Origin of the sequence: Sulfolobus tengchongensis (assembly GCF_036967215.1) — an archaeon.
Classification (GTDB): Archaea; Thermoproteota; Thermoprotei_A; order Sulfolobales; family Sulfolobaceae; genus Saccharolobus; species Saccharolobus tengchongensis_A.
Window position 1 is genome coordinate 440022 of sequence record NZ_CP146016.1, and the last position, 922746, is coordinate 1362767.

General features: G+C 34.0%; 846 protein-coding genes, 1 tRNA gene, 15 pseudogenes and 9 CRISPR repeat arrays (1 of these 871 cut by a window edge). Of the genes and pseudogenes, 435 read left to right on the forward strand and 427 right to left on the reverse strand.

What is annotated here, in order from left to right; all coding sequences use genetic code 11:
* The first annotated feature begins 496 nt into the window (after positions 1-496).
* Complete coding sequence (locus V6M85_RS02255) at positions 497-1240, forward strand: FkbM family methyltransferase (protein ID WP_338602460.1); 744 nt, start codon at positions 497-499, stop codon at positions 1238-1240.
* Positions 1241-1693: 453 nt separating this feature from the next.
* On the opposite strand, the pseudogene V6M85_RS14175 reads toward V6M85_RS02255, so the two are convergent.
* From V6M85_RS14175 to V6M85_RS02280, 6 genes and pseudogenes are all read right to left on the reverse strand, one after another.
* Positions 1694-1821, reverse strand: a pseudogene (locus V6M85_RS14175) (IS5/IS1182 family transposase); the annotation flags it as partial.
* 155 nt (positions 1822-1976) lie between these two features.
* Positions 1977-3710, reverse strand: coding sequence for a hypothetical protein (locus V6M85_RS02260; RefSeq protein ID WP_338602463.1), 1734 nt, complete (start codon positions 3708-3710; stop codon positions 1977-1979).
* Between the two features lie 553 nt (positions 3711-4263).
* Positions 4264-4929 carry a hypothetical protein gene (locus V6M85_RS02265; protein WP_338602466.1) on the reverse strand — a complete coding sequence of 222 codons (666 nt, stop codon included), beginning with the start codon at positions 4927-4929 and terminating at the stop codon, positions 4264-4266.
* 6 nt (positions 4930-4935) lie between these two features.
* Entirely contained in the window at positions 4936-6705 is a 1770-nt protein-coding gene (locus tag V6M85_RS02270; RefSeq protein WP_338602469.1) for a hypothetical protein, read from the reverse strand.
* Between the two features lie 647 nt (positions 6706-7352).
* Entirely contained in the window at positions 7353-8336 is a 984-nt protein-coding gene (locus V6M85_RS02275; RefSeq protein WP_338602472.1) for a glycosyltransferase family 2 protein, read from the reverse strand.
* A gap of 42 nt (positions 8337-8378) precedes the next feature.
* Complete coding sequence (locus V6M85_RS02280) at positions 8379-9275, reverse strand: glycosyltransferase family 2 protein (protein WP_338602474.1); 897 nt, start codon at positions 9273-9275, stop codon at positions 8379-8381.
* 58 nt (positions 9276-9333) lie between these two features.
* Here V6M85_RS02280 and V6M85_RS02285 point away from each other — a divergent pair, with 58 nt between their 5' ends.
* Both V6M85_RS02285 and V6M85_RS02290 read left to right on the forward strand, forming a co-directional pair.
* The gene (locus V6M85_RS02285) at positions 9334-10434 is read left to right on the forward strand and encodes a glycosyltransferase family 4 protein (RefSeq protein WP_338602476.1); all 1101 of its coding nucleotides are present in this window, start codon (positions 9334-9336) and stop codon (positions 10432-10434) included.
* 401 nt (positions 10435-10835) lie between these two features.
* Positions 10836-11966, forward strand: a complete 1131-nt coding sequence (locus V6M85_RS02290) for a glycosyltransferase (RefSeq protein WP_338602478.1) — start codon at positions 10836-10838, stop codon at positions 11964-11966.
* Here V6M85_RS02290 and V6M85_RS02295 read toward each other — a convergent pair.
* Both V6M85_RS02295 and V6M85_RS02300 read right to left on the reverse strand, forming a co-directional pair.
* Positions 11946-13451 carry an oligosaccharide flippase family protein gene (locus V6M85_RS02295; RefSeq protein ID WP_338602480.1) on the reverse strand — a complete coding sequence of 502 codons (1506 nt, stop codon included), beginning with the start codon at positions 13449-13451 and terminating at the stop codon, positions 11946-11948. The genes V6M85_RS02290 and V6M85_RS02295 overlap by 21 nt on opposite strands.
* Positions 13452-13454: 3 nt before the next feature.
* Complete coding sequence (locus V6M85_RS02300) at positions 13455-14540, reverse strand: glycosyltransferase family 1 protein (RefSeq protein ID WP_338602483.1); 1086 nt, start codon at positions 14538-14540, stop codon at positions 13455-13457.
* Between the two features lie 98 nt (positions 14541-14638).
* On the opposite strand from V6M85_RS02300, the gene V6M85_RS02305 reads away from it, so the two are divergent.
* From V6M85_RS02305 to V6M85_RS02325, 5 genes are read left to right on the forward strand one after another with little or no spacing between them, the layout of a single operon-like run.
* The gene (locus V6M85_RS02305; RefSeq protein ID WP_338602486.1) at positions 14639-15562 is read left to right on the forward strand and encodes a glycosyltransferase; all 924 of its coding nucleotides are present in this window, start codon (positions 14639-14641) and stop codon (positions 15560-15562) included.
* Between the two features lie 9 nt (positions 15563-15571).
* Positions 15572-16234: a DUF1616 domain-containing protein gene (locus V6M85_RS02310; protein ID WP_338602489.1), complete on the forward strand. Its 663-nt coding sequence runs from the start codon at positions 15572-15574 to the stop codon at positions 16232-16234.
* Between the two features lie 47 nt (positions 16235-16281).
* Complete coding sequence (locus tag V6M85_RS02315) at positions 16282-16752, forward strand: DUF1616 domain-containing protein (RefSeq protein WP_338602491.1); 471 nt, start codon at positions 16282-16284, stop codon at positions 16750-16752.
* Positions 16749-16991, forward strand: a complete 243-nt coding sequence (locus V6M85_RS02320) for a hypothetical protein (RefSeq protein WP_338602493.1) — start codon at positions 16749-16751, stop codon at positions 16989-16991. The genes V6M85_RS02315 and V6M85_RS02320 overlap by 4 nt, the downstream gene beginning before the upstream one ends.
* A gap of 13 nt (positions 16992-17004) precedes the next feature.
* Positions 17005-18669: a hypothetical protein gene (locus V6M85_RS02325; protein ID WP_338602496.1), complete on the forward strand. Its 1665-nt coding sequence runs from the start codon at positions 17005-17007 to the stop codon at positions 18667-18669.
* Here the strand turns inward: V6M85_RS02325 and V6M85_RS02330 are convergent.
* Positions 18640-19755, reverse strand: a complete 1116-nt coding sequence (locus V6M85_RS02330) for a glycosyltransferase family 4 protein (protein WP_338602499.1) — start codon at positions 19753-19755, stop codon at positions 18640-18642. The genes V6M85_RS02325 and V6M85_RS02330 overlap by 30 nt on opposite strands.
* A gap of 56 nt (positions 19756-19811) precedes the next feature.
* Here V6M85_RS02330 and V6M85_RS02335 point away from each other — a divergent pair, with 56 nt between their 5' ends.
* Positions 19812-20954 carry a glycosyltransferase family 2 protein gene (locus tag V6M85_RS02335; RefSeq protein ID WP_338602502.1) on the forward strand — a complete coding sequence of 381 codons (1143 nt, stop codon included), beginning with the start codon at positions 19812-19814 and terminating at the stop codon, positions 20952-20954.
* On the opposite strand, the gene V6M85_RS02340 is transcribed toward V6M85_RS02335, so the two are convergent.
* Together V6M85_RS02340 and V6M85_RS02345 are read right to left on the reverse strand one after the other, a co-directional pair.
* Positions 20920-22119, reverse strand: a complete 1200-nt coding sequence (locus V6M85_RS02340; RefSeq protein ID WP_338602504.1) for a glycosyltransferase — start codon at positions 22117-22119, stop codon at positions 20920-20922. The genes V6M85_RS02335 and V6M85_RS02340 overlap by 35 nt on opposite strands.
* A 222-nt stretch (positions 22120-22341) precedes the next feature.
* Positions 22342-23463, reverse strand: a complete 1122-nt coding sequence (locus V6M85_RS02345) for a glycosyltransferase (RefSeq protein WP_338602507.1) — start codon at positions 23461-23463, stop codon at positions 22342-22344.
* Positions 23464-24465: 1002 nt separating this feature from the next.
* Between V6M85_RS02345 and V6M85_RS02350 the strand changes: the two genes are divergently transcribed.
* The 10 genes from V6M85_RS02350 (at position 24466) to V6M85_RS02395 (ending at position 32728) form a co-directional block, all read left to right on the forward strand.
* Positions 24466-24657 (forward strand): hypothetical protein, encoded by a 192-nt coding sequence (locus tag V6M85_RS02350; protein ID WP_338602509.1) that lies wholly within the window; start codon positions 24466-24468, stop codon positions 24655-24657.
* Positions 24641-24940 carry a zinc ribbon domain-containing protein gene (locus V6M85_RS02355; protein ID WP_338602511.1) on the forward strand — a complete coding sequence of 100 codons (300 nt, stop codon included), beginning with the start codon at positions 24641-24643 and terminating at the stop codon, positions 24938-24940. The genes V6M85_RS02350 and V6M85_RS02355 overlap by 17 nt, the downstream gene beginning before the upstream one ends.
* A 20-nt stretch (positions 24941-24960) precedes the next feature.
* Positions 24961-25359, forward strand: a complete 399-nt coding sequence (locus V6M85_RS02360; protein ID WP_338604544.1) for an FkbM family methyltransferase — start codon at positions 24961-24963, stop codon at positions 25357-25359.
* Positions 25360-25399: 40 nt separating this feature from the next.
* A complete protein-coding gene (locus V6M85_RS02365; RefSeq protein ID WP_338602513.1) occupies positions 25400-25549 on the forward strand; it encodes a hypothetical protein in 150 nt (49 codons plus the stop codon).
* Between the two features lie 212 nt (positions 25550-25761).
* Positions 25762-26826 (forward strand): glycosyltransferase, encoded by a 1065-nt coding sequence (locus tag V6M85_RS02370; protein ID WP_338602516.1) that lies wholly within the window; start codon positions 25762-25764, stop codon positions 26824-26826.
* Positions 26805-27890, forward strand: a complete 1086-nt coding sequence (locus tag V6M85_RS02375) for a glycosyltransferase family 4 protein (RefSeq protein ID WP_338602518.1) — start codon at positions 26805-26807, stop codon at positions 27888-27890. The genes V6M85_RS02370 and V6M85_RS02375 overlap by 22 nt, the downstream gene beginning before the upstream one ends.
* 2 nt (positions 27891-27892) lie before the next feature.
* Positions 27893-28573 (forward strand): hypothetical protein, encoded by a 681-nt coding sequence (locus tag V6M85_RS02380; protein ID WP_338602520.1) that lies wholly within the window; start codon positions 27893-27895, stop codon positions 28571-28573.
* Positions 28574-29728: 1155 nt separating this feature from the next.
* On the forward strand, positions 29729-30817 hold the full coding sequence (locus V6M85_RS02385) for a LamG domain-containing protein (protein WP_422398132.1): 1089 nt from the start codon (positions 29729-29731) through the stop codon (positions 30815-30817).
* Positions 30818-32275, forward strand: a complete 1458-nt coding sequence (locus V6M85_RS02390) for a hypothetical protein (protein ID WP_338602525.1) — start codon at positions 30818-30820, stop codon at positions 32273-32275.
* A 9-nt stretch (positions 32276-32284) separates the two neighbouring features.
* The gene (locus V6M85_RS02395) at positions 32285-32728 is read left to right on the forward strand and encodes a hypothetical protein (RefSeq protein ID WP_338602527.1); all 444 of its coding nucleotides are present in this window, start codon (positions 32285-32287) and stop codon (positions 32726-32728) included.
* Positions 32729-32744: 16 nt separating this feature from the next.
* On the opposite strand, the gene V6M85_RS02400 is transcribed toward V6M85_RS02395, so the two are convergent.
* Entirely contained in the window at positions 32745-34376 is a 1632-nt protein-coding gene (locus tag V6M85_RS02400) for an alkaline phosphatase family protein (RefSeq protein WP_338602529.1), read from the reverse strand.
* A gap of 763 nt (positions 34377-35139) precedes the next feature.
* On the opposite strand from V6M85_RS02400, the gene V6M85_RS02405 reads away from it, so the two are divergent.
* From V6M85_RS02405 to V6M85_RS02425, 5 genes are all read left to right on the forward strand, one after another.
* On the forward strand, positions 35140-36462 hold the full coding sequence (locus V6M85_RS02405; protein WP_338602531.1) for a circularly permuted type 2 ATP-grasp protein: 1323 nt from the start codon (positions 35140-35142) through the stop codon (positions 36460-36462).
* On the forward strand, positions 36447-37241 hold the full coding sequence (locus V6M85_RS02410; protein WP_338602534.1) for a transglutaminase family protein: 795 nt from the start codon (positions 36447-36449) through the stop codon (positions 37239-37241). The genes V6M85_RS02405 and V6M85_RS02410 overlap by 16 nt, the downstream gene beginning before the upstream one ends.
* The gene (locus tag V6M85_RS02415) at positions 37228-37647 is read left to right on the forward strand and encodes an alpha-E domain-containing protein (protein ID WP_338602537.1); all 420 of its coding nucleotides are present in this window, start codon (positions 37228-37230) and stop codon (positions 37645-37647) included. Before V6M85_RS02410 ends, V6M85_RS02415 begins: the two co-directional genes overlap by 14 nt.
* A gap of 610 nt (positions 37648-38257) precedes the next feature.
* Positions 38258-39139: a DUF3782 domain-containing protein gene (locus tag V6M85_RS02420; protein WP_338602540.1), complete on the forward strand. Its 882-nt coding sequence runs from the start codon at positions 38258-38260 to the stop codon at positions 39137-39139.
* A 600-nt stretch (positions 39140-39739) separates the two neighbouring features.
* The gene (locus tag V6M85_RS02425; protein WP_338602543.1) at positions 39740-40933 is read left to right on the forward strand and encodes a DNA double-strand break repair nuclease NurA; all 1194 of its coding nucleotides are present in this window, start codon (positions 39740-39742) and stop codon (positions 40931-40933) included.
* 266 nt (positions 40934-41199) lie between these two features.
* Here the strand turns inward: V6M85_RS02425 and V6M85_RS02430 are convergent, their stop codons facing one another.
* The gene (locus V6M85_RS02430; protein WP_338602545.1) at positions 41200-42981 is read right to left on the reverse strand and encodes an ATP-binding protein; all 1782 of its coding nucleotides are present in this window, start codon (positions 42979-42981) and stop codon (positions 41200-41202) included.
* A 724-nt stretch (positions 42982-43705) separates the two neighbouring features.
* On the opposite strand from V6M85_RS02430, the gene tnpA (V6M85_RS02435) reads away from it, so the two are divergent.
* From tnpA (V6M85_RS02435) to V6M85_RS02450, 4 genes and pseudogenes are all read left to right on the forward strand, one after another.
* Positions 43706-44107: an IS200/IS605 family transposase gene (tnpA, locus tag V6M85_RS02435; RefSeq protein WP_338602548.1), complete on the forward strand. Its 402-nt coding sequence runs from the start codon at positions 43706-43708 to the stop codon at positions 44105-44107.
* Positions 44094-45379: pseudogene (locus tag V6M85_RS02440) on the forward strand (RNA-guided endonuclease InsQ/TnpB family protein). Before tnpA (V6M85_RS02435) ends, V6M85_RS02440 begins: the two are co-directional and overlap by 14 nt.
* 136 nt (positions 45380-45515) lie before the next feature.
* Entirely contained in the window at positions 45516-46217 is a 702-nt protein-coding gene (locus tag V6M85_RS02445; protein ID WP_338602550.1) for a helix-turn-helix domain-containing protein, read from the forward strand.
* A gap of 205 nt (positions 46218-46422) precedes the next feature.
* Complete coding sequence (locus V6M85_RS02450; protein WP_338602553.1) at positions 46423-47802, forward strand: MFS transporter; 1380 nt, start codon at positions 46423-46425, stop codon at positions 47800-47802.
* Positions 47803-47808: 6 nt separating this feature from the next.
* Here V6M85_RS02450 and V6M85_RS02455 read toward each other — a convergent pair whose 3' ends face one another.
* A complete protein-coding gene (locus V6M85_RS02455; protein ID WP_338602555.1) occupies positions 47809-48918 on the reverse strand; it encodes an L-rhamnonate dehydratase in 1110 nt (369 codons plus the stop codon).
* 86 nt (positions 48919-49004) lie between these two features.
* On the opposite strand from V6M85_RS02455, the gene V6M85_RS02460 reads away from it, so the two are divergent.
* Positions 49005-50042 carry an NAD(P)-dependent alcohol dehydrogenase gene (locus V6M85_RS02460; RefSeq protein WP_338602558.1) on the forward strand — a complete coding sequence of 346 codons (1038 nt, stop codon included), beginning with the start codon at positions 49005-49007 and terminating at the stop codon, positions 50040-50042.
* Between the two features lie 243 nt (positions 50043-50285).
* Here the strand turns inward: V6M85_RS02460 and V6M85_RS02465 are convergent, their stop codons facing one another.
* Positions 50286-51353 carry a hypothetical protein gene (locus tag V6M85_RS02465; protein ID WP_338602560.1) on the reverse strand — a complete coding sequence of 356 codons (1068 nt, stop codon included), beginning with the start codon at positions 51351-51353 and terminating at the stop codon, positions 50286-50288.
* Positions 51354-51425: 72 nt separating this feature from the next.
* Positions 51426-51566 carry a hypothetical protein gene (locus V6M85_RS02470; protein WP_338602563.1) on the reverse strand — a complete coding sequence of 47 codons (141 nt, stop codon included), beginning with the start codon at positions 51564-51566 and terminating at the stop codon, positions 51426-51428.
* A gap of 728 nt (positions 51567-52294) precedes the next feature.
* Between V6M85_RS02470 and V6M85_RS02475 the strand changes: the two genes are divergently transcribed.
* On the forward strand, positions 52295-53356 hold the full coding sequence (locus tag V6M85_RS02475; RefSeq protein ID WP_338602566.1) for an ATP-binding protein: 1062 nt from the start codon (positions 52295-52297) through the stop codon (positions 53354-53356).
* A gap of 421 nt (positions 53357-53777) precedes the next feature.
* On the forward strand, positions 53778-53924 hold the full coding sequence (locus tag V6M85_RS02480; RefSeq protein ID WP_338602569.1) for a hypothetical protein: 147 nt from the start codon (positions 53778-53780) through the stop codon (positions 53922-53924).
* A gap of 408 nt (positions 53925-54332) precedes the next feature.
* Here the strand turns inward: V6M85_RS02480 and V6M85_RS02485 are convergent, their stop codons facing one another.
* Both V6M85_RS02485 and V6M85_RS02490 read right to left on the reverse strand, forming a co-directional pair.
* On the reverse strand, positions 54333-54677 hold the full coding sequence (locus V6M85_RS02485; RefSeq protein WP_338602571.1) for a nucleotidyltransferase domain-containing protein: 345 nt from the start codon (positions 54675-54677) through the stop codon (positions 54333-54335).
* On the reverse strand, positions 54661-55086 hold the full coding sequence (locus V6M85_RS02490) for a HEPN domain-containing protein (protein WP_338602574.1): 426 nt from the start codon (positions 55084-55086) through the stop codon (positions 54661-54663). The genes V6M85_RS02485 and V6M85_RS02490 overlap by 17 nt, the downstream gene beginning before the upstream one ends.
* Before the next feature lie 687 nt (positions 55087-55773).
* Here V6M85_RS02490 and cas6 (V6M85_RS02495) point away from each other — a divergent pair.
* The 9 genes from cas6 (V6M85_RS02495) (at position 55774) to V6M85_RS02535 (ending at position 66474) form a co-directional block, all read left to right on the forward strand.
* Complete coding sequence (cas6, locus tag V6M85_RS02495) at positions 55774-56625, forward strand: CRISPR system precrRNA processing endoribonuclease RAMP protein Cas6 (RefSeq protein WP_338602576.1); 852 nt, start codon at positions 55774-55776, stop codon at positions 56623-56625.
* 711 nt (positions 56626-57336) lie between these two features.
* The gene (locus V6M85_RS02500; RefSeq protein ID WP_338602579.1) at positions 57337-57477 is read left to right on the forward strand and encodes a hypothetical protein; all 141 of its coding nucleotides are present in this window, start codon (positions 57337-57339) and stop codon (positions 57475-57477) included.
* A gap of 72 nt (positions 57478-57549) precedes the next feature.
* Positions 57550-58620 carry a hypothetical protein gene (locus tag V6M85_RS02505; protein WP_338602581.1) on the forward strand — a complete coding sequence of 357 codons (1071 nt, stop codon included), beginning with the start codon at positions 57550-57552 and terminating at the stop codon, positions 58618-58620.
* 637 nt (positions 58621-59257) lie between these two features.
* Positions 59258-59620, forward strand: a complete 363-nt coding sequence (locus V6M85_RS02510; RefSeq protein WP_338602583.1) for a HEPN domain-containing protein — start codon at positions 59258-59260, stop codon at positions 59618-59620.
* Entirely contained in the window at positions 59568-59930 is a 363-nt protein-coding gene (locus tag V6M85_RS02515) for a nucleotidyltransferase domain-containing protein (RefSeq protein ID WP_338602586.1), read from the forward strand. Before V6M85_RS02510 ends, V6M85_RS02515 begins: the two co-directional genes overlap by 53 nt.
* 689 nt (positions 59931-60619) lie before the next feature.
* Positions 60620-60928 carry a Rieske (2Fe-2S) protein gene (locus tag V6M85_RS02520; RefSeq protein WP_338602588.1) on the forward strand — a complete coding sequence of 103 codons (309 nt, stop codon included), beginning with the start codon at positions 60620-60622 and terminating at the stop codon, positions 60926-60928.
* Positions 60929-61249: 321 nt separating this feature from the next.
* Positions 61250-63193 (forward strand): hydantoinase/oxoprolinase family protein, encoded by a 1944-nt coding sequence (locus V6M85_RS02525; RefSeq protein ID WP_338602590.1) that lies wholly within the window; start codon positions 61250-61252, stop codon positions 63191-63193.
* Entirely contained in the window at positions 63190-64731 is a 1542-nt protein-coding gene (locus V6M85_RS02530) for a hydantoinase B/oxoprolinase family protein (protein ID WP_338602593.1), read from the forward strand. Before V6M85_RS02525 ends, V6M85_RS02530 begins: the two co-directional genes overlap by 4 nt.
* 429 nt (positions 64732-65160) lie before the next feature.
* Positions 65161-66474 (forward strand): MFS transporter, encoded by a 1314-nt coding sequence (locus tag V6M85_RS02535; protein ID WP_338602596.1) that lies wholly within the window; start codon positions 65161-65163, stop codon positions 66472-66474.
* A 144-nt stretch (positions 66475-66618) separates the two neighbouring features.
* Here the strand turns inward: V6M85_RS02535 and V6M85_RS02540 are convergent, their stop codons facing one another.
* Entirely contained in the window at positions 66619-67350 is a 732-nt protein-coding gene (locus tag V6M85_RS02540) for a maleate cis-trans isomerase family protein (protein WP_338602599.1), read from the reverse strand.
* Between the two features lie 172 nt (positions 67351-67522).
* Between V6M85_RS02540 and V6M85_RS02545 the strand changes: the two genes are divergently transcribed.
* The gene (locus V6M85_RS02545) at positions 67523-68224 is read left to right on the forward strand and encodes an MBL fold metallo-hydrolase (protein WP_338602602.1); all 702 of its coding nucleotides are present in this window, start codon (positions 67523-67525) and stop codon (positions 68222-68224) included.
* Positions 68225-68504: 280 nt separating this feature from the next.
* Here the strand turns inward: V6M85_RS02545 and V6M85_RS02550 are convergent, their stop codons facing one another.
* Positions 68505-68714, reverse strand: a complete 210-nt coding sequence (locus tag V6M85_RS02550) for a hypothetical protein (protein ID WP_338602604.1) — start codon at positions 68712-68714, stop codon at positions 68505-68507.
* A 363-nt stretch (positions 68715-69077) separates the two neighbouring features.
* Here V6M85_RS02550 and V6M85_RS02555 point away from each other — a divergent pair, with 363 nt between their 5' ends.
* Entirely contained in the window at positions 69078-70232 is a 1155-nt protein-coding gene (locus V6M85_RS02555) for an MFS transporter (protein WP_338602606.1), read from the forward strand.
* Between the two features lie 232 nt (positions 70233-70464).
* Here the strand turns inward: V6M85_RS02555 and V6M85_RS02560 are convergent, their stop codons facing one another.
* Positions 70465-71256: a hypothetical protein gene (locus V6M85_RS02560; RefSeq protein ID WP_338602609.1), complete on the reverse strand. Its 792-nt coding sequence runs from the start codon at positions 71254-71256 to the stop codon at positions 70465-70467.
* Between the two features lie 701 nt (positions 71257-71957).
* The gene (locus tag V6M85_RS02565; protein WP_338602612.1) at positions 71958-73382 is read right to left on the reverse strand and encodes an MFS transporter; all 1425 of its coding nucleotides are present in this window, start codon (positions 73380-73382) and stop codon (positions 71958-71960) included.
* Between the two features lie 290 nt (positions 73383-73672).
* On the opposite strand from V6M85_RS02565, the gene V6M85_RS02570 reads away from it, so the two are divergent.
* Both V6M85_RS02570 and V6M85_RS02575 read left to right on the forward strand, forming a co-directional pair.
* Positions 73673-75079, forward strand: a complete 1407-nt coding sequence (locus tag V6M85_RS02570) for a glycosyltransferase (protein WP_338602615.1) — start codon at positions 73673-73675, stop codon at positions 75077-75079.
* A gap of 282 nt (positions 75080-75361) precedes the next feature.
* Positions 75362-77173, forward strand: a complete 1812-nt coding sequence (locus V6M85_RS02575; RefSeq protein WP_338602618.1) for a phosphoenolpyruvate carboxykinase (GTP) — start codon at positions 75362-75364, stop codon at positions 77171-77173.
* A gap of 189 nt (positions 77174-77362) precedes the next feature.
* Here V6M85_RS02575 and V6M85_RS02580 read toward each other — a convergent pair whose 3' ends face one another.
* Together V6M85_RS02580 and V6M85_RS02585 are read right to left on the reverse strand one after the other, a co-directional pair.
* Positions 77363-78406: an NAD(P)-dependent alcohol dehydrogenase gene (locus V6M85_RS02580; RefSeq protein WP_338604547.1), complete on the reverse strand. Its 1044-nt coding sequence runs from the start codon at positions 78404-78406 to the stop codon at positions 77363-77365.
* Positions 78407-78779: 373 nt separating this feature from the next.
* On the reverse strand, positions 78780-79526 hold the full coding sequence (locus V6M85_RS02585) for an enoyl-CoA hydratase/isomerase family protein (protein WP_422398113.1): 747 nt from the start codon (positions 79524-79526) through the stop codon (positions 78780-78782).
* 341 nt (positions 79527-79867) lie between these two features.
* Here V6M85_RS02585 and V6M85_RS02590 point away from each other — a divergent pair, with 341 nt between their 5' ends.
* Together V6M85_RS02590 and V6M85_RS02595 are read left to right on the forward strand one after the other, a co-directional pair.
* Positions 79868-80875: a GH12 family glycosyl hydrolase domain-containing protein gene (locus tag V6M85_RS02590; protein ID WP_338602621.1), complete on the forward strand. Its 1008-nt coding sequence runs from the start codon at positions 79868-79870 to the stop codon at positions 80873-80875.
* 179 nt (positions 80876-81054) lie between these two features.
* Complete coding sequence (locus tag V6M85_RS02595; protein ID WP_338602624.1) at positions 81055-81996, forward strand: C4-dicarboxylate ABC transporter; 942 nt, start codon at positions 81055-81057, stop codon at positions 81994-81996.
* Positions 81997-82292: 296 nt separating this feature from the next.
* Here V6M85_RS02595 and V6M85_RS02600 read toward each other — a convergent pair whose 3' ends face one another.
* Positions 82293-83375, reverse strand: coding sequence for an ATP-binding protein (locus tag V6M85_RS02600; RefSeq protein WP_338602627.1), 1083 nt, complete (start codon positions 83373-83375; stop codon positions 82293-82295).
* 589 nt (positions 83376-83964) lie between these two features.
* Between V6M85_RS02600 and V6M85_RS02605 the strand changes: the two genes are divergently transcribed.
* The 7 genes and pseudogenes from V6M85_RS02605 (at position 83965) to V6M85_RS02635 (ending at position 93691) form a co-directional block, all read left to right on the forward strand.
* A complete protein-coding gene (locus tag V6M85_RS02605; protein WP_338602630.1) occupies positions 83965-84231 on the forward strand; it encodes a DNA polymerase II in 267 nt (88 codons plus the stop codon).
* Positions 84186-85853, forward strand: a complete 1668-nt coding sequence (locus tag V6M85_RS02610; RefSeq protein WP_338602633.1) for a DNA polymerase domain-containing protein — start codon at positions 84186-84188, stop codon at positions 85851-85853. The genes V6M85_RS02605 and V6M85_RS02610 overlap by 46 nt, the downstream gene beginning before the upstream one ends.
* Positions 85847-86428: a hypothetical protein gene (locus tag V6M85_RS02615; protein WP_338602636.1), complete on the forward strand. Its 582-nt coding sequence runs from the start codon at positions 85847-85849 to the stop codon at positions 86426-86428. The genes V6M85_RS02610 and V6M85_RS02615 overlap by 7 nt, the downstream gene beginning before the upstream one ends.
* 634 nt (positions 86429-87062) lie before the next feature.
* Positions 87063-88133 (forward strand): DUF3782 domain-containing protein, encoded by a 1071-nt coding sequence (locus tag V6M85_RS02620; protein WP_338602639.1) that lies wholly within the window; start codon positions 87063-87065, stop codon positions 88131-88133.
* A 215-nt stretch (positions 88134-88348) separates the two neighbouring features.
* Positions 88349-90247: a 4Fe-4S ferredoxin gene (locus tag V6M85_RS02625; RefSeq protein WP_338602642.1), complete on the forward strand. Its 1899-nt coding sequence runs from the start codon at positions 88349-88351 to the stop codon at positions 90245-90247.
* A gap of 417 nt (positions 90248-90664) precedes the next feature.
* Positions 90665-91462: pseudogene (locus V6M85_RS02630) on the forward strand (undecaprenyl-diphosphate phosphatase).
* Positions 91463-91627: 165 nt separating this feature from the next.
* Positions 91628-93691, forward strand: a complete 2064-nt coding sequence (locus V6M85_RS02635) for a xanthine dehydrogenase family protein molybdopterin-binding subunit (protein WP_338602645.1) — start codon at positions 91628-91630, stop codon at positions 93689-93691.
* A gap of 432 nt (positions 93692-94123) precedes the next feature.
* Here the strand turns inward: V6M85_RS02635 and V6M85_RS02640 are convergent, their stop codons facing one another.
* Positions 94124-94459, reverse strand: coding sequence for a hypothetical protein (locus V6M85_RS02640; protein ID WP_338602648.1), 336 nt, complete (start codon positions 94457-94459; stop codon positions 94124-94126).
* A gap of 125 nt (positions 94460-94584) precedes the next feature.
* Between V6M85_RS02640 and V6M85_RS02645 the strand changes: the two genes are divergently transcribed.
* Entirely contained in the window at positions 94585-95007 is a 423-nt protein-coding gene (locus V6M85_RS02645) for a hypothetical protein (RefSeq protein WP_338602651.1), read from the forward strand.
* 194 nt (positions 95008-95201) lie between these two features.
* Here the strand turns inward: V6M85_RS02645 and V6M85_RS02650 are convergent, their stop codons facing one another.
* On the reverse strand, positions 95202-96548 hold the full coding sequence (locus V6M85_RS02650; RefSeq protein WP_338602654.1) for an FAD-binding oxidoreductase: 1347 nt from the start codon (positions 96546-96548) through the stop codon (positions 95202-95204).
* 563 nt (positions 96549-97111) lie between these two features.
* On the opposite strand from V6M85_RS02650, the gene V6M85_RS02655 reads away from it, so the two are divergent.
* Positions 97112-97519, forward strand: coding sequence for a nucleotidyltransferase domain-containing protein (locus tag V6M85_RS02655; RefSeq protein ID WP_338602656.1), 408 nt, complete (start codon positions 97112-97114; stop codon positions 97517-97519).
* Positions 97519-97923, forward strand: coding sequence for a type VII toxin-antitoxin system HepT family RNase toxin (gene hepT / locus V6M85_RS02660; protein ID WP_338602658.1), 405 nt, complete (start codon positions 97519-97521; stop codon positions 97921-97923). Before V6M85_RS02655 ends, hepT begins: the two co-directional genes overlap by 1 nt.
* A gap of 309 nt (positions 97924-98232) precedes the next feature.
* Here hepT and V6M85_RS02665 read toward each other — a convergent pair whose 3' ends face one another.
* A complete protein-coding gene (locus V6M85_RS02665) occupies positions 98233-98400 on the reverse strand; it encodes a hypothetical protein (RefSeq protein WP_338602661.1) in 168 nt (55 codons plus the stop codon).
* An 82-nt stretch (positions 98401-98482) separates the two neighbouring features.
* Positions 98483-100102, reverse strand: a complete 1620-nt coding sequence (locus V6M85_RS02670) for an acyl-CoA synthetase (RefSeq protein ID WP_338602664.1) — start codon at positions 100100-100102, stop codon at positions 98483-98485.
* Positions 100103-100298: 196 nt separating this feature from the next.
* Here V6M85_RS02670 and V6M85_RS02675 point away from each other — a divergent pair, with 196 nt between their 5' ends.
* From V6M85_RS02675 to V6M85_RS02690, 4 genes are all read left to right on the forward strand, one after another.
* A complete protein-coding gene (locus V6M85_RS02675; protein ID WP_338602667.1) occupies positions 100299-101264 on the forward strand; it encodes a cyclase family protein in 966 nt (321 codons plus the stop codon).
* Positions 101265-101543: 279 nt separating this feature from the next.
* On the forward strand, positions 101544-102359 hold the full coding sequence (locus V6M85_RS02680) for an N-acyl homoserine lactonase family protein (RefSeq protein ID WP_338602670.1): 816 nt from the start codon (positions 101544-101546) through the stop codon (positions 102357-102359).
* 8 nt (positions 102360-102367) lie between these two features.
* On the forward strand, positions 102368-103660 hold the full coding sequence (locus V6M85_RS02685; RefSeq protein WP_338604552.1) for a hydroxyacid-oxoacid transhydrogenase: 1293 nt from the start codon (positions 102368-102370) through the stop codon (positions 103658-103660).
* Between the two features lie 316 nt (positions 103661-103976).
* The gene (locus V6M85_RS02690) at positions 103977-104210 is read left to right on the forward strand and encodes a sulfurtransferase TusA family protein (RefSeq protein WP_338602673.1); all 234 of its coding nucleotides are present in this window, start codon (positions 103977-103979) and stop codon (positions 104208-104210) included.
* 29 nt (positions 104211-104239) lie between these two features.
* Here the strand turns inward: V6M85_RS02690 and V6M85_RS02695 are convergent, their stop codons facing one another.
* The 6 genes from V6M85_RS02695 to V6M85_RS02720 all read right to left on the reverse strand — a co-directional run bounded on the left by V6M85_RS02695 (position 104240) and on the right by V6M85_RS02720 (position 110855).
* Positions 104240-105262: a VWA domain-containing protein gene (locus tag V6M85_RS02695; RefSeq protein ID WP_338602676.1), complete on the reverse strand. Its 1023-nt coding sequence runs from the start codon at positions 105260-105262 to the stop codon at positions 104240-104242.
* Positions 105225-106103: a MoxR family ATPase gene (locus tag V6M85_RS02700; protein ID WP_338602679.1), complete on the reverse strand. Its 879-nt coding sequence runs from the start codon at positions 106101-106103 to the stop codon at positions 105225-105227. The genes V6M85_RS02695 and V6M85_RS02700 overlap by 38 nt, the downstream gene beginning before the upstream one ends.
* Before the next feature lie 78 nt (positions 106104-106181).
* A complete protein-coding gene (locus tag V6M85_RS02705; protein ID WP_338602682.1) occupies positions 106182-108545 on the reverse strand; it encodes an aerobic carbon-monoxide dehydrogenase large subunit in 2364 nt (787 codons plus the stop codon).
* 1 nt (position 108546) lies between these two features.
* Positions 108547-109029: a (2Fe-2S)-binding protein gene (locus tag V6M85_RS02710; protein WP_338602685.1), complete on the reverse strand. Its 483-nt coding sequence runs from the start codon at positions 109027-109029 to the stop codon at positions 108547-108549.
* A gap of 1 nt (position 109030) precedes the next feature.
* Positions 109031-109909: a xanthine dehydrogenase family protein subunit M gene (locus V6M85_RS02715; protein ID WP_338602688.1), complete on the reverse strand. Its 879-nt coding sequence runs from the start codon at positions 109907-109909 to the stop codon at positions 109031-109033.
* 67 nt (positions 109910-109976) lie between these two features.
* A complete protein-coding gene (locus V6M85_RS02720; protein WP_338602691.1) occupies positions 109977-110855 on the reverse strand; it encodes an XdhC family protein in 879 nt (292 codons plus the stop codon).
* A gap of 492 nt (positions 110856-111347) precedes the next feature.
* Between V6M85_RS02720 and V6M85_RS02725 the strand changes: the two genes are divergently transcribed.
* Both V6M85_RS02725 and V6M85_RS02730 read left to right on the forward strand, forming a co-directional pair.
* The gene (locus tag V6M85_RS02725; protein ID WP_338602694.1) at positions 111348-112169 is read left to right on the forward strand and encodes a DMT family transporter; all 822 of its coding nucleotides are present in this window, start codon (positions 111348-111350) and stop codon (positions 112167-112169) included.
* A gap of 100 nt (positions 112170-112269) precedes the next feature.
* Entirely contained in the window at positions 112270-113085 is an 816-nt protein-coding gene (locus V6M85_RS02730; protein ID WP_338602697.1) for an acetoacetate decarboxylase family protein, read from the forward strand.
* A 139-nt stretch (positions 113086-113224) separates the two neighbouring features.
* Here V6M85_RS02730 and hpaD read toward each other — a convergent pair whose 3' ends face one another.
* From hpaD to V6M85_RS02775, 9 genes are all read right to left on the reverse strand, one after another.
* Entirely contained in the window at positions 113225-114190 is a 966-nt protein-coding gene (gene hpaD / locus V6M85_RS02735) for a 3,4-dihydroxyphenylacetate 2,3-dioxygenase (RefSeq protein WP_338602699.1), read from the reverse strand.
* Between the two features lie 560 nt (positions 114191-114750).
* Complete coding sequence (locus V6M85_RS02740; protein WP_338602702.1) at positions 114751-116580, reverse strand: CocE/NonD family hydrolase; 1830 nt, start codon at positions 116578-116580, stop codon at positions 114751-114753.
* Positions 116581-116845: 265 nt separating this feature from the next.
* Positions 116846-117010 carry a hypothetical protein gene (locus V6M85_RS02745; protein WP_338602705.1) on the reverse strand — a complete coding sequence of 55 codons (165 nt, stop codon included), beginning with the start codon at positions 117008-117010 and terminating at the stop codon, positions 116846-116848.
* A gap of 172 nt (positions 117011-117182) precedes the next feature.
* Positions 117183-117698 (reverse strand): 3-phenylpropionate/cinnamic acid dioxygenase subunit beta, encoded by a 516-nt coding sequence (locus tag V6M85_RS02750; protein WP_338602708.1) that lies wholly within the window; start codon positions 117696-117698, stop codon positions 117183-117185.
* Entirely contained in the window at positions 117691-119058 is a 1368-nt protein-coding gene (locus V6M85_RS02755; RefSeq protein ID WP_338602711.1) for an aromatic ring-hydroxylating dioxygenase subunit alpha, read from the reverse strand. Before V6M85_RS02755 ends, V6M85_RS02750 begins: the two co-directional genes overlap by 8 nt.
* A 163-nt stretch (positions 119059-119221) precedes the next feature.
* Entirely contained in the window at positions 119222-119455 is a 234-nt protein-coding gene (locus V6M85_RS02760) for a hypothetical protein (RefSeq protein ID WP_338602713.1), read from the reverse strand.
* Between the two features lie 74 nt (positions 119456-119529).
* Positions 119530-120024 carry an aromatic-ring-hydroxylating dioxygenase subunit beta gene (locus tag V6M85_RS02765; RefSeq protein ID WP_338602715.1) on the reverse strand — a complete coding sequence of 165 codons (495 nt, stop codon included), beginning with the start codon at positions 120022-120024 and terminating at the stop codon, positions 119530-119532.
* On the reverse strand, positions 120025-121317 hold the full coding sequence (locus tag V6M85_RS02770) for an aromatic ring-hydroxylating dioxygenase subunit alpha (protein ID WP_338602717.1): 1293 nt from the start codon (positions 121315-121317) through the stop codon (positions 120025-120027).
* 162 nt (positions 121318-121479) lie between these two features.
* Complete coding sequence (locus V6M85_RS02775) at positions 121480-122457, reverse strand: hydroxyacid dehydrogenase (protein ID WP_338602720.1); 978 nt, start codon at positions 122455-122457, stop codon at positions 121480-121482.
* A gap of 449 nt (positions 122458-122906) precedes the next feature.
* Between V6M85_RS02775 and V6M85_RS02780 the strand changes: the two genes are divergently transcribed.
* Positions 122907-123200 (forward strand): hypothetical protein, encoded by a 294-nt coding sequence (locus tag V6M85_RS02780; protein ID WP_338602722.1) that lies wholly within the window; start codon positions 122907-122909, stop codon positions 123198-123200.
* A gap of 151 nt (positions 123201-123351) precedes the next feature.
* Positions 123352-124026 (forward strand): GntR family transcriptional regulator, encoded by a 675-nt coding sequence (locus V6M85_RS02785; protein WP_338602724.1) that lies wholly within the window; start codon positions 123352-123354, stop codon positions 124024-124026.
* A gap of 313 nt (positions 124027-124339) precedes the next feature.
* Here V6M85_RS02785 and V6M85_RS02790 read toward each other — a convergent pair whose 3' ends face one another.
* Positions 124340-125689, reverse strand: coding sequence for an amidase (locus V6M85_RS02790; RefSeq protein ID WP_338602727.1), 1350 nt, complete (start codon positions 125687-125689; stop codon positions 124340-124342).
* 306 nt (positions 125690-125995) lie between these two features.
* Between V6M85_RS02790 and cutA (V6M85_RS02795) the strand changes: the two genes are divergently transcribed.
* From cutA (V6M85_RS02795) to V6M85_RS02820, 6 genes are all read left to right on the forward strand, one after another.
* Complete coding sequence (gene cutA / locus V6M85_RS02795) at positions 125996-128224, forward strand: glyceraldehyde dehydrogenase subunit alpha (protein ID WP_338602729.1); 2229 nt, start codon at positions 125996-125998, stop codon at positions 128222-128224.
* Positions 128225-128704: 480 nt separating this feature from the next.
* Positions 128705-129517 (forward strand): hypothetical protein, encoded by an 813-nt coding sequence (locus V6M85_RS02800; RefSeq protein ID WP_338602731.1) that lies wholly within the window; start codon positions 128705-128707, stop codon positions 129515-129517.
* An 89-nt stretch (positions 129518-129606) separates the two neighbouring features.
* On the forward strand, positions 129607-130326 hold the full coding sequence (locus V6M85_RS02805; RefSeq protein ID WP_338602734.1) for a PIG-L deacetylase family protein: 720 nt from the start codon (positions 129607-129609) through the stop codon (positions 130324-130326).
* The gene (locus V6M85_RS02810; protein ID WP_338602737.1) at positions 130323-131024 is read left to right on the forward strand and encodes a 4-carboxy-4-hydroxy-2-oxoadipate aldolase/oxaloacetate decarboxylase; all 702 of its coding nucleotides are present in this window, start codon (positions 130323-130325) and stop codon (positions 131022-131024) included. Before V6M85_RS02805 ends, V6M85_RS02810 begins: the two co-directional genes overlap by 4 nt.
* Before the next feature lie 24 nt (positions 131025-131048).
* The gene (locus tag V6M85_RS02815; RefSeq protein ID WP_338602740.1) at positions 131049-131498 is read left to right on the forward strand and encodes a heme-binding protein; all 450 of its coding nucleotides are present in this window, start codon (positions 131049-131051) and stop codon (positions 131496-131498) included.
* 258 nt (positions 131499-131756) lie between these two features.
* A complete protein-coding gene (locus tag V6M85_RS02820) occupies positions 131757-133226 on the forward strand; it encodes a CoA-acylating methylmalonate-semialdehyde dehydrogenase (RefSeq protein WP_338602743.1) in 1470 nt (489 codons plus the stop codon).
* Between the two features lie 5 nt (positions 133227-133231).
* Here V6M85_RS02820 and V6M85_RS02825 read toward each other — a convergent pair whose 3' ends face one another.
* Positions 133232-133903, reverse strand: a complete 672-nt coding sequence (locus tag V6M85_RS02825; protein WP_338602746.1) for a helix-turn-helix domain-containing protein — start codon at positions 133901-133903, stop codon at positions 133232-133234.
* Positions 133904-134695: 792 nt separating this feature from the next.
* On the opposite strand from V6M85_RS02825, the gene V6M85_RS02830 reads away from it, so the two are divergent.
* Complete coding sequence (locus V6M85_RS02830) at positions 134696-136087, forward strand: MFS transporter (RefSeq protein WP_338602749.1); 1392 nt, start codon at positions 134696-134698, stop codon at positions 136085-136087.
* 426 nt (positions 136088-136513) lie between these two features.
* Here the strand turns inward: V6M85_RS02830 and V6M85_RS02835 are convergent, their stop codons facing one another.
* The 6 genes from V6M85_RS02835 to V6M85_RS02860 form a co-directional block, all read right to left on the reverse strand.
* Complete coding sequence (locus V6M85_RS02835) at positions 136514-137155, reverse strand: SWIM zinc finger family protein (RefSeq protein WP_338602752.1); 642 nt, start codon at positions 137153-137155, stop codon at positions 136514-136516.
* Positions 137156-137159: 4 nt separating this feature from the next.
* The gene (locus V6M85_RS02840; protein ID WP_338602754.1) at positions 137160-139532 is read right to left on the reverse strand and encodes a DEAD/DEAH box helicase; all 2373 of its coding nucleotides are present in this window, start codon (positions 139530-139532) and stop codon (positions 137160-137162) included.
* A gap of 20 nt (positions 139533-139552) precedes the next feature.
* On the reverse strand, positions 139553-139828 hold the full coding sequence (locus tag V6M85_RS02845) for a hypothetical protein (protein ID WP_338602756.1): 276 nt from the start codon (positions 139826-139828) through the stop codon (positions 139553-139555).
* A gap of 180 nt (positions 139829-140008) precedes the next feature.
* Entirely contained in the window at positions 140009-140428 is a 420-nt protein-coding gene (locus V6M85_RS02850) for a hypothetical protein (protein WP_338602758.1), read from the reverse strand.
* A complete protein-coding gene (locus tag V6M85_RS02855) occupies positions 140415-140642 on the reverse strand; it encodes a hypothetical protein (RefSeq protein ID WP_338602761.1) in 228 nt (75 codons plus the stop codon). Before V6M85_RS02855 ends, V6M85_RS02850 begins: the two co-directional genes overlap by 14 nt.
* Positions 140643-140738: 96 nt before the next feature.
* On the reverse strand, positions 140739-142046 hold the full coding sequence (locus V6M85_RS02860) for a transposase (RefSeq protein ID WP_338602764.1): 1308 nt from the start codon (positions 142044-142046) through the stop codon (positions 140739-140741).
* Between the two features lie 328 nt (positions 142047-142374).
* On the opposite strand from V6M85_RS02860, the gene V6M85_RS02865 reads away from it, so the two are divergent.
* Complete coding sequence (locus tag V6M85_RS02865; protein ID WP_338602766.1) at positions 142375-142563, forward strand: hypothetical protein; 189 nt, start codon at positions 142375-142377, stop codon at positions 142561-142563.
* A 328-nt stretch (positions 142564-142891) separates the two neighbouring features.
* Here V6M85_RS02865 and V6M85_RS02870 read toward each other — a convergent pair whose 3' ends face one another.
* Entirely contained in the window at positions 142892-143800 is a 909-nt protein-coding gene (locus tag V6M85_RS02870; protein WP_338602768.1) for an oxaloacetate decarboxylase, read from the reverse strand.
* Positions 143801-143901: 101 nt separating this feature from the next.
* Between V6M85_RS02870 and V6M85_RS02875 the strand changes: the two genes are divergently transcribed.
* From V6M85_RS02875 to V6M85_RS02890, 4 genes are all read left to right on the forward strand, one after another.
* The gene (locus V6M85_RS02875) at positions 143902-144561 is read left to right on the forward strand and encodes a helix-turn-helix domain-containing protein (RefSeq protein WP_338602770.1); all 660 of its coding nucleotides are present in this window, start codon (positions 143902-143904) and stop codon (positions 144559-144561) included.
* A 158-nt stretch (positions 144562-144719) separates the two neighbouring features.
* Complete coding sequence (locus tag V6M85_RS02880) at positions 144720-144884, forward strand: hypothetical protein (protein WP_338602772.1); 165 nt, start codon at positions 144720-144722, stop codon at positions 144882-144884.
* 14 nt (positions 144885-144898) lie between these two features.
* Positions 144899-145804, forward strand: coding sequence for a transposase (locus tag V6M85_RS02885; protein ID WP_338598132.1), 906 nt, complete (start codon positions 144899-144901; stop codon positions 145802-145804).
* A gap of 197 nt (positions 145805-146001) precedes the next feature.
* Positions 146002-146490 (forward strand): DUF3782 domain-containing protein, encoded by a 489-nt coding sequence (locus V6M85_RS02890; protein WP_338602774.1) that lies wholly within the window; start codon positions 146002-146004, stop codon positions 146488-146490.
* A gap of 582 nt (positions 146491-147072) precedes the next feature.
* On the opposite strand, the gene V6M85_RS02895 is transcribed toward V6M85_RS02890, so the two are convergent.
* Positions 147073-149967: a thermopsin gene (locus tag V6M85_RS02895; protein ID WP_338602776.1), complete on the reverse strand. Its 2895-nt coding sequence runs from the start codon at positions 149965-149967 to the stop codon at positions 147073-147075.
* A gap of 484 nt (positions 149968-150451) precedes the next feature.
* On the opposite strand from V6M85_RS02895, the gene V6M85_RS02900 reads away from it, so the two are divergent.
* Positions 150452-153349: a hypothetical protein gene (locus tag V6M85_RS02900; protein WP_338602778.1), complete on the forward strand. Its 2898-nt coding sequence runs from the start codon at positions 150452-150454 to the stop codon at positions 153347-153349.
* Between the two features lie 150 nt (positions 153350-153499).
* Here V6M85_RS02900 and csa3 (V6M85_RS02905) read toward each other — a convergent pair whose 3' ends face one another.
* Together csa3 (V6M85_RS02905) and V6M85_RS02910 are read right to left on the reverse strand one after the other, a co-directional pair.
* On the reverse strand, positions 153500-154108 hold the full coding sequence (gene csa3, locus V6M85_RS02905; protein ID WP_338602780.1) for a CRISPR-associated CARF protein Csa3: 609 nt from the start codon (positions 154106-154108) through the stop codon (positions 153500-153502).
* Positions 154109-155056: 948 nt separating this feature from the next.
* Positions 155057-156289 (reverse strand): ATP-binding protein, encoded by a 1233-nt coding sequence (locus V6M85_RS02910; protein ID WP_338602782.1) that lies wholly within the window; start codon positions 156287-156289, stop codon positions 155057-155059.
* Between the two features lie 647 nt (positions 156290-156936).
* Here V6M85_RS02910 and V6M85_RS02915 point away from each other — a divergent pair.
* The gene (locus V6M85_RS02915; RefSeq protein WP_338602785.1) at positions 156937-158622 is read left to right on the forward strand and encodes a cupredoxin domain-containing protein; all 1686 of its coding nucleotides are present in this window, start codon (positions 156937-156939) and stop codon (positions 158620-158622) included.
* A 381-nt stretch (positions 158623-159003) separates the two neighbouring features.
* Here V6M85_RS02915 and V6M85_RS02920 read toward each other — a convergent pair whose 3' ends face one another.
* Positions 159004-159231 carry an AbrB/MazE/SpoVT family DNA-binding domain-containing protein gene (locus tag V6M85_RS02920; protein ID WP_338602787.1) on the reverse strand — a complete coding sequence of 76 codons (228 nt, stop codon included), beginning with the start codon at positions 159229-159231 and terminating at the stop codon, positions 159004-159006.
* A gap of 835 nt (positions 159232-160066) precedes the next feature.
* Between V6M85_RS02920 and V6M85_RS02925 the strand changes: the two genes are divergently transcribed.
* Complete coding sequence (locus V6M85_RS02925) at positions 160067-163780, forward strand: Eco57I restriction-modification methylase domain-containing protein (protein WP_338602788.1); 3714 nt, start codon at positions 160067-160069, stop codon at positions 163778-163780.
* Entirely contained in the window at positions 163777-165210 is a 1434-nt protein-coding gene (gene brxL / locus V6M85_RS02930; RefSeq protein ID WP_338602791.1) for a BREX system Lon protease-like protein BrxL, read from the forward strand. The genes V6M85_RS02925 and brxL overlap by 4 nt, the downstream gene beginning before the upstream one ends.
* Positions 165211-165745: 535 nt before the next feature.
* Here the strand turns inward: brxL and V6M85_RS02935 are convergent.
* The gene (locus V6M85_RS02935) at positions 165746-166267 is read right to left on the reverse strand and encodes a DUF973 family protein (RefSeq protein ID WP_338602794.1); all 522 of its coding nucleotides are present in this window, start codon (positions 166265-166267) and stop codon (positions 165746-165748) included.
* Between the two features lie 537 nt (positions 166268-166804).
* Between V6M85_RS02935 and V6M85_RS02940 the strand changes: the two are divergent.
* Positions 166805-167852: pseudogene (locus V6M85_RS02940) on the forward strand (ISH3 family transposase).
* 158 nt (positions 167853-168010) lie between these two features.
* Here V6M85_RS02940 and V6M85_RS02945 read toward each other — a convergent pair.
* Together V6M85_RS02945 and V6M85_RS02950 are read right to left on the reverse strand one after the other, a co-directional pair.
* Positions 168011-168850 carry a hypothetical protein gene (locus V6M85_RS02945; RefSeq protein ID WP_338602797.1) on the reverse strand — a complete coding sequence of 280 codons (840 nt, stop codon included), beginning with the start codon at positions 168848-168850 and terminating at the stop codon, positions 168011-168013.
* On the reverse strand, positions 168840-170852 hold the full coding sequence (locus V6M85_RS02950; protein ID WP_338602800.1) for a GNAT family N-acetyltransferase: 2013 nt from the start codon (positions 170850-170852) through the stop codon (positions 168840-168842). Before V6M85_RS02950 ends, V6M85_RS02945 begins: the two co-directional genes overlap by 11 nt.
* Before the next feature lie 1218 nt (positions 170853-172070).
* Here V6M85_RS02950 and V6M85_RS02955 point away from each other — a divergent pair.
* From V6M85_RS02955 to cas6 (V6M85_RS02970), 4 genes are all read left to right on the forward strand, one after another.
* Complete coding sequence (locus V6M85_RS02955) at positions 172071-172865, forward strand: DUF973 family protein (RefSeq protein ID WP_338602803.1); 795 nt, start codon at positions 172071-172073, stop codon at positions 172863-172865.
* Between the two features lie 354 nt (positions 172866-173219).
* Positions 173220-174704 carry an AMP-binding protein gene (locus tag V6M85_RS02960; RefSeq protein ID WP_338602806.1) on the forward strand — a complete coding sequence of 495 codons (1485 nt, stop codon included), beginning with the start codon at positions 173220-173222 and terminating at the stop codon, positions 174702-174704.
* 20 nt (positions 174705-174724) lie between these two features.
* Positions 174725-176356, forward strand: coding sequence for an acyl-CoA dehydrogenase family protein (locus tag V6M85_RS02965; RefSeq protein ID WP_338602809.1), 1632 nt, complete (start codon positions 174725-174727; stop codon positions 176354-176356).
* A gap of 308 nt (positions 176357-176664) precedes the next feature.
* The gene (gene cas6, locus V6M85_RS02970) at positions 176665-177537 is read left to right on the forward strand and encodes a CRISPR system precrRNA processing endoribonuclease RAMP protein Cas6 (RefSeq protein ID WP_338602812.1); all 873 of its coding nucleotides are present in this window, start codon (positions 176665-176667) and stop codon (positions 177535-177537) included.
* A 277-nt stretch (positions 177538-177814) separates the two neighbouring features.
* Here cas6 (V6M85_RS02970) and V6M85_RS02975 read toward each other — a convergent pair whose 3' ends face one another.
* Positions 177815-179086: an APC family permease gene (locus tag V6M85_RS02975; protein ID WP_338602814.1), complete on the reverse strand. Its 1272-nt coding sequence runs from the start codon at positions 179084-179086 to the stop codon at positions 177815-177817.
* A 359-nt stretch (positions 179087-179445) separates the two neighbouring features.
* On the reverse strand, positions 179446-180078 hold the full coding sequence (locus tag V6M85_RS02980) for a PD-(D/E)XK nuclease family protein (protein ID WP_338602817.1): 633 nt from the start codon (positions 180076-180078) through the stop codon (positions 179446-179448).
* Between the two features lie 624 nt (positions 180079-180702).
* Here V6M85_RS02980 and V6M85_RS02985 point away from each other — a divergent pair.
* A complete protein-coding gene (locus V6M85_RS02985) occupies positions 180703-184878 on the forward strand; it encodes a hypothetical protein (protein ID WP_338602820.1) in 4176 nt (1391 codons plus the stop codon).
* Positions 184879-185230: 352 nt separating this feature from the next.
* Positions 185231-186124, forward strand: coding sequence for a hypothetical protein (locus tag V6M85_RS02990; RefSeq protein ID WP_338602823.1), 894 nt, complete (start codon positions 185231-185233; stop codon positions 186122-186124).
* Here V6M85_RS02990 and V6M85_RS02995 read toward each other — a convergent pair.
* The 3 genes from V6M85_RS02995 to V6M85_RS03005 all read right to left on the reverse strand — a co-directional run bounded on the left by V6M85_RS02995 (position 186118) and on the right by V6M85_RS03005 (position 188693).
* Entirely contained in the window at positions 186118-187200 is a 1083-nt protein-coding gene (locus tag V6M85_RS02995; protein WP_422398133.1) for an RNA-guided endonuclease InsQ/TnpB family protein, read from the reverse strand. The two genes, V6M85_RS02990 and V6M85_RS02995, sit on opposite strands and share 7 nt — an antisense overlap.
* A gap of 27 nt (positions 187201-187227) precedes the next feature.
* Positions 187228-188220, reverse strand: coding sequence for an IS110 family transposase (locus V6M85_RS03000; RefSeq protein ID WP_338602825.1), 993 nt, complete (start codon positions 188218-188220; stop codon positions 187228-187230).
* 179 nt (positions 188221-188399) lie between these two features.
* A complete protein-coding gene (locus V6M85_RS03005) occupies positions 188400-188693 on the reverse strand; it encodes a hypothetical protein (protein ID WP_338602827.1) in 294 nt (97 codons plus the stop codon).
* A 307-nt stretch (positions 188694-189000) separates the two neighbouring features.
* Here V6M85_RS03005 and V6M85_RS03010 point away from each other — a divergent pair, with 307 nt between their 5' ends.
* The gene (locus V6M85_RS03010; RefSeq protein WP_338602829.1) at positions 189001-189288 is read left to right on the forward strand and encodes a hypothetical protein; all 288 of its coding nucleotides are present in this window, start codon (positions 189001-189003) and stop codon (positions 189286-189288) included.
* Between the two features lie 333 nt (positions 189289-189621).
* Here V6M85_RS03010 and V6M85_RS03015 read toward each other — a convergent pair whose 3' ends face one another.
* From V6M85_RS03015 to V6M85_RS03055, 9 genes are read right to left on the reverse strand one after another with little or no spacing between them, the layout of a single operon-like run.
* Positions 189622-190392 carry an RAMP superfamily CRISPR-associated protein gene (locus tag V6M85_RS03015; RefSeq protein WP_338602831.1) on the reverse strand — a complete coding sequence of 257 codons (771 nt, stop codon included), beginning with the start codon at positions 190390-190392 and terminating at the stop codon, positions 189622-189624.
* Between the two features lie 8 nt (positions 190393-190400).
* Entirely contained in the window at positions 190401-191360 is a 960-nt protein-coding gene (locus V6M85_RS03020) for a hypothetical protein (protein WP_338602833.1), read from the reverse strand.
* A 6-nt stretch (positions 191361-191366) separates the two neighbouring features.
* Positions 191367-191984, reverse strand: a complete 618-nt coding sequence (locus tag V6M85_RS03025; protein WP_338602835.1) for an RAMP superfamily CRISPR-associated protein — start codon at positions 191982-191984, stop codon at positions 191367-191369.
* A gap of 18 nt (positions 191985-192002) precedes the next feature.
* The gene (locus V6M85_RS03030) at positions 192003-194612 is read right to left on the reverse strand and encodes an HD domain-containing protein (RefSeq protein ID WP_338602836.1); all 2610 of its coding nucleotides are present in this window, start codon (positions 194610-194612) and stop codon (positions 192003-192005) included.
* On the reverse strand, positions 194602-194754 hold the full coding sequence (locus V6M85_RS03035; RefSeq protein WP_338602837.1) for a hypothetical protein: 153 nt from the start codon (positions 194752-194754) through the stop codon (positions 194602-194604). Before V6M85_RS03035 ends, V6M85_RS03030 begins: the two co-directional genes overlap by 11 nt.
* A 5-nt stretch (positions 194755-194759) precedes the next feature.
* Positions 194760-195578, reverse strand: coding sequence for an RAMP superfamily CRISPR-associated protein (locus V6M85_RS03040; protein WP_338602839.1), 819 nt, complete (start codon positions 195576-195578; stop codon positions 194760-194762).
* Positions 195550-196386: a type III CRISPR-associated RAMP protein Csx7 gene (csx7, locus tag V6M85_RS03045; RefSeq protein WP_338602841.1), complete on the reverse strand. Its 837-nt coding sequence runs from the start codon at positions 196384-196386 to the stop codon at positions 195550-195552. Before csx7 (V6M85_RS03045) ends, V6M85_RS03040 begins: the two co-directional genes overlap by 29 nt.
* Position 196387: 1 nt before the next feature.
* Positions 196388-197107 carry a type III CRISPR-associated RAMP protein Csx7 gene (csx7, locus tag V6M85_RS03050; RefSeq protein ID WP_338602843.1) on the reverse strand — a complete coding sequence of 240 codons (720 nt, stop codon included), beginning with the start codon at positions 197105-197107 and terminating at the stop codon, positions 196388-196390.
* Positions 197108-197121: 14 nt separating this feature from the next.
* Positions 197122-197511: a hypothetical protein gene (locus tag V6M85_RS03055; protein WP_338602845.1), complete on the reverse strand. Its 390-nt coding sequence runs from the start codon at positions 197509-197511 to the stop codon at positions 197122-197124.
* Positions 197512-198123: 612 nt separating this feature from the next.
* Between V6M85_RS03055 and V6M85_RS03060 the strand changes: the two genes are divergently transcribed.
* A complete protein-coding gene (locus V6M85_RS03060) occupies positions 198124-200889 on the forward strand; it encodes a DEAD/DEAH box helicase (RefSeq protein WP_338602847.1) in 2766 nt (921 codons plus the stop codon).
* 294 nt (positions 200890-201183) lie between these two features.
* Here the strand turns inward: V6M85_RS03060 and V6M85_RS03065 are convergent, their stop codons facing one another.
* The 4 genes from V6M85_RS03065 to V6M85_RS03080 are packed head-to-tail and all read right to left on the reverse strand — an operon-like array spanning position 201184 to position 203352.
* Positions 201184-201783, reverse strand: coding sequence for an ArsR family transcriptional regulator (locus V6M85_RS03065; RefSeq protein WP_338602850.1), 600 nt, complete (start codon positions 201781-201783; stop codon positions 201184-201186).
* Positions 201783-202508, reverse strand: coding sequence for a CRISPR-associated endoribonuclease Cas6 (locus V6M85_RS03070; protein WP_338602852.1), 726 nt, complete (start codon positions 202506-202508; stop codon positions 201783-201785). The genes V6M85_RS03065 and V6M85_RS03070 overlap by 1 nt, the downstream gene beginning before the upstream one ends.
* Complete coding sequence (locus V6M85_RS03075; RefSeq protein ID WP_338602854.1) at positions 202490-202798, reverse strand: hypothetical protein; 309 nt, start codon at positions 202796-202798, stop codon at positions 202490-202492. The genes V6M85_RS03070 and V6M85_RS03075 overlap by 19 nt, the downstream gene beginning before the upstream one ends.
* Positions 202795-203352: a hypothetical protein gene (locus V6M85_RS03080; RefSeq protein ID WP_338602856.1), complete on the reverse strand. Its 558-nt coding sequence runs from the start codon at positions 203350-203352 to the stop codon at positions 202795-202797. Before V6M85_RS03080 ends, V6M85_RS03075 begins: the two co-directional genes overlap by 4 nt.
* A gap of 240 nt (positions 203353-203592) precedes the next feature.
* On the opposite strand from V6M85_RS03080, the pseudogene V6M85_RS03085 reads away from it, so the two are divergent.
* Positions 203593-204318, forward strand: a pseudogene (locus V6M85_RS03085) (transposase-like zinc-binding domain-containing protein).
* 730 nt (positions 204319-205048) lie between these two features.
* On the opposite strand, the gene csx1 reads toward V6M85_RS03085, so the two are convergent.
* The gene (gene csx1, locus V6M85_RS03090; RefSeq protein ID WP_338602858.1) at positions 205049-206302 is read right to left on the reverse strand and encodes a CRISPR-associated CARF protein Csx1; all 1254 of its coding nucleotides are present in this window, start codon (positions 206300-206302) and stop codon (positions 205049-205051) included.
* A gap of 798 nt (positions 206303-207100) precedes the next feature.
* Between csx1 and V6M85_RS03095 the strand changes: the two genes are divergently transcribed.
* Positions 207101-207805: a TIGR00266 family protein gene (locus V6M85_RS03095; RefSeq protein ID WP_338602860.1), complete on the forward strand. Its 705-nt coding sequence runs from the start codon at positions 207101-207103 to the stop codon at positions 207803-207805.
* Between the two features lie 304 nt (positions 207806-208109).
* Positions 208110-211100, forward strand: coding sequence for a hypothetical protein (locus V6M85_RS03100; protein WP_338602863.1), 2991 nt, complete (start codon positions 208110-208112; stop codon positions 211098-211100).
* Positions 211101-211304: 204 nt separating this feature from the next.
* On the opposite strand, the gene V6M85_RS03105 is transcribed toward V6M85_RS03100, so the two are convergent.
* The 3 genes from V6M85_RS03105 to V6M85_RS03115 all read right to left on the reverse strand — a co-directional run bounded on the left by V6M85_RS03105 (position 211305) and on the right by V6M85_RS03115 (position 213816).
* A complete protein-coding gene (locus tag V6M85_RS03105; RefSeq protein ID WP_338602866.1) occupies positions 211305-211784 on the reverse strand; it encodes a hypothetical protein in 480 nt (159 codons plus the stop codon).
* 3 nt (positions 211785-211787) lie between these two features.
* Positions 211788-212531 carry a hypothetical protein gene (locus V6M85_RS03110; protein WP_338602868.1) on the reverse strand — a complete coding sequence of 248 codons (744 nt, stop codon included), beginning with the start codon at positions 212529-212531 and terminating at the stop codon, positions 211788-211790.
* Between the two features lie 448 nt (positions 212532-212979).
* Positions 212980-213816, reverse strand: a complete 837-nt coding sequence (locus tag V6M85_RS03115) for an ABC transporter ATP-binding protein (RefSeq protein ID WP_338604557.1) — start codon at positions 213814-213816, stop codon at positions 212980-212982.
* Positions 213817-214493: 677 nt separating this feature from the next.
* A CRISPR array of direct repeats spans positions 214494-217055; the repeat unit is 24 nt; unit sequence CTTTCAATTCCATAGAGGATTAAC.
* 330 nt (positions 217056-217385) lie between these two features.
* Between V6M85_RS03115 and csa3 (V6M85_RS03120) the strand changes: the two genes are divergently transcribed.
* Positions 217386-218084: a CRISPR-associated CARF protein Csa3 gene (csa3, locus tag V6M85_RS03120; protein WP_338602870.1), complete on the forward strand. Its 699-nt coding sequence runs from the start codon at positions 217386-217388 to the stop codon at positions 218082-218084.
* A gap of 57 nt (positions 218085-218141) precedes the next feature.
* Positions 218142-218612: a hypothetical protein gene (locus V6M85_RS03125; protein ID WP_338602872.1), complete on the forward strand. Its 471-nt coding sequence runs from the start codon at positions 218142-218144 to the stop codon at positions 218610-218612.
* Positions 218613-218619: 7 nt separating this feature from the next.
* On the opposite strand, the pseudogene V6M85_RS03130 reads toward V6M85_RS03125, so the two are convergent.
* Positions 218620-219760 (reverse strand): annotated as a pseudogene (locus V6M85_RS03130) (IS110 family transposase).
* 323 nt (positions 219761-220083) lie between these two features.
* Here V6M85_RS03130 and V6M85_RS03135 point away from each other — a divergent pair.
* Positions 220084-220812, forward strand: coding sequence for an RNA-guided endonuclease TnpB family protein (locus tag V6M85_RS03135; protein ID WP_338602874.1), 729 nt, complete (start codon positions 220084-220086; stop codon positions 220810-220812).
* Positions 220813-221754: 942 nt separating this feature from the next.
* Positions 221755-223332: direct repeats of the CRISPR family, unit length 24 nt; unit sequence GTTAATCCTCTATGGAATTGAAAG.
* 186 nt (positions 223333-223518) lie between these two features.
* Here V6M85_RS03135 and V6M85_RS03140 read toward each other — a convergent pair.
* The 6 genes from V6M85_RS03140 to V6M85_RS03165 are packed head-to-tail and all read right to left on the reverse strand — an operon-like array spanning position 223519 to position 229122.
* A complete protein-coding gene (locus tag V6M85_RS03140) occupies positions 223519-224217 on the reverse strand; it encodes an HD domain-containing protein (RefSeq protein WP_338602876.1) in 699 nt (232 codons plus the stop codon).
* Positions 224211-225833: a CRISPR-associated helicase Cas3' gene (cas3, locus tag V6M85_RS03145; RefSeq protein ID WP_338602878.1), complete on the reverse strand. Its 1623-nt coding sequence runs from the start codon at positions 225831-225833 to the stop codon at positions 224211-224213. The genes V6M85_RS03140 and cas3 overlap by 7 nt, the downstream gene beginning before the upstream one ends.
* The gene (locus V6M85_RS03150) at positions 225814-226818 is read right to left on the reverse strand and encodes a hypothetical protein (protein WP_338602880.1); all 1005 of its coding nucleotides are present in this window, start codon (positions 226816-226818) and stop codon (positions 225814-225816) included. The genes cas3 and V6M85_RS03150 overlap by 20 nt, the downstream gene beginning before the upstream one ends.
* Positions 226811-227761, reverse strand: a complete 951-nt coding sequence (locus V6M85_RS03155; protein WP_338602882.1) for a hypothetical protein — start codon at positions 227759-227761, stop codon at positions 226811-226813. Before V6M85_RS03155 ends, V6M85_RS03150 begins: the two co-directional genes overlap by 8 nt.
* A gap of 18 nt (positions 227762-227779) precedes the next feature.
* Positions 227780-228799 carry a DevR family CRISPR-associated autoregulator gene (locus tag V6M85_RS03160; RefSeq protein ID WP_338602885.1) on the reverse strand — a complete coding sequence of 340 codons (1020 nt, stop codon included), beginning with the start codon at positions 228797-228799 and terminating at the stop codon, positions 227780-227782.
* On the reverse strand, positions 228799-229122 hold the full coding sequence (locus tag V6M85_RS03165) for a hypothetical protein (protein ID WP_338602888.1): 324 nt from the start codon (positions 229120-229122) through the stop codon (positions 228799-228801). The genes V6M85_RS03160 and V6M85_RS03165 overlap by 1 nt, the downstream gene beginning before the upstream one ends.
* 328 nt (positions 229123-229450) lie before the next feature.
* Here V6M85_RS03165 and V6M85_RS03170 point away from each other — a divergent pair, with 328 nt between their 5' ends.
* The gene (locus tag V6M85_RS03170) at positions 229451-229810 is read left to right on the forward strand and encodes a hypothetical protein (RefSeq protein ID WP_338602891.1); all 360 of its coding nucleotides are present in this window, start codon (positions 229451-229453) and stop codon (positions 229808-229810) included.
* Between the two features lie 904 nt (positions 229811-230714).
* Positions 230715-231871: direct repeats of the CRISPR family, unit length 24 nt; unit sequence GTAAAAACGCAAAGAAACTAAAAC.
* Positions 231872-231901: 30 nt separating this feature from the next.
* Here the strand turns inward: V6M85_RS03170 and V6M85_RS03175 are convergent.
* From V6M85_RS03175 to csa3 (V6M85_RS03190), 4 genes and pseudogenes are all read right to left on the reverse strand, one after another.
* Positions 231902-232142: pseudogene (locus tag V6M85_RS03175) on the reverse strand (AbrB/MazE/SpoVT family DNA-binding domain-containing protein).
* Between the two features lie 431 nt (positions 232143-232573).
* Positions 232574-233593, reverse strand: coding sequence for a thermopsin family protease (locus V6M85_RS03180; RefSeq protein ID WP_338602894.1), 1020 nt, complete (start codon positions 233591-233593; stop codon positions 232574-232576).
* A 26-nt stretch (positions 233594-233619) separates the two neighbouring features.
* Positions 233620-234135, reverse strand: a complete 516-nt coding sequence (locus V6M85_RS03185) for a thermopsin family protease (protein WP_338602897.1) — start codon at positions 234133-234135, stop codon at positions 233620-233622.
* A gap of 445 nt (positions 234136-234580) precedes the next feature.
* Positions 234581-235183, reverse strand: a complete 603-nt coding sequence (csa3, locus tag V6M85_RS03190; RefSeq protein WP_338602900.1) for a CRISPR-associated CARF protein Csa3 — start codon at positions 235181-235183, stop codon at positions 234581-234583.
* Positions 235184-236549: 1366 nt separating this feature from the next.
* Positions 236550-239661: a CRISPR direct-repeat array (repeat unit 24 nt; unit sequence GTAAAAACGCAAAGAAACTAAAAC).
* Between the two features lie 32 nt (positions 239662-239693).
* Between csa3 (V6M85_RS03190) and V6M85_RS03195 the strand changes: the two genes are divergently transcribed.
* Positions 239694-239996, forward strand: a complete 303-nt coding sequence (locus V6M85_RS03195; RefSeq protein ID WP_422398114.1) for a hypothetical protein — start codon at positions 239694-239696, stop codon at positions 239994-239996.
* 737 nt (positions 239997-240733) lie between these two features.
* On the opposite strand, the gene V6M85_RS03200 is transcribed toward V6M85_RS03195, so the two are convergent.
* On the reverse strand, positions 240734-242032 hold the full coding sequence (locus V6M85_RS03200) for a hypothetical protein (protein WP_338602905.1): 1299 nt from the start codon (positions 242030-242032) through the stop codon (positions 240734-240736).
* A gap of 543 nt (positions 242033-242575) precedes the next feature.
* Between V6M85_RS03200 and V6M85_RS03205 the strand changes: the two genes are divergently transcribed.
* Positions 242576-244828, forward strand: coding sequence for a thermopsin family protease (locus tag V6M85_RS03205; RefSeq protein ID WP_338602908.1), 2253 nt, complete (start codon positions 242576-242578; stop codon positions 244826-244828).
* A 404-nt stretch (positions 244829-245232) separates the two neighbouring features.
* Positions 245233-248188: a CRISPR direct-repeat array (repeat unit 24 nt; unit sequence GTAAAAACGCAAAGAAACTAAAAC).
* A 187-nt stretch (positions 248189-248375) separates the two neighbouring features.
* Here the strand turns inward: V6M85_RS03205 and V6M85_RS03210 are convergent.
* Both V6M85_RS03210 and tnpA (V6M85_RS03215) read right to left on the reverse strand, forming a co-directional pair.
* Positions 248376-249685, reverse strand: a pseudogene (locus tag V6M85_RS03210) (RNA-guided endonuclease InsQ/TnpB family protein).
* On the reverse strand, positions 249672-250073 hold the full coding sequence (tnpA, locus tag V6M85_RS03215) for an IS200/IS605 family transposase (RefSeq protein WP_338602912.1): 402 nt from the start codon (positions 250071-250073) through the stop codon (positions 249672-249674). Before tnpA (V6M85_RS03215) ends, V6M85_RS03210 begins: the two are co-directional and overlap by 14 nt.
* Before the next feature lie 197 nt (positions 250074-250270).
* On the opposite strand from tnpA (V6M85_RS03215), the gene cmr1 reads away from it, so the two are divergent.
* Genes cmr1 through V6M85_RS03245 form a run of 6 tightly spaced genes read left to right on the forward strand, consistent with a single transcriptional unit; the run spans position 250271 to position 257427 of the window.
* Positions 250271-251806 carry a type III-B CRISPR module RAMP protein Cmr1 gene (gene cmr1 / locus V6M85_RS03220; RefSeq protein ID WP_338602915.1) on the forward strand — a complete coding sequence of 512 codons (1536 nt, stop codon included), beginning with the start codon at positions 250271-250273 and terminating at the stop codon, positions 251804-251806.
* Between the two features lies 1 nt (position 251807).
* The gene (gene cmr4 / locus V6M85_RS03225; RefSeq protein WP_338602916.1) at positions 251808-252701 is read left to right on the forward strand and encodes a type III-B CRISPR module RAMP protein Cmr4; all 894 of its coding nucleotides are present in this window, start codon (positions 251808-251810) and stop codon (positions 252699-252701) included.
* 6 nt (positions 252702-252707) lie between these two features.
* Complete coding sequence (gene cmr5 / locus V6M85_RS03230) at positions 252708-253124, forward strand: type III-B CRISPR module-associated protein Cmr5 (protein WP_338602918.1); 417 nt, start codon at positions 252708-252710, stop codon at positions 253122-253124.
* Positions 253121-253798, forward strand: a complete 678-nt coding sequence (cmr6, locus tag V6M85_RS03235; RefSeq protein WP_338602921.1) for a type III-B CRISPR module RAMP protein Cmr6 — start codon at positions 253121-253123, stop codon at positions 253796-253798. The genes cmr5 and cmr6 overlap by 4 nt, the downstream gene beginning before the upstream one ends.
* A gap of 18 nt (positions 253799-253816) precedes the next feature.
* Entirely contained in the window at positions 253817-256582 is a 2766-nt protein-coding gene (cas10, locus tag V6M85_RS03240) for a type III-B CRISPR-associated protein Cas10/Cmr2 (RefSeq protein ID WP_338602924.1), read from the forward strand.
* Positions 256582-257427, forward strand: a complete 846-nt coding sequence (locus V6M85_RS03245) for a type III-B CRISPR module-associated Cmr3 family protein (protein WP_338602927.1) — start codon at positions 256582-256584, stop codon at positions 257425-257427. Before cas10 ends, V6M85_RS03245 begins: the two co-directional genes overlap by 1 nt.
* Before the next feature lie 1008 nt (positions 257428-258435).
* On the opposite strand, the gene V6M85_RS03250 is transcribed toward V6M85_RS03245, so the two are convergent.
* Together V6M85_RS03250 and cas2 are read right to left on the reverse strand one after the other, a co-directional pair.
* Positions 258436-258930, reverse strand: a complete 495-nt coding sequence (locus V6M85_RS03250) for a hypothetical protein (protein ID WP_338602930.1) — start codon at positions 258928-258930, stop codon at positions 258436-258438.
* Positions 258911-259288: a CRISPR-associated endonuclease Cas2 gene (gene cas2 / locus V6M85_RS03255; RefSeq protein WP_338602933.1), complete on the reverse strand. Its 378-nt coding sequence runs from the start codon at positions 259286-259288 to the stop codon at positions 258911-258913. The genes V6M85_RS03250 and cas2 overlap by 20 nt, the downstream gene beginning before the upstream one ends.
* 73 nt (positions 259289-259361) lie before the next feature.
* Positions 259362-263576: direct repeats of the CRISPR family, unit length 24 nt; unit sequence GTTTTAGTTTCTTTGCGTTTTTAC.
* 775 nt (positions 263577-264351) lie between these two features.
* Between cas2 and cas1 the strand changes: the two genes are divergently transcribed.
* The 3 genes from cas1 to V6M85_RS03270 all read left to right on the forward strand — a co-directional run bounded on the left by cas1 (position 264352) and on the right by V6M85_RS03270 (position 266318).
* A complete protein-coding gene (gene cas1 / locus V6M85_RS03260; protein WP_338602935.1) occupies positions 264352-265266 on the forward strand; it encodes a CRISPR-associated endonuclease Cas1 in 915 nt (304 codons plus the stop codon).
* Between the two features lie 762 nt (positions 265267-266028).
* Entirely contained in the window at positions 266029-266166 is a 138-nt protein-coding gene (locus tag V6M85_RS03265; RefSeq protein ID WP_338602938.1) for a hypothetical protein, read from the forward strand.
* A complete protein-coding gene (locus tag V6M85_RS03270) occupies positions 266166-266318 on the forward strand; it encodes a hypothetical protein (protein WP_338602940.1) in 153 nt (50 codons plus the stop codon). Before V6M85_RS03265 ends, V6M85_RS03270 begins: the two co-directional genes overlap by 1 nt.
* A gap of 277 nt (positions 266319-266595) precedes the next feature.
* Here the strand turns inward: V6M85_RS03270 and V6M85_RS03275 are convergent, their stop codons facing one another.
* From V6M85_RS03275 to V6M85_RS03290, 4 genes are all read right to left on the reverse strand, one after another.
* Positions 266596-268539 (reverse strand): DEAD/DEAH box helicase, encoded by a 1944-nt coding sequence (locus V6M85_RS03275; protein ID WP_338602942.1) that lies wholly within the window; start codon positions 268537-268539, stop codon positions 266596-266598.
* A gap of 77 nt (positions 268540-268616) precedes the next feature.
* Complete coding sequence (locus V6M85_RS03280) at positions 268617-269393, reverse strand: type I-D CRISPR-associated protein Csc1 (RefSeq protein WP_338602944.1); 777 nt, start codon at positions 269391-269393, stop codon at positions 268617-268619.
* Positions 269394-270500: a type I-D CRISPR-associated protein Cas7/Csc2 gene (gene cas7d, locus V6M85_RS03285; RefSeq protein WP_338602947.1), complete on the reverse strand. Its 1107-nt coding sequence runs from the start codon at positions 270498-270500 to the stop codon at positions 269394-269396.
* On the reverse strand, positions 270493-273027 hold the full coding sequence (locus V6M85_RS03290) for a CRISPR-associated protein (RefSeq protein ID WP_338602949.1): 2535 nt from the start codon (positions 273025-273027) through the stop codon (positions 270493-270495). Before V6M85_RS03290 ends, cas7d begins: the two co-directional genes overlap by 8 nt.
* A gap of 881 nt (positions 273028-273908) precedes the next feature.
* Here V6M85_RS03290 and V6M85_RS03295 point away from each other — a divergent pair.
* The 7 genes from V6M85_RS03295 to V6M85_RS03325 all read left to right on the forward strand — a co-directional run bounded on the left by V6M85_RS03295 (position 273909) and on the right by V6M85_RS03325 (position 286579).
* Entirely contained in the window at positions 273909-274199 is a 291-nt protein-coding gene (locus V6M85_RS03295) for a hypothetical protein (protein WP_338602951.1), read from the forward strand.
* A 303-nt stretch (positions 274200-274502) separates the two neighbouring features.
* Positions 274503-275408 carry a transposase gene (locus V6M85_RS03300; protein WP_338598132.1) on the forward strand — a complete coding sequence of 302 codons (906 nt, stop codon included), beginning with the start codon at positions 274503-274505 and terminating at the stop codon, positions 275406-275408.
* Positions 275409-275661: 253 nt separating this feature from the next.
* Entirely contained in the window at positions 275662-277113 is a 1452-nt protein-coding gene (locus V6M85_RS03305) for a TM1812 family CRISPR-associated protein (protein ID WP_338602954.1), read from the forward strand.
* 518 nt (positions 277114-277631) lie between these two features.
* Positions 277632-278465, forward strand: a complete 834-nt coding sequence (cas6, locus tag V6M85_RS03310) for a CRISPR system precrRNA processing endoribonuclease RAMP protein Cas6 (RefSeq protein WP_338602957.1) — start codon at positions 277632-277634, stop codon at positions 278463-278465.
* Between the two features lie 164 nt (positions 278466-278629).
* A CRISPR array of direct repeats spans positions 278630-284079; the repeat unit is 24 nt; unit sequence GTTTTAGTTTCTTTGCGTTTTTAC.
* Positions 284080-284735: 656 nt separating this feature from the next.
* On the forward strand, positions 284736-285281 hold the full coding sequence (locus V6M85_RS03315) for a DUF3800 domain-containing protein (RefSeq protein ID WP_338602959.1): 546 nt from the start codon (positions 284736-284738) through the stop codon (positions 285279-285281).
* Between the two features lie 688 nt (positions 285282-285969).
* Entirely contained in the window at positions 285970-286197 is a 228-nt protein-coding gene (locus V6M85_RS03320; protein ID WP_338602962.1) for an AbrB/MazE/SpoVT family DNA-binding domain-containing protein, read from the forward strand.
* Positions 286181-286579 (forward strand): PIN domain-containing protein, encoded by a 399-nt coding sequence (locus tag V6M85_RS03325; RefSeq protein WP_338602965.1) that lies wholly within the window; start codon positions 286181-286183, stop codon positions 286577-286579. The genes V6M85_RS03320 and V6M85_RS03325 overlap by 17 nt, the downstream gene beginning before the upstream one ends.
* A 233-nt stretch (positions 286580-286812) precedes the next feature.
* On the opposite strand, the gene V6M85_RS03330 is transcribed toward V6M85_RS03325, so the two are convergent.
* From V6M85_RS03330 to V6M85_RS03345, 4 genes are read right to left on the reverse strand one after another with little or no spacing between them, the layout of a single operon-like run.
* Positions 286813-287709, reverse strand: coding sequence for a 3-methyl-2-oxobutanoate dehydrogenase subunit beta (locus V6M85_RS03330; RefSeq protein ID WP_338602968.1), 897 nt, complete (start codon positions 287707-287709; stop codon positions 286813-286815).
* A complete protein-coding gene (locus V6M85_RS03335; RefSeq protein WP_338602970.1) occupies positions 287697-288857 on the reverse strand; it encodes a transketolase C-terminal domain-containing protein in 1161 nt (386 codons plus the stop codon). Before V6M85_RS03335 ends, V6M85_RS03330 begins: the two co-directional genes overlap by 13 nt.
* A 1-nt stretch (position 288858) precedes the next feature.
* Positions 288859-289125 (reverse strand): 4Fe-4S binding protein, encoded by a 267-nt coding sequence (locus V6M85_RS03340; protein WP_338602972.1) that lies wholly within the window; start codon positions 289123-289125, stop codon positions 288859-288861.
* Positions 289118-289666: a 2-oxoacid:acceptor oxidoreductase family protein gene (locus V6M85_RS03345; RefSeq protein WP_338604560.1), complete on the reverse strand. Its 549-nt coding sequence runs from the start codon at positions 289664-289666 to the stop codon at positions 289118-289120. Before V6M85_RS03345 ends, V6M85_RS03340 begins: the two co-directional genes overlap by 8 nt.
* 731 nt (positions 289667-290397) lie before the next feature.
* A CRISPR array of direct repeats spans positions 290398-292114; the repeat unit is 24 nt; unit sequence CTTTCAATTCCATAGAGGATTAAC.
* A 524-nt stretch (positions 292115-292638) separates the two neighbouring features.
* Between V6M85_RS03345 and cas4 the strand changes: the two are divergent.
* Positions 292639-293026: pseudogene (gene cas4 / locus V6M85_RS14180) on the forward strand (CRISPR-associated protein Cas4); the annotation flags it as partial.
* 1 nt (position 293027) lies between these two features.
* A pseudogene (locus V6M85_RS03350) lies at positions 293028-293284 on the forward strand (CRISPR-associated endonuclease Cas1); the annotation flags it as partial.
* 903 nt (positions 293285-294187) lie between these two features.
* Positions 294188-295712: direct repeats of the CRISPR family, unit length 24 nt; unit sequence GTTAATCCTCTATGGAATTGAAAG.
* A 515-nt stretch (positions 295713-296227) separates the two neighbouring features.
* On the opposite strand, the gene V6M85_RS03355 reads toward V6M85_RS03350, so the two are convergent.
* The 6 genes from V6M85_RS03355 to V6M85_RS03380 form a co-directional block, all read right to left on the reverse strand.
* A complete protein-coding gene (locus V6M85_RS03355; RefSeq protein ID WP_338602975.1) occupies positions 296228-298723 on the reverse strand; it encodes a GH116 family glycosyl-hydrolase in 2496 nt (831 codons plus the stop codon).
* Between the two features lie 266 nt (positions 298724-298989).
* Complete coding sequence (locus V6M85_RS03360) at positions 298990-299181, reverse strand: hypothetical protein (protein WP_338602977.1); 192 nt, start codon at positions 299179-299181, stop codon at positions 298990-298992.
* Positions 299182-299450: 269 nt separating this feature from the next.
* Entirely contained in the window at positions 299451-299981 is a 531-nt protein-coding gene (locus V6M85_RS03365; protein WP_338604562.1) for a DUF973 family protein, read from the reverse strand.
* Positions 299982-300797 carry a thermopsin family protease gene (locus V6M85_RS03370; RefSeq protein ID WP_338604565.1) on the reverse strand — a complete coding sequence of 272 codons (816 nt, stop codon included), beginning with the start codon at positions 300795-300797 and terminating at the stop codon, positions 299982-299984.
* A gap of 103 nt (positions 300798-300900) precedes the next feature.
* The gene (locus tag V6M85_RS03375; protein WP_338602979.1) at positions 300901-301158 is read right to left on the reverse strand and encodes a thermopsin family protease; all 258 of its coding nucleotides are present in this window, start codon (positions 301156-301158) and stop codon (positions 300901-300903) included.
* Between the two features lie 383 nt (positions 301159-301541).
* Positions 301542-304688 carry a thermopsin gene (locus V6M85_RS03380; RefSeq protein ID WP_338602982.1) on the reverse strand — a complete coding sequence of 1049 codons (3147 nt, stop codon included), beginning with the start codon at positions 304686-304688 and terminating at the stop codon, positions 301542-301544.
* Between the two features lie 702 nt (positions 304689-305390).
* On the opposite strand from V6M85_RS03380, the gene V6M85_RS03385 reads away from it, so the two are divergent.
* Positions 305391-305546: a hypothetical protein gene (locus V6M85_RS03385; RefSeq protein ID WP_338602985.1), complete on the forward strand. Its 156-nt coding sequence runs from the start codon at positions 305391-305393 to the stop codon at positions 305544-305546.
* A 267-nt stretch (positions 305547-305813) separates the two neighbouring features.
* Here the strand turns inward: V6M85_RS03385 and V6M85_RS03390 are convergent, their stop codons facing one another.
* From V6M85_RS03390 to V6M85_RS03400, 3 genes are all read right to left on the reverse strand, one after another.
* Complete coding sequence (locus V6M85_RS03390; protein WP_338602988.1) at positions 305814-306731, reverse strand: fumarylacetoacetate hydrolase family protein; 918 nt, start codon at positions 306729-306731, stop codon at positions 305814-305816.
* A gap of 549 nt (positions 306732-307280) precedes the next feature.
* Positions 307281-307925 carry a helix-turn-helix domain-containing protein gene (locus V6M85_RS03395; protein ID WP_338602992.1) on the reverse strand — a complete coding sequence of 215 codons (645 nt, stop codon included), beginning with the start codon at positions 307923-307925 and terminating at the stop codon, positions 307281-307283.
* 445 nt (positions 307926-308370) lie between these two features.
* On the reverse strand, positions 308371-308604 hold the full coding sequence (locus V6M85_RS03400; RefSeq protein WP_338602994.1) for a hypothetical protein: 234 nt from the start codon (positions 308602-308604) through the stop codon (positions 308371-308373).
* A 115-nt stretch (positions 308605-308719) separates the two neighbouring features.
* Between V6M85_RS03400 and V6M85_RS03405 the strand changes: the two genes are divergently transcribed.
* Positions 308720-309625, forward strand: coding sequence for a transposase (locus tag V6M85_RS03405; protein ID WP_338598132.1), 906 nt, complete (start codon positions 308720-308722; stop codon positions 309623-309625).
* A 69-nt stretch (positions 309626-309694) separates the two neighbouring features.
* Here V6M85_RS03405 and V6M85_RS03410 read toward each other — a convergent pair whose 3' ends face one another.
* On the reverse strand, positions 309695-311854 hold the full coding sequence (locus V6M85_RS03410; RefSeq protein ID WP_338602996.1) for a xanthine dehydrogenase family protein molybdopterin-binding subunit: 2160 nt from the start codon (positions 311852-311854) through the stop codon (positions 309695-309697).
* Between the two features lie 252 nt (positions 311855-312106).
* Here V6M85_RS03410 and V6M85_RS03415 point away from each other — a divergent pair, with 252 nt between their 5' ends.
* The gene (locus V6M85_RS03415) at positions 312107-312328 is read left to right on the forward strand and encodes an LSM domain-containing protein (protein WP_338602998.1); all 222 of its coding nucleotides are present in this window, start codon (positions 312107-312109) and stop codon (positions 312326-312328) included.
* 183 nt (positions 312329-312511) lie between these two features.
* Here V6M85_RS03415 and V6M85_RS03420 read toward each other — a convergent pair whose 3' ends face one another.
* From V6M85_RS03420 to V6M85_RS03460, 9 genes are all read right to left on the reverse strand, one after another.
* Positions 312512-313009 carry a (2Fe-2S)-binding protein gene (locus V6M85_RS03420; RefSeq protein WP_338603001.1) on the reverse strand — a complete coding sequence of 166 codons (498 nt, stop codon included), beginning with the start codon at positions 313007-313009 and terminating at the stop codon, positions 312512-312514.
* A gap of 50 nt (positions 313010-313059) precedes the next feature.
* Positions 313060-313674, reverse strand: a complete 615-nt coding sequence (locus tag V6M85_RS03425) for a cupin domain-containing protein (protein ID WP_338603004.1) — start codon at positions 313672-313674, stop codon at positions 313060-313062.
* A 3-nt stretch (positions 313675-313677) separates the two neighbouring features.
* Positions 313678-314232 carry a cupin domain-containing protein gene (locus V6M85_RS03430; RefSeq protein ID WP_338603006.1) on the reverse strand — a complete coding sequence of 185 codons (555 nt, stop codon included), beginning with the start codon at positions 314230-314232 and terminating at the stop codon, positions 313678-313680.
* 188 nt (positions 314233-314420) lie between these two features.
* Positions 314421-315602 (reverse strand): MFS transporter, encoded by a 1182-nt coding sequence (locus V6M85_RS03435; RefSeq protein WP_338603008.1) that lies wholly within the window; start codon positions 315600-315602, stop codon positions 314421-314423.
* Between the two features lie 423 nt (positions 315603-316025).
* Entirely contained in the window at positions 316026-317468 is a 1443-nt protein-coding gene (locus tag V6M85_RS03440) for an APC family permease (protein WP_338603010.1), read from the reverse strand.
* 619 nt (positions 317469-318087) lie between these two features.
* Positions 318088-319281 carry an MFS transporter gene (locus V6M85_RS03445; protein ID WP_338603012.1) on the reverse strand — a complete coding sequence of 398 codons (1194 nt, stop codon included), beginning with the start codon at positions 319279-319281 and terminating at the stop codon, positions 318088-318090.
* An 80-nt stretch (positions 319282-319361) separates the two neighbouring features.
* A complete protein-coding gene (locus tag V6M85_RS03450; RefSeq protein ID WP_338603014.1) occupies positions 319362-320693 on the reverse strand; it encodes an MFS transporter in 1332 nt (443 codons plus the stop codon).
* Between the two features lie 77 nt (positions 320694-320770).
* Positions 320771-322000 carry an amidohydrolase family protein gene (locus V6M85_RS03455; protein ID WP_338603016.1) on the reverse strand — a complete coding sequence of 410 codons (1230 nt, stop codon included), beginning with the start codon at positions 321998-322000 and terminating at the stop codon, positions 320771-320773.
* A gap of 432 nt (positions 322001-322432) precedes the next feature.
* Entirely contained in the window at positions 322433-323251 is an 819-nt protein-coding gene (locus V6M85_RS03460) for an alpha/beta hydrolase (protein ID WP_338603018.1), read from the reverse strand.
* A gap of 954 nt (positions 323252-324205) precedes the next feature.
* Between V6M85_RS03460 and V6M85_RS03465 the strand changes: the two genes are divergently transcribed.
* Both V6M85_RS03465 and V6M85_RS03470 read left to right on the forward strand, forming a co-directional pair.
* Complete coding sequence (locus V6M85_RS03465) at positions 324206-325264, forward strand: ABC transporter substrate-binding protein (protein ID WP_338603020.1); 1059 nt, start codon at positions 324206-324208, stop codon at positions 325262-325264.
* A gap of 378 nt (positions 325265-325642) precedes the next feature.
* A complete protein-coding gene (locus V6M85_RS03470; RefSeq protein WP_338603022.1) occupies positions 325643-326746 on the forward strand; it encodes a cupin domain-containing protein in 1104 nt (367 codons plus the stop codon).
* A gap of 46 nt (positions 326747-326792) precedes the next feature.
* On the opposite strand, the gene V6M85_RS03475 is transcribed toward V6M85_RS03470, so the two are convergent.
* Positions 326793-327356, reverse strand: a complete 564-nt coding sequence (locus V6M85_RS03475; RefSeq protein WP_338603024.1) for a cupin domain-containing protein — start codon at positions 327354-327356, stop codon at positions 326793-326795.
* Positions 327357-327518: 162 nt separating this feature from the next.
* On the opposite strand from V6M85_RS03475, the gene V6M85_RS03480 reads away from it, so the two are divergent.
* Positions 327519-328577, forward strand: a complete 1059-nt coding sequence (locus tag V6M85_RS03480) for an ABC transporter substrate-binding protein (protein ID WP_338603027.1) — start codon at positions 327519-327521, stop codon at positions 328575-328577.
* 44 nt (positions 328578-328621) lie between these two features.
* Here the strand turns inward: V6M85_RS03480 and V6M85_RS03485 are convergent, their stop codons facing one another.
* On the reverse strand, positions 328622-329692 hold the full coding sequence (locus V6M85_RS03485; RefSeq protein WP_338603030.1) for a hypothetical protein: 1071 nt from the start codon (positions 329690-329692) through the stop codon (positions 328622-328624).
* A 332-nt stretch (positions 329693-330024) separates the two neighbouring features.
* Here V6M85_RS03485 and V6M85_RS03490 point away from each other — a divergent pair, with 332 nt between their 5' ends.
* Positions 330025-331026, forward strand: coding sequence for an ABC transporter substrate-binding protein (locus V6M85_RS03490; protein WP_338603032.1), 1002 nt, complete (start codon positions 330025-330027; stop codon positions 331024-331026).
* A gap of 258 nt (positions 331027-331284) precedes the next feature.
* Here V6M85_RS03490 and V6M85_RS03495 read toward each other — a convergent pair whose 3' ends face one another.
* Positions 331285-332694, reverse strand: coding sequence for an FAD-binding protein (locus tag V6M85_RS03495; protein WP_338603034.1), 1410 nt, complete (start codon positions 332692-332694; stop codon positions 331285-331287).
* 148 nt (positions 332695-332842) lie between these two features.
* Positions 332843-333925: an ABC transporter substrate-binding protein gene (locus V6M85_RS03500; RefSeq protein ID WP_338603036.1), complete on the reverse strand. Its 1083-nt coding sequence runs from the start codon at positions 333923-333925 to the stop codon at positions 332843-332845.
* Between the two features lie 193 nt (positions 333926-334118).
* Here V6M85_RS03500 and V6M85_RS03505 point away from each other — a divergent pair, with 193 nt between their 5' ends.
* Genes V6M85_RS03505 through V6M85_RS03515 form a run of 3 tightly spaced genes read left to right on the forward strand, consistent with a single transcriptional unit; the run spans position 334119 to position 336428 of the window.
* Entirely contained in the window at positions 334119-334889 is a 771-nt protein-coding gene (locus tag V6M85_RS03505) for an ABC transporter ATP-binding protein (protein WP_338603039.1), read from the forward strand.
* Positions 334890-334897: 8 nt separating this feature from the next.
* Entirely contained in the window at positions 334898-335662 is a 765-nt protein-coding gene (locus V6M85_RS03510; protein ID WP_338603042.1) for an ABC transporter permease, read from the forward strand.
* Entirely contained in the window at positions 335652-336428 is a 777-nt protein-coding gene (locus tag V6M85_RS03515) for an ABC transporter permease (RefSeq protein WP_338603044.1), read from the forward strand. Before V6M85_RS03510 ends, V6M85_RS03515 begins: the two co-directional genes overlap by 11 nt.
* A gap of 16 nt (positions 336429-336444) precedes the next feature.
* Here the strand turns inward: V6M85_RS03515 and V6M85_RS03520 are convergent, their stop codons facing one another.
* Positions 336445-337539: a hypothetical protein gene (locus tag V6M85_RS03520; RefSeq protein ID WP_338603047.1), complete on the reverse strand. Its 1095-nt coding sequence runs from the start codon at positions 337537-337539 to the stop codon at positions 336445-336447.
* 354 nt (positions 337540-337893) lie between these two features.
* Between V6M85_RS03520 and V6M85_RS03525 the strand changes: the two genes are divergently transcribed.
* Positions 337894-338952 carry a HoxN/HupN/NixA family nickel/cobalt transporter gene (locus V6M85_RS03525; RefSeq protein WP_338603049.1) on the forward strand — a complete coding sequence of 353 codons (1059 nt, stop codon included), beginning with the start codon at positions 337894-337896 and terminating at the stop codon, positions 338950-338952.
* A 28-nt stretch (positions 338953-338980) separates the two neighbouring features.
* Here V6M85_RS03525 and V6M85_RS03530 read toward each other — a convergent pair whose 3' ends face one another.
* The gene (locus V6M85_RS03530; protein ID WP_338603052.1) at positions 338981-340420 is read right to left on the reverse strand and encodes a hypothetical protein; all 1440 of its coding nucleotides are present in this window, start codon (positions 340418-340420) and stop codon (positions 338981-338983) included.
* A gap of 364 nt (positions 340421-340784) precedes the next feature.
* Between V6M85_RS03530 and V6M85_RS03535 the strand changes: the two genes are divergently transcribed.
* Positions 340785-341801 carry an amidohydrolase family protein gene (locus tag V6M85_RS03535; protein ID WP_338603055.1) on the forward strand — a complete coding sequence of 339 codons (1017 nt, stop codon included), beginning with the start codon at positions 340785-340787 and terminating at the stop codon, positions 341799-341801.
* Between the two features lie 206 nt (positions 341802-342007).
* Here V6M85_RS03535 and V6M85_RS03540 read toward each other — a convergent pair whose 3' ends face one another.
* A complete protein-coding gene (locus V6M85_RS03540) occupies positions 342008-343072 on the reverse strand; it encodes an LLM class flavin-dependent oxidoreductase (protein ID WP_338603057.1) in 1065 nt (354 codons plus the stop codon).
* A 548-nt stretch (positions 343073-343620) separates the two neighbouring features.
* Between V6M85_RS03540 and V6M85_RS03545 the strand changes: the two genes are divergently transcribed.
* The 3 genes from V6M85_RS03545 to V6M85_RS03555 all read left to right on the forward strand — a co-directional run bounded on the left by V6M85_RS03545 (position 343621) and on the right by V6M85_RS03555 (position 347364).
* The gene (locus tag V6M85_RS03545; RefSeq protein ID WP_338603059.1) at positions 343621-344976 is read left to right on the forward strand and encodes an MFS transporter; all 1356 of its coding nucleotides are present in this window, start codon (positions 343621-343623) and stop codon (positions 344974-344976) included.
* 184 nt (positions 344977-345160) lie between these two features.
* Positions 345161-346006, forward strand: coding sequence for a cyclase family protein (locus V6M85_RS03550; protein ID WP_338603062.1), 846 nt, complete (start codon positions 345161-345163; stop codon positions 346004-346006).
* A 350-nt stretch (positions 346007-346356) separates the two neighbouring features.
* Positions 346357-347364 carry an ABC transporter substrate-binding protein gene (locus tag V6M85_RS03555; RefSeq protein ID WP_338603063.1) on the forward strand — a complete coding sequence of 336 codons (1008 nt, stop codon included), beginning with the start codon at positions 346357-346359 and terminating at the stop codon, positions 347362-347364.
* On the opposite strand, the gene V6M85_RS03560 is transcribed toward V6M85_RS03555, so the two are convergent.
* Positions 347353-348534 carry an amidase gene (locus V6M85_RS03560; protein WP_338603065.1) on the reverse strand — a complete coding sequence of 394 codons (1182 nt, stop codon included), beginning with the start codon at positions 348532-348534 and terminating at the stop codon, positions 347353-347355. The two genes, V6M85_RS03555 and V6M85_RS03560, sit on opposite strands and share 12 nt — an antisense overlap.
* A gap of 54 nt (positions 348535-348588) precedes the next feature.
* On the opposite strand from V6M85_RS03560, the gene V6M85_RS03565 reads away from it, so the two are divergent.
* Positions 348589-349764, forward strand: coding sequence for an MFS transporter (locus V6M85_RS03565; RefSeq protein ID WP_338603067.1), 1176 nt, complete (start codon positions 348589-348591; stop codon positions 349762-349764).
* 34 nt (positions 349765-349798) lie between these two features.
* Here the strand turns inward: V6M85_RS03565 and V6M85_RS03570 are convergent, their stop codons facing one another.
* Positions 349799-350557, reverse strand: coding sequence for a 3-oxoacyl-ACP reductase family protein (locus V6M85_RS03570; RefSeq protein ID WP_338603069.1), 759 nt, complete (start codon positions 350555-350557; stop codon positions 349799-349801).
* A gap of 583 nt (positions 350558-351140) precedes the next feature.
* Here V6M85_RS03570 and V6M85_RS03575 point away from each other — a divergent pair.
* Positions 351141-352181 (forward strand): ABC transporter substrate-binding protein, encoded by a 1041-nt coding sequence (locus V6M85_RS03575; protein WP_338603072.1) that lies wholly within the window; start codon positions 351141-351143, stop codon positions 352179-352181.
* A gap of 311 nt (positions 352182-352492) precedes the next feature.
* Positions 352493-353575, forward strand: a complete 1083-nt coding sequence (locus tag V6M85_RS03580; protein ID WP_338603074.1) for an LLM class flavin-dependent oxidoreductase — start codon at positions 352493-352495, stop codon at positions 353573-353575.
* Positions 353576-354035: 460 nt separating this feature from the next.
* On the opposite strand, the gene V6M85_RS03585 is transcribed toward V6M85_RS03580, so the two are convergent.
* The gene (locus V6M85_RS03585) at positions 354036-355658 is read right to left on the reverse strand and encodes a thiamine pyrophosphate-requiring protein (RefSeq protein WP_338603076.1); all 1623 of its coding nucleotides are present in this window, start codon (positions 355656-355658) and stop codon (positions 354036-354038) included.
* An 805-nt stretch (positions 355659-356463) separates the two neighbouring features.
* Here V6M85_RS03585 and V6M85_RS03590 point away from each other — a divergent pair.
* Positions 356464-357792 (forward strand): MFS transporter, encoded by a 1329-nt coding sequence (locus tag V6M85_RS03590; protein WP_338603079.1) that lies wholly within the window; start codon positions 356464-356466, stop codon positions 357790-357792.
* Between the two features lies 1 nt (position 357793).
* On the opposite strand, the gene V6M85_RS03595 is transcribed toward V6M85_RS03590, so the two are convergent.
* The 5 genes from V6M85_RS03595 to V6M85_RS03615 form a co-directional block, all read right to left on the reverse strand.
* A complete protein-coding gene (locus V6M85_RS03595; RefSeq protein ID WP_338603081.1) occupies positions 357794-358789 on the reverse strand; it encodes an amidohydrolase family protein in 996 nt (331 codons plus the stop codon).
* Between the two features lie 213 nt (positions 358790-359002).
* The gene (locus V6M85_RS03600) at positions 359003-360298 is read right to left on the reverse strand and encodes an MFS transporter (RefSeq protein WP_338603083.1); all 1296 of its coding nucleotides are present in this window, start codon (positions 360296-360298) and stop codon (positions 359003-359005) included.
* A gap of 87 nt (positions 360299-360385) precedes the next feature.
* Positions 360386-360706, reverse strand: coding sequence for a Rieske (2Fe-2S) protein (locus V6M85_RS03605; RefSeq protein WP_338603086.1), 321 nt, complete (start codon positions 360704-360706; stop codon positions 360386-360388).
* A gap of 41 nt (positions 360707-360747) precedes the next feature.
* Positions 360748-361962 carry an amidohydrolase family protein gene (locus tag V6M85_RS03610; RefSeq protein WP_338603088.1) on the reverse strand — a complete coding sequence of 405 codons (1215 nt, stop codon included), beginning with the start codon at positions 361960-361962 and terminating at the stop codon, positions 360748-360750.
* 474 nt (positions 361963-362436) lie between these two features.
* The gene (locus V6M85_RS03615; RefSeq protein WP_338603091.1) at positions 362437-364173 is read right to left on the reverse strand and encodes a thiamine pyrophosphate-binding protein; all 1737 of its coding nucleotides are present in this window, start codon (positions 364171-364173) and stop codon (positions 362437-362439) included.
* A 204-nt stretch (positions 364174-364377) separates the two neighbouring features.
* Here V6M85_RS03615 and V6M85_RS03620 point away from each other — a divergent pair, with 204 nt between their 5' ends.
* Positions 364378-365487, forward strand: coding sequence for a cupin domain-containing protein (locus V6M85_RS03620; protein WP_338603093.1), 1110 nt, complete (start codon positions 364378-364380; stop codon positions 365485-365487).
* Positions 365488-365552: 65 nt separating this feature from the next.
* Here the strand turns inward: V6M85_RS03620 and V6M85_RS03625 are convergent, their stop codons facing one another.
* Positions 365553-366068 carry an aromatic-ring-hydroxylating dioxygenase subunit beta gene (locus V6M85_RS03625; protein ID WP_338603096.1) on the reverse strand — a complete coding sequence of 172 codons (516 nt, stop codon included), beginning with the start codon at positions 366066-366068 and terminating at the stop codon, positions 365553-365555.
* 225 nt (positions 366069-366293) lie between these two features.
* Between V6M85_RS03625 and V6M85_RS03630 the strand changes: the two genes are divergently transcribed.
* Positions 366294-367259, forward strand: coding sequence for an iron-containing alcohol dehydrogenase (locus V6M85_RS03630; RefSeq protein WP_338603098.1), 966 nt, complete (start codon positions 366294-366296; stop codon positions 367257-367259).
* A 9-nt stretch (positions 367260-367268) separates the two neighbouring features.
* Here the strand turns inward: V6M85_RS03630 and V6M85_RS03635 are convergent, their stop codons facing one another.
* Positions 367269-368561 carry an MFS transporter gene (locus V6M85_RS03635; protein WP_338603101.1) on the reverse strand — a complete coding sequence of 431 codons (1293 nt, stop codon included), beginning with the start codon at positions 368559-368561 and terminating at the stop codon, positions 367269-367271.
* Between the two features lie 334 nt (positions 368562-368895).
* On the opposite strand from V6M85_RS03635, the gene V6M85_RS03640 reads away from it, so the two are divergent.
* Positions 368896-370176: an aromatic ring-hydroxylating oxygenase subunit alpha gene (locus tag V6M85_RS03640; RefSeq protein WP_338603104.1), complete on the forward strand. Its 1281-nt coding sequence runs from the start codon at positions 368896-368898 to the stop codon at positions 370174-370176.
* Between the two features lie 8 nt (positions 370177-370184).
* Here the strand turns inward: V6M85_RS03640 and V6M85_RS03645 are convergent, their stop codons facing one another.
* Positions 370185-371093 (reverse strand): fumarylacetoacetate hydrolase family protein, encoded by a 909-nt coding sequence (locus V6M85_RS03645; RefSeq protein WP_338603107.1) that lies wholly within the window; start codon positions 371091-371093, stop codon positions 370185-370187.
* Between the two features lie 172 nt (positions 371094-371265).
* Here V6M85_RS03645 and V6M85_RS03650 point away from each other — a divergent pair, with 172 nt between their 5' ends.
* A complete protein-coding gene (locus V6M85_RS03650) occupies positions 371266-372048 on the forward strand; it encodes an acetoacetate decarboxylase family protein (RefSeq protein WP_338603110.1) in 783 nt (260 codons plus the stop codon).
* A 235-nt stretch (positions 372049-372283) separates the two neighbouring features.
* The gene (locus tag V6M85_RS03655) at positions 372284-373984 is read left to right on the forward strand and encodes a CocE/NonD family hydrolase (protein ID WP_338603112.1); all 1701 of its coding nucleotides are present in this window, start codon (positions 372284-372286) and stop codon (positions 373982-373984) included.
* Between the two features lie 37 nt (positions 373985-374021).
* Here the strand turns inward: V6M85_RS03655 and V6M85_RS03660 are convergent, their stop codons facing one another.
* Positions 374022-375236 carry an amidohydrolase family protein gene (locus V6M85_RS03660; protein WP_338603115.1) on the reverse strand — a complete coding sequence of 405 codons (1215 nt, stop codon included), beginning with the start codon at positions 375234-375236 and terminating at the stop codon, positions 374022-374024.
* A gap of 147 nt (positions 375237-375383) precedes the next feature.
* Here V6M85_RS03660 and V6M85_RS03665 point away from each other — a divergent pair, with 147 nt between their 5' ends.
* The 4 genes from V6M85_RS03665 (at position 375384) to V6M85_RS03680 (ending at position 378576) form a co-directional block, all read left to right on the forward strand.
* A complete protein-coding gene (locus tag V6M85_RS03665) occupies positions 375384-376394 on the forward strand; it encodes an ABC transporter substrate-binding protein (RefSeq protein WP_338603118.1) in 1011 nt (336 codons plus the stop codon).
* A 23-nt stretch (positions 376395-376417) separates the two neighbouring features.
* Entirely contained in the window at positions 376418-376912 is a 495-nt protein-coding gene (locus tag V6M85_RS03670) for an aromatic-ring-hydroxylating dioxygenase subunit beta (protein ID WP_338603120.1), read from the forward strand.
* A 344-nt stretch (positions 376913-377256) separates the two neighbouring features.
* On the forward strand, positions 377257-377448 hold the full coding sequence (locus V6M85_RS03675; RefSeq protein WP_338603123.1) for a hypothetical protein: 192 nt from the start codon (positions 377257-377259) through the stop codon (positions 377446-377448).
* A gap of 21 nt (positions 377449-377469) precedes the next feature.
* Positions 377470-378576 carry a mandelate racemase/muconate lactonizing enzyme family protein gene (locus tag V6M85_RS03680; protein WP_338603125.1) on the forward strand — a complete coding sequence of 369 codons (1107 nt, stop codon included), beginning with the start codon at positions 377470-377472 and terminating at the stop codon, positions 378574-378576.
* Positions 378577-378732: 156 nt separating this feature from the next.
* On the opposite strand, the gene V6M85_RS03685 is transcribed toward V6M85_RS03680, so the two are convergent.
* Positions 378733-380037, reverse strand: a complete 1305-nt coding sequence (locus V6M85_RS03685) for an aromatic ring-hydroxylating dioxygenase subunit alpha (protein ID WP_338603127.1) — start codon at positions 380035-380037, stop codon at positions 378733-378735.
* A gap of 133 nt (positions 380038-380170) precedes the next feature.
* Between V6M85_RS03685 and V6M85_RS03690 the strand changes: the two genes are divergently transcribed.
* From V6M85_RS03690 to V6M85_RS03700, 3 genes are all read left to right on the forward strand, one after another.
* Positions 380171-381196, forward strand: a complete 1026-nt coding sequence (locus tag V6M85_RS03690) for an alcohol dehydrogenase catalytic domain-containing protein (protein WP_338603129.1) — start codon at positions 380171-380173, stop codon at positions 381194-381196.
* Between the two features lie 137 nt (positions 381197-381333).
* Entirely contained in the window at positions 381334-382683 is a 1350-nt protein-coding gene (locus tag V6M85_RS03695; protein ID WP_338603132.1) for an MFS transporter, read from the forward strand.
* A 355-nt stretch (positions 382684-383038) separates the two neighbouring features.
* Positions 383039-384346 (forward strand): MFS transporter, encoded by a 1308-nt coding sequence (locus V6M85_RS03700; protein ID WP_338603135.1) that lies wholly within the window; start codon positions 383039-383041, stop codon positions 384344-384346.
* 26 nt (positions 384347-384372) lie between these two features.
* On the opposite strand, the gene V6M85_RS03705 is transcribed toward V6M85_RS03700, so the two are convergent.
* Together V6M85_RS03705 and V6M85_RS03710 are read right to left on the reverse strand one after the other, a co-directional pair.
* Positions 384373-385464 carry a hypothetical protein gene (locus V6M85_RS03705; protein WP_338603138.1) on the reverse strand — a complete coding sequence of 364 codons (1092 nt, stop codon included), beginning with the start codon at positions 385462-385464 and terminating at the stop codon, positions 384373-384375.
* A 564-nt stretch (positions 385465-386028) separates the two neighbouring features.
* Entirely contained in the window at positions 386029-387144 is a 1116-nt protein-coding gene (locus tag V6M85_RS03710; RefSeq protein WP_338603141.1) for a cupin domain-containing protein, read from the reverse strand.
* A gap of 304 nt (positions 387145-387448) precedes the next feature.
* On the opposite strand from V6M85_RS03710, the gene V6M85_RS03715 reads away from it, so the two are divergent.
* From V6M85_RS03715 to V6M85_RS03725, 3 genes are read left to right on the forward strand one after another with little or no spacing between them, the layout of a single operon-like run.
* Positions 387449-387634: a hypothetical protein gene (locus V6M85_RS03715; RefSeq protein WP_338603144.1), complete on the forward strand. Its 186-nt coding sequence runs from the start codon at positions 387449-387451 to the stop codon at positions 387632-387634.
* 13 nt (positions 387635-387647) lie between these two features.
* A complete protein-coding gene (locus tag V6M85_RS03720) occupies positions 387648-388412 on the forward strand; it encodes an amidohydrolase family protein (RefSeq protein ID WP_338603146.1) in 765 nt (254 codons plus the stop codon).
* A 12-nt stretch (positions 388413-388424) separates the two neighbouring features.
* The gene (locus tag V6M85_RS03725; protein ID WP_338603148.1) at positions 388425-389339 is read left to right on the forward strand and encodes a fumarylacetoacetate hydrolase family protein; all 915 of its coding nucleotides are present in this window, start codon (positions 388425-388427) and stop codon (positions 389337-389339) included.
* 303 nt (positions 389340-389642) lie between these two features.
* Here the strand turns inward: V6M85_RS03725 and V6M85_RS03730 are convergent, their stop codons facing one another.
* Both V6M85_RS03730 and V6M85_RS03735 read right to left on the reverse strand, forming a co-directional pair.
* A complete protein-coding gene (locus tag V6M85_RS03730) occupies positions 389643-390677 on the reverse strand; it encodes a zinc-binding dehydrogenase (protein WP_338603151.1) in 1035 nt (344 codons plus the stop codon).
* A 9-nt stretch (positions 390678-390686) separates the two neighbouring features.
* Positions 390687-391280 carry a 2-keto-4-pentenoate hydratase gene (locus tag V6M85_RS03735; RefSeq protein ID WP_338603153.1) on the reverse strand — a complete coding sequence of 198 codons (594 nt, stop codon included), beginning with the start codon at positions 391278-391280 and terminating at the stop codon, positions 390687-390689.
* A gap of 140 nt (positions 391281-391420) precedes the next feature.
* On the opposite strand from V6M85_RS03735, the gene V6M85_RS03740 reads away from it, so the two are divergent.
* Both V6M85_RS03740 and V6M85_RS03745 read left to right on the forward strand, forming a co-directional pair.
* Positions 391421-392368, forward strand: coding sequence for a fumarylacetoacetate hydrolase family protein (locus tag V6M85_RS03740; RefSeq protein WP_338603155.1), 948 nt, complete (start codon positions 391421-391423; stop codon positions 392366-392368).
* A 114-nt stretch (positions 392369-392482) separates the two neighbouring features.
* Entirely contained in the window at positions 392483-393442 is a 960-nt protein-coding gene (locus V6M85_RS03745; protein WP_338603158.1) for a VOC family protein, read from the forward strand.
* A gap of 552 nt (positions 393443-393994) precedes the next feature.
* Here V6M85_RS03745 and V6M85_RS14185 read toward each other — a convergent pair.
* The 4 genes and pseudogenes from V6M85_RS14185 to V6M85_RS03765 form a co-directional block, all read right to left on the reverse strand.
* Complete coding sequence (locus V6M85_RS14185; RefSeq protein ID WP_422398134.1) at positions 393995-394438, reverse strand: CoA transferase; 444 nt, start codon at positions 394436-394438, stop codon at positions 393995-393997.
* Positions 394431-395591 (reverse strand): RNA-guided endonuclease TnpB family protein, encoded by a 1161-nt coding sequence (locus V6M85_RS03755; RefSeq protein WP_338603164.1) that lies wholly within the window; start codon positions 395589-395591, stop codon positions 394431-394433. The genes V6M85_RS14185 and V6M85_RS03755 overlap by 8 nt, the downstream gene beginning before the upstream one ends.
* Before the next feature lie 143 nt (positions 395592-395734).
* A pseudogene (locus V6M85_RS03760) lies at positions 395735-396229 on the reverse strand (CoA transferase); the annotation flags it as partial.
* 10 nt (positions 396230-396239) lie between these two features.
* Complete coding sequence (locus V6M85_RS03765) at positions 396240-397409, reverse strand: acyl-CoA dehydrogenase family protein (protein ID WP_338603166.1); 1170 nt, start codon at positions 397407-397409, stop codon at positions 396240-396242.
* A gap of 373 nt (positions 397410-397782) precedes the next feature.
* On the opposite strand from V6M85_RS03765, the gene V6M85_RS03770 reads away from it, so the two are divergent.
* Positions 397783-398565 carry an alpha/beta hydrolase gene (locus V6M85_RS03770; RefSeq protein WP_338603168.1) on the forward strand — a complete coding sequence of 261 codons (783 nt, stop codon included), beginning with the start codon at positions 397783-397785 and terminating at the stop codon, positions 398563-398565.
* A 112-nt stretch (positions 398566-398677) separates the two neighbouring features.
* Here V6M85_RS03770 and V6M85_RS03775 read toward each other — a convergent pair whose 3' ends face one another.
* The 4 genes from V6M85_RS03775 to V6M85_RS03790 all read right to left on the reverse strand — a co-directional run bounded on the left by V6M85_RS03775 (position 398678) and on the right by V6M85_RS03790 (position 403681).
* The gene (locus V6M85_RS03775; RefSeq protein ID WP_338603170.1) at positions 398678-400882 is read right to left on the reverse strand and encodes a xanthine dehydrogenase family protein molybdopterin-binding subunit; all 2205 of its coding nucleotides are present in this window, start codon (positions 400880-400882) and stop codon (positions 398678-398680) included.
* The gene (locus V6M85_RS03780) at positions 400879-401373 is read right to left on the reverse strand and encodes a (2Fe-2S)-binding protein (RefSeq protein WP_338603174.1); all 495 of its coding nucleotides are present in this window, start codon (positions 401371-401373) and stop codon (positions 400879-400881) included. The genes V6M85_RS03775 and V6M85_RS03780 overlap by 4 nt, the downstream gene beginning before the upstream one ends.
* A 5-nt stretch (positions 401374-401378) precedes the next feature.
* Complete coding sequence (locus V6M85_RS03785; protein WP_338603177.1) at positions 401379-402260, reverse strand: xanthine dehydrogenase family protein subunit M; 882 nt, start codon at positions 402258-402260, stop codon at positions 401379-401381.
* 299 nt (positions 402261-402559) lie between these two features.
* Positions 402560-403681: an MFS transporter gene (locus V6M85_RS03790; RefSeq protein ID WP_338603180.1), complete on the reverse strand. Its 1122-nt coding sequence runs from the start codon at positions 403679-403681 to the stop codon at positions 402560-402562.
* Positions 403682-403904: 223 nt separating this feature from the next.
* On the opposite strand from V6M85_RS03790, the gene V6M85_RS03795 reads away from it, so the two are divergent.
* From V6M85_RS03795 to V6M85_RS03815, 5 genes are all read left to right on the forward strand, one after another.
* The gene (locus V6M85_RS03795) at positions 403905-404903 is read left to right on the forward strand and encodes a thiamine pyrophosphate-dependent dehydrogenase E1 component subunit alpha (RefSeq protein ID WP_338603183.1); all 999 of its coding nucleotides are present in this window, start codon (positions 403905-403907) and stop codon (positions 404901-404903) included.
* 11 nt (positions 404904-404914) lie between these two features.
* Entirely contained in the window at positions 404915-405889 is a 975-nt protein-coding gene (locus tag V6M85_RS03800; RefSeq protein WP_338603186.1) for an alpha-ketoacid dehydrogenase subunit beta, read from the forward strand.
* Between the two features lie 7 nt (positions 405890-405896).
* Entirely contained in the window at positions 405897-406907 is a 1011-nt protein-coding gene (locus V6M85_RS03805) for an NAD(+)/NADH kinase (RefSeq protein WP_338603189.1), read from the forward strand.
* On the forward strand, positions 406889-408073 hold the full coding sequence (locus V6M85_RS03810; protein ID WP_338603192.1) for a dihydrolipoamide acetyltransferase family protein: 1185 nt from the start codon (positions 406889-406891) through the stop codon (positions 408071-408073). Before V6M85_RS03805 ends, V6M85_RS03810 begins: the two co-directional genes overlap by 19 nt.
* Positions 408074-408471: 398 nt before the next feature.
* Entirely contained in the window at positions 408472-409728 is a 1257-nt protein-coding gene (locus tag V6M85_RS03815; protein ID WP_338603195.1) for an NAD(P)/FAD-dependent oxidoreductase, read from the forward strand.
* Positions 409729-409953: 225 nt separating this feature from the next.
* Here the strand turns inward: V6M85_RS03815 and V6M85_RS03820 are convergent, their stop codons facing one another.
* The 5 genes from V6M85_RS03820 to V6M85_RS03840 all read right to left on the reverse strand — a co-directional run bounded on the left by V6M85_RS03820 (position 409954) and on the right by V6M85_RS03840 (position 414771).
* Complete coding sequence (locus tag V6M85_RS03820; protein WP_338603198.1) at positions 409954-410610, reverse strand: isochorismatase family cysteine hydrolase; 657 nt, start codon at positions 410608-410610, stop codon at positions 409954-409956.
* Between the two features lie 427 nt (positions 410611-411037).
* Positions 411038-411454 (reverse strand): class I SAM-dependent methyltransferase, encoded by a 417-nt coding sequence (locus V6M85_RS03825; RefSeq protein ID WP_338603200.1) that lies wholly within the window; start codon positions 411452-411454, stop codon positions 411038-411040.
* 634 nt (positions 411455-412088) lie between these two features.
* Positions 412089-412901 carry an N-acyl homoserine lactonase family protein gene (locus tag V6M85_RS03830; RefSeq protein WP_422398115.1) on the reverse strand — a complete coding sequence of 271 codons (813 nt, stop codon included), beginning with the start codon at positions 412899-412901 and terminating at the stop codon, positions 412089-412091.
* Positions 412902-412936: 35 nt separating this feature from the next.
* Positions 412937-413584, reverse strand: coding sequence for a helix-turn-helix domain-containing protein (locus V6M85_RS03835; RefSeq protein WP_338603202.1), 648 nt, complete (start codon positions 413582-413584; stop codon positions 412937-412939).
* 32 nt (positions 413585-413616) lie between these two features.
* Positions 413617-414771, reverse strand: coding sequence for a homogentisate 1,2-dioxygenase (locus V6M85_RS03840; RefSeq protein ID WP_338603204.1), 1155 nt, complete (start codon positions 414769-414771; stop codon positions 413617-413619).
* Positions 414772-414861: 90 nt separating this feature from the next.
* Between V6M85_RS03840 and V6M85_RS03845 the strand changes: the two genes are divergently transcribed.
* Positions 414862-415893 (forward strand): LLM class flavin-dependent oxidoreductase, encoded by a 1032-nt coding sequence (locus tag V6M85_RS03845; RefSeq protein ID WP_338603207.1) that lies wholly within the window; start codon positions 414862-414864, stop codon positions 415891-415893.
* A 148-nt stretch (positions 415894-416041) separates the two neighbouring features.
* Here the strand turns inward: V6M85_RS03845 and V6M85_RS03850 are convergent, their stop codons facing one another.
* The 11 genes from V6M85_RS03850 to glpK form a co-directional block, all read right to left on the reverse strand.
* Positions 416042-417043 (reverse strand): NAD(P)/FAD-dependent oxidoreductase, encoded by a 1002-nt coding sequence (locus tag V6M85_RS03850; protein WP_338603210.1) that lies wholly within the window; start codon positions 417041-417043, stop codon positions 416042-416044.
* Complete coding sequence (locus V6M85_RS03855) at positions 417044-418696, reverse strand: pyruvate oxidase (RefSeq protein WP_338603214.1); 1653 nt, start codon at positions 418694-418696, stop codon at positions 417044-417046.
* A 364-nt stretch (positions 418697-419060) separates the two neighbouring features.
* A complete protein-coding gene (locus V6M85_RS03860) occupies positions 419061-420332 on the reverse strand; it encodes an ATP-binding protein (RefSeq protein ID WP_338604571.1) in 1272 nt (423 codons plus the stop codon).
* Between the two features lie 699 nt (positions 420333-421031).
* Complete coding sequence (locus V6M85_RS03865; protein ID WP_338603217.1) at positions 421032-422303, reverse strand: MFS transporter; 1272 nt, start codon at positions 422301-422303, stop codon at positions 421032-421034.
* A gap of 180 nt (positions 422304-422483) precedes the next feature.
* Entirely contained in the window at positions 422484-423356 is an 873-nt protein-coding gene (locus tag V6M85_RS03870) for an ABC transporter permease (RefSeq protein ID WP_338604573.1), read from the reverse strand.
* Entirely contained in the window at positions 423350-424348 is a 999-nt protein-coding gene (locus V6M85_RS03875) for an ATP-binding cassette domain-containing protein (RefSeq protein WP_338603219.1), read from the reverse strand. Before V6M85_RS03875 ends, V6M85_RS03870 begins: the two co-directional genes overlap by 7 nt.
* Positions 424341-424748: a PadR family transcriptional regulator gene (locus V6M85_RS03880; protein ID WP_338603222.1), complete on the reverse strand. Its 408-nt coding sequence runs from the start codon at positions 424746-424748 to the stop codon at positions 424341-424343. Before V6M85_RS03880 ends, V6M85_RS03875 begins: the two co-directional genes overlap by 8 nt.
* Positions 424749-425095: 347 nt before the next feature.
* A complete protein-coding gene (locus tag V6M85_RS03885) occupies positions 425096-425620 on the reverse strand; it encodes a PaREP1 family protein (protein WP_338603224.1) in 525 nt (174 codons plus the stop codon).
* A gap of 340 nt (positions 425621-425960) precedes the next feature.
* Entirely contained in the window at positions 425961-427673 is a 1713-nt protein-coding gene (locus V6M85_RS03890) for a S9 family peptidase (RefSeq protein ID WP_338603227.1), read from the reverse strand.
* Between the two features lie 457 nt (positions 427674-428130).
* A complete protein-coding gene (locus V6M85_RS03895; RefSeq protein ID WP_338603229.1) occupies positions 428131-428994 on the reverse strand; it encodes an MIP/aquaporin family protein in 864 nt (287 codons plus the stop codon).
* On the reverse strand, positions 428995-430494 hold the full coding sequence (gene glpK / locus V6M85_RS03900; protein ID WP_338603232.1) for a glycerol kinase GlpK: 1500 nt from the start codon (positions 430492-430494) through the stop codon (positions 428995-428997). It lies immediately after the preceding gene.
* 167 nt (positions 430495-430661) lie between these two features.
* Between glpK and V6M85_RS03905 the strand changes: the two genes are divergently transcribed.
* Both V6M85_RS03905 and V6M85_RS03910 read left to right on the forward strand, forming a co-directional pair.
* Positions 430662-431960 (forward strand): FAD-dependent oxidoreductase, encoded by a 1299-nt coding sequence (locus tag V6M85_RS03905; RefSeq protein WP_338603235.1) that lies wholly within the window; start codon positions 430662-430664, stop codon positions 431958-431960.
* Positions 431961-431963: 3 nt separating this feature from the next.
* Positions 431964-432407 carry a carbon monoxide dehydrogenase subunit G gene (locus V6M85_RS03910; protein ID WP_338603238.1) on the forward strand — a complete coding sequence of 148 codons (444 nt, stop codon included), beginning with the start codon at positions 431964-431966 and terminating at the stop codon, positions 432405-432407.
* A 55-nt stretch (positions 432408-432462) separates the two neighbouring features.
* On the opposite strand, the gene V6M85_RS03915 is transcribed toward V6M85_RS03910, so the two are convergent.
* Positions 432463-432675 (reverse strand): hypothetical protein, encoded by a 213-nt coding sequence (locus V6M85_RS03915; protein WP_338603241.1) that lies wholly within the window; start codon positions 432673-432675, stop codon positions 432463-432465.
* Between the two features lie 240 nt (positions 432676-432915).
* Between V6M85_RS03915 and V6M85_RS03920 the strand changes: the two genes are divergently transcribed.
* Positions 432916-433065 carry a hypothetical protein gene (locus V6M85_RS03920; RefSeq protein WP_338603243.1) on the forward strand — a complete coding sequence of 50 codons (150 nt, stop codon included), beginning with the start codon at positions 432916-432918 and terminating at the stop codon, positions 433063-433065.
* A gap of 190 nt (positions 433066-433255) precedes the next feature.
* Here the strand turns inward: V6M85_RS03920 and V6M85_RS03925 are convergent, their stop codons facing one another.
* On the reverse strand, positions 433256-434929 hold the full coding sequence (locus V6M85_RS03925; RefSeq protein ID WP_338603246.1) for a long-chain fatty acid--CoA ligase: 1674 nt from the start codon (positions 434927-434929) through the stop codon (positions 433256-433258).
* 78 nt (positions 434930-435007) lie between these two features.
* Here V6M85_RS03925 and V6M85_RS03930 point away from each other — a divergent pair, with 78 nt between their 5' ends.
* Entirely contained in the window at positions 435008-435955 is a 948-nt protein-coding gene (locus tag V6M85_RS03930) for a phosphotriesterase (protein WP_338603249.1), read from the forward strand.
* 318 nt (positions 435956-436273) lie between these two features.
* Entirely contained in the window at positions 436274-437206 is a 933-nt protein-coding gene (locus V6M85_RS03935) for an alpha/beta hydrolase (protein WP_338603252.1), read from the forward strand.
* Here the strand turns inward: V6M85_RS03935 and V6M85_RS03940 are convergent.
* Positions 437199-438143 (reverse strand): fumarylacetoacetate hydrolase family protein, encoded by a 945-nt coding sequence (locus V6M85_RS03940; RefSeq protein ID WP_338603255.1) that lies wholly within the window; start codon positions 438141-438143, stop codon positions 437199-437201. The genes V6M85_RS03935 and V6M85_RS03940 overlap by 8 nt on opposite strands.
* 47 nt (positions 438144-438190) lie before the next feature.
* On the opposite strand from V6M85_RS03940, the gene V6M85_RS03945 reads away from it, so the two are divergent.
* The gene (locus V6M85_RS03945; protein ID WP_338604576.1) at positions 438191-439114 is read left to right on the forward strand and encodes an MBL fold metallo-hydrolase; all 924 of its coding nucleotides are present in this window, start codon (positions 438191-438193) and stop codon (positions 439112-439114) included.
* Here the strand turns inward: V6M85_RS03945 and V6M85_RS03950 are convergent.
* The 3 genes from V6M85_RS03950 to V6M85_RS03960 form a co-directional block, all read right to left on the reverse strand.
* The gene (locus V6M85_RS03950) at positions 439111-440178 is read right to left on the reverse strand and encodes an alpha/beta fold hydrolase (RefSeq protein ID WP_338603257.1); all 1068 of its coding nucleotides are present in this window, start codon (positions 440176-440178) and stop codon (positions 439111-439113) included. The two genes, V6M85_RS03945 and V6M85_RS03950, sit on opposite strands and share 4 nt — an antisense overlap.
* A 5-nt stretch (positions 440179-440183) precedes the next feature.
* Complete coding sequence (locus V6M85_RS03955; RefSeq protein WP_338603260.1) at positions 440184-441125, reverse strand: alpha/beta hydrolase; 942 nt, start codon at positions 441123-441125, stop codon at positions 440184-440186.
* A gap of 526 nt (positions 441126-441651) precedes the next feature.
* Entirely contained in the window at positions 441652-443061 is a 1410-nt protein-coding gene (locus V6M85_RS03960) for an MFS transporter (RefSeq protein WP_338603262.1), read from the reverse strand.
* Positions 443062-443472: 411 nt separating this feature from the next.
* On the opposite strand from V6M85_RS03960, the gene V6M85_RS03965 reads away from it, so the two are divergent.
* Positions 443473-444396, forward strand: a complete 924-nt coding sequence (locus V6M85_RS03965; RefSeq protein WP_338603265.1) for an MBL fold metallo-hydrolase — start codon at positions 443473-443475, stop codon at positions 444394-444396.
* A gap of 80 nt (positions 444397-444476) precedes the next feature.
* Entirely contained in the window at positions 444477-446468 is a 1992-nt protein-coding gene (locus tag V6M85_RS03970) for a 3-hydroxyacyl-CoA dehydrogenase/enoyl-CoA hydratase family protein (protein WP_338603268.1), read from the forward strand.
* Positions 446469-446971: 503 nt separating this feature from the next.
* Here V6M85_RS03970 and V6M85_RS03975 read toward each other — a convergent pair.
* Genes V6M85_RS03975 through V6M85_RS03990 form a run of 4 tightly spaced genes read right to left on the reverse strand, consistent with a single transcriptional unit; the run spans position 446972 to position 451364 of the window.
* Positions 446972-448093 (reverse strand): acyl-CoA dehydrogenase family protein, encoded by a 1122-nt coding sequence (locus tag V6M85_RS03975; protein ID WP_338603270.1) that lies wholly within the window; start codon positions 448091-448093, stop codon positions 446972-446974.
* Between the two features lie 36 nt (positions 448094-448129).
* Positions 448130-449800, reverse strand: coding sequence for a long-chain-fatty-acid--CoA ligase (locus tag V6M85_RS03980; RefSeq protein WP_338603272.1), 1671 nt, complete (start codon positions 449798-449800; stop codon positions 448130-448132).
* A gap of 59 nt (positions 449801-449859) precedes the next feature.
* Entirely contained in the window at positions 449860-450222 is a 363-nt protein-coding gene (locus tag V6M85_RS03985; RefSeq protein ID WP_338603274.1) for a Zn-ribbon domain-containing OB-fold protein, read from the reverse strand.
* Positions 450219-451364 carry a thiolase family protein gene (locus V6M85_RS03990; RefSeq protein ID WP_338604579.1) on the reverse strand — a complete coding sequence of 382 codons (1146 nt, stop codon included), beginning with the start codon at positions 451362-451364 and terminating at the stop codon, positions 450219-450221. The genes V6M85_RS03985 and V6M85_RS03990 overlap by 4 nt, the downstream gene beginning before the upstream one ends.
* 274 nt (positions 451365-451638) lie before the next feature.
* Between V6M85_RS03990 and V6M85_RS03995 the strand changes: the two genes are divergently transcribed.
* Positions 451639-452082: a Fis family transcriptional regulator gene (locus V6M85_RS03995; RefSeq protein WP_338603277.1), complete on the forward strand. Its 444-nt coding sequence runs from the start codon at positions 451639-451641 to the stop codon at positions 452080-452082.
* A 1-nt stretch (position 452083) separates the two neighbouring features.
* Here V6M85_RS03995 and V6M85_RS04000 read toward each other — a convergent pair whose 3' ends face one another.
* On the reverse strand, positions 452084-452671 hold the full coding sequence (locus V6M85_RS04000; RefSeq protein ID WP_338604582.1) for a TetR/AcrR family transcriptional regulator: 588 nt from the start codon (positions 452669-452671) through the stop codon (positions 452084-452086).
* 436 nt (positions 452672-453107) lie between these two features.
* Here V6M85_RS04000 and V6M85_RS04005 point away from each other — a divergent pair, with 436 nt between their 5' ends.
* The 8 genes from V6M85_RS04005 to V6M85_RS04040 all read left to right on the forward strand — a co-directional run bounded on the left by V6M85_RS04005 (position 453108) and on the right by V6M85_RS04040 (position 462280).
* A complete protein-coding gene (locus tag V6M85_RS04005) occupies positions 453108-454535 on the forward strand; it encodes an MFS transporter (RefSeq protein ID WP_338603280.1) in 1428 nt (475 codons plus the stop codon).
* Between the two features lie 111 nt (positions 454536-454646).
* Complete coding sequence (locus V6M85_RS04010; RefSeq protein ID WP_338603283.1) at positions 454647-456038, forward strand: 4-hydroxyphenylacetate 3-hydroxylase family protein; 1392 nt, start codon at positions 454647-454649, stop codon at positions 456036-456038.
* A 61-nt stretch (positions 456039-456099) separates the two neighbouring features.
* Complete coding sequence (locus V6M85_RS04015; protein ID WP_338603286.1) at positions 456100-456504, forward strand: STK_08120 family protein; 405 nt, start codon at positions 456100-456102, stop codon at positions 456502-456504.
* 604 nt (positions 456505-457108) lie between these two features.
* Positions 457109-458149 (forward strand): alcohol dehydrogenase catalytic domain-containing protein, encoded by a 1041-nt coding sequence (locus V6M85_RS04020; RefSeq protein ID WP_338603289.1) that lies wholly within the window; start codon positions 457109-457111, stop codon positions 458147-458149.
* Positions 458150-458185: 36 nt separating this feature from the next.
* The gene (locus tag V6M85_RS04025) at positions 458186-458944 is read left to right on the forward strand and encodes an SDR family oxidoreductase (RefSeq protein WP_338603292.1); all 759 of its coding nucleotides are present in this window, start codon (positions 458186-458188) and stop codon (positions 458942-458944) included.
* Positions 458945-459227: 283 nt separating this feature from the next.
* Positions 459228-460154 (forward strand): R2-like ligand-binding oxidase, encoded by a 927-nt coding sequence (locus tag V6M85_RS04030; protein ID WP_338603295.1) that lies wholly within the window; start codon positions 459228-459230, stop codon positions 460152-460154.
* Positions 460155-460158: 4 nt separating this feature from the next.
* A complete protein-coding gene (locus V6M85_RS04035) occupies positions 460159-461055 on the forward strand; it encodes an acyl-CoA dehydrogenase family protein (RefSeq protein ID WP_338603298.1) in 897 nt (298 codons plus the stop codon).
* A gap of 37 nt (positions 461056-461092) precedes the next feature.
* Entirely contained in the window at positions 461093-462280 is a 1188-nt protein-coding gene (locus tag V6M85_RS04040; RefSeq protein ID WP_338603300.1) for an acetyl-CoA C-acetyltransferase, read from the forward strand.
* On the opposite strand, the gene V6M85_RS04045 is transcribed toward V6M85_RS04040, so the two are convergent.
* From V6M85_RS04045 to V6M85_RS04070, 6 genes are all read right to left on the reverse strand, one after another.
* Complete coding sequence (locus V6M85_RS04045; protein ID WP_338603302.1) at positions 462277-463278, reverse strand: acryloyl-coenzyme A reductase; 1002 nt, start codon at positions 463276-463278, stop codon at positions 462277-462279. The two genes, V6M85_RS04040 and V6M85_RS04045, sit on opposite strands and share 4 nt — an antisense overlap.
* A gap of 311 nt (positions 463279-463589) precedes the next feature.
* Complete coding sequence (locus V6M85_RS04050) at positions 463590-464504, reverse strand: alpha/beta hydrolase (RefSeq protein WP_338603304.1); 915 nt, start codon at positions 464502-464504, stop codon at positions 463590-463592.
* Between the two features lie 476 nt (positions 464505-464980).
* Positions 464981-465487: a ParA family protein gene (locus V6M85_RS04055; RefSeq protein ID WP_422398116.1), complete on the reverse strand. Its 507-nt coding sequence runs from the start codon at positions 465485-465487 to the stop codon at positions 464981-464983.
* 307 nt (positions 465488-465794) lie between these two features.
* Entirely contained in the window at positions 465795-466232 is a 438-nt protein-coding gene (locus V6M85_RS04060) for a hypothetical protein (RefSeq protein ID WP_338603306.1), read from the reverse strand.
* Positions 466233-467216, reverse strand: coding sequence for an iron-containing alcohol dehydrogenase (locus V6M85_RS04065; RefSeq protein ID WP_338603309.1), 984 nt, complete (start codon positions 467214-467216; stop codon positions 466233-466235). It lies immediately after the preceding gene.
* Positions 467217-467938: 722 nt separating this feature from the next.
* On the reverse strand, positions 467939-468922 hold the full coding sequence (locus V6M85_RS04070) for a hypothetical protein (protein ID WP_338603312.1): 984 nt from the start codon (positions 468920-468922) through the stop codon (positions 467939-467941).
* A 157-nt stretch (positions 468923-469079) separates the two neighbouring features.
* Here V6M85_RS04070 and V6M85_RS04075 point away from each other — a divergent pair, with 157 nt between their 5' ends.
* On the forward strand, positions 469080-469325 hold the full coding sequence (locus tag V6M85_RS04075) for a hypothetical protein (RefSeq protein ID WP_338603315.1): 246 nt from the start codon (positions 469080-469082) through the stop codon (positions 469323-469325).
* A gap of 5 nt (positions 469326-469330) precedes the next feature.
* Positions 469331-470224: a site-specific DNA-methyltransferase gene (locus V6M85_RS04080; RefSeq protein WP_338603318.1), complete on the forward strand. Its 894-nt coding sequence runs from the start codon at positions 469331-469333 to the stop codon at positions 470222-470224.
* Between the two features lie 1087 nt (positions 470225-471311).
* On the opposite strand, the gene V6M85_RS04085 is transcribed toward V6M85_RS04080, so the two are convergent.
* Positions 471312-472088 carry a hypothetical protein gene (locus tag V6M85_RS04085; protein WP_338603320.1) on the reverse strand — a complete coding sequence of 259 codons (777 nt, stop codon included), beginning with the start codon at positions 472086-472088 and terminating at the stop codon, positions 471312-471314.
* A gap of 477 nt (positions 472089-472565) precedes the next feature.
* Complete coding sequence (locus tag V6M85_RS04090; RefSeq protein ID WP_338603322.1) at positions 472566-473288, reverse strand: sulfocyanin; 723 nt, start codon at positions 473286-473288, stop codon at positions 472566-472568.
* A gap of 182 nt (positions 473289-473470) precedes the next feature.
* Here V6M85_RS04090 and V6M85_RS04095 point away from each other — a divergent pair, with 182 nt between their 5' ends.
* Both V6M85_RS04095 and V6M85_RS04100 read left to right on the forward strand, forming a co-directional pair.
* Positions 473471-473995, forward strand: coding sequence for a hypothetical protein (locus V6M85_RS04095; protein ID WP_338603324.1), 525 nt, complete (start codon positions 473471-473473; stop codon positions 473993-473995).
* 77 nt (positions 473996-474072) lie between these two features.
* Positions 474073-474273: a hypothetical protein gene (locus V6M85_RS04100; RefSeq protein WP_338603327.1), complete on the forward strand. Its 201-nt coding sequence runs from the start codon at positions 474073-474075 to the stop codon at positions 474271-474273.
* A 786-nt stretch (positions 474274-475059) separates the two neighbouring features.
* Here the strand turns inward: V6M85_RS04100 and V6M85_RS04105 are convergent.
* The gene (locus V6M85_RS04105; protein WP_338603330.1) at positions 475060-476052 is read right to left on the reverse strand and encodes an ATP-binding protein; all 993 of its coding nucleotides are present in this window, start codon (positions 476050-476052) and stop codon (positions 475060-475062) included.
* A gap of 443 nt (positions 476053-476495) precedes the next feature.
* On the opposite strand from V6M85_RS04105, the gene V6M85_RS04110 reads away from it, so the two are divergent.
* Positions 476496-477536, forward strand: coding sequence for a hypothetical protein (locus tag V6M85_RS04110; protein ID WP_338603333.1), 1041 nt, complete (start codon positions 476496-476498; stop codon positions 477534-477536).
* Here V6M85_RS04110 and sucD read toward each other — a convergent pair.
* The 4 genes from sucD to V6M85_RS04130 all read right to left on the reverse strand — a co-directional run bounded on the left by sucD (position 477522) and on the right by V6M85_RS04130 (position 481108).
* A complete protein-coding gene (gene sucD, locus V6M85_RS04115; protein ID WP_338604585.1) occupies positions 477522-478373 on the reverse strand; it encodes a succinate--CoA ligase subunit alpha in 852 nt (283 codons plus the stop codon). The genes V6M85_RS04110 and sucD overlap by 15 nt on opposite strands.
* Positions 478370-479383: a succinate--CoA ligase subunit beta gene (locus tag V6M85_RS04120; RefSeq protein WP_338603336.1), complete on the reverse strand. Its 1014-nt coding sequence runs from the start codon at positions 479381-479383 to the stop codon at positions 478370-478372. The genes sucD and V6M85_RS04120 overlap by 4 nt, the downstream gene beginning before the upstream one ends.
* 85 nt (positions 479384-479468) lie before the next feature.
* On the reverse strand, positions 479469-480149 hold the full coding sequence (locus tag V6M85_RS04125) for an endonuclease III domain-containing protein (RefSeq protein WP_338603338.1): 681 nt from the start codon (positions 480147-480149) through the stop codon (positions 479469-479471).
* On the reverse strand, positions 480149-481108 hold the full coding sequence (locus tag V6M85_RS04130; RefSeq protein WP_338603340.1) for a UDP-N-acetylglucosamine--N-acetylmuramyl-(pentapeptide) pyrophosphoryl-undecaprenol N-acetylglucosamine transferase: 960 nt from the start codon (positions 481106-481108) through the stop codon (positions 480149-480151). The genes V6M85_RS04125 and V6M85_RS04130 overlap by 1 nt, the downstream gene beginning before the upstream one ends.
* 51 nt (positions 481109-481159) lie before the next feature.
* On the opposite strand from V6M85_RS04130, the gene thrS reads away from it, so the two are divergent.
* From thrS to V6M85_RS04145, 3 genes are read left to right on the forward strand one after another with little or no spacing between them, the layout of a single operon-like run.
* Positions 481160-482797 (forward strand): threonine--tRNA ligase, encoded by a 1638-nt coding sequence (gene thrS / locus V6M85_RS04135; protein WP_338603342.1) that lies wholly within the window; start codon positions 481160-481162, stop codon positions 482795-482797.
* Between the two features lie 34 nt (positions 482798-482831).
* A complete protein-coding gene (locus V6M85_RS04140) occupies positions 482832-483296 on the forward strand; it encodes a methylated-DNA--[protein]-cysteine S-methyltransferase (protein ID WP_338603350.1) in 465 nt (154 codons plus the stop codon).
* A gap of 44 nt (positions 483297-483340) precedes the next feature.
* The gene (locus tag V6M85_RS04145) at positions 483341-484054 is read left to right on the forward strand and encodes an NDP-sugar synthase (RefSeq protein ID WP_338604588.1); all 714 of its coding nucleotides are present in this window, start codon (positions 483341-483343) and stop codon (positions 484052-484054) included.
* 19 nt (positions 484055-484073) lie between these two features.
* On the opposite strand, the gene V6M85_RS04150 is transcribed toward V6M85_RS04145, so the two are convergent.
* The 5 genes from V6M85_RS04150 to V6M85_RS04170 form a co-directional block, all read right to left on the reverse strand.
* Positions 484074-484286: a hypothetical protein gene (locus V6M85_RS04150; RefSeq protein ID WP_338603352.1), complete on the reverse strand. Its 213-nt coding sequence runs from the start codon at positions 484284-484286 to the stop codon at positions 484074-484076.
* Between the two features lie 34 nt (positions 484287-484320).
* Positions 484321-485064, reverse strand: coding sequence for an NAD-dependent protein deacetylase (gene cobB, locus V6M85_RS04155; RefSeq protein ID WP_338603354.1), 744 nt, complete (start codon positions 485062-485064; stop codon positions 484321-484323).
* A 178-nt stretch (positions 485065-485242) separates the two neighbouring features.
* Entirely contained in the window at positions 485243-486757 is a 1515-nt protein-coding gene (locus tag V6M85_RS04160) for a sodium:solute symporter (RefSeq protein WP_338603357.1), read from the reverse strand.
* Positions 486758-486762: 5 nt separating this feature from the next.
* Positions 486763-486957, reverse strand: coding sequence for a DUF3311 domain-containing protein (locus V6M85_RS04165; RefSeq protein ID WP_338603360.1), 195 nt, complete (start codon positions 486955-486957; stop codon positions 486763-486765).
* A gap of 124 nt (positions 486958-487081) precedes the next feature.
* Positions 487082-487813 (reverse strand): ParA family protein, encoded by a 732-nt coding sequence (locus tag V6M85_RS04170; protein WP_338603363.1) that lies wholly within the window; start codon positions 487811-487813, stop codon positions 487082-487084.
* Between the two features lie 143 nt (positions 487814-487956).
* Between V6M85_RS04170 and V6M85_RS04175 the strand changes: the two genes are divergently transcribed.
* Positions 487957-488253 carry a winged helix-turn-helix domain-containing protein gene (locus V6M85_RS04175; RefSeq protein WP_338603366.1) on the forward strand — a complete coding sequence of 99 codons (297 nt, stop codon included), beginning with the start codon at positions 487957-487959 and terminating at the stop codon, positions 488251-488253.
* Between the two features lie 20 nt (positions 488254-488273).
* Here the strand turns inward: V6M85_RS04175 and V6M85_RS04180 are convergent, their stop codons facing one another.
* Together V6M85_RS04180 and V6M85_RS04185 are read right to left on the reverse strand one after the other, a co-directional pair.
* Complete coding sequence (locus V6M85_RS04180) at positions 488274-488669, reverse strand: helix-turn-helix domain-containing protein (RefSeq protein ID WP_338603368.1); 396 nt, start codon at positions 488667-488669, stop codon at positions 488274-488276.
* Between the two features lie 86 nt (positions 488670-488755).
* Complete coding sequence (locus V6M85_RS04185) at positions 488756-490591, reverse strand: glycoside hydrolase family 15 protein (protein ID WP_338603370.1); 1836 nt, start codon at positions 490589-490591, stop codon at positions 488756-488758.
* Positions 490592-490917: 326 nt separating this feature from the next.
* Between V6M85_RS04185 and V6M85_RS04190 the strand changes: the two genes are divergently transcribed.
* The 9 genes from V6M85_RS04190 to V6M85_RS04230 all read left to right on the forward strand — a co-directional run bounded on the left by V6M85_RS04190 (position 490918) and on the right by V6M85_RS04230 (position 500849).
* Positions 490918-492234 carry a deoxyribodipyrimidine photo-lyase gene (locus V6M85_RS04190; protein ID WP_338603372.1) on the forward strand — a complete coding sequence of 439 codons (1317 nt, stop codon included), beginning with the start codon at positions 490918-490920 and terminating at the stop codon, positions 492232-492234.
* Positions 492235-492293: 59 nt separating this feature from the next.
* Complete coding sequence (locus V6M85_RS04195) at positions 492294-493541, forward strand: 3-isopropylmalate dehydratase large subunit (RefSeq protein WP_338603375.1); 1248 nt, start codon at positions 492294-492296, stop codon at positions 493539-493541.
* Position 493542: 1 nt separating this feature from the next.
* The gene (locus tag V6M85_RS04200; RefSeq protein ID WP_338603378.1) at positions 493543-494040 is read left to right on the forward strand and encodes a 3-isopropylmalate dehydratase small subunit; all 498 of its coding nucleotides are present in this window, start codon (positions 493543-493545) and stop codon (positions 494038-494040) included.
* A gap of 35 nt (positions 494041-494075) precedes the next feature.
* Entirely contained in the window at positions 494076-494318 is a 243-nt protein-coding gene (locus tag V6M85_RS04205; protein ID WP_338603381.1) for a hypothetical protein, read from the forward strand.
* Positions 494319-494412: 94 nt separating this feature from the next.
* Entirely contained in the window at positions 494413-495156 is a 744-nt protein-coding gene (locus V6M85_RS04210; RefSeq protein WP_338604591.1) for an ABC transporter ATP-binding protein, read from the forward strand.
* The gene (locus tag V6M85_RS04215) at positions 495153-496769 is read left to right on the forward strand and encodes an ABC transporter permease subunit (protein ID WP_338603384.1); all 1617 of its coding nucleotides are present in this window, start codon (positions 495153-495155) and stop codon (positions 496767-496769) included. Before V6M85_RS04210 ends, V6M85_RS04215 begins: the two co-directional genes overlap by 4 nt.
* 446 nt (positions 496770-497215) lie before the next feature.
* The gene (locus V6M85_RS04220) at positions 497216-498748 is read left to right on the forward strand and encodes an acetyl-CoA carboxylase biotin carboxylase subunit (protein ID WP_338603387.1); all 1533 of its coding nucleotides are present in this window, start codon (positions 497216-497218) and stop codon (positions 498746-498748) included.
* The gene (locus V6M85_RS04225; RefSeq protein ID WP_422398117.1) at positions 498742-499257 is read left to right on the forward strand and encodes a biotin/lipoyl-containing protein; all 516 of its coding nucleotides are present in this window, start codon (positions 498742-498744) and stop codon (positions 499255-499257) included. Before V6M85_RS04220 ends, V6M85_RS04225 begins: the two co-directional genes overlap by 7 nt.
* A 26-nt stretch (positions 499258-499283) precedes the next feature.
* Positions 499284-500849, forward strand: coding sequence for an acyl-CoA carboxylase subunit beta (locus tag V6M85_RS04230; RefSeq protein ID WP_338603393.1), 1566 nt, complete (start codon positions 499284-499286; stop codon positions 500847-500849).
* 195 nt (positions 500850-501044) lie between these two features.
* On the opposite strand, the gene V6M85_RS04235 is transcribed toward V6M85_RS04230, so the two are convergent.
* Both V6M85_RS04235 and hel308 read right to left on the reverse strand, forming a co-directional pair.
* Positions 501045-501230, reverse strand: coding sequence for a hypothetical protein (locus V6M85_RS04235; protein WP_338603395.1), 186 nt, complete (start codon positions 501228-501230; stop codon positions 501045-501047).
* A complete protein-coding gene (gene hel308, locus V6M85_RS04240; RefSeq protein ID WP_338603398.1) occupies positions 501181-503331 on the reverse strand; it encodes an ATP-dependent DNA helicase Hel308 in 2151 nt (716 codons plus the stop codon). The genes V6M85_RS04235 and hel308 overlap by 50 nt, the downstream gene beginning before the upstream one ends.
* A gap of 127 nt (positions 503332-503458) precedes the next feature.
* On the opposite strand from hel308, the gene V6M85_RS04245 reads away from it, so the two are divergent.
* Positions 503459-503737, forward strand: a complete 279-nt coding sequence (locus V6M85_RS04245; protein ID WP_338603400.1) for a ribbon-helix-helix domain-containing protein — start codon at positions 503459-503461, stop codon at positions 503735-503737.
* On the forward strand, positions 503709-504683 hold the full coding sequence (locus V6M85_RS04250; RefSeq protein ID WP_338603403.1) for an inorganic phosphate transporter: 975 nt from the start codon (positions 503709-503711) through the stop codon (positions 504681-504683). The genes V6M85_RS04245 and V6M85_RS04250 overlap by 29 nt, the downstream gene beginning before the upstream one ends.
* On the opposite strand, the gene V6M85_RS04255 is transcribed toward V6M85_RS04250, so the two are convergent.
* Together V6M85_RS04255 and V6M85_RS04260 are read right to left on the reverse strand one after the other, a co-directional pair.
* On the reverse strand, positions 504672-505334 hold the full coding sequence (locus V6M85_RS04255) for a DUF47 domain-containing protein (protein ID WP_338604594.1): 663 nt from the start codon (positions 505332-505334) through the stop codon (positions 504672-504674). The two genes, V6M85_RS04250 and V6M85_RS04255, sit on opposite strands and share 12 nt — an antisense overlap.
* Before the next feature lie 118 nt (positions 505335-505452).
* Positions 505453-506589 carry a DUF763 domain-containing protein gene (locus V6M85_RS04260; RefSeq protein ID WP_338603406.1) on the reverse strand — a complete coding sequence of 379 codons (1137 nt, stop codon included), beginning with the start codon at positions 506587-506589 and terminating at the stop codon, positions 505453-505455.
* Positions 506590-506620: 31 nt separating this feature from the next.
* Here V6M85_RS04260 and V6M85_RS04265 point away from each other — a divergent pair, with 31 nt between their 5' ends.
* Positions 506621-507310 (forward strand): metallophosphoesterase family protein, encoded by a 690-nt coding sequence (locus V6M85_RS04265; protein ID WP_338603409.1) that lies wholly within the window; start codon positions 506621-506623, stop codon positions 507308-507310.
* On the opposite strand, the gene V6M85_RS04270 is transcribed toward V6M85_RS04265, so the two are convergent.
* The 4 genes from V6M85_RS04270 to V6M85_RS04285 are packed head-to-tail and all read right to left on the reverse strand — an operon-like array spanning position 507307 to position 509980.
* Positions 507307-508299, reverse strand: a complete 993-nt coding sequence (locus V6M85_RS04270; protein ID WP_338603412.1) for a DHH family phosphoesterase — start codon at positions 508297-508299, stop codon at positions 507307-507309. The two genes, V6M85_RS04265 and V6M85_RS04270, sit on opposite strands and share 4 nt — an antisense overlap.
* 7 nt (positions 508300-508306) lie before the next feature.
* A complete protein-coding gene (locus V6M85_RS04275) occupies positions 508307-508903 on the reverse strand; it encodes an isochorismatase family cysteine hydrolase (protein WP_338603415.1) in 597 nt (198 codons plus the stop codon).
* 25 nt (positions 508904-508928) lie between these two features.
* Complete coding sequence (locus V6M85_RS04280; protein WP_338603418.1) at positions 508929-509525, reverse strand: endonuclease V; 597 nt, start codon at positions 509523-509525, stop codon at positions 508929-508931.
* Entirely contained in the window at positions 509495-509980 is a 486-nt protein-coding gene (locus V6M85_RS04285; protein ID WP_338603420.1) for a dual specificity protein phosphatase family protein, read from the reverse strand. Before V6M85_RS04285 ends, V6M85_RS04280 begins: the two co-directional genes overlap by 31 nt.
* A 79-nt stretch (positions 509981-510059) precedes the next feature.
* On the opposite strand from V6M85_RS04285, the gene V6M85_RS04290 reads away from it, so the two are divergent.
* Positions 510060-510848, forward strand: coding sequence for a KaiC domain-containing protein (locus tag V6M85_RS04290; RefSeq protein ID WP_338603422.1), 789 nt, complete (start codon positions 510060-510062; stop codon positions 510846-510848).
* A gap of 3 nt (positions 510849-510851) precedes the next feature.
* Here V6M85_RS04290 and V6M85_RS04295 read toward each other — a convergent pair whose 3' ends face one another.
* On the reverse strand, positions 510852-511418 hold the full coding sequence (locus V6M85_RS04295; protein ID WP_338603425.1) for a GMP synthase subunit A: 567 nt from the start codon (positions 511416-511418) through the stop codon (positions 510852-510854).
* A gap of 82 nt (positions 511419-511500) precedes the next feature.
* On the reverse strand, positions 511501-512859 hold the full coding sequence (locus V6M85_RS04300; protein ID WP_338603428.1) for a RuvB-like helicase: 1359 nt from the start codon (positions 512857-512859) through the stop codon (positions 511501-511503).
* A gap of 175 nt (positions 512860-513034) precedes the next feature.
* Here V6M85_RS04300 and V6M85_RS04305 point away from each other — a divergent pair, with 175 nt between their 5' ends.
* Positions 513035-513886: a carbohydrate kinase family protein gene (locus V6M85_RS04305; RefSeq protein WP_338603431.1), complete on the forward strand. Its 852-nt coding sequence runs from the start codon at positions 513035-513037 to the stop codon at positions 513884-513886.
* A complete protein-coding gene (locus tag V6M85_RS04310; RefSeq protein ID WP_338603433.1) occupies positions 513883-514941 on the forward strand; it encodes a DNA polymerase IV in 1059 nt (352 codons plus the stop codon). Before V6M85_RS04305 ends, V6M85_RS04310 begins: the two co-directional genes overlap by 4 nt.
* Here V6M85_RS04310 and V6M85_RS04315 read toward each other — a convergent pair.
* Entirely contained in the window at positions 514918-515361 is a 444-nt protein-coding gene (locus V6M85_RS04315; RefSeq protein WP_338603435.1) for a hypothetical protein, read from the reverse strand. The two genes, V6M85_RS04310 and V6M85_RS04315, sit on opposite strands and share 24 nt — an antisense overlap.
* 13 nt (positions 515362-515374) lie before the next feature.
* Between V6M85_RS04315 and rtcA the strand changes: the two genes are divergently transcribed.
* Together rtcA and V6M85_RS04325 are read left to right on the forward strand one after the other, a co-directional pair.
* The gene (gene rtcA, locus V6M85_RS04320; RefSeq protein WP_338603438.1) at positions 515375-516388 is read left to right on the forward strand and encodes an RNA 3'-terminal phosphate cyclase; all 1014 of its coding nucleotides are present in this window, start codon (positions 515375-515377) and stop codon (positions 516386-516388) included.
* A 55-nt stretch (positions 516389-516443) separates the two neighbouring features.
* Positions 516444-516689, forward strand: a complete 246-nt coding sequence (locus tag V6M85_RS04325; protein WP_338603442.1) for a 50S ribosomal protein L13e — start codon at positions 516444-516446, stop codon at positions 516687-516689.
* On the opposite strand, the gene V6M85_RS04330 is transcribed toward V6M85_RS04325, so the two are convergent.
* Genes V6M85_RS04330 through V6M85_RS04345 form a run of 4 tightly spaced genes read right to left on the reverse strand, consistent with a single transcriptional unit; the run spans position 516686 to position 520885 of the window.
* A complete protein-coding gene (locus tag V6M85_RS04330; protein ID WP_338603444.1) occupies positions 516686-517672 on the reverse strand; it encodes an alcohol dehydrogenase catalytic domain-containing protein in 987 nt (328 codons plus the stop codon). The two genes, V6M85_RS04325 and V6M85_RS04330, sit on opposite strands and share 4 nt — an antisense overlap.
* The gene (locus V6M85_RS04335; protein WP_338603446.1) at positions 517673-518950 is read right to left on the reverse strand and encodes a glutamine synthetase family protein; all 1278 of its coding nucleotides are present in this window, start codon (positions 518948-518950) and stop codon (positions 517673-517675) included.
* 50 nt (positions 518951-519000) lie between these two features.
* Complete coding sequence (taw21, locus tag V6M85_RS04340) at positions 519001-519783, reverse strand: tRNA 4-demethylwyosine(37)-methyltransferase Taw21 (protein WP_338603449.1); 783 nt, start codon at positions 519781-519783, stop codon at positions 519001-519003.
* Complete coding sequence (locus V6M85_RS04345) at positions 519734-520885, reverse strand: amidohydrolase (RefSeq protein WP_338603452.1); 1152 nt, start codon at positions 520883-520885, stop codon at positions 519734-519736. The genes taw21 and V6M85_RS04345 overlap by 50 nt, the downstream gene beginning before the upstream one ends.
* Before the next feature lie 45 nt (positions 520886-520930).
* On the opposite strand from V6M85_RS04345, the gene V6M85_RS04350 reads away from it, so the two are divergent.
* From V6M85_RS04350 to cutC (V6M85_RS04380), 7 genes are all read left to right on the forward strand, one after another.
* Entirely contained in the window at positions 520931-521758 is an 828-nt protein-coding gene (locus V6M85_RS04350; protein ID WP_338603454.1) for an SIS domain-containing protein, read from the forward strand.
* 6 nt (positions 521759-521764) lie between these two features.
* The gene (locus tag V6M85_RS04355) at positions 521765-522004 is read left to right on the forward strand and encodes a hypothetical protein (RefSeq protein WP_338603457.1); all 240 of its coding nucleotides are present in this window, start codon (positions 521765-521767) and stop codon (positions 522002-522004) included.
* Positions 522004-522591, forward strand: a complete 588-nt coding sequence (locus V6M85_RS04360) for a DUF1404 family protein (RefSeq protein WP_338603460.1) — start codon at positions 522004-522006, stop codon at positions 522589-522591. The genes V6M85_RS04355 and V6M85_RS04360 overlap by 1 nt, the downstream gene beginning before the upstream one ends.
* A complete protein-coding gene (cobA, locus tag V6M85_RS04365; RefSeq protein WP_338603463.1) occupies positions 522591-523319 on the forward strand; it encodes a uroporphyrinogen-III C-methyltransferase in 729 nt (242 codons plus the stop codon). Before V6M85_RS04360 ends, cobA begins: the two co-directional genes overlap by 1 nt.
* 5 nt (positions 523320-523324) lie before the next feature.
* Positions 523325-523459, forward strand: coding sequence for a YHS domain-containing protein (locus V6M85_RS04370; RefSeq protein WP_338603465.1), 135 nt, complete (start codon positions 523325-523327; stop codon positions 523457-523459).
* A gap of 415 nt (positions 523460-523874) precedes the next feature.
* The gene (cutB, locus tag V6M85_RS04375; RefSeq protein WP_338603467.1) at positions 523875-524711 is read left to right on the forward strand and encodes a glyceraldehyde dehydrogenase subunit beta; all 837 of its coding nucleotides are present in this window, start codon (positions 523875-523877) and stop codon (positions 524709-524711) included.
* A 6-nt stretch (positions 524712-524717) separates the two neighbouring features.
* Positions 524718-525224 (forward strand): glyceraldehyde dehydrogenase subunit gamma, encoded by a 507-nt coding sequence (gene cutC, locus V6M85_RS04380; RefSeq protein ID WP_338603470.1) that lies wholly within the window; start codon positions 524718-524720, stop codon positions 525222-525224.
* On the opposite strand, the gene V6M85_RS04385 is transcribed toward cutC (V6M85_RS04380), so the two are convergent.
* Complete coding sequence (locus V6M85_RS04385; RefSeq protein WP_338603473.1) at positions 525195-525764, reverse strand: nucleotidyltransferase family protein; 570 nt, start codon at positions 525762-525764, stop codon at positions 525195-525197. The genes cutC (V6M85_RS04380) and V6M85_RS04385 overlap by 30 nt on opposite strands.
* Positions 525765-525790: 26 nt before the next feature.
* Here V6M85_RS04385 and V6M85_RS04390 point away from each other — a divergent pair, with 26 nt between their 5' ends.
* Entirely contained in the window at positions 525791-526210 is a 420-nt protein-coding gene (locus tag V6M85_RS04390) for a CoxG family protein (protein WP_338603476.1), read from the forward strand.
* Positions 526207-526614 carry an SRPBCC domain-containing protein gene (locus V6M85_RS04395; protein WP_338603479.1) on the forward strand — a complete coding sequence of 136 codons (408 nt, stop codon included), beginning with the start codon at positions 526207-526209 and terminating at the stop codon, positions 526612-526614. The genes V6M85_RS04390 and V6M85_RS04395 overlap by 4 nt, the downstream gene beginning before the upstream one ends.
* Here the strand turns inward: V6M85_RS04395 and V6M85_RS04400 are convergent.
* Entirely contained in the window at positions 526604-528175 is a 1572-nt protein-coding gene (locus V6M85_RS04400) for a GTPBP1 family GTP-binding protein (RefSeq protein ID WP_338603482.1), read from the reverse strand. The genes V6M85_RS04395 and V6M85_RS04400 overlap by 11 nt on opposite strands.
* A 63-nt stretch (positions 528176-528238) precedes the next feature.
* On the opposite strand from V6M85_RS04400, the gene V6M85_RS04405 reads away from it, so the two are divergent.
* Entirely contained in the window at positions 528239-528751 is a 513-nt protein-coding gene (locus V6M85_RS04405; protein WP_338603485.1) for a ZPR1 zinc finger domain-containing protein, read from the forward strand.
* Between the two features lies 1 nt (position 528752).
* Here V6M85_RS04405 and hsp20 read toward each other — a convergent pair whose 3' ends face one another.
* Together hsp20 and mce are read right to left on the reverse strand one after the other, a co-directional pair.
* Positions 528753-529283 (reverse strand): archaeal heat shock protein Hsp20, encoded by a 531-nt coding sequence (gene hsp20 / locus V6M85_RS04410; RefSeq protein ID WP_338603487.1) that lies wholly within the window; start codon positions 529281-529283, stop codon positions 528753-528755.
* Between the two features lie 46 nt (positions 529284-529329).
* A complete protein-coding gene (gene mce / locus V6M85_RS04415) occupies positions 529330-529755 on the reverse strand; it encodes a methylmalonyl-CoA epimerase (RefSeq protein WP_338603490.1) in 426 nt (141 codons plus the stop codon).
* An 84-nt stretch (positions 529756-529839) separates the two neighbouring features.
* Between mce and V6M85_RS04420 the strand changes: the two genes are divergently transcribed.
* Positions 529840-531501, forward strand: coding sequence for a methylmalonyl-CoA mutase family protein (locus V6M85_RS04420; RefSeq protein ID WP_338603492.1), 1662 nt, complete (start codon positions 529840-529842; stop codon positions 531499-531501).
* Here V6M85_RS04420 and V6M85_RS04425 read toward each other — a convergent pair.
* Positions 531491-532030 carry a phosphoribosyltransferase gene (locus tag V6M85_RS04425; RefSeq protein WP_338603494.1) on the reverse strand — a complete coding sequence of 180 codons (540 nt, stop codon included), beginning with the start codon at positions 532028-532030 and terminating at the stop codon, positions 531491-531493. The genes V6M85_RS04420 and V6M85_RS04425 overlap by 11 nt on opposite strands.
* On the reverse strand, positions 532023-533123 hold the full coding sequence (locus tag V6M85_RS04430; protein WP_338603497.1) for an alkaline phosphatase family protein: 1101 nt from the start codon (positions 533121-533123) through the stop codon (positions 532023-532025). Before V6M85_RS04430 ends, V6M85_RS04425 begins: the two co-directional genes overlap by 8 nt.
* A 43-nt stretch (positions 533124-533166) precedes the next feature.
* Between V6M85_RS04430 and V6M85_RS04435 the strand changes: the two genes are divergently transcribed.
* From V6M85_RS04435 to V6M85_RS04445, 3 genes are all read left to right on the forward strand, one after another.
* Entirely contained in the window at positions 533167-533343 is a 177-nt protein-coding gene (locus V6M85_RS04435) for a hypothetical protein (protein ID WP_338603500.1), read from the forward strand.
* Positions 533340-534896, forward strand: a complete 1557-nt coding sequence (locus V6M85_RS04440; protein WP_338603502.1) for an NAD(P)/FAD-dependent oxidoreductase — start codon at positions 533340-533342, stop codon at positions 534894-534896. The genes V6M85_RS04435 and V6M85_RS04440 overlap by 4 nt, the downstream gene beginning before the upstream one ends.
* An 81-nt stretch (positions 534897-534977) precedes the next feature.
* Positions 534978-536801: an AAA family ATPase gene (locus tag V6M85_RS04445; RefSeq protein ID WP_338603505.1), complete on the forward strand. Its 1824-nt coding sequence runs from the start codon at positions 534978-534980 to the stop codon at positions 536799-536801.
* Here V6M85_RS04445 and V6M85_RS04450 read toward each other — a convergent pair.
* Together V6M85_RS04450 and trxB are read right to left on the reverse strand one after the other, a co-directional pair.
* Positions 536746-537540, reverse strand: a complete 795-nt coding sequence (locus tag V6M85_RS04450; RefSeq protein WP_338603509.1) for an inositol monophosphatase family protein — start codon at positions 537538-537540, stop codon at positions 536746-536748. The genes V6M85_RS04445 and V6M85_RS04450 overlap by 56 nt on opposite strands.
* Complete coding sequence (gene trxB, locus V6M85_RS04455) at positions 537537-538508, reverse strand: thioredoxin-disulfide reductase (RefSeq protein ID WP_338603511.1); 972 nt, start codon at positions 538506-538508, stop codon at positions 537537-537539. The genes V6M85_RS04450 and trxB overlap by 4 nt, the downstream gene beginning before the upstream one ends.
* 93 nt (positions 538509-538601) lie before the next feature.
* Here trxB and V6M85_RS04460 point away from each other — a divergent pair, with 93 nt between their 5' ends.
* Positions 538602-540101 (forward strand): dihydropteroate synthase-like protein, encoded by a 1500-nt coding sequence (locus V6M85_RS04460; RefSeq protein WP_338603513.1) that lies wholly within the window; start codon positions 538602-538604, stop codon positions 540099-540101.
* Entirely contained in the window at positions 540061-540504 is a 444-nt protein-coding gene (locus V6M85_RS04465; RefSeq protein ID WP_338603515.1) for a hypothetical protein, read from the forward strand. Before V6M85_RS04460 ends, V6M85_RS04465 begins: the two co-directional genes overlap by 41 nt.
* Here the strand turns inward: V6M85_RS04465 and V6M85_RS04470 are convergent.
* On the reverse strand, positions 540488-540904 hold the full coding sequence (locus V6M85_RS04470) for a 6-pyruvoyl trahydropterin synthase family protein (protein ID WP_338603517.1): 417 nt from the start codon (positions 540902-540904) through the stop codon (positions 540488-540490). The genes V6M85_RS04465 and V6M85_RS04470 overlap by 17 nt on opposite strands.
* Complete coding sequence (locus V6M85_RS04475) at positions 540894-541397, reverse strand: hypothetical protein (protein WP_338603520.1); 504 nt, start codon at positions 541395-541397, stop codon at positions 540894-540896. The genes V6M85_RS04470 and V6M85_RS04475 overlap by 11 nt, the downstream gene beginning before the upstream one ends.
* A gap of 32 nt (positions 541398-541429) precedes the next feature.
* Between V6M85_RS04475 and V6M85_RS04480 the strand changes: the two genes are divergently transcribed.
* From V6M85_RS04480 to V6M85_RS04505, 6 genes are all read left to right on the forward strand, one after another.
* Positions 541430-541807: a hypothetical protein gene (locus V6M85_RS04480; protein ID WP_338603523.1), complete on the forward strand. Its 378-nt coding sequence runs from the start codon at positions 541430-541432 to the stop codon at positions 541805-541807.
* Positions 541800-542195 (forward strand): hypothetical protein, encoded by a 396-nt coding sequence (locus tag V6M85_RS04485; RefSeq protein WP_338603526.1) that lies wholly within the window; start codon positions 541800-541802, stop codon positions 542193-542195. Before V6M85_RS04480 ends, V6M85_RS04485 begins: the two co-directional genes overlap by 8 nt.
* Positions 542176-542382, forward strand: a complete 207-nt coding sequence (locus tag V6M85_RS04490; protein ID WP_338603529.1) for a hypothetical protein — start codon at positions 542176-542178, stop codon at positions 542380-542382. Before V6M85_RS04485 ends, V6M85_RS04490 begins: the two co-directional genes overlap by 20 nt.
* Before the next feature lie 11 nt (positions 542383-542393).
* Positions 542394-543005, forward strand: coding sequence for a 6-hydroxymethylpterin diphosphokinase MptE-like protein (locus tag V6M85_RS04495; protein WP_338603532.1), 612 nt, complete (start codon positions 542394-542396; stop codon positions 543003-543005).
* A 73-nt stretch (positions 543006-543078) separates the two neighbouring features.
* Positions 543079-544197 (forward strand): isopropylmalate synthase, encoded by a 1119-nt coding sequence (locus V6M85_RS04500; protein ID WP_338604596.1) that lies wholly within the window; start codon positions 543079-543081, stop codon positions 544195-544197.
* Between the two features lie 9 nt (positions 544198-544206).
* On the forward strand, positions 544207-544839 hold the full coding sequence (locus V6M85_RS04505; RefSeq protein WP_338603535.1) for an MBL fold metallo-hydrolase: 633 nt from the start codon (positions 544207-544209) through the stop codon (positions 544837-544839).
* Here the strand turns inward: V6M85_RS04505 and V6M85_RS04510 are convergent.
* Positions 544836-545012 carry a ribbon-helix-helix protein, CopG family gene (locus V6M85_RS04510; protein ID WP_338603538.1) on the reverse strand — a complete coding sequence of 59 codons (177 nt, stop codon included), beginning with the start codon at positions 545010-545012 and terminating at the stop codon, positions 544836-544838. The two genes, V6M85_RS04505 and V6M85_RS04510, sit on opposite strands and share 4 nt — an antisense overlap.
* A 149-nt stretch (positions 545013-545161) precedes the next feature.
* Here V6M85_RS04510 and V6M85_RS04515 point away from each other — a divergent pair, with 149 nt between their 5' ends.
* The gene (locus V6M85_RS04515) at positions 545162-545476 is read left to right on the forward strand and encodes a hypothetical protein (RefSeq protein WP_338603541.1); all 315 of its coding nucleotides are present in this window, start codon (positions 545162-545164) and stop codon (positions 545474-545476) included.
* Between the two features lie 279 nt (positions 545477-545755).
* On the opposite strand, the gene V6M85_RS04520 is transcribed toward V6M85_RS04515, so the two are convergent.
* From V6M85_RS04520 to V6M85_RS04530, 3 genes are read right to left on the reverse strand one after another with little or no spacing between them, the layout of a single operon-like run.
* The gene (locus tag V6M85_RS04520; RefSeq protein ID WP_338603544.1) at positions 545756-545989 is read right to left on the reverse strand and encodes an Lrp/AsnC ligand binding domain-containing protein; all 234 of its coding nucleotides are present in this window, start codon (positions 545987-545989) and stop codon (positions 545756-545758) included.
* Between the two features lie 32 nt (positions 545990-546021).
* Positions 546022-547206 carry an ABC transporter permease gene (locus V6M85_RS04525; RefSeq protein WP_338603547.1) on the reverse strand — a complete coding sequence of 395 codons (1185 nt, stop codon included), beginning with the start codon at positions 547204-547206 and terminating at the stop codon, positions 546022-546024.
* A gap of 2 nt (positions 547207-547208) precedes the next feature.
* Positions 547209-547946 (reverse strand): ABC transporter ATP-binding protein, encoded by a 738-nt coding sequence (locus V6M85_RS04530; RefSeq protein WP_338604599.1) that lies wholly within the window; start codon positions 547944-547946, stop codon positions 547209-547211.
* Between the two features lie 55 nt (positions 547947-548001).
* Here V6M85_RS04530 and V6M85_RS04535 point away from each other — a divergent pair, with 55 nt between their 5' ends.
* Positions 548002-548679 carry a hypothetical protein gene (locus V6M85_RS04535; RefSeq protein ID WP_338603550.1) on the forward strand — a complete coding sequence of 226 codons (678 nt, stop codon included), beginning with the start codon at positions 548002-548004 and terminating at the stop codon, positions 548677-548679.
* On the forward strand, positions 548576-549379 hold the full coding sequence (gene panB, locus V6M85_RS04540) for a 3-methyl-2-oxobutanoate hydroxymethyltransferase (RefSeq protein ID WP_338603553.1): 804 nt from the start codon (positions 548576-548578) through the stop codon (positions 549377-549379). The genes V6M85_RS04535 and panB overlap by 104 nt, the downstream gene beginning before the upstream one ends.
* Here panB and V6M85_RS04545 read toward each other — a convergent pair.
* Positions 549358-550158 carry a 4-phosphopantoate--beta-alanine ligase gene (locus tag V6M85_RS04545; protein WP_338603556.1) on the reverse strand — a complete coding sequence of 267 codons (801 nt, stop codon included), beginning with the start codon at positions 550156-550158 and terminating at the stop codon, positions 549358-549360. The genes panB and V6M85_RS04545 overlap by 22 nt on opposite strands.
* Positions 550113-550862 (reverse strand): pantoate kinase, encoded by a 750-nt coding sequence (locus V6M85_RS04550; RefSeq protein WP_338603559.1) that lies wholly within the window; start codon positions 550860-550862, stop codon positions 550113-550115. Before V6M85_RS04550 ends, V6M85_RS04545 begins: the two co-directional genes overlap by 46 nt.
* Positions 550863-550909: 47 nt before the next feature.
* Here V6M85_RS04550 and V6M85_RS04555 point away from each other — a divergent pair, with 47 nt between their 5' ends.
* On the forward strand, positions 550910-553165 hold the full coding sequence (locus tag V6M85_RS04555) for a 4Fe-4S dicluster domain-containing protein (RefSeq protein WP_338603561.1): 2256 nt from the start codon (positions 550910-550912) through the stop codon (positions 553163-553165).
* On the opposite strand, the gene V6M85_RS04560 is transcribed toward V6M85_RS04555, so the two are convergent.
* Positions 553156-553617: a hypothetical protein gene (locus tag V6M85_RS04560; protein WP_338603564.1), complete on the reverse strand. Its 462-nt coding sequence runs from the start codon at positions 553615-553617 to the stop codon at positions 553156-553158. The genes V6M85_RS04555 and V6M85_RS04560 overlap by 10 nt on opposite strands.
* A 34-nt stretch (positions 553618-553651) precedes the next feature.
* Between V6M85_RS04560 and V6M85_RS04565 the strand changes: the two genes are divergently transcribed.
* The 5 genes from V6M85_RS04565 to V6M85_RS04585 are packed head-to-tail and all read left to right on the forward strand — an operon-like array spanning position 553652 to position 558055.
* Positions 553652-554347: a MoaD family protein gene (locus V6M85_RS04565; protein WP_338603566.1), complete on the forward strand. Its 696-nt coding sequence runs from the start codon at positions 553652-553654 to the stop codon at positions 554345-554347.
* The gene (gene thiD, locus V6M85_RS04570; RefSeq protein ID WP_338603568.1) at positions 554344-555678 is read left to right on the forward strand and encodes a bifunctional hydroxymethylpyrimidine kinase/phosphomethylpyrimidine kinase; all 1335 of its coding nucleotides are present in this window, start codon (positions 554344-554346) and stop codon (positions 555676-555678) included. The genes V6M85_RS04565 and thiD overlap by 4 nt, the downstream gene beginning before the upstream one ends.
* Before the next feature lie 11 nt (positions 555679-555689).
* Entirely contained in the window at positions 555690-556226 is a 537-nt protein-coding gene (locus V6M85_RS04575) for an HD family hydrolase (protein WP_338603571.1), read from the forward strand.
* A gap of 27 nt (positions 556227-556253) precedes the next feature.
* Positions 556254-556772: an inorganic diphosphatase gene (gene ppa, locus V6M85_RS04580; protein ID WP_338603573.1), complete on the forward strand. Its 519-nt coding sequence runs from the start codon at positions 556254-556256 to the stop codon at positions 556770-556772.
* Positions 556769-558055, forward strand: coding sequence for a glycosyltransferase family 2 protein (locus V6M85_RS04585; RefSeq protein WP_338603575.1), 1287 nt, complete (start codon positions 556769-556771; stop codon positions 558053-558055). Before ppa ends, V6M85_RS04585 begins: the two co-directional genes overlap by 4 nt.
* Here V6M85_RS04585 and V6M85_RS04590 read toward each other — a convergent pair.
* The 7 genes from V6M85_RS04590 to V6M85_RS04620 are packed head-to-tail and all read right to left on the reverse strand — an operon-like array spanning position 558033 to position 564810.
* Positions 558033-559769 carry a type II/IV secretion system ATPase subunit gene (locus tag V6M85_RS04590; RefSeq protein ID WP_338603579.1) on the reverse strand — a complete coding sequence of 579 codons (1737 nt, stop codon included), beginning with the start codon at positions 559767-559769 and terminating at the stop codon, positions 558033-558035. The two genes, V6M85_RS04585 and V6M85_RS04590, sit on opposite strands and share 23 nt — an antisense overlap.
* A 23-nt stretch (positions 559770-559792) precedes the next feature.
* On the reverse strand, positions 559793-561646 hold the full coding sequence (locus V6M85_RS04595; RefSeq protein ID WP_338603581.1) for a type II secretion system F family protein: 1854 nt from the start codon (positions 561644-561646) through the stop codon (positions 559793-559795).
* A gap of 47 nt (positions 561647-561693) precedes the next feature.
* Positions 561694-562749, reverse strand: a complete 1056-nt coding sequence (locus V6M85_RS04600) for a TGS domain-containing protein (protein WP_338603583.1) — start codon at positions 562747-562749, stop codon at positions 561694-561696.
* Complete coding sequence (rnhB, locus tag V6M85_RS04605; protein WP_338603585.1) at positions 562743-563381, reverse strand: ribonuclease HII; 639 nt, start codon at positions 563379-563381, stop codon at positions 562743-562745. Before rnhB ends, V6M85_RS04600 begins: the two co-directional genes overlap by 7 nt.
* Positions 563378-564091, reverse strand: a complete 714-nt coding sequence (locus tag V6M85_RS04610; protein WP_338603587.1) for a 60S ribosomal export protein NMD3 — start codon at positions 564089-564091, stop codon at positions 563378-563380. The genes rnhB and V6M85_RS04610 overlap by 4 nt, the downstream gene beginning before the upstream one ends.
* 6 nt (positions 564092-564097) lie before the next feature.
* A complete protein-coding gene (locus tag V6M85_RS04615) occupies positions 564098-564394 on the reverse strand; it encodes a DUF424 domain-containing protein (RefSeq protein WP_338603590.1) in 297 nt (98 codons plus the stop codon).
* Positions 564391-564810 (reverse strand): translation initiation factor IF-2 subunit beta, encoded by a 420-nt coding sequence (locus V6M85_RS04620; RefSeq protein ID WP_338603592.1) that lies wholly within the window; start codon positions 564808-564810, stop codon positions 564391-564393. The genes V6M85_RS04615 and V6M85_RS04620 overlap by 4 nt, the downstream gene beginning before the upstream one ends.
* A 44-nt stretch (positions 564811-564854) precedes the next feature.
* Between V6M85_RS04620 and V6M85_RS04625 the strand changes: the two genes are divergently transcribed.
* From V6M85_RS04625 to V6M85_RS04645, 5 genes are read left to right on the forward strand one after another with little or no spacing between them, the layout of a single operon-like run.
* Positions 564855-566120 (forward strand): tRNA (N(6)-L-threonylcarbamoyladenosine(37)-C(2))-methylthiotransferase, encoded by a 1266-nt coding sequence (locus V6M85_RS04625; protein ID WP_338603595.1) that lies wholly within the window; start codon positions 564855-564857, stop codon positions 566118-566120.
* Positions 566121-566155: 35 nt separating this feature from the next.
* Entirely contained in the window at positions 566156-567349 is a 1194-nt protein-coding gene (locus V6M85_RS04630) for a thiolase family protein (protein ID WP_338603598.1), read from the forward strand.
* Positions 567350-567397: 48 nt separating this feature from the next.
* Positions 567398-567724 (forward strand): translation initiation factor aIF-1A, encoded by a 327-nt coding sequence (locus V6M85_RS04635; protein WP_338604602.1) that lies wholly within the window; start codon positions 567398-567400, stop codon positions 567722-567724.
* Between the two features lie 2 nt (positions 567725-567726).
* Positions 567727-568491 carry a serine protein kinase RIO gene (locus V6M85_RS04640; RefSeq protein ID WP_338603601.1) on the forward strand — a complete coding sequence of 255 codons (765 nt, stop codon included), beginning with the start codon at positions 567727-567729 and terminating at the stop codon, positions 568489-568491.
* 5 nt (positions 568492-568496) lie between these two features.
* A complete protein-coding gene (locus V6M85_RS04645) occupies positions 568497-569099 on the forward strand; it encodes a KH domain-containing protein (protein ID WP_422398135.1) in 603 nt (200 codons plus the stop codon).
* Here the strand turns inward: V6M85_RS04645 and V6M85_RS04650 are convergent.
* Together V6M85_RS04650 and V6M85_RS04655 are read right to left on the reverse strand one after the other, a co-directional pair.
* Positions 569016-569558: a hypothetical protein gene (locus V6M85_RS04650; RefSeq protein ID WP_338603607.1), complete on the reverse strand. Its 543-nt coding sequence runs from the start codon at positions 569556-569558 to the stop codon at positions 569016-569018. The genes V6M85_RS04645 and V6M85_RS04650 overlap by 84 nt on opposite strands.
* A gap of 31 nt (positions 569559-569589) precedes the next feature.
* On the reverse strand, positions 569590-570597 hold the full coding sequence (locus V6M85_RS04655; RefSeq protein ID WP_338603610.1) for a DUF1152 domain-containing protein: 1008 nt from the start codon (positions 570595-570597) through the stop codon (positions 569590-569592).
* Between the two features lie 136 nt (positions 570598-570733).
* On the opposite strand from V6M85_RS04655, the gene V6M85_RS04660 reads away from it, so the two are divergent.
* Positions 570734-571276, forward strand: coding sequence for a hypothetical protein (locus tag V6M85_RS04660; protein ID WP_338603612.1), 543 nt, complete (start codon positions 570734-570736; stop codon positions 571274-571276).
* Positions 571255-571569, forward strand: coding sequence for a hypothetical protein (locus V6M85_RS04665; RefSeq protein ID WP_338603614.1), 315 nt, complete (start codon positions 571255-571257; stop codon positions 571567-571569). Before V6M85_RS04660 ends, V6M85_RS04665 begins: the two co-directional genes overlap by 22 nt.
* 14 nt (positions 571570-571583) lie before the next feature.
* On the opposite strand, the gene V6M85_RS04670 is transcribed toward V6M85_RS04665, so the two are convergent.
* The 5 genes from V6M85_RS04670 to ssb are packed head-to-tail and all read right to left on the reverse strand — an operon-like array spanning position 571584 to position 576021.
* A complete protein-coding gene (locus V6M85_RS04670) occupies positions 571584-572714 on the reverse strand; it encodes an aminotransferase class I/II-fold pyridoxal phosphate-dependent enzyme (RefSeq protein WP_338603615.1) in 1131 nt (376 codons plus the stop codon).
* Complete coding sequence (locus V6M85_RS04675) at positions 572698-573633, reverse strand: homoserine kinase (RefSeq protein ID WP_338603618.1); 936 nt, start codon at positions 573631-573633, stop codon at positions 572698-572700. The genes V6M85_RS04670 and V6M85_RS04675 overlap by 17 nt, the downstream gene beginning before the upstream one ends.
* Before the next feature lie 3 nt (positions 573634-573636).
* Positions 573637-575271, reverse strand: coding sequence for a molybdenum cofactor synthesis domain-containing protein (locus tag V6M85_RS04680; protein WP_338603620.1), 1635 nt, complete (start codon positions 575269-575271; stop codon positions 573637-573639).
* A gap of 22 nt (positions 575272-575293) precedes the next feature.
* Positions 575294-575575 (reverse strand): PqqD family protein, encoded by a 282-nt coding sequence (locus V6M85_RS04685; RefSeq protein ID WP_338603622.1) that lies wholly within the window; start codon positions 575573-575575, stop codon positions 575294-575296.
* Positions 575572-576021, reverse strand: a complete 450-nt coding sequence (ssb, locus tag V6M85_RS04690; RefSeq protein WP_338603625.1) for a single-stranded DNA binding protein — start codon at positions 576019-576021, stop codon at positions 575572-575574. The genes V6M85_RS04685 and ssb overlap by 4 nt, the downstream gene beginning before the upstream one ends.
* 316 nt (positions 576022-576337) lie before the next feature.
* On the opposite strand from ssb, the gene V6M85_RS04695 reads away from it, so the two are divergent.
* Positions 576338-577486: an AAA family ATPase gene (locus V6M85_RS04695; protein WP_338603627.1), complete on the forward strand. Its 1149-nt coding sequence runs from the start codon at positions 576338-576340 to the stop codon at positions 577484-577486.
* Positions 577483-578841 carry a vWA domain-containing protein gene (locus V6M85_RS04700; protein ID WP_338603629.1) on the forward strand — a complete coding sequence of 453 codons (1359 nt, stop codon included), beginning with the start codon at positions 577483-577485 and terminating at the stop codon, positions 578839-578841. The genes V6M85_RS04695 and V6M85_RS04700 overlap by 4 nt, the downstream gene beginning before the upstream one ends.
* Before the next feature lie 87 nt (positions 578842-578928).
* On the opposite strand, the gene V6M85_RS04705 is transcribed toward V6M85_RS04700, so the two are convergent.
* The 6 genes from V6M85_RS04705 to V6M85_RS04730 are packed head-to-tail and all read right to left on the reverse strand — an operon-like array spanning position 578929 to position 583954.
* Positions 578929-579294 carry a succinate dehydrogenase gene (locus tag V6M85_RS04705; protein ID WP_338603631.1) on the reverse strand — a complete coding sequence of 122 codons (366 nt, stop codon included), beginning with the start codon at positions 579292-579294 and terminating at the stop codon, positions 578929-578931.
* Positions 579295-580167 (reverse strand): CoB--CoM heterodisulfide reductase iron-sulfur subunit B family protein, encoded by an 873-nt coding sequence (locus V6M85_RS04710; protein WP_338603633.1) that lies wholly within the window; start codon positions 580165-580167, stop codon positions 579295-579297.
* 2 nt (positions 580168-580169) lie between these two features.
* Positions 580170-581123: a succinate dehydrogenase/fumarate reductase iron-sulfur subunit gene (locus V6M85_RS04715; RefSeq protein ID WP_338603636.1), complete on the reverse strand. Its 954-nt coding sequence runs from the start codon at positions 581121-581123 to the stop codon at positions 580170-580172.
* 2 nt (positions 581124-581125) lie between these two features.
* Positions 581126-582826, reverse strand: coding sequence for a succinate dehydrogenase flavoprotein subunit (locus tag V6M85_RS04720; protein WP_338603638.1), 1701 nt, complete (start codon positions 582824-582826; stop codon positions 581126-581128).
* Between the two features lie 47 nt (positions 582827-582873).
* Complete coding sequence (locus V6M85_RS04725; protein WP_338603640.1) at positions 582874-583668, reverse strand: HAD-IIA family hydrolase; 795 nt, start codon at positions 583666-583668, stop codon at positions 582874-582876.
* Positions 583655-583954 (reverse strand): hypothetical protein, encoded by a 300-nt coding sequence (locus V6M85_RS04730; RefSeq protein ID WP_422398136.1) that lies wholly within the window; start codon positions 583952-583954, stop codon positions 583655-583657. The genes V6M85_RS04725 and V6M85_RS04730 overlap by 14 nt, the downstream gene beginning before the upstream one ends.
* Before the next feature lie 30 nt (positions 583955-583984).
* On the opposite strand from V6M85_RS04730, the gene V6M85_RS04735 reads away from it, so the two are divergent.
* Positions 583985-585592 (forward strand): DUF2070 family protein, encoded by a 1608-nt coding sequence (locus tag V6M85_RS04735; protein ID WP_338603645.1) that lies wholly within the window; start codon positions 583985-583987, stop codon positions 585590-585592.
* On the opposite strand, the gene V6M85_RS04740 is transcribed toward V6M85_RS04735, so the two are convergent.
* The gene (locus tag V6M85_RS04740; protein ID WP_338604604.1) at positions 585563-586924 is read right to left on the reverse strand and encodes a digeranylgeranylglycerophospholipid reductase; all 1362 of its coding nucleotides are present in this window, start codon (positions 586922-586924) and stop codon (positions 585563-585565) included. The two genes, V6M85_RS04735 and V6M85_RS04740, sit on opposite strands and share 30 nt — an antisense overlap.
* A 38-nt stretch (positions 586925-586962) precedes the next feature.
* Positions 586963-587346, reverse strand: coding sequence for a DUF5751 family protein (locus V6M85_RS04745; protein WP_338603647.1), 384 nt, complete (start codon positions 587344-587346; stop codon positions 586963-586965).
* 93 nt (positions 587347-587439) lie between these two features.
* On the opposite strand from V6M85_RS04745, the gene V6M85_RS04750 reads away from it, so the two are divergent.
* Entirely contained in the window at positions 587440-587676 is a 237-nt protein-coding gene (locus V6M85_RS04750; protein ID WP_338603651.1) for a hypothetical protein, read from the forward strand.
* Here the strand turns inward: V6M85_RS04750 and V6M85_RS04755 are convergent.
* A complete protein-coding gene (locus tag V6M85_RS04755; protein WP_338603653.1) occupies positions 587673-588212 on the reverse strand; it encodes a phosphoesterase in 540 nt (179 codons plus the stop codon). The genes V6M85_RS04750 and V6M85_RS04755 overlap by 4 nt on opposite strands.
* Positions 588213-589037, reverse strand: a complete 825-nt coding sequence (locus tag V6M85_RS04760) for an isoaspartyl peptidase/L-asparaginase (RefSeq protein ID WP_338603655.1) — start codon at positions 589035-589037, stop codon at positions 588213-588215.
* 57 nt (positions 589038-589094) lie between these two features.
* On the opposite strand from V6M85_RS04760, the gene V6M85_RS04765 reads away from it, so the two are divergent.
* Genes V6M85_RS04765 through V6M85_RS04775 form a run of 3 tightly spaced genes read left to right on the forward strand, consistent with a single transcriptional unit; the run spans position 589095 to position 591071 of the window.
* Positions 589095-589607, forward strand: a complete 513-nt coding sequence (locus tag V6M85_RS04765; protein WP_338603657.1) for a hypothetical protein — start codon at positions 589095-589097, stop codon at positions 589605-589607.
* 7 nt (positions 589608-589614) lie between these two features.
* Entirely contained in the window at positions 589615-590613 is a 999-nt protein-coding gene (locus V6M85_RS04770) for an NAD(P)/FAD-dependent oxidoreductase (RefSeq protein ID WP_338603659.1), read from the forward strand.
* Entirely contained in the window at positions 590610-591071 is a 462-nt protein-coding gene (locus V6M85_RS04775; RefSeq protein ID WP_338603661.1) for an Lrp/AsnC family transcriptional regulator, read from the forward strand. Before V6M85_RS04770 ends, V6M85_RS04775 begins: the two co-directional genes overlap by 4 nt.
* Before the next feature lie 46 nt (positions 591072-591117).
* On the opposite strand, the gene V6M85_RS04780 is transcribed toward V6M85_RS04775, so the two are convergent.
* Genes V6M85_RS04780 through V6M85_RS04795 form a run of 4 tightly spaced genes read right to left on the reverse strand, consistent with a single transcriptional unit; the run spans position 591118 to position 594464 of the window.
* Complete coding sequence (locus V6M85_RS04780; RefSeq protein ID WP_338603663.1) at positions 591118-591996, reverse strand: RimK family alpha-L-glutamate ligase; 879 nt, start codon at positions 591994-591996, stop codon at positions 591118-591120.
* Between the two features lie 47 nt (positions 591997-592043).
* Entirely contained in the window at positions 592044-592889 is an 846-nt protein-coding gene (gene gdS-2 / locus V6M85_RS04785; protein WP_338603665.1) for a hexaprenyl pyrophosphate synthase, read from the reverse strand.
* 16 nt (positions 592890-592905) lie between these two features.
* Positions 592906-593691 carry a hypothetical protein gene (locus V6M85_RS04790; protein ID WP_338603668.1) on the reverse strand — a complete coding sequence of 262 codons (786 nt, stop codon included), beginning with the start codon at positions 593689-593691 and terminating at the stop codon, positions 592906-592908.
* Complete coding sequence (locus V6M85_RS04795; RefSeq protein ID WP_338603671.1) at positions 593652-594464, reverse strand: S-methyl-5'-thioadenosine phosphorylase; 813 nt, start codon at positions 594462-594464, stop codon at positions 593652-593654. Before V6M85_RS04795 ends, V6M85_RS04790 begins: the two co-directional genes overlap by 40 nt.
* Before the next feature lie 83 nt (positions 594465-594547).
* On the opposite strand from V6M85_RS04795, the gene V6M85_RS04800 reads away from it, so the two are divergent.
* On the forward strand, positions 594548-595180 hold the full coding sequence (locus V6M85_RS04800) for a phosphoribosyltransferase (protein ID WP_338603673.1): 633 nt from the start codon (positions 594548-594550) through the stop codon (positions 595178-595180).
* Between the two features lie 5 nt (positions 595181-595185).
* On the opposite strand, the gene prf1 is transcribed toward V6M85_RS04800, so the two are convergent.
* Together prf1 and V6M85_RS04810 are read right to left on the reverse strand one after the other, a co-directional pair.
* Entirely contained in the window at positions 595186-596277 is a 1092-nt protein-coding gene (gene prf1 / locus V6M85_RS04805; RefSeq protein WP_338604606.1) for a peptide chain release factor aRF-1, read from the reverse strand.
* 588 nt (positions 596278-596865) lie between these two features.
* Positions 596866-597861, reverse strand: a complete 996-nt coding sequence (locus tag V6M85_RS04810) for a transporter (RefSeq protein ID WP_338603676.1) — start codon at positions 597859-597861, stop codon at positions 596866-596868.
* A 338-nt stretch (positions 597862-598199) separates the two neighbouring features.
* Between V6M85_RS04810 and V6M85_RS04815 the strand changes: the two genes are divergently transcribed.
* A tRNA-Leu gene (locus V6M85_RS04815) sits at positions 598200-598284 on the forward strand.
* A gap of 3 nt (positions 598285-598287) precedes the next feature.
* Here the strand turns inward: V6M85_RS04815 and V6M85_RS04820 are convergent.
* Positions 598288-598884, reverse strand: a complete 597-nt coding sequence (locus V6M85_RS04820; protein ID WP_338603679.1) for a ParA family protein — start codon at positions 598882-598884, stop codon at positions 598288-598290.
* An 85-nt stretch (positions 598885-598969) separates the two neighbouring features.
* Here V6M85_RS04820 and V6M85_RS04825 point away from each other — a divergent pair, with 85 nt between their 5' ends.
* On the forward strand, positions 598970-599326 hold the full coding sequence (locus tag V6M85_RS04825) for a hypothetical protein (RefSeq protein ID WP_338603682.1): 357 nt from the start codon (positions 598970-598972) through the stop codon (positions 599324-599326).
* A 354-nt stretch (positions 599327-599680) separates the two neighbouring features.
* Positions 599681-600685 carry an alcohol dehydrogenase catalytic domain-containing protein gene (locus V6M85_RS04830; protein ID WP_338603684.1) on the forward strand — a complete coding sequence of 335 codons (1005 nt, stop codon included), beginning with the start codon at positions 599681-599683 and terminating at the stop codon, positions 600683-600685.
* Here V6M85_RS04830 and V6M85_RS04835 read toward each other — a convergent pair.
* The 8 genes and pseudogenes from V6M85_RS04835 to V6M85_RS04870 all read right to left on the reverse strand — a co-directional run bounded on the left by V6M85_RS04835 (position 600671) and on the right by V6M85_RS04870 (position 607604).
* Positions 600671-601441, reverse strand: a pseudogene (locus tag V6M85_RS04835) (ParA family protein). The gene V6M85_RS04830 and the pseudogene V6M85_RS04835 sit on opposite strands and share 15 nt — an antisense overlap.
* Before the next feature lie 597 nt (positions 601442-602038).
* A complete protein-coding gene (locus tag V6M85_RS04840; protein WP_338603686.1) occupies positions 602039-602758 on the reverse strand; it encodes a ParA family protein in 720 nt (239 codons plus the stop codon).
* Positions 602759-603066: 308 nt separating this feature from the next.
* Positions 603067-603270, reverse strand: a complete 204-nt coding sequence (locus V6M85_RS04845) for a ribbon-helix-helix domain-containing protein (protein WP_338603689.1) — start codon at positions 603268-603270, stop codon at positions 603067-603069.
* 418 nt (positions 603271-603688) lie between these two features.
* On the reverse strand, positions 603689-604174 hold the full coding sequence (locus tag V6M85_RS04850; protein ID WP_338603692.1) for a hypothetical protein: 486 nt from the start codon (positions 604172-604174) through the stop codon (positions 603689-603691).
* A gap of 13 nt (positions 604175-604187) precedes the next feature.
* Positions 604188-604994, reverse strand: a complete 807-nt coding sequence (gene arnR / locus V6M85_RS04855) for an HTH-type transcriptional activator ArnR (RefSeq protein ID WP_338603694.1) — start codon at positions 604992-604994, stop codon at positions 604188-604190.
* A gap of 225 nt (positions 604995-605219) precedes the next feature.
* Positions 605220-605618, reverse strand: a complete 399-nt coding sequence (locus tag V6M85_RS04860) for a hypothetical protein (RefSeq protein WP_338603696.1) — start codon at positions 605616-605618, stop codon at positions 605220-605222.
* Between the two features lie 35 nt (positions 605619-605653).
* On the reverse strand, positions 605654-607135 hold the full coding sequence (locus tag V6M85_RS04865) for a hypothetical protein (protein ID WP_338603699.1): 1482 nt from the start codon (positions 607133-607135) through the stop codon (positions 605654-605656).
* A complete protein-coding gene (locus V6M85_RS04870) occupies positions 607113-607604 on the reverse strand; it encodes a hypothetical protein (RefSeq protein WP_338603702.1) in 492 nt (163 codons plus the stop codon). The genes V6M85_RS04865 and V6M85_RS04870 overlap by 23 nt, the downstream gene beginning before the upstream one ends.
* Before the next feature lie 138 nt (positions 607605-607742).
* Here V6M85_RS04870 and V6M85_RS04875 point away from each other — a divergent pair, with 138 nt between their 5' ends.
* The 7 genes from V6M85_RS04875 to V6M85_RS04905 all read left to right on the forward strand — a co-directional run bounded on the left by V6M85_RS04875 (position 607743) and on the right by V6M85_RS04905 (position 614114).
* Positions 607743-608672: an archaellin/type IV pilin N-terminal domain-containing protein gene (locus tag V6M85_RS04875; protein WP_338604608.1), complete on the forward strand. Its 930-nt coding sequence runs from the start codon at positions 607743-607745 to the stop codon at positions 608670-608672.
* A 95-nt stretch (positions 608673-608767) separates the two neighbouring features.
* A complete protein-coding gene (locus tag V6M85_RS04880) occupies positions 608768-609532 on the forward strand; it encodes a hypothetical protein (RefSeq protein WP_338603704.1) in 765 nt (254 codons plus the stop codon).
* A complete protein-coding gene (locus V6M85_RS04885) occupies positions 609522-609986 on the forward strand; it encodes a flagellar biosynthesis protein FlaG (RefSeq protein ID WP_338603707.1) in 465 nt (154 codons plus the stop codon). The genes V6M85_RS04880 and V6M85_RS04885 overlap by 11 nt, the downstream gene beginning before the upstream one ends.
* 1 nt (position 609987) lies before the next feature.
* Positions 609988-610479 carry a flagellar protein F gene (locus V6M85_RS04890; protein ID WP_338603709.1) on the forward strand — a complete coding sequence of 164 codons (492 nt, stop codon included), beginning with the start codon at positions 609988-609990 and terminating at the stop codon, positions 610477-610479.
* Positions 610461-611165 carry an ATPase domain-containing protein gene (locus V6M85_RS04895; RefSeq protein WP_338603712.1) on the forward strand — a complete coding sequence of 235 codons (705 nt, stop codon included), beginning with the start codon at positions 610461-610463 and terminating at the stop codon, positions 611163-611165. The genes V6M85_RS04890 and V6M85_RS04895 overlap by 19 nt, the downstream gene beginning before the upstream one ends.
* Positions 611166-611167: 2 nt before the next feature.
* Positions 611168-612709, forward strand: a complete 1542-nt coding sequence (locus V6M85_RS04900) for a type II/IV secretion system ATPase subunit (protein ID WP_338603715.1) — start codon at positions 611168-611170, stop codon at positions 612707-612709.
* Complete coding sequence (locus V6M85_RS04905) at positions 612693-614114, forward strand: type II secretion system F family protein (RefSeq protein WP_338603717.1); 1422 nt, start codon at positions 612693-612695, stop codon at positions 614112-614114. The genes V6M85_RS04900 and V6M85_RS04905 overlap by 17 nt, the downstream gene beginning before the upstream one ends.
* A gap of 564 nt (positions 614115-614678) precedes the next feature.
* Here V6M85_RS04905 and V6M85_RS04910 read toward each other — a convergent pair.
* Entirely contained in the window at positions 614679-615542 is an 864-nt protein-coding gene (locus V6M85_RS04910; protein WP_338603719.1) for an IS5/IS1182 family transposase, read from the reverse strand.
* Positions 615543-615891: 349 nt separating this feature from the next.
* Positions 615892-616710, reverse strand: a complete 819-nt coding sequence (locus V6M85_RS04915) for an MBL fold metallo-hydrolase (RefSeq protein WP_338603722.1) — start codon at positions 616708-616710, stop codon at positions 615892-615894.
* A 96-nt stretch (positions 616711-616806) separates the two neighbouring features.
* Here V6M85_RS04915 and V6M85_RS04920 point away from each other — a divergent pair, with 96 nt between their 5' ends.
* Complete coding sequence (locus V6M85_RS04920; protein ID WP_338603723.1) at positions 616807-617844, forward strand: PTO1314 family radical SAM protein; 1038 nt, start codon at positions 616807-616809, stop codon at positions 617842-617844.
* Positions 617845-617866: 22 nt separating this feature from the next.
* The gene (locus V6M85_RS04925; protein ID WP_338603725.1) at positions 617867-618025 is read left to right on the forward strand and encodes a hypothetical protein; all 159 of its coding nucleotides are present in this window, start codon (positions 617867-617869) and stop codon (positions 618023-618025) included.
* Between the two features lie 346 nt (positions 618026-618371).
* Here the strand turns inward: V6M85_RS04925 and V6M85_RS04930 are convergent, their stop codons facing one another.
* On the reverse strand, positions 618372-618926 hold the full coding sequence (locus tag V6M85_RS04930; RefSeq protein ID WP_338603727.1) for an ADP-ribose-binding protein: 555 nt from the start codon (positions 618924-618926) through the stop codon (positions 618372-618374).
* 180 nt (positions 618927-619106) lie between these two features.
* On the opposite strand from V6M85_RS04930, the gene V6M85_RS04935 reads away from it, so the two are divergent.
* From V6M85_RS04935 to V6M85_RS04980, 10 genes are all read left to right on the forward strand, one after another.
* The gene (locus V6M85_RS04935) at positions 619107-620108 is read left to right on the forward strand and encodes a precorrin-8X methylmutase (protein WP_338603729.1); all 1002 of its coding nucleotides are present in this window, start codon (positions 619107-619109) and stop codon (positions 620106-620108) included.
* 2 nt (positions 620109-620110) lie between these two features.
* Positions 620111-620857 carry a precorrin-3B C(17)-methyltransferase gene (locus V6M85_RS04940; RefSeq protein WP_338603732.1) on the forward strand — a complete coding sequence of 249 codons (747 nt, stop codon included), beginning with the start codon at positions 620111-620113 and terminating at the stop codon, positions 620855-620857.
* Positions 620854-621903, forward strand: coding sequence for a cobalt-precorrin-5B (C(1))-methyltransferase CbiD (gene cbiD, locus V6M85_RS04945; protein WP_338603734.1), 1050 nt, complete (start codon positions 620854-620856; stop codon positions 621901-621903). The genes V6M85_RS04940 and cbiD overlap by 4 nt, the downstream gene beginning before the upstream one ends.
* Positions 621904-622500 carry a precorrin-6Y C5,15-methyltransferase (decarboxylating) subunit CbiT gene (gene cbiT, locus V6M85_RS04950; protein ID WP_338603736.1) on the forward strand — a complete coding sequence of 199 codons (597 nt, stop codon included), beginning with the start codon at positions 621904-621906 and terminating at the stop codon, positions 622498-622500.
* The gene (locus V6M85_RS04955; protein WP_338603739.1) at positions 622497-623165 is read left to right on the forward strand and encodes a cobalt-factor II C(20)-methyltransferase; all 669 of its coding nucleotides are present in this window, start codon (positions 622497-622499) and stop codon (positions 623163-623165) included. Before cbiT ends, V6M85_RS04955 begins: the two co-directional genes overlap by 4 nt.
* A gap of 4 nt (positions 623166-623169) precedes the next feature.
* Positions 623170-623958, forward strand: a complete 789-nt coding sequence (cobM, locus tag V6M85_RS04960; protein WP_338603741.1) for a precorrin-4 C(11)-methyltransferase — start codon at positions 623170-623172, stop codon at positions 623956-623958.
* Between the two features lie 2 nt (positions 623959-623960).
* The gene (gene cbiG / locus V6M85_RS04965; protein ID WP_338603744.1) at positions 623961-624959 is read left to right on the forward strand and encodes a cobalt-precorrin 5A hydrolase; all 999 of its coding nucleotides are present in this window, start codon (positions 623961-623963) and stop codon (positions 624957-624959) included.
* 2 nt (positions 624960-624961) lie between these two features.
* A complete protein-coding gene (locus V6M85_RS04970; protein WP_338603747.1) occupies positions 624962-625627 on the forward strand; it encodes a cobalt-precorrin-7 (C(5))-methyltransferase in 666 nt (221 codons plus the stop codon).
* A 322-nt stretch (positions 625628-625949) separates the two neighbouring features.
* Positions 625950-626351, forward strand: coding sequence for a thioesterase family protein (locus V6M85_RS04975; RefSeq protein ID WP_338603750.1), 402 nt, complete (start codon positions 625950-625952; stop codon positions 626349-626351).
* A gap of 298 nt (positions 626352-626649) precedes the next feature.
* Positions 626650-627045: a HEPN domain-containing protein gene (locus V6M85_RS04980; RefSeq protein ID WP_338603752.1), complete on the forward strand. Its 396-nt coding sequence runs from the start codon at positions 626650-626652 to the stop codon at positions 627043-627045.
* On the opposite strand, the gene V6M85_RS04985 is transcribed toward V6M85_RS04980, so the two are convergent.
* A complete protein-coding gene (locus tag V6M85_RS04985; RefSeq protein WP_338603754.1) occupies positions 627010-628548 on the reverse strand; it encodes an APC family permease in 1539 nt (512 codons plus the stop codon). The two genes, V6M85_RS04980 and V6M85_RS04985, sit on opposite strands and share 36 nt — an antisense overlap.
* Positions 628549-628964: 416 nt before the next feature.
* On the opposite strand from V6M85_RS04985, the gene V6M85_RS04990 reads away from it, so the two are divergent.
* Positions 628965-630629: a protein kinase domain-containing protein gene (locus V6M85_RS04990; RefSeq protein ID WP_338603757.1), complete on the forward strand. Its 1665-nt coding sequence runs from the start codon at positions 628965-628967 to the stop codon at positions 630627-630629.
* On the opposite strand, the gene V6M85_RS04995 is transcribed toward V6M85_RS04990, so the two are convergent.
* Together V6M85_RS04995 and V6M85_RS05000 are read right to left on the reverse strand one after the other, a co-directional pair.
* Positions 630621-631364: an exodeoxyribonuclease III gene (locus tag V6M85_RS04995; RefSeq protein WP_338603760.1), complete on the reverse strand. Its 744-nt coding sequence runs from the start codon at positions 631362-631364 to the stop codon at positions 630621-630623. The two genes, V6M85_RS04990 and V6M85_RS04995, sit on opposite strands and share 9 nt — an antisense overlap.
* 10 nt (positions 631365-631374) lie before the next feature.
* Entirely contained in the window at positions 631375-632154 is a 780-nt protein-coding gene (locus tag V6M85_RS05000; RefSeq protein ID WP_338603762.1) for an SDR family oxidoreductase, read from the reverse strand.
* Positions 632155-632192: 38 nt separating this feature from the next.
* Here V6M85_RS05000 and V6M85_RS05005 point away from each other — a divergent pair, with 38 nt between their 5' ends.
* Complete coding sequence (locus V6M85_RS05005) at positions 632193-633296, forward strand: MFS transporter (protein ID WP_338603764.1); 1104 nt, start codon at positions 632193-632195, stop codon at positions 633294-633296.
* On the opposite strand, the gene V6M85_RS05010 is transcribed toward V6M85_RS05005, so the two are convergent.
* From V6M85_RS05010 to cdr, 5 genes are all read right to left on the reverse strand, one after another.
* Positions 633257-634207: an acyl-CoA thioesterase gene (locus V6M85_RS05010; protein ID WP_338603767.1), complete on the reverse strand. Its 951-nt coding sequence runs from the start codon at positions 634205-634207 to the stop codon at positions 633257-633259. The genes V6M85_RS05005 and V6M85_RS05010 overlap by 40 nt on opposite strands.
* On the reverse strand, positions 634185-634574 hold the full coding sequence (locus V6M85_RS05015) for a hypothetical protein (protein WP_338603770.1): 390 nt from the start codon (positions 634572-634574) through the stop codon (positions 634185-634187). Before V6M85_RS05015 ends, V6M85_RS05010 begins: the two co-directional genes overlap by 23 nt.
* A 24-nt stretch (positions 634575-634598) precedes the next feature.
* Complete coding sequence (locus tag V6M85_RS05020) at positions 634599-636425, reverse strand: ATP-binding protein (RefSeq protein ID WP_338603773.1); 1827 nt, start codon at positions 636423-636425, stop codon at positions 634599-634601.
* Positions 636422-637537, reverse strand: coding sequence for a DNA double-strand break repair nuclease NurA (locus V6M85_RS05025; protein ID WP_338603775.1), 1116 nt, complete (start codon positions 637535-637537; stop codon positions 636422-636424). Before V6M85_RS05025 ends, V6M85_RS05020 begins: the two co-directional genes overlap by 4 nt.
* Before the next feature lie 74 nt (positions 637538-637611).
* Positions 637612-638937, reverse strand: coding sequence for a CoA-disulfide reductase (gene cdr, locus V6M85_RS05030; protein ID WP_338603778.1), 1326 nt, complete (start codon positions 638935-638937; stop codon positions 637612-637614).
* Between the two features lie 52 nt (positions 638938-638989).
* On the opposite strand from cdr, the gene V6M85_RS05035 reads away from it, so the two are divergent.
* Genes V6M85_RS05035 through cysS form a run of 3 tightly spaced genes read left to right on the forward strand, consistent with a single transcriptional unit; the run spans position 638990 to position 641739 of the window.
* Positions 638990-639427: a hypothetical protein gene (locus tag V6M85_RS05035; protein WP_338603781.1), complete on the forward strand. Its 438-nt coding sequence runs from the start codon at positions 638990-638992 to the stop codon at positions 639425-639427.
* Positions 639420-640310, forward strand: coding sequence for a bifunctional phosphoglucose/phosphomannose isomerase (locus V6M85_RS05040; RefSeq protein WP_338603783.1), 891 nt, complete (start codon positions 639420-639422; stop codon positions 640308-640310). The genes V6M85_RS05035 and V6M85_RS05040 overlap by 8 nt, the downstream gene beginning before the upstream one ends.
* Positions 640311-640326: 16 nt before the next feature.
* On the forward strand, positions 640327-641739 hold the full coding sequence (cysS, locus tag V6M85_RS05045; RefSeq protein WP_338603786.1) for a cysteine--tRNA ligase: 1413 nt from the start codon (positions 640327-640329) through the stop codon (positions 641737-641739).
* On the opposite strand, the gene V6M85_RS05050 is transcribed toward cysS, so the two are convergent.
* Positions 641720-642145: an NUDIX hydrolase gene (locus V6M85_RS05050; RefSeq protein WP_338603789.1), complete on the reverse strand. Its 426-nt coding sequence runs from the start codon at positions 642143-642145 to the stop codon at positions 641720-641722. The two genes, cysS and V6M85_RS05050, sit on opposite strands and share 20 nt — an antisense overlap.
* Before the next feature lie 47 nt (positions 642146-642192).
* On the opposite strand from V6M85_RS05050, the gene V6M85_RS05055 reads away from it, so the two are divergent.
* Positions 642193-643476 carry a hypothetical protein gene (locus tag V6M85_RS05055; protein WP_338603792.1) on the forward strand — a complete coding sequence of 428 codons (1284 nt, stop codon included), beginning with the start codon at positions 642193-642195 and terminating at the stop codon, positions 643474-643476.
* 6 nt (positions 643477-643482) lie between these two features.
* Here V6M85_RS05055 and V6M85_RS05060 read toward each other — a convergent pair whose 3' ends face one another.
* From V6M85_RS05060 to V6M85_RS05080, 5 genes are all read right to left on the reverse strand, one after another.
* Positions 643483-643740, reverse strand: coding sequence for a TIGR00304 family membrane protein (locus tag V6M85_RS05060; RefSeq protein WP_338603795.1), 258 nt, complete (start codon positions 643738-643740; stop codon positions 643483-643485).
* A gap of 3 nt (positions 643741-643743) precedes the next feature.
* Positions 643744-645231: an ATP/GTP-binding protein gene (locus tag V6M85_RS05065; RefSeq protein WP_338603797.1), complete on the reverse strand. Its 1488-nt coding sequence runs from the start codon at positions 645229-645231 to the stop codon at positions 643744-643746.
* Between the two features lie 110 nt (positions 645232-645341).
* On the reverse strand, positions 645342-646124 hold the full coding sequence (locus tag V6M85_RS05070; protein WP_338603799.1) for an SDR family oxidoreductase: 783 nt from the start codon (positions 646122-646124) through the stop codon (positions 645342-645344).
* On the reverse strand, positions 646075-646725 hold the full coding sequence (gene udg / locus V6M85_RS05075) for a type-4 uracil-DNA glycosylase (RefSeq protein WP_338603801.1): 651 nt from the start codon (positions 646723-646725) through the stop codon (positions 646075-646077). Before udg ends, V6M85_RS05070 begins: the two co-directional genes overlap by 50 nt.
* Positions 646726-646836: 111 nt before the next feature.
* A complete protein-coding gene (locus tag V6M85_RS05080; protein ID WP_338603804.1) occupies positions 646837-647703 on the reverse strand; it encodes a dihydrodipicolinate synthase family protein in 867 nt (288 codons plus the stop codon).
* 55 nt (positions 647704-647758) lie between these two features.
* Between V6M85_RS05080 and V6M85_RS05085 the strand changes: the two genes are divergently transcribed.
* Both V6M85_RS05085 and V6M85_RS05090 read left to right on the forward strand, forming a co-directional pair.
* Complete coding sequence (locus V6M85_RS05085) at positions 647759-648157, forward strand: metal-dependent transcriptional regulator (protein WP_338603807.1); 399 nt, start codon at positions 647759-647761, stop codon at positions 648155-648157.
* Positions 648158-648730: 573 nt separating this feature from the next.
* Complete coding sequence (locus V6M85_RS05090) at positions 648731-649612, forward strand: sulfite exporter TauE/SafE family protein (RefSeq protein WP_338603810.1); 882 nt, start codon at positions 648731-648733, stop codon at positions 649610-649612.
* Here the strand turns inward: V6M85_RS05090 and V6M85_RS05095 are convergent.
* Positions 649595-649900, reverse strand: a complete 306-nt coding sequence (locus V6M85_RS05095) for a hypothetical protein (protein ID WP_338603813.1) — start codon at positions 649898-649900, stop codon at positions 649595-649597. The two genes, V6M85_RS05090 and V6M85_RS05095, sit on opposite strands and share 18 nt — an antisense overlap.
* 87 nt (positions 649901-649987) lie before the next feature.
* Between V6M85_RS05095 and V6M85_RS05100 the strand changes: the two genes are divergently transcribed.
* Positions 649988-650464: a hypothetical protein gene (locus tag V6M85_RS05100; RefSeq protein WP_338603816.1), complete on the forward strand. Its 477-nt coding sequence runs from the start codon at positions 649988-649990 to the stop codon at positions 650462-650464.
* Between the two features lie 84 nt (positions 650465-650548).
* Here V6M85_RS05100 and V6M85_RS05105 read toward each other — a convergent pair whose 3' ends face one another.
* On the reverse strand, positions 650549-651052 hold the full coding sequence (locus tag V6M85_RS05105) for a hypothetical protein (protein WP_338604611.1): 504 nt from the start codon (positions 651050-651052) through the stop codon (positions 650549-650551).
* Between the two features lie 109 nt (positions 651053-651161).
* Here V6M85_RS05105 and V6M85_RS05110 point away from each other — a divergent pair, with 109 nt between their 5' ends.
* Positions 651162-651569 carry a winged helix-turn-helix domain-containing protein gene (locus V6M85_RS05110; RefSeq protein WP_338603819.1) on the forward strand — a complete coding sequence of 136 codons (408 nt, stop codon included), beginning with the start codon at positions 651162-651164 and terminating at the stop codon, positions 651567-651569.
* Here the strand turns inward: V6M85_RS05110 and V6M85_RS05115 are convergent.
* A complete protein-coding gene (locus V6M85_RS05115; protein ID WP_338603822.1) occupies positions 651556-651843 on the reverse strand; it encodes a hypothetical protein in 288 nt (95 codons plus the stop codon). The genes V6M85_RS05110 and V6M85_RS05115 overlap by 14 nt on opposite strands.
* A 117-nt stretch (positions 651844-651960) precedes the next feature.
* Between V6M85_RS05115 and V6M85_RS05120 the strand changes: the two genes are divergently transcribed.
* Together V6M85_RS05120 and meaB are read left to right on the forward strand one after the other, a co-directional pair.
* On the forward strand, positions 651961-652380 hold the full coding sequence (locus tag V6M85_RS05120; protein WP_338603825.1) for a cobalamin B12-binding domain-containing protein: 420 nt from the start codon (positions 651961-651963) through the stop codon (positions 652378-652380).
* On the forward strand, positions 652370-653311 hold the full coding sequence (gene meaB / locus V6M85_RS05125; protein WP_338603827.1) for a methylmalonyl Co-A mutase-associated GTPase MeaB: 942 nt from the start codon (positions 652370-652372) through the stop codon (positions 653309-653311). The genes V6M85_RS05120 and meaB overlap by 11 nt, the downstream gene beginning before the upstream one ends.
* On the opposite strand, the gene V6M85_RS05130 is transcribed toward meaB, so the two are convergent.
* Both V6M85_RS05130 and V6M85_RS05135 read right to left on the reverse strand, forming a co-directional pair.
* On the reverse strand, positions 653300-653941 hold the full coding sequence (locus tag V6M85_RS05130; protein ID WP_338603829.1) for a DUF2250 domain-containing protein: 642 nt from the start codon (positions 653939-653941) through the stop codon (positions 653300-653302). The genes meaB and V6M85_RS05130 overlap by 12 nt on opposite strands.
* Positions 653938-654531, reverse strand: coding sequence for an alpha/beta hydrolase (locus V6M85_RS05135; RefSeq protein WP_338603831.1), 594 nt, complete (start codon positions 654529-654531; stop codon positions 653938-653940). Before V6M85_RS05135 ends, V6M85_RS05130 begins: the two co-directional genes overlap by 4 nt.
* A gap of 132 nt (positions 654532-654663) precedes the next feature.
* Here V6M85_RS05135 and V6M85_RS05140 point away from each other — a divergent pair, with 132 nt between their 5' ends.
* The 3 genes from V6M85_RS05140 to V6M85_RS05150 are packed head-to-tail and all read left to right on the forward strand — an operon-like array spanning position 654664 to position 656576.
* Positions 654664-655908, forward strand: coding sequence for an NAD(P)/FAD-dependent oxidoreductase (locus V6M85_RS05140; RefSeq protein WP_338603834.1), 1245 nt, complete (start codon positions 654664-654666; stop codon positions 655906-655908).
* A 4-nt stretch (positions 655909-655912) separates the two neighbouring features.
* A complete protein-coding gene (locus V6M85_RS05145; protein ID WP_338603837.1) occupies positions 655913-656437 on the forward strand; it encodes a hypothetical protein in 525 nt (174 codons plus the stop codon).
* A gap of 10 nt (positions 656438-656447) precedes the next feature.
* A complete protein-coding gene (locus tag V6M85_RS05150; protein ID WP_338604614.1) occupies positions 656448-656576 on the forward strand; it encodes a DUF1641 domain-containing protein in 129 nt (42 codons plus the stop codon).
* Here V6M85_RS05150 and V6M85_RS05155 read toward each other — a convergent pair.
* Positions 656573-657382: an ATPase gene (locus tag V6M85_RS05155; RefSeq protein ID WP_338603839.1), complete on the reverse strand. Its 810-nt coding sequence runs from the start codon at positions 657380-657382 to the stop codon at positions 656573-656575. The two genes, V6M85_RS05150 and V6M85_RS05155, sit on opposite strands and share 4 nt — an antisense overlap.
* Positions 657379-658914 carry a phosphoenolpyruvate carboxylase gene (gene ppcA / locus V6M85_RS05160; protein WP_338603842.1) on the reverse strand — a complete coding sequence of 512 codons (1536 nt, stop codon included), beginning with the start codon at positions 658912-658914 and terminating at the stop codon, positions 657379-657381. Before ppcA ends, V6M85_RS05155 begins: the two co-directional genes overlap by 4 nt.
* An 82-nt stretch (positions 658915-658996) precedes the next feature.
* Here ppcA and V6M85_RS05165 point away from each other — a divergent pair, with 82 nt between their 5' ends.
* Positions 658997-659446: a peroxiredoxin gene (locus V6M85_RS05165; protein WP_338603845.1), complete on the forward strand. Its 450-nt coding sequence runs from the start codon at positions 658997-658999 to the stop codon at positions 659444-659446.
* Here the strand turns inward: V6M85_RS05165 and V6M85_RS05170 are convergent.
* Complete coding sequence (locus V6M85_RS05170) at positions 659438-660943, reverse strand: NAD(P)H-hydrate dehydratase (RefSeq protein ID WP_338603848.1); 1506 nt, start codon at positions 660941-660943, stop codon at positions 659438-659440. The genes V6M85_RS05165 and V6M85_RS05170 overlap by 9 nt on opposite strands.
* A 274-nt stretch (positions 660944-661217) precedes the next feature.
* Between V6M85_RS05170 and V6M85_RS05175 the strand changes: the two genes are divergently transcribed.
* The 5 genes from V6M85_RS05175 to nurA all read left to right on the forward strand — a co-directional run bounded on the left by V6M85_RS05175 (position 661218) and on the right by nurA (position 668106).
* A complete protein-coding gene (locus tag V6M85_RS05175) occupies positions 661218-661766 on the forward strand; it encodes a rubrerythrin (RefSeq protein ID WP_338603851.1) in 549 nt (182 codons plus the stop codon).
* A 90-nt stretch (positions 661767-661856) separates the two neighbouring features.
* Entirely contained in the window at positions 661857-663362 is a 1506-nt protein-coding gene (gene herA / locus V6M85_RS05180) for a DNA double-strand break repair helicase HerA (RefSeq protein WP_338603854.1), read from the forward strand.
* Positions 663363-664490: a DNA double-strand break repair protein Mre11 gene (gene mre11 / locus V6M85_RS05185; protein ID WP_338603857.1), complete on the forward strand. Its 1128-nt coding sequence runs from the start codon at positions 663363-663365 to the stop codon at positions 664488-664490.
* Positions 664490-667093 carry an SMC family ATPase gene (locus V6M85_RS05190; RefSeq protein ID WP_338603860.1) on the forward strand — a complete coding sequence of 868 codons (2604 nt, stop codon included), beginning with the start codon at positions 664490-664492 and terminating at the stop codon, positions 667091-667093. The genes mre11 and V6M85_RS05190 overlap by 1 nt, the downstream gene beginning before the upstream one ends.
* Positions 667090-668106, forward strand: coding sequence for a DNA double-strand break repair nuclease NurA (gene nurA, locus V6M85_RS05195; RefSeq protein ID WP_338603863.1), 1017 nt, complete (start codon positions 667090-667092; stop codon positions 668104-668106). The genes V6M85_RS05190 and nurA overlap by 4 nt, the downstream gene beginning before the upstream one ends.
* Before the next feature lie 8 nt (positions 668107-668114).
* Here nurA and V6M85_RS05200 read toward each other — a convergent pair whose 3' ends face one another.
* From V6M85_RS05200 to V6M85_RS05210, 3 genes are all read right to left on the reverse strand, one after another.
* A complete protein-coding gene (locus tag V6M85_RS05200) occupies positions 668115-668930 on the reverse strand; it encodes a cation diffusion facilitator family transporter (RefSeq protein WP_422398118.1) in 816 nt (271 codons plus the stop codon).
* Between the two features lie 487 nt (positions 668931-669417).
* Complete coding sequence (locus tag V6M85_RS05205; RefSeq protein ID WP_338603866.1) at positions 669418-670026, reverse strand: class I SAM-dependent methyltransferase; 609 nt, start codon at positions 670024-670026, stop codon at positions 669418-669420.
* Complete coding sequence (locus tag V6M85_RS05210; RefSeq protein WP_338603869.1) at positions 670004-670489, reverse strand: hypothetical protein; 486 nt, start codon at positions 670487-670489, stop codon at positions 670004-670006. The genes V6M85_RS05205 and V6M85_RS05210 overlap by 23 nt, the downstream gene beginning before the upstream one ends.
* Positions 670490-670603: 114 nt before the next feature.
* Between V6M85_RS05210 and V6M85_RS05215 the strand changes: the two genes are divergently transcribed.
* On the forward strand, positions 670604-671014 hold the full coding sequence (locus V6M85_RS05215; RefSeq protein WP_338603872.1) for a Fur family transcriptional regulator: 411 nt from the start codon (positions 670604-670606) through the stop codon (positions 671012-671014).
* Here V6M85_RS05215 and V6M85_RS05220 read toward each other — a convergent pair.
* Positions 670994-671914, reverse strand: a complete 921-nt coding sequence (locus V6M85_RS05220; protein WP_338603874.1) for a nucleoside hydrolase — start codon at positions 671912-671914, stop codon at positions 670994-670996. The genes V6M85_RS05215 and V6M85_RS05220 overlap by 21 nt on opposite strands.
* Before the next feature lie 585 nt (positions 671915-672499).
* Between V6M85_RS05220 and V6M85_RS05225 the strand changes: the two genes are divergently transcribed.
* Positions 672500-674263, forward strand: coding sequence for an archaea-specific SMC-related protein (locus V6M85_RS05225; RefSeq protein WP_338603876.1), 1764 nt, complete (start codon positions 672500-672502; stop codon positions 674261-674263).
* Positions 674264-674275: 12 nt separating this feature from the next.
* Here the strand turns inward: V6M85_RS05225 and V6M85_RS05230 are convergent, their stop codons facing one another.
* Complete coding sequence (locus V6M85_RS05230) at positions 674276-674602, reverse strand: hypothetical protein (protein WP_338603879.1); 327 nt, start codon at positions 674600-674602, stop codon at positions 674276-674278.
* A 551-nt stretch (positions 674603-675153) separates the two neighbouring features.
* Positions 675154-676128: a hypothetical protein gene (locus tag V6M85_RS05235; RefSeq protein ID WP_338603882.1), complete on the reverse strand. Its 975-nt coding sequence runs from the start codon at positions 676126-676128 to the stop codon at positions 675154-675156.
* Between the two features lie 67 nt (positions 676129-676195).
* Between V6M85_RS05235 and V6M85_RS05240 the strand changes: the two genes are divergently transcribed.
* Positions 676196-676828 (forward strand): 2,3-diphosphoglycerate-dependent phosphoglycerate mutase, encoded by a 633-nt coding sequence (locus tag V6M85_RS05240; RefSeq protein WP_338603885.1) that lies wholly within the window; start codon positions 676196-676198, stop codon positions 676826-676828.
* Here V6M85_RS05240 and V6M85_RS05245 read toward each other — a convergent pair.
* Both V6M85_RS05245 and V6M85_RS05250 read right to left on the reverse strand, forming a co-directional pair.
* Positions 676793-677506: a D-aminoacyl-tRNA deacylase gene (locus V6M85_RS05245; RefSeq protein WP_338603888.1), complete on the reverse strand. Its 714-nt coding sequence runs from the start codon at positions 677504-677506 to the stop codon at positions 676793-676795. The genes V6M85_RS05240 and V6M85_RS05245 overlap by 36 nt on opposite strands.
* Positions 677496-678410, reverse strand: a complete 915-nt coding sequence (locus V6M85_RS05250; RefSeq protein WP_338603890.1) for an FAD-dependent oxidoreductase — start codon at positions 678408-678410, stop codon at positions 677496-677498. Before V6M85_RS05250 ends, V6M85_RS05245 begins: the two co-directional genes overlap by 11 nt.
* A gap of 56 nt (positions 678411-678466) precedes the next feature.
* On the opposite strand from V6M85_RS05250, the gene trxA reads away from it, so the two are divergent.
* A complete protein-coding gene (gene trxA, locus V6M85_RS05255; protein WP_338603892.1) occupies positions 678467-678880 on the forward strand; it encodes a thioredoxin in 414 nt (137 codons plus the stop codon).
* A 9-nt stretch (positions 678881-678889) separates the two neighbouring features.
* Complete coding sequence (locus V6M85_RS05260; RefSeq protein WP_338603895.1) at positions 678890-679540, forward strand: hypothetical protein; 651 nt, start codon at positions 678890-678892, stop codon at positions 679538-679540.
* Here V6M85_RS05260 and V6M85_RS05265 read toward each other — a convergent pair.
* Positions 679521-680048, reverse strand: coding sequence for a DUF84 family protein (locus V6M85_RS05265; protein ID WP_338603898.1), 528 nt, complete (start codon positions 680046-680048; stop codon positions 679521-679523). The genes V6M85_RS05260 and V6M85_RS05265 overlap by 20 nt on opposite strands.
* Before the next feature lie 107 nt (positions 680049-680155).
* On the opposite strand from V6M85_RS05265, the gene V6M85_RS05270 reads away from it, so the two are divergent.
* Positions 680156-681022 (forward strand): menaquinone biosynthesis family protein, encoded by an 867-nt coding sequence (locus V6M85_RS05270; protein ID WP_338603901.1) that lies wholly within the window; start codon positions 680156-680158, stop codon positions 681020-681022.
* On the opposite strand, the gene V6M85_RS05275 is transcribed toward V6M85_RS05270, so the two are convergent.
* Positions 680990-681874 (reverse strand): cation transporter, encoded by an 885-nt coding sequence (locus tag V6M85_RS05275; RefSeq protein WP_338603904.1) that lies wholly within the window; start codon positions 681872-681874, stop codon positions 680990-680992. The genes V6M85_RS05270 and V6M85_RS05275 overlap by 33 nt on opposite strands.
* A gap of 316 nt (positions 681875-682190) precedes the next feature.
* On the opposite strand from V6M85_RS05275, the gene V6M85_RS05280 reads away from it, so the two are divergent.
* Entirely contained in the window at positions 682191-682370 is a 180-nt protein-coding gene (locus V6M85_RS05280) for a hypothetical protein (RefSeq protein ID WP_422398119.1), read from the forward strand.
* 74 nt (positions 682371-682444) lie between these two features.
* A complete protein-coding gene (locus V6M85_RS05285) occupies positions 682445-683023 on the forward strand; it encodes a hypothetical protein (RefSeq protein ID WP_338603910.1) in 579 nt (192 codons plus the stop codon).
* Here V6M85_RS05285 and V6M85_RS05290 read toward each other — a convergent pair.
* Positions 683009-683665, reverse strand: coding sequence for a 16S rRNA methyltransferase (locus V6M85_RS05290; protein ID WP_338603912.1), 657 nt, complete (start codon positions 683663-683665; stop codon positions 683009-683011). The two genes, V6M85_RS05285 and V6M85_RS05290, sit on opposite strands and share 15 nt — an antisense overlap.
* A 38-nt stretch (positions 683666-683703) precedes the next feature.
* Here V6M85_RS05290 and V6M85_RS05295 point away from each other — a divergent pair, with 38 nt between their 5' ends.
* From V6M85_RS05295 to V6M85_RS05305, 3 genes are read left to right on the forward strand one after another with little or no spacing between them, the layout of a single operon-like run.
* On the forward strand, positions 683704-684024 hold the full coding sequence (locus V6M85_RS05295; protein WP_338603914.1) for a ribonuclease P protein component 4: 321 nt from the start codon (positions 683704-683706) through the stop codon (positions 684022-684024).
* The gene (locus V6M85_RS05300; RefSeq protein WP_338603916.1) at positions 683978-684247 is read left to right on the forward strand and encodes a YhbY family RNA-binding protein; all 270 of its coding nucleotides are present in this window, start codon (positions 683978-683980) and stop codon (positions 684245-684247) included. The genes V6M85_RS05295 and V6M85_RS05300 overlap by 47 nt, the downstream gene beginning before the upstream one ends.
* Complete coding sequence (locus tag V6M85_RS05305) at positions 684231-684716, forward strand: DUF371 domain-containing protein (RefSeq protein ID WP_338603919.1); 486 nt, start codon at positions 684231-684233, stop codon at positions 684714-684716. Before V6M85_RS05300 ends, V6M85_RS05305 begins: the two co-directional genes overlap by 17 nt.
* On the opposite strand, the gene V6M85_RS05310 is transcribed toward V6M85_RS05305, so the two are convergent.
* Entirely contained in the window at positions 684639-685379 is a 741-nt protein-coding gene (locus tag V6M85_RS05310; RefSeq protein ID WP_338603922.1) for a methyltransferase, read from the reverse strand. The two genes, V6M85_RS05305 and V6M85_RS05310, sit on opposite strands and share 78 nt — an antisense overlap.
* 23 nt (positions 685380-685402) lie before the next feature.
* Positions 685403-686401 (reverse strand): NAD(P)/FAD-dependent oxidoreductase, encoded by a 999-nt coding sequence (locus V6M85_RS05315; protein WP_338603925.1) that lies wholly within the window; start codon positions 686399-686401, stop codon positions 685403-685405.
* Positions 686402-686485: 84 nt separating this feature from the next.
* Between V6M85_RS05315 and V6M85_RS05320 the strand changes: the two genes are divergently transcribed.
* A complete protein-coding gene (locus V6M85_RS05320) occupies positions 686486-686839 on the forward strand; it encodes a hypothetical protein (RefSeq protein ID WP_338604618.1) in 354 nt (117 codons plus the stop codon).
* Here the strand turns inward: V6M85_RS05320 and V6M85_RS05325 are convergent.
* A complete protein-coding gene (locus tag V6M85_RS05325; RefSeq protein ID WP_338604621.1) occupies positions 686817-687884 on the reverse strand; it encodes an MFS transporter in 1068 nt (355 codons plus the stop codon). The genes V6M85_RS05320 and V6M85_RS05325 overlap by 23 nt on opposite strands.
* 101 nt (positions 687885-687985) lie before the next feature.
* Between V6M85_RS05325 and V6M85_RS05330 the strand changes: the two genes are divergently transcribed.
* The 4 genes from V6M85_RS05330 (at position 687986) to V6M85_RS05345 (ending at position 692068) form a co-directional block, all read left to right on the forward strand.
* Positions 687986-688735, forward strand: coding sequence for an NAD(+)/NADH kinase (locus V6M85_RS05330; protein WP_338603928.1), 750 nt, complete (start codon positions 687986-687988; stop codon positions 688733-688735).
* Entirely contained in the window at positions 688719-689192 is a 474-nt protein-coding gene (locus tag V6M85_RS05335) for an NOB1 family endonuclease (protein ID WP_338603930.1), read from the forward strand. Before V6M85_RS05330 ends, V6M85_RS05335 begins: the two co-directional genes overlap by 17 nt.
* A gap of 64 nt (positions 689193-689256) precedes the next feature.
* Complete coding sequence (locus V6M85_RS05340) at positions 689257-690957, forward strand: AMP-binding protein (RefSeq protein WP_338604624.1); 1701 nt, start codon at positions 689257-689259, stop codon at positions 690955-690957.
* Positions 690938-692068 carry an aminotransferase class V-fold PLP-dependent enzyme gene (locus V6M85_RS05345; protein WP_338603933.1) on the forward strand — a complete coding sequence of 377 codons (1131 nt, stop codon included), beginning with the start codon at positions 690938-690940 and terminating at the stop codon, positions 692066-692068. The genes V6M85_RS05340 and V6M85_RS05345 overlap by 20 nt, the downstream gene beginning before the upstream one ends.
* On the opposite strand, the gene V6M85_RS05350 is transcribed toward V6M85_RS05345, so the two are convergent.
* A complete protein-coding gene (locus V6M85_RS05350; RefSeq protein WP_338604626.1) occupies positions 692061-692402 on the reverse strand; it encodes a hypothetical protein in 342 nt (113 codons plus the stop codon). The two genes, V6M85_RS05345 and V6M85_RS05350, sit on opposite strands and share 8 nt — an antisense overlap.
* A gap of 61 nt (positions 692403-692463) precedes the next feature.
* Here V6M85_RS05350 and cobT point away from each other — a divergent pair, with 61 nt between their 5' ends.
* Positions 692464-693513: a nicotinate mononucleotide-dependent phosphoribosyltransferase CobT gene (cobT, locus tag V6M85_RS05355; protein WP_338603936.1), complete on the forward strand. Its 1050-nt coding sequence runs from the start codon at positions 692464-692466 to the stop codon at positions 693511-693513.
* A gap of 174 nt (positions 693514-693687) precedes the next feature.
* Here cobT and V6M85_RS05360 read toward each other — a convergent pair whose 3' ends face one another.
* From V6M85_RS05360 to V6M85_RS05375, 4 genes are all read right to left on the reverse strand, one after another.
* Positions 693688-694398, reverse strand: coding sequence for a hypothetical protein (locus V6M85_RS05360; RefSeq protein ID WP_338603939.1), 711 nt, complete (start codon positions 694396-694398; stop codon positions 693688-693690).
* 26 nt (positions 694399-694424) lie between these two features.
* Positions 694425-695477 carry a radical SAM/SPASM domain-containing protein gene (locus V6M85_RS05365; protein ID WP_338603942.1) on the reverse strand — a complete coding sequence of 351 codons (1053 nt, stop codon included), beginning with the start codon at positions 695475-695477 and terminating at the stop codon, positions 694425-694427.
* Positions 695478-695502: 25 nt separating this feature from the next.
* Entirely contained in the window at positions 695503-696066 is a 564-nt protein-coding gene (locus V6M85_RS05370; RefSeq protein WP_338603944.1) for a hypothetical protein, read from the reverse strand.
* Positions 696067-696188: 122 nt separating this feature from the next.
* A complete protein-coding gene (locus V6M85_RS05375; RefSeq protein ID WP_338603947.1) occupies positions 696189-697247 on the reverse strand; it encodes a glycosyltransferase family 2 protein in 1059 nt (352 codons plus the stop codon).
* A 51-nt stretch (positions 697248-697298) separates the two neighbouring features.
* Here V6M85_RS05375 and nucS point away from each other — a divergent pair, with 51 nt between their 5' ends.
* On the forward strand, positions 697299-698018 hold the full coding sequence (gene nucS, locus V6M85_RS05380) for an endonuclease NucS (protein WP_338603950.1): 720 nt from the start codon (positions 697299-697301) through the stop codon (positions 698016-698018).
* Here the strand turns inward: nucS and V6M85_RS05385 are convergent.
* The 5 genes from V6M85_RS05385 to V6M85_RS05405 are packed head-to-tail and all read right to left on the reverse strand — an operon-like array spanning position 698015 to position 702566.
* Complete coding sequence (locus tag V6M85_RS05385; protein WP_338603953.1) at positions 698015-698677, reverse strand: hypothetical protein; 663 nt, start codon at positions 698675-698677, stop codon at positions 698015-698017. The genes nucS and V6M85_RS05385 overlap by 4 nt on opposite strands.
* 2 nt (positions 698678-698679) lie before the next feature.
* On the reverse strand, positions 698680-699312 hold the full coding sequence (locus V6M85_RS05390) for a TenA family protein (RefSeq protein ID WP_338603956.1): 633 nt from the start codon (positions 699310-699312) through the stop codon (positions 698680-698682).
* 13 nt (positions 699313-699325) lie between these two features.
* The gene (locus V6M85_RS05395; RefSeq protein ID WP_338603958.1) at positions 699326-700045 is read right to left on the reverse strand and encodes an SDR family NAD(P)-dependent oxidoreductase; all 720 of its coding nucleotides are present in this window, start codon (positions 700043-700045) and stop codon (positions 699326-699328) included.
* Positions 700046-700056: 11 nt separating this feature from the next.
* The gene (locus tag V6M85_RS05400) at positions 700057-701991 is read right to left on the reverse strand and encodes a thioredoxin domain-containing protein (protein WP_338603961.1); all 1935 of its coding nucleotides are present in this window, start codon (positions 701989-701991) and stop codon (positions 700057-700059) included.
* Positions 701992-702032: 41 nt separating this feature from the next.
* Positions 702033-702566, reverse strand: a complete 534-nt coding sequence (locus V6M85_RS05405) for a hypothetical protein (RefSeq protein WP_338603965.1) — start codon at positions 702564-702566, stop codon at positions 702033-702035.
* Between the two features lie 329 nt (positions 702567-702895).
* On the opposite strand from V6M85_RS05405, the gene V6M85_RS05410 reads away from it, so the two are divergent.
* From V6M85_RS05410 to V6M85_RS05435, 6 genes are all read left to right on the forward strand, one after another.
* Entirely contained in the window at positions 702896-703780 is an 885-nt protein-coding gene (locus tag V6M85_RS05410) for a hypothetical protein (RefSeq protein WP_338603968.1), read from the forward strand.
* Positions 703752-704339, forward strand: coding sequence for a DUF5591 domain-containing protein (locus tag V6M85_RS05415; RefSeq protein ID WP_338603971.1), 588 nt, complete (start codon positions 703752-703754; stop codon positions 704337-704339). Before V6M85_RS05410 ends, V6M85_RS05415 begins: the two co-directional genes overlap by 29 nt.
* 291 nt (positions 704340-704630) lie before the next feature.
* Positions 704631-706238 (forward strand): ATP-binding protein, encoded by a 1608-nt coding sequence (locus V6M85_RS05420; protein ID WP_338603973.1) that lies wholly within the window; start codon positions 704631-704633, stop codon positions 706236-706238.
* A gap of 4 nt (positions 706239-706242) precedes the next feature.
* Positions 706243-709278, forward strand: a complete 3036-nt coding sequence (locus V6M85_RS05425; protein WP_338603975.1) for a hypothetical protein — start codon at positions 706243-706245, stop codon at positions 709276-709278.
* Positions 709265-709954, forward strand: coding sequence for a hypothetical protein (locus tag V6M85_RS05430; RefSeq protein WP_338603977.1), 690 nt, complete (start codon positions 709265-709267; stop codon positions 709952-709954). The genes V6M85_RS05425 and V6M85_RS05430 overlap by 14 nt, the downstream gene beginning before the upstream one ends.
* Positions 709951-711039, forward strand: coding sequence for a DNA double-strand break repair nuclease NurA (locus tag V6M85_RS05435; protein ID WP_338603979.1), 1089 nt, complete (start codon positions 709951-709953; stop codon positions 711037-711039). The genes V6M85_RS05430 and V6M85_RS05435 overlap by 4 nt, the downstream gene beginning before the upstream one ends.
* 32 nt (positions 711040-711071) lie before the next feature.
* Here V6M85_RS05435 and V6M85_RS05440 read toward each other — a convergent pair whose 3' ends face one another.
* Together V6M85_RS05440 and V6M85_RS05445 are read right to left on the reverse strand one after the other, a co-directional pair.
* Positions 711072-711875, reverse strand: coding sequence for a slipin family protein (locus V6M85_RS05440; protein ID WP_338603982.1), 804 nt, complete (start codon positions 711873-711875; stop codon positions 711072-711074).
* A gap of 24 nt (positions 711876-711899) precedes the next feature.
* Positions 711900-713225: a thermopsin family protease gene (locus V6M85_RS05445; protein ID WP_338603985.1), complete on the reverse strand. Its 1326-nt coding sequence runs from the start codon at positions 713223-713225 to the stop codon at positions 711900-711902.
* 35 nt (positions 713226-713260) lie between these two features.
* Between V6M85_RS05445 and V6M85_RS05450 the strand changes: the two genes are divergently transcribed.
* The 6 genes from V6M85_RS05450 (at position 713261) to V6M85_RS05475 (ending at position 716870) form a co-directional block, all read left to right on the forward strand.
* On the forward strand, positions 713261-713635 hold the full coding sequence (locus V6M85_RS05450) for an NfeD family protein (protein WP_338604629.1): 375 nt from the start codon (positions 713261-713263) through the stop codon (positions 713633-713635).
* The gene (locus V6M85_RS05455; RefSeq protein WP_338603988.1) at positions 713613-713903 is read left to right on the forward strand and encodes a hypothetical protein; all 291 of its coding nucleotides are present in this window, start codon (positions 713613-713615) and stop codon (positions 713901-713903) included. Before V6M85_RS05450 ends, V6M85_RS05455 begins: the two co-directional genes overlap by 23 nt.
* On the forward strand, positions 713903-714733 hold the full coding sequence (locus tag V6M85_RS05460; protein WP_338603990.1) for a gamma-glutamylcyclotransferase: 831 nt from the start codon (positions 713903-713905) through the stop codon (positions 714731-714733). Before V6M85_RS05455 ends, V6M85_RS05460 begins: the two co-directional genes overlap by 1 nt.
* Before the next feature lie 122 nt (positions 714734-714855).
* Positions 714856-715626 carry a tetratricopeptide repeat protein gene (locus V6M85_RS05465; protein WP_422398120.1) on the forward strand — a complete coding sequence of 257 codons (771 nt, stop codon included), beginning with the start codon at positions 714856-714858 and terminating at the stop codon, positions 715624-715626.
* A 27-nt stretch (positions 715627-715653) separates the two neighbouring features.
* Complete coding sequence (locus V6M85_RS05470; protein WP_338603993.1) at positions 715654-716367, forward strand: hypothetical protein; 714 nt, start codon at positions 715654-715656, stop codon at positions 716365-716367.
* A complete protein-coding gene (locus V6M85_RS05475; RefSeq protein WP_338603995.1) occupies positions 716364-716870 on the forward strand; it encodes a hypothetical protein in 507 nt (168 codons plus the stop codon). Before V6M85_RS05470 ends, V6M85_RS05475 begins: the two co-directional genes overlap by 4 nt.
* Here V6M85_RS05475 and V6M85_RS05480 read toward each other — a convergent pair.
* The 6 genes from V6M85_RS05480 to V6M85_RS05505 all read right to left on the reverse strand — a co-directional run bounded on the left by V6M85_RS05480 (position 716862) and on the right by V6M85_RS05505 (position 721879).
* Positions 716862-717152 carry a 4a-hydroxytetrahydrobiopterin dehydratase gene (locus V6M85_RS05480; RefSeq protein ID WP_338603997.1) on the reverse strand — a complete coding sequence of 97 codons (291 nt, stop codon included), beginning with the start codon at positions 717150-717152 and terminating at the stop codon, positions 716862-716864. The genes V6M85_RS05475 and V6M85_RS05480 overlap by 9 nt on opposite strands.
* Positions 717153-717198: 46 nt before the next feature.
* Positions 717199-718023 carry a mechanosensitive ion channel family protein gene (locus V6M85_RS05485; protein ID WP_338603999.1) on the reverse strand — a complete coding sequence of 275 codons (825 nt, stop codon included), beginning with the start codon at positions 718021-718023 and terminating at the stop codon, positions 717199-717201.
* 75 nt (positions 718024-718098) lie between these two features.
* A complete protein-coding gene (locus V6M85_RS05490; protein ID WP_338604001.1) occupies positions 718099-718419 on the reverse strand; it encodes a hypothetical protein in 321 nt (106 codons plus the stop codon).
* Complete coding sequence (locus V6M85_RS05495) at positions 718400-719584, reverse strand: Cdc6/Cdc18 family protein (protein WP_338604004.1); 1185 nt, start codon at positions 719582-719584, stop codon at positions 718400-718402. The genes V6M85_RS05490 and V6M85_RS05495 overlap by 20 nt, the downstream gene beginning before the upstream one ends.
* A 74-nt stretch (positions 719585-719658) precedes the next feature.
* Positions 719659-719940, reverse strand: coding sequence for a hypothetical protein (locus tag V6M85_RS05500; protein ID WP_338604635.1), 282 nt, complete (start codon positions 719938-719940; stop codon positions 719659-719661).
* A gap of 700 nt (positions 719941-720640) precedes the next feature.
* Positions 720641-721879 (reverse strand): NADP-dependent isocitrate dehydrogenase, encoded by a 1239-nt coding sequence (locus V6M85_RS05505; protein WP_338604006.1) that lies wholly within the window; start codon positions 721877-721879, stop codon positions 720641-720643.
* A gap of 553 nt (positions 721880-722432) precedes the next feature.
* On the opposite strand from V6M85_RS05505, the gene V6M85_RS05510 reads away from it, so the two are divergent.
* Positions 722433-725681 (forward strand): S53 family peptidase, encoded by a 3249-nt coding sequence (locus tag V6M85_RS05510; RefSeq protein WP_338604009.1) that lies wholly within the window; start codon positions 722433-722435, stop codon positions 725679-725681.
* A 9-nt stretch (positions 725682-725690) separates the two neighbouring features.
* Here the strand turns inward: V6M85_RS05510 and V6M85_RS05515 are convergent, their stop codons facing one another.
* Genes V6M85_RS05515 through asd form a run of 3 tightly spaced genes read right to left on the reverse strand, consistent with a single transcriptional unit; the run spans position 725691 to position 727961 of the window.
* A complete protein-coding gene (locus V6M85_RS05515) occupies positions 725691-726035 on the reverse strand; it encodes a hypothetical protein (protein ID WP_338604012.1) in 345 nt (114 codons plus the stop codon).
* A 32-nt stretch (positions 726036-726067) separates the two neighbouring features.
* The gene (locus V6M85_RS05520) at positions 726068-726865 is read right to left on the reverse strand and encodes a hypothetical protein (protein ID WP_338604014.1); all 798 of its coding nucleotides are present in this window, start codon (positions 726863-726865) and stop codon (positions 726068-726070) included.
* A 31-nt stretch (positions 726866-726896) separates the two neighbouring features.
* A complete protein-coding gene (gene asd, locus V6M85_RS05525; RefSeq protein ID WP_338604017.1) occupies positions 726897-727961 on the reverse strand; it encodes an aspartate-semialdehyde dehydrogenase in 1065 nt (354 codons plus the stop codon).
* Between the two features lie 347 nt (positions 727962-728308).
* On the opposite strand from asd, the gene V6M85_RS05530 reads away from it, so the two are divergent.
* A complete protein-coding gene (locus tag V6M85_RS05530; RefSeq protein WP_338604019.1) occupies positions 728309-729289 on the forward strand; it encodes a radical SAM protein in 981 nt (326 codons plus the stop codon).
* On the opposite strand, the gene V6M85_RS05535 is transcribed toward V6M85_RS05530, so the two are convergent.
* Entirely contained in the window at positions 729276-730007 is a 732-nt protein-coding gene (locus V6M85_RS05535) for a class I SAM-dependent methyltransferase (RefSeq protein ID WP_338604022.1), read from the reverse strand. The two genes, V6M85_RS05530 and V6M85_RS05535, sit on opposite strands and share 14 nt — an antisense overlap.
* 34 nt (positions 730008-730041) lie before the next feature.
* Between V6M85_RS05535 and V6M85_RS05540 the strand changes: the two genes are divergently transcribed.
* Positions 730042-730596, forward strand: a complete 555-nt coding sequence (locus V6M85_RS05540) for a hypothetical protein (RefSeq protein WP_338604024.1) — start codon at positions 730042-730044, stop codon at positions 730594-730596.
* Here V6M85_RS05540 and V6M85_RS05545 read toward each other — a convergent pair.
* From V6M85_RS05545 to V6M85_RS05575, 7 genes are all read right to left on the reverse strand, one after another.
* Positions 730593-731495, reverse strand: coding sequence for a lysine exporter LysO family protein (locus V6M85_RS05545; protein WP_338604027.1), 903 nt, complete (start codon positions 731493-731495; stop codon positions 730593-730595). The two genes, V6M85_RS05540 and V6M85_RS05545, sit on opposite strands and share 4 nt — an antisense overlap.
* Positions 731496-731507: 12 nt before the next feature.
* Complete coding sequence (locus tag V6M85_RS05550) at positions 731508-731777, reverse strand: winged helix-turn-helix domain-containing protein (RefSeq protein WP_338604029.1); 270 nt, start codon at positions 731775-731777, stop codon at positions 731508-731510.
* A 51-nt stretch (positions 731778-731828) separates the two neighbouring features.
* Positions 731829-731957 (reverse strand): hypothetical protein, encoded by a 129-nt coding sequence (locus tag V6M85_RS05555; RefSeq protein WP_338604032.1) that lies wholly within the window; start codon positions 731955-731957, stop codon positions 731829-731831.
* 31 nt (positions 731958-731988) lie between these two features.
* Positions 731989-732279 (reverse strand): hypothetical protein, encoded by a 291-nt coding sequence (locus tag V6M85_RS05560; protein WP_338604035.1) that lies wholly within the window; start codon positions 732277-732279, stop codon positions 731989-731991.
* Between the two features lie 30 nt (positions 732280-732309).
* Positions 732310-733122, reverse strand: coding sequence for a nitrilase-related carbon-nitrogen hydrolase (locus V6M85_RS05565; protein ID WP_338604038.1), 813 nt, complete (start codon positions 733120-733122; stop codon positions 732310-732312).
* On the reverse strand, positions 733113-733949 hold the full coding sequence (locus tag V6M85_RS05570; RefSeq protein WP_338604638.1) for an NAD+ synthase: 837 nt from the start codon (positions 733947-733949) through the stop codon (positions 733113-733115). The genes V6M85_RS05565 and V6M85_RS05570 overlap by 10 nt, the downstream gene beginning before the upstream one ends.
* A gap of 173 nt (positions 733950-734122) precedes the next feature.
* On the reverse strand, positions 734123-734677 hold the full coding sequence (locus V6M85_RS05575; RefSeq protein ID WP_338604041.1) for an NTPase: 555 nt from the start codon (positions 734675-734677) through the stop codon (positions 734123-734125).
* 257 nt (positions 734678-734934) lie between these two features.
* Here V6M85_RS05575 and V6M85_RS05580 point away from each other — a divergent pair, with 257 nt between their 5' ends.
* The gene (locus tag V6M85_RS05580) at positions 734935-736125 is read left to right on the forward strand and encodes a hypothetical protein (protein ID WP_338604044.1); all 1191 of its coding nucleotides are present in this window, start codon (positions 734935-734937) and stop codon (positions 736123-736125) included.
* Positions 736112-736783 carry a chlorite dismutase family protein gene (locus V6M85_RS05585; protein ID WP_338604047.1) on the forward strand — a complete coding sequence of 224 codons (672 nt, stop codon included), beginning with the start codon at positions 736112-736114 and terminating at the stop codon, positions 736781-736783. Before V6M85_RS05580 ends, V6M85_RS05585 begins: the two co-directional genes overlap by 14 nt.
* On the opposite strand, the gene V6M85_RS05590 is transcribed toward V6M85_RS05585, so the two are convergent.
* A complete protein-coding gene (locus V6M85_RS05590) occupies positions 736755-737261 on the reverse strand; it encodes an NUDIX hydrolase (RefSeq protein WP_338604049.1) in 507 nt (168 codons plus the stop codon). The genes V6M85_RS05585 and V6M85_RS05590 overlap by 29 nt on opposite strands.
* Complete coding sequence (locus V6M85_RS05595; RefSeq protein ID WP_338604052.1) at positions 737258-737863, reverse strand: hypothetical protein; 606 nt, start codon at positions 737861-737863, stop codon at positions 737258-737260. Before V6M85_RS05595 ends, V6M85_RS05590 begins: the two co-directional genes overlap by 4 nt.
* Positions 737864-737917: 54 nt before the next feature.
* Here V6M85_RS05595 and V6M85_RS05600 point away from each other — a divergent pair, with 54 nt between their 5' ends.
* The 7 genes from V6M85_RS05600 (at position 737918) to V6M85_RS05630 (ending at position 744120) form a co-directional block, all read left to right on the forward strand.
* The gene (locus V6M85_RS05600) at positions 737918-738133 is read left to right on the forward strand and encodes a hypothetical protein (RefSeq protein WP_338604054.1); all 216 of its coding nucleotides are present in this window, start codon (positions 737918-737920) and stop codon (positions 738131-738133) included.
* Between the two features lie 79 nt (positions 738134-738212).
* Positions 738213-738632, forward strand: a complete 420-nt coding sequence (locus V6M85_RS05605) for an HIT family protein (protein WP_338604056.1) — start codon at positions 738213-738215, stop codon at positions 738630-738632.
* A 38-nt stretch (positions 738633-738670) separates the two neighbouring features.
* Positions 738671-741667 carry an FAD-binding and (Fe-S)-binding domain-containing protein gene (locus V6M85_RS05610; RefSeq protein WP_338604058.1) on the forward strand — a complete coding sequence of 999 codons (2997 nt, stop codon included), beginning with the start codon at positions 738671-738673 and terminating at the stop codon, positions 741665-741667.
* 150 nt (positions 741668-741817) lie between these two features.
* Positions 741818-742582, forward strand: coding sequence for a sugar nucleotide-binding protein (locus V6M85_RS05615; RefSeq protein ID WP_338604060.1), 765 nt, complete (start codon positions 741818-741820; stop codon positions 742580-742582).
* Positions 742557-742877 carry a transcriptional regulator gene (locus tag V6M85_RS05620; protein WP_338604062.1) on the forward strand — a complete coding sequence of 107 codons (321 nt, stop codon included), beginning with the start codon at positions 742557-742559 and terminating at the stop codon, positions 742875-742877. Before V6M85_RS05615 ends, V6M85_RS05620 begins: the two co-directional genes overlap by 26 nt.
* Positions 742874-743542: an HAD-IA family hydrolase gene (locus V6M85_RS05625; RefSeq protein WP_338604065.1), complete on the forward strand. Its 669-nt coding sequence runs from the start codon at positions 742874-742876 to the stop codon at positions 743540-743542. The genes V6M85_RS05620 and V6M85_RS05625 overlap by 4 nt, the downstream gene beginning before the upstream one ends.
* Positions 743543-743610: 68 nt before the next feature.
* Positions 743611-744120, forward strand: a complete 510-nt coding sequence (locus V6M85_RS05630) for an METTL5 family protein (protein ID WP_338604068.1) — start codon at positions 743611-743613, stop codon at positions 744118-744120.
* On the opposite strand, the gene V6M85_RS05635 is transcribed toward V6M85_RS05630, so the two are convergent.
* The 4 genes from V6M85_RS05635 to V6M85_RS05650 are packed head-to-tail and all read right to left on the reverse strand — an operon-like array spanning position 744082 to position 748375.
* Complete coding sequence (locus tag V6M85_RS05635; RefSeq protein WP_422398121.1) at positions 744082-744777, reverse strand: phosphoglycolate phosphatase; 696 nt, start codon at positions 744775-744777, stop codon at positions 744082-744084. The genes V6M85_RS05630 and V6M85_RS05635 overlap by 39 nt on opposite strands.
* Positions 744764-745597: a deoxyribonuclease IV gene (locus V6M85_RS05640; protein WP_338604073.1), complete on the reverse strand. Its 834-nt coding sequence runs from the start codon at positions 745595-745597 to the stop codon at positions 744764-744766. The genes V6M85_RS05635 and V6M85_RS05640 overlap by 14 nt, the downstream gene beginning before the upstream one ends.
* Positions 745598-745623: 26 nt before the next feature.
* Positions 745624-745974, reverse strand: coding sequence for a hypothetical protein (locus V6M85_RS05645; RefSeq protein ID WP_338604075.1), 351 nt, complete (start codon positions 745972-745974; stop codon positions 745624-745626).
* Between the two features lie 49 nt (positions 745975-746023).
* Positions 746024-748375: a M1 family metallopeptidase gene (locus V6M85_RS05650; RefSeq protein ID WP_338604078.1), complete on the reverse strand. Its 2352-nt coding sequence runs from the start codon at positions 748373-748375 to the stop codon at positions 746024-746026.
* 276 nt (positions 748376-748651) lie between these two features.
* Between V6M85_RS05650 and V6M85_RS05655 the strand changes: the two genes are divergently transcribed.
* Complete coding sequence (locus tag V6M85_RS05655; RefSeq protein ID WP_338604081.1) at positions 748652-749050, forward strand: hypothetical protein; 399 nt, start codon at positions 748652-748654, stop codon at positions 749048-749050.
* A 223-nt stretch (positions 749051-749273) separates the two neighbouring features.
* Here V6M85_RS05655 and cutA (V6M85_RS05660) read toward each other — a convergent pair whose 3' ends face one another.
* Positions 749274-751463, reverse strand: a complete 2190-nt coding sequence (gene cutA / locus V6M85_RS05660) for a glyceraldehyde dehydrogenase subunit alpha (protein WP_338604084.1) — start codon at positions 751461-751463, stop codon at positions 749274-749276.
* A 32-nt stretch (positions 751464-751495) separates the two neighbouring features.
* Positions 751496-751861: a DUF2203 domain-containing protein gene (locus V6M85_RS05665; RefSeq protein WP_338604087.1), complete on the reverse strand. Its 366-nt coding sequence runs from the start codon at positions 751859-751861 to the stop codon at positions 751496-751498.
* Between the two features lie 189 nt (positions 751862-752050).
* Between V6M85_RS05665 and V6M85_RS05670 the strand changes: the two genes are divergently transcribed.
* The 5 genes from V6M85_RS05670 (at position 752051) to V6M85_RS05690 (ending at position 757804) form a co-directional block, all read left to right on the forward strand.
* Positions 752051-752500, forward strand: coding sequence for a hypothetical protein (locus V6M85_RS05670; protein WP_338604090.1), 450 nt, complete (start codon positions 752051-752053; stop codon positions 752498-752500).
* Between the two features lie 184 nt (positions 752501-752684).
* Positions 752685-753254 (forward strand): hypothetical protein, encoded by a 570-nt coding sequence (locus V6M85_RS05675; protein ID WP_338604093.1) that lies wholly within the window; start codon positions 752685-752687, stop codon positions 753252-753254.
* Between the two features lie 12 nt (positions 753255-753266).
* Positions 753267-753962 (forward strand): hypothetical protein, encoded by a 696-nt coding sequence (locus V6M85_RS05680; protein ID WP_338604096.1) that lies wholly within the window; start codon positions 753267-753269, stop codon positions 753960-753962.
* Positions 753931-756312: a hypothetical protein gene (locus V6M85_RS05685; RefSeq protein ID WP_338604641.1), complete on the forward strand. Its 2382-nt coding sequence runs from the start codon at positions 753931-753933 to the stop codon at positions 756310-756312. Before V6M85_RS05680 ends, V6M85_RS05685 begins: the two co-directional genes overlap by 32 nt.
* Positions 756293-757804: an APC family permease gene (locus tag V6M85_RS05690; RefSeq protein ID WP_338604098.1), complete on the forward strand. Its 1512-nt coding sequence runs from the start codon at positions 756293-756295 to the stop codon at positions 757802-757804. Before V6M85_RS05685 ends, V6M85_RS05690 begins: the two co-directional genes overlap by 20 nt.
* A gap of 1 nt (position 757805) precedes the next feature.
* Here the strand turns inward: V6M85_RS05690 and V6M85_RS05695 are convergent, their stop codons facing one another.
* Positions 757806-758105 (reverse strand): hypothetical protein, encoded by a 300-nt coding sequence (locus V6M85_RS05695; RefSeq protein ID WP_338604101.1) that lies wholly within the window; start codon positions 758103-758105, stop codon positions 757806-757808.
* A 289-nt stretch (positions 758106-758394) separates the two neighbouring features.
* Between V6M85_RS05695 and sso7d the strand changes: the two genes are divergently transcribed.
* The 3 genes from sso7d (at position 758395) to V6M85_RS05710 (ending at position 764506) form a co-directional block, all read left to right on the forward strand.
* Positions 758395-758589: a chromatin protein Sso7d gene (sso7d, locus tag V6M85_RS05700; RefSeq protein WP_153424526.1), complete on the forward strand. Its 195-nt coding sequence runs from the start codon at positions 758395-758397 to the stop codon at positions 758587-758589.
* Between the two features lie 146 nt (positions 758590-758735).
* Complete coding sequence (locus tag V6M85_RS05705; protein WP_338604107.1) at positions 758736-762653, forward strand: S53 family peptidase; 3918 nt, start codon at positions 758736-758738, stop codon at positions 762651-762653.
* An 8-nt stretch (positions 762654-762661) separates the two neighbouring features.
* Positions 762662-764506, forward strand: a complete 1845-nt coding sequence (locus tag V6M85_RS05710) for a peptide-N4-asparagine amidase (protein WP_338604109.1) — start codon at positions 762662-762664, stop codon at positions 764504-764506.
* A 211-nt stretch (positions 764507-764717) separates the two neighbouring features.
* On the opposite strand, the gene V6M85_RS05715 is transcribed toward V6M85_RS05710, so the two are convergent.
* Entirely contained in the window at positions 764718-765485 is a 768-nt protein-coding gene (locus tag V6M85_RS05715; RefSeq protein ID WP_338604112.1) for a hypothetical protein, read from the reverse strand.
* 182 nt (positions 765486-765667) lie between these two features.
* On the opposite strand from V6M85_RS05715, the gene V6M85_RS05720 reads away from it, so the two are divergent.
* From V6M85_RS05720 to bluB, 4 genes are all read left to right on the forward strand, one after another.
* Positions 765668-766039, forward strand: coding sequence for a hypothetical protein (locus V6M85_RS05720; RefSeq protein WP_338604115.1), 372 nt, complete (start codon positions 765668-765670; stop codon positions 766037-766039).
* Positions 766040-766380: 341 nt separating this feature from the next.
* Complete coding sequence (locus V6M85_RS05725; RefSeq protein WP_338604117.1) at positions 766381-767598, forward strand: MFS transporter; 1218 nt, start codon at positions 766381-766383, stop codon at positions 767596-767598.
* Between the two features lie 36 nt (positions 767599-767634).
* Positions 767635-768873: an NAD(P)/FAD-dependent oxidoreductase gene (locus V6M85_RS05730; protein WP_338604120.1), complete on the forward strand. Its 1239-nt coding sequence runs from the start codon at positions 767635-767637 to the stop codon at positions 768871-768873.
* Between the two features lie 237 nt (positions 768874-769110).
* Positions 769111-769794 (forward strand): 5,6-dimethylbenzimidazole synthase, encoded by a 684-nt coding sequence (gene bluB / locus V6M85_RS05735; RefSeq protein ID WP_338604123.1) that lies wholly within the window; start codon positions 769111-769113, stop codon positions 769792-769794.
* A gap of 91 nt (positions 769795-769885) precedes the next feature.
* Here bluB and V6M85_RS05740 read toward each other — a convergent pair whose 3' ends face one another.
* Positions 769886-770446: a hypothetical protein gene (locus V6M85_RS05740; protein ID WP_338604126.1), complete on the reverse strand. Its 561-nt coding sequence runs from the start codon at positions 770444-770446 to the stop codon at positions 769886-769888.
* A gap of 18 nt (positions 770447-770464) precedes the next feature.
* Complete coding sequence (locus V6M85_RS05745; RefSeq protein WP_338604129.1) at positions 770465-770746, reverse strand: hypothetical protein; 282 nt, start codon at positions 770744-770746, stop codon at positions 770465-770467.
* Between the two features lie 125 nt (positions 770747-770871).
* Between V6M85_RS05745 and V6M85_RS05750 the strand changes: the two genes are divergently transcribed.
* Together V6M85_RS05750 and V6M85_RS05755 are read left to right on the forward strand one after the other, a co-directional pair.
* Positions 770872-771921 (forward strand): VIT1/CCC1 transporter family protein, encoded by a 1050-nt coding sequence (locus tag V6M85_RS05750; protein WP_422398123.1) that lies wholly within the window; start codon positions 770872-770874, stop codon positions 771919-771921.
* Between the two features lie 35 nt (positions 771922-771956).
* Complete coding sequence (locus tag V6M85_RS05755; RefSeq protein ID WP_338604135.1) at positions 771957-772952, forward strand: hypothetical protein; 996 nt, start codon at positions 771957-771959, stop codon at positions 772950-772952.
* Positions 772953-772954: 2 nt separating this feature from the next.
* Here the strand turns inward: V6M85_RS05755 and V6M85_RS05760 are convergent, their stop codons facing one another.
* Entirely contained in the window at positions 772955-773800 is an 846-nt protein-coding gene (locus tag V6M85_RS05760) for a DUF929 domain-containing protein (protein ID WP_338604138.1), read from the reverse strand.
* An 18-nt stretch (positions 773801-773818) separates the two neighbouring features.
* On the reverse strand, positions 773819-774487 hold the full coding sequence (gene sfsA, locus V6M85_RS05765; RefSeq protein ID WP_338604141.1) for a DNA/RNA nuclease SfsA: 669 nt from the start codon (positions 774485-774487) through the stop codon (positions 773819-773821).
* A gap of 194 nt (positions 774488-774681) precedes the next feature.
* On the opposite strand from sfsA, the pseudogene V6M85_RS05770 reads away from it, so the two are divergent.
* Positions 774682-774924: pseudogene (locus tag V6M85_RS05770) on the forward strand (RNA-guided endonuclease TnpB family protein); the annotation flags it as partial.
* On the opposite strand, the gene V6M85_RS05775 reads toward V6M85_RS05770, so the two are convergent.
* Together V6M85_RS05775 and V6M85_RS05780 are read right to left on the reverse strand one after the other, a co-directional pair.
* Positions 774908-775510 carry a hypothetical protein gene (locus V6M85_RS05775; protein ID WP_338604144.1) on the reverse strand — a complete coding sequence of 201 codons (603 nt, stop codon included), beginning with the start codon at positions 775508-775510 and terminating at the stop codon, positions 774908-774910. The pseudogene V6M85_RS05770 and the gene V6M85_RS05775 sit on opposite strands and share 17 nt — an antisense overlap.
* Before the next feature lie 472 nt (positions 775511-775982).
* Positions 775983-776378: a MarR family transcriptional regulator gene (locus tag V6M85_RS05780; protein WP_338604147.1), complete on the reverse strand. Its 396-nt coding sequence runs from the start codon at positions 776376-776378 to the stop codon at positions 775983-775985.
* Positions 776379-776774: 396 nt separating this feature from the next.
* On the opposite strand from V6M85_RS05780, the gene V6M85_RS05785 reads away from it, so the two are divergent.
* Entirely contained in the window at positions 776775-777089 is a 315-nt protein-coding gene (locus V6M85_RS05785; RefSeq protein WP_338604150.1) for a ferredoxin family protein, read from the forward strand.
* 36 nt (positions 777090-777125) lie between these two features.
* Positions 777126-778643: a M61 family peptidase gene (locus V6M85_RS05790; protein ID WP_338604152.1), complete on the forward strand. Its 1518-nt coding sequence runs from the start codon at positions 777126-777128 to the stop codon at positions 778641-778643.
* 10 nt (positions 778644-778653) lie between these two features.
* Here V6M85_RS05790 and V6M85_RS05795 read toward each other — a convergent pair whose 3' ends face one another.
* The gene (locus V6M85_RS05795; protein WP_338604154.1) at positions 778654-779043 is read right to left on the reverse strand and encodes an OsmC family protein; all 390 of its coding nucleotides are present in this window, start codon (positions 779041-779043) and stop codon (positions 778654-778656) included.
* Positions 779044-779183: 140 nt separating this feature from the next.
* On the opposite strand from V6M85_RS05795, the gene V6M85_RS05800 reads away from it, so the two are divergent.
* A complete protein-coding gene (locus V6M85_RS05800; protein WP_338604156.1) occupies positions 779184-779480 on the forward strand; it encodes a hypothetical protein in 297 nt (98 codons plus the stop codon).
* Positions 779481-779517: 37 nt separating this feature from the next.
* Here V6M85_RS05800 and V6M85_RS05805 read toward each other — a convergent pair whose 3' ends face one another.
* From V6M85_RS05805 to V6M85_RS05820, 4 genes are all read right to left on the reverse strand, one after another.
* The gene (locus V6M85_RS05805) at positions 779518-780285 is read right to left on the reverse strand and encodes a winged helix-turn-helix transcriptional regulator (protein WP_338604158.1); all 768 of its coding nucleotides are present in this window, start codon (positions 780283-780285) and stop codon (positions 779518-779520) included.
* 58 nt (positions 780286-780343) lie between these two features.
* Positions 780344-780892, reverse strand: a complete 549-nt coding sequence (locus tag V6M85_RS05810; RefSeq protein WP_338604161.1) for a hypothetical protein — start codon at positions 780890-780892, stop codon at positions 780344-780346.
* An 82-nt stretch (positions 780893-780974) separates the two neighbouring features.
* Positions 780975-782141 carry a UDP-sulfoquinovose synthase gene (agl3, locus tag V6M85_RS05815; protein WP_338604164.1) on the reverse strand — a complete coding sequence of 389 codons (1167 nt, stop codon included), beginning with the start codon at positions 782139-782141 and terminating at the stop codon, positions 780975-780977.
* 62 nt (positions 782142-782203) lie between these two features.
* The gene (locus V6M85_RS05820) at positions 782204-783130 is read right to left on the reverse strand and encodes a lactate/malate dehydrogenase family protein (protein ID WP_338604167.1); all 927 of its coding nucleotides are present in this window, start codon (positions 783128-783130) and stop codon (positions 782204-782206) included.
* A 95-nt stretch (positions 783131-783225) separates the two neighbouring features.
* On the opposite strand from V6M85_RS05820, the gene V6M85_RS05825 reads away from it, so the two are divergent.
* The 5 genes from V6M85_RS05825 to V6M85_RS05845 are packed head-to-tail and all read left to right on the forward strand — an operon-like array spanning position 783226 to position 787355.
* A complete protein-coding gene (locus tag V6M85_RS05825; RefSeq protein ID WP_338604169.1) occupies positions 783226-784533 on the forward strand; it encodes an MmgE/PrpD family protein in 1308 nt (435 codons plus the stop codon).
* A complete protein-coding gene (prpB, locus tag V6M85_RS05830) occupies positions 784508-785365 on the forward strand; it encodes a methylisocitrate lyase (protein ID WP_338604171.1) in 858 nt (285 codons plus the stop codon). The genes V6M85_RS05825 and prpB overlap by 26 nt, the downstream gene beginning before the upstream one ends.
* A gap of 24 nt (positions 785366-785389) precedes the next feature.
* Positions 785390-785818 carry a CBS domain-containing protein gene (locus tag V6M85_RS05835; RefSeq protein ID WP_338604173.1) on the forward strand — a complete coding sequence of 143 codons (429 nt, stop codon included), beginning with the start codon at positions 785390-785392 and terminating at the stop codon, positions 785816-785818.
* Positions 785818-786951: a citrate synthase gene (gene gltA, locus V6M85_RS05840; RefSeq protein WP_338604175.1), complete on the forward strand. Its 1134-nt coding sequence runs from the start codon at positions 785818-785820 to the stop codon at positions 786949-786951. The genes V6M85_RS05835 and gltA overlap by 1 nt, the downstream gene beginning before the upstream one ends.
* 32 nt (positions 786952-786983) lie before the next feature.
* Positions 786984-787355: a hypothetical protein gene (locus V6M85_RS05845; protein ID WP_338604178.1), complete on the forward strand. Its 372-nt coding sequence runs from the start codon at positions 786984-786986 to the stop codon at positions 787353-787355.
* Here V6M85_RS05845 and V6M85_RS05850 read toward each other — a convergent pair.
* The gene (locus V6M85_RS05850) at positions 787334-787849 is read right to left on the reverse strand and encodes a DUF429 domain-containing protein (protein WP_338604180.1); all 516 of its coding nucleotides are present in this window, start codon (positions 787847-787849) and stop codon (positions 787334-787336) included. The two genes, V6M85_RS05845 and V6M85_RS05850, sit on opposite strands and share 22 nt — an antisense overlap.
* A 27-nt stretch (positions 787850-787876) precedes the next feature.
* Between V6M85_RS05850 and tpiA the strand changes: the two genes are divergently transcribed.
* Positions 787877-788557, forward strand: coding sequence for a triose-phosphate isomerase (gene tpiA / locus V6M85_RS05855; RefSeq protein ID WP_338604182.1), 681 nt, complete (start codon positions 787877-787879; stop codon positions 788555-788557).
* A gap of 299 nt (positions 788558-788856) precedes the next feature.
* Here tpiA and V6M85_RS05860 read toward each other — a convergent pair whose 3' ends face one another.
* Entirely contained in the window at positions 788857-789180 is a 324-nt protein-coding gene (locus tag V6M85_RS05860) for a hypothetical protein (protein WP_338604643.1), read from the reverse strand.
* 427 nt (positions 789181-789607) lie between these two features.
* On the opposite strand from V6M85_RS05860, the gene V6M85_RS05865 reads away from it, so the two are divergent.
* Positions 789608-790057 carry an EVE domain-containing protein gene (locus tag V6M85_RS05865; RefSeq protein WP_338604184.1) on the forward strand — a complete coding sequence of 150 codons (450 nt, stop codon included), beginning with the start codon at positions 789608-789610 and terminating at the stop codon, positions 790055-790057.
* Here V6M85_RS05865 and V6M85_RS05870 read toward each other — a convergent pair.
* From V6M85_RS05870 to tenA, 3 genes are all read right to left on the reverse strand, one after another.
* Positions 790047-790397 (reverse strand): hypothetical protein, encoded by a 351-nt coding sequence (locus V6M85_RS05870; RefSeq protein ID WP_338604186.1) that lies wholly within the window; start codon positions 790395-790397, stop codon positions 790047-790049. The two genes, V6M85_RS05865 and V6M85_RS05870, sit on opposite strands and share 11 nt — an antisense overlap.
* 78 nt (positions 790398-790475) lie before the next feature.
* The gene (locus V6M85_RS05875) at positions 790476-791630 is read right to left on the reverse strand and encodes an alanine--glyoxylate aminotransferase family protein (RefSeq protein ID WP_338604188.1); all 1155 of its coding nucleotides are present in this window, start codon (positions 791628-791630) and stop codon (positions 790476-790478) included.
* 17 nt (positions 791631-791647) lie between these two features.
* On the reverse strand, positions 791648-792319 hold the full coding sequence (gene tenA, locus V6M85_RS05880) for a thiaminase II (RefSeq protein WP_338604191.1): 672 nt from the start codon (positions 792317-792319) through the stop codon (positions 791648-791650).
* A gap of 122 nt (positions 792320-792441) precedes the next feature.
* On the opposite strand from tenA, the gene V6M85_RS05885 reads away from it, so the two are divergent.
* From V6M85_RS05885 to V6M85_RS05895, 3 genes are all read left to right on the forward strand, one after another.
* The gene (locus V6M85_RS05885) at positions 792442-793143 is read left to right on the forward strand and encodes a protein-L-isoaspartate O-methyltransferase (protein WP_338604194.1); all 702 of its coding nucleotides are present in this window, start codon (positions 792442-792444) and stop codon (positions 793141-793143) included.
* 64 nt (positions 793144-793207) lie between these two features.
* Positions 793208-793936, forward strand: a complete 729-nt coding sequence (locus V6M85_RS05890; protein ID WP_338604196.1) for an ABC transporter ATP-binding protein — start codon at positions 793208-793210, stop codon at positions 793934-793936.
* Complete coding sequence (locus V6M85_RS05895; protein ID WP_338604199.1) at positions 793933-795297, forward strand: permease; 1365 nt, start codon at positions 793933-793935, stop codon at positions 795295-795297. Before V6M85_RS05890 ends, V6M85_RS05895 begins: the two co-directional genes overlap by 4 nt.
* A gap of 2 nt (positions 795298-795299) precedes the next feature.
* Here V6M85_RS05895 and V6M85_RS05900 read toward each other — a convergent pair whose 3' ends face one another.
* Positions 795300-798182, reverse strand: a complete 2883-nt coding sequence (locus tag V6M85_RS05900) for a hypothetical protein (protein ID WP_338604202.1) — start codon at positions 798180-798182, stop codon at positions 795300-795302.
* 156 nt (positions 798183-798338) lie between these two features.
* Between V6M85_RS05900 and V6M85_RS05905 the strand changes: the two genes are divergently transcribed.
* Positions 798339-798533, forward strand: coding sequence for a hypothetical protein (locus V6M85_RS05905; RefSeq protein WP_338604204.1), 195 nt, complete (start codon positions 798339-798341; stop codon positions 798531-798533).
* A gap of 574 nt (positions 798534-799107) precedes the next feature.
* A complete protein-coding gene (hsp14, locus tag V6M85_RS05910) occupies positions 799108-799482 on the forward strand; it encodes an archaeal heat shock protein Hsp14 (RefSeq protein WP_338604207.1) in 375 nt (124 codons plus the stop codon).
* 38 nt (positions 799483-799520) lie between these two features.
* Here hsp14 and V6M85_RS05915 read toward each other — a convergent pair whose 3' ends face one another.
* Entirely contained in the window at positions 799521-801014 is a 1494-nt protein-coding gene (locus tag V6M85_RS05915) for an AarF/ABC1/UbiB kinase family protein (RefSeq protein WP_338604210.1), read from the reverse strand.
* 229 nt (positions 801015-801243) lie between these two features.
* Between V6M85_RS05915 and V6M85_RS05920 the strand changes: the two genes are divergently transcribed.
* From V6M85_RS05920 to V6M85_RS05930, 3 genes are all read left to right on the forward strand, one after another.
* Positions 801244-801384: a hypothetical protein gene (locus V6M85_RS05920; protein WP_338604212.1), complete on the forward strand. Its 141-nt coding sequence runs from the start codon at positions 801244-801246 to the stop codon at positions 801382-801384.
* Entirely contained in the window at positions 801363-801863 is a 501-nt protein-coding gene (locus V6M85_RS05925) for a hypothetical protein (RefSeq protein WP_338604215.1), read from the forward strand. The genes V6M85_RS05920 and V6M85_RS05925 overlap by 22 nt, the downstream gene beginning before the upstream one ends.
* A gap of 376 nt (positions 801864-802239) precedes the next feature.
* Positions 802240-802779 carry a hypothetical protein gene (locus tag V6M85_RS05930; RefSeq protein ID WP_338604218.1) on the forward strand — a complete coding sequence of 180 codons (540 nt, stop codon included), beginning with the start codon at positions 802240-802242 and terminating at the stop codon, positions 802777-802779.
* Here V6M85_RS05930 and V6M85_RS05935 read toward each other — a convergent pair.
* From V6M85_RS05935 to V6M85_RS05955, 5 genes are all read right to left on the reverse strand, one after another.
* On the reverse strand, positions 802776-803354 hold the full coding sequence (locus V6M85_RS05935) for a hypothetical protein (protein ID WP_338604221.1): 579 nt from the start codon (positions 803352-803354) through the stop codon (positions 802776-802778). The two genes, V6M85_RS05930 and V6M85_RS05935, sit on opposite strands and share 4 nt — an antisense overlap.
* A gap of 46 nt (positions 803355-803400) precedes the next feature.
* Positions 803401-804465, reverse strand: a complete 1065-nt coding sequence (locus V6M85_RS05940; protein ID WP_338604224.1) for a hypothetical protein — start codon at positions 804463-804465, stop codon at positions 803401-803403.
* A 67-nt stretch (positions 804466-804532) separates the two neighbouring features.
* Positions 804533-805735 carry a glycosyltransferase gene (locus tag V6M85_RS05945; RefSeq protein WP_338604227.1) on the reverse strand — a complete coding sequence of 401 codons (1203 nt, stop codon included), beginning with the start codon at positions 805733-805735 and terminating at the stop codon, positions 804533-804535.
* Positions 805732-806388: a DUF5752 family protein gene (locus tag V6M85_RS05950; protein ID WP_338604230.1), complete on the reverse strand. Its 657-nt coding sequence runs from the start codon at positions 806386-806388 to the stop codon at positions 805732-805734. The genes V6M85_RS05945 and V6M85_RS05950 overlap by 4 nt, the downstream gene beginning before the upstream one ends.
* A gap of 814 nt (positions 806389-807202) precedes the next feature.
* Positions 807203-807709 carry a DUF4382 domain-containing protein gene (locus V6M85_RS05955; RefSeq protein ID WP_338604233.1) on the reverse strand — a complete coding sequence of 169 codons (507 nt, stop codon included), beginning with the start codon at positions 807707-807709 and terminating at the stop codon, positions 807203-807205.
* A 574-nt stretch (positions 807710-808283) separates the two neighbouring features.
* On the opposite strand from V6M85_RS05955, the gene V6M85_RS05960 reads away from it, so the two are divergent.
* Both V6M85_RS05960 and V6M85_RS05965 read left to right on the forward strand, forming a co-directional pair.
* On the forward strand, positions 808284-809177 hold the full coding sequence (locus V6M85_RS05960) for a S1C family serine protease (protein ID WP_338604236.1): 894 nt from the start codon (positions 808284-808286) through the stop codon (positions 809175-809177).
* Positions 809178-809233: 56 nt separating this feature from the next.
* Positions 809234-809707 carry a peroxiredoxin gene (locus V6M85_RS05965; RefSeq protein WP_338604238.1) on the forward strand — a complete coding sequence of 158 codons (474 nt, stop codon included), beginning with the start codon at positions 809234-809236 and terminating at the stop codon, positions 809705-809707.
* A gap of 31 nt (positions 809708-809738) precedes the next feature.
* Here the strand turns inward: V6M85_RS05965 and V6M85_RS05970 are convergent, their stop codons facing one another.
* From V6M85_RS05970 to V6M85_RS06020, 11 genes are all read right to left on the reverse strand, one after another.
* Entirely contained in the window at positions 809739-810146 is a 408-nt protein-coding gene (locus V6M85_RS05970; protein ID WP_338604241.1) for a PH domain-containing protein, read from the reverse strand.
* The gene (locus tag V6M85_RS05975; protein WP_338604244.1) at positions 810088-811059 is read right to left on the reverse strand and encodes an ABC transporter ATP-binding protein; all 972 of its coding nucleotides are present in this window, start codon (positions 811057-811059) and stop codon (positions 810088-810090) included. Before V6M85_RS05975 ends, V6M85_RS05970 begins: the two co-directional genes overlap by 59 nt.
* A complete protein-coding gene (locus V6M85_RS05980) occupies positions 811052-812017 on the reverse strand; it encodes an ABC transporter ATP-binding protein (protein ID WP_338604246.1) in 966 nt (321 codons plus the stop codon). The genes V6M85_RS05975 and V6M85_RS05980 overlap by 8 nt, the downstream gene beginning before the upstream one ends.
* 11 nt (positions 812018-812028) lie before the next feature.
* On the reverse strand, positions 812029-812925 hold the full coding sequence (locus V6M85_RS05985; RefSeq protein ID WP_338604249.1) for an ABC transporter permease: 897 nt from the start codon (positions 812923-812925) through the stop codon (positions 812029-812031).
* Positions 812918-813949: an ABC transporter permease gene (locus V6M85_RS05990; protein ID WP_338604251.1), complete on the reverse strand. Its 1032-nt coding sequence runs from the start codon at positions 813947-813949 to the stop codon at positions 812918-812920. The genes V6M85_RS05985 and V6M85_RS05990 overlap by 8 nt, the downstream gene beginning before the upstream one ends.
* 81 nt (positions 813950-814030) lie before the next feature.
* Positions 814031-816181, reverse strand: coding sequence for an ABC transporter substrate-binding protein (locus V6M85_RS05995; protein WP_338604252.1), 2151 nt, complete (start codon positions 816179-816181; stop codon positions 814031-814033).
* Positions 816182-816388: 207 nt separating this feature from the next.
* The gene (locus V6M85_RS06000; protein ID WP_338604255.1) at positions 816389-817330 is read right to left on the reverse strand and encodes a phosphate uptake regulator PhoU; all 942 of its coding nucleotides are present in this window, start codon (positions 817328-817330) and stop codon (positions 816389-816391) included.
* Between the two features lie 90 nt (positions 817331-817420).
* Positions 817421-818431 carry an aminobenzoate oxygenase gene (locus V6M85_RS06005; protein WP_338604257.1) on the reverse strand — a complete coding sequence of 337 codons (1011 nt, stop codon included), beginning with the start codon at positions 818429-818431 and terminating at the stop codon, positions 817421-817423.
* A 241-nt stretch (positions 818432-818672) separates the two neighbouring features.
* Positions 818673-819053: a hotdog fold thioesterase gene (locus V6M85_RS06010; protein WP_338604259.1), complete on the reverse strand. Its 381-nt coding sequence runs from the start codon at positions 819051-819053 to the stop codon at positions 818673-818675.
* On the reverse strand, positions 819054-819803 hold the full coding sequence (locus tag V6M85_RS06015) for an enoyl-CoA hydratase-related protein (protein WP_338604260.1): 750 nt from the start codon (positions 819801-819803) through the stop codon (positions 819054-819056).
* A complete protein-coding gene (locus V6M85_RS06020) occupies positions 819787-820566 on the reverse strand; it encodes an enoyl-CoA hydratase/isomerase family protein (RefSeq protein ID WP_338604645.1) in 780 nt (259 codons plus the stop codon). Before V6M85_RS06020 ends, V6M85_RS06015 begins: the two co-directional genes overlap by 17 nt.
* An 82-nt stretch (positions 820567-820648) precedes the next feature.
* Here V6M85_RS06020 and V6M85_RS06025 point away from each other — a divergent pair, with 82 nt between their 5' ends.
* From V6M85_RS06025 to V6M85_RS06065, 9 genes are all read left to right on the forward strand, one after another.
* Positions 820649-821812: a thiolase domain-containing protein gene (locus V6M85_RS06025; RefSeq protein ID WP_338604261.1), complete on the forward strand. Its 1164-nt coding sequence runs from the start codon at positions 820649-820651 to the stop codon at positions 821810-821812.
* 5 nt (positions 821813-821817) lie between these two features.
* Positions 821818-822204 (forward strand): Zn-ribbon domain-containing OB-fold protein, encoded by a 387-nt coding sequence (locus V6M85_RS06030; protein WP_338604264.1) that lies wholly within the window; start codon positions 821818-821820, stop codon positions 822202-822204.
* Positions 822201-823508: a phenylacetate--CoA ligase gene (locus V6M85_RS06035; protein WP_338604267.1), complete on the forward strand. Its 1308-nt coding sequence runs from the start codon at positions 822201-822203 to the stop codon at positions 823506-823508. Before V6M85_RS06030 ends, V6M85_RS06035 begins: the two co-directional genes overlap by 4 nt.
* 109 nt (positions 823509-823617) lie before the next feature.
* Positions 823618-823980: a hypothetical protein gene (locus V6M85_RS06040; protein WP_338604270.1), complete on the forward strand. Its 363-nt coding sequence runs from the start codon at positions 823618-823620 to the stop codon at positions 823978-823980.
* A gap of 171 nt (positions 823981-824151) precedes the next feature.
* Positions 824152-824385, forward strand: a complete 234-nt coding sequence (locus V6M85_RS06045; protein WP_338602673.1) for a sulfurtransferase TusA family protein — start codon at positions 824152-824154, stop codon at positions 824383-824385.
* 9 nt (positions 824386-824394) lie between these two features.
* Complete coding sequence (locus V6M85_RS06050; protein ID WP_338604273.1) at positions 824395-825552, forward strand: FAD/NAD(P)-binding oxidoreductase; 1158 nt, start codon at positions 824395-824397, stop codon at positions 825550-825552.
* Position 825553: 1 nt separating this feature from the next.
* The gene (locus tag V6M85_RS06055) at positions 825554-825934 is read left to right on the forward strand and encodes a DsrE family protein (RefSeq protein ID WP_338604276.1); all 381 of its coding nucleotides are present in this window, start codon (positions 825554-825556) and stop codon (positions 825932-825934) included.
* A 2-nt stretch (positions 825935-825936) separates the two neighbouring features.
* Positions 825937-827061, forward strand: a complete 1125-nt coding sequence (locus V6M85_RS06060) for a DUF1641 domain-containing protein (protein WP_338604279.1) — start codon at positions 825937-825939, stop codon at positions 827059-827061.
* Between the two features lie 69 nt (positions 827062-827130).
* Positions 827131-827484 carry a hypothetical protein gene (locus tag V6M85_RS06065; RefSeq protein ID WP_338604281.1) on the forward strand — a complete coding sequence of 118 codons (354 nt, stop codon included), beginning with the start codon at positions 827131-827133 and terminating at the stop codon, positions 827482-827484.
* Here V6M85_RS06065 and V6M85_RS06070 read toward each other — a convergent pair.
* Entirely contained in the window at positions 827481-827717 is a 237-nt protein-coding gene (locus V6M85_RS06070; RefSeq protein WP_338604648.1) for a winged helix-turn-helix transcriptional regulator, read from the reverse strand. The two genes, V6M85_RS06065 and V6M85_RS06070, sit on opposite strands and share 4 nt — an antisense overlap.
* 56 nt (positions 827718-827773) lie before the next feature.
* Positions 827774-828175 carry a rhodanese-like domain-containing protein gene (locus V6M85_RS06075; RefSeq protein ID WP_338604284.1) on the reverse strand — a complete coding sequence of 134 codons (402 nt, stop codon included), beginning with the start codon at positions 828173-828175 and terminating at the stop codon, positions 827774-827776.
* A gap of 145 nt (positions 828176-828320) precedes the next feature.
* On the opposite strand from V6M85_RS06075, the gene V6M85_RS06080 reads away from it, so the two are divergent.
* Together V6M85_RS06080 and V6M85_RS06085 are read left to right on the forward strand one after the other, a co-directional pair.
* Positions 828321-829715 (forward strand): SelD-related putative sulfur metabolism protein, encoded by a 1395-nt coding sequence (locus tag V6M85_RS06080; RefSeq protein ID WP_338604286.1) that lies wholly within the window; start codon positions 828321-828323, stop codon positions 829713-829715.
* 953 nt (positions 829716-830668) lie between these two features.
* The gene (locus V6M85_RS06085) at positions 830669-831292 is read left to right on the forward strand and encodes a hypothetical protein (RefSeq protein ID WP_338604288.1); all 624 of its coding nucleotides are present in this window, start codon (positions 830669-830671) and stop codon (positions 831290-831292) included.
* A 467-nt stretch (positions 831293-831759) separates the two neighbouring features.
* Here V6M85_RS06085 and V6M85_RS06090 read toward each other — a convergent pair whose 3' ends face one another.
* On the reverse strand, positions 831760-832398 hold the full coding sequence (locus tag V6M85_RS06090; RefSeq protein ID WP_338604290.1) for an IS110 family transposase: 639 nt from the start codon (positions 832396-832398) through the stop codon (positions 831760-831762).
* Positions 832399-832475: 77 nt separating this feature from the next.
* Positions 832476-832688, reverse strand: coding sequence for a hypothetical protein (locus tag V6M85_RS06095; RefSeq protein ID WP_338604292.1), 213 nt, complete (start codon positions 832686-832688; stop codon positions 832476-832478).
* A gap of 412 nt (positions 832689-833100) precedes the next feature.
* Between V6M85_RS06095 and V6M85_RS06100 the strand changes: the two genes are divergently transcribed.
* The gene (locus V6M85_RS06100) at positions 833101-833835 is read left to right on the forward strand and encodes an IS1 family transposase (RefSeq protein WP_338604295.1); all 735 of its coding nucleotides are present in this window, start codon (positions 833101-833103) and stop codon (positions 833833-833835) included.
* Positions 833836-834194: 359 nt separating this feature from the next.
* Here the strand turns inward: V6M85_RS06100 and V6M85_RS06105 are convergent.
* A pseudogene (locus V6M85_RS06105) lies at positions 834195-835227 on the reverse strand (DUF4322 domain-containing protein).
* A 305-nt stretch (positions 835228-835532) separates the two neighbouring features.
* On the opposite strand from V6M85_RS06105, the gene V6M85_RS06110 reads away from it, so the two are divergent.
* The 3 genes from V6M85_RS06110 to V6M85_RS06120 all read left to right on the forward strand — a co-directional run bounded on the left by V6M85_RS06110 (position 835533) and on the right by V6M85_RS06120 (position 838124).
* Positions 835533-835745 (forward strand): hypothetical protein, encoded by a 213-nt coding sequence (locus V6M85_RS06110; RefSeq protein WP_338604292.1) that lies wholly within the window; start codon positions 835533-835535, stop codon positions 835743-835745.
* Positions 835746-835822: 77 nt separating this feature from the next.
* A complete protein-coding gene (locus tag V6M85_RS06115; protein ID WP_338604290.1) occupies positions 835823-836461 on the forward strand; it encodes an IS110 family transposase in 639 nt (212 codons plus the stop codon).
* Between the two features lie 373 nt (positions 836462-836834).
* Positions 836835-838124 (forward strand): glutamine synthetase family protein, encoded by a 1290-nt coding sequence (locus V6M85_RS06120; protein WP_338604298.1) that lies wholly within the window; start codon positions 836835-836837, stop codon positions 838122-838124.
* 385 nt (positions 838125-838509) lie between these two features.
* On the opposite strand, the gene V6M85_RS06125 is transcribed toward V6M85_RS06120, so the two are convergent.
* Positions 838510-840486, reverse strand: a complete 1977-nt coding sequence (locus V6M85_RS06125; protein ID WP_338604300.1) for a primary-amine oxidase — start codon at positions 840484-840486, stop codon at positions 838510-838512.
* 144 nt (positions 840487-840630) lie between these two features.
* Here V6M85_RS06125 and V6M85_RS06130 point away from each other — a divergent pair, with 144 nt between their 5' ends.
* The 13 genes from V6M85_RS06130 to V6M85_RS06190 all read left to right on the forward strand — a co-directional run bounded on the left by V6M85_RS06130 (position 840631) and on the right by V6M85_RS06190 (position 851549).
* The gene (locus V6M85_RS06130; RefSeq protein ID WP_338604303.1) at positions 840631-842031 is read left to right on the forward strand and encodes an APC family permease; all 1401 of its coding nucleotides are present in this window, start codon (positions 840631-840633) and stop codon (positions 842029-842031) included.
* 329 nt (positions 842032-842360) lie between these two features.
* Positions 842361-842678 carry a hypothetical protein gene (locus tag V6M85_RS06135; RefSeq protein WP_338604306.1) on the forward strand — a complete coding sequence of 106 codons (318 nt, stop codon included), beginning with the start codon at positions 842361-842363 and terminating at the stop codon, positions 842676-842678.
* Between the two features lie 145 nt (positions 842679-842823).
* On the forward strand, positions 842824-843087 hold the full coding sequence (locus tag V6M85_RS06140; RefSeq protein ID WP_338604308.1) for a hypothetical protein: 264 nt from the start codon (positions 842824-842826) through the stop codon (positions 843085-843087).
* A gap of 275 nt (positions 843088-843362) precedes the next feature.
* Complete coding sequence (locus tag V6M85_RS06145; RefSeq protein WP_338604310.1) at positions 843363-843674, forward strand: hypothetical protein; 312 nt, start codon at positions 843363-843365, stop codon at positions 843672-843674.
* A gap of 266 nt (positions 843675-843940) precedes the next feature.
* Positions 843941-844789 (forward strand): glyceraldehyde dehydrogenase subunit beta, encoded by an 849-nt coding sequence (gene cutB, locus V6M85_RS06150; protein WP_338604313.1) that lies wholly within the window; start codon positions 843941-843943, stop codon positions 844787-844789.
* Entirely contained in the window at positions 844790-845281 is a 492-nt protein-coding gene (gene cutC / locus V6M85_RS06155; protein ID WP_338604315.1) for a glyceraldehyde dehydrogenase subunit gamma, read from the forward strand. It abuts the gene before it with no gap.
* Positions 845278-847527 (forward strand): glyceraldehyde dehydrogenase subunit alpha, encoded by a 2250-nt coding sequence (gene cutA / locus V6M85_RS06160; protein ID WP_338604318.1) that lies wholly within the window; start codon positions 845278-845280, stop codon positions 847525-847527. The genes cutC (V6M85_RS06155) and cutA (V6M85_RS06160) overlap by 4 nt, the downstream gene beginning before the upstream one ends.
* Before the next feature lie 127 nt (positions 847528-847654).
* Positions 847655-847966, forward strand: coding sequence for a DUF2173 family protein (locus V6M85_RS06165; protein ID WP_338604650.1), 312 nt, complete (start codon positions 847655-847657; stop codon positions 847964-847966).
* The gene (locus V6M85_RS06170; RefSeq protein ID WP_338604320.1) at positions 847959-848435 is read left to right on the forward strand and encodes a hypothetical protein; all 477 of its coding nucleotides are present in this window, start codon (positions 847959-847961) and stop codon (positions 848433-848435) included. Before V6M85_RS06165 ends, V6M85_RS06170 begins: the two co-directional genes overlap by 8 nt.
* Before the next feature lie 82 nt (positions 848436-848517).
* The gene (locus V6M85_RS06175) at positions 848518-848952 is read left to right on the forward strand and encodes a rubrerythrin family protein (protein ID WP_338604323.1); all 435 of its coding nucleotides are present in this window, start codon (positions 848518-848520) and stop codon (positions 848950-848952) included.
* Positions 848952-850139 carry a heterodisulfide reductase-related iron-sulfur binding cluster gene (locus V6M85_RS06180; RefSeq protein WP_338604326.1) on the forward strand — a complete coding sequence of 396 codons (1188 nt, stop codon included), beginning with the start codon at positions 848952-848954 and terminating at the stop codon, positions 850137-850139. Before V6M85_RS06175 ends, V6M85_RS06180 begins: the two co-directional genes overlap by 1 nt.
* The gene (locus V6M85_RS06185; RefSeq protein ID WP_338604329.1) at positions 850132-850704 is read left to right on the forward strand and encodes a DUF3501 family protein; all 573 of its coding nucleotides are present in this window, start codon (positions 850132-850134) and stop codon (positions 850702-850704) included. Before V6M85_RS06180 ends, V6M85_RS06185 begins: the two co-directional genes overlap by 8 nt.
* 419 nt (positions 850705-851123) lie before the next feature.
* Complete coding sequence (locus tag V6M85_RS06190; protein ID WP_338604332.1) at positions 851124-851549, forward strand: DUF4898 domain-containing protein; 426 nt, start codon at positions 851124-851126, stop codon at positions 851547-851549.
* Between the two features lie 67 nt (positions 851550-851616).
* Here V6M85_RS06190 and V6M85_RS06195 read toward each other — a convergent pair whose 3' ends face one another.
* Positions 851617-852420, reverse strand: coding sequence for an ABC transporter permease (locus V6M85_RS06195; RefSeq protein WP_338604653.1), 804 nt, complete (start codon positions 852418-852420; stop codon positions 851617-851619).
* The gene (locus V6M85_RS06200; protein ID WP_338604335.1) at positions 852411-853343 is read right to left on the reverse strand and encodes an ABC transporter ATP-binding protein; all 933 of its coding nucleotides are present in this window, start codon (positions 853341-853343) and stop codon (positions 852411-852413) included. Before V6M85_RS06200 ends, V6M85_RS06195 begins: the two co-directional genes overlap by 10 nt.
* A gap of 366 nt (positions 853344-853709) precedes the next feature.
* Here V6M85_RS06200 and V6M85_RS06205 point away from each other — a divergent pair, with 366 nt between their 5' ends.
* On the forward strand, positions 853710-854144 hold the full coding sequence (locus tag V6M85_RS06205) for a hypothetical protein (RefSeq protein ID WP_338604338.1): 435 nt from the start codon (positions 853710-853712) through the stop codon (positions 854142-854144).
* A gap of 285 nt (positions 854145-854429) precedes the next feature.
* Here the strand turns inward: V6M85_RS06205 and V6M85_RS06210 are convergent, their stop codons facing one another.
* The 4 genes from V6M85_RS06210 to sepP all read right to left on the reverse strand — a co-directional run bounded on the left by V6M85_RS06210 (position 854430) and on the right by sepP (position 858059).
* On the reverse strand, positions 854430-856646 hold the full coding sequence (locus tag V6M85_RS06210; RefSeq protein WP_338604340.1) for a cation-translocating P-type ATPase: 2217 nt from the start codon (positions 856644-856646) through the stop codon (positions 854430-854432).
* On the reverse strand, positions 856639-856806 hold the full coding sequence (locus V6M85_RS06215) for a YHS domain-containing protein (RefSeq protein ID WP_338604655.1): 168 nt from the start codon (positions 856804-856806) through the stop codon (positions 856639-856641). Before V6M85_RS06215 ends, V6M85_RS06210 begins: the two co-directional genes overlap by 8 nt.
* 87 nt (positions 856807-856893) lie before the next feature.
* A complete protein-coding gene (locus V6M85_RS06220; protein WP_338604342.1) occupies positions 856894-857385 on the reverse strand; it encodes a TRASH domain-containing protein in 492 nt (163 codons plus the stop codon).
* A gap of 8 nt (positions 857386-857393) precedes the next feature.
* Positions 857394-858059 carry an undecaprenyl-diphosphatase SepP gene (sepP, locus tag V6M85_RS06225; protein WP_338604345.1) on the reverse strand — a complete coding sequence of 222 codons (666 nt, stop codon included), beginning with the start codon at positions 858057-858059 and terminating at the stop codon, positions 857394-857396.
* Positions 858060-858456: 397 nt separating this feature from the next.
* On the opposite strand from sepP, the gene V6M85_RS06230 reads away from it, so the two are divergent.
* Entirely contained in the window at positions 858457-858606 is a 150-nt protein-coding gene (locus V6M85_RS06230; protein ID WP_338604347.1) for a hypothetical protein, read from the forward strand.
* Between the two features lie 8 nt (positions 858607-858614).
* On the opposite strand, the gene V6M85_RS06235 is transcribed toward V6M85_RS06230, so the two are convergent.
* The 4 genes from V6M85_RS06235 to soxA are packed head-to-tail and all read right to left on the reverse strand — an operon-like array spanning position 858615 to position 862459.
* A complete protein-coding gene (locus V6M85_RS06235) occupies positions 858615-858737 on the reverse strand; it encodes a hypothetical protein (RefSeq protein ID WP_338604350.1) in 123 nt (40 codons plus the stop codon).
* 13 nt (positions 858738-858750) lie between these two features.
* Positions 858751-860427 carry a proton pump complex cytochrome B SoxC gene (gene soxC / locus V6M85_RS06240; protein ID WP_338604353.1) on the reverse strand — a complete coding sequence of 559 codons (1677 nt, stop codon included), beginning with the start codon at positions 860425-860427 and terminating at the stop codon, positions 858751-858753.
* Positions 860424-861953 carry a proton pump complex quinol oxidase subunit SoxB gene (gene soxB / locus V6M85_RS06245; RefSeq protein ID WP_422398126.1) on the reverse strand — a complete coding sequence of 510 codons (1530 nt, stop codon included), beginning with the start codon at positions 861951-861953 and terminating at the stop codon, positions 860424-860426. The genes soxC and soxB overlap by 4 nt, the downstream gene beginning before the upstream one ends.
* The gene (soxA, locus tag V6M85_RS06250; protein ID WP_338604356.1) at positions 861950-862459 is read right to left on the reverse strand and encodes a proton pump complex quinol oxidase subunit SoxA; all 510 of its coding nucleotides are present in this window, start codon (positions 862457-862459) and stop codon (positions 861950-861952) included. The genes soxB and soxA overlap by 4 nt, the downstream gene beginning before the upstream one ends.
* 1520 nt (positions 862460-863979) lie before the next feature.
* Here soxA and V6M85_RS06255 point away from each other — a divergent pair.
* The 3 genes from V6M85_RS06255 to V6M85_RS06265 are packed head-to-tail and all read left to right on the forward strand — an operon-like array spanning position 863980 to position 865802.
* Positions 863980-864954 (forward strand): Rieske 2Fe-2S domain-containing protein, encoded by a 975-nt coding sequence (locus V6M85_RS06255; protein ID WP_338604358.1) that lies wholly within the window; start codon positions 863980-863982, stop codon positions 864952-864954.
* Positions 864955-864966: 12 nt separating this feature from the next.
* Complete coding sequence (locus V6M85_RS06260) at positions 864967-865395, forward strand: hypothetical protein (RefSeq protein ID WP_338604361.1); 429 nt, start codon at positions 864967-864969, stop codon at positions 865393-865395.
* Positions 865396-865400: 5 nt separating this feature from the next.
* Positions 865401-865802 carry a hypothetical protein gene (locus tag V6M85_RS06265; protein ID WP_338604657.1) on the forward strand — a complete coding sequence of 134 codons (402 nt, stop codon included), beginning with the start codon at positions 865401-865403 and terminating at the stop codon, positions 865800-865802.
* A gap of 275 nt (positions 865803-866077) precedes the next feature.
* On the opposite strand, the gene V6M85_RS06270 is transcribed toward V6M85_RS06265, so the two are convergent.
* Positions 866078-866644: a DUF1404 domain-containing protein gene (locus tag V6M85_RS06270; protein ID WP_338604363.1), complete on the reverse strand. Its 567-nt coding sequence runs from the start codon at positions 866642-866644 to the stop codon at positions 866078-866080.
* 302 nt (positions 866645-866946) lie between these two features.
* On the opposite strand from V6M85_RS06270, the gene V6M85_RS06275 reads away from it, so the two are divergent.
* Positions 866947-867702 carry an SDR family oxidoreductase gene (locus V6M85_RS06275; RefSeq protein WP_338604366.1) on the forward strand — a complete coding sequence of 252 codons (756 nt, stop codon included), beginning with the start codon at positions 866947-866949 and terminating at the stop codon, positions 867700-867702.
* 214 nt (positions 867703-867916) lie between these two features.
* Here V6M85_RS06275 and V6M85_RS06280 read toward each other — a convergent pair whose 3' ends face one another.
* Entirely contained in the window at positions 867917-869095 is a 1179-nt protein-coding gene (locus V6M85_RS06280; protein ID WP_338604369.1) for a mandelate racemase/muconate lactonizing enzyme family protein, read from the reverse strand.
* Positions 869096-869157: 62 nt separating this feature from the next.
* On the opposite strand from V6M85_RS06280, the gene V6M85_RS06285 reads away from it, so the two are divergent.
* Positions 869158-869637: a hypothetical protein gene (locus V6M85_RS06285; RefSeq protein WP_338604371.1), complete on the forward strand. Its 480-nt coding sequence runs from the start codon at positions 869158-869160 to the stop codon at positions 869635-869637.
* Positions 869634-870146 (forward strand): hypothetical protein, encoded by a 513-nt coding sequence (locus V6M85_RS06290; protein WP_338604373.1) that lies wholly within the window; start codon positions 869634-869636, stop codon positions 870144-870146. Before V6M85_RS06285 ends, V6M85_RS06290 begins: the two co-directional genes overlap by 4 nt.
* A 141-nt stretch (positions 870147-870287) precedes the next feature.
* Here the strand turns inward: V6M85_RS06290 and V6M85_RS06295 are convergent, their stop codons facing one another.
* Positions 870288-871289 carry an ABC transporter permease gene (locus V6M85_RS06295; protein WP_338604375.1) on the reverse strand — a complete coding sequence of 334 codons (1002 nt, stop codon included), beginning with the start codon at positions 871287-871289 and terminating at the stop codon, positions 870288-870290.
* Positions 871290-871385: 96 nt separating this feature from the next.
* On the opposite strand from V6M85_RS06295, the gene V6M85_RS06300 reads away from it, so the two are divergent.
* The gene (locus tag V6M85_RS06300) at positions 871386-873476 is read left to right on the forward strand and encodes an ABC transporter substrate-binding protein (RefSeq protein WP_338604378.1); all 2091 of its coding nucleotides are present in this window, start codon (positions 871386-871388) and stop codon (positions 873474-873476) included.
* A gap of 77 nt (positions 873477-873553) precedes the next feature.
* Here V6M85_RS06300 and V6M85_RS06305 read toward each other — a convergent pair whose 3' ends face one another.
* Positions 873554-874423, reverse strand: a complete 870-nt coding sequence (locus V6M85_RS06305) for an ABC transporter permease (protein ID WP_338604381.1) — start codon at positions 874421-874423, stop codon at positions 873554-873556.
* Positions 874424-874500: 77 nt separating this feature from the next.
* On the opposite strand from V6M85_RS06305, the gene V6M85_RS06310 reads away from it, so the two are divergent.
* From V6M85_RS06310 to nagA, 3 genes and pseudogenes are all read left to right on the forward strand, one after another.
* A complete protein-coding gene (locus tag V6M85_RS06310; protein ID WP_338604384.1) occupies positions 874501-875451 on the forward strand; it encodes an ABC transporter ATP-binding protein in 951 nt (316 codons plus the stop codon).
* Positions 875438-876419 (forward strand): annotated as a pseudogene (locus V6M85_RS06315) (ABC transporter ATP-binding protein). Before V6M85_RS06310 ends, V6M85_RS06315 begins: the two are co-directional and overlap by 14 nt.
* A gap of 3 nt (positions 876420-876422) precedes the next feature.
* Positions 876423-877520 carry an N-acetylglucosamine-6-phosphate deacetylase gene (gene nagA, locus V6M85_RS06320; RefSeq protein WP_338604386.1) on the forward strand — a complete coding sequence of 366 codons (1098 nt, stop codon included), beginning with the start codon at positions 876423-876425 and terminating at the stop codon, positions 877518-877520.
* A gap of 78 nt (positions 877521-877598) precedes the next feature.
* Here the strand turns inward: nagA and V6M85_RS06325 are convergent, their stop codons facing one another.
* On the reverse strand, positions 877599-879551 hold the full coding sequence (locus V6M85_RS06325) for a glycoside hydrolase family 116 protein (RefSeq protein ID WP_338604389.1): 1953 nt from the start codon (positions 879549-879551) through the stop codon (positions 877599-877601).
* Between the two features lie 33 nt (positions 879552-879584).
* Here V6M85_RS06325 and V6M85_RS06330 point away from each other — a divergent pair, with 33 nt between their 5' ends.
* The gene (locus tag V6M85_RS06330) at positions 879585-881948 is read left to right on the forward strand and encodes a M1 family metallopeptidase (protein ID WP_338604391.1); all 2364 of its coding nucleotides are present in this window, start codon (positions 879585-879587) and stop codon (positions 881946-881948) included.
* Positions 881949-881964: 16 nt separating this feature from the next.
* Here the strand turns inward: V6M85_RS06330 and V6M85_RS06335 are convergent, their stop codons facing one another.
* Positions 881965-882357: a hypothetical protein gene (locus tag V6M85_RS06335; RefSeq protein WP_338604394.1), complete on the reverse strand. Its 393-nt coding sequence runs from the start codon at positions 882355-882357 to the stop codon at positions 881965-881967.
* A 516-nt stretch (positions 882358-882873) separates the two neighbouring features.
* On the opposite strand from V6M85_RS06335, the gene V6M85_RS06340 reads away from it, so the two are divergent.
* Both V6M85_RS06340 and V6M85_RS06345 read left to right on the forward strand, forming a co-directional pair.
* Positions 882874-883323: a hypothetical protein gene (locus tag V6M85_RS06340; protein ID WP_338604396.1), complete on the forward strand. Its 450-nt coding sequence runs from the start codon at positions 882874-882876 to the stop codon at positions 883321-883323.
* Positions 883324-883633: 310 nt separating this feature from the next.
* Complete coding sequence (locus V6M85_RS06345; protein ID WP_422398137.1) at positions 883634-884356, forward strand: hypothetical protein; 723 nt, start codon at positions 883634-883636, stop codon at positions 884354-884356.
* Here the strand turns inward: V6M85_RS06345 and V6M85_RS06350 are convergent.
* The 7 genes from V6M85_RS06350 to V6M85_RS06380 all read right to left on the reverse strand — a co-directional run bounded on the left by V6M85_RS06350 (position 884342) and on the right by V6M85_RS06380 (position 891749).
* Positions 884342-885913: a hypothetical protein gene (locus tag V6M85_RS06350; RefSeq protein ID WP_338604400.1), complete on the reverse strand. Its 1572-nt coding sequence runs from the start codon at positions 885911-885913 to the stop codon at positions 884342-884344. The two genes, V6M85_RS06345 and V6M85_RS06350, sit on opposite strands and share 15 nt — an antisense overlap.
* A gap of 33 nt (positions 885914-885946) precedes the next feature.
* Complete coding sequence (locus V6M85_RS06355) at positions 885947-887923, reverse strand: type II secretion system F family protein (protein WP_338604402.1); 1977 nt, start codon at positions 887921-887923, stop codon at positions 885947-885949.
* A complete protein-coding gene (locus tag V6M85_RS06360) occupies positions 887904-889466 on the reverse strand; it encodes a type II/IV secretion system ATPase subunit (RefSeq protein ID WP_338604405.1) in 1563 nt (520 codons plus the stop codon). Before V6M85_RS06360 ends, V6M85_RS06355 begins: the two co-directional genes overlap by 20 nt.
* A 241-nt stretch (positions 889467-889707) precedes the next feature.
* On the reverse strand, positions 889708-890130 hold the full coding sequence (locus V6M85_RS06365) for a hypothetical protein (protein ID WP_338604408.1): 423 nt from the start codon (positions 890128-890130) through the stop codon (positions 889708-889710).
* A gap of 24 nt (positions 890131-890154) precedes the next feature.
* Positions 890155-890544, reverse strand: coding sequence for a hypothetical protein (locus V6M85_RS06370; protein WP_338604410.1), 390 nt, complete (start codon positions 890542-890544; stop codon positions 890155-890157).
* 3 nt (positions 890545-890547) lie between these two features.
* On the reverse strand, positions 890548-890958 hold the full coding sequence (locus V6M85_RS06375; protein WP_338604412.1) for a hypothetical protein: 411 nt from the start codon (positions 890956-890958) through the stop codon (positions 890548-890550).
* 50 nt (positions 890959-891008) lie between these two features.
* Positions 891009-891749: a zinc ribbon domain-containing protein gene (locus tag V6M85_RS06380; RefSeq protein WP_338604414.1), complete on the reverse strand. Its 741-nt coding sequence runs from the start codon at positions 891747-891749 to the stop codon at positions 891009-891011.
* 430 nt (positions 891750-892179) lie between these two features.
* Here V6M85_RS06380 and V6M85_RS06385 point away from each other — a divergent pair, with 430 nt between their 5' ends.
* Positions 892180-892428 (forward strand): DUF504 domain-containing protein, encoded by a 249-nt coding sequence (locus V6M85_RS06385; RefSeq protein WP_338604416.1) that lies wholly within the window; start codon positions 892180-892182, stop codon positions 892426-892428.
* Positions 892429-892495: 67 nt separating this feature from the next.
* The gene (locus tag V6M85_RS06390) at positions 892496-892756 is read left to right on the forward strand and encodes a hypothetical protein (RefSeq protein ID WP_338604418.1); all 261 of its coding nucleotides are present in this window, start codon (positions 892496-892498) and stop codon (positions 892754-892756) included.
* On the opposite strand, the gene V6M85_RS06395 is transcribed toward V6M85_RS06390, so the two are convergent.
* The gene (locus V6M85_RS06395) at positions 892753-893100 is read right to left on the reverse strand and encodes a metalloregulator ArsR/SmtB family transcription factor (protein WP_338604421.1); all 348 of its coding nucleotides are present in this window, start codon (positions 893098-893100) and stop codon (positions 892753-892755) included. The two genes, V6M85_RS06390 and V6M85_RS06395, sit on opposite strands and share 4 nt — an antisense overlap.
* Positions 893101-893206: 106 nt before the next feature.
* On the opposite strand from V6M85_RS06395, the gene V6M85_RS06400 reads away from it, so the two are divergent.
* From V6M85_RS06400 to V6M85_RS06415, 4 genes are all read left to right on the forward strand, one after another.
* The gene (locus V6M85_RS06400) at positions 893207-893371 is read left to right on the forward strand and encodes a transcriptional regulator (protein WP_338604423.1); all 165 of its coding nucleotides are present in this window, start codon (positions 893207-893209) and stop codon (positions 893369-893371) included.
* Positions 893368-894738, forward strand: a complete 1371-nt coding sequence (gene merA / locus V6M85_RS06405) for a mercury(II) reductase (protein ID WP_338604425.1) — start codon at positions 893368-893370, stop codon at positions 894736-894738. The genes V6M85_RS06400 and merA overlap by 4 nt, the downstream gene beginning before the upstream one ends.
* A gap of 138 nt (positions 894739-894876) precedes the next feature.
* The gene (locus tag V6M85_RS06410) at positions 894877-895245 is read left to right on the forward strand and encodes a sulfolobus mercury resistance protein, MerI (protein WP_338604427.1); all 369 of its coding nucleotides are present in this window, start codon (positions 894877-894879) and stop codon (positions 895243-895245) included.
* Between the two features lie 137 nt (positions 895246-895382).
* Positions 895383-895778, forward strand: a complete 396-nt coding sequence (locus V6M85_RS06415) for a CBS domain-containing protein (RefSeq protein WP_338604429.1) — start codon at positions 895383-895385, stop codon at positions 895776-895778.
* Here the strand turns inward: V6M85_RS06415 and V6M85_RS06420 are convergent.
* A complete protein-coding gene (locus V6M85_RS06420; protein WP_338604431.1) occupies positions 895770-897542 on the reverse strand; it encodes a S9 family peptidase in 1773 nt (590 codons plus the stop codon). The two genes, V6M85_RS06415 and V6M85_RS06420, sit on opposite strands and share 9 nt — an antisense overlap.
* Before the next feature lie 564 nt (positions 897543-898106).
* Here V6M85_RS06420 and V6M85_RS06425 point away from each other — a divergent pair.
* From V6M85_RS06425 to V6M85_RS06440, 4 genes are all read left to right on the forward strand, one after another.
* The gene (locus V6M85_RS06425; RefSeq protein WP_338604434.1) at positions 898107-898940 is read left to right on the forward strand and encodes a M56 family metallopeptidase; all 834 of its coding nucleotides are present in this window, start codon (positions 898107-898109) and stop codon (positions 898938-898940) included.
* 479 nt (positions 898941-899419) lie between these two features.
* Positions 899420-900724: an ATP-binding protein gene (locus V6M85_RS06430; protein ID WP_338604437.1), complete on the forward strand. Its 1305-nt coding sequence runs from the start codon at positions 899420-899422 to the stop codon at positions 900722-900724.
* A gap of 81 nt (positions 900725-900805) precedes the next feature.
* Positions 900806-901936: a thiolase family protein gene (locus V6M85_RS06435; protein ID WP_338604440.1), complete on the forward strand. Its 1131-nt coding sequence runs from the start codon at positions 900806-900808 to the stop codon at positions 901934-901936.
* Positions 901933-902211 carry a zinc ribbon domain-containing protein gene (locus V6M85_RS06440; protein ID WP_338604443.1) on the forward strand — a complete coding sequence of 93 codons (279 nt, stop codon included), beginning with the start codon at positions 901933-901935 and terminating at the stop codon, positions 902209-902211. The genes V6M85_RS06435 and V6M85_RS06440 overlap by 4 nt, the downstream gene beginning before the upstream one ends.
* Here V6M85_RS06440 and V6M85_RS06445 read toward each other — a convergent pair.
* Positions 902203-902523, reverse strand: a complete 321-nt coding sequence (locus tag V6M85_RS06445; RefSeq protein ID WP_338604445.1) for a TA0938 family protein — start codon at positions 902521-902523, stop codon at positions 902203-902205. The genes V6M85_RS06440 and V6M85_RS06445 overlap by 9 nt on opposite strands.
* Complete coding sequence (locus tag V6M85_RS06450) at positions 902520-903434, reverse strand: C2H2 type zinc finger domain-containing protein (protein WP_338604447.1); 915 nt, start codon at positions 903432-903434, stop codon at positions 902520-902522. Before V6M85_RS06450 ends, V6M85_RS06445 begins: the two co-directional genes overlap by 4 nt.
* A gap of 109 nt (positions 903435-903543) precedes the next feature.
* On the opposite strand from V6M85_RS06450, the gene V6M85_RS06455 reads away from it, so the two are divergent.
* Entirely contained in the window at positions 903544-904737 is a 1194-nt protein-coding gene (locus tag V6M85_RS06455; RefSeq protein ID WP_338604449.1) for an MFS transporter, read from the forward strand.
* Here V6M85_RS06455 and V6M85_RS06460 read toward each other — a convergent pair.
* Positions 904715-905758, reverse strand: coding sequence for a hypothetical protein (locus tag V6M85_RS06460; RefSeq protein WP_338604452.1), 1044 nt, complete (start codon positions 905756-905758; stop codon positions 904715-904717). The genes V6M85_RS06455 and V6M85_RS06460 overlap by 23 nt on opposite strands.
* A complete protein-coding gene (locus tag V6M85_RS06465) occupies positions 905749-905967 on the reverse strand; it encodes a sulfocyanin (RefSeq protein WP_338604455.1) in 219 nt (72 codons plus the stop codon). Before V6M85_RS06465 ends, V6M85_RS06460 begins: the two co-directional genes overlap by 10 nt.
* A 117-nt stretch (positions 905968-906084) precedes the next feature.
* Here V6M85_RS06465 and V6M85_RS06470 point away from each other — a divergent pair, with 117 nt between their 5' ends.
* From V6M85_RS06470 to V6M85_RS06485, 4 genes are all read left to right on the forward strand, one after another.
* Positions 906085-906477: a hypothetical protein gene (locus V6M85_RS06470; protein ID WP_338604457.1), complete on the forward strand. Its 393-nt coding sequence runs from the start codon at positions 906085-906087 to the stop codon at positions 906475-906477.
* A 92-nt stretch (positions 906478-906569) separates the two neighbouring features.
* On the forward strand, positions 906570-908285 hold the full coding sequence (locus V6M85_RS06475; RefSeq protein ID WP_338604459.1) for an MFS transporter: 1716 nt from the start codon (positions 906570-906572) through the stop codon (positions 908283-908285).
* A gap of 30 nt (positions 908286-908315) precedes the next feature.
* Positions 908316-909170 (forward strand): SMP-30/gluconolactonase/LRE family protein, encoded by an 855-nt coding sequence (locus tag V6M85_RS06480; RefSeq protein ID WP_338604659.1) that lies wholly within the window; start codon positions 908316-908318, stop codon positions 909168-909170.
* 231 nt (positions 909171-909401) lie between these two features.
* Positions 909402-910565 carry a hypothetical protein gene (locus V6M85_RS06485; protein ID WP_338604463.1) on the forward strand — a complete coding sequence of 388 codons (1164 nt, stop codon included), beginning with the start codon at positions 909402-909404 and terminating at the stop codon, positions 910563-910565.
* Between the two features lie 253 nt (positions 910566-910818).
* Here the strand turns inward: V6M85_RS06485 and V6M85_RS06490 are convergent, their stop codons facing one another.
* The 3 genes from V6M85_RS06490 to V6M85_RS06500 form a co-directional block, all read right to left on the reverse strand.
* Positions 910819-911577: a DNA/RNA helicase domain-containing protein gene (locus V6M85_RS06490; protein WP_338604466.1), complete on the reverse strand. Its 759-nt coding sequence runs from the start codon at positions 911575-911577 to the stop codon at positions 910819-910821.
* Positions 911574-911909 carry a DNA/RNA helicase domain-containing protein gene (locus V6M85_RS06495; RefSeq protein ID WP_338604468.1) on the reverse strand — a complete coding sequence of 112 codons (336 nt, stop codon included), beginning with the start codon at positions 911907-911909 and terminating at the stop codon, positions 911574-911576. The genes V6M85_RS06490 and V6M85_RS06495 overlap by 4 nt, the downstream gene beginning before the upstream one ends.
* Before the next feature lie 356 nt (positions 911910-912265).
* Positions 912266-912529, reverse strand: coding sequence for a hypothetical protein (locus V6M85_RS06500; RefSeq protein WP_338604470.1), 264 nt, complete (start codon positions 912527-912529; stop codon positions 912266-912268).
* A 431-nt stretch (positions 912530-912960) separates the two neighbouring features.
* On the opposite strand from V6M85_RS06500, the gene V6M85_RS06505 reads away from it, so the two are divergent.
* Together V6M85_RS06505 and V6M85_RS06510 are read left to right on the forward strand one after the other, a co-directional pair.
* Positions 912961-913671, forward strand: coding sequence for a purine-nucleoside phosphorylase (locus V6M85_RS06505; protein WP_338604472.1), 711 nt, complete (start codon positions 912961-912963; stop codon positions 913669-913671).
* Between the two features lie 72 nt (positions 913672-913743).
* The gene (locus tag V6M85_RS06510) at positions 913744-914871 is read left to right on the forward strand and encodes a PhoH family protein (protein WP_338604475.1); all 1128 of its coding nucleotides are present in this window, start codon (positions 913744-913746) and stop codon (positions 914869-914871) included.
* Positions 914872-914903: 32 nt separating this feature from the next.
* Here V6M85_RS06510 and V6M85_RS06515 read toward each other — a convergent pair whose 3' ends face one another.
* Positions 914904-915317, reverse strand: coding sequence for a DoxX family protein (locus tag V6M85_RS06515; protein WP_338604478.1), 414 nt, complete (start codon positions 915315-915317; stop codon positions 914904-914906).
* A gap of 254 nt (positions 915318-915571) precedes the next feature.
* On the opposite strand from V6M85_RS06515, the gene V6M85_RS06520 reads away from it, so the two are divergent.
* Both V6M85_RS06520 and V6M85_RS06525 read left to right on the forward strand, forming a co-directional pair.
* Entirely contained in the window at positions 915572-916597 is a 1026-nt protein-coding gene (locus V6M85_RS06520; protein ID WP_338604481.1) for an AIR synthase family protein, read from the forward strand.
* 351 nt (positions 916598-916948) lie between these two features.
* Positions 916949-917560 carry a YkgJ family cysteine cluster protein gene (locus tag V6M85_RS06525; protein WP_338604484.1) on the forward strand — a complete coding sequence of 204 codons (612 nt, stop codon included), beginning with the start codon at positions 916949-916951 and terminating at the stop codon, positions 917558-917560.
* A 121-nt stretch (positions 917561-917681) separates the two neighbouring features.
* Here the strand turns inward: V6M85_RS06525 and V6M85_RS06530 are convergent, their stop codons facing one another.
* Positions 917682-917906 carry a hypothetical protein gene (locus V6M85_RS06530; protein ID WP_338604487.1) on the reverse strand — a complete coding sequence of 75 codons (225 nt, stop codon included), beginning with the start codon at positions 917904-917906 and terminating at the stop codon, positions 917682-917684.
* A gap of 161 nt (positions 917907-918067) precedes the next feature.
* Between V6M85_RS06530 and V6M85_RS06535 the strand changes: the two genes are divergently transcribed.
* From V6M85_RS06535 to V6M85_RS06550, 4 genes are all read left to right on the forward strand, one after another.
* Positions 918068-919516, forward strand: coding sequence for an ABC transporter substrate-binding protein (locus V6M85_RS06535; RefSeq protein WP_338604489.1), 1449 nt, complete (start codon positions 918068-918070; stop codon positions 919514-919516).
* A 39-nt stretch (positions 919517-919555) separates the two neighbouring features.
* A complete protein-coding gene (locus tag V6M85_RS06540; protein WP_338604491.1) occupies positions 919556-920500 on the forward strand; it encodes an ABC transporter ATP-binding protein in 945 nt (314 codons plus the stop codon).
* Positions 920490-922139: an ABC transporter permease subunit gene (locus V6M85_RS06545; RefSeq protein ID WP_338604494.1), complete on the forward strand. Its 1650-nt coding sequence runs from the start codon at positions 920490-920492 to the stop codon at positions 922137-922139. Before V6M85_RS06540 ends, V6M85_RS06545 begins: the two co-directional genes overlap by 11 nt.
* A 571-nt stretch (positions 922140-922710) precedes the next feature.
* On the forward strand, positions 922711-922746 hold the start of the coding sequence (locus tag V6M85_RS06550; RefSeq protein WP_338604496.1) for an MFS transporter. It continues 1380 nt past the right edge of the window; the window shows 36 of its 1416 coding nt (coding positions 1-36); the start codon lies at positions 922711-922713; its stop codon lies off the right edge, out of view.

Here is a 922746-nt window from a genome sequence, read left to right on the forward strand (position 1 = left end):
TAGTAACAGCCTTAGTATCACGATTAAAACTAGTCAAACAACCTCACCATAACCCTCAACACGAAACGTATTTCTTTTCTCCTCTTATGTTGTTGATTTTTGGTAGTGGGAGTTGCTTTATTGGTATTCCTAGTATGTATTGTGCTAGGGTTATTAGGTTCATTATGGTTGACCTCATTCGTATCTTGGTAACCCTAGCACAAGTGTTTTTCTCTAGGGTTTTACGTGGGAATTTTTGTATATACGATTTTACTAAATTTTTATTTTTCTCGTATTACATACTAATTCTGATGACTGCATTCCAACGCTCCCCTACAAACTGCTTTAGAGCTGTGTATTAATAATTTATCAGTTTTAGCACTTATTTCTATTCACATTATATTTAGCTAATTATCACTCTACTTTCTAAAAATTTGGAAAAAATAAAAAATCTATTAATTATATATTGTTGTAAGAACCTTAATGCATATATATCACAATTGATATAGAGATAAATATGAAATCAAAAATTATCAACTTACTAGGTGTACGTCCGCTAAGTTTTAGAGACTTATATCTAATGGTGAATTTTGTTCTCAATCATAAAAATATTAAGGCGATGGAAAATGATCATAGATTAGTAAAAATTAGGTATAATAATATTATATGGAATTTGCGATATTCTATGCTAGATTTTGATTTAGGAATAGTAATGGCTACACATGAGTTAGAAATAATTAAATGGATTGATTTCAGAGCATTAAGAACTTTTGTTGACGTAGGAGCTTACATAGGAACATATACGCTAAGAGCAGCATATTATGGAGCTAATGTTTACGCTTTTGAACCAAATCCTTATAGTTATTCTATCTTAGAACATAATATTGCTGATAATAATTTTAATAATGTCAAATTATATAATGTAGCATTATATGATCAGCCTGCGGAAATGGATATATGCATAGGCGATGTGGGTTCCTCTTTAGTTAGAGAATGTAATAATCAATTTAAAGTAAAAACGTTGACCTTAGATAGTATTAATTTTAATGAAAAAATCGATTTAATTAAAATTGATGCTGAAGGAGCTGAATATCCCATACTTAAAGGAGGATTAAAAACATTAGATATGACCCAAAAAATTTTAATTGAAATTACAAAAGATGAACAAGATATTCACAACCTTCTAGTATCTAGAGGATTTAAGATAATGAAAAAAGGCAAAACTAATGAAACTACTCAGTATATTCTTTATGAGAGATAGGAAAACATTATTTAATATTGCTATTTAATTTATTTATTAGATCAATTAGTTTTTGCTTGTATTTTGGGATTATGATTCTCCATAACTCTATCTTTATTCTTAGTGAAGTAGTGCGTGTAGCGTTTAGTAATAAATCTTTCTATCAAAAATTTTGCATACTCATAACTACCATTGAGCACGAGGACCTTATATAAGTATCTGAATTATATCTTTACAAAGTATATATTTGTCTCACTAAATTTCCTCTAAACTAGACTCATTAAGTAATACACTACGCCACGTGAATCTCACTCACCAAGAAATCAGCAATTATAACGTGATAAAGCCAAAACTTCAAAAGAGAAGCTTAAAGAACACCCCTAGCACTAATCCCATCACCTCTCTTTAAAGCAGATATCACAATCTCAACCCTTGACCTCCTACTCCAATTATATGGCGACTCCTTATCTAGATTAGGAATTCGTTGAACATGAGCGGTGCTTTGTAGGGTCTTGTTTTAGTCTTTCTTATTGACTGCCTCTAGAAGTTTGTGCCAATGATCAAACACATAGTAAGGGGGAAATTATCTCGTATCTAGTTATGAGGTTCTCGTCGTACTTTGACCAATCTCTAGTGTATTTCCTTTCTCAGAGGACATGATTATCATTATTGGTATTATGCCACTTTAACGTTAACTCTTCAGAAATTCTACAAATTATATAAATTAAGTTTTATATGTTTTATATAAAAATTTATATTATCTCCTTCTAATAGCTATCGTAATAAAAGCTGATGTAATAATTATAATTATTATTGTAATAAATGCTATTAGAGGGATACCATTAGATAAGTGGGAAGTAGCTAATCCACTACTGGTACTTATTGGATAATAGTATATGTTTATACTGGCGGGAGCTGTTACATAATATTGGCTAATTGAAGAATTAGACTGGAAATACACACCATCATATTCATACTGCAATGGTATTTGAACTATCGATCCATACGGTTCCCATAAATTTTCATTGAATATCGTTGAGTTGGAATAATAACCTTTTAAATTAACTAGATATTCTTTTATATAATACACATTTAGGTTAAGTGGAAATGACAAAGTTACATTTCTGTAGTTAGCATTCAAAAACACTAACCTAACCGTAGAATTGAAATAGTAAACGGGATATATGTATATTTTTGTACCTTGATTAAACCACGCCGTAGTTATTGTGACATTAGTTCCGTTTACTGAAAGCGGAACAGGTAAATTAGCAACTACAAGATACTGAATGGTATAGTTTAATTTACCGTAATTTGGAGAGGAAAATGATTGGCGTGGAATTATTGCTCTCGTACCATTATTTATATAGTGGATCTGAGGGTTGACTGTTACAAAGGTTCCGTTGTCAACCCATATGTTGCTGATGTAATATACAGAACCATTAGATACACTTATTTGTAATGGAAAAGGGAATTGTAAATTATATTGTATAAATTCATGATCATTTATTATCATAGGCGATACTATAGTGAATATCCCAGTTACATTTCCGTAAACGACCAGTCTATAACCATTTATCAATGGTAAATATTGGGGGATAAATATCTTAGTTCCATAATTATACCAATTTGAGGTCAGATTTGTATAATTGCTATTATTAATTTGTGCAATAATAGGATATTTAACCTCTAAATAATACTGCATAATTTGAGTATCGTTTATGAATAATGGTTTAGTAACATATATTAGGCCAATGACATTTCCGATTGTATAAATTCTACTAACTTTATTTAGGTATATAAACTGCGGTATTACCAACTGTGTGCCATTAGACAACCATTCTGTGTTTAAGGTTTCTAAACTATTATTTACATAGAGAGTAGTTGGCCGTGAAAAATTAACTAGATATTGTATTAGATATGTTATATTCACTACCAAGGGCGAATTAACGCTAAAAGCAAATTTCTCTGAACCATTAACATAGACGTGTGTTATTATATATCTAACGGATCCATTCTGGTACATAGTACCTTGTGGAATCCTAAGTAATTCTCCGCTTAAATACCATCCTGTTGTCACTGGTGATCCATACATGTCATGTACAATTACATAGAACTCTCTCACATACTCTGGAGATACATAGGTCGAGTATAGTTGAGTAGCATTAAAAATGACTGATGTAAAATTATTTGTTACATATATCTTTGCTATCCTAACTAACTGAGAAGAAGAAAAATTAAATAGTGTTCCATTTATATTAATCCCAATTAAGTGCATTCTAGATGTGTTACTTTGATAATAGAAATTAATGAATGTAACATTAATTAAGCCTCTATAATTAAAATAATATGTGCCTGGAGAGTAAATTGTATCATTTACTTTAAATGGTAATATGCTAGCTATTTCTATAACATAAGATACACGACTATGAGAAGTAGGTATAAATATTATGCTAACAAGCACAAGTAATAGGATAATTAGTATTAGCCTCATAGTTATTAATTACCTTAGTCAAATATATAAGATTTATCTACAGAAGTCTACGTATGCTCATAATCAAATCTATATATTAACTTTAATATATTCTCAAATTAGAGTAGTTTAAAAGCTATTATAAGGCTAGGATTATTTTTCTCTGAAAGTTTGAACGTGAGTAATTTTCTATTATATCACTTAATTTGTGATATATTGAAGGAGAGATCATGTGAAAGATTGTAATATTGGCAATGTGTGTGCCTTAAGAGAAGGAAGACTATAGACTTCTTGTGGAAGAGGTTTATATGATTTACGTAATATATTATGATATTTATTGATTATTAATTATTCTTTTTAGAGATTTTATAAAATCAATATATAGAATCAAAAATAATAAAATTCAGATATCATTCATTGTATGCTGTGATAAATAATTGACCGGATATATAGTGCAATTTTATGCTTTGAAACACTGTTAATTCTTTATACTCTTTAAAATACTCCGTAGACAACATAAGGGCCATTAAACAACTTAAGCTTATTTATATAATATAATACATATTTGCGACTTTTACAAACTTTCAATGGTTATCAAGTATAGGACATCATGAAAAAATTGTTTGATTAAGACTAATGGGGAATCAGGACTGTAAACTACTATTCTTACCTTATTAGTGCTGGCAACTTTATGCAAATACCAAGAATTATTAAAAGTACCATAATATTTATTAATAAAGAAATACGGAGTGGAGATAATTATTATTTTTCCAGAGCCATAATGATAACAAGCAACTAAGGTGAAATTATTTATCGTTATTAGAGGATTTCCTCCTATTATAGGATTAGCGTAAGGGAAAACTAATGTATAATTAGTTTCATTATACAGAATTATCTTGTTATTCATATAATAATCTAAATTATTAGTTATAATGGTATCACCTATAACTACAGTTATATTCATCTCCTTAAGGAAATAATTTACATTGGTATAATTACCGGATAAGATTATTGTATTTCCTTGTAATAGATATTTAGCGTATGATGTAACATTATTGATATTTTCAAAAAGTAGCAGTATTGTAACATTTGATGAGGAAGAGATTTGAAAGCTATTATATAGCTGAGAAGTTCCCTCAGCTGATAAGTTATAGGGGGAAAATTCATAAGTATCAGGGAAAAATATCAGTGTAAGGAGAATAAAAATGATAATTGAACTGATTATCAATACATTTTTCATCAAAATTCACCCTTTAATAGCAAGTTCTTTTAATTTGAACTCTCGCTTTCTAGTATTCTTTTTATGTCTCTTTAGGATTCGTAATAAAATTAATCCTAGTGCTATTAGAAGAATAGGTACGAGAGCATTATATACAGTAATATTAGCTTCTATTACCTCCCTATAAAAGGTGTATTGAGGATCAGATTCAATATATATTACTTGTTTTCCATATAGTATACTAAGCTTAGGTTTTACCTCAATTGAAAAATACCCATTATGTGTAATTGCCTCATATCTCGAATTACCTATAAATATGAAGACCTCGGTTCCATTTAGTGGAGTATTATTATAATATAGTTTACCCGAAATTTTTAGTGGTAATGGGATTATCCACTTATTATTAATATTTACAGTTAAATTTTCATGATAGAGTTTAGGGACAAATGTTATATTTTTTGTGACGGGAGATAAATATCCCTTAGGAAGCACTTTAAGAGTTAATACGTATGTGTTATTACTTATGTTATAGGGTAGTGGAAACTGGATACTGAAATTTTCGCTTACAATATAAGTCTTAGTATAATTAAGTAGAGATATTATTAAGGTCCTGTTATAACCAGTAACATTTCCAATAATTGTTAGATTTGTACCTACAAGTGGACTAGAAGGAAATATGTTAGCATATATCTTAGTAAATACTACATTACTATGCATAGAAAGTTTAGTTATATTTGGTAAGAAAACACTATTTCCCTCGTACAATATTGTTAAGTTGAAAAACTGCAAATAGGTTTGTAAATTAAGAGGAAACGAAAATGTACCATTTGTTACATTTACTACTTCGGAAAAATTCAGATAACTAATGAATATTGTGCCATTTACTGTAATATTATATGGCGAAAGTAAGGTCCCATTTATTATTGTAGTAGTGTTAAATAGTACTGTAGGTGTTGTAATTTTAATCTCCACAGGTATGTGAGAACTTCTTGGCAATTTATCTATAAGACTTATTAAAATGTAATTCTTTTGCACTATGTTTTCCGCATTAGTATAATTCTCTTTTAATATGTGCAAAAATTTTTGTAGATATATTTCTTCACTATATGAGCTTAATAATCGAGCATAGTATGTTATATTATTATAAATATTAGTGAAATTATTAAATTGTAACATTAATTTAGAGTAATATTCTTTACTCTCATTTACATCTCCATTATGTAATGAGAGATATATGTAGTCAGAGAGATTTTTGATCTCTCTTAGTTGATTGATAAAAGTTCCTAATAGTTTATAAGTCTGATATGTGTAGTTTTCTAGATTCTGTGGTAAGATTACATGTGGCTGTAGCTGATGATATTCTTTGGGGTTTACAAGAATTTGAGTATAATCTTGTAATAATGGTGATGTAGATGGAGCTGGATTAATAATACCAGTTGGTGCATCAGGGGCATCCTTGTAGACATAAAACGAAGATGTTGTAAGGGATACTATTATTATTAAGGTCAATATGAAAGCTGAAATATTAATATCTCGTAATAATTGCAAATAATTAAGGACATAGAAGGAAATGAACATGGGAATACTAAATAAGATAATGTGTATTAAAATGTCATAAAAACTTAAATATATATATATAACTGATTCTAAAATTAATATAGCTATAATTATATTTAATGAACCTACAATTATTGTATAATACGATTTTAATGCAGATCCTCTTATTAATTTATTGGATAAAATTCCCACTAGGACGCCCATGGATACGATCAGGGCATAACTATCTATAGTATTCACACCTCTATGTTATCTTATGAAGTTTATAAATTTCATGTCCATTTAGGGATAATAATCATGAGTATAAGGTATTGCATGTTTCACCTCTAACAATAAAACTATTTTTCATAACTTGTCTAAGGCTGAAGACAAGGTTGAATCTCCATTAACACCTATCCCTCTCTTGGTTTCATAATCACTTTGTGTGAAGAATTATAGGAATTGTAATCTGATTATGGGAGAATACATAAAGTCGTCGTATAAATAACGAAACATATTAGAGTTAGATGTTACAAAAGTTCTCTCAGTATTATAAATAGTATATACAAAATCTCAGTATTATATATATAATTTAGGCTTTCAAAGGTTAAGGATATGACTGTTATTATATAAGATTTGAATCAATTATACATATTAAATGTTCATTATTAGATATATGAAAGCCTAGTTAATTATATATCAATAAAATGGTAATTTCAGTAGTGTATCTAGCTTGAATCAAAGAAGGAGAAATCTAAGACTCTTGGGGAAGAAACAAAATTTTCTTAGAGGAAAATAACAAAGATTAAAAATATTTTTTATTAAATTCAACTAAATTATAAAATATAAGTATATATGATTATTCAGAAATTAATACTGAGACTATATTTAATCAGAAAAACTTAATATTAAGCCTGTGATTGTCTTTCTGATAAGATATTAGTTACTATAGGCTTTCGATCTCCATGTTTAATTATAAGACCCTTTTTTGTTAGATAATCTTCGTTGTATACGAATGTCCTCCTATTTTTAATTCTAATGCTGAATATTTTATATGACTTTAATACAACCCACGCAAGTGCTCTAATTCGTGAAGAAGCAAGATAAAATTTTCTTCTTAAAAATATATCCATAAATATGCTTCCAAAAAAATAATAAAGTAATTTAGGCAAGCGTCTAATAAGAAACTTATAATTAAAATTCTTAAAAACAAAATATAGCCTTCTACTCTCTAGATAATATGCTAATCTTTTTTCTCTTTCTACAAGAGATTTTGAAAAAGAGCCATGTTCATGGTGGAATACTGTAGCAGTAGGAAGAAAGACAACTTTGTTTCCCTTTTTTATCGCTCTCAGACAGAAATCAGTCTCATCATATCCATAAAAGTACTCTATATCGAAACCTTGTAACTGTTCAAAAATTTCTCTACTCATTCCTATTGCAGCACCTTTTGCATATGTTACATAAAATATGGAATTTACTTCATCCGGATTATGTCCTTTAAACAATTCAAATGGATATCCTAAGTCGTCTATTAATCCACCTGCTGCATCAATTTTTTTGTTATCACCTATTAGCTTCAATTGAACAATGTAATTTGGATTTTGCTGAATAAATTTAATAAAATTTTCTAACGTATCCACCATTAATTCTGTATCGTTATCTAAAAATAGTAAGAATTTACCTTGAGATGCTTCTACCCCCTTATTCCTGCAATATGCCAAACCTAAATCTTTTTCGATTTTGACTAACTTAAAATTACCATTAATATCCTGTGTATCTACTACAATAAGTTCAAAGTCTTTAAAAGTAGATTTATCTAATGATGATAATAGTCGAGGTAAGTTCTCCTTTCCTTTAACGTTTACCACTATGATACTAAGCATTGACATATAACTGACCCTTTTAGTGAATTAAAAGAGCTGAAGATATATTTAAAAATATTTTTTTATAATAGCCCTTCTTATAGAGGCAAATTCTTCATAGCCGAATACTTGATCTCCTAGCATCTTTAAGAAGATATTTCCTTGTTTACTTATTCCTTTTATAAACTTTCTTTTTGAAGATATATAATTACCTTCTCTAAATAATGAAAATAGTGCCTTTATTTGAGCTACTCTGTTTGGCCCTTTAAGGGATTGAAAGAATCTGGCGAGGAATAAGAGAGGAAAAGTGGTCAAAAGTTGTGTGATTTCATAGTATGTTAGTAAAAGTAGCATTTGATTCCTTAGCATTAGATATGATGTAAAAGGTGATGGTAGCTTTCTAAAAGTACCATGGGCCTCATGATATACTTTTGATTTTGGAACCATCAAAATTTTATATCCTGCCCTGTATAATCTCCATGATAATTCAGCATCCTCCCAATAGAAGAAGTAATGTTCATCAAAACCTCCTACTTGCGCTACAATATCTCTCCTAACAAGAGCAGCTGCTGTGGAAAACCAAGGAATTAGTCTAGGTTTATCATCATATGGCCATTCTGTATAGAGACTTTGTGTAGCAGCTATATTCTCATCAGATTTTATGGTTTCTAGCAGTATGTCTAGCCAGTCTGGTTCTGGTCTGACGTCATTATCTAAAAATGCCATAAATTTGGTTTTAAACCTTTTTAAAGCAATATTTCTAGCATAAGCGGGACCATAATTTTTATCTAGTGGTATTATCTTTACATCTAACGATTTGACGTATTCTACACTTCCATCCTTTGATCCGTTATCTACAACTACTACTTCCTTATATGGGTATTTGGTATTTAGAACTGATGGCAAATATTTTTTTAATAGTTCTATTCCATTATAGTTCAACACGATTATTGGTATTTCCTCCATCTGAGTATTTTATAGTACTAAAAGATTTATAAGCTAATATAATAAATAGCAAAGCAAATTGAGGATAGTACAAGTTTCGCCATTCTATTATCCAGTAATAGGAGGTGTAGAGAGAGTAGTAAAAAAAATCTCTGAATTTCTAGCAAGTAAAGGCTATGAAGTTATAGTTGTAACCTATAATAGAGATAGGAATAACAAGACAAGATATAAGTCAATAGAAGAAATAAATGGAGTAAAAGTAATAAGAGTGAATCCATTAATAGTGTGGTCTCATGGCAGTTATTCTCCATCCATAGCAGAGGTTGTGAAAGTATTGAAGCCTGATATTGTCCATGTACATGTTTGGAGACACCCTTATGTGTTTCAATTAAAGAACATTAATAGTATAAGGATCTTACAGCCCCATTCACCATTCTATACGTTACAACAAGTAGGCTTTGTTACATACGCATATTATAAGTTGATAGATAATCTATTAGGTTCCGCTATTAGAAAATATAATATTATAAGCATGACTCCGTTAGAACAACAACTACTCATGAAAAAATTTAATGTTAATTCAACACTTATTCCTAATGGTGTAGATGATGAATTGTTTTCAATAACTCCACGAAGCTATGATTTCTACTTATATATTGGAAGACTCAGTAGAGAAAAAAACATCTTTACATTATTGAAAGCGTATAAGAGATCAAACATTAAGCGTAGCTTAATTTTAGCAGGACCCGATAATGGAATAGCCTCAGCTATTAGAGATTATATCAGAAAGGAAAATTTAAATGTAAAATATATAGGAGAGATATCAGAGAAAGAAAAAATAGAGCTGTTATCTGCATGTAGAGCTATAATCAATCCCAGTCCTTACGAAGGATTTGGACTTACATTGGTAGAAGCTGAGGCGATAGGTAAGCCTGCCATAATTGTTGGGCATGGAGGACAAGAGTTTGCTGCACCACCAGGATTAGCTAGTATAATGGCCGAAAATAGTGTTCAAAGTCTAGCGGATGCTCTATTACAAATGGAAGACGATAAAATAGTTAAGGTATTGTCACAAGGAGCAAAAATGTGGGCAGAGAATTTCAAATTTAGTGTAATTATTAAAAAATACTTGGAATATTATTTGAATCTTTTTGAAGGTAAAATAAACAGAGTATTATAATAATAATTAGACTATACAAAGTTTATAGTGAATAAAACGTAAATATAGGTTAACTCGGCCTAACGAAAACATCCAGAATTTATAACTATATAACTTTTATTATGTTATCCATAGACTAATTACGCAAAAATTGTTATTAAAAGAAGATCAATATTCAGCATTTTTATTGTATTTTAAAATAATTTTTCTTACTAGTTATATCTTAGTTCATAAAAACTTTTAAGGAAATTTCATACTCTGAGCTTTATTGCTTAAGATAAGTTAAATTATCATATTCCGATTTTTTAATTTAATAGTGGATTTAACAGAATTGAGGAATAGGTCTTGTGAGTAAAAGGTCTTGTATGAAATCTTAATATAAATGATCAAGGTTTTTAATCGATTATGAAAATATACTTCAGATGACTAGATTACTTTATGTTAACTTTGGGCATCCTGCTATATCTGGAGCTACTACGACAGTTGTAGAATTAATGACAAGATTGCCAAATATGGGTGTTAAGGTAGATTTGATCGAAGTATTATCTAAAGATGAAAAAGGTTTACTTGATACTTATCCCGAGCTTAATGACAAGATTAATTTAATTTCTCTTGTAAGATTACCCACAAATAATAATTTAATAGGGAGGACTATTAGGCAGATTTATCGTAGTTCCATACTGAGAGCAAAAATAAGAAAAATGATTGATAATTACGATTTTATCATAGGCTTCGATACGAGAAAGACGATACATATGATTTATTCTGAGCCTTATATAATGTTTCCTTTATATAAATTTTATTTAGAATTGATTAAAATGACTAATTTAATTGACGGAACAGCATGGTTTATAAATTCGATAAAGGTCATTAGAAAATTTAAATCTAGTAAGTTGAATATTTGTGCAGGAAAAATTTTGCAAGAATTATTAGGGACTAAGTATAATATATACTGTAAGGCGCTTGAACCTCCTGCAGGCGTAGATTTAAATTTAATAAGGAACGTAGAGCCGTACAGCTACCAGTTTGATGCAATACATGTGTCTAGACAGGGTTTTATTAAAGGTACACCCGAAGCAATACAAGTTATGAGGATGTTAGAAAAACAAGGATATTCAAGATTTGCACTTATAGGATCACAAGATTATGGATTCGATTTAAATAGATATTTAATGAATAAAGATAATATAAAATATTTTGGAGAGATAATAGATAAAAGAGTAATGTACTCTATTTTGAAATCAGCTAAAGTTTTTATCTATCCTACGCATGCGGACTCTTTTGGAATAGTAGTTGCTGAAGCGTTAGCATGTGGCGTACCCGTAGTTGCTTATGATATACCTGCAATGAGGTATTATTATGGAGATTGTAAATCTGTTAAACTAGTAAAAGAAGGTGATGTAAAACAAATGTTTCTAGAAGTCTTAGAGATTTTTAAAGATTATGACTACTATAAGGCCTTAGCAGAAGAATGCGCGTCCAAATATAGTTGGGACAAAGTAGCTGAGTCTTTCTTAAATATTTTGAAAGATTTACAACAGAAGTTTTCTTAATATTTTTCCGATGTAATGTAAATGCGAATTCTGAATCACAGATATTAATATATCTAGTTCTTGTCTATTTATTACATTTATTTTTACATATATTCTATATAATAGAAGAATAAGAGAAATTGCTAATATTACTCCATATATATTTTGCATAAAAAGGACTGGGAGTAAGATGATAATAGAAATTATATATAATTTAAGAGTATCCCTTATAGGTAATTTAAAATTGTATAGCTTTTTAACGTAAGAAAACGAAATTATATAACCTGGAATCCATCCAATCCAATTACTTATAAAATATCCTAAATAGCTATATTTCGGGACCAGAATTGTAAGCAATATGGTGTAAAAGATAATATTAATGGTATTTACTTTCGAAACGAATTTTGAATAACCTTGAAAGAGTAATAATGAATTAATAATTGACACGCCTGCAATAGTTATGATAAGGGGGCTTATTAAAGATAACCTTAAGAGTGTAGGAGCTAAGGTATATTGATTGCCTGCAAGAAGATTAATTATCTCATTAGATAAAAACATTACAGAGATAACGATAGGTATTTGAACTATAATGTTTAATTTATATAATTCATTTACAATTTTTTTAATATCATGCTTATTTTTATCTAATTTCGATAATGTAGGTTGCAAGGCATATGAGAGTGGATTAAGGATAGTATCAAATAATGTACCTAGTTTAGATGAAGCATTAAGGTTTGAGATCACAAATATCGAAAAAAATCTATTAGTTAATGACGTGGCGTATATTCCCGAAATTGTATTTCCTAAAGATTGCATTACTAGTGGAATTCCAAATCTTAGTAATTCTTTAATATCCACGAGACTTGGCCTGGCTAAAAATGAATTTCGTTTAAGTACAGCAATACCGTAAAAGATTACTCCACAATACCCTAACATATATCCTATTATGACGCCATATATCCTAAGAAAACTTAATCCTAGTCCTACACTAAAAATTGTTTGAAGTGAATAATGGATTATCCACATATTACTATTTTCCTTGGTAAGTTCTAGTCCTAATATACCTGAAAATATAGAACTTGAAGCCCAGTATGGTATACAAAAAAGACTCGCAAATTCACCATAAGGAATAACCTGGGGTTTATTGTAGATAAAGGTAAAAATATAGGGAGCTAAAATATACCCTATAATAGCTAGTATTATGCCATAGAGTACATCAAAGACTATTCCAGAAGATATCATGCGATATACCTTAGCTAGATTGTTGCTCTCTTTATATTTCGAAACGTAGCGTGTTACGGCCATATTAACACCTAAGTTACCGAATACACCAACAGTGTAGGGCAAGGACATGGCTATGCTTAATATGCCGTAATCTGTAGGAGCTAAAATACGTATAACTAAGACCGATCCAATGAAACCAATGACATGGGAAATAAATCTTCCCTGTAACAAATTAATATAATTAGTTACTAGAGCTCTACCAAGCTTCTCTAGTTCTGTCATTTTTTAAACCTCTTTATATACCTTTATCAAAGCTTTAGCGATATTCAAGTAATTAAACTCTTTCGCTTTATCTAGTCCTTTCCTTATCATTTCTTTTCTTAAACCTTCATCAGATATAACCTTAGATACTTTTTCAGCTATATCTTCTGGATCTTCTGGGTTAACTAAAAGACCTACTCCTTCTGCAAGTTCTTTCATAGACCATCTATCTGAAGTTACTACAGGTGTGCCACATGCCATCGCTTCTATTATTGGCATTCCAAATCCTTCATAAATAGAGGGAAAAAGGAATAGTTCACTCGCATTATAATATTTTACCAGTTCATCATCACTTAAATGTTCATAGATTATTACATCTTTCGTATCTCCAAGCTCCTCTTGGATCATTCTTATACCATACCTCCAAAACGCGCCTACTATAACCAATTTTATATCATAGCTACGACGTATAATTTTGTACGCTCTGATCAAATTTCTAGGATTTTTGAGCCTATCATATCTTGCTACATTTAGAATAAATTTTCCAATTTTTTGTCTTATCGGTGTAAGCTCCTTTTCACTGATTTTTCTAAATATTGGGTCTAACGGATTATAAACTACAGAAATCTTACTCTCATCAACATCAAGAAATTGAATTAGTTGTCTTCTAGTACTTTCAGAAATCGCTATTACGTGATCTATATTTTTAATAATTGTCTTTAGGACAAGAATGTTAAGCCTTTCTTTTGTGTTCATAAATTCAGGTAGAATTAATGGCTTAACGTCATGGACAGTTAATATTTTCTTATATCTAGCAGGTAAAAGTAACATAATGCTAGCACTTACATACGGATAAACAAAATGATATACATCTGGATTTAATTTTCTGACTGCAAAATAATGTGATATTATATCCGTTATTATATCTTTTCCAAATATTTTAGGATATTTTTTAATTTGCAAAGATTTAAAATCATTTCTGAGTTGTAACTTTGAGACTAGATAGACGTCTTCACCCAGCTCACTTAAACCTCTGTAAAACAAGAAGGTTAATCTACCTAGGCTCCATTCTCTATTAACACCAGCGAATCCCATGAGTGCAATTTTCATTATGTTCTTACTTCTACCTATAGCTTATAAATGATTCGTAGATAGATAGTTATAATTTACGAATAGTTTTTTAAGTCTAATCTGATAATAAAATATCAATGAGTGAACCATTAGTAAGTATAGTTATACCGACTTTGAATTCACAAAAGACAGTTGAAAGTACTTTAGAATCTTTAAGTATACTTGATTATGATAATTTTGAGGTAATAGTTGTAGATAGCTATTCAACTGATAAAACTTTGAATATAGTAAGTAAATATGTGGAAAAATATAAGATAAGAATAGTTATGGAGAAAAGGAGAGGTAGAGGTGTAGCCTACAACAGAGGAATTTTTGAGAGTAGAGGAAAATATGTAGCCTTTCTAGATAGTGATGCTAGAGTAGGTACATCATCTTGGATTAAAAATGCGGTCAAAATTATGGAAAATGATGATAGTGTAGGAGTAGTTTTCACTAAGGTGTACTCACCTCCAGATTCTAAATTTATCCAGAAATCTATAGATACATTTTTATGTAAGGGATTTACAACTGCTAATGGAGCGATTTATAGAAAAGAAGCCGTAATAAAAGTAGGTGGATTTAATGAGAATATGAATTATATGCAGGAAGATGAACTTCTTTATAAGTTAGAGAAAGCAGGATATAAGTATAAGGTTAATTTCGATGATAAGATATATCATTATCATAGAGATTCAATAAAGTCATATGTTAAGCAGAATATGGAGGCTGCAATTGGAGCAAAATATTTCTATAAAATTACAAGGGAAAGATGGGTGATTAGGGACGCAGTATTACGTTTATCTACATTTTTATTGTCAATTATACTGGTTATAACACTTGCTATATTTAACCCAAAAATTTTGGGCTTGCTTTTATTATTGTTCTATATCTTAATATTGTTAAAAACTGAGTTTGAGACTTGCCCTCAATATAAATGGTCAAAATATGTGTATTTTTCTCCTTTTCTAATATATCTATCTATAGTAGGCTATTCAATAGGTTTTTTAACTCGTAAAGAATAAAGAAAAATAATGGTAGATCTCAATCAATTGATAGCCCAATATAAATTAATCTATTCTCAGTACCTTATAAAACAAGAGATATATGAAATAGAGCTTTATGTTATAGCTAGTTTTCCATTAATTATTTTTATCATCTATTATTTTTTTAAGGGTTCTTTTCAAAAATATTATTACTTATTATGGTTTAAGTTAAATAGAAACAAAAGAATTACTTCTATAAAATCTTCGAAAGATAGTCTAGGTAAAGGTGTAGTGTTAGGACTAATTGTTATGTTATTAATATTTTCTTTTGGAGTTTATGTATTAAATACTCAGTCTAAAGAAAGCTTTTCTGAAATGTTGCTCCTAAATTCTAATGGTACTATTGGAAATTATCCTTCAAATCTTGTACCTGGTGAAATAGGATTGGTTTATGTCGAAGTACAAAATCATGAGGGAAAACCTATGCTTTATGAAATTAAAGTAATTTTGGAAGAAAATACTACAAATAGTACCTTATATACAATATTCAACATTGTAAATAATGATGGGGTTTGGAAAGCTCCAATAAATTTTTCAATAAATAGTACTGGTATATTTAAGATAGTGATATGTCTATACTATTATAATATAACAGTACAAAATTTTGTTTACACCAACATTTTTGATCAACTAGTAGTAAGTGTGAGATGATTAATTAAGTATAAATACTTAAAACCAATATAACATGGATAGTGAATATGCAAAAGCAGAGCGTAATGTTAAATAAAACCGTTGAGGAAACAATAGATGAGTTGATTAAGAATGGATATAATAAAATTGACGCAATAAAATTTGTCCATGACAATTACGATATAGAGAATAAATTAGATTTGATTAGCTTTCTTATTCATATAAGTTCCTTAGTGCTATTATTGTCTTTGTTTGTTACAGTGCCTCTGGTAATCTTTTTAAAGATTGCACTAGGTACGTTTTATTCTATATTTTTTGTGGGCTATGTTATATTAAAGGTATTTTACTCTAAGGAACTAAGACAACTTTCAGAGTTGCAGTTACTTGGTCTTTCATTAGGAGTTAGTTTTGCCGTAATAGGTATACTAGGATTATTACTAAATTTCACTGTAGGCATTACTTCTCAAACTGCTATATATAGTGTAGTAGGTATAACAGAATTGTTTAACTTAATATCTAATTTAAGGGGGTCAAAATGAACTATAAAAATTATCCAATAAGTTTAGGGATAACATACTCAGTTCTTTCCTCTATTTTTGCAGCTCTTAATGTTACTGATCTGAGAATATACGTCTTAACTTTCGCTATACTTTCCGTAATGATAGAGATAATTTACTATCCTTTTCCAAGGAAATTTGGTTATATAGCATCTGCTATTAGTGGGTTTTGGGTAATATGGAGTATTTACTATGTGTTACAGATATTTGGAGTAGTATGAGGGTGATTTTATTATGAGGATAGAAAAAGTCTATCTATTATTAATGATTTTATCATTAGAACTTATCTTAATGGAAATTATTAACATCTCTATCTCTAACTATAATCTATTAAGATATCCTTTCGGACTAACTCAACAGTTACCTCCATTATATTGGATAACTGAGTTCATTTTGGCCATAACCTTTATTCTCCCTATAATAAAATATGACTCTTTCAGTAAAAATATTTATAATTATACTATGCCTTTATTATATTTATTACTTCTATTCAATACTTTCTTTATATTTTATTTTATAAATCCTGTTTTTATACTCTCTAGAGATGAGCTTGGGCACTCTGCCGAAGTGTTTAGATTACTTTATACACATACTACACTACAAAATCCAGGCACCTATCAAGCCTACTATCCTCTAGGATTTATTTATGGTGCTATATCTTATTTGATGAGTGGTTTAAGTCCATCTACATATTTTATTCTATTTGGGCCTATGTTTTTTACAGTATTTCAGAACATAGTCGTTTATGCTCTGCTTAGACTATTCTTTGAGTCACCTAAGTCAGAGCTGGGAATATTTATTTACATGTTATCATCTATGCCATTTTATGTAGCTGAATGGTCACCGCAACTAATGTCATATAACTTGTTATTTCCGGCGTTTCTTATACTTGGGTTAATAGTAAAGAAAGGCGGTATAAGATTTCTTCCTTTAATGATTTTAATCTCAGAGCTAACTGGATTAACGGATATAGGTACTTTTGGAAGTGCTATAACCATAATTGCAGCAGTTATTATATTTATTAAGAAGATAGGAAAATTAAATTTGAAATTTCTTACGTATACTGGTTTATTAACAACCTCAATCTATATTTACTGGGTGTATTTTAATCCGTTAGCACAAGGTGCACTAGGAGGCGTACATGTACTGTTAAATGATTTCATAGATGTTATAGAGTCAATATTTATTCCGCAATCTACAAAGAATCTCCAATTACCTACGAGCACATTGATATATACTTTCATTCCTCCTTCTCCTTATCATTTCTATTCCGTCGCAAGTAAGCTATTAGACGGACTTATATTTTTATTGTTCTCTATAATTTCTTTTGTTTATCTATCAATAAAAGGAAAAACAAACAATTATATATGGTTAGCTTTTACGGTAGGCAGCGCACTACTATTAATGCAATCAGCTATAGGGTTAGCTGATAATGTTAGTAACGTATTAACTAGAATGGTACCACAAACCATGTCATTTTACACTATAATTATAATATACTTTCTATATAATAAGAGACTTTTAAGAATAAGTTTTACTATTTTCTTAATGTTAACTATTCCTCTTTCTATCTTGGGCTATGCAATGATAGCTACTTCAGAACACTCTCCAGAAGCTGCTTTCTTTGGTGGTAAATTACTAGGGCAATATGGTATAGATACAGATTCTACTTATGGATTTTACGTTGCAGTATACAAATACGAAGGAAGTATTATACAGCCAGATGGTATTAATTTAAACGGAATAAGATTTGCTGGCCCTTACATAGAGACTTTATCATTATATTTTAACGGACCTAATCTTGAAGGATATAACAACTACTATCATGAAATAATTCAGAATTATACTATCTTCTTCAATTCCGGTGATTTATTGGCTGGAGTAAACTGTTTCGTATAACTTCATGATTTGCAATGCAACTTTATCCCATTCAAAATTTTCCGCTATGTATAAGGAATTTTTGCCAAGTTCTTGTCGATTTATTATGGCTTTGAATATAGCATCGGCTATTTGATTATAATCCGTAGGATCAACTAAGTATCCGTTAAAATTGTTTTTTACCACTAAGTAATTAGGACTATTTTTAGATACAATAACGGGTAAACCACTTCCTATGGCATCTAATACAGCATTACTTATACCTCCATCACCAAAAGAGTCTCCTAACATCACAAAAACGTCTGCTGTATTATAAATGTATTTTCTACGTTCATATGGAATAGGATTCATAAATATAACTTTATTATCTAGCCCGAGACTTTTTGATAGTGACTCCAAGTGATTTTTTAGATATCCCCATGCTACAAGTACTAATTTAGCCTCTGGAATCCTTCTAGACAATATAGCGAATCCCTTAATCAACTCTGGTAGTCTCTTTCCATTAACTAGTTGACCTAAATATAAAATTATTATATCATTGTCATTAAAACCAAATTCAGATCTTATTTTTGAACGAGATTCATTTGTTCTTAATCCATCAGTATCAATTCCTAATGGGATAAGAAATGGATTAATTTTCAAACATTTTTTAATCTCTTTCATTATTATTTCATTAGGTACAATATACGCAGAGGCATTTCTATATAAAAGAGACATATAAAATCTTCGTAAATTCCTTTTGAAAAATGATTTTTCTCTCAAGCTACTAGCCCCAATTATGGTTACTACTTTTCTCTTTATAGGTAATAATTCTATTCCAGCGTAGTATCCACCTATTGCATGAACTATATCTGCATCTTTTAATACATTAAATGTCCTTAATGACGAGATAAGAATTCTCGCAAAGTACATTATATTATGAAAATTTGGTGTTTTCACATCAATTAATTTAAAATTATCATTAATGATTTTAGTTCTATCACTTCTACCTATTCTTATTCCTATCACTTCTATCCCCTTTTTACTAAGTCGCTTCGCTAGTTCATATGAATAAACTTCTATTCCATCCCAAGGCTTATCAGTAGAAGGAAAGAGTACTACTCTCATCACTATTAATCCCTAGAATAAATATTTAAAGATTAGTCCAATTAATTTCTACTAGTATGTTAGTGTCAATAATAATACCTACCTCTAATGGAGAAAGTACTTTGAGCGAAGTTCTCAATAGCATAGCAGTACAAGATTATAAGCAAATAGAGGTAATAATTATAGATAACGGATCAAAAGACAGATCTTATGAGATAGTACAAAAGTTTATCAAAGAGGTAGATTTCAGCGTCAGATATTTCAGATTTGAAAACAAATTAGGTCATGCAGGAGCTATTAACGAAGGGTTGAAAAGAGCAAAAGGGGATATAATAATGATCCTTCATGATGATATTAAATTAGGAGAAAGGAATTGGATTTCTAGTATGCTTAAAATTTTTGAAAGAAAAGAAGTAGGAGTTTCCTCTTCACTATTTGTCACATATCCAGATAGATTAAAAGGAATAAATAAAGTATTTAGTTATATCTATATTTTAGGTTGGCATAAATTAGTTGAAATGCCTATTCAAGAAGTAGCTTATACTGGGCTAAATAATGATTTAGTACGTAGAGAAATAATAGAGAAAATTGGTGCACTTGATAATACATACCCATATAGTATGCATGATATAGATTTCTCAGAAAAAGTTAGAAGATTGGGGTATAAGATAATTTTGAATCCTAAGGTCCATGTAGAACACTTATTATCTTTTTATCAAAGAAATCTCAAATCTCATTTCATTAAAGCTTGGCAATATGGTTTTCCTTCAACCTTAATATTAAGGAGATATGGGTATTTGCCCAATTTAGATAATTTTTTATTTTTTATATATTCTTTAATATTTATTCTCTCATTCTTTGTAAATTTTAATATTTTATTAATATTATCAGTTATCATCTCCCTCCTCTCTATTCCATTAGAACAACCTAACTTTTATAATAAAAATAAGTTCGTTATTAGGGTAGAAAAACTTAGCATTAGTTATATTGCAGGTATAATATTATATACTCTATTTAGGAACCTATTTTTTATTGCATTAGGTGTTAGTGTCATATTTTATAGAGCACTAAAGAGTTCTATTATAGCATATAAAGAATTAAATAGCAAAAAGATTTCCTTTCAAGTCTTCCTTTTCTATTTTCTATGGAATTTTGTCAATGGAGCAGCCGTATTTGCAGGTATATTCAAGTTTCTATTAACTCACGATAAAGCGAAATAACTTGATCAATAATTTTCTTATTATCATATTTTTTTAAAATATTGCTTCTTGCAATTTTTCCCATCTCCTCAATTTTATTTCTTGGAATTTGTGAGATATTATACAAAGATAGTGCAAAATCATTAACATCGTAGACATTAACATGAAATCCATCTACTCCATCAGTTACTTGTTCTACTAGACCTCCATTACCTTTAGTTACCATAACCGGCCTACCAGATAGCATTGATTCGGTAACTACTCTAGCCCATGTATCGGGGACTAAAGTAGGAACTACCACGACATCAACATCAGATAGAAGTTCCTTCATTTTATTTATATATTCTGTGTATGGAAATCTCTTAGTTAAGACTACTTTGTCTTTAATACCTAGTTCACTTATAGTTTCCACTACTTTAGGTTCTTCTAGGCCCCCAGCTATTTTTAACCTAATTTTTTCATTGTATTTTAATGCAATCGAGAAAGCCTTAAGTAACTGGAAAATCCCCTTTCCTTGATCAGGATAACTAATGTATGCAAAAGTAAAGCTATCTGAAGGATGATATTCCACATAGTCAATTGGAGGAGTAATTGCGTTAATATTTATTACTCTTATTTTATCCTCAGGAAATCCTCTGGACACTAATACCTCTTTTACAATATTACTCACTGCTAAGATTATACTAGCTTTAGACACATACTCTTTTATCTTGTCCAACTTCCACTTAGCATATAAAGCTTCTAAAGGGGACAAAATTTTATGATATCCATTTTTCTTGTTGTAAATACATCTAGAGATTTTTGTTAGGCTTTGACAATCACAATATGGGTTATCCATTGAATTAAAGTAACACGTCGGCCACCAATATTGAATGTTTATAACAGTTTTAGCTCCACTTTTTTCAGCTATTGGCAAAATTCCATACATTGCATTAGCAAGGTGTATGACGGTGTCTTTAGAGTTATGAATTATGTTAAATATTTTTCGTGCATAATTTTCAGAATTAACCATTTTCTCATATCCAAAAATCATGCTCTTAGGAGGCGATGGTAATGTCATATACTCTGAACTAAATGTAGTATATAATTGAGCATCTATTCCATATTCAAGCAGTTTTTTGTATAAAAGTAACATTGTGGCAAATGTTCCCCTTTGTTGGGTCTCAGTAACAATCTTAATTTTCATTGCTATATGTATTTGAGTACTAGAATCATTTAATTTTTACTTGTCTTTAACTGGTTCGAATGAAATATTTATGAGATATATTTTAATATATATTATCCATAATAATAATATATATTAAAATAATTATTGTTATAATATAAGCTCCATACTACTATAATGTGAATAAAATTTCCTGCGTGTCATTAACATGTAATAATAATAATCACAAGAAATCTAAACTATCTATTCTTTTCTTATAGTTTTTAGTATACTACCTAGCCTAGATTTAAAAGTATCATAAGAAAATTCAACTGCTCTCTCCTTTGACGCTTCACTCATTTTCATATATAGATTTTCATCTCTAATCAATTCTAGTATTATGTTAGAGGCTTCATCAATATTACTATAAGAGAAACCATATTTTCCTTCTTTAGTTATATCAATCCATGATCCTGTGGCTCTGTAAACTACAGGTACAACACCAACTGACATAGCTTCTTCTACTCCGAGACTTATATTATCATTTCTCATGCAATGCAATATTATTTTTGCCTTATGGAACAATTTCCATTTCTCAGATTCAGGAACATCTATTAAAAGTTCTACATTATCACCTGCTATATTCTTTAAATACTCGAAATATTTCCTGGAAGATTTAACGTAGTTTAGACCACCTATTATTTTGAATTTTATTTTATTATTAACTTGTCTAACTTTCTTTGCAATTTGTATAAATTCGTCCCAATGCTTAGGTTCTACGTATTTTCCGACTCCAACTACCAAATTCTCTCTCTCTACGTTATCATATTTTTCAATGTTCATGACAGGTGGGTAAACTACTGAACAGTTGTACTTAAAAGTATTTTCCATTATCGACTTTATGTAGTATGAACTGCATATTAACCTATCAGAATTAGCTAGTTTCTCTAAGATACGCATATTGGCACTTAAGTAAAGTTTTCTCAAATTCTTATACTTAGAATATAGGAGATCTTTATAGAACATAACAGAAGGTGGATAAATCACGTACGTTAAGTCGAGACCTAAAGGTATTTCAGTATAATATAGGTTGACACTTAGATTAACATTTTTAAGTAATTTAGTTAGTTTAACTATAATATAGTCAATGAGTCCCGAAATTACTGGTCCCTTTACTAGTTTTATCTTGGTATCTATGATATCTAATGAGTAAGCTAGATCCGGTGACAGTTTGAAAATATCAGATAGTCCGTTTTTTTCTAGAAATATTCCATACTGTTTAGAAAAGCCGTATTCTTTAAGTACTCTTGAAAATGCTACTGCAACCTTGGCCTCGCTACTGAATAAAATTGGAGGCATAATTACCAATGCTTTTAAATCTTCCACAACTATATCATACTTATATTGGATAATAAATTTCTATTGGATCTGCGGGATCTCTGAGAAAACGTTAGTTGCTTCATAATTGCTCTTATATAGTTAAAAAACCAATAAAAATTTTTAATTCGTAATAAAGATTAAAGGGTGGTCTCTATTTTAGAGAGTATCCTACTTACACAAAATTGAATAAATAAATTGTGTATTTAATTTATATAATATCATAGCAAAAGCATATTTATAGTTTCTCATTTCTTCATGTTATTACAGTTAAGAAGACTGAAAATATTTATACAAATCGAAAGAAAACATCTGAATTTTTCTATACTCAACACTATTCTTGAAAAAACTAGAAAAATTATATAAAAAGAAAACAACTACACAACGACAGCCTCATTAGGCACCCGATCAAGAATAGAAACATAAATCAAGGAATTATAAACAATAGTAATCAAATAAACAAACACAAGACTCATCTCAAGACATGAGGAACCCAGGAACGCTTAAGAAAAACTCCCATGTCTCTGTTATATTCTCACAGTCTCCCTTAAGTATTACGCTTATTTTTGTCTTTTAGCTAAATTTGGTTAATTTCAAGTATTCTTATTGAATTGTGTATTTTTAAATATGAGAGAAACTAGTTTTACTCAATTTCATGCAAGTGAGACACTCTCTTGAACTTGAAATAGAGTAGATTTTTAAGAAGAATAGCAGGAAATTTATATTGCACTAAAGATATGTATTCGATACTCACTGATCATTAATTAAGATTAAATGGTTTCGTACAGTAAAAACGAGGGATACGAGAGATAACGAATTAAACTATTAGGCAAATCTAGGCAAGCGGCCAGACAGTGATAAACGTTAATAAGTTGAAATAATTAGGTAAACTCAAATGTACTTATAAAGTTTGAAACATTTTACAGAAATGCGGGCAGAAAGCTTAGCCTTTTTAAGGCGGAGATGAATGCCCGCGTAATGTTTTTAAACAGTTTCTTCAGTAATAAGCATGTGCTAAGGGCTTCAGAGCGAGCTGTCCGCGAGGACAGTTCCATCGAGGAGGAGATCGTGACAGTCAAAATGAAGATCTCCTCCTCGGCTCTGGAGCCCATAGCAGATCATTATATGAGATCTAAAAGGTTAGTTCTTCAGTGGTTATATGAACACAATTTCTCATGTGAAGGGGTTGAAGAAGAATTATAGGGAGAAACTATATTTGATGCAATATAGACGTGTTCAACAATGGGTTGAGTGGGAGGCTAAGAAGCATGGATTGAACGTAATATACGTTAAACCAGCGTATAGTTCAACTACTTGCCCTAAGTGTGGAGAGAAAATGGTTGAATCTGGGTATAGGATGCTTAAGTGTGTAAAGTGTGGTTTTGAGGATCATCGTGATTATATAGCTGTGTGTAATTTGTATGGGCGGGGTTCTCTGAGCCTCGCGACTGCCCCCTATATGAGAGATGTAACTCCGAATCGATGAGGGGAACCCTCGCCATTTTGATGGCGGGGAGAAAGTCAGAAGTATATGGTTATGATCTAAGTAAAATTTTAAATTTAATAACCGAAAATTCAGTAATTTCCGAATTAAATAAAGATAAAAATTATTCTGAATTCCTATTTTTATTATCTGGCTGGATCAAAGAGAATAGTATTTGGTATAGTCCAAAATTTGATGTAAAAGTATTACACCCCTTTACGACTTTTATCGAAACTTTCATTTCCGAATCTTATGAGGCGGATGTTCATGGCAAAGAAGTTATTGATATTGGTGCTAACGTGGGTGATACCGCGTTATATTTTGCTATAAATGGTGCTAAAAGAGTTTACTCATTTGAACCACTACTCCCAGCGTACAAAGAAGCTTTAGGAGATATTAATTTGAACAATTTGGAAAAATAAAATTCTCTTATTTAATGCTGGAGTTGGTAGTAAAGATGGAATGATAAAAGTACCTTCAAATGTCGATAATGAATTTATCGCGGTTTATAATGTTAATAATCAAGGATTAGGATTCAGATGTAAGTTAAGACCATCATTTCCTTGGGAGTCAAAGAATAATGTTGAACTTATATGCTGTGAGAAGAAATAAAAGCTAGAATAATAGCTGAAGGCAAATTAAAGTGTAAATTTCAAACACATTATAAAGATTTTCGTAAGTAATGTACCAAATATTATACTACAGTTGTGCGATTATTATTTCAATACACAATTATGACATGAAAAACGAGCCATGAACGGTCTTTATTCCAAATCCATAACTATAATAAAAGCTTTTATTTATAGTCCATAATGTAATTTAGAATGCTTGTATTCGATCTAGCAATATTGTTAATTATTATACATTTTGCTATACCTGCATTATATTATTTATATATAAAAAATAAAAAATTAGATATAAAGCCCGAAAATAAGGAAGTAATTGATGTAAGCATTATTATTCCAACGTATAATGAGAGTGATAAGATAAAAGAGAAGATAATTAATTTACTTCAGTCCTATCCAATAAACCATATGGAAGTTATACTAGTTGATTCTAGTGATGATAATACAGCGGAAATAGTTAAATCTTTCAATATTCCTAGGCTCACTATTATTAAAGAAAAAGAAAGAAAGGGTAAGATTTTTGCCATAAAAGAGGGAATAAAGAAAGCTACTAGTAATATCGTAGTTATAACTGATGCCGATGCCCTATGGAAGGATCCTTTAATTAACGTTGTGTCTATGTTCAGCTCACGGGTTGTAGGAGCTGTCAGTTGTATAAAAAAGGCTAATAATGATCTAGAGAATTCATATAGAAATTTCTATAATACAATTAGACTAGGTGAGTCAGCTCTATATTCTACTCCAATATTCCATGGAGAATTAACTGCGTTTAGAAAAGATATTATTAAACCAGACGAATTACCTAATGTTGGTGCCGATGATAGTATGATTGCTACACTAACGACATTGAAAGGATATAGAGCAATATGTATTGATAATATGAGAGCGATAGAACTCGCACCTAAAGGCATAGATTATATTACATGGAAAATGAGAAGAGGATCTCATTTAATAAGGCACTTTTCAAGATTTTTACCGAAAGTATTAAAATCTAGAAATAGAAAATTTAAGCTAGTATTTTTGCAAGAGTTTTACTTGCACTTGATAAACCCGTGGATTTTAATTATAGGTTTAATATTAATGGCTATTAGTAATATTTTTATCTTTTCCATATTAATTTTCATTTCCATACTATTATCTCTATTAAATTCTAACGTCAGAGAAATATTAAGAGCATGGATTCCAAATCAGCTGTTTCTGATTTTATCACAAATATTCTCGTTAAGAGGTGAAGTTTTAGCTTGGAGAAAAGAAAGAAAATAGTGCATGTCACTCATACATTTTATCCAGTAGTTGGGGGTATAGAAAAGTCGATATATGAGATAGCTATAAGACAACAAGCTAAATATGATGTTACAGTACTAACATCATCTAAAGTTCCCGATGATAACTATAAGATGAAAGTGGAAAAATTAAGAAGTATAAGGTTATTCAATATGCCAGATTTAACAATACCACTAGAATCTAGTAAAGTATTAAAGGAAGCAGATATAGTTCATTACCATTCACAGAACTCTCTTTTTTCAATTAAACTTATGATGAAAGGAGAAAATGTAATTTTTACATTGATGGCGATAGATTCCCTCTATAATCACCCTAATTTTGTGATAAGGTTATTTTCACCATTATATTCTAAAATTACCATGAATAAGGTTCTTAGTAATTCTAAGAAACTATTGGTGAAAAATACGAGAGACCTAAGAATTTTAAAAGAAAAGTATAATAGAGACGCATTTTTGGTTCCAGAAGGTGTAGATGACATTTTCTTTACATATCCGAAATCCAATCGTTTTATCGAACGAATTGGAGATGAATATATCCTTTACATAGGAAGATTGCATAAACTAAAAGGCGTAGAAGTTTTATTGCGGGCTGCAAAGATGCTTAACTCGAAAATAGTTTTTATAGGACCCGGTGATATCAATATATATAGAAAAATGGCTGAGAAATTAGATGTGGATAAGAAGTGCGTGTTTCTGGGTTATGTTGACGACAAAACTAAAATAGAGGCTATTGACTCCGCTTCATTTATAGTTATTCCAAGTATTTCAGAATACGTTGAAGCGTTTTCTATTACACTAAGTGAGGCATGGAGTAGAGAAAAAGCAGTAATAGCTACTGAAGTAGGCAGTTTAAGATATAGAATAATAAATGGGGTTAATGGAATTTTGGTACCTCCTAATGATCCCATCTCCTTAGCTCAAGCAGCTAATAACCTTTTGAATGATAGACGATTAGCGGAAAAAATGGGAAAAGAAGGCAGAAAGGAAGTTGTAACATGGGATTATGTGGTAGAACTATTAGATAAAATCTACTGGGGCGCCTAAAGATGAATTATCTCTGGTTTTATATAATTATTTTAGGTGTAAGTTTATTAATATTAAATATTTTCATTATTTATTATCCGCCGTTTACGATATTTTCGTTAGGAATAATTTCTGTAGGACTTGCTTCATACGGAGTAAATTTAGTTGATAAGAAAAACGATAAAATCAATTTGATAGTGGATAACTTATATAGAAATTTAGAACTTATTTTCAGTTATTATGGTAAAGATGGTTATTATAGAGTATTTGTTCCTTCATCGCTAGGTTATAATGGGATGCTCTTGTTAGATACTTTTCCCGTTAAAATAGAAAAGGTCAATAATGAATTAATAAATCATTTTAATGATGCTATAGGTATTTTTTTAGAGACCCCTGGATCTTTAATTATAGAAGAAATGAGAAAAATGGGAATAAATTTTTCAGAAACATTGGAGTTTTTGCTAAAAAAGGCACTAATAGATTTATATGACTTCGCTAACGATTTAGAGGTAAACTTCATTGATGATAAATTAATTCAAGTAAAAATATATGGTCCAAATCCGAATAAGCAATATGGAATACTAGGTTACGTTCAATCATTGATTGTCGCATCTATAATAGCTGAAAATTTATCGAAAATAGTATATATCGAATCGCAGACCGCATCTTCCAATGTCTTAGACTTAAAAATACATGTTATATAACCTCATACATTAAAATCACTAATTATTTTTTAGATTAAAAAGGAGTGATGGAAGTTATGTACTGTTAACTATATTACCAGTCAAGTAGGCTATTCTGTTTTTCTATTTTAATTGATCTCACTAATATTATGTAGATAATCTCTACTAAAGGGCTAATTTAGGGGTAATTCACAGTTTCTTTGTGAATTGTAATAATCGAATAACAGAAAAATAATGAAGCAATCTATCATTTTCGAGTAATACAATCAAAGGTGCGAACACAAGGTATTGCTATTGTTTATAACTCTTGAACACGAGAGAGCGTCCGGAGTGAGAAAAATTCAGTGAATAATTATTTTGAGATCTACCTCATTAATGAATAATACTTAAGTTGATGAAAACGGACATTTAAGTTAGTCAACTTAGCCTTGGATTAAGGTAATAACTTGGGACATAGAGTTAATTTTATACCCTATATATAAAAAGCAAGCCAAATTTTATTCAATCTGGACACTCTCACGTATATTATCTACTATGAAAGAGGATTTAATAATTTTTATTTATAAACCGGGGTTAATAATAAATTTTCTTATTTAGATATTAATTATTCATATAATATTAATAGTAACGGAATCTTGTCTCTTAATTTTGAATAGTACATATATAGAACTAGCCTAAGTTTAAGATCTTCTTAGATTTAGATATAAAGTATTTAAAAGAATCCGAATTAGATTGTAAAGTTTCTATATATATTAGTAAGTGCATTAATAACTAAATGATACATGATTATAACTAAAATGATAATTAGATGTCACAGCTTTTATTTGTCATAACTAAAATTTTAGGAATATAATAATAATTCACAGATTATTTTGCTGTAATATAGATAAAACAATATTTAATCATAATATAGAATGAAATTTTTGTTTATTATGGAACTAATATGCTATTTATACCTCACATCCTGTCGTAAAATTAATATATGATATTGTATTATTTACTTAGCTATAAACTGTTCCAATTACTATATTTTAATCGATCGTTAATATTATACGACATCCTATAAGTTAATATAGAAAAATTTAAAAGTATATACTTTAAAGTGCTATTGTGGGTGTAAAAAACGTTTCAAATAAGCTAGATCGGAGACAATTCTTGACTTTAACGTCCTCAGCAATGCTAGCTGCAGCTCCCCTTATTTTAGATATTAGAGAAAAAAAGGCTAATATTGCCCAGGCATCTTCATCTTTAACCTCTACATATCCATATATTACAATAGTCGAAGGAAATCCTAACACTGGCTATAGTGTGATAACTAGTTCTGGAGAAATATTTAACGGAAGCTGTAGTAGTGGTTCAGGTACATGTGGAATATATGAGGCTATACAATATTTACAGAAAAATTATAATGGTGGCTTAATAGTCCTACTTGGTCAATTTTATCCAATTAAATCCCCATTAACATCTACTCCTAACAATATACAGATTAGCGGAGGTGCACAAATATATGTAAACCCTGGTAGTGCCCCAATGATTATCGCATTGGCACCTATTATGGAATATGGTATTCAACTTCTATGGTATTCTAATATTGGAATAATAAATTCCATTTTATCTAAGAGGCGCTCATTCTCACAATCTCCCTATGTGTTATTCTACGAACCTCCAGCATATCAATCTTTAATGTTTGCTAACGGTCCTCAAGCGTTTGGGACACCATCTCAGTTCACAGTCTCAGCCTGGGTTTATGGACTTCCTGGTGGATATGATGGTTACATATTAGCTTATGGTTCGTTAGAGGCCGGGCAAGGATGGGCTATAATGGGTAATAGCGGTATGCTAATGTTTACTGGTTCTAGTGGCAGTATAAGGGCTCCATTTCCTTCGACGGTTCCATTCCATGTAGTTGTAACATACGATAATGGCACTGCAATAATGTATGTTAATGGTAACCAAGTAGCGAGTGGTACAGTAACTATTAATTATCCTAATGTAGCATATCTATGGGTGAATAATTGTCCCATTCAGAGTCAACAAGGTGGAATGAATAGGCCAAGCTGGTATTCCTACTTAGAAAACATACAAATATACAATGCTGTCTTATCTTCATCACAGATTGCAACATTAGCGTCATCTCCTACTCAAGATGTAGTAGGTTCACCAATTTTCTGGGGATTGTATAGATATGTAATGTACTTTGGTGACTTAATAACTGGCCTTGGTTTCCAAAGAATGGGTGCAATATTTGAGGGTGGGGTAATTTAAATGGCTATAGTTATTTCTGATCATATGGATCAAGATGTTGACTTTTATGTTCCTCCAGGAAGCGATGCTACGCAAGAATTACAAGAAGCGATACAATTATCACGGATTTATGGTGTAGCTCATATTATAATCAGAGGCAGATTGTATGTATATGCTGCGGCTTCACCTACTTTAGTTTTAGATCAATCTTTACATTATATATTCGAGGGAGATGGCTTAGGGGAAATAGTGTATGTAAATCCAAATAATTTGTCTAATGTCCCAGCTATGATAACTATAAATTCTATTGCAACATATGAGATGCAGTACATTACGTCAAATAATGCAGTAGTTAACACGCAAGAGGCTTCCTATTCTACCTGGGGTTGGATAATTGCTTTTAAGAATATGAGATTAATCAATGTAACTCCACAACGATGGTTAATTGTTACTAGCTTTCCAAATCATATGCATTCCACTATGTTTTATTTTGATGCAGTACAATTTTTTGCAAGTGCTTGGTTTAACCAATCAGCTACTATATTAGTATTCAATTGTTATGTAAATAACGCTGAACTGCTCTTCGATACGCAGTCAAGGGAATTAATGGTCATAGGATCTAGGTTTGAGAATGGTAGTAATCTAGCTATTTCACCTAGAGGCTGGACTGTAGTTGGCTGTGTTTTCGTGGGTACTAATGTAACTTATTTAAATCCTGGAACTGATGGCAATAATGGGACTGTAGTTGGCTGTGTTTTCGATGGTGCTTCAATAGTTACTCAAGGTGCTGACAATCTAAAGCTAGTTGCTTGCCAATTTCAAAATGTTACTTTCTCAGGTATAGGAGGAAAAATACAATTAGTAGGTGGTATAAATTATGGCATAGTAGGATGTTCCTTTGAAAGTGGTTATAATGTGATAATCTCGGATTTGTATAGAGGTCATACTGTTTTCATTGCTTTCAATAATTTTGATTTTGGCTCAAGTTTAGTCGTACTAGTGAGAGATAATTATCATGTAGATTCTATAATCATTCTAGGTAACCTATTCTCTTCGCAACCTACGCACGGGTCTGTGATATTTATTTCCGGGAATTCTACCTCTAGTACGTTAGCACTATCTGGTACTGTAAAAATGTTATATATAGCTTTCAATACGTTTATAAACTCAGCTCAAACATCTGGGGCAATATATGGGTACCAACTTTCAAGTTCTCTTAGGATACATGCACTGGCATATATCAATGTGGCTATAAATGTAACTTACGCGTATATAGCCTTTAATTATTTTCAATACAACTATGGATTAAGAGATAATAGTACTGGACAGCCTATAGGATTCTTTAGCCTGCAACAACTTACGTCAAACGTCAATACTATCACTAATTTATTCTTTTACTTTAACGTGAATGAAAACAATCCTATGTATATACCATCATCTCAAACATATTCAGCTCAATTTAATATAGGCATTTCCTAGTGATATGTAATGAAGATTAAGATAATATATGATAATGGGCAAGAAGAAGAAGTCGAAATGAAGAAAATAGAAATAGTTGGGAATAAAGATAGATCGTATGCGCATTATAAGTACGCTCAAATGAATGATGAAAAAATCCTTATATTCCATATATATTTACCCACAAATGAAGAGCCAGCAATGTTACCTGGAAATATTGAAGCTGAGATAAGACAAAGAATGGCTAAAGTATCAAGCTATGTAAACGTAGCGGATGACTTAATAGCTAGAGCAAGGATAGCTCAAATTCAGCCTCAGAAAATGTCCTGTGCCTATTGTGGTGATGTTGGAAGTAATCAGTATAATGGGAAGATTGTATGTACATCTTGTTTTAAATATCTTATAAAATATGGAGAGAATAGTAAGGAGTTTAATGAATATCTAACTAGAAAGCTCATAGATAAATGGAAATAGAATATAATAATATAATTTATTTCTTCGGAATAGTTTTTTTGGATTGTATTATTAATGTTATAATTATTATACTTAACAATGCGATAATTAAAATGTAGATGTAGCTATTTTTGCTTTTCGTAATAGTACTATTGGAATATGACATACTAGTATAGGTAGATGAAATCTGCGTAGATGTAGTTGAAGTAGCAGTATTATTAGTAAAGGATATTGTTAAGTTGGTATAATATAGCTGATTTTCTTGAGAAAACTGCATAATATAGTTTAAAACTGTATTATTTATAAGTCCTCTATCATACAAGAGAAGATATCCAGTATAATTGTTATGTATTGTAGCAACATATCCGTAATGTATTGGGAATTGAAGTGGAATAGGATAACTCCAATTATAGGGATACAAGATTATAGGTTTTCTGGGAGTTTGGGAGAAATTAAAAGCTTGCAATAATCCTTGTACGTCACTATTTGCAACTATTTTATTAAGATAGGGCAAGTGCCAATTATAGTCTAAAAATCCTAGTAAAGTATAGCCAGATAATGTATAATTGTCAATCCATCCCTCTTTTGCATATGGTGAGATAATCAGCAATGGGATTCTTTGGCCTAATATAGTATAATTATATATTCCTAAATGGTTTAGGAATTCATCATATCCTAATCCGTATGTAGGGATTATTGGTGGAGGAACTTGATCATAAAAACCACCACCTTCATCAAAAGTTATGAAAATAACAGTTGAATTCCAATACGGACTTTCCATTATTGCGTTAATAAAATAAGCTAAATTGATCTGACCAACTGTAAGATTGAAAGGTGGATGCATATCATAAACATAATGATGATCTGATCCATCACCACCAGTGAACATGACCCAGGATATATCTGGTAATCTATTGTCCTTGAGATCTTGCAAGAAGACACTAGTATTAAAGAAGTGTTGTGTATAATTCATTGATCCATAAAAGACTTCTAATGGAAAAGGCGGTAATTTTTGACCTTGTTGGTATCCATAATCAAAATAACCCCATGATATATTATATTGTGAAAGCTGATACATGATGGTATCCGTAAAAGGTAACACGTTAGTTATAAAACTATCACTTGTAATGTTGCTAGGAAATCCAATTAGATAATTAACCCTATTGGGTTGTGTAGCTTCTAACGACGGAGAAAAGTAGTCATCTGCTAAAACGTATTCTTCAGCATAATCCCATAAAAGAGGAACTTGCTGATAAGATACATAAGCAAGTGACTGAACGCCAGATCCCTTTACAAAGCCATTCATTAATCCAAAATTCCAATCTTCATGATAAGCGTTAAAACCTTCTGTAGGATCTTGTAATATGACATTATTTGCGTAAAATACGCCTACGTATTTCCCATTAGTAGTTGGTAATCTAATGCTAAAGTTAATTCCAACAGGTCTCATCACGGATTCAGTTATATTATTATATATTGGTGGATTGCCAAAAGGATATGTCCCAAAAAGATTATCAAAAGAATGGTTTTCAAGGATTATTATTACAACATGCTTTATAGGAGTAGTAGTTGTAGTTTGTCGAGCTGAAGATACGGTAATCTGCAAAATAATAAAAATTATAATTACAATTACTAAAAAAGTCTTAAATAAGCTTCTAGTCTTCTCCATCCGTATAAAATCATTAAAGAAAAACTAATAAACATTCATTATGCATATTTTCCGCCTCTATATTTAAGCTATACGTAGAAAAATCAACAAAAAGGATTTTTAAAGCAACTTAACTTATTAAATCTATAAATATTGATGTTCAAAATTAGAAATAGATCATAATAAATCAGGAAAGTAATTCAATAAAACTTATTTCTAGCCATAGAGAAGTGTAACATGCTGGTTTATGATAATGTTATGCGCGAATGTCAATTGACAAACTCTCCAACTACCTATTAAAGATAAGGGAAGGAAATGTGGAATAATAGGATATTATTATATATTCTTATTATTAAATTCAAGATAGTAAGGTGAAGAAGTAAACAAGTACTTCTAAAAGTTTATGCGTCGAAACTCTTCAAATGTTATATACATGTTGGGCTTAACGGTTATAAACCATGTGAGGACTGAGTAACAATACTGATATGAGGAATTAGAAAGTATATAAGAAATCACTAAAAATTAAAGATAAAGGAAGAATTAATGGTATTAAGTATTGATTAGAGAGAAATCGACCTCTTTAGGAAAATTTTTATTATATCGTTATTATTGGAATGAAAATTTTAAAGTCTAAAATTAAAGAGTAGCAATAATCTATCAATTTTACCTTTTTTAAGTTATTCACAAAGTTATATACTTTACATTTATATATCTTGTTAATTGGAAATCTTTTATGTAGATGCCTATATAAAGACTTAAATGTTTGTATTACGAATGTAAAAATATGAAAATAAGAAAACTCATAAGAGATAACAATTACAATGAATATTTAATGGATCCGATCTATTCTAGACTTTTAGAAAATGTTAATAATTTAAATGAAAGGATATTTCAGAAAAATAAGTTAGTAAATTTGCAAGCCTTCATGGAGGGCTTTACATTTTATACGTCCCTAAACTATAGGAGCACTCCTATAGATGTATTACCCAGAATAATTAGCTCTGAATTCTTCTTTAAAATTTCAAATTACTTATCTGCTAGAAGCTACGTTTTAAACAAGTTCATAAGGGAAGTTTATCAGGAAAGTTCTACACCCATACCAGATTGGATAATAAAAACTACGCCATATTTTAGGTCTGAGATGATAGGATTTTCCCCTCCAAAGAACATCTATATTCACGTTTATGGCGCTGATATAGTTAGATTAAGAGGTATACCTTTTATTTTAGAAGACAATTTGAGGATTCCTTCTGGAATTTCTTACTCATACAAAGCATTTGAGTATTTAACGAGATTCCTTCCAGAGTTGTCAGAAGGATATAATGTCCTTAAACCAAATGATCTGGAGTACCTATACGATATTTTACGATATGTCAGCGGTAGTAAAGATCCGACAATTGTGTTGTTGAGTGATGGAAATTATAATTCTGCGTATTTTGAGCATAGGTTCCTCTCTGATAAACTTGGAATTATATTGGCTGAACCTAATGATATTTTAGTTAAGGATAAGGAAGTTGTGGTAAAGACAGTTGATGAAGGTGAAGTTCATGTAGATGTAATTTATAGGAGAATAGAGGATTTAGATTACTTAACACCAGGTTTGGTTAAGGCGTATTTAAGGGGTTGGGTTACCATAGCTAACGCGCCTGGAACTGGGATAGCTGATGATAAGGCAACTTTTGTATGGGTACCTTACCTAGCAGAAAGATATGGAATGAAATTGGAAAGCGTTGTACAGCCATTAACTTTTTGTCTCTATGAAAAGGAGAATTTAGAAAAGGTAATTGATCAACCTACTCGTTATGTCATAAAGAAGAGAGAAGGATATGGGGGAATAGGTTTAGCAATAGTTAAGGACGATAACCTAAATATTTTAAAGGAAATCTTTAAGGAGTATGAAAATTTCATAGCACAAGAAGTTCTAGATTTTGATACAGTGGTTTCAGTGGTAAATGACTCCTTTTATGAGACATATGCTGATTTGAGGTTTTTTACATATTATGATAAAGTGGCAAGCGCGGTTTTAAGTAGAGTGGGAATAGTTGGAAGTAGGGTTACGAATAATTCTTCTGGGGGTATGGTGAAACCATTATGGATTATACAGTAAGTTATACTAGTATATATGAGTATGAAACAGATGTTATATTGAATGAGAATATGTTAAAGATAGTTCCCTATGATGGTGATAATCAGCTATTGTTATATCATGAAATTGGAACGATACCAAACGGTTATAAAACGTCTTATAGAGATATATTTGGAAATATTGTATATAAGGTGAAAATACAAGAGGTTCACAGAAGACTGGAAATATTTTCCAATAGTAAAGTGAGGGTTGAGAATAGGATAATAAAGGCGGATTATGAGTTTCCTTACAATTATGGATTTAATGAATTACTTTTACCTACTAAACTAGTTGATCCTGAGCCCTTTCAAAGGATTGCGAAGGAAGTCACAAAAGGGTTGAGAACATTAGGTGAAGTGATTGAGGCGATTTTAAAATTCGTAAGGCAAAAGATAATTTACAAGTCTGGTGTTACCACAGTCAATACTACAGCATATGAAGCTTTTCAGTTAGGTTATGGTGTTTGTCAAGATTACACGCACATTACATTAGCGTTATTAAGGGCATTAGGAATTCCTGCCAGATATGTTATGGGGGTTGTTAATGATAATCCTAGGGCGACTCATGCGTGGGTTGAAGTGTTAACCCCAGAGGGGACTTACCTTGATATTGACCCTACTCGAAATAGATTTTATAATTTAGGTTATATAAAATTCGCAGTTGGAAGAGATTTCTCAGATGTCAGTCCGGTAATAGGTACGTTCGTAAGTTCTGGGAGAGGTTGGCTTAAAGAGGTAAAAGTTAAAGTTGAAAGAGGATGAGAATACGATAGTGAAAAGCATTGCTTACAAAATTTACTGGGCTGGTAGATATTTGGAAAGAATTGAAAATGTATGTAGAATTTCGATATTCACGCTTAAAAGTGGTTTGGATCTTAAAAGCGTTGCTAAGGAATATGGATTAGAAGATGAGAAGGAGGTAATAAATTACATTAGGACGTCATTTCAATATCTTAGGGAAGATATAAGAAGCTTTGGAGATGAAAAATTAATGATAGAGGCTAACAGTTTAGGGTTTCTGATAGATTCCGATAACTCTGACCTAATTAACTATTTCACGCAGATACTGAATGGTGTAATTAATCTAGGTAATAGTTTTGAAAAGTACTTTGTAGAGGTCAGAAGTGAAATGAAAATCAGATCTCAAGAGGAGAATCAACCAGAATGATTAAACAGATTTATTATATTGTCTTCAAGGGAGTGTATTACTTATGCAAAATTGAATAAATAACTTCTGTATTTAATTTATATAATATCGTAGAAAAAGCATATTTACAGTTTCTTATTTCTTAACACTAGTTAGTGCGTGTACCATTTGAATACTTAACGTTTATTTACGAACAGTTCTGATAAAGAGAATAACCTTAATTTTCAGATACCCCACAAACTAAAGTAGGACACTTTCTACATTCCCCTTGTGAGGAGATTACATTCTGAATTTCACTAGTTAATACGCGATCTCTCTTTCAAGATTTGCTATATATATATTTATAGATTCCTTTTTCTCTTTAAACTAAGAAAAATTACCTTGAAAATTATAAATGATATGTACGTCTTACTATTTACAATATATAATAGCTACATCTGGAGATCTATTTTATTTTTAGTTCTTATGGTTTTTTCACATAAATTTTACACTTGGTTTCAAAAGGTTAAAAGAGAAAAAATGAAAAACAGTTAAGAACAACCTAACCCAAGAACTAATTAAGGAAATTCAGAGTAGCTCTTCAATATCGTCGATACTAAAATTTATTATTTCCAAAAAGAAATTCCTACATATGGAGTTGAAGGATCAGATCATAAGACTGATAAAAGAGGATGCAGAGTTCAGAAAAGCTTTAACTGAGTTGTTAGGCTTATTTGATATTAATGTAACTATAAACGATTTAAAGGAGATACTTAAAGGCATCCTGGACACGGTGAATAAACTTGCTGAGGCTCAGAGGAAGAGTGAGGAGAGGTTGAGTAAGCTTGAGGAGAACATGGCTTTGCTTGCTGAAGCACAAAAGCGTACTGAAGAGAAGATTGCTGAGTTGGTTGAGGCTCAAAAGCGTACTGAAGAGAGGTTGAGCAAGTTAGAGGAGGCTCAGAGGAAGAGTGAGGAGAAGATTGCTGAGTTGGCCGAGGCTCAGAGGAAGAGTGAGGAGAGGTTGAGTAAGCTTGAGGAGAACATGGCTTTGCTTGCTGAAGCACAAAAACGACTTTTTGAAAAAGTTGAAGAAATGGATAAAGATATTAAACGTTTAGATAAGACGTTAAGTAATCTTGGTAACCGTTGGGGGGTTTCATATGAGTATCTGATTAGGAATTTCTTTGCTGAAGTGTTAAAGCAAGAGGGAATTGATGTTAATTACCTCAATAGATTTACCTATAAAGATGACAGTGGTACTTATGGGCTCAAGGGTACTATATACGAAATTGATATTTTAGCTAAGGATAGCAAAGTTTATTTAATTGAGGTTAAATCTCGTGGCGAGCGCGATGATATTGAGTGGTTCAATATAAAATGTGAAGTCCTCTCAAAGGTTTTTAACTTCAAGAATACCATAAAGATGTTCTTAGCTGTAAGTGTAGATAATCAAGCTATTAAAAGAGCTGAGGAACTAGGGATAAAATTAATTTATGGAGAAATTTATGAGGTAGATCAAGCTAAAACTTAAGATCTCTTTGCAAATAGACAGAAAAACCTTAATATAAGTAATATATTCTCAGAGTCAAAAGGAATCCTGTGAGGATAGTGACAAGAAAAAGATAAGTCTAACAATTTGTACGAGTTAATTACGTTTAGTGTTTTAAAGTTATGGTCTTTATAGCTATCGTAAATTCATAGTCAGGGGGGTTTGGGTCTCATTGAATTTCATATATTTTGTATTAGATTTTTGACCCTTGATTTCAGCGAAGTCACGAATACCGTTCATCCCTCTCTTTGCCATTAGGGGCATAACCCTAATTACCCTTTTAAGGTGAGAAAACTCTCACATCTCGAGATTAGGCTGGATACATCCGAGAATTTTCCATCCATATCTGGGGCAAGACTGACTTATATTAATAAACTATATATGTTAAATATATAAATTTCACGATAATGTTGAAACAGATTACCACGGCAAAGGACAACGATTAGCAGGTATAAAAGTCTTTCTCGCCAAAAATTTTAGTGAACTACTAACTGATAGGTGATAAGCTAATTTTTTTCGTAATAAAGATTGACCCCTTTATAGGAAAGCATTTTTCTATTAAGAAATGAAAGTGAAAAATGTATGAATTGGAAGATAAGAATGAAAGAGACGATTGAGGAGATCGTTAATGTAAAGAGGAACTTGCCAGATTTAAGAGTTAACACTGAGGGAGATCCAGATCACGGATTATTGGAGAGTGAGGATAGGATAATGAGAATTGAGTTGATGGAAGAGTTCAAACCAATAGTTTACTCCTTTAATGAGTTTAAGATTACAAACGATAAGCGAATTGCATCAATTGATTCCTCATCTAGGTACTTAAGAGATTTCTCTGTCAATTTTTGTCTCGTTGGTCTATCGATTTATAGCAATAAGAAAGGCTTTATTGATGGCCCATATAGTCTTGATATACCCTATATGGGTATAAGTAGTTATAGGAAATTACTAGAGTCATTGAAGTTAAGCGATAACAACATTAGGCATAAAAACATATTAGACTACTATTACGTCAATGAACCTGAAAATCAATACAAAATAGACGATATTGCTGATGAGTTAAGAACTGAAGCTGAGAATGTAGGTTTAAAGAATGTTATTCAAGATCACGACGTAGTGATAATCGATGGCCCAATATATCCAACACCTCTTGAGCTTACTGAGGAATTTGAATTGGAGACTGAGGCTAGGAGAAAACACAAGATAGCCTACGCTAAGTTAGTCAAGGAAAGGATAATGACAATAAATGGGAAAGTTATTGGAGTGGTTAAGAGATTGGAGAACTCTAAGAAGTTGTGGAGAGAAAATGAGATCAGTGAGAAACTAGGTGGAAAATTAAATGGTTTGAAGGATGTTACAATTTTAGAACTAATAGATGAAAAATTCTGTAGAAAAAATTATCAATATATTTGTATAATAGGTCCATTTAAGATAGAGTACGCATTAGAAGTCAAGGATGAAAACGATAATAAAATCCTAGATCATGTACCTCCAAAATACGCTTATTATGTAATATTGAGGAGACCATACTTCCCTTTGACTTTTCTGAGAATTGAGAGCCTTGAGAGGAATTTTGATTTTTCATCAATATTATCTAGAATAACTGAGAACTTACTTCCAACCTATATTGAAATTGTAGATAAAAGAAGTAAGAGGGTTTCAGCTTCACTTTTCATTTACGCTTATGAAATAGCGTCAAATAATAATCTGAGCGTAATTCATGACGATAAAATCACTTACTCAAGTATCGTAACGCAGTTCCTGTTAGGTTCAGCATAGTGGATTTATTTATTGAAGTGAACTTGCTTTAAAAATAACCGCAGTAATCCATAGCGTATCACCAAATAGTTAAAGTCTTGAAGAGATAACCGATTCTGCATATAAACTTATATTTTATAATTGCAATTATGTGCAAATTTTTTACATAGTGCATCTATGCACATATGACGGCATCATTACTCATCATTTAATTTTTATAGATTATATGATTTAAATCATATTAGTTAGTAAATGAATATGGACAATTCGATATAAAGTAGTAAACGTTAATCTCTTAAAACTGTTCTTATTGGAACTTCACTGAAACTAATTGAATAAACAATACCTAATCCCGGGGTGGCATGCCTCAAGAAGTCCTCATATTCATCTAATCCTAATCTCCTAAGAACATGAGTCTCATTCCTCATAATCACCTTAGTATTTGATAGTTGAATAACTAATGGATTCAGATCGTCAGGGACATGAGTAGCTAAAATGACTCCAATTCCCCTAACTCTTCCTAATCTCATTATCCTGTTCATTAACCCTTCCACGATATCCTTTGAGATATTTTCCATATCAGTTTGTGGAAAATATTCATGAGCCTCGTCCATTATAACTAAGGTCAACCTACTCTCTTGCTTCTTCTTATACAGCAGATCCTTCCACTTAAAGAAATCTTCTAATATCTTGTAAGCTACTGTCGCTACAGCCTCTACAGATGCCGATTTATCCATAACCCAGCTTAAATCCACTACTACATCGTCATAAAGGGAAAATACCTTATCTGGCAAGAACTCTACACTGCCGGGAACTGTGAATATACCGTAATTATCGTAAGCCTTTAGCGTTCTCACTATTGCCTCCCTAGTTTGTGAGGCTATATCGAGCTGTTTCATGGCTTCGTGAAAAGCCTTTCCAATCCTCAATTCTAAAGTCTTACTTTTAGGATCGTAACTTATATAATCTCTATTAAGAGACGAAGTTGTATTTAAATCATAAGATATTTTTAAATTCCCCAATAATTTCCCTGGAGTTAACCTATACCTCAATAATCCTGAGAGTTCATTATCACTGGGATATCTCTTAAGTAATTCATAAAGATTGTACTTTATTAAATCGAAAGTTTTCTCAACTATTGCTTCCCAGTACATTGAAGCCCTTGAAGTGAAATAGGGGGTTATTCTGTGAAAGTTAGTTAGATTATCGTAAAAGTTAATTGAATACGGAATTACAAAAATCTCAGAACCGTTACATTTAACATATGCCCCATCACTCTTTACGTCAATTATATCACATCCATACCAGTTAGCAAATTCCATAGCATGGTCCTGAATGGATATTTTGTGATTAGCCTCTTCAACTACCGGCATCACTACAGCGAAATTCTTACGTTTTTGTATCAGAAAGTTGACGAAATCTCTTTGCCTATCGAAAATCAAAGTACTTTTCTCAATTTCATCACTTGCAATAATGCTCTTTAGTAATGTAGTTTTACCAGAACCAGTGGTTCCCACAATTAGGGTATGATGCCTTAAGGTGTATTCGTCAAGTCTCACATAAGCCTCTATCTCCTCTCCCCCAGAGAATATCTTTCCAATTGTTATACCATTACTTGGTATTCTCAATATCTTCTCTACTAAATCGGGATTTGGAATGAAAACGGGGCTTTGTGGATCTATTGGCGAGACAGGTGGCCTTATCTTGTCTCCTTCCATTTCAGCTATTGGCTTTAACTCAACATAAGTAGTGGTGATTATTGTAGTAGGATCTTTTGGGTAAGTCAATTCCCTTAATCCTAACCTAGCTAACACATCAGCCCTAGTTATTGAATAAACTTGACCAAGCATTATTACCGGTTTAATTATACTTCTAATTGCTAGATATTGACCCTTCTTTACGTCTGAATCCAAATAATCCTCAAATGCGATATCAACACCTACCAATTCATTATCCTCTACACTTACAGTTTCATATCTAGTTATCCTTCCAATTACTTTACCATATTTTTTAGCCTCTTCTTCCGCTTCGTTAAGTTTCTTCTCTAGTCCCCTTACTAAATCTTCCATAACAAAGGTTATGCAAAAGAAAATTTAACATTAATGGGGGTTAAGGGGGCTGAAGTCCCCGTCCAATGAATAGCCCCCTTATAGAAAATGTTTTTATGCGTAAGGAAAATATTTTTATTTAGCTCTATGAGGCTGTAAGAGCTGGTAGAGCTGATGAGGGTTGGGACTGCCTGCGGAGGGGAAACCTCTGCTATGCGTATAGCAATTTTCTCCAAGAAGCAGGAAATCTTCACCGCGAGGTGGGGATGCTCTGTCCGTAAGGGCAGAGTAGTTCACTCTTTTTTAAGGGCATCTAAAGTTCAAATTCCTGCATGAATAGTCGTAAGAACTATTTGCTCAATATAATATCATCATACAATATAATGAAATTTAAATTCACAAATATTCACTTTCTTCCCTAGTTTGTGGGGTATCTGAAAATTAAGGTTATCCTCTTGATTAGAACTTTTCGTAGAATTAGTAGCGTTAAGTATTCAAATGGTACACACACAATTTCTTCCTTCTTTTAATACAATTATCATGATAAGTTAAGGTAAATCTCCCTAGCACCTTATCTCGGAAGTTCTTTGAAATTTCTATATTTAGAGATCATTGAAATCTAACATGAACGAGATTAGTAACCTTAAAGTTGATAGAGTAAGATACTAAATGACAAAAGAACGGACAAGCCTCGCCTCTCTGAGGCAGGGTAATGCTTTTAATCTCTGAATACTTTAAAGTATTCGTGAAATACAAATCAACCAGGCATGTAAAATACCTATGCAATTACCATTTCGTATGGATACCAAAATACCGTAAAGCTCTACTAGAGCCCATAACAGAGGAACTAAAACAAACACTCATAAACATTGCTCAAGAACTAGGATGCGACGTTCTAGCCATCGAAATCATGCCAGACCACATACACCTTTTCGTGAATTGCCCACCACGATATGCCCCCTCTTATTTAGCAAACTACTTCAAGGGTAAGTCCGCTAGACAAATTCTTAAAAAACACCCAGAACTCAAGATAAAAGACGGTCTGTGGACTAGAAACTACTTCGTTGCAACAGCTGGGAATGTAAGTAGTGAGACGATTAAAAAGTACATTGAAAGACAAAAGGCGAAAGAAGATGAAGAGAAGTAACATCGTTAGACTAGTAGCAGACAAAAGAACTAGAGAAACGCTTGGGAAACTCTCTCAAGTATACAAAGCTTGTTGGAATACTGTTAACTGGTTAAGAATGCAACAGTATAAGAATCATGAGAAAATAGACTTCAACACAACAGAAAAACAAGTTTACCAGCAATTTAAAGACAAGCTCAAGGTTAATACACAACAAGTATCTAGAAAAAATGCTGAAGCGTGGAGATCCTTCTTCTCATTATCTCATGATAAAAAGGAAGGGAAGTTACCTAAGTGGTTAAAACCAAAACCGCCAGGGTACTGGAAACAAGGGATAATACTCGTAAGAAATGATAGATACGTGGTAGATGAAGATAATACAACAATATATCTCAAAGATTTCAAACTCTCATTAAAGTTCAGAGGAATGCTGAAATGGAAGGGTAAACAAGGTAGACTAGAAATTTTCGAGAGAAATGGTAAATGGTATGCGATGATACCAGTAGAGGTCGATTTCACGCCAAAACAGCCTAAGGGCGATTTGAAAGCTTCAGTAGACTTGGGTATTGTTAATCTTGCTACTGTCTATATTGATGATGGCTCTTGGTTCCTATTCAAAGGGGGTAGTGTGTTGTCTAGGTATGAATATTATTCCAAGAGGATTGCAAGAGTACAAAAGATCCTCTCTATTCACAAGCAAAGGAGGAGTAAGAGACTCTCTCGCCTTTACGAGAAAAGGAGTAGATTCCTCAAACACGCTCTGAACTCCATGGTTAGAAAGATAGTAGAAATTGCATATGAGAAAGGTGTATCAGAAATTATTGTGGGTCATCCCAAAGACATTGCTAGAAACAGAGGAAATAAGCTAACTGTGAATTTCTGGAACTACTCTTATATTATACGTCGCTTTAGTGAGGTTACTGAAGAATACGGAATCAAAGTCAAAGAAGTAGATGAAGCATGGTCATCTAAAACGTGCTCCCTATGTGGGGAGATTCATGAGAATGGTAGGGTTAAAAGAGGTCTATTTAGGTGTCCCCACATAGGGGTAATAAATGCTGATTTAAACGGTGCTATAAATATTCTACATATTCCCGAGTCCCTAGGAAGTGGGAGTAGAGGGCAACTCCCACTGAGGGATAGGGGTAATGGGTTTAAGACTAAGCCTGTGGTCTACCGCTGGATGAATGGAGCGGGGTGGGGATTTTATCCTCTACCAGCAATGAAGTGATGAAAGTGAAGGCGGTAAGCCACAAACTAATGATCCGCCCTAGGGGAACCCTTGCCCTTTAGGTGGGGAGGAGGTCAGATACTTTTTCCCTTAATTTCCGATACTCGCTCTAAAAATCTAATTTTATGTTGCACATCATAGAAAGAGCTTAAATGATCCACTAAAAGGTTTTATATTTTAAATTATATAGTATAATATGTGTCATTATTTGATTTGTCATTAGTGACTTTTGAAATAGATCATGAAGATTGTTGGAGTAAGCTCACAGCAGATTATCCTATAGTGGTTAGGACATTGTTTGCAAAATCAGCTAAGGGAAAAGATCACATTTTAGGTATGGATGAAATTAAAGTATACAAAAATCAGGATTTTAAAAATTTCTTAAGAGCATTTAAGAAAGATAAAAGAATTTATGAGGTGATAGATGTTACAGAATTGGATAGAAGAAGGGGTATTTACAGAATATTATTTAAGGAGAGATATGAGAATATGATCATGAGTATCATAGAAAACTATACAATATTCTACTTGAAAGATTTGATAAAAAATGGATATGAAAGACTACTCATCATCATGCCCCTAGAAGACGTAAGTTCACTTAGAAGTGATTTAGAAGTATTGGGTAAAGTCAAATACTTCAACACGACTCAGATAGACGTAAATACGTTTATGCCCACATTTTTCGATCTTTCAGAACAAGAAAGAAGAGCAATAATTGAGGCTATAAAAATGGGATATTATGAATACCCCAGGAAAATAAGTCTAGATGATTTAGGTAAAATGATGGGATTATCTAAACCAACATTAGAAGAATATATAAGAAAAGCTGAAAAGAAGATAATGAGTAAATTTTTCAGCGAGGTGTTACAGTATAATCTACTGTCGAAAACTGATGAATGAATGATGAGTTAATAAAGAAAAAAGAAGGAAAATGATAAGTCTACTCCAGAGTAACAAGTATTTAAAATTTGTTTTGTGTAAGTAGAAAATAATTACTCAAATACTTATACAAATTAAATATTATAAAACATTACTCAAAAGTTAACGATATATTCCATATAAGTATGGAGTCTTACTTATTATATTTAACAAGGAGAGTAATTTAATGTCTAATCCATCTGATCCGCTAAAAGCAATCGATGAATCTAAGTTAACCTCTAAACATTATCGATGGACTATTCTATCAGCGCTTGCTGATTTTCTAGACGCTGGTTCAATAGTTGCTGGAGGAGCATCAGTTAGTATATGGACCTCCTATTTCAGTCTTTCATCTTTATTACTAGGCTTAATAGCATCATTAAGTCCCAATGCTTTTGCAGCAGGAATAGGTGCCCTAATAGCGGGTCCTTTAGGCGATAAGTATGGAAGAAAAGCGATTTACATGTACGATTTGATATTCTATGCCATTGGTGCCCTCATAGTAGCAGCCTCCGTTAATTACTTTATGCTATTGATAGGATACATAATAATTGGTTTAGCAGTAGGTGTTGATGTACCCACAAGTTGGTCACTAATAGCTGAACTCGCTCCAAGAAGAAATCGTGGCAGATTAATGGCTTTTACTAACCTATTCTGGTATATAGGGCCTATCATAATACTACTCCTTGGCATAGGTACGACACCCTTAGGAGTTAACTCATTTAGAGTCCTATTTGGATTCTTAACGGTAATAGCTATTGTAACCTGGGTGTTAAGAAGGGGAATTATAGAATCTCCAAGATGGGGTCTAGCTAAGGGAAAAGAAGAGGTAGTTAAACAAGCGTTAGCGGAATTAGGGCAAGACGTCAACATCGCTGAAGCTTCTAAGCCTCAGAGTAAAGCTAAATGGAGTGATATTTTCAAGTACTGGAAAGGTCTAGCTTTCATGATACCAATTTATATATTCTGGGGTATACCAGCTGGAACCTTTGGATTCTTCTTGCCATTCCTCATTGAAGATTTAGGAAGTAAAAGTCCAATAGTAGGTGATGCGGTTCAAATAGCGTGGTTTATAACGGCAATAATTGGAGTAGTTGGAGTATATATGCAACTTTCAGACAAAGTTAATAGAAAAATATTATACGCTATTGGTTCTCTCATTTGTGCAATTGGTTTCGCACTACCTATAGGATTACCTTTTAAAATATTGTGGGTTGCACTATTCAACGTATTTCTATTCGGATTTGGACATGGAATGGGATTATGGCCTCAAACCAGGGTATGGTCAGTAGAGCTATTTCCTACTGAAATAAGGAATACCGCTCAAGGTTTTGTATGGGCTTGGATGAGAATAGCATTAGGTGTGTGGAGCATTTTTGTTCCTTCAATAATTAGTGCCATAGGATACTCAGCAATTGCAGCAGTAGCTACTTCATTCTTTATAATGAATATTATACTTGGACTATTAGTAGGTCCCAACAGTCAAGGTAAATCCTTAGAAGAGGTAATAAGAGACTTTTATGGTGGTAAGGTTCCAGTTTCTAAAGTAGTTAAGAGTCAATATTAATGGTCTCTATAGTTCATATTTCAAGCCAAACCCTTTTTCTTCATCCAATTTAAAATACCCCTTTATGGGCCTTGGAGGATTGACTACTCTATCTTCTAACCATTTATATTTAGTCAAATACTCAGCCATTGGAGTTACACTTTCCGGTTCTGATATTATAAAATGTAAATTGTAAATATTGGACGTATGTGGTATTATGATCGCACCGTACACCTCTGCTAAACCTGCAATCTTCTTCATTGGCGTTATTCCCCCAACCCATAAGGCATCTGGCTGTAGTATCCTTACTCCAGAATCTAAAAGTCTCTTGAAATCATAAATGTGATAGTGATGCTCACCAGCGGAGATTGGTATATCAGTTCTCCTAGTTAAATACTTATACGATTCGAAATCATCTGGTAGAAAGGGCTCTTCAATCCAACTCATCTCATATTTTTCCAATTTCCTAGAGATCTTTAAAGCGAAATTTAAGTTCCAAGACATCCACGCATCTCCGGCTAAATCTACAGAATAACCCACACTATCCCTAATTACCTTAACCAATTCAACGTTCTTATCAACGCCTAAAGGATCTGAGGGACCACAGCAAAACCTCATCTTCATAGCAGTATAACCTTCTTCTAAATAACTCCTAGCCTCCTTTTCTAACTCCTCCTTATTTACAGGATGTAAATGACTCGCATAAGCCCTAATTCTATCCCTCGTCTTACCCCCTAGCAATTCGTAAACTGGAACACCTAGTAATTTAGCATAAGCGTCATACATTAGCAGATTGATCACACTTATTCCGTGCATTATTATTCCACTTCTACCTATTGGTAATGTATATCTATATAGCAAATCCCAAACCATACCTATTCTAGAAACATCCATTCCGATAACCAAATTGGCTAAATGTGATATAACCAGATTACATACGTCTTCTGACGTTTCCACTATAGAAGAGATCTCATTCTCTAAATCCATCCTAATAAAGCATATCTTATCCATAAAGGCAGATTTGAAAGGAGAAAATGAACTAAAGTATTCGTTATAGTAGTCCGTAGGCTTAACGTAAGGGAAATTCTCCCTTGAGATATTCTCTACCTTAACTATATATATTTTTTTAATTTTCATATGAAATTATAACCTTAGTAGCCCATTTATTCATGAATCCTAATCTGTATGGATTGGTCTTTTATTACCTAATCTCACACTTATTAATGATGAAATCTAAAGCAGCACTTCTGAAAAAGTTCTCAGAACCCTTATCTATAGAAGAAGTTGAAATACCAGAACCTAAAGGTGAGGAAGTTCTAATAAGGGTAGGCGGGGCAGGAGTTTGCAGAACGGATTTGAGAATATGGAAGGGAGTAGAAGCAAAACAAGGTTTCAAATTACCAATAATATTAGGTCATGAAAACGCTGGAACAGTTGTGGAAGTGGGTGAAAATGTTAGGGATGTAAAGAAAGGAGATAACGTAGTAGTTTACGCAACTTGGGGAGATCTGACATGTAGATATTGCAAAGAGGGTAAATTCAACGTTTGCAAAAACCAAGTAATACCGGGACAAACTACTAATGGCGGTTTCTCAGAATATATGCTGGTAAACAACTACAGGTGGTTAGTTAAGCTCAACAGTTTAAGCCCAATAGAAGCAGCACCATTAGCAGATGCTGGAACTACTTCCATGGGGGCCATAAGACAAGCATTACCATTTCTCAACAAATTCGCAGAACCAGTAGTTATAGTAAATGGAATAGGAGGGCTTGCAGTGTATACTATTCAAATACTAAAGGCATTATTGAAAAACGTAATAGTAGTCGGAGTTTCGAGAAGCAAAAAGCATAGGGATTTAGCGTTAGAGTTGGGAGCAGACTACGCAGTTGAGATGAAGGAGGCTGAAAAATTAGTTGATAACCTAACTAACGGTTTAGGAGTTCCAGCAGTAATAGATCTAGTTGGAACAGAAGAAACTGTTTACAATCTAACCAGACTACTAGCCCAAGAAGGAGCGTTAATATTGGTGGGGATGGAAGGAAAAAGGATAAGTATGGAAACCTTCGATATGGCAGTATGGAATAAGAAACTTTTAGGTTCGAATTATGGGAATTTAAATGATTTGGAAGACGTTGTAAGATTAGCTGAAAGTAAAAGAATTAAGCCATATATTACTAAATTGCAATTGGAGGAGATAAATAAGGCATTTAAGGATTTAGATGAGGGAAGAGTTGAGGGAAGGCAAGTAATAATACCTTAATTCAGAAAGTTCATAAATCTAGAAAATTACGGAGATATCATAGGAGATTCCTCATCTTATATATAGAGTAATTTGTGAGTAGATACGCCAATATATCAGTCACGTCAGTTTTCTCGTTAATAATCTTTGACTCTTATTTACTTTGTGGGAGGTTTTTCAAGATTTACGTTACTCTTTGAATTCTCTTCATAGCGAAGAGAACATATAAAATAAGATAGTTTATAATACTCCACAAAGCAACTCTTATTTATTCTTCTCATTAACCTCTCTTTGCAGTATTCTAGCCAGTTCTTTTTCTAGATTATCCTTCAATTCTCTTAATGAAATAGACCATTTATTCTCTTTAGTGAAATGCTCGTAAGGAATGGAATAAGTTCTGGCGAAATCCCTTAATGGGGTTAGCGGATGAACGTATAGCTTATATGAGAAATTATAGTTAGAAGATAGCTTACTAATAAATTGCGTAATTTCAAGCAACATGTGATTCTGTCCAATTATAAACGCGTATATTTTATCATCATGCAAATACGAAACCCTCAAAAGCGTAACTATCCTACTCAACTCCCTAACAATCTCATCCCTAACATCATCAATTATCAAAGTCAGCCTAAAATCAATCTTACCCAAATAAACGTAAAAAGCATCAACCAAACCCTTACCAATAACGTGATCAAAATAATGAAAAACAACATCATCCCTCGATATACCAAGACTATTAGCAACCTCATCCCAAGATCTAAAGGGATTAGCTTGTTTCTTTCCCAATACAACAACATCCACCCAATCCGCTTTAAAACCATCTGCCAAATCCGGCAATTGGAAAGGTTCCCTAGGCTTATCAAGGATAGAGGATTCAAAAGTCAAACTCTCAAAATTAAACGTCGAGTAATCCACCGGGTAAACCTCCTTCTTGTACTCCATGTGACTTTTAAACTCATCAATCAACCCCTTCTCTTGCAGCATTTCGAGGAGTTGTATGAAATCCCACCTCCCAATTGGATAAAGCACGTCTAGCACTAGTGTATTGTTAGTTATGACGTCTTTGAGCGATGCGAGTATCATGCCATCCATTAGGTAGTAGAAGTCTAGGGGTTGTAGTTTTGAGCCTTTAGGTAATTTGATTATTGTGTGGAAGAGTTGTAAGCCAAGTCTATCAGATCTAGGTGAGGGGATGACTAAGGGTTTCAACTGGGATATTATTTCGTTTACGTTTTTTATCCCAGTTAGTTGTTCTAGTAAGGCTTGGTTGTGATCTCCGAACCTTTGCAAATAGTGTAATAGTTTGGATAAGTTTCTTTTCTCATCAATCATGTTCTAAAAGAATATGTGGGAAGAATAAATAAAAGTACCTTTTCACAATTTCTAAAAAATGTTCAACGTATCTCAATAAGTACCTGGTGCAATTGACTCTTCTGCATGTCCTATGTGTAGTGCTGCTAGTATTAATGGTAGTGTTGCTGCTGTTATTATTATTGCTGTTCTTATTATTTGGTTTGAGGCTAACGTGTACATGTTTACTTTCATTTTTCCTCGTATTAACACTCGCGTATTATTTCCAATAAACGTGATTTTGTAATGGAAAAAATTATTTGTGTGGTTTTAAATGTTAAGTGAAAAATCATGCGATAAAAGATTTATATTTAGCACATAATACTTTTGTAAAGTTTTCATGTACAAGGCGAGTATTTAAGGTGAGTATTATGGACTATAATCTAGGATAATTTTGATAAATTAAAAATTTTAACTCATGTCTAGTATTAAAGTTTTTCCCAAAAGTATTGTTAGTTGTGTATTTTGTTCTATTCTTCCCATTTGATTGAATATTGTCTTGGAGATTTAAAAGTTCTTTAGTAATCTTCACGATGGCTTTCTATTTTAACTTTTATAGTAGTTTTCGTAGTAGGTGAGACATTATTTGTAGTTGCTTGATGGGTGGAAGCATGATGAAAATTAACCCATTGCAGTTTCGATAAAAAAGAGTATATATAATGGAATTTACCGCGATTGTTTGTGCTTGGTTGGGTATTTGAAAGCTATCTAGTTTAGTGCGTTCTTTTTATGAAGAGAATTGTAATGTAAATTTTGAAAAACCCCACAATGTAGATTAGCTTGCGGAGTAACTGTATTACTGGTTTAGCACGTTACTATCGATGCAGAGAGAATTCAAAAACCTCACAAATAGTTAGAGGGCAAGTAATGTTAACATGACTTCATTAGATTTAAAACTAACGGGGTGTTAGTTTAATAACAGGGTGTTAGTAATTTACTTCGATCACAGGCCTAAGGAGACTAAAGAGGACTTATACGATAGAGAAGAGGAGTTAAGTCAATTGCACTCATCAATATCTGAACCAATAATTTTGCTAACTGGGATAAGAAGGATAGGAAAGACTTCCGTTCTGAAGGTTTTCTTAAATGACCTAGACTTACCTTACGCTCTAATTGACGTCAGAACTCCTCTTTCCTCATATAAATCACTCTACACTATCTTCTCAGAAGTCCTTTCGCAAATAAATAAGAAAAAGGGAGTAATTAAGGAAATACTACAACACATCAACGGGATTTCATTCTTTGGAGTTAACATATCCCTATCGTGGGATCCAAAAACCAGACCCTCTCTTCAAGCAATAATGGATAGGATAAATGAAATAGGAAAGGTAGTTATAGCATTTGACGAAGCACAGAACCTTAAAGGAAAAATTGGAAATGAGTTCCTCTCCCTTTTGGCACATTGTTATGACTATTGCAAAAACGTAACATTCATATTAACTGGTTCTGAAATAGGACTGCTTTACGACTTTTTGAAGATAGAGGATCCATCATCACCTCTTTTTGGAAGACACATTGAGGAAATAAGATTAAACAGATTCAGTTCAGAGAAGTCATTGGATTTCTTGAGACAAGGGTTTAGACAAGTTGGCATCAACGCATCGGAAAACGTTTTAGAATATGCTGTAGAGAAACTCGATGGAATGGTGGGTTGGCTAACTGAATTCGGTTATAGGTGCGTGAAAGCTAAAGAGTTGAGAAAGGAGTTCGTAGATGAGATTTTGGAATTGGCTAGCAAGACGGTATCAGAGGAATTGAGTCATTTTTCTAAGGAATATGTAATTATAATTGAGGGCATAGCTAAGGGTTATACTAAGTGGAATGAAATAAAGAGGTATTTTGAGGAGAAGAAAAAGAGAACTATATATGACGCTGAGCTGAGGAGGTATTTAGATAAGCTGGAGAAAAGAGGTTACGTGAATAGGGTGGATAGGGGAAAGTATGAATTGACTGATCCAGTTGTCAAAAATGCTTTTGCAAGGTAAGGCAGATAAGGGTTTGTTGGATTGTTTATATTGCATAATAATTCCGGCCGGAAAGTCTTTACTATCTCGTTATATAGATTGGATGCTGAAACATTACGCAATAACTTTACTTTGTGATGTATTTGTAAATTAGCTGGTTTGGAACGCTCTTTTTACCATGAAGAGAGTAAGAGAAAGTAACGTAAGTTTTGAAAACCCCCACAAAGTAAAGTTTTGTATGATATTTCTAGTCTTTCTTATTTTGGTCTAAGTATTGTAAAGGGACTTTGTTCACAAATTATAGAAACTTTATGGTAAAAAAGAAAACAGTTTTCACGGCTTCCAAGTTATCGTTGAAAAGGACTATAATATTGAAATAATAGAGAAAGAAAGAAAAATAATTTAAAGTAAGCAACTATAATTATCATTATGGAACTTGAGGTTGACCTTAGACAATTTAACTTTTTCTACATATGAGGAATTAAAGGGGAAATTTAAGTGGAATATCCCTAAGTATTTCAATATTGGAGATGCTATCTTAGACAGAAAAATAAGAGAAGGATATGGTGATAACATTGCAGTATACTAGGAAGACGAAGAGGGTAATAGAGCGTCTTATACATTTAGGGATATCAAAGGTTTATCTGACAAAAGAACGGACAAGCCTCGCCCTTCTATTTTACACGTGACGGTGTCCAATATGTATTTTGCACAAAATAATTTAAAAATATACTATTTGTTATAAAATAAAAACTCCTCCTTGAAACCTTATCATACTGTAAAACAATTAAATAATTATAATATTCAAAATATATTTGAAACGGGTTATAAATTATATTTTATATAAAAACTTAACAAATTATTTTGATCTATCTAGTTTTTCCTAGAATTTATAGAAATCTAAACCATAAGGAGAAACTTTGTATCATACAAATTTCTTTATTAGTATTATGTGCGTTTTCTCTAGCTTAGCAATTGTTATATTAATAAAAACTACCTATATTATTTCTATGACTTTTTTAGCATGCTTAAGATATTCTTTTGCCCTTTCTTCATCTACAACGTGTAACTCTATTGGTGCTCCAAAAGGCAAATCGTATTTTTCCATTGCAATATTAAATATTCTCTTTTTCAATTCAATTCTATCTTTGTCAGTTAAATGATAAGGGAAGATTATTAAGATATCAATGTCGCTTAACACTGTTATTCTGTCTTCAGCGACACCACCAAAAACGTAAACTTTTGCGTTCTTATCTACATCTTTAACTGCCTTATTGACTTTCTCAGCGTATTCTCTCCATCTCCTTAAGTGCTCAAACTTAAATTTAACCCAGCTTGACACGTTTACTAATCTCCTCAAGCTTATTTATGATTTTTTCAGCCACGGAGATGGCATTCTCAGCCTGACTTTTATCATATTCCATCTCACCGTATCTACTTTCTGTATAAGCATCTTCTAGCTCTGAAAGAGTTTGTTTATATTCAGTAGCCAACTCTTGCACCTCATTAGCTAGATCTGTATAATTATTCTCTCTTAATAATTTCACTAAGTAGGAAAATAAAGTTCTAACCTGGTGAGACTTAAACTCAGATGCAAACAATTCAAAGAGTATGGCCTTTAGGAAAAGTTGAATTGCTTCTTCAGCATGAAACATTGCTAGATCGTAAAAACTATCGTTTAAGTCTTTTTTCGCATCATCTAAAAACTGTAATGCTCTTTTTTTAAGTCTTTGAACCTTTAATCCACTCACACTTTATCTTTTGATAAATAATTATAAAAAATAATTCGTTTTGTGTTAGCATGCGTTACAATAAAATAAGAAGAAAAGGAAAGCTTAGTGCATCTCTGAGAGTGAAGATTTAGCTACTTTGTGGGCTATTTGTAAAACTATCTGGTTTAGAACGCTCTTTTTACTATGGAGAGAATGTGAAAAAGTAACGTAAGTTTTTGAAAAACTCAACAAAGCAAATCATTAGTACTAATAACGTTGAAAGTTTACGCGTAATATCGGGAAAATTTCTATATGACGGCAAATATTAAATTAAAGTATTTTAACAGATATAGGATAGTGTGTGTATCATTTGAAAACTAGACGATAATTCTATGAGTAGTCCTGATATAGAGAATAGCCTCAATTTTCAGAAAATCCACAAACTAGATATAGGAGAATCTTAAAGATTATCTTTAGAGGGAAAGTTTGACTTTCACGAGAGAGGATATAATCGTTCTACGTGAACTATAATAAGTAGTGGTGTTGCTAAATGGAATCGTCAATACTAGGTTATTGTCATGAAAAGTCTTTGTATGATACATACTATAGTCATGATACCTTTTCATTATTATTAAAAATAACTGTTCTGAACATTTCCCGTGACACTTGCAAATAACAATCTTTATAAATCGATTCGTCTATTTAACCTTTGGGGCAAGAGCTTTCATGCATATTTTTAAGGTCAACTATTCTCTAATTCCATTACACGACGTTATATTGCCAGTTCCCTCATCCAAAGTCTTAAAAAACTTAATATTATCGGGTAAGTTCTTGCCATCACTAGCTAAGTTAGTTGAATCTGAGATTAAGAGTAAACCCCTTTTCATATCAGCTTTGGGTAACGGTGAATTCAGATACTTAAGCAGTGATGACGTTATGAGTGTTAAGGCTAACTCTAAGCTTAACGGATTCATCTCCTTTCCTTACGTCGAGAAGGTTTATAATGAGATATCTGAGGGAGTTTACGAAACCCCTTACGGAAAATTTTCATTAATCATCAACAGCATAGAAATTTTAGATATTCAAAGTATCAGAGTTGAAGACTACATGAATAATAACATTTACGTAGAATTCGTCACCCCAGCTTTACTATCATCTAAAGTACTTCTCCCCCCTTCCTTAAAAGAGAAATATAAGAAAATTAAGCCAGGATTTTCCCTTTTACCCTCTGTGGGGCTAATTCTTGCTTACGCATATAGGAGTTATTATAGCATTTTGGGAAGAACTGATGAGCAAGAGTGGAGTATTAGAGCGTTTAAATTAGGTGTACTATCTAACGCATTAGCTAAAATAGTGGGATTTAACTTGAGCCCAAAAACCGTACTAATAGGGAGAGATGATAGGAACAATTTAAGAAAAAGCAGAGGCGTAGTAGGTTGGATAGAGTTTGATATAGCTGAGAGGAAAATGAAGAAATTAGCCATAAAATACCTCATAATATCCTCTTATTTAGGTTTAGGAAGGAGCAGAGGAATTGGATTAGGAGAAATTAAAGTGATGCTTAAGAAGAACAAGTGAATCTTTAGCCTGGTGCGTCAGCAAGCATTGTTCTTATTCGATATGCCTTAAGTAAAAAATAAAGTGAATAATGAAATTCTAATGTGTTCTTATAACATCCTTTGTGAGGTGTTTCAAAATTTACGTTACTCTTTCATATTCTCCTCATAGGAAAAGATAACGTACCAAACCAGATAGTTTCCTACGGTTATTCAACAGTTTGATTGTTAGAGGCGAAGCATGTAATGCCTCCTTAGAGCACTTTTATGGAAACTGTTTTCAATGGTTTAATTGTGGAAATATCACGAATCTATAAAAGCTCACAAGGAAGACTCCACGGAATATTACAGATCCTCAATAGATATCTTAATACGCATTTGGTTCTTCAAATCCATGTCTTTCTAACGTAGATTTTTAAACTTATAATACATATTTTATATGATGTTAAGAGAGAAAAAGTATAGTTAACTAAGAATACTTTACTTTTGGGAAAAACTTTAATACAAGGCGTGAGTTAATTTTTTTAAATTATCAAACTAATCCTAAACTGTTTTACATAATACCACCTTACTAAATGGGCTAGATCATAAAAACATTTCAGAGCTATTACAGATGAACTATAAAACATTTTATCACAGAATTTACATTTAAGATTTTATATCGTGTACATAATTTTTCTCCAAATAAAAATTACGTTTATGAGAAATACCACGATTTCTATCTTGAGGAAAAATGAAAGTAAACATGTACACGTTAGCCTCAAACCAAATAATAAGAACAGCAATAATAATAACAGCAGCAACACTACCACTAATACTAGCAGCACTACACATAGGACACGCTGGAATTTCTAAAGCACCAGTTACTGATTGAGATACGTTGAACATTTTTTAGAAATTGTGAAAAGGTATTTTTATTTATTCCTCCCACATATTCTTTTAGAACATGATTGATGAGAAAAGAAACTTATCCAAACTATTACACTATTTACAAAGGTTCGGAGATCACAACCAAGCCTTACTAGAGCAACTAACTGGGATAAAAAACGTAAACGAAATAATATCCCAGTTGAAACCCTTAGTCATCCCCTCACCTAGATCTGATAGACTTGGCTTACAACTCTTCCACACAATAATCAAATTACCTAAAGGCTCAAAACTACAACCCCTAGACTTCTACTACCTAATGGATGGCATGATAACTGCATCACTCAAAGACGTCATAACTAATAACACCCTAGTTCTAGACGTGCGCTACCCAACTGGAAGATGGGACTTTATACAACTGCTTGAAATGCTGCAAGAGAAGGGGTTGATTGATGAGTTCAAAAGCCACATGGAGTATAAGAGGGAGATTTATCCGGTGGATTACTCGACGTTTAATTTTGAGAGTTTGACTTTTGAATCCTCTATCCTTGATAAGCCTAGGGAACCTTTCCAATTGCCGGATTTGGCAGATGATTTTAAAGTGGATTGGGTAGATGTTGTTGTATTGGGGAAGAGGCAGGAGGATCCGTTGAGGAGTTGGGATGAGGTTGCTAATAGTCTTGGTATATCGAGGGATGATGTTGTTTTTCATTATTTTGATCACGTTATTGGTAAGGGTTTAATTGAGGCCTTTTACGTTTACTTGGGTAAGATTGATTTTAGATTGACTTTGATAATTGATGATGTTAGGGATGAGATTGTTAGGGAGTTGAGTAGGATAGTTACGCTTTTGAGGGTTTCGTATTTGCATGATGATAAAATATATGCCGCCATAATTGGGCAGAATCACATGTTAGTTCAAATTATGAATTTCATTAACATTCTTTCCACAAATTATGATTTCAGTTATAAGGTTTTTATACATCCTTTGGATCCTCCTATGAGGTATGTGGTTACATCTTCAATTCCCTATGAGCATTTCACTAAAGAGAATAAATGGTCTATTTCATTAAGAGAATTGAAGGATAATCTAGAAAAGGAACTGAATAGAATATTACAGGGTAGAAGAACGGACTTTTCCACATTATAGATTGGATTTCCCTAATCAATTCTCGTGATGTCAAGATTTGCAGTAAATGTTAAAGGATAACAATAATAGGAGTTCACTTACTTTCATCTCAGTTTGATGAGACGATTTTAATTGGGGAGAGAGGGGAGTAGTTAATATAGATGGTAAAGATAATTATTAGTTATTAGGAGAATTTGTCATCAGCTGCATTTCTGTTAGAATTTGTTTAAGAGTTAGTACTTTGTGGGATTTTCAAAACTTACGTTACTTCTTCATATTCTCTCATACAAAAAAACATATACAAAATAAGATAGTTTACAAATACCCCCACAAAGCAAAGAGTTAGTATTTATACTTACAAGAATTTTCTTGGATTATTAACATTTTACTAATTTATATAAGGACTTTCCAGAAACGCAATCTTCTTAAGATACTTTCACATTAAAGTTAGTCTTACTACTTTCTGTACTTGCTAGTGTTCTTTCACCTTAACGTAATCTTTGCACTAGTGATAATAACGTTAAGACTTTAAGGTTACCTATACAGGAGGTGCGATAAGACATTTATTATTTTAGGAGAATTTATGAAAGTGGTAAATTCACGTTGGATTGGGAAGAGTATAATAGGTGGATCAGAGCTTCATTAGATACGTTAAGGAGTGCGGAGAGACCTTGACTATAACTGGGCCTGCTTCAAAGCTGAGCAATCAGCTCAATTTGCAATAAAGGCCTATTTGATTTTAATAGGAAGACAATATTTTAGTCGTGATTTACTCACTTTATTAAGGAGGACTGAACTAAACGTCGATGCTTCTATTTTAGAATGTGCGTCGTTTCTTTCTAAGGTATATATTCCTTCCAGATATCCAGATGCGCTACCAGAAGGTGTAACACCCTATGCGGTTTATACGGAGGGTGATAAGCGAAAAGCTATTGAGTGTGCAAAACAAATTATAGAAATGGTGATGAATGCTGGAGAAAGTCTTAGAAGAAAGGAAGAAGAAGAGGGAGGAGGTTATTAATAGAGTGAGGGAATTCGCTGAGGAATTAAAGCGGAGATTTGGAAAGGTTAGCGTGGTTCTTTACGGTAGTTATGCTAGAGGTGATTTTAATTTGTGGAGCGATATTGACGTTATTGTAATTTCTGAGGGGTTTGAAGGTATTAGATTCCTTGATAGATATGATTTGCTTGGGATAAGAGAGGGATTTGAGATCAAACCCTATACTCCAAGAGAATTCATGAAAATAAAGGATAAAATTGGATGGAAAGAAGCTTTAAAGGATAGTATTGTAATATGTGACGATTATTCAATTTTTATTAGGGGAAGCTAATATCCTTAAAAAGTTTGAGTAAATCTTATCTGGAATTCCACATTTGTAACGCTTTTCAGTAAGTACAACATTAAAAAGTAATCTGTCATTAAAAAAGCTAGGGTTTATTTCGTGGGGGTTATTCGTAAACTATCTAGTTTTGCGCGTTCTTATAACTATAAAGAGAATTCAAAGAATAACGTAAGTTTTAGAGGAACTCCATAAAGCATAAGGGGTTTAGGTCTAATTGCAATGAATAACAGTTAAAGAAAGCATTATCTAGGAGAGAGGAGGTAAGATGAAAGGAGTTATGCTAATAGAAAAATAATAATTAAGAATTAGCTCATTCGATTCAGAACTTAAAGGACTCGTCATCAATCAGCCTGGGGAGTTGTCTTCACATGATATAAGAATAATGAAAGAAGAATTATATATATATTTAAACTCTAACTCAAGGATTCACTTATCCCAATGTTATTTGCGGTCTTTATAGAGTATATAGAGGACTAGTCTAGTTGAGAATCAACAATAGATAGAATGCTTTGTGGGTTATTTATAAACTATCGTAATTCAGTACGTTGTTTTCGTCATAAAGAGAACGCAAAAAGTGAAGAAAACTCCAAAAAGTAACAGTAAATTTAAAAACCTAAAGGCTTTCTTAAACTGATACTTACGTTGATCTTTTTAACTCACAGTGAGTTATTTAGTGCATGCTTAAAGTCGTTGAGATGAACGGATATCCAATAATGATATACGAGAAGGACGGAAAGGAATACGTATACCTTGCAGGTTGTCCACATAAGCAAAGACCCATAACCGCTGAGGGCTTTAAAATAGAAGGAGACACCATAACATGTCCTTTTCACAACGCTGTATTTAATCTCCTAACCGGTGAGTTAATTAAACCGCCACAATCTAAGACACCTTGTCCTCCAGTTTGTACCTTGATAAAGGCTAAAATAGAGAACGGAAAGGTAATTTTTGAGAGAGAACCATTTGTACCTAGGTATAAGAGCTGAAAATGGTGTTTAAAGGAAGTGTTAGTAAGTCTGATAAATTTTTAGACAATTCTGCATTGTCAAATACCTAAGGTAGTTCTACTTTATGGGGTTTTTCCAAAACTTACGTTACTTCTTCTATATAGAAAAAGAACGTACATAACCAGATAGCTTACGAACATACTAAGCAAGGTAGTTCAAAAACTTTCCAGAATTTACCACTTACGTTCCTGAAAAAGGTAACTAATTCACCTTATAGTTCGTATAAAATCCCAAAACCCCTACTAGCTGTTTACGTTAATATCTAAAAACTAATATATATGAGAAAGCATCAATTTACTCATGGAATGTAAGGTTGCGATAGATATCGGCGGTACCTTCACAGACTTTATCGTACTTTTAGAAAACGGAGAGATAAAAACCATAAAGACGCTGACAAATCCTAAGAATCCTGGACAAGTTATCAGATACGTCATTAGTTCTTTAGATTGTAATGTAAGTGAAATCGTCCACGCAACTACATTAGCAACTAATACACTGTTAGGACAAGAAAATCTAATAATTCCGAAAACTGCATTACTAACTACAAAGGGATTTAGAGACGTTATAGAAATAGGAAGACAGAATAGACCACGACTTTATGATTTATATTTCGAGAAGCCAAGACAATTGGTACCAAGAAATCTGAGGATTGAAGTGGATGAGAGAGTTGATGCAGAAGGAAATATCTTGAAGGGAATTGATATGAAGGAGATAGAAAATATTTCTAAAAAGTTGTTAGAAGATAAGGTCATTTCAATTGCGGTAAGTTATCTTCATTCCTATTTAAATCCGAAAAACGAGTTAGATACAAAGGATATCTTAAGGCAGTACTTTAAGTACGTTTCAATCTCCTCTGAGATAGCCCCAGAACCTAGGGAATATGAAAGAACCTCAACTACTGTTATTAATGCGGTACTGATGCCAATTGTTTCCTCTTACCTCGAAAATCTGAGAAGTTCTCTTCCATCAGATAAGTTCTACATTATGTCGAGTTCCGGTGGTTTAGTAGATGTGGATGAAGCCTCAAGCAAACCAGTTCAGTTAATAGAATCTGGACCAGCTGCCGGTGTAATAGCTTCAGCGAGTTTTCTCCCAAATGATGATTTAATAAGTTTCGATATGGGTGGGACTACTGCTAAAGCTGGCGTAGTTATGAAGGGTAATTTCGAAATAACTACTGAGTACGAGGTGGGTGGTGAGGTTCATTACGGAAGAGTGGTTAAGGGTAGTGGATATCCAATTAGATTTCCATTTGTAGACTTGGCTGAAGTTTCAGCTGGTGGAGGTACAATAATATGGAGAGATGAGGCTAATGCGTTAAGAGTAGGTCCCATAAGTGCGGGTGCTGATCCCGGTCCCATATGCTATAATAGGGGAGGAGATAAGCCAACGGTAACTGATGCGAATTTGGTTTTAGGAAGATTAGGTGAGGAACTAATAGGAGGAAATCTGAGATTGAATAAGGAGAAGGCAATTAAGGGATTATCCGCTCTAGGTGATCCCTATGAGGTTAGTAAAAATGCGTTAGATTTAGTGAATTTGGAAATGGCTAGGGCAATAAGGCTAGTAACAGTGGAAAGAGGATTAGATCCTTCAAATTTCACTTTAATAGCATTTGGCGGTGCTGGTCCACAACACGTTTCATATCTGGCTGATGAATTGGGGATAAGGAAAGTCATAATACCACCTCACCCCGGTCTTTTCAGTGCCTTAGGTCTTCTATTAGCGGATTGGCGTTTTGAAGCTAGGAAGTCATATCCTAAAGACCTAGAAGGTGAGTTCAAACAATTGGAGAGGAGTCTATACGATAAGTTAAAGGGGAACGTGGATTACTTCTTACGTTACGCTGATGTGAGATATAAGGGTCAAGGATGGGAGTTAACGGTTCAAGTTAATGATGTAAACGATCTTAGGAGAGTATTTGAGGAAAAGCACTTATCTACTTATGGATTCGTTATGAAGGATAGGGATATAGAAGTTGTGACAATAAGGGTATTTGCAATTAAAAAGAGACCAATGCCGAGGATTGGCATAACTTTTGGAAATGAGGATAGGCCAAAAGGGATTAGAAAGGTTCTAATTGAGGATGATTGGGTTGATGCTGAAGTGTACGTTAGGGAGAAACTGCCTAAGGGACATAAGGTAAAAGGACCGGCTATAATTGAGGAATACAGTTCCACCACAGTTATAAAAGATGGCTGGTATGGTATTGTAGATGATTCAATTACTTTGGTGAGAGAATGACCAGCTGGGAGATAATCCATAAGGCGTCTGAATTCATTGCTGAAGAAATGGGGGTAATGCTGAAGAGGTCAGCTATGTCTCCTAACATTAGGGAAAGAATGGATCACAGCTGTGCAATAACTGATGCTCAAGGAAATATTGTCGCCCAAGCTGAACACATCCCAGTTCATTTAGGATCTTTTAGCATAGGAGTTAAAAACACTCTAAGAGAGGTTGAGGAACTAGAAGAAGGAGATATGATAGTTTTAAACGATCCATACATTTCTGGGACTCATTTAAATGACGTCATGGTGTTGGCTCCAATTTATTACAACCATAAGCTTATTGGTTACGTAGTAAATAAGGCTCATCACGTTGACGTTGGTGGTCCTTCTCCGGGTAGTTTAAATCCCTATGCCACGACAATATATGAAGAAGGTTTCGTAATACCACCAATTAAAATTTTAAAGAAGGGGAAAGTTAACGAGGAGATAATCAGTGTAATTAAGGAAAACTTCAAAGTACCAGAAGTTTCCATAGGCGATCTTAACGCTCAAATATCTGCAAATTTAAACGGGATAAGTAGAGTAAGGCAATTGCTAGATAAATACGGTTACGATAAGGTTATTGAAGCTTGGAGGACTTCCATGGAATATGGAAGGAAATTGGCAATTTCTGAGATTTCGAAGTGGAATAATGGTGTTGGTGAGGATGAGGACTATCTTGAATTGGACGAGCTAAAGAAGATAAGGTTAAGGATTGAGGTTAACGATAAGGGAATCCAAGCTGATTTCACCGGAACTGATCCTCAGATTGAAGCACCATTTAATGCAGTTTATGGTGTGACATTTTCTGCAGTTAGCTTTGTGATAAGGTCTTTGATTGGTAAAGATATTCCAACTAATGAGGGATTTTATAGCGTAATTCAAGTTAAAGCGCCAGAAGGTACTATAGTTAATCCCATTAAGCCATCTGCAGTAGGTGGAGGTAATGTGGAAACTTCACAGAGAATAGCTGATGTGACTTTTAAGGCCTTGTCTCATCTAATATTGGTTCCTGCTGCCGGATCCGGCACCATGATGAACGTAATGATGGGCGGGATTTATAAGGGCAAATACTGGGCATATTACGAGACCATAGGAGGAGGTACTGGAGCTAGACCGAATAAGGATGGCGTATCAGCTGTTCAAGTTAATATGACAAATACGTTAAATACTCCCATAGAAATAGCTGAAAGGCAATATCCAATAATGTTTACCATGTATAGAATTAGGGAGGGAAGTGGAGGAAAAGGCAAGTTTAGAGGAGGAGATGGTATCATCAGGGCGTTTAGGGTTCTGGAGAGGACTAGATTATCAATTATGGGTGAGAGGTTTAAGATAGCTCCTTGGGGATTAAAAGGTGGAGGAGATGGGAAGCCAGCGAAGGTTACTATTATAAGAAGTAATAGTAAGAGGGAGGAGATGCCCAGCAAGTTTTCTACGGTTTTGAATAAAGGAGATGAGGTTATAATTGAAACTCCGGGCGGTGGAGGATATTATAAAGAAGACGGCATCTAGAACTAAGGTAGTAAGAGTGTGAAATCTTTAACCCTTTTTATTACTCTGAAATGTTAAATGAGACATACCCAGTCTAAGATTTTCCGGAAAGATTAATGAATAGTTTAAATAAATCTTTAGATATTTATTTTGTTTTTATTGTTTCTTTACACTATTTGAAAACTTAACGTAAACCTTATGAGAGATCCTTATAGTTAGGATAACTAGATTCATAAAAATTCCACTAAGGATGTTAGAACATTATCGTATCACATACATATACTTCTTCTCTAGACAAGTCTAGCATATATGACAAAATAGTAGTTTATGTGAAGTACTATAAATACTTTAATAGTCTTATCTCTAACATTCTATCAAATAACATAAAAATACTTTAATAAGTTAGGATCTACCGAAATATTAATATACCTTGATAATCTATTAAAAATCATGGTTTCCTCTAAAAATCAAGCCATAATAGCAGCAAGCTTTGGTATGGCATTAGAGTGGTATGATTTTTTCACTTATAGCTATGTGGCAACCATAGTAGCGAGTTTGTTCTTCCCTTCAAGTAATCCAATAGCATCACTTTTAGCATATTACATCACGTTCTTCATAGGATTTTTAGGGAGACCATTAGGTGGCATAGTGTTTGGTTATATAGGAGATAAGTTAGGGAGGAAAACCAGTCTAGTATTTACAGTTCTGCTTACCGGATTGAGCGTTTTCTTCATAGGACTCTTACCAACTTACTACCAAATAGGTTTACTGGCTCCATTACTACTGACTATACTTAGATTCTTAGTTGGTGTAGCATTGGGAGGAGAATGGGGTGGTGCATTTTCACTGACATCAGAATACATAAATCCTAATAGAAGAGGATTATACTCTGGAGTATTGCAGGCGACGGTTTCAATAGCCAGTTTGTTAGTAACTGGTTTGATACTTCTTATCACTGCGCTTATTGGAGCTAAAGGTTTCGATAGTATAGGTTGGAGAATAGTATTTATGACGGGGTTAGCAATTGCTTTAGTAGGGCTGGTAATAAGGTTAAGAATTGAGGATTCACCTGTATTTAAAAAGCTTCAGTATGAGGGTAAAATTTCCAGAAACCCATTATCGGAAGCATTAAGGAATTACTGGAAGCCCTTATTAGCCGGTTTAATAATAACTGGAATAATAAATGGAGCTTGGTATTATACTAATTTCGCTTTTTCAATATCCTATGCTACTACAATAGCCAAAAAGTTTGGTTATCCTTATGTAACGCTTCAAGCAGTTGATTTCGCAGTTTTCATTGCTTCAGCGATAGGTATTTTCGCTTCAATAGCCTTTGGATACCTATCTGATTTGATAGGAAGGAAAAAACAAATTATCATCAACTCTATAGTGGCGATAGTTTTGGCTTTTCCTTACTATTACCTATTACTGCAAGGAAATGCACTAGCTGTTACTGGATCTGTAATAATAGGTGCTATTCTAATATACTATCTAGCAGGTGCAATAACGCCAGCTTTCCTAGTTGAACTATTTCCTCCTAAGGTGAGATATACTGGAATATCAATGGCGTACCAAATAGGCGTAGGATTCATAGGTGGACTAACACCATTCGTCTTAACGGATTTGATATACGCTACTCATAATATATTCTCGCCAGTATTTTTTACTGTAATTACGGGAATGATAGTCCTTGCTATTAGTTTGACTGCAGTAAAAGAAACGAAAGGAAACATATATGAAGGCGAAGAAATACTTAAACAGTAAAAAGCTACTAAAGACAAGTATCTTTTTTATATCACTAATTTGTAGTATTTTTCAAAATTTGTGTTTTTAAATCCTCTTTAATATTAAATAATAAAGTATTAGGCCAAAAAAGACTACAAAATGGCGGTGAAAATATCCTTTTTATCATAAATGATCTTTGAAGAGCTCCCCAAGGTTAGTTATTCTAACATCTATTTTTAATTTACGGAAGATATCCCATAATGTTGCACTATTGCTACTGATAACGGGTTTACCTATTTTACTTTCTAATTTACCAATAATTTCAAATGTCCTTAAATTCGTACAAGAGATGAATACTCCGTCATAACCACTAACATTATTTAGTACCTTAGTTGCAAATTCATATACCTCTTCCGGAGTTACTGCACCTATATTGGTATTCTCCACTATTCCCATTCCAGCGCTTTTTATAATAGTAAAGTTATGGTTAGATAAGAACTCTATCTCTTTCTTGTTGATTTCCTCTATATATGGAGTAATCAAGACTAGTTTTTCTATATTAAGTTCCCTTAGTGCGTCTATAACTGATCCAGAAGTTGCTACTCCGGGAACTTTCGCGTTTTTCTCAATACGCTGTATTATTTCCTCATGATGTTTCGGTCCCTTGAATAAGCTACCTGAAGTGCAAGCATAAGAGATAACATGTGGATTAATGGTTGATAATTCCGAAATAGCCCTTTCTGTCTCTCTTTCCATTATCTCTAAATCCTTTAATGTAACATCTTTTAGAATTATCCTAGAGAAATGAAGAGTGATTTTATACTCTTTGATTGAATTAAATATTACATTGTTAAACTCGTATTCAACAGTGGTGTTTGAAGAGGGTATAATTACTCCTACTTTTTTCCACTCCATATTTTCATCTTTTTGCTTAATTATTTATTTATTACTCATAACGCTTGCGCAAAGAATCATCTGTACGTTTGGTATTTGCAAATCATCTGGTTTGGTACGTTCTTTTCGCTATGAAGAGACTAAAAAATAAATAATAATATAAATATATAATGTGAATGGTAGTATAATAATTATGAGTTGGAGAATACTAGTTCCCGGAGTTCCTATTTATACTAACCTAGGATTTGTGGGATTCTGTAATGTTATCCTTATAGAAACTGAGGGAAAATATATTATATATGATCCAGGGCATTTCGGGAACAAAGAATATCTGTTAAGTTCATTGAAAAATATTGGTTTATCTCCATCAGACATTGATGGAATTATTTTATCCCATATGCATTATGACCATTCATTAAATTCTCTAATCTTTCCTAACGCAAAGATATATACAACAAAGGAAGAAATGGAATACACTAGAAATACTCCAGATTTATACTCAGTTCAGTACTTACCAGATCTAATAGGAGCAGAAAGAATGGTCCTAGTTAAGGATGGAGAGGAAACTCACGGCTTAAAATTTGTTTTATTACCAGGTCATACAGCTGGTACATTAGGAGTAGTATGTAAAGATACGATATTCGTTGGAGACGCGATAAAATATGTAATCGACGCACGAAGGAAACAGACGTCTTTTGCATATCATAATTTAGACGAAGCTAACAAGAGTATAGTTAAAGCTATGCAGTTAGCCAGAATCATTGTCCCCGGCCATGACGTACCGTTTAAGGTGGAATATGATAGAATAGAACCCATACTGGATTACAGCAATAGCTTTATTGTGTATATAAAGAACGATATTAAAATCACGATTAAAAGAGATGAGATAAGATAAAGTGAACCCTATAAACCCGTAAGCGTAACTTACTGATAAGATTTTCGTCATCAGATTAGGAGTTGTCATTTTTGGATAAATGTTTTTTATTGAAAATCTATTAGTCTATATCTAGAGCCTTTAATTAAAGATATTCGATCACATATCACGAGCTATTCCCCTAAGTTTATTTTCTAAAAATAGTTTAAGGACTTATACATTACAGAGGTAGATTACATTATTGGGAACTATGATTTCATTTCACACTTAACAACAGAGATAATTTGTAATTTTTATGTTCTTATTCCTCATTCTCGTCATTTCCTTTTTCATCTTTTCTCTCAATATATCTCATGAATAAAAATATGCTCAAAGCCCACAATACTGAGAAGATCAACATGATATCTCCTATAACGTAATCTCCTACGAATTCCAACGCTATGCCCAGTAAAGCTAAGAAAATAACTCCAGATACGATATATAATAACTCTTCAAAGTCGGGTTTATCCACATGTTTATTTTTTCCTGTAAAGTTTATATCATCACTTTATAAAAAGAATGCGTTATGGGTCTGAATCTGGAGAAGCATTGTTTTTACAGTTTATTTCCAATGAGTCTTTGAGGTGAGATCTGACTAGATATTGAAATCTTCATACTTGAATGTGAAGCTATCTCAAAAAGACAGTAGTTAGCTTCGAAATCTTATGGAAACAAACTTTGGAGAGCATTTCTATTTGATTTTTGGAACTATTTAATTTCTTTGGCTTGAGATCTTCTTTTACTACTCTATTATTTTCTATTGATATTTGTCCATTGATTGATATGAATGTTATAGTTATAATTTATAAACTATATCTCCTAATATTTTATTGTTATGTCGTCTCCGTTTCGCTACTCGCAGTTTACGAAATTCACAATATTCAGTGGCATTGCAGGGTTTTCCTTCATTCAAAATGAGTTAACAACGTACTGGCTTTTTATCTTGCTCTTTCACCAAGAAATTACCCTCTTTGGATTGGGTGTAATTGCTAGACCCCTAGTTAGAGTTTTCGTTTCTTACGTCACTGGTTACATTTCAGATAAGTATAATAGGGCTAAGCTCTTCTATTTGACTAGGGGACTCGCCTCAGCGTTAATGTTCCCACTCACCGTAGCTTTCATATACGACTCAGTATCTTGGATTTTCATAATTTATTATATTAGAACCGTAATAGTTGAAATATCCAATAACGTGGGTTATGTTGCGTACTATGCAGTGGTACCAGAGGAGGTTAGACCTAAAGCCATATTATACGTTAGAATAGTATCCATGGCTTCCAGATTGGTATCTGGAGCAGTTTGGTATTTGCTTTATCAAGTATTTAGCACTTATAACTTATTTCTCGTGGGAATTTTGGGATTAGTGGCATTAGCTTTTCTTAAAGGATTCGACATAGGTGGTAATAGTGAAAGGGTTAAGCTAAGCACTGCTATAGATTTCTTCAGAAAGGATGAGAGAGTTAGGGGAATTATATTAACTTACTCAGTTACTGATGCGTTAACGTACTCCATAAATTACCTATTACCACTTCTTATTGTAGTATATCATGGAACGGATGAAATATATAGTCTAACTCAAGTATTCCTTTACGGCATTTTCATAGTAGCTAGTTTTATCATGACCAAGATGAAAAGTAGTGTAAAGGTGATGTTAACTTATATCCTAAGTGGTTTTCTACTCTACTTAGTCCTATTATATCCTTCTCCATATGCTCTTGTCTTAGCTGTAATGTTCGATGGATTGGGAAGTGGAATTGTGGAGAATTTAGTAATGGCTGGAATAAAGCAGAGTGTTGGAGACGAGTTTTTAGGAAGCGTTCTGGGATTGGATGTATTTGTGACGAGCTCCGTCGAAATAGTTCTAATATTTTTAGCTCAGTACCTAATCACTATAAATGTCCTATATTACATTTTAATGGGAATAATAGGTATGACTTTCGTATTGATAGCGTGGTTCCTGCATCCTAAATTAAGGGAAATAAAACTATAACTCTTTATGAGTATGGACTTTTTACAAATGACAAGCTTCTCTTCATAACGATACAATAAGAGTGTTTTTGTGGAGGCATATTTATAAACTATAGTAGTTTAGCATGTTACTATAAAATTATGAAAAGAAATCACTCCTTAGCATTTCTAACAATCTAATAATCCATTACGTAAATTCATAGAAAGATCACGTAAATCTTGAGAAACAGAAAAGTTGAAACTTAGCTCCAGTCCTAATCTTGTATTTGTTCCACTGATATATAGTCCTCTAAATTTATATCATATACGGTAAGTTTACCTTTGCCAGATGCAAACAGAAGTGCTGATAAAGCCTCATTATCTCTTTTTACTTCTTTTCCTCCCCTGCAGATGGCTTTTTTAATATCGCCGTTTATGACCATAAAAGAACAATCTAAATCCTCATTATTTATTTCTATTATGCCTGTGTTAGTATTCTTTACAATTTCCTTAAATTTAGCAATTATATAATTCATATCTCCCTCTTCCTCAAGAAGAACTCTTTTACCGACCTTTACCTCTTTAGGTACGTGAGAATTAAGATAGAACTTAATATACGGTATGAAATGTCCTTCAATAATGTGCTTGGCCAAATCAAAGCTACTTCTTCCTAGTAATTTTTGTAAGAATGACTCTTTAAATTCAAATTCAGAACTCATGTATAATCTTGTACTTGAACCTGCGCTTTTTAGAATAAATGACAGTTTGAAGCTCATTTTACCATCATCAGTACTGCCAGTATATCTTATTTCATCAACGAGAATCTCTGGTCCCTTAAATATCCCTGGAAAAACCTTATAGTCAGGGGGTACGCCATAGATGTATGCAACTCTAAACTCATTTAATGGTTGTTGAAGGTATTCTGGAGTGACAAAATCCCCTTTAACTTTATCCTTAACTTGTAGCACTGCAACGTGGCCAAATACTCCACCCACGATAAAAGGATCCCTTACGAAATCTAAAATTAGTGACTTAGGCAATGGGACGTCAATTTCTGTTCTAAACATATGCTACTACCTCCCAACATTGAATATAAATTTGTGTTAAGTATTTTTTAACTCTATTTAAAGTTGCTGACTACCGGTTAGAATAAATTCATTTTATCTGTTATAAACGCGAACACATGTTAAGCTAATTTTTATTTAAAAATTACGTGCTTATGATATAATGCACTGTACTCATTCATAAAATACCATACATTTGAAAATTTTCCTATATTTAATAATTACAATTTATTGTTTACTAATGCTAATATTTATAGATTAAATATGCTTTGTGGTGCATTTGTAAATTATCTGATTTGGAACGCTCTTTTTACTATTAAGAGAATATGAAAGAGTAACGTAGAGCTTAAAAAATACCACAAATTAAATATAAGGTTAAACACACTCTTGTTATCTCTTTTCAAAGTAGTGAGATCTCTTTTAAAATAAATTTCTGATAATTTCATTGTTCATTAAAAAATTTATATCATAATAACCTTGATAAGTCCAATGATTTTCCCTCATAGATGAGCTTTGTAAGGTCCTCATAAAACATCGTATTTTAACATGAAGACTAACTCTTACGAATTCATAGCGTGAATTAGTTCAGAGGCGACAGCATGTAGTGTCTACACAGTGCTAGGTAATAAATCTTATGTTAGAGAATGTAGAAAGGATCGTAAATTTCAGGAGAGTTGGGCAATTGGACTAAATTCGAAATGAAATTACTCGTTGGTTTGAATGCTACTGGGAGTCTCTTTTATTTTAGTTGCCATGATAATTACACTCACTATAATCATTGATGAAATCAAGAATGAGTACTGAAAGGCTAATTTTGATGGAATGAAAGTGAAAATGGGAATGTTCTCGTAAATGAACAATAATAGTGGTTGCTTAAATGTAGACTCTAAGGATCCTGCAACGACTGGACCTAATGTGTTCCCCATTAATCTCATTGCTGTATTAGTTCCAGTAATTGTTGCCATGCGCCTTCTAGAAGTAGATGAGAGTAATAAGGTTATACGTGTGACGTTCATCCCGGAAACGAAGAATAGGACTAACATTAAGATAAAGAGAAGCTGAGGTATGCTTATATTATATCCTATTATAATTGAAAGTAATATTAACATGAGAACTGAAAGCGAGGAAGATGTAATAATAATCCTCTTATACCCTACCCTATTCACCATTGAGCCGAATAATGGGCCTGCTATTAGTAAAATTAGGGAAATTGGTGCCATAGTTACTCCAGCTTCAAAAATTGTCATTCCATACCCAACTGGTTTAGGTAATTCCAGCATGAAGACTAGGGATTGAAAAGTCAAGAACAACCCGAAACCTGTAGCAAAAGATGACAAAAGGGGAACTGCTATATTAGGATTCTTAAAGTCTGAGGGATCTATGAGAGGATTTTCGGCTTTAGAAACGTGAACTATAAACGTATAAAGAAGAATTAACCCTATTGATAACATCGTTAAGAATTCAGCTGAAGTCCATCCCCAATTAGGGGCTTCAGTTATTGAAGTGCCTATGATTATAAAGGATAAGGAAAGAAATATAACTCCTTTTACATCTATTTTTTGTTCATTCTTAATCGTTGATTGTGGTAACAGTTTATTAGCTATTATGAGAATAATTATCAATAAGGGAATGGCTGTTTCGTAGGCGACTTGCCAAGTGTAATATTGAGCTATGTAACTCCCTATGGGTATTGAAATAGCTGCACCTACAGCAAATGTAGAAGCTATTATACCTTGAGCTACTGGTAACTCCCTATTTGATAATCTTTCTCTCAATATAGTATAGGCAAGTGGATTTATACTTAATCCTATACCTTGAATAGATCTAGAAAGTAAAAGGATCACGAAGTTAGGTGACCACGCAGTTAATGCAACGCTTAATGTGTATATACACAAGATCGTTATTAGGACTTTCTTTCTTCCGTGACTGTCCGCGAGTCTACCAATAAATGGGGCTAATCCCATTCCGGCCAAAGTTTCTGATGATAAAATCCAAGAACCTTCAGATTCGTTTACGTTAAACTGATTCTCTATTTTTGGCAATGAGGGTAAGACTACCATTTCCACATACATTGTCAAAATTGAAATTGAGGCAAGAACTATCAAATATTTAAAAAAGTCTTTCCTCATTAATATAGATATATCTTTTTCCGTAATAAAACTTTTATCAAACTTCATTGCGTGAAGACTACCTTATTCCAAATTAACGTAATTTTATTATACGAATCTCCAAAGGGAATTTACAAAGATCAATCCTTTGTGTTGATTTCCTAAGACTTACATTACTATTCTCTTCATAGCAACGATAACATGATAAACTAGAGAGTTTACAAATACTCTGTAAAATTGAGAGAAACTGTTGTTATTGGTAACTTGGAAATAAGTTTTTTAACAGTTTGTCATGAAGTAGAAAGAAAGATATGATAATAAGCGTCACAGCAGAAATTGGACTGGATTTCGGTCAAAATTTCGCAGGTGGTTTAGGTGTCTTAGAGGGAGACAAATTTTACGCTGCATCTAGATTAGGTATAGACTACACTGTCATTACTCTATTTTATAGGAAAGGATACGTTAATGGAGAGGAAAAACAAAAAGAGTTACTTTCAAAGTTAGTGAAGGAATGGGAAGCAGAGATTTCGATTAAAGGCCAGAATGTGAAGATTGAATATCTAGCATATACGCTAAATAAAGCTAAGGTAGTATTTGCAAACGTTATTTCCCCGGAACTTTCAAGGTTAAATGATGTACTTTACGTGGAAAATAGCGAGGAGGAGAAATTCTACAAATGCCTTTTACTTGCGAAGGTTTCAGAAAAGTATATAGAAAAAGTTGGATGGGATAATGTAAGATACGTTGATATGCAAGAATCTTGCCCTGCATTTTTACCTCTTTTACACTATTTCCCCAGATACAGGATCATCATACACACACCTGCACCATGGGGACATCCCACTTTTTCGTCCAATTTATTTAAGAGTGAGTTAGGTTATGAATTTCCTCTCGACAGAGTAGTCATGACTGATATTGCTCTTTCCTCATCGATAGAAGGAATTGTAGTTTCAAGGAAAATGCTCAAACACGTCCAAAGAACATTTCCTCAGCATATGCATAAAATTAGGGCTATTACAAATGCGATAGAAATCCCGCGGTGGAGAAATCCACTGCTTAATGATGTAAAGGATTTCGATGATTTCGTAAAGAAAAAGGAGGAAGTAAAGAAGGAAAGTATCAAGAAATTGGGTAAAGAGGCAATTAAACCAGTTATCTCATGGGTGAGGAGAATTACAATGTATAAGAGGCCAGATTTCATTTTAAGGTTAATCGATGATATGAAAGACGACGTTATTTTCATAATTGGCGGTATTGCGCATCCCATGGAGTATTCAGCAGTAGAGATTGAGAGGAAATTTAAGGAATTAGCTACCCACAAAAGTAACGTAATTTATATTCCGGGCGTTGACGTTAATTTGATGAAGTTGGCTATTTGGTCTAGCGATATATGGACGTTTACTCCATTTTCTGGTTGGGAAGCCAGCGGTACTAGTTTTATGAAAGCGGGAATTAATGGGGTCCCCTCAGTGGCTTCCAGAGATGGAGCGGTTCCAGAAATTATAAGAGACGGTTATAATGGGTGGTTGTATGGAGAAGATGTGGATAAGACTTTACCAATTAATTTATATGACAACAATAAAGAGTACGAAGAGTTCTTGAGAAAGGTTAAACAAGCGTTAAATGAGTATCACAGAGTGGGATATAACGCATATCAAAGTTTCCCTAGCTATTGTTCCATGGATAGGCTAATGAAGGACTACGGTTATATTAAGTAGTTCACTTACTTATTTTAGGTAATAAAGTATTCTATTGGTGTTGCTTTCTTAGTTTACGGTTGCATAGTTATATGTGATATTCACGGTAAGGGAAATGGAGAAACTAGTTATATGTTTTCATCTTGGATCTTTAGAGTTTCTAGAAGTTCATATCAATTTATTTAATCAATAAATTTAATAAAATCAAAACTTTCTAAGGCAATTTTACATTCTAGCAAATAAATAGTTGATGATAACATGTTAAAAGGAAATTATTTATATTTTTTAAACGCTTAATATAGCATGGGCCAAAATTTAAGCTTTTTAAATCGTACAGTTCAGAAAGATATGGCTAGAAAATTAGAATCCCTTAACAATTCTTATCTTATGGAATTTTTAGATAACATTATCGCTTTATGTGAACCAGATAGCGTTTATGTACTTACAGGTAGTGAGCAGGATAAAGAGTACGTGCGTAAAAAGGCCTTAGAGGCTGGTGAGGAAATTAAATTAAAGATGCCCGGACATACGATCCATTTTGATCATCCTTTGGATCAGGCTAGGGCTAGAGAAGATACGTTCATACTCTCCAACACTAAAATACCCTATGTTAACACTAAACCTAGGGAAGAAGGCTTAAGGGAGGTTCTATCACTTCTTAAAGGTGTGATGAAAGGCAGAGAAATGTATGTGGGATTTTACTCTTTAGGCCCAAGAAACTCTCCTTTTCAGCTCTTAGCCTTACAAATTACTGACTCTCCCTACGTTATTCATAGTGAAAATATCTTATATAGAAACGCGTTTGAGGATTTTGCAGGAAATAAACCGTTCTTGAAATTTGTCCATTCCAAAGGAGAATTGGACATAAAGAAAAGGAGGATCATGATTGACCTAGAAGACAATACTGTTTATAGCGTAAACACTACGTATGCAGGAAATAGTGTTGGATTAAAGAAATTAGCATTAAGACTAACTGTAACGAAAGCTGTTAAGGAGGGTTGGCTGTCTGAGCATATGGCAATTATTGGATTTGACGGAGAGAATGGTACTCATTATTTCACAGCATCATTCCCTTCGGGAAGTGGTAAGACTTCTACGTCAATGATAGGTAAGCTGATAAGTGACGATTTGGCTTTCATAAGGGAATTTGATGGTTTAGCTAAAGCCGTAAATCCTGAAGTTGGAGTATTCGGTATAATACAAGGAATAAACGCTAAAGATGATCCAATAATATGGGAAGTACTTCATAAACCCGGAGAAGTCATATTTTCCAACGTGTTAATGACCAGTGATGGAGATGTTTACTGGGAAGGAAGTGATTTACCAAAACCAGAGAAAGGTTACAACTATGAGGGACAATGGACTAAGGAAAGTGGAAAGCCTGCTTCACATCCCAATGCTAGATTCACTGTCCCACTAACCTCTTTTAGGAATTTAGATGGAAACTGGAATAATCCAGAAGGAGTTATAATTGAAGGTATAATATATGGTGTAAGAGATTATAATACACTAATTCCAGTCACTGAAGCTTTCTCATGGTCTCATGGAGTAGTGACTATTGGAGCCTCGATGGAATCCGCTAGAACTTCCGCAGTTATTGGTAAGGCTGACGAATTGGAGTTTAATCCAATGGCCATATTGGACTTCATGCCAGTTTCATTGAGCGTTTATCTACGTAATTACATGGAATTTGGTAAGAAGCTGAAGAAAACGCCTAAGATATTTGGCTTTAACTATTTCCTAAAAGATGGTAATAGGTTCTTAAATTCCAAGGAGGACAAAAGAGTATGGGTTAGTTGGGCTGTAAAAAGAGTTGAGGAAAGAGTTAACGCGTTATATACGCCAATTGGTTTAATACCGTATTACGAAGATCTTCAAATCCTATTTAGAAAAGTACTAGGCAAAGAATATAGTAAGGAGGACTATGAGAAACAATTCACCATAAAATTGAAGAAATATTTAGAGAAGACTGAACGTATTATGGGAATATATCTTAAGTTCAACGACATCCCAGAGGAAGTTATCAATGAGTTAGAAATGCAGAGGAGAAGAATTATGGAATACATTAACAAATACGGTGATTCAGTATCCCCATTTAAGCTAGCTAGAGAGTAGGAACTCTCCATGACAATTAATAGAGCACCTAAAATTGTTTCTCATCATAACTCTGAAAATTTTTCCCAGTTATCCACATCGAAACCTTCCTAAAAGGTTACGCTCAGCCTACGAATAGTACATAAGGAATTATCTATATTCTGAAACTGGTTAGAAAAAATCTTTCACTTTATTAGGAAAAATTAAATCTCACGGTATTAATACTTGCCTTCCAACAGCTCTAAAGTTCTCTAAGTTATCTATAGCTTCATTAGCGTCTTCCAACTTCATAGTTTTAGTCACCATTGGTTTAACCTTACCCATCTCAGCCAGTTTCATTATTCCGAGGAAATCAGCCTGATTACCGACTAAACTACCTACAAATTGAACTTCTCCTAACGTAATTAGAGGTGCATGATAATGTAAATCCGCACCAAATAATCCCACCATTACGTATTTACCTTGTTTTGCTAATACCTTGGGATATAATGAGAGAGTTTTTTCAGAATTGTTCAAATCAATTACTGCATCTGCTCCTTTTCCTTCAGTTATCTTCCTTATCTCAATTAATGGATCTTGAGATGAAGCATTTATAACGTAATCCGCTCCAGCCTTCTTAGCGGCCTCAATTGCCTCATCCCTAACGTCTACGCCTATCACAGTTGCTCCACTAACCGCCTTTGCAATCTGTACTGCCATTGTTCCTAAACCTCCACCTGCACCTATTACAACTAGTGTCTTACTAGGATCTAGGGAAGCTTTCCTAACTGCCCTATAAGTCGTTATCCCTGAGCAAGTCAGCGGTGAAGCCTCTATAGCGTTTAATCTCTTTAATTTATACATATATTTATAGTGTGGCACTAGGACGTATTCTGCATAAGCTCCATCGTAATTTATTCCTAACCATCTCGGCATATCGCATAGGTGTTCTTCTCCAATTCTGCAATAATAACAATTTCCCTCGCCTTGCCATGGATTAACTGCAACTGTGTCGCCCTTAGAGTATCCTGTAACCTCATCACCCATCTCTACTATCTTACCGGCAATTTCATGCCCCAAAGTAACAGGTAACTTCACTCCTAAGTCCTCTACTACTCTTAAGTTTCCAAATCTTCCTTGTCTCATATGTACATCAGAATGACAAACACCTGCAGCTTCAACTTTAACTAGAACTTGTGTTCCCTTAGGTTTTGGAACATCTATATCTTGCAGTTTAAGGGGTTTTCCAACTTCTACTAATCTTACTGCTCTCAAAACCCCTTCACAATATATAATTATGTTTGAACCCATTATTAAACATTATTAGCATACTTTTTGTTTAAAGACTATCAATAATTAGCTAGTGTATTATGATAAAAAAAGATATATAGACGATAAAATAGTGAATAATAATCATACAGTTGAAAACAGTTTTCGTAAAAGCGTAGAATTTGAATACTTTGAGTCCAATTTATCTTTATAACCTACCTTAGACGTGAATAGTAAATTCCCTAATAGTAGCGGAGAATGGAATTCGAAATGTCCAGTTCTCTCACCATGAGTGGGGTTTCCCGCTAATGTTATGATTGGGTAATATGACTTCGATGAACTTCAAGTTGAATACAAAGTATATGAGATTTAATGAGACCTAAACTCCCTCTTTCCTTTTTCTATTGATAAACTCTTCCATTCTTTTCTTAGCCGATTCGCTTAATGACATCAAAGCTAACTCCATTACAGCTCTTCTTATTTTCTCCTTCTCTATCCTTAGCCAATTCTTAATTGTCCTAATGGAATTTTCATCTATGCTCGAGATCTTCTCTAATTGTCTTTCTACCTCTTGATAAAGGTAATCCTTTGGTACCACTATATCTACTAATCCTATGTTCCTAGCTTCTTCCGCAGTTATGGAATCCCCAGTTAATGCTAACCTAGCTATAGCTCTTCCCAGCATAGAATATCCTACGGAGATTGCCATAGGGGGTATTAATCCCAACTTTCCTTCTGGAATTGAAAACTTAGCGTCATTAGCTGAAATTACTACGTCACAGAAAAGAAGTATTTCACATCCTCCACCATAAGCTAGACCGTTAACTGCGCAGACTAATGGCTTCCTTAGCTCCACTAAACCCTCAACTGCTAAATATAACGTTGTAAAGAACTCTAATGCCTCATCACCGTTTTTTAGCTCAAACATGGCATTGATGTCATCACCCGCGGAGAAAGCTCTACCATTTCCAGTTAATACAATAGCAGAAACCGATGAATCGTTATCGCATATTCTTAAATTTCTGGCTAAGAGACTCCAGGATTCCTTATCAAGAGCGTTTAACTTCTCCGGTCTATTGAAAATTATCCAACAAACGTTTCCTCTTTTTTCAAGTGTAACTTTCATAATCTTAACATCTTATTTCTTAGTTATATAAGCAGTTGTGGTTTGTATACTCACAACACTGCATTGTAGGATATTTTTAAACAATAGTTTATTATCATAATAAGCTGTTATTACCGTGGATAGAATTGACGTAAATTCTAAACCTAATAAGCCATTGGAAAAAACGTTGACCTTCGGTTAAAGATCTTACAATTGTATGGTGTATATTTGGAATATCGAAAAATAAACAATAATAAGAACAAATATTCCTATTATTATATATCATGTAAATATCTCATAATCTTTGCTTTTTCCCTAAAACTCTGCATAAATCTTAAATATGTTGTTAAATAACCACAATTATGAATAGGAGGATCATCCTTATAGTTATAGTGATTGTAATAGTTATCTCCAGTCTGTTTGCAGTTCTCTACCATGGGGGAGGATCATCTTCTATTATTCACAAAAAGGAATATAACAACAATTACCAAATTTATACCTTATTTCCAGGGCCAAATTCAAGATTTAACCTAATAGCAAATTACTCCAGTAATACAGCATACGCCTTAGCCTTGATAAACTCGTCTAGTAACGCAACTTTAATGGCTTCACCGTTTTTGTGGAATATTGGGTATGCTTTGGGAAACGTGAACATGAGCTTTTACCATAATATGTTGCATGTTGCAATAAATTTAACTAATATTCAGAAAATAAGTTCCAATGATGTGGATGGCTATCCGGGCTTAATGTATGGACAAGAATTGTGGTTTCCTTTCTATTATCACACTAAACAGCTGGAGCAATTACCATTACCCATGATAATTTCTAAATTACCGAATTTCTATTCCGTTTTAAACTTCTCAGTATACAACATCACTGGAAGGATTATTGATTTCTCTTATGATATATGGCTTTCACAAAATCCGAATATAACTTCATTGCAATATGGAGATTTCGAGGTGATGATATGGATGTATTGGACTAAGAATCTAACTGGAGTTCCCTACTTTATTTACACTGGGAATATATCAATTCCAACTTTAGTGAATGGAACTATTGAGAACTTAACGTGGGAAGTTTACGTTTTACCAAGAACTGGTTCGGCAAATGGATGGACTGGAATATATTTCTTATCCCCCAAAAAGTTGCAAGGAGAGATAGGAGTGCCAATAGCTTACGTATTGACAAACATGAACCCCTTCTTAGAGAAGGCTGGCGTTAACATATATAATCCAAACGAATATTATTTAGATGCAATACAGGTAGGAATGGAATTCACTAATACCACGCAGGGCAATGTAAATGTGGGTTATAATTTATACTCTTGGCAAATATATATAGTGGAAAATAATAGCGTTTTTAGGAGCTAAATTTATCACCGCTTTCTTTTGATTGAGACTGTTGTTAAGAGTTATCATGAGATGTAGAGGTACTACATGCGGTCGCCTCTGAACTAATTCACGTTGTGAATTCGTAGGAGTCAGGTTGGGGTGGTGTTAATACTCGTATCGCACTAAACTTAAAAGTGTCTCATGGGATATTTAATGATGTGTCATATGGTCGTTTTAAAGCATTGATTAATATTTTTGGACAGCCGTTATCTTTCACAATCCTTATGTCAATTATGGGCATCTCGATTTCCACATATTATGGTGGGTTGTTAGTACTCTCTGAAATTTCAATGATAATCGGTCTGGTCACTCTAACAACTTTAACTGTATTTCTACTTCTAAACGTTATTTTAGCTAAAAGAAAAATTTGGTATAGCTACAACAAGGTGGATTATATGGCCTTGATTTCTGGAGTAGCTTTAACTATGATTAGATTCAGATTAGACTACAATATGGATCTGAATGTTCCTTTAGCAATCTTATCTATCTTTTACCTCATAATATTATTCTTCACTATAAGGGAAATGGCGTTTCTTCCTTCTCGTATCTCATTTAAATATCATCTCATGGGAGTTGCTTCCGTTCTAATATCTATTGGTTTAGATCCCATAGGTTTGGTCAGATTCCTCATCATTGGCTTTATAGTCATGGGAGTTTGTGCGTATTTTTACGTTTCCGTAGCTATGGTAAAAAGAATTTTGGAAGTAAAAGATAAACTTAAACTCATTGATGGATCAGTGTGGATCCAAATGGGATTATCAGCATTAATCTCAGTAGCGTTTATCAGAACTGGCTCGTTTCTCCACTTTTTTCATGTCCTAGCCTTATTCTTCTGGATACTTGCATTCTCACTTTTACCAGTTGTGATGTTAATTAGTATTATAAAGATCGTGAAGAGTGAAAGGAAGGATTTATACTATAACCCATCTTCGTGGTCAACTGTATTTCCGCAGGCGGTCTTCTCCACTGATACATTTATCATAACTAGAATTGTTCATTTGGTTTTCATGTCATTACTGTACTACCTTTCTTTAGCAATAGTGGTTTCTGCAACTTCGTTATGGTTCATTTTCTTGATTCTAGGTACTCTAGAAATATGATCGTTTTAAGCAACAACTAAATTAGTTTAATCAGTGTTTTGTGGGATTTTTCAAAACTTACGTCAATTTTCACATTCTCTTTATAGTAGAAAGAGCATTCCATTCCAGATAGTTTCCTCCTACGGTTATTCAACAGTTTGATTGTTAGAGGCATAGCATGTAATGCCTACAAATATTCATAAAGCATTTAATCATTCTATTTAATTGAAAGTATCTTTTAGCTTTCAAACTCGTTATTAGTGCTAGATTACGAGATCCTAGGCTAATCGTTAATGTCTCGAGACTTTGCTACGTTTTTACGTAAATGCATATCCTATTAACGGTTCAGCTGGACAATATGTTTCGTTCTTTTTCACAATCCATGAATGTATCATTAATTGTGTTAAATAATTATAAATCTCAGAATCACTAATTTCTATTCCCTCTTCGGCTTCTAACGTTCTTTTGACATCACTCCATCTTCCACATTTGCTTAGCACCTTCATTATCAGATAATATCTCTTTTTTGCTATATATCTAGGAAGGAGAAAATTCTCAAATTCCTTTTTTATTAACTCCCTAGCGTGATCCAACGTCTTCTTTAAACTAGCTTCATAGTCTCTACTTTCCAAATAACTAAATCCAAAATATGTAAGCCAGCCTGGAATTCCTCCAAGTCTCTCGTAAGTCTCCTCCTCTTTATTGAAAGTAACGTTAACTTCCTTAAAACCTTGATTTAAAAATAGTACCGCTTCCTCTTTATTGAAAGGTCTTAATTCTACAGTAGAGATCGCTCTACCGTAAAGGGGACTATCTGGAGTATTTACCTTCAGAAATTCATAAAGTAACCCCATCTCTGATCCGCTAATTACGAACTTAACTTTCTTCAGATTATCGTATGCGTAAGCTAAGGTTGGTAAAATGTTTATTCCCCTCATTTTAACTAGCTCTTGCGCTTCATCTAAGACAATTATCACTTCTCTATCACTTCCTTCTTCAAGAACGTCAAGTAAGGAATGAAAGGAGACTCTATTTTCTTTACTCCAACTAAATTTTATTTCAGTTCCTACAATTGAAACTCCTTGAATTCTTCTCAGTATATCCATTATATAATGATACTTTTTACTCATCTTATTTATCTCGTTCTGCAATTGAAGGAGGAAATCACGATAAGAAACGTAGTTCTTTTCTTCAAATTTCCTCAAATCTATATAAAGGATAAGTGCGTCTTTTTCTTTATTAAGCTCATTTGTTGCAATTTTTATTAAAGAAGACTTTCCAGTTCTCCTAAGCCCTAATACTAAAACTATGGGAGTTCTTAATTCCTTTAATTGATCTATTTCTCTTTCTCTATCGAAGAAGTCTCTCCTATTAGTTTTCGGTACTGGATCGAAGAGCAACTTCTACCCCTAGAAGTAACTTCTACCCCTAGAAGTAAAATGTTTTTCTTTATAAACATACTTGCACTAAGAACAAGAAAGCTTAAGCACATTGTCGAAATCTCTGAAAATTAACTATAATCCCGTATCTCTAGTAACGTTTTCGATACTCAATGAAAGCTCATAGTTTACTGACTTCCTCCACGCCCTTAAAAAGGTGAAGCTTTCTGTCCGCAATTTTTGTAATAGGAAAGGGGGTTATGCAATAGAGTTAGTTACATTCTATCTTTAATAGTTTAAATAAAGTTATTTTCCTTATACTATCCTTGCTTACAACTAAGTTCCAATCATTATACCTTATCTAAATTTATGTTTTATCAGTATTAATAATAGAAATTATGTTATATTTTTTATTTATTATAAAGTCTAGTCCTAACATTCTCTAAATAAGGAAGGAAGACTTTACCGAAAGTTAACTTCACTTTTACCACATTTAGTCATACTTTGTTTAGGGTATTATTTACATTATATTTACATCCTAATGTTTAAATTAATACTTACAGTGTTCTCTCTTAATGCCTTAATTCCACTTATTAACTAAGATTATAATGTGGGGAGAACTCAACCATCATTCACGAAAGCGGTTGATCAAGAAATAGAAACGTTAAAGAGGATCGCTCTACGTTTACACTCTCATGAACTGGAAAGGTTGATAGAGAAAGCTAAGGAGAAGGTTAGATATTTACAAAGTGCATCTTATGATGAACTCATGGATCCCTATAATCTAGTTTTCCTCTCTATGCTTCTCAGTCTAGCGGAGGACTGTGAGAAATGGAAGAATACGTTCTTGACGCAATTCCAGTTAAAGGAGGAGTGAAAATTCTTCTAAATGACTTCAAGGAAAAAGTGATAAAGACTACCTTCCCAGTTTACGTTATAACAGATAATCCAGATATTGTTTTACAACATCCAGAGGTTAAATACTACGAAGAGGAGAAATGGAGGACTATAGAAGGAAAGGAACTTACACTTTATCGCTTTGAGGTTGAAAGTCTCGACGCTTATCATTACATCAGAAAAAGGTTGAAAGTGGTAAACGAGATACCTACAGTTTTATCTCAGACTTTATATAGGCTAGGAATAAGACCATTTAGGAGGATTTACGATGATAAGGACTCCTATGAATTTCCTAAAATTAAAATTGTCACAGTTAGGTTCCTTCACTGGTATGATGGATGTGATAACTGTTACGAGGTTGAAGTAAACGGAAACGTAGAAAGGTACTACAATTTCTTACCTTCCATTGAAGCTGACGTTGCGGAATGTTACGGCTTTCCCTGTAATAACGTAAAGGCTCAAGTTAAAATTAGAGGAGACCTTAAACGCTCACCAGTCTCTTTAAAAGGGCTAATAGAATGGTCTTATGTAACGAGAACTCCCATACATGAGATAGCGTATGCAACTATAGGTAAAGCCTTGACCACTAATGAAGCTTGGGTAGCATTAAAAAGGAAAGTAATTATACCAAATATTGTTCCAAGAGTTGAAAAGCTTAGAAGACTGGAAGATATAATGATAGCTGATAAGGGAGGTTTAGTTATTTTTCCAAAAATAGGGTGTTTCGATAACGTTTATCAAATTGACTTTAAGTCAATGTACCCATCCCTAATAATAAAATATAACATATCTGCAGAAACTGTTAACTCATGTGATGATATAAAGACTGAGTTACACTCCATTTGCCTTAAGGAAAGAGGAATTGTACCAGTGGCTCTTGAATGGTTAGTTAAGAGAAAGGAGGAGCTAAAGGAGATTGACAAAGAGAGAGCTGAGGCAATAAAGTGGATTTTAGTTGCCTCCTTTGGTTATTTGGGTTATAGGAACTCCAGGTTTGGAAAGATTGAAGCATATGAAATGGTAACTTACTTTGCGAGGAAGACCTTAAGGAAAACCATTGACTTAGCTGAGAAATTGGGTTTTGAAGTCCTTCATGGAATTATAGACTCTTTAATAGTTAAAGGCGATAACGTGAAGAAACTCGTAGACGCTGTGGAGAAGGAAATTGGTCTCAGGTTAGAATATAAGCGAATTAATTGGGTTATATTTACCTCAACAAGGAATGGCACCCCTTATCCCATGAGGTATATTGGAAATTCTGAAGAGGGAGATATTATTGCTAAGGGATTTATAAAAAGTAATATGCCCAACATAGTAAAGGACTTTCTAAACGACACTTTATCCGTTCTGTTAGAAGCTAAAAGCTGTGATGATGTTAAAAGAATGAAGAATAAAATTAAGGATCTATACCTTGCATACGAGAGAAGAGTAATTAACGGAGAGCCAAAAGATTACGTTATCTGGATTAAACATATACCATACGTTAGAGGTTTGAAGGGATTTTATGATGCCAGAAAAGGGTATTCTGGAAGGAGTATCCTTTACTATAAGGAGTACTTAAAGAGAGTTTACAATGACGTTTTGGAGATGATATCATGCTGAGAACCGGATTTGCACTTTTAGATAGGATAATTTCCAAAGATGAAGTCGTTGAGTTCTATTCTAATGATGAGCGTTTATTACGGATTTTTTACCACAGAGTCGCAGCTCTTTCAGCACCAATTTACGTTGTTCTAGTCTCTGAAAGAGGTGGGCTTGATCCTTACTTGATAGGTAGATTTCAAGATATATTCAATAATCACAATGAGGTTTATTTGAGAAGAGCATTTAAAGCTGAAGATGTTCCACCAACTATTGAAAGCATGCGTGATAACGATCTGATAATTATTGATCCCTATCACCATAATAAAATTTATGATGAAATTGTATCAGCTATAAGAAAAGTAAAGGGTAGAAAGTTCATCTTCAGCTTCATGGATAGAGAAAGAAAAGGCTCCATATTTGGTTTACACTCAGCTCACAGTCTCATAAAATTGGAAATGGGTATAAGAGGATTTAAGTTTGTTATAAAGAAAAGCGTTACAATTAAGGAAATTGAGATTCCAGCCAGTATTTTAACCCTTTATGGGAAGATCGAGGAAGATGAAGGGTTGATGAGATGGATAATGAGTGGATAATTCTTCTCTCTAAACTGCAGATTTATACTAAACTTTATGGGGTTTTTCAATCTGCGTTACTTTTTCCCGTATTCTTCTCGAGTAAAGGAACGTCTAAAATCACATAGCTTATAAATACGCAGAAAGTGCTCAATTTCTTAGTGTATCTACAAAAGTCATGAGTAGGAAGCTTAACCTCTTAGAGACTAAGATGAATAAAAGTGAAAATTAAGTCTTAGCTACTCAAAACGTAATCACATGCCTCCTTCAGAGCTAACTGCTCAAAAGATTAGTTCCGTGCTAGGCTTAAAATTGAAAATGATGGTCCACTCTAGAGCTCTTGAGGAGCTGTTAATTGCAAGCTAGTTGTATCGTAAAGTATTGAAACTAGCAATACTATTCAAAATAATGTAAAATTTACAAGGCGCTTACAATAATGAGACTAATCCCAAAGGTCTTTAGACTAGTGTTTTTTATGTAAAGGTGTTATGATAAAAAGCCTTGGTATGGTGCAAAGACTTTCTGAAAACAGAGTGTGATTATAGTCTTTTGGGAGGATGACGTTTCTCCGGAGTAGTTTCGTTTAATTCGCTTTACAATCGCTTTCCTCAGTCTCAGATATAAATTTATTTGCTTTAGGGGGTTAATATGTAATATGACATTAAGGGAGGAGCTTCTAAAGCTTCTTAAAGAGGATAAAGAGTTTAAAAGAGAAATTGAGGATCTTCTAGGACTGAATGTAATTAAAAGTATAAGTGAACTTACGCAAACAGTAACTCAGTTAGCTCAGCATGTGGACCAGTTGACACGGCGTGTTGACCAATTGACTAAGAATCAAGAAATACTACAACAGAGGATGGATCAGTTAGCTCAACGTGTTGACCAGTTAGCTCAGCATGTAGATCAACTTACACAGAGACTAGACCAGTTGACGCAGAGACTAGATCAGTTAGCTCAGCATGTAGATCAGTTAACGCAACGTGTGGATCAGTTGACTAAGAATCAAGAAATGCTACAACAGAGACTAGACCAGTTGACACAACGCGTTGACCAACTTACACAGAGACTAGATCAACTAGCGCAACGTGTGGATCAGTTGACTCAGCATGTGGACCAGTTGACACAGCGTGTTGACCAATTGACTAAGAATCAAGAAATACTACAACAGAGGATGGATCAGTTAGCTCAGCGTGTTGACCAGTTGACTAAGAATCAAGAAGTGCTACAGCAAGCTCTTTCTGAACTAGCCCAATCTGTTAATCAATTTACTAAGAAGGTCGACTCTGAGGTAGAACGTATAAATAAAATTCTTGGTTCTATGGGTGAGAGGTGGGGTATTCTCTATGAAGATCTGATTACTGATTTCTTAAGAGAAGTTCTGAAGAAGGAGGGTCTCGACTATAAGTACGTTAATAAGTTTAGTTTCAAGGATGAAAAAGGGCTTTATGGATTTAAGGGAAGAAGGTATGAAATTGATATTTTAGTTCAAGATGATAAGATATATATGATTGAGGTTAAATCAAACGCTGAAGTTAAAGATGTTGAATGGTTCGATACTAGATGTAGTGTAGTGAGTGAAGTCTTAGGTTTATCAAAGCCACCAATTAAGTTGTTCTTGGCAATTACAACGGATAAAGACGCTGTTGATAGGGCCAATGAATTAGGAATTAAAATGGTAACTGAGATGGTATTTGAAAGACCAAAGAAGAATCAAACTAACGAATAAAGGAGTTTTTCCTAACGTCAGTACGCTTTGACGTCTATTTGTAATTCAATACGTTGTTATTGCTATAAAGAGAATTAAAAAAGTAACGTAAGTTTTGAAATTCTGCAAGGTACTTTTATGAGAATCTATACTATAAAAATAAAATTAGACCAATTTATATACAAATAAGTAGTTATAATTGAAGATTTTATATTGTTATGATTGAAATGATTCATATGGATAATAATTTTCTCCTCTCCTACCTAGTGGTTACTTATATAATATTAATGATGTTTATCAATTTTTGGATTATAGGTCATATTGTAATAAAAGAATATGTTAATCGAAGAGTTGTCCTATTTTTATCTTCAATAATCTTATACATGGCAGTTGAAAGTATCGCGTTGGGTTATATCGTCTTCCATCGTGGTGAAATATTCATCGAACCAATACTTTTATTATTTGCGTCAGTTCCTCTCTTCTTATCGTCTATAACTAAAAATATGATAGTCAGATTAAAGAGTGACATCATATCCTCGCTTTTGCTTAGTGGAGTTATAGTTTTTGACGAGATTTCCATGGGATATCTCTACTCATCAGCCTTCGGACCACACTCATACAATCCATTTATAGATTCAGTATCTAACGTAGCATTTGGAATAATGATGATTATTGATGGTCTATTCTTCTTATTTATAGCAAGAGTCAAGAACATCATAGAGTTTGCATTAACAACGTTCACAATTTCAATGGCTTTTTTACCCTCGTTATTCATAGAGTTTCCCAAACTAGTTCAGCTTTTTTCTTCTCTGGTCTCAACTGCAATAATGATAATTAATATCATCATGTTGTATTTAATTGAGATAAAGAGAGTTACATTTCAGGGACAATTAATCGCGTTGTCTTTAGCCCTCTTCGATTTTCTTATGATGCTAGGACTGTTAACCTTCGCGTCATTTAACGATATGTGGCTGATCTCTTTATCTGTAGTTATATCGATGATGTGGTATTTTATTGCGGTACTATACGAATTTCCAAATAAGAGAATTGAAATGAAGCTAAGATATCCCTTCATTTTTCTGGTTCTGATTAACTTAGCGGAGCTAAGCATGGGATTTGGCGAGAGCGTATTTGGATTTAACATAACCAATAGCGTTTTCGTCAATGCAATTCCAACGAGGAGTCCACCTAGTAACCCTTTTTGGTGGTTATTTCCCATAAATCCCTTATTGATGGGAATAGAGGCAACTCATGCGACTAACGATTTGGTAATTAACGCTATTCTAACTTCTTACATGTTCCTTATGGCGACTACTATGGAACCGTTTTATGTAATTATGATGGGGATTGAGATGAGCTACTTAGTCTATGAGAGGTACAAAAAAGCTAAGAACCTCAGCGTAAAAAATTGGGCTTTAATAATTGTTCTTGGCGTACCCATATTTACAGTCTTAATACCTTATTATACTAATATTTACGTTTTCGGAATGAGTGGAATGATCTTTCGCGTCACCCTCTTATCATTTACGATTTCCATAATTTCCGTCATAGTTGCTACGATATTATTCGGTAGGAGAGCTTATTGTAATGCAGTTTGCATGTCAGCTCACATGTGGACGAACATATTCTATGATCAATTTAAACCTAAAAGATCAAGTAGAGTCTGGGAATACGTCAGATGGACTTTCTTAGCAATAATGCTCATAGCTTTTTTATCATATATAATGATTGAGCTGAAGTTATTAGCACCAATAAAGATTGGTATGATAACGTTAGACCCACTAAACTTCTACGGAATGTTTACAGTGAACTATATATGGTGGATATTTTATTTCTTAACACCTTTCTTTGGAGCTTACAGTTGTGCTAGGCAAGGATGGTGTGGTTTTGGCACTTTTACTGGGTTATTTAATAAAGTGTTGTTCAAGATAAGGGCTAAGGATGTTAGTGTATGCGAAAATTGTGAGACTCACGCTTGCGACATGGCATGCCCTATAAAAATTCCAATAAGTGACGATATATTAAAGAAAGGGTACAGTAACAGGATAAATTGTGTTGGGTGCGGAGATTGTATAGAAGACTGTACGTATAACAACCTAGAAATTATAGATATAATTAGTTTTATCAAGAAATGAGAAATGAACATTGTTTTTACTCTTTATAAAGTAAAAAGATTCTATTGGATACAAAAAGTAATTTAAAATATTCTTATTACCCTTTTGCTACTTCACGATAGCTTTTCAACTAGTTATATTCCATAGTTCTTTTCTACATAAGTATAGTAAAAGTGGTATATGCGGAAAATTCTAATCAAGAAGAAGAGCAATGTTACATGATAAATCTAAATTCATATTACATAAAATGTTTATGGAGATTATATAGTCAATATAGTTATATTTTTTCTAAGTAGATAAATCTTAATATTCAGATATATTACAGTGACATATGAAAAGCACAATCACCTCGTTTTCGTTGTCAAAAGCGAAGACACTCACTTATGGTCTTTTAGGTAGAAAACCAGTTCCTTATGAATTAGTAAGTGGTGATATTATATGAATATAATAAAATTGATAATAATAGGGATAATTCAAGGGATTTCCGAATGGCTACCAATTAGCAGTAAAACTCAAGTTCTTTTGGCTTCTCACTTTTTATTAGGTTTAAATATAGCAATAGCGTACAGTTTTGGATTATTTATGGAATTGGGATCCATAGGTTCTGCTCTGATTTACTTTCGTCGTGACGTTGTAAAAGTATTCAAGGAAAGGAGACTACTATATTTTCTTGTTATAGTCACATTGATGACTGGACTTATTGGAGTTCCCCTATACGTTATTTCTGACAAACTCCTCCTACAGAATGCATATAATTCTTCAATACCGATGATAATTTTAGGGATCGCATTAATCCTTGACGGAATATATATCAAGTACTCTAGGGCAAAAATAAGAGAATTTAAAGAATTGAAGACAAAACACATGATAATAATTGGAATAGCTTAAGGTCTAGCCGCTTTACCCGGAGTAAGTAGATCTGGGATTACTGTTTCCTCAATGCTATTTTTAGGAGTTAAGCCTGAAGACGCATTTAGATACTCCTATTTAGCTTACATACCCGCTGCCCTTGGCGCTGTTGGAACCACTCTACTATTTACTCATAGTAACGTTTCCTATGTAATTAACATGATAGGTATAGTGGGAATACTAACTGCAGTTATGTTAGCGTTGATTTCTGGGGTTTTAGTTATAAACGTTTTGCTAAGATTTGCAAAAAAGAGAAATATTTATATTGTAGACTTTGCACTAGGTGCAATAGCTATCGTAATAAGTGCAATTACTTTAATTCTTTAGCCCCTTCTGGCTTGCTTTCCTTAAAAACGGGTGAATTATCTTGCTGTTACATTAAGATAAGACTAAATTTTATGATAGAGTTGCTCCAAAGAATGGTGAAAATTGGACCATTGGCATGAAAGAATAAAGCCCTAATTTTATTAATTAGTTCACTTATTAACTTTTATGATTCAAGAACATTTGCCTCTTATAACGGGAAAGGGTACTTACATAGATGATATATCTCCTAAAAATGTGGTTTACCTTCACGTAGTTAGATCTCCGATAGCAAGAGGGATAATAAAGAGCATAAGTAGGCCAGAAAGCGCATTACTTTCTTTGACATGGGACGACGTAAAAGCCTACATACCGGCTAGGCTATTTCCGGACTTAGCTAAGACAGCTCAAGTAGCTAGAATGCCGGTTTTGGCTGATGGAAGGGTTAACTTTGTTGGTCAGCCAATTTTAGCCTTTGTTGTAGAGGATAGGTATAAGACTGAAGACGTAGCTGAGGAGGTCTCCATAGATTACGAGGAATTAAAACCAATAGTTGACCCTGAAGAGGCAATAAACGCTGAACCAATTCACCCAGGGTTAAAGAGCAATATTTCTATTGATCAATTACTTGAAGGTGGTAATTTATCTTTAAAGAGTAAAGCTGACGTGGTAGTAAGGAGAAAAATTAAGCAACACAGAATAGTCTCTAATCCCATGGAGCCTAAGGGGTTCATTTGTTGGTGGGATAACGATGTTTTAAACGTTTACGTATCAACACAAGCACCATTTGGCGTTAGAAATGATTTGAGGGAAATACTAAACATACCACCAGAGAAAATCAGAGTTTACTCAGCACCAAATGTGGGAGGAGGTTTCGGAAATAAGAGTGGGGGATATCCAGAATACGTACTTGCAGCAATAGCATCAAAAAAGTTAGGTAGACCGGTAAAGTGGATAGAGACTAGGAGTGAAATGCTAGTTAACGCGCAATCACTAGGAAGAGGAGAAGTTTCAGACATGAAACTTTACGCTACCAAAGATGGTGAAGTCTTAGGAATTGAAGGCAGTGTAATAGCAAATATTGGAGCTTATGATTACGGAATAAACTTCTTTACTTCCCTATTCGTTTCCAGACTATCTAATGGCCCATATAAAATGAAATTTGCCTCCATAAGAGCTATGTCAGTTTTCACTAACACTCCTCCAATGGGATTCTATAGGGGTGCTGGTAGGCCTGAGGCAGCCCTAATTCACGAGACGTTGATAGAGGATTTGGCTGAGGAATTGGGAATGGATCCAGTTGAGATAAGGAGGAAGAACCTAATAGGAGATAACGGATACGTAACGCCATTGGGAGTGAAAATAGATCCAGCGGGATACAATGAAGTACTTAACGAAGCAGAAAAATACTACAGAAAAGCGAAAGAAACCCACAAAGACAAAGGAATATCAATAGTAATATTTAGTGAGATTGTTAGAACTTCACCAGGTGAAGGTGCTAGAGCTCAAATAAAGGATGGGAAGGTTTACATTTATTTAGGCATAGGGCCTCATGGGCAAGCATATGGGAGTACTTTTAAGAAGCTGGCATCTGAGGTGTTAGGTATCAGTGAGGACAAAATAGAAATAGTTACCGGAACAACTGAGACTGTTAAAGAGGGTATAGGAAGTTTTGGATCTAGGGCTGGTACTATAGGTGGTTCTGCTGTAATTGCAGCCTCTAGGGAATTGCTTAGTAAGATAAATAAGAATTCTCTGAATGAGGAAGATCTGATTAAGTATGAAGGTGTAGAAGCTGAGGTATTTTATAAGGCGGACGATATATTTGCACCAGGCGCTCACGTAGCAGTTGTAGATGTAGATAAGGAGACTGGATTTGCTAAGGTTCTCGAATACTATGCAGTAGACGATGTAGGAAGGGTTATGAATAAAGAGGAAATTGAAGGACAAATAATAGGTGGTGTATTACAAGGTGCTTCGCAGGTGATAATTGAAGCCATGAGATATGATGAAAGAGGAATTCCACTGTGTTCTTCAATAGCTGATTGTGGCGTTCCTACTGCGTTAGAATCTCCGCTTAAAGTGTATCCATATTATATCGAATACCCCTCTCAATTGTTATCAAAGAGCAGAGGAGTTGGTGAGGCTGGTACTACTGGTGCCTTGCCTGCAGTATTTATAGCTCTAGAAAAAGCCGTAAAGAAGAAGTTCAATGTGACTCCGGTTGATCCGTGGCTAATTGCATCTACGTGACCTTCGCTTTTTACGTTGACTAGACGATAAATTAGACTTGGAATAGAAATATTTTTATTATTTCGCGAGATTTTTCAAGACTTACGTTAGTTTTAACATTCTCTTCATAGTAAAAATAACGTACAAAATAAGATGGTTTAAAATACCCCACAAAGCATAGTAAAAAGGTTTAGGGAATCTAACAGGAAAGTTCTATTAATGCTAGCTTGTTTAACCAACAATTTCTTAATGTCACTTACGTAAATATAAATGTGAGAATTGCTATCTATTGTGGTTTGCCATCATGGGTGAATATATGCGATAGGGACTATAATTTAACTAAATTTAGATTTTAATACTGTTTTGGATTGGGTAAGGAATTCAGGAAAGGGAGATTACAAAAATGTGGGCAGAAAGCTTCGCCTTTTTAAGGGCGAGGAGAAGTCAAGCATTTTAATTTTTAGGCAATAAGCGAGGATTAGCTTGAAGTATTTTTATCAAGTTATCTAATTCTCTAAGCTTTTCTCTTATTTTATTTTCACTTTGATCAACGTAATCCTTCAATTCCTTGAATTTTTGATCTACCTCTTTGAACATATTCTCGCACTCATTTGCTTTTTTAGTGATTTCCGATAACTTGTTAACGCAATTATCATAATCTTTCATGTGATTGATAACAGCCTCAAATAGGGCAACAGCGAATAGCCTCTCATCCTCAGTTAGCTCTTCCCCTTTAATCAATTTTTCAATAACTCTCGTGAGTTGCTGAATTAAATCCTCAAGCATCATTTAGAAATATGGAAGAACTGCTATTTATAATTTATATGTATCCATTTCACGTTACTTTTTTCCTCTTCGAGGGAGAAAGCGAGAGTGTGAGAAAGTTTAAATAATTATGAGAGAAGATTTCCTTTATGCCATCCTTTGGCATGATATCAGATATAGTACTTAATGACGTAAGAGAAGATTTGAAGAGAAAGTTAGGAAGAGAAATTCCTAATGTGACAATTGAATTCGTGAACTATCTGCCTCCGCAAGTATTAGCTTATGTTAGAGCTAATGAATACACAATTTACGTTAACTATCAGCAGTACATGAGGGCTAAAAACATGGGTTACGAATACGATTACCTTTACGTCATTCTCCTCCACGAATATTTGCACATAATTGGTATCGCTGATGAAAGGGAAGTGAGAAGAATTGATCTAGAAATAGTCAAAGATAAATTTGGAGAGGATAGTATAGCTTACAAACTAGCTCTGAATCTGGCAGATCCTAGGGATGTTTACTTGAATGAATCACAGAGACTAGGTGGAAAGCCCAACACTTTCATGTAAATGCCTTTTTTATGAAAAGTGCTATATACTTTGTGGGCTTTTCAAGGTCTGCGTTACTTTTTCCATATCGAGTAAAAATAACGTTCAAAACCAGATAGCTTATAAATACCCATAGAGCAAAAGTGCTATAAAGAAATTATTTAATTACATAAAAATCCTTTATTTCCAATATCCGAGACCCTTTAAATAGGAAATTAATTACTTGAGTTATTTAGAAACTTATATGCTAATTCCACATATTTATTGGGATTCATTATGTCATCTGGATCTATTAATTTCTTTATCTGGTACATTAAATCGAGTACTCTAATACCATTATGTTTGGCTATCTGCTCCGCCATTAACTTAGCCTTCTGAACTCCTATTCCATGCTCACCACTAACTGAACCTCCCAATTCAATTGCCATTCTAGCTATTTCCTCAAACGCCCTTTCTCTAGTATCCTTATCCTCAATTATTATATTTGGATGCAAGTTACCATCTCCTATGTGAGATATCACGTAAAATTTAGTATTGTATTTCCTCCCTATTTCCTTTAATCTCCTTATCGCCTCTGGTAACTTCGATACTGGTACCACTATGTCCTCAGCGTAAAATACGTTACCCGACTCAGCTTTAACTGCTATGGCAGCCTGTGCTCTTAGCGAATATAATTTTTCAGCCTCCTCACCTTCTGCTACTTTAACGTCGATTGTCTTACCCTCTAGTACTTTTAATACATCATTAACCATATCCTCCTCTATGGAAATCAATAACATTCCACCTTCAGTCTCCTTAAGATTAGCGTTAAGATGTTTATTTAGTGCTCTTACTACATCAGCATCTACATATTCTGATAATTCTGGAAGTATTCTGTTCTTTCTCAAGCCCACAATTACCTCGCCGACAGATTCGAAATCTTTTAATAGTGCTGATATCATAACCATTTTTCTCTTTGGTAATGGAATTATTCTCAACCATATTTCAGTTATTACTCCTAAAGTTCCTTCGCTCCCAACAAATAAGTGGACTAAATCATAACCAGCCCTATTCTTCCTTAATGGTTCGCCAACTTTGATTACCTCTCCATCTGGTAATACTACTCTTAAGGCTAATACCCATTCCCTAAACGAACCATGCCTTACACCTTTCATTCCTCCAGAGGATTCGGCAACTGCACCACCTACTGAGCATAGGAAAAAGCTTGCAGGATCTGGGGGTAACATAAAACCTTTCTTTTCAAGTTCTTCGAACAGATCTATTAATTTGATACCGGGTTGAACTCTCACATACCAATCAACATCGTTTATTTCTAAGATTTTATTCATTTTGGACATGTCTATTAGTATACAATTTTTATCGCATGAAGCAGCTCCAGTTAGATTAGTGCCAGAACCCCATGGTATAATTGGTATCTTCACTTTTCTTGCAAATTTCACAATTCTAACTACTTCTTCTTCATTTTTTGGAAAGAAGATAATTAGAGGTCTCACTTTTTCTCCAGAGAAGTCCTCTCTTTCTTCAATCTTGTGCTCAATATCTTCCAACTCTTTAAAGTCCATATAATCTACTATTCCTAAAATTATAATAAAGATTTCTCGTATATGTCCTCTACAGTGTTGAAAAATGATTATAATGTTCGCTTCTAAATTTAGAGAGAATTTAACTATTTTCTTCCTTTTGTTTTTAAAATTTTTACTTAAATATAAAAATTATACCCTATACACATGATGTTTAAAGATTTAACTTAGTATCCACTTCATGCATATCTAATAAAGAGAAACAATTAAAAACATTATCCATATATTTATTAAATCACAACTCTTATAAATAAATTCTGCTATTTCCTAACGTAAATTATTTTGATCTTGGATATTTTTGTAGATACTTGTAAATTTTAGAATCAGAACGTATTTTCTCGATGAATAGAGGGGATTAAAATAAGCATTGACCTTGAAAACCTCAACAAATGTTTGCTGAAAGAGGACAATCGCCTTTATAGGGCGTAGAGAAGGTCAGTTTCTCTTAACCTTATGGGATGAAGCTTCCTACACTTACTTTCAGTAATTTTACATAAAGAACGGGAAAGTTAACGTTATTTATTCTTCTTTACGAAATAAGATTAGTGGATATCAAAGTCCTCGATAAACTAAAACAATTTTCCTGGAACAAATATGGTGTACTTTATGCTATTCTCTTTGGTTCTTTGGCTAAAATAGGAAAGGGAAGAGATGTGGACATTGCAGTCGAATTTGAGGAATATAACGTAGATATCCACTTAAGGTTGCTAAATGACTTACAAGATTATTTAGGAACTGAACTTATTGATCTAGTAATCATTACTGACGATACGAGCTGTTACTTGATTCATGAAATCTTTAATAACACTCGATTAATTTATTTAAGAGATGATAAGGCATGGTTTAAAATGAATAATAGAATAAACATCTGTGAGGATTTCTTAATTGATGCAAGAAAGTTAAATGAAATTGAAAATGCAGTGCTGGCAGTCATGAGAAGGTGGAAGGAATAGTGACATTACTAGACAAGTTGCTTGAGATGATAAAGGACTATACGATTAAACTTGATGAGATTAAAAGTCTTGATGACTGGATAACCTATTATGCTACGTTGCATCTGCTTCAAGTACAAGCTCAAGCTTTCATAGATTTAGTTAGAAGAATCTTGTCTAACATGGGTATTACGACTGATAGTTATAAAGAGAGTATTAAAAAATTATTTGAGCTAAACCTAATTACTGAAGGGGAGTACTCATTTTTAAGTTCAGTCGTTTCATTTAGAAACATTGTAATACATGGTTACGCAACGGTAAATCAACACATAGTGTACAAAATAATGAAGGAGAAAAGTTATAGAAGATTACTTGAGATTGCTGAAAAATTGAGAGAAAAAGGGGAGAAATATTGGGATCCGTAACATAGCTATTTTTACGAGTAGTTTCTATTGTATTTAGTTTCGTGTAAAATTGGTTCAAATGACTGAATAATGCTTATCTCGTATGTTTTAGCTAGCTTTTCGATGATTAGGTTTTTATTTTATTTATGATGCAATCATTATCATTATTATATATGTCTCATATACTGAATCTATGTAATGTGATCATTCCTAATCCTCAGACTAATTCTAGCAGAATTCTTGGAAGTTTAATTTATACCTTTTCATAAAATTATATCGTAGGTCATAATGAGAGGGGCCTTTCAAGTTTCCTTTGCGAGTCGTAATTAGTTAACCTGCACTAGATGATAAAAACGGATCTATTATTTTCGGTAATACTTTTAGTGAGTCAAACACGATGTCATAGCATGCAACCAACACAAATCCAGACCGACCATCAACTCCTCCACTAGTATCCATATATTTGTCATTATCTCTAAGATCGATGTTTTCACTCAATTAGTTCTACATTAGATAATAAAAAATGAATGGAATAAAATACAATTCGTAAAAGACGCTTGAATTGCCCCAAGACATTATTTCATATTTTCTTCTTTAACTCAGCTCTCCTTATCTTCCCTGACTCGGTTTTTGGTATCTCTTTTACGAATTCTATCTCTTTAGGATATGCGTAAGTTGCTAATCTAGTTTTAACCAAGTCTATAATCTCTTGCTTAAGTTTTTCACTCGGTTCATAACCTTGTTTCAATACTATAAAAGCCTTAATTATCTCACCCCTAACTGGATCCTCCTTACCTATAACTGCTGATTCTAATACTGCGGGATGCTGATTAATTACAAACTCTATCTCCTCTGGCCCTATTCTATATCCACTACTCTTTATCAGAAAGTCACTTCTACTCTTAAACCATATATACCCATACTCATCCTTCCACCCTACATCACCAGTTAACAAATAACCTCCCCTAATTTTCTTAGCCGTTGCCTCAGGATTCTTATAATACTCAATCATAACAATGGGATCAGGTAATTTCACAGCTATTTCTCCAACTTGATTTGGAGGCAAGACGCTTAGATTTTCGTTAACAATTTCCACTACGTGACCTGGAATTGGCTTACCTAATAGATTACCTCCACCTTTTTCCTCTAAAATCTTGTAGGGAATAATTTTACTATTAGTACCAGTTAATACATTAGCCTCTGTTTGTCCATATCCAACATTTAATGGGGCACCTAATACCTCCTTACTCCACTTTATTAAATCATATGTAACTGCGCTTCCACCAGAAGCTAATACCCTTAACTTCAGATCATAATCTTTAGGATTAACTGACTTCATTATTATATTTAAGGCTGTAGGAGGAGCAAAGAAACAAGTAGCTCTAGTATCTTCTAAAACCTCCATAACTCTCCTAGCATCTAATCTTCCACCTCTGTTATAAGCCACCATCGGCATTCCGAAATATAGACTTGGCATTACAACATCTAATATTCCCGCTATCCATCCCCAATCAGCCAATTGAGAAAACACATCCCCTTCTTTAGGAGCAATATCAAACACTATCTGATACCATGGTATATGAGCTAAGACTGCAGCATGTGATAGCAAAACACCTTTAGGTAATCCAGTAGTTCCAGAAGTATACAACATATGTGCAGGTTCATTAGCCTTTGTTCTTACTGGGGTGAAAGCTGGTGAGCTTCCTCTTTTTATATCACCGAAAGTGTAATTTCCCTTAGTTAAACCTATTATCGTTTGAGCCTTAAGCTCCTTAATTATATCCTCCCTATCTGTAAATAAGACTTTGGCACCACTATGCTGTAATCTATAATTTGCGGAATCAATACCAAATAACGGTGTCATTGATAAGGCTATTCCGCCCATTTTGTATATACCAACTATTGCTGCGGCTGTCTCTGGTCTTGGACCCATCATTACACCTACTGGTTCACCCTTCTTTACGCCTAACTCTGTTAAGAAGTTAGCAACTTGATTGGAAAGTTTATCAAGTTCACTGTATGTCAATTCCGATTTGTTACCCTCGTCATCTCTATAAATGATTGCAGTACCCGTCTTATTTCTTGAAATAGCCTCTCCCATATTGAAATACTCTGGGATATCCCATCTGAATGATTTATATAAAGTCTCGTAATCATCAGTACCAAATTTACGTAAATCTATTTCATATGTTGCTGACATTTATAATGATATAAGTTTTAGTTTCTTATAAGTTTTTAAGTTAATACGTTTTAATCAGCTACTTATACAGTAACGTAATTAATGTTATAAAATCTTCATAAATTTCACAAAGATTTGGTAAAACTCAATTTATTCTTAAATAGTATTCAATATTAGATTAAAATATGAGGCAAAAATAAATAAAATATGAGGTTAGATGGTACAGAAAAGTAAGATATCTAATTTAAGTGAGTTATTGAAAGACTGTCCGTCTAACTGGGGTAGATGGGGAAAAGATGATGAATTAGGAGCCTTAAATTTTCTAGATAACCAAGAAGTATTAAGGGGCGTTAAAGCTGTAAGGCAGGGTAAGGTATTTACGCTTCAAGTACCTATAGGGTCTCCTAAAGGAGATCCTGTCTGGCCAGGAAGATCTTCAGCTATACGAGTTAACGTAAATGATAAGGGATATTATATAGCTGGGAAAAATAAACCACTATATGGTGGGCTGGAATACGCTGATGATATGATAATAATGTTCTTGCAAGGTACAACTCAAATAGACGCCCTCGGACATACCTGGTATGATGATAAGATATGGAACGGATATGACGCAAATGAAACCATAGGAGGCTTGTCTAAGGCTAGTGTATTTCCGATTGCTCAAAAGGGTATTGTTGGTCATGGTATCCTAATTGACGTTGCCTGGTGTAAAGGTGTTGAAGCTTTACAAGCTGGAGAAGAAATTACTTTAAATGACTTAATAGAGTGTAGTAAGAAGGAAGGTATTGAAATACAAAAGCATGATATATTATTAATAAGAACTGGTTGGATTGCACAATTTTTCAAAAAAGGTCCAGAAGAATTCTATAAGAATTTCTTAGAACCTGGCCTCACATATAGAAAGGAAGTAGTAGATTGGTTCTATAAGATGGAAATACCAATGTTAGGAACAGATACGATAGCTAATGAGAGAACTACCCATCCGGAAACAGGAATATATTTGCCCCTTCATGCCGCACTTATGAGAAATCTTGGTATAGTACTCAATGAAATACTATGGCTTGAAGATTTGGCTGAAGATTGTAGGAAAGATGGTCAATGGGATTTCCTTTATGCTGGAGCACCTCTAAAAATATATAAAGCAACGGGAGCACCTATTAATCCCATTGTTATCAAATGATATTATAAAAAATTTTTTAATAATTTTATAATGCAAGTCGTTCAAGCAAACGTTGTATTTTAGTTAGAAAATATCATCTTGAACACTTAATTCATGTTTCAATCTATACTTATGAAATATAAATGGGGATTTAGTTTCTTAATCTGATTAGAGTATATATAAATAAATAGAGGAAATGCAAAAATCGTGTTCGAACAAGAAAGAATTCGTGTATAACATAAGAGTATTAAACAATCTTCATAATAAAGTTTAAATAAGTCAAAATGTGTTAATAAATCTATGTATGCAAAAAGAATCTATCTTTTGGATTTGGGTGTATTAGGAGGAGATTCTGGCTGGTTTTTACCAGGTGCTGCTGGAGGTGCTAAAACATATAGTAATAGAAATGCGACAAGTCAATGGTTAGAAATCCCAGTGTCTGCTGCTCTAATTGAACATCCTGATGGCTATATCCTTTTCGATACTGGAATATCTCCAGATGCGATGAAAACACATGAAAAGGGATTAATGGAAGCCTTTCCAATACTAAAACTCACAGAGGAGAACAGATTAGAGAAACAACTGGCATTAGTTAACGTAAAACCTGAAGACATCAAGGCTGTGGTGATATCTCATCTTCATTTAGACCATATAGGACAGGCTGGAGTCTTTAGAGGGTTGAGAACTCCAATCATAGTCCAAAAGAAGGAATTAGAATACGCGTTGTTGATGTTATGGCAAGGAAAGGGAGGCGCTTATGATTACTCAGATCTAGAACCTTTAAGAGGCGCAAATTGGATTCCAATATCTGATCAGAAATTCGAATTAGCCGATGGTGTGGTGGCTGAATTCACTGGTGGGCATACTCCGGGGCATCAAATGCTTTACGTTAAAACGGAATCGGGCAATACCTATGTTCTCACTGGAGATTATTTACATTTAGTTAAGGAGATGGAGCTAGAAGCTAAAGGATGGCTATTAGGAGATGCTGAGGAATGGCACACATACATTAGAAAACTGAAATACTTCTTATCTAAACCTAAAACTAAATTAGTAGCGGGACATGACGTTAACCTTTGGAATAACTTCCCCAAGGCACCTAAGGCACTTGAGTGATGATAAGAATGTCTTCCAATTACATCGCCTATACTCCTAATACTGATTCTGTTTTTGTAATTGAGGTTCCTAGAATAAAATTCGGTATTGGTGCATCGGAAGAGGTTGGATTTGAGGCAAAACGCTTAGGTTTGAAGAGAGTAATGTTAGTTGTGGGTAAGAGGGTCTCACAGACTAAACTAGCTGAAAAAATTATACAAAAATTGGAAGAAGCTTCAATCTCTGTAAAGATACTTGATGACGTGAGAGTGGAACCAGATGATGAAGCCTTAATCGAGGCTTATAAGAAAATTAAGGATGAAAACGTAGATGGTTTCATAGCCTTAGGTGGAGGTTCAACAATAGATACTGCAAAGGTGTTGGATCTAATTCATACTTACCCTGCGGAGCTTTCAGATTACATAAACGCTCCAATAGGTAAGGGAAATATTCCTCCTGGTCCAACAAAGCCATTAATTGCTATTCCAACCACTGCAGGAACGGGGAGTGAAAGTACAGCAGTGGCAGTATTGGATGTCAAGTCTTTAAAAGTCAAAACGGGTATAAGTAATCCTTACATAAGACCAGCCGTAGCCATAGTAGATCCTCTTACTACCATAACCTTACCACCTATGGTAACTGCTTCAACTGGTTTAGATGTGTTAAACCATGCAATAGAATCGTTTACATCAAGGCCATATACATCTAGGCAACCTCCAGAGTCACCACTTAAAAGGGCAGTTTACGCGGGGTCAACACCAGTTGGTGACATATTTGCTTCTAAAGCTATAGAGTGGGTAAATAAATATTTGAGAAGAGCAGTTGCAAATCCTACTGACATTGAAGCTAGATATTACATGATGTTAGGAGCCAGCATAGCGGGGATAGGATTTGGTCATGCAGGAGTTCATTTACCTCATGCGATGGCTTATCCAATTGCGGGTATGGTTGAAAAATGGCATCCTCCAGATTACGATTTCGGATACGCTATTGTACCCCATGGTATATCAACTGCAATCCCTGCTGCGTACGCATTTAGATATTTAGCCAAATTCTATCCTGAAAGATTTAAGGAAGTACTAAATATTATGGGTATAGAGACCAGTAATGATCCCAAGGAAATATCTGAGACAATATCAGAGTACTATTTACACTTGCTAGAGGACATTTCAGTGCCAACCAAGTTGAGAGATATAGGTTTTAGCGAATCGCATTTAGATAAGTTAGTTGAGGGTACACTAGCTCAAAGAAGATTACTGGAACAATCTCCTAAGAGATTAAGTAGAGAGGAAATAAGAAAAATCTTTATGGAGGCATTATAGAAAATTACTACTACTCTTTTTTAAATGCTTATTACTTTGTGGTTTTTTAAACTTGCGTTACTTCTTCATATTCTCTTTATAGTAAGAAAATAACGTATCAAACAGATAGTTTTACAAATATCCCGTAAAGGGAATATTTGTGAGACTTTCTCACTTATGTCATGATATTCTTAAACTTTTTCTAGGTTATTTAATGAGAATAGCCGTATAGAATTGTATATTACTTTTTAAAAGCTATTTAATCAAAATTTTATTGCATGAGATGAAGAATTTATAAACTCTTAAACATAGTATATATACAGGAGGGAAAAGAAGTATGAGTAGTCTTAAGATATATAAGGAGTTGGATTTGACTAGTTCATCGTGTGCTGGTCCCATAGGTGAGTTATCTGGAGTTATTGATGAGTTGAGGGATGGGGAGGCTGTTAAGGTAATTCTCGGGGATGAGGCAACTAAGAAGGATATCACATTGTGGGCTAAGAAGAGAGGTTTGAAAATAGTACAAGAAACTAAAGAAGGCAATAAATACATACTACTAGTAAGCAAATAAGACTTCTTTTATTTATCTATTATTTACCTTTATTTTCTTTTTATTTTCTTATCATTGAAGATTATATTAGGTGAGGTCATTAAATCAACATATTTTAACGCTATCTTAATGCCTTCCGTGGCTGGAGTGTATGAAGGATTATCCATTAAGGGATTTACCCATATTATTGACTTACACCTATTTTTAATATTCTTTAATTCTCTCCCTAGTAATTCTAAATTACCTAAGTCCCAACCATCACTAAATATTATGAGACTGCACTTACGATGAATTAAATCCCCATAACTTCTCCTTAAGCTATATAATGCTTCCCCTATCCTCGTACCACTTCCATAGGATATTATAGAAATGAGTTTATCAATTTTTATCCTATTTATACTTGTAACTTGAAATAGACTTGTGACTCTCCTCAAGTTAGTACTAAAGTAAAATATTTCAGTTTTGTTTGAAATCCTCTTCATAAAGAATGAAAATAATAAGATCTCTTTAAAGAAATCCTTCATGGAACCAGATACATCACACAATAATATGAAATTTGATTTACTCATTTTCTTCTCTGATTTAACAAGATAAGGCGATTCCAAAGAATATTTAATTTCACTTTTCATCGTTCTTCTCATATCTACCTTCCCATTTCTCTTTACCTTAAATCTATGTCCTTCAAGGCTCAAGGCTATTTCATTAATTCTTTTTGCTATTATATTCCATTTGATTAAATCACTATTTCCTATTGAGAGAGCGCTGGATTTTATTCTTGATTCGGCTGGGCTATAAATGTAAAAATCATTAGCTAGGTAAGATCTATTTGTTACTCTACCTAGAACCGAATATTTATCTTCCTCAGACTGTTTTCTATCGCGTTGCTCATCAACGTTTAGGCTAAAGTCCTTTATCATTGTGGCTTTTAAGATTGCGTTTACCGTTTCGGTGTCCCTATCCCCTATCAGTTTAAGAGAGTTTATTGCATCTATAGTTTCATCTACTCCAACATTTCTCCCTAGTTGTCGTAAAATATTAGCTATCTTCACTATCTTCTTTTCTTCCTCTTCCATTTCTAAACCTCTCAAAGTGTCTTATGTCTTCTTCATCTTTGAGTAAAACATTTATTATCAGACTTTTCAAGCTCTCCTCAGATTCCGCATCTAGTAGGCTCATAGCGGTAACGAAGTCTATGGTTTCAGCTATCCCAGGCTTATGCATTATTTCGTCATCCCTTCTTAACTCATTCACAATTTTTATGGCTTTTTTAGCCTTATCTTCATCTATTCTACCAACCTTCCTTCTAACTATTTCCAGTTCCTTTTCCTCACTGGGGTATGAAAGGTATAGATAGAGGCATCTTCTTTTTAGGGCATCAGAAAGGTCTCTCGTCTTGTTAGATGTAATGAAAACATATGGCCTTTGTTTAGCCCTTATGGTACCTAGTTCTGGAATAGTAATTTGGAATTCACCTAGGAATTCCAATAAAAATCCTTCAAACTCTGGATCAGCTCTGTCTATTTCATCGATTAGGAGAACGACTCTCTTATCGCTTCTTATAGCTTTCAACAATGGTCTCTCTATGAGGAACTCTTCACTGTATATTCTCTTCTTTATTTCACTTTCATTAGCTTGTTGCATCATTTTAATTTCTAGTAATTGTTTTGGATAGTTCCACTCGTAAAGTGCTTGGGAATAATCTAACCCTTCGTAACACTGCAACCTTATTAATTCTAGATTTAGGGCCTTTGCTATCACTTTCGCGAGTTCAGTTTTTCCACATCCAGGAGGGCCTTCAATTAATAGCGGTTTTTCTAGTTTCAATGATAAAAATACTGCTATTGCAGACTGTCTATCAATTACATAATCGTTATCCATGAGTAGTTTAATTAATTCATCCACGCTACTCAGCATTATACTTAACACCTATAATGACGGTATATTACGAAAAACAAAAACGCTAACAGTAATGATAATAAAAAATAATATCTTTTACTCATCTGAAGCTACTCCCTTCTCCTTGAGAACCTTCCAAACCTTCCATGGCCATATTGGCATGTCTATATGCTTAACACCTAAATGCCACAATGCGTCAACTACGGCGTTAACGAAAGCTGCAGGTGATCCTACTGTAGCCGACTCTCCTACACCTTTAGCACCTAATGGATGATGAGGTGAAGGTGTAACAGTCTTATCCAATTCCCATTTAGGAGTCTCTACAGCAGTTGGTATTAAATACTCTGCGAAACTTCCACCGTAAATGTTACCATTTTCATCGTATTTTATCTCTTCCATGAATGCAGTTCCAAAGCCCATTGTTAATCCTCCCATTATCTGACCATCTACTATTACAGGATTTATTATATTTCCACAGTCATCAACTGCAACGAATCTTCTTACCTTAACTTGCCCAGTACCCTTATCTATGTCAACTACGCATATGTAAGCTCCAAATGGGAAAGTCATATTTGGCGGATTATAATATGTTACTGCCTCTAATCCTGCTTCCATATTAGGTGGTGGATTGGTATAGGCAGCTAAAGCTACATCTTGTATTGTCTTATACTTATCCGGATACCCTTTAACGTAAAACTTGCCCTTCTCGAATACGATATCCTCTTCTCTAGCCTCAAGCAAATGCGCAGCTATCTTCTTAGCCTTATCTAAGATTTTCCTAGCAGAAACCGCTGCAGCTGCACCAGCAGTTGGAGTGCTACGGCTAGCATAGGTTCCTAGACCATATGGGCACGTATCTGTATCACCCTCTTCTACTATTATATCCTCAACTGGAATTCCCAATATTTCAGAAATTATTTGTGCGTAAGTCGTTTCATGACCTTGACCTTGAGCCCTAGTCCCGAATCTAGCTATGACCTTTCCAGTAGGGTGTATTCTAATTTCAGCACTATCAAACATTTTAATCCCAACTATATCGAACAGATCAGCTGGTCCTGCTCCTACTATTTCCACAAACGTACTAATACCTATACCCATTATCTCTCCTTTCTTCCTTTTTTCCTCTTGTTCCTTTCTCAATTCATAATATCCTATTTTTTCCATAGCCTTCTTCAATGCGGCTGCGTAATTTCCGCTATCGTAAGTCCAACCTAAGGCGGATTTGTATGGGAATCTCTCTGGAGGAATGAAGTTCTTAAGCCTGAGCTCCGCAGGATCCATGTTTAGTTCATGTGCTAATATATCCACTAACCTCTCTATAGTGTAAACTGCTTCTGTTACCCTAAATGAACACCTATATGCTATACCTCCAGCTGGCTTATTAGTGTAAGCCCCAGTTACTTCGACATATGCAGCTTTTATATCATAAGCCCCAGTACAAATACTAAACAATCCTGCTGGGAATTTACTGGGATTGGCATCTCCATAAAACGCACCATGATCGCTTATCACCTTTATTCTCAGACCTAAAATAGTACCGTCCTTTTTAGCAGCCAACTCTCCATGAATGTGGAAATCTCTAGCGAAAGCTGTACTTTTCATATCCTCAGACCTAGTATTTATCCATTTAACCGGTCTTCCAAGCTTTATTGAAGCATAAGCGGAAACCACGTATCCCGGATAAACGTAAACCTTACCACCAAATCCTCCTCCTATATCTGGTGAAATAATTCTTATTTTATTTTCAGGGATTTTAGTAACTAATGAAAATACCGTCCTAACAACATGAGGAGCTTGAGTAGTCATCCATAGAGTTAGTTTCCCAGATACTGGATCGTATTGAGCTACTGAACCAACGGGTTCCATATAGGCGACATGTAAACGTTGATAATAGAAATCCTGGCTTACTACAATATCAGCCTCCTTAAATACCTTATCTGTTAACTCCTTATTTCCAGCCTCCCATCTGAATACTAAGTTTGAATTCTTATCTGGTCTAACTAATGGAGAATTGGGCTCTAATGCTTTTTTGGGATCTACTACTGGTTCTAATGGTTCATATTCTACTTCTATCTGATTAGCTGCATCCATAGCTACGTACTTATCCTCAGCTATTACCGCTGCTATCTCTTGTCCTTGGAATACTACTTTATCAGTAGGTAATACCATCATCTTGTCTCCCATTAGAGTAGGAATCCACGCTAATCCTGCCTTTTCCAGTTCCTCTCCAGTAATTATGTCAATAACACCTGGTATTGATTTAGCCTTCTCTATGTTAATTTTCTTTATTTTCGCGTGGGCGTAAGGACTTCTGACGAATACTAAGTAGGCCATATTAGGTAACTTTATATCATCAACATACGTTCCTTTCCCAGTTAGGAACCTCATGTCCTCTTTACGTCTTATTTTATGTCCCATTCCATGAACTCCCATAGGTGGTAATGTCTCTTCCATAGCCATTTCAGCTCACCTCCCTCATTTTCTCAGCTGCGTACTTTATTGCCTCAACTATGTTCTGATATCCGGTACATCTACATAAATTCCCAGATATTCCCCATCTTATCTCCTCTTCTGTGGGATTTGGATTTCTCATTAATAGTTGATATGCAGCCATTATCATTCCAGGAGTGCAGTATCCACATTGTAAACCATGCTTAACCCAGAATCCCTCCTGAATAGGATGTAATTTACCGTCTTTAGCTAAGCCTTCTATGGTAATTACTTCTTTTCCATTGGCTTGAACTGCAAACATGGTACATGACTTTACAGCTTTACCGTTAAGAATAACAGTACATGCCCCACAGTTAGTCGTATCACAACCTACGTGGGTTCCAGTTAAACCTGCAATATCCCTTATGAAATGTACTAATAGTAGTCTAGGTTCAATATCAGCTTCATAGGGTTTCCCGTTAATTGTGATTTTCACGTGAACTTTTTGTGCCATTTTAAGCACCTCCTAATATTTTCCTTAAACTTTGTCTGATCGCTCTCACAGTTAATACCCCAGCCATAGCTTTCTTGTAATCTGCAGGAGGTCCAAATGGTTCTTCTACCGGTGTGATTTCATCAGTGACTATCTTCCCGACTTCCTTAATTAAGCTATCATTTATCTTGTTTCCCCTTAATAGTTCCTCAGCCTTAGTTATCTTAACTGGATTATTACTGGCACCTCCTATGGCAATTCCAACTTCCTTTACAGTTCCATCATAATCTAAAGAGAGATTTACAGCTGTAGATACGATTGCGAAATCCCCTACTCTTCTCTCCAATTTCATATAGTGACCTCCATTTCTGGGTTGTGGAATTGGAATCCTAACCTCCGTTAAAATTTCATCTTGCCTTAATGCGGTTTGGAAAGGACCTAAGAAGAAATCTTTAGCCTTAATGATTCTACTTCCAGAAAGACTGGTAGCTACGAACTCTGCATTATACGCTAGCATTACTGCGGGCAAGTTATTTCCGGGATGATTGTAGCACACATTTCCTCCAACTGTACCCCAATTTCTCACCGTTGGGTCAGCCAAATGTTTAATAGATTCGTGAAGTAAGGGATATTTTGTCTTTATTAAATCAGAATATTCTAAATCAGCATACCTAGTTAAAGCACCTATTTTCAAATAGCCTTCAGATTCGGTGATATATGAGAGATTAGGTATATTATTTATGTCAATTATATATTTTGGAGAAATTATTCTCAACTTCATTGCAATTATTAAGCTCTGTCCACCCGCTAATATCTTAGCCTCATCTCCATATTTAGAAAGGAGTTCTAAAGCCTCTTTAAGGTTAGTAGGAGCAAAATAATCGAAAGGTGCAGGATACACTATCTCACTAACTTATTAGTTTAGCTTAAGGTTAAAAAACTAATTATTACAAGTTATTCATATTACACTATCTAACATACATCTGAGGATTAACATCGAATTTATCTTTACAATATTTACTACAAAAATAATACGTTTTTCCCTCATATGTTGAATGGTAGGGTACTGATTTAGAAACTGACATTCCACAAACAGGATCAATAACTTCTTCGATATCTTCTTTAACCTCTAGACTGCCCTCCTTTGAGATCTTAATTACCTCAGCTAGAACACTTAATGCTATCTCTTCCGGAGATACGGCATTTATGTTAATCCCAGCAGGAACTTTAACTTTAGATAGTACGTTACTATTATATCCTTTATTACGTAAATATGATAGTAAATCCTCACCTCTTCTCTTTCCAGCTATGACTCCAATATACCTTATTTCTGTATTAAGTAAAGCCTCAACGAATTCATGATCCCTTTCCCCCATTGTGGCTATTATCGCAAACGTATTTCTTGTTATCTTATTCTTTTCTATTTCATTAGAATCATTAATCTTCAGCATGTTAAATCCTAAAATTTCTCCAAATTTTTCCACATAATATATAATTGGATTATCACCTACTAAAATGAGTTTTTTTCGTGGCGCGATAGGTTCGATATATAAATACACTGATCCCCCATGGCAAGTATTTAAATATAAAAACTTTGAAGCCCCATTTCTTATTGCCTCAAGTGAGTGCTTTATAATATCTTCTTTAGTGCAGAAACCTCCTATCCATCCTTCAAAGGAACCATCACTTTTGACTATAAGTTTGTTTCCAGCTTTTAATGCACTCGGTCCTTCAGTTTTTACCACTTCAACGATTGCGAACTCCTCTTCATTTTCTATTAACTTTTTAACTCTATCTAAAAACTGTTGAGAATGTCCAAAGTAACTAGATTTCTCCTCATACATCATTTAGTATAATGTTATAACGTAAGTATTTAAACTTAATTTGCTTGCATTATTTCTCCAGTAAGTAAAAACGAGATAATTAATAGCAAGCTAGTTTACTTATAAATAAATACTGATATCATTATGAATAATAAGAAAGGAGGCATTATAAATATCACTATAAAAAATATAAATATTTATATAATAAAGGAAACGGTTCATGATTGAGTTCTTTGATACATAAGATTGTAAAACCTATTTATATCTACCAGCTGTGCCTTTCAACATTAAGGTTACAGAAGACAAGAAAAGTGAAAAGCATTAATTAAATCTGCTGGAGTTATGGAAACTTATATTAATATATAGCACATCGGTGTATGAAAACTTTTAATCAGAGAAAAACGGCAAAGCGTAAGTGTTTATTATAATAAGACAATCTCCTATTACCTTAATTAATGATGTTACATTCTCATTCTTCAGTTAAACTTATTTACCAGCTGGTAGGAGGTACTTTTCATGTCGTCTAATACTGCTTCGTTATTCATAAAATGGATGATACCAGTTGCTATAGTTTGGGGATTATCATATCCTCTAACTAAACTTGTAACTTTCTATTCTTCACCTATGATAGTTAGTGTGGTGAGAGTGTTGATAGGTTCTGTATTTTTTATATTGTTAGGTAAGGGTCTTTCAGTAGGTATTAAGCAATTCATTAATGGTTTGTTCAACTTTGTTGGATTGTTAACTCTTCTGAATCTGGGTATTTATTTCTCAAATAATCCTGGTCTAGTCTCTGTTATGATATATACACAACCTTTATTCATTTTGGTAATTGAAATTATTTTGGGAAGTAAAGTAAAAACTAAAGGAATAATAGGTATAATTTTAGGAGTGATAGGAGTTACTGCCTCAGCGTTTTTATCATTTAATTTGGGACTACTATTCGGCCTATTGGGAGGCTTAATATGGGGGATAGGTACAGTGTACTATAGAAGAAACTTGATAAAGGAAGATTTAGTTAAGCTTAACGCATTTATGGGGCTGAGTTCTCTTCCAATCCTATTGGCTTTAACACCTATCAATTATCATTTAGTACTAAGTCCCGTAGGTGTAGGTTTGTTGATAGCATTAGGATTGCTTTCACAAGTAGCTGGATTTTATTTCTGGTTTAATGCCGTAAGATATTTAGGTAGTGTTAAAGCTAGTGCAGGTTCACTTCTAGTGCCTATAATGGCTTATGTTTTATCTTTTGCGTTTTTCAAAGAAATCCCTACTCCGATAGAAATACTAGGATCAGCCATAACTTTAGTAGGAGTTTATCTAACTATGACAAGCTAACATTTTTTCCATTTATCGTAATATAGTATCTAACTTTAACCCTATGTCATGAAACTTGTTTAATGAATCTTTATTAAATCTTTATAGGTTAAATGTTTTTATGTCACTAAATAACTTCAATAATGAATTCTCTCTACCTCCTACTAAAAGTGGTAGATCGCAGATAGTCTTCCCACCTCCATGGTATTATGGAGTCACATACATTTCAGCTCATATTAAATTCACTAGGGATTCTGCAGAAAAACTCCTTCCCAACTTTTTAACTACTGATGGTGAGGGTTGGGTTTACATTGCTGAATTCATATCCACTTCTGAGAGTAACTGGGATTACATGTATCAAGATCCGGATTTAGTCCAATATATGGAGGGAGCAATTGGTCTAAAGGTTAACTTTGAAGGAAAGAACTACTTATATTTCCCATTCATGTGGGTTGATAAGGATTGGGCACTGGTAAGGGGATGGTTAGATGGATATCCTAAAAAGATAGCTAAAATAGCAATGACGAAACTCCATCCATTATTACCAAAATACAATAAACCAGAGCCCGGTTTAAAAATGGGAGGATATGTAGTAAGAGGAGGAGGAGTTATGTTCAGATTGCAAATTGAATTAAAGGAAAAAGTAGATTCAATACCACTAAGAAACTTTGGACCATTTTTAAACATTAGAAGATTTGCAAGTAGAGGGGAAGACGAAGAAGATCTTTATGAAATAGTGAGCAGGGTAAGGGATGAGAGTGTTTTAGGAGAGATTTGGAGAGGGAAAGCTAATGTGGAGATAGGCGGATATGTTAATGATGAAATAGATTTGTTAAAGATAGAAAACGTATTAGGTGGTTATTATTATACAACGTACTTTAAGGTAACTAAAACTCAATTGCTTTCTAAGAGTATTCCAGCAGTAGTAAGATCGTAATAATAATTTTTTCTTCACTCTGAAAAAGTGCAAAATTCTTAACACCTTCTTTGACGTACGGAAAAATTGAAGATTTTTAAAAAAAGAGTCATAATATGAAGATTATCATTTCGATATTTTAGATGCCTAAAATATAATATTATTCATCCCACTTCTTTAATTTTCCAGTATTGATTTCTTCTACTGGCATCCACTCATTTAACCATGATTCTGGTACAGGCCTGCCCCAATAGTTTGTTCTATATCTAAATTGATCAGCAGTCCATGTAATAACCTTCCACTTATCTGGATCTAATACTGTATAATCTCCAGTATAAACTTCGAACCTATTTTTATCAAAGTCCCTCATATATAGGAACAGACCTTGAGTGGCACCATGCCTTCCTGGGCCATTTTCAATTAAATCCCATAGTTGCGCCGAGGCTAATATATCAGCAGCCTTTAAAACATCTCTAACGTCACGAACGTAGAACGATTCGTGATGAAATCCGGGAACTCTCTTATCACTTCGTGATATTGCAACTTCATGGGATGCTCCCCTCATTGATAGCCATATCATGGCCAATTTTCCTTGTGAGTTAAAGTATTGCTCAGTTTCGTAGAAATTGAAAATCTCTTTAAAGAATTTATATTCTTTTTCCAAGTCTTTAACTACGAAGTTAGTATGTGCTAACCTTATCGGAGATACTCCTCTATGTAAGTGAAATTTTAGTCTCAAATCTTCATCTACGTATTCCATGTCATAATATAAAACAATTGGTATTCCGTTTGGAGAATCAAATATTATAGCATCATTAACCCCTTTTTCCTTAAATTTGAAGACTTTTATACCTAAACTAGGTAAGATGTCCTCTGCTTTATCAAGATCTTTCTTATCGCTCACTCTAAATCCTACATATGATAAACCGGGGCTGTCTGCCTTTTTCAGAACTAAACTGTGATGTTGACCTTCTTCTATCCCCCTAATATACAGTTCACTTCCGCTCTCCTCAGTTAAGACAAAACCCAATAGTTCATGATATAAATACTTAGCTTTCCCAAGATCTGTAACCCTCACAGCTATGTGAGATAATCTACTAACGTTTATCTTTTGATTTGAGCTCATCATATATACTGTATTATACTTTTATAATAAAATTTCCTAAAACATGTTTTGAGACCTTAATATGTAAAGTATGAATTGCTTTGTAGGGTATTTGTAAGTTATCTGGTTTTGAACGTTATTTCTTCTATGAAGAGGATATGAAAAATAACATAGATCTCGAAAACCCCACAAAGTACGAAGTAAGTATAAATTAATGCATTTGAAAAGTAGATTAGACTCCAGGTAATATACGAAAATTAGAAGCTGATTATAAGAATCTTAACTTTAATAAAGAATATAAACTCGTATATAATTCAAGATAATTATGGATACTTGAGCTATAATGTGTGTATCATTTGGAAACTAGACGATAATTCTATGAATAGTCCTGATTAGGGAGAATAACATCAATTTTCAGAAAATCCACAAACTACTGGAGCTACCTTATTATTAGATTATTTAACCGAGTTTAGACTATCCAAGAAAGTTAATTATAGTAATATACATAGCATTTTCATAATTTTTACAATCAATTTTTTACTCCTTGGATAAAGAAAATGATACGAAAAATTTAATTTTTTCTATTCTATTTTTCCCTTGTTTGTTATCGGCAACAATATATATGTATTTGATCCTAACACTACGTTAACGGTTATTTTCTCCATTCTCGGCAAAAATATAACTCCGGCTCTTTGCAATCTTCCAAACAGATCTTCTTGTGTTCTTATTATAATCCCAATCTTATGTCCAGCTTTAAATACATGAGCAGCAGGACTCATTCTAATGACATATCTCTCTACTCTACCTGGTGTTATTGGTATTGGATCTTGTATTTTGTATATCGGTAACCAGGGTTTACTTTTAGCCTCTTCTAATGTACGAAATGACCCTCTCAGCCATCCCTCTGATACAAACTGTTTTTTACCATCTGGATATATGTCGATAAGATCGATAAACCAGTTGATATCTGTCTTATCAATTGACGCCTCTAAGTAAAAGGATACCCATCCTATAATCTCAATATCTTCACTTAATGGCATGCTCTCATAAAATAAAGCATAAACTGTTGGATCTTCGTAAGGAGGTGGTTGTGTAAAAGATTCAATTCCGCTAGATGGAGGTTCCGTTGACAATCCACCACCTAATAGTGGATAGAATTTGGTCCACTGTGCTCTAGCTGGAGGAAATTCGTTTTCAAATTTCCACTTGTTAATACCACTAACGAAAATTTTTATTGGAGGTTCATCCATAATGCCAGTGTCAATTCCCTTAAGCCAATAATCGTACCATCTAATTACTTCATCAGAATATTCAACCCAAGGCCTAGCTGGTAAACCAGGAGGTAAAAATATCATCTTTTTAAATTTTGACACAGCCTTATCATATGCTTCAAAACCTGCATGATAATAGACTCTCGCTCCACCACCTCTGGTTGAACCTATGTAAATAGGAATTTCTATTTTTTCCAATCCACCTAGTACTCCAGTTGGATGAAGCCATGAAAGTAATGCATCAAAGAATACTGGATCTCTTGGGTACATAAGGATTGACCTAACTTTAGAGTTAAATTTGATATCAGGATGATCTAATAACTCCTTAATTCTAAATTCTAGTATATCTTTTGGAAGTAATTTCATACTTCTTGGAGCACCAAAGTGCGCTACAGGTAGGGTAGAGTCATAAATGTGACCGCCATGAAATATTCCCATTAACGTCAAATCGAACATTCCAGTGAAACTGGTCTCTCCTATATACCACGCTTCTATTGGGAATATGGCTTTTAAATGAGGAGGAGGATTTTGGGCTATAAGTAACTGTGAGAATGAGTAAGATGATGGACCTATCATACCTATATTGCCGTTGCACCACTGCTGTAAAGCAATCCATTCAATTAAATCATAAATATCGTTAGGATTATGTAGCTCATCAATACCAGTTATTGGTCCACCTTCAGATTTTCCTATACCTCTGGGATCTGGTATAACAACTGCATAACCTTTAGATACTAGAAACGGTATATCACCAGCCTCTAGTGAACCATCCCATAGAGGACTAAACCAATACGGCTGTGGAGAATCACGTAACCAAAATACCACTTCTTGATTTTCTTTACCCCACATTCCCCATGCTAATAAAGCTGGAAACTTTTCGTTTTCTACATCTGGTCTATAAATATCCACAGCTATTTTTGTACCATCACGCATTTGGACCATTATATTTTTTTCAATTTTTAAATTATATGGAGTTAATTCTGATAACTTATCAGTCTTCACTAATTGTGGATATCCATCAAAATACATTGACAAGAGCTTGTTCTTATCTATTTTTTCCTTTATCTTAAATGGATAAGGTCTATAAGGTTCTAATGCTAGTAAAATCTCATCTGCCTTAAAAACACGTACCCTAGACATTTCACTTTATTCTCTTGTGGCTCATTTAAATATTTTCTTGATCCGTTATTTAAAGGGCAAATTTCCTCATTTAACCCTCTACATAAAAAGGGAAAACGATTATATTTCCGGCAATCTGTTGTATCTAACTCTATATCCTATCTTAGAGATCATTTATATCCACTATTAAGGGAGTATTCAACTATAGTTATGGAAATTAAGATGCAATACGATATTAAATTAATTTTTCTCTAATCTTTAGAATACTTTCTAATACTTGATAAACTTAAATAACTATCACTACAATTAACACCACCACGAAGAATAACAGATACCTCAAAGTAGCATAACTTCTATTACCAATGGTGAAGTAAGGAACGCCATCAACATGGCAATCCAAAATCCATACCTCTTCGTACCACTCCAGTATGATAATAAGTTCACTGCTCATCAAAAGCTTTAGCATTAAAATTCGTCAAGAGTCCTTAAAGGTCAACTAAATATACTTCAGAATCTTTCTTTTGATCATATAATATATGTAGATACTGCAATTGAATTTTTAGCATATCACATTTCGATTTTCATAACTATAGTTGAACACTCAACCTCTTAAACAAATAAGATTAGACAAAGAAGTAAAGGTCGTGTGTCGGAATAGTGGAATTATCGAATATTATTAACCTTTTAGCTATTTTAAACTCGTTATTGACTTTCCTTAGGACATCTTTTCTTTCAGCGGATATAATGGCGATTTCTGATAGGTCTCCATCAGATCTATATATTAATACGTTACTTTTCACTAAAAATTCATTCTCCTTCTCAGACATCTCAACTCTAATATTGGTTACGTATCTTCTAGTTCTAGATGGGTATCTATTGGCCCAAGAAGCTTCATGTTCAAGTTTGGCTATTCTTGTTAAAATCGTATCTTTGTTTTCCCTAAATATGTATGTATCGTAGGATATTCCATTTCCAAATAGCCTGTCTGCTGTGTACCTAACTGGTGCTATATATTCTATATCATCAGCTAATAAATTGGCCCATTCTTTAAAATTATGATTATCCAATAACTCTGCTTCATAGTTTAAGAAGTTGACTATTTCCATGTATAAATCGGAACTGATCTTAACCTTATTCATGTCCATCACCCAACATATCTAATACCCACCTCTTCCAGAAGGTTTTAAGTCCCATATCACTAAGGTTAGTGTTTAGCACAGTTCCGGGCCACTTAGAATCGGCAATTACGTTAACATCCCCAACTCCCACTGATCCGAATTGATAATTAAGAATCACGTTCTCTGCCATTACTCCTCTTGCTGCTTTAGTCTGGCCCCTCCACATAAACACATCGTCTTGTTCTATTACACCAGTTGAGGAAAAGGTAGATCTAGCTAAATCAGCCAACTTCAACCTAAGATCTTCTGGAGTGCCTTTAGGAACCGGATACCATCTCCATATTACTGACTTGTCAGGGGCTAAGGGATTTGTTTGCCTGAAAAATAATACCGGTAAATAGGGATCTTTCGAACCTAATTTAGTAAATCCTTCGATAATAATATTTAAATTGGGATATATGGAAAAAATCATTGCAGCGCCCTTACGGAAGATATTCCATTGTTCTTCACTAACACTTGAAGGATTAAACGTCTTTACTATTTCTGGAGGAAAGCTAAAGTAGACGTCATCAAGACTAGGATCCATTCTATATATTAGCCAAGATACTGGTAAATTGTTCCTATCCTTTATATCTATAATCAAAAATTCAGTTCTACTTACTGTTCTACTATTACTAAATCTATTCTTCCTTGTATCAATTAATCCTAAATCACCTATAACTTTATGAGTGTAAAAGGGATGTAGAGAATCGCCGAAATTATCTACATCTGACTTCCAATTAATATCAGCTATCCATTTATGAGGAGGACCAATGACCTCTAATCCACCGGTTGCCTTAACTATTATATCTAAATACCACTTAGCATCTCCTAAATAATCTTCTAGACTCGGTGCTTTGGAATTTACTGTAGCAAAAATTAGTCCCTCATAAGTCTTAACTCTTGCCTCAATTAAACCCCATTCTTCCAGACTTAAATTTCTAAATCCTTTTTCCCTAAATGGTACTCCAATTAAGTTTCCCTTTGAATTATATGTCCATCCATGATAAGGGCATTGGAAAAACCTAGCATTACCTTTTTCATCTCTTATGAGCAAGTTTCCCTTATGCCTACACACGTTAAGAAAAGCTCTTATCTTATTATCTTCCCCTCTAACTACTATAAAAGGATCTATTCCTATGTAACGTAAAACGTAATCGCCAACATTAGGTATTTCACTTTCAAATCCTAGGAACATCCAACTTTTCGCAAACACGTTTCTAAGCTCTAACTCAAAGATTTCATTATCATTAAATACTTTTAATGGTATACCTGCATACTTATCCTCTAACATAGCACCTTTAGCTATTTCTAGTAGCTTGTAAACTCTTTCAGAAAACATCAAGGATCATTTTTGTGTAAGTTCGATTTTAAATATTACATCAAACACGTTTGATAAATTATCTGTTTTATCACACTAATGTTTCCATAAGGAGAACCTTAAAAAAGTAAGGTAAGTTTTGGAAAAACCCCACAAAGTAGTTTTGTAGAGAAGATAGAATGAATTAATCTATGCTATCATTGATTACAATATTTTGATATTTTTTCTCTATAATCTCCTTAATCAAATCCAACAATTCCTTCTCGTTTAGAAGTGTAAGGAAATCTAGCATTAGTGGATCTAAATATATTTCTCTTCCAAATCTCTTAGATTCTATAGCTAATCTAATACCATTTGCACTTCTATCAATTTTAACCACCACATGAGCGAACTCATTTAGTAAATCGATTTCCTCCAAACATTAGCACCTATGGTATATTTTACAAGCTGTTTGAAAAAGTTAACGCAGTAGGAAACGATACAGCGAAAGACCTATAGTATCAAGCTAACGTTTCTCTCCCTAAGTATACTTTCCATTATTATGACGTCTCTTTTGCTCAGCTTATATCCTTCATTAACTTTAACTATTTTATCATTTCTCTTTGCGTAAAATACCTCATCTTTAAGATCTCCTCTATCCCTATGCAATACCAAATAACTTCTCACGTTGTATACGTTATCTACCTTACTCTCGATCATCACATTAGATATTACTCTTAAGGTATGAGATTGAGGATCTTCAGCCCATGCGTATTCCGTGTATAATCTATTAATTCTCCTTTCCATAGCCTTCCTATCTTCATCTAAAATGGTAATTAATTTCGGACCTTCATTAGTATACGGCACAAAGTCAACTAGAAATATCTTGTATTCGAAATCTTCTGTTAACAGAGATAGCCACTCCTTATATTTTTTGTCATCTAGTAGCATTGCCTCTTTATATAGAAAGGATAAAATTTCCATGTACTCATCGTAACTTACACTCATCTATTCTTCACCCGTCAAATATTTCTTTAAAGTTGAGTAAAAACCTCGTAATGATACATCACTATAATATTCACCTATTCTCCCTTTTGCTCCTTTACCTAAGACCTTTTCAGCCTCTACATCCATTCCTAAGCCTCTAGTGTAAATTAATTTTGGATCTATTGAGCCTTTTCTAATTGATACTCCATTCTCAGAGATTTTACTCCAAACCTCAGCATCGTCTTGCTCAAGTACTCCTGCGGGTCCAAATTCATGGAGTGCCCTTCTCAATATCTGTCTTTTAGTCTCCTCTGGCATATCGCTGAAAACTAATATCCCCCCTTGTAATTCGGTTAAGGTAGGTCCTCTGGGATGCCATACTCTAAATATTATGTAGTTCCATGTAAAGTGCATTGAAAAGTTAGGGAATACGTTTAATGGACCAAAAGGAAACATGTTCTTGACGAATTCACCGTATTTCTGAGATAACGTTTCTACTGCTTTGGAGAGTCTATCTCTAAATGGCGTCAAAGCGTCTATATCTACTGCTTTTCTAGCTAATCCCCCAGGTACTGAAACTATACCATGTCCTTCGCCCGGATATAATATTCTCACGTTATTCCCATACGCACCTCTTAACCCTATTGATACTGCAGAAGCATGTGTAAATGGGGCGTGATAAGCATCACCTGCAAAATTCTCTAATGGTATCTTCCAGTTAACTGGCAATAGCCATCTATGAATTCCACCATATACTTCCATATTTCCCTCGAACATGTCAAAAATTAGATCCAAATACAATTTCATATCTCCTAAGAAGTCGTCAAATGGTTTAGGTTTCTCAGCTAGAGAAGCCCATATCGTGCCCTTATATAATTTTACATTTGGCACTGCAATTAAGCCTTGTTTCTCTATATCTAAATTATTAACGTAAGCAGGTTCATAATATGGAACACCCACTAATTTACCATCATTACTGTAAGTCCATCCATGATAGGGACATCTGAAAAATTGGGAATTTCCTTGAGTTGCCCTACATAACTTCATGCCCTTATGGATGCAAAAGTTCAAAAACACTCTTACTTGATTATTCTGGTCCCTTGTAACTATTACTGGAACTTCGCCCATTGTGGTTGTAAAATAGTCACCAGGATATTTTATCATGTTTTCAAATCCCAAGAATAGCCAACTCTTTTTAAAAACAGTCGCGAGTTCCAACTCATATATCTCGTTGTCTATAAATAATGAAAACGGAACTTCACCCTTTTCGGGGTTAAATGATTTAAGAATATCCTCAATCTTATTATTAGGCATAAGTAAACTATATAAAACATAATTATAAAAATTACTTCAAACATGTTCAATGTTTGCTTGATTTATGAGAGTTTTCATTGAATTTCTATATTCTCCCTTTCTTTTCTTTAAGGTCATAACGTAAATAACGAACAACAGCTTACGAGTATAGTGCATTTCTTGTCAATATTTGTATATATTTTTTAATGGCTCTCCTCTTAAGAATCTTATGACTTCCATTATTGCATTCTCCACACTTCTTTCAAAAGCCTCTATCGTAACTCCGCCTATATGTGGTGTTACGATAACGTTATCTAGTTTCAATAACGGATTAGACTCTAATGGAGGCTCCACGCTTAGGACATCTAAACCTGCCCCTGCAATATTACCAGCTTTTAAAGCCTCATATAAAGCATCCTCATCCACTATCCCACCTCTACTCGTATTTATGAGTATTGCATTTTTCTTCATTAGCGATAACTCATTTTTTCCAATCATTCCCTTTGTCTCCTTAGTGAGAGGCACATGAATAGTTACAACATCACTTCTAGAGAGTAATGTTTTTAGATCAACTATTTCATCTACCCCTACAGTGTCCTTTATGTAGGGATCATATCCTATTACATTAGCCTCAAATGCTTTAGCGATCTTAGCAACTCTTCTTCCTATATTTCCTAAACCTATTATACCTATAGTCTTACCATATAATTCCATGCCCAAAAGTCTTTGACCCTCTATCCATCTCCCATTCCTAACCAGATCATTTATGGTTATTAATTTCCTATAAAGGGCAAGAATTAACAAAAACGTTAACTCAGCCACTGAGGGTGAATTTACCCCAGGATTATAAGTTATTATAATCCCTCTATTCTTTGCCTCCGTTAAATCTATTCGAGTCTCATCTACACCAACTCCAGTCCTCGATATTATTTTCAAGTTAGTGGCTACTAAGATTATCTCTTTATCTATCTTCCCTTTCCTATTTACTATAGCTACGACGTCCTTTACTTTCATAATCCATTCATCCTTTGAAGCATAGGGATCTATTGATACTATCTCGGCTAAGTTTCCTAGTTCCTCTATTAAACTTCTTATCCTAGCTGAATTTACATCTAAAATATCCTTCTCAATGAGCACTTTGGGTTTAACGTTTCTACTCATGATAACAATTACAATAATTTGCTATTTAAATTTTTAATCCTCATTTAATATCTTACTTAAAGAAGAGATTGATAACGTAATGACTTCATTGTTCACCACTAACAGTCACCAATTTTAATTAGGTCTATACCACTGTGTGAAAATCTCTTTGCATTCTGAAATTGTCTTATCTAAAGGAGGTATTTATAGGACATTAATCTATCTCTCTCTTTGTTTTTTATATTGAAGTTTGCTTTGTTGGGGGTTTTTCAAAACTCACACTACTTTTAGTATTCTCTGACATAAGATTTATCAGTGGACGTCATAGTAAGAACATGGCTAGTTCGCAAATACCCCCACAAAAGCATTTCAGTAAAAGATGAAACTGTGTATTTAAGTCAGGCAAGTTATTGTAAAAATAGCGAAAAGTTAATAAAGTATTGTTTCAAACTTATTTTAGGGGAATAAAGTTGGTAGTATACTATACTTTTCCCGAAGTCTCAAAGTTTAACATTCATAAGATGATTTATGATTTGAGAAGCAATAAAGAACTCAGAGAGAGGTTTCTAAAAAACCCAGAAGAAGTAATGAGGGAATATAATTTATCTGAGGAGGATATGAGAGTTCTTCTTAGAGCTGATGCCGAAGAAATGTATAGGTATGGAATTAATCCTTTCATGCTCCACGATTACAGATTAGTTGTTTTAGGTTTAGGAGATAAACCGGTGGAGATGCAGGTTACTTACAAAAGAGTTGGAAAATAATTAATATGAAATAAATAATCTTAAATCCCTATCAAGGAAAATTAAGGGAGTAGGAATTTAAAGCTGAAATGTGAGAATTCTTCGCATTTAATAAGTTTTGTCACCAGAAATCTTTTTAAGTGTTAAATTAAAAATTATAGGTCGAACAATCATGACCGGAAACAGCAACAAGAGGAAAAGTGACTTAGTATATGAGAAGCTTAAAGAAGACATTCAGAGAGGGCGATATTTACCTGGACAAAGACTAGTAGAAGACGTGTTAGCCAAAGAATACAACGTGAGAAGGAATACTATTAGAGTTGCCCTTTCTAAGTTAGAAAAGGATGGATTAGTGAGTAAAGCCTCCAATGGGACAATAGTCTCATTTATAAGTGTTCAAGAAGCCATAGAAGTCTTAGAAATAAGAGAACTTTTAGAAGGTTACGTAACCAGAAAAGCTGCATCTAGAATAACTGAAGAGACCATAAAAAAATTGGAACAAATCTTGAATGAAATGAAAAGGGTCTTACAAGAAGGGGAATATTATAAGTATTCTCAACTCAATGAGGACTTTCACAATTTGATATACGAGGCGTCTGAAAGTAAAATAGGACAACAATTATTGAAGAATTTAAAGATGAGAATTATACGTTTACAATTTCAAACTATACTATTACCAGGAAGGGCAAATGATTCCATAAAGGAACATGAAGAGATACTTATGGCCTTAAAAAATCACGATGAGGATGCGGCGGAAAAGGCTGCAAGATTGCACGTAGCTAATGTTAAAGAAGTTATAAAAAATAACGTAAAGTTGTTAAGTTTAAGTGAGTCCACTTTAATATGAAGAACCTTAGATTTCCTTGCATGTTCATAAACTGTTAAGCTACTCTCTGTTTACGTCGCTTTGGCAATTCCTCTTATAGCAACATGATGGATTATGATTGTTCTTCAATATCCTACAAGAGTAAGAAAAATTACGCTAAACTTATCCAATTGAAATAAATTTCCCTAATAAATATGTTTTGTGAGATGTTTGTAAATTATCTGATTTAGCATATTTTGTTAATACTATGAGGAGAATTCAAAGAGTAACGAAAGCTTCGAAAAATTTAATGGGGTGTAATAAATATCTGATAAAGACATAATGAGTTTCACAATCACTGATATTTTAGCATCATTTCAATTTGCCTTGATATTTTAAGCAATTTCTCATCTTCATTAGGCTTTCCAATTAACTGTATTCCCCATGGCAATGAGTTTATTTTACCAGCCGGTAAGGATATGGCTGGGGAGCCGAAGAAGCTAGCAATTGAAATATAACGTGTAAGTATATCTCTGAACTTAAGTTCAGCTTCTCTTACATCCTCAATTTTAGGTGCAACTATTGGCACAGTAGGGGTTATTATGGCGTCGATGTTATTAAAATACTTAAGAAAACCTCTCAACATTTCCCCTCTTAATCTTAAAGCTCTAATATACTCATGGGCAGGAATCTTAACACCTATACGTATTAACTCAGCTATGTCTTTAGGATAATCTTGCTCCCTTTGTGTAAACAGCTCATAATGAAAAGACGCACTCTCACTTAATCTTATGGTTCTCGCAATGCTAGTAATTTTACCTAAATCCATACTTATTTTGGTAATTTCAGTCCCATTATCCTCTAATATGGGAAGTAATCTCATAAACTCACTCTCGACCTCAAATTCAGCTCTCTCGTCTACTAAGTATCCTAATCTCAATTTTTTAGAAATGTTTCCATTAATAACTTCAGAAAAATCTATGGCGTTATTAGTTAGAACGCTAATTAAATAAGACGCATCTGTAACGCTTCTCGTAAAAACTCCTATGGTATCTAAACTCCACGCCGTAGGATATAGACCATTTGTGCTAATTAAATTATAACTTGGTTTATAGCCAACGACACCACATAAGGATGCTGGAATCCTGATAGAGCCAAAAGTATCAGTTCCTAGAGAAGCCGGAACACTTCCATAAGCTACTGTCACCGCAGAGCCACCACTTGACCCTCCAGATATCCTTTCTGTATTATGTGGATTCTTAACTGGACCGAAATCTGAAGATACGTTACTGACACCACCCGCTAACGCATGTAAGTTAGTCTTACCTATGATTAGAGCATCAGCGTTCTTTAAGCTTATTATTACATCAGCATCGTAATCCGGGATAAAGTCTTTGTAAATTCTTGATGCTAAGGTAGTGCGAATGTTTTTAGTGAATATATTATCTTTTACGGCTATTGGGATTCCTATCAAATCTCCATGTTTCATCCTTACCATTTTATCTAGGATAGAAGCATTCTCTGAAGGATCAATTATGGTTATATAACTATTGAATTTAGCGTTCTCTTCCTTGATGTTATTAAGTGACTTATATATGAGTTCTGAAGGAGGCAAGTCTCCTCTGATAATTCTATGAACGTAGTTTACGAGCTCAGCCTTTTTGTTTTCTTCAACCACTTTCTCTAAGTTTTTTTCTAATCTCATAACACAAAATTGACGTTTTATTATTTTAATTTAATGCTCCGCATTCTGAGCCATAGTAGTTTAGTGTATAATTTTTTTCATGATATAGAGAATACTAAAGTCATGTGAATTTTGAAAGGTTATATGCTTTTTTCAAAACTTACGCTACTTTTTGAATTCTCCTCGAGTAAAAAGAGCATTCTAAACCAGATAGTTTACAATTACCTAACAAAGCATTCTCACTTTGTGGAGAAATTTACGTAGATATCCAAAGCTTAATAAAAAATATTATTAAGCATTAACAAAAATCTATTACGGTGATTTGCTGTGACGGTAGTAGGAAAATCGGTTATTAGACAAGATGTATATAATTACGTCACTGGAAAGATAGCGTATTTAGACGATTTGAACATGAGGACCTTATATGCGGGCTTCGTTAGAAGTCCTTATCCTCATGCGCTAATTAAATCAATAGACGTTAGTGATGCGTTGAAGACCCCGGGTATTGTGGCCGTATTTACTGGAAGGGAAATAAACAAAGTCATAAAAGAACCTATAAAGATAATGCCAACGTATCCTCCCTTACCTTGGAAAATAGCTAAATGGATTTTCGCTGAAAATGAAGTAAAGTATGTTGGCGAGCCAGTAGCTTTAGTTGTGGGATTTGATAAATATTCTGTGAGAGATGCTATTGATAGGGTGAATGTGGATTACGAACAATTAGATTACGTTATTGACATTAGAGAAGCTAAGAAAGATAAGGTGTTAGTTCACAAGGAATTATCCACTAATATAGCTTTTGGAATGACGTTTAAATCGGGTAATCCTGAGGAATCGTTTAAGAAAGCTGAGAGAACAGCTGAAGTTAGATTGTTCCATGATAGACTTTCGCCATCTCCGATGGAGCCTAGAGGAATAATTTCCACTTACAGTAACGGATATCTTACTGTCTACATGACAACTCAATCAGCCCATATGATGAAGTATGAGTTTTCAAGGATTTTCGGAATACCATCTAGCAAAGTCAGAGTTATAGCACCTGCAGTAGGAGGTGGATTCGGATCTAAGCTCACATTAACCATTGAAGACATTGCAACTATAGCTTCTTCAATAATATTAAACAACACTGTGAAATGGGTGGCTACTAGAAGTGAAGAGCTACTTGTTCAAGCTAGAAAATTTGACTTTAATGGAACTATAGCTTTTAATAAAGATGGAACATTATTGGGAGTCAAAGGAACTGTTGATTTCGATTTAGGAGCTTACGTTACGTATGCTGAGCCAGTAGTCCCATTACTCACAATATCAGCTTTTCCTAATGGGTATAGGATAAAAGACATTGAAATACTTGTAAACGCAATTTACACTAACACTCCGCCAATTCACGTTTTCAGAGGTGCTGGTAAACCTGAAGGAGTAATGCTAATGGAGAAGATCATGAATGTAATAGCTGATGAACTTAAAATGGATGAGGCCGAAGTAAGGTTAAAAAACTTAGTTAGTTCCAGCGAAATGCCCTATACAAATCCATTCGGCACAGTTTATGATACCGGCGATTATAAGGGACATCTTTTAGAGGGAGTAAAGAAGTTAGAGTACTATACTTGGAAGAAATGGGCGGAAGAACAGAAAAGGGAAGGGAGGAAGGTTGGTGTTGGTTTAGCCTTTTATGTTGAGTTAACTGCTTTAGAAAGATGGGAATATGTTGAAACTAGACTAACGGAAACTGGTGACGTCCTAGTTCTAATAGGAAGTTCTCCTCATGGTCAAGGTACTGAAACTGGAATAGCACAGTTGGTTGCTGATGAATTACAAATTGATATAAGCAAAGTTAGGGTAATATGGGGTGATACAGATGTAGTTAAGGCCGGTGTTGGGACTTTCGCGTCAAGAACGCTCACTGTCACTGGTTCAGCTGCGATCATAGCTAGTAAATCTTTGTTAGAAAAGATAAGAAATATTGCAGCAAAATTATTGAAAGTAGATCCCATAGAAGTTGAATATTCAAATGGGGTTTTCCAATCAAGAAACGATCCCAATAAGAGGATTACATGGGATGAGATAGCTAAAAACGCTGTCCTACAATTTGGTGATATATCTGCTAACGCTCAAGTAGACGCTATTCCAACTGCCCCTTATGGTGTTCACATGATGGTCGTAGAGGTGGATGACTTTGGTAAGGTTAATGTAATTCACGCAATGGGTTATGATGATATCGGAAAGGTTATTAATCCGGCACTGGCAGAGGCTCAAATACATGGTGGTTTCGTGCAAGCCTTAGGTGAAGCAGTATATGAAAGGATAGTAATGACAGAAAATGGACAGATTTCGACTACTTTTGCAGACTATTATATACCAACTACGGTCGAGAGTCCCAATAGGATAGCTTCATTATTTGCCGAAAAGCCTCATCTTTCTAATTATCCTAGTGGTACGAAAGGTGTGGGAGAAGCTGGTATCGTAGGCGGTATCATGGCGTATTTAAGGGCTATAGAAAACGCTACTGGTAAAAAAATTGATAAAATTCCAATTTCGCCAGAAGATTTAATCAGATAAATAAAAACTTTGTAGCAAATTTTTTATAGTTGCCCAGAATTAATATCGTGGAGATTATTTAATATAGTTTGTAGGTTTTTCTAAATTCTTATTGTCTTGAATGTCTATAAAATTTACGTTTAGCTTATAAATAGCGACGTAATTAATATCTTACCTCATATAGATAATAATAGGAGATCTTTGAAAATAGGATCAAAATAAAAGATTAGATTTTCTTTTTTTATAATATAATAAATACAATTAATTCCCACCTTAATTATAGACTATATACTCATAGCTTGTTCTTCTCTCCCAATAATCCCTTAGCGTAAATAGTAATTGTACCTTTTGAGTTATAAAATAACAATAATTCTCCCATGAGGTCATTTCATGTATTAGTCAGTTTTTGGCACGTAATGTCTTTTATGGGATACTGTTATTTTTCCTCCATATTTCAGAAAGGTTTTTAAACCGCGAAAGAAAGCTATTAAACGATACTTTATGGGTAAAATTGTATCTGCAGGCTGTAGCTCGCATGCTCCACAATTAAGTAAAAAGGAGATAAAATACTCTTCTACTTACGCTGAGCAAGTTAGAAAGATAAACGTAGCAATGGAGAAACTATGGGAAAAGATGAGCGCTGAAAATCCAGATTCGCTAATTGTATTCTATCCAGATCATATAGAACAGTTCTTTTTAACTAATTTTCCTAGTATTAGCATCATAGTTGATAAGGAGACTGAAGCTTATGTACCAGGATGGGGAAACATGAAGTTTAAAGTGAATTACGAATTGGCTAAAGATATATTGTTTGGTTTGGTTGAAAATGGCTTCGATCCGTCATTCTCTCAAAGGGTTCCCATACCTCATCCAGTTTACGTTCCCTTACTCTTCATGTTTAAAAATAATGAAGTCCCAATAGTCCCAATACACATAAATGCAAACGTAGATCCAAAAGTACATCCTAAAAGGGCATTTGAACTAGGGAGGACAATAGCTAAAATAATAGCCAATAAGAGACCCAATAACGAGAAGATAGCTATACTTGGAACAGGAGGGTTATCTCATTATCCCGGGACACCTTATTATGGAAAAATAGATGTGGAAACTGACGATAAGATACTCTATGCATTAAAGGAAGGTAAAGGAGAGGAGTTAACTGAATTCACACCAGAACAGTTAGAAGAAACTGGAAACGTAGAGCTTAGAACGTGGATAAGCACCATAGGCGCTATTGGAAATAAGCCAGCAGAAGTAATGGAAAGACAGATAACTTATCATATCGATTATGTTGTGGTTAGATTTCTTTTCTAATACTTTACTTAAGTAAGTAAAATGAAAGCTTTTTAATCTGGATAAAAGTTATTTAATAATAGGAAAGAAAAGTTTTTAGGGTGTAAAAAATGGGGTCTAATTTATTAGTAATAGCTGCGCATATAGGAGATTTTGTATGGAGAGCCTCTGGAGTCATAGCTAAATACGCAAAGCAAGGTAAACCAGTTCATATTATAGCATTAACCTATGGAGAGAAAGGCGAGTCACCATTGGCGTGGAGGAGAGGGGCTAAATCAATAGAGGAAGTAAAAAAGATAAGAAGACAAGAGGGCGAATGTGCAGCTAAGGCATTAGGTGGAGTTCCCATAGAGTTTTTAGATTGGGGAGATCATCCACTAGTAATCAATGAGGAGAGAATAATTGCAATTGCTAACTATATTAGAAAATATTCACCAGATATTATAATCACACATGGTCCAGATGACAAATTAAGACCAGATCACGTAAATACCGCAAATGCAGTACTGACTGCAGTCAGATTAGCAGCAATAGATGGACTAAAACTAGATTACCCACCAGTAGCGGAACCAAAGGTGTTTGGTTTTGATCCTCACATAGGTGAACAAGCTGGCTTCTATCCCCACATTTACATTGACATAACGGATGTTTACGAAATGAAACAACAAGCTATGAATTGCTTAGAGTCTCAAAGATCGGAAATGGAGTACTACTCCTTAAGGGATCAATTAAGGGGACTACAAACTAGGAGATTTGGGTGGAGGAGTTATTATAAATACGCTGAAGCCTTTTACATGTATAGTCCCATAATAGGAGAGGACTTCCCATGAAGCCAGTAATCGTTAGGGAAATTCCAAGATCTCCAAAGGATGAGGAAAGGATAAGAGAACTTCTAAAATATAGCGTTGCCACAATAGCTGAGTCACAAGAGAAATTGGGGCTTTTAGGACCTAGCATTAAGCCAATTCAGCCTGGGCTTAAAGCTGCAGGCACTGCGATAACTGTAAGGTGTGCTGATGGAGATAATTTGATGCTTCACGCAGCGGTAGAAATAGCTAAACCGGGTGATGTGATAGTAATGACTACCATAAGTGGTACAGCGAATGGAGTTTTCGGCGAGTTATTAGCTACTTCATTTAAAGCAAGGGGAATTTCCGCGTTCATAACCGATTCTGGAGTTAGGGATGTAGCCAGGTTAAGGGAGATGAAATATCCAGTATGGTCTAAATACATAACCGCTGTAGGAACTTCTAAGAATAGACCGGGATGGATTAACGTTCCTATTACAATAGAGGGAGTAATAGTTAAACCGGGGGATTTCATTTTAGCTGACGATGATGGTGTAGTTGTGGTCCAGAGAGAAGAGATAGATGAAGTGCTAGCTAGGGCTAAGGAAAGAGAGGCAAGAGAGAATGAGGTGAGAAAACGTTTACTCAACGGTGAGTTAACCTTAGATATATACAATTTCAGAAAAATTATAGCAGAGTTAGGAATAAAATACGTAAATAGAATAGATGAAATTAAGTAATTCGCTTCTGGCTGGAGAGAGCAAATGATCAACATTAGAAGATTATCGTTAGATGAGGCTAAAATTCTATTAGAAGGAGCTGAAAATAAAGCTAAAGAGTTAGGAATACCGGTTAGCGTAGCTGTAGTTGACGAAGAGGGTTATCTCATAGCGTTTCACCGAATGGACGAAGCCAGACTGATAGGGATGGAAACTGCTATTAATAAAGCTTTTACTTCAGCGGTATCCAAGAGACCTACTAGAATGTATTCAGAAATTGCACTTCCCGGAAAACCGGCATATGGTATTCAGAATAGTTTTAACGGTAAATTTACTACACTTAGAGGAGGTCTACCAATAGAAGTGGATGGAAGAGTAGTAGGCGCTATAGGCGTTGGAGGTGCTCCGTCAGGTGAACAAGATGAGGAAATAGCTAGATTTGCGTTAGAACATTTAAAGAAAAAGAGTGGACTTAACGTTAACACATCTATATAATGCGTTATGTATTTTTTCCAGAATTTAAGTACTTTATGGGATTTTTAAAAACTTACGTTACTCTCTGAATTCTCCTCGAGTAAAAGAGTGTTAAAAACCAGATAGTTCACAATTACACCATAAAGCAGGATTTAAGTTCCTTCTTGATTCCCTTTTAATAATTTACGAATACACTATTATGCGAGTTGTGGAGTGTCTCAAACATGTTATAATGAGATATTTAAATCATCGATAAGAGTCCAATTATGATGAAAAAGTATGTTGGAAGAGGTTCAAAGCAATTATGGTAGACTTAAGTTATATATTAATGGAGAGTATGTTAATTCCAAAACTGAAACTTGGGGTAAGGCTTACAATCCAGCTAAAGATGAAGTAATTGCCGAAGTACCCTTTTCTACTAAAGATGAGGTTAGACAAGCAATACAGTCAGCGCAAGAGGCATTCGAAAAATGGAGAGAGGTCCCTGTAACTCAAAGAATTCAATATTTATTTGAATTAAAAAACAAATTGGAGGAGTACTCAGAAACTATTGCGAGGATAGTAACTCAGAACCACGGTAAGACTATTCAAGAAGCTAGAGGCGATATGAGACGAACTATAGAAAACGTTGAAACGGCGATAGCGATAGTCTATACGTTAGCAAAAGGAGAACATCTAGATCAAGTTTCGCAGGATGTCGATGAAAGCACAGTCAGAGAACCATTAGGGGTTTTCGGAATAATTACTCCATTTAACTTCCCCACAATGGTACCATTCTGGTTCATTCCTTATGCTATAGTCTTAGGAGATACAGTTGTAGTAAAACCATCTGAGATCACGCCAGTACCAATGGACTTCATTACCAAAATATTTGAAGAGATAAAATTGCCAAAGGGCGTGATTAATGTAGTTCATGGAGCTAAGGACGTTGTAGATGAATTACTTTCCAATAAACTAATTCAAGGAGTAACATTCGTAGGTTCAACCAGGGTTGGCAAATACATTTATGAAAATGCTGGTAAATATGGCAAAAAAGCAATTGTGCAAGCTGGAGCTAAGAACTTCATAGTGGTAATGCCAGATGCTGATTTAAATAAAGCCATACCATCAATTGTTTCAGCCTTCTTCGGTAATGCTGGGCAAAGATGTTTAGCTGCGGCGAATTTAGTTGCTGTAGGTAATGTTTACGATGAGATTAAGAGGAAGTTTGTTGAGGCATCTAAGCAATTGAGAATTGGCTATGGACTGGATGAGAATGTCGATATGGGACCAGTGGTAACTAAGGACGCTAAGAAGAGGATCATGAGTTATATAGATAAGGGTATAGAAGAAGGAGCAAAACTTCTATTGGATGGTAGGAACGTTAAGGTACCTGATTACCCTAATGGTTACTTCTTAGGTCCAACAATATTCGATGAGGTGACTCCAGAAATGACTATTGCTAGAGAAGAGATCTTCGGACCAGTAGCGTCAATTATTCACGTTAGAGATATTGATGAGGCAATTGATATGATAAATAGGAGTGAGTATGGTAATGCGGCATCAATATTCACAACTTCTGGTTATTATGCAAGGAAGTTTAGGAGGGAAGTCAATGCAGGAAACATTGGTATAAATATTGGTATTGCTGCACCTATGGCATTCTTCCCATTTGGTGGGAGAAAAGAGTCATTCTTTGGAGTGTTGCATGGTCAAATCGATAGTGTGGAATTCTTCACAGATAAGAAAGTGGTAATATCGAGATGGTGAGATAGTTAAGCGCCTTCATTTTCTTCTAATTTTTTCAATAAATTATAAAATTCTATTTCTTTCAAATATCTCTTAATTATCTTGTGCTCTGCAGATCGTAAGTGATACGTGAACGTGGATTTACTTATATCAACAAGCTTAGAAACATTATCAGACTTTATCCTTCTAGGAAAATCGAAGTATCCAGTCTTGTAAGCGGTTAGTATAATTTTAAGTTCTTGTGGAGTTAAATCCTCCTCTTCTACGTTAAATTCCGCATTCTTGATTAAATGTACAGTACCTTTGGATTTTAAGTCTTCTACAAGCTCATTTATATAAGATTCATACACTAATGCTCTCCAAAACTCCTTCCCATTATATTTAAAACCATTTATTACAATTCCATTGTGCGTATATAGTGCATCCAGTACGCTATTTTTGAATTTTTTCCTGAAATCAAACAAAATTCTTCCATTTTGATCTAATTTAAGTGTTGAATATCCTAGAAAACTATTACTCTTCTTTATCCTACTAATCAAATTTTTATAAGTCCTATCAAAAATAATAATCGATCTTATATAGTTTTTTTCAGAGTCAACTGAAAAGTTTACAGTCCTAACCATGTAGTTACCAACATAACTAGTCCAACAATTTTCATGTTCTATTGCGAATGTAATTTCAATTAACTTATCTCTCAACAAATCCCACGTATTATATAATAAACATCAGAATTTTTAAGCTTTTAATTGTAGATAAGATGCGAGTTTTGGGAAAAGTTTATTGAGGAATGTTAAGTTACAATCATCAAATTCAAGATACACTTTTGGAAAAATATGATACTAAAGCGTTTCTCTTAGTTTGTGGGGTATCTGAAAATTAAGGTTATTCTCTTGGTTAAAACTATTCGTAAATAAGCGTTAAGTATTCAAATGGTACATACATTATTTCAGTGAAGCGTTAATTTCAGTTAACTACTACTCTCATTAAAACCTCAAGTTGAAGTTCATTTCCTAAGATCATAGCATTCCACTCCATACTTTATAATCATAACTGAACACCTAATCCAAGAGCTTTACTTAGTAAGGATTTCCAAAAACTAATATCTAATAATACTAAAATATAAATTAAATTAGGAGAGAACTAAACCCACCTACAGAAATATAAAAAAGGCAGATCATAAGTTTATATACAATATATATTATAATTAAGACAAGTTGTTTATTAGGTATCTAAAAATTGAGATTCTTCTATCAATCGCAACTATTCGTAAAATTAGCATTAAGTATTCAAATGCTATACATTATTAAGGTATGATGTAAAATGTGATTCACATTTTATTGTTAAATACTTTTTATTCTATGATATTATTACTGCTTAATGCATTCGGTTTTTCCAACTCTCCTTTTTCGTATACCCATAATATTTTGACAAGTAATAGGGTGTAACTTGAAGAAAACATCTACATTTAATTTTAATCTAATTCATCAAATATGTTAGAGGCAGACTTATATTTACTGAACGAAGTTAACACCTTAATGGAACCTACTCCATATGACAAGTACGGGAAAATAAGCGTAGGAAAAATACTAACAGCAGCAGGCGCAGGTACCTTTGTGGACTTTTATGAATTTTACGTGTCAAGTACGGCAGCAGCTGTTGTCTGGCCTATAATATTTTTTGGACCTTTAACTAGCTCTAAATCATTCGCTTTAATACTATCATTTTTAACATTTACAGTCTCATATCTAGCGAGACCCATAGGTGCATTCGTTTTTGGGCATATAGGGGACAAAATGGGTAGAACATCAACTTTAGGATTAGCGTTAATCATAACATTCATTGCAGTGCTCGGCACTGGTTTATTGCCAACTTATGCCCAAATAGGAATACTTGCAGTTGCTCTATTAATTCTTTTCAGATTTATGTTAGGAATTTCACTGGGAGGAGAATGGGGAGGAGCTACAAGTTGGGTATTAGAATACGCTGAATTTAAAGGGCATTCTCATAAAAGAGCATTTTATGGAGGACTATTAGATTTAGCAATCCCACTAGGTGTAGGTGCAGGAGGTGTAGCATTTGCACTAAGCGCTGCATATACTGGTAGCTCATTTCTAACCTTTGGGTGGAGAATTCCCTATCTGGCTGGCGCAGTCATAGCCATAATAGGTGCTATAATAAGATTTAGAATGCTAGATAGCCCACTATTCAAGAAGGTTCAAGCTGAGAAACAAATAGCTAGAATACCAGCTGCGGAAGTATTTAGAGGAAAAAGAGCACTGATAACATTAGGCGCAGCGGAAATATACGCATATGCATTAGTGGTTAATGTGTTAGTAGGAGGACCTATAGCTATACTATATCTTTCTCAAGCTAAATTAACTGGAACTCTTGGACTACCACCAGCTGCCTTTCCAGCATTTGCAATAGGATTAGCTAACATATTAGCAGCCGTGGGTTGTGTAATAGGGGGTATCTTAGGGGATAAAATAGGAAGGAAATATGCTATTCTAATAAGTTTAGGTTTAGTGCTTGCACTGTACTATCCATATGTGTTGGCAATGGCAAGTTTAAATCCCATCGCCATCATAGCGGGAAGTGCTATTATAATACTAGTTGACGTTATGGGAACTGGACTAGTTGCTTCATGGTTACCAGAGCTATTCGAGACAAGGTTTAGATATTCTGGTGCTGGATTAGCTGGAGAGATTGGAGGACTTATAGGAGGTCTAATAGTAGGTTTAGTATCACCAGCGCTAATAGCTAATGCTTCTGGGATAAATATAGTGTTTATGGGAATATTCTTAGTTGGAGTAATATATTGTGTTATTACAATATTCATTACATTACTGATGCCAGAAACTAGGGGAAAGAAACTTGAATAGTCTTAAATGAAGAGATTTTTTAATAATCTTAAAAATTTTGCATCTAATTGTGTACGAAATTCAAACTTTTCTTTTTAACGATCAGTTTATTCTAGAATTTTTTAAATTATTCCAGTAGATATCAATAATAATAATGATGATCTATCTGATTTGATTTTAGTTTGTGGAGCATCCAGAAACTAAGTTCCTTCTCTTAATAAGAACTATTCGTAAATAAGCGGTAGGTATTCAAAGGATACATACACTAGATTTGGTTTAATCTAATTTCTGTCACGATCAAAAAATTCAAAATAACTACGCTCTGACGCTCTCATGAAATTTGAAATGATATTCTCTATATTATTTCAAAATTTAACGTATACTTTTCGAACGATTGATGAATAGAAGAGAATGTAATTTTATAAAAATCCGAGTATTTCATGAAAATTATATTATGCCCTCTATAACCTTTCTTAATAATTCTTTGCTTATCTTACTCATCTTCTTATAGATTTGCTTTAGTTCTCCACTCTCTATTGGTTCATAATCATTATAAAGTATTGACATCAAACTTTCTAAATTCCATGTAATCTCATTGGGATCTCCAATCAGATCCTTAATTTCAAAAGACTTATTTTCACTAAGTCCTCTAAAAGTTAAGTAGTTACGTACGTCCTTTTCAAAAAGCTCTGCAGATGCCAGTTGTACTGCCAATATGTGTTTGCAAGGTCTTGCATAGTCTGGGCAACTGCAGGAAAATATTAGATGCTTCGGCAATAGTGACAGTCCTTTATTGTTTAATTTTATCTCTAAATCTACGGGTAAGGAATTCTTTTCTATTATTTTATTTAACTCCTCAGAAACGATTTTATTCTCCTCTTTGGTGAAGAGAGGTGCCTCTATCCTTACTTCATATAACATATTACCTTGAACTTTAGCGATTATTTTCCCTTCCTTTATACTAATTGACTTAACTCTTCCCTCTTTGAAGTACTCAAACCCCCTTTTTCTTCTATGTGTATCCATATCCGATGAGATCATACTTATCCAACTCCTAATAAACCAAGGCTTATGTGAAAGAGAGGGCATACTTTCACCTCAACTCCAATATCTTTCTCAATTCATCAGTTGACAAATTAGTTAGAACTTCCTCTCCAGTTTGTATTAATTCATTATATATTTTACTTTTAGCACTTATTATTTCATCTATCTTCTCCTCTATTGTACCAATCGTAACCAATTTGTGAACTATCACATTTCTCGTTTGCCCTATCCTATAAGTTCTATCTGTTGCTTGATTTTCCACCGCTGGATTCCACCATCTGTCATAGTGGATTACCCTGTTGGCTGAGGTCAGATTAATACCAAATCCTCCAGCCCTCAACGATAAGATAATAATCTTCTTATTCTCATCTGAGTTAAATGCTGATAGAATATCATCTCTTTCCTTCTTATCTAAAGATCCGTGGAAGAATGGAACTTCAATGTTAAATCTCTTTTCCAGCATATTTTTCAGTATGTTCCCCATTTCAATGAATTGCGTGAAAATGGCTATCTTATCTCCTTCATTTATGGCCTCATCCACTATTTCCATAAGCCTCTGCAACTTTCCTGACCTCTTCATGGAGAAATTGTTGTCGTTTTTTATTAACGCTGGATGATCTACAACTTCCTTCAACCTAGTTATAACAGCCAGTATTGAACTCTTTCTCTTTACTCCCTCAAATTGATCAATTTTAGAAAGGAAATCATCAACTATAGCCTTATACAGGGAAGCTTGTTCCTCAGTAAGATTACAATACTCCTTTATTTCAATTTTTTCTGGCAAATCTGAAATAACATTTTTATCATTCTTTGTTCTCCTCAATATAAATGGTGAGATAATTTTCTTTAGGGCTTCCTTGACCTCATTATCTCCTTTCTTGATGGGTATGGAAAACCTTTCCTTAAATTCATTACGAGTACCTAGTAAACCAGAATTCAAGAAGGAAAATATTGACCATAAGTCGTCTACTCTGTTCTCTATGGGAGTTCCAGTCAACGCGATTCTGTATTTACCCTTTAATTGCCTTATTAACCTGCTTCTCTTAGTTTCTGGATTCTTGATGTTTTGAGCCTCATCCAATACTACGAATTTCCAGTTCACTTTAGTTAAATAACTCCTTAAAAGTAAAGTATTATACGTCGTAATGTAAACGTCTTTTCTACCGTAGTTGTCAATCAAAAATGAAAGCACATCTTCCTCTTTATCGCTACTGCTTATCCTCACTTTACCTTTACCATGGATCACCGCATACGATAATGTAGGAGCGTATTTACTTATTTCATCTTCCCAATTCTTCAAAACTGAAGTGGGGCACACTACTAGTGAGGGAAAAACATCTTCTTCCTCCTTAGTCTTAGCTATTGTTGCTATAGTTTGAATTGTTTTTCCTAATCCCATATCATCTGCTAAGCATACACCAAATCCCAATGAAGTCATGAACTTCATCCATGAAAAGCCTCTCAACTGATATGGCCTTAATTCTATATTTAACTTAGGGGGTTCAGACAATTTGAACTTCTGGCTTTCAATGTTTTTTATTAAGCTAGTTATCTGATCACTCTCAACGTAACCGTATAGTGATTCCCTTAAAAGATCAACCTTACTAATCTCCTTCTTTTTCAACTTTTCAATGATTTTCCTTACTCTCTCAATATCTTTTGCTGGAACTTCAATAATTTTACCGCTTAATTCTATATATGGTCTATTTTCCTCAGTCAGCTTCTCAAATTCCTCTGGAGAAATTTCAACGTCTCCTAACGCTATCTTGTAGTCGAAGTCAGCAATTTCCTCTTTGTTCAACAAGTCCAATTTCTCTACCTTTATGATAGGTTTGACAGTAGTAATACTCTTTATTAATACTTTATATCCCTTCTTATAAGAAAGTGAAGTCAGAATTTTCATAATTCTATCCAATTTATCCCTTTCTACGTAGAACGGTTTATCGTAATCTAGATATTTTGTTAAATCCTTAAGAAGTTCATGAAATTCGTCTCTCATATAGGAAATCTCATAAGGTATCATGACTTTTCTCCGTAAATCGTAAAGTCCTAATGTCACCTTATAGTAATCTTCTGAGGCCGGTATTATTAAGAAATAAAGAGTGTAGTTAGAAGATCTAGACAATATTGAATGATTTAATAAAATCTTATAGTCCTCCTCATTTAGAGAATTCCTCGCTATGTAATCAATTACGAAGCTTATGAACTTCTTCACGTTCTCCTTTCTCATATCCTCCTTAATCCAATACTCTGCAGGCATCGAATCTATAGGTACAACTCTCAATATTTCATTTAATAAGTTCTCATCAATTACCCAATTTATCTTATTATCTACTATTTCAGGGTAAAATCCTCTTCTTTCTGCAACTAGAGTGAGAACAAATAATGTGACGCTTAACCAAAATAACATCGAATTAGACATTACAACATTTCTAGTTTTCGCTAATAATAGATTAAGAATATCATTAATAGTGATTTTAAATGCAGAAACTTTAAAAACAGATACATTAGAGGCTGAAGTATAGGGATAAAAGACAGGCTTATCATCCTTTGCGGGAAAAGAACATCAATAACTGCTAATGCTTCAGGATTAAAAGTGAGTTCATGACGTAACTTATCTATAATCTTCTTCTTAACCGAGCCTAACTCTTTTTCATCGGAATCTTCAACCCATATATAAAAGTCTTTCCCATCCCATGTTCCATGTAATACTCTCACAAATGAAAACTAGTATTAAAGCATATAAACTTTGAGTTTCAGACTTTCATGTTTCACCTCTAACAATCAAACCATTTTTTCATAACTTGTCTAGTTTGTGGATTTTCTGGAAAATTAAGGCTATTCTCTCTATCAGGACTATTCATAGAATTATCGTCTAGTTTCCAAATGATACACACACTATAGCTTGTCTAAAGAAGAAGACAAGATTGAATCTCCATAAACCTTATCCCTCTCTCCTCTGACCTTAACTATCTCATTGTGTGAAAAATCATAGAAGGAGAATTGAATACAAAATATATTAAATTCGATGAGATCAAAACCCTCCGGGTAGTCAGCACTTCTAACTGGTAATGACCTAGTAAAGTCTACCACTCTTAATGCTTTATTTCTCACCTCTGTATTTTCTTGAAGGATCTTTATCCTATTTTCGATCATCCATCGTGAAATCCACAGTAGAGGAGTTTCCGTTCTTATCTCGTTTAAGACGTTTTCAGTTATGAAAATTAAATTATAGTAATTAAATATAAGGTCTCTCTTATCATATCTCACCCAATCTATTAGGAATGAAGTATCTGCAATTGCGTTAGTCGACTGCAATAATACCAGCCTTAATTCTCAGCTCATTAAACTCATCAACAGCAAGCCCTGCTAACTTAGTTCCATTATAAATATCACCCGTTTCTATGTAGTATTCTATTGCTATTCTCAGTTTAGGTGGTAATGAGTTGATGAAGTCCCAGTTGGCAGACTTCCTTCTAATCTCCCTAGCCTCTTCCTCAGCCTTAGCTATTCTCCTTAATTTCTCGTCCACGAAATCATTTATGCTAAACCAACATAAAAATTTAAAGTCGTGAGAGTTTAATGGAGAGAAATTACACACTATCTCCTCTATCAAGGGGTTTGGGTCTCATTGAATTTCATATATTTTGTATTCAATTTTAGACCCTTGGACTTCACCGAAGTCGCGTATGCTCATCCCTCTCCGTCCCATTAGGGGGATAACCCCACTCACCTTACGGTGAGGAAACCCCCACATCTTAAAGTTAAATTTCCTCAAGTACTTCTTGAAGATATTTAACGAAGCGTTAAATTGCCTATCCAAAGTGAACCCACATTTCCCACACCTAAAGGTCTTGCCAACCATTCGGGAATTAACCCATCCACATCTAGGGCAAGACCTAGATGTAAAGCGTGGGTTCACCTCTACCACTTTACAACCGTAAAATGAAGCCTTGTATTTTAACACACTAACCAACTTCCTCCAAACGCTCCTTGAAAGCTTCCGCGAAAGAGAATTGCTAGCGTCATCAAACATACCTTGCTTATTCAACTTTTCAAAAACTAGAACGTGGTTGTTGTAAAGACCTAGGATAAAATTAGCCAACTTGTGAACAAGATCATTAACCCTATTCCTCTCACGATGGGAATACTTTGCCAAAAGCATTTTACCTCTCTTTAACTTCTTAGAAGCAATTGATTGTACTTTACCCCTCTTCATCTGCATTGCGTATTTGAGAGAGTAAAGTTGTTTCAGAGAGATCGTTACAAACTTCTCTCCATCGTAACCATCTAGGGAGTATAAGTTTGAGTCAAAGGAGACAACTTCAAGGGGTGTTGTTGTGGGCAATTCTTTTCTGAAAACTAGGTAAACCTTATCCTCCTTGATTATTGGTTCTGTTAGCTCCATTCCCTCAACTCTTTTAGAAAACCAAGTTTTATCCCATGAATACGTTATGTACTCGTGAGGTTTAACTGTTATTCTAACGCTCTTGCCAATGACTTTTCTAAGCGTTGTTTTTATCCTAACGTAGCCTTTCTTTACGAGTGGTGGTTTGAATTCTGCTTTTCCTTTTTCAACTCTTCTTCTCCATGATTCTAGGATTGAGTAGATGTCGTGGATTGCTTGGTCGATGTAGTGTTTTGCTAGGTCTTGTTTGTTTTCTTTCATTAGGTAGTCTCTTATCTCCTTGTATACTTCTTTCTTTTTTGGTAGGGTTACTTTCATTATTTTCTTCTTTTTATTATTATTATTCTTTTTCTCCTCTTCTCTTGTCTCTATTCTTCTGAATAGGTATTTTATTCCCTTGTTTAGTAAGTTCACGTATGCGTGGATTAGTTTTTTGCTTTTCTCCCTCTCATTGTTTTTTATTGTGTAAGTGAGGTGTATGTATTGTTTCTCTTCTGGTTCGAATGTTTTTATTCTCAAGTTTCTCAATGTGTTTCTTCACCTTTTCTTGTTTTTGTTTCTCTTGATTTTTAATGAGGGAGAGTAGGGTGTTAGTAATATCTTCTTCTTATTTAATTCTTATGCCTTTTCACGTCTGAATCTCATTTTCTCAGATGGTAGTTTTTGTGGTTTTATGTATCCTTGTTTTTCACGTAGTCTTCCAGTGTTTTGTAGAGATTGCTATTTTTTGCGTACTTCTTTTTGTCTTAAGTATTGTATTAGGTATTAGTATGTAAAGTATATAGATTTCACGCTTTTATGGAAACTATTTTCGACGGCTCAAAAAGATTTGAAGGAGGAATTTGCGATAAAGTCTATGTGTTACTTCCTAAAGAGCCCGATGATAAAAGAGCTATTCCAAATATTTAGTCAAACTCCAATAGGGATAATTTCATCAGATGGCAAAGTAATACTTGAAGCAAAGCCTAATCCTTTCAAAAATGATGATGCTAAGAGAGAATTTCTGTCTCGTCTTTACTCATTTGACAAATATTTCGTATACTAAAATAAATTCGTAGTTAACTTTAAATATGAAACTAAAGCATATCATAAGATCATAAATTAGTACAATTAAAGTAAGAACTCCATGCATTTATGATAATAAATGAACAACAAAAGTTTTATTTCTAGGTCCCTTTTGAATTTTACATCTAAATTTTTTAAGTGCTCAACTAAAGTCCCGAAAATCGAGATATAATATGCTTTGTGGGATGTTTATAAATTATCTGGTCTAAGACGTTCTTTTTACTATAAAGAGAATGTGAAAGAGTAACGTAGATCTTGAAAAGCCCCACAAAGCATAGACGACATAAAAAATTACAATCTTAGGTAACTCAAATCTTTTTTCTCTCCTTAGTTACGTATTTCTTTTCGAGTTCTTGAACCTCTGGTAATCCAATGAAGTTTAAGAAGTCCTTAAATGGATACAGCTTGTTCATTACATTAATAGGTGTTCCGTCTTTCTTAATTGTTTCCAATACCTCTTTTACTGCTTTTGTGGCTGAAAGTAGAGCGCTTATAGGGAAAATAACAATCTTGTAACCTAATTTCCTTAATACATCTAAACTCACTGGTGGAGTTTTTCCTCCTTCAGCCCAGTTAAATAATAATGGAATACCTTTAAGCTCTCTCGCTATCACCTCAATTTGCTCAATACTTTCGGGAGCCTCAACGAAAATTACATCAGCTCCAGCTTTATAATACTCTTTCGCTCTCTCCAATGCAACCTCTAACCCTTCAACTGCTATCGCATCAGTTCTCGCTATTATTACGAAATCCTTTGATAATTTAGCGTCTTTAGCTGCAGCTATCTTCTCTACCATTTCCTCTAATGGAATAACTTGCTTTCCAGTTATATGCCCACATTTCTTAGGAAAAACTTGATCCTCAATGTGTATTCCAGCAACTCCTACGCTTTCATAAGCCTGTACAGTTCTTATCACATTAATTGGGTTGCCATAACCCGTATCTGCATCAGCTATAACTGGTATATTAACCGCATCCACTATTCTTCTCGCATTATCCACCATTTCCGCCATCGTTATCAATCCCACATCTGGATACCCTAACATACTTGCAGCAGTTCCAAATCCAGTCATGTACACTACGTCAAATCCCGTTGACTCAATTAACCTGGCAGTTAGAGCATCATATGCGCCTGGAGCTAAAATTAAATCCTTATTCTCCATGAGTTCCCTCAACTTTTTAGCTCCATTTATTTTCTCTTTAATTAACCTGCTCATTTTTCAAACCCTCCCATAATCTTAAGTATTTAAACTTCTTCATTTTTATAATAACTTCTTGTATCATATAAGCTTATTAGATTACGAGCAAATTTATCATTATGCATTATTCTAAGTATCCATACAAACTCGTTAATGTTAGACTTTTGCACAACGGATGCTGGACCAGTTACGTTGATGATTACGTAGTCAGAAGTCTTGGAAGATCCTATCAACCAGATGATAACGCTGTGAGATCCCTAGTAGTGGTTAATGCAAAGTCAATGAAAGTTTTGATGAATTTGAAAGATGAGGGTAAGATTAAGGATATAGTGAATGTACACAGATATGGTGATAATTTCGTAGTTGACATTTTACAGAGTTACAACAATTCAATATTATCAGTTCTGAATAAATATGGTGCGATAATTTTGGATACTGTTAAAACTAACAAGAGGGAATTTTGGAGCTTTTTAACCTATGAATACAAGATACCTAAGATAATCGATGACCTTAAAAATTTAGCTGTAGTAGAGAGAGTTAAGGTAACGGATTACGATCCTAGTATTAGAGAAATTAACTTAACCGAACTGGAGTTAAAGTGTTTAATTACGGCAGCTAAAGCAGGTTATTTTGACTATCCGAAGAAAGTTAGAGCAAAGGAACTAGCTCAGATTCTAGGTATTAAGGAATCCACATTCATATATCACTTGAGAAACGCTCAAAGGAAAATGATAAGTAAATTACTTAATGACTTGGACTTAAATGAAAATTTACATTAAATTTATATTTTGTAAATTTTTTCAAGATTACTAGGAGGAAATAACGTTCTCTTCATATTAACATTAACGTTCCAAACCAGATAGTTTTACAAATACCCAACAAAGTACTTTCCGTCCCGTGTAAAAGCTTATTTAATAGGATTGAGTAATGTTAAATGATGGCACTAAAAGAAGAGATCTTGAAACTCCTCAATGAAGATGAAGAGTTCAGAAGACAAATTGAGAACATATTGGGATTAAATGTAATAAAAACTATAAATGAATTAGCACAAAACGTAAATAGTTTGTGGAGTTTCTCTAGAGTTAAGGTTAAAATGGCATAATACCAATGATAATCATGTCCTCTGAGGAAAGGAGATACACTAGAGATTGGTCAAAGTACGACGAGAACCTCATAACTAGATACGAGATGATATTCCCCTACTACGTGTTTGAACATTGGTACGAACTTCTAGAGGAGGATAACAAGAAGGCAAAAACAAGACCCTACAAAGCACCACTCATGTTCAACCAATTCCTAGCCTTCCTCTACGTATTCTTCACATACAGAGAAATAGAGGGAATTCTGAGAGCACTATACAAAATGGGAATAATACCAGTATACCTAGACTACAAGACAATCCACCTAAGACTAAAAAACATGCAACTAGACTTCAACAAAGTCAAGGATGAAGTAGAACTAATAAGCGACGGCACGGGAATAAGCGTTGAACAAGGAGGTAGGTACATAAGGGCAAAGTGGAAAAAGGGAGGAAAGGGAAAGTTCCTCAAAATAGTAGTTCACGTTGATGCTAATTCCATGAAGGTTTTGAAGGCTGAGGTTGAGAACTCTGAAGTTAAGTCGGCAGTTAAGGTAATTAAGGAGGTAAGTGAAGGGGGTGGGAGGGTTACGAAGTTTTATGGGGATAAGGCTTATGATTCTAATGCTATTTATGATCTAGTTCCTGAGGTTGTGATTCCGCCTAAGAGGTCGGCTAATGTGGATAGGGCTAGTCCGAGGAGGCGTGATACTATTTTAGAGTATAGGGAGTCGCCACGTGATTGGAGTAGGAAAAGGGGTTATGGTAAGAGGTGGAGGGTTGAGGTTGTGATATCTGCTGTGAAGAGGATGTTTGGTGATGGGATTCGCGCTAGGGGTGTTCTTCAAGGTAAGGCTGCTCTTTTGAAGTTTTGGGTTTATCACGTTATGAGGGAGATGGCTGATTTCTTGGTGGGTGAGGTTCACGCGGTTCGCGTGGCGTAGCGTGTTATTTAATGAGTTTAGTCTAGAGTAAATTTAGTGAAACAAATTTATACTTCGCAAAGAGATAATTCAGATACTACACACACTAAAACGTAAATCAATTAACTCAACGAGTAGATCAACTAACGCAGACTGTTAATGAATTAGGACAACGTATTGATCAGCTAGCAAAGAATCAAGAGGTTTTACAAAGATTAGTGGGTGAAGTAACTCAGTCTGTTAATCAGCTTATAAAGAGGCAAGATAGTTTCATTTCTAAGATCGAGCGTATGGATAAAGTTCTTGGTTCTATTGGTAGTAGGTGGAGTTCTCTTTATGAGAGTTTAATCACTGATTTCTTAAGGGAGTTTTTGGAAAAGGAGGGTCTTGATTATAACTGTGTTAATAAGTTTTCATTTAAGGATGATAAGGGTATTTATGGTTTTAAAGGTAGGAAATACGAGATTGACATATTAGCTAAAGAAGATAAGGTGTATATGATTGAGGTTAAGTATAGTGCAGAGGATAAGGATGTTGAATGGTTTGATATCAGATGTAAAGTTATCAGAGAAGTTTTAGGATTAACTAAACAACCAGTTAAGTTATTCCTAGCGATTACAGCTAAAAAAGATGCCGTTGATAGGGCTAATGAACTGGGAATCAAGATGATAGCTGAGGATATCTTTGAGATACCGAAGAAAAAGTAAATAAGCCGTGGAAGACTGTTTCTGTCTTAGCGTAAAATTTATATAATTGCACACAGTCTAAAACATAGTAACCTTACCTCAGATGTGGATGGGAAATTCCCGAATGGGGTAAGGATAGTTACAAGATGTGGGGGTTTCCTCACCTAAAAAGGGTGAGTGGGGTTATCCCCCTAATGGGATGGAGAAGGATGAGCATATGCGACTTCGGTGAAATCCAAGGGTTGAGAGTTGAATACAAAATATATGAAATTCAATGAGACCCAAACCCCAGTGAGACTTTTTTCTCATCTATCTTAGCGTCAATAAATCCGTAAAAAGTTCTTAAACGAAGAGAAATTACAGGCATTTGAATACTTAACGCTAATTCTACTGACAGTTCTGATCAGGAGAACAACCTTAATTTTCAGATACCCCACAAACTATAATGATGGTCTAAAAAGCTTATGATACTAACTAGCAGGGTCAATTCTTATACTCTGAGCAATTTCTCTATAGATCTCATGACGATTGCTTGTCAATAATATATAGGTTAGAAGTGTAAAGGTAAAGGACAGTGGGATTCAGAATGCAATGTAACGTTAATTATTTCCTCTTCCTAAGGATTATAACTGAGACAATAACTGAGATTGTTATTATAGCTCCTATTAATCCAATAATAAGGTAATTAGGAACTTCAACAAACCTCTCTTGTATGGGCTGATCCACCGTAATTGAAATACCCGATGAAACGTTATAAGTTCCAACATATTTACCCATCAAATAAAATGGTACGTTGGCACTTAAGGTTATTACAGAGCCATTATTAACCCAAATTGACTCTCCATTTATAACAACAAGATATTGTCTCTGAGTAGTTATGTTTATTGTTATGGGAGTGTTTAAGGTAAATGAATTTGATGGTGTAATCTTAGTTATAATACATCTAGTTTGATTATTAACGTAATATGTATAATTCAAGATTTTTATATAAGATCCAGAGTTTATCCAGGAGGAGTTTAGGTATCTCTCTGATCCATTTATTTCCCCTTTTACTGAAACTTTTGATAAAACCTTAATGTAGTACTGATTTACAACTTTTACATCTACGTTTATGTGGTTATTTACAATGAAAGACTTTGGAGAGATTGAGATGATTATGTCTCTTTCTAGAGGAGTAACGTAATATGTTATGTTTTCTATGTTGACACTTATCCCGTAATTGTACCAACCGCTATTGAGACTCACATTTTGTCCGTTGATCAACGCATATATTGGTATTGTAGAGTTAACTGTTACGTAATACTGATTTACAACTTTTACATTAACGTTCATGGGCTCTTCAACAGTGAAAGTAAATGATGGTGACAATGAGGTTATAATTTCTCTTTCCATGGAAGAAATATAATAGGATAAATTCTCTATTTGAACCACGTCACCTTGATTAAACCAGTTTGAACTAAAAGATTCGTTTTCTCCATTAATTAACGCATATAAAGGAATAGGAGAGTTCACGTTAATGAAATATTGAACTTGATAATTTACCGTAATAACTTCTGGAGCGGTTATTATACCAGTGTAATTTAATGCTATGGCTCTCGTATCTGGTTCAACTCCATTTAAAATTTTGGTATAGGTGTAAGCAGAATCGTAGTTTACCCATACAGTAGCTGGAGGTGAAACACTTCTCATTTCGTTGAAGTACTCATAATTAATTGTAGGTATTGTGAAAGTTCCATTTCCTATTAAGTTATAGTAAAAAGTGACCTCATCTTGCTCGTAATAAACAATATAAAGGGAGCCCTTAGATGTAACTACTCCAGAAGTGGTGTTTTGTGTAGCCCATCTAATATTACCATCATTTATCACATTTTGAATTGTGTAATTAGTGCCAGAGGGTAAACTTATGGTTTGTCCATTTTGAAGAGTAACAGTTTCAGTCGTACCATTGGGAAAGTTAAAAGTTATTGTAGGTAATGTTGGAGGTTGATTTCCAATAAAGGAATATGAGAAGGTAATAGGAACTGTCTGAGGTTGAATTATGAGACTCAAGTTTACTTTTGAATAGAATCCATTGAACAGATAACCATAAATTGAAATATCCTCTACTCCATAAGGTAAGTCATATATTGTCAGAGTATCTTCAGCTTTACCATTGACATAAATGGGATTTGTTTGAAAAGTATAAGGATATGTGGAATTAGTGTAAAGGGTAACATAACCAAAACCGTTAATCTGTAAGGTGACTATAACCTCATGATAAAGAATGTTATAATTTACAACTGAAATGCTAAAGGGACTAACGTTTGTAGATACTGCCTCTCCTTGAGTGGTAACAACGCTTGCTTCACCAATCATTTGACCATTCGAATTAAATACAATAATTCCATATTCCATTGGATACAATGTTAAGCAAACTTCTCCTCCATTAGAGAATGGAACTTTAAAAAGTGATATATCATTTTCTACCTCAGATAAAGGTACTGACGCGTTAAAAACTATCGCATAACCACTATTAACTCCCGTATTAATCTTTAAAGTAGAGATTGTATCCTGTTGCCATAACATCTCCAGAAACCCTACTCCAGCAGTGATTCCAGCTACATATTCACCGTTTGAAAGAGAATAATATGACATGACGTTAGCATTATTTACCTTCTCAGCTGTGTCAAAACCATAATTGTACGCATTTCTTACTCCCTGAAAATTGTGCCCATTCCAATATTCTAAAGATAAATATAATAAAGTAGAACTGTATAAATAAGCACAACTACCTCCACCTGGACCAGTTAAAACTAACTCAGCATCATAATAATTCCCAGAACCAGTATATTGATAGCCATCAACTAGAAAGGAGACATTAGAGGCATTATAAACATTTGTAACAGTGACTCTATCGTAGTTTATCCATCCATATCCATCGTTATACCAAAACATAATTACTGGCTGACCAGCGGAATTTTCAGTGACATTAATAAGCAAATAGATAGTTGTGGGTAAGGTTAAGGAAACCCCATTACCTGGAGTGGAAGCGCAGTAGTAATAATAGGACATTCCACTACTATTACTATAACTAATTTGACCATTGCCAACAACTCCAGTTACACTTGCCTTATAAGCCGTGAAATTCCATATATTGTCTAAAAAGAATATTTGATGTGTTACAGTGTTAAAATGGGCTACATCCTGAGTCCATAAAGCGTAAGTTTGACCATTATAGTTGTAGTTTAAAACTAGATTTAATTGAAATTCAGCACATGGAGTATTAAATGAACTTTCAGCTGAAAGACTGTATAAGTCAATAACCCCTAAAAATTGCGTCGATTCCCTTATAAATGGACCATTAGGACTTACTCCTATATCTGAAATACCCATTGGAGCTGGTTCAGAAAAATATGGGTTTGTATTTATACCTTGAGGCACAATCTTTCCTGCCAGTAATTTATTTTCCCTAGGTACAGATGAAATTAAAATACTATGGGTAGAAATTATCGTTGGCATTAAGAAATTTAGTAGCAAGAGAAATATCATAAAAAGTCTTATCATAAGTTTCTAGATTATCTACTTATATCTAATATTTAAATATTTCTCTATAGCTGAACTTTAAAATTCTAACCTATGATAATGACAGCGCTTTAGGAAGTGTTCTTTGATAAGATAATAGTAGTTAATGAAAATTAATGCTTTAGTGACACTGTTTAATTTAAGATTCGAATAAGGTTAATCCTTCCTTCCTTTTTTTAAATGATTATAAAACGTATATATTTAAAATTAAGTCCAATTCTATAAAGAGAATTCTTTATTATCTTTTAACGAAAAAGGTCATTAAGGGGTTTTCGTAAACTGCTAAAGTAAATTAAGTTTTCATGACTTCTATGTAACATTCCCTTCCCTAAGATTGCATAGTTTTCATGGGTACTGTGAAATTCAGCTACTTGATACACTAGAAATATTTATTATGTATAAGATGCTATACTTATAGTTAATGAAAGGGAAAATAAGAATTTGGATTAAAATAATTTTGCTAGAAATATTTATCTTATGTATATTACCAAATATATCTTTAGTCACTGGAGTTTCCATGACAACTCCTCTAAATCAGTCTGTAATAGCTACTAACAACGGTAGTTATAATAATTCATTTAATAATTCTAATGAGACTAAGTTTTTATTACAAATGAACGAACGTCTTTTTAGCCTTCAGAGAGAGGAGTTTTACTACTCTAATGGGACAAGTAAGTTGTCGGCTGTAGCTAATTCACCGTATTTTGGGGGATATCCGTTTTCCATAGATTACAATCCTTATACCCCAGTTTTAGTGGGTGAGACTAAGACGTTAACTACTGGATATTTAGGGGTGAATTGTTATTATGGTTTAAGCTTTGGGGTGTATAATGGAACATTAAGGATTATCATAACTGAAGGGGATACGGTACTTTATTCTGGAATAATTAGTGGAAAATACTTTAACTATTTTTCAAACATGGCAACAGTTCCCGGTAACAGTTACAATTATGTTAACTTTAAAGGAAATGGTAAACCACTTACTATAACTGCTACTAATCTAGGAAATACAATAGCGTTAATCGCCTTTAACCTGTATTCAGCACCGATAAATAATGAGACTGCTCGTTATATAATGTATCCACCTCAATTTGCCATAGATATTTCCCCACCGATTACACCATTAAATACGGGCATGTCATTTATTTTAAAAGCTCCTAAATATACCCAACCAACAAGTTTTGCAATATGGATAGGAGAAGGGTATTTTGGATCTAATGAATTTTGGTGGGCTCAGATCGGTTTTAACAACTGGTGGGGCTATCTGAATGTCTCTTATGCTGGCTGGGGAATATTTTCGAATATAAAATCTGTGGGTACTGTAGGTGGAACTGACCATAATTATCCGTTGATACCTGGCGATTATTATAACTTTACCATGGTTGACATATCTGGTACTACTTGGGAGTTCATGGTAAATGGTACACCAATAGTTGAAGGAAATTTAACGGGATTTATAAATACAACCACACAGTATGCAAACTACGGTGCTGCTATTGGACTTGAAACAATTACTGCAAACGCTGGGATTGATAACCTAAGTGTCCCTGGTATAGTACCAGTAATGATGGAATTTAAAATAAATGGAACATGGGTGAAAGAAAATTATACCCAAGTAGATGCAATAGGCGAGAATTTTTGGAATGGTAATGCAACTGCGTCCTATGCAATGGACTTACCCGGATGGGGAATAGAAAGTAATCTGCAAAATAGTTCATTGAATAATGATACATTATTGTTCGGCTTTAATTATTATCCTCTCGTTGCACTTCCTCTACCTAGCTATCGAGTATTTTATAATAATTATGTTGAACCCATTAATGGTTTTAGTCCATCCTCACTTCGCTTATCTACATATGGTCCAGAGTTAGTAAAACCGGTAATTACAACTAATCAAATTACCCTAAATTCTTCAAACGTTACTTTAGCTTATGTGGTATTCTTAGGTGATAGTAACAGAATCATACAAATGATTCCGGCAATAGTAAACGGTTCGTATACGTTAAGTGTGCCACATAATGCAACAGCAATCCAAATTTATGCAACGAACCAATACTACAATGAATTTCAAGGCTATTATGAGAGACTATATAGTAATGTAACGTTTGAAGAGAACAGTTTACCGTTAGGTGTAAAATGGTCTGTGACTTTTAATGGGATAACGAAGACCTCAACCTCAAATGTAATTACCTTCAGCGAGATTCCCATAGGAACATATAACTATAGTGTATCGACGATTAAGGGATTTATTCCCTCTCCAGTAATGGGAACCATAACGGTCAATGGCACTAATTTAATTAAACAAATAATGTTCATTGCAATAAAGTATAATATAACTTTCAGTGAAACTGGTCTACTTCAAGGAACCACTTGGTCAGTTACGCTTAATGGTTTAACGAGAAGTTCGGATACTCCTAACATAACTTTCAGTGAACCTTACGGTATTTACACATTCGTTGTGAGGAACGTATCAGGTTACATTCCTTCATTTTATTATGGGAATTTAACAGTCAACGGTAGTAACGTAATAATACACGTTATATTTAAGGTGGCATTATATCGGGTTTTATTTATCGAAAACGGCTTAGTTAATGGGACCTCATGGAGTGTGAAAATATCGGGGGAAGCATTTAATGGTTCCCTTATTGAGAAAATGGCTAACTCAAGTAACAGTGAGATCACTCTCATTTTACCAAATGGTAATTATTCCTACTTAGTTTCATCAACTTCGCAATACGTAAATGTTTCTGGAACTATAAAGGTTAGCGGTCTTTCTATTATCGAATCAGTGAACTTCACTCCGAAACTTTATCCCATAAAGTTCATTGAGAATGGTTTAGCGGGCAACACCACATGGTCTATTACCTTAATTGGTAAGACGTTTGAGGGAAAAGCAACCAACGTAACCTTAACGTCTAATAATAGCGTAATAGTTTTCAATGAGCCTTATGGAAATTACTCCTATATAATTAAATTGCCACATGGATATAATACAACTGAAGAGAAAGGGAGCATAATGATAAATGGAAGTCAAATTGTTATTAAAATTACGATACAAAAACAAATAGAGAAGAACGTTACAACTACAAGTGAAACTAAGTCAGCTACAACTAACAATAGTAATAATACTAGCAGTAGTTCCGTTACAACTAGTAGTATTGAAAACACCTCCACTCTGACAACTCAACAAAAAAGTGTTCAGTATATCAGTAGTGTCTCCTCATCATTATTATCATCTATTCCTTTATTATATGCAATTGGCATAGCCACTATAGTAACAGCTTTTGTGATACTAATTCTAGTAAGTAGAAAAAGATAAGAGATTTTTGTAGTTCGCTAATCATTTTTGATGGATAACTTAAAATGGAATTTGCTAATAATACAAAAGCACAGAACGATGATATATGATATTGAACATGTAGTATATAAATTTTATTGGTATGAAAAAGTTTTTCGTTTACCTGAAAAATCAAGATAAGTAGATCTTCAGAGCTATTTCTCCCTTAGTCGTAATCTCATTATTTTTGTCCAATAAACCCAACTCCCTTAACTCCCTAACCCTCCTCCACACAGTAGATACTGGCATATTCAAAACCTTGTGAATAGAGTTAACGGTTTTATACCCCTTCTTGATAGCATTTAAGATCATGATGTGATCATCTCCTATCGATTTGGGGAAGAGAATATCTGAGATCTTAAAGGTGATTAACGTTTTAAAATCCTCAGTTTCTATTTCCACTTTAGCATCAATATTGAGGATTAGGAAAGTAGAAAATACTGCCAGAGTTAACGACCTCATACCTCCACTTAAATTAACTACAAATTCATTTCCTTGATTAGATAATATAACCTTACTTAACTTACTAATAACCTCAAAAAAGTCATGAGGATCTACCTCTAGAATTTCTTGGTTTATGTTAGCTATCTTAAGAAAATCTGAAAATGACTTCAAAGCCTTTTGAGATTTCTCCTCATTAAAATAACCTATAATAATAACTTTCTCTAAGTTAGAGTTGTTTCTCATAACAGCCCTAACTTGAAACTTCTCCTCGAAGCCTAGGGTTACAATCAGTATCATAGCTAAAATTTTGAAAACACCTCCTTAAATTTTTGCCTAATGTGAAAATAAAGGATCGTAATTTTTCATTAGCTTGAAAAAGATTTTTTAGAGACGAAATGAGAATAAGCATTGCGTTTTGCTAATCGTTATAATAATTTAATTCAACAGTAGTTTGTGGGGTATCTGAAAATTAAGATCTCTTCTCTTAATCAAAACTGTTCGTAGAATTAGCGTTAAGCATTCAAATGGTACACACACTAATTCAATAGTAGATAAACATTATCATGGAATTCGTTTGTTAATTATGATATTAATCACTTTAAATTCCATGGAGGATTAACGCTTATAGCTTGTAGAAGAACTACTAGAGATCCTTCAATCATCTTTCAATTCCATAGAGGATTAACTGAGGGTTTTTAACCCTCTTCTGATTTTTTCCCTTTCTTCTTATAAGTTTTTCTCTTCCTTACTTTTTGTATTTTTCCCTTTTTGTAATGTATTTTATTCAATTCCCGGGTTTGCTTGGGATTTTGACGACTTCTCTATAGAGATAATTAATTTAGGTTAACGTCCTAGCTGAATCGAAAGTGAGGGGAAAGGGAAATAATGGGAAAATCCGGGAAGAATAAGTACAATAGTAACATATAAATATTTAAAAACAATAAAATAGAAATTATTATTTTTAATTACATCTTTTATAAACTATATAAATTAAAAAACATATCATACAGTAGCTTATTTTTTGTTGGTATCAAGAGTTGAATGTATTTATAATGCCACCACGAAGGTATAAGACAAACTACTCTAAAATTTCACAATATTTCTGCTGTAAGGCTATGAGGAAATCACACTCCCAAGAATTTGTAGCCTCGTAACGGTATTACAGATACACTCTTAAAAGCTAGGGTAAAAATCCATTAGCACTAAATCATATACCTATATGACTACAATCTCCTTCATTATTCTTCACTTTAACAAAAACTTATACAAAGGAATTACTTTTATCTCTCTATTCTCAACCTTTTCAGTATATTCTAAGTCCCAGCTCACTATAATAAGCTCCTTAGCTCTATTCTTTTCTCTTATTAAACCTTTTATTTCTCTTTCCTCGATCTTATCCATAGCATAAGTGACTTGAATTAATCTTGAATTCTCCTCATCGTAAAAATCCACCTCATAATCATTTCTTATGAAGTAAATTTCCCCCATTTGTTTTTGTCTTAACAAATGCAAAGCTACAACGTTTTCCATCAACCTTCCTTTATCTCTACTTTTAACCGCTATTGATGAGATTAGTCCGGGGTCAATAATGTATACTTTCTTATTATAAGTTAACCTTTGCTTTACCTTTTCCCCATACCTTGAAATTGGAAAGATTAAGTAAGCATTTTGTAACCCAAAAAACCAGTTCTCAATAGTCTTATTATCAACCCGTAAAGTTTTAGCTAAGGAATTCAAAGAGACTTCATTAGAGTAAAGTGATATTATTGACCTGCAAAATTCCCTGAATTTCTCTATCTCCCTAATCTTTAGCCTAGAGATTATATCTTTAAAGAGAATATCATTGTATATGACGTTAAGCTGAGATCTACCTAAGATTAATGCTTCTGGAAATCCTCCAGTAATCAAGTAATTTTCTAACTCCCTCTTTAACTCAGCCACTTTTCTAGTTGAATAGAAAGATTCCTCCTCAACTTTTATTCCCTTAAATCCTAAGTATTCCTTGAAGGAAAAAGGGAAAAGGATATAATCACTATGCCTTCCAGTTAAATAAGTTGCTAACTCCCCACTCAGCATTTTAGAGTTACTGCCCGTAATAATTACCCTCTTAGTATCCCTTAACCTCGAAATAAATAATTCCCATCCTTCAACATTATGTATTTCATCAAAAACTAAATAATCAACCTCGCCGTAAAGTTGATAAATTGCCTCTTCTAAATGCCTTAAATCATTAGCTGTAATTCCTCTTAGAGCTTCATCGTCAAAGTTAACATAAGTAAACTTCTTACCTCTCATTAACCTGATTGCTAAAGTTGATTTGCCAGATCTCCTGACTCCTAGTATTGCTAAAGCGTTTGGTATAATAAGGTAATGTAATAAGTCTGGGACATCTCTATCAATTATCCTTTTATCGTTAAGCTTTTCATTTGCTGTCTCTTGTTGATCAGAAACTATTCTTTTCAACTCTTCAACATTCATTGTGGAGTATATTCCCAAAAGTTAATTTAAACTTTTTGGAGTGTACTCCACAATATGCGATAGTGTGTGTACCATTTGAATACTTAACGCTAATTCTACGAATAGTTCTTATTGAGAGAAGGAACTTAGTTTCTGGATACTCCACAAACTATGAGAATCGACAAATAATACGAGCTAAATTGTAATCCATATAATCTTATATACTCGTCAAGAGAATACTCTATATCACTATTTGGATATTTATATGAACTAACTTTTCGCGTATATATATGATTTATTTACATTTTAATTTTTCGTATTACATACTAATTTTCATGACTACGTTGAAACATTCCCGATGAGAAGAAAATAATGATATTTACACTATTAAACGTAAAGACATGAAATGGCACAAAAATCATTTATTACCCAAAATTCCTCTAATCAATATCTATAAGATACTTCCTACATGCTCTATGTAGGAATTCGAGTTTCTTGGTTCTTGAAATTAAATATTTTCCTTAATATTGTAGAGTATAGAATGTAATTTATGATGAAAAAATACCTTGTTTACTGTAAATAAGTATGTTTAAGATAATTATATTTTAGATTATACTTCTCTTAAATGCAATAGTTAGTTTTAAATATAACTATACAAAAGATGTTCAATGAAAAAGTTTAATGTAAGCCTAAGGAAGACTAAGCAAAATAATACTGAAAAATGCAATAAAAATACAAAAAGAAGAGCTGTCAACTTCTCTATAATACTCCTGCTAGTGGTAAGTACGTTCGGACTTCTTCTACTTTCAGATACCACCAGAGCCAGCACAACAACAGCTCACCATCAATGGATAGTCTATGTTGGAGGACAATCTTCGGATATGTCGGTTATGACCATGGGTTTCTATCCAGAGATCATAACAATTGATGCAGGAGACAGTATAACGTTCATAGTCAACTCAACAGAACCACATACGGTGACTTTTCTGAGCGGAAATCCACCACTAAATCCATTCCTACCTCAATCCTTATTGCCCATGGGAGGATCTATATATAATGGTACGGGAATAGTATCTTCTGGACTATTATTTCCGGGACAGACCTATACATTAACGTTCACAACACCCGGTGTATATATCTATCAATGCACAATTCATCCTGGAATGGTTGGTGTGGTAATAGTTAATCCCGCAGGTACTCCATATCCTCTGAATCAGTCACAGTACGATCAAATAGCCTATTTACAGAACCTTCAAGCATTACAGAGCGGCGAATCCCTCTTACAGCAAGTTAACTTACCAGCAACTCCGGGACCGAATGGCACATTAATATGGCATATAGATGCTGGGTTCGAGACGCCAGTTAGCACTGAGGTTACGCTTAACCCCGTAAATTCTAATGTTAACGGTTTAGCCATTTTATCAATGGCAATTCCCGGTGAGCTCACCGTTCAAGTTAGTCTCAGTGGTCTAACTCCAGGTAAAACATATAAGGTTGGAATTTATGAAGGTGCAGCTGAAGTTGGAGGAAATGTGTTATACAATCTGAGTCCAATTACGGCATCTTCTAATGGAACTGGTGTTTCCCTAACTACTCTTAAGATTCCTCCATTGAGTCCATATATCCCTACTAGTTTCGGCATTCCCGCAGCTGGCTGGTATATAAATGTGAGCAGTTCTGGGGGTGCAGTAGCTACTGGAGATGTAATAGTACCTTCAGCTAGTGTTATGAGGTTCTTGCCTACGACTCTGACTATTCATGTGGGAGATACTGTAGTGTGGACTCAATTGGATCCTGCTGAGATTCATACCATTACCTTCGTTCCTCAAGGTATGCCGATTCCAGAATTCGGAACGCCTTTGAGTTTGATACCGAGTGGTGGGCATTTGTTCAATGGTTCTGGGTATTATAACTCTGGGCCATTAATAGCTGGACAAAGCTATAATTTGACGTTTTTAACGCCAGGAGTTTATACCTATGTCTGTACGCTACATGACGGAATGGGTATGGTTGGCACTATAATTGTATTACCAAATGACGTTCAACTATCATCTCATCAGATATCTGAGCTTAATAAAACATTAACCAATGTTTGGTATAACGTATCTGGGCAACTTTTATTCCTCAATTCTCAATTGACGTCACTGAGTGGGAAGATATCTTCGATAAATGGGCAGATAAGTCAGCTGGGGTCATTAGGAAATGAACTGACGTCTTTAAACAACTCTCAAGTCGCTTATCAGAATAATGTTAATGGTAAAATATCCTCTTTGTACACTCTGATTGCAGTATTGCTAGCGTTAGTGGTAATATCATTAATAATGAACGTTATCATAATGACAAGAAAGAGATAATAAATAATAGTGTAATGTAGTCCCAGTTTAAACGTTAATATAGTTTTTTAAAAAATTTTTATATTATATCTTCTTTTTTGTTTGTTTATTAGTTGTTGTAGAATATCTTAATGAAAATTAAGGTTATTCTCTTTATCAGAACTGTTCGTAGAATTAGCGTTAAGTATTCAAATGCTACACCCACTAGATGTTTCTCCAATTATTTCACTCTTCTCATATAAGCCTTTACGTCATCTATATGAGAATCCAAATTCTCCCTTTTTCAAAAATCATGAATGACTATTGTGGAAATAACCCAGTGCTTCTAAGGAATCTAACAACTCTCCTGCCTCTTTATGAAACTCTGAATTCTCTACGTAGTCAAAAATCAATATATTAGCGTCAACCACTGTTTTCACTTGATCCATCCTCAATATATACTTCTACCTTTTCAACAGTTAATTTTTCATTCAGCTTCTTCCTGGGTCTCGTAGTCTTAACTTTTCTAAAGACAATTTCCTCACCATTTAAGTAAACCTCTAAAACATCACCTTCTTTTAAGCCTATTTTTTCCCTTATTGATGCAGGTATAGTAACTTTATAATTTTTGGTCACTTTAACTCTCTTCACGAGATACTATCTAACTTATTACTATTTAAATACTTCTAGTATTCAACTCGCTAGGAAAGAAATCCTTGTCCATAACTACGGTCACTAAAAAATTAGGAAGAGTAATTAATTAGTAAATAAAAAATGATTCCTTAAGTTTGATGACTCATGGCAAAAATTCATCTTTCCTTTATTCGCTAAATGAAAGAGAGGAAAAGTAAGCTTGTTAAGAATATTCCAAAGGAACACTTTTATTTGGGGAACTAATAGGTTAGTTATGATATCTGGAGAAAGGCGTTAAAGTATTGTTTTACTTGACTGGTGAGGATATAGAGCTTGGTATTGATTTTGAGGGGGAAATTCTTCATGGTTAACTAAACGAGAAATACTAGCCAGACAGAAAGAAAATGGAAAAGTTATATCGCAATTAAAGTTGGGAAAATACCGAAGTCATTTCTTGAAAGCAATTCGCCGTCTCGCTGGCGTTACGTAACATATGATTTGATTTAGACCATTATCCTGGCCTTAAAAATTGATGATTCTTGGCTAAGAGTGTGTAGCATTTGAATACTTAACGCTAATTCTACGAATAGTTTTGATTAAGAGAAGAGATCTTAATTTTCAGACGCTCCACAAACTATTATTGGAGGAGAAGTAAATCATGAATTTAAATAACGATAAATAAATGTTTAGCTGGTGCCTTATAAAGAATTTAGGTAAAACAATAAAAGAGATGAATATCAATTATGTATTAAACACACACTGTATAACGATGCTATATCTTAAGGTAATATAATAATAGTAAAAGTAAAGTATAATAGTTTTTTGGTAAGTATATTATACACGTGTGCTTTGCATGACAACAATACCTCAATTTGATGTGGATGAAATACTCAATTGCATAAAGGCTAGTATTAAGTACGCTAATAGTGAAGAAGATTTAAGAATTCGTGTATCTAATTGTATCGAAAATAAAATATTAACTCCATTAGGGATTTCGCAGTATGCTGGTAAGTATGAATATACTTTGGTGTCTGGGGCGAGAGTTGATGCACTTTATGGTCATGTAATTATAGAATATAAAGCGCCAGGAAAATTAATCGCTAATAGAGACATTGAAAAAGCAAAAGAACAGCTTATATCATATATCAGGGCTGAATCCTCAAGTAAAGAGGAATGGGATAGATACCTAGGTATAATAATAAGCGATAGGGTAGCATTTGTAAGGTATAACAAACAACAAGATAAATGGATTTTGAGAGGACCATACGATGTTACAAGAGAAGTCATAATTAAACTCATTGAAGCACTTAGGGGATTAAGGAGAAAAGCATTAAACGTCAAAAACTTACTTGACGACTTCGGACCAAATAGTAGTGTGACAAGAAATACCATAAAGGCTCTCTATAATAGATTAGTAAACTCAAATAATCCAAGAACCGAAATGCTCTTTCAAGATTGGATGAGACTCTTTAAACAAGCTACTGGATATAATCCAGAGAAGCTTAAAGAGCTAACGATACTTGCAACGGAATATGGTTTACAAAATGTTAAGTATGATGAGTTACTATACGCTATACAAACTTATTACGCATTTGTTATGAAACTTTTAGCTGCTGAAGTTGTTTACTTATATAGTGGTGGTAGATTTTACAAATCATATATATCTGAACTCGATGATGCGTATACAAGTAATGGTGTAAAAGGATTAAAAGAAAAGCTAGAGGAACTTGAAAGTGGTGGTATTTTCAGGCAATTTGGCTATGAAAACTTCTTAGAGGGTGACTATTTCTCGTGGTATTTGAATGAGCTTAACAAGGACTTAGCAGATGCATTAGCTGAGGCTATTAAGAGGTTGGAAGATTACGAGCCTGCTACTCCTCAATTAGAGCCAGAGTCAGCTAGGGATTTGCTAAAGAGACTCTATCAAGATCTTATACCTGGCGATATTAGGCATAATCTTGGCGAATATTATACACCAGATTGGCTTGCTGATTTCATTTTGGATGAGATTGGCTTAAGTGTTAATAGGCTGGAGGAGTTAGGGAAAGAAAATCCTTTGAAACCATTGGAACTTAAGGTTTTAGATCCTTCGTGCGGGTCTGGAACATTTTTAATTAGATATATTGCTAGACTAAGACAATACGCTAATGAACATTTTATCGATGACGAGATTTTAGTCGACTCTTTGCTGAAAAATGTAGTTGGTTATGACTTAAACCCATTAGCTGTACTTACCGCAAGAACAAATTATCTATTAATGATAGCAGATCTTAGAAAAAAAGGAAATGTTGAAATACCTATTTATTTAACAGATTCTCTGATGGTAGAAAAAAGATCTACAATTCATGGTAGTATGTATGTTTTAAAAACTGTTGTAGGAGAATTCCAAATACCAAAGGATGTAATAGAAAAAGAAGAACTATTACCCAAACTTCTAACTGAGATTAGTATAGCACTAAAAAATAGATATAAGCCAGAAGAATTTAAAAATAGAATTGAATATCATTTTGAAAGCTTATCAAAGTATGAAATAAATATGCTAGTGGATCTTTATAAGCAACTTTTAAAGTTAGAAGAAGAAGGAAAGAATGGTGTATGGATACCTATTATAAGAAATGCCTTTGCACCGATTATAAAAGGAAAATTCGACTATGTTGTAGGCAATCCACCCTGGGTAAACTGGGAGAACCTTCCTGAGGACTACAGGGAAGTCTCTAAGGCTCTGTGGAAGCAATACGGCATTCTAGGAAAAGGAGCTGGTTTCAAGAGAGATTTAGCTATGCTTTTCCTGGCTAGATGTTTTGATTTATACCTTAAGCCAGGTGGTAAGCAAGGCTTCCTTATGCCATTAACGGTGTTTAAGACTCAAGCAGGTGCCGGCTTTAGGACCTTCATAGCTAAGAAGTCCAAGGTTGATGTTATTCATGACCTAGTGACCCTTTATCCTTTTGAGGACGCGGTTAACAGAGTCTCTGCTATCGTAGTTGAGAAAGTTTGCGAGCTAAGCAAAACAAGCAACTGCCCAAAGCTTTATGAAGTGATTTCTGAAAACCTAAAGGGAATAAAACACGTAATATGGATAAACAGATCTGGAAAGCCTATTCCAACGGATAAAAGCTTAGAGGAAGTAATAAAGGAAACTGAACGATTTGAAGCAATAATGATATCTGTTGATGAGAAAGACTTATCAAGCCCGTGGATGCAAGTAACAAATAGTATACTTCCTCATATAAGGAAGGTAACATCGGGACTCCCCGGCTATGAGGCCCATGCAGGTGTGTATACTGTACTTAATCAAGTATATTTTGTACAAATTAAGCAGAAGCTTCCAGATGGAAAACTACTAATAACAAACCCACCAGAACCCGGACAAAGGAAAAAAGTAAAGCAGGTTGAGGCTATAATAGAACCAGATCTGGTGTATCCATTAGTAAGAGGAAAAGATATAAAGAAATGGTATGTAGATTATAGAGACAGATACATAATATTACCTCATTACAACAATGGTAAGCCCATCCCCCATAGTACCATGAAGGTTAATTATCCACTAACATGGAAATATTTCTACACGTTCTATGAAGACTTAATTAAGAGAGAAGGTGGTTTTCTTAAGGAAGAACTTAAGCCATATAGAGAAAAGGGCCTCGAAAGAGCAGAGCAAATTACAATACCATTTTATTGCGTTAGGAATAACGTTAGTGCCTCATTTGCTCCCTATAAGGTTGTGTGGAAATATATAGCGGGAGCTATTAGCGGTAAGGCTTCATCTTTTGAATGTGCAGTAGTAGAGCCTATAGATGGGAAGATCATAGTCCCTCATGAGAAATTAATGTTGATACCTGCAGAAAGTCCTGATGAAGCATACTATATAGCAGGAGTCCTAAATTCTAGCATTAATCGATTAATTGTTGCGTCCTACGTAATTGAGACACAAATATCAACTCATGTTGTAGAACATATTAAAGTTCCGAAATACGATCCTTCAAATTCTTTGCACAATAAAATAGCGACTTTATCTAAAAAAGCTCATGGACTCGCTAAATGTATCTATGCATCCGATAAGCCTGAGTACTGTAAAAATATAAAAAATCCAGAAGAAGAACTCAAAAATGTCGAAAAAGAATTGGATGAATTTGTAGCAGAATTATATGGAATTCCTAAAGACGCGTTATCAGAATTTAAAAAATTTTTAGCAATATTATCTGGTGAAGAAATAGCTGAGGAAGAAAATGAGGAAGAAAATATTGAAATTAAGCCAACAATAGAATTTACAAAGATTGATGTATTATCAAATCATGAGGATTTTATTGAATTTCTAGTATCAACTCAGGAACTATGTGATAAAGCGGAATTACTTATAAATACTCCATGGGGTTCTCAAAAATTAGAAGTCAAAAATGGTAAAAATAAGATAAAGGTAAATTTGAGCGAAGGAATACACAAAATTAACTACACATTTAAATGTGGTGATTATTCTGTGAACGGAACCGTGGAAATAACCGCTAAAAGATCCTCTACTTCTGGGCCTAAAAGACCAAGAACACTTAATCTTGGTGATTGCACATGAGCGATCTGTTTGCTAAAGTAAGATCTGCTTTCGGAGATTATGCTGTAGATAAAAGTCTAAAAAATGAGGCTGATCTTACTAGATTACCCGGATTTGTTGCTGAGTATTTAATGACTGAGTTCTCTTTAGAAGACCCAAATAACTGGATGAGTAAACTCAGGGATTTCGTAAAGAAATACTACTTTGATGCTAGTGAGAAAGAATACGTTAAACACAAGCTTGTTACTGAGGGAACTATAAAATTAATTGATGAATTAAGAGTTTGGGTAGACATAGATACCGGTGAGCATAAAGCTGTGGTTCCTACAATTGGTGAAAATAATGTCAGAATACCTAAAGATATTGTCAATAAGAATCCTATGACGTTAGTAACAGGTATGTGGGGTTTGATTACACTTCAGTATTCTCCAGAATCCGTTAGAAAGGACGATATGGGAAATCCATTAGAGAACCCCATAGTAGTTACTGAATTTAAACCATTCCAGGCACCAACATCTGATCCAAAAATATTAGCTGAGGGTAGAGAAAACTTTAGTCTCATTGAATGGTTAGATGTATTGATAAACACTATAGGTTATAATCATGAAGTATATTCTAATCCTAAGCGTAAACTCACACTGATTTCCAGATTATTGCCCTTAATCGAGGACGGGTTACATATTGTTGAATTCGGTCCTAAAGCGACTGGAAAGACTTATATTTATAGGAATGTTAGCAGATATACTAGGATAATAGTTGGTGGAACGATAACACCAGCCTCATTATTTTATAATTTGAGAACTGGAATGCCGGGAGAAATAGCTATTAGAGATAGTGTAATTTTTGATGAGATAGCAAAAGTTAAGATGCCCAACCCAGATGAAATAGTTGCAAAGTTAAAGGATTTCATGGAAAGCGGACAATTTGAGAGAGGTAAGCAAAAAGTTACCTCAGGTTGTTCAATGGTAATTCTTGGCAATGTTGAAGTTGAATTACAAGGGGATGTATTTATACCAGTTGAAGATATGACATATTTACTTCCACAACCAATGAGAGATTCTGCACTCATAGATAGGATTGGCGGTATTATTCCGGGTTGGGAATTGCCTAAAATAGGTAAATCAAAACAGCACTTATCTCATGGTTATGGAATAGCTCTTGACTATTTTTCAGAAGTAATGCACACTATGAAAAAGGACACATTAACAAACGAAATTAGTAAATATATAGAACTTGGTAATAATGTTACGATAAGGGATGAGAAGGCTATAAAGAAATTGGTAAGTGCCTTAATGAAATTGCTCTTTCCCAATCTTCAATTTGATAATAGTGAACTTAAATTTATAACAGAGTTTGCGATTGAGATGAGACAAAGAGTGAGGGAGTGGTTACATAAGTTATCCCCAGGGGAATTTCAAAAAGACAAAATATCATTCGTTATAAAAGGATAAAGGGGAATGTGGAGTATCCTCATCTTTTGCAGGTAGTGTTGGAATTCAGTCATAGAAATTAGAATGTAGTACGCTGAAAATGAAAACATAAAGAAATTATATGCACAAAAAAGTTATTTCGTGTAAATTTTCAAATACTTACGTAGTATTCTCTCAGCGAGTATTATAAGATACACAGAAGATTATATGGATTACAATTTAGATCGTATTATTGGTTGATTTTCATGACTGCAACCTTAGCACCATCACACGTTTTTTCCTTTTGCTTCATTTCCCCAAAATAACATTATTCTAATGTACTTTTTCATTTATTTCTTCACTTCGTTATTATAATTAAGTGATATTAATACAATTCGCAATAGAGCCCTGAATCACCTCTTCCGTTAAAAATGATCAAATATTCTCCTTTCAATTTGGACTTAATTCTAAATAAATACTTATTTTTATAATTATATAAAAGGAAAGGGATTAATTTTATTATTCTAATCTTAAATTAAACAGTTTTTAGTGAAGCGTTAATTTCCGTTAATAACTACTACGATTGATATCTTACCATTACCGGTACCTCAATATTTGCTCCGTTTAAGTTTAATCCTAACATTACAGTATACCTTTCCCCAGAGACAAGAGAACTTCTATCACCAAAATATATTGTTATCTCATTATTTCCAGAGTTTAACGTACTTTCGCTGATGTAAGTTGCTGAAATATAAGGATTCTTAATATATGCTGAAGTTATGGATGCTGGTGATGATAATTGAATTTCAAGCTTAAGATAACCATTCTCTATTGCATTTTTGCTCACTATTCTAATCGATGGCTTCTTATCCCCTATCTTAGGAAAACCAAATTCACCTTTTTGAGTATCCTTTTCTATTTGGTCCATTATATCAGATATTTGATTTCTTATTGAGTCTAAATCTGCATTTTTAGTTTTAAACGTTTTGACAATAACTCTAGTCGTACTAATTTGTTGAGTTAATGAGCTTCCGCAATTCATACAAAATTTTGCTCCGTCTGGATTCGTATAACCGCAGTTAGGACAAAGTATGGGCATGTAAAAATATCTTTTATACTAATATAAAAATTTTTCTATTTTTAACACTGAGTATGTTCATAGTGTCGCTATGAAGGTATAAATTCCGTAAGAGGCCTCTCTCATAGTACTAATGAGTACTTCGTAATACCTAAGCTTTTACTAACAGCCTTATAAACCCTCTTGAACCTAACTATCGCATAGGGATGAGTGTAGGGACTCATTAGGATCAACTGGGGAAACGATAGCATGTTGGAAGTACGAGTTGTAATTATCGCTTATTCAGATTCCCTTCTCTGGAAGATATTACATAAGTTCGTTAAACGTGTTCTCATCGCGATTAGAGAAGGAAACATACATACCCTTATTTAAGGAGATGAATCAAGTAAAAATCCACCTATAAACGGTACTCCCCAAATTCAATTTATAAAAAATATTACTAAGATTTTATTTTAGACTAACGGAAAAATATGAATTAAAACTCAAGAAACAAATTGAACTCAACGAGAGAAAAACACTTGTGGGAGAGTAGGTAATACTAGAATAGTGATAATACCCATGAACCCCCTACCCTCCCACAATATAAACATTCAAAAACTAGCCTATATAACACTTTCCTTGTTAAACTTCAAGGGAAGAAAAGGAGAAGAAACAGCAAAAACACTAATATCAGCTTCCATATGGCAAGACTCAATAGAAAACAAATCAAAAGAATACAAAACATCACCACAAACCATAAGAAATTACATAGAACAACAAGGAATACAACTAGTAGACAAAATGCTACAAGAAATACAAAAAATTGCAAAAGAACTACTAAAAGGAGTAGAGGAAGTGAACATAAGCATAGACTGGACGGGAATAAAATACTGGGGGAAAAAGGTAGAAGGACTAGGAAGTGGGGAAAAGGGGTACCAATGGAACTACGCAACAGCAACAACAAAACACAACGACAAAACCGTGATTCTCGCATTTGTACAATACACAAGTGGAATGAGCGAGGATGAGATAGTGAAAATGCTAGTGGAGCAAGTCCTTTCCCTAGGATTCAAAATCGGTATAATAGCACTTGATGCAGGCTTTTACAGTATTGAGGTTATAAGGTTCCTCTCGCAGTTCAAGTACATTATTTCTATTCCAGTTGGTGATGTTAAGATTTATGATGAGTATGATGGTACTTATACTACAAGGAGCAAGAGGGAGAAGGATCAAGTTAGTTTTAGGTTGATTGTTCATGGTCGTGAGGTTACGAGGAAGGGTAAGTGTCGCGTTGAGTATATTGCTAGGGGTACTAATCTTGATTTGCCTAAACATGAGGTTTTGAGGTTGTATGATGGGATTAGGAATCCCATTGAGACTTCTTATAGAGAGATTAAGGGTTTTCTTGTTTTTACTTGTTCTTAGGAGTTGGGTTTTTCGCTTGTTTGTCTTTGTTTTGGCTATGTTTTTGTACTCTTTGTTCTTTAAGGGTGTTGTCAAGAGGGTTGATTTCAAGCTTTTCCTTGCCTTAATCTTTGTAAATGAGATAGAGAATGAGTTTATATCACGATTTATTAAAATTATGGAACCGCTTTTTATTAATTTTAATTTATTTTTAAGGAGGTGATTTTAGGGACTACCGGTAAGGGCGAAGTAGTTCACTACTTTCTAACTACTTTTGATTAAGAAGAGTAACACTACGTGAGAACATCTTACTCTTCATATCAGCAAACTCAAAGTATGTTAATACTACTCCCAATCTTTCTATTCATCTGTTATCAAGAACTATATTGCAATACTGGATAATATTATTCCTATGACTACAATTCCTAAAGAAATGGAGTAGAGGGTAGCTAATGGTCCTCCAATAATGAGATAAAGAACTACAATTGGTATCAGTTCCAGACTGCTAAGTATGTTAACTAAACTTCCTTCTCCTCTGCTATATCCTGCCTTCATGAAACCATTGGCCTCTAATAAAAGTGCAAGACCTAGACTGAACCCAGCCAGAATCGTCCATGGAATTAAGTCAACAGAGATCGTTTGCCTAATTGCAAAGGGGAAAAAGAAAATTACCTCTCCTAGAAAAATTCCTATGCTGGAGTTCAGGAGTTCCTCTTTAGACGTTATATATAAAACGTATGTGCCTAAGGAGTAGAGGACTGCTATTACAATTCCTAAGAGAGCTGGTACTATGTTAAACTTCTGTGTAGGAACGTACATTAGCCCTAATCCTAATGCGGAGATCGCTGATCCTATTATTAAAAGACTGGGTCTTTTAGGTTTACTTGACCGTAATGTGAGGAGAGTAAAGAAGAAAAGGTTTAGCTGGGAAAAAGAACCGGCTATTCCAAGGCCAGATTCTGTGATTAGATTGTAGAAAACGTAATTTCCTGTGGCGAAGGCAAACCCTCCAAGAATAGGTAGGATTAACTTTTGAAGATTTAGCCTATTCACATGCCTAGCGTTAGCTATTAAGGAAAGAATCAAAGCGAAAGTCATTATTATTTCTAAGGAAATGCCATAGTTTCTAAATGAGGAGATTATATCAGATGCCAATAACCACACTGAGTACGTAAAGGAAGAGGCAGTGGCTAGGATATATCCCCAAATATTACTCTTCATATCTCCTTCTTCTCCTATTTCTCAGCAAAATAAAGTAAGCGAGTAATAGTAACGTAAAGGTTATCCCTATAACAGGTATGAAGGGAAATACGTGAGTTCTCAGAAAACTGCTTCCAGCCTCAATAATCTGAATAATTGCTAGAATTACTAAAAGGTATTGTACGATCTCCAGTTTCCTATTTTCTGAAAGCTGATATCTTACATCCAACTCTCTACTTAAACTCCCTGCAGCTTCCTTTACCCTTACATATAAGTTGTCAATTCCCATCTTTTTCTGTCCTAACCTAATCACTTCCCTCACAGATTCATAAAGCCCTATATCCAAAACGTTCAATTCAAGCAATCTCCTATACAGTCTTCTCTCTAAGCTTATTAGGGTTTCGTACTCTTCCCCAATTTTCTCTACGCCTCTTTTACTAACTAGGAAATGATAGAGAGAAGTAAGGGTTACTAATTGCTCTCTCAATACTTCTATCTCTCCTAAATATTCGCTCTCTATGGCCATCTCTATTTCATTGTTGGTGAAATCAGAGAGGAATGTATGGAGTGGGACTCCAAAGATCTCCTCAAAGTTGTTTAGGAGAGTGCTTTTATTTTTGCACAATACTAAGGAAGCCCTAGATTCGTACATAACCATGATTCCCTTAACCACACTTACATTAGATCCTCTAAGTACTCTTTTCAATTCGCCCTTAGAAATTGACATGAAGCTAGGATCAAGGTCAACGAAACCGTAAATGTTTTCCTTTTTTAGTTTACCGTAGTACCCCTTAATGAAGAAGATGGGGTAAACGTCAATATCCTCTTTAACGTCTTTGTTGATGAGTTTTCTTATGGTTTCTGTAATGAAATTTATTGCTCTTTGTCCATTAATCTTAAGGGAATCGAGTTGTACCATGCTTATCAATGTTGTAGGTAAAATGAGTGAGTGACTTCTGATGACTAATTCGATCATGAGAATTCCATTGGATTTGTATAAACCCAGTAGTTTCACATTTGCATCTATCCCTATCTCTTCGCCATCAGATCTAAGTACAGAAAGTTTAATTGGATTCTCCAATTCAAATCTGATAATCTTTCTGTGCTCTATGTAATAAGGGGTTAAATTTATTTCATCTCTATATTTTCTAACTCGAACCTCAGGGGAGTTACATGAAATAGTACCTTCTTTGCACATTTTACTAATGTTCTTCATAATATTTTCATTAGTTCTATCGAAAACTTTCACTGATTCCCCCAAGGTGAAAAGATCCACTGAGAAAAGTATGTGAATGGAGAACTCATGGGGGATAATAGTTCCTGGATGTTCTAAGCTTATAGAACTCGCCTTGATCTGAGATGACATTATCTTATATTCCTCAGTTTCCTCAGGATTATCGATTGACATCGCGTACTTAAAATAGTCCTTAATCGCATTTAGAAGGGTCTTTCCGTTAATTTCATCAGATTCATCTAATGGTTTGTACATTAATCTTAAGTTTTCAGCCCTATGTTTTCCCGGAGATAGAGGTGGTTGTATATATTTAATTGGAATTAGTTTATAACCTAGGTTTACCCAAAATAAGATAGAGTTGTTTTTCATACCCTTTTCTATGTCCTCAACCTCTATGAGTATGCCCTTTACCTCTTTTCCAACTTTTTTAGCATCCTCACTTACCTTTTCTACGAAAGCCTTTTCTAGCATAGATCCTAATCCTTTTCCTCGAAACTCCTCAGCTACTGCTAAGAACTCTATTATACCCACTGATGCTTCCGCATAATAATCTCCTATTACGAATCCAATAACTTTTCCTTCCGTTTTTGCAATTAGAATATGGTAGTTGTTTTGACCATAATATGAAGTTTCCTTTAGGGAAAGGTATTTCTTAAGATTCTCTATAGTTTCAGCTTCTTCCTTTACTGGAAATAGTTTTTGATATAGAGAGTACATTTCCTCAAGCATATCCTCATCTTGAGGCGTTAACTCCACTATATCGCTAATGGTCTTAAAGGTCTCCTTCATATGGTATCAAGCCTTAGGACTCCAATACTTATTTATATTCTAAATTAAAAATTTTAATTAAAACTTATGAAGTAGGAATAGAATTTATTATAAGAGTGAATCTTTGAGTATTTTAGATAGGCTGACTGTTCCCGCCTTTGTGAGATCATCAACTCATGTTTCTCATTTAACGGGTGATCGAGAGACTCAGAGAACCCCTCCCATATACCGCTATGAAATCACGATGATCTTCATAATCACACTTCTCATACTTAAGCATGCGATATGCTATGATGAAACGTTATGAGTTCCAACAAATAAGCGGGCAGAAAGCTTATCTATAAGAGATTTTTGTTAGTGTGTGGAATATGGTTTTAATTTTAGGTTTTATTGTTTTTCTGTGTAGTGTTATTTTTGTTATTGGTTGTTTTAGGAACCACGCTACTACCTTGTCAACGTTCTAGTATTTTGATACGTCACTGTAGGAGCATTGCATTATTATCATTACTATTAGTGCTCTTATTATGAAGTTGTCTAAGTCTTTGAGTAGGGTTATTAGTACGTAGTTTATTTTGACAAGATTTTTATGTTTTGATTAGAGGGGACTGGGAGGTCTTGGCTTATGTAGACCTTCATGGTATTATGTTCTCCCAGTCTCCCTTAAGTATTATGCTTGTTATTATCCCTTAGCTAAATTCAATTAGTTTTTAATACTTTCTTAGTATTTTGTATTCTTTTAATACAAGAGAAACTAGTTTTATTCAATTTTATGCAAGTGGGACACTCTCTCAAGGATTTTCAAGTGGATTTAAGGTGGTTTATCTTATAAAGAGAACGTTATTTTCCCCTAGTAATCTTGAAAAACCCCCCACAAAGTAAATAGAGGGAAATGAAATAAAAGACCATACCTAAAAGGTGATTATTCATCGATTGTAGATCATGTTAAAGCTAAGCTAAAAGTCTTGTATGAAGCTACAAGATATATGAGATCTTTAAGACTGCAAGTATCTGTAGGAAAATCCATAAGCAGGAGAAGGTACCACCCATAAAATTCATAGCGTCATTGTACAGATATAAAGGGATGTGATATTTGTTAAATATTATTGGACTTTTTTGAAATATAATGTAATAAATATGTCAACTCAACTATTATTGAAAAACTCGGATGCTAAATACACTATATTAGATAGAAAAAAATATAAAGTTAAACATATATAGAAAAATATGGCATCTAGTTCAGTGGCAAATAAAGTTTTCCAAAAATTATTACTGCCTAATGAGAATTTAATCGACTACATTCCCCATAGAGCATTAAACAACTTCTATATTGGTCTAACAAATTTTAGAGTATTGGTAATCGACAATCGTCAAAAAAGAGAAAAAATCACCGAAATACCCTTAAATAGTATAACAAAAATATCTACTAATTATCAATCTAAAAGACCTATTGCAGTTGGAGTAGGGTTTATAGTATTAGGAGCAATTTTACTTAGAGTATATATTGGAATCTTCTTCATTATCGTAGGTATTTTAGCACTACTCGGCAAGCAGAAGACTGGGGAATTAATAATTAATACAGATTCAAAAACATTTACTTTTAAAATTCTACGCATAGAGAAGAAAGAATTAGATGAATTTGAGACTAGAATAAGAGAAATTTTAGAAGGGAAAATTACATTACCTTCGCCTCCTCCGATAGACTCACCTCAATTTGATGTACAACCTCCTCCCAATACTGCAGAGCCGATTGTAAATACGACAGGATCAGCTATCATTAAGAGCAACGGTGATGTTATTGCGAACATACAAGTAACTACTCCAACAATTCTTTTAACTGCAAAAATTGATGGGACCAATTACTATTCTGTACTAATAATGCCACAGAGCATACCAGCCGGTAGTACTGAAGTTAAAATAAAATTATCTCCACTTCCTATTCAGCTTAACCCTGATAAGATATATTCACTCACTTTAACAGCTGAATCAAATGGTAATAAATTTGACATTCGTATTCCAGCTCGTTTTCAATATTAGCCTTTTAATCCCACTATGAAGATATCCACTTCACTTACATGGTAAATAGATCAGTTCTAATAGTATGATTGATTCTCTATATAGTATCTATATGCTATAAGAATTCAAGTTTGCCCCCCAGAACTAGTTTTTATATCTGAGTTACTTTAATAAAATATTTATAATTTCAATATTATTTTAATCTTCAACGTTATTGAAAGATTGATAGGGTGAGAGAATAATTTCCTTCACTTTTACTACGACGTGAAACTTCTAAATGCTCAATTAAACTATGATAGATTTTATGGGACTTAATGAATCTTCTCTCTAAAAGGTATTTATACTAGATTTTGAATTTTATTATGTGAAAGAATCTTGTTAACCTTTGACTACATATTGAGAAGAGCCTCTTCCTTATTTCCCCGAAAGGAAATAGCTGACGTTGAAAGTAAGAAAACGTATGAAGAAGTTTATGAAGAATCTCTACGTCTAATAACTTATTTAAAATCCTTAGGTATAGGCAGGGGAGATGTTGTTGCTATTTTAGGACTTAATACCATAAAATTTGTGGAATTAATCTACTCCATAACCTCAATGGGAGCTATTGCTTACCCTGTGAATATTAGACTTCCACCAGAACAATTATTATACACATTAAATAAGTCTCATTCAAAATTTCTTGTTTATGATAATATTTTTAAAGATTATGCAAGCTTAGTTAAGTCGAAAACTAATCTCAAAACGATATCCTTCGATGAGCTGAAATTCACTGAGGATAAAGGCAAGTCACTATGTAATGCCCATGATAATGCAGTTATACTATTCACCAGTGGAACTACTGGAGTTCCCAAAGCAGTGATGTACACTCATGAAAAGATGATTAGTGGAGCATTAGCGATATTAAATCAGTTATCATACTACAATGCGCCGGCCAAGCTAAGTCAAAATGACGTAATGTTCCCTCAGATACCCATTTATCATATCTTATCATGGGGGTCTTTGATAATAGGTCCTATGCTTGGTGCGAAATTGGTATATGGGGGAAGATTTGACCCTAAGACTGCATTAACAATTATAGAAAAGGAAAATGTAAGCTGGATCAGTGTGGTTCCCACAATGATGCAAATGCTACTGGACGCAGGTCTAAATAAAAAGGGTTTGAAGGTGTTGATTGGTGGAAGTCCAATTCCGGATGGATTAGTGAAGAAAATGAGGGAATTAGATATGCATTTTTCAGCGATATATGGGGGTACAGATATGCTAGCAGCGTCAATAACCATAGAGACTGAGTCAATATTAAGCGGAAGACTGGAACCTCATAAGGTTACTCATCCTGTGCCAATGGCAGAGTTCAAGATAAACTCTAGCTCGAGAAATGAACCTGGGGAAATCCTATTCAGAGCACCTTGGATTCCAGACGGTTACTTTGAAGATAAGGAAAAAACGTTAGAATCGTTCACTGAAGATGGATGGTTCAAAACAGGGGACATAGGTTATATTGCTGAAGATGGAGGTATAGTAATTTTAGATAGACTAAAAGATATAATAAAGAGTGGAGGAGAATGGATACCTTCCAGCATTTTAGAAGCTGCTATATCAGAACTTCCCTTTGTCTCATTGGTAGCAGTAGTTGCAAAGAAAGATGAAAAATGGGGCGAAAGGCCCGTAGCTTTCGTTAAACTATCAAAGGATACCGAAGGAGCGAAAGAGAAAATATTGGATCATCTTAAGAAACTAGCTCAAGATGGGAAAATAAATAAGTTCTGGATTCCAGATGATATAATCATTGTAGACAACATTCCCTTAACGGGAACTGGTAAAATTGACAAAAAGGCTTTAAGAAGTGGTTTAGACAAATAAGGATAATAGAGGTTTGTTAAATGCCCCTAAAAAGTATAGAAGATATCTCGTTCGCTTACGGTTTAAATCATTATTCAGTTGATAAGCCGCTAAAGGATCTTCTAAAGACCTATACTAACCTAAAGAACGATTTCACTGAGTTAGGAAAGTTTGTGGGAAGTGAGGTTTATGAATCAGCATATAGAGTAGACTTAGAGAGTCGTCCAAGATTAGTCAATTGGAGCGCAAGTGGAGAGAGAGTTGATTACGTTTGGATTGACCCATTTGAGAAATTCATATTGAATGAGCTGATAATAAAGTATGGCGTTAATAGGTATCCGTTTGATAATGGAACATGGCATGATCATTATACCGGAATTTATCTAATAGGAGATCCGGGAGTGGCATGCATTTTAACCATAACTATTCAGACAGCATATGCATTATACAAATACGGTGAAGGTGAAATTAAGGAAAGATATAAGAACTTAATAGGAGTTGGAAATAGGGTAGAGTTCGGTGCAACGTGGTTTACTGAACCTCAGGGAGGAAGTGATTTAGGAGCGAACTCTACGTTAGCTATGAAGGTCAGTGAGGGGAAATACTTATTAAGTGGGTATAAGTATTTTGCGAGTGGTGCAGGTATAGCTGATGTTTCTCTAGTTTCGGCTAAGACTGAAAAGGATAAGGAGGGAGCTAAAGGTTTATCTTTATATTTAGTTCCCAGATATAATTCAAGTGGCAAATTAAATTACTTCATCAGAAGGCTTAAGCAGAAGAGCGGAACCAATTCAGTTCCGACGGGAGAAGTTGAGCTCATGAATTCAGAGGCTTATCTGATAGGAAAGGAAAGTGAAGGAATATACTACATAATGGAAGACCTAACGGTATCTAGGCTCTCAAATGCTATGGGAGCGTTAGGTATTGCACGAAAGGCGTATCTAGAGGCATTAGGCTTTGCGCGAAATAGATCAGCCTTTGGCAAAAAGGTAATTGAGTATCCATTGATGATAAGAGACTTATTGGAGATGGAGGTGAGCATAGAAGGGGGAATGGCTTTAGCTTATAAGGCTATTAATGAGTTTCAGAAATCAATAAATTCGAGACCACCATATAGCAAGGAATATCATTACGCTAGATTTTTAACGCATATTGCCAAAAATTTAACTGCAGAAATTTCCTCTAAAGTTACGCAGATGGCAATGGAAGTATTTGGTGGAATAGGATTTCTAGATGAATTTCCAATAGAGAGATGGCATAGAGAAGCATTAATAACTCCCATATGGGAAGGAACAAGTAACATACAAGCTTTAGATATGTTAGAGAGCATGATAAAGAAAAAGGCACACGAGGTTTATTTGGAGGATCTAAAGTATCTAGTAGAAGAATCTTATGATAAAAATTTCACTAGAAAATTGTTTAATAATGCGATAGAGTTAATGAAATGGTTTTCTGGTCTTTCTATAAGAGATGCGGAATTTTATTCTAAAGATTTCTTAAGGCAACAGGGTAACTTATTATCCTCCATACTACTTAACAATTTAGCGTTTCAAAGTGGTGATGAGCTTTATGATTTAGTCTCAAAACAATACTATAGACTTTATGTGGAAAAGAAAGAGTTAGAACTTACGGACAAGTACAATGAAATTATATCGATTCATGGAGGAGTATAATTACGATTGTTCTGATTTCCTCCCTTGCCTTGAAAGGGCAAAGGTCCCCCTCATCGATTCGCGATTACATCTCTCATGCGAGAGGCAGTAGAGAGGTTCAGAGAAAGTTTTGTGTTCATGCTATCATTGTAGAACTAAACGTTTTGCTTTCATAGGAGTAAACCACGGCCTATTTTTATTTTTATACCATATACTGCTTTAACAATGTCGAAACTTCTCTAAAAGTGATCGTCATCTTTCAATATATAACTCCCTTCACGAATAGTAGTAAACACTAATCTTTATAAATTAATTCGTCCTATTAACCAATGGGGCAAAATCTTTCCATGCATATTTTTAAGGTTAATTATTCTCTAATTCCATTACACGACGTTATACTTCCGGTACCTTCATCTAAAGTCTTAAAGAACTTAATATTATCAGGTAAGTTCTTGCCATCACTCGCTAAATTGGTAGAATCCGAGATTAAGAGTAAACCCCTATTCATATCCGCTTTAGGTAATGGCGAATTCAGATACTTAAGTGATGATGATAAGATTATGAACGTTAAAGCCAACTCCAGACTTAACGGATTCGTCTCCTTTCCTTATATAGATGAAGTTTACAATGAGATATCTGAGGGAGTATATGAAACTCCTTACGGAAAATTTTCACTAATAGTTAATAGTGTAGAAATTTTGGATATCCAAAGAATGAGGATTGAAGACTATATGAATTACAACATTTACGTTAAATTCGTTACCCCTGTTATATTATCATCTAAAATATTACTTCCTCCTTCGCTAAAAGATAGATATAAGAATATAAAACCAGGATTTTCCCTTTTACCTTCTGTAGGTCTTATCATAGCCTATGCTTATAGGAGTTATTACAGCATTTTAGGAAGAACTGATGAACAAGAGTGGGCTACTAGGGCTTTTAAATTGAGCGTATTATCCAACGCATTAGCCAAAATAGTAGGATTTAATTTGAGTCCAAAGACCGTAATAATAGGAAGAGATGAAAAGAACAATTTAAGGAAAAGTAGGGGTGTGGTAGGATGGATAGAGTTTAATATAGCTGAAAGAAAAATAAAGAAGATGGCAATAAAATGCTTTACTATATCATCTTATTTAGGATTAGGAAAGAGCAGAGGAATTGGATTAGGGGAGATAAGAGTTACGCTTAAGAAGACTAAGTGAATAGTCAGGCTTAGAAAGTTCAATTACAAATAAGCGGGCAGAAAACTTCTTCAAATAGAGAAAGGTCAAGGTTATAAAACTCCGATTCACTTTTAGAGAAATTTAATACGGGGACACTTTTGCTGTTATTATGTAATCGTCAGATTCTGAATAGTTTCTAATATATGATAGATCTAGTTTTCCTGACTCAATTATATTTATTACACTTACTAAAAATCGGTTCTTTCTTCTTTTTTAAAAACAAATTAACTTACACAAAATGATGATAATAAAATAATTACACCTTTCCATGTGGATTCAATCTCTTTCCCTTTTCTATCACGTTTATTTGAACATGAGCCTCATGAATTAATAAACCTATTATCAATGATAGGATTCCGAGCATTAATGATTCCTTCCCTAATGACGTCATTATTATCAGCGAAAGAACTACTGCTATTATTTGCAATAATGGAAAAAGTGGTGCTTCAAATTTTCCTATTATTTTTCTTCTTCTCGAAATCACTACTGCTATAGGTGTTATAACGTAGGAGAAAATAATACCAAAATTGGCTACTAAGCCTATCAATTCCACGTTACCTAAAGACAAAGACGAAATCATTATTGCAGATATTATGATTATCGCTATTCTATCATTTGACAATCGCTTAGGTATTAGCTCATCCTCAGCCATTTGTTTTAAAGTTCTAGCTGATGCTATAATTATTGAGAGCGTTACTGTTATTGTTGCTATTATTGCTGTTAATGAGACTATTATTGTGACAATCTCTGGAGCTTTAGCTTCTTGCAACGCAAAAGATAGGGGATTCCCTTGGAGACCATATGATTGCCAAGGTAATAAATAAAGCATGGAAAACACCACAAGGATGTAGAGAATTGAGGTTATAATCAAGGAAAGAATTATAGCTTTAGGAACAGTCTTTTCTCCGTTTTCCACATCTGGAGTTAAGGTAGCTATGGTATTAAATCCAGAGTAAGCGAAGAAGGCTAATGACGCTCCACTGAAGACCCCAGATATTCCATGAGGAATTATTGGAGTAAAATGGGTGATAGAAAATTTTCCTACTATAAGAGAAAATGCAATAAATATTATTAATCCGGAAATGTTTATAATTACGAGAATTGTCTCTATTTCTGAAGCTAGTTTTAACCCAAGTAAGTATATTATGGATAATATAACAATTAATATTCCTGCAATGACGAATTGAAATCCATGAAATGGTAAATAACTTGCAAATCCCAAAGATGTAGCTGCTCCAGATACTGCATAAGAAATCATTCTCATCCACCCTACGAGAAATCCCACTGAATCACCCATAGTGAGTTTCGCAAATGAGTAAACCCCTCCCTCAGTTTTAGGAAATTTAGAAGATAATTCAGCACTGTTTAAACCTATGGTCATAGCTAAGATACCGGTTATTATGAAGGAGAGTAATGCTCCGGGACCAGCTAAATAAATTATGCTACCTACCATTACGAATATTCCAGCCCCTATTATGTTGCCTAATCCTATAGCCGTTGCTTCAATGAGATTTAATTTTCTCTTCATATGAATAATAGAGAAGAGGAATAATATAAAAAGAGTAATGCTCAAGATCACTGAGAGCCATTACTGAATATAGGTATGAAACAAATTACTCTAAAAATTTCATATGCTTTGCTAAGTAAATATCATATAATAAGGTTATGAATGGAAATAATAGTCCCTTTGAGTTTTATAACTTCGTGGTAGAGCAAATGAAATCATAGTGTTGGTTGCATGTGAATATTAAAATAGACCATCTATATATATAAATGATAAAATTCAGTATTTATGAAATAAATATAGGTTAATGCATAGAATAAGCGATCCCCGAAATTTCACCTAACTTGATGATACTATGGTTGGGTCTCTCGAAAAGAAGAACGTTAAGGGAAAATGATGTCAATACCCATACTCTTCGCAATTGCCTTTACCCTTTCCGCGTATTTGTCATGTATGAAAGGAGTCACTACTATAACCCTGGTAATTTTTACGTTTTTCTCCTTCTCATAAAACTCCTTTTTCTTTTTTATTATTGGTAAGTCGCCTCTTTTTATAGCTGAAGTGACTTCTACCATTATTGTTTCGTGATCCTTTATTACCATGTCATATTCAACTTCTGAGGGTTCTCCATAGACTTCACCCTGCTTATCATAAAGAAGCTCATGAGCCACATCAAATCCCTCAGTCTTCAAAATCTCATACATACCACGTCTGAACGCGTCTTCATTCATCAGTCCCCATCTAGCACCTAGACCAACAATAATTGTCTCTAATCTTTTAATTTCATTTTTGAGGTCTTCTTTTGTCGCGAAGTTTTTAGCATCTTCCTTAGTCACCATGTTCCTCTTAATCTCTGAAATTTCATTCCTTATTTCTTCTATATTGTGTAAAACAGTCTGCCAGGGCATTAACTTAGCCAAAGCCTCATATAATACTTCTGGCTTCTGCATCAAAGCCTCCACTATGATTGACGGGTTCTCTTTAAGCACTTTCTTTATCTCTTCTTGTAGCGACATCCTAAATATAGACTCCTAATTTGTTAAATTAAAACTTAACTGTTAGTTCATATTCTCCCTCACTTCCACTTTCATAAGTGAACTTAATGATGCTTTATGGTGTTTTCAAAATTTACGTTACTTCTTTATATTCTCTTCATATAGAGAGAACGTACAAAATAAGATAATTTATAAATACCCCCACAAAGCAGATGTAATGCGCTAAAAATTCAAGTTCTAGAGAAGTTTTTTGTTATATGAAAATCTAAACGCTAACAAAACACACTGTAGAGCTTTTATCTTATTTTGAAATTTTAATACGTCAAATAAATTCTTGTCCTTTTACGATTTAAACCCAATAAATATTAAAAGATTTTTTGGATTATAATATGCCATACTTAATTCTCTACTTGAGAACTAAGGTTAACTTTCTATTATTGAAAATAGATAAGAAAATTTATTGCAGTTACATATAATTTAATTTAATTTATAAAGGTGGAGTATCGGAGACAATATTAGTTAATACGAGAGCCCAAGATTAGTTACAGTAAATGACAAACATTACTTAAAATATATAATAAAAAATAAATTGAAATTTAAATATTAGGCTAAATAGACAAACTATCTGGAGAAAGGGGTTATAATATGGCAACTCTAGGCAAATCTCTTTCTATACTGTTTCTAACTGTATATTTATTAAGTATGATATCTCCCTCCTTGACTCAGTCTGCTTATCAAAGTTCTGGTGTAGCTACGTCGTCAAATAATCAGAAAGTTGATCCTACGATTATAACTTTTAACCAAAGGTTAGCTTTAACCTCTATTTATCAAGGTTATACCGACGTTAACGGACCACGATCTATTGCATTATTTCCCTCTTACTTAACTGGAATTAGAGCAGAGGAGTACTGGAAATCCAATTGCACAAGACCGGTATTGGAACTAGTAGGAAATGGGACTCAAACCTGGTATCACTCTACCGGAATGGTTTTGTTTAATGCTCATTATGGCGGAAATGGTCTTTCCCTTATTGCATATGGGACTTACACTTCTGGAAGTATCGCGGATGGATTTTTGTTTTCTCTTTTCATGACACCTAATTCATTAATTGATAACAATCAGTCAATATCGTATTGGGTATCTGAGCCAAACTTAAGAGGTAGTCCTCCAGAAATTTTTAATTCTTCCCCAGTTCAGGGTGCAATACCACCTTTGTTAGACGTTCAAGGTGTCCCCATGTTCCCCTATTCTCCTAATCCATATATTGTGGTACAATGGGACGATTATGGTAACTACATGATATTATATTACGTTAAGTACAATGGAACACCATATAATATATCCGTTATTCCAATCACTACACAAATTATAGGATCTATTTCATCAACTAGTCCCTTTGACATATATAAACTAAATGTATCATATTACCCTGCAGAAAACATACTTTTATACTCCGTTATAAATATGAACGAAACCAATTTCACATATCCCGTATTAAATAGCACCGTTAATGGAGTAATTTATGGAGTTTTCAATTTATCTAATCTGAATCTTTCTTTTCCAGCTGGAACTTATGGCTTTGGTATTGAGGGTACATCTGGCGCGTCACAGGGTAATTTAGGATTAATCTTTCCTGGAAATACTTCTTTCATATCCACTGAAAAATATTATAATCTCACCTTTATAGAGCATGGTTTGCCAACGGGTAGTAGATGGGCTGTTGACGTTAATGGTACATTTATTAATTCTACAACAAATGAGATATCCTTCCTTCTTCCCGCTGGAGTATATTCTTATGCGATCAGTCTCATAAGCTCATCAGTTTTTCCTGCTCAATTTGAAGTATCTCCCAGCAGTGGGACAATTTATTTGAATAAAAATACTACAGTTATAGTTTACTTTAACGAGATCGTTAGTAAAGAGATGTTGAATTTAACGTTTATCGAAAGTGGTTTACCAACTGGATTACCTTGGTCAGTAGTAGTAAATGGTACCATGAGGACGACTGACACTAATGAGATCTCATTTTTGTTACCAGAAGGTATTTATCAATATTCAGTTATAAGCCCAGCCAACTATTCCTCTTCCCCATCTGTAGGTGAGATCAAACTAATAACCAATACTACGATTTTCATTACCTTTTCGTCTACACTTCATGCAGTGACTTTCGTAGAAGAGGGCTTACCTCAAGGGACCATGTGGAATGTAACCATAAATGGACACAATTTCTCAACATCCAATAACGAGATTAAAATATATTTATCCTCTGGTAAGTATAATTATTCTATCAACGATGTTATTATCAATGCTCAGTCTTTAGTTTCATTCTCGAATTTGGCACCCTCTTTATACTATATACCATCTCCTCAGCAGGGAACGTTTTACTTTAATGGCAGTACTAACAAGGTGATCTATATACAATTTTTCAATGGTATGAATGTCAACTTCCAAATAGTTGTTCAAGGAAAGTACGGGCAACAGTACATTGGGTCCTTAGCGTGTATATATGGAACTAATCCAGTTGAAATAGAGGTAAATGCGTATTATTATGATATTACTTCTGGTTCCACTATACCACTCAATTCAGTAGTAGTCAAACTTTCATCGTACAGTAAAGAGGGTAACCTAATATACGATACAGTTTTAACTAATTCTCAAGGAATAGCTTACGATAATTTATCATCAATATCGCCCACATACCCAATAATAGTTCCAGTATTGGTTTCTTTGGGCTTACTAACTAAGGAGATCACAGTAGTCTTTGAATCGTATGAAAATCAGGTGAAAACGTTTTCCCTATGCGTTTATAACGATAGCCAATTCTATAATCTAATATTCTTTGTAAATGGTTCATCTCTCTTATTGCTCCACGATAATGCCTCATCCTATCTTGGTGGATTTGTTGGAATAAAGGCCATACCTCAAGGTGCAGGATTGCGTTATCCAATATATTACGTTCTAATATACCCTAAGGGGTCCACTATTCCAGTGAATTTACTTTCTACTAGTTATACTATCACGAATCCTTACGTGATCCTTTTAGCTAACGCCATAATTTGGGAAGCAGAATATGGAAATTTGGGATATTTAACGGCTATGTGGGGACCAAATTCATATATGTATAATTGTATTTTAAATAATTATAATAATAATTGGAAACAAAAGATATTTATTTATTTATCCTACGCTGATTATATCGCCTTAGTCATAGGTCCGCTATTGGAAACCATTACTAATGTAGCAAATCTGGCAGAGGACATAATATGTTTGATAAATGGATTAATGAAGGGTGAGATTGGACTAACTGCTAAATACGGATCTGAAACTGCACATGTCATAATATCAATTCTAAAGGATAAATATAATGTAATTGAAGGTCCCAATTATGATGTTTTATGTTTCCTACAGAACTTTAACAAGTTAACCCCATCACAGCAAAATCAGTTACTCTCCCAATTAATAAGCGTTGCATATAATATAGAGAACCCAAACGAGAATGTGATAAGTCTCGGAATTAAAATTCTAGAGAAAATGGGAGAGAACTTTGCTACTGCAGCGATTACATCAAGTGCAGCCGGTATTTTGGCAGCATTCGCTGCTATGAGGTTTGCCCAAACCTTATTTATTGATGCCACTACAGCGGCATACTTTGTACGATTTACATTCTTTAGTGTGCTTGAAGATACTTTCTTAAGTGCTACTAGCGCGGTAATTAGAGTGGTTCTCCTACTTATTATTGGTACGATATTAGATGAAGAATTTTTAATACCAACTGCAAATTTAATGATAATTAGTAACAAAATAGAAGATTTAATGGTAAATTACATCTATCCCATAGAGTTCTATACACTCTCTAATATGCAACTTAACGGATATGTAGCTAATCTCACTGATGGTATGTTGTTATATAGAGATACAATGCTACTGGAAGCTTTGTGGAGCGTATGGTATTTCACTAACTCAATGCTAGATAATGAGTCTATTCTAAATCCACAGTCAATAGCTCAAGGAAGACTTTTCTTTAATGATGGGAAAGTCTGTTTAAATAGCTTCTACCAACTTAATTCGTCTTACGGCTCTCTTCTATCTAACGCTGTAGATATTTTAAATCAAAACGATCCTCCATCTATTAATATGAGTGGGTTACTAGGCAATAAAGAGATTATTGGTGGTGAAACATTATTCTATACTTTTCCTACAAGAAACATTGTGGGAATAGCCACTATTGGCAATAATACGTATACTGAAATATTTTACGGAAAGACCTACATCATTGTAAATGAAACTGGTATTTACGGTAATTATCCATATGCGGTTTTCAACAAGATTGGAAATCTTACCGATATAGTTCTTTTTAATGCTTCAGAGGGAAATCTAGTGATATACTCTAACGCTAATGTAAACTTAACTCCTTACTCGTTCATAAACGAGTCAATTAACCCGTTCCAAAGTGAAGAAGTTGAGAACAACTCATTGATAATGTTAAATTTGATGAATAGAGATAATAATTCATTAATAAATGAAGGGAATTCCACTCTGGCATTCGTATTGAATAAACCCTCTCTCTTAGAAATCAACGGAACCATAATACACCTTCCGTATAATAAGATAACGATATTAGTACCGGCAGGAAAGTATCAGTACGAGATAATTAGCAATAATAACACATTGCAGAAAGGAAGCCTAAGTTTAGGCAACAGTTCTCATGTAGTGGTAACTTCGTCTCTAGGACGGATTCCTTTATTCCCATGGATCTTAATAGCGTTTGTAATAGTTCTGATCATCGTGGTACTGATTGTAATATTAAATAGAAAGATATAGCCTACAAGGTATTATTATTTTTCTTCTTTTTGTTAGGAATTGTGATTTTTTAAGAATAAATAAAAACTGCTTTCTCCTTTTAACATGATTATAGCGAGAGTAATAATTACTACTCTCACAAATACCTCGCGGGACATTTATGAACCATCCGTTTGGAACGTTATTTTTACCTTGTAGAGAATGCAATAAGTAACGTAAATCTCGAAAAACCCCCACAAAGTATAAAGTATATTACAACACTAAATTGCTCCCGTGAAGGTTGGGAATTAGGTCTCATCAATTTTATATACTTTGTGTTTAAATTACAGGCTCTGATCACAATACTTATAATCCTTTTCGAGAATTTATTTTTATGATATATAGACTTAGGAACGTTAAGGAAGGAACTATTGCACTTACCTTTGATAAAGTAGTTGACGTCTATGATGATGAAGGTAATCCACTCAATTCATGGTTTGATGGAGAGAAATTATATGTGAGAGTTGATAAGCGAACTGACCTCTTTCTAATAGAGACCGATAATCCCATAAATGATCCCTACGAGGTGTTTGAACTATATTACGACTCTAGCCATAAGAATCAGTTTGAACTTCTTGACGGTAGCGATTCCATAGAAAATAGTAAAAACACCATAATTAGAATAATTTCTAAGAAAGAAGTGGAAGCTCCATTTACTATGGAAGTTGAAGCATATTATGAAGGGGAAGCGGATAATCAGATTATTGGCTTCCTATCTGAGAGAAACTTCTCCACCCATGTATGTCATGGAAAGTTTTTAGGTGGATATGGAGATTATTACGCTAAAGGTTATGCTGTCGCCTTTAATCCAAATTATTCGAAAAAAGTTTTGTTCCTAACTGAAAACGACTGCGTTAATACCAACATCGATATTCCTAGGGGTAATTACAAGCTTACAATTTATGTAGAGAAGGATAAAACTACGTTAACTATAAACGGTCAACCTCTCATTAGTCCTATACCTAATAAAACCTCGGGTTATATTTACTTCTCTGGGAATACTGGTGAACTCACATCTAAGCAAAAGTTAATTAGAATTAAAGTAATTAAAGATCTTGTAGACTATATTACAGAGAAGCCGAGACATGTAGGTTTTTCTAACATTAAATTAAAGAACTTCAAGGGGATTAGTGAAGGTGAACTTTCAAATTTAGATTTATGTAACGTCATCTTGGGTTCAAATAATGCTGGGAAGACAACCCTTTTAGAGGGGTTTGGGTCTCATTGAATTTCATATATTTTGTATTCAACTCTCAACCCTTGGACTTCACCGAAGTCGCGAATGTTCATCCCTCTCCGTCCCATTAGGGGAATAACCCCACTCACCCTAAAAGGGTGAGGAAACCCCCACATCTTGAAGTTAAACCTACTCAAGTACTTCTTGAAGATATTTAATGATGCGTTAAATTGCCTATCTAAGGTGAACCCACATTTCCCACACCTAAAGGTCTTGCCAACCATTCGGGAATTAACCCATCCACATCTGGGGCAAGACCTAGATGTAAAACGTGGGTTCACCTCAACAACCCTACAATTATACAATGAAGCCTTATACTTCAACACATTAATCAACTTCCTCCATACAGTCTTTGATAACTTCCTTGACAAAGAATCGTTAGCATCCTCAAACATTCCCTGTTTATTAAGCTTTTCAAAAACTAAAACGTGGTGATGATACAAGCAGAGAATTAGATTAGCCAGCTTATGAACAAGGTCATTAACCCTATTCTTTTCTCGGTGAGAGTACTTAACCAACAATCTCTTTCCAGCCTTGAATTTTTTAGAAGCTAGAGACTGAACCTTACTCCTCTTCCTCTGCATTGTATATTTCAAGGAATAAAGTTGTTTCAATGAAACTGTTACGAACTTCTCACCATCATAACCATCTAGAGAGAATAGGTTTGAGTCAAAGGCAACAACTTCTAGGGGTGTTGTTGTTTGTAGTTCCTTTCTGAAGACTAAATACACTTTATCCTCCTTGATTATTGGTTCTGTTAATTCAAAGCCTTCAACCCTCTTTGAGAACCACTCATTATTCCATGAGTATGTTATGTATTCGTGAGGTTTGACTGTTATCCTAACGCTTTTTCCTATAATTCTTCTTAGTGTTGTTTTTATTCTTACGTAGGCTTTCTTTACTAGTGGTGGTTTGTATTCAGCTTTTCCTTTTTCAAATCTTCTTCTCCACGATTCTAGGATCGAGAATGTGTCGTGTATTGCTTGGTCTATGTAGCGTTCAGTAATAAATCTTTCTGTCAAAAATTTTGCATACTCATGACTACCGTTGAGCACGAGGACCTCAATTCCTCGTGCTCTCAAGGCAAGGGGAGATCAAGCATTAGGATCAAAAGGCTTATTATGATAACAAACACTCCACACTATTCTAGCTAACTTCCTTGTGCAAGCAACAACAAGCTTCTTATGAGGAACCTTATCCTTCCTCTCATCATAATACTTAACTATAACTGGATTATTACGATGCAAAAGTATTCCTAAAACAGCTAGGTAAAACATCTTCCTCAAGTACTTATCACCACGTTTCGAAATACCATGTGAAACAATCCTTGTGCCACTTCTCTCAGTGACAGGATCTAAACCACAATAAGCAACAAACTTCTCCGCCTTCTTAAAACGTGAGAAATCACCAACCCTAGCTAAAATAACAGCAGCAGTAATTAACCCAATACCCGGAATAGTAAAGATCACGTGATCTTTAGGAACTACCTCCTCAATCCTCTTCAACAACTCCCTCTTCATATCCTCAAGTTCAAGAAGCTGTCTTGCTATTCCCCTTAACTCATATATTACAGCCTCAGCATATTGCAACTTCAAGTACTCCTCGTTATACTCGTATTTTCCCTCTACGATTTCCCTTAATCTCTTCTTCGTTATTTTGTCATCATCATCTACCATTATTATTGTTCTTTTGAATCTGTTCTTGTACCTTATTATCTCCCCATCAAGAAATTCTAAATATGATACTAGTTCTTTCAAGTTGTTTAATTCTATCGGTTTTCCCTCACTTGCCATATTTGCTAATTTCTCTGCGTCATTATAATCGCTTTTCTTCCTTGGATCCTTGTTTCTAGCTAGTACGTTGGGGCTTATTAGTAGTACCTTGTGACCTCTTATTTTTAGCCAAGATGCCAGCCTTGTGCTATAAGTTGCAGTTGCCTCTATTACCACTGTATCATCTTGTATTTCCTCCTCTAGCTTTTTCAAGCCCTGTATGTTATTTTGGAATTTTGTCTTCCTCCCCTTGCTATCTCTTAACACGTAACATTTCAATTCTTTCTTATCTATATCTATTCCTATTATCCCCATGTTAATCACACTTATATGTTGTGGTTACCCCGTGTGGGGTTCCACATTGTTCAAGTTCGATTTTTACCATGGGGTGTTTTAATGAGGGGGAGATCACGCTACACATGGTGCATTTATGCACAAGTTGTTTGCCGATCATCCCCCTCATGCTGGGATTAAATTATACTCCCAGCTTAATATTACTTATATAAGTGTTTTGCTAGGTTGTGTTTGTTTTCCTTCATTAAGTGTTCTCTTAGTTCTTTATACACGTCTTTCTTTTTTGGTAGGATTGCCTTTATTATTCTCTTGTCTTTTCTTATTGTGATTTTTGGGAATACGTATTTTATTCCTTTGTTTAGTAGTTGTTTGTATGCTTGTATTAACTCTTTGCTTTTCTCCCTCTCGTTGTTTTTATTGTGTATGTTAGGTGTAGGTATTGTGTTTCTGGTTGGAATGTTTTGATTCTCAAGTTCTTTTGCATTTTTTATCACTTTATTTCTTTTTGTAATTTTTCCGCGCTATATAATTCTCAGAGAGTGAGGTGAAAGTATTGTTGGTGAGATTTGGGTTCTTGTCTAATCTTTTTACTGGTGTTATTACTATACCCCTTTTCTTTTTTTCCCATGTATTCTTGTTAAGGTTTTGTTTGTATGATATTTCTAGTCTTTCTTATTTTGGTCTAAGTATTGTAAAGGGATTTGTTCATAAAATATAGAAACTTTATGGTAAAAAGAAAACAGTTTTTCCACGACCTCGTTAACCTTAAGTTATATATACTATGAATTCATAGTATATGTTATGAAACTTCAGGTTATTGGAAATTACATTTACATTACCATGTGGGATAGGCAACACAGAAGACCTAGAAGGTTTTATTTAGGGAGGAAAGAGGAGTTGAAGAGATGGGAGGAGTTATTCTATTTCGCCAAAGAATTGAAGGTCTCTAAGGAGGAGATAGATGACTATCTTAAGTACTATTACGACAAGGAAAAAGGAATAACAAAAGATGAATACATCATTATGTCATTGGTCATTGGTGAAATGTTTTGGAGTGGAAATATAAAGAGGTTATCAGGAAAGCAATAAGAATGATTACTAAGTTCTATCCAGATTACGCGTTAATAGGAAGATTTGCGAGGAACTTTTACGCTATACCAGAGACTACCTTAGATGTGGATTTTCTCCTGACTTCTCCACGCCCTTAAAAAGGTGAAGATTTCTGCCCGCAATTTTTGTAAATTTCGAAAACCCCATATAGCTCACCAATTAGTGAGAGATTGTGTGACAAATCCGTGTAGTTTCAATGGAAAGGCACAGACAAAAGCGGTAACATCATCAAAAATGACGATAACGGCATTACAACAATAGCAACAATAATAAAATAAATAAATAAAAAATATTACAATTAAAAAATGAGTGCTATAACAAGTCGCTTAATGGTTTGAATACGGGTTTCGCAGTGATATCCCTAACTTCGGCAAATTCGCTCTCTTTCGTATCCAACTTAATGTATCCAATGCCTCTAGACTTACTTCCACCAATAAATGTTCCAACATTTGCCATAAACCTGAGCGTATCTAACCACTCCTTAATGTAATCTCGCAGTATTAAGTTAACGTTAACGCTGTTAACGTCAACTATATGTTCTGTATACAAATGCCTTTCAAGTACCTTTTTGCTTTTCCTATCTATAACTGCATGAGTTCTACTCAAAACTCCACTGTAGACAATACTATCTGAAATTGTTATGGAACCTGCAAAATACTCACTTCCGTAAATTTTCTCCACTGGACAATTCCACATCTCCACCAATTTAGCGAACTCAGTTTTCTTATCGTGACTCCTATCATTTTTACTTATTATACCTTTAGCAATGGCAACCTTAACTACGTCATTATCGCAATCAGTAATATTCTTTACGCACTCCTCTATACTTGAAGAATAGACTGTGTAAATCTGGTTTACTCTGTCTTCACTTACGCTGTGATTGTTAAAGTGAGATTGGCTATTCACCAGCATCTCAGTAACCCTTCTGAATACTCCTTTCCAGCTACTGAAGGGGATCAGATAGTAAATTGAACCTTGCTCATCAATTTGGTAAAGAGCCTCCAATAAATTGGACTCTTGTTTTGTTCCTCCAACTCTGAACCCATATGGCATATTAAACTTTAATTTAAATATGTATATCATTTTCTCTCTCACCTTAACTTCTCCAATAACGATTTGAGATCGTCTATCTTGAGAATGAAATTTAGACCTCCAGGCATTACCTTATTGAAATCCTTTCCACTCTCCACGTAAATTAATGATCCCTCTTTTATGGTCTTAAATACTGGCTTCTGCCCGGAGAGACTATCAGTTGTGAACCAGCCAGAGTAATATGAAGTGTCGCCTATTATTAATTGAGTTCCGTTAATAGTTTTGACCTTAAAGAATTCCTTTCCAAAGAGTAATGGAATGCAAGGGGAAAGGCAGTAAGATAATCCCTTGGGTTCATCAAACGTAATATCCTTAACCTTTTCAACTCTGACTAAACTACCCGCTCTGCTTTTCCCTCTACCTACTTTTATGTAACTCTTATTTATAACGTCTATAACCTCACTATCTGACGACGTTAAAGTCCACATCTGATCGCCAAACTTCTTATATTCATATGCGAATAGCATTTGGTGATATGAGGATGCCGTTTGCTTATCTATGGCTACGTGCATTAGTATACTCGATTCTGGAACGTATTGCTCATAGTAATTTACTCCTTCCCTCATATCTAAACACTCACTGTTAGCGTTAACGAGCCTTATTAGGGTACCTATTTTGGGTTTTCCCTCTCCTTCCAATTTTAGCGCTTTACCTATATCACCACTGTCCAATTCCTTTTCCTTTTGACTCAATATTCCCTTCACTTCAGCGAAACACCTCCCTTTTCTCTTAGTAGCTGGGCTGAAGTAGTGAGCTGGCAACGTATCTTTAGGATAGGCAGGAGATGCGTAGAAGTTTAAATCCAATTTTCCCTTTTGATAATAGTATTCCGCTAAGATTGCACCTCTCAATGTAGTAGCTGGAATGTAATCGGTTACTGAGAAGTAGTAGTTCTTGATTTTCCTCATCTGCGTTGTTATATATCCCTTAACTTCCAATTTAACTAAGGAAAACTGCATTTCAAATCACCACAAGAACGATGAGAGTGAGCTCAAAATGCTATTCATCTCACTATCGCATTTGACTTTAACGCATATGTTGTTGTTGACCTTTACATCTATCATTGCGTTTCTACCCAATCTCCAATACCTTAATGCTAGGAGCGAGTATAATAGTAACTTTAACAGTCTCTCACCACATATTTGATTATAGTAAATTGTGAAGTTGAGCTCTGTATTTGGAGGAATAACCTCCTGCGTGAATAGGCTACCTCTTTTGGCCTTCTGCGTCTTATCATCTATTGAAACCCTAGTAATTAGGAACTTATTTATTTTTGAGATATCGGTATTTGAGACTATGGTGAAACAACCTCCATCTTTAGAGTCTGGATATCCAAATAACGAACAAACATCACATGGCTTTGTATTGTGTTTCATTTTTATGTTACTGGGTTCGATTTCACCGCAAGATGAAAATCCTGGGGGTAAGAGATTGTGTATTGCAGTTCTCATAGCGCCTTTCAGGGATGATGGAGGTACTCCAAAAACGTTTAGGGGAATATCAGCGGAGCCTATTGTGCTTCCACCACCTACGGTTAGCGATGTTAAATTTCTTATAGATACATTTATTGTAAGGTAAGTCATTTAATACCACCTCACTTTTCAATAACCCCCAACGCCTACTCTAAGGGACTTGACTATGAAGTAGTAATCGTATAGCGGGATATTCCATTCTTTTTCACTCAAATTCTTTAGCAGTAGATTTATGAGTTCCCTCTCGTAATTGTCCTCTGTCTTAGCCTTTCTCGTTATAATGTAAGCCAATGTTCCGAGGAAATACTTAGAGGTGCCGAGATTCGACTCTGCATAGCTTACAAGGTTCTCTAACGGTCTCAATGAGTCTCTAACTAGTTCCTTATTATCTTCATTATAAATGTTTGATATTATCTTAAAGAAATTGGGTTCAGATGTGCTCGAATTTGATAAGACCACCTTTAACAATTCCAACAATTCCCTTACATCACTCAAATCGTTGGATACTACCATTAAGTTATCTCCTCCTTTTCTCTTATATCTATTAATCTCAGTTAGGATTACGTTATCTGTAGCTAACGTAGAGGAAAACACCATACAAGCTAATGATGATTTGTTAGCCCTAGCTATCTTACTGCTTTCCATCAACTCATTTACTGCACGGTAGGCGAACTGTATAGGATGATCTGGTTTTACGGAAATAATCCCTACCTTGAAGGTGAACCCAGTATATTCTTCTGCTTTGCTGAATAGTGTAACTGAAAATGGAACTGCGACAATGGAAGGTGCTAAGATCATTATATCATCACCACCTAAGTACAATACACCGGAAAGTATTCTGGAAGCGAGATCCTCATTTTCCTCTGCGAGCTCATTTATTGTTTCATAGAAGGCTTTTTTAATTCCATAATCCAATCTGAAACTTCTATCAACGTAGTCTGAAAATGTTGCACATGTCTTAAATATGAATCCAGCCCTATTCCCATCAGCCTTAATAAGAGAAATGTACTTATTGTCCTCCTTACTTTTATTACCAGCAATGAACTCCATAGCGTACTCTTGATACTCATCTCCAAAATATTTTTTAGCAAACTCATAGGAGTGGATTGTCTTACCGTTTTGAAGCATATATTGAGAGTTAACTCTGGCGTAAAATCCCCTTTTCTTTGATAACTTCCTTATAAGATAACATCTATCACATAAGTATTGATTCTCATCAGTATCTACTGCTGGCCTTATTCCACAATTATCACATACCCTATGCAAACCTAAGGAATATACGTTCTCAGTGTAATTAACAAGATACCTATCATACTGTTTTGAAATAATGCTATCCCAGATCTCGTTATAATTTCTCACGTAGTTATCGTAAGCGAACTCCACTACTTTAACGTTTAACTTAAGGTCAAGTTTTTCCAATTCCCTATTGTTAACTATAATATTTCTAATGAACTCCTCCTTATTATCCTCATTTGTAATATCACTTCTTATTACTATGAAAGAATGACCGCCGTATCCACTCAACAAAGCCTCAGCTGGTATTCTGGACTTCCCTCTCTTACTGAATTCGTTATCCAAAAGCATAAATGAGTAAACTGTTGTCAGAAAATCTACTAGGAGGCTAGCGAAAGACATATCCCTTAAGTTAGGGAAATTGGTAATGAATTTCTGTATTCCAGGGAAGTCGATATAGGCTAAATAACCTATGGGCTTCTTTTTCTCATCTTCTTTTTGATCCTCGTTTTTGAAACTTGAAGTGGCTTTAAGTATATCATCACTTATTTTAAGGTATTCAAAGAATTTAGCATCAGCTTCCTCCTTGATCGTCTTTTCTATATTCTGAAGAGATGCTAAAACGTATTTATACAATATTTTGCTAGCCTCGCTGTATTCCTTTTCCCCATGTTTTTCAATACACTCGTAGGAATTTACCTTTGAGGAATAGCATTCCTTGATACTTAGATTCTCTTTATTCAATCCGAATTCCACAACTTTGCTTAACCTATCAGCAGATGCAGCTAGTCTATCAGCTATAGTTAGTATTGTATTTAGGTTAGAGTGATGACCCTCAACTATTTCCTTAACCCTAGATAAATAGCTTTTAAGACATTGAGACCTTTCAATAACCTTATCCAATATTTCAGAAGATCCCGTAACGTGCCTTTCAGGAAGGATTAGCTTACCTATATCGTGTAACAAAGCAGCTATTCTTAAATAGTTAAGATCCACTGAGCTTTGTTGAACTAACCATACAAGTATCGATGATAATTGCAAATGAGATGCTAAAGAGGTGAAATTATAACCGGGTCTAGTGTCGGATGGTGTGTTCAGTAAAGCTTCGTAAATGTCCCTTAGAGTGTTCACGTACGAAAATAACTCCTTTAAGACCTTCCTTCCATCTTCTAGAATTGAGAGGATCTCTTCAAGATCATTATTTACATCAATCTTTTTTAAATGCCTTAATATAACGTATGTGAAGAAGTACTCATAAGCTGTAGATATATAATACCCACTTGACTTATAGGGAGCATGGGATATTATCATTGGTGCCTTATATAATAGGGATAGCATATCAGCGTAAATATTGAGCGCAATTTCCTGTTCATTGTTCGCTAACTCACATGAAATATTCTCAAATCCTACTAGAATATTTATAATTTCGTTCTTTAGCTTTTCAGCGTCCCATTTTACGAATTTCACTTCAAAATCTGGAAGAACTAACTTACCTCTAAGTACCATATTTTACCACCATTTCAATATACCTAATGTTACCCCAGTTTATCCTATTATCCACAATATCAACCTCAGCCACATATAAGTAATCCTTACCATTACACTCAGTTTCCACTGCTAAATCATATCTAATACATAACTTAACCATAATTCTCACCACTCCTCATTGAAGTCTAAAGGATTAAACTTACTAACAAAATCGTTAACTGCCTTTACGTAATCACCTTTAGGATTTACAATAGAGAAAACCACTCTACCAAACCTCCTATCAGAGTATTTAAACCTGCCCAAAAGTAAAGTCTTCCCAACTAAACTATTACCCTTAATCCTAAGTCCAAAACCATATAATAACATGCCAATTTCAATAGGTTTCAATGAGCGAAATACTACTCTACCGAGAAACTTAGAATCCTTAACGGCACATTCATAAATAATCCCTCTTATACTTACGTTATCAACTTTCCCAGAAGTCATGACGAAATCTGAGAACGAAACTCTACTAGCTAACCCAGTGTTTCCTAAAAGATCACACACTGGACATATAGCAGGGAATCTTTCTGGATCGAACGTATCGCTTTGTCTAGGTGAAGGTTTAAAGATCCTCCTATAAGTCTGAGATGAGCTATTAGATTTCATGGAAATTATAAAACAAGATCCTGGAATTGATAATTCCAATCTAGACCTCACTAAACCCTTAATACTGGAGCCCGGTATAACTACCTTGCCATTGTAATTACACATCTCGAACGATAAAGGAGAGAAGTAATCTTGAACGTCAAGTAGTGAACCACTTAACGCCTTATTTACTAGCTCATCAATGTTACTTATGGGTTTAACCAATTCCACATCATATTTTCCACTACCCACATGTAGATAGTTCGATTTTACAGTTAGCTCTAACTCTATTACTCCATCAAGTCCTTTAGAATTTCTCTTGGTATATTCATTTCTCTGGATATGGGATCTTTGCATTATTAAACGCCTCCATAAACGGTTTCATCGCCTCGAAGAACTTATCACCATCACCTTCAGTTCCGTTCATATCCTTTACCTCAATATCCTCATCTCCTACTTTCTTAACTCCAATATCCGTGAACTTAAGCCTCTCAAATTTGACAAATCCAAAACCCCTACTTTTATGCCCTCCAACTTGAGTCATCCCACTATGAATACTATTCATAATCGTCAGTAAGTAGCCTATTGCGTAATTGGGTAAATTATTACCAATTAGCCGAAATGTGAATTTTGAACCTGGCTCTACGTATTCAACTTGAACTAATGCTTTACTCGCTGCAGCACCTTCAGTCCTACTTATAGCCACCATTGTCCTAATTCCTATGGAATAGGTAATGGGAATGGAATCTAAGAACCTCACTATACCTACTACGCTCATTGTTCCGAATAGCTTACAATTTAAGCAAGTATATTTCCAGAAGATTTCTATAGCCTCATTAACATCATTAACAATGGATTGTTGAAATCTATCATATAGCCTTCTCTTATTTAAACAATGATCCCTTCCCACTCCGCTACATACTTCAATGTTCTTATTAGATGATAAAATCCTTTCTCCAGTAGATCTAAATATCCCCTTCCAAGATGATCCTGGAATTACTGGTTCTCCATTTGCGTTTCTGAGAATTGGGTCTCTGGCTATACTAGCCGGATCAAAACTGCTCTTACCAGAACCTATTCTTAATGGAGCAGTTAATACTATAGTACCCTCTATGGAGGTCTGCCTCTTTATCAGATCTCTTCTAATAAAAGTGTAATCCACCAAATCATATCACCTTTTCAAGGTCGTAAATCTGAGCGTTTAATAAGTTTGGAGCCTTATAGAGGTAAACCTTCCCTTCTATCAACTTAACTAAACCATAACCCACACTCTTCCTAGCCCCTATGAAAATACCTTGAGAAGTCAGTGTCTTCAACAAAAACTTCATTGTCTCTACAGCCTTACTTTTCCACTCCTCCTTTTCTCCATTTACTATATCCAAATTATATATTATCATAGTGAAACTGAATTTGGCATTGGGTTCTACGTAATCTAACGTATATAGGTGTTTTGGTAATTGCCCTCCAAAAACCCTGCTAATAGCTACCATAGTCCTTTGAGATATTGCAAAACTGTTATCCTCTACAATCGAATCCAAAATGTAAACCCTAGATGACAAATCCTTGAAGCCGAATAATATACATGGAATACAGTAAGAATCTTTGCCACAGCTTGAACACTTCTCCTCATTTTCATTAATATCACACAACACCTTATATTTGGGATCGGTCAGAGTATTAATATAGGACTCAGCTAAACTCCTTAGAGCACCTTTTAAAGTGGATCCAGGTATTAAGGGTTTTCCCCTGTATTTCATTATTGGATTATCAGTTGCCTCCTCGAACTCCTGAGTTTTACCAGAACCTATTCTTAATGGAGTCTCATTTACTAGCTTACCCTCTATTTTCACTATGGTATTTATGGCATCTAAGTCTTGACAACTCATCACATTAAACCCCTTTACTTAGATAAGATCTCTACTAAATCTTTGAAGCTCTTCACATTACTCAAATTATTAACATTTACTTTTAACTCCTTTGAGGTTAGCGTTTCGTAAATCCACTTAACGTAACCCAATAATTCTAATCCCTCCTCAGTACTCTTATCCTTAAGATTGGATAGGAGAAGTTTACCAGTTTGCTTATCTATTTCCCCCCTACCCATCTGACGCATAATGTAAACTAATAGCTCATTTACGTTCCTTTTACTTTGAAGGAAAGACAACAGGTTATTAATAGTAGTTGAATCCACCATTGGCTCTCCTCTGTTATCTGTTTTAGAAGCTGAAATGGCAATTCTAGTAGCAACATCCAAAAGGGTCTCAGTATTCGAAACTTGTTTAGTAGACATTATGTACATTCACCCGCTGTATGTTTTTAAACTTTACGAATCGTAATACTGTCATATCTGTCTCATTTTTCTGAAACTTTATGCTTAAAACTACTTCTTCATCTAAGGGGGACGAAGCTTCCTGACTATATTTAAGAAATTTATGAGTGAGCATAATGTTCTAACTTTCTTCCAAAACGTTTAGTACTTCATGAACATTATAGCTGAGCTGACTGATTCCAAGATTAGATAAACTAGTCTAGTAATAAGCTACAAAAAAATAAAATGTGGTTCAGAAAGCCCCACTTATTTGAGGTGAGAACGACTCTCTTTTCACATTAGGCTTTAGGCGTTGCATGTTTCACCTCTAGCAATCTAAACTTGTCTAAGACTGAAGACAAGGTTTAATCCCCATCACTACTTATCCCTCTCTCTAGACCTTCATGATTTCATTGAGTAAAAAATCGTAGGAGGAGAATCAAATAAAACATAAGGATCAATGGCAATATATCATACCACCTTATAAATACTTCTAAACTAGGTATTACAATATATATTTAGTTCAATTTGAAAACTTTACGTGCTCACTTGTTAATGAAATTTTTTATTCTTGTTTGCTTAAGGAATTATTGCATGGATCTTTCTGATTTCAATTATATCCTCATTGAGGAAAAGGGAACCGAACAAGAACTAGCTGATGGATGTCTTTCGGGAAATGGAATATGTAAATTCTCAGATATTTTATCTAAATGTAATTCAAAAATAGAGTTTTGTAACTTTTCAATGTACAAACATCAACAAAGGGCTTTAGAAGCATTATTAAATGGAAAAGACGTCGTATTGAAAGCCCAAACCGGAAGTGGAAAGACGGAAGTTTGGGTAGCTTATGCGTTGGAAAAGGACGCATACTCCCTAGTCATATATCCCACAAAAGCCCTAACTAACGATCAACTACAAAGAATTTACAGATATTACATCCAAGCTAACTATAATGTGGGCATTAATACACATAAGAACGGACTATACGTAGTTTACGGTGATGTAGTGAGATATGATGGGGATACAAGTAAAGAGGTTAAATCATCCGTCAAAACTGCTAGAGTAGTTTTGACTAATCCGGATATGGTGCTAAATGGACTAAAAGGTAAAAATGCCTTATCTTCATTCTTTCCAATGACTGAATTAATAGTAATTGATGAATTGGACTTTTACGGCAGTTATAAGGCTACAATTTTGCTCTATCTGATAAAGGAAGTCTTAAAGAGGAGCAACAGAAATGTGAGAATCATAATAATGAGCGCTACTTTAAGTAATGTGAAGAACATCATCGACTTCTTCCCTGACAGGAATTTCGAAATAATTGAGGGAAAAGCCTATAAACCAAAAAATAAGTACTACATAATTTTAGGAAAAAAGGAAATAAAGCTCCCTAACATTAGTGAGCTAATTGGAAATACGAAAATCTCCCAACAAATTTTAAGAATAAACAAAGACTATACTGATACTATTTTAAATTTATCTAAAAAGAGCAGTGAGAACTCTAATACTACAACTATTGTATTCACACCAAACATAAGCTTTGCTGAAAACCTCTCAAGGAAAACTAATGTGGCAGTTCATCATTCTCGTGTTAGTAAGGGCGTCAGAAGTAAAATAGAAACCGAATTAAGAGAAGGAAAGATAAGTCATGTCATTACTGTGAAGACCTTACTTCAGGGTATAGACATCGGTAACGTAACAAGAATTATTCATTTTGGTTTACCTAATAAGGTCGCTGAATTCATCCAAAGAGAAGGAAGAAAGGGAAGGAGAAAAGAGATAAAAGAAACTGAAAGCATAATAGTTCCACTATCAATTGAAGATCTCGTAATCTCAAAAGACTTAATTGAATGGAAGAAATTGGGAAGTGAAAGTATGATAATCCACTCAGACAACGATTCCTTAAAGGATTATGAACAATGTATAGAAAACTTGAAAGATTGCAGATTTTATGAAGTTGAAAATCGCAACATGCACGTTTACGTTTATGATGGTACGAATTTCGATGAATTAGACGATAAAATATCATGGAGAGATTACGTCGAAAATAGGATTAAGGGAACAATTGATAATCAAAACGTTAGCATTGTAATTTACTCTGGTAAAGTAAACGATCTAAATGTGATAATAGAAACTCAGACTTCATTTGAAAATGCAACTTTCCTAAACAAGCAAAACATAAATTTTCCAACATGTTTTAAAAGTGCAATTAATAAGTACGAGGATATCTCAAGGAAGTGGGGGCAAAGACCAGATTTCTTCAGTGATATAGATTACGGTAAAATTTGGAGTTCAGTTTCTCTAAATCTACTAATTCCCGATAATGGCTACGTTGAGGTAACTGAAATACCAGATGACGTAATATGGACAATAGAGTCAAGAGAAAGGATAAAGGAAGTGACCCTCTCAGATGGCACTAAAATCCCCGTTTATGACTACAAATACATCTCATTGGGGGAGTATTGTAAAAAATTACCCAAACCCACATATAAGTTTAAGACTTACGCATACGTCTCAGAATTGGAACCTAATGACGTTATAGAAGGAGATAAGGCCATGGGATTACTCATCGCTTTACTCAGAAAGAATTATGGAGTTGAAATAGATTTAATCAAATACGTAATCATACATAATCTACTGAAGGTTTGGGAAAAGGAGCCTGTAGGCTTCTTAAAACACTTGAGGCAATATAAGAAAGTTACTGTAGGAGAGAAAGAGGTGACTTGTGAATCCCTCATAAAAGACATAGATAATGCATCTTTAGATGTGGGATTATTGCTTTTGCTCAATGAAATTAATCCCCTGAAATTTAATGAAATTCACAAAGAACTGGATAAAGTAAAGGCGTTAGCGAAACGGTATGTATATTATTTATGTGATGTAATTAAGATAGAAGGCAAATTAGTGTCAAAAAGCCTACCTGACTTAATAATAATTGACAGCTACCTAGATAAGTTCTCCATAACTTACAATGGGCAGACAAAAATTTATTCAATGTCAGACAGGAAAAAAATGATTAATGATATTTCCAATATCGTTAATCAAATTTTAATGAAAACGAAAGGTAATGAAGAAGTCATAGTCAGTTACAGTGATAGATTTGATGATTATCCCATGTTGAAGAGGTTCACTTACGTAATTGAAGATGAAGTTAAAAAGAAATTCGATTCCCCAATACCCCTTTCAAAAATTGAGGAAACCCTATTAGGAAAATCCAGGATTCTAAACATGGAAATGCAACTCAGCAATAAGTACAGTAATGGAGAGCCCATCAGCGATAATGAGTTCTCAGAACTATTCAAGATTAGGGCAGAAATGATATCTATACTTTATAATTACCTAAATGAGCAAAATGGATAACAGTGCAGTTAAGCGGGAAAATTTTTCTTAATTATCATATCTCAGGAAAGACATACTTAATCTCCAAACATGAACTATTATTTTCCATGTGTACGTATAAACATACATCCATTCCTTCATTTTTTGGAGCATCTGAAAATTAAGGTTATCCTCTCAATCAGAACTATTCGTAGAATCAACGTTAAGAATTGAGATGTTTCACACTCTTCTCTAGTAACTAAAATAATAAATTATTGAATTTTTTACATAAACTATCTTACACCTTTATGAGTATTAATAACGCTAACAGCTTCTTTATTGACAAGTCTCTAACATAAAGTAACCTTTAGGAGTGATCTCATACTTCTTATCCTTCTTAACAATTAACCTCATCTCCTCTAACCTCTTTAAGCTCCTATAAACCGTAGCTCTACTTATCTTTGTCGCAGAAGCTATTTTATCAATCGTATATAGGTTCTGTGATATTGCTCTTATTACACTCATCTCATTCTTACTGAGACTAACACCTTTGAAAGAGTCCATATCCAGTTCAGCTCTAGTCAGACTATCAGAGTAAACCACTACATTAGCGTTCTTCCCCAGAATAATGAAAGACAAAATCATAGCAACATCAACTTTCGCATCTTCCGGAGTAAGCAACAAAATGTAGTTCCCATTATTATTCTTCTTTATACCCCTAATTATCCTAGCTACATCATTCCAAATATCACCACCCTTCTCCAGCGAAATAATCTCTAACCTCACATTAAGTTTCCCCAAAATGCTCTCTAACATTTTAACATCTGAGGAATCTCCATAAGTTAATGCCTTAACCAATTTAACGTTAATACTTCTATACACCTCTCTTAAGATGAAGTCCATGGTACTTATGAAAGGGGAAACCAAAATTACCATCAACCATCACCATTTATCCTAATTCTAACCCTACCAAAACCATTCCTCCTCGAAGACCCTATACCCTTAGCTATCGCATTCTCAATAACCTTAAAGACGATATCCTCTTCATTAACAACACTATACCTCAACTTACCCACCATACCTATAATTTCATTTCCAGCGTAAATTACTTTAGCATATTTCATAATTGATGGCTCCTCCCACAATGAAGAATCGAGAAGTGAAATGGCTTTATGTAACATTTCATCACCTCGCTTAAAACCTGTTACATCTAGCAGATTCGTAAAGAATATATACGATGCCTTATTAGTGAAGATCTTCCTCTTTGTCTTAAAGAAAGGATTAACTAATAGCGCAGGAGTTAAAACTTCCATTTCGAATTCTTTAACTCTATTAACTCTTATTTCATCAATTTTGACGTTATGAACTACCCATAAAGTATTGAACAATCGCTTATTCTCCAAATTCGAAAGAGCCATGAGAACCTCCTCCTTATTTCCCCCAACCTCAAAAGAATAAACCTTGTTTGCGTAAACTTCCAGAAAGGTGGGAACATTTGAGTACTTAATCAAATACTTCCCATTAAACTTAAGTGGAGATATTGAAACGTTCTTAGGATTAGAAAGCAAACTCTTCCCAATCTTGCTACTAAATGGTGGAATTATTGTATCAGTCTCTGGTATTACAAATATTTCAGCTAGAATTACTGATATTTCAACCACCTCAGCCTATTATCATGATTATTCCTTCTCCACCTTCTCATTTCAGATAATATTAGATGAGATAATATCTCATTTTCTCTATCAGATACCAATTCAATCCTAGCATCCTCTTTTTTCTCCAACGATTGTAGAAACTTCAAAACTTCATTTATCCTCATCCTCTCAGCATTATCATCGAAACAATATAGACCTATGTAAATGTACTTATCTCTAGCTCTCAGTATCACTGTAGGGTAATCATCAATTAGCTTATCACTCATCATAACGTAAACTTGATTGAAGCTTATCATGATAACACCTCCTTATCTATTATTGCTTTACTTTCCTTAATCTTGATACATATTTCTTTAAGTTCTTCTATATTAATTCTAGATTTTAAAACGACCTTGTAAAGCGTTAATTTAGTTAATAACGTTTCTCCTTTTTCTTCATCAATCTTATATTCAGCTATTGCCAGGTAAGCAAACCTCGTATTGTATAGCCATGAATACATTCCAGCCTGTTTCTTTCCTTTGTCGATTACCTCAAACTTATTGGGACTTTCTTGGTTTACTGTTTTTATCTCACCTGGTATATTATCCTTCATAAAATCTGCCCTACCACATATGTCCTCAATGCATTTATTCTCAGCCTTCTCTGCACCTAATAACTCTCTCACATCATCCTCTAAACTTCTCGTCACCTCCATATCGCTCCTAATCTTCTTTAAGCTTCCTAATATATTAGATATTGAACACAAATTCTTCATATCCTTGACTAACGGCTTATATTGAAACTCTACTTTCTTGTTAAGTTTTAGTACATAGTCTATAGTAGCCTCTACCTCGGGGGTGAATATACCCATTAAAAAACACCCCCTCATTACTCAGTAATGGATATATCGACCTTTGTAGAATCTACTCTTTTGATATGATGCTTTAGTCTTAAATGATGTATTTCAGATTCAAATTTGTATGGAGATTTGCTCATTTTATACACAGTAAAAAATTATAATTACCCCTTTAAAAAGTTATCCCTGCTCTTTTGGAATGTGTTCATAATATCGTCATGAAGGTATAAATACTTGTATAATGAAAGTATTACTATGGGTAAAAAACCAGTTTATAGAGAGACAACTTGTCCCTCATGTGGTAGTAATCATGTAGTTAAAAAAGGTGAGGGGTAAGCAAGAGTATCTTTATAGGAATTGTGGTAGGCAATTCCTTGAGGGTGCTAAGCATCGTTATGATGAAAGTGTAAGGGAGAAGGCTTTAGAAATAGTATGATCATGAGGGCTATTTTAAGTTCTAAAAGTGCCTTTAGGTACTGTTTTCACGTGGATCAAGAGGTATGGTAAGAGAAAGTATGAGAAGTTAGCTGAACTTTAGAGTAAGGCTAGGGATGTAGTGGGTGAAGGTGTTAAAATAAAATGTAGACCTATTTGAAAGCATTCTACAAGTGGGTTTTTACTGGATTTCTCTTCTCTACCAAGGGTATGTATGTTTCCTGCTCCAATCGTGATGAGAATACGTTTAATGAACTTAGGCAATATCTCCCAGAGAAGGAAACTTGGGTAACTGATGATTATAACTTGTACTTCCTCCTACTCTAACATACTGTTGTTTCTCCAGTTAATCCTAACGAGTCCCTCTACTCATCCCTACATGATAGGCTAGTAAGGTTCAAGAGGGCTACCAAGGCAATTAATAGGAACTTAGATACGATGAAGTACTCATTAGCGTTGGTATTATGGGAGAGAGGGCTAGTATCAGAATTTATACCTTCGCGACGACATTATGACTACACACTAAATCAGTTTAAACTAAATTAAAAATTGTTGAATGTATCCCTCTTTCTTCCTTAACACTATTTTTTATAAAAATAAACTCATTTATGGTTAAAAAACTTACGAATTTAAAACTAAAATATATTAAAACTAACCCAGTCTATCAATTCATATCAGCATCTTCCTCTTATCATATCAGCATAATAAAGCTTTTGCTCTAGATAAGGACATATATACTTGATAATCTTCTATGGAATTGAAAGATAGTAAATTCTTGAACTACAATAGTTTGTAAATTGAAAGAGGGCTAAAATCCCTTTACTTAATTAAAGAATACTATTGATAGTATGGGAGTGTTCAACTAAAGTCATGAAAATCCATAATATAATATGCTAAAAAATTCAAATATGACTGTAACTGAACGCTCTCGCTTTGTATAACATCATGGGGAATAGTAACTACATAGAATTTGCACATTAACACCTTATTAATCATTCAGTTGCGTACCTAGTCTATATTAACAATTTAAGTTTTTACGGAAAATCTTAATACAGAATGTAATTACTTTGTGGGATTTTTCAAAATTTACGTTATTTTTACATTCTCTTCATAGTAAAGAGAACGTACTAAACCAGATAGTTTTACAAATACCCACAAAGCAGAACATAATTAGTTGAATAAAAAATTCAATATAAGCGCTAACTACTAACGTATCTAACAAGTTAAACAATTCGTAACCGCAATAACTAGTTCAAATCATGGAGCATTAGGGCAGTTATTTGAAAATATCAAGTAAGTTTTCAAGCAGATTTTCTAGGCTACCGCCTTTTTTATTTTTATATTTTATCTCCTCTATTTTTGCATCTCCATGTATATAGCTTAGATCTACATCTATTATCTCCTTTAATAGCCCCACATGAGCTAGATAATTCCGTTTATCCATACGAGACTTACTTGGCTCTTTTTTTATTCTCATTATGTTCTCTCTTTCCCGCTCCATAAGTGCAGCAACGGTGTAATTAGCGTATTCAGTTTCCCATTTAATAAGTGTATCTTGAGAAATCTTATCGTAGTTTACTAACTTACTTAAGGAGTAAAGGAGAGCATGAGCTAAGTAATATGAGATTTTCATATCAAGTTTGTAAGTTATTTCTTTAAGGTTACCCTTTACGTTTACCTCTATTTTCATATTGTTAATTTGCTTAAGCTTATCCTCAACTTTTCCTAACATCAAATTTATAAAGTTCTTAAAGTGAAATACAAGAATGTACGCTCCAGCAAACGCAGCTTTCGCTAATCTATATATCTTATCTATGTCGTCTACTCTGCTTATCCCTACATAATATTCGATATCCTTGCTTAAGAACTCTAGAATTAGGCTATTAAAGCTATTAGCAGTATCGAAATTGATCTTATTTATCTCATTTATATTGAGCTCAATGTTGCTATCGTCATCCCTACCTACGTAAGGATCTGAATTGAAGAAATGAGCAATACCTTTTCCATGAGCCATCATGGCAGTAATGACTGTGTTATATAGGGCTATGGGCATGTAATTTATGCCATGGGTCAAATCAACATATACTATGGGGCTTTCATATTTAGAAAGGGTCGAGAGTATTGTATAATAGAGGTGATTAAAGTAAAGATTTATATCATTACTACTTGAGGATTTTTCTTCCCTATACACTATAAAGTTTTTCTTATCATCTGCAAACATTCCAACGCCTGGAGAAATAACAAACTCTACGTTTTTGCACTCTTCTGTTAGGTCTTTTATACTTTTTGTCGTTTCTGTTAATTTGCTTTTCATTTTTTCAACAGATTCTCCATAAGTGGGTAAGAAATCTCCAACTAACTTATGATAAAGAGTAAAAGAGAGAAAGACAATTGTCTTATCAACATTCAATGCTTTACATAGAGCTTTTGTTGAAGTGTAAGATTGAATAACTTGGTTTTTAATTCTGTAAGAAACCCGCCTATAATTTGTAGGATCTCCGAAAACAGAGAATAAAATGGTGTTGGTCATTAATATATTCTCTAAAACCAACAATATAAAGATTATTATTCCATAACTCCATAGCGAATCAGACGTTTAGATTTTAGAAGATTATCGGAGAAAAACTCTACTATTAGGACTGAATCCTTATTGAGATTCTCCTTATGTCTTCACTATTAAGGAAGTTAAGAAACTTTATACTTTGTTGGGTGTTTGTAAACTACCTAGCGTTCTTTTTACTATGGAGAGAATGTGATAAGTAACGTAAGTTTTTGAAAAACTCCCACAAAGTACATTTGAAATGATATTTTTACTATAAGAAGAATTCAAAGGGTAACGTAATGAGGTAACTTTTCGTATGGAGCCCTTTTGCACCATACATCTAGACTATTTTTCTTTCTCTTTATAACAAAAATAACGTACAAAACAGAATCTTGTGTATAAGAACTGTTTCGCGTTCATTAGTTGTATCAAAGAGGACTGTCAAATATTATTTTACAGCTAAGCGATAAGCTGTCAAATAGAAGTTGACAGACTTTTAAACTCAAAATCTTATCCTTCTATTGCGGAAGTTTGAGGAAATAAGGAGGATAATCGCAGATCAAGATTCGCTCCTTAAGTAGAGAAGGGAGAAGATAATATAAAGGGAGAATTTCCCCGTTATAATAACTGGTAGCAACGCTAGGTTAATGAGCGAGAAAATGGGATTTAGGTCTCATTGTATTTCATACTAATTTTCATGACTGCACTCCAACACTCTCCCTCTCCACTCAAGCTAGTGTATGATCTGTTCAAAAAGTATATATAGGCTAAAGCCAAAGAGGAAATATGCCTGAATATGAAATTTTAGGTCATGACATTCAATATTTAAAGGTAATTTTAAGTGAAGGAGAAACAATATATGCGGATGCAGGACATATGGTTGCTAAGCAGTCATCTGTGGAGATGAAGACTAGACTAAGGGGTGGATTTTTCGGTGGATTGAAGAGAGCGTTAAGTGGCGGATCATTTTTCGTAACAGAATTCTACGGTCCAGGAGAAGTTTATTTGTCGGGAATATTCCCTGGGAATATTATTCAAATACCTCTTCAAGGAAACGGAATATTGGCTGAACCTCACACTTTCTTATCAGCTGAATCTAGCGTAAATTATAGTGAAAAATTAGATAAACTTACCGTGGGATGGTTAGGCGGAGAGGGTTTATTTTTGGCGAAATTTAAGGGAAATGGAAATTTGTTCCTACACTCCTATGGTGACGTGATAATTAAGGATTTGGCTGATGGAGAAACGATGCAAGTTGAGGCATCACATTTAATGGCGTTTGAAGAAGGTATGAAATACAGTGTGCAGACTGTAGGTGGATTGAGGTCAATATTCTTTGCCCATGAGGGATTATTCTTCGTAACTGTCACTGGTCCAGGAAGAATTTGGATGCATACGTTAACTGCTCAGCAATTAGCTCAAGCAATACAACCATTCTTGCCTCAAGGACAACAAGGAGGAGTAAACTTTCAAGGCGGATTTCAAATTTAATCATCATTGCTTAGTGCAATAAGGGTTTGCTGACTTCTCTCAGTGATTTCTCTTAAGATTTTTCACATGATCAGATCATAAGGTTAAGAGAGCTAAGTATTGATGGGGATTTCAATCTCGTTTTTAGCTTTTTAGGTTATTATAAAAAAGAGTTCGATTGTAAGAGACGAAGTATGTAATACCCACTTGCGTATTTGTAACTGATATTAATGTTAACTCTACGGATACTCCACACTACTGAGTAGTTAAAACGTTATCAAGAAACAAAAAATACTTAATAATCTTAATCCTAATAACATTTCCAATGGTAGTCAGAGTTTATGAGGATCTCTTGCTTTCAAGTACTAGCAAAAAAGACTTTATTGTGGTTTCTGGTTTACCAAGAGTCGGTAAGACAACGTTAATAAATAAGATAAAGGGTGATTTCATAACTATTCAATTGCCTAATGAGGTTAATACTTTAGAAGAGTTAGTAAATTATAGAAAGTTAATAAGTTCTTTAAAGAAGGAGAATAAAAGATTAGTAGTTGAAGGGAGAAATTACGTAATCCAATTACTACTGGGTAAAGTTTCGTTATCTGAGACTCCGAATCTCGAAAATCCTGATACGAAATTAAGGGGTAGTGCTCTAACCTACGAGCTTGAAGATTTACCATTACCCGAAGATATTAAAGATGAAGAGTTAATCAAGATTTTAGAATACTCTTTAGTTACCTTACCAGGCTACTCCACTTTCATTCCTAAGCTTTACGATGAGGCTTTTACTCTTTATAAGGAGAATAGACTAGATGAAGCTCTGCAAGCGGTAATAAGAGTTAAGAAATTGTATTCAAACTTTCCCACTAATAAAGACATAAAAGGAAATGATGCTATAATTTATCCTTTGCTTTCTCTTTTTAGTTCGAAGGAGGAGTTAAAGTACGCTTGGAGTTTGCTAAGTGACACGTGGAGAGAGTTGGTATTTTATAGAATAGACTCAGCGTTGCATCTTTTACCTGGCACTGCTAGAAAAGTAATTACGGAGTTTCTTTCTGGGATTAAGAGTGAGACAAAGATTCAAAAGCCCATTGAGATTAAGGTTAATTTCACGATAAGATATTTTAAAAAGATAGAATCGTTGGTAACTGATATAATTAACGGTAAGTCGGGTTTAATTGTTGGTGAACTTGGGTCGGGAAAAACTACTTTAGCGAAACAAGTGGCAGATTACATTTCAACTTATTACTCTTATAATGTGGTTTACTTTAACCAAAACGAAGAAAATCAACAATACCCTCAGAATACGTTAATGATTATAGACTATCATGGCGAAAATTACTTACCGTTAAGAAAAATTCTGAAGGCTAAGGATATACAAGTTCCTAAGTTGTTTGTGTTAACTGATGAACTAGCTCACGTACTAAATCTCAAAAACGTATCGGCTATAGTTAGGAGAACTCCCATATTGGAAATTCCTCCCACTGATGAAAAATTTGATCCTAATGCAATAATTGAAAAGATGGATAAGCAGATAAATGATTACGTTTACAATGTAATTTTCGAAGGGGATCCTAATGTAATCAGATGGTATGCTCCAGTAATTAAAATGGTATTGAAATATGGAAATCACTTACCTGTTAAGTATTCTAAAATGGTATTAGAGGCCAATGGTAGAACAAATGTAGATGAAAATGATCCCATCCTTTTGTGGTTCAGCTATACGGATAAAGTAAATGAGAAGTTAATGAATTACGGAGTTAAGGATGAAATTGATAAGGATTTTGTAGACCCTATTGTAGATTACGAGAATGAAATATTTAAAAAAATAAAAGAAGAGCAAAGAAAGTTATTAAAAGAGTTTTTGAACGTCATAATATATGTTTATACAAGGGATATAGAGAGCTATTGGATGATTGATGAATTGAGAGATTATTTTATGGTTGGTAGAAATGTTACCAGTTTAGGAAAGAAGGTAATAAGAGATCTAATTCCTCGAATGAAGGAACTAATTGCAAAAGAAAGTTGCGTTAAAAATATAGAATCACACTACGAGATCTTAGTTAAAAAGAACTACCGTGATGTAAATGATTATCTTCATTCATCTGTTTCATGGATGACGAAAGAACATAAAATTTATGAAAATATTATAAAAACCTTATTTAAACCTAAGGACATGGAGTGTTTGAGGAACGCTTTTAAGGCAATATGGGTCGATTTAACTGTGAATGATGAGAGTAGATTGTTTTTCGCCCTTAGGCCCTATATGGTTGAAAAAATTAAGGAGTACAAGGATGATGATTTAGTATACCTCTACCTTTCAATGTGTTCATTTACAAATACGAGAAAGTATCTCCGTGAGATTCTCAGTTCTGACAAATGGAGTATATTCAACTACGTTTTCTTTCCTAAAAAGGACGTGACTTTGAGAGACCCGTTAATATTTTTCGCTAATACACTGGGTTGGACGCTCAAGCTTTCGAAGTACCTCTCTGAGGGGAAATACGAAGCCCTAGTAGATTCAATAGCTGATTACGAAAAGCGAGTTGCGATGTTAAAAAGCGTTATGGGCAAAGTTGATAAAGAGAAAGCTAAACTCTTAACAAGAGTCGCTTTAGGCAAAGATGAGGACCCAATGGAGCAAATTAACTTATACCTAGAGCAATTCAAATTTGAGGTAGGTTTAGTCTATTACCACAATTATAATTTCTCCATAAACTTTAAAGAATATATTAACCTAATAGATAAACTCATGACACCATGGTACAACACATTACTTAAATATAAGAATAATTGGGAGGTAGATGAAATCATTGACGTCTTTAGATACTATCAAGTTAAATTAGCGAAATCGCTAGTGTATGGCGGAAAGTATGAATATAAAACCATATTGAATGATATAATAGAATTAGCTAAAACAAGTGATTTACAAGAGCTGGACCTAGCAAAAGATATAGCTGAAGTAGCTTTAGGAATCAAAAAGGAAATTTCCGACAACAACTCATTTTACGCAATCTTAGCAAACCTCATCAGTAATGATGACCTTCAAGGCATAAATAAATTATATGAGGAGTTCAATCGTTTAGAGAATTTAAAGGTTAGAACGACGTCAGATAGGCATAAACTGCTGAAATTACTGGTAGGTTATTTTATTAATAATAATAAGAAAAATATGGAAGATATAATTAAAGAAATGGGAGATGATAACGTACATGCAGGCATAGCAGTGACCTCTTCAGTAATCAACTATAAACCTAAACTTATAGCCTCTCTAATACTCTATATAGACTTACAAGAGCTTTCCTTCTCCTTTTCATAACCCTTATACGGGATTCGGCTATTTGCTTTGTGGGGTATTTGTAAACTAACTATCCTAGAATGCTCTTTTCGTGTGAAGAGAATGTAAAAAAAGTAACGCGAGTTTTGAAAAACCACACAAAGTACTTTTCGTCATTTTCCTTTAGAAGCTCAGTTAGATTAGAAATCTTACGACTAATTGAAGTTCAGTTTCGATCGTCATGATTTATAACGTTCTCGTTTTAATTATCCTTACCACGTAAATTACTCCTCCTATAATAGTTCCCATAACTCCTGCGATGAAAATAACGTGATTGTTAAGTAAAACCTTCATTTTCAATATTTCAAGTGTCATCGTAGCATTATACGTTGTATTTATTTTTTCAAATTTCTTAGTTGTAGTGTTAAATTCAAACTCCTTAATTATGAAGAATTCATAATTTCCAGAAGAGATTGGTAAGTTAACCATTCCATCAGACGAAACGTTAACGATAAAGCTCTTTGTGTTACTTAAAACTAAAATTTCACTGATCACATTTGTCTTATTTTGAGTAATTATAACACATGCTTTTTCGACTAAAGGAGGTAATGATAATTCTTTCTGTTGGAAGTTATAAAGGAATTGCGTTGGGGTATTTATTGATACTGTCGATAACGTAACTAAGGATAAAGATATTGAAAGTAAGAGCAATTCCCACCTCATCATTCTCTACACCTCTAATCTAATAAACATGAGGAAGGATATTATTGCGAGAACGATTGCTGAAACAAAATCGATCATAATTCCCGTAAATAGAAAAGGTATTATATTTTGTCTTTGTGTAAAGGAGTAATAAAGAAGTAATGGGTAAGGGTTCATAAAGGAAGTTACTGCCAATAAGTGAGGATCAGTTGAAACTAAAGCGTAGTTTCCGAATCCTCCAATGATAAATATTGAACCCAATGTGAATAGCGAAGCTAATGTTGATGCTCCATTACTTCTTAGGAGTAAAGTATAGAAAAGTATCACAGAAGTGGAAAAGAAGTAGCCAGCAGTGTAAGTTAATGAGAGTAAGTTTGTGAGAGCGTTAATATACTCAATGTCAGCCAAATAAAAGTAATTTGAAACTAACCAGAAAAGATAAGGTAAAACTACGTCAAGTACATAACTCATTAAGAAAAACATAGACCTCTTTATGGGCATCATGAGGAAAGAGACTATACTACCTGATGTTAAGTGATCACCAAGCACGAAAATTATGTTCCTTAAAGCTAAAGATAGAGCTATTGTTTCTGGTAAACTTATTATGGGAATATAAGCAATAACAATAGCGTAGTCTAAAAATTGACCTTTTTCAAGAAACGCTGGTACAAACACATAACCAGCTAACATAACGGGAAGCATTAACTGTAAAGTTGGGTCCTTATATCTTTCCTTAAATAAGATCTTAAAGATCTGCAGGTGTGGAGGCACATTAAACGTTTGTGTGGAGTCTTATTTTAAATTATTCCCAAAAACGATATAGTGCATGTATCATTTAAAAACTAGACGATAATTCTATGAGTAGTCCTGATAGAGAGAATAGCCTTAATTCTCAGAAAATCCAGAAACTAAAAACGATATAACTAAAATCGAATAAAGCATCTTCTTCGCTCTATCATCACGCTCATTAGGGACGTCAGTTTTAATAAAATATAAATTTTAGTTAGCATTCACCAAATAGCTTACAAATAACCCCCCATAAAGCACCGTAATCTACACAAAGATTTTTCCTTATATAAAAAACGTAAGTTTTTGCGCGGTGAGAATAATATAATATATAATTGAAACCAGAACCCGCTGACCATAACGAGCTACGTGACATATATCTCCCGCTTCTCATATGAATGTTTGAAACTTTCTCACTCGAATTTACGTGAAGTTAAATTGAACTTAGTTTCTTAAATACGTCATCCAGACTGGTTTTTCTCACATTAAGAACTTCGACACCTGCATCATCAAGTAAATCTATTATTTCTCTCATTCTACCACTCACTTTAATATAAGCACCGTCTAATGTGGGGTTAAACTCCTTAAGTACCTCTAAAGCTTTTTCCTTCTCCCTTACTAGAATAAGTATTTCTGACGAATCCAATTTCGACTCAACGTCGTTAATTTCGCCCTGGGCAACAATCTGACCATTGTTAATAAACACGACATGAGTAATAACTCTCTCCAGTTCAGAAAGAATATGAGATGAAATGAAGAAAGTAACTCCCATTTTTCTATTCATCTCCCTTACTATATCGTAAAATTCTAACCTCGCCTTAGGATCTAAATTTGCCGTAGGCTCATCAGCTATTATAAGTTCAGGGTTTTTAATTAAAGCAGCGATTAACTGTATTTTTTGTGCTTGACCAGAAGACAGTTGCGAAATTCTCTTTCTCAAGTGCTCTCTCAGATTGAATTCCTTAATTAAACTCTGTAAATCCCCATGAAATACTGAGTTTAAGTCATTAAGGTATTCCTCTACGGTATCATTTGGAGGATAAGGTAATTTAGTGAATATTACTGAAACCTTTTGCTTAATTCTAGGATTATCCCATGGGTCCTCATCTAAAACCCTTACAACACCAGAGTCTTTACGTAATAATCCTGATAGAATCTTTATAGTAGTTGTTTTTCCAGCACCGTTAGGTCCTATAAATCCCGTAATTGACCCTTTTTTAACCACAAATGTAACATCATTAAGTACCGGTCTGCCTTTAAAAGATTTCATAACGTTGTAAAGCTCAATCACATTATAGTCTTCTTTCTTTAAAATTAAAAGCCTGCATGATATAATGAGGTGCAATGCTATAAGACAAGTTTAACTTTAGCCATGTGTGGTATTGCAGCCATGAAAATCCAAATATAATACGATATTAAATCAATTTCTCTCTAATCTTCTTAATATTTTCTAACCACACTTGGTTAAGCGGAGTCTTAACCTTGGAATAAACCTTACTCCTCATAACTACGAGCAGGACCAAACTCAATTGTACCAATACTCCTTGTAACAGCCTCTGAGCTCCTCCTCTATGGGGTCGGAAGCCCTATATGAGTGGAGCCTCCGCAACTGTCTAACTATCTGCGATCTCATACAAGTATAATAGATATAGGCAAATCTAAAATCCATTAAAAGAGGAGAGTAAACCAAATTCCCGATTTTACTAGGGAAAAACGTAGCGTAGAAGTGAAGTTCTATACTAAGATATTAATGATTAGAAAATGGAAAAGCTAATCCTCTCTAATTACGTTACTATATTAGAAAGCGTTCATGTGAAGCACTTGATCTCTTCCACTCTGCGCAAAAGTCAATCTTCTAAAGCCTTAATTGACGAATAATGAAGAATAGTTCATGAGGCATCCAAAATTAAGATTCTCTTGCTATTGTAGTAGTTAAGCTATTTATTACTTTCAATTCCATAGAGGATTAAGCATCTGGAATGTTTAATTTTCTAAGTTCTTGCTCTACGCCTTCTTTCAATTCCATAGAGGATTAAGATTCTCAGATTATAAATATCTTGAGTGTTCAACTATGATTAGCTTTCAATTCCATAGAGGATTAAGCAATTACTGGCACGGGATCAACTCTGTATATCTATTTAATCTTTCAATTCCATAGAGGATTAAGAAAAAAGTAGGGGAAAAGAAGGGGAAAGTGGGGTAAAAGTGGCTTTCAATTCCATAGAGGATTAAGAAAGTTACTGATGAAGATTCCAAAGCATTCATAATAGCAAAATCTTTCAATTCCATAGAGGATTAAGACCCCAAAAAGGTATATTACACGTGGGACTAAATTATCCATGCTTTCAATTCCATAGAGGATTAAGAACAAATCATGCCGAAGTTGAGATTGTGAAACCAATAAATCTTTCAATTCCATAGAGGATTAAGACTGAATACGTAATCAAGTATGTAGTTGAGAACAAGAGGTTCTTTCAATTCCATAGAGGATTAAGCAACGGGAACTATAGTCGGACCAATTACTTTAATAGTTCACTTTCAATTCCATAGAGGATTAACCGAATATATTCCTGCAAATGCAGATCTTAGTGCAATTGTACTTTCAATTCCATAGAGGATTAACAAACAGGTCGAACTCTTAGAGAGATCAGACGAGGAGAAACGACTTTCAATTCCATAGAGGATTAACATAGGGAGTTATACACAAAAGCTATCGCTGGATGACATAAACTTTCAATTCCATAGAGGATTAACAACAAATTCTAATGGACAGTATGCTGGCTGTAGCTATTACTTTCAATTCCATAGAGGATTAACAAGAGCTTTCTGAAAAGTACGGTCTTGATGAAGATATCATAGACTTTCAATTCCATAGAGGATTAACCAGTAGCGTTAGCGTCTGAGTGTGTAAGCGTCTTAGAGTCTTTCAATTCCATAGAGGATTAACGTAAAAAGGTATCCGATATCTTAAAAGTACTTCAAGATAACTTTCAATTCCATAGAGGATTAACTGCAAATCCAGAAATTTTGAACGCAGTAACAAATATAATAACCTTTCAATTCCATAGAGGATTAACACTTTCTGGCGGAATTGTAAAAGTTTTAGGAACACTTACATTCTTTCAATTCCATAGAGGATTAACATATTACCAGATTACATTCAGCCCGAAACGGCATATATAATCTTTCAATTCCATAGAGGATTAACTCGTATGGTAAAACCCGTATGAGAGATTCATTAACGGGTCTCTTTCAATTCCATAGAGGATTAACCAATCGGAAGTACAACAAATCCTACAACAACTACTTCTCAAGGCTTTCAATTCCATAGAGGATTAACTTGGTAATGAAGACATGGTTTAAACGAGAGAAAGTAGAGGAAGCTTTCAATTCCATAGAGGATTAACTTAACGAAATACTGCGTTATCGTGTTAATCACTATATCTAACTTTCAATTCCATAGAGGATTAACTATCTTGTTGGCGGGTTAGTGAGAGATTATTTTCTCTTACTTTCAATTCCATAGAGGATTAACCAATCGGAAGTACAACAAATCCTACAACAACTACTTCTCAAGGCTTTCAATTCCATAGAGGATTAACTTGGTAATGAAGACATGGTTTAAACGAGAGAAAGTAGAGGAAGCTTTCAATTCCATAGAGGATTAACTTAACGAAATACTGCGTTATCGTGTTAATCACTATATCTAACTTTCAATTCCATAGAGGATTAACTATCTTGTTGGCGGGTTAGTGAGAGATTATTTTCTCTTACTTTCAATTCCATAGAGGATTAACTTGAGCTAGGAAATATCTACTACGAGAATGCAGGAATGGTCTTTCAATTCCATAGAGGATTAACCTCCGTTTTCTCCGTTTTTTGCATTCCAGATGAAACAAACTTTCAATTCCATAGAGGATTAACCCCAAAGTTCGGCAAATGTGATTAAGTTTATTACAAGTTCTTTCAATTCCATAGAGGATTAACCAAATGCAAGTATTAATTCTGTATCAATTACATTAAGTGACTTTCAATTCCATAGAGGATTAACCCAACGCAAGTTGAGAAGACTCTGCAGGAATGTGTCAATGAACTTTCAATTCCATAGAGGATTAACCCATTGACTGAGGCAGTTTACTATTCTGTGCAACAACAAAAAGACTTTCAATTCCATAGAGGATTAACTGAAAAAAATTATATTATCTTTTTCTTGATAAACGCATAAATCCTTTCAATTCCATAGAGGATTAACCAGCGTAGTGCGACGACGCTGGGTACTTTAAAGTACCCTTTCAATTCCATAGAGGATTAACAGAAATTGTAGGGATTGACCAAACTCCATCAACTTATGTTACTTTCAATTCCATAGAGGATTAACAAATTGTCAGAGAATATGTGTTAAAGATGAAAGAATTAGTCCTTTCAATTCCATAGAGGATTAACTGCTAACACAGCTTGTTCTTTTATAGGAGTGCTTACTGTAGGCTTTCAATTCCATAGAGGATTAACTGAGGGTTTTTAAACCCTCATTTACATTTATCTTTTCCTTCTTCCTCTTAATAAGTTTTTCTCTTTTCTTCCTCTTGTATTTTTCTCTCTCCTCTTTTTATTTTATTCTATTCCCGGGTTTTGTTGGGATTTTTACGACTTCTCTATAAAGGTAATTGTTTTAGGTTAACGTCCTACCTTTAAGGAAAGTTAGGTTTAAGGGAATACACTTGCAAAAACGGGACAAAAAATACAGAAATAATACTAGATCCCATAAAAATCATATTAATGAAATTTAGAGGATGATGAAAGTAATGAAAATTTATTTTTTGGTATTACTTTCACTATGATATGAAGTCATATTTTGTGACGTTGGGTTTTAATGAAACTTATCTGTTAAGACTTCTAAATGAGACTTCGGCTCAAAAAGAGGATAAACTGGTGATAGTTGTACCTTCACCTATCGTTAGTGGAACTAGAACTGCAATAGAGAATGTTAAAATTCAGAGTTATAGGCTTCACTATCCTGAACCTGAGGTTCATGAAATCAAACTCTCTGACTTTAATACCACTCTTTCCCAAATTTTGGATTATCTCTTACCTTTACCAGAACCCATAATTTCCGATTTAACAATAGGTATGAGAATGTTTAATTCGCTTATATTGATTAATATACTAATAAGTAAGAAGAAATTCACGGTTTATCTTAGGGATGAGGGAGGTGGAAGTACTGTAATATCATTTAACGATAATGCGATAAACGCGCTATTAAGGGATTACACAAAGGAGGAGATGAGGATGCTGGATGTGATTAAACGGAATAATGGGATTAGTACAACTGAGCTGGCAAAAGTTTTGGGCAAGAGCGAGAAAACTCTGCTAAATAAGATCACGGAATTGAAGAAGATTGGAATAGTAACACAAAAGGGAAAGGACAGAAAGGTGGAAATCACGCCATTGGGAGAAAACGCTATGAAGCTGATTGAAAAGAAGCTGACTTCTTCCGTTAGCAATTTACAAAAATGCGGGCAGAAAGCTTCGCCTTTTTAAGGCGGAGATGAATGCCCGCGAAAAGTTAAAATAAAAGCAAAAACAGAAAAAACACTCATGCTACAAGCTCCAGAGCGAGCTGTCCGCGAGGACAGTTCCATCGAGGAGGAGATCGTGACAGTCAAAATGAAGATCTCCTCCTCGGCTCTGGAGCCCTTAGCCGAAAAGTATATACGTGCCAAGAGGTTCGTTCTACAATGGTTATATGAACACAAAACCACTTCTCTAAAAGAAGTCCACAAAGCATTGTATGAAGTCCTCAGGGAGAAATTTGGTTTGAAATCAAAACTTGCTCAAGATTGCTATCGTGATGCCATTGCCGTATATAAGAGTTGGTCAAAGAATCCCAAAAAAGGGAGATTTCCAATCTTAAGAAACGTTTCCTTATGGTTAACACCAAAAGCTAGTTATACTGTTGATTTCAACACGGTGACAGCTAAGATACTGGGAGAGGAAGTGAAAATAGTGGGATATCCTCACAATCTTTCACAGTACAAGGCGTTACATGCTTCGCCTCTAACAATTTAACTATTTTTCATAACTTGTCTAAGGCTGAAGACAAGGTTGAATCCCCATCAACACTTGGCTCCCTCCCTTTCCTAACCCTGACCACCTTCTTAGAATCACCTTTATAAACACCATCACGTAAAACGTGAAACACAATCCTAGCAAGCTTATTAGCAACAGCAACAAGAGCCTTCTTACCACTCCCACTCCTCTCCTTAATTCTAGTATAAAACTCATTAAGCTTACCATCAACCCTAACAGCAACTCTCGCAGCAAGAAAGAAAACACGCCTCAAATACTTATTACCCGGAATCAACCCATTGTGGCTCAAGAACTCACCACTCTGCTTAGTTCTTGGAGAAAGGCCTGCATAAGAGCAAAAAGCCTTAGAGTTTGAGAATCGAGAAATATCACCAACCTCTCCCAGCTGTGGTAAAACCTATTCCGGGAACTCTGAGTAGTTCTGCAAGAGTAGCCTTGGGGATTAGGGTGGCAATCATGTCATCAATCTCCTTAACTTGCCCTTCAACCACATTCATCTCTTCTACTAGTTGTTTCAAAATTAATATTTCACCCTTGTTTAGTTTTCTCCCTAATAAGTTCTTTAGTTTCTCTTTCTCCTCATTGTTTAGTTCTTGTTCCTTTACTAGTTTGTCTAGTATTTGTCTTCCTTCTTTGTTGAATGGTTCTATCTTGTATCCTGCTGTTTGTAATGTTTTTCTTATCATGTTTTTTAGTTGTGTTATTCTCTCCTCTAGTTGTTTTCTGTGTCTTTCTAGTTCTCTTTCGTTTTCTTTTGGTATGTATGATGTTTTTATTGCTCCTATTGCGTATGCTAGTGCTAGTCTTTTTGAGTCTAGTTTGTCTGTTTTCTTTCCAAGTATTTCTCTTAATTGTAGTGGGTTTACTACTCCTATGTTGTATCCTTTTTGTGTTAGCTTGTCGTATAGGTAGTAGAAGTATACTCCAGTTGCTTCCATTATTCCTTCCTTGTAGTCTCCTAGGAAGTTTATGAGTTGTTGTATTCCTTCGTTGTCGTATTTGAATTCTCTTGTCTCGCTTTCTCTCTCTATTAATTGTTCCCCTTGTTGTTCTAGTCTTATTTTTGTCACTACTATTTTTGATTCTCCAACGTCAATTCCAAAGGTTTTTAATTTTATTTGTTGCACGTGTTATATTGTTTTTCCTCTCGTATTAGGTTTTCTATCATAATACTTCTATAGAATATCAGACTATTTTTCACTTGTTTTCCTAGTTATGACTACTTTTTGCCCCTCGAAAAAAGGTGATATTCTCCTACACGGGGTTTTAACCCCATTTGTTAGATTATTGAGGGGATCGTGAGCCAGCCTTGTACACGGGGTTTTTAGCCCCTACTTCGCTTTTGGCTTATGTTGATTTTTTCTTGAGTGCTTATTTGTTTTTCTGTTATAATACTTGGAGTGTTAACCTTGGTGAATGTCTTGCGTGAAAAACGTAGGAGGACTTCAAAGTGAGAGAAGCAAGACTAGTCAAGAGAGGAGATAATTGGTATCTTAACGTGACAATGAAAAAGAAAGTACAAGTAGAGAAGCAAGTTAAGGGGCTTATAGCTGTTGACATAAACATGGATTTTATCACGTTAGGTAATGATAAACAAGTTATAGAAATTCCAACACGTCTAGATGATTCAGCGCATTATAAGAAACTTGCTGAGAATCTGCAGAAAAGGTACCCCAAGAGGTGGAGAGAGAATAAGAGGATTCTCAATAGGATTAGGAGCTTTCACATAAAGGTAAGAAACGTCATGCAAGACTTTGTCAAAAAGGTTGGCAAGTGGGTAGTTGAGGAAGCAAAGAGGCTAAACGCTAACTACATCGTGTTGGAAGATTTGAACAAGATGATTTCTCACGTGAAAGGGTTGAGGAAAGACTACAGAGATAGGTTATATTTGATGCAATACAGACGCGTGCAGTACTGGATTGAGTGGGAAGCAAAGAAGCATGGGTTAAATGTAATATACGTTAAGCCAGCGTATAGTTCAACCACTTGCCCTAGATGTGGATATGAGCTGAAAGGAAGTGGATATAGGATGCTTAGGTGTGAGAAGTGTGGTTTTGAGGATCATCGTGATTATATAGCTGTGTATAATTTGTATGGGCGGGGTTCTCTGAGCCTCGCGACTGCCTCCCAGATGCGGGATGTAAACCCGAACCAATGGGGGGAACCCTCGCCATTTTAATGGCGGGGAGGAAGTCAGAATAAAAAACTTCTCATCATTACTGATGACTTTCATGATGTTCTCAAATACTTGAGAACTCTTCCACCCTATATATTAACCAATTGGCTTTTACATTGACTCGAAATCGTCTTTAAATTGCTTTGTGAGGTTTTTCGAAATTTACATTACTATTCTCTCTATGGTAAAAGAGCGTCAAAAATAGATACTTTAAAAAAGTAGGTTTTAAAAAGATTCTTAAAAATTTGGCAACATTCCAATATAACTTCTTCATCCGTATCCTCTAGAAAAGATAAGAAACAACCTAAAATTCTCACTGCTAGGAACACATAAATATTGTCAAAACGAATGTTTTGCGGAGTTTTTCAAATCTTACGTTATTTCTTCATATTCTCTTGATAGTAAAAAGGAACGTATTAAACCAGATAGCTTAAAACATCCTCTACGAATTTACAGCGTGAATTAGTTGGATTGTTAGAGGCGAAGCATGTAATGCCTACAAAGTACAAAACGAACACAAATAAGTGAAAATCCTCTCCACTCCTTAGAACTAGTGAGAATCTTTCACATTCCCATAATTTAGGATTTTTAGCGTCATCATAACGTAACCTCTTCTTCAAGATTATATTGTCATCGTTCGTAGGTAAATAGTTTTTAAACCAACTTAAAAAAGTATATTAATAGGAAATAGTGATGTATATATTATATTTCTGTATTTTTTGTCCCGTTTTTGCAAGTGTATTCCCTTAAACCTAACTTTCCTTAAAGGTAGGACGTTAACCTAAAACAATTACCTTTATAGAGAAGTCGTAAAAATCCCAACAAAACCCGGGAATAGAATAAAATAAAAAGAGGAGAGAGAAAAATACAAGAGGAAGAAAAGAGAAAAACTTATTAAGGGGAATAACGAATAGACAATTGTCAATGAGGGTTTAAAAACCCTCAGTTAATCCTCTATGGAATTGAAAGGGAGACATTCGAAGAAGTAGCAGCTGAAATGTTGGCTGAATTGTTGTTAATCCTCTATGGAATTGAAAGTGTACTGTGTCAATTCCGAAACGGCATGATCAATATATTCCCGTTAATCCTCTATGGAATTGAAAGTCTTATCAAGTTCATGTCTGTCTGTCACTACGCCTAAACTGGTTAATCCTCTATGGAATTGAAAGGCAAGAGGGGGAGTTCCAAATAATAAAGAATTTTTTATAGTTAATCCTCTATGGAATTGAAAGGTAATAAATGAAGGGCCAACTGACGACAACAACAATTACTATGTTAATCCTCTATGGAATTGAAAGGTAATAAGGGCAAACATACTTATTACTAGTCATTAGAGTTAATCCTCTATGGAATTGAAAGATTTTAGACATTACTACTAGGCTTGCCATCTTGCTTCTTCGAGTTAATCCTCTATGGAATTGAAAGATCATCATTTAATGCACTTTATGGTAGAAAGGGCTATGTAGTTAATCCTCTATGGAATTGAAAGGTCGTTGTGAAAGTTCTATACCAAGTAGTAACTGGTGTCTCTTAATCCTCTATGGAATTGAAAGTCAGCGTCTATAAGGTAGTTTCCATATCTCACAAATTCGTAACTTAATCCTCTATGGAATTGAAAGTTACCTGATTGCTAGTACATGCGCTACATTGAAGCACCTTAATCCTCTATGGAATTGAAAGTTTACATCTACGTAAGCGATAAAATTGATATGCTTCTCATCTTAATCCTCTATGGAATTGAAAGCACAATACTGCAGATTCCATAGTTGTGCTTGCGTTACCTTTCTTAATCCTCTATGGAATTGAAAGAGAATGACATTAACCAAAAGATACCTTCGCGGTCGTACTGTATTCTTAATCCTCTATGGAATTGAAAGTTTCCACTTTACTCATAATTATTCCCCGAAAAATAAGAAACTTAATCCTCTATGGAATTGAAAGTTATATAACTGACACAAATATATAATTGATACAAATGATCTTAATCCTCTATGGAATTGAAAGAAAGATCACAAGTGCAAAGAAAAAAGCAAGAAATAATACAAACTTAATCCTCTATGGAATTGAAAGAAATTTTCCAATTCGCGAATTTTATCAATTAAAAATCTGACTTAATCCTCTATGGAATTGAAAGTTACGATAGCGGTTCCACCTGGTTCTTTCTTTTCCATTTTAATCTTAATCCTCTATGGAATTGAAAGGTAATGTATTTGACGCTATCTAGTTGTTGTAATTCGGAAGCTTAATCCTCTATGGAATTGAAAGATAGTGACAGAAATGTAATGAGGAATGATCGCGAAATAGTCTTAATCCTCTATGGAATTGAAAGGAGATAGAATTTGATTCTGCGCCAAAAGGCGCGTCCTTGCTCTTAATCCTCTATGGAATTGAAAGTCTTATGAGCCGTTATTTCAACAACAGCTCTACTATGAAGGTTAATCCTCTATGGAATTGAAAGCCTTTCCCCTACAATCTGGGGCGCTTTTCTGCATGAGGCTCGTTAATCCTTCATGGAATTGAAATAAATTTTTCACTCACGTTATATAATTCTTCTCCATAAGACTTTTAGAATATATAAATACTAAAATTACTTAATGTATCAGAAAAATTCCTTATAATAAGTTTGAATAGAAGGTAACAAAGATTTGCCTATACTCTAATCTTAAATATCAAAAGGATTTATATTACCCTCGTCATAATCAAAGTTATCTATTGTTTAGCTTCTCTATTAATTCTGGCTACTGTACCATCTGCCTCATTAAGAATAGAAAGGATTGCTGATGAAACAAATCTATAATATCTATAAGAAAAATCATTACTACAAAATTCTATAGGTAAATACAAGTCTAATTTATTTTTCTTAGATATTATATTAGTTATTTTGTCTATGATCTCTTTCCCCAATTTACTTCTTATGAATCTATTCTTAACCTCATCATTTACACCCTTAACACATTCAATGCATGAATCATAAGGGATGAACGAACTTTTTAAGTTCTTACAAATTTTTGTGTAATCTCTTTGTGCGTAATGATGAAAACCAACTGGCCTTATAATAATGATGCTAATCAAGAGCTCCTTAGTAACTGGCTCACTATCACTAGGATCAAAGAGGTTCTCAGGTATTTTAGAAGCATATGAAATAATCCCGGCACTCTTAATTTCATGTCCCGAAAATCTGTTAGGATTTCTTTGATATGTAACATCTATCTTTCCAATATCGTGTAATACACCAGCTAACAACACTAAATCATGAATTTCGTCTTGATCAACGTTAAGTCTTTTTGATAACACTCTCACAAGACCATTAAAATAATTACTTTCCTCCATGTACTTAGCTATATCCAAAATGTGTTTCTCGTAAGTTTCACTAGATTTTTCGTCCTTATAAGCCCAACAATCTACCATAATACTCCTACCCCTCTTATATAAGAATCTTTTTTAAGAATAAAGATTGGAGGAGTACCGTAATTTTCTATAAATCTAATGTAAAAATCACTTACATTATCTACTTTTTTCTCGTCTGCAAGTCTTGGAGTGTTATTTTTAAATTCAAAATAACCTATTCCCATTATATAATCCTTAATGTTATTCCAATTTTTCTCCACCAATTCCAATTCCATTACAAAGGAATTACTAATGATATCTTTCATATCTTTTACAGTCAAAAAATCTTCTCCTAAAGTATAAAATTCTACTAAACTTCTAGTTAAAGAATATTTGTTATCCTCCAAAAATTTCTCAAGTAAACGTTGTGAGGTGTAAAACGGTGATAGAACCCTCTTTAAAGAGTCTCTATATTCATTGTTCAGTTTAATTTTTGAAATAGAAAACTTGTTTATTAACTCATAATAATTAGTCTCACATGAAACAGTATAAGGCAATCTCCAACATATATCTTTTCCAACTATACTATTTATAACGTTATTATCTGAGCCTTTAAAATCCTCAATTAAATATATCTTACCAGAAGATTCTTTGCAACCGTATCTGCAAACTCTTCCTATTCTTTGAATTAAAGAGTTTATGTTTATCACAGTAGTTATTAAGGCATCAAATGATCTATCTATTCCAGCCTCTATTGCACTAGTACCAATTAAAATGTCTAGGTTATCTAACCTTTTTATAACGTTTGATCTGTCTTCTCTTGTTAATCTACTATGTATTAAACCAACGTTAAATGAGTCCTTCAAAGATTGATAAAGCAGTGAAGCTTTCTTTATGTCATCAATTACAATCAGAATTTTTAGCCCACTGGAAGCTAACTCTTGAGCTCTTTGTTTAACATCAGCTAACTTAATTTTTTCCACAGTTAACTTAACAGATTTCATTAGGTCCTCAAATTCCTTATCTCGAATATGTATTTCTGTATACCCATTCTTTTCTTCAATTTTATTTTCTAAAGAGAGTTTAACTCGTACTAACTTTCTATTTTTTGCTATTTCTCTCACATAAAAATCAGAAAGGGTAGCACTTAGAATAAGAACTGGATTTTTCATGTAATGATGAGCATTTATTGCTTCAAGAAATATTGAGGGAATTGCACTGTCTTCACTCTCGAAAAAAATGTGAGCTTCGTCAAAGACAATAAGGGAGATAAAGATTCTTCCTAGAGGAATAAAGTAGTGTTTTTGATACCTAAAAATTTCAGTTACTGGAATTTTGAACAAGTTATGAGCATAAGAGTCCATAGTAGTTAAAACATAAGAAGCATCAAACAATGGTTCTTTCTTATAGTTCTCTAAAAAATCTCCCATTTGATAAGCCAAATCATTTTCGGTTAAGCCAGCTTTTTTAAGGATTTCACGATCTTTCTGTACAAAATCATCGAGTATGCTTGAAACTAAAGATCTTAAAGGTAATATATGGATTCCATTTGAAACCCAGTTCATATCATAAAATTCTTTATATACTAATGGTGCATTCTTTGTTTTACCGTAACCAGTAGGTAGATCAGCTAAATAAATACTTTCTGGTCCATATTTTTCTATTGAAGATAAAAGTTCAGTCAGAGCTTGTCTCATCTTCATCACCTTTAATTACAATAACCTTTGGTCTAAGATTAATCCCTAAAAGTCCTTTAGTTATTTCATCCCACTTCTCCTTATAGACAAAACTCCCTTCCTCTACAACAGTATCACTTGTTAATGATCTAATAATTGGATAGAACCCGTTGATACTGCCTAAATTATGATACTGAATAATTGTTGTGGCTAAAAGTTCTATGAAGTTTTTAATTGTTGTGTTTTTCCTATTTTTTATTTCATATTTATAATTAACCAATAATTGAAAGATAGATGATGTAATTCCTAAATGCCACAATTCATTTGATAACTCATTCAATACATAGCTTACTAAATTGCCTGACTTTGATACGTAAATTACTCTTAGTGGATTATTCATAAGATCGTTTATGTTATCTTTATATGCCAATGCGATAGCTGAAGCCATACCTATCATAAGGGCTTTTTCACTCAACTTATTATTTGATATAGCTGAAAATACTAATTTTAAACTATCCATTGCTTTTCTTATATCTTTTAGTAAAACGTTTTGAGATGTAATGTCTACAAATACATTATATTCTTTAACCTTACTTATTTCGTATCCTATAGTAGCTAGCTTAAGGACTCCTTTTTGAACTCTATTTAATTCTCTAATTTCTGATGTTTGACCTCCGAATGTTCTACCGAATTCTTTAAATTCTTGCAAGAAATTCCTGTAACTAGTTTTAGAAATAGTCTCGTAAGTTTCTTGGAAGTCTTGATATTCAAGGTTTTTAGCTTTTTCCAACTTTAACCCTTCTAAAGCCCTATTAATATCGTCAACCATCTGATTAATGTCAATTTGACTTGGTGATTTCAAGAAGATATCAAAACCATAAAGATATTGCAAAGCAGTTCTAACGTACCAAGATATCAATAGGTGTTTATACTTTGGTATGTTAGATAAATTAATTACTAATGGAGGATTTTCTTTATTTTCTATATTTTTTGACCTCCTAGGCATATTCTACAACCTCTTTAGGGACTATTAATTTTTTCCTTTCATTTCTTAAATTAAGCACGTATGCTTTTTCTAGATTAACATCAACTAAAATTGGATTTAATGAGAGTTGGGAAGGTACACAAAACTCATTGGTCTCTGGTGAAGGATTGCTTTTATAATTATTAATGTTAAGTATTGGTAAGTCATACTTCTCGCAATTAAAATAATTTATCGCTAAAGAGACCGGAAAGTAGAACCTCGTCTTCACTCTGTCACTTTCAGTATCTATTATATCTTTAAGACTATAAACGCTCACATCTTTAACATAGACTAATGACTCTTTTCTTCCTACTCTTACTATGCCATAACTATATTTAATAATTTCTGGATCAGTTATAATATAAGCAATATAAGCAGATCCCCCGTAGTATACGGAAGATCTGGAACCAATACTATAAGCATTGCTAAAACTATCATACAAATAGTCAAAGCACTCTTTTACCACATTTTTAAGTTCGTTTTCTAGCTTTTTTAGATTTTCATCCTTTTTCTGACTACTCATACTTATTAATTCGAGATATTTTAAGTATTTTTCAACGTAGTCTTTATCTGATGATAATTTCTTGATACATTCTATAATTTTATTAGTATCCTTAATCTTTCTTAATCTTTCCTTTTTCTGTACAAATAACGTAAAAACTCTTTCGATCTCATTATTTACAACATACAAAGGGGAATAAAATGAAGCATAAAGAACCTTTTTATCTTCTACCAGCTTTTTAGCTATTGAATATTCTCCATCAACTTCCCTTCCTTGTAATCTAAAATATGGATAGGCTAACGCACCTACAAGGGTGGTAGGGGGAGGTACAGGATACCCTTGTGATTGTACAACTAGAGGAGGTAATAGGGAAAAATTGCTAAAAAATTCAACTTCTACTACAACTACAATTGGAGATGACAACCTTTATCACTCGAAGACTTATTTTTGACTAGTAGTAGATTCAGAAGGCTTAATCCATGACAACGCTTTATCCTTAGTCTTTTTAATCATCTCATCTAAATTGCCCGCGTTTTCACATTCGATATTATTGCTCTTTGGATAATCTTTGCAAATATCAGAGTTTATTATTCCTTCCTTATCGAAATATATAACTATTATCTTCTCATTTATAGTTTTACTGGAAGAATTGCTGTTATTCAAAGCTTCAACATAAGCCTTTGCTCTATTAAGAGTATCTTTAACATACTCACCATACTTTGGAGAGGATACAGAGAATGGTATAGGATCAGAGATTGCAGACACTCCTCCTAAGACATCAATTAATGGTAGGTATCTAGATTTCTTAGCTCCAACATATCCTCCACTAAATAATGATATTAATGCGTCAAAAGTTGTTGCAACCCTTTCAAGATAGTCATCGGTATGCGTATTATTAGAGAGCAAACCTATACCATTAACGTCAATTCCTATTCCTAGCATGTAAATAGCAGATCCGCTTTCTATCTGAAAGATATCATTTTCGTTTTGTTGCTGATTAAACCTAACATGGAATTGAGGCATAACAGTAGCCTCTGCCACATCTACATCTGGAACCATATAGCTAAACATAATCCTGGAAGTTCTTTTCATGACCGTAGAAACATTCTCAACAGCTGCCATATAGCCAGTTACGTCATCAACTACGCAAGTCCTAACTCTATCATCGCTAGGAGTATTTGGATCTCCACTTCTCTTCAAGAATCCTCCTATTACTTTATAATTCTTACAGTCATCACATAAATTCAATCCTCTGCTTAAACTTAGATCTGTCAAAGCTCTCATATATGCGTGAGCTATTGATTGCCCAGAGATAGTTGGTGCAAATACTATCCTATATCCATCTTTAGTTTTCATTACTACCGGTGCTATTCTATGTCTAACATAGTTTCCAAAAGATTCTATCATGTTAGCTGCTTCAATATTTATTCTTAGTCTAATACCAAAAGATACAAAGACCATCACTCTTCACCCTCTCCTTGTGGTTTTAATGCTCTGGCAAGTGCTCTAATGGCAACTTCTCTTAGTATTGTTGGGTTCTCTCTTGCAATTCCGAACAATTTATTTAATTCATCTTCAGAAGGAATTTTATCTTTATATTCTTCTTTGCTTGCTAAATATCTTATTGCGTTGTAGAGTGATGCGTAAACTATTGATAAGTTGGAAACATACGCAAATGTATCTAATATCCCATATACTTTATCCTTTGCTAATTCAGCCAGCAAATCTACGATTGATGACAAAAACCGTTGAGATTGTGGTTTCTCCTTATCTGACTCCGACATATATATCATATTTCTTTAGGTAAGTATATACTTAAATTTTTCTTAGCAAAGTAGTTTGTGGAGTTTCTCTAGAGTTAAGGTTAAAATGGCATAATACCAATGATAATCACGTCCTCTGAGAAAGGAAATAAACTAGGGATTGGTCAAAGTACGACGAGAACCTCATAACTAGATACGAGATGATATTCCCCTACTACGTGTTCGAACACTGATACTAACTTCTAGAGGAGGATAATAAGAAGGCTAAATCAAGACCCTACAAAGCACCACTCATGTTCAACCAATTCCTAGCCTTCCTCTGGAGGGAATTCTAAGAGCACTCCACTAAATGGGAAAAATACCAATCTACCTTGACTACAAGACAATCCACCTAAGACTAAAAAACATGCAACTAGACTACAATAAAGTCAAGGATGAAGTAGAACTAATAAGCGACGGCACGGGAATAAGCGTTGAACAAGGAGGTAAGTACATAAGGGCAAAGTGGAAAAAGGGAGGAAAGGGAAAGTTCCTCAAAATAGTAGTTCACGTTGATGCCAATTCCATGAAGGTTTTGAAGGCTGAGGTTGAGAATTCTGAGGTCAAGTCTGCAGTTAAGGAGGTAAGTGAAGAGGGTGGGAGGGTTACGAAGTTTTATGGGGATAAGGCTTATGATTTTATTTATGACCTAGTTCCTGATTCCACCTAAGAGGTCAGCTAATGTGGATAGCCGAGGAGGCGTGATTCTATTTTAGAGTATAGGGAGTCGCCACGTGATTGGAGTAGGGGTTATGGTAAGAGGTGGAGGGCTGAGGTGTGATATCTGCTGTGAAGAGGATGTTTGATGATGGGATTCGTACTAGGGGTGTTTTTTTAAGCTGCTCTTTTGAAGTTTTGGCTTTATCACGTTATGAGGGAGATTGCTGATTTCTTGATGGGCGAGGTTCGCGTGGCGTAACGTATTACTTAATGAATTTAGTTTAGAGGAAATTTAGTGAAACGAATATATACTTTGTAAGGAGATAATTCGGGTACTACACGCACTAGAAATCAGTACGTTAAAATACTTAGTTTTTTAACTAACGTATTATGAGGGTACCTTCCGGACCCTTACGTAAAAATTTTTAGGTTAACCCTAAAACTCCTTGAAACTCCCTTCCGGACCCAAGAACCCCATTTAGGGTCAGGAAGGAACAGAAATCTTTATAAATGGGAAAAACAAGATCAAAAATGAGAACCCAAACGCACAGTTTGTAAAAACGCAAAGAAACATTGTATTCAACTGAATTTGTTCTATCATTGGGATTTCGTTTGTAAAAACGCAAAGAAACATATGAAAACTGGTAAGGATAAGGAAGAAGATGAAGAGTTTGTAAAAACGCAAAGAAACATGTTCCGCCATCCGCCGAGAAAAGAAATAAAGAGGCGTTTGTAAAAACGCAAAGAAACATGAACTAATAACGCACCAGTTTTCATATCGCCTATCCGTTTGTAAAAACGCAAAGAAACATACAATTAGGATCTTAAGAGTTGGGATTATCACACTTGTTTGTAAAAACGCAAAGAAACATCACATCTAGATTCACATCAATCAGTGTGACCACATCAAGTTTGTAAAAACGCAAAGAAACTAAAACTAGTACGCTAAATTTTGTGATAGCACGATATCGTAGTAAAAACGCAAAGAAACTAAAACAATATTGTGTAGCATCTCTATCGTTGTATGCAATTCGTAAAAACGCAAAGAAACTAAAACTCTAATAAAGATAGTTTTCTTCTTTTCAACATAATTGTAAAAACGCAAAGAAACTAAAACATGCAAAGAAATTGTATAGTTCTCTCGCGTTCATAGTGTAAAAACGCAAAGAAACTAAAACGGTAGGCTTGATAATAAGCGTTGCTCTGGTTAGAGTAAAAACGCAAAGAAACTAAAACTATAAATAGAATGGGTGGTGGGTATTTTTATTTTCAGTAAAAACGCAAAGAAACTAAAACGACATCACTTTAATCAATCAAAAATACATCGTGATTGTAAAAACGCAAAGAAACTAAAACTCAGTTCTTAGAATAGGATCACTTAATATCATCCTATTGTAAAAACGCAAAGAAACTAAAACAAAACTGTGTTAAATCCTTGCTGTATTGTGTTAAATGTAAAAACGCAAAGAAACTAAAACGTGACCTGGCAATAGCATATATGACACGGGGTTTGTAAAAACGCAAAGAAACTAAAACTTTTCCTTAACGTGGAAAATGTGTACGTCATCAAGTAAAAACGCAAAGAAACTAAAACTCTGCAGACGACAATCTATAATACACTTAACAGTAGTAAAAACGCAAAGAAACTAAAACATCGTACCCATGCCATAGGAACATAGAACCTACTTTTAGTAAAAACGCAAAGAAACTAAAACGGGTAAATCCACTGTTCGCAATTCCACTTTACTCTGTAAAAACGCAAAGAAACTAAAACTCTTATGATGAGGTCAGTGCACCGCTTTGTACGGAGTAAAAACGCAAAGAAACTAAAACTTTAGCCTGCTGAAGAACGATGAAACAACATCCCCGTAAAAACGCAAAGAAACTAAAACTTATCGTGTCTCTTTTCTTTTAAAATATTCTCGTGTAAAAACGCAAAGAAACTAAAACGGGTAAATCCACTGTTCGCAATTCCACTTTACTCTGTAAAAACGCAAAGAAACTAAAACAGGTCATCTTCCACACTATCCCAGTAAGAAGTATGAAGGTAAAAACGCAAAGAAACTAAAACTTTGCATTAAATGCAATTAAGAAATTCGTATCAACTGCTACTTCCAATCTTCTCTCCCGCTTCTCTAATAACCTCGTTCACATATTTATCCGTAAATTTCTTTTCTAATGATAAACCCGAGAGAAGCAATATCTCCTTTCTTCTTTTTTATCACTATTTTATCCCCTTCTATGTAAACTATGAGCTTATCACCAACGTTAATATTCAATTTCTTTCTAATCTCGTAAGGGATCGTGATCTGATAATTTCTCGTTACTTTAACCTCTTCCATCGATAGTAATTAGAAATAGTAGAATAATATATTTTACTAAGATGGGAGAGCGTGTACTAGTGTAAAGGTATAAGTGTTTGTGTAGTGAAAAATCGTGAAGCTTTTCAGAACTTACGTTACTATTACCTCTGAGTAGCGAAAAGAACGTTCAAAACGGATAGTTTACAAATACCTCACAAAGCAAGGCTATTATGATGTTTGTATCAACAAAGATAGCTTTACACATTAGTTAAACCTAGTTGTTTCTTATCTTTGCTAGAGAATACGGGTCAAGGAGTTTAGGTTGTAATGCTGCAAAATTTTTAGAATCTTTCTAAAATCTCTTTTTTAAACTATCTAGTTTAGAACGCTCCTCTAGTATGAGGGGAATAGTAACATAAATTTCGGAAAACCCTCAACGAAATATCATTAGGCAAAAATATTTAGAGATTTCAGTCAAAATAAGGTCTTCTTCCCCTTGTTCTTCTTCTGCTTTTCCAATTCCTATACTTTCTCGCCTTCCTCCTTCTTCTAAAAGCAACAAACCCTAAAATACCAATTAGTATAACCGCAAAGAATAATATTCCAGTAAATAAGTCTGCTTTAGGTATAACCACTAGATTCTCGACAATAGGTTGATTCACCGTTACGCTTTGTCCTAGAGTCAAGTAGTAAGTTCCCTTAAAATACCCAGCATCACTAGAAGGAATATCAGCGTTTAACACTACAACACTGCCTTTTTTCACCCACATTTCATTTGTATTCACTCCGTTAATATAAACTGGGAATGAGGAGTTTATTTTAACTAGGTAATACCACGTATAATTGGGTTTGAAAGAGTATATTATCGGTCTGTAAGAAGGTTCTAAGGTGATATTTTCACCGTTATAAATGGCAAAAGCTGAAGAATTAGCTGTGTAATTCGTTATAAATGAAAGTGTAACTGGAAATGTCACATAACCTTTAAACTCATTAGTGAGAGTTCCGTTTACGTAAAAAGGTATATCACAGTAAATATCGGCATAGGCGAAACTTAACGGTGGGCTGAAATGTGATGTGAGTAACTTGGGGTTTAGATTTCCAATTGTAACATAAACGTAACCGTTCTTGGCTAAAGACACTACCAGATTATCAGCAGATTCTTCAGTATCATTTCCATAAGTATAGATTACGTTAAACGGTGTCCAAACACCTTGATTGTTATAGTAAAGGGATAAATAAGAACTCATGTTAGTAAAGGTTGTAAATTCGCCGTCATCTCTTCCTCCCCATACTAATTCAGCGCCTAGGAGATTTCCGCAAAGATAGTACGTTGAATTTAAGTATTCCCTTGGAGTTGTGGAATCATTTATGATAATATAAGAGGACTCAACATTAGGAATCTTTATGAATGCCCTATCAAATACGTAAAAATTGGAAGGATAAGCAATACTTCCATTTTGAATAACCATATAAGCGAAATCCACTTCCACTCGATAGTTTACCCTATTGTTAATGATTAACTGTGCATATAAGCGAAATCCACTTCCACACCAGAGTTATTATAAGTTTCATTAATAAGGAGATAAAATGCGAAAGGAAAATAATACTTGGAAATATACCATCCAGCTGCATAATACGTTTGATGATAAGATGTGTTATATACTGATATTTCACCTTCACCTATAACATTAGATACATTAGCATAAGGTAAAGTGAAATTCCATATATTATCGCCAAAGTTCATAGTATCATTATTGGTGAGAAAGTAAGCTACATCCTGGAACCAAAGATAGTATGTATTTGTGGGTGTTACCACTTTATCAACAACATTTAATTGAAGTGAAGCACCATAAGGAGCTTGGTTAAATGACGAATTATAAGCCCCTAAAGACGTTATATTGGCGAAACCTAATACAGCGTCTGTGTAAATAGGGCCATTATGTGCTGAAATACCCACTGGATGATTCCTTGCGTAAACCAATAAACTTCCAATAGATATGAGAACGATAAAGAGAATGAATATTCCCTTCATTAGTCTGGAGTTGCACATAGTTATTTAAAAATTTTCGCTGCTATTAGCGCAGTTCTTTTACGTTACAGAGCTGTTTGCGATGATTGATAAAAGGTATAACTAGCTTAACCCATAAGGAAATGTTTAATTTAATTTAAGGAACCTAAACGTATTTAATAGTTAAGTAATGTACTTTGTAGGTTTTTAAAAACTTACGTCAATTTTTTTACATTCTCTTCATAAAAGGAGCGTTCCAAACCAGATAGCCAACAAATACCCCATAAAGCAGGAGTACTTGAAAATATTAAGATCCTTCTCTTGATTAGCGTAAAGCATTCAAAATGCTAAATAAACTATTCTTTAATACTTTGTGGGGTTTTTCAAGATTACTAAGGGAAAACAAGTTCCCTTTATAAGATAAACCCACTTAAAAACCCTTAAGAAGAAATGTAAAATAATTAAATGATTAGGTGTAAAGTTTCAGCATAAGCTTTCCCTTCTCAGTCAGTCTATTATCCTCTGTTACTAAACCATCACTTCTGAGTTCCCTTAGCCTCCTCCAGACAGTGGATAAAGGCATGTTAAGTAAATTATGAATGGAATTCACAGTATTATATCCCTTACTTATAGCGTCCAATATATTTATGTGATCCGCAGATAGAGATGGCGCCCTTAAGTCAGAGATCTTGAAAGTTATCACTTTCTTAAAGTCCTCAGTCTCCACTTCAACTTCAGCGTCCATGTTGGTTAAAATAAATGAGGATAAGACAGCTAAAATTAATGACCTCATACCTCCACTTAAGTTCACAACGAACTCTTTGCCTTGATTTGAGAGAATCAGCCTACTCATAGTCACTACAGTTCCATAAAAGTCGTGAGGATCAACCTCAACTAATTCGAAACTGAATCCAGTCATTTTGAAGAACTCCATTAGTGAGTCCAAAGCCTTTTTAGCCTTTTCTTCCTTAAACGAGCCAGTTATTATTACCTTTTCCAAATTTGGTGCCCTCCTCATTATCGCCCTAATCTGGAACTTCTCATCGAAACCCAAAGTGACTATGAGAATCATACTTTAAACTAGGAAAGGAGAATATTAAATTTTTATCCTCTGTGGAAAGATACGTATGATACTTTTACAGAAATTGAAAAAGGAGATAGGTTATCTTTTGCCCATACTGGTAACAGTCCATGTAAGGAATAAGTCACCTTTTGCCAATTGGAGCGTTTTGTTGCCTTGCGGGGTATTTGTAGAAATTACATGATATCGCCTCTAACGACCAAACTGTTGAATAACCGTAAGAGGCATTGCATTCTTCGCCTCTAACAATTCAACTAATTCACGTTGTGAATTCGTAAGCTATCTGATTGGAACTTTTATGAATTTCAGCATGGGTTGATCTAATAAAATATTTGTAAACCACGTCATTAAAACCTGTAACCCTCTTTTACCCTCACCACAATCCCACTCATTTGCAAACCATCTCATTGGAACGCTTTTTTACCATAGAGAGAATGTTAAAAAGTAACGTAGGTTTTCAAAAACCTCACGAAGCAGTGTAGTGTTTGGTGGATATCTATTATTTGAGGAAGTTACTTTTACTCATATATAAACTTCAACTTTACTATTCTTTATTGATAATCGTAAATCATCTGGTTTAGCACGTTATTTCCTACTATAAAGAGGATTCTAAGAGTAACTTAAGTTTAAAAATGTCCAAAAAGTAACTTTACTCATACACTAACCTTATCTGATACAGACATAGATACTAATTATCCAATGGAAAATTAACTTTATTGATACCTTCATTTTACATAATGATAACTTCTATCCTAGATTGCAATGACACTTCCTTTCGATATTTTATTTTAAATACCGCGTATTATAAGGACAAAAACTGTGTCGTTTTCAGTACTTTTATTTACACAATCCTGATGTTTCCAACCTTTTGAAAAGGATCTATACTTTTATTTTACATTCATGATTAATTACCACTTTAGTGAAGATTAGGAAATAATGGACAAATCAGAACATTACGACTAAGACTTTAGTGAAGATTAGACTAAGTGCTGGGGAAAGTGAAAGTCCTTTTTTAATTTACTAGAACAGTAGTGTGTGTATCACTTGGAAACTAGGCGATAATTCTATTAATAGCCCTAATAGATAGAGAGAATAGCCTCAATTTTCAGAAAATCCACAAACTACAAAGCAGGATATTAATATATCATTATCTATTTTTTAGGTATATTGATATATTTACTTCAGTGAAACCGTATTACGTATTTCCCTTCCGGACCCTTACGTAAAAATTTTTAGGTTAACCCTAAAACTCCTTAAAACTCCCTTCTGGACCCAAGAACCCCATTTAGGGTCCGGAAGAAACAGAAATATTTATATAGTAGAAAAACGAAGAGAAAAATAGCGTAAAGAACGCACAGTAAAAACGCAAAGAAACTAAAACAATATCGATAGAATGTGTGAACTCAATTTCCACTAGTGTAAAAACGCAAAGAAACTAAAACTTAGGGAAATGACTAGAAAATTTGACGGTAAACACCCGTAAAAACGCAAAGAAACTAAAACTGAAAATGTGCTAGGAATTAGAATTCCAAACTAGTAAAAACGCAAAGAAACTAAAACTCTTATATATGGTGGTGAAGATATATGGGTTGCCATGTAAAAACGCAAAGAAACTAAAACTACGCGGGAAGTGGGAACAATATTCAGCTACCACGTAAAAACGCAAAGAAACTAAAACGAACAATCTGCATTCTCTACTGTAACCTTAATTGTGTAAAAACGCAAAGAAACTAAAACTCAATTTTAAAGGAATTATCAAAATCTTAAATAAGTAAAAACGCAAAGAAACTAAAACAGTAAATCTTAGTGCACCTGCTAACGAGATTGAGTAAAAACGCAAAGAAACTAAAACGTATAGGCATAATAATTACTATCGGAAGCCATTTCATGTAAAAACGCAAAGAAACTAAAACCTATGTGGCATGTATATATATTTATATTGTAGATAGTAAAAACGCAAAGAAACTAAAACGATTGACATTGTTTATCGCCCATTATGAGACTTTGTAAAAACGCAAAGAAACTAAAACCCAGAACAAAGCAGAAATTCTTTCAATAATCTCATGTAAAAACGCAAAGAAACTAAAACCTTATAAAAGAACGTTGCAAGCGTGCTAACTGCATGTAAAAACGCAAAGAAACTAAAACGGATATCACATATTCAGGCTTTCCGTGAATACTCGTAAAAACGCAAAGAAACTAAAACACTGATAGGGAAGTGATGGTAAAGAAGAAGATTGTGTAAAAACGCAAAGAAACTAAAACTTGATGACTTGCTTCACATCATCTTGAAAGTCAAGTAAAAACGCAAAGAAACTAAAACAAAGTGCCGTTAAAAAGTTTCTAAGCGGGCAGATCTGTAAAAACGCAAAGAAACTAAAACTGATAATATTTGATGTTTCTCTATAATCAAATGTGTAAAAACGCAAAGAAACTAAAACTAATTTCTGACCACGTACTCGTTGACTTTTGGATCGTGTAAAAACGCAAAGAAACTAAAACGACCTAGAAGCGTTGCCGTTGTTCATTGCATCTCTGTAAAAACGCAAAGAAACTAAAACACTTCCTCATCGCGTTGCAAGATTATCTGAGCTGCAGTAAAAACGCAAAGAAACTAAAACATCCCCGTCACTTCTCCCGGGGTTCTCTGTTGGGAGTAAAAACGCAAAGAAACTAAAACCACTATCTTGTCTTCATTTTCAAATGGCTTTAGTAGTAAAAACGCAAAGAAACTAAAACAGCAATATCTCTCCGTCTTTAGTATATATTACTCTGGTAAAAACGCAAAGAAACTAAAACTTGGTTCAATGGCGGGTACCTCTGACACGCTTATGTAAAAACGCAAAGAAACTAAAACATGATGCGATTACTGCGTCGTACTCTGATACTGCTGTAAAAACGCAAAGAAACTAAAACTTCAAAGTGATAATCCACAGTAACTCTAACGAAATGTAAAAACGCAAAGAAACTAAAACGATTTGATAATCCTCTGCAAATATGTGAAAAGATGTAAAAACGCAAAGAAACTAAAACATTACATCTAATACGACTCTTTCAAGTGCAAATTAGTAAAAACGCAAAGAAACTAAAACTGTTAGATAATTTCTGTATATTGAGTTTTATTGAGTGTAAAAACGCAAAGAAACTAAAACAGACAATGCAGTAGTGTTGTACATTGTGCCTACGTAAAGTAAAAACGCAAAGAAACTAAAACTACTCCTAACGATATGCATATAGAAGAACTTTGTGGAGTAAAAACGCAAAGAAACTAAAACCCGCAATGATTATGGCTAGCCAAGCATTTTTTAATGTAAAAACGCAAAGAAACTAAAACAATTTCAATGTTGTTTTGAGCAAATGAGGACGATAGTAAAAACGCAAAGAAACTAAAACCATCAAGTTTGTTTGCCATGTCATATAGTTGCTGAAATGTAAAAACGCAAAGAAACTAAAACACCGAACTCATACTTACACCCCGAAAAATGGAATTGTAAAAACGCAAAGAAACTAAAACTAAATAGTATTTTTACTTTACTTCTAAATAATGAGGTAAAAACGCAAAGAAACTAAAACCTTTCATCTGTCACATAAAAAAGGTCGTACAAAGTAAAAACGCAAAGAAACTAAAACTTATGGGACACCATTACTTCCGCCCTAACATTTAAGGTAAAAACGCAAAGAAACTAAAACTGTTGTACAAGGTGCTGGTGGTGAATTCCTCTATTGTAAAAACGCAAAGAAACTAAAACTTCATAAACAATTCTGGTGAAAGCATGACTATCAAGTGTAAAAACGCAAAGAAACTAAAACGATAATCCTTTCATTTATATATATGATCCAATAGTTGTAAAAACGCAAAGAAACTAAAACTATCTCCTCCTTAATGCTATTGATTACCTTATCTAGTAAAAACGCAAAGAAACTAAAACTTGTGTCTCGCCATTGCTCGTCAGAAATATTTTTGAGTAAAAACGCAAAGAAACTAAAACATTTTTTCAGGATCATTATACTGTTGTCTTACTCTGTAAAAACGCAAAGAAACTAAAACAGTGAGATATTGTCTTTTATGTATTTTGCTATTTCCTCGTAAAAACGCAAAGAAACTAAAACAAACTGAGTTGCACTTACCAGTTACAAAACAACTTGTAAAAACGCAAAGAAACTAAAACAAAGTTATACAGAGGATTGGAAGATTAGTGAGACGTGTAAAAACGCAAAGAAACTAAAAACTTTATAATTATCCTCAGCATGTATATCAGCACCTAGTAAAAACGCAAAGAAACTAAAACATCTAGTGTGTACAAATCTATCGATTTTTCGAATTCGTAAAAACGCAAAGAAACTAAAACTTTTAACAACTTCTCTGTAAAGTCATTAATGTGATGTAAAAACGCAAAGAAACTAAAACTGGTTGCCAGTTCCCAAATCCAAAATCATCAATTCCAGTAAAAACGCAAAGAAACTAAAAACTTTATAATCTATTTAGCAAATTCTGTTACTGATGTGTAAAAACGATAACGATAAAGAAACTAAAAAAGATGAAATGACGATGATTGTGAATAAGATTCTAGAGCAAATCCTATATTCCACTAAAGACGAAGAGGTTTTTCGTGATCTAACGCAAGAACAAGTCACAGAGATTATAAATCTGTTACTGAAAATGTTTGAACTGGAGACACTTAAAATTGACTCTGATGTTAAAAAACTATTTTATCGTCTCAAAGACAATAACAGAGGAATAGAAATTATAATAGGGATTATGCAAGTAAGGGATAAATTCTATTTTATGTATAGTAGAGGATAAATTCTATTACAAGTAGTGGGTTTGCTTATGTAAAAATACAAAGAGACTAAAACCAAAAAGCACATCTCCTGGTAGTTCATCAATGTATTGTAAAAACGCAAGAGACTGCCTTGTGGAGGTGTTACATGCTGTTGTCTCTAACAATTCAACCAATTTACACTGTGAATTAGTAGGAGGAGTATTTGTGAGCTATCTGGTTTGGAACGCTCTTTTTACTCGAGGAGGATATGAAAAATTAACATAGATTTTGGAAAACTCGAGACAGTGTCCAATCCACAATTTATGCAATATAATTTAAAAAAATATATTATTTGTTATAAAGCAAAAACCCTCCCCTTGAAACCTCATCAGACCTAAGACAATTAATAAATAGCTTATGAGTCTTCATAATATATTTAAAAATACAGTTATAAATTATATCTTATATAGAACTTAACAAATAATTTTTATCCATTTAGTCTTACCTAGAACTTATAGAAACTATTGTTTTGTAGTGTGTTTATCATTTGAAAAATAGACGATAATTCTATTCCATGAATAGTCGTGATAGATAGAGAGAATAGCCTCAATTCTCACAAAATCCACAAACTAATTGTCTTGTGTGGTTTTTCAAAACTTACGTTAGTTTTTTACATTCTCTCAGTAGTAAAAAAGAACGTTCCAAACCAGATAGTTTTACCACACAAACTAGAAGGGGAAAAGAAAAACTTTTCTCACTCTGATGCGCACGCACGCTGTTAAGTAAGTTTTATATTAACTTTGTCTCTGTTGCCTGGTTCAATCATTACGTTTTCCATTTTGACGCTTTCCCCTGTAAGTATAACGTAAAGGTAAAGTAGTTTAAAGAAGGAATAATAACCTCTCCCCCTCTCGTAATCTGCTTTTTTCTCTTTTAGTAAAATTCTCTTAATTTTTGTTTTTTGGCTAAACGAGCCATATAGATTCTTATCACGAGTGAGGAAAACTACATCGTCGCTAAGATAATTAGGTAATCTCTCAACGTAGGTAATTAAACACGCATCACATTTATTCTTAACGTTTTTGCTACCCTCCTCAATACAGTTTTTATAATCCTCTACATAAAATCCTAAACTATCCAATTTATATATAGCTAATCTCGCAAACGGATTCTTCTCGTCAGAGGATTTATGACTTATTTCCTCTTTTACACAATCTATTGTAATGTAATGACGCGGATTTATTTTCACGAAATCGTAGGTGAATAAAACATTGGTATCGACTATGACTAATTTATCCCTCAACTGATCTAGCCCTTCCCCAGTTAAAGTACAATATCCAACGTTTGTGAGAAAATCTAATGTAAGGTCGTTTCTATTTTCGTATCCGTAGTTACAATTTAATCCCTTTGATAAGTTGGCGTAATATCCATTACCCATAATGACTGTTCCAAGGGATTGTAAAGCCTTCTCTAAGGATTTCCACGCCATCTCGTCCGTACTAAGGTCGTAAAGTTTAGATGCGTCTCTATTTCCCTTAAAATCTATCTTGAGAGTGTAATCTCCATTAACTGTTAGGTAGTTAAAGATGTATGAGAAAATCTTAGGAAAATCTAAATAATTAGTCTCATTGGGAAAGTTCTCTTCAAACTTCAACTTCTTCTTATTACCACTTATTTTCCCATAAATTGAGAATCTTTGTAAAGTTCTTGGTGTGAAAGGATAATAAGACTTGAAATATTCCGTAGGTCCTTCAAGGTATGATACGGGCTTATTTAGCAGTATTGATGCAATTCCAATACTTCCAGCCATTGCTTTAGTCCCACCAGTTAAATCAACCACATCGATATCCTTCAGCAAACTTTTTAAACTCTCGATATTCCTGTTGAAGTCTGACTCTGAAAGACCAACATTCACTTCTACTTTGAAATCACCAAATTTTTTTATATCTTCATAATTGTAAATACTTTTTCCCGTGCCAATAACAAGGAACTCTTCAATGCCATACTCTTCATAAAGTCTCGTAATAACTGACTTCAATGCATCTGGGGTTGTACCACTCGAAATGAGCGCTTTCATGTTATCTATTAATAAAAAACAATTATATATAAAATTAAGTATTTTGTAGTGTGTTTATCATTTGAAAAATAGACGATAATTCTATTCTATGAATAGTCCTGTAGATAGAGAGGATAGCCTCAGTTTTCAGAAAATCCGCAAACTAAGATTTGGGGAAAATAACGTTCTCTTCATAAGGTAAACCCAACTGAAAACCTTATAAGAGAAATCAAGGAAGGGTAACTAAATCTGTTCAACTCTGCTTTGTGGGATATTTGTAACCTATCTGGCTTGGTACGTCATTTTTACTACTGATAGAATTAATAAAAAGCAACGTAAGTTTGAAAACCCCCCACAAAGTAGTTCAACTCATGAATTTTTACCTCTAATTAATTTAAGAAGAGATTTAAAAGCTAAATTTTGTAGAAATTGAAATTAAACAGGGTTTACTCTAACGTCTATTTGAGTGTGAAAAGTAGACAGTCTAAGAAATAGACGAGTTTAAAAATTATATTCTGAAAGAGAAAGAAACATTTTTAAGTACTTTTTCCTTACCCTTTTATTATGAAATGGCTAATCTTAATCCTGCTGGGAATGGTCTCAATAGTAGCTTACGCACAATATCCAACTGGAATATCGGCACATAATGGACCAATATTTACCAATGCAATATTAGGATTTGTTGACGTCCATAGTTTACTAGCATATAACTCATCATTCTCTCAATGTCCATATGGTGCATCAGTTCAACTAAATGTAATATTGCAAGTAAATACGACGACTACAACGTATTATTATTGGTTACAAGATGTCGCAGATTTCTCTACAAACAGCTCAGTAATGAATTTCGTAGATAATGTCTGGAACTCTACGGCTTATCTCGCAAACATTACACAAATTAAGGGACAGGGAAGTGTGTATAATTCCACTTATTATATAAATGGAAAGCCAATCAATGTGTCATTTTACGCAGCTTCAACTTATATCATGCCTTATAAATTACCTTATATCTTTTACTTGCTAATAAATGAATCATATAATTCCTCTGGCGTCATAGTGAATTTCGGATATCTGATCATACGTAACGGAAGCGAAATATATCCACCTAACCTAGTGTTTTATGACACCGTCTTTATTCCAGTGAAAGGTATAGTTTCGGCTTCAATTATCGTAAACGATTCATACACTGGATGGGATTTAAAAGATGCTGAGCTAGTCTGGGGAGGGGTTTTTGGTGGTGAGAAGACTAGCTTCCTTAACATGTCTTCATTCCTAGCCCTATATTATAGCCAGAACGATCATTGGAAATCGTTCAATCTCGTTTACACTTATGGAAATGATACAGCAGAAGCTGCAGATAATTTGCACGTTAACATAACTTTCGATTTAGCATATGTAACTACTGGTACACCTAATCCTACTAGCTATACGGTTAAATTCCTTCCCCCGTTCTTAACGTACTTTAATATTACATCACCAGTTCCATTCTACATAAACGGATCCTTAGTAAATATTACCTCACTTGCAGGATACTGTGATGAACCACTAAGCATCGGATTCATCAAGAATTATACGGCAAATTCATCAGCCTTTGCCATACTAAATGGTCAACAAAACATTACAATATATCCCTCAGATTTCATGCCTAACGCGTATTACATTAAACCCAATTACACTTGGTATTATCTCGTTAAAGTAAACTCACCAGTTCCAGTGAAGGCGATCATTAACGGAAAGGAAGAAGAGCTTCAGTCAGGATTTTATCCTAACGGAACAGTAATAGAAATATTCAACCAAACCTACTACTATTCGTCTACACACAGACTTATAGTTAAACCAACGATAGTCGTTATTAACTCACCTATTAACATAACAGTAAGTGGAATATCACAGTATTATGTTAATGTTAGCTCACCAGTAACCGTATATGCAATAGTAAACGGGAAAAACGAGACCTTAATATCTGGATGGTATAACGCAAACACTACCATAGAAGTATTTAACCAGACTTACTATTATTCACCTACACATAGGTTCATAGTTAAACCAATAACTGTTGTAATTCGTTCGCCAATCAATATAACTGTCACTGGAATATCACAATACTACGTCATTTCTCCAATACCCTTACATGCGATAATTAACGGAGAAAACGAGACCTTAATATCTGGATGGTATAACGCAAACACTACCATACAAATCGTCAACCAAACCTACTACTACTCGTCTACACACAGACTTATAGTTAAACCAACGACAATTGTTGTAAATTCACCTATTAACATAACAGTAAGTGGAATATCGCAATACTATATAAATGTCACTTCCCCTATCCCTCTGTATGCGGTAATTAATGGCAAAAATGAGACCTTAATATCTGGATGGTATAATGCAAATACTTCAGTTAACATAGAGAACATAACTTACTATCCATCTAGTAGTGAAAGATATGTAATAACTTCAATAACACCAAGTCCCATATTTACCGTGAATTCGCCACTTTCTGTCGGTGTTAAAGCGGTAAAGCAATATCTAGTCACTGTGCAATCGTCTTATCCCATCACGATTAATGGTATTACAACTAATCAAGAATGGGTAAATGCTGGTACAACAATCACCCTAAATGCAAACTTACCATTCTACTTAATAGGTAGTTTCAAAGGTACCGAAAATATATCAATAGGTGGAAGCGTAGTGGTAAATCAGCCGATAAACGAAACATTGGTAACATCAATAAGTCCCATATTAATTGGGGTAATTGCAGTTATCATTATTATCGCTGTAGCCTTAGTTGTAATATTGATGAGGAGAAGATAAGCTTAATGAGTTAACAGCAAATTACTTAAATTAAAAAATCAACTTCATTCACTTCGTGAGGTTTTCAAAACTTTTTTACATTCCCTCCATAGTAAAAACGATGTACATAACCGGTTACGAATATCCCCCCACAAAGCATTTTTTGTTTTCAAGATATTCAAAATAAAGGTTTAAATCTAAAGGTTTTTTAAAATACTTTAAAACGCTAAAATTTTCATCAAAGTTATTTGTATATATAAACTGAAGTTAAATAAATAGATTTTTCCACGTCAATATACTTAGTTTTTTAACTAACGTATTATGAGCTTCCCTTCCGGACCCAAGAACCCCATTTAGGATCCGGAAGGAATAGAAATCTTTATATAGTCGAAAAACGAAGAGAAAATTAGCGTAAAGAACGCACAGTAAAAACACAAAGAAACTAAAACTCAAAACTTTCTAAATTTTCTAAGGAAATTACTGACAGTAAAAACGCAAAGAAACTAAAACATAAACGTCTGAGGTTCTTGCTCTTCCCTATGTTTCGTAAAAACACAAAGAAACTAAAACGTAAATTGTCTTCAGTGGCATGTGTTTGCTCAGCTTTGTAAAAACACAAAGAAACTAAAACGTAGTGGATAGATTTTTTATGCATACTATTTATAGTTGTAAAAACACAAAGAAACTAAAACTGTCTAAGTATTCTTCTAAAGCAGCGCGAATTATCTGTAAAAACACAAAGAAACTAAAACAATTGGAAACAGACATACTTGATTGCAGACACTGAGGTAAAAACACAAAGAAACTAAAACCAACCCTTCAACATCTCAGCATCAGCTACTCAGCAAAAGTAAAAACACAAAGAAACTAAAACCAAATCGGCTTTGTATGGTGCATTGTTTGACAGCTTGTAAAAACACAAAGAAACTAAAACTGCAGAATATTCTTTTAGCCGTATTAAAACCCCCGTGTAAAAACACAAAGAAACTAAAACCTTGTGGTGCTACATTGATAACGCTTGTGACATCTGTAAAAACACAAAGAAACTAAAACAGCTCTATGTACCCACCCCTCAGGGTAGCCATCATGTAAAAACACAAAGAAACTAAAACTCTTAAAGAATCTTCTATCGAGTCCAAGAACATGGTGTAAAAACACAAAGAAACTAAAACATGTAACAATGACAGTATATCATTTATTGCGCTACGTAAAAACACAAAGAAACTAAAACTGTGGTGTTGATTGTGTAAGTGCCACTGCTGGTGTAAAAACACAAAGAAACTAAAACCTATCTGTATTTGCATTCTTATTAATTGTTCTAAAGTAAAAACACAAAGAAACTAAAACAAAATTGGCAATTTCACTAGCAGAGGCAAAAACTATGTAAAAACACAAAGAAACTAAAACATGTTTGCGAATCTGATCGAATCTTTGCCTCAATTGTAAAAACACAAAGAAACTAAAACACGCAGTTAGTAGAAAAGAGACCTCTCGAAGTGCCAAAGTAAAAACACAAAGAAACTAAAACGCTATTTGGGCTGGTGCTGTAGTTCCGAAATTCGGAGGTAAAAACACAAAGAAACTAAAACCACAAAGACAATATATCTATATACGGAAGAGAAGATTGTAAAAACACAAAGAAACTAAAACCATTTATTAGTTGTGCACTTATGTCTGCGACAATCGTAAAAACACAAAGAAACTAAAACCCTTGATTACTTTGTTGTAGCGTTCCATAAAGATACGTAAAAACACAAAGAAACTAAAACGGCTGGAATTTATTCTACGTAGGAATGTTCTTAAGTAAAAACACAAAGAAACTAAAACTTTCAAGATAATCTTGGCTTATTTTGTTCAGCCTTCTGTAAAAACACAAAGAAACTAAAACTTTTCAGATATCAGAAATTTCTTCGGCAATATCGGTAAAAACACAAAGAAACTAAAACTAACGCACGCATGCTACGAAATTCTGCCTTACAAACAGGTAAAAACACAAAGAAACTAAAACTATTTTGGGTGTTTTTCATTTTTGACCCCGTAAAGTAAAAACGCAAAGAAACTAAAACAATTCTACCAACATCACGGCTATTGGCGGTACTGGTAAAAACGCAAAGAAACTAAAACCTATAAGAGCCCCTTAGAACGATTTGTAATGATAAATGGTAAAAACGCAAAGAAACTAAAACAACAAAATCTAACTCTTCATAGAACGTATGAAAATCGTAAAAACGCAAAGAAACTAAAACACGATAGTCTACCATTATGCTCTCCTCCCTAGAATGTAAAAACGCAAAGAAACTAAAACTTTTCCCGTTGGCACTGCATCTATACCATGCTTCCCTGTAAAAACGCAAAGAAACTAAAACTGGAGAATATCCAGATGCTGACGCATTTTTAATTGTAAAAACGCAAAGAAACTAAAACCTTATGAAAGAAAATGAAAAACTAAAAAGAAAGTTAGGTAAAAACGCAAAGAAACTAAAACTATTCATTGCCAAATGTTTTTGGTAGCTTCCATTCGTGTAAAAACGCAAAGAAACTAAAACCTGATTTCGAACACGATAGCAAATACTACGGCAGGACGTAAAAACGCAAAGAAACTAAAACCTGTGGTTGGAGTCTTTGGTATATACAGTAAGAAAGTAAAAACGCAAAGAAACTAAAACGTGTAACATTTTTGTCGCCAAACTTATCGTCATTGTAAAAACGCAAAGAAACTAAAACTTTTGTTTTTGATATCTTCGACGAAGATGAAAGGATAGTAAAAACGCAAAGAAACTAAAACATTAGACGAATACCTTAGGACGTACAACCAATTATGTAAAAACGCAAAGAAACTAAAACAACAAAATTCTTCTTTTTCTCTTCACTGTCCAAAAGTAAAAACGCAAAGAAACTAAAACTTAGGATTTATTTTATATAATCTATTCTCTATAGTGTAAAAACGCAAAGAAACTAAAACTCTTTTTACTGGGGGGTAAATTGTAGAGAAAGCAGCGTAAAAACACAAAGAAACTAAAACAGTACATGAAAACCCCGCGGGTGAGTCACTGTGCCATGTAAAAACACAAAGAAACTAAAACTTAAACAACTACGAAAACTTCTATCCTTTAAAATGTAAAAACATAAAGAAACTAAAACGTCTCGGGATTAACAGTAGGTACAACATATTGGGTTGTAAAAACATAAAGAAACTAAAACTTCAAGAAAATTGCAGTTTTTCTATCTCTCGGCACGTAAAAACATAAAGAAACTAAAACATTCCTTTCGGTAGATAGAGATACTGCCGATACGATGTAAAAACATAAAGAAACTAAAACGAACAGCTTTTAATATTCTCAGCTCACTTTCAATACTGTAAAAACACAAAGAAACTAATAACTAGAATCTATCTCTCATTTGCATAAATTTGTATATATAGTAAAGACGTGGAGAAACAAAAATTATTATGTAAATTTATAATCCTTTATCTTCTGGATGTAATTTCTCAATCCATTATAATGACGATGTTTCTCGCTGTTTTGAAGATAATATAGAATTAATTTCCCCAGATTTCTTCCGGATCTCTTTAGTATCTGACCTCCTCCCCGTCCTGAAGGGCAAGGGTTCCCCTAGGGCGGATCATAGGTTTGTGGTTTACCGCCTTCACTTTCATCACTTCATTGCTGGTGGAGGGAAACCCCTCCACCCCGCTCCATTCATCCAGCGGTAGACCACGGGCTTAGTCTTAAACCCATTACCCCTATCCCTCAGTGAGAGAAACCCCCTACTCCCACTTCCTTGGGACTCGGGGATATGTAAAATGTTCATTGCTCCGTTTAAATCAGCATTTATTACCCCTATGTGGGGACACCTAAATAGACCTCTCTTAATCCTACCGTTCTCATGAATTTCCCCACATAGGGAACACGTTTTAGATGACCATGCTTCATCTACTTCTTTGACTTTAATTCCGTATTCTTCAGCTACCTCACTAAAGCGACGTATAATATAAGAGTAGTTCCAGAAATTCACAGTTAGTTTATTTCCTCTGTTTCTAGCAATGTCTTTGGGATGACCAATTACAATCTCTGAAACACCTTTCTCATATGCGATTTCTACTATCTTTCTAACCATGGAGTTCAGAGCGTGTCTGAGGAATCTACTCCTTTTCTCGTAAAGGCGAGAGAGTTTCTCACTCCTCCTTTGCTTGTGAATAGAGAGAATCTTTTGTACTCTTGCAATCTTCTTGGAATAATATTCATACCTAGACAACACACTACCTCCTTTGAATAGGAACCAAGAGCCATCTTCAACATAGATAGTGGCAAGATTAACAATACCTAAGTCTACTGAAGCTTTCAAATCGCCCTTAGGCTGTTTCGGTGTGAAATCGACCTCTACTGGTATCATCGCATACCATTTATCATTCCTTTCGAAAATTTCTAGTCTACCTTGTTTACCCTTCCATTTCAGCATTCCTCTGAATCTCAGCGAGAGTTTGAAATCCTTGAGATATATCGTTCTACTGTCTTCATCTATCACATATCTATCATTTCTTACGAGTATTATCCCTTGTTTCCAGTACCCTGGTGGTCTTGGTTTAAACCACTTAGGTAACTTCCCTTCCTTTTTATCATGAGATAATGAGAAGAAGGATCTCCACGCTTCAGCATTTTTCCTAGATACTTGTTGTGTATTAACCTTAAGCTTGTCTTTAAATTGCTGATGAACTTGTTTTTCTGTTGTGTTGAAGTCTATTTTCTCATGATTCTTGTACTGTTGCATTCTTAACCAATTAACAGTATTCCAACAAGCTTTGTATACTTGAGAGAGTTTCCCAAGCGTTTCTCTAGTCTTTTTGTCTACTACTAGTCTAACGATGTTACTTCTCTTCATCTTCTTTCACCTTTTGTCTTTCAATGTACTTTTTAATCGTCTCACTACTTACATTGCCAGCTGTTGCAACGAAGTAGTTTCTAGTCCACAGACCGTCTTTTATCTTGAGTTCTGGGTGTTTCTTAAGGATTTGTCTAGCGGACTTGCCCTTGAAGTAGTTTGCTAAATAAGAGGGAGCATATCGTGGTGGGCAATTCACGAAGAGGTGTATGTGGTCTGGCATGATTTCGATGGTTAAAACGTCGCATCCTAATTCTTCAGCAATGTTTATGAGTGTTTGTTTTAGTTCCTCTGTTATGGGCTCTAGTACAGCTTTACGGTATTTTGGTATCCATACGAAATGGTATTTGCATAGGTATTTTACATGCCTGGTTGATTTGTATTTCACGAATACTTTAAAGTATTCAGAGATTAAAAGCATTACTCTGCCTCAGAGAGGCGAGGCTTGTCCGTTCTTTTGTCATGAACACTGGCTTGTTTATTCATATTATTTCTAATCAGTGCTTTTATAGGGTTCAAATTGTTTAGTGAACTTCCAAGACAATCATTCAAGTTTATTAAGGGGAAAAATAAAATATATTGTCAATGGAAAAACTTGCTGAGTTTGAAATCGCGGTTTATTCTCCTATCGTAGGAGGATATAATGCTCTCTCCTATTCTTATGAACTCAATCAAGCTGAATTTCCAATAAGACCTACTGAGATAAAGGCTCTATGGAGATGGTGGTATAGGGTAATGTTAAACGCTGATGGTACTAAAACTTATGAGGAATTGGATGGAGAAGTTGGGAAAGTATTGGGCTCTACAGCGATGACATCGAAGTACATTGTGCAAGTTATACCAAAGGAGATTCCAAAAATTACTAACTTTAATAATAAAGTTGATAAAATTATTCAAATATTGATGACTACTAGTTTTCACGGAGATTTTAAAAAGAAGTTTGACATAGCTAATGTAAATAAAATAATTGACTATTTATTTAGAAATAGAGGAAAAGATGTAGAAGAGGTAAAGGATTTATTGATCAAGGCTAAGATTGCTTCCTCAACTCGTCTTAGTCTCTTATTTAGAAGCAGAGGGAATGATGAGAGTGTAAATATTCCTTTATTGCAAGGTAAGGGTGGTAAACCAAGAAATGAAAATCAGACTAAATTTAGGAATTATATTACGAGGTTATTTTCGCAGTTATATTACGTTAATGAGTTTGCAAAAGGTGTTGTAAGAGTTTATGGTAATGCAGATGAGAGGACTAAAAGGGATTTAAATGTCCTCTTATTAGCCTTAATTTTAGATAGTATTGGTAGTGGAAGTAGTAGGGGATTTGGAAGCATTATTGTAGAAGATGTTAAATCTAATCTCATCTCCTCGAATATAATTGAACTCATTAAGAAGAGAATGTACAAAGAGGCAGTAGACAGAATAATTAGTGAACTTGGAGTTAAAAGTCAACAAGGAGTTTCAAGAACTCCTTCTCTATCGTATTTCACGTACAGGGTTTTTGTGTGTTCTCAGGATCCGTCTACTACCCTTAAAACTATTTTTAGGGCTGTAACTAAATCTAATTGGAAATTGCATATTTACAATAACCAACGTTCAGCGGATGTACTTAAAAAACCTGGAGCTAATCTGCCATCTTTCGTTCTAGGATTACCTAGGTTTGGGAGTGATAAAACTTCTGAGTTACAAAAAGAAGAAGCTCTGGTCGCTTCATCTAAGTTTGAAAGTGGCAAAACTGGTTATTTAGCCTTAGTTAAGGGTAAATTGGATGAAAAGATAAGGAGAAAGTCTACGATTTCTTTTAAGGTTATTCCTTTGACGCAAAATAGCACTCTCATACTTATGAAGGTGTTTTACTCTATGGATTTCCCTAAGGATCTGTACCATGTTGGTAAGCGACATCGTGAGGGGGTGAGGGTGGAAAAGTTAGATGTTCCTCCATATGATAGATCTAAGCTACGAGAATATTTGGATAATATAGAGCAAAACTTTGGAAGAGATAAAAAATTATATAAAATGGCTACTTCCACAGACGTAAAACAGTTCTACCAAAAAGCTATTAACTTTGTTGAGAAAATTACTTCTGATATTATAAGAGATTCGGGATGTAAGGAGGTGGGGTGAGATGTTACTAGAAGTCACATATAAATTTGCAGTACCGTTAGGAATAAAAGTATTAACGCCTCTTCATCCAGGTGTTGGGCAAACTTTCAGCAGTGTTGATTTGCCAGTTCAAAGGGACTCTTTAGGATATCCAATAATTTACAGTAGTAGTATTAAAGGTAGTATTAGAGCAGCCTTTAGAAATGCTTATAAAGACCCTAATGAGAAGCAGAAGAAGGAAAAAGAGATATTTGGAAGTGAGGGAAGCTCAACTGAAGACACTTTTCAAAGTAAGGTAGCAGTACTGGATGGGATATTGTTTACACTACCAGTTAGAGCATTACAAAACATATACGTTTACGTTACATCCCCTATCCTACTGACTAGAATGGCAAATTACATGGAGTTATATAATGCTTTACATAATAAGGGGTTAAATAAACAACTAACAATAGATACTCAAATTAACGAGAATAGATCGTCAGATGAGTTGAATAGAGAATTGTTAGCTGAAGTACTATGTTTAGACACTCCAAAGTCTGCTCCTTCAGGTAAGCAAACTGAAGTTACGTGTTTAGAGGTTAAGCGTGACGAAAATGTAAGGAAATTAAAAGAGCAATTCAAATTGAATAAACCTCTAATAGTGCTAAAAGATGATAAGGTAGCAAGGGTTTTGATAGACAGAAGTTTGTTGAGGATAACGAGAGTGAAGTTAAATGATAAAAAGACAGTGGAATCTGGACCATGGACGGAGGAATATATTCCTCAATATTCAATGTTCTTTACCCTATTGCTCTTTAAAGATGAGGATACTATGAAGATTATAACTGAAACTGTTCTGCAAAAGAAATACATATTCCTAGGAGGAAAAGAAACAATAGGAAAAGGGTTAGTTGAACTCATAACCCTATGGTGAAGCCAATTGGAGAGCTTTGTTAATAGAGTAATGAAAGATTTTTCATATTTATCTACATTAGATACTGAGATAAGGAAGAAGATAAGGTCAAGAGTTAGGGAATTACCGACAATGATATCAACTTATGGCTTAAGGACAACAATGTACTTTTACTATTCTAAGGCTACTAGGGATTGTATTGAGAGTATAAAGGCTGGTAAGAGATGTGATGATACTGATAAGGAAGCTTATGGTCACCTCTTCATGTTAATTTCAAATTACATAAAGGATGTTTTGGGCATAAATACCATAGATTCTAAAGAAGTGCTGAAAACATTAAGTAAAATAGAAAATGAAATAATGGCTGAAGCCTATATAGATTTACCGTTAAATTATTTGAAAAGATTAGTTGAGGCCGAATTCGAAAAGGAGGAGAAAAAATGAACTTGCTCTCGCTTTCACTTAAAGAGTGGATTGAAGAGATAAATAGGTATGATGCTGTTAGAGATGAGTTCAAGAGGGAATTAGTGGAGAAACTCACGTTAGAGAGTGATAAGGTAAACCTGAATGAAGTTAAGGAATATTATGAGGAGCTTAAAAAGGGGATAAAGGCAAATTATCCATTTTGTAGAGTCTTTAAGATAAAATCGGTTTATAGAGCGACATTTGGCAGGAACGAAATTTTCGGTACTATACCATTTGAGGTTGGATTATCCTTCAATTGGATCTTTAACGTCCCAGTCATTTATGGCTCGGAAATAAAGGGAGCAGTTAGATATGTCTACAGAAGTAATAAGAAAGAAGATAGTATTTTCGATACTGATAGGGTGGGATTTACTGATGCCATGCCAATTGCTTACACTAATCACTTACTTTACCCAGACGTAATGACTCCACATTATACTAAGGTAAAAAACGAGGCTGACGTTGTTCCTACACCTATTGTCCATTTAGTAGTCAGTTCAGGTGTTACTTTCGAATTTATTTTCTACACTAACGCTAAAAATACAGATGATTTAGTTTCGGCAATTAAGGATGCCATAAATTTAGGAATTGGAGCTAAAACTTCAGTTGGTTACTCAACTTTTGAATTATCAGGAAAAGAGGAGGAGTGTTAGAAGAAGAATGGTGGGATTATGAATTTCAAGGAAAAGGCTATGGCACTGCTTCATGATCCACCCTATAAGGCCTTTGTAGTAACTGGAAAAATAAGGGAAAATCTATGTGACGATTTTAATGATATTAGTAATTTAAAGGCACATGAAAAGCACGCATTGTGTTTCGCTAAGGAAGTTTTGGCTAATACTCCGCTAGATCCCGGAGATGAAATTTTAAAGCTCTTCGATAATGTAAAAGAGGCAGATCATCGCGCTTCACTAGTTGATAGGCTTAACTTACCACCAGAGACTCCTCTGCAAAGTAAAATAGTTTTGAAAAACATCATAAATCCAAAGTCCTATAGGGAAATTAGAGGCACAATAGATTTACAGAGAGTGAGAAATGAGGTAGCTAAACCCATTAATAACCTTCTGAGGTTAACTAATGATGAAAGAGAAGCCTATCACACTCTTTACATAGCTTATGAACTATTGTGGCTAAGTAAGAATTTACCCCTATCACCTGCAGATACGAGAATTCCTACTCATACGGTTTTTGACCACGTATATTCAACTGCTATGAGCTATAATATTATTTCAAAAAATCCAAATAATGAACTATATTATATTGACGTAGCGGGAGTGCAGAATTTCGTATCAAAGGCTAGAAAATTAAGGGACTTATGGGCTTCAAGCTACTTAATTTCACTATATGCTTGGTTATTAGTAAAGGATTACGTTTGGGAATATGGGGGAGACATATTAATTGTACCTACAGCTAGGTTTAACATATTTTATTATTATAGTGCAATAAATAAGTTTAAAAATATTCAGCTAAGAGATAATTTAACTGACATCATATGTAAAGTAATTTATGCAAATAGTAACATCTGCGATATAAAGGAATTCCGCTATCCAAGATTCCCAGTAGTTCCCGCAACTATATCAATAATCCTACCAAAGGGAACTAAAATAAATGAGGAATCTATTTGGGCTAAAATAGTAGATGAAGCGTTTAATACTAACCTGCTGGACGATTATCAACTCGACAATAAAGAGATAATCAAGAAAATAGCTAAAATATTACCATTCTTTATAAGGAAAGGAAATTTGGCTTTTGATAATGAGCCATTTGGAGATGTACTGAAGAAAGCTAGAAAAATGGCCACTCAGCCTTTTAAGATAACCAAGACTTTAACAGTTGATTACAAAGATGGAAAATATTTCATAAATGATATTGAGATAAAAACCTCACCAAAAAATCCGAAATTTGGTTTCGATTATTGTACAATGTGTGGAGAAAATCCAGCCTTAGTAATATTACCTCCAGAAGATGACAAATATTGGGAAAATAAGGATCAAGTCCTGTTATCCCCTGGAGAAAAACTATGTCCTTGGTGCTTTACTAAAAGAGTATTTTCCATAAACGCTCACAAAGCGATTCCTAGATTATTCGGAAGTAGCGAAGAAACTGCCACGATGCACTTCATATCAGTGGGAGATGTGGCGTCGGTATCTTTTAAATTTAAACTTGATGCAAATTATAAGGATTTAGAGGAAATAGCTAAGAAATATAATTTGGATAAAGATGAGGATCCTAATATTAGAATGGCCATATGGAAACCATATTCTACAATAATAAAGAATAAAAAGGCTTTAATTACAAGAGAATCCACATCCACTTATTTTAACGATATAAATCTGAGAAGGGAATTAGAAGGGAAATTAAGAGGCAAATACTTAACCAGTTCCCCTCATACTTATTATTCTATTATTAAAGGAGATGGTGATAACGTAGGAAAAATACTCATTGGTGACCTACCATTTTATAATTCACTAGAGGAGTACCTCAATGACGCATTGAACATTGATGACGCTACGAAAAAGCAAAATACAATCAATCAAATAATTGGTGAAGATAAGAGAGGGGATAATAATAAGTTAAGCAGAATTGTTACTCCATCATATCTTTCCACAGTCAGCTCAATGCTCATGAGAATATCAATTAGAGATCAATTAATCATTTACGATAATTACGGCTTTACTATCTACACTGGAGGAGATGATATACTTGCAATTGCCCCCAATGAAATTATTGAGTTAATTGATTATAATACGAAAAAAGTAAAGGAAGTCTTACGATACAATCCATCAATAAACATTGTCCTAAAGACTAGGGAAAATTACATGGGACTTCCTCAATCCGATCATTTTGATCAATACGGCTTACCACTTTTCCCAACAAGCAGATCATACGCAATTTACGTAATTTACTATAGAGAACCTATTTACGATGCCATCTCTTCAATGAACTACTTACTTGACAAAGCAAAGGAAAGTTGCTGGAAGCTAGAAGATGGAAGAGAAATATGTAAAGACACTCTCATAATTACGGATGGTGATACTGAGGCATATTTACCCTTAGAGAGGACAGAATTACTACACTCTCTAATGCAATTTCTAGGTGATTTCAAAAAGGAAAAGAAAGGGTTGCTATCCAATTCCTTCATTTATGATGTCATATCCAATGAGGAAATACTCAAAAGGCTCAAATCAGATGAATACAAAAAGTACGTTGAATTCCTAATTCAAAGGAATTTGACAAGCAAAGATGAAGGTTTAGTAAAGGCTATATCTCTAGTCTTCCCAATAATAACTAGAAAAGTTAAAGTTGAAAAAGTTGAGAAAATAATAGACAGTGAAGGAAAAAATAATAACTGTGATAAGAAAGAATATTATGAGATAGATGATGATACACCATTTATTGTTTACTTAGCAAAAGCCTATAAGATTATTTCGAGGTGATGAATACGCCTACCTTCGTGTGTATTAAACCCATAGAGAGCTACCTATTCAGAATGCATGGAGAGTTCGATGTTAATTTAAAAGGACCTTATTCCACTGCGTCGAGCATTGAATTACCCCTACCTTCAACAATAGCCGGAATTTTATCAACAATAAATATTGAAGATAATAAGGTAAAAATTGAGGAGAATAAGGAGGAAGACGTATTTGACCAAAACTACACTTTACAAGGAAAGATATGGGGTCCAATTATTAGAAAAGGAGATAAGATTGGAGTACTTAATGGGGAATATACCAAAAACGGTGAGTTAATCATCACTGAAAAGGAAGTAAGAAGAGAGAGAAGAGTAGGTATTGGAATGGAAGCTGACAGAAGAGTAACAAAAGAAGGGATGATATTCACTACCACATTAGTGGACTTAAATGATATTGGAGAGATCTGCTATTATTATGAAGGTGAAATTAAAGGTGAAAGAGTGATAAAGTTTGGTGGAGAAGGTAGAGTAGCCTTACTTAAATCCAGCCAAGTTGAATTAAATTGTGTTAAGTCAAAATTAGCTTACCTATTGTCACCTCTATTAATTAAATCCGAAGTAAACATAAACACCGGAATTATAGAATTTGATAATGGTGTATCACTTTCCGTAATTAGCGGAAGATTTTACTCTGTAGGTTTAGGATTTAACGTAAGAACTAGGAAGAGAAAGCCAATATACAAAGCCCTAATGCAGGATAGTATAGTAAAACTAAACAGAGAAATAGGATGTTTTGAGAGCATTGGAGAATACTCACAATTAGGTTACGGTAGTTTACTTCCAGTTAACAAAGTAATAATCAAAAGTTAAAATATTCTTCACTTTTTGTTTGCTTATTTTCATTTATTGACAGACGTCAGGTAAATCTTGTTTTTTAAGTGTGTAACATTTGAATGCTTAACGCTTATTTTTACGAACAGTTCTGATTAAGAGAAGGACTTCAATTTTTAGATTCTTCACAAAATTACTGTGAGAGTGCTGGGTTCGGCTTGTTTTCGACATAGATAGGTAGAGAGTATTAAATTAACTCTACGTCTCGTCTCAAGTTATCCATCTTAATCTAAGGTTAAATTGATTACCTCAGATGTCCACATCCAGTAAGAAAGGAGAAAATGAGAGTGAAAACATCCCGTTAACTCAGATGTCATTTCCACCGATCTACACTATTCATTAACTAAACATATCTCAAAAAACTACTCACTGAATTTTTCTCATTCTAACCACCATCTCTACGGAAACCTCAAACGAAGTTTTTGGAAATCAACTAACTTGGGTTTTTCCAACATAAAGTAAAAGAAAGGAGGATAATAAGTCACTTCGTGTAAAACCCCAAGACCAGAGAAATTTTAGGTAATCAAAATTATATTAAAAGGAGATAAGTGCCAGAATGCGGAAACTTTACGATAAACTATCAGTGAGAGAAATCAGCCTATTGAATCAAATTGAATGAATGCTCAAAATAATCCCTTGACTTTTTTAATAAGAGATCTATATTCTTTGTGGCGTTGCTGCTTGCCCACAACTTTTATGATTATAATATGTTTTCATTATGCGTGAGACGAGCATTCTCCATTATGAATTAGCGGAGATGTGTTTAGATACTATTTCTGAAATTTATTCATTCTATTGCCTTTTCCCCCTCTAAAAATATGGAAGCCTTCTTTCTTTCCCATTAACTTAACAAGGATTTTTTAATTAATTAACTAATAATGATATAGATCATATCGATCTCAGAATGAGCTAGTGTAAGAAAAAATCTACATAATATAATAGAGTAGCGACATGCTCTTTACAACGAGAAGTGCTGATGAGAAAAATCTACATATAATAGTATGCACATTGTCTCTTATATAAGCAAGCATTGCAGAACTTATTTTTACTAGCCTTAAATTTCTCTTCAATTACTTCCTTCAAACTCTCAGATAAATAATCGATAACCCGAGAATTGGGTATAACTAAATAACCAGTATCCTCTCCAATCGTAGTGGGTATGATGAGAGTTGAATAAGGATTTCCATCCCTCATTGCCATATACGAATAAATTACAGCTCTCCCTATCAAATGCTTTATCATTCCTCTAGTTATCGTGAACTCGATGACCAAATTATCCCTTATACAATCTGGAATTCCAACTACTTTATACCATGACAAACCCACATTTAAGAAAAGGTATTTAGGCTCAGTCTCACCGCAGCCAATATCGTTTTTCTTCTCATAAAGTAAACGCTGATCCTCTATTGCCTTAGCCCTAGTTAAGGTAAAATACGCTCTTTGCTTACAAATAAGTAAATCGTCAAAAATCCTCGCCGGCAAAGATAACCTGTAATTCGTTTCTCGATACCTTATTTTTGACGACGATAAGAGTTCTTGAGAAGTCAGCGTTTTGGACAGGGATGAAAGCGACTGAATCTCTGCCTCCAAGAATTCTAGCAATCTTTTCCGATAGGAAGAGGGATCTATTCCAAGATAATCTTCCTCCATAAACTGATCTAGAAATATATGATAGACCGTAACGCCGTAGAAGTCTCCTAACCTTACCACGGACTTTTTCGTCTGAAATGTCATAAGCAACTACCACATACACAAAGAAAAATAAAATCTCAGAATATTTAAATATTTCTCTCTTTTTTGCAACATAAATTTTTGCGTAATTTACTTTATATACCTTCATTGGCAGTAATCCTTAAAAATCGATCTTTGCGTTTTTACTCAATAGTGCGGGCTACCATTAAAGCCCTTTCTCTGTTTTAGTTTCTTTGCGTTTTTACACAAGCTGTTGTATTCTCACTTTCTTTATCCATTGTTTTAGTTTCTTTGCGTTTTTACAAGTTATCAGATGCAGTAGTCGCAACAGTGATGGCGTTTTAGTTTCTTTGCGTTTTTACAGGAAAATTTTATACGAGACTTATGACATTGAAGAGTTGTTTTAGTTTCTTTGCGTTTTTACTGCTGATAATGCAAAGATAGATAGAGAAGCATTACTGTTTTAGTTTCTTTGCGTTTTTACATTGAGTGTTCTCATTTCTTAGTGACTCTATTTCAGTTTTAGTTTCTTTGCGTTTTTACAAGAGAGCAATAATATATTTATTTAGGTGAGAGAAAATGTTTTAGTTTCTTTGCGTTTTTACTGCTGATAATGCAAAGATAGATAGAGAAGCATTACTGTTTTAGTTTCTTTGCGTTTTTACATTGAGTGTTCTCATTTCTTAGTGACTCTATTTCAGTTTTAGTTTCTTTGCGTTTTTACAATGTAAAAGTGAAACATGTGAAATAACGAAAGAAAAGTTTTAGTTTCTTTGTGTTTTTACATATAACACCTTCATCTTCTATCGGGTGCTTAATGTGTTTTAGTTTCTTTGTGTTTTTACAGCTGGACTGAGAGAATATACACTTAAGGATCTACTTGTTTTAGTTTCTTTGTGTTTTTACATTATATTGAATCTGTATACGCTCTTTTTGAGTTGCGTTTTAGTTTCTTTGTGTTTTTACGATAAAGAATTGCGATCCAATCTGGGTTGGTATCGAGTTTTAGTTTCTTTGTGTTTTTACGTAAAATAGTGGGAAAATGGAAGTAAAAATCGATAGTTTTAGTTTCTTTGTGTTTTTACACCACAAGCACAAGAGATCATTTTTGGCAAATCGGAAGCGTTTTAGTTTCTTTGTGTTTTTACAAGCTTAAGTATTACTTACAATTGATAAAGCCATTGTTTTAGTTTCTTTGTGTTTTTACAAAAGTATGATATAATAGCTAATTTGCCAAACGATGTTTTAGTTTCTTTGTGTTTTTACTTCTATAAAGATAATAAACTTAAAGTAGCAATTGAGTTTTAGTTTCTTTGTGTTTTTACAAGATATCATTAATCATATTAAGTACTGAATTTGGATAGTTTTAGTTTCTTTGTGTTTTTACATCACTAGGATTGATGAAAACATCATCGCAGATGCGTTTTAGTTTCTTTGTGTTTTTACGTCAATAGATTGATGTTGTCAGTAGTGTCGCTTAGGTTTTAGTTTCTTTGTGTTTTTACCATAAACATCGTTGTGCCCGCTAGGTGCTGTGAAAGTTTTGTTTTAGTTTCTTTGTGTTTTTACGCCCAATTCTTATATTCTTCCTTCGTTAAAGCAATTGACGTTTTAGTTTCTTTGTGTTTTTACACGCCTCAGCAATTAGAAATTTTACAAGAAATAAGTTTTAGTTTCTTTGTGTTTTTACTATTGATGGTATTACGCCAAAACCCTGTCCAATAAGTTTTAGTTTCTTTGTGTTTTTACAAGAAATCTATAGCACCAGAGGCTATGATCTCATGTTTTAGTTTCTTTGTGTTTTTACTAGAGTGATAACCATATCAAGAGAAGATAACAAGATGTTTTAGTTTCTTTGTGTTTTTACTAAATAAATATCAGTATAACTGCTTATCTTGAACCCTGTTTTAGTTTCTTTGTGTTTTTACACTTACCATAAGAGCCGAACTCAACGATGACCCAGTTTTAGTTTCTTTGTGTTTTTACATGAAGGCAATCGAGTATTTGTGAAGAAGATTATAATGTTTTAGTTTCTTTGTGTTTTTACTATGTTGGTAGAGAACGCTAAATCCAGTCAGATGCTGTTTTAGTTTCTTTGTGTTTTTACCTGGTTTGGTTCGCCAAAGGGTACAACAAATAAGTGTTTTAGTTTCTTTGTGTTTTTACTGGGATAAAGGTGTTAATTTCGAAAAGATGAGAAAAGGTTTTAGTTTCTTTGTGTTTTTACATGAGAATAGACAGAGAGAAAAAAATGATGTCTTTTGTTTTAGTTTCTTTGTGTTTTTACGAAATGAGACTTACCAGTACCTGGCGGGCCATATGTTTTAGTTTCTTTGTGTTTTTACATTTTGCCGATCAATATGGATTCAAATATGAAACTTATGTTTTAGTTTCTTTGTGTTTTTACATAATAATTGGATATGTATATGACCACTATATTGGTGTTTTAGTTTCTTTGTGTTTTTACTCGTACACGTAATTAGATGTGCTAGTCCCCGTTGTTTTAGTTTCTTTGTGTTTTTACGCACCTTCAGTTCCATATCCTCATCTAAGGTTAACAAGTTTTAGTTTCTTTGTGTTTTTACAATGATAGAAGTACTACAAAAAATCTATGTTGATGTGTTTTAGTTTCTTTGTGTTTTTACACCATTCCCACCAGACGTTACACCGGGCGTTCGTATCGTTTTAGTTTCTTTGTGTTTTTACTCCAGACGCCTTCCAACTTCCTAAAGACAGCATAATGTTTTAGTTTCTTTGTGTTTTTACTTGAAGAGATACATAATGAAGATTGTTGCAGAAATGTTTTAGTTTCTTTGTGTTTTTACGGTTTTGGCAATAGTTAACAAACTAGGCGGAGAAGTTTTAGTTTCTTTGTGTTTTTACAAGTACCGAAAGAAACTTATCTGGAATATTAGATGTTTTAGTTTCTTTGTGTTTTTACAATATTGTTTACGTAATATTCTTTGACATCAAAATGTTTTAGTTTCTTTGTGTTTTTACTACTGTGCGGAAGGCTGGCGATTTATGATAGCGATGTTTTAGTTTCTTTGTGTTTTTACGTTAAATGTGATGTTTGATGGGAAAACCGCCATATAGTTTTAGTTTCTTTGTGTTTTTACAACTTACAAGTTTTGAAAACGGAGGAGTCGGCAAGTTTTAGTTTCTTTGTGTTTTTACACTACGATATCTGTTGCTGTTGGCTTTGCATTTAATGTTTTAGTTTCTTTGTGTTTTTACAGAAGCTCTGATATCTCATTTGCTAGATATCTTAAATTGTTTTAGTTTCTTTGTGTTTTTACTGGAGAATTGAAGGACGTTCAGTTACAGAACTTTGTTTTAGTTTCTTTGTGTTTTTACAATCTCCTATAACTGTGACTCATACAGTTTTATCTGTTTTAGTTTCTTTGTGTTTTTACAATTTACATCAATTCCTAGAGAAAAACTCAAACAACGTTTTAGTTTCTTTGTGTTTTTACTCCTTAATTTCTCTCTGACTGGCATTCTTTAAAGAGAGTTTTAGTTTCTTTGTGTTTTTACACAAAAAAACGGAAAAGGGAGAATTACTAAGATGATAGTTTTAGTTTCTTTGTGTTTTTACGTAATCCACGATGTTAATAACGATAAGATATCAACGTTTTAGTTTCTTTGTGTTTTTACAAGATTGCACATATATGACGAAGAAGATGAGTTATTGTTTTAGTTTCTTTGTGTTTTTACTAGCTCTCGTACTCTTTGGTGGTGGTGGAGCTGATGTGTTTTAGTTTCTTTGTGTTTTTACGTTAACATCCCTGAGAAAGAACAGAACGAGCTAATAGTTTTAGTTTCTTTGTGTTTTTACAACGAAATAGCTTCTGATAGCGATTATTATACATAGTTTTAGTTTCTTTGTGTTTTTACTCTAAGGCGAGACCATGAGCACAAATGCAAAGCTCCGTTTTAGTTTCTTTGTGTTTTTACTCTCGCTATTGAATAAGATGCAGTAGCGATACTAATGTTTTAGTTTCTTTGTGTTTTTACATGAGTTAGCTACTTGAAATGGAAATCGCATATAGAGTTTTAGTTTCTTTGTGTTTTTACTTGGGAATAAGCCAAGGTCAATTTAATATCTATCTGGTTTTAGTTTCTTTGTGTTTTTACATGTTCATGTCCAGTGTGTCAGAGATTTGATGGGTTTGTTTTAGTTTCTTTGTGTTTTTACAGCGGAAAGAAAGTAGAGAGAATCCTTTCTAAAATGGGTTTTAGTTTCTTTGTGTTTTTACATGAATTAGTATTAGCGTTAAGAAATGAAGAGTTAGTTTTAGTTTCTTTGTGTTTTTACTTGTCTTGGGCGTTAGAAAAAGGAATAAGGATAGTGTTTTAGTTTCTTTGTGTTTTTACATTATAAATTCCGCTATTTCGTTGGGTGCTATGTAGTTTTAGTTTCTTTGTGTTTTTACTGTGCGTTTGGGTTCTCATTTTTGATCTTGTTTTTCGACTATATAAAGATTTCTGTTCCTTCCGGACCCTAAATGGGGTTCTTGGGTCCGGAAGGGAGTTTTAAGGAGTTTTAGGGTTAACCTAAAAATTTTTACGTAAGGGTCCGGAAGGGAAGCTCATAATACGGTTTCTTAGAAGTGAAAATAACCATATATGTATAATATATGAGAATTCAAATAATATATGTTGAGCAGTGGTTTCTTTTAATTATTGCGTAATGCTAAAGTTAGTTTTATGCATTATAAAGGGATAGTTTGTAGTTCGGTTTCTCAAGAGTTTACGTTAAAATGACGTAATACCGACAATGATAATCATGGCCTCTGAGGAAAGGAAATACACTAGAGAGAGGGTTCGGATTGCATAAAATTCGGCTTGTTGCCAGTATATAAAGAATAAAATTAACTCTATGTTTCAACCCATTACCTTTATCGAAGGTTAAATTGATTAATTGAGATTTACGCTTTCCTCAACTTAAGTATTATCTCCACTATTCATTAACGAGATAGATTTCAAATAGTTACTCACTGAATTTTTCTCGCTCCAGACACTCTCTAGAGATTGGTCAAAGTATGACGAAAACCTCATAATGAGGTATGAGATGATTTTCCCTTACCGCGTGTTCGAATAGTGGAAATATAAGGTTATTATTTTATGCCCATATGACGACGTTACGGGTATATACTAAGTTTAGCAAAAAGAGTAAACTTTTTATAATCCATCTTCTATTTCTCTTTTATGATTCTTATTGTAAAAAAGTCAAAAATTACAAGAAAAGGTTCAGATATAGTTATAACGACTTCTAAAGGGCAAAGACAGTTTAGTACTTTGGATTTAGATCTTCTGGTGATTATAGGAAGTGAGGTTGAGCTGGATTCTGGTACTTTGCTCTTTCTCTCTTCAATTAACGCCCCTGTCCTCATTCATGGTAAGAAAACTGATGTGGTTTTGGTTCCACCTTTCTTGACTTCTATTTCCTCTATTAGGAAATCTCAGTACACCATTTCGGATTCATTTGCTTTGCTCGTAGCTAAGCGTTTTATTGAGGGGAAGATAAAGGGGATGATAAATGTGGCTAAGCACTTCGCATATTTAAATAAGGTGAGCTTAGATTCTGTCCCATCTACGGAAAAAATAGATTCAGCTAAAGATGTTGATGAGTTAAGGGTTATAGAAGCTGAATTGAGTAGAAAGATGTGGGAGGAGTTAAGGAAATTTCTTCCTTCAGATTTTCCCGGGAGAAAGCCTAGAAATGATGACGTTATAAATAGGGCTATTGACTACGTTTACTCGTTAGTTTATTCAATATGTACTCATGCGTTGGTCTCAGTGGGCCTTGATCCATTTTACGGTCTTATGCATTCTAACTCACCTGGAAAATATTCTTTGACTTATGATTTCTCTGAAATGTTTAAGCCTTTTGCGATTCACGTCGTAATTACTACGATAAGAAAAGGGTTTCCGATTAGTTTGGATAAGAGGGGGTACTTGAATTCCTCTTCGCTTACTATATTAACTAAGAACTTTTACGAAATGATGATTAAGAGAAAGATAAGGGGAGTAGTGTACGTTAAAGCAAATGAGCTAAAGAAAAGTATCATGGAATATAAGTCTTTTACACCATATATTTACAGACCTAAAGATTTTAGTTGAATAGATGTTTTGAGAAAAGGGGCGGTGAGTAAGGCAATTCAATTTTCGCTTTTTTTTTAAATAACGAATAAAGTTAGCTATCTAAATGCTAACATTTTGACATATTTAGAGTTCATACTTCTGGTTGGATCAAAAAGTATAGATATGTAAAAGAATTGGAAATATAAGAGGCTGTTAGATTGAAAGTAAAGGGAATGTTGAAATGCAGTCATGAAAATTAGAATGTAGTATGCAGAAAATCAAAAACATAAAGAAATTGTATACACGAAGAGTTGTTTCGTGTAGATATTCAAATACTGACATAATATTCTCTCAGCGAGTATTATAAGATAAATAATAGAAGATTATATGGATTACAATTTAGCTTGTATTATTTGTCGATTTTCATGATTGCAATCCAATACTACCAAAGTAAAGTAAATAGATTCTGTATCTCTCTTTGAGATAGGTTCTTTGTCTTACCATCTAATAACATTAAACTTTTTTATTAAAAGATTAGGATGGAAAAAAGAATGATAATACATAATGTATACTCACTAAACTTAGTTTGTGAAGTTTCTTAAGAGTTTATGTTAAAGTGTCATAATACCGACAATGATAATCATCTCCCCTGAGAATAAGGAAATATACTAGAGATTGGCCAAAGTACGACGAAAACCTCACAACGAGATATGAGATAATTTTCCCCTACTACGTATTCGAGCGCTCCGCGAAATTGGTTTACCTCGACTACAAGACAATACACTTAAAGACTAAAAAAACATGCAACTAGACTACGACAAAGTCAAGGATGAAGTAGAACTAATAAGCGACGGTACGGGAATAAGCATGGAGGTACATAAGGGCAAAGTGGAAAAAGGAAGGAAAGAGAAGGTTCCTCAAAATAGTAGTTCACGTTAATGCTAATTCCATGTTTGAAGGACGAGATTCCTAAGGTTAAGTCTGCGATTAAGGAGATTCTTCAAGGTAAGGCTGCTCTTTTGAAGTTCTGGCTTTATCACGTTATGATTGCTGATTTCTTGGTGAATGAGGTTCATGTTCTCATGACGTAACATGTTACTTGATGAATTTAGTCTAGAGGAAATTTAATGAAACAAATATACACTTTGTAAAGAGCAATTCAGATATTACACAGAATAATTACAAATTATGATTTCAAACGTCCACAGAACTTTGTAATCTTCAGTAGACTGTAGTACTAAAGCCATTAGTTAAATGGAAATCACATTTGTTCTTGTTAACTACGCAAAAAGCGTACTTTATATAGGTCATGGTTAATATATTCGTTAAAATCACCGAAACCGTGAGCAAACTGTTTTTACACCTTTATCACAAGAAGAGTAATAAAGCGTTGACGTTCTCGCACTCAACTTTGTTTATTCCCTCACACGCTACGATAGCTGGGGCATATGTTGAAACTAGCCTAGCAATGTCGGAGAAGTTCTTCCATAAATCATGTTTTAGTGGAATTACAAAGGCGTCGTTTAATGGCCTAATTCTGCCTAACTCAATTTTCCTTTTTCCTCTTCCTCCATCACTCCTAAGTATAATTCTTGCGTGGGTTCGTTTAAAGAAATTCTCTACTTTCATTAATTTGTTCTCAAACCCTTTGAGACTACCCGCGTTGATAACGATTTCTGGGATTTGCTTTAGCGGGATATCTTTAAAGCAATCATTTTCATAATCATACTCAAAGTTTCTGATTAACGTAAAGAAATCGTCTGTCTTGTCTTTATTATTACACCACCTACCTTTAATTCCGCCCGGTCTAAAGGCAAATATGTTGAAGTATTCATTAGCATCCGTAATTGTAGGTAAATCTACGTTCATCTTTGTTAATTCAACGTTTTGACTATTTGCTAATTTCTTCAAAGTGAGATACACGTTAAATACTACCTCTTCCCTAATTTTAGCGAACTCAATTTGATCAAGTTTGTCATCAACTCTTTTCTTATACATTTTTTCAGCAAGGGAAAGAAAGCCAAGGTAATCCACGCTTGAAGGGAAGCTTATTGCTGGTGCTTTTAAGAATATATGAATTTCAGCTCTTCCAGTTCCATGTCTTCCAAATCTTCCAACTCTTTGAATTAAAGTTTCCACGTCGTGAGCGTGAATTATTCCGAAATCAAGGTTTGGAATATCAATGCCAAAGGAAATTGCGTGATTCCCAACTATTATTTTCTCATTTCTAATGTCATTGCTCTTGTAACACTTACCATAAACGTTATCCAAACCCCAAACTACACTTGCTTGAATTTTATCACACAATTCTACAATATAATAAACTCTGTCAACAATTATTCCAACTTTTCCATTTACGTTTGCTAAGAGCTCATCAACGTTCTTAACTATTTCCTCTTGTGGGTCTGAAGTAGTTAAGTGAAAAACAACTAAGTTCTCTTTCCTTATTTGATCTCCTTGTGATGAAGGTTTAACTTCAATTGTTTTCTCGCATTCAACGTTTACTGGTGTTGCTGACGAGAAAACGTATTTTGGCTTTCTGTTTACGTTGTAATCATCAATCATTTTCACTAGAAGTTTGAGGGAAGAACGAGAGAGACCAGTGTAAAGATGAAACTCGTCAATGAAGTAATAACCGTTAAAGAGAAGAGCGAATTTGTTGAAAATCATACTAGCCTCTGTTTTTTTACCTTTAATAGCCTCTGGATTTCCCTTTACCACTGCCTCAATTATTGTGCCAAAGGATTTCATTACTCCTAAGTGAGTAATATACATGTAGGGGTACTCTGGCACAGTGAGGAGGATTAAGTATCTTGTAACCCCATCCTGGAATGGTTGATAGTTATCAAGAAATTGAAAGACGTCATTACTGGTCTCACTCGTTAATGTAACCACGTCTATTTCTCCTTCAACTACGTCAATCACCTTACCGTTTTTTGTTAACTCTAGTTTACCCTTAAACACTGTGCAGGCGTCGTGACTTTTTCCTTCAGAAGAGGTGCAGGCGTCTTTCACCTCAGTTAAACCCATTTTCTTGAGAGTCTCAACCACTGACTTTGACTGATCTTTTACTAATTCTCTAGAGGGGTATAATCCAATAATTGGCCTTCTTAACTTCCAGGCGTGAAAGAGCAAAGTGAATATCGTGAATGTTTTGCCAGATCCAGTAGGGGCTTTTAGACAAATCTTATCGTGATTTTTGAGTTCGTAGTAAAGCTCTTCTTGAAATCTTCTAAGCCTAATTCCATTTAAGCTTATTTCTCCGCTTTCTATGTAAACTGGTGGTATTATGTATTTATGAGTGGTGATCATTTTATCACGTCAAGTTGTGTGTCAAACTAATAGTGTAATTAGAGACTTAGGGCTTAGGAATTAATGCTTAAGAAACCTTAGTCCTCACTTATGAAGCTCTCGTTAGGGAATGGTAATTCAAGGTTTACTGTCTCCTGATTCACTTTACCAACTACATTCCAACACTCTTCAAGTGTTACCCAACCTATTAGCCCTTCTTCAGATGAAGGCGTTTCTAGTACTTTAGAGAAGCTTTTTACCTCGTAGCCAAACTCAGTAGTATCCTTAAAGTTTACTGGTATTGAGGTTAAACAATCGCTCTTCTTCTCTTTTTTCTGAAGTTTAACTTCTTCTACTTCAACTCTCATTATTCCCCATCTCTTCTTTCCAATCCTTATCCACTCTGGTGGAATGAAGCCCTTCTTGCTTACCATATATGTTACGAACTCACTCTCTGGCATGAATGCGGTATAACTCGTTAATCTTGGAAAGACATTTTTTGTTTTCCCTCTAAGTAACCAGTAAGTCCAGCTTTCAGAAGACATTAAGAACGAGGACGTTATTATCTTTTTAGGTATTGCCGGATAAATGTAAAAGCCTTTCCCTTTTTTAGCCTCTTCAATTACAGCCTTCACACTGGTATAATTTAATTCAGTTTCACCACCTCTCTCAGTATAATTAGCTAAATGCATGGAAGGAATTACGAAATAGGCTTCTGAGCTTTTGCCTATTATACCATATATTAGGGGGTAATTGTGAATGTAAGGTAAGGGCGTAATGTAAGAACCTAAAGGGTCACCTTGAATTATTGCTGGTCTAACCTCAGAGGAAAAAATGAGAATACCTTCAACCTTAAGAGTGACTTTGTAAATCATCTACTTACCCCTTTTACCTTCTTTTTTCTTATCTGATCCAACTTCCCTCTCTATTGACTTCTTGAAGTTAAGTCCCTCTTGCCATGCCTTGGCAACTATATCGTGAATGATAAGACCCTTTTCGTCAACTATGGTTTGTCTTATTTTCTCAGCAAAATCATCTCTATCAGAAGTTACTACTATACCTTTTTTCTTATCCTCAAGGTATTTTTTTATTTCTGGCATAACTTCTTCTACGCTTTCTTTTCCTTTAACTCTTGTAAAGATGTCGTAGCTTGATGACACCTCAAAAGTTGAGAAGACAACTGCTGGTATGTGTATTTTTATGTTTCCGTAATGAGTAGTCCTACCTCCAATTTTAGTTACTATTGAAAGTGTTGCCATTTTCAATAGGAAGTCATTTATACTAATATCTTTCATGGCAATTTTACCAACAAATAGTGTGTTTTCTCTGACTAAAGAGTATACGTATAATGCACCAGTTGAAGTCCCTTCTTCATCTCTACCAATTTTGGTTGTTTTTGAAACATCATCTACTGCATTATGAGTTCTAAGCACTATTGTCTTTGTGTCTGGTAGAGTTGCTATGAGTAAATCTCCTTCAATTCTGCTCTTTACATTGTATTTTGCTCCTTCTCTCACCGCATAACCAAATGTCATGCAGTCTGGGCATTCACCACATTGACCCCCAATCTTTTCCTCTACGTTATCTTGTTTTCCACCCTTGACGGAAGCGCTAGGCCTTAATGCACATTGCCATTCGTCGCTTTTGTCCCTTATTTTGTCTATATCTGCTTTGTGTAAGTCATAGTCATGGCGTAATAGTTCTAACTCCTTTCTTCTCCATACGCTTTGTAATTTCTCGTATAGTATGATTGGATATTTCTCTTTGCCTATAACGGCGTATGAGTAGTCTTCTCCACCTTCATGCCTTATTAGTAACTCATTTTCAGCCCTTATCACTAGATATACATTGATTACTCTACCTCTTGGTATTACGTTGCTTGAGTCTACTTTGGATAGATCTGAAAAAAATTCCTTTACCTTTTCATATTCTATTCCAAATATGGATTTGAAGGCTTCTTCTGGATTGAACTGCTTACTCACTATTCTCACCCGCACGAATTGATTCGAACAAAACGTATAACCAATTAGCTAATGCATTTGATATGGACAAGGAGAGACTTCTATCCGTTTTGGACTCTATATCGTAGAGAAGAGAAAAAACATCCCTTAAATTAGAGAACAAAATTACCATTTGTTTATCATTAACATCATATTTGTTTTGTAGTGAGGCTAAGGCAGCATTTGTCGCTATTCCTACCCTATCATCTTTATTAAGTTCAGCTAGAGATGATTTAAAAAACATGTCTCTTCCATCTCTAAAGAACCCTACTATCTGGTGTTTTGATGGATTTTCCTCCTTTATTATTTCAGTTAGGGTTTTTGCAATTACATACAAGGATTTAGAGAAAGTTTCTCCCATTTTACTCACCCTCCCAAACGCTTGATTTAGAAAATACGTATAAGGAAGAAGGGATTTCAAAAAACTTGATTCTTCATTTATAGCCATACCTAGAGCAATTACGGAAAGCGAGGAGTCTACTTCTGCGAACCTATCCATATCGCTTATCATGGAGTTGAGATAGTTTCTCCTATCATCTTTATCTTTAATGGCCTTCGTCAGTGCTAAATATTTTGCCTTATATGCTAAAAGCTGAATTAACAGCCTCTCGTTATTCAAGTTCTTTAACCACAAATAGTTTATATCAGATGACACTTCAATGTATTTTGACTGTAACGGGAAATCGTAAACGTTAGCAGTTATGTAGATTGGTGAGGCTAAGAATGATATTGAAATTGATGGAATTTCCGGCAAAATCCCATTTAACACTTCTTTAGTTAGCCTAGTGTTTATTGTAGTAATGTTCAATAAGTTTGCTGGGATAACGATTTTAGACCCTAAGTAATCTGGGTGGATCTTTTTCTCAGAATATGCTAGAGAACCACCAGCGTTACTGAAAATTTTACTAAACTTCTCATTATTTATGACATCTATGAAATACAGTTTCTCGGTAGAAGTTAGGAAGTCCAAGATCTTAAGCAAGTCTACTGGAACACCAGGGTAAAAGGATACAATAATAAATGGGGTGTTTAATTCTTCGCTCATCAATTTCGCTTCATAATTACATATTGGACATACAACCCATCGTTTTGATTCATTATCGATGTCAGCCATAGCCTTTTCTCTGGGAATCCAAATTTCCTTTTTTCCTTTCAATTGAAAACCATAATGTCCAAAGCTAGCTGATTCTCCATATATAGGTGCTCCGCATACTATACAATAGTTTTTAGGCTCTATTTCTATGGGAGGTAAATCGTTAACTATATCACCGTTAAATGCTTTCTTTACTATAGAGACTAATGTCAAATCGATTTTGTTAGAGTCGGAAGAATACCTTTTTTCTATCGCCTCTAAAATCTTGTTCAAGGCTTTATCTTTATCTATCGTCTTGAGATAGTTCGGAAACCTCTCTTTTACATTCATGTACTTCTTGATGTAACCTTTAGAGGACTTATCACTGCTGAACTTCTCAAAAAAGTAAGCAATAACTGCATAAGGCAAATCGTTTCTGAAGTCTTCAATTATTTTTCTAGCAACTTCAATTTTTCCCTTATTATCTAATAATGACACAATGTCCTCGTAATATTTACATATGCTTGTATGTAGAAAGGCATTTAATTGCTTTGGATTTTTGTTTTCGTCATAAAAAACAGAAAAGTCTCCTAAATTTGCTCTCCTCCATTCCTCTTCCTTATTTTTGATGCACTCTACTATACTCTTATACTCTCTTCCATTCTCATATTCACTACCGCTTTTACTACCTCCTTTAAGCTTACTTGACAAAATGTTATAAAGTGTACTCAAGTTTATCTTATTACTGCCACTCCCTCTACTTAAGAAAATTATTCCATCATGATAAGAGATTAATGGACGACCGTTTATAGCTTGAATAATCTCCTCTGAGACAATTGACGTGAACAGCCTTGGAGAAGCTTGAAGGTAAGAGAGTTTCAAATTATAACCGCTTAATCTCTTAATCGCATCTTTATAATTCATTCTTTCAGCATAGTAAAGGACGTCATTCACACCCCTAATTGTACTAATCATTAACATGTCTGCAATCTTTACAGAGGCCCACAACGGGATTTCCTCGTTAGATGTTAAAGGTCCTTCAGCAAAGTTAGCAATTACGTCAATAAATTTATCTGAATTTGGTAATCCAGTCATCTTTGCAATTTCTTTTGCTTTATTTATGGCCTCTTTTGGAATTTTATATTCGTATTCCTCTTTCTCTGAAAAAAGTTTCATCCAGTCATGAAAGAAACCACCAAAGAACGCTAAGCTTTTGTAATCGATGTTATATAGATGTTCTAGAAGAGCAACTCCATCTTTATCAATGTTTCTTATTTCGTCTAAGATTGCTAGAGATAATGTACCCACGGAGATGGAATGAAATATAAATGACTGAGGGGACTTCTCTTTAGCTTCTCTAATAGCCTCCCTAAATTTCACCAGCTCAAGCGATTTTTGTACAAGCGCTATTAAGTCATCGTAATAGCTCAAATTCATTATTTACCATTTACACCTATAGGTAAATAAATTTTTTATCAATTTTTACGTTGTTGGCTTTTTCGTGGTGCATATTAGACTCTCCGTGAGAATTACACTTTGCGTGATACTCTGTTTAGTACCTGGATTATCTTTTTTACAAAGTGTATATTTGTTTCATTAAATTTCCTCTAGACTAATAGCTTATATAAAGTTTCACTTCATGTGAAAATTTATGTCCATGGCATTTAATCTATAATAAATACCTTTTATAGGTTTGTTAGGTATAACCGATTCAGTAGATAGTTTAACTGTTAAAAATCTAAAAAGATAAACGTCCTTAAAAACTTAATATATCATGCAAGGACTTCTTAATACATGATAGTATTTCACAACAAAATAGAAACTTACGTCTCTTTTTCACTTTTCTGAAACATTGCTTATAGATTGCTCTTACTTCCATCTTTCTTTTAGGACTATGTGAAAGTTTAATTAAAATATTTGGATATATTATTAAAGTCGCACCATTGCTAACAATAAGGAAAATGTTTATGAAATTATAACTTCAGTTAACTAAAATATTTGGGGAAATAGAGAAAAGAGACGTAATTTAGTAGCAGGAGCTGACCTTGGTGAAAAAATAAGGAATACACTATACATATAAGCTTCTTTATTCAATATCTCTTGATAAAGATGAAGAGATAAAACAACCTTCTCATTATCAGATTAACATCCCCCCAACCTCTCAAGACTACTTTTATCTATTCGCTTTTAGACCTGGGGGGATAAAAGGGATATGGTGCAGTGGAGGAGAAGACGACTTCTTCACACTTTTAAGAAACTTCGAATACGATGAGGAGAGAGAATGTTTTAAGGAAACACCTTCAAAACAAAATCCAGAAGTGTTGGTAAACGATGGTAGTCTTCAATACTTTTCTAACCCCGTAAAATTCTCAGAGTTCTTAAAAGCAAAACCCTTCATCATAATCTCTGATAAAAAGGTTTCTATGAAAAAAATGAAAGATCTATATGACGCTTTCACAATAGTCATAAAAAGGGACGACATACAGGAATGGGAGAACTTCACAGAAATGGCTAGACTCATATCCACTTATGCTTCCGCATTAGTAGCATGTGAAGGAAGAAACAGAAACAAGTGCGATGCAGTTGATGCGTTACTACTTTTCATTTAACCTAATCAACACACTCACGAATATAGTTTCATCAAGCATGCCTTATGGGGCTTATATGGTTTAGTACGTTCTTTTTACTACAGAGAGTATAATAACATAAGTTTTGGAAAACCCCACAATGTCATTTAGATTCATTTTTACTTAATTTTTTTCCTCTGAAACATATCGAATAAGAACGTACTTGATATACTCCTAGTTATTTTTATTCTTAATGTCCTTTAAAACTTCATTTTAATACTGATTAACTAGTTTGTGGAGTTTCTCTAGAGTTAAGGTTAAAATGGCATAATACCAATGATAATCATGTCCTCTGAGGAAAGGAGATACACTAGAGATTGGTCAAAGTACGACGAGAACCTCATAACTAGATACGAGATGATATTCCCCTACTACGTGTTTGAACATTGGTACGAACTTCTAGAGGAGGATAACAAGAAGGCAAAAACAAGACCCTACAAAGCACCACTCATGTTCAACCAATTCCTAGCCTTCCTCTACGTATTCTTCACATACAGAGAAATAGAGGGAATTCTGAGAGCACTATACAAAATGGGAATAATACCAGTATACCTAGACTACAAGACAATCCACCTAAGACTAAAAAACATGCAACTAGACTTCAACAAAGTCAAGGATGAAGTAGAACTAATAAGCGACGGCACGGGAATAAGCGTTGAACAAGGAGGTAGGTACATAAGGGCAAAGTGGAAAAAGGGAGGAAAGGGAAAGTTCCTCAAAATAGTAGTTCACGTTGATGCTAATTCCATGAAGGTTTTGAAGGCTGAGGTTGAGAACTCTGAAGTTAAGTCGGCAGTTAAGGTAATTAAGGAGGTAAGTGAAGGGGGTGGGAGGGTTACGAAGTTTTATGGGGATAAGGCTTATGATTCTAATGCTATTTATGATCTAGTTCCTGAGGTTGTGATTCCGCCTAAGAGGTCGGCTAATGTGGATAGGGCTAGTCCGAGGAGGCGTGATACTATTTTAGAGTATAGGGAGTCGCCACGTGATTGGAGTAGGAAAAGGGGTTATGGTAAGAGGTGGAGGGTTGAGGTTGTGATATCTGCTGTGAAGAGGATGTTTGGTGATGGGATTCGCGCTAGGGGTGTTCTTCAAGGTAAGGCTGCTCTTTTGAAGTTTTGGGTTTATCACGTTATGAGGGAGATGGCTGATTTCTTGGTGGGTGAGGTTCACGCGGTTCGCGTGGCGTAGCGTGTTATTTAATGAGTTTAGTCTAGAGTAAATTTAGTGAAACAAATTTATACTTCGCAAAGAGATAATTCAGATACTACACACACTACTGATTAACATTAGTTTGTGGATTTTCTGAAAATTGAAGCTATTCTCTTTATTAAGACTATTCATAGAATTATCGTCTAGTTTCCAAATGATACACACACTAGCTTAACATTCACTCTTTTCAATTCGTTAAAAATTTATATAACTACGTGATATAGAATCCCTTATGAAAGCTTTGTTTTACATTGCAGGTGATATAAGTAATTATAGTGTAATAACTTACAGATACAACAACGATAGTCAAAGTACCTTTTTCGCAGCACATGCTCTTTATAAAATATTTAATACAGATAAGGTAGTGGGTTTGTTACCAGATTCTTTAATATCATTTGATCAAAATAAATTTACTCCAGATCAATTAAAGGAAGCTTATAAGCAACTAATTAGAGATAGAGCTAATGAATTAAAATATAATTCTCATGAAATTGAGGATTTTTTACAAAAATTAGAGATTTATGTTATCCCAAACACGGGGATTGGAAGTGCTTTAGAGTTAGAAATAAAAGAAGACAATAAGGCAGTGATCAAAAGGGATGAGAATAATAGGCTGAAAAGAACGTCTTATTCGGAAAACAGAAACCCCGTTTTCATTTTTAATGTGATATATTCAATATTCAAAAAGTACCATGATAAGGGATATGAAATAATTTTGGACTTAACTCATGGTACCAATGTGTTGGTTGGCATTTCTTTAGCTTTAGCTTCCATGTTTAATTCCAAAGTATATGCTGCTCCAGTCATGGGACCACCAGGGACTCAGAAGGAGGTAAATATCGTGGAGTTAACTGACGTTATTGAGGCTATGAGAAACTCAATAATGATTGAAGAGTCAATTATGAACGTTGATGAAAGATATTTCGTTGATTATTCTAGTAGACTGAAACAAATTAATCCCAATGATATGCCAGAATTCTCCTCTATCTTAAAGAATATTAAATCCCATGACCCTGGAATGATAAAGAATTTCTTGGCTCAATTAAGGAACGGATTACCGGTTAATGCAGTGAAAATGTTGAAGAATTTAGAGAAAAATATGGATGAATTTGAGGATAGAGTAAACGCGCTGAGAGATTTATATGAGGAATGGTATTCCCACTCAAAGTTGTCGAGCTTCAACTCCATTCTATTATCTAACTTCTATTCCGCTTTAAGGGTAAAGGATTTGATGAACAGTATAAAGGGGAATAACGACCTGGAATCTCTTAATAAGATTATTGACCTTTACGCAAAGGTAAAGTACTACGATAAATTCCTATCTCTTGCTAGAGAATATCCAATAGCGTATTGTATGAAAATCAAGGGTGGAGGGGCTTACGAAACGACAAATGAAGAAAATATCGAGAAGGAACAGAGAGCAAATAAGGAAAGGAGCACATTCGAGGAATGCAAAGATAAAGTTGATGAAATGATAGCAAAAAAGATATCAGATCTAATTAAATACAGGAACTTTATAATGCACAGCGGGCTGTCTGTGGATACAAAGACCCAAATTAAAAATAATGGAGAAATAGATCAATTGGCAAAAGATGTGGATCTAACAAAAATAGAGAATTCAATTAAATCGATAAGAGAAGAAGTTGACGCTATCATAAAATCCATTGAAAATGATAAAAAATAATTATTAGTGAGCTCGTTATCCTTTATCTTTATACTTTGTGGTGTTTCGCATATTAGGTAGCTTACGCAAGACGGCCTTATCCATACTTTGTGGTGTTTTTCCATCTTACGTTACTTCTTTATATTCTCTTTATATTAACAGACCCCATTGGCGATGTTGCTTACACACCAGCACTCTTTATATTAACGGTAACGTTACAGACCAGATAGCTTTACAAATAATCCCACGAAACACTTCTATCTACTTTGTGGGATGTTTCAAAACTTACGCTACTTCTTTATATTCTCTCTGAAGTAAACGTACGAAATAAGATAGTTTACAAAAATTGCGGGCAGAAAGCTTCGCCTTTTTAAGGGCGGAGAGGAAGTCAGCAATAACCCTCACAGAGCAGAGAAAAGTGATATTAAGTGGCATAGAAGAGAAGATTCGTATAAGGAGAGAACTAAATTTACATAAAAGCGACATTTCGAAAAAACACTAACAAAAAGTTTTTTACCGCTCTCTTCTCTCACATTCTCATGCCTTACTCTTTGCATAGGCTGAAAATTAACGTTTCTGACTTCATCACGGCTGATTACACTGGTAAGTTCGTTAAAGCTGTTCTCGTTAACGCGAATCCAGAATTTGAACAAGTCTTCGAAAATCCCTCTTATCCTACTCCAAAACCCATAAGAATAACTCCACTTCTAAGAGGAGATGACAAATTTCCCTCTGAGGCGATTTACCCTAAAAGCTTCACTAAACCCAACGGCAAAATATCCATAAGCATTGGTGGAGATTACTACTTCCTTGTAGGTTTAAGAGATGACCTATACCAGCAATTCATTTCCGCTTTAGGAAGACTGTTTTCCGGAATATCATTCAAATATGGGGAATTTGATGTAAAGGTGAAGGCAATAGGTTATGAGCAAATTCCGGTGGATTACCCGTTAAACTACAATTCCTTAATAGTTAAGTTTATCTCGCCTACCGTATTTAACGATCCATTTGCCAGATTAGCTGGGCTTAAGCAGTATAAGTTAAAGAGATTCACACCAATCCCTCCCTTTATATTCTCTGTAAACGTTTATGAAATGCTAAGAGAGAAATATAAGAGAAGTATTGTTAGACTAGGCTACGCGTTCTTTGAATCCCATGATAATTTAGAAAACGTGAAGAGAATTTGGTACTACTACAACGGTAACTGGTTACCGGGAATAATTGGCTACGCTAAATTCATAAGAAGAGAAAAAGTCCCCAGAGAAGCTCTAGAAGATTTCGTTAAGATATTTAATCATGCGCAAATAATGGGAGTAGGTACGGGTAGAGGAGCCGGTTTTGGCTATGCAATAATTGAAGTAAAGAGTGATTAAAAGCAGTTTCCATAAAAGCGTGAAATTTACATAACTATAAACGCTTTGTGAAGTGTTTCAAGATCCACATTATTCTTTGAATTCTCATCATGGTAAAAACGTTCAAAACCAGATAATTTATAAATACCCCACAAAGTGGAAAAAATTCAGACAGAAATTCCATTGTTTTAGTTTCTTTGTGTTTTTACGCCATAAGGATTCTAGTTATGAAGATTTGGTTCGTTTTAGTTTCTTTGTGTTTTTACAATTGACGCACTAAAAAATGAAGCGATTCAAACAATAGTTTTAGTTTCTTTGTGTTTTTACTCTTTTTCTCTTTCTCTTTCATGAGATTCATATTGTCGTTTTAGTTTCTTTGTGTTTTTACCTGTAACAATTAAAATGTGGTTAAGGTTCGGCGATGAGTTTTAGTTTCTTTGTGTTTTTACTTCTCACGGCTGGAGCAAACCAAAGACCGCTCAAGTTTTAGTTTCTTTGTGTTTTTACTTGATGAAGTATTGAGTCAGATCATTGAATATTTTAATGTTTTAGTTTCTTTGTGTTTTTACCCTTACGATTATAAATTTTTCTTATCTCATTTAGGTTTTAGTTTCTTTGTGTTTTTACTAATGACTTTTTTGGGATTCAAAAGTAACATTCAAGTTTTAGTTTCTTTGTGTTTTTACAACTGAAGGGCGACAGATGACGCCCATCTGGTTTATGTTTTAGTTTCTTTGTGTTTTTACACACTCATTTAGCTCTGAAGATTGCTAGAGAGAAAGTTTTAGTTTCTTTGTGTTTTTACCGTCCAAGACGCTTTCATCAACATTTTCTAGCAGCTGTTTTAGTTTCTTTGTGTTTTTACACTAACGAATGTGTGAAGGAGAATGAAGGTATTGAGTTTTAGTTTCTTTGTGTTTTTACGAGGAGTTACGCGACGAAGCTCTCTGTGAGATTATTGTTTTAGTTTCTTTGTGTTTTTACATGAAGAAAACTAGCAAGAACGCCGACAAGACTCATTGTTTTAGTTTCTTTGTGTTTTTACATTGCGATTAGTACGGGAAGTGGTGATGACGCGTAGAGTTTTAGTTTCTTTGTGTTTTTACCTTGAGGACTATGCCAAAGAGAAGCTCACAAAGAAAGTTTTAGTTTCTTTGTGTTTTTACGGTTTATCTTATTCATCAGCCCCCGCAGAAACATCTCGTTTTAGTTTCTTTGTGTTTTTACTGAAAAAGTAATAAATAACTTATCGCTTTTCGAGTGTTTTAGTTTCTTTGTGTTTTTACAACTTAAGTGCAACCGCAGATGATGAGTACATTCCGTTTTAGTTTCTTTGTGTTTTTACAACATACTATAAAGAATTCTCAGATCCAGTTTTGTGTTTTAGTTTCTTTGTGTTTTTACCTTTTTCAACGTCGACCATTTTTTCACCTCTGATTATGTTTTAGTTTCTTTGTGTTTTTACTGAATCCCCGAAAAAACAAGAATTAGACAACATTGTTTTAGTTTCTTTGTGTTTTTACATTATCTTTCACAACTATCTCAGCTTTAATTCCATGGTTTTAGTTTCTTTGTGTTTTTACATTTTGTCGCAGATATCGATAAGTTTTTGAAAGAAAGGTTTTAGTTTCTTTGTGTTTTTACGTTCACGTCGTTCATAGTAGTAGAAGGTTGTATAATGTTTTAGTTTCTTTGTGTTTTTACTCCTCTTTAACTCATCAATCAAGGAAGTTAAGAATGGTTTTAGTTTCTTTGTGTTTTTACATGAATCACTTGACCTAAACGTGTTGTTCAAAGAAAAACACAGACTGTTTTAGTTTCTTTGTGTTTTTACACGTCAATATTGACTGTAACACCAACAATAACTACGTTTTAGTTTCTTTGTGTTTTTACTTACCAGAATGATTTTAGATGGGAGAAACTAATATGTTTTAGTTTCTTTGTGTTTTTACGATAAGAATGTGATTACTGTTAAAGAGAACGACAAGTTTTAGTTTCTTTGTGTTTTTACTGTTCCAGATTCTTTATGGGGAGGTGTGCTAAATGTTTTAGTTTCTTTGTGTTTTTACTGGAACTGGAATATCGCCAACACCTATCTCACGGATGTTTTAGTTTCTTTGTGTTTTTACAAATATTGTATATGCTAAGGCAGATGAATTATTAACGTTTTAGTTTCTTTGTGTTTTTACATTGTTGCTTCAGCTTCAAACTCAAAGGGAATTTCAAGTTTTAGTTTCTTTGTGTTTTTACATTGTTGATTGATGAAATTATTAACACTACCAAGGTTTTAGTTTCTTTGTGTTTTTACCTGGCTTCATTTTGCACCCATTTTAAAAAAGTAAAAAGTTTTAGTTTCTTTGCGTTTTTACAAGAACATATCATCAAGAATGCAGATCTACTAATAGTTTTAGTTTCTTTGCGTTTTTACATCGAATGTAAAGGTTGTGAGCAGTTTAGAGTTCTAGTTTTAGTTTCTTTGCGTTTTTACAATATCACCAGATTTAGAGAGTGCCATATATCAATGTTTTAGTTTCTTTGCGTTTTTACTTACGAGAAACTCTTATGAGCGTGATTTCGGTTTCGTTTTAGTTTCTTTGCGTTTTTACATTTTCACATCTCCTTTTGGATCTGGTGCATATATTGTTTTAGTTTCTTTGCGTTTTTACAAGATCTGACATTCAACTGGATTTCTTCCATCATAGTTTTAGTTTCTTTGCGTTTTTACATCCTTGTAACATACAAATTAACATCCTCAACATTGTTTTAGTTTCTTTGCGTTTTTACTATAGACCTGAAGAGTTTGTAGAAGTTCCAGAACATGTTTTAGTTTCTTTGCGTTTTTACATTACATTGCATTATCGTCATGGTGGAACGACAAGTTTTAGTTTCTTTGCGTTTTTACACAAAGGCTAAGGAAAGAGATACAATAAACATCTCATGTTTTAGTTTCTTTGCGTTTTTACCCATATCTAACATTAGTCTATTCACCGCAGATATTCGTTTTAGTTTCTTTGCGTTTTTACAATGACAGTGATCGGTGTCATAACAACGGGCATGAGTTTTAGTTTCTTTGCGTTTTTACAACTATACGGAGAAAAAGAAAATGAGAGAAAAGACGTTTTAGTTTCTTTGCGTTTTTACATTTCAACTTGGACTTGTTCGGACATTTTTTGAGTTTTAGTTTCTTTGCGTTTTTACTACTATGACGCTACCATGTTCAACGTAATATTAAGGTTTTAGTTTCTTTGCGTTTTTACATACATAGTCAGATTAAAGGGACTACAAAGACTAGTATGTTTTAGTTTCTTTGCGTTTTTACCCTTCAGATTCAGATTGAGTTTTTTTTTCGGGGATGTTTTAGTTTCTTTGCGTTTTTACACAATATCCTCCAATCAATGGTGCATCATAAATAAGTTTTAGTTTCTTTGCGTTTTTACACATCAGCTAACGCTGATGCCTGACTCTGAGAATAGTTTTAGTTTCTTTGCGTTTTTACCTGCACTTGGTGAATCTGTATTAAACGCAAATCAGTTTTAGTTTCTTTGCGTTTTTACTGTGGACTACTTTTATTAAATATAAATAAGAAAAAGTTTTAGTTTCTTTGCGTTTTTACGAACTTCTACTGTTGCTATTTCTTAATCTATTTATGTTTTAGTTTCTTTGCGTTTTTACTTTTATGTAGTGTTTATCGATTATACACCACTTGATAGTTTTAGTTTCTTTGCGTTTTTACAACACATTATATCCAACGAAATTGAGCAGAACGAAAGAGTTTTAGTTTCTTTGCGTTTTTACTAGATGAAAGAAATAAATGATAAAAATTCTCATCACGTTTTAGTTTCTTTGCGTTTTTACAATGAGAATATTGTCACCTTGTTTCTGATATGATGTTTTAGTTTCTTTGCGTTTTTACAACAAGCAAAACCGAAATAAGCAGTAGTACCTTTGCTGTTTTAGTTTCTTTGCGTTTTTACGCTAACATCATATCGATTGCTACTGCGTCTTATGCTGTTTTAGTTTCTTTGCGTTTTTACATACTGCCAATCATAATACTGATAGCGTTAATTAATGTTTTAGTTTCTTTGCGTTTTTACGAAGTCATAAGGTCTTAGCTCTGCTAACTTCTTTATGTTTTAGTTTCTTTGCGTTTTTACGTATGTAGATTGGGATTTAAGGGATGCGATGTATGTTTTAGTTTCTTTGCGTTTTTACCCCTGGAACATAAGCGAAGACCAAAGAAATTATATGTTTTAGTTTCTTTGCGTTTTTACGATTCGTTCCGGTATATTATAGCAAATATGTTGAAAGTTTTAGTTTCTTTGCGTTTTTACGCCTACCTTGTTTGCCACTCCATCTTAGTCTACCGTTTTAGTTTCTTTGCGTTTTTACACTGACATCATGATAGAGAGGTGGTAAAGAATGAGTGTTTTAGTTTCTTTGCGTTTTTACTCTAGAGAGTAGGCTGGAACGAAATATATTGCCAAGTTTTAGTTTCTTTGCGTTTTTACGACAACTCTGATAAAATCGCTCTTATCGCACAACAAGTTTTAGTTTCTTTGCGTTTTTACTATAAAGAACAAGGAAAATGTAAAAGAAAGTCAGTTTTAGTTTCTTTGCGTTTTTACTTAAACTTCCAAGAGTAAGTGTATATCCATTTGGGTTTTAGTTTCTTTGCGTTTTTACTTACTTGTACTTGCAATTGTCGCTCCAGAACTGTAAGTGCGTTTTAGTTTCTTTGCGTTTTTACGATGCTTACTATCTTCAGTGTACAAATACTGATGTGTTTTAGTTTCTTTGCGTTTTTACGTAACGCTACTGATATACCCATGCACCGGTGACGGTGGTTTTAGTTTCTTTGCGTTTTTACGCTGCAGCAAGCACTGGCTACCCGCTTTTATTTGGTTTTAGTTTCTTTGCGTTTTTACAGCCTGCTTTGTAATACGTGTAGATGACGCTCTTGTTTTAGTTTCTTTGCGTTTTTACGAGTTAACCAGACTGAGACATTCTTAACCCTAGGAGTTTTAGTTTCTTTGCGTTTTTACTAATGTGCTACTTTCTAAAAAAGAAAAAGGTAAAAAGTTTTAGTTTCTTTGCGTTTTTACTTACGGAAAAAAAGAGAGAAAGAAAAAAAAGGATGTTTTAGTTTCTTTGCGTTTTTACCATATATGTATCTCTTTGAAGAGGTCTGAGATAGTGTTTTAGTTTCTTTGCGTTTTTACGTACGAATTACAGCCGAGAGTTGACTTAGACTATTGTTTTAGTTTCTTTGCGTTTTTACAACGTACAAGAACTTCCGCAGTTCTGGCTTAATAAGTTTTAGTTTCTTTGCGTTTTTACACCTACTGTAGCAGATGGTTTTTACATCGGGATAGCAGTTTTAGTTTCTTTGCGTTTTTACCTATAGCCCCAGCGTATTGATCTACTAGGTTAGCTAGTTTTAGTTTCTTTGCGTTTTTACGGTACACGAAAGAAACTAGTAGGTTTGACTGAGAAGTTTTAGTTTCTTTGCGTTTTTACCTATAGTGCAGTTTATCTACTACTATATGAGCTAAGTTTTAGTTTCTTTGCGTTTTTACAATCTTAACGTGAGAAATAAACTTCTAACATTATCGTTTTAGTTTCTTTGCGTTTTTACTGTGCGTTCTTTACGCTAATTTTCTCTTCGTTTTTCGACTATATAAAGATTTCTGTTCCTTCCGGACCCTAAGTGGGGTTCTTGGGTCCGGAAGGGAGTTTTAAGGAGTTTTAGGGTTAACCTAAAAATTTTTACGTAAGGGTCCGGAAGGGAAAGACGTAATACGGTTACACTCAACTGAAATAAAAATAGCAAAAATTATGAGAAAATGAGCCCTTTGCGGAGCGTTCAGTAATGTGTGTGTATCATTTGAAAAATAGACGATAATTCTATGAATAGTCGTGATAGAGAGAATAGCCTCAATTTTTAGAAAATCCACAAACTATTTGACCTATGAAGTATTCCTAAACTACTAAGTAAAATTACGTTCTCTTCATAGATAAATTCTCTTAAATCAATAAATAATAAATGCGATGCTTTTCATCGTATGCCGCTACTTTGGACACTCTCTTCTACTACTACGTCTAAAATGCGATGCTTTTCACTGTATGTGTAAACTCTTCTACTACCCTATAAAAGAGTTAAGTTCTCGTCCACTTCATCCCCCCTACATCCGTAGGGGGATCCGCTTCATCCTCATTATATTTATTTTAGATTGCTACATCTATATATTTTTCTGCAGTTGAGCTTATTTATCTTAAGTGTTTAAGAACCGTGTGTTTATCGGAATTGATAACTCAGGGGATTTTAAGGACTCATATTGGGTTATAGCGATTGTTGTGTCTTCTAGAAGTATGAATGAAATAATAGAGGAAGCAAGAAAGAAAATAAATAAGAGAATTATCTTTCACGCTACAAAGGACAGTAAGAGTGTGAGGAAAGCTTTCGTGGAGACGCTCTCCTTATTTTCACTTAAAAGCTACGTAATTCACGTTAGAGCAACTCCATCAAATAACGTAAAAAATTTCATAAGAGAGATCATAGGAGAGGAAAAAGCTTTCATCTATTTTGACAATCCCTTATTTGAGGGATTATCAGTTAGGAAAAAGGGGTGGAAGGAGTTTCTCGTCCATAAGAAGGATTCAGATATGTATTCGCCAATTCAAGTTGCCGATTATTTTTCCAACTATTGGTGGAGGTTATTCAAAGGTGAAGTTGAAGATGAGACTAACATGATAGTATCTATGACAGAAAAATTATATTTTTTGAATGAAGGGAAAGTAATTGAATTTAATAAGGAATCAGAAAAGTTAGTTACGTAGCAGTAACATTGCGCTATTCACTGAAAATGTAAAGAAATTATCTAGTCTGTGTAGCATTTGAATACTTAACGCTTATTTTACGAATAGTTTTTGATCAAGAGAATAACCTTAATTTTCAGATACCTCACAAATTAGAAATTATCAGCTAATTCTCCTTAAAACGCATTTTCTAAAGGAAAAAGATTAAAATTAAGATCCTTACTCTTAATTAGCGTAAAGTGTTCAAATAGTACATAAACTAACTTAGCTAGACAAAATGCGGTTATGTTGTTAGTCGCGTTGGTAACTTCGTACTCTATATATAATGAACCATTATACCAAGTAATTGATAGTGAAGTTATGATTAAGCTCTTACTGAATACCATATCATATTGAGAATATGGGAGGGAGTTTCATCAATGAGTATTAGAGGAAGAACCGAAGTTAAAAGTGATGTTATTAGTCGTTTCATGATATGATGGTTAGTATACGGGCACTTCTCATAATAGTTCTTTATGTGTGTGAACTCTGCTGTTCATCAGAAAATACAAAGCAGTAGAAGTTTAAGCGTATTCGTGATGTTGTAATTACCATTAGCAAAGAATGTTGCGACTTACGTTCTAATAGGGACCTATAGTGTTTACTGACATGCCTAACACTCTGTTTGATAGTAGAAATACTTAAATAGTAGTAATTGAGATAGTAACTCGTGGAAAGAGTTAAAGTAACTAGAAATTATCAAGTTACAATACCTGCCTCAATAAGGGAAAAAATAAATCTGAAAGAAGGTGACGTTTTAGAGGTTTACTTAAATGGTGAAGAAATCGTTTTCAGAAAAGTTAAAACTACAAGACCTAGGATAACACTGAATGAAAAAATTACTGTCGAAAAAATTGAAAAATACATTGAGGAGGGATTAAGTGAAAGCGGTGATTGACACAAATGTTCTAATTTTCGACTACGTCGAAAACTCAGAATTTCATAAAGAAGCTGAAGAGTTGTTAGATTACCTAGAAGGATGGGTTATTCCCGCAATAGTTATTCATGAATTCATTTGGTTTTTGAAAAGGGAGAACTTGGACTCTCACATCGATGATGTAAAGGCTTATATAAGGAATGAGAAGAGCGAGATAGTTGGGGAAACGCCTGAAATAATTCTTGACGCTATATCAATTCTTCAGCAGAGAAAACTATCCCTATCTCACTATAACGATTTGATAATATTATCTCATGCAGTGAAGAATAACTTACCATTAGCTACATTTGATGAAGGACTCAAATCAGAATGTAAAAGATTAAAAGTGAAAACTTTACCCTAAAAAGCCATTATACAAGTTGATTTCTGACTTCCTCCCCGCCCTTAAAAAGGCGAAACATTTTTGTAATTTATAGGGCATTACATGCTGTCGCCTCTAACAATTTACACTGTGAATTCGTAGGAAACTGTCTGGTTTTGAACGTTACTCGAAGAGAGAGTTCAAAGAGTAACGTAAGTTTTGAAAAACTACACAATTTGTTAAATAAAAGAGAGAAAAAGGAAAAAGAAAAATTTTTACCTTTTTACAATCTTATAAATCTCCTCCCACATCTCATCTACATCTTCTTGTATTTCCTTTATCTGCTCTTCACTGAGTTTAGCAAATCTGCCTTGCAATTTAAGATATTCTATTACGGGTTTCCTATTCTTCTTATCTAGCAAAGTCTTACTTATACTGGTAAGTCTAAATTCCCCATTCTCTATCTCGAATAATGGCCATATTCCAGTTTCCACTGCAAGTTTAGCTATTTCAATAGTTAGACTGGAATCGAAGTTCCATCCAGGAGGGCATGGCGAAAGTAGGTGGATGTATCTGAAACCGCGAATTTGTTTAGCTTTCTTCACTTTGGCTTCATAATCAAATGGATAAGCTATAGATGCAGTAGCTACGTAGGGCACCTTATGTTCTGCAATTATAAACGGTAATGGTTTCTTAAATTCCCTTTTTCCCTCTGGCGTAGTAGTAGTCCACGCTCCTTTAGGAGTCAAACTTGAACGTTGTATTCCAGTGTTCATGTACGCTTCATTATCGTAGCAAACGTATAGTATATCCTCATTTCTTTCCGCTGCTCCACTTAAAGCGGCGAAGCCTATGTCTGCTGTTCCTCCATCACCTGCCCATACTGCAACTATTGCGTCTTTATCTCCTCTCATTCTCAATGATCTCACTATCCCAGAGGCTATGGACGCTGATGAAGCGAAAGCGCTATGAACGACGGGTACGGTTGAGGGCATTCCGCTGGTATCGCCCATTATTATCGTTGAACACGATGCAGGAACCACTAAGACTGTCTTTTCTCCAAGTACTTCTAATAATATGTCCAGTTCTCTAGGTATTGGACAGCCTGCGCACGCTGCGTTTCCTCTATAGAATTTCGGAATTCTCTTCGGCTGAACGCTCACAATAACCACCTCTCCTCCTCTAATCCATCGTTTAACAGATCTTCCATTACGTTTTGGAAGTGTAAGGGTCTAACGTCTTTTCCTCCTAAACCAGCTATAACGCTATAGACTGGTACCCTGTATCCATAAAGTGCTGATTTGACCTCATTCGCTATAATTCCTCCAGAACCAAAGGAGTAAGCTCTGTCAAATACTATAACTCCCCTCATGGATTTCAAATACTCAATTATTTTCTCTTTGGGAAATGGTCTGAATACGCGAATCTTCAGCAAGCCGACTTTGACTCCTTGGTCTCTTAACCTATCTACAGCTACTTTAGCGTCACCACTCCAAGCTCCCATGGTCACATACATGTACTTGGCATCTTCACATTTATAACACTCAACTAATCCGTATTGCTTTCTTCCACTTATTTTCTCATACTCCCTCATTATCTCCTCTATAACGTTCTTAGCCCTTTCCATAGCTTTCATGGCATCGTATCTGATTTTGAGGTATTCATCTGGCTGTGCTATGGGCCCAATTCCCACTGGGTCAGAGAAATCGATTAAATTGAATTCTCTAGGTGGTAGGAAGGAATCAACTTCGTAGTCCTCCAATACTTCTACTCTCTCCATAGTGTGAGTGAGAATGAAACCGTCAAAGCCTATCATTACAGGCATTATGATCCTTTCATCCTCTGATATTCTGAAGGACTGGATAGTTAGGTCATAGGCTTCTTGAACGTTTTCAGCCATCATTTGAATCCATATGGCATCCCTCTTACTCATGAAGTCTTGATGGTCATCCCAGATGCTCCAAGGTTCAGCTATTGCTCTAGTCGCAACTGCAGCAACTAAGGGAACCCTTTGCCCGCCAGCCCAATATATCATTTCCGTCATGTAAAGAAGACCTTGAGAAGATGTGGCTGTAAACACTCTGGAACCCGCTAATGCGGCACCGTAAATTGCTGCCATGGCTGAGTGTTCACTTTCCACCCTTATCAGCTCTGCCTTTAATTGACCGCTACTAATGTACTCTGAAAGCTTTTCTAGCATCGTAGTCTGTGGTGTAATTGGATATACTGCTAAAACCTGGGGCTTAGCCTGCTTTACCGCATACGCTACTGCGTGATTTCCAACTAATGCTAAACTTCTTCTCTTTAAAGCCTGAACCATTTCATTTCACCTCCCTCACCATTTCAATTGCTTTTGTGGGACAAACTTGAGCGCAAACTCCGCATCCCTTACAGTAATCGTAGTCGATTTGAGGTAGAAGATTTTCCAGTAAATCTATGGTATTCTCTGGACAGTAAATAACGCACAATCTACATTTCGTACATTTATCGTAATTAATTACGGGTTTTTGAATTCTCCATAAGCCAGTCTTCCCAGCTGAACCGATTTTAGGCCTAGCTATGGGTATAAGGGCTGGGACTTTAATCAACTCTTTTCACCTCCTTATATCCTCGTTCAACTGCTTCTACGTTCAACTCACCTAATTTACCAGAGAACTGATCCTTAACTGCTTCTTCTAGGGCAGTGAGTGATGGCTGACCTAATATTCGTACTAAAGCCCCTACCATTGCGGTGTTAACGACAGCCCAACCTGCTATGACTAAGCCTAATTCCTTAGCTATAGAAGTAGCATTTACAATGTACTCATTTTTCCATGCTCTCTTAGCCTCCGGTGTATTAAGTAATAAGAACCCATTACCCTTTAACCCCTCAGTTACGTTAACTATTTGAAGAAGAGAAGGATCAAATACCGCTACCCCGTCTGGATTGTAAACCTCCCTGTGTAGGAGTATTGGCTTATCAGAAAGTCTAATGAAAGATACTACTGGTGCCCCTCTTCTCTCACCACCATAAAATGGGATTGATTGTCCATACTTATCTTCTAATACTAAAGCCTTAACTATCAATTCTCCTGCTGTAACTACACCTTGTCCCCCTCTACCCCTTAAAGCTAATTCAATAAGCATTATACCACATATTAATAATTTCCTTCAAAGAAGAAAATACTGTTTTAGAAAAGAACAACATAAAAATGTTTAACGGCATTAAACACATTACCCCTTAATATTGATCAGCCTATCTAAGAGAAATGAGACATGAGTAAATTGTGAAGATTAGTATTGTAGTTTATAATAATAATAATAGAAGAAGATTATCTACCATATTTTGTATTTATTCCCCACTAATTGGCAATACGTATACTATACTATTACTGACAGTTTACGGAAAATCCACTTAATGACCTATCCGTTAAAAGATGATGAAGAGTTCTCCTTCTTATCAAATTGGACTTAATTTTAAATAAATACGCTATAATTATATATATATATTAAAAAATAGTTAATCTTATTTTCTAATCTTAAATTAAATAGTGTATGTAAAGCGTTAATTTCCGTTAATTACTAGTCATCATATTTATAATATATAAAAAATATAAGATTAGATCTCTCTATGAATGTGAAAGAAATACTCATCTTTGATTATACTATTATATAATAATGGATGATTATTTATAACTACACGAAGTTACGTTTATGATTACATTAAAATCACCTTTCAGACGAATACTATCTGCTACACAGTGGGCTTAACAGGGTTTCAAGTTAATCGCAAATTTAGATGAGGTAAAATTCACACTCGCCTAATTTTTTCTTTACTTTAGTTAAAGAGGACAAAAATTATTGCAGTCTCTATCAGTTGTATTATAATTCCATAGAGGATTAACAAGAGGTAATTTTGATTGGGAATTGGTAGAGAGTTTAGAGGAACTTTCAATTCCATAGAGGATTAACTCAGATGGGCAATCTGTTGAGGTGTATGAATATATACCGCCCTTTCAATTCCATAGAGGATTAACTAGGATCTAGATTGGATAATTAGTAAAGGTGAGTATCTAGTAGACTTTCAATTCCATAGAGGATTAACTAGTAATAAGGCATGAGTTACTACAAAAACAAAAAGAAGATATCTTTCAATTCCATAGAGGATTAACCAAGACAATACTAACTGATAAATACACGTATCGCTTATATTTCTTTCAATTCCATAGAGGATTAACGGGTTAGGTGTATTATTGGTAATCGCAGGAGCAGGTATCACTTTCAATTCCATAGAGGATTAACATGTTATACTGAACATCTTTGATGTTAAGGCTTACGTCAACTTTCAATTCCATAGAGGATTAACCATTAATTTAGTAATTAGTGTTAGAGTCTTCAGTTAGAGACTTTCAATTCCATAGAGGATTAACTTATACTGAGTTATAAGAACTCCTGCACTGTTATATTGCAACTTTCAATTCCATAGAGGATTAACTACATAGCAGAGTGAAAGATTTGCATAGCATAGCAGAGTACTTTCAATTCCATAGAGGATTAACAGGAATTCATGAAGAAATACCCTCGTTTTCCAGATGAGTTAAACTTTCAATTCCATAGAGGATTAACAGAAGCGTATAATGTACAAGAGATAGAGAAGTTGCTTAATCTTTCAATTCCATAGAGGATTAACACCAATGCTCCTGTTGTCATTAAAGCATTTGAATACCTAAAACTTTCAATTCCATAGAGGATTAACCTGTTATTCAGTTTTGGCTTAGGCGCTGCAGGGTTTGGGTTCTTTCAATTCCATAGAGGATTAACGGTAAGGGTGTGGATGCACCAGAAACACCAATACCAGCCAGCTTTCAATTCCATAGAGGATTAACTCGAAAGTGTAGAGCAAGAAACAAACGGTAATCTAAGTTTCTTTCAATTCCATAGAGGATTAACATCGCCAGGCGTTGCCCCATTTCAATCTGGACATTCTTATCTTTCAATTCCATAGAGGATTAACTTCTATTACTATGTGACTGTCTGGCAATAAAATGACATTACTTTCAATTCCATAGAGGATTAACAATAAATATTCTCCCTCTGCTTAGTGTATTGTCACTATATACTTTCAATTCCATAGAGGATTAACAATGCAGACAGTAGTAATCGTGCTGTTAATGGCAATGTCATAAGCTTTCAATTCCATAGAGGATTAACTTGAAAACCTTCCTAAGCGTGATCTTGAAATCACTCACGAACTTTCAATTCCATAGAGGATTAACTAAGCCAGTACCAGCAAATGGCACAGATTGACCCAGCGTTCTTTCAATTCCATAGAGGATTAACTTCTAATGCGGAACTAGGTGTATTTACATAAAATGGAAACAGCTTTCAATTCCATAGAGGATTAACTAATATATTTTCTTAATCTATCTAAGACTTCTTTAACTTTCTTTCAATTCCATAGAGGATTAACACTTAAGATTATTAGCTAACGTTGAAACGTCGTTATTTGACTTTCAATTCCATAGAGGATTAACCGAAATCATTTTCATCGACCTCCTCAGTCTGTTCTTCAACCTTTCAATTCCATAGAGGATTAACAGAGGATTTTTTAACCTTCTTCTTATTTTCTTTTTCCTTTTCTTTCTTATAAGTTTTTCTCTTCCTTACACTTTGTATTTCTCTCTTCTTGTTACCTATTTTATTCTATTCCCGGGTTTTGTTGGGATTTTCACGACTTCTCTATAAAGGTAATTAATTTAGGTTAACGTCCTACCTGTATTCTTATTAAGGTTTAACGTCTTCCACTATCAAACCCGGGAACAAAAATTCAAATAAATTTTATTCTTAGTTATTTTCTATTGTTATTTATTAATATTCCTTCATTATAATTAAAGGAAGATGACAAAGACTGTAAGAATAGATGATGTAACTTAAGCAGGAAGAAATCTCGTTTAATTTCCATTTCCTTCATTTCTTTTCATATTATCCTAACTTTTCCTGCGGAAGTAATACTTTCATTTCTTTCAAATATTTTCGCTCCTCCTCTCTACTCCAAATTTTCTTGAGGAAATTTTTCTTCTCTCTATCCCACGCTTATTAGATTTTATACAAAAATCAAATTTATGAAGTTGCAAATAATAAGGCAGTTTAGGAGGCTTCACTCTTATAAGGCTTCAGATCCTGTAGAGGAGGAGCTATGAAGGTGGAACTTTACCCATAAAGCCTAGGAGACATTTCTCCCTGTCAATAGTAGATGTAGCTTATGGTATTGCGATACTAAGAGAGATATTTATCTTATCTAAGAAAAGTCTGAATTGGTTACGAAAGAGCCTTGACCACAGTTTTACAAATACTGCCTCAATGTCTATAAAGCATTTTTAGTAGATTTTCATTTCAGACTTCTCTGATTCTACTGGATTTTTGCCAATTATCTCGGAGTTTAAAAAAGTTGATAATTCTCCTTTAGGTCTTTCATCAAGACTTTCAATTGATGCAATAACTCAAATGTCATTTCCCGGGAAGGAATGTAGATTCAGTAGATCAGTTTAATCTAGCTTTGAATTACTCTTACGCAATTCTCTATAATAGAGTAATGAAATATCTTTTTATTGCCTGTTTAGATTTGGGTTTTATTCATAAAGATTGACCGGGAATGAAAGTCTTATTCATGACTTTTCAGTGATGTTTAAGCCTTACGTTGATTTTATTCCAGTAAAAGCCTTTAGAGAAGTTTTTAGATTGAAAATAAAAGAGGGGTTAATTGATAAAGTAGGTATAAGTTCAATTGATCTATTCCTTTAATTATTACGTAGCCGTATTTTTAAAATCAGACAGTTTACTCAACACAGTTTTCTCACTTTCCCTACTTCAACAGCTAGATCTCTTGGACTTGTTCCGTTATTTTTCCTATTGAATGCAACATTTTTATTTCCTCATTTGAAAGGTTTCTTATTAATGAATTAATCTCATTAGAAGTAAAAGAAATTGCTTTTGTAACCTCAGCTTCGTCCCTAACATAAATAAATAGTATATTTCTTTCTACTAACTTGAATTGAAATAAAAAGAAGAAGAACATTTAGTATCCTCATTCCTATGATAACTCAGTAACAATTGGTTCCGGCAAAAGTAATAATATGCTTATTAACTGATAAAGTGTATTATGGAAAATCAGATAATGAAATGTCATAAACTTCTGGTAAGGGATAATTCAAACGAATAGAATTAACTTTTAGATTTTCTATTGTTACCTTCACTCCTTCCAAAATGGGTGAAGAGACTAAAATAATGAACTAATCCTTCCTCCTAGGCTGAAGTTTCAGTTAACAATCCTAGAAGATAAGTCTCTAAAAATCCAATTGTAACAAAATATGACTTTACCATGAGTTAATATTGACGTTATAAGTATAAATTTATTTTTATATAGATAAATAAAATTTATTTGAATTTTTGTTCCCGGGTTTGATAGTGGAAGACGTTAAACCTTAATAAGAATACAGGTAGGACGTTAACCTAAATTAATTACCTTTATAGAGAAGTCGTGAAAATCCCAACAAAACCCGGGAATAGAATAAAATAGGTAACAAGAAGAGAGAAATACAAAGTGTAAGGAAGAGAAAAACTTATAAGAAAGAATAGGAGAAAACAAAATAAGAAGAGGGTTAAAAACCCTCTGTTAATCCTCTATGGAATTGAAAGTTTAATCGCTTTCATGAACCTCTCTAACTTCAAATTTAGAAGGTTAATCCTCTATGGAATTGAAAGTGATTTGTATACGATAAGTTGTACTAGCGTTTATCTGGATATGTTAATCCTCTATGGAATTGAAAGAGCACTATAATAATTGCTATAACATTTGTAGAAGATTTCTTGTTAATCCTCTATGGAATTGAAAGTTTCAGCTTCAGTAAAATACTTCTAGTGATAATTATGTCTTTGTTAATCCTCTATGGAATTGAAAGCAGTCTGTAACTGTTGGTGCGTCATCATCGTCAACTGTGTCGGTTAATCCTCTATGGAATTGAAAGATAGTAACGTCATCAGGGAATAGTCGTAAAACGCTTTTCACGTTAATCCTCTATGGAATTGAAAGTCATCTGATGTCCTGTTATATGTCACTTTATATCCTGCATTTCTAGTTAATCCTCTATGGAATTGAAAGTTATATTGTTGACGCTGATAAGAATGTGATCACTGTCAAGTTAATCCTCTATGGAATTGAAAGTCTTCGAGTGCAAACTTCCTGTGAATTTGCAACATCAACAATTGATAATCCTCTATGGAATTGAAAGTTTTCTTTGTCGTAGATGATTGATTCTAATATGTTGTTTTGATAATCCTCTATGGAATTGAAAGATGATATAGCTCAGGATATGGTAATTAACATAAAATTTAATGATAATCCTCTATGGAATTGAAAGACCTGTGTAGTTTGCTGAATCGCATTAACAGCCGTCACAGGATAATCCTCTATGGAATTGAAAGAGAATTAGCGACTTAGCAATAGAAACTCGTGCTCTAATTTGATAATCCTCTATGGAATTGAAAGATGGTAGAGAGTTAATATACTTTGCTTCAAGGCATCCAAGACTTGATAATCCTCTATGGAATTGAAAGCTATTTTCTCCTTCCAAGAAGATGTAGAGATCTTGAATCTCGATAATCCTCTATGGAATTGAAAGCAACTTTCTTGCTTTTGTAAATATAATTCACAAACTCCTGATAATCCTCTATGGAATTGAAAGTACTTCATTGCATAGCTATCGAGTAACATTAGCGTGTCTTCGATAATCCTCTATGGAATTGAAAGATCGTCTCATGTAGTGAATCTAACCTCATTAATATTCTCTTTAAGATAATCCTCTATGGAATTGAAAGAACTGACATGTAAGCGTTCTTCTGTGGCTCAGAAACGAAAAGATAATCCTCTATGGAATTGAAAGCTATTTGTTGAACAAGCTTACTAGGTGGATATTCAACGTGATAATCCTCTATGGAATTGAAAGAGTGTTTGCTGATTGAGAATAAGATAAAGTAGTTATAAAAGATAATCCTCTATGGAATTGAAAGATTTACATGTCTCAACATGCTTTTTCCATTCTTCCTCGCTATGATAATCCTCTATGGAATTGAAAGTTTGTTTTTTCTCTATATCGATCTGGCTAATTAGTTTATTGATAATCCTCTATGGAATTAAAAACATTTCAATCCGCCCACCACCAGAGGTGTTACATTGTAGTCATGAAAATTAGTATGTGATATGATACTAAATCAGTTCTTCTTTAATTCTTTATTTTTAACATATTCTAACCACGCCTTATTAAAGGGGGTAACAGTACGTGAGGACACCTTACTTTTCATAACAGCAAACAAACTCAAAAAAAGTATACTAATACTACTTATATGAGGGGTAGCTATTTCTTTCAAGCTATGCTTATTAGTCTTAATGTTTTTACATTGAAGCATTAATTATGCTAAGAAATATCATAAGCCTAGCGTTACAATAGATATTCCAAGTGACATTGAAGCATTAATTATGCTAAGGTTACCTTGCTCATTATGACTGGTCACTATTCGTCTCATGGTAACCCTAGCACATGTGTTTTTTCGCTAGGGTTTTACGTCGGAATTTTTGTATATACAATTTTATTAAGTTCCTATTTTTGCATATTTCATACTGATTTTCATGACTGCATTCTAACGCTCCCAGTACTTTTATTCGAGTGTAATTAGTAATTCTTTTTCCGCTATTATTTTTCCTTCAATTTTTCTTCCATCAGCAATTATCTCCTTTATCTTCTTTCCTTCAATTAATATCTCATCCAAATCTATTTTTCCTTCAATTACGTTAATCCTTACGTCCTTTTCCTCTACATTAATTTCTCCCCAAAATTGTGGTAATATTATGATCCATGAAAGGTTAGTTACTGGGTTTAAGATTAGTCTTTTGCCATCGAATTTTAAGCCTAAGTATGCTGGAATAACTAAGAGAGATGATAAAGGTCTAGAGTAGTGTGATCCCCATTCCCAATGGTTCCAGAAATTCCCTGCAATAGAATATCTATCGTATATTTCTCTTAGAACCTTTTTAGCTTCATCAATCATCTTTTCGTATAATAAATGAGATGCTAAATAGAATTCGACTCCACTCCATGGAGTATCTTGTTGAATTGACGCTTCAATCTTGATTGGATTTTCATAGCTTCTCATTAAAGGTCTATAGCCATCTGGGTAAGCTCCATTTATCACACCTTCTTCCTCCTTAAAATTATATTTCATTATTGATGATAGTATCCTCTTGACTTCTTCTCTTGTAAGTAAACTATCGTTAATTAGATTAAGGTAAAACTCTCCAATTAATTGAGATGCGTTATTTGCCTTATCTCTAAAACCAGATATTGGATCATACCAATTATCAAAATATTCTCCATTCCATAAATACTGCTTCAAAGTAGAAAGCAATTTTTGTACGTCATATCTTTCATTAGCTAACTTATTCAAAATATATAGTGCATCTATGCCTAGCAAAGATGTAAATGATGTTATTCCCACTGTAGACCAGTCATCATAAGTTGACATACTCATACGGAACATATCTTGACCTAAAATAGCATTAACCAAAAGTAAATTGTTTGAAAAACCGCTATCTCCTATTGATTTGAAATAATCATAAACATGCCTCATGAACTCGAAACCTGATGGAAGCTTACTGTAAATCAATCCTTCGTAGGAGTGAGTTCTCAATACGCTTTCCATTCCTTCTTTTGCTCTATTCATTAACCTCTGCTTGAATTCCTCATCGCTTGTATAGAGTGATACTAAAGCCCACATTAGTGTGAATTGAGGGTTTAAGTCATTTCTACCAAACTCATCCGTCTTTCCACCTCTAAATATGAAATGACCAATTCTTCCTTTAGGATCTTTCCCAGTTTCTTTAACAACTTCTTTAACTGTTTCCAATATTCTATCAAAGGTAGCTAATATGGAAGGATCTTTGCTAACTTTTTCAAGGAATTTTGTTTTGTTTTCATGAATCGAAAGTGAATATAAGACGTAAAGTGGACCATAATCTAATGCTTCTACTCTTTCCATTAGGTTCTTAGCTAGTGATGGAAATAAAGATACTAAGACTGGCATAAAGTAAAAAGTTACGTCCACTGTGTTAAAAGCACCATTTAACGGACCGCCTGAATAGCTATAATTATTGTCTTTCCTCTCATCAGAGGAGTTATAGTATCCTTCCCATATGTAAAAGTTTCCTTCTTTACTTAACCACGTTGATTTTACTAAAGTAGTAAGTTGAGAGCCTACTAGATCAGCTATCCAATCTTCAACTCCTTTAGGATTATAAAGGATATCGTGAAACTTTTGAGTCATTGTGGAGAGGTAATTGAAATTATCTTTTACGTAATTTGAAACTTCAACACAGTTCGAGAAGTAATTCTCATAAAAGTGTCCTATTTTTTTACCGTAGTAATCTAAGTGATTTGGAAAGTACCATGAAAGTATAAAGGTCACTTTGTTTCCGTTAACAGTTGCAATTCCCCATTTTTCTCCGGAGTTTTTTACTATCTTTCCTTTTTCCCTAAACTCGTTCCATTCAGCAAAATGTGGAAAATTATCGAGTTTTGCGAAACTTCCATTTTCAACCCTTACACAAAGATTTCCGTTATATCTCGGATCGTTAGATGGTACCTCTCCTGAAAATACTAAGGTATCTCCTTTAAATTCGATCTTTCCATTTTCAAATGGATTTTTTAAGCCTAAAATGAAATCTGAGTTTTCATAAGTATAATACTCAAAGATTGCAACTGGTAAAGATGAGTTCTTTATATCGTGGGGAATGAAGGGTGAAAATGCCTTTAATGTAACTTCAAAATCATCTTTGAATTTTAAATACGCAATTGGAGGTTCACCAACATATTCTACTTCTCTTACTGGTCTTAGCCAAGGAACTGTATAAGGACTCGCTCCAAAGTAGTAATCATATGCTTGTAGAATTCTACTCTTTCCCTTACTTTTTACACCTACAAAGAAATCAAATTGGTTAAGGTAGAATGTATTTCTTATGTCATGTCTTTCGGTAAAGCCACCGTTATTAAATATTGTCCAGTCGTATAATCTTCCGTCTGCTCTTATTTCTATTGATCCAGTTCCTAAACCACCCAATACTACTCCAGAATTTAAGGCATAAGAATACTTGTATTTCATACTTCATAAAGGAAAAGAGTAATTTTAACTTTAATGGGGGTTAAGGGGGCGGAAGTCCCCATCCGATGGATACCCCCTTATAGAAAAAGTTTTCATATCAACATTTGGTTTTAATGGGCTGAAAGAGATGGTAAGACTTATGAGGGATGGGACTGCTGTGGAGGGAAACCTCTGCTATACCTTGTATAGTAAGTTTCCCAAAGAAGCAGTAAATCCTCATCGTGAGGTGAGGATGCTTCGTCAGTAAGAGCAGAGTAGTTCACCCTTTATGATAATGAAGTTGATAATTCTTTTTTACTACGATAGAAAAATAATGATGCCAAAATAAGTAAAGGAATCAGTGAAACAATATCAAAGTTTGTTGAAACCAATATTTCAATAGCTGAAGCGAATATTCTGCTAGCGTTTAGAAATATTTGTCTATTTATTAGATAAACTGATAATAAATTCCTCTCCATATTGTTCCAATTATATACGTCAATTATAGGGTAAATAAGAGGAGAGAAAAATGAGTAGACAAAAAGATAAATAAGAGGATAGATGAACATTGATAATGAAGATAGACTTAATACTAGAGAAGATATCAAAACAATATTATATGGTTTTATCGCGTTCACGTATCAAACTAAATGATAATTGTTATTTTAATGAAGTGGACGTGAGTTTTACTTCTGTTAATCTAGATAAGATAGAGGTACATCTCTGCAAAATTATAAAATATTTTTCTTTATCTCCCTCCAATAGCGTAAACTCTGTAAATAAACCTTCTTCTACCTCTTCTTATTAACAGTGTAATACTATAATGTGCATTTGGTGTAACAGTTACATTAGGAAAGTAGATATGGATTTCATCATAACCTGGATGTAGTTCTTTTGGAGAAATGTAAGTTGAATCAATTCCGTTAAATCTAGCGTTAAGAATTGTTGCATAATCATAAAAGTTAATTCTCAAAATAGCATTACCATTTGGATAAATGTAACTTGGTGCCATAGGTTGGTATTTACTCTCATTTGAGTATTGATTATTGGATTTTCTGAATTTCCTTCTAGCTTTGCGAAAATATGAAATAAATCCTAATATACCAAAGATTGTCATAAGAAGGGTCACATATCCAACTATTTGGGAGATTAGTTCAGTCTTCGAGTAAGTTACTAAATTTTCATAAATAGGCTGGTTTACAGTAATTGTATCGTTAAGTGGAATTTTATAAGTACCTTCAAATACACCAGTTACGTTTTTTGGAATAATGGTGTAAATTTATATCGTTTCTCCGCTTCTTACAAACATCTTATTTGTTTCTATTCCATTTATGTATACTGGGTAAGTTGAGTTTATGTATACTAAATAATACCATGTATAGTTAGGTTTTATTTGATAAAATGTTATTTTTTCGGAAGGATAAATAGTTAAGTTTTTACCATTAAATACTGCAAACGCTGAGGAATTAGCTGAAAAGTTTCTCAAAAACGATATATAAGTTGAATACTTAATATAGCCCTCAAAGTTATGGGTTAAACTTCCATTTATATAAAACGGAATTAAACACGTAATACTAAGGAAAGTGAAAGAAGGCAATGCCGGGTTAAATTGAGTTGTTAATAGTCCTGGTTGTAAATTTCCCAAAGTGACATAAGCGTAACCAGATGGTGAAATTGTAACGTGTAAATTATCAGCCGATTCTGCAGTATCATTTCCATAAGAGTAAACAATAGGAAAGGGAATAAATTTTCCAGATTCCGAGTTGTAATAATATAAAGCTAGATAAGATGACATGTTAGTAAAAGTTGTGTGTTCTCCATATGCAAAACCACCCCAAACAAGTTCTGCATCTAAATAGCCTGACCAATAATAATAATTTCCAATTTTTACTTTTGGAGTTGTAGAATCGTTGATAATAATAAAAGTATTCTTTACATCATTAATTTTAATAAAAGCCTTATCGTAAGTCACCAGTTCTGGAGGAAGAATATCACTTCCATTTTGAACAACAAGATAAGAAAAGTCTACTAGAATACCAGATGAATTATAACTTTCATTTATTAAAAGGTAAGACGCTAAGGGAAAAATTATAATGCATAAAGAATGTTCCCTTAACGTAGTACGTTGAGTTCATATATTTTGATATATTTCCTTCTCCTATAACATTGGAAATAGTGGCATTAGGTACTGTAAAGTTCTATATATTATCTTCGATAGAGAAAGTGTCATTATTGGTTAAAAAGTCGACTATATTCTGCAACCAAAAATAATATGTTTGATAAGGTGTTATAGCCTCAGTAACCACGTTTAGCTGGACGCTTGCACCATAAGGGGCGTATTTATAAGATGAATTATAGGCTGAAAGAGAAGTAACATTTACAAATCCTAAAACTGCATTTGTGTAAATTGGTCCATTATGTGATGATATTCCTACCGGGTGATTTGCGAAGGACAATAAACTTGTAAGTGTTATTAAAATTAAGCTTAAGAGTATTGGCCCTTCACAATCTTCTTAGCAAGAGAGTAACTTATAAAGATTTTGGATCAATGTTGATACTTTCAATAATTTACGAAATTTCAAATATGGTAACTAAAATAAGATTAATGGTATCTTCTCTAGAGAGAAAATTTTAATGTTTCAAAAATGATTACTGGTAGTCTTCTCTTTAAAATAGAAGTATGATCCTATTTCCTAGGTCAAAAATTAGGATGGGATAGATGAGTTCTTCCCTAGTACTATCTAAAACTTCAATATTTGATCTACTCGTCACATTTATAAAGATAATCTTATGAACTAAAAATTCTCTACATTAATAAAAAACACGGAAAAATTCCTTTTTATCTTTTCATTATAATTACACCAACAGCCAATCCAACAGCAAATAGAATCCCAACAATACTTCCTATAACAACGTAATTAGCACTCTCAACTAATGTCTCTTGAATTGGTTGATTTACTTCTATTACTGAGCCTGGTGACGCGTTGTAAGTACCTACAAACTCACCATTCATGTAAAATGGTACACTAGCATTAAGCTTTATTATACTACCAGAATTATACCATGAGGAGGCTCCATTAATTGTAACTAAATATTGTGTTTGATTATCTATTTTTACAGTTACTGGTGAGTTAACAGTAATTGTTTGTGATGGTGAGATTCTAGCAATTATTTCTCTCTCTTCTGAGTTTACATAATAGGTGTAGTTCTCAATATTTATTTCAGTTCCTTTATTTATCCATGAGGAGTTAAGAGTTACACTACTTCCATTTACTAATGCCTTAATTGGAATACTAGAATTTACAATAATGTAGTATTGAGTCAGTGTGATTATTGTTATGTTGATTGGCTTACTTAAAGTAATATTGCTTTGTGGTAAAATCTTAACTATTACTTCTCTAACGTAATTTGAGGTATAGTGTGTAATATTTTCAATTTGAATTCTAGCTGAGGAGTTGTACCAACCAGAGGTTAGACTTTGGTTCACATTATTAACAATTGCGAAAACTGGTATTGGAGAATTAACAGTGACATAATATTGCTTTTCAGCAATTATACTTATCTTTATAGATGAATTAACAATTATACTGCTAGACGGTGTAATAGAGATAATCACGTATCTGACATCGTTACTATGATAATACGTAATGTTTTCTACGCTAATCTTTTCGCTTTGATTGTACCAACCAGAGGTTAGGCTCTGATTATTAATATTAACGATAGCGAAAACTGGTATTGCAGAGTTTACAGTCACATAGTATTGTGTTATCGTTTTTACGTTAACTGCTAATGGTGAATTAACAGTGAAAGATTGAGGTGTAATTGAAACAGGCAATTCTCTCTCACTAGAAGAAACATAGTAAGGAATATTTTCAACTTGAATGTAATCACTTTCGTTATACCAACCAGAGGTTAGACTTTGGTTCACATTATTAACAATTGCGAAAACTGGTATTGGAGAATTAACAGTGACATAATATTGTACTTGATAATAAACTGTGATTGTTCCGGGAGAAGTTACTACTCCAGTAGTGTGAAGAGCTATTGCCCTAACCTGATTGTTCGATCCGGGCAAAATATTGCTGTAACTGTAGGTAGAATCATAATCAACCCATACTGTTACCGGTGCTGTTGAAGTTTCTATTTCACCAAATGAGTAATACTGTACTGTAGGACTTCCAAAATTACTCTGAGTAACTTGATAATTAAACGTAACTTCATATTGTTCATAATATACAAAAGTCAAAGTTTCAGAACCATCAATAGTTCCGCTTGTAATATTATTAGTAGCCCATCTCACATTATTTTCATAAACAATGTTTTGAATATTATATTCTGTACCTAAGGGTAAATTCAAAATCTCTCCGTTATGCAGAGTTATTATAGTTACAGTACCATTAGGGAAAGTTAGCTGAAGCTCTGGTAATACTGGCATTCGTTGCCCAACAGTGCTCAATTCAAACTCCACTACTACTAAATTAGATAATGTAAATTCAACCGTTATTTCTGTGCTTAGACCATTGAAAAGCTCAGCATAAACGTAAATGTAATTAGTTCCAGAATGCAAATCATAAACAGTGAGAGTATCAGTTGCAGTACCGTCAACATAAATTGGGTTTGATTGTAAGGAATAAGGATAACTTGAGCTAACACTAAGGGTCACATTACCGTATGCTTGAATTTCTAGAGTTACAGTTCCTATTGTCCCCGAGATGGATGAAGATAGAATATTTACGTTAAAAGGACCAACATTAGTTCTTGCAATTTCTCCATAACCTCCATATATATTGGCTTCTCCTATGAGTTGTCCGCTTGAAGAATATACTACAATACCATACTCCATAGGGACTAAAGTTAATTCTAAGCTTCCGTTATAAAATGGAATTTCATAGAAATAAGGGTCATTGATTATGTTCTGGTAAGAAAATGAGGCATTAAATACCAAAGCGTAGCCACTTGAGATACCAGTATTTACAACTATTTCAGTAATCATGTCTTGATTCCAAAGACTTCCTAAATTGCCTTTACCAGCTGTAATTCCAGTGATTAATTCACCGTTACTTGGGTAATAATAACTCCCTACATTGGCATTATTTACAGTTTCTGCTGTGTCAAAACCATAATTATAAGCGTTCCTCACGGTCTGGAAATTATGTCCGTTCCAATATTGTAAATTGAAATAAACCTGGGAATCATATACGTAGGAGCAACTTCCTCCACCTGGACCTCCCATTATAAGTTCAGCATCATAGTAATTTCCAGATCCAGTATATTGATATCCATCAATTAGAAAATATACGTTAGATGCTTTATACACATTAATTACAGTGACTGAATCATATTCAATCAAACCGTAACTATCATTATACCAGAAGTTAATTACGGGTTGACCTAATGAATTAGTCGTTACATTAACTAAGAAAATAATATCAGCTGGTAGTGTTAAGTCCATATCGTTACCGGGGGATAAAATTGATGCTGAATATATGTAAGCGTTGTCTAATATACTACCATTTCCCACAACCCCAGTAACATTAGCATTATAAGAGGTGAAGTTGAAAATAGCATCAAGAAATGTAATGTGATGAGTTGCTGTGTCATAGTAAGCAACATCTTGTACCCACAAAGCGTAAGTATTACCTTGGAATTGATAATTTAGGACTACATTTAGCTGAAAGCTCACGCATGGATTGCCAAAAGTACTCTCAGCAGATAGATTATATAAAAGAACTGTACCTTTAACTTGTGTCGTTTCTCTTATATATGGTCCGTTTGGACCAACGCCTACATCAGAAATTCCCATAGGTGCTGGTTCTGAAGTATGTAAATTAACATTAACGCCTTCTGGCAAAAGTTTCCACGATAGAGAGGCATTCTCTACTGGCATTGTATAGATTGATGATATTTGTTGTGTATGTGATGATATTGGAACTAATGGTAGAATAGAGACTAATAATAACATTGCTAAATAAATGCGAAAAGACATAACTTAATATAGTAGAAACTCTTTTTTAAATTTTTATATATAGAACTATTATTGTCATATAAAAAACAAGACTAGGAAACTGTACTTTAGATCAATTTAGTTCATAGCGTTCAGTAATAAATCTTTCGGTTGAAAATTTTGCATACTTATATAAGTGTCGTCAGATAAGTATAAATTATTTTTAGGGTTTTCAGTATGACTAATTGCAAGTTTATCTTAATAAAGAGATCTTATATTGCGAATTTTTAACTACATGACAACAGTATGAATTTATCATACTATTTTTTGTAGTAGGTAAATCAATTTTTGTTTCGTAGATCCTTACTTTCTTCTTGCTAAATTTAAGAAAGCAATATATATATTCTCATTATTTAAAAAAAAGAAAGAAAGAGGATATAATGATTAAGTCTCTTATAGGAAACGCTTAGGTGTTGGACTACTTTCAACCTTCTTTGCCTAACATTTTCACTCTGTTGTAAAGGGATTACGTTATTCCAGAGAACTTTTTATATTTTATTTCTAATAAACTATTTCTAAAGTATAGAAGAAGATTTCATAATGGAGTTATGAGCTATACTTAACTCTTTTTACATTATAATTTAAACATTCCTCTTGTTAAACCTCGTTAATCTATACTTATCTAAATCTAAGGGAACCAATATTTAAAATTTTGTAGGTGGACTTATATATTAGTGGTTTTGAATGACTTTATTACAGCTGAGAAAAAAGCAAGAAAAGGAAGAAGAGTTTACGCCAATAGATAAGCTACCAGAAGATTACCTAATGCTAGAGTGCTTTAATGATTGGAAATATTTGAGAAGGAGAAAGAAAGAGCTAGAGTATAATATAGTAATTTAGAGGATAAAAATTCTCATAGTTTTGTGCTTTTCCAAAACATCCATTCAATTAATGTAATCTTATTTGCTTATTTATGATTCTTCGTATGTTGCCGTTTATAATATATTTTTATTTAAAATTTAAAAGTGTTCACTCGTACGTATTAGTAGGTTAATATAGGGGTTCTATTTCGAAGTAGTGGTGTTACAAGGAAATTCTCAGAATATAATTAGATTTTCTAACTTATAGCCTTTAGATTTTCTAAAAAATACTTTAGTACGATGTTGTTTACTCTCTCATTATTCTGTTCTCTAATTTACCTATCTTCTCTATATATCCTACCATTACATCTCCTTCTTTTAAGAACTTACCTGTACCTAAACCTGTACCAGAGGGGGTGCCAGTTGATATTACGTCTCCAGGGTATAATGTTATTCCGTTAGAAACATACTCTATCAATTCTGGAATTTTATGTATCATACTACTAGTATGACCATTTTGTCTTATTTCACCATTAACTTCAAGTCTGATAGTGAGGTTATGAGGATCTTGTATTTCATCTTTGGTTACCAGATAAGGACCTATAGGTGATGCTGTATCTAGATTTTTAGCGTATAGCCAATTTATGTTATATCTGGGTGAAGAATGCTTCCTTAAATCTCTAAAGCTTACATCATTGAAGATTGTATACCCTGCTATATACTCATAGGCTTCTTTGGAACTAATATATTTACCTTTCTTTCCAATGATAACTGCTAGTTCTATTTCATGATCTACTTGTGATGAAATTTTGGGTATCAGTATTGGTTGTCTATGTGCAACTAATGTATCCACTCTCTTCATGAAAATGTAAGGCTCTTCAATGGAGGCTGAACCAGCTTCTTTACCATGCTCATTATAGTTTACTGCTACGCAAAATACTTTTCTTGGCCTGACAACGGGTAAGAACGTTATGTTGTCTTCATCTAAGAGAAAATTTGATGTAATGTTCGTATCGAGCTTCTTGAAATCGTCAATTAGTTCATTTACAAGTCTAAATGCTGGTGATCCGCCTTCAAGTAATTTAGTCAAATCTGTTAGCCAATCTGGAGGATATCCATAAAGATATTCGTATAGGGAAACTAGATCAATTACCTTACCGTCTTTGTATACTACGCCAACTCTGCTGTCTTTAGGACTACCTTTATAAAAAGATAATAATTTCATATGTTTCTTATCCCTCACTACTTTTTAAGATTAGTCATAAATTATTCCTCTAATATATTTGATTAACAAACGAGATATTATTCTCCTAATTTTATGTTTGTTTTTATGACAATGAACTATTTATTAATAGCAGTTTACGGAAAATCCCCTTAATGATCTTTTTGTTAAAAGGCTATGAAGAATTCTCCTTATCAAATTAGACATAATTTTAAATAAATACGTTAAATTATATAAAAAAGAAATAATTAATCTTATTTCCTAATCTTAAATTAAATGGTGTCAGTAAAGCGTTAATTTCCGTTAACCACTATTATTAATTAATACTTGATAATGGAAGTTTAGAGATGCTACATACTGTCATCATATAGGTATAAAACAAATTACTCTAAAATTTCATATATGTTGCTAAGTAGATATCATATATTATGAGGTTATGATATGGAAATAACAGTCTATTTGAATATATAGCTTCATGACGACATTATGGATGCTACATTATTTTTCTCTCTAAAGTTTTTAACCTTTAAAACCACTATGAACTCATGAGCTTCACAAGTCTTCTATGAAATTATCCAAATAGAATTCTAGGATAGATTTCTCAGCATTTCTTAGGTGGTATACGAAAGTCGGGGTTTTCATTCCCAATAATTTAGCTATATCCTCGCCTCTTATCTTTTTAGGATAATCGAAGTACCCTTTACTTAATGCAAATCTCAGAGCCTCTACTTGTTTTTCAGTTAAGAGTGGAGGTGGGGTAATTTCATTTGGTGACTTCTCACTGTAGTTTACTATTTCCCCATATTCATTAAGTTTCTCTCTGAACTTTCTCAAACTTTTTGCATTTATTGCTACTGTCCACTTTTCTAATCCATTACTTATTCTTTCGGATAATATTATTCCCCTATATCTCTTTACAAGACTCGTAATAGTATTAGTATTCTTGTGCTCTAACCTGAGAATTCCGAATTTTTTAGTGAGACCTAGAACCTCAAGATTAAGTATTTGGTTTTTATTTCTTATATCTTCAATAAATTTTTTCGCATCACTACCCCATATAAGCAGATAAAAAGAGAATGTACCTCTATTGAATGTTTTATTTAACGATTCGGCTATTACTTCATATTTTTTAGTTTCCGGAGACCAACCATCTTCATGTAATATACTAAAATTAACTATTTTAATGGGAGTACTCATTATAGAGTCTATATAATAATATAGACTACTATTTTTTAAACCTTAATGAAATGTAGATAGTGATAAAAGGTGGAAGAATAACCAAAATGAGAGCATGCAAGCGTGTATTCAACTTCACTATATTTTTATGACTCATTTAAACTGTGTCATTTTGATATTATTTAAGTATCATTTATTACGATATCCCTTACTACATAATATCTAGATGAGAAGTATAATGTAAGATAAAGAATCGTTATAGAATTCGCATCTCTTTTATAAGAAGTTAAATAAATAACATACTAGTTTTATATAAAATAAAAGGTATATAGCAGTGTTCAGCCTTACGTTTTTCCCATGTTTCTAGGACAATGTTAAATAAAAAGTACGTATTTCTTATCTAGATGAATAGCTAACTAACAGAAATACAATCGTATAAAGGATGATAACATAATAAATTATCTGTTTATGATTTATTTTTATTCTTAGCTTCTTGAATCAATCTATAAAGCTTTTCCGGTGTTATTGGCAGATCTCTTATTCTCACTTTCATTCCCAACATATGGAAAGCATCCTCTATAGCGTTTGGAATTGCACATAAGGGTCCGAAAGTCTCTCCTTCTCCTATACCCTTAATTCCCAGAGATGATCTGGGAGAAGGTGTTTCTGTAGATGATATCTCAACGTTAGGTACTTCCATTGAAGTGGGTTTTCCATAATCTCCATAGCTCGTAGTTAGTAATTGACCATTGCTATCATAGTTTGTGGAGTTTCTCTAGAGTTAAGGTTAAAATGGCATAATACCAATGATAATCATGTCCTCTGAGGAAAGGAGATACACTAGAGATTGGTCAAAGTACGACGAGAACCTCATAACTAGATACGAGATGATATTCCCCTACTACGTGTTTGAACATTGGTACGAACTTCTAGAGGAGGATAACAAGAAGGCAAAAACAAGACCCTACAAAGCACCACTCATGTTCAACCAATTCCTAGCCTTCCTCTACGTATTCTTCACATACAGAGAAATAGAGGGAATTCTGAGAGCACTATACAAAATGGGAATAATACCAGTATACCTAGACTACAAGACAATCCACCTAAGACTAAAAAACATGCAACTAGACTTCAACAAAGTCAAGGATGAAGTAGAACTAATAAGCGACGGCACGGGAATAAGCGTTGAACAAGGAGGTAGGTACATAAGGGCAAAGTGGAAAAAGGGAGGAAAGGGAAAGTTCCTCAAAATAGTAGTTCACGTTGATGCTAATTCCATGAAGGTTTTGAAGGCTGAGGTTGAGAACTCTGAAGTTAAGTCGGCAGTTAAGGTAATTAAGGAGGTAAGTGAAGGGGGTGGGAGGGTTACGAAGTTTTATGGGGATAAGGCTTATGATTCTAATGCTATTTATGATCTAGTTCCTGAGGTTGTGATTCCGCCTAAGAGGTCGGCTAATGTGGATAGGGCTAGTCCGAGGAGGCGTGATACTATTTTAGAGTATAGGGAGTCGCCACGTGATTGGAGTAGGAAAAGGGGTTATGGTAAGAGGTGGAGGGTTGAGGTTGTGATATCTGCTGTGAAGAGGATGTTTGGTGATGGGATTCGCGCTAGGGGTGTTCTTCAAGGTAAGGCTGCTCTTTTGAAGTTTTGGGTTTATCACGTTATGAGGGAGATGGCTGATTTCTTGGTGGGTGAGGTTCACGCGGTTCGCGTGGCGTAGCGTGTTATTTAATGAGTTTAGTCTAGAGTAAATTTAGTGAAACAAATTTATACTTCGCAAAGAGATAATTCAGATACTACACACACTATTGCTATCATATTTAAATTCTTCGTAGATTGCTGCTCCTATTCCATGGAATAATCCACCGTGAACCTGGCCCTCAACTACTAATGGATTTATTACTTTTCCTATATCATGGACTATTACATATTTTAACACATTTATCTGACCAGTATCTGGATCTATTTCTATGGCTGCTATATGTACACTATTAGGATACGTTAAATACCCGGTTGGAGATCCATGACCAGTTACTAATTGGTGTAATGCTCCTATTTCATATTGGGCATTTTGTACAAAAGCTTCCATTGCTTTTTTAGTACTCCCTATTACAGTAACCTCTAAACCGGCTTCAATATCTGGCAAAAGTCCGGGATTCTGATATGCTGTTTTTGCCAATTCAGCTATACTTACACTCTTTGAAGGATCGTATTTATGATAAGCTCTACCATCAGACAATTCTATTAAATCTGGATCTACATTTAATTTGAAAGATGCCAATTTTATCAATCGTTCTCTCAATTTTTGTGCCGCTTCAACCATTACTTCTATATCAGGGCCAGAGAACTTATTGGCGTGAGTCCCTGAGTAAGGTGTCCATGGGTTTCTTTCAGAGTCGAAATGTAACATTACGACATCACTGGGATTGACACCTAGGAAGTCAGCTAAAATTTGAGTATAGGCTGTCGCATGAGATGTACCCATATCTGGTGAACCAGATTCTACGAAAACTTTACCCGTAGGATCTATTTTTACGCTAACTCCCTCTATTTCCCTGGCTGTAGCCGAGGCACCATGTACATATGAGCATATACCTATCCCTACATATTTTCCTTTGCTTATCATTTCCTTCTGGTACTCTCTCCACTTCTGATACTCAAAAACTTCTAGGGCTTTCCTCAATGTCTCAGCGTAATTACCACTATCGTAAACTCTACCACTAGGTGTTACATAAGGGAACTTTTCTTTAGGTATGAAATTCTTAAACCTTATCTCTGCAGGATCCATACCCAATTCTCTAGCCACAATATCTATCATTCTCTCTATAATATACACAATACCGGGTTTTCCCACACCCCTATTAGGCATTGAGGGGCATGTATTAGTTAAAACTGTGTCGCTAGTCCATTCTATATTCCTTATATCATAACATCCATTTATTAAGGTTGCGTGCATTGAAGCGTATGTACCTGCGTATTGTATAGATGCACCGTCATCGTTAATATCGTGCAGTTTAAAACCTAAAATCCTACCATCCTTCTTCACTGCAACCTCAATATATGCCACTAATCCTGCAGACATTCCAGCCGCCATCATATGCTCTGTTCTTGTTTCAATGTACTTTACATAAGATGGTGTAACCTTTCTTGCTAGTAGGGCTGGAATGACCATTTGTCTCCAAGGTCTGGTTTTTATTCCAAATCCTCCACCTATATCGGGGATTATTAACCTAATATTAGTAGTAGGTACTCTTAACATTTGTGATAATACCATCATTACATGGCCGGGCATTTGTGCATTGGCCCAAAAAGTGTATTTATCGTTATTCTTATCGTATTGGGCAACTACTGCTACTGGTTCTAATGGAGTAGAACTATATCTTTGTAGTATCAATTTCTCTTTTATAACTAAGTCAGCCTCCTTAAACGCCTTCTCCACATCCCCCCATTTCGCTTCATAATGTGCAACGACATTAGTACCATAGGATTCATATAACAATGGAGCATCAAGTTTCATAGCCTCTTCCGGATTTACCACAGGCTTTAAGGGCTCATACTCAACTTCAATTGCCTCTATGGCATCCTCTGCAGTAGCCCTATCTGTTGCGGCCACAGCAGCTATTGGATCACCAACATAACGTACCTTATTCACAGCTAATACGTACTCTTCCGGCTTAAACTTTGATACAGCGTATGCGGGAATTGGGTTAGTGTATTTTACTGCGTCTTCTCCAGTAACAACTGCTTTAACACCAGGTATTTTAAGGGCATTACTCACATCTACCTTTAATAATCTAGCGTGAGCATAAGGGCTCCTTAAGATCGCTACATATAGAACCTCCCCAGGAAAATCTATATCATCCACATAAACTCCCTTGCCGGTAATAAACCTATAATCCTCTACAGCTTTCATAGGCTTGCCTATCCACTTAAACTTTTTCTCCTCCATGGCTATTAGTTTAGTTTACTGACATACTAATAAGCTTTTATGGGGCATTGTCTTTCTATTCTTTTCCTTAATAGTGGAAAGTAACATTTTATCATGATGGGGCAATGGATGGCTCGTATTTTCCGTGAGAAAGCAATGGGGGGAGGATTTCCATTTAATCTCATGATGAGATACTTAGGCAGGATCAATATGCGAATAAAAGCTCATGAAAATTAATTATCCTAATTTACCTATATTTTAGTGCTGATTAACATGCCTGATAGTAAGGAGGCTTTAGAAAACTTATTGGATAAGAGTGTCTTGATTATAGTTAAAGGTAATGTGAAAATAAAGGGAACCTTAAAAGGATTTGATAATCATCTCAATATCTTATTGGAAGATGCAGAAGAGATCGCAAACGAGACAAAAAATAGAAAACTGGGCACATTGATAATTAGAGGAGATGGGATAGAATATATCTATCCTGCTGAATAAAAATCGTATATTTATGATTGGAATTTAGTGTGTGTACCATTTGAATACTTAATACTACTAATTCTACGAACAGTTCTGATCAAGAGAATAACCTTAATTTTCAGATACCCACAAACTAATTGGAATTAGTTAGTTACGAGTTGAGGGTAAAAACATACAGTACCTAATATATGAAATATCTAATTATGTCTTTTTGGACGAAATAATTTCAGCTGCTCTCTTGACTGCTCTAATTATATTCAAGTAACCGGTACACATGCATAAATTACCCGATATACCTTCCCTTATATCTTCTTCAGTAGGATTTGGTTTCTCCCTTAATAACCAATACGTCTCTAATATCATCCCTGGAGTGCAATAACCACATTGTAACGCGTGATTTTCCCAGAAAGCTTCTTGAATTGGATGTAACTTCCCATCCTTCATCAATCCCTCTAAAGTCAAAATTTCAGAGCCATCAGCCTCAATACCTAAAACGGTGCAAGACTTGACACTCCTACCATTCATGATGACTGTACAAGCACCACACTGAGAAGTATCACAGCCTATATGAACGCTCTTAAAACCTAATTCCCTTAAAATCTCAACTAACAACTTCCTAGGGTTTACTTCAGTTTCGTATACTTCTCCATTTATTTTAAGTTTTATTATACCTTTTTTATCTGCTTCGTAAATTTTCATCAATATACACCCACACTATCCCTAAAAGAAATAAGTTAAAAATTTTTTCCTTAACTTGACTTACCTAATCTTTTTGCTACGTACTCAACTAGCTTATCTGGCGGTAAGGACTTAGCCTCATCGTATTCTGGCGCATTTTCTATAATCTCAAAATCGTTTAGCCCAGCCCACTTATATAACCTGCTCATAGCTACAATTAACCTAGCAGGCTTATCATTAGAGGCATTAAAATGCTGGTGAATAACATTAGGTGGTATGTATATTACATCTCCAGCTTTCCAATCAAATCTCTTAATCTCATCGGAACACTGAAGATTATAGCCTTGCTCAGTAATATCGAAATCACAATCCTGATGTAGGTCGTATCCTTTACCTTCAACTACATAGACATATTCTTCTGCAAGATGCCTTTCCTTTCCAGAACGACTATAAGGAGGTATGAATAGCATATAAGCATCCAAAGTACGTATAGCTATATCCATTTTTTCATTAGCTAACCACTTTATTATTCCATTAGGTGTAACTTCCCAGGGCATTTCCCAGGGCTTAATAACTTGCTTCTTCCTTTCTTTATAGGGCCATCTATGTGAATTTTTTAATAATTCTTGAAAATAATCAGAAGTCATATTACCCTGGAGCCATTTCTTAGCCTCTTCCCACGCCATTGCTCATCCCTCTGTTTCAGGCTCATCCCTAGGTGTGTATCCTAAATCTTCTTTTGGTCTAGGTTTTACTGTTTTCTGGAAGATCATATTCATGAAAATGAACATCGGTTTTGTCTTTATAACAACAGCCCTAGCTGGTTTATTTGGATCTGCATTAAAATGCTGATGGACAGTATGATTAGGTACTATTACGACATCTCCTGCCTCCCACTCAAGTTTTTCACCATCATGAATATCATATCCTTTGCCATCTAGTATGTAAAACATCGCCTCATTAACATGTCCATGCATTTGGGAACGGGCACCAGGGGCATATTCTTCTACATGAATATGTATGGTCTGGCCTAAACCGTCTTCTGGGACTAACATGTGCTTACTGAAGACTTGAGGACCATCAACCCATGGGACTTCTTCTGCTTTAATCACTCTAGGTAATGAACGTAATCTCTTTAACTCTTCTTTTAAACTATATTCTCCCGTTAGCCCTCTTAAGAATACTCTATCTGCTCTTCCCTCCTGCTGATATGGTACCCTTGTTTTTACGGATTGACCGCTCATATTAAATCATTTATTGGAACAGCTATTTAAGTTTTAAAGGATCGTATACGTCTTATAGAGATTTCTTCTAGTCTCATAGTGTCTTAATCTTATGATTTCGCAAATCTATGCTTTTCTCCTTTTCATAGAATTTACATTAAGTCTATAATAATACGCGGACAATTCCGTGAGGAAGATTTTGATACTATTTAACCAAATATTGATATTTTTGATCTTTTAGGAGGTTTCGGTATTGCGGGTATTACAATTACCGATATTAATCCGATTAATACTATAAGACGAGTAGCGTTTATAAGCCCTATGGATTGAGACAAAAATCCCATTATTAAAGGACCTATAGCACCTCCTCCAGTTGATCCTAATCCCCAAACTAAGGCATTTGCAAATCCATTTACAGTTTCTGGTACAAAATCTCCAACTAGTGACAACACTAAAGGAAACGCACTATATGTAAATAATATAAATAATGATAAGTAAATAATATTCGGATATACTAGAAATAATAGTATGGAAATTATAGATCCAATTGTCGAGATTCCGTAAATTAACCTTCTCCCCACTTTGTCTGAAAGGATACCGAGAAGTGGCTGTCCAACAATTGCTGTAGCTAACGCAATACTTAATATTTGACCTAAGTTAAGACCGTACTTAAAGTCATAACTTTCAACCAATATAGTTGGGAGGAACTGCGAAATTCCTTGGCTAAACATATTTCTAATCAATGCTGAGATTAGTAGAATTATTATAATATTTCTGATAGATTTGGTCAATTTTTCATTACCATTATTACTACTAGGTTCCCTTATGTCCAGTCTCGTTCTAGATAACAATGCTGGAATTGAGGCCAAGATGGATATTAGCCCTACACCTATCGATGTTAACAATATATTTCTCTCAGTTATAGTAAAAATAAGTAAGGTAATTGTAGGATATAATGTCCTTCCTAAACTGCCCAAACTACCATTAATACCCATTGCTGTTCCTGAACTACCCTTATACACTATGGCTAATGATGCTGCACCTAAGGGATGATAAAAGGATGACGCAATACCACATGTAAGAATAGATACTATCAAGAGTATTAGTGAATTAATATAGGTTGCATATCCGAACATGATTATACCTATACCCCATAAAATAATACCTAGGCCTATAAAATTAACGAAATTGCCTCTATTTTCTGCGAATTTAGTAACTAAGGGAGACGATAGAGCTGATGATAAAAAGAATAGACCACTTATTACTCCTATGACTAGCTCTGAGAACCCTTTATACTCTACAAGGAAAGTATAGGCTACTGGTAAAAACCAGAAGTTGCCATCATTAATAAAGTGCGCTATTGAGGTTAGTAAAAGAATTCTTAACTTCATTATAGATAATTCCACTTATTAGACTTATTAAGTTATTGTGAATTATTCTCTCTTATAGCGTTATTAGAATTTATAATATATTAATTTAATATAGATAATAAATACAGATACACCGATTTATAGCTCTTAAAAGCATCAGTATCATTTTATTAATAGAGCATCTATGAACACGTATAATATTATCCGTGTAATAACTTTCATTAGAAGGAGAATACAAAAATTATTTGAAAGCCGAATAATTTAATCATAATTAAAAATTATCAGTGTTTACTCCTTCACGAAATACTAGTACTTATCACACATAGTATATTAAATGCCTTATCCCTCAAACGTAACGTACAACACAACTATTATGACATATTCGTAACTATAAGTAACCAGTAGGCTGTTAGCAATATGACATATGATACATAATTGAGAACATCACTCTTCATTTAACCAGTCTGGTGTTATGACATTAAATTTTTTGAACAGGAATATGATACCTAGTAACACCATTATTAAAATGGTTATTCCATACTGTAGCGTTGTATAGCCAAATGCTGGGCCTGCATCTATTATGCCCATAATTATAGTGCTTATCATTCCAAACGCTGTTATAGGGGCAATTATTCTTATCATCCAGTCTGCTATACTTGTAACTTTTTGTTTCCACCATTTTATAGTTGCGGTTATGGAGTCCATTCCAAATTCTGCAAGTAAAAAGGCTCCAGCGGTAGTTAACACTAATCCAAAGAATGATTGTACACTTGCTGAAGTTAATTCAAGAAGTTGAACAACTATTTCAGCCATTGTAGCGATAGCTATCGCAAACCATGGTGATTTAAACTTTTCACTGGTCCATGCAAATATACTAGGCAACAATCCTTCCCTTCCGGCGGCATACCATACTCTAGTCAAAATAAACTCTGTTAACCATAATGATGAGGCGGTAGAAGTAATGATAGCTACATCAATTAGCCATGTATACTGCGGTATGACATAAGAAGCCCACGTAGCTAATGGGTCCACAGACATTGATAATTTCGTTATTGGTGTTTCAATAGTGATTATTGGCATCGCAATCATATAAATAACAAATACGGAAATTAAACCAATGATCCCGGATAAGCCGGGCCAGTGTTTAGGCTTTTTAGACTCTTCAGAGGCGTAGCTGTCTATTTCCCAGCCATCGAGAATAGTTGCAACAATAACCATTGTAGCAGTGAGATGTAGAAAGTAGGAAGGTGATGAAAACCATTTTGATGAAAAGAACCAGCTCCAACTAAAGGAATTTACCACATGAATATGTAGTGATGTAAGTCCTATAGTTATAAAGGCTGATAAAATAGCTAGCTCTATTGCTAAAAACACCTCAGTAAATCTAGCAGTAGGCTTGGCTCCTAGCAATAGTGGAATCGAAGCGATAATTGCCCAAATCATCCCTACTATCGAATCCCAAATTACACTTAATTCAATAGCTCTACTTATAATACCGAGTCTAAATAATAGGTCTAAGGTGTATTCCCCCGCTGGAATTATTATTGGTGGTAAGGAAAAGAAATAAGCTAACGTAATTATCCAGAATTGAAACCCCCCATATTTTTTACCTACAAATCTAGTACCCCAATGATAAGATGCACCACAATGAGGAGCATTCTTATTTAATTGCCTAAAAATTATTGAGGCAAAAAGAAAGAATGGAAAAGACGAAATCACTCCCATTATTGCATATGGACCCATTAATGTTATCATACTTCCATAAGCCGCAGCAATACTAAACGTTGGAGCTACACTTGATGTTGACAATGGAATTAAATCTACTATGTGCAAAACTTCTTTTTCTAACCGTCCTACCTTTCCACTGAAAAATTTCCCCTTATTCACATATATCACCTTATAAATTCATTAGTGAAAAAATCCCTTAATGGGGTATGAATAGCACGTGGGATCATTCCTACTATCATCATTCTCTTAAATTTTGGACTACATATAAAACTTTATCTTTCTAAAGTTTCAGAATAGTACAATAATGTGTGTCATTTGAATGCTTAACGCCGATTTTACGAATAGTTCTGATTAAGAGAAGGACCTCAATTTTCATATACACCACAAACTAAAATAGTGCTCATATATCTTAAAAGACGTCAAGATATAATAAGTACAAGTTAAAACATCTGAAGAAACAAGAATGAATAAGATTATTTTGAATGTAGTTTGTGGGGTATCTGAAAATTAAGGTTATTCTCTTGATCAGAACTGTTCGTAGAATTAGCGATAAGTATTCAAATGGTACACACACTATTTTGAATGAAATTTAGCTTTTACTCGTGATTTCAATTAAAAAATAAATTGATTCAATTAAGCTTATCTGTTCTTGAACGTGAGTTTGATTAACTACCAAATTAATTGAGTCTCCATAAATTAAATAACTATGAGCGAGACATTACTATACATGAAAATGATTCATTAAATCTTCATTGATGAAATGATAATCTCATCTAATTCATTCTCCAAACAGTGGAGTTTTAGATTGCTTCTTAGGCTTAGGAAGTTTCGCAATTAGGGCTAAAGATGCTACAGCAAACGCTATCATGATAAGTAATGCTCTTCCTATTCCAATAAACTGTGATAGAATCCCAGTTATTAGAGGACCTATAGCACCACCACCCGTAACACCAACACCCCATACCAATGAATTGGCAAACCCCACTGAGCGCCTAGGTACTAGGTCTCCTGCTGTAGAGAGCAAAAGCGGAAATCCAGTGAACGTGAACAGTCCGAAGAAGAAAAGGAAAATTGGTGAAGGTAATTTAATAAATAATAGAAACATAATGATGGACCCAACACCACTTATTGCCAAAGTAGTTCTTCTTCCTATTCTGTCTGATAAAAGACCCATTAATGGTTGTCCTATTATGGAACCTGCATATGTAACTGTGACCATAAGGCCAAGTAAGACATTATAATGGTAACCATAATCTAATAGTAAAAATGACGGTAGAAATTGCATGACTGATCTTTGAAATGCACTCCTTAAAAATCCAATTATCGCGAGCAAGACTATAGCCACTATAGGAACTTTAATTGGATCTGGAGGGTCTTGGTCTTTTTTGCTAGCCTTATTATTTGTGGAATATAGACTCCTTTCATCCAAAGGTACTAGAAATATAACCATAGATGCGAATACTGAAATAAGGGCAATTAACCATAACGTTATGGGCATGAATCCAAGAACTGTGAATAACAGTAGGGAAATTGTGGGATATAATGTTCTTCCTAGACTACCCAAACTACCATTAATACCCATTGCAACCCCCGCATTTCCTCTAAAGACCGAATAAAGTATCTGAGATCCTAAAGGGTGATAAAACGTTGAAGATATCCCACAAACAATAACTGACATTATTATTAAGGGTATAGAAGATAGTTCTACAGAATAACCTAAAAGAAAAAGCCCAATACCCCATAATATTATCCCCATTCCAATACCTACTTTAGGTTTACTAGTAACTAATCTCACAATTATAGGTGATAGTAGAGCAGATATTCCATAATAGATAGCGGCGAAAATGCCTATCATAAAACTAGGAACACTCAAATGGGATACAAGGAAAGCGTAAAGGATAGGTAAAACTTGACCATTTCCATCATTTATAAAATGGCCTAAGGAAGTTACCACTAGACTTCTTATTTTCATATTTTACATCTCCATCTTGCTAAGTTAAAAATTTTTCCTTGATCTAAATGGTAATTTGTATTTAAATAAAAGAAAATGAATTAATCCTCTAGTTGCTTACCTCTGGTCTCAATTATGAGCGTCACTACTACTATTATACCTATTATGCCTAGTATCACATTACCTAATGCTATTATAGGCCATGCGTTTAAGGGACCTTTATACGTTACTAGGAAAATTGGATAAAGCACGCCTGCAATTGCCGACCCTATTAGGCTAGCAACTTGGAATGCGAAACCTCCACCTGAATATCTATATCTTGTTGGGAATATTTCCATGTAAAATGCCGTAAGGGCAGACGTAGTACCTAAACTTACTGAAAATACAACAACCAACACTTGCTCCAATATCATTAAGGGAAGGCTACCACTCCGTAATAGAAGCCAAGCAGGATAACTTATTGCAACGGACGTAACTAATGATAGTAATAGCATAGTCTTTCTCCCTATATAGTCACTAGCCAAACCGGATAAAATAGTAAAAATAGCGCCGATAATATAACCTACAAATTGTGCTAATAATATATCTTGAATGGGAAGTTTAAGCGCTTGAACAAATGCTATGGGTATTGGACCACCTGCCTCAGATAACGCAACGGCTATGAGTGGTGCGTTCAAAAAGCATGCAGGTAATAGGATTTTCCAATACTTTCTAAATAACTTAATTGCAGGTGATTTCTCTATTCTACCTTCTTGTTTTAGCCTAGTAAAGAGAGGTGTTTCAGAAATCATATATCTAAGCCCTATTCCTACTATTAAGACTACAGCACCAAAATAGAACCCTATTCTCCATGCAAATGCAATAAATTCCTTAATACCATAGGTATCCAATAATACTAAAAAGGCTAAGGGAGCTAAAGCGTTACCTATGGGCAATGAGCTTCCTACTATACTGTTCCATAAGCCCCTCCATTTAGTGTTAGCGGAGAACTCAGTAATTATAGTTTGTGCCCCACCATATTCACCTCCCATACCAAAACCGTAAATTAGCCTAAATAGCAATATCAAAGCTGGCGCAAGTATGCCTATTTGAGCATAGCCAGGTGTAAGCCCTATTCCTATTAATGAACCACCAGTTAATATAAGTGTGACTATTAACATAACCTTCCTTCCTAACATATCCCCATAGTTTCCAAATACGAACGCTCCAATTGGTCTTGTAAAGTAACCTGCAATATATGTGATTACTGATGCAGCTAATGCAGCCGGGCCTGCTAAATAGTTGAAGAAGATTACTGGCCAGACTATTGCTGAAACTGTAGCTGCTAGAAAGAAATCATACCAATCTACTATTGATCCAACCATTGCTGCAATGGCCACCTTAATTCTTTCCCTAGTATTTATCTCTATCTCATCCCTCCTTCCTTTACTCATTTTCTCCATACCCCATAAATTATTAAACCATTGGACCCTAATAAAGATTAATGTAAAAAGAAGTGTAAAAAAGAATTTTATAATTTCAGTTCAAATAACTGCTGTGCGTTATTTTGAAGTATTTTTTCTATTTGAGATTTTGTAAGTCCAGCTGGCTTAGCCACACTCTCTATAAATATGTTTAGATTATCTGGATAATAGTTGATATCAGCAATATGAGGATAGTCAGTTGCAAATAGGATATTGTTTTCTAAGTTTAACTTATTTACTGCTAGTCTCAGAAGATCTGGATCATCATCTGTTTCTACTGTAATATATACATTGCCTGCATTAATATATTCTGAGGCCAATTTCTTCACGTATGGATAAGGATCCATTCCTAGGACTTCTAAATAGGATTTCCTTATAGTATTTATTTTTTCTAAATTCTCATCTAACCACCAGCTCCAATATGGCAACCACCCTACACCAGTTTCCGTAAAGATAACTTTCAAGCTGGGTATTCTTTCAAAGAATCCCTCACTAATTAACCCAGTTAATGCTATCATAGCTGCTAGCGAAAATCCAAATGTTCTAACTTGAAGCCAATTGTAGAACAGATACATAAAGGGCATATCTGATACCGCGGGAATCACGTGAATAGCTACTGGCATATTTAATTCAGCAGCTTTTTTTAAGAATGGAAAGAAGTCCTCATGATAAATAGGTTTATCAGCATAAAAATTACCTTGTGATACAAAAGAAGGAATAGCAACTCCTTTGAAGACACCTAAATCCTTAACTCTCTCCAACTCTCTAATGGCTTCGTTTACGTCCTGTAAGGGAACAATGGCATTGGCATAAATTCTATTGGTTTCGCTTTTCTTAATTCTAGATGCTACGTAATTATTATAAGCTCTCGCTAACGCCGCAGCATAATGTTTATCTCTTAAATTATATACTATGAGACCTGATGTAGGATTAACTACTTGAAAATCTACTCCCATTTCATCTAAATCGGTAAGTCTGCCTTTAATGTCGTTTAGGGAGAAATTCTTAGCTTTAAGCTTAGGATTTAGTAACCCCCACTTTGGATGGTAAGTGTGATCTATTAATCCTCTGATTTGCCCTCCAGCAAACCCATATGGTCTAGTATATAACTTGCCATCAAAAACCCAATATCTAGTTTCTGACTCAACATCTTTGACTATCATTGGTAGTTTATATCCTGGTTCTAAAAATTCATTAAAATCCTCTGGTGATTCGATTAAGTGCGAATCACAATCTATTATGTTAAGATCCTTTATTTCCTCTGGCTTATTTGACATATATGACCACTAATATGCTGATATATTAGTGAATATAAAAATATTTTGCACCGCTTAATGCTAGTAATTTATTAAAATTTTTTAATAAATAAATCGAGATTTCTATAGTTTGATAATTAGGTAGAATTTTTACATCATAATATCATATTATTCTCTTAACAGAGGTATAGGAAATATTTCTCAATATCATCGTGAAATTTATGGAAATAATCTATGCTTTTCATAGTTAGTATTATAGGTATTTATTATTGATTTTAGAGAAAATTTAACACATTTACCTAGAAATTCTTGGTGTACATATTTTTCAAAAAGTATAAGAATTTTCATGTTTCCCTCAATGATTAAAATTAGACCCTAAGTTACAACACTCACAAATACCGTATAGGCTAAAAATATTCATATATTCTTTTAATATAAAAAATAAAACTTCTTTTACAAGTTACTTTCTCTTAGAAAATGTAGAGATATTTCATTAAAACTTTCCGGCTGATCCATTACACACATATGTGCTGCATTTTCCAGGATAATTAGTTTAGATTTTTCTATATTTTCATGCATATATTGAGAGTAATTACAAGGAGTGAATGTATCTTCTTTACCACATACAATGAGTGTAGGTACATTTATATCTTTAAGGATTTTAGTATCATCGCTTTTATTCATTAAAGCTTGTAAAGTCTCTATTATGGCTTCTTTTTCCATACTCATGCTCATAACTCTGACTAAATCAACCACCCATGGCTTATGTTCTACTGTGTATTTAGAAAGTCTTTTAGGCGCAAACGAATTTACAAATTCTCTTATTCCTTTTTCCTTTAAAATCTTAATTTGATTTGTTCTTCTGCTTTTTTCATTTTCCCCATCTGGATGAGCTTTCGTACCAGCCAAAATTAACCCACTTATCATATCGTTAGCAATTCTCCATATATTAAACGCCACAAATCCACCCATAGAAGAACCTACTATTACGGCTTTTTTTACATTGAGCTCTTGTAATAATTCGACTATATCTTTGGCAAAAATTTCCATACTTATCTTACCGGGTGTATATAAACTATCCCCGTGCCCTCTGAAATCTGGGGCTATAACTCTGTATCCGGCTTTTACAAAATCTGGAAATTGGTAAATCCACATTAACTTTGAATGATTAAAACTATGTAAAAATACTATGGTCTTATCCCCACCTTGACCTAAGTCATAAAATGAAATTTCAGTTCCATTTATAGTTAAATTTTTAGAGCTTAAACTCATTATTATCACCTTTACCCATGTGACCTTATTATATCTACTCTAGCATGTTTAAAAATTTTCATGAAAACATACGCTTATAGTTACTTAATATACTTGAACTTTAAATAAATAATACTACCAAACTGGGAGATGTAGCAAAAGAAAAATATCATGAGACGAAGAAGAGGAATTTTATGGTTAAAGATTATGATAAAGATTTAACCTCCTCCTCCGATTTTTACACAATGAGATCATAAAGGTCAAGAGAGAGGGATAAGTGTTTACGGAAAATTCAACCTTGTCTTCAGCCTTAGACAAGTTATGGAAAAATAGTTAAATTGTTAGAGGCGAAGCATGTGATGCCTTAATCATTAGAGCGTCCTACTCACTATGATTTAAAAAATAAATATATTATTTTTAGCAAAACAGTTTAATTTACATTACTTGATATGACAAGTCGTATTTTCCTTTAATTATAAATACGAATGCGTTAAAGATTCTTCAAACTCACTATATTTCTTTGGAATAATATATATGTTATGAGATCATTGAAAATACAAAATAGCAAAAGCTCTTACCTATAGGTGAATGCCTCTAAATTATTTGAGATTTTATGGAGTAGGATGATGATAATACCTTCTGACAATCAGTTACAACGAAAATTATCTCATAACAATGAAAATTGAGTACTTAATTACGATAGTTTACATAATCTTGCATTTTTAGATAATTATCATACTGTTATCATAAAGATTCTAACATGAAATTAGTGGCTGTTAAAGGCTAAAGTACATAATACTTTTTTAACACTTCCCATGCTAATGTAATTTACTATATTAGTATACTATTGCATCTCTTTTATTATGAAAGTGATATATGATATTTATAATTTATTTAGACAAAATAAATTACTAAGATACCTTTGCAAAAGATTTATTAGTTTATATTTATTCCTTATTTTTAGGTGGTTTAGTTATGGTTAGTGCTAAAGTGAGGAAAGCTATAAGTAGGACGTTAGCCATAGTTATTGCAGTCATAATAATCATAGTTGCAATTGGTGCAGGATTAGGATATTACTATTCATCGAGAACAACACCAGTAACCACTACAACTACATCGACATCTACATTGCCAATATCTACAACGCCAATAACTATAGGTGCTGTTTCGGCATCACATCCAGATATGGCAGCATGGGCTTTTATGGAAAATAATATATCTTCAATTATTAAACAATATGATCCAAACATTAATTTTGAAGATTTTCCCGCAGGAAGCAGTGCAGTAATTCACGCTGTTGAAAGCGGCACAGTGCAAATAGGTATCGCAGGAACTGATGCTATAGTAGTTGCTATTAGTCAAGGTGCACCCTTAGTAATACTAGCAACATTCAGAGTAACACCTGCAATAAGATATGTTGTAGTAAAGAGTACTTCAAATATAACTAGTTTGGCTCAGCTTAATGGTACAACTTCAGCTAATAGTGCACCAGGTAGCTTAGATACCATAGCACTAGAATATTTGGAACTTACTCATCACTTACACTTTAAAATATCCTACGTAGGTTCATTTAGTGCCCAAATTGCCGCTGTTGTAAGTGGTGCGGCAACATTTACCAATATAGGTTCATTTGATGCTCCTAAATTAATTGAAAATGGTACGTTAAGGGTGATATATAATTTCACATATGCATGGCCTATGTTCTCGATATTTACAACTAAAAGTTTCCTGCAACAAAACCCTACCGCAGTTAAAGCTGCAGTAATGGCAATCCTAAAAGGGGATCAGATATATGAGGAAAATTTAAACAATGAGACTGTTAAATTCTTGATAAACTATTATAAGAATATCATGGAACCATCATATGCATATAATGTGTTATTTAAGCAAGTTGTGTTTTCAACTAACGGTGCTATTAATGCTACTGCTATACAAGTTCTGATTAATACTTATAGGGAACTAGGAATAATTACGAACACAACGATTACTGCTAATGATACATATACCGACGAATTTGTACCTGTTATAACATAGATGTTTTTACTTAATTATAAATGCAATAAGATATAAAATTTTTTAATTCATACATAAAAAATTCTTGTAATTTGTAAAATATTAATGAATTATCGTATTTCGTATCATAACTTTCAATTATTGTATAAATTGGCGTCAATATTGAAGATTCTCTTACGACTAATTTACTTTCTGTCACATTTCATCAAAATTTATATTGTTTTTCACATTCTCGATATAATAAAAATCGCCTCCTGAACTACGATTGCTCATAAATACCTCGGAAAGCAAATTTTAAGATAAATAGATTAATAAATGGTGTTAATGTTAAAGTCAACTAGAGTTTGTACATAAACTTTTTTAGCTATTATTTCAAAGGAAAGTACGAGATGAGTTAGTATGGTTGAAGGATGGGAATCTAAAATAAAAGATTTTATAAGCAAAATTGATAAAGAATATTTAACGACATTTTTTGCTGCCACTCATCCTAAATATTCTACTTCAGTTTTCAGATTTACTAAAGAGCCAACGCACGTAGCTGTACCATATGTATGGAAATATAAGCTAGCAAAAGAAAGATTATTGGAATTAGCTGAAATCCTACCACCAGAAGAGGCAGAAAGGCGAAATATAAATTTTGTAAATCCAGGGTTAAAACAGTATTTCCCAGCAATTGCCGCTGCTACATTACCTACATTAAGAGGAGGTATACAAATGTTAAAACCCGGAGAGAGGGCCTATACGCATAGGCATACTGCTAACGCTTTCCGATTTGTCTTAGAATCACCCTCTGAAGGAGCATACACTATAGTTGAAGGTCACAAATTGCCGATGAGACCTGGAGATGTAATTTTGACACCGAATTGGACATGGCATGATCATCATAATGAAGGTAGTAGCTACGCCATATGGTTTGATGGTCTAGATGTTATAACGGCTTATTGGCTAGGAGGAGTATTTTATCAAGATTTCGGTGATGTAAATGTCGATAAATATCAAAAGATAGAAAATACTAACGAAGATGTAATGGCAAAATACCTAGGTGTGAAACCGACCTTTGAAACATTGCCATCTCATCTGCCTTCATCTGATAATCCGTTGTTCTATTATCCTTATAGTTTAATACGTAATTCATTAGTTAGATTAGCAGGGAAAGGTAAAGGAGATCCTTATTATGGTATTGAACTAGAGTACATTAATCCAACAAATGGCTCTCCTGCATTTCCCACGATGTCATTGAAAATAAGGTTAATTAGGGGTAAAGATGAGTTAAAACCAATTAGGAGAACAGAAAATAGAATATTCATAGTATTTGAGGGATCGGGAACATTTGAAATAGAAGGGCAAAAATACGTAGTGGAACCATATGATGTGATAGCTATACCATCATGGAAGAAATATAGTATTAGAAACGATAGTAACGAGAATTTAATAGTATTCTCCTACTCAGATGAACCAGTCTTTAAAGCACTGGGCTTTATGAGGGAGAAAAAAGAAGAATAATAATTTTTTAAATATGTTGTTTTTAAGTTTTTTCTAAAATACTCTTTTATAGTTCATCGAAATACACTTTAGGCTTAGGTCCAGCGTATTCTGGAGCTGTTTCCGCTTGATGTAGCATTCCTTCTAAGTTCACATTTAACGCTGCCAATATCGCCATCAGATTCACTATTAGTGGACCTGGAATTACTCTTAAATATACTGCAGGTTCGTCACTATCGTTAAAATGTTGATGATATGTATCCGGTGGAATGTAAAGGAAATCACCAGCTTCCCAATCATATCTTTTCTCATTTATAATGCTATATCCCTTTCCTTTAACTATATAAATGTAGGCTTCAGTGTGCTTGTGCTTACCAGTATGACCATGTGGAGGAATTTCACCTAGACCTATATTTACTATACTATTTGTGAAACCATTTTCAGGATCTATTACCTTTGCACTTTTAGCTACTTGTCTCCCTTTTTCTATCCACTTTATCTCGCTAGACTTTATTAATATCCTTGAATTCTTTTTCTGCTCCATGATTTTCTTATATAGATCGAAGATTTCTGGGGGTATTTCTGAGGAAGAACGTTTCTTTCCTAGATCTCTTATGTCTACATAAGACATAAATGTAAATGCTGGACTAACTTAAAAAAGCTTTCGTTTTAACTTTGTGATTTAATAATTAAATTTAAATCATTATTTGATATAAGCATTTTTAATTTTCGTTAAAGTATTTGCAAAAGATTTATTAGTTTATATTTATTCCTTATTTTAGGTGGTTTAGTTATGATTAGTGCTAAAGTGAGGAAAGCTATAAGTAGGGCACTAGCAGTAATCATAGCAGTAATTGTAATTATAGTAGCAATAGGAGCAGGACTAGGATACTACTATACTAACGTATCAAATGCATCAAATTCTTTTATACCTATAACTATAGGAACAGTAGATTTTCATGAGCATGCATATTTAGCGCCATTATTAAATGGAACGCTGAGTGGAGCATTTAAAAAATATCTACCATTTGTCAGTTTTCAACTTTTCCCTGCAGGTAGTGCTGCAGTTATTCACGCAATGGAAAGTGGGTCTGTCCAAATGGGAATCGTCGTTGAAGATAATGCAGTTACTGCAATAGCAGAAGGAGCGCCAATAGTGATTGTTGCAACATTTGAACCAACACCAATTAATTTTGCAATAGTAGTAAATGCAAAATCTCCCTATTATAACGTAAGCCAGTTAGAGGGTAAATCTTTTGCAAGTAGCGGTCCTGGGAGTTTCGATGATATAGTAATGCATATTCTTTTTAATGAGGAGCATTGGGGTAACAATTATACAGAGGTTTACGTAGGTTCTGTACCAGCTCAACTGGCTGCAGTTTTAACTGGCAAAGTAGCTGCTACTGCAGTTGCCCCATTAGTAGAACCACAAGTACTTAACACTAGTGAATTTAGAGTAGTAGATTATATTCCTGAATCATGGCCTCTATGGGTGGTGGTAGCAACTAAATCCTTTGTACAGCAGCATCCAGCAGAAGTTCGCAAAGTATTACAAGTACTATTTATGTTAAATACATATTTTGATGAAAATATCAATAACTCCACGTACTATTTCATGATTAATAATTATAAATTCACACCTTCACTAGCTACGCTATTCTTAAAGACAGACTATTACTCTACAAATGGTGAAATATATCCTGGAGGTATTCAACTAGAACTTCAGTTCTTACAGGAAACACATGTAATAAATGTTACTACTGTACCACCATTATCGGATTTTTACACTACTGAATTCGCCCCTATAGCACCAATGGACATAACATACTACAATGGATCAATCTTAGGTTAATAAATTGGAAAGGGAGAAATTTTTTATTATAACTATAGAAAAAATTACATCTTTTGATATAGTTCTGGCTTCATCTGAGACTTAAGTCCACGTTTACTCATTTCGTATTCATACATCTTCCTTATCTCTGGATCCTCCTCATAATATTCTATTTGAATGAAGTTTTGTTCGCCTATATGACCTATGGGTGAATGTATTGCTAAATATCTAGCTGGTTCTGCACTCACATTAAAATGCTGATGGAACCACTTATCTGGTGGTATAAATAGAAATCCTGGTTTCCAATCAATTTTAACCTTTTCCCATGCTTCACTCCATTTAGTTGAACCGTACCACATTAACGAATAACCTTCGCCTTTTAATATTAATATTGTAGCACTGGGACCATGGACGTGAGCCTTCTTATATGTAAAAGCTGGCATCTCTGATATATGTGCCATTAAGCCTGGACCTAAATCTAGATTAACACCTCTCGTACCCGTTCCTCTAGAGCCAAAATACTTTGAGTGAGGTAATTCTAGTGATGCAATATTATGTAGCACAAAACCTTTCCATAGTACACCTTTTGGTGTTTCCATAATTCCGCTACTTTTAAGATACTCATTATTTTTAATTAATTCTAAAAATTCTTTAGAAATGTGTGAACTATTGAATATTAGATCATTATCCCTTGCTGCGTTTATTATTAATGGTAACTGCGTTACCGATAATATTTTTGCTTCTTTATCTTTGCTAACGTTAACATGCTTAAATAAGGCATTATGAGGTATCTTAAATAAAGTCCATTTTCTCCATTCTACCTTAACATTAGCATCATCGTTATACCAAATTTCCGTATATCCTTCACCATCTAATATTACTACTACCTCATCCAAAAGATACCTTTGAGGCTTAGTAGAAGATTGAGGTGGTACATCAAGAATATACGCAGCGTCTAGTGCAGAAGCACCCTTTAAATACACCCAAGCTCCATTGACTCCGAACCTTTCCCAATATGATGTCTTCGCTTGCAAAAGGTCTACATGGAAATCATCGTATAATGGTACACCTTCCGATTTAGCGAAATCCACAAAATAGTCTTGTTTATGGAGTTCATTAACTAACTTCTGTGGCATACTTAAACACAGCTTTGAAAAAATATAAGATTTTCGGGTTTCTATGTACGATAAATTCATGAAAAAGAATTTTAAAATCAAAAAATGATATAGCTGATAATACTTCATGATACATCTGGAAACTATCGTAATTTATAACGTATCTAAACTACGTTAATTTCGAAAGATTTCTAAAAAGCAACTTTAGGAATTCTTAACATCTTTCTTTGCAATGATGCCTCTATTAAACTACAATATTAAATTATTTAACTAGAATTAATTAGATATATTATATTATAATGCTAAACATTAACGAAAGATTTATATGGTTTAGGAAGTGTAGTATATCTGCAATGTCAAGGGTAAAGTTAACTTTAGCGTGTTACATATACGATAGAACATTACCACTATTATTAGGTAAGGTACAACCAGAAGGTATAGAGTTAAATTATTTACCATTGTGGGTGCAAGAGACCTTTTCGAGAATGATAAAAAATAGAGAATTTGAGATTTCTGAAATGTCATTTGGAGGGTACTTGGAATCGCTAAATTCGCCTAATCCTCCCTTTGTTGCCATTCCAGTATTTCCTTCTAAAATGTTTAGACATAGGTCAATATATATTAATAAGAATAGTGGTATTAATGATCCTAAGGATCTAAGGGGAAAAAGGGTTGGCGTACCTGAATGGAGACAAACTGCTGCAATTTGGATTAAGGGTATTCTAAATGAGTATTATGGAGTTCCGTATGATTCAGTAACCTATTATGTTGGCCCATTGGAAAATAAGGAAGTATCTAGGAGAATGGCAGAGACAGATATGTTGAAAGTAAAACAAGGAATAAAGATCGAAAGATTACCACAAGGTAAAACTTTATCAGAAATGTTAGATAAGGGGGAGATAGATGCAGTATACAGTGCGCAGGCACCTTCTAGTTTTCTCAGGGGGTCTAACGTTAAGAGACTATTTGAAAACTATAGGGAAACTGAGATAGAATTTTATAGAAAGACTGAAATATATCCAATTATGCACATAATTGTGATAAGAAGGGATATTTATGAAAAATATCCCTGGGTAGCCTACAACTTGTATAAGGCATTCGAAGAGGCTAAGAATATTGCGTTTAATGAAATATATAACGTATCGCAGTTTGGTGTCGCATATATGTTTGCCCCATGGATACAGAACGATTTTGAAATCATGAGAAGTATCTCCGGTGATGACTTTTGGCCATACGGGGTATCTAAGAATTATAAGACTATAGAAACATTTATAAGATATTCTTATGAGCAAGGGATAATAGATAAAATGTATAATCCTAGGGAAATTTTCGCAAAGGAAACTCAAGATACATGACATTTTTAATCATAAGATTTTCTTTGTACTTTCTCTTTTTTGAGGGCATAGTTACACTGTAATGAGCATTACAATTTTAACGTTAACTCTACAGATACTTACTATAAGATTTATTACTGAACGCTCCACAAACTATTTACTTTTTTTGAGGATTTTTTGTAAATTTACGTTGATCCTCTTTATTCTCCATGTATATAAAGAAAGGACGCTATAAAAAATTTTAAAAATAAAAGTTAACAAAAATAATGATAAGGAAATTTATTTTTCCTCAGTCACATAATCCACTGCATTTATTCCTGCTATTCTACCGAATATTAAGGCCCTTAAAACTGATGTAGCGCCGGGATATCTATGATAGTACAAGCCTACTATCTCTCCTGCAGCATATAATCCCAAAATTGGTTTCTCATTAGTATCTAACACTCTCGCATTAGTATCTGTAGCAAGCCCACCATATGTAAACTGCACAGTAGCAGTAACTGGATACGCCATATATGGAGGTTCATCTATTTTTAAAGCCCAATTAGACTTAGGAGGATCTATTCCCTTAGTGTGTTTACCATCTAGAATATTTGGATTAAATTCACCGGGTTGTACAGAACTATTAAACTCTCTAATAGTTCGTAATAGATTCTCTTTATTTACTCCCCATTCTTTATTTAGCATCTCAGCCAATTCTTCTAAATTATTGGCGACTATAGGAGGTAGATCAGTCCAAACTAGAGACTTATAGTTAGGGATAGAATATACCTTATTATCGAAAATTATAAAGGCCATATGATCTGGCTGTTCAAATACTTTTCTCGCAGCTACCTCAAAAGAGTCATGAATATCGCCCATTCCGCTTTCATCCATAAATCTCTTACCATCTTTATTAACCATAATGCCAAAGAAATAGAGATCTACTCTCGGCCTATACGCTTTACTTCTAACATCTATCACTGCGCCGTGCCAATTACCAAAATCACCTGAAGTTTTAGCCCCTATCTCTAGGGCCATGTTTATACATTCTCCTTGATGTATAGGTGTTGCTGGATTATCCATAACTAAGTTCGTAGCTTCTCTCCCAATGTATCTTACTAACATTTCGTAGTTTCCCTCAAATCCACCACATGCTAATATTATCGCTTTAGCACCAATTCTATAACTCTTACCCCTTTCATCTCTTACCCAGACTCCATTAACTCTGCCCTCTTCATCTAAAGATAACTTCCAGGCTGTAGTATTGAAGAGAATTTTTACACCATAACTTTCAGCATATTTCCTTAATGTGGAGATTATGGCCAGACCTCCACCAACTGGACCAATCCTAGGAAGACCGTGACCAGCCCATCTTCCAGTTCTATTTTCAAATTGAACCCCTAATGATTTTAACCATTTTATAGTATCTACAGCATTATTAGCTATCACCTTCACATGATCCATATTTGCTTTTCCCTTAGAAAACTTTTTGAACGTTTCCTCAATGTTTGGATCAAAGTGCTCTTCATCAATGAACCTCATGTTCGCTGTCGTATATCTACTATTACCACCCCACATATCTTCACCCATTTTCTCAAGCATCAGTATACTTACTTTCTTGTTATTTAACCTTGCATATTCCATTGCAGTAACTGCTGCTGACATTCCAGCAGCTCCAGTACCTATTATCACTATATCATAATACATAAAAAATCATTTATAATTAGGTTTATAAAATTTTCGGTCGTATAGATTGATTTTTAAATAGATTAAAATTATAATACTAATTAGAATACTTAAACTTGAAAGTATTAGAAGCCATTCAAGCGGTAAAAGGTTATATAAAAATAAGGGATTAAAAGGAAATTCTGTTTTCCATTATTGCTAAAATTCCATCAATTAACCCCACAGTTGGACTTATATTACTTGTCATTTGAACAAACTGATTTGTATATATTGAAGATAATGGTACGTTAGTAAAGTTAGATGGTAATACACCAGCATCAATCAATGCGCTTTCCGCAAGTTTAAGTGCGGTAGCGTTAATTAATGCCAAAGACGAATTTGTTGCATATACGACTGTATGTAAATATTCTAGGGCCTCACTTTGAGTAAAATTCTCAAATTTTACCATAAATTGGATAGCAGAACTTGCATTAGAATAATAATCCTGCATTATTTTATACGTAGCTTCTATCACTTTTACGATTATATTAGGGTGTTGAGTTATGAAGCTATCCGTAGCTACTATATACTCTGCTGGCCAATCTTGGCTAACAACATAAATTTCTCTTAGCTGTCCACTTTGTATAAAATGTTGAACATCCCAGACGTTTACAATAGTTGCATCTACTTTTCCGGAAAGTAACGCAGCTATTTGAGCTTTAGGAGAACCAACGTATACATGAGTATAATTATTTCCCCATCCTAACTTACCGGCCATTAGTTCTAAAGTTACAGTATCAAAACTTCCCGGGGCACTATTCGCAAATGTTTTCCCTTCTAATTGAGATATATTATAAAATGATGAGTCATTTCTAACTAAAACTGCAGCAGTATATGGAGAATCATCCCATACAGCAACAATTTTTATTGGAACACCTTCAGCTATAGCAGTAAGTATACTAAATGTGTTTACAAATCCTATTTGAGCCTTGCCCGTAGCTAGCGCATGAATAACTGACCCACCACCAGATGGAAACCCTACTATGGTAGCTTGAGGTAAATATTTTTGAAACAGTCCATTTTGGTATGCCCAATACAAGGGTATAGGATCTGATCCCGCAAGTGTTATTGCAATAGTAAATTTCTGTGAGGAATTTGATGCGTTAGTATAGTAGTATCCTAGTCCTGCTCCTATTGCTACTATAATTACAATTACCGCTATGATTACTGCTAGTGTCCTACTTATAGCTTTCCTCACCTTAGTCCTAATCATAACTAAACCACCTAAAAATAAGGAATAAATATAAACTAATAAATCTTTTGCAAATATACTACATTATAAATATGGAGTTACGTAAGAAAGATTGCTAAAATTATATTTTGATTTTTTATATGAAAATTGTTAGACAACAGACGAAATCCATGTTAAGTTAAGCTTTTTATTCTTATTTAACATAAGTAGAATAATGAGTGGAGATAGTGAGGCTATAATTAGAATTAGAAACGTTCATAAATATTTTTCTAGTACAAGTACTAAATTAGAAGTCCTTAGAAATGTTAATTTAGAGGTTAAAAGACGAAGCTTTTTAACATTTATAGGACCTAGTGGATGTGGAAAGTCAACGCTCCTATCAATAATTGGGGGTCTCACTAGACCTTCCGCTGGCGAAGTTTATATAGAGAATACCAAAGTTGAAGGACCTAGACCAGATAAGATTGCTATAGTTTTTCAAGATCCTGCACTATTACCATGGCGAACGGTAATGGGAAATGTGGAGTTTGGATTAGAAATTCGAGGTATACCTAAGAAGGAAAGAAAAGATATAGCCCAGAAATATATTGACTTAGTTGGATTATCCAGATTTGAGGACTATTACCCTACTCAATTATCTGGTGGCATGAGACAAAGAGTAGCCATAGCTAGGGCATTAGCTGTAGACCCAGAAATACTATTAATGGATGAGCCTTTTGCCAATTTAGATGAACAAAGTCGTCTTCTGTTAGGATTAGATCTAGTCAAAATATGGCAAAAAACTGGGAAAACTATCGTGTTCGTTACTCATAGTATTCAAGAGGCTGCTCTTCTATCAACGGAAATTGCATTATTTACTCGTAGACCAGGTACTATAAAGGAAATTGTGAAGATAGATATAGAACATCCTAGATCAATAGAGGACGATAATGTAGTTAGGGTAAGGAAATATGTTTGGGACAGATTAAGAGAGGAGATTAGCTAGGTGATTTAATGAAGGTCAAAGAATTATTATATAGAATTATCGTCCTCATAGTGATATTAGTCCTATGGCAAGTATTGCCAACTTTGAAATTAATAAGCCCATACGTTCTTTCTCCTTTATCGTCAGCAATAACTACTTTTCCTCAACTGTTTAATACTAATGGTTTAATCCCTGGAGGTTTAATTCCACAATTGCTAACTACTTTAACTGAGTTAGGTTTAGCATTTGCATTTAGTGCAGTAGTAGGCCTAATTGTAGGATTAATCCTAGGATACTTCAAGCTAGTTGGTGATGCTTACGAACCTTTAATTTACCTGGTCTACGCAATACCTGGCTCTATCTATTATCCAGTATTATTTCTAACCTTAGGATTAGGAGTTCAGTCAAAAATTGCCTTAGGTTTCTTATTTGGCGTTTTCCCATTAATTATCAACATCATTTCTGGTTCAAAGAAGCTTAACCAATTATATATTCGCTTAGCAAGATCAATGGGAGCTAATGGTTTTCAAGTTTTCACTAAAATAATGATTCCTGCTCTGGCCCCATATATAATGAGTGGATTAAGACTATCGTTAGTATTTTCTTTCATAGGAGTGATACTAGGTGAGGTAATTGCGTCTAAAGGTGGCTTAGGTTTTGCAATAAGTGTAGCTAACTATAACTTTGAGACGCCATTAATGTACGACTATATTATAGTTGTAATATTTCTTGCAGCACTTTTTTTAGGAATAATTCTTATGATTGAAAGAAAGGTGTTCAGATATGGAAGCTAAAACAAAAAGAACTATCTACATAACTACAATTCAGATAGCCAGTATAGTTATATTCTTCCTTATATGGCAATACCTTGTTCAATCTGGAATAGTATCAACATTATTTCTAGCACCGCCTTCTTCAGTAATAGTAAATTCTCCTAATATATTAAGAGAACCTTTTGTATACACTAGAATCCTTTTCACGATATGGATTACAATCTCAGCATTTATATTTACGATAGTTATAGGGACATTAATAGGACTTCTTTTAGGCTTATTTATGTATCTAAGATCAACATTCGAACCCTATATGCTACTCCTTTACTCTATACCAAAAGCGATATTTATACCAATATTCTGGACCCTTTTCGGTCTTGGTTTCTCATATCAGTTCTGGTTTGCTGCATTTGGAGGAATTATCCCAATGGTAATTAACGTAATGTATGGAGTTAAAGACATTGATCCACAGCTTGTAAACCTTGCTAAATCATATGGTGCAAAGTCTTATCAGATCTACTATAAGATAATATTGCCATCAATCTTACCTAGCGTATTAGGAGGTGCGAGAATATCCCTTAGAAGTGTTCTAGCTGATGTGATTGCCGCGGAAGAATTCGTAGGAACTACTGGTGTAGGGTATTTAGCACAATATTACGCCTCTAACTTCTTAACGGTTGAGCTTTATACTGTAGTTGTAGTAGTGGCGTTAATAGGCATGGCCCTCTATTATATAATATCAAGAATAGAAAAAAGAGTGTTAAAGTGGAATGTAACTCTAGGTTGACTTTTTATCTAGTTATTTATTCCTTATATTTTTCCTTCCTATATAATCCGAAGGCATCAAATATTGGCTTATCTGAATACGAAAAGACAATTGCTGGTTTATCATCATTATTAATTATCCTATATTTTGTCCATGAGGGTATTACTATGGGATCACGCGTTTTTAGATCAAGCCGTAAACTACCTATACTAGATTCTATTATGTCAAAGGTAACAGTACCTTCAACCGGAATAAATACCTCATTCTCTGTACTTCTTAAAGGCTTTAATTCAGTTTTAGGCCTTATTAGCCTCATTTTTATGCTTATTGTTGGTAAAGCGGGACCACCATTAACTGGATTTAAATATTCTACAATAATACCCTCATTCTCATCTACTTTATTATGCTCATCAAGCTCAGTTAAGGCTTTCTTAGTTCTTGAGTAGGAGTATTTTATTAAGGGATTATAAGACTGATAATTAATATTTAAAGGCTTTAAACTATACCCTAAACTATCTAAAATCACATCACCCTTCTCACTAGTTTGGAACTTCTCTTCACTCTTTTGATAAAAGATTGCACCTAGATATAATAGAAATGGACTATCAAGACCAGAGAACCATATTAAATCAGTTTTCCCATCATTATGATGCTCATGTAATGTCCAATTTGATTGCACTAATACATCTCCTACTTCTAGGTTCATCTTGTAACCATCATAAATTATATACGCACCTTCATTAGGAGCTTCCAAGATTAATCTCAAATTGGTTGGCGTATGTCTGTGAGCTGGAGCGGATTCACCAGCTTTAATCAATTGTATTCCTCCAGTTAAAGTTGGCGCTATTGCCAAATTGTCAAAGGGCTTAGTATCTTTAAGGCCAGGGTTAACTAAGTGTATTACTCTTCTTTCCGATTCTTTAGGAGATATATATTGAGAAATACTGTAAAGAAATTTTTTAGCTATCTCATAGTCCCACTTATATGGAATTATTATCGGCTCAGGAGAATTCGTGAAAATGGATTTCTTCCCTTGCCTCTTAGCCTCTTCTGGGAATAATCCTACATAAATATTGTATTTAGCCATTTCATCTAAGATATTTCTTAATTCCTCACTAATTCTGGAAGACATATTCATGCACATAGTGTTCTTATCTATATAACTAATAAACTTTACTCAATGTTAGGAAAAACTTAGACATATTGCAAAGCATCTTTTATCCTCAATTGTGTTAAGCTATTGAAATTTAGGACGTTATTTTAATTTATGAGTAGAACACAAATATGATGCTAATTCTGAAAAGTTACATGAACATATGATCGCTTATGTAGCATTATTTAGAGATTATGACACTTTATATTTTCCTACCCGCATTTTTGTAACTACTGAAAATTCTTCTTGTCTTAAAAGAAAAACGTTCGGTAGGAACGGACTAACTAAGTGGTAGGAAAGTTTTTATATATGATAACATGGATTAATCTTAAGATGAAAAAATATTTGTTATCCATTATGGGAACATTTTATGTTAGTGAGGGTATAATAACTGGATTATTATTTTATTGGCTTCTCTCTTTGTCACGCATAACTGAAAACACTACAATTAACGTGAGAGAATCTCACATCACAGCCACATTCTTCACACTAGGTATATTAGCGTATTTGCTTGGTTTAAGACATGCCTTAGATGCGGATCATCTAGCTGCAATAGATAATTCCACACGAAAGTTAGTTCAAGAGAAAAAACCATCTCATTTCACCGGCTTATTCTTTTCATTGGGTCACTCTAGTGTGGTTATAATCCTGGCATCTATATTAATAGTTGCCACAAGATATATTGCATCCAATATACCAGCTTTGGAAAATATTGGGAGTATTATAGGGACATTAATAAGTGGTGGTTTCCTATATATCATAGGTTTACTTAATTTGCTGGTATTATTAGAAATTTACAATATATATGTACTATTAAAAAGAAATGAAGATATTGATGATAAGAAATATGAAGAAGTTCTATTAAAAAGGGGGTTTATGAACAGATTCTTCAAGAAACTCTTCAAGATAGTAGATAAGCAATATTATATGTATCCTATAGGCTTTTTATTTGGTTTAGGGTTTGATACAGCATCAGAAACAGCACTTCTCGCAATCTCAGCAACTGCATCAGGAATTTTCTTAAAAGTACCGCTATGGAGCTTGCTCATATTTCCATTCTTATTCACTGCAGGAATGACACTTATAGATGCAACTGATGGATTCTTCATGAGTAATGCTTACAACTGGGCTTTTTTAGGGGATCCAATAAAGAAGTTATGGTATAATTTAACCATGACCTCTATTTCGATATTGATAGCATACCTCGTAGGCACACTAGAATTGCTAGGATTAGTTCAATCACAACTTAATTTAAATGGATTCTTCTGGAACTTAATTTCAGAGATAAATGGGAATTTGTGGTGGGGTAATATTGGCATAATAATAGTTATCACGTTTGCTATTTCGTGGCTATTGTCATATATCCTCTATAAGACTAGAATTAAAAAATAAATTAAAAAATTTTGGACTAAACTGACTTTTATCCGTGATGTCTTATCCATTCAGCAGGATCTCTTGCATATTCCTCGTAACTTCCAGGTACGCTAATTCCGGGTATTGGAGGAATCCAATCCTCCTTTAATAATTCGTCGGGATCACCATACTTTTTGGCTAATTCTCTAACTTCTGGATCATCAAGGGCTGTCAAATGCCCATTATCAATAACCCTAATCTCTTGACCAGTCCTTGTCTTTATCTCATATGTTGGAAAGAGTAAGTGAACATGCAAATGACCATATGGTATACCGTTGGCAGCAGCCCATCTTTCACTTTCTCCTCTCCACCTAGTTCCGAAACCAACATGTATAACGCCAGATCTACTTCTTTCAACCTCATTTGTCCCACTTAACATTAAGACGTTTCTAGGTCTTCTAACTTTAGGATTAGTTCCTATTGCCATTTCCCATAACCAGAATAGACCTTTATCTGGGAATTCCGGATATTTTATGTTTAAAGTCTCCTCATGTAGCTTTCTCCAAGCCTCACCATAAGGCCCTCCACCCTCAATCTTCTGAATCCTACCCTTCTCGATATAAATTCTTATTTGCGGAAATGGTCTAGTTAAATGAGAAGTGGTACCAGCAATAACACCAATAGCATCTTCCTCAGGAATTATGGGGGGAGTAGGATGTCCAAATAAGTGGCCTAAGGCTGGTCTTGGACCAAATCCTCCTCTCTCATCTAATGTCCTATCATAATACTTTTCATTCAATGTGAACTCTAATTCTGTACCTTCTGGATCTGTTAGCCTCACCTTACCGCCCTTACCTAAATCATATATCATCTTCCAAGTTTTTACGTTTATTAAGTAATTTAATTTAGAAGGAAAGATAGTAGATTTTGAGAGAAAAGCATCCTTACTTTGCCATGGAAATGCTTCAAAATTATATGGAAGTGGCTCTCCTTTAGCATTGGTCTTAGGTATAGGTCCACCTCGTCCATGAATAAGGAGATCATAACCATTATCCTTAGCGTAATTTAAAACTCTCTCTTGATAATCATACCATCTTGGTTTTACCCACCATGGTTCCTTTCTAAAAATTCTGTTTATCTCATCATCATATCTAAGCTCCCTATCCTCTCCATCATCAAGTATCATGACATCAACAACACCTACTCCTTTTTTTCTAAAAGCTCTAACTAGAGCATTTATAATTTCAGGATCATGTAAGTTGCTTGCTGCTATCAGAACTTTTCCTCCCGGTTTGATATCTCCATACCTCACGAAACCTGTTTGGTTTCTGCTTGCATAATCCTTATATTTTTGAGGGATACTAACGAGGTACTCTGCAAAACCATCTAAGGTTGGATTTGCACTTATTAATTTTCTTAACTCAATTATCTTAGGATCTTCTTCCGGATCTTCAGGGACTCCTCCATCCGGATAGATTATTCCTATACTCTCGTCTTCATCACACATGAAATTCCCCTTTATTGTTAGAAATAATAGTTTAAAAGCTTTTCTTAACTTGTATTTGCTTCTTAATTATTTCCAGATAATTCATTTATAAATTTACTCTCAAGTAAAACATTGATAAACTATACTACATATTTTTTATTTTTTAAAAATTAAATAAAATTAACAAACCTCTCGGAGTCATTAGTCACTTGTAATGCTAAATCTTATGTTTGTAGTAAAATTATGTTTATCCTTAAATGGATAGATTAAATTTAATATCATTGATTATCGTAGATACTATCAAATAAATTAGAGGCATATACCATTGGTAAACCTAAATTGATAACATTTTAAACTTATTAGCCGGCAACACTAGTAAAAAAATATGGGGAAATTTGAGAGGATAGACATCTTCTGTCATATCACACCTAAGAAATTTATACAAGAATATGTAAAAAGTATGGTAGTGCACTTTCTAAGACTAATAGAAACTAATGTAAAAGACGAGTTCACGTATTTTTCTGATCCAGAATATAGGATAAGATATATGAATAAATTTGGAATAGATATTGAGGTACTAACTTTAGGTCCCACAGGTGATCTATGGAATGTGGTACAAAATCGTGATTTGCCTAAACTAGTTAGAGTGGCTAATGATTCTTTAGCAGAAATAGTAAATAAGTACCCAGATAAGTTTATAGGAATAGGTGTTCTCCCAGCCATATATGAAGGTTTCATAGATGAGGTCAAGCGATCTATCAGAGATTTAGGCTTTAAGGGAGTTATGATTCTGAGTAACTTAGTGGGAAAGCCAGTTGATGCAGACGAAATGGATTCATTTTATCAATTTATGTCCTCTCAGAATTTGCCAGTCTTCATTCACCCTACTAATCCTCCTTATGGGAACTCTTATCCATGGGCAAGGGAATATAGATTAATTCAGATGTTAGGCTGGCCTTATGATACCAGTTTAGCTATGGCTAGAGTAGTTTTCAGTGGCATTCTAGATAGATATCCTAATCTTAAGTTCGTAATTCATCACGCAGGCGCTATGATACCTTTCTTCAGCAAAAGAATAGAGGGATTTTACGATGAGGCTGTGGAATATCCTGAGGTTTATGGTGGAGAGACTTTTAGAAAATTAAATAAACATCCCATTGAATATTTTAAGAACAACTTTTATGTAGATACAGTACTGAATGGAAATACTTCGGCTTTAAGGGCTTCTTACGAGTTTTACGGCATTGATCACATGGTGTTTGCTACAGATTATCCATTTGGCCCAGAGAAAGGTGAGAGATGGACAAGGGATATATTGAATAGTGTAATAGAGCTTAAATTGGATGATTACAATCAAGAAAAAATTTTCAGTAAAAACGCCAGACAACTGCTTAGAATATAACTTTTTCTGTTCTATTTTAAAATTTCTTTGCAGACTTTTTAATTTTAATAAAAATAGGCATAAGCTTTGCTAAGCTAATTAAATTTAAGATTATTATGGATTAGTCTTCAAAGACGTTAATATAAATGATTCTCTAAAGTTGGATTACTGCATATAAGGAGGTATTTTATAACGTAAATTATCTTTATCTCATCATCAATAATAAATCACTTTTTAATGAACGAAGGCATCACCTCATCATGAAATAATGTTAAACTTTCTATAACTTGATTAAAGGTTAAGCTTCCAAAGGAAATTTGAGCCATAAAATAGTTCGCACCAGTTTCATCAAGTGATTTCTTTATTTTTTCAGTTACCGTCCTAGGCGAACCAGCTATCACTATATCATGCGATAATTGATAATCGACATCTAATAATTGCGAAACTGATAATTGTTTATATTCGCTACTGGGCCTATGGCCTATATACTCGCTTCCGTATTTCCTAGAGATATAGGTTATATTTTCAGCAAATTTCCTTATTGCAGGAACTACATCTGCCCTTGCTTTCTCATCAGTCGTAGAAACATAAACTATTCTCTGCAAAGCTAATTTTGGAGGATTAGAATCCTCTTTCCTTAATTCATTTTCTCTATATACACTTCTATATTTTCCAAGTATTTGTTTAGCTTCCTCCAGTTCTCCGAGCCCAGTTGCAATATTAAAGCCATTCTTGGCTATCCAAGGTACAGTATTTATATTTCTTGTAGGTATCCATATTGGGGGATGAGGTTTTTGAAGGGGAAGTAATACTGGTTCTACGTCTTCTAATTTATAATAATTGCCAATAAAGGTTAAGGGCTTACCAACGAAATATTTTAGGATAATATCTACAGCTTCTTTACCCATCTCTCTAGCTGTGTTAATTTCTAGGCCATATTGTTTAAGCTCTAACATATTAATACCATTTGTAAACCCTATCTCTAATCTTCCTCCAGTTAAATTATCAAGTAATGAGATCTCCTCCGCTAATCTAAGTGGATGATATGTGGGTACGACATAGGCTAAGGTACATAGTCTTAATTTAGAAGTTAACTGGGAAGCTGAAGCTAAAAACAAACCAGGATTAACATTTACACTTAACTGAGTAAAATGGTGTTCAGCTAAATGAATCCCATAAAATCCGAATTTCTCATATATTTTTACTAGCTCTAATTTTTCCCTAATTAATTCTCTTATATTATCATCTCGCCAATCCATGTGATCAAAAATTCCAAAGCTAACTCCTTCCATCAGAATACATTTGTTTAAAGTCTTATATAAACGTTAATGTACTGTATAATATCTAAGTACTGAGTTAAAATTAACTCTAAAAAATTAATTTAATTAACTCTTGTGCAATATTAGATAGACCAAAAAAATATTTTTGAGAATTTTTAACAGATTTAAATGCATGAAATTAAAATCACTTAGTTATTATAGCTCATAAGATATTCACCATTAATATTAACTAATGACAAGTCGTTTAAACTAAATTTGAGTTCTTGCAAAAGAAAATTATATTGCCTATTCCCTATAAAGACTATTATGGTTGTTATTAGATAAAACTTGTAATTAACACGCATAAAAATTACTTTAGCACTTTCATAGTGTCGTTATTAAGTTATAAATTCAAAGGAACTATGATTTCCACTCATAACCTTATATTGTGATATTTACTTAATCAATATATGAAATTTTAGGGTGATTCATTTTATACCAATATGAGGACATTATGATCACATTTCACAAATTTGATAATTAGTAACGCTTATATATTTAGATTGTAAAATAAATCTACAATGGATAGTAGAGATAAAGATTCTATAAGTAAAGAAAATCTTATAAGAATTTCGGTAGCTGCTGGATTAGGTAATATGATAGATTTTTATGAATTCTTTATATCAGCAACAGCGGCGGCTATAGTATGGCCTATTATATTCTTTGGGCCATTAGCTAAATCACCAGCTTTAGCTACTACTCTCTCAATAATAGCCTTTGGAGTCGGGTATATAACTAGACCAGTAGGAGCTTTTGTTTTTGGTCATCTAGGAGATACCAGAGGAAGAATAACTTCTCTAACGCTTTCTATTCTTCTTACAACAGTTTCAGTGTTAGGGACGGGGCTCCTTCCCACCTATGCTTCTATAGGTATACTTGCCGTAATATTGCTTTTCATTTTTAGGCTATTATTAGGTATGTCTTTAGGTGGAGAATTTGGCGGAGCATCTGTTTGGGTTATAGAGCACGCTGAAGCACAAGGTAAGAGATCAGTAAGGGGGAGATATGGTTCTTTACTTGGTTCCCTCCAATCAATAGGCATAGGCGCAGCAGGATTAGCATTTACGTTTTCTAGCTTGTACTATCATGGAACATCTTTTCTTACAATTGGTTGGAGAATTCCATATCTAGCTGGTGCAATAATAGCAATAGTAGGAGCAATAATAAGGTTTAGGATGTTGGAGAGTCCCATATTTAAGCAAATTATAGAGAAAGGTAAGATAGTCCATATGCCTGCTTTGCAAGTTCTAAAGGGGAGATCAGGTTTAATTATACTCGGTGCATCCTTTATGTATTTCTTTCAATCATTAATAGGGGTACTTTTCGGAGGCCCGATTCCGCAAGCGTTCATCTCAAGATCACAGTTAGTAAATACTTTTGGCCTTCCGCCTAGAATTTTCGCACCAACCATAATAGCTCTAGCTTATTTTTCTGGGGCTCTATTAGGGGCAATAATTGGTGGCATAGTAAGCGATTATATAGGAAGAAAGAGAACAATGCTAATAGCGATTGTCTTATCTATTCTCTTCTCCTATCCTTACATATTATTAATGGGATCTGGAAATGGAATTTTGGCACTAATAGCCACAGAGCTCATGGAGTTTAGTGGATGGATAGCTGTGGGGGTGACTTTCGTGTGGTTTGCCGAAATGTTTCCCGCAAATCTACGATATTCTGGAACTGGCTTAACTGCACAAATAGGAGTTCTGATAAACGGTATCATTTCTAGTATTATTATACCTTCTCTCATAACTAACGCGAAAGGACTAGAATACATTTTTGAAGGGTCCTTCATACCTGGATTAGTTGCGTCGATTATCTGCTTAGGGATTCTCTTCTTATTGCCGGAGACTAAGGGAAAGCAACTGGAAATGTAATTTGCTTTATTTATTTTTTAAAATTGTTTTCTCTCATTTAATGTGACGTGAAGTATTTATAAACCATAGGGATTTAATGAGATCGTGATTACTAAAATATATTTAGTTACTTGCATAATTTTTCTCAAAATTATAGAAGAAACACTTAATAGTATGCTTTCCATTTATGAAGCTGTGAATAAAAATGTCTTCAATACTCGATCACTTCCTTAGTCTCTTCCAATACGAAAATACAAATGTATCGTATAAGGTAAAAAGAATGAAGGATTTATTAAAACTAATTGATAAGGGAGAGATAATAGAACTAGGGAAAACCATAAAGAATGGATCGTATTATTTTGGTCATGGCCCCGTTTATATAGGGAAGCATCTGTACTATGACGATGCTAAAAGGAGATACAAGGATTTGGACATTCCAGAAGGATCGGGTTTTGCAAACGTTAGATTAAACATGTGCGATCATACTGGCACACATATAGACGCGTTAAATCACGTATCAGAAAAGGGCAAATTATTTGGTGGTATAGACATAAAGACTATGAGAGCTGATGTGGATGGCTATAAAGATTTGGACATAACAACAATACCTCCAATATTTACTCGAGGAATATTTATAGATGTCTCTGAGATCGGACTAGATAGGGAAATTACTGGACAGGATTTAGAGAGAAAACTAAAAGTTAATGTCGAGAAAGGAGATGCTGCAATAATATATACAGGATTCAGTAAGGATGGGGCAGATGAAGAGCCAGGAATAGGTATAGATGCTGCTAAATGGATCGTAAGTAAAGGGTTTGGAGTTGTAGGAAGTGATGCTCCTAGAACCGAATATGTAAGAAAAGGTATGAAAACTTATCTACCAGTGCATAGATATCTAATAGCTGAAAATGGAATACCGATTATAGATAACATGAACCTGGAAAACCTAGTAAAAGCTCTAAATGGTAGACAAGAATTTGTCCTAGTGATATTACCATTAAGATTAACCGGAGCCACAGCATCACCTTTGAATCCAATAGCAATAATCTAATTTTTCTTTCTTAATGTAACATCTTAATATTTTTATGGGTGCTTTTCACGAGGTGATTGTATATTATCATAATAATTATATTTGAATAGTTTAATGTATAATTGAACTTCTATTGCTTTCCTATAATAGGGAGTTTGTTTTATGTAGTAGTATGTTGTCGATTTTGGTAGTGGGAGTTAGTTTATTGGTATCCCTAGTATGTATTGTGCTAGGATTTGGGCTTAATGTTTTTATATTGGAGTAATAATTGTGCTAGGATTACCGTGTTCATTGGGGTAACTCTTTCTAAAGAACCCTTATAATAAAGGGTCCATAAAGGTTTTTATATTTTGGCTATGACATTTAGTTTGATGTCTGACCTAACTTTAACAATTGCGTGTTGGAGTTATGATAGAGTAAAGCCGTTTTTAACTGGAGAAGTTAAAATAGATGGGGTAGAAATAAATCTGAAGAAGTTATGGGTACAAGAAGTATTTAGAAGAATGTTGGGCAATAAGGAGTTTGATGCCTCAGAAATGTCTCTTTCTGCATACATCAGTACTCTATTCACTAAGGAAAAGCCATTTGTTGGAATACCCGTTTTCCTTTCCAGAAAGTTCAGATTAGGTTATATCTTTATTAATAGCGAGTCAGGCATAAAGAAACCAGAAGACCTAAAGGGGAGAAAGGTTGGAATACCGGAATTTAGACATACTGCTTCTGTGTGGATTAGAGGAATTTTAGAGGAGAAGTATGGAGTTCCTGTAGAGTCAGTAACTTACGTTTTAGGACCCATGGAAAGGGAAAAGTCTATCAATAAATATTACATTTATGTTCCACAACTAGACTCTACCGAAGTCTATAGGAAAGATATTAAAATAGTAAAAGCTCCAGAAGGTAAGGTGTTATCTGAAATGTTAGCTGAAGGTGAGATAGATGCACTGTATCACGCTCAAATTCCCACAACATATTATACTACAAATAAGGTAAAGAGACTTTTTGATAATTACATTGAGGAAGACTTAAAATACTATAGGGAAGAGGGAATATTCCCCATTATGCATCTTCTAGTAATTAGAAGAGATGTGTATGAGAAAAACAGATGGCTAGCTAAAGCATTATACGATGCATTCCTTAAAGCTAAGGAGATAGCTTATGAGGAACTAAGAGTGACTGGTGTCAATACATTTATGCATCCTTGGCTAGAATATGAAATGGAAAAGATCACTAAGTTAATGGGAAAAGATTATTGGCCATATGGAGTAAAGGCAAATAGAAAGACTATCGATAAATTCATCTCTTACATGTATAAACAAGGGTTAATACCAAATAAATTAGAAATTGAAGAAGTATTTGCAGAAGAGGTTTTAGACACTTAATGATGATACGAAGTTTAAAAGATATTCATCGCACCCTATATCAGCTATAAATTGAGCTCCTACAAACTTATTTATTGGAACTGAAATAGCTGGCACTTTTAAGAAGTTAAATGAGGAGGTATTCCTAGTTAACATCTTCCTAAACTTCAGCAAGTGACTGGTATAATTCTCTAAAATGTCTTTAACCTTGGGAGGGTAGATTGGGACTGTAGGACATGCTAATAAATCGTATTTATTGAAAATCTTTACGAACTCTTTTATCATCTCGTCCCTATTCATGATAACTCTCACGTAGTCAACTCCACTTACACTAAATCCTTGCTTTATTGACGCTAAAACGTCTGGGAAATAATCATTTTCATGGTCCTTTAAAAATTGAGAATGATAATAGGCAGTCTCAGCTCTAAATTTATCCAAGACTTCAATGGAAATTGGTAATAAGGGGATACTAATTTCTTCAACATCTAAACCTAATTTATCCATGAATCTCATGAAATCGGTCTTAGTATCACAATCCTCAGTGAGCTCTTTTATTATACCTATTCTCTTCACTTTCTCCCCTTTTCTTTTCTCATTAACAATCAGATTTATCATCGTATTGGTATCGTTAGGATCATATCCCTTTAAAATATTATATACTTTTCTTATACTGTCAACCTCTCTACTTAAAATTCCGACATGGTCTAAACTCCAACTAACCGGAATTATTCCATAATTGCTTATCCTTCCAAAAGTTGGTTTAAATCCATATACACCACAAAACGCTGCTGGAATTCTTATCGATCCCCTAGTATCTGTTCCTAACGCTGCATTAACATCACCTACAGCAACAGCTACTGCTGAACCTCCACTGGAACCTCCGGTTATTAGCTCTGGATCGTTTGGATTTATCGTAGGGCCAAATATACTTGATGTGTTTGTTCCACCTATTGCAAATTCGTGCATATTAGTCTTTGCAACTATTTTAATCCTAGTATCCTTTTTTAGCTTAGCTACTACTGTAGCATCATAGTCGGGTATGAAGTTGTAAAGTACTTTTGAGGCAGCGGTAGTTCTTAAACCTTTAGTATACATGTTATCCTTAATAGCAATTCTAAATTTTTCATCTTCGGTGTCATCGATAATGGTTATGTATGCGTTAAATTTAAGGCCTTTTAAATTTGATTGCATCTAGTAACTTTCAAAAGTGAGGTTTTTAAATGTGATCTCATTACATTTTCTCATATGCAAGCTAAATTGAAAAAATGGTTTGGCCTTTCTCTAGTATCAGCTGCACATGCAGAAACTCACATACAAGTAAGTGCGTATTCACTAGTTTACCCATATGTTATAAATTACTTTAATATAACTTATGCTGACCTAGGATTATTATTGGGAGCTGTAAATCTAATAAACGGTTTACTACAAGGAGTTTATGGCTTATTATCAAACTATATAAAAAGAAAGTATCTATGTGGAGGCGGAAATGTAATGGTAGGATTAACCATGATCGCTACAGCATTCTCTAGTTCATTTCCTTTATTTTCTACCTTCAGGATATTGGGAGCTATCGGCTCTAGCCCACAACATCCTACTGCGTCATCTCTAATCTCAGACTGGTTCGAAAGGAGGGAGAGAGGAAAAGCACTGACAATTCACACTTCTGCTGGTAATATAGGTACGTTGATCGCTCCTTTAATAATTGGTTTTCTGATACCAATCTTAGGTTGGAGAGATGCCTTATTTATTTTTGGCATACCAGGTTTTATATTTGGCATTTTAGTGATGTTATTAGTAGAAGATAGGAAATCTATTACTATCGAGCAAAGAAAGGTGGCTAAATCTTATATTAAAGTACTTAAAGATACAAATATACTTAAATTATATGCTGCTAGATCTATAATAGCTGGAGGTAGAGGGTTAGGAGTAGCATTAACTTTTATACCCCTTTATCTAGTCAATTATTTACATCTCTCATCACAAATAGTTGGGGGACTTTATACTATATTAGCAGCGGGAAGCGTAATATCCCCAATATTAGGTGCTCATATCTCTGATATATTAGGAAGTAGAAAACTCATAATAATACCTTCATTGGCAATGTCCGCATCAGGTTCTATAATTCTACTATTAACTGGACACAATATATTAGGAATCATCATAGCGTTGCTTATAATTGGAATGTTCTTATTTAATGAAGATCCACTCTCTCAAGCCCTGCTTTCTGACATAATTAAAGATGAACGTAGAGATAGTGCCTTTAGTCTGTACTATATGATAAATTATACATCTGGAGCCATTTGGAGTATCATATTGGGTTTAATATTGTCACTCCTTGGATTTAGAGCACTCTTTGAAACTATGTTATTCTCGTATTTAGTAGGTGCATTAATAATCTCAACAGTTAAAGAAAAAGATTAGGAACTTTTGTATTAAAATAACCTTTGATAATTTTTCATAAAAATACGCTTCCACCATCAACTACAATTGTTTGACCCGTTATGAAGTCACTGTCATCAGATGCTAAAAATATTAGTGTGCCTACTAGATCTTCTGGTGTTTGATCCCTTTTAATTGATCTAGTTTCTTTACGACTCTCTAAATAGGTTGGCTGATTTAACTTAAGTGTTGCTTTTGTCACTGTTAATCCTGGGGCTATTGCATTAACATTAATGTTGTACTCGCCCATTTCTCTTGCTAATACCCTAGTGAGTCCTATCACAGCTGCCTTAGATGCAACATAATGAGCGAAACCAGTAGTTCCAGAGTAAACTGTAGCTGATGCGATGTTTATTATTTTACCCTTTCCCTGCTTTTTCATATAAGGAAAAACAGCCTTTGAACATAACCAAACCCCCATTACATTAACTCTTAGGACCCTTTCAAATTCTTGTACTGAAATTTCGTAAAAGTATTTCTTTCTATCCAACATACCATATATTGCAGCATTGTTAACTAAGATATCTATCCGTCCAAATTCGTCAAAGATCCTTTTAGCCATGTCATTTACTTGATTTTCATCACTAACATCAACCTTTAATGGTATCGCTTTAACTCCAATAGATTCTATACTCCTTGCGGTTTCATTAATGGTATTAAAGTCTATATCAACTAATACAACATTTGAACCCTCTTTTGCTAATGCGATAGAAAAAGTTTTACCTATATCACCAGCTGCACCAGTAATTATAGCTACCTTATCTTTAAGCCTCATAAATAGCAACTAGCTAAACATAATTTAAAAATTTCTGTTGACGAATGCCAACAAATGTAAGTATCGTACAATATTCTCACTATTTTCCGGCCCTGACAAATATTAAGGTTACTTTGAACTATGTGTTTTTGTCTAAATTACCAATAATATAGATAAACTCTAGATGTAACATAAAAGTAGATAAAGAAAGGCATAATCCTCTATAGTAATATTTAAATATAAATCCTATTCTACTAGTAGACTTAAAATGATCAAACTTTGATTAAACTGCCAAGCTGTTTTTTATTTGGTTTTATTAAATGAACTAAAATGATAAGTTGATACACTTCTTAATTACTATAAGTCCACGAATCTATTAGTGTGTGTATCATTTGAAAACCGGACGATAATTCTATGAATAGCCCTGATAGAGAGAATAGCCTCAATTTTCAGAAATTCCACAAATTACGAATCTATTACAAAATTAACGTTAATACATCATATAAGAGTGCGCTAATTACGTAGCTATTTTTACAGGAACGTTCTTAGGTTCATTTCCTATAGGTTTATTAATTTATATAAGTAATGACTATTAGTGATTATAATGAATAATAGAAAGGTTAAATTAGGTATTAGCAAATCAATTTTAATAATGATAGTAGTTATCATGATAATAGTAGCTGTAATTGGTGGAACTTTAGGATATTATTATACGCAAAAATCATCACAAGTAGTAACATCAGTAAAACCAATATCAACTACTCCAGTTACTATTGGAGCTTTACAAGGTAATGACCCGGATATATCAGCCTGGGGTTTCACTGAATCGCAACTCTTACCTATGCTTAAAGAATATGATCCTAATATTAAGACACAAGATTTCTCTACTGCAACGTTAGTAATCCAAGGATTAGAAAGTGGTACAATACAAGTAGGCATAATTAGCACGGACTCGATAGTTGTTGCTATCTCTAAAGGTGCACCACTTGTAATCGTAGCTACATATAGGGTCACACCAGCAGTAAGAGATTTAGTAGTTAATTCAAAGACACCCATCAATTCCTTATTTCAGTTAAATAACACGGAAGATGCCGAACCATCACCGGGCATTTTACCTACTATAACCGATGAGTACCTAGAGTATAAATATCATCTTCATTTTAATTTTGAATATGTGGGTTCTTTTCAAGGTCAAATAGCGGCTTTAATAACTGGTAAGGCTACTTTTGCAAACGTTAATCCATTTGACGCATACAAACTAATTCAAAATGGCACCTTAAAGGTAGTTTATAGCTTTAGTCTAAAATGGCCTGCATATTCTGTGGTAACAAGCAGAAGCTTCTTAAAAGAACATCCGAATGCCGTAAGGGCAGTAGTAATGGGATTACTTAAAGCAAATCAAATCTACGAGTCGAATGTTAATAATCAAACAGTAAGTTTCCTTGCTAGCTACTATCAGAGAATTATAGGTTCTGAAGGAGCTATAGTTTTATTCAAAAACTACACATATTCTACTAATGGAGCTATTAACGTAACAGCATTACAAGTACTTATAAATACTTATCGAGAGATAGGCGTGATCACTAACAGTACGTTAACAGTTAATGACACATACACGAACGAATTCGTCCCCATTGTAACGTAAAATCTTTCTTGAGACAAGCTAGATTTGTCTTCCTTTAATCAATTTAATTAATATATAAATGCTTTATATTTTATAGATATTTTTGAATTAGGCAAATATATTATAAAATAAATATATTACTTGACATCTCTGAGTGAAGTGATATGTGAAGTTTTATTGCAAATTTATGTACCTCAGAGTATAACCTTTTGACTTAACTGAGAGTATTATAAAGATTATCGTTAATCTGCAAAACCCTTTCTAAAAATAATGACACTTTAAGAGTACTAATAGAACAATCTTTAAATATATCTTTATAAGTATATTTTCTTATGCAAGAAGATGAAATACATTTTGGAGTATTTACACATCCCATCTTACCTCAAGATCTATCAAATTTTGATTTTTTAAAATACTATAAAGATCATTTAAATCTCGTCAGGGAGGCTGAGAAATTAGGATATGAACATTTTTTCTTTGCTGAACATCATTTTTCTAGGCTAGGTGGAAATCCATCAGAAGGAGTATTGCTCTCAGCAGCTTGCCAGCATACAGTGAAAATTAGGATAGGATCCTTAGCCTATGTTATACCCGTTAGAAATCCTCTTCACCTCGCAGAAGAACTAGCACTACTCGATAATTTATGTGAGGGAAGGTTAGATGTTGGCTTAACTGGAGGAATAAGTGAACTTGAACTTAAAGAGCTTGGTTTAGATCCTAAGATTGCTAAAGTGATGAGCAGAGAGGCTACATCGGCTTTGCTGGGATTCATGAAGATCACAGCTGAAGGAAAGAGGTTTACTTTTAAGGGAGACTATTATAAGTTTGAGGACGTAGAGAGACTCATACCTTATGTTCAGAAGCCACATCCACCAATTTGGATACCCACAAGAACAATACCTACTACCATATGGGCTGCTCAGAATGGCTTAAACCTAGTTACTGGTATTGACAGGGATGAGATCTTAAAGGAGAGAATTGATGCATATAGAAATAATTATTCTGGTATCGGTAACCCTAGATTAGCAATTGAGAAATACATCTTCACTAGCAATAACGAAGAAAAAGTAAATAAATTATTACCTAGCATGCTTAAGGAATTGAAAGGTGCCTTTTTGGATTTACAAGAGAGAAAGAACATCAAAAGTTATGAAATAGGAGAAGTAAGAAAGGGCGAAGGATTCGTTCCACCGGAATTTTATAAATATGATGATGTGAATTTCATGACTACTACTGCACGTGTATTAGTAGGTAAGCCAAAGGAAGTAGCGACTAAAGTAAAGAAAAGTTTAGAAATAACTAAGGCTAATACGTTCTTAATACACATAGATTGGATTACAATAAGTTATGAAGATAATGTGGAAAATCTAGAGTTATTTGCCAATGAAATTATACCTGAAATTAAAAGAAGATGATTTTTAGCTTTTAGTTGCTTTATAGAGCTTCTCAAAATTAACGCCAATTAAATTAATTCTCTTTAAGGAAACTACGTTCTAACTCTGAATAATTTACAAATATTCATAAAACATTTTTGTCAATGTTAACATTTGATGTACAATTTCACACTAAAATTCTTATGATGCCGTGAGTATTTTTCATAGTTTTTATGTTATTCTTAATCTGAATTCCTGAAAATGAAGAGATTTAGTTCTTGGAAGGTCATAATGTCGTTATGTTACCATTAATTTGTTTTTACGAAGCTATATACCTGATTTCGGTCCTAAATCCTTGAAATTATACCAAAATGACTGCACTATGTGGAAGGTTAATAATTTGACTATTAAAATTTTTACCTATAAAGAACTGTACTAGACCATGATCTCAGAATTTCTAAACACTCCTAGAAAAAATAATTAATCTTTGTATTTATTTGACTTAAGCTTTAACCCTTTCCACTATTGCTTGTATTATTGCTGGTTTTCCTTTCTTAACATATTCTACTGCCTCTGTTAACGTCTCCTTAATCTCTTCTGGTTTCTCTATCAGCTTATAATAACCATTATATGCTAATATACCTTGACCAATATTGTATCTAATGAAATTAGTTCCAGGGTATAAACCCTTAGCGACTGCCATACCATCTGGGTAAACTTCTTTAACAGCGTTTTCAGTTGCTAACCATCCAGCATTATCATAAATTATTGTTAAAACGGGATACTTAGCTGCTACATAATAAAAGGCTTCCGGAACACCGAAAATAAACTGACCATCACCTACTGTCACAATAACTAGCTTATCATGCAGTAGCGATTTTATTCCCGTGGAAGCTCCTAATCCCCAACCTAAGTACCCAGCGGAGGGTTCTCCTAAATAGCTACCAAATTCATCTAATTCCGCATATTTAGGATTGAAAACATATTCGTTGACTATTATCGCCTTTTCTTGTTTAGCAATCTTTCCTATTTCATATGATAAATATCTAGGATGAATTTTCCTATTCTTCCTTAACCTCTCAACCTCTTCTCCTTTCTCCTTAATCTGCCTTTCCCTTTTCTTAATTATCCATTCATCATCTTTAGGCCTAATATCATTAACCAATCTGTCGAAGAATTCTGAGACTGTTGATTGAATACATAAATCACACTGAAAGCCATAAAATGGTATGTTAGTATATGAAGGATCTGTATCAACTCTTATTACATTGCCCTTAATTTCTTGCTTTTTAGGTATCCAAGGTACATCGTTTTCTACAACTATTAGTAAATCTGATTCAGATAGATCTATATTATCTAAAGCCATGCTACCATTTGAGGGGTAGTTGACATATCCCCCTATATAATTTATTACTGGTATTCTAGTTTTATTAGCGAAGTTAACTAAAGATTCAAACCAATCTTTTCTTCTACCTGAATTCCACGTTATAATAATTGGTCTTTCAGCCTCATTAATCATTTTCTTTGCTTTTTCTAAATGAGCCCTAGGTGCAGCTGGTTCAAAAGGCTCCATTTTGACACGTCTATATTCTGTCTCCTCTACTGTGATTTCTCTTGGAAACACAATATAAACTGGTCCCTTGGGTTCACTTAGAGCAATCTGAAATGCTCTTGATATGGTTTCTGGAATCTGTTCAACTCTTCTAATCTCAAAAGCGTATTTAACCCATGGCTTTACCATATCAGTCTGGTTCTCAACTTCCTGGGGCCAATGAATCCTAACATTTCTACTTGCTCTACTTCCTCTCTCAGTATATGGACTTTTCCCAGCCAATACTATTAATGGAAGTCGCATGGTATACGCATCCATTAGAATTCCTATAACATTAGCAGTTCCAGGAGTAGTATGTACTAATACTACTCCAACTCTACCTAGAAAAGACTGCCCTAATGCCATAGACGATGCAACTATTTCATGTGGAACCTCTTCTAAATCTGGCAAATTATTAGGATCTTTTACCTTCTCCTCAATTAACGCAGCATGATCAGTACCACCAACCATAAATATTTTTTCAACCCCAAATTCCCTTAACAGCTTAAGTATGATTTTTGCACCAGTTAACATTAAAAACTCTTTCAATGAATGAATATATAAACTTTTTCAATAAAATGCTATAGATAGTATATACATGAATTATTTGACTAGTGAAAATATATTTAAACTGTCATAAGTATATGTTAAAATATATTTGGGAATAATGGTTTATCAATTCTTGTTAATTTTACGTTTTGAACGACATATTATAGTGTTCTTATATATTAACCTGACTTCTCCCCACTATCAAATGGCAAAAATCCTCCTATTGATTCGTGAATACATCTCTCATTTTAAGGACAGTCGAGCGGCTCAGAGAACCCATCCCATAAAGATTCATTACAGCAATATAATCACGATGATCCTCATACCACACTCATATAACACAACATTATGTACTTCTTTTAAAAAAGAAGTGATTTTACGTTCACATAACCACTGTAGAACGAATCTTTTATATTTCATATAACGATTAATCATGAGCTACAGAAACGAGAAGCCAATCTTCATGCTAAGAGTCACAATTACCGCCTCGAAGGAACTATCTCATGAATAGTTAGTTCTGAAGCCCATAGAATGCGTTTTTACCTAAAGAAGGGTCTTTTAAAACTTTTTGCAGGCATTCCATGCATAGAGGCTTTCTGCCCACATTTTCGTAAAATTCAGTAGTTAAGCGGACTAATAATAAATAGAGATCTACCTAATATGACTACTTAGGTTGCAAACTTAACTGGGGATTTGGTCTATTATTAACAATTTTATTATATAATAAACTTTATTTTATTGATCAGCTAAACTTTAATACCACAGTAGTATTTATTATTTTTGATTAAGTATGGTAAAGTATAGTGTAGTTAAAACATCAATGGCAGGTCTAATTGGTACTATGGTTGAATTTTACGATTTTTTCTTAGCAGGGGCAACTGCAATTACAATTTGGCCTACTCTTTTCTTTCCTTCTAGTATACCTGCATTAGCTTTAGCATTATCTATCACTGCTTATGCTATTTCATATATAGGAAGGCCTGTTGGTGCGTTAATATTTGGACATTTTGGAGATTCTAGAGGAAGATTATCAGCACTAATATGGACCTTACTTATAGCTAGTATAGGAACGATTGGAGTGGCTTTAGTACCATCTTATGCAAGTATTGGCATCATAGCTCCCGCATTAATTATATTGTTTAGGATATTGTTTGGAGTCGGAATTGGTGGAGAATTAGGTGGTGCTGCTACATGGATCTCTGAAGTAGGAAACCAATCTAAATTACGCGCTTTATGGAGTGGTGGATTTGTACAACTTGGAGGATCCTTAGGAATAGCTCTCTCAACTGGATTATTCACCTTAACAGCTAACATATTACCTTCCTCTGCTCTTATTAGTTGGGGATGGAGACTCTTATTTGGTATAGGTGCTGTTCTCCTCATTTTAGGCGCAATAATGAGATATAAGTTAAGTGAAAGTCCACTTTTCCTTCAAGAAAAAGATAGGATAAAACAAAGAAAAGGTTCTCCTGCAATTATGGCTTTAAAAAGTAAATGGAAGACTATCTTACTTTTAGCTTTAATAGCAATGTATGTCCCAATTACCTTAGCCGGAGTAATTCAATCCTTCCTACCAAGCTATTTTAGAGCGTTAGAGCTTCAACATGGTGTGCATGTACCGCCTTCTCTTATTACAGAAATAATATTAATCGGCTCTGTGTCTGGAGGTATTATAGGGCCTGTGGTAGGTGGGGTACTATCTAACATTTTAGGTAGGAAGAAAACAATTATGATCTCGACATTAGGTACTGCAATACTATTATATATAGCACTCCTTATATATTCTACTCGAGCATTTCCTGCAATCGTAACAATGGAATCTATAGTTTATTTAATAGCATTAATTGGGAACGCAGCTCTAACTAACTTGTTTGTTGAATACTTCCCCACTGAAATAAGATATTCAGCATCAAGTTTAGTATACCAAATAGGAAATGGTATTTATGGTGGTGTTACAATATCTTTTATCTATACCTCATTAGTAGCCTCGCTAGGAGGAATAATAAACGCCATAAGCCCCATAGTTTTTGCAACTAGTGGAATTGCTATCATATCCTTTATAGTAACATTGCTATCAAGAGAGACTAAGGATTTGGACTTAGCTAAGGTCTCTACGTAGCTTACAATCTTAATTTATATATTTTTTTAGCATTTTTCTCATATATTAGCCCCAATTCATCCTCTGTGAGGTTTAAGGACTCTAATGTGTTTTTCATCCCTACTGGATCCGATATCTTAAATGGATAATCAGTTCCAAACATTACATGATCGTTCCCAGCGAATTTTATTAGATGATCTAAAGCTTCCTTACTGAAAACAATAGAATCATAATATATTTCCTTTAAGTACTCGCTTGGCTTTCTCTTTATTCTTCCCCTTATATCAGGATAAATCTCATAGCCTCTGTCCAATCTTCCAAATTGATAGGTTATATAGCCTCCACCATGTGCTGCAACAATTTTAAGCTTATATCTGTCTAGAATTCCACTCAAAATTATACGTGAGAGAACATGAGTAGTTTCAAACAAGTAATTAACTAGCTCACCGGTTCTGTAGTCTTCATTGATCACCTTATCTAATGGCATACTTCCAGGATGAATAAATAGCGGGACATCTAATTTAGATATGACCTCTAAGAGGGGCTCAAATTTGGGTGAGTCTATTGTTTCATCACCTATGCCCGTACCTATTATAAATCCATTTAACCCAAGGTCTTTAATAGCTCTCTCTGCTTCCTCAATACTGTAATTTATATCGCTATTTAATGGGAGGGTGGCTAATCCTCCAAACATATATGGATATTTATTTACAATATCGGCGATCTCGTTGTTTATACTTCTTGCTATTTTTATCTCTTCTTGTTCAGGTAAAAAGTAAGTCCATGGTCTAGAAATACTGAGAATTTGATATGTAGTAAAACCGAACTTCTCTATTTCTTTCAATCTTTTTTCCATGTCAATTATGGCTTTGCCTATTAGTGCGGTCCTTTTTCCCTTACCTATTCTCACTACATCATCAGAAAGTATAGATAACATCCCATATTTTTCTAGAACATTTACATAACTTTTAGTGTATATATGAGAATGGACATCTATTATAAGCAAATCCTTGGACATCAACTTATTTATAATGATCCTCTGTTAATAAGCTTTTATTCTTATAAATGACGTGACATTTGTTTATACATAATTTCATATACCTTGTAGCTTACATGTTCTGAAAAACATGAATTCTTATAAACGAGGAATTTCAAATCTAGTGTGCAGTATTAAAAAACAAATTCACGAGATTTAATAAAAATATTATTAATAGAAAGATTTTCTACATGATTACTCAGTCTCTTTACTTTCCTTTAGTAGTAGGTTAGCTATTAACGCAATTACACACACTGAGACCGATAAAACCTCTATTAAAGGCCATGCTTTTACTAGACCGTGAGAAATCAGAATTACAGTAGGTAATAGCAAAGATGAATATATACCTGCTATTACACCACCTAGTTGAAATGAGAAACCAGAGGCAGTATATCTATACTTAGTGGGATAAAGTTCTGTAAGCAACGCAGCTACAGTACCAAAGCCTAAGCCAATACTAAATCCTAGAAATGAATAGGCAATTGTGAACCACATAGCATTACCAAAATTTAATAGTGGAAAGAAGGTAACTGAAGCTAGTATAGATAACACGTTCGATATCAGTAAGATTAACTTCCTCCGATTTACTCTATCACTTAGTGCACCACCCAAAATAATAGCTAAAGCTTGTACTAAGTTCCCTACTAATACAGCTGAGTATGCAGTAAGTAAGTTAGCCTTTAGCTCTAACATATAGCTTAGACCGGTAGGGTACATTTCAATAGCTACTAATGTTACTATAAATGGCCAACATAGACCACTTAGGATTATTCTCTTCCAATCACTCTTAAAAGCCACTGATAATGGTGCTTTTAAAACTTGACCTTCTTTTAATATCTTCTGAAACTGAGGACTCTCAAAGATGTAATATCTTACTATGGCGCCTATTATTAGTACTATAGCCCCTATACCTATAAGTATCCTCCAACCATAATTATCAAATTCACTCGCAGGCATGAGTTCACGTGCTATTAGAGTTCCTAATATGGATAATACAATACCAAAAGCCGTAGTTGCTTGGATCCAACTAGTCCAGTAACCTACTTTACGCGATCTCAAGGAAAATTCAGTTATCACTGAGGCTGCTCCTCCCCATTCTCCACCTAAACCTATACCTTCAACCAATCTAAAAATTAGAAGAAGAATTGGTGCTATAAAGCCAATAGTAGCGTAGGTAGGAGTTAAAGCCAGTCCTATCATACCTAATGATGTGATACCCAATGTCCATATCAACATGGGTTTTCTCCCTAATTTATCCCCATAGTGGCCAAATATCATAGCACCTATAGGTCTACTGAAAAACGCACTAGCATATGTAGCTATTGAGGCTGCAACACTAGCAGCAACTCCAACCGATTTAGGATAATATAATAATGGCCACACCGTAGCGGCAACTGACGCTATGATGAAAAAATCATACCACTCTATTAATGTTCCAAATGAGGATAACCCGGTTACCTTGATTAGCTCCTTATTTAATTCTCTAGCCATAGGTAATTGTAAGATTTCTAGTTAATAAACTTTTAAGAGAAATCATATTTGGGAACAGTTAAAATTATTTGAATTAAATGTTAAAAATTAAGGAATTATTACATTAACTGAACCATCTTCAATTATAAAATCATATCTTATTAAAGGCTTTTTAGCTAAACCATTTATCGGCTCTCCACTCTCTATGTTAAACTCTGAACTATGACAAATACAAACTATTTTATTATCCTTTAGTAGTCCCATTCTAACTAGATTACAATTTTTATGAGTACATAAAGCATCATAAACGTAAATTTTACCGTTAAATTTTATAACCATTATATTTTTATTTTCAACTTTAAATCCTTTAATATCTCCCTCATTTAGATCAGAAATGCTACATAGCTTCACCTTTTTTGCCGACGCCATACGGTTAGATTATGAATGAATCCAAATTTAAAAAACTATCCTTACCTTATATTAAATAAATCCACCGCGTTTTCCCCTAATATTTTACTTATTTGTGCTTGAGTCAAATTTGCAGGTTTTGCCACATTCTCTATAAACACTCTAACCTGATCCGGAAAATAGTCTATATCAGATACATGAGGATAATCAGTGCCAAATAGCAAATTATTTTCCATTCCTAATTTTTCAACAACATATCTAAGTAATTCTGGAGGTTCATCTGACTCAATAGCGCTATACACATTCCCTTGTTGTATATATTCTGAAGCTAATCTCTTTAAATTAGGATAGGGATCTATACCAAATCTGTCCTTAAAATATTTCCTTAGTGCTCCATGTTCTATGGTTTCATCAAGCCACCATATCCAATAGGGTAACCAACTCGCACCAGATTCCGCAAAACAAACTTTCAACGTGGGTAATCTTTCGAAGACTCCCTCACCTATTAATCCTGTTAAAGTTGCCATATTAGAAAATGGAAAAGCTATACTTCTAACGTAATACCAGTTATAAAATTGGAACGCGAACGGTGATTCATTAGTAGCGCCAGTAGGATGTATTATTAAGATCATATTTAATTGTGCAACCTTCTGGAAGAATTTAAAGAACTCGTCTTCCCATATTGGCTTAGATGCTATATAAGTGCCATTGGAAACATAGGGAGGGACTACTACACTTTTAAATCCTAATTCCTTAACTCTTTCAAGCTCTTTAATAGCTAGGTCGACATCTTGTAGAGGAACAATAGCACTAACCAAAATCCTCTTTATTCCCTTTAATTTATCATGAACGTAATTATTATAAGCTTTGGCTAATACATAAGCGTAGTTCTTGTCCTTAATATTTGGAATTGAGAGACAATTAGTACAAGCTGTTATCTGAATATCAACACCCATTTGATCCATATCAGAAAGCCTACCTTCAATATCATCAAGTGAGAATCCCTTAGCCTTCAGTTTAGGATTATTAGCTCCCCAGTAAGGATTTCTAGCATGATCTATGTTGCCTAATATCATTCCACCACCAAAACCAAAAGGTCTAGGGACTAATTTCCCATCAATTACTAAATATCGTGTATTTGTTACAACATCCTTAACTATCATTGGTATCCTATATGGTTTCTCTAAATAATCTTGATATTCTTCAGGACTTTCCATTAGATGTGCTTCTGCATCTACTATAATTGTATCTTTTAGCTCATCCGGTTTACTTAACATATTCTCCTTTTATGTTTTCTTCATTATATTTTTAAATTTTACTAACATTACATTACTATTTACGAACGTTAACTAGTTTAATACATCTAATTTAATAAACTTCGATTTATATATTTTATAATATTTATATAAATCGCAGTCGTTTTTGGAGAATTCCTATAAGTATTATCACATTATTTATCCTTATGAAGAATGAAAGCAAGAGATCTTATAAACAATTAAAAATAAGGCATCTACTTATAATACTATATTTATACAATATAATTTAATTTATGGATATAATCATTTCATTATAAGGAAAACAATTAAGGAGGATTACAGCTAGTAAAGGATCATAATAAACTGTGGTAGTTTGTAGCCTCGTTTCACAATTGGGTTATAATGTTGATTGTAACGATTATAAATAATCTACAATAATTGAAATTCATACATAAAACTCTATGATATTACATCTGTTGAATATCAGCTAAAAACTCAAGTCGAGGTCACAATATCTACCAAAACTGGAACTTTCTTCTCCCTAATGGTATTTATAGCCTCTTTAAACACCTCTGATAGATTCTCACCGCTATCAATAGGTCCAATTCCAACTAAACCGAAAGATTTTGCCAATGTAGCGAAATCTATGGGAGGATCCTTAATTTCGCCACCGACCTTAAACGCTCTCTCGGAATCTCTATTCCTCATCTTAGCTATCAAAGCGTTGTGATCAGCATCATTGAAGTACGCTCTATTGTTATACATAACGATAAGCAGTGGAAGATTATTATGTGACGCTACCCATAATGCTGAGGATGTATATAATAGATCACCGTCAGGTTGAAGATCAATTACCAACTTTCCCTTTTCTTTTAATGCAAAAGAGGCTCCTATGGCTATGGGTAGCCCATAACCTAAGCCAGCACCTCTAGACCATCCTATATAACAACCAGGCTTCGTCCAGTCCCAGATTTTCCTACTCCACTTTACTGCCTCTCCGTGACTTACACTAGTAAGAACCCAGTCGACTTCGCTTTCCCTAATTGCATTCCACAATTCTAAGTTAAGCCTAGAGAGAGAGACTGGTTTCCCAGTGCTATTTTTAGCCTCATTTAACCATGCTCGCCTTAATTCATTATGCGTCTCTGTTGCTTTGTGAATTCTTTCATTAATAATCTCCTTATCCAACTTTAGATTAGAGGTTATACTAATCAGTGTATCTAGAGCAGTATCCGAATCAGACCTTATCAGTTGAGCTGGGATCAGATCCTCATAATCACTTGCCCAAGACTTCATAATTGGATTACCAATCACAAATATTTTAGCATCTGATCTAAATAATGGTTTATATTCTCTACTTAGTTTATCAGTTTTATACAGATAATAATCCAGTACTAGGCTGTCTATGGCTAGTATCACATCAGCATCCTGTATCACATTTGTGAACGTAGCATCTAGGGGATGTGTATTAGGAAAATTGAAATATTCTAATGTATCAATTACCTTAGATCCCGTCAATTCAGCAAAATTCACTAGTCTGTTAACGTTCTCATGAATTATACCAGCTCTGCCTGCAATTATTAATGGATTTTCTGCCATTGCTATCTCATTAGCAACTTTTTTAATAATTGAAACATCTGGATAAAATTTAGTTGAATTATAGGAGATCTTGGGAATTTTGACTTCTTTATTCTCCTCTTGTTCTAAAACGTTTACATCAACGCCTATAAAAACTGGTGCACTAGGAGTTTCAGTAGTTATGTTATAAGCCCTAATAAAAGATCGGATAAAAGACTCTAATGATATAGCATAGTCATCCCATTTCACATAGTCTCTTATGACACTATTAGGAAGTAATGTAGTATGAACCCAATCTATCCAAGGTCTTCTTCTTTTAACATCTAGAGGACCATTAGCATCTATCAAAATCAAAGGTACTCTATCACACCACGCATTATATATTGCCATGGTAGCGTGTAATAATCCCACAGTATCATGAAGCAAAACTATCATAGGCTTGTTAGTTACCTTTGCATAACCATGCGCTATACCCACTGCTATCTCCTCATGCGGTGCACTAATTAACTCAGGATTCCCATTTCCATAATTCACTAAGGATTCCCATAATGCCCTAAAAGAAGAACCTATATTAGCAGATACGTATTCAATGTTATACTCCTTAAATAAATCTACGATTATATCTGTAGCGTATTTTCGTTTAGTTTCACTCATATTATCCTATACTTTAATACTTGATTATATTTTTTCCTTATCATAGTTTGATATTTTTTATCCTTAAAGTGATGATTTTATCTTAAGCCTGATTTTTAAAAGTTCATAAATCTTAATGGCAATTCCATTTCTACTTACTGGTTAATAACTTTAAAATGAAAACCTTTTAATTTTACTGAAAGAAGTATATAGTAAGGTGATATATTGAGTAGTGAATTAGAACAAAAGAGACATGAATTCTTTAAGAAGTTAATGTCACATAACTTAACTACTTATTTTATAACATTTCATCCAACTGAAGCTCCTAAATTTGGTCTAGTAAAAAGACCAATTTTTACTAATGAACCCACCCCATTAGCTATACCATATAAATGGGAATATCCAACCTTACGTAAGCTATTATATGAACTTTCAGAATTGCTGAGACCAGAAGAAGCAGAAAGAAGGCAAGTTCAACTAGTCAATCCAGGATTGAAGGAACTACCATACGTAGGAGTTATAGCAATAGCACCAACTATTTTTGCTGCAATACAATTAGTTAAATCTGGTGAAGTAGCCCCATCCCATTATCATACACCAAACGCATTTAGACTAATTTTAGAGGCTCCACCAGATGGTGCATATACAATAGTTAATGGTAGAAGAATCATAATGCACCGGGGAGATGTTGTATTAACGCCTAGTTGGTCGTGGCATGACCATAGAAATGAAGGAGAAAGTGATGTAATATGGTTAGATGGACTTGACGCTCCTCTCATATGGTATATGGGAGGGATATTTTATAAGAATTATGCAGAAGTCTATAAAATGGATAAACAGCCAATAACACATACACAAGATGATATTCTAGCCACGTATGGAAGTGGATTAAAACCAGAAAAAGACGATATAGGGGTTTACAATCCATTATTATATTATCCATATTCTAAGGCTAAAGAAGGTTTGTCAAGATTAAGCGAAAAGGAAAGTAAAGCAGATGAAGCTGAAGGGACTGTATTAAGATACATAAATCCACTAAATGGAGAGGATGCATTCCCAACAATGGCGTTAAAGATAAGATTGTTAAAGCCTAAGTCAGAGACTTTTGCCATTAGAAAGACTGAACATATAGTATTTGTAGGGATTGAAGGAAATGGTATTATAGAAGTTGGAAACGAGAAATTCAATATGAAACCCAATGATATTGTTATAGTACCTCCTTGGCATAAATACAGAATAGTAAACAACGAAGAAAAACCATTGATATTATTCTCTTACTCTGACGAACCTTTATTTAAAAAGGTAGGTATATATAGAGAAGAGCTCACAAAGTAAATATAACTGTCTTTTTATTCACTTATTTTAACCTTACTAATTTTTAATTTTACATACGATGGCATTTAGATTACATATAATTGTCCACCGATTATAGGTTCATTTATCACAGTCACTTTTTTAAGTTTTATTTTAAACTTTCCATCTACGCGTTTCAACCTATACTCGATATCTCCGCTTAGTGTTTCTAACATTCTCGGCCCATATAATTCATGAGGTTGAGCTCTAAATATATTCATAATAAATTTACATAAAACTTGAATATAATCTTGGGTCTCTTCACCTATTAATATGTTAGAAACCAACCTAGTAGTTCTAGGATGAGGTTCATAAGTATAGGCCATGCCTGTTAAAATTCTCCTTATATAGATCTCTAGTCTCTTTCTATCAAGATATAAGACGTTCAAATCATCTTCAGGATTTTCAACAATGTTATTTTCGGAAACCCATCTTGGAATCCAATATACCCCATCATCAGCAAAAAGATTTAACCATTCTTGATATCTTCTCTCATCTAATAGTTTCATCTCATAATATACGAAATTCTCAATTTCATCCTTAGGAACATTTTGCTGGCTCATATATTAATTTTTATGGAAAGGTGATTTAAAAATCTATTATATAGCTTAAGTTAAAGAGAATCTTAACTAAGAAGTTAATTAGGTTAATACATTTGATTTTGATAGTGACTTGTCTTTTTATCTTTGTATTAATTTCAGTTACTTAATCTACACAAATTAACGACAAAGAAAACCTCAACTTAAATTATGTAAGTTTTTATATACGTACTGATATATTTACACGCAATGTGGTTGTCAGAATTTAACAATGTTAAGGTATTCTATGGGAAAAATTCCCTCTCTAGTTTAAGTGATCTGGGAGTAAGAGAGGTAACAGTAGTGGTCACTAAAAGCCTACTGAATAGCCAACTTTTAAAGAAAATAGAGAACTATATTAGAGTTAAAAAGATCATAAAAGGTCCTGCACAGCATGTGCCAGAGGATGAACTTTCTATTTTGACTAAGGAACTATTTAATGAAAATGCTGTTATAAGTTTAGGTGGAGGAAGTGTTATAGACGCAGTTAAACTAGCCTTTAATGGTTTTCATATAGCGATACCTACAACTCTATCAGGTGCAGAATACACGTACAATGCCTCATACAGAAACAAAGATGGCTTTAAGATGTCTAGACGAGTTAAAAACCCTGATGTTATAATCCTTGATCCAGAAGTATTAATGTACACTCCTAAATATCTTTTAGCCACTACAGCATTTAAAGCTCTAGACCATGCTGTCGAGGCATTCTATTCAAATAAGGCCTCACCTTTCACTGATACCTTATCTAATCAAGGTATAAATATGATGTTAACATGCATAGAAAATAGGTTAGAAGATTTGGAATTCTGCCAAATCGGAGCATGGATATCGTCATTAGCTAGAAAATTTGCGGGTATGGGATTAAGTCATTCTTTTGGCCACGTGTATGGGACTAGATTTGATATACCGCACGGCGTAACATCTTGCATATCGTTGGCTGAGGCCATAAGGTTTAATAGATCCGAAAAACTATTATCAATTTATCCTCATTTAGATAAAAAAATAGAGGAATTGCTTAACATGATGGGGATAGACGAAAAGCTCTCTAAATACGCTAAATTAGAACATGCTCTAGAGCTATTACCTAAATTTGTTGAAGCGGTAAATTTAAGTGCAAATCCTAAAAAGATTACCACTGAAGAGGCTAAATTATTTATAAAAAATATTTATTGAATTTATTAATTAAGCCAATTTAAGGTCTTTTGTCTCTTTTAACGTTAGGTGTGATATTATTGAAATAATTGCAATAATAATTCCTATCATACTTACATAAGGCCATGAGCCTATGATCCCATGGCCTGCTAATATAGCTAATGGCAATATAAGCGCTAGCACTATCCCTGCTATAAATCCTCCAAGCTGATATGAGAGACCTGCACCAGACGCTCTAACATTCGTAGGATAGTTTTCTGAGTATAATGCTATAATAACTCCTAAGCCCCACCATGTTGTGATACCCATTAATACCTCACTTAGTAAAACCATTACTGCAGATCTAGTAAGTGCCATTGTGAAGAAGAGAGGTAAGGAAATTACTCCCAAAATACCACCTATAATCAGCGTCCTCTTCCTTCCTATCCTATCTGAAATATATCCACTAAAAATCGTTATAAACACACCTACTACTCCTTGAATCACCACGCCTAAACTTACAAATGATATTGGAAAACTTAGATTAGACAAATATTCATTTCCAAAAACCACCACTAATTGGTTTACTCCAACAATATAAAGCCATGAAAAGGCCAATAAAATTACCAATTTCCAATATTTCCTTAAAACAGTTGAGGCTGGCCACTTTACTATTTGTCTTTGTTGCTGTAAAGATAAAAACATTGGACTTTCTGACATTCTGAATCTCAAAATTATACCTATGATCGCGGCTATTACAGCAACGCCATAAACTACTCTCCAACCAAACGTAAGAAAAGCTTTCCCACTTAATATAGATGACGCTAATAACACACCTCCAGAAGCTGTTAATAAGCCAAATGCAGCAGAGCTTTGGAATACGCCACTCCATAGTCCTCTCCTATTACTTCCTACAAATTCCATGAGGAGAGCACCACCACCTCCATATTCACCGCCTAATCCTAGCCCTTGAATTACCCTAAATATTGTAAGTAACGCTATCGCAACTATTCCTATAGATGTGTATGGTGGTAACAGTGCTATTCCAATGGATCCAATAGCTAATAACAGTAAGGTTAGCATTAGATTAAACTTCCTACCTACTTTATCTCCTAAATGACCAAAAATATAAGCCCCTACCGGTCTAGCGAAATACGTAGAAGCATAGGCACCAATAGAGGCTATTGTGGCTGCAACTATATTACCTGGAGCGAAAAATAACACAGGCCATATTGTGCCCGCAAATATTGAACCCGCGAAGAAGTCGTAATACTCTAAATATGTTCCAAAAGATGTGATAAAGGCTATATAGGGAATTTTACTCCTTATAGCTTTATCTGCCATCTTTTCACTTAAGATTTTTTATTAACTATACAATATAAGTCTTTCTTTATATAGTATTTTATGTAAAATTAGTTTTTATATCAAAAATACCGAATTCTATATGTTTTTTGGAAAGAATTTACCATTAATACACCATAACTACTTATATGACAGTCGTAGAAAGACAGTACAACAAATTAGTTTATGGCTTATCTCCCTAACTATATATATCGCTAAAGGAATTTAGACCGTTTTTCCATAACATAAAGAATTATGAAAAATGGTACTGGTCCTTACAAGCACGAAGGCTGATTAGTAAATAAAGTTTATTATTGTGAGAAATTTATTAATAATTATGGAAACATTAAAGAGTCTCGTAAAAGATGATGGAGAAGATGTCTGGTTAAATCCTAGTGTATATACTGATGAGAAAATATTTGAAATGGAAATGGAGAGAATTTATCATAGGTTATGGGTTTATGTTGCTCATGAAAGCGAATTAAACAACATTGGAGATTTTAAAGTTAGTAGGGTTGGTAAATATTTAGTATTAATAACAAGAGGTGATGATGGCAAAATACGTGGCTTCATAAACAAATGTACTCATAGAGGTAATGTATTATGTAGAGTGTATAAGGGTAATTCTAAATTTTTCAAATGTATTTATCATGGCTGGACCTTTAATAATAAGGGAAAACTTGTGGGTATGCCAGATAGAGAAGGACTCCCTAAAGACTATGATATAAACAAATTCAACTTAAAGGAGATAAATATACAGTCTTATAAAGGGTTTATATTCGCTAGTATAAATCCAATAAAGACATTAGAGGAACATTTAGGTGAAGCCAGAACATTCATAGATTATGTTGTGGATATATCTCCCGAAGGGATAGAAGTAAAAGGACCAGTAAAATATGCATACACTGGAAACTGGAAATTAGTTTTAGAAAATACGGTGGATACATACCACTTTCCTACATTACATGCTAGCGTGGCCATGTTATCAATGTACATTAACAATAGGTCGCCTGGCACTACGGCAGCTGCAGCAAAGAGTAAGTCTCCATACAATACCGCAGGGTACTTAAGAGGAGGGCATTTCTTCTTTATACTAGACAAGGAGAATGTAAGAGAACAATTACCACTCGTCACAAATGCTGATAAATTAAGGGAAATTTTAGGTAAAAATAGGGGAGAATTCAGGTGGAGATGTACCATGCATGCTGCAATTATGCCCAACTTACTTATTCTCGACTATGATGAATCCGTACCTACTATAAGAGTGATCAATCCAATAAGGCCAGATTTAACTCATATGGAAACTTATATTTTCTTACCTAAGAACATATCTCCGGAGATTAGGAGGAAATTACTGAGAGCTTATGAAGAGTTCAGCGGACCAGTAGGTATGGGATCAGCAGATGATAATGAAGTTATGATAAGTGTAACCCAGGCTAGTAGATTTGATAATCCATTAATTAATTTAACTAAAGGTAAATATAGGGAAACTGATCACATTAAGGAAGTTGAAGAAGGAGGAATAAAATTTGAGGGAGCTAGTAATGCACTAGATGATACTTATATAAGGGGATTTTATAAATGGTGGTTAAGATATATGCTAGAGGACTACACATAAAAAGGTTTTTAACTTTCCGCTTTAACTGGATTTATTAATTCACCTATATTTTCTATTTTAATTCGAACATTATCCCCTTCTTTTAGAAACTTTCCGGTAGCTAACGCTGTACCTGAAGGAGTACCAGTTGAGATTACATCACCCGGCTTTAAACTTATCCCATTTGTGATGTATTCAACTATTTCCGGTATTTTGAATATCATGCTTCTAGTACTATCATTTTGTCTTATCTCATCATTAACCCATAGAGTTATGGATAAATTGTGTGGATCGGTTATCTCATCCTTAGTTACTATCCAAGGACCTATTGGACCAGCTCCATCAAGACTCTTCGCATGTAAGAAATTAAGACCTATTTCCTTCATCATAGCGTGTTGCCTTCTATCCCTAAAACTAACATCGTTAAAAATAGTATACCCAAATATATACTTATATGCATCATCTTTATTTATATACTTACCCCTCTTACCTACAATAAGAGCTAATTCTGCCTCATAATCAACTTGCTTTGAAGCTTTAGGTAATATTATTGGCCATTTATGTCCTATTAACGTAGAAGGAAGTTTAGAGAAAATATAAGGTTCTTTAGGAGTTTCTCTCTTTGCCTCTTTAGTGTGTGCTTCATAGTTCAAAAATACACATAAGATCTTTTCTGGATTCATTATTGCAGGATAATATATAACCTCATCTAAATTGTATAAGTTACTATCTATATTATTATAACTGAGTAACTTCTTAAGTAAACTAAGAGCCTCGTCACCACCTTTAATTAAATTGTCAGTGGAGTTAAACCAAGATGGCGCTTCACTGTCAAAAACTTCTTTAAAGGCATACGGCACATCAAGGATTTTACCTTGATATAGGGCTCCTAGCCTTGGATTAGCTTTAGGATGTGGTGCAAAATTTAGTATTCTCATATTATTTTTAGTTAACAGTAAGAGCTTTTAAGTATATCGCATACGTACTTGCTATCCATAGGTTTACTATTAAACACTCGGATTTTTCTTTTTTCATACAGTCTAGCCTCGCATTTTTATACGACAGTTAATTTTTTAAGAGCAAATAAGAATAAACAATCTGGTTTTTATAATGAAAATACATCCGTTTTCAAGTACAGACAGATCATCAGTTGTCTTAGGTAAGGAGAGCTATTACGGTGGTAATTTTATAGTAGCTCATGTAAAATTAGATAAGGAGACTCTTAAGAACGTAGTCCCAAAAATATTTGAAACCGATGGAGAGGCCCTTTTCTCCGTACGTGAGTTTGTAACCGTAATGGGAAATAGGACTGACCTCTTATATGAGGAACCTATGCTAACACAATATAATGAGTCTGCGGTAGGTGTTAAAGTATACTATGAAGGAGGGATTTATCAATATTATCCATTCATGTGGGTAGACAAAGACTTTGCTGTTATCAGAGGCTGGTTAAATGGATTTCCCAAAAAGATAGCAAATATACAACTTACTCGCTTTCATCCATTGTTGCCACAAATTAGCGAACCTAAAGCTGGTGTAGTTGTAGGTGGTTATGTGGCACGAGGGAGTAGCCTTTTGTTTAAAATAAAGGTTACCTTAAAAGAAAAAATAGAAAAACCTCCAACATTTGGCCCAACGCTATTAATAAGAGATTACCCTGCTGAAGGAGAAGGTGAGACTAACGTATTAGAACTCGTTAGACTAGACTTACAAGATTTAAAAGTAACTGACGTGTGGAAAGGTGATGTAGAAATAGAAATAGGCAAAGGGATTAATGATGAGGTAGATAGTTTTAAGATAATAGAGAAATTAGGGGGATATTATTACAAAATTGGCTTCAGAATACCCGGTACTAAATTAATTAAGAAACTATCTGAGTCAGAACTCTTTTAATAAATTTAAATTAGTTTTTAAAACATTTTTTAAGACATTAAAAAATTTATTAAACCTTACAAATAATATCTTAAGATTTACTTTATAGTTTTCCAAAGTTAAGGCTACTTCTCGTACTCTACTTAATAAAAATGAGAAATTACACTATGAATTGCCATGGTTTACAATAATGACAAAGTAAAAATTAGGACTAGTAAAGTTTATTAATTAGGTATCAATTTACATGTTGATTACAATGTTTACGAAAAAATGGAAAACATCTCAAAGAGAATTTGATGTAGTCAGGGAAAGAAATGTAAAGATCAAGGTCTCTGATGGAATATCCCTAGATTGTGATATTTTTAGGCCAAATGCAGAAGGTAAATTTCCAATTATTCTTTCGGCACATCCATATGATAAATATGGCCAAACTGAGCCTGTACAAATAGGGGGATATTCTAATATAGAGAAAAGAGAAGAAGAAAGAAGAAGAGGTACATTAGAAGCTGGAGATCCATATTTTTTCGCACGAAGAGGGTATGTTCATGTTATCCTTAATGTACGAGGTACTGGCGAATCAGAGGGTTATTATGAATTCTTAGGACCTAGAGAAGTTCAAGATATTTACGAAGTTATAGAAAAGCTGGCGGAATTTCCTTGGTCTAACGGTAATGTAGGTACTTTTGGTGTGTCATATTTTGCCATGATAGCCTTAGCTGTTGCAGCCAAAAATCCTCCTCATCTTAAATGTATTTTCGCTCCATGGGGAAGTACGGATCCGTATAGAGATATGTTTTATCAAGGAGGAATATTAGCTGGAAAATATGTAGTAGATTTTGCTAAATTTTTACAGGAAAGTAATACGAGAGTAAATAAAGATTTTACTCCTGATGAATTAGAGAAAATTAATAATTTGTTGAAGAATCCAGATGTGACTGCAGTTCCAGAATTAAAAGACGCATTACTGAATCCGGATAATGGTATCAATCCGTTCATAGTTAGAGTATTAATACATGAGCTATACGATGATTATTGGAAAGAGAGAACAGTTAATCTTGAAAATATAAGGATACCTGCATATTTAGGTGGAGATTGGGCAAATTATGGCTTTCATCTTCCTGCAGCCTTTAGAGCTTGGGATAAAATACCTGCACCTAAAAGGTTAACAGTAGGCCCACCATATTTTTTGGATAGACCAGTTTACCAGCTTCAATATGAGGCATTACGATGGTTTGATTACTGGCTTAAGGGTATCGATACTGGAATTAATGATGAGAAACCAGTAAAGATATTTGTGATGGGTTCTAATAAATGGAGAGAGGCTGAAGAATGGCCTCTCCCTGAAACTAAATGGACCCCCTTTTACCTACACGAGAATGGCATTTTAAGTGAACATGAATTTTGGGATAACGAATCATCAGATTCCTATTTTGATTCTCCTTGGGCTAGAGGCAATCTACGGTATATTACTCCAAAATTCGTTGAAGAGACTGAGGTTATAGGACCTCTAATTCTAGATTTATACTTATCTACCACTGATAATGAAGTTTTACTTTCCATCAGAATATTTGAAATAGATGAGAAAGGCAATGAGAGAGCGCTTACTGGAGCTTGGCTAAGAGGTTCACAAAGGTATATAGATGAAAGTAAATCGAAACCTTGGTCTTTCTATTATACACATGATAAGAGAGAACTACTTGAACCTAATAAAATATATAAATTCAAGATAGAGATAGTACCTACTGCAAATCTCTTTAGGGTAGGAACTAGATTAGGACTTTTAATTAGTAGCGCAGATCCCCCAAGTTCACCTTACGAAGCGGGACCTACATCACGCCATATAAGGAGACAACGTCCTTCAAGAATCACAATTTATCATGATAAAGATCATCCATCGGCATTATGGGTTCCAATAGTATCGGGAAATATAATAGGTACTTATTTATCTATGTTCTAATTCATTGAAAATTTCTTTCGGCATACAGATATCACTATTATAATATATTATATAATTGTCTCGCATTTTCTCCTACAATTTTTCTAATCTGTTCAGAGGAAAGACCAGCAGGTTTAGCTATATTCTCGATGAACAGATTTAAATATTCTGGAAAGTATTGGGCTTCAGAAGCATGGGGATAGTCTGCTGCGAATACTAAATTGTTCTCCAACCTCATTTTCTCTATAATATACTTAATAATTTCAGCAGGTTCATCAGCTTCTATACTGACGTAGATATTACCTTGTTGAATATACTCGGAAGCTAACTTTTTTAAATTAGGATAAGGATCTATACCGAATCTCTCTAAGGAGTATTTTCTTAGTCTAGGACTCTCTATCGCTTCATCAAGCCACCATATCCAATAGGGTAACCATGAAGCGCCTGCCTCGCATAGATGAACTTTTAAACTGGGTAAACGCTCAAAAAAGCCTTCTCCTATTAATCCCATTAACGTTACCATCATAGCATAAGGATGACCCACTCCTCTAACGTAAAGATATTTGTTAAATAAGAAGACCCAAGGCAATTCAGAGCTAGTAGGGGTAATATGGATTATTACTGGCATGTTAAGTTCAGTTGCTTTCTTAAAAAATGGAAAGAACTCTTCATCAAAAATAGGCTTTAATGCTATGAAATGACCGTCAGATACGAAAGATGGAACTACAACTCCCTTAAATCCTAAATCTTTAGCCCTTTCCATTTCTTTTATCGCTAAATTAACATCTTGAATAGGTACCACTGCATTAGCGTAAATTCTCTTGGTATATTTTAATCTGGAAGCCACATAATCATTATAGGCCTTAGACATAGCATATGCCCATTCTCTATCGCTCATAAAGGGAATGATTAAACTGGAAGTAGGATTTACAATTTGAATATCGACTCCCATCTGATCTAAGTCAGCTAGCCTACCTTCAAGATCATTAAGTGATGCATCCTTAGCTTTTAATTTGGGATTTATCTTACCATAGAATTTATTAAACGTATGATCTATTAGACCTCTAGCCTCTCCTCCTCCAAATCCGAAAGGTCTAGTATATAATTTACCATCAATAACCCAATACCTTGTACCACTAATTTCATCCCTTACTATCATAGGTAACCTATATTTTTTATCTAAAAATCTCTCTATATCTTCTGGGTTTTCAACTACATGTGATTCTGCATCTATTACTATAAATTGTTTAAGCTCTTCTGGTTTATTTATCATATGACATCTTACTTAACCTATATTTTTAAATTTTTGTGTTTATCTTGAAGTTTAAACCTGCTAAATATCTCTAAAATATTAGAGATAACCTCCTTTACTATACCTTAATAGTTAAACTTAAATCTTGAGTTCCTTATGATTGAACCTATGGTAGAAAAAACTCGCTTAACGCTGGCATGCTGGAGTTATGATAGAACAATGGCATTATATGATGGAACTGTTAAACCAGAAGGGATAGAACTAAACTATTTAACGTTATGGCCTCAAGAAACTTTTTACAGAATGTTAAAGTACAAGGAATTTGACGTTGCAGAACTATCCTTTGGCGCCTATGTTGCTTCTCTTTTTGAAGATAAACCATTTGTAGCTATTCCAGTCTTCCCTTCAAGGTCATTCAGACATAACAGTATATATGTAAATGTAAACTCTGGTATAAAAGAACCTCAAGATTTAATAGGAAAAAGAGTAGGAGTTCCAGAATATAGACAAACCGCTGCAGTGTGGATAAAGGGTATATTAAGTGACATTTATGGAGTTAAACCTGAATCTGTAACTTACTATACTGGTCCATTAGAAGATCCCGCAAAAAGGAGAAGATATTTCACAGTATTAGCTGAAACTGATGTCTTGCCAAAGTATAAGGATATCAAGGTAACTAGAATACCTAATGGAAAAAATTTGTCAGATATGCTAGCTAATGGAGAAATAGATGCATTATATAGTGCATTAGTTCCTAGCTCTTTCAAAAACTACCCAGAAAAAGTAGTAAGATTATTCAGAAACTATAGAGAACTTGAAGCAGATTACTTCAAAAAAACTAGAATATTCCCTATAATGCATGTAATCGTAATAAGAAGAGATGTATACGAAAACAATAGATGGATTGCTAGATCTCTCTATAAGGCTTTCGAAGAAGCTAAAAATATCGCTTTCGAAAAGTTCACTACAGCTACTGGTACATTACATTACGCTTTACCTTGGCTTTTTGACCATTATGAGGAAACGGTAAATGTTATGGGTGAGGACTATTGGCCTTATGGCTTAAAGAAGAATTATCACACAATCGAAACCTTTATCAGATATATGTATGAACAAGGAATTATACCTAACCCCATAAAGCCAGAAGACCTATTCGCTAAAGAGGTCACAGACACTTAGCATTAATAATAACGTGATTTTATATGACTTTACCGGAGGAAATTCTAGAGTTTATTTACAAGGAAGCGAGATTGTTAGATGAAAGGAAGTACAATGAATGGTTGGCCTTATTTGATAACGATTCCTATTACTGGATACCTGCATGGGAGAATGAGGAGAATATAACCACAGATCCCAATACTGATGTTAGCATACTTTATTTGCCTTCTAAAAAAGACATAGAAACATATGTAAAGAGGATAGTAAGTGGGAAGGCTCCTGCGTATAATCCCCATCCTCGAACAGTAAGAATGATCTCAAATGTTGTCGGAACATTTGATGAAATAGAAAAAATATGGAAGATAAAATATAACTGGACAATTTATATATATAGAAGCTTATATAAGAAATTAGAGACATATGTGGGAGTTGCAGAAATGGGAATAGTAAGATATAATAATGGAGAACTTAAAATAAAACATAAGAAGGTAATAATTATTAATGACTTTATACAGAATGGAATTTTGCCATTAATATGATTTTTGTTTGCTATTACAATCACTTGAAAAATCGTAGGGAGTATGGTTGATTATACTTTGGGTTTGCTTATTGTCATGAAGGGTAAGGTGTTTTCTAGTGTTGTTACTTCCTTTAATCAAACGTGGTTGGAAAATATCAAGAGGGTTAAGAGAGAGTTTAATTTAGTTCGTATTACATACTAATTTCCATGAATGCACTCCGACACTTAAATGAAAACAATTAGCCTATATATCCGATAGAAGTCTAATGATTAAACGCGTAAGTAATAAATAAGCTTACATAACATATGATAAACTGCTTGTTAAGGTTAATTTTTAATGTTCACTATCTCTAATCTAAAATAATGAAAGAGGCTAAGTTTTTAGAAATAAGGAATGAGTTCTCTAATATTAGAATCTCAATAGATTTAAACGGCAATGGTCCACGGTTTAAAATTGAATGCCTAACAAGTGGTGTAGTTAAATATGTAGACCCGTTAACTATGGAAATTTTAATGCGAATACCAGATAATATTTTGGAGAAATACATTTATTAGCATAAAGGAGATTTTTAACAAATGATAAAGAAGATTGACTTCGTAAAGGCTAACATACCTTTAGAAAAAACTGATCCATTGCAATTATGGTATAATCAGTGGAGTTCGCAACTTTTCGTTAAAATAGTTAATGATGAGAACATCACTGGATGGGGAGAGATTTTAGCTACTACAGCAAATTCCAGAGATGTTTACATCTCATTAGGTCAAAAAATAGCTAAAGCTATCTTAGGCAAGGATGAAGAAGAAATATGCGAAATAAACGATCTGCTCTTTAAAATTTTGGAAACAGGTAAAGGTGCAGTATCTTCTGGAGTAATTTCTGGAATAGACATAGCCCTATGGGATCTATTGGGTAAAAAACTGAAAAGACCAATATATAAGATCCTTGGGTATTCTGGGAAGGATATACCTAGATATATAGCATTATCTCGATATAAAGATGCAGATTCATTAAAGAGAGTATTAAAAAAGTTTATGGAGAAAGGATTTAAAATTATGAAAATACATGAGCATTATACTAGAATAAATGAGATAATGAAAGAGATAAGGGATAACTTCGGTTTTTCAATTGGAATTATAGTAGACTTAAGCTCATCTATACCTAGTTATGAAAAAGCTAAAAGGCTTTTTAACATAATATCAAAGTACGAACCACTTTGGATAGAAGATCCATTAAAACAAACTGACGATTATGCATCCTTAAAAAAGTTAAACGAAATAATACCAATTGCCGGAGGTGAAAACATATTTACGATAAATGAATTTAGAAGAGCAATAGAAAACGAGGCATACACATATTTTCAAATAGATACCACAAAAATAGGCGGAATAACTGAAGCAGTCAAGAGAGTTACCTTAGCTAAGGCGTATAATGTGAGTTTATCTTTTCATCATAGACCAGACAATGGATGGATAGGAATTTCAGCAAACTACCACATAGCGGTGACTGCGCATGACAAGTTCTTTCTTGAGACACCACCTGATGATCCCTATATTTACTTTAAAGTAGATGGAGAAATCAACGTAGATTATGTTAAATTTAAAGGAATAGGTTTAGGTATTGAACCAAGGGAAAATATTCCGAGTGGTGAGGATCAAGAATTCATAATATATCAAGAGCCTTAAATGTCTAATATTTTTAAAAAAAAATTTATCTATATGGAATTGCTTTGTAAGTGAGATTTTCTAAGTTAGCACCAATTTTTATGTTCTCTTACAATAAAAAATTAGATAATAAATCGCAATTATGATAATTTATAAGTGTATAAAAATAAACCTGAATTAAATACTCAATTCTTCATTAAATATTACCTTGGCCCACCATTTATAGAACCCTCTGTAGCCAGTATCATCTGTTCCATGTCCTATCATTTCAGCATTAACTAGTTCTAAAATTTCGTGATCTTTAAAATCCCTATGTGTACCCCTAGATAAATCATTGTACTTACCTTTCTCATCTTTTACATTATATCCCTCCATAGCCAACTTTAACACCTCAACATCATCTGGAGTACCCATTCCCGCTGGACCATAAAATCTTAATGATGCTCGTAATTCTCTCTCTTTATATTCTCTAGGTGCATTTTTAGGTAAATAATAATATGCGTAGACTTCAGTATAATCAACAGTAACTGGTCTTATAACTCTAATGGTAGGTCCAGGTGATGCAACGTCAAAAATTATTACATTAGGGAAAATACCTAGATGAAATGTAATTTTAGCTGCCCACTTTTTCTCAATTTCGTTTAAATTATTATTATCCTTAAGATACCAAGGAATTCCCTTTTCATCTATTTCGTACACTTCATAGTCTCTGAACATTAAATCTACTAAATGTCCTTTACCTAAATAGAGAGATAAATCCTTAGACCTCAAATCTATTCTTTTACCGGGTTCATGACCTACAGCCTCAAAATAACTTTCATGAACAAAAGGAGCATGATAATGATCCACTGCATTTTCAAATGCTAATTTCCAGTTTACTTGCATACCATATTTATGAATACCTTTTAGAACCTCAATTCCACCAGGAAACTTTAAAGCTATTAATCGTAACAATTTTCCCGCTTCTCCTATATAGTCTTCAAACTCAGGTGCTTTAGATGATAGTGAGCCAAAAATGAAACCATAATAGTTGACTAATTTAGGAATTCTAATCAATCCAAGGTTTTCTATATCAAAATGTTCTGGATATCCTTCCTTATCTGGAATACCTACAAGTTTACCGTAGTTAGAGTACGTCCATCCATGATATGGACATCTAAAAAATTTAGAATTACCTTTTTCTTGCCTACAAACTAGAGCTCCCCTATGCCTGCATCTATTAATTAAACCAATTATCCTTTCATCTTCTGTCTTAACTAATATGATTGGAGTATCACCAATATAGGTAGTAAAGTAATCATTAGGTACCTTCAGTTGAGATTCATGAGCCAAATAAACCCAACCCTCATGAAATATCTTTTTCATTTCAAGGTCAAACAAATAAGGATCTTTGTAAACTTCCGCGTTAAGTCTAAATAATCCTTGTTGCCTATCAACTACAATATAATCCTTAATAGACCGTTTATAAGGAGTCATTTCCATTTAACATTACTTAACTAATATAACATATTAAAGTTGTCTTAAATTAGTGCAGGATTAAAACTCAAATCTCTCCTCCTCTTTTAGAAAAGATAGAGTTATATTAAAGGGGTGCTAAATTAGATGATGAGAATAGATGAAAGCCTTAGTAATTGAAGGACCAGATATTGTAGAAGTAAAAGACGTAGAGGAACCAAAAGTAGGTCCACAAGATGTTTTAATTAAGGTAAAAATGGTAGGGATTCATCCTCAAGATTACTATATGACTAAGGATCTTACTGTTCAAGGGCACAAAATACATCCAATACCACACATTCCTGGAGAGGAAATAGCTGGTGTTGTGGAAAGGGTCGGAGATCAAGTTAAGAGTTTAAAAAAGGGAGATAGAGTCATAGTATATCATCGAATTCATGATGGAACATGTGATATGTGCATTCTTGGAAATGAACAGCTATGTAGAAATGGCGGAAGATTTGGGATAAATGCCAATGGTGGTCTCGCAGAATACATTGCAGTTCCAGAAAAAAATGTAATAAAAATTTCTGAAGATATAAGTTGGGAGATTGCGGCAAGTCTACCTGCCTCGGCTTTAACGCCATATCATGCATTAAATAAGGCCGGACTAAAAGCAGGAGAATATCTAGCGGTATTTGGAGCCTCCGGAAATACCGGAATGTTCGCTATACAATTAGGTAAGATCTTTGGAGGGATAGTGATTGCGGTATCTAGGAAGGATAGACCATGGCTAAAGGAATTTGGCGTAGATTATTTAGTTAATCTCGATACTGTTGAAGAAGAGGTAAAGGAAATAACTAAAGGGAAAATGGTTGATGTTGTAATAGACTCAGTAGGTTCTGCAACATGGAATAAAAGTCTTAAAATAGTTAGTACGTTGGGTAGATGGGTTACATTTGGTGCGCTAACTGGCGGTGAGTTCAAGGAAGAACCTATGCAAGTGTTTCCCATCTATCTCTATAGATTTGAAAGAACATTAATTGGTGTTAGAGGGGGTAAAAAATCTGAACTTCATACATTAGTTAATTTGGCTAACAAATTAAAAGTCAAGATTTGGAAAAAATTCAAGTTAGATGAGGCACCAAAAGCTCTTGAGGCTGTGGTATCCCCAGAAAGAGATGGTAGAGTGTTCGTTGAAGTAACATAAGGCTAAAACTAAATTACTGTTATTTTTAATAGTAAAAATCTTTTTCTAAAATTTTAATGATCTTATATATTCCTATATACTTCAAGAAAATTTGAAGGAAAAGTATAAATATGGGAGTAGAAAGAAAGAAACGTAAGATGAGTGGAAAGTCTGAAAAAGAACTCCCATTTTCAGTTACTCCTAAAGATGTTAGGAATGTAGCAATAGCTTCATCCATAGGCACTTTCATTGATTTTTACGTGTTTATACTAGCTGGTACAGCATCTGGAACTATATGGCCGGCTCTATATTTTCAACAAGTATCTAAAATCCCAGGTGTGGCAGTAGCTCTGTCGTTCCTAAGTTTTGGGGCTGCCTATGTTGTAAGACCAGTTGGTGGAATTATTTTTGGTCATTTTGGCGATAAAATGGGCAGAATGTCTACGTTAGTTTCAACACTTATAGTAATTTTCATAGGTACTATAGGGATGGCTCTTGTTCCACCATATTCTGTACTGGGAATATTAGCACCAGCTCTGTTAATCTTATTTAGAATAATTCAAGGCTTAGGTTTTGGTGGTGAATGGGGAGGAGCTTCGACATGGTTAATCGAATATGTAGCAAAGCCTGAGAAAAGAGGTTTTTGGTCTGGGATTTTAGGAGCTTCTGCATGGGTTGGAATAGGATCTGCAGCAGTATCTTTTGGGGTATTATATCTACTGTTTCCCACACAATTCATAATGAATCTTGGATGGCGTATTTTATTTGGAATTGGTGCTATTGCTGCTATAGTCGGAGGTATAATTAGAGCGAGATTAAGAGAATCTCCAATTTTCATAAATTATATATCAAAACGCAGACCGGCTAAATTACCTTCTTTGGAAATATTCAAGGCGTATGGGGGCAGAATTCTTCATGCAGCGGCCGCCTATTTCCTTGGTGTGTCAGTTACAGGTGTAGTCATAACGCCATTTACACTACAATATCTAATAGCATCAGGAAAACACATACTGCTAGGCATTCCTACACCAGCATTTGTACTCTTAATGCTTGGGATAGGGGCATATTTCACTATAATATCAGCTGCTTTAGGTGGATGGGCTTCCGATAAATTAGGCAGGAGAATGATTATTGTTATAAGCTCAATAGGTGTAGGAGCGTTAACGTATCCATATTTCTTACTAATAGGGACCTTGAATCCATATGCAATAATGGCTGCTTTGATATTGATTCAAGTATTTCAAGGACTCTCTGTAGGATCTATAGGTGCTTATTTTGTGGAACTGTTCCCAACTAAATATAGATACTCTGGGTCCGGATTATCCTTTCAATTTGCTGGATTCTATCTAGGTGTAACTACAGCGTTCTTAATTCCGCCCCTAATAGCAGGAATTCCAATTACTCATGCAGTAAATATAATAGCAGGAGTCCAAATAGCGATAGCCCTAGTCTCTCTGATTTCTGTACTATTTCTTAAAGAAACTAAAGGAATTCAACTAGAGGATTAATCAATATATATGGGCCTAACTTTAATTTATGGGGATTTTCCAAAACGGTATTAATTTTTATATTCCCTATCTGGGAAATGCAATACTCTTATTACATTAATTAAAGAGATCCCTAATAATAATTACTCTCAATGGCTCTAGTATTTAATGCTTTTGTCTAGTATTTGTAAACGAATGTAAATTTTATGACCCTCTTGATAGAGAGAGTCTAAAGCTTGCAAAAACCTCAAAAAAGTGTCTAGACACTTACGATCAATCCTCTAACATATTCGATTATAATACATTAGCTTATTTGATTATATATCTCAGTAAAGAAAGAATAGATTTATATATTTCTATTGGAACAAAGTATAACATGGGAAAAGAAGTTAAACGAAATAAAGATAGATTTGTAGTTACTATCGCAGCTGTTTTGGGTACTTTAATAGATTGGTATGATTTCTTTATTGCAGCTACTGCCTCAGCTACAGTATGGCCTATCGTATTCTTTTCTCATTTACCAGCATCAGTGGCTTCAGGATTATCTATAGCAGCTTTTGGAACTACATATCTTACTAGACCCGTAGGTGCTGCAATATTTGGTAACTATGGAGATAAGTTAGGGAGAAAGTCAATGATGGTAATGACTATGATAATTATGGGAATAGCTACTTTTGGGATTGCATTTACGCCATCAACAGCCTCAATTGGTATTTTAGCTATAATTCTTTTATTCCTATGGAGGATAATTTTTGGCATAGGAATAGGTGGAGAGAACACTGGAGCAACTACCTGGGTCATAGAATTCCATAGTGAATCAAAATACAGAGCGTTTTGGACTAGCCTAGTTCAAACCACAGCCCCAATAGGAATATCTATAGCTTCATTAGCATTCTCCTTAGTTTCAGCATCTACTGGGAAAAATTTTGTAACCTTCGGCTGGAGAATCCCATTTATTGCAGGGGGAATAGCACTAATAGTAGGTATATTAATAAGAGTAATAGCATTCGAGAGCCCGATTTTCGATCAACTGCTTAAAAAACAGAGTGTTGAAAAAACGCCCTTACTTACCTTACTTAAGAAGTATCCTAAATTGGTTGTTAAATTAGCCTTTATACAAAACATAAACTTAATAGGGTTAACGTTTCTCGTTGAACCTTACTCGTTAGTATATTTAGGTAGTCTAGGAGTATCTAGGGAGTTCTCGACATTTGCGTTATTTTTAGGTACAGTAATTGGCGGAATAGTACCTACTTTCATTCTTGGTGGTATACTTGCTGATAAAATAGGGAGAAAATTAGTAGCGTTTATAGCAGCTATAGGTTTAGCTGTATTTACATATCCTTATTTCTTACTGTTATCAACAAGGAATCCCGCTCTAATAGTACTTGCTATGACCATAATAAACGTGTTTATTCAAATGGCATTTGGCGTATATGGAGCCTTAGGTACTGAACAATTTCCAGCTAACGTGAGATATTCTGGTTCAGCAGTTTCATATCAACTTGCAGCATTTATTATAGGACTTTTCATAACCTTCTGGGAACCTTTCCTAATATCAGCAGGACACGGTGAAATTGGCGCTACGCCATACGTGTCAATTACCGCGATAATACTTTCAATTATATCAGCTATCTTATCGCTAACGTTAATAGAAACTAAAGGAAAAGATCTATTCACATAAAGTCAAGTTTCCTTTTAAATTTGGAATTAGTATAGTTTCTCTTTATACTTTCCTAATGCCTTGTAGGTTGGAGCATCAGACTGAACGAAGAGTATTAATGGTTCTTTACTTTCATTATATATTTTATACTTAGTCCATGGAGGTAAAGTTAGGAAGTCATATTCCTTTAAATTATATTTTCTCTCCTCGTCACCTAAAATTACAGTAGCTTCACCTTCTACTGGGAACATTATAATACTCTCTGTGACCTGAATTGGTTTTGTTTCAACTCCTGGTTTAATCAGATGAAATCTTAAACTCATTGTGGGAAATGCTGAATTACCATTTTGAGGATTAATTAGCTCTAATGATATACCATAATGAGGACTTCCATTACTTTTCTCAGCCATTCTCATTAATGTTTCCTTCGTTTTCTTATAAGGATAATACCACACTGGATTTACTTCCTGCCTAGGTTCATGTAATGGTATATAATTATATGAATACTTACCTTCAATATCAACCTCAGTTCCTATTATATCTTGCAAAACCTTACCTTCAACATCCTTAAGAAATGAGTACCATTCTACACCTAACCAGAAAGTTAATGGAGCATCTAAACCATCATACCAGAACGCGTAATCGTTACCTAGATTACCATGATCGTGCCATGTAAATGCTGGAGTAAGTACAACATCACCTTTCTGTATCCTTATTCTAATACCATTAACAGTTGTATATCCCCCCTCTGGTGGAAATTCTAAACCAACCCTAAATGCATGTGTTAAATGTCTGTGTGCTGGAGGCCTATCTTTAGGCCCAATTATCTGTATACCCGCATACATAGTAGGAGTAGCAGGTGCTGGAAATTCAGGGGCTAACTTCTTTATCCCTGGATTCTCCATGTGAATAGTAACTCTATCAGTCATCTCTGGATCTATTACTTCTCTAAGTCTAAATGCCAACTTCTTTAAATCTTCATATCTCCACATATGAGTTGTCATAAAAGGTTTAGGCTCTTTAGTAAATACTGGGTAATTAGAATATCTGGGATCGAAAGCTGTCATGTAAGTGCCTAGATAATTCCTTTTTAATTCGTCTAATACTTGTTTTAATCTTTCTTCTTTTTCTGATCCCATTTATATCATCAAAATAAAATTATATTTTATACTTTAATAAACCTTTCTATTCTATCAGATTTCTTCATATGACGGGATAATTATAGATTTACAATTACATAATCTTTACATGAAAGCCCATTATAGAGAAACTCATATTGATGAATAAAAAATATGTAGTATATACTTTGTTATACTTAAGACCCAAATATTTTACAGATAATTGCCATCTTTGAGGAAAATTGGAAATGTTATGCTAGTCTTGAAAAACAAATATGGTAGTATATATATGGTTAATTCGATTACATTCATTGATAATTTAATATAAAAATGAGATTCATTACTCATGTAATTATAATAATGGAATGGCTACAGTCAGAGAATATTAAGAAACTCTAATATATAAGACTTTTTTGGAAGGTCTTCACTACATTTAGTATTATAAGTCGTTGGCATAGACAATTTAATTTATGGATCTTCATCATCTAAATTAAATTACAATAATTTATACTGTTCTCAGTATAGGATATCCAAATTATATTATATAACTTGAACAAATACTTCTAAAAAAAGTGAATTTGGTTTTCACTCAAACGACTCCCTATAGACTCCAAGGTATTTAAATAATGGAGCATCCGAATATTTAAATATTAACGCTTTAGAGTTACTATTGTTTTCAATTGAGTATTTCTTCCATGATGGTATAACTATAACGTCATGAGGTTCTGCTCTAATCTGCTCTGTACCTTCTATGTTAAATGTTACATTACCTTCAAAAATTATAAATACTGCATTTTCAACTCGCCTTATTGGCTTTAGGGCTTTATTGGAAGGTAAGAGGATCATATTAGTTGAAATACTACTGAATAATGGACCTCCATTCAATGGATTTACATACTCTACAGTATAGCCATTATATGGATCCATCTCTTCTCTAGAACTTAATGTTATTAACGCGTTTATCACGTCATCATAAGGATAATATACTAACGGATTGTACGTTGTATTAAACTCTTTAACATAACTGGGATAGTTAAGTAAGATAGGTCTAATTGATTTTCCAAATATCTTATTAGCATCCTCTCCAGTTCCTCTCAAGGACTTTCTTATGTTTTCTTCTTCTTCCTTAGACTCAGGCGCTTCATAAAACATCCCACCCAAAAAAGCTATTAAAGGAGCATCTAACCCAGCAAACCATATTAGGTCAGAATCCCCTTCGTTCCCATGTTCATGCCAAACCCATGGAACTTGAAATGTCATATCACCTCTGTGCAGTTCTATCTTATAACCATTAATAGTTGTATAAGCACCCTTTTTTGGCGCCTCTAATATAAATCTAAAGTTAACCGCAGTATGTCTATGATATGGAGCCCTTTCTCCTGGCCTAATTAATTGAAGACCCCCATAGAGAGTTGGAGTTATACCCGCACTTCCCACTATTGGAATATCCTTAAGAGATGGATTGATGAAGTGAATTGTTCTCCTTTCTGCCTGTTCCGGTGTTAAGTACTTAGATATCTCATAAAGTAACTCCTTTGCCTCTTTATACTTCCAAGTCCAAACTGTAGCTAAAGGTTCCGGCGTTTTAGTGAAAAGTTGCCTTCTTCCATACTTACTTGCACCCTTTCCAAACGTAGTAAAATACGTTGCCATACCTTTCTTATCCATTATCTCAATTAATTTATCTAATTCAGACTGCATGATATTTTTTTAATAAATTCGTGGATATAAACTTATCTACTTATATTTGTACAATATCGTTACTGTTTCCAGAAAATGCTTTCGTATTATATTCTAACTAGATCTATTCCCTAAATACTTTGAGCTCAGTCTATCTATAAGACTTCTTTTTCATATTCATAATAATACAATTGTCAATCTTTAGCGCTAAAAGCAGTGTTAAGCTAAGAGATAATTAGGTAATATTAATAGCTTAGTCCTTCAAATATTCCTTAAATCAAATGCAGTAAGAATTTATAATGAAGATAAGCTATATATCATATATATGATAATAGATGTACATTCGCATTTCTACCCTAAAGTTTACATAGAGGCATTAAGTAAGAGAGGTCTTGTAAAATCTGAAGGGGATAATATCATAATAAGTTGGGGAAAACGAATTTCACCAGCAGATTCACGATTAGTAGATATAGAGAAAAAGTTGTATGATCTAAAAAAAATTAAAAAGTGAAATTTTCTCCTTATTGTCACTATCAGCGCCATGGACATATGTACTTCCAAAAGAGGAAGAGATCATAATCGCAAGACAAGTTAATGACGAAATAGCTAAGATTGTAAATAAGTACCCAGAGAATTTTGGAGGATTAGCTACATTGCCACTAAATGATGTCGATGCGTCAATTATAGAAGCTGAACGAGCTATAAAAGATCTAGGACTTCACGGATTTATAATAGGAACTGGTATAGGAGACAAAACCATTGCAAATAAGGAATATATACCGTTGCTTAAAAAGATCTCACAACTAGGTAAACCTATTCTTATTCACCCTGGTACAATGCCATTAGATGTAATATTAAATGAGGGAGTAGAGGCAATAGTCACAAGTTTCATTTTTGAAACAAGTTACGTGGTAGCCAAATTAGCTTTAGAGAGAATATTAAGAGACTATAATTTAACTGTAATTATGCCACATGGGGGAGGATTTATTCCTTATCAAATAGGTAGACTTGACGTAGGTTATAGCTCATATAATATGAGCAAGATAAAACCTAGCGACGATTTAAAGGAGTTCGTATACTATGATACTGTAATATACACTAAGGAATCTCTTGAACTATTATATAAGGTAGTGGGGGAAGATCATATACTATTTGGGACTGATCATCCGTTCCCCATCTCAAAGCAAGAATTATTTTTGAATCTAATTGAGGAGGTATTCAAAGATAATAACGTAAAGGAAAAAATCTTCAATAAGAATAGTAAGAGAATATTTAAATTATCTAAATGAGGTAAGTTGTGTATGAGACTATTGAATTTCTCTCCAAGGAATTCTCACAGTCCTAGATTAGGTATAGTAATTTTCAATAAGATTCTTGACGTTAGTGAGGCGTATAGGAATGTGCGTGAAGCGGAACCACCATCTTGGTTCCTTAATGTAGATGAATTGGTAAAAGGTGGAGAAGATTCTCTAGAATTATTAAAGAAATTTACCGTAAGTTTGAGTGAGGATGAAGTAAGTGAATTCCTTTACGATTTAAATGACGTAATATATTATCCACCAATTCTCAGACCTACTAAAGTTCTTAACATGAGTGTAAATTACGTTACTCATGGAAAAGAGGCAAGATTAGAAGAACTACCTAAAGAACCTTTTCTCTTCGTTAAACTATCTACATGCTTAATAGGACATAAACAACCAATAATTATTCCTAAATCTTCCAAGGAGATTGATTATGAGGGAGAACTAGCTGTGATAATAGGTAAGAAGTGCAAAAACGTTTCTGCTTCTAAAGCATATGACTGTGTACTAGGATATACTATTTTTAATGATGTTAGTTATAGAGATAGAAGATTACATCAGATGATGAGAGAATTTGGGATTAATTGGCTTCATGGAAAGAGTTTAGATAATGGTAGCCCTGTAGGTCCTTGGATAGTCACTAAAGATGAAATTAAAGATCCTCACAACTTATCATTACTTACGTTTGTTAATGATGAGATACGACAAAATGATAACACTAAAAATATGATATTTAAAATTCCGGAGATTATAGAATACGCGTCAACGGATATAACACTATATCCAGGAGATATAATATCTACTGGCACACCAGCTGGTGTAGGACTCGGAACTGGAAAGTACTTAAAAGCGGGTGATGTAGTCAGAGTTAGAATAGAGAAAATAGGAGATTTACAAAATAATGTCGTCTCATAAATATTTTGTAGTTCTACGAATTGTCGAGCAAATTTAGGGATCTCTTTTTATTTTAAAAATTTTTAATTTAATCTTAAAACCCCTTATATAGTTGAGAAGCTATTACACAGTGTCATGAGTTCTATATTATCAGATATATTCAAAACTTAAGATATGCCATCATCACTTAAATTCTGCTTTTAGATCTTCTCAAAATTAACGCCAGTTTTCAATTCTCTATGCGAGAAGATTATATTCCATTAATCAACAGTTTACAAAATACTTCAATTAACGTATCAATTCAATTTATTATATATACACTAATCAATCTATCTTTAAGACTATTTTGCCAACCTTTTTATTCTCTTCTAACTTTTTATGAGCCTCCACAGCATCCTTAAGACTGAAAACTGAGTCTATAACAGCCTTTATTTTACCCTCTTTAACCTTACTGATAGCTTCAACTAAATCATCCTTAGTGCCAATCACTGTTCCATGAAGTCTTATGTACTTTATATATAATGCCCTTAAGTTTATAGGAGTAGTATCACTTTCTTTTATACCTACGCCTAATACAATAATATCTCCACCCTTCTTAGTCATCTTTATCGAAGAGTTTAAAGTATCGGGACCTAAAGAATCAAAGACTACATCAACACCTTTCCCATTAGTATATTGCATAACTTCGCGCAAAACATCTTGCTCTTTATAGTTTATAACAAGATCAGCTCCTATCTCCTTAAGTTTTTTAGCTTTCCACTCTTCACTTGTCGCAGAAATAACATTAGCACCTAACAATTTAGCAATTTGAATAGCAAATACACCTACTCCACCGCTCCCACCCCAAACAAACACATTCATTCCTCGTCTCAAATTAACTCTCTTAGTTAAAGCATGCCAAGCAGTTATCAAGGACAACTGAAATGTAGAAGCCTCCTCATAGTCCCATTCAAATGGAATAACGTTTTCTTGAGGAACGGAAATTAATTCAGCATAAGATCCATTAATATCTCTACCTATAACTCCAAACGAAGTACATAGATTTATCATCCCCCCTTTACAATACTCACAAGTACCATCATATAATACCGGAAAGCCTATGACCCTCTGACCCTCCGTCACATTGTTAACCTTATTGCCTACTTTTTCAACCACACCTGCAAAATCTACACCTAGTATATGAGGAAATTTCTTAACAAATTGCTTATATCCACCAACTCTAACTACACCGTCCAAACTGTTCAAGGAAGCAGCTTTAACTCTAACTAGAACTTCATTTTCGCTTATCTTAGGGTCATCAATCTCACCATATTCTATAACTTCTGGTCCACCATATCTCCTTATAAAAGCAGCTTTCATCGCTTATCCCTAGACAAATCTTACATTAATCTCTCTCTTCCCTTCAACCTTTACCTTATCTCCCTTGTAAATATAAACTGGACCAATAAATACGCCTAGGGATATATATCCTTCCATGTCCTTTCTTATCTTCTCTTCTGGCCTATATTTAGGTTCTCCTTCACCTATTAATTTACCATTTATATAAAGTTTGAACGACCCATAAGGTGGATCTATTTCTGGACCAACATACAATCTAGCTGCATGAACATTGTCTGCTATGGAATAGTATGTGGGAAGTTCCCAAGTAGTAAATCTAGTTGCTGGTAATTCTAATCCAAGAAATGTTTTTTCTATCTTACCGTTATTGACCAGTGCTATTATCTCCACTTCTAGTTTATGACTCTTAAACCTTAGTTCTACATCGTTACTCGTAGTTATCATAGGTTTAGTTAGAACCCCTATACCGCTCTTAGCTATTTTATACCCACCTAAACCTTCATTACTTACAAGCATCTTTGAAAATTCTTCTCCTACCTTCTTAGCTTCTTCTTCAGTTAATGGAAAAGGTATTACCTCACTCCTATTCTTATACGCATTGAATAAAACTTCGGCCTTGTTCATCAGTATTCAATAATAAAAACTTATTAAAAAGACTTTCGCAAATAGTTTAAAAAGCAAAAGATCAACCTTTACATAACTAAAAATCTTGCTAACTAAAAGTTTATTACTTATTTTTACTTAAATCATTAATTAGATCCACAATGGTAAAACTTGTATCATTCTCTCCAACATTAAATGAAGCTAAAAGGGTCGGAGTTTATCTAGACGGGAAAATAATAGACTTAATAAACGCTTATAGACTTCTTTACGTTGCAGAACCTCCTAATTGGTTTCACGATATAAAGTCACTTATAGAAGGAGGTGAAGAAGCGTTAAAACTTGTAAACGCAGTAATCAATAAAGTGGAGAAAAGTGGAATAAAAGAAGCAGATAATAGTAGGGTTATATTTAGTCCCGATAACATCGTTTATTACCCGCCTATTTCAAATCCAGAGAAGATCTTTCTGTTAGCAGTTAATTATAGGGCTCATGGGCAAGAAGCTGGAGCAAAGCCCCCTGAAGAACCATATGTATTTACAAAGTTTGCAAATGCGTTAATCGGACATAATCAGCCTGTGATAATACCTAAATCATCAAGTAAGGTTGATCATGAGGTTGAGTTAGCTGTGGTAATAGGCAAGAAGGGAAAGTATATAAGTTCATCTACCGCCATGGATTACGTCTTTGGATACTCTATTCTCAATGATATAAGCTTTAGAGACAAGCAATTACCACCAGGTTGGCCTAAGGCCTCTGATCCTTATGGACAAAGGTGGGTTCATGGTAAAGGAATGGATACAGCAGCACCAATGGGACCATGGATAGTTACTAAAGATGAAATTGCGAACCCATATACATTGAAACTAACTTTAAGGGTGAATGGAGAGATAAGGCAAGAAGGATATGCAGAAGATATGATCTTCAAAATAGATAAGATAATAGAATATATCTCCGATGGTATAACACTGAAACCTGGTGACATAATATCCACTGGAACACCGCCTGGAGTAGCGTTAGCAACGGGGAAATATCTAAAGCCCGGAGATGTAATGGAGGCAGAAATAACAAATATAGGAAAATTGATAAATTATATCATTGAAGAAAAATAAGGAAATAACTTTTATAATAAATAAAAGTGAAATACAACTTAATCTTATATTAAAGGTAAATGAGAGGGAAAACTTAAATAAGCATAAAAAGCTATTTTAACTAGTGAGTGGTAAATGGTAATAGATGTCTTAAGATTTTCACATGCATGTATAAGGGTAACTAACCTTGAAAGAGCCCTTTATTTTTATAGAGATTTATTGGGATTTATTGAGACGGAAACTAAAGGTGAATACGCATATCTAAGAGGTATTGAAGAAGGTCAGCATCATAGCCTCGTATTAAAAGAAGCTCCTTCACCCGGTTTAAGCTATCTAGGCTTTAGAGTTAGAAAGCCTGAAGAACTGGATAAGGCTAAAGAATTAATTGAGAAGTATAATCTTAAAGTTAGGAAGTTTAAAGAAGAGGCTGTCAGTGATGCAATAATCTTTGAATCTCCAGCTGGAGTACCTATAGTATTATACTATGACATGGAATACGTAGCTGATCCAAGAATACAAAGACTACAGTTTTCAATACAGAGAGGCGCTAGACCAGCTAAGATCGACCATGCTGTAACTATGGTCAAGGATATAGATAAGGAGTACGAGTTCTTCCGTGATGTATTCGGATTCTATGAGACTGAAGGGTACATAGATGATGAAGGTAAAAGAGTTATAGTCTTTCTAACTAAATTTGGGCATTCACATGAGATTGCTATTGGGAGATATGATAAGAGTATACCAGCTTTAAGTCATATTAATTACGCTGTTCAAAATGTTGATGATATAATAAGAGCTGCTGACATTTTAGGATCTAAGGGTCTTAAGAAATGCATAGAAACTGGTGTATTCAAACATAGGGCAGCATCTACAATTACAGCGTATTTCAGAGATCTCGATGGAAATAGAATAGAACTTTCATCACAAGATTACTTTATTTTAGACCCAGACAAATTACCACCATTGGAATACCCAATTAGTCTATTAAGTGCTGAAGGAGATTTTTGGGGACCTTTCCCATTTTCTGTCCTATATGATGTTATGCCAGTTGAAGATATATTTACGGGAGATCTAAAACAAGAGTATAAGCATTAAATAATTCATAAAACATGCTATTTAATTATTTTTCTTTTGCTAAAATTTATTCTTACTATTTAATATATACGCTACAGAACTTTTAAAATTTACGTGGTTTTTTGCATTATCCTTATAATAAAAACGGAAAAGTAAGAGTTTCAATTACAGTTATGAAATCTAGGATTCACTTTTAGAAAAATTTAATACGAATGTTTTCTCATTTTCTTATTACACATAATCTAGAGCTTGATGAGTTGTTACTACTAATGCGAATGTTTTCCTTAAAATATTACGGTTAAAGTCTATTCTTAGAGCTTTTCTTAGTATTACATTTCGAATTCCTTGACTGTACAAAACAAAACACCTAAAATTACAAAGTATATAACTTACCGACAATACCCCATAAACCAATTTATATGAATGACATAAAAATTCAAACATTGATAAAAGGTTTTTATTCAGTTTGATCTGTTAAGTTAAAATTAAATAACATCAAATATATAAATCTTCTAAAAATTATAGTGAATTAGTTAGATGTAAAATATGTTTTAACTTCTTTAACATAACTAGTTAAAAAGAAATCACTCCATCCTCTTTTAACTTGATAATTTCATCTTTAGTGTACCCCAATGACATAAGTATCTCAACAGTATTTTCACCTAATTTTGGCGCACTTGATCTTGATCCATTTACGTTTATTGGAAACTTTATGTATATTAAATCACCGTATTTGACTTCTAAATTCTTTCCATATCTCTCGAATCCTTCCTTAAGATTAAGTACAAGTGCTACTGGAACATCGGCATTACCTAATAGGTTTACCCAATAGTCTCTTTCTCTATCTAGGAATACTTTTTGTAATTCAGCGTTTATAAATTCCCTATTTTTGATCCTATCCTCTAAAGTTCTAAATTTTAAAAGATCTTCCTTATTTAACGCTTTACATAATCTAGCATACTGCTCATCACTGACTTCCTCCCCGCCATCAAAATGGCGAGGGTTCCCCCTATCGATTCGGAATTACATCTCTCATATAGGGGGCAGTCGAGAGGCTCAGAGAACCCCACCCATACAAATTACACACAGCTACATAATCACGATGATCTTCAAAACCACACTTCTCACACTTAAACGTCCTATATCCACTTCCTTTCAGCTCATATCCACATTTAGGACAAGTAGTTGAACTATACGCTGGCTTAACGTATATTACGTTTAACCCATGCTTCTTTGCTTCCCACTCAACCCACTCTTGAACGCGTCTGTACTGCATCAAATATAACCTATCTCTGTAGTCTTTCTTCAACCCTTTCACGTGAGAAATCATCTTGTTCAAATCTTCCAACACGATATAGTTAGCACCCAGTCTCTTTGCTTCCTCAACAACCCATTTTCCAACTTTCTTGGCAAAATCCTGTATAACATTTCTTGCCTTTATATGAAAACTCCTAATCCTATTGAAAATCCTCTTATTCTCCCTCCACCTTCTTTGATATCTCTTCTGCAATTGCTCTCCTAATTTCTTAAAATGAACAGCATCATCAAGACGTGTTGGAATTTCTATAACTTGTTTATCATTACCTAACGTGATGAAGTCCATGTTTATGTCAACAGCCATAAGCCCCTTAACTTGCTTCTCTACTTGTACTTTCTTTTTCATTGTCACGTTAAGATACCAATCATCTCCTCTCTTAACTAGTCTTGCTTCTTTCACTTGATAATCTTTATATTGATCAAGATTGTGAGGATAACCAATAATCTTTACTTCCTCTCCCAGTATCTTAGCTGTCATCGTGTTGAAATCAATAGTATAGCTTAATTTTGGAGTTAACCATAAGGAAACGTTTCTTAAGATTGGAAATCTCCCTTTTTTTTTGGGATTCTCTGACCAACTTTTGTATGTAGCTATCGCATCACGATAGCAATCTTGAGCAAGTTTTGATTTCAAACCAAATTTCTCCCTGAGGAGTTCATACAATGCATTATGTACTTCTTTTAGAGAAGTGGTTTTGTGTTCATATAACCATTGAAGAACGAACCTTTTAGCTTGCATATATTTCTCGGCTATGGGCTCCAGAGCCGAGGAGGAGATCTTCATTTTGATTGTCACGATCTTCTCCTCGATGGAACTACCCTCACGGGTAGCTCGCTCTGGAGCTTGTAGCATGGGTGTTTTTCTGTTTTTGCTTTTATTTTAACTTTTCGCGGGCATTCATCTCCGCTTTAAAAAGGCGAAGCTTTCTGCCCACATTTTTGTAATATTTTTCATAAATTGAATTTGGGGACTACCGCAGAGAGGCGAGGCTTGTCCGTTCTTTTGTCAGCAATTGATGTTGCAAACTTTACTGGATTTTCCTCGCCTGTCATATCCATTAAACCGCTTAAAGCTAAAATTGTTGCATCATAAGCTGGAAGGTTCGCCATCGGTGAAAAGTTACCAAATCCAGTTATAGAGCAATAAATAATTCTTGGATTATATTTCAATATATTCTCATAATCTACCTGTAATCTCTTTAATGCTGAAGGCCTATAATTCGTAACTATAACTTGAGCCTTTGATGAAAGTTTATAGAAAATCTCCCTTCCCTTTTCACTTTTTAAATTTATTACAACACTCTTCTTTCCCTTATTGACGCTTGCAAAATACACACTTATATCATTTATTATTGGCTTAACTTTCCTCCTATCATCCCCATCCGGAGGTTCAATCTTAATAACGTTTGCACCATATTCAGCTAATATTTGTCCTACTAATGGTGCTGAAATATTATTACCCAACTCTAAGACTGTAGTGTTTTCCAGCATTCCATCTCACCTAATATGATCTAGGTAGACCCAAAATATGATGTGCGATATAAGCCAAAATGAGATTTTGCGTAATTGGAGCAACTTTGTAAAGTCGAGTTTCCCTTAATTTCCTTTCAATGCCGGTTTCAATCGCATAACCATAACCGCCAAATACGTCCATTGCAACATTTCCAGCTTCCCAAGCAATTTCTGAAGCTAAGTATTTTGATATGTTTGCATAATTCCCAACAAGTTCAGTATCGTTACCCTCATCCAGTAATTTAAGACCCTCTTTAAAGAATGAGATCAGAGAAGATAATTCTGCGTAAACTTTTGCGATAGGAAATTGAACTCCTTGATAACTTCCTATTGGTTTTCCGAATACAACTCTTTGTTTAGCGTAATCTACTGCCTTATTTATAAACCATTCAGCATTTCCTATTAATTCCGCTGAAATCATAAACCTCTCAGCGTTCAATAAATCTAATAAGTGATAAAACCCCTTTCCTACTTCACCAATTACATTCTCTTCTGGAACTCTTAAGCCGTCAATGAAGATTTCATAAGCATTCGTATTTGACATAGTTTTTATCTCCCTCATTTCAATTCCCTCCTTTCCTTCTCTCAAATCTACTAGAAATAACGTAATCCCATCACTCTTCTTTTCTGCTTTTTCATAAGGTGTTGTCCTAGCTACAATTATCATGAAGTCCGTATACTTTACCCTGGATATGAAGATCTTACGTCCTTTTATAACATATTTATCTCCTACTTTTTCAGCAAAAGTTTTTATTTTAGTAGTATCTGAACCCACTTCAGGTTCTGTTAATGCCATTGACAATACTTTTGCATTATTTCCTAATTCTTTGAAATATTTTTCCATAATTCTTTTTCCAGCATGTTTCACAAGTAATGCCGTATTGTAATATTGACCGTGAACGAAATATGCATTACCACCCATGGCATTTATTTTATATAAAATATGACAAGCAGTACTAATTTTCATACCTCCTCCACCGTACTCCTTAGGAATAAGAATAGAACCTAATCCTAAATTCATGAAATCGTTAAGAAATTCTACTGGAAATTCTCTCCTTATATCCTTCTCTAACCAATACTTTTCGTCATATTTCCTCATGAGTTCTTCTGTAGTTGAGACAACTAGTCCTTCTTCCTCATTTTTTAGATCTAGTATCATACTTATCTTATTAACTTTTATACTTAAAAGGATTTAATTAGAGTTAGTTAAATTTTTAAACATTTTTATAGAATTATATCCCTCTCTAGGAAAATTAACATGGGGAAAAACTAATTAGCTAAAAATTCTCACAAAAATAATATAATAGCGGTCATTTGTTTTACTAGACAATAAGACTGATATATAAACTGCATAGTTCTAACGTTTTTAACTAACTTACAGTTCATGAGCTAATTTATTTAATTTAATATCATTAACCATTTTTAATTATCCTAACTAGCAATCCTTTATATCTAAAACTGAATTCAGAATTTACAGCTTTTAATATGATACTGTAAAAAGGTTTATATATTGTGCATAGTAAGTAAAATATATGGAGGATGTAATAGGTAGATATGTGAACATAGATGGCTTAAATATATACTATGAAACTGTAGGGGATGGACATCCTATAATTATGCTCCACCTAGCTGGATTTGATGGTAGAGTATATAGACCTTTAATTCCATATTTCCCGCGTAGATATAAGCTAATAATAGTTGATTTACCGGCTCACGGTAAATCGGATCCTTGGCCTAAGTGGCAGACACAAAGAGTTTCTCTGGAGTATTACGCTAATATATTAGTTAAGTTAATAGATAAACTCTCCCTCAACCCAATATCTGTTGTAGGTACTTCAATAGGTGGCGATTTATCATTACTTTTGGGTATAAAGTTGGGTTCTAGAGTTAAAGGTATAGTCTCAGTTAATGGTGCGGGTAAAACAAGGACCTTTACCGAAAGAGATATTGAGAATTCGAATAATTTGGATGTAGGAAGGACGCTTAGATTTGCAGGAGACTACGCTACTAAAAGGGTAATAGAATATTTAACATGGATAAGAGGACAGAATAGAAATGAAATTTTAATTAATGATTTATTTGCATGGAATAATTTTGACGTAATGGAAGAGTTATGGAAAATTGAAGCAGATGTCCTCTTAGCAAGAGGAGAATTTGAACCATTAGTTACAGAAGAAATGATAAAGGAAACAGCATCTAAGATTAAAAAAGTTAGAATAGAGACAATTAAAGGTGTGGGACATTATGCCCCAGTAGAAAACCCTGAAGAGTTTAGTAAGGTTGTAGTAGCATTTCTAGACCAAGTAGTTAAATGATACTTTAATATTGGGATCTATTTATATAAGCTTACGCACTATCTACAAAACAAATATAATATCAAACTCTGTAGTGGATGAAGATAAATAACAATACGAAATTTGGTAAAAACTACATCTGATCCAATTTTGCTAGTAACACTTCTCTTGAAAATGGTAATTCGGTAAGCCTTATTCCAGTTGCGTTAAAGATAGCATTTCCTATACAAGCAGGTACTGGTATAATTGATACTTCGCCAAGAGACTTAGGCCCATACGGATCTTCAGTCTCAACAAATATTACTCTAATATTAGGTATATTTTCTATAGTAGGTAGTCTATATGTCATGAAGTTTCCATTTAATATAGTCCCATCACTATCAGAGATTATGAGCTTTTCACTTAACGCCATACCTATTCCCATAACAATACCACCTCTAACTTGATTTTCTGCAGTAAGATAATTGACTATTTCACCCGAATCATGCACAGCTAAGTAATCAGTAACGTTAATCTCTCCAGTATCAGTATCTACTTCAACTTCACAGAAATGAGCAGCAAATGATAATCTTTCCATATCCTTATCTAACTCTTGTTTTGACTCTACAAACTCTTCTATTTCGTTATTCCCGGTTCTAGTTACCAAGTCTTTTATATCAATGATTATGGAATCATCTGAAGATATAACTTTCCCATCAACTATATCTAATTGATTTCTTTCGATCCCAGTTATCTGTGAAGCCAGAGTCAGAATTCTCTGTTTAATTTTCAATGCAGCCTCTTTTACAGCATTTCCAGTAAACGCAGTTGTCCTACTTCCAGATTCTCCAATAGAATAAGGTGAATTTTCCGTATCTCCCCATATCACATCTATATCTTCTACCGGAATTCCTAAATAGCGAGAAGCAATCATTGCCATTGCGGTTTTAGCTCCAGTACCGATATCAACTACTCCTACATATAGTTCAGCTTTACCGTTAGACCTAAGCTTTATTTTAGCCTCACCATATCCTACTCTCGAATGCCATGCAGCCATAGCTACTCCAACACCTCTAACTATCTCTCCTTTTTTAGGCTTCTCTGGCTTTTTCCATCTTTTATACCAATTAAATTCCTTAGCACCTCTTATTAGACATTCTCTTAAGCCATTTGAGGTTAAACTTAAACTATTATGCACTTTAACTACTGCGTTTTTTAGCCTTAAGTCTAAGGGATTTAAACCCAATTTGTAGGCTATATCATCAATAACGGACTCTGTAGCAAAACACGCTTGAGGACCAGGAGGTGCTCTCATATGACCTGTTGGAGGCGTATTAGTATAAACAGCATATATCTCTGAATACCATGACCTAGTAGAGTAATAACTCTCTGGTCCTTCAACGAATCTCCCAATAGCCCTAGTATAAGCTCCAACGTCACAGTAAGCCTTAATCTTAAAGCCTAATACTGTTCCATCTTTCTTTACTGCGGCCTCTACCATTTGGTCCGTAGCCCATCTCCCGTGAACTAGAGAAAACTCATCTTCTCTACTAAATTCTACTAGAACTGGTCTTCCTGTTCTCTTAGCTAATATGGCAGCTATTAAGTCATAATTCATATCATTAGCCTTATTCCCAAACCCTCCACCTTTATAGTAAGTTATTACTCTGACATTTTCAATTGGTATTCCCAAATCTTTAGCTAATCCTTCTCTACAACCAAATATGCTTTGAGTGGCAGCAACTACAGTTAACTTATCCCCTTCCCACCAAGCTAATGAAGCTGCAGGCTCTAATTGTGCGTTAGCTACTCTTGAAGTTTTATAGTTGCCTTTTACTATTAAATCGGCCTCTGTAAAATCTTTATCTATATCACCATATGAGATGATAAGAGGACCTTTTACATTACCATCTTCCCATATTTTAGGAGCGTTAGGTTTCATTGAGTCCTCTATTTTGAAGACTGCAGGATATTCTTCATATACTACTTTTACTGCCTCAGATGCCATTATAGCGGCTAATCTAGTTTCAGCTGCTACTGCACCTATTATGTCTCCTAAATATCTAACATGATCTGTAAAAACTCTTCTTTCATGAAATTTCTCACCTGCATGCCAAATCGTATTATCATCAAAGCATGTCACTATATCTCTTACTCCTTCTATTTTCTTAGCCTCACTCACATCGATTGACTTGACTTTACCATGAGGAATTTTACTCTTTATTACTCTTCCATAAAGCATGTCTTTAACATTCCAATCCGCAACATATTTAGCTAATCCAGTTACCTTATATATAGCATCAATCCTAGGATGAGCTTTCACTATCGCTTTTTCCTTAGCCTTAACGACAGTTATCATACCTCTTTACCTCCCTTTTTTATTACATATTTGACAGCTTGAAGTATATTGTTATATGCCCCACATCTACATATATTCCCAGATAGGGCTTCCTTTATATCTTCATCTGAAACTTCGCCCTTCATATTAAGGATTAAGGATTTAGCTGAGATTATCTGACCTGAAGTGCAAAAACCGCACTGTAATGCATCAAATTTAATAAAAGCTTCTTGTAAAGGATCGAGATTGTTTTCTGAACCTAATCCCTCCAGAGTAATTACCTCTGATCCATCAACTTCTACTGCTAACATTGTACATGAACATATAGCTCTATTATTCACTAATACAGCGCATGCACCACACACTGTCTCATCACATCCCCTCTTAGGGCTAGTTAATCTAAATGTGTCTCTCAGCAAATCTAGTAAAGTAAGTCTGGTATCTACACTGGTAGTTACTTCTTTTCCATTTAATTTAAAGGTTATTTTCTTCCTAAATTTAGTTTCACTCATCTTCCTCATCCCTGAGCTCTATTATAAGCTTGAATTATAGATCTCTTTAAATAGACCTCTACCATTCTCTTCATATAATTAGATGAAAACTCTAATGTGGAAGATGGATTATAAATTGATGAGGCTAATTTAGAAGCCTTAAGGACGTTTTCCTCTGTAACTTCTTTACCTATTAGAAACTCTTCAACTTCCTTCGCTCTCACTACGGTATCTGCTACCCCTCCCAGTGCTATCTTAATGTCGGTAATCACGCCACTTTCTTTTTTATCCTCATCTTTCTTTAAAATTACCGCAGTTATCAAAAGAGGAAAATCACCATGGGACAATACTAACTTATTAAATGACCAACCATACTTTTCTTCTGGAATTTTAAAACTTATTGACTTTACTATTTCATCTTGCCTTAAGTCAGTAGTTAGGGGACCTATGAAGAACTTATCGGCTTCTACATATCTAGTTGACCCCTTTCTTATCACTTCAATTTTAGCATTCAGCAATAAGGCTACTACACATAAATCAGCAGCATAATGACCAAAAGAGATACTTCCGCCAATAGTCCCCCTATTTCTAACTAACTGGTGAGCTATTTTTCCTGCAGCATAAGACAATATTGGCAAGTGCTTTTTTATCAGCTCAGACTCAGAGATTTCTGCATGCCTAACTAAAGAACCAATTCTGATCCAACCCTTATCTTCTTCTAAAAAATAAAGTGATCGTATTTTCTTTAAATCTATTATACTTGAAACTTTAATTAAATTCATTTTCATCATGGGTATTAGGGTTTGCCCTCCAGCCAAGAACTTGAAATCTCCTCCGATTGAGCTAGCGATATCAAACGCCTCATCGAGAGAAATAGGAGCATAATATTCAAATGGATCGAGAATCATAAAATTACTAAATTAGCTATACTATAAAATTTTTACTACCTATCAATTAGACAGAAGATCACATGAAATTGCGTCATGGATTTTTCCAATATAGACTCGCTAATTTCGTCATCTTAATTACCTTGTGAGTTTTCTCTATTCTCTATATGATAGACTTTCTGTAAAAATTTTTCATTTGAAATCTTGAAATAATTTACAAATTATAATCCTACTCTACATTAGGGAGCTGAATTCCAATTCGTTCTTATACGCTCTGAGACTTTACAAGCATCATAAACTGCTGGGAAGTGTTATAAACTTTAGACTTTTCGTAAAATTAGTCCAATTGATATAATAGAAATCAGAGTAGAGACTAATACAAAGTAAAGACTGGTGTAGCCAAAATTTACATATAATAATGTAAAGAATAAACTGCCCAATATACCTGAAACTGCTTTACCAGTATATAGGATTGCAGTATTTGAAGTGGAGAATTTAGAACCATATAAATCTCCTATAAATGACATGTAAGTGGGTAATGATGCACCTCCCATCACACCTATCAATATTATGCTTATATACAAGGGTACTATTAAAGAATTAAATATGGCAATCATGAGTAAAATAACTGCCACTATCATTAAAATATTAACAAGCAACATTCCCTTAATTCTTCCTATCTTATCAGATATGTAACCCATAAGGGGTCTACCTATTCCATTAGCTATTGGAAAAACTACTATCAAAATAGAGTACTCAGCTAAATTCGTAAACTTCGCAATAATAGATAAAGATGAAGAAGAAAGAAGGAGAGGAACTGCTATTAAACTGAATGAAATATAGATTAACCAGAAGTTGGGCTCTTTAACCACAGATATTGGGTCTTTTCCTTTCACACTCTTAGGGTATCGGGCAAATGAGTACAATATTGGAACAATGACTGATGCAACTATCCCTATTATCAACATTGGCTCTCTATACGTTGTAAAACGTAAAATAAAAGGATTTGCAATTGCGCCACCGATCCCAAAACCCATGGAAACTATGCCAGAAGCCAATCCCCTCTTATCTTCAAACCATTTTATTGCCAAATTGAGCGATAAACCGAAAAGAATTCCAACACCTACGCTTCCTAGACACCAGCTTACATAAAAGAAGTAGATATTTGGAGCTAATGAGCTTAAAACAAGACAAACTGACATCAATATTGAGGCCGGCACTCCTACGGTTCTAGGTCCATACAAATCAGCCAAATATCCACTTAATATTTGTGTGATAGTTGATAAGACTACGAAAAAAGTAAATGCTAATTCTGCTTGAACCACTGTTACGTTCAAGGTTCTAATAATTAACGGTTCGTAAGCGTTCCAAGAATATTGATAAGTGGAGTTAAATAGCATTGCTATTAGTCCTATAAAAAGATATTTGACCCTCTCTCTCATAAATTACATTTACCTATCACACTTAAATCGCTAACGCAAGATTGTCTTATAAGGTTTTTCAAAATTGAAGTTTCTTTCTAATTTCTCTTATAAATGTTATTATAAACTACAAATTTATTTATTGGTAAGTGAATTTGTATCGAGTTTACCGAACATATATCACATTAACAAGGCAAGTTATGTTTAAATACTTTTATTCTTTAATATATTTTTGTGGCATTAAATGCTACCCTCAATCCCTAAAGAAAAGTTATTAGATATGTATAGAAAGATGTTATTGATAAGGTACCATGAGCTTACTGCCAAGGAGCTCTTCGCATCCGGTAAGATACCTGGATTCGTTCACTTATATGTAGGGGAAGAAGCAGTAGCTGTAGGAGTAATGAGTGCATTAAGAGAAGATGATGTTATAACTAGTACTCATAGAGGACATGGCCATTGTATAGCTAAAGGTTTAGACGTAAAGAGAATGCTAGCAGAGATTATGGGAAAGAAAACTGGTGTATGTAAGGGTAAGGGAGGTTCGATGCATATTTTCGATTACAGTAAAGGTATGTTAGGTGCGAATGGCATAGTAGGTGGAGGTGCCCCTCATGCAGTAGGAGCTGCCCTAGCATTCAAGCTCAAAGGTTTAGATAGAGTTTCTGTTGCCTTTATAGGAGATGGGGCTATGAATCAAGGTGTTGTCTTAGAATCCTTAAATCTCTCCGCAATATGGAGACTCCCTGTAATTTTCGTAGTTGAGGATAACATGTATGCAATGTCAACTAGAAGCTTAGCTCCAGGTAAATTACAACCTAGACATTCTGCAGCAAAGAGTTATGTTGAAAGGGCTTTAGGTTTCGGTATACCCGCAGTAGAAGTGGATGGAATGGACGTATTAGCAGTTTACGAGGTCGCTAGAGAGGCAGTAAATAGGGCTAGAAAAGGTGAAGGTCCATCTTTACTTCATTGTAAGACATACAGATTCTTTGGACACTTTGAGGGAGATCCTCTAGTTTATAGAGATAAGGAGGAAGAAGAGATGTGGAGAAAGAGAGATCCCATATTATTACTAAGGGATAAGTTAGTCTCAAATAATATCGTGCCTCCAGAAGAACTGGATAAGATAGATAGAGAAGCCAAAGCGGAAATAGAGCAAGCACTGAAATTCGCTGAGGATAGCCCGTATCCAGAAGTTGAGGAAGCACTTACTGATGTTTTCACAGATAATTCGTATTGAGGTGAACGTAAATGAGGCAATTAACCTTTACGGATGCAATAAATGAGGCCTTACGACAAGAAATGGAAAGGGATTCTTCAATAGTACTAATAGGAGAGGATATAGGAGTTTATGGAGGAGCTTTTGGTGTAACTAAAGGTCTAATAGAGAAATTTGGCTCTGATAAGGTTATTGATACTCCGATATCTGAGGCAGGCTTCATAGGAGCTGCAGTAGGTGCCGCATTAGCTGGTCTGAGACCGGTAGTAGAATTAATGTTCGTTGACTTTTTCGGAGTTGCAATGGACCAAATTTATAATCAAATGGCAAAGCTGAGATATATGTCTGGTGGACAATTAAAGGTGCCACTTACCTTAAGAGCACCAATAGGTGCGGGAATAAGTGCTGCTGCACAGCATTCACAGACGCTTTATTCCATATTTGCGCATGTACCGGGATTAAAAGTAGTTGTACCATCTACACCTTATGACGCTAAAGGTTTATTGATATCATCTATCCGTGATGATAATCCGGTTATATTTTTAGAACATAAGGTGCTATATGGTATAAAAGGTGAGGTACCAGAAGAGGAATACACTATACCACTGGGAAAAGCGGATATAAAAAGAGAAGGAGAGGACGTTACAATAATTGGTTTAGCTAGGACAGTATGGCATAGTTTAGAGGCTGCAGAACAATTATCTAAAGAGGGAATAAGTGCAGAAGTAATAGATGCGAGAACAATAGTGCCTTTTGATAAGGAAACAATAATTAAATCAGTTAAGAAGACTGGAAGAGTAGTGATAGTGGATGAAGACTATGATAGATGTGGATTTGCTTCCTGGGTTTCCGCAATAATTGCAGATGAAGCTTTTGAGTATTTAGATGCTCCAATAAAGAGAATAACGACACCAAATGTACCTATACCGTTTAGCCCTCCCTTAGAACAATACATTTTACCGGACTCCAAGAAAATCATTAATACGGTTAAATCAATACTGGGGTAACTTCCAATTGCCATCAATAGGGATTGTAATTAATCCAGAATCTGGAAGAGATATTAGAAGGATAGTTGGCAAGGCATCTTTCGTGACAAGTTATATGAAAATTGATGTGATAAAACGATTCCTTTTAGGCTTAGACTCAACAAGTTCAGTAGATGAAGTCATATTTATGCCTGATTTTTATGGAATAAGTTTTGATATAATTAATGAAATTAAGGATAATGTAAGCTTCGAGTTAAGTACAATAGATATGAAAGTTGAGAATTCCGCTAATGATACAATTAACGCTGCAAGATATATGGTAAATAGTGGGATAGATATGATAGTGAGTGCAGGTGGGGATGGTACCCTTAGAGCAGTTTATAAAGGGGCAGGAGATAAAGTTCCAATATTGGGACTTTCCTTAGGTACTAATAACGTTTTAGGCGCTTCATACGAACCAACCGTCTTAGGAATAATGTTAGGGTTACTAGTCCGTAATATTAACCCAGATGTTATAGACAAGACCAAAACTATAAAGATCCTAGTTAATGATGAATTTAGAGACTTGGCGTTAGTCGACTTAACATTAGTTGATGGTTGGTATATAGGAGCAAAGGCCATATGGGATGAGTACTCTTTAAGGTATGCATTTATCTCTAAAGGAGAATTAGGAGATATAGGAATACCATCAATAGCCAGTTTCATTAAGCCTATCGGTTTTCAGGATGATTTTGGCCTAATGATAGAGTTTGGTATAGGTAATAGGATAAACGCTATACTTGCGCCAGGATTAGTAAAACAAGTATTTATAAAGGAAATTAAAACGTTAAGAGTAGGTCAAGAAATATCTATACCTAGTGGGAATTATGTTGTAGCGTTTGATGGGGAAAAGGAAATGGTAGTTAACAGTAATGATGAGATAAAAATTAAAATAGATAGAGATGGACCTTTCTTAATTAACGTACCTAGAGCATTAAGTTATATTAGTAGCTATTATAAAAAAGGAGGAGGTGAAATAGAATGGGTAAAGAAGTACTAATGCCCAAATTAGGACTAACTATGACTAAAGGAAAAATTGTTCAATGGAAGAAAAAAGAAGGGGATAGAGTTCAAGAAGGAGAAGATTTAGTTGTAATTGAAACTGAGAAAATAACAACCACAGTAAAAGCCCCAATAAGTGGTGTTTTACTTAAAATTTACGCTAAGGAGGGAGAAGAAGTTCCAGTAGGTCAAATAATAGCATTTATAGGGGAAATTGGAGAACAACCACCATCAATTGCACCTTCCAAGCCCACTATATCAGTAGAATCTCAAAAGCCTATCCAAACTAAAACTGAAGAAGTAAAAGTAACTGAAGTAAGAGCTTCGCCAAGAGCTAGAAGACTTGCAAAAGAGAAAGGCATAGATTTAACCATGGTTAAAGGCACTGGTCCTGGAGGTATGATAACTGAGGAGGATGTTCTGAGAGAATTAGAAGTCATTGAGAAACAGATGAAATTCACTGCTACTGGTCTTAGGGTCAAAGAAGTAATACCAATGAGTCCCATGAGACAAGAGATAAGTAGAAGAATGGTTCAAAGCCTTCAATCTATGGCCCAAGTAACATTAAGTATGGAAATAAACGCTAACTCAATAGTAAAATTAAAGGAAGAAGTAGAAAATAGGAATAATGTAAAGATAACTTATACTGATATTCTAATAAAGGTGGTAGCAATCTTACTTAGAAATCATCCATATCTTAATGCAACCTTAGAAGGAGATCAAATAAAGATAATTGAGGAAATTAACATAGGAGTAGCAGTGGCTTTAGATCAAGGATTAATAGTTCCAGTAATAAGAAACGCAGACACTAAATCAATTATAGAGATATCTAAAGAAAGTCATGAACTCGCAAATAAAGCCAGAGAAAATAAGCTAACTCCAGACGAGGTTGTGGGAGGAACATTTACCATTAGTAATTTAGGCATGTATGACATTGACTCTTTCACACCAATTATAAATCCACCGCAAACTGCTATATTAGGAGTAGGCAGAATAAAGAAAGCACCAATAGTAACGAATGATAGTATATCAGTAGGTTACACTATGTGGCTGAGTCTTACATTTGATCATAGAGTCATAGACGGTCATACTGCAGCTAAGTTCTTAAAAGAGCTTTCGGAAATACTAGAAGATGAAAATAAATTGAAGAGTATAATTAGTTAACTTTATATTAAATTCCATAAACTTCTTTTTTAAGTTTTTTAGGGAAATGACTGTCAAGAGTATCTTACATAACCTTGCTAGCTTCCATATTGAAATATCTAAAATAACATACCACATATTACTCCTTATTCATCTTTAACAGAATACAAAAATGATCATTGCTTTCCTTTTCAGTTTCAGTTGAGAGAAGCTTAGAGAAAGCTTTGAAAGTGTCAAACCATTAAGGCTAAGAAATATCAAGTCTATTCTGGATTCTACTGAAATTGATTTTCATTACAATTCTAAATAGGAAATATCGTTAGGGAAAAATGCTTAGCAAATGTATTGACAATAAAATAGCGTAAAAATTCCTCATCATTTTATTAACGAAATTGCATAAAGGGTTTAATCAAAATGATATGAAACTTTATATAAATGAAAAATATACATATTTATTTATGAAAGTTGTGATAGTAGGTGCAGGTCCAGCTGGAATTTATGCCGCATTAAACTTGTCTAAGCATGCAAAGGTTACCCTAATAGAGAGAGAAGAAAGATTAGGAGGTACTTGCGTACTTTACGGTTGCATACCCACTAAATCTATGCTTCATCCTTTAATATCTTTAAAACAAAAAACTGAATTTACTTTACATAGTCTCAGAGAGAATGCCATAAATTCTATAAACACAATAAGTAAAAATTTAGAACAATTATTACTTAGCCATGATATAGAAGTTATCCACGCTAACGGTTTTTTAAGATCATCTATCGTTAATGCGGGAAACACATCACTTGCAGCTGATAAAATTTTAATCACAACGGGGACAAGAAGGGAAAAATTGGACGGTATTAGATTTACTGAAGATTTAGCTTATAGTAAAGATGATTATAACAGTGTAATTGTGGTAGGTGGAGATGTAGGTGGGATAGAATTAAGCTGGATGATGCGAAAATTAGGAAAAGAGGTCCACTTAATTGATAAGAATAACGCACTTTTGCAGAATGTTGATAATACACTTTCTGAGATAGTAACAAATTATTTAGCTCAGATGGGTGTAAAATTGCATTTGGGAAGAAGTACGTCTAAAATAAACTCCAACTCAGTAGTATTAGAGAGCGGTGAAATAATTTCAGCAGATTCAGTATTCGTCACTTTTGGCAGGAAACCCAATATTGAAGGATTTGAAGAAATTGCCCATAACAAATACATTAATGTTGATGAGTATTTGAGAACACAAGTTCCCAATATCTATGCTGCAGGAGATATAATAGGAACGTTTACTGCACATGAGGCAATATACGGTGGTATTATAGCAGCTAGGAATATTCTGGGTGAAAACAGAGAATTCCTAGTAGAAGGGATACCAAAAGTCATATACATACATCCTCAAATAGCATATGTGGGTGTAATGAGTGGTAAATGCGTCACGTTAAATACATTAAGTTTAACTAGGACTATAATAGAAAGGGAAGATGAGGGATTCCTGAAACTATGCGCAAGAGATGATAGGATAACTGGAGCTGTAGCGTTTATGCCGAATGCTGAAGATGTGATTTCAATTATTTCAATTCTAATACGATATCAAATACCTTTAAAGGATGCTGTGAACCTTGTCTTACCACATCCTTCCTATTTAGAAGCAGTAACTGAAGCTTTGATGAAATTGGAGAGTTAAGAATTGCTTAACTTAAAATTATCTATAATTTAACTTCAAAGATAATTTGTGGTATATCTGTAAATTACCTCAACTTAGTACGCTATCTTCACCCGAAGAGAATGCAAAAATTAATATACTCTATAAATTGTTATGGAAGAAATGTTATTCAGATAATTTGAAGTTCGATATAATTTTAATTTTCAATTTATTATGTATTATAAATTCAATTAAAAGTACTTGTACTCAAATTGATTTTATAATATCTTTTGTCGAATACACTTTAGTCAAATATGCATACCTTAAATATTTAAGGCCAAGAAAATGTTGCGCATCAGTGAAACTATTTACTGCATCATGTGGTATAATTATTTCGTATCCTCTGAAGAACGCATCAGCTGCTGTATGTCTGACGCAAATATCCGTATGCAATCCAGTTAAGATTAAAGTGTTAGCTCCTTCTCCATTATAAAGAGCCCTTAAGATGGAGTCTAGATCTGTATTGTAAAAACCTGAATAACTAGTTTTAGGTACGATGAAATCCACAGTTTTAGGTTCTAATTCTTTTATAACTTCGGCTCCTTTAGTTCCCCTTATCGCGTGCTCTCCCCATCTATGTATTTCAAAATCTGTTACTCTATGCGAATCGTTTGAGTATATTACAGGTATTGAGTGCTCCCTAGCCCAATCCAGTATTGATTGAATGTTAGGAATTATACTCTTAAATCTCTCTCCGCCTAACTTACCATATACAAAATCATTAAGCATGTCAATTACTATTACAGCATATCTCCTCTTATTATCGTAAACGAAAGCTTCCTTTACATCGTTATAGATTTCACTTAAATTAACACTAATATTCTTGAACACTTCTTCCAATCCTTTTCCGTGTTCTATTGCCATAAACTATAATTAATGAGGTAGGTTAAAAATCTTACGAACATAAGTTCGATTAGAAATATCCTTTTTTACTTTATTATAAATAATTTTTATCTTAAAGTTATTTTATAGAGTCCTCCAATTAGCGTTAATATGCCTTGTGGGGTATTTGTAAACTATCTGGTTTGGTACGTTCTTCTCGCTATGAAGAGAATATGAAAGAGTAACGTAGATGTTAAAAAACTCCACAAAGTAGCGTTAATATCAACATAAAGGCTCTTATTTAATAGAAGTCGCAATATACCACATTTTGAAGTTTCTTATTTCACAGTTTTTGCACAGTTCCTTCAATATTTTCTCTACTTTTTCTGGTTCAAAGAAATCTGATTTATTATGAGGAGTTGAAAAAGGTAATACATGAGCGTCAGGAGTGTAATCAACTAATATAATACTACCTCCCTTTTTTTGTTACACGTACCATTTCCCTTATACCATTTTCTATGGAAGTCATATGATGAAGAAGCATAACAGAAACTACGTAGTCAAAGTATTCGTCTGGAAATGGGAGATCTTCAGCTATACCCTGCTTAAAATAGATACCGTCAGTCAATTTTTCCTTTTCTAATTCTAACTTAACCTTTTCTATCGCTTCAGCATCGGCATCGATTGACCAGATTTCTCTGGGTGGAGGTATTATACTAGATAAGAACCTAACATTTCTTCCAAACCCAGTTCCTACATCTAACACCCTTAAGTTACTTTTAATCTTTATTTTAGAAGCTATTTCCCTTCTTATATCTTCTCCAAACCCGTGAAAATCAGAAGAGGGCTGATTAGACGAGCTGACTTTCTTACCTTTATGAATCATATAATATTATAATGTATTTAAGGTATATATCTTTTTTATGAGCATCATATGATTTAAAATCTCAATATCATAACCCTACAATAAAATCCTATCCTAGCTTCTTTCTGCAAATATAAAAATCCATCAGATTGTTAGAGGTGAAACATGTAACGCCTCAACCCTCGTATTGGAGCTTATCGAAATGACGAAAACCGCTCATCCTCCATAACGGTAGTCTACAAATTCAATTCACGAAAAATATTACTTGAGATTTATTTTGAGCTAGCATAAAAAAATTAAAAACTTAAAAAATAAATTGAATTCAAAGAGAGAAAAACATTTGTGAGAGCGTTCAGTAATAAATCTTTCTGTAAAAAATTTTGCATACTCTTATCGTTATCATCTATCATTATTATCGTTCTTTTGAATCTATTCTTGTACCTTATTATCTCGCCATCAAGAAACTCTAGGTATGACACTAGTTCCTTTTCTATTGGTTTTTCCCTCACTTACCATGCTTATCAATTTTTCTGCGTCGTTATAATCGCTTTTCTTTCTCTTAGATCCTTATTTCTTGCTATTAAGTTTAGGTGGGTTTATCCCACGCGAATAACAAAACAAATTGTGGAAAGCTAGCGATATCTATTGGTATACATTATTTTAGTTCTTTCGGTGCCCTAGGGTATTTTTCCCATAATTTGGGATCATGGGAGACTATTATATTTGTTCTTGGCAATTTCATGATGGCCTTAAGCAATCTTATCCTAGTATAATATTCTTCTGCATTCCCTAAAAGCCAACCTTTGCTTTCAAAATCGAATTCTTCTGGTACGTGTATGAAATCTCCAGTAAGTATATAATTATTATCGTTTTGAGTCCTGACTTTTAATAACATTGAACCAGGGGTATGACCACCAAATAGGTAAAGTTCTACTCCCGGTAATATTTCCAAATATTCATTTGTTATAGGTACTATGTTCATCTCGCGTAATATTTCTAAGTCTTTCAGCAAATAAGGGACTGATTTATTCAACCAAACATTTAATAAAGCATGTTTGAGTTCTCTTTCATGAACTATTACTGAAGGTTTGGCGCTCTTAAATAAGTCTAGGTTTCCTGTATGGTCTAGATGTAAATGAGAAAAGACAATGAAGTGTACATCTTCTGGCTTTAGACCTATACTTTTTAGTTGATTTTCTATTTTATTTTCCTCAGAGAATTTAGTTATTGGAAATACATTTAACGCAATTGGCGGCCAACTATCTTTTACTTTCTCTGAAATACCCGTATCAAAGAGAATTATACCATCCTTATGTTCTATTACGGCACTCATTACACTCACTTCAATCCAATTTCTTGGTTTAGGATTATTTTTCATTTCATCTACTGTCATAGGAGTAGGGAGAAACCAAGCTAAATCCGCACCTATTTTTCCATGATCTAGCAAATAAATTTTATTAACACTCATATCTATCTTTTGATTTTTATGGTTTAAAATTTTTGCTATAATAAACTATAATACTCATCTAGTAAAATTTCTAACAATATTTTCTCGGATTTCCTTATATGATATAGAAGAGTATTTGGTCTTATACCTAACTCCTTACTTAGTATTGATAAGTTACAGTTTTTAGGATATTCAAACAATCCCTTATCGTAAGCAATTTTAAGAAATTTCATGTTCCTATCAGTCAACTTATCTATTAGATTCTCTACTTTCTCTAATTCCATCTTTTTGAATGAAAGAAGATTGGACATTTTCTCTAATTTTTCACTAAGACTAGATATTAGAGAGGATTTAACAATTATTTTCCATTTTTCTATTCCATGAAATATTCTATGTGATAGTACTAAAGAGTTTGCTTCGTAAAGTAAATTCGATATGGAGTTCCGTTTTGGGTATATGAATTCCATTATAAAGCCGTAATTATCCAAAAAATCTAATCTAATTATTTTAATACTATTATTATTTCTTAATTCCCTAATTAAGTCCTTGGAGTCCTTACCTATAACCATAACCTTCGAGGAGAAAATGTCTTCATTGTCGAATTCTTGGGACAACAACTTAATGTTAACGTTGTACTTAGCAGTAAGTTCAGTCCAACAGTTTGGGTGGAGGAGATCAACGGATAATACTGAAAATTTTTCCATAATTTAACTTAATAAATAAAAGTATAAAAAATTTATGGAGTATACCACGATAATGGATATGATGAATCATCTATTTCCTTAGCATATATAGAGATTTTTAGCCTTTTTTGCGTCTCAACCATTACTGCAACTTCGTCATTGTAAGTTCCCCTTTTATTAAGACTTGATTCTAATGCACCAGGCTGTGGACCATGAACATGACCACCTCTATGTAGTGTTATATCACCTTTACCTATTCCTCTTCTGCTCATAAATTGTCCTGATGAATAGAAGATAACCTCATCAGCATCTACATTATTATGGTAATATGATATGGGAATTGACTGTGGATGATAATCGAAGAGCCTTGAAACAAATGTACAGATAACAAAACTATTAGCCGTAAAAGTAGTATACACTGTGGGTGGTTGATGTAGTTTACCAGTAATAGGTTCTAAATCGTACACGCTCAAAGCAAATGGATAAAGATATCCATCCCAGCCTATTACATCGAATGGATGTGTGTCTAAATCTACAAATTGAAAACCATTTACTGTTTTAATAACTAATTTATAGTTTCCCTTCTCATTATATGTCTTTAGGCTAGGTAACCTTATGTCTCTATTATAATAGAAAGAACCCTCAATTAACTGTCCATACTCGTTTCTATAGTCTTTGGGAATTTCAATCTGTTTACCTTCAATTATAAATAACTCAGAATATTTCTTAAATGTGAATGTGTATGTAGTTCCTCTTGGAATAACTAAATAATCACCTGGCTTTAGGTCTAATTCTCCAAATTCACTTCTAAACGAGACCTCTCCCTCATGGACGTAATATACTTCATCAAAATCAGCATTCCTGTAAAATAACTTACTCTCCCCCTCATCTATTTTAGCATAGGATAGAAAAGTATCATCATTGAAGAGCAATAAAATACGATCTAAGAAAACATCATTAGACTTTCTTAATTTCAAGGTAGATAACTTATGATGTCTATACCCTGAATCTTTCCACTCTTCAATAACGTTATTCTTCCACTCTCCTAATTTAACTATTCTTGTGGGGGGATTTATGTGATAGAGGAGAGAATATCTACCGCTAAATCCATTTAATCCAAAAACTTCTTCTCTCACTAATTTTTCATCTTTTGTAAATACGGTATGCCTCTTTCTAGGAACTTCACCTTGTCTATAGTAGAATACCATGTATATATTACTTTTAAAGTGGTATTATAAGCATATAATAGAAAAGTTTCAATGAAATGTTTATTTTAAAGGTATATTAAAGAGTATTATATGGTAGAAGAAAAGATAAAACCCGAGTTATTTTGGGTAATGGATTATTATTCTGAATCGGGATTAACAAAAAAGGATTATTATGAGCAAGTAGCAAAGGAAGTAGAGTTTGCGGAGAAATTAGGCTTTAGAGGAGTATGGATAGCAGAACATCATTTCATAGATTACGGCATAGTTCCATCTGCACCTATATACTTATCTTATTTAGCCACTAGAACTAAAAGTATAAGAATTGGACCTGCTGTTTCCACAATAGTATTTAGAAATCCAGTACAGGTTGCTGAGGATTATTCACTGCTGGATACGCTATCAAATGGAAGATTAAATTTAGCCATGGGAAGTGGGTACTTAAAGCATGAATTTGCTGGGTTTAATATACCTCAAGAAGCTAAGAGAGAGATTTTTGACGAAGCGTTAGAGATAATTCTTAGACTAATGAAAGGAGAGAAAGTAAACTTCCATGGCAAATACTTCAAATATGAAAATATAGGGATAAACGTATTGCCCATACAAAAACCCCATCCACCTATTTGGATAGCAGTACTTAGAGCTGAGGCAGCTTACCATGTGGGAAAGAAGGGATTTAACTTAATGATGATACCATATGCGACTGTAGACAGGATAGAAGATATAGTACCGGTAATAAATTCGTATAGAGAAGGTATAAAAGGGAGTAATGCCAGCACAGAAATTTCATTAGCGTTCCACACTCACATCTCTAAATCTTTCCATGATGCAGTAGAGGAATCTAAAGAATATTTACATAGGTATGTATTTTCTAGGCTTTACGCTAAAAGGAGAACATTAGATGAACTATATAATAGTGGATTACTGTTATTGGGAAGTCCAGACGACGTTGCAAATCAAATTTATAAAATATGGAAACTGTCTGGGCTTAATAGGATAATGTTCCTAGTTGATTATGGTATGAAACCATTTACTCTAGTTACTGATATTCTCACTAATATAAGAGAGAAAGTTGCTAAAAGTCTCGAAACTAAAGGCCTTATACTCGACTTTGAGGACAAGTGAAAAATATCATTTTTACCATCAAAAATACAGATCATTACCTTTTTCCTAAATATGGGTTTTCAAAACTTACATTACTTTAAACATTCTCCAACAATAATGACGTGCTAAACTACTGTGGTTTAATGCCAAACCACAAAGCCAAATCTGATCATCCCATTTTTGGTATCATCAATGATTCAGCGTAAGCCATACTTCTGAGCAACTTGGCCGTATTTCCCTCTACGTAATTTTCTCCAAAATCTCCGAAGAATTTATCCCCGATTCTTATTATTGTAGCGATCCTTTTAGGTTTAAATTTAATTTCTTCCCCTAATGCATTTTTCATTGAAATTCTCCCTGAACTAACAGCTACATCAGCTGACATCGGTATATCAATTTCTTCAAATGTTGCACAATCTCCAGCTCCGAACACGTTTTTATGTTCCACAGACTTTAAGTACTCATCAACGATAAGTCTATGATTCTTGTTTTTATGTTGAAATGCATCAATTAATACTGGACCCTTTAGTCCACCAGCGAAGATAGTTAATTCCGACTTAATTTCACCATGAGTAGTTAGAACGGAATTTTTCTTAATTTCTAAGGCTTCAACTCCAAGTAGCAAATTAACTCCTAACTCCGTTAGAATTTTCTTAGCTGTATTTGAGGATGCGGTAGTCATAGTTGGTAATAGTCTATCTCTCCTTTGAATGAGCGTTATTCTTTTACCAGTAACATTAGAGGCAATATTGCCTGCTAGTTCGACACCGGACGCTCCACCACCAATAATTACTATATCCCTAACCTCTTGTATTCTCTTCTTCAACTCTAACGCATCTTGGAGATTCTCTATTTTATGTGCATACTCTTTTGCTCCCTTTAATCTGGGGAGGTTTTGTTGATGCCCTAAACTTATTATTACCTTATCATATGAAATTGATTGACCGTTACTGAGAATTATCCTCCTTTCGTTAAAATCTATTTTAACTACTTCTCCTACTAACACTTTTTCATATTTTACTCTTATATCATCGATATTTTTTAACCCACACGCGAAATCAATAATCCAAGGAGTTAATAGGAAATAATCCTTTTTATCTATCAATAGAGAATTCTTGTTTTGATTATAAGCTGATATTCCTGCAAATCCACCACCTACTATGACAATCATTTAGATCCCTTGTAGCTTTTCTCTAAATATAGAAAGTATATATTCTCCTGCTTGTTTGAATGTTAATTTTGGTGGCATTGGTCTTTCATTAGGGTCTACAATTGCATCCAAAACGGCAGGACCTTCAAAATTTAAGAACTCCTCTATTACTTGCTCAGCATCTTTTGGTTCTTCTAATCTAAAACCTTTAAAACCAATTGCCTCAGCTAATTTTATAAAATCTGGATTATATAAATCAACCCCCCATTCTGGATAGCCCATTACTTCTTGCTCGAATTTTATCATCCCCAGTTTAGAGTTGTTGTATATAACTATCTTTACTGGAAGATCATATTTCTTAGCTGTTATCATTTCCATCATTGTCATTGTAAATCCTCCATCCCCTGTAAATGAAATAACTTGCCTTTGATTATTAACTGCAAAAGATGCACCAACTGCGCCGGGTACTCCTATACCCATAGAGCCTAACCAAGCGGAGAAAACGAAAGTTTGCTCACCAGATGCTCTGAAATGTCTTGCGGTCCACATCGTAACATTTCCGGTATCTGTGATAATTACAGCATCTTTTTTACATTTCTGAGATACTAAATAAGCTATCCTCTGTGGTTTCATTGGCTTTTCTAGACTATTTTCTTGTTTACTTAATGAATCTAACCAATCTTCTTTAGCTCCCTTCATTTCCTCATAAAACTTATCCTTTTTCTCATCTACCTCAATGTCTAAGAAAGAGCTAACTGGCACCGTATATGCTATGTCTACTCCTATTCTTTTACCTATATTACTGCTTTCTATGTCAACTTGTATTACCTTCGCATCCTCAGATAGAAAATTAACATAAGGAAATGAGGTCCCTAGCATTATTAACAAATCAGTTTTATCCATAGCTTCAATTGATGGCTTAGTTCCCAAAAGACCTATCCCTCCCATAACTTTTGGATCCAAATCTGGTAGTATTCCCTTACCATTTAAGGCATATATTACTGGTGCACCTATTTTTTCTGAGAATTTATTCAGTTTTTCAGATGTACCCTTAGCCCCACCCCCTATTAGAATAACGGGTCTCTCGCTTTCCTTGACTAATTCTTTTGCTTTAGAGAAATCAATGTGATACTCAACTTTTGGTTCTTCAGTCTTTTTACTCCCTTTATAGCTACTGCTTTTCCTCAAAATGTCAACTGGTAAATTGATGTGAGCAACTCCCCTTTTAGAAATCGCCTCTCTTATTGCTCTTCTCGTTATGTATTCAGCGTTTTCTGGATTAATTATAATCTGATTATATACAGCTACGTCATCGAACAGCTTAACTAAATTTACCTCTTGAAAATAATCATGACCGATCATATCAGATTCCACTTGTCCAGTAAATGCTATTACAGCAGCGTGGTCCATTTTAGCATCGTACAATCCATTAAGCAAGTGTATTGATCCAGGTCCGGAAGTTCCCATACATGCTACGGGCCTTCCCGTTATTTTAGCCTCAACGGAAGATGCGAAAGCTGCACCTTCTTCATGCCTTGTTTGGATATATTTAACACTATTGGATTTTCTTATTGCATCTACTAATGGATCTATTGAATCACCTGGAATCCCATATACTCTTTCTATACCATTCTCTTCTAAAACCTTTACAATAACTTCAGCAACTGATGGCATACTATACTATTTACTATTAACCTATAAAAAGCTTAAATTATAATAATCGTAATTAGAAACAATATTTCAATAAACCCAAACTAATAAAAATAGTTAATTCAAGTTTTTGGATATTTTCAACTATATGATATTAGTTTATGAAGTATCTGAAAATTGAGGTCCTTCTCTTAATCAGAATTATTCGTAGAATCAGCGCTAAGTATTGAAATGCTATACGCCATTAATTGACTAAATAGTAACGTCATTTACAATCGCCTATTGACTAAAGCTTGCGTAATTGATATTAATCTGCTATAGTATTGAATTAAAAGGACTATATGAAGTTAAAAGGAGATAAACAGAATTTTACTTATATCGATTTTATCTATTCTATTCCATAAAATATTCTATCTGACGATATGAGGTAGAGGAAAATTGAGGTAGGTATCGTTATTTTATTGTCATTTCTCCCTATTTCATCAATAGATAAAATATAACCCGGTATTTCAATGGTTCTTCTTATTCTTTTTTCCCATTTGACTTCAACACCCATTTTGCCTACTACGAAGTCTATCTCTTTTCCATTTTTGAAGAATGTAAAAGTGCTCTCGTTGAATTCCCTAGATAGATGTTCCCCTACCGTTTGTTCAATTAATAATGGTATGTCATTGGTTTCTAAATCCTTACCTAAACTGTATCTTTTCATTACTCTGAATAGGAAAGGATCAATGAAGTATATCTTCTTTAAAGATTTATAATTAATCCTATCGCTATTCAATTCTTTTTTTCTAAAAACTCTGACTATGAATAGTTTTTCTAGGATTTCTAGGTAGTCTGAAACTGTATTGTGAGAGATAGAGATTTCTTTTGCAATACTGTTTTCTGTTATTCTAGTAGCGATGCTCTCAACTATCTTCCTTATTATTTGCTTGAATATGATTTCGTTTTTGTTTGTTTTGAAGAATTCTGTCATTATCGCATCTTTATAAGTTTCATATAGTGACATTGGATCGTCAACGAAATTCGTAGCGAGATAACCGCCCCTTTTAATGTATTCTAATAATACCCTATTGAGTTCTGAGATGTAGGGAATTAACCTAATAGCGTATTCGTACATTTTATCCATTTCTTGAATGTTAATTGTAGGTATATCAATTATTTTTTTGAAGAATGTATTAAAATACACTCTAAAATTAAGCGGATAATATATAAACTTATGAATTGGCCTCCCTGGAAGGGTTTCTCTGTACAAGTTAATTGACGATGAACCAGTAACGTAGACTAGTGAGTTCTTGAAATAACCCGCATTAAATAAGTGAAGTAAACTAACGTTCCAATCTTTTACTGAGGTTATTTCGTCCAAAAATATGTGAGCTTCATCCTTATTTATTAAAGTTCTATATTGGTTAATCAAATCTATTAATTCCTCCTTTTTTGAAAGTGAATCGCACGAGAAGAAGAGTATTTTCTCTGGTTTTGTTCCTTTCTCTAACAGTGATTTTATTGTCGTTTTTACAAATGTTGTTTTTCCTACTTGTCTAGGCCCTAAAATTAATGCGTTTTCCGTTAATGGGGGAATGAAGATTTTTGCCTTCCTTACATTCTCGTCCTCATAAATTTTTTTAGGGTCAATCCACCACGGATTTTGAAAACTCATCTGAGATATAAGTGACACTTAATAATTTAGTATCAAGTTTCATATAAAACTTTCTATCTAGCTGACAACTTTTCCGGAAAGATTGTCAATTTATTATCAAGTTTTCCATTATCTATATAAAGAAATAAGGCAACTTAAGATCAAAGGAAATTCATAAAGGGATGTTATTCACGTTAATTGGGAAATTCAACCACGAGAGAGTGTCCGATATGAGAGAAATTCAGTGAATAATTATTTGAAACATATCTAATTAATGAAAAAACTGAATAATACTTAAGTTGGGCAAATTGACATCTATGTTAGTCAATTTAACCTCAAATTAAGGTGATAACTCGGAACATAGAGTTAACTTCATATTTTATATTAAAATAAGCCGAATTTTATGCAATCCGGACACTCTCACGAGCTTGTTAGCATGGAACTGAAAAAGTTTCAGTAAACACTTGAAGGGATTTTCGGAGAACTACTATTAGTAAATTCAATCAATAGTCTGATGTATATTATACAAATTGAGAATTTAAGCAATCTTATGATGAGAAGACCTCACATAAATTTTTAAGAATTTCAGGAGTTACATAACCTCTAATATATTCATTAGAAATTCAACATAATTGACATTATTTGTATTTAGGAATAAGAGAGCTTTATGGGAACTTACAATGTTGCAACTACTAAGAAAATGACTATAGTTTCGTTCTTCTACTTAATTCCCTCAGAAGTCTCTTCTAATGGTTTCCTTGCAGTCTCTTTACTCATTACTATTGAAATTACTAACGCTATCAAGCAGATTGAACCGAATAATATTAACGAATTGAAGAACCCTATCTGCTTCGTCATAATTGGAAAATAGAACACTCCTAGAACTGACCCTATTCTACTTATTGCAGTCGCGAATCCTTGTCCTACGGATCTAACTGGAGTAGGGTAAAGTTCTGTAGGATAAAATAGAGTAACCGCACCAGCCCACTGCTCTAATGCCACAAATGACATAAAATAAGGAACCAAAATAGCTCCGGTAAGTTTATACAAACCGCCTAGGAACAATAAAATGGTCATAAATCCTAATCCCACTAATAGAACTGGTCTTCTTCCAAAAGAATCTATAAGAAATTCAGCAACAACATAACCTAGTACTGCAGCTCCAGCTATTGCTAAAGTACCTAGTATTACCTCATATTTCGATGGAAACGCAAACTCCTCCAGAAGATATGGGTAATATAAGCCTATTCCATAAGCAGCTACGTCAAACAGAAACCAAACGCTGGTTACGAAAAGGGTAACTTTTAATAGATTTCCCTTAAATAAGTCGATTACGCTCTTAACGCCTTTATTTTCAATTTCACTATTAATCTCTTTAATCCTCATTTTTCCAGTGGAAACTAACCACCTAGGTGACTCTATTAACCTTAGTCTAAGAAGTATAATAGGCAAGGATATTATTGCACCGATTAGAAATACATATCTCCAAAAATAACTTCCCAAAGGTAGTAGAAACAATGTTACAACACCAGAAATACCAACTCCTACCCAGTACATTGCAACAGATCCAGTTAAGTATTTGCCCCTTGTTTTAGAAGGTGAAAGTTCTGACATTAATGTGCTACTTATTGGATAATCTCCGCCTATTCCTATTCCCAGAAGCAATCTAGACACGAAAAGTTCAACGAAGTTCTGTGATATTGCTGATAATACTCCGAACACCAAGAAAAAGAAAAGATCGAGTCCCATTATCTTGCTCCTTCCCATCTTATCTGATAACCATCCAAATAATATCGACCCAGGTATCATTCCAATTAGAGATGAAGCTAATAGTAAACCATATTGAATTGTAGTTAATGAAAATTCCTTAAGTATTATGGTTGCAGCAAATGAGATCACGTTTAAATCATATCCATCTAGTAGAAATCCAGCTGATGTAACTATGAAGGTTCTCAGACGAGTTAAGAATGGTATATTGTCGAAATAGGACATTACAGTAAACTCATTTTATTGACTGGATAAAAGTCTTTCTATAGTTCAAATATGATAAGACTACTATTAGGTAGTGTTACACTTATCATCATAAAAATGACCTTCTTTGATGTAATCTTTTTTAAGTAGTACTACAAATATTATCTACAAGAAAAATACATAAGGAAAATGATGTAAAAATTACTTGGAAAGATACTTCCATGATAATATTATTCCGATAATCGATAAGACTACAGCGAACAAGCCTAGATATAGGAAGTCAATTGTTAAATTGGTGCTTATTCCAAGCAATAATCCTCTGGCAACTCCATTGGAATATGTCAGTGGATTTACGTAAGCTACTGGTTTTAACCAACTTGGCATGGATTTTATGGGATAAAATGCGTTGCTAGTGAAAAGTAATGGAAGATTCAATAGATTCATTATGGCCATTTGTGACTCCCAACTAGTTGCTCTCAACGCCAACATTAGAAATAGTGAGGATAGTCCAAATGACATCAGGAATAATGAAGCATAGACTCCTAAGAAGTCTAATGCGTTAATTCCAGGAGCGAAAGTCATTCCCAAAAGTACCGCAACAACAAGGACTATTATAGCTTGAACCAATGATCTTATCACTGATGAGAGCACTTTACCCACTATTATATTCCCCCTAGCAACTGGTGTGGTTAAAATCCTATCTAATACTCCTAATCTTCTATCCCAAACTATTGACATTCCACTTTGCATTGACGTAAACAACACTATGAACGATAACATTCCAGATGCTAAATAGGAGAAGTAATCTGTAGTACCAAAGGTTTGCTTAAGTATTTCTAATCCTATCTGATCTATAACTTCTTTTGGTATGTTTAAACCCGGTATATTGAAACTACTGCCAGTAAATATTGCCCCTAAATTCATCGCCTTGCCGAATATACCTATCCAGAATATTGGTTGTATTAATGAAAGTAGAAGTATTACTGGAGCCTTATACCATTTCTTTAACTCTCTAGATGTTAAAGTCCATAATCCATGAAGAAATGATGTATTTCTTCGCTCCTCCATCATGATCTCGCCCTCCTCATTGTTCTTCTAAACGCAAACATCTCTTGTGCATTAGCTTCTTCGTCTCTTAACCTCTTTCCAGTAAACTCCATATAAACCTCATCCATAGTTGGTTCAGTGATGGACATCCTACTAACCTTTATCCCATTCTTCACTAACATTTCCAAAATTTCCGGTGCCTTTTCCTCTGCATTCCTAACCTTAATTCTGATTCCGTCGCTAACCTTTCTTACGTCTATAATGCTATCCGTATTTGAGATTATCTTTATCGCTAGTTCATCATTATTAGTCTGTAATGAAATCAAATCTCCTCCTACCTTATCTTTCAGCTCTTTTGGGCTTCCTATGGCTAAAATCTTACCCTTATCGATTATTGCGATTCTATCCCCATACATATCTGCCTCTTCCAGATAGTGAGTGGTGACGAAAATGGTCATCTTATACTCTTCCTTAAGCTTCATTATGTATTGCCATATTGCAGCCCTAGTCTGAGCATCTAAACCTAATGTTGGCTCATCTAAGAACAGTATTCTAGGCCTACTTATTAATGACATAGCTATTTCTAACCTTCTTCTCATACCACCAGAATACGTTTCCACTTTTCTATTTGAAGCAAAAGTCAGTTCCACCATCTCGAGCAATTCCTTCGCTCTTTCCTCAGCGACTTTCTTTGGTATACCGTAAAGTCCAGCCATCATCATCATGTTTTCCCAACCAGTTAAGTCTTCATCTGCGGTATATTCTTGAGGTACTACGCCAATTGATTGCCTAACCAATGCGGGTTGCTTTGTAATGTCATAGCCGTTAACTATTGCAGTACCCTCAGTCGGTTTAAGGACAGTTGTTAACATTTTTATGGTCGTAGATTTTCCAGCGCCATTAGGGCCTAAAAAACCAAAGATTTCTCCCTCATATACCTCAAAATTAATGTGATCCACAGCCACAAACTTGCCATACATTTTAGTTAAGTTGATAGCCTTAATAGCGACATTAGCCATTCTTGATCACCTCCTCAATTTCCCTTATACACTTCATAATTCTTTCCTTATGAAGCAATAGCTTATTCCTATCAACGTCCTTAAAAAACTCCGCTAATCCTTCCAGTTCTTGAATGGCATCTTCAATTGTATTAGCCTGCCTAATTGGTAACAAGTCCTTAATTTCCTCAATACCTTTAGAAGTAATCTTATATTTACTATCATTGATTTTTTCGATAACTCCTTCTTCTACCATTTTACTGAGTAATGGATATACAGATCCTGGCGAAGGTTTCCAAAAACCCCAGGTTATCTTGTAGATGTCATCAATTATATCAACTCCTCTCTTTGGAGATTGCCAAAGAATCCAAAGTATCATATTCCTCAATCTTCCTTTCTGCCTAGCTATTAACTCACTCATACTATCGATATCGATAGTAATAAATTTAAATTTATCCTCCTATCGATACCGATAGAAAAGTTTAAAAATAAAGGTACTTTGTGGGTTTTCCAAAACTTACATTACTCTTTGGATTCTCTTCATAAAAAGAGCGTTCCAAACCAGATAGCGTACAAACATCCCACAAAGCAAAATAAAGGAGGCACCACGTCTACATTTCAGATCATCTGATAAGCTACTCATCCACTAAGTACCAATATATTTAGATATTTTACTGATAAAACTTAGTTAATCTCGACTTTAGTTAATTATTCTATAGTCTGCGACATTCGTTAACTAAACAAAAGTGAATACCGATAAGGTAACCTTCATAAACTTTTACTAAATTTCTCCACCTTTGATTTGATTTCCTCGACTAGTTTGGATATTTCTCCATCAGTTTTGAAATACTTCAGTATTACTTCTGGTATTTTAGACACTATCTTAATTATGTCCTTTTTAACATCATCCTTACTTCTGTAGAAAGAAAAATCACGCTCAAAACCATTATATTGATAATCGTGTAAATTTAATGCCTTATCCACCATCCAGTCAATATCTATTCCTATTCTCTCTAGATAATTAGACAACGCTTTCATCGAATGAGTAGGAACCGTGTGAGCTTTCTTCACTAACCAATCTTTCTCCTTTTCGTCTGCTACCTCTAATATTTTATCTTGATGTTTTACAATTAAAGCTGAGATTAACGATTTTACAGCACTAAAAGCTTTCCCAGCAGAGTTTCTTGTGAAACCTCTTTCAAATAGTTCTATTGCTAAGAGAGAATCAGCTAACGATTCAAGAATTCTAGCGTAAAGATAATCCTCGTTTACTTGATATAAGTCTCTTTCCATAATTATTAGAATAGTTGGTATCAATAAAAGATTTCCCTAATTAAACTGATCCGCATTTAGGATGGTGCATCTCGCCATGGGATTTCCTACTTCTCAGTTAGAGCTGGATCCTCACAGCGAAAGTTCCATCCGAATTTACTAAAGCCCCGTGTAGTAGGAGGGTCTTAGCTCCACACACAGTCCGAATCCCCACCAGCTCTTAAAGCCCCTAAGGGGATGGAGAAGGATGAGCGGAAAAATTCACGACTTCAGTGAAGTCCACGGGTCTAGAGTTGAATACAAAGTATATGAAATTCAATGAGATCCAAACTCCCCATTCTGGGATTTTAATACTACACAATTAAACTGTCCACTGTGATTCTAGCTTTTTAAGGAATATTAGGGCTGGCAATAATATATCTATTGCGTCACTTATCTTATATATCGCATGACCCAAATTGAGAATTACATGCAACTCGAAACTTTTTCCTTCCTTATGTAATTCTTGAACGTACCTCATCACTGGACTTAAAGGCGTTCTACTATCATTTTGAGAGTGTATTATACATAGTGGAACCTTAACGTTTTTCACGTAGGTTATTGGAGACCTCTCCTTCATTAATTCCTTATTTTTCCCATTAAATAATATCCTCATGAATTCCTTGAACATAGAATCCGATAAATCATACATTTCCACCCAGTCAGCTACCGAGGCACCTGCTATCCCAAAATCCCATTTTTCAGCTTCCTTTCCTACAGCTAGTAATGTCATATATCCGCCATAACTATAACCCATAATTCCAACCTTGGTGGCAATACCAGACTCTATAGCGTAATCCCTAGCTTTGATAACATCCCTTAAATCACCGCCACCGGGATCTCCAATATCCATAAACATAAATTTGCTCCCGTAACCTGTGGAACCTCTAAAATTAGGTGCTATTATGTTATATCCAGCCAATATCAAAGGTGATATTAGCAAATTCCAACTATTATCTACTTCACCCCAAGGACCTCCATGAACGTATATTACAGTAATGCCGGGAGTTTTAGATTTTATAACCCAAGTTGGCACTTCGATATTATCACTCTTAAGTTTAATGAACTCTGCCTCACCTATTCCTAGATCCTTATTGTTCACAACTACCTCAATTTTCCCCTCACTATTTAACCTATACACTTTATAGGGACTGGTTAGGGACGAATGCGAAAAGAATATGTAGTTGCCAAGCTTAGTAGCTCCGCTTATAGTCCCTCTAGGTGTATTAACCAATTTTCCATTATCAAATAGTTTTGACTCACCATCCTTTTTCGCTATAATTAAGGAGTCCTCGGGATCGTAGTATAACTCAACTGGATTATAACCATAAATATCCTTAAATGGAAACTGAACTTTATCGTACGTTTTACCTTCAATGTTATAAATGTAAATCCAAAAGGACTCTCCTGGATTTTCAAAGTCACTAATCAGATATACCTTATTTCCCATTAAATAATACGCATATGTGAAACTACCGTCTTTTGGAGTTAGAATCTCAATATTCCCGTTGAGGTCAGCTAAGAAAAATTCTTGAGACCTGGGATTTCCCTTTAGTACTCCAAATCCCGTAATCCACTTATCATTAATGTCAGTCACGAAAGAGAATGGAGGTATTTTGAATAATTTATGTACTTTACCGTCTCCTTCAATGAGGTATAGAGATGTTTCGGTCTGAGATGATCCAGTAAAGGCTATTCTTTTTCCATCATAAGCTAAGGAAGTAACTCTGAGATTAGGTGAAAAGACCTCAAATTCCTCTCCCTTCAAGTTAACAGTATAAATTGCGTGGATTTCCTTACCTCTTTCAACGTCTCTCACGAATGGGATAAAGTCTGAATTAGATTTTGGCCTAGCTGAGGAGGCTATTGGAGATTTAGTTAGCTTAGCTACTTTTCCGCTAGTTAGAGCGGAAATATTTACTTCGCCTTCAGTTGTAGCCAAAAATATCAGATTATCCTTCAACTTTCCTAATACTGCAAATATTGGAATTCCCACTACTTCTTCAAGCATTTTAACAAGTTCAGAATATTTCATGTATTTATTTTATGGAAATAACTATATAAGTATTAAAAATTCTGAACTTTATTATCACTCAGATGCTGTAGTGTGTGTCATTTGAAAACTAGACGATAATTCCATGAATAGTCTTGATACAGAGAATACCCTCAATTTTCAGAAAACCCACAAACTACAGATGCTGTTGAAAAACTGTTCCAATATAGCCGTGAAGCATACTAGCATGTGGAGGTAGAGAGAATGTTGAAAAAGCAATGTAAATTTTGAAAACTCGCGGAGTGAAGTAAGTGAGAAATAACTCATTCAAATTCAAGTATATCTATAGAGAGAGGTGTATTCTGAAAATCCTCTAAATGTTTTTAGAAATTTAATTCACAATGTAAACCTCAACTAATTATTCAATAAGGGCTCTGCGTACCTCATGTAATAGGTATTTAACCTTACAATTTAATTTCAAAATATCGATAAAAAAGATTCATCTTTTATTATTCGTTTTTAACATCCTTAGATAAGGCTTTAGCACATAATCCCAGAAGAGAACTCCTAAAATACCTCCTATAAAGTCGGGGATACCATAAACGAAGAAATACTCTCCTCTAAAGTTGAATGCCCCTGTCTTATATCCGAATAAATACAACGCTAGCATAGGTCCCCAACTTCTTGCCTCATTTATCATTCCTCCAGTTAGCTGGGCCTCAAATAGCAAGAAGGGCATGACGTAGCCAATCCCTATCGCCCATGGTGCTAAGAACTGACTATAAAATGGAGAGTCTGTGTCAGTTACAGCAACCACTATTAACAGAAGTAAAAATGTCATTAAAGCTTCAGCAAATGCGCCTTTCCAAAGCGGAAATACTTGATTTACTTGGGAATACAGTTCTCCGCCATTAGGTAGTAAAGTTTTAGGCCAATATTGACCCCAGAAGGAAGGATTCGGATACTCTGTAAAGAAAGCTGCACCTACATTGGCGTAAAGTTGTGGTGGTGTATCAATCCTAGTTATGACGCTTCCCCACCAAGCTAACAATACGCCAGCTGCAGCAGCTGCTCCTAAGGTCTGAAATAGAATATATGGAATTACATCAACCCATTTTAATCTTTTTGTTACTGCGAAAGCCAACGTAACATTTGGGTTTATATGAGCACCGCTTATTGCACCAACAGTATATATTGCTAATACTACTCCAAACCCCCATGATATCATTATAAACCCATAATTTGGAGTACTAGTTAGCAATGATGCTACAACAGCACCGTCTCCGAATAATATAAGGATAAATGTCCCTATAAACTCTGCAAAATACCTCCATAATGCATCTTTTAAAACTACGGAGGCCATTTACTTCTCCCCCTCAATTACTTTTGCCCATCCAACTGATCTCTTCACTGCTTCTTTCCATCCCGCATAAAGTCTCTCCCTTTCTTTACTATCCATTATTGGCACAAATTCTTTATCCACTTTCCATTTTTGTTTTAACTCATCAAGTGAATTCCAATAATTAGTGGCTAGCCCAGCTAACATTGCAACGCCCATTGAAGTAGTTTCCATTATTTTAGGTCTAATTACCTTTATTCCTAATATATCAGCTTGAAACTGCATTAATAGATTGTCCTTTGCAGCGCCACCATCAACTTTGAGAGAATTAATGTTAATCTTAGCGTCTTTTTGCATAACCTCAATTACGTCCCTAGTTTGATATGCCATTGACTCTAAAATAGCCCTAGCTATGTGAGCCTTTGTAGTACCTCTGGTTATACCTATTATTAGCCCTCTTGCATAGGGATCCCAATAGGGAGCGCCAAGTCCCACAAAAGCTGGAACGAAGTAGACTCCTCCATTATCCGGTACGCTTGAGGCCAAAGGTTCTATCTCATCAGAAACGTCTATTGCTTTTAAACCATCCCTAAACCATTGAACTGCAGCACCAGTTATAAATATGCTACCTTCTAAAGCATAGGTTATCTTGTTGCCTAAACCCCACGCTATAGTGGTAAGTAAGTTTTCCGAAGAGACTAAATTACTACCTATGTTCATTAGGATAAAGCTTCCAGTCCCATAAGTGGATTTGACATCACCTACGTCAAATGCTACTTGCCCAAATAATGCAGCTTGTTGATCTCCCGCATCTCCGGAAATGGGAATAGCTTTACCTAAATTTTCACTATAACCATAAATTTCACTTGATGGTTTAACTTCAGGTAATATGGCTTCCGGGATTTTTAACAGCTCTAAAATTTCTCTATCCCACTCTAATTTCCTTATGTTAAACATCATCGTTCTAGATGCGTTAGAGTAATCCGTTACGTGAACCTTACCATTAGTTAATTTCCATATTAAGTAAGTGTCTATTGTTCCAAATTTTATTTCTCCTTTTTCAGCTTTTTCCCTAGCTCCGGAAACGTTATCCAGAATCCACTTTATTTTAGATGCGCTAAAATACGGATCGGGAACTAAACCTGTCTTATCTTTAATCATCTTAAAGTAATTTCCCTTTAGCCAATCAGTTATTGAGGAGGTTCTTCTATCTTGCCAAACTATTGCATTGTAAATAGGCCTTCCACTTCTCGCATCCCATAATACTGTAGTTTCTCTCTGGTTAGTTATCCCTATTGCTGAGATCTGCTTAGGTTCTATTTTAGCCTTTTCAATAGCTTTCCTTATTGCTAACATTTGAGCTTCCCAAATTTCATCCGGATTGTGCTCCACATATCCTGGCTTTGGATAGTGTTGAGGGAACTCGTACTGACCTATTCCCACTATTTCTAATTCGTTATTATAGATTATTGCTCTAGCGCTTGTAGTCCCCTCATCTATAGCTAAAATAAAGCTAGATGACACGCAGTATATTCCACAAATAAAAAATAAAAATCTAATTACCATAAATTCCTATATCACACTTTAAAAGTAACAAGGTTTTTTAAACACTGTTATATATACCACCATAAAAAAGGATTAGATATAAAAATTGAGGAAACCTTTATAAACTTCATAACGGTTTCCCTTTCATGGAGATTAAATCCACAGTTACAATAATTGGAGGAGGGGTTAACGGCTTATTTACAGCCTTAGATTTAGCACTAAGAGGAATAGACGTTACATTAGTTGAAAGAAGTGACATAGGTTCTGGAACTTCTGGTAGATTTCACGGACTTCTTCACAGCGGTGCCAGATATGCGGTCACTGATCCAGAATCTGCTAAGGAGTGCATACAGGAAAATAAGATAATTACCAAAATAGCCCCTCATGCAGTTAAGGATACTGGTGGAATATTTCTGGGTATAACTAAAGATGATTTACAATTCTCTGAAACTTTTCTGAGGTCTTTGGAAAAAGTTGGAATTGAGTATAAAGTATTGGAAATTAAAGAAGTACTCCAAGAAGAGCCCTATGTTAACAGAGATGCGAAAATCGCCATTTGGGTACCAGATAAAGTAGTTTATGGATATGATTTGATGTCGAGTGTTGCGATCACTGCCTCGTTGAATGGGGCTAAAATATTAACTTATAATGAGGTTGTTGAATTCTTAAGGGAGGGTAATACCATTAAGGGAATTAAGGCGGTTGACAGGATAAATAATGAGACCAATATAATAAGATCTGATATAGTAGTTAATACTGCAGGTCCATGGGCCTTTAAAATAATAAAAATGGCCGGATTGGAGGAGATACCGATTATGCCAACTGCGGGAATCATGGCAGTATTTGACCAAAAAGTTAACAATATGGTTCTGAATAGATTAAGACCACCTTCTGATGGTGACATTATAGTACCATATTTTGATAGATCAATTCTGGGAACTACTGCGACGATAATTGATGATCCAGATAACTTTACAATATCTGAAGAAGATGTAAATATGCTAGTTGAGGAAGGTTCATATCTAATACCAAAATTAAAGGAAATGAAGGTAGTAAGGACTTATGCTTCAGTGAGACCGTTAATAAGGAGTGAAGGAACTGGTAGAGAAGCTACAAGGGATTTCAGGATAATAGATCATGAAAAAGAGAATGGAATCTATGGATTAATATCTGTAATTGGAGGTAAATTTACAACTGGAAGATTAGTAGGAGAGAAAGTTTCCGACATGGTTTCCTTAAAGTTAGGAGTAAAGAGTGAAAGTAAGACTAGAAACACCAAAATATTGAGCCCTTCTGATCTTAATTTAATGGAATATGCTGAGAAATTTGGTTTAGCTAAAGCTTTAGTAAAAAGCGCATTGGAAAGAAAGGGAACATTGGATGAGGAAAGATATTTGAGTTCACTATATATTCTTTTATCCCTAATTTCAAGAAGAGGAGGATAAAGGTTGGAATTTAAGGGAAGCTTTAGTATCGGAAAGACTGTTAATTTAGTTAAGGAATTCTTATTGGATCCTAAACAATTTGCTGAATGCCTACCTGGTATACAGAATTATGAAGTGGTAGGTGATACTTTTAGGTCAAATTTTAAATTAGATATCTCACAGATGAAGATCCCTCACATGAGTACGTTAACTACTGTTATAAATGCTAAGATTCTCGATAAGGCTGATGGAATAGAGATAAGTGGTAATGGAAGATCTGCTGGTGTGGGTGTAAAATTTAATATTGTACTCAAGCTTAGTGGAAACTCAGAATACACTAAATTGGAATGGCGAGCCAATATAGATTTAGGTTTGCTTTCTAGGTTATTGGGAGATGAAAATATAATAAAAATAGCTGAAGCAAATATAAATCATATAATAAGTTGTATCTCAACTAAATTATCGTAAGTGGATCTGACATAATGAAAGATATAAAAATCTTTCTTAAATAAAAAAGAAATTTTTATTTGTTATGATATGCTTTTTCCGCTGCTTTAAATACTGGTACTAAAAACTCTTCTACACTGGCACCAATTATTTCGTAGCCCGGTTTACTTATTAACTCCCTTATTGCCTTTACTGCACTTTCGTATTCATTATACCTAAGCCCTTTAATGCGCTTTACTATCTCTTCATCCAAATCTGGTGGAGATAACCCATAATCTCCTGTTATCATTAAATCGTATATTATACCTTTATCATCAACAGCTACTGTGGCTTGAATTAATTTTCCATATTTTTCTTAGTTTGTGGAGTTTACGAGGCATAGTTACTAAAACCTGATGTAACCATAGAATATAATTTTTTCTATAAGGGGGCGACCGATGGACATTTTCAACCCCTTAACCACCATTATAAAGCGTAGATAATTATTTAGTACTTGGTTTATGCAAAAAACCTATATATGGATAGTAAAATGGGTAATATGGAAGAAAAAGTACTTGCTATGGATGAGAGGGGCAGGATTACATTGAATAATTCAAATAGTAGATGGTTAAAATGTAAAGCTTATGAAGTACTTCAGTTGAATAAGATGTTAATATTATATCATAAGGATGAAATTTAAATCTTTTGTAAAACTTCCTAGGTAAGACTTCTTTCTCTTAAATTAAAGAGCTCATTATTAGGAATTATTAAACAACATATAAATTTTAATTTAGTCATAAAAAATATTTTATTTTATCATAAAGTTTTTATATGAAATTCGATGAATCTTAACCCCCTTAAAGAGGATTGAACTTTATCTTTTTCCCTTATCATTTAATTCCTTTCTCTTTTTCTTGCAATACCCTCCATAAAATCTTTCCAGAGCCACTTTTAGGTAAAGAATCGACAAACTCTATTATTCTAGGATATTCATATGCACTCATATGTTGCTTACACCATTCTCTTATTTCATCTGCAGTGACTTTACCCTTATATTCTGGTTTCAATACAATATATGCCTTAACTTCCTCGCCAACTCTTGGATCTGGAGAAGCAACAACACATGCTTCCAAAACTGCAGGATGTTGATATAGTTTATTCTCAACCTTAGTTGGCCATACCTTATAGCCAGCTCTATTTATCATTCTCTTTATTCTATCAACTATAAAGAAATACCCTTCTTCATCCATGTATCCAAGATCTCCCGTTCTAAAATACTCAATACCATTAATGGTTATGAAAGACTTTCTAGTTTCTTCATCTTTATTCCAATATCCCTTAAATAAACTTGGACATTTAACTACTATTTCACCCTCTTTATTTGGCGGGAGCACTTCTCCAGTCACTGGATCTATTACTAACGCATCTACTCCAAAATGAGGTATCCCTAAACATTGCAATTTAGGTCTATTAGGAGGATTAACATGAGTCTGTGACATTGTTTCCGTTAATCCATAACCCTCTATATAATCCAACCCAGTAAGCTCCTTAAGCCTTTTAGCTACTGCTTCTGGCATTGCCGCTCCACCTCCTCCTATTAGAATCAAGGAACTTAGATTCCTTTTCTCTATTCCAGGTAAGGCTAATAAATCCACAACCATTGTGGAGATATTAGTCCAATGGGTAATCCTATACTTCTCAATTGCATCTACGGCAGCTTCTCTATCCCAGACTGATAGTAAAACCATTGTGGCACCAATATATAATGGTGCGTTGAGACTATGAACAAAACCAGTGACGTGAAATACTGGCAATGATGAAAGTACTACTGCTGAAGGAGTTACCATATTCCAAACCACTGAACCTAAAATTGTTGGCCATATGGTCGAATGAGTGTGAATACAGCCCTTTGGAAAACCAGTGGTTCCAGAAGTATATGGTATAACCGCAATATCCTCAGCTTTAACTTCCACTTGAGGGGGAGAATAATTATTTCTTAATGAATCTCTCCACAAAATTACGTCTTTTACATCTATTTCCGGTTCCTTTTGCACTAATGGATGTATTTTTATTTCCGGTTGCTGGGGTAAGTAATCCTTAAATCTCCCGGCTATAACCCATTTTACTTGCGTGTTTTCCCTAGCTTTAATCACCTTATTAAGGTAGAGCGATAATGTTATTACACCGACCGCCCCAGAATCCTTAAGTATATAGTTTAACTCATCTTCTGCTATTAAGGGATTTATTGGTACTAGAATTGCATTTGCTCTAAGTATACCATAATATGCTATAACCCATTGTACCGAATTTGGCATAAATATTGCTACTCTATCTCCTTTTCTTACACCAAGTTCATTATGTAAAAATGCTGAGAACCTAAGCACATTTTCCCATAGCTCCCTATACGTTATTTTATTACCATAGTATATAATTGCGTTCTTGTTAGGATATCTTTGAGAGGAAACTTCTACTATATTAAATAGAGGGACTTCAGGATAATCTAAGGTTTTGGGTAAGTGAGGTGGCCAATACTTAAACCAAGGCCTATCTGAGCTCTGACTCATAAAAAAATTTAGTAAAATATGGTAATAAATCTTTATTCGAAGAAAAGCTTATGTATTATAAAATAGAAAGAGAATATGATGCAGAAAATACCCCTAGTTGGTAAGGAGCCAATAGAACCTAAAGACATGGGTTTTACGCTTATTCATGAACACCTTAGAGTTTTCAGCGAGGCTGTTAGATATCAATGGCCTCACCTATATAATGAAGAGGAGGAATACAAGAATGCAGTAAATGAGGTAAAAAAGGTAATGCAATTAGGGGTTAGAACAATAGTTGACCCTACAGTAATGGGATTGGGTAGGGATATAAGGTTCATGGAGAGAGTGGTTAAGGCTACTGGCGTAAATTTAATAGCCGGAACTGGAATCTATATATACGTTGACTTACCATTTTACTTTCTAGGAAGATCTGTAAATGAGATAGCCGATTTATTTATACATGATATAAAGGTAGGGATACAGAACACCTCAAATAAGGCTGGATTCATAAAAATAGCTGCGGATGAGCCTGGAATTACAAAAGACGTTGAGGCGGTAATAAGAGCTGCTGCAATTGCACATAAGGAGACTAAAGTACCAATAATAACTCATTCCAATGCACATAATAATACTGGCATGGAACAACAAAGGATATTAATGGAAGAAGGAGTAGATCCAGGGAAAATATTAATAGGGCATTTAGGTGATAGTGATAAAATAGATTACATAAAAAAGATCGCTGATAAAGGATCTTTTGTGGGATTAGACAGATATGGATTAGACTTGTTCCTTCCAGTTGATAAAAGAAATGAGACAACCTTAAGGTTAATTAAGGAAGGTTACGTCGATAGGTTAATGATTTCACAAGATTATTGTTGCACAATTGATTGGGGAACAGCTAAACCAGAATTTAAACCAAAATTAGCTCCGAAATGGAGTATGTCACTCATATTTGAGGATGTGATACCGTATTTAAAGAAGAACGGAGTAGGAGAGGACATAATAGATAAAATATTTAAGGAAAATCCTAAAAGGTTCTTTAGCTGAATTTTTAATAAGAGTTTTTTATCACATAAAAATACAAATAATCTAATCCTTTTTTGTATAATTGGAAATTCCTCACAATTAATTCACTATTGGAATAGTTTGTGGATTTTCTGAAAATTGAGGCTATTCTCTCCATCAGGACTATTCATAGAATTATCGCCTAGTTTCCAAATGATACACACACTACTATTGGAATTCCAATATTCAATTTGCTATTTAAATAATAAAGGGTATTTTAGTAGATCTAGAAATAATTTTTACTCATAGACGACATCTATATGATAAATATTTATTCTCAAAAAATAACTTATTAACAACATGCCATTAGATCCGCAAGTTAAAGATCTCTTGACCAAATTAAACTCGTTATTACCTTCAACACCGTTAACTCCACAAGAATTTAGAAGGATTAGAAATGACATTTTCCTCAAAATGTTCAACAATGAAAAAGTTGAGTTAGCTAAAGTTCAAGATATGAATATACCGGGGAGGAATGGGAGCATACCAATAAGGGTTTACGTTCCGAACCAGAGGGAAAATCTTCCTGCCGTTATCTACTACCATGGAGGGGGTTTCGTTTACGGAAATTTAGATACGCATGATAGTGTGTGCAGGTTAATTTCGAAGTTATCGGAATCAATTGTGGTTTCAGTAGATTATAGATTGGCACCAGAACATAAATTCCCCACACAAGTTTATGACGCATATGACGTAGTGAAGTGGATAAGTACCAACGGAGGAAAGATGGGAATAGATACCTCAAGGATTGCAGTTGCGGGAGATAGTGCAGGAGGTAACTTATCTGCAGTTGTAAGTATTTTAGATAGAGATAATAACGAGAAGATTATTAAATATCAAGTATTAATCTATCCCGTAGTCAACATGTTAGATTCTTCACCCTCAATGTTTAACTATGGGGATGGATATTTTCTGACTTATGAAAGAATGATGTGGTATCATAAACAATACGTTAAAGAAGAAAACGATTACTATAATCCTTTAGCATCGCCCATTTTAGCTAATTTAAATAATCTCCCTCCAGCTCTTGTAATTACCGCCGAATATGATCCTTTAAGGGATCAGGGGGAAATGTACGCTCACAAATTAAAAATTAATGGAGTAAGGGCGGTTAACGTAAGGTATAATGGAATGATTCATGGTTTTGTGAGCTTTTACGAGTACTTAGACGTGGGAAGAGAGGCGATACAGCACATAGCCTCATCGATTTATAAAAGGTTTAACTTCACTTAATGATATTTTTTAGAATGCCTATTTTTTCCACATATAATTCTATGGTACTGTTTGGTTTTAATGATTTACCTATGTCTATTCCAGTACAACCTGATACTGTACCACTGCCAAAGACATCCCCAGGTCTAATGTATTCATCTTGTGAAACATATGCTATCATATCTTCAAACGTCCATTGCATATCCTCTGCCTTAGTATCGCACCAAACTTCATCGTTAACTTTAGCGTAAACCCTTAATCCCTTAATGTCAGATAACTCATCTCTGGTCACAATCCAAGGTCCTAATCCATTAGCGAAATCCTTACCTTTAGCTGGTCCCAGTAAACCCTTCATTTCAACCATTTGAATATCTCTCGCGCTGAAGTCATTAAATATTGTAAAGCCCAATATGTAGTTCTTAGCGTTTTGTTTATCTATATCTTTGCCTTTCTTATATATAATTGCAGCTATTTCCAATTCTATATCAACACTCTTAGAGTACTTAGGCCAAGGCACTTCTTCTAAATGTCCATAGAATATTGCCGGATCACCCTTATAATAGATGGGTATTTTAAACCACTCTTCTGGTATCTGTTGCCCTCTTCTTTTATACGTAGCCTCAACATGTCCTCTAAAAGCCAGAAAATCCCTTAACATATTTGCCCTCAGTAAAGGTGCCTTTAATTTAACCTCGTTAATACTGTAAACTACGTCTCTCCTTTTCTTAGCCCACTCTAATACTTCCTTAACCAATTCTAATCCCTTATCACCAGCTTGAAGAACTCCTAACATATCACTTGGTAATAACGCATTGCAATACCTTTCAATGAATTGTTCATCCTCTCCTTTCTCTAAAAACATTAAATAACAGGAGGTATTCAAATCTGCAACGTGTTCATTATCTATCAAAACACCGCTCCTTACTCGGTGATCCCTCACAAAGCTTACCAGTTTCATGTTCTCTAAAAATATTTTAGTCAAATAAAGTAATATATATTATCATGATGGAAGTTCAATATAAGTTCGAAAGAGTGAGCGATAATATATATGCATTCGTTCAGGGTAATGGAGACTGGTTTTTAAGCAATGCGGGGATAATTATAGGGAAGAATTACGTTATAGTTGTGGACTCCTTAACTAATGAAAAAATGACGAGACAGTTCATTTCGGAGATAAGGAAAGTCACGGATAAGCCAATAAAATATTTAATAAATACACATGAGCATGAGGACCATCTGTGGACTAATCATTTGTTTCCTAATGCAATTACGATTTGTCATAGAAATTGTAGGGAAAGAGTTATAGAAGGCATGAAGAGAGGTACTAATCCTTATGAGAGATTATTCAAAATAGATTTCTCAGGATACAAATATACTCCTCAAGATATCATTATAGAAAGTGAGATGAGAATATTTGCTGATATTGAAAAAGATGTAAGGTTAGTGTATGTTGGTTACGCTCACACTACCAGTGATATTTACGTTTACATCCCTGATGAGAAAGTGATCTTCACTGGAGACCTATTATTCTCTCCACCTTGTACTCCTTTCGCCTTAATGGGTTACATCCAAGGATATATAAACGCGTTAGAGCATTTAGCTAGCCTTAATGTTGATGTTTACGTTCCAGGTCACGGCGAAATAAGCTATGATAGAAAATCTTTATACGAGGCTAGAGATTATTTAATTTTCGTTAGGGATGAGGCTAGAAAGATGATGAGGCAAGGTATTAACGATCCAATAAAGGCTTCTTATGAAATCAATTTAGGTAAGTATAATGAATGGATAAGTAAGGAAAGAATAGTCGGTAACATGGCTAGGGCATATAGTGAGTTAAAAGGAGCTCCTCCAGCTTCTAAATTAGAAAACGTTGATAGAATACTAACAGAAATGCTTAAATATAGAGAAAAAGAAAGAGGTACTTTTTAATGTTCTTCAAGCCATTTTAACACTATTTTGTTAACATCTTTTTCTGCGTTATCTCCAGTATACACATCCAAATGACCATAACCTTTTAATAAAATGACCTCAGCGTTCTTGGGTAGTTTTTCTTTATCGAATGCTTGAAGTCCAAATCTTTCGCTTATAAATGATATTACGGGAACGTCAATTTCTTTATATTTCTCCTCAAATCCGAATTTTCCTCTTTCTAAGTTAAGTAAATAGGGCCAATATGGATCAAATGACGCAAGTATTGGAAACATGTCTTCTTTTTTAGAAAAGGGATAATCATAGGGATTAGCTGAACCCGTGGCGTATAAGCTATCCATGAGGAAATCACTTATAGTCTTGTATTTAGGATCTGGACTAGGCATATCTGGATTGGCTAACGCATAAGCCCATATGGGATTATTGGGGCCTCCTCTACTAGGAATAGCGTAAATACCCTTACTGTCCATTTCCTCAATACTGGTTACCTCTGGATTATAAAATCTAGGCCTTAATCCACTTTTTGTGGGACCTCCGTCTAATAGTATAAGACCTTTTACGTCATCTTTCCAATAAATTGAGGAGTAATTCAGAGATGCTATACCACCAAAGCTTTCTCCCGCTATAAATATCTTCTGTTGATCGGAGTCTTTCTTGATGAAATTCACGCATTCTTTTATATCACTAATCCACGAATTCCAACCCCAATTTCTCATGAAAGAGAGTTGTTTATCCCTAAGGTATGGGGGAACGAAATGAGTTCTATAATCTATAGTATATACGTTAAACCCATTTTTAGCTAGATATAAAACTATTGATTTTCTATAATCTGGTATTGTATAGTGAACCCCATGCCAACTTATGCTTACTAACTGTTCCCCACTAGACCATGTTCCAGGGAGAACTAAAACGGCGTAATTTCCTCCATCTTTTACGCTCACCTTATGAAGCGATATGATATCATACGGACTACCCTTTCTCTTTAATTTCCATACACTCTCCATCAATGTTTCATTTCCTATAACGGGAACATAACTTTTCACAATTTTCCATCCTTCAAACACTTTACTCAGCCTCTTAAGATGTCCTTTAGTGCAGAACCTACCATGATAGTAACTAATCTACTTACTCTAGGAGAACCTAGGAATCCATGAACCATACCATTTACTCTAAAACTCAGCGTAGGAACTCCAGCTTCCATTAGCCTATTTGCATAAGCCTCTCCTTGATCCCTTAAAGGATCGAATTCTGCAGTTACGACTATAGCTTGAGGGAGATTAGTTAGGTCCTCAGCTATTAATGGTACAAACATGGGATTATATAGATCCCTTTCATCTCTTATATACATTTTAATTCCGTAGTCTACAGGTACGTTAATGTCCAAGAAATATCCCTTCCTGTATTCATTCATGGACTTAGATGCTAGATCCAAATATACAAACGGAACTACTAGGGCTTGAGCTTTAAGCTTTATTCCGTTGTCTCGGGCAAGGATAGATGTGACAGCAGCTAAGTTACCCCCTGCACTAATTCCGAAGACCGCTAACTTATCCTTATTGCCACCTATTTTGTCAGCGTTTTCATAAGCCCATTTTACCGAATCGAAACAATCAGTTACCGCGGCAGGGAATTTGTTTTCTGGTGCCAATCTGTAATCAACTGAGACAACTATACAATTGCAAGAGTTAGCTAATATTCTTGATATACTATCCTCAGTTTCTATACTTCCTAAAATCCACGCTCCGCCGTGAAAGTGCAGTACAATAGGCAGTTCTTTTTCACTATTTGGATAATATATTCTTACTGGTATTTCACTTTCAGATCCCCTTATTTTTCTATCTTCAACCTTATATACTGGTTCCTTTATCGTAGACTCTGCCAATAATTTGTTCAATTTCTCTCTAACTTCCGGTAATGAATATTTAGTAAAATCTAATATGTTAGCTTTGTAGAAATAGTCTAAAAATTTCCTTACCTCCGGATCTAGAGGGATTTTTCCACCTAAATACACTTTATTTTGACTGAATATATACCTTCTTACTATAAAATCTTAAATAAGTTTTGTGAGTTTATAATAAGCCGTTGACAACAGTTTCCATGAAACTGTGCTTTGTGGGATATTTGCAAACTATCTTATTTTATACGTTATTTTTACTATGAAGAGAATGTAAAAAGTGACGTAAGTTTGAAAACCCCCACAAGGTAATGAAACTGTGAATTTTATACACTTTGTCAACAAATCATTTAATATGCTAAGACCCCAAAGAAATATGCCAAAAGTTAGGAATATATTATTTAAGAGTATGCGAAGAAGGAGTATGTGAAACCAGAAAGATTACTATCTAAAAAATGAGATTTTTAGAGAAGAAGATTTGAAGAGAATAGCGGGAATAATAAGGAAAAGCAGTACTATACGCAATGAGATTCAAACTCTGATCTAATTGATGAACTACCTCACACGAATAAAGATAGTCTTACGCACCTTAACCTCCCAATTGAAGATAAAAATCGTTTAATATGATAAGGATAAGGAAAGATCATCGTTTTTGAATACCTTTTTCAATATAACCCTCATTTATTTCCTCTAGTCTAACCCCTACAGTCTTAGGTATTGTGAACCATAATAGAGCTGCAGCAAACGGAACTGGAGCAGCTAAAACAACCCACGCTAGCAATGGACCAACCAATCCTATTAATGGGAAAAGCAATAGAGGGCCAATTACACCACCTAAATGCCCAATACCATCAGTTATTGCGAATCCAGTAGATCTAGCTGCAGTCGGGAAAGATTCGCTACTCATTAGATATCCAGCTAAATAAGGCGGGTTAAGTAGGAATTCAAGAATGAAATAAGTGATAAACCATACTATTAAAGCCTTATGAAGTAGCAAGTACGTAGAAACGTATGCTGATACTAAGAAACCGATACCACCTATTTGTGTTAATAGTCTCCTATCAGTTCTTTCTACTACCCCAAGTAAAATGAACGATATCACAGTAGCACCTATAGCTGCGAATCCCGAAAACCTAATGTATTCTGCATACTGAATAGGTGAAAAACCAACAACGACTTTTACGAATGTGGGAGCTAAGCCAGTAGAAGTGTATTGTATGAAGTAAATGAAGAACCAGAAAATTGTAAGGGAAATTAATCGTTTAAGATACTTAGGCTCCCCTAATATCCTCAATTGATTATAAGAGGAAATTTCTTCATAGTGAATAACCCTAGGCTGTGGAAGTGATGAAACTTTGGCTCTTCTCATACTCACTTCCTCCATCTTTTTCACTATCTTTTCAACGTCAGTTATCTTTCCTTTCTTTACTAGTACCCTAATGCTCTCTGGGGATAAGACTGCTAAAACTGCTGTAGTTATAAGTGATAAGACTGCGGGTATGAGAAAAATTACACGCCAACCTATTGTGGGATAGGTGGTGACAATAAGGGCCGCGATCACTGTACCTACACCAACTGCTGTCCATCCTGAGATGAAAATCCAGTTAGCGTATTTTCCTCTCTTCATGCTAGGAGAAAACTCAGATATGTAAACCATTGCTAAATTAAGCCCTGCCCCAATACCAACTCCTTCTATTACTCTAAAAATGAATAGAGTGATGTAGTTCGTTGCTAAACCCATACCTAAGCTACCAATACCTAGCAGAGCGAATGTCAGAATCATTACTGGCCGTCTACCTATCCTGTCTGCAGTGATACCGAGTCCTATTGAACCTACAATGTAACCTGCTAATCCTACTGAAACGATTATAGAGGCTTGTGTTGGATTTATAAAGGGAATATAAGGCAAAGCAAAACCTAAATTTGATACAGCATCGTATAGAGTTGCGAAGTATCCTATACCCAACGCCCATAATAGTAAATACGACAGACCCCAAGTTGGTAACCTATCTATTCTAGCTAGATACTCATCTAATATACTCTTACTGCTCATGTGATTAGATTCGTAGATTAATTCATAAAGATATTTTATAATAGTCAAGTTTTGAGATTTATACTTATATTGTATAATTAGATACTAAAACTAGTTATGTATATAAACTTAGTAGCACCTATAATGCAATAAAGAACTTATGAGCTCTTAACACGATCAATTCTTATATTTGTAGGACGAGACGCGTGAATGTGCATATAATGCTACTTTGTTGAAGGTTTTTCAAAACTCACGTTACTTTTTTCACATTCTCTAAATAGTAAAAAAGAACGCTAGATAGTTTACAAATACCCCACAAAGCAACATCATACTAATATTTACATTCTGCTTTATATAGAGAAAACGTAAAATCACAAAAATCAATGAAAAAGAGGTAAGTTTTAAAACTAGTCAGACTAAAATGACTTTGCGATGATATTTAGTTTAAAATTGCCTATGCAAGGGCCCTTAAAATACGTTAATGCCTATTTGATAAAGGATGGTAAAGAGAGCTTATTGATTGATACTGGGCTACCTACCCAAGAGGATATTATGGTGTTGAATAATTATTTGAGAGAATACGGGTACCCCGATCTTGTCGTAATTACTCACTACCATCCAGACCATATGGGTCTAGTTAGATTATTTAAGGATAGTAAAATACTAATACATGAAAGAGAACTTAGTTATCTCAATTATCTTTTAAGTGATGAATATGAAAGAGAAATGAAAGCTTTCTTTTCTGCAAATGGGTTTCCACATGAATTAATACAGAAATTATTTAGAAATAGAAATAGGTTTCATGACATAATTGAAGGAGTGACTTTTAATACAGTTAGAGATGGTGACATAATAAAAATAGCTGATAAACAACTGAAAGTGATATGGACTCCCGGTCATACAATGGGTCATATATGTTTAACTTATGAAGATGTGATATTCTGCGGTGATCACATATTGCAAGATGTAACTCCTAATGTTTCTTTACTAAAATTGGATGATAATCCTCTAAAAGGTTATCTAGAAAGTCTAGATAGAGTCAAAAATCTTGATGTAGAGCAATTATATCCTGCACACGGAGAGCCATTCAAAGAATTCCGTCTCAGAATAGAGGAGATAAAGAATCATCATAAACAGAGATTAAGCGAAATTTTGAGAATAATAAAAGCTAAGGGGAGAGCTAACGCATATGAAATTGCAACTGGTATTTCATGGTACAAAAAGTGGGATGACCTTTCCACTTTCGATAAGCAATTGGCAATAGGTGAAACACTAGCTCATATTAAATATCTAATAGAAGAGGGAACCATAAAGGAAATAAATAGTAATAGTATTTATTATACTATAAGTAGTTGATTTTAGATGGGTAAATATTAAAAAATGTATGAAGATTGAATTGAGATTACTTTTTAACCTTATTTTGCTTATTTTATTCGATGAAGGTAGAAGACATTAAAAAAATTCTTGTAGTAGGAGCGGGTACAATGGGACATGGTATTGCAGAAGTAGCAGCAATTGCTGGATATAAGGTGTACTTGAGTGACGTTTCTCAGGACATTTTAAATAACGCACTGGATAGAATAAAATGGAGTTTAACTAAACTACAAGAAAGAGGGCAAGTCAAGGAAAGTATAGACGCAATAATGTCTAGAATCACAACTGTAGTAGGATTAGACAAAACTGTCAGTGATGCTGATTTTTCAATAGAGGCTTCCCCTGAAAGAATGGATATAAAAAGGCAAGTCTTCTCTAAGCTTGATGAGTTATTACCACCACATGCAATATTAGCTACAAACACTAGTAGTTTACCCATTACTAAAATAGCTGAGGCTACTAAGAGACCAGATAAGGTAGTGGGAATGCACTTCTTTAACCCTCCAGCTCTAATGCAACTTGTTGAGGTTATGAAAGGTGAAAAAACTAGTGACGAGACAGCTAAAGTAACTTATGAATTAGCAAAGAAATTTGGTAAGCAACCAATCATGATAAATAAAGATATTCCAGGTTATATCGTAAATAGAATATTAGGTCAAATAAATATAGCCGCATGTGTCATAGTGGAGAAAAAAGTAGCAGATTACAGGGAAGTTGATGCAGTAGCTAGGTATAAGTTGGGCTTCCCAATGGGCGTTTTCGAACTAATGGACTATACTGGAATTGATGTAGGCTATTATGTTTCAAAATCTAGAGAGGAATTGGGAATAAGAGATGATGTTCCAATATGTAGTTTAATTGAAGAGAAGTTCAAGAAAAATGAATTGGGAGTTAAGACTGGTAAGGGATTTTACACCTATCCAGCCCCAGGGAAATATGTTAAGCCGGAGTTACCTAAAGAGTTAGCTGATAAATTAAATCCTGTATTACTCTTAGCAGGAGCCGTAAATGAGGCCAGTAGACTATTAAGGGAAGGTGTTGCGAGTAGAGATGATATAGACTTAGGAGTGAGATTAGGCTTAGGATTTCCGAAGGGAATATTCCAATATGCAGATGAACTAGGAGTTGATAACGTAGTTAAGGCTTTAGACGAACTTAAGGCTTTGTCTGGGTATAAAATCTTCACTGCAGATCCTTTATTGACGCAGATGGTAAGTGAAAACAAGTTAGGGATAAAGACTGGGACTGGATTCTATCAATATGGGAAAGTTGAAGAGAAGAAACTAAATACGATAATATTAAGAATTGAGCCTCCACTAGCCTGGATTATATTGAATAGACCCGAACGTTTAAACGCGTTAAACCCAGAACTTGTAAGTGAGCTTGATAAAACCTTGGATGAACTAGAGCCTAGGAATGACGTTAGAGTAGTAATAATTACTGGAAGTGGTAGGGCTTTCTCAGCTGGAGCAGATATTACATCGTTTATCTCATTAAGACCAATAGATGTAATAAGATTAAGGACTTTAAGAAATGTTGTAAACAAAATAGCCTTATACACTAAACCAGTAATTGCTGCAATAAATGGTTTTGCATTAGGAGGAGGTCTTGAAATAGCAATGGCTTGTGATATAAGAATAGCTTCTGAGGTAGCTCAATTGGGTCAACCAGAAATAAACATAGGTATAATACCAGGTGCTGGTGGTACACAGAGATTGCCTAAACTGGTAGGTAAGGGTAAAGCTAAGTTAATGATATATACTGGAGATATGGTTTCAGCTGAAGATGCCTACAAAATGGGGTTAGTAGATTTAGTTGTTCCTGCAAATAGATTTGAAGAAGAGGTAAGAAGAGTTGCATTAAAGATAGCTGAGAAGTCCCCAATATCGTTATTGGCAGCTAAACTGGCCATAGAATTGGGATATGAATCCAATATTTGGACTGGACAAACTCTAGAGTCAACGTTATTCGGGCTACTATTCACAACTAAAGATGTAGAAGAAGGAGTAAGGGCATTTATAGAGAAGAGAAAACCACAATTTAAGGGAGAATAAATATTTAATTAAAAACAAGTTGTTTATTTTCTCCTTCTGCTTCTCAGGGTCATTCAGGGCTTCATTGCGAATTGTAATTAATTAATCTACACTAGATGATCAAAATAAATCTATCATTTTAGGTAATACCTTAAGGACTATAACACAACGCCATATTATGATATTGGGTCAGACTAAGACCACGTATCAACTCCTCCAATAATATTCATATGTCCATCATTATCTTCACGAATAAAGTGATCTCATTCAATTAATTCTACATTGAATAATAAGAAATGAAGATAATAAAATACAATTCACAATGGAAACCCTAATTGCCCCAAACTTAAGAGCAACTTGTAAGTGTTTCGTGGGGTATTTGTAGGCATTACATGCTGTCGCCTCTAACAATCAAACTGTTGAATAACCGTAGGAGGAAACTATCCTATTTTATAAGTTACTGTCACTATGAAGTGTGAAAAATAACTTAAGTTTTGAAAAACCCCCTCAAAGTATCTTGTAAGTTATCCTTTTGGTAAACCTAGTACTACCTCACCTAATAAGTTCCTCAATATTTCTGACGTACCTCCTGCTATCGTTATGGATCTTGAAGCTAATAATCCATAAGCTATTTCCGGTCTAAATCCTGGCCTACTTTCCATTATCAATGACTCAGCCCCCATTTTTGACATTGCGTTTTCGTAAACTCTCTGGATTGCCTCCGATGCTACTAACTTTATAACCGCAGCTTCTGGACCAGCTATATAACCTTTCTTTATCCTCTCTAGTATTCTCTTATAAAACGATTTTAACGCTATTATCTCTTCTGCTATATTGTATAATTGTTCATTACCACCCATTGTTGTAGATAACTCCCTTATGAGTCGTTCGACAGTGAATAGTATAGTACCTATGTTAAGTCTTTCATAATTTAATGTAGATACGGCAACTTTCCATCCCTCACCTATTTTACCTACTACGTTTTCCTTAGGCACTTTTACGTTATTGAAATACACGGTGTTAAACTCTGATCTACCAGTGATTTGCTTAATGGGACTTACTCTAACTCCCTCACTTTTCATATCAACTATAAGCATTGTTAATCCCTTATGCCTTTCTGACACATCTCCAGTCCTAGCGAGGAGGAAACAATAATTCGCTAAATGAGCATAACTACTCCATATTTTCTGACCATTAACTACGAAATAATCTCCCTTATCTTCAGCCTTGGTCTTTATTCCAGCCAAATCTGAACCAGCTTGAGGTTCAGAAAATCCTTGGCACCAAACGTCCTCTGCTGTCAGTATTCTCTTTAAGTATTTCTTCTTTTGCTCCTCTGTACCATTTAGTATTATACCGGGGCCAACTACTGAAACTCCTAAACCCACTGTAGCATAAGGTACACCAGCCTTAGCGAATTCTTCCCTAACAATTATCTCCTTAATGGGATCCTCTCCCCACCCACCATATTCCTTCGGCCACGAAACTCCTAAATATCCGGCCTCATATATCTTCCTCTGCCACGCTCTCAAAACATCTGGAGGTGCCATATCTCCTCTCAACTTTATTTCTTCCGGAACGTTCTTCTGAATCCATTCCCTTACCTTACTTCTATACTCTTCTAGCTCACTTTCTTCTCTACTCATAAATTTAACACCTCCTCATCACTTAAAATATTTTTCTTATTTAGTGCCAGTAAAGTAATCTCTGTATTTCTCTCTTAAGACCTTTTTATCGAATTTACCAACGCTCGTCTTCGGAATTTCCTTAACAAATATAATATCATCTGGCAGTTGCCATTTCGCAAATCTTTGACCTAAATAAGTTAATAACTCCTCCTTACTTACTTTACCCTCAAAACCTTGCCTAAGGACTACAAACGCTAAAGGTCTCTCACCCCACTTAGGATGTGGAATACCTATGACTGTAGCCTCTGCTACTGCTGGATGAGTCATTAAGTGATTCTCTAAATCAACAGTACTTATCCACTCTCCTCCACTTTTTATAACATCCTTAATTCTATCTACTATTTTAATGTAACCCAATTCATCTACTACAGCTAAATCGCCACTTCTCCACCATCTATCTACGCCATCTCCAACAAAGGATTCAATAGTTCTAGGATCATTATAATAAGAAGAGGCTATCCAAGGTCCCCTAATCCAAATTTCCCCCACAGTTTTCCCATCATGAGGAACGTCATTTCCAGTAACTGGATCTACAACTCTTATGTCAATTCCAAAAGCTGGTATACCTTGCTTTCTCAATAAATCCAGCATATCCTTATCTGAGTACTTCTCCTTTATCTTAGGTTTCACTACACTACCCGTAACAGAAGGAGTCGTTTCAGTTGCACCATAACCTTGTCCAACTTGAAATCCAAACTCCATCAATCCTATCACTAAACTTAACGGCGGTTCACTTCCACCTATAAGTATCCTAGAGTTTACAAATATGGGTTTCTTTTCCATACTTCTTAAATAGTTCAATATAGAACTGAATATCTCTGGTACTCCAGCAGTTACTGTAACTCTCTCATTAATCATGAGATCAACTAACGGTTTTGGATCATTAGCCGTATATCTCCCCGGCAATACTAATTTAGCGCCAACTAATGTAGCAGCCATAAAGCCTAACCAGCCATTCACGTGAAACATTGGAACTATCTGCATAAAAGTATCTTCTATTGTAAGATTTCTGGAAATAACTAACGTATTTAGGACTATAGATCTATGTGAATAATATATTCCTTTAGGATCTCCAGTAGTTCCAGTAGTGTAAGCTGCGTAACAAGCTGATTTCTCATCAAACATTGGTATTTCGTAATTCTCATCGCCCTCTTGTATTAGCGTCTCGTAATTATAATAACTTAACTTAGTTTCTTGACGTACTGTTCTCTCATCATTGGAAATAACCACGTACTTCTTAACTTGTACACTATTTGATATACTTTCTACCAATGGGATGAAATCCTCATTTAAGAATAGTAGGGATACCTTTGAGTGATTCATTATTTTAGCTAATTGAAGCGGATGAAGTCTAGGATTTAACTCTAACATAACAGCGCCAGTAGCTGGAACTGCGAAATATAACTCATAAAATCTATGAGTATTCCATTCTAATACGCCAACTCTGTCTCCCACCTTGACCCCTAACGACTTCTTTAATGAGCTAGCGAGCCTCTTAACTCTTCTAAACGCTTCTCCATAATTGTACCTAAATATCGTATTATCCTTCTTTCTCGAAACTATTTCTTGCTCTCCATACCACTTTCCAGCATGTTCTAATATTTGAGTTACATTTAGTTGATAGTCATCCATCATTGTTGAAGGAAAACCTTTTATTATCTCCACACATAATACTGTGTTCTTTTCTATATTTAAGCTTTTTTACATTGTTTAGATAAAAATCACTATGTTACTGCGAATAAAGGGTATTTCTTACCGTTAATCTCTCTAAATATTACCTTTACTTTTTTACCTATATCTGCAGTATTTCCATTCTCCTCAACTATATTAGCGTACATTCTAAATCCTTCATTCATCTCCACGATTCCATAAACCACATAACTCCCATCTTTTTTATAAATTCTCGTCATTGCAAATATTTTACCTAAACCTTCGCTAAGTCCAATTTTTATATCTGATGAACCGCATTTAGGGCAAACCACTCTAGGGTAAAAGAATTTATGTCCACACTTGCCACATTGTATGAAAGGCAGCTGCTCCTCTTGAAAGTATTTAAAGTACATAGATCTTACTTCTTCATCTCTCATTTTTTCTCACCCAATACTAACGTTACGGTATGCCTTCTACTCCACCATCCTATACCATTTAGGAATATTACGTTTGCATCGCTAACCTGATGACCATTAGCCATGTTATTTAATTGAAGCAATGCCTCCTCCAAAATAACACCACCACTCATATAGGCAGGTTGACCAGTATTCAAACTACCACCACCAGTATTAATAGGAACATCACCCTTGTAAGTTAAATCATGTGATTCCACGAAATGCCCCACTTTGCCTTTTTCTACTAAACCTATGTCTTCCATTTGAAGCATAACAGTTATAGTAAATGAATCATACAACTCAAATGCGTCTACTCGATTTAGATTAAATGAAGCTCTTTTAGCACTCTCTATCGTAGGGGTATAAATTATATCATCCCATTCTGCAGGTGGATTTGGCCAATGTGCCTCTCCATAAGCTAAGATATCTATGTTCCTCAATGCTGACTTGCTAGTTCTTTTACTCACTACGAAAACGTGAAATCCATCTATAGGGTAAACTATTTCAAGAAGATGTAAAGGATACGATACAATTCTTGACGCTAATACATCCTTAACAGTTATGGGATCTCTAAACATTGCCTTTTGATTATTAATTGCGTTATATCTTTGCATGACTGCAACTAACGCTCTCTGCTCATCCGTGGTACCAAAAAGCTTTGAATGCCTATAAGCTACCATAGCGTAATCAGAAATCGGTGACATTTGATCATAGACTTTAATGAAATCGTCGAATGGACTATCTATTATGTCAGTTTTTTGAAATTGATTACTATCCCTAATATGGGATATTTTCCCTCCTTGAACACATAATATCGTATCAGCATCTCCCGCCGAAATGGCCTTATATGCCCTATATATCATTGCCAAAACTGATGGACCTCCGTATTGCACATGATCTATTATCTTGGGTTTGATTCCAAAGTATTCACCTATTTGAGCGGGGGGATTCAGATAAGTTTTATTCCCGTGGAATGATCCCCTCCCTATGTTAGCCATTATTCCGTCTATATCGCTGTAAGTTAGACCAGCCATTTCCAATGCCTCATCAATAGCCTCCTTCAGCAATTCTATTCCATCCTTCTCGTATTTCTTGTACAACTTACCGGAGAAACCCACAATCATTGCCAATCATATTTATTACTTATCATGATAAATAAAAATCTTGTTCAAAACTTAATGAAAATGCTGTATTGTTAAGCTGTATCAATTTAGCTCTTATATAGCAGATTCACTTTGTGACATTCAATTTAATTTGGTACGTTATCTTTACCATGTAGAGAATTAAAAAGTAATGTAAGCTTTGAAAACCCTCAAAGCACGGACTCTAAATATCGAAGAAGTTTCTTTTTCTGTCCAAACTTAAATACTTATTAAGTAGTTAGGAACTATTTTTATTATGGCTGAACTCGTATATCCTAGTAAGGAATGGGCAGAAGAGTGGTGTAAAAGGTTAAGTCAGAATAAAGAGTATAATGAGGCCGGAAAAGGTTGGGTATCGCCAATTCTATTTGTAGTAACTGATGTACCTGGTCAAGTTCTAGATTACTTAGGAGTAAAAGGATCAAATGCTTTAGCCATGAAATTATATCTGAACAATGGAACATGTCAAGGTGTAGAATTCTTTAATGACGCTTCTAAAGCTGATGCACCCTATATACTTGAGGCAAGTTACAATGCATGGAAGGATATTATAAGTGGAAAGCTTCAAGTAGTTTCCGCATTAATGTCGGGTACAATAAGGTTAAAGAAAGGAAGTCTCTTTGACTTAGCCAGATATACCACTGCATCTGTAATAATGGCTCGAATATCAAATGAGATAAACACTAAATTCCTTGTATAAACTACTTAGGTCTTAGTAAATTTTCTATGAGGATGTCTAAGTCATTATACAATTTTTTATTTAAGCCTTGATTGGTCCACAATATGTATCTCCTTCCTATCATTTCGGCTATTCCTATTAATACATATGCAAGTAATTCCGGATCTACATTTACAATCTGCCCCTTTTCCATGGCCTCCTTTAGCCCAATCTGATACCTTTCCGCTAATTTAGTGAAGTGCCATATATACATTTCTGGTCTATGCACTTGTGCTTCTATGAAAACCTTGTAGTACTTCCTATTTTGACTCATCCACTCTAAGAATCTCTTTAACCCTTCTTTTTCCATATCTATTCTATTTTGAATACCCATTGTATTAACTTTCAAATAATATCTCATATCTCTATTAAATTTTCTAATTAATTCGTCCAATATATCATGTTTGCTTTTGAAGTAGAAATAAAATAAACCATAAGCAACCCCAGCTTTATTGGTTATATCATTTATACTCGTATTTAAGAAACCCTTCTCCGAAATCAGATCTAGCGAGGCATTAATTATCTTATTCAACGACTCTTTTCCTTTTTCTGTTTTAGGCAACCTATACATGTGAACACCACTTTTTGACAACTGAGTCAAGTCATAAATTACTTATCACGTTTAAAAACTTTACTCACGTTGCACTATAATAATTATAAATCTATAAGCTAAATAAAATGAGTGTAAATATAAAAATATAGATTTCAGTCAATATAGCACCAACCGCTCTTTCTAGTTACATTATTAGAACAACATTAACTTAACCTGCCTTATGAGGATATTTGTAAACTATCGTAGTTTAGCGTATTCTTATTACTATAGAAAGAATGTAATAGGTGACGTAAATTTTGGAAAACCCACAAATTAAACTTAAATTGAAAGTATAAGCTAACAAAAGAGAATATAAAAAATCTCCCTATAATATCAGACTAAACAATTCAAATATAAGTTTTAGAAATTGACTTTCATAATATGTATTTATAAATAAATTGACGTAATTAATCACATGAGCAATAAGAATATACTAGATGAGTATCTCGCTAGAATTGATAGATTACCTAGCTGGGGTCTTTCATACGCTCTACTGTGGGCTATAGGGTTTAGCTACTTTATTACATTATATGACGCTGTAGGAAATATAGGAGCTGCATTACCATATATACCATTCATCAACGCCTCACAAGCATCTTTAGTAGCATCATTAGGACTATTCGGTTATATACCCGGATCATTAGGATTAGGATATTTGGCTGACAGAATAGGAAGAAGACCAGTGTTAATAATAACAGTTCTACTTACCGCAATAGGCAGTTTAGGTATGGCATTAGCTGTGAACTTCCCCATGCTTGCAGTCTTCAGATTTATAGAAGGAGCAGGAATAGGTGGGGACCTAAATTTGGCAATGGTTTACGTTTCAGAATTTGCCCCGAGCTCGAAAAGAGGTAAGTATGCCAATTGGATCTACTTATCTGGGTGGATAGCAGTAGGTGTGGGTGCAACAATTGCTGCACTCTTAGTAACAAGTTTTCCATCTATAGGATGGAGACTTGCATTTGGAATTGCGGCAATTATGGCATTTGCTGCTCTAGTTTTTCGAACTAGAGCTCCAGAAACTGTGAGATTCCTTGTTAAAAAGGGTAGAATTAACGAGGCTGAATCAATTGTTAGAATAATGGAAGAGACTTCAATGAAAAGAGCTAAAGTACAATCATTACCAGAACCTAAGATAATAAACTATTCTTATCAGACCACTAATCCCTTTTCAATCCTAGGCAAAAAAGTATTTGCAAAGCGTTTAGTTGGGTTAATATTATTCTGGTTCTTCATTTACTTCGTTCAGTATACCTATTCGACGTTATGGGATTACTATGGTAAATTCATAGGATACTCTGGACCCATGTTTAACCAATTTGTACTTTATACCGGTTTCTCTGCATTAGGAGACACTTTAATGGCATTCCTCTTATTGACATTCGTGGAGAGAGTTGATAGAAGATTACTAACACAAATAGGTTCCTTAGGTTGGTTAGTAGGTACTATAGTTGCAGCGTATTTTGCGATCCATTTCAATCTTTTAGGCATGACATTAACTTTAGCCTTCATCTTGAACGCAATAGGTGGTGGAATGTCATATTTAGCTGGATACCTAATGAGTAGCGAGTCTTTCCCAACTGCAGCTAGATCTACTGGATTTGCAATAACTGATGGATTAGGCCATCTTGGTGGAGCTATAGGACCTTTATTACTCTTCCCATTGGTAATAGCTTACGGTCCAATAAACGCATGGGCGATTGAGTCTTTTCCAGTTGTCATAGCAGCAATAATACTATGGTTCACAGTTCCTAGAACAGTTGGAGTTAGACTCGAAGAAATAAACGAAATACATCTAACCCCACCAACATCAGAAGGAGGCATAATCAAAAGCGAGAAATAAAACACAAATATAACATTTTTATTCTCCTTTTCTTCTTTATTATAAGTCAGTAATTTTCTTTCTTTTAAGGAAAGCAAAAAATTAATTAAGTCGATGTAGCTAATATTATTTATGCGATCAAAAGATGATTTCTTAAAATCCTTGAGAGATGGGAGGAAAATTTACTATAGAGGTAAACTCATAGAGGATATAACTTCGCATCCAATACTAAAGATTGCCGCACTACATGCGTCAAAACTCTACGAGTATAGTGACAGAATTTATGAAGATAGTAAATTGGGAAAGGTAAGCAAATTCTTTAAAGTACCCTCATCTTCTCAAGATTTATTGGATAGACATAAGTTAATTTACGATCTAACGTTATATTGTAACGGGATATTTAATATTTCTCAAGCAATAGGTAGTGATGCAATTTTTGCATTAATGATAACTGCGAAGCAAGTAGATAGAAAATATGGTACAGATTATTCGAAACACGTAGAGAATTATCTTCAAAAGGTAGCTAAGGAGGATCTAACGATAGCTACTGCACAAACTGACGTTAAGGGGGACAGAAGTAAGAGACCATCTGAACAGGTAGACCCAGATATGTATGTTAGAATAGTGGATGTGAGAAGTGATGGGATTGTGGTGAGAGGTGCCAAGGCTCATACTACACAGTCAGCTGTATCTGATGAAATTATCGTAATACCAACTAGAGCTATGCGAGATAGTGACAAGGATTACGCAGTAGCGTTTGCAGTTCCAGCCAATGCTAAGGGATTAAAAATGTATGTGAGACCTATAGATGAGATTGAGGGTAACTCTTCTTCAGTACTGAGTAGGAAGGACTACGAATTAGAGACGCTTACAGTTTTTGACGACGTTTTTGTGCCTTGGGATAGAGTATTCTTATTTAGGGAATACGATTATGCTGGAACATTAGCAATGTTATTCGCAACCTTTCATAGATTTACCGCATTATCTTATAGATCTGCAACAATGAACTTATACTTAGGAGCTTCGAGGTTAGTAGCGCAAGTTAACGGAATTGAAAATGAGAAGCATGTAAGGGATGATATAGTAGATATAGTTTTATACAAGGAAATAATGAGAAGTAGTGCAATAGCCTCTGCAGTTTATCCAGTAGTTATGGAGGGAATTGCGGTACCTAATCCCATATTTACAAACGTTGGTAAGCTTTATTCCAATATGCACTTCCATGATGTGGTAAGGGATCTAATTGATATAGCTGGGGGAATAATAGCTACTATGCCTTCTCAAGAGGATTTAGATAGCGAGGAGGGTAAGAACATTGTTAAATATCTAAGAGGATCTGTTGATGGAGAGGAGAGGGTCAAAGTATTAAAGCTCGTTAAAGAATTGGGTGCTAGTTCAGTTACCGGATATTTGCTTACTGGTATGATACATGCAGAAGGATCCATGGAGGCTAGTAAAATAGAACTGTTCAGAAGCTATAATTATAAGGAAGCTGAAAATTTAGTTAGAAAGGTATTAGGTTAAAATCTTTCTTTTTGATTTGATCACAGAAAAAGATAAAAAGAATTAATTCGAAAGATAATCTATGGAGATTACATTAAACACGCAACACGATAATAGTGCTTTATTAAATATTTTAAGCGACCCGAACTTCACATTATATAAAGTGCTAGGTGCAGAAACAGTAATAGTGAAAGAAGGTGAGTTTGACGTAATGATCTCCCTTGGAATAACGTCTCTTATTTTACATGGTACTGTATACATTGGAAGCAATAGGATATCGTATAGATTCTATGCAGTAGGCACACAGAAAGGAGAAGGTGGAATTTTAGAATTCGATTTAACTCAAAAAGGGGTGGTTAAAATAATTATGGAATACGAGGGCAGATTAGGATCATTTATCAAATTGTCACTAAGGAGGAAAATCGAAAGAAACATTAAGAAATTGGATGAAGAGATTAGGCTAGAACGAATAAAAAGAAAGATCTAATGTTGAACAGCTTCAGCCTTATGAACTACCTTGTCCTTATGACAAAGCATCTCGAGATGAGGATTGTTTTGTGGGGCGAATTTGTAAACTCTCTTATTTTGAACGTTATTTTTGCTATGAAGAGGATACGAAAAGTAACGTAAGTTTTGGAAAAACCTCGCAAAGTAGATGGGGGATTTCCTACTTCCTTGAGGAAGCTTACTATTTATGGCGTATAGTAGAGGTTCCTTCTAAATGTACCAAACCAGATAGTTTGCAAACACCCAAAAAGCACTCTAAAACTAGGATTATGATTTAAAATTAAGATAAATTGAAAGCATTATCACTGAGAGATCATAAACCATTGCTTATTAGGTAGAAAATTGAATTCTGACTCGGTTATCAATTTAGATAAAATGTCTGAAATTAGCAGAGGCTCCTACCATTAAAAATTGACTGTCTCATTTGTACACTATTATACATACATTATATTTACTATGCATTTTAATAATAAATTGATACGTTACATAACGAAGTTGACTTTTACATAACTCGAAAGATATGAGATAATAAAGTTGACTGTTTGAAAAGAAAGGATTAATTGCAAAGAAGAAGAGATAGTTATATGAAGGCTGCAGTATATACTGGGTCTCAATTAGAAATAGAAGACGTTCCTGAACCTACTCCGAAAGAAGGAGAAGTATTAATAAAAGTAGCCTCAACTGGAATTTGCCATAGCGATTTGCATCTATTGAGTGGAGAACTTGTGGGACCAATTCCTAAAGGATTTATAATAGGGCATGAAATTTCTGGATGGGTAGAAGAGTTTGGTAAAAACGTTAAAAACCCATATGGATTGCATGAGGGAGATCCTGTTCTAGTCTCTTGGATAGTTCCATGTGGGGTATGCAAATATTGCGCAAACGGAAAGGAAAATTACTGCAAAGAGAATGCAAACAGATTAGTAGGTATAATTGGAGTTGACGGCGGTCATGCTGAATATATGACAGTGCCTGAAATAGCAGTAATTCCGCTTGCTAGAAATTTAGATCCTTATTACTCCTCTCCTATTGCATGTGCATATGGAACAGCTTATAATGCTTTAAAAAGTGTCAATGCAACTTCTGGAAAAAGTGTTGTAATAATAGGTTCTGGTGGTGTTGGTTCTGCCGCAATACAGCTGGCCAACGCAATGGGTCTGAATCCCATCATAGCAGTGGATATTGATGAGAATAAATTGAAGAAGGCTAGGGACTTAGGAGCAACACATGCAGTTAACGCTAATGAGAATGACGCCAGATCCAAAATTCTTGAAATATTGCAAGATGGTGCCGATATAGTATATGAGACAAAACCTTATCCAGATCTTAAATTATCACTGGAAGTAGTTAAGGCTGGAGGAAGTATAGTAGTTACGGGTTTAGGGGGATTCGCCACAATGGCCCAGATTCCAATAACGCTATTCGTATCGAAAGGAATATCTATAGTTGGAAGTTTAGGTTATAGACCAAGAATTGATTTACCAGAACTAGTTAGTTTAGCCTCTTCTGGAAAAATAGATATTAGGAAACTGGTTTCTCACGTTTATCCTCCAGAAAAGATAAACGAAGCGTATGAGAATCTTAAAAAAGGTGTTCATATAAGGGCAATAGTTAAATGGAACTAGATAAGTTTTTTATCCCTAGAAATCCTTATACTATTTATGTATTCTCTAAAAGATAAAGTGGTAGTTGTTACGGGTTCTGGTAGAGGTATTGGTAGGGCTATAGCTTTAAGATTAGCTAAGGAAGGAAGTTTAATTGTGGTTAACGCTAAAAAAAGAGCGGAAGAGATGAATGAAACAATAAAAATGGTTAAGGATGTAGGTGGAGAAGCTATAGGAGTCTTAGCAGACGTGTCAACAAGAGAAGGATGTGAGAGCCTACTCAAGGCTACAATTGATAGATATAGAGTAGTAGACATTCTGATAAATAACGCTGGATTAGGATTGTTTTCTCCTTTTTTGAACGTCGACGATAAACTCTTGGATAAACACATCTCAACCGATTTTAAGTCAGTTGTTTATTGTTCGCAATCATTTGCTAAAGAAATGAGAGATGGTGGGGCAATAGTAAACATAGCCTCAGTTGCTGGAGTATCTCCAGCATATGGCTTATCAATTTATGGAGCTATGAAGGCTGCAGTAATAGCTTTAACCAAATATTTAGCGCTAGAGCTCGCTCCTAAATTAAGAGTTAATGCCATAGCTCCCGGATTTGTTAAGACCAAATTAGGTGAAAGTATGTTTCAGTTATTGGGAATGAGTGAAAAAGAATTCGCCAATAAATTCACATTAATGGGGAGGATTCTAGATCCAGAAGAGGTCGCAGAATTTACCACTGCAATCCTCAAAATAGAATCTTTAACTGGCCAAGTATTCGTTATAGATTCTGGGGAGAGTCTAAAGGGTGGGATAAAGTAACCTCTTTGTGGAGTATTCCAGAACTATCTCAATTCAATACGTTGCCGTTACTACATGAAGAACTTAAAAGGTAACATAAGTTTTGGAAACTCCCCATAAAGCATTTCCTTACAAATTTTATGCGAATTAATTTTGCCCTTTTGTAGGTGCTGTTATTTTAGACGTTAATTTCTAACCGTAATGAGACATCTTTAAAAACTTGAGAAATTACGTAAACTAAAAAGTAGATATTTCTTTTATCTAAAGCAAAATTTAAATATAATCAAACCAGTTATAGTTAATTATGGGAATGAGTTTTGAAGAATATAAACATGAATATTTTAAGTCAATAAGGCATGGTGGATTAAATTGGTCTCTTTTCCCAATGAAACTCTATCAATTGGGTAAAAAACTCTTTTGGGATCCAGCTAGTATTGATCTAAGTAAAGACGCTGAGGACTGGAAAAAATTAAATGATTTAGAAAAGATGTTCATAATAAATGTAGGTTCCAAGTTCTCTGCTGGAGAGGAAGCAGTAGCGTTAGATCTTCACCCGCTTATAGTTACACTAGTTAAAGAGGGAAGAGTAGAAGAAGTCATGTACCTAGAACAGTTCGTTTATGAAGAATCTAAACACGTAGAGGCTTTCAGAAGATTTTTTGATGCGGTAGGAGTTATAGAAGATTTAAGCGCTTACACCAAAGAACTTTCCCCAAATTATAGGAAGATATTTTATGAAGAATTACCTAAGGCTATGTGGAACCTATCTAAAGACCCTTCGCCAGAAAATCAAGTTAAGGCAGTAGTTACGTATAATATGATAGTTGAAGGTGTAGCTGCTGAGGGTGGTTACAATATATTTAGACAAATAATAAAGAGAACAAATATGTTTCCTGGCTTAGCTAAAATGGTAAACTTAATAGCGACAGACGAGTCTAGACACATTGCATTTGGAGTGTATTTAATAGCGAGATTAGTGAAAGAACATGGGGAGAAAGTGTATAAGGCTGCAATGGATCACATAAACTACTTAGCGCCTTACGCTGTGGGGATATTTTCAGAACCTACTATACCTCAAGAAGCTAAGTTGCCATTCGAACTACCTTCCGCAGAGATAGTAGATTACGCTAAAAAACTTTTAAATACGAGAATTGATGCGATAAATAGGGCTAGGCAAATGAAACTAGAAATGCTAACACCTAAAGATTTAGACGTAATTGAATCGTGGTGATTTCATGATTCTAGATTTAAACTTCGAAATTGGAGAAGATTTAAAGTTAATTTTAAATAGCATTAACGAACTAATGGAGTCGCAATGGTCAACTAAGAAGTTAAGAGCTGTTATGGAAGGAAATAAGGAATACGTGGAGCAAATATGGAAGGAGATAATTAAACTCGATATATTACCATATTTCTCCACATTACCATTAAGAGATGTAGTGATAATTAATGAGTTTATAGGCAAAAAACTATTGCCCGGGATTGTAATAAGTAGTATGGTTGCGTCTAGGGGCATTAAAAATAAAGATATTTTAAATAAATTGTATTCCGGAGAGGTTAAAATAGCGATATCTGATTCTAATTTTGTGCCCTCTGCTGATCAAGCGGATTACATATTGGTGAATAATAAATTAATAAGGAAAGAGAATTCCACAATACAAACTTTTAACTCGCTTGATAATTCCATGAAAATTAGTAAAGTTGAATACAACAATTATGATAACGTAGAAGTAAACAACGCTGAAATCGCATTATTGTTAGCATCCCAAATGGTTGGAAGTGGAGAAGAGGTTGTTAATATGTCAATTAAATACAGTAAAGAAAGAATAGCGTTTGGAAAGCCAATAGGTTCTTATCAAGCTATAAAGCATAGGGTTGTTAACAATGCAATAGACGTTGAATTAGTAAGATCACTAGTAATAGAAGCCTCAGATAATATAAAATACGTTTGGTTAGCTAAGGATCTGGCAAATAAAAAGATACCCAAAACTATAATGAGTGGAATACAAGTACATGGGGGAATAGGGTTTACTGATGACATAGATATCCACTTGCATTTAAGAAGAGTACTTACGCTAAGTAAGTTATATAATAGTGAAATTAACTTCTCTGAGTTTCTACAACCTATATAATCTATCAAATGCAGTATACTGATAGGAGTGTGAAAGAATGTTAGAAGACATATATCTGGTGGATTATCTTAGAACACCATTCACAAGATTTTCAAGAAAAGATTTCCAAAAAGATCCGTTTTACAATATCAGACCAGAGGAATTAGCTGGAATGGTAATAAATAAGCTAATTGAGAAAAATGGCCTAAAGGCTGAGGAAATAGATGAAATAATCACTGGCTGTGCACTTCAAGTTGGTGAACAATGGGCATTTGGAGGCAGACATGAAATATTTGCGGCGAAATTACCTTACACCATTCCAACTATGGCTGTGGATAGACAATGTGCTTCTTCTTTGACTACGGTATCGATTGGGGCAATGGAAATATCGACTGGCATGGCTGATATAATAATAGCTGGTGGAGTAGAGAAAATGTCTAGAACACCAATGTTCGACAATCCGCACATAGAGATCAATACAAAGTTCATAACTGACAGTAAGTATGCTGAATACGACTTAGCTACGGGTTATGTAATGGGATTAACTGCAGAGAAACTAGCAGAGGAAGCTAAAATAACCAGAGAGGAAATGGATAGATGGTCATTGAGAAGTCATCAATTAGCGTGGAAAGCTACGCAAGAGGGTTACTTTAAGAATGAGATATTATCAATTGATGTTGAGATTGAGGGGAAAAAGGTTTCTTTAAACGTAGATCAATCTATTCGTCCTGATACTAGTCTTGAAAAATTAGCCCAACTACCGCCTGCATTCAAGCCAAATGGAACTATAACAGCTGGAAATTCAGCGCCATTAAATTCTGGAGCATCATACGTACTCCTAATGTCTAAAAATGCGCTTAAAAAGTATGGTTTAACACCAATGGCAAAAATTAAGAGCTTTGGATTTGCTGGAGTACCACCTGCGGTAATGGGAAAAGGTCCAGTACCAGCATCTAAAAAAGCGTTAGAGAAAGCGAATCTCACACCTCGAAATATAGATTTATGGGAAATAAACGAGGCTTTTGCTGTAGTTGTATTATACGCTATTAAGCAATTAGAATTAAATGAAGAGACTGTCAATAAAAGAGGTGGGGCAATAGCTATTGGACATCCACTAGGTGCTACTGGAGCTAGATTAGTCGGAACTTTAGCCAGACAACTTGTATTAGAAGGAAAAGATTATGGAGTAGCTACCTTATGTGTAGGTGGAGGACAAGGTGGAGCAATAGTTTTAGAAAGAGTCTAACTTGAAATCAATATTTTTCCATATCTGTTTTTATCTTTCATCAACTGTATGCCTTTCTCGAATTTATCTATCTTAATTTCCCCACCAATTACTGGCGTGATTTTCCCCTCTTTAACTAAATCTAACGTCTCAATAATGTCTCTCTTATTCGCACCTATATGACCCATTAGACTTAGATCCTTAAGTATTAAATAACCTAATCTTAAATTAAACACCACGGAAGGATCCAAATTGCCTATTTGAATAACTTTACCACCAGTTCTTAAAGACCTTAAACTCTCTTCAAGAGTACTGGTCCCAACGTTCTCTATAACTATCGATACATCACCTATTTTCTTTGCTTCTTCCGAAAATTTTTCACCCGTAATAACATAGTCTGCAAATTTAGACACGATCTTAGCTTTATTTTCACTACTGGTTACTCCTATGACCTTGGCCCCTAATGCCTTAGCTACTTGAATCGCATGGATACCTACTCCACCAGAAGCACCGGTCACCAGAACAATATCTCCTGCCTTAAATCCTGCCTTCTTTAACCCTCTATATACCATTGCAGCAACACACGGAACTATTACCGCACCTTCATCAGATACGCCTTGCGGGACTTTAACTAGACTACTAGCTTTGATTCTAGCCTTTTCAGCGAAGAATCCATCCAATTCTTGAGCGTATACTAATCTATTCTTACAATAAACCTCCTCTCCGGTTTTACAGTACTCACAAGACCAATCGGGAACAAAAAGCATAGATGTCACTCTATCTCCCGGTTTAAATTCAGAAACATTATCTCCAACTTCATCTACAATACCTACTACTTCATGCCCTAAAATTAGTGGATATTTCGACCTAGGATAAAAACCCTCCATTTGCAAAAGATCCCTATAACATAAAGCAGCTTTATTCACCTTTATCACAACTTCATCTTTTCCTGGCTTAGGATCTGGTACATTCTCTATTCTATAACCTTGCTTATGACCAGGGAGAATAACAGCTTTCATAGGTTATAATCAGCAAATATACTTTATAAACATTAAAGGTACCATAAATAATTATAATTTTTCACATTTATCATGATTTATGGGGTATTTGTGAACCATCTGTTCTGTACGTTCTTTTTACTATTGAGGAGAATATGAAAAAGTAATGTAAGTTTTGAAAAACCCCCCACAAAACAATTTTATCATACATCTTGTAGGGCTACGTCAATAGTTACGGAAAGTCCCATAGAGTGCGCTACGTCTCCACAAATCTCATACTCAGTGATAAACATGATTGAGGTTAGAATAATTCTTTTCCATTGTTATTTGCACTATTGTCCATAAAACGCATTTTTTAACACTGCTCCTATAAGGCCTATGGCACTCTTTCCTTGTTGTATAAGTGGGAAAAATGACACAAAACCATGAATAACGTTATTAAACCTCACACTAGTCACCTGGACTCCAGCTTGTAATAGTTTATTTGCATATGCCTCTCCTTGATCTCTTAATGGATCGTATTCCGCGGTAATTATCAGTGCTGGTGGTAATCCAGACAGATCTTGAGAAAATATTGGCGAAAATCTAAAATCCAATAAATCTGCAGGACTCCTTAAATATTGTGAACCAAACCACTCTATATGTTCTCTAGTTAAGAAGAATCCATCAGAAAACTCTATCATTGACCTTGAAACATAATCTACACCTACTGCGGGGTAGATTAAAATCTGATATTTAAGATTTAACTTGCCTTTAGACAAAAGAGCTACAACTGCAGTTAAATTACCACCAGCACTATCACCACCAATTGCTACACCCATCTTACCTTCAAATCTATCTGCGTTCTCATAAACCCACTTAGTTGCATCGAAAGAATCAATTACCGCTGAAGGAAATTTATGTTCTGGAGCTAATCTGTAATCCACAGAGACAACAACACAATTACACGCATTAGTTATAGCCCTACATAAAGGATCATATGATTCCACATCACCTATTACAAAACCCCCTCCATGAAAGTATACTAATATACCATAAGGACTCTTAATTTTAGGAAAATAAACTCTCGCATTTATAGAGGTTTCACTACCCGGTATCTTTATATCTTCAACATTTCCCACTTCTTCCTTAGGTGCAGATGACGCTAATTGCCTAAAAATCCTTCTGACTTCCTCTACAGGGGCTTTACCTATGGGTATTACGAAGCCAGATTCCAACAATTTCTTAATCGCGGGATCGAGTGGCATATATTAAATTCTCGTAATTAGTATAAATACGTTACATTCTTAATAACCATCAAATCTAATATTCTCTTTGCTGATAAGTGACACACGATAAATTGAAAAAGAAACACTAGCCTTCTTTACGTTTTTCAGAAATTCGTTACACATTACATCTTAAAAATCTTTTTATTTTGATTCATAATATATTCTTTAAATTATCTTATTTTTCAGTACGTTGCTATTACTACGCCGAGAATGAAAATTTTGAAAGACAATACTAGATGAACATGATATATAAATTTCACGACTCAGTTGAAATAGTTTTCCATAGCTACTAAAAATATTGTGCATTAGCTTCATTACAATTAATGATTGATCTCTAACTAGGTGTCATTTTTAGACCTTGCAAATAGATCTTTTTTTGAGTTTTAGATTCGAGTTCAAATGATAAATAGTTATGGATTCGAATCTAACGATAAGAACTTACGTTAATTATAAAATTACTCTTCATCAGCTACGCTAATATATCTGGTAAAATCATTAATATCAAGGTTTAATATTATATCGAATAACATCCTTTTTGTGTCATAATCAAACTCTCTATTTTCATTAACTAATATTATGAACTTAGAGTCTAGCTGGTTCCAATTATTGGAATATTCAATACTAGAATCTAGTGACAATTTGTCAGTTAAGAAGACTCCTATCCTTAATTGCGAGATTTCATAAATACTTCTTATTATTGGATCATCTTCTAATATTCCAACGTAATTATCAACTATGATATAATCCCATTTCTTAGTTCTGGAAATTAAATATTTTAGAGCTTCAATTCTATATCTATAAATACTATAAAATCTTTCGAATAAATTTATCTTATCACGTAACTTAAGTAGAAAGATCCCCTCCATATTCTTTAAACTTGATTTAAAGTCTAGACCATCTAATACTCCATCTCCATAATGTCCTAAAATTCTGGATAAGGTCGAGAGTGAATCGTTATCCACAAGAAGTACCGTCTTAAATCGCTCATATGCATGTTTAGATAACTCATATGCTAATCTACTTTTTCCCTATTCCTCCCTTTAGGCTTAAAATAAAAATTGAAATAGACATATCTATTTTAAGTAAGCAATTCCCTTAATAAAGATTCATTGTCACGAAAAAGATCTTTTGCTTATATTGAATAACTATTTTCACTAAAAATTATATACCTTATGTTAAGCGGTGTTAGATAATTTAGTATGCGATATTCTTATTAAATGTTGCCTAATCATTTAGAACAACTTATCATGATTAAAACTGAACAAGGGATTAATGAGAGGTAAACTTCCATTTTCTCCAATCACCAAATTTCTTGTCATATTCCGGACATCCTCTTCTCCAATTCACAGTTCCTATCCATTCCACATTAACAAATATGTCGTAGAACTTCCTTTCTCTAATAGATATGTCATCTTTAATATATTCTCTTACACTTCCCACGAACTTTTCCATTTCTTCTCTATTATTAAAGTAAAAAATTATGATTCCTTTACTTAAAAAGCTTAGTGGGAACTGAAAAATACCATATTTACCTGGTACCTCTTTAACTTTTTCTAAAAACTGATCTAAGGGAATCTTGAGAGCGTCTATTGGTATTCCCAATTTGTAACAATTTAGCGAATTTTCATGTTGAATACCGATTTCATAGGCCATCCAACACTCTTCGCATTTATCCCAATTTCCTCCAAATCCTATCCATTTTATCACTTAGAAGACCTCCTCTATGAACTTCTTAGCAGTATTTATATCAATTTTCACTGGATTTCCACTATTATTTACGAGTTGATAAAAGACCTCTGCGTATTTCAATGCCTCGTCTAAAGTAGTAAACTCTGATAATCTCCTTCTGGCTCCAATCTCTTTCAAGAACTTATCTATGAATTCATATAATGGTTCTCCTTCATTTTCTATCTCTTTTAACTTATGTTTAGCTACTTCATAGTTTAGTTTAATCGCAGAGGGAAGTGAGATGCAGGAAGTAACTCCATGGGGTATGTTAAATCTGGGACCAAAGACGTAACCGAAATTATGGCTAATACCCATCTTTGCATATCTCATAGTTAAAGAAGACAGCCAGGCACCTATTTGGCATAGCCCGCGATTTTCAATCGAATCAAGATCCTTTAGACATTTGATTAATTTCTTATAGCCTTCTATAGCTAATGAATCAGTAAAAGGTGTTGCATCCTTAGAGTACAACGCTTCCACTGAGTGATCTATTGCTCTAACTCCACTAGCTATAAGTAGCCATTTTGGGGTTTCTAAGGTAGCCCTTGGATCCAATATTACAATATTAGCTTCCTTTCCCAATCTACTTTTCTTAACGCCGTCAATAGTGGAACCGCCAGACCTAGTATGCTCTGCTCCAGAAAAAGTAGTAGGTATTGCTATATAATAGCCGTCAAATGATAGCTTTATTCCATCTATTATACTTCCTCCACCTAAACCTATTACTGTATCGTATCCTTTCAACATCTCCCTCAATTTATTCACATCTTCCTCTGGGGTATGCTGTTTTGGTCCTTCTATAACATCAGCGTTAACTATGCCTAATATTTGGAAAACAATCTTGCTCTTAAGTAAACTTTTAGTGGTAACTATTGCAACTTTCTTTCCTTTAATATTATTTAACCACTCCAGTGCATCATTACCGTAAATTACTTGTGTAGTAGGGTACTCAACTTTAAACATAACTATTCATATCTCCCTTAGATAAATTAATAAACTTAAGTCTACTATGTTTTCAGCTTAAAGCTCCAAATATAATAAACGTTGTTCTTTTTTTAAGTAAAAGCTACACAAAAGGTCCTCTACTGCATAGTTTGTACACTTTACCTTTGTAACTTAGAACCACGCCTTATATGAGGAGTTGGATGAATTAATTACAACTAAGGTTGTTGATACGGAGTTTAAGGAGGAGTTGGTTTCGCAAGGTGTTCTCAACTTTTTACACCTTCCTCAACGTTTGCGAAATTTGTTGAGGAGTAATAATTTGGTTGAGTGTTTTAATTCTCTTCTAGAGAGGCGTTTGTTTGGTCGTTTTCATTCTCCTCGTAGGCTATTTCAAATTTTGTGGGCTATTGGTTTTTGGTTTAGGGGTTTAAGAAATTTTTCTCTCTTTTCTATTTTTATTACAGTGAAAGGTATTCTTCTCATTTCTAGTACACTTTTTCACTTATTTCTACATTGTATTATGATAATTGAGTGAGATAAAATGCAATTTGCAATAGAGACCTGAATTACCCCAAGCTAATTTTTAACTTTTTTCTTTTACCTAATCGAGAACTCTAATTAGTACTTACGACTACATGATTAAACATTTAGTGATTTGCTCTTATTCTACTTTACGCTTTAACAAAAAGATGGGATAAAGTTAATCAAAGTATTGTTGAAAATTACTGTAAGTCTTAATATTATGGTGGTAATAGACTTACATATGACTTTATAGCATTTAATGCTCTCCAAAAGGAAATCAGATCCAAGGTTATATACTGGCTTTTATTCTCATGATCACAATAAACTAATTCACCACGGGGTTTACCTTCAACTACACTCTTCAATATACCAGAAATTGTTTTCTGACCTTCTGACGCTAACTTAATCATGATTTGGGGTCTTTTACCTTGTATCTTTGCTATACCAACCTTAGCAAAGGCATGCGAATTGTATTTAATTCTGAGTTTTAAACTACTTACAACTTTGTCAGGGTCAGGGCAAGGCTTAGAACAGAGATTCAACTTTTTGTGCTCTTCAGCTTTAATTTTTAAATACTTCAATGCTAAGTCAAAACATCCTAGACAAAAGCTGAAATCCTTAACTGGTACAACTGCATAATAAGTAACTTCTTTTTCCCCTTGTTGTAATTCTTTTTCCACTTTTACTGATTGAACTTGATTTTTTACTTGATTAGGTATAAAGTTTCCTAACACATTCACTATATCGGTTAAATATGATAAATCAATGTAAAACATAACCCAATTAGTCCACTTTTCTGGGTTAACGCCCCTAATAGAAACTCTCTCTAAGTGATAGCTTTTCACATCTAAGACAAATATCACTGCATCTCCCGATACTCCAACATTAACATATACTTCCTCTTGAGGTAATTTGAATGCTCTCTTATTATTAAATCTTACCTCTTCCCATTCTAAATCTTGTGGTTTCATATCGAGCCATTCTGGTGGAATAAGCCTTTCAATCGTTATAGGATTCGGAGTTTTTAACCAACCACGAAAATTAGAATATATTAAAGGAATTGGCATTTTTATTTTATCATTTTTATCCTTTGGAACTTGAAAACCGTGATTAATCAACTCCTCTTGAAGTTCAAGCGATGAAGCAAAGTATATTTGGAGAGAATCAACCGGATACTGCTTTAACCAGTTAATTGAACTCATCAATATTAGAGAACTTAAAAAATTTTAAACTTTTAGATTTTTTCTAAATAGGTCGTCACATAATCTTTCTTATTTAGTGACCGGTTGGTGTATTACAATGCTTAAAAGTAAATAGATTTATTAGGGGTTATCCGATATACTACAACGGATATCCCACATGGGATTTGATCAGAGAAAGTGGGCTCTTAACTGGATTAAAGGGTCAGTGATCAGTTATATAAGCGGTAAAATTTCACTAAACGTTCTCTTGGGTAGAATGGAAAAGAGCATCAAAGACTATAACGTGACAGTGAATGACGTTAAATCACTTCTTAACTCATTACTGCTGGATCCTACACTAGATGTAGATGAAGAAGTTCGTAAGAAAGTTGAAGAGGTTTTGAAATTCCTTGAGAGTAGGTGATTAATGTGGCTAACATCAAGGTAATAATTGGTTCCTCAGATAACATGAAAGAACTAGAAGATAACTCAGTAAATTTAGTTGTAACTTCTCCACCTTACTATAATGCTCCTTTTGACTTCCCTGGTATGTTTACTAGTTATGATGATTATTTAGGATTAATTAAACGAGTGGGTAAGGAGTTAATGAGAGTTTTGGCACCAGGGAGAGTAGCTATTTTCGTTACTGAAGATGTAAGAATTAACGGAAAGCTTTACCCTATAGTTTCAGACTTAATCCACATTATGGTTTACGAGATTGGATTTGAATACCAAGATAAGATAATTTGGAGAAAACCTGAGGGATACATAAGGATTAGTAGGAGGAGTGGAGTTTTAATTCAACACCCCTATCCAATGTACTATTATCCCGACAATATATATGAGGAGATAGTGATATTTAAGAAACCAGGTGAATTTGATAGGACTAAGGTTCCTCAGTCGATTAAGGAAAAAAGTAAAATTGATGCGAACAAGTTCCAGGTAGAGAAGTGGTATTTATCAGTTTGGGATATAAAAAATGTATTACCAAGCGAAAAGTGGAGTAAGTACACTGCAGCTTTTCCAGAGGAGCTAGCTGAACGGTTAATAAGGCTTTATAGTTACTATGGGGAGATAGTGCTTGATCCTTTTTTAGGTACTGGGACAACTTGTGCGGTCGCTAAGAGACTTGGAAGGAATTGTGTTGGTTACGAAATAGACCTTGAGCTAAAAGATGCAATCGAGGAAAGGCTTAAAGTAGGATATGGATCTCTTTTTGATAGTGATAGAGTTGAGTTCATAATAAGGGAAGATGCTAAGACACTAAGAACAAAATTAAGGGAAGAAATAATCAGAAAACTAAATAATAAAAAACAAGGTTAAAGCTAATAACTTGTTCTTGTTGTACTAACATTAATTAATAAATTAGTGAAAACGCTAAAGGGACGATTCAGGTTCCATTGCGAATTGTATTCTAGTCTCATCATTTTCTTTTATTCAATGTAGAATTAATTGAATAAAACCACCTCAATCATAGAGATAACAATAAATATATGGATATTATTCCATTCATGGAAAGAATTATTGAAAATGTATAGTTATAGGCAATAGCCCAGACAATCTGAGGCAACCTATGAGGGGTTTGGGTCTCATTGAATTTCATATATTTTGTATTCAACTCTCGACCCCCTGGATTTCACCGAAGTCGCATATGCTCATCCTTCTCCATCCCTTTCGGGGGATAACCCCACTCACCCTTTTAAGGTAAGGAAACCCCCACATCTTGTAACTATCCTTACCCCATTCGGGAATTAACCATCCACATCTGAGGTAAGGCTACTATATTTTTTAAACTGTGAGCAAAATTATATAAATTTTACGCTAAGACAGAAACAGTTTTCCAGGGCGTATGATACTTACCACTAGGGAGTTAAACGATTCAGCTAAATTATTAGTGCATAGGAGATGCTGAATTTCTTGAGGTAAGAATGAGAACGAGAGGAGACCTCGATTCACAATACTGAAAATGATAGATGGATTTTGGTCGTCCCGCTCAGGCTGGTTAATTACAACTCGCAAAGGAAACCTGAAAGACCCAAGACGTTTGTTTGGTCGTTTTCATTCTCCTCGTAGGCTATTTCAAATTTTGTGGGCTATTGGTTTTTGGTTTAGGGGTTTAAGAAATTTTTCTCTCTTTTCTATTTTTATTACAGTGAAAGGTATTCTTCTCATTTCTAATATATTATTTCATTTAATTCTTCATAATATTATTATAATTGAATGAGATTATTACAATTTGCAACTGAGCCATGAATTACTCATCTATAGTCTTCCATTCATATATTAACTTAATTGATTAAAAAATTAACTAACATAATTTTGTAAAATTTTAATTATCAATATAAGGCTAAATTGCATTATTCACTTAGGTGAGAATAGTGAAAAATCCAGTATTAATCTGCTCATCAAATTACACCCGTTTTATATGTTCTCTTGATATTTTGATAACTAATTTATCCAAGAGTGTGAGATTATGAAATAGAACTATAGCAGAAATTATTGGTAAAACATAATATACTATTACAAAGTACGTAAAAGAGGACAGAATAGAGAGAATAGTGGCTGTGATTGAAGTAATAGATAAAGCTATGGAATACATTACTATACTCGGTAAGAATACACAACACGATGAACCAGATATCACTCCCAATGAAGGTATCATTACTATTGACTTATTTACCTTACTGGAAATTCCCCATAACTCACTTATTTGTGCTACATTTAGTCCTATTAATATGGCTAAAATTACTCCCATAAAAGTGGAAAAGGGTATTACGTCCCCTTCATAAGGACCTATAAAAAACCAGATCGCTGGACTGTCAGAAACCCATTGCAAGAAATAGGGAAGGGGTGGAGGCACTGAATACCCTATGCCTGCATTTACGCTAAATGAGAAGCTTAACGATCTTATGGATCCCGGTAATAACAAGTAGAAGAAGAAAGAATACAGTATGACATGATATGACATATATAGGGCTAATGAGATCCATAATGACCTCTTTTTCTTATACCTCATTATTCCATTTTTTATATACTTATAAAAAGAAGAGGGAATTATTAAGGCTACGAAAGACCAAAAAAACAGCGTAGATGCGGTTGACCATAACAGTATATCACTCCTACTGTAATAATAGGCAATTAAAGATAATACTAGAAGTATAGGGGATATAATAAGCCTTTTAATCACATTAATAATTTAAGAAAATATGACTAAAAATTTTACTTTAACGCTTAGATGTTGATGATTTTTAAATAATGCCAAATAAATTTAATAACGATGAACTGATTCATACGAATTAAGGTCTCACTAAATTTGACATCCTTTCTTTATAACTTATTCTTAATTCTTAAGTTCATGAAGTCATAAAGATCGCTATCTCTCTCATTAGCTAAATAATCTTATTGAGTTGAAAACGCATAGAACTTTATAAAGATTATCTATTTAAGATTCTGCCTTTTTGCTCAATAGTATTTAATCTTAATTATCCTAATTTAAAGTATACAAAATCTCATAATATATTAGAAACTACTAAAAACAGATTAGGTAAAGGTTAATAGTTGATTGGAAATAGCATTATGAATTACGAGAAGATAAAATTCTTAATCTATATAATAAAATATTACCTACTAAAATTATAAAATTGAGTTAAAAGAAAAATTAAACTTAACCCCAACCCGGAGGAGCCGAGGTAGTCGTTGTAGTGGTAGAAGAAGATGACGAAATTATAGAATATGGAACTGAGACAGAGTTTGATACTATCAAATCTATCCACATACCACTTTCTGCATGACTGTATATTCCACAAGCAATCCAATAATATCCTGCTGATATGTTATCTAAAATTCCTATGGCAGTCTGCCCGCTTGGAACACCATTAATCGTAAAATCAGATGGATTATCTCCAACGTAAAGTAAAATCTTACCATCTTTGGATATGTTTGCATTATTGGGAGTTGGGGTATCATTAAGCACTATGTTAGCATTATGGGGTATTGGTTGATCATTAGTCAATATTATCATTACATTCCATCCAGCTGGAATGTAAATCTTCATCTGCCCATATGCAGTACCATTATAATTAAAGGAGGGACCAGTCGCAGTAACTACTAGGTATATGAAGACAGTCTTATTATTAGGATTATAGGGTAATTGAGTTGCACCAGCAGGTAATGCTACTGTAGATGTAGTAGTGGAAGAAGTTGAAGTACTGGAAGTAGTAGAAGACGACATAGAAGTACTTGTCGTAGATGAAGAAGTTGTCATGCTTGTTAATTGTGATGTTGTAGTTGACGTTGGCCCTAAGTGATGAGACGCAATAAGATATCCTACTACACCTACTATTACTATTACAATAACTACAATAGCTATAATTACCGATGTGTTCATACATCGAAGGTCTTTTGTGCATATTTAAATCTTTTCCCAAATATCTTATCTAATCCTATTAGGGAAATTAGAATATATTACGAACATTTATATATAATAAATTACAATATTTAAATATATTCTACTTTTCATTAACTCTTTCCGATAACTTTTATTGTAAGTTTTGTATAAATATTATTCTTGTGGATCTGCAGATAAAGGATAATAAAGTGTTCTTTAATGGTAAAGAGGAGGCTTTTTCGGTGAGCGGATACCATTTTTCTCCTTGGTTCGATGACATATTTTACGTTTATTCATACAATAATAACCTGTTGATAGATCTCGACTATAAGGAGTTTATAAGCGCCTTGAGGAGAGTAGAGGAGGAGTTAAAAATAGATTATACTGAGTTAAGAAATAATTCATCAAATATTATTATTTACGTCAATAGCGGAAATATACATATAGAGTCAGTAATTGATACTTTTTCACAAAATATTATAACTGTGGTTAATGGTTGCAAGATTAAACATCAAAGAGGACCCATATGTGCTTTAAATGACTGCAGATACGACGGGCTTTTTTATTTATATGGTTCGCTCTACCATTATGTTTTAGCTTTTGATTTTGACTTTACTGTTAATAGTAGGTTATATATTGTTAATCCTTTTTTATTTATTAATGAAATTATATTTAATAAACTACTTAATAGGTTTAAATTTAGCTAAGAAATCTTGTGAATGATAAAAATTTGTTAAATGCATTGTGGAAAAGTTTTAAAAAGAGAGAGTATGCACATTATCTTATGAAAGAAAGAGAAGTAGAGGCTAAAAGATTAGTTGGGAAAAAGAATGTCAGAGGAAAAACATACGAATATGAATATTACACACTGCCATTGAATCTATATTTGCCAAAGTCCATGGTAGAGAAGTTCGGTACAAAATATATGCTACAAGTAGATGAGGATAGCGGTACCATAACAATAAAACCTAAGTCAAGTCATTGATTCCAAAGAGCCTACCTTTGCGAATTATGAACGTTTTGCTAGAAGTATGTATCTTGATAACGTTACTCTTAATCTCGAATTGAATTATTTTTTCATAGGTTTGAGGCGTGTAAAGTTTAAATGCACTTATCAAAAGAACAAAGTAGCCTAATATAGGGAAGAGAAGTAAAATTAATATATAGATATCCTTCAAAAGAGCATACATGATGGAAATTATTACTATGGTAATAAATGAAATGTAATACATCTCGTGAATTCGTGTCCTCCGATAGCCTATTTTGTTCTCTGGCAAAATAAATACAATGTAATAACCATCCTCACTCAATGCAATAGCTTTCTTTACCACATTATAAAATATGTTAGAGTGAGGTTTTTTGTTATAAGTTAGAAATGTATCGCTCTTTCTATGTCGTTCATGTATCTGTTTTTATTTATAATAATCATTCACTAGAAGTGTGACTAGAAAGCTTCACCTCTTTAAAACGCGGAGGAATTTAAAAACCCACAGAAGAACCTCTCTGTTGTTCGTAGCTTTATTTTATTATGAATTGATCCAATGTTATAGTTTACTGACTTCTCACTGCCTCGGAGAGGCTTTCTGCCCGCATTTTTGTAAACTGTGATAAATCCCATACTGATCTTTATGATCAATTATATCTTCTTTAACTTATAAGGATAAACTACAATTTTTAAAAGTTAATCTGATTTCAAATAAATTACAACGATCTCATAAATTACTCAGGTAAGGAGCTTCAATTCATTTTTAAATCCCCATTCATCTGTTCATTAATCTCTGATGAGGACTTTATACATAGGATCAATTAAGAAATATTTTCCATCTTTTTTATATATTATTCTAGCTTTTATTAACTGTTTTAAGGAATGATCAAAGTTCCAATCACTTATCTTTTTACCTAATAAACCCTCGCAAACCTTTTTCAAATTATTCCAGTTAGAGCTTTTCAACAAACCGAGAGCTTTTACTATTACTTTTTCTATCTCACCTAATCTGGCGTATTCATCTAAAATTATCCTAGAAGCAATATTATCCACTTCTTCTTTTGCTTTTTTATGATCGTAGCCTAGACTTCTTAAATTACCGTAATACGTTAGCCATCCTACGATTCCTTGATAAGTCTCTGCTGAATCTTTAATCTCTTCTTCAGTCATATTAATACTGCACCTCTCTTTTCCATAAGCTAAAAAAGACACGCTCTCTTCATAAGAAAAAGGTGAAATTTCTTTTTCGACAATAGGTCTACCCTTAAATTGATTAGAGAATTTTTTCCCTTTACTTTCACCAACCAACACTTTAGATAAACCAATCATTGAACCAGTAAAGATGAACTTAACATCAGAAGTATTATAAGCTGTTGATAAAACTGAGATAAACCAAGGCGTCGTAATATTTTGAACCTCATCAATACCAATAACAACATCACCTAACTTTGTAAGGATATTTTGGAGTGAAAAAGTTGGTTTCTTGTCGATATCTACTTTTAAAACCTTTAGGTCTATCTGAAATCTAAATTTTATTTCGTTGTAAAGGCTACTAGCCAATTGTTTTAATGATGTGATTCCAGAAGCATCGATATAAACTCCGTTAAGTTCATTAACAACTATTTTAACTATTGAAGTCTTTCCGACTCTTTTTGGACCTATTATTAAAGGCCAAAATTTTCCTTGGATAAGCTTCTTTACCTCATTCAAAGTATCTTCCCTATCATAAAATGATTCCCTAGAATTCTTAGGATAAGGATCAAAGACATCACATGCCATATTAGTAACTAATATAGCAATATATATAAGTTTTACAACCTTAGGTATGCCATATTAGTAACTAATATAGCAATATAGTTTGGTTAATCCCCAAATTCACTCTAGGTCACTGTTACTTCCTTTAATATAAGTATCAATTAAGTTCTAATTCCGGTTTTATCAAAAGTTTGTTAGCTATGGGATATGTTTCTTATAAGAGAAAAATTGAAAATGATTAGAGCAAACATAAAGATTATGGATTATTTTTATAGAAATTTTAAGTATAACTAAGACTAGATCTATCTTAGATCTTTGGAAAAAGAATGTAATAATTCAAAATTTTCAACTATCCGACAGTATTATGGAAATTTTCAACTGCTTGATCATTCAATGTTTAATTCAACTGTTGAGATGCTTAACATATGAATAATAATAAATATTAAGAAGACAGAGTACTTGAAGAGATGAAAGGATATCTTATAATTCTATTTCTACTCTTGACCAGTATAATTTTTGTTCAAACCGCTAAGTCTGCTAATGAGCTCAGTTTCCTTAACGTAGGGAATACGATTAGTTACAATATATATGAAACCTCGTCTAGAATAGGAACCTATTTAACCTTTAACATAAGTATGAACTTAACCTGGAACGGAACAGCTTTCGTAATAAATGGAAAATCAATAAATAAAATATACCCTGCAATAAGTACAAATAATGTTACAATAGAGAATGTGAGTGGAGCTTATCCATATCCATTAAGCGTTTGGATAAATGTAGTTGCAGCAGGTACTCCACAGGGATTTTTGGAAACCGGAAAGGAGTTTACTACATATAATGGAATACCTGCAGTGAAATTCGTAGATTATAATAACTATACATATATTTCTTTGCAATATATGATACCATTAAAGTCATATTACAGTATAGATATTAACCCAGTTTCTAATGTAACTTATAGTTCGGACGTAAGCTTAACATCTGCCGATTTAAACTTCTATATGGGATCATATAACGTTTACAATGTTTCTTTCAAATATATATATGAAAACTATACAGTGAATTTATACTTGATAGTGGCCTCCCAAAACGCTAAAATTAACCTTTCGAACTATACAGGCCATTTTGGTATGAACGTTTATGGCTCAAAGTTCATAACGTTATTAATCCCAATAACTACTTTTAATGATTTATTTGGAGTATCCAAATTCATATATAACGGTTCTACTTATCTAATAGTATTAACTTCTACTGGCTATGCTTACTATTATAATTCATCTGTCCCAATAATTGGTAGTATAATTCCAGGAACAAATTACTATATGATTTCCATACCGTATTCAGGGAACTTAACAATAGTATTCGGTAATTCACATTCAAACTATATAGACGGAAGCGTTAATATAAAAAGTTCAGAGATTGGTGGATTACCTATAGTTTACGTGGTCTCTGCAATAATTATCGTTACGGTAGTAGGGTTTGTTAGTTATAGGTTAAGAAAGAAGTAGCTTTGGAATATCGTATGGAGTATTAGCAACTGGTATACCGGCTTCCTTGAATGCCTTAATCTTACTTTCGAACGTTCCCATGCCCATATAAACCACAGCACCAGCATGACCCATTCTCTTCTCCCTAGGTGCGGTCATTCCAGCTATATAGGCTATAACTTTCTTCTTTATCTCACCTTTTTTATACGCCTCTGCTACTCTCTCTTCCATTGTACCTCCGATTTCACCTATTACAATAATCTTATCTGTTTCTGGGTCTTGATCAAACATCCTCACAATCTCTAAGAGACTTGTACCTATTATTGGATCTCCTCCTACTCCTATTACTGTCGATTGACCCATTCCGGAATTTTTAAGTAATTCTGAAACCTCGTATGTTAATGTTCCAGATCTAGACACAATTCCCACATTACCCTTCTTAAATGCCCTAGCAGGAAGTATACCCACAAGACTCTCCTCTGGGACTATTAATCCTGGACAATTAGGCCCAATTATTCTAGAACCTCTTGCCCTAGCATACTTTATTGCCCTAGCCATATCTAAAACTGGAATGTGCTCAGTTATTGTGACAATTAGCTTAATCCCAGAATCCACTGCTTCATATATCGCATCTACTGCATATCTAGCTGGAACGAAAATTATTGAAGCATCAGCCTCATGCTCCTTTACTGCATCTTTCATGGTATCATAAACTGGAACTCCATTAACTTCAGTTCCTCCCTTGCCTGGAGTTACACCAGCGACTATCTTAGTACCATACTTAAGCATTTGTTGAGTGTGAAAGCTTCCTTCCCTTCCAGTTATCCCTTGAACTATAACCCTTGTATTCTTATTTATGAGCGTACTGCATCACCTATCATTTTTAATACATCATCATATACGTTTACTCCATTTTCCCTTAATATTTTCTTCCCTAATTCCTCATTTGTACCTAATAATCTAACGAAAATCGGCTTCTTTATTTCCTTTAACGCATCAACTATACCTAACGCAACTTCATCACATCTGGTTATACCACCATAAATGTTAACAACTATCTTCTTAACTCTGGGATTTCTACCTACTTTTAGAACGCTTTCCCTAACGTGATCCCTACTGGCACCTCCCCCTACATCTAGGAAATCAGCTGGATTTCCCCCATTTAATTTGACTAGATCCATAGTAGCCATTGTCAACCCTGCACCATTACCTATTATCCCTATATCTCCCTCTAATTCCACATAACTATCACGAACCTCCTGCCTTCCTAACTCTTTTAATAAATCTTCATGCCTATATAATGCATTATCCTCTAAAATAACCTTAGAATCTAGAGCTAATAATCTACCATCATTGGTATACGCTAATGGATTGATTTCTACCAACTCAGCATCATAATCTACAAATAGTTTATATAAACCTTGGATTATTGGGGCTAATCCCTTAACTCCTAAATATTTTTCAGCTTCTATGATATCATAACTTCTTACCCCTCTTTCCAGTGGTATTATCATTCTCTTAACGTCCTTAGCTTGTTCTACATCAATTCCTCCTTCTCTAGAAAGCACCAACATTGGTTCTGCAGTTTCCCTATCCAACAAAACTGAGATGTAAAACTCCTTTTCATGAGGTACGAATTCTTCCACTAGGAACTTCTCTATTCCCATTTTTTTCAATTCTAGGATGGTATTATAAACGTCCTCAGTTACTCTGACTAATCCTCTTTTACCTCTAGCACCTTCTAATAGCTGAGATTTGACAACTGCCTTACCTTCCCATTTTATAGGTTCTGACGTTACAACTCCATTGGGTACTGGTATTCCTACTCGCCTAAAAAGGCTCTTTCCCTCGTATTCGTATAACTTCATACCACATAGTTCTCATGTAAAAATTTAAACATTACTATGCATTGCTTAAATTTAGTAAAAGTATTTAAATAAGTTTATTTTATATTTACCCCTTTTCACTAACGTGATAATTGCAAATTCCCTTAAGGATACAGTCATCGCATTTCGGTTGCTTAAAACAGAACGCTCTACCTACAGTTACCATACCTGCATGAAGTAATTTATAATTAAACGTATCTTTCTCAACGTTTTTCTCCACTAATTCCTTAACCTTATTTTTTCTCTCGATTTCAACGTTTAAGACTCTAGATAGAATTCTCCTGCCATATTCTGAAGGTGGAAAGAATGGTTTATGCCCAGCGAAAAGTAAAATTGAATCCGCAGTTTCCTCACCTATCCCGTCAATCTTAAGTAACAGATCTCTATCGTAAAACTTTTCAATATCACCTAAACTTAGGATGATATGGGATATTGTCTTTAACCTCTTGACCTTAGTCCTATAAAAGTTGATCCCGCTTAATATTTCATACAATTCCTCATTTCTAACTTGGTACAACTTTTCAAAGTTGGTTAAACCTTTTTCTCTCATGACTTCTATTTTACTTTTTACAGTTTCCCATCTAGACATTTGGACAAGTATAGCAGATATTATTATTTCTTCTGCACTTTTTAGTCCTCCCCACCATTCGTACGAGGTCGCAGAAGAGACAATCCATCCCTTTTCCTCTAATATTTCCCTATTTTCATCAAATATTTTCAACATATTATAAAATATGTCACGAACCATCACGACTCACTTAGCAAGTATTTAACTAAGTTTGGAGTGCCTATATTAAAGGAGTTAGGTTCCTTAATGTTCTCTATTGCATCCCACAGAGTATTATCGTCTTTCCACGTAATTGGATCATCTAAAAAGGTAGCGCCTAAAATTCTTGCGTATTCCTTGGCATCCTCCAAAGAGGTAGCGCTAATCCAATCTCTGTTATAAACAATTATTGTTGGTTTCTTATACATAACTACAGACTCCATTGCTGTTTTGCCTTGATGAGTTATCACCAATGACGCGTTTGCTATCCATTTTTCCAAATTTGGATCGAAGTCGAACGCAATAATGTTATCGTTATTTTGATAAACTCTATGATTCACTTTGCCAGTTTGTAAAACTATCTTTGTCTTATTTCTATATTTCACAATTCTATCAAATAGCCTTTTAAAGCCCATACTTCCGGTTGTAACTAATATGTACCCTTCGTCCTTAGCTTCGTACTTTGGTTTTTCAACTATGGGACCAACTACAATTCCTTTATTTTCATACAACCTCTTTTGTTCCTTCCAATGAAGGAAAATCCCTTTAGCGTAATTAGATATTATACTTATTGCTTTTCCTCTGGTAACTAACCTATCCTGACTTTCAATTCCATAAACTTTCCCACCTTTTAAAAATTGAAAAAAAGAGGGAAAGATTGAGTGATTGCTACCAGTTGCTACTATTATATCATATTTATTTATTTTTATACTCTCCCAAATTATGGAGAAAAGCCTTTTGATTAACACGAGATTACTCTCATTTGGTTCCCTACCTTTAGGTACTTCGTAAATCTTATTCGCGTACTGAGAAATCATTTGCTTACTATAGAGGTCGCTTCTTGGTATTACGAAGTCTACCTTCTCTGGCATATACTGGGCTATGGCCCTAGCAAACCCTGTATGCCCTCCTCCGCTAGCTATTATTAGAATCCTTGCCACATTAAATTTGTAACAGCTAAAGATTTAAGTTAAGTGACAATAGCGATATTTATGGAAAATTATAAGCCAGTGTGGCTGAAAGGTGCAATAATCTTAGCCGTAAATCTAATAGATAGCGGATACACTCCAGTGGCAGTTGGATTGGGAGAAAGGGATTTCTACGTAGACGTAAAGTCAGATACTAGTATTACCCTAGATGAGGTAAAGAAGGCTATTAAAGATAATGCGATAAATGTGAGCATCGAGAATGGTCAAATTATATATAAGGGTAATAAGATTGCAATAGCTGAAAATCAAATTTCTATTCCATTGAACGCAAATCCCAAATATTTCGAAATATTGAACATATCAACTCATCATCCTAATCCAAACGAGCAATACGTTAGGATCAGAGGAGTAGCATTTGAGACTGAGGAGCAACTAAAGGATTATTTAAACTGGTTAGAGAAAGCAGAGGAAACTGATCATAGGCTAATTGGTGAAAGACTAGATCTCTTCAGCTTTCATGAAGAAGCTGGATCAGGATTAGTATTATTTCATCCTAAGGGCCAGATAATTAGGAACGAGCTGATCAATTTCATGAGAGAGATAAATGATAGCATGGGGTATCAAGAAGTTTACACTAGCCATGTATATAAGACCGATTTATGGAAAATATCTGGTCATTATACCCTTTATAGAGACAAACTCATAGTCTTCAATATGGAAGGAGACGAATACGGAGTTAAGCCAATGAACTGTCCTGCACATATACTAATCTATAAATCTAAACCTAGGACATACCGTGACTTGCCAATAAGGTTTTCAGAATTTGGACACGTATATAGATGGGAAAAGAAGGGAGAATTGTATGGACTATTAAGAGTTAGGGGTTTTGTACAAGATGATGGGCACATATTCCTTAGAGAAGATCAAATAAAAGACGAGGTAAAAATGCTTATTAGAAAAACATTGGAAGTATGGGAAAAATTCGGTTTTAAGGGAGAAGATATTAAGGCTTATCTAAGTACAAGGCCAGATGAAAGTATAGGTTCTGACGAATTATGGGAAAAAGCAACTAACGCATTAATGAGCGCAATGCAAGAACTAGGGATGAAGTTTGACGTTAAGGAAAAAGAGGGTGCGTTCTATGGACCAAAGATCGATTTTGAGATAAGGGATAGCTTAGGCAGATGGTGGCAGTTATCTACGATACAAGTTGACTTCAATTTACCCGAGAGGTTTAAGTTAGAGTATATAGATAAGGACGGAAGCAAGAAGAGACCAGTAATGGTTCATAGAGCCATATATGGTTCCATAGATAGGTTTGTTGCAATACTTCTTGAACACTTCAAAGGTAAATTGCCAACTTGGTTGAGCCCAATACAGGTAAAGGTCCTTCCAATAACTGATGAAGTGAACGAATATGCTGAAAGAGTTCTAGGAGAATTAAGGAAAAATAGAATAAGATGTGAGATAGATTACGCAGGAGAAACATTAAGTAAGAGAATAAAGAGTGCATACGATCAAGGTGTACCTTATATATTAATAGTCGGTAAAAAAGAAGCTAATGAAGGAACTGTAACTATTAGAGCTAGGGGAAATGTAGAGGTTCGGAATATCAAATTTGAGAAGTTCCTAGAGGTGTTAAAAGTTGAGATCGCGCAGAGAAACGTCGAACAAAGTACAATAAAAGTTTTAAAGTCGTGAAAGTTTTTTAGTGTAAGAATCTAAGTTTCTTCTTGTGATAGTTTACGGTCTATATAAGAGCCCTTTAGGATATATCACAGTTGCCAAAGACGATAAGGGATTTATAATGTTAGATTTTTGTAATTGTGTAGAAGAGGAATCTAGAGATGATAACAGTTTTACTGATTTCTTTCATAAGTTAGATCTTTATTTTGAAGGAAAGCCCGTTGATCTAAGAGAGCCAATTAGCATAAAGACTTATCCGTTTAGGTTAGCCACGTTTAAGGAGGTTATGAAGATACCGTGGGGTAAAGTTAAGACTTATAAACAAATTGCCGATGCTCTAGGGACTTCCCCTAGGGCAGTAGGAATGGCTTTATCCAAAAATCCAGTACTTTTAATAATACCGTGTCATAGAGTAATTGCTGAAAAGGGACTTGGTGGATATTCTAGAGGAGTTAACTTAAAGAAGGCGTTATTAGAACTAGAAGGTGTTAATATTATCGATAATTCCAGCTAAGATCATGAAAAAGTTACGAAAATGTTTATTAAACTAATACTGATATATTATTTATGCATGCGGTAATTTTGGCTGGAGGTTATGGTAAAAGATTAAGACCTTTAACTGATGATAAACCTAAACCTTTAATTGAAATAGCTGGAAGACCGATTATTGAGTGGCAAATCTCGTGGCTTAAACAATTCGGAATAACATCTTTTGTAATACTAACCGGATATAAATGGGAGGTTCTTGTAAAGTGGTTAAGTGAGAATGAAAGGAGATTAGGGATCTCGACTTACTTTTCAATAGAGGAGGAACCTTTAGGTACTGGAGGAGCATTAAAGAAAGTAGAAAAGCTACTTAGTGATGAGGAAGCATTCATAGTTGCTAATGGAGACATACTTACTAACTTAGATATAAGTAAGATGAGATTAACAAGCGAAAGCGTTATGGCCATGTCTTTAGTCCCTCTTAAAAGTCCATATGGAATAGTTGAGACTCGTGATGATAAAATAGTAGAATTTAAGGAGAAGCCCATTCTAGAGAATTATTGGATAAATGCGGGAATTTACATGATGAGCAACAAAATCTTTAAGTATTTACCAGAGAAAGGCGACATGGAGAAGACCACATTTCCCAAACTGGCTCGAGAGTCCTTACTATTAGGAGTCAAGTATAATAATGTCTATTGGAGATCAATAGATTCCATAAAAGATATAGAGGAGGCTTCAGAGGATTTATTAAAAATGAGGAGTGGGCTGAGCACTGAGAAGTGAGGATCAAACCCGCGCCTGATTAATAAACTAAGGTAACTTCTCCATCTTCCTCACTATCTTCAGCTAACCACTTTCTTATAGTCTCTTTAACGCCTAGCTCCTTTATGTCCCTCAATAATTTATCCCTTAACTTTCTTATTACCAATTCCCTACAGTCATCCGGTATGTTTTCTTCTATTATTAAAAATATTTGCTTTATTATTTTTACTTCATCCTCTTTTTCTTCCACCATGATATTAGGATAAGTTTAAAAATAATAGTGAGAGCTATGAAACTAATTTACTCTTAACAATATCAACAATTTTAGGCAGAGAAACTTCAACAGGTTCCCTTATTACATAGTCAGCTACATTGTCTAGGGGAGTCTCTTCCATATTTAAAATTATCAATTTCCCTCCTCTCTCTTTCACGACTTGAGGAATTAAATTGGCTGGATAAACTGTTAATGATGACCCAATAGACAAAACTAAATCAGAGTCATAAGCTATGCTCAGTGCTTCGTATATGTTCTTAACGGGTTCCCCAAAGAGAACTACGTCTGGTCTTATTATGCCCCCACATTCACACTTAGGTGGAATATTACCACTTTCTACCATTTTCAAGACTAGTGAGGAATCATAAACTTTTAAACAAGACGCACAATATGATCTCCTCATAGTCCCATGGAGTTCTATAACATTTCTAGATCCAGCTTTCTGATGTAAACCATCTATATTTTGAGTTATTATAGCCTTTATTAGACCCATTTTTTCTAATTCAGCCAAGGCATAATGAGCTTTATTTGGTTGAGCATCAAACAATCCCCTCATTCTTAGAGAGTAAAACTCCCAAAAACCTTTAGGATCTTTTTCGAAGTACTCTATGGTAGCGAGTTCCGGGGAATACTTCTTCCACAATCCTTGGGGGCCTCTAAAATCGGGTATTCCAGAGGCGGTACTAATTCCTGCCCCAGTAAAGGCTATACCATAAGTTGATGAAAATATTTCCTCAGCTATCTTCTCATACTCCATATTATAATCTTCTCACTAGAAAGTAATAAAGCCTAACAGTATGTGAATTCGAAGAAAAAATCTATAATCTAGTTTCGGCATAGCTTTACGAATGGGGACTTTTACTCCCTTACAGACAAAAAGAGCTAAAATTTCATTAGGAGAAAAATAGTTGAATAAAAAATAATAAATTAAATTTTCATCCCTTTAGTTCTTCTGCTGATATGTTACTTTTAGTCTTATATCCCGCAGCTCTAGCTATTAACGTACCAACCACTGAAACTACTAGATTTAATGCTAATGCAGTAATTGCAGCGTATAACAACCCAAATGGTGATGGATATAATGCTGTAGCACGAGGTAGCCCAAAAGTTGCAAACATATATGTTCCGCTTATCATACCAGTTGCCCAGCCGGCAGTAAGCGCCCATGGATTAAACCAGTCAGTATACAGTCCAAGAAATACTGCCGGAAGAGTCTGTGTTATAATTATTCCTCCTAATAATTGTAGATTAATAGCATATGTTGAAGGCACTAAGAATACGAACGCTAGGGCTATAAACTTTATAACGGCAGATATCCATTTAGCTAGGCTAGTCTCGCCTTTAGGAGTAATACTGGGTTTAACTTCCTTTATCACATTCCTTACTAGTAGATTAGCAGATGCTATTGCCATTATGGCAGCTGGGACTAAACCGCCAACAAATATACCTAGCAGCATTATACCAGCTGCCCAATCTGGCATGGTTGACACTACAAGTGCGGGAACAGCCAGAGCTCCACCGTATTTAGTTACTACATTTAGCGCACTGGGGACTGCAAAAACTAAAATGCCAAATAGTGCTATTATGGCCAAGCCGATACCGTAAATCGGTAATAACGCTGTACTGTACATTAACTTGTTCTTGTCGTCTGCACTTAATGACCCATTTATGGCATGTGGATAAAGATATAGCGCTAACGCACTGCCAAAAAATAGACTCCAATAGGCTAGTTGTAAATTACTTGGGAGTACGCTATATTTTGCTAATTGAGCTGAGTTCATTACACTAAAGGCGTGTGTAAATCCACCATACTGTAGTGGTACGATTACAATTATAGATATAACGGTTATCCAAATTAGTATATCTTTAAATACCCCAGTTAACGCTGCACCCCTAAGTCCGCTAGTATATGTAAATGCTGCGAGTATTATAAAGGCAATTATTAATGAAATTTCAGATACTAGAGCTTCATTACCCATACCTAAAAGCATCATTTGTAAAACTGACTTCATACCTACTATCTGCAACGCTATATATGGTAACTCGGCAACTACTCCGGTTAAGGCTACTAGAACAGCCAGGATTCTACTGTTAAACCTATCTTTTACGAAGTCAGCGGCTGTAACATAGCCTCTATTTCTAGATACTGCCCATAATCTTGGCATAGTTAACATAGCTATTGCGAACGTTAGGGAAACATATGGTACTGCGAAAAAGTATATAGCACCTTTAGCGTAAAGACTAGAAGGTACTGCGATGAAAGTATAAGCCGTGTATAGATCTGCACCCATTAAGAACCAAATCAGAATAGTACCTAATCTTCTTCCTGCTAATCCCCATTCATGAAGTAAATCTAGATTTCCCTTTCTCCAATAAGCTCCGTAAAAGCCAAGAAAAATGAATATTACGAATAGTACTATGAAAGATATTATACCAGCTAGCCCTAACATCCTACTCACCTTCTAGCGAGAAGAAGTGCAGCTATTGAAAAGAGTATTGTTGATATGGCAAGCCATAGTGTTTGATACCAGTAAAAGTACGGTAGGCCTCCTAGGTCCGGTTCCACTTTATTATAGGTTGGTATTGCAAAATATGCTATAAATGGTATTACAATTAATATTCCAGCTAAAATAGTTCTACCGTTTACCACTAATGATCACTAATTAGAGACACAAAATTCACATATATAATTCTTTCTTTCATATTATTGCTTGAAACATTAAAGCATTTAAGAAAAGGTATTAATTATTATGAAAAGAAAACTGTGATGATAATTATCTTCTATACAATTGAGATAGAACGTACTCGGCTAGTTGGTTAATTTCTTTTGGCATAGGTAGTTCATTAAGTGAAGTATAAATTGCTTCTTTTTTAAATGGAATTTTAATTATTTTATCAGTTAAATCAACAATTTTACTAATATCTATTTCTTGTCTAGGATTATACATATTTATCACTGATGACAAGATGTTGAATCTGATTAAATCGCACCCTAAGGTGGCGGTCAATTCATTTTTCATATATTCTTCAAATATCCTCATGAATGCTATGCTTTCTTCTAATAGTATCTGATTAGGAGGTAAAACCAGAATTGCGTTGTAATCTATTTTCTTCTCGTTAAGATAAATATAGTAAGCTTCGAGCTCATTATCTAAACAGACATCTGATGGTATTGGAGGATTGTCGACGATCATAAGATCGTAATCCGTGAAATTACTGTACGCTTCAGCTAGTTTCTCTGGTTCTACGATTCTTATTTTTCTACTACAGCCCAAATTAATTACCGTTAAATTGTCTACATATTTAAAATAGTTTGATGAAAATGAATTTCCTAGTAGAAAAGATAACAAATTACCTTTTATATTATATATCTTGCTTAGTGTAGATGTTAAATCTTTATCAACCAATAATATCTTATGATTAGTGCTAAGTGCTTTTGACAAAAAATAAGCTATAAATGATTTCCCTACACCTCCTTTAACGCTCACTATATCTAGTCTTTCCATTCTTAGAAATATTTGATTATTGAAATTAAATAGTTTAGCACTTTTGCCAAGACGCAAAAGTGAAGATATGCCAAAGATAAAAGACTAGTCATACAGCGAGAATAAAGCAAAAGTTTATAAGTTAGAATGTATAGAAATCTCACATGGCCAAGAAAAGAAGCAAATTAGAAATCATACAAGCCATACTAGAAGCTTGTAAGGTTGGTTCTCCAAAGACAAGAATAATGTATGGTGCAAATCTAAGCTATGCTCTAACCGGAAGATACATAAAGATGTTAATGGATCTAGACATTATAAAACAAGAAGGCAAACAATACATGTTAACTAAAAAAGGCGAGGAACTATTAGAGGATATACGAAAATTCAACGATATGAGAAAGCAAATGGATCAATTAAGAGAGAAAATAAATGGAGTACTATCCATAAAGCAACAACAATAATCAAATAATTAAAAATTTTTTTACTTAATAGCAGATTTTTCTATTTGAACTCCCATTAGTTCAGCTATTTTTGATTTTAAGCCTTTTACTAACTGATCTAAATCATTTATCACTTTTTTACTTAAACTTTCGAAATCAGTCCTATAAGTATACGCCCTCCTCCCTTTTTTAGAGACATCCATTTTTTCCTTAATTATTATACCTTTTTTCTCAAGATTTAGGATTGATTTATTCACTACAGATTTAGTTATATTTAACTCCTTAGAAATATCTTCCATTGTTAATGGAGTTTGAGATTTAATTAGTAGTTTTAAAATTTCTATGTCTCTATCGGTAAGACCGTAAAGAAATTCTATTACGCTAAATACATTAGCTGTCCTACCATCGGGCATGCTTATTTCAGTTTTACCTTGCATAAATAGAGGATTTCATAAAACTCTTAAAAAACTTTTGGTAACTTGTAAACCGAATTTATAATGATAAAAGAGAATAGTTAAAAATACTATAAAGGATTTAATGTTCCATTTCTTAATGCATATAAAGCCCTTATCAGTTCAGCATGACTCCACGCTAAGGGGGAAACAGATGGATAAGTGCCACTTTCACTAATCTGTTCCGGAATTATTCCAGTTGGAAGTGAATTTGAAATTACCCAATCTATTTTTTCCTTAGCTTTCTCCTTTTCACCCATTAATGAGTAAACCTCAGACAACCATAATGTTGATATAAACCATACATTTGGATTGCTACCCTCTTTCAGATATAAATCGTTTTCATATCTAGCTAATCCTCCTTTAACGTTTAATTTCTCGACAACGGTGTTCAAATTCTTGATAAATCGAGGATCATTTATAGGAATAACACCAAATATTGGCGCTAATAATGTGCTTGAATCGATTGTTTTATCTACATTGTAAATGTTACCATCTTTAATTTGCAATGTTCTAGCGTAATGGTCGCCAACCCAAAAGAAATCTAACGATTGATACATCTGCCTTGCGACCCTCTCATACTTAGATGCTATATCATCTTCTCCGAAAAACTTTGCGAAATTAGCTGCAGCTTTTAGACCTGCTATAACGGTTATAGTGGTGTAAAAATGAACTCCACTCCTCTCCTCCCACAAATCAAAGGACGGAAGTGGTAAACCAGTTTCTTTATCCCTATAATTAACTAGGAAGTCGGCTATACCTTTCACCATGGGTCTATAGTAAGTTTTTATAAAATCCACATCTTTCCATTTAGAAAAGTGGAACCAAAGTGCGTAGAGGAATAAAGCGCTCTCATCTTCCTGTATAGGCAAATAATCTAAAGTCCAAGGATGCCATGTGGAGCCAAAGTGACCATCCACGGTGTACTTATGGAACAGAGCGTTATTTATTGTTACAAGTTTTTTAGTAAATTCAAAAAATTGTCTTGATTTATCAAAATAGCCCATCAATTCCAAAGCGGTGATGCAGAATGCTGCATCTCTATGCCATACATAATTATAAGTGTCCCTATTAAATCTCAGGATATCAGTATCCAATGATGCTATTATTGCACCGTTATTTTGAGCATGCGCTTGGAGAACTAGCAGACTTTTCTTTAAGGTTGAGCTATACTCGCCATAATCCTCCACCTTGCTTAACCACGCCTTCCAATAATCCTTAATCCTCTTCAGTAATAATTGAGGGGTTCTCTTTTTCACATAATCGTTTAAACGCCTTATTTCATCGTAGTTTTTACCAGCCACTAACCAAATGTAGAAATCATTATACGCTTTGAAACTTACGGCAAAATCCACAGAGCCTTGAGAAATCGGATTACCTGAAAGTTCCCCATCCTCACAATCCTTCCACGTACCTAAGAGTCCCTTATACTCCTTAGTCCCCGTAGCATATTGATAAAATGGAATAGAGGAAGATACTAAAAACCATCTAGATCCCTTATATTGTATCATAGCCTCAGAATATGGGTCAAAAAGCGCTGTATCACCATCTGGATTACCTCCAACGTGAAAATCAAATGAAATAAATATTCTGACATCTTTATCATCGCCACCTTTTAATGAAACCTTTCTAATCCAAATATCATATGCCATGTCGATTGCGTCTTCTAGATAGAAATTGATATCCATGAAAGAGAACGTAGAGGAGACTGCAAAAGTATCATCAACGTAATTAATTTTAGGATTTAAATCTTGCAACCAACTGAACTTACCATTTACCCAAACTCCAAATCTTGATCTATGCAGATTATTAGAAGTAGATAATGGCCAATACAATTCTCTAATTGCAAAACTACTATCATACAACATGGTTAACGTGCCATTACCGATAATTAAGTGCCTAGTCATAACATTTCTCTCTCAATCAGTACTTAATAAGCAATATTTAACTTACCATTGAATTGTCAAAAAGACTAACGTTGGCAATTCATTAGCTATTATGCTAAACATAGAATATACCCATTACAAGGGTTAAATACAAAGTATATGAGATTCAATGAGACCCAAACCCTTTTAGATATTTAGAATAAAATTTTAAAATGAACCTTTAATGACCTTAGTTGAAGATCACCGTTTTATCATACGTGTGTTTCTTTATTATTATCCTCTTTATCCCTTTTGTTAAATGTTCTTTAACAAAAATCTTTATGTGAAGATCTAGCATACTATACCCAGTGATATGCCTATTTATCTTCAGAAGAGATCTGAGATTGGACGATAATACAGGGTTAATTAGAGCCTTACAAGAATGCGATGAGGTAATACCGGCCTTTATAATAGATCTCAGGCAAGTTGGTGACGAAAATGAATACAAATCTGATTTTGCACTTAACTTTATGTTTAATTCACTAAATGAGTTAAATGAAGACCTAAAAGCGCGAGGAGCTAAACTTCACGTTTATAATGGAATAGCTGAAGAAGTTGTTAAGGGTTTAATCAAAGATGATATAATTGATGCCGTTTATTTTAATGAGGATTACACACCATTTAGCAAAATGAGAGATGAGATAATAACCCAGTATTGCTTAAAGAACAATAAGGCTGTAAGGTCTTTCGAGGATTACCTGCTCGTTTCAAAAGAGGATTTTAAAAACTATAGAAATTTTACATCTTTTTATAATGCAGTTAAGAACAAACAAATAAGAAAGCCTCTTACAAATACTTATACTAATTACTATAAAAAGTCCGTAGGAGATGAAGTTGAGTTACCTAATAGACGAGAAGGGAGAGGAGGTAGAAAGGAGGGCATTGCATTAATTGAGAGGGCTAAGCGAATTAACTATGATAGAAGGGATTATCCAGCTGAGGATAACGTAACATTTCTTTCGCCTCATCTTAAATTTGGCACAGTCTCAGTTAGAGAAGTTTATCACTCCTTGAGTGATAACCAAAAACTAGTTAGGCAACTTTATTGGAGGGATTTTTATACTTTATTAGCATACTACAACGAAAGGGTATTCTACGAGCCACTTAAGAAAGAATATAAATGTATCGAATGGGAGAACAATGAGGTTTTATTTAAAGCTTGGACTGAGGGAAGAACAGGGTATCCAATAATAGATGCGGGAATGAGACAATTAAGTTCCACTGGCTATATGCATAATAGGGTTAGGATGTTAACTGCTTTCTTTCTAGTTAAGGTTCTTCTAATTGACTGGAGAATTGGTGAAAAGTATTTTGCAACTAAGCTAATAGATTACGATCCTGCAGTTAATAATGGAAACTGGCAATGGGTAGCCTCCGTAGGAACTGATTACATATTTAGAGTATTTGATCCTTGGAAACAGCAGAAAATTTATGATCCTGACGCAAAATACATTAAAAAGTGGGTAAAAGAACTATCTGATTATAATCCAGAGATAATCCATAACGCGTATAAATATAATTTAAGGAACTACCCTAAGCCAATAGTGGATTGGAGAATTAGAGTTAATCTCGCAAAGAAGCTCTATGATAAATGTAAACAAGTTCCTTTTTCGAATTCTCCATAACGCTGAAGTTTAGATATTCGTAAGAAATGCTTATTTATTAATATTTTAAACTTTAACTGATGTCTAACAAAACGTTAACGGAAAAAATTTTAAGTAGAGCGTCTGGGAAGGATGTATCACCTGGAGATGTAATAGAAGCTAAGGTCGATATAGTTGCATTTCACGATTTAACTGGGTATCACGTTATTGAAGTAATGGAAAAAGCGAATATGATGAAGGTTTTTGATAAAAATAAGCTAGTAATAGCATTTGATCATCTAGCACCACCACCCGATGTGAGAAGTGCCGAAATACAAGGGTATATAAGAAAGTTCGTAAAGAGTGAAGGAATACCAAACTTCTATGATATAAATTACGGAATCTTGCATGAGGTACTAATAGAACAATATGCAAATCCCGGTCAGGTTATTTTAGCAGCAGATAGCCACACTACCACCTCTGGTGCTGTAGGAGCTTTTGCACAAGGTATGGGAGCTAGTGATATAGCTGCTGCAGTAATAACTGGAAAAACTTGGCTTGTAGTACCACAACCATTTAAGGTAGTGCTGGAGGGCAAACCAGCAAAATGGATAACAGGTAAGGATGTAGCATTAAAATTATTAGGTGACTTTAAGGCTGACTACTTTAATGGCATGTCTATAGAAATTTACGTTAAGGAGCCATTAAGCTTTCCAATGGATTATAGGGCTACAACATCAAATATGGGAATCGAAATGAACGCTGATGCTCTGATGTTTATACCAGATCAAGAAACCAAAAGGTATATCAAGGAGATGAGAGGATATGAGCCAGAATTAGTTACCCCAGATGAGGGTGCTAAATACGTCGATGAGTATACTATTCAATTAGACAAAATGGAACCATTAGTAGCAGCGCCACATAGTGTAGATAACGTGAAAGTTGTTAATGAATTAGAGGGAACTCCAGTAGATCAAGTTTACATAGGGTCTTGTACAAATGGGAGGCTAAGTGATTTTGAGATAGCTGCAAAGATTATGAAAGGAAAGAAGGTTAAGAGTAGGTGCATCGCAATCCCAGCATCATATAGGATGTTTAAAGAAGCTCTTGAGAGAGGATACATACAAACATTAGTGGATGCTGGATGTATTGTAACATATGGTACATGCGGTCCGTGTTTAGGTGGGCATTTCGGTATTGCTGGCCCTGGTGAAAATATAGTCTCAACTAGCTCAAGGAACTTTAAAGGAAGAATGGGAAGTAATGATGCAAAGGTTTACTTATCTGGTCCTGCTGTTGCCGCAATTAGTGCAATAGAGGGTAAAATTACTGATCCTAGGGTGATCTGAAATGATAATTGAAGGCCCTGTAATGAAATTTGGAGATAAAATAGATACGGATATCATAATTCCTGCTAGGTACTTAAAATACACGGATCCACAATATTTAGCCCAACATGCTATGGAACCTTTAGATCCGGAATTTTATAAGAAAGCGTCAAAAGGCGTTATAATAGTTGCTGGTAAAGTATTTGGAATGGGTTCTTCTAGAGAACAAGCTGCTATAGCTCTAAAAGCTGCGGGAGTTAAGGCTGTTATTGCGGAATCTTTTGCTAGAATATTTTATAGAAATGCCATAAATAATGGTTTGCCGGTAATAACGTTACCTAATGCTACCAAGGAGATTAATGAAAATACGTACGTTAAGGTTAATGTCGAAACTGGTGAAATCACAGTAGGAAATAAGGTCCTTAAGGGAAAGGGAATAACTGGTATGGCGTTAGAGATCTTGCAATCTGGGGGCATAATGGAATATTTAAAAAAGATGCAGACAGTTAACCGAAACTAAAAAGTTTATTTTTTAGTTTTTAAATAGAATTACTTGTGAAGTGGATTATTATCAGTCTACTCTCACTGGCATTTACAATTGTTGACTACAAGATAGGTTTAGAGGTTACGAGAATAACCTATGGGTATACTGTATATCAGCTCATGAACTCAATACCTTTTAACGTAATATATTTTTGCCTAATCTTTCTTGTGGAGCTAATAATTATGCGATCATTATTGAAAATTAGAAAAATCATTACTGTATTGAGATATAGGAAAAATAATTTAACAACATAATAACAATACGAAAAATGTGTCGAAAAGCTTTTAAGAATTTATAAAAAGAAAGAAAGACGGTGAAGCTGTTGGAAGAATCCTAGAGGCCTTGGAGATAGCTTATGCTTATCCTAATGGTTATCTAGTATTTGAAAATGTTAATCTATATACTAAGGATAGGGAACTTATTGCAATAGTTGGGCCATCTGGCGTAGGCAAATCCACATTATTAAGAGTATTGGGTGGATTTATTAAGCCGCTTAAGGGAGAAATCAGGCTACTTGGGAAAAGAATCACAGAGCCCACCCCTAAAATAGCATTAATTCACCAATCAATAGCTACTTTTCCTTGGCTTACTGCGTTAGAGAACGTTAAACTAGGTCTAAAATACAAAAAGTTATCGAAAGAAGAAGAAAATAAAGTAGCTAAGCATATGCTGGAAATAGTAGGACTTCAAGGCTTTGAGGATTTTTACCCTAAACAAATGAGTGGAGGTATGAGGCAAAGAATTGCAATAGCCAGAGCACTGGCTGCAAATCCATTAGTGCTACTAATGGATGAGCCTTTTTCACATTTAGATGAGTTAACTGCAGAAGGTTTGAGACAAGAAATTTACTCAATGCTATTTAATGAGGCAACTACGTTACATAGCGTAGTTTTAGTCTCTCATAACCTCAGTGAAGTTGTTGAATTAGCAGATAGAGTTTATGTTCTAAATGGCAGACCCGCATCAATAATAGGAGAGGTTGAAATTAAATTGGAAAGACCTAGAAATCCTAAAGATGAAGAATTTCAAGAGTACCTTGATGTGCTTTACGCACTTTTGACTCCAATAAAGAAGAGAGGCGAAGAAATGTGAATGAGCTCCTTTTAATGTTGTTAGCTTCATTAGCCTCGTTAGGAAGAGTATTTCTCACAATAGGTCTATCAATAGTAACTGGATGGTTTCTGGGATATTTAGCAATAAAGAATAAAGCCTTCGAAAATATTTATATCTCACTTATAGAGGTTTTTGAATCTGTTCCCGTAATTTCGTTCTTTCCCGTAGTTTTAATATTCTTCGTATACAGAATTGGAGGGTATTTGGGAATAGAGCTTGCGGTTGATTTCCTAGTTTTCACTGCAGTTGTGTGGAACATATGGATTGGAATATATCAAGCTTTCAAGACTATCCCGAACGATCTTTTAGAAGTTAGTGAAAATTTTAGATTTGGATTCTTGGGTAAGATGTCTAAATTGTACATTCCATATTCTTGGCCTAGAATTGCGGCAAATCTCATTCCTAGTTTTGCTGATGCTTTCTTTTACATTGCAGTAAGTGAGGTTTTTTCCATAGGCAGTACTGGATATCATGTATTTGGTATAGGCGCGTTAATAGCTGAATTCACTGCGCTACAAGAGTACAAACTAGCTCTAGAGGGACTGGGAATACTTGCGATCTTTGTAGGTTTATTCACGTACTTACTGAGACAATTTGCAAACTACACCGTATCAAGATATGGGCTAGATACTGAGGTAAAAGTCACTAGGAGAGGCAGAATAAGAGTAAGATATACTACTAGAATATCTAATACTATAGCACCATTTACCAAACTATCTAAATATGTGACAAGAATTGGCATCATTAGAAGTAGGACTACAGATGAAGAGGAAATTAGAAGAACATTGCCTTGGAGGTATTTAGGGATTTCAATTGCAGTGCTATTCTTAGGACTAATAATTTATGGTGCATTTTCAACTATATCTTCAGTGCCAGTAAGCGTATGGCGTTATTTAATTTCTACTACTCCTAATGACCTCTTGAATCTATTAATAGATTATATAAGAGTAATTTTCATAGCTGCTATTAGTTTGGTTTTCTCAATATTCTTAGGATATTTCATAGTCACCCATGAAAGAGTAGAAAAAGTATTAATACCTTTAATACAAACTTACGCCTCATTTCCCGCCCCAGCCTATTTTCCACTACTGTTCATAGCCACAATCAGTTTTATTCATAATGTGTTTGGAGACTGGACGACTGAGTTCTATGTAATACTTTTAGGTTTTATTTCTACCTTCTATTACGTATTTTACAGTTACTGGCTTGGTATAAAGAACATGCCTAATCAATATTGGGAAATAATGAAGAATTATAATTTCTCTTTTTGGCAAAAGCTGAGATATGTCATAATACCTTCTACCTTTCCATACATAATAGCCGGTGTTTCTAGTACTATTAATAGTGCATGGGGAGGGCTAGCAATAGGAGAATACTGGCAAAACATTTATGATGATTATACACTTCAAGTTAGACATGGAATAATGAAGAGTATAGCCGTAGCTACTGCAAATGGAAACATACCTCTTGCCTCATGGGATTCTCTCTTATTTGGAATAGTGGTAATAATATATTCAATATTCTTCACCAGAAAAATGATAGATCTGGCCAGGGAGAAGTACATAGCAGAGGAGGGAATTTATCTAGCATAATACTCAGCGTTCGCGCATCTCCTCACTTATCAGTTCCCGGATTCGTCATCCTCAACTATAACTAACGTTGATCATATTTAAATTTTCGCAATAGCCGGAACTTCAAACTGACTTCCTCATCACTACGAAGCGACCATAGTTCCCCTTATCGATTCGGAGTTACAACTCTCTTAAGTTGAGTCACGTTTTATGATGGTTTAATCTTATTGTTTCAAATAAAAACTAGAAGTAATAGTTTTGTAGGATAATTTTTAGGTTTACCGCAAAGAGTCAAGACTCTCTGTCCGCTATAGGAAGCTTATTATCCGCACCTCTGTAAATTATTTTAAAAAATTGAAAGCTAGAGCATATAAACGACTTTGTAATGAAAAATTTTTAAAAAAATCATAGGGCTCAAAATACTAGTGTTAAAAACTTTTAAACCAGTTCAACTATATTAGTATATCATGCCTCCTTTTAATAAAATTCTCGTTGCTAATCGAGGAGAAATCGCAATAAGAGTTATGAAAGCTATAAAGGAAATGGGGATGAAAGCCGTTGCCGTGTATTCTGATGCTGATAAGTATGCTCCGCATGTGAAATACGCAGATGAGGCTTACTGGATAGGTCCACCTCCAGCACTAGAGAGTTATTTAAATATTGAAAGAATAATAGACGTTGCCGAAAAAGCACATGTAGACGCCATTCACCCAGGCTATGGTTTTCTTTCTGAGAATGCTAAATTTGTAGAAGCTGTAGAAAAAGCGGGAATGACATTCATAGGGCCTTCCTCATTGGTAATGAATAGGATTAAAGACAAATTAGAGGGAAAAATGATAGCAAGAAAGGCAGGCGTACCCACATCTCCCGGTCCCCTTACACCAATTGAGAGTGTAGATGAGGCCTTAAAGGTAGCAAATGAAATAGGATATCCAATAATGCTAAAAGCTGCTGGAGGTGGTGCAGGCGTAGGTATAATAAGAGTTGATAATCCAAATGAGCTAGCCGAGGCTTTTGAAAGAAGTAAAAGGCTTGCTTATTCTGCCTTTGGCAGAGCGGAAATATATATAGAAAAGGCAGCTATAAAACCAAAACATATTGAAACCCAACTTATAGGAGACAAGTACGGAAATTACGTGGTAGCATTTGAAAGGGAATGTACGATTCAAAGAAGAAATCAGAAGTTAATTGAGGAGGCACCGTCACCTTCAATTACTGATGAGGAGAGAAAAGAGATCATCGAAGCCTCAATCAGGTTTGGAAAGGAAATCAATTACTTTACATTAGGTACAATGGAGTTCGTATTTTCACCTATTACTCGTGAATTTTACTTCTTAGAAATCAACAAGAGAGTGCAGGTAGAACATACAGTTACCGAATTGATTACTGGCATAGACTTAGTCAAATTACAAATAAGACTCGCAGCTGGCGAATATCTACCATTTTCACAAGAGGATCTGAGAATAAGAGGGCATGCAATACAGTTCAGGATCAATGCTGAAGATCCGTTAAGTAATTTCACTCCACAGTCTGGCTACATAACGTACTATAAGGAGCCTACAGGGCCCGGAATAAGAGTTGATAGTGGAATAGAAGCTGGTACGTGGGTCCCTCCATATTATGATCCTTTAGTATCTAAGTTAATAGTCTACGGTCAGAGTAGAGATTACGCTATCCAGGTTGGTTTAAGAGCGTTAAATGATTATAAAATAGGTGGCGTGAGAACTACAATACCTTTGTATAAATTGATCTTGCAAGATCCAGATTTTTGGGAAGGAAACTTTACTACTGCGTATATCTCTGAAAAGATAGATCATTTCACAAATATACTGAAGCAAGAACAAGAGGCACAAATTGCAATAGTAGCATCGTTATATAACAGAGGATTACTAAAGAGGAGGAAAGTTGAGGACAGACAGAAGGTTATTATAAATAGCCAGAAGAGTAACTGGAAGACATATGGCATTATTTCTCAATCGAGTCCAAGGGTGTTATGGTGATGAAGCTAATTAGAGTTCACACTGAATTAGGAGATGTTCACTTAGTGTCGTACGATAAAGTTGAGAACAATATTGATATAGTTAAGATAGGAGATAAGGAGTACGTAGTTAAATACCTAGGCCCCGGAACTAGGGAAAATGAATATCTATTTGAAATTGATGGTAAGAGATATTATGTCATTATGGAGTCAGATGGTACATTAGTATTTAACAACCAAGATTTTTTAAGACTAGATAGAATAACCGAGATTCCCATAAAAGAGGGAGAACGCGTAGAAGAAGTAATAAAAGGTAAAGAGGGCGAGGTAGTATCCCCATTGTTTGGAAGAGTAGTCAAAATTAGAGTAAAAGAAGGTGATGCAGTAAATAAAGGACAGCCACTGTTATCTATAGAGGCAATGAAAGCCGAAACAGTAATTTCAGCACCAATAGGCGGTATAGTCCAGAAAATTTTAGTGAAAGAAGGTCAAGGCGTTAAGAAAGGTGATATTCTAATCGTTATAAAGTGAATGTATCCCTCTTGGAGGTGAAACATATGGCTTTATATGAAAAACCGCCTATGGATAAATTAATAGAAGAGCTTAAGGTATTAAAGGAGAAAGTAAATAAAGGGGGAGGAGAGGAAAAGGTAAACTTCCAACATAGTAAGGGAAAGCTGACTGCTAGAGAAAGACTTCAACTACTTTTTGATGAGGGATCGTTTAGTGAGATCCTTACTTTTGCGACTACTAGGTCAACAGAATTTGGGTTAAATAAATTCTATGGGGACGGCGTAATAACAGGATGGGGAAAAATTGATGGTAGGCAAGTTTTTGCTTATGCCCAAGACTTTACAGTATTAGGAGGAAGCCTAGGAGAGACTCATGCTAGTAAAATAGTTAGAGTATATGAGCTGGCGTTAAAAGTAGGTGCACCAGTTATAGGGATAAATGATTCTGGAGGAGCGAGAATACAAGAAGGTGCGTTATCTTTAGAGGGATATGGAGCGGTATTTAAGATGAACGTAATGGCATCTGGAGTAATTCCGCAAATTACAATTATGGCAGGGCCCGCTGCCGGCGGCGCAGTATACTCTCCTGCATTAACTGATTTCATAATCATGATAAAAGGCGATGCTTATTACATGTTTGTTACCGGACCAGAGATAACCAAAGTGTCAATCGGTGAGGAGGTAAGTTATCAAGATTTAGGTGGTGCTATCGTCCATGCAACTAAATCTGGCGTAGTCCATTTCGTGGCAGAAAATGAACAAGATGCCATTAATATAGCTAAGAGGCTATTATCTTATTTGCCTTCAAACAATATGGAAGAGCCTCCGTATATGGATACTAATGATCAAGGTGAGAGAGAACTAAAAGGAGTGGAATCTATAGTACCAACGGATCCATTGAAACCATTTGATATAAGAGATCTAATATATAACTTAGTTGATAATGGTGAATTTCTAGAGGTACATAAGTTATGGGCGCAAAATATTACTGTGGGATTTGGACGAATTAACGGAAATGTTGTAGGTATTGTGGCTAATAATTCTGCGTATTATGGAGGAGCTATAGATGTTGATGCCGCAGATAAGGCAGCGAGATTTATTAGATTTTGCGATGCATTCAACATACCATTAATCAGTCTGGTAGACACCCCTGGGTATGTTCCGGGAACCGACCAAGAATATAGGGGGATAATAAGGCACGGTGCAAAAATGTTATATGCCTTTGCAGAAGCAACTGTACCGAAGATTACAGTTATTGTGAGAAGGTCTTATGGTGGCGCTCATATTGCTATGAGTATAAAGAGTTTAGGTGCTGACTTAGTATACGCTTGGCCCTCGGCTGAAATAGCGGTTACTGGGCCAGAAGGTGCTGTAAGAATATTATACAGGAAGGATCTACAAAATGCACAAAATCCAGAAGATCTACTAAAGGAAAAAATCTCTGAATACAGAAAACTATTTGCTAATCCTTATTGGGCTGCAGAGAAAGGTTTAATAGACGACGTTATTGAGCCTAAAGATACTAGAAAGATTATATCGAGAGCCCTAGAAATTCTAAAAAACAAGAGAGAGTTTAGATATCCTAAGAAACATGGGAATATACCACTATGAAGAGAGTGCTAACGACTAACATTTATATTCTTTTTAACTATGTCTCGCATGCGTGAAAAACTGGGATTGAGAATTACTCAAATAAATGTTATCCTTGAAAAAATTACCACTATTTTCTCTTTTTATGTGAATATAAACGATAAATCATAAAAACGCAACTAATGTATGGAAAACCTAATTTAACGTTATGAGGAATTAGATTCGTTTCCTGCATATTAATTCTTCGCAATCCTTAAGTTGCACTTCTTGGCCTAAAGCCAAGAGTATTATTCTTAGCTTTTTTAACGTTTCACAATTATCTCTTACGACAAATGTTTGACCATTTTCAAGATTAATGAAATCTATTAAGTAGTCTTGCAGCTTCTTGGACAACTTTTTCACCAAGTTTAGAACCTAATAAGCTTTTTACCTTCTCTGGATTCATTATTACATCACCTAATCCCTTAATACCATTGTTATACAATAACCTTGCTCTCTTTCTGCCTATACCGCTTATTTGAACCAATTCTAATAACTCCTCTTTAATACCGTCCTTAACCCTTGAGTTCAAGATTCTAAGCTTATCATAATGATCCTCTAATTTTAGCTCTTTAGACAATTGGTACGCACTATAAGTTAACCAGTCCATGGTCTCAACAATGTTCCTTAAATCCCCAGATCCTATATTATACTTACCTAATATGGTATCTTCATCGACTTCCTCTATCCAATCTTTTATGATTAAAGCGACCTTCAGGGCATTTATGTATAAGGATTGCTCATCTTCCTCATAAGGCTCATCTATTAATAGTTCGCAGTCCAAATCTTCAACAATTTCAGTTAATTCTTCTTCTTCATTACTACTAACGGATACTAATGGACCATCCGGAGTGTATGCTAATAGATGAAAATACGCTATATCACAAGCTGATTTATGATCCTCTAATCCTTTCCTTACTATATCTGCAGTGAAAGGATTTATGTACAAATCAGCTACTCTTTTTCCAAAATTGGTTAATGTTAAAATATCTCCTTGCTCTTTAATGAAGGAATGGTCTGTTAACCAGTTTATTGCCCTATCGAAATATATGTCAACCAGTGATCTAGGAAGTAATGACTCATAGGCGAATTTAGCTAATTCCTTTTCACTCATATCCCCTTCAGCTGAGAGAAGGCCCAGTAAGAACGTATAAAAGGCTCTTTCACTACCTAGTTTAGATTCAATAGGTTCGACACTAGATAATATATATTTCTTAAATACTCTATCTGCATTTTCTTTATCTCTGACTATAATTATCGCTTCTCCAATATCGTCATAACCGGGCCTTCCTGCTCTTCCGCTCATTTGTTTATATTCCATAACCGGAATTTCCTCCTGAAATCCCGCAATCCTTTTGTTGAATCTGTATATATCTCCTATTATTACCGTCCTGGCAGGCAGATTGACTCCAGCAGCCAAAGTTGGTGTGGCAACTATCACTTTTATCTTTCTTTGCCTAAAGGCCTCCTCGATTACATCCCTTAATGACTTGGACAATCCAGCATGATGATAGGCGATACCTTTACTTATTAATGATTTAAGCTCCTCCTTTTCATTACTACCTCCCTCTTCAATGTCATCTAACTGTTTTACAACTTCAGCTAAGCCTTTTTCATCAAGGTTAATGAAATTCATGTAATTCGCAATCTTATAGGCAGTACTTTCAGCCATTCTCCTAGAATTTCTAAAAACTAAGACCTGACCATTTCTACTAAGGCTATCTAATGTATAAGCTATTATTGGATCATCGCCAATAACCTTCTTAGTAGTATTATCCTTGAAAATAACCGTGTACTCTTTTTTCTTCTTCTTTTCTGGATACATAACCCCTTCTATAAGGGGGACGGGTCTCCAGTTTGTGGCTACTGCCTCTGCATTTAACCACTTCCCTATTTGTTTATAATTACTTATCGTCGCACTTAATGCCAATAGATTTTTCCTTTTAGCTCTTATTGCTACGCTTTCTACTACTGGTCCCCTTTCTGGATCATTCAAATAGTGTAACTCGTCTAGTACAAAATAATTAACCTCATTAAGCCAATTGGGTCTATGACGCCATAATGAGTCCAGTTTTTCATATGTGGTTACTATAATATCATAGTTTTTTAACCACGCGTCGTCTGTATCGTAATCTCCAGAGGTCATAGCTACCTTAAATCCTATCTTTTCCCAATCCTTAAATGTTGTATATTTTTCATTTGTTAAAGCCCTTAGGGGGGTTACATATACGGCCTTACCTCCCTTTTTTAGGAGAAAAGAAATCATTCCAAGCTCTGCTATTAACGTTTTACCAGAACCAGTTGGTGAGGTAAGTAAAAGCCTATTTCCATCTAATAACCCCTTTTTAACGGCTTCAGTTTGTGGTGGATTAAGCTTAGATATTCCCCTATTTCTTAGAATTTCAATTGCTTCCTTGGGCAATTGTAAATCGTCTATTAGCATCCACTCTAACTCCACACTCATAAAATCACTTTACTTCTTATAAATGGCTTTTAAGCTCTATTGCCCTATTTTCCGAGGGAAGCCCTATTAAAAAGTTTCCAATCTCTAACTTAAGTATATAAGTATAACTGCCGGAAGCTCAATGGAAATGTTTATGTACTTATATTATATACTATTTTTGATCTGCATGACATCTTTAAAGAAGGCCGACAATAATATGATTAATGATAATATCATTGAATTCGAACTGGATATGACGGGGACAACTACGATATCTTTCAAACTTGAGGAGGACCTCGTTAATAAGATTGATGAGATATACAAAGTTTTAGGATATGCTAACAGAAGCGATTTTATAAGGGATGCTATAATCCACTATTTAGGGTATTTAAAGAAAAATGATAACACAAACTCAAAGCATTCTTAATTTTATATTATTTATTACTGGATTAATATCATGCTATATTATAGGGGCTAATAACAATGCTACGTCATTAGGTATATTGTTTGCAACAAATGCAATAAAAAGAAAACATGCATATATTCTAAATATGATTTCTATTTTAGTTGGTGTAATAGTAGGCAGTTTAACTATGCTACATAGCGTCTATGGAATAATATCAGGGAATGAATTATATGTCATTATAGAAATCTTGACTGCTTTATTGTCTTCAATCATAACGTTTTATTATTTGAATAAATCTGGAATTCCATCTTCGTTAAGTCAAACTTTTTACCCTTCTATTGCTATATTAACCTTAATATCACGAGGTTTGATAAAGTTAGATTGGGTCAAATTTTGGATAATAGTAAGTTCATGGATAATATCGCCCGTAGTTGCAATTGGTATCTCCCTTCTCCTATATACAATGTTGAATAGGCTGATAAAATCGGAAACCCATATCATTCGACAGATTGTTATATATAAGAATTTAATAGTGATAGCATCCGCTTTCACTTCATTTATAGTAGGAGCGAACGCAATAGGAATTATAGTATCATCAGCTTTGATAGCTGAACCAATTTATATTATATTGCCACTGTATGGAGTGGCTTCAGCTATAGGGGTTTTAACTAGCCAAAGGATTGCAATTAGAGTGGGATTTCGTATAACTAAGTTAGGATATCTAGGAGCTTCGTCTGCAATAATAGGGAGTAATATAATAAACGAAATATTTACTCTCTTTGGAATACCATTATCCATAACTCAAACCATAGTAGGTGGAATAATAGGACTTAGCTTTAGAAGTTTTACATCAGATGTTAGAAAACAAGTAAATCAGATATTTAGAAGCTGGTCAACATCTCCTGTTTTCTCAATAATCTTATCATTAGCAATTTTTGGAGTAATAAAAAGTATATTAGGCCTTTAACGTTGCGTAGAAAACTTCTATACTTAACGTGGCATCCTCCAATGAATCTAAGATATCATCTATGAATAGGATTATATCTTTCATTTGTAATATACTTATGATATCGACCTCCTTCTCTATCTCGTAAAGCCTTTGTAAGAGAGCGTCTTTAATATCGTCACCTTCTCTCTCCATAGCTTGTATTTCCCTACCTATCTTTAACGCTGCTTCCATGTCGGAACTTAAATATCTAGACAACTCGTGAATTTTAACTGTTGCCTCATTAACTAATGCTAAGTAAGTGTTCAACATTTCCGCTAATACATTCATGCATTTAGGATCTATTTTTCTAGAACCTAAAGCCCTTGCTGCGTCCTTCACCGAACTTAGTGTATTAAAAAGGGCCTGTGTTAACATCACCATAGACTCTTTAAAGTCCGGTAAGAAAGCTTCACCATAAAGCGTTGAAAGTATTTCTTCACGTATAATCTCAGCTTTTTCATGAAGAGATTTTATTTTGATTAAATGTGTTGGAATTTGATCATAACTACCTCTCCTTACATATTCCATTTCACTTTGCAGAATTTTCACTGCCTCACCTATAAGCTCAGTAGTATACGTTAATCTTTCAAACACTTCTTCTTCTTTATTGTTAAATCTTAGCTTAAACATGTCTATGAAGTATATCTTTAAAGATAGGTATTTAAGAACTACCATCTACTCAGCGTTAATAAATTACCCTTGTCTCATTTCCAATAACATAAAAGTTTCAGTTTGAAGAAAAATTAATCTATTCTCTGTTCTTAGCTAATTCCTTTAACTTTCTTAACGCGAACTCTTTATCTTTCTCCTCCATCTTAGCTTTAGTTATAAAGTCTTCTAAAGTATATATAACCTCCCATGCTACTCTTCTATTTACTGGGTAAGGTATTCCATCTTTCCCCCCAATTGCGAGAGCGTATTTGAATGGATCATATGGATAATTTACTGGGTCATTATAGGATGGAGGCTCATTATATATTAAATCAGCAATTAGGTAGAGTGCTCTAGCGGTAGAAGGACCTAAACCGTTAATCAAGGCTTCTTCGAATGTAAGTGGTTTAGTCTCATAAATTTCATTTAAAACCTGTTGAATTCTGTTGACATCTACGGGCTTCATATACACTAATCTAGCTTCCTTAGATACGAAAGCTATTGATCCGCCCTTTATCCACATATCTAGAGTTGCCTGTCCATTAAGAAGAGCTTTAGCCTTATTATACAGAGATATAATTTTGCTTGGATTTTCCCTTAGTAAATCTAATAAAAGTTTTCTTGTCTTATCTCTATCCTTTTCTATAACATTAACAACAGTATTGCTTTTAACACCTGCAATAGCAGAGTGAGGTTCCACTACGAAATTATCAGTTTCCTTCCAATGATACCTCCTAGCGAATTTAGTCTCAACATTCATTCCTTGTTGAACTATACTCCATTTACCATCCTCAGTTAAGAGAAGAGAGTGATGATAAAGTTGATGGCCATCTTGAACTAACGTAGTATCTACTTTTGCTACAATTTTACTTATCCTTTTAATTTTATTTTTATCTATGTCAAAAGGCAATCTATCTATTTCCTCTGGAACTTTTAAAGCATTTTTTCCTTTTCCGCCAAGTACTGCAAACCCATGATTTTTAGGATCAATAACGTCCTTTAAAATGCCTAAAGTCACAGTAGTGGAACCAGATGAGTCCCAATCCATACCGATGACATTATTAAATGCTTGAAACCATAGAGGATTTGAAAATCTCTCTACAACTTTTTGAGGTCCCCATTCTATAAGCATAACCTCAATTATGGCTTTTGATAATCGTCTCATAATAGGTATTAGCCAAGCAGGAACATGACCAGTATGTAAAGGAAGATCTGCGATTCCTTCAACTTCCATATTTTATAAGTTTAGAAGGAAAGGTATATATGTGCTTATTATCTCGACTTCAGACATACACTCGCCAAAGTATTTGAATGAATTCTTTCTAGCCTTAAGGGATATTATAGATATTAAAGCTGACTTAGCAATATTGGCGGGTGATCTAGTAGAGAGGGGGTATTACCAACATTTCAGTCCAATATACGAGGCCTTAAAAAAGAGAGTAAAGCACATAATATCCACGTTTGGAAATGAGGATTTTGTAGAAAATAGAAAGTATTATAGAGAAAAATACAGTGATATAATTTGGCTAGAAGACGATAAGACAGAAATTGATGTCGGTGGGCGGAAAATTCTGATAGTTGGCAGTGAAGGTGTTTTGGAAAAACCCACCGTTTGGCAAGCTAGTAATGGCGTAGATGAGAATTTTTACATGAGGAGACTAGAAAAAATTACTGAAATGATTTGCAATTCCAAGGCAGACATTAAAATTCTAGTGACACACTACGCTAGTACATTTCAAACAGTATTTGGCGAGCGAAAAAGTGTTTATCCATATCTAGGATATAGAGTGATAGAAGAATTATCGTTAAAGGGAAAAGAATGTCTGCCCAATATAGCACTTCACGGTCATGCTCACTTTGCCAAAAGAACTTTTTCCTTAGTTAAAAACGTTAGAGTATACAATGTAGCATTACCTGCAAATAAGAGGTTAGTAACAATACAGACTCTTCTTTAATAAAGCGAAACATTCTTTTTGTCCTTGCTATTATCTTGATATTTATTAAAACCTATTTCTAAAATTGTGTTCTGCACAACCTTTGAAACCCAATTTAACATTGGACCTTTAACTCCAAGCTTATTAAGAAATCTATATATTAGTGGTACTTTTAATTGAGCACCTGCTGCCAATGGATGCCCTCCACCTCCTAACTTAACTGCAAACTGCCTTACGTCAATATCCCTACTTCTAAAAGATATGCTTTTACCATTAGCTGAAGCAAACACTGAAGCACCAGTCCTTGTCATTAAAAATTGTGATGCATAACTAATATCTGGGGGACCTTTCCATCTAACTGCGACTACTACTTTTTGCCCATCAACGTTTATTAGTTTATAGCTTTTCATAACCTTTTTATATCCCTCCAATTCTTTCGAAACTACTTCCTCTAGTATTTTATCGAAGGTCTCATTCCATAATATTCCATTAAAGAAAATTTTTATTAATTCATTTTTCCATGAGAAATCCTTATTATTCTCAACTATTCTCCTAAGCTTCTCTCCCATGGGATCATTATGAAGCCATATGTCAACTGAACAATCCGCAGATGCTAATTTTCTAGAGAATTCATCATTAGGGTTCTTATATTTATATATAACTCCTGCACCGCATGTAGAAGTATCATGATATACGTTAACTCCTATTTTTCTTAACTCATCTTTCCATTCTTCTTTCCATACATGATGATCAAACCACTCTATCTTAGCTCCTTGATCTATAAGCCTTTTCAGCTCACTTATAATATTATTAAAAGTACTAGCATTTATTCCTAGATCAGCTATCATGATATTATACACTCCTCTAAGCTCCAATGATCCTAAAAGTGAATGTAATTTATTTGGTTCTGTAAAGAAGGTAGTCTTAGGTAATGAACCTACTGCTCTAGCATATACTGCAGCAGACGCAGTACCGTCGAAGTCATTATGAACAATAGCGTAATATTCCAACTTTTATCTACCTTTCAAACTTAATACCTGCTGAATTAGTTACCTTACCCTTATATAAAAAGTCAACTTGTCTTAATGTTGCGTAATAGTCAAACTCGGTTATTGCCGATATTGAATCCTTAGGTATTATTACATTATACCACCTTAATGCTGCACTACCTGCAGTATGTAGCACACAAATATTTGCTACAGTGCCAGTAATTACAGTATTTTTGATGTTTTTCACTCTAAGGATATAATCTAAAGATGTCTCAAAAAATGCATCATATCTATATTTCTTTACTATGAAATCTTCTTTTTCTGGCTTTAGTTCCTCTACTATCTCAGCCCCCCAAGTTCCTGCCAACGCGTGTTCACCCCATATCTTAAACTCTGGATCATCCTTCATGTGCCAATCTTGAGTATATACTATCAACACACCAGCGTTTCTAGCTTTATTTACTAGTTCCTTTATAAATGGTATTGTATTTTCAGCAGTAGGAACTACTAATTTACCATTTTTTCTCACAAAATCATTTTGCATATCTACAATTATTAGTGCAGTATTAGTGGGATCTAAGATAACTTCATTATATTCTGGGATAGTGGGGACTTCAATTTTCATAAACTAAGATATTACATACTCATTTTTATTCCTTTTTTAACTTCTTAGTAAGCATATCAGCTATTTTTAAGACTTTAGGATATCCTCTTCTTCCAAGATCTATACAATCTTGCAGATCAACCTTATTCCCTGGACTGTAAAAGAATCTACCAAATTTCACCCCAACTTTCTGTCCACCTAGATAGACGTAAACTATATCACCTTCCGTAATCAATTCTCCTGCAAGCCTTGACTTTGCTACGCCAATCGTAGGAAAATCTAAAAGAACTCCAATAACTGTAGCTATTCCACTCTTTCTTGGATGAGCTAATCCATGACCATCTACTAAAAGTAAATCACATTCCAGTCCCTCTATTGCTTTCATCATTATAGGTGCTTCTCTCATAAAGAGAAAACCCGGAATATAGGGGAAACTAACCTCGCCACTATATGATTTATACTGATACTCTTCAGTACTTACATCCATGCTAACAGCTACTGAAAATCCTATATTTCCCTTATATGCTACATCTACACCGCAAATTCTCTTAATCTTCTCAATACCATAATGCTCAATATTTATATTCCTAGATATAAGAAACTGCAATTTTTCTAGAAATTCGAGTAGATGTTTCTCAACCAATCCTTTCTCATCCCTTCCACTCGTAATAGAAACATTTCCTGTTCATACGATCCTACTGCACCAGGCCTCACAGACCTTACTTCATCAATTGCAGAGCTAGCGTCCAAACCTTCAATTAAAATTAGATAACTAGCTAAAATTGTACCAGTTCTGCCTAACCCACCTATACAATGAACTAAATTTCCTTCTTTTTCGCTTAATAACCATCTCATGATTGTAATAAACTGAGAATCAGTAGGAATCCCTCCATCTGGAATAGGCACGTGAAGATACTTAAAGCCATGGCTCTTAAGTGTTGATAGATAGTATTCCTTATCCCCCCAACTTTCTTCAATCTCCCAATCTTCTGGTAATACTAGTATTCTTTTCACGCCCTCTTTTTTCCACTCTAAGATTTCATTTACAGTATATGGTATACTAGACCCACCTATTACTTTTTTCCTAACCCAGTACATTTCTCATCACACTATCCATCAGGAGATCCGCTGAGCTTCACAGATCAATTTAAAATTTTGTAAGAGAATATTTAAGATTATGGTAAGTAGGATATCCAGTGGAATACCAGACTTCGATAAACTAATACAAGGTGGGATACCTCAAGGATTCTTTGTAGCGCTTACGGGAGAACCGGGTACCGGCAAGACGATATTTTCATTACACTTCGTATCACAAGGATTGAGAGATGGGGATCCTTGTATTTATGTAACAACTGAAGAAAGTAGAGATTCAATAATCAGACAGGCTAAACAATTCAATTGGGATTTCGATGAATATATAGAAAAGAAATTGATAATTATCGATGCGTTAATGAAGGAAAAGGAGGATCAGTGGTCACTTGTAAATCTCTCCCCGGATGAGTTAGTGAACAAAATAATAGAAGCTAAGCAGAAGTTAGGCTATGGTAAAGCTCGATTAGTAATAGATTCTGTAAGCGCATTATTCTTAGATAAACCCGCAATGGCTAGAAAAATAAGCTATTATCTTAAGAGAGTTCTAAATAAATGGAATTTTACAATATATGCGACATCACAATATGCCATAACCACATCACAAGCTTTTGGATTTGGTGTAGAGCATGTTGCCGATGGGATAATAAGATTTAGACGGCTAATAAGAAATGGCGAATTACATAGATATATATTGATTGAGAAAATGAGGCAAACTGATCACGATAAGCATGTATGGGAAATAGACATTGTGAATGGGAAAGGAATCGTTCTAAAGGGCAGGTTGGATGAGAGGAGAGAGGATTACGCGTTACCGGAGAAAGTAAAAAGACGTATCATAGAAAGCAACGAGAAAGTTGAGAATGAATTGAAATGAAGGTTACTTCTTACAGGCCATTAGAAAATTCTTAAATATATCAATTCCCTTCTCAGTATGTTTCACTTCAGGGTGAAATTGAACTCCAAATATCGTATTATCAGAATTTACCATGGCTTGAACTCTAGCATTACTACTACTAGCTAGTATTCTAAAGTTAGGTGGTGGTTCAACTACCTCATCAGTGTGACTTTCCCAAACGTTAATTTGGGGTGGGAAACCTTTAAGAATAGTATCCTCTTCAAATATATTTATTCTAGTAAGCCCATACTCTGGATTTAAAGCCTTCCTTACAATACCACCTAGTACATGCGCAATTAGTTGATGTCCTAAACATATACCTAAGATCGGAACTTTCAACTCCTTTATATAAAGCGGTGAGTTTCCCATTTTTTGTATTTCAGAGGCTACCGAATAGGGACCTCCACTAAATATGACACAATCAAATTTCTTCATGTATTCTACCGGTTTATCTGGAATTACGGCTTCTATGTCAGACCCTAAGTACTTGACGTTTTTTAATATTAAGTGATTATACTGTCCCCCATAATAAACTAAACCTACTTTCACATCAAAAAATAACTTTTTGAATATTTAAAAATGCTGATCAGACTTTTAGGCTACATCACTAGTTCAGAGCCGTCACCAGACATCATTTCAATAATAGATTCTCATACTCCCTTACAAATTTAACACTTCTTTTTACATCTGAGAACAATCTGGAGGCTTCTCTCACATCCTCAACTTTTATAACGCTCCTATTATTTCTTTGGGCGATCACCAACGAAGGCTCTAACAATTGTACAGCATATCTTAAACTATTTTCTACGCCTATTTTCGTTAACTCTTCTAAAGCTGGAGGATCGAGTTCTATTTCCAATTCGTCAGCTCTTATCTTAATTATTTCCTTAATCTCATCCGCATTATATGGCCTAGTGGGTATTATCAATAGTCTATCCAACAGATCTAAGGGAACGCCATGAGGAGATTCCACATCTGTTCCTCTAATTTTAGTAAGCCCTCTATTAGTTGCGAGAATTAATATTGGTGCCAATTCAGATTCGAGAGCCCTAGTTAGGAATGAAAAGGCCTCTAAATCAAGCATGTGCGCATCGTCTATAAATAACACACCAACAACTAATTCGGCTCTACCTTGATTAATCCAATCCTTAACTAACCTATCCACTTCTTTCCTAATATCCTCACTTATTTCCCTTTCTGTGAAAAATGAGAAAATTGCTGTGACTGCTAGGTTTCTTGCAGCTAAGTTTAAATCTAAATCATTCAAAGTAAGTGTTGTAGTTATTTCCTTTTCTTTCTTTACTGGCCCAGTGGGCATTTCTATAACTTTTGACGTTTCTATATCATATGTCTTAGCTCCTTCAAATCCTTTTGCCTTCCCTTCAATTATGACTTGACCAGTTTGAGCATCAATCATAATAACGTCACCTTTCTTAACTCCTAAAGAGACTAATTGTTGGGCTATTTCCTCACCTACGGATAACGTTCTCTCATCGTCTTTAGTAACTAATGTTATTTGCGCCTCTACTGGAACTTGCGAATAAGGATTCAGTCTACTCCTTGCTACCTTTATCTTTCTATCCTTTACTACACCCTCATATACTAATCTTTTCTCTCTGATTCTCACACCCATAGATTTTCTTATAAGTTGAGTCAATATCTCAGTTTTCTTAAGTTCAGTGGAATATATCTCTGAGGCATTTATAGCGGTAAAAGGCGTATCCTCTCCTAGTTCTTTAGCGATAGCAACAGCTAATGCAGTTTTTCCAGTACCGGGAGGTCCAACAAATAGTATTCCTTTTCCAGCCATTTTACCTTGTTTTATCAATTGAACGACTACACCTGCGGCTTCCCTAGCTTCAGCCTGACCTACTAAGCCATCAGCAATGAACTTTGCTTTACCGCTCTCATCTAAGCCTAAACCCTTAATATGACTATGAATACTAGCCTTCTCGCGTATTGGTTTCTTTATTTCACGTATCTCTGACATATCATACTATTAATATATAATAAAGCTTTTGAGATTAACTCTAAATTTTATCCCCTAATAAGAAGTTCTCTTCTGTGTAAGCTTTATTAATGTTTTAAATGAAGAATAACTCGTGATGAAGACCTTTGGGACTGATAAAGTGATTGAGTGGCGGCTGTCTGAAAAGGTGATATAGTTGATACATTTAGCTGTTGGAAGGTTCAATATTGATATAATAGTGAAATTGGACTCTATACCACCTACAGATTCTAATCACATGACAGACATTCTTGAAATATTACCTGGTGGAGCGGCTACAAATTACGCCGTAGCTGTGACCAAATTAGGACATTCAGCAAAGTTATTGGCAAAAGTTGGAAAAAATGAAGTAGTTAAAAGTTTAATGGAAAAAGTAGTGGAATTGGGTGTAGGGTTAGAGTACGTAGAGGAAGTAAATGAGAAACCAAGTATGGCCTTAATATTCTTAAGAAATGACGGAAGTTTATCCATGGTGAGGAAACTCGGTGCGTCTATATTACTGACTAGAGAAGATGTTAAAAGACATTTCGGGTTATTTGATGTAATACACTTTGCATCAGTATCGCCTAATGTAGTCTTAAGAGATCCATATGCAAAGCTAATTTCTTACGACCCCGGACCACAAGCCAAAAATATAGAGACGATCGACGTAGACATTCTATACGTAAATGAAAAGGAGTACGAATACGTTAAAGATAAGGATATAAAGGCTAGGTTTATCGTAGTTAAAATGGGTAAGAAAGGAGCTAAAATCATTACGGAAACAGAGGAGTGTACAGTTGAGCCAATACAAGTTGATAAGGTAGTAGATACTACTGGAGCAGGCGATGTGTTTGACGCGGCCTTTAACGTAACATACACTGAGGAGAGGGACATTATAAAGAGCCTTCAAGTTGCCAGTGTAGCATCTGGGCTTAAGGTTACAAGAATAGGTGGAATCTCCTCGCCTGGATTAGATGAGATAAGAGAATATTTAAGGAAAAAGAGACCAAATGTTACATGTAAATGATAGTTCTTTTCGTAGACTTTGATTACTTTTACGCTCAAGTTGAAGAGGTATTAAATCCGCAACTGAAAGGCAAGCCTGTAGTGGTTTGCGTTTTTTCGGGCAGGTTTGAAGACAGCGGTGCAGTAGCCACTGCAAATTACGAGGCTAGAAAATTCGGAATAAAGGCAGGTATGCCGATAGTTGAGGCCAAGAGAATATTGCCTAATGCAGTTTATTTACCCATGAGAAAAGAAATATATCAACAAGTTTCCGATAGAATTATGAGTTTACTAAGAGAGTATTCCGATAAGATTGAAGTTGCTAGCATAGATGAGGCCTATGTGGATATAACCGATAAAGTTAGAGATTATAAGGAAGCGTACTCTTTAGGCTTGGAAATAAAAAACAAAATATATGAAAGGGAAAAAATTACAGTGACAATTGGAATCTCGAAAAATAAGGTATTTGCAAAGATCGCAGCGGAAATGGCCAAACCTAATGGATTAAAGGTTATTGACGATGAGGAAGTAAAAGCTCTAATAGCCCAATTAGATATAAGTGAGGTTCCAGGAGTTGGTAAAGTTCTTACTGAGAAATTGAGAAATATAGGCGTAAATAAACTCCTCGATATATTAAATGTAGATTTCAACACGGTTAAGAGGATTATAGGTGAAGCTAAGGCTAAATATCTAATATCCTTAGCTAGAGATGAGTATAATGAGCCTATTAAAAAAAGAGTGAGAAAAAGTATTGGAAGAATAGTCACGATGAAGAGAAATACCAGGGATGTAGAAGAGATCAAGCCGTATCTGTTTAGAGCGATAGATGAAGGCTACATCAAATTAAATGGAAAAATCCCAAAGACACTTCATGTCGTTGCAGTGATGGAGGATTTAGATATTATAAGTAGAGGTAAGACATTTAATCATGGAATCAGTAAGGAGACTGCTTATAATGAATCAGTAAAATTACTACAAAAACTTCTTGAGGAGGATAAAAGAAGAGTAAGAAGAATAGGTGTTAGATTCAGTAAATTTATAGAAGCATCAGGATTAGACAGATTCTTCAACATCTAAGCTTACTAAACCATTCAATTTACTTATATTGATTTGTTTGTGTACCTCTAGATAATTGTAAAGGCCTTTAATTCCCCTCTTGGACTTATCCGGGCTATTAATTATTTCAATATCAAAATATAAGGGTACTTTAAACATCCTTGCTATTTTATCTAGTTTCATCACTAATTGTATTTTTCTAAAATCCTCTTCAATGCCCTCAGCGTCAACAAAGGTCTTTTTACCTTTTATGAAATTTATTTGATCGCCCTTTATTAATCCAAATTTATCTAAAACAACCACCAGTCTAGCTTGCCTTCCCCCTTCTACATCTTCATAAAAATTTAAACATTCAATGAAATAGCCATTTTCAGCTAGAGGTATTACAGCCAATTCTTCCTCACCATATATTTTAGCAAGAGACTTTAATTTAATCCTCAAGATAATTCACCTAATGATTGAGATAGACGGCTCTTTTGGTGAAGGCGGAGGGCAAATATTAAGAACATCACTTACGCTCTCAGTAATAACTGGCAAGCCTTTTAAAATTTACAACATTAGAGCTAACAGAGATAATCCAGGGTTGCAGAGACAGCATTTGTGGGCAGTAAAAGCAATGAAAATGATATCTGATGCTGAGACAAAAGGAGATCAGCTAGGTTCTAAAGAACTAATTTTCATTCCACATGAAGTTAAAAATAATATTAATATAGAAGTGGATATTGGAACTGCAGGAAGCGTAACACTAATATTGCAAACTATAATACCCGTTATTCTAAATAGAAATGCAAAAATAAGAATAAAAGGAGGAACCGATGTCCCCAAATCCCCCACAATCGATTATATCAGATTGGTATATCTACGAATCCTAAGAAAAATTGGAATTGATGCTAAAATAGAGCTAATAAGAAGAGGCCATTACCCTGAAGGTGGCGGTGAAATTGCAATAGAGAACGTTAGTGGTAATCCAACGAGTTTCAGTATATTAGAATTTGGTAAACTAGTAAAAGTTGAAGGCATCTCCCATGTTTCGTCTTTACCACAACATATAGCAGAAAGGCAATTAAGCTCAGCAAAAGCAGTTCTATCTACACTAGGAGTTCCGATTGACCTACAAATTGATGTGAGACAAGGAGAGAGAAGTAAAGGTAGCGGAATAGCACTTGCTGCAATAGGTGAAAATAGCATAATCGGAGCCGATTCACTAGGAGAGAGAGGAAAAAGGGCTGAAATAGTAGGACAAGAAGCTGCTAACATGCTTATTGAAGATCTAGAAACTGGAGCTGCTGTAGATAGACATATGAGCGATATGCTTATGATATTCGCATCACTTTACGGAGGTGAATACACTGGAGCTGAATTGACAACACATGCGTCTACAAATTTAGAAGTCATAAAGAGATTTCTTGGCGTAAGAGTTGAGGTAAGTGGTAAAAGACCATTTAGGTTTAAAGCAATGTCTAGCTAATTAATTGAAATAAAACTTTTAAAGAGTAGTATATTTAAATTATGGCGAGATTAGTATGGAAAACCCCAGAGCTATCATAAAAAGACCAAATTACAGATTTGAATATAGACATGAAAGGAAAGATAAAAGAGTTGGCAGAGGATTCAGTATAGGAGAACTAGAAAAAGTAGGGCTAGACGTGAACAAAGCTAGAAAGTTAGGAATTTATGTAGATATAAGAAGGAAATCAACACATGAGGAGAACGTAGAATTGCTCAAAAAGTTCCTAGATAATATTTCATCACAGAGCCAAAAATCTTAGGGAGGTACTATAACTGCGCGACCCACAATTCTACCTTCCGCTAAATCTGCTATCGCCTTGTTAATATCATCTAATCTGTATTTTTGTACTATTGTTTTTATCTTCCCCTCTACATATAACTTATAAACATTGATTAGATCATTTAAACTACCATACAATATTCCACGTACTTTAATTCCTCTTAGCACTAATAATTGTTCTGGGATATTTAACGTCCCACCAAATTCCCCTACAATCCTTAATTCACCCTCCCTATCTAATAGCCATATTGAGTCCAAAAGAGTATCATTACTACCTACATAATCTATAATGTAATTGAATGTATAACCCCTAATCACACTTGCTATTGTGGATCTTCCATTAATGCTAATTACATCATCTGCACCTAATTCTTTGGCTTTGTTTAGCCTATTATGATTACGTCCTACTACCGTTACGTTAACCCCTCTCGACTTTAAAATTTGTAACCCTAACAAAGCTACGGCACCAGTGCCTATTATAAGTACATTATCGTCACTGGATATGCCCTTTACTGAGTTATACGCAGTAATGCCAGCATCTGCTAATGGTGCTATCTCAATAGGATCACCATCTATTTTAAGTAAAATTTCTTCACTGGGAATTTTGACATATTCAGCAAATCCTCCATCCATATGAAGGCCTATAACTTTGACTCTCTCACAATACTGATATTTACCCGCTCTACAATACTTACAGCTTCCACAACCTATGCTATTGTATACTAAAACTTTTTCACCACTTTTCAGAGTATTGGTATCATTAACTACTTCTCCCACAATTTCATGTCCTAGTATTCTCGGAGTTTCTATCTTTATGTCATACTTCCAATCTCCACTTATGATATGTAGATCTCCATGACAAAGACCTGTAGCTAGCACCTTAAGGATTATTCCACCTGTAGGTTCCTTTACTTCTTCTAGTTCTAGAGTAGATCCAATTTTTCTAAAAACAGCAGCTAGCATTCACCATCCTGCCTTGAGATAATATCCCTTCTCCCATTCAGTTATTTGAGATTCGTATTCGTCTATCTCTATATTTTTAATATTAACATATGTTGATATTAAATCTTGACCTAAATTGTACTTTATATATGTGTCATTTTCTAGCTTACTTAAAGATTCTTTTAGAGTCTGGGGAAGAGTACCATAGTATTCGTTTACACTAACCATGAGATTCCGCTCTATGCCGTCAATACCAGCATAAATTATTGTAGATAGTAACAAATACGGATTTGCTAGTGGATCAGCAAGCCTAAATTCTACAAACTGAGTATCTCTATAATAGCTCGGTATCCTCAGAATGTAATGCCTCTCGGTGCCTATACCTGGCATGTTCGGAGTTACTACTTCTTTAAATCTCTTGTAAGAGTTAATTGTAGGTGCAGCTATGGATATTATTGCAGGTAGATGTTCAACAATCCCAGAGATGAAATTATATGCAATCTTGCTAAGCCCAAATCCTTTAGGATCATTAGGATCATACATTACGTTTTTACCATCTGGAGTTTGAAGAGTCAGTGTAATATCCATACTGCTACTAGGATAATCCTTAAATGGTTTGGGCATGAAAGTTGCGATTAAACCGTTCATCCTAGAAGTATCTCTTATTATCTCTCTACTGGAAATCAATGAATCTGCAGCTTCTAATACTGGTTTTTGAGACAGTTTAACCTCATACTGCCCTGGTCCATAATGTTTATTAATAGTCTCAACTTGTATGTCAATCTCCTCTAAGTATTTTATTAGAGATTTAAGGAAATTCTGTTGCTCCAATAATCCCTCTAACGAGAAGGCTTTTGAATAATCTGCAGGGTTTAATGAGGAATCCAGTAAGTAAAATGTGGGTTCAAATGAGACTTGCAACGTATAACCTACTTCTCTTAACTTCTCTATTGCCTTATTAAGTATTGATCTACTGCAAAAAGGGTAAGGGGAACCATCAGGTTGCGTAAGAAATGATAGCACTCGAGCCGTTCTTTCTAAATATGGTATTACCACAAACGTATTTAAATCTGGTAAGGCGATAATGTCTTCATATTTTGATTTTATTGGTCTATCCTTATAATCCATTAATGATAGGGATTCAGGATAATCAACTCCTTTATTGTTATTTATAATATTTTCAAATTCAGCCCTTCTTAATGACCTACCTTTAGTATTTCCTAATATATCTATAAATTCGACTCTTACATAATCTACTTTTCCAGATTTTAAAGCATCAAATATATTCTCTTTTGACACTTTATCTCATTACCCATTTGTAACATCATTTAATAAATGTTATAATACCATCAATTTACCCTTATATCAACAACTACATGGTATTTATGAGGATTAACACTCCTAACTATTCTACCAAAATAAGCCCCCTTGTATTTGTTCATAGCAATTCTAATGGGATCTTCTCCCTTATTTACATCAATCTCAGCATAAAGATGAATAATACCTCCTTTCTTTATTTTTTGTAGTGCAACTTCATACGCTTCATCATCTAATTCGGGTAAAGGAGCTATTATTCTGTCTGCATCCTCAAGATCATATATTCTCTTAAAAGCGTCCCCATAAACTGGAATTACTTCGTATGCTCTATTAAGCTCTATATTAACCATCATGTAATAGTACGCATAAGGATTAACATCTATTGAATACACCATTTTAGGCTTACCTAAAACTGCAGAAAGTATTGAAAACGGGCCAAAGCCAGAAAACATATTTATTATTACTTCTCCTTTCCTGACTTGCCTAGCTACTCTTAAATGCTCATATGACAACTTTTCAGAGAAGAATACCTTGGTGAAATCCAATAGATACTTACAACCATGCTCCTTATATATTGTCTCACTTCTTCTTTCACCAGCTAAATGAACATAGGTAGATAATCTATAAGTACCAGATACGTCTCTATATCTTCCCCATACTGACTTTATGTAAGGTAGACCTAAAAGTAATTTATTTGCTATTTCTATAAGATCTTCTGGTTTCTTATTAAATGGAATTCCAATTATCGCTATATCTCCTACAATCTCAATCCTTTTCCAAATGTCTCGCTGGTTTAACCATTCTTTTATCGACATCTTCAAGCCTCTCCATAGCTTTTTCGATATGCTTTATTCCAACATTCAGTGGAACTCCTCCGTCTAATACTGCTTCCCCATTTACAAGCACCGTTTCGGGAGTAGAAAGGTTAAATATTATTGATTCGTATGGGCTATCATAGTCTAACGGAAAAGCTGGAGGTTCTCTAACTTCGAACACAACTAGATCAGCGACTTTTCCGTTCTCAATAGCTCCTCTATCATTATATTTTAACTGTGTATAACCCCATATTGTCATTGCATAAAGCGATTCTTCAGGCGTCAGAATAAGCCTAGTTAAACTAGTTGACACCTCATGTCTAATATCAAATGTTGGTGAGAGGTCTATGGATATTGATGGTTTATATTGGCTTAGGGGGAATTGTGAGATCTCATAAGATGGTGTTAGCGCTAAATGAAATCCCTTTTGTTTTATGATATCCAAATCTTTCCTTGCTCCACCTCCTAATCCTATTATGTTCACGGCATTACCGCTAATATTCTCTAAGCTGACAAATCTCTCTAAGAGAATTGGAAGATTGTACTGCTCAGAGATTTCAAAAACCTCCTTAGAATATGTGTCACTACATAAGCGTAAAATTACCCTATTTTCATTCTTATTTGACCATCTGTTATATAACGTGGTGAACTCTCTCTCCCAATCTTCTTTAGAATCTGGGCAATCAACACCAACAGCTAATACTGGTTTTAATCCAACTTCTGAAACTGCCCTTGCTATCATATCTAAATTAGGCCCTGACGTCACAACTGTAGTGACTCCGGTTTTTACTAGATGATATGCACCCATGAGAGAGAAGTAATAAATATCATTAGGTGAGAGTGTTGACATTAACTGGAACGCATTAGCCTTCCCGGAGAATATCCGATATCTAAAAGGATATAAATATAGAAATGAATGTGTAGTAACAAAAGCCGGTGCGACTACTCTGTTTTCTCCCCCTATTACGTATTCTGCATAGTCATAATCTTCCGGTTGTTCCTTTGATATAACCTTTATTTGCCCCTCATCGATACCAATGTACACATTACGCAGAGGCTTAGGTGCCCCTAAAACTAAACCTGCCTTTATTAAAACTTTCATTGCTCTTGAAAGACTATTAAACACGATGTTAATTAAAGTTATTTAATGTACGCAGACTTAATTGAAAACGAGATATCTCAAAATTATAGGGTAAATGTAGATATAAAGTTAGATAAAGCATATATTACGGGAGCGGGAGACTCTTACGCAGTAGCCCTCACTATAGAGGGAAAAAGTAACGGTAGATTTATGGCTTTAGATCCATTTGAGGGGTATTCCTATGAAAATCTGGAACATCCTTTAGTAATAGTTTCCGTTTCAGGTAGACCAAAATCGAATATATTGCTCGCAAATAAATTTAAAGGAAAGACGAAGATATATGTAATAACTTCAAATGAAGAATCAGAATTAGCTAAACTGGCAGATTACGTAATTCTCATCCCTTATAAACCCACTAGACCACTACCTGGTACATTATCGTTTCTAATGAGTTTAAGTGCAGTGTACTCACTAGCGGGAGAAAAGGAGGATGAGGTTACGAAAGTTGATAGCCTATTAGAATTGACTAATAATCCATTTTTTATAGGATATAAAGAAAGTTATGGAATAGCATATTATGCTAAGCTTAAATTTGCAGAAATTTTTGGCTATAGTACCAACAGTGAAAGATTTGAGCAATTCTGTCACTCGCCGATTTTTATGACACAGAATAGGCAAATTGTTATTTTTAGAACGGGTAACGAAAGGGAACTTGAACTAATTAGAAATATAGATTATACCGACGTTCAATTCACAAGTTGCAATGGGGCATTTTGTAACACAATCGTCTTAATAAAGTCGATAATCAGCAAAATGAGGAAGGAAAAGTGGGATAAGATTTACTTTCTAGAGAATAAAAAAATATTAAACGTTAGTTCTAAGATGATATATTGATTAAAAATGGAGGAACTAGACTTAACTAAAGCAGGGACAGGATGTGGTGCGGATTCGCCAGCTATAAGGTTATTAAGATTTTGGTTAGAGGTAGGAGGAAATAAGGAAGTTAAGGTAATTGCAATTAAGGGATCACAAGAATCGCAAGTAGAAATGTGGCTAAATATGATGAGTGAGAAAGGTGTCAAGCTAATAAATAAGATTGATGAAAAAGATAAAATAGTGTATACGATATTTTTACCTTGATGGACTTAACGCAACTCGCTAAATATATTGGTTTTTCTTTACTAGTAGTCTCGGTTGTAGTTTACGTATTCGTAGATCCAGTAGATAGACTACTCTCATATCAAGGTCCGATACTTTCCGGGGGCGTATTAGGATGGTATGTGTTAATCTCTAATACGCCAAGGGATAAATTTATTGAAAATGAAGGGGAAAAAATTCCAGTTGTGTCGCTAATATTGAGGAAACGAGCCATAATATTTTTGATAACTGGAATTTTATTGATCGTACCATGGCTATTGCCACAAGTATATACAGTAGTACTGAAACTTCAGCTACTGTTCGTTTTCTCATTTGCCAGCGAATTCGTTGGCGGTTTTATAATAGGTTACATAATACCCTCTCTTAAGTTCACGGAAAAACTCTTGTTATTTAGCTTAGGATTTGCAGGTGATACCATATATTTACTATTATTATACCTAGCTTCTAATATATTTAATATACCTTCTCAACTATTGCTTAATTCGGTAATAATCCTTGTTTATGGCATAAAATTCCCAGAAGGCGTATTATTTGCAATTTATATTTTCAGAAAAGTAGGAGGAATTTAATGGTTGGTAAAGTTTACTTAGTTGGTGCAGGTCCAGGAGATCCAGAATTGATAACTATTAAAGGACTGAAATTATTACGGGAAGCTGACGTAGTAGTTTATGATAGACTTATTCCAAAAGAACTCCTTGATTTATGTAAATCGGATACAGAAAAAATTTACGTTGGCAAGAATATTGGAGATTATGTAATACAAAACGAGATCAATGAATTATTGGTAAAAAAGGCTATTGAAAATAAAAAAGTAGTTAGATTAAAAGGAGGAGATCCCTACGTTCTAGGAAGAGGAGAAGAGGAATGCCTTTATGTAATATCAAAAGGTATAGAATGTGAAGTTGTACCTGGAATAACTAGTGCAATAGCCGTTCCAGCATATGCGGGTATTCCGGTTACTAGTAGAATCTACTCATCAAGTGGATTTACTGTGATTTCAGGGACCCAGTCTGAGGATAAAGTAATTGATGAAGCCTACATACCTCAAAAGGGAACTTTAGTAATTCTTATGGGAATTAGAAAAATAGAGGAATTAACTAATATACTGAGGAAAGTAAGAGACGAGAAAGAGCCCGTTGCAGTGATAGAGAATGGTACAACTAACAAACAAAGAGTGTTTATAGGAGAATTGAAAGATCTAGTTACCATAGTTAAACAAAACAATGTTACGTCTCCTGCAATTATTGTAATTGGCGAAGTTGTTAAATTTAGGGAATACTTATGGAAAATTAAGTGATAAAGATGAAGTGTACAGTGTGTGGAGATGAAATAAGAGGTAAACCTTATACTTTTAGTTATAAGGGAAATACCTATTATTTCTGCAGTCCAATGTGCATGGCTGAGTTTAAGAAGAGACCAGAAAAATACATTAAATAACAAGTTTTCATATTTACGATAAAAATAAATTTATTTATCAATCTACACGATTTTTAGCTTGATTCTGTGAACTTCTTCCTTACCGGTAGGCCCAAAAATCGTCCTCGCTGAAAATAAATCTGACCTATTAAAAATGTTTCAAAAGTCTTAATTATCTTATTTTTGTAAGTTGATTGAATGAAGTACGTTCATGATCCGTATTACCTTAATATTAGTATCGCCTACTCTTCCATTTTAATATTATCATGTTTTATAATGGTTTAATCTCATTATTTTTAAATAAAAATTAAAAGCAATATTTTTGTAAAATGATTTGGTCTGCAGTTATGGATGATGTAGACTTTCACTCTCTTAACCTCTATAGGTGTTGAAATTTATGAGCTAAGTATATAAGGGTCTATTAGATAATAAGCATGTGTATCCGCCAAAGATTGGTTACGTAATTCCAGATAATGTGAAAGAGGCATTGGAGTTTCTGGAAAAGCATGATGATGCCAAACCTCTAGCTGGAGGACATAGCTTAGTACCAATGTTAAAACTTAGAATATTAAGACCATCATACCTAGTAGAAATAAGGAGATTACCAGAGTTAAATTACGTTAAAGTTGAAGGTAATGTAGTTAAAATAGGTTCAGTAGTAACGCACTATGATATAATGAAGGCAAATATACCATTGTTAAGTGAAACTGCATCAAAAATAGCTGATCCTCAAGTTAGAAATATGGGTACGATAGGTGGTAGTATATCTCACCTCGACCCATCTGCAGATTATCCAGCAGCACTAATAGCGATGGATGCTAAAATTAAGATTAGTAGTACAAGAGGAGAAAGAGTAGAAAACTTCTCGTCTTTCGCTAAAGATATGTTTACGCCAGATCTAAATCAAGGCGAACTAGTAACCGAAATAGAGGTTCCTTTACTTAAAGGATATAAATTCTCTTACCAAAAATTGGAAAGAAGAGCGGGAGATTTTGCAATTGTTGGCGTTGCTGTAGCACTAAAAGTTAATGGAGACATCATAGAAGATGCTAGAATCGGATTAACTGCTGTGAATAGGACTGCAGTAAGAGCATCAGAGGCAGAAAAAATATTATTGTCAAATAAAATATCAGAAAAATTAATTGAAGAAGCTGCTACAAAGGCAATGGATTACGCTAATCCGACCTCAGATATTAGAGGCTCAGCAGAATATAAAAAGAAGATGGTAAAAGTTATGACTAAGAGAGCAATCTTAACTGCATTAAATAGGTGATAGGAAATGAAAATATTTGAAAAAGATCAAAAAGTAAAAATCCACCTAAAAGTAAACGGCCAGGATTATGAAGTAGAGACGGAACCAAGAAGGCTATTAGTACACGTACTTAGAGAGTTAGGGTTTACTGGAGTTCATATTGGATGTGATACTAGTAATTGTGGAGCATGTACCATAATTATGAATGGAAGGAGCGTTAAATCGTGTACATTATTAGCCGTTGAGGCTGATGGTGCCGATATTCTAACGATCGAGGGATTAGCTAAGGATGGCAAACTACATCCGATTCAAGAAGCGTTTTGGGAGAAGCATGGACTACAATGTGGATACTGTACCCCCGGGATGATAATGGAAGCATATTGGTTACTTAAGGAGAATCCAAATCCCACAGAAGAGGAGATTAGAGAAGGGATCTCAGGTAATTTGTGCAGATGTACTGGCTATCAAAACATAGTTGAAGCAATAAAGTTTGCATCACAAAAATTAAGGATGGAGATCCCTAAAGCGCATTAAGTCATCTTTTTTATCTATATCAATTAGTACTCCTTCGCTACACTCTACAAAACATAACTCATCCTCTTTCAACTTGTTTAGTATAACTCTAGCTCCAACGTCACCGCTTATTTTTTCCATTTCTTCGAAAAGATATTTTGAAATTAACACTGGATTTCCTCTTTTTCCGTTGTGCACTGGAATTACGGCTTTGCATTTAGGCTTAAACCCATCTACTATTTTCTTTACATCCTCTTTTGATACAAACGGCATATCGGCTAGCGCGATTATAACACCATCATAATTTCTAAAGAATCTTAACCCAAGTTTTATTGATGTGCTCATTCCTTCTCTCCAGAATGGATTATATATGACAATTTGATCCGTAAGGAGAGGAATTAGCTCATTAACGTACTTACCTATGACAACTACTTTTTCGAAATTATCATAAATTCTAATCGTTCTTATAATTATGGGAGTGTCGTCTATTTTGGCGATAAGCTTATTTCCTCCGAATCTTTTTCCCTCTCCCGCCGCAAGAATTAAGACTCCTATATTCATATATACTAGTGTTCCAACAGTTACTTATGAAATATGAGGGTTCAATTAACATAAACGCATCGAAAGATCAAATTCTCAAATTATTGGATAACCCAGAACAAGTTTCTCAATGTTTCCCCGGAATTAAAAGTTTTAGTAAGGAAGGTGAAGAGTACAAACTGGTAGGGGTAACTGGAATCGGATTTATAAAAGGAGAATATAAGGCTAACGTAAAATTCGATAAGGTAGATGAAAATAAGAGAAAAATTATAGCTAAAGGTTCTGGAATGAACAGCAATGTGGATATAGAGGCAATTGTAGAAGCCTTGGATGGTAAAATAAATTATTCTGCAGATGTTAAAGTTGCTGGTGTTTTAGCATCAGTAGGAGCCAGATTAATGGGAAGTGCCATAGAGAAAATCGTCAATGACTTATTCAACTGCATAAAAGAAAAGGTGATCAAATGACAAAAACTGAGGGAGAAGTTACAGTAAAGGATATTAATAAGGCGAGACAATTTTTTTCAGATTATAAAAATCTATTAATTTGTGTACCTGGAGTAAAGGAAATTAATGGAAATAACTTTAAGGCTAATGTTAAATTTTCGTTCTTAACTATAGAAATTAATGGAACTGTTAAAAAACATGAGATTAACGGAAATAATATAGATACATTGATTGAAATTGAAGGACCTGGTATAATTGCAAGTGTGGATACATTGATTGAAATTATCGGAAATACGATTAAGTGGAACAGTAATTATGAGGTAAGTGGACCCTTAGCGAATAGTTTGAAAAAACACATCTCCACTCAAGCTGAAGAGTTGTCTAGACAAATTATAGAATGTAGCATAAGTAAAATTAACCAATAGGATCCAGAACGATACCCACTCCTCTAGTTCTACCTTCTCTAAATACGAAAATTTGACCTCGTTCTAAATATTCTGGTCTGTACAGAAAATGTAATATAACTTCACTAGTGTCTCCTGTTCTTAAGAATTTATTCTGAATTCTTTCAAACTTTACTGCTTGCCTTATTGTATATGAATGTAAAGTAGCCACATATCCTTCTCTAATAGTAGTTGGATGATGAAGGATGAAAACCCTAGCTTTAAACTTTCTAATTACTTTAGGCATTCCTTTAATCATGACCATACCTTTCCTTAGACTTTCCTTTTCGATGCCTTGAATTGCAAATGTAGCTATATTCCCAGGTAATACTGAGTCTACAAAAACTTTATTCACCTGTATACTCTTTATTTTGACCTCTTTGAATTCTCCTAACTTATTAGGACCAATTAGGACAGATTCGTTAATTTTAAGCCTGCCACGTATTACCGAACCAAGAACGACAGTACCTACTCCGGATACGTTATATATCTCGTCAATATAGACTAGTGGAGATTCTTTATCACCCATAGTCCTTTTTCCAGGTGGTAATAGGTTTAGGAATTTTATAAGTAAATCTAAGCCTTTTCCGCTAACATTAGATACTTTAAAGATGGGAACTACACGTCCCGTTTTAAGGGCTAAAATGGAATTTATTACATCATCTTCATCTTCTACTTCTAACGCGAGTCTGTTAATACCGGGTATTTTCAAAATACTTTTTATATCATTTACTATAGTTTTTACCCTTTCTTCAGGATATTTGTCAATCTTGGTAATAATCACAAATACCGGAAACTTTAAGATTGAGGCTAAAGCCAGATGTTCTTTGCCCATTATGCTTAATCCATCATCTGCACCAACTACTAACATCACATAGTTAACTTCGTAACCCAATAATCCTTTCAGAGTTGTTCTTAAATACCTTTCATGCCCTCCAAGATCAATTAATCTTACAACCTTAGTACTTTTAATGGTTACCTCAGCTTCGTCAAGTGGATCTTTCAATTGCCAATTCACTATTTTACCATTCTCGTCAAATCCTACTAATCTAAGAGTAATAGATGACGTTCTGCCAGATAGTACTTCATGAAGATGTCTTGCTATTGCAGTTCTTAAGCTACCATTCCCATCATCTAATTTCCCTAGAACTAATGCACCAGTTACTGTACTTTTCCCTGCATTTACATGCCCCATTACAGCTACATTAACTTCCACAGGAAGATTCTCTTTATATCTTCTAACTAGAAGTTCAGCCACATACCTATTCTTCTTTACCTCAGCTTCCCTTTTATATACAATTTTCGCATTTATTAGGCTAGCAATCTTATTCAATGTAACTATACTTTCTTCTAATTCCTCTTTAGTTAAACCTATTAGCTCTCCTTCGTCGCTAACCCCTATAATGTAAAACGCCTCTCCATTGCCCTCTTCTAAACGATATTTCATCTGAGAGGCTAATTCTTGTAGACGTTCCGGCGTGACCCCGGAAAGAATAAGTTTATATTCCACTTTTCCCTCATCATTTTCACGGGGTAATTTCATTACATCACTTAACAAGTATTAAATTTGAGAACTACTAAATAAGTTTTAACAGGGGAATTAATAATGACAGAAGAACCTAAAATAATATTTGAAGAATTACTCATATGCCCCGTCTGTAAAACAAAGAGCTTAAAAGCAATAGACTATTTATACGATGCCCACGACGCAGGAAAGTTAGTATTATCAAATTGGTATTGTGAGAATTGTGGGTATAGATTTAGAGATGTGAAACCATATGAGACTAGGGAGCCCAAGATTATAGAGTTAAAAATAGAAAATGAAAATGATTTGAAAACAATAATATACAGATCAGCCTTCGCAAAAATTATAATACCGGAGTTAGGAATAGAGATTGAACCAGCAGGTGTATCCCAAGGTTATATATCTACAGTTGAAGGAGTTCTTGAAATATTATTAGATGAAGTTGGAGGCTATTGTGATGAAGAATGTGAAAATAGAATAAAAAAGGCAATGGAAGGAAAAATCACGTTCACGCTCATAATAGAGGATGAAGCAGGATTAAGCTTTATAAAATCGGAAAAAGCAATAGTGAAACCGATAATAATGAGTGAGTAAATTATTCAATCTTAACTTCAACACCACTATCAGCAGATGTCACGTTTTTCTTCTGTAGTGTTACCTCTAATACTCCATTCTTATAGCTTGCCTTCGCTGACTTTTCGTCTACTTCAGCTGGCAGTTCAATCTCTTTATAATACTGCCTATCCTCTGACTTCGCAGTTATAATAAGTTTCCTCCCATTATCAGTTATTTTCACTTTTATATTATCCTTGTTAACTCCAGGTACCTCAACAACTACTTTAATTTCTTTATCTTTTTCAATGACATCTGCTAAAGGTTCGCGTTCTTCAGATATCATTGGTTTTCCTTTTACTTTTTTAACATTACCGAATTCCTCTATCTTAGGTACACCATCTGGTCCTACAGTTATTCTAAAGCCATAAACATAAGGCCCAAATTGTCTAACTCCTTCACCACCACTTCTGAAGCTTCTCATAAACTCTTTTTCAATCCTTTCAAATTCCTCTTCCATTTCTTTTATCCACTCGTCCATTAAATCAAATATATCTCTCTCCTTCCTTGCCATAGAAGATCATTATTATATTATGTTTGTATACCTTTAAATCTTATCATTAATCTTTATATTGCACTAATTCTAATAACACACCCATCCCACTCTTAGGATGTATAAATGCAACTAAATGTCCTCTTGCTCCTCTTCTCGGACTATCATCAATTAATTTAAAGCCTTTTTCCGATAATTCCTTTAACGACTCACTTATGTTATCCACTTTTAAGGCGAGATGATGTAGACCTTGACCTCTATTTCTTAAAAACTTAGCTACGGTATTGCTCATATCATCATGGTTAATGGGCTCTAATAATTCTATTGATGTACTACTGTCCTTATTACCAACTAAAAAGGCAACCTTTATTCCTCTCTCAGATATTGCTTCATAATGTATTAATTTCATTCCGAAATTATTCTGATAGAATTTAACAGCTTCATCTATATTTTCCACAACTATTCCTATGTGGTCTAGATTTTCGACTTGCATAATTTATTTAAATTGCTTAAACTTAAAAGATTTATCTAAAATGAAGGCAAAAGTTATATACTGTTTATATGATTTAAGCATAATATGGATATCGAAGATAAAATTAAAGAATGGGAAGAAAGAGTCTATAAGGCTTGGATTGAGAAACGGGGGGAGAGAAAGAAAAATTTCATGACTCTTTCTGGGATTTCAGTCAAACCAGTTTATACTCCGTTGGACGTCAAAGGAGATTATTTAGAAAAATTAGGATTACCGGGACAATACCCTTTCACTAGGGGAATTTATCCTAATATGTACAGAGGTAGAATTTGGACAATAAGGCAATATGCGGGATTTGGATCTGCTGAAGAAACTAATGCCAGATTTAGGAAATTGTTGGAAGCCGGACAAACAGGTTTAAGTATCGCTTTTGATTTACCCACACAATTGGGATTAGATCCGGATCACGAGTTAGCTTATACTGAAGTGGGAGTTGTAGGAGTATCTATGTTTCATTGGAAAGAAATGGATCTTGTAATGTCTGGAATACCATTAGATAAAGTAAGCGTCTCAATGACAATAAACGCTACCGCAATGGAGCTATTGTCAATGCTAATAACAACAGCAGAAAACAAAAACGCAGATAAGAGCATATTGGATGGTACGGTTCAAAATGACATTTTGAAGGAATATATAGCAAGAAAAAACTTTATTTATCCCCCATCTCCTTCTATGCGATATGCTGTTGATATAATTGAATACTCCTCTAAACTACTACCAAAATGGCATCCAATAAGCATAAGTGGTTATCACATAAGAGAAGCTGGGGCGGATGCGGTATTAGAAATCGCATTTACACTTGCAGATGGAATAGAATACGTTAGAAAAACATTAGAAAGAGGGATTAACGTAGATGACTTCGCTCCTCATTTATCGTTCTTTTTTGCAGCGTATTCAGACATATTTGAGGAAGTAGCTAAATTTAGAGCTGCGAGAAGAATGTGGGCCAAAATAATGAAAGAATGGTTTAACGCTAAGAAACCAGAATCAATGATGTTAAGATTTCACACGCAAACGGGTGGAGCAGAGCTTACTGCACAACAGCCCGAGATAAATATTATAAGAACTACATTACAAGCCTTAGCGGCAGTATTAGGAGGTACTCAGAGTTTACATGTTAACTCATATGATGAAGCCTTAGCTTTACCCACGGAAAAATCAGCTAAGATAGCCATAAGAGTACAACAGATAATAGCTAATGAAAGTGGAGTAACTAACGTAGTAGATCCTTTAGGTGGCTCATATTACATAGAATGGCTTACTGATGAAATAGAAGAAAGAGCATGGAAAATTATAGATCAAGTTGAGAAAATGGGAGGCATGGTAAAGGCAATAGAGAATGGGTTCCCACAAGCTCAAATAGCGGAGAGTGCATATAAGATACAAAAGAGGATTGAGGAGGGAGATCTGGTAAAAGTTGGGATAAACGCTTATTATGAGCCAGATTGGATAGGAAGTACGGAAATCTTCAGAGTTAATCCAGATGTTAGAGAAAAGGTCATTTTAAGATTAAAGAAGTATAAATCAGAAAGAGACAATATAAAAGTAAGAGATTCGTTAGACAAATTAAGGAGAGTAGCGGAAAAAGAAAATGAGAATTTGTTCCCATATATGCTAGAGGCTATAAGGAGCGGTGCTACAATTGGAGAAACTAGCAACACACTAAGAGAAGTTTGGGGTGAATATAGGGAACCTGCTATTTTTTAAGACGCAAAAGTTGATTATATAAATTGAAGAATCTTTCTTTTTTACTAACTGGGGCATCATTGTATTCCCTTACTACATCCCATTTATCCCAAGGAAATATGATCCACTTATCAACTTGTTTGTAGTAAAAATCTGGGATTCTCTTAGACCATGGTTTCAAATATAGGGTAGCCGTCATTACCTTAGTCGGATTAAACATAGTTATTACATTACTCACAGCCTCTAAAGTTTCCCCAGTATCTGAGACATCATCAATTATTAGAACCCTTTTGCCTTCTAGGGAGTCAGTATATACAGATCTTATAACCGGTTTGCTCTCAGTCTTCTCCACATTACGATAAAATTTTATATCAATGTACCTTATCGTCTTTAGATCTAGGAGATCAGATAAGAGTTTAGCAGGAATAATTCCTCCAGTTAATACTGCTATCAGGACTTCTGGAATGTAGTTATTTTTAACTAAGGATTCGCCTATATAAAATACTGCATCTTCAATTTCGTCCCATGAGGGAATATAATATTCAACCATTTAAGATCACCAATGGTATTTCAAACTCCTCTGGCAATAGTCCACCATGATGACCTTTAAGTTTATCATATTCATCGTTTTGCTTAAAGCTGAAAATATAGGATCTATAGTCTGTGGGAACTGCGATATAGTCCGGCATCGCATTCCCATCATTTATCCTTCCTAAGAGTTTTTCAAAATCACTCCTTGTAAATATCTTTAGATTCTCATACTTTCTTGTAAGATATGTTGAGACATCATATCTAGTCCTTAAGAATATGGCCCTTGAATCTCCATATGGCGGAACATCAAGAAGGTCAAGTAATTCTTGATCATTATTTAAAAGGATATTTTGAGAGACTGGCACATGACCATGATCTGCAGTTACCAAGAAGGTATATTTACTATATTTCTCAGAGACTGTGACAATTGATGTAAGAATATCTTTCGCTGATTTTATTGTAGGTTCTGCGTAAGGTCCATATCTGTGAGACAGAGTATCAACATCTGGTATATAAATATATATAAAATCATAGGCATCTTGCTGAAGAGCTTGAGAAAGTAAGTAGAATGCGTCCCAGAAATTCACATATGTTTTAGTCTCACTAGTACCACCATGTGTAGCACTACTAAACTCAGTATTTTCTATTCCCTTAGGTACTATTGATAGAGTTTTCTTGCCTTGAACGTCTTTTAAATAACTCTTCACAGTAGGAAATGATGTCGAAAATGGAATAGCATCCTTTATGGAATCCCTATCGTTGATTGGGGGATATGTATAACGTAAAGTATTAACTATACCTCCTAACCTTTTCACGAAAGTATTATAGCCCAATACATTATGCTCTCCTGGCGTTAACGCCGTAAATAGGGTTGTTAGCACTGTAGACGTCGTTGATGGAAAAACTGTAGTTATTTTTCTAGCATTGATGCTTATCCCACTTTGCTTGTATATATTCCATCCTAAGCCATCAAATAGAGCTAGAACTATCTTGTTATTTACATTTAAGTTCATTTTATTCAGACACTGCCTCTCTACACCCAAATGATGAGAAATAAAACAAGCTAACGTGTAAATATTTTCACCATAGTAGTCTGGTAACAGCACATCCATATTTGCAATAAGGTTATAAGTATTTATTTTTAAGTTTATGTCAATGTTACCTTTAATAGTGTTGGCCACGGCTACAAATACTACCACTAAAGCAATATCTACTACAATACCACCTTTAGTACAAACTATTGAAATATTTAGCTACATTTCAATAGGTCTAGGGGCTTTAGGGGTTGCAATAGGGGTTATAATATGGTTAACATCAAGGCGAGCTAAATGATAGACGTAGCAATAATTGGAGGAGGACATAATGGTCTAGTTACAGCAGCGTATTTAGCTAAAGCGGGTTTGAAGGTGGCAGTATTTGAAAGAAGAAGCATAGTAGGTGGAGCATCTGTCACCGAAGAACTGTGGCCTGGTATTAAAGTTTCAACTGGAGCCTATGTACTGAGCCTATTAAGACCTAAGATCATAGAGGAATTACGCCTAAGAGATTTCGGTTTAAAAGTTTATTTGAAAGATCCAGGGTTATTCGTACCGTTTGAAAATGGTAAGAGGTTATATATTTGGTCAAGCTTAGAAAAGACTAAGAAGGAGATAGAAAAGTTTTCAGTAAATGATGCAAAAAATTATGAAAAGTGGGTCAAATTCTGGGATACTTTCGCAGATTTAGCTGATTTCTTCATGTTAAATCCACCGCCCACTATTGAGGAAGCTAAAAATCTACTAGAAATATTTAAGGGAAATATAAATGAAGAGCTTGCACTAACCTTTTTAAGAACTTTCGTACAAGATGCTAGATCGTTACTTGATGAATATTTTGAAACCGATGAAGTTAAATCTGCTTTAGCTGAAGATTCTGTAGTTGGAACTTTTGCGTCCCCATCAACTCCAGGGACTGCTTATGTGCTAGCCCATCACGTTATAGGAGAGGTAAACGGTGTAAAGGGAGCTTGGGGCTACGTCGAAGGAGGTATGGGTGGCGTCACTCAAGCGCTTAGGAGATCAGCTGAACACTTTGGAGCAGAAATATATACAGATGCTGAAGTTGACGAAATCTTAGTAAAGAATAATAGAGTTGAGGGTATAAAATTAAAAAACGGAAAAATAATCAATGCGAAAATAGTTGTGTCAAATGCAGATCCTAAAACTACATTTTTAAAACTTTTAAGAAACGCAGAATTGGAAGATGAGTTCATAAAGAAAATAAGAGCCCTTAAGAATACTGGGGTTTCATTTAAAATAGTGGGTTACCTTGAAGAGTTGCCAGACTTTGGTAACGGTAAGAGTTTATCGCCAGAACATGTGGCTTCTGAATTGATAATACCTAGTATGGAATACTTGGAAAAAGCTTATGATGATGCAAGAATATCTGGTTACTCAAAGGAACCTTGGCTTTCAATTAACATTCAGTCTTCTGTAGATCCTACAGTAGCTCCGCCTGGTAAATTTTCCTTTTCAATATTTGGCCAATATCTAGTTTACAATAAAAATAATAATGATGAAATTAAAGAAAGAATTAGTGAAATTACTCTCGAAAAAATAAGGGAATTTGCACCAAACTTTAAACCTATTAAATACGAAGTTCTAACCCCTCTTGATATTGAGAGGAGATTTGGCATTAGTGGTGGAAATATTTTTCATATAGATATGACTCCAGACCAACTATATTTCTTTAGACCAGTTATAGGTTACAGCAATTACACAACTCCATTAAAGGGCTTATACTTATGCGGATCTGGTACACATCCTGGTGGCGGTGTCACCGGCGCTCCTGGCTATAATGCATCCGTCAGAATTCTAGAAGATATAAGAAAAGGTTTATACAAGTAGATGCTAATTGTAAGCTTTTCTAGATAAAAACTTTTGAAATAAGCTTATATTCATAAAGGTAGATATTACTCTTGATTTAAGTTGAGTGAGCCCATACTTAATTTAGCAATCATATTTATTAGTTTAGCAGTACTAGTAATCATACTCATGAAGATTTTCGGAAAATCAACTGCCAAATTCGCCTATTCCGATAAAGCTGTGCAATTACAAAATAAATCACAAAAGAAAAAGGTTGAGGTAGAGGATAAGAAAATCAACTGGAACGACATTGGTGGGTATGAAGATGTGAAAAGAGAAATTAGAGAATACATTGAGTTACCTTTAAAGAACAAAGATGTTGCAATGAGATACGGCCTAAAACCACCTAAGGGAATTCTACTATTTGGCCCTCCGGGTTGTGGAAAAACGATGATGATGAGAGCCTTAGCTAACGAATCCAAATTAAATTTCCTTTACGTGAACATCAGTGACATCATGAGCAAATGGTATGGAGAGAGCGAAGCTAGATTAAGAGAACTATTTAATAACGCGAGAAAAAACGCTCCATGTATTTTGTTTTTCGATGAAATAGATACCATAGGCGTTAAAAGAGAATCCCATACTGGGGATTCAGTAACACCTAGGCTTTTATCATTGATGCTATCGGAAATTGATGGCCTACATAGCGATGATGGTGTAATAATTGTAGGATCTACTAATGTACCACAAATGCTTGATAAGGCTTTACTCAGAGCAGGTAGATTTGATAAACTTATTTATATTGGCCCACCAGATAAAGAAGCTAGAAAGCAAATCTTGCAGATACATTGTAAAGGGAAGCCGTTAGCTAACGATGTTGATTTTGAAAAACTGGCTGAGATGACGGAAAGATATAGTGGAGCTGATTTAGCCAATTTATGCCAAGAAGCAGCTAGGAGAGTAGCAGCTGAGGCAATTGAAAAAGGTACAGATAGAAAAATAACAATGGCAGATTTTATTGATCTAATTAAAAAATACAAACCTAGTATAACATTACAAATGATTGAGGATTACGAGAAGTTTAGATTAGATTTTGAGAGGAGAGTACGTAAAGGTGAGGAAGAGAATGAGACGGAAGAGAAATTAACATTAGATGATATAGGAGGTTATAATGAAATAAAAGTGGAATTGAAGGAGCTTCTTGAACTCCAACTTTACCATTATAAGTTGTTGGAGCAGTTAAAAGTACCTCCCATAAGGGGAATATTACTTTATGGACCGCCTGGAGTTGGTAAAACAATGATGGCTAAGGCTCTAGCTAAAACTCTTAAAGTTAAGCTAATTGCACTTAGTGGAGCAGAAATAATGTATAAGGGTTATGAAGGAGCAATAGCTGCCATTAAGGAAGTATTTAATAGAGCCAGGGAAAATAAACCGGCAATAATCCTTTTGGATGAGCTTGATGCAATTGCATCGAAAAGAAATTATAAGAGTTCCACAGACTCTTCAAAAATTGTTAACCAGTTATTGACTGAAATGGATGGAATTAGGAGCCTAAAAGAAGTAGTAGTGATAGGAACAACTAATAGACTAAAGGCCATAGACCCAGCTTTATTAAGACCAGGTAGATTTGATAAGATTATTCACATGCCATTACCGAATAAGGAGGAAAGGCTAGATATTCTGAGAAAATATATAGGTAAGGAAGAATGTGAAAGAGTGGACTGTGAAAGTTTGGCAGAACAAACAGAGAATTACTCTGGAGCAGATTTAGCTGCATTGGCAAGAGAGGCAAAAATGAAAGTGCTAAAGAGCATATTAAGAGGAGAGTCTGATAGAGTACTAACTAAGGATGATTTAATTGAAGCTCTTAAGAAAATACATCCTTCTGTTAAGAAAAGATTGAGTAAATCTTCTTCATCAAATTCGAATCACGAGACAAGATAATTTCGTTTATTCTATAAATATCGTCTATTCCAGTAAATATTTCTTTACCGTTTAAATTAGTAGGAACTAAATTTAGTCTCTTACAGAAGTTTGATGATGCGGCGATATCGACATTTCTCAACTTCCCCCTAATATCGAAATACATATAAGCCTTCCCAGTACATACTAAAATCATATCTAGAGAAGCACTACCGAAGCTCCTAATCTTATATCCTTGAATATTAGGAAGTATTCTTAGTACTTTATCTATCTCCTTATCTTCAAAATATGTGATTATTACTTTGCTAGACAACTCCTTTGAAACTTCTTCAGATTGTAGAGGAATCCCATTTAGGTATGCTCTTTTATCATCATAAGCATATATTTTATCCAGTAAAATATGTGAAACGAAACCCCCTATTGAATCTAAAATTCCTTTTGCATTTTTATCATAAACTGCTACAGATACCGAATACCATGGTACACCCATTACAAAATTATTACTACCATCTAATGGATCTATCAATGCTGTATACTCATAATTTTCAGTATTTACAACACCGGATTCCTCTGATACAAATCTAAATTTATAACCAGTACTATTTAATAATTCAAAAATGTAATCTTCAGATTTCTTATCAATTAGTCTAGTAGTATCACCAGAATGAAATCCCACTACTTTATCTATGTCCTTTTCGTCTTTAATTTCATTTATAAACTTAGATATCTCAATTGCAATCTTATCTAGGTTAAAGTTCATTTCTTACCCTTCTTTTCTGTTAAATATCTATAAGCTGAGGTTGCAGCTACAGACCCTTGAGCAACTGAAGTTATAATTTGTCTAAATCCTAACCACATAGATGTACAATCTCCAGCAGCAAACACACCAGGGATATTAGTCCGCATCCACTCATCTACTTTTATATAACCATTAGCATCAGTCTCTATTCCATTCGCTTTAGCGAAATCTGTTGGGGGATCAAATCCTATCTCTATAAACACTCCGTTAACGTCTAATTCCTTAATCTCACCAGTTTTCAAATTCTCAACAACTACTTTCTTAACTATTTTCTCTCCTTTAATTTCTTTTACAACTGAATTGAGAATAAACTCAACGTTTGGCTTTCTCTTAACGGTTTCAACGTATATAGGCTGTGCTTTAAAGCTATCTCTCCTATGTATTAAATAAACTTTAGTGGCATAGCTAGATAATATTTCAGCTCCCTCTAAAGCTGAATCTCCCCCTCCAACTACTGCAACAACTCTATTCTTAAATAATGGCGCATCACATACTGAACAATAAGATATGCCTCTTCCCGCAAATTCTTGCTCTCCTGGTACATTTAACTTCCTTCTCTTTACACCTATACCTAGAATTACACTATCTGCTCTAAATTCGCCTTTTCTCTTAGTCTTCACTACAAATTCGTCTCCCCTATTTTCTATTTTTTCTACAACATCGAGCAATACGGGTACGTTATACTTCTCTATATGCTTATTAAACACTTTTATCATATCACTAGCCTGGATTTCTATCAAACCTAGATAATCGTCAACTATACCAGCTTCGGTTAACTGACCTCCAGGTGTTTCCCCAATAACTAAAGTCTTCAACATATACCTAGCAGTATATAAAGCAGCTCCATAGGCTGCAGGCCCTAAGCCAACAATTATAACATCGAACTTTTCTCCCGGCTTTACATTTGCAGCCTTCGGTAGAAGACTCATACTTGTATTATACTGCACAATTAATTTTAAGAGTTTTGCTCTAAGAGACTTATAAACGTGAAATTAAATAGCTTTCAAAACTAGTATAAATCTGTGAAAGTATTAATAGTAACTGGAACATTAGCAGCACCAGTCTTATCTGAGGTTATCAAAAATATTAAGGATGTTGAAATAAAATTGAAAGTGCTTAATTACCCCGTAGCTTCTTTAATGAGCACTAAGTTTATTGCAGAAAATTTGAAACAGTCTAACCTTAGAAATATTGATTACATTCTCCTTCCCGGATTAGTTTATGGCGATGCTAAAGTAATAGAGGAAGTTACTGGGATAAAGACATATAAAGGAACCGAAGAAGCCTGGGATTTGCCAAAAGTAATTGAAGCCTTAAAGAAGGGTACGCAACTCTCTACTACAGAACCAGCTGATAAAATAATAAATCAGATTGAAAATACTGAAGATAAACTAAAGGCTATCGAGAAAGAAGCTAAGATAGCATTTGAATTAAATGGGATAAGAATTCCTATCAGACCACCGCCTTTTAGAGTGTTTTTAGAAGTTGATAGTAAACAAAACGTTGAGGAGATAGAGAGAGTAAAGAGAAACATTGATGTAGTAGTTTTGGGATTTCCAGTAGGACATTTTGATCTAGATGAGGTTAGGCATAAAGTTAAGGAACTTGTAGATAAGGGATATGTAGTTGGAATTGATGCAGAATCTCCACGAGAATTAAAGGAAGGCGTAAAAACTGGAGCCTCAATAGTTTTTAATTTAAATGAATTTAATATAGAAGAACTTGAGGAGATCAAGAAAGAGTCTGCATTTGTTGTTGCACCATTTAGTGTTGAAAATAAAGGGGAAATAACAGTAAAGTTGATTAATAAGGCGAAAGATAAAGGATATGATAGACTAATTGCGGATCCAATATTATCGCCACCTTTAAAAGGTCTTGTTAACAGCATAATTGATTATAAATACGTTAGAGAAAAATTGCCAGAAACACCAATCTTAATGGGAATACTGAATGTAAGTGAACTAATTGACGCAGATAGCATAGGTGTTAACGCAGTTTTAACTGCAATAGCAGGGGAGCTGGGAATTGCCAATTTATTAATTATGGAAAAGGGCAAAACTAGAGGTAGTAGCTGGGAATTATCTCAGGCCACAAAGATGATAAGTATAGCGTTGAAAGAAAACAGATTACCTAAAGATTTGGGTATAGACTTGCTAATACTCAAAGATAAGAGAAGATATAGGGAAAACGTAAAAGCAGATATAGTAGTCAATGGAAATATCGAGCCTATAATGGATGAGAGTGGTTTCGCTAAGATCTTTGTATCTAATGATGGATTTGGTGTAGAATGGATAGGAAAAGACAAAATCGTAATTAAGGGTAAAGATGGGTTAAGTATTGGAAGGACGTTAATTAGGAGAGTCAGAAATATTAGTAGTGAGCATGCTTTGTACATAGGCTATGAGCTAGCTAAAGCAGAAATAGCTTACCAACTTGATAAAAATTATATCCAAGATAAACCACTGTTCAAAAAGATAAGGAATGAGAATTTCGATACCGAGCATAATGGAAAAGAAAGCTGACAACTTCACATTTACATTTTGTGTTATCCCACCAATTATAACGCTTAAGAACGCTGATGAGAGAGCAAGAGATTTCATTCTGAATCTAACGAAGTCTTACAGGCTAGACGAAGCGTGCAAAAATAGAGATAAAAAATTTTGCTATCCAGCAGTTTTTGGTGGGATATTTGTGTTTATCGATGATACTATAATTAAAAGATACGAGATTAATGGATACTTATGTAAAGGCAATGAGCAAGATGTAAAAACAATTAATGAACTATTTAAGCACCTCGAAGAGGGTAAAGAATGGTGTTTTAAATTTGCAGATAATGAAGTGCTGTGTTATAAAAAAATTAAAGATTCTCAAGAATGCAAATGGATAGATAACATAGGGCTTCGCTTCATTATGGATACTCTATAACTGCGTACGAATCTTTCCCTTCATATATCTTTAGAAATATTCTATATTTCTTATTCAATTTTAAATATATTTCCTTGGCTATCTCAATGCCTATATATTCTGCAGTCGGAAAAGGCGCGTCGATCACCTTATAATCTATCCTAAATGGTCCCTCAAATCTCGATTTATCTAGATCCATTTTAGGTATTATCAATTTATGATCCCAATCTTGAACTACTTCCTTAACTATTTTCTTAAGTAGATTGAAATCAATTACAAATCCAGATTTCTCGTTGACCTCACCTTCAACCTCAACGGTAACTACATAAGTGTGACCATGAATCTGACTGTCTTGATAAGACGAGAGTGTATAGTGAGCAGAATCTATTGTTATGCCCTCAATTCCTACTTTAACCTTCATTTAACGACCTCCTTATATTTTTTTCAAAATGTTCCCATGTGGACTCACTTAAATATCTAATCTCATCACATAATGATTTGATATTTGAATCGCTTTTTATAATCTTTTCAATAAGATTATGCACGTTCATGAGAGTTATAAAATCACCATATGCTATCTCCCTGTCCCCAAAATATATTCTATCTCCTAATATCATACTTCCGCCTTCCTCAATCATCTTATAGACTGAATAAACTAAATTATCTATATTAATGTTTGACTTATATTGGGCAAACTTCTCTTCTAGTTCATACTTTAATGTGTATATTTTATCTTCAATTAAATTAAGAAGACTATCCAAAATTTCTAATTGAGCTCTGAAACTTTCTATGGATAAAAGTTCTCTATACTTACTCATGATTACACAAGTGGTATTGCAAGGTACTGATATATTTAAAATGGGCAATGTTATACTAATCCTTTCCTTTAGGTAATTTTCAGCAACCTCCTTCATAATTTTTTATATTAAGTAACTAACTATTAAACATGAAGTTACTCTTAAGCGTGATTGAGGATATCTCGTCTCTAGCTATTGAATGGTATGGCGACTACGTTAAGAAGATCATAGTTGGCGGAAAATCATTTGAGAAAGCAGATGAGACCGAAGATACCATATATTTACTTGTACTAGACCGTGTATCTAAAATTTCAATTTATGCTAGAGGTGAAATATTCTCGTTTTTCTATAATAATGCTATTAAAAGGAAGGAGAGTATAAAGCTATTTATTTCAAAATATGGGACTTTACCTAAGATTTATGGAATAATACTATCTCCTAAGGAATTAGATTATGAAATTCCTATAATCGAATATCTGACTAGTAATGGGAAAGTACTACTTGATAGAGGTGAACAAAATGGATAAGAGTTTAGTGGCTGCAGAATATCTACTGAGAGCTAGAAGAACTCTAAAAGAAGCTAAAATCGCGTTTGAAGACGGCGATCTTTATTACACAGTAATTAGGGTCTTAGATACCATAGAAAACTTATCTAAGGTATTATTAACTTTAAAGGACGTGTTTATTGTGGAATCTTATTGGAACGCTACCATGCTTCTTGAAGATAACAATAACAAGATTGAACAGAAGCTAAGAGAGATCGAGCTAAAACTAATGCCAGCATTAATAATAAATGAATCTTCCTTAAAGACACCTACAGTCATAATAAGGAATAAAGAGGCCGAAATACTATTAGGTGAAGTTGAGAAAATATTTGAGGAGGTTGAGAAAATTTATGACGAGTATCATGATTGATTTAGACTCATACACGTGTTCTAGTGATCCAACTGAAGCAGTGGATTATTTACTACTTAATAAAAACGTTATATTCAAAATTAATGCTAAAAATCCCTATTTTGAAGAGATCAAGACAAGATATAGGATTAATATAACGAGACAAGAAGGTGATACGATTTATTTTACGATACATTCAGATGGCTAAACTTCTATAATATGATAAGGAGTTGGCTGGGATTTAATGAGAGAGACGACTATATCTCAGCCTCAATACTAAATTATATGGTAAGGGATTATGACGAGTCCGAATTAAGGGACTTAATCAAGGGGAGAGAGGTTGCAATAATCGGAGCGGGTCCAAATTTAATTAATATAAATAAAATTGAGGAAGAAATCATTATAGCGTCAGATGGAGCAACGAACTACTTAGTGAACATAGGAATAATTCCCGATGTTATAGTTACTGATTTGGATGGGATTCAAGTATTTCCTAGACAAGCAATATATGTGGTGTTAGCACATGGAGATAACATAGAGTTACTAATTAAAGTAAAAGAGTTGGATAAAGTGATACCAACTGTGCAAGTATTGCCTTTCGGTCGTTTAAAATTATATGGTGGATTTACAGATGGAGATAGGGCAGTGGTATTAGCTAAGTATATGGGAGCAAGGAAAATAAAACTATATGCTATGGATTTTGATTCAGGATTAGTAGGAAGGTTTTCTAAACCATATTATCAAAAAGACGTACCTGCATCGATGATCAAAAGGAAAAAGTTAGAAATAGCCAGAATGATAATTGAACAAGTTTTAAATTGTAATGAATAGTAAGTTTTAAATATTGTCGTATCAAACTTAACTTGGTGCGTAAGAGGTATGAGTATTCTCTACGCCTAGAAAGATCAGAATATTTGATACTACTTTAAGAGATGGTGAACAAGCACCCGGTATAGATCTCACTGTAGAGCAGAAAATTATGATTGCAAACAAATTAGCAGATTTGGGAGTAGATGTAATTGAAGCAGGATTTCCAGCTTCCTCTGAAGGAGAATTTGTAGCTACAAAAAGGATCTTTGAGGAAGTTGGGGATAAGGTAGAAGTAATAGGTTTATCCAGATCCAATAAGAATGATATAGATAAGACAATAAGTACTGGAATTTCCAGTATACATTTGTTTATAGCCACTTCTGAATTGCACATGAAGTATAAGCTAAAGATGACTAAAGAAGAGGTGCTAAATAGAATTTATGAGAGTGTGAGATATGCAAAAGATCACGGCATGATAGTGGAGTTTAGCCCAGAAGATGCAACAAGAACCGAGGAAGATTTCTTATTTACAGCAATAAGAACTGCAATAGAAGCTGGTGCTGATAGAATTAACATACCAGATACAGTGGGAGTGATGCACCCATTTAAGTATTATGACTTGATAAAGAAAATAGTTAATTTTGTAGGTGAGAAAATAATTGTGAGTACCCATTGTCATAACGACTTCGGATTAGCCACAGCAAACTCACTTGCAGGTGTTTATGCTGGTGCTAGGCAAGTCCACGTTACTGTAAATGGAATAGGTGAAAGAGCAGGTAATGCGTCATTGGAGGAAGTAGTAATGGGTATAAAGAAACTGCTAAACTATGAGGTTAACGTGAAAACATGGAAACTATATGAAGTTAGTAGATTTGTAGCTGAGATGACCGGTGTACCTGTACCTTATTTCAAGGCAATAGTAGGCGATAACGCATTTGGTCATGAATCTGGAATACATGTACACGGTGTAATAGAAAATCCGTTCACATATGAGCCAATTTCACCAGAGGAAGTGGGTAATTTCAGAAGATTAGCGTTAGGAAAACATAGTGGTATACATGGTTTAAAGAAATTATTAGAGGAACAAGGAATATACTTATCTGATGATAAATTAAAGATTGTGCTAAGCGAGATCAAAAAATTAGCCGAGAGTGGTCATAGAGTTACTGTAGATGATGCTAAAAACATTGCACTTAAATTGTTAAACTCGTAGACTGGTTTCATGACATTAAAGTTTTTTGGACATTCTTGTGTTCTAATAGATGATACAATATTAATAGACCCCCATGATGGGGGCAGTATAGGTTTACCAAAACCAGATATCAAAAAAGCTGACTTAATACTGATAACACATGATCATTATGACCATAATGCATATCAACTCTTTGAGCATACTGACGTTAAAATTAATTTTTATGGTACCTTTAATTACGGGAACTACATTATAAAAGGAATAAAAAGTTATCATGATAAGTACAATGGGAAACTTAGAGGGGAAAATAGCATTTACATAATACAGAGGGGAAATAGGAAAATTGTACATTTAGGCGATCTAGGCCATCTCCCAGATGATAATATTTACAACGAGATTCGTGGTGCTGATATACTATTAATACCTATAGGCGGAGTAATAACTATAAACTACAAAGAAGCATTAGAAATAATTAATAGAGTATCTCCCGAGATTGTAATTCCAATTCATTACTGGATAAAAGGGCATTATATGCCACTAGATCCACCTGATGAATTTCTAGCTAATATAAAATATGATATAAAAAGGATAGACATTAAAAATAATAAAATAGAAGAAGTAACAGAAAATACATCTAAAGTAGTCTATATCCTATCATATTAAAGTTTTATCTTTTCCACTCTTGCGACGGGTACTTTTTCTTTAGACAGTTCATCTCTTACCATTTTCTCTATAGCTTTTCTTATGGCTTCTGATCTATTTAACCCATACTTTATGGCATATCTATCTAATAACTCTAACAAATCCTCTTCTACCTTAAATGTTACAACTCTCATCTTTAATCAAATATAAACTTGTCATTGGTTGGGTTTAAGTATTCTCTGGAGCGGTATTCCCGTATTCTTCTATAAAGAGGAGTATTCAATAGATAATGAAGATTAATATACTCCTATTACAATACTAATATTTAGAGGAGTATACAGAAATGCCTACTATACACTTATCATTACCAGAATGGATGTATGATGAGCTTAAACAGAAAGCTGATGAATTAGGCATTCAAATGACTGATTTAGTAAAACTGTTTATAAAGAAGGGGCTTGAAGGGGATTTTGAGAAAGAAGAAAACAGTGAAGAGAAAGAAGAAAACAGTAAGTATGATGAGAGTATAGCCTTTTTAGAGGCTAAAGTTGCACAAATTGACTCACTATTAATTGAGGTTCTAAAGAAGTTACAAATGCTAGAAGAGGAGAAGGATGAAGAAGAGGAAGTAGAAGTCGTTGATAGCAATCAAAGTTAAAAATTTAATCTGTGATTAGACTAATTTTATAGGCCTGCGCGAATTAAGGTTAGACCCCCGAGTACCGGGGGAAAATGAACGCAGGTGGGTCCCCCCGGATTTTATAATTATAAAGTGATGTCGCAGGGACGGACTGAAAAATAATGTGGAAGGCGTGGAGAGGCTGATTTAATGTGTATCTCCTACATAACAAAAATACACGTGAGGACATATGGATTTATTCATTAAGAAGATAATTTCAAACCAAAATTAAGCTAGGAAAGATTATAAAGAAAAAATTTACATTACTATTAATGTTACAGTTCTTATTATGTTAGGATTTCTTCTAATTTCATATATTATTTTCTTTAAATCATCGGAGGATTTTGCTTCTACCTCGACCACTACGTCATATTCGCCATAAACTGGATCTGCCCTTACTACTCCAGATACTTTTTTAGCCATATCAGCTACTTCCATTTCCTTTCCAACTGTAGTAGAGACGAGAATGTAGGCTCTTACGACTTCTGCCATAAAATATTAATTACGACTGAATATTTAAAGGTTTACTTTAGTAGTAATCTTTCCGAATTAAATAGTCGTGAAGATATTAGTAATATTGCAACGGATATCGCTAATGTACCTAAAACAATTGCTAAGGTAATTAATGAGGAACCAGAGACAAAGTAAAGTAGCGATAAACTTAGCTGTTCATACGGGATTATCATAATTAAGTTTAACGGAAATTGTAGATTTGCGACATTTATAAATAAGGCCGAGAAGGAGGCAATAAGACCAAATGTAAGTACTAGAAAGTTAATTATTTGCAAATTTCGCATTGATCCTCCTAAGGCCAATAGTAAAAGAACATTTAATGCAGCTGTTAACAAAACCGCTAAGAGATAGACTAATACTACAAGTAGTATAAAGGATACACTGAGAGAGATTGGTAAAGCAAAAGTGAATGACATTAAGGAAGAAAATAATATTATCCCTAAAATATCTCCTAGTGATGAAAGAATACCCAGTATTATAGCTATAATTACCTTTGAGATAATGAAGGAGTTAATTGATATTGGTGAGGCTAATAGGGATTCTAAAGTCCTTCTCTCCTTCTCACCTACGATTCCTTCAGTAACGTAAAAGATTACTGGGGTTGCGCTAGGGAAGAGAACTAGTGTAATAATCCTCGCTACTTCACTTAAGTTAGCCTGAGATTCAGATGCTTTTTGCCCAGTAATTGTGACTACGATGTTTTTAACTAATAAGGGGTTTAGAACATCATTCGGATTAACGTTATGTAGATTCGAGGTAATTATCAAGTATTCTGTTCTATTATAAACCAAGTTATATGATAAATATCCTAACGCATTATTGACTAGAGTTGACGCTTGTTGATTTGACGAAAGTAAAAATCTAACATAAACGTAAGCTTGCCTAGAAATATTAGATACATTTTGGCTAAAATCCTTTGGAAAAATTATGACAGCATCAGGGATAGTTCCATTAGTATTATTGTAAAATACTATTCCACCATTTCGTTCGATATAGTTAGATAGAAGCTGAACGTAGTGTAGATTTGATTGATTATAGCTAACGATCTCTATTACTGGAGGAGAGACTGCTACAGATGCGTAAAGTATGATACCTATTAAAGGTAATAAGATAAAAGGTAAAACTATGGCACCAAGTATTAACCTCCTGTCTCGTCTAAGATCCAATAATTCCTTTTTCATCATAGTGCTTAACACTGTCAATCACCAAATACCAACTTTAGGAAGGCCTCTTCTAGATTTTTAGAAGAAGTACTCTTTATGATCTCCTCTGGTTTTCCATACGAGACAGCTTTTCCATCATTAATCAATATTATCCTATCGCACAAATATTCGACCTCTAACATATTATGTGATGAGAGGATGATTGTCATATTATACTTTCTTGCCATATCTAAAATTATATTCCTTATCCTAACTGCGGATTCCACATCTAGAGCTGAAGTAGGTTCATCAAGTACCGTGAGCTTGGGCATTACCATTAAAGTTCTAGCTATTATAAGTCTTCTCTTCATACCTCTACTATATTCAGCTGTTTTATCGTAAATTCTTTTACCTAAACCTGAAATTTCAACACCTAGTTTCACGTATTTATCTTTTAATTCCTTGTCTCCCTTAGCGTACAATTCTGCGTAAAACTCTAAATTTTCATATCCAGTAAGTTTCTCGTATGGAAAAGCGTCCTCTGGCATATATGATATGTACCCCCGCTGTTTAGCTTCAGCCGGTGCCAATCCAAAGATTTTTACGTCTCCATAATAACTTCTGATTATACCAGATATTATTCTAAGTGTAGTTGTCTTACCTGCACCGTTAGGGCCAACTATTCCAAAAACTTCACCATTGCTAACATTAAACGACAATCCCTTAAGTATCTCCTTATTTCCAATTTTCTTTCGTAAATCAGTAACACTCACTGCAAGTTGGTTTTCTGTCATACTCATACTATTTTCACTAAGCCACTTATTATACGCTTTCAATATATTATATAAAATGATAGGGACGGTCAAGGATAGAACTTTAGAGGCGATACTGAAATATGGGGATAAAGCAAGATATATTCTTAAAGCGGCAATTAATATCGCAGAGGAAAATGAAAATAGAGAGCTAGGGGATTTTAGCTATAAGCAGTTGGTGGAAAAGTTGGAAGAGCTAGGGATTAACTATGACCCTAGAATGATATTAAGGGCATTAGAAAAGGATTATGGAATAATAGAGACTACATATAAATCCGCTAATCAACATTGGTGGAAGTTCATTGATCTTGAACAAACAAAACTCGCATTTAACAATAATGATAATGATGAAGAACCTGAGATCTCTCTCATAGTAATTCAATACAATAGTTTAAATGTAAAGGATATTGAACAAAAATTATTGTTCCTTCTAAGAAAACCTAGGCTGCTAGATCTTGATAAGAAAAATTTTATGAGGTTTTCCTTCGAAACTTTACCTCTGTTAGTAAAACTTTATTATAAGGCTTCCCAGTACGAAGAAACTTATGAGATTGCAGAGAGATTGAAAAAAATTATTAATCTAGCAAGGAGAATTAGCATGAGAATAAGCAATGAAAAAGTTGACAATAAGAGACCTCATAAAGAAGAAATTAGCGAAGGAAAAGATTACGATGTTAACAGCATACGATTACCCAATGGCGAGGATAATTTCTAATACTCCACTAGACGTTATCTTAGTTGGAGATTCGCTAGGTATGGTAGTTTTAGGTTATACCAATACTCTTAACGTAACTATGAGGGATATGATATCACATACAAAGGCTGTTGCCAGAGCAAACCCACCTCAATTAATAGTTGCAGATATGCCATTTCTCAGTTACGAAATTGACACAAAAATAGCAGTGAGAAATGCTGGTCTTCTAGTTAAGGCTGGTGGAGATGCCGTAAAAATAGAGGGTGGTGAGGAAATAAAAGAAACTATAAAAGCAATAGTTAAGGCTGGAATACCAGTAATGGGCCATATTGGCTTAACGCCTCAAAGATTTCTTAGATTAGGAGGATTCAGAACAATTGGAAAAACCAAACAAGAGGAGGAACAGCTCATGAAAGATGCTATGGAATTGGAGGACTCTGGAGCTTTCTCAATAGTTATAGAGAACACTTACGCAGATATAGCAAAGAAAATTACAGAGAAAATTAATATACCAACGATATGTATAGGATCTGGACCATACTGTGATGGCCAGGTGTTGGTAATAAATGATTTACTAGGACTTTCAGATTTCTCACCATATTTTGCTAAATCTTATGTTAATTTGAAAGAGATTATCTCTAATGCAATAAACCAATATGTAAATGACGTTAAGAATGGAAAGTTCCCAGAAAAACAACATTATAAAGAAAGAGAAAGTTGATTCAGTCTTTCACTTATATACCTTAATGCCTCGGCTATAATCTTTCTATTATCATAATTGGAAACTATTTGAATTAAATCCTGTCTACTTTTAGATTTTAACTCTCTAACCTTCAGTACTAATTTAGGAATTGCTCTAGTTATGTTATCAATAATGGTTACAGTCGCTGTTCTCGAAGTTCTTGATAGAGGATTGAGATCAATAGCTATGACCTTCTTGCCCATCTTAACTAATGCCTCAGTCCTATCTCCATCTTCTAAACCTAATAATACTACATCTGCAATATAAATACCTCGTGGACTAACCCTTCTCCTCTCACTGAAAAGTTCTGGTATAGTTGCTGAGGCGTCTTCACCTACTCCTAAAACCTCTTTAGCGTTAGCCTTATAGAGTACTTCAGCTATTGCTCTTTCTCTTTTTACCTCTCTATAGAATAGATTGACTTCCAACTTTGCATTAGCTTCCTCAGCGAGTTTTACAAGATCTTCTGGCACTAATGCTGCCATATTTCCATTAACGGAAATTACTGGACTTTTAGCTAGGAGTAACATGGCAGCAGCTACTTCAATTGCCTTCTCTGCAAAACTTTGAGTTTTCTCCCCTATTAAATAATCAAAACATTCCCCTCTTCCATGAGCTATTAACCCTTGGGGAACTAGAATACTCTTTTCCATTGCCTCCACTAATTTCTCTCTAATTAGTAGTGATTCTCTCCTAGGATGATTTTCTGGTATTAGATCACGAACGCTCCACGGCTTGCTATCTTGTGTTTTATCCATACTCCATAATCCGGTTCAAAAATTTTAACAATTATGCCTTTCTTCCTGTAAGAATAAGGATAGTCAGAGGTAAATCCTAGGCTCTCAGTAAACTTTCTAGCAACTTCTATAAACTTTACTGGCGAGGGGGCTTTTAGAAAATCATCTATTAGTGAAAGAGCTAACTCTGATTTTTTTATTATACTTTTAGTCGGAAGCTGACTTATGAGTTGGGAAAAGATTGGATAGTTTGACCAATCCATACTAATAATTTCAACATCACCATATCCTAAACCTCCAGGTTTCTTTCTATATATTAAACCTCCACCATAATACTGAGCTATAACGTCACCTAATCCATTGCCAGCTATTATATCACTTATATGAGCCACGTTTACTGCGTCTTTCTCGCTAATTGATTTTAACTCTCTAACTCCTAAAGCATAAGCTAAGCTTATGGCACCGCTTAAACCATACCCGTATCCTAATGGAACTTGTGAATATACAATTAATTTATATTCTCCTAATTTTTGCCTTAGTATCTCATAATTAGGAATATTTACTTCCACATCGTTAAATATTATTCCACTACCGCTCCTAATTTCCGCCGTTATATAAGGTTCTAGAGTTAGGGCAAGCCCTATAGAGCCGGACTCAAGTAAATTCGCTTCATTTACCACCGGAAACCATATACCGGATATAGAAAGAGGTACTTTAATCTCCACACCTAAAACTATAAAATGTTAATTAATAATTTTTATTAAGAAGAGCAGTGCTTTTAGATGCCTCTATATTTAGCAGAGCCGTTATAGCAGGCTATGATGTAAAAAGATCTCAATCCAAAGAGAACGTTGAGATGGTAGTGGGTAGGTTAACTGGATTATATGGCGATGTATTAAAATACTCTAACGTAAAAATAATTCGTGCCCCGGAGAAATTTGATGATGGAAGTTTATTTAGAGAAGTTGGTGGGAGGAATATATATAAAATATTTGAAGTGCCTGCGGGAATAACATTTGAAAAACTAATAGATGAATTATCGAAGATTAATTATTACCCAGCAATTTTCCCCCTTTATCTGAAGGGAACAGTTGGTGGATTTACTGCATCAAATGGTTCTGGTTTCGGTAGCTATAAATTTGGATTCGTGAAAAGTGCTAGAAGTGTAAACGAACTGATTGGCTATAAAACAGTTAGAATTACCGCAGTAAAGTACCCTGAATTATTAGAAGTTGAGAACGAAAACAAATTTGCGTGGTCAGCAATAATAAATAAAGATGGAACAATAGAATACTACATACCCTCGTTTTATAACAAGATAATAAAAGTCAACTCTAGATCAATAGCTACAGATAAATTGATAAAAGGTATAAATGCAGAAATCCTCAATGTCTTCAAAAAAGACTACATACCCATTGTCATGATGACTGAAATTAATAAAGATATTAATTTTAATTTTGAAATGAGAATAGGCTACATAATTAATTATAACTCTCCTAAGAGATTCAAAGTATTAATAGGAAGTTTAGAGGAAACGAGATTGCCAGAACTTTTCGACTATTTAAGAAAAAATCCGGATGTATTACCCTTTCCCTATCTGAAAGAGTATGAAGAGATTCATAAGGATATATTAAAAGATGTTAAAAAATACGAAGTAAAAATAAGATCAAAGAGAATTAGCAAAAATGTCATAATTGAGGCATCGAAGTGCATAAATTGCTCATTATGTCTAGATAATTGTCTTGCATATAATACCACTAATAACGTCATCTACTCTCCTTTAGGTAGATTTAATCGATTAATAAGAGGAGAAAGCACGTTCGAATTCTGTTTCGGATGCACGACTTGTCAAGAGGCCTGCCCTGCGGGCATTAATATTTCTAACTTAATGGAGCTCCTTCCACAATTTAGTGAGACTAAAGAGAAACTTCCAATAGAACTGACAGATCCGTCAGCGTCAATTTATGAATTAGAAAAGAACTTAGAATCCAAGTATAGAAATAGACCAGTATTTCTATTGTTTGTAGGTTGCTCTGCGAAATATGACCCATTGGGACTAGAAGGATTTCTAAACTACTTGCTAACTAATGGTGATAAGCTACCTCAAGAATTTTCTCCAAGAATCAAACTAGTTACGGGATTCTGTTGTGGTTTTAATGAATATTTAACCGGAAATCTGGAAGAGGCTAAAAATGGCGTTAATAGAATCAATCAATTAAAAATACAACAGAACGCTGTAGGAATTTATTTTCTATGTCCCGAGGGATTATATGTTTATAATAAATTTAGTGATCAAAAAGGAATATTCGCCTTTGATGTAATTAAAAATGAGCTAAAGGATAAAGAGGTTCACTTAGGATGTTGGGCTAAAAAGATGGGATATAATTCAAAATATAATGATTGTGCAGGTTTGTTCTTAGCATCTTATAAAGGAAGTCCCTTAAAAATAGTTAAAAGAAACTTCTTAACGGTATGTCCATTTTCAACATGGAAATTTGGAACAATATCTGTTTATAGTATGTTCTTAGGTAAAAAGGAAGTCAGTGAATTAAAAGAAGAAAATATTATGGATGAAAGCTCAGTATTTGATCTACTCGTAAAAGGCGTTAAAAACGGTCTTGAAAACTCTGCCGATGAGATCGCTGAAAAGGTTATAATGTGGAATTTGGGTGGTGGGCAGTATTTCTTACTTTTAGCTATTCCAATAATTTCCAAGTATATAAGTATAGAACTTATACGTAATTTATCTTCAGACCCTAAAGTAAAGGAATTCATATCTAAATTTGCGCAGAACAGATCAATATTAAGCCAGAAAGTCTCTGCATATACAGACTATCTTAGACATTATAACTTTGATGGTGAAATAGAAAAGCTAATAGACAAGGTTGCAAATTCAACTAAATTGGATTATTCTGCAAAAGATGTAGTTAAGACAAATGATTTCAGAAGCGTAATTAAAGATGCGTTAAAAAAGGCTATTAGTGAGAATTTGATAGAAAATGTTCTAAATAATATAATTTACTTGTAATCCACAATAAAGTATCTCTTTTTCTCGTAATCGAAATATATCAATCCGCTTCTCCTCATAAATCTAAATAGTGGGAAAAGTCTCTTAGGGAGCTTATTTTCTAAGTCTTGCTCATCTTTAGCAAGAGAAAAGTGCATGTTCAGTAAATCCATTGTATCCTTAAACGTAACGAACTTTCTGTTGTCCTCCAAATCAAGTATGAAATAGTTTTTCCCAATCCCACTGTAATATTCGTCAATGATTACGTATGTTGACTGGAGAATTTGTTCACATAGGCCATTACGAGAATAAGTAGAACGCCCATCCTTTCCATCTTGCGTCTTAATCATGTATTGGAGTAGCCTTTCTATCTCATTTAATTTATTCAATATTTCGTTGTTATCTTTTTTAGAGAACCCTGTCTGCTTTGGGCCTTGATTAAATATTAAATCTATTATTTCATCTTCACTCATATTATAGTGTAATGAGCTAAATACTGGTGAGTGTATGAAAAAAGTAAAAGTATTGTACTTTGCATTTCTCAAGGACATAACGCATAAATCGTCTGAGATAATAGAAACAACTTGCGAGACAATAGATTGCCTAGTCGAAGAGCTAGGCAGGATTCATGGGAATGAATTAGTAAATTATTTAAAAAACGGAATAAATGGGGTAAAGATTACCATATTAATCAATGGTTCTCCATCCGTTAAAACCATTAAAGATGGAGATGAAGTAGCACTTTTACCTCCACCATCGGGAGGAGATTTAATAATAAATAAGAAGTTTGATTTACTAGAGGAGATAAGAAGATTTAGAGAAAAAGCTCCCCTAGAAGCAGGTTCAATGGTAATATATGTGGGCTTCGTTAAAGGTATCGTAGATAATCATAAAGTATATGAATTAAGATATGAGGCTTATGAGGAGTATACCAAAAAGAGATTCCAAGAGATCAAAGATGAGATGAAGAAAAAGTACAACGATTTAATAGACCTTGAAATAATACATGTTATTGACTCTATGAAACCAGGTGAAAATGTTTTACTAATTATGGCTTTAGGCAAAGGAAGAAAGGACGCCATAGATGCAGTAAAAGAAGCATTAGAACTGGTAAAACACACTACTGGTATTTGGAAGTTGGAAATACGAGATGATGGGGAATATTGGGTGGTAGCGGGAAACACGAGAGTGAAAAAGCAATGATTAAACCAGTCGGAATGAGTATAGCAGGATTAGACACGGGAAATGGAGCCGGAGGGGAAACTGACCTTAGAGTTTACGAAATGTTGGGAATTCATGGAGTTTTAGCGGTAACTGCGTTAACAGTACAGAACACTAAGGGAATAAAAGACATTAGTGTAGTTGAGGCAGATTTTCTAAGAAAGCAAATAGAAACCTTAATTGATGACTTCAACATTGAGGGTATAAAAATAGGGATGATATATACTAAGGAGCAGTTTCAAGTAGTAAGGGATCTACTGGAACCGTATTTCATAGTAGTGGATCCAGTATTATATGCTAAAGATGGGACACAATTAATAAAGGATGTTGAGGAGTACAAAAAGATAATATTGCCTATAGCTAAGGTAATCACACCAAACATAGTGGAAGCATCAGCACTGAGTGGAATTAAAATAGAAAATGAAAACGATATAATGATTTCGTGTAAAAAAATAAGGAATACATATAACATACCTTATGTTATAATCAAAGGTGGTCATGGTACAGGGAAATATAGCTTTGATTATATGTGTAGCCAAGATGGAATTCGTAAAATAGGTTATCAGAGAGTAAACATTAAAGATACGCATGGTACAGGGAGTGTCTTTGCAACGGCATTAACAGCAGAGTACATAAAAATAAAAGACGTTGAAATGGCTTTTAGAAGAGCAAGAGAGTTTGTACAGTCCTCTATAGAGTATGGGCTCAGTATAGGAAAGGGTATCGGTCCAGTTAATGTAAGTGTTGAAGTTATAAAGAAGTCCTTGAAGTATGAGGTAGTAGAGGAGATGACGAAATTCGCAGACTTTGTAGAGAATAATGAAAAGTTCTGGCTTTTAATACCTGAAGTACAGTCAAATTTAGCACATAGTATAAGACCAGAATACGTAAGAGATTTAAGAGATATTGCAACATTTAGGGGTAGAATAATTAGAAGATGGGATAGAAAAGTAATAGTGGGACATCCTGTTGTTTTCGGAAATCCTACGCACACTGCACGAATGTTACTTTCAATTATATTTAAAGGGGTAAATGGAACTTGTCTAATGAACATAAGGTTCGATGAAAAAATAGTTAATGGATTTAAACAAATTGGATATGATCAGATAGAGATCAACAGAGAAATGGAACCTAGCCATGGAGAGGGTAAAACTATGCAATGGATTATTGATTACATAAGTAATGAATATGGTAAAATACCTAATGTGATCTATGATAGAGGGGCGAAGGGGAAGGAAGCTATGATAAGATTTTGGACAAAAGATATGAATGAGATGATAGAAGCACTAAATAACTTATTAAAACTCTTGTAAGTTGATGATAAATGAATTTAGAGAGGCTACTTGAGGGGGCTAAGAATTTAGTTAGAACGGGCTGGATGCAAAATGGAATCCCGCCATCTATAGGTGAAACTGTTGCCTCACATAGTTTTGAAGCCTCAGTTTTAGCATACCTAATATCAATTGAACTTAAGAAAAAAGGAATTCAGATCGATCCAGAACACAGTGCAGTCATTGCTTTATTTCATGATGCTGGTGAAACATTACTGGGAGATTTACCACGATGGGCGAGTATGCGAATTAATAAAAGAGACGCAGAAATTGAGGCTTTTGATGAATTAGGAATAGGTAAAGAATTGTACATTGAACTTAAAGAAATGAAAACAAATGAGGCGAAAATAGCAAAACTATCAGATAGACTTTCCACTTATCTTCAAGGAATGAGATACAAACGAATGGGATATAACGTGGATGAGATAATTGCTACTTACGCAGAGGAAATAGAGAGATTACTTTCTATTGAGCCTTTAAATCAAGTAAAAGAGATAGTTAGTAAAATCATGAATAGCTTAAAAGTATAAAACAAAAATAATAGGTAGTGAAAAGATATGAAGCTAGGTCCGGGTAAAAAAGCACCAGACGAAATTAACGTATTTATTGAAATTCCAATGGGATCAAATATTAAATATGAGTATGATGAGGAAGGAGAAGTAATCAAAGTGGATAGAGTTCTATATACTTCAATGGTATATCCGTTTAATTATGGCTTTATTCCAGAGACGTTAGAGGAAGATGGGGATCCATTAGATGTATTAGTTTTAGGAAATTACTCACTAATGCCGGGTAGCGTAATTGAAGCTAGACCAATAGGCTTGGTTTACATGCGAGATGAAGAAGGGGAAGATGCAAAAGTAATAGCGGTGCCAAGAGATAAAACAGATCCAACGTTTTCTAACATAAAAGATGTTAATGATATACCAGAAGCTATAAGGAATAAGATAATACATTTCTTTGAGCACTACAAGGAATTAGAACCCGGCAAGTGGGTTAAGATAAGTGGCTGGGGAAACGCCACCGACGCCAAGGAAAGAATTAAAAAGGCAATAGAAAGAAAGAAACAAGGATGATTAAGGAAATTTTTGAAGTCTTACTCTTTTTATCGTCATTTTTTACTTCTTTATGGATAATACTGCAGATATTTTATTATAGAATTTCCTATGATAATTACTATATTGGAAATTCCTCTTCATTTAACAATGAAATGAGAAAGAAAAAAATAGATATTATAGTTGCTATAAGAAACGAGAATGAAAAAACGATCAAAGAGTTAGTAGATAATCTCTCAAATTTAGATTATGAGCATTATAGAGTGATAGTAGTATCTGATGATACTGAAGATAACTTCAAAAAAATTATAGACGCTATAGGCAAAATACCAGAGAATTTCATAATCGTAAGAAGAGAAAAAAATTATGGAAGAAAAGCTGGTGCATTAAACTTTGCTCTTACTCTCTCTAACGCAGACTTAGTGGTATTTCTAGACGCTGAAGCTAGAGTTGAAAGAGACTTCTTAAACAAAGTATCCCAATTGGAGTATGACGCAATGGCATTTAGATTGAAAATTAGAAATCCAATTACACCAATTCAAAAGATATATGCAATAACAAACGAGTTTGTAATGAATTCCTTATTTAAAGCTAGGCAAAAGTTGGGTCTACTAATCTTCGCTAATGGTTCAGCACTAGCAATAAAGAGAGACATCTTACTTAAAGTAGGCAAATGGAAAGAAAATAGAGTGACAGAAGATTTAGAACTTGGAATTCGCTTGGCTCTGAATAGCATAAGGGTAAATTATATCGATAATATTATAGTTTATACTTTAGCTCCCTATGATATTGTAGATCTATATAATCAGATTAAAAGATGGGCATATGGCTCAGCAGAGCTATTAATTTATAGCCTAAATCTATTTAAACTAGGTATAAAGGGGATTGAAGGCTTCATATATGTACAACAATGGGGTATTTATCCCTTATATTTATTAATGATTATATTAATTTTGTCGTTTCAATTTTTACTGAATATCAATTATATATATATAGTAATATCGTTATTGCCAATTGTAGTCACCAATGGGTTTTATATAGCATTAGTAAATCCTAAGGGCGATTACAGAAGTGGTCTTGTTACCATAATGGCTTCACTTATAGGATATTTAGAAGGAGTATTTAAAATAAGATTTGAATGGAAAGTTACGCCAAAAAGTTACGTTCAAAAGGAAGAAGAGATAACCAGCATAAAAATATTGGGCCTAGTCTTGGGAGTCTTTGCATACATTAATTCAATTTTCAGTAATACTTTAGCATCATTCTTGCTTATTCTGATTTCTATGGCCCTTTTACTTGTATAGCTTTGGTTCTAGACATGGATTCGGCCTCTTTCAATGCCTCCTCTGGTTTCAAACTATACTTTATAATATAGCTTTTTACCAGCTTATAACTTTCTTCACTTTGTATTATCTCCCTTGATGTTGCCAATAATTTTAAGAATAGTGCTCTTCTTTCTATTTCCCTTTTGACATCGTCTAAGTTAAGACCAGCTTCTTCTATTCTGTTTCTTAAAACTCTGGCAGAATCTAAATTAAGCGCAAAGGAATCGTTTTTCGGATCCCAACTAACTACCCTTCTATAGTCATTCCAACTAACTATTTCATCTATAGCAACAACACGCCTTCTTAGCACTATCTTTTCTCCTATATATACTGGCAATCTTCTAATAGTCATTACGATATTCATCATGGGTATCCACTCTTGTGGAATGTTAAGAGGTTCGTTCATAAGCCTCTTTATTGCGGAATCGGTATTGTACGCGTGAAATGTTGTAGCACCACCGTGACCAGTTGAGATTGCTTGAAATAGGACATAGGCCTCTTGTCCTCTAATCTCACCTACTACTATTATATCTGGCCTATATCTTAATGATAGTTTCAATAAATCCATTAATGATATTTCTTTACCCACACCTGCATATGCAGGTCTTGCATATAGCTGAACCCAATTAGAATGCGCTAGCCTAATTTCCGGAATATCTTCTATTGAAACTATTTTCATACTTTCTTTAACAAGATTCAAAACTGAATTAAGTAATGTAGTTTTTCCTGCACCTGTTACACCTATTGACATTATACTCATTCTTAAATCCATTGCATACCACAAATATGCTGCTAATTCTGCTGAAACTGTACCAGAATTAATTAAGTCCAGTATCGTTATCGGTTTCTCACTAAATCTTCTTATAACCACAGATGAGCCTGTAGCTGAAACTTCACGTCTAAATGTAGCTGCAATTCTATCACCATTAGGTAACATACCATCCTGTATTGGTTCAGCAACAGATATTGATTTTCCAGTGATTGAAAGCATCCTTAAAACTAATTGATCTAACAGTTCTTCTCCATCAATCGAGAGGTCAAGCTGTGGTGAAATTCTCATGTTTTTGGTAAAAACGATATTAGTGGGAACATATTCGTAATTTCTATGATAAACGTAGACTGGATTGTTTAGCCCGGAAACTGATATATCTTCTATGTTCTTGTCAGCTACCAATGGAGTTAATATATTATAACCAAACATGTTCCTTAACAAATAGTATAGTGTTACTCTCGCGTTTGTATGTAATACATTTATATTTCCCCTTCTCTCTTGGATAATCTTAAAGTCTGATCGTTTCTTATCTAGCTCAAAAATAATTTTAGCGAGATCCAAAGATGGATTCTTTGAAAGCAATTCTCTCTCGATCTCATCTATAAAGGCAGTGTACATGTCAAATATAATATTATTTACCGGTGGTTCTAGTAAAACATACTTATAAATACCCTTTTTCTCTTCAAAGGTTATAAACACGTGGGGATTAGGTAAAACTAGCTCAATATTATTTTGGGTTAAATTAGACTTTACCTCTTCTGGTACCAGATTAAGAATGTTTATCTCATAATCAGTTATAATTGATGTAACTTCTTCTGGAATAGAAGTTATTGGATAAAGTGTTACAGGTAATTCAGTAATCACAATCTTTTTAACTACATTATTATTTTTGGGAAATATGGATTTGAAAATGTTCTTCATTATATATCACTCCTTCTTCTTCCTTATAAAGATGTTGATGTAGGAGATATAGAAGGTATAAGGGATATGTGTAAGGATATTATAACTAAGATAGCTGTTATAACGACTAAAATTGCTGCGTGTATGAAACCAGCTGCTGTCTTTCCATAACCAATTTTTCCTACAAGTAGTCCAGCTAAGAATGAGTTAAATAGTGAAGATACAGCTATTACGTATAACGCTTTAGGTAATATTATAGTTGCATTAGATAATGGACCATAGGAGGACACAAATGACTGATGAGATAGCAAGGTGTACATTGCATTACCTAATAAAATAGAAGCGACTAATGCTAATATTATCCCGATATATGGAGCATATAATAGTACTCTTATTTTAGAGTTATAACTCCTCCTTATTCTTATTTGAGCATCGACTTGTTCAGCCAGCGATTCAACTGTTTCTGGAGTTAAACTACCTATCTCTATCATATCTGCCAATGAAACTAGAGAAACCTTGCTCGAGAAATCTAAAATTTTCTCCGAAGCAATCTTGAACGCATCTTTTAATGGAACTCCTAGAAGCGAATATGCATAAATTGTATTTAATATGTTTCTAAACTTACCCATTTCTGGTGAATCCTTTAAGTTTTTAACTACTGTTGCAGGATTAAGACCAGCTCTTAATCCTTCGGCAACAGCTCTTAGAAACGCTACAACATAAACGTCATATCCAGTACCTTCTCTTAACTCCTTAGTTGCCACTATTGCGGGGGGAACAACTGCAATTAATAAACCAATTGTAAACGCTAATATGGTGAACGGTATCTGAGGTACTCCACCAGTTAAGAAAAGAAGATAAAATAGAAGTGGTATAGGTAATTTTATTACAAATAATAATATAAATGAAAATAATAAACCTAAGGGAAATGTAATATAGAAGACCTTATATGCTTTTAATGATTTTTCTGGAAATCTGAATTGAGTTTGATCAACAACCCATACAAATAGTAGATTTATTAAGGGTATCATAACTATTGCGAAAATAGCCAATATTGGAAACGGAACAGAGCCAAAAAGAGATGGAAATATAGCCTGTAATAACATTACTAGGAAGAAGGTTATAAATCCAGAAGATAGCCATATAACAAAACCCTCCGCTATTCCAGATAGATTCTCAGCTGCTGTCGAAGCTAGCGTCTCTATATTCTTAAGCATATCTTTGGCCTTTGCCTCCATTGTATCTAATACTGGAGCACCCGTCCTTACCGCAGTTACATAAGTGATTAGGAACTCATTAAATACTTTTGATGGTGAAGTTTCCATCGCGTCAACTATTGCGTTCTCTACGCTTTCTCCTAAATACTTAACTCTTTTATTAACATATAACGCTATTTGAGTAGCGTATTGCATAGCAGTAGATTTAGATAAATATTCAAAAACGTACCTAGCACTCAAACCAGACCTTAAAAAAACGTTAAATATGGCTGAGAATGCTGGGGCTTCACTATCTAAACCAATTCTCCTATTCTCAGTTAACTGAGACACTTGAAGGATTTGAATTAAGTAAACTACAGGAGGTATTATTATACCAAATATAAGCATTGTTAAAAACCCTGCTAAATATTTAGTAAGAAGCGTTAATCTATATAATTCATAGAATCTCACGGAAACTACTATGAGAATCGCTGATATCACCAACGATAAAACTAGAAAGAGAAATAGTCTAGAAGCGAATAATCTAGGATCTTGATTTATTCCAGCTTTCCTTATCTTCTTATCTAAGTTTTCGGCTAATTTACTGACTATACCCATGTTATAAAACAATAAATCAATCTTAGAAGGACCTTGATAGCTAGAAGCTGTTTTATTATTTCTTTTACTATTAAATATACTCATCTTAGTATCTATTTCACATACCTATACTTAAACTTATATAGAAGAATTCACTTTATATGAATTTCAACTATATCCCCATCTTCTAGAACATGTGATGGGCCAACTTTTTGCCCTTGGAACTTCACTGATTTCCCCCATACTCTGGCATACTTAAAATTCTCAGCTAAAGAAGAATGTAACTTTTTAGCTACGTCTATTACCGTGGATCCCTTCTTGAGAATTAATGGATCAGTAGTAGGATCCTCACCTGGCTCTTTAGTATAGATACGTATTACCTCCAACATATCAAATAAAAGTTTAGGTAATTTATCTATCTCATTAGCTGTTAAAATAGGCAACTCACTTGTATTAATTTTATCTTTGGCTACTACTATCGTAGGCTTATAACTTACAGCCTCAAAGATAGATTTTTCTATATCGTCCAAAGTAACTTCACCTATTATCTTCACTATTGCAGTTTTTATGCCAAAGCTTTCTATATATTCTCTTACTGTTTTCTCATCAGTATCTACAAGCTTGCCAAAATTTATTATTCTAATCCCAGAAATACCGTATCTAGTCCTTTCTATAATTACTCTTCCCTTAGGTTTTCTTAATAAAATATTATTATTCTCAAGAATATTTCTTATAAATGATAACTCTTCTTCACTATTTACTGCTATCACTATCTCGTCTGCGTTCCTAATTAAACCAATAGTTTTAGAAATTGGAAGATTTTTAGGCGGGTTTACCAATTGTATTTGAACATCTTCATATCTTACCATCCCCGGTACTGGAAGATCATTAAACTCTTGCCTTACATTTGTGAGTTTCCTCATAATAAAAGATCTGAGAAAAACATCACCTAGCAAGATTACTTGACCTGCCCCCTCTTTCTCAATAAATAAAGAAAAGCCACTGCTTTTCTTAGTTTTTCTAACCTCAACTTCTTCTCTTAATTCCGCCATTCGTCTTCTAGCCCAATATACTAAATTTTCTGTTCCTTTATGCTTTGGAACTTCCTTAAGAAATTCTTGTAAAGCTTGTAATTTCTCCTCTGGTGTTTTAGCATCCATCACTTTAAGCCATTTGGCTTTAGCTTCAGCTGGTAAGTTCGTTACCATAATCTCTTACCCTCTTTATTTACATAATATAAAGGAGCTATAGAACGTAAAACTTTCCATGATCTTCTTATAATAGGAGGAGGATTTGGATTTTTCTCATAAAAAGATTTAAGCCACTTTAACGTTCTAGGATCCGCGGGATATCCGCTTCCGAAGTCACCATATATTTCTTTCAGCTTATCAATATAGTCATCTCTTATGACCTTAGCTATTATACTAGCCGCGCTAGCCTCAACGAACAACTCATCGGCTTTATGGACCACATTAGGTTTATACCCTAGTTCAGTAATAAGAGCTATCACTGGCTTTTCCTCACCTACTTTATCAACTGTTATTATGTTAGGATTAAAAACCGATAGTGAGAGAATTATTTTAGATACTGCATCATACGTTAAATCGTTTAGATTATATTCATCTATCTCGTTAGGAAAAACTTTAACAACAGTAAAAGCTTCAACAGTGCTAGTAATTATACTAAACAATTTCTCTCTTCTTTCTCTAGTTAACTGTTTACTATCTTTTACACCAATTCCCTTTAGAAAATTTAGCTTGCTCTCGCTAATAACTACACCTGCAACTATCATTGGACCTATTAATGATCCTCGACCAGCCTCATCTATACCTATTCTCATATCCTCAATGAAATAACTAGTTTTGCCTCTCTTTTACCGTTTTTCATCCTTTCATTCTGATAGCTCTCGTTAACTTCAACATTTACGATAGATGATATCATAGTTATAAGCTTCCTCGCAGTACTCTTACTCATAAAATAGTAGTCTACTCCCTCTTTACCTTCTATGATATCAGAAATATTGTCTATAATATCTGTAGAAAAGAAAGATTCAAAAAATGCTCTCTTCTTATCATCTATTCCAATTTTACTCTTACTCCTTAATTGAACTATGGCCTCATAATATCGCGTTTTCTTTCTAAAACATGAATCACAGAGGACTCTTTCCATTTCTAAATTAATTATAGCTTCTTGAGAGAAGGGCTTCCCTCTTATTTTTCCTCTAAACTCTATAGTTGCAAATGAATGACCACTTGGATCTTTCCATATATTTTTTACATCAAATGCAAATTCATCTACGTTTTTATTGATTTCCACATTCTCTCCTAACTCTCTAATTATAATATCCTCTACAACAGATGTAAGTGAGGTTTTAGAAGACCTTACCCATTTACCTTTAACCCATTGCGCACCACAAATTTTACAATATTTTCCACTAATTTTCCTAGGAACCTCGATTAGTTTTTTAGTTTTTATATAACAATCCACACATAACGAATCTATTAGCTCAACGTTTTGTCTTCCACATAATACACAAAATTTCCCGGACATCGAACATCACACATTGTATACTTGAGCAAACTTCACACCTTCAACACTTATAACTGCGTCTTTATGAACTAGTCCTCTTTTTATTGCCTCTTCTACCACACAATTTCCTACTATACTCATAACTGTAGCCTCATCTATTAGAGAAAAAGCATAATCTAGTTCGACTTCTTGTCCTCCATAAAATTTCTCACTAACATTCAGTATTATTTCCCCTTCTCTGAAAACCTTTCCCAACAGTTCTGCTTGGCATATATTTACTAATGTCATACCTTGCGCTCTAATAACATTGAGGATAACTTTCATAGCGGTTTCACTGGAGTTTGAGCACCACATGCAAGACAAACTATATACCAAGTTTTCTTTTCCTTCTTTAATATGGTATCTAAGCTCTTGCAAGTGCTGCATTCTACATAAGCTCTAAGGAATCTCTCCATTAACGTATTTACCACTTGCGACGAAAACTTTCCTTGAATTATAAGTTCGCCTTTATCATCAACATTACCTGGTGCAGCTAATTCCTTTAGAAGATATTTCATACATATTTTATCTTCCCTTCTAATTCTATCACAATACTCCGAAAAATTCCTTATTATAGTTGTATTCCCTATGTTCAGAATCACTAGACTAGGTAATGTTTGCGTACCAGCTTTATGAACTTTCTCAGGTAGTTTTGAGTACAGTCTATCTAGCAACTCTACGTATTCTTTTTCTGAACTCACATTAAATCTATAAGCGCATTGGGTTTAAAATACTACTGAAGAAAATGAAAAACGTCTACATTGAAACTTATGGTTGTGCACTAAACAGAGCAGATACATACGTAATGATAACTTTACTTAAAAATGAGGGTTACAACTTTGTAGAAAATCCAGAAGGAGCTGATATTATAATACTAAATACTTGCGCAGTAAGATTAGAAACTGAGGAAAGAATGAAACAGAGGATTAGAGAGCTAAATAAGTTGTCGAAAAAGTTAATAGTCGCTGGATGCATGAGTGGAGCAGAGCCGGCTACAGTACTCTCTATAGCACCAAATGCGTCATTAATAGGGCCTCAATCCGTTGAGAAAATTGTAGATGTGGTAGAAAGCAAAGATAGGAAAATCTTGCTAGAAGGTGATAGGGCATTCATGACGCCCAGAGTATTTGATGGAAAAATTGCCATAATCCCAGTAGCAGATGGATGCGCGGGTAACTGTAGCTTCTGCATAACTAAATTAGCTAGAAGAAAGTTAAGAAGTTATCCACTAAGAGAAATTGTAGAGGCCGCCAAATATTCTATACAAAGAGGCGCGAAAGAGATAGAACTTACTGGGCAAGATACTGCTGCATATGGGTTAGATCTAGGAGGATCTATAAAATTAACTGATGTAGTAAATGCGGTCGCTGAATTAGAAGGAGATTTTATGATAAGAATCGGCATGATGACACCAGAACAAGCAATTAGAATTATTGATGACCTGATAGAAGTGTTAAAGAACCCTAAGGTATATAAGTTCGTGCATTTGCCAGTTCAGAGTGGGGACGATAGAGTATTGAAATTGATGAATAGAAAGTACACGATAGAGGAGTATAAGAACCTTGTGTCTGAAATAAGAAGTAAAGTACCATTCGTAAATATAACTACTGATATAATCATAGGCCATCCAGGAGAGGATGAAGAGGCTTTTAACAATACCCTATTACTTATGAAGGAAATACGCTTTGAAAGAATACATCTAGCAATGTACTCAATAAGACCAAATACAAGAAGCGCTTCGCTACCTCAAATTCCAGATAACATTAAGAAAATGAGAATCCAAATAGCTAATAAGTTATATGAAGATATTGCATTATCAATCCATTCTGACTATGTTGGAGTTATAAGTCGAGTTATAACTACAGAACTAGGACGTAAGGGATCGGTAATTGGAAGATTAGTAAATTATATCCCAGTAGTAATTAAAAATGAAAATGCGGAATTAGGTAAATGGTACGACGTAAAAATAACCGAAGCATCATTTTATGACTTACGTGGAGTACTTGTTTAAAAAAATTAAACCTACACGCAGGTATATTAGTTGTAATGTCAGAAAATGTATATATCGTATCAGCTGTAAGAACGCCAATTGGGAAATTTGGTGGTAGTTTAAAGGATCTCTCGCCTGTTGAATTAGGTACAATAGCAATTAGAGAAGCATTGAGAAGGGCTGGAGTAGAATCCGAGAAGGTTGATATGGTTATAATGGGTAACGTTCTTAGGGCAGGTCATGGTCAAGATATAGCTAGACAATGTGCGATTAAAGCTGGTATACCGTACGAAGTGGATGGATTTTCCGTTGATATGGTTTGCTCATCCGGGATGATGAGTGTAATTACTGCATCCCAAATGATTAAATCGGGAGATGCTGATATCGTAGTTGCTGGCGGTACTGAAAGTATGAGCAATGCTATGTTTGCAATTAGATCTAACATTAGATGGGGCGTTAAAATGCTAATGAACAAGAAAATGGAGCTAATTGATACTATGTTATATGATGGATTAACTGATCCGTTTAACATGAAATTAATGGGACAAGAAGCTGACATGGTCGCAAAGATCCATGAAGTTTCTAGAAAAGAATTAGATGAGGTAGCATATCAAAGTCATTTACGAGCACATGAAGCTACGATAAAGGGATACTTTAAGTCAGAAATGATTGAAATAAGAGTTAATGGAAAAGTGGTTGACAAAGATGAAGGAATAAGGCCAGATACTACTCCAGAAAAACTCTCCGCTCTACCTCCAGCCTTTACTGAGAATGGAGTTCACACTGCAGGTAATTCTTCCCAAATATCCGATGGGGCCTCTGCATTAGTAATAATGAGCGAGAAAGCAGTTAAACAGTTAAAATTAGAACCACTAGCTAAAATTTTGGGCTATAGTTGGGTTGGTATTGAGAGTTGGAGATTTACGGAGGCACCTATTTTTGCCATTAAAAAGTTATTAAATAAATTGGGAACAGATATAAATCATTTCGATTACTTCGAGAATAATGAGGCTTTTGCAATAAATAATGTACTATTAAATAGATATGTCTCGGTACCATATGATAAACTAAACGTATTTGGAGGGGCTATAGCATTAGGTCACCCCATAGGAGCAAGTGGCGCAAGAATTATAACTACATTATTGAATGTACTATCTAAGATGAACGGGAAGAGGGGCATAGCAAGCATTTGTCATGGGATTGGAGGTGCAACTGCAATTGCCATTGAGCTTTTGAGAGAGATGAAGTAATTTTTTATGCATATAATAACAATAGACTACTGTAGGTGGATAAATAAGTTGGTTAAAAAAGATAAGACACAAGAAACGCCAAGTAAAGATGTACCTAAGCCTGAAGAAGGGCAAACTATATGTGTAGTTAAAAAAATGTTAGGTGGAGATCATTTAATGGTACTTTGTGTGGATGGAAAAGAGAGACTAGCCAGGATTCCTGGCAAGATAAGAAAGAAAATGTGGATGAGAGAGGGTGATGTTGTGCTTGTAGGAATATGGGATTTTCAACCGAATCGTTGCGATATATTGTACAAATATGGTAATGATGAGATAAAGAAACTCGTAAATGAAAATGTTATAAGTAGAGAAGTAATTGATCAATTAAGAGGATAAATTTGTCAGAATTTTCAAAAAAGTTTAAAGAAGAAAAAAGATATAAAGATGAGGATTTATTTAAAGTTGTAGATTCTACACTTGATTCTAGAACTTACCTTAATCTAATTCAAGTTGCAAGACGTTTAAATATAAAAGAATATTTGGGCGCGATCTCCTCTGGGAAAGAGGCCAAGATATATCCCGCTAAGACATTAGATGATAAATACTATGCGGTCAAGATCTATTATACGTCTACTGCACAAAGTAAAAGAGCTATTAAGAGATATACGTCCGGAGATATAAGATTCGAGGATATCAAGGTAACCAATACGAGGCAACTAATAAGTACATGGGCAAAGAAAGAATTTAAGAACCTTAGCAGGCTATATGAAGCTGGAACTAGAGTTCCTAAACCAATTTTAGTCTATGAGAACATATTAGTTATGGAATTTATTGGCGAGAATGGAATAAGAGCACCTCTTTTAAAAGAAATAGGTAGTGAGGAAATAACACAGGAATTATATGAAGATTTAATTCAGCAAATTGAAATAATGGTTAAAAAAGCAAAATTAGTCCATGGTGATCTAAGCGAATACAATGTAATGGTTCATGAAGGCAAATGTTATATAATTGATGTAAGCCAAGCCCTACCAGTAGATCATGAAAATGCTGTGATGTTATTAAAGAGAGATCTCGATAATATAAATAGGTTTTTTGAGGATAGAGGAATAAATATAAGGTCTACCAAGGATTTATTAATAGAACTTGGATTCTCTGGGGATTGATACCCTTGTATATTACAGTAGAAGATGAGAAGTTAGAAGCAGTGAAAAAAGTTATTGAAAAATTGGAAGAACTTACTGACACTAAAATCTCATACGATGAAAGGACTAAGACCTTTAATGTTATTCCTAAAGGACAGAATCAGTACGAAGCGCTAAAGGCAGTCTCAGTAATTAGGGCTATAGGTTTAGGTTTTGACGCAGAAATCGCTTTTAAGCTACTTAGTGATGAATATATTTTGGACGTAATTGACTTAAAGGGTATAATAGGTAACAATCCAGAAGTTATGAGAAGAGTAAAAGGAAGGATAATAGGAGAAAATGGAAAGACTAAAAAAATATTACAAGAATATACCGGGGTTTACATCTCAATTTATGAACATTATATAGGTATTTTAGGACCATATGATCAAGTCCAGATAGCACGAAAAGCAATTGAGTTATTAATTGATGGTAAAGAGCATTCTACCGTGTATAAATTTATAGATAAAGCTGAAAGAGAATTAATAATTTACAAAACAAGTAAGCTAGGAAGAAAAAGAACTAACGAGATCAATGACAATTGGCAAATTGTACCTATCACTTATTGTCTTAATTACGTTAGAATATGAGTTTAAGACTTCCTTGTTTTTATCATTTTCTAGAAATACTTTCAATTCCTCAAATTGTTTCGTATAAGCTAATTTAAAGAATCTATATAGTATCTTTTTTGGTTCACTTAAAATTTCCTCTGTTAAAAGTAGGTTAGGCTTTGGTATCATTGAAAGAGTTAAATGAATTCCATCAAGCAACGCTATCATAGCTACCTTATAAGCACTGTATTCTCTAGTTGGAGATTTTTTACTAGCTTTCACCTCTACATAATACTTTACCCCATTTTTTTCCGCCTCTATATCATGTGTTGGCATATCAACTGACTTAATATTTTCAAAATTCATCTCTTGCAGAATTCTTCTTGCTCTGTACTCCATTGCAAATCCGAAAATTATGCCTTTAGCCCTCATTAGCGCATAATTTATTTCATCCTCGTCGAAGCCATATTCAGACTTTAACTCACGAATTAAATCCACATATCACTATAACTCTACTAAAAATAAAAGTTTAGCATTTTATTTTAATGCCACCAAGTCTCTTCTTACCTTCAGTCTTAATTCTATTAATCTCGTCAGCTGAGACATAAGGAGCATTTAATCCAAATTTCCTATATAGGTCATTCTCAAAGTCATATTCGGTATATATACCAACTTCATTAAGATTTCTATTCGCATCATCAATTGAGGACGAATCTTTAACAAGCTCATATAATAAGCTAGTCTCGACCACTTTAATCGGATCTAAAAAGAACATAACAGCGGAAATAGGACTAACAAAGACCCTTCTCGTGCCATTTCTAATATTTACTTCGCCGTATAGACCCCTAAATGCCTCAAATGGTATCCTTGAAGCCTCCGTATTGACGTTACTTAGCACTCTCTCAACCAGATTCGCAGTTTCCTTATCATACCCCTTGATGTCAAGTAAACCATTTAAGGAAGCGATCTCGCTTATACGTCTAAGAAAATAATCATGGGGCAATTCTCCGTCACTTCCACTACCTATTACACCTAGTGTAACCCTATAACCCTCTTCCTCCAGCTTAACAAGTGAAGCAAGAGATATAAAGTCAATAAGAGGACTGCCTAATGTATCTTCGCATCCCTTAGCTAATACATCACCACCTGCGTCAACGCCAATTACCACATCAATCTGTTCTTTATTTATAAAATCTTTTAATGAGGAATATAGACCTTTAACACCATAATTGATACATATACCGTATGCCTTGATGAAATTTAGGGAACTAATAACTCTTACAAGTTGTGGTATTATCCTCTTATTAGCTCTAACAGCATAAGTATCTATTTTAACCTCATAGATGCTATCATTTATTGGAACAGCATTTCTTAAGTCATTGTAGCAAATAGGTCCAGGTAATGGATCTTCCACATATCTTTCCCAAACTACTGCGCCTAGCAGTACTTCATAACCTAATTTCTTCATGTAGTTGTATGCGATCAACGCAGATACTACGTCCCCTCCTCCGCCTATCCCGAAAATGAACGCTTTCATATTTAAACATTTTCGTACTTTATACTTTAAGCTAAACTAGTAATACACTCATTTCATCATATCATCCTAGGATTAAGTATTATCTGATATCTCTCTCATATTTTTATCCACAAAGCAGTAGTGTAGGGATTATATCTTGAGTACGGAAATTGATAGTAAAAACGTAACAACTGATCTATTTACGATTAACGAGGAGGAAGAACTTAAGGTAGGAGAAGCGCTAGCACATATATTAGCAGCTGCCTCTATAGTAATTCGTTTAGAAGGAGAGAGTGAGGATATAAAAAATACTATAATGAAGTATGTGGACTTATGGGTTTCTAAAGTATCGCCATTAGATTATTCACCCGGTATGGCTGAGGTCATAGGCTCAAAGTTAAAAAGAAAAATTACTGATGTATTTGACGAGATTGATGAAGATGAGTTAGGAGAGATCTTAGACTTCGTTGTAAATACAAAGAAAAAACTTAATGATAAAGTAGTAGAAGTCGATATATTGGAATTAGAGGTTAAAGTGGAGAGGATTCTAAGAGTACTAGGAATAGACGTAAGTGATATAAAGCAATTCTTTGATTTTATCGACATAGAAAAGAGAGCTAATAGGCTAATCTCATTACTTACGGTCGCTGTAGGCATCGCCTCGATATGGGATGGAAGATGGATAGCGGAATCTCAATAACTGCAGAAAAGTTGATTGACCCAACCGTGAAGAAAGCGTGTAGAATGGTTGTTAAAGAGGATGAGGTGATTAAACTAGTAGGTATATCTTCTAAAAAATTAGCCTTGAATGTCATAGATAAAGTGTCTTTTTGGCTAGTTTATGAAAATAATAATCTACTTTATTGCAAATTATGTAATAGAGGACCTTTTACAAAAAAGGGGCTCTATTTACACTTAAGTAGGGTACATAGAAAAGAGATAAAGGAGATGCTAGAAGAAGAACTAAAGTATGAGATAAAGACTTTGATTTAGTTTATAGCTTAAATCTAATAAATTGTACTTAAAGCCCTATCTAAATCTTCTATGAGATCATTAACATCCTCTATACCAACAGAAAGTCGAAGGAGAGAATCAGATATCCCAACTACCTTCCTTTCCTCTAAACTTAGTGTCCTATGTGACATGGTGGCGGGATGAGAAATCACTGAGTTGACGCCACCTAGAGTTTGAGCCGGAATTATCAATTTAAGCGACTTCATAACCTTTAGTGCATTCTCTTGGTTCCCTCTAACCTCAAAACTCAAGACACCACCAAATCCTTTAAGAACCTTTTTAGCTATTTCATAATCTACATGTGATTTAAGACCAGGGTAGTATACCTTTGCTACCTTAGTATGACCTTCTAGAAACTCAGCTATCTGCTCCGCATTTCTGTTAATTACATCCATTCTTATTTTTAGCGTTTTAATTCCTCTTAAGGTAAGATACGCTGCGTGAGGATCTAAGGAAGTTCCCAAAGTCCTCCTCATCTGGTCTACAACATTTAAATGTTTACTATAACCTGCTGCTAAACCCGCTATGACGTCATTATGCCCAGCTAAGAATTTTGACGCACTGTGTATAACTATATCTGCACCTAGCTCTAATGGTTTTTGATTTATAGGGGTCGAAAAAGTTGAGTCTACCGCTAAAATACCACCTTGCTCTTTAACAACCTTTGATAGTTCAAATATATCTATAACTCTTAATAGTGGGTTGGTAATGCTCTCTACAAATACGAAATCATACTTTTTTGACTTGGCCATCTCTATAATATTGTTACTACCTGGAAATGAAGCATCAACGTTTACTCCCCAACTCCTAAGATAATCGGTAAAGAAGCGATAAGATCGGCCAAACATGTCTCGATGTACTAACACTCTATTGTTAGGCTTTAATAATGATAATGCTGTAGTTGAAATAGCCCCCATCCCAGAAGAAAATGCGATACCAATCTCAGCGTTCTCTAGCTCTGCAATTTTCTTAGCTAGTTCTAAAACTGTAGGATTGGCTTCTCTTGAATATCTGTATTTCTCCCCTTCTGGATAAAGATATGCGGTAGTTTGATATATTGGCGTCGTTATCGCACCAGTTATTTCATCAATATCTTCCTTCACTGACTTAGTTGCGTCTCTCAACCTTTACACCTCCTGCTACTTCAGCTCTAATAACTTTACATTTAACGTTAAACTCATTACAAGTCTTAGTACCTTCTTCTACAATTTTATTTTCATCGGTCATCCTATCAGCTAATACTAATAATGATGGGCCTGCACCACTTACACATGCACCAATTGCATCATATTTTATTGCTATCTCCTTAATCTTTGGATAGTATGGGAATAACGGTAATCTAGCCTTTTCTACAATCTCATCATTTAAACCTATTCGTATCAACTCTCTATCACCTGTAACAAATCCTAACAGTAATGACGAAATGCTTCTCGCATTGGATACGTAATCTGACAAATTAATCATTTTAGGTACCATCTCTCTCGCTTTTTTAGTTTTTTCCTCGATCTTTATGTTTAATGGCATAAAAAGTAAAATATCAAACGTATAATTTAAAGGTATTTCGACTACCCTTACGGGATTTACTGAAACAACGGAGACAATTCCGCCAAAGACACTTGCTGCAACATTATCTGGATGTGGAGAGCCAGAGGACGCTATTTCACCGTACATTGCATATTTAACTAGTTCTTCTCTAGACAAATTCAAATTAAATAACTCACTAAACGCTGAAACAGCTGCGGCTGCAGATGCTCCACTACTTCCTAGACCTAATCCTTCTGGAATACCCTTAATTACTTTAACTCTAAGGCTAGCTTTAATTCCTCTTTCTTCCATAAGTCTAACTAGTGGGTAAGTAGCCGAATTTTTATTAATATCAAGAGGAATATTGGAATTACTTTCAATCATAATACTTTCTCTATCTCTGTCCTCTATACAAACTTCAACTATATCGAAAAACGCGGTATGTGCCATTGACAAAATATCAAAACCAGAACCTAAATTAGCTGAACTTGAATAAGCTTTAGCTCTACTACATTCCACAACCTAAATATGGAAATTACTTATAAATTTCTTACCCCTCTCACTTATACCTATTATATACAAACACTCCTCAGTCACTTTCTTACCAGAAATGTAATTTTCAGGAGCATAAACCTTAGCCTTACCCATTAATGAATACACAGATGATGGAGATTTCAACTTAACTACAGGATTCCTTATTATCTTAGACATTCCTATCCATTCGTCGTATCCTACCTCCTCACCCTCTCCGTTAACTAAGACTTGCCTACATAATACTTTATCGTACTTTTCAACAGAGGAGTCATATAATGAACTTATTATAGCCACATCTCCAAACTTATACTCAACTGCTTTTATTGCTAATAAAGAACCTAATAGGATATTTTTAGTATCTAAGTCCAGTATCCTTTTATCTTCCTCCCCAATAATAGTTAATGATCCGTCAAACTTCCTTACATTAACTTCAATTTCCTTACCTTCCTCTACCTTCTCTCCTGGCTCAAGCATAACATAACCCTCAGTTAGAGCGAACGTACCTACCATATAACTATCAAACTTTACTGGCAAAGCATAAAATGATCCGTTAACGGCCTTCGCTAAATACACTGGAATTAAAGTGTTTCTATAATCATCAGCTTTAATAGTAAGAGCTAACTTAGCTCTTACTTTCTTCAACTCTAAATCCTCTTGACTAGGATAAAGAGCTTTCAGTACCTCAGAAACCACTGTATCAAATACAACTATAGATGATACAATATTTCCCGGTAACCCTATTACCGGCTTATTATCTACTAGACCTAAAATTGTAGGCTTACCGGGTTTTATCTTAATACCATGAATTATTATGTTACCTAATTCTCTTATTGCCTTGTGTACATAATCCTTCTCTCCTGCGCTGGTTCCACCTGTGAGTATAACTACATCTGCTAATGATGTACCTTTTTTTATTTCATTTTTAATACTATTCACGTTATCTCCTAGTAGTGTCATGCCTACTATTTGATATTTCTCCCTTAGCTTAGAGTACAGATAATGCAAATTAGATTCATAAATTTTACCGGGAGTTAACGAATTTCCTGGCTCTATGAGCTCGTCTCCAGTTGCAATAAGATATATTTTCAGTTTATCATAAACCTTCACCTTACTAATACCCAATGAAGCTAAAAGGGCTATCTTTTCATGCGAAATTACTTCCCCTTTTCTCAATATGGGGAAACCCCTAGGGATATCACTACCTACCCAACCTATATTTTGTCCAAAACTCACTTTCCTTGGTATTTTAATTTTATCGTCTATTATCTCAACATCTTCGATTTTCACTACTGCATCTGCGCCCATAGGAATTATTGCCCCAGTATCCACTTCAATTGCATCACATCCTTCTAGTCTAATATCTTTAAATTCACCAATACCTATACGATCAACAACTTTAAGCAAACCTGGAGTACATTCACTCCTTATTGCGTAGCCGTCTACATTGGACCTTGAAAATGGGGGATAATCAACTGGGGCTTTTAGACTCTCCGCTGCCAAGTAACCAAAGGCATCTTTAACTGAAATCTCTATAACTTTAGGAATAAAATTCAATTTAGTTAGATAGATATTAATGGCATCATTAATAGTGTATAAGGAGTCATCCCTAACAATAGTTCTCATAAAAAAATAATATCTTATACGATTAAAAAGTTATGAGAGACGCCTTTTCTAACTCATCTAAAACCATTACTACGGGGTCACGGACTTGTGATACGTCTAAATTAGCTTCCTTACTTAACTCATTAACTATGTCGTCTACGCTCCTATTACCATCACACATAGCCCAAATGTAATAAGCTATGGGTGCAAGCTCGTATATCTTATCATCCGTTACCTTAACTATGTAATTATCTCCTTCTTCGCTCCTATCTATCAATTCTCCTACTTTTTTCGGTTTCTTATCCTTTACATCATCAAAATTCATTCCTCTTCTCCCTCCTCACTTTCTTGCCTTCTACCACCTCTTCTACCGCCATATCTTCTTCCTCCTCCTCTAAAGCCTCTCCCTCCTCCACGCATTTGCTGAGGTGCTGTAGGGGTGTTCTCTGGGATTTGAGATGAATCTGGAAATCCGTCTTCACTAGCTTCTGAAATCTTAGTCTTACTTCCAGCATTTAACTGGACTTGTCCTTTAAAAGCAGTAGTCCATGCATTTTCGATTTTTATTACTTGACCTTCTTTTATAGAACCTGCATGTTTACCCCATAAGGTTAGTTTTACTCTACCAGTTTCATCTCCAACAATTGCCTCGCTTATAGTCCTTACACCATTTTTGGTTTGTATCTGTCTTGCTTCGTTTGCTTCTAAAACTCTTACAGTTACATCTACACTTTCCATATTTGGTTTTAGATTACCTATTTTTTCTTCCATTCGACTCGACTCACAGATTTGTTAGTCTATACTCTCTTTGAAACCATATATAAATCTTTGTATTAATTAAAGAGTACCGTCAACTTCAGTTAATTTAAGGGTTTTTATCAATGACTAGACCAATTATAATATTTAGTTCAAAAAGTGTAATTTTTCATTTAAATAGAAGATAATAGATATTTTCAATATATCTTAAAAATATAAAACAAAAATTACAAAAACCAAAAATCTCATCCACAAAATATCGTCCAACGTAAAAGGACGTTCTTAATTTTTGTTTATAAGCTAAAATTGAGAAGTAAAGAATGGGATAGAATTGAGTGAAAAGACATTACTTGAGTTACCCAAAAAATTCATGGAATCACTAATGGCACCATTCGTAGGCAGAGAAGAAGAAGCAAAAGTTATCACATTAGCCTTACTTAGTAAAGAACACGTAATCCTAATAGGAGAACCAGGTACTGCTAAATCAGCGCTAGCTAGAAGAGCAGCCGAGCTGTTAAATGCTAAGTTCTTCATGTATCTATTAACGAAATACACAGAGCCTGCAGAACTGTTCGGAGCACTGGACATAAACGCTTTGAAAGAAGGTCAATATAAAAGAATTACTAAGGATAGATTACCAGAGAGTCAAATAGCTTTCTTAGACGAAATATTTAACGCTAATTCAGCAATACTTAATGCTCTCTTATCGCTTTTAAACGAAAGAGTGATTTATGATGGTTATAATGTAATAAAAGTACCTCTAAGGACACTGATTTCGGCAAGTAATAGGGTACCTGATGAACCTGAATTAGAAGCACTGTACGATAGGCTGTTATTAAGACATTACGCCAGGCCCGTAGGAGAAGAGTTATGGAAACAGTTACTAGATGCGACTTGGGAAATAGAATTTACTAATAAATGGGCTGTTAAAGAACCGATAATGAATATAGAACATTTAGACAAATTATACTCATATTTATCCCAAGTTGACTTATCGGGTGTTAAGAATAAATTATTAAAACTTTACGCAATGCTAGAAGAAAAGGGAATTCACTTATCTGATAGAAGAAAAGGGAAAGTTCTGAAGGTAGTTTCTGCGCATGCTATATTAAATGGAAGACTCAAAGCAACTGAAGAAGATTTAATTGTATTGAAATATATAGCCCCAAGAGAAATTGATGATTTTGAAAAAGTTTCTGCATTACTATCAGAAGAACTAAAAACTCCAATCAAATACATGAAAGAATTAAATGAGATTTATAATAATATTAAAGAAGCAGCAAAATATGTTGATGCAGCTAACGAATCTGATCCAAGGTTAATTGAATTAATCAGAAGTCTAAGAGCAACAAGAGATAGAATAGTTGCTCTAGGTAAAGAAAGTGGTGATGAAAAAGTGGAAGAATTCTCCAAAGAAGTTTTAAGTGAGATAGATAAATTAATAGAAAAAGTGGCTAGGAAATTAGGGATTTATCCATGAGCGAAGAGGAAGGTGTATTAAGAGGGATTGATTATAAAGATCCTTTAGTAAAATATAGAGGAGAAAGGATCTCATACACCTTAAAGAAGCTACTCGGAAGAGACGTACAATTAAATGAGACCTTTTTAGTTGATACATATTACGTTCATTATCTTCCATTACCAATAACTAAAGGAAAAAGCGAAATCCAAAAAGGCCAAGAAATTACGTATTCGCTAGTAGACGCAACGTTATCCTCTGACGTAGTTTTGAAAAATAGGGAATATTCAATAGTAAACTCTGCGGTGAGTCTAGCTCTAACCGTAAGTTACGTACAAAACTTAATTGAGGAATTAGAGAGAATAAAGAAAACCTCCCAGTCAATGGAGGAGAGAGAAGCAGCTGAGGAAATTTTAAATGGTCTAATGAAAGGAAGTTCACCAAAAGAAGGTAAAGAGCAGAAGAATGTAAACCAACAGTCAATGGAGAAAGTTATGAGACAAGCGCATGAGAAGGCCATATCTAAAGCTATAGAAGATGCCAATTCAGTAAGAAATATGCAGAAAATCGTAGGAGGAAATGGTGCGGGCACTGGAAGCGTTCTAACATTTGAGGGTGAAGTCCACGAAGTATTAAGACTTGCGAGAAATACCGAGGTTAAAAAGATCCTAGAATTCTTAAGTGGAATTCCAAAACTAGGTAGTATAACAAAGAGAAGAACAACTAGATTCTCAAAAGGCGAACTTTATGGATATGAAGAGGGAAGCGACATAGAGAGAATAGTTTACTCTGAACTTGCCTTACCGGACATATTATTTTACTTGAAACTAGCTGAAGGACAACTATTATTGTATCAAAAACAGATTAAAGAGACTTTAGGTCCAATATATCTACTACTGGATAAATCTGGTAGTATGGATGGAGAGAAAATATTGTGGGCTAAAGCGGTAGCATTAGCCTTATACAGTAGAGCAAGAAGAGAAAATAGAGACTTCTATCTGAGATTCTTTGACAATATTCCTTATCCATTAATCAAGGTTCAGAAAAACGCTAAAAGTAAAGATGTAATCAAGATGATTGAATATATAGGAAAGATAAGAGGTGGAGGAGGTACTGATATAAGCAGATCAATAATCTCAGCATGCGAGGATATTAAAGAAGGTCACGTAAAAGGAGTAAGTGAAATAATCTTGCTTACCGATGGAGAAGATAAAATAGCAGAGACTACAGTGAGAAGATCATTAAAGGAAGCCAACTCCCAACTTATTAGCGTAATGATTAGAGGAGATAATGCTGACCTTAGAAGAGTTTCAGACGAATATCTGGTAGCATATAAGCTGGATCATGAGGATCTATTAAAAGTTGTAGAATCTTAACATAAGGAGGCCTCAACTTCATTCTCCCACGGGACTCGCGGGCGTCTGTTGAGTATGGCCGTCTTATATAGAATACGGAAAAAATAATTATGAAGTTTTCTGTTGCTTTTGTTTCCTTATACTTTCTACGAAATTCTTTATGAATTCAAAATCGCTTTTTAAACCTTCACTATTATTCTCTTGTATCCACATCAGTCCGCCTGCAGCATCTATGATTTCACCTTTAAGTTGTAGATCTTTTATTCGTTCTTTCCAATTGAAAACGTCTTTTGAAATTACTAAAACGTAAATTTCACCTTCGTTTCTAACATGGACCTTACCCCAAAAATAGTCACCAAAGCTATAGTTTAGCTCTTTAGCAAATGGACTTTTGCCAGGCCTTTCAGACACTTTTATCCATTCATCTGCCTTACCACCAATATCTTGAATTATCTTTTTTATCTCCTCACTCATTTACACCACTCCCTTAGCCCGTAATGTTTCAATTGCAAGCTTTCCTATTCCTAATTCCTCTGGGCTAAATCCAAATGATAAACCAAGTAGTTGAGTTATGTATATTGCTGGCATAACCCACTTTACATTAAATTCTGCTTGAACTTTAAGTTGCAAGGAATCCAACTGAAGATGGCATAGACTACACGGATGGATAATTATATCTGCACCCGCTTCTTTAGCGCCATTAAGAACATTATATGCAAGTTTTAGTGCGCCTTTAGGATTGCTACCTACTAGAGGGAATCCACAACATGATGTCATAGTGGGGAAAGGTACTGGTATTGCTCCGGTAACTGCAACTAAATCAGCTAAGCTATGAGGATTATATGCTTGTTCAAACCCCATTATCTGCTCTGGTCTTAACATTTGACATCCATAATATGTACCTACCTTTAAACCAGTTAGCGGCTTCTTTACGTGTTTCTTTATATTTTCTATACCTATATCTCTTAACAGAACCCATACAATATGTTCAGCATCTGCTTTACCATCGTACTTAACAGAAGTACCTTCTAATCTTTTTTCGACTTTCTTTTTAATATCCTTATCCTCCTTATATTTGTACGTAGCAAGCCTATGGCTATGAAGACAAACACTACAAGGAGTTGTCATCTTATTTAATCCTAACTTCTCAACTTGGGATAAGTTCCTTAGATTTAACGCAACATGACCAACTTCGTCATATTCGTCTAAGAAACCACCACCACAACAATTCCAGTCTGGAACTTCAACTAATTCAAGCCCTAAGACTTCTGCTACTTTTTTAGTTGCAATGTCGACATCCTTTGATAATCCGTGAGTAGCACAACCAGGATAATAAGCTACTTTCACTTTTATTCACCACCCATAATCTTTTTGATTTCATTAATATTTTGTACTGATCTCTCTTGTACTAATGCATATTTAAGCTTTCCTGTCTTAGACATATAGATTAGATCTATAAGTGACTGCAATACTCCATAAGTTTTTAAATAAACTGCCGCTTCGGCTAGTTTTCCAGTTTTGGTAATAGACTCATATATAGCCTCGACGTGTTTTTCACCTCTTTCTGCAACATCTGATTTCTCTTTGTATAGTTTAGTAAAGCTCCTAGTCTTCTTAATTGCAGTAACTGGCTCAACGTCCCTAGGACATACGTTAAAACATTGATAACAATAAGTGCAACGCCAAGCGCTATCAATCAGAACCTTCATTCTTTCCTCAGTTATTGTATCTCGTGGATCAGCTAGGAATCTATAACCCTTTGCATGGGCAGCGGGACCTAGGAATTGTGAATCAATTACTACTGCGGGACAAGCAGATACGCATAACCCACACCATATACATTGTGCGAACTTCCATAATTCCTTTTGATCTTCTGGTTTAAGTCTATGTTCAGCCTTGCCTTCTAGTACTTCATTAGCTGGATAAAGTCTAGGCTTGACTTTAAACATTCTCTCATAAAACTCATCCCAATCAACTATCAGATCCTTTATAGGCCTGAAATAATCCATGGGTTCTATTGTTATCACATTACTATTATGTTTCTTAACAACATCTAGAACTAATGTTTTACAAGCCAATCTTGGTTCACCATTAATTTTCATACCACAGCTTCCGCATACTGCCATATGGCATGATGCCCTATAGGATAGAGTTGGGTCTTGTTCGCTCTTTATCCTTCTTAGAGCCTCTGTAAATTGTGTAAATCTATCGACCTTTAATTTATACTCTTGCCACCAAAAGCCTTTCTCCGGATTAAATCTCTTAACTTTCAATATAACTTCTTCCTGTTGTTCTTGAGACATCCTTAGTACACCCTAGGTTCTGGTTTCCATCTAGTCATTTTAACTGGTTTATATGTTACCTCAACTGTATTTCCTCTTAAATACGCAATAGTATGCTTCAACCAGTTATTATCATCCCTCTCCGGATAATCTGTCCTATAATGGGCTCCTCTGGATTCCTTTCTCTCTAAGGCCGATTTAGCAATAACTATGGCTAAATCCATCATATTTCTCATCTCTAGAGCATTAAAGAATTCCGTATTGTAAACTTTGCTTTTATCTGTCACATACATGTTATTTACCATGCCTCTTAGCTTGTTTATCTCTGAAAGAGCGTTAAGTAGTCCTCCTTCATCCCTATATATTCCAACGTAATCCCACATAACGTCTCTTAACTTTTCTAATATTTCACCAAAATGTACCCCGCTTTCACTCTTAACGAATTTATAAGCTTCATCAACAACCTTCTCAGCTTCTTTTTCATAATTAGATGTTGGTGTATGAGTACTGGACTTCAGAAATTCCACCACAGTTCTACCTGTCTCTTGTCCAAATACTAAAGTGTCTAAAAGCGAATTAGATCCTAACCTATTGGCACCGTGCACAGACACACAAGCTGCTTCGCCCGCTGAGAACAACCCTACTATATCTGGATTCCTACCTTTTATGTCAACATCTATTCCACCCATGTAATAATGTTGGGCTGGTCTGACAGGTATAGGTTCTGAAAACGCATCAACGCCTGCAAAGTTCTTTGCTGCCTCAACTGCTAGAGCAAGTCTCTCTTTAATATACTCCTCTCCTAAATGCGTCAAATCTAAACCTACGTATCCGCCGGGGAATCCCCTTCCCTCCTTTATTTCAGTAATAATTGCCCTTGATACTATATCCCTAGGGGCTAAATCCAATTTCTTAGGGGCATATCTGGCCATGAACCTTTCTCCTTTTATGTTCTTTAATATTGCTCCTTCTCCCCTAGCTGCTTCACTAATTAGAACGTCTGATGGATATAATGCTGTTGGATGGAATTGTACGAATTCTGGATCTTTTAGAGATGCACCAGCTCTTAAGGCTATTCCGAAACCATCACCAGTATTAATATAACTATTTGTTGTATGTCTATATAACATCCCCATACCTCCAGAGGCTATTACAACAGCTTTAGTCTTAAAGAAGAAGGGTGTCATGGTTTTCATTTGCATCGCAACTATGCCTGCGACCTTTTTATCGTCTACTACTAAATCTAATGCAAACCACTCATTATAGAAGTCTACATTTAATCCAGATGTTCTTTCAAACAGTGTATGTAAGAGTGCCATACCAGTCTTATCGCCGACAAATCTAGTCCTTGGGTATGTCTGCCCTCCGAAATATCTAACTGCTACTCTCCCATCGGGTTGTCTATTAAACAATGCACCCCATCTTTCAAGTAACATTACGATATCTCCTGATCTATTCGAAAGTAATTCTGCTGCATCTTGGTCAACCAGATAGTCTCCGCCTTTCACAGTATCATATGTCATATAGTCCGGACTATCATTCGGATCTGAATTCCCTGGAATATAAGCTGCTATTCCACCTTCTGCAGCTGCAGAATGAGATCTAGTAGGGAAAACCTTTGAAATAACAGCAACTTTAAAACCTGCAGAAGCTATCTCATGAGCGCTCATTAATCCTGCTAATCCTCCTCCAATTACCACTGCATCGTATTCGATTTTCTCCATACAACTTTATATTTGCATAATAGTTTTTAAGTATTGTTTCTACAGTTTTATAAAAGATCTAATAGGGTATTTACTATATACTTTGGCTTTATATTACTTTTTTCAACATCTTCACTGCTTGATATACCAGTTAGTACTAGTGCTGTATCTGCACCTATATTATATCCCATTTGGATATCAGTCTCTATCTGATCTCCTATAACTAATATTTTATCTAATTTTTCAACATCAGAGATTTTCATTGCTATTTGTATTATCCAAGGATTTGGTTTCCCTGCAATAAAATCTGGGTCTCTCTTTAGTGCATAGATTATCGAACTCGCTAAGGCACCTGCACCTAGCTTCAATCCATCCTTAGCTGGCCAGAGCCTATCCATATTAGTGACTACAAATTTAGACCCTTTACTTATACATCTCATTGCTAATGATAATTTATCATATGTACTTAATCTATCTAATCCCAAGACTACAGCATCCGGTAATATCTTCTCAACTTCAACACTTGATAATACCGAGAAACCATGATTTTTTAATTCCTCAATTAGACCCTCTTCTCCTACTGCAAATACTGATTTAACGTTAAGCTTCTCCTTCATATAAATAGCTGCTGCCAGACCACTAGTTATTATCATTTCGGGTGTTACTTTTAGACCTAAATATGACAATTGCCTTGATAATAAAATCCTGCTAAAGCCGGAGTTGTTAGTTACAAATATAATTTTTGTGCCCTTATCTTGAATCTTTCTTAATGCTTGTATGTTTTCCCATATTGGTTCGCCTTCTCTTACAATCACACCATCTACATCACTTATTACTAGCTGATAATCGTTAAGGGAAGCCAATTTTCATCAGTGCCTCCATTTTTTCTTTTATCTTAGATTCCAGCTCTTCATTATTTTTATTTACAAAACCAAAAAGTCCGAAGGCATTATATAGGGCATTATCACAATCCTCCCATTTTCCGATAGTTTCTGGCATTATCTTGAAGTAGTAATAATAACTACGTTCAAATAGATATAGCAAAAATACTTTACCTCCTTTTTCAATTATGTATAGATCGCAGTAATCTAATGAATTCTTTATTAACCTATCTACACCGAGTTTGGCCTTATCTAGTAACAAAACTATTTTATTTCACCCCATTAACTTATCAAGAGCATGGACACTGAAAGTTTAACAAGGAAATACTACAGTTATCTTAAATCTTTACCAAATATAAAAATGTTCTCGATATTGTCATCGGCAGAAGTAGCACTTATAGTCTTCAGAAGCTTTCAACTAACATTCGATTATCTGTATTCTTTCATATTATATTCAGCATTATTAGCAATAATTTTTAGAAGTAAAATAAAACTGACTTTATTCATGATGGATCTTACTGCAATACCATATCTTTTGCTTCCGCTATTGGCAATACCTTCCCTTTTCGCCTTTGGGCTCTTCATGCCATTAATGGCGTATATTCTTTTAGGTAGTTATAAGGAAGTACAGTCAATATTCCTATCTGCAATAGCTTCTTATCTTCCAGCAGTATTTTATGTTAAATACGCGATTGTTTTTCTACTTTACATAATCGTCATAGGCTTAGTGTTCCATCTATATATTTACACAGTGAATAGAAAAGGAATAAAGATACTCGGATTTAAATCAACGCAGGTAGCCATTCCTTTTATAACCGCAATAACGGAAAAGAACAAGGTACCATTAGAGAATTTCCTTAACTTCATATCCATAAAAACTAATTTAAACGTCTTTATGTATAAGCTTGATAATTTCCTCTTCATAATACCACAAATTCATTTTGGAGTTTTTGACAGCGTTGGAAGTTCAAGGCTAATTTACGATATAGAAAAATTATTAGGAAATAATGTACTGGTGTTTCATGGTCCCGGTAGTCATGAGTTAGATCTTCCATCTACTTCTGAAGTAAATAAAGTACTAGATTCAATAGTGAAAGGCGTATCAAATAATTTCGGGTGGAATAAGGCAACGTTTTATGGTATTTCAAATGAGAGACGTGAAAATTTTGAGATAACATCGCTTGAATTTGATAAATTCCGAGTATCATTTATGGAAAGACCAGAATTGGGTATTGACGATTTGCCCTCCTCTTTATGGAAATACATATTATCTTCAAACAACTACGTAGTAGATTGCCATAACTCCTTTATGATAAAGGAATACAGTAAAGAGGAAATTGATAATTTAAAATCCTTTGTAATGGAACAAAGAGGAGTTAAGAGCCAAAGACAACTTATGCTAGGATATGCTGAAGGAAGGATAGAAAAAGTCTGTGAGGGATTGTGCGATAATCGTATACGCGTTTTTACGTTTAGTGATGGGGTAAAGAAAGTATCACTCACATATATTTATGCCAACAATTCGTCTAAGCAACTTGGCGACGCGATTGCTAAAGCCGTGAACCAAATAGTTGATAAAGTAATCTTAGTAACTCCAGACGATCATTCTTGCACTGGAGTAAGTTTAGGAATCACCTACTCACCAGCGATGTTCTGTGAAGCAATAGTAAACAAGGCCTCAGAATTAATTAAGGCTTCCTTACAGAACATGAAGGAAATAACCACAATTGAATATAAAGTAATTAAAATAAAGGGTGTTAAAATAATTGGAAGAATGATCTCGATTATGCTTAAGGCCTTAGAAGATGTAGGAGGTTATGCATCAAAAACTTTTTGGATTCCACTAGTCGCACCATATATTCTATTAGTAATAATATTATTTTTCCAAAGCATTATTAAAATCTAGAATTATAGCATCAACGTTACTTTTCCATCTCATTAAATCTTTAGGATCTGATGGGAAATGTCTATATACTTCTTTGATCTTCTTCATATATTCAGCAACTGTTTTTAGCTTAAATAGTAAGGAGGGTTTACCAAGAGCCATTATAACTCTCATAGCTTTTTCGGCTGTTGAGAGCTGTAAGTCTCCGCTGGAACTAGCTTCTAATAAGTCCTCTTCCCTTATAACTCTCCTATTCATTCCGTAGTTTATCTCATCATCACTTAATCTTTGCAAAAACCTCCTAAATAAATCAAGACTAGCTTGCTTAGCTCCATATCTCTCTATATAGCATTCATTGGCACTCCATAATCCCTTCGCGGAGAAATCGTTATTTTCGAATGCGTTAAGTATCGCCTTACCTACACAATAAGCTGAAATCATTGCTGATCCTTTTCCTCCTCCATGAACCGGATTTACCGTAAATGCAGAGTCACCTATGACTGCTATCCCATCCCATACAATAGTTGCAAGAGGTCTTCTAGTTGGAACTAAAGCTCCTCCCTTAACTATTATCCTTTCTTTATCTACATCTGGCGCATAATAATTTAGGTACTTGGTGTAAAATTCATGAATACTGGGATATCCCATTCCTCCTTGTATTCCCAGACCAACATTAACCTTGTTTGGCCCTTTAGGAAAATACCACCAATATCCTCCAGGTGAAGCTTTTTGTGTTATAAATATTTTTAAGTATGGATAATCTTCTATATCATCCTTAGTGTATAACACTTCCCTATACGCTACGTCCGCATCTCTATCATCTAAACTTTCTGTTACTGGAAACTCAAATGGGAGTTTACTCCTAAAACTCATAGAATAGCCAGTTGCGTCTACTGTTATCTTAGCCTTTATTTCCATCATTTCATTAGTTCTTCTATTAAATAGAACTGCGCCTTCGACCTTATTGTTGGACAATATTGGCTTCATAGCAGTAGTTAAATCTAAAACCTCTACTCCCCTATCCTTAGCTTCTCTAACTAGTCTCTGAACATAATTAGGAGAGTCTATTTCAAAACCTTCTCCTTTAACAGTCCATACGGTTTTCATATCTGGACTATATAGTTTTATACCCTCTACCTTCTCCTCTAATTCTTTACCTTGTGGATAAGGCATGCCGAGATTATCAAAATGCTCCTTACTTATTGCATCCCCACAAGGCTTATCTCCGAATCTATTCCAAGGTTTACTATCTATTGCCAGAACCTTAAGATTAGTTTGAGACAATTTCCATGCTAAGGAAGCACCTGCTATACCTAAACCTATAATTAGGACGTCATAATCTCCTTTCTTCAAGGTTGCACCACTATCTACTTCCTTCATAGAATAAAAATTTATTTACAATAATCCTTTATAATATTAGCTTTTATCGAATTGGGAATTTTATATATTATTTTTTCCATAAATTGTTTGTTATTACTATCACAATATATTATTATACCTTTCATATCTTGATATTTTTCCAAAATTGTTTTCATCATCTGATCAATTTCTTCTGGACTCCATATGTAAATATAAGTGCCTAAATCTATATTGTCTAAAAGGGACTCTCTAGCATTTTGCACGAACTCTGGATAAGAAATGGAAGAAATAAAATTTATTACAAGTTTTTTACTCCCATTCAGCCTACAATCCTTAAACATCATCCTTATAAAATTAGGTATATCTTCCGGACTTGCAGAGGAGATCACTACAATAGGTCTATTTTCAAGTTGCATAAGCTATTAGTACGACCCAAATTTAAATCGTTTATGAAAATACCATGTTTAATCATCAATCATCTTAAGAAAGAAGAGGAATAATTGTAATATATGATTGTGCTAATTAAGTATAGGGTATTAGATAAGAATATCAGGAAAATAGTGGACTCTCTAAGAAAGTTACCTTTTATAAAAGAAATAGTATTTTACAGTGGTGAGAAAAGTAGTATCTCAGCTAATAATTATAAAATATGGGAAGAAGGTTCCGATTTAAATCCTATAGATGAAATATATGATGTAAAAATATTGGAACTTACAAGAAGAATGTATTTTCCAGCATGCGGTTAAGTCCTGAGATTTCTGATGTAAAAATTAGAATCAGTAATTACTATATATCCCCTAGCTTCTGGTGGGAATTCCCTAGTTATACCACCACTGTATACTACTCTAGCCAATTTATCAGCCTCTAATCTCTTGTACTGACCAATTATTAGCCAATCCCATGGTCCTGCTCCAATACTTTTCCTTAATTGATCTATTTCGCCTTGATGACCATGTATTATATAATATTTTACTGAGGAAGCCTCTGCAATATACATCGTCGTGCCAATTATCTCTTCTCTGTATCTGGGTTCTGCTGTTATACATTTTATTGCATGTGGATCCATATCTCCTTGCACGTAAATTATTTGAGCCCAAGGCGCTATACTTCTTATAACATAAAGTACATCAATAACCCTCGGACACTCATAGTCCCAATAACATTGTGTTGTATCCCCATTTAGCACAATAATTTCTGGTTCTTCCTTTTTTATAATGCTTGATAGCGTGCTTTCCACATGAGGTTCAGGAAATCTAATATTGCTCATCACTAAAATTTTCATTTATATTTCACCTTCAAATACAAATACTCTCTTAACTCCATCAGCGGAGATAACACCCCTAGCCATACCTTTTGTATTGTAATAACTTGACGCGTTACCATATTTATCTAATCCTATCATGCCTATATTATCCTTTCCAAAGATTTTAGTTATTTTATTTATTACAGCTCTTAACGCATCATCTATGTTAAATCCCATTGATACTAAAATATCAACTTCCTTAGCTGGCAACATTCTCAAAATTATTTCGCCTATTCCGGTAGTGGAAATCGCAACGTTAGATGTTGCATAGTATCCTGCACCTGGAATAGGAGAATCCCCTACTCTACCAGGTAGTTTACCTCTTATTCCACCCGTACTGGTTCCCGCTACAAGATTTCCTTGTAGATCTAGGGCTACAGCACCTACAGTATCACCGGAAATCTCGCTCTTCGAAAAAGTTGAATTATCTCCTTGAGGATTATTACTTGCTATCATTAATACGTGTCTGTTTTGCTTTAAAATCTCTAAAGCTTTCTTTATCGCACTTCCTTCCCTTAACCCCATTATACCGCCTGCTTGAAGGGTATTTCCTATCATTATACCAGCGTCCATTTCAATATATCCAGCAGAATTCTTTACACTCCCTTTCCCTGCATCAAAAACTCCGGATTCTTCCATATAATATATGGCCTCAACTACTGCCTCCACTGCAGAACCTTTTCTAAATTCATAATACCCTCTTTCTAATGCTTCACTTATTACTAACTTTACCTTATCTTGATCTGGTAGTTGCCAACTTCCTGCTCCTCCATGTATCACAAGGACTGGTAAACTATATCTCACAATCTTCTATTGGGAATAGATATTTTTATTTTCTAATTAGTTGTTTTTAAGAATGAGATGAAAGCTAGTTACACGTTACCCCTTTCAATAGTAATGATAGTCCTACCAATATTTCCAGCATTAGTTAATTCTTTTCCTGCATTCTTAGCGGATGCATTAATAGATTTCATCATTGCAACTTATATTCTAATAACTGAAAAACCATGGGCTAACGACATAAAGACAGCTATTAGCACTCTGTACTTCACAGCATTAGCAACCTTTGCAGATACTGCGGGAGTTTTCTTTGTGATAGCTTATCAAGATCCGTTTAAATTCGCTTTAGTCACCTTAGTCTTATCAATTCCGTTTATATACAATTTATTCCTAGTATTAAAACAAGTATTACCATCTGTAATAAAATCCGATATACTATATGTTGGGAATGGATTTTTTGCATTTGTACTAGTTTTGATTATAGGTGCAGTAATAGGAAGACTTTTCATAACAAATTTCTACGCCCTCTTGCCCTTATATACTGGGTTTTTAATATTAGCTATCATAGCTTTATTTTACTTTAGGAAAAAGTGAATTACATATGCCAAGGATGGCAATTATAGGAGCTGGACCTGCAGGCTTATCTCTAGCATATTTCCTGAAAGGACACAGAAATTATGAAACCACTGTATTTGAAAGTATGCCAGAACCCGGAATAAAGCCATGTGCATGGGGGTTGATAACGGGAATAGAAGAATTAATACCAATTCCTAAAGAGACCATAATTAGTGAAATTAAAGGTTTTAGGATTTATCTTGATAATAAACTCGTATTTGACATAAGAACTAAAAATAGGCTAGGGTATATCATTGATAAGCCTCTTTTCTTGAAAAGACTTGCGGATGAAGTCAATGTAGAATTTAACTCGAAGGTTATTCAAAAAGGTAATAAATTCTATACAAATAACGAAATTTTAGATTTCGATAAAGTAATAATGGCAACTGGGCATTATAGTGTAGACAAATCGATGTCAATCCCCGCAATCCAGTACATTACAGACTACGAAATAGACCGAGAAGTCGTAGAGTTTTACTTTTATTCTGGATTTTTAGGATATGCGTGGATTTTTCCTGATAGAGAAGGTTCAAAGATAGGAATAGGTGGTTACGGAGAGGTCCCAGAATTAAAGGAACGATTAAAGCAAATCCTTAAGGGGAGAGTTAAAATATTTCATGGAGCGAGAGTAACAGATTACGGAATTATAGATGATAGGTTAGATGGCAATTATGTAGGTGAAGCTTTAGGTGCCGTTTACGCGATAACTGGAGAGGGTATAAGACCATCGATAATATCTTCAAAAATTCTGGCTGACTCTATATTAAACGGCAAAGATTTCAGAAAAGAGTTTAAAAAAAGTAAATTATATTGGACTCTAAATTGGCATGCAAAAATTATAAAGATGACAAGGGAAAAAGATCCAGGTACTGTTAGATTATCAAAAGCTTTACTGAATAATGACCCTCAACTAATTTTAAAATTTGCAATAGGCGACTTTAATAGAGTTGATCTTATAAAGATTTTTGGGAGGTCTCTTATTTGAATTCCTCATTTTATTATCTTGACGATATAGATAAAAAGATCCTCAATATACTCCAGCAAGATTCAAGAATACCTTTCTCTAGGTTAGCAAAAATGCTGAACTTAAGTGAGGCAACAATATATGTAAGAATAAAAAGATTGAAAGAAAACGGTGTGATTAAGGGTTTCTACACTGAAATAGATTTCGATAGAATTGGGCTTAGTGTTGTAGCCTTCATATTGATAAAGGCAGATCCTAAAAAGTACGATAATATTTTAAAACAATTAGTTGAAATGAAAGAAATATATGAAATCTATGATGTAACTGGTGAGTATTATGCAGTACTCAAGGTAAGAGTACCAACCAGAGAGGATCTCGCAAAAGTATTGGACAAGATAGGAAATATGGATGGGGTAACTTCCACTTATACTATGTTGGTACTTAGGGTAATAAAAGATAAGAAAGAACTAGATCTTTGATCAGGAGCGAGAGCTCCTCATCATATTTCAGTCGGTTTTCTATTCCTCATCTCTTGATCTTCTCTATCAGATGTTCGACTATATATTTAGCTGGATTAATGTTAGTAGCTGATTCAAATCCATTCCATAAAGGTGCAGCGTTAACTTCAATTATTTTATACCCACCACCCTCTTCTACATCCTCTATAATATCAATTCCAGCATAATCTAAACCTAATACCTTAACACTCTTTAAACTTATTTCTTCTAGCTCAGCATTTGGAATCAAGACTTGTGCTATTGCACCTTGAGCTATGTTAGTTTTCCATCCACTTCTCGAAATTCTGTATATGCTACCTAGTACTCTATCACCGATTACAATCACTCTTATATCTCTGTCAGGTTTCTTTACATATTTTTGAACATATACTGGTTGATTTATGGATAAAATTGCTTTTGCAACTCTAAATGCTATATCAGGATCTGAAACTTTAACTGATCCCAAACCAAGGCTTCCTACAACTGGCTTTATCACAACTTCACCCCATTTATCTACAAGTCTCATTACTTCGAAAGGATCCTCAACCAGCGCAGTGTTGGGTACTGGAATGCCAGCACGTTTCATCCGCATTAAACTTGCAAATTTATCCCTAGCTAACAGTATTGAATCTGGCCTATTCATTAGCACTACGCCATTTCTTTCCAATTCCCTCAAAACATCGAATCTTTTTATAAATTGCTCTGTAGTAGAGATAAAGCCTAGATTTCTTATTAAACCACCGTCTATATCGACTCTTTTTCCACTATATGTAAATTCTATCCCATTTTCAGTTATCTCTGCATTTAATTTTGAAATTCTGATATAATATGCATTGTGATTTCTATTTTTTATTTCTAATAGTAATTGTTTTGAAGCCTCAGTAACTTTCTCTGATTCATGAATCACAGCAAGTCTAATTATAGTTCACCAAAAAGACCTTCAATTTAAATTTCTTAAATCTTATCTATGCCAACTTCCTTAAGAAGACCGTTAGCTAAGAACTCTGGAAGAGATCGTATTTCGTTAATATATTCAGATTGGAAAGGAATCTTATCTATTATCTCATTATATTTTTGTTTGTACTCTGAATATATTGACTTCACGTAGTCTTCTAGTTTACCCGACTTATAATATTCAAATAATTGCTTTGCGCTTCCACTTATTTCCTCTATTCTTTTTGTTTTATAATCTACAAAGTCATCTATTACTTGATAAATTATACCTAAATATCTACCAACCTCTAACATCTTATCCTTAACATCGTAGTGATTGGAAGCGTAAGCAGATAATACCGTAGAAAGTTTAAATAAACTACCAGTTTTTAACTCAATAGTCTTCACATAGTCACTATTATTATACATATCCCTTAAAGCACCTACAGCAGTATCTTTCCAAAGCTCAATACTAGTATTTAACGCATCATCTCCATAAGAAGTTTGAATTATTCTAAGCGCAGTAGGAATGAGATAATTTGTTATAAATATTATTTTCCTATTGCCATAAACCACCCACGCTGCTTTATCTCCTCTCCTCGTCACATCTAGGTCAACAATATCGTCTAAGGCTAAAGAGGCTGAATGAAGGATTTCTATAGCTAAGGCTCCGCCATAAGAGTCTTTTATGTTACCACCTAATGCTACAGTAAAGAACATATTCAAAGTTCCTCTGAAACGTTTCCCATCTTTAAGAATATAACTACTCATTTCCACTAAATCCCATTCCTTATTGCTGTCTAGAAATTGTTCTATTAATTTGTCAATAATCTCCTTAGCTTCTAACCAAAATTCAATAATACTCAAACTTAATGTACCTCCGTTATCTCTTTTTTAAGTAAAACATAATCATACTTAAATATATGGGTGCTAATAATGGATCAACATCAAGTAATATCTCATTTACCTTTTTGCCTTCAGATCTTAATGAAAATATAATTCTCCTCATAATATGCATATCTACACCACTATAAACTACTTGAACCCCATCTAATATTTTAATGTCAAAATAAGTTGAAACAGATAGTCCAAGCTTTTCTAGAAAAGACTTAGTAGGAGTCATTATAGGTGATAGAAGCATAGGTAAGTCTAAATTAAACGCCTTTGCCTTATCTCTAATATAATTATCCAGATCAGTAAGATCACTTAGCTGGTCTTTTATTCTTCTTTCTCTTTCTGTATTACCACCAGTTAAAGACTTTAAAATTGACAAAGACAAGTTAATTTCACAAAAGATCTTATCCAAGCTAAAAAGTGAGATATAATTATATCTAGGTTTAATATTTGTCGATCCACAATAGTAGATATCACCGTCTACTCCTAAATTTCCTAAATTATCTATAAGTTCCCTCAGTTCGTTCTCATCCTCAGTAAACGCAATAACTTTAGAAATTTCAACATATGGATTCTGAAGAAAAAGAAAATCATAAATGTTAGTTATCATAATAATTTTATTCCTCAATGTAGAAAATGCCCTACTAAGAGTAAATGCTGGCAATTCAGAGTTACGCCCATATACGATTACTTCGAGTCGTGACAAATCCATTTTTAAAAACTTTATCAATTTTCTCAGACTAGTGCTGTCTTCAGGCTGTTGCAACAGGAACACAACCCCTCTTCCGGCTTCTCCGGCAACTTCTGAATTAGCGCATATAAGAGTTTCTTAGCTTTCTCTACATTTTTCGACATAACTCTCTCTACCTCTTCCGCAGTTACTGGGACTTCTGCAAAGACGTCATAATCGGTAACCATCGCAATAGTCGCATAACACATCTGAGCTTCACACGCTAAATTGACTTCCGGGACTAGAGTCATACCAATTATATCAGCCTTGTAAACTTCTCTCCAAACTCTACTTTCTGCTCTTGTTGAGAATCTAGGACCTTCAATACATATATAAGTGCCTGTATTGTGTACAACAATGTTAAGTTCATTAGCCGTTTCTATCGCTAGTTTTCTTAAATGATTACAAAATGGATCGGCCATTGATATATGTGCCACTACTGGCCCATCAAAGAAAGTATAATCCCTTTTCTTTGTCATATCTATGAATTGGTCGGGTATTACAAAATCCCCTGGTTTATAATCCATTCTCAGACTACCCACAGCAGAAACTGATATGACCCATTTGACACCTAGTTCCTTAAATGCCCAAATATTAGCCCTATAATTTATCTTATGAGGGGGAATTCTATGTCTCCGTCCATGTCTTGGTAAAAATGCAACCGTTTTACTACCGATTTTACCTATGGTAATTAAATCACTTGGTTCGCCATATGGCGTATATACCTTAAGCTCTTTAGCTTCAGAGAAAATTCCAGGGTCGTATAATCCAGAACCGCCTATAATCCCTATTAGGGCTTTTTCATTTTGTTGAATCATAGGTGAAATACATTAATGTTCCTTATAAAGTATAAACCAAAAAATTGATAAAGTTTTAACAGAGATTTTTTAGGGAGTTAATTTTGCCCAAGATACCAGTAAAGGTAGTTACATGGGAGGATATAGTGAATCTTTCAACAAGATTGGCTGAAAAAATTAGAGATGACGAATATAATGTGGATGTCATAATAGCAATTGCAAGAGGTGGATTAGTTCCAGCTAGATTAGTAGCTGATGTATTAGGTATTTTAGACATATTATCAATAAAGATAGAACATTGGATTGTAACTGCCTCACATACTCCAGAGGCCAAAGTGAAATATCCCTTTAAGGTAGATCTATCTGGAAAAAACGTGTTAATAATAGATGATATTACAGATACCGGTGACAGTATAGAATTAGCTAAAAAGTATGTAACAGAAAATTTTAGACCTAAAGAAGTAAGAACGGCTACACTCCAATATATAAAGCCCGTAGCTAAAGTAGTTCCAGATTATTATGCTGATGAGATAACAAGCTGGACGTGGTTCATGTATCCTTGGAATTATTGGGAAGATGAAATTAATCTATTAAATAAAATATTAATAGAGAAAAATAAGCAAAATATAGACATAAACGATCTCAAAAATCTTTTTAGAGAAAGTTATGGTATAGAAAAACCACCAATTCCATTAGAAGATATATTAAAAGAAATGAAAAGAAGAAAAATGCTTTAAATTCACTAATATATTCTATACCTTAACTTACCTACCACACCATTAAACGTTTTTTTAACCCACTCGCCCTCCGGTAACTCATCTCCTATAACAAAAACCTTAACACCATAGTTTTCGGCGTCTTGTGCCAATTTCTCTAATTCCTTGCTATTGCTAGCGTCTTCATGAATTATTAACGCTTCAACTGCACCCATCTCCATGGCCTTCTTTATCTGCTCTATTCCGTAAATTATTAAACCGTCATCTTTAGCTAGATGATATTTTAGTTCTTCCAATAGTTTCTGTACCTCAACGTATTGTTGATTCTTTAACAGATCCTCAGCTTTCATGACCATTTCTCTCAATCCAACCTCGCCTTGATCAGATACATCGAATAAGGGCTGTAATATTAATTTCTTAACTCTATAGTCAACAAAATCTTCTTTATAGAAATCCTCCTTAGCATATCCAGGACCGCCTAACAAAATACCTTTCATCTTACCATTCTCTATAAAAGGTAAGAAGTACGTATTGACCTTTTCACCAACCTCCTTTAAAAAGTTATGATACATCTCATCAATTATTCTATCGATTCGTCGCTGGGATTGACCTCCCATCATGTGCTTTCCAGGCACAAAGCCTTCAATCTCCTCTAAGACCTCTATTCTTGTACCTTTAAGTAAGCCTATAGTAGCCTCATCTCTCTCAACTATTATTAAACCATATACTGCAGTATCCTCTATCATATCCTCTAAAAATTCTGTATGGAATTCCTTATCAGTTCTATAGAAGAATAATGGTACTTTATCTGGTGGGGAGAACATAAAACACTTAAAGTCCTCAGTATCAAAATTCTCTCCACAAAACATAACTAATCCATTTCCATCAACCTTAGGTATTTTATTTAACCTATCTATTGCAGCACCAATCGCTGATAATACAGCTTCCCTGGTTCTCTTTAGCTTTATGTTCTGCGCTATCGAATATTCTTGTCTAAGGAGGTTTACTACATCTGGAACTGGTCTCCCCGGAGGAATGTACAAGGACAAAAGCACGGTAGCAGGAGCCTTCCATTTTTTTAATTCCTTAAGCAGTGTCTTTAATTCTTGTTTATTTATAACGTATTCATCAAAGACTCATCCCTAATCATGTAGCATTATCACATCGCCTCTTAAAAAACTATCGTAAATAAAATCATATTTCTCTCAAATATTACACTGACAATTTAGTGCAAAACAGAATAACACATTGTCCCATAATGAAGTTATAAACTATTGAAAATTACATTACTCTTGTAAAGACATAGAAAAATGTAACATAACATGGTAAAATTTTCGAAAAAGTAAAGTTATATAATTATGTTTATATCTATGCTATGGGGTTTGAGTCTCACTGAATCTCATATACTTTGTATTCAACACTCAATTCTTGAAGTTCATCGAAGTAATGGTTATCTAATCATCCTTTTTCATCTCTCTTCGCAGGGAAATCCTAAAATTTTAACTTCCCTTACTCACTACTATTAGAGAATTAATTACCCGCATCTAAAGTGGGATGTAAAGATAAATTACGCTCGAAATATTCAAATTTTATCCTTTTATGGAAACTGTTTTCAACGGCATGACGGAATAGCACAAAATTATGATACTAAGGCCTATTTCTAGGTTCTTACTAAATCATCATTGAAATTTTTAATATTTATATCATTATACTATAACCATAGCTATCATTAATGCTGATAACAGTAGTTCTGGAGACATTGGCATCACACCATATAGCGTTGGTATTATTAAACCCATTATAGAACCAATATTCAAAGCTAAGCCAACCTTTCTAGAATCCTCACCCCTTGAAACTAAATATTTTGGAGCTAGACCCAATACACCTAAACCAAAGCTAGTAAAAATTAAAACCATCCAAGGAAAATAAAGGAACATCAATAAACAACTGATTAGAACAATAACAGAACTTAAAACCAAAACCCTCCTAATTCCAAAAAATTCACCAATTACTGGTAAAAAGACATAAACCGGAATAGACAACAGATAAGAAGGAAGAATTAACCAGGCTAAACCTAATCCCTCAAAAATACTTGGAATAATTTGTAAAACGAAAGCTGGAGACAGTGCGGAAATATAAATAAGGATAGAAGATAATTTAGGCAAAGATATAAAACTACGTTTGACCCATTTAAAATCTTCATTATTATCTAATCCCAGTAGCGATAATAACATTATAATAAATCCCACTATAGTTATATCATACCAATCCTTAAGGAATGCAAAAGCAAAATACCCCATAACCCAGCCAATAGACCAACCTGCAGTAGTTAAACCAACTAAGGCACTATTACCACTATTAACAGCACTCTCAACTGCATAGCTTGTTAATAAGCCAAATAATACACCGACAAAGAATCTAACTATCGCTAATATATTGAGATCTAGAAAATTTTGAAGAATGACTAGAAGTCCCAATAAAGGAAAACAGTATGCCACTGCATTGAACTTAAGTGATTGATATAAAAAAGAACCCATAATTCTACCCAAAAAAGGTAAGGCAACTATTGCAAATACCTCCCAATACGCCAGATTCATCGTCTTACTGAGCCAATTAACGAAAAACGAAGGATAAACTAAGACAAATGTGGGAATAGCGTAAGAGAAAATAGGCAATATAAACGATCTTAACCTAATTGGCATTAACCATCACCTCCCTGCTAATCTTTCTTAATGATATCATGTTTAGATTAAGTAAATCAACTACCTGAGAGAGAAGACTAAAACTATCTAATACTGATTTACGTAGCGGAAGCGAATGCTAGTTAAAGCATTTACAAACTTACTAATTAATCAAATGAATTTGAAGAGAAGCATATTGAAGCTAACAACTTTCAGAACTTCTTTGATATTAATTCTTATTTCAAGCAAATGAGATTTTTTCGTAACACTTTATAACTAAAAGGTGATGTAATATTTTTAGCTAATCAGAATATGTAGTCGTAAAACTTTATACCTAGTTATTATAAAGTAATGAATGTGCGGGGGTGCCCGAGCCAGGGCAAAGGGGGCGGACTGAGGCTCCGCTGGCGAAGGCCTGCACGGGTTCAAATCCCGTCCCCCGCATCTTCATCCCGTTAAAATATGAGCTAGTAAGAGTTCTATATTAGACGAATCTACTCTGTAAGATCCGTAATATTCCTCGTTGAAGGAAAACAAAAATACTCCGTCATTTTTTACATTCTTTTTTGATATGAGCGAATTTACTACTGCAAGTTGAAGGGAATTATATTCAGCATCTTCTTTTTTTACCATATTAATCACTAAAAAATTTCTACTATTTTCTTGCATATTCCACGTCATTATATACTCTAGTGTATTTTGAATTGAAAAATAATCAGTTATAAATACATTAAAAACTCTGTCACCTTTAATACTAGATATCTCTTCCTTAGATATACCAGCATACGTATCAATTATTATGTAATCGTATCCATTTAAGGGGACTTTACTCCAATCATTACATGCGAATACTGTAAAGCCTAAAACAAAGGATAGTTCACACTCCTTTATCCCTAATAACTTGGAAATTGTATGTAAATTATCTCTATCCAAAAACAATACCTTATATCCAGAGATTGAGATGATTCTAGCTAATGCAAATGCTATGGAGCTCTTACCTACGCCACCCTTTATTCCTAAGATTCTAATAACAGTAGTACTCAACTATTTCTCTCTATAGTACTTCAGATATATTTAATATTTTTTCTACTTGAAACTTAAAAACACATGAAGGTACTATATATTATCAATGAGTGTCATTGAGAAATTCGTTAAAGATATAGAAAAATCCAATGATTATGAAGAGATCAAGATGTTGGAAAACCTATGGATGAAAAAGATAACGAATTTCCCACAAGATATAAAAATAATTGAAGAAGAAGAAGGAGAAAAACTTCATTTATTCATACTTAAAGGAGCAGAAGCTATATTATTACATAAACCCACTAATATATTCTTATATATTACCAATTTAACGTCCGTAGAACTAGAAACATTAAGATATATCACTATAAGAAAAAAATGCAAGGAAGCAGATGACAATTTTGTAAGCCTTGCGTTTGAGTATATTAGCTTCAAAAATAAGGCGAAGATAGGAATGAGATAATGTAATAGGACACTAAGGCTAATAATCTCTTAGACCTTTCTTACATAATTAAATAACATATTTAGTCCTGAAAATTCTGAAATAATTAATCAATATGACTAAATGAACGTTATCTTAATGGTGGCTATTATAATTCGTTAACATCGTGAATATATGTAAACTTTCCGGAAAGTTTTAGACTAACTTCAGTCTTTGATAATGTGATAATAGACTAGAAATTTATTGGACTTTTAGTCAGTTATGTCAAATATAGTCCACGTTAAAAATCGCTAAAACAAGCAAGAAACAATTTATTTGTTGCAGAGTTACCTAAAGTTAAGCAAGCATTTTATATGCTAGTAAAAAATTTCCCATATGAAAGCACTTGTTTTTGATAAAAGTGGTATAGAAAACCTTAAAGTAAAGGAAATTGAAGAGCCTAAATTAGGTCCGCATGACGTATTAATAAGAGTAGTTAAATCAGGGTTAAACCCAATAGACTATTTTGTCGTAAATTACATACCAGTAAAACCAATGCCTCACATACCGGGAGCCGAAATAGCTGGAGTAGTGGAAAAGGTTGGAGAACACGTAAAGGGTTTAAACAAAGGCGATAAGGTAGTGGTTTATAATAGAGTATTTGATGGAAGCTGTGATTTGTGTTTATCTGGTAAGGAAATGTTATGCAGAAATGGAGGGATAATGAGTGTCGTAACAAATGGAGGTTGGTCAGAATACTTTTCAGTCCCAGATAAGAATGTATTCAAAATTCCGGAAAATATGAATTGGGATCTAGCTGCAAGTTTACCTGTAGCAGCACTAACTTCGTACCATGCATTAAGAGAATTAGAGATAAATCCCAATGATATAGTTGTAGTATTTGGCGCAAGTGGAAATACGGGAATTTTCGCAGTGGAACTTGCTAAAAAGTTCGGAGCTACTGTTATTGCAGTTTCAAGAAAGAATTGGTTAAAAGAAATAGGAGCTGACTATGTTGTAGGGTATAATGAAGTAGTGGAAAAAGTAAAAGATATAACTAGTGGGAAAATGGCTAATATAGTTATAAATTCTTTAGGTTCGTCGGTGTGGGACAAAAGCTTAGAAGTTCTAGGTTATGATGGCAAACTCGCATTTTTCGGAACACTGACTGGAGGAGAAGTAAAAGTAAACTTAAGCTCACTATACGGAAAACACATAAAATTAGTGGGGACTACTGGTGGGTCAAGGAAGGAATTAATGGAGTTAATAAACTTATGCAAGGATTGTAAGGTAAAAGTTTGGAAAACATATAGTCTAGAAGAAGGTGCAGAGGCAGTTAAACAAATAATGAGCGAAAATAGAGACGGCAGAATAATGTTACAAATCTCATCGCAACACTGAAGTAGGTTCCCTTATTAAATCTAACACGTATCTGATTAGATCGTTGATCTCTTTAGGTGGCTCAATATCCTTAAAATGTCTCTGGATAAGGGAAGGATAAAATGGGATAACAAATCTTGCAGACTATTGCAAGATCTCATCCCCTCTTATAAATTCTTCTAACCTATTTTCTTGACCCGCCAAAATTTTGTTTACAACTACTGCTATTACTTTCAAGAATCTAGCGTTAGTAGGTAGAGATAAGCCTAAGAGTTTTTCAGCATAACCCCTTACGAAATCGTTTAATAGAGAAGTGTAATTCAAAAATCTCTTTACTGGGATTTCATCTCCGCTAAGAACAAGAACTGTATTGTAAGTAAAATTTCTGAAGTTCTCCATAAATGCCTTAAGCTCAATTTCTGTTGCGAAATCATGAGGTAAAGACGAATGATCCACAATAACTAAATCGCTATCCTTTAATAATTTTCCATATAAGTATTTAAATGAATCGAGATCCACATTATTCACATCTTGTTCATTTGAAAAAGACATATTTACCACAGTAAGATTCCCTTTACTAACATAGAATAGCTCATTTTTACCCTTTAAAAATGAGAAAATGTTATTATTGACGCTATATATTCTACTTATTGTTCCCGAATAAGTTTTATCAATAAGTGTTACACAATAATAATTACTTAATTGTTTAGCAAGATAATATGCTACAGTCGATTTTCCAGAACCACCTTTAAAACCGACAACATTTATTCTTATCATTGAGTTTTATTATAACAAACTACCTTATAAAAGTATATCAGAAATATACCGCAATTATATTCTATTATTTTATATTAAAAGTTCTATAATGCATGAGATGTCATGTATAAATTTTTCGTATATGGTTAAATGTCCTAATTAACATAATTTTTTGCTTGACACATAAGAATTATTTGCTTGGCTTCCTTATACGATTTATTCTAATATCTTAAAAAATGAAAATATATCCTTAAAGTATCCGGAAAGAATCATTTGAAATCCTATTATAAATTGAATTAAATTCCATAATCTAGATCAAGATAAATTATTTCCTAGAAACTAACTAGATTCTAGGCTAATGTTACAGCTAGAAGGTATTGCATTAAATTAAGATTCCATGTGCTAGATTCAAATGATACCCTATCTATCTGTATAATACTATTTATTTTGTTATTACAATTTTATAAAGGCTTGTACAGTTTACCTCCTAGTAATTGAAATGTAAACTATTGTAAGTTTGCTTTAGATATTCAACACCATTAATATCAATAAAATAATGAAAATTGAGTTACATCTACAATGGGAATGGTTATAGGATATTGCTAAACTGATTCAAACTCATATAATAAGATCATTAGTATTATTAATTAAGTTATGTAAAATGGAGTCAAGCCTTTCGTACACGTAATTATTGTTAATCGGCTTGTAATTGTAAATTTTTTCATCGAAAGGAATAACAGCAACCATATTAAATTTCTCACTTTGATAAATTGATTTTGCAATACTCCTAGCCTCGTCCATGTCTTCAGGGATCGGTGGAACCATATTTATAGCTAATGCTTTGTAATTTACTGCATCCCTCCATAGTTGAGAGTACTTTATGGTAGAATTTAAAGAAGGAATATCACTTAAGTATACTGATTTTCTTACTAGACTCAATTTTTCTAAGGACTTTACTATAATATCATCTGGCATCAGACCAACTGAAGAATCCAAAATTATATATTGTATTCCTAAATCGCTCAATTTTTCCATAGCCTCCATAATCTCATCTCCTAAAGAATAAATTTTGTTAAAATCTATCGGATCTGACAAAAGTTTTAACATATAAAAATTATCACTATTAATTAAACTTCTGGAAAGCGCAGGTAATCTATTTTCAATTTCTTCTACAAGGCCGATATCGTGATGTCCAAGAACCAGAGATCCGAAGGAAAGATAGTCATGATCCAAATATAGTACCTTGTTACCCATAAAAGATAACCTTTTAGCAAAGTAGAGCGAGTACGTAGTTTTCCCTATTCCACCTTTAACTCCGAGTACATAAATAATTTCCATCTCTTTTCCACTTTCTTCTTGCTTTTATTGACCAATATAAAAATTTTTCCATGGGCTTATAAATGATAATGAATATATTCAATATTCGCTTTATAGCTCAAGTATTACTTCTTTATGAAAATTGCAGTAGTAGGAGTAGTTTGTGGATTTTCTGAAAATTGAGACTATTCTCTCTATCAGGACTATTCATAGAATTATCGTCTAGTTTTCAAATGATACACACACTATACTTAGGAGTACATAATTATCATGTTTATTTTTAGAGGAATCTTTATTTTGAAAAATAACTAAATTTAATTTGGATTCCATTATTTACTATTTCCTCCCCTAAGATATTTTATATACTCTTCTATAGCATGTCTTATAAAATCGCTTCTCGAGCTATAGCCTAATTTCCTTAGAGTCTCATCAACCATAGTTAATAAATCCTCTTCTAACTTAAATGTAACTACCATAGAATTTTGGGTTTCTAATACATAAGTAATATCGTCAATTCTAACTATCTTTTCCATTTTCTATTACCTATAAATGTTATCTAATTATACATTATAAATTTTAATGAAATGTCACTTGGAAGACTACGAGCAAATAATATCCACAAAATATAACATAATATAGTCAATTTCCTAGCAATTGTAGTTAGAATCGTTATAACTTGCTTAAGCTTCTACGTTATCAGTAACAAATTAAAACATCTAATACAATAATCTACGTATATTGATACTGCTCATGCTATTCATTCTGTGCTAACTTTAGACATAGCACAATAGATTACTATTACTATAGTACCTACCAAAAAGCAGAAATAAGAGTAGTCACCCAATACTATTGATAAACTTGCTTTTTTATAGGAGAAAAAAAGAGAAGCCAACAGCAACTCAACTATTCCCGTTAGCACAAATGCACGGCCAATATTAAATAGTTTTATTCTCATTTTTTACTCGCCTTTTCAAATATGATGTAAAATGATATGACTAAGCTGATTGTAAGAAATAAAGTTTCATACTCTATAATAGTAAAACTAGAATGAGACTTATTCAATATATACGAAGGAATTGGTTTATATACGTTAGGCTCTAGAGGAACAGTAGCTCCAATTAAAGTTGCGTTTATCCCCTTACCTGTATAGTGTATCACTATTCCATTATATGTATCGACGTAAATTGTAAAATTGTATAAATTAACAATATTAACATCTATATTATCGTATTGTGCAACCGCATTTTGTGTCGCATTTGGAATAAAAAGAAGAAAACTGGGATAAGCTACTATGTAAGATAAAGATATATTATGACTTATTTCGGTCATATTTACGATAATAGAATTGCCACTTATATTTAGAATGGTAATTAGTAAGAAATAATGAGTATAATTCCCTGATATTAAATATAACAGACTAGCATTGGTTAATTCCATTTGTAACTATCACCTATCTCATTGCTAGATATGCAAATATGCTTAACAACGAGGTAAAAACTAATATATATAACCACAAAATAGCTATGATATATATACCTGTTAAGTGCTTATAATATATTATTACGGGAGAAGTTAGCGCAAAAAGAATCATTAGCTTCATTAAGGCAGATTCGTATCTTACACTAAAAGTCATTCTTAGAAGAATTTTTAAAAATAGATTATTTCTTATTTTCACTAGATTAGGAACCTTATATGCTATTTTTCTTCCATCATTAGTTAATGCATAAACTTGGACAACCTTTCCCAGTAAATTTTTCTTATTAACTTTCTTAAAGATCTTCTTATTCGAAAATAAATCTATATAATATTTAAGAGTTTGTCTAGATATGCCTAATTCCTTAGAAACTCTGTCAATAGGTAAAATACCATTATTAAGTAGAGCTGCCTTCAATAACTCTAGTAGATAGTAGTATTGAACAGGATTATCTGTGCTCAGCAATGAAAGATCATCGTTAGCCTTTTCTTGAGTTAATACAGTATTCTTCATGAGTTCATTCAATCTACTTAATAGTTGTTTTCCATTATCAGATAGATCATAAACGTCATACTTTACTTTAACTACTAATTCTTTATCTATTAATTTTCTTATGGCATCTGCTACTGCCTTTTTACTATTGCCTGTGCCATCCGCTATCTCTGAGACAGATGAAGGACCTTTAGAGCCTATAAAAAATAAAATATCCCACTGCAGTTTAGCCCTAGCAAAGTCGACGATCGAATCTAGCTCTTTCAAAATATCGAAAACATTATAAGCCATTTCATTAATTATTAGACTCTAGATCTATTTAAACCTTGTTCATAATTATACAAACATAATATTTATATATAAAATTTAAGTGTTACCATAGATTTAAAGGCGTCTAAAACCATACTATAGTGCATTTTGTAGTAAGTGTACGTCGTTATATAATTGCTTATATGAGCGAAAGTTTGTATGATGAAAACTAATCCGTTGAGGTTTCAATGAAAAAGACTAAAACTACTATAGTTTCTTATCTCCTTTAATCAGATTTATCAAGTAATCTACACCCTCGTATTTGCTCATGACGATTGCTTTATCGTTTAATTTCAAAATTAGATGATTATCACTTATTGCTATAGTGTTATCTTTTAATGTAGAAGGGAAGTAAGCCAAAGTTAAGTCACCATGAATAATATTAAACCTTTGTTTAATTATTTCTGTGAAATATTTCCCATAAACCTTTGTAACATACTCATAAAACGTATTTAGATCTTTTATATCAGGTATTCTAGACTCTTTGATCAAGTATAATGAGAACAAAACAATAGGAATTAAAAGAATATAAAAACCATACACTATTGTTACAACTACGAGGATAGATATAACACTAACTAGCGCTAGTTGATATACCTCTTTCACACTATTGTTTTTATCAAATAAAAATAAAAAGTTTACTAGTATATTTTAGGTACACTATTAATGCTCATGTATATTGCCCATAACACTAAGGTTAAAACCAGTAATACTGAGACATCTTTCCTGCTAATGTTTCTTATAGCATACGCTACAGGAATGAATAGGGGGAGATCAATAATTAGATTCGTTGCAGGTGCTAATAAAATAATACCCAGCACTGATATAAAGTAAATGAATTTTAGAAGACCTTCCTTAACATATCTATTTCCGTAAGCTGATAATAGAAAGTAAAGTAAAGCATTGTTAGAGCCCCAGCTAACTACGGCTATTTGATATATAAGTTGATTATAGTTCATCAAATTTATTGGTACAGGAAACACGCCACTTAGGATGAGATAGAGACCAGCTATCATAAAAGGAATAGAAGAAGATAGATATACAATTTCGTACCTGGATGGTTTTGCTCTATATAAGAGAAATTTAAATAGATAATATCCTATTACCGCTGAAGATAGTTGAGCCCACGCGTATATATGAGAAAACATAGCAGCAAGTGAAAAAAGAATAGCTAAACTTAATCTTTCTCTTCTCATAAAGTATGATAATGAAAGAAACATTAATGAGATTGAAAATAGATTAGCCTCCAAACCGGAGTATAAAAAAGTCATTAACATGGGAGATACTGAGGCTAATAAAGCCGATAATGAAGCTATAGATCTATCTATGGCAGAAGTTAGCTTATATGCTGAATAAATATAAAAGACTGAAAGAAATACAAATTCGTAATAGGCTACATAATATGGTTTAAAAACTAATGAGAATACGTACAATATTAATAAGTATAAAGGTCTTGAATAAAAGAACCAGCCACTAAAAGTAGGAGTTAAAAGCCAAGAGTAATAATATCTAAAATCAACAGTTTCCGGTACTTTATAAGGATTTATTGAAGGCAAATAGGGTATCAAAGAAATTAATAATACCATAATAAAAGGGGCTAGCGGAGAAACCCTTAATTGCGCCTTATTAGAGTCTTTCTTATAAAAGAGAGAAAATAATATCCCAGAGAACCATATTACGGGAATTATTGTAGGTACGCCTGCTTCTAATATAATTAAAGGCAAAGAAAAATAGGAATTTATGCCTAGTAATAGACGCAAAAATACCCATGAAATCATTGACGAATTTACGATAATTAAAATTATAGCAACTGCAGAATTAATCTTCCTTAGCTCATATAAAATAAATACAGATAAGATAAAAGGAGTTATGGAAGGCCAAATAAATGACAACAGAGATAATGGAACTAGATAAAAATATCTCTTATAATTATAGATTACCATCAACGATGATGACAGAATTGTGAGAAATATTGAAATAAGTTTTGAATCAAATACTGGATAGTATGTAATTCTTTCAATTGTTACATATAATCCCGAAGCTATAGAATATGAAAACAACAAAAGAAGAGCAGATATCCATGGAATATAGTTATTACCATTATTTTTGTCTAGTGTTATCATAGCGTACCACCGTAATTCCCATAATAACGGAAAACGCTATACTAAGTATTGCCCCTACGAGTAAAATCTTGGGATTGCTATCAAATACTGATATCTTAGCTAATGTATAGAGATTGGGAAATGAATTATTTGAAATTCCGGGGTAATTTGCAGACACAAGACAAATAACAGATTGGTTATCAGCTTTTTTAAGAATTAATCCGTTAAATGCAACAATTAAACTATTATTATTGTTGCTATAAGCTAGTATTTTATTACCATTTAAATTATAATATGTAGGTATCCCAGTAGTATCTGAAAATATTTGTTGTGGCTCTAAAGATACATTATAATTCAATATTATATGCGAATTTGGATTTACTATATACATTGTTACTAACTTTAGTGAGCTATTATATAAAAATACGTAAATTATATAATATGAAATATTATCATGTATAACTTTATATTCTAAAAATATAGGAGTCATCAAATCAATACTATAAAGAGTTACTTAAAAACTAGCCCAAAATAACGGTGACTGGTAGTCGAAAGTAAGAGAGAGGCTTTTAAAAGTGTTATGAGAATTGAGGTCAAGCAAGTGATAAAAGTGAAGATAAAAAAAGATATAATAAAAAAATATAATAAGAAAGTAAAAAGAAAAGGATTAGCAGGACTAGATACTGCAATAATATTAATAGCATTCATAATAACTGCATCAGTGTTAGCATATGTGGCAATAAATATGGGATTATTTGTAACACAAAAAGCTAAATCTACCATAGATAAAGGAGAAGAAACTGCATCAACAGCATTAACGCTATCTGGATCCGTATTATATGCTGTAAATTATCCTACTAACTCTAGAAGCTATTGGATTTACTTCACAGTATCTCCAAGTTCTGGTGTATCAAGTGTAGAACTATCTACAGCTACCACGGCAATATCATTTACAGCATCCAGTGAGGGAATAGCGTATTCAAATATTTATAAGTATACATTACTTACTACACCACCGAGTAATCTTCAACAAACAGTATACGCTAACGGACAATATCTAAATCTAGTTGACCAGGAAAATAATGGAGGACAGACATACGTGTACTATCCAAATCCATATTACGCACTATTAGCACTTAATTACACTCTATATCAACAATATAAAAATTCAACTTCACCTCAACCATCACCTCTGTACATCACTACACCTTCATCTGTTGGTTCTATTCAACAGTTGTTAACGAAATATCCATGGCTGAAAAACGATAATTCATTCACGTTTACCCTGAATATAAATGGACAGCCAGTCACTTATTATGCATACGTTAATCAGACATTTGCATTTACATATCCAGTAGCCGGTGACCCATTAATAGGGAGTGCTATTGCACCCGCCGGATCTGTTATAGGAGTAATGATACTGTTTGGCCCTAATCTAGGAAGCCATGTGTTTCAGTATCAGACAATAACCATTCAAATCTCACCTAATATAGGTTCTCCATTAACATTATCAGAATACGTATACCAGCCAGAAGGTAATGTGACAGTAATAGGGTAGGATAAAATGCTAAATAGTTTTTTAAAGATAATTATTTTTTCGCTTTTATATTTAGCTATGATGTTCCTAATTCAATTATATCATAGGGGTGAGGAATGGTAAGCATTAGCATAGTCGAGTTGAAACAATTAATGGAATCACCATTATTCATACTATTAATCACTATAAGCATCCCTTTAGCTGTATTCTTTGTAATGTTTTTTAAAACAGTAATACCAAGAGTAACTAGGCCTAGAAGTACACAAGTAACACAAACGTCTGTCGCTCAGCAAGCTCAGCCTCAACAAACGGTAAATAATAAGGACAAAGAACTAGAAGAACTTCTTAAAACTTTAATAAATAGAATGGATAAATATCAAAACGATTTAGTAAACACTCTAAATACCTCTATAGAAGATCTGAAACAGACTCTACAGAAATTGAACTCGTCAATAGAAGATACAGTACTATCTTTAAAGTCTATTCAAGCTGACTCAACATCACCTTTCAATGTCATATCTGAGCAGATAAAAAACGAATCAACTCTTAAGCCGGAAACCGGTAAGGAACTAAAGGCCGTTGCAGAAATTGTTGGCACAACCAACATAGATTTATCAAGCTTTATTAGAAATTGTGTATTGCTAGAGGTTTTAGAATATGATGATTCTAAGCTTACAGCATTATACGAACTAGGCTATATCTCGGCTGATGACATGTACATTGTTAATAAAATACAGTCCTATATTAGAAATAATAGCGGTAAGATAAGAGCTAAAGAACTGGCAGGAATTGCAATGAATGTAGCGGAAAGCTATTCTTCTGTTACAGCCGAAATGAAAAAATATTTACTAGTACTGGAGGTCAATAGAAATGACAAGTGAGGTGATAAGTGAGGCAATAATGCTAATAGTAGCTATTACGTTGATAGGCGTATTAGCAGGTACTATATTTTCAGTAGTATCATCTATATCTACAAGTATGGCGTCTTATAGTGTATTACAATCTCAAAAATTAGTTACTGACCTTCAAATAGACTATGCTACAAATACTAGCCCTACTACAGTAGTTGTATACTTACATAACGTAGGAGAATCTACAATCTTTAACTTGAAGAATAGTGTATTATATTTTGGACCAGAAGGAAACCTACAACAAATAGGATATAACTCTGGCACATTACCGTATTGGTTAACAAGTACTAATACGCTCTATCCCGGTTCTGTAGCTGAAATTATTATATATCTATCATCACCCTTATTAAGCACACAGTATTATACGATACAATTAGTGACCCCTAATGGATATGTTGTGACTTATACATTTGAGGCGAGTTAACATGGGAATATCACAAGTGGTTGCATATACATTACTATTTTTTATTTCACTATCGCTAGGATTTATAACTTTGGGAGCTTATATTAGAAGCCAGCAATTAATTACACGCGCAGAAGAACTTAGACAGAATATGGAATTAAATCAATTGAACACTAAAATATACATAAAGAGTGTCTCACTCAGCAATAATAATTTATTATATATCACTATAACTAATAATGGTTCTACTTCATTATATGATTTTAAAGATTTCGACGTCATTGTAAAATATTATGCTAATATAAGCAACATATCCACTCTGATAGTCTCCAGTTATAATTATTCCACATTATCAGGCCCATACAGGTGGACTTCCAATACTGTTTTGATTAATTCTGATACGAGTGGAACCTTTATTGTGGATTTACCATATCCACTATATCCTAACACTAAAGTCACAGTCGTTATTGCGACTAACTACGGACCAGAAGCAATATGGAGGGGTATCCTATGATAATAAAAACTGGAAATGAGGATCTAGATAGAAGGTTAACGGGAATTCCATTTCCCGCTTTAATTATGCTTGAGGGAGATCACGGAACCGGTAAGAGCGTACTATCTGCACAATTTTGTTATGGCTTACTTTTAGCTGGTAAAAAAGGTTATATAGTAACCACAGAACAAACCACTAAAGATTATTTAAAAAAGATGAAAGAGGTAAAAATAAACTTAATACCATTTTTTCTAAGAAATATTCTAGGAATAGCACCGTTAAACACCAATAGATTTAATTGGAATTCGATGCTAGCTAATAAAATACTTGAAATAATTATTGATTTTACAAAGAGAAGAAAAAACTTAGATTTCTTGATTATTGACAGTTTATCTATAGTGGCTACATTTGCAGAAGTGAAACAGATTTTGCAATTTATGAAAGATGCCAGGGTATTAGTAGATTTAGGGAAGTTAATATTATTCACAATTCATCCAGACGTATTTAATGAAGAATTAAAAAGTAGAATTACAAGTATAGTTGACGTATATCTCAAGCTTTCAGCAACGAGTATAGGTGGAAGACGAATAAAAGTTTTAGAGAGAGTCAAGACTGTAGGTGGAATACAAGGTTCTGATGCAATTTCATTTGATATAGATCCGGCTTTAGGCATTAAGGTCGTACCATTATCATTATCGAGGGCCTAACCATGACCTTTATAGACGATTATATAGCTAAACTTTCTGAAAAACCAACAATAATTGATAACCCAAATACTCTAAAAGGTAGTAAAAATTATAATGCAATCTATAAAGTTGATGAATACATCTACATTCATGTTCAGAGTACGAAAGCAGAAGATGGATATAACCAATATACCGTGATAGAACCACCCCGTCCAAAACCAAAAGAAATTGAAGAGATAGAAGAGAGGTTTGCCAAAGCTATTGGAGATGTTGACCCTCCAGTTTCTATAGAAGAGAAAGAAAAACTTATGAGAAAAACTTTAGATAAGATATTGAATAAAATCAAATTGTCGGTGCCAAAAGAGTACGCTATATATCATTTTATAAGAGATAAATTATATGCAAGCATATTAGAACCATTAATCAGAGACCCGTATATTGAGGATATATCAATACCTGGATTAGGCCACGTTTACATCGTCCATAAAGTCTTTGGTCCTATGAGAACATCAATAGTTGTAGAAACAGAAGAGGAGTTAGATGATCTAATAGTCTCGCTAAGTGAAAAAACGTACAGACCAGTATCTCATAATAGACCAATAGTTGACGCTAGTTTGCCCGATGGATCAAGAGTAAATTTCGTTTATGGCGTCGATATAAGTAGAAGGGGCTCTAATTTAACTATCAGGAAATTCAGCAAAGTCCCAGTAAGTATAACTCAATTGATTTCCTTTGGAACAATATCTCCACTTCTAGCTGCGTATATTTGGATGATGCTTGATGAAGGAATGAACTTGTTTGTATGTGGAGAGACTGCTTCCGGGAAGACTACTACTCTTAATGCAATCACAGCTTTCATACCACCTAATTTGAAAATAATAACGATAGAGGACACACCGGAACTTACTGTACCTCATGCTAATTGGGTCGCCGAGGTCACAAGAGAAACAAGTGGTGAGGGAACTATAAAGCTATTTGATCTGCTTAAAGCTGCACTTAGGCAAAGACCTAATTATATTTTAGTCGGAGAAATAAGAGACAAAGAAGGTAATGTTGCATTTCAAGCAATGCAAACTGGACATTCTGTAATGGCAACCTTTCATGCTTCTAACATAAGGGCATTAGTACAAAGACTTACTGGATATCCAATAGAAGTACCAAAGAGTTACATTAACAATCTAAATATCGCCTTGTTTCAAACTGCACTTTATGACAAAAAAGGTAATTTAATAAGAAGAGTTATAGAAGTAGACGAAATAATTGATATAGATCCAGTAACAAATGACGTAGTTTATATACCTTCGTTTAATTATGATCCAGTAGAGGATAAGATAATTTTTGCGGGAAGAGGTGCCTCATACTTGATAGAAAATAAAATCGCAATAAGAAGAGGAATTGATAGAAGAAACATAGGTATCCTTTACGATGAGTTGAACTTAAGAGCGGAGTTCCTCAAATTACTTGTTGAGAAAAAAGTTTTCAATTATTTTGATGTATGGGAAAACATTTTGAGAGTAAGACAATACGGTTTAGAGGAGGCTATAAGGTATGTTAGGGCTATTTAACAGAAAAAGTGAAGTTGACTCTAAATACATTTTCATGATAGCATTCATGCTTGCACTGTTCTCTTCTGGTGTACCGCCAGAAATTGTAATACTACACTTAAGTAGGGAAGACTCATTTGAACCTTACGTAAAGGCTTATAGGAAGATTAGGAATTTAGTTTCCGGTTATAGATACAAATTTTCTTCTGCGATAAATTACACTATCAAAAATCTTAATATAAAATACTTAAAGGAATTTTTAATAAGATTATCGCAAGCTGTAACTTTTGGTGACGATATGATAGAATTCTTATCTAGAGAAATTGATTTCTCCTTGTCAGAATACAATGCATACTCAGCTAGATTAATTGAGTCAATGAATAACTTTCTAACTGTCTATGCTACATTGAATAGCTCTCTTACATTCTTGGTTGCTGATATAACAATTTTGTCTTTAATTTATAATGGAGGGACGGCATTAATAATGCAGTTGACAATTTTGTCTGTTGCGCTATTAGGCAATTTAACGTTAGTCATGTACCTCTTGTACAAACCAGAGAACTATATAAGGTACTCAACTGTTGATAAACTCATTCTGACCGCAGCAATATCTCTTTCAATTATATTTTCGGTACTATATACCTCTTACATAACCCTGATAATTGTAGGAGCAGTCCTAGTTGGAATAGGTCTTAGATATAGAATTTTTGAGAATAAAACCGCAAACATAGAGAGGTATTTCTTACTTTTCGTGAGATATTTCTCGAGAAATTACGCAATAGTTAGCAATCTGAGAGAATCGTTAATGGCCGTGCTTAGAGGAGACCTTGGAGACTCAAAGCCATTAGTTAAAAGAGCAATAAACAGATTAAATTTTGGTGTAGATAAGGAGAAAATTTTTAGGTTAATGGGAGAAGAAAGTAAAAGCGTATTAGTAAGCATGTTAAGTAAGGTATTATATGAAACAATAAGTATGGGAGGAAATATTTTAGTAATAGGAGAGATCCTTAGCAAGATAGGTGATTCTATCTTAAATATAAGATCTAGAAAAGAACAAAATGGGAGAGCATTCGAAACGTCAATATATGCGTTACAAACTGCGTCTGCAGGAGTGTCTGCAGCATTAATATCAATTGTAGGGATGTTAAACAATATATTTTCAACGCAAAACGTATCAACAGTATTTAGCTTCTCAGCCGTTAACATAGACATTATATCACGAATCTTTCTAATTATACTATTAATTCTGAGTTTCGCTAATGGCGTAGCCATAACACTAGCATATGGTAGGTCAATTTACGTTAGTCTCTATTTTATCGGTATATTACTGATATTAAGCTCAATAACTTATCATATAGTTCTTATACTTACTGGAAATATATTTAAAGAGTTAACATCGACATCCGGTTTATTACAAACACCTTGACGAATAGGTATTAACATATCACATATAAACGAGTGACTTTTTCAATAATACTTAATATTACGTTGATTATGTTTAATAACATGCTGAAATGCCTTTAGTCACACAAGAAATAAAAGAAATTGTATTATAATTCTTTACATCATAAATGCATTTAAATTAAATTTTTAACACCAATAATTATAACTCATTAGAACTTCGACGTTATTAGTGATTTGTGGGGAATTTGCAAACTATTGTAGTTTAGCACGCGACGGTGTCCAATCCGCAATTTATGCAAAATAATTTAAAAAATAAAAAATATTATTACAAGAAAAATCAACCATATGCCATCACTAACTAACAAATTAAACTTGAAAAATTCAAGCATACAAACGTGAACAAGAACCCAAATACATAAGCCTAATACTAGATAGAAATAACCCCAGTATAACACCACGAAAAACATGTTCCCTTATTCAAGACAACACTAAACACACTTCCGACAAAAAACCCAAACAAACCCTAAATTCAAAACCTTCCACCTACTCATACTCAAAAAACGCCACAAATCATAAACAACACCAATCAAATTAACAAAAAACCCCAAAACCCTAAGCGAACAGCCCTAAAATGCTCAAAAAAGTAAACACCAAAAAACTCAACCCCACCACGCAAAACACCAAAACCCCCACTAACCCTACACAACAAACCCCTATTACAAAAACCACGATTAGCCAAAGTAAGAGAACCAGGAGAAAAAGGAACCCCAGAATCAGGAACACTAGCCCTAGTAACGAAAACCATCAAACTACGAGAAGAAACAACCACAAAAACCTTACCACCAAACCAAGAATAACCCCTCTTCTTCCCCCAATCACCCTCAAACCTCCTACTACTCAAACTCCCCTTAAAACGAGAAAGCAACTTACTCCTCCTCTCCTCATCCAAACTCATGAGCGTCTCAAAAACATCTCGTTCTGGGACAATCTCCTTCAAGTCCAATACTAGCTTTTCCACTTGTGTCTCTTTGCTTTTAACCCCATGTGGTAATTCCATTATGAAGCTGTCTATTATGTCCACGTTTTCCCTAAATTTTTCCTTTGCTATTAGGTTGTGTGTTGGTAGTTGGTTTTCCTCTAGTCTGTCGTTTAGTTTTATGTGGATTAGTAGTTTGTTTGCTTTTTCTAGGTTTTGTTTTGTGAACCAGTGTATTGCTGATTTTGATGGTATTTTCTCCACTCCTAGGAAGTGTTGTATTATAGCGTTTGCTAGTCCTATTAGTTCTCTGTAGGATGTTGTGTATACTATCATGATGATGAGGAGTTTGAAGTATAGTATTGTCTTATATCTTTGTGTTTTCATACTAGAGAATGTCTTCTCTATTACATCCCTTAAGTCGTTTTCTATTAGGGGTTTTATTTGCAAAAGGAATAAATCTTTGGAACTCATGTGTTGCTTTTGGGGGAAGTGGTTCGTTCAAGTGGTTTAACTTGTCTCCCATAGTATTACTTGAGTCACTTCCCCCATAAGTATTACCCACTTTATTCTACTTGGAATTTATAGAAGTTCTTACATCAATTATTAATTTGATTAAATTGCATTTTTAAACTATATTGCATAAATTGTGGATTGGACACCGTCACGTTATTGTAGTTATAGCGTTAAGTAATAAATTCTTATACAAGAGAATATAAAAAGTAACATAAATTTCAAAAAATTCATAAAAGCAATGTTAACAGCATAATGATAAAACCGCGTTATATCTTTGATATGTAAGGATTATATAACCTTGTTACCTTTAGTGAACCTTCTTCTTAAAAACCAAACCTTTTTGTGTCACATTGTACTCCACACTATCTAAACCTAACAATATCGACCTAATTGTGATAGAGTTTAATAACACATTAGTTGGTGTAATGTCCTGTTTCAACCTAACTACTATTTCTTCTACAGTAGCTTCGTTAATGGATAAAATATCTAGGATTTTCTTTGTTAATTTCTCAGCATACTGAATGTTATTATCTAATAGAGCCATCATCTTATTTTTATTGGTGTAAACTGGACCATGGCTTATTACTACATTATCAACAGTTTTCATTAGTTCTTTGATTTTATCTAAAGTCTCCATTGCAGCCCAGAAATCGGTATAAAATGGTACTGAAAAACTCTCTAATAGCTTATCACCAAAAAACGCATCACCAGCATACAAAACATTTCCAACTATATATCCGCTATGGCCTGGAGTATGACCAGTCAATTTTATAATTTCTATTTCCGAATCTCGAACATTATTATCCAATGATTCTAGGTTTTCTTTTACGTAATCAAATGTAAAGATTTCTGATTCCCGTGAGCTACATTCATAAATCATCGCTCTTCTTCCCATTAAAGTTAATGCCCAGTAATCTTCTATCGGAAGATATCTTATTTTCGCATCTTTTCTCAGCAGTCCTGCTATATGATCTGCATGACCATGTGTAGCTAACTGAATCTCAGCCTTTATATCTAAAGAAGAATTTTTCCCTCCAAGATCTATTACAACTCTGTTATCGTAAACCATTGTATTTGGACTCCCGGTGATAATCGAGACATCTTTAGTGAGCTTCACTGTAGGCATACTTATTCTTATTTTACACACATCCTTATTAGATTTATTTAATCTTTACATCTTTATGGAAAAGATTAATTTACCTACCTTTCGTAAAGATAATATATGTCAACTTTAAAACCAATGCTATTAGGTAATCTTAAACGGGCTCTTTTAGGTCTTGGAGTTAGAAAATTACCACTTATCGCAGGACATAAGCTCCTGTATACTTGTAATCTCAGATGTAGAATGTGCCCATTTTGGAGACGGAAAGATGAAAAGCTACTATCCTTAGAAGAGGAGATCTTAATGTTGAAGTCTTTAGAGAGGGCAGGAGTTCTATTCATGGGGTTTGAAGGAGGAGAGCCACTGTTAAGGAAGGACTTGGAGCAAATACTGGAAGAGTCCTATAAGCGATTTTACACCTCTTTAGTAACTAATGGATGGTTATTAAAGGATAGAGTAAAAAGGATAAGTGAGTATCTAGATTATCTTTTCGTTTCAATTGATGGAATAGGTGAGGTTCACGATAAAATTAGAGGAATTTCTGGCTCTTTTGAGAAAGCAATAGAGGGTATAAAGGAAGCTAAAAAGTATTTACCTGTATCAATCAGTTTCACAATAACAAGAGAAAATATGGATCAAGTAAAAGATGTAATAGAACTTTCAAAGAAACTTGATGTTAAAATTAGCATACAAGTAGAATATGATTACACTACTGCTGAGAAATTAAGTCCAGACAAAAAGAGGCTTTATCAAGTATTAAAGCTCATTATTGAGCTAAAAAAGAGAGGGTACCCAATAATTGAATCAGTAGATTATTTCGAAGCTATAATTAATTCTTGGTATAATAATATACCTTGGAAATGTAAACCTTGGCTAACCATAAATGTTGATCCACAGGGTAAGATAGTTTTGCCATGTTACGTGCTAAATGAATATAGTGGGAACTACAAGGTATGGGAAGTAGATATAGTTAAATTATGGAATAGTTATCCGTGGAGTGAGTATGAAAGTTGTAATAAATGTGCGCTAGCTTGTTATTTAGAACCATCATTATTCAAATGGTCTAACAGTGAAATGGTAAAGGAAAAAATCATAGAGAATATAGGTAATTATATATACAATGCAATGCCTATTAAATTTTTATTAGGAGGTAAATAAAATATATATTATTTAGAAGAAGATGTTTTGTTACAAGTTAGTATATTTTGATGATAAGTACTTCATGTATATATATGATGGAGATAAGGTGATAGGATTAGTACCACTTGATAAGAATCAATCTACCTCACTAGCTAAGGTGAAGGAATATGAGGAAAGATTCGGTTGGAAAAAATGTTGAAAAATTGAAGCATTGTAAAACCTCGAAAATCATTCACTATTTAACTTCACTTTGATTATTATTCAATTAAGGAGTTAGACTTTGCTAGTAATTTACCGATACGCTATAAACCAATAACCTTCTAATCTCATATTGATGAATTGGTCAGCTTATTAGGGACGTCAATAGTGACGAATCACACGAATTCGTAAAGCGAATTAATCAGCCTACTAGTATCAGTGCCCCTATTCTTGAATCTTCTTTCTGCTAAAGTTCACAATTTGTTAGATGAAAATTAGCAGTAGATATTCCTAACTCAACTCATTAGTACTGAGAACTAGTTTAATCGTGTGAATGTTATAAAACTTTAACTATCTATTTTCTCTCCTTCCGTTTTAAGAAAGTTGTCGAAAGTATTTTTAAATACTTCATAAGCTTCATCCGAATACAAAACTACCAATACCTTACCTAAGGTTTTAGGTCTATACGAATTTAGAACCTTAGCCATTATAATTGCGCATGTCTCATAGGGATAACCATAGATTCCAGTTGATATTGCAGGGAGTGCTATACTAGAAAGATTTAATTCATCAGCTTTTTCTAGAGATCTTCTAATAGCTGACTCTAACTTATCATCAGTTTCAACACCATATCTAGGACCCACCGCATGAATTATGTACTTTGCCTTTAATTTTCCTGCCGTCGTAACTGCGACATCACCCACTGGTACTGGACCGTACTTCTTTACGTACTCATCACTCTCCTTTTGAATTACGTATCCGCCCTTTTTTACTATTGCATATGCAACACCGCCACCATGTTGGAGATAAGAATTCGCAGCGTTAACTATTGCATCAGCTTCAATCTCTGTAATGTCACCCTTTATTACATGAACTTCAAGCCCATTCTTGAGCTTATACATTTTAGTTAATTCTTGTAGAAATTACTTATAAATTATCACGTTCTCGCTAGTATTACTTGTATTAGACATTATCACTTTCGTATTTAACTTACGTTGCGAACATGTTAAAGATCATAGTTAACCATTCTACGCAGTGTTTAATAATTATACTTAAATACTTTGGCTTAAGTAGAATAATATGTGGATAAACTATCCAATACTGCGATAATTCTGATAGGACATGGCTCTAGACGAGAAACTTATAATGCCGATATAGAAAGCATGATAAATTACTTGAAGGGAAATATAGGTATACCAATATATCTAACTTATAATGAGTTTTCTAACCCAGATTGGAGATTTCTCTTAAATGAAATTGTGAATAAGGGATATGAGAAAATAGTAATAGGTTTAGTATTCTTAGGGAGAGGAAATCACGTATTCAGAGATATATTGGAATACGTAAAGATAACAAGATTGAATAAATGGGAAAGAACTAAAATAAATGGGAAAGAAGTAGACTTATATATTACTGAACCTTTAGCTTCCTCACCATTAGTAATGCTCTCATTATATTATAGATTAGCTAGGGCACTCGGCATATTTCCTAGTTTAGATAATACAATAGAGGATCCATATGAGATTGAAGAGAGAAGCATGAATTCAATTTTATCATCCTTAAATATCAATGACGAGAGAGAAAAGAGAATAATAGCTAAAGCAGTTTTTGCTTCAGGAAATCCTGAAATTGTTAAATATATTAAGATAAATAATTTAGATATAGGAATAGAAGCGATAAAAGCTGAGAGTGAAATTGTAACTGATGTAAAAATGGTATCTGCTGGAATCAGATGGAAGAAAGTTACTTGCATGATAGATAACGAGAGAGTAAAGGAGCTCTCAAATAAGTTTAAGATAACTAGAGCTGCTGCTGCAATGAGACTATCGCTAGATAAAGGCGGAAAAGTAGTAGTAGTTGGAAACGCTCCCACTGCACTCATTGAAGCAATTAAAATGGTAAGAGAAGGAATTGATATACCGTTTATAGTTGCGACTCCACCCGGTTTTACAAACGCTAAAGAAGCAAAAGAGGCGTTAATAAAGAGTAAAATTCCCTCTGTAACCGTAACTGGCACCTATGGTGGAAGCGGAATAGCTGTAGCAATTATTAATGAGATAATTAAGATGGCATTGGAGGGTTAAAAATGGGAAAGTTATATATTGTTGGGATAGGACCTGGTTCTAAAGAACAGAGAACAATAAAAGCACAGAAAATCTTAGAAGATTCAAATGTGATAATTGGATATAATACTTATTTGAGATTGATATCCGATGTGTTGAATGATAAAAAAGAAATAATAGGGGCTAGAATGAGAGAGGAGATCTTCAGAGCAAATACCGCTATAGAAAAAGCCTTAGACTCCAAGAATACTGTAGCATTAGTGTCAAGCGGAGATCCTCAAGTCTATGGAATGGCAGGCTTAGTTTTTGATTTAATAGCTAGAAGAAACTTAGACTTAGACGTTGAGGTGATACCGGGCGTTACTGCTGCACTGGCAGCGGCAGCTAGACTAGGCAGTCCCCTCTCTCTAGATTTCGTAGTAATAAGTTTGAGCGATTTGTTAATCCCTAGAGACGAGATCCTACATAAGGTAACAAAAGCTGCGGAAGCTGACTTTGTTATAGCATTTTATAACTTAATTAATGAGAGATTGTTAGTTGAAGCAATGGATATAGTTTCCAAATATAGGAAACCAGATACGCCAGTAGGGTTGGTTAAAAGCGCTTATAGAGACAATGAAAGTATTGTAATTACAACACTATCCTCATGGAAAGAACACATGGAAGAAATAAGTATGACGACAACTATGATTATAGGAAATTCTCTCACATATCGTTATAAAAATTATATGATAACACCTAGGGGATATGAGAGGAAATATGAACTATGATAATAAACTCCTTGAAGAGATTTGGAATAACCACGGGGGCAGCTGCAGCAGCTGCGTCAAAGGCAGCGGTAATCGGATTGCTGAATAACGAGAGACCAAAAACGGTGGTTATACCAACACCTATAGGGCTAAGATTGGAAATTCCAGTAGAAAAAGTAGAAATACATGAAACTGTTTCGTGTTCAGAAGTTAGAAAGTTTTCTGGTGATAATCCAGATATATTAGATGGATTAGTGATAAGATCTTGTGTTAAATTAAGAGATGATAATGAAATTATAATAATCGGTGGTAAAGGTGTTGGAAAAGTTACTAGGAGTGGGCTAAAGGGAACCATAGGTGATACAGCTATTAGCCCAACTGTGAGAGATATGATAGTAAATGCTATAAGGGAAATTTCAGATAAGGGATTTCAAGTCGTAATCGAAGTTCCAAATGGAGAAATCATAGCAGAAAAAACATTAAATAAACTAGTAGGAATAGTAGATGGAATTTCAATACTGGGTACCACTGGTATTGAAACACCGGTTAGCGATGAGGATTACTTAGAACATATTAAGTGCGAATTAAACGTAATTAGACAGAACTATGATTACGTTGTAATATCACCAGGAAACTTAGCTTCTAACTTTGCGTCAAGGCTATTCGATAGTAATAGCATAATAAAAGTGGGAGATAGAATAGGAGAATCAATAAAACTTGCATCAGTATTTTTTAAAAGAATAGTATTGGCTGGATTACCTGCAAAATTACTTAAAGTTTACGCAGGAATATTTAATACTCATTACACACAAGGCGATGCAAGAATAGAGTCACTAACGCATGCATCGGTAATTGCAGGACTTCCTTATGAGATATTAGTTAAGATAGCTAATTCGTTATCAGTGGAAGAAGCGTTCACTTATATGACAAAGGAACAGAGAAAAAAGGTCATGAGTATAGTAGGTGAGAAAATTCAATCTAGAATTAAAAATCTTCAACAAGATATTAATTTTTGTGTAATTATTTTCGACTATGATGGAGAGATTTTAAGCAGGGTGGGTTGCTAAATGGAATGGAACTATGTTGTTCCGGGTATACCAGATAGTTATTTTGAAAGAGATGAGGAAATACCTATGACAAAGGAAGAGATAAGGGCTTTAGCACTATCAAAACTGAGAATAAGGAGAGGAGATACGTTCTTAGACATCGGTTGTGGAACGGGAAGTGTTACTATAGAAGCCTCGCTATTAGTTGGTAATAATGGCAAGGTTTATGGTATAGATAAGGACGAAAAGGCAATTACACTAACAAGGAAGAACGCGGAGAAATTTGGCTTAAATAATATAGTGCTAGTTAAAGGTGAAGCCCCAGACATTTTATTCACATTAGATAAGAAGTTCGACAGAATTTTCATTGGAGGAGGATCTGAAAAAATAAGCGAAATAATAGGCGCTTCTTGGGAATTGCTAAAGGAAAATGGAAGAATAGTAATAGATGCGATACTATTAGAGACTGTTAACAAGGCAATTAATGCTATGGAAATTATGGGATTTCAAAACGTTGAAGTTACTGAAGTAATAATTGCAAAAGGAATGAGAACAAAAATGGGGACTGCCATGCTTTCTCGAAATCCAATTTTTATAATTTCAGGTGATAAAATATGAAATTATATGTAATTGGATTAGGTCCCGGAGACGAAAATCTAATAACCGTGAGGGGTGCTGAAATTCTAAAGAAAGTCAAAATTATTTTCATACCATATTCTACGGGAACCAATAGAAGCCTAGCAGAAAATATAGTGAGAAAATACGCTGATAAGGAAACTAGATTAGTCCTTTTAGGATTTCCAATGTCGAGGAAAGTGGAAGATGAAGAGCTTAAAAAGATAGGTGAGAGAATCTGTAGTGAAATTAAGGAGGATTCGGCATTTGTAACATTAGGTGACCCAACATTATATAGTACTTTCTTCAGAGCGAAGGATAAATTACCTTGCAGAGTTGATATAGAAGTCATTCCAGGTGTAAGTTCCATAACTGCTTGTGCGTCAAAAGCCTTAATATCTCTCGCTAACGGTGAAGATTCAATAGCTATAATTCCAGCATCTAGGTTAGATCAGATTGAAAAGGCTAAGGAAATATTCGAGACTCTCATAATACTCAAAACTAATGAAAACATTAAGGAAATAGTTAATATGCTTAATAAAACCCATTTTTTAATTTATGCTAGAAGATGTTTTATGGATGACGAAAAACTAGTTAAACTTAATGATGAAACCATTAACGATAAAGACTATTTCTCTATGATAATAGCTATAAGGAAGGAAAGGTGATCTAATGGTTGGAAAGGTTATATTCATAGGAGCTGGTCCAGGAGATCCAGAATTAATAACGATAAAAGCCAAAAAATACATAGAAACTGCAGATGCTATAGTGTATGCTGGCTCCCTCATAAACCCGGAAATATTAAAATGGGCTCGAAAAGATGCTGAGATATATAATAGTGCACCACTTACATTAAACGAAATAGTAGAAATAATGGTAAGAAAAGCTAGTGAGGGAAAACTGGTTGCTAGACTTAAGTCTGGTGATTCATCTATTTATGGCGCGTTACTCGAAGAGATGTGGGCATTAGACGCAGCAGGTATTCCATATGAAGTTGTACCTGGCATTACTGCAGCAATTGCTGCTGCATCTGTAATACCTACTGAACTAACTATACCTAAATTGGCCCAAACAGTGATAATAACTAGGGCTTCTTTAAGGGTTCCAATGCAGGGTTCGATAAAAGATTTCGCAAAAATGGTAAAAATAGGTGCTACAATGGTAATCTACACTGGAATACATATTATTGATAGAGTGGTCAAGGAGTTAAAAGAAGGAGGATTAACTGATGATACTCCAGTTATAGTGGTATATCGAGCAACTTGGCCAGAACAGAAAATAATCAAAGGAACTTTAGCTGACATAGTGAATAAGGTTAGAGAGGCAAGGATTTATAGAGACTCAGTAATAATAGTTGGACTTACAGCAGATCATGAGCAAATCAAAAACATGGTAAGATCTAGCGTATATGACCCAAAGCATAATCACTCTTATAGACCTTGGAAGATTGAGGAAGATTAAGAATGTTAGAAAATTTATGGAAGGGAATAGCTATAATCTCAGCATCAGATGATGGGTATAATGCAGGAGAAGCCATAAGAGAAAAATTAAAAGAATTCGAGATTCCGGTAGTACATTATAAATACAAAGATGCAGATATTGAGACTATTTGGAAATGTTATGATGCTATAATATTCGTAATGGCTCTGGAGGGGGCCACGAGAATAGTTTGCAGATATGCTAAGTCTAAGACAGACGACCCACCAATTATATGTGTTGACGATAAAATGAATTATGTTATACCTCTATTAGGTGGTCATTGGGGTGCAAATGATATTGCCAGAGAATTAGGCAAAATCTTGAACTCCACACCAATTATAACTACAGCAGCTGAATTAAAAGGTAAGCTAAGTGTAGAGAAAATAGCAAACATCCTAATAGCTAGGATATTAAATCCAGAGACCATAGTGAAGATTAACGCAGCGTTACTCAAGGATGAAGAGATCTGTATAGATGGTATCAATGATGGTATCAATATTAATTTTCCTGAAAATATAAAGGTTAATAGTACTAAATGCAATTATATCATATCACTAGTCAAAAACAGAGAATACGAAGATGATAAGATAGTGGTGAGACTAATGCCGTTAAAAATATCAATAGGTATAGGATCTAAGAAAGATGTAAAATTAGATGAAATCCGTAATGGAATATACAGATTGTTGGAAAGACTTAATTTGAAAGCGGAAAGAATCGGAGTAATAGCGTCAATTCGAGAAGAAGTTAAAGAGTTGGCTGAAGAATTTAACGTTAAATTTAGATTGATAAGCGAAAATGAAATAAACAGTTTCACAAATCCTTGCCTTACACCTCCAAGTAAAACTCTAATTGAAGTAGGTTTAAAAGGAGTAGCTGAAATTTCAGCATTGATAGCTGGAGGAAAGAACTCAAAGTTAATATTAAGGAAAATACCTATAAGTAAAAGCTCTACCATAGCAGTTGCAACTTACGAGGATGAGTGAAAATGGCAGTTTATATAATTGGAGTAGGGCCTGGTGATCCAGAATACCTTACATTGAAAGGTTATAAGACTATCAAAGAAAGCGAAATAGTTGTAGGATGGAAAGCTGTCATTGAGAGGTTCTCTCAAATTTTAGAAGGAAAGAAAATTATTATACTAAATTATAAAGAAGAAAGAGAACAACTGGAGAGAGCAATAGAGATTGCTAAATCACAGGACGTAGCTATTTTAAATCATGGAGATCCTTCAGTATCTGATTGGCAGTTTGTAGAGAAAATTAAGAATTTATGTGAAGATAAAGGCGTAAAAGTCCATATAATATCTGGCGTATCCTCTCTTAACATATTACTAGCTAAACTAGGCCTAGATATGAACTTTGTTGGATTCGTAACCTTACACGTTAGAGGCGACACTTCCAAAATGCTATCGGATATAATAAGTATATTAAAAATGGGCAGGGTTGCCGTGGTAATACCAGAACCTTATAAGGATGGTCCACAAAGAGTAGCAAAATTTCTTTATGAGAATAATTTAAACTGTAGAATTGTTGTCTTCGAGAGACTTACGTATGATGGAGAAAGCGTAAGAGAATATGATAGTGTAGTTTCTTTAATTAATGAAACTTATGGATTCAGTGATCTTGTGATAATGGCCATATTTCTCAAATAGGGAAATAAAGTATGAATATACTCTATATGCTTTAGGAAAACATAGAAATGAAACTTATTTACGAAATTAGAAAAATATTTCTAATCTAACATACTACCTCATTTAGGATAGAAGTCTAGTTTGCTTGAAACTCGTAAAATTTTGTATTTACTGTTGTACAATTAGAGTTAGGCCGACATCATATTCTTTTATTCATTTTTATAATCCTTGATTTAGAATAAGGAGAAAATGTTGTCAATAGGAAATTTCATAAACTTCCCGATTTAACTATAAAAGTTTTCTTCTGCAAATGCTTTTCAGCAAGTACTTAGAATATACATATATGCAAAATGTGGAGTATGTGTTTGAAGACGTGGTTAGAATTTATGATACAGACGCCCAAGGAATAGCACATTATGCGGCATATTACAGGTTTTTTACAAATACAATAGAAAAATTCGTTAAAGAGAAAACTGGAATACCATATCCCATAGTTGACGAGGACTTGTGGTTTGTAATAGCAGAATCGCATGCAGTATACCATAAACCAGTTAAACTAGGTGATAAACTAACAGTACTATTAAGCCCAAAAGTACTGTCAAGTAAGACTGTACGATTTGATTTCAAAATCTTAAAAGATGGTGAATTAACTACTGAGGGTTATGTGATACAAGTTGCAATAAACCCAAAAGTATGGAAATCTGTAGAAATGCCAAAGGATTTGATAAATAAGCTAATGGCATAGGGGATATTAATTTTTAATTATCATTATTTTTATTATTATTATTTTAGCTATTAATATTTACTACGTTATATGGATTAGTACATCTAAGCTATGCTATTATAACCATATCCATTGAAGACGCAAATTGGTCGCGCTCTTGAGATAGAAATTACGATAGAAAAAGGGTTTCTTTAGGATAAATGATTAGTATGTAATTGCCAGGAAAATGGCTGTAACAATCGGCAATGTAAATGAAAGTGAGTAGTTAACTAAATTAACAACTATCAAGAAATTTTATCCTCGGATCGGATATTGAGATATGAATTTAGATCCGTTATACAAGAAAGCGTACCATTTACTAGATGCCTCCAAATTTAATTTTGATAACGGTTTTTATGATATCTCAGCTATAGCAGTTGAGGAATCCCTCTACATATTACTTAACATAACTTTGTTAAAATTAGGGGCAGATATACCATGGTATCTTGATTTTGATGGGCTTTTTAGAGTGATTTTCAGATATACTGGAGATGAGAATATAGGAGAAATAAGGATGAAGAATAAAAATCTCATCAGACTTTTAGATGATATTAAAGTTAGGCTAGGTTATTCTGTGCCAATAGAACTAAGTAAAAATGATGTTAAGGAATTAATAACGTTTGCTGATAAAATATTTGATCTACTCGGGCGGAATTTCCTTAAAAGTCAGAGTTAAATCTATCCCTTTTCTGGTATTAAGATACTTCACTAAGTTCCAAATTACAATGCCCGAAATAAAAGATCCCAACACAAATGACAACGTAATTAAGTTGATACTTGATCCCGTTGAAAAGCCAAACAAGGGATTGGTCCCTGCCTCATATGTTAAGTAGCAGAAGTAAATAGACATTAATATTCCTGCTATTTTCATTAGTTTATTATTATTTCTTAAACCAAAGATCACTGCAGAAATACCAACTGCTAAGAAATATAACATACCAACTATGGACGCTCCATATAAGGATAATGCAGCGTTGATTGAGAATACTGGAATTAGGAGGAATGCTAGGGTTAAAGTCAGATCTAAGATATGCGCATATACGGGAGATCCATGTCTATTTAACTGAGAGAACTTCTCTGGAAATACTCTATCAAAAGAAAGCGCAAATACATATCTTGAAAATACTAAGACACCGTAGGATAGCACAAAATAGTTCCAAGCTATTAATCCAAGTCCCAATATCCATTCAATGATAGGATTTGATGATAATGCAATTGAGACTGTCCAGAAATTATATACGGCAGATGGATATGCATTTAAATTGAAATAATAGCCCGCAATCAAGTCCATTTCCAAAAATGCTAATGTCACGAAAATACCAGTTATCAATAATGATAGGAATACGTTATATCTAGAAACCTTATCTCCCTTAAATTCTGAAGCTACTGCGGGTCCCGCATTCATCCAAGGATATGTGTAGAGAGCAAATAAAGGCATCAATAAGAATGTAGCAGTAAGTGAAATTGAATATGGTAATGGTGTTTTAGGTAAGTTAGAAGGAACGCTAACATTAAACTCTTTTAATAAAGGAAGAACTGATGAGTTAAAGTGACTTGCGCCGATTGCAATTATAATCATAGAAAGAACAACTGTTAACATGGAGAATATTCCCAGTGAAGTAACTAGCTTATAACCCCATTTTGAACGTAAAATGTTTATTAACACTATGAAAATAAAGGCTGAGGCAGAAATTCCATAAAAAATAAGCCTTTGCTGGAAAGATGGGCCACCATAAGGATTAACGATAATATTCTCAGCAATGTAAATTAGCGCGTTCTGATGATTAAGATAACCAATCGTTAATAAGACAGAATTAATTGCAGACGCGGAAAAGAATGAGATTAACGCGTAAAAAGCTGTAGATTCTAAAAGATAAGCTATGGCAAAGATAGTACCAAATAAACCGCCCATATTTCTTGAAATCCATATATAATCACCACCAGTCCTACCAAATTTTCTGTTAAATACAGTATACACTATCGCTTGTGGAAACGCTAAAATTAGTCCTATTAACGAGGCAAGCCAAAGAACACCGCCTCGTGTAATATAAGGTGAGATAGACTGAAATAGTGCTATACCTATTGACATGTTGGCAAGGTTAAGCATTATAGCATCAGTCAATGATACTTGTTTTATAAGGCCAGAAGTCTCCCTAACGAATACATTCCTTTTTTCCATATTGCCAATCTTTACCTTAACCTAATAAAGTTTACTTAAGCTAAAAAATAATAAGGGGAAATTTATGAATTCCATTTACTTGGTTAAGTAAAAGAGAATTAAAAAGAACCTTGATAGGAGGAATATAAACTAATATAGATTATAAGATATTTTTGAAATAATAATTCAGATTAATTATTAATCATAAAAAAGGAGTATATTTTAACATTATGGAGTGTTCAGTAATAAATCTTTCTTATATAAGTATTGGTAAAACCTCTCGTTATACGCATTCGTATTACTATAAGGAGAATAGAAAAAAGCAACACAAGTTTAGGAAAGCCATATAAAGCAATACATTATAATAAAAATTGTGATATTTACGTTTGCTATAGATACTATTGAAGATTTTTTATAATTGATTTATGACTTTAATAATGTTAATGGGAAAGCCACAAAACATTGAATTGATAAAAAAGAACTTAGCTAGAAGTGGTATATTTGTCTCTATTGTCGTGCCACTTATAGGGTATATCTTGTATGGGATAGCATTAGGATCCGTGGGATATTCCATATTAGCTGGGATATTCTATACTTTTATGTTATATTCTCCTTTTCTATTTTCTTCTTCAGTATTACCACTTTCTATAATATCATACTTATTGGGGTCACTCTCACTGTATAAAGCTTACAGACATGGAAGAAAAATAGCCGTATTACCAGTGACCCTATCATGCTCTATGATAGTATTTTATGCAATTAATATATTTTTAAATTTACTCTCAATACATCTCGTAACATTGATTCTAGTAGGATTATATGAATTAGGGAATTTGTCACAACTACTTATTTGGAGAGACAATACAAATGTTAAGAGAGTCAGAGTAAGGGTTTATGGCTTACCTAAAGGTTTAAGATGGAGTATTATAATTGATGGACGAAAATACTATTTCTTTACTAACAGTGCAACAGTAAATATTACTAATAATAAACATTGTATGTTTTATGTAGAGAATATCATAGAAGGGAGTGACATATATATTCCTAAACCCGATAGTGGAATAATTAGCAACAATTTATTAGAAATATATTTTATAAAGACAACTAATATACCAAATATTGATAATTGGAATCCGAAGATATGGGTAGGAAGAAAAATAAACGATTACGAAGTTATAGATGTCATAGCTTTAGGTGGTAGTTCTTTTGTGCTAAAAGTTAAGAAGGAAGGTAATTTATATGCAATGAAAATACCTAAAATAAATAAAAGCAACAGAGGGGAAACGAGGGTTAATGCACACAACCTCATATTAAATCTTGGTAAAGAATTCGTTAACCTTCAGGAAATCTCGTATAAGTCTCAAAATGTAGTTAAGTTATTTGCTATAAGTGAAATAAATGTGGATAATATAATTAAAATCGAAAAGGGTGATAGTTATCTTTACTTAACGAAACCTCCCTATATAGTCATGGAGCTAATGGATGGTGGAAATGCTTTTGATATTCTAAAAATGGTGAAGAAAGACAAGGATTGGTATAAGGTTGTAGCACTTATAGTTAAAAATGTTGCAAAAGCACTAGAAATAATACATTCTTCTAATTACGTTCATTTAGATGTCAAGCCACAAAATATTTACTTTAGTAAATTTCCAGGCAAGACTGATAGGGAAATTCTTATGAATTTAATTAGCGGTAAGGTATTAGTTAAACTAGGAGATTTGGGCTCAGCTAGAAGAATCGGCGAAAGAATTGAAGATTTCACAGAATTCTATTGTCCTATAGAACAAATAGAGGCAGTTATACTAAAAAATCAAGGTGCTTCGCCTAGCATGGACATATTTGCTCTAGGAGCAACTGCTTATAAGCTTCTCTTTGACGAATATGTGTATCCTAAAGACTATTATGACGCTATAGGAAAAGCAATTGAAGAATATGAGAAAGGTGGGAATTACTTGAACTACCTCAGAATAGCTAAACGGTACATGTATCTGCCTAAAATAAGCAATTTACCGATGTGGTTTAGTAATTTATTATACGAAATGTTTTTACAAAAAACTAACGCAAGATCAATCTACATTACCATAGAACGTAACTTATATTAGTTCTAAAATCACTGGCGCATGATCAGAACCTAGGACTTCAACTAAAATGTCAGCGTTTTTTATTCTATCTTTTATTTCTTCTGATACTAAACAATAATCTAATCGTAATCCTAAATTTCTCTCCCTAGCATTCATCATGTAACTCCACCAACTATATTTCCTCTGATTTGGATGAAAATACCTAAACGTGTCAATATAACCTAAGGAGAGGAAATGAGAGAGCCATGCTCTTTCTTGTGGCGTTAAACCTGGCATGGAAGGATCTCCATAAGCTGCATCTATATTTTGATGAGCGATATTGAAATCTCCACAAATTACTACTGGCTTATTTTTTCTAAGCTGCTCAGAGAATTTCTCAATCGCAGAATTAAATTTAAGCTTAAAATCTAATCTCTCTAGCTTATCTCCTGCCCTAGGAAAATATGAATTTACAACGAAGAAGTCTTCCAGTTCTATACTAATTACTCTACCCTCACTATCAAATTCCTCGATCCCTAGTCCCTTAATTACGTTTAATGGTTTTATTTTACTTAATGTCATGACACCACTATAACCCCTTCTCTTAGATGGAAAGGAGAAAATACTATAACCCATCATTATAAAATCAAGCGGAACTAAATCACCTCTAGTCTCTTGAAACATTATTATATCGAAATTGTTAGCTTGTACGAATTCTAGCAAATTCTTTTTTAATGCGGCACGGATACCATTAATATTCCAACTTACTATCTTCACGATAGAAAGTTTATACTGAGTGAGTTAAATTATCTATTCTACCACCATCTGCAACTATAACCTGCCCAGTGATATATCTAGCTTCTTCGCTTGCTAAGAATAATACTACATTTGCTATATCTTCAGGTTTTCCAGTTGTTCTTAAGACTGTTTTATTTCTAAATATTTCTCTTAATCTTTCAGCCTCTTCTTGGTCCTTCCCTCCTAAAGTCATATCAGTTTCTATCCAACCTGGTGCCACCGCATTAACTCTTATCCCATATTTCCCTAATTCAAAGGCCAATCTTCTAGTGAGTATTATAATTCCAGCCTTAGATATTGCATAAAAGGTAGTCCCTTCAGCAGCTGTCCCTATACCAGCGTTAGACGCTATATTAACTATTACGCCATCTTTAACTCTCTTCAGCAAAGGAAGGAACTCATATGTTACATATATTGTTCCATTTAAGTTAATTCTTAGCATCCTTTCATATTTCTGCTCATCAAATTCTTCAAAAGGCATTAGAACCATTATACCTGCGTTGTTAACTATGATGTCAACCTTACCAAATTCCTTATCAACAATTTCTTTAGCCTTTCTAACTTCTTCTCTATTTCCTACATCACACTTAATAATATATGCCCCTTTTTCCTTAAGCTTCTTAGCTTCGTTCTCAGCCGAGGCATAAAGTACCACTGGTGTTGCTCCTTCTCTTAAGAATCCTTCAGTAATAGCTCTTCCTATCCCTCTAGTACCCCCGGTTATAACGACTATTCTGCCTTTAAATCTCATATAATAAACCACTACCATATCTCTTATTAACGTTTTCTTTTAGTAATTGATATATTGTGATTAGGAAATTTTTAGGGCAGTACTTCATTGTGAGTAGCTTCACTATGATAGGATTACTGTTTCCAGTAGAATTTTATAGCGAAACTAAATCGTTATTCCTATTAGGTGTAATAACCGGAATTTACAATGCTCTTAATGCCCTTGGATCTTATATATGGGGGTATTTAATTGATAGGACAAGACTTAGGAAAGAATACGCTATAATATTATCAGTAGCAGGTATAGTTATTGGAATAATATATCATAGTAATAAATTGATAGCATACGAGCTTAGTGGATTTGTATCCGCTTTAGACGGCCCTATATACTCTGCCATATTATTGGAAACTACCCCACAAGAAAAGTTAGTCTTGGGCAATACTAGATTATCACAAATCTCACTAGCTGGAAATGTTACAGGAAGTTTGCTTTCAGCATTTTATCATAATGACTATCTTATACTTATATTCTTTTCAATTTCATTAATATTTAATGTAACCCATGTGCCTAGATATGATGGAGGAATAAATTATGATGTAGTTGATAGAAACAAGATACTCAAAGCCCTATATGTACCTATTATATCATATTTCTGGTTTAATATGGCAGCTGAAATATTCTATACTTTATATGTTCCATTAAACTATCTGATGCTTAACCCTTCATATATTATATTTCTCAGTTATTCCCTACTTTACTTAATTGAAGAGGTAATATATAGTAAGGGGACAAGTCTAGTTAAAGGTAAGGAAGAATACTTCATGTTATTAGTAACATTTGCCAGATCGTTAATAGTTTTATATATTGTCTATATAATTCTAATTGGATTCAAAATATATGAGGGAACTATGTTATTATTCTTAACTTTTGGTCCACTTTTCCCAATATACAATATATCGTTCTTTTCATTAATGATAAAGGGACTGAAGAGAAATAAGGCAACTGTTATCGGAATATTTAATGCTACTGAGGATATAGCGAATGTGGTGGGTGGCTTTTTATCAGGTTCTACAAATAATATTGTCTCAGGATATCAGATTTCATTCTATTCCTTTGCACTTTCACTATTTCTACTGTATATCTATTTACGCAAACCTCTTCTTAATAGAGCTTCTTCATAGAGATTCTTTTCTCTATCTGTAACTGGTATATATTTAGGCATTTTTATTGGCTTACCCTCCTTGTCTATCCTAACGTAAGTAAAATAAGCGGTAGCTACGTGTTCTTTTAATCCCTTCATATCCTCTCTTATCACGTTAATTATCACATCTGCAGATGTATTACCTACGTAGATCAAACCTGCTCTAATTGTTATAATATCATTAAGCCTTATAGGAGAGTAAAACGTGAGCCCCTTTACAGCAACCGTTACAACTGCGCCAGACGTATAGTCAGTGCTATTATTATAGCCTATATAGTTAAAACACACTACACCGCCAATATCATCCATGAGCTTCAAAAGTTTCCCTGCAGACATTATCTTACCGTCATAAGTAAGCTCTGGTGATACATGAATTACATTACTTATTTTATATCTTATACCCTCTGTTATGTCCTCTGTTCGAAATCTCATCTTTTGTCTATCAGCTATTTTAGATAGCTTACTTTCTCGTCTTTTCTTAATTTCTTCTATCTTTCTTTTTTCTTCCTCGTTCTCTTCGACTATTTTAACCCCTACTGGAACTGGTCTCAATAAGTCATCAACTTTCACGTAAGTGGCGTAGGCTGAAACTACTTCTTCATTTTGGTTAAAAGCGTTTATCTCAACTTCAAGCGATGTATTGCCTATATATACTGTTTCGGCCCTCACTCTGATTATATCACCTAACTTTACTGGCTTCTTAAATACCACATCATCTAATGAGGCTAAAAGTGATGTACCCTTTGCAACTTTTGTAGCGGATAACATCCCAGTTTCTACTAGAAAAAATAACATATCCCCCCCATGTAATCTATTCAAAAAGTTAGTTTGTTCATAATGAACTATTCTATATGTTTCCACAACAGTATCAGAGATTCTCAAGTACGACATGATTAACCATATCAGCTATTTTGTCAAAATTTTTATCTCTTTTTGCGTACTCCAACGCAATATCTCTAACTTGTTTCAAAATCCCCTTCCAATCTAGATTATTCAAAAGATTTTCCGGAAGTTGAGAGTAGTCTATTCTTTTCTCATATGCCGACATATAAGGTAAATATTCGTCTTCAGCAACTCTAATAATCGCCACACCATTTCTGTCCAAAATATACTCGTAAATTCCAGATTTCCATAACGTTATAGAGAAGTCATCTGAAGGAGGTAAATATCTTCTAATTGTTTTTAAAAATTCTATAATTGTTTCTTTATCTTTCTTTCTCTTTAACGTATTGATAATAGTTTCCAGTTGTGATTCCACTAGATTATATTATCTAGCTACTATTTATGTTTTAGACAAGTCATAATGACCCAACGGCGGAGGAACTGGAACTTTTATTTTAATCTTACCTTCTCTAAGCCATGGTGTTAATAAATATGAGACTCCATTTTTCTCCCAGTTGAGAATTCTCGCTTCAGTCTTCGATAAGCCTAATGCTTCAGCTACCTCAGACTTGATCCTAAATAATACTTTAGTGTTAGCCAGTTGTATAATTATATCGCTCAAATCATTAGGATTATGTGTAGCAAATATGAAGCCTATCTTTCTTCTTCTACCTAATCTCATCATGGTAGCTATCTTACCCGCTACTTTCCTAATATAGTTAGTATCTTCTTCACCTCCTTTAGATGATGGAAAGAATCTATGAGCTTCATCGATAACTATCACATACCTACCCTTAACACTGCCACCACGCATTTGTTTCTCTCTAAACTCAAATAAACGATCGAGAAAATAATATGTTAAGATCTTCTGGGAAAAATCGTCTAATTCACTATTATATAAATCAAAAACTATCGTTGATGACGAATTCTTTAATACCTTACTTAGAGGAAATCTTTCAACACCAACGTCAAAAAGCTGAGTCTCCTTAAGTAAGTATAATCCTCTAATGATATTTTCTTTAGTACTTCTATGTATCTCAACACCTTCTAGACCATTATCGTTAAATTCGGTTATTAAATCATCTAACTTTGAAATTTCCTTACCTTTTTTTCTTATCATTATTTTGATAAAGTGAGATGCTTGCTCACTAAAATAAGGATTAAGTCTATGTAAGACTCCTTTAACGTCTCTAAACCTAAAATAAAATGGATAGATAGTAACTTGAGACGACCATTCAGAATTAGAAATTATTATCTTATTATTTATTATTGAAGAATAAAGTGTAACACCCTTACTATTTAAATAATTAACTATGGGCTTTACAAACATATCAAAATATACTTTTGCTATAGATCCAGCTGACTTTGAATTACCAAGATACTTTTTTACCCACGTTCTGCTTACTGGATAAATTATATCGAGGTTAATCCCCTTTACTATAGCTCCATAAAGTTGATTAAATTCCTCTACACCATTTCTGACAATCTTATCGGATTTATCTGGTGGTAAAAAAATGTGATAATAATCACCAGTTGCATCTAAAATAAACGTCTTGCTACCTTCCTCATTTACCACATTAAGACCAGCTATTAGATCTTTTATAAAAGAAGTTTTACCAGCACCAGTAGTTCCTAATATGAGCATATGAAAATTCAAATCGTCAAGGCTAGTACTAACTCTTACCCTACTATATGACACGTCTAAAAAGCCTAATCTCAGTAAACCCCTAGTTGTACCTAATGATCTTTCTATAACCTCTGGCTTTGGAATGATAACAGGAGATTGCGGTTCTAAAGTAATATCTGCAGCTTCTGGATCAGATGAAGATAAGAAGTCAACCTTAGTTAGCATCTCGCATTTAAGTGTTACGTTAGTTATCAAAGACCCTGGTTCGTCATCACTTAACCCTACATTACTTAATATACTCGAATCCCCCATAAACAAAGAAGATGCATCACTTCTTTCATAGCCTATTACTCTTAATAGAACGAAATATAAAGATTTTATATCAACAGCGCCTAGAAATATACCTATTTTACCTAAAAATGGATACTTATAATAAGTATTGGGATCAACAACAACGTTAACTATATCGTTTTCTTCATCGACTTTGCTAGGTAGATAACGAGAAACCTTCCCTACCAAATCACCTAATGTGATAGCCAACGCTCTAGCTTTTGAAATTTTATCTTTGATATCATTATACAGTGAAAAGTCTGAAGTCATATACCCACCTGTTCTAGCTTGCTGTAAAAACTGGCTTGCATTCCCATACTTTCCAATGTAGTTACCACTATTCTCAATATGGCGTTTGTAATCTCTTTTGCAGTCCTATCTGCAATTGCCAATGTGAATGGAATACCGTCCCTTGTAAACTTAAGCGATGACACTTGATCCATTATTTTTAGATCATTTACTAGACTTTCTATTCTTAATATAGAGAATTTAAAAACATAAGGGTGTAAAGGGTAAACTAGATAATTAACATATAAGGGAATATTGCCTATTTTCCTTAGTATGGGACCTAGAGAAATTGGCACATAAGGAGGAGATAAATTACTTTTTATAAAATCAAGTATAAATGATTCATCATTAAAATACTTTCTTGGATCTATCTTAAACCTTTCTGAAAATCTAGAACCAAATTTTGAAAGACTAGATATTAATAACCTAGACTTATCTAACCTCTTAACAACACCAATAACATTTGATCTCATGACTTCAAGTCTCATCTTCAATACTTCATCTCTTACTTTACTTTTCAAGAAAATTAGGGGTGGTATCAAAGGACCATCCAATAAAATGATAGAGCCATCCTTTGGTATCTTTTTAAGAGCTTCAGTCTCTAGAACAGTTCTGATTTCGGTTTCTATCTCTTCTGGAGAGTTAGCTGAAGTAAAGAAGGTTCCATCTAAAGATAAAGTTGTAATGAAATCTGAATTATAAAAAAATGGAATTAAAGGGCTCTGATGAGAAGAAGAAGCCAATGCTAAAAACGGCCTCTTTAGATCTAATTCAGGGAAACCTGAAATAGGAGGGTAAACGCCAAAAATGGGAGTAATAGAAGAAGATATTACAACTGATGCAATGCTTATTATACCCTTAGACGAAATGAAACTCCTACTACTACCATCTATCGAATAAATTAGGGACTGAGATTGCCTGATGTCAACGTAATTCATAAACTCATTTAAGGGAGAGATTAAAGTTCCACTACTGTCATTTTCGATATACTCCTCGGCCTCAACGTTTATAGTAGTAGAAGAACCTAAATAGTTTACAATGTATTTTGAAATTATGTCCTTTAGTAATACTTGAAGCTCTAGCTTTTTCGTCATCTTTCATAACATATTTTATTATGGTAATATTTAAATATGAGGTAATACTGAAAGAAGATCTCTTATCCGTAAATCTATTCTCCTCCTACCCCAGTGTACAACTTCCTCGCAGCTAATGTTACTACATCCCAAACTCTATTTACGGGTGGGACATAACCGGTTTCCACAAAGAACAAATCTTCAGCAGTGAATCCTTTTTGAATCACAGCAGCTAGCATATTTAGCCTACCTAAGACTTCTTCTTCACCAATAATTTGCGCTCCTATTATTCGCATTGAATTGGCTTCTGCTATCAGTTTAACTATAATATCTTTAGAATCCGGATAATACCTCGCTCTAGTTTTGTGATGAACCGTAGCAGAAACTGTCTTTAATCCATGCTTTTTCGCATCAACCTCTGTGAGACCAGTTTTACCTATAATGTACTCTTCAAATTTAGTTATCATTGTTCCTAATACTCCAGGGAAGATTACGTTCTTTCCACCTATATTGTTTCCAGCTACAAAACCCATTTTATTAGCAACGGGTGCAAATGGGACCCAGTCAGGTTTTTTAGTAATTATATTCGTAGCTTCTGCAACATCACCTGCAGCATAAACGCCTTTTACACTTGTTCTCATATGATCGTCAGTCCATATAGCTCCCGTTTCTCCTATTCTTAGTTGATTCTTAACAAGATCAATGTTGGGTTCAACCCCTATGGCAACTATTGTAGCATCTACCTCATACTTTCCTTTATCTGTAATTACTATTCTTCCACCTTCCTCAACGTTAACTAATTCCTCACTTAGTCTTAATTCCACCTCACTAGAAACTTTTTCTGTCACAACTTTACCCATATCCTCATCAAGCATTTTGTTTAGCAAATATTTGCCCCTATGGATCATTATCACCCTTTTACCTCTCGCTCTTAATGCTTCAGCCATCTCAATACCTAATATACCTCCACCAATTATTGCAATTCGATTAAAGCCCCATAATTTCTGTCTTAAATGAGTAGCCTCTGCAGGATGATGAACATAAAAAATCTTTTCTCCATCGCTATTTATCTTCTTTGGTTTAGCGCCCATAGAGAGTAGCAAGTTATCAAATTCGTATTTTATTCTATCTTGATTTTCCTTTACTACTAAAATTCTTGATTTTAAATCCACTTCCTCTACTATAGAATTTATTTTAACATTTATCTTTCTTTTTTCTATAAAATAATCAGGAGTATATGTCATGAATAAGCTCTCGTCATCAAAAAGACCCTCAGTAAAATAAGGTATACCACAAGGAGCATGGCTAACCATTTTAGTTGATTCTAACACCGTTATATCTAAATCTGGTTTAAGCCTCCTAGCCCAAGAAGCAGCAGTCATTCCAGCGGCTCCGCCACCTATAATGATCAGCTTTTCCATAGTTGATTAAATTTACAGAAACCTTATTATATTTACGGTCTAAATATAACCCATGAAAGCTGTTGAAAGATTAAATGAGACTATAGATGAATTAAATAAAATAAATGAAAGTGAGCTTAGCATAAATGAGCTGGATCTTCTTAAATTTTTAAAGAACCAACTCTTAAAATCCAAGACTTTATTCGAGTCATTCTCTAAAAACGTTGACGAAAAAAGATGGGATGATGTACTTTCCTATACTTTTCAAATATTACAAAGAATAAATTCAATTTTCGGCTATTTGGTCCAACCCACTATTTTATCAATGATATCGAGAAGTAAACTGTCAGCAATGGTAGAAAACATAATAGACACATTAGCGTTCTCTGCATCGGAGATGATAGTTGTATTAAAACAAAATAACAAATCGTTAGGCATTGATTCAATAACTGTTAATATAGGCTCAAATCCTCCCTCCATTTCTATATCTGTGGTGATAAAGGGTGGATGAGGTTTACCTTAATTGGGATAAGTTATTTGATGAAGCATCAAAATTTCCCATTCATGATATTAAAAATGACGAGATAGTATTCTCTGGAATTGGTGGAAGTGGAATAGTTGGAGAAATAGCTAGCATCTTAGAAGTCCAACTAGAATTTAAGAAAAAATTTAGTGGTAAAGAAACGCTAATAGCTGTAAGTTATTCTGGGACTACGTCAGAAACTATATATGACGTTCAAAACGCTATAAAATCAGGCTCCGAAGTGATAATAATAACATCCGGTGGGATTCTTGAAAAGTTAGCAAAAGAAAAAGGATTAAAGTTAATTAAGGTACCATCAGGCTACCAGACACGATACGCATTTCCATACCTTTTTACACCTCTAATAAAAATGCTCGCTAGAAAGCGAGGAATAAATATAAATGAAAATGACTTAAAAAATGGTGTTACAGAGGTTAAAGAGAAAATTAAAGCTGATGCGATACGTTTGGCTGAGCTAATAACCCATAAGATACCAGTAATTTACTCTTCCAAATATTTACCAATAGCTAAAAGATTTAAGCAGGAAATAAATGAAAATGCTAAATATCCTGCTTTTTATGGCGAAATACCTGAGATCAACCATAACGAAATAGAGAGCTATGTGCACGGGCCGTCATTGCTTCCCATTTTAATTGAAAGCTCGGAATTGGATAAGATAACTGAAGAAGTGCTAAATCCAATAGTAATTAAACCATATTTCAAAGATGATTTGAAAAACATTTCTAGCTTACTTGCATTATGTGGAGTAACGTCCCTAGAGATAGCTAAAAAACTAAATGAAATACCAGATAAATTATACAATATACCAAAAGCTAGGCAATTAACCTCAAACTTATTCAAATTAATTTAATTAGTGTGAGCGAACGATGAACTTTAGGATTAAACTATATAACACATTTGGCAGGAAACTAGAGGAACTAAATACGGTAACACCAAATTTAGTGAAAATGTATGTATGTGGTCCTACTGTGTATGATTACGTTCATATAGGACATGGGAGAACTTTCGTAGTATTTGATGCGATATCTAGATATTTAAGATTAAGAGGTTATACAGTCATTAGAGTTCAAAACATCACTGATATTGACGATAAAATTATCAAGAAATCACAAGAAACTGGAAAAGATTGGAGAGAGATCGTAGAATATTATTCTAAGGATTACATAGACACACTCTCCCAACTCAAGGTAAAAATAGACATTCACCCACGTGTAACACAGCATATAAAGGAAATAATAGATTTTGTACAGAAATTAATAGATAAAGGGCACGCATATGCTACTCCAGGTGGTAGCGTTTACTTCGACGTTGACTCATATCCTAACTATGGTGAGCTTTCAAACACTAAGAAAGAAGAGTGGAATCAAGGAGAAGAATTCGTAAAGGAGAAGAAACATCCTTATGATTTCGCATTATGGAAAGCATGGAAACCTGGAGAGCCCTATTGGGAATCCCCTTGGGGAAAAGGCAGACCTGGATGGCATATAGAATGTTCAACTATGTCGACTAGATATCTAGGTGAAAAATTCGATATTCATGGAGGTGGTGCGGATTTAATATTTCCGCATCATGAAAATGAAAGAGCACAAACTGAAGCCTTAACCGGAGAGAAGTGGGTTTCATATTGGATTCATAGTGCTTTTGTAACTATACGAAAAGAAAAAATGAGCAAGTCCTTAGGTAATATAATACCGCTAAATGAAGCAATAAAGAAATGGGGTCCTTCAGTTTTACGATACTGGTATTTATCTTCTCACTATAGATCGCCATTGGATTTCTCAGAAGAAGCCCTAGAACAAGCTAGATCTGCTTTGCAGAGGATAAAAGATTCAATGGCAATTATCAGATCCATAATATCTGAAGGACCTAAATATTATGCTAAGGATGAGGACATCAAATTACAAAGAGAAATAATAGACAATTTAAATAAATTCCATGAAGCTATGAGCAACGATTTTGATACTTCTACCGCACTATCAAGTATACATGAGGTTGCGAGAATAGTATTTTCAAAGTTACAATATAGCAGGGACTATCTAGGTGCGATGTTAGCCTTCGAGGCATTTAAACAATTTAATGATGTTTTCGGAGTAATGGATGAAGAATTTTATCCCGCATATGAAAAAATGTACAAGATAATAGATACGATCGTGGATATAAGAAATCAACTGAGACAGATGAAATTATATGAAGCGTCTGATAAAATAAGGGAAGAACTGCTAAAGGCTGGAATACGAATCCTTGATAGTAAAGATAAATCTACTTGGAGATTTGAGTGATAAAATATGGAGGTCTCTCTCCCTTGAAATATTTTTCCAACATCTCATAAGTAGTTTTCGTAGTTTGTATATCTTTTATCTTATCAAATGGTACGTATTCCACTTGAAGAGCATCCGTAGATGCCCGTAATTCTCCACCTATTGGCTTACATTCAAAATCCAAAATAACATAATGAAAACCTTCACTTACCACTTGAACAATAGAGACTAAATTACCTATAGTAACTTCTAGACCAGTTTCCTCTTTCATTTCCCTTTTTAGGGCTTCTTCTAATGTTTCGCCGTATTCAACTTTTCCACCAGGAATAGCCCATAATCCAGTATTTGGGGGATTCTTTCTCTTAACTAGTAGAACCTTATTATCGCTAATGACAAGACATCCTACAGCTACAAGTGGTCTGTTCATAAAATGATGATAAAAGTTAATATTAAGTAGTTTATGGTGTATTGTGTATGAGACCAATTACCATTGCAATCTTGGTCGTAATAATCATGTGGGGAATTCTAACTCCTCTTACAGTGTCACAACCTAATACAACAATTGTCAACAATATATCCATACCCCTTTCCATAACATATATCGCAAAATTAATAAATAGTACAACGGTAGCTAACAAAACAATAACTCATATTTATAACTATACGTTAAATTATCAAGTTACTAAAGTTGTAGGAACTACGGTGTATGTCAATATAACTGGTAATTTTACAAATGCTACTCTAAAACTAGGTAATACGGTATATATTAAGAAAGGTCAATATGAGGTAAATCTGCTATATCAGCCTTTAACAATATACTATCCTTTCATTATACCTAACTTAATTTATAATACCTCATACGGCATAATAACGCCCAATGAAACTACAGCCTTAACATATAAAGGTAAGGCCTACAATATAATAGCAGGAAATAATTATTCCGTATATAACTACTCAATTAATCTTAATAATTATGAAATATCTGCGAGTGTATTAAAAGATGGAATAATATCACAGTTAGAGAATGGATCATTGAGACTTAGTTTAGTGTCATTTTCAGATTTCTATAATATTACACTAAATACTAGCAATAATGGGGACTATATGAACTTTATAAGTAAATCGTATTTGTATGCAGTACTTAATTATTCTACACTATCAAATTCACTTATCCCTGAAGGCTACTTACAAATAAATTATCCAATAGTGTTTAATAATGATATAATAGCTACGCAAGTAACTCAGATACAACTGAGATCTGGACAACAATTGGCTTTACCTGCGTCATTATTAGGAAATTCTGTAAATTTCGTATTATACATAAATGAATTGCAGAAAATGCCCATAAGCTTCGTATTGAACGTTGGAACAGCAAACATAACGTGGAATAACAATGTATATAAATTAGTGGGTAAGACGCAAGTTTCTACTCCAGCAGGTACATTTACAACTTATGAGTACGCACATGTGCTATCCCAAAATCAGTCAGAACAACTCTTATACTTTAGCACAAATGGTACACTAGTAAAAGAAGAAGTTGTGGAGTTCATTAACTTAAGCACGCCATTCCCAGTTTTCAGCCTTAATTTTGTCGGGAACACTTACTTAAATCCATTTGAAACCTATCACAACGTATTCAACTACTCTAATACTACATTACCATTTAAGGTGATCAATCCAAACTTTTCATTAACTATATCAATAGTAATCACGATTATTATCGTTGCAGTGCTCGTAATATTACATAAAAGAGAGTAATCTTTTTTATATTATAAAATAGAAAATCACTAACAAAACAAATAATACTATAGCAACTATTAACATCCATTTTGCTATATTTTTTGAAGAACCAAATACTATAGGTATTGGTCCAATAAAAATTACACCACCGACTTGAGTCTTCTGCTTGTCCTCTTGTTGATTAGAAGACTTACTCGCTTCACGAATCATTCCTATAAAGAGGACTATTATCCCTATAAAGATGAGGATAAAACCGACATCAAATAAAACATTTAGATCCATAATTTATAATGTAGCTTGAAGGGATTTAATTTTATTTGCCAATATCTCTATTTCTTTAGGTATTTCAACGGTATCCACACTAGTTATGAGTTCTCCTATTGACATCCTGAGTTTTTCGTACTCTATTCCTCGCTTTCTTAAGACATTGATAATCCATCTTAAGTTCTCTTCTCTGCCCAAATCCCTTATCTCTTTTTCATCAGGATATATACCCAATCTCCTTAAGACTTCTAACAATGCTTGTTTACTATAGAAATTCTCTACTTCACGGCTTAAGGGTACACAATACTCCTTTAGTGACATATCTAATTTTTCGCATAATCCAAGGAATATTACATCAAGACTTAACATATTTTTTAATTTAAGCCAATGTTGTAGTTCTAAATCTGAAGATGCTTTGAAGATCGTTATTCCATTATCCTCTACGTTAATATTAAGCCTCTTAAGCCAATTTATTATAACTGAAGGCTCGGCTAATTCACTAGTAAGTATTATTATTCTACTAAATAGAATATTGCTGAGACTCGCATTTAATAAACTTATAGTCCCTCTTAAATCTGCTGATGGTTTTACTGTTATTGCGGTCGAATTTCCATTAACTCTTCTCATGACAATATAGTTATCTGCAGACATTTCAACAATGTATGGAGAATGAGTTGTAAGAAATGCTTGCAGAATACCATTATCCGTCCAATTCTTTATTAACTTCATAATCTTCGCTTGAAGAGTGGGGTGCATATTCACTTCTGGCTCTTCCACTAGTAATATTTTATTTCCACTAAGCCATATTATAAACAGCATCAAGATAACTCTTTGAAAACCACTAGCTGCCAGATCAATATATATAGGCAAATTGTACACGTTAAGCACTAATCTTCTTCCATCCCAAAATTCCATGCCCTTAACCTCAGGTATTGTCGCACTAACTAGATTTACAAAGTCGTACCAATACTTTCTTAGATTAATAGGTGACTTATTCATATCAGTCATTCTCTTCAAGATCTCGTCAAAGTAGGATTGATCAAATATTGGAACGTACTCGATAGCTTGTGAAGCGTATTCAGCAAGTTTTTTTGCAACCTTTAGGTCATCTTCACCGGGTGGGGATCCATTTATATAAAGAGTATCTAAATTCCATTCTACATATTTGTTATTATATTTCATTCTATTGATTATCTCTAGAGTTATTTTCTGATTTTTACCCACAATTCTATTTGCCTCTTCTGGGGTGAATTCTATTTTACCCCCAATGGTAATGGGCTTTGAAACGTCATATCCTTGCCAAAGTAATATGAACTCCTGGTTTCTATCCTCAACTGATCTTTTTTCTATGCCCGCAGATAAATTTTTTACAAATAGAAATATTGATGAAAGTAAGTTAGTCTTTCCATATCCGTTATAACCAACGACTACATTAAATCCACCTAGATCCTTTAAACTCACCTCGCTGAGACTTCTAAAATTTGAGACGTAAAATTCGGTAATCCTCACTACAGACCACTCTACGGTAATACTTAGCAAAATAAAATATAATCATTAGCAGACTTCTCTGACGTTAGTCTAAATAGAGAGAAAAAACGGAGTATTATCTGCAAAAATGCTTAAAAGACTCCTTTTATACTACCTCCATCTACTGGTATTAATGCGCCGTTAACATATGTAGAAAGGTTAGAAGCTAGAAATATGACAACATTAGCTACTTCCTCAGGCTCTCCTGCCCTACCTAATGGCACGTCACTAGCAATTATTTTAAGAATATCCTCCTCAGACTTCCCTTCTCTTGCAGCTCTATCTCTAACAATTTGGATTAATCTCTCAGTTTTGGTCCACCCTGGCATGATTCCATTAACCAGAATTCCTCTAGGACCTAATTCCCTTGAGGCAACCTTTATCAGACCTGCTAAGGATAATCTGACTACGTTTGATAAGTCTAGATTATCTATAGGTTGCCTTAATGTAGTGGATGTGGATAAGATTATCCTTCCACCACTTTTCATTAACTGGCCTGCTTCTCTAATTGCGATAACTGCACTGAACAATAATAAGTAGAAAGCATCTAACCAGTCCTTATCTGATAACGAAAATAAATTACCGGGTTTTGGGCTACCAGTAACATACGCTAAAACGTCTAAACCTTGAAGCTTTCTATAGCCCTCATTAATGAGAAATTTAACCTCTTGCGGATTCATTAGATCCGCCTTTATATATGTAACGTCATTATTAATCTCCTTCAACTTGTTGTAAGCTTTTACTAAATTCGTTTCGTCATGAGAAGAAATAACTACTTTAGCACCTTCTTCTAGAAATCGTTTAGCTATAGCGAATCCTATTCCTTTACTTGCCGCTGTCACGATTACTTTTTTCCCCTTTATCCCCAAATCCATACAAGAAGTTATCTAAAGTTACAGTTTTTGAACTTACTGCTTCTTTAACTCTTCTAAAATCTTCTTCTAAAATTTTTCTAATTGGCGGATTGTAAAGTGCAGCTGCTGGATGATAAGTTGGAAATACCAGAATTTTATGCTCATTATTATTCCATGTGTAAAACTTACCTCTAACTCTGCTAATTGACTCCATTTTCATACCCATCTTACGAAATAAATATGAGGATGAGTGCCTACCTAACGTAACTATAATACGTGGTTTTATCAATTCTATCTGCATATCCAAATATGGTGAACACGCGTTTATTTCATCTTCCTCTGGGTCTCTATTATTTGGAGGCCTACATTTCACCACATTAGTTATGAAAACTTCAGCCCTACTAAGCCCTAATACCTCATTTATAAGCTTGGTCAAAAGTTTACCAGCAGCGCCTACGAAGGGTCTTCCCTCGTTATCTTCATTTTCACCTGGTGCCTCTCCTATGAACATTACCTCGGCTTTACTATTACCTTCGCCAGGGACAGCGTTTTTCCTAAACTGCCATAGCTTGCATTTTTTACAAGATCTAATTTCATTAGCAACCTCGTCTAAGTTGCTCATAACTTTTACACTCTTTTTCTTTATATAATTAAGCTACTGATTGAATATAAGAATACTCAGCCGGGGATATTCTCTTCACTGTTCGTAAAATCCCATCGACCCTCATCATTCTTATATACCTATTTCCTTTAGTACATTATATATTTCGCCTTCAGCTCTGCTATCCTCTGTTAATGGTTTTCTGACGCTTCCAACATTTATTCCCCTATATCTCAAGCCTATTTTAATTCCGCTAGGATAATCACCTAAACTCACAGCCTCAACTATCTTAGTTATAACATTTTGGATTTCAATAGCTTTCTGTAAATTGCCCTTTTCAAACTCTTGATATAATCCGGCAACTAGTTCTGGAGCTAAATTAGATACGCCAGAAACTGAACCATCCGCCCCGTATATAAGTGCGGAAAGTATCATTCTATCCTCTCCGATAAAGATTTTAAATCTCTCATCGATTCTTTTCAACTGTCTTAAATATGTCAAGAATGAAACAAAATCTGTTGTAGTATATTTCATCCCATCTAGTATTTGATCTTCAACTAATTTTTCAATTAGACTAACAGGAACGTTATATCCTATTAGGGAAGGTATATTGTATAAGAATAATGGCAAGTCTATTTTACGTAGTTCATTGAAATAGGAAATTAGGCTCTTATCTGACAGTTTATAACCAATAGGTGGCGTTGAGAAAATACAATCCACACCAAGATCGTAATATTTCTTGGCTAATGTTAAACTAGACTTAATAGAATTTTCATTAATCCCAGCATATATTTTCCCGCTTACCTTTTCACGGATCTTAGTTACTAATAAGATTTTTTCATCTTGAGTTAACATATGAAATTCCCCTGCTGTGCCGAGAATCCAGAAGTCTCTAATTCCATTTTTAATTAAGAAGTCCAATAGTTGGTATAATGCCTCAATATTTACGTTTTCCTTCTCATCGAAGGGTGTGATTAACGATAATATGTTGTCTTTCACGGGTTATATGATTAAAACAAAACTTTATTTATTTTCATTGTGAAGAATCTGTTAGATGTCTAACTTATCACGGAGGGAATTTTCATATCTGCTAGCTATAAAAAAATATAATGATAGTGGAGAAGGTGCGAGAATTAATAGAATAGCCAAGGACTTGAAAATTGCACCGTCAAGCGTTTTTGAAGAGATTTCGCATCTGGAAGAGAAGGGATTAGTTAAGAAAAAAGATGATGGAGTATGGATTACTGATGATGGAATTAAAAGTGTAAACTATATCATAAAGGCTCATAGAGTGATAGAAATATTGCTGGTTAACATAGGAATAGATAAGGAGGTAGCGTGTGAATACTCTAAGCAATTCGATTATCTTGTACCCCAAGAAATTATAGAAAAACTTTATAACTATTTAGGCAAACCATCCTCTTGCCCACACGGGCTAGAAATACCATTATAAAGTAGTATCTGATTTCCTCCCCGCCATCAAAATGGCGAGGATTCCCCTCATCGATTCGGAGTTACATCTCTCATGTAAACTCTCAAACTGTTAATCATTAGTTTAATGCAACAGATAGTAGTAGACCCAAATAGAGATAAACAAAAACGTATTAAGAGTACTCAAGGTTCTTAAACACGTTAACTTTATATTAAAATTACGAGAGTGTCGTCATATAGGCATAAATTATTTCTAAAGCTTTTGGTATCATTAATTGTAACTATGTCTTAATGAAGAGAACTCGTACATGTAAAATTTTTTAACTACATGAAAACACTATGAAAATTACTAAGGATTTTTATAATTTAATAATAAGCTGAATCAATGTTTATAACTGAAGCTTTAGTACAAATATACTCAAGTGATGAATGATATCTTTTAGAGAAATATAATTAGGAGAAGTACGACAGACTACCTATTTCTTATCTGGTTGCGATAACAATCAAAATGATGCTGGTTACGACTATTTAATACTTATCTATCCACGTTTTACATAAACATAACTTTTTAAAGTTAAAACTATAATAAATTAATATGATTCAAGATCCATCTTTTCAAATAACCATAACGCCAATACAATATATTCTTTCCATTATTTCAGGGATCTTAGTAGGTTTTAGTTTAGGACTAATAGGTGGAGGTGGTTCAATTCTTGCAATACCACTTTTACTATACTTCGTAGGTTTAGCTGATGGCATTCCACCAAGCTCGCCAGAGTACACATACATAACACATATTACCTTAGGTACTACTGCGCTTGCAGTAGGATTAAACGCTTATATCAACTCTTATATGCACTTTAGAAAGGGAAACGTTAGAGTAATGGAGGGGGTAGTTTTTACAATTCCGGGAGTGATAGGTGACGTATTAGGAGCTTATTTAAGTCATCTAATGTCTGGGGCTATAATCTTATTTCTATTTGGGTTTTTAATGATTGCAGTCGCTATTAGGATGTGGAGAACAAGATGCAATCCTAATAAAAATATTGTTGAAAATCACTTAGGCAAATTAAGTTTAAGGGATAGGGTTAAATTGAATAGAGTAATCCCAGCTGGGTTTTTAGTAGGATTCGCATCAGGATATTTTGGAATAGGAGGGGGCTTCCTAGTAGTACCGGGATTATTATTTAGTACTGGTGTAGATATGCTAAGAGCAGTAGGTACGTCACTAATATCAGTTGGAACATTCGGTGTGGCTGCAGCGATAACTTATGCCATCTATGGCTATATCGATGTAATCATTAGTATACTGTATTTAATTGGAGGAATTATGGGAGGCTATGCAGGATCTACCATTGCATCTAGAATGCCTAGGCAAACTTTGAGAAAACTATTCGCAGTAATTATAATAGTAGTAGCAATATATACTATGTATATAAATAGGATAGGGGTAGTTCAATTAACGCATTTGTTGTAGATCTTTATAGTATTTTTCTATTTCATTGGATATAATTTCCAACGATCTTTGAACGTTATAAAGAATTATACTATAATTTTCCTCATCTATCCCTTTGTTGATATTATTTATTATATCTTTAAAATTATCATCATTGGAGAATTTCCTAAAGTATCCAGTAAGCTCTTTTCTAACCCACTTAAAAATAGTCTTATCCTTTCGCTGTTCTATATGGAGTTTCACTTTTTCTAGAGATGTTTTAGCTAAGATTAAGTCTTGAAGTTCATAGAATTTTTTTGTAGCTGACATTACATTAAATAATTAGCTAGAGATTTTATATAGATATGCATAACGTTAAGGATTAAAGTTATAACTATAATATAAGCATAATCGCTTATGAAAAACTCTGAATATTACATATGGGTATTGGTAGGGGCAGTAGTTCTAACAATAGTATTTCTCTCAATGGCGCCATTGGTTCCGATAGATGAACCATTAGTATATCGAGCCAGTAGTGGGGTTGTATATAATCTTACCATCCCAGTGGGAGTATCGTTTTCCGCATTTTTAGCTCTCATCATATTTATAATATCGATTTTATTGGTGTCTGGAAATAAAAATGATTATTATAATATAATAATAGACTCTTCAGCTATAAGTTTCCTGTTTTTAAATTACCTTAATTACTATTTGATATGGTACGTTTGGAGGCCTAGTATGCAAATATTACCGTTTCTTATCGAAATTTCCTATAATCATGCGACAACGTTACAATTAGATATAGGACAGATAGTAATTGTTATATTTCTGTACAGATTATATAAAAGATTGAGAACGCCCCGTTCCCTATCGGGGTCTGACAGTAGATTATAATTTGAATGAAGACCTCCAGCCGAACGGGGCACAATGATGACGCCTACATCGTCTTGAATAGTGAAGAGAGGTCGATGGACTGAATTACTCATAATATACTAGTACATAATACGTAACGTTATATTGGTTCCATATTGGTATTAGATATATTGTATTTGCAGAAGCGTTGTAAAATGTTATCTTCACTTCAGTATAGACAACTTGATCATTAATCACGGTAGTATTCAACACACTAACATTGAAAATCTGTTGAACTACAGCTATATTTACTCTATCATTTATGGAATAATAAATATTTAGTATGGTAGAATTATTATTAGGGGAGATGTTTACTAAACTAGGATAGACATGAAATATTGGATCTTTATTTATTAACTGAAATGATTGTGAAGGTGAGTATACAAAATAGCGAGGGAGGCTCCCATTAGCTGGACTAGCACTTACAGTTAACTCATATAGGTTTGGACTATAATTAGAACGCGGCTCAACAATATTAGGCTTTTTTACACTATATGTTATAATAACATGTGAAACATAAATAACTAAAGAGGCGATAATTAGACTAGCCAGAACACCTGCCGCAACCATTAAGTACTGCTTCACAATAATTACCGTGTCCTAGATAGTATAAATATCTATTCATTACACTAGTTTAGATAGAAAACCTTAATTTATAATGTTAAGTAATATGTATTTAATGGAAGATGAGCTAACGGGGACTGCTAGAAAGATCTATCTCTATCTTCTTAGGCAGAGAAGACCCGTGGGTATTAGGAAAATTCAAAAGGATTTAAACCTAAGCTCACCTTCCATTGTGAGTTATCACATTAAGAGATTAATGGAAGAAGGACTGGTAAAAGAGGTTGATGAAGGGTATGTAGTAGCTAAGATAATATTAGAAGATTATATAAGGTTTAAGAATGTGATAATACCTAGATCACTATTTCTCTCTTCCTTTCTAATTTCTTCATTAGCAATCCTTATATACCTCATTTTTTTACACCCTTTTTCTGCAGACGTATTTTCTCTAGTTGTAATCTTTATAATTACGATTATAACAATTTTTGATGTAATAAAGAAATACAAAAAACTTAAATCTTTGTGATATAGTAGTAGAAGAGAAGTATGGTAATGAAAGATAAGGAAATAGTTATTAGAGAGGGATAGATGTATAAGGGATTCCTATCATTGGACCACATGACGAAATCAAATAGAAAAGATGCAAACTGAGCAACTAAGAACCCACTAAGTAGTACTAAAATGGTTGTTAATTTACTCTTAAATTCCTTCCTTATTCTAACAAATTCCAATACTATTATGCTAGAGAGAATCAATGCAATTAGCGCTAGGGTAATATGAATATACCACATTTTGAACATATGATGTAAGATAAGTAAGATTGTTGCTATTAAATTTTTACCCATTTCCTGCGATTCTTATGATTACAAAATACTGAGCAAAAAGTTTAAACGTTTTAAGTATTACCAAAATTATTGATGACAATAAAAAGAATTAAGGTCCTTATTGCTAAATTGGGCCTAGATGGTCATGATAGAGGGGCAAAAGTAGTTGCGAGAGCTCTAAAAGACGCAGGGATGGAGGTAGTATACACTGGTCTAAGGCAAACACCAGAACAGATCGTTAAAGCTGCCATACAAGAGGATGCGGATGTGATAGGAATAAGTATATTAAGTGGTGCTCATTTGGAACTAATTCCGAAAGTAATAGAGCTAATGAAACAAAATGGTTTAGATGACGTGGGAATTATAGTTGGAGGTGTAATACCACCAGATGATATAAAGAAGCTGAAAGAAATAGGAGTTGACGAAGTGTTTTTACCAGGAAGTAGTCTTAAGGAAATAGTAGAAAAAGTGAAAAAGATAGCAAGATTGAAAAGAGGTATTAATGTTGAATAGTAACATATTGGAAAAAGCGTTAAGTGGAAATGAGTTGGCTATTGCTAAATTACTAACTAAGATAGAATATATGACTGAAGAGGGAATAATCGCATTAGACGCGTTAATGAAGAGGTCTGGTAACGCTCACGTAATTGGAATAACCGGAATTCCGGGATCAGGTAAAAGTACTTTAATTGGTGGAATAATTCAAGAATACGTTTCAAGAGGACATAGGGTTGGCGTAATTGTAATAGATCCATCAAGCCCATATACAATGGGCTCATTTATGGGGAATAGACTGAGATTCCAAGATAAGACACTGTTAAAGAATGTCTTTATAAGGAGCATAGCGTCTAGAGGATATCTTGGAGGAGTTTCAGCAGAAGCTATAATGTTAACGGAAGCATTAGACGGATTAGGTTACGATAGAATAATAATAGAAACTGTAGGGGCTGGCCAGACGGATACGGAAATAGAGAAAATTGTTCATACTGTTCTGGTTCTAGTAATTCCGGGTGCCGGAGATGACATACAAGCATTAAAAGCAGGAATAATGGAAATAGGTGATATATACGTTTTAAATAAGTACGACAGGCCAGAGGCTGAATTAACTTACAACATCTTGAAATCAATTATTAATGACAATACTGAATCAGCCTATGAAGATAAATGGAAACCAACTATCGTTAAAACAATAGCCATAAAGAGTGAGGGAATCCCTGAGCTCGTAGATAAGATAGAAGAACATAGAAACTACCTAGTACAAAAAGATTTATTCAAAAAGAGAATTCTGGATAGAAGAGCGAAGATTGTGGAATTAATAGTAAGAAGAAAACTGGAAGAATTAGTCACCAATGTCATTAAAGATAAGTATGACTTAATTACGAGTGAAAATATCCCAGAGTCCATTAAGAAAGTTATGGATACGATAAAAGAATTACTTAGGTAATATTCCATTTCTCTTTAACTCCCTAACTACGAGCTCTCCTATCCTTGATAAACCATAATACTTATGATGAGTGCGAGTTTCCTTTTTCGGCTTAGCTTTTCTCTCTCTAAATTTGATTATCTTTGGGCTTTTCTCCTCTAATAATCCCATTCTAGCTAACTCCTCTATTTTTGGTATGACTTCTTCTAACTTCTTATGAACTAATTTAGCATACGTCAAGACGTGATCAGCATTTAATTCGTCAGCAAATTTTAGAAGATCTAAAGCTAAACTATCATTCTTAATAATTTCTATATAACCATCTATCAATACCTTATCGTTCAACGATCTTAATAAATGATCGCCCTCTCTTGTAAGTTTATAATAAGTGTGATGTTTATGGACTTCAGAGCTAAGTTTAAATTTAGCTTCTGTATTCTTTAAGGTTGCACCATGAACTCTCTCAATTAAGCCCAATTTCTCTAAGTCTTCTAGTAGTTGAATAACATCGGTTATCGGAATTTTAGTATTTAACATTATTGATTTGCCATAGTCCACATTTGCAATCTTTAGGTGCTTTAGGATTTTAAGATATCTTTCGTCCTTTAATATCGCTTTAAGTTTATCAGATAACTGATGTTTTTCACTCATTTCAACCCCTTTAGAAATTTAGTAATCTTCTCATTAAACATATAAGGATCATCAAGGTAACATGTGTGATTCTTACCAACTATTTCTAACATTGCACTTTTCACTTTATTTAGTATCAACTCATAGTTTCTTTTGGGAGAAATTGTGTCATGTGAACCCCATATTAATAAAATAGGAATTTCACTCAATTTAGATAGCTGATCCTCATATTCGTCAACACCTACTGCACCTACGAGAATTAAAGCAGAAACTAAGTCAGTATGCCTAAGACTAAATTCTAGCACGGCTTTACCTCCCATTGAAGCGCCTAGCATTATTACCTTACTCATACCCATTAATGTTATGAATAAATATATGAAATCAGACAGAGTAACTCCTTCAATTCTTTCTGATGATCCAAAACCAGGGAAATCTATCGAAATAGCCCTATAACCCAGACTTGAAATAGTTGCTACGGTATTGGTCTCTATCCAAGTTCTAGCATTAAATCTGGCACCGTGAAATAAGAGCATTGGAGTGCCTTTTCCACTTTCAATGTAATGAATTTTGCGCCCATTTATCTCTATGAACTTATCCAAAAATTCCTGCATAAGTGACTATTGCTTCAAAAAGTTATAAGCTTTTTTACATTTTTAACAAAATGAAAAATATAATGATTAGCGGAAGAAAAGGAACATATTAAACTTTATAGAAACAAACTTTATAAACTATAAATTAAATTAATGAAAATGATAAATATGAGTAAAGTTCTTGTTTTAGGCGCTAGATTCGGTGGTCTAACATCAGCATATACTTTAAAAAGGTTAGCGGGGAGTAAAGCTGAGATAAAAGTTATCAATAGCTCTAGATTCTCATATTTTAGACCCGCCTTACCTCACGTAGCTACGGGAGTTCTGGATGAAGAAGATGTAAGAGTAGATTTAGCAAGTGCTCTCCCTGAGAAAAAAATAAACTTTCAGCAGGGTATCGTAGAAAAAATAGACGCTAGTAGTGGGTTAGTATACTATACTAAACCAGATGGAACAAGAACAGAAGAAGATTATGACTACCTTATAATAGCCCTAGGCGCTCATTTAGGAACAGATCTAGTCAAAGGTTGGGATAAATACGGTTATAGTGTCTGTGAAATAGATTATGCATTAAAGTTAAGGGATAGATTAAGCAATTTTAAGGGAGGTACTATAGCAATAGGATCTGGTCCTTTCTATCAAGGTAAAAACCCAAAACCTAAAGTTCCGGAAAGTTATGTACCCATGGCTGATGCAGCGTGCGAAGGACCTATTTTCGAAATGTCATTGATGCTTACTGGATACTTTAAGAAAAAGGGAATGTTAAACAAGGTCAAGCTTGTAGTATTTTCGCCCGGCGAGTATTTATCTGATCTGTCAACCACTTCTAGAAAAATAGTTAGAGAAATGTATAAGCAAATGGGAATTGAGTTGATAGATAATTTTAGAATAAAAGAAATTAGAGAAAATGAAATAATCGACGAAACAGGTAAAACTATTAAGGCTGATATGACGATATTAATTCCTCCCTATACTGGAAATCCTGCGTTGAAAAACTCTACTCCAGATTTGATAGACGATAGCGGGTTTGTTCCAACTGATCTTAATATGGTATCGATTAAGTATGAAAACGTATACGCTGTGGGTGATGCAAACGCAATTACTGTACCCAAATTGGGTTATCTAGCTGTAAAAACTGGAAATGTAGCTGCACAACATTTGGCCACAAGACTGGGAGTTCAAGTAAAAATAGACCAATATTATCCAACAATAGTGTGTGTAGCTGATAATCCATTTGAGGGTTTTGGCGTAGCTGTAAAAGACAATACTTGGTATGGAGGAAACATTTCTATTGCAGACCCGTCCCCATTAAATCACATAAAGAAAGAGCTATTCCATAAATATTTTATGTGGACAAAAGGAGACATGGCTTTAGAAAAGTTCCTAGCCAGCTGGTGAAAAAATGTCTCTGGTAGAATTAAACATAATAGACGAGTTATTAAAGGATGAAAAACTTAACAGCCTAAATAAACTACTTGACATATTAAATGATATAAACAAGCTCGGTATTCTTGACGTTATTAAGGGAATAGCTGAAGATGAGAAGACTATAGGTAAAATAGCTGAAATTCTTACAGGAGATGCCGTACTGAGCCTTTTAGTAAATAGGGAGAAGATAGTTAAAAATCTTAGTCTACTTCTAGATGATGATACAATCTACAACCTTAACTATATATTGAGTTTTGTAGATAAAGTTAGGAATAAGGGGATTTTAGATCCTATAGTAGGATTGTTAGAAGATGAGGAACTATTAGGGAAATTGATCAATGGGATAATTAATGATTTTACATTAAATTTGATTAGTAATTGGAATGAAATTGTTAAAGATTTATCAAGAATAGATTTAAAGAACTTTAAATATTATACATTATTAGTCTCAGCTACTGGTGAGGCACTAAAAACTGAAAACATAAAAACCAATTACTAGTATTTGGGAAATTTACAAACTATTAAAAGATCCAGATATCCAAAGAGGATTAGGAGTAGTAGTATCTGTGCTTAAACATATTGGAAAATTGTACGTTGCAGAAAATGGATTAGCTTATGAAGTCGAGAAGAATGGTTAGGATTTAAAAAGCGTATCTATAATTTCCTCTTTAGCTATTCTTTCTCCTACGTCTATTTCATAGCTTTTTTCGACTCTTAGGTATTTCATTAGAGTGGAAACCCTAATATTCCAAGGAGGAATTGAAAACAAAGATATAGCCTTCTTAAACTCTTCACCTTTAACTAGAAAAGCCTTGGCTGGAGCAACTATGAATACGTAGTCTACGTTTGACGAATAATAAGTGGGAGATGCAGAATCATTATAAGACTCTATTATGACATTCTCATATTTCCTAAATGTCTCACTAATACAGTTCTCTACTAATTGTGGGGACATATCTATGATTTCTCTCATCCTATCTGATGGCTTAGCGTTAAATTTTGAAGCTAAATTCTCTATGAATTTCAATATTGATTTAGATATATAGGCTGAGGCGTTATTATTTACAAGATAATTATCTGCAGCGTCATTGCAGTTACTTATTCTTATCAGATATGGAAACCCATACTCCATGATCATATTATAAAGAGATACGTTATAGTTTACCTTTTCCAGATCTATTGGGACAAATAAAACAGCGAAAGGGTTTATTTGCCTTATATCATACTTAGTTTCATCAAAATATTTTAAAGCATCGTTCCCTGCTAACACTCCAAGTTCCTCACTCCTAATAAGAGTATTAAAGCTATACCATGCGTTATGACCTGCTATTGGCTTTAGCGGAAAAAACTTAAGTCCAACTTGATCAAATAGCCTAAGCAAAGATAATGAAAATGTTGTCTTACCTGAATCCAAAGAAAGTAACCCATTTACTAGTACTCTCATCCCAAAGATTTTCTAATTAATGCCATCTCATATATGTATTTCTTAGATTCTTGGAAGATTTTCTCTCTAAATGATAGTAAAAATAGCGAAGATAATAGAATATGCTTCTTACTATCGTATTCGACACCACCTAATTTTAACCCTATAACATCTTCCGCGTAATTAATGTCTTCTTTTATTTTCTTTATTACTTCCTCATTAACGCCCCATATATCCTTAATCAACTCCAATGATTCCCAGTTAAAGAATCTCGAGGCTGATTGTAAATCATGTTTAAAGTTAATATAATTCTCTTTAAATACATCCCATTCTTCTTCTGTTAAGTTAGCTAAGGATGAAATCCCAATAAGTTCTGGCGGTATCCCTATAGAGTACAATGAACCAACAAAAGATATGGCCCTAGGTAAACTTACTTTTCCAGCACTTCTTGAATACCCAAAAAGCCCTATATGAAGTTTCCTGGCTCTTCTCCTAGGAAGTAATACCGCAACATCGTTTATCACGTTGGCCAGACTTTCGATAATAGGTTGATAACGCTGAGTGTACAGAATAGTTACTTTTCTCAATACATCTTCTTCATGCTGATTTAGTACCTTGGCTTGTTTAACTTCAGAGTTATTTATTGCAGAGATTGCATTTCGAACTTTTTCATAATCGTAATCGTATTTAAATGCGGATTGTATCGTAAACGTATAAACTCCCTTATATTCTTCTAGAACCCTATCGTAGTTTTCTGGTGATAAGTGACCTCTAAAGGGAAGAGAACCTACGCCAATTATGGGATATATTGGTAGATTTAGTTTTTCTGAAAGCTTATGTAATTTGCTAAGCGCTATCTTTGCAGAGAGAACAGCAGATACCATTCCATAATTCATTGCAGGATCTGATCTAGCTAAGAATACTCTCATGTACTTAGGCTTAATAACCTTATAATATCCCTCCACTATACTATCTATATTCTGAAGGGAATCCCTATCTTCAACTAAGGGAATAACTTCTATGGTTTTAGGGTAAATCTCACCTACTAAATCTTTAACTTTCGTGCCGTTGTAAAGCTCTAATTCATCCTCACTAGCTACTGCCTTTTCGTAATATTTAGCAACATTAATTAATTCTAAATGATTAGTAGTCATCGGTAAAATTACCTCAAAAACAGGTATCGTTACCCCATTTCCGTAAAACTTCTCCGCTAAATCATAAGTTATTGGTATACTCTCCATAGTTTCAGCAAAGACTTTTCTATCAGCACCCTCAACTCTAGGATTAGGAAGCCTATAAGTCAAAAATAAGTCTTTACCTAGTACATGTTCCTTAAAGTATTCAACATAATTTGATAGCAATTTCCTAACGACATGAGTATCCACATCCTTGCCCTCTGCATCCCACATCACTTCTTGAACTCCATACATACTATAAGCTAGAAATGCTTCTTTAACCTCATCCTCTCCTTCTATGACTTCACTCTTAGCCCATTCTGGTACCTTAGCATTATCTGGATGTTGTGTTGACATAGTTCTTGGTATAAGTCTCATTTTACCTAAAGCATATACGGCATATATTTAAAATTTGTTATCTAAACCTTTAAATTCGAAATAGAGTATATGTTATTTTAGTATGAATGTAGGGGAATATGCACCAGATTTTGAGGCAGAATCGACTATTGGAAAACTCAAATTATCGAATTATAGAGGAAAAAAGGTTGTATTATACTTTTATCCCAAATCCTTTACAAGTGGGTGTACAAGAGAGTTACAGAGATTTACAGAACTTTATGATGAATTTAAAAAATTAAACGCAGAAGTAATCGGTGTTAGTGTGGACAAAATTGATACACAAAAAAAGTTCGCTGAAAAATATGGAGCGAAATTCCCAATAGTTGCTGATGATCAAAAAATTATATCAAAACTTTATGGTGTACTAAATGAAAAAGGAACTAGTGCGCAAAGAGTTACTTTCATAATAGATGAGAATGGCAAAATAATAGACATCTTGCAAAATTTAAAAAGAGCCGAAGAGCATGCGGATAAATCGTTAGAAGTAATAAAAAAGGCAAATTCATCTTAGAATTCTTTTATAAACTTTTCTTTTAAATGATTCCAATGGGTTGTTTATCACATTTGGGATTTCATTAATGATGTCAGTGGGCATTAGATGTGGACCTAATTTATTATATGCTAAAGTTCCAGCTAAGCTATTTATGAAAACTCCCAAATATGCAGCTACAAATGGTTCGATTTTTTGAGCCATCAACGTAGCTATTATACCAGTTAAGGTATCTCCACTTCCTCCTACTGTCATTCCGGGGTTTCCAGTTTTATTTAATTTAAATCTTTTACCATCACTAATTATATCTATAAATCCCTTAATTAAGACAGTGCATTTACACTTTTTTGCAGCTCTTACTACTTGATTTATTCTATCTCTCATATCTTTACTAGGTTCTTCACCGAAGAATATCCGAAATTCTCCACTATGGGGAGTTATTACTGCATTCTCATATAATTCGAACCCTCTTATAGCCTTAAGTGCGTCAGCGTCAATTACAGCTAATTTATTTTTTTCCCTTAAATAACTTACAATTAGTTTGGAAGCTTCAACAGTCTCGTCAGCCAAACCCATTCCTGGTCCTATAACTACAGCATCAGCTCTATCTATCCATGATTTTAGCTCCTCAAAGTTACTAGGTGAGATGTTTTTCCCTTGTAATTTGATTGTAATTAAATCTGGTGAATAACCAGCAATTATTTTGGCTGTATCCTCGGGTGATGCTACATATACTAGATCAGCCCCAGTTCTTAGCGCGGCCATAGCAGCTAAGGTTGGAGCACCACTAAAAGTATAACTTCCCCCAATAACTAATATTCTACCATTATCTCCTTTTTTAGAGTAATAAGGACGATTACGTATATTAACCATAACATCTCCGGGACCTGCATATATTTCAGCCTCAATGGGTATACCTATTTTCTTTACTACTGTAGGAAAATTGTATTTCAGCAATCCTACTTTCATATCATGAAACGTAACTACCAGATCTGGTTTTATATACTCTCCTTCATAGGCCTCTCCTGTATCTGCATTTATGCCAGATGGCACATCTATAGAAACCTTAAAGCCCTTACTTTCATTAAAAACTTTTATAGCTGTTCTAAAAGGTTCTCTAGGCCTACCAGAAAACCCAGTACCTAACATAGCATCTATTAGAACATCAGCTGAAACTGGTTTCAGTTCGTCTATCTCCCTTGGTTCGATAAGAGTGATAGAGTAATCCATTTCTTCTATTGCATTAAGATTTGTTAATGCGTCTTCATGCTTATTCTCACCTAATAAGATTACAGTAACTTTCGCTCCTTCACCCGCTAAATGCCTAGATGCAACTAAACCGTCGCCACCCTTACCACCATGGCCTACGAATACGTAAATAATCTTATCTTTTACATCAAACCTACTTACAATCTCATCCTTTACAGATCTTCCTGCATTTTCCATTAGGAGTAATGTAGGTACACCCAGTGCGGTACTATTTATCTCAAGTGCTCTCATCTCTTTTACTGAGATCATACATTATCAATAATTCGTTTTAAGTATAAATAGAGTTCAGTCGCGAGTTACTACATCATTTTTCAGGATTGGAGTTATTCATCACTGTACTAAGCTAAGTTTAAATATTAGAGAAAGCTTCTATTATTTGTTATTGGTCTCATATTCTTTAATGATTTCTAGTATCTTACTATTATATTATTATATGATTTGGAATGATATGGTAAGTGTATTATGTTAGTCTCTAATCAAAATTTATTAACTCTCACTTCGTTATAATAAATAGGTGCGTAAAATGGTATTAGGAAAGGAAACCGAAATGGGTTTAAAGGAACTATTCAAGGCAAATGCAGAAGATTTCATGTCATTAATGCTAGTAGCTGAAAAATTGGAACAGTTAGGCAAAAAGGAGGAGGCAAAGGCATTAAGAGAAAAGGCATTAGTGGAGTTAGGACACGCAAAGGCAATTTTTGAAACATTACTAAAACATCAAGAACTACAAGGCATGGTAAGCGAGATGGCTAAAGAGGAACAAGAACAGCACATAAGTGAGTACAATAAGGTTGCAATGACAGCAAAACAAGAAGGACACGAAGATATAGAAAAAATGCTATGTAGCTTTGCCGATCAAGAGGCTAAGATTGCTGAAACTATTGCAAGAGTTTCCAAGGTGCTAGAGAGTATGGCAAAAGAAGAGGATATGCAACATATAAGTGAGTACAATAAGGTTGCAATGACAGCAAAACAAGAAGGACACGAAGATATAGAAAAAATGCTATGTGCATTCGCTGAACAAGAAGCGAAAATTTCTGAAACTATAAAAACTGTAGCGAAGGCTCTTTAAAGCTATATTCTCTTATATTTTTCATTTTTTAGGTATTACACTATTATAAGGGGAAATCCATTTTAGGAAGATAGTAGATTTAATAGCATAATGATAATTGGCTACGTAATTGGGCAAGCTACTACGCAGGAAGCGTTGATGCTAGCAGAAAAACCAGTTAGACTAGGAACTTATGTAATCTTGGAGTACGACAATATAAAGGCCTTAGGATTAATAACGAGTGTTACGAGAGGTAGTTCAATGCTCGATGATAATATGAATGATATAGAAATTGTTCAAAAATTAAAACAGTTCAATAACAGTATACCCGTATATACTAAGGCAAAAGTAAAATTACTGTGCGATATAAATAATTATTGTTTAATGCCCGATATACCTCCCTTCGCTGGAACGCCAATTAGAGAAGCTGAAGAAGATGAGTTAAAAACTATTTACTCTAGAGATGGACAAATTAGAATAGGAACATTAGTAGGTAAAAATGTAGAAGTAAAACTAAATATAAATGCCTTAGCAAGACATTTGGCAATCTTAGCTGCTACAGGCTCAGGCAAATCTAATACCGTAGCGGTATTGTCACAAAGAATTTCTGAGCTTGGAGGATCTGTAATCATCTTTGACTATCACGGAGAGTATTATGACAGTGATATAAAGAATTTAAATCAGATAGAACCTAAACTGAACCCACTTTACATGACTCCTAGGGAATTTGCAACACTATTAGAAATAAGAGACAATGCTATTATACAATATAGGATTTTAAGGAGGGCATTTACAAGAGCAACTGAAGAAATTAAAAAACAACTAAAGGAGGGACAAATAGCTTTAACGCAAATTAATCAACAATTTTATGATTTAATGAAGGAAAAATTGGAAGAAGAAGGGCGAACCGATAAAAGAGGGAATGCAAAAGAAGAAGTATTGAATAAATTCGAGGAATTTACAGATAGGTATTCGAATGTAATAGATCTTACCTCATCTGATATAGTTGAAAGGATTAGAAGAGGAAAAGTAAACGTTGTGAGTCTTACACAACTGGATGAAGATTCAATGGATGCAATAGTATCTCATTATCTTAGAAGAATCTTGGACGCAAGAAAGGAATTTAAACGAAAGAAATCTGGTGGACTTAAATTCCCTATAATCACTGTCATCGAAGAGGCACACGTATTCCTCTCTAAAAATGATAACACATTAACGAAATATTGGGCATCGAGAATAGCCAGAGAAGGTAGAAAATTCGGTGTTGGATTAACTATAGTTAGCCAGAGACCTAAGGGGCTAGACGAAAATATATTAAGCCAGATGACAAATAAGATTATTTTAAAAATAGTTGAACCTACCGATAAGAAATACGTTTTAGAATCTAGTGATAACTTAAGTGAGGATTTAGCAGAACAGCTTTCTTCATTAGATGTAGGAGAAGCAATAATAATTGGAAAGATTGTCAAGTTACCAGCTATTGTAAAAATAGATAAATTTGAAGGAAGATTACTTGGTACAGATCCAGACATGATAGGCGAGTGGAAAATTGAACAAGAGCATGAAGAAATCGCTAAAGGTTTCGCTAATTTTGGTATTAACGGAGGTGAAGAGTAATTGTTAATACTTCACATCTCTGATACACATTTGGGAAAGAGGCAGTATTCCCTTGCTGAAAGAGAGAAGGATATTTACAATACATTTTCGCAATTAATTGACATAGCGATAAAGGAACATGTCGATGCAGTTATACATTCTGGGGACTTATTTGATGTTTCAAATCCCTCTACTAACGCTATTGTGGAAGCAGTAAGGAACTTAAAACGTTTAAAGGAAGCTGGGATTCCGTTTTTATCGATACCAGGTGATCACGATAGACCTAAAAGGTCTGGATTCCTAGTTCCTCACTCGATATTACTCGAAATGGATCTGATAAAAATGATGACTTATGAAAAACCATATACTCTAGGTAACTTAGAAATTTATGGTATTCCACACATTCCAACTATTTCAAAAACCGCACTAAAGGAGATTTTGTCCTCCTTAAAACCTACCTCTCATAGAAGCATCCTACTTCTACATCAAGGTGTAAAGCAGATGTTACCTTATGAAAGCTCCTGGCAATTAGAACTAGGTGACTTACCTAAGGGTTTCGGATACTATGCCTTAGGCCATATTCATACAAGATGGAAGCTTATCCAAGAGGATGGTTCAATCATAGCGATAGCTGGTTCTCCCGATATTATGAGAGAAGAAGAGATAGAAGGATATGAAAATTTTGGAAAAGGAGCGTATCTAGTAGACTTTTCAAAGGAATTACCTAATCTTCAGCAAATAAATATTAAGATAAGAAAGCAAAAAGTTGTTGTTATAAATACGAAGGATTTGAAAAATGAGATTGAGAAGATAAAAAATGAGATAAAAAACGAAAATGAAAAACCTATAATTCATATCATTTTGAGAGGAGAAACAATAAGAAAAGATTTACTAAATAGAGAATTACTTGTATTAAATGATAACGTGCTATATTACAGAATATATAAGGATGAAACTTCACAATCAATTAACAATATAACCTATACTTTACCACAAGAAAAGGGATTGGACAAAATAATACTTGAATATCTAACCAAGTATGAAAAATTCAATGAAGACGAAGCTAATCTAATTTTACAAATGATAAAGAACGTTGATTCGGAGGAAACTGTAATCGAGATACTAAAGAAAATAAGCGGTGTTGATTAATGCGAATCAGTAAGATTATATTAAATAACTTCTTAAGTCATGAAAAAAATGAAATTAATTTTAAAGGAGAAATAAACGTAATAATAGGACAAAATGGTGCTGGTAAGAGTTCAATAATAGATGGAATAGTTTTTGGACTATTTAGGGAGCATAGTAGAGGAACTATCGACAATTTAATTAGAAAAGGTACTAATAGAGCTAGTATAAAATTACATTTGCTTAATGAGAGAGACGAAATAATAATTGATAGAAATATAAGTAAAGGTAATAGCTCGATAGAAGATGGATTAATAAAGAATGGGAAGCCATTAGCATATTCAGCAAAGAAAGTATCCGAAGAGTTAGAGAAAATTCTAGGGATTGATAAAGATATTGCCCTATCAACAATAATAGTAAAACAAGGAGAATTAGATAAAATCTTAGACGATTTCCAAGAAGTAATAGGCAAAATACTAAAACTCGAGTCCATTGAGAAGCTCACAGACACTAGAGGACCAATAGTTAGTTTCAGGAAGGATCTAGAAAATAAACTTAAACTGCTAGATACCATAAAAGAACAGTACGAAAGTGACAAAAAGAGATTAGAGGAAAAGCAAAGGAGAATAAAGGAGCTAGAAGAAAAAAGAGAAAAATTAAATAAAGAGCTAGACACTCTTGAAACAAATTTAGATGAGCTTAGAGATCAATTTGAGAAATATGATGCAAAGAGAAATAAATATATAGAGTTAAGAACTAGCTTAGAAGAAAAAAGAAATACTCTGAACTCTGTAATCAAAGAAATCAATAGATTAAAAAAGGAAACTGAGAATCTCGAGAATATTGAGAACGAAGTAAAAGAACTCGATAAGTTAAAAGAAATAAAAGCTAAGTTAGACAATTATGAGGCGTTACTTGAAAATAACAGACACATTATATCTAATATAAAGGATCTAAGTGAGGAGATACAAGAGTTTGAAAAGGCTATAGCTAGAAAAAAGGAACTTGAAAATAAATATCTGAGATATAAAAACTTGGAAGAGGAAAAGAAGAAAGTAGACGCTGACTATAGAAATTATATAAGATTAAAAAGTGAATTAGAATCTAAAATTCGTCTTTTAGAAAAACTAGAAAAACAAATTAATGAGATAACTAGAGGAATTGATAAAATAAATGAACTTGAAAACAAAATAAAGGAGCTTAGAGAGAAACAATCGCATCTCCAGCAACAACTAGGTGAAGTTAATAACTCACTAAATGAAAAAGAAGAATTAGTAAGGAACATTAGTCAAATTAAGGGGAATACATGTCCAGTATGTGGTAGGTCACTTGATGAATATCACAAGGTAAAAATAGTAGAGGAAACTAAAGCTATTATCTTAGAATTGAGGAAAAAAAAGAGTGATTTGAACAAGAAATTAAATGAAACTATTGAAGAACTAAACAAGGCTGAGAGTGAGTATAAGATACTATCAAATAATAAAGCTAAATATGATGATATGAAAAGACAAATGGATGAATTTGAAAAAGAAATAGAAAGCCTAAGATTAAAGATTGCAACTTATACAAATATAGAGGAGAAAATGAAAAGTATTACAGAGGAATTAGAGATATTGAAAAGTGATTATGAGGAGTATATAAGACTGTCTAAATATGATGAAAGTAAACTAGCTGATAAGAAGCAGAGATTAGAATCTCTGTTGAACGAGAAAAATAAATTAGAAGAGAAATTAAGATCTTTAGAAAATGAGATCCGAGGATTCGATAAAAAGAGTTTACAAGAAAAAATATCGAATTTAGAGAAGAAGAAAGACATACTAGAAGACATGAAAAAGAAAAGAAGCGCTTTGGAGACATATCTTCAACAAAGGGCTTCATTAGAAGACGAAATAAGAAAACTTGAGAGCGAGCTAGCAAATATTCAGTTCAGTGAGAACGAGTATAATGAGCTGAAGAGTAGAATAGATAATTTAGAGAAGGAAATTAATGAAAGAAGGAATGACATAAGCAGGATTGAAGGAGAGTTACATAGCGAGAAAAGGGACATTGAGAGTTTAGTTAATCAGATAGAAAATTATGAAAGACAGCTAATGAATAAAGATAAAATTGAACAAGCCATTAATAAATTGGAAAAAATAAGAACGGCATTAGGAGAAAAGAGATTACAGAGTTATATAGTTATGACCACTAAACAAGTAATTGAAAACAATCTAAATGATATAATATCAAAATTTGATTTGTCAATAAAGAACGTCGAAATAGAGATAACTCCAAAAATTGGAAAGGGCAGTAGAGGAACGGGAAATATAATTGTTTATACTAATAATGGAGATACTTTACCAATTGTAGCATTAAGTGGCGGTGAAAAGATAGCATTGGCAATCGCTTTGAGGCTAGCTATTGCAAAAACTTTGATGACTAATACAAACTTTTTCATTCTTGACGAGCCCACAATCCATTTAGATGATCAGAGAAAGACCTATCTCATTGAATTGATTAGAGCTGCAAAAGAAAGTGTACCTCAAATAATAGTTGTAACTCATGATGAAGAAGTCCTACAAGCTGGCGATTATGTTATCCGTGTAGAGAAAAGAGGCAATAAGAGTATAGTGAGGGAGGAGACGTGATAAGAAAAATATATGATATGCTAATAAAAAATCAACGCGAAATAAAAAATCAAATCTATAATACAGCAAATTATCTTAAACAAGAAATACAAGAAAAAATCAAAGAGTATTGGAATAACTACACTCCTAACACTCAATTAGGTCAATTAGAATTCGTGGCGGTAGATGGTGGTTCGTTCAGTAAAGCTATGAGAATAGGAATAATATATGCCGTCGGTGCGGAATCAGTAATCGGAGATAAAGGGGGAGTTAAACCATTAGGTGAAGATGGAAGGATAGGAATTTTTAAACCGGGCAATGATGCACAAGAAAGAATCTCTCTATTAATGGAAGCATTGGAACTTCTGTTAGCATTAAAAGACGGAAAACTTGGAGATTATGTCCTAATGGATGGTAGTCTCAATAAGAAAATAGGTAAAAAAGTCGATATTCAGAAGTTTTCTAAAGATGAATTAAATTTAGTCGAAAACGTTGATATAGATAGCATAATTAATCTAAAAGATGAAGAGAAAATGAAAGATCTTCTAACGCTTACTAACCAATTACTCATTAGTAAAATAATAGAAGAGTATGACGGTAAAGTATTATGGATCTCTAAGACTAGCAGATCAAGAGATCTATTTGATACAGACTATCCCGACATAACTGTTTTTGAATTATTTACTGAGGAAACTGGATTTTCAAATCCTATTGTAAAAAATATTGCATCTGAGAAGGTTTCGAATTATGATAAAGTAGAAATATTGAAGAATATGGAGTATAGTACTTTTTACGCTAGACTAGACAAAGGAAAGAGAGTAATAAGAATCGATATAACTGGTAGAATAGATGAAAATATTGCAAAAGACATAATTGATAGCATAAGTGGTATTTCAGTCAAGGGATATCCGTTTCCACTTTTGAAGGCACATATCGATGTTAGATTCTCTAAATCAGATAGGGAGAAAATAATACGAATGATAGGAAGTAGACTTTATAAAAATATAGAATGGTGGCCTACTCAGTTTGACTAGAATGTTATTTAATCGTGTGCATCAGTTTCAAATTGAACTGTTATGTGAGAAATGTTATATTTTTCTTTAAGTACTTTATAAATCGAATTTCTCATATCGTCAGCCTCAGCTATAGTCAAATTTGGTGGAACCTTAACGTGAAGAGTAGCTACTCTCATATGGTTACAAATTGACCATATATGAAGATGATGTATATTGGGCGAAATTTTAGCCAACTCGTTTTGAACATCATCTATTTTTACTGGTGAACCTTCCATAAATATTAAGAAGGATTCTTTTAACAATGGAACGGAAAATGAGACGTTTAGTAAAACTAAGATAAGAGCACCTATGGGATCCAATTCTCGTAGACCTATAAATAAGATAAGAGCACCCGTTATAATCCCTATAACATATCCTAGGAAGTCTGATAAAATATGGACATAGACGCTCCTACTTCCTATATCATCTTTTTCTTTTGGTTTCGCAAAAAAGGTTAGTATTGCAGCTATGGCAGACGTTATAATCAACACTATAGAATTATCTAATACTCCTCTAATCAGCGAGATAATCGAAATGTACGCTACAATTACAGAAAGAAAAATTATCACAAAAATATTAGCGATAGCAACAACAACTTCTAATCTATGTAAACCATATGTATACTTTCCTTCTCTTGTCTCATTTTTACCTATAGTTTTCAATATAGCTATAGAGAATAAAACTGTTAGAAAGTCTATCATTACATGAGAAAATTCTGATAGTATTAAAGGACTAGATGAAACATGATAGGCAATAATTAAGATAAAAAGGGATAGAGACATTAATATTATTGTCCTATACACACAATAAGGTATGTTATGTATTATAAATAAGTCTTTTTGAGGCTTACCCTAAGATAAATAGCAGGAGATCATCAGAGAAATTTAAGATGTGCTACTTTTAAATTTTATCTCATATATAATTTTTATTTAGGATATAGTTTAAAATGAAATAGTTTGTGGATTTTCTGAAAATTGAGGCTATTCTCTCTATCAGGACTATTCATAGAATTATCGTCTAGTTTTCAAATGATATACACACTACAAAGCAAGACATCTTATAGAATACTTGGGAGTATTGTATTTATTACTCAGCTGATAATCTAACATAACACTTATTAGACGGAGCCCCTTTCATCGAGTCCTAATAGACACTCGGGGGCTGATCCTGCCGACCCTTAACTTAAATACTACTTCCAGACCTTTATATCTTTCTAGTTTATGAAAGCTTCACACTTTGTCTTGTTATGAATTAATGACTTTCAAAAATGCTCTTCCTTTTACGTTCTTCCTAAAATAAAGGGATACCCTCTACACATATAAATGAGCCACGATCATCATTATATACTGGTTCAAGCTCGCTTTCGTTAATTTCCTCTAAAGTTGATCTAATTCTGGATATTTTCGCAAAATTACCCAAAATAGTGTAAAATTCATGCCTAGATATAAAATGAGCGTAAGAATAGTACTTATGTCCTTGTTTACCTAGCTGTTGATAGTATTCACCCCATTTAGAATCCCTAGCAATGAAACAAATGACTACTCTTTCCTTTGCCACTCTTACCGCCTCTCTAATAAATGCTTTTACATCTTCTATGAAGCAAACAGTCACTGAGCTAAATACACAGTTAAACGCCTTGTCCCTAAACGGTAAAAATAACGCATCAGCCATAACTTTCTCGTCACTTCTGCTCTCTTTAAGCATTAATAGAGATATATCTAGAGATACTATGTGACCATTAATCTCCTCATGAAAGATATCTGGCCCTGACCCTATATCCAAACAATCTTTAAGGTCAAAACTTCTAACTACATTCTTCTCGTTCTCGTATATTTTATTATGGACTTCGTACCACCTCTTATATTTCTTTGGATCGTTAAATAGTGTTCTTATATCCATAATTGCTCTCACTCACCTTTATTACTTCCATTAGTATTTTAATTTTAGTGATAATATCATCTAGAAATGACACTAAGTCTTCCCTTCTTCTTCTCAATGCAATAGATGTAGAGAATGAGAATTCTGAGAGTCTATTCTCAATAAATTCCAATTCTCTTTCAATTTGTGTTTTTAAATTCTTATATGTTAAATAAATGTCAAAAAGATCAACGGTTATGGTTTTCTCATCATCTCTTAACGAGTAATATGGGCATAAATAACAAAAAACTGGGTGGGGGACAATTTTCCCATTAGATATCCAACTGGCGAGTATTTTGCTTTTAGATGAGAATTTTTTACAATAACCATAAATAAAAAATGCGCAAGAGTCGCGCTTTCTAGTACCCTCAGCTACTATCTGGTCATAGTTCCTTATTTTATGAGACAAGACTATGTCAATTGATAACTCTCTGAAGTTTTGCATTATTATATAATACTCACTTAACTTTATAAACCTAAATTAATTCAAACCTTATTGTATCGTAACATTGCAGATAGGAGAAATTTTAAATTATTCCAAGATAGAAATGAGTACAGTATGGAAGTAGATCTCGCAAACCTCTTGAGGCAGAGAAATCTCAAAGTGACACCACAGCGAATCGCAATATTAAAACTCATAATGAAAGGAGGACATTTCAGTGGAGAACAAATTTATGAGGAACTTAAGAAAACCGAACCTAGTATAAGCTTATCTACAGTGTATAATACATTAGAAACATTAAAGGAAGCTGGAATCTTAAATTCCTTTGAAGCAAATGGAATAACTTGGTTCGAAATTAATAGGAAACCACATATTAATGTGTTTTGTACGGATTCTAATATGATCATGGATTTGGAAATCGAAATTGACAATTTTATGGAAAAGCTTAATAAAACGGGGTTAGATGTTAAAAACGTAAATATCATCGTTTACGCTGATTGTTCAAAACTAGTAAAGAGCGCTAAATAAAATATCTTTAAATCTTTTGTTGTCAGCTTTTAACACTATTTCTACATTAACCATATTTCTCTGTAAATTGTACCAGTCTACCAACATGGCACCTCTAGAATCTGAACATAATTCAACATCAACATGTTTCATCGAAGACTCTAATATAATCGAATTGTCATAAGCCAATGAAACTGTCAACGAATCAGGATGAATACTTCCCATAACACCTTGATTTTTACTCGAATACTCTTTTAGCGTCTTATTTACCTTAATGAAAAAATCTGAAAGCCTGGTATTTATCCTTGATATATGATTCCAATCTTCTTCAGATAAGACCCCATACAATTCTGCAGTCTCCCAAGGAACGAGAGTTATATCAAAACCCGCATTCAAAACTATTTTAGCTGCCTCTGGATCTACCCAGAAGTTGAATTCGGCTATAGGAGTAGTATTACCCCTCGAAAAAGCTCCTCCCATTATCCAAATCTTTTTTATTCTTTTACTAATATTTGGATCCTTTAAATAGGCTAACGCAATATTCGTTAAAGGGGATATTGCAAGTATCTCTAATTCACCATAGTATTCCTTAGATAATCTAATTATAGCATCAACAGCATGTTCCTTTTCAGGTTGCTTAGTAGGTTGAGGATAATTCCATTCACCCATCCCATTACTTCCATGGACTTCTTCAACCGTCCTCCACTTTCCCAGAATAGGCCTTTGCGAACCTAAAAATACTGGAACATCTTGCCTACCTATGTATTCCAATGTAAAAAGAGCATTTTTGACTTCTTGATTGTAATCCACATTACCAGCAACTATTGTGACACCTAATAGCTCAAAATACTTAGATGCAAGCAATATAGCTATCGTATCATCACTTGCTGTATCCGAATCAAGTATAACTTTCCTAGTCATAATCCTTTTACTTTATAAAGATTTTAATACTTAACTTTCAATAGTTGATTAACGAGTTTATATGGTATACTAACTTGACCTCTAAGATTAAATGAGCAATTAAGGGTTAAACAGTGATTTTTGAATTTGGAGACTTTTATAAATTTACATTAGTTCCTATATCAGTGGATGAAGTAAAATTTACGTTCAGCTTATAAATAGTACACAAAGCCTATAATTGGGAAATACCTAAGGGACAAAAAATAAATAAATTTAGATTTTAATTGTTCAACGACTACTTTGTTGGAGGTTTTTCAAAACTCACGTTACTTTTTCATATTCTCTCTATAGTAAAAATAACGTTCCAAACCAGATACTTTACAAATACCCCACAAAGCATTCAACAACTAACTTGCTTTCTAACTGTTGTATAATCTGCATAATATGAGTATTTTCTTATTATAGAAATATGCTATTATAATTCAGATTTAAAACCTCTTCATAATTTTCTTTAAAAATAAATATTTCTTCTACGCTATACGATTAGAAGTCTCATTTCTAAAGTATGAAAGAATTTTTATATTACTTCATCTTTAATACCACTGGATGAAGGTTAGAGTATTTAATATAGGAGGAATAACACAAGAATATAGCCTTGAATTGGAGAAAGGAGTAACCACTTATGAAGCTCCAAATGCCTATGGTAAGACTTCGCTAGTAAGAGCTTTAGTATCCCTACTAACATCCAGCATTAAGGCAGAAGATCTACTTTATGTTTTTGCTGATAATGGTTATGTGGAAGTAAATTTAGATAATAAGCTATATTACAGAAGAATAAGAAGAGCAAAAAACGGATTATACGAGGAGAAGAACTTAATCATGGATGATGATAGAGCTTTACTATTAACGTACTTTTCCCCAGAGAATAAATTGGTAACGCAGATATTATCTGGAGATGGAAACATAGAATGGTTTATATCTGCTACATCAAAAATAAATGAAATAAAATCCAAGAAAGAAGAATTACAGAAACTACTAAATGCCGAAATAACAGCAAGAGATGATTTACAAAAGAAATATAATAATATAAGAGAAATACAAACTAAAATTAGAGCAATAGATGAAGAGATAGACAAATTAGAAAAAGAAAGGGAAAATAGTAGTAACATAGTAGCTAAAACAACACTCACAATAACTATGACTAGACAAAACAAGATAAATGAAATATTAAACAAGATAAAAGTTAAAAAAGATGAGTTAGCAAATCTAGAATTAGCATTAAAGAAGATAGAAGAAGAGATTCAAAATAAGGAAAGTAAAGTTTCTCCTGAAATAAAGAACCAACTACAAAAAGAGCTTGATGAAATAAATGAGAAGCTTAAGTTGAAGACCAATGACAGAACTGAACTAGAAATAGAGCTTAAAGTACTTGAAAGAGTATTAGAGGAAGTAGAGGAATCAGATAAACATCATCTAGATACATGTAACGTTTGTGGAAGTAAAGTGGATCCCAGCATATGGAAAGTAAGAGCTGAAATAATATCAAGAGACTTAAGAGAGAAAACATCGCTATTGGACAGCTTACGTAATGATATAATAGGATTACAAAAAAGGAAAGAAGAAATAGAACTTAGACTAAAGGAATTACAGACTATGGAAAATGATATAGCGAAGTTGAAAGCAAAGAGAGAGGAATTAATTAACAGAATAGGCTCCGTCAAATTCCAGATTGATGACCTAGAAAGACAAAGGAGAGAAACAGAAGAGAGATTCAACAAAAACGAGTCACTATCAGGGACCATAGTTACCTCAGATGACTCTACAAGTATCCTAAAAAGAATAGAAGAATTGAGAAAGAAGAGAGAAGAATACGAATACGAATTACAATTACTAGGAGTTCCATCGTCAATTTTAGAAGAGCTAAAAGAGAAAGAAGAACATATAGAGCAGTTACAAAAGAAGGTGGATGAGTTACAAGTAGAGTACATAAGGAGATTAACGAGAGCTAGAGAGGAATTCAATAGAATATCTAATCAATTACTAAGAAGATTTGAATTTGATATGGAAGCTGAAATTGATGGTAATTATAGGTTAATTGTGAAAAGAAAGGGAGCGACAATAGATATAAAGAAACTCTCTTCCTCAGAGAGAACTACGTTAGCTCTAATATTGGTACTAAGCGCGCTAAGAGCGTACTTCAAAACGCCATACTTTATAATTGATGAATCTGCAATGACATTTGATCAAAAGAGATTTAATAGCTTGTTAGAATACCTCACGGAAATAGCAGATTACGTGATAGTGACTAAGAGTAGTGAAACCACTGAAATAAAAACAATACCACCTAAGCAAATAGAGGTTTCCAGTTAATTCTTTTTCCCCTTATGGAGACCATGGAACCTCCAATTTTTTCATTAATATCTTGTTTAAATCAGTTCTTATTGCGTCTTCTACCTGAGGAGGCGTTTGGGTTATAGGCTGGAACCAGCCTACGGCCGATGTCATTCCTAATTCTTCTGCTCGTTGCTTTAACCATAGTGCGACAGCTAAGCCTGCCATCGTAGGCTTAAATATAACCACTGAAGGTCCTATGGATGAGCTAGCTATTTTTATGGCATGTTTAGAAATAGTTTTCCATCTTGTTTTCGTTATTATTCTTACAAGTTCTTTTGCCCTTTCCCTTTCACCTATTGCATAAAATATAATCATAATTAGAAGAAAGTGCGAACCTTAAAAAAAGTATTGGTCATCACTTAGATCAATTTCCCATGTTTAATAGCCCTAATCTGAACTTATTATAATTTATGGTTATAAAACGAATATACCACTCCATAACTTTAGAGCAAAATAAAATAGCTAGCCACAGAAGTTAACTCTGTATAAGGTCTAAAAAATTGTTAGATCCAAATATTTTAACTCTGATTATATTCTTTTGGAGTATTTGTAAACTATCGCAATTTAGAACGTTATTGCTACCATGAAGAATTAGAGTTCGTTAAGGTCGTGGATTTTTCAACCTATCCTTTTTACTCCCATTAGAGGAAAACTAAAAATCCAGTATCTTAACTTTTCCCACTCTATTCAGGAACACTGGGAGTGGGTCATTAATAGATATCTTACTAAAAGCACATAATATGATTTTACGGAAATTATTTCAACAGAAATTTTTAACCTTATTTTTGTGTATTAGTTACAAGCTAAGTGTAAACTATACTAAATTCTTAATTTAGAGAGTATTTACAAGAATCCCACAAGATAATTCAACCTAAAATGAATTGGTGAGCCTTAACTGATTCGCCTTCCAATACGATTAAAGCTGCATGAAGAAGACCACTACTGTATTCGCTTCCAGGATTGATAACTAACGTACTGTTAATTTTATCGAATCCCCTAGATTCATGTATATGACCGTGCAGGCCTAATAACGGATTAGTTTCCTCGATTATTTTTCTTACTGATTTGGAACCAACGTGGGTATATACTATCTCTCCTCCTCTCACTACAGGTTTAAGGTTCTCATCTAAAAGTGGAGCATTATCTAAGTTAGTATTGTAGGGTGGGGCATGAAAGTTATAAATTGCCCTTGAGTAATTTGAAATTCTGGATACTATTTTGCTTAAATCCTTATAAATTTCCTCCTCCCTTTTCTCTCTAAACGTATTCCAAGGTGTTGGGTTGACGTAGCCGTATGATACTATTTCGTATCCATTAAAGTCAAAAATCTCTCCTTCACCTACTCTAAATATCTCACTTTCCTTTAGTGTATCAAATAAGTATTCTGGATCATCGTTTCCAAGGTTTATAAAAATTGGTATCTTATAATCTTTCAACCTTTCCTCAGCTATTCTCATCCATTCACGAATTGTACTGATAATGGCATTTTTAAATAGTTCGTCTTGAAGCTTCTTATTTTGCAATGCTTCTTCATAATCACTCTTGCTTAGTATAGCGTAATATGTTCCTTCACTTTTAAATTTCTCGATAAGTCCATTTAATTCATTTGATGATATAATCTTATCTTGGACATTGTACTTGTTATTTCCTAGGTCTATAATAGGTACTAAAGATTTACCAGCTATATCTCCGCCTATTATTAGACCATTTACTTTGTAAATCTTTCCTGCATTTATAAATTTTTTAAAAACAGTATGTGATGCGTGAAGATCAGAGGTAAAAAGTACTCTCACACTGCTCCCAGAGTCATTTTGTTTCTTCCTTTTAAATAATGAAACCACACTACTTATTCCTTCGTTATGCTATTTAAGTTTAAACTAATAAACAAGAACACAATAACAACTAACAATGACTGTAGTTGTTTTCATCAGACATGGGCAAAGCACATCTAATGTTAATAAGGTACTTAGTCACGATATTAACTCTTATCCTCTCACAGAGGAAGGGATAGAACAGGCAAAAGAAGCTGGAAAAGAACTCAGTAAAGTTAAAGTTGAAAAAATATATACGAGTCCAGTTTTAAGAGCATATCAAACTGCTCTTATCATAGGCGAAACTATAGGAATTTTCCCAATAGTTGACCAAAGATTAAGGGAAAGATATCTAGGGGAGTTAAATAACACTGTATTTGATCCAAATGATCATTGGAAATTAAAAGTTGTAAAAAAACAAATCGAAATAAAAGGATTGGAAAGCTGGGAGGACATGACTAGAAGAATGAAAAACTTCCTAGAATCCATTATAAATAAGGATAACAACGTTATAGTAGCAGTATCTCACTCAGACCCCATAAGAGCAATAATTGCATATCTGTTAGGAATGGACGATATAAGTGGATGGGGAATAAGAATACCAAACGCTAGTTTCACTATACTAAAATGCGAAAATAATATAGATAATTGCAAAATTATTAGTATTGGTTCTCCAATGTTGACTATTCAGATATTATCTAAACTCAATATTAATATTGAAAACCCTTAGAACACTTACGATTTTCTCTCTTTGCCTAGAATTTAGACTATCAATAACAATCTTATCAATTTTGTCTGTAGATTGAGTAATTGTCTGAGTTATTACGTTATCGCTAAGTTTATCAATATAATGTTTAGAAATCACATGTCCTATACAGTTTTCATCCGCAAATTTAGTAAAAAGTTTAGAATAGTGGGGACCACCAAAACCCACAACATAACTTTTGCATTCCACATAATTCATTTTATCTATGCCTTTAAGCGTTGCTTCGACTAAAGCTTTAATTATTTTCTCGTTAGTCCAATAATTATTATCACTACCTACTTCTACGAATATTACTGGAACGTGCTGATATGTAGGACCGTGATGAGTTGCCTCCATGACTTTCTCGATATCCAAATCTATCTTTTTCACTTCCCTTAAGATTGACACAAATAGTCTAGGAATAGCAATTCCTAGTTTTTTAGGCTCACCACCCATCGTCTCTTCAGTTGGATTTCCAGGATAATGCACGGTTAAAGATGGCACCCCAGCTTTGCTTTGGTGCCTAGAAAAAATAATTATGGTATCTCCTTTATCATAACGAAAGTCCGTAACTTCCTCATTAATTTCTTCAAACCCATATCCAAGCCTCTTTATTGTGACACCAACTGGATCTAAACTAGAATATATGAATCTAATGTCCATTCTTAATCATCTTTAATGCTTTTTCGACAAGTAATGGTGCTAATGCAAATCCAAATCTATATCCAGTTATTAATACCGCATTGGAGTAAACTTTCTTAACTATAGGCTCGCCATCTTTACTCACACTCCTAAATCCAACACGTATTTCAAAATTACTAGTATCTATTTTTAGTACCTTACCTATTTCATTAATTGTGTTAGATACCTCACTATAATCTATATCTGGGGACATACTTGGTTTCGAATCACCATCGAGATATAAGTTTCTTCCCTCTACTGCTATTCTATTGTTAACAATAAGGATACCGTTCAAACCAGTTTTCCTAGTGATTATTAAATGACCCTTATATAAATTAACCTCTATCCCTAATTTCGAGAATAATTTAGGAGTAAGGAAACCGGTAGCGAAGATATAAAATTCGCCTTTTATTTCACCTTTGTTTGTAATCAAATACTTTATTTCATTATCTCGTACCACAATATCATTTACTTCGCATTTCGTATCTATGTTAAACTCAGTACTCAATAAGTCAAATAGTTCTTCTCCTTCTACGAAAAATCCATTATTAAAAAATTCTGCTTCTTGAATCTCCAACTGTGGTTCTAATCTTTTTATTTCATTTTTGTCTATTATCTTTCCTCCTAGTTTTGTGTTCGAGATTCTCAAAATATGAGTCTTTTTACAGTAGATACCATATTTCTCACATATGTCTTGATAAAATCTTATACTTTTTTCACAATCTTCCTCATGACTACCACATAGAGGTGGAATTATCGACCATAAACTGGCTTTAGAATTAAAACCTATATTTTTGTCTTTTTCCAAGATTAGGACGTCTCCACTGTACATCATAGCAGTCAATAAACCAGTTATCCCACTACCTACAACTATAAGTTTCGTCATATCCAATTTCTTTATAAGATAAAAACTTTTTAAATGAATATTATATATTATCTCTTATGAATGACGAACTAAATGACCCAGAATTACAAAAAATCCTATCTAAAAAAGTGCAACAAATAATCAGCAATAAGGAAAAAGAAAAGGAGCAAAAGGAACTTGTAAAGCACTTGGATTCTAAGACATTTTATGATTTTATAGCAAAGAATAAAATTGCTGTTATCGACTTTTGGGCAGAATGGTGCGCTCCATGCCTTATATTAGCGCCAATAGTGGAGGAACTAGCTAGTGATTATCCACAAGTAGCGTTTGGAAAGCTAAATACTGAGGAGAATCCTGATATAGCAATGAAATATGGGATAATGAGCCTACCAACTATTATGTTCTTCAGAGATGGTGAACCAGTGGATCAAATTTTAGGCGCTGTCCCAAGAGAAGAGATCGAAGCACGAATAAGAATGCTATTAGATTAAGGTGGAAAAATGAATCCTCTATTACTTGGCATAGATGGATTAAGTTATAGTAGTTTTATGAAATGTAACCCAAGGACACTATTTACGTTATTCAACAGTACGTATAGGGGGGTAATTTTAAATAAAAAACCACAATTTCCTTGGACCTCATGGATGTCTGTGTTAAACCTCAAAGAAATAAAAGAATCATATGAGACTGATTTAAACTTAGAAAAACCAAAGCTCATTAAAGATACAGATGCCATTGCTTTAAACATACCAATATCTAATCCCACATATGGCTATCTTAGCCTTCCATATGATGAGTCAATAAGCGCTGAAGAAGAAGTTAATAAGGTATTACAAGCTATTTCAGACACAATAGAGAATAAACCAGTAATAGCAGCAATAACAGCTATAGATAGGCTTTTACATAAGAATAACGTTGATAAATGCAAAATTTACGCCTTAATTGATTCTGCAGTAAGAAAAATAATAAGCAAGGTAGATGATTTTATTATATTCTCGATCTATGGTGAGCCAAGGGGAAAAGATGAGGGAGATCATGAAGATTATGGTGTGTTTTTAGCTACAATTCCAAGACCGTCAGAACATGATACAATAAAACTTCAAGAGATCGGAGAATTATTTATAAAACTAGTCAAAAAAGAATATTATTAATAGATTTATTATATATTGGATATAAGGCAAAAATAACTGGTTGAACGTATAATGTTTTTCTATCAATTATATTTGTTAATAGTCCAACTGCTCCTTCTCTTACCTTACTATTACTGGTATTAAATATTATATCTGAGGCCTCGCCTAACTCCTTACCTTGAAATATTAAAGAAACAATAGATCTAGGTAAAACAAATGAGGCTGAAATACCGAAATTCTCTAAACCATCCTTGGTCATTGCGTAAACTACTGCATAAGCTACGAATTTCCCATACACGTTACAAATTCCACCTTCTATCCCTATTCCTATATCCGCGCCCGTTGCTTTAATAGCATTTAAAGATCTATTTCTGGCACCAATATATGTTTCGTCACAAAAGGGTTGCTTACTGACTCCACTATCTATCTCCACTGGTATCAAATTCCAATCTAATTTTAAGATCTTTAACGCTTCTTTTACAGCCTCAATCTTTGCAGGATTTTTACTCCCTAAAGCTACTATAGTCATGTGGAACCATCTCCCTTTGACTTATTTTAGATTCAAGAATCGTTAAAAGCATACTGTACTAATTGTTCTAAAATTATACTTATATACGTTCTCGTAAATTTTAATACATGGTAACAATAAGAATAGGTGCCTTAGCAGATTCAGGTGATCTCTACCCTTTCATACCTCTAATTGAGGGGAAAATTAAACCTGAAGGTTTTAACTTAGAATTCGAAATAATACCAACAGTACAAGAGGTTAATGAGGCAGTACTGAAAAAGGATGTAGATGTATCAGTACCGTCAGTTGCGATGTATCCATTTATACAAGATGATTATTTCATATTAAGTAATGCAGTCGCAACTGCGACAGACGGTATAACTGGAATGCCGATATTGGGTGTAAAAGAGATGAATGAAGACGAAATTAAGAAAAGTAGATTAATAGTTCATGGACAGAATACTACTGCATTTACATTATACAGACTTTTGATGGGAAAATACGGAAAGCTTGTAATAATTAGAAGAGTGTTAGATGAAATAAAGGCTTTAGGGAAAGAAGGAGATGTACTTGTAGCTGTACATGAAATAAAGATGATGTTTGCACTTAAGAAGTTAGGGATTAAGGTAGTTAGGTTAGGCAGTATGTGGGATATGTGGAAAAGTATCTCCAATAATACTCCAATGCCAATGGGAATGGTAGTAATTTCGAAAGATTTAGGTAAAGAATTGGCATTTAAGTTTAAAGAAGTCTATGAAAAAAGTAAGAAATACGCTGAAAAACATTTGGACGAGATAATACCAAAAGATGTTGAGATAATGAGAGAATCACAAAAAGCTGATTTAGATGAAGAAATAGTTAGAAAAACAATCTGGGCTGACATAGAGGAATATAATGTACCAGTAGATCAAGTAAGAAAGGGCTTGGAATTCTTCTATAAGATAACCGAAGAAAAAGGTATTCTACCTAGAGTAAAAAGTATTGACCTGATTTAATATCTTCTTTTTCTTCTTCTCTGCTAAGGGTATAAGCTTAATGTCAACTAAGACTATATTATCGTATTTGCTTATTATCCTTTTAGCCTTTTTCTTAATTCTATAGGCTTTACCAAGTGTTATATCTTTAGGCAAAGCAATATATGCGTACACTGCATAAAAGGAACCAAGTTTCCTCAAATATAAGTTTACAACGCTTATATTCTTAGCCCTTAATTCGTTGAGCAATTTGAATTTTAATGGAGAATCGTATGAAGCGCCCAAAATAGATAATATTGTATCTTTTAGTTGATTAATAATATCGCTAAATGTAAATAAGACTATACCTATTGTTATTAGATTAGTAAATAATGAGCTCTGAACTATGAGACCTATGCCGGATATGATTTCAGTTGCGCTATCTAATAAAGAATGATTCATGTCATTTCTTACTACTGATATATATCTATATCTTCTCTCAATTACATAGATCATAAACGAATATGCGCTACTAACAAATAATATAATGGAATACCAAATCGGTATATCTGATATTGTAGGGGCCTTGAACATGTCTACTACCAGATTTACAGATAAATAAGCCACAAAAATTGAGGCAGTCAAGACTACAAGACTTTCAAGATTATATAATCCCCAAGGAAATCTCTTAGATTTAGTATTAATCTTTAGAAGAGTAAAATAAAATAAGAAAGAAATTAGTGAATCTATTAACGCGTGATAGGAATCCGCCAATAATATGTATGACTTAAAAAATGCGCCAAAAAGGAATTCAAATAAAAAGATCGGAATAAGAAAAATGCCAGTGACTAGAAAGATAAATGAAACTCTCCTTAAGACTTTAATTGAAATCAATTCTCATCACCACACAGCGACTTGTGAGATAAATAGAATGTCTTCTATTATATACAATAATATTATGGAGCAAACAATATATATGCTTTACCAATATAGTAATCTAGATTTATAATCTATACATGGAGCAAATTCATTTCTTTAGCAGGAGCAAACTATAAAGAGAACTCATTCGGTTAAAAGAATTTATTCACGTCCTATTCTTAGTCTTTAATTAATAAAGAGAAATAGATAAAAAGTTAGAAATCAGGTTAATTGTAAATAGAGTTTATTTTATAAATAAACTTTCACATATATATTAGAGCAAAAGTTATAAATGAGAAAAGTTAAAGAGAATATAGTGACTAAAATGAGCCAAAAGAAAAATGAAATAAAAAGCTGGTCAGAGTTAATCAAGGCATTATTTACTGATGATAACTGGTATTTAGGAGGATTTATTGTGTTACTACTATTGTTTGTAATTTTTGATTTAATAGTTTTCACGCCACATGCATAACTTCTAAACTAAGTTTAAAGCATAACATGACTAAATATAAATAGGCATTTTTACAAATTCTTTATAGACGCATTATGCCAAGAGTTAATATAGCAGCTGAAGCTGACCTTATTGAGCAATTGGAAAACGAAGCAAAAAAGAGAGGTTACACTATATACTCATTGACCAACACTGCTCTAAAGGCTTTATTAAAATTACTTAAAGAGGGAGAGGATGCAAATACCTTAGAAAGCCTAGTTGATTATTACCTAATATCCAAGGCATTAGATATAGTCCCAGTAACCACATGGTTCTTGGAGAATTTAACCAAATTAGCCTATGAAAAAGATAGTAAACAATATGAAAATGTATGTGAAGAAGTAGGAGAGCAGATAGGATCATTTTTAAGGTCAAAAGCTTCTACATTAGACGAGTTATTCGATTTCTATAACGCGATAAAAATCATATTGCCTATAAGAAACGTTGTAGCTAAAAATACTGGTGATTTAATAGAGTTTAGAATTACTGGTACTGGTTTCAGTGCAATTTCTACTTTATGTGCCGGAAGAATATTTGCAAAGATAGCAGAAGCTTATGATCTAAATATACAAGATATTGATGCGATACCTGGTGGAATAGTAGTAATTAAAGCGAAAATTTTAAGGCCAACCTAGAATAGCATTGCACGCTGAAAATATTCTACATATAACTTGTTGCGTTTCTAATGGGAACTTACTTATCGAGTAAATTTTCTTTGCTAGTTTTAGAATTTTTTCTGAAAAATCTCCGTGAGGAAAAGCACCTATTCCTATAATTAAATTCTCATTTGATCTGCAAATTTCTTCAGGCGATATCTTCTCTCCCTTTTCAGAAAGTAAAATCAGATTATATTTGGATAAAACGTCTTCTAAAGTGAGATTTGTCACTTCCATCAAAGTTTCACCACCGTTAATTGGTATTTTGCCATATTTCAGTAATTGTTCCATTAGACCTATGAATCTCATATAATTCTTTGGCGGTCTCATGTTGGGATTTACTCTTATTATTTTAGATTGCACAGTATGTATGAAAAAATTACCCTTAATTGTTGGATCAGTTAACATCACAAGTAATGCTTGATGTACAATATCCGGTCTTCCTCTTTTATAATTATCCTTCAGATTTTTCATAGCGTGATAATGGAGTGAGATGTCTAGCAGTGTTTCCTCTGGTTTCTTACCTCTCCTTTTAGCGTTTTTAACTACTGCAGGATGGTTTATTATCTCTTTCGGTACTAATTCTAAACTGGCTTCCAATAAGATTATATTCAAATTCATTAGAGTATTTAAACGCAAAGGGGGTTTTAGTAGTTATTGTGAAAAGAAAAAATCAAATTAGGAAAAGGATAATAGAGCTTATAGAGCAAGCTAATATTACTGCTAGAGAAGGGAATATAGAAATAGCAAGAGAATATATTAAATTAGCCGTAATGTACTCCAGAAAAGGAAGAGTGAAAATCCCATTAAAATATAAGAGAATGTTCTGTAGAAGGTGCTTCACGCCATTAATTCCGGGATTAACCGAGAGGATACGAATTAGGTCAAAAATATTAATCAGAACATGCTTAATTTGTAATTGGCAGAGGCGATATGTCGTCACAAGAAATAAAGGAATTAATAAAAAGAGCCACAGCTAGAAGTGCAGATGTGAGAATTGGTAAACAAGGTGTCACTGAAGGTATTTTAAATGAGATAAAAAGAAGACTACAAGAACATAAAGTTGTCAAAATAAAAATAGGAATAAAGGAGATTGAGAATAGGAGGGAGTTCGCTGAAAAAGTTGCTCAATTGACTAACGCTAAGCTTATAGAGGTGAGAGGTTACACATTTATATTAGCTAAAATTGATAGCGATAGATAAGGTAAGGATAAAAGGGCATAGTAATATTAGAGCTTTACATAAAACTACGTTAGAGATAACTAAGGATAATTATCTCACTATAAGGGGAGATTGCATTATCGGAATCTCTGCTGATAAAGGAGCTAAAGATCTTAGTGATAGTTTTAAGAAAATAGCTAAAAATGACGGAAGCTTTATCTATGCAGTAATTAGAGTATATAACCTTATAGACATAATACATGGTAGAGGATCTTTTAAGTTCTCCTTCGAAAATAGCAACAAAATCATATTTCGGAAATCCACCTTTATAGAAGGCTCTACAATAATGATAAACTCTGATAAGGCTGCTAGGGATATAGACAGAAAGATAATAGACTTACTTAAAGCTGAATGGGAGGGTGAAGCTTACATCTTAGCATCTGACAAGGCCCTTAAAGATGAAGAGATTCTTAGAGTAATCATTAATTTTAATCCAGTTAGCTTCACCTAAATCATTTCTTGCCTTAGCTTCTGATTCACATAAATAATAAAATACAACATTTTGTGAAACACGGCATAATTCCTCCTTAAAATTCACTATCATTGTGGGATTGTCACCAAATGTTATTTGAAAGCATTTATCTCTAAATGGCAAGGACTTTGCATCAAACTGTATTATATCTACTATTCCCTTTATTTTATTTAATCTTAAGGATTCCTTGAGCATATATAATCCTTCAATATTGATATCACCTGCTACAACATATACTTTCTTTTTATGAGCTATATTTAACGCAATTGCCCCATATCCAGTAAACGCGTCTAATATAATACTACCATCGTTAATTAGCTCAACATTTCTAAGCCTATCACCTGATAGAGATGGATTAACATAGACCTTAGATATATCTACATAAAATGAAAGACCATTTTCTTTATATATAGTAGCAGTTGTCTTTTCGCCTGCTAAAAATTCTAGTTCATTAGTTCTGAGCTCGCCCTTTACTCTCTTTTTAAGATACACCGCCTTTATTTTAGGATGATTCTGCATGATTTTCTGAGCAACTAGTTTATAATCTACATTAACTCGTTTAGGGGTAATTATCGCTATATCACCAATTATATAAAAACTTCTTACGCCAGGGAAATCTTTATTGAGCCTCTCTGTTCTCATTGTGTTTAAAGAAAGATAAAAAATTATTTAGGTTTAAATTTGTCCATTTCTGAACTGTGACCTGCAAACAGAGATGCGCTGGGTTCCACGTATTTTTTAGCAACGCTTACTGCTATTGCGGCATGAGAGAAACCTACGGCTATTAAAGCAAGTTTTGGAGAACCTTCTTGTTGTACGATGTCACCAGCTGCATATACGCCAGGGAGGTTAGTTTCCATCTTTCCATTAACTAAAATATCCCTACCTTTCATATTTACTCCCCATTTTGGAATATTACCTAAATCACCCTTATAGCCTATACTTATAATCACCGCATCAATATCTAATACTTTTTCCTCTTTTGTTCTATTATCAAATATTATAGCTTGAGTTACTTTATTCCCGTCCCCCTTCACTTCTTTTAACTCATGCCACACATATACGTTAGCTACCCTAAACAGTTCCTTTACACTTCTTTCATGAGCTCTAAATTGATCTCTTCTATGAATTAACGTAACGGATTTAGCTACTGGAGCTAAAGTTAATGCCCAATCTACTGCGGAATCTCCTCCACCTACTACTAGTACTCTTTTGCCCTCAAAATCCTTCTTTCTTCTCACGGTGTAATAAACACCTTTATTTTCATACTCGATTTCTCCCTTAGCACCCAATCTTGATGGAGTTATTTTCCCAATACCCGCTGCAATAAGAATTGTTTTCGTCTTATAAGACCCTTTATCAGTCTTAACTATCCACATGTTATCGTTGGTCTTCTCTATCATGTCTGCCCATTCATTTATCCTTATATCCGGCCCGAACATCTTAGCTTGTTCAATAAGTCTTTGGGCTAATTCGTATGCTTGAATTCCGGGAATACCACCTACATCATATACTATCTTCTCTGGATATAGTGATACTAATTGCCCTCCTAATTCATCTTGAGCATCTATTAACAAGGCTTTCATATCCCTTAATCCAGCATAAAAGGTTGAAAAAAGACCTACTGGACCTCCTCCTATTATCACCATGTCGTACTCATTCATTCACATATCACCTATAAGGTTCTGTTGTTTATACTATTTAAACCTTAATGCAAATTTTTATTACCAAGCATCGTAATGTTATATGTGTTTGATCAAACTCAATTGAGTTTAGCAATTCTTGTAATCCCACTACCCATTTTGACTTATTTATGGTTTAAATATTATAATCTTATAATATCAGAAGGAACGAAATATGTGGGTGAGAAGTATACCGAAGAAGAGATTTTACTATTACCTTCTACTAGTAAAACTGTAAGGGTAAATGGAAAAGTAGTTATCTTAGTTTATGGAGTAAACTCTTGGGTGACAATAAGAGTAAATGGAGGACCAAAGCAAAAGATCTTTAAAATACGTCTATTAAATGAAATTGGGGATTTAGAACTTATCAATGAAAGTAAAGTTTTTCAAGTAAAAGTTAAACTGAGATATTCTGCCTAACTATTAATATCAATGAAAAAAGTAATAATCCTACTACGTTAACCACAATCCACATATAATATCCAAAATATGAGGCCAATGGTTCAAAATTCATGCCAACCAATATATTTAATGAATTAATTAATGCAAGGCCCATAGTAGTATTGGCACCTTTCTGCAAAACCGCAATAATGGAATAAAGTACTGAAATCGCTAGCTCATTGAAAATACCTGTTATTAATATTCCTAAAACATACAGTTCGGAGTAAAGAAGAAGAGAGGGAATTGACCCTAATATAGCCGATATTATCAAGAGTTTGAACTTTCTGATTTTCCTATCAGCCAAAAAAGTTAAGCTACCACCAATAATTGAAGAAGCCAGTAAAAGAGACGCAAATAAACTAGAATTCAACAAGCTTAAATGCATATAATAGTATGCAAATGAGGGATAAAGTTCTCCAATGGCGTAGTAAACACCCCATATTCCAGCTAATGCTATGCCTAGAATTACGATCTTATAATCCCTAATCATCTTCCAATTAGGCTTAAGGTTTGGATTACTAATGTTAATAACTAATGAGGCAAACGTTAGGATAGATAGTATATAGAATGATAAGTCCTTACCAAAGGCTGAATACCAGTTTAGACCTATGAGACCACCTATTGCAAATGCAGTATTATATATGCCCAATGCTAATCCTGGAGAATCTTTATTTAATGATGCCAAAATGCCCCCGCCAGTGGAAAAGAACATTGAAGCACCAACACCATCTATAAGATAAAATATTAGCAATTCGATGAAATTGCTTGATGAGGCTACTAATAATGGCGAGATACTCATGATTACAAGGCCTAAAATTAAGGTATTTCTTAGCCCTATCTTAGTTGATAGATAAGCTGAGGGCACTTGCATAATACCAGAACCTAAGAAGAAGGAAAAGGGGATTAATCCAAGAACTCGAAATGATATATTTAACTTGATTGCAAAATAAGGTATCAATGGTGCTAAGTAAAACCAATGAATAGCGTAAATGACTCTAGCAATTATAATTCTTAATCCCTTCATTGTTGCAGTTGACAATTAATACCATGACTATTAAGTTTTTCCTTAAGCTTTGGATTAAAGGAGGAAGAATATTATAGCTTTTACTTAGATATGAGATATAAATGAGAGTTAAGATAGTTAGCAAGCCAATTGCTCAACTAAATAGCTTTGTAGAAAAAATTAAGGAAATCTCCTTCAGATTAGGTTTTGAGGTAGTTGATAGTGATTTTGACTATGTTATAGCAGTAGGTGGAGATGGAACTTTATTAAGAGCTGTTAAACAAGGTAAACCCGTAATTGCAGTGAAAGCAGGAAGAAGAGGACTGTTAATGGACGTACCTATGGATAAAATTGAAGATGCGTTGCTCAGATTGAAAAAGGGAGACTATAAGGAAGAGGAATACATGCTTCTGGAAATGATTTCTAACGATAAAGTGGAATTAGCATTTAATGAGGCAGGAATACTATATGATAGACCAGAAGCTATAAGAATTGGTATACAGTTTGATACAGAAAAAGTTTCCGTAGAAGGTGATGGTGTGCTAGTTTCTACACCTCAAGGAAGTAGTGGATGGGGATTATCAATAACAAATTCTCTATTATATAAAGATTTAAATGCAATAGAGATCATATTCGTGAACCCCATTTTCTATTATTTGAGATCAGTGGTAATACCGCCAAAAACCTTAACATTAAAATTGGAGGATAAGGGATATCCACAGACAGCTAGAGTTGTGGTAGATGGTGAAGTTGCTACATTGATAAAAACTAACCAACAAATTACAATTAGGGTATCTAAGAATAGGGCGAAAATATTAAGATTCTATAATTTAGACTTAATAGGAGAAGTGCTCCATGCATATCATATTTGACACGTCTGCATTTCTTGCGGGACTGCAACTATCTTTAGACAAAGTATATACTACACAAGAGGTAATAAATGAAATAAAGGACAGTTATTCTAGATTTAATTTAGAGATCTCTATATCTTCGGGAAAAGTAATAGTAATGAAGCCATCACTAAAAAACAGCGATAAAGTTTTTAAAGTACTAAATGAGATAAGGGAGAGAAAACTATCTAAAACTGATATATCAATCATAGCGTTAGCGTTAGATTTACAGCCATCAATTGTTTTTACTGATGACCTATCAGTTCAAAACGTACTTAAATACCTGGGAATACAATTCTCATCAGTAAAAATTAGCAAGAAAGTAGAAAAAAGCTTTAAATTTAAATATATGTGCTTAAACTGTAAGAGGGAATTCGAAACAGTTTATGAGGGATGCCCGTATTGTGGAGGAGAAATTATAAAAAGAAGAGTATACTGAATTGTCAAGAAACCAAATATAATGTAAAAATAAATTAAATACTCTTTATTAATAAATGATAACCATGGATTACTATACGTTATATACACAGTCAATAGAGAAACCAGAAAACTATTGGGAAAGTTTTGCTAACAGACTATTTTTCTTTGATAGATGGAATAGAGTAATACTAAGAGATAATAAATTGCCTACTGCCAGATGGTTCATTAATGGAACTACAAATATTGCATATAACGCTCTTAATCATTCAGGGAAGGCACTAATATTCTATCAAGAAAACAAGAAAGCTGAAGAAATTAGCTTCAGTGATCTGAATAAAATAAGTTCAATGATAGCTGGATTACTACTAGATAAAGGAGTAAAAAAAGGAGATAGAGTAGCAATTTATATGCCTAACACAATTCAAACTATAGCCACAATACTAGCTTCTGCTAGGTTAGGAGTTATCTATACATTAATCTTTGCTGGATTAGGAATTAACGCTATAACTAGTAGAATTTCGAATTTAGAGCCTAAATTAGTAATTTCTACGGATAAAACTTTTAGAAGAGGAAAGGAAATAAAACTCTATACGAATCTAGCCAATCTTGTGTTACCTAGGGATACCGTCTTCGATTATCCAACTGAATATAAAGAGTTCGAACATATAGAAAGCAATGAACCATTAAAAATAATGTATACCTCTGGGACTACTGGGAAACCTAAAGGCGTAATACTACCTCATGGGGCTTGGATGGTTGGAAACTATTCTGTGTTTGATTTAATGTTTTCGCTAAAGAACAATGATATAGTTTTAACTACTGCTGATGTAGGATGGATAACGTTTTCAAGAATTATGTACGGAACTCTTACACACGGAGCTACTTTGGCATTTATGGAAGGAGCACCAGATTATCCAGCAAATAGACTACCTAATATAATTGATGAGTTACAACCTAAGGTTCTGTTCACTTCACCTACATTACTTAGAACACTACAAAAGATGGATATTAAACTACCTAAAGTAGAATTTATAGCTACGGCAGGAGAAATAATGGATGAGACCTCATGGAAATACGCAATGAGATTTTCCGATAAAGTAGCTGACGTATATGGACAGACTGAACTAGGTTACGTTGTAGGATATCCATATAGCTTAGACGGCGTTGAGCCGAAAATAGGATATGCAGGATTGCCATTTCCAGGGGCAATAATGGATACTGTAAATGAGGAAGGAAAGAGTATAAGAGGACAAGTAGGACACCTAGTTGCAAAAGCGCCATTCCCCACTCAATTTATAGGAATTTGGAAAGATAACTCCAAGTTTCTGAGCTACTTTGAAAAATTTAACGCACATGATACGGGGGATTTAGCCATAATAGATGACAATAATTACGTAAAGATAGTTGGTAGAGATGACGATATGATAAAGATAGCAGGTCATAGAATAACCAGTGGTGAAGTAGAAAGTGTCATAAATTCAATCGAAGGAGTTGTAGAGTCAGCAGCAGTTAGTATACCAGATGAGATAAAAGGAGAGAAATTGATAGTTTTTTACGTGGGTAACAGCGATGAAAGAACGATAATTACAAAGGTAAGAGAACTCTTAGGCCCTATCTATATTATTGACAAGGCATATAAGGTTGAAAGATTACCAAAATCTAGAAGCGGTAAAATAGTTAGAAGAGTATTAAGAGACTTACTATTGGGAAAAGAGATAGATGAAACTATATTGGAAGACCCAGAAGTATTAAAGGAGATAAAAAATGAAATTAAAGGATCCTAAAGAATTTAGAGAGTTCGTTCCAATTACAAAAAAATACATATATTTAAATCATGCTGCTATCTCACCTACTCCTTTACCCTCGTTATTTGAGGCTTATAGGTATCTTTATGAAGTTACGACTGAAGGAAGTATAGCGGTTAGTAAAGAAGAGGAGAATGAATTTTTCCAGATTAGATCTAAAATAGCTAATTTAATAGGGGCTAGCGTAGAAGAAATCTCGTTAATTCCAAATACTAGCTATGGAGTAAATGTTGTAGCACATGGCTTAAATTTTAAAGAGAACGATAATATAGTAACTGATAATTTGGAATTTCCAACTGTAGTATATCCATTTTTGAAATTAGTAAAAAAGGGAGTTAAGGTAAATATAGTTAAAACGACACCATATACATTTGAGGAAGATATTATAGCAAATATTAATAAAAATACAAAATTAGTAGCGATAAGCCATGTAAGTTTCAATACTGGCTTAAGAGTTGACGTAAAAAAGATCGTGAAAGCAGCAAGAGAAAACGGCGCATTAGTACTTCTTGATGTCATCCAAAGTGCAGGTGCAGTAAAAATTAATGTAAAGGAGTTTGATGTGGACTTTGTAGTAGCAGGGGGATATAAATGGTTAATGAGTCCACAAGGATCTGGATTTATGTATGTTAAAAAAGGTCTTATAGAAGATCCACCATTTTATGGATGGAAATCTACGGAAAATTACTTAGATTTCGATTCCACTACATTTAAATTAGAAAAGGGACCTAGAAGATTTGAGCTAGGTACCATAGATGTTGCTTCTAATTTAGCTCTTGCTAAATCTTGTGAGATAATAGATGAAAATATGGATATGATTGAGAATTCCGTGATGCATCTTTCACAGTTCGCAATAAAAATTGCACATGAATATGGATTAGAGGTAATCACACCGGAAAATAAAAGAGCTGGAATAGTAATAGTAAAAACAAAGAGAGCGAGAGACATTGCAAAGGAGTTATTTAAGGAAAATATTGTAATATCACCAAGAGGAGAAGGCATAAGAATCTCAACGCATTTCTATAATACAGAGGAAGAAATACAGGCTACAATGGAGAAAATTTCTGCTATTAATAGAAAAATTAACTAACATTTTTGACTTTATATTTCTCTATATTATTTATTGTTTCTTCTATATCTTCCATGATTCTTACAAGCATTCCATATATCACTTCATCATCCTCATTGTCTAAATTATCGACTATTGACAATATGTCTAAAAGCTCTTGCGACAGTATTGGTGAAATAACACCTAACTTCATCAGTTGGAATATCGCATCTTCCTTTGAAATAAAGGTGATAATACTAGAGATCTCTTTAAAAAGTATACTTACCAGACCTCTTATCCCCTCTTTTACTTTTTCCTTTAACTGTTGGTTATTTTTAAATTCTTCAAGGCTAACTAAAGTTCCTTCCTCAATCAGTTTGTAATAATCCCAAAAGCTCACAAAATCTTATATGTAAAACAACAATTATATGCATTTAATGATTAAGACATATTATGATGCAGAGGTCTCGTATTTAAAGGAGAACTTTGCCTACGTTCTGGTTATAGGAACTACTGATGTCAGCTTAATACCGGGGATAACGATAGCTGGCGCTACACCTGAATTAACACATTTTACTCCTGCTGCAGATGCTGAATATGTAATTTTAGGGAAATGTAAAAGCATAAACACAATTCCAGTTAGTCCTAACGGAATTCCCACACCTGCCTTATTAACAAGAGCTTCACTTTCATTCATTAACCCTTTAAAATTAGTAGTTAATGCTGGCAGTAGAATTATACCTAAAATTCCTTTCATAGATCTTCACGGAGAACCTGGAAAAGACATCAGACGACAAGCCCTTACAATACAAAAAACTAACGAGATCCTCGAAAATGGTATAAGACTAGGTGAGGAGCTGTCTAATAATTTTAAACTAATAGTAATAGGAGAATCGATACCTGCAGGTACAACTACTGCAATGGCTACATTACTAGCGTTAGGATATGATGCAATGGGCAAAGTAAGTTCAGCCTCTCCAGAAAATCCAAAAGAACTAAAAAGAAAAGTAGTAGAAGAAGCCCTAAGGAACTTACCACCAGATTTGATAGGTAAGATAGCTAAGGTATCTGATCCAGTATTGCTAGGAGTTGCTGGTATATCTTTAGGGTTTAAAGGAAAAATACTACTAGCTGGAGGAACTCAAATGATAGCAGCATCTGCCATAATTAAGGAATTTGACAAAAATAAATTACAAGATATTACCATAGGTACAACGAAATGGGTAGTCGAGGATAGGTCTGCAGATATGCTAGGACTATCCAGGCAAGTAAATGTGAAAGTGCTGGCAAGTATGATAGATCTCACAATATCAGCTTTCGATGGAATTAGAGCATATGAGAAGGGTTACGTCAAGGAGGGAGTAGGAGCAGGAGGAGCCTCAATTATGGCTTTTATGAGAGGAATTACAAATGATATGTTAGTAAAAAGAATTGATGAATACTATAGCCACTTAGTAAGCAATTTAAAAGGTTCAAATATATCATGAAAGTAGAGTCAATATTAAGTAAACTAGAAAATGAATAAAATAATAAATATTTAGAATATGGATTTCACAATCTTAGATTAAAAGACCCATTTGCCCTGCTGAGAAAAATCAAAGTCCATCACATAGACGCTTATAATCAAAGGTTAGGGTTTACAAAATATATAGGACCTATCATTACACCTTAGTTTGGGTAGAGGTAATGAGATTGACAATCTGATTGACGATATCTTTCGATATTTCAGTCAAGATATGAATTGACGATTCAAGACTTGAAAATCTAAAGGGGGCTGAAAATAATATTGCCTTATCATCACAAGAAAGGATCGAAAATGATAACTGTTTATCAACTTCAATAATCTTAAGTTTTTCTTTAATTTCATTACGGATTTGGCTAGTTTCTTGCACCAAATTTCGTAGATTCTCTCTTAATACACTTATTTGGGATAAGGTTTGCCGCCTTCGTCTTATCCCATAATATACTATTAATCCTATTGCTAGGAGAGATAATAGTAAATCTAAATATATTATCTCCCTTATCATTGTGAACAATAATAGTAATAAATCTACAACTCCAATTAATACTGGAATAATTATCGTAAAATACGTTATTTGCTTGTAAAGTGATTGACTTCTCTCCAGCTCCTTTTTTAGTCTATTCTCTTCGTCTTTCTTATAAGCTTCTCTCTGATTAATTAACCATCTAGCCCAGTTCTTATCACTAGTCACCACTAACGTATTAACTCCACTAGCTGCTCTTGTCAATATTTCAGAAGCAGCTTCTTGATCAATGCTATACGTGACTACTAAAATTGATGATGTAGCCGTAACTAACATACTTTTTACAAGATCTATCAACTTCTTGCTTTCCTCAAACTTAACAGACATTATAGTATATTGTGTAAAGAGAGTTTTTAAGGTATAACTTCGGTTGAATCTAGTATTGGATTATAATATAAATCACTGAGTCTAATTGTACCATTTTTTATCAATATCTCTACCTCTGGAATTATTGACAATACCGTGCGAAGATACTCCTTATTAACTTCGTCAACTATCTTAAATCCTTCTTCTCCCCAATATCGTTCTTTCTGCGCATATAAACATCTGCCACCACAATAGTTTTTGAACTCACACTTCTTGCAATCGTCAGGTAAAGGATCTTCCAAAAGCTTATATCCTTTATCTAAATCACCTAGTTCGGCCCATTTTTCTCTTACCGCTATCGGGCAAGAAAGAATTCTCCCATCTGGTGTTATTGTTACCGATGAGTAGCCTGCCCCGCACGGAGAGCCTCTATATCCGTTATAAAAATGTGCGCTAATTACACCTAATATTGGTATAATCTTAACTACTTTCCCCTCCTTTAGCTTAGATAAGAAATATTCAGTAAGTTTTCTAACTCCTAGCAAATATGATGACGCCCATCTTTTAAAATCCCATTCCTCGCTCCATATGACATCTAGTTGCCAATGCACTTTGTCAAATAGACCTAAATTTAGTAAATGCATAACGTCAACAAAAATATCAGTATCTTGCGTGACTGTCATTCTTGCTATAGTTTCAACACCTAAATCCTTAAGATATCGTGCAGACCTTATTACAGCTTTATAGATACCTTTTCCCCTATGCTTATCAGTAATTTCCTCTCTACCATCTATAGATAATAACACGAGGTTAATTTTTCTCCAATATTTTTCTGGAAGAAGTTTAATTGCTATACCATTAGTTTGTATCCCATACCTCTTAGCCTTTACATTATCTAAAACTGAGATAATGAACTTATAATTTAGCAAAGGTTCTCCGCCATAGAATATTATAGTAGCATCATTATCTCTTTCAATAATCCTCTTAATTTTATTTATATCATATTTTGTTTCATAAGGTACAATATTAGCAGGAAAAGAGCCACCACAATAATCACATTTAAGATTACACTTACCTGTGGTCATTAATAGCCATAGCATTATGTTATGAAAAACTTGGACATTTTTATATCCTCTTTATGTAATCAAGAGTAATCTTAGTAGCAATATCCTCTTGTGCTCTCTTTACGTTATAATAGAGTCTTAACGAATGGTAAATCAATCTAATGTAACCATCTAGAGAAACGCTATTTAAAGGCCGTGTAATTCGTATTCTTATTGAAATAGAATTGTCATCTAACTCGAAATATTCAAAGCCATTATTTGAAATTAACGAATTTATAATATCTAATCCAGTTATATACTCTAAGTTTAATGAGGCAACTTCTATACTGCTTTCGGTAATCTTTAAATCTAATCTATCGATCCACCTTTCTGGCATATATAGAACTTCCTTAAGTTTACCAATGGAGGGTAATTGCTGAGAAAATGAGCTTAATATATCTCGTTCCAAATTATTAACGGGATAAATTAAAATTCCATAATCGCTGAATTCCTTTATTATATACCTCTCATTAAATCTACCTTTCACAGCTAACCAATTATCTCTTTCCTCTTCTATTGTAAAACGCTCTAACTCATGCCTAAATGAATATACGTTTAAATAAATCTCCACAGTAACACTGTGCATGTGGAATATTATCAGTAGTGGTCCTTATATCATCTTTCTATAGCACTCGACGTCATCATCTCAGCATCACGCCTGCAATCATCAAGTCTTCAGGGGTAGAACGTCAGCACCAATTTGTATTTCTACTTCTGCTTTAAAGGTTTTACTATATATTTTTTCCCTCTCCAATACACCTCTCTCTTATTCCAGTTATATATGAGGAGGAATAGTGCATAAGGTATGGCAACTACAGACATTATAGACGCAATTAAGGCTTGTTTAGGATACCTTATTCCCCTTATTAAATTCTTAACTATCCATAGAATATATGGAGTAAAAGTAATTATATTGTGAAAAACTAATGTATAAATCAAAATTAAAGTGAAAAATGTACCCACTACTAAATATGCCTTAGCTCCCCTTGGTGAATAAGCCAATATAGTTATTATTTGCCTAGAGGACCAACTTATCAGATTACTCTCATCATAAACGTTAAGCGGTATTGCGTTAATTACAAAACCTATTTTACCTCCTCTTCTTTTTACTATTCTTGTTAAAGTACAGTCATCACACCACTCCTTAGATAGCTCATCTAACACTTCATCATCAAAAAACTCTCTTTTTAGAGCCATTGAGCCACCCCACAAAAATCTAGAACTTTCAAGCGATTGAGACTCAAAACCTAAGGTCCAGAAACCAGCTCTTATTAAATTGCTTAAACTTATTCTGGATGGAGATGGCCACGAAAACGTTGTCGTAGCATCATATTTATCTAGTGGAGAAACTAAGTTTTTTAACCAATCTCTGGGATAGAACGTATCTGAGTCAGCAAATACTATTACCTTATTTGAAGCTCTTAAAATACCCGATAATTGGGCTCTAATTTTACCACTACATATATCACAATTGTAATCTGAGTACACAATCTTAACATTATATTTACTAAGAAGATTTTCAACTTCATCACCTTTTTCGACAACGTATATAACCTCATATGGATAAGGATAGTCTTGCGAAAGTAAAGATTCTACATTTCTTTCTAATCCCACATCAATGCCCTTTATTGGGACAATTATTGATACCTTATCCATAAAACTACCATTTACTGTCTTCCTCAGTTTAATCTCTTTATATGTCTGTAAAATTATCAAAATATCTACTATAAAAACAAGAAAATAGAGAATAAAATAGTAATATTCCATCATTATGGTGTGAAACAATAAGGTATTTAAACATTACACCTTAGTAATACTGTGTACTCGGTATTACTAAGTCCAAGTAACCAAGAAACTTACTTCTTCTTATCACAAAAAATTTATAGAGAATTATTGGTAATTTTTGCAACTTGTGAAGTAAAATATAAAGGAAGGGCTGAATCTAAAGCCTCGGAATCTCCTAGGTTAATAATACTGAAGCCAGATGGCACAGTTATAATACACGAGAGCGTTAAGAGAGAACCTCTTAATTGGCAACCACCTGGAACTCAAATAGACATTATTAATGGCTATCCATTAAAGATTGTTGCTGAAAGAAAAAGACCAAATGAAATAATAGAGATCGTTTTAAAGGAAGTATTTTACATAACTTCGTCGATAGTTAGAGAAGGAGATTTCATGATCAAAGGAAGAGAAATTGACGTAGTAAACATGGTAATGCAAAATCCTAATCTAGTTGAAGAAGGATTTCATCCATTTGCTAGAGAATATAAGACGCCATACGGAAAGGTAGACCTAGTAGGAATGGATAAAAACGGTAATTTTGTATTAGTCGAGGTTAAAAGAAGTAAAGCACAACTTAGTGCAGTATCTCAACTATATCGATATTATCTGTACGTAAAGGAAGTTAAAGGGGAGAAAGTTAGAGGGATACTTATGGCACCGGCTATAACTAATCACGCAGAGGACTTGTTACGAAAGTTAAATCTAGAGTTCATTAAATATGATATAACTAATATTATCCGTTTAAAGGATTAAGGTTGTATCTTAGATTTTAAATAATTTATCACTTCTATATATTTTTCATTAAGTGTTTTATAACTTGTCAAAAATGCGTTAAATTCCTCTATACTATTGTAAAAATTTAGGCAATCAGACGAGAATAAAAAGGAATTTTGCTCATAAGTTGTATTAAGGTTTATAACAGCTTTTATACACCCATTTTTTCCACCCAAACTGATCTTTAACTTCTTTACAACCTCAAAATTAGATGAATACCTAGCAAAGTCATTCGTTAAATGAATGAACAAATACTCTGCATTATGATCTAGACAACTTATTTCATTATAATCTAATCTAAACGCCGTAATTAAAAGTTCAGTTAAAAGTTTTACTGGGATATCGTATTTTATACGTAAATTACTTACCTCGTTAATAATATCTTCCTTGATATTATTAATGACCCCTAATATCTGTCCTTTAGCGTCATTACCTTTCAATACTTGTAAGTTATGCATGTCAATCAGTCTATTCCCGTCGTATGAAAGTCTGACATTATCTGACGAAAACAACGAGAAGTTAAATTTTCCATTAGAAAGACTGAAATTTAAAGAATAATTAGAAGCGTTAACTTCAATTCTCAAGACTCCATTCCTATGACACTCCACTAAAAAACTCGTTTCTTTCATCCAGTTCATCTTTAATACACCGTAGGATCCTTTCTTAAAGACGAATCCCAAAAACCTATTTCGAACCTAACAGAATTTATAAATATTTTTATAAGATTATCATTAATTTCTATTTCATTTAACGCGCTGAGAATAGCCTCAACCCTTTTCTTATACTCATCTGAAGCATAAAATGAAGCCCATAATTTATAAATCTCATGAGGGGTTTCAAGAACATATTCACCAATTATACTGTATCCAAACATACATGGTGTTACTGCAACTAAAAATTCATTCCAACCCATGTTAGCGTAGTAATATAAATGTCTCGTGTAAGCGTAGTTTACTAAATTGTACCCTGTTTTAACTATCTCTTCTCGGCTTATATTAAGCCTAGTGTAAAGCTTACTGTTTGTCTCTAATCCCTTGTCTCTTGTAGTGATAATTACGTTAAGTATTCTCATTACTTTGTCTATAGGACCTTTAGATAAAGCAGATAAAAGAGACTTTAACATATCTTCAACATATTTAGCATCTTGTATAAGGTAATATCTAAAAACGTCAAGAGGTAGGGAACCATTTCTCATTCTAACTACAAATTCATGCTTAGTATACTTGTTCCATAATTCATCCACATTCCTTAGGAGATATTCCATATTGTTCATATTTATATCGCACCTACTTTAGCCTTGAGCCACCGTGAACTGGTATAATAACACCATCTATCCATTCAGATTCATCAGTTAAAAGCCAAATAATCACATTGGCGAAATCTTCTGGTGGAGCCTTATCATCTCCCAATTTCCTATTCTTTCTCCAATTCCTCTCGGGTTCGAATTCGCCATCTATTGTAGTCGGAGCAATACCATTAACCCTTATACCTTTATTAATTAACTCAGACGCCAAAACTTCAACTTCCTTAGCTAATCCAGCTTTGGCTATAGCGTATGATAATTGATCTGGTGAAGCTTTACTAATACCACTCATCGATGAGACCAAAACAACGCTAGAACCTTCTTTTAGAAATTTCAGAGAAGCATTAATAACATAAAGAGGTATTTTAATATGATTAGTTAACATTTCGTCAAGCCCACTAAAATTTTCTATAGTATCTTCTATATATCCGCCAACTGAAATCACTAGGTGATCTATACCATTAATTAGTGAGGCGCATTTCTCTATTACGTTTTTAGCCCCAGTTATATTAGAAACATCCCCAACTACGTACTCTATTTTACCATACTTATTTAGTACCTCCCTCATTCTTCTCAATTTACTCTCTGTTCTCGCATTAATACAAACTTGCGCACCTTCTTTCAAAGCAAAATATGCGGTAGCATAACCTAGACCTTCGCTTACACCTACAATAACTACTTTCTTATTATCCAGCCTCCCCATATACTAAAGTGTTAAAGCTTAGTTTTAAGTAATTGTTTAATTTTTTCCTCCTCGCTTATTGGCATACTGCAAGTATTACCTATGCAAATATAGGCTCTACTCTTTCCCGCATTATATTTTAACATAGCTCTTATAATCGAACTAACATAGTCAACTCTTCTCTCATTAACCTTTTCGACCAATTTAAAAGGATAATAAGTTAATAAAGCAACCCTATGTAATTTCTCCGCTAAACCATCTCCTTCATCGACTACAACTACATGAGCCATTCCATTAATATAACTAGAAACAGAATTCATGATACCCGCAATAAACTGAGCGTTTTCAGCGCTTAAAGGCGGAATTAAGTGCTTAATTTTCTCCTCACTAACCTTAAATTCATCAGATAGCAACGATAATTTAAGTAAAGCTCTGATGTACATAGAATTCGTAGATTCATTTGGTGCGTCAGTAAAATTATCTAGATTCACGTTATCTATTGTTTTCCTGCCAAGTTCAATTGCTAAATCGTAATACCTTTCTTCGCCCAATATCTCATATGCTGATATACTAGCTAGTAGTGCAGATATATAATCTTCTGGTAAGCCGTCTTTTCCACCATCTAATCTTCTAGTAATGTTTCTGCTTATTTTATTTAACACGACTCTAGACTCATTAAGACCCTTATCTAGAATTAACGAGGAGAACAACAACGATTCTACCATCTTAGCGTTAGTATAAGTATACGTAGTTTCATCTCTGTATGGGGTCCTCCTATTTTCCTCTCTATATTTTAGTAGTTTCTTTCTAATCTCATTTATTTTTAATATTACCTCATTTGCGGGTAAACTTAATAATCTTGATAATTCCCTAAGATCTATTCCTCTTAGCAAAACTTTCCTACCTTCAACCTCTACAGTGTTTCTTAAATCAAATATCTTAGTTGCTAAACTAAAATCTTCGCCTAACGCACTCTTTAGCTCTTCTTCAGTCCATGTATAATATTTCCCTTCCATCCCCTCACTATCAGCATCTAAACTATTCGCAAAACCTTTTCCTTCTATATATAACTCCCTTAAAACGAAATTTACTAAGTTAGATATAGCGTCTAACATTTCTATATCATTAAATGCTAAATAATAAGCAAAATAATCATATAACAGTTCAGCATTATCTATCAATAATTTTTCAAAATGAGGTAATTTCCATTCTCTATCCACTGTATACCTATGAAAGCCTCCACCAACCTGATCAAAAATTCCACCATAATACATTTTTCTCAACGTAAAAAGCCCTAACTTTTTACCTAGATCATCCCCTCTAATTGCTGAATAGTTAAGGAATAGTAAATCCACAAAAGGATGAGGAAACTTGGCTCCATATCCCAATCCACCGTACTCTATATCATAATAAGATGTTATGTAAGAAAAAGCATCGTCTAACATATGTGAACTTATAGTGCCACCACTAAATTTAGGAACTAACATCTTTGGATCAATTGTTGATGAAAGGATCTGATTTCTATCTTCCCTCCAAATTCTAAGGATCTCCAATAACAATTTCTTAAACCCTATCCTTCCATATCTATCTTCTGGGGGAAAGTACGTTCCTCCAAAGAACACCTTACCATCAGGGGTCATAAATACGGTTAAAGGCCATCCAGACTCTCCAGTTAAGGACATTACTGCACTTTGAAGAACTCTATCCAAATCTGGCATTTCGTCTCTATCAACCTTTACTGGGATGAAATTTTCATTAACTATCTTCACTATTTCTGGATTTGCATAAGTGTCCTCATCCATCACATTACACCAATGGCACCATGAAGCTCCGACGTCGACAAGAATTAGTTTATCCTCTTTTTTCGCTATTTCAAAGATTTCCTCTGACCACGTGTACCAATTAATTGGATGATTTATAGCTTTCCTCAAATAACCACTAGAAGAATTAACTAATCTTTCATTCATTCTAATATTTTTAGAAGAATACACACATTTAAAATTTGTTATCAACTATTAGTATCTTGATCTCTTTTGGAATATATTTTATATAACAAAAAGAAACCTATTGCAAATAAACTAAGCCCTATTTCAGTATAATTTATAGTTGGCTTAATGTTGCCATTAGATTGAACAACTCCTGAGCTCCCGAAAAATGCTGTAATTGTTGAGTTCCCATTAACATTATACCAAAGCATGGCATTTGAAGCTCCATTTGACCAATTAAGTAGACTGCCATCAGCTTCAAGCAAGATACTAGAACCATTATATAATTTGATAAGACTAGAGTTCGTAACAGATATTATTGTGCCATTATATAATTCCATGTAAACTGTACCCCTTCCAATTACATTAACCCTTAAATAGGCATACTGAGGTATAACAGTAACATTCAGGTCAAGGTAGGTAACATTTTCTAGGCTGAGATTAACCTTATTCGTTTCGTTTCCATTAATAAATATGGAATAGGAATAAGGTGCTAAGACGTAGGCGTTAACCAATATACTTGAACTATTGAAATTTAGGGTAATGTTGCTATTCACAATTTTTACTCCATTTGAATCTGAAAAAACTAGTGTAACAGGAAAAGGGCTATAAATTTTAACATTAATAGTACTTGCAACAATAATATTTGATCCTAAAGCTATTAATGTAAGTAATATAAGACTTGTTGCTCCTTTGATCACATAAGTTAAAAGTACAATAACACACACAGTGTAAAACGCAACTGATAATAATCACTAAAATATTATGTTAAATGAGTGAGGAAACCAACCTTAACTGAAATATGATGACGGGTTGTTTCCCTGACTTTTGTGGTATTATTATAACTAAAAGATTTAACCAATGGGTATTACCAATTACAGGAAAGATGAAGATAATACTAGGCATTCCAGATTTAAAAATCCCTGTCTGGGAATTGAAATCACCTTTGATGATAAATCAGTTAAATTGGAATGAATTAAATTGGAAAAATGAAACGTGGGTAGATTCTGGCGGATATCAGATCATGGTCAAGGGTATAAAAGTGGATTTACAGAAGGTTATTGAGAAATACAAACTGCTAGATGCGACTAGATATATGAGTCTTGATATACCGACAAAACCTTGCCAAAAACCCTCAGAACTTAATTATAAACACTTTGAGTACTTATACTCTGTTTTCGACAAAAAAATAATACCTGTAATACACGCTTATGACACAGATTCAATAAAAAAAGCAGTAGATTTCTATTCCCAATATACCGATATAGTAGCATTTGGCGGAATTGTACCACCTACTTTAAACAGAAGTGGAAATAAAAAATTGGCAGTGGCAATGTACCACTTAGTCAGAAAAATATGGAGAGGAAGTATACATGTCTTAGGAGCAGGATCGCCATTCATGAGAAAGGTTTACTTTAATGCAGATAGTGTCGATACCTCAACGTACAGAGTTAAGGGAATTCATGGCATGGTTCTGATTCCAGGAAAAGGGGAAAGATATGTCGGAGAAAGAAAAATAATTTGGAGAGCTAGAAGAGCTAATGAGGCGGAGTTAGAAACGTTATTAACATTTCTTGACAAAACACATTACCCATTTACCGTAAGACTAGATAACTGGATTGACCGCAGTCTAATAAACGCGTGGGTTCTCTTAAATTCTGAATATGAAATAGAACATCCACTTATTAAATACTCAAGATATTTAGATAATCAAACAGAAGAAGAACTAGAGGATGAAGTAAATGAGCTTTGCATGCGAACAACTTTATGACTATTTTAAACAACCTAATTTTGATAGGATAATTAAAGAAGATGGAATAGACCCATTTAAACATCCAGTTGTGAAAAAGTGGCATCGATTTTTTATAGAATACTGGAAATCAAATAAAGAAATTGCATTATTATTACCATGCACTGTAGTGAAACCTTATTCGCTTTCCCCAACTCACAAAATAGCCTACTCTAACCTAAAAAAATATAACTTGGAGGATAAGGTACAGGTATATTCTGTATCTGAACCTATGTTACTCGTGCCTAGGGAGCTCGAAAACTGCTATCCATTCAATTCCTACGATTATCCACCATCGAAGATGTCAAGTAATGAAAAAGAGGAATTTATTGACTTACTTTCAATAGCGTTAAAACACATATCTGCAATGCACAGAAGATTAATTGCGGTATTACCAAGACACCACTATGAAATAACTGAAAAAGCAAGTAAAAAAGCTGGAGTACTAATAGAAATGCATGGATATGGTAGATTATCATTTAAAACAATCTCAAGCATAATAAAAGATATCAGTATGGAAGTTAGTCTAAAGAACCCTTAAAGTCCAAACTAAAGAATATTTAATGCAAATTTATGAAGCTCAATTTCCCGATTGAACTTAAAAGGATTCAATATTACACTATTCTTCTTTACATGACATTTCACAAAAATAGAGCAGGAGAATACTCTAGAGCTGAAATACCATAGCCAAGTTACCCTAGCACTAACTCTAACCAACTTCCACTTAATGGTTTCTGAACTCAAACACTTTCAATATTAGATTAAGTGCATCATAATTCTACTCTAGGTTAAGGTTTATGTTTTAAAACGTTTCTAACGTAACTAACAAAATATGGAAAAAGGGGAAACAATAGGAATAGTGTTACAGAAGAGTGAAGCCAATGAATTGCAAGGTTTGATTAGAGCTGATGAGGAAATAAATGTAGGACAATTACTACTAGTTGACGATTCTGAAAAATTATCGCTCGTAAGAGTAGAGAATTATGAATTCCTTAATGAGTTCTTTGATGAAAAAGGAGATATAGTGAAGTCTGTGCTAAAAGAACCCTCTATTTATGAAATTTTAGACATGAACACAATAATCAAAGCTAATCTACATTTAATTAAAAAATATAATCATAATTCTACCCCTAAACCTGGATCATTCATAAGAAGACTACCCGAGATGGGAAATGAGAAAGATTTGCTTTCCTTTTACGGCATAAAGAGCAAGGACGGATTAATTGAGTATGGAACACTAGCTGGTTCAGATATCCCATTATTACTAGATCTTAACGCAATAACAATGCATGTGGGGGTATTTGGAGAAACTGGAAGTGGGAAAAGTTATAATATGAGATATTTAATCAAACTTCTCTCTAATATAAAAATAAAAGATAAAGTAACGGCACTGCCAATGATAATTATTGATGCAAACGGCGACTACTCTGATTTGGCCTCGATAAATATGGATCTAGTCTCAAATGGAAGAGGCTGGATAAAAAAATACATACTGAAAGAACCTAAAGATCGAAACGATGTAAAATTAACAATAGATCTATCTGTGTTTACTCCTAGAGACCTAGCAGAATTCATAATGTTATTAAAGTACGGAGAATCTTCTTATAATACGCTTCAACTTAATTTCCTAGAACAAGCCCTTGCAAATCACGATAATAAAGAATATAATAGCCTTTTGGGGACAAACGTTGGAATAGAAACGTTAAAGAATGAAATATTAGCAATGCCACAAAATAAAGAATCTGGTATTACCACAAGCACTGCTAGAGGAATTATAAGTGCTCTGGAAATATTTAAGAGTAAAGTCATAAATAGGCTCCAATTAGTCAATTATTCTGCATCATTCACAGAAAGCACATTAGAGGTAATTTGGAAAAATAAGGGATTAGCAATAGTGGACTTTTCAGCTGAAGGTTCTCCGGGGGTTGACATACTTACTAAACAACTTATCGTAAGTTATATAGCGCGTTTATTATTTAACTATCTAACTAAATCAAAATATAACGGATATCAAAGGTTCTTAGGGTTAATCATAGAAGAGGCCCAGAATTACATTCCATCAAACGATTATCCCATAAATGCCAACTTAACTAAAGACATTTTAGTCACATTAGCAACACAAGGAAGAAAGTTTGGAGTCTCACTAATACTTGTAAGCCAGCGACCTGCGTTCATAGATAAATACGTTTTATCAATGGTTAATACATTCTTCTTCCATAGGATATACCATGAAGACATAAGATACGTGATGTCAGCTTCAGGTGGATTGCCAGATTCTCTAGCTAGAAATTTGACTTCATTAGAAACTGGTTATGTAATAGTTAGTGGACTAATGTCTGTGATGAAAAGTCCGACATTAGTGAAAATACCCTGGGATCCTAGGTTGGGATCATACGCTGGGAATGTAGAGAGAATTGATATGATTCTAGGAGAAGAGTGAGAATGTGAGTTGTACTAAAAGACTTAGTGAAACAGCAGCTGACTCCTCTTTCATTTATCAAATTTTCTCATGCGTAAGCAATAGTACCCCTTATATTGATAGATTAAGATTCTTTAAACAAGTAAAGGATGAAATCGATAGAATCGCTAGTAAAAGACAATCCCCTGAAATAGTTGCGTTAACTGCTGATTGGGGACAAGGTAAAAGTACCTTCTTAGATATTATTGAAGAGTATGGAAAGAGGAATAAGATTAACGTCACTAAAATATCCTTTATGGATTTGATAACTGGTATAGAAGATCTTCTATCCTTTAAAGATGGAGTATATTTAGTTGACGAAGTTGAAAGTTCAGTAGATTACTTTCTAGACTATCAGCACGAAATTAAGGAATTTTGGAGTAAAATAAAAGAACTTGCTAACGTTAGTGGAGACTCAACAATCTATTTATCAATGACCCCAAGTGCCTATTCGAAAGTATTTGGACCTGGTGGACAGCTACAAACGTTATTTCCGGAGACGTATCTGGCACTTATAGAAAGAATAAGACGAATTAATATAGAAAACCCTTCAAAATTAGAATTTATATTGATGCTAAAATGTATGTTAAAGCTTGTAGGAATCCAGGATTTCACGATACTTCAGTATATGGATATGCCATATTGGGTAATTGACCAAGAAAGAAGAAAATATGTAAGATTCTTTAATGAAATACTGTGTAAAAATCTTAAAAATATAGATAATATTTTTTTAGAATTAGCTAGATCAGATAAGGGAACTAGTCTAAACTCGGAAGGTGATACAGTAAAATTAGATACATTAGCTAAATTAGAGAATGAAGTGGATAGGAAAGAAGTTACCAAATTATATAAAATACTTATGAGTAGAATATTCACTGACGAAAAATTAATAGTTAAGCCATTAGACCAACATGTGGTAAAAGGGTCATTAATACCTTACTCAAGATGGATAGAAACTTTTCCTAAGAACCAAGATCATATTGAAGATTTCCTACTTACCTACTATGACGATGACTTCTATATTTTTATTAGTGATGATTTAGAGCGTGTAGTATATGAAAGTGTTGATATAAGCAACGTGAAGGAAAACGCCAGAAAGCTAAAAATATTCTCTAAAAGTGAGGCATATGCGTTATCTTGGAATTTCTTTGAAAGCGTAATTAATACAAATATTGGAGGATTAGTAGTAGATTTCAGAACTAGAGAAATTAGGGATAAAGCACTACAATTCGTTAACACCTATATCGCGGATAGGGAAAAGGAAATCGAGTCCCTAATACACTTAATGGAAATAGAAGGAGTTACGATTAATAATGTAAAAAGGATTGGGGAATTTGCTAGAGTTTTAAATATAAATGGTGATAGAACAATTATTTTAGCCAAACTGGTAGATGAAAGTGAAGTTAATGAATTAATAAAGGAAATTAAAGAGAGCAATGAAATAATACATGGAGTTATTATTGTTGAAACTCAAGCTGATAAGGAAAAGCTAATTAATTTACTGAATGAGTTAGCAATAGCTTACACAGAAATAAATGTGACTACACCTAAGAAAAGACAGTTATTATACTTATTGTTTTCCAGAATATATAACCTAGGTAAAATAAGACACGATTCTATAGATTTAAGACTAGGAGACATTAAAAATGCGATATTCACTCTACTATTAAAAATAAATGATAATCTTAACTTAAAACAACTTCCTATACTCAAAAATAAGAGACTGATACAATCTTTTAACTGGATAATATTCTATCCATCTACAAAAATCACTAACATAGAAGAGGTATTCGAAAAAGTAAATGATATTGTAAATGAGAAATTTAGAATGTATGGTAGTAAACAATTTCATCTAGAAGATATTGAAACTTCAAATACGTTCATAGAAGATGTAGTTAGTTACTTTACTAGCAACGAGATTATAAAGATTAAATCTAATTATATAGATTTTAGTGAATTAGCAGGAGAAACTTTATCTGAATTTTCAAAATTATTTGCAGGATTTATTAAGCAAAAATATAAACATGAGGCAGAAGAGATAGTTGCTAATTACATCATGTATTATGTAAACCAACAAGAAGCTAAAAGAAAAGATAGCAAGAATAATCCATTAATATTAGCGTATCAGATCTTTAGCCCGGATAAAAAAATTGGCCAAAATCCAACTTTAGATTTCTTTGTATATTCCTCAATAGTAACTGGTGAGATAGCAAAATATATGAATAAGGAATTAATTTTTAGCAAGCTGAATGAACAAATAAAGAAAATTAAGGAAAAATTGGATAACCCATATTCACGCTATGGATATTTCATTACAGCGAAGAGAAGAGGAGCTGCTATAAGAAGTTTAACAGAAATGAGAGAAATTATAGACATATATGAAAGAAACTGTGTGGACTTTAAAGATATCCGACTATGTTACGCTTACCTTTACCTATCAAACCTTTATCTAGAACTATTGAAAGAAACTGAAAGAGCTATTAATGAAGTAGAAGAAATACGTGCAGATATATTAAAGAGATTAGAAATAATTAATAAAGCCAAAAAATACGTTAAAATTGACGATAATATAGAGGAAGTTGAGAAAATAAATGAGATAATGCGTGAATTGAAAGATCATTTTGACCTCACTATGGCAAAATTGGCTGAAAAAATTCAGATTATTAACGAGAAGGGTAAAACAGAGTCCTTTAAGAAATATCTTGACTATTTATTAGCTACGATAAGAGTAGATGACAATAATTCAAATCTTTACCTCTTACTATTCAAATTATTAAGAGAGGTCCTAAATGGAACAACAATCAATGGAATAGAAGAGTTAAAGGGAACTGTAGTTGAAGAGATCTCAGAATTAGGAAAAATAGGAGCAGAAATTATTAACCTCAACATAATAATTGAAGAATTGGAAAAGATAAGTCCTGAACTACCTAAGCTTAGGGAAAATATTGAGAGAAACAAACAGAAAATTGAGGAGCTTATAAGAGAAATAAAAGAGGTGATTGAAAGCTATGAAATTAATTGAATTAATAGAGACTGTACGATACTACAAGGAAACCTTAGATATAGAAAAAATTAAGGAAGAAGATAGAAGAGTTAGAGAATTAATAGAAGAGTTAGAGAAAACTAAAGAGGATGTTAAAGATTTCCTTAAGAAACTATTGATCTTAGAGAAGAAATCAAGAGAGTTAGGGAGTTATGAAGAAAAAATAGACGATTTAAAAGAGGATATTAAAAGATTATATGAGCTAGACTCCGCCGAAGAGATAATTAAATTAGCTGAAAAAATAAAGAATAGGATAGAGAATTTAGAGAAGGATATAAATATGGAACTAGATAAAATTTTAGCTGAAAAAATAAAGAATATTGAGCAGATCAATGAAAGACTTAAACTTTTTGCTAAAATACTTCTCCATTTGCTTAAGATACCCAAAGAAGTAAGAACGTTCAATATTCCAACAGATAAATCGTTATCGAAGCTCAATGAAATTGAAAAACAAGCAAGGCAACATATGGAGGAATTATATAATATTATAGTAAATGAATTGAAAAAGATAAACTTAAATGAAACAGAAGTGAATTTACTTATAGAATTAATAGATAAGGGAGAAATAAGGGTTAATAGAGAGAATGCTGATATAATTGCGAAAATCATTAAAATGTTGATTGATAAAAATATAGTAATTAAGGTGAAAATTTGAATTTAAATGATATAATACAAAAAATAAATGAATTAGCAAATAGAGACATAGATGAGAGAAGCAAGATAGCTACTGCAATAGATCTCATTTACGATGATATAAAATCTGGAAATATCAACATGGAAATAGGTTTCTATGATGAAACACACGATATTGACCACATGGCCTGTAGCGTAGATGGAAGTAAGTACGAAATAGAGTTAAGTGATGTAACGTTAATTCTAGCTAGAGCTGTGAAAGTGATAGGGCAAAAAAGAGATAAGAAAAGTATTCCTTCCGAAGTTACAGAAGAATTCAGAATAGTTGAAAATTATTATGATAAAAATATTATATCAAATAAATCTATTTTGTTAATGTTAAGCCTTGAGACAAAACTACTTGAAAAATGTCACGATTGCAATATAGTATTTATTGATGGACCAATCATAGATCCCCCAGTATATTATGAAGAGGACGTAGAAGTTGAAAACATTTTATCATTAAATAAATTTACGCTTTATCGTTCACTAGTACTTAAACAACTAAAAAGTAAAGAAAAAGTCGTAATGGGTATAGTAAAGAATTTTTCACATCGACTTCTCATAAAGGAGTTGATAAATAGCTATCCAACTCTTTTCAAGGCAAGAGAAAATTACATAATAACAAATATCGTGTATAAATATAGACTGGAAAAAAATGAATTACATAAACCGATATTTTTAGGATGGATAAATTGGGACTCGTTAATAGACGGTGAACTATTAGATGATCTAAAGGGTATAGCCAAAGCCTACAAAGAATATAAGAAAAATTTGGGGACATTATCTATATATTCTTTATATTACCAATACAATATGACATCACCTATAGTCAGAATAGACGTCTTAAACGAGGCAAAGCCTAACGTAGAAATTATCAAATACCTAAATACATGGGCTATAGCTAATGTTAAAGAAGTAACTATTTTGAATAAATTAGCTGATGATCTCTCAGAAATAGATTCTCAAGATGCTAAAAAATATGCCTTATTATTTAACCTAGCTAGAAAAGATTATTTAAGTACAAACGATAGATTGATAGAATTAATGATGAGAAAACCAACATAACTGAAAAGATGAAGGTTCCTAGTCCAACTGAATTATTTATTTTCAGTTTGTAATTTTTTTGAAAGAGTTGATAGAGCAACAGTAGTACCTAATGTCGGATATATCTCGTTTCCTGCAGGAACCACTATTATTAACCCTCCCCTTTGTGATATGTCAGAAAGAGTCTCCAAAAACCTTAATTGCAACGCTGTCGGATTATCTCTATAATATGTAGACGCATCAGCTAAGATACTTGCAGCTTGCCTCTCACCTTCACTTAATATAACTTTAGCTCTTCTCAATCTTTCAGCCTCTGCTTGTTTAGCCATGGCTGTTAATAAGTCTTGAGACAATCTGATATCCCTTATGGTAACTGCGGTAACCTTAATTCCCCAGCCCTCAGTTGTCACATCTAAAATCTCTTGAAGCCTCTTATTGATCTCCTCCCTTTTGCTTAATAATTCGTCTAATTCCATTTGACCCACAATGTCTCTTAAAGATGTCTGAGCCAAGTTCAAAACTGCTACATTGTAATTATATACGCTTATCACCGCCTTTTGAGGATCAATTACCTTATAATATACTACAGCATCTACACTTACAGTAACATTATCCCTAGTTAGTATGGTCTGTGGGGGAACTTCCACTGTATTTATTCTTAAGTCAACTATCATAGGCCTATCGACAAAGGGTATTAGGAATATTATGCCGGGGCCTTTTACTCTTAAGAACCTTCCTAACCTTAATACTACAGCTCTCTCCCATTCTCTAACTACTCTAAATGACATTGCTATAAATATGATTATGATGATGAATAGAAACACTATACCTACAATATCTCCTACATTAATTGCCACTTTTTACTACCTCTAAATATATAACTATAATTTGAACCTTATTAATATTGCTGAAATAACCATGCCTATTACAAAAGCTAACACATAAATTATGATATATATATTAACACTAAATTGAGAGGAACTAGAAGTTGAAGTTATAGTGGTAGTTGTTACAGAAGTTTCCTGCTTATTCAATATCGACTTTATCCCGTTTTTGAAAGAATTCTGAGCAGAATTAAGAAAGTTTAACAAACTTTGATAATATGTCTGGAACTTACTTAAAAGTGAATTAAGTGTAGGAGAAGAGAAGTAATAAGCTGATGATAACGTATAATTTCCAGGATAGTAAACTACGTAAAACGAATAATTCCCATAGCTAAAAGTAGCAAACCCAGAAGAATTAGTTATAGCTGAATCTGTTACTGAAGGAGGAAATCCTGTCTCTAAATAGACTACTTGTCCGCCTAATGATCTATTCTCTAAAGTTAATTTCACAATAATCCTATTATTAGACTGATTAACTAATACATGAGGAGGAATTGGCCATAGAACTGAGGGGACGTTAGTGCCATTTAATTCTACTGCAAGAGGCGAGTATATATTAGGAAAACTTGATATCACCTTAACTCCATATGCAGATTCAGCAGTATCAAACCCAATTGAATAAGCATCGGGAACTATAGTTAATCTATAACCATTAAAATAGAATAAATTAGACACAGCATTTACATTCATATAAACTAAACTTCCCCCACCTGGCCCTCCCCATACTAACTCTAAATCATTAGGTAATCCAATTAAGGATAGTCCGCCCAACTGAAATAGCCCCAAAATTGGATACTTGTAATATACTCCCTCATGTCCATTTATATCATAACCGAATTCTAGTGTAGAGTTAACAATATCCATAAATAGTCTGATTGAAAGAGGAAGATTAACCTTAAATGTGGGACCTTGATAGCAAACAATACCAAGGCCTTGATAAGTAAATGAGTTATTAGTAACGTTAGCAAAAGGACCAGATAGGTTCCAAAGATTCACTATCAATGTAGCATAAAACGTATCATTTGAGATTTGGTGAAATAAAATAACGTTTTGCGCCCAATATTTTCCTAGAATCATAGCGTTCAACTGAAGGGATGCATTACCTGTTGTGAAGTATTGTCCACCTGGTAAGTATGAGCTCCCTATCTTTAGATATGTAATATTTATCTCTCCTTCTACAAAATTTGTATAAATTACAGTGTTAAGCGGATAGCTCGCTATACCAGAGGGGAAGGCTAAAATGGGAGTTTGCGAAGAAGTGGGCATTGTTAAGGGTAAGGATAATGGTAATAATAGAATTATTACGAGAAGAGCCTTATACATCACAAATATATACTAATATAACTAATAAAAAATCTGTGGCACATCCATTAGCAATTACACTTATAGTCATTGCAATTCTAATTGCTGTACTAGTTATAACTGGTTACATATCTGATCCGATAATAGATATTCCTTCATTAGCGTTGTTGGGCTTTTTAACATATCGGGTTATTAACGTAGTTGTAAAAACAAGAGGAAGAAACCTATATTCTTATGAAGGGAAAGTGGGAAAAGCAGTTGACGATATAAAAGCGGGCCAGGAAGGATATGTCATAGTTGAAGGTGAGTATTGGCAAGCGCTAGCCTTAGAGGATATAAGAAAAAATGAAGAAGTAATAGTAGTGAAGAGAGAAGGATTAAAATTACTCGTGAAAAGGAGGGTAAGTGATGTTGAAACCAATAGAGTATGAGAAGTTAATTGACGTATTAAGCAAAAAAGGTTTCGAAAGCAGGCTTATTGGAGAGGAATTAATGGCAATATTCTACCCACCTCCTATAGAAGAGGCTGGAGGAGAAGAAGGAGTTACTGGACAAAGATATTATATTATAAAATTTAAGATAAGAGATGGAATGGCCTATTACGAATCAACTACTCTTATGGAAGATGAAAAACCAATAAAAGTTTTAACCATAGAAGAAGTTGAACCTTGGCTAGAGACAATTTTAGGTGATTATTAATGTATCTATTCGTATATGGAAGTTTAAGATACGGTTTTGAGTTACATCACATAATAGCTAAATCCAGGTTCGTTGGTCTAGGGTATATAGAAGGTTATGAGATGTACGATTTGGGTAATTATCCCGGAATAATTAAGGGGGATGGAATAGTGTGGGGAGAAGTTTATGAGATAGATAACAACCTAATTAAGTTCCTAGATGAGGTTGAAGACTATAAGGGGGCGCCAGACGATTTATATGTAAGAGAAAAAACTAGAGTTTATTTTGATCAGAGAAGAAAATATTACTTAGATGACGTAAATTTCTATAGATATAATCGAGAAATAACTAATGATAGAGAAAGAATAGAAAATGGGGATTACTCAGCGTGGAGTGGAATGCCTATAATTGTAAATTATTTTGCATATGCTGAGAACACCAATAAAGATATTCTACAACAGCGTGGAGTAAATTTAATCATAAGCGAAGTTCCTGCATACTTAAAGGGTTATAGACTAATATTCAATATACCTTGTAAATATGGATTTTGCGCGAATTTAATAGAAGACGAAAATGGCATAATATGCGGATATGTGCAGAAGGTATTTCTTCACACTCTAAACTCGCTTGATAGAGCTGAAGAACATTTAATAAAATACCTAAGAGAAGTAGTGAAAGTGCATGATAAAAATGGAAAAGAGTACTTTGCATATGCGTATGTGTCAAGTTTTAAAGAAGATCGAAAGAAACCTAGTGAAGAATATATTAAAATTATAAAAGAAGGAATAATGAGAGGATGGGGAAATAATTGTGTAAGTACAGGGTTAAATGATGACCCTGGCAAGACTTGACCAGATGAAGAACGAACTCGGTTCTGATGATGATTGGCCAGTCTCATGATCTATGAAGAACCGTGCAGGAACTGATTAAACGCTTATTTTGCCGAATAAGGTAAATTATATAATGTGGTATATTGAGTTTAGAAGAAGCTTATGTACAGTATAGGAATAGAAATTTAAACTATGCATTGAGAATACTAGATACATTAATTAATCATCAACCAAATTTGAAAGAAGCCTATTCCTTGAAAGGCAAAATACTTTTTGAATTAGGTAAGATGCAAGAAGCGTTTGAAAACTTCCAGAAGGCTGATGACAAAGTAGGTATTGCTAAGGTACTTATCGCACAAGGATTATATAGAGACGCTTTATCATATCTTGATAAAGATAGTTCAAAAGAAGCTAAAAAATTAAAAGCAATAGTCTACCTAAAATTGGAAAATTATGAAAAAGCCTTAGAAGAAGCAAAAATGATAGAAGGTGATGAAGACCCAATAATATACAAAATAAGAGGAATAGCAGAATTTAAGTTGGGTAAGTATAGTGATGCCTTAGTAGATTTAAGCATAGCTATAGAAAAATATCCAACCGATGCCGAACTTTACTTTTATAGAGCATTAACACAAAGGGAACTAGGAAACTATAAGGAGGCTGAGAATGATTTGGAAATTGCAATTAATCTGAATCCATACTATGCTGAAGTCTATTTCAATCTAGGAGAAATAAAGGAAAGTAAAGGATTATTAGAAGAAGCAGTAACAATGTATTCTAGAGCGATAGATATTAACCCATCATATAGGAAAGCGTACGTGAGAAGAGCTAAGTCTTTAATGAAGTTAGGAAGAGAAGAGGAAGCTTATAGTGATATAAGAAGAGCTAACGAATTAGATAGCTCTCAAAGTTAAATACCCTTCTGGAATATAATATATACGATGAAATGCTCCACTAAACTAACTAGGGAAATTAGAGGTTTCTCGTTTTTAGTGCCTAATTGTGACGTAAATTTTCTACGAGAAAAATTCGAAGGTTTTAGAAAATTATCGAACGAGGAAAATAAAACTTACATTATAAGAATAGCCGATTCTAATTATTTCAAATTCGAAGTTCTTATGTTGCCTAATTCGTTAACTCTACTTACAATATCGACAGCAAGGGGGACAAACAATATAAATTTAAGGGATTTTGAAATGTTAGACGAGTTACAAGCATTGGCATGTTGCGGATATCAGAAAGAGGAATTAAAGAACTCTGTTGCAAATTTCCTTTCTTCTACTACACAAACAGCAGAGGCCGAAGTCGTAGATCTAATAAGTACTGATGAAGAATTCGAATGCCAGACCGAATGTAGTAACGTATCATGGAATGAAATAAAACTACCAGAAACATCTGAGGGAAAATGGACGACCACAGAACTAGCAACAACAGGTAGACTTTATTTGAAAGCGCTAGCAGGACAAGGTAAATTTTTAGCTATATCCACTGAAAGGCCACAAAATTCGATAAAATTCACCACATTAGAGAGATTAGGTGCATTATGTTGTTTTATAACAGAATTAAAAAGAAAACTTAATGATTGCCCTACTCTAAAAGAAGTTTTACAAACTTATTTGCAAATTGAAACCGGAAGAAAAAGGAGGAAAAGATGAGTGAAAAAGTAACTCCAATTTTTGGAATAGGAAATTTCGTCATGGATAAATTGGGAAACGTAACACAATACATGTTCTTCCACTATTATGATCCTGAAAATTACTACGCAAGTTTAACTAAAGAAATGCTAGACAAAGAAATAGAATTAGTAAAGGGAAATATGCAGAACTTCTTAGACGATGAGGAAATACTCATAAATGAAAGAAAAGTGAAAGCAATAGTAGTTAACACAGATATTTTTCTTCTAGATGTCACTCATCCCGTAATAGAATTTATAATAAAATTTAAGGGAAAGCTAAAAAGAGGAGTTAACGTCTATGAAAATGTATATGAGGAGGAAATAACGGAATATCCTTATGAGGCCATATGGAGATTACCGGGTAAGATACTAAATGCCAAGATAAAAGGACAAATAAGCATATTCGATAGCTTTCTAAAAATTAAAGTAAATAAAGGAATTAAAGTGGGTGGAAGAGAAAGAATTGAGTTTCTTTTAGCTTAACATCTTGTATATTTCATCAATTTTTACAGCTAATTGATAATCAAGATCTGTTAATCCTCCAAAATCGTGTGTAGTTAACTCGATTATGACCCTATTGTAATATACGCAGATATCAGGATGATGATCTAAAGCGTCTGCAGAAGGCTGTATTTCCCTCAACAAATCTATTGATTGTTTAAAGTCCTTTAATTTATATTCTTTTTTGATTTTCTTTCCATCTTCAGATACTGACCATCCTTGACTTTTAAGTTCCTCCAACTCCTTTGAAGATATTCCTCTCATAACCAATATGTATAACTTAAGAATAAAAAAAGACTCTTATAAAAAATCATTTGACTTCTGACAAGAACCTCTTAACTAAAGTTATCACTAATGGAATTAGTGCTATTGCAAAAGCTATAGCTAGACCCCACGATAAGGCATATATTATTGATGTTACATTACCAAAAGGTTCAACTATTATGGCAATAGCAATTAATAATACAATGATATATAACAATAATCTGCCATAATTTGCAATATAGGCTAACTCTTGGTTAGAACTAGCAAATGGAACTAATATTTTATCAATTAACGTATATGATGCATACAATATCACTGCACCTAATATCACTGCATAGAACACATACGGATCTACATAAGGTATAACACTGAAGATTGCTAAGGCTGCGGCGACAGTTATAATTGCTGCATATAATCCAAATCTCAACACATTAAATATTGCAGTTATTAGATCATCCGTTGTCTTAGTACCTACTTGCCTTTGCATGTAATCCACTAAAATATTAACTAAAGTTAAACCTATGGTAAGTAATACAATAGCACCAGCTAACTTGGGCAAATAATTAGCAATCTGCTGAACATATGTTGAAGCAGCTCCTATTTGAATAAAAGAAAGCGCTATTGATAAGGCAATTAGTATGATTAGGGCCTTTACAGTTCCTGCTATTATATCTACACTTGCTCTGACATGTTCCTCTTTAAATATTCTTCCTAGGAAGGCTTTTATGGAATAAGCTACAATGTTACCAACAATATACCCTATGAGTAGTATTATAACGAACAATATTATTGAGGGTATTGCATCAACAATACTTGTCGCTATGCTTGACAACGCTTGACTAACAGATGTTTGTGCTGATACTACTAACATCTTTATTCATTTAATATATTTATAGAGAATGTATATAAGCTTATCTTAAAACATATATGAGAATTTAAGGATATTTTAATAATTTGATAAAAACCTTTCTATCTTGCTTATAATGTTAGATAAACGCTTCTCTTCCTCTTTTAATTGTGTCAGCTTTCTTCTTAACTCCTCTGCTTTCAAAAGTTTACTTTCGATATCGTTAGCAAATCTCCCAATATATCTACTTTTTAGTTTACCGTCTTCCCAATATCTTAAATAATAATAGCTATTTCCATTAATTCTCTTAATTTCCAAATGGCCAGAAGGTAAACCCTCCAGTTCCTTTTCAATTTCCTCAATTTCCTTTTTCAGTTGTCCTAATCTATCCTCTAAAGTCTTAACTTTCTCCCAAATCATCAAACTCACCAATATCAATATTATCATCAAAAGTTTCATTAAGGGCTTTCAATACTTTTTCCTTATCTTCAACTAGTGCATATTTCTTAACACCACCAGCTCTTCCTCTATTAACTATTCTTATCTTAACTATTCCAAACATATCTAGTTCAGATATTATATCTGAAAATCTCCTATACGATAAAGGCTTTTGTCTGAATTTATTGCAAAGATCTGTATATATTTTATGAGCAGACATTACGTCTTCTGAATCTATCAGACTCCTTAGCGCTAACTTATAGTGAAATGGAAGAGCCTTTACGGCCTCTATAAGTCTTTCCTGCTCATATTCAACTATAGCCTTATCTACATGTTCCTTCCTTATCATGCCTTCTCCAGATGCCAACTGAGCTGCTCTGAAAAGAAGATTAACAGCCTTCCTCGCATCACCATGTTCTTTAGCAGAAATAGCTGCAATATATCCTAATATCTCATCGTCGTATGTACCTCTTATTAGGCCGTATTCAGCATACTTCGAAAGGATTAACTTCAATTGTTCAGCATCATAAGGCTTAAAAATAACTGATGGACCTAGAGAGGACAAAACTCTAGGCTCCATGTAATCCCTTACATTTATATCATTACTTATCATTATAACTGATATATTAGCATCAGATCGTAGCAATTGATAGAGAACTATGTCACCTCCTCTCCTCTTAACCAACGTATCCACTTCATCTAGATATATTATTGCCTTACCGTTTCTTGTTCCGTTCTTTATCTTATCTATATATTCTCCAAGATTAATCCCATGTTTAGGAACTGAAAAACCAGTCAACTTTCCAGCTAATGAAGATAAAACTGCTTGAGGGGTTCCACCGACTTCTCTACAATTAACATAAGCCTGTTTTACCTCTTTATACTCCTCATCTTCATTTTTAACCTCTTCAATCTCATTGAAAACATATTTACTGACAAATGTCTTACCAGTTCCAGTTAATCCAAGAAATAAGTTTGAAAACTTAACCTCATTCTTCACAAAATACCTTATAGCTATGGCGGTATCTCTCAAAATATCTTCTCTAAACGGAATTTCCTTAAATACTGACAAAGGATCAATAAACACCTTTGGGTTCTTTATGACTTCACCTTTACCACCTTTTAATGTCTCCCTAATCACAAACATTTCATATGTTTCTACTGTTAAACCTGTTTCCTATGTGTGTATTGGTAACATCTAGCTTTCAGGTCACATCAATATTACTTCAAAACTAGGTTTTTAGTAATTCTATACAATTTATAAAAAGAGAAAATCATATACGTTATAACAAGAACTAGAATAGCAAAAACTAGTAAAAGAAGGGACTGAAAGAATAATGATACTATTTGACTTGTTGGGAGATATTCTATCAAAAAATAAGGATAAAGTTGCAATAACGCAATAATAAATGCTAATTTGCCTGACCCAAATGATGCCTTAGCGATAAGATATAATAAGTATGAGATAGAAAAAGATACAGCCATAGTAGACTTTATAAACATTCTTCTTAAAATTGCTGTCACATGTTCAACTCAAATAAGTTATTTATTAATCTTTTCAAGATTGTTAAATTCTTAAAGGTATACCATCTAAATATTTTTAACGCGTCGTTAAGGGATTATACGAGTTGATTAAGAGATATTAACAGGAAAATTTCCAAAAATTGATGATCATTTAACTCCCCAGTTATACAGTAAATTTCAACTGTTTTCTGAAGCCATAAAAACCCTAATATTTAGATAAGAGGTATTGAAGCCGCAGAGATAAGTGAGGTTAAAGTGTTAGAATTCGATGAGCAAGTTGAATAGAGAACTTGATTCTTGTTCTGAGGAATCACAGGCAGTATCCATAGTTTCAAGGTATCAAGGGAATTACAGAATATATGTTATAAAATTATGAACTGTAATTTATTATTAACATAACATAGATTTTAAAGTGAAGAGATAGATAATACGTTTGTACAGGGTAATACCATATTATGGAACAGACTGTGTGAATTTCCACTGAAACTCTACATTTAATTATGGCATGAATTGAATAATTCAAACAAGCGTTTGTATAATAATGTTGTTTTTCAAGAGCTATTATTTACAAGAAACGGAGGAAATTCACAGAGTGTCCCTATTGCATAAGCTAGGAAAAAGGGAGAAATTAGGGTATAATAGCTTAACGAAACGGAGGAAATTTACTGTAAAAAAGCAATTAAGCTAACGTATCAATTATTGCGATTAATTCATCAGTATACTCCGTAGTTGATAGTGCTCTTACACCCATAAACCTTGCAATATCTTGTGTTACCTTCTTTTGTTTTATTGATTCCATAATTGCAGTGTCAACTAAGTCCGCCGCTTTATCCCAGCCCATAAATCTTAACATTAACTCACCTCCTCTTATGATTCCAGTTGGGTTTGCGACATTCTTGCCAGCATACTTAGGTGCTGTACCATGTATAGCCTCGAACATTCCTCCAGAATCTCCTATGTTAGCTCCACCTAGTAGACCTATATTACCTACTAATGCTCCTGCAGCATCTGATATATAGTCTCCATTTACGTTTGGTGCCAATATTACATCGTATTCTTCTGGTCTTATTATTATTTGTTGGAACATGTTATCAGCAATTCTATCATTTATAATTACCTTTCCTGATGGTGGTACTCCATTATAGTTTTTATTTATCTCCTCTTCAGTTACAACATAATCTCTAAACTCTTTTGTTGCAACCTCATATGACCATTCTCTGAATGCTCCTTCGGTGTATTTCATGACGTTACCTTTATGCATTATGGTTACTTTCTTTCTTTTATGATCAATAGCATATTTTATTGCCATTCTCGCGATTCTCTGCGTTTTAAATTTACTAATGACTTTTATACCGATTCCTGTATCATCTTCTACTTCTACTCCTAGATCTTTCTTTAAGAATTCTCTGATTTTCTTGGCTTGTTCACTATCATAGGGATATTCTATCCCTCTATATAAGTCATCAGTATTTTCCCTAAATATTATCATATCAACTTTATCTGCATTCTTGATAGGACTCTCAATACCTGGAATATATTTAACTGGCCTTATGTTAGCGTAAAGATCTAACATAAGCCTTATAGCTACATTGATAGATTTCCATCCTTTACCTATTGGAGTCTCTAAAGGTCCCTTTAGTAAGACCCTATATTTCTGTATTAAATCTTCAGATTCTTTAGGAAACCTATTTCCAGTTATTTTTTCTGCCTTATCTCCAGCTAGAACTTCAACCCACTTAATTTCCCTATCAGATCCGTAAGCTTTACTTACCGCTTTGTTTATTACTTTTATTGCCGCTTGTGTTATTTCAGGTCCTATACCATCACCTTCCACATACAAAACTATCGGCTTCTTAGGGACAAGCCATTTCCCATTTTCAAATTTAATTACTTCTCCATCTTCTGGTATCTTTTGCATCAAAATCTAACTCTAGTATACAAATTTAAAATCGCTGATTAAGAATTAGCAGACTCTAAAGGTGATACATAGATAACGGATGACTGAGTTCAAAAAGTTCTTTAGGTGTTTCAATCTTCACTTTTGACTCAAAATATAATTAAAATTTTTATGCTTATTAATGAGACTACTTAGGGTTCCCTTTTTGAATTCAAATAATTATTTGGATTTCTTCACGCGTTAGCCTACTTTACAATCAGCTATTTAATTAAATTAGTTTTCTATAAATTTTTTACGATCTAAATAACTCCGTTAAATCCATGGCTGATTTTTAATAACGACCTTAATTAACGGATTTAACCGGGGAGTTAAATCTACTAATTGTTGGTAGAAGACTTAAACTACAATAATTTAAATTACGTATTTTAAGTTGCTTGTAATAGAATAATTGGGATTTTATCTTCTTAATCCGCGTTTGGGTATTACATTTTAGAAAAAGACTTTAACTGCTTTCTTTAATAGTGTAGCTTCAGTTTGGAAAAAGTATATACGCTCAAAAACCATAATACCTTTGATGGCATGGAGTGTAATTTTGGCGATATCCTTAATCTTAAGTGGGTTAGGATTACCACTAACCATGAATGCTACACATTATCAACCTATATCTACATTACCCTCAAATTATTACTTAACTGTCTCAATAGTCCTGCCTCCGAGTAATTTAACTTTATTACAACAATATGTTCAAGAACATGTAATATTGAATGAAAGTGAAGTAGAAAAACTCTTCATTCCTAATGTGGAAATATCTAAATTACTATCAGAGTTAAGGCACATGAACATAACCGCAACAAACTACATGAATGTTATATTAGCAAGTGGAACAGTCTCCCAATTAGAGAAAGCATTAAATGGAAAGTTTTATGTATATAACTTTGATGGAAAGAAATTCTATGAGTTCTCTGGATCCCCAACAATATCAAATGCTATTGTAATAGGTACTAATATTACCTCATTGTTCTTGAGTAAACCCACCACACTATATAATATCACGCAAGCAGTAGCCTATAACGCTTTACAACCTAACCAATTACTGAACGCCTACAATATAAGTTGGTTATATAAATATAATATAACTGGAAAAGGTACAACAATAGGTATACTGGACTTTTACGGAGATCCTTATATTCAACAGCAATTGTTAGAATTTGATAAAGAGAATAACATATCTAATCCTCCATTCTTGAAGATAGTTCCAATAGGTGCATATAATCCAAACGATGGTATATTATCGGGTTGGGCTATGGAGATTTCATTAGATGTTGAATATGCTCATATCGTTGCTCCAGATGCAGGGATCGTCTTATATGTAGCTAATCCCAACATTCCTCTTCCAGCGATAATAGCTTTTATAGATCAACAAAACGAGGTTAATGTATTATCACAGAGTTTTGGAATTCCCGAACTTTACGTAGAATTGGGTTTGATTCCACTTTCCTATGTCAACTCTTTAATGTATGAGTACTGGTTAGGTGAAGTAGAAGGAATAACTTTTGTAGCAGCTTCAGGTGATGCAGGAGGAAACGGCTACAATTACTATTTAACGCCTCAAGGTTCCATGATATTTCCAGCTTCTATACCTTATGTTTTAGCAGTTGGAGGCTCTTCTGTGTATATTTCAGGAAATAATACTATTGAAACTGCATGGAGTGGAGAAAGTGTTCTTGGAGCATCTACTGGTGGTTATAGTTCATTATTCCCAGCACCTTGGTATCAAGGCATAAGCGGTTTCAGAGTAGTACCTGATGTAGTTGCTGATGCTAATCCCTATACCGGAGTCTTCATTCTATATTACTATAATCAAACTTATCTTGTAGGAGGAACTTCATTAGCAGCACCTATAGTCGCTGGTATAATAGATTTAATGACCCAACATTACGGTAAACTTGGATTTATAAATCCATTTCTTTATGAATTAAAGAATACGAGTGCATTAACACCTATAAAATTTGGGTACAATACACCTTATTATGTTAATTCTTCAGAAGGTCTAAATCCCGTAACAGGTCTAGGGTCTATTAATGCTGGATATTTATACATGTTATTACCTAAAGTGATAAACTCTCCTAGAATTTCTGTTGCAGTGAGTAATACGACATACTTAGATGGTCAGACAGTGAAGGTAATTGCAAACATAAGCGGTGTTGTTGCTTCGAACGTTATTGGTATTGTCTATAATGGAAGTTCTATAGTTCAACAGTTTCCATTAAAATTCAATGGAACTTATTGGGTTGGTGAATTTACTGCAGAGGGTAGTGGTATTCAAGAAGTTATAGTAAAGGCAGGTAATTTAGAGGGTTCAGGTTATGTTACAATAGGTTATCAGGCTCAATTCATATTTCCACCTGTAGCGTTATTTCCAGAACCTGAGTCAATTCCTATAGTAGTACAATTGATTTATCCAAATGGTTCATTAGTTAAGAATCCTCCAAGTAATCTAACAGCTACAATATACAAGTACAATTTAGTAAGCAATAAGGCGATCCCAGTATCAAATGTCCAATTGCAGAGAGGTGCGGTTATAAATCTGTCTATCTTGGGTATTCAAATTCAGCTAGGATATCTCACTGGGGTTTATCAACTTCCAACCAACACTGTAAGTGGAGTTTATGTCATCAAACTAGCTGGTGTTTTCGGATTTGATGAATTTGTTGCAGGAATATATATACTCGATGCAGTATACCCTCCGATATTCACTAATCCTCTTGTAGTAGCTCCAGGTGAAAATGTGACAATTCTTGCAGAAGCTTTAGCGTTAGGTTCTCCTAATGTTACCGTGAGTTTCTACAACATTTCTGGGGACGAAGTATATTCGATACCAGTAAATGGTATTGATTACCAAAATACTTTAATATATATAACGCAGATAAGCTTACCTCCATTAAGACCAGGCTATTACTATGTGGTAGCTAGGGCCGTATATAATGCTTCTAATTATACTGCAGAAGGCATTGGTCTAACTCAAATTTACGTCGCTCCTTATTCCCTTAACGTTAAAGTTAAAATTATGCCTAATAGTAGTCTAGTCTATCAAAATCAGAAAATCTATATTATAGCTAACATTACCTATCCTAATGGTACTGAGGTTAAATATGGCTCATTCTCAGCAATAGTAGTTCCTTCTTACCTTTCCAGTGAATTCGATAATTTACAATTACAATACAGTGTGCCTCTAGATTACTCGAATGGTAGCTGGATAGGATCATTACAGATTCCTAGTGGGTCTTCATCTAACTCATTAGGGTACTCCACTTATGGAATATCTGGCTATTGGTATGTGTATGTGGAAGGCATATCGGCGGAAGGTATACCAACAGTCTTCCCTGCGTCTCTTAACGTAAACTCTCTAACCATAAATCCATTATTGCCTTCTAATGAGTTCGTCGTCTTGCCTTATGTGTATGTAAATGTGTTTAACGGATCAATTGCATTTAATGAGTTCATTAATGAGGCTATAATAGTTGGTCACAATGCAACTTTTATAAATAGTATAGTAGGCAACTTAATAGTCAAAAATGCTACAGTTACGCTGATAGATTCTAAAGCATTAAATGTAAATTTAAGCAACGCCAGTATAATAAGTCTAAATAGTACTACAGCTAGTACTAATAATATACGTTATATTACAGTGATATCCCATGGTGAACTAACTCATTTGAGATCTGGTTTAAACGATAATTTACTCCTTATAATAGGAGTTATTCTAGACATTCTGACAGCGATATTTGTTGTATTCATGAGAGTTAAGAAGAAACAAACATAGTTACTTTCCTTATTTTACGCTAGTTATCATGCCAACCCATTGATTTTGATCATACATCAAATATTGAACATGAAGATGAATCTTTTTTCTCCCAGACTTGGTCTTTATTGTAATGGGATAAATGAAGTAGTAAATATCTCCTTCAGCTTCTATTTCAGCTTTTTCTGGAAATTCAACTGAGTATTTATATTGATTAGCTATTTCCTCTATCTTCACAGTTAATCTTGTGATGATGTCTTTTATTGACTCTCCATATATTGGTTCAAAACTCAAAGCTTTCAATTCTTTTTTAAATGCAGAAATGCTTTCACTATACCTTCTTTTTTTCTGTTGTTCTTTTCCTCTTGTTGTCACGGGTTATCTTTATGCTAAAATAGTATTTAAACCTAGAAGTAATTAAGGGTGGTAATAAGAAGTTGATAGAGTTCCCTTATTTTTCTTTGGTATTCATTAGAGATTTCTTGCTCTTTTATTGCTCTACTTCCTTCTTGTTCAATAGTATTGATTGTATTTGAAATAGTATTGTTTAAAAGTATATGATCAAAGTAAAATGTTTTTGATGCTGCCAAATAACATATGAATGGTAATGCATATTCAATGAACTCATTTACTTTATCTGATAATTGGAAGGCCCTTATAGCGTTCTCTCTTTTAACATTTTTTGCCCATGGATATTTTATCTTTATTTCTTCCATAAGTTTACTATCATATGCTATATCATTTATTATAACTAAATCATCAGTATTTTTCTCTTCTATTCGTTTATTAGCTAAATCTATTATAAATGGTGAAAAATCCACCTTAAATAGATCTAAATTCGAGAAAGTAGGGTATTCCGTAAACTTATTGGAAAGAGAATATTCTTTGATTTTATCGTAAACATAATCTATATTTTTACTTAAAATATCATATTTAATGGGTTCGTTGATTAATTTAGCTGACATGCCATATATTGTTATGATGTCAGTCCAAATCAATGCCTCGAAAGCTTGATTGAGTTGCGGGCTTTTTACAAACATTATTCTCTTGGTTAGATACTTTCTTGGCCATTCTCTAAGTTTATGGAGAATAGGTGGTTTTGAATAGTATAAACTTTCAAAGTATCCACCGTTAAACATCCTATAAATTTTTATTGCTGCTTCCCTATCAATTCCCAACTTCTCAGTAAATGTAATAAAATTCATAAGGTACAGTAGGAAATGGTAATAAAAAGAGTTACCTTTTACTTATATATCCTTTCTCTACCAACAACTCAGCAGCTAATATTCCTCCTCCCGCAGCTCCTCTCACAGTGTTGTGGATTACTGAGACTAACCTTATAGTTCTCCTATTAATTTGAGTTAGCCTCCCTACTACTACGCTCATTCCAGGTGGCTCTCCAGCCCACCTATCGAAATAAACTTGAGGTCTTGTATCTTGATTGGTTAAAAGTATAGGTTTTTCGGGAGCAGTAGGCAAGTTTAATTTTTGGGGCTCTCCGCTAAAGCTATCTAAGCTTTCCCTAATTTTTTCTATGCTAATATCTTCTTTAAATGTAACGTAAATTACTGCGTAATGGCCATGAATAGTAGCAACTCTATGAGTTGTTGCGCCTAGGGATATGTTATCCTGATCAATAGTCCTTTTAGTTTCATTTAAGATTCTACTAACTTCCTTCACGAGCTTATTATCGTAATTATCACCTAAAGGCAATACGTTGTCTACTATATCTAGTGAGGGTATTCCGGGATATCCTGCACCAGAAAGCGACTGTACAGTAGTTATAAATGCTCCATCCATTTTGAAGTTCATATATATAGGTGCTAAAGGTATTGCAGCACCTTGAGCAGCACAAAGTGGCGTAGTGAGTATGAACCCCTTCCAATCACGTTTTCTTTTTTGCTCATCAATTAGGGCTATGGTATGTGGATTTATTTCTGGTATCAGTAATGGCACGTCTGCATCAAACCTGTGATCTGGAGAATTACTTATTACTGGGAATCCATGTTTAGCGAATTCTTCCTCTACTGGGCCAGCAGCACCTTGAGGTAAGGGAGAGAAAACAATATCTACATCATCCATTAATTTTGGATCAGTAGGTTTCACTTCCATGTTTGCTATATCTTTTGGAATTTGGCCTATAGTTTGCCATCTTACTACCTCTCCATAAGGCTTCCCTATAGAACCTCTCCCTGCTAAATATGAAACTTTAATGTAAGGATGATTCGATAACATCCTAACATATTCTATTCCTACTAAGCCAGTGGATCCTAATATTGCTGCTTTAAGGATCCTTCTCATTTTTATTCAGTATAAAATATGATGCTCCTGGAATATAAACTTATTTAGAAAGTATAAGCTATAGTATTTTGGAGTCAATTATATATAAAACTGAATATAGATCTAAATCAATATAATAGTAGGTAGCATAAGTTACTTGAAGCTTTATCTGAATTTTATTTGTGTTCTTTAAAAAATTCCGTGATTTTCTACCCAGTATACTCCGTATTCAAATTAAAGATAGGGTGCTGAATATGTATTTTAAGCCAAAAGCGAAATTATCTTAAGTAGCAATTAACTGAAAGTGATTCTCAGAAACTATTAAGAGGGAAAAATTTAAAAATAAGAATGAATTAAATTGAATTAAAGTGATAAAATTAGTAAGTATTAATGAGCCAGTACCATTGATTGGGCATATAGCATTTGGAATTATTGATAGGGGTACAAATTTACTTCAAATTAGGCCATTTAGCAATTGTCCAATGAGCTGTAAATTTTGTTCCGTGGATGCTGGGCCTAAATCCCGACATAGGAGGGTTGAATTCATTGTGGATGCGGAGCATTTGCTTAATTGGTCTAATTACGTTATAAGCAGGAAGATCCATAAGGTTGGTATATTAATTGACGGAGTAGGAGAGCCCATACTGCATCCAGATATACATAAAATAATTAGCGGGTTGAAAGAGAACGAAAAAGTTTTTGAAGTCGCAATAGAAACCCATGGACTTCCGTTAACCAGAAGTCTGATAAATAAACTAGCTAATTCTGGCTTAGATAGAATAAATTTGTCTATCGATTCATTAGATGAAGAAAAGGCTAGGCAATTAGCTGGGCATAATGGTTATAGTGTTAAGAGGGTAGTTGAAATGGCAATTTACGCTAAGCAGAATGGTATAGACGTTTTGCTAACACCAGTTTGGTTACCTGGAGTGAACGATAAGGATATGATAGAAATAATAAAGTTGGCTAAAGAAAATGGCTTTAGATTAGGTATCCAAAAGTATGTTAGACATCAAAAGGGTAGGAAGTTGCCCAACATTAATGAACCAAGTTGGAAAGAATTTTATAAGTTTTTAGATAATTTAGAGAAGGTCACTGATGTAAAACTGAAACTATCCCCTAGTGATTTCATGGTTGTTCAAGATGTAAGATTGGGCCCAATAATGGATGTTGGGGAAAAAGTTGTTGGAAGAGTCTTTAGTGAGGGTTGGATGTATAACGAGGTTTTAGTTATAGCTAAAAATAGAGTAGTTACAGTGACTGGTGTGGATGATTTGCCGGAAGGTATAGAAGTAAAGATTAAAATTACTAGGAATAAGGATGAAATTTATTTAGCTAAGATGGCGTAGCGATTATTGTCATTTCTGGATCCATTATGCTGAACTTCTTCCAAGAATACCCAGAAAGTATTTCTATTGGTGTCAGCCCTGCTTTTTTAAGTAGAGCAAGAATTTCATGGATACTGTAAAGTCTTTGTGCATAACTTATTTCTCCCACCTCCTTATTATCCATATAATATTTTCTATGTATTTTTAACCTGGAAGTTTCTTGTTCAAATTCCACTTTTGAATATACCAGATATGGTGGAATGAATGTGTAATATTCATTAGGTCTATTATATATTATATAGTCTCTATTATCCAGGTTAATAACTACAATCTTTTTAGTTACATTTCTTAAGGATTCAAGAACTTTTAGATCATCTTCCTCAGTATAATATCCTAAGCTATTATAAATATTAATAACAAGATCATACTTTTCATTACCTACGATTTCATTTAATCTTCTCATATCACCTACTACAAATTTCCCATTTTGAATATTAGACTTAGCCATAGCTATCATTCTTTCGGAAATATCTATACCAGTTACATCATACCCTCTTTTTGCCAAAAAGTAAGCTACCCTACCAACTCCACAAGGTACATCAAGGATTTTTTTACCCAATTTAAATTTATTTACAACTTCATCAATCCAACTAGCCCACTTCTCTCCTTCGTCCCAAACCTTTATCATCTCACGAACGTAAAAATCTGATTCAAAGACTTTGATCCACTCATCACTCATAGGTTTTATAAATGTTAAAGAGAGTTATTAATGTATGGTTCATCAATTTGTATTTATATTTCTCATATTATTCGTTTTTGCTCCCCTTCAACCCCATCAATACTTCACATATAACGTTCAGATAATTTATAATAACATTTTATATCTCTATACATATAATTACACTGTTATATCTACATCACCTCTATCATATAATTTTACAATACTCAATACTAATGGCAGTATAGTATATAATAGGGTCTTTACAACGTATAATTACTCGTTATTTCCACCAGAATTTGTTATAAATGGAACCGAAATTCAGAATTTGACACTAATTTCAGTTAAAATGGAGAATAACGTGAATGTTTCTATATATAAGGGATTCTTGGAGATGTATGGTACTCAAATTGTATTAAACTTAATATATCATAATAATATCCTATATCAGATAAATGGTACATCTAAAAACCTACAAATATACGTTTATGAAGTAAATACTGAAAATAACTCTCAGTCTCCTACAATATTCAGCTATTTGCCTTTGATAATCCTTCTTATCGCTATAATTGTTGCTGTTGTAGTTTTGATAAAAATAGGTAAAATTTAGATAATTAGAGGTAAAATTATTGGTATTACCAGCGTGAGTAATACCCCAGTAACCATTGCAGACAGAGCATACTCTTTTCCTAAAGTTTCTACGTATAGTGGTAATGTTGTATCCATTGCTGTAGCACCTCCCACAGCTATTGCTGATCTGGGTTCAAATTTTAACCTAAGTAATAAAGGAACTAAAATATATGTGAATTGTTCTCTTAGGAAATTTATTAGGAATGCAAGAGTACCTAAATACGGATTAGTTGAAACTGCTACTAATGGCCCTACATAACTATACCATCCACTAGCTAATGCAATAACTAATGCTACACTGAAATTAGTTATGCGCAATGCGAATATTATAACTGCTAACAAAATGTCACCTAAAATTGTAATCAAAATGGAGAGTAGGGAATCTTTACCGCTATTTAGGAGTATTTTCAAATTAAGATCTTTACCCATGATATACCCTAGTATTGAAGCTAACGCATATAACTCATAATTTACAAGGTTCACTAATAGGTTTACGGTGCTAATGTGAATAAATAGGCCTAATATCCAACCTATCACGAAAGGCGCCATATACTTTACTATTCCTCCTTTATCAGCACCTTCATACCTTATTTTCATGTTTTCACCCTTTTTTATCAAGATTTTTCTATTATAGAAATCTATGGTAATTCCAGAAAAGTATGTTATGAGTATTGATAATATGGAGAGGGCTAACGATGTAAAAATTATAGTTAGTACTTCATTAATTGTAATCTCTTCTCCAGCCCAGTAGGAAATTGTTAGTATTAACATCACCACTACAACATCCGTTATCCTTTCAACTCCTTTTATATATTTTACCTTACCAAACGCTAAAAATACTAAATATAATGTTATAAAAAATATTGCCTCGTTATTCACTCTTCTTCTCTGTTATCTACTTCTAGCTTCCTCCTCTATATATTTTTCAAGGATTTCATAATTTTTCGTCACAACATATATATATTTTGTATCTTTCTTATATATAGTAACTAACCCAAATTTCTCTAAAATTTCTATATGATATTTTACAGTAGAATAATTTAATCCCAGCTTTCTTGATAATTCGTATGCAGTTTGCGGTTTTTTTCTCAATTCATCTAAAATCTTCTTTCTTGTATTCCATCCTTTATTTTGGAAGACTTCATCTAATCTTAGTAGCATATGTTAAAATTTGTAAAGAGTGATAAAACCCTACGCGTTAGAACAAGCGTTCTAATCTCTTTTTGTACTAGATAAAATGAATTTTAACGAGAGTATCACTACTGGAATTACAAAAAATTGTGATAATGTTATAGATAATAATAGATTAATTATCACAAGTGACTTAACTAAACTGCTCATATGTAAAATAGAGAGAGGGTAGTTAATAAATTTAAAATTTAAAACTTAGATGTCTGGTAATACTTTTAATAAATAAAAATACTAGCAATAATATCATTGCAAGAGTACCAAAAGCATAAAAATCGTTATGGAGACCTAAAAGGAATAATATCAGTAATGGTATTGGTATGAAGATTTTTGCAAATGGATATCCATCAATAAACGCTCCTGCTAAAGCAGCAGGAATTAACGCTATGGGATAGAAGATAGCTACTATTAAAAGTATTATAATTATCAGTAAAAGTACTATATTTATGTTAATTCTTTGAGAAAGCATAGTCAAATATGTATTTGTTTTAGGAAGTTATAAAAGTTATAGCTTATCGAGAATTGAATGAAACTCCCTAATATGATCTCTGTAACTGCTGAAGAATCTAGATCTAAGTAATTCATTTTCTGTAATTTCAACCATTCCTTTATCTTCATAGAATAACTTTAATTTCAGTTTTACTTCACCTAATGGAGAAACCACTCTAGATCCTCCCCAGAAGTATTCCTCTTCTTGACTCCCTACTACGTTTACGAAAACAGTCCATACAGTGTTCATTAGTGAGTGTGCCTTTAATAAAGCATCCCAATTATCCTCTATTAGGAGTCTATCACTTAATTTTCGCATAGGTGATGCAGAGGGTATGAAGACAACATCAGCCCCCATTAATGATAACGCTTCTATTGGCTCTGGATGCCACGCGTCTTCACAGATTACTGCCCCAAACTTTACCCCATTATACTCGAAGATTTTTAGATCCTTTATTGGATCTCCTCTTTGAAAGTATCTTCTTTCCTCAAATAGACCATACGTGGGAAGATAGAATTTGTATACGTAATTAAGATTTCCATTAATGACAACTGCTAGAGAGTTTCTAAGAATTCCCTTTCTTACTTCCTTTATGGTTCCAAATATTGCACATTTTTTTGTCTTTTCAGCGATTTTCTCAACAGCCTTCTCCGCATCTTTGTATATATCATACGTTAAGTCCTTTATTATGTATCCAGTTAATGAGAGTTCTGGAAAGATTACACAGTCAGCGCTACTACTCTCTATTATTTTTAGGTGTTTTTCGTAATTTCTCTGTACGTCTCCGGGATGAGATCTGATCTGTGCTAATTCTACTTTTAAGCCCATCTTCTTGGGAACCTCCAATCTGAGTTTATTGCTCTTCCGCTTAATCTGAATATCTCTGGAGGTAATCTTTTATGTTGGGAATTTTTTACAAGTCTATCAACTTTCTTAACAACATCTATTGGAATACCTAGAATTTGCGCCACTTCATTTTCTTCCCTCATTTCATCAAATCTTAAGTATAAAATAGAGTCAATTGTCTCATAGTCTATTCCTAATTCTCCCTCGGCTGTCTGTCCTTCCCATAAGGCTGGAGAGCTTGGTTTGGTGACTATTCTGTCCGGTAATCCTAAACATTTTCCTAGCATTCTAACTTGTGTCTTATATAAATCACCTATGGGTAAGATGTCTACTCCTCCATCTCCATATTTAGTGAAATAACCTAGCAACAATTCACTTTTATCTCCAGTGCCAACTACTAAATAGTCTAACATCTGAGCATAAGCGTACAGAATTATCATTCTAGTCCTAGCTTTTATATTACCTATAATGTATTTATTGTCAGTCTCTATTTTATTTGCAAATAACTTCACAATATCATCTATATTAATTAATTTATACTTATCTTGTGCGTTTAATAACTTCACAATTTCAAATGAATCGTCCAAATCAATCTTTGGTGTTGAAGATGAGGGCATTAATAATATGAAGAAATTACTTGTAGCTTTAGCCAATAAGGTTGCAGTAACTGCTGAATCTATTCCTCCACTTACTCCTACTACTCCTCCTTTTTTGTTGCTAAATTCTAAATATTCCTTTATTCTCTCTACAATGTAGCTAGTAATTGTATCGCAGTCTACAGTTAATGATTTTTTGATATATTCTGGCATTACCATATGTGATAATATACGTTGATAAATAGAAAAAGTTTTTATGACGTCTAGCGGCGAGGTATAGTGATTTAACTCTGGTCATCTCTTATTAATTTAAATTTTTGTAAAAGATCGAATTTTGTTATTTTCTAGATATAGATCTTTTAGCATAGTTGACTATAGATCACCTATTATTTTCCAATATTATGTACTATATAATCTAATATCTCGTATTTGATTAAATCCCTATTTTCTACTGTAACTGTGTAAGTCTTTCCTTCAAGAAGCTTTTGGCTTCTATGTACTACACTTATCAATGGTTTCTCGCTGTTTAACATGATTTCAATCAGATCCCTAACAGAGCGTATCTTTAGTTCCATTGGCCCTATTTCATCTATGGCTAATACATCGGCCTTGCTAATGCTAGATAGTGTTATATTAGCTATTCTTTTAGCGTTCTCTTCCAATAATGTATATTTACCAATCTTTATCCTTCCTGGTTCATTTTCTTTAGCTAACCAATCTCTCTCATTTGTGGATATGTCAACTATTTGAAATCCTACTCTTCTTCCTTGTTCTCTAACTTCTGGGCAATAGAAGCCAGCCACCTTATAACTCCTATTAGTCAATTCTTTAACTAGAAAGAGTAATATCGTAGTTTTTCCAACTCCAGGATTGCCAGTTATGAAAACTCTTAGACGGCTCTTTATGCTCAAATTTTCCTGTACCTTGTTACTGATCTGCAAGGCACTTTTTAAATAATTTTCTTGATAAAAGCGCTCCTCCTTATGTAGAGGATAGCGTAAATTACAAAAATTCCACAAGATATGATAAAACCCATTATATCAATAGATACATATATTATATAAATCTCTATATATAAAATAAAAACTAATTTAACTATCCATTTGAGTTGCACGTCTTCCAAAAAGGTTGGAAAAGGTTTTTGTACCATAATCCTAATAAAAGTATCTGTATTAACAACTTTAAGCAGGATGGGATAGTGGGACTATTAGAAGTATATTCGAATCCAGAGAGGCCAGAAATATTATGCTCATTGGTTGATGACAAAGGAAATAAGAAAGAAATTATGCTTATAAAACTGCAAGATAATGGCGTTCATATATATAAAACTGAAGAACATTACATACTACCCCCTGTACCTCAAATAGATTCTTTGATAAGAGATGTAATAGAGGAAGTAGCAGAGGAATTAAAAGTGGATTCAATAGTTTATAATTACGGCGATATTGACACCAATTCAGAAACATTAAGGTTAAGTAATGAGTGGTTTGATGTCGAGAGATTAGCGTTAGCATCTTCAAAACATATAGCGTTATCTAGTGATGTTAATTCAAAAATAATAGTAGGGATTGTAAAGTTTTCTAACAATACATATGCTGCTACTGTTTTAAGAAGTGAGGATTCCTTTCCCATTCTTCAGATATTTATGGATATGTCTTACAATCCACCCTTAGTAAAAATATATAATGAATTGGGTCAAGTTATAGAATCTAGAAGGGAGAATATAGATAATTTTGAAGAGTATGTTAAGTCCTTAATAAACAACGAGGAAGAATATACTATAATTTACAGAGAATTTATAGAATATAATCTATCACCTGCAGAGAACTCTATCCAAAATGGTAAAAAAATCTATGCTGGTTGCATTTTCAAGTATTTAATAGGGTTTAATATAGGAAAGAAGCCCAATGTAATAAAGAAGCATAAGTTAAGTAGATTACTCAGAGCTATTCTCTACTTGGATAGAGTCTCTAACGACGTAGGAGTAGACATTGTTGTTGGAAATCCTTCAAGTATAGTTAATTTGAGTGAAGCTATAAGCAAGTTAAAGGCAAAGGTGAATAACATAGCAAGTAAGAAGTATGGATTAAATAACGTGCATTACTATGGCGTAAGTTCTGAGATTATAAAAGACATTAACATGGGTTCAAAGGACGTGTTAAATGTTATACCCATAGCCTTTATCATATTGGCAGATTCTAAAAAGAAATTTGAGGAATACGTTGAGAGAATAATAAGTGGTCCCACAGTGGATGGTTTAGAGTTATTAGATGAATACATTAGGCAGAATTTATCTAACACTTTCATAGCTTATTTGGCAAATTTAGAAGAAGTGTTAATATTGTATAACGACATTATTCAAGACTTAGATAGTAATGAGTCAGAATAATCTAGCTTACTTTTACATTTCATCAATAAAAATTTCAAACAATTGGTGGACTATTGGAAAAGAGGAGAGAAGAAATATAATCAATGAACTAGAATCTGTGGAGTCACAATTCAAGGATTCTCTAATATCATTAAAACGATATATCTCTCTGAGATATGATAGTGATATCATATATTGGGTAAGTTCTTCTGATACGTCAAAATTAGTAGATTTTAAGTATACCTTACTGTCTACGCTTAAAAATTTCGGTTATGAAACATTATCCTTGTTTTCGATATATAAGCCGTCTCCTTATACTAGAGGTAATTTTGACATCAAGAAGGTTCTTTCCTTAGAACCGCTAAAGTACTTTGTAGCATATCCCATGAAAAAGGACGTTAATTGGTATCTCTTATCATTTGTTGACAGAGAAAAAATCATGAAAGAACATATAGAAATAGCTAGAACTCATCCCAAGAATAAAGGAATAAGGTCATATACCACTTACTCCTTTGGGGTGGGAGATTACGAATTCGTAGTTGTTTATGAAATACCAGAAATAGAGAATTGGGTTGAAGTGGTAGAATCTCTTAGAGAAGCTAAGGCTAGGAAATGGATCACTAAAGAAGAACCCATATTAGTAGGTGAACTTAGAGGTCTAGAAGTGTTTTTAATGTGAGTATACCTATAATTGTCTTAGCGTCTTCAATCTTCTTTTCCTTTATCATGTTTATAGCTTCGCTTATATTTACTTTAAAAGGTTCTATTATTTCGTAGGGTTCCGGTTTTGCTCCAACGTATTTCAATTCCTCAGCTAGGTATAGCCTCATGTATTCTGTTGTAATACCAGGCGATGCGTAAAATCCTATTAACTCTGTAATTCTTCTCGCTTCAAACCCCACTTCTTCTAATAGCTCTCTTCTTGCTGTGGTTAAAGGATCCTCTCCTTCTTCCACCGTACCCGCGGGTAGTTCGTAGATCCATTTACCTATAACTGGTCTAAATTGTTTTATCAATATTATTGTATTATTGTCCACTCTAGGTATTATGACCACTGAACCTCTATGTTTTACGTATTCTAATTCTCTTTCATAACCGTTAGGTAACTTTACCTTTTCTAAGTAGACTTCAAATTTTTTACCACTAAATATTTTCATAAATTAATTTTTAGTTTTTCTCTTAAGAATTTTTCTCCTCTCCTAAGGATTTCCTCCCAATCTATCTTAAATAGTACAATTCCTAATCCAGTAAATACTATAATTGAAATTATGGAAAGTTCAACAGTATTTATTCCAATAAGGGATGCTATTAAACGTATCCCAGTAATTTCTATACTTATCTCTATCCCACTTTTTAGTATTTTTCCTAGTATCGAGATGGAAATCATTTTTAAAACTGAGATTTTAGCTATTCCCCCTGCAAGAAATATATAGTCGTCTAAGGGCAAAAATGGTAATACTGATAGTATAAGTAAACCTAAGTAAAATCCAAAGCTTTTACTGATCCTCTCTATAAGTTTAACGTTTTTATTGTTCTTAAGTGGTTTTCTTAACGCAATTCCAACCCCATACATGACCGATTTAGATATAGAGGCTCCAAGTCCGCTCACTATAATTGCTAACACTAAGGATAACGGATTCACCCCATACTTTAGTAATATTGATGCTGTGATTAGTGTATAGGGGGCCCCAAAGAACGGTGTAGCGTTTGTGATGAAGGAGATTACGAATATTACTATTAATTCTTGGGTCGGTATCATTACCAATACTACTGTGCCATTATTTTTAAGCGTTATGCAAGGAAGTTCATAAACATGAAAATTTTGTTACAAACAAATAAAGTTGGAGGGAAGATCGTAGCTATTAGGATAGATGGTAAGATGTTATATAATTATGCTCCAGAATACATCCCTTATGGAGTTAAGAACGTTACAATCGACGTTAATGACTTTATTCCCACCAAAGGAGATCACATAATAGAGTTAATAACGGAGAAAGGAGAATACATTAAGGCAAAGTTTACCGTTTAGCTCAATATTTTAGTTAAGTCAGTAAAGATTTTTTAGTGAAGGACTTTTTAATTTAACTAGTTGGAGTTCGGTGATACTGATGTGTGTATTCTGCAATATTATTGAAGGAAAAGATAAGGGATATATTGTGTATAACGATGATAAGGTAGTTGCGTTTTTAGATAAATTTCCAATTACACCGGGCCATACACTAGTAGTACCTAGATTACACTACGAGAATTTCTTGGAAATACCTAATGATAATTTACCATATTTATGTAACGCGGTAAAAAGGGTTGCAATAGCTGTCAAGAGAGCTTTGAACGCTGATGGTATAAGAATCCTGACTAACATTGGAAGAAGTGCCGGTCAAGTAGTTTTTCACTCTCATTTTCATATAGTTCCTACTTGGTCTCAAGATCCCGATATAATAAAAGATTTCGTTCCTAGAAAAGAGCAGTCAAAGGAGTATTACGAATACGTACAAAGAGCAATAATAGAGAGCTTAAAGAATATATAGAAGATAATATGATATAGTATATCAAAGGGTTTAATGATATGAGTATAGCGGAGGAACTGAAGAACCTATTTAGAGAGAACTTTCATGACGAGCTAGTTGAAAGATTATCTCATTCAGTGGATTTTGGATTTGTCCCAGAGCTAGTATGGTCTGGGATAAAAATTAACATTGTCCCAGATTATGTAGTTTATCCTAGATCCGTAGAGGATATAATTAACGTAGTTAGAATAGCATTAAAGTACAAGGTTCCAATAGTTCCCTATGGTAGAGGGACTAACAGGTATGGTAACGCGATACCAGCAGATGGCGGTATATTACTCGATTTCTCGAAAATGACTGATGTAAAAATAGATGAAACCAATAAGATGGCGATAGTTGAACCCGGTGCAACTTGGAAATTAGTTGACATTTACGCTCAGCAAAAAGGATTACAGCTAAGAACGTTTCCGTCATCTTATGATTCTACAGTTGGAGGGGGAATAGCTAGCGACAGTTTAGGGATAGGTTCTTACGAATACGGGTTTATTTCAGATAACGTAGGCTTCGTTGAAATGGTAAATCCTAAAGGAGAGTTAGTGAGGTTAGAGGGCAAGGACTTAGCGTTAGCTTGTGGAGCTGAAGGAACTACTGGTATAATAGTAAAAGCTGGAATAAAATTGAGAAATTTTGCTCCGACTGAGGCTATGGTAATATCCTTTGATAATTTAGATCAAATGATGCACGCAGTTGGCGAGTTTTATAGGGAAGTAATACCTGCTTGGCACGTTCAGGTTAGAGGGCCATACATCTCAACCTATATGGCTGAGAAGTATAAGGCACCTTTAGAGCCACATAGATGGAATATGATTATATTGTACCCGTCACCTAGATCGCCGTTGGTAGAACCCAAAATTTACAAGATTTCTCAATCTTATGGTGGAAAGGTTTTTGAGGGAGAGTGGACTGGCTGGTGGTCATTTAATCACGGTGTTGCTGCAGCTTTAAGAACACAAGGATTATTGATACATCAACACGGTTTAATACACTATACTAAACTTTTAGATTTGCTAAGAAATTTGGAAAAGACTTTGGGCAAGCTAGGAGATCTGTCACCAGATGGTGGATTTGATGTAGATATTGCGTTAGAAAGGAGAGAAGTCCTCTTAGTTAACGCATTTACTCAAATTTCAGTTAGTCCAGTAGATAAAAAGATCCTTTACGATTTAGCTAAAAACACATTGATGATGGACGAATTTGTAAAAGTAGATGGTTCTCTTTTGTCTGTAGGCATTTTTGCTCATAAATACACAAGGAACAGGCTTAGTAGTATGGGTAAAACTTTCAGTGACCTAGGAGTCGATAGATATGAGGTAATAAAGAAGTATAAAGAAGAGACTGATCCAGACGAAATTTTTAATCCTGGAAAACTCTTTGATCCTAAAAATAGAGCTAAAGGAGTTCTAGAGATTCCGAGAAGGCAGCAAGAGGCCTTGAATTTTAGGTTTGCAATAGGTTTTGTCAAAAGATTATCGCCAGGCGGAGAAGTGGAAGGATTCAGACACGTTAGGAGATATTTAGAGGATTTTGCCGATTACAGCCTTATGTGTATAGATTGTGCAATGTGTGTTACTGTATGTCCTCAGTATAGGTTAATTCCACAATGGCCTTATGCTCCAAAAGGTATGTTCGACTTCGTTAGAGGAGCAATTGCATATTATGAATTAAACGGTTCGATAGATATACCCGATAGCGTAATTGCAGAGATATCTGGTTGTCATAAATGTGGTCTTTGTGATGGTGTGTGTCCAGCAAGGATCCCAATATCTACATTGTTAATTAGACTAAATAGTTTAGTAGCAAAGAAATTGCCTGAAGAACCAGCAGTAGAATTGTCGATCTTATCGGATCCTGATTTAAATACTGTTAATGACCAAAGTAGTCAATTTGTATTGTGGATTGGCAAGAATATGATAAGTAACCCGGCAGTTGCAATAACTGCAATGAAAATACTTAAAAGAATGGGCTTAAAGGTTAAGGTGATTGGTACATCTGCGGATAGTGGATTTCTAGACTACATAAGCGGAAATGGTAATAGATTTTTAGAGAAGATGAGACAGAACTTAAATACTATTAATAACGCGCTAGAAATAATTACAATTACCCCTGAAGATTACAGGACTTTTTCTACAGCCTATAAGGATTATTCGAAGCTAGCAGGAGCTGAGACGTATTTTGAAGTAGTGCCACTGGAAGTTAGGCTTCTCAAGTCAATTACGATTGATGGCGGTAATGAGAATGTGAACTTGCATGTAGCGTGCTTCTCTTCTGAGTATGCTGATGAAGTAATAAAAAGATTGAATGAGAAGGGATTCAGAGTTAAGAAGATCGAAGGTTGTTCTGGTGCAATATTAGAGAAGAGTTTAGGTAGGAGAGCTGATCTGATGGCTAAAGCAATAGGTGAAAGATATGGAAAAATAGTAACTTTATGCCCATTAGCGGCTGCTAAGTTTAGAAGTGTTGGGGTAGATGCTATAACTCTAATAGAATTCCTTGCTCAAAAATTAGGAATACAGAGCCAACAATATCAAGTAGTTTCATTTCAACTAGATGAGAATAGTAAGGAACTCATAAAGAAAGAGTTAATCTCGACGATTCTAGGTTCTCTAAATGGGCAAGTTAACTTAATTGCAGACACTGCAGCCTTCTCTACTTCCGGTATCGATGAGTATAAGAAGATTATAGAACCAATAGTGGCTCAGATTATAGATAGTGTAGGCAAAACACTAGCTTCTAAACTAGTTAACACAATAAAACAAAAATCTTCAGAATTCTCAATCGATAAGGCAATTATAATAGCTGAATATCTAAAGGAGGTATCTAATATTTTGTCAACAGTGGAGTTAGATAAAGTCATGCAACCGTTTACGTCAGTGCTGAAAAGCAAGGTTACAGAGGAATATAACGAAAGTGTAATAGTTTCTGCAATAGTACAGCTTCTAAGAGATAATGTTGATAAACTGAAAACTATTATTGCAACTGAATTAAGTAAAAATTGATTGGATTTTAACTAGACGCTCATGTAATAGCTTTTTTACTTTTACTCATGATAATGGACTTTAGATTGTTAAAATTGGGAACTTATATAGTAAATTTCGTTTTACCTATAGTAGTTAAAATTTTTAATCAGAGCAATCAACTTAAGTACATTGAAAATTGCAGTAACCGATGAAGGAGAAATTGCAAGATCATTAGCCAGATTTTTAGGTAAGGATAATGAGATTGTTATAGTAGATAGTCCCTCAAAGGTTATGAAAGAGAGACCAGAGGCGATTATTCATACTTACGAGATACCCGCTGTGGAGAGTATCGGAAATCCTCCTCTAGCCTGGTCCTTTAATACTTGGTATGCCATTAACATAGCTAGAGCAGGTTCTAAGATAGGTAGTCTAAATGTATTCTTGTCAACTTTTCTAATTTATGATGGTAGAAAAGGTTTTTATAAAGAACATAATACTCCTAATCCTTTAAACTATTATGGTCTAACTAAATTGGTTGCTGAAACTAGTATTATCTCTTTAGGCAATTATTTAATTTTAAGGCTTGGTGCTCTATTTTCCTTGACATATAAGGGACTTTTACTTCCATTTATCAGAGCTTCGGCTATGGGAAAAATACTGAAATGTAATAAGAACTTCTTTCTCTCAGTTATTGATATAAATAGTCTAGCCAAAATAGTCAAAGTGTTGTTAGATAAAGAGGCTAGAGGAGTAATAAACGTGGGGAGTAATAGAGTATCTTTAGCAGATGTGTGTAGCTTTCTTTCTGACGTATTTGGAAACGAGATTATAACAATAGATGGTATGCAAAGGGATTTTTCTTTAGATAATTGGCTTTTACGAACATATAATATTAAAATTGATGCAAGAGAAAGTATAATGGGGCTAATTGAGCACAAGCTTCTTAACAACTAGGGAAAGAATACTTTTGCTCCTATCCTATTCTGATGAACCTTTAAGCGCTAGGGAAATAATGAAAAGATTAGATATTAGAAAGGAAAAAGAGGTTTATGAGCATTTAGAACATTTAGCTAAATCAAGTAAGAGAAAGGATTATGTATTGATCATAATTCCCGCTAGATGTAAGAGTTGTGGTTTCACATTTAATTCAGAAAAGATAAAAAGACCTACAAAGTGTCCAATATGTAAATCGGAAAAAATAGAATCACCAAAATTTTTAATTAGGAATAAGCAAAGTGAAAGCATATGAAAGCTGTATTTGTAGATTTAGGTGAAACATTAGTACACTTTAAGCCTAGCTATCATGAGAATGTTGCAAATGCTTTAAGAGAAATAGGTTATAATATAGATGAAAAAAGAGTCTTCAGAGCTGTTGCTAAAATTTTAGGTAATCATCATTATCCTAGTCCAGAATATGGCGGTCTTTCAGCTCTTGACTTTAGGGAACTATTTTATGAGCTTAATTTATTTCCAGATAGAGAAATAATAACTAGGCTTAATAATAAAAATCTTTTATCTGGAGAATATGAACTTTACGACGATGCAATACCTTTCCTTGAAGAAGTAAAAGAATTAGGCCTAAAGGTAGTTCTAGTAAGTAATGCAACTAGAAATATTTATAAAATCATAGAAGACCTAAATATAAAGAAATATTTTGATGGTATTGTAGCATCTTGCGATTTAAACGTTATGAAGCCTCATCCAAAAATCTTCACCTATGCTATGAACATAGCAAAAGGTTATGGTATTCACATAGGCGATATATACGAAATTGACGTAATAGGAGCTAAAAGAGCAGGACTTGATGCTATACTCCTTGATAGGCGTGATTTTTACCCAGAAATAAATAAAAATAGGGTGAAGAATTTATTCGAAGCATTAGAGTTAGTAAAAGGGAAATTGAAAAATTTATAGAAAAATACTCGAAACCCCATCCAAACCCCAAATATGAGTTAGAGCAATATATAACCCCTTCATCAATAGTGGCTCAAATTGTATGGCATGCCTACATTTCTGGACACATAAGTGGTAAGAAAGTAGCCGACTTAGGATGTGGCACTGGAGTCTTTTGTTTAGCTATTTCCCTCTTAAACGGGTATTGTACTTGCATAGAAATAGATTTGGAATCTTTAGAAGTAGTTAGGAACTTAAAATATGAATTAGGACTGGAGATGGATTTAATCAATGCTGATGCAACAAATTTCACGGGGAAATTCGATACTGTGATACAAAATCCTCCATTTGGAGTAGTGAGGAGAGGAATTGATTTAGAGTTTTTAAAGAGCGCATTTAATATAGCGAATGTTATTTACTCAATTCATAAATCTAATACTAAATCCAGAGAAATTATTGCCAATCTTGCCAAAGAGAATGGATTTAAGGCAGAGGTGATATCAGAGAGATATAAGCTTAAACCATATTATCCTTGGCATAGGGAGAAGATTTATGAATATTTAGTCGATATTTACTTCTTTTCTAAGTTGTCCAGATAATATTTTATCTAAGATCTCTATTACTCCTAAACCATTGGGTTTTTCGGTAACTATATCAGCCATTTCCTTAACTTGTGGTATTGCGTTAGCTACGGCCACCTTTATATCAGCAATTCTAAACAACGCATAGTCGTTCTCACTATCTCCTAGAGCGACAATCTTTCCTTTAAATCCTATCAGTTGCTTAAATTTCATTACTCCCACACCCTTGTCTACACCTTTAGGTAATATCATTGCATCGTTTCTATTTACCTCTATCTTACCATACTTTTCAATCTCTCTTATTGCATCTAATTTTGTGCCAAAGCCATCAAGATATATTATAACCCTACCCAGAGAGTATTTGATTTCCAGTTGATTTAATATCTCAATAATTTTCTTCCTATCTTTTTCAAACCAATTATCGTCACAGAGTACAAATTCTTTGTTGTTATATAGTATTAGGGTTCCGTTTTCTAAGATCCACGCAGTGGGTTTTAGTCCTATAGCTAGCTTATCTATGAACCTCTTCTCTCTTCCAGTCACTACAATAAATTTATATTTTTTTGAAAATTCATTCACCTTTTGTACTACTGAAGGAGAAATTACAAAGTTATTCTCCTCATTAGCCAATGTTCTATCGTAATCTGAGGCTACTAAGATATCAACTGAACTCATACCCAAGTTTAGTTAGTACCTCCTTCATTTTTAAAGCATCCCTTTCTAATTCGGGGCTCTCACATATTAATGTTATTGAAAGATTATCTCTTTTCAGCAATTCTTTAGCTAAAGGCTCAAAAGGTGGAGCATTAGCGTCTATTGGAACGTGCTCATCAACATATTTTCCGTTTCTAAAAACTAGAGATTCGAAATGCGAATTTATATGTGTTAAACCTAACTCACTGATTAACCTATCTATGATTTCTCCATAATCTATCTTTCCGCCTTGTCTGGCAAAAGTGTGTGCCCAATCTATGTAGGGTATTACGCCGTTTAGCTCCTTAGAGATCGAAATTACTTCATCTAGAGTTCCAAACGCTGTTTCCTTAGCCATTGTTTCAACGCCGAATTTGACGTTTTTTATGCCCATTTCTTTAGCCTTATCTATGACATCTCCCAATTCAGTTTTTACTTTTTGGTAGCATTCCTCAGGTTCCATTTTTCCATAAAACGCTATATGAATAGCTATGGCATCTGCGCCCATTAGTTCAGCTCTATCTGCAGTATCCAGGATTCTTTGCTTTGACGCCTCTACTTTTTCCTTTTCCTCTGAACAGAGGTTTATAAAATATGGTGCGTGTACAGATAATCTTATCCCTAATTCTTTAGCGACTTGCCCAGTCTCTTCAGCAGTTTCTCTACTCATTCTTACGCCTTGAACAAACTCGACTTCCATCGCATTTAAGCCCAACTCTTTAACAGTCTTTATTCCGTCTATAGTATTCTTCTTCTTGGCAGAATGTGGAACCCCAGCTGGACCTAAGTAAATCTTTACCATATAACTAATCTTTTCATAGAACTTATTTAAGCATCTACAGACATTGAGAGGTGGGTTTCTTCATCTCTTAGGATTCTTCCTATATTTTCGTCATTAACGTCAAAATTCTCTTTATAAAAGTTTATAGCATTTCTCTCAACGATTTCATTAACTCTTTTTACAGCTTTAATGCCAAATACGGATATTATGATGCCAAGCAATATGAAAGCGTAATAAAGAGGTTTCTCAAAGATCGACCTTCTATATTTCTGAAAATATCTCCAATGTGAAATTTCGTTCTCGTATGATTTCTCAAAGAACTTATATCTTATTGAGAATCCCTTATCTAATCCAGAAGCAGACGCTTCCCCCAATAGAGCTAACTTATACTTGTCCATGAGATACAGATGGTGCTATAGGGTAAAAATAAATGTTAAGAAAAAATTATTACTTTAACCTTGAATAGGCCTTTAGTAGTTCCAATCCACTGGTAATTCCTCTTTTACCCTCTGGCATATCTAAATTAGTAAAGAATTCCTCGGTCTCTTTTTCTGAATTAATTCCAATAAGTGGTATGACTTCTGCTAGTCGCCTTCCAAGTATTCCAGTTCCCTTATAGGCTTCTCTCATGAAGTTAATGTGCATTTTAATCCAGCTTAATACAGCACTTCTAGCATGAGGATTATATGAGGCTACACTTAAAACGTATGGAATATCTTGCTTCTTTACATCTCCGCTTAATATTAGACTTAAACTATTTCCTACTAAGTAAGGTTTTCTAAAGGATAAGAGAGCAGTTAAGTATCTGAGTTTCTCCTCATCAAAATTCTCCTTCCTATATCTCCCCAATAGCTCATCAATAGCGTTTTCCTCATATGTTATCGCGTAAGCTACTGCAACTCCTTGTTTTATGTCAGAGTTTAAATTATCATAAAATCTAAATAACTCTGAAAGCCCTAGGGAAAAGTCATCATCCATCATAGCAAGTCTATAGAGAATATTAGAATAAGTTAGTTTACCTAACTCGTCTGTACTATTCCTCCAATTCTTTAGTTGAATTCTGTGAAACTCCTTTGCAATTCCTTGATATTTATCTGGGTTGATAGCATATAATGTAAATAATTCGTTTGAAAGTTCATTTACTGGTAAGAAATCTCTATCGTTAAAGAACCTAGATACTATTTTTTCATATTCGCTATAGCTTACCTTGCCAGCTATTAGGAAAGCCCAGTAGTCATTTATAATACCCCATTTATCAAGTTCAGAAAGCTTACTGTTAAACATTAGATCTGTATTGTAAAGAACTCTATAAAATCCAGTCCTATTTATGTTAACCTTTATGCTTTTTACATTCTCTCCAACATCTATGACATCTCTTTCCTTATCGAGTAAATGAGTTATAACTCTTCCGTTAATTTCAATTGTAAGCGGTATTTTGTAAACCAAATTCTCAACATTTCCTATTAATGAAAATCTCTCTTGTTCAAGGATAATACGAGTTCCAGAGATGCTTATCCTTACCATCGGATAACCAGGTTTAGTTATCCAATCAGCCATTATTGGTGAAATGTCAGATCCATAAGCTTCAGATATGGAATTCCACAAATCAGATCCTTGCGCATTTGAGTAAGAGAATTTCTTTAAATAGTTCACAACACCTCTTCTGAAGTTCTCCTCGCCCACATAAGCCTCAATCATTCTGAGAATACTCGCTCCCTTACCATAACTAATATCATCGAACATCTGCTCAATTTCGTTGGTATCCTTAACGTGAGCTTCTATGGGATGGGTAGTAGATAAGGAATCTTTCTCTAATGCTCTAGAAGTTTGATTTAAAACAAAATAGCTCCAGAAGTTCCAAGTAGGGTAAATGTAAGAAATTGCCTTATGGCTCATGAATGTTGCGAAGCTTTCGTTTAACCACAAATCATCCCACCACTTCAAAGTCACCAAATTACCAAACCACTGATGAGCCAACTCATGAGCAACAACCTCAGCAACCCTAAACCTCTGATAAACAGAAGAAGAATCATCAGCCAACAAAGCAGTCTCCCTAAAAGTAATAGCCCCCCAATTCTCCATAGCGCCATAAGCAAATTCTGGAATAGCAATCAGATGTACTTTTGGTAATTGGTAAGGTATTTCGTAGTATTTCTCGTAGAAGTCAATTACCTTTCTAGCTACATCCATTGAAAATCTCCCTCTCTGTACTTTCCCCGGTGTGGTTGCAACTATTATTGTTGGCCTCTTACTCTCATCCACAATCTCCTCAAACTCACCAATCCCCAAGTATAAGAGGTAAGTTGACATCCTAGGAGTCTCTTGAAAATGATAAACAACCTTACCCCCACCACTATCCTCAACACTCTCAACAGGCATATTAGATATCACCCTCAAACCCCTATCAACCCTAACACTCAACCTAAACCTAGCCTTCAAAGCGGGATGATCAAAACAAGGAATAAAGTCTCTAGCGTGTGTTGCTTCGAATTGAGTACTAATTACATATCCCTCTTTATATGATGCTTTATATATACCTACAAGTCTCTTTTCAGAAACCTTTCCTTTGAATTCAACTTCCAAATTACCAGAAAAACTACCTGTTTTTATTAGAACTTTGTTTTCATCTTGATGAAATTCAACTTCCTTTCCATTTACCTTTACTTTAGTTAATTTAAGACCCACCGCATCTAACGATACGGTATCTTCGTCGCTTTCCATTTCAATTTTTTCATACCCTTCATAATCTCCACTTTGAAAATTGAAGTCCAGAAAGATCTCGTATCTATTTACTTTCATGTAATTTCATGTTGTAAAGTGGCTTAAAGTGTTTTCTATGTGCCTATTACTTAACCTAAAAATACTTTCCAATCTGACTAATGCAGAAAAAACGAGTGAACTTGCTGTTTAAAAATATTATGATCTAATGCCTCAAATATGCTGAGGAACTAACATCAGCTATTTTCTATATAAATATTGCTGTACTACTTTTACAATCTTATATAAAAATTCTTATAAATAATCTATATTAATCATATGGTTTTATATATGTCATATATTGAAAGATAAAATGTAATGAGAAAAGGATTAAGTAATTCTGTAACTGTCATGATAGTACTTATAGCATCCGTAATACTGACAGTAATATTAATTAGCATTGTATTTAATTATCTGGGATATTTTAGTGGTACTACTGGGGAAATAAGACAAATCGGAACAGCCCTCATTACGCAAAACGGAGAGCTAAATGTCACAATAATGAATACTTTTAGAGACGCCCAAATTGTTGAGGTCATGTATAATAACACTTTATATAAAGTCAATCTTCAATTGGCTGTGGGCCAACAAACTTACACTATTAATACCGGATTTAAATTTCCTTCCGGTGTTCAATCAGTTACAGTAATCCTAGTAGTTGTAACGCCACAGAATACAATTTACCTACCGGTTACTGCTCAAGTTGTAAGTGGTTAGATCTATCTCTCCATTTTAAGTTTTTTATTATTCCTAATGCAAATCTGAAATAACGTTAATACTAATGATGATGAATGCAATAAGTATTAGATTGATCCTAGTAATATAATATCCTTATAATGTTATTTCGCCATAGTAACATAATCTCCAATATAGGCAATTATATATTGAATAGAAATACATAAAATGATAAAAAATTAGTTATTAAAAAGTTACAATAAAATTAAATTAAATCTTCCAGTTTACTTGGCAACCTAGTTAGTCTCTTACCTATGGCCTTTTCTAAAGCCCTTATAAGAGCCGGTGGCGTGCCTATTGTAGCTCCTTCTCCTATCCCTTTAGCTGGTAGAGGCGCATCTGACTTTCCTTCCTCTAAGTATTCCCACTTTATATTAAACGCTTCAACAGCAGTAGGTATAGCATAATCAAACAAATTGCCAGTTAATAAATTACCATCTTTGTCGTATACAATTTCCTCTAATACTGACTCGCCAAATCCTTGGATAACACCGCCTATTACTTGTGTTTCAGCTAACATTGGATTTACAACAGTACCTATATCGTCAATAGCATAATAATCTAAAATTTTAACCTTTCTTGAATCATCTACCTCGGCTAAGGTAACATGAGCGCCATAAGGATATGTCAAATTGTCAAATCCAAAATACGCTGTAGCTTCTAAACCGGGTTCTTCTTTAAATGCCCATATACCACCTAGACTTGCCATGTTGCGTGAAGCAATTTCCTTTATGCTCATTGATTGTCCAGTTTTGGGATTAACTACCTTACCATCCTTGTACTCAAGCTCTTGAACATCTGATTTCATAAATTGAGCAGCCAGCCTCAATATTTTATCCTTAAGCCTCCTGCTCGCTAATAACGCCGCATTTCCAGCTAACGTTAAACTTCTACTTCCATAAGTGCCAAATCCTTCTCCAATAAGTGCAGTATCACCCCATATTACCTCTACATCATCTACACTTACACCTAACTCATCAGCAACAATTTGAGCTATTCCAGTTTCAGTACCCTGTCCATGAGGAGAGGCACCAATAATTACTTGAACCTTACCATCAGCCTTAATCCTAACTGAAGCACTCTCCCAAGGACCAAAATTGTTCTGCTCTAAGTATAATGATAATCCAACGCCAACTCTTCTTCCTTTACTTCTCAACTCTCTAGCTTTCTCTTCATAACTTCTATATACCTTTTCTGCTTTTTCCAATAGGTGTAAGTAGTTTCCAGAATCGTATTTCAAGCCGAAAGGATTCAAGTAGGGCAATTGCGTTATGAGATTTCTCTTTCTTACCTCTATTGGATCTAACTTTAACTCATCTGATATGATGTCCATTATCCTCTCATAAACGAAAGCTGCTTCTGGCCTTCCAGCTCCCCTATATTGGTCTAATGGAGTCTTGTTAGTGTAAACTCCATAAACGTTAACCCTTAAATTCCTTACTTTATACGGGCCGGGTAACATAGTTGCGGCAATATCAGCTAGATAAGTTCCATGAGAAGCAGCACCTAAGTCAATAATTAGATCGTCTATAATTGCAGTTAACGTCCCGTCTCTCTTAGCTCCAAATTTGACCTTGTGAATTTGTCCTCTTCCGTGATACATTCCTCTGAAGTCCTCACTTCTTAAGGCAATCCATTTAACTGGCCTCTTGTACTTCACGCTACTGTAGACTGTGATGAACTCTTCAGCATAAGGGAATAATTTAGCACCAAATGCTCCTCCCACATCAGCTTGAATTACCCTTATATCCTTTACTTGATTACCAAAGGCAGATAATAGATATCTCCTCATGTAATGTGCAGATTGAGTAGAAGCGTAAACTAATAAATTACCTTCTTGGTATACTGAGAGTAAACCTCTAGGCTCCATCGGCGAGGGATAGACTCTACTAATCTCAAATTTCTCCTCTAATACTACATCAGAGTGTGATAACGCGTCTTCTGGGTCTCCAGCTTTATATTCTTTCTTATAAGCTACATTGCTTTTCCCCTCAACGGCCTTTACTTTATCCTTCAATGCTTCTTCTGGGTCTATGACTGCCGGCAACTCCTCATATTCTACCTGAACTAAATCAGCAGCATCTGAGGCAACATAACGATCAGTAGCTAAAATAGCAGCAATAGGATGACCAACATATAAGATTTCATCCTTAGCCATTGGCCAGTTATTGGGCCTATTTTCAAAGGGTATTGTCAAACCTGTTATAACTCCAACAACGCCATTAACTTTCAACGCATCGCTTACATCAATCTTCTTAATTCTAGCATGTGAAATCTGGCTCCTAACTATATAAAGATATAGAGTACCTGGATATTCAATGTCGTCAATATATCTACCAGAACCGGTTATGAACTTTAAATCTTCCTTTCTTTTAATGCGTTGTCCTATATACATGGGAGCTACTTACCGCGGTAAAATAAATAAAATTAACGTAAACTTAGTATATTCTCTCTCCCCGTTATTCTCTTCCTTCCCCTAAATCCCTCATTTACGTAGTGCCAATATAGTATGTCACGTTCATCCAATTTCCAACATAGAAAAGCAGGCTTATCGTTTATAATGGCTGGAAAGTCAACTAGCCCTATATCAATGTCCCTTAATATTATACCTCTCGAAACTATTTCGTCTATTATTTTCTTAGTTTCACTTGCGTAATATTGTAAAGAGTATTTATCTCCATTAACTAAAAGAATTTCAATCTCCGTCTTCATCTTCTTCAACTTTATTAACTGTTCTCTAAGCCAAGGTAATAACTCTCTTGCAGTCTGCAAATCAAAGTAGGGATATTCCACAAACTAATATATGTGATTGCGAAGTTAAATAAGTAAGTTAGAAAAGAAAGCGTTAAGAATAAGTAAGTTAAGCTAATATATTAAGATTTATCTTTATAATAGAACACAAACTGTATTTTTATTGGAGAATATGCTTTAACTGTAGTAAGTTTTATATAGAACTTTTATGTAGTTAGTATAAGAGTGTCTATGAGTGGGAGGAAGAATTCAAGGGCATTGTCTGGTGCTGTAACTGCTTTAATACTAGTTATAGCTTCAGTGATAATAGCGCTAGTGGTTGTTGGGTTTGCATTTGGATTATTCGGAGCATTTGCATCCTCACCAAACATACACCTAGTAAGCGCATACATTCAGGGTGGAGTCCTTTACGTTACTGTTAGTAATACTGGGTCAGCGAGTGGAGAGATATTGGGAGTAATAGTACAAGCTGGTGGAGGTGCAACATCATTACCACCGACGGCAGCTAGTGGAACAACTGGTACAATAACAGTGTCTGCTGGGAGTACTGTAGTACTCAGTGTATCCATTCCTACTAGTTCTACTGGTATTAGTGCCTTAACTCCTGGTGAGCAAGTGACGTTTGAATTGGTTACTAATACTGGTGCTCAAGTTAGCGGTGTAGCTACTGTATTAAGTTAACTGGGTTTAAATGATGGGAAAGTTAGTTAATTTTTTTATATTTAGGTTATTAATATTCACTCTTTTTCTGTTTGTTATAGTAATTTTTGTACCTATAATCTCATTTTCTCATACTGGTTTATTTACTGGGGCTTTCGTAGAATACAAAGTATATTACCATAATTATGAAGCAAAAACTTTAATTGTGTCGTTAGAGATAGAAAATATTACGCAGATTTTTTCAAACTCAACTTTTACTTACCTTATATGGTATATAAATCTAAATGGATCATATTATTATCCTCCAGGCGTAAATTTAGATAACTTATCCTATCCGAAGGCGTTCTTTTATATTTCTCAAGTTGGTGAAGACGAGATTAATAGGTCTGTAAATTTAACTCTTTATGCTGAAGAGAACTCTACATATATCTATACCGGCCTTCAAATGCTTACTTATGGTAATTACATTAATTGGACTCTTTATGTTAATAATAGTGGTGTTCCGTCTAGGATATTTCTATATCAATACATAGGTAATGATCTAGTTAGTAACACTACTTATGTTTTACTTAGGTCTAATTTGATAAACAAGACTGTGACTATCTATTTCCCTTCAAATGTTACTCTATCAACTGGGAAGCAAGCTCCTCTATTAGTTGGTAACGTTATATTCTCAACTATTTTCGGGAAGGTTGAGGAGGTCATTATAGGTGTAGGTGCGGTTGCATTAGTTATCATATTACTTTTTAGAAAAACTAACGTTAAACAAAATTAGTTGGTGCATGTTATGGCTAACTTATCTCTTCTATTATTGGTATTGTTTGCTACACTTTTTCCTCATGCTTTTGTAGAATATAGTATTAACATATATGTTTACTCAGCTCATCAGTCATTATCTGAACTTTTAATAGAAGATGTTGTTAATGTTTTTCCTAACGATACTTTCTCATATAATGTTACGGTGTTTGTGTTAAACTTTAGTGAGATTTTTCCCTCTAGTATTAATTATGATAATTTATCTTGCCCTAGAAATTTTTTATATATTCCTAATGCTAAAAATTCTATAATTCAGAGAAATATTGTCCTTACGTTAACAAATGAAAGTGAAGGTTACTATATATATAAAGGTGTTTCATATATGGGTTATAATGAGTTCGATTGGTATTATTTCGTTAACGATAGTGGTGTACCTTCAAAAATAATTCTCGTTCAGAAGAACGAATATGGTCAGCCAGTTTCCATTACTACATATACTCTTGTAAGGTCTAATCTTATCAATGGTGAGGAAGAACCTATTATCCCAGCTGGCTTTAAGCTCGTTAATGGTGCTAGTGTGAGTAGTGGTTTATCGGATAATTTAGATACTGCATTAAATTCCTCAATGGGTGGCGACATATTCTTTTCAATACTTGTTTTAATCCCAGTTCTGGTAGGTGTAAAATATTATGTGGATAAAAGGAAGAAGGTTTATCCTTCTGATTGAGATAATAATTGTAGTAGCACTTAGTATCTTCACATCAATCTTAGCCTTATGGAAGGTGGCTCTTAATGTGGGGTATATATATCAGAGGGATTCTTCTCCTGCATTTTACTTGTCTTCCTATCAATATGCCCTAACATTTTTAGGTTTTCCTGCAATTATGGATAACGTCTACATACCTATTGTTGTTCTTCTATACTTTAATGTTATTTCTCCTATGTTGGCTGATTGGGTATCTTACTTTATTTTTCCTTTTGCGTTATCCGTTCCATCAATGTACTTTGCCTCTAGGTACTTTTTGAGGGATACAAAAAACTGGGTAAGGATAACTGTTAGTTCAATTGTGGCCTTCCTTTATGCAATATCTCCTACAAGTTATTATTACAGTCACTGGTCTAATTATGCTGCATTTTATGCGTTATTACCGGCTCTTATAGCTGGTACGTTCTATGCTCTAAATAAAGGCGGTCTGATTGGTTCATTTATTTTATCTCTATTTGCCTCACTAACAACTACTGATCCTAGAGGGTTTGTTTTTACATTTTTCATTATAATCACGATACTGATCTATAGGCATAAGTTAAAGGACATGAGAACGTTTCTGCTTTCAATTCCTTTTTATTTTCTTATCAATTTTAGGTTATTTTTAATTTTGTACTATAATTTTCATTCATATTCATCTATAAGTTTTTCGATATCTAACCAACAATTATGGTTAAACTATTTGACTTTCAATCTCTTAGACTCACTTAGAGGGTTATCATTATTTAGGCCTCTAGTATCATATTTGGCAATAGGAAATTCCATTGTAATATACATTTTATCCTTTTCATTTGTCATTACTGGAATTTTAGGTTACATTTTTCTTAAAAAGAGAGAAGGAGAAGCATCGTATTTTATTATACTTTACATCTTCTTAGTTTTAATTATTTCGTCTGATGTAGATTTGCTAAGCTATAAAATTGCTCTAAATCTCGTTTATCCCATATTGAATTTTCTATCTCAAACTCCAATTTACAATTATCTATGGTTATTTTTGCCAACTTACATTACAGAGATGATTCTTGCACCCCTATTTCTTTTAGTTTCACTGGTATTAGCAAAAATTTTATCTAATCATTATCTGATTCCGTTATTTTTCTTAATTATAGTATCTCAATTTGCTTTTTCTTCATCAATGATATTTAGTGGAAATTATTTAGGTCAATATAACCCTGTTCAGCCTCCAGCTCCAATCTTAGAGTTAGGAGAATTTTTGAAGACACATACAGTAGGGAATATTTTAGTAAGTGCAGTAGTCCCCTCAAATTGGGTTGAATTCATTTCGACGCTACCTAATATTACTACGGCACCACTTCTTAACACTTCTTCTATTGGGGTTATACTAAACGATTACGGTGTCGAGTATGTTGTGACTACAGTGAATGATAATATAACGTTAAGCATAATTAATTCCCACAAAAACGTTTTTTCATTAGTTTTCAATAACTCATATTTTCTAGTTTACAAGAATAACGATTTCACTTATAACATTATTTCACCAGTATATGTGAACTTCGATTATCCTTCTTTTCCAGTTTCTAACGGCACAGAAAAAGTGAATATTATACCTTCATATTTAATGTTTGAAATACCTCCGAAATATTTAGGTGGTTATATTGGAAATGCAACCTATGCTGAACTTTTAGTCTTATCAGCTTACAAGCAAGGAGTAACACCAGTAAGTCTTAACGTTAAACATTTACCTTTTCCTACTAATTTCACAAACACAATAAATGTAAATGTTTATGACGAGGAGATCTTGTCTAGTTTCCCTAGGATTTCATTTATTTCAGTAAGCAATTCATCATCTATCAATCTAGATGTGAGACCTGGGTTATACAAAGTTGTAATTATTTATATTTCTGTTCCAGGGGGAGGAGTTTTTAGCGTCAATAACGGGACTTACTCGCTTTCAGTTTCAACTTCTTCTCCTAATATTTCAATTGTTTTCTCATGTTTAGGAGATATGTATATAAGCCATGAGGCAAGTTTGATCTTTAACGGAAATTCACTATCCTATCTTTTAGGGCTCATGTTTATTCCTTATAATATATCTTTATTAAAAAACATGAGTAATATTATCGCGTATAATACTTCTTCCTATCCTTATTATTCCTCTCCTACTGGTAGGGCTTTAGGTAATGCAAATAGTGATTTTTCTATCTACTCTCTGTCCATTATCATCAATTTAATTACATTATGTTTTTCAATTTTGATTTTTATAGTGTATATTGTTTGGCGAACTCATTTTCGTAAGATAAATTTAAAAATAATGTTTCATGTTTTTAATCATGGCAAAGGAAAACGCTAAGTTGTTTGTTAGGGAAACTTCTGGTTTAATTAAAAACGTATCTCTTTTGGATGCTACAATGTTAAATGTAGCTAATATGGGGGCTGGATTAGCGATTTTCATTGGAATAAGTCCTTATATTGTTAAGGGTGCTGTATTGTGGATTGCCTCGCTGTTGACATTTATCTTCACCTTACCTTTAGTTTTCCTTTACACTTATTTCATTCAAAGAATCCCCAGAACTGGAGGGGATTATGTTTGGTTATCTAGGAGATTAAATGGTCCGTTAGGTGCGATAATGGGAATTGCTTTAGCCTTTAATATGCCACCATTTTTCGCACTATCTGCATTTTTCTCTGTCTCCGCTATAAATTCAGTGTTGTTAACCATAGGCACTTTAAACTCTCAATCATCTCTAATTAGCTTAGCAAATAACGTGTTTACAACCACTAACGCTTACTTAGCCTACGGTATTTCAGCATTAGCGTTTGTGATAGTTGTGATTATAAATATTTTGAGACCTAGATGGGGGTACGTTCTTACATCAGGATTAGGAATTTTATCCTTATTGGGGACTTTTGTTGCTATACTAGTTTTAGCTTTAAATATTCCAAATTTCCACGTGGCTATACAACCTTTTATTAGAGATTTCAATTTAACTGTTGAGCCGTATACCGGACCTACTTTTAGTTTACCTTCAACTCTTTACATGATTCCTTATTTTGCCTCATTTGCTTATATTTGGCTTTACGCAGGGCCTGCTGTTGCTGCTGAAATAAAGAGTAAAAATGGTTTAAGATTAAATTTAATTCTAGGAAGTGTGTTAACGTTAGTTTTCATAACTGTTCCTTTCTTATTAATGGATATTGCTGCTGGATATGGGTTTAACTTCTCCTTGTATCCAACGTATACTTATAATTTCTGGACTGTTAGCATTGCTTTAGCTCATAACTACGCATTAGAGTGGTTCATTGGAGTTAGTTTAATTGCTTGGGAATTCTTTGTGATGGCTTTTGGTGTTGTTGTGTTCGCTAGATACGTATTTGCATTTTCTTTTGATAGATTATTTCCAGAGATCTTTTCCCGGTTAAATAAGCAAGGTTCTCCGGTTTACGCTCATGTATTGGATCTTTTGGTTACCTTGGTCTTTTTAGCCGTACCCATAATAAGTCCTAATGGCTATGAGGCTTTATACAGTTATACTCCACTAGCTATTGCATATCTGATTTTAGTTTCATTAGCTGGTATTATCCAGTCTTTGAAAGAGAGGAATAATGGAATGTTAGTAGCAAGTGTTCTTTCTATAATGTTTTTGCTTTTCATGGGTTATGAGGCATTTACTAATCCCTATTTTGGTGTTGTAACACAAAATGGTACACCGTATTGGCCTGGTATTGCATATATTGGTAGTCTAATAGGCTTAGGTGCGATAATCTTTGTTTCCTCATATTTCTACAGATTGAGACAAGGGATTAACTTAATATTAACGTATAAGGAGATTCCTCCAGAATAAGTCAATTTTTGAGTTTTTTATGATCTCTAAATACATGCGTATAAAATTCATATGCCGAGGGATATGTTCTACCACATACGCAATAGTACTTATCCTTAGCGTATTTTACTAAGTATTTTTTGCTCTCGCTATATAATTTATCAAGGTAATTGTTAAGCTCTCTTTTCCTTTTTAACATTGACTCAACTTCTGGTATATTATCCTTTACTGCTAATAGAAATGGATAGTATGATAGTCTCAAGGTGCTAGCTTTATTTTTCATTATTTTGTTTAATGCTTCTGCCATTGTCATAATGTTCACTACAGTAATGTTTTTCTTTAGACTTATATTTTTTTCTACAAAATGTCTTGTAATGTTTTTCTTTAGACTTATTGTTTTAATTATAATGTATTTATATCAATTATGAAAAAATTGAAAAGTAAATATATTCAGTATACGCAACGATGATCTAACGTTATAGGCAACTTTATTTTCTTTTTTGGGTTAAGGTATTAACTTTAGATTGCGCTAAGGATTTCCTTTAAGTTGTACTCGGGTTAATAGCGTAAAGTTTATTTATGTGGAACCTTTAAGAGTATCTTGAGGAAATATGGTAACAGTAAAGTTCAAGTATAAGGGAGAAGAAAAGGAAGTAGATATAAGCAAGATAAAGAAGGTTTGGAGAGTTGGCAAGATGATAAGCTTTACCTATGACGAGGGTGGAGGAAAGACTGGTAGAGGAGCTGTAAGTGAGAAAGACGCTCCAAAAGAATTACTACAAATGTTAGAGAAACAAAAGAAGTGAAAGTAATAATAAAGAGAAAAAGGCTTTTTAAAATTTTTTATTTTTAATTTTATGTTTTCTTCTTCATTTAGGCTAATAAATGAAAGAATCTTAAGTAGAGTTGATATAAAGTAATACTTTTATATGAGCAAAAGTTTATTAATAATATGAAAAGTAGCCTATTGGAAGTTATAATTATTTGTTCTATTTTCTTCATATCTGCACTATTTCCTTTAACGGTACTAAGTTACACTACAACTTATATAAATCCTACTTATCCTCAATCCACCATAATCTCGTCTCTACCATCTAATACTAATATATACCTTGAGTTCTTTATACCACCAAAGAACTTCAACACCCTTTATTTAATAGCGCAAGAGGTTGCTAATCATCAAATTAGACCGTTAACTAATGCTCAACTGATTTCAATGTTTAGCGATCAGCAGAAGATTAATGAAACTATATCTTATTTGGAAAGTAAGGGGTTTGCAATAGTTTATAAAAGCCCCTTCGAGGTTATGGCTGAAGCGCCAGCCTCTTTAGTTTCTTCAGTATTTGGAACGAGCCTAGTATTGGCAAAATCTGATAACGGGCAAATATATTATAAACCGAATGGTGTTGTTAAAATACCGTCTCCCTTAAATAACTTATTAATAGGTGGTCTCACTAATTTTACTAACGTTGAATTGCCTTTAATTCAATTAGGGACTTTAAATGATGGTCATTTAGTACTTAATAAGCAACTTTATTCGTCTTTCGTCTACACTTTTCAATTCTCAGCTACTTGGTATACTCCTAAAGTAATAGAAGGGGCATACAATATAACGCCCTTATTAAACTCTACTGCAGATAAGAAGGTAACTATTGCAATTATAGATGCCTATGGCGATCCTGAGATATATCAAGATGTCAAAATGTTTGATACCCAGTTCGGTTTACCTCCAATAAATTTGACTGTTTTGCCTATTGGTCCATACAATCCTGAAAATGGACTATACACAGGTTGGTATCAAGAAGTCGCATTAGATGTCGAAGCTGCTCATGCTGCAGCCCCCTATGCTCATGTTCTATTAGTTGTTGCACCATCTGCAACAATAGGGGGATTGTTTTCCGCTATAGACTTAGTTGTGAGTGAAGATTTAGCTCAAGTAGTCTCAATGAGTTGGGGTCTCCCTGGAATATTATTTGGAGCATCTGGATTTTATGCAGTGTTTAATGGTATAGCATTTCCAAACTATCCTTATTATGATTATTATTTTGAGTTAGGTTCAGCTGAGGGTATTTCATTTTTTGCATCTTCTGGAGATTTAGGCGCCTATAATGGCTTGCCTACTACTTATGCATCGGCTAGTTATCCCGCGTCTTCTCCTTTTGTTACTGCAGTTGGTGGAACTACCTTGTTCGCTAATATAACTTCCGGTTACATCTATAATAATAACGCTACTGGAACTTATGGTAGCGAGATAGCATGGAGTATTAATCCATCATATTTTGGTATTGTTCAAGGTGGAGTAAGTTCTAGTGGTGGATATAGTGAACTATTTCCTGCTCCTTGGTACCAGCATTATGTGACTCATTCTAATTTTAGAGCTATTCCGGATGTAGCTGCCGATGCAAATCCATATACAGGATTTGTAATATATGCTATAGGTCAAGAGGTTATAATTGGTGGAACTAGTCTTTCTACTCCCTTATGGGCAGGTATTGTCGCAGATATTGATGGCTATGTCGGTCATTCATTAGGTTTAATTAACCCACTACTTTACGCAATTTATCAGAATGTTACGCTATATCATAAAGCGTTTCACCAAATAAGCTTAGGATATAATGGCTATTATTATTCTAACTCTTCTTATAATTTAGTAACTGGTCTTGGTAGTCCCAATGCTGGGATGCTGGGAGTTATTATAAGACACTTATTAACTAAGAGTTTAGCCATTTCAGTAAGTACTTTCGAGCTTGGGGTTTCTCAGCCTTGGTATTTCTATAACTCAACTTTTACTATAGTTGCCTACATAACATATCCCAACAACACCATAGTTAGTAATGGTTCTTTCAATGCCTATATCTACACGGTTAAAGGTTATTTAGCTACTGTTCCATTAGTGTTTAATGGTAGTTATTGGGTTGCTAACTTTACAATAAATCCTAATGATCCACCTAACATGTGGGAAATAGTAGTTAACGGAAGTTCTGGCCGATTTTCTGGTTTTGGCGTAGTTGAGATTGATGTAGGGGAATCAATTAATATAGTATCTCCTATTCCATATCCTTATAATAGCCCTATCCCCTATAATTTGCCGTTTAATATTGAAGCTTGGGTGTATTATCCAAATGGCAGTCCAGTGGTAAATCAAAGCGTTACAGCTTATCTAGTTGGAAGTAATGGGCAATTATTAGCTTCAATACCTTTAATTTCAGCTGGTCAAGGCCTATATGAAGGCGCTTATGCCTTATTACCACCGCTTCCACAAGGGACATATTTACTAATAATAAATGATTCATATGGAAGTGCTTTCTCTTACGTTTATTTCGGAGAGTATAACTTTGGTGCTATTTTAACGCCCATAAATGACGGTTTCCCTTCTGCTTCACCGGGTCAAAATATAACGATAATCGATGAGGTGCTTACTCCAGAATTAACTGGATTATTTACATCAAATGTCACTGCATTCATTTATAATCAACAAGGCAAACTTATAGGACAAGTTAAGTTAACTCCAGCACCGGACCAAATACAATTTGGAGTCTATCTGTTATTTTTCTTGTATTATGCAAACTTTACAATTCCAGCAAATGCTTCTCCGGGGTTTTATAATGTTGTAATCAATTCAGTTAGTAATACCTCTACTGGTCTGGTTACTGCTAATTTCATAACTTCATTTTATGTTTCGCCGGCTAACCTATCTTATAATATAAAAGTAAATAGTGTGGCTTACGAAGGCGAACTTCTAAAGATTTACGCTAATATAACGTATCCTAACGGGACTCCAGTTAAATATGGTATGTTTACCGCTACAGTCTTACCGACTTCTCTTAACTATGAATCATTAATTATAGGATCTGAGATTGGAGTTCCCCTACAGTTCAATTCAACTTTAGGTGAATGGATTGGCGTTTATAGGATTCCTTCAATATTTGAGGGTTCCATATATCAAGGCTCTTCACTCTATTCGCTCTCAGGACCATGGAATGTAATAATCTCCGGTGTATCGTGGAATGGTTATAATCTCTATTCCACATCGTACTCTTATATTAACGTAATGCCATATACTTTCATAAGTAACTTAACTATTAATCCTAAATCCCTTAACACTCCTCTATTATCCCAAATTAACCAAACTATCTATACGCTCTCTAATGTTAAATCTGACAATTTGACTATTGATGGAGTAAATGTGTTTTTAGATAATATTATAGTTAATACATTAACTATCAAGAATGCTAAGGTTACCTTATACTCTTCTGAAGCTAATCAAATAGTTGTAGAGAATTCCTCAGTTTCAATTATAGAATCGACAATAGGAGGTAATAGTATTGCAATAATAGCTAATAATTCTAAAGTTAGTCTAATTTCCTCTACTATCCAAGATTCGAAATACGCATTCTTACAAGCTAACTCAATGATTACTCTTAATGGTGTTAATATGTATAATGTATCTACGATATCAGCAGTACCTTCACCTAGAATAATATACTATTCACCTGTGAATATTACCGCTTCCGAAAGATCTATTATTGTAAATATATCTGGTGAATATTTGAAATTAATCGGAATTTTAATGAATAATAAACCAACTAACTATAGTATTATTTCATCTTCTCCATCTTCAATAAGTGTTAGTATACCGTTTAATGCTTCTTCATTACCAGATGGTGAGTATTTGGTTACAATTGGCGTCTCTGACGGTTTGCCATATAATTTAACGTTTACCGTTTACAATAATTACCATCTTGTGAATATTCAAGATCGTCTAATTTCAGTACAAGGTTCTATAACTATATTGTTAATTATAGCTATAATTTCGTTAATTATAGCGATAGTTGCCATTGTAATTGCTTTCGTAATTAAAAGGAGGTGAAAAGTTAAATGAGGATTATCGCTTTAATTTTACTGTTTTCAATTCTAGCTGGAATAGCTGTAGTCCCAATATCTTTCTCACAATCCTCATCTTTTACTCTTTATCATCCGTTGATATTAGGGAACATAACTATGCTAAACGGCGGAAATATACAGTATGATCCTATGTACTATTCGTTCGAAGCATATCAAATTCATCCTCCTAATGCTACTCCAGTTATAGTGAAAATAGCTACTAATGCTATTTTCAACAATAGTGGACTAACTCCTTATGTAGTTCACGTAAATATACCTAAAGGGAATTACAGTATGGAAATTCTTAATGTTAGTATAAATGAGTCTGGTGGAGCTCAATATGATAGGCCAGTTTATATATTTGCAAATGGCGTGCCTATATTTTGGGGTTCTACTCAAGAATTATTAAATTCGACTGCTGAAGCTGATGTAACTTTATTTGAAAACCTACTAAGCGGAAATGTGACTTTTCAATTAGTACTAGAGAATTTCTATGACGCTAAGATTGGAATAACTGGAATATACAAAATGAATGTAACTCTCTACTTATACCCTGGTACCCCACCTAAAGGTTTGCCTAATTACTTTATACCGCTCTTTGTGAACAAGTATAATTACTCTTACGTTATATTGAATCCATTAAACAATTACATCTCACAGAACGTAAGTATTCCAAATGGAACTTATAAAATGGCCTTATTATTATATGAAGAAGGTGGTGGATTAGATGAGTTTTGGTATGCGAATGAACCAGCTACTAGAGAAATCAAAGTGATTTATGATGGCAGATTAGTTGGTGTAGTAAATCCATATCAGACGATATACACAGGTGGTATTAATCTATTTTGGTGGAGACCACTCACCTCTATAAATACATTATCCTTCCATAGTCCTTATATAATCGACTTGACTCCCATGTTAGCGTTTAGGTCAATTAATAATTCTATTGCAGTTACAGTAACAAATTTACAAACCGCCTTGCAATTAACTGGTACCGCAGATTATGATTGGGACATCGGAGGTGTATTAATGTTGTGGGTTAATCCAGCAAATCCATTATTATCAGCAAAACTACTGACAGAATATGCCAGATTTATGGACTCTTCACCTATCTTTAATTTAGGTTTTGTAGGAGAATATTATCAAGAGGGAGGTTCATATTTAATTAACTATTCTGCAATATTAGAATTCAAAAATGGCACTGAATACAGTGATGTTATTCAAGAAGGTAGATTTTACGCCTATCAAACGTTTAACCAAATATATGAAAAAGCATATTTAGGAGAGACATTCGTGGAGAAGGCGATAGAGAGTGGCAGTCTCTATAACGCTACGCTCTACTATGATGTGTATTATCCAGTGTTCTTACAGATATCTGCAATAGAAATTCCCATAACTAATCCGCACGTAATACCCTTCAATTTATCATATGCCCAAAATGGTACCCTAAGTTTAGGTTTATATTACAATTACGTTAATGTGTTTAATGGAGAGAATTTAACTATAAGAACAATGGAGAATGTTACCGCAATAGGTGGGTTTAGTGGTATTATAGAGGTGATTAACAAGTATGGTGGTGCAGTATTAGTCGGATTGACTTCTAACAACGCATTAACTACTAAGAATTTAGTTAATTACATTCTGTTAAATGGAGTCGGATATAAGGAAGTATTTTCGGCTGAAGGTTTACAGAATTCCACAACCCAGACAGCAGGATACTATGTATATCACTCAGTTCAGTTTATTCCCATAACAAATACTGGCAATAGTAATGCAGATCCTCCTAAAAAAGGCGCATTCTTAATTGTACCAAATAGTTTTCTGAGGATCATACTGTAGAAGTTTTTTACCTATCAATCTTAATTTTTTAATAAATTAACCTATTATGCAGTCTACTGTATTATGTACTACGAATTCAAAGTGTGAAGTTCAATTATTGGAGGTAATTGTATATGACGTCTTATGAACTTAACCTATAATAATTCTACCTTTTAATATCTAAAGTGAGCATCTATAGGTGTTTTTATCATATCGAAAATTATAATTCTATTCATTGGCTGTTTTGCTGAGATAAGAAGTTTACATTTACTTCTTCTGGTTCTTCATACCACTTTACTTTTTCACCTATTTTAGCTCTCATCTTCCACTTTAGGCTCTTCGGATGTTTTTCGACTATTTCCCTCAATTTAAGTAGTTTAGGCTCAATTATATCTTTGTTTTTATCATTTTTTAAGAATTCTATCATTCTATCATGATTTATTGTATAAGTTTTATAAAAGCCCCAATCGTCAGATAAGATCTTAGCAAAGTAGTTGTAGTCTAACGTTTTCTCATCATCTCTTTCTCCTAACTCAACATCGTAGAGTAATGACGCTATATCTTTTTTATCGTTTTCAGTAAGTTGTACTATTTGTATCTTTGTTAGTAATAAATCTGAAGTTGGAATTGTGTATTTCATTATTCTCAATCTATCCTTTAGTATCAGTTTATGGCACATTACAAATTCGTCCAAGAATACATCAACAGTCGAATTAATAATAGGATCGAAGAACATTAATCGTATGTGACCATGGAGAGCGTTAAATCTCTTATTAGGTATTAATCCTAAGTTCTCTAAAAATTTAGAGATTTTGCTGCTTTGTGAGGAAAGTCCAAAGTAATCTATATCTTTATAAGTTCTAGGGTATAGCTCTGAGCCTTTTTTAGCTATCAGAGCAATTGCTGCTCCACCAAGTATTCTTAATGTTATTCCTTCAGTTTCAGCCTTGTCTATTACCTCTATAGCCCTGCTTATCAGTTGTTCTTTACTTACTGTCATAATTAAATTGTTTAATTGCGACATAAATAAATCTTGATACCAAATAAGGTTATTATATTTTTATATGCTAGCATTTTTAGTCCTATATTTTCAGCGTTTTCTCTTATTTTTGAGAAAAATACATTAAAAATACTTTATTAATTAGGCAAAAAGTTTATAAGTATAATTAAAAGTGTGTGTGTATGGAACCTTTAATCGCTATAGATCTCAATTCCAATATGAGTTTAAGTCAACTAGAAGATTATGTAAAGAAGCTTTTTGAGAAATTCGGTGCACTGGATGTGGTTTTCATAATAGACGACGATAGCATAGTTGAGTTAGATGGAAATTTAGTTTTAACCTTTTATAACATAAGTGAATTGCTAGAAACGTATAGGGTATTAAAGAAACTATCCGAAGTGAAATCTAATAGGCTAAGGGTAACTAGCGTAATAAGATTAGAAAGAGAATTAAAAAGATTCCCATTACTGATAATAACTGATAGGAAAGTAGTGGGTTTAAAGAGGAACCTAGTCTTCGTATATAATGGGGAGAAGATTAGAGCCAAATATTAGTAGAGAAAGCTATATTTTAGCTTTTGGAGTTAAGGGTTTGAAGTGCTCAATCCAAGATGGATAATCTCCTTTAGAAAGATATGAAAAACATGGCAACAATAATTTATTGACACTACGAGGCTAAAAGAGTTGGTAGGGGAGATGAGGATTGGGACCTGCTTGTGGGGAAACTCTACTATATGCCATAAGGTGCATAGCAAGTTTCCTCAAGGAAGTAGGAAATCCCCTATCGCGAAATGCTCCGTCATAATGGCGTAGTAGTTTATACGTCTTAAGGCAGTTAAGTCCAATATTTGATATTTTGAAGGTAATTTTTTAATGTGACATTAATGTTGAAGCTTATGAAGGCTGAGAACTGGAGTAATGTGATTGGTGGTTATATTTCATGGGTTATGGATGGTTATGATCTAGGTGCTGTAGTCATTACTGCATCTATATTAGGCAGATTATTCTATCCTGGAATAGGCTTACTAGGCTCAGTGTTACCAATAGTTTTTACGGTTGTTTCAAGACCTTTGGGTGGATTTGTATTTGGATATATCGGCGATAGATATGGCAGGAGAACCAGCTTATTAGTTACAGTATTGGGATACTCTTTATCTATAGGTCTGACTGCCATATTACCCACATATGCTCAAATAGGGATTTTAGCTGCCATCTTACTATCCATCCTTAGGCTTGTTCAAGGTATTTTCATAGGAGGTGATGTATCGGGTAGCTTTACTATTGTTATGGAGAGTATTGATAAATATAGAGGGATCTTCTCGGGTATAATGCAAGCTGGAGTATTAGTAGGTTTTGTGGGCGTTGATTCCTTATTTACTTTTCTCGCTGCAACAACTAAAGCTGAGTTCATAACATTTTATTGGAGGTTAATCTTCGCCATTGGAGTCATACCAGCTATATTAGCAGTGTTAATAAGGTTTAAAATGACAGAACCCAGTATATGGGCAAAGTTGAAGCATAGTGATAATCCTATAAAGGGTTTAAGGGAATTACCACAACCGTTTTTGGTAATGGTAGGTTTCTGGTTAGCAATATATGCAGGACCGCAACTAGTATCCACAATATTTGGTCAAGTGATGAAGTTACCTCCCTCATACTATGGTCCCTTAGTTTTATATATGAATTTAATAGGAATTCCGTCAATGATAATAGCAGGATTATTATCTGACTACATTGGAAGAAGAAGAATGGGTATAGTAGGTTCAATTATCGCAGCTATTGGAGCAATTATATTTTATCACTATATTCCGTTACCAAATACGAATTTATTGTATATAACATTACTATTTGGGTTCTTAGTTAATTTGCCATCTGCAATTACCCCAGCCTTTTTATCGGAGAGATTCAAGACTTTTGCAAGAGCTATAGGAGTAGGTACTGCCTATAATGGTGCTTATATAATAGCTGGTTTCGCCCCAATATTTGTTTCTATCCTTTCCCAATACATGAGTGCATTTAGCGCTGCCACAATTATTTCAGTAGTTGGTTTCATTATAGCCCTAATAGGTCTCATTGCTGGTCCAGAAACGTACAAGCTAAGTCTAGAACAATGAAAAGTTATTATATTTTTTGATGTCTATATCCCCAATATGAAAGTAGCAGTTATAGGTTCTGGCCCTGCAGGTGTTTACGCTTCATTAGAATTAGCTAAGAATGGAGTTAATAAGGTAATACTAGTAGAAAAAGAAGAGAGATTAGGCGGTACTTGTGTGTTATATGGTTGTATACCCTCTAAGGCCATGTTACATCCAGTGCATCTACTTACCGAACTTGAAAAATTAGGTAAGAAGGTATCTTTCAATTTAGATGAATTAAGGAAATTTGGTCAAGAAGCTTTAACTAGATTATCTAAAGGAGTAGAGTATATGTTAGAGGACAATGGAATTGAAGTTGTACGAGGAGTAGCTTCTCTTAGATCTGGACTATTAAATGTTAATAATGAAACGCTTCAAGTAGATTACATAGTTTTAGCTACCGGCACGTTTAGAGAAAGGCTAAATGGAATAATATATTCAGAGGATTTACCTTATCTAAATAGGGACTTCCAAAGCGTTATTCTGGTTGGAGGAGATGTCGGTGGAATAGAATTTGGATGGATGTTAAGAAAGCTTGGAAAAGAGGTTTTTCTGATCGATAAACAGTCCACGTTGTTACCTTATTTAGATAGAGAAGTAAGTAACAACATAACTAATTACTTTGCAAAGATAGGGATTAAACTCTATTTAAATCGTTCAGTAAAGGAAATGAGAGAAAAGGAAGTTGTTTTGGATAATGGCGAAAAGCTAACTGCCGATGCAGTTTACATGACCTTTGGCAGGAAACCATCAATACAAGGATTTGAGGAGATCAACCATAACCCATATGTAATAGTTGATGAATATTTAAGAACTAGTGTAAATAACATATTTGCAGCAGGAGATATAATAGGGACCCATACTGCACACGAGGCAATGTACGCTGGTAAAATAGCTGCCATTAACATATTAGGTGGTAAAAAAGTGTTTAATAAGGAAGGAATACCTAAAGTGGTTTATACTCACCCCACTATTGCGTATGTTGGAAATATGGATGGTAGGTGCATTAAATTAAGCCTGGCTGAGTTGGGGAGAGCGATTACAGAAAAGGAAACTGACGGTTTCCTTAAAGTTTGCGTTAAAGACGACAAAATTGTTGGTGCACAAGCATTTATGAAAGATGCGGAAGAAGTGATTTCCTTAATCTCTTTCCTAATTAGATTTAACGTGAGGATTAATGAAATAAAAGACTACGTAGCGCCTCATCCTTCATATATTGAGGTAATTACTGAGTTACTAAGTAGATTACGGTAAGTTTCCAGACAAACATGAGGAGAACATTAACGTATATAACAAACCCCTTCTTAATTACGTTCAACTTATATTTTTATGGTATGCAAGAATTGTCTAAGTCTTGGTTTAGCGTAATCTGAATATCTATCTCTTTATCTAGTATAATCTTATACTTTATAGTGTATGTTCGTCTCTTTAGTGTATTACCACAATTGAATAAAGAAGAGAATAAATACATGTGGACAGTCTATCCAGAATATGAATGTTTATGAGGCAATAAGAAAGAGAAGGGATATAAGATCTTATTATAGGCCGGATCCGATTCCAGATGATATCTTAGCTAAGCTTTTAGCAGCAGCTCATTTAGCCCCTTCAGTTGGTTATTCTCAACCTTGGGATTTCATTATAATTAAAGATTTAGAAACCAGAAGGAAAATAAAGGAGTTGGTAGAAGAAGAGAGAAATAGATTCACGAATTCCTTAGATCGAGAAAGAAAATCGTTATTTTCTAACATAAAGGTCGAAGCGATACTAGATACTCCGATAAATATAGCAGTAACATACGATCCAAATAGATTTGGACCTAACATTTTAGGTAGATCAACAATGCCAGAAACTTCATTATATAGTGCTATACTTGCTGTGGGAAATCTATGGTTAGCAGCTACTGCAGAGGGTATTGGTGTTGGTTTTGTCTCATTCTTTAGTAAGGAAAAGGTTAAGGAAATATTGAAGATACCTAAAGAAATTGAGTTGGTAGCATATTTAACATTAGGTTATGTAAAGGAGTTCCCCAAGATACCGGAATTAGAGGAGAAAGGATGGAATAAAAGGTTGAAACTATCCTCATTGGTTTTTGAAAATAGTTATGGCAAAAGTCCTTCTGAAGACTTCAAAAAACTACTGGATAAGGTTCTGGAGCAATTGCTTAACATGACTTAATTTTTAAGTTAATATGTAAAGTTATGCTAAATTTTTATTGTGGAGAAATAAAGATACTGAAATTAACACTAATTCCAAAAATTTCCATAAATTATTTAGTATTCTCGAATTTTGCCTTAACTCTTAGTGTATTGCCTACTTTTACTATATCATAATTAATTTGTAGATTATTACAAATTCTAGTAACCGTTATTTGATTTTCCGATATGAATCTGATGTTTGGCTTACTACATAAGTTTACATCAAAATACTGTGAAAGCACTTTATCAACTTCATTAATATCTCTTGCATTGAATTCTAGCTCAATCGAATTTCCTATTATTTTCGCAAAGGTCCCGTGTTGACTCGACATATACGCGGTTATCACACATATAATACTACCTATTACATTAAGTGAAATTACTAGATAATGAAAAATATTGTCAAGTATATTAATCCTTACTATATAGAAAACATATGTTGTTATTATAGAAAGAAAAACTGAATATACAATAGCTGAAATAACCGAAAGTCTATAGTTTGCTTTGAAATAATAACTTAATAGCAAACCGGTAAAAAATGGTCCTATTATTGGAACCCACCATAATAAAAAAGGAAGCAAAAATACCGTCTTGCTTAATGTGAAAATTTTCAATGCGTTCTTAATTTTCACATGCTACTTTATTAATTTTTATTTAAGTTCAATCACGTTTCCATCCGTATCCTCAAAGTATAATATACCATCTTCTCCAATTATCACGTATCCGACTCTTCCTCTACACTTATAGGGAAATGCAAGTATACCTTTGGTTTTTAATCCAGAGATTGCATATACTGGTAGTAGAGAATCATCTATATTCAATGCGAGGCAATCAGGTATTAATTTGAACAATTCATTTAATAAGTCATTTAATAAATTTTCATACTCATCTCCCAAGCTTCTCAGTTTCCTAGCTTTCTCAAGCAGATCCATAATATGGAAATATCTTTATACATCTAAAAGTTTCTCCTTATACTTATAGTGACTTCTAATTAGGAATTACTATAAGTTAATCTTAAATTCTAGGATGCATAATAATATCGTATACGGTGAATGTTATGGACAAGACTATACTAGAGAATTATAAGGAGGAACTTTTTGATCATGAGGTCTATAGTAGATTAGCTCAGATCGAAAAGGATGAGAAGTTAAGGAAAACGCTAATTAAATTAGCAGAAATGGAAGGTAAACATGCGGAATTTTGGAAGACAGTAGCGGAGAAAAGAGGCCTGAGAACAAAGAGAAAACTACCGATTTTGGATAAAATCCGACTGTATTTTTATTTGACATTAAGAAGAGTATTAGGGCTAGATATGACAATAAAAGTACTTGAAAGCGGGGAAGAAGACGATGTGGAGAAATACCGGAAATTATCAGAAAAAGAGGATTTTACAGAAGAGGAGAGAAAGGAGTTAAAAAACATAATGGTTGATGAGATGGTACATGAAAAGGTCCTAGGTAACGTTGAAGCTAAAAGTATAGGGGATTTCGTCTATGGGATAAGCGACGGCTTGGTTGAGGTTTTAGCTGCAGTATCTGGTTTATCTGGAGCGATATCCTCACCGCTCTTCGTTGCATTAGGAGGACTAATAGTGGGTGCATCTGGAACTCTTTCAATGGCAATAGGCGCATATCTTTCCACAAAATCTGAAAAGGATGTAAAGGTTCAAGAAAGAAGAAAGTTAGAGTTGGAAAAAAGTATTGATCAAAACGCGGTTCAATTAAGATTAGTTAACTTCTTTACAGAACTTGGAGTTAACGTAAACTTAGCTAAAAGAGTATCAACAAGTTTAGTTAATGTCGCTGAAGATATTCTATACCCAGAGGTAAGGGAAAATCCAATTAGAAGCGCTCTAATTACCGGATTATCGTATATAACTGGTGCTATAATTCCTATAATACCGTATTTAATTGGTTTATCTGGAGTCGTTGGTTTAATATCGTCGTATATCGTGGCAGGAATTTCTACGCTAATAGTTGGCTCCATTATAGGGATATTAAGTGGGATAAGTCCAATTAAAAAAGGTGCTCAAATGACAACTTTAGCTCTATTGGCGGCTTTAGCTACTCATGGATTAGGTTATTTGGCATCAACCTTTATCAAATGAGTGGTTTTAAATTTTATCTAATTATATTCTAACTAATGCCCAGTTTATTTGGAAGGAAGGTCAAGGTCATACATCACATAGATCATTTGCATCCGATAATGAAATTAACAATAAAAACCATATTAGACTCATACTTGCCGGACATAGTAAAAGGTTATGGTTTTAAATATGCCGATCCTAGATGGGGAGAACCTATCTTCATTCCATATGGATACTTAGATGGCGAATATAAGGACACCTTACAAGCGTTTAAAAAAGTAATGGAAGAAATTAATGATAGGAAAGATGACGGCTTGAATAAATTTAAAGAATGGTACCCTGATGTTAAATTCTTTGATATTTACAGATTTGTCCAATACTCGGTTCCAGGAACCGAAGAGGGTTACACACCTGGTATTGCAGTTGATCCTCTGATGAATTATAATTACTTCAAGGATGGTATGGAAGAGGTAAAAAATGAAATAATGGGTGATGTAGTAGTAGCAACTCCATCGTTATCTTCCTTTACTGAGTTTAAGTTTTATGATCCTATAATAAATAGGAGGAATGAAATAATAGATGCTTATATCTGGCTAAATAGGACTTTTCATGAAAATTACGATAAAGATAAAATGTACGATGAGACTTTAGGTAGATATTATATGAATTTTATATTTAATTTCTTGGAGGAATTTGGTAAAGGTAGACGATTAAGCGAAATAACTGAAGGAGAAGTTTTACTTATTCCAATGTTTGTATGGGGTAAAAATAAGACATTCGACAATATTAGTAATAATATAGTAGATACGTGGAAAAACTCAAAATTGTTTAAGGACTCAATGTTCCATGAAATTGATGCACTGCCAGTTATTCTTAATAAGCAGTATCTGAATTCTATAATAGAAAAATATTCTAACAAATTTAATAAAGTGATTCTAATAAGCGACAAAAAGCTGCCTCAAATTAACAAGTGTACAGAATGTCCTTCTTCTTTAGGTAATCTAAAAATATTAAAAGAAGGTAATTTCTCTAAGATCTTTTTAGCAAAATGACCCTATGACGATGCCTTAACTATTGTATTTAATAATATGTTAGTTGCGTTAGTTATATTCTCATATGCAGAGGCATATTGGCCAGAAAGAGCGGGATTGTTCTTTAGAATCGCATTATATAATACTGTTGAATTTAGGCCAGCCAAGGTTTGAGGAGATATAGAATTTGGATATCCTAGATCTACCCAGGTTCCACCTGGTCCACTTATTATAATTATGGTTATTATGTGAGGATACTTCCCATAATATGCCGGTGATGTACCAATCTGCGTATAGGTTTGATTCACTTCATAGTATACTACTAGGTTATAAACCCAGTTGGGTACCATGCTTTTTAATTCCTGCAATCCGAAGGTAACATCATCAGTGTTTATAGGCGTTCCATTAGTTGTTTCATTTAAATATTGACCATATATGTAAATTGGATGGAAGTATACATGTGAAGTTGGATACGGTGTGTAATTAAGGAATAATAGGCCGGGTATTGCGCTACCGAGATCACTTTCATATATTGAATAATGTGGAACTACACTAACATTTCCAAAATGTCTGAGAGCCAAATACAGAGGCCATGAAGCAGTGGCTCCATTTGGACATCCGTACCAACTTATAAAGTATATCTCTACTGAGTTATTACCTACGTAGTTCGTATTGCTAACTTTATACACATTAAATAGTGGAGTATTGGCGTTAGCCGTAATTGTACCCGTTGATGGGTTATGATTAATATAGGGAAATACTACCAATAGTACAATGACTACAATTAGAACCGCGAATGGAATATAAATTAATTTGTTCTCATTTTGTGTTGATTTTTTCTTATTTTTGTTTTGCTTACTCTTAGCCATTGTATATACAGAGGAAGATTAGATTAAATTTGTTTTGCAAAGTGGAATATCTTCAACGTATTCAATCTTATTTTCAACTAATCTAAAGGTCTTTATACTGACTTTCATTCCCTCCTTTAATGCGCTCCAAAATTCCATTGAGAACTTTGGGTCTGTTTCCTCATTGGGTAGAAAACACTTTGCGTCATCACGCATAACTAAAACCATAAGTAATGCGTTATATCCCTCCTTCTTTTTAATTAGTTCTCTTAATTCTTGTATATGTCTTCTTCCTCGTTTTGTTGGTGCATCAGGAAAGTACGCTATCTTATCTTTGACTAAAGTACATCCTTTTACTTCCACAAAGGTATTATCATATTTAAAGTCAATTCTACTGGATCCCACTCTCACCTCCTTCTCATAACTACTAGGTAAAAATTTAGATGCAATTTGGTTATGCAGTCTACTATCCACTACTACATATCTTGAATTAGCATACGCTGCTGTTATTGAAAATCTAGTCTTAATGCCTTTTGTTTCCCTTATTAATACTTTATTTCCAGGATATATGAGCTCCCTTAATCTACCAGGATCATGAAGATGCGCATATGTTACTTCTCCGTTAAAGATTATCTTTACTAAGAATCTATTTACTCTTTCTATAACATAAGCTTCATTTAGCTTTTCGGCAAACTCATATACTATCATACTCAATTTTTTATTAACTAGTTTCTACTAATAAAATGATGATGAGTTTGCCGAGTGTTGAATCTATGAAATGAATTCAATAACTGATAAAATTTAGGACAAGCCTCGCCTTTTTTAAGGTGGGGGTAATGCTTTTATTTTTCAGAATAAATTTTTATAAACGCATATATGTGTCCTCCCAGATAGGGAGGAAATTACTACATATCCCCGAGTCCCAAAGAGGTGGGAGTGGAGGGTTTCTCTCACTGAGGGATAGGGGTAATGGGTTGAAGACCCAACCCGTGGTCTACCACTGGATGAATGGAGCTGGGTGGGTAGTTTTACTACCCACTGGCTATGAAGTGATGAGGATGAAGGTGGTAAACCACAAACCTATGATCCGTCCTAATGAAACCCTAATCCTTCAAGACGGGGAGGAGGTCAGTATGAAGGATTAAGGCATATCCTAATGTTTGATTCTTCTTCCAATTCCTGACAATCAAGTCTATACGAATTTATGAATAAATTCTCTATTTTCTTTAGCTGTGGATCTATATAAGCTACTTTATATGCAGTCACCATATACCATATATTATTCTTATTCTGTATTATTATTAATCTAGGTGCTATTTCAAACATCATTCTTCTTATATGGTCTGTGTTTGAACCAGTCCCACTGACCCTAAACTCTTTAACTACTACGTCTCCTTGATTTCCCTCTATTTCGTAACCATCAACATAGATAGTTAAAAGCGCTCCTAACCTTAAAATAGTAGAGAATTCCTTAGGCTCTAATTCCATTTTATACTTAGTAATATATCTTAACCATCTTTCCCTTTTTCTGCCTCTACTTTTCATTTTTATTAAACCTTGTAAACTCATCGAACTCAATATATCGTTAATAGTAAAATTAATGAAGTCTGCATCTCTGTAAATCTCTAAACCCTTACATTTAGTGTCGGTAATTGTTCCATTGCATAGATATGAGTATTCTTGTAGTGGTGGTATGAATAAATCTTCAATATTGATAATCTTTAACTTCACATAACTCCTTTATGTCTTTTATTAGATTTAAGTATTTAACTTAGATAGTAGAAGGGTTAGATACTTTACTACAAGAAAGTGAAAATTCTCTCCTTAATCAAATTCACAAAGAGAATCAATTTAAGTATTAAAGACATAAGTAAATGACCTAGTTTCTCTACAGTGGTTTCAAGATCACTTCCTTAAAAACTAAGTCTTTTACTGCTTTATAATATATCTTTAGATTAAAAACCTTCTTCTCTCCTTAATTAGCTATTCATTTTGTTAGAGATTGTATTTAAAAAGGTAAGTTATAACGGGTTAAATAATCGCATGAAATAAAGTTATAATAAATAATTTTCAACATTTGCAAGGCTCCATAAATCAACGTTTTCCATTTGAATTCAATAATTGGAAAACTATAAGGTATTAAGGTAATAAGAAGAAGCATACCTAATAGCTTAATTTTAGATCAATCTTGAGGCGAAAGAATCTACTGGCTAAACATATCGAATGTAATTAAATCTCCTATTAATAGCATGTCTAAAAGAGACAGCATAAATAACAACGGCAATATATCAATGTATTCTTCTGGAATTTGTGTTGGATCAATCTGTCCATTTCTAATCATATTTTGTAATTGCTCAGCCTTTTGTTGCAACGATTCGTAAGATTTTTTAGCCTCCTCAAACCCTGACGCTGTAAGATCATAGACTACTTTCTTAAATATTAGACCTTTATTCCTTTTAATTACTAACCCATCTTTTTCTAAATACCTTAAGGTAGCCTCAATCTCGTATCTGTCCTCTCTCAAAGCTTCCACAATCTCATCTAAAGTAGATTCTCTATTTCGATATAGATATACTAGGATTTTTTCTCTAAGATTCATAACTATCTTCTTGCTTTTCTTAAAATTTAAATGTTATCGTTATCGAAACTTCAAAATGACATCGTATTTTTCATTAAGTAGATTAATAGTTCAAAAGGATTCTTAGGCATAAATCATCAAGAATCTAGAAAATTCTTCAGTTCTTCTAATAATCATATACGAGATCTTAAAAAATTGAGAAATTAGATTAGAAATTTTCCCAATTTATATAGAAAAGCGTCTTACATGTAGATTAATGTTATTGTGAGATTGTTGGAGTTTCCATAAATAAATAAATTAATACTAATTTACTTATAGAAAATAAAGTATAAATACAGAAATATGTTGAAATTTTCCCGAACTTGTTAGGGATCAGTTTAAATTAGTAGTAAAGCACAAATGAATAGTGGTGAGAAAATGGGTATAGATCCAAACTATAGGACAAGTAGACCAGTTGTTGGGGATCATTCTGGACATAAGATATATGGACCAGTAGAGCCACCAGGGAAATTAGGTATACACGGTACGATAGTAGGAGTTGACTTCGATCTATGTATCGCTGATGGTTCATGTATAAATGCATGTCCAGTTAATGTCTTTCAATGGTTTGATACTCCAGGGCATCCGGCTTCAGAGAAGAAAGCTGACCCAGTAAATGAGCAAGCATGTATATTTTGTATGGCATGTGTTAATGTATGTCCAGTAGCTTGTATAGATGTTAAACCACCATAAATCTTTTTTTGTCTTGATGTCTTAAGAGTTTGTATTATGAAATTTTATGTAAATCCAAAAAATAGGTATTTGGAAGTCTTTGCGGAAGGAATTGAGGGAATAATTACTTTTCCTACGTGGGTTCCCGGCTCTTACATAATTAGGGAGCTTGAAAGAAATATTATAGAAATAGAAGGGATCAGGGTAGGAAAGAATAGATTTTACGTTAAGGATAAATTCCGTTATTTAGTTCAAGCTATGAGTAGAGATCCAAGAGAAGCTATTGCTACTAACGATTATCTTTTCATTAATCCACCTGCGGTATTCCCATTTCACGAAATAGAAGAGGAGTATTGTGTTAGAATTAACACGAATTGGATAGTTCATACCACATTAAAAAGAGTTGGAGATTGGTTTTGTTCGGAAAATTATAATGAGTTTGCAGATTCTCCTATTCAAGCCTCACCTAAGTTAAAGCTTATTGAAATCGACAGCTACCATAAGATTTCCACCATTGATGACCTAGATGAATCATTTGTAAACTCTTTAGGCAAATGTCTCAAAGAAATTAATAGAAATATTTTCATGAACTCTACCTCAGAAGAATATATATTTTTCTTCAAGAGGTCGGACTCTAATTTTGGAGGCATAGAACATGAGAAGTCATCTTCTATTGTAACGTCATGGGACTATAAGGATCTTATTTCGTTATTTGTTCATGAATATTTTCATAGATATAATGGGAAGAAAATTAAGCCTAAAGATTTAAAGATAAATTATGAAAGTGAAACATATACAGAATTGCTTTGGGTAGTAGAAGGACTTACTGATTATATAAGTTTAGTAGTCCCGTTAAGAACTAAAGTTACAACTGTAGAGAACACTTTAAATTACATAGCTAATGTCCTTGCTTGGCTTACATTCCCTGGAATAAGAAGAATGAGTCTAGCGGAGTCTTCCTATACAACATGGATAAAATATTATAGAAGGGATAACAATTTTGCTAATGTTAGTGTATCTTATTATCAACTCGGTATGGTTATTGGTCTTATTATGGATCTAGAAATGATTGAAAATGGTAATTCAATTTATGATTTATTTAAGGAGTTATATAAGATAAAAGAGTACACTTATGATAATGTGAGGCAAGTAGCTGAGAAGCTTGGAGTTAAAAATCTAGATGAGTTAGTATTTTCAAGAAACCCACCCATATTTGACAGGCTGTCAAAGTACTTTGAGATAACCTTTATAGACAAAGATACTCCCTATTATGGTATGATAATGGATGGGAAGAAAGTAACCTTTGTTGAAGACAATTCGCCTGCTGATCTAGCTGGTATAATACAAGGTGATGAAATTATTGGAGTTAATGGATTAGCCTTTAGTAATAAAAGGTTAGAATATAAAGAAAATTTGAGATTAACTATAGATCGTGAGGGAAGGCTTATTGAGATAGTATTACATCCTGCCAAAAATCCCGGTCACAACTTAGTCATAAAGGGTAAAGGGGATCTGTTTAAGCAATGGTCTGATTTCGAGTATGGAGAGGGTAAATCAGATATAAAAATCATCTAAAAGTTTAATTTCAATACAAGGTCTTTCCTTCAATTTCTATTTTATCTCTAAAACTTAGATATATTGGGCACTCTCTTTTCACCTTTTCAATTAATTCCTTTAATTCGTCTTCACTACATCCCTTACTATGTACCTCGATGATTATTTTCTTAAATATGTAATTTCCAAACATAATTGCTTTTTCATCCAGTACATATCTAGCTATTATTTTACAAGAAGCTAGTGGTATTCCTTCCTTCTTGGCTATGTTATCTGTCATATTTGCTATACAGTGCGGTATTGATACAAGAAACGCCATTAGTGGACTTTCTTGATAAAGATTTTTGGCTCTAGAAATTTTTCCACCTAACTCTATCATAGGATTTTCCAAATCTCCACTCAAAGTAAAAGATATTTCCATAATTATCGCTAATTACGAGAATTTTAAAAAGTTTTTCTCAAGTCATTCATGATTCAAATTTTGATACTAATTATTTAGTAAAATTCTAATCATCATATTGGCAATAGTCTTTTTAAATCTTTCTTATGGAGCCTCATATTATGGAACCATTTTACTTCAAATCATATGACAAGACAATAGGTATAGCTCACGACGTTAATGAACTTGAGAAGGAAATTGAAAGATTAAGTAAAGTGGACCCTGCTTGTGTGGAATGGCATCTTAAGGAGGGACACATAGTAAGTTGGTTAAATTACATTGGCGAAAAGGGCTTAGCCGAAATGCTAAAAGGTGTTACCAATGTAACAGAAGCGTTAACTAGAATTAAGGAATTCAAAGCATTAAGGAACAGGAACGCTAGAACAAAGCGTGAAAGGAGATTCAATTATTATAGATAGACAAGCTAAAATACTTTATTTTTTAAAATTCTCTTCATTATATGAATTCATATTTTGTAGTTATCATTATTTCCGCATCCTTGTCATATTCTCTCTTGAACTTTAATGAAAGATCTTTTGCCTCATCTATGCTATCTACTACATTGACAAATATCCCAGCTTTTTCATCTTCTATCTCAGTGAAAGTATATTTTGAAAAGAATTTTCTAGCATCTTCAACCTTAGATGTAAATATTGCGAAAATTGAAATTTCAGCTTTATTTAAGTCTATTATTGGAATTAATCTGATGAACCTCTTACTGTACAAATAGCGTAAATGTCTCCTAATTGTCTTCGAAGAAACACCTAACTCTTCTGCAAGTTCTATTGGTTTTATGAGAGGTTTTTCTTTAAGTATACTTATTATTTTCATATCAAATTTTGAGGGACTATAAGGCATCTGGCTAGGAATATATAACATCTTGGGTTCTCCTAGTTTCTCGCTCATTTTATTCACTTTTTCCTCAATTTCAATTCTGTTTTTAGCGTCAATTTCATAAATATTTACATCTTCTAAACATTCTATTTTAGCTATGTAGTCTCCATCCCACTCATTCAAATTACTGAATGCGACATAAGCATGGTATCTACCTAAGAAATTTGGATTTACATAGAGGGTGAATCTTTTAATCACATCTCCAAATAATTTTTCCATTCTATAGCTCACTGCAGGTGGAGAAATTCCCAACATCATCGCTATTCTCCTTTGTGGAGTTCTTGCATCCTTTAAGAGTATTTTTAATATTCCCTTATCCACGGAGTCCATAATAACCTATCTCATTTATGTTTTATATCCTTTTCTTACAATACTGTTTTAAAAGTTTTCACAAAATTTCTTCTTTTTCACTTATCTTTTTGATACCCTCGAATAAGGAATTTATGTTTTTCTCATTAAAAGGTACTTTTATCACCATATATTCTCCAGTGTAAACTCCATACATGAAGAGTATCACATCTCTCTCATATAAATACGTATAAATTAACGCTTGCATCAAGTCGATCTTTTTAAAAGTAGGCTTACTTTTTATTTCTATTACAAAATCATTTGAACAAATATCCGCTTGTCCAATTAATCTGATAGTGCCTATCTTCTCAACCCTTTTATCACAATAACGCAATTCCTTATCTCCAACTATTTCGGAAATCAGCTCGACTGCTTTAGTTAAATTAGAATAAAATGGTAAGTATTTTTCCTCAATCTTATTGACCCCATCTATTAGATATTTCTGTAGGTATTCATGAAGAACTTGACCTAGTTTTCCATTGCTAGGCATTCTTAACTCTAAGAAGAAATGTTGAGTAAGTATTTCGTATTCAACATCATTGTATCTCACAAAGTAGCCTAATTTCTTTTTAAGACTACCTTCCAACATGCTACTTACACTCTTATGGTTTAAATAACTTTATGTAAAAAACTCGATCAAAAGAATGTAAAATTTAAGTTATAATAATACTTTAACTTCTTCCTTTTCTCCAATCAGTCTTAGGCAAGATTACATGCTTAAAATTCTCTAACCTACTCTTATATGGAATCAGATCTTGTATTATATTTCTGATTTCCTCTTTCATTCTCTTTTTAGGTCTAAATCCCAGCGATGGCAATATCTTAGTTTCAACGTTATAGTAATGCTCTTCCTTTTCCACTCTGGGGTTATTAACATGCTGTATATCTATTTTTAAACCTAGGGATTCCCCTACTTCTTTAACCATGCTAGCAATTTGGGCTACGCTATATACTTCATGAATTTGATTAACTACTCTGTACTCTCCTTGATTAGGCGGATGCTCTAACAAGAGGGTTAATGCTTGCATACTATCTTCTAATGAGATAAAACCTCTTGTCTGTCCTCCTTTTCCATATGGTGTTAACGGAAGACCTAATACGGCCTCAACGCAATATCTATTTACTACCGTACCCCATACTTCATCAAAGTCAAATCTAGTTCTTAACTTCTCATCTATTATTTCTTCAGATCTAGTACCGTATACCGGCCCTTGCATTATATCGGTAATAGTTAAATTCCATACTTTATTAGCCCACAGAAGATTGTAACTATCGTAAACCTTGCTCCAATGGTACCAACTGCTAGCCCATTTGGGAAATGGTATTTTATCACGCTTACCATTTATTTCAACTTCAACGAAAGGAGCTTCAAGTATATCATAATTAGGTGTTCCATATTCTCCCATTGTACCCATTTTTAGTATATGTATGGTAGGATCTACTTTAATTATTGAATAAATAAGGTTTATTGTACTAGTGATGTTATTTATAAATGTATAATTAGCGTGATTTACGTCAATCATTGAATAAGGAGCTGATCTCTGTTCAGCGAAGTGCACTATCGCATCTGGCTTATGCCTTTGTATGATTTCGTGTAATTTATCGAAATCCTTTACATCTGCTCTATAAAAAGTTATATTAACATCGAGCAATTTTCTAGCCGCTGCTATTCTTTCTTCTGGATCTGGTAATGGGAAAGCGGAATCTGACCCTACTTCTCTTACTGCATTTCTAGTATATAGATTATCCACTCCTATGACTTCATGTCCTCTTTTAGCTAATCTTAACGCCAAAGGCCATCCTAAGTAGCCATCAGCACCTAAAATAATTACTCTCATCGAGAATGAAAAAGAATCAATAAATAAAAAAACTTATGGTAATTGCAACATTATCTCATAGCTTATTGTTTAATCGTTTGTAGTAAGTGATCTAGATTCTCCTTATAAACCTTGTAGAAGTCTTCAACAGCTTTATTTAACCTCTCCTTATCAGCTTGTGGCAATACCGGCTCTAGAGATGGTCCTATCTCTGCACCTACTACAGTTGGGACACTAATATGTACTATCTCGCCTTGATAAGTTCTAGGCGTAGCAATGCTCATTACTCTCCCTTCATTTAGAGCTATTGCTCTCACAATATCCTTTATTATTGTAGCAGGACCCCAAGTTGTTCCTCCCATTACCCTTATTATTTCTCCTGGTATTGATTTAACGTAATTTTCAACTTCTTCCTTACTTAATCCTTTAGCTACTTCATCAAATGGCTTTCCATTCACTTTTACTGTACTCCATAATACTACTGCATCCTCTCCGTGTTCTCCTGCAACGTAGCCACTTACCTTATTTACTGGGACTTTAAGCTTCTTAGCTATAAATGATCTTAGCCTCATTGTCTCCACCTGGTCTCCAGTACTGATAGTAAATTGCTTGGAAAACCTCATAAACACGGAAGCCATCATATCTACTGGATTTGCAACCATAATGTATATTGCACCTGGATTTCTAGGAGGAAGTTTTTGAGCTAAATCTATCTGTATTTTAGCATTATCCACAAACAAATCTCTTCTACTCATTCCCGGTTTTCTTGGTTTCCCAGCCATGATGAGAATTACATCAGCGTTATTTACATCATCTAATGAATTAGTGCCAATTACTTCGGTATCTAACCCCCTGGTTGCTATTGCGTGCCTTAATTCGTGTTCAAATTTCTCTGGTAATTCTGGTATAATATCGTATAATATTGCTTCTTTAGCTAAACCATCAAAAATTACTGAATAAGCTATTGTCTGTCCTATTTTTCCCACTCCAATAAAAGCTACTTTTAACATTCTATCACAAGTATAAATGTGCGTTCTAAAGTATATTAAGCTTTTTCAAGGTTAATAACAGTTTAGTTTTTTATTCCTTTCTCCTTCTACTCTTTATGGAAATAGCGGAAAAGATAGCTGAGTTTGTGAACTCTGTTAATTATGAAAGCTTGAGTGAAAGCGTTATTCATGAAGCAAAAAGAAGAGTAATTGATTCAATTGCAGTAGCACGAGGCGCGTTAAATTCTCCACCTCACCTAGTTAACAAGAGTGTGGTAAAGTTTTTCCAAGGTGAAGTACCACTGCTCTTTGGTGGGAGTGCTACGCCCGATTTTGCCGCATTTTATAATACATTTTTAATAAGATATCTAGATTTTAATGACACTTACTTGTCAAAAGAACCATTACACCCAAGTGATATGATAGGTGCTTTCTTATCTCTGGGGTCGCTGTTTGATCTTAAAGGAAAAGATGTGATAGAAGGTATAGTAGTAGGCTATGAGGTAGGTACAAAATTGTGTGACTCTACTTCACTTAGAAAGAAAGGTTTCGATCATGTAACATTCCTACAAGTAGGTGCTGCAGCTGGCTTAGCTAAAATGCTAAGTTTTGACGAAAAAACTACAATAAACGCTATCTCATTGACTTTAGTACCAAATATCGCTCTGAGAGAAACTAGATCAGGAGAATTATCGATGTGGAAAGCTGGTGCTGCAGCAGACGCTTCTAGAAAAGCCGTTTTCGCATCGCTTTTATCTAAATTTGGTTTGACTGGTCCTTCAAAGCCTTTCTCAGGTAAATTAGGATTTATAAATGTTATAGCGAAAGATTTTGAATACTCAGTATTTGATCACTTAGATACTAATGGAATACTTAAAACTAGTTTAAAGAAATATCCAGTTGAATATCATGCTGAGGCTGTAGTAGAGGCTGGCAGAAGCTTAACCGTAAATGTTAATGATATAGTTAAGGTTGAGGTGGAAACTTATGAGGCTGCTAAAACCATAATTGCTGATGAAGAAAAATGGAATCCCACCAATAAAGAAACTGCAGACCACAGTCTGCCTTACATTCTCGCTTATACGTTAGTCAATAAGGATTTCTGGTTAGATGCCTATACATCAGAGGCCATTTTTAATGAGAAGATAAGGAATCTGATGAAAAAGATTACAGTTAACGAAAATGAAAAATATACTAGCGTTTATCCTAGGGAATTACCCGTTAAGGTAATAGTATATACCAGTAAGGGTAAAGAAGAGATTGAGGTAAGAAGTCCTAGAGGTTACTATAATAATCCCATGACTGATGAAGAAGTAGAAGAAAAATACTTGAAATTAGGAGGTAAAAGGGAAGAGTTAAATATTTTGTGGAAGATGGAAGAATTAAAGGTGAAAGAAATTGTCTCAAGTGTTAAAGGAATCTGACTTTTTAATAATCCCCGGGGTTTTTAATCCCTTTACCGCAATATTAGCTAAAAAGGTAGGATTTAAGGCAGTTTATCTTTCTGGGGCTGCTCTTACCTCATCCTATGGTTTGCCAGATATAGGATTAATAACATTAGATGAAGTAGCCGAAATGATAAGGAGGATAAAGGAAGTCGTAGATATTCCAATCATAGTTGATGCAGATACTGGTTTTGGAGAGGCAATAAATGTTTATAGAACTGTAAGAGTTCTCGAAAAAGCCGGTGCTGATGCAATTCAAATAGAAGATCAAAGAATGCCAAAGAAGTGTGGTCATCTAGAAGGTAAAGAGGTCGTTGAACCTTTAGAGATGGTTCAAAAAATAAAGGCTGCCTTAAAGGCTAGAAGAAACGCGCTAATAATTGCTAGAGTAGATTCTCGTGGCGTAATTAGTTTAGATGACGCAATAGAGAGAGCTAAGATCTACTTAGAGGAGGGCGCAGATATAATATTTCCAGAGGCATTAACAAGTAAGGAAGAATTCGCTAAATTTGCTAAAGAAGTCAAAGCTCCACTGCTAGCTAATATGACTGAGTTTGGAAAAACACCTTATATTAAGGCTCAAGAGTTTAAGGAAATGGGTTACAGATACGTGATATTTCCAGTAACAATATTCAGAGTTGCTGCTAAAGCTATGAGAGAGGCATTAGAGGTATTATTAAAAGAGGGTACGCAAGTTAATTTACTTGATAAAATGATCACTAGACAAGAGCAATATGAGATTATAGATTACTTCTTCTATGAGAGATTAGATAAGGAATTGGGTAGTATAAAGCTCCTTAGAAAGCTTTAAATTTTTACATATGAAATTTAAATTATGGCAATAACTTCTGAAAACCTAATTAAGAGAGCACCGATAACTGTCAAAGCCGGGACTAAGGCTATTGAAGCCGTCAAGATTATGTATCGTAACAACATAGGTTCAGTAGTAATTGTGAATGAAAATGGTTACCCAGTAGGCATATTTACTGAGAGGGATCTAGTTCGTGCCGTAGCCTGTGGTAAAGATCTGAATGATAGTGTAGAGAGCTTAGGAACCTATGGGAAGCTTATAACAGTTAAGCCCAATTCTCCTATCGGAGAAATAGCTGAAAAAATGGTAAAAAATAACATTAGGCATATTTTAGTTGTAGATAATGAGGGTAAGTTAGTAGGAGTTGTCTCTATAAAAGATATCGTAAATGAGAAACATGTTTTAGATTTTCTTATTAAGTCCGAAACTACTTGGGAAGGAGGGACAGATTAATGAGCGTAGTTAGTAAAGGTTTAGAAAATGTAATAATTAAGGTCACTAGTTTAACCTTTATAGACGGTGAGAAAGGTATATTAAGATATAGAGGTTACGATATTAATGATCTTGTACAATATGGGAGTTATGAAGAGACAATATATCTAATGTTATATGGAAAACTGCCCACAAGGAGTGAGTTAAATCAATTAAAGGAGAAGCTTAATGAAGAGTATGATGTACCTCAAGAAGTTTTAGATGCTATATATTTAATGCCAAGAGATGCTGATGCAATAGGTCTTTTGGAAGTTGGAACTTCAGCCTTAGCATCAATCGACAAGAATTTTAAATGGAAGGAGAATGATAAGGAAAAGGCCATAAGTATAATTGCCAAAATGTCAACATTAGTGGCTAATGTATTTAGAAGAAAAGAGGGTAACAAACCTAGAATTCCAGAACCTTCTGATAGTTATGCTAAAAGCTTCCTTTTAGCCAGTTTTACTAGAGAACCCACTGCAGAGGAGATAAACGCCATGGATAAAGCTTTAATTCTTTATACCGATCACGAAGTCCCAGCATCTACTACTGCCGCATTAGTTGCAGCTTCAACTTTATCTGACATGTATTCTTCGCTTACTGCTGCACTAGCCGCATTAAAAGGTCCATTGCATGGTGGTGCAGCCGAAGAGGCTTTTAAACAGTTTTTGGAAATAGGTGATGTAAATAACGTAGAAAAATGGTTTAATGAGAAAATAGTAAGCCAGAAAAATAGGCTCATGGGTTTTGGACATAGGGTTTATAAGACATATGATCCCAGAGCGAAAATATTCAAGAACCTAGCCTCAACGCTAATGAGCAGAAATACTGAAGCTAAGAAGTATTTTGAAATAGCTCAGAGGCTTGAGGACTTAGGAATTAAGCAGTTCTCCAGTAAGGGAATCTATCCCAATACTGATTTCTATTCTGGGATAGTGTTTTACGCTCTTGGATTTCCGGTCTACATGTTCACCGCATTATTTGCATTGTCTAGAACACTAGGTTGGTTAGCACACATAATAGAGTACGTAGAGGAGCAACACAGGTTAATCAGACCAAGAGCTTTATATGTAGGACCAGAACACAGAGAATATGTTACGATTGATAAGAGATAACTCTTTTTATTTTTTCCCAAAAGCATTATAATATGCCTTATATATTAGGTGCAGTAGCTTTTATTATAGCGTTCATAATAACATGGATTATAGTCTCAATACCAACCTGGTTTGCAGCAAAGATAGTCACACCAAGAACCACAACTTTTGCTAGGGCAATGTTAGCCACATTAATTGGAATTATAGTTTATACAATTTTTACTGGATTATTTTCTCTCATATCTCCAATAATCGGTGTTATTATAGGCTTTATAGCTTTCCTAGGAGTCTATAAGGTAATATTCAGTACCGGTTGGTTGCAAGCTCTGGGCATAGCAATATTAGCGATAATAGTAACTTTCATCATACTATTCATCCTTGGGCTATTAGGTATTGTGTTACCTCATTTAGGCCCTTTTAGATAAAATTCATAATAACTTTTCTTTTCTAGCCTATAAGGGAATTTCTCTGACAACAAATAAATTGTCCCATCATCTGCTCTTATTTCCTCAGCATATCCCAATTCATATGCCATTGCAACCATCGCACATACAGCAGCATCTACGTAATCTTTAACTTCATGTAATTCTCTCCAATTCATTTTTATTATTTTCATTGAAGATGTGGGATGTGTTTCTATCACCTTATTTAGTACCTTGCTTAGTTGAATAGCTCTTTCTACTAATTCCTTCATAAACGATGGAGGAAGTACTTTTAATCCTTTTTTTATCATCTCCTTATCCACGTTTCTAAAACCGGTAGAGTGAGAAAGTGGAGAATCTATCGCAACAACTTTGGCATTCTTACAAGTTTCTATTATTTCTTCATTAGTTGATAGCTCTGCGATTTTCACTTCATTTCCAATAAGGGTAGCTACTGCAGTTTTTCTTTTTACGGCTAGGTCGATCCCGCAATACATTTTTACTTCCCTATAATATATTCTAGTGTGAAACCTCCTATTATTATAATAAATTTTAAAGCATATGAAAATTCCTTCGGCAATAGTGCACTAGAGTTAAGTAAAAAGATAGAGAAATTAAGTAAGGAGTATTCAGTTGAAATTATTCTATCAGTTCCTGCTACGATGATATATAGAATTTCAAATGAAGTTGATTTGCCGATTTACGCTCAGCATGTAGATGCGGTACCCCTAGGCGCTCATACTGGTGCTGTATTGCCAGAGATGATAAAGGACGCTGGAGCTAAAGGGACTCTCATAAACCATAGCGAAAAACGTCTGAGAGCCGACGAAATAGACGATATAATAAAAAGATTAAAGGCACTAAATTTAGAGAGCATTCTATGCGTAGATAGATATGAACTAGTTTATCCTTTTAGTTTGCTAAGACCTAATGCAATCTTGATAGAACCTCCAGAATTGATAGGAACTGGGATCTCAGTTTCTAAAGCTAAACCAGAGGTGATAACTAGGGCAGTAGATGAGATAAGAAAAACAAATGGAGTGTATCTAATAGCTGGCGCTGGTATTACGAGTGGCGAAGACGTATATAAGGCTATTAAATTAGGTGCACAAGGAATTGGTGTTGCTAGTGCGGTCATGAAAGCCAAAGAGCCAGAAAAAGTGGTTGAGGATTTCATTATAAATGCATTAAAGGCGATGTCTTAGATTTAGTCTTTAAGATTTTTACTAGATTAATGTAAAGCTCGGGGAAATTACTTCTGCAAATGCTTTTTATATCATTTTCAGTAAAACCGAGTAATGTTAAATAAATATAAAGGTATATCGATGCGGAAATTAGTATGCATTCTTGTATTTCTTTGCATAATCCCTCCACTCGTATTGTGTTGATCAACAACGTTTTCCCATTTAATTTTGTTAATCTCCTTCCGTCAAAATCCGAGTAATATTTAAAATTCAATTCTATTTCCTTATTATAAGCAAGCTTAGTAAATTCTTTTATTCTATTAGAATAATATTTCATATAATTTATATATTGGTGACTCTCTCCCGTACTCATTTCTCACAATCTCCTCTGTTCTTTTAATTCCAACTAAGGAGTATAAGGAAAGTAAAAGAAGAAATGATGAAACGATCTCACTTTCTCCTGCGACTTCATTTGAGATCTCATCGTATTTTAATACGTTGACAATTATCTTGTTATTGTCATAGATTGCTAACTTATCTATTCTTTCCAATACTATTTCCTCTACTTTTTCCTCAATATTATATTTGTTGAGAATTTTGTTTAGAGTCTCTTTAACACAAGATATCTCTTTACAACCTATCATTCTTACTGACCGTATAACAATATTTTCTGTTTCCGGCATATTTATAACTTTTCTAGAATTTAAGATTCAATCGTATCAGATAATCTTTAAAATTTCAATAATTTAATTACTAACTAAAATTATACCAAATGATTTTAGGGATAAGAATTAATTAAAATCAAGTCCAGCATGGAATGCCTTCGCTTTCTCTAGTTTGCTAGTGGTTTCTGATTGATATAATAATTACTGCTACGCTTAAGATAATTCCTATAATTGATAAGGAAATTGCAATATACGCTATAAGTTCCACCTTGCTCATTACATAGAATGTATACAGCTTTACCTAAAAATACTTTGTCCTTAGTATTATCATAGGGGAAGTAAAAGTAGAATGCTGTGTAATAAGCGGTTAGATTAATCTTATATTCTTAAAATAATATAGCATTCTGTGACCTACTGGTTAGTACCAATCCAAGAAGACATGTGGGATGTAATTAGAGATAAGGGAGTATATGGATATAAGGAAAGTTTAGAGGAGTTTATAAAAGAGGGAGATTATATCATAATATATGTTAGTAAGTATTATGCAAAAAGATATGGAGGAAAGATAGTTGGTATTGTAAAGGTTCTATCAAATTGGTATGAAGATCCTACACCAATTTATCCAGAAGAGACTGTAAGGAATAGGGGGATATATATTTACAGAGTGAAAGTTGAGCCGGTTGTAATTGGAGAGTGTGATATGAGAAAAATTTTAGATAAGATCAGATTTATTGAAGACAAAGGTCAAATTGCTAAATATCTTAGGAACGCCCCAGCCAATCTTAAGAGACCTATTCCAGAATATGATGCAAAAATAATAGAAGAGTGCCTTAAGGAATCTCTCCTTAATATCTGATAATTTCATTTATCTCTTGTATTATAGTCTTAATGGATTCATAAAGCTTTACAATCAAATTGTTAATTATCATTTTATATATAAAGAATATTAGGAATCTTATGTTTATTAGAAAGAGTAATCTTTTGGCTAGTTTCTGTTGATACTGGAGTATCCTCTTCAAGTTTTTATCCAGTATGTAATCTTTTATCCTCCTTACGAAATTAAGTAGTTCCTTTAACCCCTGCTTTAATGTCCTCATATTCTTAGAATCAAGCTTCATTAGTATATTATGATACGTCCTCTTGATAAGCTCATACTGTAATATGTCATCAAATGTCACATTATTACTGCTAGTCATATTTATAATATTGTTAGGTATTATCTTAAAAACCGAGAATGATGATATTTTCGGGGAGTTAGATTTGATGATATACTTTCAGCGGGCTGAGGATAAAGATTCTTGAACTGCTTTTACGCCTTCTCCAAATTTAATAGGTTCGCCTAACTTTCTTAAGACTCTTTCAATTACGCTAATAGCTACTACTGCATCGTTCGGAGTAACCCAGCCCATGTGTCCAATCCTAAAGTATTTGAACGCTGGATGCACACCGGGTGCAAATTCTACACCTTCATTTACTGTTTCAGAGAGAACTTTCTGTGGTTCAGCTACTTTTAGCACTACACCGGTAACCGTATTGCTATAAGATTCTGGTTTTCTAGCTACTATCTCTAATCCTAAAGCTTCTAGTCCGGCTCTAATTGCACCTGCTACTACTGAATGCCTTTTTACTCTATTTTCTATACCTTCTTTTTCTATAAGTTTTAATGCTTCAGCTAACTGTAAGATTACATGAACTGGGGGAGTAGCAAAATAGGCAGCCTTTCCTTCTTCCATGGACCTCATTACGGGTAGCCAATTCTTTAAGTTTAGATAATAGCCTGCAATTGAATCTTGAGATTCTAATGTTGCTATCGCTTTAGGTGATAGAACTAATAAGCCTAATCCAGCTGGAGCACCAAGTGCTTTTTGACTTGCAGACAAATATACATCTACATTCCAGTCCTCAGCTTTAACTTCCTCTGCACCTACGCTAGATACACCGTCCACAACTATTAACTCTACGTACTTTCGTATATTATTTACTACGTCTTTTATTGGTTCTCTGACACCAGTACTAGTTTCTACATGAGTAAGAGTTACTAACTTATAATTTTCTTTCCTAACTGCTTCTTCTACTTCTTCTGGCTTAACATAATATCCCGGGGAAGGTCTCAATACCTTTACGTTAACGGGATATCTCTTAAAAATTTGTTCCCATCTATCTCCAAAAACGCCATTAGACACTATCAGTACTTTATCTCCAGGTTTAAGTAATGATGTGATACTCTCCATAGCGGATGTTCCTCCGCCTGGTATTATAAATGGTTGATAATTCTTACTCACTCCCATTACGTATCTTAGTCCCTTTAATACGTAAGAAAACGCTTCCACAAATTCCTTAGATGTGAAACCTATATTGTTTTCAAGTCCAGCAATCAATACGTCTTCCTTAATTGTAGTTGGACCTACGTGAAGAAGTATTTTATCCATAAAAAGTAATAAGTTAGTTATACTCCTTTATTCTTTTCTATAGGAAAAGGAAATCTCTCCAGTCTGTATGCGGAATCCCAAAATAAATACTCGTAGACTGATGCTGTTCTGAAATGCATTTTCATTTTTTCTAAGTCATCTTCACTTAACTTTAGGCTATTAACAATATTTATAACTGCTCTGACTCCTTTTTCGTATTCTTCACCACCATAGGTTTCTATCCATTTTTGATAGTATCTATCTTTAGATCCCTTTTTAAGCAATTCCTTTCCAACCTCCATATATATCCAATAACAAGGTAATACTGCTGAAATTACCTCAGAAAAAGGTCTAGAATAAGCTACCGCAATTAAATAAGAAGTATAGGCTAAATTTGTGGGGCTCATTTCATAATTTTCAAGATTTAAATTGAATTCCTTTATGTAGAATTTATGTAACATCTTTTCTACATTTATGGCATCTTGTATATGTGAGGCAAATAGCAATGCGTGATCTTCATTTTCAGCTTTGGCTGATAATATTGCTAATGCTTTGGAGAATTCCCTTAGATATAAATAATCTTGTACTATATAATATTTGAATTTATCTCTACTTAGTGTTCCTTCTACTAATTCAGTAATAAATGGATGTTTGAGAATTGAAGAGTAAATATCTAATATTGAATTCCATAATTTTTCACTATTTTCCATAGTAGAAAATATCAATCGCCTCTATTTAAAAATTTTCAGTGCCGCGACGACTTCCTCATGTTAAATTGGTTGCAGGCCTTTCATCATCTTTTATAATAATACTTTATAAATAGTTAATAAGTATGAGTGTGAAAGAGAATATAGTAAAATCCATAAAAAATCCCAAATTAGTAAGTGCGTTTATGAAGGTTAATAGAGAGGACTTTTTACCTCAATTGTTGAAAAAATACGCATATGATCCTAATTATATCGATAAACCATTTTTTGTCACACCTAACATTACAACTACTGCGTTAAGCCTAGGCATATATATGCTTGATGTTCTTGATTTGCAAGAAAACCAAAAAGTTCTTGAGATCGGAACTGGAATAGGCTATTACACTGCGTTAATTGCTGAAATAGTTGGAGATAGTAATGTCGTCTCTGTAGAAATTGACGATACGATGTTTGAATATGCAAAAAGCCTCTTGCTTTCCAGATATACTAAAATTAAATTAATTAAGGGTGATGGAAGTTTGGGGTATGAAAAAGAGTCACCATACGATAGGGCAATAATATGGGCTGCCTCACCTACTATACCTTGTAAAATATACGACCAACTTAAAGAAAATGGAATCATGGTAGTTCCAATAGGCAATGAAAAGGTTCAAGGACTATATAAAATTACTAAAAATGAATATGAACCTAAGATAGAAAGATTAGGTGATGTTATATTCATGAAGATGAGGGGTTTATTTGGTTTTTATGAAGATGATGATCCCCATGAAAGGAGAATAAAGAGATTAGAGGATAAGATAAATAAGTTGCTATCAAGATTTAATTAATGAATCTTTAATTATTCGTTACATTGTAAGGTTTAATAACACCTACAACGTAATAATTATTATAATGTTATTGAAAGTAAGAGACCTTACAGTGAGATATGGGTCTTTCATTGCAGTGAACTCGCTGAATTTTTATGTAAATGCTGAAGTTTACTGTCTCTTAGGCCCTAATGGAGCGGGAAAGAGTAGTACATTAAAAGCTATAATGAACATGGTTCCTTTTGATGGAGAAATAGAAATATTAGGAATGAGCAATAAGGAAAAAGCCGTAAAAAATTACGTTGGTTATGTTCCCGAACAACCATCCCTTTATGAATATATGACGCCAGCTGAGATTATAAGTTTTGTAGCGAGTTTAAGAGGTGTGAGAGACTTAAACAGAATATTCGCGTTAATTAGAGCATTTTCTTTAGAACAACTTATGAATACTCCAATTGCATCATTATCAATGGGTAATAAACAAAAAGTTTCCATATTGTTGTCATTAGTCCATGAACCTAAATTACTTATTCTTGACGAACCCTTTAATGCTCTTGATGTCTTATCAGTTAAAGTCTTAAAAGAGTTAATTCAAGCTCACGTTAAAAATGGAGGCGGGGTCTTATTTTCCACTCATATAATGGAGGTTGCAGAGAAAATATGCAATAGGATAGGAATTATAAATAGGGGAGTTATGGTCATGGAGACTTCTTCAGATAATATAAGGGAAGCGGGTAGGTCTCTTGAAGATATTTTCTTATCCGTTACTGGACTAGATGAAGAAGTTAAAGACATATTAAAGGGGTTAGAATGAACTCTTCAAAAAAGATACATGATATAGTGTATAAGCAGATTATCTATTTGATGTATACAAGTAGGTCGTTTGGCATATCTCCTAGGGCTGACGCGATAAGTAAAATTAGAAGAAATGCAACAACAATCAAAATAAGTAACATAATAGCTTATACGATAGCAACTTTAGTTTCAGCTTCAGTCTCATTGATTACAAAGAACGCACCTATTTCCTTTATATTTCTTGATTTGATAATATTGGCTAACATTTTCACTACAGGATTGAATGTTGTATTCTTTGTAATAAATTATGACTTGAAAACTTTCTTACTTTCACTTCCTCTAAGTGAGAATGAGGTAAATATGGCAATCATTAGAGGTATATTAGAGTTTTTCTACTACGGATTTTTAGTTTCCATAATAATTGCGCCTATTTCCACTTATATTATTACCTCATCATTAATACAAGCCCTTATGGCAGAGTTGGAGATAATCTTTTTCTTCTCATTCTCCTTCGCTTTAGTACTCTTACTAGGTAGGAGAATAAGATTAGGGATTTCTTCCGCGTTATTTAGGGTAGGCACATCATTAATATGGATAGTATTTATATTATTACCCTACGGTTTTACCTTTAGGAGCTTTAGCCTTCCTATTTACGTCTTACCAATATATCCTTTTGGTTTCATTAATATGTATGGCATTTCACTGTCGTTATTATATACTATTCTTTCCATATTCTTCGCCTTTAATCAGACTTCGAAGTTCGTATATTTCAGAAGCACCTCAAAACGTGCAACGAGATATGTTATAAGGCTTCAGTCTCCATTAGTGACATTTCTTTTTAAAGATATTAAAGGACTTCTCAGAGTTCCACAAGCAAGCTTTCTTTTAACAATCCCCGTATTTGCACTGATATTTTCATTTTTCGCCCCAGTCTATGCTGTCTTTTACACAATCTTTATGATAGCCACATCCTCTATGATGCTCATATTATTAGAGGCATCAGGTATGCAAATATTATTGTCCCTTCCTTCTGGTTTAAGAAGTTCTTATACATCTAAACTTATAGTAGTGCTCATAATCTACATAATTGATCTGCTTATTTTCTCGTTTTTTAACCATGAAATCCTAGGCTTAATTATGTTACCAGCTACAATAGCTAGCGTGGAATTAAGTTTATTCATATCGTATAATAACGTGATTAAGGGTAAAGGCTTAAGAATAGCGGATCCCATATCATTAATAGTAAGGGAAATAGAGATAAACTCTTTTATAGGAATTACAGCTCTTTTATTGTTTTTCACCAATTTGATCTATTCATTAATTTTTTCCCTAGTATCATTTATGGTAATGAGCATTATATCATTTAGAAAAATAAGATAGTTTTAGAATTTTGGTTTAGATTTCCTTATCATTAAATAAAGGACTATTAAAATAATTATAGCTACTATTAAAACTATGCCACCCACAAATAGACCATTAATATTTTCAACAAAAATTTCTGTTATTGGCTCATTTACAGTAATCGCTCCACCGTTACTTAAATTGTAAGTTCCGATCCATTTTCCTTGCTCATAAATGGGTACTGATTGAGTTAACGTTAATATTGTACCAGTTGGAAGCCATTCTGAGATTCCATTTATCGTTACCAGATACTCTCTTATTGCATTTACACTAACGTTTAGAGGCTTAGTAACGTTTATTGTGTATGAGGTAGTATTATAGAATAATTGCTCGTTATTAGAAATGTTAATGTATTTTGGTATCATTATAACTTCTCCGGCAGTAATCCATATTTCACTTGTATTTATCGTCTTGTTATTGATTGTGATAGGTATTGGCATATTTATCGTTACCAGGTACTCTTTTAGAGTCACGACTTTTACAACTACGCTTCTATTAACCGTGAAGTTCATTGGCGTAATAGCTAATGTGATATATCTGACAGTATTTGAGGCATAATACGTATTGTTTACGAATAATATTGGCGTACCCTTAGCGTACCAACCCGGGGTAAATGTAATCAGTGTATTATTCACTATTGCTTGAATTGGTATATTTGAGGTAATGTTTATATAATATTGTATTACATAAATTATCTTTAGCGAGATTGGCTCATCTATAATTAATTGTGTGTAATTAATTGCTCTTCCATTAATGTATACGTTTATCAAGTATTGTCTTTCCACTTGACTTAGATACCATATTCTATATAGCTGTATCTTAGTCCAGTTATTATACCATCCACTATTTAAAGTGGTATTTATGCCATTAAGGCAGATATAAACTGGATAGTTACTGTCTACATTTAGATAATATTGAGGCACAGTTATTATCGTCATATTAATTGGGTGATTTACTATAAAGATAGGATAAGGCAGAATGTTTTTAATAAGCAATCGATAAGTTTTATTTAAATAATATGTAATATTTTCAACTTGTATTCGCGTTCCATTATTAATCCAGGAGAATTTCGGTAACGTCTCATTGGTTCCGTTTATTAGTGCGTAAATTGGTATTGGTGATTTTACATGAACTGGATATTGTCTTACAACTCCAATAACTATCGTTAGTGGTTCTTCTACTGTTATATTATTGGAAGGTGAAGTATAACCTATTATACATCTGAATTCATTATTGGGCCCATAGAATGTTGTATTTTCTATGTAGATTGTTGTTCCTTTGTTGTACCAGTTACTAACCAATGTTTGATTGGTTCCGTTTATTAGTGCGTAAATTGGTATTGGTGATTTTACAGTTATGTAGTACTGTATGACTTCCTCGACATATATTACGTAAGATGCGTTTACGAATATTCTATTTGAAGGTAGTATTTTCACTATAACGGTCCTAGTTTCATTATTCTCATAAAAAGTTATATTATAGATTTGGATTAGTGTACTTTGAGTATACCACCCACTAGATATTGAGGAATTAGTTCCATTTATTTCACCAAATACTACTGTTGGTGAGTTAACTTGGATATAGTATTGTAAAATATATTTTATAGTGAGATTTATTGGCCCGTTTAACACGAATTGATTTGTCGGGTAAGAAGAAACCATTATTCTAGAATCATTTTTGTAGTAAGTAAATGGGCTGACGGTTATTTTAACAGATGCGTTATACCAACCACTAGTTAGCGTTGTAAAAACACCATTAATGCTTGCATTTACTGGGATGTTAACGTTAAGATAATATTGTAATTGATAATATAATGTTAAATTGCCAGATCTAGTTGCTTCAACCGGAGTATTATTGAGAGATATAATCCTACTTAATCCTTTTTGAACAAGTGTGGGTAAATCTATGTTACTATTAGCGTCAACGAAGATTAGTGAAGGTAGTGTAGTAGTATCCTTATAACCATAGTAGAGATATGTTGCGTTTATGGGTACACTGAAGTTTCCTCCAATTATTTTGTAATTTAAAAAGATTGGGTAAAGATCACCAGTTACGAAGTAGTAACCATTAGATGCCTCGAAGGCACCTATATAGGATAAGTTATAGAATGTATAGTTATTTTGAACGTTATATTCTACTGTTCTGAATGCCGATACTTGTGACTCAGTGGAGGAAGTAGCAAATTCATTTATACCTAAAGTGAAACTACTAGCAAAATACTGTAATCTATATATCACGCCAGTCTCTCCGCCGTAATATGGTCTAAGATGATACCATTCTGTCATTAATCCGGTAATGTAGCCATGACGTAAATTGAGGCTAGTAACTATACTAGATGCACCATTAGCATTAATAGATACACTAGCCTCAGCTCTTGTATAATCATCATGTGCACAAAGGACAATATTTCCATTTGATAAATAGATTTTTAAGGTTACTTGATCTCCGCTATTAACGGGGCCGTTAAAGTTGAGTAAAACTGGTCCTATAACTGGATCTCCACTGCTATTCCATACCATGTAGATCATATGAAAACCAGGATTAAAGGAACCGTTCGTATAAGGCCAATTATAGGCCACACCAACTTGATACCACCAGCAATTATTAGTTATTGCGTTTAATAGATATGCAGGCCCATAGCCTGAATTGCTTGCTTGTGCTACTACGTTAACATATGCTACAAGACTCGTGGTAGTAGGATAGAGATTTAGCATCATAAACAGTTGTTCATCATAGAAGTTTACCTGCAAATCACTTGGTTGTAATGGAGATAATGGTAGAGGTTCAGCTTCATTAGAGTTTAATATCATTAGTGGAAATAAAGATATAATTAAAAGAGTTATGATAAATATTTTCCATTTCATTAATTTTGTTTTTGGGCTCAGCTTTTAAATGTTTTAGTTAGTTCTGAAATGAATTTAGTAATGTACTACTAATATATTAATTCCGTAATACTAGCAATCACTTTCATGATCATAAAATATATATACCAAATTGAAGAATAAAGAATATGATATTATATGATACCTGCAATATTGTTTGTTAAAATTTCTTTCTTTGCCATAGCATTAGTTATGGCACTCTTTGGTGCTACTTATGTAGGGTTAGCGTATTTTAATCTATTTCCTAGGATAAGGAATGATCTATATGTAATTGGTACTACGTTAGTAACAATAGCTGCAGCGTTTGTAATATTGACTCTCCTCTTACTTTAACTACAAGCTTATAAACTCTCTTAGGGGAATAATATCATTGGATGTCAGTAGTCAGATGCTGATAAGGGTTCGGTTTGATCAGTGATGAGCCCGAGCCATACTAACTGAGTAACTTATAATGGCAATAATATTTCTTGAACATGCGAGATATGGAAAAGGCTAAATTATTACTTTAAATTGCGTTTTTAACTCTCGTCTTGAGATGCTCAGAAAGATAATCCTATAGGAAAATAATCGTCTTTGATTAAATTAATTAAGATTTTCCTATATTCTAGAAATTTTTACTGACTTGTGATCTTATATCTCAAATCAAAAGAATTAATGAAAATCACTAGAATAGGGCAGGATGACTTTGAAATAGCTTATTATGATACCATAATGAATGTAATGTAACCTAGTCAAATCTTGTTTTTGGCATTAGACTCACTACGCGTTAGTATTTTTCAAGTACTATAAGGAAACATTTATATTACATTATGAGAAAGAAAGATATATGAGAAGAATTCTAAGATGGTATATGCTATATAGGTTACTTAAATTCATATGGGCATGGAGGAGAAGAAGGTGATCATAGATGATGGATGTTATAATAAGGGAGATAGGTAGGAAAGTAAATGAGCTTACTAGAGAATTTTATGAAACAATTATTCCGCCCGTAGATATGTATGAGGAAGGTGGGGAATTAATAGTAATAGCCGATTTGGCCGGTTTCAATAAAGATAAAATAAATGTGAGAATAACCTCACAAAACGACTTAATAATTAATGCGGAAAGGGAGCTACAGTATATTGGGACTAAATATACTGTCCAAAGACCATTAAGGATTCACAAGGTGATCCACTTACCTGTAAAAGTTAGAAAAGATTCACAAATCACAGCTAAGTACGAGAACGGAGTTTTGACAATAAGGATACCCATAGAAGGCGCTGTTTCGGTTAAAGTAGAATAACAATTAATATTAAAGATGTAAATTTTTCTTGTTTCTCATCATCTTCTATTATTGCTAGTAAACATAAGAGATAATGCGAGTAGTATCAATAATAAGGTGACTACAACATCTTTAGTTATGATATAAAGTGCTATTGTTGCTACTAGTATTATTTGTGGTAGATAGTCAATTATTGAAGCGCTTCTCCTGGTATTATTTGAAATAGCTATTATTTCTTGTGGCTGTGAGTAAGATAACAAAAAACTCCTAAACCTATTCCAGATTCCATCTATGATTTCTCTAGCTTGTTCCATGGCGACTTTTGTAGTATATCCTTCCTCTTCCAGAAATGCTATTGAGGATTTAACAAAGTCAAAGTTGTTGTCAATTTCTCTACAAGTACCGTCTAAGACATTAATCATCCTAAAAGGTAGAACCAATTTTTGAGGCATCCTTAATGGGAACTTAAAGAAAACTTGATCTGCTAGTTTCATAAAATCTTGTAATTCAAGCTCACTAACCTCTATACCTTGCATTGATTGCATGAACAGTTTTAAGCCCTTAGCCAATACTCTTCTATCTGCGAAAGGTTGTATTGCACCTAACTCGTCTAGCACCCTAACTAGTAGGTCAGCATCCATTCTGACCATTGCCACATAAGCTCTAATCAGTAGACTTCTTGTTTTCTCATCTATTTTCCCAGACATTCCGAAATCATAAAGAACTAAATTTCCCTCATCATCGACAGCTATATTCCCTGGATGAGGATCTGCATGAAAGTAATCCTTACTTAAGAGCATGTACATGAATAGCCTAAATACCCTATATGCAAGTATTTTTTCATCTACAACTTTTTTAGCTTCGTCACTGGTTACCTTATATCCCTTTATATACTCCATTACCAGTACCCTTTTTGTTGCTTTTATAACCGATGGGATCTTTAAAGAAGGATAATCTGCTAGCTCCTCTTTAATTTTATTTAAATAGAATGCCTCTTTCGTATAGTCCATTTCCTCAAAAATTCTTTTAGAGAATTCATCAATAAAGATCTTTATTATTTCAAGGAAAGATTCATCAAATACAAACCTAAGAAGAGGCAGTAATTTTTTCATTACTTGTAAATCTTCACTTACAATATCTCGTATTCTCGGTCTATTTACCTTTATTGCGACAAGTTTTCCATTATATTCTCCTAGATAGACTTGGCCTAAAGAAGCAGATGAGATCTCTTTTATAATCTTGACATCATCTCCTAAGTCCTCTCTAATTACATCCTTCACTTGATCATAAGGTGCCGGAGGTACTTCATCTTGCAATCTGGCTAATTCCTTTATGTAAATTTCCGGCATAAGGTCTGGTCTTACGGATAAGATCTGACCAAACTTAATAAATGTTGGACCTAAATCGATTAAAGTGTCAACCAACTTCTTAGCCTCTTCAGCCATTTCTTGCTCGTTAATTGGTTTTTCCTTCAAGATTCTCTGCCTAAATTCTCTATAAGCTATAATTCTGGGAGCTAGTGCAAAGAACACCTTTAATAATCGTCTAATCACACATATTAATTAATTATTTGAGTATTTGTGCCTTATTGGGGATTATCCTTTACTTCTCAAGTGATTTTTATTTCATAATAATTAATAACAATTGTGGGGAAACTATTAAAATACCATAAATAAAGTTAAGCAAAGAGGTATATGATACTTTTCTGCCTCATCAATATTTTGATTATGGTATTACTTCAGCAAAGAAGCATTTTAATAGCCATTTAAATGATAGATAAAGGTGAAAATATTAATAATTGCACCACTATCAAGCCAATCGTCTAAAGGAGATAAAATTGTTCCACTAGAGGTTACTAATTGGTCAAATTCTGCAGTTGAAATAGAGTCCCGTATTCATTTTTGGCTGAGAAGGAACTTCTAGAAGATGAGAAGCATGAGGTAAAGATATTAAGTCTGGTACCAACAAAAATAAGGAATGAACTTGACATTACGTCTAATGATTATAGGGATCTTGTGAATAAAATTCGTGAAAGTCTAAAAATTAATAATGATGATAATACGCTACTTGAAGTAATACCCTACGAGGATGCTATAAGTTTTGGTACATCGCTTTTCTTCTCCTATCTAAATATATATAATGTGATAAAAACTTTTTCACCGAATTTAATTCTACTTGATATATCTTATTCTGATTCATCATTTTCTACACTAATCTCTAAGGCTTCAGAGATTGCAATGACGGATCTCCTTTTTACCCAACAAGTTGACAATTATATATACGCTGTAGTAAGTAAGAGGGATAATGGTTACATCCAGCCAATTAGTAATATAGTTAAAGATAAAAGAAATACCAGCTTAACTGAATATCTATTAAGAGAGATGAAAATAATGAAATCTTAGAAACAAATAGAGTTACCACAAATTATAGGAAGAGCTGAGTTAAGGGGTTTGGGTTTCATTGAATTTCATATATTTTGCATTCAACTCTCGACCCTTGGATTTCACCGAGGTCACGAATGTTCATCCCTCTCCATCCCTTTCGGGGGATAACCCCACTCACCCACCTAGGGTGAGGAAACCCCCACATCTTGTAACTATCCTTACCCCATTCGGGAATTAACCATCCACATCTGAGGTAAGGCTACTATGTTTTTTAGATTGTGTGCAAATTATATAAATTTTACGCTAAGACAGAAACAGTTTTCCATGGCGTTTTGGTTTTTGTATAGAGAATTGCTACCCACTAGTTGCTCTTCATATTTTAGATGGAATAAATTTGGAAAAGTTGCTAAGTGAAGAGGAGATTCTGAAGATAGTTATTGAAAATACGGAATTTAATAATGGGAAAATAATGGCAAATGTAGAACTGTTTGAAGGGGCGACATATTACGTATTGGCTACACATCTAGTTAAGAAATATAGGTGCAATAAGCCATTTAGTATTGATAACTTAAGGGATATTCTTAGCTTAATGTCGTCAGTTTGTAATAGACTCTCAAACCAACTTATAGACGAATTAATAATTTCACTAAATTACCTTCTGAAATATTTGGAATTGAAAGAGAAAGAGTATAGATTAATAGACATTTATGATCTAATTAAATTACCTCTAAATGTTTTTATGAGGAAAGAGAAAATAGTAAGTGAGATCTTAAATAGTTATAGGGGTGATTGTGATAACATTGATCTAAACGGTATTGGTCTTGATCCCAATGCAACAGTAATAAAAATAGATAGCGATAAAGTTCGCATATACTATGCTGAAGAATGCGAGGATAAGGTGTTAAATAGATTAAAGGACTTGATGGGTGATTAACATAAAGCTAATTTTATACAGATATGATCTTTATCACAGCTGTTTTCTAATTCAAGTATGCTGAAGTTCTCCTTGAAAGCCTCAGTAATAACTTTAAGAAATTTAATTATATTTGGATTTTCAGTAGTTGGTACTATTTCAAATTTTGTTTTACCGTCTACTAATAGCCTTACATTATCGCCTAAAATAAACACTAAACTTCTTATGATATTTTCCAACAGAGATCTTTCTGTACAACTATCAGAGTTCTCTGTAAGGAATAATGTTGCTTTTTGTGTTTTACCGTTAATGAAAGATAGCAATAAATTAGCAATTTCTTTATATGAGTTATCATTGTTCATATTTGAAATTAGACTATAGAAAATATTGGAATTTATCAGATATTTGATTCCAATTAACGCATTTTTTACACTACTGTCAGTTATATTTATGTCTTCCATTATGAGATCTGAGGCATTCTGAATTATCGTGTCAGTACAATTATAGGATTTTTTCATTTTTAATTTTACACAAATTTCATCTAATTTTTCCCAAACATCACTCCCAATTCTCCAGGGTCTTGATTCTAAGGTCATTAAATAACTATGTGATCGAACTATTATTATTGGTTTTGCTTATGGACTATGAGAAAATTCTTTCACTTAATCTTACCCTAAAATATCCGCCAGAGTCTTTCTCTATTTCTGCGTTGTTATCATTTAAGATGTATTTTACAAGATCATGAAAACTTTGATCTATATTATCCAGTCCAGTTATAATGAGCTCTTGGTTATTTATTTTTGAGAATTTAAGAGTAGGGGTTATAAGAATCGAAAAAATATCGAGATTTCTTTGAATTAGATCCCTATCTATTAATCGGTAATTTACGCTTTTTAGCCCTTTAATCTTTGGAAAAATTATATGCCCAGTTCTCCTTAATTCTAGAAATAAGGTGTAAATATCATTTAGTCTATAAATAATATCGTATATGAGCAAATTATTTTTGAATAATGTCTCATATATTACTAATACTTGGTAAAGAGACCAGTCATTAATAAGTTTATCAATTTTATTATCATTTTTAAGATTAAATTTAGCTATTATTTGGTTTCTTTTACCTATTACGCTACTATCAACTCTTACTAAGTGATGATTGTGACTTGTGAAGTCTACTGGTGACTGATGTGGGGTAATTATCTCTATACTGTTGTTTGAGAATCTTATCTTTCCTATATTTAAAACTTCAACTGCTGTCTGCAAAAAATTCTCTATATAATTTAATAGGCTCCTATCTATGCCGTTTACATTAATTTTGTATTCAAGATTGCTTCCATTTTTGTTTACAGTTACCATAGTCGTATAGGGAATTATATACTCTATAAGATGTTTAAAATTTATGGAATTCATAAACGAAAAATACTTCTTAAGTAAATGTCTTACTATCTCGTCATTAAAATAAGAGATGTCAATATGAGAAGAGACATGTACAAATGAGAAATTTTCGTGAATTAAAATAAAGGGAACAAGAAAGCAAAAATCTACTCCTATTATTGATTCATCTTTTTCCATCATGTTCATCATATTCATGAATGCGTTGGTATAGAAATCTTTTTCATCTTTTATTTCATATAATCTCATAATAATCTCTGCTCTATCTCTAAGTTGTTCACTAACTGGCGTTAGTCTTACATCAGCACCTTTTGGCACTATATAAAATAAGAATTGGGGTTTATAAGATTTTTAGTTAGTATCAGATATTTTATGATATAATGAATTAATTGTGTCTATTAGATACATATGCTATAGTCATAACATAATCTCTTAGTTCTCTAGTTATTAGGAAATTCCTTCTCACGTGCTCTCTGGCATTCAATCCGAGCCTGTTCCTTACTTCCTTATTTCTAATTAGATAGATAATATAATGAGCAGCTCCTTGCGGACTATTAACTAGAAATCCTGTAACTCCATTTATAACTTGTAACGGAATTCCGCCTGTATTACCCCCTATAACGGGTTTCCTCTTCCACATTGCCTCACTTACCGTTAGACCAAAACCTTCCTTTATTGACTTCTGCATAACTACTGATGATGCGGATTGGAATGCATTTATTTCTAAATCGCTATAGGGAGGTAACATCAGTAAGTGAATATCTTTATCTCCCTCAGAAGCTTTAACTACCTCATTGTAAACTTTTTCACCTTCTGGATCATCAGTAGCTGGGCTTCCAACATATAATAACTGAATATCCACATGCCTTTTAGCTAACTTATAAGCTTGTAGTACACCTAGAGGATCTTTAGCGTAGTCGAATCTTGACACTTGAGTTACTAATGGTTTTTCAGGATTTATTCCAAATTTATATAATATCCTTAATATAGTAGTTTCTGCTATTTTTCTATTCTTCACACTTAATGGATCTATAGAAGGTGGTATAACGAATTGAGGTATTTCGATGTCATCTCTACCAAATGAGGGAACTGAGATTATCACACTATCATATTGAGATATATATTTCCTAAGAAAGTCCCAAACTGGTGGATAGGGATTAGATATATCAATATGACATCGCCAAATCCACTTATTGTTATTTTTCTTAAATTTTATAAGTCCTGCAGGCTGTGGGTCATGAATAAACATTATATCGTAATCTAGTGGTATTTCAGATAGGTTATTTTCTTGCCACTTATCATAAATCTTAAAGTATTCACTTGGTATATTTCCAATTCCATTTTGTAGCGCATTATGAAATGACTTAGTTACATTAAAAAACTCACTATCTCCTCTTATTACTTTCCAGTCAACGTTAAGACCTAGTTCTTTCATTAAGGGTAACATTCTATTTAATATCTCCGCAACTCCACCTCCTGCTTTAGTCGAGTTTACGTGAAGAATCGACAAATCTTTAATTTTTTCAGCTATTTTGAAAATTGCGTCTAATTCATCTTCTCCTATAACGTCAACGTATTTCTCTATCATTTTAATAACCACCTCTCCAATGTTCTAATTATGTCTCTCCTTAATACTTCCTCATTGACATATGTCTGAGGATCTATTTTACTTAATGCTTCGGCTAAATCTGAAAGACCAAAATTAGAGTCTAGCCATTCTGAGAAATCATTTCTTTTGGTTAGTCCGAGAACTCTTCTGCTTACGAAATGCCAAACAAGAGATCTTCCAGGTATAACTTGTATCATATCTAAGAATTCTGCTAGTGAATTTGCAACATAATTTGTCCTATATATTATTGGTCTGCATGAAACGAATACGAATTCTCTTAAACCAGTTTTTTCATTTATTCTTGGCTCAAGGATTTCTATTAGGTCACTTCTAATGTCTTCTATCGTTCTAGGTTCCACACCCGGTATATCGGATACTAATTCGGCTAATTCCTTGTCTCCAAGACTTTCAGCTATCCAATGTGCGAAGTCGTTTGAATACTCTTCTGGTATTAAGTGAGAGCTGAAAATTGGATGAAAAACATGATAAAACAGCGCATATTTATCAGCTTTTTTAATATTTTCTACTAGTTCTTTTAGATTTCTAGCCTTAAGCTTAGAATAGAGTGGTGGGTAATATGCTGCGTAGAATTCAAACGGTATTCCTTTTCCCTTAGAGTCAAGATCCATCATAATTATTATTATCTTCTTAAACATTATTAACATATTTGCTGTATGTTGCTATCAACAAGTCATGATATGTGACATTACGAATTTAACTTGACTATTTCTTAAAAGGCATCTATAATTGTTTAAAGTCATTAAAATCAGTTAGTGTGATTCTTTACTATTGTTTTAATCTAGTAAAGGTGTTTTGTGGGATATTTGTAAATTATTTGGTTTAAAACACTCTTTTTACTATGAAGAGAATATGAAAAGTAACGTAAGTTTTGAAAAATTCACAACGTATAGTAAAGGAAAAATTCATAACCCACGTTAATCTTTCAGAGGGGTTTGGGTCTCATTGAATTTCATATATTTTGTATTCAATTTTCGACCCTTGGACTTCACCGATGTCGTGAATTTTTCCGCTCATCCTTCTCCATCCCATTAGGAGGATAACCCCACTCACTCTTTGAGAAAACCCTCCACATCTTGACTCTTCTTACTCACCACCATTCGGGAATTAACCATCCACATCTAGGGTGGGATCTAAAAAATAGATTGTGCTTATATATAGCATATAAATTTCACGCTTTCATGGAAACTGCTTTCGACGACTACCCACTATAAAAACATCATATACCAAGTATTAAGCAAGTCACAATAGCGTTAGAAAATAATGAAACCTTTTAAGAAATTAGTTAATGACGCGTCTAACTATCTTCAACTGCACATATGACCAAATATTGTTATCAAGAATTCTATAACTTTTCGCCCCTGACGATACGTATAATGTATAGGTAGCATAAAAAATCTAACTTAAGAATAATAATTCAAAGATTTTTCATTGACTTATAACTTGAGCGGTAACTGATGGACTTATTATTATCTCTCCATTAGAGAAGGTTATATGAGGAAAGCTTATAAGTAGAGATTCCGATGAGCCTCCTTTTAAATCCATACCATTTACTATATGTATCTTAAATACCGCACTTGGCAAATTTGCAGAGATATTTACACCCCCTAATTCAACCTTTGCAGAGGATATTTCAAGAAATATCTCATTATATTGCCCTGCGGGTAATCTTGCTGATGCTAAGAATGTGATATTAGAAGTTAATAAGACGGTAATTGACTTATTAGATACCAATATCCATGAACCATTACTGGCACTATTTACCTTATGGATCATTATAGATGATATTGTCAAGTATATTTTTAGCCCCTGTGAAGAAGGTGCATCCTGTAAGTAGATACTTACGTTTCCAGTGGTAAAGTAATAATATGCGTAATATGCTCCTCCTGCAATCAATATTATTATTACTAAACCTATTATTATTCCCCTACTCATAGTATAACTTCTATTAGTAGTACCTTAAAAGGGTTCTTAGATTTATTTTTATTTCACTTAGTGGTATTTCAGTTTCTAGAAGAGTCATCACGGATCAGTGGCGGCCATTATCATCAGCATAATTGAAAATATTGAAAATGTTGTTCATTCCGAAAAGTTTTGGGCTATCTCTAGTCTTGTAAGACGTAATAATGGGTTAAAAATTTATCAGATTGACTAGCATAATATTAATCAAGATATCTTATCTCCTTGTTGATAATAAGTATTGTCTTAAGACTTTACGTATTTTCCTGCCTTAAGTACCATGCATTGTAAATGCATTGGAAAAGGATCTAATTTAGTTTCTTCATGATGGCATGGAAAATTTCAATTCTAAATGTTAAGAGGAAAAGTTCATTTCCTTTGCGAATTAGCTAATTTCTAAGCATATTCGCTTATTTAACATTGTATATAAATTCAAGATAATGGAAGGAGTACTATATTCTTGTGGAAGTCTAATGTTTTACATTTAAGCGATGCCTTCTGTCGTAGCATAAGAAAGAATATAAATAATTCGAATTGCGGAAGTCGTACTATGTATCAAGATTTGGTAGAGAAGGTAACTCCTTCAGTAGTTACAATAATAACCAAACAGATTGCGTTAGATCAATTTTTCGCACCTCAAGTTGCTGAGGGTATAGGATCGGGCTTTGCAATAGGCAAAAACGTTTTGATTACATCTTATCACGTCATATCTAATGCTAGTGAAATTATAGTAATATCCGATGATGGATTTAGAGATCAAGCTCAAGTTATTGCAGTGAATCCTTATCATGATTTAGCTATACTAAGTACCACTTTAGATTTGCCATCCTTAAAATTAGCTAAAGATTATAAAACTGGAGAAGTTGTGCTAGCTGTAGGCAATCCTTTAGGTTTATATAGCGTTAGCATGGGAATTATTAGCAGTGAAGAAAGGGCTATAATATCTCCAATTGGCTCACCCGTTTATGTAATTCAGACTGATGCTGCGGTTAACCCAGGTAACAGTGGTGGTCCATTAGTGAATACCAAGGGCGAAGTAGTTGGAGTTGTTACTGCGATGATTAAGGATGCGCAAAATATAGGTTTTGCCATACCTTCTAAGTTAATTGATAGTTTCGTAAAGAATGTAATGAAGTTTGGAAAATATATAAGACCTTATGTTGGAATAGGAGTAGTAAAATTAAATAAAGCGTTAGCTACATATCTTGGGATAAAAAGACAAAGCGGTTTGTTGGTACTAAACATAGATCCAGATGGAAGCGCGTATAGGTATGGCATGAGAAAGGGGGATATAATATTAAAGGTTGATAACCAAGAGGTTAAATCACCAGTTGATTTACTAACAATCTTAGAGGGCAAAGTCGGGTCAAGTGTAAATGTGAAGGTGTTAAGGAATTCAAAAGAAATTGAATTCGAAATAGCTGTACCGGGCATTGCTACTTAAACTTTTTAAAATTTTTTGATGTTGAACTTTTTATTTTTCTTTGCTTATTCTAGCATATGGTAGAAGTAGGAGAAAAGGCACCAGAAGTAGAATTAGTAGATACAGATTTAAAAAAAGTGAAAATACCATCTGACTTTAAGGGCAAAGTGGTAGTTTTAGCATTCTATCCAGCAGCATTTACATCAGTTTGTACTAAAGAAATGTGTACTTTTAGGGACTCTATGGCTAAATTTAATGAATTAAATGCTACTGTTATAGGAATTAGTGTAGATCCACCCTTCAGCAATAAAGCGTTCAAAGAGCAAAACAAGTTAAACTTTATTGTAGTTAGTGATTTCAATAGGGAAGCCGTTAAAGCCTATGGTGTAGCTGGCGAATTGCCAGTGCTAAAGGGTTATGTGCTTGCGAAGAGATCAGTATTTGTAATTGATAAGAATGGAATAATTAGGTATAAATGGGTTTCTGAAGATCCCACAAAGGAGCCTAATTACGACGAAATAAGAGACGTAGTAGCGAAACTATCCAAATGATGTACTGGCTAAGCCCTGACAACGTGATGATTTAAGGGCGGGAGCTCTGAATTTTTTCCAAGAATTTTTCTGGGTTTTTTATATCAAATAGTACTGTTGTTTTACCATTTTTTAAAATGATGTATATTGATCCGCACCTTAATCTTTTAGCTATTGGACCTTGAGATAGAAATACTTCCTTAAAATTCTCCATCTTTACTGTTTTCCTACCTGAAATAGATTTTATCAATATTTCATTTCCTATGACGCAATAAGTGTAACTCTTAAACCAAAATATCACAGCGAGCAACGAAATGTACCATATACCGACAAAAATCAAGTAATTTACTATGTTTGTTATTTCTAGGAACAAAGAGAAAATTATGAGTGTAATTGTTCCTTCAACTAGTAGCCTTCTTCCAGTTGGTTTCGTACAGCCAGCAGGCAACTTTTCGTCCATTTACTTCCACCAGTGGAGGTTCTCTTTCTTTACATGTTTGCATCACAAATGGACATCTGGGGTGGAACCTACAGCCATTGGGTGGATTTATCAGACTAGGAACTTCTCCGGAAGGTGGCTTAAGTTCCTTCTTTCCCAATTCCGGTACCGAGTTAAGCAAAGACTGTGTATAAGGATGTAGTGGTTCCGATATGACCTCCTTTGCACTGCCTTCTTCTACAACTTTCCCTGCATACATTATTATCACTCTATCAGAAATAAATCTAGCCACGGAAATGTTGTGAGTTATAAATAAATAGGTAAGTTTTCTATCTCTTTGAAGATCTACAAGTAGATTAAGTATTTGTGCTTGTACTGAGGCATCTAGAGCTGATGTTGGCTCATCTAAAATTAAGAATTCCGGTTCCTTTGCAAGCGCTCTAGCTATTGCGACTCTTTGTAATTGCCCACCAGATAATTCTCTAGGGTACTTATCTTTTACGTAATTGTAATCTAATCCTATTTCTGCTAATAGTTCCTTAACCTTTTCCTCACTTTTATCTTTCATTGCTTCCTTAACAATGTCCTTAACTTTCATTCTTGGATTTACAGATGTCATTGGATTCTGAAAAACCATATGGATGTGTTTTCTAACTTGAATTGTATTCTTATCATTTACCTCTGTACCCATAAAAATTAATCTTCCACTAGTAGGCTTTTCCAATGTGGCTAAAATTCTACCCAATGTGGTCTTACCAGATCCACTCTCACCCACAACACCTAAAACTTCACCTTTTTTAATATCTACATTTATGCCGTCTAATGCTTTAACAAAAATTGGTGGTTTTCTAGCTAAAGTCTCTAATGTACCTCTTTTACTTGCAAGATAGTACTTCTTTATATCTATTGCCTTATAGAGTACATTATCACTCATATAACCAACACCTTACTCTCCTACCGTTCTTTTCTATTATATTGGGCTCTTTCTGTTTGCATATATCAATTACTTTATTGCATCTTGGATTAAATTTGCATCCCATTGGTAATGCAAAAAAGGATGGAGGATTTCCCGGTATTGCGTTTAATTTGCTCTGATTCTTGTCTCCAGTTGGTATGCTTGCTACTAATCCTTGGGTATAAGGATGCATTGGAGACTTTAGAACATCTTCTACCTTACCATCTTCCATTATTCTACCTGCGTACATTACTATTACTCTATCAGCTATTATGTAAGCTAAAGATATATCATGTGTTATAAATAAGATACTTGTGTTTAATTCCCTATTCAGTTGCTTGAATAAGTTAATTACTTGTGCTTGTATAGTTACATCTAGAGCTGATGTTGGCTCATCTGCTATGAGTAACTTAGGTTTTAAAAGAAGTGCCATCGCTATTACGATTCTCTGGACTTGTCCACCTGAAAGTTGATGAGGATATCTGTCAACTATAGAATAGGGATCGGGAAGCCTAAGATCCTTTAGAACCTCTATTACCTCCTTAGCAAGACTTTCTTCATCTGTCTTTTTTCCATCTCTTTGATGTCTTATTTTAGCTGCCTCTAAAAGTTGAAAACCAACTTTTTTTACAGGGTTTAAACTATTTAATGGATTCTGAAATATCATGAAAACCCATGTTCCTCTATATTTTTGTAACTCACTATCCTTTAATTTAGCTAAATTGACTCCATCAATTACTATATCACCTTGGATTTTCGAATTAGGTGGTAAAATCCTAGCAATAGTGTGGCCTAACGTTGATTTTCCAGATCCACTTTCTCCGACTATGCTTATCATTTCCCCTTTTTCTACACTTAAATTTACATCATTTAGTACCTTAATCCAACCTATAAGCGTGTTATAATATACGTTTAAGTTCCTAATTTGGAGTAACATAAAATATCACCTTAATAAGTTATCCTACCTGCAATCACATCTTGCAATCTATCACCTACTAGGACAAATCCTATTACTATGATTAGAATAGTTACTCCAGGGAAAACTGCCCACCACCAATATTGCGGTAATCCACTAAGCCCATTTGAAGCCATTTCTCCTAATTCTGGAATTGGCGGTGTTATGCCTATTCCTAGGAAAGCAAGGGTTGAATAAGTCAAAATTACGTTTCCAAAATCCAGTGCAGCGTAAGCCAGAATTGGATCCAGTGAGTTAAGGAAGATATACCTATAGAACAAGGCAATTTTAGAAACTCCACTTAATTTAGCTGCTGAGATATAATCCATATTCTTTATTCTCAATGTCTGAGCTCTATAGAATCTAGCATAAGTAGGCCACCAGACTACCATTAAACCCACTATAGTGGCTATGAATGTGGCCTTTAAGGGAACTGTTATAGCAATAACTAGTATTAATGCTGGTAAAGAGAGAAACGCATCAGTAATTCTCATTATAACCTCATCAACAGCACCACCTAAATATCCTGCCAATATTCCCAATATTCCACCAATTATTATCGCAGAAAAGACGACTATCAGTGCCACAAATGCATCTCGTGGAAGTGCATATAATATTCTTGATAATATGTCCTCTCCTTCTGCGTTAGTCCCCAATATAAACTGAGAAGAAGGTGGATGAAAGGCTAGTTGTAAATTATATTTAAAGGGATTATGGGGGAGGAGAATATAACCCAATTGAGGATCTCTTAAGTCAGCAGCTAGGATTTCCAAAATACCTTGTATTAGTGACCATATAAGAAATGCTCCTACTATAATTAGTCCCAAAAGCCCAGCCTTATCTCTAACTAACGCTTTTAACATGAATCTAAGTCCGGACGCCTCACTCAACTATCCTCACCCTAGGATCTAAAATACCATACAATATATCCGCAACTAAATTAGCGATTATTATAGCTATCCCCACAATTATAGTAGTTCCTAATATGGAGGTGTAATCTAATCCCTCTATTGCCTGGGTTATGAAATATCCCATTCCATGATACTGGAATATATCCTCAATAACTACTGCGCCAGCTACCGAATAACCAAAGAGTAACGCAATTAACGTAACTAGTGGAATAGATGCATTCCTTAACACAACACCGTATACTACTCTTCTTCTACTTAAACCCTTCATGAAGCTTAGCCTTGCGAAATCAGATTCCATATAGTCTAACATGGAAGCCCTAGCTATTCTGGTTATTATACCAAAACTAACTAAAGCTATAGCTATCACTGGCAAAACCATGTGGTGTATCAAACTGAAAAAGTAAGGCCAATCTCCCGTTAGCATTGCATTCAATAAAGGAAATGGAGTTATTGACTTAGGTGAGGTTAAGGTTGGATCTACTGTTCCTGTAGGAGGCAGTAATCTAAGATAGTACGCTATTACTAATTGCAGAATTGTTGCTACTAAAAATGGTGGCGATGCCCACGTTACTAAGTAAACCCCACGTATTAGGTAATCTATTGGGTTATTCCTATTTGAAGCAGCTATCGCGCCAGTAAATAAGCCTATTATTACTGATAATATTGTGGCTGGAATAACTAGTTCTAGAGTTCTTGGTAAATATTTACCAATCAAATCTATAACTGGAACTTTATAAATAGGATCTATCCCAAAATTGCCATGAAATACATTAATTATATAATTGATGATTTGAATATAAAGTGGTTCATACAATCCGTATTGCTTAGCTACTTGTTCTAGTTCTGAATAAGTTGCATGTGGACCTGTGTATAGTCTAGCTAGTGCGAGTGGATTAGGTGCTATAATATGTATCATGATAAAAACTAATACAATTAATAGTATTAGTGTAATGAACGCATTAACAATTCTTCTAATGATAAAGAAGACAATATTTATGGACATGACATGCCCATTTAAATAAGATTTAAAGAGACTAATATATCTTACTTAGGGTTAAGATAGAAGGAAAAAAAGGGAAAACTTTTAGAATCCAGGGCCTCCTCTACCTCTTCCCCTTAATAAAACTACTACGGCAACAATTACTATTATCACTATAACTATACCTACTACCGCATAAATTAGTGTTGAAGATGTGGCTGGATGGGTAGTAATTGTAGTTGATATAGTAGTGGTGGTTGGGGTTGTAGTGGAGACTGGTGGAACTGTCGTTGTAGAAGTGCTAGTAGTTGTACTTGTGGTAATGGTATAGGGTTGATAATACATTAGGTTATAGTAGTATCCTACGAACGAGTTGTATACAAAACCTTTCAGATATGGTTGTATGAAATAGTAAACGACTGGATTAGGTAGGTAAACGTATGGTACCTCTTGATACAATATTTTATATATTTGTGCTACCTCGAGTGTTTGTTCTGTCTGATTTGTTAAGAATGGAAGTGTCTGGTACATCTGTTGTAACGTAGATATATTAACCCACGCAAGATCGCCAGATATTCCACCATATAATACATCAGTTTGCGCTATTAGCTCTTGGAATATTGGATCAGGCCAATCTGGGAACCAGCCAAGATCTACAATTGCAGGAGTTGCAGACGGTGTTACCCAGGTATCAGTAACAGAAGGTAATACGTACTTTATAGAAGTTGAGATGCCTATTTGCTGCAAATTATCCTGGATTATGGTTAATTCTTCTTGCTCTAATTCATTCACTGGTGCTAACGCATAAATATCTAAAGTCCCTAATTGGCTACCTTTAGTATCACCAAGAGTAGTGCCATTAGGTAACACTACGTAGAAATGTCCTTCATAACCAGCCTCATTGAGATAGTGCATTGCAAGCGAAAGATTATATGTAAATGGATGTAATTGGTCTAGTTGCATTACTTCGTTATATATAGGGAACACTGGTGATATTGGACCTAGATAGTTTATTGCTAACGTTTCATTCTGGTACTTGAATATACTGAGCAAAGCCGAATAGTTTATAGCATAAGCTATTGCTTGCCTAAACGCTGTTATGTTGGTTGGGAATACTTGCATATTCAGTGATAAGTAAAATACTGCAGCTTCATATCCAAGGTTTGCAAATATTTGATTGAATCCCACATATTTGTTGTATTGATATGAGGAGTACATTTGTTGTAAGAAGGGTACACTCACGTAAGATATTTGAGCCTTATTTGTTGCGAAATCTTCTACTCTATCATTATGACTTAAACCGTATTCGATTTCTATAATTGGTATGTGTGCAGGTTCTGCTACAGCAGGTATGTTAGACAGATTATTTGCCCAATAGTGCGGGTTCTTCATTAATACAATTTCTGATAAACTAGGCCCTACACTTTTGATGACGTATGGACCAGTGCCATTCATTCCATTTTCGTCTAGATAAGCATTAGGAGTATTTGGCTGTACTCCTCCATGCTGATCAACAACCACGGGGTCAACTATTGCTCCCCACCAATTTGCCAAATCAAGTAAAAAGTCCCTATAAGGTGTTAAGGTACTTATTTCCACTTCATATGGGCCTTTTACTACTACTGCTTGATAGGGATATTCCATGATCTTTTCAATTGTAGTATTTGCGGCATTAAAGTGAGATAGAATTGAAGCTAGTACTTTAGCAGCTAATGTTGCGTTTTTAGTAGTGGGAAGTCCAGTTACGTTTTGGATTGCTGCAGCTACACCCCATGGTAATGCGTAACCGGTTTGGCCGTATTGTGTAGAGTTAAACAATAACTCAATATAGTTGGATACGCCAGGACCTTGTCCCATCAATATGGTTCTATATAGCGAGAACCACACGGTTGATGCATTTACTTGTACTCCATCTGGGAAGTACACTCCATGTCTTATGTAGAATGTCCAATTCTCATAATTTGAGGTTGACCAGTTTTGTGCTATTACTGGAACTACCTGCAAATAATTAGAACCATTATATTCTACCAATTCTTGAAACACAGCAGTAAATAATGGACCATCTTGCACGTAAAAACCAGTAGCAGGGTCTAATGCGTCTGGAGGTGCAGTTTGTGATACATCAACAAGTATTGAGGAATTTGGAGGTGCAATTGTGAGTGGAGTCTGTGCTGTCGCTTGCATGAACAGCATGAAAGGTAATATTAGGCTAGTTATCATTATTCCCAAAACTATTAAACTTTTTATATCCGACATATTACATTACCCATAAACACTAATTTATATATATTTAAAAAATTTATGCTTGCGTTCGTTTCCTATCTGTTAAATTTTTGATTCTAGACAACTTACTTTGTATACTTTTATGACAGAGATCTGAGAATTTTTATATTTATATTAATCCTCGTTCCTTTTATTATCACTTATAATTTAGAATGGTTCTAATTCTATTTTATATTGAAATTATAATTTTACGCTCTTATGTACTCCATCATCCATTAAGGCTATACAGTAACTTCCTATTCTTATTACTTCTCTGGCTAATTCTTTGCATTCTATCTCTGTGGAACTAGCTAGTTTGTTAATTTCCTTCATGCTATCTCTTATATTCCTTATATATTCCATATTTTGGTCGAAAAATACTTCTCTAGCTTCTTTAAACATTCTTATGACTTTCTGAATTGCTATTACTGTTTCTGAAGGTATACTCTTACATTCTGAAATAACTGAGGAAGCAGTTTTAATGTGAGACAACATTCTTCCCATATCTCGCATTGCGATGGCATAGAGTATTAGGTCTTTAGTTGGAAGGTTCTTGATATCAAATTCTTCTTCTTTTTGTGATATCAAGGCGATCTCTCTTATTAGTAAGTTATATAATTTATATAATTCTTCTGATCTGTTTTTTAGGTCTATTGCCATTTCTTTAACTGGGTTTTCGGCTATCCTATATAAATCCTCAAGTAGTATTTCCAATTTGTTAGCAAAATTCTTCATTTCTTCTATCAGATTTATATAAGCATTATCATGAATTCTGAATCTAATATAATTAAAACTTTCATTTTCTACTATTAGTCCTTGTAAATACAGCTGTAAGGTTTTCAGCTCATTTTTAATGATCGTTGAGATTACTGACTGTGATATTATTTCGATCTCAGAAATTCCCTGCATATAATAAACGTTAATTAAATACTTCACAGTTTCTATATCTACCTCGTCTAAATTGATTATCTTCTTACTGGAATACTTTCTTATTGGTTTTATTAGTAATTCACCATCCTTTTGAATTACGAGGACTTCACTTTTTGCGTCTAAGTTATTCCTTCTTATCCATTCTGGTGGCAAAGTTATTATATAACTTCCTCCCTTAATTTTCTGAATCCTCCTTCTTAAATTCTTCTCCATTAAATATAAAAATGCAGGTAATCTACTAAAAATGTTTATGACAAAGTATGCTGCTTATTACATAATTACCTTTTAACTTGGGATTTGAAGCTAGAAAATAGCGGCTACTAAATCATCTTCTTTTAATTCGATATCCTCATCTCCATTTATGCCTATTTCAGGCATTGAAGGTACTTTTACATTAAATCTCTTTAAATTGCCAGCTACTCTAATTACTGCCTCTCTCCATATTCTTTCTCTCTCCTCTATTGTGGGTAAACCTAAGCCAGCATCGTTAGCTAGTTCTTCCATTTTTTCGTGTATTTCTTGATACCACGGGGGTAATTTCCAAAATTCCTTAGGAGCCTTGTACGTTATTAGTGATAAGAACACAAACCCAGCTCTTATTTGTTTAGTTACAAACATCTTCTTCTCTTCATTCATTTTATTTAGATTATTAGTTAAGATAAGATGGGTGAAAGCATAATGTCTAGTTTCATCTACTGTTAAATTCCTGAAAGCATCTTTCAGGGTTGGTATTTTGGTCTTATCTTTCATTCCGCTAAAAACAGTTGTAGCTGCGGCTTCGCCCATCATAAATGATGTAAACAAGATATCAAGGGTGTACTTCTTATAGGCCTCTAAATATCCCTTCCAGTATCTTGAACCATTCCACCATACCCACTCCACATTTAGTTTGGCTTTTCTTTCTAAATCGTCTTGTGGTTTGAAATTAAAGGGAAATCCCTTAAACGCTTTTTCTATAGCGAATCCACATAATATGTTATGTCTATTTTCATCATAAGTTATTGTAGTTAGTAATGCTTTAATGGGAACTGGTAATTTCTTCTCAGAAGCTTTAACCAATGCGTAAGCGAAGACCGGAGTTGCATTGTCAAAATTAGATAAGAGTGCCCACCAGTAAGCCAATGCTAATCTTTGTTTTCTATCAAGTCCAGATACGATCTCCTCATATTTTTTCCAATCTAGATCTTCCTCGTCCCATTGTTCCTTTTTGGCTCTTCGATAAAGTCTCATGGCTTTCTCATCGTCGAATTCCCATGTTGGAGGATATACATTATCTTCGGGATATATTGGCTCATTCTCATAATTTATATCCATCAGTTCACCATATATATGTTATTGAATAAAATATATAAGGATTTCTTCGAAATTTTCCAAAATATTGAGGGTGAATGGGAACACACGCAATTCTTAAATATTATTAAATTGTTTTTCTGCGTTACCCTTACAGTTAAATCGTAAATCGTAGCAGTAGTAGGTAATAAATCTTAATATAACTTAAAATTAATTATCTGTGATAAAGAATAACTCTTACTCTTATTATATAAAAATTAATGACCTAGATCTTTCTGTCATTATCTAAATGATAAACTAATGCAGTAACATATGCTATCAGTTTTCCTTCAATATTTTTTACAACTATTCTGTATAGGGAAGTGGTTTTTCCAACGCTCTCCTCAAAGGCCTCAGCTATTACTTTTTCTCCTTCTTTTGCTGGTCTTCTAAAATCTATATCCATGTGCAGTGCAACAGAGTCTCTCGAAAAATTGCTAACGTATTCAAAGGCTGCATCGGCTATAGCGAAAATAAAAGAACCATGGGCAGTATTGTGAACGTTTAGATAATCTTTAGTAACTATTGCTGATACTTTGGCATAGCCTTCTCTTACTTCCTCTAAGTTAATATTTAGTAATTTAAGAAAAGGGCTCTCTTTTAGCACTTAAAATCCCCTAAATTTAGGCTCTCTTTTATCTCTAAATGCTGATATACCTTCTTTGAAATCTTCTGTCTTACCTAAATATCCTTGAATGGCTGATTCGTATTCCAGGAATTTCTCTAAATCGTTATATATTACTAGATTTGCCATTCTTTTTCCGGCTACATAGGATTGAAATGGACCAATATTCATCTTAACTGCTAATTGTTCAGCTTCTTGTAATGGGTTTTCAGTTACCTTCAATAATCCCCATTTTTCGGCTTCATCAGCAGTAAATTCTCCTCCAAGTACGGCTATTTCGTAAGCCCTCTGATCTCTAGCAAGTTTTAAAATAAAATACGCCACTCCAGTGTCTGAGGCTAATCCAAGTCTTTGGAAAGCAGTTACAAACCTAACATCTTTCTTAGCGAATTTGAAATCTGTAGCTAAACTTATTCCTATACAAGCTCCTGCAGTTACACCATTTATCGCAGATATGTATATTTTATCAGAAAATCGTATTTCCCTTATTATAGGGTAAAACGTTTCTCTTAAATCTAGAGCGAAATCTTGAGCGAACTCATTAACGTCTGCTCCAACACAAAATGCTCTCCCTTCACCAGTTAATATCACAGTTCTAATTTTAGGATTAGCATTAATCTCTCTTAATTTTGATATTAATTCATTTCTCATCTGTAAGTTCAACGCGTTTAATTTCTCTGGTCTGCTTAAAGTAACTATTACATAACCCTCTTTATTATCCACCTTTATCATCTTCCCACCTAGGTTTCCTCTTTTCAAGAAATGCCTTCATCCCTTCTTTGGCTTCCTTCGTGTTTAATGCTAAATAGAAATTTCTTCTTTCTATATCTAATCCTTGTTGTAATAGTGTTTCCCATGCTTTCGCTACTGACTCTTTAGCCAACATTAAGGATATCATTGGCTTTTCAGCTATCTCTTTAGCTAATCTGATTGCCTCATCGATTAGAGCGTTATCGGGAACTACTTTATTAACTAGGCCATATTTTTCAGCTTCCCTGGCGTCAATTAGCTTTCCAGTAAGGACTAGCTCCATGGCTTTATACTTTCCCAATACTCTCGTTAGTCTCTGCGTTCCTCCAGCACCTGGCATAATACCTAAATTTATTTCCGGCTGACCTAATTTTGCGGACTCTGAGGATATTATTATATCACATGCCATTGCAAGCTCTAGTCCACCTCCAGCGGTGATGCCATTTAGCGCTGCTATGATCGGTTTTTTAAAAGTTCTCAGTTTCTCCCATAATGGCATATGCCCTTTCTTCATTATGTCTTCTAAAGGAGTCTCCAACATTTCTTTAACATCCGCACCTGCGGAAAAAGCTCTACCATTGCCAGTTATTATTACGACCTTAACTCTACTATCATTTTCTAATTCGTCTAAAGCCTTGACTAAATCATCGACCATCTGAAAGTTAATTGCATTTAGTCTATCTGGTCTATTAAGTTTTATAATTCCTATATTTTCCCTAACTTCTATTTGTATAGTACTATACATATATATGTAATTCACCTACATATAGTACTATTCACAAAAGTTTATATAGTTTAGTATTGTAAGGAATCTTGGTTAGTCCAATATGACAAGAAAAGTTGCAATAATAGGTGTAGGCAATTCTAAATTTGGAAGAAGAGATGACGTTTCTATTCAAGAATTAGCATGGGAATCAATTAGGGAAGCGTTCAACGATAGTGGTGTGTCTCAAAGAGATATAGGTTTAGTAGTTGTAGGAAGCACTGCATATAGGGGAGTTGAATTATATCCCGCTCCGATTGTGGCAGAATATTCTGGATTATCTGGTAAGGTTCCGTTGCGTGTAGAAGCTATGTGTGCTACTGGACTTGCAGCAGCGTTAACTGCGTACACTGCTGTTGCTTCTGGATTAGTAGACATTGCGATGGCCGTAGGAGTAGATAAGATGACTGAAGTGGATACTTCAACATCTTTAGCAATAGGTGGGAGAGGAGGCAATTATCAGTGGGAATATCACTTTTATGGCACTACATTTCCAACTTATTACGCATTATATGCTACAAGACATATGGCAGTTTATGGTACAACTGAAGAACAAATGGCTCTAGTTGCGGTAAAAGCTCATAAGTACGGTGCTATGAATCCTAAGGCTCATTTTCAGAAGCCGGTTACAGTCCAGGATGTTCTTAAATCTAGAGTAGTTTCTTGGCCAATTAAGTTACTTGACTCATGTCCCATAAGTGATGGTTCTGCAACTGCAATCTTTGCGTCAGAGGAGAAAGTCAAGGAGCTCAAAATTGATACGCCAATTTGGATATCTGGAGTGGGATATGCAAATGATTATGCATATGTTGCTAAAAGAGGGGAGTGGACTGGATTTAAGGCTACTCAGCTAGCTGCTAGGCAAGCATATGAAATGGCTAAAGTAAGTCCTAATGACATAGAAGTAGCTACGGTCCATGATGCGTTTACTATAGCAGAAATTATGGGATATGAGGATTTGGGTTTCACTGAAAAAGGCAAAGGTGGCAAGTTTATAGAAGAAGGTCAAAGTGAAAAAGGAGGCAAAGTTGGTGTAAATCTATTTGGAGGTTTGAAGGCTAAAGGTCATCCATTAGGGGCCACTGGTCTTTCAATGATTTATGAAATAACAAAGCAATTAAGAGATGATGCAGGGAATTTACAACAACCTCTTAAAAAATATGTTGGTCTTGTTCATAATGTTGGTGGTACCGGTCATTTCGCGTATGTAATGATCCTTAGGAGGTAATTCATATGCAAACAGACGCTATTCCTCTATCGCTAAAATACAAGATAAAGTATCCCGATGAGTTCATAGATGCTGTTAAGCGTGGTGAGATTTTAGCCACTAAATGCAGAAATTGCGGTGCAGTATATTTTCCACCTCAAAGAGATTGCTATAACTGTGGTAAGAGCGAGATGGAATGGATTAAGGTTAGCAACGAAGGCGAAATAATGACTTATAGTATTGTAACTCAGAAACCTCAAGGGTTTGAAGAGTATGCTGACTACATAATTGGTATAGTGAAGACTAAGGATAACATTAATCTAATGGCTTGGATTAAGGGTCAACCAAAGGTAGGCGCTAGGGTAAGATTAACTACAGACGGGGTTAGGATAATAGGTGAGGTATTAGGATGAACGTTAAAATAACTTATGATGAGACAAATCCTAAAGCGTTGAATAAGGAGGAAATAAGGGATATTCAGAGGTTTAGATTAAGAAGCCTAATAAAGAGGGTATACGAAAGTTCCCCTTATTATCATAAGCTCTTTAGGGAGAAGGGGCTAAGAGCAGATGATATAAAGTCTCCAGAGGATTTGGTCAAAATTCCATTTACAACTAAGGAAGATTTAAGAAAACACGCATATCCTCATGGTGGAGATTTTTTAGCAGTTCCTTTTGAGAAAGTAGTAGGATGGCATATGACGTCTGGAACTACTGGTATTCCCACAGTTAATGCATACACGTGGAATGATATTGAGGTTTGGACTAACCTTGTAGCAAGAAGTTTAGTTACTGCCGGGGTAACTAAAAACGATATAGTTATGAATATCTATGGTTATGGACTATTTACAGGTGGGATAGGTCTCCACCAAGGAATTCAGAGAATAGGAGCTAAGGTGATACCTTGGAGTACTGGAAGGACAGAGGCTTTAGCTAAAGCCTTAAAGGACTTTAAGGCGACTGTAATAACTGGAACTCCCTCATACGAATTATTAGTAGCGGAGACTTTGAGTAAATTAGGGATAAACGCGGAAAGTGAATTACAGCTTAGGCTGGCAATTCCTGGCGCTGAAACAATGACAAGGGAAATATTAGAGAGGATTGAGGTAGAATTAGGCTTAAAAGTTAGAAATGGGCATGCGTTAGAAATTTATGGTCTGACTGAGGGTTTAGGACCTGGTGTGGCTCAAGAATGTCCTAATGATAACCATGAATGGTTACACATTTGGTCAGATCATTATTTGGTAGAGATAATTGATCCAGATACTGGTGAGAGGGTTTCCGAGGGAGAGGAAGGAGAAATGGTAATAACTACGCTCACTAAAGAAGCTATGCCGTTAATAAGATATAGGACGAGGGATATTACTAGCATCATAGAAAGTGATGATGAAATACCTTTTCCTAAAATTAGAATTATTAAGGGAAGAATAGATGACGTCATATTTTACAAAGGTGTAAAACTTTTTCCTACAGCAATTGCACATGTTTTAATGTCTCATCAAGATGTGATAGAGTTTCAAATAGTTGTGGATAGATCTACTAGAGAACATAGACTAATAATTAGGGTAGAAACTGAAAAACCATCAGAAAAACTAAGAGAAAAACTAATAGAAGAAATTAGGACAGTAGCATTTGTAACACCAGAAGTAGAATTTGTAGACGTAGGCACTTTACCAAGATTTGAAGGAAAATCAAAAAGAGTAGTTATTAAAGAATAAATCTTTAATTACGTGACTATAATCTCTAATGTTACAATTAATAAATCTTTATTCAAGTTAAATAGAGAACAATGCTAAATCTTTTAAGCTTAGGAAGAAAGAGTTAAATATGGCTAAACTGCTTTTCGTAATTATGAATGATCCGACTAGTTTATCCGAATCCATAAAAGCCGCTCATGCCTTACATTATGCGGTTGAACTAAAGAGGGAGGGTCACGAAGTTTATGTATATTTTGACGGACTAGGTACTAAGATACCCATATCTGAAAGTCCTTATAAAGGCCTTAAACCAGCTTACGAAAGAGCATTAAAGGAAGGCATAATATTAGGTGCGTGTGGATATTGTGCTTCTCCACCGCACTTGAACATCAAGGATAAATTATCTAGTGTAGTAAAACTAATTGGAGATGAAGATCATCATTACGCCTTTACCGATTTAATTAACAAGGGCTTTCAGATAATAATTTCATAATTTGTTTTTGATAAAGTTATGAGTGGTTCAATTATACTTTGATTTTAGAACATCAATTATATTAGATATAAGTAAATTAAGTAATAACATTCTTGAAAAAATATATTGTTGAAATAATCGAAATATTTAAAAGTATATATGCAAGATAGATTATAGAGGTGCGCAAAAAGTATGAGTAGTCTTAAGATATATAAGGAGTTGGATTTGACTAGTTCTTCGTGTGCTGGTCCCATAGGTGAGTTATCTGGAGTTATTGATGAGTTGAGGGATGGGGAGGCTGTTAAGGTAATTCTCGGGGATGAGGCAACTAAGAAGGATATCACATTGTGGGCTAAGAAGAGAGGTTTGAAAATAGTACAAGAAACTAAAGAAGGCAATAAATACATACTACTAGTAAGCAAGTAGGTGGAATGAATGGCTAAAAGGATAATAGTCGCTGGAGGAAATATAGCCGGTACAATAATTGCTAATAGATTAATTCAAAAATTAGAGCATGAGGTAAATAAAGGAGATGTGGAAATAGTAGTGCTGAATAAGTCCGATGATCATATCTATTTGCCTGGCCAATTATTAGTGGGATTTGGTCTTGAAGTTCCAGGAGAATTGGTTAAGAAAGAAAGTGAGCTATTAGACCCTCGTATCAAATTTTTACATGGAGAAAAAGGTACCATTACTAAGATAGATGTAGCTAATCATTCTGTGCAAACCGCCGATGGCGTTCAGCATAGTTATGATTATTTAGTTATAACGACAGGTGTAGAGTACACCTGGGACGAAATACCCGGTTATAGGGCCGCGTCACATACAGTGTTTGAGTATGATGATGCGATAAAGATGAGAGAAGCATTAGAGAAGTTTCAAGGCGGCACTATAGTCGTTAATGTAGCTAGGTTGCCTCATAGATGTCCAGTAGCTCCTCTGGAAGTTACCTTAATTTTAGATGATTATTTGAGAAAGAGGGGTATTAGAGATAAGACTAAGATAATTTATACATATCCAGTTCAAGGAGTATTTGGAAGACCCATAACTAATAAGTTCATGTTGAGGCTTTTCGAACAAAGAGGTATAGAAGTACATTCTCCATTTACAGTAACTAGCGTGAACCCAACTGAGAAGGTTATTGAATCACAAGAGGGAGAGAAGTTAAAGTTTGATATGTTAATTGCTGTTCCGCCTAATATGGGTGCTAAGGTTATTGGAGATTCTGGAATAGGAGATAGGAGGAGATGGATACCAACAGATAAGTTCACTCTGAGGATGAAAGACCAGTCAAATGTTTACGTGATGGGTGATGCTACCGACTTACCAGTTTCTAAAGCAGGGTCAACTGCGGATTTTGAGTCCTATGTTGTCGCTCATAATATTGCAAATGATATAAAGGGCAACTTAGGTGTTAAAAACTACGGTGGAGACGTATTATGTTACATAGCAACTGGTACCGATCAAGCTACTTATATCAGATTCAGCTATACTATGAATGAGAGTCCTCCACCACCTTCGTACATACATTGGTGGGGCAAAATAATGTACAATAAGATGTATTGGACTGTTACAGCTAAGGCTGTGGTCTGAAATGAAGACTGGAATTATTGTAGGTTCTAATGAGCGTTCAAGGTTAACTTATGCTGCGATGACTTCAGTTATAATATCGTCTATGGGTGACGAAGTCTACGTTTTTTTAACAATGGATGCTGTTAAGGCGTTTACCAAAAACCCAGAAGTTAAGAATGAGGATCTGTCATCAAAGACCATGGTTGAAAAGAAGGAAGAAGATTATATGAGCTTGTTTAGGAAAGCTAAAAAGAGCAATAAGGTTAAGATTTATGCTTGTTCATATGCTAGTAAGCTATTTAACTATACTAAAGAGGATTATGTTGATATAGTCGATGAAATAGCAGGGATAACTACATTTAGTATGGACGTTGAAGGTGGACAAATAATTTCAGTGTGGTAAAGATGCAAACTATTAATCTTGAAAAACTAGCTTCTAAGATTGATGAAAAGAAAATAGATGAGCTAGCCGAACTTCTAGATCTGACTCCAGCACTTAATGAGGCACTAAAGAAAATAGACGAGCTTAGGGAGTCTGGAGCATTAGATGTTTTGGTTAATTCTGCTTATGTTGTTAAGAGTTTTCGTGATATGTTGAATGATGAGGCTATACAAAACTTAGGTAATATAGTATCGTCACTGTTAGAATTTGGAAAAGTTGTTTCTAAATCTGAAGTATTTGAGAATACGATGGCTATTATTCAGAATTCAGACACATTAGCCGATTTTGTCAAAAGGTTAAAGACGCTGAAGGAAGATGGCACTTTAGATGTTCTAATTAATATGTCATATTCTCTGAAGACTTTTCGTGATATGTTAACTGATGACGCAATACAGAACCTAGCTTATACTTTATCCAGTTCATTAGAAGTAATGAAGTTAGTCTCACAACGCGCTGATGCTGTTAAAGTCTTGCTTGACAGATCTGAAGTGATGTCTGATCTTCTAAGTAGATTAGATAATATGAGAACTGATGGCACATTAGATGTTTTGGTTAATTCTGCTTATGTTGTTAAGAGTTTTCGTGATATGTTGAATGATGAGGCTATACAAAACTTAGGTAAATACATTTCAAATTTATTAGAGATAATGAGAGAGATCGATGATCAAACCTTACGCTCAATAAAGTCCACTATGAAAAAAATGAGACTTATAGATAATGTCCTAAATAAGGTTGAAGATCTAGATAGGAATGGTGCATTAGACGTTGTTATAGATTTAGCGTATGTTGCGAAAACTCTTCGTGATATGTTGAATGATGAGGCTATAACTCATATTTCTGGTTATGTATCGCAATTTTTAGAGGTTTATCCTAAGGCTATGGACTTCTTTGGGATAACACTCAGCGAAGTGCCGTATAGGATAATGAGAGCTATTACTTCTGATGAAGTTAAGAAGAATTTGGAGTCACCACCTCAAGTCTCAATAGGCGGACTTATTAGATTATTGTCAGATCCAGAAATTCAGAGAGGTTTAGGAGTGATATTTATTGTAATTAGAGCTATAGGAAAGGAATTTAGTACTAAATAGGTTTTTTTCCTAATTTTTCTAAATCTATTGATGACAAAGTATTTAAGAATTGTTTTGGAATAGAGGCTTATGAGAATAGCTTTAACATATGATAAGTCACAAGAATTAAAACCTCTAGATGAGGCTGAAATAATAGGAGTAATTGATGAGGATAAAAGGGAAGTTGAACAGTATGAAAACCCCGGAGTAGGTAGCAAAGAGGCTACAATGTCAGTAATATTAGATTTAAATGTAGATGCAATAGTAGTAGGTCCTAAGTTCTTATGTCCAGGCTCCTACATGATGTCTTATGGTAGGTTAAGATACATTCCTACGAAATACAAAAATCTGAAAGAGGTCCTAGAACATTTAGAGGAAGTAAAGAAGAATATTAAGGAAGAATTAGAAGAAGAGATGTACGCTGAAGAAATGGAGGAGTTTTAATCGCTAAATAACTTATAACATTCGTCTATTTCTAGAACTGAGTACATTCTTTCTCTGGCATCGTCAAGGCAAGGTAACGCTTTTATTAAACCTTTTTCCCTGAGTACCCTTAATGCATAACGTAATGTTCGTGTGGGCAACTTAGTTTGTTCTTGTAATTCCTTGAATCTAATTACCTTTTTCTCTAGTATTACCTTTAGTACTAGTTTTGCTGATGGTGGGAGTTTTTCCATCATTTTATCTATTTACTTATATTTCTTAAGACTTTCGCTAGATGCAAAAAGTTACTTTATCTCAAATTTTTATTTAATAACTTATACCATAGTGTACCGTTCTCATCCATACCTTTCTTAACTTCATATCCCATTCTCATCCATAATTCCATACCACCTAGCATATTGTAAACCTTTAGTCCCTCGAAAAGGTACGGCTTAGTATATACGAGCCAAGTTGATCTATTAGCATGCTCACATACAATAGCCACAGCATTTTTATTTATTAAAGGAAATAAATCATCAAAGTAGTCTAAAGGTAATAATATTGATCCGGGTATGTGATGATCCTCATATTCCCAGGGTTGTCTAATATCAATTACTGTTAAGTTGCTAGACTTGATAAGTCTCCTTACGATTGATGGCGGTACATCCTGTATGTTAGGATAATAAGGGGTTCTTCTATCAGTTATCTGCATCAAATTTTAAAGCATTCACGTAGAATTTAAGTGTGTTGGGATTTCTGCTTTTCAAAACTATTTTTATTTAAAATGAAATTTACAAAAACTGCATAAACATTATGAGAGCTAACTTTTTATTTTCTTACGAGAATATGCTAACTTGATGGCCATTGACAAATTAATTGATAAATTTAGAGTTAATCTTGACAAATATAAAAAAATGGGGCTTAATCCATTATCGCTTGCTACTGGATGCGCAGTAAAAGTGGATTTAATAGACACCGTTTATCCAGCAATACAAAAAATAAGGGACGAATTGACGAGAAGAAATATAGAAATATTACCTAGGGAAGATGCGGATATCTTTATAACGAGAGAGAAGATAATCATGAAGAGAATAATAAATAGTGGAGAATTCGACGCAGATAGAGCTGTTAGTCTAATTCAAGTTAATCAAGAAACTGCGGGGGATCCCGGTAAATTTGCTGAGTTTCTGTTAAGAGTTTACACTTCGATAAAAACTAAAAGAAAACTGACAATTGGGAAAGGGCATTCAATAGTTACTACCAATCCTAAAGGTGAGGTAGCAGTATTGGATCTATTTAGGCTAGAAGGAGCCAAAGAAAACTCGTACACTGTAGCTAATAATGACACTATTCAAATAGTTGATCCTCTGGACGATCCTGGTTCTCAAATGCAGGTTGATGTTGCAATTTCTAACTCTTTAAATGATCTATTCACAAAAGGTGTTTTTCAAGATTTAAGAATGATTCCAGTGGTTGATGCTCCAGTTGATGAATTAAAGAATCAATTATTGGTAAATTTTGATAACTACGCTAGAACGTATTCTATAGAATTAATAGATGACATTCAACCAAACTCTAAGACTCTAATGATAGGCGCAACTGTAATAGGTAAGTCTGATCATGAATTGCCAACATATTATAATAAGGTTAATGAAAACATGGAGATATTAGTTACTAGACCCGTAGGCGAGTTAACACCAATAAATGTATATATGTGGATGCTTACGGTGCCAGAACTTATAGAAGACATGGAAGCTAGGGGAATTACAATTCAAAGAGTTGAAGAAGCCAAGAGAAAGGCGTTGACATACATGAGAACTCCTAATATTGAGGTTGCTAAAACAATATATGATTATTTGCCACCATTTGGAGGTTCATTTAATGAGGAGGCTCATATAGCTATGACCACTGATGTTACTGGACCTGGACTATTTGTGGTCAAGGAATTTGCTGAAAAGGCCCAAGTTGATGTTGAATTATTTGATATTCCGGTAATAGATCCTGATATACATGAATTCGCAACTGAGAATTTCATTATACCGAATTCTACTGCAGGCACTAACGGTGCAATAGTGATTTTTGCCCACAAAAAAGTCATTGAGGAAATTTATGATGAGCTAAAGAAGAAGTCTCAAGAACCCCACATTATCGGTAAGGTTATAGGTAAGGGGAATGGTACAGTTACAGTCCCATCTACGATAACAAAGTATATTCATAGGAATAATGTATTGAAACAGTTTAAAATAAAGTGAAATGTTTCTGATTCAAAATATTTCTTATAAAGCGTATAAATGAGTGTGTTGTGAAAGTTTTTGTAAATCTATGCTGTTCCACTCATCAAGGCATTCCGTAAAGTTTACGTTTAACTTATAAATAGTAAAGTGTTTTTCATTGAAAATGCAACTACAATAAACTCTATCCAACAATAAGATAGAACTTATAACCTTAAAAATTAAATGACTACCAAATTATCCATGATGCCATTTGAGAACAAATAGTGTCTGTAAAGCAATATAAAATTTCCATATTCATCACTACACCGCAAGCGTGTCACTAAACTTCTCTTAGTATGTATTGTGCTAAGCTTAGTGATATGGTTTTTAGTTGGTGTTTTTTGGGCTTAACGTTTTTATTCTGAAGTATTAATTGTGCTAGGGTTACTATGTTCATGCGGTAACCCTCAACCATTACATAATAACTCTAGCACAAGTGAGAGTGTCCGAAGTGAGAGAAATTCAGTGAATAATTATTTGAGATCTGTCTCGTTAATGAAAAACTGAATAATACTTAAGTTGGGCAAATTGACATCTATGTTAGTCAATTTAACCTCAAATTAAGGTGATAACTCGGAACATAGAGTTAATTTTATACTTTATATTAAAATAGGCCGAATTTTATGCAATCCGGACACTCTCAAGTGTGTTTTGCTAGGGTTTTACGTTTGGATTTTAGTGTAACAGAACTTCTCTATGGTTTGAATTTTTAGTGTATTACATCTTGATTTTCGTGACTGTAGTTGAACATTCTAGGTAGATTTTATTCCCCTCATAGGATTCTTCAGACTGTTTATGTTATTGGGAGATATTTTAAGGGTATTATTGACTATTTATCTCATTTTGTAATAATATTGCTATTTATGTTTTTCTACCCGTGCCCTTACTGACTCTGATAAAATATATATAGCTATTAAGACAAATTACTATATGTGACAAAAGAAACTAATTTTGAGAGAAATTCCAATAAAATGGATAATATGACTGTCATTAAAGCAGTTAGAATTCCTAAAGGAGTAGTAGATAAATTAGATGAGATCCTCTATAAGAAAAATAAAAGATTCAATCAAGTTATTAATGAATTTTTAGAGAACTATATTAACTATTTAAGTAAGATAGAAGATATAAGTCGGGATAGACCAATTATTATTTCTTCTAGGTTTTTTGGGCTTTTAGTTGAATCTTTAGGGCAAGATATAGAAAAAATAAAAGAGAGGGCTTACAGTTTAGGTAAAGAGTGGGGGAAAGAATACTTATTTACGTGGAATGAATCTAAGACGATAGAGAGAGCATCTATCAGTATCTTCATAAATTTTTTAAGAACTATCTCAAAATACTCTGGGTTGTATAAGTTAGACATAATAAAAAAGGAGAAGGAATATATATGTATTTTTGATCACAATTATAGTGTTACCTACTCGATTATACTAGGCTATTATTATAAGGGAATATTTGAAAGCTTTTATGATAAATTAGATAATCTCGCTGATAAATACGAGATAACAGATATCATTGCTAACAACAATAGCCTAATAATAAAATTAGCTAAAAAATAGATTATTACAGCTTTTAATTGATAATTAGATTCAAGAGCTAACTGAAAAATTCCCTTAAAGCCCTAATCCGTTAAAAAGTATAAATTCCTTCAAGAGTTGAGGGAACAAGGAGAATTTTTCTCAACTCTATAAAAACTTTTTAATCATGATATTACTTAAATTAAAACGTGAACATGTTAGCCAAAATCTACTATGAGCACGAGAAAAACACAGAACAACTAGGATTTGTCCTACTATTTCTTGAACAAGCACTAAGAACAGACATGGAAGAGTAAGGTTTTTGATGAGCAGTGGACCTATTATCGTCCTAGGAGCGTTCAGTAATAAATCTTTCTGTCAAAAATTTGCATACTCATGGCTAACATTGAGCACGAGGACCTTAAATCCTCGTGCCCTTAAGGCAAGGGGAAATCAAGCATTGAGATCAAAGGACTTATTATGATAGCAAACACTCCAAACAATCCATGCTAACTTCCTAGCACAAGCAACAACAAGCTTGTAAGGAACCTACCCCTCCTCTCATCATAATATTTAACTATAATCGGATTATTACGATGCAAAAGTATTCCCAAGACAGCTAAATAAAACGTCTTCCTCAAGTACCTATCACCACGTTTTGAAATACCGTGTGATACAACCCTAGAACCACTCCTCTCAGTAACTGGGTCTAAACCACAATAAGCCACAAACTTCTCCGCCCTCCTAAAACGCGAGAAATCACCAACCCTAGCCAAAATAACAGCACCAGTAATCAACCCAATACCCGGAATAGTAAAGATCACATGATCCTTAGGAACAACCTCCCCAATCCTCCTCAACAACTCCCTCTTCATATCCTCAAGTTCAAGTAGCTGCTTTACTATTCCCCTTAACTCGTATATTACAGCCTCAGCATATGGTAACCTCAAGTACTCCTCGTTGTACTCGTATTTCCCCTCTACGATTTCCCTTAGCCTTTTCTTCGTTATTTTATCGTCATCATCTATCATTATTATTGTCCTTTTGAACCTGTTCTTGTGTCTTATTATCTCTCCATCAAGGAATTCCAAGTATGATACTAGCTCTTTCAAGTTGTTCAATTCTATTGGTTTTCCCTCACTTGCCATATTTGCTAATTTCTCTGCGTCATTATAATCGCTTTTCTTCCTCGGATCCTTGTTCTTAGCTAGTATATTAGGGCTTACTAATAGTACCTCATGACCTCTTGTTTTTTAGCCAAGACGCTTGCGCTATAAGTTGCAGTTGCTTCTATCACTACTATATCATCTTGTATTTCCTCCTCTAGCTCTTTTAATCCATGTAGGTTGTTTGAGAATTTTGCCTTTCTCCCCTTGCCATCTCTTAACACGTAACATTTTAACTCTTTTTTATCTATGTCTATACCTATTATTCCCATAGTTTATCACCCTTATATGTTGTGGTTACCCTCGTGTGGGGTTCCACACTGTTCAAGTACGATTTTTACTATGGGATGTTTTGATGAGGGGGAGGTCACGCTCCTAGGGGTGTATTTATGCACAAGTTTTTTGCCGATCATCCCCCTCATGCTGGGATTAAATTATACTCCCAGCTTAATATTACTTATATAAGTGATGTTAAGAGGTGTGGGTTTTGGATTTTCATGTCGATGATGTTCCTTACTTTGTCGTTGGTGATAGGAGTTATGGTACTTTGTGTGAAGGTTTCCAATCCACAATTTATGCAAAATAATTTAAAAAATATATTATTGCAAGAAAAACTGCTATATGTTATCACTAACCATAGTGTCACCATGAAGGTATAAATATTTGTATAACGAAAGTATTATTATGGGTAAGAGGGGAAGAAAGCCGGTTTACAGGGAGATAACTTGTCCCTCTTGTGGTAGTAATCATGTTGTTAAGAAGGGTAAGGTGAGGGGTAAGCAAGAGTATCTTTGTAGGAATTGTGGTAGGCAATTCCTTGAGGGTGCTAAGCATCGTTATGATAAAAGTGTAAGGGAAAAGGCTTTAGAAATGTATTCTAATGGAATGAGTATGAGGGCTATTTCCAGGGTTCTTCAAGTCCCCTTGGGTACTGTTTTCACTTGGATTAAGAGGTATGGTAAGAAGAAGTATGAAAAAATCGTTGAACTTTGGAGTAAGGCTAGGAATGTTGTGGGTGAGGGTGTTAAAGTTGTTGATGAAATGTGGACTTACTTGAAGAGGAATAAAAAAGCGTTCTACAAGTGGGTTTTTACTGGATTTGTCTTCTCTAGCAAAGGTATGTATGTTTCTTTCTCCGTTGGTGATCGTGATGAGAAGGCGTTTAATGGACTTAGACAATATCTTCCAGAGAAGGGAACCTGGGTAACTGATGATTACAACCTGTACTTCCTTCTACCTCAACATACTGTTGTTTCACCAGTTAATCCCAATGAGTCCCTTCACTCATCCTTACGTGATAGACTAGTGAGGTTCAAGAGGGCTACTAAGGCTATTAATAGGAGCCTTGAGATTATGAAGTACTCATTAGCGTTGGTATTATGGGAGAGAGGGCTAGTACCAGAATTTGTACCTTCATGACGACATTATGTCACTAACCTACAAATTAGACTCAAGCATACAACCATGAACGTGAATAAGAACCCAAAGCTGGATAAATCTAATGCGGGATAGAAAACTAGCCCCAGAAGTTATAACATCACAAAAAACCACCCATGAAAAAACACCTGCCTCATTCAAGACAACACTAAACACATAAACATACCACGTTTGAACACTATCGACAAAAAATCCACACAAAACCCTCAACTTAAAACCTTCCGCTTACTCAAATAACACCGCAAATCATAAAACAACACCAATCAAATTAACAAAAACTTATATAAGTAATATTAAGCTGGGAGTATAATCTAATCCCAGCATGACGGTACTCTCCAAAATCACCCCCTTGATAATAAACCGAAATAAATAAAAAGCCGTTCCATAATTTTAGCCAATTCAGATAAAAAGTTATCTTGTATCTCGCCTATGAAAAGCAAAACGAGAAGAAGCTTGAAATCCCTTTTATTAACCTCATCCTTAAAGAACAAAGAGTACAAAAACATAGCCAAAACAAAGACAAACAAGCGAAAAACCCAACTCCTAGAACAAGTAAAAACAAGAAAACCCTTAATCTCTCTATAAGAAGTCTCAATGGGATTCCTAATCCCATCATACAACCTCAAAACCTCATGTTTAGGCAAATCAAGATTAGTACCCCTAGCAACATACTCAACACGACACTTACCCCTCCTCGTAACCTCACGACCATGAACAATCAACCTAAAACTAACTTGACCACTCCCCCTACCACTTCCAGTAGTATAAGTACCATCATACTCATCATAAATCTTAACATCACCAACTGGAACAGAAATAATGTACTTGAACTGCGAGAGGAACCTTATTACTTCAACGCTGTAAAAGCCTGCGTCAAGTGCTATTATGCTAATTTTGAATCCTAGTGATGTGACTTGTTTGACTAGCGTTTTCACAATCTCATCTTTTCTCATTCCATTTGTGTATGGTGTGAACGCTAGGATGACTATTTTGTCGTTGTTGTTGCTGTTGCGTAGTTCCATTGATATCCCTTTTCCCCACTTCCTATTCCCTCTACTTTCTCTCCCCATTCCAGTCCAGTCTATGCTTATGTTCACTTCCTCTACTCCTTTTAGTAATTCCCTTGCTATTTCTTGTATTTTGTGTAGTAGTTTGTCTGTTATTTGTATTCTTTGTTCCTCTATGTAATTTCTTATGGTTTGTGGGGATATGTTGTAGTTTTTTTGATTTGTTTTCTATTGAGTCTCGCCATAGGCAAGCTGATATTAGTGTTTTCTCTACTTCTTCTCCTTTTCTTCCATTGAAGTTTAGTAAGGAAAGTGTTATATAGGCTAGTTTTTGAATGTTTATATTGTGGGAGAGTAGGGGGTTCATGGGTATTCCCACTATTCTAGTATTACCTACCCTCCCACAAATGTTTTTCTCTCGTAGAGTTCAATTTATTTCTTAAGTTTTAATTCACATTTTTCCGTTAGTCTAAAATAAAATCTTAGTAATATTTTTTATAAATTGAATTTAGGGAGTACCACATGAGGGGGATGATCGGCAAAAAACTTGTGCATAAATACACCCCTAGGAGCGTGACCTCCCCCTCATCAAAACATCCCATAGTAAAAATCGTACTTGAACAGTGTGGAACCCCACACGAGGGTAACCACAACATATAAGGGTGATAAACTATGGGAATAATAGGTATAGACATAGATAAAAAAGAGTTAAAATGTTACGTGTTAAGAGATGGCAAGGGGAGAAAGGCAAAATTCTCAAACAACCTACATGGATTAAAAGAGCTAGAGGAGGAAATACAAGATGATATAGTAGTGATAGAAGCAACTGCAACTTATAGCGCAAGCGTCTTGGCTAAAAAACAAGAGGTCATGAGGTACTATTAGTAAGCCCTAATATACTAGCTAAGAACAAGGATCCGAGGAAGAAAAGCGATTATAATGACGCAGAGAAATTAGCAAATATGGCAAGTGAGGGAAAACCAATAGAATTGAACAACTTGAAAGAGCTAGTATCATACTTGGAATTCCTTGATGGAGAGATAATAAGACACAAGAACAGGTTCAAAAGGACAATAATAATGATAGATGATGACGATAAAATAACGAAGAAAAGGCTAAGGGAAATCGTAGAGGGGAAATACGAGTACAACGAGGAGTACTTGAGGTTACCATATGCTGAGGCTGTAATATACGAGTTAAGGGGAATAGTAAAGCAGCTACTTGAACTTGAGGATATGAAGAGGGAGTTGTTGAGGAGGATTGGGGAGGTTGTTCCTAAGGATCATGTGATCTTTACTATTCCGGGTATTGGGTTGATTACTGGTGCTGTTATTTTGGCTAGGGTTGGTGATTTCTCGCGTTTTAGGAGGGCGGAGAAGTTTGTGGCTTATTGTGGTTTAGACCCAGTTACTGAGAGGAGTGGTTCTAGGGTTGTATCACACGGTATTTCAAAACGTGGTGATAGGTACTTGAGGAAGACGTTTTATTTAGCTGTCTTGGGAATACTTTTGCATCGTAATAATCCGATTATAGTTAAATATTATGATGAGAGGAGGGGTAGGTTCCTTACAAGCTTGTTGTTGCTTGTGCTAGGAAGTTAGCATGGATTGTTTGGAGTGTTTGCTATCATAATAAGTCCTTTGATCTCAATGCTTGATTTCCCCTTGCCTTAAGGGCACGAGGATTTAAGGTCCTCGTGCTCAATGTTAGCCATGAGTATGCAAATTTTTGACAGAAAGATTTATTACTGAACGCTCTAACAGTCCAATTAATTCACTTTATGAATTCGTAGGAACATATTAAGATTTCATTATACTAAATAGCGCACACCCCCATCGCTTTACTTGAAAATTATGATATATATTATGTAATTTTATTGAAAGGACTACTATTTCAATTTACAATGGAACCGTGAAGATTCAAAGTCGCATTTTAAAAACAGTTAATTAACCCTTTTTATATAAGTTTAATATTGTGAATATTGAAAAAGAACTTAAAGATAAGGGTGTGGAGATTCTAAGATTCACGTGGGTAGGATTAGATGGTTATATAAGAGCTAAGGGTGTATATGTAGATCATATTAGTGATGCAATTGAAACTGGAGTAGCTTTAACTATGGGTATCATTAGCTTCACACCAATGAATTACGTTAGTCCGTATGGCAGTTTTGGCCCTCAAAGTGAAGATGTTTTCTTAATTCCAGATATTAGTACTCTTTCAATATTTCCTCCGTCAGCGGTTGTATTATGTAATTTATATAAACAAGGAAAGCCATGGGAATACGATACAAGAAGTACACTAATAAGAACTTTAGAAGAAGTTAAGGAGCAATATGGTTTTGATTTTAAATCTGCATTTGAAATTGAATTTTACTTGACAAAAGATAGGAAACCATTTGATGAGGCTCGATGTTTTGACCCTTCGGTCTACTATAATAATCCAATAATACGAGAAATTGCCAAGAAGATAAAATATATAGGAATAGATCCAGTAAGGATCATAAAAGAACAAGGGCCAGCACAGTACGAATTTAATATAATGTATAAGGGGGCTTTAAGAAGCGCTGATGAGATTATATTATTTAAAGAGATATCTAGACAAATTGCAGCGAAATATGGAGTCGAAGTAAATTTTATGCCCAAACCATTTAATAAGTTACCGGGATCTGGATTACATTTAAATATAAGTATATGGAAAGAAAGTCAAAATCTCTTCTATAATCAGAATGATGAGTATAAACTAAGTGAATTAGCATATAGTTTTATAGCTGGATTAATTGAGCATGCCAAGGCATTAACCGCGATAGCCGCGCCTACTATAAATTCCTATAAAAGATTAATACGCGGGTCTTGGGCACCAACAAAAATAGCTTATGGATATAATAATAGATCAGCTATGATAAGGATACCGACACCATATCCCGGAATATCTAAGCTAGATAGAAGAATAGAGTATAGAGTACCTGACCCAACAACTAATCCATACTTGCTCTTAGCTGCGGTAATACAAGCTGGATTAGACGGTATAGAAAGAGGGCTTAAATCGCCAGAGCCCTTAAATGAGAATATATATCACAAAAAAGATATTGAAGATCTTCCACGAAATCTCAGAGATGCACTGAATGAATTAAAGAGAGATACTAGATTGATTGAAAAAGTAGGTAGGTCACTAATTGAAGAATTTATAAGAGTAAAGTTAGCAGAAGTTGAAGAATATGAGAGCTTAGTTACAGAGTGGGAATATGAAGTATATAGAAGTTTATAATTTAATGCGATACTTAGTTTCTAACACTAGTAAATTTGATAAATTTTTGATCTTCTGTTATTATCTGTAGGATATTATCTAGATCAAAAATTCCGAATAGCATTTTACGGAACTTACCTCAAGTAGCACTTATTTAATAAGCTTCGGCTTTTCTATCATATTATTAGTATATTATTAGTTAATCCATTAATTTCGTAATATAGTTTATATTTTATGACATAAATTTTTTAAATTAATTATTTTGCATTAGACTTGTCTATCTTAGATGCTCTAATAGAAGCACAAAAATGACTGACATGACTATCATAATTATAGTGTGAATAACCATGATAAAGATTTTAAAATTCTTATACTTTTTCCTTAAATTCATTTCATTACACCTAACTCACTGATGATGATGTTCCATAGTTAATTGTCGTTTATTATTTTCAAGTTGTCTAGGCAAATCTATACTAGGATTCCTATTGAAGAAGCCATCAGGTTTAAGCCAAAATCCGGCCATCTCTACAGGCATTACAGGCCAATCTTCAACTCTTACTACGTGTGGCACACCTAACGTATACCACACTACTAAATCTTTGTCTACAATCGATCTCTTCTTTAGCACATATTTTGGTAATCCTTCCCCTGCTTGTTCATAAGGATAATCGCCAGTAGCATATTTCTCACTCTCATCATATGGAGTGACCCAAAGATGATAGTTAATATAACCACCACGTTTTCTTACGTATGAATCGTCTGGTAATGGGCATGCTACATTTTCAACTGGTATTAATCTATAACCAACAGGCAAACCTAAGTAATTTCTTTTATATATGTTGACTATCTTCCAATATCTACCAGTTTGAGGATTTACATGCCTCCTTGCTTCAATTTCGTTTTCCAGTAATGTTTCTTCTGCAAAGAAAGCGTTACCAACCGGATTATTTTCACTTACTGGCTCTCCTTTCAAGTTTACCTCATAAATTCTATTTTCTAAGCCATCTATATTTAGGTTAAGTCTTATATTAAACCAATGTATATGAAGTGGAGCATAAACTTCCGGTGTAACCAATGTACCATACTTTGGATTTTTCTCGATTACGCCATCATCGTTTATTATTCCCGTAAGCTTTACAAGAAATTCGATACTTCCATCTTGATAGAAATACCAGAAGAATCCATAATCATAATTAGCTAGTGTAGCCCAAAACGAAATAACAAGCCTTCTGTTTCTCCTAACTTCAGATTTACCACTCCTTAAATCCGTGTGTCTCCATAATATATTAAAATCCTCCTCATGGACGCAAATAGCCTTTTTAACCTTAACTGGCTTACCATCCGAACTAACCCTAACTACATCAAAATGATATATTATCTCTCCAAAACAATCACAATCATATACATCGCCCATACCATGCTTTAGTGGTACAATAAAATTCCCTAATCCATAATCACCCGCATCAAGCACCATCTTTCTATTATGAAAAGGCGAGGGATCTCCGTATGGTACCATTAAATCTACAACAGAAGCTCTATAAAGTATTGTTCTTTCTTGATTATTCTCATCAGTGTAAGTTACATCATAGATAACTAATCCTTCTCTAGGAGTATAACCTATCCTCATTTTCCACCTATACCAACTTATCTCCCACCCATTTACTCTAAAACTAGCACCCCTTGGTTGACGTATTTCAAGAGTTTTTAAATTACCTCCAAATGTTTTTCCCAACTTCTCCGGCGTATAGTTGGCATCAAGATGTGGTAATGAAGCGTCTCCATAATCATCAACCCTTATGACTTTCATCTTATCTAGATCTACCCAAGGCATGAGGCCATGTACCGGTCTACCATATCCATTATCTTCATAATCCTTTTTTATCCACATATAGCCGATTGCTACTCTTTTACCGCGAAACTCTTCTTCAATATATCCTGGTGCCCAGCAATCTACCATTAATAAATTTAAATCATCTGGAAGAATTCCCCTTTTTCTTAAGGCTTCTTGTACTTTCCTGTCATTTCTTACAGCCTTCTCACATTCTCCGAATTCATCGAGCGTTATTGGGGGGAATACGTCATCAATCCTAGTTAAAGATATTATTTTATTAGTAGTTAAAGATATTATTCCTTCATATACCTTTTGTTCCTCCGGATCATAGAATTTTATCAGTGCTCTTCTGTCAATTTTAATATTTCTATCTTTTTTCCAAGCTAGATATTCTTGCTTTTTTGGCTCATCTAATGATACCGAGAAAAACTTTACTATCTTAGACTTAGATCCTAAGTGACTTTTAATAAGTTCTACTACACGTTTAATTTCTTCTTCATCTAAGGGATCTAAAGGAGACTTAAGGGGAACCTTGAGTTCTTCTTCCACCATGTTCTCATTATATTTAGGGGTATTAACTATTTAATAAACATTTCTAATATAATAAAGTAATATCTAGTATTACTATGTAATACTAGATATTTTTATATAGTTAAATAATTTATTAATCTAACTTAGGTTAGGAGGTAAGTTAAAATGGCAGAACCTTCAGAAAAAGATAATTCAACAAATAAAATAAATAACGATTCTTCTGAACAAAGTTTAGCTAAGGGTGTTGCTAGATATAGGGAAGTACTTGCACAAGGTATAGCGTCTGGGGCTCCAGCAGCTGCGACTATTGGTACATTAACTGGGGCTGCGGCTTTTGCCTATGGAGCACTACCATTAGCAGTTTTAATTGCATTAATAGCTATATTGTTGGACGCTACTAGATTATCTATAGTCTCAAGATACGTTCAGAGTGCGGGTGGTATTTACGCTTTTATAGAGAGAGGGTTAGGCAAGAAAGTAGCATTTGTGGCTAGTATGTCTTACATAGTATATATCTTCGCAGTAATTATTTTTGTTTATTTGATAATGGGTTTAATGGTTCCTACGGGATTTGAAGAGTTAGGAATAAACCTTCCATCTTGGATATGGATCCCATTTGGCATAATAAATGCAGCAATAGCTACTTTAATTTCGTATTTGGGTATAAAGCCGTCTTTAAAATTTACCTTAATGATGAGTTTAGCCGAAATGAGTGGGATAATAGCTACTTCGATTCTTATTTTCTCTAAGGTACCTCCAGATCCGCAAACATTCACGCTCGCCTATGTTCCACCTCCAAAAATAGCAAACCTAGGATTAGCAGTATCATTTGGGATTCTTGCCTTTACTGGTTATGAGACAGTATCGGTATTAGGAGAAGAAGCTGTTGACCCTAAGAATACTATCTCAAAAGGAGTGTTTACCGCGGCATTATTGTTAGGGATAACATATATAATAGGCTCTGAGGCCTTTACAGTAGGATGGGGAGTCAACAATATGGGTACATATTTTAATTATTTAGCACCAGGTTTAATTGAAGCAAAGACCTACGGTGGAATAATATTAGCAGCGATTTTAACTGCACTTCTCATAAATAGTAATATTGCTTGTGCATGTGGTTTTACGAATGCAGTAACCAGAGTTATTTATGCTATGAGTAAGGATGGTCTTTTACCATCTAAACTAGGTTCTATACATCCAAAAAGAAGGACTCCCTATACAGCTGCATTCTTCTCACTTGCTTTTACAGTTCTGTATTTTATCATAATGTCTATACTATTCACACCAACTAACATATTTATAGCTACTGGTATAACTACAACGTTTGGGTTTTTAATAGCTATTTTCACGGTAAATATAAGTATGCTAGTTATAGTGAAAAGAAATAATGCCTTAGGAATAGGAAATATACTTCTCGTGGCAATTATTGAGGCCATAATAGGCTACGTCTTTTACTCAACAATAATTACAAGTGCAGTTAATGTGCCAGTTCTAATAGGTGTTTTAACATTAGTTCTCTGGGTTATAGGTGGTTCAGTTTACCTTATGTTAAAAAGGCACTTTTAATCTTTTTATACTTTATTACACTTTAATTTTCCCTTATAATATATAAACTGTAATTTTCATTATCTTTAATAATTATAAACGTATTTACTACTCTGGTATCATTTATCGCTCCATTGCAAATTTAATTAAATTAATCTCGTAGAGTTAATTAAAAATGATCTGTCATTTCATAATGTAGCCATAAAGGTATAAATTCTGGGATTAACAATTTGTATATAACATAAGTAGATTTTCTTGAACTTGACGTTAATCCCTTTCCTACTTAAAAGTTTTTACTCCTACGAATTTACAACGTGAATTAGTTATGTCGTTAGAGGCGATAGCACGTAGTGCCTTGGATAATACGCATTTTAAACAATGTGAACGAGGAAATTCTTAAAAAATTTGAAGAAGATATTAAAGAAGTTCAGAGCCAACATTACCAAGAAATTAATACTTGGAATCATCATGGAATAGCAAGCAAGGCTGAAACAATGAGATTCGACTACGAGAGCACTCTCCAAAAACTAGACGATCTAGCAGACCTCAATCTAGTGGACATCGTGAAATTGAGGGTTGGCAATCACCCATTACAAATAGGCATCGGCTATACCTTTGACGAGACGGTGTCCAATTCACAATCTATGCAAAATAATTTAAAAATGTAGTTTAATCAAGTTAATATTTGATGTAAGAACTTCTATAAATTCCAAGTAGAATAAGTGGGTAATACTTATGGGGAAGTGACTCAAGTAATACCATGGGACACAAACTAAACCACATCAACTATCCCCAAAATGAGTTCAAAGGATTTTGCAAATAAAACCCCTAATAGAAGGTGAATTAAAGGATGTAATAGAGAAAACGTTCTCAAGTGTAAAAACACAAAGATATGACACAACACTATACTTCAAACTCCTCATCATCATGATAGTATACACAACATCCTACAGAGAACTAATAGGACTAGCAAACGTTACAATACAACACTTCCTAGGAGTAGAGAAAATACCATCAAAATCAGCAATACACTGGTTCACAAAACAAAACCTAGAAAAAGCAAACAAACTTATATAAGGTTGTCAAGGTTAGGAAAGGGAAAGAGCCAAGTGTTGATGGGGATTCAACATTGTCTTCAGCATTAGACAAGTTATGAAAAATAGTTCGATTGTTAGAGGCGATAGCACGTAGTGCCTTCACACTAGCAAAAGAAGAGGATACGAAGAGTTACTGGAAATTATTAGTAAGAGTGTGGAAGAAGTTTAACCTCAAGTTAGTGGTTGCTGACATGATCAAGTCTGTGGATAAGGTGCTTGAGCTCTCTGGAATAAAGACAGCTCTGCCTTAACCATGTGAAGAGAGATCTTAGTCGTAGTGAGAGGAGGGAGGTTGATCTATTACTCTCAAGCTTACTTGCAGAGTTTTCTGACAAGGTTAAGGAGCTTGTGAATCGAGGTCTCCTCTCGTTCTCATTCTTACCTCAAGAAATTCAGCATCTCCTATGCACTAATAATTTAGCTGAATCGTTTAACTCCCTAGTGGTAAGTATCATACGCCTCGTAGGTTGCTTCAGATTGTCTGGGCTATTGCCTATAACTATAACATTTTCAATAATTCTTTCCATGAATGGAATAATATCCATATATTTATTGTTATCTCTATGATTGAGGTGGTTTTATTCAATTAATTCTACATTGAATAAAAGAAAATGATGAGACTAGAATACAATTCGCAATGGAACCCTAAATCGTCCTGGACTATCATGGGCATAACTTATGTTGATAAAAAATGTCTAATTGCAGTTTTGAGATTAGTAGGGCAATGAGTATATTATAAGAGCTAAAATATGAAAAGATTCTATTTATATAATGTTTTTTATTAAACTATTTTTACATAATAAAATAAATAGGGCTAAGGAATAATATGATATGTGTACCCACCAGATTTTACATATGTTAAGCCTAGCAGTGTAGAAGAGGTAACGAAATTTCTTGATTCACATGACGATGCTAGGCCACTAGCAGGAGGGCAAAGCCTAATACCCATGCTAAAACTTCGTGTGATATCCCCTAGTTATATAGTAGATCTTAATCCAATAAACTCGTTAAGCTATGTAAGAAGCGGATTTAATTCAATTAGAGTCGGGGCATTAACTAGATATTATGAAATATTGAAGAGTGATTTAGTCAGAGTAAACGCTCCACTACTCTATCAAGCAGTAAGAGTAGTTGGAGACATGCAAGTAAGGAATCTAGGGACAATCGGAGGTAGTGTAGCTAATGCCGATCCCTCAGCTGACGTACCGACTGTGCTTACTGCATTAAATGCAGAGATCGTTCTAACTTCATCATCCGGCAATAGATCGGTGAATGCGTTAGACTTCTTCAAAGGCGCGTTTACTACTGATATAAGAAAAAGCGAGATAGTATCAGAGATCGTCTTACCTAACTTAGAGGGTTACCGGACTGTCTATAAAAAGGTCGTTAGAAGAGCTGGAGACTTTGCATTAGTCTCTTTGGCATTAGCAATAAAACTAAGACAAAATGAAATAGAAGATATAAAACTTGCTTATGGTGGTGTAGGAGAAAAGCCGTTCAGAGCATTAGAAGTTGAGAAAAACGTGATAGGTAAGAGGTTAAATGATGACTTAATTGAGGAAATAGTTAGTAAGGTTTCAAATCAAGTTAATCCTCCTTCAGATACTAGGGGTAGTTCTTGGTATAGGAAGGAGGTTATGAAGGTTATTACTAGGAAAGTTCTAAAGGAGGTGGTAAGTTAAATGTTAGTTGTTAATCAGGGTGAAAAAGTAAAGATAAAAGTTAAAGTAAATGGCGTATTGTATGAAAGATATGTAAGTCCTAGAATGTTATTGGTAGATTTTCTGAGAGAAGAGTTAGGTTTAACGGGAACTAAGGTTGGTTGTGATACCACGACATGTGGAGCCTGTACAATTCTCCTAAACGGTAAGTCAGTTAAGTCATGTACAATATTTGCAGTACAGGCTGATGGAGCAGAGATAACAACGATAGAAGGTCTTTCAGTCGATTCTAAGCTTCATCCTATTCAAGAAGCATTTAAGGATAATTTTGCGCTTCAATGTGGTTTTTGCACTTCAGGGATGATTATGCAGACGTATTTCTTATTAAAAGAAAATCCTAACCCAACTGAAGAGGAAGTTAGGGATGGTCTTCATGGTAATATCTGCAGATGTACTGGATACCAAAATATTGTGAAAGCGGTATTAGATGCTTCTAAGAGGTTGAGAACATGAGTTATGTGGGTAAACCGTTAAAAAGGCTATATGATGATAAATTCGTCACTGGCAGGAGCACATATGTTGACGACATCAGAATGCCAGCACTGTACGCGGGATTTGTCAGAAGTACCTATCCTCATGCACGCATTAAGAAGATTGATGTAAGTGACGCGTTAAAAGTTAATGGAATAGTAGCTGTATTTACTTCAAAGGAAATAAATCCATTGTTAAAGGGTGGAATTAGACCCTGGCCTACATATATAGATCTTAGATCCTTCAGATATATTGAGAGAAAGGCATTTCCCGAGGATAAGGCTAAATATGTAGGGGAACCATTAGCGATTGTTATTGGTCAAGATAAATATAGTGTCAGAGATGCAATAGATAAGGTGGTAGTAGACTACGAACCAATAAGGGCAGTTACAAAAATGGAAGAGGCTGAGAAGGATGAGGTGATAATTCATGAGGAGTTGAAGACAAATGTTTCGTATAAAATCCCATTTAAGGCTGGGGAAGTAGACAAGGCATTTAATGAGGCTGATAAGATAGTAAAAGTTGAGGCAATAAATGAGAGGCTCATTCCTAATCCAATGGAACCTAGGGGAATAATCTCCAGATATGAGGCAGGCACGTTAACGATATGGTACTCGACTCAAGTTCCTCATTATATGCGTTTAGAATTCTCCAGAATATTCGGTATACCGGAGAGCAAAATAAGAGTCTCAATGCCAGATGTAGGTGGAGCTTTCGGAAGTAAAGTTCATCTCATGCCCGAGGAACTAGCAGTTGTAGCATCATCCATTATTTTAGGAAGACCAGTTAGATGGACAGCGACAAGAACTGAAGAAATGCTAGCAAGTGAGGCAAGGCATAATGTTTTCACTGGAGACGTTGCAGTCAAAAAGGATGGTACTATTTTAGGTATTAAGGGTAAATTACTACTTGATCTAGGAGCCTACATGACTGTTACTGCTGGTATTCAACCGTTAATTATACCAATGATGATTCCTGGTCCCTATAAGATACGTAATCTAGATATAGAAAGCGTTGCCGTCTACACTAATACACCACCTATTACAATGTATAGAGGAGCGAGTAGACCTGAGGCAACTTACATAATTGAAAGAATAATGAGCACAGTAGCTGATGAGTTGGGCTTAGACGACGTTACCATTAGAGAGAGAAATCTAGTTACTGAATTACCATATACAAATCCGTTTGGATTAAGATATGATAGTGGAGATTATGTTGGGTTGTTGAAAGAAGGTGTGAAGAGATTGGGCTATTACGAGCTAAAGAAATGGGCTGAAGAAGAGAGAAGAAAAGGACATAGAGTAGGAGTAGGACTAGCATACTATTTAGAAATATGCAGTTTTGGGCCATGGGAGTATGCCGAAATTAGAGTAGATGAAAGAGGTGATATTTTAGTTATTACTGGAACTACTCCACATGGACAAGGAACTGAAACCGCAATAGCTCAGATAATTGCTGATGCTTTTCAAGTAGATATAAGTAGAGTTAGAGTCATATGGGGAGATACTGACGTTGTTGCGGCAAGCATGGGTACCTATGGTTCTAGATCAGTAACTATAGGAGGTTCAGCAGCCATAAAAGCTGCAGAGAAGATTTTAGATAAAATGAAGAGAATTGCTGCATCAACATGGAATGTGGATGTTCAAGAAGTTCAATATGAGAAGGGGGAGTTTAAATTAAGAAGCGATCCAAGTAAGAGAATGAGTTGGGACGATGTAGCAAATGTAGCCTATAGAAGTCATGATCCAGGATTAGTAGAGAAGGTAATATACGAAAATGACGTAACGTTCCCATACGGAGTTCATATAGCAGTTGTTGAAGTAGATGATACTGGTATTGCAAAAGTATTAGAGTACAGAGCTTATGATGACATTGGGAAAGTTATAAATCCGGCTTTAGCAGAAGCCCAAATTCACGGTGGAGGAGTGCAAGCAGTAGGGCAAGCGTTGTATGAACAAGCTTTACTTAATGAGAATGGGCAATTAATTGTAACCTATGCAGATTACTATGTGCCTACTACTGTGGAGGCGCCAAAATTCACCTCAATATTTGCTGAACAGTATCATCCATCAAACTATCCTACTGGAAGTAAAGGTGTAGGAGAGGCTGCATTAATAGTAGGACCAGCAGTTATAATTAGGGCATTAGAAGACGCGGTCGGAGCAAGATTTAATAAAACCCCAACCACGCCAGAGGAAATCCTAAAGGCAATTATGTCTAAAAAGTAAAATTTTTCTTTTTCTTGTAATATCTTTTTATTGATTATGAGATATTTATTTAATTTAAAGTAATTAGTAATTATTTTGAAGGTAAAGTTTATTTATGAAAAATATCATATTAATATTAAGAGGGTATATGTTAGATAATATACCAGGAGTTTTAGCTGTATATCGATTTCAAGATGGTAAGCTAATCAAGATTCAAGGGCAAGACCTTTTAGTGGATTTAGATAAATTAAGTAATATATTAATCGAAAATATGAGAATAGGAGAAAATGAGGCAAGGGAATTAAAATTCCTAGAACCCTTTAGAGGATTTGCAATGATATTGGATGATATTGGTATGGTGTTTGTAGATGATTATCTGATTTTTACGAATGCTAAGAAAACTAATTGGGATTTATTAGTAAAAAGCGTTTTAAAGGGGTTGGTGATGCAAAATGGCTGATGTGAAGAAGCTAAAAGGTTATATGGGGCATATAAAAATTAATTCTGAAGGCAGGATTGAAGAGAGTTCTAATGTGGAAAACGTTTCTAAATTGGCTGAAATAATATTATTTAATTTGAAGAAAGGGAATGAAGAAGCGAGAGAATTAGGCTTTAACAGGTTAAATGGATTTGCAATGTTCGGTAGTAATAGGTCAATAACTTTTATGAAAGGTATAGGAGTGATAGTTGACAATGAAAAAGCAGATTGGCAAGAACTATTCACCTATTATACATATAATAGCTCTTTCATAATCACAGGTGTAATTCTTATTGCACTATCTGCTATACTATTTTATTTTGGTTTACTTACTTCTGCCCTTAACTTCCTAGCGCCCGAACCTCGTCTTTATATACCCTTAATCCTAATAATAATAGGAGTAACATTTCTGGCGCTTTCTAAAACTACCCTATCCTATAGATTAGAATAATTCTTTTTTAATATAGACTAGCAGTTGATAATGATAGAAACTTTTAAAAACTAGTGGCAATAAATAAATATAGCGTGAGAAGATGAAAGAACTAAAAGGAACTAAAACAGCGGAGAACTTAAAGCACGCATTCTGTGGAGAAGCAATGGCAAATAGAAGATACTTATATTTCGCTAAGAGGGCTGACGAAGAAGGATATCCAGAAATAGCTGGATTATTGAGAAGTATAGCAGAAGGTGAAACAGCACACGCTTTTGGACATTTAGACTTCATAAGGCAAGGAGGTATAGGTGATCCCGCTACTGACAAACCAATTGGGACTTTAGAGCAAATGCTGGAGTCAGCTGTAGCTGGAGAAACATATGAGTGGACACAAATGTATCCTGGCTATGCTAAAGTAGCTAGGGAAGAAGGATTTAATGAGATTGCGGAATGGTTCGAAACATTAGCAAGAGCAGAAAAGAGCCACGCAGAGAAATTTACAGCTGTACTTAATCAGTTAAAGGGAGGCAAGTAATGTATTCTTTAAATCCAAGTAATCCCTCTTTTTTTAATTCTGACAAGTTATTATCGGAGTTTATAAGACAAGCGAGCGTGTGTCATGGCTGTAGACTATGTTTTAATTATTGTGATTCTTTCCCTACATTATTTAATTACACCGATAAAAAAGGTCCTAAAAATTTAACATTAGACGATCTATTTGATGTAGCCTCTAAATGTTTTCACTGTAAGATGTGTTACGTAAACTGCCCATATGTGCCTCCTCATGAGTTTAACATGGATTTTCCAAGCTTAATGGAATGGGCATGGCTATATTATAAGAAAAAAAGAGGATTAGCAATAAGGGATTTTATCTTTGAAATGTTAGATGGCGTTAAGTTCGCTAGGCCCTTAGCAAAGGTGATAATGGAAAAAAATAAGGAATTGTTGGGTATTCATAGAGAAGCTCCAACATTACCAGTTGCGGAAAAAGGATTAAGAGAAAAAGCAAAGCCTAAACATATAGATAATCCTAAGGCCAAAGTAGCTTTATTTCCCACATGCTTAGTTGAGAACTTCTTCCCAGAGATAGGAGAAGATTTAATAGAAGTATATAACGAGTTAGGCATAGAGGTAATAATACCCAATTTTGTATGTTGTGGTGCCCCGATGTTGGATTCCGGTGATGTTGATAGACTTAAGAAAAATGCTGAATATAATGTAAAGCTGATAGAGGACTTAGTTAAAAAAGGATATGATGTAGTATCTCCAATACCTACTTGCACATTGATGATCAGAGAGTATAAGAGAATTCTTGACAGAGATGTTCCCAAGGTTTATGACGCGATGGAGTACTTACTGAAGTTGAAGAACGAAGGCAAGATAGAGCTAAAGGGTAAGATTGATAGGAACATATATTATCATCCTCCATGTCACCTTAAATATTTACAAGTGGGCTTGCCTGGTGTTAGACTACTAAGATCGATGGGAGGAAAAGTTGATATTTCAAATAATGGCTGTTCTGGAATAGATGGGGGTTGGGGGTTAAGAAACTACGAAACAGCTAAGAGGGTAGGGAGTAAGATGATGGAATCCTTTAAGCAAAGTAAAGCTGATGTTTTTTCAACTGAATGTCCACTAGCAGGTCTTCAGATAGAGAAGGCCTCAAATAGAAAACCGTTACATCCTATTCAACTGTTAAAGGAGGCGATGAAAAATGGTTAAAATAACACTAGATGATATTCTACCTTGGCAAACTTATGAGAAAGTAAGAATGGATCGAATAAGAAGAATTATTGAAATAAAAAATAAGAGGAGAATTGAACTAGGAGATAGGTTAAGTCTATTGTTTGAAAATAGGGATACGGTGCTTCAGCAGATTCAAGAAATGGTGTATTTAGATAAGATGGAAAAGAAAGAAGATATATTAAGAGAAATAAGAATATATTCAACATTACTTCCGTGTGATGGCAAAATAAAAGCATCTCTATATATCCATTCTTATGACTTTAAAGATCTTGATTGGGTTTATGATCACTTAAAGGGGATATATAACTCGGTATTCTTAAAGGTAGGGAATAAACTAATTCAAGGTATACCAGAAGCTGGTAGGGAACAAGGGAGAGAGTTCGCTACAGTTCAATATTTAACCTTTGATCTAGAGGGGGAAAGGAGTACGGATATTGAGGTTCACGTTCTGCATGAGAATTATAGGTATTCAACAAAATTAGATAAGAGTTTAGCAGAAGAGCTAATTAAAGAAGCTTATGATGTGTGTGAGCAAGTCTAAGAAATTGATAGATAATAATCTAATTTTTATTGAGTTTGTTTTTATTTTATACTATTAGAATGTATTGCGATATATGTAATATGAATCTGAATATACAACTATTAGTATTATGAGTAAAATGTTATCTGTATCTATGCAATTACACCGTGGGTTCGTTAGTTTATACTAGCAATTTAGTGGTCAATAGGATCTTATATCGCGTGATGAGAAAAATACATTAAATTCTATAACTTTTTCGAGAAATTCTATTACGACTTCTAACTGTAAAAACGAATAAAATAATGTAAAACAGAAAATACGAGGAACTTTTCTACATCTTGGTGTATTACGATAGTCAGTTTGTATAGAGTGTTATTGCAGTAAAGTATATATAAGCTTTAAAAACTTTTAAGATAAGAATAACACGAGAGTGCTCAGCTATGCTAACTAATTCTACTGATGCAGAAAGTATTGAGGAGTTCATTTTATCCGTCGCGAGATCTAGAGGAATCTTTAATCTCAAGGCTTACAGTATAGGCATAGTCTCAGACTATCAGAAATTCTTTAATCTCGTTCTGCCTAAGGATGTATGCGATATTTTTGTTGTTTTGTCAATTAGTAGAGATGATATATCTAGTATCATCAAAGGTGATTTAAATAAGGTAAGACCTACTGCTTCGGTAACATTAATGTATAGTAACAAGTTAAAAAAGGATAAGATAGTTATAGGTTATGCAAAGGCGATCAAGAATACTGAAAGTAATGCCATTGATGAAACAGATAGAAATAAGCTTTCTAGTAAGCTCCTAGAGCCTCTAAAGTTAAAAATTCATCCAGATCTATACTCTCTCGGTATAACATACTGAATCACAAGATATCTTTCTCCCCATAGTTTTTAAGATATTGCCATACTATACTATAGACATTTGTCTATTAATATTCCCCTAATGTTCCCCTTTCTCTTGCTTTTTTGAACGCATAGTTGTATGAGAATACGCCTAATGGTATTAGTATTAAATTGAATATAACCAATACTATGACATATTGAAGAAGATTACTTATAGATGAGCCATTTAGAAGCGCGCCCCTTAGTGCGCTTAATGCCCATGTTAGTGGTATTCCATAACTTATGTATCTAACATAAATGGGTAACACTGTTATGGGGAATACAGTCCCACCAAGTAGGTTAGTAAACGTGTTAAAGAAGAACGAAATAGGATTTCCTTGCTTTGTTATCATTGTAACTGCACCTGCAATCATTCCTATGCCTAATGTGGAAAATATTAATAATACTAAGATCACAATCACACTAATTACATTGACGTGATAGTCTACATTTAATGCAATTCCTATAGAGAGTATTACAATAGCATTTATTGTGTTTAGAACTAATCCCCATAGTGCAGAGTATAATAGAAATCCAAAAGTTCCAGTCCTAGATATCACGTAATATTCTATGGTTCCGTACAATTGTTCATTACGTAATCTCTGGCTTATAGTTGAAATAACTGAAGAGACGTATCCTTGAAAAGCTAATCCAACTGTGAAAAATGCAGTATAATTACTGACACCAACCTCGGTTACTAATTTATTTCCTAATGATGTTCCAGTAAAGTAATAGGTAAATACTGGAAGCACCCAGCCTAATATTGTTAATACTGTTTGTGTTCTGTACGATACCCATACTTTAAATCCCCTTAAGTATAGGAAAGAGTATAATTTGCCACTTATTCCCATCTTCTCCACCATCCTCCTCTTCTTACAGATTCTAATTTAGCAGAATCTTCCACATCGCCTACTAGAAAGATATAAACATCTTCTAATGAGGGTTCTTCTTCTTTAATAATTTTATAATCTCTTAATTCGTCCAGCTCCTTTTCAGGTACCCTAAGAACATAATAATTTGTGGAAGTCTCTATCACATATTTACCCAACGTTAAAGGATAATCATTTACCTCAACCTCCACAACTCTACCTAAATAATTCTTCAAGTCGTCTTTATTTCCTTCTGCAATCACTTTCCCCTTTTTTAACAGTATTATTTTTTCAGTGAGCTCTTCAATATCCTTCATGTAGTGCGATGTAAGTAAAATAGTCTTATCTCTTCCTATCCTTCTTACTAAATCTCTAAACATTCTAGCTGAAAGGGGATCTAAGCCTAATGTTGGTTCATCCAATAATAAAACAGGTGGATCAGTTATTAATGCTCTAGCTAATGCGAGTTTTCTTTGCATTCCAGTACTAAACTTCATGTAGGGTATATTTGCCCACTCTCCTAATCCAACTAATTCCAGTAATTCTTTTGCCCTTTTCCTAGCCTCAGATAAAGACATATTTTGTAAGCTCGCAAAGAACACTAGATTTTCCAAAGCAGTTAATCTATAATAGAATAGCCTTTCGCTTACGGTGACTAAACCTATAGATTCCTTTACTTTCTTTTCATCTTTTATTATACTATAACCGTTAACATACGCATCTCCAGAAGTGGGTATTATAAGCGTTGAAAGCATTTTTATCAACGTTGTTTTCCCAGCACCATTAGGTCCCACTAATGCTCCTATCGTGTTTTTGTCTATTTCGAAAGTCACACTATCTACAGCCTTTATCTCCTTGTCCCTTATTCTAAAAGTCTTCGATAAATTGTCCGTTTTTATGCTCATTAGTTAAAGTTTTGATAATATTGCTAAAAACTTTTTGCGTGGTAGCCACATAGTAGTCTATTTCATTGAAACTGCATGGATTCGAATACAAACTTTCATTCACTAAACATTAAGCAACTGCGAATGATATTGCACTTACTATGAAAAGCACTATACTTTTTTGTTATGGCAGATAATAAATAATAAAATAATAAATCATCCTTTAAACTACTTTCTTTTACTTCTTTTTAGACACATATAATCATGGACTACTACATGTATAATTATAATAATACTAAATTAGTATTGTTGATAAGATTAATAGGGTATAAGTATTAGATACTTATAATAGAAAGGTTTAAAAACTAATAGGAGAATATATCATGTATGACTAATGAGAGTATAAAGTATATAGCAATAAAGATGCTTGCTGATAAAGGATATGTAGTAGATGCTATATATAGCTATCTAGTAGAAGGTGAACGACCTAGTGTGCTTGCGTACAAATATGGAATAACGAAGCATACAATAAGAGGAAATATAATGAGATTTGTAGAGAAGGCTGGAGGAGAAGGAAAGGCAAGAAAGCTAATAAAATTGATTAAGGAATCAAACGCAAAAGTAAGCCCAATAGTATACAAATCAGATGGTATGTATACATGCCTCCTATGCAATGAGAAGCTAGATGAAGGAAAATTAGAGAAACACATAACTACAAAACACAAGGCTGAATTGCAAAGGGCAATTAGTTACATAGTATCTAAAGTAGAGGGAAAGAAGAAACAAGAGGAAAATAAGAAAGAAGTAGTAGTTAACGCATAAGTTATATAATTTTTAAGAATATATTTAGTATTGTTTTAAAGATATTTCTATGTTTATTTTGATATGATGTATCATTTACAGTTTAGGTAAGGGTTCTCTTCTATAAGTAGATATTGCAATTGTAAGTTAAAATAAGAAAGCTTTTTAAAAGGAGTAACAAAAGAGAAGGTAATCGGCATTAATGAAACTTCATAAAAATAATTAATTATTATTAACTATAACTGGAAACAGATATTCAACGTTATAGGGGAGATGTTTCAAACATGTAAAGGAAGGAGAATCCAATTAAAACGGAATTAGTGACCACAAACTTACTATTACGCTACTAAACCCCATAGCTAACGCTGCATATTCTGGCGGTATGACTATATGAGGATAAAGTATTCCACCAGCAATTGGTATTAAGACGGAGTTATAACCAAATGCCCATGTCAAATTCTCTTTAATTTTTCTAACTGTTAATCTAGCTTCTTCAAATAATACTAATATGTCCATAAGAGACGATATTATAACTTTACCAGCACTTTTAGCTAGATCAGTACCAGTGGATATTGCAATGCCAATGTCTGCTTCTTTGATTGCAAGTCCATCGTTAATTCCATCCCCAACAAATAGAACTTTGTGTCCTTTTTCTTTTAAACTTCTTATCAATTCTGCCTTATCTTCTGGAGACATACCTTTATACACTTTAACATTAAGTTCTCTTCCTATTTGATCTACACTTTTACTATTGTCTCCAGTGGCTATAATTACTTCAATTCCTTTTCTCCTAAGATAGTCTATTACCTTTCTCGCCTCCTCTTTAACCTCATCTTTTAAACTCACAACCCCTCCTGGTTTTCCATTGATGCATATCAATATGTCCCCTTCATCCTCTTTTGCATCCCAATCACAATTATTTTTAACGAAATCCCTATTTCCAACTATTACGTCGTTTCCATTAACTTTAGCATATACTCCTCTTCCAGGAAATTCTTCAAAATACTCAACTTCACCTTTTCCTCCTAGCTTTTGTAGCGCTTTAGCAACTGGATGTAGACTTCTGCTTTCCGCAACAGAGGCTAATTGTAATGCGTTTTCTATGAATTCTATCTTTTCAGATATCGAGTATTCTCCTTTAGTTATAGTCCCGGTTTTATCTAATATTGCTATGTCAATATTTCTTATCTCCTCTAAGATGCTACCATCTCTTATTATTATTCCCCTTTTTAACGCTCTATGCACACTAGTTAGTATCGCCATTGGAGTTGCTAAACCTAAAGCACAGGGGCAAGCTATGGCTAATACAGATACAGTGAAAAGTAATGCATTTATGGTATTAAAACCCATTATAAATCTCCAGATTAGGAAAGTGGCTATTCCAATCGATATTACTACTGGTACAAATATGCTCGAAACCTTATCTACTAAGTTCTGAATTGAAACTCTAGTATTATAAGCTCCTCTAACAGCTTCAGTTACTTGCATTATGTAGCTCCTATCCCAACTCCTAGTCACATATATTTCCAAGTATCCATTTACTAGAATTCCTCCGGCTAACACGCTATCACCTTTTTTCTTTAATACTGGCTTTTGCTCTCCAGTTAAGATTGACTCATTTACCTCACCTTCTCCATTCTCAACTATTCCATCAGCAGGTATTTTTTCTCCAGCCCTTACAATTATAATATCCCCAATTTTTAGTTCATTAGAGCTCACAATCCTCCCATCTTTTAATGTAGCTCTATAAGGTTCTATACGTATGTCTGAACTCATTTTAGCTTTAATATAAGCTTCTAATGTTTTCCCTACTAGTATAAAGGTAATCAATAACGACGCGTCAGAAAAGAACGTTTGTTTCCCTAAAAGAAAAAGACTTGAAAACCAAAGTAAATTAGAGGATAAAGATACAAGTACATCCATATTTGTAGTTTTATTTCTCAGAGCCCTATATGCTCCTTTGTGAAATCTAAGCCCAGAATAAAACTGGACTGGAAGTGAGAAAATAATTGAAAAAGTTGGAAAGAGATAAGATAAGGTAGTAAATACAACGCCTATTAAGAGTCTTCTCAACAAGTCATACAAATCTTTGTATATAATATCTTTTTCAGTATGTTGCTTACTTAGAATCTCACCCTTAATCTCTGCTTCTTTTAATATCTCTTGAGGGGTAGTTGATATTGGATTGTATTCAATCATCACAGTCCCTAAACCAGGGTTTGACTGAACATCTATAACTCCTCTTACGTTCTCCAGTTTTTTGACTATTTTAGGTATCTCCTCTGGATTCACATTTAATTTTACAATAAATCTTTGTGTGGCTACATCATACCCAGCTTTCCTTACAGCTTTTACCAGTTCCTTTAATCTTACGTCTCCATTTAAAATTACTTTAGCACTTCCAGTAGCTAAGTTGACCTCTGCTTCTTTTACACCATTAACGGATTTTAATGATTTAGATACCGTTAATACACACGTTGCACAATGCATGCCTTCAATCTTCAGTTCCTCCTCTTTATCCATGTGGCATTCCCTTAGGTCCACCTCTCAAATATTCTTCTGGTTTTTTCTGGAATTCCTTAAGGCAATTAGAAGAGCAGAAATAGTAAATTTTACCTTTATACATTGTCTTATAAGGACTCCTTTCATCTACTTCCATTCCACATACTGGATCTATCATAATATATACATCATCGTCCTAATCAAAAAGCTTTATTCTCTGCCAAAATGTATGTTATATATCTATTCTACGTACAAAATGTACGTTAAACTACTCTGAGTTAATAACATTTTTACGTGCAAATTTTTTCTTTAACTCGGTCAAACATGAACTACAGCAAGCATAGTAAGTTTTTCTTCCTATTTTGTATATTAATGGACTGTCATAGATCTCTTTTCCGCAATAGTCGCATTTAACTACAAAGCTACTTTTTCCTATGAATACTAGTTCCTTTCCCCTGATGTTTTCTAGTACGTTTTCTAGGCTCTCTAGTGTATTAGCTCTTACTACATTCATGAATCTACCTTCGAGTAGCTTATAGCATTCCTCGCTATTGCAAGATTCGGAAATAACAAACGCTATAAAAGGTTCATTCTGAAATTTTATAGTGAATTTTACACCTTTCCTTTTGAGGCTTTTTAAAATGTTTGTAGCGGTACTTCTGCTGATGTTTAACTGCTTTGCTAATTCCGTTACACTTATTCTGGAATCATTTCTCAAGATCTCTAATGCCCTAAACTCTAGATCAGAAAGCTTTTCCATAATCCGCTTTATTCACTCCTACGTTTTAAATTTGTTCTCTTGCTATTGTTATTTACTACAACATTTACAACTCTATTATAAACATTTGTGATGAATTTCTCTAGGTTTATAGCTGTTAATGCGATCGCAATTCCCAATATCCATCCCGCAAATACGTCCAACGGCCAATGGACTCCTATGTAAACTCTTGAATAACTTACTATTAACGCTTCTATGAATAATGGAATTGAAACATAATACGGTAATGTCATGAGCACTATAATTGCACCTACACTTACTATTAACGCATGTCCCGAAGGATAAGAATAGTCAGTAGGCTCAGATACCAGTAGGTTAACATTATGCAGTATTAGAAATGGTCTTGGCTGAGCCATTACATATTTTGAGATCTCTCCTAAAATTATGGCTATTATAAATCCTCCAACTAGTATTAAAGAAGTTCTCCTATATTTTCCTCCTACGATAAAGAATATAGCAGTGACTGGTATCCAAATGTATTCTCTTCCGTACTTGCTGAAGAATATCATTACTGGATTTAGCGGTGAAAATTGTGAATGGTTAATTAAGTAAAATAAATATATATTTCCTGGAAAATTACCTTCTCCTACGATTTTAGTTATAATGGAAATTATTACATACAATGCATAGATTGCAATTATGTATTGCCATTTCATTGTAGGCTAACAACTATATACTCCTAATAAATAGTATATATAATTAATCCAATTAAGGTTATGCCATTGTGCTTTAAATTAAAAACCATGAAAAAGTCTATAAACTGTATATTATTAATTGCTAAATATGTCTAGAAATCATAAGATAAACATTAGGGAATAGATATAATACTCTAGATACTTCAGAGATGAAGAAATAAGAGAAGATAATGTCTATATAAGCATTTTTTGAAAAGTTTTTAGCGAATTATAGATAATCTTTAATTATAAAGGTACTTCTTCAAGGTTACGTCAAAGAAATTATATAATTAGCTAAGCAGTAGTATGGAATAATAGCAAAAAATTTATTTATAAACATTCTTACAGCCTATTTATACCCTTAAAGAGTATTATGAATATGACCGACGCTAGTATCATGTATAACGTAGCCATCATTATACTTGTTGGGGATGGCCCTAAGCTTTTAGCAGTAAAGAAGTTAAGAGGAATAGAGACTATGATAAAAAATATGGCCATAAGTGTTGCTAATATGCCAGCTATTAAGTAATTCTTCATTTACCTCACCATTATTGCTATCATTTTAACTGCATCCCATAATAAATTATACGCCATAAATCCAGCCATAAATGCTGTAGCTCCAAATATTAAAGCAAGGATGGCTATACCTAGTTTGTTCATTTCATCTCACCCCCTACTCTTTAACATACACCTCATAATGATAAAGTTGTACTGCTATTCCCCATAAGATTAAGATTACACCTAAATCCATTCCAGCGTAAGTTGATGCAGGGCCTATACTAGGTAATGTCCACATTAAACCCAGTAAAAATAGTGATACTATAAAGATTATTATGATTCCATAGAATGCTGCTCTCTTTTTCCAACTGTATCCAACGTTAGAACCTACTGCAGCTATTGGCTTTCTTCCAATTACGTAAACTGCAACTCTCCTTAGCATGTAAATCGCAAATATTGCGAATGGTATTAACACTATCCCATTTACAATTGTTGGGAATTCTAGGAAGTTTACTAGTGTTCCTGCTAAGGATAGTGACGCTACACTAGCTAAGAGTATCTCCATCGGAGTTATATTCATTTTAATCACTTTAGTTTCTGCTTTTGTTATCGAAGTATTCTGTTCCTTTGGTTTCCATAAATATACTATAATTCCTACTATTATCAATGGAGGTCCAAGATATTCAACTTGTTGAGTAAATGGCTCAGGTACTCCGGGTTGTAAGTATCCCCATATAGACAGTTCAACTAAATATATAGCTAAAGTAGTAACTATCCATGTCCAGAACTTTCTTCTTGTAATATACAAACTATCACTAGGATCTAAGAATGGTAGGAACATTAGTATTAAGAGACCTATAATCAGCAGTGCTAAGATTAGTATAGGAGTAATTGGAGTACCATTAGGTAATAAGAAATCTACGAGCTTATAAAGGAATAGGAAGAACCATGGTGGATATGGCTCCACACTTGTAGCTTGTGGTGATCCCGCTTCTGGTGCAGGATGTGGATCAATAACTATCGGTAAACCATTAATATTGGCTAATAAGTTAGGAACGAACAATATTATACCCCATGTTAGTAGGACTATCGATAACATGTAAACAAAATTCCTTGGCCACCATTCATTAAATCTTTGTTGTTCCTCTTTAGTATAATAAGCAGGTACTTTGGGCTTATCCTTAACTGAGGGAGTCATTCCGTATCTTTCAGCAAGCATGAAGTGAAACAGGAAAAGTACTCCTAATAAAAATACTAGTAATATATGCCAACCTAGTAGCCTGTCGAAAAGCTCAGATCTGACCAGAGGGTTAGATGATAGGGCTGCACTTCCACCTGGTCCGAATAACCATCCTACTACTGCGGTTGCACCAGGGATCCCTGTACCAACTAGCAATTCACTTCCAATATCTATTGCATTTACTCCGAGAACGTCACTCACTAAACTATACCCAAAGAACGATGCGCCCAACGTTAATAGTAATAATATTACTCCAGTTATCCACTGTAGTTCTCTTGGTTTCTTATAAGCACCTTTATAGAAGTTCCTAAACATGTGAATATACGCTAAGATTATCATTATATATGCTCCATATAGGTGGCTAAATAATAGGACAGGCCCATATGGAACACTAGAGATTATAGTTTCAGTAGACTGATATGCATAAGCTGGTTGATAGTACATTAATAAGAATAAACCAGTTATTACGGTATAGATAAACGCAGCAGCGACCATTGCGCCTAGCCAATAAGAAATATTATACATATAGTCTGGAGTCTTAAATAAGGGAGCTTCAGTTACGCCTACTCTATCAATTATAGTATCTATAATTCCCTTCTTCTCTTCGGTCATTTTTGTTCAACCCCCCTTTCTGCACTTATGGGTATGTTCCCCGAAGGAGGTGAAGAGGGTGAAAAAACAGTCTGTTTAGACGCATATGCCAAAGCATCGAATATTCCAACAAATAGTGTTAATAAAAGTCCCGGTATTCCTATTTCGGCTAGGAATGATTCAAGGAGATTATAAGGCTGGAACATTGTGGGATAGGCTATCATTCTTCTTAACAATCCTAAGTAACCAGCTACCGACATGGTATAACCCACTCCCATAAATGGGGCAGTCCACCATATCATTCCTATCTTCATCCATTTAGATGCCTGCTCGCCAAAGTTAAATCCTCCAAATGTACTTCTTAAAAGATCTAAGAATACTGTTGTAAATCCCATTACTATTAAGGTCCAAATCATTAAATGAAAATGACCTACTACATAGTACGTGTTATGGAAAATCGGATTAATTGAGTTTTCGGGCAATACTAATGCTTGTACACCTGCTAAAATAAATCCTATTAATGCTATTAAGGCCCCCATTCCTACTGGATCTTTCCAATTATATTTTTGAGATAGTAGCAGAGTTAATCCTAGATTTAATACGGTAAGACCAGAACCTGAAGCTAATATAAGAGTAGATAGGTTCACCCATATTCTCAAACCTATTGGAAGAGGCCACGTTTGTAAGTGATGTACCCATATTAACATGGAACCTATTGATAACAAGTAAATGTTCCATCTAGCCCACTTTTCACTAAAGAGTGCTCTTCCAGCATATTTAGGAATGTAATAGTACAGTGCGCCAAATAATGGGAAAGGAACGTAATACACTACGGGATGGGCGTAGAACCAAAATAACAACGCCCAAAGTAAGGGATTAACTGGAAAACCTGCAAAGAAATATAATGTATACCATAGAGTTGATGCAGCTAATGCAGGAAGAGTTACTGCTATTACTATAGCGAATGCTACACCATATGCTCCAAATATGTTGAGTTTTTCATTCTTAGGTTTAGTGGCATATGCATCAGCAATCAAAGTTATGAACATCACAGTTTGCAGTACAAATGCTAAAGTAAGTGACAAATATGCCATTCCCATAAGGGCAGGTGAAGTATAGAATAGGAAAGCGTGAAACTGAGCATTAGACTCTATCGCTAACGGAGGATACATATACCATCCCATGTCGGGTGACCCCGCCAAGGCAACTGCTAATAAAACATTAGATAACCAGAAGTAAAGTGTCATGAGTTTCGTGTGCAGTATTGAAAGGTTACTCTTATACATTGCAAATGCTATTACTGCTGCTGCGGCTAATGGTACAAATCCAAACATACCAGCCCATCCATGAATTGTTAACGCGCTATAATATAACTCTCCAACATTAGGGGAATTTGCACTATAAGTTAGGTAAGTCCTTAAATTCATTGCAGCTATACCTAGTACTCCTAGCCAGAACACGGAACCTATTGTGTAAAGCCAGACCACGTTTAATGTACTTTTCGGTATTACAGTATCTCTTATTTGGGCTAATAATTTAGAACTCATGATACCACCTCCAAAGTTCCGGTCATGTAAGATGAAGCATAGCCATCATATTCAGCATTACGCCACGTATAGTTACCAGGCTGATTTGGAGTAACAAAATATACATAACTTGGTATTCCAGGTACATCGTTTACGTTTATAAGACCATTAGGAAGCCTTAAATAAAATCCAGTATCTACTTGTGGGGAATTTATTATTATAACTACAGGCTCACTTTCATTCGCGACTATTACACTTGGGATCCATTTATATTGTACTGCAGTTAAATTAACAACTAGTGTTCCATTAATTACTTCAGAATACTGACCCGCTGGTGGTGGATGAGAATTAAAATATTCTACAGCTTTTTGAGCTTGCTCAGGTAATCCTGAGAAACATGGTAAGCCATATCTTAAGCTAAAGCTCTTACCTGTTAGTATATAGTACACATTCCAACTAAAGAACGTGGCAACTAAGATTAACATAATTATAAACCATACTTCTTCAGCATGTTCTTTTATATCCATAATACTATTCACCTAGCCTTAATTAACGTATTAAAGCTTATAAATCTTTATTTGCAATTTTCGAAGGTTTAATAACTTAAACTCCGTTAAAGTAAAGATAATAAAAAGTCAAATATAGTTAAAAGCATTTTTAGCAGAGCAATTTAGGTATCACTACTCAATGTAGTCTATTGCCTAGTGTTAATTTTACTATGAGCATTCAGTTGTAGCCATAGAATTAGCTACATGCAATATTATAAAATTAGAGCTGATAAAATCTTTCGAGATAGACTTTAACCGGGAGATTTTAAAGAAAAATCTTTATTGATATCGAAAGTTCCTTAAACTTATAGACTATCATGCATATTATAGTATAATAAAAGTAGGATAAATAATGGAAAGCCTCTACATTGAATTTTTCCAAAAGTGAATTAGTTTGTGAAGCGTTCAGTAATAAACCTTTCTTATATAAATATTTGAAAATTGAGATCCGTCTATTAATCAGAACTATTCGTAAAATCAGCGTTAAGTATTCAACTGCTACATATAATATATAAAGTAAATGCTGAATTTCAAGATCATAATCTCCCATTTTCTCATTAGATTTAGGGCGCATACATAGTCTATTTTTAGAAGTCTAGTCAACAATTTTTATGTAAAAATCATAATTAACTTTCTACGTATATAAATGTTACTTAGTTTATCATATAATTTCTATCATGTAAAGGTTTGTGCTTATTTTTACTTATTTTTTTAGTTAATTTCGTATACATAATAAATATTCTTTTATCTACTCATACGGATTATTTTAGTTCATGAAGTTTCTCAAAGTTTATGTCCATTTTGTATTCTTAATTATGGTTAAAATAAAGGAGAGTGTTCCATTGCAGTCATGAAAATTAGCATGTAATATGATACTAAATCAGTTCTTCTCTAAATCTTTTTAACAGTGTCTAACCACCCTTGAGCCTCGAGCTCGTATTCAAGCCTGGCCTTGATTAAATGGAGTAACAGTACGTGAGAACATCTTACTTTTCATAACATCAAATAAACTCAAAGTATACTAATATTACCTATATGAGGGGTTTAGTTATTTCTTTTAAGCTATGCTTTTTTGCCTTAATGTTTTTACATTGAAGCATTAATTGTGCTAGGGTTACCGTGTTTATTGTAATTAGTCAGTCCTAGTCTCATGGTAACCCTAGTACAAGTGTTTTCCATTAATGTTTTATGTTAGAACTTTCATATAATGGAACTTTATTAAGTTTTTATTTTTTATGTATTACATACTAATTTTCATGACTACACTCCAATACTATCTTAAAATGCAACAAGAAGCAATTAAGTAATTTTGTTTCTGAAGTATATGTCAAGTAAGAATCTAAAGTTAAAAAGTATCATCATTATTTAAAAATTAATTAATACCTTAAAATAACGTATAAGATAGTAGTGATCGTAGTTAATAATAGTGAACATTTACAATGGAATTTTAAAAATAAAATTTTTAAGGTTTGATGGTAAAGTAAAGCTAGGTAAGTAAGATGGCTAAGGGTATACCAATCATCAAGCGTGACGATTTAATATTTGCGCTTAAGTTACTTAGAAAGATGAGAGATCCTAAGACCAGATTTGATGAGAAAGAGTTCGTTAAGAGTGGTAGAGATTATTTATTTAATTATGCTGAAAAAAATGTTGGTCCGTTAGACCCAAGTAGAAGAGCTTTCTTAAAGGGCATATTAATAGGTATAGGAGCAGCAGCAGTACTAAGTGCAATCCCTGTAATTTCGTATTTGAATCAGCCAGAAATAAGCTTAAAACAGTTTCCTTGGATAATTATAGTTGATTCTAATGGAAATCCAATTAAAGCCTCACAAATTCCAGTTAATAGTCCAGAAATCTTATTATTCGAATATCCAATGCAAGGTGATATAACTTTTCTATTAAATCTCGGTGACGAGAATAACAATCCAATTCAAGTTCCTCCGACTACCGTAGTAATACCAGAAAATGGTAAGACATATACATTCCCTGGTGGTGTGGGACCTAATAAGTCAATTGTGGCATATTCCGCTATATGCCAACATTTAGGTTGTACACCACCGGAAATACACTTCTATCCTCCTCAATATATGAAAGTTGGACTGCCTACTCCTAATTTCTTGCCACAAGTTGCATTACAAGCTGCACAACAAGCAAATGCTCCCGCTGTGATACATTGTGATTGTCATGGTTCTACATATGATCCTTACCATGGGGCTGCAGTACTAACTGGACCAACTGTCAGACCGTTACCTTATGTGCAGTTATATTGGGATTCTAATACTGATTATTTGTACGCAATAGGTATGAACTTAAATGCCCCCGTTATATTAGGAAGAACTAGTGATCTTTCTGGCTACGCGTATCTGTCTTCTTATGATGAATCAACTGGTTGTCCAAAAATGTTGCTAAGTTCTAATCAAACTCCGAGCAACTGTTATACGAAGCTTCAGGATGATGGTAATACCTTTCAATAAGAGGTGAAAATAATGGGAGCTATTGATTTAATGTATCAAAAATACCTTGAAATGAGTAAAATGATGTCTAAAATGAACTATATTCCTGCGATAGCCTCTGGTGAAATAGCAATTTTGTTAATATTATATGCCGGTGGTATGATGCTGGCTATTTATAATCTTCCTCTACAAGGAGTCCCATTAATAATGCATTTATATGGTGCAATTTTAGTTGCAGTATTAAGTGTTGGTTTATTGGCTGCTGCAGTTAGTTATAAGGACAAAGGGGCAATAATAATTTCATTTCTTAACGTTCTTTCTGTACTTTTCGCCGCGTTTATGGGTTCGTTTTATTTTGGCGGTTTTACAGACGTATCTTATCTATTTGAAATGGGTATGGGTTTTGTATTTGCACTTATAACCGCTTCAGGTTGTCTAATATATGGTATAAGAAGAGGGTGAACATGATGGTAGTTTCTCAAGCTAGAATAAGACCTAGTAGGCTAATGTTATATATATCACTAGTTGAGACTGTTCTACTAGCAGGTCTATTCTATGCTGGAATTGCCACATTGTTTTATGATAAATTCCCATTAAACAGTTATAGTGAGGCGTTAATATTATCAAGTCACATAACACTCGCAATGCTAGTAGGGTTTTTCGGAGCAGCAATGCTAGCTCAATCAGTTAGGGAAGGAATGAGGCAAGTATATATATTGTCCTTATTGAACCTATTATTTATAGGAATAGCCGCAGCAGGTGGATTAGCATTTTATGGATTGATAAACCCAGATTATGCATATCTAATGGCGCTAGGATTCTTCGGATCGTTATTCTGCACTTCCTCGGTTCTGTTTTACGCAATTTAATTTTTATTTATTTAAACTATAACGGATTTGTAAACTATCTTATTTTGAACGTTATTTTTGCTATGAAGAGGATGTGAAATAGTAACGTAAATTTTGAAAAACCCCATAATTCTGAGAATTCCCATCACACAAATTTCCGCTCATATAAGTAAAATCATAAACGTATTGAGAGAAATTTATGCTATACATCGTTTACAATTAATATCTCACAAAGCAGAATCGTTTTAACCTATTGTAACTTAGTACATTGTTCATAATAGGGAAAGGCAATTCTATTATCCTACTATTCCTTTTATATATTTAGCTAATACATAGCCTAAAAATACATTCATAGCTATAAACATTGAAACCCCTGCCAATGGAAGAGAAGAGGGCGAGTAAGGTGAGAATTTGAAGTCTAAATTTGAATATATTGGAAGTGATACAATAAATATTATAGCGAGAGCTGTATCTCCTAGCATCCAAAGTGCAAATAAGGTCACTTTTAGATAGAATTTCATGTATTTAATTGTGGATCCAGCTAAAATTCCTCCTACTAATAAGGTTATTTCCAATATCGCTCTAAATGTTATAAAAGCGGCTCCTAATGCAAAAAAATAAGGTAGATGCCAAATTATTGGAGGAATTAAGCCTAAAATCAGCGATATTAAATCTCCTTTAAAGTATCTATATCCAATATATATTCCAGAAAAATAGACTAAATAATGTGATATCATGTAGACTGCGGGCTCGTAAAATTCGATACTCTCAACGAAAGGATTTATAGCAATTACTAGAAGAATTATTGGAAGAATTAATGGCTTCAGTGTAATTTTCTGGTCCTTAATTAGATTTAGGATCATTATATATTGTATCGTATATTAGTTTAAGAGTTTTTGCTACATTTATGGTAAAGATCCTATGGGCGTTAAAAAGTTTTTATTGTAATAATAGCAGTATGATTTGAGTGATTAAACGAAATGGAATATCACAATTTATCATCATTTTATATAGTCTATAAAATAAAAAAGTACAGAAAAAACTATGACATTTATTGTAATATATAATGCATATAAGGATTTCAGATATTTATATCTATAACTTAACATCTTATATTATATATTCTCTCATAAACTTATTTATTTTTAATCATATACTTTTATTTATGCTTAATATAGATCTTAGTGGGAAGGTATGTCTTATAACTGGTGGGACTTCTGGCATAGGATTAAAAACTGTTGATTTATTCACCAAGTTAAACGCAACGGTTTATGTTATAGACAAGAAGGAGGGAATTTTACCCAATAATGTCCATTTTGAAAAAGTAGATCTAGCTAATAGGAAAGAGCTATTGAATTTTATAGAATGGTATGAGAAAAATGTTGGAGAAATTCACGTACTAATAAATAATGCATCTAGGAATTCTAGGTTCTCAGTTCTTGATACTACATTAGAGGAATGGGATGAAATGATAAATCTAAATTTAACTGCTCAATTTTTACTATCTAAAATGGCTGCCAGATTAATGATCAAGAACAAAACTAAGGGTAAAATAATTAATATTTCTGCTATACAATCTAAATTTCCTTTAGAAAATTCTTTCCCATATGTTACTACGAAGGGAGGGCAAATATCCATGAGTAGAAGTATGGCTGTTGATTTAGGCAAATATGGTATACAAGTTATTACAGTGCTACCAGGGTCAATTTACTCTAAAAATGACGAACCATCGCTAGATTTGGATAAAAGAGCGGCTACCTTGCTAGGAAGAATGGGAAGGACTTCTGAAATCGCATATTTATTAGCATTTTTAGCTTCTGATCTAAATACGTTTATTATGGGAACAGAGATAGTAATTGATGGGGGAAGGTTAATAAGCCGAAAACCAGATCCAGAAGAAATAACAAAGGGCGAAATATAATTGCAAAATTATAAAGAAAGCCTAATTGTTTTATAGTGAAAATACTTTAGTCTAGTTTTAAGTCTTCCCAAATTCGGTTTTACTCGTTCAAAAGGACAGAAGCCATTTCTTTATCTTATTCACTTTGTATGGTTCTTCCAAACTTACTTCCTCCTCTTGTATAGTAAGATTTATTACTAGACGCTTTGAAATGCACTACCCTTCTTGACATAGTTCATTCCTTCCATGTCCCCTTAACTACCCATACAGGCTCTTCTGGATTAAAGTATTCTTCCCCTTTGACTTTCAGCTCATCTAGCATTTTCTCATTAACATCAATTCCTATGCCTGGTCTTTCTGGTATTATAGCGTATCCATTATCCACTGGAGTACCATTATATATTAAATCTTTCTTCCATTGAGGGAACCAATCATAAAAGGATTCTTGTATAAGGAAGTTAGGTATAAACGCATCAAATTGTAATGTAACTGCATTTAATACTGGTCCTTGCGCATTATGGAAAGCCATTAGCACATCAAAAGCTTCAGCGATCCCCACTACTTTTTTCGTCTCAGTTACTCCACCAATTCTATATAAATCAGCTTGTAAATAATCAACCAACCCCTCTTTCATAAAGTACAATGCCTGATTCTTATTTATGATCCTCTCGCCTAAGGCTACCTTTAAATTAACACTAGATCTATATTTTTTAAGTCCCTCAATATCTTCTGGATGCACAGGTTCTTCCATAAATAATGGGTGATATTTTTCTAATCTTTTAGCTATCATAATTGCGGAGTTAGCGTTGAATCTGCCATGATGCTCTATCAAAATATCAACGTTATCACCGACGGCTTCTCTAACAGCCTTTACTCTTTCCTCAGCTATATCTAAGCCTTTTTTAGAGATATCGTTAAAATGAGGACCAAATGGGTCGAACTTCAATGCTCTATAACCCTTCTTTACTACTTCCTTAGCCTTCTCTGCAAAATCCTCTGGAGTTACGCAATTCTGATACCAACCATTAGCATATACAAGTATTTTGTCTCTTGTTTTGCCACCCAATAGTTTGTAAATTGGAGCACCAAGCTCTTTTCCTATTATATCCCATGAAGCTATGTCAACTGCACTGTAAGCAGTTGTTGATTCTAAAGAAATGCTTAGATTGAAATCATGTTTATACCACTCTAATCTATTCTTTTCTACATTGAATACATCACTACCCTTCAATACCTTATTTATCTTCTTAACGAAATTTACAACTGCTTCTGCTCTCAAAGCGCTTACGGTCTCTCCCCAACCTACTTTTCCATCTGTAGTAGTAACCTTAACCAATACCATTAAAGATGCCCATTGTGCGCTAGTTACTTCCTTCCCCAAAAGGTATGCATCTATTTCGGAAATTTTTGTCATGTACGTAACTTTTGAAGTTTGGAAAATAAACTTTATCACTTAGGGAGGAATTAAGATAATTTGTGAAAAGAAGTAAAATAGCGTTATTTCTCTCCTTAGCTATATTGATTATAGGTGTTTCGATTCTTTCTTTTACCTACTTCTATTCATCTTTAGTAGTGTATAAAATGCAAGATGAGTTTTCCCTAGCAGAGGCCAGTGCGCAAGGTTTTTCGATTCATGTTAGAGAGTATGATACGATTTCAATCGAAGGTACTTCAAGTAACCCTGTTGACATATACATTATAGGTCTTGAGCCCCAACAAGTTGCAAGTGGCGTTAATTCCTTCCATATCATATACACATCGCCAATTTCTGGCAATTTATATATACAGTTTAGGACATTGCCTTACACTAATTTGACCTCAATATCATTTACTATAGAAGTTTTTAATTCGTGGTTTTCTGGTATTGGTTACACGTCTTCAATTTTATTCATAATTATTGGTTTGATAGTTATGGGTTACTATTTACAAATAAGAAGTGGGAAGGGAAGAAGATGAAACTATTACCTTTTTATGACGTTAATGGCATTTTTATAGATGCATATTTTCTTGACAAAATATCTAAACCTTATCTTAGAATATTGCTAGTAAGGTCTGATGTTTCTCCAATTGAATCTAACGGAAATGGGCTTCAACCAATTCCATTACCCAAAGTAATTGAATTGCTTAAAGAGGGCTATGAAAGTCTAAAGCAATTAAAGGAGAAAGAAAGGCTAGACACAACTGATTATCTTTTATCTATTCTATACAACTCTGGATACTATTTCAAAAAAAGGGAGAAGGAGATTACCTTATCTTCCCTTGCTAGGATATACGGATTGGCATACAAAATGGTGTTGGAAAAATTACAGACTACGTTTCCTAACGTAAATTTACGTTTTGTAAGAATTTCTGTTTTCGATAATAAAATTATGATAAATGATAAGGAAGATCCTACATATACTAATCTTTTTAACTCTGATACCAATTTCAAGAAAGCTATTTTAGATTCCTTATCTGAATTATAGAGTAAACAATGATAAATATGGATAGGAGTAAAACAACTATTTGAGGAAATAACGTACTCTCACTTCTATATATGATTAGAGAGAATAAGTCAAGGAACAGTAATGTATACCCTACAGCCAGTAAGGTTCTGTAGGCTTCCATTAATCTTCACCCACCTTAGCTCTGGGATCTAGGAAAGAATACGTTAGGTCAGCTATCAAGTTTCCAATTACCACTGCAGCAATAATTATAATAAATACTCCCATTTCCGTTGGATAATCATTTGAGGTTATTGCGTTAATCAGTAATAGACCTACTCCTGGATACGAGAATGTTTGCTCTACAAATACCGAACCACTAAATGAAAAACCAATTGCTATTATTAAACTAGTATAAAGAGGCAGTATCGCATTTTTTCCTATGTACTTCTTCTCTATGATATCCTTTTTTATTCCAGAAATTTCAGCAAAGTTAACGAAATCCTCACCAAGCACATAAATTGTATTTGCTCTCATCTGTAATATCCATCCTACTAAGTTAACTAGGGTTAGAGTAACAATGGGCAATAAAGCGTGATATAATACGCTGATTATAAAGGGCAAGTTCAATCCTGGAGTCACATTTATACTATAAGCACCTCCAGTAGGTAGTACATGAAAAGTAAATCCTAGAATGTAAACTAGTAAGACAGCATATATGTAAACCGGTATTGATCTTAATATAGATAAGGAAACTGTTGTTGCGGAGTCAGCTTTGCTGCCTCTTATATATCCTAACTTTTGTCCTATTCTTATACCCAAGAAGAAACTTATTAGAAGCGATGTAACTACTATAAATAATGTCCATGGTAGTGCAGAGGCAATTAATTGAGTTACGGGGACGTCACTTATTATTGATACTCCTAAGTTTCCGTGTAATACATTTGAAATATAATTTACAGCGTTGATAATAGGATTTCCATGAGGTCTGAGGGTATTTAGATATTGTATTAGCGAGGCGTATAATGCAGGTTTTTGTGCAAAATCTTGTGGGCTTATAAACTGCATTATGTAATTTGCGGGTGAATAAGGAGAAAATTCTAGTAAAGCCCAGCTTATGACTATAGTTACAAATATAGCTAATATTGCTGATGCTAATCTCCTAATTAACCATTTATAATTCATATGTTACTATTATTTTTTAATCAAATATAAGCGTTTCCATTAGGCTAATTAACGTTTGAATAAACTTTATTAGTATGAAAAACTTAATTAATATTTATGCGGAAGGAGTTAGTATTAGAGTTAGGTATAATACTCTCTATATCCGTAATGCTCTTCTCATTAAGTGGAGCTATAATATCAACGTCACAAACTTCTGCACTTCCATCTACACTTACTCTATCCTGGTATAATTCTAACATAATTGGGTATTCTTCACTTTCAACTTATAATCCCAACATATTTGCAGGAGGTTTAGGAGGTTCATTTTATGGTCTTCTTTATGCGTATTCAGCAATAGTTAATGTCACTAATTCTCAAATGATACCAGTGATAGTAGTCTCATGGAACTTTTCTCCACCTAATTGGCAACAAGTATGGCAAAAGCAGCCTATTAACGTTACATTAATTATAAGGAATGATACAGGGTGGAGTAATGGTCAACCACTAACTGCTTATGACCTTATGGCAACATGCCTAGTATTGGATATGTTTGGAGCTCCTCCGTTCCCTAATTACACTGTTATTAATAATTACACATTGGTTGAAACCTGGCCTAAAGGTCAATTATCACCTATATTGTATACATGTACGCTTATAAATACAGCAGGATTAGGTGAAGTTGCAATTATAATACCCTATCAAATATGGAAACCCATAATAAATCAGATTTTAGGTAATTGGACAAAGATACAGAATACCAGTGATATGAAACTGGCTCAACAAATTATTAATAACATACGTAATGAAATTAAGAATTTTAAGCCTAACGCAGCAACCTATCCATATGATGGTCCATTTTACTTATCTCAATTAACATCTAGTGAAATAGTTCTAAATAAGAATCCTTACTATTATGACGCAAAATATATACCATTTAATCAAGTTGTGATATACCAATATGGCCAAGCAGACTTAGCTGCTGCGGCAATAACTGGTCAGCAAGTATCAATAGATTGGTCTGGCCTAACTGGATTATCTCCTACACAACTAGAGAGTCTACCAACTACTCTCGAACTGATCAAAATACCTCAGACTTTCGGATGGGGTATAGCATTTAATCTGAAGAATCCTTGGCTTAGATATTATCAGGTTAGAGCTGCAATTGCATACATACTGAATAGGTCAGCAATAGCGGCAGTAGGAGGGCCTTTAACGTCTCCGGTAAGTATTCCTAATGCAATTCCTAATGTATCGTATTATTCATTTATGACATCACCACAATATTACTCTTCGTTAAATCCGTATAACACTAACTTGACAAAAGCTGCACAATTACTAGAAAGTGTAGGGTTTTATCAAAAATCTGGAGTTTGGTATACTCCAAATGGCACGCCATTTACTCTAATTTTAAGTGCAGGTAGTCCACCTACTCAGGCTTTAGCGATGATGGAGGAGGTACAAAAGGAACTTCAAGAATTTGGTATTAATGTGCAGTTACATATATATACTGTGGTAAGCCAGTGGCATCAAGCATGGCAAAATGGAACAGGTTACGATTTATGGTTCGAAAATTGGGGTAGTTCATATTCTCCTGACACTGCCCCATGGAGTTTAGTACTTTCATATTTTGGTGGATATCCATGGAATGTGACTCAATGGGATGAAAATATTACATTGCCTAATGGTACTGTAATAGACTTTTATAAGTTACTTCAAGAAACTGAGTCTCCAAATAGTACACAACAATTGGTACAAGCTAATCAAGAATTATCATACTATATGAATCAATATTTGCTTCCGATATTACCGTTAGTATCTGTAGAGAATTACGTGATTGTTAATCCATCATTACTTATAGCTGCACCACCCGCTAATTCATGGATATGGGAAGAGGCACAGTATGGAATAGGTGGTACCGCAATGGTACAAGCTCTTATTGACTATTGGTATGTCCCACTTTATAAAAGTACTATAGTAACTACTACTTCAGTTACAACGACAACAACTTCAGTGACTACTACCACTTCTGTCACAACTACCTCGGTAGCTACATCTACCACTACTGTTACAACAACTTCAACGTTAATAACCCCGACTACTGTTACAACAGCAGTTTCATCTATTCCAATTATTCCGATTGTCATTGCTGTAGTTATCATTATCATTGTTATTATTGTGGCTGTACTGCTACTTATGAGAAGAAGATAAAGTAATAATGTTGTGTAGAGATATAATAAGAAGTAATTCCTTCATTTTTTTTTTTAAATTTTTTCTCAAAATAAATGTTAATAGGTTCTTATCCTGGGATTAGTTATTTCGTCAATTCCATAACTTAATAAAATAAGACCAGCCATGAAGCCTATTATTGCTACTGTAGGAAAGAAGAGGTAATATACAGCCTTACCACCTAATGCTGCACCATAACTTAACGCTTGTTGAATCATAGCACCCCAATTATTTGGATTGTATGGTAACACTCCTAAATAATATAAACCTACCTCCGCATATACTGCAGATTCTACGTTAAAAATATAATGTATTGCAATATACGAGCCTAAAGTTGGTACAACTTCTCTAAATATTATGTACCTCCTAGTTAATCCCAATACTTTAAGTACCTCTATTGTTGGAGAATTTCTAATTACTAAAACTTGTGATCTTACAGATCTTGCTAGTCCGGCCCAACTGGTTATGCTTAGTATTAAGGAAAGAAAGATCGGATTACTCGTTTTAAATGCACTTACTATTATTATTATCAGTATGAGACTAGGTAAAGTTAAGATAATGTCAGTAATTCCCATGAGAATATTATCAACGATTCCACCAACATAACCAGCAACTATTCCAACTGCAATACCTATTAGGGTGGCAAATAGGCCAGCTAAGAAGCTGATTTCGACTACTGATTCAGCACCTTGAATTATTTGGACCAATATACTTTCTGCAAATGGACCAGTACCAAAGATAAGATAAAAGTTTGATATTTGTGGAGGCATGAATATCGTACTTGGACTAGGTTGTAGTGAATACGTTTTAGGAAATATAATCTGTCCGAATACGGCTATTAGTATGTAGAAAACTACAATTATGAGCCCGATTCTAGATTTTTTATTCTTCCATAACAGTATTAAATACTCAGTTAGCTTATTTTGCATATTATCTATTATCTTATTACTCCCTTTTATTTCTTAGAGAAAGAGCTTTAAGTTATGGACTTCACATTAATATGTATATGATATTAGAGGTATCAAATCTTACAGTTATTTATGATGAGGGCAATAACCGAATCATAAGGGCAGTTAATGATGTGAGTTTTGAAGTACAAAGGGGTGAGATTTTAGGTATTATAGGTGAGAGCGGTTCTGGTAAGTCGACTTTAATTAGTGCGATACTGAGGGCAATAAAACCCCCTGGCAAAATAATTTCTGGAAGAGTAATTTTTAATGGTGTTGATCTGCTTTCAATGAATGAAGATGATTTTAGAAGACTATTATGGAAAGAAATATCTTATGTTCCTCAAGCTAGCCAGAACGCTTTAAATCCAGTCTTGCCCATTCGCAAGATTTTTTATTACGAGGCCGTGAGTCATGGCGAAGACGATGAAGCAGAGATAACTAGTAGAGCAACTGATCTATTAAAACTGGTCGGTCTTGATCCTAAGCGCGTACTTAATATGTACCCTTTTCAGTTGTCAGGTGGAATGAAACAAAGGATTATGATCGCGTTAAGTCTCTTACTAAATCCTAAATTAGTACTAATGGATGAACCAGCTAGTGCGTTAGATATGCTTAATCAAGAATTAATTTTGAAACTGATAAAAGACATTAATCAACAACTGGGAATAACGATAATATATGTCACACATGATATACTTAACATAGCGCAAATAGCCAATAGATTACTGGTTATGTATAAGGGTTATGTTATGGAAGAAGGAGAAACTGAAGATATCGTTAAAAACCCATTAAATCCCTATACCTCTCTGCTCATCTCTTCGATCCCACCTTTAAAAGGTGAAATAAGACCAATTAATATTCCCTCAGAGGAAATTATTCAAATCAGAAATAAAGGATGTCCATTTTTAAACAGATGCTCAAAGGCTTTTGAGAAATGTAGCGAATTGCCCCAAATTCACATAGTTAAAGACAGAAAAGTGAGGTGTCATCTATATGGATCTTATTGAACTTAAAAACGTCTCAGTGTTCTTTGAGGAGAAAATTGGGTTATTTAAAAAAAGGGAATTTTACGCTCTTAACGAGATCTCACTAAATATGGGCCAAGGAGATTTACTTATAGTATTAGGTGAAAGTGGCGCTGGTAAAACTACTTTAGGACGTGTAATTGTGGGATTACAAAAACCAAATAAGGGAAATGTAATCTACAAGGGTTATGATATCTGGAAATCTAAAAGGAAAATATTTAAAGTATATAGGAGGGAGGTGCAATTAATTCCTCAAGATCCTTATTCTACGCTTCCTTTTAACAAGACTGTAGAGGAAATATTATCGGCTCCAATATTACGTTGGGAAAAGATAAGTAAGGATGAGTTAAGGAAGCGAATAATTAATCTGTTAGAGTTAGTTAAACTTACTCCTGCTCAAGATTTTTTAAAAAAAGTATCCTCACCAACTTTCTGGTGGTCAAAAACAAAGATTAAACATAGCAAGAAGTCTTTCTGTGAGTCCAAATCTGGTTGTAGCAGATGAGCCAGTAACTATGGTTGATGCTTCCTTAAGGATCGGTATATTAAATACGTTAGCTGAGGTAAAGAATAGATTAAATTTAGCGATGGTTTTCATTACTCATGATATTCCGATAGCAAGATACTTTTATCATCTAGTTGGTAAGGGTAACGCAATAGTTATGTTTGCTGGAAGGATAGTCGAGAGTGGTGATTTAGAAGAAATATTAGGAGATCCATTACATCCTTATACTCAAGATTTAATGAAGATAACTCCTTCAATAGATAACTTACGAAGAGAGACCAACGTGAAAATTAATTATGAGAGAGTAGATAAGGGATGTTCTTATAGGTTACGATGTCCTTATGCAATGAGTATTTGTGGTGAGAATGAACCTAAGCTGTTTGGACGCTCTCATAGCGTTGCATGCTTTTTATATGGCAATGGTAAAAATAGTCAAAGTGAATAAGGGATGACTAAGTGTATTAGAGGATTAGAATTAATAACACCGTTTGAAGATTTTCGTGATGATATAGTTATATCAGATGGAATAATACAGAGAATTGGTAGTCAGATATGTAATGACGAAATAAAGGTTCCCAAAGGTAAGTATATAATTCCCGGCTTAATAGATATTCATACTCATGGTATTGGTGGAGTACTTATTAATGAAATTAATGATATCAGTGGCTACGAAAGGATTAGAGATCTGTACTATTCCCACGGTATAACCACATTCATTCCTACAACCATTTCTGAAAATACAGAAAGGTTATTTCATATAGCAAAGATCTTATACGAAGCTAAAAGTGTAGGAATACATCTAGAGGGTCCTCTTATAAATCCGAATAAAGCTGGCGCTCACAAGTTTTTTACAAATAGAATAAATGATCAGATTTTGGAAATATCCAAATTATTTAAGATAAAGAGGATAACTATAGCTTCTGAAATATTGAGTGATAAAGAAATAGAAATTTTAGTGGATAATTTTCAAGTTTCTTTAGGTCATACCGATGCAGATGCAAACGAGGCAAGAAGAGCTATGGGATTGGGTGCAACTTCCGTAACTCATTTGTTTAACGCCATGAGGCAATTTCATCATAGAGATCCCGGTATTGTAGGCATCTCATTAAATACGCCAATCTATGCTGAGATTATTCCGGATTTAATACACGTAAATGAATCTGTAATCGAAATGGTTAGTAAGTTAAAAAGGGATAGGCTAATATTAGTATCAGATTCGTTGCAAGCTTCAGGTCTAGGGAAGGGAGAGTTCTCGCTATATGGGGAAAAGATTATATGTAATGAGGCGTGTTTTTCTCAAGACGGTAAATTAGTTGGTAGTAGTATAACGTTAGATGAGGGTGTAAGGAGATTAAGTAAGATAATTGGACTAAAAGATGCTATAAAATACGCTACTTATTCGCCAGCTTCGTTATTTAACTTAAAGTCCGGGCAAATAGCCAAGGGATATATGGCAGATCTCGTGGTGTTGGATGAAGATTTTAATGTACTTATGACGTTAAAAGATGGTAATATAGTCTTCTTCTCAACTTTTAAAAATTCATGATATTATTTACGAAAATCATTATCAATATATATTTTTATCTTACCACTTTCAAGTTCCTATTGAACAATTTTTAGGTATCTAAAAAGATGAAATTTTATCCAACGCTAACTTAACTAACCAAATGGACGTGCTTCCAATATAGGACATTAGCCCGACGTACTTTCCATCAATTGCATCTATTCTGGAAGATTGATCAAATGGATTTAGATCTTTTATGGTATTCCACTCTCTCTTGGCTATTTCCAAACCCTCCTTTACCATTCCCCTTAAAATCATGTGTGATGCTATCGCAAATGAAACTCTAGGCCAACAAGATCTTAATTGGCCCGTTGAAGTGTCAATACTTCCATCTTCTCTAACAGCGTTTGATAAGCAATATTTTGATGCCTTAAAGTTGAGCTCATAAATACTCTTTAAAGCAGTGTTAATTTTAACATCATCAGTGATTGATGGTAATCCTAATATATCACACCAAAACTGCCCTAGTAACTGCGAGTTTAAACAAGATCTATTCTCATCATACTTTCTTTTCCATAGTATAAAATAATTGCCGTTCCATAGTGAATCAAAGGTCTTTTTGCCACATTCTAAAAATTTAAAATACTTATCTTCGATCTTTATGTCCAATATTTCAGAAATTCTAATAAATGCTGTTAAAGCACAGAGAAACATTGAAGCCACATATGATGAAGCTCCATACATGTGGGTTCCATCATACGAGTTATCATAACCACCCTTAGAATCTGGTATACAATCGTTATCTAGATCCTTTTTCATTAGCCAGTCTATGATTTCTTTTATTTTATCGTAATTACTCTCTAGAATTTCCCTTCTTGACGTAAATAAGTAATCCCGATATAGCATTAATATTAATGTAGGTCCTAAATCAGTCCACCAATAAGGATAGGATGCACCATATATTGGATCTTCTATACTTTCTTCTCCGATATCATGAGGTGTTTCACCCTTGTTTACATAGTTTATGAAATAGGTATCCGCATTGATAATCAAATCCCTATAAAGCTGTAACAGAGTAAACCCTAAACCATCAAATGTCATAGATCCAATGGTATTCATTAGTTTGCTTATGTAAGGGTCTTCATAAACTGCAAACCTTCCGTCCTTTGTTAGCCAAGTATTAGAAGTTAGTATGTAAAGGCTGTTGGTTAGACTATCTCTCAACCATTCTTCTTTTTCATCTATTCCTAAATCTGGTTCTAGAGCGAGAGCATATTCTGCAACATCTATGGAATCGTTAAAGAAATTCTCGTAATAATGACCATAAGGGTAGTGATGTGGTCGACCATTAAAGTACCAAGATAAAATGAAAGTGTCCTCTCCGTCTATTTCTTTATAAACTATTCCGCCTATCTCCTCTCGAGCATAAGGCTTTATGGTATATTTTTCAGTATACTCTTTTAAGTCGTAAAAATAAGTAATATCCTCTGTCATTCCGATTTTAGCTGGCTTATAATATGCGAAATTTGTTATGATTTCACATCCTACACAACCCAAAAATATTTCCCCGTAAGCAGGATCTACTACTGAAGCTCTCTCATTCTTCATCAAGACACCATTTATTTTGCCATTGTATGCAATATTTACTCTTCCCGCTCTTTTGCTTCCAACTATATTTGGAAATGAAATAGCGAATTTTCCCTTTCCTTTTATTTTAAACTTGATAACTGGAAGTGAGGAATTTTTAATATCATTTTTAATCAAAATTGAGTAAACTTCTATATCAGCTAATGGCGATAAATATCTAATTACCGGAAATTCGACATTCATTTCTAATTCTTTAACATATGTATATCGTGGTGGAGTTTCTACATTTTTCCCGGGATTAGTTTGTAGAAATATCGGTTCCTTATCCATAAATGTTACTATATGAAAACCTCTAATTCGTCTAAGTGGGTTTGACCAGTTATTCATAATAGTTATATCATCAATCGTTAGGTCAGGGTAAAAGTTTATTTTGCCCGTGCCTATAGCACCTAGTGGAACGCCGAAGTATTTCTCTATCTTCATCATTAATTTTTTATTTATACTATTATTTATATGGGTATGCTTAACATAGAAAGGTATGAGATTTTTCTGGATTTTAATGGATATAATTACGATGGTATAGAGAAAATAACCCTAACCTCCACTGAAGAAAAACTGGAATTGGATAGCGTAAATCTCCAAATTGAAAGTGTAAAGGCTGACGGTAAAGACGTTCAGTTTAAAGTAGAAGGTGAAAAACTAATTGTGTATAGTAGTGTAAAAAGGGAACTAGAAATAAGATTTAAGGGAAAGGCTTCGGAGAACTCAATTCTAGGTATTTATGTTGCTCCTTATAATGGTAAGGGCATGATTACAACTCAATTTGAGGCAATATATGCGAGAAGATTTATTCCTTGTTTTGATCATCCCGCTTTGAAGGCTAGGTTTAGGTTGAGTGTTAGGGTTGATAGGGGTTTGAGGGTGATATCTAATATGCCTGTTGAGAGTGTTGAGGATAGTGGTGGGGGTAAGGTTGTTTATCATTTTCAAGAGACTCCTAGGATGTCAACTTACCTCTTATACTTGGGGATTGGTGAGTTTGAGGAGATTGTGGATGAGAGTAAGAGGCCAACAATAATAGTTGCAACCACACCGGGGAAAGTACAGAGAGGGAGATTTTCAATGGATGTAGCTAGAAAGGTAATTGACTTCTACGAGAAATACTACGAAATACCTTACCAATTACCAAAAGTACATCTAATACAAGTTCCAGATTTCGCAGCTGGTGCTATGGAGAATTGGGGGGCTATTACTTTTAGGGAGACTGCTTTGTTGGCTGATGATTCTTCTTCTGTTTATCAGAGGTTTAGGGTTGCTGAGGTTGTTGCTCATGAGTTGGCTCATCAGTGGTTTGGTAATTTGGTGACTTTGAAGTGGTGGGATGATTTGTGGTTAAACGAAAGCTTCGCAACATTCATGAGTTACAAAAGTCTAAAGTCCATATTTCCTCAATGGGATAGTGAGGGTCACCTAATATATAGTGAAACGCTAAGTGCATTAGAGGATGACTCTTTATCAACTACTCATCCCATAGAAGCTCACGTTAAAGACCCACATGAAATCGAACAGATGTTTGACAACATTAGTTATGGTAAGGGAGCGAGTATTCTCAGAATGATTGAGGCTTATGTGGGCGAGGAGAACTTCAGAAGAGGCGTAGTGGATTACTTAAATTCTTTTAAATTTGGAAACGCTGAAGGCAAGGATTTGTGGAATTCAATTTCTAAAGTTACTGGCAAGGATATAGGTCTGATAATGTCTGATTGGATAACTAAGCCAGGATATCCTGTGGTATTCGTTAGCGTAAATGATGGTATAATCAGATTATATCAAAAAAGATTTACATTACTTAATTATAATTTATCAGAGATTTACAAGATACCGCTTACATATGAGGTTAATGGGAGATTTAATACTTTTCTTTTGGATAAAGAAAGTGCTGAAATAGACTTTCGTGAAGAAAAAATAAATAGTATTAAGGTGAACGTGAGTAGAACTGGGTTCTATAGGGTATTCTATGATCCTCTTGAATTGGTATTCTCATCTAAACTCAACACCTATGAAGAATTGGGTTTAGTTAATGATTATTGGAATTTCCTATTGGCTGACATGGTAGACGTAAAAACGTATTTTGGCGTAGTTAATAGATTCATCAATACTTCGAACTCTTTCACATCCAGGGAGATCGCATCTCAACTTCTAACCTTGTATTACGTTACTAGGAAACAATATGGAAAGGATTTCCTATCAAATCAGATGAGAGTTTTTAAGAAAGCTAGAGACGACTTAGGAAGGTTAGCTTACTCGTCTATAGTGAAAACCTTAGCGATACTAGATGAGGATTTCGCATTAGGATTATCAGTATTATTTGATTACTATGATAGTGTAGATAGTAATATAAAGGAGGCAGTTGCTATATCCTATGCTATAACAACAAACGACTTTAACACCTTATTTGAAAAATATAGTAGATATAATATTGATGAAGAGAAAAATAGAATGTTAAGTGCTATAGTGTCAATACGTGACAAATCAGTTGTAGATAAAGTGTTTTCAATGGTGTTTAATAGAACAATAAAGGCTCAAGATGTTAGGTTCACAATCTCGTCATTAATTCATAATCCATACGTGAGGGAGGAAGCGTGTGGATACCTACAAGATAATTTTGCTAAGGTAAAGGATTTCGTGACTACTGTTTATGGAGGTCCTTGGGGTTTAGGATCGATTGTCAGAGGTATGATAATGTGTGGAGTCGATAAACCAGATGAAATTGTTGATTTCCTCGAAAAAATTAAATATAAAGAAATTGAAAGACCAGTTAGAGAGTCTATTGAGTGGATAAAAATATACTCAAGGCTAAAGCAGAAATTCTCACAATTATAGTTAAAATGAAAAAGTGTTACGATTTCTGAATTATTTCATCTAGTTTTTTCATAAGCTGTGATTCCACATGTTCGTTCCATAACATCTCTGGCACATCTACTACAAGGAACAGTTCGGATAGTAATAACGCTTCTACTGCTGTTATTGCTAAATTCTTTATCCAACTGCCTACTCCTGCAGTGACTTTAAGCCCTTGAGTAGTATTTTCAAGAGTGAACGTTAATGCCCTATCTGCTGCTATTATATCTCTTAATATACCTCCTTTTTGGGCTTGAATTATAGCTTTATTTCCTTCAACTTTTTCCTGTACTTTCCACCCATTATTTTTCAAATATGTGGAAAATTCATTAATTACTGCATTTAAATCGACTTGCTTAGGATACATTTTCTCTTTTTTAAAAGGATTCATAAACTTTATGTATTTAGTATGCTATAAAAACTTTTTCCGAATGTTATCCCAGTAGTACTTTATAGAAGGGGCGAGAGTGATATTAATCAAGGGGAGTCACAGATTCAGAGCAATATAAGGTTAAACCTTTTCCTCTTGTCCCTTATTTTTGTCGTATAACGAGCTTATTTCTCCTATATTAAGGAAATTGTTGAGACTCTAATATTTATGAATTACTCCACGCTTAGGAAGGAGCATCTCGCAATGGAGTTTTCCAGCTTCTAAGCTAGAACTCGATCCCACAGCTGAAGTTCCATCGAATTCACTAACATGCCGTGTAGTACAGAGAGGATAGATCTCTCCCTACAGATGGACTTCCTTCCCCTCCTGCCATAGTATTATCTCGTTATACAAGTGCCTATAACTTCGTAACGACACCATGGATACATATCTATTCTATTATATGTGTGTGTATCTTAATGAAAACGTCTCCATTGTAGGATAAAAGTTTTTATATGCTACTAACCAATATATAAAATGACTGAAATGGAATTTGTAGATTTTACAAATAAGATTGATATAATCGAGGACGTAGTAAAAAAGCGTCAAGACTTTAAGGATAGGATAGGTAGGGGAGAAAAAGCCGATTTCGAAATAATGGACAGTATTCAAGTGGGCGATTACTCTTTTGGATTTGTAAAGACTAAATATGGATATAGTGCATATGAGTTGATAATAAAAAAGAGCAATGAGGAATACCACATTATTTTTGCGCAAGAGAAGAACGGCTTCGTGGTAGCGCTAAATGTTTTTAAAGATATCGTTAAAGAGGGAGATAAAAAGAGTGCAACAGTTGAAAGCTATCTGATGAAAGGAAATACTGTAACTAAAGTTCTTTCTGGTAGATATGAAATAAAAGGTAATGTAATGCAACAGATTTTAAAGAATTATGAACCAGAAAAAGTTGAAATCAAAAGGGTTGGATAATTATAGCATCTGATCCATTTGCATCAGCAACTTGTCTTGAGGAATGTCTACTGTATGGCTATGCTGATGATAATTTGATAATTGCTCTTGATAGAGTAACGTGTACAACTTTTTGCCTTGGACTAGCTTTAGCATGTAATGTATAATGATATTTTCACTAGCGATGAGTGAGAGCTCACTACAGACCTTAGTAGAGGCTAGAACTCATTGTTGATTGAATTGATGGTGCAAGTCAAATTTTATTTTTTCAGATTAAGTTATGTAGGTTGTGCAGTACGAAATAATACTTCTAGCATTAATCGCTTCGCTAATGGTTGGTATTATAATCCTAATTTTATATTACATAGAAAAGATAAAGACCTATGTGGGAGTTTTTTTCATATATTTTTCACTGATAATGATGATAACTATGTTCGTAGGTGCATCGTTATATCTCTTTTATCCATCAACTTCTTCACTTGCAATAGCATTTGGGATAAACGCTTTCCTTATGATACCGTTAATAGCATATTTCTTAATGACAATAAGAAAGCTGGTCAATAGGCATTTTAGAGGAGAAAGAACACATATTGTGTTTTTTTCAATCTTACTTGTAGTTAACGAGGTATTAATGGGATCTACATTTGGAATTGCACAATTTGGTCCGTCTCGCTTTATCACACCTTACTATGCTTTTTATTATTCGATAAATAGTTACTGGTTTTTTTACCCAATGATGGCAGAAATGCTAGCGCTGTATATACTACACTATTTGAAGGGGCTTACGTATAGGGAAGTGTTTCCTCTAATAGGTGCGGTTGCTTTTCCACCAACTGCATTTGACTACTCTGAGTGGTTTTACTCTGCATTAATATTCTCCCTAGGTTTCTCACTCGTGGGGGTAATATCGTCGAAGAAGATTTGGAGGTACATGTACTCTGCATTAGCTGTGGCAATTTTACTTCTCTTAATAAATCCTATACCCTATGATATCTTAATAATAATTTCGATGATCTTATATTATCTATATCTTCTACCTTTAGGTAATAGGTAAGTTTTCTCCGAGTGTATTTCCATTAACTACAATAACAAAAAAGGGTAAGACTAAGGGAAATTCGTCCGCATCAACATTTAACATGCTTTCATTTATTGGTATCATGGTGGGTAAGCTAAATATATAACGTGAGAAATTAGGCAAGTTTGGGGTTCCATTAAACATTATTGTTAAAGACGTATTAGTTAAGGAGAAGTTTAATAAAAAAGGAGGAGAATAAGAAGTGACGTTATAGGTTATATTAAGAATTATTGGTAAAGCTGATAGGAACGGCATGTTCTCGTAGGCGATTTGAAATGACGAGATATTGTATTGCATTAAATTATTTGTGTTAACTAAGCTTACAGTAATGTTTAGCGGAAAATAACCTAAATACACCGTAGACCCACCAACTTTAATTGGATTAAGTTGAGTTTGCTCATAGTTTGTTAACATTTTATAATAATAATAATACGAATAATTATAACCTTCATAGCTTATGTAAACTGGAGAGTTATTGCCTTTAGCCATAACCCACAATTGGCTGTATTTTCCTATCTTATAAAATTCATTATTAGACGAATTTGTAACATTATAAGTATATAATATCATATAAAGGGGGACGTATCCACTCTCTTTTACGTAAGGAGTAATATCATACCCATTTGCAAAGTTTACTGGACCATACTTAAAAAAGTTATAAGATGTATTATAGTATATAGAGAAGTATCCAACTGAGGTGCTAGCAAGTACACCATTATTATTTTTGTAGATCATATATACAGTTCCATTCCACCAGCCATATCCTGGATAAATTAGATAGCTTTTATTATTTTTGGAATTAACGGCTTTTATAAAGGTCACATTTTCAAAATAACTTATTTTTACCTTATAACACAATATAGTAATCCCATTCAATATTAGATTTGGTTGGTTTAATGATGGTGAAATACTTATGTTATAAAGGGGAGGTGTAGTATTATATATTAGCTCTACACTAGTTATGTTTTTAGGGCCTAAGCTATGATTTGAAGATGTTTTTAAACTTAATATACTTTCATTTCCTATGTTTACAGTTGTATAGTTTTCATTAGACTCGTTTGTTGCTAACGTTTTTGATGATGGAGGAAGTAATGCTAGGGAAAATGCATTACCGGTTGTACTTACGAAACTTATCTGACCACTGGTTATATTTGGTCTTATTAATATTGTCTCTCCCGGACTTAGAACTATTCCATTTCTTGTTAGTGAACCATTAGTGAATATAATTAATTTATTTATTGGAAATGTGAAAGTATTCCCAGTGAACGTTGTTTCTATAACGTACTCTATGCCGTACACTCCTTCTGTGTCTGATAGGTAAACATGCGGTATGAACGATATGGTCTCGTTTTTAAGTTCCTCTACAACCCAATAATAGCCAACCTTAGCTCTGTTTATGATTTCAGAATCTACCTTGTTTTGAATGTTATATGACTGTACTTCGTTCTCATGATCTAGGATAACTACGCCTACTAGAATCGAAAAGAGTACTATGATAACTAGAGTAATTGCAAGTAATCCTAAACTATCTTGCATTATAAAAAATAGGAAAAGATAAAATATAAACGTTTAGATCGAGAAGAATTTTAGAACTATTGGTTCAATAACGTTAAAGGAATGTATGGATAGTAAAGCAAGAGCTACTCCTATAGTCGGCATTAACATATATTGTACAGTGCCGTATAATGCTTTTGTAACCAGTAATCCAATAGTAAACGTTGATATGATAATGAATGTGAACATTTGAATCACGGTTGTTGGCAATAATATAAGCTGGTTAATAATATTAGGAAACTGTGATATTCCTATATTACTAGTTGGCACGCTTATTATTGAAAATGAGCCTATAATTACTATAGCTATTAGTATTGTAACTATTAATAAGATTGGTGTTAAAATTCCTAAAACTTGATAGGCACGCATTCTGGAGAAAGCCTCCTTTTTTGACTCAACGAAGTTAAGTGTGAATTCTGTTAAATATTCTAATAAGTCTGGTCTTACAGTACCACTTTCTATTAGGATTTGAACTGTGGTTAGTGCAAATTTGCCAAGCCAACTTCTAGTATTTATTCTAGCTCTAGTTATGGGTATTCCCATGGAATCTTGCTTGACCAACTCATCTAAAATCCTATTGAACTCTCTTCTATATTTTTTCTCACTAGCTAAAGTTTTGATCGCTCTGGATAAATCATATCCTATTTTCCTGAACTCAGTAATGTCTCTTAAAAATTGTGGTAAGGAATTTTCGACATCGTTAATCTCTCTTATCTGATTCTGGACAAATATTGTGAGTATAAGAGAAAACGTTAGTAAACCTAGCCCTATTGCGTAATAAATTTTATTAATGAATATTTCTATTAAACCTCCTACAATAAGTGTTAATGCAAATGCTAATAATAACTGAATTACGTTAAGTCCTAAGTTATCCATGTATCTGGGTCTATTGTTTACAGTTATTGCGTACAAGATTGTACCGAATAATATAGGTATTACCAACAAGAACGATATAACTGCACCACTTGTAAAGAAAGCCAACGCTATTAGGAACATTGGGAATATTAAAAATAGAATCACTATTAGTTCTCCCAGGAATGACGTTCTTTCAGAGTAAAATCGCCATCTGAATTGTAACCAATTAAGGAATTCCCTAGCCTTCTGAAATAGATAAGCTTCAATATCCCCACCACTTCTTAGAATTGAAGTATAACCAGATAAAAACCAAGAATAATCTCTATTTAGAGTTAGCTTAGCTCTATGTTCCAGCGCATCAAGAGGAGATTTTCCAAAGAAATCCACATCTCTTAAAATAAGTAAGGCTTCCTTTTTCATTGCCTTAAAGATTGGAAATTCTATAATCTTCTTTATCCCTTCATATATTGTTGTACCACTTGCGTTAACTATTGTAATTAATGTAACAAAAAACGGTATTTCGTCTTGTATATTTTCCCTCATTTCTCTAGCCTTACTCTTGTATTTCTGTTCCGGATAAATGATAAAAAATAACGGTACGCACAATAATATGAAAGGTAAAGGTGATAATGTTGCTAAGCTAAGTGTAAGGGATATTGGTATTATTACTAGTATTGATATAAGAAAGTAGGCCGTATATTTTATTCCAACCTCGGTCGGGCTAATTAATTCAGCGCTCGCTTTTATATATTGTTCAGTTCGTTCTCTTATCCAATTTGCAATTACGCTTAGTCTACTGCTTGTGATAATCCTAGATTGTAAAATTGTCGATAATGGCACGCCTTCTTCAAACTCACTCCTAATCCTACTATAGTTTATTGCAAATGTAATACTTAATACGACTATTCCACCGATAAACAAACCTAAAAGTAGTGCCTGAAGAACTAATAAGAAGCCTAATGCGTCTCCTAACGCTATTGCCGGATTTACTACAATATATTGAAAGAAATTCGACATAACGTCTAGGAAGTGTTGTCTAAATAAAGTTATAATTAAGTCTAATAAACCAGAAAGTACAACTAGAAATAGGAAATCATACGAGATTATGTTAGCTAATTTAAGCTTTCTCTCGCTCAATACTATCACCGTTACTCGTATAGTATTTAACTAATTCCTTTGCTAGGTCTTCATAATCCTTAATACCTTTTTCAGCTAACCCTCTTAACAATAATACTCGGTTTTTTACCTCTGTATAGAGCCTTTCTTTGCTCCATCCCAATAATTCCCTAGCTCTCTCAAGTTGAACACTGTTGATTTCTTTTATGTCATGAGGGAAGAAATCTTTTCTATCATAGTCATATCTAAACACTTCTTTAAATTCATCCCCTATGTTTTCAACTATGGAAACTATCTTTCTGTTCATCTTTTTATTATCGCTCTCAATTCTCTTTATAGTTGCCACCACAGATATTAGTTGTTTAAACTGTAGGGACATTTCAGGTCCTAATAGACCACTAATTCTAGTTATTAAATCCACGTGATTAGAACCATGAAAAGTTGTAAGACCACCATGACCGCTGGCGACAGCTTGCACTAGCCATTCGATTTCCTTTCCCCTTACCTCTCCCACTATTATGTAATCCGGTCTATATCTAAGTGAGAGTCTAACTAAATCATAAAAGCTTATATCCTTCCCACCTTCATAGGTAGATGGTCTCGTATAAAATTGTATCCAATATTTATGGGGTAATTTTAATTCTGGAGTATCCTCTATGGTTAAGTATTTCGCTAAGGGGTTTAACAGCATCAAAAGAGCGTTTAACGCAGTAGTTTTCCCACTGCCAGTTGGGCCTACAAGAAATGTGAATAATTTCGCCTCAGCTATTATCCATAAGTAAACTGCCATTAATTCACTTAACGTGCCGTAATTGTATATTAGATCTATTATTGTTAAAGGTTTCTCCGGAAATTTTCTTATATTAAATGTTGTACCTCTGCTAATTTCTTCGCCATAACTTACTGCTACTCTGTGACCCTCCGGTAACATAAAATCTTGTAGGGGAATTGCGGTACTTACACTTCTCCCGCCTAAAGATGCAAGTCTTTCTATTAATCTCCTCACTTTTAATTCGCTTCCAAGCACAATATTCGTTTCTAATCTAGGCCATTCACTATGTCTACTATGGACTACTGAAACGGGAGTATTTGGAGATACTAATTCTATTTCCTCTATGTAAGGGTCACTCATGGGAGGTTGTATAACTGAATATTTTATTTCTCGTGTAATATAATACATGAATTTCCTTAAATTTCTTTTAACGTCGCCTATAACTCCTAACTTTGCCGCGATTTTCAGTACTTCATCTTGTAATTTAGACAAATCAATATTCTTATTCGATACCGCATTTGAGGGTGAGTATATTAGGCCATCCAATATCGCCATAAGAATTCTATTTTCCCTCTGATCGAGTAAGGGTTCATTAATTAAGTAGTAACCTATTCCATCTTTTTCAGCAATGTATATCTCAACGTCATATGGAGGTATGGTATATTGGTCTATAACGTTATAATTTTCAGTATTAGCCCTTAGTGTAATAAGTCCAGATTCGTCAAACGACTGAAGGTAATAAGACAATTCTTCAAATTTATTATTTGATCTCTTTTTACCAATAAGTGCCATATGTGTATTTAAAAATTAAAAAATAAAATACTTTATTGTCATTATCCATGAATACTTTATATAAGCTATTTGAATTTCCGTAGATATTAAGTAATTATCCTTATAATACAGTATGAAAGTATCTAAAATGTCATACTCTAAGTAGCAACTTTTGAAGTTCTTTACTACCTTATGAGTATAAAAAAGTAGGGAGAAAATGATTATTTTAACAATAACTCACAATTGCAACTTACTTACATTCCTACTCATCAATGACCTCAGTTGATGTAGAATAAGTTTGTCCGTTAACGTATTTTGCGGTTATTACAATAACATAACTATTACCCTCAATCGCTTTAGATACTGCAATCGTAAAGGCATACGTTTGGCCTGGTGCTATACTAATGGTAGTATTTGTATAGCTCGCTATGACTGTGGCGTTGTTTTGAGGATGTATCTGTATAATTATACTAGTTATGTTACTTGCTCCTTGATTAATAATATCACCAGTTAAAATCCCTCCAACCATTTGCACATTGTTCAGCGTTAAACCAGTAGTAATCATGCTATGTCTAAGCACACTGAAGAAGTAATAGCTAATTAGACTAACCGCAGCAATTGCGACTAATATCAATAATACAGTAACTAATGCGTTCTCTAAAGCCTTCTTATTTTTCCTCTTCATATTAAGATATATCTTTGATCTCCTTTATTTTACTTTTTCGCTTGATGGTATGTAATAACTGTTGCCATAAGATGTTACTATCACGTATTGACTTGCAGGTTTCACCTTTATTATGACGTTTTGGTTAGGATCTATGGTAATGTTTTCTGGCTGGATCGAGATATTAGTCTTATTTATTAGCAATATCGCTACTATCTTGGTGACTACAGAACCTGCGTTATATATCGAGAGTGTTGAGTTTGAGTAACCTATCAATAGGCTCTCTTTAGCCTTGTTCGCGAGTATTTGCGAAACTTGAAGATACTCCTTTTGTAGACTCACGTATGTCGTACTTATATATAATAGTAACCCAATAGTAGCGATTAGAAGAAAGAAAACTACCAGCATTGCGATTACGGACGCTTGTCCTTTCATAGATCACGCCTCTAATTCTATTAAATTGTTATTAGTAGTTTGTATAATAATATTAGTCGTGTTATCATAAACTTGTATTACATAGACTACTTGAGGATATAATACTCTAATATCTGTTGTCGTCGAATTATATATAATGAATTTTATTGCAGTATGATTAACATAAATTTTGCTAACATTTATTGGTACATTACCAATATTTTCAACGTAAAAACAAGTGTGATTATCAGTTTGGTGATAGTATACAACACTTAAAATCTGGCCAGTGTCAATGTAATAATTTCTAAGTTCTTGGGATAGCCCATATTGATTGAGATTAACTACATGCAAATAGTATATGGTGACTATTGCAATCGCAATTAATGTAACCAATATTAGAAAAACCACTGTTATAGCTTCAGAAATCGCCTTCATTTACATAAAATAGTGAATAAAGTATATTTTAACTTAATGCAAACACACATTTAGCTGATATCTCTTACCATTAAATAAGTTAGAATCGAAGTGTATGGAATTGCGAAAAGATTAAGCACTGGTATTAGACTAATGATTGAACCTATTAATATTATCAGTGAACTTATCGCATCTTGATTAAATGCTCTCGAATACCAATTTATCGCCTCTGTGATAGTCATTGTCCTATTTAATACTATAGATGCTGAAATTATATACAATAATACTCCAACTAATCCTACTATTATCCATGTTAACGTTAAAGATCTGCTTATTCCCAGCAATATTCCCAGCACTACTAATATCACTGCAATAACAGATAATCTACTTAAACTACTTCTTGCGCTATAAAATGAAGCATTAAGGTTCGGTTGCACATTTCTTATAGCATCTTGAGCCATATATACAGTAGTGTGAACTGTACCAATGAAGAGAATTGAGCTTATTATACTTAATATTATGCTACTTATTAGCCCTACGACCGTAAAGGCTATTGGCGAGATTAAACCTACTCCAGCGGTAATCGCACCTAAGATCGCAACCAAAACTATTTCTATAATTAGCATAATTACAGCAGGTACTATTATTGAAAGATTCCTTGTAAAGATATCAAAAGCTAAAGTTGTCCTACTAGGTTGCGATGGTGGTGGAGCTGATAAAGGATACGATGATAGTAGTTGATATCCGCAATTTAAACAATAATTTGCAGTATCAACATTTACATATCCACATCTAGGGCATTGTTTAGGCATATTCTCTATCCATATTACTCTTCTTTATACTTCTATAAATCAGCTTTGCGCCCGGCATTTCATCGATCATCGCGGCGGCACAGCACTAATCTCTTCATCTTAATAGAAATAGAGAAGCGAGCTATTAAATCTTACATCCATCGCATTATAAACTTAGCTTAAATTATTAGTGATTTTAACCTTAGAAGTCTTATCTAGGTATGCTGTATGTTTATAATGTCTATTATTTTGAATATACTAACGTAGTAAGTTATCATAATACGTAATAAACTAATTCTTGTAGTTGAAATTTATTTCCATAATAGTTATAAAATTTTACTTAATATAGCTCCTTAAGCTTCGCTTTTAAGGGTAATGACTTACTAATGTATTAATACTTTGTCTTAGTTAAGTAAAGTATGCTTAAATTTGATCTTTTTCACAATTATCTATGAGAATTAAGGATGCCATAAACATGATTATATGGAAGTACCCTGATAAATTGCATGATTACGTAGTTATTATAAAGGATAGATTAGCAGATAAAGGGCTGAAAGAGATTTATTTTAATGAAATTGAGAGGGTAGATAATTATTATTTATACTTGAAAGGTAATGAGGATATTGTAATTCCTCTGCATAGAGTTCTTATGATTAGGAGAAAAAGTGATAACGCGACCATATGGAAACGTGGAGATTAATTATTTTGGTTAAATATATTCATTTAATGGATAAAGTTTTTATTGTCCTTTTTGTATACCTATATTTATGAGCAGTAGGAAAATTATACCTACTAGATTTCCAGTTGGCAATGAAATATTACCGGGATTACCACAGCCCTCATTATCTGCGTATCCATCTGAGGAAATAATGTTAAGATGTAAATTATGTAATCAAGTAGTACCAGTGTCTAAGGCATTAGATCATCAATTAATGCATAAGGATAAAGGAGAAGACGCGTGTTTTACAGTCGAAGCAAATCAGCTTACTAGAGTTAAAAGAATTTGGTACTCCAATGAAATAATTTAGGTTTTTGTGATATTAAGTTCTTTTTCTTCCGTTATAACGTCACATGCTAAAATTGATTGACTGTATTTTTTAACGTGATTCATGGCAATTCTTATTAACTCGATTATTTCTTCACTAGATATTGAATAATATGAAAATTTTCCTTCTTTTCTAACTTTTACTATCCCACAATTTCTTAAGCAAGCCATATGATGCGATATTAAGGACTGCGATTTTCCTAAGTGTTTCGATATTTCATCTATATTTGCTTCCTTTTTATCTAATAGAAATAAGACTATACTTAACCTAGTTCTATCAGATAATGCATCGAAAAGCGATTCTAATTCAGTAAGTAATGGCTCCACATCCTATATCTCTCGTGAGTTTCTAATAAGTCTTTCTATGAACATATGTTCATATGAATATATTTATATATTTGTTTGAAGTAATTATGGATGGGGGGTGTAAAGAATGGTAAACCTCAGATTAAATGTAAATAATGTAAGTGATTTAAAATGTGAGAATTGTGGTGTTAAATTAAATGAAGATAATGTTTATATTAGGATAATTAATGGTAAAGAGCACTACTTCTGCTGTAGTCATTGCGCAGATAACTACGAGGCAAGAATCAAATGACAGAAGATTTAGTAATAATAGGTTATGGCGCTGCAGGTTTTGCTGCATTAATACGAGCAAATGAACTAGGAGTGAAGCCAGTAGTTATAGGTTATGGAGAAATAGGTGGAACTTGTGTTAATGTAGGATGTGTTCCTTCAAAGAGATTGTTAAGAATAAGCGAATTATACTACTATACCTCCCAGATATTAGGGAAAGAGGTATTTCCAGATTTCGATAGCGTATTTAGAGACAAGAATGAAATCGTTAATGCACTACGAAAAGAAAAATATGAAGATGTTTTGAACTCTTATGATGTAAAGTTAATAAGAGGGAAAGCCTACTTTGTATCACCTAAAGCAATTAAGGTTAATGGTGAGATAATTGAGGCTAGGAAGTTTATAATAGCTACTGGTTCTTCTCCTAACATTCCCGATATCAGAGGACTAAAAGAGACAGGGTATTGGACTAATGTAGAAGCATTGTCTCCAGATAGAAAAATATCGTCGTTAGTTATAATTGGAGGAAGAGCCTTAGCTTTAGAATTTGCACAGATTTACAAGAGATTAGGTGTTAACGTAGCAATACTTCAAAGGAGTGAAAGGATATTACCCAATTGGGAACCTGAAATTTCATTAGCAGTCAAAAGTTATCTAGAGGATACTGAAAGAATACCTGTACTTACCAATATAAAGATAAAGGAGGTTAGAAAAAAGGGAAGTGAGAGTAAGATAATAGTTACCGATAAGGGTGAGGTAGAAGCTGATGAAATACTTTTGGCAACGGGAAGAAAACCCAATACAGACCTTAATTTAGATTCAGCCGGGATTAAGTTAAATGATAGTGGTGGCATTAAGGTTGATGATGAGCTAAGAACCACGAATCCCAGCGTTTTTGCAGCGGGTGATGTAATAGGTGATCTAATGTTAGAGGCTTTAGCGGGTAAGGAGGGTTCGATAGCGTCAGAAAATGCAATTTTAGACGCTCACATAAAGATCGATAAACTAAGTATACCTCAAGCTATATTTATAGAGCCTAATGTTGCAAGAGTTGGTCTTACTCAGCTAGAAGCAACAAGAGAAGGTTATGAAACAGATTATAGAGTTGTCAAGATGGAAAATATAGCAAAGGCTAGAATATTAAGGGAAAGCCAGGGATTAATAAAGATGGTTATAGATAAGAGATCCAGGAAAATTCTAGGAGTTCAGATGTTTGGAAAGTATGCATCTGAAGTGATAAATGAGGCTGCATTAGCAATTAGATTTAGGGCAACTATAAGTGATATAATTGATACAATCCACGTATTTCCAACTATGAGTGAGAGTTTAAAAATAGTGGCATTATCGTTCATACGTGATGTAAGTAAAATGAGCTGTTGCGTGGATTAGCCTTTCTTTATTTATGTTTGTAATTACTTGTTATAATGAGATAAATAATAAAGGCAATTCTCTATTTAGCTACACGTTTATTTCTATGAGAGTATCAGAGGTAAAAGTTTAAATACTATAAACAGTATAAATAGGTATATGCAAGAAAGTAAGAGATTACATGAAAACGAAGAAGTAGAAAATGTTGCTTTAATTATAACTGATGATGAAATAGAAGTAATAGACGATTCTGGATTTAGTAAAGGAAAGATATCGACAAAACAACTAGTCAAGAAGGCATTAGAGAAGAAAACTTTAAAATTTAGAATTAGTGAAGCTATGAATATAAAAATCACAAGAGAAGAGGAAGAGAGTATGCCAAGTTTAAGGGACCTTTACTTTGATTCTCATTTATTAATTTACGGTAAAAAAGCTGACCAGGTTAAAAAGACCGGTTATGTTTGCCCAGTTTGTGATCTAGAGATAGACGAATATGGCTACTGTGGATGTGGAAGTGGATCTAGCTAAATCTATAAATCTTTTTCTATTGTTGAACCGTTTCCTGAATTTATATATATTTTTTAAGTTTTCTTCTAAGCGAATCGAGTGATTTAACGCTGTTAATATTAAATAAAGTTTAAGTTATACAAAGAGAAGAATATTATATGAAGCTTAAAGATGTTTTTAATAATACTATGCTTCTAAAGGTGCCTCGGTATGCTAAGATTTCTGAAGTATTGGAACTTATGAAAAAGAATGGGCTTAATTTCGTACTTATTGTTAATGATAAGGAGGACATAATAGGCATAGCAACTAGAAGTATTATTTTGAGATCTCTAGCCAATGGCATTTCATCTAATGACCCAATTTCAAAAGTTATGATTAAGAACATAATTACTGTAAATGGTGAAGAAGATTTAATAGATATATTTATATTTATGATGAAGAATAATATTAAACATCTATTAGCTATTAATGAAAATGGAAAAGCAATAGGTGTAGTTACTCTAAAGGATATTCTTTCTGCAATAAACAAGGAATGTGAGTCGTCTTTAGAGTAGATACTTACTAAACCATTCCAGTTTAGTCTTTAATCTGTCTATCATATTCTTAGGCTTTCCTCTTCTTGCATGTTCGTGGCTATCACCTTGATATCTCACTAGAACCGCTGGGACTCCTTGCATCTTTAATGCTACGTAAAATTGTTCGGCCTGTTCAATTGGACATCTATAATCTTCTTCACCATGGATTAACATTGTTGGAGTTTTTACGTTCTTTACGTAATAAATGGGAGACATTCTCATTAACTTTTCTATACCCTCAGTACTCCATGGATCTTTGATTCCAGACTCTATTGTGTTAAACCAGAAGCCTATATCGCTTGTACCACACATGCTAACTAGGTTTGATATACTTCTCTCACTAATAGCAGCGGAAAATATGTCAGTCTGAGTAACTATCCAATTAGTCATAAAACCTCCATAGGAACCACCAGTAACTCCAAATTTACCTTTCAGTCCAAATTTATCCTTTACCGCTTTTACGAAGTTTAATAAGTCTTCCATATCCTTTCCGCCCCAATCTCCCACGCAGGCTTTAGCGAATTCCTCTCCATATCCTTGGCTACCTCTAGGATTAGAATATATAACATTAAATCCATTATCAACGAAGAACTGAAATTCTATAAAATACGCGTATCCATAAGACATATGAGGTCCACCATGGATAAACAATATTGTGGGTGCGTTGGGGTCTCTAATTATGCTCCATCCCTCAATCTCCATTCCATTTGAATTAACTACGATTCTTTCTGGAGAGCGTCCTTTAATGTTGGGGTTAGGGTCGTATTCTAAATCCTTGTATTTCAGTATTACTGGCTTTTCTGGCGTCGAATAAAAGTAAGCTAGATCTCCATCATCGTAGTCAAATCCTCTGACAACTATATTTCCGCTCGTTATTCTATCCACTTTGTTATCAGAAATCTGATAAATGTGTGAAGTTCCACCCTCTTGTCCTAGTGTAAGTATTAGATCCTTTTCAAATATAATTTTATCTTTCACACCGTCGAATAAATCGGTTAATACTTTATTTCCACAACTATTTCCACAAATATAACTTTTATTCTCTTCTGGTAGAATTATCTCTAAAGACGCCCAAGGTGTTAGCCCTTTTCTGTGCCCTAGAAAAGCTATCTTTCCTTCCTTATTCATTGCTATTGCTTGTATGGTTCCATCTTCCTTCGTTATTCTATTTAGTTCGCCAGTTTCCAAATTAACTTCATATACATTTCCTAATCCATAGTCATCTCCATCCTTAGTTGCTGAAATTACAACTCTATCACCATTAGTAGCAACATCAGTAACATCAAAATCACCGCTAACAATCTTCCGTAGTTCTTTTCCGTCATATAAATAAAGCGATTGCCTAGTTCTTAATAAACCTCTGCTATCAAACCTATACTTTATTTTATCTGTCTTGAAAGGTAGTGCCTTATCTACATTTTCTTCCCCAATTACTAAAATACCTTTATTATGAAATTCAAACTTAGATATTTTACCTAATGTAAATAGCACCCTTGGTTCTCCATAGGTTTGATCTTCTAACAAAGAGGATTTAGATTCTTCACCCCTTACAAAGTAAAGTTTATCGTTGAAAAGTCTAGGTGCGCTTTCATTTCCTTGAAACGTTATTTTCTTGAGGTTAAGATAGATAGATGACTTGTATTTATCCTCTTCAATCCACGTTTCTACATGCAATAATTTTCCTTTTCTTACTATTACTTCTGGAATTAGTTTAAGTGCGTAATAATAGTCTTCTGGTTTCATAAAATTAACACGTATGTTATAAATAAAAATAATGCGGGTCATAATTTAAAGAGTATATTATCATTAACCTTGTATGCTAAAGCGGTACTATAGACCTTTTCGATTGCATATCCTCCTTCCATAGAGAAATTGCATCGTCGCATTTATTATAATACTGAGGATAGGAGATAGCGTCTATATTAACTTGGAACATCTCAGCTACAAATGAGAAAATCGCTGACGTTCCTCTCTCATATTTTGCCGTCGAAAGCAGTTACTATAAAAACGCGAAATTTATATACTATAATCACAATTTATTCTTAGATCCCACCCCTAGATGTGGATGGTTAATTCCCGAATGGTGGTGGGGTTAAATCAAGATGTGGGGGGGTTTCCTCACCTTAAAAAGGTGAGTGGGGTTATCCCCCTAATGGGATGGAGAAGAATGAACGGGGAAACTCGTGACTTCGGTGAGGTCCAAGGGTCGAGAGTTGAATACAAAGTATATGAGATTCGATGAGACCCAAACCCCAACTTAGATTATGAGGTAAGTAAGTATATAATCTTAAAGATTAAGTAATATGTGTGCAATCGATAACAACATATTGGTGGAAATATTATTTTGTTTCATTCTTTTCTATTTTGGTAATTGATTTATTAGTATCAACTCTGAATGTTAATGTTCCTTATTTCTTCCTAATTCAGATAGGGCTTGTATTTGGTTTATGGTACCTAATATCACCATTTATAATGATGTTAACATTTAAGATGAGAAGGGCCCCTCAAGATTTAACGCTAATTGTAAAAAACATTTCTAGCAAATTTAAAGTTAAGATGCCCAATGTATATGTTATAGAGGATAATTTTCTTAACGCGTTTGCTTTTGGTAATGTGGTTTTCAGGGGTGTAGCTATTACTTTATCGTTATATAATACCTTATCTCAAGAGGAACTAATTGCGGTTTTATCCCATGAAGTTGCTCACATCCGAAATTATGATCCAGAAATAATGCTAGTTACGATAATTGCTATGAATTCCCTTTATGCTGGATTTTTATCCTTTTTACCTTTTATGTATCTTCCGGTTCTTTTAATATTCTATTTCGTGCTATTGTTCCCTTTAGTGTTTAATGTTCACCGAGTTATAGAGAAAAGAGCTGATTTAACTGCGATAAGTATTGATCCCAATTTAACATATTGGCTTGAAAGTTCTTTAATAAAAATTGGGTATCTAAGTAGAAGCATACCTCTCTCTATGCTTAGATATGTACCCCCAATACAAGTACTGTTAGCTAAACAGTTCATTATTAATAACACTGTTGATAGGAAAGGGTTTTTCTCATTTGCTACCCATCCCTCTCTTAAAGAAAGATTATTGTATTTAAGTGAGCATGAACAACAAAAAACTTACTATCTCTAATATTTGCAAGATTTTTGTAAAACATAATCAGGATGGGTTTTCCTTTTTGTGATGAGTTCAGTAACTTATATGGGTTTGAATCTCATTAAGTTTCACAATGTTAAAATCTCAATACTTGGACTTTATAGAAGTCACTGATTTTCCCGCTTATCCTTCTCCATTCCATTAGTGGAATAACTCTTGATGAACTTATACCGAAATATAGTAAAAATATAAGGACACTTTTATTAATTATTTAGATTAATTTTCTAGGGAAGTGATTTTGCACCTATCGTAAAAGTAGACTTGCCATTCTTGTTGCCATTAATGTTTTTGATATTTTCCCCAGAAGCTTGTGTCTTGATAGTTTTAGCAATTTGTAATTATTCAATTCAAGACAGAATTTTTTAAGATATCTTTGTCACATGTGACAAGGTTCTCTCATAAATTCTTGTCATATGTGACAAAGTTTAAATATCAAATTTGAAATGTGATATCTTGTGGACGATAACGAGCTTTTAGAAATAATGAAGGATTGGAACTTTTGGGGAAATTTTACCAAACAATGGATAGAAAGAGAGGAGTATGTAGGTAAAATAAAAAACCTTCTTAAAGGGGTTAACATTGTTGCCATCTCTGGTATAAGAAGAAGCGGAAAATCGATAATTGGATTACAAGTAATTAAAAAAGTAATTGAAGAAGATAATGTTGACCCTAGGGATACCTTAGTGATAAAATTGGATGATGAAAGACTTACTGAGGTTAACTATAACACTCTTCTACGAATATTAAGTTTATATGAAATCAACATTAAGAAAGGTAATAATTTTTATATTCTTATAGACGAAGTTCAAGAAGTAGAGGGATGGGAGAGGATAGTAAGAGGGTTAGCAGAAAAAGGTAACAAAGTAATAGTTACTGGATCTTCAGCAAAATTGCTAAGCTCTGAATATACTACTTTATTATCTGGCAGACATGTCGAAGTAAGAGTATTTACGTTAGATCTAATGGAAAACTTAAGCTTCAAAGGCATAAAATTAAGGGATAGAATAGATGAAATTAAACACTCCTTAGATATAGATAAAAGTATTGAGGAGCTAATGAATCTAGGTGGTTTCCCAGACGTAGTACTTCACAAGGATATCGCTGATGAATTACTAACATCCTACTTTGAAAGTATCATTCTTAAGGATGTTATTAGTAGGTATAAAATTAGAGATGAGAGTAAATTAAGAGTTTTAGCAAAATTTTATATAACGTCTTCTGGTTCTAGAGTCACATATAGTAATGTATCAAAATTTCTGAAGATCCCAGTAAAAACAGTGGAAAGGTATTCAGAGTACTTAGAGAAAGTATTTCTAATATTCTTTCTTAAAAACTTCTCTTTCTCAGTAAAGGGAGTTGAAGTTAGTCCAAGAAAGGTATATGTTACAGATAATGGATTTATGAAAATCTTTAGCGTAAGGATAAGTAGAGGCAGATTGTTTGAAACCTTGCTAGCACAGCATTTATTTAAGTACTCTTTTAATACACGGGCTGATCTATACTACTGGCATGAAAAAGAGGAGATCGACTTTATTCTTCAGAGAGGCGATATTATACAGCCTATACAAGTTGCTTATGAAATTGAAAGCGAAGAAACTCTATATAGGGAAATTGATCCAATAAAAAAATTCAAAGATAAGGTAACGGATATTCAGAACCCTATTCTTATAGTATACAGAGGGGAAGAAAAAACAATTGATCAAGTTAAGATATTGTCAGTAAAGAAGTTCCTTTTGCATATAGAAGATTATTTAATTTAAGTCTTAACAAGTGAAAAATTTAACCTCATATAACCTTATGTGTCTTTAATTTTATATTCTGAATGCGAATAAGGTATGTGAATGGTTGCAATTATTGATGCAAATTTAACTAGGTTTGGAAAAAGGAAGGAAAGTTTATTGGAACTAGCTGGGGAGGTCTCATTACCGTTAATAGAGAAATACGAAATAGACTTTGTGGTAGTTTCTAACACTTACTCTGGGGAATTCAATTTCCAATCTGGCATTAACAACCTGATTACGACCTATCTATCTATTGATAACGTCCCTTCAATAAGAGTTGATAATACCAGTGGTAGCGGTGGGTCTGCAATATTAGTTGCTAAATCATTACTGGATTCTAAAGTCGCTAATACAGTTTTAGTCTTAGGAGTTGAGAAGATGTCCGAAAAAAACACTAAACAAGTAACGTCAATAATAGCTTCCTTATTACCCCTTGAAGAAAGGAAAGCTGGTCTGACTTTGCCCTCATTGGCAGGCTTAATGGCGAAGGAGTATATGAGAAGGTATAATGCCCCGAGAGAAGCTTTTGCATTAGTTGCGGTTAAAAATCACTATAATGGTTCACTAAATCCATATGCTCATATTCAAAAAGTTGTATCACTGGAAGATGTGTTAAAGGCTCCAATAATAGCTGATCCCTTAACTTTGTACGAATTCACTCCAATAAGTGATGGGGCTTCCGCTTTAGTTATGGTAAAGGATGAATATGCGTATAGTTTTACTAAGAAACCAGTTTTCATAAAGGGTATTGGTGTATCTTCAGATACTTCATATCTATCTGGACGTGAGGATATCTTGTCAATAAAATCTGTAAGGAATGCTGGATTAATAGCTAAGAAAATGGCTAAGATCGACAGAATTGATTTCGCAGAACTTCATGATATGGCAACCGTTTTAGAGATAGTGGAGGCAGAAGAATTAGGTTTATTAAGGAAAGGAGAGGGATGGAAAGCTTATTATGACAACTACACTTCTATTGATGGTGAAATGCCAATAAATACCAGTGGGGGATTAAATTCAAAGGGTCATCCAATAGGAGCTAGTGGCGTAGCCCAGGCAGTAGAGGCGTTTTTGCAGATTAGAAATGAAGCGGGAAATAGGCAAGTTAAGAATGCTAGGGTAGGATTATCTTTAAGTATGGCTGGTTTTGGAAATTCAGCTACTGTAATAATTTATGGTGATGAACCTTGATTTATGTCTGCAAAAATTGCGGATATACGTTTTGGGTTAAGAGAATGAGATGTCCTAAATGCGGTTCCGTAACATTAGAGAATGTTAGTATTAAAGAAGTTGAAGTAATAGCATCTTGGAAATTAACAGCCACCCCAGAAGGTTTTGAGGATAGTTATTGGCTCTGTTTGGTTAAATCGAATAATGCAAAACTCTTTTGTAGATCTTTAACTGAGCCCAAAGATGGCGGTAAATTATTATTAAAGGACAACGGAATTTGCGAACCATTAGGTTAATTCTTTAAAGGTGTCTATACCAGCTTCGTCATTAAATTTGACATAGTATTTGTATTCTTTTCCCTCATTTTTAGCTGTACAAGTTCTACCTGTATAATAGTTTCCATTGATTATCAGTTCATCGATTTTATTCCAGTTAGTTCTCTTCTTGACTTCTTTTACCATATTAACGAATTCTAAAGCACAATAGTCACAACAGAAGAATAACTTTTCTCCATCAATCTCTTCATAATATTCTCCCCAAGTGGCACCGCATAGTGCACAGCCTTTATCTTTTGTCCCTGCTTCTTTTCCGTTAACTATTATTTTCATATACTCATCACCTCTTTAATTAAACTTGGCTCTATTTCAAACCCTCTCTCTAATCTGGCTAATAAATATTTAGAGAATGCGTCAAATGATTTAAGAACTACTACTTGAACTTGTTCTTTTAATCCTAATTCCTCTGCATATCTCTCCACCATCTCTAACGCCTCTCCAGCATGTGAGACATCTGCCTCGTATCCCTCTCTTAAAAAGTCCTTCACAGCTTGGGGATATTCATTAGAAGTTAAAATTAATGGATTAAAGTAAGGTAGTCTAGCTCCATATTTAACTAAGCTACGATCAGCTACTAGTTCAAGGCTATGCATTGCAGCCATAGTTTCAAGCCAGGTTTTAGTTTCAGCTATTTTTCTCCACGTTTTTATTGCAGACTGTGTTGCGGGTAAAGGTGGTGTTGATAATATCTTCTCTCTAGGCATTCCTAAAGCCTCACCCATCCTTAATAATAGCTCGTAATGGCTTGGTCTTCCGTTATATCCTATAAACTCAACAGCGATATTCTCTAACTCATAGTGTAAAACATCATCTTTATCAGTTTTAGTAACTATTGAAGCTAAAACCTTAACCCAATTTTTTAGGAAATGTTGGTGTTCTATTACATAACCCAATAAGACTCCTCTAGTAGGCTTCTGCATTGCCACAATAAATGGATGCGGGTTATCACCATAAAATTTCGATATAAATCTCTTTCTTATCCACACACTTAGACCATTTGGCGTTGAAAAGAAAGTCTCTAAACTATTTGCTAGTTCTCTAACGTTCATTCTCTGGATAGATATATTACGGTTTAACCACATTACATGCGATGGATCACTCCTAGTATTAGCCATCTCATCTATGTGCTTAGCCACATCCTCCCAACTGTTAAATTTAATTTCACATGAGGGACATATGGGCATAAGTATATACTCTATCTTTTACTTATTAAGTTTAATTTTGCTAGCGTTAAAAGGTAAAACGAAAAATTGTTAAACCACTAAGCTTTACTATTCTATTTAGGTGATTTTTTTGCAGGATGACTATGGTTATACGTTTCTTTTAATGTCTAGAATATTCAGAAGTATAGGCATAATTTATATTACACTGTCCTCTTCATTATATTTAGCCTCAATTGGCGTAAGACCAGAAATTATAGGTATAATATTCTTAGGTGCTATCTTGTTCTCTTCTCTACTCAGTTTAGCTCTAGGTATGATAGGTGATAGATACGGTTATAAAAAAGTACTCATCGCAACAGAAATAATATCTTCATTAGCTGCATTGGTACTTGCAATTTCAATCAATAATTTTCTGATTTTTACGGGATTTATTATAGGGGGAGTTGGTGGTGCAGCAGGAGGAATTAGAGGAGTTTTCTCACCTGGATTAACTGCTTTAGTGGCAAGCAATTGGAGGAATGAAGCAGAAAGGGTAAGAAGACTTAGTTTACTAATGTCTGCTGCATCATTTTCAGGTATTGGTGGTAGTATTCTACTTTCTTTAAGATCTTATATCAATAATTCAGTTGAGGGATATAGGATCCTCTACTTCGTCTCTTTTGCATTATTATTGGCTTCTGCCATATCATTACTGTTCGTTAAGGAGGTTAAAAGGCCTAAAAAAACAAGTAAGGTTATTACGAAGCCTAGCCTTAAGTTTATCTCCAAGGTTATAGTTTCTAATTCTATAACTGGATTTGGATTGGGTATTGCAATTCCATTGCTTCCGTTATGGTATAAGTTAGCCTTCCACGCTACCTCCTTTGAGATAGGTTTAATCTTCACTACATCTTACCTAACAACGGCAATCGGATCTTTACTTGCACGCAAATTAAGGGCAGAACCACTAAAGGTTGCCTCTATAACCAGAATATTAAATGGGATATTCTTAATTGCAATGGCCTTTTCACCATGGCTACCATTGGCAGCAGGATTATATATTGCTAGGGGATTGAATGCGGGAATTGGATCTCCAAATAGAAGTGCAGTTAACGTTAGGGGAGTTTCTGAAGAGGATTTCGGTACTGCTTCAAGCATTCAAGGTATGGCTACTAGATTTTCTCAGATGAGTTCTGGTATTAGTGGTTACTTGTTAGATTTATCGTTGTCTTTGCCATTAGAGATAGGAGGGATATTACAAGCTATAGGAGGATATCTTTATATGAGATTATTGTCAGGTAGCAGGAATGTGAGTGAGGAATCTAGTAAGAAAGTAAGTTTTTAACAAAAGGTATTAATGAAATTATTATAATTGTAAGAATTTGTTCTATTAATAAGTAAAATGACGAGAATTGAAGTGAAGTGTAGAGTCCATATGCTAAAAGCCCTAGGCTCAAGATACTTAATACCTTTAACTTATTTTCAATTGAAAGTGTAACTGAAATAAAGAAAAGGATTAATGAAACGTAAAGTGCTGTCACTGACGGTGTAATGGTATAAATGTAATAAACGTAAGGATTTACTAAACTAATTAGTGTAGAAATTATGAAAGCTAATATTAGATAGAGATTTATGTTTTTTAAAGTGGTTCTTGATAGAACGTTCCTTAAGGAGTAAAATTCTACTATTATTAAGGAAAATGTGCTAAATGAAGAGATGAGATAAATTATTTTAGGTATGTTAAAGAAGGAATCTAAAAGCAGTATCGTACCACTTATTAAGTATGCTAGGAATATGCTATTAATACCCTCCTTGCTACCGTTTCCTACAAATGGCGTTAGAGTTATACATATATATAACAGTGATGTTGAAAGTACAACATTTAAATTAAATTCAAAAGGACTGAAAGGTCTAAAATTCCAGTTAAATGGTAATGCAAATACAATTTGTAATATTGTTGAAACCAGCAAGAATTCTAATTCACGGCCAATATACACTATCGTAGCAATTGCTAATGTTATGAGAAGTACCAGTATGGACGCCATTAATCCATTTTCATTTAATATCCAATATACTATATAATCTACAGTATAGCTTAAGTAGAGGAAATATGAAAATATCCAGAAAAAGAGAAAGTACCGAGAGAGATTAGGAGTGAACTTGCTTACGTAATCGTAAAGTCCTCCTTTATCCCAAACTTTATCCATCGCGTAATATGTCATATACGTAATTGGCGCAAATATAATAAGTGAGAGTATTACCTCTAAAGTACTTACGTTTTTTAGGAATTGTCCAACTAATGCTAAGGGACCACCTATTGAAGAAAAAGAAAAACTAAAAACAAATAGCTTTCTCTTTAGCCCCATACTGCTGCACTCGATGATGATGTTGTTGTGGAGGATGATGAGGAACTTGAAGCAGTGGTCGTTGTGGATGACTCTGATGTCGATGTTATAGTTTTGTTACTTACTACTGGGTGGTGTGCAGTTGCTGCCATTCCGAAAAATGCTCCACCAATTATAAGTACAATTATAGAAATTCCTAATATTATTATTCCGATTTTACTTATTTTCATCTTTTCACAGCTTTTTCACTCTCTGTTATTAAATTTAAATTTTTTCCCAAGATTCTTTTTCAAATCAATTAGCGATTTGGGTAAAAGTTTTTAACTAGGACTTAGGAAAGGTGGAGTATGCCACGTACTTCAGTTTCATTATTAATTTTAGGAATAGTAGCTGGAATACTAAGCTTTGCGTGGACTGCTGATCATCTTCCGCTATATAATATATCATTTCTCCCTATTGGCATAAGAGTATTTTTCCTCTTTGATGCAATATTATCAATAATTGCAGGAATTTTGTTTATTTTATCTTTTAGGTTATTTTTTGTAAAGATTATTTATCTCTTAGAAGTGGTGTACTGGTGGATAAACTATTTACTTCTTTCTCTAACTAGGATTTTGCCCGCCCCAATAATAGGTAGACCGTTGCCAGTAACTACTGGACCAGCCCTAATAGCGTTTATTTTAGATGCTCTCCTAATAGTACTATCCACAGTCTTATACATCTTTATAAGTAGCAGATAATTGGTTGTTAATTATAGATTAACGATTTTTTAAAAATTTCTGATCGTTATTGGGCAAAAGTTTTAATAAATTAAAGTTAAGTCTTTAACCATATGGTTCAGTATAAGTGGATTGCTTTATCTAATACGAGTCTTGGTGCATTTATGGGCTTCATGAACGCAAACGTAGTCTTAATAGCATTACCGGCGATATTTAAGGGAATTAACATTAACCCATTTACTTCCTTCCAATACTTACTATGGGTTCTATTTGGCTATAGTATCGTATCAGCAATCCTAGTAGTCAATGTAGGTAGAATTTCAGATATTTTCGGAAGAGTGAGAATGTACAATCTTGGATTCTTAATATTTACAATTGGCTCTCTGTTGCTTTATATAACACCAGGTAGTGGAAATATAGCAGCACTTCAATTAGTAATCTATAGAATAGTTCAAGGTATAGGTGGAGCTTTCTTAATGGCGAACAGTGCGGCAATAATATCTGAGGCATTTCCACCTAATGAAAGAGGATTTGCCTTAGGTTTAAATGGAGTTATAGGAATATTTGGGGGGGTGGCTGGAATAATCATTGGAGGAATACTAGCATCAATATATTGGCGTGACGTATTCTTAGTTAGTGTCCCAATAGGAATTTTAGGAACTATTTGGTCATATAGATCCTTAAAGCAATTAAGCAAACCAAATAGGAATCAGAACGTTGACATATTAGGCAATATAATGTACGCCATCTCACTTATTCTAATTCTCATAGGTATTACTTATGGGATATTACCGTATGGCACTCAAGCTACTGGATGGGGCAATCCATTTGTAATAACAAGTATAGTAGTGGGTATAGCGATGTTTGTGGGCTTTATATTTATTGAGAGAAGAGTTAAAGACCCTATGTTTAGGTTGGAATTATTTAAAACGAGGGCTTTTACGTCAGCTGCAGTAGCAATTATTCTTGCTCAATTAGCATTTGGTGGTTTGCAATTAATGTTAGTATTGCTATTACAAGCAATATGGCTACCTCTACATGGGTATAGTTATGAAGTAACGCCTTTCTGGGCTGGAATTTACCTTTTGCCATTATTAGCTGGGTTTGGAATAATGGGTTCTATTGCAGGTAAGCTTTCAGATCGTTATGGTGCAAGAAGCTTAGCAACTACTGGATTAGTAATAATGGGAACTGGATTTCTATTATTAACTTTATTGCCATATAACTTTAATTACCTAGAATTCGCTTTAATCATATTCTTTATGGGCGTTGGAAATGGGCTATTTGTTTCTCCAAACATGGCTGCGTTAATCAACGCAGCACCTCCTCAGCACAGAGGATCAGCATCTGGAATAAGGGCTATGTTAACCAACACGGGTAGTACTCTAAGTATAGGCATATTCTTTACTATAGTGATTGACACCTTATATGTAACCTTACCTCCAGTACTAACATCAGCATTAAACGCAGCAGGTGCTCCTCAGCTAGCCTCAATACTGGCTAAGTTACCTCCGACTGCAGCAATATTTGCAGCATTCTTGGGTTATAATCCAGTATCTACTGTTCTATCTCAATTGCCGAACTCTATTGTAAGTTCAATACCAGCTTCTACAATAAGCACAATAACTGGTACTTATTGGTTCCCTAATGTCCTAGCTCCAGCTTTCGTTGAAGCTTTAAGAACTGCTTTTTACATAGGTTCAGCCATGGCATTTCTAGCCGCGATAGTATCAGCATTAAGAGGCAAGGCTGTAATTTACGAAAGGGATATTTTAAGATCTACAATTACTAGCGCTTTAGATGGTAAAAAGGAACAACAACAGAAGTGAATAAAAGTCACTTCTTTTTAAGTGTCTATGATGGAAGTAAATCTAATTACGTTAAGTAACTATAAGGCAATTTTAGGAGAAGGTCCAGTTTATGATAAGGAGTTAAATAAACTATTTTGGGTTGATATTGAAGGAAAGAGAATAATAGTTAATGATCTCAATACTGGGAGTGAAATCTTTTATAATATGCCAGATTTAGTATCATCTCTTTGTGTAATTGATGATAAGAGGGTTATTGCGACCATTAGACACGGTTTTTATATTGTAAATCTTTTCACAAATTCCTTGGAAAAAATTACAGAGACAGAAACTAATTTGGATACAAATAGATTCAATGACGGTAAGTGTGATAAAATGGGAAGATATTGGGCTGGGACCATGAATATGAATGAGAGAAAACCTACTGGTAATTTTTACAAGCTTGAGGGCAATAAGCTAACTAAGATGCTAGAAGGTCTAATAGTTTCTAATGGTATAGGCTGGGATATAGAGAATAGGCAGATGTACCTTATAGATTCTCCATTAAGGAAAATTTTCGTATTTGATTTTGACTTAAACAAGGGTGAAATATATAACAAAAGGGTTGCAGTAGATTTCGGAAGCGAACCAGGAAATCCGGATGGAATGGCCGTTGATGAGGAAGGGTATATATGGGTTGCGCACTGGGGTGGTGGAAAGGTAAGTAGATGGAATCCTAAAAATGGTGAGAAGGTGTTTGAAATAAAAGTCCCAGCAACTTATGTAACCTCAGTAACATTTGGTACTCCAGATTTAGATAGAATATTTATTACAACTGCTGGAAAGAGTCAAGACCCTTTAGCGGGAAAAGTGTTTACTACAAAAGTTGAGGTTAAGGGAATACCCAACTACAGATACAAAGTGTAGTATAACATTGTAATTACAACATTTTTTTATCATTAGTGTTAATGACGTTAAAGTTTAGGAGTGCTTATGTTGACTATCATTGCAACTGATAACTATACTAGATTGTGTTTAGCAATCAAACAAAATAGATATCTGGAATTTACGAGATCTGCTGTAACCTAAAGTTGTTGCATCATTTCTGCATAAAGTGTTAATATTTGCTTATATATTCACTGTTTGGCATTTATAATTATGATTAAACCAATAATTCTTCCTCAAAAATCTCCCATAAGTGATATTAAAGGTGGTGTAGGTACTCCCTATGTCATTTACGATGCTAAAAGGGATAAGCATTGGTTACTTTTCACTGGTTGGAGTGATCTTACAGGTTTAAAAAGAGAAGGCTTTGTGGCACCAATAGATAATAGTTTAAATATAGACTTTGCGAATGTTAAAAAGATTTTACCTTCAGATTTTCCAGTGAAAGTTAACTACAGTAATAACGCAGTAAGAGGCTTTTATAATGAAGCTAGAGATGAGTTTTACGTAACTTCAACTCATGGAGACGACGCATATCTTTTTATCTTTGATTCTGAGTGGAAATTAAGGAATTACAAAATTCTAATTAAGGATTTAAAGAAGGATTCTGGGGTACCCATAAGACCTACTGGTGCCTATAGATACATGCATGACGCTTTTGCGGTAACTCCCAATGCAGATTCTTCTGGAATAAAATTATATATGATAAAGAATATTGATGACTTAGAGAAGATAACTGTTGATGACTTTGGCGAAATTGGAATTTGGGCTAGGGCTAATGATGTATTAGATCTCACTTTGATTCCACGTATACAAATATTTGTTGAAATAGATACTTTATCTAAATGGATGCTTCAAACATTTATTGGCCCAAGTCTAGATGAGGTATCAGAAGCAGACGACCTCAGAAAAATAGGCTTATTACAAGGTTCAATTATGCCACTTTTAGGTTTAGACGATTCATTTGTTCAAATAGGGCATCCTCATTATACTACTGAACCAGACGGAAGACCTAAACTTTTCTTTGCATCCTTTAGGGATACTTATACTACTAGGTTAGACACTGGAAAAGAGGGATATACGCATGAGATATGGGTAGAGTATATTGATGTTTCAATTTTTGATCCCAGAAAATATGGTGAATTGAGGGGCAAATTTAAGGGTAAAGAGAGTAAGTGGTATTACGTTCCTTCTGCCAACAAGCTAGCTATATCAGTAAATAGTGAAGTAGAACTTCAGATGAAAGCTAGCCTTAATGACGATATAATGGATAGTGTGAAGTTAAGAAGAGGAGTTAATATTATAAATAATCCACCTACCTGGATTAGACTTTCTGCTGAGTCAGATATAATTGCAACCATAAAAGCTATAATGTAACTACTACACTTATTTTAAAGAAATGGGCTATTGTTCAATATCTTATTACGCATTTATTTTCATATCTGCAATTAAACGCTTCCGACTCTCTATTACAGAAACCTATACTGCTATTCAATAACAGCTAATGTCCTAGGAAACATAATATTAGTTAGGTAATAATTGCAGTCTTTACTTGATAAGATATAAAAAAGTAGTCATAAGCACATAATATAAAGCTTGATAGTTCATTCTAGAAAGGTTCTCGATACTTTTATGGACTTCTAGTAATACTTTTTAAATATTCTCTCGTCATATCATCCTCAACAAATATATGAACCTCCCTAATTCCTCTAGTTAACATTATATAATATCTGTTTCGTAATAATTCAAGAGCCTTTTGTACGTTTTTCTTAGCAATCACCTTAAGGGAATATTGTTTTCCTCCAACGTTATCAGTGATAGGAGATGTATTTACAACCCATTTTCCTCTCCATACAAGATCTCTTCCCCAAACTACTCCAACATAATCAGCTTCAAATCCTTGTGCACCATAAACGCAGGAACAACGAGACAAGGGATCTTTAAATTCTCCGCTCCAATACTTTGGATATTCAGTTTTTTCATTCATTAGCCATGTAATTTTAAGATTCTTATTTTTGTATAAGTCAAAACTTGATTGAAGTGGATAACCAATTCTAATATTCTTTGGTGAATTAACGTTATCCCTATCTCCTTCTGATTCAGTAAAGGCACAAATTAAAGCTTTCTTTCCATTTTTGTTTCTTATACTATCAAGCATCTTATCTATATGATCATGAACTTTAAAAAATGAGCTAGGCAGGGTTACATTATCGCCCTTCAGCAATTTCCTTATTAAGTCAGCATACGGCATTCTAAAAGCTCCAGTAAGAGTTCTTTTCTCTACATTCTCATTTGCAAGGTTTATAAAATTCTTTTCTCTACCTTCCTCATCTTCTACGAGAATTTGCTCCTCATCATAAAAATAAACTTTTACTCTTGCCCTTTTCATCGTATTTCCAATAATTTTTTAGTCATTCTTTGTGCTTCATCAAATATAGCTAAATCATGAGTTTCCTCATAGTTATCATCTCCAATTCCAGCCGGTCTCACTTTTCCAGTGGAATAAAACCTAATATATTTAGTTAGAGGTTTTGTAGCCTTATTTCGTTCTAAAATGTATTTCAGTGTATTAATTAATCTATTGTTTTTGTAGCTTAATACTACATTATATCCTCTTTTTAATCCTTCAAAAAACAGAGTTAGTGCTACAAGTGTCTTTCCTGACCCACTTCCTCCTCTTATTAAAATTACTTTATCATTTTTAGATTCTAGAGCATGCAAAACATCTTCAACTACTAGAACTTGATCCTCTACTAATCTATATCCACTTGCGTACAGTGCTTGAGAAAACGAACTTAAAATCTGATCAACGTCTAGATCCTTAAGTAAGGATAGTAAGTCTTTAGTGATTGTAAGTCTAGCAGATTTGAACTTATCTATATCATCTTCCGATAGAGGTTCTAGAGAATCGACTTCTCTTTTTAGTTCTTCAGGTTTTCTTATTATTACGCAATCTGAGGAAGTAGAGTGCTGATTTGTATTATAAAGTAATGAGAATTCCGCGGAATTTTATCTTTTGAGGATGGAAATAATTTAGTTTGGAAACGTAATTTTCTAGTTGAAAACATGGGTCTTGCCTAATTTTTTCCATCAGCATCAACAACGTAGTCATTTATTTTCTTAATATTACGCCATCCTTTTGCTTCAACAATGATTCCTATTGACTTATCAAGAAAAATAAAGTTAGCAACCTCATTAAATATAGGGTATTCCACAATAACTGGGATAGAGATATTCGAGGAAAGAAGAAAGCGTGAGGACGATATCCAAGAATTTGTCCTTTCGATGTTAGGTGTTTCATAGTAAGTTTTTCTATACTCTTCTATAAGTATATTAACCATTTTATCTAAATCATCAAGTTGTCTAAAGACTACTGGTAATGTTACAAATTTCCTTCATCCCAAATATTTAAAAAATTTTTAGATAATACAATACCTTTTGTTTATATCCTAACTTTTTGCCTATAGTTAATTATGAGTTGTGCTTTTTAGGTTAGAATAGGAAATGTTAATATGGTGTTCCAAGATGAAAAGCAATGCAAAGAGTAATTAATAATGCTGAACTTAGATTAGAGGGCTAATCATAGGTAGATAATGGAAGAGAGAAGAATGATTGAGTAACTATGACTTTAGTGAATCGAGAATTGAATACAAAGTGTATGGGATTCAATGAAGCTGAAACCCCATATCCATGAAACTTAGTATTTGAATTCTCCACAATCAACGCATAGGGTTTTTGGCAAGTTTTAAATGTGGAAATTCCACTTTCCCTTATGAACCCAGTTCATATATTGGCTAAAAAGGGGGAGATTTCAGAAAGAGTTTTAATAGCGGGAGATCCTGGAAGAGTAAAGCTGTTGTCTACATTACTAGAAAGTCCTAAATTAGTTAATGAGAATAGGGGATTTTTAATTTATACAGGTAAATATAATGGAGAATTAGTAAGTATTGCTACTCATGGAATAGGAGGTCCTTCTATAGCAATCGTTCTAGAAGAGTTAGCTATGTTAGGTGCTAGGACCTTTATCAGATACGGTACCACTGGATCTTTGGTACCTTATATTAATGTTGGTGAATACGTAATAGTTACCGGTGCATCTTATAATCAAGGTGGATTATTCTATCAGTATTTTAAGGAGAACGCTTGTATAGGTGCAACTCCAGATTTTGAGTTAACTAATAAATTAGTCTCATCATTTTCTAAGAAAGGTCTAAGATATTACGTAGGAAATGTGTTTAGCAGTGATGCGTTTTATGCTGAAGATGAGGAATTTGCAAAGAAATGGAGCAGTAGAGGTAATATAGCAGTAGAGATGGAGTGTGCTACTTTATTTGCGTTAAGTAAAATGAGGGAATGGAAAAGCGCTTCAGTTTTGGTCGTAAGTGACAATCTAGCTAAAGGTGGTATATGGATATCGAAGGAGGAACTAGAAAAGAGGGTTATGGATGGAGCACAAGCAGTTTTAGACGCGTTAACAAGTTAAATGGAGCCATTGGGATTTAACCATTATTTATCTAAGATTAACTTCAAAAAGTGATAATTTTTATCTCTACATATGATACTTGATCTGATTAAACCCTTTACAAAGAGTCAAGAAAATCTATTACAAGTTCTGAAAGACGAAAAATTACAAATTCTAGGTATATTTGGGCCTACCGGGACTGGGAAAAGTTTATTCTCATTGGCGTATGGTATTGACTCCGTAACATCAAGTAAATATAAGAAGTTAGTAGTGGCTAAACCCATAGTAGACGTTGTGACTCAAGAAGAGATAACTAGGAAGGAGTTAGGTGATTACGAGGAATTAGTGAAAGCTTATATAAAGGATGTGCTTAGTGGCTTTGTTGAAGAAAAGGTAATAGATGATTTAATAGATTCGAATAAAATTGAAATAGTTGACTCTAGATATTTAAGAGGTAGATCATTTAATGATGCAATTATTTTCATAGATGACATACAATCCATGAAAGCCGAAAGTGTTCTAGAACTCTTCATAAGAGTAGGTAAGAATTCCAAATTAATAGTAGCTGGTGATCCCATATTTCAAGCTCTATCTGGACAAGACTCTTCTGCGATAATAAGGGAAGTTTTACTTAATGAAAAAGACGCTAAAGTAATAGATCTAGGAGTTAAAGACATCGTTAGAAGTGGTGCTAAGAGAGGATTGAGGCTCCTTTTAGAGTATAAACTGAGATCAAGGAAAATGACAGATGTCGAAAAGAAAATTTACGATACGGCTCTCTTACACGCTCCAGATGCGTCAATTATAACGGTTTCTGAATTTTCTGCAGAAAAATCTAAGCTAGGTATAACTCATGAGAACGTTCCAGATGCGCTAATTATAGTAAAAGAGGGAAGTGCAGGTAGAGTTATAGGCCGAAATGGCGAAAGGATAAATAACATTGAAAAGGAGACTAGCAAGAAGGTCAGAGTTGTTGAATTGGGATTGGATTTTAAAGATTTAATAAAGGCTGTCCATCCTGTCCCATGGATTATGAAACACATTGAAGATGTTGACTTTATTGGAAACGCGTTAGCAGTAACTCTAAAAAAGGAAAGTGGAGCTTTCATGGGTCAGAAAGGGATTCACGTCAGATTTGTTGACTATGTCATTAGGTCTCTATTTGGTATAGGAGTGAAAGTGATAGCCCCGTCAGAAGAAGAAGGGGAAAGTAAAAAATAGTAACGAATATTATCCAAAATCATAAAAAACATTTAAATTAAGTTATATAGCTGTGGACCAGTTAGTATAGCGAACTCTCCAGGGCCTAACAGTAGTAATATTATAGCACCTGCTAGGAAGAGAATATCGAGATCGACACCTGGATTCATGCCAGTTGCAAATGGCTTTTTCATTCTTTTGCTAACTATTATTGTACCGAGGAAGAACAGCACTAACACAATAGAGACTATGAGTGAAATAGCTCCAATAATTACCAAAAGTCCTCCCAATATCTCTATGATCATTGACAGATCCACGAACACTGGAGGAACTCCTAGTTGTTTCATGAACCCCTTAAATTGCGAATTTGCGTTTTTATTAGTCTTAGCTACACCATGTGGTATTAGTGATATTCCATATAGTACTCTGAATATTAGGATGCCTATTGAAGCTAGTGTGGGATCCATTTTGCTTTCCTCTAGAAAGTTAGTTTACATTATAAAGCTTATAAGATCAACTTAATTTACGTAAAGTTGATCACTAGAAGGTAAGTTACTTTAAATTAACTAAAATACATGTAAATTTAATAATTTGTCTTTAAAGGAATTGTACGCTTTTATTGGCTTATAGCATCAATACATTAGAAATTACATTTTAATTAATCTCTGCAAAAGGGCACACACTAAATACTTTAAAGTTGAGTATTTGAATACTCATAACTATGCACTTAGGAAAGATAAACGAGGACGTATTTAATAAGGTAATTTACCCTAATCTCGGGAAGAGAAGAAAAGAGGTAATAGTAGGTCCCCAACATGGCGTCGATACTGGAGCTATTGATCTTCAAGATGGAAGAGTATTGGTTGTGAAAACTGATCCAGTATTCATAGTACCTCAATTTGGATTTAAGAAAGCTGCTTGGTTTGCCGTACATATATTAGCTAGTGATGTCATGACTTCTGGAATTCCTCCTCAATACGCTGTTATAGACCTCAACTTACCACCGAAAATTAAAGATAACGAATTTGAGGAAATGTGGATTGGCATTCACGAGGCATTGAAAGAAATTGATGTGATGGTAGTGGGAGGTCATACTGGGGTTTATGAGGGAACTGATTATCCAATGGTGGGAGGGTTTACGATGTTTGGAATAGGCCAGAAGGAAAAGTTAGGTATGCCAGCTAAGGTTAAGATTGGTGATAGTGTAATAATGACTAAGGGCCCAGCCATAGAGGCAACTGGTCTTCTAGTAAATCTGTACCCAGAGTACTTTAGGCAAAAATTAGATAATGAAACGTTTAATGAAGCGTATAATATGTATTGGAAAATGAGTTGCTGGAAGGATGGCTTAATAGCATCTAGAATAGGTATACATCTAATGCATGATGCTACTGAAGGAGGGGTTTTTGGGGCACTAACAGAAATCGCTAACGCTAGTGGTAAGGGTATGAAAATATATGAGGAGAAATTATTCATTAACAAAGCTGTTAGGAAAGTCACAAGCTTAGTCAATATAGATCCTTGGATTTCCATTAGTGAGGGAACTATGATAATAGTAACAGATAAGGGTGAGGAGGTTAAAGATGCGTTGATTAAAGAGGGGATAGATGCGGAAATAATCGGACAAATAACTGATGAAAGTAGGGATGTAACGTTAGTTAGAAAGGATGGCAGTAAATCTAAAATTGAACATCCAGTTGAAGATCCTTTCTGGAGAGCATTCTTTGATTTGGCTAACAAAACCTAAAGAGCTCTTTTAGTAGTTCCTTACTTTTCTCTTTCATGTTCTGTTCATACATCATCACAAATTGCTTTCTATATTCTTCCATCTCTTCTCAATATAATCAGTTAACATCTCAATAACAATAACAATTCTCATTAATTTCAAATAGAATCTCGGCTTCAGTTACCCCTTAAATACGAGTTGGAAATTACTGTCTTCAATAACAAGAAGTAGTAGTGAATCCTCCACATAAGGTTCATAAACTATTGACTTAAGCATAATAATTATTTAGAAAGTTTATTTTAGATAAACTATTTTATTACAAGGACTATTAAGCATAATAATTTATTCTGTTACTCCCTCTCTCTAACTTGTATGTCATTTGATACTAATCGGATTAATTTAATGGTTAAGAAGGGGTTAAGGGGTGAGCTAGATCATTTTGAGAAAGTCTTAGATTTCTTAGAAAGATATTCAACAGTACCTCAAGCTAAATTCGGAATGTATTCTTTAGTATTCCAAATAGCTATGAACGTCTTCATAGACGTAGCTAAGGATTGCGAAGAATGTGGTGGAAAATGTTGTAAAAGCGGTTATCCTGTCCCAGTTTACAATTTTGATTATAATGAACTGAAGAAAAAGTTAAACAGAGATGATCTAAAGAAATTGAATAAGGTTGATAACAACTTACACGTATTACCAAGACCTTGTCCGTTTCAAAAAGGATGGTTATGCGGTATTCATGGATTTAAACCCTACGCTTGTCTTTCATTTCCGTTCGCCACTGAAGATGAACAAGAAACAATAATAAATAGATATAATGGAGATGGTATTCCAGACTTTAACGTTCCCGACTATTGCATAGCAGGTATTAAGGTAAAAAATATTTTGGGGAGTATAATTGAAGATTTAAAAAACAGATTAGGAAGACCCCCTAGTCCTAGAGAACTTTATCAAGAGCTAAAGGCTAGATATGGGAGAAAATAATTTTTTGACCAGCACTTGTAAAATACCTAATAATGAAGAGACCACCAGTAAATGAAACGATGATTAAACCTTCAGTGATCTGATTCATTATTTTTGATATGCTTATTTTTAAATAGGGAAATTAGTAACTAGGATAAGGAGATTCTACGAAGTATGTAGGTTTCACATAAGATATATTGTCTCTTAGTTCTTTGAAAACTGCGAGTTCTTTTATCTGATTATCTCTTATGCTTTTCTTTAATGATATTATATCTGACCAAGAATATACTTCCTTTATCTTGTATAATCTGAGAATATTTACTTCTAAATTGGCTCTGAATTTAGCCGTTGATACAAGGTCTCTCACATATAAACTAATTCTAAAAGAATATAGAAGAATGGATTTATGATCTCTAAGTGAAATTAATTTAATTCGTTGTATAAAACCCTAGATGGCCCTACTCATGATCTAATATAGATTACACTTTTTACTTTGTCTTTTAGAGTTAAATTTAGGGTTAGATAGTTATGAACAGAAAAGCTATTTCAACTCTTGCAATAGCAATAATTGTGATAGTTGTGGTAGCTGTAATAGGAGTTGCGTTATTCTTGGCATATGGGACATTATCATCAAAGACTAAGCAGAGTGTAATTTCAACTACTGTTTCTAGTAATGTTAGTTCATCAGTAATAACTCTTACTGTAGTAACGTTTAGTGGAGAGTCGGCCCAATTTATTCAATATGCTGGTGATCTATTCCACGAATTACATCCTAACGTTCAGGTACAAGTAGTTCAATATCCATTTAGTCAATATATAGATAAGGAATTAACAGCTCTTGAAGCTCATTCTTCTCAATATGATATAATAGGGTTTACTTCCACATCGGCTTTAGATGTTGAGCCCTATTTAATGCAACTGAATCAATCAGATTTCAATTTCTCTGACATAATCTATCCGCAAGAAGATTTCGGAGGGATATATTATAATGCAACGACAGGTAAGAGTGAGATTATAGGTGTAGCTTACGAAACTGCAGTCTACTTATTAGCATATAATGCTACAATATTTGGAAATCAAACTTTAGCTCAAGAATTTGAACAAGAATACCATATGAATTTTTCACCTATAACTTATAAGAACTGGTCTGTAGTACTAGCTGTAGATCAGTTCTTAACTTCACATCACATTACTAAGTATGGATTTTTGATTGATGATCATGTTTCACATGGAATTATTGATGCATTTCCCGCAGTATTTGGCTGGTTCTATTTTAGGGACCCATCAATTAACTTAGGTAATCCAGCTGGTTTACCTAATTATAACATTATGTTTGAAGGGAAAATATTACCTGGTTTTAGTTATCCATTACCTTCCTTTAACTCTACTTCCGGAGTTAACGCTCTTATAACCTATAGGGAACTAGTTAATTACGAACCCAGTCCTTCACAAATTCAAATGTCTTATGATAACTTGCCAGAGTTCTTCTCTCAAGCACCTGGAGAATTCATCTTCACTTCACAGCTAGCTTATATTAATAATACAAAAGATGTATTATTGGCTCCATTACCCGGAGGATATGCTGAGACTGGAACTGACTTTTTAGGTATAAGCAAATATTCTTCTCATCCACAACTTGCATTAGAGTTTTTGCAGTTTCTAGTATCTCCACAGATGCAAGAAATTGCTTTTCTAAAGTTTGGAAAATTCCCAATTTCTAAAGAGGCATTTAGTGCTCTAATAAGTAATACCTCTTTGCCCTCTTATCAGAGAGAATGGTTAGAGGAAACTTACATTGCAGCGTTAAATGCATCAGCTAATCCTCCAAATATACCTCCTACTTATCCAGAATTAATACCAAGCTTTAATAATGACGTATTTCAGTTTTTAACTGCACCTCAGTATAATGCTACTTACGCTATGCAAATATTACAACAAGCAGCTAATTCTTGGATTAAAGCAGTCTCCTCAACGTAAGAGTTAATATTTTTTATTTTTATATTTTCTTGATAGGACGTGATTACACTTAAGAATGTTACGAAGTTCTTTGGTAACTTCAAAGCCGTTGATAACGTAAGCCTTAATATCGAGAGGGGCGAATTTTTCGTAATTTTAGGTAGATCGGGTTCTGGTAAAACTACTCTTTTAAGGCTTATTGCTGGGTTAGAAAGAGTTTCTGATGGTAGAATATTCATTGAGGATAAGGACGTTACGGATTTACCTCCGTCAAAACGAGATATTGGCATGGTTTTCCAGAATTATGCATTATATCCAAATAAAAAGGTATTTGAGAATTTAATGATATCTATGGAAAATATAAATATAAGTAAAAACGAGAAGGAGAAAAGAATTATGGAGATTTCTAAAGAATTGGATATATATAATTTGTTAGATAAATACCCCAGTCAACTCTCTGGTGGTCAGCAACAGCGAGTTGCAATAGCTAAAGCTTTAGTGAAGAGACCTAAAGTGATGCTGATGGACGAACCACTTTCAAACTTAGATGCGCAACTCAGATATTCCGCAAGGAAACTAATTAAAAGAATTCAGAGAGAGTTCAATATAACCACATTGTATGTAACTCATGATTCTAATGAAGCACTAGCAATAGCAGATAGGATATGCGTTATAGACAAAGGTAAAATAATGCAGATAGGTAAACCAGAAGAGATCTATGAAAATCCTGCAAATGAGGCTGTAGCTTCATTAGTAGGCAGTCCGCCAATGAGCTTTGTGAAAATAGATAACAAAACCATAGGTGTGAGACCAGAAAACGTAATACTAGGAGATGGTAAGCATGAAGGTATTGTTAGCAACTGTGAATTTTGGGGATCTTATTATTTAGTTTACATTGAATTTAACGAAAATGAAATAAAAGCCATAAGTAAGACTAGAGTAAGGGAAGGGGCGAAAGTTAGATTCGACTTCACAGATTATAAGGTGTTTGGAAATGAGAGTTAAGTATTCAATACCTTACCTTATTTACATAGTAATTTTCGGTTTGGTGCCCTTATTCCTTACCTTCGTTATAGTTGGTCTTAACTTATCTTCAGCCTTAAAATCCGCATTTGCAGTTACAAGCCCCCTTGAAATAATTTATAATACATTCTATTTCGCTTTATTTACAGCTATAGTTTCAACCATCTTAGGGCTAATACTTGCCATCACAATTGATATGTATCCTAAGAAGTACCTAATTCTTCTAGTCCTATTGCCATTTACAATACCCTTTACCTCATCCGCGTTAATATGGGTTATAAGCTTCTATGGTGGTTATGGATGGTTCACCTATCTTATGGGAATTAATTATGATCCGTTATACTTCTCTAAAACTGCTCTACTTGCCGTAAGTTTAGTAAGTGCATGGAGTTCAGTTCCATTAGCGTTTCTATTGATTCTTGCATCATTAAGGAGTATACCCAATGAAGTTAAGGAGTCAGCACAAATTGATGGTCTTACGGCTTCTCAGTACTATTCAAGTGTAGCCTTCCCTTATGCACTGAAAGGGATATTATTATCATTTCTAATTACTTTCGTATTATCTATGGGAAATTTCGACTTGCCATACGTTATGACGCAAGGAGGCCCCGGTTTTTCTACGACGACTCTTCCATTGATGGTGTATTTTATGATGTTTCAGTACGATAACTTTTCTGGAGGTGCATTATTTGCATCAATCTTAGCTTTAATAGCGTCTATACCAGCAATAGGTGTAGCACTGTTAGTGAAGAGAAGAGGATTTAGATTTAGTTTACTCTCAATTAAAATTCCAGATAAAATATATAAACCATTAATGCTTGTTGCTACGATTATTATTATAATATTTCTAGATTTTCCAGTATATTGGATGATATTGGTAGCGATAAGACCCAATTCGTTAGATTTTGTAAAACCTCCTATTTTGGTCCCAAAATCTATCGATTTATCATATCTGATTTCTTCTTTACAAGCTTCTGTACCATATATGATAAGTTCACTGATAGTAGCTTTGATAGTAGGATTCCTAACTATTTTACTATCCAGTTTGGGAGCCTATGAAGGTGCTAGAAAGTTTTGGTTCTGGCTACTCATTTTATCAATATACATTTACGCATTACCCTCAACTTCCTACGTGATTCCAATATACCTAATGATATCCGATGTGCATCTCATCAACACATGGTTAGGTTTAGCACTACCTTCAGCCATTTTCACTGTTACATTTGCTTTTTGGACCATGTTTAGTTTCTATATAGACTTTCCTAAAGTATATGAAGAAGCTGCAGAAATAGATGGAATGAAGAACAGAATAATAAGGTTAATATTACCCCTTTCAAGGCCATTTTTAATTGCAAGTTTCATAATTTCCTTCATCTTTTCGTGGCATCTTCTATTTTATCCACTAGTATTAAGTGAGACGCCATATAGGATGAACTTTCCACCAAGTGGTAGTGAGACCATAACAATATTCGCGTTAAACGCGATAAGCCAAGGTTCAGTTAACTGGGCTCTATTAGCTTCTTCTGCCTTAGTAGCATCCTTGCCAGTTATAGTAATATCATATATAGCGCAAGATTACATGCTAAAAGGCTTATATGGTGGTGGAGTGAAAGGCGTCTAATTTTCAAATCTTTTTATTATCCTCTATTCTGTAGTAAGGGGCTTGGATATTATTTAATTTCACATATTTTGTATTTAAATTACAACTCAAATAAAATATATAAATTTCAAGGTTTAATGGGAACAGTTTTCCACTGCAATAAAAATTTTTATAGTTATTATCTCTTAATGAAATTTTTGGATTTTTCTACAGAACTATTAGTTTGTTGATTTTCTGAAAATTAAGGCTATTCTCTCTATCAAGACTATTCATAGAATTATCGTCTAATTTTCAAATGATATACACACTACAGAACTATTGAACTATATAGGTATTTTAGAAATAATTTGTATGATGCAACTATAGTTTTATAATATGGACTAGATAACATGACATTTTATTGCAATTGATAACAATGTGATTTACACATTCAAGAACTGTTTAGGAATATCAGATGACTAAGTAAATAATTATCACTGACATTTCACATTCATAGTTACTGCCTGGAATTAATCCCTTACATTAAATTGTTAATGTGTTAATCATTTAATAGACAATTTTTTAAAAGAGGAAGTGTAACAGTGTTAACGCAATGAACACTAACATAATCCTTTTTGTAATAACTTTA

Excerpts from the sequence above, each read along its gene's own strand:
- V6M85_RS02255 (WP_338602460.1), top strand. The coding sequence starts at position 497 with ATGAAATCAAAAATTATCAACTTACTAGGTGTACGTCCGCTAAGTTTT.
- V6M85_RS02260 (WP_338602463.1), bottom strand. The coding sequence starts at position 3,710 with ATGAGGCTAATACTAATTATCCTATTACTTGTGCTTGTTAGCATAATA.
- V6M85_RS02265 (WP_338602466.1), bottom strand. The coding sequence starts at position 4,929 with ATGAAAAATGTATTGATAATCAGTTCAATTATCATTTTTATTCTCCTT.
- V6M85_RS02275 (WP_338602472.1), bottom strand. The coding sequence starts at position 8,336 with ATGTCAATGCTTAGTATCATAGTGGTAAACGTTAAAGGAAAGGAGAAC.
- V6M85_RS02280 (WP_338602474.1), bottom strand. The coding sequence starts at position 9,275 with ATGGAGGAAATACCAATAATCGTGTTGAACTATAATGGAATAGAACTA.
- V6M85_RS02290 (WP_338602478.1), top strand. The coding sequence starts at position 10,836 with ATGACTAGATTACTTTATGTTAACTTTGGGCATCCTGCTATATCTGGA.
- V6M85_RS02295 (WP_338602480.1), bottom strand. The coding sequence starts at position 13,451 with ATGACAGAACTAGAGAAGCTTGGTAGAGCTCTAGTAACTAATTATATT.
- V6M85_RS02300 (WP_338602483.1), bottom strand. The coding sequence starts at position 14,540 with ATGAAAATTGCACTCATGGGATTCGCTGGTGTTAATAGAGAATGGAGC.
- V6M85_RS02305 (WP_338602486.1), top strand. The coding sequence starts at position 14,639 with ATGAGTGAACCATTAGTAAGTATAGTTATACCGACTTTGAATTCACAA.
- V6M85_RS02310 (WP_338602489.1), top strand. The coding sequence starts at position 15,572 with ATGGTAGATCTCAATCAATTGATAGCCCAATATAAATTAATCTATTCT.
- V6M85_RS02315 (WP_338602491.1), top strand. The coding sequence starts at position 16,282 with ATGCAAAAGCAGAGCGTAATGTTAAATAAAACCGTTGAGGAAACAATA.
- V6M85_RS02320 (WP_338602493.1), top strand. The coding sequence starts at position 16,749 with ATGAACTATAAAAATTATCCAATAAGTTTAGGGATAACATACTCAGTT.
- V6M85_RS02325 (WP_338602496.1), top strand. The coding sequence starts at position 17,005 with ATGAGGATAGAAAAAGTCTATCTATTATTAATGATTTTATCATTAGAA.
- V6M85_RS02330 (WP_338602499.1), bottom strand. The coding sequence starts at position 19,755 with ATGAGAGTAGTACTCTTTCCTTCTACTGATAAGCCTTGGGATGGAATA.
- V6M85_RS02335 (WP_338602502.1), top strand. The coding sequence starts at position 19,812 with ATGTTAGTGTCAATAATAATACCTACCTCTAATGGAGAAAGTACTTTG.
- V6M85_RS02340 (WP_338602504.1), bottom strand. The coding sequence starts at position 22,119 with ATGAAAATTAAGATTGTTACTGAGACCCAACAAAGGGGAACATTTGCC.
- V6M85_RS02360 (WP_338604544.1), top strand. The coding sequence starts at position 24,961 with ATGGCGGGGAGAAAGTCAGAAGTATATGGTTATGATCTAAGTAAAATT.
- V6M85_RS02365 (WP_338602513.1), top strand. The coding sequence starts at position 25,400 with ATGATAAAAGTACCTTCAAATGTCGATAATGAATTTATCGCGGTTTAT.
- V6M85_RS02370 (WP_338602516.1), top strand. The coding sequence starts at position 25,762 with ATGCTTGTATTCGATCTAGCAATATTGTTAATTATTATACATTTTGCT.
- V6M85_RS02380 (WP_338602520.1), top strand. The coding sequence starts at position 27,893 with ATGAATTATCTCTGGTTTTATATAATTATTTTAGGTGTAAGTTTATTA.
- V6M85_RS02385 (WP_422398132.1), top strand. The coding sequence starts at position 29,729 with ATGCTAGCTGCAGCTCCCCTTATTTTAGATATTAGAGAAAAAAAGGCT.
- V6M85_RS02390 (WP_338602525.1), top strand. The coding sequence starts at position 30,818 with ATGGCTATAGTTATTTCTGATCATATGGATCAAGATGTTGACTTTTAT.
- V6M85_RS02395 (WP_338602527.1), top strand. The coding sequence starts at position 32,285 with ATGAAGATTAAGATAATATATGATAATGGGCAAGAAGAAGAAGTCGAA.
- V6M85_RS02400 (WP_338602529.1), bottom strand. The coding sequence starts at position 34,376 with ATGGAGAAGACTAGAAGCTTATTTAAGACTTTTTTAGTAATTGTAATT.
- V6M85_RS02405 (WP_338602531.1), top strand. The coding sequence starts at position 35,140 with ATGAAAATAAGAAAACTCATAAGAGATAACAATTACAATGAATATTTA.
- V6M85_RS02410 (WP_338602534.1), top strand. The coding sequence starts at position 36,447 with ATGGATTATACAGTAAGTTATACTAGTATATATGAGTATGAAACAGAT.
- V6M85_RS02420 (WP_338602540.1), top strand. The coding sequence starts at position 38,258 with ATGGAGTTGAAGGATCAGATCATAAGACTGATAAAAGAGGATGCAGAG.
- V6M85_RS02425 (WP_338602543.1), top strand. The coding sequence starts at position 39,740 with ATGAATTGGAAGATAAGAATGAAAGAGACGATTGAGGAGATCGTTAAT.
- V6M85_RS02430 (WP_338602545.1), bottom strand. The coding sequence starts at position 42,981 with ATGGAAGATTTAGTAAGGGGACTAGAGAAGAAACTTAACGAAGCGGAA.
- V6M85_RS02450 (WP_338602553.1), top strand. The coding sequence starts at position 46,423 with ATGTCTAATCCATCTGATCCGCTAAAAGCAATCGATGAATCTAAGTTA.
- V6M85_RS02455 (WP_338602555.1), bottom strand. The coding sequence starts at position 48,918 with ATGAAAATTAAAAAAATATATATAGTTAAGGTAGAGAATATCTCAAGG.
- V6M85_RS02460 (WP_338602558.1), top strand. The coding sequence starts at position 49,005 with ATGATGAAATCTAAAGCAGCACTTCTGAAAAAGTTCTCAGAACCCTTA.
- V6M85_RS02465 (WP_338602560.1), bottom strand. The coding sequence starts at position 51,353 with ATGATTGATGAGAAAAGAAACTTATCCAAACTATTACACTATTTGCAA.
- V6M85_RS02470 (WP_338602563.1), bottom strand. The coding sequence starts at position 51,566 with ATGAAAGTAAACATGTACACGTTAGCCTCAAACCAAATAATAAGAACA.
- cas6 (WP_338602576.1), top strand. The coding sequence starts at position 55,774 with ATGCATATTTTTAAGGTCAACTATTCTCTAATTCCATTACACGACGTT.
- V6M85_RS02500 (WP_338602579.1), top strand. The coding sequence starts at position 57,337 with ATGAAAGTAAACATGTACACGTTAGCCTCAAACCAAATAATAAGAACA.
- V6M85_RS02505 (WP_338602581.1), top strand. The coding sequence starts at position 57,550 with ATGATTGATGAGAAAAGAAACTTATCCAAACTATTACACTATTTACAA.
- V6M85_RS02515 (WP_338602586.1), top strand. The coding sequence starts at position 59,568 with ATGCTGGAGAAAGTCTTAGAAGAAAGGAAGAAGAAGAGGGAGGAGGTT.
- V6M85_RS02520 (WP_338602588.1), top strand. The coding sequence starts at position 60,620 with ATGCTTAAAGTCGTTGAGATGAACGGATATCCAATAATGATATACGAG.
- V6M85_RS02525 (WP_338602590.1), top strand. The coding sequence starts at position 61,250 with ATGGAATGTAAGGTTGCGATAGATATCGGCGGTACCTTCACAGACTTT.
- V6M85_RS02530 (WP_338602593.1), top strand. The coding sequence starts at position 63,190 with ATGACCAGCTGGGAGATAATCCATAAGGCGTCTGAATTCATTGCTGAA.
- V6M85_RS02535 (WP_338602596.1), top strand. The coding sequence starts at position 65,161 with ATGGTTTCCTCTAAAAATCAAGCCATAATAGCAGCAAGCTTTGGTATG.
- V6M85_RS02540 (WP_338602599.1), bottom strand. The coding sequence starts at position 67,350 with ATGGAGTGGAAAAAAGTAGGAGTAATTATACCCTCTTCAAACACCACT.
- V6M85_RS02545 (WP_338602602.1), top strand. The coding sequence starts at position 67,523 with ATGAGTTGGAGAATACTAGTTCCCGGAGTTCCTATTTATACTAACCTA.
- V6M85_RS02555 (WP_338602606.1), top strand. The coding sequence starts at position 69,078 with ATGTCGTCTCCGTTTCGCTACTCGCAGTTTACGAAATTCACAATATTC.
- V6M85_RS02560 (WP_338602609.1), bottom strand. The coding sequence starts at position 71,256 with ATGTTTAGAACAGAAATTGACGTCCCATTGCCTAAGTCACTAATTTTA.
- V6M85_RS02565 (WP_338602612.1), bottom strand. The coding sequence starts at position 73,382 with ATGAGGAAAGACTTTTTTAAATATTTGATAGTTCTTGCCTCAATTTCA.
- V6M85_RS02570 (WP_338602615.1), top strand. The coding sequence starts at position 73,673 with ATGATAATAAGCGTCACAGCAGAAATTGGACTGGATTTCGGTCAAAAT.
- V6M85_RS02575 (WP_338602618.1), top strand. The coding sequence starts at position 75,362 with ATGGGCCAAAATTTAAGCTTTTTAAATCGTACAGTTCAGAAAGATATG.
- V6M85_RS02585 (WP_422398113.1), bottom strand. The coding sequence starts at position 79,526 with ATGAAAGTTACACTTGAAAAAAGAGGAAACGTTTGTTGGATAATTTTC.
- V6M85_RS02590 (WP_338602621.1), top strand. The coding sequence starts at position 79,868 with ATGAATAGGAGGATCATCCTTATAGTTATAGTGATTGTAATAGTTATC.
- V6M85_RS02610 (WP_338602633.1), top strand. The coding sequence starts at position 84,186 with ATGGAAGAATACGTTCTTGACGCAATTCCAGTTAAAGGAGGAGTGAAA.
- V6M85_RS02615 (WP_338602636.1), top strand. The coding sequence starts at position 85,847 with ATGCTGAGAACCGGATTTGCACTTTTAGATAGGATAATTTCCAAAGAT.
- V6M85_RS02620 (WP_338602639.1), top strand. The coding sequence starts at position 87,063 with ATGACATTAAGGGAGGAGCTTCTAAAGCTTCTTAAAGAGGATAAAGAG.
- V6M85_RS02625 (WP_338602642.1), top strand. The coding sequence starts at position 88,349 with ATGGATAATAATTTTCTCCTCTCCTACCTAGTGGTTACTTATATAATA.
- V6M85_RS02635 (WP_338602645.1), top strand. The coding sequence starts at position 91,628 with ATGATTCAAGAACATTTGCCTCTTATAACGGGAAAGGGTACTTACATA.
- V6M85_RS02640 (WP_338602648.1), bottom strand. The coding sequence starts at position 94,459 with ATGATGCTTGAGGATTTAATTCAGCAACTCACGAGAGTTATTGAAAAA.
- V6M85_RS02645 (WP_338602651.1), top strand. The coding sequence starts at position 94,585 with ATGCCATCCTTTGGCATGATATCAGATATAGTACTTAATGACGTAAGA.
- V6M85_RS02650 (WP_338602654.1), bottom strand. The coding sequence starts at position 96,548 with ATGGACTTTAAAGAGTTGGAAGATATTGAGCACAAGATTGAAGAAAGA.
- V6M85_RS02670 (WP_338602664.1), bottom strand. The coding sequence starts at position 100,102 with ATGTCAGCAACATATGAAATAGATTTACGTAAATTTGGTACTGATGAT.
- V6M85_RS02675 (WP_338602667.1), top strand. The coding sequence starts at position 100,299 with ATGGTACAGAAAAGTAAGATATCTAATTTAAGTGAGTTATTGAAAGAC.
- V6M85_RS02680 (WP_338602670.1), top strand. The coding sequence starts at position 101,544 with ATGTATGCAAAAAGAATCTATCTTTTGGATTTGGGTGTATTAGGAGGA.
- V6M85_RS02685 (WP_338604552.1), top strand. The coding sequence starts at position 102,368 with ATGTCTTCCAATTACATCGCCTATACTCCTAATACTGATTCTGTTTTT.
- V6M85_RS02690 (WP_338602673.1), top strand. The coding sequence starts at position 103,977 with ATGAGTAGTCTTAAGATATATAAGGAGTTGGATTTGACTAGTTCATCG.
- V6M85_RS02695 (WP_338602676.1), bottom strand. The coding sequence starts at position 105,262 with ATGGAAGAGGAAGAAAAGAAGATAGTGAAGATAGCTAATATTTTACGA.
- V6M85_RS02700 (WP_338602679.1), bottom strand. The coding sequence starts at position 106,103 with ATGCTGAGTAGCGTGGATGAATTAATTAAACTACTCATGGATAACGAT.
- V6M85_RS02705 (WP_338602682.1), bottom strand. The coding sequence starts at position 108,545 with ATGGCTATGGAAGAGACATTACCACCTATGGGAGTTCATGGAATGGGA.
- V6M85_RS02710 (WP_338602685.1), bottom strand. The coding sequence starts at position 109,029 with ATGGCACAAAAAGTTCACGTGAAAATCACAATTAACGGGAAACCCTAT.
- V6M85_RS02720 (WP_338602691.1), bottom strand. The coding sequence starts at position 110,855 with ATGATGTATGAGGAGAAATCTAGTTACTTTGGACATTCTCAACAGTTT.
- V6M85_RS02725 (WP_338602694.1), top strand. The coding sequence starts at position 111,348 with ATGTCGTCTAATACTGCTTCGTTATTCATAAAATGGATGATACCAGTT.
- V6M85_RS02730 (WP_338602697.1), top strand. The coding sequence starts at position 112,270 with ATGTCACTAAATAACTTCAATAATGAATTCTCTCTACCTCCTACTAAA.
- hpaD (WP_338602699.1), bottom strand. The coding sequence starts at position 114,190 with ATGAGCTCAAATCAAAAGATAAACGTTAGTAGATTATCTCACATAGCT.
- V6M85_RS02740 (WP_338602702.1), bottom strand. The coding sequence starts at position 116,580 with ATGTCTAGGGTACGTGTTTTTAAGGCAGATGAGATTTTACTAGCATTA.
- V6M85_RS02745 (WP_338602705.1), bottom strand. The coding sequence starts at position 117,010 with ATGAGCAGTGAACTTATTATCATACTGGAGTGGTACGAAGAGGTATGG.
- V6M85_RS02750 (WP_338602708.1), bottom strand. The coding sequence starts at position 117,698 with ATGAATAAGGTTAAGATCAGTTCCGATTTATACATGGAAATAGTCAAC.
- V6M85_RS02755 (WP_338602711.1), bottom strand. The coding sequence starts at position 119,058 with ATGTTTTCTGAAAGAGTTTACAAGCTACTAGAAATAGCTAAAGGTGCT.
- V6M85_RS02765 (WP_338602715.1), bottom strand. The coding sequence starts at position 120,024 with ATGAGTGTAAGTTACGATGAGTACATGGAAATTTTATCCTTTCTATAT.
- V6M85_RS02770 (WP_338602717.1), bottom strand. The coding sequence starts at position 121,317 with ATGCCTAATAATAAGATTGAGGATATTCTTAAATCATTTAACCCCGAA.
- V6M85_RS02775 (WP_338602720.1), bottom strand. The coding sequence starts at position 122,457 with ATGAGTAGAAACGTTAAACCCAAAGTGCTCATTGAGAAGGATATTTTA.
- V6M85_RS02785 (WP_338602724.1), top strand. The coding sequence starts at position 123,352 with ATGACCGGAAACAGCAACAAGAGGAAAAGTGACTTAGTATATGAGAAG.
- V6M85_RS02790 (WP_338602727.1), bottom strand. The coding sequence starts at position 125,689 with ATGAGATTAGAAAAAAACTTAGAGAAAGTGGTTGAAGAAAACAAAAAG.
- V6M85_RS02800 (WP_338602731.1), top strand. The coding sequence starts at position 128,705 with ATGGGTAAAATTGTATCTGCAGGCTGTAGCTCGCATGCTCCACAATTA.
- V6M85_RS02805 (WP_338602734.1), top strand. The coding sequence starts at position 129,607 with ATGGGGTCTAATTTATTAGTAATAGCTGCGCATATAGGAGATTTTGTA.
- V6M85_RS02810 (WP_338602737.1), top strand. The coding sequence starts at position 130,323 with ATGAAGCCAGTAATCGTTAGGGAAATTCCAAGATCTCCAAAGGATGAG.
- V6M85_RS02815 (WP_338602740.1), top strand. The coding sequence starts at position 131,049 with ATGATCAACATTAGAAGATTATCGTTAGATGAGGCTAAAATTCTATTA.
- V6M85_RS02820 (WP_338602743.1), top strand. The coding sequence starts at position 131,757 with ATGTTGGAAGAGGTTCAAAGCAATTATGGTAGACTTAAGTTATATATT.
- V6M85_RS02830 (WP_338602749.1), top strand. The coding sequence starts at position 134,696 with ATGTTAGAGGCAGACTTATATTTACTGAACGAAGTTAACACCTTAATG.
- V6M85_RS02835 (WP_338602752.1), bottom strand. The coding sequence starts at position 137,155 with ATGCCCTCTCTTTCACATAAGCCTTGGTTTATTAGGAGTTGGATAAGT.
- V6M85_RS02840 (WP_338602754.1), bottom strand. The coding sequence starts at position 139,532 with ATGTCTAATTCGATGTTATTTTGGTTAAGCGTCACATTATTTGTTCTC.
- V6M85_RS02865 (WP_338602766.1), top strand. The coding sequence starts at position 142,375 with ATGTGTTACTTCCTAAAGAGCCCGATGATAAAAGAGCTATTCCAAATA.
- V6M85_RS02870 (WP_338602768.1), bottom strand. The coding sequence starts at position 143,800 with ATGAGCAGGTTAATTAAAGAGAAAATAAATGGAGCTAAAAAGTTGAGG.
- V6M85_RS02875 (WP_338602770.1), top strand. The coding sequence starts at position 143,902 with ATGCATTATTCTAAGTATCCATACAAACTCGTTAATGTTAGACTTTTG.
- V6M85_RS02880 (WP_338602772.1), top strand. The coding sequence starts at position 144,720 with ATGGCACTAAAAGAAGAGATCTTGAAACTCCTCAATGAAGATGAAGAG.
- V6M85_RS02885 (WP_338598132.1), top strand. The coding sequence starts at position 144,899 with ATGTCCTCTGAGGAAAGGAGATACACTAGAGATTGGTCAAAGTACGAC.
- V6M85_RS02895 (WP_338602776.1), bottom strand. The coding sequence starts at position 149,967 with ATGCCAACGATAATTTCTACCCATAGTATTTTAATTTCATCTGTACCT.
- V6M85_RS02900 (WP_338602778.1), top strand. The coding sequence starts at position 150,452 with ATGAAAGGGAAAATAAGAATTTGGATTAAAATAATTTTGCTAGAAATA.
- csa3 (WP_338602780.1), bottom strand. The coding sequence starts at position 154,108 with ATGATACTGATTGTAACCCTAGGCTTCGAGGAGAAGTTTCAAGTTAGG.
- V6M85_RS02910 (WP_338602782.1), bottom strand. The coding sequence starts at position 156,289 with ATGAATGTTGAAGAGTTGAAAAGAATAGTTTCTGATCAACAAGAGACA.
- V6M85_RS02915 (WP_338602785.1), top strand. The coding sequence starts at position 156,937 with ATGAAAAAGTTTAATGTAAGCCTAAGGAAGACTAAGCAAAATAATACT.
- V6M85_RS02925 (WP_338602788.1), top strand. The coding sequence starts at position 160,067 with ATGACAACAATACCTCAATTTGATGTGGATGAAATACTCAATTGCATA.
- brxL (WP_338602791.1), top strand. The coding sequence starts at position 163,777 with ATGAGCGATCTGTTTGCTAAAGTAAGATCTGCTTTCGGAGATTATGCT.
- V6M85_RS02935 (WP_338602794.1), bottom strand. The coding sequence starts at position 166,267 with ATGCCCATACTTTGTCCTAACTGCGGTTATACGAATCCAGACGGAGCA.
- V6M85_RS02945 (WP_338602797.1), bottom strand. The coding sequence starts at position 168,850 with ATGAAGAGTAATATTTGGGGATATATCCTAGCCACTGCCTCTTCCTTT.
- V6M85_RS02950 (WP_338602800.1), bottom strand. The coding sequence starts at position 170,852 with ATGAAGGAGACCTTTAAGACCATTAGCGATATAGTGGAGTTAACGCCT.
- V6M85_RS02965 (WP_338602809.1), top strand. The coding sequence starts at position 174,725 with ATGCCCCTAAAAAGTATAGAAGATATCTCGTTCGCTTACGGTTTAAAT.
- cas6 (WP_338602812.1), top strand. The coding sequence starts at position 176,665 with ATGGGGCAAAATCTTTCCATGCATATTTTTAAGGTTAATTATTCTCTA.
- V6M85_RS02975 (WP_338602814.1), bottom strand. The coding sequence starts at position 179,086 with ATGAAGAGAAAATTAAATCTCATTGAAGCAACGGCTATAGGATTAGGC.
- V6M85_RS02980 (WP_338602817.1), bottom strand. The coding sequence starts at position 180,078 with ATGTCGCTACAAGAAGAGATAAAGAAAGTGCTTAAAGAGAACCCGTCA.
- V6M85_RS02985 (WP_338602820.1), top strand. The coding sequence starts at position 180,703 with ATGGCAACTCTAGGCAAATCTCTTTCTATACTGTTTCTAACTGTATAT.
- V6M85_RS02990 (WP_338602823.1), top strand. The coding sequence starts at position 185,231 with ATGATATATAGACTTAGGAACGTTAAGGAAGGAACTATTGCACTTACC.
- V6M85_RS03000 (WP_338602825.1), bottom strand. The coding sequence starts at position 188,220 with ATGGGGATAATAGGAATAGATATAGATAAGAAAGAATTGAAATGTTAC.
- V6M85_RS03010 (WP_338602829.1), top strand. The coding sequence starts at position 189,001 with ATGAAACTTCAGGTTATTGGAAATTACATTTACATTACCATGTGGGAT.
- V6M85_RS03015 (WP_338602831.1), bottom strand. The coding sequence starts at position 190,392 with ATGATATACATATTTAAATTAAAGTTTAATATGCCATATGGGTTCAGA.
- V6M85_RS03020 (WP_338602833.1), bottom strand. The coding sequence starts at position 191,360 with ATGCAGTTTTCCTTAGTTAAATTGGAAGTTAAGGGATATATAACAACG.
- V6M85_RS03025 (WP_338602835.1), bottom strand. The coding sequence starts at position 191,984 with ATGACTTACCTTACAATAAATGTATCTATAAGAAATTTAACATCGCTA.
- V6M85_RS03030 (WP_338602836.1), bottom strand. The coding sequence starts at position 194,612 with ATGGTACTTAGAGGTAAGTTAGTTCTTCCAGATTTTGAAGTGAAATTC.
- V6M85_RS03035 (WP_338602837.1), bottom strand. The coding sequence starts at position 194,754 with ATGGTTAAGTTATGTATTAGATATGATTTAGCAGTGGAAACTGAGTGT.
- V6M85_RS03040 (WP_338602839.1), bottom strand. The coding sequence starts at position 195,578 with ATGCAAAGATCCCATATCCAGAGAAATGAATATACCAAGAGAAATTCT.
- csx7 (WP_338602843.1), bottom strand. The coding sequence starts at position 197,107 with ATGAGTTGTCAAGACTTAGATGCCATAAATACCATAGTGAAAATAGAG.
- V6M85_RS03055 (WP_338602845.1), bottom strand. The coding sequence starts at position 197,511 with ATGTCTACTAAACAAGTTTCGAATACTGAGACCCTTTTGGATGTTGCT.
- V6M85_RS03060 (WP_338602847.1), top strand. The coding sequence starts at position 198,124 with ATGGATCTTTCTGATTTCAATTATATCCTCATTGAGGAAAAGGGAACC.
- V6M85_RS03065 (WP_338602850.1), bottom strand. The coding sequence starts at position 201,783 with ATGGTAATTTTGGTTTCCCCTTTCATAAGTACCATGGACTTCATCTTA.
- V6M85_RS03075 (WP_338602854.1), bottom strand. The coding sequence starts at position 202,798 with ATGATAAGCTTCAATCAAGTTTACGTTATGATGAGTGATAAGCTAATT.
- V6M85_RS03080 (WP_338602856.1), bottom strand. The coding sequence starts at position 203,352 with ATGGGTATATTCACCCCCGAGGTAGAGGCTACTATAGACTATGTACTA.
- csx1 (WP_338602858.1), bottom strand. The coding sequence starts at position 206,302 with ATGACCAACACCATTTTATTCTCTGTTTTCGGAGATCCTACAAATTAT.
- V6M85_RS03095 (WP_338602860.1), top strand. The coding sequence starts at position 207,101 with ATGCCTGAATATGAAATTTTAGGTCATGACATTCAATATTTAAAGGTA.
- V6M85_RS03100 (WP_338602863.1), top strand. The coding sequence starts at position 208,110 with ATGGTAGTCAGAGTTTATGAGGATCTCTTGCTTTCAAGTACTAGCAAA.
- V6M85_RS03105 (WP_338602866.1), bottom strand. The coding sequence starts at position 211,784 with ATGATGAGGTGGGAATTGCTCTTACTTTCAATATCTTTATCCTTAGTT.
- V6M85_RS03115 (WP_338604557.1), bottom strand. The coding sequence starts at position 213,816 with ATGAAATCTTTTAAAGGCAGACCGGTACTTAATGATGTTACATTTGTG.
- csa3 (WP_338602870.1), top strand. The coding sequence starts at position 217,386 with ATGAAGTCATATTTTGTGACGTTGGGTTTTAATGAAACTTATCTGTTA.
- V6M85_RS03125 (WP_338602872.1), top strand. The coding sequence starts at position 218,142 with ATGCTACAAGCTCCAGAGCGAGCTGTCCGCGAGGACAGTTCCATCGAG.
- V6M85_RS03140 (WP_338602876.1), bottom strand. The coding sequence starts at position 224,217 with ATGGTAGATTGTTGGGCTTATAAGGACGAAAAATCTAGTGAAACTTAC.
- cas3 (WP_338602878.1), bottom strand. The coding sequence starts at position 225,833 with ATGAGACAAGCTCTGACTGAACTTTTATCTTCAATAGAAAAATATGGA.
- V6M85_RS03150 (WP_338602880.1), bottom strand. The coding sequence starts at position 226,818 with ATGCCTAGGAGGTCAAAAAATATAGAAAATAAAGAAAATCCTCCATTA.
- V6M85_RS03160 (WP_338602885.1), bottom strand. The coding sequence starts at position 228,799 with ATGGTCTTTGTATCTTTTGGTATTAGACTAAGAATAAATATTGAAGCA.
- V6M85_RS03165 (WP_338602888.1), bottom strand. The coding sequence starts at position 229,122 with ATGTCGGAGTCAGATAAGGAGAAACCACAATCTCAACGGTTTTTGTCA.
- V6M85_RS03170 (WP_338602891.1), top strand. The coding sequence starts at position 229,451 with ATGGGAAAAATACCAATCTACCTTGACTACAAGACAATCCACCTAAGA.
- V6M85_RS03185 (WP_338602897.1), bottom strand. The coding sequence starts at position 234,135 with ATGAAGGGAATATTCATTCTCTTTATCGTTCTCATATCTATTGGAAGT.
- csa3 (WP_338602900.1), bottom strand. The coding sequence starts at position 235,183 with ATGATTCTCATAGTCACTTTGGGTTTCGATGAGAAGTTCCAGATTAGG.
- V6M85_RS03195 (WP_422398114.1), top strand. The coding sequence starts at position 239,694 with ATGTGTAAAAACGATAACGATAAAGAAACTAAAAAAGATGAAATGACG.
- V6M85_RS03200 (WP_338602905.1), bottom strand. The coding sequence starts at position 242,032 with ATGAAAGCGCTCATTTCGAGTGGTACAACCCCAGATGCATTGAAGTCA.
- V6M85_RS03205 (WP_338602908.1), top strand. The coding sequence starts at position 242,576 with ATGAAATGGCTAATCTTAATCCTGCTGGGAATGGTCTCAATAGTAGCT.
- cmr1 (WP_338602915.1), top strand. The coding sequence starts at position 250,271 with ATGGAAAAACTTGCTGAGTTTGAAATCGCGGTTTATTCTCCTATCGTA.
- cmr4 (WP_338602916.1), top strand. The coding sequence starts at position 251,808 with ATGTTACTAGAAGTCACATATAAATTTGCAGTACCGTTAGGAATAAAA.
- cmr6 (WP_338602921.1), top strand. The coding sequence starts at position 253,121 with ATGAACTTGCTCTCGCTTTCACTTAAAGAGTGGATTGAAGAGATAAAT.
- cas10 (WP_338602924.1), top strand. The coding sequence starts at position 253,817 with ATGAATTTCAAGGAAAAGGCTATGGCACTGCTTCATGATCCACCCTAT.
- V6M85_RS03245 (WP_338602927.1), top strand. The coding sequence starts at position 256,582 with ATGAATACGCCTACCTTCGTGTGTATTAAACCCATAGAGAGCTACCTA.
- cas2 (WP_338602933.1), bottom strand. The coding sequence starts at position 259,288 with ATGAAGGTATATAAAGTAAATTACGCAAAAATTTATGTTGCAAAAAAG.
- cas1 (WP_338602935.1), top strand. The coding sequence starts at position 264,352 with ATGATTCTTATTGTAAAAAAGTCAAAAATTACAAGAAAAGGTTCAGAT.
- V6M85_RS03265 (WP_338602938.1), top strand. The coding sequence starts at position 266,029 with ATGCAACTAGACTACGACAAAGTCAAGGATGAAGTAGAACTAATAAGC.
- V6M85_RS03270 (WP_338602940.1), top strand. The coding sequence starts at position 266,166 with ATGCTAATTCCATGTTTGAAGGACGAGATTCCTAAGGTTAAGTCTGCG.
- V6M85_RS03275 (WP_338602942.1), bottom strand. The coding sequence starts at position 268,539 with ATGATCACCACTCATAAATACATAATACCACCAGTTTACATAGAAAGC.
- V6M85_RS03280 (WP_338602944.1), bottom strand. The coding sequence starts at position 269,393 with ATGATTTACAAAGTCACTCTTAAGGTTGAAGGTATTCTCATTTTTTCC.
- V6M85_RS03290 (WP_338602949.1), bottom strand. The coding sequence starts at position 273,027 with ATGAATTTGAGCTATTACGATGACTTAATAGCGCTTGTACAAAAATCG.
- V6M85_RS03300 (WP_338598132.1), top strand. The coding sequence starts at position 274,503 with ATGTCCTCTGAGGAAAGGAGATACACTAGAGATTGGTCAAAGTACGAC.
- V6M85_RS03305 (WP_338602954.1), top strand. The coding sequence starts at position 275,662 with ATGAAAGCTTTGTTTTACATTGCAGGTGATATAAGTAATTATAGTGTA.
- cas6 (WP_338602957.1), top strand. The coding sequence starts at position 277,632 with ATGCCTTACTCTTTGCATAGGCTGAAAATTAACGTTTCTGACTTCATC.
- V6M85_RS03335 (WP_338602970.1), bottom strand. The coding sequence starts at position 288,857 with ATGGTTCAGGCTTTAAAGAGAAGAAGTTTAGCATTAGTTGGAAATCAC.
- V6M85_RS03355 (WP_338602975.1), bottom strand. The coding sequence starts at position 298,723 with ATGAAATACAAGTATTCTTATGCCTTAAATTCTGGAGTAGTATTGGGT.
- V6M85_RS03360 (WP_338602977.1), bottom strand. The coding sequence starts at position 299,181 with ATGGAGAGGAATTTATTATCAGTTTATCTAATAAATAGACAAATATTT.
- V6M85_RS03380 (WP_338602982.1), bottom strand. The coding sequence starts at position 304,688 with ATGTCTTTTCGCATTTATTTAGCAATGTTATTATTAGTCTCTATTCTA.
- V6M85_RS03385 (WP_338602985.1), top strand. The coding sequence starts at position 305,391 with ATGACTTTATTACAGCTGAGAAAAAAGCAAGAAAAGGAAGAAGAGTTT.
- V6M85_RS03390 (WP_338602988.1), bottom strand. The coding sequence starts at position 306,731 with ATGAAATTATTATCTTTTTATAAAGGTAGTCCTAAAGACAGCAGAGTT.
- V6M85_RS03395 (WP_338602992.1), bottom strand. The coding sequence starts at position 307,925 with ATGAGTACTCCCATTAAAATAGTTAATTTTAGTATATTACATGAAGAT.
- V6M85_RS03400 (WP_338602994.1), bottom strand. The coding sequence starts at position 308,604 with ATGGAAGTACCTAACGTTGAGATATCATCTACAGAAACACCTTCTCCC.
- V6M85_RS03405 (WP_338598132.1), top strand. The coding sequence starts at position 308,720 with ATGTCCTCTGAGGAAAGGAGATACACTAGAGATTGGTCAAAGTACGAC.
- V6M85_RS03410 (WP_338602996.1), bottom strand. The coding sequence starts at position 311,854 with ATGGAGGAGAAAAAGTTTAAGTGGATAGGCAAGCCTATGAAAGCTGTA.
- V6M85_RS03415 (WP_338602998.1), top strand. The coding sequence starts at position 312,107 with ATGCCTGATAGTAAGGAGGCTTTAGAAAACTTATTGGATAAGAGTGTC.
- V6M85_RS03420 (WP_338603001.1), bottom strand. The coding sequence starts at position 313,009 with ATGAAAATTTACGAAGCAGATAAAAAAGGTATAATAAAACTTAAAATA.
- V6M85_RS03425 (WP_338603004.1), bottom strand. The coding sequence starts at position 313,674 with ATGGCGTGGGAAGAGGCTAAGAAATGGCTCCAGGGTAATATGACTTCT.
- V6M85_RS03430 (WP_338603006.1), bottom strand. The coding sequence starts at position 314,232 with ATGAGCGGTCAATCCGTAAAAACAAGGGTACCATATCAGCAGGAGGGA.
- V6M85_RS03435 (WP_338603008.1), bottom strand. The coding sequence starts at position 315,602 with ATGAAGTTAAGAATTCTTTTACTAACCTCAATAGCGCACTTTATTAAT.
- V6M85_RS03445 (WP_338603012.1), bottom strand. The coding sequence starts at position 319,281 with ATGAAAATAAGAAGTCTAGTGGTAACTTCCTTAGGCCATTTTATAAAT.
- V6M85_RS03450 (WP_338603014.1), bottom strand. The coding sequence starts at position 320,693 with ATGAGTAAAGGAAGGAGGGATGAGATAGAGATAAATACTAGGGAAAGA.
- V6M85_RS03455 (WP_338603016.1), bottom strand. The coding sequence starts at position 322,000 with ATGTCAAATAAGCCAGAGGAAATAAAGGATCTTAACATAATAGATTGT.
- V6M85_RS03460 (WP_338603018.1), bottom strand. The coding sequence starts at position 323,251 with ATGAGTTTAAGCTCTAAAAATTTAACTATAAATGGAACTGAAATTTCA.
- V6M85_RS03465 (WP_338603020.1), top strand. The coding sequence starts at position 324,206 with ATGGTTAGTGCTAAAGTGAGGAAAGCTATAAGTAGGACGTTAGCCATA.
- V6M85_RS03470 (WP_338603022.1), top strand. The coding sequence starts at position 325,643 with ATGGTTGAAGGATGGGAATCTAAAATAAAAGATTTTATAAGCAAAATT.
- V6M85_RS03475 (WP_338603024.1), bottom strand. The coding sequence starts at position 327,356 with ATGTCTTATGTAGACATAAGAGATCTAGGAAAGAAACGTTCTTCCTCA.
- V6M85_RS03480 (WP_338603027.1), top strand. The coding sequence starts at position 327,519 with ATGATTAGTGCTAAAGTGAGGAAAGCTATAAGTAGGGCACTAGCAGTA.
- V6M85_RS03485 (WP_338603030.1), bottom strand. The coding sequence starts at position 329,692 with ATGCCACAGAAGTTAGTTAATGAACTCCATAAACAAGACTATTTTGTG.
- V6M85_RS03490 (WP_338603032.1), top strand. The coding sequence starts at position 330,025 with ATGTCAAGGGTAAAGTTAACTTTAGCGTGTTACATATACGATAGAACA.
- V6M85_RS03495 (WP_338603034.1), bottom strand. The coding sequence starts at position 332,694 with ATGTATTATGATATAGTGATAATAGGTACTGGAGCTGCTGGAATGTCA.
- V6M85_RS03500 (WP_338603036.1), bottom strand. The coding sequence starts at position 333,925 with ATGATTAGGACTAAGGTGAGGAAAGCTATAAGTAGGACACTAGCAGTA.
- V6M85_RS03505 (WP_338603039.1), top strand. The coding sequence starts at position 334,119 with ATGAGTGGAGATAGTGAGGCTATAATTAGAATTAGAAACGTTCATAAA.
- V6M85_RS03510 (WP_338603042.1), top strand. The coding sequence starts at position 334,898 with ATGAAGGTCAAAGAATTATTATATAGAATTATCGTCCTCATAGTGATA.
- V6M85_RS03515 (WP_338603044.1), top strand. The coding sequence starts at position 335,652 with ATGGAAGCTAAAACAAAAAGAACTATCTACATAACTACAATTCAGATA.
- V6M85_RS03520 (WP_338603047.1), bottom strand. The coding sequence starts at position 337,539 with ATGTCTTCCAGAATTAGTGAGGAATTAAGAAATATCTTAGATGAAATG.
- V6M85_RS03525 (WP_338603049.1), top strand. The coding sequence starts at position 337,894 with ATGAAAAAATATTTGTTATCCATTATGGGAACATTTTATGTTAGTGAG.
- V6M85_RS03530 (WP_338603052.1), bottom strand. The coding sequence starts at position 340,420 with ATGTGTGATGAAGACGAGAGTATAGGAATAATCTATCCGGATGGAGGA.
- V6M85_RS03535 (WP_338603055.1), top strand. The coding sequence starts at position 340,785 with ATGGGGAAATTTGAGAGGATAGACATCTTCTGTCATATCACACCTAAG.
- V6M85_RS03540 (WP_338603057.1), bottom strand. The coding sequence starts at position 343,072 with ATGGAAGGAGTTAGCTTTGGAATTTTTGATCACATGGATTGGCGAGAT.
- V6M85_RS03545 (WP_338603059.1), top strand. The coding sequence starts at position 343,621 with ATGGATAGTAGAGATAAAGATTCTATAAGTAAAGAAAATCTTATAAGA.
- V6M85_RS03550 (WP_338603062.1), top strand. The coding sequence starts at position 345,161 with ATGTCTTCAATACTCGATCACTTCCTTAGTCTCTTCCAATACGAAAAT.
- V6M85_RS03555 (WP_338603063.1), top strand. The coding sequence starts at position 346,357 with ATGTCTGACCTAACTTTAACAATTGCGTGTTGGAGTTATGATAGAGTA.
- V6M85_RS03560 (WP_338603065.1), bottom strand. The coding sequence starts at position 348,534 with ATGCAATCAAATTTAAAAGGCCTTAAATTTAACGCATACATAACCATT.
- V6M85_RS03565 (WP_338603067.1), top strand. The coding sequence starts at position 348,589 with ATGCAAGCTAAATTGAAAAAATGGTTTGGCCTTTCTCTAGTATCAGCT.
- V6M85_RS03570 (WP_338603069.1), bottom strand. The coding sequence starts at position 350,557 with ATGAGGCTTAAAGATAAGGTAGCTATAATTACTGGTGCAGCTGGTGAT.
- V6M85_RS03575 (WP_338603072.1), top strand. The coding sequence starts at position 351,141 with ATGAATAATAGAAAGGTTAAATTAGGTATTAGCAAATCAATTTTAATA.
- V6M85_RS03580 (WP_338603074.1), top strand. The coding sequence starts at position 352,493 with ATGCAAGAAGATGAAATACATTTTGGAGTATTTACACATCCCATCTTA.
- V6M85_RS03585 (WP_338603076.1), bottom strand. The coding sequence starts at position 355,658 with ATGTTAACTGGTGCAAAAATCATACTTAAGCTGTTAAGGGAATTTGGG.
- V6M85_RS03590 (WP_338603079.1), top strand. The coding sequence starts at position 356,464 with ATGGTAAAGTATAGTGTAGTTAAAACATCAATGGCAGGTCTAATTGGT.
- V6M85_RS03595 (WP_338603081.1), bottom strand. The coding sequence starts at position 358,789 with ATGTCCAAGGATTTGCTTATAATAGATGTCCATTCTCATATATACACT.
- V6M85_RS03600 (WP_338603083.1), bottom strand. The coding sequence starts at position 360,298 with ATGGCTAGAGAATTAAATAAGGAGCTAATCAAGGTAACCGGGTTATCC.
- V6M85_RS03605 (WP_338603086.1), bottom strand. The coding sequence starts at position 360,706 with ATGGCGTCGGCAAAAAAGGTGAAGCTATGTAGCATTTCTGATCTAAAT.
- V6M85_RS03610 (WP_338603088.1), bottom strand. The coding sequence starts at position 361,962 with ATGTTAAGTAAACCGGATGAGCTAAAAGATACAATTATAGTAGATGCA.
- V6M85_RS03615 (WP_338603091.1), bottom strand. The coding sequence starts at position 364,173 with ATGAGTGAAACTAAACGAAAATACGCTACAGATATAATCGTAGATTTA.
- V6M85_RS03625 (WP_338603096.1), bottom strand. The coding sequence starts at position 366,068 with ATGAGCCAGCAAAATGTTCCTAAGGATGAAATTGAGAATTTCGTATAT.
- V6M85_RS03630 (WP_338603098.1), top strand. The coding sequence starts at position 366,294 with ATGTGGTTGTCAGAATTTAACAATGTTAAGGTATTCTATGGGAAAAAT.
- V6M85_RS03635 (WP_338603101.1), bottom strand. The coding sequence starts at position 368,561 with ATGGCAGATAAAGCTATAAGGAGTAAAATTCCCTATATAGCCTTTATC.
- V6M85_RS03640 (WP_338603104.1), top strand. The coding sequence starts at position 368,896 with ATGGAAACATTAAAGAGTCTCGTAAAAGATGATGGAGAAGATGTCTGG.
- V6M85_RS03645 (WP_338603107.1), bottom strand. The coding sequence starts at position 371,093 with ATGAGAATACTAAATTTTGCACCACATCCTAAAGCTAATCCAAGGCTA.
- V6M85_RS03650 (WP_338603110.1), top strand. The coding sequence starts at position 371,266 with ATGAAAATACATCCGTTTTCAAGTACAGACAGATCATCAGTTGTCTTA.
- V6M85_RS03655 (WP_338603112.1), top strand. The coding sequence starts at position 372,284 with ATGTTTACGAAAAAATGGAAAACATCTCAAAGAGAATTTGATGTAGTC.
- V6M85_RS03660 (WP_338603115.1), bottom strand. The coding sequence starts at position 375,236 with ATGATAAATAAACCAGAAGAGCTTAAACAATTTATAGTAATAGATGCA.
- V6M85_RS03665 (WP_338603118.1), top strand. The coding sequence starts at position 375,384 with ATGGTAGAAAAAACTCGCTTAACGCTGGCATGCTGGAGTTATGATAGA.
- V6M85_RS03670 (WP_338603120.1), top strand. The coding sequence starts at position 376,418 with ATGACTTTACCGGAGGAAATTCTAGAGTTTATTTACAAGGAAGCGAGA.
- V6M85_RS03675 (WP_338603123.1), top strand. The coding sequence starts at position 377,257 with ATGAAAGAGGCTAAGTTTTTAGAAATAAGGAATGAGTTCTCTAATATT.
- V6M85_RS03680 (WP_338603125.1), top strand. The coding sequence starts at position 377,470 with ATGATAAAGAAGATTGACTTCGTAAAGGCTAACATACCTTTAGAAAAA.
- V6M85_RS03685 (WP_338603127.1), bottom strand. The coding sequence starts at position 380,037 with ATGGAAATGACTCCTTATAAACGGTCTATTAAGGATTATATTGTAGTT.
- V6M85_RS03690 (WP_338603129.1), top strand. The coding sequence starts at position 380,171 with ATGAAAGCCTTAGTAATTGAAGGACCAGATATTGTAGAAGTAAAAGAC.
- V6M85_RS03695 (WP_338603132.1), top strand. The coding sequence starts at position 381,334 with ATGAGTGGAAAGTCTGAAAAAGAACTCCCATTTTCAGTTACTCCTAAA.
- V6M85_RS03700 (WP_338603135.1), top strand. The coding sequence starts at position 383,039 with ATGGGAAAAGAAGTTAAACGAAATAAAGATAGATTTGTAGTTACTATC.
- V6M85_RS03705 (WP_338603138.1), bottom strand. The coding sequence starts at position 385,464 with ATGGGATCAGAAAAAGAAGAAAGATTAAAACAAGTATTAGACGAATTA.
- V6M85_RS03710 (WP_338603141.1), bottom strand. The coding sequence starts at position 387,144 with ATGCAGTCTGAATTAGATAAATTAATTGAGATAATGGATAAGAAAGGT.
- V6M85_RS03715 (WP_338603144.1), top strand. The coding sequence starts at position 387,449 with ATGATAATAGATGTACATTCGCATTTCTACCCTAAAGTTTACATAGAG.
- V6M85_RS03725 (WP_338603148.1), top strand. The coding sequence starts at position 388,425 with ATGAGACTATTGAATTTCTCTCCAAGGAATTCTCACAGTCCTAGATTA.
- V6M85_RS03730 (WP_338603151.1), bottom strand. The coding sequence starts at position 390,677 with ATGAAAGCTGCTTTTATAAGGAGATATGGTGGACCAGAAGTTATAGAA.
- V6M85_RS03735 (WP_338603153.1), bottom strand. The coding sequence starts at position 391,280 with ATGAACAAGGCCGAAGTTTTATTCAATGCGTATAAGAATAGGAGTGAG.
- V6M85_RS03740 (WP_338603155.1), top strand. The coding sequence starts at position 391,421 with ATGGTAAAACTTGTATCATTCTCTCCAACATTAAATGAAGCTAAAAGG.
- V6M85_RS03745 (WP_338603158.1), top strand. The coding sequence starts at position 392,483 with ATGGTAATAGATGTCTTAAGATTTTCACATGCATGTATAAGGGTAACT.
- V6M85_RS03755 (WP_338603164.1), bottom strand. The coding sequence starts at position 395,591 with ATGCTACAAGCTCCAGAGCGAGCTACCCGTGAGGGTAGTTCCATCGAG.
- V6M85_RS03765 (WP_338603166.1), bottom strand. The coding sequence starts at position 397,409 with ATGATACTAGATCTAAAAAATGAGGAAGAAGGACTAGTTGTCTCAACT.
- V6M85_RS03770 (WP_338603168.1), top strand. The coding sequence starts at position 397,783 with ATGGAGGATGTAATAGGTAGATATGTGAACATAGATGGCTTAAATATA.
- V6M85_RS03775 (WP_338603170.1), bottom strand. The coding sequence starts at position 400,882 with ATGATAACTGTCGTTAAGGCTAAGGAAAAAGCGATAGTGAAAGCTCAT.
- V6M85_RS03780 (WP_338603174.1), bottom strand. The coding sequence starts at position 401,373 with ATGAGTGAAACTAAATTTAGGAAGAAAATAACCTTTAAATTAAATGGA.
- V6M85_RS03785 (WP_338603177.1), bottom strand. The coding sequence starts at position 402,260 with ATGATTCTCGATCCATTTGAATATTATGCTCCTATTTCTCTCGATGAG.
- V6M85_RS03790 (WP_338603180.1), bottom strand. The coding sequence starts at position 403,681 with ATGAGAGAGAGGGTCAAATATCTTTTTATAGGACTAATAGCAATGCTA.
- V6M85_RS03795 (WP_338603183.1), top strand. The coding sequence starts at position 403,905 with ATGCTACCCTCAATCCCTAAAGAAAAGTTATTAGATATGTATAGAAAG.
- V6M85_RS03800 (WP_338603186.1), top strand. The coding sequence starts at position 404,915 with ATGAGGCAATTAACCTTTACGGATGCAATAAATGAGGCCTTACGACAA.
- V6M85_RS03810 (WP_338603192.1), top strand. The coding sequence starts at position 406,889 with ATGGGTAAAGAAGTACTAATGCCCAAATTAGGACTAACTATGACTAAA.
- V6M85_RS03815 (WP_338603195.1), top strand. The coding sequence starts at position 408,472 with ATGAAACTTTATATAAATGAAAAATATACATATTTATTTATGAAAGTT.
- V6M85_RS03820 (WP_338603198.1), bottom strand. The coding sequence starts at position 410,610 with ATGGCAATAGAACACGGAAAAGGATTGGAAGAAGTGTTCAAGAATATT.
- V6M85_RS03825 (WP_338603200.1), bottom strand. The coding sequence starts at position 411,454 with ATGATTCATAAAGGTAAGAAAGTCAGCTCGTCTAATCAGCCCTCTTCT.
- V6M85_RS03830 (WP_422398115.1), bottom strand. The coding sequence starts at position 412,901 with ATGAGTGTTAATAAAATTTATTTGCTAGATCATGGAAAAATAGGTGCG.
- V6M85_RS03835 (WP_338603202.1), bottom strand. The coding sequence starts at position 413,584 with ATGGAAAAATTTTCAGTATTATCCGTTGATCTCCTCCACCCAAACTGT.
- V6M85_RS03840 (WP_338603204.1), bottom strand. The coding sequence starts at position 414,771 with ATGGTATTCTACTATAGACAAGGTGAAGTTCCTAGAAAGAGGCATACC.
- V6M85_RS03845 (WP_338603207.1), top strand. The coding sequence starts at position 414,862 with ATGGTAGAAGAAAAGATAAAACCCGAGTTATTTTGGGTAATGGATTAT.
- V6M85_RS03850 (WP_338603210.1), bottom strand. The coding sequence starts at position 417,043 with ATGATTGTCATAGTAGGTGGTGGATTTGCAGGAATATCAGCTTATAAT.
- V6M85_RS03855 (WP_338603214.1), bottom strand. The coding sequence starts at position 418,696 with ATGCCATCAGTTGCTGAAGTTATTGTAAAGGTTTTAGAAGAGAATGGT.
- V6M85_RS03860 (WP_338604571.1), bottom strand. The coding sequence starts at position 420,332 with ATGAGTTTTCAAAATCCGTGGTGGATTGACCCTAAAAAAATTTATGAG.
- V6M85_RS03865 (WP_338603217.1), bottom strand. The coding sequence starts at position 422,303 with ATGTCCTATTTCGACAATATACCATTCTTAACTCGTCTGAGAACCTTC.
- V6M85_RS03875 (WP_338603219.1), bottom strand. The coding sequence starts at position 424,348 with ATGGCTAATGTCGCTATTAAGGCTATCAACTTAACTAAAATGTATGGC.
- V6M85_RS03880 (WP_338603222.1), bottom strand. The coding sequence starts at position 424,748 with ATGAGTGAGTTAATAGCTAGGCAGAAAGGAAGATTGAGGAATATGATA.
- V6M85_RS03885 (WP_338603224.1), bottom strand. The coding sequence starts at position 425,620 with ATGGAAAGAGACTTATATCAAGTAAACGAGGATTATCTTTACGCTAGA.
- V6M85_RS03890 (WP_338603227.1), bottom strand. The coding sequence starts at position 427,673 with ATGAAATATTCTGAACTTGTTAAAATGCTTGAAGAAGTAGTGGGAATT.
- V6M85_RS03895 (WP_338603229.1), bottom strand. The coding sequence starts at position 428,994 with ATGGCCTCCGTAGTTTTAAAAGATGCATTATGGAGGTATTTTGCAGAG.
- V6M85_RS03905 (WP_338603235.1), top strand. The coding sequence starts at position 430,662 with ATGGAGATTAAATCCACAGTTACAATAATTGGAGGAGGGGTTAACGGC.
- V6M85_RS03915 (WP_338603241.1), bottom strand. The coding sequence starts at position 432,675 with ATGATAACAGGAGATTATGGGTTATCTCCACCAGATTTGGATGAAGAG.
- V6M85_RS03920 (WP_338603243.1), top strand. The coding sequence starts at position 432,916 with ATGGGTAATATGGAAGAAAAAGTACTTGCTATGGATGAGAGGGGCAGG.
- V6M85_RS03925 (WP_338603246.1), bottom strand. The coding sequence starts at position 434,929 with ATGAGTCAGAGCTCAGATAGGCCTTGGTTTAAGTATTGGCCACCTCAC.
- V6M85_RS03930 (WP_338603249.1), top strand. The coding sequence starts at position 435,008 with ATGCAGAAAATACCCCTAGTTGGTAAGGAGCCAATAGAACCTAAAGAC.
- V6M85_RS03935 (WP_338603252.1), top strand. The coding sequence starts at position 436,274 with ATGCCATTAGATCCGCAAGTTAAAGATCTCTTGACCAAATTAAACTCG.
- V6M85_RS03940 (WP_338603255.1), bottom strand. The coding sequence starts at position 438,143 with ATGAAACTGGTAAGCTTTGTGAGGGATCACCGAGTAAGGAGCGGTGTT.
- V6M85_RS03945 (WP_338604576.1), top strand. The coding sequence starts at position 438,191 with ATGGAAGTTCAATATAAGTTCGAAAGAGTGAGCGATAATATATATGCA.
- V6M85_RS03960 (WP_338603262.1), bottom strand. The coding sequence starts at position 443,061 with ATGAGCAGTAAGAGTATATTAGATGAGTATCTAGCTAGAATAGATAGG.
- V6M85_RS03965 (WP_338603265.1), top strand. The coding sequence starts at position 443,473 with ATGATATTTAGTTTAAAATTGCCTATGCAAGGGCCCTTAAAATACGTT.
- V6M85_RS03970 (WP_338603268.1), top strand. The coding sequence starts at position 444,477 with ATGAAGGTAGAAGACATTAAAAAAATTCTTGTAGTAGGAGCGGGTACA.
- V6M85_RS03975 (WP_338603270.1), bottom strand. The coding sequence starts at position 448,093 with ATGAGTAGAGAAGAAAGTGAGCTAGAAGAGTATAGAAGTAAGGTAAGG.
- V6M85_RS03985 (WP_338603274.1), bottom strand. The coding sequence starts at position 450,222 with ATGAGAGATGAAGAAGTAAGATCTATGTACTTTAAATACTTTCAAGAG.
- V6M85_RS03990 (WP_338604579.1), bottom strand. The coding sequence starts at position 451,364 with ATGATTGTGGGTTTCTCCGGTAAGTTGTACAAGAAATACGAGAAGGAT.
- V6M85_RS03995 (WP_338603277.1), top strand. The coding sequence starts at position 451,639 with ATGGCTGAACTCGTATATCCTAGTAAGGAATGGGCAGAAGAGTGGTGT.
- V6M85_RS04000 (WP_338604582.1), bottom strand. The coding sequence starts at position 452,671 with ATGTATAGGTTGCCTAAAACAGAAAAAGGAAAAGAGTCGTTGAATAAG.
- V6M85_RS04005 (WP_338603280.1), top strand. The coding sequence starts at position 453,108 with ATGAGCAATAAGAATATACTAGATGAGTATCTCGCTAGAATTGATAGA.
- V6M85_RS04010 (WP_338603283.1), top strand. The coding sequence starts at position 454,647 with ATGCGATCAAAAGATGATTTCTTAAAATCCTTGAGAGATGGGAGGAAA.
- V6M85_RS04015 (WP_338603286.1), top strand. The coding sequence starts at position 456,100 with ATGGAGATTACATTAAACACGCAACACGATAATAGTGCTTTATTAAAT.
- V6M85_RS04020 (WP_338603289.1), top strand. The coding sequence starts at position 457,109 with ATGAAGGCTGCAGTATATACTGGGTCTCAATTAGAAATAGAAGACGTT.
- V6M85_RS04025 (WP_338603292.1), top strand. The coding sequence starts at position 458,186 with ATGTATTCTCTAAAAGATAAAGTGGTAGTTGTTACGGGTTCTGGTAGA.
- V6M85_RS04030 (WP_338603295.1), top strand. The coding sequence starts at position 459,228 with ATGGGAATGAGTTTTGAAGAATATAAACATGAATATTTTAAGTCAATA.
- V6M85_RS04035 (WP_338603298.1), top strand. The coding sequence starts at position 460,159 with ATGATTCTAGATTTAAACTTCGAAATTGGAGAAGATTTAAAGTTAATT.
- V6M85_RS04040 (WP_338603300.1), top strand. The coding sequence starts at position 461,093 with ATGTTAGAAGACATATATCTGGTGGATTATCTTAGAACACCATTCACA.
- V6M85_RS04045 (WP_338603302.1), bottom strand. The coding sequence starts at position 463,278 with ATGAAAGCTGTTATTCTCCCTGGTCATAAGCAAGGTTATAGAATAGAG.
- V6M85_RS04050 (WP_338603304.1), bottom strand. The coding sequence starts at position 464,504 with ATGCCACTCGATCCCGCGATTAAGAAATTGTTGGAATCTGGCTTCGTA.
- V6M85_RS04065 (WP_338603309.1), bottom strand. The coding sequence starts at position 467,216 with ATGTTTAAAGTTGAGTACCCTACTACACAAGTAATTTACGGTAATGAT.
- V6M85_RS04070 (WP_338603312.1), bottom strand. The coding sequence starts at position 468,922 with ATGAGTTCAATTAACTGGTTAAAGCAGTATCCGGTTGATTCTCTCCAA.
- V6M85_RS04075 (WP_338603315.1), top strand. The coding sequence starts at position 469,080 with ATGGGATTTGATCAGAGAAAGTGGGCTCTTAACTGGATTAAAGGGTCA.
- V6M85_RS04090 (WP_338603322.1), bottom strand. The coding sequence starts at position 473,288 with ATGAACACATCGGTAATTATAGCTATTGTAGTTATTGTAATAGTAATA.
- V6M85_RS04100 (WP_338603327.1), top strand. The coding sequence starts at position 474,073 with ATGAAAGAAAGAGAAGTAGAGGCTAAAAGATTAGTTGGGAAAAAGAAT.
- V6M85_RS04105 (WP_338603330.1), bottom strand. The coding sequence starts at position 476,052 with ATGGCATGTGATGTCTTTGATCCTTATCCTAAGAATTCTAGGGAATCA.
- V6M85_RS04110 (WP_338603333.1), top strand. The coding sequence starts at position 476,496 with ATGAAAGGATATCTTATAATTCTATTTCTACTCTTGACCAGTATAATT.
- V6M85_RS04120 (WP_338603336.1), bottom strand. The coding sequence starts at position 479,383 with ATGAAGTTATACGAATACGAGGGAAAGAGCCTTTTTAGGCGAGTAGGA.
- V6M85_RS04125 (WP_338603338.1), bottom strand. The coding sequence starts at position 480,149 with ATGGTTCGTGACATATTTTATAATATGTTGAAAATATTTGATGAAAAT.
- thrS (WP_338603342.1), top strand. The coding sequence starts at position 481,160 with ATGGAAAATTATAAGCCAGTGTGGCTGAAAGGTGCAATAATCTTAGCC.
- V6M85_RS04150 (WP_338603352.1), bottom strand. The coding sequence starts at position 484,286 with ATGGTGGAAGAAAAAGAGGATGAAGTAAAAATAATAAAGCAAATATTT.
- cobB (WP_338603354.1), bottom strand. The coding sequence starts at position 485,064 with ATGGAGTATGAGAAGATAGCTGAGGAAATATTTTCATCAACTTATGGT.
- V6M85_RS04160 (WP_338603357.1), bottom strand. The coding sequence starts at position 486,757 with ATGTTAGGGCTAGCTGGTATAATATCTTTCATAGTACTATTCGTAATA.
- V6M85_RS04170 (WP_338603363.1), bottom strand. The coding sequence starts at position 487,813 with ATGGAAAGACTAGATATAGTGAGCGTTAAAGGAGGTGTAGGGAAATCA.
- V6M85_RS04175 (WP_338603366.1), top strand. The coding sequence starts at position 487,957 with ATGGCCAAGAAAAGAAGCAAATTAGAAATCATACAAGCCATACTAGAA.
- V6M85_RS04180 (WP_338603368.1), bottom strand. The coding sequence starts at position 488,669 with ATGCAAGGTAAAACTGAAATAAGCATGCCCGATGGTAGGACAGCTAAT.
- V6M85_RS04185 (WP_338603370.1), bottom strand. The coding sequence starts at position 490,591 with ATGACTAGGCACTTAATTATCGGTAATGGCACGTTAACCATGTTGTAT.
- V6M85_RS04195 (WP_338603375.1), top strand. The coding sequence starts at position 492,294 with ATGTCTAACAAAACGTTAACGGAAAAAATTTTAAGTAGAGCGTCTGGG.
- V6M85_RS04200 (WP_338603378.1), top strand. The coding sequence starts at position 493,543 with ATGATAATTGAAGGCCCTGTAATGAAATTTGGAGATAAAATAGATACG.
- V6M85_RS04220 (WP_338603387.1), top strand. The coding sequence starts at position 497,216 with ATGCCTCCTTTTAATAAAATTCTCGTTGCTAATCGAGGAGAAATCGCA.
- V6M85_RS04225 (WP_422398117.1), top strand. The coding sequence starts at position 498,742 with ATGGTGATGAAGCTAATTAGAGTTCACACTGAATTAGGAGATGTTCAC.
- V6M85_RS04230 (WP_338603393.1), top strand. The coding sequence starts at position 499,284 with ATGGCTTTATATGAAAAACCGCCTATGGATAAATTAATAGAAGAGCTT.
- hel308 (WP_338603398.1), bottom strand. The coding sequence starts at position 503,331 with ATGAGTGTGGAGTTAGAGTGGATGCTAATAGACGATTTACAATTGCCC.
- V6M85_RS04245 (WP_338603400.1), top strand. The coding sequence starts at position 503,459 with ATGTTTATGTACTTATATTATATACTATTTTTGATCTGCATGACATCT.
- V6M85_RS04250 (WP_338603403.1), top strand. The coding sequence starts at position 503,709 with ATGATAACACAAACTCAAAGCATTCTTAATTTTATATTATTTATTACT.
- V6M85_RS04255 (WP_338604594.1), bottom strand. The coding sequence starts at position 505,334 with ATGTTTAAGCTAAGATTTAACAATAAAGAAGAAGAAGTGTTTGAAAGA.
- V6M85_RS04260 (WP_338603406.1), bottom strand. The coding sequence starts at position 506,589 with ATGGAAGTTGAAGGAATCGCAGATCTTCCTTTACATACTGGTCATGTT.
- V6M85_RS04275 (WP_338603415.1), bottom strand. The coding sequence starts at position 508,903 with ATGAAAATTGAAGTCCCCACTATCCCAGAATATAATGAAGTTATCTTA.
- V6M85_RS04285 (WP_338603420.1), bottom strand. The coding sequence starts at position 509,980 with ATGTACTGGGTTAGGAAAAAAGTAATAGGTGGGTCTAGTATACCATAT.
- V6M85_RS04290 (WP_338603422.1), top strand. The coding sequence starts at position 510,060 with ATGGTAAGTAGGATATCCAGTGGAATACCAGACTTCGATAAACTAATA.
- V6M85_RS04300 (WP_338603428.1), bottom strand. The coding sequence starts at position 512,859 with ATGTCAGAGATACGTGAAATAAAGAAACCAATACGCGAGAAGGCTAGT.
- V6M85_RS04310 (WP_338603433.1), top strand. The coding sequence starts at position 513,883 with ATGATAGTTCTTTTCGTAGACTTTGATTACTTTTACGCTCAAGTTGAA.
- rtcA (WP_338603438.1), top strand. The coding sequence starts at position 515,375 with ATGATTGAGATAGACGGCTCTTTTGGTGAAGGCGGAGGGCAAATATTA.
- V6M85_RS04325 (WP_338603442.1), top strand. The coding sequence starts at position 516,444 with ATGGAAAACCCCAGAGCTATCATAAAAAGACCAAATTACAGATTTGAA.
- V6M85_RS04330 (WP_338603444.1), bottom strand. The coding sequence starts at position 517,672 with ATGCTAGCTGCTGTTTTTAGAAAAATTGGATCTACTCTAGAACTAGAA.
- taw21 (WP_338603449.1), bottom strand. The coding sequence starts at position 519,783 with ATGTCGATAAAAGAATGGTTAAACCAGCGAGACATTTGGAAAAGGATT.
- V6M85_RS04345 (WP_338603452.1), bottom strand. The coding sequence starts at position 520,885 with ATGAAAGTTTTAATAAAGGCAGGTTTAGTTTTAGGGGCACCTAAGCCT.
- V6M85_RS04350 (WP_338603454.1), top strand. The coding sequence starts at position 520,931 with ATGTACGCAGACTTAATTGAAAACGAGATATCTCAAAATTATAGGGTA.
- V6M85_RS04355 (WP_338603457.1), top strand. The coding sequence starts at position 521,765 with ATGGAGGAACTAGACTTAACTAAAGCAGGGACAGGATGTGGTGCGGAT.
- V6M85_RS04360 (WP_338603460.1), top strand. The coding sequence starts at position 522,004 with ATGGACTTAACGCAACTCGCTAAATATATTGGTTTTTCTTTACTAGTA.
- cobA (WP_338603463.1), top strand. The coding sequence starts at position 522,591 with ATGGTTGGTAAAGTTTACTTAGTTGGTGCAGGTCCAGGAGATCCAGAA.
- V6M85_RS04370 (WP_338603465.1), top strand. The coding sequence starts at position 523,325 with ATGAAGTGTACAGTGTGTGGAGATGAAATAAGAGGTAAACCTTATACT.
- cutC (WP_338603470.1), top strand. The coding sequence starts at position 524,718 with ATGAAAATATTTGAAAAAGATCAAAAAGTAAAAATCCACCTAAAAGTA.
- V6M85_RS04385 (WP_338603473.1), bottom strand. The coding sequence starts at position 525,764 with ATGAATATAGGAGTCTTAATTCTTGCGGCGGGAGAGGGAAAAAGATTC.
- V6M85_RS04390 (WP_338603476.1), top strand. The coding sequence starts at position 525,791 with ATGAAATATGAGGGTTCAATTAACATAAACGCATCGAAAGATCAAATT.
- V6M85_RS04395 (WP_338603479.1), top strand. The coding sequence starts at position 526,207 with ATGACAAAAACTGAGGGAGAAGTTACAGTAAAGGATATTAATAAGGCG.
- V6M85_RS04400 (WP_338603482.1), bottom strand. The coding sequence starts at position 528,175 with ATGAAATTACCCCGTGAAAATGATGAGGGAAAAGTGGAATATAAACTT.
- V6M85_RS04405 (WP_338603485.1), top strand. The coding sequence starts at position 528,239 with ATGACAGAAGAACCTAAAATAATATTTGAAGAATTACTCATATGCCCC.
- hsp20 (WP_338603487.1), bottom strand. The coding sequence starts at position 529,283 with ATGGCAAGGAAGGAGAGAGATATATTTGATTTAATGGACGAGTGGATA.
- mce (WP_338603490.1), bottom strand. The coding sequence starts at position 529,755 with ATGCAAGTCGAAAATCTAGACCACATAGGAATAGTTGTGGAAAATATA.
- V6M85_RS04420 (WP_338603492.1), top strand. The coding sequence starts at position 529,840 with ATGGATATCGAAGATAAAATTAAAGAATGGGAAGAAAGAGTCTATAAG.
- V6M85_RS04425 (WP_338603494.1), bottom strand. The coding sequence starts at position 532,030 with ATGGTTGAATATTATATTCCCTCATGGGACGAAATTGAAGATGCAGTA.
- V6M85_RS04430 (WP_338603497.1), bottom strand. The coding sequence starts at position 533,123 with ATGGATGTGCTGTTACCAGACTACTATGGTGAAAATATTTACACGTTA.
- V6M85_RS04435 (WP_338603500.1), top strand. The coding sequence starts at position 533,167 with ATGTTACCTTTAATAGTGTTGGCCACGGCTACAAATACTACCACTAAA.
- V6M85_RS04440 (WP_338603502.1), top strand. The coding sequence starts at position 533,340 with ATGATAGACGTAGCAATAATTGGAGGAGGACATAATGGTCTAGTTACA.
- V6M85_RS04450 (WP_338603509.1), bottom strand. The coding sequence starts at position 537,540 with ATGAACTTTAACCTAGATAAGATTGCAATTGAGATATCTAAGTTTATA.
- trxB (WP_338603511.1), bottom strand. The coding sequence starts at position 538,508 with ATGAGTCTTCTACCGAAGGCTGCAAATGTAAAGCCGGGAGAAAAGTTC.
- V6M85_RS04465 (WP_338603515.1), top strand. The coding sequence starts at position 540,061 with ATGAGAATTTCGATACCGAGCATAATGGAAAAGAAAGCTGACAACTTC.
- V6M85_RS04470 (WP_338603517.1), bottom strand. The coding sequence starts at position 540,904 with ATGAAGGTTAAAGTAGGAATTGAGGGCATAACAATAGATTCTGCTCAC.
- V6M85_RS04475 (WP_338603520.1), bottom strand. The coding sequence starts at position 541,397 with ATGAAGGAGGTTGCTGAAAATTACCTAAAGGAAAGGATTAGTATAACA.
- V6M85_RS04480 (WP_338603523.1), top strand. The coding sequence starts at position 541,430 with ATGAAGTTACTCTTAAGCGTGATTGAGGATATCTCGTCTCTAGCTATT.
- V6M85_RS04485 (WP_338603526.1), top strand. The coding sequence starts at position 541,800 with ATGGATAAGAGTTTAGTGGCTGCAGAATATCTACTGAGAGCTAGAAGA.
- V6M85_RS04490 (WP_338603529.1), top strand. The coding sequence starts at position 542,176 with ATGACGAGTATCATGATTGATTTAGACTCATACACGTGTTCTAGTGAT.
- V6M85_RS04495 (WP_338603532.1), top strand. The coding sequence starts at position 542,394 with ATGATAAGGAGTTGGCTGGGATTTAATGAGAGAGACGACTATATCTCA.
- V6M85_RS04505 (WP_338603535.1), top strand. The coding sequence starts at position 544,207 with ATGACATTAAAGTTTTTTGGACATTCTTGTGTTCTAATAGATGATACA.
- V6M85_RS04510 (WP_338603538.1), bottom strand. The coding sequence starts at position 545,012 with ATGAGAGTTGTAACATTTAAGGTAGAAGAGGATTTGTTAGAGTTATTA.
- V6M85_RS04515 (WP_338603541.1), top strand. The coding sequence starts at position 545,162 with ATGCCTACTATACACTTATCATTACCAGAATGGATGTATGATGAGCTT.
- V6M85_RS04520 (WP_338603544.1), bottom strand. The coding sequence starts at position 545,989 with ATGGCAGAAGTCGTAAGAGCCTACATTCTCGTCTCTACTACAGTTGGA.
- V6M85_RS04530 (WP_338604599.1), bottom strand. The coding sequence starts at position 547,946 with ATGACAGAAAACCAACTTGCAGTGAGTGTTACTGATTTACGAAAGAAA.
- V6M85_RS04535 (WP_338603550.1), top strand. The coding sequence starts at position 548,002 with ATGATAGGGACGGTCAAGGATAGAACTTTAGAGGCGATACTGAAATAT.
- panB (WP_338603553.1), top strand. The coding sequence starts at position 548,576 with ATGAAAAAGTTGACAATAAGAGACCTCATAAAGAAGAAATTAGCGAAG.
- V6M85_RS04545 (WP_338603556.1), bottom strand. The coding sequence starts at position 550,158 with ATGGATAAAACACAAGATAGCAAGCCGTGGAGCGTTCGTGATCTAATA.
- V6M85_RS04560 (WP_338603564.1), bottom strand. The coding sequence starts at position 553,617 with ATGAGTGAAGATGAAATAATAGATTTAATATTTAATCAAGGCCCAAAG.
- V6M85_RS04565 (WP_338603566.1), top strand. The coding sequence starts at position 553,652 with ATGAAAAAAGTAAAAGTATTGTACTTTGCATTTCTCAAGGACATAACG.
- thiD (WP_338603568.1), top strand. The coding sequence starts at position 554,344 with ATGATTAAACCAGTCGGAATGAGTATAGCAGGATTAGACACGGGAAAT.
- V6M85_RS04575 (WP_338603571.1), top strand. The coding sequence starts at position 555,690 with ATGAATTTAGAGAGGCTACTTGAGGGGGCTAAGAATTTAGTTAGAACG.
- ppa (WP_338603573.1), top strand. The coding sequence starts at position 556,254 with ATGAAGCTAGGTCCGGGTAAAAAAGCACCAGACGAAATTAACGTATTT.
- V6M85_RS04585 (WP_338603575.1), top strand. The coding sequence starts at position 556,769 with ATGATTAAGGAAATTTTTGAAGTCTTACTCTTTTTATCGTCATTTTTT.
- V6M85_RS04590 (WP_338603579.1), bottom strand. The coding sequence starts at position 559,769 with ATGAAGAACATTTTCAAATCCATATTTCCCAAAAATAATAATGTAGTT.
- V6M85_RS04595 (WP_338603581.1), bottom strand. The coding sequence starts at position 561,646 with ATGAGTATATTTAATAGTAAAAGAAATAATAAAACAGCTTCTAGCTAT.
- V6M85_RS04600 (WP_338603583.1), bottom strand. The coding sequence starts at position 562,749 with ATGGTAACGAACTTACCAGCTGAAGCTAAAGCCAAATGGCTTAAAGTG.
- rnhB (WP_338603585.1), bottom strand. The coding sequence starts at position 563,381 with ATGAGAATAGGTATAGATGAGGCTGGTCGAGGATCATTAATAGGTCCA.
- V6M85_RS04610 (WP_338603587.1), bottom strand. The coding sequence starts at position 564,091 with ATGTCCGGGAAATTTTGTGTATTATGTGGAAGACAAAACGTTGAGCTA.
- V6M85_RS04615 (WP_338603590.1), bottom strand. The coding sequence starts at position 564,394 with ATGAAAGTTATCCTCAATGTTATTAGAGCGCAAGGTATGACATTAGTA.
- V6M85_RS04625 (WP_338603595.1), top strand. The coding sequence starts at position 564,855 with ATGAAAAACGTCTACATTGAAACTTATGGTTGTGCACTAAACAGAGCA.
- V6M85_RS04630 (WP_338603598.1), top strand. The coding sequence starts at position 566,156 with ATGTCAGAAAATGTATATATCGTATCAGCTGTAAGAACGCCAATTGGG.
- V6M85_RS04655 (WP_338603610.1), bottom strand. The coding sequence starts at position 570,597 with ATGAAAGCGTTCATTTTCGGGATAGGCGGAGGAGGGGACGTAGTATCT.
- V6M85_RS04665 (WP_338603614.1), top strand. The coding sequence starts at position 571,255 with ATGGATAGCGGAATCTCAATAACTGCAGAAAAGTTGATTGACCCAACC.
- V6M85_RS04680 (WP_338603620.1), bottom strand. The coding sequence starts at position 575,271 with ATGAGAACTATTGTTAGGGATGACTCCTTATACACTATTAATGATGCC.
- V6M85_RS04685 (WP_338603622.1), bottom strand. The coding sequence starts at position 575,575 with ATGAATTTTGATGATGTAAAGGATAAGAAACCGAAAAAAGTAGGAGAA.
- ssb (WP_338603625.1), bottom strand. The coding sequence starts at position 576,021 with ATGGAAGAAAAAATAGGTAATCTAAAACCAAATATGGAAAGTGTAGAT.
- V6M85_RS04700 (WP_338603629.1), top strand. The coding sequence starts at position 577,483 with ATGAGCGAAGAGGAAGGTGTATTAAGAGGGATTGATTATAAAGATCCT.
- V6M85_RS04705 (WP_338603631.1), bottom strand. The coding sequence starts at position 579,294 with ATGAGTGAGGAGATAAAAAAGATAATTCAAGATATTGGTGGTAAGGCA.
- V6M85_RS04715 (WP_338603636.1), bottom strand. The coding sequence starts at position 581,123 with ATGTCTCAAGAACAACAGGAAGAAGTTATATTGAAAGTTAAGAGATTT.
- V6M85_RS04720 (WP_338603638.1), bottom strand. The coding sequence starts at position 582,826 with ATGGAGAAAATCGAATACGATGCAGTGGTAATTGGAGGAGGATTAGCA.
- V6M85_RS04735 (WP_338603645.1), top strand. The coding sequence starts at position 583,985 with ATGGACACTGAAAGTTTAACAAGGAAATACTACAGTTATCTTAAATCT.
- V6M85_RS04745 (WP_338603647.1), bottom strand. The coding sequence starts at position 587,346 with ATGCAACTTGAAAATAGACCTATTGTAGTGATCTCCTCTGCAAGTCCG.
- V6M85_RS04750 (WP_338603651.1), top strand. The coding sequence starts at position 587,440 with ATGATTGTGCTAATTAAGTATAGGGTATTAGATAAGAATATCAGGAAA.
- V6M85_RS04755 (WP_338603653.1), bottom strand. The coding sequence starts at position 588,212 with ATGAAAATTTTAGTGATGAGCAATATTAGATTTCCTGAACCTCATGTG.
- V6M85_RS04765 (WP_338603657.1), top strand. The coding sequence starts at position 589,095 with ATGAAAGCTAGTTACACGTTACCCCTTTCAATAGTAATGATAGTCCTA.
- V6M85_RS04770 (WP_338603659.1), top strand. The coding sequence starts at position 589,615 with ATGCCAAGGATGGCAATTATAGGAGCTGGACCTGCAGGCTTATCTCTA.
- V6M85_RS04795 (WP_338603671.1), bottom strand. The coding sequence starts at position 594,464 with ATGATTCAACAAAATGAAAAAGCCCTAATAGGGATTATAGGCGGTTCT.
- V6M85_RS04810 (WP_338603676.1), bottom strand. The coding sequence starts at position 597,861 with ATGCCAATTAGGTTAAGATCGTTTATATTGCCTATTTTCTCTTACGCT.
- V6M85_RS04825 (WP_338603682.1), top strand. The coding sequence starts at position 598,970 with ATGAGTGTCATTGAGAAATTCGTTAAAGATATAGAAAAATCCAATGAT.
- V6M85_RS04830 (WP_338603684.1), top strand. The coding sequence starts at position 599,681 with ATGAAAGCACTTGTTTTTGATAAAAGTGGTATAGAAAACCTTAAAGTA.
- V6M85_RS04840 (WP_338603686.1), bottom strand. The coding sequence starts at position 602,758 with ATGGAAATTATTTATGTACTCGGAGTTAAAGGTGGAATAGGGAAAACT.
- V6M85_RS04845 (WP_338603689.1), bottom strand. The coding sequence starts at position 603,270 with ATGGAAAAGATAGTTAGAATTGACGATATTACTTATGTATTAGAAACC.
- V6M85_RS04850 (WP_338603692.1), bottom strand. The coding sequence starts at position 604,174 with ATGGAATTAACCAATGCTAGTCTGTTATATTTAATATCAGGGAATTAT.
- arnR (WP_338603694.1), bottom strand. The coding sequence starts at position 604,994 with ATGGCTTATAATGTTTTCGATATTTTGAAAGAGCTAGATTCGATCGTC.
- V6M85_RS04865 (WP_338603699.1), bottom strand. The coding sequence starts at position 607,135 with ATGATAACACTAGACAAAAATAATGGTAATAACTATATTCCATGGATA.
- V6M85_RS04870 (WP_338603702.1), bottom strand. The coding sequence starts at position 607,604 with ATGACTCCTATATTTTTAGAATATAAAGTTATACATGATAATATTTCA.
- V6M85_RS04880 (WP_338603704.1), top strand. The coding sequence starts at position 608,768 with ATGGTAAGCATTAGCATAGTCGAGTTGAAACAATTAATGGAATCACCA.
- V6M85_RS04885 (WP_338603707.1), top strand. The coding sequence starts at position 609,522 with ATGACAAGTGAGGTGATAAGTGAGGCAATAATGCTAATAGTAGCTATT.
- V6M85_RS04890 (WP_338603709.1), top strand. The coding sequence starts at position 609,988 with ATGGGAATATCACAAGTGGTTGCATATACATTACTATTTTTTATTTCA.
- V6M85_RS04895 (WP_338603712.1), top strand. The coding sequence starts at position 610,461 with ATGGAGGGGTATCCTATGATAATAAAAACTGGAAATGAGGATCTAGAT.
- V6M85_RS04900 (WP_338603715.1), top strand. The coding sequence starts at position 611,168 with ATGACCTTTATAGACGATTATATAGCTAAACTTTCTGAAAAACCAACA.
- V6M85_RS04905 (WP_338603717.1), top strand. The coding sequence starts at position 612,693 with ATGTTAGGGCTATTTAACAGAAAAAGTGAAGTTGACTCTAAATACATT.
- V6M85_RS04910 (WP_338603719.1), bottom strand. The coding sequence starts at position 615,542 with ATGAGTTCCAAAGATTTATTCCTTTTGCAAATAAAACCCCTAATAGAA.
- V6M85_RS04915 (WP_338603722.1), bottom strand. The coding sequence starts at position 616,710 with ATGCCTACAGTGAAGCTCACTAAAGATGTCTCGATTATCACCGGGAGT.
- V6M85_RS04920 (WP_338603723.1), top strand. The coding sequence starts at position 616,807 with ATGTCAACTTTAAAACCAATGCTATTAGGTAATCTTAAACGGGCTCTT.
- V6M85_RS04925 (WP_338603725.1), top strand. The coding sequence starts at position 617,867 with ATGTTTTGTTACAAGTTAGTATATTTTGATGATAAGTACTTCATGTAT.
- V6M85_RS04930 (WP_338603727.1), bottom strand. The coding sequence starts at position 618,926 with ATGTATAAGCTCAAGAATGGGCTTGAAGTTCATGTAATAAAGGGTGAC.
- V6M85_RS04940 (WP_338603732.1), top strand. The coding sequence starts at position 620,111 with ATGGGAAAGTTATATATTGTTGGGATAGGACCTGGTTCTAAAGAACAG.
- cbiD (WP_338603734.1), top strand. The coding sequence starts at position 620,854 with ATGATAATAAACTCCTTGAAGAGATTTGGAATAACCACGGGGGCAGCT.
- cbiT (WP_338603736.1), top strand. The coding sequence starts at position 621,904 with ATGGAATGGAACTATGTTGTTCCGGGTATACCAGATAGTTATTTTGAA.
- V6M85_RS04955 (WP_338603739.1), top strand. The coding sequence starts at position 622,497 with ATGAAATTATATGTAATTGGATTAGGTCCCGGAGACGAAAATCTAATA.
- cobM (WP_338603741.1), top strand. The coding sequence starts at position 623,170 with ATGGTTGGAAAGGTTATATTCATAGGAGCTGGTCCAGGAGATCCAGAA.
- cbiG (WP_338603744.1), top strand. The coding sequence starts at position 623,961 with ATGTTAGAAAATTTATGGAAGGGAATAGCTATAATCTCAGCATCAGAT.
- V6M85_RS04970 (WP_338603747.1), top strand. The coding sequence starts at position 624,962 with ATGGCAGTTTATATAATTGGAGTAGGGCCTGGTGATCCAGAATACCTT.
- V6M85_RS04975 (WP_338603750.1), top strand. The coding sequence starts at position 625,950 with ATGCAAAATGTGGAGTATGTGTTTGAAGACGTGGTTAGAATTTATGAT.
- V6M85_RS04980 (WP_338603752.1), top strand. The coding sequence starts at position 626,650 with ATGAATTTAGATCCGTTATACAAGAAAGCGTACCATTTACTAGATGCC.
- V6M85_RS04985 (WP_338603754.1), bottom strand. The coding sequence starts at position 628,548 with ATGGAAAAAAGGAATGTATTCGTTAGGGAGACTTCTGGCCTTATAAAA.
- V6M85_RS04990 (WP_338603757.1), top strand. The coding sequence starts at position 628,965 with ATGTTAATGGGAAAGCCACAAAACATTGAATTGATAAAAAAGAACTTA.
- V6M85_RS05000 (WP_338603762.1), bottom strand. The coding sequence starts at position 632,154 with ATGGTAGTGGTTTATTATATGAGATTTAAAGGCAGAATAGTCGTTATA.
- V6M85_RS05010 (WP_338603767.1), bottom strand. The coding sequence starts at position 634,207 with ATGTCGTACTTGAGAATCTCTGATACTGTTGTGGAAACATATAGAATA.
- V6M85_RS05020 (WP_338603773.1), bottom strand. The coding sequence starts at position 636,425 with ATGACTTCAGACTTTTCACTGTATAATGATATCAAAGATAAAATTTCA.
- V6M85_RS05025 (WP_338603775.1), bottom strand. The coding sequence starts at position 637,537 with ATGACGAAAAAGCTAGAGCTTCAAGTATTACTAAAGGACATAATTTCA.
- cdr (WP_338603778.1), bottom strand. The coding sequence starts at position 638,937 with ATGGAAAAGCTGATCATTATAGGTGGCGGAGCCGCTGGAATGACTGCT.
- V6M85_RS05035 (WP_338603781.1), top strand. The coding sequence starts at position 638,990 with ATGAAAGCTGTTGAAAGATTAAATGAGACTATAGATGAATTAAATAAA.
- cysS (WP_338603786.1), top strand. The coding sequence starts at position 640,327 with ATGAACTTTAGGATTAAACTATATAACACATTTGGCAGGAAACTAGAG.
- V6M85_RS05050 (WP_338603789.1), bottom strand. The coding sequence starts at position 642,145 with ATGAACAGACCACTTGTAGCTGTAGGATGTCTTGTCATTAGCGATAAT.
- V6M85_RS05055 (WP_338603792.1), top strand. The coding sequence starts at position 642,193 with ATGAGACCAATTACCATTGCAATCTTGGTCGTAATAATCATGTGGGGA.
- V6M85_RS05060 (WP_338603795.1), bottom strand. The coding sequence starts at position 643,740 with ATGGATCTAAATGTTTTATTTGATGTCGGTTTTATCCTCATCTTTATA.
- V6M85_RS05070 (WP_338603799.1), bottom strand. The coding sequence starts at position 646,124 with ATGGATTTGGGGATAAAGGGGAAAAAAGTAATCGTGACAGCGGCAAGT.
- udg (WP_338603801.1), bottom strand. The coding sequence starts at position 646,725 with ATGAGCAACTTAGACGAGGTTGCTAATGAAATTAGATCTTGTAAAAAA.
- V6M85_RS05085 (WP_338603807.1), top strand. The coding sequence starts at position 647,759 with ATGTCTAACTTATCACGGAGGGAATTTTCATATCTGCTAGCTATAAAA.
- V6M85_RS05090 (WP_338603810.1), top strand. The coding sequence starts at position 648,731 with ATGATTCAAGATCCATCTTTTCAAATAACCATAACGCCAATACAATAT.
- V6M85_RS05095 (WP_338603813.1), bottom strand. The coding sequence starts at position 649,900 with ATGTCAGCTACAAAAAAATTCTATGAACTTCAAGACTTAATCTTAGCT.
- V6M85_RS05100 (WP_338603816.1), top strand. The coding sequence starts at position 649,988 with ATGAAAAACTCTGAATATTACATATGGGTATTGGTAGGGGCAGTAGTT.
- V6M85_RS05105 (WP_338604611.1), bottom strand. The coding sequence starts at position 651,052 with ATGGTTGCGGCAGGTGTTCTGGCTAGTCTAATTATCGCCTCTTTAGTT.
- V6M85_RS05110 (WP_338603819.1), top strand. The coding sequence starts at position 651,162 with ATGGAAGATGAGCTAACGGGGACTGCTAGAAAGATCTATCTCTATCTT.
- V6M85_RS05115 (WP_338603822.1), bottom strand. The coding sequence starts at position 651,843 with ATGTTCAAAATGTGGTATATTCATATTACCCTAGCGCTAATTGCATTG.
- V6M85_RS05120 (WP_338603825.1), top strand. The coding sequence starts at position 651,961 with ATGACAATAAAAAGAATTAAGGTCCTTATTGCTAAATTGGGCCTAGAT.
- meaB (WP_338603827.1), top strand. The coding sequence starts at position 652,370 with ATGTTGAATAGTAACATATTGGAAAAAGCGTTAAGTGGAAATGAGTTG.
- V6M85_RS05130 (WP_338603829.1), bottom strand. The coding sequence starts at position 653,941 with ATGAGTGAAAAACATCAGTTATCTGATAAACTTAAAGCGATATTAAAG.
- V6M85_RS05135 (WP_338603831.1), bottom strand. The coding sequence starts at position 654,531 with ATGCAGGAATTTTTGGATAAGTTCATAGAGATAAATGGGCGCAAAATT.
- V6M85_RS05140 (WP_338603834.1), top strand. The coding sequence starts at position 654,664 with ATGAAAATGATAAATATGAGTAAAGTTCTTGTTTTAGGCGCTAGATTC.
- V6M85_RS05145 (WP_338603837.1), top strand. The coding sequence starts at position 655,913 with ATGTCTCTGGTAGAATTAAACATAATAGACGAGTTATTAAAGGATGAA.
- V6M85_RS05155 (WP_338603839.1), bottom strand. The coding sequence starts at position 657,382 with ATGAGAGTACTAGTAAATGGGTTACTTTCTTTGGATTCAGGTAAGACA.
- ppcA (WP_338603842.1), bottom strand. The coding sequence starts at position 658,914 with ATGAGACTTATACCAAGAACTATGTCAACACAACATCCAGATAATGCT.
- V6M85_RS05165 (WP_338603845.1), top strand. The coding sequence starts at position 658,997 with ATGAATGTAGGGGAATATGCACCAGATTTTGAGGCAGAATCGACTATT.
- V6M85_RS05170 (WP_338603848.1), bottom strand. The coding sequence starts at position 660,943 with ATGATCTCAGTAAAAGAGATGAGAGCACTTGAGATAAATAGTACCGCA.
- V6M85_RS05175 (WP_338603851.1), top strand. The coding sequence starts at position 661,218 with ATGGTATTAGGAAAGGAAACCGAAATGGGTTTAAAGGAACTATTCAAG.
- herA (WP_338603854.1), top strand. The coding sequence starts at position 661,857 with ATGATAATTGGCTACGTAATTGGGCAAGCTACTACGCAGGAAGCGTTG.
- V6M85_RS05190 (WP_338603860.1), top strand. The coding sequence starts at position 664,490 with ATGCGAATCAGTAAGATTATATTAAATAACTTCTTAAGTCATGAAAAA.
- V6M85_RS05205 (WP_338603866.1), bottom strand. The coding sequence starts at position 670,026 with ATGGATATAAGAACACTATTTAACGATCCAAAGAAATATAAGAGGTGG.
- V6M85_RS05210 (WP_338603869.1), bottom strand. The coding sequence starts at position 670,489 with ATGCAAAACTTCAGAGAGTTATCAATTGACATAGTCTTGTCTCATAAA.
- V6M85_RS05215 (WP_338603872.1), top strand. The coding sequence starts at position 670,604 with ATGGAAGTAGATCTCGCAAACCTCTTGAGGCAGAGAAATCTCAAAGTG.
- V6M85_RS05220 (WP_338603874.1), bottom strand. The coding sequence starts at position 671,914 with ATGACTAGGAAAGTTATACTTGATTCGGATACAGCAAGTGATGATACG.
- V6M85_RS05225 (WP_338603876.1), top strand. The coding sequence starts at position 672,500 with ATGAAGGTTAGAGTATTTAATATAGGAGGAATAACACAAGAATATAGC.
- V6M85_RS05230 (WP_338603879.1), bottom strand. The coding sequence starts at position 674,602 with ATGATTATATTTTATGCAATAGGTGAAAGGGAAAGGGCAAAAGAACTT.
- V6M85_RS05240 (WP_338603885.1), top strand. The coding sequence starts at position 676,196 with ATGACTGTAGTTGTTTTCATCAGACATGGGCAAAGCACATCTAATGTT.
- V6M85_RS05245 (WP_338603888.1), bottom strand. The coding sequence starts at position 677,506 with ATGGACATTAGATTCATATATTCTAGTTTAGATCCAGTTGGTGTCACA.
- V6M85_RS05250 (WP_338603890.1), bottom strand. The coding sequence starts at position 678,410 with ATGACGAAACTTATAGTTGTAGGTAGTGGGATAACTGGTTTATTGACT.
- trxA (WP_338603892.1), top strand. The coding sequence starts at position 678,467 with ATGAATGACGAACTAAATGACCCAGAATTACAAAAAATCCTATCTAAA.
- V6M85_RS05260 (WP_338603895.1), top strand. The coding sequence starts at position 678,890 with ATGAATCCTCTATTACTTGGCATAGATGGATTAAGTTATAGTAGTTTT.
- V6M85_RS05265 (WP_338603898.1), bottom strand. The coding sequence starts at position 680,048 with ATGACTATAGTAGCTTTAGGGAGTAAAAATCCTGCAAAGATTGAGGCT.
- V6M85_RS05270 (WP_338603901.1), top strand. The coding sequence starts at position 680,156 with ATGGTAACAATAAGAATAGGTGCCTTAGCAGATTCAGGTGATCTCTAC.
- V6M85_RS05280 (WP_422398119.1), top strand. The coding sequence starts at position 682,191 with ATGAGAAAAGTTAAAGAGAATATAGTGACTAAAATGAGCCAAAAGAAA.
- V6M85_RS05285 (WP_338603910.1), top strand. The coding sequence starts at position 682,445 with ATGCCAAGAGTTAATATAGCAGCTGAAGCTGACCTTATTGAGCAATTG.
- V6M85_RS05290 (WP_338603912.1), bottom strand. The coding sequence starts at position 683,665 with ATGAATTTGAATATAATCTTATTGGAAGCCAGTTTAGAATTAGTACCG.
- V6M85_RS05300 (WP_338603916.1), top strand. The coding sequence starts at position 683,978 with ATGTCGTCACAAGAAATAAAGGAATTAATAAAAAGAGCCACAGCTAGA.
- V6M85_RS05310 (WP_338603922.1), bottom strand. The coding sequence starts at position 685,379 with ATGAGAACAGAGAGGCTCAATAAAGATTTCCCTGGCGTAAGAAGTTTT.
- V6M85_RS05315 (WP_338603925.1), bottom strand. The coding sequence starts at position 686,401 with ATGAATGAGTACGACATGGTGATAATAGGAGGAGGTCCAGTAGGTCTT.
- V6M85_RS05325 (WP_338604621.1), bottom strand. The coding sequence starts at position 687,884 with ATGAAGGGATTAAGAATTATAATTGCTAGAGTCATTTACGCTATTCAT.
- V6M85_RS05330 (WP_338603928.1), top strand. The coding sequence starts at position 687,986 with ATGAGAGTTAAGATAGTTAGCAAGCCAATTGCTCAACTAAATAGCTTT.
- V6M85_RS05335 (WP_338603930.1), top strand. The coding sequence starts at position 688,719 with ATGCATATCATATTTGACACGTCTGCATTTCTTGCGGGACTGCAACTA.
- V6M85_RS05340 (WP_338604624.1), top strand. The coding sequence starts at position 689,257 with ATGGATTACTATACGTTATATACACAGTCAATAGAGAAACCAGAAAAC.
- V6M85_RS05345 (WP_338603933.1), top strand. The coding sequence starts at position 690,938 with ATGAAATTAAAGGATCCTAAAGAATTTAGAGAGTTCGTTCCAATTACA.
- cobT (WP_338603936.1), top strand. The coding sequence starts at position 692,464 with ATGATTAAGACATATTATGATGCAGAGGTCTCGTATTTAAAGGAGAAC.
- V6M85_RS05360 (WP_338603939.1), bottom strand. The coding sequence starts at position 694,398 with ATGTCTGTTAAGTTTGAGGAAAGCAAGAAGTTGATAGATCTTGTAAAA.
- V6M85_RS05365 (WP_338603942.1), bottom strand. The coding sequence starts at position 695,477 with ATGCTATGGCTATTAATGACCACAGGTAAGTGTAATCTTAAATGTGAT.
- V6M85_RS05370 (WP_338603944.1), bottom strand. The coding sequence starts at position 696,066 with ATGCACAGTGTTACTGTGGAGATTTATTTAAACGTATATTCATTTAGG.
- V6M85_RS05375 (WP_338603947.1), bottom strand. The coding sequence starts at position 697,247 with ATGGAATATTACTATTTTATTCTCTATTTTCTTGTTTTTATAGTAGAT.
- V6M85_RS05385 (WP_338603953.1), bottom strand. The coding sequence starts at position 698,677 with ATGAACTGGATGAAAGAAACGAGTTTTTTAGTGGAGTGTCATAGGAAT.
- V6M85_RS05390 (WP_338603956.1), bottom strand. The coding sequence starts at position 699,312 with ATGAACAATATGGAATATCTCCTAAGGAATGTGGATGAATTATGGAAC.
- V6M85_RS05395 (WP_338603958.1), bottom strand. The coding sequence starts at position 700,045 with ATGGGGAGGCTGGATAATAAGAAAGTAGTTATTGTAGGTGTAAGCGAA.
- V6M85_RS05400 (WP_338603961.1), bottom strand. The coding sequence starts at position 701,991 with ATGAATGAAAGATTAGTTAATTCTTCTAGTGGTTATTTGAGGAAAGCT.
- V6M85_RS05410 (WP_338603968.1), top strand. The coding sequence starts at position 702,896 with ATGAAGATAATACTAGGCATTCCAGATTTAAAAATCCCTGTCTGGGAA.
- V6M85_RS05415 (WP_338603971.1), top strand. The coding sequence starts at position 703,752 with ATGAGCTTTGCATGCGAACAACTTTATGACTATTTTAAACAACCTAAT.
- V6M85_RS05420 (WP_338603973.1), top strand. The coding sequence starts at position 704,631 with ATGGAAAAAGGGGAAACAATAGGAATAGTGTTACAGAAGAGTGAAGCC.
- V6M85_RS05430 (WP_338603977.1), top strand. The coding sequence starts at position 709,265 with ATGAAATTAATTGAATTAATAGAGACTGTACGATACTACAAGGAAACC.
- V6M85_RS05445 (WP_338603985.1), bottom strand. The coding sequence starts at position 713,225 with ATGTATAAGGCTCTTCTCGTAATAATTCTATTATTACCATTATCCTTA.
- V6M85_RS05455 (WP_338603988.1), top strand. The coding sequence starts at position 713,613 with ATGTTGAAACCAATAGAGTATGAGAAGTTAATTGACGTATTAAGCAAA.
- V6M85_RS05460 (WP_338603990.1), top strand. The coding sequence starts at position 713,903 with ATGTATCTATTCGTATATGGAAGTTTAAGATACGGTTTTGAGTTACAT.
- V6M85_RS05470 (WP_338603993.1), top strand. The coding sequence starts at position 715,654 with ATGAAATGCTCCACTAAACTAACTAGGGAAATTAGAGGTTTCTCGTTT.
- V6M85_RS05475 (WP_338603995.1), top strand. The coding sequence starts at position 716,364 with ATGAGTGAAAAAGTAACTCCAATTTTTGGAATAGGAAATTTCGTCATG.
- V6M85_RS05480 (WP_338603997.1), bottom strand. The coding sequence starts at position 717,152 with ATGAGAGGAATATCTTCAAAGGAGTTGGAGGAACTTAAAAGTCAAGGA.
- V6M85_RS05485 (WP_338603999.1), bottom strand. The coding sequence starts at position 718,023 with ATGTTAGTAGTATCAGCACAAACATCTGTTAGTCAAGCGTTGTCAAGC.
- V6M85_RS05490 (WP_338604001.1), bottom strand. The coding sequence starts at position 718,419 with ATGATTTGGGAGAAAGTTAAGACTTTAGAGGATAGATTAGGACAACTG.
- V6M85_RS05495 (WP_338604004.1), bottom strand. The coding sequence starts at position 719,584 with ATGTTTGTGATTAGGGAGACATTAAAAGGTGGTAAAGGTGAAGTCATA.
- V6M85_RS05500 (WP_338604635.1), bottom strand. The coding sequence starts at position 719,940 with ATGTTTATAAAGTCTACTATGGCTGTATCTTTTTCTATCTCATACTTA.
- V6M85_RS05505 (WP_338604006.1), bottom strand. The coding sequence starts at position 721,879 with ATGCAAAAGATACCAGAAGATGGAGAAGTAATTAAATTTGAAAATGGG.
- V6M85_RS05510 (WP_338604009.1), top strand. The coding sequence starts at position 722,433 with ATGGCATGGAGTGTAATTTTGGCGATATCCTTAATCTTAAGTGGGTTA.
- V6M85_RS05520 (WP_338604014.1), bottom strand. The coding sequence starts at position 726,865 with ATGAATTTTATTACATTTACTGAGAAGTTGGGAATTGATAGGGAAGCA.
- asd (WP_338604017.1), bottom strand. The coding sequence starts at position 727,961 with ATGAGAAGGATCCTTAAAGCAGCAATATTAGGATCCACTGGCTTAGTA.
- V6M85_RS05535 (WP_338604022.1), bottom strand. The coding sequence starts at position 730,007 with ATGAGTGATGAGTGGATCAAAGTCTTTGAATCAGATTTTTACGTTCGT.
- V6M85_RS05540 (WP_338604024.1), top strand. The coding sequence starts at position 730,042 with ATGGTTCATCAATTTGTATTTATATTTCTCATATTATTCGTTTTTGCT.
- V6M85_RS05550 (WP_338604029.1), bottom strand. The coding sequence starts at position 731,777 with ATGCTACTAAGATTAGATGAAGTCTTCCAAAATAAAGGATGGAATACA.
- V6M85_RS05555 (WP_338604032.1), bottom strand. The coding sequence starts at position 731,957 with ATGAGCAGTTTAGTTAAGTCACTTGTGATAATTAATCTATTATTATCT.
- V6M85_RS05565 (WP_338604038.1), bottom strand. The coding sequence starts at position 733,122 with ATGGGCTTAAAAGTAGAATTAGCACAGATCAGATCTCATCCCGGAGAC.
- V6M85_RS05570 (WP_338604638.1), bottom strand. The coding sequence starts at position 733,949 with ATGCCAGAATATATCAAAAAATCATTAACTGTAGACTGCGATACAATT.
- V6M85_RS05585 (WP_338604047.1), top strand. The coding sequence starts at position 736,112 with ATGAGTCAGAATAATCTAGCTTACTTTTACATTTCATCAATAAAAATT.
- V6M85_RS05590 (WP_338604049.1), bottom strand. The coding sequence starts at position 737,261 with ATGAAAATATTTAGTGGTAAAAAATTTGAAGTCTACTTAGAAAAGGTA.
- V6M85_RS05595 (WP_338604052.1), bottom strand. The coding sequence starts at position 737,863 with ATGATACCGACCCAAGAATTAATAGTAATATTCGTAATCTCCTTCATC.
- V6M85_RS05600 (WP_338604054.1), top strand. The coding sequence starts at position 737,918 with ATGAAAATTTTGTTACAAACAAATAAAGTTGGAGGGAAGATCGTAGCT.
- V6M85_RS05605 (WP_338604056.1), top strand. The coding sequence starts at position 738,213 with ATGTGTGTATTCTGCAATATTATTGAAGGAAAAGATAAGGGATATATT.
- V6M85_RS05610 (WP_338604058.1), top strand. The coding sequence starts at position 738,671 with ATGAGTATAGCGGAGGAACTGAAGAACCTATTTAGAGAGAACTTTCAT.
- V6M85_RS05625 (WP_338604065.1), top strand. The coding sequence starts at position 742,874 with ATGAAAGCTGTATTTGTAGATTTAGGTGAAACATTAGTACACTTTAAG.
- V6M85_RS05635 (WP_422398121.1), bottom strand. The coding sequence starts at position 744,777 with ATGAGTTCAGTTGATATCTTAGTAGCCTCAGATTACGATAGAACATTG.
- V6M85_RS05640 (WP_338604073.1), bottom strand. The coding sequence starts at position 745,597 with ATGGTAAAGATTTACTTAGGTCCAGCTGGGGTTCCACATTCTGCCAAG.
- V6M85_RS05645 (WP_338604075.1), bottom strand. The coding sequence starts at position 745,974 with ATGGACAAGTATAAGTTAGCTCTATTGGGGGAAGCGTCTGCTTCTGGA.
- V6M85_RS05650 (WP_338604078.1), bottom strand. The coding sequence starts at position 748,375 with ATGAAAGTAAATAGATACGAGATCTTTCTGGACTTCAATTTTCAAAGT.
- V6M85_RS05655 (WP_338604081.1), top strand. The coding sequence starts at position 748,652 with ATGAGAAAAGGATTAAGTAATTCTGTAACTGTCATGATAGTACTTATA.
- cutA (WP_338604084.1), bottom strand. The coding sequence starts at position 751,463 with ATGTATATAGGACAACGCATTAAAAGAAAGGAAGATTTAAAGTTCATA.
- V6M85_RS05670 (WP_338604090.1), top strand. The coding sequence starts at position 752,051 with ATGAGTGGGAGGAAGAATTCAAGGGCATTGTCTGGTGCTGTAACTGCT.
- V6M85_RS05680 (WP_338604096.1), top strand. The coding sequence starts at position 753,267 with ATGGCTAACTTATCTCTTCTATTATTGGTATTGTTTGCTACACTTTTT.
- V6M85_RS05690 (WP_338604098.1), top strand. The coding sequence starts at position 756,293 with ATGGCAAAGGAAAACGCTAAGTTGTTTGTTAGGGAAACTTCTGGTTTA.
- sso7d (WP_153424526.1), top strand. The coding sequence starts at position 758,395 with ATGGTAACAGTAAAGTTCAAGTATAAGGGAGAAGAAAAGGAAGTAGAT.
- V6M85_RS05705 (WP_338604107.1), top strand. The coding sequence starts at position 758,736 with ATGAAAAGTAGCCTATTGGAAGTTATAATTATTTGTTCTATTTTCTTC.
- V6M85_RS05710 (WP_338604109.1), top strand. The coding sequence starts at position 762,662 with ATGAGGATTATCGCTTTAATTTTACTGTTTTCAATTCTAGCTGGAATA.
- V6M85_RS05715 (WP_338604112.1), bottom strand. The coding sequence starts at position 765,485 with ATGACAGTAAGTAAAGAACAACTGATAAGCAGGGCTATAGAGGTAATA.
- V6M85_RS05720 (WP_338604115.1), top strand. The coding sequence starts at position 765,668 with ATGGAACCTTTAATCGCTATAGATCTCAATTCCAATATGAGTTTAAGT.
- V6M85_RS05725 (WP_338604117.1), top strand. The coding sequence starts at position 766,381 with ATGAAGGCTGAGAACTGGAGTAATGTGATTGGTGGTTATATTTCATGG.
- V6M85_RS05730 (WP_338604120.1), top strand. The coding sequence starts at position 767,635 with ATGAAAGTAGCAGTTATAGGTTCTGGCCCTGCAGGTGTTTACGCTTCA.
- bluB (WP_338604123.1), top strand. The coding sequence starts at position 769,111 with ATGAATGTTTATGAGGCAATAAGAAAGAGAAGGGATATAAGATCTTAT.
- V6M85_RS05745 (WP_338604129.1), bottom strand. The coding sequence starts at position 770,746 with ATGGATCTGCTTGAGAAAGCTAGGAAACTGAGAAGCTTGGGAGATGAG.
- V6M85_RS05750 (WP_422398123.1), top strand. The coding sequence starts at position 770,872 with ATGGACAAGACTATACTAGAGAATTATAAGGAGGAACTTTTTGATCAT.
- V6M85_RS05755 (WP_338604135.1), top strand. The coding sequence starts at position 771,957 with ATGCCCAGTTTATTTGGAAGGAAGGTCAAGGTCATACATCACATAGAT.
- V6M85_RS05760 (WP_338604138.1), bottom strand. The coding sequence starts at position 773,800 with ATGGCTAAGAGTAAGCAAAACAAAAATAAGAAAAAATCAACACAAAAT.
- sfsA (WP_338604141.1), bottom strand. The coding sequence starts at position 774,487 with ATGATAGTATATGAGTTTGCCGAAAAGCTAAATGAAGCTTATGTTATA.
- V6M85_RS05780 (WP_338604147.1), bottom strand. The coding sequence starts at position 776,378 with ATGAATCTTAGAGAAAAAATCCTAGTATATCTATATCGAAATAGAGAA.
- V6M85_RS05785 (WP_338604150.1), top strand. The coding sequence starts at position 776,775 with ATGGGTATAGATCCAAACTATAGGACAAGTAGACCAGTTGTTGGGGAT.
- V6M85_RS05790 (WP_338604152.1), top strand. The coding sequence starts at position 777,126 with ATGAAATTTTATGTAAATCCAAAAAATAGGTATTTGGAAGTCTTTGCG.
- V6M85_RS05795 (WP_338604154.1), bottom strand. The coding sequence starts at position 779,043 with ATGGAAATATCTTTTACTTTGAGTGGAGATTTGGAAAATCCTATGATA.
- V6M85_RS05800 (WP_338604156.1), top strand. The coding sequence starts at position 779,184 with ATGGAACCATTTTACTTCAAATCATATGACAAGACAATAGGTATAGCT.
- V6M85_RS05805 (WP_338604158.1), bottom strand. The coding sequence starts at position 780,285 with ATGGACTCCGTGGATAAGGGAATATTAAAAATACTCTTAAAGGATGCA.
- V6M85_RS05810 (WP_338604161.1), bottom strand. The coding sequence starts at position 780,892 with ATGTTGGAAGGTAGTCTTAAAAAGAAATTAGGCTACTTTGTGAGATAC.
- agl3 (WP_338604164.1), bottom strand. The coding sequence starts at position 782,141 with ATGAGAGTAATTATTTTAGGTGCTGATGGCTACTTAGGATGGCCTTTG.
- V6M85_RS05820 (WP_338604167.1), bottom strand. The coding sequence starts at position 783,130 with ATGTTAAAAGTAGCTTTTATTGGAGTGGGAAAAATAGGACAGACAATA.
- V6M85_RS05825 (WP_338604169.1), top strand. The coding sequence starts at position 783,226 with ATGGAAATAGCGGAAAAGATAGCTGAGTTTGTGAACTCTGTTAATTAT.
- V6M85_RS05835 (WP_338604173.1), top strand. The coding sequence starts at position 785,390 with ATGGCAATAACTTCTGAAAACCTAATTAAGAGAGCACCGATAACTGTC.
- gltA (WP_338604175.1), top strand. The coding sequence starts at position 785,818 with ATGAGCGTAGTTAGTAAAGGTTTAGAAAATGTAATAATTAAGGTCACT.
- V6M85_RS05845 (WP_338604178.1), top strand. The coding sequence starts at position 786,984 with ATGCCTTATATATTAGGTGCAGTAGCTTTTATTATAGCGTTCATAATA.
- V6M85_RS05850 (WP_338604180.1), bottom strand. The coding sequence starts at position 787,849 with ATGTATTGCGGGATCGACCTAGCCGTAAAAAGAAAAACTGCAGTAGCT.
- V6M85_RS05860 (WP_338604643.1), bottom strand. The coding sequence starts at position 789,180 with ATGATAGGTTGTAAAGAGATATCTTGTGTTAAAGAGACTCTAAACAAA.
- V6M85_RS05870 (WP_338604186.1), bottom strand. The coding sequence starts at position 790,397 with ATGACTAGCAGTAATAATGTGACATTTGATGACATATTACAGTATGAG.
- V6M85_RS05875 (WP_338604188.1), bottom strand. The coding sequence starts at position 791,630 with ATGGATAAAATACTTCTTCACGTAGGTCCAACTACAATTAAGGAAGAC.
- tenA (WP_338604191.1), bottom strand. The coding sequence starts at position 792,319 with ATGGAAAATAGTGAAAAATTATGGAATTCAATATTAGATATTTACTCT.
- V6M85_RS05885 (WP_338604194.1), top strand. The coding sequence starts at position 792,442 with ATGAGTGTGAAAGAGAATATAGTAAAATCCATAAAAAATCCCAAATTA.
- V6M85_RS05890 (WP_338604196.1), top strand. The coding sequence starts at position 793,208 with ATGTTATTGAAAGTAAGAGACCTTACAGTGAGATATGGGTCTTTCATT.
- V6M85_RS05895 (WP_338604199.1), top strand. The coding sequence starts at position 793,933 with ATGAACTCTTCAAAAAAGATACATGATATAGTGTATAAGCAGATTATC.
- V6M85_RS05900 (WP_338604202.1), bottom strand. The coding sequence starts at position 798,182 with ATGAAATGGAAAATATTTATCATAACTCTTTTAATTATATCTTTATTT.
- V6M85_RS05905 (WP_338604204.1), top strand. The coding sequence starts at position 798,339 with ATGATACCTGCAATATTGTTTGTTAAAATTTCTTTCTTTGCCATAGCA.
- hsp14 (WP_338604207.1), top strand. The coding sequence starts at position 799,108 with ATGATGGATGTTATAATAAGGGAGATAGGTAGGAAAGTAAATGAGCTT.
- V6M85_RS05935 (WP_338604221.1), bottom strand. The coding sequence starts at position 803,354 with ATGACCTTAGAATCAAGACCCTGGAGAATTGGGAGTGATGTTTGGGAA.
- V6M85_RS05945 (WP_338604227.1), bottom strand. The coding sequence starts at position 805,735 with ATGATAGAGAAATACGTTGACGTTATAGGAGAAGATGAATTAGACGCA.
- V6M85_RS05950 (WP_338604230.1), bottom strand. The coding sequence starts at position 806,388 with ATGATGGATCTTGACTCTAAGGGAAAAGGAATACCGTTTGAATTCTAC.
- V6M85_RS05955 (WP_338604233.1), bottom strand. The coding sequence starts at position 807,709 with ATGAGTAGGGGAATAATAATAGGTTTAGTAATAATAATATTGATTGCA.
- V6M85_RS05960 (WP_338604236.1), top strand. The coding sequence starts at position 808,284 with ATGTATCAAGATTTGGTAGAGAAGGTAACTCCTTCAGTAGTTACAATA.
- V6M85_RS05965 (WP_338604238.1), top strand. The coding sequence starts at position 809,234 with ATGGTAGAAGTAGGAGAAAAGGCACCAGAAGTAGAATTAGTAGATACA.
- V6M85_RS05970 (WP_338604241.1), bottom strand. The coding sequence starts at position 810,146 with ATGGACGAAAAGTTGCCTGCTGGCTGTACGAAACCAACTGGAAGAAGG.
- V6M85_RS05975 (WP_338604244.1), bottom strand. The coding sequence starts at position 811,059 with ATGAGTGATAATGTACTCTATAAGGCAATAGATATAAAGAAGTACTAT.
- V6M85_RS05980 (WP_338604246.1), bottom strand. The coding sequence starts at position 812,017 with ATGTTACTCCAAATTAGGAACTTAAACGTATATTATAACACGCTTATA.
- V6M85_RS05990 (WP_338604251.1), bottom strand. The coding sequence starts at position 813,949 with ATGTCCATAAATATTGTCTTCTTTATCATTAGAAGAATTGTTAATGCG.
- V6M85_RS05995 (WP_338604252.1), bottom strand. The coding sequence starts at position 816,181 with ATGTCGGATATAAAAAGTTTAATAGTTTTGGGAATAATGATAACTAGC.
- V6M85_RS06000 (WP_338604255.1), bottom strand. The coding sequence starts at position 817,330 with ATGGAGAAGAATTTAAGAAGGAGGATTCAGAAAATTAAGGGAGGAAGT.
- V6M85_RS06005 (WP_338604257.1), bottom strand. The coding sequence starts at position 818,431 with ATGGATATAAATTATGAGAATGAGCCAATATATCCCGAAGATAATGTA.
- V6M85_RS06015 (WP_338604260.1), bottom strand. The coding sequence starts at position 819,803 with ATGATAAAGGTGGATAATAAAGAGGGTTATGTAATAGTTACTTTAAGC.
- V6M85_RS06020 (WP_338604645.1), bottom strand. The coding sequence starts at position 820,566 with ATGTATAGTACTATACAAATAGAAGTTAGGGAAAATATAGGAATTATA.
- V6M85_RS06025 (WP_338604261.1), top strand. The coding sequence starts at position 820,649 with ATGACAAGAAAAGTTGCAATAATAGGTGTAGGCAATTCTAAATTTGGA.
- V6M85_RS06030 (WP_338604264.1), top strand. The coding sequence starts at position 821,818 with ATGCAAACAGACGCTATTCCTCTATCGCTAAAATACAAGATAAAGTAT.
- V6M85_RS06035 (WP_338604267.1), top strand. The coding sequence starts at position 822,201 with ATGAACGTTAAAATAACTTATGATGAGACAAATCCTAAAGCGTTGAAT.
- V6M85_RS06040 (WP_338604270.1), top strand. The coding sequence starts at position 823,618 with ATGGCTAAACTGCTTTTCGTAATTATGAATGATCCGACTAGTTTATCC.
- V6M85_RS06045 (WP_338602673.1), top strand. The coding sequence starts at position 824,152 with ATGAGTAGTCTTAAGATATATAAGGAGTTGGATTTGACTAGTTCTTCG.
- V6M85_RS06050 (WP_338604273.1), top strand. The coding sequence starts at position 824,395 with ATGGCTAAAAGGATAATAGTCGCTGGAGGAAATATAGCCGGTACAATA.
- V6M85_RS06055 (WP_338604276.1), top strand. The coding sequence starts at position 825,554 with ATGAAGACTGGAATTATTGTAGGTTCTAATGAGCGTTCAAGGTTAACT.
- V6M85_RS06060 (WP_338604279.1), top strand. The coding sequence starts at position 825,937 with ATGCAAACTATTAATCTTGAAAAACTAGCTTCTAAGATTGATGAAAAG.
- V6M85_RS06065 (WP_338604281.1), top strand. The coding sequence starts at position 827,131 with ATGAGAATAGCTTTAACATATGATAAGTCACAAGAATTAAAACCTCTA.
- V6M85_RS06070 (WP_338604648.1), bottom strand. The coding sequence starts at position 827,717 with ATGGAAAAACTCCCACCATCAGCAAAACTAGTACTAAAGGTAATACTA.
- V6M85_RS06075 (WP_338604284.1), bottom strand. The coding sequence starts at position 828,175 with ATGCAGATAACTGATAGAAGAACCCCTTATTATCCTAACATACAGGAT.
- V6M85_RS06080 (WP_338604286.1), top strand. The coding sequence starts at position 828,321 with ATGGCCATTGACAAATTAATTGATAAATTTAGAGTTAATCTTGACAAA.
- V6M85_RS06090 (WP_338604290.1), bottom strand. The coding sequence starts at position 832,398 with ATGGCAAGTGAGGGAAAACCAATAGAATTGAACAACTTGAAAGAGCTA.
- V6M85_RS06095 (WP_338604292.1), bottom strand. The coding sequence starts at position 832,688 with ATGGGAATAATAGGTATAGACATAGATAAAAAAGAGTTAAAATGTTAC.
- V6M85_RS06100 (WP_338604295.1), top strand. The coding sequence starts at position 833,101 with ATGGGTAAGAGGGGAAGAAAGCCGGTTTACAGGGAGATAACTTGTCCC.
- V6M85_RS06110 (WP_338604292.1), top strand. The coding sequence starts at position 835,533 with ATGGGAATAATAGGTATAGACATAGATAAAAAAGAGTTAAAATGTTAC.
- V6M85_RS06115 (WP_338604290.1), top strand. The coding sequence starts at position 835,823 with ATGGCAAGTGAGGGAAAACCAATAGAATTGAACAACTTGAAAGAGCTA.
- V6M85_RS06125 (WP_338604300.1), bottom strand. The coding sequence starts at position 840,486 with ATGGTGGAAGAAGAACTCAAGGTTCCCCTTAAGTCTCCTTTAGATCCC.
- V6M85_RS06130 (WP_338604303.1), top strand. The coding sequence starts at position 840,631 with ATGGCAGAACCTTCAGAAAAAGATAATTCAACAAATAAAATAAATAAC.
- cutC (WP_338604315.1), top strand. The coding sequence starts at position 844,790 with ATGTTAGTTGTTAATCAGGGTGAAAAAGTAAAGATAAAAGTTAAAGTA.
- cutA (WP_338604318.1), top strand. The coding sequence starts at position 845,278 with ATGAGTTATGTGGGTAAACCGTTAAAAAGGCTATATGATGATAAATTC.
- V6M85_RS06165 (WP_338604650.1), top strand. The coding sequence starts at position 847,655 with ATGTTAGATAATATACCAGGAGTTTTAGCTGTATATCGATTTCAAGAT.
- V6M85_RS06170 (WP_338604320.1), top strand. The coding sequence starts at position 847,959 with ATGGCTGATGTGAAGAAGCTAAAAGGTTATATGGGGCATATAAAAATT.
- V6M85_RS06175 (WP_338604323.1), top strand. The coding sequence starts at position 848,518 with ATGAAAGAACTAAAAGGAACTAAAACAGCGGAGAACTTAAAGCACGCA.
- V6M85_RS06180 (WP_338604326.1), top strand. The coding sequence starts at position 848,952 with ATGTATTCTTTAAATCCAAGTAATCCCTCTTTTTTTAATTCTGACAAG.
- V6M85_RS06185 (WP_338604329.1), top strand. The coding sequence starts at position 850,132 with ATGGTTAAAATAACACTAGATGATATTCTACCTTGGCAAACTTATGAG.
- V6M85_RS06190 (WP_338604332.1), top strand. The coding sequence starts at position 851,124 with ATGCTAACTAATTCTACTGATGCAGAAAGTATTGAGGAGTTCATTTTA.
- V6M85_RS06195 (WP_338604653.1), bottom strand. The coding sequence starts at position 852,420 with ATGGGAATAAGTGGCAAATTATACTCTTTCCTATACTTAAGGGGATTT.
- V6M85_RS06200 (WP_338604335.1), bottom strand. The coding sequence starts at position 853,343 with ATGAGCATAAAAACGGACAATTTATCGAAGACTTTTAGAATAAGGGAC.
- V6M85_RS06205 (WP_338604338.1), top strand. The coding sequence starts at position 853,710 with ATGACTAATGAGAGTATAAAGTATATAGCAATAAAGATGCTTGCTGAT.
- V6M85_RS06210 (WP_338604340.1), bottom strand. The coding sequence starts at position 856,646 with ATGGATAAAGAGGAGGAACTGAAGATTGAAGGCATGCATTGTGCAACG.
- V6M85_RS06220 (WP_338604342.1), bottom strand. The coding sequence starts at position 857,385 with ATGGAAAAGCTTTCTGATCTAGAGTTTAGGGCATTAGAGATCTTGAGA.
- sepP (WP_338604345.1), bottom strand. The coding sequence starts at position 858,059 with ATGAAATGGCAATACATAATTGCAATCTATGCATTGTATGTAATAATT.
- V6M85_RS06230 (WP_338604347.1), top strand. The coding sequence starts at position 858,457 with ATGACCGACGCTAGTATCATGTATAACGTAGCCATCATTATACTTGTT.
- V6M85_RS06235 (WP_338604350.1), bottom strand. The coding sequence starts at position 858,737 with ATGAACAAACTAGGTATAGCCATCCTTGCTTTAATATTTGGAGCTACA.
- soxC (WP_338604353.1), bottom strand. The coding sequence starts at position 860,427 with ATGACCGAAGAGAAGAAGGGAATTATAGATACTATAATTGATAGAGTA.
- soxB (WP_422398126.1), bottom strand. The coding sequence starts at position 861,953 with ATGAGTTCTAAATTATTAGCCCAAATAAGAGATACTGTAATACCGAAA.
- soxA (WP_338604356.1), bottom strand. The coding sequence starts at position 862,459 with ATGGATATAAAAGAACATGCTGAAGAAGTATGGTTTATAATTATGTTA.
- V6M85_RS06255 (WP_338604358.1), top strand. The coding sequence starts at position 863,980 with ATGGCTAAGGGTATACCAATCATCAAGCGTGACGATTTAATATTTGCG.
- V6M85_RS06260 (WP_338604361.1), top strand. The coding sequence starts at position 864,967 with ATGGGAGCTATTGATTTAATGTATCAAAAATACCTTGAAATGAGTAAA.
- V6M85_RS06265 (WP_338604657.1), top strand. The coding sequence starts at position 865,401 with ATGGTAGTTTCTCAAGCTAGAATAAGACCTAGTAGGCTAATGTTATAT.
- V6M85_RS06270 (WP_338604363.1), bottom strand. The coding sequence starts at position 866,644 with ATGATCCTAAATCTAATTAAGGACCAGAAAATTACACTGAAGCCATTA.
- V6M85_RS06275 (WP_338604366.1), top strand. The coding sequence starts at position 866,947 with ATGCTTAATATAGATCTTAGTGGGAAGGTATGTCTTATAACTGGTGGG.
- V6M85_RS06280 (WP_338604369.1), bottom strand. The coding sequence starts at position 869,095 with ATGACAAAAATTTCCGAAATAGATGCATACCTTTTGGGGAAGGAAGTA.
- V6M85_RS06290 (WP_338604373.1), top strand. The coding sequence starts at position 869,634 with ATGAAACTATTACCTTTTTATGACGTTAATGGCATTTTTATAGATGCA.
- V6M85_RS06295 (WP_338604375.1), bottom strand. The coding sequence starts at position 871,289 with ATGAATTATAAATGGTTAATTAGGAGATTAGCATCAGCAATATTAGCT.
- V6M85_RS06300 (WP_338604378.1), top strand. The coding sequence starts at position 871,386 with ATGCGGAAGGAGTTAGTATTAGAGTTAGGTATAATACTCTCTATATCC.
- V6M85_RS06305 (WP_338604381.1), bottom strand. The coding sequence starts at position 874,423 with ATGCAAAATAAGCTAACTGAGTATTTAATACTGTTATGGAAGAATAAA.
- V6M85_RS06310 (WP_338604384.1), top strand. The coding sequence starts at position 874,501 with ATGATATTAGAGGTATCAAATCTTACAGTTATTTATGATGAGGGCAAT.
- nagA (WP_338604386.1), top strand. The coding sequence starts at position 876,423 with ATGACTAAGTGTATTAGAGGATTAGAATTAATAACACCGTTTGAAGAT.
- V6M85_RS06325 (WP_338604389.1), bottom strand. The coding sequence starts at position 879,551 with ATGATGAAGATAGAGAAATACTTCGGCGTTCCACTAGGTGCTATAGGC.
- V6M85_RS06330 (WP_338604391.1), top strand. The coding sequence starts at position 879,585 with ATGCTTAACATAGAAAGGTATGAGATTTTTCTGGATTTTAATGGATAT.
- V6M85_RS06335 (WP_338604394.1), bottom strand. The coding sequence starts at position 882,357 with ATGAATCCTTTTAAAAAAGAGAAAATGTATCCTAAGCAAGTCGATTTA.
- V6M85_RS06340 (WP_338604396.1), top strand. The coding sequence starts at position 882,874 with ATGACTGAAATGGAATTTGTAGATTTTACAAATAAGATTGATATAATC.
- V6M85_RS06345 (WP_422398137.1), top strand. The coding sequence starts at position 883,634 with ATGGTTGGTATTATAATCCTAATTTTATATTACATAGAAAAGATAAAG.
- V6M85_RS06350 (WP_338604400.1), bottom strand. The coding sequence starts at position 885,913 with ATGCAAGATAGTTTAGGATTACTTGCAATTACTCTAGTTATCATAGTA.
- V6M85_RS06360 (WP_338604405.1), bottom strand. The coding sequence starts at position 889,466 with ATGGCACTTATTGGTAAAAAGAGATCAAATAATAAATTTGAAGAATTG.
- V6M85_RS06365 (WP_338604408.1), bottom strand. The coding sequence starts at position 890,130 with ATGAAGAGGAAAAATAAGAAGGCTTTAGAGAACGCATTAGTTACTGTA.
- V6M85_RS06370 (WP_338604410.1), bottom strand. The coding sequence starts at position 890,544 with ATGAAAGGACAAGCGTCCGTAATCGCAATGCTGGTAGTTTTCTTTCTT.
- V6M85_RS06375 (WP_338604412.1), bottom strand. The coding sequence starts at position 890,958 with ATGAAGGCGATTTCTGAAGCTATAACAGTGGTTTTTCTAATATTGGTT.
- V6M85_RS06380 (WP_338604414.1), bottom strand. The coding sequence starts at position 891,749 with ATGCCTAAACAATGCCCTAGATGTGGATATGTAAATGTTGATACTGCA.
- V6M85_RS06385 (WP_338604416.1), top strand. The coding sequence starts at position 892,180 with ATGAGAATTAAGGATGCCATAAACATGATTATATGGAAGTACCCTGAT.
- V6M85_RS06390 (WP_338604418.1), top strand. The coding sequence starts at position 892,496 with ATGAGCAGTAGGAAAATTATACCTACTAGATTTCCAGTTGGCAATGAA.
- V6M85_RS06400 (WP_338604423.1), top strand. The coding sequence starts at position 893,207 with ATGGTAAACCTCAGATTAAATGTAAATAATGTAAGTGATTTAAAATGT.
- merA (WP_338604425.1), top strand. The coding sequence starts at position 893,368 with ATGACAGAAGATTTAGTAATAATAGGTTATGGCGCTGCAGGTTTTGCT.
- V6M85_RS06410 (WP_338604427.1), top strand. The coding sequence starts at position 894,877 with ATGCAAGAAAGTAAGAGATTACATGAAAACGAAGAAGTAGAAAATGTT.
- V6M85_RS06415 (WP_338604429.1), top strand. The coding sequence starts at position 895,383 with ATGAAGCTTAAAGATGTTTTTAATAATACTATGCTTCTAAAGGTGCCT.
- V6M85_RS06420 (WP_338604431.1), bottom strand. The coding sequence starts at position 897,542 with ATGAAACCAGAAGACTATTATTACGCACTTAAACTAATTCCAGAAGTA.
- V6M85_RS06435 (WP_338604440.1), top strand. The coding sequence starts at position 900,806 with ATGGTTGCAATTATTGATGCAAATTTAACTAGGTTTGGAAAAAGGAAG.
- V6M85_RS06445 (WP_338604445.1), bottom strand. The coding sequence starts at position 902,523 with ATGAAAATAATAGTTAACGGAAAAGAAGCAGGGACAAAAGATAAAGGC.
- V6M85_RS06450 (WP_338604447.1), bottom strand. The coding sequence starts at position 903,434 with ATGCCCATATGTCCCTCATGTGAAATTAAATTTAACAGTTGGGAGGAT.
- V6M85_RS06460 (WP_338604452.1), bottom strand. The coding sequence starts at position 905,758 with ATGGGGCTAAAGAGAAAGCTATTTGTTTTTAGTTTTTCTTTTTCTTCA.
- V6M85_RS06465 (WP_338604455.1), bottom strand. The coding sequence starts at position 905,967 with ATGAAAATAAGTAAAATCGGAATAATAATATTAGGAATTTCTATAATT.
- V6M85_RS06470 (WP_338604457.1), top strand. The coding sequence starts at position 906,085 with ATGCCACGTACTTCAGTTTCATTATTAATTTTAGGAATAGTAGCTGGA.
- V6M85_RS06475 (WP_338604459.1), top strand. The coding sequence starts at position 906,570 with ATGGTTCAGTATAAGTGGATTGCTTTATCTAATACGAGTCTTGGTGCA.
- V6M85_RS06480 (WP_338604659.1), top strand. The coding sequence starts at position 908,316 with ATGGAAGTAAATCTAATTACGTTAAGTAACTATAAGGCAATTTTAGGA.
- V6M85_RS06485 (WP_338604463.1), top strand. The coding sequence starts at position 909,402 with ATGATTAAACCAATAATTCTTCCTCAAAAATCTCCCATAAGTGATATT.
- V6M85_RS06490 (WP_338604466.1), bottom strand. The coding sequence starts at position 911,577 with ATGAAAAGGGCAAGAGTAAAAGTTTATTTTTATGATGAGGAGCAAATT.
- V6M85_RS06500 (WP_338604470.1), bottom strand. The coding sequence starts at position 912,529 with ATGGTTAATATACTTATAGAAGAGTATAGAAAAACTTACTATGAAACA.
- V6M85_RS06505 (WP_338604472.1), top strand. The coding sequence starts at position 912,961 with ATGAACCCAGTTCATATATTGGCTAAAAAGGGGGAGATTTCAGAAAGA.
- V6M85_RS06510 (WP_338604475.1), top strand. The coding sequence starts at position 913,744 with ATGATACTTGATCTGATTAAACCCTTTACAAAGAGTCAAGAAAATCTA.
- V6M85_RS06515 (WP_338604478.1), bottom strand. The coding sequence starts at position 915,317 with ATGGATCCCACACTAGCTTCAATAGGCATCCTAATATTCAGAGTACTA.
- V6M85_RS06520 (WP_338604481.1), top strand. The coding sequence starts at position 915,572 with ATGCACTTAGGAAAGATAAACGAGGACGTATTTAATAAGGTAATTTAC.
- V6M85_RS06525 (WP_338604484.1), top strand. The coding sequence starts at position 916,949 with ATGTCATTTGATACTAATCGGATTAATTTAATGGTTAAGAAGGGGTTA.
- V6M85_RS06535 (WP_338604489.1), top strand. The coding sequence starts at position 918,068 with ATGAACAGAAAAGCTATTTCAACTCTTGCAATAGCAATAATTGTGATA.
- V6M85_RS06545 (WP_338604494.1), top strand. The coding sequence starts at position 920,490 with ATGAGAGTTAAGTATTCAATACCTTACCTTATTTACATAGTAATTTTC.